At 43.4% G+C, this 922,746-nt stretch carries 855 protein-coding genes, 14 tRNA genes, 3 rRNA genes, 2 other RNA genes and 85 pseudogenes (1 of these 959 cut by a window edge); 496 read left to right on the top strand and 463 right to left on the bottom strand.

The genetic code is table 11. The features are described from left to right. Positions 1–44: the 5' end (the start) of a CNNM family magnesium/cobalt transport protein CorC gene (corC, locus tag AACL30_RS08805; protein WP_339056376.1), read on the bottom strand. It extends 865 nt beyond the left edge of the window; the window shows 44 of its 909 coding nt (coding positions 1–44); its start codon is at positions 42–44; the stop codon falls past the left edge of the window. Between the two features lie 85 nt (positions 45–129). Then, a complete protein-coding gene (ybeY, locus tag AACL30_RS08800) occupies positions 130–585 on the bottom strand; it encodes an rRNA maturation RNase YbeY (RefSeq protein WP_422389600.1) in 456 nt (151 codons plus the stop codon). Positions 586–698: 113 nt separating this feature from the next. Here ybeY and xseA point away from each other — a divergent pair, with 113 nt between their 5' ends. Then, positions 699–2,054 carry an exodeoxyribonuclease VII large subunit gene (xseA, locus tag AACL30_RS08795; protein ID WP_339056375.1) on the top strand — a complete coding sequence of 452 codons (1,356 nt, stop codon included), beginning with the start codon at positions 699–701 and terminating at the stop codon, positions 2,052–2,054. 83 nt (positions 2,055–2,137) lie between these two features. Here xseA and AACL30_RS08790 read toward each other — a convergent pair whose 3' ends face one another. Further along, positions 2,138–11,533, bottom strand: a complete 9,396-nt coding sequence (locus AACL30_RS08790) for a TcdA/TcdB catalytic glycosyltransferase domain-containing protein (protein ID WP_339056374.1) — start codon at positions 11,531–11,533, stop codon at positions 2,138–2,140. A gap of 437 nt (positions 11,534–11,970) precedes the next feature. Here AACL30_RS08790 and AACL30_RS08785 point away from each other — a divergent pair, with 437 nt between their 5' ends. After that, the gene (locus AACL30_RS08785; protein ID WP_339056373.1) at positions 11,971–25,533 is read left to right on the top strand and encodes a C80 family cysteine peptidase; all 13,563 of its coding nucleotides are present in this window, start codon (positions 11,971–11,973) and stop codon (positions 25,531–25,533) included. Between the two features lie 158 nt (positions 25,534–25,691). On the opposite strand, the gene trpS is transcribed toward AACL30_RS08785, so the two are convergent. From trpS to pilM, 14 genes are all read right to left on the bottom strand, one after another. Continuing rightward, positions 25,692–26,711 (bottom strand): tryptophan--tRNA ligase, encoded by a 1,020-nt coding sequence (gene trpS / locus AACL30_RS08780; RefSeq protein WP_339056372.1) that lies wholly within the window; start codon positions 26,709–26,711, stop codon positions 25,692–25,694. Positions 26,712–26,729: 18 nt separating this feature from the next. Next, complete coding sequence (rpe, locus tag AACL30_RS08775; RefSeq protein ID WP_339056371.1) at positions 26,730–27,410, bottom strand: ribulose-phosphate 3-epimerase; 681 nt, start codon at positions 27,408–27,410, stop codon at positions 26,730–26,732. A 192-nt stretch (positions 27,411–27,602) separates the two neighbouring features. Then, on the bottom strand, positions 27,603–28,415 hold the full coding sequence (gene dam, locus AACL30_RS08770; RefSeq protein ID WP_006704382.1) for an adenine-specific DNA-methyltransferase: 813 nt from the start codon (positions 28,413–28,415) through the stop codon (positions 27,603–27,605). Between the two features lie 176 nt (positions 28,416–28,591). Then, on the bottom strand, positions 28,592–29,422 hold the full coding sequence (locus tag AACL30_RS08765; protein ID WP_339056370.1) for an SPOR domain-containing protein: 831 nt from the start codon (positions 29,420–29,422) through the stop codon (positions 28,592–28,594). Between the two features lie 43 nt (positions 29,423–29,465). Then, the gene (gene aroB, locus AACL30_RS08760; RefSeq protein WP_339056369.1) at positions 29,466–30,557 is read right to left on the bottom strand and encodes a 3-dehydroquinate synthase; all 1,092 of its coding nucleotides are present in this window, start codon (positions 30,555–30,557) and stop codon (positions 29,466–29,468) included. Positions 30,558–31,159: 602 nt separating this feature from the next. Then, positions 31,160–31,684 carry a shikimate kinase AroK gene (gene aroK / locus AACL30_RS08755; RefSeq protein WP_039906978.1) on the bottom strand — a complete coding sequence of 175 codons (525 nt, stop codon included), beginning with the start codon at positions 31,682–31,684 and terminating at the stop codon, positions 31,160–31,162. A 223-nt stretch (positions 31,685–31,907) separates the two neighbouring features. Then, positions 31,908–32,072: a hypothetical protein gene (locus AACL30_RS08750; protein WP_339056368.1), complete on the bottom strand. Its 165-nt coding sequence runs from the start codon at positions 32,070–32,072 to the stop codon at positions 31,908–31,910. Positions 32,073–32,613: 541 nt separating this feature from the next. Continuing rightward, positions 32,614–32,802, bottom strand: a complete 189-nt coding sequence (locus AACL30_RS08745) for a hypothetical protein (protein WP_339056367.1) — start codon at positions 32,800–32,802, stop codon at positions 32,614–32,616. A 141-nt stretch (positions 32,803–32,943) separates the two neighbouring features. Continuing rightward, positions 32,944–34,353 (bottom strand): DNA uptake porin HofQ, encoded by a 1,410-nt coding sequence (hofQ, locus tag AACL30_RS08740; protein WP_339056366.1) that lies wholly within the window; start codon positions 34,351–34,353, stop codon positions 32,944–32,946. Between the two features lie 3 nt (positions 34,354–34,356). Beyond that, the gene (locus tag AACL30_RS08735; RefSeq protein ID WP_339056365.1) at positions 34,357–34,485 is read right to left on the bottom strand and encodes a hypothetical protein; all 129 of its coding nucleotides are present in this window, start codon (positions 34,483–34,485) and stop codon (positions 34,357–34,359) included. 18 nt (positions 34,486–34,503) lie between these two features. Then, positions 34,504–34,992: a hypothetical protein gene (locus AACL30_RS08730; protein ID WP_339056364.1), complete on the bottom strand. Its 489-nt coding sequence runs from the start codon at positions 34,990–34,992 to the stop codon at positions 34,504–34,506. After that, positions 34,985–35,539 carry a GspMb/PilO family protein gene (locus tag AACL30_RS08725; protein WP_339056363.1) on the bottom strand — a complete coding sequence of 185 codons (555 nt, stop codon included), beginning with the start codon at positions 35,537–35,539 and terminating at the stop codon, positions 34,985–34,987. The genes AACL30_RS08730 and AACL30_RS08725 overlap by 8 nt, the downstream gene beginning before the upstream one ends. Then, positions 35,532–35,990, bottom strand: a complete 459-nt coding sequence (locus tag AACL30_RS08720; RefSeq protein ID WP_339056362.1) for a PilN domain-containing protein — start codon at positions 35,988–35,990, stop codon at positions 35,532–35,534. The genes AACL30_RS08725 and AACL30_RS08720 overlap by 8 nt, the downstream gene beginning before the upstream one ends. Positions 35,991–36,097: 107 nt before the next feature. Then, positions 36,098–36,931 (bottom strand): type IV pilus biogenesis protein PilM, encoded by an 834-nt coding sequence (gene pilM, locus AACL30_RS08715; RefSeq protein ID WP_339056361.1) that lies wholly within the window; start codon positions 36,929–36,931, stop codon positions 36,098–36,100. A 55-nt stretch (positions 36,932–36,986) separates the two neighbouring features. On the opposite strand from pilM, the gene AACL30_RS08710 reads away from it, so the two are divergent. The 4 genes and pseudogenes from AACL30_RS08710 (at position 36,987) to pckA (ending at position 43,291) form a co-directional block, all read left to right on the top strand. After that, positions 36,987–37,136, top strand: a complete 150-nt coding sequence (locus AACL30_RS08710; RefSeq protein ID WP_339056360.1) for a hypothetical protein — start codon at positions 36,987–36,989, stop codon at positions 37,134–37,136. Positions 37,137–37,181: 45 nt separating this feature from the next. Continuing rightward, on the top strand, positions 37,182–39,752 hold the full coding sequence (gene mrcA, locus AACL30_RS08705; RefSeq protein WP_339056359.1) for a peptidoglycan glycosyltransferase/peptidoglycan DD-transpeptidase MrcA: 2,571 nt from the start codon (positions 37,182–37,184) through the stop codon (positions 39,750–39,752). A 28-nt stretch (positions 39,753–39,780) separates the two neighbouring features. Then, a pseudogene (locus AACL30_RS08700) lies at positions 39,781–41,475 on the top strand (IgaA/UmoB family intracellular growth attenuator); the annotation flags it as partial. Between the two features lie 205 nt (positions 41,476–41,680). After that, positions 41,681–43,291, top strand: a complete 1,611-nt coding sequence (pckA, locus tag AACL30_RS08695; RefSeq protein ID WP_339056358.1) for a phosphoenolpyruvate carboxykinase (ATP) — start codon at positions 41,681–41,683, stop codon at positions 43,289–43,291. Between the two features lie 34 nt (positions 43,292–43,325). Here pckA and AACL30_RS08690 read toward each other — a convergent pair whose 3' ends face one another. Further along, positions 43,326–44,084, bottom strand: coding sequence for a helix-turn-helix transcriptional regulator (locus tag AACL30_RS08690; RefSeq protein WP_339056357.1), 759 nt, complete (start codon positions 44,082–44,084; stop codon positions 43,326–43,328). Between the two features lie 482 nt (positions 44,085–44,566). Here AACL30_RS08690 and rdgC point away from each other — a divergent pair, with 482 nt between their 5' ends. The 5 genes from rdgC (at position 44,567) to AACL30_RS08665 (ending at position 51,889) form a co-directional block, all read left to right on the top strand. Beyond that, a complete protein-coding gene (gene rdgC, locus AACL30_RS08685) occupies positions 44,567–45,487 on the top strand; it encodes a recombination-associated protein RdgC (protein WP_339056356.1) in 921 nt (306 codons plus the stop codon). 16 nt (positions 45,488–45,503) lie between these two features. After that, the gene (mnmE, locus tag AACL30_RS08680; RefSeq protein WP_339056355.1) at positions 45,504–46,877 is read left to right on the top strand and encodes a tRNA uridine-5-carboxymethylaminomethyl(34) synthesis GTPase MnmE; all 1,374 of its coding nucleotides are present in this window, start codon (positions 45,504–45,506) and stop codon (positions 46,875–46,877) included. A 261-nt stretch (positions 46,878–47,138) separates the two neighbouring features. Next, positions 47,139–48,836, top strand: a complete 1,698-nt coding sequence (locus AACL30_RS08675; RefSeq protein WP_339056354.1) for an aspartate:alanine antiporter — start codon at positions 47,139–47,141, stop codon at positions 48,834–48,836. Positions 48,837–49,113: 277 nt separating this feature from the next. After that, on the top strand, positions 49,114–49,719 hold the full coding sequence (ybjG, locus tag AACL30_RS08670) for an undecaprenyl-diphosphate phosphatase (protein ID WP_339056353.1): 606 nt from the start codon (positions 49,114–49,116) through the stop codon (positions 49,717–49,719). A gap of 889 nt (positions 49,720–50,608) precedes the next feature. After that, positions 50,609–51,889 (top strand): HAAAP family serine/threonine permease, encoded by a 1,281-nt coding sequence (locus tag AACL30_RS08665; protein ID WP_339056352.1) that lies wholly within the window; start codon positions 50,609–50,611, stop codon positions 51,887–51,889. 203 nt (positions 51,890–52,092) lie between these two features. Here the strand turns inward: AACL30_RS08665 and glpQ are convergent, their stop codons facing one another. The 3 genes from glpQ to AACL30_RS08650 all read right to left on the bottom strand — a co-directional run bounded on the left by glpQ (position 52,093) and on the right by AACL30_RS08650 (position 55,539). Next, entirely contained in the window at positions 52,093–53,178 is a 1,086-nt protein-coding gene (gene glpQ, locus AACL30_RS08660; protein ID WP_339056351.1) for a glycerophosphodiester phosphodiesterase, read from the bottom strand. An 89-nt stretch (positions 53,179–53,267) separates the two neighbouring features. Next, positions 53,268–54,620: a glycerol-3-phosphate transporter gene (gene glpT / locus AACL30_RS08655; protein WP_339056350.1), complete on the bottom strand. Its 1,353-nt coding sequence runs from the start codon at positions 54,618–54,620 to the stop codon at positions 53,268–53,270. A 214-nt stretch (positions 54,621–54,834) separates the two neighbouring features. Then, positions 54,835–55,539, bottom strand: a complete 705-nt coding sequence (locus tag AACL30_RS08650) for a 7-cyano-7-deazaguanine/7-aminomethyl-7-deazaguanine transporter (protein ID WP_339056349.1) — start codon at positions 55,537–55,539, stop codon at positions 54,835–54,837. 31 nt (positions 55,540–55,570) lie between these two features. On the opposite strand from AACL30_RS08650, the gene tusA reads away from it, so the two are divergent. Then, complete coding sequence (gene tusA / locus AACL30_RS08645; protein ID WP_339056348.1) at positions 55,571–55,825, top strand: sulfurtransferase TusA; 255 nt, start codon at positions 55,571–55,573, stop codon at positions 55,823–55,825. Between the two features lie 157 nt (positions 55,826–55,982). Next, complete coding sequence (emrD, locus tag AACL30_RS08640) at positions 55,983–57,161, top strand: multidrug efflux MFS transporter EmrD (RefSeq protein WP_339056347.1); 1,179 nt, start codon at positions 55,983–55,985, stop codon at positions 57,159–57,161. A 70-nt stretch (positions 57,162–57,231) separates the two neighbouring features. Here the strand turns inward: emrD and glpK are convergent, their stop codons facing one another. The 4 genes and pseudogenes from glpK to istA (AACL30_RS08620) all read right to left on the bottom strand — a co-directional run bounded on the left by glpK (position 57,232) and on the right by istA (AACL30_RS08620) (position 61,920). Next, positions 57,232–58,770: a glycerol kinase GlpK gene (glpK, locus tag AACL30_RS08635; RefSeq protein WP_339056346.1), complete on the bottom strand. Its 1,539-nt coding sequence runs from the start codon at positions 58,768–58,770 to the stop codon at positions 57,232–57,234. Between the two features lie 53 nt (positions 58,771–58,823). After that, positions 58,824–59,636, bottom strand: a pseudogene (locus AACL30_RS08630) (MIP/aquaporin family protein); the annotation flags it as partial. 311 nt (positions 59,637–59,947) lie between these two features. Further along, positions 59,948–60,745, bottom strand: coding sequence for an IS21-like element helper ATPase IstB (gene istB / locus AACL30_RS08625; RefSeq protein ID WP_339058365.1), 798 nt, complete (start codon positions 60,743–60,745; stop codon positions 59,948–59,950). Then, positions 60,742–61,920, bottom strand: a complete 1,179-nt coding sequence (gene istA, locus AACL30_RS08620) for an IS21 family transposase (RefSeq protein WP_339056344.1) — start codon at positions 61,918–61,920, stop codon at positions 60,742–60,744. Before istA (AACL30_RS08620) ends, istB (AACL30_RS08625) begins: the two co-directional genes overlap by 4 nt. Here istA (AACL30_RS08620) and AACL30_RS08615 point away from each other — a divergent pair. Continuing rightward, complete coding sequence (locus AACL30_RS08615) at positions 61,919–62,167, top strand: hypothetical protein (protein ID WP_339056343.1); 249 nt, start codon at positions 61,919–61,921, stop codon at positions 62,165–62,167. The genes istA (AACL30_RS08620) and AACL30_RS08615 overlap by 2 nt on opposite strands. Here AACL30_RS08615 and sbcB read toward each other — a convergent pair. Then, positions 62,156–63,586: an exodeoxyribonuclease I gene (gene sbcB / locus AACL30_RS08610; protein WP_339056342.1), complete on the bottom strand. Its 1,431-nt coding sequence runs from the start codon at positions 63,584–63,586 to the stop codon at positions 62,156–62,158. The genes AACL30_RS08615 and sbcB overlap by 12 nt on opposite strands. Positions 63,587–63,844: 258 nt before the next feature. On the opposite strand from sbcB, the gene murI reads away from it, so the two are divergent. After that, positions 63,845–64,723: a glutamate racemase gene (murI, locus tag AACL30_RS08605; RefSeq protein WP_339056341.1), complete on the top strand. Its 879-nt coding sequence runs from the start codon at positions 63,845–63,847 to the stop codon at positions 64,721–64,723. Between the two features lie 219 nt (positions 64,724–64,942). Here murI and AACL30_RS08600 read toward each other — a convergent pair whose 3' ends face one another. Further along, positions 64,943–65,218, bottom strand: coding sequence for a transposase (locus AACL30_RS08600; RefSeq protein WP_422389599.1), 276 nt, complete (start codon positions 65,216–65,218; stop codon positions 64,943–64,945). Beyond that, positions 65,211–65,462, bottom strand: a pseudogene (locus AACL30_RS08595) (transposase); the annotation flags it as partial. The pseudogene AACL30_RS08595 and the gene AACL30_RS08600, both read right to left, overlap by 8 nt. Positions 65,463–65,691: 229 nt before the next feature. Between AACL30_RS08595 and AACL30_RS08590 the strand changes: the two are divergent. Then, a complete protein-coding gene (locus tag AACL30_RS08590) occupies positions 65,692–66,081 on the top strand; it encodes a transposase (protein WP_339056339.1) in 390 nt (129 codons plus the stop codon). Between the two features lie 89 nt (positions 66,082–66,170). On the opposite strand, the gene AACL30_RS08585 is transcribed toward AACL30_RS08590, so the two are convergent. From AACL30_RS08585 to AACL30_RS08570, 4 genes are read right to left on the bottom strand one after another with little or no spacing between them, the layout of a single operon-like run. Further along, positions 66,171–66,308 carry a hypothetical protein gene (locus tag AACL30_RS08585; RefSeq protein ID WP_339056338.1) on the bottom strand — a complete coding sequence of 46 codons (138 nt, stop codon included), beginning with the start codon at positions 66,306–66,308 and terminating at the stop codon, positions 66,171–66,173. 35 nt (positions 66,309–66,343) lie between these two features. Beyond that, positions 66,344–66,748, bottom strand: a complete 405-nt coding sequence (mutT, locus tag AACL30_RS08580) for an 8-oxo-dGTP diphosphatase MutT (protein ID WP_339056337.1) — start codon at positions 66,746–66,748, stop codon at positions 66,344–66,346. A gap of 31 nt (positions 66,749–66,779) precedes the next feature. Next, on the bottom strand, positions 66,780–69,521 hold the full coding sequence (secA, locus tag AACL30_RS08575) for a preprotein translocase subunit SecA (protein ID WP_339056336.1): 2,742 nt from the start codon (positions 69,519–69,521) through the stop codon (positions 66,780–66,782). A gap of 38 nt (positions 69,522–69,559) precedes the next feature. Further along, the gene (locus AACL30_RS08570) at positions 69,560–69,706 is read right to left on the bottom strand and encodes a hypothetical protein (protein WP_339056335.1); all 147 of its coding nucleotides are present in this window, start codon (positions 69,704–69,706) and stop codon (positions 69,560–69,562) included. Positions 69,707–70,106: 400 nt separating this feature from the next. Between AACL30_RS08570 and AACL30_RS08565 the strand changes: the two genes are divergently transcribed. Next, positions 70,107–70,649, top strand: a complete 543-nt coding sequence (locus AACL30_RS08565) for a DUF721 domain-containing protein (protein ID WP_339056334.1) — start codon at positions 70,107–70,109, stop codon at positions 70,647–70,649. A 335-nt stretch (positions 70,650–70,984) separates the two neighbouring features. On the opposite strand, the gene lpxC is transcribed toward AACL30_RS08565, so the two are convergent. The 3 genes from lpxC to AACL30_RS08550 all read right to left on the bottom strand — a co-directional run bounded on the left by lpxC (position 70,985) and on the right by AACL30_RS08550 (position 72,958). Further along, positions 70,985–71,905, bottom strand: coding sequence for a UDP-3-O-acyl-N-acetylglucosamine deacetylase (gene lpxC / locus AACL30_RS08560; RefSeq protein ID WP_339056333.1), 921 nt, complete (start codon positions 71,903–71,905; stop codon positions 70,985–70,987). Between the two features lie 235 nt (positions 71,906–72,140). Further along, complete coding sequence (locus tag AACL30_RS08555) at positions 72,141–72,410, bottom strand: hypothetical protein (RefSeq protein ID WP_339056332.1); 270 nt, start codon at positions 72,408–72,410, stop codon at positions 72,141–72,143. Positions 72,411–72,835: 425 nt separating this feature from the next. Continuing rightward, positions 72,836–72,958 (bottom strand): hypothetical protein, encoded by a 123-nt coding sequence (locus AACL30_RS08550; protein ID WP_339056331.1) that lies wholly within the window; start codon positions 72,956–72,958, stop codon positions 72,836–72,838. Positions 72,959–73,294: 336 nt separating this feature from the next. Here AACL30_RS08550 and AACL30_RS08545 point away from each other — a divergent pair, with 336 nt between their 5' ends. The 6 genes from AACL30_RS08545 (at position 73,295) to AACL30_RS08520 (ending at position 77,443) form a co-directional block, all read left to right on the top strand. Beyond that, on the top strand, positions 73,295–73,975 hold the full coding sequence (locus tag AACL30_RS08545; RefSeq protein ID WP_339056330.1) for a polymer-forming cytoskeletal protein: 681 nt from the start codon (positions 73,295–73,297) through the stop codon (positions 73,973–73,975). A 141-nt stretch (positions 73,976–74,116) separates the two neighbouring features. Further along, positions 74,117–74,959: an ABC transporter substrate-binding protein gene (locus AACL30_RS08540; RefSeq protein ID WP_339056329.1), complete on the top strand. Its 843-nt coding sequence runs from the start codon at positions 74,117–74,119 to the stop codon at positions 74,957–74,959. Further along, positions 74,952–75,158, top strand: coding sequence for a hypothetical protein (locus tag AACL30_RS08535; protein WP_339056328.1), 207 nt, complete (start codon positions 74,952–74,954; stop codon positions 75,156–75,158). Before AACL30_RS08540 ends, AACL30_RS08535 begins: the two co-directional genes overlap by 8 nt. A 113-nt stretch (positions 75,159–75,271) precedes the next feature. Beyond that, the gene (locus tag AACL30_RS08530; protein WP_339056327.1) at positions 75,272–76,009 is read left to right on the top strand and encodes an amino acid ABC transporter permease; all 738 of its coding nucleotides are present in this window, start codon (positions 75,272–75,274) and stop codon (positions 76,007–76,009) included. Between the two features lies 1 nt (position 76,010). Further along, entirely contained in the window at positions 76,011–76,727 is a 717-nt protein-coding gene (locus AACL30_RS08525) for an amino acid ABC transporter permease (protein WP_339056326.1), read from the top strand. Between the two features lie 134 nt (positions 76,728–76,861). Continuing rightward, the gene (locus tag AACL30_RS08520) at positions 76,862–77,443 is read left to right on the top strand and encodes a YajG family lipoprotein (protein ID WP_339056325.1); all 582 of its coding nucleotides are present in this window, start codon (positions 76,862–76,864) and stop codon (positions 77,441–77,443) included. 5 nt (positions 77,444–77,448) lie between these two features. Here the strand turns inward: AACL30_RS08520 and epmA are convergent, their stop codons facing one another. From epmA to metN, 6 genes are all read right to left on the bottom strand, one after another. Beyond that, a complete protein-coding gene (gene epmA / locus AACL30_RS08515; RefSeq protein ID WP_339056324.1) occupies positions 77,449–78,441 on the bottom strand; it encodes an elongation factor P--(R)-beta-lysine ligase in 993 nt (330 codons plus the stop codon). Positions 78,442–78,573: 132 nt separating this feature from the next. Continuing rightward, the gene (tal, locus tag AACL30_RS08510) at positions 78,574–79,545 is read right to left on the bottom strand and encodes a transaldolase (RefSeq protein ID WP_339056323.1); all 972 of its coding nucleotides are present in this window, start codon (positions 79,543–79,545) and stop codon (positions 78,574–78,576) included. Further along, on the bottom strand, positions 79,535–81,328 hold the full coding sequence (locus AACL30_RS08505; protein ID WP_339056322.1) for a proline--tRNA ligase: 1,794 nt from the start codon (positions 81,326–81,328) through the stop codon (positions 79,535–79,537). The genes tal and AACL30_RS08505 overlap by 11 nt, the downstream gene beginning before the upstream one ends. 201 nt (positions 81,329–81,529) lie before the next feature. Beyond that, positions 81,530–82,474 (bottom strand): MetQ/NlpA family lipoprotein, encoded by a 945-nt coding sequence (locus AACL30_RS08500; RefSeq protein ID WP_339056321.1) that lies wholly within the window; start codon positions 82,472–82,474, stop codon positions 81,530–81,532. 65 nt (positions 82,475–82,539) lie between these two features. After that, the gene (locus AACL30_RS08495) at positions 82,540–83,193 is read right to left on the bottom strand and encodes a methionine ABC transporter permease MetI (protein ID WP_006704186.1); all 654 of its coding nucleotides are present in this window, start codon (positions 83,191–83,193) and stop codon (positions 82,540–82,542) included. Beyond that, positions 83,186–84,217: a methionine ABC transporter ATP-binding protein MetN gene (gene metN, locus AACL30_RS08490; RefSeq protein WP_339058360.1), complete on the bottom strand. Its 1,032-nt coding sequence runs from the start codon at positions 84,215–84,217 to the stop codon at positions 83,186–83,188. Before metN ends, AACL30_RS08495 begins: the two co-directional genes overlap by 8 nt. 91 nt (positions 84,218–84,308) lie before the next feature. On the opposite strand from metN, the gene AACL30_RS08485 reads away from it, so the two are divergent. From AACL30_RS08485 to AACL30_RS08455, 7 genes are all read left to right on the top strand, one after another. Beyond that, a complete protein-coding gene (locus tag AACL30_RS08485; protein WP_339058359.1) occupies positions 84,309–84,470 on the top strand; it encodes a hypothetical protein in 162 nt (53 codons plus the stop codon). Between the two features lie 407 nt (positions 84,471–84,877). Then, positions 84,878–86,420, top strand: a 16S ribosomal RNA gene (locus AACL30_RS08480). 102 nt (positions 86,421–86,522) lie between these two features. Next, positions 86,523–86,599 (top strand) — tRNA-Ile (locus AACL30_RS08475). Positions 86,600–86,686: 87 nt separating this feature from the next. Beyond that, positions 86,687–86,762 (top strand) — tRNA-Ala (locus AACL30_RS08470). 112 nt (positions 86,763–86,874) lie between these two features. Next, positions 86,875–89,785, top strand: a 23S ribosomal RNA gene (locus AACL30_RS08465). Positions 89,786–89,855: 70 nt separating this feature from the next. Continuing rightward, positions 89,856–89,971, top strand: a 5S ribosomal RNA gene (rrf, locus tag AACL30_RS08460). Together the 16S, 23S and 5S rRNA genes with 3 tRNA genes alongside form the textbook arrangement of a ribosomal RNA operon. Positions 89,972–90,035: 64 nt before the next feature. Then, positions 90,036–90,112 (top strand) — tRNA-Asp (locus tag AACL30_RS08455). A 208-nt stretch (positions 90,113–90,320) separates the two neighbouring features. Here the strand turns inward: AACL30_RS08455 and pgi are convergent. Further along, entirely contained in the window at positions 90,321–91,982 is a 1,662-nt protein-coding gene (gene pgi, locus AACL30_RS08450; protein WP_339058358.1) for a glucose-6-phosphate isomerase, read from the bottom strand. A 274-nt stretch (positions 91,983–92,256) separates the two neighbouring features. On the opposite strand from pgi, the gene gmk reads away from it, so the two are divergent. The 6 genes from gmk to recG all read left to right on the top strand — a co-directional run bounded on the left by gmk (position 92,257) and on the right by recG (position 98,220). Next, positions 92,257–92,991 carry a guanylate kinase gene (gene gmk / locus AACL30_RS08445; protein WP_339058357.1) on the top strand — a complete coding sequence of 245 codons (735 nt, stop codon included), beginning with the start codon at positions 92,257–92,259 and terminating at the stop codon, positions 92,989–92,991. Between the two features lie 316 nt (positions 92,992–93,307). Then, entirely contained in the window at positions 93,308–93,457 is a 150-nt protein-coding gene (locus AACL30_RS08440; protein WP_339058356.1) for a hypothetical protein, read from the top strand. Then, positions 93,427–93,696, top strand: coding sequence for a DNA-directed RNA polymerase subunit omega (rpoZ, locus tag AACL30_RS08435; RefSeq protein WP_339058355.1), 270 nt, complete (start codon positions 93,427–93,429; stop codon positions 93,694–93,696). Before AACL30_RS08440 ends, rpoZ begins: the two co-directional genes overlap by 31 nt. A gap of 12 nt (positions 93,697–93,708) precedes the next feature. After that, entirely contained in the window at positions 93,709–95,817 is a 2,109-nt protein-coding gene (spoT, locus tag AACL30_RS08430) for a bifunctional GTP diphosphokinase/guanosine-3',5'-bis pyrophosphate 3'-pyrophosphohydrolase (protein WP_339058354.1), read from the top strand. Between the two features lie 48 nt (positions 95,818–95,865). Then, the gene (locus AACL30_RS08425) at positions 95,866–95,991 is read left to right on the top strand and encodes a hypothetical protein (RefSeq protein WP_339058353.1); all 126 of its coding nucleotides are present in this window, start codon (positions 95,866–95,868) and stop codon (positions 95,989–95,991) included. Between the two features lie 135 nt (positions 95,992–96,126). Beyond that, a complete protein-coding gene (recG, locus tag AACL30_RS08420; protein ID WP_339058352.1) occupies positions 96,127–98,220 on the top strand; it encodes an ATP-dependent DNA helicase RecG in 2,094 nt (697 codons plus the stop codon). Positions 98,221–98,349: 129 nt separating this feature from the next. On the opposite strand, the gene gltS is transcribed toward recG, so the two are convergent. The 3 genes from gltS to ompR form a co-directional block, all read right to left on the bottom strand. Beyond that, a complete protein-coding gene (gene gltS / locus AACL30_RS08415; RefSeq protein WP_339058351.1) occupies positions 98,350–99,561 on the bottom strand; it encodes a sodium/glutamate symporter in 1,212 nt (403 codons plus the stop codon). Positions 99,562–99,630: 69 nt separating this feature from the next. Beyond that, positions 99,631–100,965 (bottom strand): two-component system sensor histidine kinase EnvZ, encoded by a 1,335-nt coding sequence (gene envZ, locus AACL30_RS08410; protein ID WP_339058350.1) that lies wholly within the window; start codon positions 100,963–100,965, stop codon positions 99,631–99,633. Further along, positions 100,962–101,681 carry a two-component system response regulator OmpR gene (gene ompR / locus AACL30_RS08405; protein WP_339058349.1) on the bottom strand — a complete coding sequence of 240 codons (720 nt, stop codon included), beginning with the start codon at positions 101,679–101,681 and terminating at the stop codon, positions 100,962–100,964. The genes envZ and ompR overlap by 4 nt, the downstream gene beginning before the upstream one ends. Positions 101,682–102,087: 406 nt before the next feature. Between ompR and AACL30_RS08400 the strand changes: the two are divergent. Then, positions 102,088–104,268: pseudogene (locus AACL30_RS08400) on the top strand (Tex family protein); the annotation flags it as partial. A gap of 380 nt (positions 104,269–104,648) precedes the next feature. Here the strand turns inward: AACL30_RS08400 and AACL30_RS08395 are convergent. The 7 genes from AACL30_RS08395 to zapE all read right to left on the bottom strand — a co-directional run bounded on the left by AACL30_RS08395 (position 104,649) and on the right by zapE (position 109,414). Next, positions 104,649–105,158, bottom strand: a complete 510-nt coding sequence (locus tag AACL30_RS08395) for a ClpXP protease specificity-enhancing factor SspB (RefSeq protein ID WP_339058348.1) — start codon at positions 105,156–105,158, stop codon at positions 104,649–104,651. A 5-nt stretch (positions 105,159–105,163) separates the two neighbouring features. Next, positions 105,164–105,823, bottom strand: a complete 660-nt coding sequence (gene sspA / locus AACL30_RS08390) for a stringent starvation protein SspA (protein ID WP_339058347.1) — start codon at positions 105,821–105,823, stop codon at positions 105,164–105,166. Positions 105,824–106,338: 515 nt separating this feature from the next. Continuing rightward, positions 106,339–106,464, bottom strand: coding sequence for a hypothetical protein (locus AACL30_RS08385; protein ID WP_339058346.1), 126 nt, complete (start codon positions 106,462–106,464; stop codon positions 106,339–106,341). Positions 106,465–106,790: 326 nt separating this feature from the next. Next, the gene (rpsI, locus tag AACL30_RS08380; RefSeq protein ID WP_043914944.1) at positions 106,791–107,183 is read right to left on the bottom strand and encodes a 30S ribosomal protein S9; all 393 of its coding nucleotides are present in this window, start codon (positions 107,181–107,183) and stop codon (positions 106,791–106,793) included. A gap of 17 nt (positions 107,184–107,200) precedes the next feature. Beyond that, positions 107,201–107,629 carry a 50S ribosomal protein L13 gene (rplM, locus tag AACL30_RS08375; RefSeq protein ID WP_339058345.1) on the bottom strand — a complete coding sequence of 143 codons (429 nt, stop codon included), beginning with the start codon at positions 107,627–107,629 and terminating at the stop codon, positions 107,201–107,203. Positions 107,630–107,834: 205 nt separating this feature from the next. After that, positions 107,835–107,987, bottom strand: a complete 153-nt coding sequence (locus AACL30_RS08370) for a hypothetical protein (protein WP_339058344.1) — start codon at positions 107,985–107,987, stop codon at positions 107,835–107,837. Positions 107,988–108,271: 284 nt separating this feature from the next. Beyond that, entirely contained in the window at positions 108,272–109,414 is a 1,143-nt protein-coding gene (zapE, locus tag AACL30_RS08365; protein WP_339058428.1) for a cell division protein ZapE, read from the bottom strand. A gap of 240 nt (positions 109,415–109,654) precedes the next feature. Between zapE and zapG the strand changes: the two genes are divergently transcribed. Both zapG and slyD read left to right on the top strand, forming a co-directional pair. After that, positions 109,655–110,014 carry a Z-ring associated protein ZapG gene (zapG, locus tag AACL30_RS08360; RefSeq protein ID WP_339058343.1) on the top strand — a complete coding sequence of 120 codons (360 nt, stop codon included), beginning with the start codon at positions 109,655–109,657 and terminating at the stop codon, positions 110,012–110,014. 175 nt (positions 110,015–110,189) lie between these two features. Then, positions 110,190–110,708 (top strand): peptidylprolyl isomerase, encoded by a 519-nt coding sequence (gene slyD / locus AACL30_RS08355; protein ID WP_339058342.1) that lies wholly within the window; start codon positions 110,190–110,192, stop codon positions 110,706–110,708. A 167-nt stretch (positions 110,709–110,875) separates the two neighbouring features. Here the strand turns inward: slyD and gshA are convergent, their stop codons facing one another. Next, entirely contained in the window at positions 110,876–112,480 is a 1,605-nt protein-coding gene (gshA, locus tag AACL30_RS08350; protein ID WP_339058341.1) for a glutamate--cysteine ligase, read from the bottom strand. A 288-nt stretch (positions 112,481–112,768) separates the two neighbouring features. Between gshA and AACL30_RS08345 the strand changes: the two genes are divergently transcribed. Further along, on the top strand, positions 112,769–113,203 hold the full coding sequence (locus AACL30_RS08345; protein WP_339058340.1) for a hypothetical protein: 435 nt from the start codon (positions 112,769–112,771) through the stop codon (positions 113,201–113,203). A gap of 194 nt (positions 113,204–113,397) precedes the next feature. Then, positions 113,398–114,351 carry a type I pantothenate kinase gene (gene coaA, locus AACL30_RS08340; protein WP_339058339.1) on the top strand — a complete coding sequence of 318 codons (954 nt, stop codon included), beginning with the start codon at positions 113,398–113,400 and terminating at the stop codon, positions 114,349–114,351. Between the two features lie 29 nt (positions 114,352–114,380). Here coaA and birA read toward each other — a convergent pair whose 3' ends face one another. Together birA and murB are read right to left on the bottom strand one after the other, a co-directional pair. Continuing rightward, positions 114,381–115,472, bottom strand: coding sequence for a bifunctional biotin--[acetyl-CoA-carboxylase] ligase/biotin operon repressor BirA (birA, locus tag AACL30_RS08335; protein ID WP_339058338.1), 1,092 nt, complete (start codon positions 115,470–115,472; stop codon positions 114,381–114,383). Then, positions 115,469–116,506, bottom strand: a complete 1,038-nt coding sequence (gene murB, locus AACL30_RS08330) for a UDP-N-acetylmuramate dehydrogenase (protein ID WP_339058337.1) — start codon at positions 116,504–116,506, stop codon at positions 115,469–115,471. Before murB ends, birA begins: the two co-directional genes overlap by 4 nt. A 496-nt stretch (positions 116,507–117,002) precedes the next feature. Between murB and AACL30_RS08325 the strand changes: the two genes are divergently transcribed. The 5 genes from AACL30_RS08325 to AACL30_RS08305 all read left to right on the top strand — a co-directional run bounded on the left by AACL30_RS08325 (position 117,003) and on the right by AACL30_RS08305 (position 123,424). Next, on the top strand, positions 117,003–117,131 hold the full coding sequence (locus AACL30_RS08325; RefSeq protein ID WP_339058336.1) for a hypothetical protein: 129 nt from the start codon (positions 117,003–117,005) through the stop codon (positions 117,129–117,131). 119 nt (positions 117,132–117,250) lie between these two features. After that, positions 117,251–117,931: a DedA family protein gene (locus tag AACL30_RS08320; protein ID WP_006704211.1), complete on the top strand. Its 681-nt coding sequence runs from the start codon at positions 117,251–117,253 to the stop codon at positions 117,929–117,931. Next, entirely contained in the window at positions 117,928–118,293 is a 366-nt protein-coding gene (gene mzrA, locus AACL30_RS08315; RefSeq protein WP_339058335.1) for an EnvZ/OmpR regulon moderator MzrA, read from the top strand. Before AACL30_RS08320 ends, mzrA begins: the two co-directional genes overlap by 4 nt. Positions 118,294–119,122: 829 nt before the next feature. After that, the gene (locus AACL30_RS08310) at positions 119,123–119,857 is read left to right on the top strand and encodes a 1-acylglycerol-3-phosphate O-acyltransferase (protein ID WP_339058334.1); all 735 of its coding nucleotides are present in this window, start codon (positions 119,123–119,125) and stop codon (positions 119,855–119,857) included. A gap of 714 nt (positions 119,858–120,571) precedes the next feature. After that, on the top strand, positions 120,572–123,424 hold the full coding sequence (locus AACL30_RS08305) for a matrixin family metalloprotease (RefSeq protein WP_339058333.1): 2,853 nt from the start codon (positions 120,572–120,574) through the stop codon (positions 123,422–123,424). 98 nt (positions 123,425–123,522) lie between these two features. Here AACL30_RS08305 and AACL30_RS08300 read toward each other — a convergent pair. Next, a pseudogene (locus AACL30_RS08300) lies at positions 123,523–123,766 on the bottom strand (type I restriction-modification system subunit M N-terminal domain-containing protein); the annotation flags it as partial. A 213-nt stretch (positions 123,767–123,979) separates the two neighbouring features. On the opposite strand from AACL30_RS08300, the pseudogene AACL30_RS08295 reads away from it, so the two are divergent. After that, positions 123,980–124,207: pseudogene (locus AACL30_RS08295) on the top strand (hypothetical protein); the annotation flags it as partial. Here AACL30_RS08295 and AACL30_RS08290 read toward each other — a convergent pair. Beyond that, positions 124,207–124,362 carry a hypothetical protein gene (locus AACL30_RS08290; RefSeq protein ID WP_339058519.1) on the bottom strand — a complete coding sequence of 52 codons (156 nt, stop codon included), beginning with the start codon at positions 124,360–124,362 and terminating at the stop codon, positions 124,207–124,209. The pseudogene AACL30_RS08295 and the gene AACL30_RS08290 overlap by 1 nt on opposite strands. On the opposite strand from AACL30_RS08290, the gene istA (AACL30_RS08285) reads away from it, so the two are divergent. The 4 genes and pseudogenes from istA (AACL30_RS08285) to AACL30_RS08270 all read left to right on the top strand — a co-directional run bounded on the left by istA (AACL30_RS08285) (position 124,361) and on the right by AACL30_RS08270 (position 127,160). Next, positions 124,361–125,539, top strand: a complete 1,179-nt coding sequence (gene istA / locus AACL30_RS08285; RefSeq protein WP_339056344.1) for an IS21 family transposase — start codon at positions 124,361–124,363, stop codon at positions 125,537–125,539. The genes AACL30_RS08290 and istA (AACL30_RS08285) overlap by 2 nt on opposite strands. Next, a complete protein-coding gene (istB, locus tag AACL30_RS08280) occupies positions 125,536–126,333 on the top strand; it encodes an IS21-like element helper ATPase IstB (RefSeq protein WP_339058365.1) in 798 nt (265 codons plus the stop codon). The genes istA (AACL30_RS08285) and istB (AACL30_RS08280) overlap by 4 nt, the downstream gene beginning before the upstream one ends. 50 nt (positions 126,334–126,383) lie before the next feature. Beyond that, positions 126,384–126,797: a putative mucin/carbohydrate-binding domain-containing protein gene (locus AACL30_RS08275; RefSeq protein WP_339058332.1), complete on the top strand. Its 414-nt coding sequence runs from the start codon at positions 126,384–126,386 to the stop codon at positions 126,795–126,797. 83 nt (positions 126,798–126,880) lie between these two features. Next, positions 126,881–127,160, top strand: a pseudogene (locus tag AACL30_RS08270) (helix-turn-helix domain-containing protein). A 113-nt stretch (positions 127,161–127,273) separates the two neighbouring features. Here AACL30_RS08270 and AACL30_RS08265 read toward each other — a convergent pair. The 3 genes and pseudogenes from AACL30_RS08265 to AACL30_RS08255 all read right to left on the bottom strand — a co-directional run. Beyond that, positions 127,274–127,639, bottom strand: coding sequence for a hypothetical protein (locus AACL30_RS08265; protein ID WP_339058331.1), 366 nt, complete (start codon positions 127,637–127,639; stop codon positions 127,274–127,276). A 331-nt stretch (positions 127,640–127,970) separates the two neighbouring features. Further along, positions 127,971–128,069 (bottom strand): annotated as a pseudogene (locus AACL30_RS16480) (transposase); the annotation flags it as partial. A gap of 98 nt (positions 128,070–128,167) precedes the next feature. Next, positions 128,168–128,421, bottom strand: a pseudogene (locus AACL30_RS08255) (transposase); the annotation flags it as partial. A 270-nt stretch (positions 128,422–128,691) separates the two neighbouring features. On the opposite strand from AACL30_RS08255, the gene AACL30_RS08250 reads away from it, so the two are divergent. Beyond that, entirely contained in the window at positions 128,692–129,060 is a 369-nt protein-coding gene (locus tag AACL30_RS08250; RefSeq protein ID WP_339057934.1) for an IS630 transposase-related protein, read from the top strand. A gap of 71 nt (positions 129,061–129,131) precedes the next feature. Here AACL30_RS08250 and AACL30_RS08245 read toward each other — a convergent pair whose 3' ends face one another. Next, on the bottom strand, positions 129,132–129,869 hold the full coding sequence (locus AACL30_RS08245) for an IS3 family transposase (RefSeq protein ID WP_339058329.1): 738 nt from the start codon (positions 129,867–129,869) through the stop codon (positions 129,132–129,134). A gap of 255 nt (positions 129,870–130,124) precedes the next feature. Between AACL30_RS08245 and AACL30_RS08240 the strand changes: the two genes are divergently transcribed. The 8 genes from AACL30_RS08240 to arcB all read left to right on the top strand — a co-directional run bounded on the left by AACL30_RS08240 (position 130,125) and on the right by arcB (position 137,482). Continuing rightward, complete coding sequence (locus AACL30_RS08240) at positions 130,125–130,817, top strand: hypothetical protein (protein WP_339058328.1); 693 nt, start codon at positions 130,125–130,127, stop codon at positions 130,815–130,817. Between the two features lie 239 nt (positions 130,818–131,056). Continuing rightward, on the top strand, positions 131,057–131,902 hold the full coding sequence (locus tag AACL30_RS08235; protein WP_339058327.1) for a BRO-N domain-containing protein: 846 nt from the start codon (positions 131,057–131,059) through the stop codon (positions 131,900–131,902). 282 nt (positions 131,903–132,184) lie between these two features. Continuing rightward, the gene (locus AACL30_RS08230; protein ID WP_339058084.1) at positions 132,185–132,466 is read left to right on the top strand and encodes a transcriptional regulator; all 282 of its coding nucleotides are present in this window, start codon (positions 132,185–132,187) and stop codon (positions 132,464–132,466) included. 172 nt (positions 132,467–132,638) lie between these two features. Beyond that, positions 132,639–133,013 carry a PAS domain-containing protein gene (locus tag AACL30_RS08225; protein WP_339058326.1) on the top strand — a complete coding sequence of 125 codons (375 nt, stop codon included), beginning with the start codon at positions 132,639–132,641 and terminating at the stop codon, positions 133,011–133,013. Positions 133,014–133,226: 213 nt separating this feature from the next. Continuing rightward, on the top strand, positions 133,227–133,367 hold the full coding sequence (locus AACL30_RS08220; protein WP_339058325.1) for a hypothetical protein: 141 nt from the start codon (positions 133,227–133,229) through the stop codon (positions 133,365–133,367). Then, on the top strand, positions 133,354–133,542 hold the full coding sequence (locus AACL30_RS08215; RefSeq protein ID WP_339057645.1) for a hypothetical protein: 189 nt from the start codon (positions 133,354–133,356) through the stop codon (positions 133,540–133,542). The genes AACL30_RS08220 and AACL30_RS08215 overlap by 14 nt, the downstream gene beginning before the upstream one ends. A gap of 332 nt (positions 133,543–133,874) precedes the next feature. Then, a complete protein-coding gene (locus AACL30_RS08210; RefSeq protein WP_339058324.1) occupies positions 133,875–134,762 on the top strand; it encodes a tyrosine-type recombinase/integrase in 888 nt (295 codons plus the stop codon). Positions 134,763–135,088: 326 nt separating this feature from the next. Next, a complete protein-coding gene (gene arcB, locus AACL30_RS08205; RefSeq protein WP_339058323.1) occupies positions 135,089–137,482 on the top strand; it encodes an aerobic respiration two-component sensor histidine kinase ArcB in 2,394 nt (797 codons plus the stop codon). Between the two features lie 189 nt (positions 137,483–137,671). Here arcB and dolP read toward each other — a convergent pair whose 3' ends face one another. The 4 genes from dolP to AACL30_RS08185 form a co-directional block, all read right to left on the bottom strand. Continuing rightward, a complete protein-coding gene (gene dolP / locus AACL30_RS08200) occupies positions 137,672–138,256 on the bottom strand; it encodes a division/outer membrane stress-associated lipid-binding lipoprotein (protein ID WP_339058322.1) in 585 nt (194 codons plus the stop codon). A gap of 10 nt (positions 138,257–138,266) precedes the next feature. After that, the gene (locus AACL30_RS08195) at positions 138,267–138,857 is read right to left on the bottom strand and encodes an SIS domain-containing protein (RefSeq protein ID WP_339058321.1); all 591 of its coding nucleotides are present in this window, start codon (positions 138,855–138,857) and stop codon (positions 138,267–138,269) included. 298 nt (positions 138,858–139,155) lie between these two features. After that, the gene (locus AACL30_RS08190; RefSeq protein ID WP_339058320.1) at positions 139,156–139,560 is read right to left on the bottom strand and encodes a YraN family protein; all 405 of its coding nucleotides are present in this window, start codon (positions 139,558–139,560) and stop codon (positions 139,156–139,158) included. A gap of 336 nt (positions 139,561–139,896) precedes the next feature. Further along, a complete protein-coding gene (locus AACL30_RS08185) occupies positions 139,897–141,597 on the bottom strand; it encodes a penicillin-binding protein activator (protein WP_339058319.1) in 1,701 nt (566 codons plus the stop codon). 294 nt (positions 141,598–141,891) lie between these two features. On the opposite strand from AACL30_RS08185, the gene rsmI reads away from it, so the two are divergent. Beyond that, positions 141,892–142,773 carry a 16S rRNA (cytidine(1402)-2'-O)-methyltransferase gene (gene rsmI / locus AACL30_RS08180; protein ID WP_339058318.1) on the top strand — a complete coding sequence of 294 codons (882 nt, stop codon included), beginning with the start codon at positions 141,892–141,894 and terminating at the stop codon, positions 142,771–142,773. Positions 142,774–142,818: 45 nt separating this feature from the next. After that, an RNA gene (gene rnpB / locus AACL30_RS08175) (RNase P RNA component class A) lies at positions 142,819–143,258 on the top strand. A 199-nt stretch (positions 143,259–143,457) separates the two neighbouring features. On the opposite strand, the gene AACL30_RS08170 is transcribed toward rnpB, so the two are convergent. The 5 genes from AACL30_RS08170 to AACL30_RS08150 all read right to left on the bottom strand — a co-directional run bounded on the left by AACL30_RS08170 (position 143,458) and on the right by AACL30_RS08150 (position 149,072). Next, on the bottom strand, positions 143,458–143,652 hold the full coding sequence (locus AACL30_RS08170) for a DUF1090 family protein (RefSeq protein WP_339058317.1): 195 nt from the start codon (positions 143,650–143,652) through the stop codon (positions 143,458–143,460). 50 nt (positions 143,653–143,702) lie between these two features. Next, complete coding sequence (gene istB, locus AACL30_RS08165; RefSeq protein ID WP_339058365.1) at positions 143,703–144,500, bottom strand: IS21-like element helper ATPase IstB; 798 nt, start codon at positions 144,498–144,500, stop codon at positions 143,703–143,705. Then, on the bottom strand, positions 144,497–145,675 hold the full coding sequence (gene istA, locus AACL30_RS08160; RefSeq protein WP_339056344.1) for an IS21 family transposase: 1,179 nt from the start codon (positions 145,673–145,675) through the stop codon (positions 144,497–144,499). Before istA (AACL30_RS08160) ends, istB (AACL30_RS08165) begins: the two co-directional genes overlap by 4 nt. A 62-nt stretch (positions 145,676–145,737) precedes the next feature. After that, positions 145,738–147,105: a putative mucin/carbohydrate-binding domain-containing protein gene (locus AACL30_RS08155; protein WP_339058316.1), complete on the bottom strand. Its 1,368-nt coding sequence runs from the start codon at positions 147,103–147,105 to the stop codon at positions 145,738–145,740. A 101-nt stretch (positions 147,106–147,206) separates the two neighbouring features. Next, positions 147,207–149,072: a putative mucin/carbohydrate-binding domain-containing protein gene (locus AACL30_RS08150; RefSeq protein ID WP_339058315.1), complete on the bottom strand. Its 1,866-nt coding sequence runs from the start codon at positions 149,070–149,072 to the stop codon at positions 147,207–147,209. Between the two features lie 558 nt (positions 149,073–149,630). Here AACL30_RS08150 and AACL30_RS08145 point away from each other — a divergent pair. The 3 genes from AACL30_RS08145 to glpD all read left to right on the top strand — a co-directional run bounded on the left by AACL30_RS08145 (position 149,631) and on the right by glpD (position 152,462). Beyond that, the gene (locus tag AACL30_RS08145; RefSeq protein WP_339058314.1) at positions 149,631–150,353 is read left to right on the top strand and encodes an SDR family oxidoreductase; all 723 of its coding nucleotides are present in this window, start codon (positions 149,631–149,633) and stop codon (positions 150,351–150,353) included. Between the two features lie 128 nt (positions 150,354–150,481). After that, on the top strand, positions 150,482–150,811 hold the full coding sequence (glpE, locus tag AACL30_RS08140; protein WP_339058426.1) for a thiosulfate sulfurtransferase GlpE: 330 nt from the start codon (positions 150,482–150,484) through the stop codon (positions 150,809–150,811). A gap of 154 nt (positions 150,812–150,965) precedes the next feature. Beyond that, the gene (gene glpD, locus AACL30_RS08135; RefSeq protein ID WP_339058313.1) at positions 150,966–152,462 is read left to right on the top strand and encodes a glycerol-3-phosphate dehydrogenase; all 1,497 of its coding nucleotides are present in this window, start codon (positions 150,966–150,968) and stop codon (positions 152,460–152,462) included. Between the two features lie 18 nt (positions 152,463–152,480). Here glpD and AACL30_RS08130 read toward each other — a convergent pair whose 3' ends face one another. Next, positions 152,481–152,753 carry a DUF1145 family protein gene (locus AACL30_RS08130; RefSeq protein ID WP_339058312.1) on the bottom strand — a complete coding sequence of 91 codons (273 nt, stop codon included), beginning with the start codon at positions 152,751–152,753 and terminating at the stop codon, positions 152,481–152,483. Between the two features lie 16 nt (positions 152,754–152,769). Further along, on the bottom strand, positions 152,770–153,348 hold the full coding sequence (gene rsmD, locus AACL30_RS08125; protein WP_339058311.1) for a 16S rRNA (guanine(966)-N(2))-methyltransferase: 579 nt from the start codon (positions 153,346–153,348) through the stop codon (positions 152,770–152,772). 517 nt (positions 153,349–153,865) lie between these two features. Between rsmD and ftsY the strand changes: the two genes are divergently transcribed. The 22 genes from ftsY (at position 153,866) to AACL30_RS08020 (ending at position 182,861) form a co-directional block, all read left to right on the top strand. Next, positions 153,866–155,071, top strand: coding sequence for a signal recognition particle-docking protein FtsY (gene ftsY, locus AACL30_RS08120; protein WP_339058310.1), 1,206 nt, complete (start codon positions 153,866–153,868; stop codon positions 155,069–155,071). A gap of 5 nt (positions 155,072–155,076) precedes the next feature. Further along, positions 155,077–155,745, top strand: a complete 669-nt coding sequence (ftsE, locus tag AACL30_RS08115) for a cell division ATP-binding protein FtsE (protein ID WP_006705217.1) — start codon at positions 155,077–155,079, stop codon at positions 155,743–155,745. After that, a complete protein-coding gene (ftsX, locus tag AACL30_RS08110) occupies positions 155,735–156,682 on the top strand; it encodes a permease-like cell division protein FtsX (protein ID WP_339058309.1) in 948 nt (315 codons plus the stop codon). The genes ftsE and ftsX overlap by 11 nt, the downstream gene beginning before the upstream one ends. Before the next feature lie 344 nt (positions 156,683–157,026). After that, entirely contained in the window at positions 157,027–157,884 is an 858-nt protein-coding gene (gene rpoH, locus AACL30_RS08105) for an RNA polymerase sigma factor RpoH (protein WP_339058308.1), read from the top strand. A gap of 1,126 nt (positions 157,885–159,010) precedes the next feature. After that, positions 159,011–159,442 (top strand): helix-turn-helix domain-containing protein, encoded by a 432-nt coding sequence (locus tag AACL30_RS08100; RefSeq protein ID WP_339058307.1) that lies wholly within the window; start codon positions 159,011–159,013, stop codon positions 159,440–159,442. A 1,152-nt stretch (positions 159,443–160,594) separates the two neighbouring features. Next, positions 160,595–160,726, top strand: coding sequence for a prepilin-type N-terminal cleavage/methylation domain-containing protein (locus AACL30_RS16475; RefSeq protein ID WP_422389585.1), 132 nt, complete (start codon positions 160,595–160,597; stop codon positions 160,724–160,726). 303 nt (positions 160,727–161,029) lie between these two features. Then, a complete protein-coding gene (locus tag AACL30_RS08095; RefSeq protein ID WP_339058306.1) occupies positions 161,030–161,845 on the top strand; it encodes an A24 family peptidase in 816 nt (271 codons plus the stop codon). Positions 161,846–162,290: 445 nt separating this feature from the next. After that, positions 162,291–162,803 carry a winged helix-turn-helix domain-containing protein gene (locus tag AACL30_RS08090; RefSeq protein ID WP_339058305.1) on the top strand — a complete coding sequence of 171 codons (513 nt, stop codon included), beginning with the start codon at positions 162,291–162,293 and terminating at the stop codon, positions 162,801–162,803. Positions 162,804–162,927: 124 nt separating this feature from the next. Beyond that, positions 162,928–163,416, top strand: a complete 489-nt coding sequence (locus tag AACL30_RS08085) for a hypothetical protein (protein ID WP_339058304.1) — start codon at positions 162,928–162,930, stop codon at positions 163,414–163,416. Between the two features lie 168 nt (positions 163,417–163,584). Next, positions 163,585–163,660 (top strand) — tRNA-Thr (locus AACL30_RS08080). Positions 163,661–163,678: 18 nt separating this feature from the next. Then, a tRNA-Tyr gene (locus AACL30_RS08075) sits at positions 163,679–163,763 on the top strand. Between the two features lie 258 nt (positions 163,764–164,021). Continuing rightward, a tRNA-Gly gene (locus AACL30_RS08070) sits at positions 164,022–164,096 on the top strand. Positions 164,097–164,374: 278 nt separating this feature from the next. Then, a complete protein-coding gene (secE, locus tag AACL30_RS08065; protein WP_339058303.1) occupies positions 164,375–164,758 on the top strand; it encodes a preprotein translocase subunit SecE in 384 nt (127 codons plus the stop codon). A gap of 4 nt (positions 164,759–164,762) precedes the next feature. Beyond that, the gene (gene nusG, locus AACL30_RS08060) at positions 164,763–165,308 is read left to right on the top strand and encodes a transcription termination/antitermination protein NusG (RefSeq protein ID WP_339058302.1); all 546 of its coding nucleotides are present in this window, start codon (positions 164,763–164,765) and stop codon (positions 165,306–165,308) included. 432 nt (positions 165,309–165,740) lie between these two features. Further along, entirely contained in the window at positions 165,741–166,169 is a 429-nt protein-coding gene (gene rplK / locus AACL30_RS08055) for a 50S ribosomal protein L11 (RefSeq protein WP_339058301.1), read from the top strand. 3 nt (positions 166,170–166,172) lie between these two features. Continuing rightward, positions 166,173–166,868 carry a 50S ribosomal protein L1 gene (gene rplA, locus AACL30_RS08050; RefSeq protein WP_339058300.1) on the top strand — a complete coding sequence of 232 codons (696 nt, stop codon included), beginning with the start codon at positions 166,173–166,175 and terminating at the stop codon, positions 166,866–166,868. 432 nt (positions 166,869–167,300) lie between these two features. Next, on the top strand, positions 167,301–167,804 hold the full coding sequence (gene rplJ, locus AACL30_RS08045) for a 50S ribosomal protein L10 (RefSeq protein WP_339058299.1): 504 nt from the start codon (positions 167,301–167,303) through the stop codon (positions 167,802–167,804). Between the two features lie 187 nt (positions 167,805–167,991). After that, entirely contained in the window at positions 167,992–168,360 is a 369-nt protein-coding gene (gene rplL, locus AACL30_RS08040; RefSeq protein WP_339058298.1) for a 50S ribosomal protein L7/L12, read from the top strand. 610 nt (positions 168,361–168,970) lie between these two features. Continuing rightward, complete coding sequence (locus AACL30_RS08035; RefSeq protein WP_339058297.1) at positions 168,971–169,117, top strand: hypothetical protein; 147 nt, start codon at positions 168,971–168,973, stop codon at positions 169,115–169,117. Positions 169,118–169,351: 234 nt separating this feature from the next. Beyond that, positions 169,352–173,380 (top strand): DNA-directed RNA polymerase subunit beta, encoded by a 4,029-nt coding sequence (rpoB, locus tag AACL30_RS08030; protein ID WP_339058296.1) that lies wholly within the window; start codon positions 169,352–169,354, stop codon positions 173,378–173,380. Between the two features lie 165 nt (positions 173,381–173,545). Next, entirely contained in the window at positions 173,546–177,766 is a 4,221-nt protein-coding gene (gene rpoC, locus AACL30_RS08025) for a DNA-directed RNA polymerase subunit beta' (RefSeq protein WP_339058295.1), read from the top strand. Between the two features lie 751 nt (positions 177,767–178,517). Continuing rightward, positions 178,518–182,861, top strand: coding sequence for a YadA-like family protein (locus tag AACL30_RS08020; RefSeq protein ID WP_339058294.1), 4,344 nt, complete (start codon positions 178,518–178,520; stop codon positions 182,859–182,861). Between the two features lie 103 nt (positions 182,862–182,964). Here the strand turns inward: AACL30_RS08020 and AACL30_RS08015 are convergent, their stop codons facing one another. The 8 genes from AACL30_RS08015 to rsd all read right to left on the bottom strand — a co-directional run bounded on the left by AACL30_RS08015 (position 182,965) and on the right by rsd (position 190,145). Then, positions 182,965–183,645 carry a hypothetical protein gene (locus AACL30_RS08015; protein ID WP_339058293.1) on the bottom strand — a complete coding sequence of 227 codons (681 nt, stop codon included), beginning with the start codon at positions 183,643–183,645 and terminating at the stop codon, positions 182,965–182,967. A 120-nt stretch (positions 183,646–183,765) separates the two neighbouring features. Continuing rightward, positions 183,766–184,890, bottom strand: coding sequence for a 2-iminoacetate synthase ThiH (thiH, locus tag AACL30_RS08010; RefSeq protein ID WP_339058292.1), 1,125 nt, complete (start codon positions 184,888–184,890; stop codon positions 183,766–183,768). Further along, the gene (locus AACL30_RS08005; RefSeq protein ID WP_339058291.1) at positions 184,883–185,689 is read right to left on the bottom strand and encodes a thiazole synthase; all 807 of its coding nucleotides are present in this window, start codon (positions 185,687–185,689) and stop codon (positions 184,883–184,885) included. Before AACL30_RS08005 ends, thiH begins: the two co-directional genes overlap by 8 nt. Before the next feature lie 4 nt (positions 185,690–185,693). Beyond that, positions 185,694–185,894 (bottom strand): sulfur carrier protein ThiS, encoded by a 201-nt coding sequence (gene thiS, locus AACL30_RS08000; protein ID WP_339058290.1) that lies wholly within the window; start codon positions 185,892–185,894, stop codon positions 185,694–185,696. Between the two features lies 1 nt (position 185,895). Beyond that, positions 185,896–186,657, bottom strand: a complete 762-nt coding sequence (locus AACL30_RS07995; RefSeq protein WP_339058289.1) for a HesA/MoeB/ThiF family protein — start codon at positions 186,655–186,657, stop codon at positions 185,896–185,898. Then, entirely contained in the window at positions 186,650–187,303 is a 654-nt protein-coding gene (gene thiE / locus AACL30_RS07990; protein WP_339058288.1) for a thiamine phosphate synthase, read from the bottom strand. The genes AACL30_RS07995 and thiE overlap by 8 nt, the downstream gene beginning before the upstream one ends. Further along, entirely contained in the window at positions 187,290–189,260 is a 1,971-nt protein-coding gene (gene thiC / locus AACL30_RS07985) for a phosphomethylpyrimidine synthase ThiC (protein ID WP_339058287.1), read from the bottom strand. The genes thiE and thiC overlap by 14 nt, the downstream gene beginning before the upstream one ends. A 402-nt stretch (positions 189,261–189,662) precedes the next feature. After that, a complete protein-coding gene (gene rsd / locus AACL30_RS07980) occupies positions 189,663–190,145 on the bottom strand; it encodes a sigma D regulator (protein ID WP_339058286.1) in 483 nt (160 codons plus the stop codon). Between the two features lie 331 nt (positions 190,146–190,476). Between rsd and hemE the strand changes: the two genes are divergently transcribed. The 3 genes and pseudogenes from hemE to AACL30_RS07965 all read left to right on the top strand — a co-directional run. Further along, entirely contained in the window at positions 190,477–191,595 is a 1,119-nt protein-coding gene (gene hemE, locus AACL30_RS07975) for a uroporphyrinogen decarboxylase (RefSeq protein ID WP_339058285.1), read from the top strand. 127 nt (positions 191,596–191,722) lie between these two features. After that, complete coding sequence (locus AACL30_RS07970) at positions 191,723–192,331, top strand: YjaG family protein (protein WP_339058284.1); 609 nt, start codon at positions 191,723–191,725, stop codon at positions 192,329–192,331. Positions 192,332–192,623: 292 nt separating this feature from the next. Further along, positions 192,624–192,893, top strand: a pseudogene (locus AACL30_RS07965) (HU family DNA-binding protein); the annotation flags it as partial. Positions 192,894–193,168: 275 nt separating this feature from the next. On the opposite strand, the gene purD reads toward AACL30_RS07965, so the two are convergent. The 3 genes from purD to purH form a co-directional block, all read right to left on the bottom strand. Beyond that, entirely contained in the window at positions 193,169–194,470 is a 1,302-nt protein-coding gene (purD, locus tag AACL30_RS07960) for a phosphoribosylamine--glycine ligase (RefSeq protein ID WP_339058283.1), read from the bottom strand. Positions 194,471–194,475: 5 nt separating this feature from the next. Then, positions 194,476–194,601 (bottom strand): hypothetical protein, encoded by a 126-nt coding sequence (locus AACL30_RS07955; RefSeq protein ID WP_339058282.1) that lies wholly within the window; start codon positions 194,599–194,601, stop codon positions 194,476–194,478. Between the two features lie 82 nt (positions 194,602–194,683). Beyond that, positions 194,684–196,303 carry a bifunctional phosphoribosylaminoimidazolecarboxamide formyltransferase/IMP cyclohydrolase gene (gene purH, locus AACL30_RS07950; RefSeq protein ID WP_339058281.1) on the bottom strand — a complete coding sequence of 540 codons (1,620 nt, stop codon included), beginning with the start codon at positions 196,301–196,303 and terminating at the stop codon, positions 194,684–194,686. A 593-nt stretch (positions 196,304–196,896) separates the two neighbouring features. Between purH and hspQ the strand changes: the two genes are divergently transcribed. Beyond that, positions 196,897–197,214: a heat shock protein HspQ gene (gene hspQ / locus AACL30_RS07945; protein ID WP_006706070.1), complete on the top strand. Its 318-nt coding sequence runs from the start codon at positions 196,897–196,899 to the stop codon at positions 197,212–197,214. A gap of 23 nt (positions 197,215–197,237) precedes the next feature. On the opposite strand, the gene hemF is transcribed toward hspQ, so the two are convergent. After that, positions 197,238–198,167 carry an oxygen-dependent coproporphyrinogen oxidase gene (hemF, locus tag AACL30_RS07940; protein WP_339058280.1) on the bottom strand — a complete coding sequence of 310 codons (930 nt, stop codon included), beginning with the start codon at positions 198,165–198,167 and terminating at the stop codon, positions 197,238–197,240. 224 nt (positions 198,168–198,391) lie between these two features. Here hemF and metK point away from each other — a divergent pair, with 224 nt between their 5' ends. Both metK and AACL30_RS07930 read left to right on the top strand, forming a co-directional pair. Continuing rightward, positions 198,392–199,561 carry a methionine adenosyltransferase gene (metK, locus tag AACL30_RS07935; protein ID WP_339058279.1) on the top strand — a complete coding sequence of 390 codons (1,170 nt, stop codon included), beginning with the start codon at positions 198,392–198,394 and terminating at the stop codon, positions 199,559–199,561. A gap of 328 nt (positions 199,562–199,889) precedes the next feature. Further along, positions 199,890–201,086, top strand: coding sequence for a hypothetical protein (locus tag AACL30_RS07930; RefSeq protein ID WP_339058278.1), 1,197 nt, complete (start codon positions 199,890–199,892; stop codon positions 201,084–201,086). A gap of 185 nt (positions 201,087–201,271) precedes the next feature. Here the strand turns inward: AACL30_RS07930 and AACL30_RS07925 are convergent, their stop codons facing one another. Next, positions 201,272–201,706, bottom strand: coding sequence for a hypothetical protein (locus tag AACL30_RS07925; RefSeq protein WP_339058277.1), 435 nt, complete (start codon positions 201,704–201,706; stop codon positions 201,272–201,274). Between the two features lie 260 nt (positions 201,707–201,966). Between AACL30_RS07925 and endA the strand changes: the two genes are divergently transcribed. The 4 genes from endA to ruvX all read left to right on the top strand — a co-directional run bounded on the left by endA (position 201,967) and on the right by ruvX (position 205,006). Further along, positions 201,967–202,674 carry a deoxyribonuclease I gene (gene endA / locus AACL30_RS07920; protein ID WP_339058276.1) on the top strand — a complete coding sequence of 236 codons (708 nt, stop codon included), beginning with the start codon at positions 201,967–201,969 and terminating at the stop codon, positions 202,672–202,674. 213 nt (positions 202,675–202,887) lie between these two features. Then, entirely contained in the window at positions 202,888–203,631 is a 744-nt protein-coding gene (gene rsmE, locus AACL30_RS07915) for a 16S rRNA (uracil(1498)-N(3))-methyltransferase (protein WP_339058275.1), read from the top strand. Beyond that, positions 203,628–204,584, top strand: coding sequence for a glutathione synthase (gshB, locus tag AACL30_RS07910; protein ID WP_339058274.1), 957 nt, complete (start codon positions 203,628–203,630; stop codon positions 204,582–204,584). Before rsmE ends, gshB begins: the two co-directional genes overlap by 4 nt. Continuing rightward, positions 204,584–205,006, top strand: a complete 423-nt coding sequence (gene ruvX, locus AACL30_RS07905; protein WP_339058273.1) for a Holliday junction resolvase RuvX — start codon at positions 204,584–204,586, stop codon at positions 205,004–205,006. Before gshB ends, ruvX begins: the two co-directional genes overlap by 1 nt. A gap of 220 nt (positions 205,007–205,226) precedes the next feature. On the opposite strand, the gene AACL30_RS07900 is transcribed toward ruvX, so the two are convergent. Then, complete coding sequence (locus tag AACL30_RS07900) at positions 205,227–206,459, bottom strand: DNA (cytosine-5-)-methyltransferase (protein ID WP_339058272.1); 1,233 nt, start codon at positions 206,457–206,459, stop codon at positions 205,227–205,229. A gap of 125 nt (positions 206,460–206,584) precedes the next feature. Here AACL30_RS07900 and AACL30_RS07895 point away from each other — a divergent pair, with 125 nt between their 5' ends. Next, positions 206,585–207,298: an Eco47II family restriction endonuclease gene (locus AACL30_RS07895; protein ID WP_339058271.1), complete on the top strand. Its 714-nt coding sequence runs from the start codon at positions 206,585–206,587 to the stop codon at positions 207,296–207,298. Between the two features lie 15 nt (positions 207,299–207,313). On the opposite strand, the gene lptG is transcribed toward AACL30_RS07895, so the two are convergent. Both lptG and lptF read right to left on the bottom strand, forming a co-directional pair. Continuing rightward, a complete protein-coding gene (gene lptG, locus AACL30_RS07890) occupies positions 207,314–208,384 on the bottom strand; it encodes an LPS export ABC transporter permease LptG (protein ID WP_339058425.1) in 1,071 nt (356 codons plus the stop codon). 2 nt (positions 208,385–208,386) lie between these two features. Next, the gene (gene lptF / locus AACL30_RS07885; protein WP_339058270.1) at positions 208,387–209,490 is read right to left on the bottom strand and encodes an LPS export ABC transporter permease LptF; all 1,104 of its coding nucleotides are present in this window, start codon (positions 209,488–209,490) and stop codon (positions 208,387–208,389) included. Positions 209,491–209,767: 277 nt separating this feature from the next. Here lptF and AACL30_RS07880 point away from each other — a divergent pair, with 277 nt between their 5' ends. The 12 genes from AACL30_RS07880 to nqrM all read left to right on the top strand — a co-directional run bounded on the left by AACL30_RS07880 (position 209,768) and on the right by nqrM (position 222,766). Continuing rightward, positions 209,768–211,333: a leucyl aminopeptidase gene (locus AACL30_RS07880; protein WP_339058269.1), complete on the top strand. Its 1,566-nt coding sequence runs from the start codon at positions 209,768–209,770 to the stop codon at positions 211,331–211,333. 270 nt (positions 211,334–211,603) lie between these two features. Next, positions 211,604–211,999, top strand: coding sequence for a DNA polymerase III subunit chi (locus AACL30_RS07875; protein WP_339058424.1), 396 nt, complete (start codon positions 211,604–211,606; stop codon positions 211,997–211,999). 15 nt (positions 212,000–212,014) lie between these two features. Then, the gene (locus AACL30_RS07870; RefSeq protein ID WP_339058268.1) at positions 212,015–214,894 is read left to right on the top strand and encodes a valine--tRNA ligase; all 2,880 of its coding nucleotides are present in this window, start codon (positions 212,015–212,017) and stop codon (positions 214,892–214,894) included. A gap of 21 nt (positions 214,895–214,915) precedes the next feature. Next, the gene (gene lpcA, locus AACL30_RS07865; RefSeq protein ID WP_339058267.1) at positions 214,916–215,503 is read left to right on the top strand and encodes a D-sedoheptulose 7-phosphate isomerase; all 588 of its coding nucleotides are present in this window, start codon (positions 214,916–214,918) and stop codon (positions 215,501–215,503) included. Positions 215,504–215,644: 141 nt separating this feature from the next. Next, positions 215,645–216,988 (top strand): Na(+)-translocating NADH-quinone reductase subunit A, encoded by a 1,344-nt coding sequence (locus AACL30_RS07860; RefSeq protein WP_339058266.1) that lies wholly within the window; start codon positions 215,645–215,647, stop codon positions 216,986–216,988. A 3-nt stretch (positions 216,989–216,991) separates the two neighbouring features. After that, the gene (locus tag AACL30_RS07855) at positions 216,992–218,233 is read left to right on the top strand and encodes an NADH:ubiquinone reductase (Na(+)-transporting) subunit B (RefSeq protein WP_339058265.1); all 1,242 of its coding nucleotides are present in this window, start codon (positions 216,992–216,994) and stop codon (positions 218,231–218,233) included. After that, complete coding sequence (locus AACL30_RS07850) at positions 218,223–219,023, top strand: Na(+)-translocating NADH-quinone reductase subunit C (RefSeq protein WP_176487889.1); 801 nt, start codon at positions 218,223–218,225, stop codon at positions 219,021–219,023. Before AACL30_RS07855 ends, AACL30_RS07850 begins: the two co-directional genes overlap by 11 nt. After that, on the top strand, positions 219,016–219,645 hold the full coding sequence (locus AACL30_RS07845; RefSeq protein WP_176487888.1) for an NADH:ubiquinone reductase (Na(+)-transporting) subunit D: 630 nt from the start codon (positions 219,016–219,018) through the stop codon (positions 219,643–219,645). The genes AACL30_RS07850 and AACL30_RS07845 overlap by 8 nt, the downstream gene beginning before the upstream one ends. A gap of 6 nt (positions 219,646–219,651) precedes the next feature. After that, entirely contained in the window at positions 219,652–220,248 is a 597-nt protein-coding gene (gene nqrE, locus AACL30_RS07840) for an NADH:ubiquinone reductase (Na(+)-transporting) subunit E (protein WP_339058423.1), read from the top strand. 15 nt (positions 220,249–220,263) lie between these two features. Next, positions 220,264–221,487, top strand: a complete 1,224-nt coding sequence (nqrF, locus tag AACL30_RS07835) for an NADH:ubiquinone reductase (Na(+)-transporting) subunit F (protein ID WP_339058264.1) — start codon at positions 220,264–220,266, stop codon at positions 221,485–221,487. A gap of 9 nt (positions 221,488–221,496) precedes the next feature. Then, complete coding sequence (locus AACL30_RS07830; protein WP_339058263.1) at positions 221,497–222,525, top strand: FAD:protein FMN transferase; 1,029 nt, start codon at positions 221,497–221,499, stop codon at positions 222,523–222,525. Positions 222,526–222,538: 13 nt separating this feature from the next. Then, a complete protein-coding gene (gene nqrM / locus AACL30_RS07825) occupies positions 222,539–222,766 on the top strand; it encodes a (Na+)-NQR maturation NqrM (RefSeq protein WP_039907313.1) in 228 nt (75 codons plus the stop codon). 124 nt (positions 222,767–222,890) lie between these two features. On the opposite strand, the gene cysB is transcribed toward nqrM, so the two are convergent. The 7 genes from cysB to xthA all read right to left on the bottom strand — a co-directional run bounded on the left by cysB (position 222,891) and on the right by xthA (position 231,310). Then, complete coding sequence (cysB, locus tag AACL30_RS07820; RefSeq protein ID WP_339058262.1) at positions 222,891–223,865, bottom strand: HTH-type transcriptional regulator CysB; 975 nt, start codon at positions 223,863–223,865, stop codon at positions 222,891–222,893. A gap of 164 nt (positions 223,866–224,029) precedes the next feature. Next, positions 224,030–226,654, bottom strand: coding sequence for a type I DNA topoisomerase (gene topA, locus AACL30_RS07815; RefSeq protein ID WP_339058261.1), 2,625 nt, complete (start codon positions 226,652–226,654; stop codon positions 224,030–224,032). A 181-nt stretch (positions 226,655–226,835) separates the two neighbouring features. Continuing rightward, positions 226,836–227,882 carry a protease SohB gene (gene sohB / locus AACL30_RS07810; RefSeq protein WP_339058260.1) on the bottom strand — a complete coding sequence of 349 codons (1,047 nt, stop codon included), beginning with the start codon at positions 227,880–227,882 and terminating at the stop codon, positions 226,836–226,838. 143 nt (positions 227,883–228,025) lie between these two features. Beyond that, positions 228,026–228,901: a 23S rRNA pseudouridine(2605) synthase RluB gene (rluB, locus tag AACL30_RS07805; RefSeq protein ID WP_339058259.1), complete on the bottom strand. Its 876-nt coding sequence runs from the start codon at positions 228,899–228,901 to the stop codon at positions 228,026–228,028. Positions 228,902–228,946: 45 nt separating this feature from the next. After that, the gene (locus AACL30_RS07800; RefSeq protein WP_339058258.1) at positions 228,947–229,576 is read right to left on the bottom strand and encodes an L-threonylcarbamoyladenylate synthase; all 630 of its coding nucleotides are present in this window, start codon (positions 229,574–229,576) and stop codon (positions 228,947–228,949) included. A 34-nt stretch (positions 229,577–229,610) separates the two neighbouring features. Next, a complete protein-coding gene (gene rnm, locus AACL30_RS07795; protein ID WP_339058257.1) occupies positions 229,611–230,480 on the bottom strand; it encodes an RNase RNM in 870 nt (289 codons plus the stop codon). 14 nt (positions 230,481–230,494) lie between these two features. Continuing rightward, complete coding sequence (xthA, locus tag AACL30_RS07790) at positions 230,495–231,310, bottom strand: exodeoxyribonuclease III (RefSeq protein WP_339058256.1); 816 nt, start codon at positions 231,308–231,310, stop codon at positions 230,495–230,497. Positions 231,311–231,460: 150 nt separating this feature from the next. Here xthA and AACL30_RS07785 point away from each other — a divergent pair, with 150 nt between their 5' ends. Further along, entirely contained in the window at positions 231,461–232,105 is a 645-nt protein-coding gene (locus AACL30_RS07785) for a DsbA family protein (protein ID WP_339058255.1), read from the top strand. Positions 232,106–232,565: 460 nt separating this feature from the next. Next, a complete protein-coding gene (gene polA / locus AACL30_RS07780) occupies positions 232,566–235,379 on the top strand; it encodes a DNA polymerase I (protein ID WP_339058254.1) in 2,814 nt (937 codons plus the stop codon). On the opposite strand, the gene dapB is transcribed toward polA, so the two are convergent. The 7 genes from dapB to ribF all read right to left on the bottom strand — a co-directional run bounded on the left by dapB (position 235,315) and on the right by ribF (position 242,531). Then, positions 235,315–236,112, bottom strand: a complete 798-nt coding sequence (gene dapB, locus AACL30_RS07775; RefSeq protein ID WP_339058253.1) for a 4-hydroxy-tetrahydrodipicolinate reductase — start codon at positions 236,110–236,112, stop codon at positions 235,315–235,317. The genes polA and dapB overlap by 65 nt on opposite strands. Positions 236,113–236,190: 78 nt before the next feature. Further along, the gene (locus AACL30_RS07770) at positions 236,191–236,613 is read right to left on the bottom strand and encodes a hypothetical protein (protein WP_339058252.1); all 423 of its coding nucleotides are present in this window, start codon (positions 236,611–236,613) and stop codon (positions 236,191–236,193) included. A gap of 90 nt (positions 236,614–236,703) precedes the next feature. After that, the gene (ispH, locus tag AACL30_RS07765; protein ID WP_339058251.1) at positions 236,704–237,657 is read right to left on the bottom strand and encodes a 4-hydroxy-3-methylbut-2-enyl diphosphate reductase; all 954 of its coding nucleotides are present in this window, start codon (positions 237,655–237,657) and stop codon (positions 236,704–236,706) included. Then, complete coding sequence (gene fkpB / locus AACL30_RS07760; protein WP_006704653.1) at positions 237,638–238,108, bottom strand: FKBP-type peptidyl-prolyl cis-trans isomerase; 471 nt, start codon at positions 238,106–238,108, stop codon at positions 237,638–237,640. Before fkpB ends, ispH begins: the two co-directional genes overlap by 20 nt. Beyond that, positions 238,108–238,620, bottom strand: a complete 513-nt coding sequence (gene lspA, locus AACL30_RS07755) for a signal peptidase II (protein WP_339058250.1) — start codon at positions 238,618–238,620, stop codon at positions 238,108–238,110. Before lspA ends, fkpB begins: the two co-directional genes overlap by 1 nt. Then, a complete protein-coding gene (gene ileS, locus AACL30_RS07750) occupies positions 238,620–241,436 on the bottom strand; it encodes an isoleucine--tRNA ligase (protein ID WP_339058249.1) in 2,817 nt (938 codons plus the stop codon). The genes lspA and ileS overlap by 1 nt, the downstream gene beginning before the upstream one ends. A gap of 30 nt (positions 241,437–241,466) precedes the next feature. Next, complete coding sequence (gene ribF / locus AACL30_RS07745) at positions 241,467–242,531, bottom strand: bifunctional riboflavin kinase/FAD synthetase (protein ID WP_339058422.1); 1,065 nt, start codon at positions 242,529–242,531, stop codon at positions 241,467–241,469. A 313-nt stretch (positions 242,532–242,844) separates the two neighbouring features. Here ribF and rpsT point away from each other — a divergent pair, with 313 nt between their 5' ends. The 6 genes from rpsT to cysS all read left to right on the top strand — a co-directional run bounded on the left by rpsT (position 242,845) and on the right by cysS (position 246,668). Continuing rightward, positions 242,845–243,108: a 30S ribosomal protein S20 gene (rpsT, locus tag AACL30_RS07740; protein WP_006707104.1), complete on the top strand. Its 264-nt coding sequence runs from the start codon at positions 242,845–242,847 to the stop codon at positions 243,106–243,108. Between the two features lie 401 nt (positions 243,109–243,509). Continuing rightward, on the top strand, positions 243,510–243,896 hold the full coding sequence (rpsF, locus tag AACL30_RS07735) for a 30S ribosomal protein S6 (protein WP_039907305.1): 387 nt from the start codon (positions 243,510–243,512) through the stop codon (positions 243,894–243,896). Between the two features lie 8 nt (positions 243,897–243,904). Continuing rightward, a complete protein-coding gene (priB, locus tag AACL30_RS07730) occupies positions 243,905–244,222 on the top strand; it encodes a primosomal replication protein N (protein WP_039907303.1) in 318 nt (105 codons plus the stop codon). Between the two features lie 4 nt (positions 244,223–244,226). Continuing rightward, positions 244,227–244,454: a 30S ribosomal protein S18 gene (gene rpsR / locus AACL30_RS07725; RefSeq protein ID WP_006704646.1), complete on the top strand. Its 228-nt coding sequence runs from the start codon at positions 244,227–244,229 to the stop codon at positions 244,452–244,454. 39 nt (positions 244,455–244,493) lie between these two features. Then, positions 244,494–244,946: a 50S ribosomal protein L9 gene (gene rplI / locus AACL30_RS07720; protein WP_339058248.1), complete on the top strand. Its 453-nt coding sequence runs from the start codon at positions 244,494–244,496 to the stop codon at positions 244,944–244,946. Positions 244,947–245,270: 324 nt separating this feature from the next. Continuing rightward, the gene (cysS, locus tag AACL30_RS07715; protein WP_339058247.1) at positions 245,271–246,668 is read left to right on the top strand and encodes a cysteine--tRNA ligase; all 1,398 of its coding nucleotides are present in this window, start codon (positions 245,271–245,273) and stop codon (positions 246,666–246,668) included. A gap of 188 nt (positions 246,669–246,856) precedes the next feature. Here cysS and AACL30_RS07710 read toward each other — a convergent pair whose 3' ends face one another. The 3 genes from AACL30_RS07710 to trmB form a co-directional block, all read right to left on the bottom strand. Next, positions 246,857–247,465 (bottom strand): trimeric intracellular cation channel family protein, encoded by a 609-nt coding sequence (locus tag AACL30_RS07710; protein WP_339058246.1) that lies wholly within the window; start codon positions 247,463–247,465, stop codon positions 246,857–246,859. Positions 247,466–247,512: 47 nt separating this feature from the next. Next, positions 247,513–248,793: a glutamate-1-semialdehyde 2,1-aminomutase gene (hemL, locus tag AACL30_RS07705; RefSeq protein ID WP_339058245.1), complete on the bottom strand. Its 1,281-nt coding sequence runs from the start codon at positions 248,791–248,793 to the stop codon at positions 247,513–247,515. Between the two features lie 62 nt (positions 248,794–248,855). After that, positions 248,856–249,554 (bottom strand): tRNA (guanosine(46)-N7)-methyltransferase TrmB, encoded by a 699-nt coding sequence (gene trmB / locus AACL30_RS07700; protein ID WP_422389584.1) that lies wholly within the window; start codon positions 249,552–249,554, stop codon positions 248,856–248,858. Between the two features lie 439 nt (positions 249,555–249,993). Here trmB and mutY point away from each other — a divergent pair, with 439 nt between their 5' ends. From mutY to AACL30_RS07650, 10 genes are all read left to right on the top strand, one after another. Continuing rightward, positions 249,994–251,046, top strand: a complete 1,053-nt coding sequence (mutY, locus tag AACL30_RS07695) for an A/G-specific adenine glycosylase (protein ID WP_339058243.1) — start codon at positions 249,994–249,996, stop codon at positions 251,044–251,046. A gap of 12 nt (positions 251,047–251,058) precedes the next feature. Then, positions 251,059–251,334, top strand: a complete 276-nt coding sequence (locus tag AACL30_RS07690; RefSeq protein ID WP_339058242.1) for an oxidative damage protection protein — start codon at positions 251,059–251,061, stop codon at positions 251,332–251,334. A gap of 215 nt (positions 251,335–251,549) precedes the next feature. Then, positions 251,550–252,632 carry a membrane-bound lytic murein transglycosylase MltC gene (gene mltC, locus AACL30_RS07685; RefSeq protein WP_339058241.1) on the top strand — a complete coding sequence of 361 codons (1,083 nt, stop codon included), beginning with the start codon at positions 251,550–251,552 and terminating at the stop codon, positions 252,630–252,632. Between the two features lie 302 nt (positions 252,633–252,934). Then, positions 252,935–253,798, top strand: coding sequence for a winged helix-turn-helix domain-containing protein (locus AACL30_RS07680; RefSeq protein WP_339058240.1), 864 nt, complete (start codon positions 252,935–252,937; stop codon positions 253,796–253,798). Between the two features lie 17 nt (positions 253,799–253,815). Continuing rightward, entirely contained in the window at positions 253,816–254,247 is a 432-nt protein-coding gene (iagB, locus tag AACL30_RS07675; RefSeq protein ID WP_006707874.1) for a type III secretion system invasion protein IagB, read from the top strand. 202 nt (positions 254,248–254,449) lie between these two features. Next, on the top strand, positions 254,450–255,646 hold the full coding sequence (locus AACL30_RS07670) for a PrgH/EprH family type III secretion apparatus protein (RefSeq protein ID WP_339058239.1): 1,197 nt from the start codon (positions 254,450–254,452) through the stop codon (positions 255,644–255,646). A 20-nt stretch (positions 255,647–255,666) separates the two neighbouring features. Then, the gene (locus AACL30_RS07665) at positions 255,667–255,921 is read left to right on the top strand and encodes a hypothetical protein (protein WP_339058238.1); all 255 of its coding nucleotides are present in this window, start codon (positions 255,667–255,669) and stop codon (positions 255,919–255,921) included. Positions 255,922–255,981: 60 nt separating this feature from the next. After that, positions 255,982–256,251 (top strand): hypothetical protein, encoded by a 270-nt coding sequence (locus AACL30_RS07660; RefSeq protein WP_339058237.1) that lies wholly within the window; start codon positions 255,982–255,984, stop codon positions 256,249–256,251. A gap of 124 nt (positions 256,252–256,375) precedes the next feature. After that, the gene (locus AACL30_RS07655; protein ID WP_339058236.1) at positions 256,376–257,170 is read left to right on the top strand and encodes an EscJ/YscJ/HrcJ family type III secretion inner membrane ring protein; all 795 of its coding nucleotides are present in this window, start codon (positions 256,376–256,378) and stop codon (positions 257,168–257,170) included. Next, positions 257,163–257,741 carry a type III secretion apparatus protein OrgA/MxiK gene (locus AACL30_RS07650; RefSeq protein WP_339058235.1) on the top strand — a complete coding sequence of 193 codons (579 nt, stop codon included), beginning with the start codon at positions 257,163–257,165 and terminating at the stop codon, positions 257,739–257,741. The genes AACL30_RS07655 and AACL30_RS07650 overlap by 8 nt, the downstream gene beginning before the upstream one ends. On the opposite strand, the pseudogene AACL30_RS07645 reads toward AACL30_RS07650, so the two are convergent. Continuing rightward, a pseudogene (locus AACL30_RS07645) lies at positions 257,728–258,475 on the bottom strand (type 2 GTP cyclohydrolase I). The gene AACL30_RS07650 and the pseudogene AACL30_RS07645 sit on opposite strands and share 14 nt — an antisense overlap. A gap of 250 nt (positions 258,476–258,725) precedes the next feature. On the opposite strand from AACL30_RS07645, the gene AACL30_RS07640 reads away from it, so the two are divergent. The 3 genes from AACL30_RS07640 to fur all read left to right on the top strand — a co-directional run bounded on the left by AACL30_RS07640 (position 258,726) and on the right by fur (position 260,588). Continuing rightward, a complete protein-coding gene (locus AACL30_RS07640; RefSeq protein ID WP_339058234.1) occupies positions 258,726–259,484 on the top strand; it encodes an alpha/beta fold hydrolase in 759 nt (252 codons plus the stop codon). A gap of 43 nt (positions 259,485–259,527) precedes the next feature. Beyond that, positions 259,528–260,043, top strand: a complete 516-nt coding sequence (gene fldA, locus AACL30_RS07635; protein WP_339058233.1) for a flavodoxin FldA — start codon at positions 259,528–259,530, stop codon at positions 260,041–260,043. Between the two features lie 101 nt (positions 260,044–260,144). Then, positions 260,145–260,588 (top strand): ferric iron uptake transcriptional regulator, encoded by a 444-nt coding sequence (fur, locus tag AACL30_RS07630; protein WP_339058232.1) that lies wholly within the window; start codon positions 260,145–260,147, stop codon positions 260,586–260,588. Positions 260,589–260,741: 153 nt separating this feature from the next. On the opposite strand, the gene glnS is transcribed toward fur, so the two are convergent. From glnS to istA (AACL30_RS07605), 5 genes and pseudogenes are all read right to left on the bottom strand, one after another. Beyond that, positions 260,742–262,412 (bottom strand): glutamine--tRNA ligase, encoded by a 1,671-nt coding sequence (gene glnS, locus AACL30_RS07625; protein WP_339058231.1) that lies wholly within the window; start codon positions 262,410–262,412, stop codon positions 260,742–260,744. After that, a complete protein-coding gene (locus tag AACL30_RS07620; protein ID WP_339058230.1) occupies positions 262,405–262,539 on the bottom strand; it encodes a hypothetical protein in 135 nt (44 codons plus the stop codon). Before AACL30_RS07620 ends, glnS begins: the two co-directional genes overlap by 8 nt. A 72-nt stretch (positions 262,540–262,611) precedes the next feature. Next, positions 262,612–264,414 (bottom strand): annotated as a pseudogene (locus tag AACL30_RS07615) (glucose PTS transporter subunit IIA); the annotation flags it as partial. A gap of 58 nt (positions 264,415–264,472) precedes the next feature. Then, on the bottom strand, positions 264,473–265,270 hold the full coding sequence (gene istB / locus AACL30_RS07610) for an IS21-like element helper ATPase IstB (protein ID WP_339058365.1): 798 nt from the start codon (positions 265,268–265,270) through the stop codon (positions 264,473–264,475). Continuing rightward, positions 265,267–266,445: an IS21 family transposase gene (istA, locus tag AACL30_RS07605; RefSeq protein ID WP_339056344.1), complete on the bottom strand. Its 1,179-nt coding sequence runs from the start codon at positions 266,443–266,445 to the stop codon at positions 265,267–265,269. Before istA (AACL30_RS07605) ends, istB (AACL30_RS07610) begins: the two co-directional genes overlap by 4 nt. 100 nt (positions 266,446–266,545) lie before the next feature. Here istA (AACL30_RS07605) and AACL30_RS07600 point away from each other — a divergent pair. Next, a pseudogene (locus AACL30_RS07600) lies at positions 266,546–267,076 on the top strand (IS5 family transposase); the annotation flags it as partial. Positions 267,077–267,249: 173 nt separating this feature from the next. Here AACL30_RS07600 and AACL30_RS07595 read toward each other — a convergent pair. Next, a complete protein-coding gene (locus AACL30_RS07595) occupies positions 267,250–267,663 on the bottom strand; it encodes a transposase (protein ID WP_339058229.1) in 414 nt (137 codons plus the stop codon). Here AACL30_RS07595 and AACL30_RS07590 point away from each other — a divergent pair. The 5 genes and pseudogenes from AACL30_RS07590 to AACL30_RS07570 all read left to right on the top strand — a co-directional run bounded on the left by AACL30_RS07590 (position 267,662) and on the right by AACL30_RS07570 (position 270,275). Beyond that, positions 267,662–268,171, top strand: a complete 510-nt coding sequence (locus AACL30_RS07590; protein ID WP_339058080.1) for a helix-turn-helix domain-containing protein — start codon at positions 267,662–267,664, stop codon at positions 268,169–268,171. The genes AACL30_RS07595 and AACL30_RS07590 overlap by 2 nt on opposite strands. A 32-nt stretch (positions 268,172–268,203) precedes the next feature. Next, on the top strand, positions 268,204–269,088 hold the full coding sequence (locus tag AACL30_RS07585) for an IS3 family transposase (RefSeq protein ID WP_422389583.1): 885 nt from the start codon (positions 268,204–268,206) through the stop codon (positions 269,086–269,088). An 85-nt stretch (positions 269,089–269,173) separates the two neighbouring features. After that, a protein-coding gene (locus tag AACL30_RS07580) for an IS5 family transposase (RefSeq protein ID WP_422389587.1) occupies positions 269,174–269,937 on the top strand; the annotation gives its coding sequence in 2 pieces (ribosomal slippage) (positions 269,174–269,534 and positions 269,534–269,937; 765 coding nt in all). Between the two features lie 36 nt (positions 269,938–269,973). Next, a pseudogene (locus AACL30_RS07575) lies at positions 269,974–270,144 on the top strand (IS5/IS1182 family transposase); the annotation flags it as partial. Beyond that, positions 270,126–270,275, top strand: coding sequence for a hypothetical protein (locus tag AACL30_RS07570; RefSeq protein ID WP_339058228.1), 150 nt, complete (start codon positions 270,126–270,128; stop codon positions 270,273–270,275). The pseudogene AACL30_RS07575 and the gene AACL30_RS07570, both read left to right, overlap by 19 nt. An 18-nt stretch (positions 270,276–270,293) precedes the next feature. Here the strand turns inward: AACL30_RS07570 and AACL30_RS07565 are convergent, their stop codons facing one another. Then, positions 270,294–271,142: an IS5 family transposase gene (locus AACL30_RS07565; protein WP_339058227.1), complete on the bottom strand. Its 849-nt coding sequence runs from the start codon at positions 271,140–271,142 to the stop codon at positions 270,294–270,296. A 143-nt stretch (positions 271,143–271,285) separates the two neighbouring features. Between AACL30_RS07565 and AACL30_RS07560 the strand changes: the two genes are divergently transcribed. After that, positions 271,286–271,603: a hypothetical protein gene (locus tag AACL30_RS07560; RefSeq protein ID WP_339058226.1), complete on the top strand. Its 318-nt coding sequence runs from the start codon at positions 271,286–271,288 to the stop codon at positions 271,601–271,603. A gap of 264 nt (positions 271,604–271,867) precedes the next feature. Here the strand turns inward: AACL30_RS07560 and AACL30_RS07555 are convergent, their stop codons facing one another. Then, on the bottom strand, positions 271,868–273,256 hold the full coding sequence (locus tag AACL30_RS07555; RefSeq protein WP_339058225.1) for an MFS transporter: 1,389 nt from the start codon (positions 273,254–273,256) through the stop codon (positions 271,868–271,870). A gap of 1,805 nt (positions 273,257–275,061) precedes the next feature. After that, on the bottom strand, positions 275,062–275,259 hold the full coding sequence (locus tag AACL30_RS07550; RefSeq protein WP_339057091.1) for a TraY domain-containing protein: 198 nt from the start codon (positions 275,257–275,259) through the stop codon (positions 275,062–275,064). Between the two features lie 510 nt (positions 275,260–275,769). On the opposite strand from AACL30_RS07550, the pseudogene AACL30_RS07545 reads away from it, so the two are divergent. Next, a pseudogene (locus tag AACL30_RS07545) lies at positions 275,770–276,198 on the top strand (GNAT family N-acetyltransferase). Between the two features lie 65 nt (positions 276,199–276,263). Here AACL30_RS07545 and AACL30_RS07540 read toward each other — a convergent pair. Next, the gene (locus AACL30_RS07540) at positions 276,264–276,947 is read right to left on the bottom strand and encodes a helix-turn-helix transcriptional regulator (RefSeq protein ID WP_339058224.1); all 684 of its coding nucleotides are present in this window, start codon (positions 276,945–276,947) and stop codon (positions 276,264–276,266) included. Between the two features lie 186 nt (positions 276,948–277,133). On the opposite strand from AACL30_RS07540, the pseudogene AACL30_RS07535 reads away from it, so the two are divergent. Beyond that, a pseudogene (locus AACL30_RS07535) lies at positions 277,134–277,520 on the top strand (cytosine permease); the annotation flags it as partial. 576 nt (positions 277,521–278,096) lie between these two features. On the opposite strand, the gene AACL30_RS07530 reads toward AACL30_RS07535, so the two are convergent. Both AACL30_RS07530 and AACL30_RS07525 read right to left on the bottom strand, forming a co-directional pair. Beyond that, on the bottom strand, positions 278,097–279,194 hold the full coding sequence (locus AACL30_RS07530; RefSeq protein WP_339058223.1) for a hypothetical protein: 1,098 nt from the start codon (positions 279,192–279,194) through the stop codon (positions 278,097–278,099). Positions 279,195–279,291: 97 nt separating this feature from the next. Then, a pseudogene (locus tag AACL30_RS07525) lies at positions 279,292–279,441 on the bottom strand (ISKra4 family transposase); the annotation flags it as partial. Positions 279,442–279,800: 359 nt separating this feature from the next. On the opposite strand from AACL30_RS07525, the pseudogene ybaL (AACL30_RS07520) reads away from it, so the two are divergent. The 3 genes and pseudogenes from ybaL (AACL30_RS07520) to AACL30_RS07515 form a co-directional block, all read left to right on the top strand. Further along, a pseudogene (gene ybaL, locus AACL30_RS07520) lies at positions 279,801–281,076 on the top strand (YbaL family putative K(+) efflux transporter); the annotation flags it as partial. An 859-nt stretch (positions 281,077–281,935) separates the two neighbouring features. Further along, positions 281,936–282,097: pseudogene (locus AACL30_RS16470) on the top strand (hypothetical protein); the annotation flags it as partial. 27 nt (positions 282,098–282,124) lie between these two features. Further along, positions 282,125–282,586, top strand: coding sequence for an Ig-like domain-containing protein (locus AACL30_RS07515; protein ID WP_339058222.1), 462 nt, complete (start codon positions 282,125–282,127; stop codon positions 282,584–282,586). A gap of 516 nt (positions 282,587–283,102) precedes the next feature. Here AACL30_RS07515 and AACL30_RS07510 read toward each other — a convergent pair. Beyond that, positions 283,103–284,887, bottom strand: coding sequence for a hypothetical protein (locus AACL30_RS07510; protein WP_339058221.1), 1,785 nt, complete (start codon positions 284,885–284,887; stop codon positions 283,103–283,105). Positions 284,888–285,034: 147 nt separating this feature from the next. Here AACL30_RS07510 and AACL30_RS07505 point away from each other — a divergent pair, with 147 nt between their 5' ends. From AACL30_RS07505 to recC, 3 genes are all read left to right on the top strand, one after another. After that, positions 285,035–285,163 (top strand): hypothetical protein, encoded by a 129-nt coding sequence (locus AACL30_RS07505; protein ID WP_339058220.1) that lies wholly within the window; start codon positions 285,035–285,037, stop codon positions 285,161–285,163. Next, entirely contained in the window at positions 285,160–285,294 is a 135-nt protein-coding gene (locus tag AACL30_RS07500; protein WP_339058219.1) for a hypothetical protein, read from the top strand. Before AACL30_RS07505 ends, AACL30_RS07500 begins: the two co-directional genes overlap by 4 nt. Before the next feature lie 79 nt (positions 285,295–285,373). Next, entirely contained in the window at positions 285,374–288,760 is a 3,387-nt protein-coding gene (recC, locus tag AACL30_RS07495; protein WP_339058218.1) for an exodeoxyribonuclease V subunit gamma, read from the top strand. Positions 288,761–288,785: 25 nt separating this feature from the next. Here recC and gndA read toward each other — a convergent pair whose 3' ends face one another. Next, positions 288,786–290,201 (bottom strand): NADP-dependent phosphogluconate dehydrogenase, encoded by a 1,416-nt coding sequence (gene gndA, locus AACL30_RS07490; RefSeq protein ID WP_339058217.1) that lies wholly within the window; start codon positions 290,199–290,201, stop codon positions 288,786–288,788. Between the two features lie 18 nt (positions 290,202–290,219). Beyond that, positions 290,220–291,119 (bottom strand): UTP--glucose-1-phosphate uridylyltransferase GalU, encoded by a 900-nt coding sequence (gene galU, locus AACL30_RS07485; RefSeq protein WP_339058216.1) that lies wholly within the window; start codon positions 291,117–291,119, stop codon positions 290,220–290,222. A gap of 138 nt (positions 291,120–291,257) precedes the next feature. On the opposite strand from galU, the gene AACL30_RS07480 reads away from it, so the two are divergent. Genes AACL30_RS07480 through AACL30_RS07470 form a run of 3 tightly spaced genes read left to right on the top strand, consistent with a single transcriptional unit; the run spans position 291,258 to position 293,549 of the window. After that, positions 291,258–291,449, top strand: a complete 192-nt coding sequence (locus AACL30_RS07480) for a hypothetical protein (RefSeq protein ID WP_006704947.1) — start codon at positions 291,258–291,260, stop codon at positions 291,447–291,449. 17 nt (positions 291,450–291,466) lie between these two features. Further along, the gene (locus AACL30_RS07475) at positions 291,467–292,957 is read left to right on the top strand and encodes an amino acid permease (RefSeq protein WP_339058215.1); all 1,491 of its coding nucleotides are present in this window, start codon (positions 291,467–291,469) and stop codon (positions 292,955–292,957) included. Between the two features lie 19 nt (positions 292,958–292,976). Next, the gene (locus tag AACL30_RS07470; RefSeq protein WP_006704949.1) at positions 292,977–293,549 is read left to right on the top strand and encodes a hypothetical protein; all 573 of its coding nucleotides are present in this window, start codon (positions 292,977–292,979) and stop codon (positions 293,547–293,549) included. 68 nt (positions 293,550–293,617) lie between these two features. On the opposite strand, the gene AACL30_RS07465 is transcribed toward AACL30_RS07470, so the two are convergent. From AACL30_RS07465 to orn, 3 genes are read right to left on the bottom strand one after another with little or no spacing between them, the layout of a single operon-like run. After that, entirely contained in the window at positions 293,618–294,151 is a 534-nt protein-coding gene (locus tag AACL30_RS07465; protein ID WP_339058214.1) for a Slp family lipoprotein, read from the bottom strand. A gap of 39 nt (positions 294,152–294,190) precedes the next feature. After that, positions 294,191–294,892, bottom strand: a complete 702-nt coding sequence (tsaB, locus tag AACL30_RS07460; protein WP_006704951.1) for a tRNA (adenosine(37)-N6)-threonylcarbamoyltransferase complex dimerization subunit type 1 TsaB — start codon at positions 294,890–294,892, stop codon at positions 294,191–294,193. A 22-nt stretch (positions 294,893–294,914) separates the two neighbouring features. After that, positions 294,915–295,460, bottom strand: coding sequence for an oligoribonuclease (gene orn / locus AACL30_RS07455; RefSeq protein WP_339058213.1), 546 nt, complete (start codon positions 295,458–295,460; stop codon positions 294,915–294,917). A gap of 273 nt (positions 295,461–295,733) precedes the next feature. Here orn and rsgA point away from each other — a divergent pair, with 273 nt between their 5' ends. The 4 genes from rsgA to barA all read left to right on the top strand — a co-directional run bounded on the left by rsgA (position 295,734) and on the right by barA (position 304,242). Beyond that, entirely contained in the window at positions 295,734–296,834 is a 1,101-nt protein-coding gene (gene rsgA, locus AACL30_RS07450) for a small ribosomal subunit biogenesis GTPase RsgA (RefSeq protein WP_339058212.1), read from the top strand. A gap of 198 nt (positions 296,835–297,032) precedes the next feature. Beyond that, positions 297,033–297,908, top strand: a complete 876-nt coding sequence (asd, locus tag AACL30_RS07445; RefSeq protein ID WP_339058421.1) for an archaetidylserine decarboxylase — start codon at positions 297,033–297,035, stop codon at positions 297,906–297,908. Between the two features lie 18 nt (positions 297,909–297,926). Next, positions 297,927–301,277, top strand: a complete 3,351-nt coding sequence (mscM, locus tag AACL30_RS07440; protein ID WP_422389582.1) for a miniconductance mechanosensitive channel MscM — start codon at positions 297,927–297,929, stop codon at positions 301,275–301,277. Between the two features lie 118 nt (positions 301,278–301,395). Further along, positions 301,396–304,242 (top strand): two-component sensor histidine kinase BarA, encoded by a 2,847-nt coding sequence (barA, locus tag AACL30_RS07435; RefSeq protein ID WP_339058211.1) that lies wholly within the window; start codon positions 301,396–301,398, stop codon positions 304,240–304,242. A 161-nt stretch (positions 304,243–304,403) separates the two neighbouring features. On the opposite strand, the gene accA is transcribed toward barA, so the two are convergent. The 20 genes and pseudogenes from accA to AACL30_RS07335 form a co-directional block, all read right to left on the bottom strand. After that, complete coding sequence (gene accA / locus AACL30_RS07430) at positions 304,404–305,366, bottom strand: acetyl-CoA carboxylase carboxyl transferase subunit alpha (RefSeq protein ID WP_339058210.1); 963 nt, start codon at positions 305,364–305,366, stop codon at positions 304,404–304,406. 13 nt (positions 305,367–305,379) lie between these two features. Next, positions 305,380–308,862, bottom strand: a complete 3,483-nt coding sequence (dnaE, locus tag AACL30_RS07425; protein WP_339058209.1) for a DNA polymerase III subunit alpha — start codon at positions 308,860–308,862, stop codon at positions 305,380–305,382. A 130-nt stretch (positions 308,863–308,992) separates the two neighbouring features. Continuing rightward, a complete protein-coding gene (rnhB, locus tag AACL30_RS07420; RefSeq protein WP_339058208.1) occupies positions 308,993–309,616 on the bottom strand; it encodes a ribonuclease HII in 624 nt (207 codons plus the stop codon). Then, positions 309,613–310,761: a lipid-A-disaccharide synthase gene (gene lpxB, locus AACL30_RS07415; protein WP_339058419.1), complete on the bottom strand. Its 1,149-nt coding sequence runs from the start codon at positions 310,759–310,761 to the stop codon at positions 309,613–309,615. The genes rnhB and lpxB overlap by 4 nt, the downstream gene beginning before the upstream one ends. Positions 310,762–310,934: 173 nt before the next feature. Further along, positions 310,935–311,723: an acyl-ACP--UDP-N-acetylglucosamine O-acyltransferase gene (gene lpxA, locus AACL30_RS07410; protein ID WP_339058207.1), complete on the bottom strand. Its 789-nt coding sequence runs from the start codon at positions 311,721–311,723 to the stop codon at positions 310,935–310,937. Positions 311,724–311,820: 97 nt separating this feature from the next. Further along, a pseudogene (gene fabZ, locus AACL30_RS07405) lies at positions 311,821–312,273 on the bottom strand (3-hydroxyacyl-ACP dehydratase FabZ); the annotation flags it as partial. A gap of 52 nt (positions 312,274–312,325) precedes the next feature. Next, entirely contained in the window at positions 312,326–312,457 is a 132-nt protein-coding gene (locus AACL30_RS07400; protein ID WP_339058206.1) for a hypothetical protein, read from the bottom strand. Between the two features lie 96 nt (positions 312,458–312,553). Then, complete coding sequence (gene lpxD, locus AACL30_RS07395) at positions 312,554–313,615, bottom strand: UDP-3-O-(3-hydroxymyristoyl)glucosamine N-acyltransferase (RefSeq protein ID WP_339058205.1); 1,062 nt, start codon at positions 313,613–313,615, stop codon at positions 312,554–312,556. A gap of 3 nt (positions 313,616–313,618) precedes the next feature. After that, positions 313,619–314,116 (bottom strand): OmpH family outer membrane protein, encoded by a 498-nt coding sequence (locus AACL30_RS07390; protein ID WP_339058204.1) that lies wholly within the window; start codon positions 314,114–314,116, stop codon positions 313,619–313,621. Positions 314,117–314,437: 321 nt separating this feature from the next. Next, positions 314,438–316,852 carry an outer membrane protein assembly factor BamA gene (bamA, locus tag AACL30_RS07385; RefSeq protein WP_339058203.1) on the bottom strand — a complete coding sequence of 805 codons (2,415 nt, stop codon included), beginning with the start codon at positions 316,850–316,852 and terminating at the stop codon, positions 314,438–314,440. A 37-nt stretch (positions 316,853–316,889) separates the two neighbouring features. Next, a complete protein-coding gene (gene rseP / locus AACL30_RS07380) occupies positions 316,890–318,317 on the bottom strand; it encodes a sigma E protease regulator RseP (RefSeq protein ID WP_339058418.1) in 1,428 nt (475 codons plus the stop codon). 15 nt (positions 318,318–318,332) lie between these two features. Then, positions 318,333–319,181 (bottom strand): phosphatidate cytidylyltransferase, encoded by an 849-nt coding sequence (cdsA, locus tag AACL30_RS07375; RefSeq protein WP_339058202.1) that lies wholly within the window; start codon positions 319,179–319,181, stop codon positions 318,333–318,335. Positions 319,182–319,190: 9 nt separating this feature from the next. Continuing rightward, on the bottom strand, positions 319,191–319,961 hold the full coding sequence (gene ispU / locus AACL30_RS07370) for a (2E,6E)-farnesyl-diphosphate-specific ditrans,polycis-undecaprenyl-diphosphate synthase (RefSeq protein WP_339058201.1): 771 nt from the start codon (positions 319,959–319,961) through the stop codon (positions 319,191–319,193). A gap of 27 nt (positions 319,962–319,988) precedes the next feature. Then, entirely contained in the window at positions 319,989–321,191 is a 1,203-nt protein-coding gene (gene ispC, locus AACL30_RS07365; protein WP_339058200.1) for a 1-deoxy-D-xylulose-5-phosphate reductoisomerase, read from the bottom strand. A 30-nt stretch (positions 321,192–321,221) separates the two neighbouring features. After that, a complete protein-coding gene (gene frr, locus AACL30_RS07360) occupies positions 321,222–321,779 on the bottom strand; it encodes a ribosome recycling factor (protein WP_339058199.1) in 558 nt (185 codons plus the stop codon). 152 nt (positions 321,780–321,931) lie between these two features. Next, a complete protein-coding gene (gene pyrH / locus AACL30_RS07355; RefSeq protein ID WP_339058198.1) occupies positions 321,932–322,717 on the bottom strand; it encodes a UMP kinase in 786 nt (261 codons plus the stop codon). Positions 322,718–323,064: 347 nt separating this feature from the next. Then, positions 323,065–323,925, bottom strand: coding sequence for a translation elongation factor Ts (tsf, locus tag AACL30_RS07350; protein ID WP_339058197.1), 861 nt, complete (start codon positions 323,923–323,925; stop codon positions 323,065–323,067). Positions 323,926–324,296: 371 nt separating this feature from the next. Continuing rightward, entirely contained in the window at positions 324,297–325,025 is a 729-nt protein-coding gene (gene rpsB / locus AACL30_RS07345; RefSeq protein WP_339058196.1) for a 30S ribosomal protein S2, read from the bottom strand. Positions 325,026–325,465: 440 nt separating this feature from the next. After that, positions 325,466–325,690 (bottom strand): hypothetical protein, encoded by a 225-nt coding sequence (locus AACL30_RS07340; protein ID WP_339058195.1) that lies wholly within the window; start codon positions 325,688–325,690, stop codon positions 325,466–325,468. After that, complete coding sequence (locus AACL30_RS07335) at positions 325,687–326,064, bottom strand: hypothetical protein (protein ID WP_339058194.1); 378 nt, start codon at positions 326,062–326,064, stop codon at positions 325,687–325,689. The genes AACL30_RS07340 and AACL30_RS07335 overlap by 4 nt, the downstream gene beginning before the upstream one ends. A 98-nt stretch (positions 326,065–326,162) precedes the next feature. On the opposite strand from AACL30_RS07335, the gene AACL30_RS07330 reads away from it, so the two are divergent. From AACL30_RS07330 to rluA, 5 genes are all read left to right on the top strand, one after another. Further along, a complete protein-coding gene (locus AACL30_RS07330; RefSeq protein WP_339058193.1) occupies positions 326,163–326,456 on the top strand; it encodes a helix-turn-helix domain-containing protein in 294 nt (97 codons plus the stop codon). Positions 326,457–326,772: 316 nt separating this feature from the next. Further along, the gene (gene gpmA, locus AACL30_RS07325; RefSeq protein ID WP_339058192.1) at positions 326,773–327,525 is read left to right on the top strand and encodes a 2,3-diphosphoglycerate-dependent phosphoglycerate mutase; all 753 of its coding nucleotides are present in this window, start codon (positions 326,773–326,775) and stop codon (positions 327,523–327,525) included. Between the two features lie 153 nt (positions 327,526–327,678). Further along, on the top strand, positions 327,679–328,608 hold the full coding sequence (zitB, locus tag AACL30_RS07320; protein WP_339058191.1) for a CDF family zinc transporter ZitB: 930 nt from the start codon (positions 327,679–327,681) through the stop codon (positions 328,606–328,608). A 231-nt stretch (positions 328,609–328,839) separates the two neighbouring features. Further along, complete coding sequence (rapA, locus tag AACL30_RS07315; RefSeq protein WP_339058190.1) at positions 328,840–331,743, top strand: RNA polymerase-associated protein RapA; 2,904 nt, start codon at positions 328,840–328,842, stop codon at positions 331,741–331,743. 12 nt (positions 331,744–331,755) lie between these two features. Next, a complete protein-coding gene (rluA, locus tag AACL30_RS07310; protein ID WP_339058189.1) occupies positions 331,756–332,394 on the top strand; it encodes a bifunctional tRNA pseudouridine(32) synthase/23S rRNA pseudouridine(746) synthase RluA in 639 nt (212 codons plus the stop codon). Here rluA and AACL30_RS07305 read toward each other — a convergent pair. Next, the gene (locus AACL30_RS07305; protein ID WP_339058188.1) at positions 332,334–333,881 is read right to left on the bottom strand and encodes an anthrax toxin-like adenylyl cyclase domain-containing protein; all 1,548 of its coding nucleotides are present in this window, start codon (positions 333,879–333,881) and stop codon (positions 332,334–332,336) included. The two genes, rluA and AACL30_RS07305, sit on opposite strands and share 61 nt — an antisense overlap. Before the next feature lie 495 nt (positions 333,882–334,376). Here AACL30_RS07305 and dapA point away from each other — a divergent pair, with 495 nt between their 5' ends. From dapA to truB, 11 genes are all read left to right on the top strand, one after another. Continuing rightward, a complete protein-coding gene (gene dapA, locus AACL30_RS07300) occupies positions 334,377–335,258 on the top strand; it encodes a 4-hydroxy-tetrahydrodipicolinate synthase (protein ID WP_339058417.1) in 882 nt (293 codons plus the stop codon). A 16-nt stretch (positions 335,259–335,274) separates the two neighbouring features. Next, entirely contained in the window at positions 335,275–336,321 is a 1,047-nt protein-coding gene (gene bamC / locus AACL30_RS07295) for an outer membrane protein assembly factor BamC (RefSeq protein ID WP_339058187.1), read from the top strand. 180 nt (positions 336,322–336,501) lie between these two features. Then, complete coding sequence (purC, locus tag AACL30_RS07290) at positions 336,502–337,251, top strand: phosphoribosylaminoimidazolesuccinocarboxamide synthase (protein WP_339058186.1); 750 nt, start codon at positions 336,502–336,504, stop codon at positions 337,249–337,251. 286 nt (positions 337,252–337,537) lie between these two features. Next, positions 337,538–337,864: a preprotein translocase subunit SecG gene (gene secG, locus AACL30_RS07285; RefSeq protein WP_339058185.1), complete on the top strand. Its 327-nt coding sequence runs from the start codon at positions 337,538–337,540 to the stop codon at positions 337,862–337,864. An 82-nt stretch (positions 337,865–337,946) separates the two neighbouring features. Continuing rightward, positions 337,947–338,033, top strand: a tRNA-Leu gene (locus tag AACL30_RS07280). A 221-nt stretch (positions 338,034–338,254) separates the two neighbouring features. Then, positions 338,255–338,331, top strand: a tRNA-Met gene (locus AACL30_RS07275). Positions 338,332–338,542: 211 nt separating this feature from the next. Continuing rightward, complete coding sequence (gene rimP, locus AACL30_RS07270; protein WP_339058416.1) at positions 338,543–338,995, top strand: ribosome maturation factor RimP; 453 nt, start codon at positions 338,543–338,545, stop codon at positions 338,993–338,995. 23 nt (positions 338,996–339,018) lie between these two features. Further along, positions 339,019–340,539 carry a transcription termination factor NusA gene (gene nusA / locus AACL30_RS07265; protein WP_339058184.1) on the top strand — a complete coding sequence of 507 codons (1,521 nt, stop codon included), beginning with the start codon at positions 339,019–339,021 and terminating at the stop codon, positions 340,537–340,539. A gap of 23 nt (positions 340,540–340,562) precedes the next feature. After that, on the top strand, positions 340,563–343,238 hold the full coding sequence (infB, locus tag AACL30_RS07260) for a translation initiation factor IF-2 (protein WP_339058183.1): 2,676 nt from the start codon (positions 340,563–340,565) through the stop codon (positions 343,236–343,238). Positions 343,239–343,415: 177 nt separating this feature from the next. Further along, positions 343,416–343,832, top strand: coding sequence for a 30S ribosome-binding factor RbfA (gene rbfA / locus AACL30_RS07255; protein ID WP_339058182.1), 417 nt, complete (start codon positions 343,416–343,418; stop codon positions 343,830–343,832). Next, entirely contained in the window at positions 343,832–344,764 is a 933-nt protein-coding gene (gene truB / locus AACL30_RS07250; RefSeq protein WP_339058181.1) for a tRNA pseudouridine(55) synthase TruB, read from the top strand. The genes rbfA and truB overlap by 1 nt, the downstream gene beginning before the upstream one ends. 42 nt (positions 344,765–344,806) lie before the next feature. Here truB and mrcB read toward each other — a convergent pair whose 3' ends face one another. Together mrcB and can are read right to left on the bottom strand one after the other, a co-directional pair. Next, entirely contained in the window at positions 344,807–347,254 is a 2,448-nt protein-coding gene (mrcB, locus tag AACL30_RS07245; protein WP_339058180.1) for a bifunctional glycosyl transferase/transpeptidase, read from the bottom strand. A gap of 167 nt (positions 347,255–347,421) precedes the next feature. Further along, positions 347,422–348,078, bottom strand: a complete 657-nt coding sequence (gene can / locus AACL30_RS07240; protein WP_339058179.1) for a carbonate dehydratase — start codon at positions 348,076–348,078, stop codon at positions 347,422–347,424. Positions 348,079–348,324: 246 nt separating this feature from the next. Here can and AACL30_RS07235 point away from each other — a divergent pair, with 246 nt between their 5' ends. Together AACL30_RS07235 and AACL30_RS07230 are read left to right on the top strand one after the other, a co-directional pair. Continuing rightward, the gene (locus AACL30_RS07235) at positions 348,325–349,242 is read left to right on the top strand and encodes an ABC transporter ATP-binding protein (protein WP_339058178.1); all 918 of its coding nucleotides are present in this window, start codon (positions 348,325–348,327) and stop codon (positions 349,240–349,242) included. A gap of 10 nt (positions 349,243–349,252) precedes the next feature. Beyond that, the gene (locus AACL30_RS07230) at positions 349,253–350,023 is read left to right on the top strand and encodes an ABC transporter permease (RefSeq protein ID WP_339058177.1); all 771 of its coding nucleotides are present in this window, start codon (positions 349,253–349,255) and stop codon (positions 350,021–350,023) included. Between the two features lie 23 nt (positions 350,024–350,046). Here the strand turns inward: AACL30_RS07230 and AACL30_RS07225 are convergent, their stop codons facing one another. Beyond that, a complete protein-coding gene (locus AACL30_RS07225; protein ID WP_339058176.1) occupies positions 350,047–350,205 on the bottom strand; it encodes a hypothetical protein in 159 nt (52 codons plus the stop codon). Between the two features lie 28 nt (positions 350,206–350,233). On the opposite strand from AACL30_RS07225, the gene prmA reads away from it, so the two are divergent. From prmA to ldtD, 6 genes and pseudogenes are all read left to right on the top strand, one after another. Beyond that, positions 350,234–351,169: a 50S ribosomal protein L11 methyltransferase gene (gene prmA, locus AACL30_RS07220; protein ID WP_339058175.1), complete on the top strand. Its 936-nt coding sequence runs from the start codon at positions 350,234–350,236 to the stop codon at positions 351,167–351,169. A 240-nt stretch (positions 351,170–351,409) separates the two neighbouring features. After that, on the top strand, positions 351,410–352,375 hold the full coding sequence (gene dusB, locus AACL30_RS07215) for a tRNA dihydrouridine synthase DusB (protein WP_339058174.1): 966 nt from the start codon (positions 351,410–351,412) through the stop codon (positions 352,373–352,375). Between the two features lie 23 nt (positions 352,376–352,398). Then, the gene (gene fis, locus AACL30_RS07210) at positions 352,399–352,719 is read left to right on the top strand and encodes a DNA-binding transcriptional regulator Fis (RefSeq protein ID WP_339058173.1); all 321 of its coding nucleotides are present in this window, start codon (positions 352,399–352,401) and stop codon (positions 352,717–352,719) included. A 469-nt stretch (positions 352,720–353,188) separates the two neighbouring features. Next, positions 353,189–353,536: an iron-sulfur cluster insertion protein ErpA gene (gene erpA, locus AACL30_RS07205; protein WP_339058172.1), complete on the top strand. Its 348-nt coding sequence runs from the start codon at positions 353,189–353,191 to the stop codon at positions 353,534–353,536. A gap of 521 nt (positions 353,537–354,057) precedes the next feature. Next, positions 354,058–355,461 (top strand): glutamate--tRNA ligase, encoded by a 1,404-nt coding sequence (gene gltX / locus AACL30_RS07200; protein WP_339058171.1) that lies wholly within the window; start codon positions 354,058–354,060, stop codon positions 355,459–355,461. A 221-nt stretch (positions 355,462–355,682) separates the two neighbouring features. After that, a pseudogene (ldtD, locus tag AACL30_RS07195) lies at positions 355,683–357,158 on the top strand (L,D-transpeptidase); the annotation flags it as partial. Here ldtD and AACL30_RS07190 read toward each other — a convergent pair. Beyond that, a protein-coding gene (locus AACL30_RS07190; RefSeq protein WP_422389587.1) for an IS5 family transposase occupies positions 357,151–357,914 on the bottom strand; the annotation gives its coding sequence in 2 pieces (ribosomal slippage) (positions 357,151–357,554 and positions 357,554–357,914; 765 coding nt in all). The pseudogene ldtD and the gene AACL30_RS07190 overlap by 8 nt on opposite strands. Before the next feature lie 89 nt (positions 357,915–358,003). Between AACL30_RS07190 and AACL30_RS07185 the strand changes: the two are divergent. Both AACL30_RS07185 and AACL30_RS07180 read left to right on the top strand, forming a co-directional pair. Continuing rightward, a pseudogene (locus AACL30_RS07185) lies at positions 358,004–358,243 on the top strand (L,D-transpeptidase); the annotation flags it as partial. Positions 358,244–358,468: 225 nt separating this feature from the next. Beyond that, positions 358,469–359,020, top strand: a complete 552-nt coding sequence (locus tag AACL30_RS07180; RefSeq protein ID WP_339058169.1) for a YcbK family protein — start codon at positions 358,469–358,471, stop codon at positions 359,018–359,020. A gap of 660 nt (positions 359,021–359,680) precedes the next feature. Here AACL30_RS07180 and AACL30_RS07175 read toward each other — a convergent pair. The 3 genes and pseudogenes from AACL30_RS07175 to AACL30_RS07165 form a co-directional block, all read right to left on the bottom strand. Beyond that, entirely contained in the window at positions 359,681–360,166 is a 486-nt protein-coding gene (locus tag AACL30_RS07175; RefSeq protein ID WP_339058168.1) for a hypothetical protein, read from the bottom strand. 311 nt (positions 360,167–360,477) lie between these two features. Further along, positions 360,478–361,008 (bottom strand): NAD(P)-dependent oxidoreductase, encoded by a 531-nt coding sequence (locus tag AACL30_RS07170; protein WP_339058167.1) that lies wholly within the window; start codon positions 361,006–361,008, stop codon positions 360,478–360,480. After that, positions 361,005–361,656, bottom strand: a pseudogene (locus tag AACL30_RS07165) (3-oxoacyl-[acyl-carrier-protein] synthase III C-terminal domain-containing protein); the annotation flags it as partial. The pseudogene AACL30_RS07165 and the gene AACL30_RS07170, both read right to left, overlap by 4 nt. A 141-nt stretch (positions 361,657–361,797) precedes the next feature. Here AACL30_RS07165 and AACL30_RS07160 point away from each other — a divergent pair. The 8 genes and pseudogenes from AACL30_RS07160 to AACL30_RS16460 all read left to right on the top strand — a co-directional run. Continuing rightward, positions 361,798–362,109 carry a hypothetical protein gene (locus AACL30_RS07160; protein ID WP_339058166.1) on the top strand — a complete coding sequence of 104 codons (312 nt, stop codon included), beginning with the start codon at positions 361,798–361,800 and terminating at the stop codon, positions 362,107–362,109. A 216-nt stretch (positions 362,110–362,325) separates the two neighbouring features. Then, entirely contained in the window at positions 362,326–363,417 is a 1,092-nt protein-coding gene (gene potF / locus AACL30_RS07155) for a spermidine/putrescine ABC transporter substrate-binding protein PotF (RefSeq protein WP_339058415.1), read from the top strand. Positions 363,418–363,521: 104 nt separating this feature from the next. Beyond that, a complete protein-coding gene (potG, locus tag AACL30_RS07150; protein WP_339058165.1) occupies positions 363,522–364,655 on the top strand; it encodes a putrescine ABC transporter ATP-binding subunit PotG in 1,134 nt (377 codons plus the stop codon). Between the two features lie 4 nt (positions 364,656–364,659). Next, complete coding sequence (potH, locus tag AACL30_RS07145; RefSeq protein WP_339058164.1) at positions 364,660–365,619, top strand: putrescine ABC transporter permease PotH; 960 nt, start codon at positions 364,660–364,662, stop codon at positions 365,617–365,619. Next, a complete protein-coding gene (gene potI / locus AACL30_RS07140; RefSeq protein WP_339058163.1) occupies positions 365,616–366,455 on the top strand; it encodes a putrescine ABC transporter permease PotI in 840 nt (279 codons plus the stop codon). Before potH ends, potI begins: the two co-directional genes overlap by 4 nt. Before the next feature lie 187 nt (positions 366,456–366,642). Continuing rightward, positions 366,643–367,188 (top strand): hypothetical protein, encoded by a 546-nt coding sequence (locus AACL30_RS07135; RefSeq protein ID WP_339058162.1) that lies wholly within the window; start codon positions 366,643–366,645, stop codon positions 367,186–367,188. Further along, positions 367,185–367,346, top strand: coding sequence for a pentapeptide repeat-containing protein (locus tag AACL30_RS16465; RefSeq protein WP_422389581.1), 162 nt, complete (start codon positions 367,185–367,187; stop codon positions 367,344–367,346). Before AACL30_RS07135 ends, AACL30_RS16465 begins: the two co-directional genes overlap by 4 nt. Further along, positions 367,310–367,411, top strand: a pseudogene (locus AACL30_RS16460) (hypothetical protein); the annotation flags it as partial. The gene AACL30_RS16465 and the pseudogene AACL30_RS16460, both read left to right, overlap by 37 nt. 123 nt (positions 367,412–367,534) lie before the next feature. On the opposite strand, the pseudogene artM (AACL30_RS07130) reads toward AACL30_RS16460, so the two are convergent. The 4 genes and pseudogenes from artM (AACL30_RS07130) to artM (AACL30_RS07115) all read right to left on the bottom strand — a co-directional run. Beyond that, positions 367,535–367,627: pseudogene (gene artM / locus AACL30_RS07130) on the bottom strand (arginine ABC transporter permease ArtM); the annotation flags it as partial. 139 nt (positions 367,628–367,766) lie between these two features. Next, entirely contained in the window at positions 367,767–368,069 is a 303-nt protein-coding gene (locus AACL30_RS07125; protein ID WP_339058161.1) for a helix-turn-helix transcriptional regulator, read from the bottom strand. Further along, positions 368,062–368,154 (bottom strand): annotated as a pseudogene (locus AACL30_RS07120) (type II toxin-antitoxin system RelE/ParE family toxin); the annotation flags it as partial. The pseudogene AACL30_RS07120 and the gene AACL30_RS07125, both read right to left, overlap by 8 nt. A 17-nt stretch (positions 368,155–368,171) precedes the next feature. Continuing rightward, a pseudogene (artM, locus tag AACL30_RS07115) lies at positions 368,172–368,261 on the bottom strand (arginine ABC transporter permease ArtM); the annotation flags it as partial. Between the two features lie 141 nt (positions 368,262–368,402). Between artM (AACL30_RS07115) and AACL30_RS07110 the strand changes: the two are divergent. Further along, entirely contained in the window at positions 368,403–369,128 is a 726-nt protein-coding gene (locus AACL30_RS07110; RefSeq protein WP_339058160.1) for a hypothetical protein, read from the top strand. Here AACL30_RS07110 and AACL30_RS07105 read toward each other — a convergent pair. From AACL30_RS07105 to pepP, 7 genes and pseudogenes are all read right to left on the bottom strand, one after another. Further along, positions 369,115–369,878 (bottom strand): IS5 family transposase gene (locus tag AACL30_RS07105; RefSeq protein WP_422389587.1). Its coding sequence is split into 2 segments (ribosomal slippage): positions 369,115–369,518 and positions 369,518–369,878, totalling 765 coding nucleotides; the frame shifts between segments, so codons are not numbered across the junction. The genes AACL30_RS07110 and AACL30_RS07105 overlap by 14 nt on opposite strands. A gap of 264 nt (positions 369,879–370,142) precedes the next feature. Further along, positions 370,143–370,811, bottom strand: coding sequence for an arginine ABC transporter permease ArtM (artM, locus tag AACL30_RS07100; RefSeq protein ID WP_339058159.1), 669 nt, complete (start codon positions 370,809–370,811; stop codon positions 370,143–370,145). Next, complete coding sequence (gene artQ / locus AACL30_RS07095; RefSeq protein ID WP_339058414.1) at positions 370,811–371,527, bottom strand: arginine ABC transporter permease ArtQ; 717 nt, start codon at positions 371,525–371,527, stop codon at positions 370,811–370,813. The genes artM (AACL30_RS07100) and artQ overlap by 1 nt, the downstream gene beginning before the upstream one ends. Before the next feature lie 36 nt (positions 371,528–371,563). Then, positions 371,564–372,301: pseudogene (locus AACL30_RS07090) on the bottom strand (transporter substrate-binding domain-containing protein); the annotation flags it as partial. A 45-nt stretch (positions 372,302–372,346) separates the two neighbouring features. Then, on the bottom strand, positions 372,347–373,075 hold the full coding sequence (artP, locus tag AACL30_RS07085) for an arginine ABC transporter ATP-binding protein ArtP (RefSeq protein WP_339058158.1): 729 nt from the start codon (positions 373,073–373,075) through the stop codon (positions 372,347–372,349). Between the two features lie 243 nt (positions 373,076–373,318). Beyond that, entirely contained in the window at positions 373,319–374,497 is a 1,179-nt protein-coding gene (ubiH, locus tag AACL30_RS07080; RefSeq protein ID WP_339058157.1) for a 2-octaprenyl-6-methoxyphenyl hydroxylase, read from the bottom strand. After that, on the bottom strand, positions 374,494–375,831 hold the full coding sequence (gene pepP / locus AACL30_RS07075; RefSeq protein WP_339058156.1) for a Xaa-Pro aminopeptidase: 1,338 nt from the start codon (positions 375,829–375,831) through the stop codon (positions 374,494–374,496). Before pepP ends, ubiH begins: the two co-directional genes overlap by 4 nt. 246 nt (positions 375,832–376,077) lie before the next feature. On the opposite strand from pepP, the gene zapA reads away from it, so the two are divergent. The 3 genes from zapA (at position 376,078) to AACL30_RS07060 (ending at position 377,358) form a co-directional block, all read left to right on the top strand. After that, positions 376,078–376,425 (top strand): cell division protein ZapA, encoded by a 348-nt coding sequence (zapA, locus tag AACL30_RS07070; RefSeq protein WP_339058413.1) that lies wholly within the window; start codon positions 376,078–376,080, stop codon positions 376,423–376,425. A gap of 82 nt (positions 376,426–376,507) precedes the next feature. Then, positions 376,508–376,691, top strand: a non-coding RNA gene (gene ssrS / locus AACL30_RS07065) — 6S RNA. A gap of 31 nt (positions 376,692–376,722) precedes the next feature. Next, a complete protein-coding gene (locus AACL30_RS07060) occupies positions 376,723–377,358 on the top strand; it encodes a 5-formyltetrahydrofolate cyclo-ligase (RefSeq protein ID WP_339058155.1) in 636 nt (211 codons plus the stop codon). Between the two features lie 67 nt (positions 377,359–377,425). Here AACL30_RS07060 and AACL30_RS07055 read toward each other — a convergent pair whose 3' ends face one another. The 3 genes from AACL30_RS07055 to rluD all read right to left on the bottom strand — a co-directional run bounded on the left by AACL30_RS07055 (position 377,426) and on the right by rluD (position 380,780). After that, positions 377,426–378,676 (bottom strand): hypothetical protein, encoded by a 1,251-nt coding sequence (locus tag AACL30_RS07055; protein ID WP_339058154.1) that lies wholly within the window; start codon positions 378,674–378,676, stop codon positions 377,426–377,428. Between the two features lie 390 nt (positions 378,677–379,066). Further along, positions 379,067–379,810: a purine nucleoside phosphorylase YfiH gene (gene yfiH, locus AACL30_RS07050; protein WP_339058153.1), complete on the bottom strand. Its 744-nt coding sequence runs from the start codon at positions 379,808–379,810 to the stop codon at positions 379,067–379,069. Further along, entirely contained in the window at positions 379,803–380,780 is a 978-nt protein-coding gene (gene rluD, locus AACL30_RS07045) for a 23S rRNA pseudouridine(1911/1915/1917) synthase RluD (RefSeq protein WP_339058152.1), read from the bottom strand. Before rluD ends, yfiH begins: the two co-directional genes overlap by 8 nt. A gap of 61 nt (positions 380,781–380,841) precedes the next feature. On the opposite strand from rluD, the gene AACL30_RS07040 reads away from it, so the two are divergent. Next, complete coding sequence (locus tag AACL30_RS07040; RefSeq protein ID WP_339058151.1) at positions 380,842–381,027, top strand: hypothetical protein; 186 nt, start codon at positions 380,842–380,844, stop codon at positions 381,025–381,027. Positions 381,028–381,101: 74 nt separating this feature from the next. After that, entirely contained in the window at positions 381,102–381,842 is a 741-nt protein-coding gene (bamD, locus tag AACL30_RS07035) for an outer membrane protein assembly factor BamD (protein ID WP_339058150.1), read from the top strand. Positions 381,843–381,992: 150 nt separating this feature from the next. Here the strand turns inward: bamD and mutS are convergent, their stop codons facing one another. Beyond that, on the bottom strand, positions 381,993–384,719 hold the full coding sequence (gene mutS / locus AACL30_RS07030; protein ID WP_339058149.1) for a DNA mismatch repair protein MutS: 2,727 nt from the start codon (positions 384,717–384,719) through the stop codon (positions 381,993–381,995). A 323-nt stretch (positions 384,720–385,042) separates the two neighbouring features. Between mutS and prfB the strand changes: the two genes are divergently transcribed. From prfB to AACL30_RS06955, 15 genes and pseudogenes are all read left to right on the top strand, one after another. Beyond that, positions 385,043–386,141, top strand: a protein-coding gene (prfB, locus tag AACL30_RS07025) for a peptide chain release factor 2 (protein WP_339058148.1) whose coding sequence is annotated in 2 segments (ribosomal slippage) — positions 385,043–385,117 and positions 385,119–386,141 — 1,098 coding nt in all. Because the reading frame shifts where the segments join, the coding sequence is not laid out codon by codon here. 9 nt (positions 386,142–386,150) lie between these two features. Next, complete coding sequence (gene lysS, locus AACL30_RS07020) at positions 386,151–387,665, top strand: lysine--tRNA ligase (protein ID WP_339058147.1); 1,515 nt, start codon at positions 386,151–386,153, stop codon at positions 387,663–387,665. Between the two features lie 215 nt (positions 387,666–387,880). Continuing rightward, the gene (gene mtr, locus AACL30_RS07015) at positions 387,881–389,128 is read left to right on the top strand and encodes a tryptophan permease (RefSeq protein ID WP_339058146.1); all 1,248 of its coding nucleotides are present in this window, start codon (positions 387,881–387,883) and stop codon (positions 389,126–389,128) included. A gap of 194 nt (positions 389,129–389,322) precedes the next feature. Next, positions 389,323–390,142 (top strand): annotated as a pseudogene (locus AACL30_RS07010) (ISAs1 family transposase). Positions 390,143–390,222: 80 nt separating this feature from the next. Next, complete coding sequence (locus AACL30_RS07005) at positions 390,223–390,366, top strand: hypothetical protein (RefSeq protein WP_339058145.1); 144 nt, start codon at positions 390,223–390,225, stop codon at positions 390,364–390,366. A 33-nt stretch (positions 390,367–390,399) separates the two neighbouring features. Further along, entirely contained in the window at positions 390,400–391,212 is an 813-nt protein-coding gene (gene yidA, locus AACL30_RS07000) for a sugar-phosphatase (protein WP_339058144.1), read from the top strand. Positions 391,213–391,290: 78 nt separating this feature from the next. Further along, positions 391,291–391,785, top strand: coding sequence for a peptidylprolyl isomerase B (ppiB, locus tag AACL30_RS06995; protein WP_339058143.1), 495 nt, complete (start codon positions 391,291–391,293; stop codon positions 391,783–391,785). Between the two features lie 9 nt (positions 391,786–391,794). Then, entirely contained in the window at positions 391,795–392,532 is a 738-nt protein-coding gene (locus AACL30_RS06990) for a UDP-2,3-diacylglucosamine diphosphatase (protein ID WP_339058142.1), read from the top strand. A 156-nt stretch (positions 392,533–392,688) separates the two neighbouring features. Beyond that, the gene (locus tag AACL30_RS06985; protein WP_339058141.1) at positions 392,689–393,216 is read left to right on the top strand and encodes a prepilin peptidase-dependent protein; all 528 of its coding nucleotides are present in this window, start codon (positions 392,689–392,691) and stop codon (positions 393,214–393,216) included. A gap of 145 nt (positions 393,217–393,361) precedes the next feature. Then, positions 393,362–393,901 (top strand): prepilin peptidase-dependent protein, encoded by a 540-nt coding sequence (locus AACL30_RS06980; RefSeq protein ID WP_339058412.1) that lies wholly within the window; start codon positions 393,362–393,364, stop codon positions 393,899–393,901. Further along, positions 393,898–394,563 carry a YgdB family protein gene (locus tag AACL30_RS06975; RefSeq protein ID WP_339058140.1) on the top strand — a complete coding sequence of 222 codons (666 nt, stop codon included), beginning with the start codon at positions 393,898–393,900 and terminating at the stop codon, positions 394,561–394,563. Before AACL30_RS06980 ends, AACL30_RS06975 begins: the two co-directional genes overlap by 4 nt. A 224-nt stretch (positions 394,564–394,787) precedes the next feature. Next, positions 394,788–395,156, top strand: a complete 369-nt coding sequence (locus tag AACL30_RS06970) for a prepilin-type N-terminal cleavage/methylation domain-containing protein (RefSeq protein ID WP_422389598.1) — start codon at positions 394,788–394,790, stop codon at positions 395,154–395,156. Between the two features lie 293 nt (positions 395,157–395,449). Then, positions 395,450–395,765, top strand: a pseudogene (locus tag AACL30_RS06965) (helix-turn-helix domain-containing protein); the annotation flags it as partial. Between the two features lie 624 nt (positions 395,766–396,389). After that, on the top strand, positions 396,390–397,355 hold the full coding sequence (gene hemH / locus AACL30_RS06960; RefSeq protein WP_339058138.1) for a ferrochelatase: 966 nt from the start codon (positions 396,390–396,392) through the stop codon (positions 397,353–397,355). Positions 397,356–397,365: 10 nt separating this feature from the next. Continuing rightward, positions 397,366–397,683, top strand: coding sequence for a hypothetical protein (locus AACL30_RS06955; RefSeq protein WP_339058137.1), 318 nt, complete (start codon positions 397,366–397,368; stop codon positions 397,681–397,683). Here the strand turns inward: AACL30_RS06955 and glmM are convergent. The 8 genes and pseudogenes from glmM to rlmE form a co-directional block, all read right to left on the bottom strand. Next, positions 397,595–398,938, bottom strand: a complete 1,344-nt coding sequence (gene glmM, locus AACL30_RS06950) for a phosphoglucosamine mutase (protein ID WP_339058136.1) — start codon at positions 398,936–398,938, stop codon at positions 397,595–397,597. The genes AACL30_RS06955 and glmM overlap by 89 nt on opposite strands. Beyond that, positions 398,938–399,792, bottom strand: coding sequence for a dihydropteroate synthase (gene folP, locus AACL30_RS06945; RefSeq protein ID WP_339058135.1), 855 nt, complete (start codon positions 399,790–399,792; stop codon positions 398,938–398,940). The genes glmM and folP overlap by 1 nt, the downstream gene beginning before the upstream one ends. A 104-nt stretch (positions 399,793–399,896) precedes the next feature. After that, positions 399,897–400,188, bottom strand: a pseudogene (locus AACL30_RS06940) (zinc ribbon domain-containing protein); the annotation flags it as partial. A gap of 152 nt (positions 400,189–400,340) precedes the next feature. Further along, positions 400,341–400,514 (bottom strand): annotated as a pseudogene (locus AACL30_RS06935) (transposase); the annotation flags it as partial. Between the two features lie 103 nt (positions 400,515–400,617). Beyond that, positions 400,618–400,974 (bottom strand): annotated as a pseudogene (locus AACL30_RS06930) (transposase); the annotation flags it as partial. Between the two features lie 121 nt (positions 400,975–401,095). Next, a pseudogene (locus tag AACL30_RS16455) lies at positions 401,096–401,197 on the bottom strand (hypothetical protein); the annotation flags it as partial. 91 nt (positions 401,198–401,288) lie between these two features. Then, positions 401,289–403,217: an ATP-dependent zinc metalloprotease FtsH gene (gene ftsH / locus AACL30_RS06925; RefSeq protein ID WP_339058134.1), complete on the bottom strand. Its 1,929-nt coding sequence runs from the start codon at positions 403,215–403,217 to the stop codon at positions 401,289–401,291. 48 nt (positions 403,218–403,265) lie between these two features. Beyond that, positions 403,266–403,895: a 23S rRNA (uridine(2552)-2'-O)-methyltransferase RlmE gene (gene rlmE, locus AACL30_RS06920; RefSeq protein ID WP_339058133.1), complete on the bottom strand. Its 630-nt coding sequence runs from the start codon at positions 403,893–403,895 to the stop codon at positions 403,266–403,268. A gap of 214 nt (positions 403,896–404,109) precedes the next feature. Here rlmE and yhbY point away from each other — a divergent pair, with 214 nt between their 5' ends. Further along, entirely contained in the window at positions 404,110–404,403 is a 294-nt protein-coding gene (gene yhbY / locus AACL30_RS06915; RefSeq protein WP_339058132.1) for a ribosome assembly RNA-binding protein YhbY, read from the top strand. 163 nt (positions 404,404–404,566) lie between these two features. Here the strand turns inward: yhbY and greA are convergent, their stop codons facing one another. Further along, on the bottom strand, positions 404,567–405,055 hold the full coding sequence (gene greA, locus AACL30_RS06910; RefSeq protein ID WP_339058131.1) for a transcription elongation factor GreA: 489 nt from the start codon (positions 405,053–405,055) through the stop codon (positions 404,567–404,569). Between the two features lie 29 nt (positions 405,056–405,084). After that, positions 405,085–405,207 carry a hypothetical protein gene (locus AACL30_RS06905; protein ID WP_339058130.1) on the bottom strand — a complete coding sequence of 41 codons (123 nt, stop codon included), beginning with the start codon at positions 405,205–405,207 and terminating at the stop codon, positions 405,085–405,087. A 197-nt stretch (positions 405,208–405,404) separates the two neighbouring features. On the opposite strand from AACL30_RS06905, the gene dacB reads away from it, so the two are divergent. The 4 genes from dacB to recJ all read left to right on the top strand — a co-directional run bounded on the left by dacB (position 405,405) and on the right by recJ (position 411,364). Further along, entirely contained in the window at positions 405,405–406,889 is a 1,485-nt protein-coding gene (dacB, locus tag AACL30_RS06900) for a serine-type D-Ala-D-Ala carboxypeptidase (protein ID WP_422389580.1), read from the top strand. A gap of 214 nt (positions 406,890–407,103) precedes the next feature. Continuing rightward, the gene (nlpD, locus tag AACL30_RS06895; RefSeq protein WP_422389579.1) at positions 407,104–408,078 is read left to right on the top strand and encodes a murein hydrolase activator NlpD; all 975 of its coding nucleotides are present in this window, start codon (positions 407,104–407,106) and stop codon (positions 408,076–408,078) included. Positions 408,079–408,132: 54 nt separating this feature from the next. Continuing rightward, a complete protein-coding gene (gene rpoS, locus AACL30_RS06890) occupies positions 408,133–409,131 on the top strand; it encodes an RNA polymerase sigma factor RpoS (RefSeq protein WP_339058129.1) in 999 nt (332 codons plus the stop codon). 502 nt (positions 409,132–409,633) lie between these two features. Beyond that, complete coding sequence (gene recJ, locus AACL30_RS06885) at positions 409,634–411,364, top strand: single-stranded-DNA-specific exonuclease RecJ (RefSeq protein ID WP_339058128.1); 1,731 nt, start codon at positions 409,634–409,636, stop codon at positions 411,362–411,364. A gap of 119 nt (positions 411,365–411,483) precedes the next feature. Here the strand turns inward: recJ and AACL30_RS06880 are convergent, their stop codons facing one another. Genes AACL30_RS06880 through prmB form a run of 5 tightly spaced genes read right to left on the bottom strand, consistent with a single transcriptional unit; the run spans position 411,484 to position 414,434 of the window. Next, positions 411,484–411,768 carry a YfcL family protein gene (locus tag AACL30_RS06880; protein WP_339058127.1) on the bottom strand — a complete coding sequence of 95 codons (285 nt, stop codon included), beginning with the start codon at positions 411,766–411,768 and terminating at the stop codon, positions 411,484–411,486. Then, entirely contained in the window at positions 411,752–412,303 is a 552-nt protein-coding gene (locus AACL30_RS06875; RefSeq protein ID WP_339058126.1) for an elongation factor P hydroxylase, read from the bottom strand. Before AACL30_RS06875 ends, AACL30_RS06880 begins: the two co-directional genes overlap by 17 nt. After that, positions 412,297–413,364 (bottom strand): chorismate synthase, encoded by a 1,068-nt coding sequence (aroC, locus tag AACL30_RS06870; RefSeq protein ID WP_339058125.1) that lies wholly within the window; start codon positions 413,362–413,364, stop codon positions 412,297–412,299. Before aroC ends, AACL30_RS06875 begins: the two co-directional genes overlap by 7 nt. 9 nt (positions 413,365–413,373) lie before the next feature. Further along, entirely contained in the window at positions 413,374–413,505 is a 132-nt protein-coding gene (locus tag AACL30_RS06865; protein WP_339058124.1) for a hypothetical protein, read from the bottom strand. After that, complete coding sequence (gene prmB, locus AACL30_RS06860; protein WP_339058123.1) at positions 413,502–414,434, bottom strand: 50S ribosomal protein L3 N(5)-glutamine methyltransferase; 933 nt, start codon at positions 414,432–414,434, stop codon at positions 413,502–413,504. Before prmB ends, AACL30_RS06865 begins: the two co-directional genes overlap by 4 nt. Before the next feature lie 162 nt (positions 414,435–414,596). On the opposite strand from prmB, the gene gpmB reads away from it, so the two are divergent. Then, entirely contained in the window at positions 414,597–415,241 is a 645-nt protein-coding gene (gene gpmB / locus AACL30_RS06855; protein WP_339058409.1) for a 2,3-diphosphoglycerate-dependent phosphoglycerate mutase GpmB, read from the top strand. Positions 415,242–415,286: 45 nt separating this feature from the next. Here gpmB and arcA read toward each other — a convergent pair whose 3' ends face one another. Beyond that, the gene (gene arcA, locus AACL30_RS06850) at positions 415,287–416,003 is read right to left on the bottom strand and encodes a two-component system response regulator ArcA (RefSeq protein WP_339058122.1); all 717 of its coding nucleotides are present in this window, start codon (positions 416,001–416,003) and stop codon (positions 415,287–415,289) included. A 396-nt stretch (positions 416,004–416,399) separates the two neighbouring features. Between arcA and thrA the strand changes: the two genes are divergently transcribed. Genes thrA through thrC form a run of 3 tightly spaced genes read left to right on the top strand, consistent with a single transcriptional unit; the run spans position 416,400 to position 421,096 of the window. Continuing rightward, positions 416,400–418,868, top strand: coding sequence for a bifunctional aspartate kinase/homoserine dehydrogenase I (thrA, locus tag AACL30_RS06845; RefSeq protein WP_339058121.1), 2,469 nt, complete (start codon positions 416,400–416,402; stop codon positions 418,866–418,868). A gap of 2 nt (positions 418,869–418,870) precedes the next feature. Further along, positions 418,871–419,803 carry a homoserine kinase gene (thrB, locus tag AACL30_RS06840; RefSeq protein WP_339058120.1) on the top strand — a complete coding sequence of 311 codons (933 nt, stop codon included), beginning with the start codon at positions 418,871–418,873 and terminating at the stop codon, positions 419,801–419,803. 3 nt (positions 419,804–419,806) lie between these two features. Continuing rightward, positions 419,807–421,096 (top strand): threonine synthase, encoded by a 1,290-nt coding sequence (gene thrC, locus AACL30_RS06835; RefSeq protein ID WP_339058119.1) that lies wholly within the window; start codon positions 419,807–419,809, stop codon positions 421,094–421,096. Positions 421,097–421,175: 79 nt separating this feature from the next. Here the strand turns inward: thrC and yaaA are convergent, their stop codons facing one another. Beyond that, complete coding sequence (gene yaaA / locus AACL30_RS06830) at positions 421,176–421,952, bottom strand: peroxide stress protein YaaA (protein ID WP_339058118.1); 777 nt, start codon at positions 421,950–421,952, stop codon at positions 421,176–421,178. A 150-nt stretch (positions 421,953–422,102) separates the two neighbouring features. On the opposite strand from yaaA, the gene fabR reads away from it, so the two are divergent. Further along, complete coding sequence (fabR, locus tag AACL30_RS06825; protein WP_339058408.1) at positions 422,103–422,720, top strand: HTH-type transcriptional repressor FabR; 618 nt, start codon at positions 422,103–422,105, stop codon at positions 422,718–422,720. 157 nt (positions 422,721–422,877) lie between these two features. Here the strand turns inward: fabR and yigL are convergent, their stop codons facing one another. The 9 genes and pseudogenes from yigL to bioB all read right to left on the bottom strand — a co-directional run. Continuing rightward, complete coding sequence (yigL, locus tag AACL30_RS06820; RefSeq protein WP_339058117.1) at positions 422,878–423,678, bottom strand: sugar/pyridoxal phosphate phosphatase YigL; 801 nt, start codon at positions 423,676–423,678, stop codon at positions 422,878–422,880. 91 nt (positions 423,679–423,769) lie between these two features. Further along, a complete protein-coding gene (gene recQ / locus AACL30_RS06815) occupies positions 423,770–425,644 on the bottom strand; it encodes an ATP-dependent DNA helicase RecQ (RefSeq protein ID WP_339058116.1) in 1,875 nt (624 codons plus the stop codon). A 31-nt stretch (positions 425,645–425,675) separates the two neighbouring features. Further along, positions 425,676–425,978 (bottom strand): DUF1640 domain-containing protein, encoded by a 303-nt coding sequence (locus tag AACL30_RS06810; RefSeq protein WP_339058115.1) that lies wholly within the window; start codon positions 425,976–425,978, stop codon positions 425,676–425,678. Positions 425,979–426,031: 53 nt separating this feature from the next. After that, positions 426,032–426,301, bottom strand: a complete 270-nt coding sequence (locus AACL30_RS06805; RefSeq protein WP_006704862.1) for a hypothetical protein — start codon at positions 426,299–426,301, stop codon at positions 426,032–426,034. 61 nt (positions 426,302–426,362) lie between these two features. Then, positions 426,363–427,157 carry a dethiobiotin synthase gene (bioD, locus tag AACL30_RS06800; protein WP_339058114.1) on the bottom strand — a complete coding sequence of 265 codons (795 nt, stop codon included), beginning with the start codon at positions 427,155–427,157 and terminating at the stop codon, positions 426,363–426,365. Further along, positions 427,093–427,296 carry a hypothetical protein gene (locus AACL30_RS06795; RefSeq protein ID WP_339058113.1) on the bottom strand — a complete coding sequence of 68 codons (204 nt, stop codon included), beginning with the start codon at positions 427,294–427,296 and terminating at the stop codon, positions 427,093–427,095. Before AACL30_RS06795 ends, bioD begins: the two co-directional genes overlap by 65 nt. Further along, entirely contained in the window at positions 427,262–428,080 is an 819-nt protein-coding gene (bioC, locus tag AACL30_RS06790) for a malonyl-ACP O-methyltransferase BioC (RefSeq protein WP_339058112.1), read from the bottom strand. Before bioC ends, AACL30_RS06795 begins: the two co-directional genes overlap by 35 nt. Further along, on the bottom strand, positions 428,055–429,215 hold the full coding sequence (gene bioF, locus AACL30_RS06785) for an 8-amino-7-oxononanoate synthase (RefSeq protein ID WP_339058111.1): 1,161 nt from the start codon (positions 429,213–429,215) through the stop codon (positions 428,055–428,057). Before bioF ends, bioC begins: the two co-directional genes overlap by 26 nt. 24 nt (positions 429,216–429,239) lie before the next feature. Continuing rightward, positions 429,240–430,178, bottom strand: a pseudogene (gene bioB / locus AACL30_RS06780) (biotin synthase BioB); the annotation flags it as partial. An 89-nt stretch (positions 430,179–430,267) separates the two neighbouring features. Between bioB and bioA the strand changes: the two are divergent. The 3 genes and pseudogenes from bioA to zapB all read left to right on the top strand — a co-directional run bounded on the left by bioA (position 430,268) and on the right by zapB (position 432,831). Next, a pseudogene (gene bioA / locus AACL30_RS06775) lies at positions 430,268–431,573 on the top strand (adenosylmethionine--8-amino-7-oxononanoate transaminase). Between the two features lie 360 nt (positions 431,574–431,933). Next, positions 431,934–432,167 (top strand): hypothetical protein, encoded by a 234-nt coding sequence (locus AACL30_RS06770; RefSeq protein WP_039907094.1) that lies wholly within the window; start codon positions 431,934–431,936, stop codon positions 432,165–432,167. Between the two features lie 424 nt (positions 432,168–432,591). Continuing rightward, positions 432,592–432,831 carry a cell division protein ZapB gene (gene zapB / locus AACL30_RS06765; RefSeq protein WP_039906912.1) on the top strand — a complete coding sequence of 80 codons (240 nt, stop codon included), beginning with the start codon at positions 432,592–432,594 and terminating at the stop codon, positions 432,829–432,831. A gap of 203 nt (positions 432,832–433,034) precedes the next feature. On the opposite strand, the gene rlmM is transcribed toward zapB, so the two are convergent. After that, complete coding sequence (gene rlmM, locus AACL30_RS06760) at positions 433,035–434,138, bottom strand: 23S rRNA (cytidine(2498)-2'-O)-methyltransferase RlmM (RefSeq protein WP_339058110.1); 1,104 nt, start codon at positions 434,136–434,138, stop codon at positions 433,035–433,037. A 310-nt stretch (positions 434,139–434,448) separates the two neighbouring features. Further along, positions 434,449–435,576 (bottom strand): tRNA (uridine(54)-C5)-methyltransferase TrmA, encoded by a 1,128-nt coding sequence (gene trmA / locus AACL30_RS06755; RefSeq protein WP_339058109.1) that lies wholly within the window; start codon positions 435,574–435,576, stop codon positions 434,449–434,451. Between the two features lie 557 nt (positions 435,577–436,133). Between trmA and AACL30_RS06750 the strand changes: the two genes are divergently transcribed. Then, positions 436,134–436,841: a Bax inhibitor-1/YccA family protein gene (locus tag AACL30_RS06750; protein WP_339058108.1), complete on the top strand. Its 708-nt coding sequence runs from the start codon at positions 436,134–436,136 to the stop codon at positions 436,839–436,841. Between the two features lie 47 nt (positions 436,842–436,888). Here AACL30_RS06750 and lpxK read toward each other — a convergent pair whose 3' ends face one another. From lpxK to gapA, 19 genes are all read right to left on the bottom strand, one after another. Continuing rightward, entirely contained in the window at positions 436,889–437,902 is a 1,014-nt protein-coding gene (lpxK, locus tag AACL30_RS06745) for a tetraacyldisaccharide 4'-kinase (RefSeq protein WP_339058107.1), read from the bottom strand. Continuing rightward, entirely contained in the window at positions 437,899–439,647 is a 1,749-nt protein-coding gene (gene msbA / locus AACL30_RS06740) for a lipid A ABC transporter ATP-binding protein/permease MsbA (protein ID WP_339058106.1), read from the bottom strand. The genes lpxK and msbA overlap by 4 nt, the downstream gene beginning before the upstream one ends. Before the next feature lie 166 nt (positions 439,648–439,813). Further along, the gene (locus tag AACL30_RS06735) at positions 439,814–442,117 is read right to left on the bottom strand and encodes a ComEC family protein (protein WP_339058105.1); all 2,304 of its coding nucleotides are present in this window, start codon (positions 442,115–442,117) and stop codon (positions 439,814–439,816) included. Positions 442,118–442,493: 376 nt separating this feature from the next. Then, positions 442,494–442,802 (bottom strand): integration host factor subunit beta, encoded by a 309-nt coding sequence (locus tag AACL30_RS06730; RefSeq protein ID WP_339058104.1) that lies wholly within the window; start codon positions 442,800–442,802, stop codon positions 442,494–442,496. Positions 442,803–442,993: 191 nt separating this feature from the next. Then, positions 442,994–444,646, bottom strand: coding sequence for a 30S ribosomal protein S1 (gene rpsA / locus AACL30_RS06725; protein ID WP_339058103.1), 1,653 nt, complete (start codon positions 444,644–444,646; stop codon positions 442,994–442,996). A 328-nt stretch (positions 444,647–444,974) separates the two neighbouring features. After that, positions 444,975–445,700: a (d)CMP kinase gene (gene cmk, locus AACL30_RS06720; protein WP_339058102.1), complete on the bottom strand. Its 726-nt coding sequence runs from the start codon at positions 445,698–445,700 to the stop codon at positions 444,975–444,977. 234 nt (positions 445,701–445,934) lie between these two features. Further along, positions 445,935–447,224 carry a 3-phosphoshikimate 1-carboxyvinyltransferase gene (gene aroA / locus AACL30_RS06715; RefSeq protein WP_339058101.1) on the bottom strand — a complete coding sequence of 430 codons (1,290 nt, stop codon included), beginning with the start codon at positions 447,222–447,224 and terminating at the stop codon, positions 445,935–445,937. Continuing rightward, positions 447,217–448,308 carry a 3-phosphoserine/phosphohydroxythreonine transaminase gene (gene serC / locus AACL30_RS06710; protein WP_339058100.1) on the bottom strand — a complete coding sequence of 364 codons (1,092 nt, stop codon included), beginning with the start codon at positions 448,306–448,308 and terminating at the stop codon, positions 447,217–447,219. Before serC ends, aroA begins: the two co-directional genes overlap by 8 nt. A gap of 128 nt (positions 448,309–448,436) precedes the next feature. Beyond that, positions 448,437–449,240, bottom strand: a complete 804-nt coding sequence (gene aroE, locus AACL30_RS06705) for a shikimate dehydrogenase (RefSeq protein WP_339058099.1) — start codon at positions 449,238–449,240, stop codon at positions 448,437–448,439. 11 nt (positions 449,241–449,251) lie between these two features. Continuing rightward, the gene (gene tsaC, locus AACL30_RS06700) at positions 449,252–449,821 is read right to left on the bottom strand and encodes an L-threonylcarbamoyladenylate synthase type 1 TsaC (protein ID WP_339058098.1); all 570 of its coding nucleotides are present in this window, start codon (positions 449,819–449,821) and stop codon (positions 449,252–449,254) included. A gap of 37 nt (positions 449,822–449,858) precedes the next feature. Next, entirely contained in the window at positions 449,859–450,134 is a 276-nt protein-coding gene (locus AACL30_RS06695; protein ID WP_339058097.1) for a phosphopantetheine-binding protein, read from the bottom strand. After that, positions 450,115–450,546, bottom strand: coding sequence for a hypothetical protein (locus AACL30_RS06690; RefSeq protein ID WP_339058096.1), 432 nt, complete (start codon positions 450,544–450,546; stop codon positions 450,115–450,117). The genes AACL30_RS06695 and AACL30_RS06690 overlap by 20 nt, the downstream gene beginning before the upstream one ends. 37 nt (positions 450,547–450,583) lie before the next feature. Next, positions 450,584–451,255, bottom strand: a complete 672-nt coding sequence (locus AACL30_RS06685; protein ID WP_339058095.1) for an HrpE/YscL family type III secretion apparatus protein — start codon at positions 451,253–451,255, stop codon at positions 450,584–450,586. A gap of 149 nt (positions 451,256–451,404) precedes the next feature. Beyond that, positions 451,405–451,701, bottom strand: a complete 297-nt coding sequence (sctI, locus tag AACL30_RS06680; RefSeq protein ID WP_006705296.1) for a type III secretion system inner rod subunit SctI — start codon at positions 451,699–451,701, stop codon at positions 451,405–451,407. Between the two features lie 64 nt (positions 451,702–451,765). Beyond that, entirely contained in the window at positions 451,766–452,068 is a 303-nt protein-coding gene (locus tag AACL30_RS06675; protein WP_339058094.1) for a hypothetical protein, read from the bottom strand. Positions 452,069–452,299: 231 nt separating this feature from the next. Next, positions 452,300–453,136, bottom strand: a complete 837-nt coding sequence (locus tag AACL30_RS06670) for a winged helix-turn-helix domain-containing protein (RefSeq protein WP_339058093.1) — start codon at positions 453,134–453,136, stop codon at positions 452,300–452,302. A gap of 89 nt (positions 453,137–453,225) precedes the next feature. Continuing rightward, on the bottom strand, positions 453,226–454,320 hold the full coding sequence (locus AACL30_RS06665) for a divergent polysaccharide deacetylase family protein (protein ID WP_339058092.1): 1,095 nt from the start codon (positions 454,318–454,320) through the stop codon (positions 453,226–453,228). 54 nt (positions 454,321–454,374) lie between these two features. Beyond that, positions 454,375–455,757 (bottom strand): murein hydrolase activator EnvC, encoded by a 1,383-nt coding sequence (envC, locus tag AACL30_RS06660; protein WP_339058091.1) that lies wholly within the window; start codon positions 455,755–455,757, stop codon positions 454,375–454,377. A gap of 89 nt (positions 455,758–455,846) precedes the next feature. After that, complete coding sequence (gapA, locus tag AACL30_RS06655) at positions 455,847–456,842, bottom strand: glyceraldehyde-3-phosphate dehydrogenase (RefSeq protein WP_339058090.1); 996 nt, start codon at positions 456,840–456,842, stop codon at positions 455,847–455,849. Between the two features lie 243 nt (positions 456,843–457,085). On the opposite strand from gapA, the gene AACL30_RS06650 reads away from it, so the two are divergent. Beyond that, a complete protein-coding gene (locus AACL30_RS06650; RefSeq protein ID WP_339058089.1) occupies positions 457,086–457,343 on the top strand; it encodes a YeaC family protein in 258 nt (85 codons plus the stop codon). Positions 457,344–457,532: 189 nt separating this feature from the next. Here AACL30_RS06650 and sppA read toward each other — a convergent pair whose 3' ends face one another. Then, on the bottom strand, positions 457,533–459,356 hold the full coding sequence (sppA, locus tag AACL30_RS06645) for a signal peptide peptidase SppA (RefSeq protein ID WP_339058088.1): 1,824 nt from the start codon (positions 459,354–459,356) through the stop codon (positions 457,533–457,535). Between the two features lie 302 nt (positions 459,357–459,658). On the opposite strand from sppA, the gene AACL30_RS06640 reads away from it, so the two are divergent. Further along, positions 459,659–461,602 carry a DNA topoisomerase III gene (locus tag AACL30_RS06640; RefSeq protein ID WP_339058087.1) on the top strand — a complete coding sequence of 648 codons (1,944 nt, stop codon included), beginning with the start codon at positions 459,659–459,661 and terminating at the stop codon, positions 461,600–461,602. Between the two features lie 153 nt (positions 461,603–461,755). Here AACL30_RS06640 and AACL30_RS06635 read toward each other — a convergent pair. Then, positions 461,756–461,949, bottom strand: a pseudogene (locus tag AACL30_RS06635) (IS982 family transposase); the annotation flags it as partial. A 348-nt stretch (positions 461,950–462,297) separates the two neighbouring features. On the opposite strand from AACL30_RS06635, the gene AACL30_RS06630 reads away from it, so the two are divergent. Genes AACL30_RS06630 through AACL30_RS06620 form a run of 3 tightly spaced genes read left to right on the top strand, consistent with a single transcriptional unit; the run spans position 462,298 to position 463,305 of the window. Beyond that, positions 462,298–462,444 (top strand): hypothetical protein, encoded by a 147-nt coding sequence (locus tag AACL30_RS06630; RefSeq protein ID WP_339057299.1) that lies wholly within the window; start codon positions 462,298–462,300, stop codon positions 462,442–462,444. Beyond that, entirely contained in the window at positions 462,422–462,748 is a 327-nt protein-coding gene (locus tag AACL30_RS06625; protein ID WP_339057298.1) for an IS110 family transposase, read from the top strand. Before AACL30_RS06630 ends, AACL30_RS06625 begins: the two co-directional genes overlap by 23 nt. A 5-nt stretch (positions 462,749–462,753) precedes the next feature. After that, on the top strand, positions 462,754–463,305 hold the full coding sequence (locus AACL30_RS06620; protein WP_339058086.1) for a Rha family transcriptional regulator: 552 nt from the start codon (positions 462,754–462,756) through the stop codon (positions 463,303–463,305). Here the strand turns inward: AACL30_RS06620 and AACL30_RS06615 are convergent, their stop codons facing one another. After that, a complete protein-coding gene (locus AACL30_RS06615) occupies positions 463,306–463,737 on the bottom strand; it encodes a transposase (RefSeq protein ID WP_339058085.1) in 432 nt (143 codons plus the stop codon). It abuts the gene before it with no gap. Between AACL30_RS06615 and AACL30_RS06610 the strand changes: the two are divergent. The 7 genes and pseudogenes from AACL30_RS06610 to AACL30_RS06580 form a co-directional block, all read left to right on the top strand. Next, positions 463,732–464,029 (top strand): annotated as a pseudogene (locus AACL30_RS06610) (ISAs1 family transposase); the annotation flags it as partial. The gene AACL30_RS06615 and the pseudogene AACL30_RS06610 overlap by 6 nt on opposite strands. 157 nt (positions 464,030–464,186) lie before the next feature. Further along, on the top strand, positions 464,187–464,468 hold the full coding sequence (locus AACL30_RS06605; RefSeq protein ID WP_339058084.1) for a transcriptional regulator: 282 nt from the start codon (positions 464,187–464,189) through the stop codon (positions 464,466–464,468). Positions 464,469–464,666: 198 nt separating this feature from the next. Beyond that, on the top strand, positions 464,667–465,413 hold the full coding sequence (locus AACL30_RS06600) for a tyrosine-type recombinase/integrase (protein ID WP_422389597.1): 747 nt from the start codon (positions 464,667–464,669) through the stop codon (positions 465,411–465,413). Positions 465,414–465,786: 373 nt separating this feature from the next. Further along, positions 465,787–465,863: transfer RNA gene (locus AACL30_RS06595), tRNA-Arg, on the top strand. Positions 465,864–465,923: 60 nt separating this feature from the next. After that, a tRNA-His gene (locus AACL30_RS06590) sits at positions 465,924–465,999 on the top strand. A 120-nt stretch (positions 466,000–466,119) separates the two neighbouring features. Next, positions 466,120–466,206, top strand: a tRNA-Leu gene (locus tag AACL30_RS06585). Positions 466,207–466,217: 11 nt separating this feature from the next. Then, positions 466,218–466,294: transfer RNA gene (locus tag AACL30_RS06580), tRNA-Pro, on the top strand. A 208-nt stretch (positions 466,295–466,502) separates the two neighbouring features. On the opposite strand, the gene AACL30_RS06575 is transcribed toward AACL30_RS06580, so the two are convergent. The 6 genes from AACL30_RS06575 to AACL30_RS06550 form a co-directional block, all read right to left on the bottom strand. Beyond that, positions 466,503–466,688: an ATP-binding protein gene (locus tag AACL30_RS06575; protein ID WP_339058082.1), complete on the bottom strand. Its 186-nt coding sequence runs from the start codon at positions 466,686–466,688 to the stop codon at positions 466,503–466,505. A gap of 49 nt (positions 466,689–466,737) precedes the next feature. After that, on the bottom strand, positions 466,738–467,136 hold the full coding sequence (locus tag AACL30_RS06570; RefSeq protein WP_339058081.1) for a putative mucin/carbohydrate-binding domain-containing protein: 399 nt from the start codon (positions 467,134–467,136) through the stop codon (positions 466,738–466,740). Between the two features lie 64 nt (positions 467,137–467,200). After that, positions 467,201–467,998 (bottom strand): IS21-like element helper ATPase IstB, encoded by a 798-nt coding sequence (istB, locus tag AACL30_RS06565; protein ID WP_339058365.1) that lies wholly within the window; start codon positions 467,996–467,998, stop codon positions 467,201–467,203. Next, complete coding sequence (gene istA / locus AACL30_RS06560) at positions 467,995–469,173, bottom strand: IS21 family transposase (RefSeq protein WP_339056344.1); 1,179 nt, start codon at positions 469,171–469,173, stop codon at positions 467,995–467,997. The genes istB (AACL30_RS06565) and istA (AACL30_RS06560) overlap by 4 nt, the downstream gene beginning before the upstream one ends. A gap of 75 nt (positions 469,174–469,248) precedes the next feature. Then, positions 469,249–470,580 (bottom strand): putative mucin/carbohydrate-binding domain-containing protein, encoded by a 1,332-nt coding sequence (locus AACL30_RS06555; RefSeq protein WP_339057986.1) that lies wholly within the window; start codon positions 470,578–470,580, stop codon positions 469,249–469,251. A 560-nt stretch (positions 470,581–471,140) separates the two neighbouring features. Next, positions 471,141–471,602 (bottom strand): hypothetical protein, encoded by a 462-nt coding sequence (locus AACL30_RS06550; RefSeq protein WP_339057985.1) that lies wholly within the window; start codon positions 471,600–471,602, stop codon positions 471,141–471,143. A 685-nt stretch (positions 471,603–472,287) separates the two neighbouring features. Here AACL30_RS06550 and AACL30_RS06545 point away from each other — a divergent pair. Further along, a complete protein-coding gene (locus tag AACL30_RS06545; RefSeq protein ID WP_339057984.1) occupies positions 472,288–477,417 on the top strand; it encodes a C80 family cysteine peptidase in 5,130 nt (1,709 codons plus the stop codon). On the opposite strand, the gene AACL30_RS06540 is transcribed toward AACL30_RS06545, so the two are convergent. Next, a complete protein-coding gene (locus AACL30_RS06540) occupies positions 477,367–477,510 on the bottom strand; it encodes a hypothetical protein (RefSeq protein WP_339057983.1) in 144 nt (47 codons plus the stop codon). The two genes, AACL30_RS06545 and AACL30_RS06540, sit on opposite strands and share 51 nt — an antisense overlap. Between AACL30_RS06540 and istA (AACL30_RS06535) the strand changes: the two genes are divergently transcribed. The 5 genes from istA (AACL30_RS06535) to AACL30_RS06515 all read left to right on the top strand — a co-directional run bounded on the left by istA (AACL30_RS06535) (position 477,509) and on the right by AACL30_RS06515 (position 481,998). After that, complete coding sequence (istA, locus tag AACL30_RS06535) at positions 477,509–478,687, top strand: IS21 family transposase (protein ID WP_339056344.1); 1,179 nt, start codon at positions 477,509–477,511, stop codon at positions 478,685–478,687. The two genes, AACL30_RS06540 and istA (AACL30_RS06535), sit on opposite strands and share 2 nt — an antisense overlap. Continuing rightward, positions 478,684–479,481 carry an IS21-like element helper ATPase IstB gene (gene istB / locus AACL30_RS06530; protein ID WP_339058365.1) on the top strand — a complete coding sequence of 266 codons (798 nt, stop codon included), beginning with the start codon at positions 478,684–478,686 and terminating at the stop codon, positions 479,479–479,481. Before istA (AACL30_RS06535) ends, istB (AACL30_RS06530) begins: the two co-directional genes overlap by 4 nt. 55 nt (positions 479,482–479,536) lie before the next feature. Next, on the top strand, positions 479,537–480,748 hold the full coding sequence (locus AACL30_RS06525) for a tyrosine-type recombinase/integrase (protein WP_339057982.1): 1,212 nt from the start codon (positions 479,537–479,539) through the stop codon (positions 480,746–480,748). Between the two features lie 117 nt (positions 480,749–480,865). Continuing rightward, complete coding sequence (locus tag AACL30_RS06520; RefSeq protein WP_339057981.1) at positions 480,866–481,573, top strand: hypothetical protein; 708 nt, start codon at positions 480,866–480,868, stop codon at positions 481,571–481,573. 227 nt (positions 481,574–481,800) lie between these two features. Continuing rightward, entirely contained in the window at positions 481,801–481,998 is a 198-nt protein-coding gene (locus AACL30_RS06515) for an AlpA family transcriptional regulator (protein WP_339057980.1), read from the top strand. Between the two features lie 31 nt (positions 481,999–482,029). Here AACL30_RS06515 and AACL30_RS06510 read toward each other — a convergent pair whose 3' ends face one another. Together AACL30_RS06510 and AACL30_RS06505 are read right to left on the bottom strand one after the other, a co-directional pair. Next, positions 482,030–482,179 carry a hypothetical protein gene (locus AACL30_RS06510; RefSeq protein ID WP_339057979.1) on the bottom strand — a complete coding sequence of 50 codons (150 nt, stop codon included), beginning with the start codon at positions 482,177–482,179 and terminating at the stop codon, positions 482,030–482,032. A 6-nt stretch (positions 482,180–482,185) separates the two neighbouring features. Beyond that, a complete protein-coding gene (locus AACL30_RS06505) occupies positions 482,186–482,374 on the bottom strand; it encodes a YlcI/YnfO family protein (protein WP_339057978.1) in 189 nt (62 codons plus the stop codon). A gap of 192 nt (positions 482,375–482,566) precedes the next feature. Between AACL30_RS06505 and AACL30_RS06500 the strand changes: the two genes are divergently transcribed. Genes AACL30_RS06500 through AACL30_RS06490 form a run of 3 tightly spaced genes read left to right on the top strand, consistent with a single transcriptional unit; the run spans position 482,567 to position 485,284 of the window. After that, positions 482,567–482,755 carry a host cell division inhibitor Icd-like protein gene (locus AACL30_RS06500; RefSeq protein WP_339056459.1) on the top strand — a complete coding sequence of 63 codons (189 nt, stop codon included), beginning with the start codon at positions 482,567–482,569 and terminating at the stop codon, positions 482,753–482,755. Continuing rightward, positions 482,739–482,915 (top strand): hypothetical protein, encoded by a 177-nt coding sequence (locus AACL30_RS06495; RefSeq protein ID WP_339057977.1) that lies wholly within the window; start codon positions 482,739–482,741, stop codon positions 482,913–482,915. The genes AACL30_RS06500 and AACL30_RS06495 overlap by 17 nt, the downstream gene beginning before the upstream one ends. Continuing rightward, complete coding sequence (locus AACL30_RS06490) at positions 482,912–485,284, top strand: primase-helicase zinc-binding domain-containing protein (protein WP_339057976.1); 2,373 nt, start codon at positions 482,912–482,914, stop codon at positions 485,282–485,284. The genes AACL30_RS06495 and AACL30_RS06490 overlap by 4 nt, the downstream gene beginning before the upstream one ends. Positions 485,285–485,549: 265 nt before the next feature. On the opposite strand, the pseudogene AACL30_RS06485 reads toward AACL30_RS06490, so the two are convergent. After that, positions 485,550–486,101 (bottom strand): annotated as a pseudogene (locus tag AACL30_RS06485) (IS5 family transposase); the annotation flags it as partial. Between the two features lie 154 nt (positions 486,102–486,255). On the opposite strand from AACL30_RS06485, the gene istA (AACL30_RS06480) reads away from it, so the two are divergent. Both istA (AACL30_RS06480) and istB (AACL30_RS06475) read left to right on the top strand, forming a co-directional pair. Continuing rightward, positions 486,256–487,434 (top strand): IS21 family transposase, encoded by a 1,179-nt coding sequence (gene istA / locus AACL30_RS06480; protein WP_339056344.1) that lies wholly within the window; start codon positions 486,256–486,258, stop codon positions 487,432–487,434. Beyond that, entirely contained in the window at positions 487,431–488,228 is a 798-nt protein-coding gene (gene istB, locus AACL30_RS06475; protein WP_339058365.1) for an IS21-like element helper ATPase IstB, read from the top strand. The genes istA (AACL30_RS06480) and istB (AACL30_RS06475) overlap by 4 nt, the downstream gene beginning before the upstream one ends. A 34-nt stretch (positions 488,229–488,262) precedes the next feature. Here the strand turns inward: istB (AACL30_RS06475) and AACL30_RS06470 are convergent, their stop codons facing one another. Next, positions 488,263–488,616, bottom strand: coding sequence for a transposase (locus tag AACL30_RS06470; protein ID WP_339057975.1), 354 nt, complete (start codon positions 488,614–488,616; stop codon positions 488,263–488,265). 87 nt (positions 488,617–488,703) lie between these two features. On the opposite strand from AACL30_RS06470, the gene AACL30_RS06465 reads away from it, so the two are divergent. The 5 genes from AACL30_RS06465 to AACL30_RS06445 all read left to right on the top strand — a co-directional run bounded on the left by AACL30_RS06465 (position 488,704) and on the right by AACL30_RS06445 (position 495,167). Continuing rightward, a complete protein-coding gene (locus tag AACL30_RS06465; RefSeq protein WP_339057974.1) occupies positions 488,704–489,873 on the top strand; it encodes a hypothetical protein in 1,170 nt (389 codons plus the stop codon). Positions 489,874–490,192: 319 nt separating this feature from the next. After that, positions 490,193–490,771 carry a tail assembly protein gene (locus AACL30_RS06460; RefSeq protein WP_339057973.1) on the top strand — a complete coding sequence of 193 codons (579 nt, stop codon included), beginning with the start codon at positions 490,193–490,195 and terminating at the stop codon, positions 490,769–490,771. A gap of 60 nt (positions 490,772–490,831) precedes the next feature. Further along, complete coding sequence (locus tag AACL30_RS06455; protein ID WP_339057972.1) at positions 490,832–494,122, top strand: host specificity protein J; 3,291 nt, start codon at positions 490,832–490,834, stop codon at positions 494,120–494,122. Positions 494,123–494,169: 47 nt separating this feature from the next. Then, on the top strand, positions 494,170–494,460 hold the full coding sequence (locus AACL30_RS06450) for a hypothetical protein (RefSeq protein WP_339057375.1): 291 nt from the start codon (positions 494,170–494,172) through the stop codon (positions 494,458–494,460). Positions 494,461–494,462: 2 nt separating this feature from the next. After that, entirely contained in the window at positions 494,463–495,167 is a 705-nt protein-coding gene (locus tag AACL30_RS06445; protein WP_339057971.1) for a hypothetical protein, read from the top strand. A gap of 22 nt (positions 495,168–495,189) precedes the next feature. Here AACL30_RS06445 and AACL30_RS06440 read toward each other — a convergent pair whose 3' ends face one another. After that, complete coding sequence (locus AACL30_RS06440) at positions 495,190–496,239, bottom strand: hypothetical protein (RefSeq protein WP_339057970.1); 1,050 nt, start codon at positions 496,237–496,239, stop codon at positions 495,190–495,192. A 562-nt stretch (positions 496,240–496,801) separates the two neighbouring features. Between AACL30_RS06440 and AACL30_RS06435 the strand changes: the two are divergent. Continuing rightward, positions 496,802–497,743: pseudogene (locus tag AACL30_RS06435) on the top strand (endonuclease I family protein). A 280-nt stretch (positions 497,744–498,023) separates the two neighbouring features. On the opposite strand, the gene AACL30_RS06430 reads toward AACL30_RS06435, so the two are convergent. From AACL30_RS06430 to AACL30_RS06345, 18 genes and pseudogenes are all read right to left on the bottom strand, one after another. Beyond that, entirely contained in the window at positions 498,024–499,685 is a 1,662-nt protein-coding gene (locus tag AACL30_RS06430; RefSeq protein WP_339057969.1) for a hypothetical protein, read from the bottom strand. Positions 499,686–500,096: 411 nt separating this feature from the next. Further along, complete coding sequence (locus AACL30_RS06425; RefSeq protein WP_422389576.1) at positions 500,097–500,438, bottom strand: BrnA antitoxin family protein; 342 nt, start codon at positions 500,436–500,438, stop codon at positions 500,097–500,099. Beyond that, positions 500,353–500,634, bottom strand: a complete 282-nt coding sequence (locus AACL30_RS06420) for a BrnT family toxin (RefSeq protein ID WP_339057967.1) — start codon at positions 500,632–500,634, stop codon at positions 500,353–500,355. The genes AACL30_RS06425 and AACL30_RS06420 overlap by 86 nt, the downstream gene beginning before the upstream one ends. 810 nt (positions 500,635–501,444) lie before the next feature. Then, positions 501,445–501,675 (bottom strand): ogr/Delta-like zinc finger family protein, encoded by a 231-nt coding sequence (locus tag AACL30_RS06415; RefSeq protein ID WP_339057653.1) that lies wholly within the window; start codon positions 501,673–501,675, stop codon positions 501,445–501,447. 83 nt (positions 501,676–501,758) lie between these two features. After that, on the bottom strand, positions 501,759–502,835 hold the full coding sequence (locus tag AACL30_RS06410) for a phage late control D family protein (protein WP_339057652.1): 1,077 nt from the start codon (positions 502,833–502,835) through the stop codon (positions 501,759–501,761). Continuing rightward, positions 502,832–503,296, bottom strand: a complete 465-nt coding sequence (locus AACL30_RS06405) for a phage tail protein (RefSeq protein WP_339057651.1) — start codon at positions 503,294–503,296, stop codon at positions 502,832–502,834. The genes AACL30_RS06410 and AACL30_RS06405 overlap by 4 nt, the downstream gene beginning before the upstream one ends. A gap of 12 nt (positions 503,297–503,308) precedes the next feature. Then, positions 503,309–505,999, bottom strand: a complete 2,691-nt coding sequence (locus AACL30_RS06400; RefSeq protein WP_339057966.1) for a phage tail tape measure protein — start codon at positions 505,997–505,999, stop codon at positions 503,309–503,311. Then, complete coding sequence (locus AACL30_RS06395) at positions 505,992–506,111, bottom strand: GpE family phage tail protein (protein ID WP_339058396.1); 120 nt, start codon at positions 506,109–506,111, stop codon at positions 505,992–505,994. Before AACL30_RS06395 ends, AACL30_RS06400 begins: the two co-directional genes overlap by 8 nt. A 14-nt stretch (positions 506,112–506,125) precedes the next feature. Then, positions 506,126–506,476 carry a phage tail assembly protein gene (locus AACL30_RS06390; RefSeq protein WP_339057965.1) on the bottom strand — a complete coding sequence of 117 codons (351 nt, stop codon included), beginning with the start codon at positions 506,474–506,476 and terminating at the stop codon, positions 506,126–506,128. 103 nt (positions 506,477–506,579) lie between these two features. Continuing rightward, positions 506,580–507,095, bottom strand: coding sequence for a phage major tail tube protein (locus AACL30_RS06385; RefSeq protein WP_339057964.1), 516 nt, complete (start codon positions 507,093–507,095; stop codon positions 506,580–506,582). A 12-nt stretch (positions 507,096–507,107) separates the two neighbouring features. Further along, positions 507,108–508,277: a phage tail sheath protein gene (locus AACL30_RS06380; RefSeq protein WP_339057963.1), complete on the bottom strand. Its 1,170-nt coding sequence runs from the start codon at positions 508,275–508,277 to the stop codon at positions 507,108–507,110. A 90-nt stretch (positions 508,278–508,367) separates the two neighbouring features. Continuing rightward, positions 508,368–508,490, bottom strand: coding sequence for a hypothetical protein (locus AACL30_RS06375; protein ID WP_339057962.1), 123 nt, complete (start codon positions 508,488–508,490; stop codon positions 508,368–508,370). A 47-nt stretch (positions 508,491–508,537) separates the two neighbouring features. Next, entirely contained in the window at positions 508,538–509,164 is a 627-nt protein-coding gene (locus tag AACL30_RS06370; protein WP_339057961.1) for a phage tail protein, read from the bottom strand. After that, the gene (locus AACL30_RS06365; RefSeq protein WP_339057997.1) at positions 509,161–510,591 is read right to left on the bottom strand and encodes a phage tail protein; all 1,431 of its coding nucleotides are present in this window, start codon (positions 510,589–510,591) and stop codon (positions 509,161–509,163) included. Before AACL30_RS06365 ends, AACL30_RS06370 begins: the two co-directional genes overlap by 4 nt. After that, positions 510,588–511,192 (bottom strand): annotated as a pseudogene (locus AACL30_RS06360) (phage tail protein I). The gene AACL30_RS06365 and the pseudogene AACL30_RS06360 overlap by 4 nt, the downstream one beginning before the upstream one ends. After that, positions 511,185–512,093 carry a baseplate assembly protein gene (locus tag AACL30_RS06355; protein ID WP_339057998.1) on the bottom strand — a complete coding sequence of 303 codons (909 nt, stop codon included), beginning with the start codon at positions 512,091–512,093 and terminating at the stop codon, positions 511,185–511,187. The pseudogene AACL30_RS06360 and the gene AACL30_RS06355 overlap by 8 nt, the downstream one beginning before the upstream one ends. Further along, positions 512,093–512,440, bottom strand: coding sequence for a GPW/gp25 family protein (locus AACL30_RS06350; RefSeq protein ID WP_339057999.1), 348 nt, complete (start codon positions 512,438–512,440; stop codon positions 512,093–512,095). The genes AACL30_RS06355 and AACL30_RS06350 overlap by 1 nt, the downstream gene beginning before the upstream one ends. Next, the gene (locus AACL30_RS06345) at positions 512,437–513,030 is read right to left on the bottom strand and encodes a phage baseplate assembly protein V (RefSeq protein WP_339058398.1); all 594 of its coding nucleotides are present in this window, start codon (positions 513,028–513,030) and stop codon (positions 512,437–512,439) included. The genes AACL30_RS06350 and AACL30_RS06345 overlap by 4 nt, the downstream gene beginning before the upstream one ends. A gap of 175 nt (positions 513,031–513,205) precedes the next feature. Here AACL30_RS06345 and AACL30_RS06340 point away from each other — a divergent pair, with 175 nt between their 5' ends. Together AACL30_RS06340 and AACL30_RS06335 are read left to right on the top strand one after the other, a co-directional pair. After that, positions 513,206–513,493, top strand: coding sequence for a BrnT family toxin (locus AACL30_RS06340; RefSeq protein ID WP_176487125.1), 288 nt, complete (start codon positions 513,206–513,208; stop codon positions 513,491–513,493). Then, positions 513,459–513,749 (top strand): BrnA antitoxin family protein, encoded by a 291-nt coding sequence (locus tag AACL30_RS06335; protein ID WP_006707757.1) that lies wholly within the window; start codon positions 513,459–513,461, stop codon positions 513,747–513,749. Before AACL30_RS06340 ends, AACL30_RS06335 begins: the two co-directional genes overlap by 35 nt. A 19-nt stretch (positions 513,750–513,768) precedes the next feature. Here AACL30_RS06335 and AACL30_RS06330 read toward each other — a convergent pair whose 3' ends face one another. From AACL30_RS06330 to AACL30_RS06315, 4 genes are read right to left on the bottom strand one after another with little or no spacing between them, the layout of a single operon-like run. Then, complete coding sequence (locus AACL30_RS06330) at positions 513,769–514,212, bottom strand: phage virion morphogenesis protein (RefSeq protein ID WP_339058000.1); 444 nt, start codon at positions 514,210–514,212, stop codon at positions 513,769–513,771. Continuing rightward, a complete protein-coding gene (locus AACL30_RS06325; protein WP_339058001.1) occupies positions 514,209–514,667 on the bottom strand; it encodes a phage tail protein in 459 nt (152 codons plus the stop codon). The genes AACL30_RS06330 and AACL30_RS06325 overlap by 4 nt, the downstream gene beginning before the upstream one ends. Before the next feature lie 5 nt (positions 514,668–514,672). Further along, the gene (locus tag AACL30_RS06320) at positions 514,673–515,089 is read right to left on the bottom strand and encodes a lysis protein (protein WP_339057952.1); all 417 of its coding nucleotides are present in this window, start codon (positions 515,087–515,089) and stop codon (positions 514,673–514,675) included. A gap of 37 nt (positions 515,090–515,126) precedes the next feature. Continuing rightward, a complete protein-coding gene (locus AACL30_RS06315; protein WP_339057951.1) occupies positions 515,127–515,645 on the bottom strand; it encodes a lysozyme in 519 nt (172 codons plus the stop codon). Between AACL30_RS06315 and AACL30_RS06310 the strand changes: the two genes are divergently transcribed. After that, complete coding sequence (locus tag AACL30_RS06310) at positions 515,644–515,772, top strand: hypothetical protein (protein WP_339057950.1); 129 nt, start codon at positions 515,644–515,646, stop codon at positions 515,770–515,772. The two genes, AACL30_RS06315 and AACL30_RS06310, sit on opposite strands and share 2 nt — an antisense overlap. Positions 515,773–515,775: 3 nt before the next feature. Here the strand turns inward: AACL30_RS06310 and AACL30_RS16450 are convergent. The 6 genes and pseudogenes from AACL30_RS16450 to AACL30_RS06285 form a co-directional block, all read right to left on the bottom strand. Further along, positions 515,776–515,874, bottom strand: a pseudogene (locus AACL30_RS16450) (alpha/beta hydrolase); the annotation flags it as partial. A gap of 6 nt (positions 515,875–515,880) precedes the next feature. Next, a complete protein-coding gene (locus AACL30_RS06305) occupies positions 515,881–516,084 on the bottom strand; it encodes a tail protein X (protein ID WP_339057949.1) in 204 nt (67 codons plus the stop codon). A 36-nt stretch (positions 516,085–516,120) separates the two neighbouring features. Beyond that, positions 516,121–516,600, bottom strand: coding sequence for a head completion/stabilization protein (locus AACL30_RS06300; protein WP_339057948.1), 480 nt, complete (start codon positions 516,598–516,600; stop codon positions 516,121–516,123). Positions 516,601–516,785: 185 nt separating this feature from the next. Further along, a complete protein-coding gene (gene gpM, locus AACL30_RS06295) occupies positions 516,786–517,493 on the bottom strand; it encodes a phage terminase small subunit (protein WP_339057947.1) in 708 nt (235 codons plus the stop codon). 6 nt (positions 517,494–517,499) lie between these two features. Then, a complete protein-coding gene (locus AACL30_RS06290) occupies positions 517,500–518,555 on the bottom strand; it encodes a phage major capsid protein, P2 family (RefSeq protein ID WP_339058002.1) in 1,056 nt (351 codons plus the stop codon). A 1-nt stretch (position 518,556) separates the two neighbouring features. Beyond that, positions 518,557–519,372: a GPO family capsid scaffolding protein gene (locus AACL30_RS06285; RefSeq protein ID WP_339058003.1), complete on the bottom strand. Its 816-nt coding sequence runs from the start codon at positions 519,370–519,372 to the stop codon at positions 518,557–518,559. Positions 519,373–519,664: 292 nt separating this feature from the next. Between AACL30_RS06285 and AACL30_RS06280 the strand changes: the two genes are divergently transcribed. The 3 genes from AACL30_RS06280 (at position 519,665) to AACL30_RS06270 (ending at position 522,803) form a co-directional block, all read left to right on the top strand. Further along, entirely contained in the window at positions 519,665–521,431 is a 1,767-nt protein-coding gene (locus tag AACL30_RS06280) for a terminase large subunit domain-containing protein (protein WP_339058399.1), read from the top strand. Then, entirely contained in the window at positions 521,431–522,489 is a 1,059-nt protein-coding gene (locus AACL30_RS06275; RefSeq protein ID WP_339058004.1) for a phage portal protein, read from the top strand. The genes AACL30_RS06280 and AACL30_RS06275 overlap by 1 nt, the downstream gene beginning before the upstream one ends. Positions 522,490–522,596: 107 nt before the next feature. Next, positions 522,597–522,803, top strand: a complete 207-nt coding sequence (locus tag AACL30_RS06270; RefSeq protein ID WP_339058005.1) for a hypothetical protein — start codon at positions 522,597–522,599, stop codon at positions 522,801–522,803. Positions 522,804–522,881: 78 nt separating this feature from the next. On the opposite strand, the gene AACL30_RS06265 is transcribed toward AACL30_RS06270, so the two are convergent. From AACL30_RS06265 to AACL30_RS06235, 7 genes are all read right to left on the bottom strand, one after another. Then, positions 522,882–523,289, bottom strand: coding sequence for a hypothetical protein (locus AACL30_RS06265; protein ID WP_339058006.1), 408 nt, complete (start codon positions 523,287–523,289; stop codon positions 522,882–522,884). A gap of 635 nt (positions 523,290–523,924) precedes the next feature. Next, positions 523,925–524,302, bottom strand: a complete 378-nt coding sequence (locus AACL30_RS06260) for a MarR family transcriptional regulator (protein ID WP_339058007.1) — start codon at positions 524,300–524,302, stop codon at positions 523,925–523,927. Positions 524,303–524,304: 2 nt separating this feature from the next. Further along, complete coding sequence (locus tag AACL30_RS06255) at positions 524,305–524,670, bottom strand: DUF6516 family protein (RefSeq protein ID WP_339058008.1); 366 nt, start codon at positions 524,668–524,670, stop codon at positions 524,305–524,307. 176 nt (positions 524,671–524,846) lie between these two features. Then, the gene (locus AACL30_RS06250) at positions 524,847–527,018 is read right to left on the bottom strand and encodes a replication endonuclease (RefSeq protein WP_339057545.1); all 2,172 of its coding nucleotides are present in this window, start codon (positions 527,016–527,018) and stop codon (positions 524,847–524,849) included. Between the two features lie 136 nt (positions 527,019–527,154). Next, positions 527,155–527,529 (bottom strand): hypothetical protein, encoded by a 375-nt coding sequence (locus AACL30_RS06245; protein WP_339057544.1) that lies wholly within the window; start codon positions 527,527–527,529, stop codon positions 527,155–527,157. Positions 527,530–527,605: 76 nt separating this feature from the next. Beyond that, positions 527,606–527,953, bottom strand: a complete 348-nt coding sequence (locus AACL30_RS06240; RefSeq protein WP_339057543.1) for a DUF5347 family protein — start codon at positions 527,951–527,953, stop codon at positions 527,606–527,608. A gap of 14 nt (positions 527,954–527,967) precedes the next feature. Further along, positions 527,968–528,180, bottom strand: a complete 213-nt coding sequence (locus tag AACL30_RS06235; protein ID WP_339057542.1) for a phage filamentation protein Fil family protein — start codon at positions 528,178–528,180, stop codon at positions 527,968–527,970. Positions 528,181–528,349: 169 nt separating this feature from the next. On the opposite strand from AACL30_RS06235, the gene AACL30_RS06230 reads away from it, so the two are divergent. Continuing rightward, the gene (locus tag AACL30_RS06230) at positions 528,350–528,814 is read left to right on the top strand and encodes a hypothetical protein (RefSeq protein ID WP_339057541.1); all 465 of its coding nucleotides are present in this window, start codon (positions 528,350–528,352) and stop codon (positions 528,812–528,814) included. Between the two features lie 455 nt (positions 528,815–529,269). Here AACL30_RS06230 and AACL30_RS06225 read toward each other — a convergent pair whose 3' ends face one another. Next, positions 529,270–529,482 carry a hypothetical protein gene (locus AACL30_RS06225; RefSeq protein ID WP_339058009.1) on the bottom strand — a complete coding sequence of 71 codons (213 nt, stop codon included), beginning with the start codon at positions 529,480–529,482 and terminating at the stop codon, positions 529,270–529,272. On the opposite strand from AACL30_RS06225, the gene istA (AACL30_RS06220) reads away from it, so the two are divergent. The 5 genes from istA (AACL30_RS06220) to AACL30_RS06200 all read left to right on the top strand — a co-directional run bounded on the left by istA (AACL30_RS06220) (position 529,481) and on the right by AACL30_RS06200 (position 532,943). After that, a complete protein-coding gene (gene istA / locus AACL30_RS06220; RefSeq protein ID WP_339056344.1) occupies positions 529,481–530,659 on the top strand; it encodes an IS21 family transposase in 1,179 nt (392 codons plus the stop codon). The genes AACL30_RS06225 and istA (AACL30_RS06220) overlap by 2 nt on opposite strands. Then, a complete protein-coding gene (gene istB, locus AACL30_RS06215; protein ID WP_339058365.1) occupies positions 530,656–531,453 on the top strand; it encodes an IS21-like element helper ATPase IstB in 798 nt (265 codons plus the stop codon). The genes istA (AACL30_RS06220) and istB (AACL30_RS06215) overlap by 4 nt, the downstream gene beginning before the upstream one ends. A gap of 50 nt (positions 531,454–531,503) precedes the next feature. Further along, positions 531,504–532,007, top strand: a complete 504-nt coding sequence (locus tag AACL30_RS06210; RefSeq protein ID WP_339056697.1) for an IS3 family transposase — start codon at positions 531,504–531,506, stop codon at positions 532,005–532,007. A gap of 151 nt (positions 532,008–532,158) precedes the next feature. After that, complete coding sequence (locus AACL30_RS06205) at positions 532,159–532,668, top strand: helix-turn-helix domain-containing protein (RefSeq protein WP_339058080.1); 510 nt, start codon at positions 532,159–532,161, stop codon at positions 532,666–532,668. After that, a complete protein-coding gene (locus AACL30_RS06200) occupies positions 532,620–532,943 on the top strand; it encodes a helix-turn-helix domain-containing protein (RefSeq protein WP_339058407.1) in 324 nt (107 codons plus the stop codon). Before AACL30_RS06205 ends, AACL30_RS06200 begins: the two co-directional genes overlap by 49 nt. On the opposite strand, the gene istB (AACL30_RS06195) is transcribed toward AACL30_RS06200, so the two are convergent. Both istB (AACL30_RS06195) and istA (AACL30_RS06190) read right to left on the bottom strand, forming a co-directional pair. Continuing rightward, positions 532,940–533,737: an IS21-like element helper ATPase IstB gene (istB, locus tag AACL30_RS06195; protein WP_339058365.1), complete on the bottom strand. Its 798-nt coding sequence runs from the start codon at positions 533,735–533,737 to the stop codon at positions 532,940–532,942. The two genes, AACL30_RS06200 and istB (AACL30_RS06195), sit on opposite strands and share 4 nt — an antisense overlap. Continuing rightward, entirely contained in the window at positions 533,734–534,912 is a 1,179-nt protein-coding gene (gene istA, locus AACL30_RS06190; RefSeq protein ID WP_339056344.1) for an IS21 family transposase, read from the bottom strand. The genes istB (AACL30_RS06195) and istA (AACL30_RS06190) overlap by 4 nt, the downstream gene beginning before the upstream one ends. Before the next feature lie 108 nt (positions 534,913–535,020). On the opposite strand from istA (AACL30_RS06190), the pseudogene AACL30_RS06180 reads away from it, so the two are divergent. After that, positions 535,021–535,836 (top strand): annotated as a pseudogene (locus AACL30_RS06180) (IS3 family transposase); the annotation flags it as partial. Between the two features lie 63 nt (positions 535,837–535,899). Continuing rightward, positions 535,900–535,986, top strand: a complete 87-nt coding sequence (locus AACL30_RS16445) for a phage tail protein (RefSeq protein ID WP_422389596.1) — start codon at positions 535,900–535,902, stop codon at positions 535,984–535,986. A gap of 137 nt (positions 535,987–536,123) precedes the next feature. Here the strand turns inward: AACL30_RS16445 and AACL30_RS06175 are convergent, their stop codons facing one another. From AACL30_RS06175 to dsbB, 3 genes are all read right to left on the bottom strand, one after another. Continuing rightward, positions 536,124–537,092, bottom strand: coding sequence for an IS5 family transposase (locus tag AACL30_RS06175; RefSeq protein ID WP_422389595.1), 969 nt, complete (start codon positions 537,090–537,092; stop codon positions 536,124–536,126). Beyond that, positions 537,080–537,451, bottom strand: a complete 372-nt coding sequence (locus AACL30_RS06170) for a hypothetical protein (RefSeq protein ID WP_339058077.1) — start codon at positions 537,449–537,451, stop codon at positions 537,080–537,082. Before AACL30_RS06170 ends, AACL30_RS06175 begins: the two co-directional genes overlap by 13 nt. 466 nt (positions 537,452–537,917) lie before the next feature. After that, positions 537,918–538,442, bottom strand: coding sequence for a disulfide bond formation protein DsbB (gene dsbB / locus AACL30_RS06165; protein ID WP_339058076.1), 525 nt, complete (start codon positions 538,440–538,442; stop codon positions 537,918–537,920). A 916-nt stretch (positions 538,443–539,358) separates the two neighbouring features. Here dsbB and alr point away from each other — a divergent pair. The 3 genes from alr to AACL30_RS06150 are packed head-to-tail and all read left to right on the top strand — an operon-like array spanning position 539,359 to position 541,314. Next, entirely contained in the window at positions 539,359–540,495 is a 1,137-nt protein-coding gene (gene alr, locus AACL30_RS06160; protein ID WP_339058075.1) for an alanine racemase, read from the top strand. Between the two features lie 2 nt (positions 540,496–540,497). After that, positions 540,498–540,932 (top strand): SRPBCC family protein, encoded by a 435-nt coding sequence (locus tag AACL30_RS06155; RefSeq protein WP_006704402.1) that lies wholly within the window; start codon positions 540,498–540,500, stop codon positions 540,930–540,932. A 34-nt stretch (positions 540,933–540,966) separates the two neighbouring features. Continuing rightward, positions 540,967–541,314: an RnfH family protein gene (locus AACL30_RS06150; protein WP_339058405.1), complete on the top strand. Its 348-nt coding sequence runs from the start codon at positions 540,967–540,969 to the stop codon at positions 541,312–541,314. Between the two features lie 122 nt (positions 541,315–541,436). Here the strand turns inward: AACL30_RS06150 and AACL30_RS06145 are convergent, their stop codons facing one another. The 5 genes from AACL30_RS06145 to AACL30_RS06125 are packed head-to-tail and all read right to left on the bottom strand — an operon-like array spanning position 541,437 to position 545,855. Then, positions 541,437–542,303: a metal ABC transporter permease gene (locus AACL30_RS06145; RefSeq protein ID WP_339058074.1), complete on the bottom strand. Its 867-nt coding sequence runs from the start codon at positions 542,301–542,303 to the stop codon at positions 541,437–541,439. 4 nt (positions 542,304–542,307) lie between these two features. Next, positions 542,308–543,165, bottom strand: a complete 858-nt coding sequence (locus AACL30_RS06140) for a metal ABC transporter permease (protein ID WP_339058073.1) — start codon at positions 543,163–543,165, stop codon at positions 542,308–542,310. Next, on the bottom strand, positions 543,165–544,055 hold the full coding sequence (locus AACL30_RS06135; RefSeq protein ID WP_339058072.1) for a manganese/iron ABC transporter ATP-binding protein: 891 nt from the start codon (positions 544,053–544,055) through the stop codon (positions 543,165–543,167). The genes AACL30_RS06140 and AACL30_RS06135 overlap by 1 nt, the downstream gene beginning before the upstream one ends. Continuing rightward, complete coding sequence (locus AACL30_RS06130) at positions 544,052–544,978, bottom strand: metal ABC transporter substrate-binding protein (protein ID WP_422389578.1); 927 nt, start codon at positions 544,976–544,978, stop codon at positions 544,052–544,054. The genes AACL30_RS06135 and AACL30_RS06130 overlap by 4 nt, the downstream gene beginning before the upstream one ends. Positions 544,979–544,994: 16 nt before the next feature. Next, a complete protein-coding gene (locus tag AACL30_RS06125; protein WP_339058071.1) occupies positions 544,995–545,855 on the bottom strand; it encodes a glycosyltransferase family A protein in 861 nt (286 codons plus the stop codon). Positions 545,856–546,323: 468 nt separating this feature from the next. On the opposite strand from AACL30_RS06125, the gene arnB reads away from it, so the two are divergent. The 13 genes from arnB (at position 546,324) to AACL30_RS06060 (ending at position 562,971) form a co-directional block, all read left to right on the top strand. Further along, complete coding sequence (arnB, locus tag AACL30_RS06120; protein ID WP_339058070.1) at positions 546,324–547,490, top strand: UDP-4-amino-4-deoxy-L-arabinose aminotransferase; 1,167 nt, start codon at positions 546,324–546,326, stop codon at positions 547,488–547,490. Beyond that, positions 547,477–548,481, top strand: a complete 1,005-nt coding sequence (gene arnC / locus AACL30_RS06115) for an undecaprenyl-phosphate 4-deoxy-4-formamido-L-arabinose transferase (protein ID WP_339058069.1) — start codon at positions 547,477–547,479, stop codon at positions 548,479–548,481. Before arnB ends, arnC begins: the two co-directional genes overlap by 14 nt. Then, positions 548,481–550,529 (top strand): bifunctional UDP-4-amino-4-deoxy-L-arabinose formyltransferase/UDP-glucuronic acid oxidase ArnA, encoded by a 2,049-nt coding sequence (arnA, locus tag AACL30_RS06110; RefSeq protein ID WP_339058068.1) that lies wholly within the window; start codon positions 548,481–548,483, stop codon positions 550,527–550,529. Before arnC ends, arnA begins: the two co-directional genes overlap by 1 nt. A gap of 77 nt (positions 550,530–550,606) precedes the next feature. Further along, positions 550,607–551,503 carry a 4-deoxy-4-formamido-L-arabinose-phosphoundecaprenol deformylase gene (arnD, locus tag AACL30_RS06105; protein WP_339058403.1) on the top strand — a complete coding sequence of 299 codons (897 nt, stop codon included), beginning with the start codon at positions 550,607–550,609 and terminating at the stop codon, positions 551,501–551,503. A 6-nt stretch (positions 551,504–551,509) separates the two neighbouring features. Next, positions 551,510–553,237, top strand: coding sequence for a lipid IV(A) 4-amino-4-deoxy-L-arabinosyltransferase (gene arnT / locus AACL30_RS06100; protein WP_339058067.1), 1,728 nt, complete (start codon positions 551,510–551,512; stop codon positions 553,235–553,237). Beyond that, positions 553,234–553,572 carry a 4-amino-4-deoxy-L-arabinose-phosphoundecaprenol flippase subunit ArnE gene (gene arnE, locus AACL30_RS06095; RefSeq protein ID WP_339058066.1) on the top strand — a complete coding sequence of 113 codons (339 nt, stop codon included), beginning with the start codon at positions 553,234–553,236 and terminating at the stop codon, positions 553,570–553,572. Before arnT ends, arnE begins: the two co-directional genes overlap by 4 nt. After that, on the top strand, positions 553,562–553,960 hold the full coding sequence (arnF, locus tag AACL30_RS06090; protein WP_339058065.1) for a 4-amino-4-deoxy-L-arabinose-phosphoundecaprenol flippase subunit ArnF: 399 nt from the start codon (positions 553,562–553,564) through the stop codon (positions 553,958–553,960). Before arnE ends, arnF begins: the two co-directional genes overlap by 11 nt. Positions 553,961–553,988: 28 nt before the next feature. After that, positions 553,989–555,416 (top strand): mannose-1-phosphate guanylyltransferase/mannose-6-phosphate isomerase, encoded by a 1,428-nt coding sequence (locus tag AACL30_RS06085; RefSeq protein ID WP_339058064.1) that lies wholly within the window; start codon positions 553,989–553,991, stop codon positions 555,414–555,416. Next, positions 555,416–556,210, top strand: a complete 795-nt coding sequence (locus tag AACL30_RS06080) for an ABC transporter permease (protein ID WP_339058063.1) — start codon at positions 555,416–555,418, stop codon at positions 556,208–556,210. The genes AACL30_RS06085 and AACL30_RS06080 overlap by 1 nt, the downstream gene beginning before the upstream one ends. Beyond that, positions 556,207–557,457 (top strand): ABC transporter ATP-binding protein, encoded by a 1,251-nt coding sequence (locus AACL30_RS06075; protein ID WP_339058062.1) that lies wholly within the window; start codon positions 556,207–556,209, stop codon positions 557,455–557,457. Before AACL30_RS06080 ends, AACL30_RS06075 begins: the two co-directional genes overlap by 4 nt. Continuing rightward, positions 557,454–559,040: an FkbM family methyltransferase gene (locus AACL30_RS06070; RefSeq protein ID WP_339058061.1), complete on the top strand. Its 1,587-nt coding sequence runs from the start codon at positions 557,454–557,456 to the stop codon at positions 559,038–559,040. Before AACL30_RS06075 ends, AACL30_RS06070 begins: the two co-directional genes overlap by 4 nt. Then, entirely contained in the window at positions 559,040–562,765 is a 3,726-nt protein-coding gene (locus tag AACL30_RS06065; RefSeq protein ID WP_339058060.1) for a glycosyltransferase, read from the top strand. Before AACL30_RS06070 ends, AACL30_RS06065 begins: the two co-directional genes overlap by 1 nt. 83 nt (positions 562,766–562,848) lie before the next feature. Further along, positions 562,849–562,971 carry a hypothetical protein gene (locus AACL30_RS06060; protein WP_339058059.1) on the top strand — a complete coding sequence of 41 codons (123 nt, stop codon included), beginning with the start codon at positions 562,849–562,851 and terminating at the stop codon, positions 562,969–562,971. 25 nt (positions 562,972–562,996) lie between these two features. Here the strand turns inward: AACL30_RS06060 and AACL30_RS06055 are convergent, their stop codons facing one another. Then, positions 562,997–563,422, bottom strand: a complete 426-nt coding sequence (locus AACL30_RS06055; RefSeq protein WP_339058402.1) for a transposase — start codon at positions 563,420–563,422, stop codon at positions 562,997–562,999. Continuing rightward, positions 563,325–563,783 (bottom strand): transposase, encoded by a 459-nt coding sequence (locus AACL30_RS06050; protein ID WP_339058401.1) that lies wholly within the window; start codon positions 563,781–563,783, stop codon positions 563,325–563,327. The genes AACL30_RS06055 and AACL30_RS06050 overlap by 98 nt, the downstream gene beginning before the upstream one ends. A 155-nt stretch (positions 563,784–563,938) precedes the next feature. Between AACL30_RS06050 and AACL30_RS06045 the strand changes: the two genes are divergently transcribed. Genes AACL30_RS06045 through AACL30_RS06005 form a run of 9 tightly spaced genes read left to right on the top strand, consistent with a single transcriptional unit; the run spans position 563,939 to position 574,488 of the window. Beyond that, on the top strand, positions 563,939–564,184 hold the full coding sequence (locus AACL30_RS06045; RefSeq protein ID WP_339058058.1) for a hypothetical protein: 246 nt from the start codon (positions 563,939–563,941) through the stop codon (positions 564,182–564,184). Between the two features lie 12 nt (positions 564,185–564,196). Next, entirely contained in the window at positions 564,197–567,178 is a 2,982-nt protein-coding gene (locus AACL30_RS06040) for a PEP-utilizing enzyme (RefSeq protein WP_339058057.1), read from the top strand. Further along, positions 567,144–567,824: a gamma-glutamyl-gamma-aminobutyrate hydrolase family protein gene (locus tag AACL30_RS06035; protein ID WP_339058056.1), complete on the top strand. Its 681-nt coding sequence runs from the start codon at positions 567,144–567,146 to the stop codon at positions 567,822–567,824. Before AACL30_RS06040 ends, AACL30_RS06035 begins: the two co-directional genes overlap by 35 nt. Beyond that, positions 567,821–568,615: a phosphocholine cytidylyltransferase family protein gene (locus tag AACL30_RS06030; protein ID WP_339058055.1), complete on the top strand. Its 795-nt coding sequence runs from the start codon at positions 567,821–567,823 to the stop codon at positions 568,613–568,615. The genes AACL30_RS06035 and AACL30_RS06030 overlap by 4 nt, the downstream gene beginning before the upstream one ends. Further along, entirely contained in the window at positions 568,612–569,841 is a 1,230-nt protein-coding gene (locus AACL30_RS06025) for a CDP-glycerol glycerophosphotransferase family protein (protein ID WP_339058054.1), read from the top strand. Before AACL30_RS06030 ends, AACL30_RS06025 begins: the two co-directional genes overlap by 4 nt. Position 569,842: 1 nt before the next feature. Next, on the top strand, positions 569,843–571,984 hold the full coding sequence (locus tag AACL30_RS06020) for a hypothetical protein (RefSeq protein WP_339058053.1): 2,142 nt from the start codon (positions 569,843–569,845) through the stop codon (positions 571,982–571,984). Next, the gene (locus tag AACL30_RS06015) at positions 571,981–573,123 is read left to right on the top strand and encodes a YidC/Oxa1 family membrane protein insertase (RefSeq protein WP_339058052.1); all 1,143 of its coding nucleotides are present in this window, start codon (positions 571,981–571,983) and stop codon (positions 573,121–573,123) included. The genes AACL30_RS06020 and AACL30_RS06015 overlap by 4 nt, the downstream gene beginning before the upstream one ends. Then, positions 573,120–573,812, top strand: a complete 693-nt coding sequence (locus AACL30_RS06010) for a hypothetical protein (protein ID WP_339058051.1) — start codon at positions 573,120–573,122, stop codon at positions 573,810–573,812. Before AACL30_RS06015 ends, AACL30_RS06010 begins: the two co-directional genes overlap by 4 nt. Beyond that, positions 573,790–574,488 (top strand): hypothetical protein, encoded by a 699-nt coding sequence (locus AACL30_RS06005; RefSeq protein WP_339058050.1) that lies wholly within the window; start codon positions 573,790–573,792, stop codon positions 574,486–574,488. The genes AACL30_RS06010 and AACL30_RS06005 overlap by 23 nt, the downstream gene beginning before the upstream one ends. Positions 574,489–574,577: 89 nt before the next feature. On the opposite strand, the pseudogene AACL30_RS16440 reads toward AACL30_RS06005, so the two are convergent. Further along, positions 574,578–574,685, bottom strand: a pseudogene (locus AACL30_RS16440) (hypothetical protein); the annotation flags it as partial. Between the two features lie 88 nt (positions 574,686–574,773). On the opposite strand from AACL30_RS16440, the gene AACL30_RS06000 reads away from it, so the two are divergent. The 21 genes and pseudogenes from AACL30_RS06000 (at position 574,774) to AACL30_RS05910 (ending at position 596,440) form a co-directional block, all read left to right on the top strand. Continuing rightward, complete coding sequence (locus tag AACL30_RS06000; RefSeq protein WP_339058049.1) at positions 574,774–576,825, top strand: hypothetical protein; 2,052 nt, start codon at positions 574,774–574,776, stop codon at positions 576,823–576,825. Between the two features lie 193 nt (positions 576,826–577,018). After that, positions 577,019–578,635 carry a sugar phosphate nucleotidyltransferase gene (locus AACL30_RS05995; protein WP_339058048.1) on the top strand — a complete coding sequence of 539 codons (1,617 nt, stop codon included), beginning with the start codon at positions 577,019–577,021 and terminating at the stop codon, positions 578,633–578,635. 86 nt (positions 578,636–578,721) lie between these two features. After that, positions 578,722–579,195, top strand: coding sequence for a hypothetical protein (locus tag AACL30_RS05990; RefSeq protein WP_339058047.1), 474 nt, complete (start codon positions 578,722–578,724; stop codon positions 579,193–579,195). 72 nt (positions 579,196–579,267) lie between these two features. Then, a protein-coding gene (locus tag AACL30_RS05985) for an IS5 family transposase (protein WP_422389587.1) occupies positions 579,268–580,031 on the top strand; the annotation gives its coding sequence in 2 pieces (ribosomal slippage) (positions 579,268–579,628 and positions 579,628–580,031; 765 coding nt in all). Between the two features lie 9 nt (positions 580,032–580,040). Then, positions 580,041–580,301, top strand: coding sequence for a TylF/MycF/NovP-related O-methyltransferase (locus tag AACL30_RS16435; protein ID WP_422389594.1), 261 nt, complete (start codon positions 580,041–580,043; stop codon positions 580,299–580,301). Next, positions 580,301–581,005, top strand: a complete 705-nt coding sequence (locus tag AACL30_RS05980) for a glycosyltransferase family 2 protein (RefSeq protein ID WP_339058046.1) — start codon at positions 580,301–580,303, stop codon at positions 581,003–581,005. The genes AACL30_RS16435 and AACL30_RS05980 overlap by 1 nt, the downstream gene beginning before the upstream one ends. Continuing rightward, positions 581,002–581,607, top strand: coding sequence for a phosphatidylinositol-specific phospholipase C/glycerophosphodiester phosphodiesterase family protein (locus AACL30_RS05975; RefSeq protein ID WP_339058045.1), 606 nt, complete (start codon positions 581,002–581,004; stop codon positions 581,605–581,607). The genes AACL30_RS05980 and AACL30_RS05975 overlap by 4 nt, the downstream gene beginning before the upstream one ends. Beyond that, a complete protein-coding gene (locus tag AACL30_RS05970) occupies positions 581,604–583,658 on the top strand; it encodes a uridine kinase (protein ID WP_339058044.1) in 2,055 nt (684 codons plus the stop codon). Before AACL30_RS05975 ends, AACL30_RS05970 begins: the two co-directional genes overlap by 4 nt. After that, positions 583,655–584,404, top strand: a complete 750-nt coding sequence (locus tag AACL30_RS05965; RefSeq protein ID WP_339058043.1) for an HAD family hydrolase — start codon at positions 583,655–583,657, stop codon at positions 584,402–584,404. Before AACL30_RS05970 ends, AACL30_RS05965 begins: the two co-directional genes overlap by 4 nt. 5 nt (positions 584,405–584,409) lie before the next feature. Next, positions 584,410–585,426, top strand: coding sequence for a class II aldolase/adducin family protein (locus tag AACL30_RS05960; RefSeq protein ID WP_339058042.1), 1,017 nt, complete (start codon positions 584,410–584,412; stop codon positions 585,424–585,426). Between the two features lie 61 nt (positions 585,427–585,487). Further along, positions 585,488–585,646, top strand: coding sequence for a hypothetical protein (locus AACL30_RS05955; protein WP_339058041.1), 159 nt, complete (start codon positions 585,488–585,490; stop codon positions 585,644–585,646). Between the two features lie 109 nt (positions 585,647–585,755). Next, positions 585,756–586,529: a glucose-1-phosphate cytidylyltransferase gene (gene rfbF, locus AACL30_RS05950; protein WP_339058040.1), complete on the top strand. Its 774-nt coding sequence runs from the start codon at positions 585,756–585,758 to the stop codon at positions 586,527–586,529. 3 nt (positions 586,530–586,532) lie between these two features. Further along, positions 586,533–587,630: a CDP-glucose 4,6-dehydratase gene (gene rfbG, locus AACL30_RS05945; protein WP_339058400.1), complete on the top strand. Its 1,098-nt coding sequence runs from the start codon at positions 586,533–586,535 to the stop codon at positions 587,628–587,630. Next, a pseudogene (rfbH, locus tag AACL30_RS05940) lies at positions 587,627–588,931 on the top strand (lipopolysaccharide biosynthesis protein RfbH). Before rfbG ends, rfbH begins: the two are co-directional and overlap by 4 nt. 98 nt (positions 588,932–589,029) lie before the next feature. Next, a complete protein-coding gene (locus AACL30_RS05935; RefSeq protein WP_339058039.1) occupies positions 589,030–589,803 on the top strand; it encodes a TylF/MycF/NovP-related O-methyltransferase in 774 nt (257 codons plus the stop codon). 166 nt (positions 589,804–589,969) lie between these two features. Continuing rightward, on the top strand, positions 589,970–591,043 hold the full coding sequence (locus tag AACL30_RS05930) for an NAD(P)-dependent oxidoreductase (protein ID WP_339058038.1): 1,074 nt from the start codon (positions 589,970–589,972) through the stop codon (positions 591,041–591,043). After that, a complete protein-coding gene (locus AACL30_RS05925) occupies positions 591,040–591,852 on the top strand; it encodes a transketolase (protein ID WP_339058037.1) in 813 nt (270 codons plus the stop codon). The genes AACL30_RS05930 and AACL30_RS05925 overlap by 4 nt, the downstream gene beginning before the upstream one ends. Then, entirely contained in the window at positions 591,852–592,763 is a 912-nt protein-coding gene (locus AACL30_RS05920) for a transketolase family protein (RefSeq protein WP_339058036.1), read from the top strand. Before AACL30_RS05925 ends, AACL30_RS05920 begins: the two co-directional genes overlap by 1 nt. 5 nt (positions 592,764–592,768) lie before the next feature. After that, the gene (locus AACL30_RS16430; protein WP_422389577.1) at positions 592,769–593,176 is read left to right on the top strand and encodes a GtrA family protein; all 408 of its coding nucleotides are present in this window, start codon (positions 592,769–592,771) and stop codon (positions 593,174–593,176) included. After that, positions 593,169–594,098 (top strand): glycosyltransferase family 2 protein, encoded by a 930-nt coding sequence (locus AACL30_RS05915; RefSeq protein WP_339058035.1) that lies wholly within the window; start codon positions 593,169–593,171, stop codon positions 594,096–594,098. The genes AACL30_RS16430 and AACL30_RS05915 overlap by 8 nt, the downstream gene beginning before the upstream one ends. 47 nt (positions 594,099–594,145) lie before the next feature. After that, positions 594,146–596,440, top strand: coding sequence for a DUF7024 domain-containing protein (locus AACL30_RS05910; RefSeq protein ID WP_339058034.1), 2,295 nt, complete (start codon positions 594,146–594,148; stop codon positions 596,438–596,440). A gap of 40 nt (positions 596,441–596,480) precedes the next feature. On the opposite strand, the gene AACL30_RS05905 is transcribed toward AACL30_RS05910, so the two are convergent. Further along, complete coding sequence (locus AACL30_RS05905; protein WP_339058033.1) at positions 596,481–596,630, bottom strand: hypothetical protein; 150 nt, start codon at positions 596,628–596,630, stop codon at positions 596,481–596,483. Between the two features lie 107 nt (positions 596,631–596,737). Between AACL30_RS05905 and AACL30_RS05900 the strand changes: the two are divergent. The 17 genes and pseudogenes from AACL30_RS05900 (at position 596,738) to sucD (ending at position 614,869) form a co-directional block, all read left to right on the top strand. After that, positions 596,738–597,169 (top strand): annotated as a pseudogene (locus AACL30_RS05900) (DUF29 domain-containing protein). A gap of 43 nt (positions 597,170–597,212) precedes the next feature. Then, positions 597,213–597,648, top strand: a pseudogene (locus AACL30_RS05895) (DUF29 domain-containing protein). A gap of 62 nt (positions 597,649–597,710) precedes the next feature. Next, positions 597,711–598,772: a GDP-mannose 4,6-dehydratase gene (gene gmd / locus AACL30_RS05890; protein WP_339058032.1), complete on the top strand. Its 1,062-nt coding sequence runs from the start codon at positions 597,711–597,713 to the stop codon at positions 598,770–598,772. 1 nt (position 598,773) lies between these two features. Continuing rightward, a complete protein-coding gene (locus AACL30_RS05885) occupies positions 598,774–599,673 on the top strand; it encodes a GDP-mannose 4,6-dehydratase (RefSeq protein WP_339058031.1) in 900 nt (299 codons plus the stop codon). Next, a complete protein-coding gene (locus AACL30_RS05880; RefSeq protein WP_339058030.1) occupies positions 599,646–600,830 on the top strand; it encodes a glycosyltransferase family 1 protein in 1,185 nt (394 codons plus the stop codon). Before AACL30_RS05885 ends, AACL30_RS05880 begins: the two co-directional genes overlap by 28 nt. Beyond that, the gene (locus AACL30_RS05875; RefSeq protein ID WP_339058029.1) at positions 600,827–601,942 is read left to right on the top strand and encodes a glycosyltransferase family 4 protein; all 1,116 of its coding nucleotides are present in this window, start codon (positions 600,827–600,829) and stop codon (positions 601,940–601,942) included. The genes AACL30_RS05880 and AACL30_RS05875 overlap by 4 nt, the downstream gene beginning before the upstream one ends. An 84-nt stretch (positions 601,943–602,026) precedes the next feature. Then, the gene (locus AACL30_RS05870; RefSeq protein ID WP_339058028.1) at positions 602,027–602,563 is read left to right on the top strand and encodes an HAD family hydrolase; all 537 of its coding nucleotides are present in this window, start codon (positions 602,027–602,029) and stop codon (positions 602,561–602,563) included. A 101-nt stretch (positions 602,564–602,664) separates the two neighbouring features. Then, positions 602,665–603,588, top strand: a complete 924-nt coding sequence (locus AACL30_RS05865; RefSeq protein ID WP_339058027.1) for an Rpn family recombination-promoting nuclease/putative transposase — start codon at positions 602,665–602,667, stop codon at positions 603,586–603,588. A 16-nt stretch (positions 603,589–603,604) separates the two neighbouring features. Next, on the top strand, positions 603,605–604,975 hold the full coding sequence (gene cpsG / locus AACL30_RS05860; protein ID WP_339058026.1) for a phosphomannomutase CpsG: 1,371 nt from the start codon (positions 603,605–603,607) through the stop codon (positions 604,973–604,975). Positions 604,976–605,145: 170 nt separating this feature from the next. After that, on the top strand, positions 605,146–605,535 hold the full coding sequence (gene sdhC, locus AACL30_RS05855; RefSeq protein WP_006705295.1) for a succinate dehydrogenase cytochrome b556 subunit: 390 nt from the start codon (positions 605,146–605,148) through the stop codon (positions 605,533–605,535). Next, positions 605,529–605,876: a succinate dehydrogenase membrane anchor subunit gene (sdhD, locus tag AACL30_RS05850; RefSeq protein ID WP_339058025.1), complete on the top strand. Its 348-nt coding sequence runs from the start codon at positions 605,529–605,531 to the stop codon at positions 605,874–605,876. Before sdhC ends, sdhD begins: the two co-directional genes overlap by 7 nt. Continuing rightward, a complete protein-coding gene (gene sdhA, locus AACL30_RS05845; RefSeq protein ID WP_339058024.1) occupies positions 605,877–607,643 on the top strand; it encodes a succinate dehydrogenase flavoprotein subunit in 1,767 nt (588 codons plus the stop codon). It abuts the gene before it with no gap. A 26-nt stretch (positions 607,644–607,669) separates the two neighbouring features. Then, complete coding sequence (locus tag AACL30_RS05840; RefSeq protein WP_339058023.1) at positions 607,670–608,386, top strand: succinate dehydrogenase iron-sulfur subunit; 717 nt, start codon at positions 607,670–607,672, stop codon at positions 608,384–608,386. A 196-nt stretch (positions 608,387–608,582) separates the two neighbouring features. After that, complete coding sequence (gene sucA, locus AACL30_RS05835; protein ID WP_339058022.1) at positions 608,583–611,396, top strand: 2-oxoglutarate dehydrogenase E1 component; 2,814 nt, start codon at positions 608,583–608,585, stop codon at positions 611,394–611,396. A 26-nt stretch (positions 611,397–611,422) separates the two neighbouring features. Further along, entirely contained in the window at positions 611,423–612,646 is a 1,224-nt protein-coding gene (gene odhB / locus AACL30_RS05830; protein WP_339058021.1) for a 2-oxoglutarate dehydrogenase complex dihydrolipoyllysine-residue succinyltransferase, read from the top strand. A 178-nt stretch (positions 612,647–612,824) separates the two neighbouring features. Beyond that, complete coding sequence (gene sucC / locus AACL30_RS05825) at positions 612,825–613,991, top strand: ADP-forming succinate--CoA ligase subunit beta (protein ID WP_339058020.1); 1,167 nt, start codon at positions 612,825–612,827, stop codon at positions 613,989–613,991. Beyond that, entirely contained in the window at positions 613,991–614,869 is an 879-nt protein-coding gene (gene sucD / locus AACL30_RS05820; protein ID WP_339058019.1) for a succinate--CoA ligase subunit alpha, read from the top strand. The genes sucC and sucD overlap by 1 nt, the downstream gene beginning before the upstream one ends. Before the next feature lie 31 nt (positions 614,870–614,900). Here the strand turns inward: sucD and AACL30_RS05815 are convergent, their stop codons facing one another. The 3 genes from AACL30_RS05815 to map form a co-directional block, all read right to left on the bottom strand. Beyond that, entirely contained in the window at positions 614,901–615,053 is a 153-nt protein-coding gene (locus AACL30_RS05815) for a hypothetical protein (protein WP_339058018.1), read from the bottom strand. Positions 615,054–615,070: 17 nt separating this feature from the next. Next, on the bottom strand, positions 615,071–615,388 hold the full coding sequence (locus AACL30_RS05810; protein WP_339058017.1) for a TrbM/KikA/MpfK family conjugal transfer protein: 318 nt from the start codon (positions 615,386–615,388) through the stop codon (positions 615,071–615,073). A 202-nt stretch (positions 615,389–615,590) separates the two neighbouring features. Further along, positions 615,591–616,382 (bottom strand): type I methionyl aminopeptidase, encoded by a 792-nt coding sequence (map, locus tag AACL30_RS05805; protein ID WP_339058016.1) that lies wholly within the window; start codon positions 616,380–616,382, stop codon positions 615,591–615,593. Between the two features lie 515 nt (positions 616,383–616,897). Between map and trbB the strand changes: the two genes are divergently transcribed. The 6 genes from trbB to trbG are packed head-to-tail and all read left to right on the top strand — an operon-like array spanning position 616,898 to position 622,750. Beyond that, positions 616,898–617,854, top strand: coding sequence for a P-type conjugative transfer ATPase TrbB (gene trbB / locus AACL30_RS05800; protein WP_339058015.1), 957 nt, complete (start codon positions 616,898–616,900; stop codon positions 617,852–617,854). 11 nt (positions 617,855–617,865) lie between these two features. Continuing rightward, positions 617,866–618,273 (top strand): TrbC/VirB2 family protein, encoded by a 408-nt coding sequence (locus AACL30_RS05795; protein WP_339058014.1) that lies wholly within the window; start codon positions 617,866–617,868, stop codon positions 618,271–618,273. 2 nt (positions 618,274–618,275) lie between these two features. Further along, a complete protein-coding gene (locus AACL30_RS05790; RefSeq protein WP_339058013.1) occupies positions 618,276–618,587 on the top strand; it encodes a conjugal transfer protein TrbD in 312 nt (103 codons plus the stop codon). Further along, entirely contained in the window at positions 618,584–621,160 is a 2,577-nt protein-coding gene (locus AACL30_RS05785) for a conjugal transfer protein TrbE (RefSeq protein WP_339058012.1), read from the top strand. The genes AACL30_RS05790 and AACL30_RS05785 overlap by 4 nt, the downstream gene beginning before the upstream one ends. Beyond that, a complete protein-coding gene (locus AACL30_RS05780; protein ID WP_339058011.1) occupies positions 621,157–621,861 on the top strand; it encodes a VirB8/TrbF family protein in 705 nt (234 codons plus the stop codon). Before AACL30_RS05785 ends, AACL30_RS05780 begins: the two co-directional genes overlap by 4 nt. A 16-nt stretch (positions 621,862–621,877) precedes the next feature. Next, positions 621,878–622,750, top strand: coding sequence for a P-type conjugative transfer protein TrbG (gene trbG, locus AACL30_RS05775; protein WP_339058010.1), 873 nt, complete (start codon positions 621,878–621,880; stop codon positions 622,748–622,750). A gap of 34 nt (positions 622,751–622,784) precedes the next feature. On the opposite strand, the gene istB (AACL30_RS05770) is transcribed toward trbG, so the two are convergent. Next, positions 622,785–623,582 (bottom strand): IS21-like element helper ATPase IstB, encoded by a 798-nt coding sequence (gene istB, locus AACL30_RS05770; RefSeq protein WP_339058365.1) that lies wholly within the window; start codon positions 623,580–623,582, stop codon positions 622,785–622,787. Next, a complete protein-coding gene (gene istA, locus AACL30_RS05765) occupies positions 623,579–624,757 on the bottom strand; it encodes an IS21 family transposase (RefSeq protein ID WP_339056344.1) in 1,179 nt (392 codons plus the stop codon). Before istA (AACL30_RS05765) ends, istB (AACL30_RS05770) begins: the two co-directional genes overlap by 4 nt. On the opposite strand from istA (AACL30_RS05765), the gene AACL30_RS05760 reads away from it, so the two are divergent. Further along, a complete protein-coding gene (locus AACL30_RS05760) occupies positions 624,756–624,968 on the top strand; it encodes a hypothetical protein (protein WP_339058009.1) in 213 nt (70 codons plus the stop codon). The genes istA (AACL30_RS05765) and AACL30_RS05760 overlap by 2 nt on opposite strands. A 455-nt stretch (positions 624,969–625,423) precedes the next feature. Here AACL30_RS05760 and AACL30_RS05755 read toward each other — a convergent pair whose 3' ends face one another. Then, the gene (locus tag AACL30_RS05755; protein WP_339057541.1) at positions 625,424–625,888 is read right to left on the bottom strand and encodes a hypothetical protein; all 465 of its coding nucleotides are present in this window, start codon (positions 625,886–625,888) and stop codon (positions 625,424–625,426) included. Positions 625,889–626,057: 169 nt separating this feature from the next. Here AACL30_RS05755 and AACL30_RS05750 point away from each other — a divergent pair, with 169 nt between their 5' ends. The 7 genes from AACL30_RS05750 (at position 626,058) to AACL30_RS05720 (ending at position 631,356) form a co-directional block, all read left to right on the top strand. After that, entirely contained in the window at positions 626,058–626,270 is a 213-nt protein-coding gene (locus AACL30_RS05750; protein ID WP_339057542.1) for a phage filamentation protein Fil family protein, read from the top strand. Positions 626,271–626,284: 14 nt separating this feature from the next. Further along, the gene (locus AACL30_RS05745) at positions 626,285–626,632 is read left to right on the top strand and encodes a DUF5347 family protein (protein ID WP_339057543.1); all 348 of its coding nucleotides are present in this window, start codon (positions 626,285–626,287) and stop codon (positions 626,630–626,632) included. 76 nt (positions 626,633–626,708) lie between these two features. Then, a complete protein-coding gene (locus tag AACL30_RS05740) occupies positions 626,709–627,083 on the top strand; it encodes a hypothetical protein (RefSeq protein WP_339057544.1) in 375 nt (124 codons plus the stop codon). A gap of 136 nt (positions 627,084–627,219) precedes the next feature. After that, positions 627,220–629,391 (top strand): replication endonuclease, encoded by a 2,172-nt coding sequence (locus AACL30_RS05735; protein ID WP_339057545.1) that lies wholly within the window; start codon positions 627,220–627,222, stop codon positions 629,389–629,391. Between the two features lie 176 nt (positions 629,392–629,567). Further along, positions 629,568–629,933: a DUF6516 family protein gene (locus tag AACL30_RS05730; protein WP_339058008.1), complete on the top strand. Its 366-nt coding sequence runs from the start codon at positions 629,568–629,570 to the stop codon at positions 629,931–629,933. 2 nt (positions 629,934–629,935) lie between these two features. Continuing rightward, the gene (locus tag AACL30_RS05725) at positions 629,936–630,313 is read left to right on the top strand and encodes a MarR family transcriptional regulator (RefSeq protein ID WP_339058007.1); all 378 of its coding nucleotides are present in this window, start codon (positions 629,936–629,938) and stop codon (positions 630,311–630,313) included. 635 nt (positions 630,314–630,948) lie between these two features. Then, entirely contained in the window at positions 630,949–631,356 is a 408-nt protein-coding gene (locus AACL30_RS05720; protein ID WP_339058006.1) for a hypothetical protein, read from the top strand. 78 nt (positions 631,357–631,434) lie between these two features. On the opposite strand, the gene AACL30_RS05715 is transcribed toward AACL30_RS05720, so the two are convergent. The 3 genes from AACL30_RS05715 to AACL30_RS05705 all read right to left on the bottom strand — a co-directional run bounded on the left by AACL30_RS05715 (position 631,435) and on the right by AACL30_RS05705 (position 634,573). Beyond that, the gene (locus AACL30_RS05715) at positions 631,435–631,641 is read right to left on the bottom strand and encodes a hypothetical protein (protein WP_339058005.1); all 207 of its coding nucleotides are present in this window, start codon (positions 631,639–631,641) and stop codon (positions 631,435–631,437) included. 107 nt (positions 631,642–631,748) lie between these two features. Then, on the bottom strand, positions 631,749–632,807 hold the full coding sequence (locus AACL30_RS05710; protein WP_339058004.1) for a phage portal protein: 1,059 nt from the start codon (positions 632,805–632,807) through the stop codon (positions 631,749–631,751). Next, positions 632,807–634,573 carry a terminase large subunit domain-containing protein gene (locus AACL30_RS05705; protein ID WP_339058399.1) on the bottom strand — a complete coding sequence of 589 codons (1,767 nt, stop codon included), beginning with the start codon at positions 634,571–634,573 and terminating at the stop codon, positions 632,807–632,809. Before AACL30_RS05705 ends, AACL30_RS05710 begins: the two co-directional genes overlap by 1 nt. A gap of 292 nt (positions 634,574–634,865) precedes the next feature. Between AACL30_RS05705 and AACL30_RS05700 the strand changes: the two genes are divergently transcribed. The 6 genes and pseudogenes from AACL30_RS05700 to AACL30_RS16425 all read left to right on the top strand — a co-directional run. After that, positions 634,866–635,681: a GPO family capsid scaffolding protein gene (locus AACL30_RS05700; protein WP_339058003.1), complete on the top strand. Its 816-nt coding sequence runs from the start codon at positions 634,866–634,868 to the stop codon at positions 635,679–635,681. A gap of 1 nt (position 635,682) precedes the next feature. After that, positions 635,683–636,738, top strand: a complete 1,056-nt coding sequence (locus AACL30_RS05695; protein ID WP_339058002.1) for a phage major capsid protein, P2 family — start codon at positions 635,683–635,685, stop codon at positions 636,736–636,738. Positions 636,739–636,744: 6 nt separating this feature from the next. Continuing rightward, the gene (gene gpM / locus AACL30_RS05690; protein WP_339057947.1) at positions 636,745–637,452 is read left to right on the top strand and encodes a phage terminase small subunit; all 708 of its coding nucleotides are present in this window, start codon (positions 636,745–636,747) and stop codon (positions 637,450–637,452) included. A 185-nt stretch (positions 637,453–637,637) separates the two neighbouring features. After that, positions 637,638–638,117: a head completion/stabilization protein gene (locus tag AACL30_RS05685; protein WP_339057948.1), complete on the top strand. Its 480-nt coding sequence runs from the start codon at positions 637,638–637,640 to the stop codon at positions 638,115–638,117. A 36-nt stretch (positions 638,118–638,153) separates the two neighbouring features. Next, positions 638,154–638,357 carry a tail protein X gene (locus AACL30_RS05680; protein WP_339057949.1) on the top strand — a complete coding sequence of 68 codons (204 nt, stop codon included), beginning with the start codon at positions 638,154–638,156 and terminating at the stop codon, positions 638,355–638,357. Between the two features lie 6 nt (positions 638,358–638,363). Beyond that, positions 638,364–638,462, top strand: a pseudogene (locus AACL30_RS16425) (alpha/beta hydrolase); the annotation flags it as partial. A 3-nt stretch (positions 638,463–638,465) separates the two neighbouring features. Here the strand turns inward: AACL30_RS16425 and AACL30_RS05675 are convergent. Then, on the bottom strand, positions 638,466–638,594 hold the full coding sequence (locus AACL30_RS05675; RefSeq protein WP_339057950.1) for a hypothetical protein: 129 nt from the start codon (positions 638,592–638,594) through the stop codon (positions 638,466–638,468). On the opposite strand from AACL30_RS05675, the gene AACL30_RS05670 reads away from it, so the two are divergent. The 4 genes from AACL30_RS05670 to AACL30_RS05655 are packed head-to-tail and all read left to right on the top strand — an operon-like array spanning position 638,593 to position 640,469. Next, on the top strand, positions 638,593–639,111 hold the full coding sequence (locus tag AACL30_RS05670; RefSeq protein ID WP_339057951.1) for a lysozyme: 519 nt from the start codon (positions 638,593–638,595) through the stop codon (positions 639,109–639,111). The two genes, AACL30_RS05675 and AACL30_RS05670, sit on opposite strands and share 2 nt — an antisense overlap. Positions 639,112–639,148: 37 nt before the next feature. Beyond that, entirely contained in the window at positions 639,149–639,565 is a 417-nt protein-coding gene (locus AACL30_RS05665) for a lysis protein (protein WP_339057952.1), read from the top strand. Positions 639,566–639,570: 5 nt separating this feature from the next. Beyond that, positions 639,571–640,029 (top strand): phage tail protein, encoded by a 459-nt coding sequence (locus tag AACL30_RS05660; protein ID WP_339058001.1) that lies wholly within the window; start codon positions 639,571–639,573, stop codon positions 640,027–640,029. Continuing rightward, positions 640,026–640,469 (top strand): phage virion morphogenesis protein, encoded by a 444-nt coding sequence (locus tag AACL30_RS05655; RefSeq protein WP_339058000.1) that lies wholly within the window; start codon positions 640,026–640,028, stop codon positions 640,467–640,469. The genes AACL30_RS05660 and AACL30_RS05655 overlap by 4 nt, the downstream gene beginning before the upstream one ends. 19 nt (positions 640,470–640,488) lie before the next feature. Here the strand turns inward: AACL30_RS05655 and AACL30_RS05650 are convergent, their stop codons facing one another. After that, entirely contained in the window at positions 640,489–640,779 is a 291-nt protein-coding gene (locus AACL30_RS05650; protein WP_006707757.1) for a BrnA antitoxin family protein, read from the bottom strand. After that, complete coding sequence (locus AACL30_RS05645) at positions 640,745–641,032, bottom strand: BrnT family toxin (protein WP_176487125.1); 288 nt, start codon at positions 641,030–641,032, stop codon at positions 640,745–640,747. Before AACL30_RS05645 ends, AACL30_RS05650 begins: the two co-directional genes overlap by 35 nt. 175 nt (positions 641,033–641,207) lie before the next feature. Between AACL30_RS05645 and AACL30_RS05640 the strand changes: the two genes are divergently transcribed. The 12 genes and pseudogenes from AACL30_RS05640 to AACL30_RS05585 all read left to right on the top strand — a co-directional run bounded on the left by AACL30_RS05640 (position 641,208) and on the right by AACL30_RS05585 (position 648,664). Continuing rightward, complete coding sequence (locus tag AACL30_RS05640; RefSeq protein WP_339058398.1) at positions 641,208–641,801, top strand: phage baseplate assembly protein V; 594 nt, start codon at positions 641,208–641,210, stop codon at positions 641,799–641,801. After that, a complete protein-coding gene (locus AACL30_RS05635; protein WP_339057999.1) occupies positions 641,798–642,145 on the top strand; it encodes a GPW/gp25 family protein in 348 nt (115 codons plus the stop codon). The genes AACL30_RS05640 and AACL30_RS05635 overlap by 4 nt, the downstream gene beginning before the upstream one ends. After that, a complete protein-coding gene (locus tag AACL30_RS05630) occupies positions 642,145–643,053 on the top strand; it encodes a baseplate assembly protein (protein WP_339057998.1) in 909 nt (302 codons plus the stop codon). The genes AACL30_RS05635 and AACL30_RS05630 overlap by 1 nt, the downstream gene beginning before the upstream one ends. After that, positions 643,046–643,650, top strand: a pseudogene (locus AACL30_RS05625) (phage tail protein I). The gene AACL30_RS05630 and the pseudogene AACL30_RS05625 overlap by 8 nt, the downstream one beginning before the upstream one ends. Next, positions 643,647–645,077: a phage tail protein gene (locus tag AACL30_RS05620; RefSeq protein ID WP_339057997.1), complete on the top strand. Its 1,431-nt coding sequence runs from the start codon at positions 643,647–643,649 to the stop codon at positions 645,075–645,077. Before AACL30_RS05625 ends, AACL30_RS05620 begins: the two are co-directional and overlap by 4 nt. Further along, entirely contained in the window at positions 645,074–645,700 is a 627-nt protein-coding gene (locus tag AACL30_RS05615) for a phage tail protein (RefSeq protein WP_339057961.1), read from the top strand. The genes AACL30_RS05620 and AACL30_RS05615 overlap by 4 nt, the downstream gene beginning before the upstream one ends. 47 nt (positions 645,701–645,747) lie before the next feature. Next, positions 645,748–645,870, top strand: coding sequence for a hypothetical protein (locus AACL30_RS05610; protein WP_339057962.1), 123 nt, complete (start codon positions 645,748–645,750; stop codon positions 645,868–645,870). A 90-nt stretch (positions 645,871–645,960) separates the two neighbouring features. Beyond that, positions 645,961–647,130, top strand: a complete 1,170-nt coding sequence (locus AACL30_RS05605) for a phage tail sheath protein (RefSeq protein ID WP_339057963.1) — start codon at positions 645,961–645,963, stop codon at positions 647,128–647,130. Positions 647,131–647,142: 12 nt separating this feature from the next. Further along, positions 647,143–647,658, top strand: a complete 516-nt coding sequence (locus AACL30_RS05600; RefSeq protein WP_339057964.1) for a phage major tail tube protein — start codon at positions 647,143–647,145, stop codon at positions 647,656–647,658. 103 nt (positions 647,659–647,761) lie between these two features. Beyond that, on the top strand, positions 647,762–648,112 hold the full coding sequence (locus AACL30_RS05595) for a phage tail assembly protein (RefSeq protein WP_339057965.1): 351 nt from the start codon (positions 647,762–647,764) through the stop codon (positions 648,110–648,112). A 14-nt stretch (positions 648,113–648,126) separates the two neighbouring features. Then, a complete protein-coding gene (locus AACL30_RS05590; RefSeq protein ID WP_339058396.1) occupies positions 648,127–648,246 on the top strand; it encodes a GpE family phage tail protein in 120 nt (39 codons plus the stop codon). Beyond that, a complete protein-coding gene (locus AACL30_RS05585) occupies positions 648,239–648,664 on the top strand; it encodes a hypothetical protein (RefSeq protein ID WP_339057996.1) in 426 nt (141 codons plus the stop codon). Before AACL30_RS05590 ends, AACL30_RS05585 begins: the two co-directional genes overlap by 8 nt. Positions 648,665–648,703: 39 nt before the next feature. Here AACL30_RS05585 and istB (AACL30_RS05580) read toward each other — a convergent pair whose 3' ends face one another. From istB (AACL30_RS05580) to AACL30_RS05570, 3 genes are all read right to left on the bottom strand, one after another. Continuing rightward, positions 648,704–649,501 (bottom strand): IS21-like element helper ATPase IstB, encoded by a 798-nt coding sequence (istB, locus tag AACL30_RS05580; RefSeq protein WP_339058365.1) that lies wholly within the window; start codon positions 649,499–649,501, stop codon positions 648,704–648,706. Beyond that, the gene (gene istA / locus AACL30_RS05575) at positions 649,498–650,676 is read right to left on the bottom strand and encodes an IS21 family transposase (RefSeq protein ID WP_339056344.1); all 1,179 of its coding nucleotides are present in this window, start codon (positions 650,674–650,676) and stop codon (positions 649,498–649,500) included. The genes istB (AACL30_RS05580) and istA (AACL30_RS05575) overlap by 4 nt, the downstream gene beginning before the upstream one ends. A 62-nt stretch (positions 650,677–650,738) precedes the next feature. Then, positions 650,739–651,554 (bottom strand): hypothetical protein, encoded by an 816-nt coding sequence (locus AACL30_RS05570; protein WP_422389543.1) that lies wholly within the window; start codon positions 651,552–651,554, stop codon positions 650,739–650,741. On the opposite strand from AACL30_RS05570, the gene AACL30_RS05565 reads away from it, so the two are divergent. Together AACL30_RS05565 and AACL30_RS05560 are read left to right on the top strand one after the other, a co-directional pair. Next, on the top strand, positions 651,531–651,947 hold the full coding sequence (locus tag AACL30_RS05565; RefSeq protein WP_339056562.1) for a type II toxin-antitoxin system RelE/ParE family toxin: 417 nt from the start codon (positions 651,531–651,533) through the stop codon (positions 651,945–651,947). The genes AACL30_RS05570 and AACL30_RS05565 overlap by 24 nt on opposite strands. Next, positions 651,944–652,246, top strand: a complete 303-nt coding sequence (locus AACL30_RS05560) for an addiction module antidote protein (protein ID WP_339056563.1) — start codon at positions 651,944–651,946, stop codon at positions 652,244–652,246. The genes AACL30_RS05565 and AACL30_RS05560 overlap by 4 nt, the downstream gene beginning before the upstream one ends. Before the next feature lie 21 nt (positions 652,247–652,267). Here the strand turns inward: AACL30_RS05560 and AACL30_RS05555 are convergent, their stop codons facing one another. The 6 genes from AACL30_RS05555 to AACL30_RS05530 all read right to left on the bottom strand — a co-directional run bounded on the left by AACL30_RS05555 (position 652,268) and on the right by AACL30_RS05530 (position 656,724). Next, a complete protein-coding gene (locus AACL30_RS05555) occupies positions 652,268–653,758 on the bottom strand; it encodes a terminase (protein ID WP_339056564.1) in 1,491 nt (496 codons plus the stop codon). Continuing rightward, on the bottom strand, positions 653,703–654,269 hold the full coding sequence (locus AACL30_RS05550; RefSeq protein ID WP_339056565.1) for a hypothetical protein: 567 nt from the start codon (positions 654,267–654,269) through the stop codon (positions 653,703–653,705). The genes AACL30_RS05555 and AACL30_RS05550 overlap by 56 nt, the downstream gene beginning before the upstream one ends. Before the next feature lie 490 nt (positions 654,270–654,759). Continuing rightward, on the bottom strand, positions 654,760–655,290 hold the full coding sequence (locus AACL30_RS05545) for a KilA-N domain-containing protein (protein WP_339056566.1): 531 nt from the start codon (positions 655,288–655,290) through the stop codon (positions 654,760–654,762). Positions 655,291–655,560: 270 nt separating this feature from the next. Then, the gene (locus AACL30_RS05540) at positions 655,561–656,019 is read right to left on the bottom strand and encodes a lysis protein (protein ID WP_339056567.1); all 459 of its coding nucleotides are present in this window, start codon (positions 656,017–656,019) and stop codon (positions 655,561–655,563) included. Beyond that, the gene (locus AACL30_RS05535; RefSeq protein WP_339056568.1) at positions 656,012–656,530 is read right to left on the bottom strand and encodes a lysozyme; all 519 of its coding nucleotides are present in this window, start codon (positions 656,528–656,530) and stop codon (positions 656,012–656,014) included. Before AACL30_RS05535 ends, AACL30_RS05540 begins: the two co-directional genes overlap by 8 nt. Next, positions 656,527–656,724, bottom strand: coding sequence for a class II holin family protein (locus AACL30_RS05530; protein WP_339056569.1), 198 nt, complete (start codon positions 656,722–656,724; stop codon positions 656,527–656,529). Before AACL30_RS05530 ends, AACL30_RS05535 begins: the two co-directional genes overlap by 4 nt. A gap of 289 nt (positions 656,725–657,013) precedes the next feature. On the opposite strand from AACL30_RS05530, the gene AACL30_RS05525 reads away from it, so the two are divergent. Next, positions 657,014–657,268, top strand: coding sequence for a hypothetical protein (locus AACL30_RS05525; protein WP_339056570.1), 255 nt, complete (start codon positions 657,014–657,016; stop codon positions 657,266–657,268). Between the two features lie 65 nt (positions 657,269–657,333). Here the strand turns inward: AACL30_RS05525 and AACL30_RS05520 are convergent, their stop codons facing one another. Next, positions 657,334–657,669 carry a hypothetical protein gene (locus AACL30_RS05520; RefSeq protein WP_339056571.1) on the bottom strand — a complete coding sequence of 112 codons (336 nt, stop codon included), beginning with the start codon at positions 657,667–657,669 and terminating at the stop codon, positions 657,334–657,336. Between AACL30_RS05520 and istA (AACL30_RS05515) the strand changes: the two genes are divergently transcribed. The 6 genes from istA (AACL30_RS05515) to AACL30_RS05490 all read left to right on the top strand — a co-directional run bounded on the left by istA (AACL30_RS05515) (position 657,668) and on the right by AACL30_RS05490 (position 662,114). Continuing rightward, a complete protein-coding gene (istA, locus tag AACL30_RS05515) occupies positions 657,668–658,846 on the top strand; it encodes an IS21 family transposase (RefSeq protein WP_339056344.1) in 1,179 nt (392 codons plus the stop codon). The two genes, AACL30_RS05520 and istA (AACL30_RS05515), sit on opposite strands and share 2 nt — an antisense overlap. Beyond that, positions 658,843–659,640: an IS21-like element helper ATPase IstB gene (gene istB, locus AACL30_RS05510; protein WP_339058365.1), complete on the top strand. Its 798-nt coding sequence runs from the start codon at positions 658,843–658,845 to the stop codon at positions 659,638–659,640. Before istA (AACL30_RS05515) ends, istB (AACL30_RS05510) begins: the two co-directional genes overlap by 4 nt. A 75-nt stretch (positions 659,641–659,715) precedes the next feature. Further along, positions 659,716–660,327 (top strand): hypothetical protein, encoded by a 612-nt coding sequence (locus AACL30_RS05505; protein ID WP_339057995.1) that lies wholly within the window; start codon positions 659,716–659,718, stop codon positions 660,325–660,327. Positions 660,328–660,401: 74 nt separating this feature from the next. Next, positions 660,402–660,548, top strand: coding sequence for a hypothetical protein (locus tag AACL30_RS05500; RefSeq protein ID WP_339057994.1), 147 nt, complete (start codon positions 660,402–660,404; stop codon positions 660,546–660,548). 112 nt (positions 660,549–660,660) lie between these two features. Beyond that, entirely contained in the window at positions 660,661–661,422 is a 762-nt protein-coding gene (locus AACL30_RS05495; RefSeq protein WP_339057993.1) for a hypothetical protein, read from the top strand. 134 nt (positions 661,423–661,556) lie between these two features. Continuing rightward, positions 661,557–662,114, top strand: coding sequence for a hypothetical protein (locus AACL30_RS05490; protein WP_339057992.1), 558 nt, complete (start codon positions 661,557–661,559; stop codon positions 662,112–662,114). A 168-nt stretch (positions 662,115–662,282) separates the two neighbouring features. Here the strand turns inward: AACL30_RS05490 and trbL are convergent, their stop codons facing one another. Beyond that, positions 662,283–663,509, bottom strand: coding sequence for a P-type conjugative transfer protein TrbL (trbL, locus tag AACL30_RS05485; protein ID WP_339057991.1), 1,227 nt, complete (start codon positions 663,507–663,509; stop codon positions 662,283–662,285). A 10-nt stretch (positions 663,510–663,519) separates the two neighbouring features. After that, entirely contained in the window at positions 663,520–663,846 is a 327-nt protein-coding gene (locus AACL30_RS05480; protein ID WP_339057990.1) for a hypothetical protein, read from the bottom strand. Positions 663,847–664,100: 254 nt separating this feature from the next. Between AACL30_RS05480 and AACL30_RS05475 the strand changes: the two genes are divergently transcribed. Next, a protein-coding gene (locus AACL30_RS05475; RefSeq protein ID WP_422389587.1) for an IS5 family transposase occupies positions 664,101–664,864 on the top strand; the annotation gives its coding sequence in 2 pieces (ribosomal slippage) (positions 664,101–664,461 and positions 664,461–664,864; 765 coding nt in all). Here AACL30_RS05475 and AACL30_RS05470 read toward each other — a convergent pair. From AACL30_RS05470 to AACL30_RS05440, 7 genes are all read right to left on the bottom strand, one after another. Next, positions 664,851–665,195: a hypothetical protein gene (locus tag AACL30_RS05470; RefSeq protein ID WP_339057989.1), complete on the bottom strand. Its 345-nt coding sequence runs from the start codon at positions 665,193–665,195 to the stop codon at positions 664,851–664,853. The genes AACL30_RS05475 and AACL30_RS05470 overlap by 14 nt on opposite strands. An 18-nt stretch (positions 665,196–665,213) precedes the next feature. Next, positions 665,214–666,653 (bottom strand): TrbI/VirB10 family protein, encoded by a 1,440-nt coding sequence (locus AACL30_RS05465; protein ID WP_339057988.1) that lies wholly within the window; start codon positions 666,651–666,653, stop codon positions 665,214–665,216. Positions 666,654–666,658: 5 nt separating this feature from the next. Next, complete coding sequence (locus AACL30_RS05460) at positions 666,659–667,150, bottom strand: conjugal transfer protein TrbH (RefSeq protein ID WP_339057987.1); 492 nt, start codon at positions 667,148–667,150, stop codon at positions 666,659–666,661. Between the two features lie 103 nt (positions 667,151–667,253). After that, on the bottom strand, positions 667,254–668,051 hold the full coding sequence (istB, locus tag AACL30_RS05455) for an IS21-like element helper ATPase IstB (protein WP_339058365.1): 798 nt from the start codon (positions 668,049–668,051) through the stop codon (positions 667,254–667,256). Next, positions 668,048–669,226, bottom strand: coding sequence for an IS21 family transposase (istA, locus tag AACL30_RS05450; protein ID WP_339056344.1), 1,179 nt, complete (start codon positions 669,224–669,226; stop codon positions 668,048–668,050). The genes istB (AACL30_RS05455) and istA (AACL30_RS05450) overlap by 4 nt, the downstream gene beginning before the upstream one ends. A gap of 75 nt (positions 669,227–669,301) precedes the next feature. Beyond that, a complete protein-coding gene (locus AACL30_RS05445; protein WP_339057986.1) occupies positions 669,302–670,633 on the bottom strand; it encodes a putative mucin/carbohydrate-binding domain-containing protein in 1,332 nt (443 codons plus the stop codon). Between the two features lie 560 nt (positions 670,634–671,193). Continuing rightward, positions 671,194–671,655, bottom strand: coding sequence for a hypothetical protein (locus AACL30_RS05440; protein WP_339057985.1), 462 nt, complete (start codon positions 671,653–671,655; stop codon positions 671,194–671,196). Positions 671,656–672,340: 685 nt separating this feature from the next. Here AACL30_RS05440 and AACL30_RS05435 point away from each other — a divergent pair. Further along, complete coding sequence (locus AACL30_RS05435) at positions 672,341–677,470, top strand: C80 family cysteine peptidase (protein ID WP_339057984.1); 5,130 nt, start codon at positions 672,341–672,343, stop codon at positions 677,468–677,470. Here AACL30_RS05435 and AACL30_RS05430 read toward each other — a convergent pair. Then, the gene (locus AACL30_RS05430; RefSeq protein ID WP_339057983.1) at positions 677,420–677,563 is read right to left on the bottom strand and encodes a hypothetical protein; all 144 of its coding nucleotides are present in this window, start codon (positions 677,561–677,563) and stop codon (positions 677,420–677,422) included. The two genes, AACL30_RS05435 and AACL30_RS05430, sit on opposite strands and share 51 nt — an antisense overlap. On the opposite strand from AACL30_RS05430, the gene istA (AACL30_RS05425) reads away from it, so the two are divergent. The 5 genes from istA (AACL30_RS05425) to AACL30_RS05405 all read left to right on the top strand — a co-directional run bounded on the left by istA (AACL30_RS05425) (position 677,562) and on the right by AACL30_RS05405 (position 682,051). Beyond that, on the top strand, positions 677,562–678,740 hold the full coding sequence (istA, locus tag AACL30_RS05425) for an IS21 family transposase (RefSeq protein WP_339056344.1): 1,179 nt from the start codon (positions 677,562–677,564) through the stop codon (positions 678,738–678,740). The genes AACL30_RS05430 and istA (AACL30_RS05425) overlap by 2 nt on opposite strands. Beyond that, a complete protein-coding gene (gene istB, locus AACL30_RS05420; protein WP_339058365.1) occupies positions 678,737–679,534 on the top strand; it encodes an IS21-like element helper ATPase IstB in 798 nt (265 codons plus the stop codon). Before istA (AACL30_RS05425) ends, istB (AACL30_RS05420) begins: the two co-directional genes overlap by 4 nt. Positions 679,535–679,589: 55 nt before the next feature. Beyond that, positions 679,590–680,801, top strand: a complete 1,212-nt coding sequence (locus tag AACL30_RS05415; RefSeq protein WP_339057982.1) for a tyrosine-type recombinase/integrase — start codon at positions 679,590–679,592, stop codon at positions 680,799–680,801. A 117-nt stretch (positions 680,802–680,918) separates the two neighbouring features. Further along, complete coding sequence (locus tag AACL30_RS05410; protein WP_339057981.1) at positions 680,919–681,626, top strand: hypothetical protein; 708 nt, start codon at positions 680,919–680,921, stop codon at positions 681,624–681,626. A 227-nt stretch (positions 681,627–681,853) separates the two neighbouring features. Further along, complete coding sequence (locus tag AACL30_RS05405) at positions 681,854–682,051, top strand: AlpA family transcriptional regulator (protein WP_339057980.1); 198 nt, start codon at positions 681,854–681,856, stop codon at positions 682,049–682,051. 31 nt (positions 682,052–682,082) lie between these two features. Here the strand turns inward: AACL30_RS05405 and AACL30_RS05400 are convergent, their stop codons facing one another. Both AACL30_RS05400 and AACL30_RS05395 read right to left on the bottom strand, forming a co-directional pair. Beyond that, positions 682,083–682,232, bottom strand: a complete 150-nt coding sequence (locus AACL30_RS05400; protein WP_339057979.1) for a hypothetical protein — start codon at positions 682,230–682,232, stop codon at positions 682,083–682,085. 6 nt (positions 682,233–682,238) lie between these two features. Then, the gene (locus tag AACL30_RS05395) at positions 682,239–682,427 is read right to left on the bottom strand and encodes a YlcI/YnfO family protein (protein WP_339057978.1); all 189 of its coding nucleotides are present in this window, start codon (positions 682,425–682,427) and stop codon (positions 682,239–682,241) included. Positions 682,428–682,619: 192 nt separating this feature from the next. On the opposite strand from AACL30_RS05395, the gene AACL30_RS05390 reads away from it, so the two are divergent. The 3 genes from AACL30_RS05390 to AACL30_RS05380 are packed head-to-tail and all read left to right on the top strand — an operon-like array spanning position 682,620 to position 685,337. Then, positions 682,620–682,808: a host cell division inhibitor Icd-like protein gene (locus tag AACL30_RS05390; protein ID WP_339056459.1), complete on the top strand. Its 189-nt coding sequence runs from the start codon at positions 682,620–682,622 to the stop codon at positions 682,806–682,808. Further along, positions 682,792–682,968, top strand: coding sequence for a hypothetical protein (locus tag AACL30_RS05385; RefSeq protein ID WP_339057977.1), 177 nt, complete (start codon positions 682,792–682,794; stop codon positions 682,966–682,968). Before AACL30_RS05390 ends, AACL30_RS05385 begins: the two co-directional genes overlap by 17 nt. After that, complete coding sequence (locus AACL30_RS05380) at positions 682,965–685,337, top strand: primase-helicase zinc-binding domain-containing protein (RefSeq protein WP_339057976.1); 2,373 nt, start codon at positions 682,965–682,967, stop codon at positions 685,335–685,337. The genes AACL30_RS05385 and AACL30_RS05380 overlap by 4 nt, the downstream gene beginning before the upstream one ends. 265 nt (positions 685,338–685,602) lie before the next feature. Here AACL30_RS05380 and AACL30_RS05375 read toward each other — a convergent pair. Further along, a pseudogene (locus tag AACL30_RS05375) lies at positions 685,603–686,154 on the bottom strand (IS5 family transposase); the annotation flags it as partial. A gap of 154 nt (positions 686,155–686,308) precedes the next feature. Here AACL30_RS05375 and istA (AACL30_RS05370) point away from each other — a divergent pair. Next, positions 686,309–687,487: an IS21 family transposase gene (gene istA / locus AACL30_RS05370; RefSeq protein ID WP_339056344.1), complete on the top strand. Its 1,179-nt coding sequence runs from the start codon at positions 686,309–686,311 to the stop codon at positions 687,485–687,487. Further along, on the top strand, positions 687,484–688,281 hold the full coding sequence (istB, locus tag AACL30_RS05365; protein ID WP_339058365.1) for an IS21-like element helper ATPase IstB: 798 nt from the start codon (positions 687,484–687,486) through the stop codon (positions 688,279–688,281). The genes istA (AACL30_RS05370) and istB (AACL30_RS05365) overlap by 4 nt, the downstream gene beginning before the upstream one ends. Positions 688,282–688,315: 34 nt before the next feature. Here the strand turns inward: istB (AACL30_RS05365) and AACL30_RS05360 are convergent, their stop codons facing one another. Continuing rightward, positions 688,316–688,669 (bottom strand): transposase, encoded by a 354-nt coding sequence (locus AACL30_RS05360; protein ID WP_339057975.1) that lies wholly within the window; start codon positions 688,667–688,669, stop codon positions 688,316–688,318. Between the two features lie 87 nt (positions 688,670–688,756). On the opposite strand from AACL30_RS05360, the gene AACL30_RS05355 reads away from it, so the two are divergent. The 5 genes from AACL30_RS05355 to AACL30_RS05335 all read left to right on the top strand — a co-directional run bounded on the left by AACL30_RS05355 (position 688,757) and on the right by AACL30_RS05335 (position 695,220). Continuing rightward, entirely contained in the window at positions 688,757–689,926 is a 1,170-nt protein-coding gene (locus tag AACL30_RS05355; protein ID WP_339057974.1) for a hypothetical protein, read from the top strand. 319 nt (positions 689,927–690,245) lie between these two features. After that, positions 690,246–690,824 carry a tail assembly protein gene (locus AACL30_RS05350; protein ID WP_339057973.1) on the top strand — a complete coding sequence of 193 codons (579 nt, stop codon included), beginning with the start codon at positions 690,246–690,248 and terminating at the stop codon, positions 690,822–690,824. 60 nt (positions 690,825–690,884) lie between these two features. Continuing rightward, complete coding sequence (locus AACL30_RS05345; RefSeq protein WP_339057972.1) at positions 690,885–694,175, top strand: host specificity protein J; 3,291 nt, start codon at positions 690,885–690,887, stop codon at positions 694,173–694,175. Positions 694,176–694,222: 47 nt separating this feature from the next. Then, positions 694,223–694,513: a hypothetical protein gene (locus tag AACL30_RS05340; RefSeq protein WP_339057375.1), complete on the top strand. Its 291-nt coding sequence runs from the start codon at positions 694,223–694,225 to the stop codon at positions 694,511–694,513. Between the two features lie 2 nt (positions 694,514–694,515). Then, the gene (locus AACL30_RS05335) at positions 694,516–695,220 is read left to right on the top strand and encodes a hypothetical protein (RefSeq protein WP_339057971.1); all 705 of its coding nucleotides are present in this window, start codon (positions 694,516–694,518) and stop codon (positions 695,218–695,220) included. A gap of 22 nt (positions 695,221–695,242) precedes the next feature. Here AACL30_RS05335 and AACL30_RS05330 read toward each other — a convergent pair whose 3' ends face one another. Then, positions 695,243–696,292 (bottom strand): hypothetical protein, encoded by a 1,050-nt coding sequence (locus AACL30_RS05330; RefSeq protein WP_339057970.1) that lies wholly within the window; start codon positions 696,290–696,292, stop codon positions 695,243–695,245. A gap of 562 nt (positions 696,293–696,854) precedes the next feature. Here AACL30_RS05330 and AACL30_RS05325 point away from each other — a divergent pair. Beyond that, positions 696,855–697,796, top strand: a pseudogene (locus AACL30_RS05325) (endonuclease I family protein). A gap of 280 nt (positions 697,797–698,076) precedes the next feature. Here AACL30_RS05325 and AACL30_RS05320 read toward each other — a convergent pair. The 24 genes and pseudogenes from AACL30_RS05320 to AACL30_RS05205 all read right to left on the bottom strand — a co-directional run bounded on the left by AACL30_RS05320 (position 698,077) and on the right by AACL30_RS05205 (position 715,908). Further along, positions 698,077–699,738, bottom strand: a complete 1,662-nt coding sequence (locus tag AACL30_RS05320) for a hypothetical protein (protein ID WP_339057969.1) — start codon at positions 699,736–699,738, stop codon at positions 698,077–698,079. Between the two features lie 411 nt (positions 699,739–700,149). Then, positions 700,150–700,491 (bottom strand): BrnA antitoxin family protein, encoded by a 342-nt coding sequence (locus tag AACL30_RS05315; RefSeq protein WP_422389576.1) that lies wholly within the window; start codon positions 700,489–700,491, stop codon positions 700,150–700,152. Continuing rightward, on the bottom strand, positions 700,406–700,687 hold the full coding sequence (locus AACL30_RS05310) for a BrnT family toxin (protein WP_339057967.1): 282 nt from the start codon (positions 700,685–700,687) through the stop codon (positions 700,406–700,408). The genes AACL30_RS05315 and AACL30_RS05310 overlap by 86 nt, the downstream gene beginning before the upstream one ends. 810 nt (positions 700,688–701,497) lie before the next feature. After that, positions 701,498–701,728: an ogr/Delta-like zinc finger family protein gene (locus AACL30_RS05305; protein WP_339057653.1), complete on the bottom strand. Its 231-nt coding sequence runs from the start codon at positions 701,726–701,728 to the stop codon at positions 701,498–701,500. Between the two features lie 83 nt (positions 701,729–701,811). Next, the gene (locus AACL30_RS05300) at positions 701,812–702,888 is read right to left on the bottom strand and encodes a phage late control D family protein (RefSeq protein ID WP_339057652.1); all 1,077 of its coding nucleotides are present in this window, start codon (positions 702,886–702,888) and stop codon (positions 701,812–701,814) included. Next, positions 702,885–703,349: a phage tail protein gene (locus AACL30_RS05295; protein ID WP_339057651.1), complete on the bottom strand. Its 465-nt coding sequence runs from the start codon at positions 703,347–703,349 to the stop codon at positions 702,885–702,887. The genes AACL30_RS05300 and AACL30_RS05295 overlap by 4 nt, the downstream gene beginning before the upstream one ends. Positions 703,350–703,361: 12 nt before the next feature. After that, on the bottom strand, positions 703,362–706,052 hold the full coding sequence (locus AACL30_RS05290; RefSeq protein ID WP_339057966.1) for a phage tail tape measure protein: 2,691 nt from the start codon (positions 706,050–706,052) through the stop codon (positions 703,362–703,364). After that, on the bottom strand, positions 706,045–706,164 hold the full coding sequence (locus AACL30_RS05285) for a GpE family phage tail protein (RefSeq protein ID WP_339058396.1): 120 nt from the start codon (positions 706,162–706,164) through the stop codon (positions 706,045–706,047). The genes AACL30_RS05290 and AACL30_RS05285 overlap by 8 nt, the downstream gene beginning before the upstream one ends. Positions 706,165–706,178: 14 nt before the next feature. Then, on the bottom strand, positions 706,179–706,529 hold the full coding sequence (locus AACL30_RS05280; protein WP_339057965.1) for a phage tail assembly protein: 351 nt from the start codon (positions 706,527–706,529) through the stop codon (positions 706,179–706,181). 103 nt (positions 706,530–706,632) lie between these two features. Then, a complete protein-coding gene (locus AACL30_RS05275) occupies positions 706,633–707,148 on the bottom strand; it encodes a phage major tail tube protein (protein ID WP_339057964.1) in 516 nt (171 codons plus the stop codon). 12 nt (positions 707,149–707,160) lie between these two features. Beyond that, positions 707,161–708,330, bottom strand: coding sequence for a phage tail sheath protein (locus AACL30_RS05270; protein WP_339057963.1), 1,170 nt, complete (start codon positions 708,328–708,330; stop codon positions 707,161–707,163). A 90-nt stretch (positions 708,331–708,420) separates the two neighbouring features. Continuing rightward, entirely contained in the window at positions 708,421–708,543 is a 123-nt protein-coding gene (locus AACL30_RS05265; RefSeq protein ID WP_339057962.1) for a hypothetical protein, read from the bottom strand. A 47-nt stretch (positions 708,544–708,590) separates the two neighbouring features. After that, positions 708,591–709,217, bottom strand: coding sequence for a phage tail protein (locus tag AACL30_RS05260; RefSeq protein WP_339057961.1), 627 nt, complete (start codon positions 709,215–709,217; stop codon positions 708,591–708,593). Next, positions 709,214–710,842 (bottom strand): phage tail protein, encoded by a 1,629-nt coding sequence (locus AACL30_RS05255; RefSeq protein ID WP_339057960.1) that lies wholly within the window; start codon positions 710,840–710,842, stop codon positions 709,214–709,216. Before AACL30_RS05255 ends, AACL30_RS05260 begins: the two co-directional genes overlap by 4 nt. Continuing rightward, positions 710,839–711,447 carry a phage tail protein I gene (locus tag AACL30_RS05250; RefSeq protein WP_339057959.1) on the bottom strand — a complete coding sequence of 203 codons (609 nt, stop codon included), beginning with the start codon at positions 711,445–711,447 and terminating at the stop codon, positions 710,839–710,841. Before AACL30_RS05250 ends, AACL30_RS05255 begins: the two co-directional genes overlap by 4 nt. Then, positions 711,440–712,217, bottom strand: a pseudogene (locus tag AACL30_RS05245) (baseplate assembly protein). Before AACL30_RS05245 ends, AACL30_RS05250 begins: the two are co-directional and overlap by 8 nt. Continuing rightward, a complete protein-coding gene (locus AACL30_RS05240; protein ID WP_339057958.1) occupies positions 712,217–712,564 on the bottom strand; it encodes a GPW/gp25 family protein in 348 nt (115 codons plus the stop codon). Before AACL30_RS05240 ends, AACL30_RS05245 begins: the two are co-directional and overlap by 1 nt. After that, positions 712,561–713,154 carry a phage baseplate assembly protein V gene (locus AACL30_RS05235; RefSeq protein ID WP_339057957.1) on the bottom strand — a complete coding sequence of 198 codons (594 nt, stop codon included), beginning with the start codon at positions 713,152–713,154 and terminating at the stop codon, positions 712,561–712,563. The genes AACL30_RS05240 and AACL30_RS05235 overlap by 4 nt, the downstream gene beginning before the upstream one ends. A 167-nt stretch (positions 713,155–713,321) precedes the next feature. Further along, positions 713,322–713,606, bottom strand: a complete 285-nt coding sequence (locus AACL30_RS05230; RefSeq protein WP_339057956.1) for a helix-turn-helix transcriptional regulator — start codon at positions 713,604–713,606, stop codon at positions 713,322–713,324. Continuing rightward, positions 713,596–713,916: a type II toxin-antitoxin system RelE/ParE family toxin gene (locus tag AACL30_RS05225; protein WP_339057955.1), complete on the bottom strand. Its 321-nt coding sequence runs from the start codon at positions 713,914–713,916 to the stop codon at positions 713,596–713,598. Before AACL30_RS05225 ends, AACL30_RS05230 begins: the two co-directional genes overlap by 11 nt. A gap of 103 nt (positions 713,917–714,019) precedes the next feature. Then, positions 714,020–714,475, bottom strand: coding sequence for a phage virion morphogenesis protein (locus AACL30_RS05220; RefSeq protein ID WP_339057954.1), 456 nt, complete (start codon positions 714,473–714,475; stop codon positions 714,020–714,022). Then, positions 714,472–714,930, bottom strand: a complete 459-nt coding sequence (locus AACL30_RS05215) for a phage tail protein (protein WP_339057953.1) — start codon at positions 714,928–714,930, stop codon at positions 714,472–714,474. The genes AACL30_RS05220 and AACL30_RS05215 overlap by 4 nt, the downstream gene beginning before the upstream one ends. A 5-nt stretch (positions 714,931–714,935) precedes the next feature. Continuing rightward, positions 714,936–715,352 carry a lysis protein gene (locus AACL30_RS05210; RefSeq protein ID WP_339057952.1) on the bottom strand — a complete coding sequence of 139 codons (417 nt, stop codon included), beginning with the start codon at positions 715,350–715,352 and terminating at the stop codon, positions 714,936–714,938. A 37-nt stretch (positions 715,353–715,389) separates the two neighbouring features. Then, positions 715,390–715,908, bottom strand: coding sequence for a lysozyme (locus tag AACL30_RS05205; RefSeq protein ID WP_339057951.1), 519 nt, complete (start codon positions 715,906–715,908; stop codon positions 715,390–715,392). On the opposite strand from AACL30_RS05205, the gene AACL30_RS05200 reads away from it, so the two are divergent. Then, positions 715,907–716,035, top strand: a complete 129-nt coding sequence (locus AACL30_RS05200) for a hypothetical protein (RefSeq protein ID WP_339057950.1) — start codon at positions 715,907–715,909, stop codon at positions 716,033–716,035. The genes AACL30_RS05205 and AACL30_RS05200 overlap by 2 nt on opposite strands. A 3-nt stretch (positions 716,036–716,038) precedes the next feature. Here the strand turns inward: AACL30_RS05200 and AACL30_RS16420 are convergent. The 4 genes and pseudogenes from AACL30_RS16420 to gpM (AACL30_RS05185) all read right to left on the bottom strand — a co-directional run. Then, a pseudogene (locus AACL30_RS16420) lies at positions 716,039–716,137 on the bottom strand (alpha/beta hydrolase); the annotation flags it as partial. A 6-nt stretch (positions 716,138–716,143) separates the two neighbouring features. Then, a complete protein-coding gene (locus AACL30_RS05195) occupies positions 716,144–716,347 on the bottom strand; it encodes a tail protein X (RefSeq protein WP_339057949.1) in 204 nt (67 codons plus the stop codon). 36 nt (positions 716,348–716,383) lie between these two features. After that, positions 716,384–716,863 (bottom strand): head completion/stabilization protein, encoded by a 480-nt coding sequence (locus AACL30_RS05190; protein ID WP_339057948.1) that lies wholly within the window; start codon positions 716,861–716,863, stop codon positions 716,384–716,386. A 185-nt stretch (positions 716,864–717,048) separates the two neighbouring features. After that, entirely contained in the window at positions 717,049–717,756 is a 708-nt protein-coding gene (gpM, locus tag AACL30_RS05185) for a phage terminase small subunit (RefSeq protein ID WP_339057947.1), read from the bottom strand. 140 nt (positions 717,757–717,896) lie between these two features. Here gpM (AACL30_RS05185) and istA (AACL30_RS05180) point away from each other — a divergent pair, with 140 nt between their 5' ends. Both istA (AACL30_RS05180) and istB (AACL30_RS05175) read left to right on the top strand, forming a co-directional pair. Further along, on the top strand, positions 717,897–719,075 hold the full coding sequence (gene istA, locus AACL30_RS05180) for an IS21 family transposase (RefSeq protein ID WP_339056344.1): 1,179 nt from the start codon (positions 717,897–717,899) through the stop codon (positions 719,073–719,075). Beyond that, positions 719,072–719,869 carry an IS21-like element helper ATPase IstB gene (gene istB / locus AACL30_RS05175; protein ID WP_339058365.1) on the top strand — a complete coding sequence of 266 codons (798 nt, stop codon included), beginning with the start codon at positions 719,072–719,074 and terminating at the stop codon, positions 719,867–719,869. Before istA (AACL30_RS05180) ends, istB (AACL30_RS05175) begins: the two co-directional genes overlap by 4 nt. A gap of 124 nt (positions 719,870–719,993) precedes the next feature. On the opposite strand, the gene AACL30_RS05170 is transcribed toward istB (AACL30_RS05175), so the two are convergent. Further along, a complete protein-coding gene (locus AACL30_RS05170) occupies positions 719,994–720,323 on the bottom strand; it encodes a hypothetical protein (RefSeq protein WP_339057946.1) in 330 nt (109 codons plus the stop codon). An 8-nt stretch (positions 720,324–720,331) separates the two neighbouring features. Continuing rightward, complete coding sequence (locus AACL30_RS05165; RefSeq protein ID WP_339057945.1) at positions 720,332–720,688, bottom strand: hypothetical protein; 357 nt, start codon at positions 720,686–720,688, stop codon at positions 720,332–720,334. Positions 720,689–720,784: 96 nt separating this feature from the next. Between AACL30_RS05165 and AACL30_RS05160 the strand changes: the two genes are divergently transcribed. Beyond that, positions 720,785–721,084 (top strand): helix-turn-helix transcriptional regulator, encoded by a 300-nt coding sequence (locus AACL30_RS05160; RefSeq protein WP_339057944.1) that lies wholly within the window; start codon positions 720,785–720,787, stop codon positions 721,082–721,084. A 163-nt stretch (positions 721,085–721,247) separates the two neighbouring features. On the opposite strand, the gene AACL30_RS05155 is transcribed toward AACL30_RS05160, so the two are convergent. From AACL30_RS05155 to AACL30_RS05135, 5 genes and pseudogenes are all read right to left on the bottom strand, one after another. Beyond that, positions 721,248–721,463: a Derepression protein gene (locus AACL30_RS05155; protein WP_339057943.1), complete on the bottom strand. Its 216-nt coding sequence runs from the start codon at positions 721,461–721,463 to the stop codon at positions 721,248–721,250. Further along, complete coding sequence (locus AACL30_RS05150; RefSeq protein ID WP_339057942.1) at positions 721,460–721,675, bottom strand: helix-turn-helix transcriptional regulator; 216 nt, start codon at positions 721,673–721,675, stop codon at positions 721,460–721,462. Before AACL30_RS05150 ends, AACL30_RS05155 begins: the two co-directional genes overlap by 4 nt. Before the next feature lie 114 nt (positions 721,676–721,789). Continuing rightward, positions 721,790–722,137 carry a hypothetical protein gene (locus AACL30_RS05145; RefSeq protein WP_339057941.1) on the bottom strand — a complete coding sequence of 116 codons (348 nt, stop codon included), beginning with the start codon at positions 722,135–722,137 and terminating at the stop codon, positions 721,790–721,792. A gap of 429 nt (positions 722,138–722,566) precedes the next feature. Then, positions 722,567–723,840, bottom strand: a pseudogene (locus tag AACL30_RS05140) (integrase domain-containing protein). 197 nt (positions 723,841–724,037) lie between these two features. Next, positions 724,038–724,113: transfer RNA gene (locus AACL30_RS05135), tRNA-Phe, on the bottom strand. A 91-nt stretch (positions 724,114–724,204) separates the two neighbouring features. On the opposite strand from AACL30_RS05135, the gene AACL30_RS05130 reads away from it, so the two are divergent. The 5 genes and pseudogenes from AACL30_RS05130 to AACL30_RS05110 form a co-directional block, all read left to right on the top strand. Then, positions 724,205–724,366 carry a hypothetical protein gene (locus AACL30_RS05130; protein ID WP_339057940.1) on the top strand — a complete coding sequence of 54 codons (162 nt, stop codon included), beginning with the start codon at positions 724,205–724,207 and terminating at the stop codon, positions 724,364–724,366. A 48-nt stretch (positions 724,367–724,414) separates the two neighbouring features. Beyond that, complete coding sequence (gene parC / locus AACL30_RS05125) at positions 724,415–726,670, top strand: DNA topoisomerase IV subunit A (protein WP_339057939.1); 2,256 nt, start codon at positions 724,415–724,417, stop codon at positions 726,668–726,670. A 24-nt stretch (positions 726,671–726,694) separates the two neighbouring features. Next, the gene (locus AACL30_RS05120) at positions 726,695–728,749 is read left to right on the top strand and encodes a tRNA(Met) cytidine acetyltransferase TmcA (protein ID WP_339057938.1); all 2,055 of its coding nucleotides are present in this window, start codon (positions 726,695–726,697) and stop codon (positions 728,747–728,749) included. Positions 728,750–729,024: 275 nt separating this feature from the next. Further along, positions 729,025–729,905: pseudogene (locus AACL30_RS05115) on the top strand (IS3 family transposase). Between the two features lie 52 nt (positions 729,906–729,957). After that, positions 729,958–730,737: pseudogene (locus tag AACL30_RS05110) on the top strand (IS110 family transposase); the annotation flags it as partial. A 218-nt stretch (positions 730,738–730,955) separates the two neighbouring features. Here the strand turns inward: AACL30_RS05110 and AACL30_RS05105 are convergent. From AACL30_RS05105 to AACL30_RS05095, 3 genes and pseudogenes are all read right to left on the bottom strand, one after another. Next, positions 730,956–731,652, bottom strand: a pseudogene (locus AACL30_RS05105) (ISAs1 family transposase); the annotation flags it as partial. A gap of 271 nt (positions 731,653–731,923) precedes the next feature. Then, entirely contained in the window at positions 731,924–732,721 is a 798-nt protein-coding gene (istB, locus tag AACL30_RS05100) for an IS21-like element helper ATPase IstB (protein WP_339058365.1), read from the bottom strand. Further along, positions 732,718–733,308: pseudogene (locus AACL30_RS05095) on the bottom strand (Mu transposase domain-containing protein); the annotation flags it as partial. The pseudogene AACL30_RS05095 and the gene istB (AACL30_RS05100), both read right to left, overlap by 4 nt. Positions 733,309–733,410: 102 nt before the next feature. On the opposite strand from AACL30_RS05095, the gene istA (AACL30_RS05090) reads away from it, so the two are divergent. Both istA (AACL30_RS05090) and istB (AACL30_RS05085) read left to right on the top strand, forming a co-directional pair. Further along, positions 733,411–734,589 carry an IS21 family transposase gene (gene istA, locus AACL30_RS05090; RefSeq protein WP_339056344.1) on the top strand — a complete coding sequence of 393 codons (1,179 nt, stop codon included), beginning with the start codon at positions 733,411–733,413 and terminating at the stop codon, positions 734,587–734,589. After that, positions 734,586–735,383: an IS21-like element helper ATPase IstB gene (gene istB, locus AACL30_RS05085; protein WP_339058365.1), complete on the top strand. Its 798-nt coding sequence runs from the start codon at positions 734,586–734,588 to the stop codon at positions 735,381–735,383. The genes istA (AACL30_RS05090) and istB (AACL30_RS05085) overlap by 4 nt, the downstream gene beginning before the upstream one ends. Before the next feature lie 68 nt (positions 735,384–735,451). On the opposite strand, the pseudogene AACL30_RS05080 reads toward istB (AACL30_RS05085), so the two are convergent. Continuing rightward, positions 735,452–736,033: pseudogene (locus AACL30_RS05080) on the bottom strand (IS21 family transposase); the annotation flags it as partial. Between AACL30_RS05080 and AACL30_RS05075 the strand changes: the two are divergent. From AACL30_RS05075 to AACL30_RS16415, 3 genes and pseudogenes are all read left to right on the top strand, one after another. Continuing rightward, positions 736,032–736,163: a hypothetical protein gene (locus AACL30_RS05075; protein WP_339057936.1), complete on the top strand. Its 132-nt coding sequence runs from the start codon at positions 736,032–736,034 to the stop codon at positions 736,161–736,163. The pseudogene AACL30_RS05080 and the gene AACL30_RS05075 sit on opposite strands and share 2 nt — an antisense overlap. After that, positions 736,159–736,410, top strand: a pseudogene (locus tag AACL30_RS05070) (transposase); the annotation flags it as partial. The gene AACL30_RS05075 and the pseudogene AACL30_RS05070, both read left to right, overlap by 5 nt. Before the next feature lie 100 nt (positions 736,411–736,510). Continuing rightward, positions 736,511–736,609: pseudogene (locus AACL30_RS16415) on the top strand (transposase); the annotation flags it as partial. A gap of 26 nt (positions 736,610–736,635) precedes the next feature. On the opposite strand, the pseudogene AACL30_RS05060 reads toward AACL30_RS16415, so the two are convergent. The 3 genes and pseudogenes from AACL30_RS05060 to AACL30_RS05050 all read right to left on the bottom strand — a co-directional run. Then, positions 736,636–737,019 (bottom strand): annotated as a pseudogene (locus AACL30_RS05060) (phage baseplate assembly protein V); the annotation flags it as partial. Positions 737,020–737,172: 153 nt separating this feature from the next. Then, positions 737,173–737,574: a type II toxin-antitoxin system MqsA family antitoxin gene (locus AACL30_RS05055; RefSeq protein ID WP_218014697.1), complete on the bottom strand. Its 402-nt coding sequence runs from the start codon at positions 737,572–737,574 to the stop codon at positions 737,173–737,175. Further along, a pseudogene (locus AACL30_RS05050) lies at positions 737,574–737,807 on the bottom strand (type II toxin-antitoxin system MqsR family toxin); the annotation flags it as partial. The gene AACL30_RS05055 and the pseudogene AACL30_RS05050, both read right to left, overlap by 1 nt. A 35-nt stretch (positions 737,808–737,842) precedes the next feature. Between AACL30_RS05050 and AACL30_RS05045 the strand changes: the two are divergent. Together AACL30_RS05045 and AACL30_RS05040 are read left to right on the top strand one after the other, a co-directional pair. Continuing rightward, a complete protein-coding gene (locus tag AACL30_RS05045) occupies positions 737,843–738,211 on the top strand; it encodes an IS630 transposase-related protein (protein WP_339057934.1) in 369 nt (122 codons plus the stop codon). Then, on the top strand, positions 738,120–738,668 hold the full coding sequence (locus tag AACL30_RS05040; protein WP_339057933.1) for an IS630 family transposase: 549 nt from the start codon (positions 738,120–738,122) through the stop codon (positions 738,666–738,668). Before AACL30_RS05045 ends, AACL30_RS05040 begins: the two co-directional genes overlap by 92 nt. Positions 738,669–738,841: 173 nt before the next feature. On the opposite strand, the gene AACL30_RS05035 is transcribed toward AACL30_RS05040, so the two are convergent. Further along, a complete protein-coding gene (locus AACL30_RS05035) occupies positions 738,842–739,774 on the bottom strand; it encodes an IS5 family transposase (protein WP_339057292.1) in 933 nt (310 codons plus the stop codon). A 216-nt stretch (positions 739,775–739,990) separates the two neighbouring features. Here AACL30_RS05035 and AACL30_RS05030 point away from each other — a divergent pair, with 216 nt between their 5' ends. Beyond that, positions 739,991–740,446 carry a phage virion morphogenesis protein gene (locus AACL30_RS05030; protein WP_339057932.1) on the top strand — a complete coding sequence of 152 codons (456 nt, stop codon included), beginning with the start codon at positions 739,991–739,993 and terminating at the stop codon, positions 740,444–740,446. Positions 740,447–740,458: 12 nt separating this feature from the next. Here the strand turns inward: AACL30_RS05030 and AACL30_RS05025 are convergent, their stop codons facing one another. Both AACL30_RS05025 and AACL30_RS05020 read right to left on the bottom strand, forming a co-directional pair. Continuing rightward, positions 740,459–740,905, bottom strand: coding sequence for a TA system VapC family ribonuclease toxin (locus AACL30_RS05025; RefSeq protein WP_339057931.1), 447 nt, complete (start codon positions 740,903–740,905; stop codon positions 740,459–740,461). Next, positions 740,906–741,139 (bottom strand): CopG family transcriptional regulator, encoded by a 234-nt coding sequence (locus AACL30_RS05020; protein WP_339057930.1) that lies wholly within the window; start codon positions 741,137–741,139, stop codon positions 740,906–740,908. Between the two features lie 336 nt (positions 741,140–741,475). Here AACL30_RS05020 and AACL30_RS05015 point away from each other — a divergent pair, with 336 nt between their 5' ends. Next, positions 741,476–741,598, top strand: coding sequence for a hypothetical protein (locus AACL30_RS05015; protein WP_339057048.1), 123 nt, complete (start codon positions 741,476–741,478; stop codon positions 741,596–741,598). Between the two features lie 15 nt (positions 741,599–741,613). After that, positions 741,614–742,225, top strand: a complete 612-nt coding sequence (locus AACL30_RS05010; RefSeq protein ID WP_339057632.1) for an IS3 family transposase — start codon at positions 741,614–741,616, stop codon at positions 742,223–742,225. Positions 742,226–742,258: 33 nt separating this feature from the next. On the opposite strand, the pseudogene AACL30_RS05005 reads toward AACL30_RS05010, so the two are convergent. The 9 genes and pseudogenes from AACL30_RS05005 to AACL30_RS04965 all read right to left on the bottom strand — a co-directional run. Then, positions 742,259–742,552 (bottom strand): annotated as a pseudogene (locus tag AACL30_RS05005) (baseplate assembly protein); the annotation flags it as partial. Continuing rightward, positions 742,552–742,899 (bottom strand): GPW/gp25 family protein, encoded by a 348-nt coding sequence (locus AACL30_RS05000; RefSeq protein WP_339057929.1) that lies wholly within the window; start codon positions 742,897–742,899, stop codon positions 742,552–742,554. The pseudogene AACL30_RS05005 and the gene AACL30_RS05000, both read right to left, overlap by 1 nt. Then, positions 742,896–743,489 carry a phage baseplate assembly protein V gene (locus AACL30_RS04995; RefSeq protein ID WP_339057928.1) on the bottom strand — a complete coding sequence of 198 codons (594 nt, stop codon included), beginning with the start codon at positions 743,487–743,489 and terminating at the stop codon, positions 742,896–742,898. The genes AACL30_RS05000 and AACL30_RS04995 overlap by 4 nt, the downstream gene beginning before the upstream one ends. A 130-nt stretch (positions 743,490–743,619) precedes the next feature. Next, on the bottom strand, positions 743,620–743,913 hold the full coding sequence (locus tag AACL30_RS04990; RefSeq protein WP_422389593.1) for a type II toxin-antitoxin system YafQ family toxin: 294 nt from the start codon (positions 743,911–743,913) through the stop codon (positions 743,620–743,622). 10 nt (positions 743,914–743,923) lie between these two features. Then, on the bottom strand, positions 743,924–744,205 hold the full coding sequence (locus tag AACL30_RS04985; RefSeq protein ID WP_339057926.1) for a type II toxin-antitoxin system RelB/DinJ family antitoxin: 282 nt from the start codon (positions 744,203–744,205) through the stop codon (positions 743,924–743,926). A 78-nt stretch (positions 744,206–744,283) separates the two neighbouring features. Next, on the bottom strand, positions 744,284–744,739 hold the full coding sequence (locus tag AACL30_RS04980; protein ID WP_339057925.1) for a phage virion morphogenesis protein: 456 nt from the start codon (positions 744,737–744,739) through the stop codon (positions 744,284–744,286). After that, positions 744,736–745,194 carry a phage tail protein gene (locus AACL30_RS04975; protein ID WP_339057924.1) on the bottom strand — a complete coding sequence of 153 codons (459 nt, stop codon included), beginning with the start codon at positions 745,192–745,194 and terminating at the stop codon, positions 744,736–744,738. Before AACL30_RS04975 ends, AACL30_RS04980 begins: the two co-directional genes overlap by 4 nt. A gap of 5 nt (positions 745,195–745,199) precedes the next feature. Beyond that, entirely contained in the window at positions 745,200–745,634 is a 435-nt protein-coding gene (locus AACL30_RS04970; RefSeq protein ID WP_339057923.1) for a lysis protein, read from the bottom strand. A gap of 19 nt (positions 745,635–745,653) precedes the next feature. Beyond that, positions 745,654–745,875: pseudogene (locus AACL30_RS04965) on the bottom strand (lysozyme); the annotation flags it as partial. 214 nt (positions 745,876–746,089) lie between these two features. Between AACL30_RS04965 and AACL30_RS04960 the strand changes: the two are divergent. Both AACL30_RS04960 and AACL30_RS16410 read left to right on the top strand, forming a co-directional pair. Then, positions 746,090–746,343, top strand: a pseudogene (locus tag AACL30_RS04960) (transposase); the annotation flags it as partial. Between the two features lie 98 nt (positions 746,344–746,441). Continuing rightward, positions 746,442–746,540 (top strand): annotated as a pseudogene (locus tag AACL30_RS16410) (transposase); the annotation flags it as partial. Positions 746,541–746,908: 368 nt separating this feature from the next. Here the strand turns inward: AACL30_RS16410 and AACL30_RS04950 are convergent. Further along, complete coding sequence (locus AACL30_RS04950; RefSeq protein WP_339057921.1) at positions 746,909–747,379, bottom strand: hypothetical protein; 471 nt, start codon at positions 747,377–747,379, stop codon at positions 746,909–746,911. A gap of 602 nt (positions 747,380–747,981) precedes the next feature. Between AACL30_RS04950 and AACL30_RS04945 the strand changes: the two genes are divergently transcribed. Beyond that, positions 747,982–748,779 (top strand): antitermination protein, encoded by a 798-nt coding sequence (locus AACL30_RS04945; protein WP_006704601.1) that lies wholly within the window; start codon positions 747,982–747,984, stop codon positions 748,777–748,779. 322 nt (positions 748,780–749,101) lie between these two features. Here AACL30_RS04945 and uvrB read toward each other — a convergent pair whose 3' ends face one another. The 7 genes from uvrB to lptD form a co-directional block, all read right to left on the bottom strand. Further along, positions 749,102–751,117, bottom strand: coding sequence for an excinuclease ABC subunit UvrB (uvrB, locus tag AACL30_RS04940; RefSeq protein ID WP_339057920.1), 2,016 nt, complete (start codon positions 751,115–751,117; stop codon positions 749,102–749,104). Between the two features lie 149 nt (positions 751,118–751,266). Next, complete coding sequence (gene apaH, locus AACL30_RS04935; RefSeq protein WP_339057919.1) at positions 751,267–752,085, bottom strand: bis(5'-nucleosyl)-tetraphosphatase (symmetrical) ApaH; 819 nt, start codon at positions 752,083–752,085, stop codon at positions 751,267–751,269. A 148-nt stretch (positions 752,086–752,233) separates the two neighbouring features. After that, positions 752,234–753,061, bottom strand: coding sequence for a 16S rRNA (adenine(1518)-N(6)/adenine(1519)-N(6))-dimethyltransferase RsmA (gene rsmA / locus AACL30_RS04930; RefSeq protein WP_339057918.1), 828 nt, complete (start codon positions 753,059–753,061; stop codon positions 752,234–752,236). Between the two features lie 125 nt (positions 753,062–753,186). Beyond that, positions 753,187–754,209: a 4-hydroxythreonine-4-phosphate dehydrogenase PdxA gene (gene pdxA, locus AACL30_RS04925; protein WP_422389575.1), complete on the bottom strand. Its 1,023-nt coding sequence runs from the start codon at positions 754,207–754,209 to the stop codon at positions 753,187–753,189. Then, positions 754,196–755,500, bottom strand: coding sequence for a peptidylprolyl isomerase SurA (surA, locus tag AACL30_RS04920; RefSeq protein ID WP_339057917.1), 1,305 nt, complete (start codon positions 755,498–755,500; stop codon positions 754,196–754,198). The genes pdxA and surA overlap by 14 nt, the downstream gene beginning before the upstream one ends. Before the next feature lie 13 nt (positions 755,501–755,513). Beyond that, positions 755,514–755,657, bottom strand: a complete 144-nt coding sequence (locus AACL30_RS04915; protein ID WP_339057916.1) for a hypothetical protein — start codon at positions 755,655–755,657, stop codon at positions 755,514–755,516. Between the two features lie 29 nt (positions 755,658–755,686). Then, the gene (gene lptD, locus AACL30_RS04910; protein WP_339057915.1) at positions 755,687–758,008 is read right to left on the bottom strand and encodes an LPS assembly protein LptD; all 2,322 of its coding nucleotides are present in this window, start codon (positions 758,006–758,008) and stop codon (positions 755,687–755,689) included. 254 nt (positions 758,009–758,262) lie between these two features. Here lptD and djlA point away from each other — a divergent pair, with 254 nt between their 5' ends. From djlA to AACL30_RS04835, 15 genes are all read left to right on the top strand, one after another. After that, positions 758,263–759,105, top strand: coding sequence for a co-chaperone DjlA (djlA, locus tag AACL30_RS04905; RefSeq protein ID WP_339057914.1), 843 nt, complete (start codon positions 758,263–758,265; stop codon positions 759,103–759,105). A 172-nt stretch (positions 759,106–759,277) separates the two neighbouring features. Further along, entirely contained in the window at positions 759,278–760,672 is a 1,395-nt protein-coding gene (gene radA / locus AACL30_RS04900) for a DNA repair protein RadA (RefSeq protein WP_339057913.1), read from the top strand. Between the two features lie 159 nt (positions 760,673–760,831). Next, positions 760,832–762,895, top strand: a complete 2,064-nt coding sequence (gene ppk1, locus AACL30_RS04895) for a polyphosphate kinase 1 (RefSeq protein WP_339057912.1) — start codon at positions 760,832–760,834, stop codon at positions 762,893–762,895. 103 nt (positions 762,896–762,998) lie between these two features. Further along, entirely contained in the window at positions 762,999–764,573 is a 1,575-nt protein-coding gene (cydA, locus tag AACL30_RS04890) for a cytochrome ubiquinol oxidase subunit I (protein WP_339057911.1), read from the top strand. 34 nt (positions 764,574–764,607) lie between these two features. Next, a complete protein-coding gene (gene cydB, locus AACL30_RS04885) occupies positions 764,608–765,747 on the top strand; it encodes a cytochrome d ubiquinol oxidase subunit II (RefSeq protein ID WP_339058392.1) in 1,140 nt (379 codons plus the stop codon). Positions 765,748–765,773: 26 nt separating this feature from the next. Continuing rightward, complete coding sequence (gene cydX / locus AACL30_RS04880; protein ID WP_006707046.1) at positions 765,774–765,872, top strand: cytochrome bd-I oxidase subunit CydX; 99 nt, start codon at positions 765,774–765,776, stop codon at positions 765,870–765,872. Positions 765,873–765,992: 120 nt separating this feature from the next. Continuing rightward, positions 765,993–766,676, top strand: a complete 684-nt coding sequence (gene tolQ / locus AACL30_RS04875) for a Tol-Pal system protein TolQ (RefSeq protein WP_339057910.1) — start codon at positions 765,993–765,995, stop codon at positions 766,674–766,676. Between the two features lie 12 nt (positions 766,677–766,688). After that, the gene (gene tolR, locus AACL30_RS04870) at positions 766,689–767,117 is read left to right on the top strand and encodes a colicin uptake protein TolR (RefSeq protein WP_339057909.1); all 429 of its coding nucleotides are present in this window, start codon (positions 766,689–766,691) and stop codon (positions 767,115–767,117) included. A 64-nt stretch (positions 767,118–767,181) separates the two neighbouring features. Then, complete coding sequence (tolA, locus tag AACL30_RS04865) at positions 767,182–768,216, top strand: cell envelope integrity protein TolA (protein ID WP_339057908.1); 1,035 nt, start codon at positions 767,182–767,184, stop codon at positions 768,214–768,216. 122 nt (positions 768,217–768,338) lie between these two features. Beyond that, complete coding sequence (gene tolB / locus AACL30_RS04860; protein ID WP_339057907.1) at positions 768,339–769,640, top strand: Tol-Pal system beta propeller repeat protein TolB; 1,302 nt, start codon at positions 768,339–768,341, stop codon at positions 769,638–769,640. Between the two features lie 173 nt (positions 769,641–769,813). Further along, entirely contained in the window at positions 769,814–770,326 is a 513-nt protein-coding gene (gene pal / locus AACL30_RS04855; protein WP_339057906.1) for a peptidoglycan-associated lipoprotein Pal, read from the top strand. Between the two features lie 9 nt (positions 770,327–770,335). Then, on the top strand, positions 770,336–771,124 hold the full coding sequence (ybgF, locus tag AACL30_RS04850; RefSeq protein ID WP_339057905.1) for a tol-pal system protein YbgF: 789 nt from the start codon (positions 770,336–770,338) through the stop codon (positions 771,122–771,124). A 134-nt stretch (positions 771,125–771,258) separates the two neighbouring features. Next, the gene (locus AACL30_RS04845; RefSeq protein ID WP_339057904.1) at positions 771,259–771,807 is read left to right on the top strand and encodes a metal-dependent hydrolase; all 549 of its coding nucleotides are present in this window, start codon (positions 771,259–771,261) and stop codon (positions 771,805–771,807) included. Positions 771,808–772,332: 525 nt separating this feature from the next. Beyond that, on the top strand, positions 772,333–772,722 hold the full coding sequence (locus AACL30_RS04840; RefSeq protein ID WP_339057903.1) for a transposase: 390 nt from the start codon (positions 772,333–772,335) through the stop codon (positions 772,720–772,722). Between the two features lie 176 nt (positions 772,723–772,898). Then, positions 772,899–774,320, top strand: a complete 1,422-nt coding sequence (locus AACL30_RS04835) for an L-cystine transporter (protein WP_339057902.1) — start codon at positions 772,899–772,901, stop codon at positions 774,318–774,320. 340 nt (positions 774,321–774,660) lie between these two features. Here AACL30_RS04835 and AACL30_RS04830 read toward each other — a convergent pair whose 3' ends face one another. The 5 genes from AACL30_RS04830 to proQ all read right to left on the bottom strand — a co-directional run bounded on the left by AACL30_RS04830 (position 774,661) and on the right by proQ (position 779,688). Next, positions 774,661–775,488 carry an N-acetylmuramoyl-L-alanine amidase gene (locus AACL30_RS04830; protein ID WP_339057901.1) on the bottom strand — a complete coding sequence of 276 codons (828 nt, stop codon included), beginning with the start codon at positions 775,486–775,488 and terminating at the stop codon, positions 774,661–774,663. 36 nt (positions 775,489–775,524) lie between these two features. Continuing rightward, the gene (locus AACL30_RS04825) at positions 775,525–775,758 is read right to left on the bottom strand and encodes a hypothetical protein (protein ID WP_339057900.1); all 234 of its coding nucleotides are present in this window, start codon (positions 775,756–775,758) and stop codon (positions 775,525–775,527) included. A 61-nt stretch (positions 775,759–775,819) separates the two neighbouring features. Then, positions 775,820–776,707 carry a protease HtpX gene (gene htpX / locus AACL30_RS04820; RefSeq protein ID WP_339057899.1) on the bottom strand — a complete coding sequence of 296 codons (888 nt, stop codon included), beginning with the start codon at positions 776,705–776,707 and terminating at the stop codon, positions 775,820–775,822. A 275-nt stretch (positions 776,708–776,982) separates the two neighbouring features. Next, a complete protein-coding gene (prc, locus tag AACL30_RS04815) occupies positions 776,983–779,031 on the bottom strand; it encodes a carboxy terminal-processing peptidase (protein WP_339057898.1) in 2,049 nt (682 codons plus the stop codon). 18 nt (positions 779,032–779,049) lie between these two features. Next, positions 779,050–779,688 (bottom strand): RNA chaperone ProQ, encoded by a 639-nt coding sequence (proQ, locus tag AACL30_RS04810; protein WP_339057897.1) that lies wholly within the window; start codon positions 779,686–779,688, stop codon positions 779,050–779,052. Between the two features lie 362 nt (positions 779,689–780,050). Here proQ and yebS point away from each other — a divergent pair, with 362 nt between their 5' ends. Together yebS and AACL30_RS04800 are read left to right on the top strand one after the other, a co-directional pair. After that, positions 780,051–781,310 (top strand): membrane integrity lipid transport subunit YebS, encoded by a 1,260-nt coding sequence (yebS, locus tag AACL30_RS04805; protein ID WP_339057896.1) that lies wholly within the window; start codon positions 780,051–780,053, stop codon positions 781,308–781,310. Beyond that, positions 781,279–783,630 carry a PqiB family protein gene (locus tag AACL30_RS04800; protein WP_339057895.1) on the top strand — a complete coding sequence of 784 codons (2,352 nt, stop codon included), beginning with the start codon at positions 781,279–781,281 and terminating at the stop codon, positions 783,628–783,630. The genes yebS and AACL30_RS04800 overlap by 32 nt, the downstream gene beginning before the upstream one ends. A 131-nt stretch (positions 783,631–783,761) precedes the next feature. On the opposite strand, the gene AACL30_RS04795 is transcribed toward AACL30_RS04800, so the two are convergent. From AACL30_RS04795 to AACL30_RS04785, 3 genes are all read right to left on the bottom strand, one after another. Further along, on the bottom strand, positions 783,762–784,898 hold the full coding sequence (locus AACL30_RS04795; RefSeq protein WP_339057894.1) for a hypothetical protein: 1,137 nt from the start codon (positions 784,896–784,898) through the stop codon (positions 783,762–783,764). A 300-nt stretch (positions 784,899–785,198) separates the two neighbouring features. Then, entirely contained in the window at positions 785,199–786,038 is an 840-nt protein-coding gene (locus tag AACL30_RS04790; protein WP_339057893.1) for a hypothetical protein, read from the bottom strand. Positions 786,039–786,314: 276 nt separating this feature from the next. Beyond that, the gene (locus tag AACL30_RS04785) at positions 786,315–786,707 is read right to left on the bottom strand and encodes a hypothetical protein (protein ID WP_339057892.1); all 393 of its coding nucleotides are present in this window, start codon (positions 786,705–786,707) and stop codon (positions 786,315–786,317) included. A 235-nt stretch (positions 786,708–786,942) separates the two neighbouring features. On the opposite strand from AACL30_RS04785, the gene yefM reads away from it, so the two are divergent. From yefM to AACL30_RS04760, 5 genes are all read left to right on the top strand, one after another. Beyond that, the gene (gene yefM / locus AACL30_RS04780; protein ID WP_339058391.1) at positions 786,943–787,194 is read left to right on the top strand and encodes a YoeB-YefM toxin-antitoxin system antitoxin YefM; all 252 of its coding nucleotides are present in this window, start codon (positions 786,943–786,945) and stop codon (positions 787,192–787,194) included. Then, positions 787,191–787,448 carry a Txe/YoeB family addiction module toxin gene (locus tag AACL30_RS04775; RefSeq protein ID WP_339057891.1) on the top strand — a complete coding sequence of 86 codons (258 nt, stop codon included), beginning with the start codon at positions 787,191–787,193 and terminating at the stop codon, positions 787,446–787,448. Before yefM ends, AACL30_RS04775 begins: the two co-directional genes overlap by 4 nt. A gap of 20 nt (positions 787,449–787,468) precedes the next feature. Then, positions 787,469–788,473: a vitamin B12 ABC transporter permease BtuC gene (gene btuC, locus AACL30_RS04770; RefSeq protein WP_339057890.1), complete on the top strand. Its 1,005-nt coding sequence runs from the start codon at positions 787,469–787,471 to the stop codon at positions 788,471–788,473. Continuing rightward, positions 788,470–789,228, top strand: coding sequence for a vitamin B12 ABC transporter ATP-binding protein BtuD (btuD, locus tag AACL30_RS04765; RefSeq protein WP_339057889.1), 759 nt, complete (start codon positions 788,470–788,472; stop codon positions 789,226–789,228). Before btuC ends, btuD begins: the two co-directional genes overlap by 4 nt. A gap of 382 nt (positions 789,229–789,610) precedes the next feature. Continuing rightward, the gene (locus tag AACL30_RS04760) at positions 789,611–790,669 is read left to right on the top strand and encodes a hypothetical protein (protein WP_339057888.1); all 1,059 of its coding nucleotides are present in this window, start codon (positions 789,611–789,613) and stop codon (positions 790,667–790,669) included. Between the two features lie 34 nt (positions 790,670–790,703). On the opposite strand, the gene istB (AACL30_RS04755) is transcribed toward AACL30_RS04760, so the two are convergent. Both istB (AACL30_RS04755) and istA (AACL30_RS04750) read right to left on the bottom strand, forming a co-directional pair. Next, positions 790,704–791,501: an IS21-like element helper ATPase IstB gene (istB, locus tag AACL30_RS04755; RefSeq protein ID WP_339058365.1), complete on the bottom strand. Its 798-nt coding sequence runs from the start codon at positions 791,499–791,501 to the stop codon at positions 790,704–790,706. Beyond that, positions 791,498–792,676 carry an IS21 family transposase gene (istA, locus tag AACL30_RS04750; protein ID WP_339056344.1) on the bottom strand — a complete coding sequence of 393 codons (1,179 nt, stop codon included), beginning with the start codon at positions 792,674–792,676 and terminating at the stop codon, positions 791,498–791,500. Before istA (AACL30_RS04750) ends, istB (AACL30_RS04755) begins: the two co-directional genes overlap by 4 nt. Between istA (AACL30_RS04750) and AACL30_RS04745 the strand changes: the two genes are divergently transcribed. Further along, positions 792,675–793,460, top strand: coding sequence for a hypothetical protein (locus tag AACL30_RS04745; protein WP_339057887.1), 786 nt, complete (start codon positions 792,675–792,677; stop codon positions 793,458–793,460). The genes istA (AACL30_RS04750) and AACL30_RS04745 overlap by 2 nt on opposite strands. A gap of 77 nt (positions 793,461–793,537) precedes the next feature. Here AACL30_RS04745 and AACL30_RS04740 read toward each other — a convergent pair whose 3' ends face one another. The 3 genes and pseudogenes from AACL30_RS04740 to AACL30_RS04730 form a co-directional block, all read right to left on the bottom strand. Next, complete coding sequence (locus AACL30_RS04740; RefSeq protein ID WP_339057886.1) at positions 793,538–795,451, bottom strand: ABC transporter ATP-binding protein; 1,914 nt, start codon at positions 795,449–795,451, stop codon at positions 793,538–793,540. Further along, positions 795,442–797,148 (bottom strand): annotated as a pseudogene (gene rlmKL, locus AACL30_RS04735) (bifunctional 23S rRNA (guanine(2069)-N(7))-methyltransferase RlmK/23S rRNA (guanine(2445)-N(2))-methyltransferase RlmL); the annotation flags it as partial. The pseudogene rlmKL and the gene AACL30_RS04740, both read right to left, overlap by 10 nt. A 123-nt stretch (positions 797,149–797,271) precedes the next feature. Continuing rightward, positions 797,272–797,757, bottom strand: a pseudogene (locus tag AACL30_RS04730) (THUMP domain-containing protein); the annotation flags it as partial. Positions 797,758–798,692: 935 nt separating this feature from the next. Between AACL30_RS04730 and AACL30_RS04725 the strand changes: the two are divergent. Next, a complete protein-coding gene (locus AACL30_RS04725) occupies positions 798,693–804,764 on the top strand; it encodes a C80 family cysteine peptidase (RefSeq protein ID WP_339057885.1) in 6,072 nt (2,023 codons plus the stop codon). An 84-nt stretch (positions 804,765–804,848) separates the two neighbouring features. Here the strand turns inward: AACL30_RS04725 and tadA are convergent, their stop codons facing one another. The 13 genes from tadA to mrdA form a co-directional block, all read right to left on the bottom strand. Then, entirely contained in the window at positions 804,849–805,331 is a 483-nt protein-coding gene (gene tadA, locus AACL30_RS04720) for a tRNA adenosine(34) deaminase TadA (RefSeq protein WP_339058390.1), read from the bottom strand. A gap of 39 nt (positions 805,332–805,370) precedes the next feature. Then, positions 805,371–805,751, bottom strand: coding sequence for a holo-ACP synthase (gene acpS, locus AACL30_RS04715; RefSeq protein WP_339057884.1), 381 nt, complete (start codon positions 805,749–805,751; stop codon positions 805,371–805,373). Between the two features lie 32 nt (positions 805,752–805,783). Next, positions 805,784–806,536 (bottom strand): pyridoxine 5'-phosphate synthase, encoded by a 753-nt coding sequence (gene pdxJ, locus AACL30_RS04710; RefSeq protein WP_339057883.1) that lies wholly within the window; start codon positions 806,534–806,536, stop codon positions 805,784–805,786. Positions 806,537–806,837: 301 nt separating this feature from the next. Continuing rightward, the gene (gene era, locus AACL30_RS04705) at positions 806,838–807,893 is read right to left on the bottom strand and encodes a GTPase Era (protein ID WP_339057882.1); all 1,056 of its coding nucleotides are present in this window, start codon (positions 807,891–807,893) and stop codon (positions 806,838–806,840) included. Then, complete coding sequence (gene rnc, locus AACL30_RS04700) at positions 807,890–808,597, bottom strand: ribonuclease III (protein WP_339057881.1); 708 nt, start codon at positions 808,595–808,597, stop codon at positions 807,890–807,892. The genes era and rnc overlap by 4 nt, the downstream gene beginning before the upstream one ends. A gap of 147 nt (positions 808,598–808,744) precedes the next feature. Continuing rightward, positions 808,745–809,743: a signal peptidase I gene (gene lepB / locus AACL30_RS04695; RefSeq protein ID WP_339057880.1), complete on the bottom strand. Its 999-nt coding sequence runs from the start codon at positions 809,741–809,743 to the stop codon at positions 808,745–808,747. Between the two features lie 132 nt (positions 809,744–809,875). Beyond that, on the bottom strand, positions 809,876–811,675 hold the full coding sequence (lepA, locus tag AACL30_RS04690; protein ID WP_006704473.1) for a translation elongation factor 4: 1,800 nt from the start codon (positions 811,673–811,675) through the stop codon (positions 809,876–809,878). A gap of 389 nt (positions 811,676–812,064) precedes the next feature. Continuing rightward, entirely contained in the window at positions 812,065–813,030 is a 966-nt protein-coding gene (gene lipA, locus AACL30_RS04685; RefSeq protein WP_339057879.1) for a lipoyl synthase, read from the bottom strand. 12 nt (positions 813,031–813,042) lie between these two features. Beyond that, a complete protein-coding gene (gene lipB / locus AACL30_RS04680) occupies positions 813,043–813,696 on the bottom strand; it encodes a lipoyl(octanoyl) transferase LipB (protein ID WP_006704470.1) in 654 nt (217 codons plus the stop codon). 108 nt (positions 813,697–813,804) lie between these two features. Continuing rightward, positions 813,805–814,068, bottom strand: coding sequence for a DUF493 family protein YbeD (gene ybeD, locus AACL30_RS04675; protein WP_339057878.1), 264 nt, complete (start codon positions 814,066–814,068; stop codon positions 813,805–813,807). A 20-nt stretch (positions 814,069–814,088) separates the two neighbouring features. Further along, positions 814,089–815,309, bottom strand: a complete 1,221-nt coding sequence (dacA, locus tag AACL30_RS04670; protein ID WP_339057877.1) for a D-alanyl-D-alanine carboxypeptidase DacA — start codon at positions 815,307–815,309, stop codon at positions 814,089–814,091. Positions 815,310–815,378: 69 nt separating this feature from the next. Next, on the bottom strand, positions 815,379–816,491 hold the full coding sequence (gene mrdB / locus AACL30_RS04665) for a peptidoglycan glycosyltransferase MrdB (protein ID WP_339057876.1): 1,113 nt from the start codon (positions 816,489–816,491) through the stop codon (positions 815,379–815,381). Further along, a complete protein-coding gene (gene mrdA, locus AACL30_RS04660; RefSeq protein WP_339057875.1) occupies positions 816,481–818,391 on the bottom strand; it encodes a peptidoglycan DD-transpeptidase MrdA in 1,911 nt (636 codons plus the stop codon). The genes mrdB and mrdA overlap by 11 nt, the downstream gene beginning before the upstream one ends. Positions 818,392–818,733: 342 nt before the next feature. Between mrdA and AACL30_RS04655 the strand changes: the two genes are divergently transcribed. Further along, positions 818,734–819,081: a YegP family protein gene (locus AACL30_RS04655; protein ID WP_339057874.1), complete on the top strand. Its 348-nt coding sequence runs from the start codon at positions 818,734–818,736 to the stop codon at positions 819,079–819,081. Between the two features lie 232 nt (positions 819,082–819,313). On the opposite strand, the gene AACL30_RS04650 is transcribed toward AACL30_RS04655, so the two are convergent. Next, positions 819,314–819,763 (bottom strand): hypothetical protein, encoded by a 450-nt coding sequence (locus AACL30_RS04650; protein WP_339057873.1) that lies wholly within the window; start codon positions 819,761–819,763, stop codon positions 819,314–819,316. Continuing rightward, complete coding sequence (locus AACL30_RS04645) at positions 819,738–820,865, bottom strand: transcriptional regulator (protein WP_339057872.1); 1,128 nt, start codon at positions 820,863–820,865, stop codon at positions 819,738–819,740. Before AACL30_RS04645 ends, AACL30_RS04650 begins: the two co-directional genes overlap by 26 nt. A gap of 781 nt (positions 820,866–821,646) precedes the next feature. Here AACL30_RS04645 and AACL30_RS04640 point away from each other — a divergent pair. From AACL30_RS04640 to purL, 10 genes are all read left to right on the top strand, one after another. Continuing rightward, a complete protein-coding gene (locus AACL30_RS04640; protein ID WP_339057871.1) occupies positions 821,647–822,489 on the top strand; it encodes a hypothetical protein in 843 nt (280 codons plus the stop codon). A 214-nt stretch (positions 822,490–822,703) separates the two neighbouring features. Continuing rightward, on the top strand, positions 822,704–823,951 hold the full coding sequence (gene fliD / locus AACL30_RS04635) for a flagellar filament capping protein FliD (protein WP_339057870.1): 1,248 nt from the start codon (positions 822,704–822,706) through the stop codon (positions 823,949–823,951). 21 nt (positions 823,952–823,972) lie between these two features. Continuing rightward, positions 823,973–824,356, top strand: a complete 384-nt coding sequence (gene fliS / locus AACL30_RS04630; RefSeq protein WP_339057869.1) for a flagellar export chaperone FliS — start codon at positions 823,973–823,975, stop codon at positions 824,354–824,356. 51 nt (positions 824,357–824,407) lie between these two features. Further along, on the top strand, positions 824,408–825,448 hold the full coding sequence (locus tag AACL30_RS04625; protein WP_339057868.1) for a flagellar hook-length control protein FliK: 1,041 nt from the start codon (positions 824,408–824,410) through the stop codon (positions 825,446–825,448). Between the two features lie 23 nt (positions 825,449–825,471). Beyond that, the gene (locus AACL30_RS04620) at positions 825,472–825,942 is read left to right on the top strand and encodes a flagellar basal body-associated FliL family protein (RefSeq protein ID WP_339057867.1); all 471 of its coding nucleotides are present in this window, start codon (positions 825,472–825,474) and stop codon (positions 825,940–825,942) included. A 10-nt stretch (positions 825,943–825,952) separates the two neighbouring features. After that, on the top strand, positions 825,953–826,648 hold the full coding sequence (locus AACL30_RS04615) for a FliA/WhiG family RNA polymerase sigma factor (protein ID WP_422389592.1): 696 nt from the start codon (positions 825,953–825,955) through the stop codon (positions 826,646–826,648). 7 nt (positions 826,649–826,655) lie between these two features. Next, a complete protein-coding gene (gene motA / locus AACL30_RS04610) occupies positions 826,656–827,516 on the top strand; it encodes a flagellar motor stator protein MotA (RefSeq protein WP_339057866.1) in 861 nt (286 codons plus the stop codon). Then, positions 827,517–828,497, top strand: coding sequence for a putative lateral flagellar export/assembly protein LafU (gene lafU / locus AACL30_RS04605; RefSeq protein ID WP_339057865.1), 981 nt, complete (start codon positions 827,517–827,519; stop codon positions 828,495–828,497). It abuts the gene before it with no gap. A 181-nt stretch (positions 828,498–828,678) separates the two neighbouring features. Beyond that, complete coding sequence (locus tag AACL30_RS04600) at positions 828,679–828,846, top strand: hypothetical protein (protein ID WP_339057864.1); 168 nt, start codon at positions 828,679–828,681, stop codon at positions 828,844–828,846. 155 nt (positions 828,847–829,001) lie between these two features. Continuing rightward, positions 829,002–833,093 (top strand): phosphoribosylformylglycinamidine synthase, encoded by a 4,092-nt coding sequence (purL, locus tag AACL30_RS04595; RefSeq protein ID WP_339058389.1) that lies wholly within the window; start codon positions 829,002–829,004, stop codon positions 833,091–833,093. A gap of 182 nt (positions 833,094–833,275) precedes the next feature. On the opposite strand, the gene AACL30_RS04590 is transcribed toward purL, so the two are convergent. The 4 genes from AACL30_RS04590 to AACL30_RS04575 all read right to left on the bottom strand — a co-directional run bounded on the left by AACL30_RS04590 (position 833,276) and on the right by AACL30_RS04575 (position 838,759). Beyond that, a complete protein-coding gene (locus AACL30_RS04590; protein ID WP_339057863.1) occupies positions 833,276–834,697 on the bottom strand; it encodes a hypothetical protein in 1,422 nt (473 codons plus the stop codon). Between the two features lie 302 nt (positions 834,698–834,999). After that, the gene (locus AACL30_RS04585) at positions 835,000–835,491 is read right to left on the bottom strand and encodes a BON domain-containing protein (RefSeq protein ID WP_339057862.1); all 492 of its coding nucleotides are present in this window, start codon (positions 835,489–835,491) and stop codon (positions 835,000–835,002) included. A 172-nt stretch (positions 835,492–835,663) separates the two neighbouring features. Continuing rightward, positions 835,664–837,253 (bottom strand): peptide chain release factor 3, encoded by a 1,590-nt coding sequence (gene prfC, locus AACL30_RS04580; RefSeq protein WP_339057861.1) that lies wholly within the window; start codon positions 837,251–837,253, stop codon positions 835,664–835,666. A 387-nt stretch (positions 837,254–837,640) separates the two neighbouring features. Then, a complete protein-coding gene (locus tag AACL30_RS04575) occupies positions 837,641–838,759 on the bottom strand; it encodes an IS481 family transposase (protein WP_339057860.1) in 1,119 nt (372 codons plus the stop codon). A gap of 67 nt (positions 838,760–838,826) precedes the next feature. Between AACL30_RS04575 and AACL30_RS04570 the strand changes: the two genes are divergently transcribed. Continuing rightward, on the top strand, positions 838,827–839,456 hold the full coding sequence (locus AACL30_RS04570) for a 4'-phosphopantetheinyl transferase family protein (protein WP_339057859.1): 630 nt from the start codon (positions 838,827–838,829) through the stop codon (positions 839,454–839,456). Here AACL30_RS04570 and pgl read toward each other — a convergent pair. From pgl to folD, 4 genes are all read right to left on the bottom strand, one after another. Next, a complete protein-coding gene (gene pgl / locus AACL30_RS04565; RefSeq protein WP_339057858.1) occupies positions 839,453–840,448 on the bottom strand; it encodes a 6-phosphogluconolactonase in 996 nt (331 codons plus the stop codon). The two genes, AACL30_RS04570 and pgl, sit on opposite strands and share 4 nt — an antisense overlap. A gap of 64 nt (positions 840,449–840,512) precedes the next feature. Continuing rightward, entirely contained in the window at positions 840,513–841,292 is a 780-nt protein-coding gene (modA, locus tag AACL30_RS04560) for a molybdate ABC transporter substrate-binding protein (protein WP_339057857.1), read from the bottom strand. 418 nt (positions 841,293–841,710) lie between these two features. Next, positions 841,711–841,842 (bottom strand): hypothetical protein, encoded by a 132-nt coding sequence (locus AACL30_RS04555; protein WP_260200217.1) that lies wholly within the window; start codon positions 841,840–841,842, stop codon positions 841,711–841,713. Between the two features lie 48 nt (positions 841,843–841,890). Further along, positions 841,891–842,766 (bottom strand): bifunctional methylenetetrahydrofolate dehydrogenase/methenyltetrahydrofolate cyclohydrolase FolD, encoded by an 876-nt coding sequence (gene folD, locus AACL30_RS04550; RefSeq protein WP_339057856.1) that lies wholly within the window; start codon positions 842,764–842,766, stop codon positions 841,891–841,893. Positions 842,767–842,944: 178 nt separating this feature from the next. On the opposite strand from folD, the gene AACL30_RS04545 reads away from it, so the two are divergent. Continuing rightward, a tRNA-Arg gene (locus AACL30_RS04545) sits at positions 842,945–843,021 on the top strand. A gap of 14 nt (positions 843,022–843,035) precedes the next feature. Here AACL30_RS04545 and AACL30_RS04540 read toward each other — a convergent pair. The 3 genes from AACL30_RS04540 to istA (AACL30_RS04530) form a co-directional block, all read right to left on the bottom strand. Then, positions 843,036–844,199 carry a site-specific integrase gene (locus AACL30_RS04540; protein ID WP_339057855.1) on the bottom strand — a complete coding sequence of 388 codons (1,164 nt, stop codon included), beginning with the start codon at positions 844,197–844,199 and terminating at the stop codon, positions 843,036–843,038. 383 nt (positions 844,200–844,582) lie between these two features. Next, a complete protein-coding gene (gene istB, locus AACL30_RS04535; protein ID WP_339058365.1) occupies positions 844,583–845,380 on the bottom strand; it encodes an IS21-like element helper ATPase IstB in 798 nt (265 codons plus the stop codon). Next, on the bottom strand, positions 845,377–846,555 hold the full coding sequence (istA, locus tag AACL30_RS04530; protein ID WP_339056344.1) for an IS21 family transposase: 1,179 nt from the start codon (positions 846,553–846,555) through the stop codon (positions 845,377–845,379). Before istA (AACL30_RS04530) ends, istB (AACL30_RS04535) begins: the two co-directional genes overlap by 4 nt. Here istA (AACL30_RS04530) and AACL30_RS04525 point away from each other — a divergent pair. Then, positions 846,554–846,745, top strand: a complete 192-nt coding sequence (locus AACL30_RS04525; protein ID WP_339057854.1) for a hypothetical protein — start codon at positions 846,554–846,556, stop codon at positions 846,743–846,745. The genes istA (AACL30_RS04530) and AACL30_RS04525 overlap by 2 nt on opposite strands. A gap of 43 nt (positions 846,746–846,788) precedes the next feature. Here the strand turns inward: AACL30_RS04525 and AACL30_RS04520 are convergent, their stop codons facing one another. Then, complete coding sequence (locus tag AACL30_RS04520) at positions 846,789–846,920, bottom strand: hypothetical protein (protein WP_260200216.1); 132 nt, start codon at positions 846,918–846,920, stop codon at positions 846,789–846,791. 518 nt (positions 846,921–847,438) lie between these two features. Then, positions 847,439–847,633 carry a KilA-N domain-containing protein gene (locus AACL30_RS04515; RefSeq protein WP_050749342.1) on the bottom strand — a complete coding sequence of 65 codons (195 nt, stop codon included), beginning with the start codon at positions 847,631–847,633 and terminating at the stop codon, positions 847,439–847,441. 30 nt (positions 847,634–847,663) lie between these two features. Between AACL30_RS04515 and AACL30_RS04510 the strand changes: the two genes are divergently transcribed. Next, positions 847,664–847,789: a hypothetical protein gene (locus AACL30_RS04510; protein ID WP_339057853.1), complete on the top strand. Its 126-nt coding sequence runs from the start codon at positions 847,664–847,666 to the stop codon at positions 847,787–847,789. A 519-nt stretch (positions 847,790–848,308) separates the two neighbouring features. After that, positions 848,309–849,094 carry a hypothetical protein gene (locus AACL30_RS04505; RefSeq protein WP_339057852.1) on the top strand — a complete coding sequence of 262 codons (786 nt, stop codon included), beginning with the start codon at positions 848,309–848,311 and terminating at the stop codon, positions 849,092–849,094. A gap of 436 nt (positions 849,095–849,530) precedes the next feature. Here the strand turns inward: AACL30_RS04505 and ltrA (AACL30_RS04500) are convergent, their stop codons facing one another. The 3 genes and pseudogenes from ltrA (AACL30_RS04500) to AACL30_RS04495 all read right to left on the bottom strand — a co-directional run bounded on the left by ltrA (AACL30_RS04500) (position 849,531) and on the right by AACL30_RS04495 (position 853,347). Next, complete coding sequence (gene ltrA / locus AACL30_RS04500) at positions 849,531–850,835, bottom strand: group II intron reverse transcriptase/maturase (RefSeq protein WP_339057671.1); 1,305 nt, start codon at positions 850,833–850,835, stop codon at positions 849,531–849,533. Positions 850,836–852,085: 1,250 nt separating this feature from the next. After that, positions 852,086–852,391 (bottom strand): annotated as a pseudogene (locus AACL30_RS16405) (reverse transcriptase domain-containing protein); the annotation flags it as partial. A 701-nt stretch (positions 852,392–853,092) separates the two neighbouring features. Beyond that, positions 853,093–853,347 (bottom strand): transcriptional regulator, encoded by a 255-nt coding sequence (locus AACL30_RS04495; protein WP_339057851.1) that lies wholly within the window; start codon positions 853,345–853,347, stop codon positions 853,093–853,095. Between the two features lie 625 nt (positions 853,348–853,972). On the opposite strand from AACL30_RS04495, the gene AACL30_RS04490 reads away from it, so the two are divergent. Further along, a complete protein-coding gene (locus AACL30_RS04490) occupies positions 853,973–854,095 on the top strand; it encodes a hypothetical protein (protein ID WP_339057850.1) in 123 nt (40 codons plus the stop codon). Positions 854,096–854,217: 122 nt separating this feature from the next. On the opposite strand, the gene AACL30_RS04485 is transcribed toward AACL30_RS04490, so the two are convergent. The 4 genes from AACL30_RS04485 to AACL30_RS04470 all read right to left on the bottom strand — a co-directional run bounded on the left by AACL30_RS04485 (position 854,218) and on the right by AACL30_RS04470 (position 857,974). After that, complete coding sequence (locus tag AACL30_RS04485; RefSeq protein WP_339057849.1) at positions 854,218–854,940, bottom strand: helix-turn-helix transcriptional regulator; 723 nt, start codon at positions 854,938–854,940, stop codon at positions 854,218–854,220. Positions 854,941–855,237: 297 nt separating this feature from the next. Next, a complete protein-coding gene (locus tag AACL30_RS04480) occupies positions 855,238–855,534 on the bottom strand; it encodes a transcriptional regulator (RefSeq protein ID WP_339057848.1) in 297 nt (98 codons plus the stop codon). A 1,173-nt stretch (positions 855,535–856,707) separates the two neighbouring features. After that, a complete protein-coding gene (locus AACL30_RS04475; protein ID WP_339057847.1) occupies positions 856,708–857,151 on the bottom strand; it encodes an IS200/IS605 family accessory protein TnpB-related protein in 444 nt (147 codons plus the stop codon). A gap of 175 nt (positions 857,152–857,326) precedes the next feature. Then, complete coding sequence (locus tag AACL30_RS04470) at positions 857,327–857,974, bottom strand: LexA family protein (RefSeq protein WP_339057846.1); 648 nt, start codon at positions 857,972–857,974, stop codon at positions 857,327–857,329. A 125-nt stretch (positions 857,975–858,099) separates the two neighbouring features. On the opposite strand from AACL30_RS04470, the gene AACL30_RS04465 reads away from it, so the two are divergent. The 7 genes and pseudogenes from AACL30_RS04465 (at position 858,100) to AACL30_RS04435 (ending at position 863,266) form a co-directional block, all read left to right on the top strand. Then, positions 858,100–858,345: a helix-turn-helix domain-containing protein gene (locus tag AACL30_RS04465; RefSeq protein WP_006706107.1), complete on the top strand. Its 246-nt coding sequence runs from the start codon at positions 858,100–858,102 to the stop codon at positions 858,343–858,345. Positions 858,346–858,637: 292 nt separating this feature from the next. Further along, positions 858,638–859,015 carry a transposase gene (locus tag AACL30_RS04460; protein ID WP_339057845.1) on the top strand — a complete coding sequence of 126 codons (378 nt, stop codon included), beginning with the start codon at positions 858,638–858,640 and terminating at the stop codon, positions 859,013–859,015. A gap of 83 nt (positions 859,016–859,098) precedes the next feature. Beyond that, positions 859,099–859,425, top strand: coding sequence for a transposase (locus AACL30_RS04455; protein WP_339058388.1), 327 nt, complete (start codon positions 859,099–859,101; stop codon positions 859,423–859,425). A gap of 141 nt (positions 859,426–859,566) precedes the next feature. Next, entirely contained in the window at positions 859,567–860,361 is a 795-nt protein-coding gene (locus AACL30_RS04450; RefSeq protein ID WP_339057844.1) for a replication protein, read from the top strand. 5 nt (positions 860,362–860,366) lie between these two features. Further along, the gene (locus AACL30_RS04445) at positions 860,367–861,215 is read left to right on the top strand and encodes an ATP-binding protein (protein ID WP_339057843.1); all 849 of its coding nucleotides are present in this window, start codon (positions 860,367–860,369) and stop codon (positions 861,213–861,215) included. A 774-nt stretch (positions 861,216–861,989) separates the two neighbouring features. Then, entirely contained in the window at positions 861,990–862,241 is a 252-nt protein-coding gene (locus AACL30_RS04440; protein WP_339057842.1) for a hypothetical protein, read from the top strand. Positions 862,242–862,330: 89 nt separating this feature from the next. Then, positions 862,331–863,266 (top strand): annotated as a pseudogene (locus tag AACL30_RS04435) (IS5 family transposase). A gap of 397 nt (positions 863,267–863,663) precedes the next feature. Here AACL30_RS04435 and AACL30_RS16400 read toward each other — a convergent pair. Further along, complete coding sequence (locus tag AACL30_RS16400; protein ID WP_407078951.1) at positions 863,664–863,807, bottom strand: transposase; 144 nt, start codon at positions 863,805–863,807, stop codon at positions 863,664–863,666. Positions 863,808–863,940: 133 nt separating this feature from the next. Here AACL30_RS16400 and AACL30_RS04430 point away from each other — a divergent pair, with 133 nt between their 5' ends. Further along, positions 863,941–864,954, top strand: a complete 1,014-nt coding sequence (locus AACL30_RS04430; protein ID WP_339057841.1) for an IS701 family transposase — start codon at positions 863,941–863,943, stop codon at positions 864,952–864,954. A gap of 56 nt (positions 864,955–865,010) precedes the next feature. Here the strand turns inward: AACL30_RS04430 and AACL30_RS16395 are convergent, their stop codons facing one another. Beyond that, entirely contained in the window at positions 865,011–865,106 is a 96-nt protein-coding gene (locus AACL30_RS16395) for a transposase (RefSeq protein WP_218014757.1), read from the bottom strand. A gap of 197 nt (positions 865,107–865,303) precedes the next feature. Between AACL30_RS16395 and AACL30_RS04425 the strand changes: the two are divergent. The 3 genes and pseudogenes from AACL30_RS04425 to AACL30_RS04415 all read left to right on the top strand — a co-directional run bounded on the left by AACL30_RS04425 (position 865,304) and on the right by AACL30_RS04415 (position 866,938). After that, a pseudogene (locus AACL30_RS04425) lies at positions 865,304–866,269 on the top strand (IS110 family transposase). Between the two features lie 28 nt (positions 866,270–866,297). Continuing rightward, positions 866,298–866,762 carry an IS200/IS605 family accessory protein TnpB-related protein gene (locus AACL30_RS04420; RefSeq protein ID WP_339057840.1) on the top strand — a complete coding sequence of 155 codons (465 nt, stop codon included), beginning with the start codon at positions 866,298–866,300 and terminating at the stop codon, positions 866,760–866,762. After that, positions 866,759–866,938 carry a hypothetical protein gene (locus tag AACL30_RS04415; protein ID WP_176488864.1) on the top strand — a complete coding sequence of 60 codons (180 nt, stop codon included), beginning with the start codon at positions 866,759–866,761 and terminating at the stop codon, positions 866,936–866,938. Before AACL30_RS04420 ends, AACL30_RS04415 begins: the two co-directional genes overlap by 4 nt. 156 nt (positions 866,939–867,094) lie before the next feature. Here the strand turns inward: AACL30_RS04415 and lysC are convergent, their stop codons facing one another. Together lysC and AACL30_RS04405 are read right to left on the bottom strand one after the other, a co-directional pair. Beyond that, positions 867,095–867,277, bottom strand: a complete 183-nt coding sequence (gene lysC / locus AACL30_RS04410; RefSeq protein ID WP_043913686.1) for an Rz1-like lysis system protein LysC — start codon at positions 867,275–867,277, stop codon at positions 867,095–867,097. Further along, positions 867,249–867,647 (bottom strand): hypothetical protein, encoded by a 399-nt coding sequence (locus AACL30_RS04405; RefSeq protein ID WP_006704785.1) that lies wholly within the window; start codon positions 867,645–867,647, stop codon positions 867,249–867,251. Before AACL30_RS04405 ends, lysC begins: the two co-directional genes overlap by 29 nt. A 53-nt stretch (positions 867,648–867,700) precedes the next feature. On the opposite strand from AACL30_RS04405, the gene AACL30_RS04400 reads away from it, so the two are divergent. Beyond that, positions 867,701–867,841, top strand: a complete 141-nt coding sequence (locus tag AACL30_RS04400; RefSeq protein ID WP_339057839.1) for a hypothetical protein — start codon at positions 867,701–867,703, stop codon at positions 867,839–867,841. A 602-nt stretch (positions 867,842–868,443) separates the two neighbouring features. Here AACL30_RS04400 and AACL30_RS16390 read toward each other — a convergent pair. Then, positions 868,444–868,629 (bottom strand): annotated as a pseudogene (locus AACL30_RS16390) (IS3 family transposase); the annotation flags it as partial. An 89-nt stretch (positions 868,630–868,718) separates the two neighbouring features. Here AACL30_RS16390 and AACL30_RS04395 point away from each other — a divergent pair. Next, positions 868,719–870,259, top strand: a protein-coding gene (locus AACL30_RS04395) for an IS3 family transposase (RefSeq protein ID WP_339057458.1) whose coding sequence is annotated in 2 segments (ribosomal slippage) — positions 868,719–869,193 and positions 869,193–870,259 — 1,542 coding nt in all. Because the reading frame shifts where the segments join, the coding sequence is not laid out codon by codon here. Here AACL30_RS04395 and AACL30_RS04390 read toward each other — a convergent pair. Beyond that, positions 870,220–870,723: an IS110 family transposase gene (locus AACL30_RS04390; RefSeq protein WP_339057838.1), complete on the bottom strand. Its 504-nt coding sequence runs from the start codon at positions 870,721–870,723 to the stop codon at positions 870,220–870,222. The two genes, AACL30_RS04395 and AACL30_RS04390, sit on opposite strands and share 40 nt — an antisense overlap. Positions 870,724–871,033: 310 nt before the next feature. Here AACL30_RS04390 and ltrA (AACL30_RS04385) point away from each other — a divergent pair, with 310 nt between their 5' ends. Together ltrA (AACL30_RS04385) and AACL30_RS04380 are read left to right on the top strand one after the other, a co-directional pair. Beyond that, on the top strand, positions 871,034–872,221 hold the full coding sequence (ltrA, locus tag AACL30_RS04385; RefSeq protein WP_339057837.1) for a group II intron reverse transcriptase/maturase: 1,188 nt from the start codon (positions 871,034–871,036) through the stop codon (positions 872,219–872,221). 120 nt (positions 872,222–872,341) lie between these two features. Continuing rightward, positions 872,342–872,620: pseudogene (locus AACL30_RS04380) on the top strand (integrase core domain-containing protein); the annotation flags it as partial. Here the strand turns inward: AACL30_RS04380 and AACL30_RS04375 are convergent. After that, on the bottom strand, positions 872,613–872,768 hold the full coding sequence (locus AACL30_RS04375; RefSeq protein WP_339057836.1) for a hypothetical protein: 156 nt from the start codon (positions 872,766–872,768) through the stop codon (positions 872,613–872,615). The pseudogene AACL30_RS04380 and the gene AACL30_RS04375 overlap by 8 nt on opposite strands. Before the next feature lie 156 nt (positions 872,769–872,924). On the opposite strand from AACL30_RS04375, the gene AACL30_RS04370 reads away from it, so the two are divergent. After that, on the top strand, positions 872,925–873,101 hold the full coding sequence (locus AACL30_RS04370) for a hypothetical protein (RefSeq protein WP_339057835.1): 177 nt from the start codon (positions 872,925–872,927) through the stop codon (positions 873,099–873,101). Between the two features lie 39 nt (positions 873,102–873,140). On the opposite strand, the gene istB (AACL30_RS04365) is transcribed toward AACL30_RS04370, so the two are convergent. The 3 genes and pseudogenes from istB (AACL30_RS04365) to istA (AACL30_RS04355) all read right to left on the bottom strand — a co-directional run. After that, entirely contained in the window at positions 873,141–873,938 is a 798-nt protein-coding gene (gene istB, locus AACL30_RS04365; RefSeq protein ID WP_339058365.1) for an IS21-like element helper ATPase IstB, read from the bottom strand. Continuing rightward, positions 873,935–874,147, bottom strand: a complete 213-nt coding sequence (locus tag AACL30_RS04360) for a hypothetical protein (protein WP_339057834.1) — start codon at positions 874,145–874,147, stop codon at positions 873,935–873,937. The genes istB (AACL30_RS04365) and AACL30_RS04360 overlap by 4 nt, the downstream gene beginning before the upstream one ends. 250 nt (positions 874,148–874,397) lie before the next feature. Continuing rightward, a pseudogene (istA, locus tag AACL30_RS04355) lies at positions 874,398–875,360 on the bottom strand (IS21 family transposase); the annotation flags it as partial. Between istA (AACL30_RS04355) and AACL30_RS04350 the strand changes: the two are divergent. Next, a complete protein-coding gene (locus tag AACL30_RS04350; RefSeq protein ID WP_339057833.1) occupies positions 875,359–875,523 on the top strand; it encodes a hypothetical protein in 165 nt (54 codons plus the stop codon). The pseudogene istA (AACL30_RS04355) and the gene AACL30_RS04350 overlap by 2 nt on opposite strands. A gap of 525 nt (positions 875,524–876,048) precedes the next feature. On the opposite strand, the gene AACL30_RS04345 is transcribed toward AACL30_RS04350, so the two are convergent. Continuing rightward, positions 876,049–876,276 (bottom strand): hypothetical protein, encoded by a 228-nt coding sequence (locus AACL30_RS04345; protein ID WP_050749334.1) that lies wholly within the window; start codon positions 876,274–876,276, stop codon positions 876,049–876,051. A gap of 46 nt (positions 876,277–876,322) precedes the next feature. Here AACL30_RS04345 and AACL30_RS04340 point away from each other — a divergent pair. Continuing rightward, positions 876,323–876,643 (top strand): annotated as a pseudogene (locus AACL30_RS04340) (H-NS family nucleoid-associated regulatory protein); the annotation flags it as partial. 409 nt (positions 876,644–877,052) lie between these two features. Here the strand turns inward: AACL30_RS04340 and AACL30_RS04335 are convergent. Then, positions 877,053–878,072 (bottom strand): IS110 family transposase, encoded by a 1,020-nt coding sequence (locus AACL30_RS04335; protein WP_339057811.1) that lies wholly within the window; start codon positions 878,070–878,072, stop codon positions 877,053–877,055. Between the two features lie 153 nt (positions 878,073–878,225). On the opposite strand from AACL30_RS04335, the gene AACL30_RS04330 reads away from it, so the two are divergent. The 4 genes and pseudogenes from AACL30_RS04330 to AACL30_RS04315 form a co-directional block, all read left to right on the top strand. After that, the gene (locus AACL30_RS04330) at positions 878,226–879,179 is read left to right on the top strand and encodes an Rpn family recombination-promoting nuclease/putative transposase (RefSeq protein ID WP_339057832.1); all 954 of its coding nucleotides are present in this window, start codon (positions 878,226–878,228) and stop codon (positions 879,177–879,179) included. A gap of 234 nt (positions 879,180–879,413) precedes the next feature. Beyond that, a pseudogene (locus AACL30_RS04325) lies at positions 879,414–880,242 on the top strand (integrase core domain-containing protein). Positions 880,243–880,342: 100 nt separating this feature from the next. Further along, positions 880,343–881,678: pseudogene (gene ybaL, locus AACL30_RS04320) on the top strand (YbaL family putative K(+) efflux transporter); the annotation flags it as partial. Between the two features lie 149 nt (positions 881,679–881,827). Beyond that, a pseudogene (locus tag AACL30_RS04315) lies at positions 881,828–882,367 on the top strand (IS110 family transposase); the annotation flags it as partial. Positions 882,368–882,400: 33 nt separating this feature from the next. On the opposite strand, the gene AACL30_RS16385 reads toward AACL30_RS04315, so the two are convergent. Further along, on the bottom strand, positions 882,401–883,789 hold the full coding sequence (locus tag AACL30_RS16385) for an IS3 family transposase (RefSeq protein ID WP_422389574.1): 1,389 nt from the start codon (positions 883,787–883,789) through the stop codon (positions 882,401–882,403). A gap of 219 nt (positions 883,790–884,008) precedes the next feature. Between AACL30_RS16385 and AACL30_RS04300 the strand changes: the two genes are divergently transcribed. The 9 genes and pseudogenes from AACL30_RS04300 (at position 884,009) to AACL30_RS04265 (ending at position 890,270) form a co-directional block, all read left to right on the top strand. Further along, positions 884,009–884,428, top strand: a complete 420-nt coding sequence (locus AACL30_RS04300) for a glycoside hydrolase family protein (RefSeq protein ID WP_422389573.1) — start codon at positions 884,009–884,011, stop codon at positions 884,426–884,428. Between the two features lie 40 nt (positions 884,429–884,468). After that, positions 884,469–885,502, top strand: a pseudogene (locus AACL30_RS04295) (IS481 family transposase); the annotation flags it as partial. A gap of 48 nt (positions 885,503–885,550) precedes the next feature. Continuing rightward, positions 885,551–885,724 (top strand): annotated as a pseudogene (locus AACL30_RS04290) (enoyl-CoA hydratase-related protein); the annotation flags it as partial. A gap of 312 nt (positions 885,725–886,036) precedes the next feature. Next, positions 886,037–886,402, top strand: coding sequence for a hypothetical protein (locus AACL30_RS04285; protein WP_339057831.1), 366 nt, complete (start codon positions 886,037–886,039; stop codon positions 886,400–886,402). A 515-nt stretch (positions 886,403–886,917) separates the two neighbouring features. After that, positions 886,918–889,149 carry a 2OG-Fe(II) oxygenase gene (locus AACL30_RS04280; protein ID WP_339057830.1) on the top strand — a complete coding sequence of 744 codons (2,232 nt, stop codon included), beginning with the start codon at positions 886,918–886,920 and terminating at the stop codon, positions 889,147–889,149. A gap of 133 nt (positions 889,150–889,282) precedes the next feature. Then, a pseudogene (locus tag AACL30_RS04275) lies at positions 889,283–889,402 on the top strand (DUF4160 domain-containing protein); the annotation flags it as partial. 72 nt (positions 889,403–889,474) lie between these two features. Next, the gene (locus AACL30_RS04270) at positions 889,475–889,729 is read left to right on the top strand and encodes a hypothetical protein (protein ID WP_339057829.1); all 255 of its coding nucleotides are present in this window, start codon (positions 889,475–889,477) and stop codon (positions 889,727–889,729) included. Next, positions 889,633–889,839 carry a transposase gene (locus tag AACL30_RS16380; RefSeq protein WP_422389572.1) on the top strand — a complete coding sequence of 69 codons (207 nt, stop codon included), beginning with the start codon at positions 889,633–889,635 and terminating at the stop codon, positions 889,837–889,839. The genes AACL30_RS04270 and AACL30_RS16380 overlap by 97 nt, the downstream gene beginning before the upstream one ends. A gap of 32 nt (positions 889,840–889,871) precedes the next feature. Next, positions 889,872–890,270, top strand: coding sequence for a transposase (locus tag AACL30_RS04265; RefSeq protein ID WP_422389571.1), 399 nt, complete (start codon positions 889,872–889,874; stop codon positions 890,268–890,270). 469 nt (positions 890,271–890,739) lie between these two features. Here AACL30_RS04265 and AACL30_RS04260 read toward each other — a convergent pair whose 3' ends face one another. Continuing rightward, on the bottom strand, positions 890,740–891,321 hold the full coding sequence (locus AACL30_RS04260; RefSeq protein WP_339057828.1) for a conjugative transfer relaxase/helicase TraI domain-containing protein: 582 nt from the start codon (positions 891,319–891,321) through the stop codon (positions 890,740–890,742). Here AACL30_RS04260 and istA (AACL30_RS04255) point away from each other — a divergent pair. Both istA (AACL30_RS04255) and istB (AACL30_RS04250) read left to right on the top strand, forming a co-directional pair. Next, positions 891,320–892,498, top strand: coding sequence for an IS21 family transposase (gene istA / locus AACL30_RS04255; RefSeq protein ID WP_339056344.1), 1,179 nt, complete (start codon positions 891,320–891,322; stop codon positions 892,496–892,498). The genes AACL30_RS04260 and istA (AACL30_RS04255) overlap by 2 nt on opposite strands. Continuing rightward, positions 892,495–893,292: an IS21-like element helper ATPase IstB gene (gene istB, locus AACL30_RS04250; protein ID WP_339058365.1), complete on the top strand. Its 798-nt coding sequence runs from the start codon at positions 892,495–892,497 to the stop codon at positions 893,290–893,292. The genes istA (AACL30_RS04255) and istB (AACL30_RS04250) overlap by 4 nt, the downstream gene beginning before the upstream one ends. Positions 893,293–893,331: 39 nt before the next feature. On the opposite strand, the gene traI is transcribed toward istB (AACL30_RS04250), so the two are convergent. The 15 genes and pseudogenes from traI to istA (AACL30_RS04175) form a co-directional block, all read right to left on the bottom strand. After that, the gene (gene traI / locus AACL30_RS04245; RefSeq protein ID WP_339057827.1) at positions 893,332–897,957 is read right to left on the bottom strand and encodes a conjugative transfer relaxase/helicase TraI; all 4,626 of its coding nucleotides are present in this window, start codon (positions 897,955–897,957) and stop codon (positions 893,332–893,334) included. Beyond that, a complete protein-coding gene (gene traD, locus AACL30_RS04240; RefSeq protein ID WP_339057826.1) occupies positions 897,957–900,050 on the bottom strand; it encodes a type IV conjugative transfer system coupling protein TraD in 2,094 nt (697 codons plus the stop codon). The genes traI and traD overlap by 1 nt, the downstream gene beginning before the upstream one ends. A 75-nt stretch (positions 900,051–900,125) precedes the next feature. After that, positions 900,126–900,353: a hypothetical protein gene (locus AACL30_RS04235; protein WP_339057825.1), complete on the bottom strand. Its 228-nt coding sequence runs from the start codon at positions 900,351–900,353 to the stop codon at positions 900,126–900,128. Positions 900,354–900,660: 307 nt separating this feature from the next. Next, positions 900,661–900,786 (bottom strand): annotated as a pseudogene (locus AACL30_RS04230) (DUF4158 domain-containing protein); the annotation flags it as partial. A 34-nt stretch (positions 900,787–900,820) separates the two neighbouring features. After that, on the bottom strand, positions 900,821–901,108 hold the full coding sequence (locus AACL30_RS04225; protein ID WP_176487252.1) for a type II toxin-antitoxin system RelE/ParE family toxin: 288 nt from the start codon (positions 901,106–901,108) through the stop codon (positions 900,821–900,823). Next, positions 901,108–901,329 carry a TA system antitoxin ParD family protein gene (locus AACL30_RS04220; RefSeq protein WP_006707195.1) on the bottom strand — a complete coding sequence of 74 codons (222 nt, stop codon included), beginning with the start codon at positions 901,327–901,329 and terminating at the stop codon, positions 901,108–901,110. The genes AACL30_RS04225 and AACL30_RS04220 overlap by 1 nt, the downstream gene beginning before the upstream one ends. Before the next feature lie 708 nt (positions 901,330–902,037). Beyond that, positions 902,038–902,166, bottom strand: a complete 129-nt coding sequence (locus tag AACL30_RS04215) for a hypothetical protein (RefSeq protein ID WP_339057824.1) — start codon at positions 902,164–902,166, stop codon at positions 902,038–902,040. Between the two features lie 109 nt (positions 902,167–902,275). Beyond that, positions 902,276–903,049 carry an IS21-like element helper ATPase IstB gene (istB, locus tag AACL30_RS04210; protein ID WP_339057823.1) on the bottom strand — a complete coding sequence of 258 codons (774 nt, stop codon included), beginning with the start codon at positions 903,047–903,049 and terminating at the stop codon, positions 902,276–902,278. Continuing rightward, complete coding sequence (locus AACL30_RS04205; RefSeq protein ID WP_339057822.1) at positions 903,046–903,438, bottom strand: hypothetical protein; 393 nt, start codon at positions 903,436–903,438, stop codon at positions 903,046–903,048. Before AACL30_RS04205 ends, istB (AACL30_RS04210) begins: the two co-directional genes overlap by 4 nt. A gap of 90 nt (positions 903,439–903,528) precedes the next feature. Next, positions 903,529–904,326: an IS21-like element helper ATPase IstB gene (gene istB / locus AACL30_RS04200; RefSeq protein ID WP_339058365.1), complete on the bottom strand. Its 798-nt coding sequence runs from the start codon at positions 904,324–904,326 to the stop codon at positions 903,529–903,531. Beyond that, positions 904,323–905,501 (bottom strand): IS21 family transposase, encoded by a 1,179-nt coding sequence (gene istA, locus AACL30_RS04195; RefSeq protein WP_339056344.1) that lies wholly within the window; start codon positions 905,499–905,501, stop codon positions 904,323–904,325. Before istA (AACL30_RS04195) ends, istB (AACL30_RS04200) begins: the two co-directional genes overlap by 4 nt. Before the next feature lie 62 nt (positions 905,502–905,563). Further along, positions 905,564–906,217, bottom strand: a complete 654-nt coding sequence (istA, locus tag AACL30_RS04190; RefSeq protein ID WP_339057821.1) for an IS21 family transposase — start codon at positions 906,215–906,217, stop codon at positions 905,564–905,566. 62 nt (positions 906,218–906,279) lie between these two features. Next, entirely contained in the window at positions 906,280–907,104 is an 825-nt protein-coding gene (locus AACL30_RS04185; RefSeq protein WP_339057820.1) for a Fic family protein, read from the bottom strand. Positions 907,105–907,248: 144 nt separating this feature from the next. Beyond that, positions 907,249–908,046 carry an IS21-like element helper ATPase IstB gene (istB, locus tag AACL30_RS04180; RefSeq protein ID WP_339058365.1) on the bottom strand — a complete coding sequence of 266 codons (798 nt, stop codon included), beginning with the start codon at positions 908,044–908,046 and terminating at the stop codon, positions 907,249–907,251. Beyond that, complete coding sequence (istA, locus tag AACL30_RS04175) at positions 908,043–909,221, bottom strand: IS21 family transposase (RefSeq protein ID WP_339056344.1); 1,179 nt, start codon at positions 909,219–909,221, stop codon at positions 908,043–908,045. Before istA (AACL30_RS04175) ends, istB (AACL30_RS04180) begins: the two co-directional genes overlap by 4 nt. Here istA (AACL30_RS04175) and AACL30_RS04170 point away from each other — a divergent pair. Then, complete coding sequence (locus tag AACL30_RS04170; RefSeq protein WP_339057819.1) at positions 909,220–909,399, top strand: hypothetical protein; 180 nt, start codon at positions 909,220–909,222, stop codon at positions 909,397–909,399. The two genes, istA (AACL30_RS04175) and AACL30_RS04170, sit on opposite strands and share 2 nt — an antisense overlap. Here AACL30_RS04170 and AACL30_RS04165 read toward each other — a convergent pair. Then, positions 909,382–910,233 carry an IS3 family transposase gene (locus AACL30_RS04165; protein WP_339058385.1) on the bottom strand — a complete coding sequence of 284 codons (852 nt, stop codon included), beginning with the start codon at positions 910,231–910,233 and terminating at the stop codon, positions 909,382–909,384. The genes AACL30_RS04170 and AACL30_RS04165 overlap by 18 nt on opposite strands. Before the next feature lie 11 nt (positions 910,234–910,244). Continuing rightward, positions 910,245–910,550, bottom strand: coding sequence for a transposase (locus AACL30_RS04160; protein ID WP_339057793.1), 306 nt, complete (start codon positions 910,548–910,550; stop codon positions 910,245–910,247). A 66-nt stretch (positions 910,551–910,616) separates the two neighbouring features. On the opposite strand from AACL30_RS04160, the pseudogene AACL30_RS04155 reads away from it, so the two are divergent. After that, positions 910,617–911,363, top strand: a pseudogene (locus tag AACL30_RS04155) (IS256 family transposase); the annotation flags it as partial. A gap of 35 nt (positions 911,364–911,398) precedes the next feature. Next, positions 911,399–911,821: pseudogene (locus AACL30_RS04150) on the top strand (IS4 family transposase); the annotation flags it as partial. A gap of 22 nt (positions 911,822–911,843) precedes the next feature. On the opposite strand, the gene AACL30_RS04145 reads toward AACL30_RS04150, so the two are convergent. Continuing rightward, a protein-coding gene (locus AACL30_RS04145; protein WP_339057818.1) for an IS5 family transposase occupies positions 911,844–912,667 on the bottom strand; the annotation gives its coding sequence in 2 pieces (ribosomal slippage) (positions 911,844–912,280 and positions 912,280–912,667; 825 coding nt in all). Positions 912,668–912,775: 108 nt separating this feature from the next. Between AACL30_RS04145 and AACL30_RS04140 the strand changes: the two genes are divergently transcribed. Both AACL30_RS04140 and AACL30_RS04135 read left to right on the top strand, forming a co-directional pair. Next, complete coding sequence (locus AACL30_RS04140) at positions 912,776–913,528, top strand: thioesterase domain-containing protein (RefSeq protein WP_339057817.1); 753 nt, start codon at positions 912,776–912,778, stop codon at positions 913,526–913,528. A 13-nt stretch (positions 913,529–913,541) separates the two neighbouring features. Beyond that, positions 913,542–913,820 (top strand): helix-turn-helix transcriptional regulator, encoded by a 279-nt coding sequence (locus tag AACL30_RS04135; protein ID WP_339057816.1) that lies wholly within the window; start codon positions 913,542–913,544, stop codon positions 913,818–913,820. Between the two features lie 1,163 nt (positions 913,821–914,983). On the opposite strand, the gene AACL30_RS04130 is transcribed toward AACL30_RS04135, so the two are convergent. The 5 genes from AACL30_RS04130 to AACL30_RS04115 all read right to left on the bottom strand — a co-directional run bounded on the left by AACL30_RS04130 (position 914,984) and on the right by AACL30_RS04115 (position 917,114). Beyond that, on the bottom strand, positions 914,984–915,409 hold the full coding sequence (locus AACL30_RS04130; RefSeq protein WP_339057815.1) for a helix-turn-helix domain-containing protein: 426 nt from the start codon (positions 915,407–915,409) through the stop codon (positions 914,984–914,986). Then, the gene (locus tag AACL30_RS16375) at positions 915,406–915,708 is read right to left on the bottom strand and encodes a type II toxin-antitoxin system HigB family toxin (RefSeq protein ID WP_407078949.1); all 303 of its coding nucleotides are present in this window, start codon (positions 915,706–915,708) and stop codon (positions 915,406–915,408) included. The genes AACL30_RS04130 and AACL30_RS16375 overlap by 4 nt, the downstream gene beginning before the upstream one ends. Positions 915,709–915,943: 235 nt before the next feature. Beyond that, positions 915,944–916,795 (bottom strand): IS3 family transposase, encoded by an 852-nt coding sequence (locus AACL30_RS04125; protein WP_339058386.1) that lies wholly within the window; start codon positions 916,793–916,795, stop codon positions 915,944–915,946. A gap of 11 nt (positions 916,796–916,806) precedes the next feature. After that, complete coding sequence (locus AACL30_RS04120; protein WP_339057048.1) at positions 916,807–916,929, bottom strand: hypothetical protein; 123 nt, start codon at positions 916,927–916,929, stop codon at positions 916,807–916,809. A gap of 11 nt (positions 916,930–916,940) precedes the next feature. Beyond that, complete coding sequence (locus AACL30_RS04115; protein WP_339057814.1) at positions 916,941–917,114, bottom strand: transposase; 174 nt, start codon at positions 917,112–917,114, stop codon at positions 916,941–916,943. A gap of 752 nt (positions 917,115–917,866) precedes the next feature. Between AACL30_RS04115 and AACL30_RS04110 the strand changes: the two genes are divergently transcribed. The 4 genes from AACL30_RS04110 (at position 917,867) to ltrA (AACL30_RS04100) (ending at position 922,743) form a co-directional block, all read left to right on the top strand. Continuing rightward, on the top strand, positions 917,867–918,742 hold the full coding sequence (locus tag AACL30_RS04110; RefSeq protein ID WP_339057813.1) for an IS982 family transposase: 876 nt from the start codon (positions 917,867–917,869) through the stop codon (positions 918,740–918,742). Positions 918,743–918,754: 12 nt separating this feature from the next. Beyond that, positions 918,755–918,979 (top strand): group II intron maturase-specific domain-containing protein, encoded by a 225-nt coding sequence (locus AACL30_RS16370; RefSeq protein ID WP_422389591.1) that lies wholly within the window; start codon positions 918,755–918,757, stop codon positions 918,977–918,979. 577 nt (positions 918,980–919,556) lie between these two features. Next, on the top strand, positions 919,557–920,861 hold the full coding sequence (gene ltrA, locus AACL30_RS04105; RefSeq protein WP_339057671.1) for a group II intron reverse transcriptase/maturase: 1,305 nt from the start codon (positions 919,557–919,559) through the stop codon (positions 920,859–920,861). A gap of 577 nt (positions 920,862–921,438) precedes the next feature. Continuing rightward, complete coding sequence (ltrA, locus tag AACL30_RS04100) at positions 921,439–922,743, top strand: group II intron reverse transcriptase/maturase (protein ID WP_339057671.1); 1,305 nt, start codon at positions 921,439–921,441, stop codon at positions 922,741–922,743. Positions 922,744–922,746 lie beyond the last annotated feature (3 nt).

Raw genomic sequence — 922,746 nt, 5'->3', positions numbered from 1 at the left:
GCGGGAGGGGAATTATCATTGATAGATGGATGGTCGTCGCTCATGGCGTTTTAATTAAAATTACCTATGTTGGTTATGATTTCGAATAGGCTTTTAGATCAGCCCGCATTGTTGGAGGCTGAATAGTCTCTACAGAAAATAGGGATCAGGATAGCCTAAAGTTTGTAGAATGTCAGTTTCGAGCGATTCCATCTCTTGCGCCTCTTCATCAGTTATATGGTCATACCCTAGCAGATGCAAGGTGCCATGCACAACCATGTGTGCCCAGTGAGCCAATAGGGTTTTATTTTGCTCTACCGCTTCTCGTTCAACCACCTGTCGACAAATAACCAGATCGCCTAACCATGGCAAGTTAATTTCTTCAGGCAGGGTAGAGGGAAAAGATAGCACATTGGTTGGTTTATCTTTATCACGATAGATAAAATTTAGTTGACGACTTTCAGCCTCATCCACCAGCCGAATGGTCATTTCAGCTTCAGATAACGATTGAAATTTTACCTGTATCGCCTCCAACCAGCTGTGAAAATTGGCTTCGGTCGGTAGTTTTTTATTGTGAGTACATACAATTTGTAAATCTAGAATCACGGGGGCATCCACAAATAAATGAGTAATTAATAACAATATGACTTCTTTTAGCAAGATTACATTGCTGATAAAAATCACGCATTAAAAATAGACCTCTTTTTTTAGGAGCCTGCATGCCATCAATTTCTGTCCCCTCAATTTTTACTGTGAGTCTGCTTAATCAGCATGTGCGACAACTGCTAGAAATGGAAATGGGGCAAATCCGGCTCAGCGCTGAAATTTCCAATTTTTCACAGCCCTCTTCCGGCCATTGGTATTTCACGCTAAAAGATGAGCGCGCCCAGGTACGTTGTGTCATGTTCCGCAATAGTAATCGTTTTGTCACCTTTAAGCCTCGTAATGGTCAGCAGGTACTGATCCGCGCATCGATCACATTGTATGAAGCCAGAGGTGATTACCAGCTGATTGCTGAAAATATGCAACCCGCTGGTGATGGTTTATTACAGCAGCAATTTGAGCAGCTTAGACAGCAGCTAACAGCGGAGGGATTGTTTAAACAGGATCATAAAAAACCGCTGCCTCATTCGGCTAAACAGATTGGCGTTATCACCTCTATCCATGGCGCAGTTTTGCATGATGTTCTCCAGGTGCTACAACGCCGTGATCCGTCTTTGCCTGTGGTGATTTATCCTACTAGCGTGCAGGGGGTTGACGCGCCTTGGCAAATTATGAAGGCGATTGAAATAGCTAATCAGCGCGCTGAATGTGATGTTCTGATCGTCTGTCGAGGAGGCGGTGCACTAGAGGATTTATGGAGTTTTAACGACGAGCGGTTGGTACGCGCGATATTTAATAGTCGCCTTCCCATCGTCAGTGCCGTGGGTCATGAAACCGATGTCACGCTGGCTGATTTTGTTGCTGATTTACGAGCGCCCACCCCCTCGGCGGCGGCAGAGTTGCTCAGTCGTGATCAACTTGAATTGATGCGCCAAATTGCAGTACAGCAACAACGTATGGCGATGGCGTTGGATTATTATTTAGCGCAATGCCAACGCCAATTTAGTCAGTTTAAACATCGTTTACAACAACAGCATCCACAGTTACAGCTAGCAAATCAGCAAACTGAGTTAGTTAGGTTACAAAACAGATTGGAGCAGGCGATAAGCATGCAAATGGCCGAGCAGTTACAGCAACTCCACTTTCTGCAACAACGTTTGACCAAGCTAAGGTTACTTGAATACTTTTATGGTTATCATCAACGGATACAACAGCAAGCCTATGGTCTTAAACAGGCTTTAGAGCGTCAATGCAATCAGTATCGCCAGCGTTTTAGCGTTGTTTGTTCACGACTGGAAGCGGTGAGCCCATTAGCCATTTTGGCACGAGGTTATAATGTCACTCACACTTCAGCCGGAACGGTGTTAAACAGCATCAAGCAAGCGCACAGAGGAGAAAAAATCATCACTCGTTTGCAAGATGGCTCCATTGAAAGTGAAATCACGCAAATAAATGCGGTAAAAAACACGTAAAAATAATAGATCCCTTTCGAAACCGTATTGCGCGCACCGTGCAACGCAGGATTCACGTCACGCAATAGGTTTCGAAGGATCCACTACTGGCTTGGAACCAACAAGTGTTGACCTCCCTGCGGTATAAGGGATGCATGAGAGTTAAATGATTGCAGAGCTGCATCAGGGAAAGAAACCATTGCCTCTGCTAATAATTTGCCCTGGTTTGCATTATCAGGTTGTTTTGTTACTGAGCCGCCCGATAACGCAGGGATTAATTCCGTTAAGATTATCGCTGTTGAATCACCGATAAACGCCGGGCTATTTTTCAATAACCCAGAAATATCGTATTCATGTCCTGCTACCTGTATTTTTTCGAGGGAGGAATCGATGGAAGCAAAGTGATTTTTAACCTGGATTACACCAGCCCCTCTACCTTCTCGTTCAGCAATAATGAGGTAGAGATGGTTGCCTTGTCTTTGTAATTGCACATTGTCTTCAGTAATGTTGCCAAGCAAAGCCAAGGTGTCATTGCCACCGATTTCTTTGATCACATCATTGCCATCCCCCTGGAAGTACAGATAGGTATCATCCCCCTCCCCGCCTTCCAAACGGTCGTGGCCTTGGTTACCTCTCAGCATATCGTTGCCGACGCCGCCATCAAGGAAATCATCACCCGCGCCACTGGCAAGAAAATCATTGCCGGCTTCGCCATAGAAGATTTTGTTTCCTTTTTTCGTCCTATCCACAACCAGGCTATCATCACCTGCACCGCCGTAGACAGTGATAGCAAGGTCACTCCGATCAATGACCGTATCGTTACCGGCTAGTGCGCGGAAAGTATTTTCTGGCAATAACGCCGCATTGGATATTATTACTGTGTCATCGCCCGCGGTGGCTTGCTTTTGCAGGTTATCTTGTTGTGTGCCTCGTTTAAATCCACCGCTCTGCCTATCAAAATACGCAGGATAGATATGCGCCCTGTCGTCTTCTCCTTTTTCCACAAAATAGTAATCGCCGGCTTTATCGAGGATAAGCGCATGTTGATAACGCTGATGCTGCATAAAGTGACGCAGACGGAGTTCAAGGATACCCACTGCGATATCGGGGGTCGCCGCCCTTAACACCAAATCACCTCCCTCTTCTAGGGTAACGGTATTCAATTGATCCATCGAAACCGAGTGCAGGATAATCAGATCGGTATCGGGCTTGGTGCTGGTATCTTCATTATCAATGGTGATGGTTTTGCTGATGTTGGGCTGATGGTAGAGATGATACACATCGCTGCCGGCTTTTCCTTTCAAGCTGTCATTACCCTGAACGCTGGATAAGGTGTTGTTGCTGTCATCGCCCTCGATGGTATCGTTATAGCCGGTATCGCCCAATTGCAATCTCATCCATTTCGGCAGTACCGTTTTTTGACCACCGATCGTTATCTCACTTTGTCCCTGCGCATTTTTCTGTATCAGTTCAATGGTACTTTGCTCTGCTGCGGCGCTGGCCAAAAAGGCGCTTCTTTTACTGTCATAAATCGGTACATATTGCGCCGCTAGCACCGGCAGTGACCAGCTATGCAACCCGTTTTCATTGGTCGTTTTATCGGCGACCAGAAGAGTTTTTGGCCAACTGCTGGTATCGATTTGTAGGCCGTCACGGGTGGTTACGCTATAACGGTTGTGCAATTTCAGCTGTTTGCCATCTTCTGAGATCCTATAGGCATCTTCTAAATCAAGTTGAGTGGTGGTGCCGTTGTCATTGGTCAGCAAGATACGCAGTGTATAATTGTCTCTGTGTTTCCAGCTTTCATTTGCCTTATCTTTTATCATCAATGTGATGGATTGGATTTGCACTGCATCCTGTTTCAATACCAGGTGGTTGTTCTCCGCAAAGGTGCTGCCGGTGTCTATAATCGCTATTTTGGCGTTTTTTGCGCGGGTATTTTGCAAAATAATATAGCTGTCTTCTTCTGTCCCGCCGTCAGCAAAACCGTGTTCTAGGATGAGAATATCATTGCCTCCCATGCCATAGAGTCTACTGTGCCCGCTTTGACCATTGAGTTGGTTGTTATCGCCATCACCCCGGATACGGTCATCGCCGGTAGCGTCCCCAATAACCGTATTAATCTTAGCGATAGTGGCTTTTAATGCCGGCAAAGAATAGGAATTGATTTCCCCTGAAAGCTTAGCGAGTTTTCGATTATCCAAAAACGCCACATATTGCGCCGCCAGCACCGGCAATGACCAGCTTTTTATCCCTTTCGCTGTCTTTTTATCGGCGACTGTTAGCGTTTTTGGCCAGCTGCTGGTATCAATCTGCACACCGTCATGGGTGGTTAAGTTATAGCGATGATGTGACTGCAATTGTGTGCCATCCGCCGAGCGCTGATAAGCGTCTTCTAAATCAAGTTGCGTGGTGGTGCCATTGTCGTTAGTGAGCAAGATACGCAGCGTATAATTGTCTCTGTTTACCCACCGTCCATTTACCCACGCACGGTGTTTTTTGACCAAAGTGATCGATCGGATTTGCGACGCATCCTGTTTTAAGATGACATGGTTGTTTTCTGCAATAGTACTGCCGGTGTCTATAATCACTATTTCGGCGTTTTCTGCGCAGGCATTTTGCAAAATAACGTAGCTGTCTTCTTCTGTCCCGCCGTCAGCCCACCCCTGTTCCAGGGTGAGAACATCATTTCCCCCCATGCCATAGAGGGTACTCACCCCACCTTGACCATTGAGCTGGTTGTTGTTTTTATCACCGACGATGTGATCGTTCAGTGTCGCGTGTCCTATAACGTGCTCAATATCGGCAAGGGTTGCCACCTTATCACTTGACCAGGCTCCGTTTTTGCGGTAGTGAACATAGCCTTCTGTCAGATTAATCGAATAACCACTAATCCCTTCAGGGGTAGCGACAATAATCAGCGTATCTTCGCCATTTTCACCGTAGAAAGTACTGCCGAGGAAATCACCGGCGGCGGCAGTGCCTCGGCGACCTAAATAGAAGGTGTCATTTAACTGGTTTCCCTCGTAGTATTTTTTGCCCTTACCGCCGAGAAAAGTATTTCTTTTTCCTCGATATCCAAACGCCGTATCCTTGCCGTCACCGAGATTAAACAGAACGATGCCATCGGCTTTGCCATTCCCTCGATTGTCGAAACGCACCGCGTTTTCTATAAGACCAGAGGCACCGTCAACATAATCATCCACTTCCTTAAAAACCGGCGTGTAATAGTATTCGTCAGTTATTCTCGCCTCAAGGGGTCCGGTTGTTGATGCGCCAAAGCGGTCTATTAATGCTTGTCTTTCTCTGTCTAGGTCTTCTTCACGTATTTTACTGGCGTCTTCCTTTCTTATTCTACTGAAAAGCGGTAGCTTGAATTCCCAATAGCGACGCGCTTTCAAATCAAAATCTTTACGACTGTAAACATAGTGGTAAATCGGCGTGATACCGCGCTTACGCACCATTTGTTGGGCATTGTCTGTTAAGAGTTGATCACAGACTTCACGGTAGGTTGAGCGCTGTGTTTCCGCCATTTTATCTTGTATCGCCTTCGCGGGATGGTTCCCCCAAAATACCTGCCAGCCGGTATCCCATTTTTCTCCCACCGTTAAATAAATATGTTTCTCTATCTCTTCCACTTGACGTGCTGTCGCATAGCCTAGACCCACTAGCATCAATACGCCACCCACAACGAGACCAAGGGGCCCTGCTGCCGCCGCCGCTGCGCCTCCGACCATAAAAGCAGCGGTCACCGCCAAGCCAACGGCAGCCCCGACTACCGAGAGGCTGCCCGAGACGATCAGATCTTGTCGGATCTCAGGATCGGTCTCAGTGGTCAGTTGTGAGAATGATCGATAGGCACCGTAGATGTCCATCCCCACACCGACGAGACTCAATCCCGCGCCACCCACTTTGATAAAGCGCGCTTTGGTCACCATGCTGCCACCGAGTTTCGCCGCACTGCCGCTCATCGCGGAGGCCATTCTACTCAGCCCATATTGCCCGATATCAACGGCCAGATTGGTGTTAACAGAAAACAGAGCCAAATTGCGCTCAAATTCAAGCTGCTGCCTTTTTTCGGGCGTTAATCCTTGCTGCCTTAAAGCTTCTTCATAGCCGGCGACAGCCTTATATCCCAAATAATAACCCAGCACAGACATCCCCGACCCAGCGTAGCCGGTCACTTGGTTAACCCGATGCATCAGACCGACAGAGGACAATAGATTGCGTGTGGCCACTTGATTGTTAAGTAAGGTTTGTAATTCACCGAGGGGAGTGAGCGCTCTGGCTTGTTCAATATTCACCCGATAGGCATCAAAAGCGTATCCGGTGCTTGTCTTTTCAATGCCATACTGCTGAGCACGTGTTTGGCCGGCATTGTCTTTCCCTTGTAAATAGCTGTCCAGTAGACTGTGTAACGCGGGGCGATTTTCCCCCGTACTGAGCGCGGTTAAATCGAAACTCCCCACCTGAGGATCATACAATGAATAACGGTAACCGGCTGATTCATCCTGATGAATATGCAATGCCACCGAGTGGTATTTGCCTTTTAACAAATACGCCCCGGCAGCAGGTGTGGCACCGAATAAATCCTGCCCGTTATGACGGGTAAAAATCGTGGGATTGTCAACAGAGAGTGCGGCGCTATTTTTTAATTGCTTGAACTGGCTATGCAGGTGATAGCTGTCAGCCAGTTCAGCCCCCGAGGCACTCTCCTCGATAATGCGCACTCGCCGCACGGCATCGGCCGCTAACCCAGCAGAAAAAATATCATATTGTGTTTTACCGGCCTGTTTAGCGTCTAAAAAAGCCAACGACCAGGCATCGCTATCGCGCCGGGTGTCAATGCCCTCTCTGAGCGAATACCAGGGAGGTATCAAGTGCGCGTTAATCTCCACCGTGGGATGCGCTTTTTGCGTCTTTTCGCCCGCTTGAAAAAATTCACGGCTACGCTGTTGTTGCTGCTGGATTGAGTGCTGTTGTTGCGCTAAAGCGGCCTGTACGCTTAAATTTGCCTGCTCGTTATAAGTTGCCGGATCTTGTAACAATTGTCTGGTGGCCTTATCCCATGCCTGACGGTTTTCTGGGCTATGCGCACTGAGCAGTAACTTTTGGCGATCTAATTGACCATCAGATAAATGGAAAGCGTCCTGAAGCATAGTACGAGCGGCACAGCCTAGCGATTTTACTGTACTACCGCTGGCAAGTTGGTCTAATTGTTGTGCTACCCAGTGTAATTTAGTCGGCAGGTTCGCGCTGATTTCAGCACGAACATTTCCTTGCTGATCACGGTGATAAATGATTTTTCCTTGGCGAGCGCTCCTGGTATTGCCTTCACTATCAACGATCAGCCTATGACCATCATCCGCTACCACCAGATCTGCACTGTATGCAGTGACTGAAACGCCTTCTTGGTTTAATACCCGGATAAACCCTTCGGCAAAATTGTTTTGTTGGTTTAGATCAACTAACGAGCAACCGGCTAAAACAATACGAGCGGGTTTGATGTCAATGGCCGAATGCCGTTTGAAATCATCGAAAAAACTATTTAAATGATGTGCCAATTGTTGATTATTTTGCCCTCCCATCGTGATATGACTTGCCGTCACTCCACCATCTCGACCATGCCCCACCAGCTGTACACGCAGGTTAGTTTTACCACCAAGCTGTGCTGCATCACCGTGGAGTAAATGATAATTGCCTTCGAGATCTAGCTGCACTAACAGAGTATTAGGATGTTTACCGGCTAAATCTGCCGCTGCCTTGGCAGCAATGGGATCGTCTTCTATTTGAATAACGATCTGGCCATCATAAGCCGTGTCCCCGCCGTCATCCTTGATCGTCACGCCGGGTTTTTGCCAATGTTCGACATCGGTATTTTTTACGGTGGCTGGTGTATTTTCTCCTAATGCCGAGAGCTGCCCCGATGGGGCGTTAATGCTTAACTGATTAGGTGTTGCCTTACCTTCCCTAGACCCATGAGTGTCAAATATTGCTGGTAGCATTTTACGCTTTTGGCCTCTGCCTGGACTAAGTGGTAGGTCAAAAGAAGGGAATAGAGCATCAATCTGTCTTTTCAGGGTGATTAGCCGTGAGTTAAGTTCAGAATCGGGGTTCCGCTGAATATACTGCTGGATCTCTTGGTGTAATTGGCAAGCTGTATTAATTTTTCCACTATTTGAAACGCGGGCATGTAACTCATCAAGCGTAAACAGAATATTTTGATACCCAGGGTCGACGGTCACTGAGAAATGGGGAAAGGATGCACTCCGCTCAATCGAATTGAGTGACAAGGGTTGGTAAGCTTTACGCTGAGAAATATTGTCCGCTAACCATGTAAATCCGCTCTCATTGACGGTCAGAGCCGGTAATCCCAAGCGGTGGGTTATGCCTGATAACGGCCCCTCGATCCCCGGTTGTGACTGAAGAAATTCCGAGCTTAAAATAGCAACGAATTTTTCACCCGGTTGATTGAAGGCTTCTACCACCCCTTGATTGGTTTTATCTATACGATAAATATTTTCATAATCATCCTCTTCAATCCCTTTTCGTCTGCTATCGACGCCCAGAGCGACAATTTTCATCTTTTTCGCGAATGCACTTTCAAAAAGTTTACCCAGGCCATTTGTCTCAACCATCACCGCTAACTCGCCGGATAAGTTCCCGGTGCGCAGATAATCATCAATTAAAGGTTGGGCAAATTTGGCGTTCAGTACACCTAAACCAATGGTGGTGATCCCTTTACTTTTAAGATCGAGCAGATGCCGAGTGACAAAATCCAGCCCATAATTATTTTCACTAATCAATAGACCCTTACGGTTTTCAAGTAATACATCAAGCCAGCTATTAATATTCAAATCTTTATCAAGAAGCCGTTGTTGTAGCTGTTCTCCTGTTTGGCCAGAATAGTGTTTATCCCACTCGGCTATTTCTGTATTGGGATCACTTTTTCCAATTTTGTTAATATCTGCTAAACGCTCCTTACGAATATCTTGTAAATAGCGTCTATTCGAAAAATGTTTTAACATTAATAGATCGGTTTGCCCGATAAAGTTGCTGTCTTTTTTTTCCTGGATGGCTAATATTATCGTATAAAGAATGATGCCAACATGTTCATTTCTTTTTAATGCGGTTAATTCATTATAGCTATAGCCAATATGTGCAATTTTTGTTTTTTCGTCCAGATAAACGTTATTCAATACATTTTGCGCTTGGGCAGCCAATAAATTGGCTTTAAATACAGTAAATCTATTACCCAGTGGAATATGAAACTTGGCATTAAAAACCCCCTGTTTACCCTGTAAAATATCGTTTTCTTCACCGGTAAATCCTTTGAATGGTTGCAAGTAAGGGTCTGAAAAAATAAGCGCATTAATATTCGGTTCGGCTTTACCATGTTTATTGTGATCATGAATTGATATATAAATACGGGCAGCTTGTTCTAGGTCTATTGTTGAAATAAGTAGAATTGATCCTAGTTGATTACGTTTAAAATCAGTATCAGGGAAAAGGATATTATGAATTTTTCCTTTTAATTCTTTTAATACGGTCACAGAAGGAAATTTTGGATATTTATTAATATAAGATTGAATTTTTAATTGCAGAGAAAAAATATTTTTTAGCAGTTTCTTATCTGTATTTTCTAAAAAAAGTGTATCAAAATGATGACGAATGTCGTTGTAAAGTTTTTCTTGATTAGCATTTCCTTGATGAGGCTTATTTTCAATACCTAGCGCTGACCATTCTTTTAGTTGATCACTTCTCTTTATTAGCAATGTTTGGCTAGATTCTTCAGTCTGTTGTATCCAGCTACTGACCATGTCTTCTTCGGTAAAATTATTAAAATCTGAAGATACCCCATTAATAAAAAAGCTTGCTTCTGCGCTACTACTTAACGGATTACCCTGTTGCCCAAACATCTGCTCCGAATAGCTCCTTATCCTCCTTTCAAACATCCCCGGTCCAGAGAGAAATACCGTGGCTTGACTATCAGAGACAATGCCGTCCTTACGAAATGATATATTACCAATTTCACCACGCGCACGTGCAGTGGATTTCGGATCTTTCCACAACGCCTCGGGTAATTTATCCATATAATTTTTTATATGATCATTAATGACATCAGCACTATCAATGAAAACCAGATCATGGTCTCGTAAAAAACGATAATTATTGCCTATCTGTTGTTGCAATAATTTTATTGATCCGCTATTCGGATGAGAGAATATAGCGTTATTATTGATGCTGCCATCTCTATGTTTAGCGACCAGAATACCGTCCGGATGTAATTTTATCGGCCGTAAAGGCTGGAAAAAATTACTCAGCGTATTGCCCTTATTCCGAATGAAAATACGCATATTGTTGATCAGCTTTGCATAATCTGGGTCTTTTTCTGCAAAAGATTTGGCATAATCTTGATATTTATTGCTGTCAAACAACATTTTTCTATGCGGGAAAAATTCTGATAAATGCTCTAGTACCAATTGTGTCTTGGCTAAGTTAAAGTTTGTATTATTTAAATCAGATTTTGATAGTGCAGCGGGTATCTCAAGATTTTCCCATAGGTCTGCTTTAAAGGCCGGTAAAAGATCGGCATCAAAGTATCTCCCTCCTTGTTGTTCCAAAACCTTAAGCCGCAGCATATCTGACGCCGCCGCCATATTTTGGCGCAGTGCTAATTCTAATTGGTAGTTTTTTTGCTGTATTTGTATTTCTTTATCCTGTACAGGGTTTGGATTGCGCGGATCAGTATGAAACAGTTGTTCCACACTTTGAAGCCTATAATGACGCCCTGCTTCTTCTTCACTACGAATAAAATCATCAAAAGAGGCTTGATTTTGCTTTTTAATATTCCTTAACTCCTGCTCATCCCCCCTGAGATCATCCCGAATAAAATCAATGCAGGCTTGATCAAAAGTCAACCCTCGTTCTAACGCCTCGGTTATCTTTTGATAAGCTTGATTCTGTATTACTATCACTGCGTTAGCATAAGCATCAGGTGTGAAATTTAACTGATTAATTTTTTTAGCAAAAGTTTTTATACGTTTATTTAATTCATGTACCAATAACGCATTCTTATCATACCAAATGGTGGTGGTATAATTTTCTCCCTTATTTATTTCATTCCAGGTTCTTATATATTCTTGCTGAATAGTGCCTAATTTACCTAACCAAACAAAATGTATTTTTTTGGGTATCTCTTGTCGTAATTCTGGCATTAGCGCCAGTTCTCGGTTACGTTGTTGATTTTGATATAGTAATTGTTTTATCTCCTCACTGCGTAAGTGTTCTACCTCATCACTGCCTACTAGCGGGTATTTTTCAATATAACGATGTATTTTTTGGTTAATTTCTTTGAGTAATTCCCATTCTTCCAGGCTATTTTGAATACTGTTTAATTGTTCTTGATAGTGCGCCTGAGCTTTTTTGATTTCATTATAATCATGACGTTGATTATTACTTTCAATACCGCTGTTTTCGTGTAAATTTCTCTCTGTCATGATATATCCCTATTTAAATTAAGCCTATAAAATGAAATGATTATTTATTTTTATTTTACGTTTTTTATATAAATCACATTTATCTAGGATATTGTATTAATAAGATAAAAAAATAAAATTAAAAGTGATTTATTTCCTTATTTCTGTTATTTATTAAATGGATTTAATAATCGATGATGGAAAAAATAGATGTTCGTTGCCTGGCCTATAGGCACATATTTCAACTTGAAGCAATATTATTTGCGTTATAAAATTTTACACGCAAAGATGAATAGTTCATGGCTAGCATTATTTACGGCATCAGTGCTTGCTTAACGTCTTTCACCAGTAGGGTGAAAACTAAATAACGATTTTATACCCGCCGCCAACAACGCGGCGGCTTGAAAGACAAAGGGTATGACGAAGGGTATATAGACTCCAAATCAGGGATGATAAAAATGGCAAAAAATCCAGAAGGTATTACTTCAGAACAATGGGCACATTTGATTGAGCGGGTTCGACATATTGAGCCTCGCTATTCATTGGCTGAAGCAGAAGCTTTTCTCAATCAGTTTAATTATGCTAACGCCACCAAAGTGAGCGATTATCAATCGATGCTAGAGGGTATTGAAGAAACCCATGTTGAGCTTGCTTTGGTTGATCCGGGACCACTTAATCATGGTTATCATTCTCCTCTCAGTTGGACAATGATAGACAAATCAACCTCCGAGCAAGAAGTGCCTCCCCCCAAAAAAGTGAAAATGACCGTTGCCGGCTCATCTCAGCCTCTCCCTCCCGCCGATCTTCCAGAGAGCGACCCTACGCCAGTTTTAGCCGCTCATATTAACCGTGCGGGTATTCCACCTAAAAAATGGCAAACCTTGATCACCAAAGTAAAAGATATTCAGCCAAATTATTCCTACGCTGAAGCCGAAGCTTTTCTCGATCTGTTTACTTTTCCCGAAGATTCTCGTATCCAGGATTATGAGCAACTGTTGCGCGATATTCAGGACAATGGCATGAATCTTGTTCGCATGGCACAGCAGCAAAGAGAGAGAAATAGAGAAAAGAAACATGCCCCTGACGCTGCGGCGCCCGTTGAAGGCGCCGCCGCACAGGTAGCAGCTGATGATATTAATGTTGTCGATTCGGTTTATTATACCGGCGAAACGCCTGAGGCAGTGGCAAGCTTTAAAACGTCGGAAGATTATGCGCAGTTCATTGCCGAATATCATCAGGCTGTTGATAAAATTGTTGAGTTTTATACGGCCAATGTTGATGATCAAGAAAATACCACTTTAGTGAGCGAAAATTTTAAAGTATTCAAGAAAAAAATAGAGAACAGCGATGATCAGGATAGTCACCGTTACTACCAGGTGAAAAGTGTGCTGGAAGAAATCGCGCGTTTGTTAGTGCAACCTAATACGCCAAAAAATCCACTCAACAATAAATTAGCGCAAATTTATGAACTGGCTGACAGGATCATATATTGTGCCGATGGTGCCACTACCGATATTTTAAGAGCTAGCTCAAATTTGTTCGCTCCCTCGCCGGATTTATTGAGCAATATGCAGAAAATAAAGGAAAAAATAGCGGTCAATACCTTGCTCGAATTTATGGTTCAACACGCAATAAATAACAACATCCACACATTCAATGCGTTTTGGGATCACTTTCATCAAAAACTGGCTCTGCCAGGCAGTCAAGATCGTTTTAGAAATTTGGATTTAGTGACTCCCCGATTAGTTGCCCGCTATCGGAAAAAATTGACCGAAGCGCTGACACCCTATCGTATTACCTATCAGTTGGCTCAAGATCATCTGGATTTTTTTCGCCGCCAATTGACGGCGGATAGGGTTAATTATGACCAAATAGAAGCTAAAGCGGCTCGACTGAGCATGGATATAAAAGATCCAAAAGAGGGGTTTAAACCAGGCTATAAAAATCTCGATCTGAATGCGCTTTTTATTCAGGATGACGGTAAATATCAATTACGACAGGAGCCCATCTTACTGCAGATTGAAATGGCCAAAAAATTTTCCAAAGTCAGCGTACAGGCTGCTTGGCTCAACTGGTCAATCCAACACCTGAATAATGAACAAGGCAATACATTTCAACGGATAGGTGATCTCTTTTGGCAGGAAACCGACGGTGAAGTGATGTTGCCAACCATTAAAAATATCGGCAATTTTATCCATCAGATAAGTTTTGGTCAGCTGATGTTATTGATTGAACAAGCGAGGGATGAGGTGGATCAAGCATTGTTGCGAAAAATAGATCCGCAGCGTTTTCAAGGTGCCAATACGCAGCAAATCAATCTGTTTTTCTCTAAGTTGGGATTGAATGGGGTAGGTGCGATTAATTATGCAGTGGCTCACCGTCATTGGTTTCAAACTTTAGATAACAATCCATTAATATCGGCTATTTTTCAGCTCGATGGCACCTTATTAGCTAATCTTCCGGCGATGTTATTACATAAAATGACGGCTTCGGAACTGAGTCAATTTGTGGAAAAATTGGGTGATGAAGAAAGCATTCGTTATGCAATTAAAAATCTCGATTGGTTTCAACAATTAGACAGTAACCCGTTGATACCTGTTCTGTTAAGATTATCGGCTGATAAATTGCCACTGGTCTCGATAGATTTACTTCACCATATCACTGATCAACAAGCCAGCCTGTTTTTTAGCCAAATGGGGGTTAAAGAAGGTATTGCCTATGCTACGAGAAATTTCGAGTGGTTCCTAGGGTTTAAAAACAACCCTTTATTACCCTTGCTGCTCAGATTACCGCATGAGCAGCTGATGCAGGTTTCTGATATGTTATTTCATCAGATGAGCTCTCAACAGGCCAGCCAGGTTTTTTCTCATTGGGGGATTAATGATAGTCTTCATTATATTAGAAACAACTTCGAGTGGTTTCAGCGATTAGCGCCTAATCCATTCGTCCCTATTTTGACAAAACTGACTGATCATCAACTTGCCAGGCTCTCGCCGTCATTGTGGCATTTTATGACGGTGACAACGCTCTGTGATTTATTTGAAAAAAGAAATAACCCTAATGCAGCGGCTTATATTAATTATTATATTAATGGCTCATCTTTTCAGGATAATCAAATCCCGCAGAATAGATTAAATAATTTTCAAAATAGGGTATTAAAAGCGTTATTAATAAACATAGTCATTATTAAAATACATGGAATGAATAATGCTATCACTGGCCAGACGATTAATACGCCTAGCCGATTATTTTTATTAGCGATTAACGCTAAGGATCGGCAAACCATCGAATTATTATTAACCCAAGATGAACTTGATTTAAAACAACGTCAATATGGTTATATTGAAAATCCTTTATTTGCGGCAATAAGAACAGATCAAACTTGGTTAGTCTCTATTTTATTGGCAAAGCATCCGTTATCCGATTATCAAGATGCTGCTCGTTATAACGTATTATCCCAGGCGATTGAAAATAAAAATTTGCAAATGTTGACCCTATTACTGGAGGCAGGTGCTGATCCGAATGAAAAAAACTTGTTGACCAATACGTCTATTCTAGAAGCGGCAGTTTTATCAGGCGATCCTCTCTTGGTAAGCAAATTATTGGAATATCAGGCTAAAGATGATAGGGCTAACGCTTTGATGCTGGCTATCAAGCAAGTCAATGTTTCCATGGTGGAGGCATTAGTGGCGCCCAGCGTAGCGCATTACCATCATCACAGCGATACACCCATCAACATTTATGAAGAGGCTTTAGCACTCGCCGATAAACAACCGTGGTCATCAGAAATCATCCGGATCCTCGAGCAAAATAAAGCCCATTTAACCACCTTGCTCCCTGCTCAGACGATAGCCTATTTGTTTCGGCGAGATGTCATGTCGACAGTGAGGTTACACAGTCATATCTCAGTCGTTGGCATCGACACCCTTGGCTTGCCATTATATAAGCAGATCTATGCTGACCTGGATAAATTACATACAACAACAGGGGCTGAGCAGATCGAAACCGCGTTTATTTTATTAAAAAATATTGATTTTCATCTGAATTATCTCCGTGATGATATTGCTAGCAACGGTTTATCCGTGATATCGACGTTACAAAATCAAATTAATCAGGTTCTTTTTACTCATCTGCCATCCGATCCGCTGCGAAAAAATATCCTTGATATGATGAAACTTCAGCCCTTCCTCGCGGCTGATATTTATCAATCCGTATTAAAGCATCCACCGGCTACCCGACTGACTTTCATCAATTTTATCTTTGGCAGAATGATGGATGATATTTATTGTGATGTGCCGGCACCCTTTCGGCACAATAGATATCTCTTTCCTCACTCCGGCCGCAAAAATTTTTGGCACATTAAACTAGAAGGCTTCAACGGTTTGGTGCCCAATGCAGAGGCGCTGGGCTTTAAAGCGGTTTACCATTTCCCGTTTAGTGGTGAATTTCATGGCTTGGATACGATTTTAGCCAACGAACAAGAAATGGGGGCATTAAAAAAGATCAAGATCGATCACGTCAGTCAATTAATTCATGTGGGCTATAGTGAAGAAGAACTAAACGCATTATACATTGATAAAAAGGGGGCTCGTGTCAGGAAATTTCTTGATGCTTTCTTAGCAAAATTGCAACTGCGTCATGAAGGTGATCAACGTAATCCTAATAATCGTCGTCCTTTTAGCGTTGAAGAGCACCTGAATCATAAGCGCACCATGTTGGCGACCTATGGTAATAAAGATTACTTACGTCGACAGCAAAAAGTATGGTTAGCACGGATAGAAAGGGTATATAAGAATATTTATAGTACTAATATCGCCGCTTGGGATCGACAATATTCAGGGGAAGCGCTGAGTCAATTAAATCAGCAATTGGCAGTGGAGGATACCGGCGGGCAACTGGCATTATTACTCGCGGGGCGCCAGGGCTTGCTGATCAATGGCTATAACCAAAATTATGGTTATCAACCTATTGATAGCACCATGAATGCTTTTATTATTCAGCAAATAGATACCCTGAAAGCACTCGGTGTTTCTACGCTTGGCTTGCCTTTAGACAGCCTAACGCAATCCTATATTGATCGTTTTCAGCAATATCCCAATAAACCTCTCCCTGGTTATTTGCGCTCGGTATTAAACAGCACTAATTTTTATGATTTGTTTATGGCCGCCAGCCAGAAAGGGCTAAAGGTGGTTGCCCTGGGTCAAATTTATCAGCTTTATGTTGAAACCTTCCTGCAAGGTATGGTTAATGCCCACGCGGAGAAAATATTAACGTCTTTACCTGCCGGTGAAAAATTTGTGGCTATCGGCGATAGTTCTCTTTTGTTATCCAGTCAAGGCTATGATCGTTTCTTACCTGGTATAGCGCATCGCTTGGGGCTGCCCGTCCTACAAATAAGCGATAATCAACTGTCAATCCAAGCCGATGATGTTGCTAGACGGATTAGCAGAGGGGGGCTAAGCGCCCCTGTGTCAGCAAAACGTGGGAATGTAGAGCAATGGGCACAAAAGGCAGTCAATACCGATAAACCCAATAAAGAAGGAACCCGATTTGACGGCATTCTTATTCTGCAACTAGAGGATGATCCCGATAGTATGGAAGCCGCTGCCAAATTAGCGGCGAAACACCCTGAAAAATCTGTCTTGTTTCAGCGTGATCTGCAAAGCAATTTGCGATTAGTCCATGGCAATCCTGTGGTGTTGAACGGTAATGTACGCTGGCATGTAGTAGGGCATGGGCGAGGGGGGCGCGATGATCATAATCATACTTCGTTAGCGGAATACCTGCCATTTCATTTAAGTTTTGTGCTAGAAGGGGTTAGCCGCAAGTTAAATAATCTTTATGGTATTAATAGTGCTCCCAAAGAAATTGTTTTGATGGGCTGTGCGTTAGCCAGCAGTGATCCAGAATTTAACGATTACAGAACGCAACTTGAACAATTTCTGAATCGCAAGCAAGCAGGAAAATCAATAGAAGTCCCAATAAAAGTCATCGCCTATCGAACGACCGTTGATGTTGACTCACGAGGTCGTAGACTCACTCTAGGCAGTTATCATCAGCTACAGCGTAAACGAGCTGAAAATCGTTTCGTAGCCGGACAATGGGGGATGACTTCAGCACAATGGTCAAATTTAATCGGCTGGGTTCAACGTATCGAACCTACTTATTCGCATTCACAGGCGGAAGATTTTCTTAACCAATTTGATTATGCTAGCGACGTGCGTCTTAGTCAGTATCAGCTTATGCTACAAAGGATTGAGCAGGAAGGTATCAACCTCGCTTCCGTCAAGCCGAATGCAAAAGACAGTGACGCTTCCCCTACTCCCACAAGGTCTGAAAGGGTAATGGAGTCGCCGCCCGAAGAGCAAGAGCCCTTGGCAAAACGCGCTCGAATTGAGGCAGTGGCTCCTCCTGAGCCGCTTCATCAGCCTGCCCCCAGCACTTCTCAACCGCCGCCAGTCAATAGCCTCTATTTTCTTCACAATAGGGACTATTGGACAAAACGAGTCATAGAAAAATTTTCCTCTTTAGAACAAGGCAAACAACAGGCGCTACAAATATTGCAGACGTTGTATCCGGCAGAAAATGACACTGAAACAGTATGGCGAAGTTTTAATATGTCCGGTGAATTGCGTCAGCAATTTGTTTTCATCTTGACAGATAAAAAAGTGGTGCCTACCTGGGCGCAGCAGCATAAAGTGACCTCCATGGATCCTAATAACCCTAATCGATTCCAGCACCTTCATCGTGTTATCGATTCTATTTTGCTTAAGCTGCAGACACAGCAAACGGGAACAGTGATAAATGAAAAAGACCGGCAACCTGCGTTTGATTTTAGCGATGAATTTATCGCGGAATATAGCAGAGCGAGCGGCTATCAAACCAACTCAAACCAGGCGTTTTTTAGCACTGTTATCAGCGGGGCATTTCGTGGAACTCTTCGTACCCCCTATGCATTAGCCACGGATGGAAAAATGCTGGCATCTGCGGGCGGTCATACTGAACCCCAGGCTACGGATCTCACATTCTGTGCCAGTACGGCTTATCAAGACGTGAAAGAGTATGTTCATGACAATGCTGGTAGGGCGGGTCAATTCCACTCGCGCCAAGATGATCCTACTTACTCTGCGTTTAATTCAGATTCCGATTACGATTCCGGTATTGATCAATATGAGCCCATACACAGAAAACAAAAAAAAGGTTTTGTTTATCTGATTGATACCAGAGGTTTAGACGTTGTCCCTATCGCGGATAATGCGGTACTGAATCGAAAAAATTCTACCGTGGGCAATGGGACGCTATTAAGCGAGGTACATATTTCCGTTCCTGCCAATAGCGGGATAGCCTCGAATCGCTTATGGCTAGTCAGTTCGAATGGCGAATCTGCGGTTAACCTTGCCGACCTGCTACAGCATTTTGAACCCGAGCTTTACCATTTGGAAGAGAGAACGCTGGCCGGTGAAGATCCCAGCATCTACGATAGGTTGTTTTATAAAGCACAATGGCAGGGGTTAAGGGTATTAAATATTGGCGAAATCACCCGGCAAGGCTCCTCGCTCAATATTCGCGACTATCAACACCCCGACTACCCTCTTATTGATCACAGGCTCAGCAGTCTTCAGCCGGTACAACGTGATGATGTTGACCGTTGGGTGAAGCCGAAGGTGAATATAGAAAATGCTCAGCTAAGCGATGATAAAACCGCTAAAATACGGGTGATCATTCAGCTTGAAAACGAGGCAGTGATCTGCCAAGCGGCCAGTGATCTGGCAGATAAACATCCTAGTCAAACCGTCGTTTTTCAACGGGATGTACAAGGAAAATTGCGTTTGCTGTACGGCGATTTACCTCACCTGAGTGGCGCGCTGGAGCTGTTCTTTGTCGGCCATGGTCGTGGCGGCGAGAGTGATACTCACAACAACAACACCTTAGCGGGCTACGATGCGCAAGCGCTCGCGGCGGTGACCCGCCAAGTGCATCGTCAACTTGGCATACAGCACCATATCCACCAGCCGATCAGTAAACTGATCCTCGCCGGCTGTGCCTTGGTGAATGATGATCAAAAAAGCGGTTTTTTATTTGATTTTGCTCCTGAATTGCTTAAACAGAACAGCAAACCCATCACTTTGGTTGGTTATTCCAGCGCCATCAAAATTAGTGGCACAGAAAAGGGGAAAAACAGCGGGCATCGCCATCAACTCACTGCCCGAGAAGGTGAACAACCCGCCCGTTCGGCGCGGATCAGCCTGACACTGGATGCCAAACAAAATCGCTATCTTCCGACGCCAAACGAAAGAGCAGGTGATCTAAGTGGTCGTCTGCGCCAGGTGATGGCGTTAGTGGAGGATCTCAAGTTTAAGCGGAAATCGTTAGCAACACTGACAACACAGCAACAACATGAGCTAGCTGATTTTTTCCATGATGATAATGCGCAGTTCAGTCAAGAACGGTTACAACAGCTGCTCACTCATGAATCGCGTTATAGGTTATGGCATTACCAAGCGGCACAGCTATTGCAGCTGCGCGGCGTTCACCGCCAGCTAGCAGGGATGAGTGGGCAAAAAGCATTAGAGATAAGTCAAGCCTGGGATAGCCATCAGGTTAATCGGATCACCGACTGGCAGGCAGCGACCCTGGGTATGAAAGGCGTGAAGATCGATTTAGCGCCTCAGGCGCTGTTTATCGATGATGCTAGCGCATTTGCTTACCAATCGGCGACCGCTGCCGCCATCAGCTGGTTACATCATCGGGCTCAGGGTACAGAAATCGGTCAAAATTACCTCAATGGCCTCAATACCTACGCTGAAATAAACCAGCAGCACGCCGATGAGCCACTTTCTGATAATGATCGTTATCAGCTACAACAATTTCGTCAACGCTTTGATGCCCTGTTATCCACCCCTGAAGCGCATCCCGATATTTTTATTCGCCAGCCCTTACCGACCATTTACGCTGAAGTGCCGATCGGTGATTATCTGCTGACAATGAACCAGCAGGTGCTGACATTATCTGTCAGTCATGATCCCCAAGGGCAGCGTATTTTTCATTTGTATGATGCCAATACCGGTGTGATGCGCATCGAAAATAGCGATGCTAGCCAAAATGAACCGCCGTTAAATACTATCTTACAACGCTATATAGCGCATTTGCCGCGCCAGGCAGATAACCTTCCGGTGCCAGTATTGTATAAAGTGGCGATGAAAACGGCCAAAGCGCGTTTCACAAGCTTAGCCTCGCTGCAAAGTTTATGCGGTGATTTTAAAAGTGAATCACAGCGGTTGGCAGCGGCACAAAATATTATCCTCAGCGATGTGACTATCTCGCCCGTTATTTTGCAAAAAATGGGCGCACGCATTGCCGATAAAGTTTTTTGCCAAAACCATCTCGCCCAATTGACACCATTAGAAATCGCGCAGCAACTGCGTTTTGATGCCAAAAAATTAGCACGTTATCTGCATCAAGCCGATTACACGACAGTGCAAGATCAACAGGCGGTCTGTTTTCTAAAACAACAAATCATCTCCAAAGGCATAGAAAATATATTGGCCGCAGGCGGTAAAAGGCGCGACACAATCAGTGCACAACAGCAGCTAGAAATCATAAACCACTATGTCACGTTGCGTCCTGCCGATGGGGCTCCTCTTCCCTCGACACTCGATGATCTGAGCCAAAGCAAAATTCCTTTGCAGTTACACATTGACGCCGCCTTGGAGCCAGCAGTTAAAAATGTGTTGATAATGCCTGCTCGAACGCGGTTACAAAGTTTTACGCGCCGCGCGGGTAACACCATGCAAGGTTACGGTTATCTGCGCTCGCTCAGGGATATCGCCAAATATAATACGTTACTTAAAAACCAATATTTAAGCGCAGAACAGAGAAAAGAACTTATTTTTGAAAAAGAATTGGCGGTATTCTCCTTAGTGAGTAATGTCGCCATTGATTTAACCCAAGAGGGATTGGGGTTGTGGGGGCGTCGTCTAAGCCAATTGGGCATTCGCTCTGGTTTTAAGCTGCATTTAGCCCGTTTTGGTGCTCCATTGTTGGGTGTGCTTTCAAGCGGCTTTGATATTTATCAAGCTTATCGTGCTTTCAGTCAACTTGCGGTCATTACTGATGCTAAATTACGACAGGATTTGATCGTGAATGGCTCATTGTCCATTGCCGGCGCCTTGATCAGCATTGGCGTCCCCGCTGCTTTTGCCATTGGCGGCACGACGGCCAGTATCGCCGGACCGGTAGGGCTGGCTTTGGGGGCTGCTTTACTCCTCGCTGGGGGGATCTACTCTGCGGTGCGCGAAGTAGAAGAAATTGAAAAAGTGGTTCATTTAACCGGTTGGGAAAAATTCCACAGCGGTTTATTAGCTTTCACAGGGCAGTCACAGAAACCCTCGATAGCCAATCAGATGGCGTATCATAGCAGTGAAGTGGCTGCGAATAAGGCGCTGGCCGCACAGCGGGAACAGGAAGCGACAAGGCGTTTACAGGGGAATGGCCAGATTGGAGCCCTGTATCTCAGCCTGGGTGAGCCTCATCTGTTAGAGCATCATTATAAAAAAATCACCGGAACCCTCGGCGGAGTCCGTCGGCTCATCCAAGATGAAGTTCTGCCCGCTGAGGCAGATGGGGTGATCACAAGGTTTCAGACAGCATCTGTACCCGTGATGACGGGTTATCATTCGATGACCATGGAACGTTATCGTGATGTGCACGCTGAACCCAGTGAATACATTTATTACGAAGCGAAAAGAAAGTCGTCTAACGATAGTGTGCGATATGGTCATCTTTCATCCCAAGTGTTAAAAAAATCTTTTATCGGCGCATTACACCAAGTCGGTAGCTTTGTAGATCCGGCGGACAGCGAGGCGCTCACGGCAAAATTAAATCCGCGGCAAAATGATCACAAAGCGGTGATGGGCGATTTTAATGGCGATGGGCAACCGGATATTGGCTATTTTTCGGCACAGGGCTTTTATTTATTGCGCGCCGATGGTCAGGGGGGTTATGCGCCCCGACAGTGGGTTAGCAGTATCAAACCGATTATTTGGTCGACCAGGCGCACGCTAGTGGGTGATATCGACGGTGATGGCTTAGACGATATGGTGGTGATCGGCGATGATCATCATCGTATTCGCATCTTGTTGGCGCAAGCCGATGGTACTTTTATCGATAGCGAACAAACGGATTTGCCTCTGTCACGTTTAGATGATGCTGTCCCAGTGTTAGTAGACATCAATCGCGATGGCCGAGCAGATTTAGTTTCTTTTACCCGCAGTCAATCCGCGTCTGATTTTCAGGGGTTTAATGATCACCCCGGTGAAATTAATATCAGCTATGGTACAGCCGCTGGCCGTTTCGAAACCATTCCTGCGTTGTCCATTAGCGCGTTATATGCGCCGCAGGATATACCCTTCGTATTTGAAGTTGCCGCTAGGCGGCCAGAGGGTGAGACCGATGAGCGTAGACAACTACGTGATTCGGCGAACACTCGCAGCCAACAACGCGGCGGCTTCAAAGGCGAAGGGTATAGAAGCACACTCCCTGCTTTAGCCAAGTATAACCATCGGCTGGCTGGGGATATCAATGGCGATGGCTATGGCGATATTGTCTCGGTCACGGCTACTGGTGCGGTTTACACTTTGTTGGGGGGAGAGCAGATCCCTCTACGCGCGCTTAGTGCACAACAGCATGAGGGGATCAAAAATCTAGGGCAGAGCCTGAATACCGCTCAAATTCAGCTAACAGATATCAACGGAGATGGGCGTGCTGATTTGCTGGTCATCGGCGATCAAGGCGATTATACGATAGCCTATGGCCAAAGTGATGGCACCTTTGGTGCTGAAACCCGTGATAAGTGGCGCGAAGAAAACGGTGAAATTTTCCCTTATCGCCAAAATAAATTGGCGCATCGGCGCGACCATCAAATTTTAGGCATCGACCGAGATCCCGCCAGCACCCCGCGCTTACTGTCGCTCAATGCCCTGGGTACGGTCAATGCTCATCCCATTACTTCCTTCCCCATTACAGAAAGCATTGCCTGGTTTAGTTTAGGTGGCGGTAACGATAGCGCCGAGGGTGATCGTGATTGCCTCAATTTTTTTGAAGTGGGTGAAGATCGCAAGCTGTTTACTGGCGAACGCAAAGGCGATAGCTTTTTGCTGATGGGCAAAGCGGCACCTGCCATTCCGAGCCGGTTAACCGGTGGTCCCGCCTCGTCAGCGGCAAAGGATCGTGAGGATAGAGTGATAGCGGCGGTGGCCTTGCCGAATGAAGGCTACCGCCTTGATCTACTCAAAGGTGAAGCGCGTTACAAAAACAGTAAAGCGCTGATCGCCCACTTAAGCGGTATCGAGCACGCTTATGGCCACAGCGAAACCGATGATGAATTAATAGGTAACGAGGCGGACAATATTTTAAATGGTCAGGGAGGGCACGATATCCTAGAGGGTAACGGAGGTAACGATACCCTGATATTGTCGGCTGGCACGGCGAGCGGCGGTATCGGCATTGACACCTACCGCATTTTGCAACATCAACCGTGCTCAGGCGCTGTTGGCAACACTGAGGTGGTGATAACAGAAACAGAAGAAGGAGAGCATAGCAATGTATTGCTCGATTATGATGTCGCGAACCTAGCGCAGCTTTCCTTACAGGCTAATTCGGTTGAGATCAGCCTGTGTGATGATCAGCAAAAACACAGTGTGCTGTCTTTAGAGAACATGTATCGACTCAGCGCTGACGGCAAACAAAAAAATCTGCAACATCATTACCGGATCTACACCCGTGATGGCGTGCTGATCAGCGGTTGGCCAGAGACATTACATCAGGACGCGGCGGGGAACTGGCCGCCATTGCGCTTGCGAGCGCAATATGTCAGTGAAATGGATCAAACGCGGCGTAGCGCATTAAAGGGAGTGCCCTCTGCCGATATCGAGGTGCATTCATGCCGCGGCAACGGCCAAGGGCAGATTATCGTCAAAGCCAAAGGGCAAGTTATCGGCCAAACGACAACGTTACCCTCTTTTCTTTCATTGGCGCTCGTTGGAACAAAATGGAGCAACGAAATCATCGGTGATGAACAAGATAACCTGTTATCAACCTCATTATTGCCTGGCGATGAAGAGAATAATCGGTTATGGCACCGCACGGGACAGGATACACTGCGCGGTAATGGCGGCTCGGACAGCTACTACATCGGCCGGGGAGCGCGTAACATTTGCATTAATAATCAGGATGTGAGCAGCGTCAAGGGCGGTAAAATCGCGATCGATAATGTCATCGTGCCCTGGTTAATCAACCAGATCGCCCTGTCCGATGACGGTGACGATATCATCTTAACGCATCGCACCGCCCGCGACTCAAATCCGACGGTGCGTATCAGCAAATTTAAGCAATCTGAGCAATATCGCCACCTATGGATACAGGCCAACAATGGCGATATGGTGGAACTTTGTATCGACGCTAATAGAAACGTCTCTCTGGGACGACAAGTTGTTACCACTGAAGGGAACGATCACATTGTCGTGCGGCATGAAACCATGCTAATCGGCAATAAATTAGCGCTGGGGGCAGGCAGAGATGTGTTTCTCGATACCAGTGATGTCGGCTATCAGATCAGCGGCGGTAAAGATGACGACAACTTACAAGGGGGCAGGGGTGATGATCGGTATCAATATGCCTTAGGTGATGGCCATGACATCCTGTGTGATAGAGGGGGTCAAGACCGCTTGGAATTTAGCAGCATTAATAAGGAGCAATTATGGTTACAAAAAAGCGGTGAGGATTTAAAGGTGTTGATTCAGGGTACCCCTGAAGCAGGTAGCGTGATTATCAAAAATTATTACACCGATACGGCATCAAAAATAGAAACCTTGAGCGTCAGCGGTTATCAGCTGGTGGGGAGCAATATTGATGCCCTGGCGCAGGCAATGACAGGGTTTTCTTCCCCTGAAAGCAGCGGCGCATTGCCTGTAGCGCGTTTTAACTCGCAATTAAGTTCGCTATGGTTAGCGGTGCCGGCATAGCATATACCCAATGAATTTGGCGTTGTACGGTGCGCGCAATCCTCATGTACTTATGGAAATGAAGATTGCTGCGCGCCGGGCGTCTTGGTTTCGTATAACGAACTAGGGTTTCGAAAGAGATCTTTTGTCAAAAACGCGCTCAAAATGTCTCATATTGCTTAGGTTGGATTAACAAAACCAATCGCGCTGTACACTTTTTTGAGGGTTTCTTGTGCCCGAATTTGTGCTTTGGCAGCGCCTGTGCGCATTATTTTTTGCAGCTCAGCCTCATCACTACGGTAGCTTTTATAACGCTGTTGTAAATCGCCTAACTTGGAACAAAGCTCTTCTGCCAAGCTCTTTTTCAGCTCACCATAATTTTTTTTGGTAAATTCTGCGACCAATTGATCAATGGATTTATCGCTTATTGTCGATAAAATAGTCAGCAAGTTAGCAACGCCTGGTTTTTTTACTCTATCGTAGTGGATTTGGGCAGGATTATCGGAATCGGTTATTGCTCCCATAATTTTTTTTGTCACTGATTTTGCATCTTCTAATAGCCCAATCCTACTCTTAGGATCCTCGTCTGACTTAGACATTTTTTTGGCTGGATCCTGTAGTGACATGACACATGCTCCACCATCCTTAGGGAACCAGGGCTGCGGAACAGTAAAAATATTGCCATACAAAGTATTAAAGCGTTGAGCGATATCCCGGCTTAATTCTAGATGCTGCTTTTGATCTTTACCGACCGGAACCTGATCGGTTTGATAGAGTAAAATATCTGCTGCCATTAACGCCGGATAACTGAATAATCCGGCGTTAATGTTTTCATTATGACGGGCTGATTTGTCTTTAAATTGCGTCATTCGACTCAGTTCACCAAAATAGGTATAGCAGTTTAGTATCCAGTTTAATTGTGTATGCTCTGGGACATGTGATTGCACAAAAATCGTGCTTTTTTGCGGATCAATCCCACAAGCCAAATACAGCGCCAGGGTATCTAAGGTGTTTTCTCTCAACTTATTGGCATCTTGGCGCACCGTAATCGCATGCAAATCAACAATACAATAAAAACAATCATAATCATTTTGCATCGTTTTCCATTGACGCAAGGCGCCGATATAGTTGCCAATGGTCAGTGAGCCTGAGGGTTGAGCACCACTAAATACAATTTTTTTTTCTTTCATTTCACTCATTTTTGTTCCCTAAATTTTTTAATTATTAGCGACCTTGGCTAATTCACAGCGCATCGTTTGAATCACGGCTTTATAATCTGACTGAGCAAAAATAGCAGAGCCTGCAATAAACATATCTGCCCCTGCTGTTGCTACTGTATGGATGTTTTCTGTGTTAATACCGCCGTCTACGGCTAACCGAATTTCAGCATAACCCCTTTTATCTATTAGCTCGCGAGCCTGGCGCAATTTATTAAGCGTTGCCGGGATAAAAGACTGGCCACCAAACCCCGGATTAACTGACATCAGTAAGATCACATCCAGTTTATCCATCACATAATCTAGATAATGCAATGGCGTCGCGGGATTAAAGGCTAAGCCCGCTTTACAACCCCCGTCTTTAATCAGTTGCAGGGAGCGATCGATATGTTCGCTAGCTTCTGGATGAAAAGAAATAGAGCTCGCTCCTGCTTTAATAAAAGCGGCGATCAGATCATCAACCGGTTTAACCATTAAATGCACATCAATGGGTGCTGTAATGCCATAATTTCGCAGAGACTGACAAACCATTGAACCAAACGTTAAATTGGGAACGTAATGGTTGTCCATCACATCAAAATGAATAACATCGGCTCCGGCGGCCAGCACTGTGGCCGTCTCTTCACCTAAACGTGCAAAATTTGCGGCTAAAATGGAGGGGGCAATTAAAAATGGCGTCATTATGTTGCTCCAAAATTTTGCGGTGATCATATACCCTTCGCCTAGCGGCAACTTCAAAGACGAAGGGTATAGCCAAATCAGTTTAATTTGATTTAAGTGTTGTCGTCGCTTGCCGTACTATCTGTACTGTCTGCGTTCCTCCGCCTTGAATCAAATTAAACTGATTCGGCTATTATATAGAGGAAAAGCTATTTAACTGTAGAGTGCTAAAAGTTCATTGACTTTATGGCGCCCAAGAATATTGCTGCTAATAGTCCGGCTGGCTTTAACCTGGTGTAGTGTCGCTTGATAATACCAAGCGCGTGTGAGTTCGGTATCATGGTTAGAAATAAGCACTGGGATCTTGTTTTGGTTGAAAAGCTGGTAAGCAAGGTGTGCCAGATTTTTTTGATCTGCGGTAGTAAAACTCTTGCTGTGGTAAGAGGTGAAATTGGCTGTTACTGATAATGGAGCATAAGGGGGATCGCAATATATAACCGCACCACGCTGTGCTTTTAGCAGTGTTTGCTGATAGTGTTCACAAACAAAGGTGGCACATTGTGCTTTTTCTGCAAACCAGTACAACTCCGCTTCAGGAAAATAAGGTTTTTTGTAACGACCGAAGGGCACATTGAACTCACCTTTTAGGTTATAGCGACACAGACCATTGTAACCATGGCGATTCAGGTAAAGAAACAGAAGTGTTCGGCGATAAACATCTTTACTGGTATTAAATTCTTGACGAAGCGTATAAAACTGTTCAGCGCAATTATATTCATCATGAAAAAGTGCACGGGCATCACGCACAAAATCATTTGTACGTAATTTCACCGTATTGTAAAGATTAATCAGATCACTGTTGATATCGGCCAAAACGTAAGATTTGTACTCTGTATTTAAAAATACTGAGCCGGCACCGACAAAGGGTTCAATTAAACATTCTCCTGCCGGTAAATGTTGTCGTACATCATCAACTAGCTGATATTTTCCACCTGCCCATTTTAAAAAAGCACGCTTTTTTTTCATTTTACGAAGTTATCACCGATTTTTTTCTGAGTGATCATACCCTTCGCCTTTGAAGTTGCCTTCGGGTGCCAGGGTGTGAGACCGATTACGAGATTCGGCGAGCACCAGCCGCCAACAGCGCGGCGGCTTCAAAGGCGAAGGGTATAGCGGGCGTTGCCCGCGTTAGCAAACTCGCCTCAATTTTTTAAATCTTGCTGTAATTGATGTATAGGTTTGATCCAGGGATTTTTTATTTTAATAGCGTCAGGTAATTGAGCAAGCGCACTTTTAGCTTCAGTTAAGGTCGCATAGTTACCGCTGACTAAGATATACCAAGGCTGAGTATTACGTTTAGTTTCATATATTTGATAGTGAGTTAATTTTTGCTGTTTAGCATAAGTATTTAATGTTTCTGGCTGTGATGCGCTGCTTAATTGTAAGGTAAAGTGATGTCCTGGCGCTAGCCTTAAAGCGTCATTGGCTTGGATCGATTCAAGTTTAGTACTGCTAGCCTTTGTTGCTGTTTTAGTATTTTTATTGTTAATGATCACTTTAGCATCATTAGTATCGCTATTATTGCTTGATTTAGGCAGTGTTTGCGGTGTAACTGTGGTCGCTGGCGAGTGAGTGTCTTTAGGCGGTGAGGGGAGGGGCGTTTGCGGCAGCGCTTCATTAGATGCTGCAAACGTCTGCGGTATTTTTTCCTCTTGTAGCGGCCTGTTATTTTCACTTTCTTCAACATTTAGCAGCACAGGGGTGTGAGGTGTCACTGAAAGGTTGTCAGACAGATTAACCTCTTTTGTTACTATATCTTCATGTCTTTGTTTAATTTTATGCGGTGGGGGTGCTTCAAAAGCAGAAAGAATAGCGATGATAATCAGCAGCAATACTAAAATACCCATGCCAATCATAATACGCTGATGTGAAACAGCAAATCGTGATCCGTTTAAAGATTTAGTGCGCAAAGGTGTTGGGCGATGATCATTACTGTCTGGTTTTAGACCGTCTATCGGTTTCAAATCGTCCATTAAATTCCCTCCAATTTAAGATAAAGCTTTTTAAAACAGAAAATTAGCTGATTTGACTATGTTTAATTGCCTTGATCACGATATGGCTGGGTATTCCACTACGGATTTCTGATTGACCAATGCCAGTAGGTAGTATTAGCCGAAGCTCGCCTGCTAACACTTTTTTATCCCGTTGCATATAAGGCAAATAGCACTCCGCAGTCATTGTATCAGGGCCGTGGGTTGGAAGACCTGCACGCAGTAATAATACTTTAATACGTTCAATATCTGCGGTAGCAAATTGTCCAAGAAGTTTAGCTGTTTCTGCCGCCATTACCATCCCCGCTGCGACGGCTTGACCATGTAACCATGTGCCATACCCCATCGCAACTTCAATAGCATGGCCGTAAGTATGACCTAGATTGAGCAATGCACGCTGCCCATTTTCTTCACGTTCATCGATAGCAACAATACCTGCTTTTAGTTCACAGCAACGGCGGATGCAGTAGCGTAATGCTGTCGTGTCTCGTGCCAATAAATCCTCAATATTATTTTCTAGCCAAACAAAAAAATCAGAATCGAGCGCAATAGCGTATTTGATCACTTCTGCTAAGCCAGAGATAAACTCAGATTTTGGTAGGGTTTGCAAAAAATCAAGGTCAATGACAACAGAGATAGGTTGATGGAATGCCCCTATCATATTTTTACTCATAGCATGATTGATCGCTGTTTTGCCGCCGATAGCCGCATCGACCTGCGCCAACAGCGTGGTAGGCACTTGAATGAAGCGGACACCCCGCTGATAACAGGCTGCCGCAAAACCGGTTAAGTCGCCTATTACCCCCCCTCCTAGGGCAATAAGCGTGGTATCACGTCCATGAAATTTTTCTGACAGTGCGGCAAATATCTGTTCAAGTCCAGTTAGCGATTTATATTGTTCACCATCAGGTAAAACGACGTGATCAACTTTAATTCCGTTGCCTTCCAATGTTATTAGGAGTGATTTAAGGTAGAGAGGTGCTAGTGTTTGGTTTGTCACCAGCATGACTTGGTCATTGGCCTTTAATGGTAAAAAAGAAGCTAGATTATGAATCAATCCAGTATCTATGGTAATCGGATAGCTATATCTTTCCGTTTTAACAATAATTTTAGCCATATTTATTTTTATCCTATATGCCGTAAAACCTCGGTCTGTAGGGCGGGGTAAGCCTGTGGAGAGTAGGCACAGCTAGGCCACTCGATGAAACAGGAAAACACTGAAGCGAATCAGGTTTCGGTCTGAACGTGGTAGGAGGCGGGGAGGATGTCAAAATAACCTTGCTGCTAATTTAATCCAGGTACATTGATCATCTATGTTAAATCCTTTCGGGTATCGTTGATATGGCCAAATCAGTTTAATTTGATTTAAGTGTTGTCGTCGCTTGCCGTACTATACCCTTCGCTTTTGAAGCCGCCGCGTTGTTGGCTGCGGGTGCTCGCCGAATCACGTAGTATATCTACGCTCATCGGTCTCACCCCCTGGCAGCCGAAGGCAACTTAAAAGACGAAGGGTATATACTTTGCCAAAAATAGCTTGATTTTTATCCGCTTTGTATTCGCAAATTGCAGCGCTGGTTATTTTGGAGCGCAGTATTAGATGTTGTACGTTCCGTTCTTCGAGCCTGTTCTAAATCTTTTGGTTTGTCTGAGCGTCGCTCAAGAAGATTTGGAACAGGCTCGGAGAAAGCGGGGAATAGGGTGGTTGGATCAATGCTAAAATCAGATTTTTTCTAACAAATTAATGATCTGGCTGGCCACTAATTTTGCACTTTGATCGTCAGTACGAATGGTCACATCGGCAATTTTTTGGTACAGCGGTTCACGTTCTGCTGCTAGTGTTTCAAGTATATGGCGGGCAGACTCATCAGCTTGCTGTAATAGAGGACGTTTTTTGTCACGTTGTGTGCGAGCTAACTGTTTTTCGATAGTAGTTTCCAAATACACGACCACTCCCCGTGCGGACAAGCGGTTACAGGTTTCTCTCGATTTTACAGATCCACCACCGGTCGCTAAAACAATGCCTTGTTTTTCTGTCAGTTCATTAATGATTTTTTCCTCACGATCACGGAAGCCATCTTCGCCTTCTACGTCGAACACCCAGGCCACGTCAGCCCCAGTGCGTTGCTCAATTTGTTGGTCGGAGTCGAAAAATTCCATATTGAGTTGCTGGGCCAACTGACGACCGATAGTGCTTTTGCCAGCACCCATAGGTCCAACCAGAAAGATATTGCGTTTCTCTGCCATGTTTTTGGTATTATTAATATTGTTCGTTGATGACAACCCGCCCCGCCAATTGCATTAGCGGCGGGATCTAAGACTAGATCTGTTTCTAAATTGATTACGTTTTGTGAATTTTGTATACGCTATTTGTTGTCCTTATTTTTCATATCCTAATGTTGCTTACTGCCCTTAAGGTTAAGGATTTTTATTAAAAGTCAGTCTAGTGTCTTTGGTAAGGAAATCCTAGCTAAGTTTTCCATTCAGAGCCTATTGGAAATCTCTTGTACTCGCTGATATACCCTTCGCCTTTCAAGTTACGGCTTTGTTGTCTGCGGGTGCTCGCCGAATCACGTAGTATGTCTACGCTCATCGGTCGGTCGCCCTTGCCGCCTTGCCGTAACTCGAAATTCATTGGGTATACCCCTCGCTACGGCTTTGCAAGCAGTCTTTTGTCAAAACAAACTTAAAATGCTCATTTACACTCTTCATTCAAATATAAAAGGCAACTGCGCGTTCGCTTATCTTTTCTTCGTTAAAGAAGATTTCGAATAGGCTCTTAGAGTTTACCTCATTTTTTATCTTCAGCCTTTAAATTTGAAGATTGTCATATCAATTGTGATTTATATACCCTTTGCCTTTGAAGTGACGGCGGCGTTGTTGGCTGCGGGAGTTCGCCTTCATCAGGTAGTCTATCTACGCTCATCAGTCTCACGCTCTGGCTGCCTAGCGGCAGCTTCAAAGGAGACGGGTATATAGCCAAATCAGTTTAGTTTGATTTAAGTGTTGTCGTCGCTTGCCGTACTATTTGTACTGTCTGCGCTCCTCCGCCTTGAATCAAATTAAACTGATTCAGCTCTACATCTCAATTTGGTAACACTTGTAAGCTAAATCAGTGGCAGCGTCAAATTTAGCAGCCTTAAAACCGTAAAAAGTTGCAAATAGATGCCAAAACCCTATTTTTTAAGAATATCCCCTTCGCCTTTCAAGTGACGGTGGCGTTGGCTGCGGGTGCTCGCCTTCATGGTATACCCTTCGCCCTTGAAGCTGCCGTGTTGTTGGCTGCGAGTGTTCGCCGAATCACGTAGTATATCTACGCTCATCGGTCGGTCGCCCTGGCCACCTAGCCGTAACTCGAAATTCATTAGACTTCTTCGGAAACCTATTGCGTGACGCGAATCCTGCGTTGCCCGGTGCGCGCAATCCTCATGTACTTCATGTTAACGAAGGTTGCTGTGCGCCGGGCGCCTTGACTCCGCATAACGAACTACGGTTTCCAAAGAGATCTATTGGGTATAGATGAGTTTTGGTGTGATAAAAATAACGAGTTCTCGCCGATCTTTTTGGTTAGTATCTTGTTTAAAAAATCGCCCCAATAGAGGAATATTAGCTAATCCTGGTACTTTATAGGCTCTTTGATTATTTTTTTGTTGAAAGATACCACCAAGAATAATGGTTTCACCCTGTTTTACTGTAATTTGTGTTTTGATCTCTTGTTTATCGATAGCGAAGGTTTCTTCTTCACCCCGTTTCATTGCCATCCCAGGCATATTTTGACTGATTTTTAGTTTAAGCGTAATGAGGCCGTTACGTAATATTTTGGGCGTCACTTCCATCCCTAATACTGCTTCTTTAAATTCGACAGTAGTCGCCCCTTTTGTGCCGCTTGCTACAGGATAGGGGATATCAGTACCTTGTTTAATACTCGCTGTTTGTTGGTGAGAAGTGATTAAACGTGGGCTAGCGATGATATCTACTTGTTTTTCCTGTTCAAGCGCGCTGAGTTCAAGATCCAGTAAACGGCTATTAATCCGCGCAACTTGAAAACCGGCTACCAGTGCGGGATTTTGTAACGGTATATTAACGTTAAAATTATTTAATCGAAGAGGGCTCATTCCCTCTTCGTTTTTAAATCCCCAGCGTACGCCTAACTCATGTAAATCTTGGCTGCTTATCGTTACGATGTGAGCGGCCAGATGCACTTGCTGTAAGGGAAAATCCATTTCTTTTAACCAGGTTTTTAATGTTTTCAGCGACTCTGGGATATCACGAATTAACAAACTATTGGTTCGTTTATCGGCTATTATACTGCCTTTATCAGAAATTAACGAACCATGGCTGGTGCTTAGATTTTCTGCGAGTTCTTCTGCATTAGCATGCTGTAGTGTCAATATTAGATTTTCTAATTTTGGTTTTTGTTCATCGCGTATTTTTGCACTTTGTTGCTCTTTGTCTGTGATTTCTCGCTCAGAAAATACCATCATCACATTCCCTTCATGTTCAACCTTTAATTTAGCCATTCGTACAATAATGGTTAATGCCTGTGTCCAAGGAACCTCGATTAATCTAAGGTTTAGATTACCTTTGACTTCTGTGGTTGTGATCAGATTCAGTTGCTTATAATCCGCCAGAGCCTGTAGTACCACAGATACTGGGGTGTCTTGAAATTCCATATTAATGAGATTATTTTTTTGCTCCGCGAGGCAGATTACGTTATTGGTGACTAATAAAAGTAATCCGAAAAAAAAATAGATTAGATTTTTTGTACAATTTTCTTTCGGTAGAAAGGTAGCTATGAAATGTGGCTGATAGTTTTTATTTATTTTTTTATATTGAGTGATTTGTACTTTGCACGCCATGATATCAAGGCGTTGGTGACAGTATCGTAACATATTGATGTAGTCCCTTATCATCATCGATTAATTCCTTTTATACCCTTCGCCTTTCAAGTTACGGCGGCGTTGGCTGCGGGCGCTCGCCGAATCACGTAGTCTATCTACGCTCATCGGTCGGTCGCCCTGGCCGCCTTGCCGTAACTCGAAATTCATTGGGTATAGCAAGGGCTCTTAGCGTCGCTCAAGAAGATTTGGAACAAGCTCTAGCGTCATTAAGCATGTTGTTTTCGAGCGGTCATAATGTATATCTATCCCTCGCGTATCGATGTTGCTTACACGCCAATCCTTGAGTAGCTGTTTGCCAACCACTAATTTATACCACCGGCCTTCGGGGCTAAGTACCCAACCATGATGATTGCCTTGTTGGCCTACAATCCCATGTAATTGCCATTTTTTTAGATACTCAATATGTTGATTACAGGGGGTTAAAGGCTCGGGTTGAAAAGGATCCTTGATATAGATACCCTTCGCCTTTGAAGCCGCCGCGTTGTTGGCTGCAAGTGTTTGCCGAATCACGTAGTTGTCTACGCTCATCGGTCGGTTTCCCTGGCCGCCTAGCGGCAACTTCAAGGGCTGTGGGTAGAAAGTGTTATCTTGTGCTCCACTCGTTGATGAGATTAGAAAAATCAAAGGGAGGCATCGTATCGATCTTTTATTCATTAGCTTTTGTATCGGATAATAATTCAGTTAGCATTAATTTTATAATTAATTTATTTTTTTCACGGGTCATGTGAATGTTGTCCATCAAAATAGGGGGAGTGATTTTTAAAATATGATGGAAAAAATGGATTAATCCCTGAAAATTGATATCAAGAGTGACATCCCAACATTGATGGAGAAAATTATCTTCAGTTGTCGGTGATTGCCTTTGCCAACGTGTAATTTTTCCATCGAATGGTTCGATAAGTGCTTGAACATTTTCTATTAATGTTTTTTGTACGGTATGCTGCGTGTTTTCTTCTGATAACAGCTGATCAATTTGGCTTTGCATAAGAGAGAGGGCAGGCAATGATGCTAATGCGAGTTGAGTTTGTTCTATTTTATTTTTTTGTGTGAGCAATTCTTGTTGATCTACTATTTTTTGCTGCCATAGGGGTTGTAGTTCGAATAGATATACAGCACCGGCAAGCACCCCAAATAGGCTCCACTGCCAAAGCAATATTTGCCATGCTGGTTTTGATAGCCATTTTAGAAGTTTTTTATTCATTTATATTTCTCTTTTGCAAGCTGTATCCTTGGTACAACCCTTTCGCATGTATTACAAAATACAGTTTTCCTTCTTCGTTTTGATTAATATTATGTAATTGAATATTAAATAAACTATCTTCAGCGGCAAGTTTCTGTAAAAAGGTAATAATTGCAGTGTGATTATTACTTATGCCATCAAAAACAAATAGATTACCTTGTTGCTCTAATCGAAGCAGCCAACAATTTTCAGGAATTAGGCGTGATAGGCGCTGCAACAACATTAAGTAGTTTTTTGTCTGTTGTTGTATATGTTGATAATTTTTATTACGTGTTTTTATGTTTCGTAATAATTTTGCTTTTTTCTGTGTAGCCAGATAAATCGTTTGCAATACTTTTTGTTGTTGCAGCAGTTGTATTAGCGTTATTTGGTGTTGTAGATGTTCATTCTTCCATAATAAAAAAATTAACATTATTCCTACTATTATTATGACGGATTGTAAAAAAAAGAAGTTAAGCCAGAAGTGATAACGGCTTATTAATTGCCGAGTTCGCCAAGGTAAAAAATTAACCTGAAACATCAATAATCCGCTATTCGTATTGCTAGTCCGCCGGCTAAGGTAAAAGCCATAGGCGATGCGGGTAGCGGTGGTTGAAATTGTTTAAATGCAGAAAAAAGTGACCAGCTTATCGTGTTTGCAGGGGGTTGCTCGTCAATAATACTACTGTGATAAATTTTTAAGGGTTGATCTCGTTTTGCGGGATAAGCATGGCGTAATTGCTCAAATATATCCTGGGTTAGTGGAATTAATCCATAACGAAATGACGTGTTAAGTGGTGATGCCCATAACCATTCACTTTCCAAACGGTGCACTAAGATGTGCTCTGTTGATAACCCTGCGGCGGCGGCCATATATCGTAACGCACAAGGAGCAATATCTATGACATCTGGTGATAAACCGGCGTTTTGTAGACAGTGCTGCCAACATTGTATCTCTTGTTTACGAGCTGCAGTAACCAATAGTTCTGTGTTATTTTCAATCTCATCTCTATAGTCCAGTGCTAAGGTTTGACTCTGGAGTGGAAACTGTTTAGCTGCATTTAATTGGATAAATTCATTGCGTGTCGGCTCTCTTAATCGTTTATCGGGTGCTGGAATAGTTTGTTGTAATATGCGTTGCGCGGGTAGAGCGATACGTAAAGATATATTTTGAGGTAATTGCTTACGTAATAGGCAGAGTCTTTCGCTAAGAGCCTCTGGTTGCTGTAAGTTGCCGGCTTGTAAAATGCCGCTCGGTAAAGCTTGTTGCCACCAATAACGGAGTTGCCAGCCGTAACGGCGTCGTGTAACAGCTAATGCCCTTATAAAACTCATTTGAATATCTAGACCTACCTGCCATAGTTGTGAGTACATCCGTGTAGTAACCCCTGCTCCATTACTAAGAGCTAGCATGAAAAATGTATACCCAATGAATTTCGAGTTACGGCAAGGCGGCCAGGGCGACCGACCGATGAGCGTAGATAGACTACGTGATTCGGCGAGCACCCGCCGCCAACGCCGCCGTAACTTGAAAGGCGAAGGGTATATGATGGATAGGTTTGTATTTATACTACAGTAGATGTGTTTATAAACTGCCTGGATGACATTGAATGGGAAATCTTGGGTGAAGCTCGTAAAATATTTTTTGATTTTTGTGATTTGTTGCATTTTATTGGGAGCAGTTTCAATATTTTGCTTATACAAATATATTGATCAGCAGCTACCTGACGTTGCTGTGCTGAAAGATATTCGATTACAAACACCGATGCTGGTGTACAGTGCTGAGGGTGAATTGATTGCACAATACGGTGAAAAGCGACGTATTCCATTGTCTTTAGGTCAGATACCACCGCAGTTGATCCAAGCTGTTATTGCTACCGAAGATAGTCGTTTTTATAAACATCACGGTATTGATCCCATTGGTATTTTGCGTGCTATTTTCGTTGTATTATCTTCTGGGTATGCTTCTCAGGGCGCTAGTACTATTACTCAACAATTAGCCAGGAATTTTTTCTTAAATCGAGAGCGGAGTATCATTCGAAAAATTAAAGAAATATTTTTGGCGCTTCGTATTGAGCGATTTTTGACTAAAGATGAAATTCTCGAGTTGTATTTGAATAAAATTTATTTCGGTTATCGTGCTTATGGTGTTGGCGCCGCAGCAGAAGTTTATTTTGGTAAAAAAGTGAGTCAACTCACTTTGGCTGAAATGGCAATGATCGCCGGCTTACCTAAGGCACCTTCTATTTTTAATCCATTGTATTCCTATCATCGAGCGATGAGCCGTCGAAATGTAGTGCTAGCGAGAATGTTAGAGGTCAATTACATTACTCAAAAACAATATAAACAGGCAGGTGATGAGCCCATAGTCGCTAACTACCATGCCCCACAAGTTGAATTTTCAGCCCCTTATCTGAGTGAAATGGTACGTCAAGAAATGATAAAACGCTTTGGTGAGAATGCTTACACTGATGGTTATCAAGTCTACACGACCATTACTAAAAAATTACAATTGGCGGCAACTAAAGCACTAAGAGTCAATGTGCTAGCTTATGATATGAGACACGGTTATCGTGGCGCATCTGGTGTGCTATGGAAAGCAGGGGAAGTAGCGTGGGGTTATGAACAAATCATGGATTGGTTAGGCACCTTGCCTGTTTATGGCTCATTGTTACCGGCTGTAGTGACTCAAGTGAATGAAAAAAATGCTACCGTCTTACTCTCTGATGGTAACTATGTCATTTTATCAATAGAGGGGGTTCGTTGGGCTCGTCCTTTTAAATCTGACACTCTTCAAGGAAAAATACCTAAACAGGTGAATGATGTGGTTCATCTTGGGCAGCAGATTTGGGTAAGAAAAGTCAATAATAGTTGGTGGTTAGCACAGGTGCCCGCTGTCAATTCTGCGTTAGTTTCTATCAATCCTAATGACGGTGCGATTAGCGCATTAGTCGGTGGTTTTGATTTTAATCATAGCAAATTTAATCGTGTGACCCAGTCATTACGTCAGGTAGGATCGAATATTAAACCTTTTTTGTATGCGGCTATATTGGATAAAGGGTTTACATTATCCAGTATTTTTAATGATTTGCCGATTTCTCGTTGGGATGCTGGAGCGGGTGTTGAGTGGCGCCCTAAAAATTCTCCCCCGACTTATAGCGGTGCTATCCGTTTGCGTCAGGGCTTAGGGCAATCGAAAAACGTCGTTATGGTTAGAATAATACGTTCTATAGGGGTTGATTATGCAGCTGATTATTTGCAACGTTTTGGTTTTCCAGCCCAAAATATCGTTCGGACAGAGTCATTGGCTTTGGGATCGCCTTCATTCACGCCGTTACAGCTGGTGCGCGGTTACTCGGTCTTAGTTAATGGCGGTTATTTGGTTGATCCCTATTTTATCAGTAAAATCAGCGATAATACGGGTAATCTGTTGTTTGTAGCACAACCTAAAATAGCCGGTGAGCGTTTTAATCCGCCTGTTATTGAGGAAAAGATTAAATCCTCGGCAGTAATTTTTAACGAAAATAGAACGGTTTTAGAAATTAATCAGATCAGTCACCTACCTGCACGGGGAGCAGCACCGATAGAATTATTGGCCACTAAAGGAAATAAAAAAGAGAAGAAGCAAAAATATGCGCCTCAAGTGATCAGTGGGCAGTTATCTTTTTTGATGCGTGATGTGCTGAATAGCAATATTTTTGGAGAATCAGGCTGGATGGGAACAGGTTGGCGAGCGATAGGTGATCTAAAGCGTAATGATATTGGTGGAAAAACAGGGACGACGAATGATTCAAAGGATGCTTGGTTTTCTGGCTATGGGCCAGACATAGTGACCTCTGTGTGGATTGGCTTTGACGATCACAGCCGAAGTTTAGGCCGCAGTAGTGTTGCTGGTGTAATAGAAAATCAAATCTCTGGTGTTGAAGGAGGAGCCAAGAGCGCTCAGGGAGCTTGGAATGATTTTATGAAAGTGGCTTTAGCGGGTATACCGGAGAGAAAAACCATTCCTCCTGAAGGTATTGTTAGTGTGATGATTGATAAACAGACCGGTAAATTATCAAAAGGCGGTTCTGGGAGTCGTGTAGAGTATTTTATTGAAGGAACACAGCCTACGGTGTATCCGGCACGTGAGGTAGCAACTAAGGTGGAGACTAAATTAGCAGTGGATGATGATCAGGTTGAAGAGTTATTCTAAGAGCCTACTCAAAAAATTAGATAATATGTTAAAAAATCATCGGCCTAAAAGTGTAACTCATTCAATACAAGATGCATCTATCCACGAAAACGACGATAAATGCATGAAGTTGAAAAATATTCGGAAAGAGACTCCGGAGGAGCGTGCTTTACGTCATCCTGGTGGCGAAAAACAGGCTATCATGCTTTGTATCGCCTTATCACTTTCATTCTTTAGTCTAATTAGCCCTGCTTTAATATCATTTTGGTTGATGTTTATTGCTTTAATCATCATGGTGTGGTTATGTTGGCGATTATTTCGTCCGTTTTCCCCCACAGATTTACAGGAGATATATTGCTTAAATGGTACACCAAAACGTTGGGGGCTATTTGGCGAGTCACATCAAAATCAAATGGATAATATTTCTTTGGGTATTATTGATTTGATTTATCCACTCCATTGGAGACCTTATATCGTTAATGATTTAGATAAAAAAACAGATATAGATATCTATGCTAATCGGCGAGTTATACGTCAAGGGCGCTATTTGTCGCTTCATGTGGAAGCAAAATATTTTCCTTTACACGGTTGGAGAAAAAATCTCATTTTAGTAATGGGTTCATTACTGATTTTAATTATGTTGCTATTTTATGCTCCTTTGAGCTTACCACTGAAATTGAGTATCAATTGGATTCAAGGTGTTCAACGTCATAAAGTAACAGATATCGAGACCCTAGCAAAAATCCCACTGCGTGTCGGTGATATGTTGCAAATTCAAGGCCGGGGGATGTGCTATGTTCCTCCTAGCAGTAAACAGAGCCATAATTTTGTTTTTACGCCTTTTGATTGCTCGAGTATCTATTGGAATAAAGGGTTACCTTTACCACAACCTGAATCAGCAGTCATTGAAAAAGCTGCCGCGTTAATGAGTGCGGTTAAACAACAATTGCACCCACCCATGCCCTCTCTACAAACCAGGAGTGATACTAATACAACACTACCATCAGCGGTAACGGTTGAAAAACCGGAAATGGCACTGCTAAAAAATTTTGCGGATATCGTTTTAAAAACGGGAACATTATGTGAAAAAACATCAGATTGTATTCGATTGAAAAATGCGCTAGTTAACTTATGTAATACTAACGACTGGGCTTCGTTAGTCATCAGCGCACGTTCAGGTGCCCTGAGTGGCGTGAATGTGTTATTGCGCCCTGTCAGCGCAAATGCATTGAAAAAACTGATTAATATAGTAATTTCATCGTTTGTTTATCGTGAAACCCACAGAGCCACTGAGATTTTGAGTAACCTTGTCCCTGGCGGCTTTTTAATTATCAGCGATGAAGGAAAGCAATGGGTGGATCACCCTGCTCCTTCGGTGTCACTATTTGAATATAGTGCTTTGGAGCAATGGCGAGAGCTACAACGTCTTTCTAATCAGTTACTCAATACCTCGTTCAAAGCCGAAGGTATTGTCAGCCATATTTTCTTAGATACAAATGGCACTTGCCATATTACTCTACACAACGAGCCAGGAATGAGCACCTTAATCCGTTATCTAGGTACTAGCTTGTTATTGTTTGTGTTGATTATTTTTTTGCTGACAAATAGCTGGCTTTGTATCAGCCGTGCTCGAAAGAATCGTCATCGAATGAAGGATATTCAACATTATTACGCCGCTGTACAGAGTGAAAAGTTTGTGACATGTTCCCCTCCTACTAGCCACAACCCTTCAAGTTGCCGCTAGCGGCGGCCAAGGCGTGTAGACCTACTACGTGATTCGGGCGAACGCTTGCAGCTAACAGCAAAGGCGAAGGGTATATAGAGCCGAATCAGTCTAATTTGATTCAAGGCGGAGGAGCACAGGCAGTACAAAATAGAATCAAGTTAAAATGATTTGGCTATAGAAATTCATTGGGTATACATGAAAAATTGATGATCGAGGAGTTGGTATGAAGTTTGAACAGCAATTCGCCGTTTATGGTATCAAAAATGTCAGCGAGGTTATTTATAACCCAAGTTATGAGTGCTTATTTAAAGAAGAAACCAAGCCAGAGTTAGAGCGCTATGAGCGTGGTATCGTCACCGAGTTAGGCGCAATTGCTGTTGACACAGGTATTTTTACCGGGCGTTCACCTAAAGATAAATATATTGTACGTGATGAAACGACAAGTGATGTTTTATGGTGGTCTGATCAAAATAAAGGTAAAAATGATAATAAGCCGTTGACTCAGGAAACATGGAGCCAGTTAAAACAATTGGTCACTCGGCAACTTTCAAATAAACGTCTATTTGTCATTGATGCTTTTTGTGGCGCAAATAAAAATAGTCGTCTGAAAGTTCGTTTTATTACTGAGGTTGCTTGGCAGGCTCATTTCGTCAAAAACATGTTTATCCGTCCGTCTAATGAAGAATTGGAGCAGTTCGAGCCTGATTTTATTGTGATGAATGGTGCCAAATGTACCAATCCACAATGGCAACAACAGGGATTGAATTCAGAAAATTTTGTCGCCTTTAACCTGACCGAGCGTATGCAACTGATTGGCGGTACCTGGTATGGTGGTGAGATGAAAAAAGGGATGTTTTCAATCATGAATTACCTATTGCCATTGAAGGGCATCGCTTCGATGCATTGCTCTGCCAATGTGGGGGAACGAGGCGACGTTGCTATTTTCTTTGGTTTGTCTGGTACGGGGAAAACGACGTTGTCTACTGATCCTAAACGTCAACTTATCGGGGATGATGAACATGGTTGGGATGATGAGGGGGTATTTAATTTTGAAGGCGGTTGTTATGCCAAAACCATTAATTTATCCGCCGCGGCAGAGCCTGATATCTACCATGCTATTAAACCTAATGCACTACTGGAAAATGTCGTGGTGTTGGCGGATGGCACTGTTGATTTCAATGATAATTCGAAGACTGAAAATACGCGCGTTTCCTATCCTATTGATCATATAAAAAATATTGTTAAGCCTATCTCTAAAGCTGGGCATGCTAAAAAGGTAATTTTTTTAACCGCTGATGCTTTTGGTGTATTACCCCCAGTGTCTTGCTTGAATGCTGATCAAACGCAATATCATTTTCTGTCAGGTTTTACTGCCAAGCTAGCGGGTACTGAATGTGGTATAACCGAACCGACACCGACTTTTTCAGCCTGTTTTGGTGCTGCCTTTTTACTGCTACATCCGACAAAATACGCGGAGGTTTTGGTAAAGCGAATGCAAGCGGTAGGTGCTCAAGCGTATTTAGTGAATACCGGCTGGAATGGTACTGGTGAGCGTATTTCTATCAAAAACACCCGTGCTATTATTGATGCTGTTCTTAGTGGGGAAATCGATAAGGTGACTACTTTTACTACCTTGCCGGTATTTAATTTGAAGTTTCCAACCACATTACCTGGCGTGGATGCTAGCATTCTCGATCCTAGAAATGCTTATAGCAGTTTTAATCAATGGCAACAAAAAGCTGAAACCTTGGCACAGCGTTTTATCACTAATTTTGATCAATATACTGATACACCAGCAGGTAAAGCTTTGGTCAGCGCCGAGCCAAAAATTTAATGAGGTAAAAATTTTTGAGCAGTTGCACCCTTGTTTATTTCATTGGGTGCAGTAGCGTACTAGTAGTGATGTCATGCGGTAAAATCTTCGAAATGGGTTTGTTGTATTTATCAAAACCGTTCTTAATGCAAAATGCTTTAAAATCATCTAGACAACAGACATTGGCTTTTTTATACATACTCTGTAATTTATTTTCTATGGTTCTACAAGAAAGGCCTAATATTTCGGCGATTACTTTACATTTTATTGATTGCATTAGAAAAAATATTACCTCAAGCTCTTTATCAGTGAAGAAATTTTTTTTCTTCTGTATTTTGATATTTTGATCAACCCCTGCGTTAAGTGATGCTTCATTTAGGTATTGTATGGCTGAGAAAACTTGCAATTTTTTGGTATGTAAGATAATACCCATACAATTCCCTTTCTCATCATAGAAAGGGGCTTTTTTACAAATATAGGGTTGAATTATTTCTTTACTGCCAAAAGGATAAATATTAAGTGAAAAGACATTTTTTTCTGATGCTTGAACTTCACGGTCATATTTATGGAAATAAGAAGCAGATTTTGAGCTAGGGTGAGGAATGTCACTGTCTAATTGATTTGTAATATTAAACTCTGTCGGTAAGTTTAATAATTCTATATATTCAGCATTGGCATATAAATACCGTGATTCATAATTTTTAATTGCCCAAGGCTCACTGCTATTGTCACATAATGAGATGATCTGTCGTGAAAGCTGAGTAGAAATACATTGAGTGCCATGTACTGGAGAAGGTTGCTTTATTTCAGCCATTTCAGATCCCTATTAAATGTCAGGGTAAAAATTACTTTAGTCATATTAGAATTACAAACGCCAGTTCGCTTTAATCATTAATTTAAATGATGATTTTTTACTCTTTAATGACGCGATGGAAATATACCTCCTCATTCGAGATCTTTTTTAACCGTCCGAAAAGATTTCGAATAGGTTTCCCACGAGGAGGTATATATATTTAACAGATACGAAACGATAATAAAATCCCTGGTGTTAGCATTTTTTTATTATTTACACTGATAAACTCTTATCGCTTATTCAATTAGAATTATTATAATAGCGACTTATTTTTTTATTTTATCAGTTAAATTCTGTACCTGATGTACTGCATGATAACAATGATGACAGGTAATAAAAGAGTGCATAATACTCCTATTGAGTATTATTTTAGATTAAATAGTGTTCAGGATCTCTGCTGGCTGGGATTACGTAATAATTTGATTCAAATTTAGGATAATACTATGTTATGGTTTAAGAATTTAATGATTTATCGATTGAGTAAGAATACTTTACCCTCCGCAGAAAAAATAGAAGAAAAATTAAGTCAGTTCATTTTTTCTCCCTGTCCTCGTCAAAATATTTCGACAATGGGTTGGGTTTCACCTATGGGATCACAGAGTGATGCGTTAATACATAATATTAATAATCAAATTATTCTTTGTATTCGTAAAGAAGAGAAAATTTTACCGACAGCGGTAATTAAACAAGAGTTACAAACTCAAGTTGATCGTTTAGAAAGTGAGCAGCATCGTAAACTTAAAAACACCGATAAAAAAGCACTTAAAGACGACATTGTAGCTAGCTTAGCTGCGCGTGCTTTTAGTCGCTTTAGTCAAACGTTGTTATGGATTGATCATATTAATAATTTTATTATGATTGATGTTGCTAGCGCTAAACAGGCAGAGGATGCTTTGGCATTATTACGTAAAAGTTTAGGTTCTTTACCCGTTGTACCGCTAAGGCTAGCAACGCCGATTGAATTTACTTTGACACAGTGGATAAAATCTGGCGACTTACCCAATGATTTCACGCTCATGAATGAAGCAGAATTAAAAGCAGTTCAGGAAGACGAAGGGGTTATCCGCTGTAAGCAACAAGATTTAGTCAGTGATGAAATTGCTTCACATATCGAAGCGGGCAAACAAGTCACTAAATTGGCACTAGATTGGCGAGGGAGTCTACAGTTTGTTCTGAACAACGACGCTTCATTAAAACGTTTAAAATTTGCCGACACACTACGTAAACAAAATGATAATATCGACCGCGAAGATTTTGCCCAACGTTTTGACGCCGATTTTATTCTAATGACTGGCGAACTGAGCTGTTTGATTAGCAAAATTATTGACGATTTGGGCGGCGAAGCACATTCGATAAAAAGCTGATAGATAGCATAATCAAATGAAAAATAATAAAGAAAATGACACGATAGTTGCTCAAGCCACTCCGCCTGGGCGTGGAGGTGTCGGGATATTACGCATTTCTGGCGCGTTGGCGAGCGCCGTAGCACAAGCCATACTGAATAAATTACCCACCCCCCGTTACGCGCATTATCTGAAATTTTATGATGCAGATAGCAGTAGTATCTTGGATCAAGGTATTGCCCTTTACTTTAAGGGACCCCATTCCTTTACTGGCGAAGATATTCTTGAATTGCAAGGCCATGGTGGTCCCATTGTTTTAGATTTACTACTAAAGCGTATTTTGGCGCTGCCATTACCCGGATTACGTATCGCACGCCCCGGCGAATTTTTAGAACGTGCTTTTCTAAACAACAAAATCGATTTGACACAGGCCGAGGCGGTTGCTGATTTAATTAATGCCAATTCAGAGCAAGCCGCTCGCTCCGCAGTCAATTCACTCCAAGGCGTTTTTTCTGATCGTATTAAGGCATTCAGTCAAAGTTTAATTGATTTGCGCGCTTATGTTGAAGTGGCCATGGATTTTTCAGAAGAAGAAATCAATTTCTTGTCGGATGGTAAAATTGAAGACCAACTTAATAACATCATTAATGAATTGAAAAAAGTACAAGCCGCTGCCCATCAAGGTAGTTTATTACGTGAAGGGATGAAAGTGGTTATCGCTGGCCGCCCCAATGCAGGTAAATCGAGTTTACTTAATGCATTAGCGGGCAAAGAGAGTGCGATAGTGACCGCTGTTGCCGGTACTACTCGCGATGTATTACGAGAATATATTCATATTGATGGTATGCCGCTACATATTATCGATACTGCTGGGTTGCGTGAAACCAGCGAAATAATAGAAAAAATCGGCATCGAGCGAGCTTGGCATGAGATAGAAAACGCCGATAGCTTGCTGTTTATTGTTGATAGTAGCACCACAGAAGCAAGGTTACCGGATCCAGAATTGATTGCACGCCTGCCGACTACGCTGCCTATCATTGTAGTGCGCAATAAAATAGATATGACGGATGAACAATGTGGCTTAACTGAAGTTAAAGGGTATCCCGTTATTCGTTTATCCGCCAAGACAGGTCAAGGTATAGAAAATTTGCAGCAGTATCTTAAAAAAAGCATGGGGTTTACTCAGCATCCTGAAGGTCATTTTTTGGCGCGTCGCCGTCATTTGGATGCGTTAGAAAAGGCGCTTAAACATCTCAACAACGGCCACGAACAATTGGTGATTATGCAGGCGGGTGAATTATTAGCAGAAGAATTACGTTTAGCGCAATCTGCATTAGAAGAGATAACGGGGGAATTCAGCTCTGATGATTTACTCGGAGAAATTTTCTCCAATTTTTGTATTGGGAAGTAAGCTTTTTCGTGATAATCGCTCCATAGTGCGATGAATACTGGAAAAACAGAAAGGAGTAGATTTTAATATTCACGCGAAGCTTGGTAAAAATTTCTACTCAATTCGTAGATTAAAGTGACTAAGATTGGTGTAGACTAAGCACCAGTCTATTTGTCAGTATGCAGTAGGTGAAGATGGCTCGCCTCATTATAAGACCCTCTCTATACCCTATTTTACAGGAGGCTTAATGGAGCGAATGAATAATCAATTAAGTTATCTCCTGTGAACATAAACATCGTACATTTATTAAATGGCAATTATATTTTGTTGCTATTCGTTCTCCTAGCGCTCGGACTCTGCCTTGGTAAAGTCCGATTCGGCTCTATCCAGCTCGGTAGCTCGATCGGGGTTTTAGTGGTATCGCTGTTGCTTGGGCAGCAGCATTTCACCATGAACACTGAAGCGTTCAATCTTGGCTTTATGCTATTTATTTTTTGTGTTGGTGTTGAAGCCGGCCCCAATTTCTTTTCTATTTTTTTTCGTGATGGAAAAAATTATCTGATACTGGCTACAGTGATGGTCAGTAGCGCTATGATATTAGCCTTAGGTTTAGGTAAATTATTCGATTGGGATATCGGTTTGACTGCGGGTATCCTTGCCGGATCAATGACATCTACCCCCATTTTTGTTGGTGCCGGTGATGCATTACACCATAGTATTAGTAGTGTCTCATTGCTGCAGCATGCACAGGATAATTTGAGCCTCGGTTATGCTGTAACTTACTTAATAGGTTTAGTTAGCCTCATTTTCGGCGCGCGTTATCTTCCTAAATTACAGCATCAGGATCTCTCCACCAGCGCTCAGCAAATTGCTAGAGAGCGCGGGTTGGATACTGATAGTCAGCGTAAAGTGTATCTACCTGTTATCCGTGCTTACCGAGTGGGCTCTGAGCTCGTTGCTTGGGCTGATGGAAAAAATTTACGTGAATTAGGTATTTATCGCCAAACGGGCTGTTATATAGAACGTATTAGGCGCAATGGAATATTGGCTAATCCAGATGGTGACGCCATTTTACAATTGAGCGATGAAATATCCTTGGTGGGCTACCCTGATGCTCACTCCTGTTTGGATCCCAGTTTTCGCAATGGTAAAGAAGTTTTTGATCGCGATTTGCTGGATCTACGGATCGTTACCGAAGAGATAGTAGTAAAAAACAGTAATGCCGTTGGAAAACGACTGGGTCATTTGAAGCTGACTGACCACGGCTGTTTTCTTAATCGTGTTATTCGTAGTCAAATTGAAATGCCAATCGATGATAATATCGTATTGAATAAAGGGGATATTCTTCAGGTGAGTGGTGACGCTCGACGAGTAAAAAGCATTGCCGAAAAAATAGGTTTTATCGCTATTCATAGCCAAATTACTGATTTGCTCGCATTCTGTGTTTTCTTTATTCTGGGGTTAATGATTGGACTGATTACTTTCCAGTTTAGTAGCTTTAATTTTGGCATTGGTAATGCCGCTGGATTATTGTTATCAGGGATTATGTTAGGGTTCTTACGTGCTAATCATCCTACTTTTGGCTATATCCCTCAGGGTGCTTTAAACATGGTGAAAGAGTTTGGTTTGATGGTGTTTATGGCAGGTGTAGGGCTCAGTGCTGGAGGGGGGATAAGCAGTAATTTTGGTATTATCGGTATTCAGATATTGTTTTCTGCTTTGATAGTGAGTCTGGTGCCCGTCGTTATTTGTTTTTTGTTTGGGGCGTATATTTTACGTATGAATCGCGCCTTGTTGTTTGGTGCTATTATGGGAGCACGCACTTGTGCACCTGCTATGGATATTATTAGTGATACCGCCCGCAGTAATATTCCAGCGTTAGGTTATGCAGGTACTTACGCCATCGCTAATGTGTTACTTACACTAGCGGGTTCCATGATAGTGATCCTTTGGCCTTGCCTGGCAGGGATTATCGCTTAGCGCCTATCCCCTTCGCCTTTGAAGCCGCCGCGTTGTTGGCTGCGGGACATGCGCCCGAATCACGTAGTAGGTCTACGCTCATCGGGTCACATGCCCTGGCCGCCTAGCGGCAACTTCAAAGGCAAACGGTATACACTTCGGAGATTCGATTGATTGCCGCCTTGTCGTAACTCAAAATTCATTGGGGATATTCGAAATCTCTTGTGCTCGCTAATACTTCGTCAAAGAAGATTTGCACAGGCTCTTAAACTTTATAGATTTTATGAACAGTTTAACAATGGAACAACTGAATCATTTCTTTTTTACTATTATTAACGCCACTCCGAGCTCTTCTGTTGTCATGATTATGTTCGCTAGTATGGTTGCTAAGTATGTTATTTTTATTATCCCACTACTGCTAGTGGGTTTGTGGTTATGGGGGCCTTCTGATCGTATTGTATTATTGCGTCAATTGCTGGTTAAAACTGCTATTGCATTGATATTTGCGCTCTGTGTTGCTTATCTGATAGGACATCTATTCCCCTCCGATCGGCCTTTTGTTAAAAATTTTGGTTATACCTTTTTGTTTCACGCTCCTAATAATGCTTTTCCGAGTAATCACGGTAGCGCTATATTCACTTTTGCATTGGCTTTTTTATTCTGGCATAGGCTTTGGTCTGGTATCAGCTTAATGATAGTTGCCTTGGCGATTGCTTGGTCACGCATTTATTTAGGTCTCCATTGGCCATTGGATATGCTAGGTGCCTTTTTCGTTGGTTTGATCGGTTGTTTTCTATCACAACAGGGCTGGTGTCTGTGGGGGAATAGTATCATGAGAAGGTTATTGAGGTTTTACCGTTATTGCTTTGCGTCGCTAATTCGTAAAGGTTGGGTAAACAATTAATTTTACGGTCGTGGGATTTTATATATCAACAGAACCAATATATTATTATTTATATATAGATAAAATTAAAAAGTAAATCTGTAAAGTAAATAATACTTAAACAACCGTTGTAAAATTAATTTATTTTATATTTTATTCCCCCGCAAAATTAATCGAAATTTTCAGTGCAATTGGCATATTATAATCATTATTGATTAAAATTATTTAATAATTATTGTAAGAAAATAATTAAAATATTTAAATAATTTTTCATTGCGGCGTTTATTCTATATTTGCGAGCATGATCACGGTAGTATTTGGTAATGAGAGTTATCTTTTTATTATTAAGAGTGATTGTGAGCTCGTTTTATTTGCTCAAGGAGGTTTGTACCCACAGTCTTTCAAGTTGTCGCTAGGTGGCCAGGGGAGGGAGAGCGATGAGCGTAGACCTACCATGAGGGCGAGGGCTCGCAGCCAACAGCGCGGCGACTTCAAAGGCGAAGGGTATATAGCCAAGTCATTTTAACTTGATTCTATGTTGTCGCCGCTTGCCGTACTATTTGTACCGTCTGTGCTTCTCGGTTCTGAATCAAATTAGACTGATTCGGTTATATATAAAAATTAAAAATTTTAGAGTATTGAATACTTATTTTTTTAAGTAGGCAGTGTTGTCAAAAAAATAGGGAGCTATGACTTAGTGGACGATAGAAATAGGATTACCCATTCAGCTAATTTAAATTTAACATTTTGTCGTATAATACTGAAAAAAAACAATCGATAAAAAAATATAATCACATTATTTTTACTGAGTTTTTACTCAATTTGATTACAGGAACCAATAATCTGTTGACCAGATATCTAATTGTCAAATCTTAATTTTAATTTACGGTGTTTAAATCGGAGATATTTTATGGGCACGACTCAATCTGGCGTCATTGCTTCTGCAAAAGCAAATTCTGCTAGCAGATGGCAGACGAGTGACACCATGTGGGTGTTAAGTTTGTACGGTACGGCTATTGGCGCTGGTGTTCTTTTTTTACCAATTAGTGCGGGCGTGGGGGGGGTACTACCACTGATTATTATGGCAATCATTGCTTTCCCAATGACTTTTTTTGCCCATCGTGGTCTGTGTCGTTTCGTTCTATCTGGTAAAAATCCGGGTGAAGATATTACTGAAGTTGTTGAAGAACATTTTGGTATTGGGGTTGGTAAGCTGATTACCTTACTTTATTTTTTTGCTATCTATCCCATTTTGTTGGTTTATGGTGTGGCTATGACGAATACGGTCGATAGTTTTATCGTACATCAAATGGGGTTGCCATCGCCTCCACGTGCCCTTTTGTCACTACTTTTAATTATAGGGATGATGGGCATTGTTCGGTTTGGTGAGGGTTTTATTCTTAAAGCGATGAGTGCTTTAGTCTTTCCTTTCATTGCCATATTGATGTTACTTGCGCTCTATTTAATTCCAAATTGGTCAGGGGCGATTTTTCAACATACCTCGATGCCCGAAAGTGGTAGCGGTATATTAATGACTTTATGGTTGGCGCTTCCTGTCATGGTGTTTGCTTTTAACCATTCTCCTATTATTTCGGCTTTCGCTGTGGCAAAACGTACGGAATGTGGTCATGATGCGGAGAAAAAATGTTCACGTATTTTGGCCTATAGCCATGTCATGATGGTTTTGACGGTTATGTTTTTTGTTTTTAGCTGTGTGTTGAGTTTGTCTCCGGCTGAGCTCATGGAAGCGAAATTACAAAACATCACTATCCTTTCTTACTTGGCTAATCGTCTTAATACACCAATCATTGCTTACGTGGCTCCCATTATTGCTTTTGTAGCGATAAGCACGTCTTTTTTTGGTCACTATTTAGGCGCTCGTGAAAGTTTTAATGGTATTATCATCAAATCGTTGCGCAGTAAGGGGAAAAGGATTAATGCTGATAAATTGAATCGTATCACCGCATTGTTCATACTGCTTACCTGTTGGGCAGCAGCAACGCTCAATCCAAGTATTTTAGGGATGATTGGCAATTTGGGTGGGCCTATTATTGCGATGTTACTCTTTATTATGCCAATGTATGCTATCCATAAAGTGCCTGCCATGCGTAAATACAGCGGTCATATTAGTAACTGGTTTGTCGTTATTATCGGATTGACGGCTATTTCAGCGATCCTTTATAGTTTATAGACGGCTATTTCGAGTTTATTGGGGTAATCATTATTATTGGCTGACAATATTATGTCAGCCAATATACCCTTCGTCTTTGAAGCCCGCCGCGTTGTTGGCTGCGAGTCCTCATGGTATGTCTACACTCATCGGTCGGTTGCCCTGGCAGCCGAAGGCAACTTCAAAGAGAACGAAGGGTATATATCGTCGATTTCAGTAGGCGATCAATTACGTTGTCGTTGCTTTTGCAAAAAATGTACGCCTTTATCTGGAAAGTCAGTAAAGGCACCATCTGCATTCACTTTGTCATAAATAATTTCATATAATTTATCGACATCGGTGACATATTTAGGCAGAGCGTCAGCACGAATAGTATAAGGATGTATTAGCAAGTTATTATCATGCGCTTCTTTAGCCATGTCTGTTAATAAAATTTTTTCTGGGGTTGATTTATCATCGATTAGCATATGGTAACTCGAGCCGATACCATCAGCGTATTCTTTGATTTTTTTCATTGCGCCTGGTTGTAACATCCAGTCATAGTTGTAATTCGTCCATTGACCATTGGGCTGCTGCTCGAAAGTTTCTTTATCATTAGTGTAAGCTATCAATTGGAGCAATTTTAGATCCATTCCCATTTTGGGCTCCAATTCATATTTAATTCGCTTTAATTCATTAGCATCAAAGCATTGCAGATAAACTTTGTCTTTTTTACTGGTATAGCCGTATTGTTTAAGTATCGCTAATACTTTAGTCGAAATATCTTTTCCTTCCTGGCGATGGAACCAGGGTGCTTTAATTTCAGGATAGATACCGATATTTTTGCCCGTTGAATGGTTTAGCCCTTGAACAAACTCAATCTCTTCTTGGAAGGTATGTATCCGAAAATCAGATTTACCCATAGGAAAGCGTTTGGGATAGCGTTGTATTTTTTTACCGTTTTCAATATCGAAGACTTCGCTGGCTTTTAATGACTTAATTTCGGCTAGAGTAAAATCAATGACATAGTGGCGTCCATCTTTACGTACCCGATTGGGGAATTGTTCAGAGACATTGGTTACTTTATCTAGATAACGATCATGTAATACAATCAGGTGATCATCTTTAGTCATCACCAAATCTTGTTCTAAATAATCGGCTCCCTGCGCATAAGCCATCGCTTTAGCAGAGAATGTATGCTCTGGTAAATAACCACTGGCGCCACGGTGAGCGATAACGAGTTTTTCACTGGAGGGGATCAGGGCGTAAACATTATTTATTATTAATAACGCAAGCATCATACTTGCTAGAGCCTTAATGTAAATTGGCATATTTTATCTTTCCTTGTTTTGTATGTAAAAAAATCCGTGGCAGTAAAGATGACACTATGGCTTGAAATTGCTAAATATATAAAAAGTAACTAGATGTTTTTACTGATCAACGCTTCGTGATGTTTTTTCTCGCTTAACATAACCATGATTAACAACATAACCGCGATAATGCTACCTGCAATCATCACCATAAATCCGCCATCCCAACCAAAAAAATCAACGGTATACCCTACTAAGGCACTGGCCGCCACAGAGCCGCCCAAATAACCAAAGAGACCAGTAAAACCGGCTGCGGTTCCGGCAGCTTTCTTTGGTGCTAATTCTAATGCATGCAGACCAATCAACATGACCGGGCCATAGATCAAAAAGCCAATAGTGATCATACAGATCATATCAATAATGGGATAACCAACGGGATTGAGCCAGTAAACTAGGGTAGCAAGGGTGACGAGGAGCATAAAAAATACGCCGGTTGCGCCCCTATTGCCGTTAAAAACTTTATCTGACATCCAACCACACAATAATGTGCCGGGAATACCCGCATATTCATATAAAAAATAAGCCCATGATGATTTGTCCAAAGTAAAATGTTTTACTTCTTTCAAATAGGTGGGAGACCAGTCAAGAATGCCGTAGCGTAATAAATAAACAAAAACATTCGCAACGGCGATGTACCATAATAATTTGTTAGGCAAAACATATTGCATAAAAATTTGTTTTGCGGTTAATTCTTCTTCTGCTTTTTCATTGTAATCATCTGGGTAATCGTTTTTGTATTCTTCAATGGGGGGCAAACCACAGGATTGGGGAGTATCGCGCATCAGAGCAAAGGTAATGAGTGCTACCAACATGGCGCTAAGCGCTGGCATGTATAATGCCGCCTTCCAATCATTAAACCAAGCCATCCCCAACAGAAACAATAATGGCGGTAATCCCCCGCCAACGTTATGAGCACAATTCCAAATAGAAACAATAGTGCCGCGTTCTTTTTTTGACCACCAATGCACCATGGTGCGACCACAGGGTGGCCAGCCCATTCCTTGAAACCATCCGCAAAAAAATAATAGTACAAACATCACAGTGATGCTTGATGTTGCCCAGGGAACAAAGCCCATAAATAGCATCACGGCAGCAGAGAGAATCAGTCCAGCAGAGAGAAAGACACGTGGATTAGAGCGGTCAGAAATTGATCCCATAATAAATTTTGATAAGCCATAAGCGATAGAAATTCCAGACAGAGCAACCCCTAAATCACCGCGTGAGAAACCGAGTTCGATTAGATACGGCATTGCCAGCGTAAAATTTTTACGTACCAGATAGTAAGCCGCATAACCTAAAAATATCCCCATAAAAATTTGCCAACGTAAACGGCGATAGGTGGGATCGACCTGTTCTATGGGTAACTTACTTTTGTGGGATGCAGGCTTAAAAATACTCAACATAAGTGTCTCCGGTAGTGGGGTTTTGCAATATACCCTTCGCCTTTGAAGCCGCCGCGTTGTTGGCTGCGGGTGTTCGCCGAATCACGTAGTATGTCTACGCTCATCGGTCGGTCGCCCTGGCAGCCGAAGGCAACTTCAAAGGCGAGGGGTATACTCTCTTATTTGGCTCCTTCTTTAAACAATTAATGATGATTAATTTTATGGCTAATAAATATCATAGTTTTGTTATGCTAAAAATCGAGCGGTGAGCTCTGCTCGCCGCTAAAGATAACTGATGGTCAGTTTGACCGGAAAAATATTTCAGTAAAATAGTTAACATTGCGCCGTAAATCGGTAAGAAGAAAAATAAGCAGACGAATAATTTGAAACTATAATCCACAAGCGCTATTTCAATCCAATGCGTCGCCATGAAGAGATCGCTACTCTTATAAAAAGCAATAAAGAAAAAGGTAAAAGTATCACTAATATTGCCAAAGAACATTGCTGCTGTTGGTGCAATCCACCAGGTACGATACTGACGTAGACGGTTAAATACCTGAACATCGAGGAACTGTCCTAAAATATAGGCCATAAAACTGGCGATAGCGATACGAGCGGCGATAAGATTAAAGTTATTGAGTGCGAATAATCCTTGCCAGTTTCCTTGATAGAATAAAACCGCCAGCATATATGAAATCAACAGGGCGGGCAGCATGGCTAATAAAATGATCTTCCGCGCTAATCGAGCGCCAAAAATGCGTACGGTTAAATCAGTGGCTAAGAAAATAAACGGGAAAGTAAATGCGCCCCAAGTGGTGTGAAAACCGAAAATGGAAAGCGGCAATTGCACGAGATAATTACTGGAAGTAATGATGACAATATGGAATAGTACCAGCCACAGTAAAGCCGACATTTGTTGTTGGTAAGTTAATGAATACATATAATGCGCCTTTATAATACAGAGAACAAATATGAAAGCCCCTTCTGCTGATCCTGACATAACCATCAATGTTTCGGGTATGCGTTGTCCAGAACCCGTCATGATGGTACGTAAGGCGGTGCGTCATATGGATAAGGGACAAACGTTATTGGTTATTGCCGATGATCCTACCACGACCCGTGATATTCCTGCTTTTTGCCGTTTTATGGATCATCAATTATTAGCACAGAATATTAAACAGACACCATATCAGTATTTAATTCGCAAGGGGATGGATATCGATTAACGGGTTCTGTTAGAGCTTGTTCCAAATCTTCTTGAGCGACGCTCATTTTTGACGAAGTATCAGCGAGCACAAGAGATTTCGAATAGGCTCTTAGCAGATCATTTCATATTCAGTCATCTTATACACCCTCAATTTCATAAAAAATTAGTCAATATTAATGAGAAAAATAGAGAATTTTCACCTGTTAGTGATACTAATTATGCTCATTGCGGTAGGGCAGATGGCGCAGACTATTTATGTTCCGGTGATCGCAGAGATTGCTCATGACTTTGCTGTGCCTACGGGTAGTGTACAACGAGTCATGTCTGCCTATCTGCTCACTTATGGTGGTTCTCAATTGATTTATGGTCCTTTATCTGATCGGATTGGGCGTCGGCCGGTCATCTTGACCGGGTTGCTCATTTTTATTTTTGGCGCATTAGGTGCTCTGTTGGCCGATAGCCTGACCCTGTTGGTGTTAGCGAGTGCGTTACAAGGAACGGGAACCGGCGTGGTTGGGGTAATGGCGCGTACCATGCCACGTGATCTGTATTCTGGTACGGCATTGCGTTATGCAAATAGTTTACTGAATATGGGAATTTTGGTTAGCCCGCTACTCGCTCCATTGATAGGTGGTATGCTTGGCAGCTATTTTGGATGGCGTGCTTGCCATGCTTTTTTACTGCTGCTCTGTAGTCTCGTTACCTATTGTATATTTCGCTATTTACCAGAAACTCGCCCAGAGCAAACCGAATCACAACCTATGTTCGCGAGTTTTTATCACTTGTTATCCAATACGTTATTTAGCCGTTATCTCATTATGTTGATTGGTGCATTAGCAGGCATCGCCGTTTTTGAAGCCAGTGTCGGTGTATTAATGCGGGACGTATTAAAATTAAACAGTCTCACTGTAAGTATCCTATTTATTTTACCTATCCCTGCCGCGTTTTTAGGTGCATGGTATGCCGGACGTGATAATCAACCTTTTTATAACTTGATGTGGTATGCGGTGATGAGTTGTTTACTCGCTGGGTTGATGATGTGGATCCCGAGTTGGTTTGGTTTTATGAATGTTTGGACACTCTTACTGCCTGCTGCCTTGTTCTTTTTTGGTGCTGGCATGTTGTTTCCACTGGCGACGACTGGGGCGATGGAGCCTTTTCCATACTTGGCTGGTGCCAGCGGGGCTTTGGTTGGCGGATTACAAAATATGGGATCAGGGTTAGCCACTGGATTATCAGCAATATTGCCACAGACTGGGCAATTTAGTCTTGGATTATTAATGTTCACTATGGCAATACTGATCTTTTTGTGTTGGTGGTCTTTGTCTAAGAGCCTGTTTAAAATCTCTAATTGAAAGTCGCTCAAGAAGATTTGGAACAGGCTCTAAAGGCATTAAAGCGTAACATCATTCATGGAATTAAAAGCTAGTCGTGTTCCTCCCACGCCTGTGCGCGTGCAACTGCTTTTTTCCAGCCGTCGTAAAGACGATCACGTTCTGTTTGCTCCATACAGGGTATAAATGTTTTTGGCGGGGTAGCATTTTCAGTTGTTGTATCCTTTCCTTTTAAATCTTTTACATCCTTCCAGAATCCAGTCGCTAGGCCAGCTAGAAAAGCGGCACCCAAGGCGGAGCTTTCATTTATCGTTGGGCGTTGAACGTTAATATTTAAAATATTAGCCTGGAACTGCATTAAAAAATTATTGGTTACGGCGCCTCCATCCACCCGCAGTGATTCTAAGGGGATCCCAGAATCATTTTGCATAGCTTCTAAAATATCACGTGTTTGATAAGCAATCGCTTCCAACGATGCACGGGTGATATGATTTCTGTTAATTTCACGGGTAATACCGAAAATTGCGCCACGAGCATAGGGATCCCAATAAGGGGCTCCTAAGCCAGTGAACGCCGGAACCACATAAACTCCCTTGCTATCACTGATTTTACTGGTTAAGTATTCTGAGTCAGAGGAATCACTAAAAAATCTCAGTTCATCACGGAGCCATTGAATACATGCGCCACCAATAAATACTGAGCCTTCGAGCGCATAATTTACTTCTCCTTTAGGACTACAGGCGATGGTAGTGAGCAAATTGTGTTTGGATTCTATTGCTTTGTCACCGGTGTGCATGAGTAAAAAACAGCCTGTCCCGTAGGTATTTTTTGCCATTCCTGATTTTACACAGTGTTGCCCGAAGAGTGCTGCTTGCTGATCGCCAGCGATCCCGGCGATAGAAATGCGTATTTTGCCTTCGCCGCCGATATTGGTTTTACCATAGATTTGAGAAGAAGATTTTACTTCAGGTAGCATTGTTTCGGGGACATCAAATATTTTTAGTAATTCAGGATCCCATGCTTTTTTATGGATATCGAACAACATAGTACGTGAGGCATTGGTATAATCGGTGACGTGGACTTGGCGATTGGTCATTTTCCAAATCAGCCAAGTGTCAACGGTGCCAAATAATAATTCACCTTTTTTAGCGCGTTCGCGCGCCCCGTCCACATTATCAAGTATCCATTGTAGTTTAGTGCCAGAGAAATAGGGATCGACCATTAGCCCTGTTTTTTGACGGATAAATTCTTCTTTCCCGTCTTTTTTTATTTTTTCACAGCTGTCTGCTGTACGGCGACATTGCCACACAATTGCATTGTAAATGGGTCTTCCGGTGTTTTTATCCCAAACAATAGTGGTTTCCCGCTGATTGGTAATGCCAATGCCAGCGACGTCATTATAATTGATATCAGCTTTCGCCAACACTTCGATTAAGGTAGAACTTTGTGCTGCCCAAATATCCATTGGATCATGTTCGACCCAGCCTGGTTTTGGATAAATCTGCTTAATAGCATGTTGGGCAATGGCGATAATATTAGCGTGCTTATCTAGCACTATCGCTCTTGAACTGGTCGTGCCCTGATCCAGAGCGACAATGTATTTTTTTTCACTGGCTGTTGTTGTGGTCATAATCATCCCCTACCTATTGGTTATTACGTTTTTTTGATATGAAAAATATCAGCCATACGGCGACCAATTAACATACGATAGCCAAATGCGCCTAATAGAGCACCTAAGATAGGAGCAAAAATAGGAATAATGAAATAGGGGATATCATGTCCACCGGTAAAGGCGATAGTTCCCCATCCCGCCAGATAAGCAAAAACTTTAGCACCAAAATCTCGGGCAGGATTTAAAGCAAAACCGGTAAGCGGTCCAATAGATGCACCAATGACTGCAATCAAAATACCAATGAGTAATGGCGCGAGTGGCCCGCGAGGAATACCGTGACCATCATCGGTCAACGCTAAGATTAAACACATCAAAATAGCGGTAATCACGGTTTCTACGATAAAAGCTTGGTAAACAGAGATATGCTGATGAGGATAGGTAGAGAAGACACCCGCTAACTCGAGGCTGTTTGCAGCTCCTCGTGTCATATGATGGTTTTGTTCAAAATCGATAAATAAATTGTGATATAAGCCATAAATTAAAGCTGCCCCACAAAATGCGCCGAGTATTTGTGCCAAAATATAGGGAATGACTTTGCGGATATTAAAAGAAGAAAATAACCAAAATGTGATAGTCACTGCGGGATTGAGGTGTGCGCCAGAAATAGCTGCGGTTAAATAGACCGCCATAGCAACCCCCATGCCCCAGATAAGACTTATTTCCCACTGACCGAAGCCAGCTCCAGTTAATTTCAACGCCGCGACACAGCCAACGCCAAAAAACATGAGTAAACCGGTGCCAATAAATTCAGCAATACATTTATCTTTCAAAGTGTAATGATTTAGCGGTGGTTTTTTTTGGGGCGGGTGAGTGTTTTTTTCCATTGTAATATCCCAGCAATCCTAATGATAGAATGTAAATTATAGTGAATGAGTGTAACAATGAGACATTACTAAAATCAGCTAACTGTTCTTATCGTATTGTTGTCCTTTAAAGGTTAATGATTTTAATGTCGTATTTTTTCAGCGCGAATATACCCTAATCAGTTTAATTTGATTCAAGGCGGAGGAGCGCAGACAGTACAAATAGTACGGCAAGCGACGATAACACAGAATCAAATTAAACTGATTTGGCTATATTGTCAACGCTACTTTAGATTGACCACTTTTTGCTACTTTAAAATGTCCAGTTTTTGCTAATTTTCCTGTTGGGTTTCTATTCCAGGCGCCTGGATAATATCAGTCGTTTTTATAGGCAACATGCCTGCTTTGCGTTTATTTTTGAGTCGATAGCTTTCTCCTTTAATATTCAATGTGGTTGAATGATGTAAAAGCCTGTCTAAAATCGCAGTTGCTAAAATGTGATCACCGAATACGTCCCCCCAATCAGTAAAACTTTTATTTGATGTGAGAATGATGCTCGCCTTTTCATAACGACGGCTCAATAACCTGAAAAATAGGCTAGCTTCTTCGCGATTCATCGGTAAATACCCGATTTCATCCAGTATTAATACCCTGGCATAGCACAGTTGCTGAAGTTGGCGTTCCAGACGGTTTTCTTGCTTTGCCTTCATTAAGGTACAGCAGAGTCTATCCAGAGGCATAAACAATACCCGATGCCCAGCTGTAGCTGCCTTGACAGCCAGCGCTATCGCCAAATGCGTTTTCCCTACCCCAGGTGGGCCTAACAAAATGACGTTTTCATGATGTTCGACAAACCTCAGCCCCGCCAGCTCGCGGATAATTTTCCTGTCTATACTTGGTTGGAAAGTAAAGTCAAATTGCTCCAAGGTTTTTATCCACGGCAAACGTGCTTGTTTTAACCGCGATTCCAAGCCTTTTTGGTGACGCCCGTTCCATTCCTGGGCTAATGCCTGCTGGAGAAATTCACGGTAGTTCAGTGCTTTCTTGGTGGCTTCTTCACATAAACTCTCCAACGCATCGCCCAGGTAATCCATTTTTAACCGTATCAACAAGTTTTCCATTTCCATCAGAGTAGCTCCTCATACACACTGAGCGAACGAGACGCTACTCGATTGACCTGTTGCCAAAGGGCTTGATGATGTTCTGGCACCTTTTGCCAGCCCTGCGTTACCTCCTGCAAGAGATGCGTCGCGAGCAGTTGCTCATCGCCGTAAATACGTAGCGTATTATCTAAACCGATACGAATATTAACCGCACGACCACACCAGAATGAAGGCACGCTATAGCGATTACCTCTGACATCGATATAGCTGTCCCATGCCACTTGTCGTAGGTCGAAGTAGCTGGTATCGAAATCAGTCGCAGGGAGTGGCATCAAGGCTATTTTTTCCTCAGCAAAACGATTTTCCGGTGTCTGCTTGAATTGACGAAGATGACGCTGGTCTGCCACTTTCGCCAGCCACATCGCTAGCAGTTGATTAACATGAGCGAAACTCTCAAACTGACGGTAGCGAGTGAAAAAATTGTGTTTAACATAGCCCACCATCCGTTCGGTTTTGCCTTTCGTTTGCGGTCGATAAGGCTTACAGGCGCGAGGGCTAAACCCATAGTGATTAGCCAGTTGCAGGAAGCCCGCATTGAACTCGATGTGGCCATTTTGTCCATGTTTGATAACAGCGGCTTTTTGGTTATCTACCAAGACATTTTTTACGCTGCCACCGAAGTAATTGAAGCTGCGAACCAGCGATTCATACGTGTGCTCAGCATCTTGCTTAGGGGCAGCAAAGACATGAAAGCGACGCGAAAAACCGAGCGTATTAACGGCAAAATTAACCGTACAGGCAGAGCCTGCCACCTCAACGATGATTTCTCCCCAATCGTGTTGAAGTTGATAACCGGGGAGGGTTTCAAAGCGTACCGTGTTTTTCGAGGCCCTGAGCGGACGTTTGGGATGTATATAACGTCGGAGCATCGCACTCCCACCCCGGTAGCCTTTTTCACGGATTTCCTCAAAAATAACCGCCGCATTCCAAACCTGTTCACTCAACCTTGAATCGATGTAGTCTTTAAAGGGCTCGAGTTTAGCAACCTGTTTTTTACCGCGTTTTGCTGTTGGCGGCGCAGGATAGCTAATGTGCCGTCTCACCGTTTTTTCTGAACACCCTATCTGATGGGCAATATCAACAATAAATGCCCCCTGTTGATGGCGTTGTTTTATCATGTAGTGGTCCTCTCTTCTTAGCATGCTTATTTCCCTCATGGCTTTGTCACCACAAAGGAAACTGCATTCTGGCTTGAGTGGACAAATTAAATTAGCAATTTACGGTCTTTTATCATTAGCGCTGACAATATACCCTTCGCCCTTGAAGTTGCCGCTAGGCGCCCAGGGGATGAGACCGATGAGCGTAGAAATACTACGTGATTCGGCGAGCACCCGCAGACAACAAAGCCGTAACTTGAAAGGCGAAGGGTATAGGTGTTTACCCTGCTAATCGACATACGTAGTCCAGCAAGGATTTTAATAAGGATGATTTTTCTTTGTCGTCTTGATACTGATAGCAAAGTTGGTTTAATTGCAGAATGTACTCTTTGATCTTCTCAGGACTCAGTACCTCTTTCCGGTATTCCAACCAACGTCGTTGTTCAGTGTCATCTAAGGTATTGTGATAATTCCTAGCACGGAAACGAAAAAGTAAAGTTTCCAAGCGTGGATCCTGAAAGCAAAAATTCAGTGCGGGTAAATTTTGTGGAGATGTTTGCTGAATTTTTTTTATCGTGTTGCGATCAGTATCATTAAAAAATCCGCAATAAAGTTGCGCATCGACATTATTAACCTCTGGGCGAGGTGTCTTCTGCTTAAACAATGCGTTCACTTTTTCTTTTATTTGTGGATTTTGGCGGAGTGACTCTAGCTGATTCAAACAGTATTGGAGGTCTATCTTTAACCGCTTTGTTTCTTTTTCTCGCCAAGTATTTATAGGGGCTAATATCGGGCATTTATTAATATGTACTAATTTCAGCGGGATTGTTGTTTGTTGTGGATTTAATGAATCTTTAGGCGTGTAAAGGTGCTCACGCAATGCATTGACATTTAAACTTGATAAAGGTGATATATCCGCCGCTAAGTCACACATAATCACCGTGTTTTTGTTTTCTGGATGCCACGCCAGAGGGGCAACTAAGCTAATATTACTTCGACGAACACCAAACATACCAGAAACATGGACTAAGGGTGTCATGTTTTCAATATCAATCAATGCTTTGATTTTGTGTTTGCTACGATGGTGGTAAAAATACTTAAACAGACGTGGCTGTGCTTGTTTGACTAATTTCGCTAGCTCGATAGTGGCATAGACGTCAGACATCGCATCATGTGCTTTTAAATGCTGTAGGCCGTTAGCTTTAGCTAAGTGCTCTAACTTAAAACTCGGTAATTGATCGGCGTTTTTTGGCCAATTAATACCTTCGGGTCTTAATGCGTAGCAGGCGCGCACCACATCGAGCAAATCCCAGCGTGAATTACCATTTTGCCAATTATAGGCGTAGGGATCATAAAAGTTACGATAGAAAATATTGCGGCTGACTTCATCATCAAAACGAATATTGTTGTAACCGAGAGTACAGGTACCGGCAACACTGAACTGTTGATGAATTTTTTGGCAAAATTCTGCTTCATTCACCCCGTGCTTCAAAGCATATTGAGGGGTAATACCCGTTATCAACACCGCTTCTGGCTGAGGAAGATAGTCATTAGCTGGAGCGCAATAAATTACTAAAGGGTCGTCGATAATATTAAAATCGTCATCAGTACGTACTCCAGCAAATTGTACGGGTCTATCCAGCGCCGGATTTTGGCCAAAGGTTTCGTAATCATGGACGTAAAATGTCGATTTTTTGCATTGCTCTAACATAGTGTTTGCTGGCTCGTCTGGATCTTAATGTTATGATTATACCCTTTGCCTTTGAAGCCGCCGCGGCGTTGGCTGTGGGTGTTCGCCGAATCATGTAATATGTCTACGCTCATCGGTCGGTCGCCCTGTAACTTCAAGAGCTGTGGGTATATTACGTTAACTTTATACTTAAAAATTACTGAATTGAAGCACAGAATTTTAATTAAAAGCCAATGAAAAGGATGGTAACTCACTTGGCAAAAAAATATGAGACGGCTTATGTCAATCAGATTTGATGAGGTGAATACGATTTCATTGCAGGCTCGGAACGCTAAGGTTAATCAGTGCTATCGGCCTACAGTGCTGATTTTTGATTCCGGAGTGGGGGGGGTATCGATATATCAGGAGATCCGGCAATTACTGCCAAATATTCATTATATTTACGCTTTTGATAACCAGGCTTTTCCCTATGGTGAAAAAACAGAAGCTTTCATTGTGGAACGTGTGCTGAAAATTGTCACTAGAGTACAACAACAGCATCCTTTAACGCTGGTGGTTATCGCCTGTAATACGGCGAGTACCGTTTCTTTGCCGACCCTACGTAAACATTTTTTTTTTCCAATTGTCGGCGTCGTGCCTGCTATTAAACCCGCTGTTCAACTCACTCGTAACAAACGTATCGGTTTGCTTGCAACCCGTGCAACGATACATTGTACTTATATCCAAGATCTGATTGAATGCTTTGCCGCCGATTGCCAAATTGAAAGACTGTGGTCCTCTGAGCTAGTTAAATTAGCAGAGAAAAAACTGCACGGCGGATCCGTTTCTGTTGATGCATTAAGAAAAATTCTAACGCCATGGCTGAATATGGACTCTCCTCCCGATACGGTGGTATTGGGTTGTACACATTTTCCTCTGCTAGCAGAAGAGTTGGCAAAAATTTTACCTTATAACACGCAGATGGTGGATTCCGGCGCTGCAATAGCGCATCGGGTTGTTTGGTTGTTGTCACTGCAACAGAAAGCGGTATCTACAACGGCAAAAAATATTGCTTATTGCACGCAAAAAAATGCTAATACAGCTTTGCTGCTTCCTGTGCTACAACAATATGGTTTTTCAACCATGGAAGAGCTACCCTTGACATCCTCCACGCCATAAATGGCGAGGATCCATACCGCGTTCAGACCGAAGCCTGACTCACCTCAGTGGGTTCCTGCTTTATCGAGTGGCCTAACTGCGCCGACTCTCCACAGGCTTAAAATCCCGCATGCTCTGCGGTACTGATTGCCGTCATAGCTATATGGAACCCCTGAAGAACCGATAATGAATGCTATATTTTGAGCTAATAGCGTTACATTTTTCAGTATCAAGGGTCAATTAGGGGCGACAAAACAAAATTTTTCTAGCGAGAAAGAGATTGGTCAAAGCAAATAAGCTGAATAATTGCGCCGTATTTTTAGCTAAGCCTTTGTAACGCACTTTTCTAAAGTTGAACTGGCATTTTAATACACGGAAGGGGTGTTCTACTTTAGCCCGGATTTTCGCGTTGAGACTTTGCTGATGCCGATGTTTTTCCCATACCTGCTGCTCCTGCCCCGGCAAGGGCAATACCCTCCGTCGGGGGATGTGCCAGGTGACCACGCTAACCGGCATCACCATGAACAACCTCTTCTTGGCCGTGAAGAAGGTGATGAACTTGCGTCACATCGGCTACATTCGCCGAGGTTCCCACCAGGGAATGCACCAGCCCCGTCTGTGCATCCACGCCAATATGCGCTTTCATGCCAAAGTAGCACTGATTGCCTTTACGGGTGGCTTTCATGTCTGGCTCACGAGTATTTTGCCGGTTTTGAGTTGAACTGGGTGCATGAATAATCGTAGCATCGACAATGCTACCCCGTTTGATAAATAGCTGAAGCGAAGCTAAATGCGTATTAACTTCTTCAAACAGCGCTTCGCTTAACTGGCATTTGCTTTATCTATTGCAGAAAAAAAAGAAAATCAGCCTTGACTGCGTCTGGATAGACAGCACCACAGTGAGCCTACACCGCCCTGGCTCAGGGAGTTTAAAAAAAAAGGAGCTCAGTCGATAGGGCGCGGTCGCAAAGGAATGAGTACTAAAATTCATGTTGGCCTTTCAGGCGATTATCTCAGGAGTGTTTGTTTATTCTTACGGACAACGTACCGATATGAAAGTTTTTCCTATTTTGTGGGCAAAAGGAGACTGGAGACAGATAAACGATGTTATCGCGGATAAAGGCTACGATTTTTATGATGCCAAAAAGCTTATTCGTGATAGCAGAAAATATCCGGTTATCCCTCGCCGCCAAGGCGCGATTTATCCCGGTATCCCGCCAAAAGATAAAGAAAAATATAAAACACGTAATGCCATTGAACGTTTCTTCGGCAAAATAAAAGAACACAAAAGACTCGCTTTACGCTTTGATAAGCTAGATGTCACCTTCTTTTCTTTTTTCGCCATCGCTTGTCTTAAGGTTTTTAAATTACTTTGTTAACAGTGCCATAGCCAAAGCAGTTTAATTTGATTTAAGTGTTGTCGTCACTTGCCGTACTATTTGTACTGTCTGCGCTCCTCCGCCTTGAATCAAATTAAACTGATTCGGCTATACCCTTCGCCTTTCAAGTTACGGCTTTGTTGTCTGCGGGTGTTCGCCTCATCAGGTAGTCTATCTACGCTCATCGGTCGGTCGCCCTGGCCGCCTTGCCGTAACTCGAAATTCATTAACGGGTTTTCCAACTTTGATTAGTGGTATCCGCTTAACTTAAAAAGGGGACGGCATCGGTTAGCATATGAATGATCTCGAGATTCGCTAACGGAAATTCTGATGCTTGTAATTCATGCTGACACACCCAGCGCATCGGTTGTCCTTCACGACCAAATGGCTTCCCTTGCCATTGTTCTACTAAATAAAAATGTAAGGTTACAATGCGATCAGAAAAACGATGCTCCAACACTTTAAATAAGGACATTTGTTCAATAGTGATCCCTATTTCCTCTAATAATTCGCGTTTTAGCGCAGATTGAGGCGTTTCCCCAGGCTCTATTTTCCCTCCAGGAAACTCCCAAAAGCCTGCCATATGTGAATCAACCGCGCGTTGAGTAATCAGTATTTTGTGTTGTGCATTACGAATAATGCCGACGGAAACTTGTGAAGATTGCAATTTTTTTCTCCAGCAGACCTGTCAGCGCCCACTATAAGCGGCCGTGGCACTGTTTATATTTTTTATTGGAGCCACATGGGCATGGATCATTACGACTCACTTTATTTTCGGTATTAATTGAATTTGGTACTTCTGTGGTTTTTTGTAACAAACTCTTGTCATTTTGAAAATCATTTTTATAGCTGAATTTTTGCTGTATTTCAAAACGGGCTGCTTCTTCACGATGTTGCAATTCTAGCGCTTCAATTTCTTTTGGTTGCTGTACTTGTAATTTGCTTAGTATCGTCATTACTTCATATTTTAGCGATTCCAGCATAGAGGAAAACATCGCAAAAGATTCATGTTTGTATTCTTGTTTTGGATCTTTTTGCGCATAGCCTCGCAGATGAATACCTTGACGGAGATAATCCATCTCCGCTAAATGTTCTTTCCAGAGCGAGTCAAGTGTTTGTAACATGATGCTTTTTTCTATGTCTCGCATCATTTCTTTGCCAATAATGTCTTCTTTGCGCTGATAAGCTTTAATCGCTTGTTGCAGAATATTTTGACGTATTGTTTCTTCATCTAATGGTGCTGTTTTTGCTTGCTTTTCATTTGGTAACCACTGTGAAATCGAAATCTCTAAATCGAAATCATTTTTTAATCTTTGCTCTAACCCTTTAACATCCCACATTTCTTCTAGTGATTGAGGTGGAATAAAGTTATCAATGGTTCGTTTGAATACGTCTTCACGAATGCTGTTAATGGTTTCACTCACGTCTGGAACGTTTAATAATTCGTTACGTTGATTATAAATAGCCCGTCGCTGATCATTAGCAACGTCGTCGTATTCTAGTAATTGTTTACGCATATCAAAATTACGACTTTCTACTTTACGTTGCGCATTAGCGATTGCTTTTGTAACCCACGGATGTTCAATGGCTTCATCGGGTTTCATCCCCAATTTACGCATCATGCCAGATACACGATCAGAGGCAAAAATCCGCATCAAGGAATCTTCCATCGAGAGGTAAAAACGTGATGAGCCCGCATCTCCCTGACGTCCTGCCCGTCCACGCAACTGGTTATCAATGCGTCGCGATTCGTGGCGTTCAGTACCTATAATATGTAAACCACCGGATTTTAATACCGCATCATGACGGATCTGCCAGGCGGTTTTAATGGCGTCAATTTGATCTTGTGACGGATTGTCCAGCAGAGCAATTTCACTTTGCCAACTACCACCCAGTACAATATCCGTTCCTCGTCCGGCCATATTAGTGGCAATAGTGACCGCTCCCGGCCGCCCTGCGTGTGCGATGATTTCAGCTTCTTTGGCATGAAATTTGGCATTCAGTACTTTGTGGTCGATATTTTCTTTTTTTAAACGGTCAGAGATGATTTCAGATTTTTCAATGGAGATGGTGCCTACTAATATTGGTTGCTTATTAGCAGTACGTTCGCGAATATCTTCAATAATTGCGTTTATTTTCTCCTGTTCGGACATATAGATTAAATCAGGCAGATCTTTGCGTACCATGAGTCGGTTAGTCGGTACCACAATGGTATCTAATTTATAAATTGATTGAAATTCAAACGCTTCGGTATCGGCAGTACCTGTCATCCCCGCTAATTTTTCATAAAGCCGAAAATAATTTTGGAAGGTGATAGCCGCCAGTGTTTGATTTTCGTTTTGGATCTCAACCCCTTCTTTGGCCTCAATAGCTTGATGCAATCCATCCGACCAGCGCCGCCCTTGCATAGTACGGCCTGTATGTTCATCAACGATGATCACTTCGCTATTATTCTTAACTATATAATCAACATCACGAACAAATAATACATGAGCCCTTAATGCTGCAGTGACATGATGCATTAGCATGATATTGCTAGAAGAATAAAGAGATTCACCTTCTTGCATGATGTTATCGTCGATTAACATTTGTTCAATTAACATTAATCCCCGTTCCGTTAAATGGACTTGACGTGCTTTTTCATCAACGGAAAAATGTCCTTCGCCTTGGAAGGTTTCGGAATCCTCTTTTTCCTGACGGATAAGTTTTGGGATCAGGGTATTAATTTTAAGATACATATCCGAGCTATCTTCTGCCGGACCGGAGATGATGAGCGGAGTGCGTGCTTCATCAATTAAAATGGAGTCGACCTCATCGATAAGCGCATAATGTAATTCACGTTGTACACGTTCTTCTCGGCTGAAAGCCATATTGTCACGCAGATAGTCGAAACCGTATTCGTTGTTAGTACCATAGGTAATATCTGCCGCGTAGGCTGCGCGTTTAGAGGCCGCGTCCATGCCTGACATGTTAATGCCTACGCTCATTCCAAGAAATTCAAACAAAGGACGATTATTTTCAGCGTCACGTTGTGCCAGATAATCATTGACAGTAACAATATGAACACCCCGACCACTCAGCGCGTTAAGATAAGCGGGAAGAGTTGCGGTTAATGTTTTACCTTCACCTGTTCGCATCTCTGCAATGCAACGTTTGTTGAGTACCATGCCACCAATTAACTGGACATCAAAGTGGCGCATACCAAATACCCTTTTACTCGCTTCACGAACGACGGCAAAGGCTTCACATATTAGATTTTCTAATGTTTCATTTTGTGCTAACTGATCACGAAATTTATCGGTCTTAGCACGTAATTGACTGTCTGATAATTTTTCAATTTCTGACTCCATTTGATTGATCAAAAATACTTTTTTGCGCATATGGCTTAAAGTACGATCATTACGGCAGCCAAATATTTTAGTGAGTAATTTAGTGAGCATAATTATTCATGTCTCTTACAATGCCGCTAAATGGGCAATCAAAAGTTATATACCCTTAGCCTTTGAAGTTGCCGCGTTGTTGGCTTTGGGGGTTCGCCCGAATTATGTCTATACCCTTCGTCTTTGAAGCCGCCGCGTTGTTGGCTGCGGGTGCTCGCCGAATCACGTAGTATGCCTACGCTCATCGGTCGATCGCCCTGGTCGCCTAGCGGCAACTTGAAAGACGAAGGGTATATATCCTTTACCTTTCAAGTTACGGTGGTGTTGGCAGCGATCACTCATTTCAGTCATGTACCGATTTGATTGATTGCTGCCTGCCTTGCCGTAACTCGAAATTCATTGGGTATACGCTCATCGGTCTCACGCCCTGGCCGCTTAGCGGCAACTTGAAGGACAGTGGGTATATTTAATGTGGAAAAAATCTCCCAAGCATTTTTATGAAAGCTACTGTGTTGCTTGGCACTTGGCACTTGGCACTTGTGCTCGCTGATACGCTGCCAAAAAAGCGAAAAAAATAGCCTCTGTTAAATTGTTGCCAATAACTTAAAATATTCATCACATTTAAAAAACGCAGGAGTCTTATCAATGCGAAGAAGCTGTCCTCAATTATTAAATATTTTGCTCGATGATGCTATGACAGCAAGGAAAGAATTATCGTATAATTTTCAACATGAAAATTCAGGATCCTATTTTCTTCACATAGATAACGTGCAACAACATGCGATTGCATTGCTAAAACTCAACCAACAAGTGAAAGAATTACTTCCATCACAATTACAACCTTGGTGCCGTACTGCTAATTATCGACGAAATATTCTAGTGTTAGAAATAGCTAATGCTAACTGGATGATGGCATTACGCTATGAGCAATCTAATCTGCTTTCCGCACTTCGAAAGAAAATTCTACCATCATTGGCATCAATCGACATTAGAATTAATCCGGGGTTAATGGCTCGAGGTGATGAGATTGTGAGAGAGTCCGCAAAATTTGCAGCAAGTACGGAAAAATCGGTGTCATTACGTCGATTAAGTATTAAAAGCGCTGAAGAATTAAAAAGATTGGCAAAATGTTGCCCAAAAAAGCTACGAGTGGCTCTTGAGCGTTTGGCTGCACTGGCAAAAAATTGATATTTTACTTGATAGTGATCACGCATGATTTTTTACTACAATATAGCGTTCGCCTTTGAAGCCGCCGCGTTGTTGGCTGCGGGTGCTCGCCGAATCACGTAGTAGGTCTACGCTCATCGGTCTCACCCCCTGGCAGCCGAAGGCAACTTCAAAGGCGAACGGTATAAACTCTCTTTTGGGCGTTTATTTTAAATCTCTTTTCTGTTAGTGAAGATTTTGTCAAAAAAGCGCCAAAACACTCGATTGTGTTATGTGGAATACATTCTTTTATTTTTTATTATCGAGTTAATTTTGTTACTGAAGCTTTCGAAAGGCTCTCTGAATCAACGGCTATTTTAGCAAGCCAACAGTGTTGATGGCATTTCAAATGCTAACGGCAATTCAGCCTTATCTTGAAAGGTGACGTACTCGTAAGCTTGTTGTTTGGCTAATACAGCTTGTAATAGTTTATTGTTTAATGCGTGGCCAGATTTAAACGCGGTAAAAGCACCGATGATATTGTGACCACACATAAATAGGTCGCCAATAGCATCCAGCATTTTGTGTCTTACAAATTCATCCCCAAAGCGTAAACCGTCCTCATTGAGGACACGGTAATCATCTACCACGATGGCACAATCGAAGCTTCCGCCGAGGCATAAACCGCGGGACTGGAGATGCTCTATATTACGCATAAATCCAAAAGTACGGGCTCTGCTGATCTGTTGTACAAAAGAGTCTGCCGAAAAATCTAGCGTATAGCGTTGTGTGCTAGCGTCGATAGCCGGATGATTAAAATCAATGGTGAAATCTAGGTGGAAACCATTAAAGGGGGATAGTTCTGCCCATTTATCGCCTTCTTCAACACGCACGGTTTCTTTTAAACGCAAGAATTTTTTTGCTGTATTTAGTTCTTTGATACCTGAGTCTAATAGTAAAAACACAAAAGGACTGGCACTGCCATCCATGATAGGCACTTCGGGAGCATCAACTTCGATGATAATGTTATCAATTCCTAAACCTGCTAAGGCGGCGTTAAGATGTTCAACAGTAGAAATGCGTACGTTGTGTTCGTTAACTAAACAAGTACAGAGTAAAGTATCACGCACAGACCTTGCGTCTGCTTGAAAATCGACTGCTGGAGTTAAATCAGTACGACGATAAATAATACCAGTATTAGCCTCTGCGGGTCTCATCGTCAAAGTCACTTTCTTTCCCGTATGCAAACCAACACCGGTGGTCTGAACAATGCGTTTTAGTGTCCTTTGTTTTATCATCGTTTCATCCTACAGTATTATTTGCCTAATCGATTTAAGATACAGAAAAACCTACAACTAGAGTCTAACACAAATAATAGGGATGCCAAATTCGGTCATGATTGCAAAACGTTATTAATGATATTTGCGATAATAAGTAGTGTTGCTTTTTATTGCTAATATTAAAAAAGTAGCGCTCACTCATTATCATAGATAAGTATCTCAATTACTGTGGATATCTTAAACAGAGACAAGATTACTTCACAAGTTGGGGGGGTAATGGCCTCAATTTTCCCATTCTTCTCCCTTGTGGAGTGTATTCCGATGTTTGGTACTGCGGAGGAGAAGGAAGGATTTGTTGTTCATCGCTATTTTTTTTAGTGCATGTTTCTGTCAGAAACAACCTTCCCCACTGGAATTGACATATTTGTTCGTTTTTTTGATAAGCAAGTGTAGAACAGGAAAATAATAAAATGGGAAATAAATAAGAAGGATGATTCTTTAAAAAAATATTTATTTTTTTCATATTGCTCACCTTGATTTTCCTATCACCATTAAATAGGGTTACCATTAAAGCACGTTGGTTAGTAAATAACCACCATGGCACTGTTAATAAAGTTAAATTATTGAATAACAAAGAATTTATAAAAATATTTAGGACGCATAAAATAATGATGAGATAAAAATAATACTTTTTGTGATCGGCTTCATCATTGAGAGAATTCGCCGATCGCTGCCATAAAAAATCGATTCATCTGTTTTTTTAAAGAGGAACCGTTTACTTTGAATGTATTTAAATTATAATTATTTCAATAAGTTAAATGAATATACTTTGTTAACAGTGCCATAGCCAAATTAGTTTAATTTGATTTTGTGTTGTCGTCGCTTGCCGTACTATTTGTACTGTCTGTGCTCCTCCGCCTTGAATCAAATTAAACTGATTCAGCCATATTAACCTCTTAATATTGATAATGGAGATTTTAGGATTGTTTCATCTCTATACCCTTCGCCTTTGAAGTTACGGCGGCGTTGGCTGCGGGGGCTTGCTGAATCACTTAGTATGTCTACGCTCATCGATCTCACATCCAGCCGCTAAGAGCCTATTCGAAATCTCTTATGCTTGCTGATACTTCGTCAAAAACGCGCTCAAGAAGATTTCGAATAGTCTCTAAGACCTTAGCACCATTAGCCGTCTGGCTTTTTTGTGGTTTTCACCCTAGAGTGAGACTAAGACTAGCAAAGTTCCGCTGTGTGAACATTTTTTCTTTAAAAAAATATATAAGCCATGCAATAAATAACAAATAAAATAATATAAATTAATATGTTTATTTCTATCTCTAATCTGTATTATTATTAACAAGGTCTAATTTTCACATGTTGCCATTATGTTTTCGGGCGGGGCGAATAACCATGAATTGGTCTATACACAAGAATACTGTGTTATGTCTTTTGTGGGGCGGATGGGCTATTGGTCTGGTAGGTTATACATTCTATAATCGCCTCATTTATCTACTTTTCGTTCCTGCATTATTTTTCTTATTTTTATTTTTTATGTTGATAAAAACTATGTTTAAAAAGAGAGCCGATAGTAACAATAGTGTGTCATCGGTAGTTAACGTTGCTGTACAAACCGGTACTGTCTTGCCTGGTACACAGCAAGATTTAGCAAAAACAAATACAATTATCGCCTCAGGGACAGTATTGAAAGGAAATATTAATCTTGAAGGTGATATTCAAATCTATGGCGTAATAATTGGTGATATTAGCGTCACGGAAGGAACAATTAAGCTGATGCGTAGCGGTAATATTGAAGGGAATTTGACGGCACCTCACATTACTGTTGATGGTTGTATTAATGGCGTTTGTGTTTCTGAACATCTAGAAATATTAGAGCATGGCCGATTAAAGGGGATTGTCAAAGGTAGTAACTTCTCGATTAAGAAAGGGGGAGTATTTATTGGTCAATCTGAAATCAGTGAAGAAACAAATGATGCTAAAGATAAAGCCAAGCCCGCTGTCTCTAAATCATCAGCACATAAAGAAAAAATAATTGTAGATCAAGTGCCTACTGAGGTATTGGCGAAAGTGTGATAATTTATCAATCAAAAAGTTATAAACATAGCTTTTTATATTATTTCCTGATCTATCCGTTAATTGTTAGGCTGCGTCAGTACAATCAATCGCTCAGAGTTTGCTGATCATCTGCTCTACAATGCTAGTCAGGAGTTGTCCATGAAACATTTTGTTATAGCAATTACTCTATTTTTTACCAGTTTACTTATCGTGTCTTGCACACCTAATACGGATAAGCTGGATGCTATTAAAAAAGAAGGGGTTATTCGTATTGCGGTTTTTGATAGTAACCCGCCATTTGGTTACGTAGACTCACAGACGAATAAATTGGTGGGGTACGATGTTGATATTGCCAATGCACTCGCCAACGCGCTAGGAGTAAAATTGGAACTACGTGCTACTAACCCAGCTAACCGTATGCCATTATTGAAATCGAAAAAAGTCGATTTGATAGCCGCTAATTTTACTATTACCGACGAACGTGCAAAAGAAGTGGATTTTAGTGTGCCTTATTTTGCTACCGGTCAAAAATTTATTGCTCGCAAAGGCGTATTAAAAACGGCTGAAGACATTAATAATTTACGTATTGGCGCTGATAAAGGTACGGTACAAGAAATCACGTTGCGTGAACATTATCCGACCGCGAAGGTGATCTCCTACGATGATACCCCACTTGCATTTGTTGCTTTACGTAATGGCAATGTACAGGCAATCACTCAAGACGATGCGAAATTAATAGGTCTGCTGGGTAATATCTCGAATGAACAGAAAGCAGATTTTGAAATTTCTCCTTTTAGTATCACCAAGGAATACCAGGGTGTGGCGGTTGCTAAAGGAGAAAAACGTTTAATTGATGCCATCAACGTGGCTTTAATTAAATTAGAACAAGAGGGTGATGCGACTAAAATATACCATCGTTGGTTTGGGTCGGAAAGCACTGCGCCTTTACCGCGCGGAAATTTTAAATTTGCGCCACTTGATCAGCAATTAAAAAATGATTGAATCCCATTCAACGCTAGATTATATACCCAATGAATTTCGAGTTACGGCAAGGCGGCCAGGGCGACCGACCGATGAGCCTAGACATACCATGAAGGCGAGGGCTTGCAGCCAACGCCGCTGTAACTTGAAAGGCGGAGGGTATAGAGCCCTTGGCATTCTTGGCAAGAGATCTCTCCAACCCTACCCTTTTTTAGTGTAGGGTTGGTTTTTTTCTGATAGTTAGATAACAGCAAATTTTTATATGCAATTTTTATGAATATAATCAATTTAAAGTATCATATTTATGCATAGTAAGACGGATGGATATCATTTATGAAGTTGCATCACCTTACTGATTGGTTACTTGCACCACAATATCTTCTTTGGCTATGGGATGGCTTTCTACTCACATTGTGGCTTTCTTCTTGTACTTTGGTGATTGCAACCTTACTAGGATTTCTACTAGCGACAGCCAGAGACAGTCATTTAAGAGCGTTACAATGGCCAGTGATGATTTATAGTGCACTATTTCGTAACACTCCATTGCTTATTCAACTTTTTTTTTGGTATTTCGCCGTCAGCAAAATATTGCCTGTATCTTGGATGCAGTGGTTAAATATTTCTCACCAAGCCGTATTTTTGGGGATCACCCTCAGCTGGCCATCTTTTGAATTTTTAAGCGGTTTAACCGGCCTGATTCTATATTCAGCGGCGTTTATTGCTGAAGAGTTGCGCGCGGGTATCAATGGTGTTGCCAGTGGACAAAAATATGCCGCGCAGGCATTGGGATTAACGAATTGGCAATCTATGCGTTATGTCATTTTGCCCCAGGCGTTAAAAATCTCCATGCCGCCCTTGCTCGGTCAATACATGAATATTATTAAAAATTCATCACTTACTATGGCTATTGGTGTTGCAGAACTTTCTTATGCTTCTCGTCAGGTAGAAACTGAAACATTGCGTACTTTTCAGGCTTTTGGCGTTGCGACCCTACTGTATATCATGACTATTGCGTTAATTGAAGCTTGGGGTATGTGGCGCCAGCAACGCTTGAAAGCCAGAGGACATTAAGATGGATTTCACTATTATTACCGATAATTGGCGCTATCTGCTATGGGGAGGATTTCCCGAATTGCCTTTGGGGGGAGCAGCATTAACATTATTGATTAGCTTAATGGCGGGTTTGGCCTCTGCTATTTTAGGCACGCTGCTGGGGGTGTTGTTAGCCATGACAACCGGTTTTTGGGGACAAATCTTAGCGGCAGTGTTAGGGTTTTTCCGTGCGATCCCGGTAATTATGCTTATATTTTGGACTTATTTTTTATTACCTATCATTTTTGGTGTTGATATTCCTGAAATCACTACGGTAGTCTGTGCACTGACGCTGATTACTTCATCTTATCTAGCCCATGCGGTGAAAGCGGGAATACTGGCGGTCGGTGCGGGTCAATGGCAAGCGGGTTTGTCATTGGGATTCAATCGCTGGCAAGTTCTACTGTTCATTATATTACCGCAAGCTCTGCGTATGATGGTGCCATCATTTATTAATCAGTGGATTGCATTAATTAAAGACACATCGCTTGCTTATATCGTTGGTGTTAATGAACTTACATTTTTAGCAACACAGGTTAACAATCGTAGTATGGTCTATCCAATGGAAATATTTTTATTTGTGGGATGCATTTATTTTGTGCTTTGTCTTTTACTGGATTTTTTGGTTAATGCTATACCCAATGAATTTCGTTACGGCAAGGCGGCAATCAATCGAGCTCCAGAAGTGTACAGGTAATACATGACAGAGGATGAATGATCGCTGCCAACCCTGCCGTAATTTGAAAGGCGAACAGTATATTAATCAAGGGATTCGACCTAACCGAAACATATTGATAAAACTTCATCATTAGCACTAGCGAGAAGATGACTATGCTAAAAAAATTAGTTTCTATATTGTTGTTTATTTTTATTTTAGTGGCTTGTACTACCCCCGGTGACAATACTTTAAACCTTGCGCCCAACGTGGTACTACCTCCGCCTGATCCAGCAATGATGGCGATAACGATTAATATTAATAGTGCTGATCAGCGTAAGGATACTGCACTTGCAACAGTAAATCGTGGAGGAAAGCTGGTATCCTTGACCGCTTCGCGTGATCTGTCCTTTTTATTACAAGAAGTATTGACAAAACAAATGGTCTCACGTGGTTACATGGTTGGTGGTCATGGCCTGATGGATTTGCAAATTATTGTCAACCAATTGAACACTGATGTACAACAAGGTGATCTATTCCACAAGGTTACGGCCAAAGCCGATATCTCTATTGTTGCTCAGGCGAAAAATGGCCAGCAACGGGTCAAAAACTACCGGGCGACTTATCACATCAAAGGGTCTTTTAGTGCGACGAACGAAAAAATCAGCGATGCAATCAACTCAGTATTAAGTGATGTTATCGCTGATATGGCACAAGACGTGACCATTACCTATTTTATAAAACAAAACGCACGCTAAAATTTTTAGGCTCTTTCAACGGTAAAAGCCATCACCTCGCTTATTTTTTTTGCGTTGAGAGCCAACATTATTAAGCGATCAACACCAAGAGCAACGCCTGAGCACGCTGGCAGGCCATGTTGCAGGGCGGTGATCAAGTTTTCATCTATTGAGGCAGGTGCGAGCCCCAGGTTAACACGTTGGTTATTTTCGTTTTCAAAACGTTGCCGTTGTTCAGCACTATCCGTTAATTCATCAAAGCCATTCGCCAACTCGATACCTTTATAATAAACTTCAAAACGCTCTGCTACCCGCGGGTCATCAGGATTGATCCGCGCCAATGCGCTTTGTGATGCGGGGTAATGATAAACAAAAACCGGTTTATCATGTCCAATACGTGGCTCTATACCGCTAACAAATAATAATTGCAGCAAGGTATCCCGACTTTCTTCATTATCTGCAATATCCGCAATATGACTTAGCGCTGGCCTACACGCCACTGCGCGGAGTGCTTGGTTATTGGCAGTCAGTGGATCAATTTCTAAATAACGTATAAAAGCTTGTTGATAAGATAATTGTTCAGCAGGTTTGCAACACAATATTAGTTGCAGCAATTTATCGACTTCATCGATTAATTTTTGCATATCGTAGCCTGGCCGATACCATTCCAACATAGTAAATTCTGGATTATGATGGCGCCCCGCTTCCTCATTACGGAAACTACGCCCCAATTGGTAAATGGAACCACTGCCCGCCGCTAACAGGCGTTTCATGTGATATTCCGGGCTCGTCATCATATACAGTGTTAATCCGGCTGCGGCGCCTGGACCGATAAACTGAGTTTGAAAAGGAAACAGATGGATGTCTGTCACTGTTGCTTGACTCAGGGCGGGTGTTTCTACTTCCATTACGTTATTTTCGGCGAAAAATTGCCGTATTTTTGCTAATATCCGGGCGCGTTTTTTTAAATGATCAATAGACGCGCTTGGACGCCAGCGTAGGTCTTTATTGTTATTCATACAAATCTAAAAGTTATCAAGAAGTGGTTTATACCCTTCGCCTTTCAAGTTACAGCTGCGTTGGCTGCAAGCTCCTCGCCTTCATGGTATGTCTACGCTCATCGGTCGGTCGTCCTGGCAGCCGAAGGCAACTTAAAGGGATGTGGGTATAGAGAGTTGATCAGTGATTATTTGCTCTAATTTCTCTTGATCAATAGCAAAATTGCGTATCCCTTCCGCCAACTTATCGACCGCCATCGGATCTTGGTTATGCTGAAAATAAAATTCAGTTTCCGTTAATGGCGCGGGTCTTGTTTTTATTTCGCCCTGGTAAAACAGTTTACGTTCTAATGAACCTTCGCTCATCGCCAACTCTTGTAACAACGAGGAAGAAATAGTTAAGCGATCGCAACCTGCCAGCTCGATGATCTCACCAATATTACGAAAACTGGCGCCCATCACTACCGTTTTATAATTGTGTTGTTTGTAATATTGATAAATTTTTGTGACGGAGACGACGCCAGGATCGTTTTGCGGTGTAAATTCTTTCTTATCAGTATGAGATTTATACCAATCGAGAATACGACCAACAAAAGGAGAGATAAGGTATACGCCCGCTTCGGCACAAGCACGTGCTTGTGCGAATGAAAAGAGCAGCGTTAAATTACAGTTGATACCTTCTTTTTCTAATATTTCAGCAGCCCGAATGCCTTGCCAGGTCGCTGCTAATTTAATCAAAATACGATCATTACTAATACCGGCTTCGTTATAAAATGCTATTAATCGTTTTGCTTTTGTGACACAGGCTTGTGTGTCATAGGAAAGACGTGCATCCACTTCAGTAGAAATACGACCTGGAATCAACGATAAAATGGCTAAACCAATATTTACTACGAGTTTATCACTTGCATCAATCACTTGCTGACAAGGATCAAGGCTATTATCACGCGCCCAATGGAGGGTTTGTTCAATTAACTGGCGATATTCTGGGAGTTGAATGGCTTGCAAAATCAGCGAAGGATTAGTGGTGGCATCCTGTGGTTGATAGCGCCTTATCATGGCAATATCACCGGTATCAGCAACAACAGTCGTCAGTTGACGCAGAGAGGTTAATTTATCGATCATGTTGTGACTTCTCATCATGTATTGCCGAGCTAGGCTGACAGGGGACTCTATGCTTGGTGATCTGAGCGATCAAAAAATCGATAATTTTATCGCTTTTTATCATTTGTGTTTCACCGCTGCGGCGATTTTTATATTCCACTTCCTGGTTATCATGATTGCGTTCACTAATCACTATACTATGTGGTACACCAATCAATTCCATATCAGTGAACATCACGCCCGGACGCTCGCAACGATCATCTAAAATGACCTCTACTCCATGATCACTCAGCGCTTTATATAAAGCCTCAGCTTGTTCTTGCACCCGAAAAGATTTGTGCATATTCATTGGTAAAATCGCCACTTGAAACGGGGCAATCGCCTCTGGCCAGAGGATACCGTCTTCATCGTAGTTTTGTTCAATAGCGGCAGCCACTATGCGTGACACGCCAATACCATAACATCCCATGGTGATGGCCTGCTTTTTACCTTCTTTGTTTTCTATTGTAGCGTTCATTATTTTGGAGTATTGGGTGCCCAGTTGGAAGATATGACCCACTTCAATGCCTCGTTTAAGTAGCAAAGTACCTTGACCATCTGGACTGGCATCACCTACAACGACATTACGGATATCTGCCACCTGTGGCAATGGTAAATCACGCTCCCAGTTGATACCAAAATAATGTTTACCATCAATATTGGCACCGGCACTGAAATCATTCATTACGGCAACACTGTGATCGGCGATAATAGGTAAATTCAGATTCATCGGACCCAAAGAACCAGATCCGGCTCCTAGTGCCGCCCGAATTTCTTCTTTATCGGCAAAAGCAAGTGGAACGGCGACTTGAGATAATTTTTTTGCTGATAATTTTTCTATTTTTGTTTTATTAAGGTCATGATCACCACGCAGTAATAGCGCGATCAGTTTATGTCCACTTCCTTTAGCCGCACGTACCAATAGTGTTTTTACCGTTTTTTCGATCGGTATTTTGAACTGTGTTACTAGGTCAGCGATGCTTTTTACATGTGGCGTATCAATAATACGCAGTGCTTCAGTCGCCTCTGCTCGTGATTGTGTGGGGGCGACTGCTTTCGCCAACTCAATATTGGCCGCAAAATTTGATGTAGTTGAGAAAACAATATCGTCCTCACCACTGTCTGCCAATACTTGAAACTCGTGTGATCGGCTGCCGCCAATTGAGCCAGTATCTGCCTGTACCGCGCGGAAATTCAAACCGATACGGCTAAATATTTTACTGTAAGTGGCATGCATCGTATCGTAAGTTTCTTGCAAAGATTCCTGAGTAGTATGAAAGGAATAGGCATCTTTCATTAAAAATTCACGAGCGCGCATCACGCCAAAACGGGGTCGTACTTCGTCACGAAACTTGGTTTGGATCTGAAAAAGATTAAGAGGTAATTGTTTATAGGATTCAATTTGATTACGAACCAAGGCCGTGATCACTTCTTCATGAGTGGGTCCGAGAACAAAGTGACGTTTATGACGATCAACAAACCGTAATAGTTCAGAACCATATTTATCCCATCGTCCACTTTCTTGCCATAGATCCGCCGGTTGTACCATGGGCATAGACACTTCAATCGCTCCGGCATTATTCATCTCTTCACGTACGATATTTTCGACTTTTTTTAACACTCGGAGACCGGTTGGTAACCAAGTATAAAGTCCAGAAGTTACCTGCTGGATCATGCCTGCCCGTAGCATCAGTTTATGACTAATGCTTTCAGCATCGGCAGGTATTTCTTTTTGGGTGGCAAGCAGATATTGGCTAGTACGCATATGACATGTGATTCCATTAGGGCGGGTATATACCCTTTGCCTTTCAAGTTATAGGGGCGTTGGCTGCTCGTACTCCTGAGATTCGATTGATTGCCGACTAGCCGTAACTCGAAATTCATTGGGTATAGACTAAAAACATAAAAACGGAGGAGAAAGCCCATAAGACGGAGAAAAATTGTCTTATAAGCTTATGATTAGAAATTACCAGCCTTTTACGGCTCCGCCATTAAATATTTGGTTAGCGGCTTCGATTACTTCTTCGGACTGATATGCTTGGACGAATTTTTTAACATTATCCGCATCTTTATTATCTTCACGTGCAACGATTAAATTAACATAAGGTGAACTTGTGTCTTCAACAAACAAGCCATCTTTAGCAGGACTCAGTCCAATCTGGCTAGCGTAGGTATTGTTGATAATCGCTAAAGTGATTTGTTGATCATCGAGTGAATGAGGCAATTGAGGTGCATCCAATTCCACCAATTTTAGCTCTTTAGGATTTTCAACTATATCCAAAACAGTAGGTAATAAGCCAACGCCTTCCTTTAACTTAATTAAACCTTCTTTTTGCAGTAATAGCAGTGAACGGCCAAGATTAGTGGGATCGTTTGCGACCGCTATTTGTGAGCCGTGCTGCAGCAATTCGTCCAATGGTTTTTTATTAGTGGAATCGTTCGCTTCCGCTATTTGTGATTCTGACTGCGATTCGTCCGGTGATTCAACTGCATTAGTGGAATCGTTCGTTGCTCCTGCTATTTGTGACTCGTCCGGTGATTTAATTTTTTTTGAATAAGCCGCAATCGGGTAAATAAAAGTTTTCCCCACTGGAGCCAGTTTATAACCGCGATCTTTAATTTGTTGCTCTAGATAAGGTTTGTGTTGAAATGCATTAACATCAATCTCGCCTTTATTGAGTGCTTCATTGGGCAAAACATAATCATTAAAATCTACCAATGTTACGTCCAAGTTGTATTTTTCTTTAGCCACTTTTTTAGCAACTTCGGCCAATTGCTTTTCAGCGCCAACAACAATGCCGACTTTAATATCATTAGGCTCTTTAACATCACTAGGCTCTTTGGAATCACAACCTGCAATTATTAAAGAACCGAGTAGTGCACTTATAACTGCGATAGACTTGATAAACATAGATCTTGTTCCTCATAAATAACACTGATTGATAGGCGTTACTATATTGCTTTTGGTTAATGCTATTACTTATGGTTTAATCGTTTCACCATATGATTACCAACATATTGGATCAGGCATACTAATAAGACTAATAACACTAATACGCTATTCATCACTGTAGCATTATAACCGATGTATCCATATTGGTATCCAATTTGACCGAGCCCCCCAGCTCCAATAGCTCCTCCCATTGCGGAATAACCAACTAAAGTAATGAGGGTAATGGTTGCCGCATTGACCAAACTAGGTAGTGCTTCAGGCAATAGCACCTTGCTAATAATCTGTAATGGCGTAGCTCCCATTGCCCGTGCGGCTTCAATTAAACCCATAGGGATCTCCAACAAAGCATTTTCAACCATGCGCGCAATAAAGGGAGCCGCACTTACAGTCAATGGTACTATAGCGGCTTGTAAGCCAATAGAAGTGCCAACCATCAAACGAGTAAAGGGAATCATCCATACTAATAAAATAATAAAAGGTATTGAGCGAAAAACATTAACCAGTGTAGATAGCAACTTATGCAGCATATTATTGGCAATAATTTGTCCGGGTCGCGTGACATACAGCAATACGCCAATGGGTAATCCAATCACAAAACCGAAAAAACCGGAAACACTCGTCATAATAACGGTTTCCCAAATACTTCGACACATTAGCCAAATCATTGCTTCAGACATAACCTAAAACCTCTATCTTGACATGATGATGCTGTAAAAAGGCAACTGCCGCTGATCTATTTTGTTCTAAGCCATGTATTTCAGCCAGCATAACGCCAAATTTAACGCCGCCAGCATAGTCAATTTGTGAACTAAGAATGCTAATATCGATATCAAATTTACGCACTGCTTGGGAAATCAAGGGGGCATTAACCGATTGCCCCGTAAACGCTAATTTTAATAATAATACGTTGTCTGCCGTTGGCTGCATTTGTATACGTTGAGTGTAGTCATCAGGGATATCCAAATGTAGTGTTGATTGAATGAATTGTTGTGCCAAAAGGGTTTGTGGATGAGAAAATATTTCACTGACGCTATTCTGTTCAATTAATTTGCCTGCATCGATTATGGCAACCTGGTCACAGATACATTTCACAACATCCATTTCATGAGTGATTAACAAAATAGTTAATCCTAAACGGCGGTTAATATCTTTTAATAACTTTAGAATGGAGCGGGTGGTAGCAGGGTCTAATGCGCTAGTAGCTTCATCACATAATAAAATTTTAGGGTTATTCGCTAAAGCTCGGGCAATCGCCACTCGTTGTTTTTGCCCCCCAGAAAGATTAATAGGATAAGTATATTGTTTGTCTATTAATCCAACTAGCGCTAATAATTCACTGACTCTCTTTTTTATTTCAGCCTTCGGTAGGTTGTTCAATTCAAGAGGCAGAGCAATATTATCAAAAACATTACGAGAAGAGAGTAGATTAAAATGTTGAAAAATCATACCGATTTGGCGTCGGCTTTTCATCAACTGCCAATCTGATAATTTGGTAAGATCTTGCCCGTCGATCAATACCTGGCCGCTGGTAGGGCGTTCTAACATATTTGCACAGCGAATGAGGGTACTTTTTCCCGCTCCGGAACTGCCAATAACACCATAAATCTGCCCGGAGGGAACATGAAAATTTACGTCAGAGAGAGCATTAATAACACGTGAACCTTGCTGAAATACTTTACTGATGTGAAGGAATCTAATCATATTATTTTTACTGTTATACGCTTCTATGGTGCCATAAATGGTGCGATGAAAAATAAAATCAGCAGCTAACTGACAGATATACCCTTTGCCTTTGAAATTGCCGCTAGGCGGCCAGGGCGTGAGACCGATGAGCGTAGATAGACTACGTGATTCGGGCGAACCCCGCAGCCAACAACACGGCAGCTTCAAAGGCAAAGGGTATAAATTGGATGCTAAGGTGTCTAGATGGCCAAGTCAACTTTACTTGCAGTGATTTAGAATTTAAAAAAATATAAATTTTGTGTATAAATAATAAGCCCGAAAAAAATTTACGATAATTTCTTGTTATTCTAAAATCACCCCCTATAATGCACGTCTCATCGAGGCAGCTGTGAGTGATTATTTGTTAAGCGGCCTCGAGTTAAGAAAAAATTCAGAGCAAAGAAGGCCTTGACTCTGAGAGAAGAAAGGGTAGAATGCGCCCTCTCGTTGTAAGGCTAAACGAGAAGCTCTTTAACAATTTATCAGACAATCTGTGTGGGCACTGGCGAGTGCGCTGTTGTGCTGCGCTGTAATATTGGGGCAGTAGAAGCAGTATAAAAACAAACAGCGGATTGGATTTTGTTTTTTTTATGGAAACGTAATGGAAAGCAGGGTTTATGAAGTTGTTAAAAAAGTAATAAATTGAAGAGTTTGATCATGGCTCAGATTGAACGCTGGCGGCAGGCCTAACACATGCAAGTCGAGCGGCAGCGGGGAGTAGCTTGCTACTCTGCCGGCGAGCGGCGGACGGGTGAGTAAAGTCTGGGGATCTGGCTTATGGAGGGGGATAACCATTGGAAACGGTGGCTAATACCGCATGATGTCGCAAGACCAAAGTGGGGGACTTTAGGGCCTCACGCCATAAGATGAACCCAGATGAGATTAGCTAGTAGGTGCGGTAATGGCGTACCTAGGCGACGATCTCTAGCTGGTCTGAGAGGATGACCAGCCACACTGGAACTGAGAAACGGTCCAGACTCCTACGGGAGGCAGCAGTGGGGAATATTGCACAATGGGCGGAAGCCTGATGCAGCCATGCCGCGTGTGTGAAGAAGGCCTTAGGGTTGTAAAGCACTTTCAGCGGGGAGGAAGGAGGTAAGAGTAATATGCTTATCGATTGACGTTACCCGCAAAAGAAGCACCGGCTAACTCCGTGCCAGCAGCCGCGGTAATACGGAGGGTGCGAGCGTTAATCGGAATAACTGGGCGTAAAGGGCATGTAGGCGGTAAGTTAAGTCAGATGTGAAATCCCCGAGCTTAACTTGGGAACGGCATTTGAGACTGGCTGGCTAGAGTTTTGTAGAGGGGGGTAGAATTCCAGGTGTAGCGGTGAAATGCGTAGAGATCTGGAGGAATACCGGTGGCGAAGGCGGCTCCCTGGACAAGGACTGACGCTGAGGTGCGAAAGCGTGGGTAGCAAACAGGATTAGATACCCTGGTAGTCCACGCTGTAAACGATGTCGATTTGGAGGTTGTGACCTAGTGTTATGGCGTCCGAAGCTAACGCGATAAATCGACCGCCTGGGGAGTACGGCCGCAAGGTTAAAACTCAAATGAATTGACGGGGGCCCGCACAAGCGGTGGAGCATGTGGTTTAATTCGATGCAACGCGAAGAACCTTACCTACTCTTGACATCCACGGAATTTAGCAGAGATGCTTAAGTGCCTTCGGGAGCCGTGAGACAGGTGCTGCATGGCTGTCGTCAGCTCGTGTTGTGAAATGTTGGGTTAAGTCCCGCAACGAGCGCAACCCTTGTCCTTTGTTGCCAGCACGTGATGGTGGGAACTCAAAGGAGACTGCCGGTGATAAACCGGAGGAAGGTGGGGATGACGTCAAGTCATCATGGCCCTTACGAGTAGGGCTACACACGTGCTACAATGGCGCATACAAAGAGCGGCGAGCGTGCGAACGTAAGCGAACCTCATAAAGTGCGTCGTAGTCCGGATTGGAGTCTGCAACTCGACTCCATGAAGTCGGAATCGCTAGTAATCGTGGATCAGAATGCTACGGTGAATACGTTCCCGGGCCTTGTACACACCGCCCGTCACACCATGGGAGTGGGCGGCAAAAGAAGTAGGTAGCTTAACCTTCGGGAGGGCGCTTACCACTTTGTGGTTCATGACTGGGGTGAAGTCGTAACAAGGTAACCGTAGGGGAACCTGCGGTTGGATCACCTCCTTACCAAAGATGGCGGCTACGCTGAGTGCTCACACAGATTGTCTGATGAAAGTAGCGAGCAATTTTAATAAGAAAGCGGGTTAGGTTTAGCAATCGAACCTTGTTGGGTCTGTAGCTCAGGTGGTTAGAGCGCACCCCTGATAAGGGTGAGGTCGGTGGTTCAAGTCCACTCAGACCCACCAACGCGGCACGATAGGACGAAGAACTGCTTTGTGAGGTGATTCTACCAGGGCGTGCTGTGACGATGGGTCAAGTTAATTTTTGCCTATGGGGCTATAGCTCAGCTGGGAGAGCGCCTGCCTTGCACGCAGGAGGTCAGCGGTTCGATCCCGCTTAGCTCCACCATGTGAAGTGGTCAAAATTTATTCTAATGTATTAAAATGCTCTTTAACAATCTGGAACAAGCGAGTAATGAACAGCGAGAAGTGTTTATTAGTAAGACACTTTCGGGTTGTGAAGTTAAGTGATAGAAGCGTACAGGGCGGATGCCTAGGCAGTCAGAGGCGAAGAAGGGCGTGCAAATCTGCGAAAAGCGACGGTGAGCTGATAGGAAGCGTTATTAGCCGTTGATACCCGAATGGGGAAACCCAGTGCAAGCAGTTGCACTATCGTTAGATGAATAAACTAGTTTAACGAGGCGAACCGGGAGAAGTGAAACATCTAAGTACCCCGAGGAAAAGAAATCAACCGAGATTTCCTGAGTAGCGGCGAGCGAAAGGGAAGCAGCCCAGAGTGTGCATCATTGTTGTTATCAGAGGAAGGGTCTGGAAAGGCCTGCGAAAGAGGGTGATAGCCCCGTACTCGAAGGTAGCAATAGTGTGAGCTCGAAGAGTAGGACGGGACACGAGAAATCCTGTTTGAAGAAGGGGGGACCATCCTCCAAGGCTAAATACTCCTGACTGACCGATAGTGAACCAGTACCGTGAGGGAAAGGCGAAAAGAACCCCGGGAGGGGAGTGAAATAGACCCTGAAACCCTGTACGTACAAGCAGTGGGAGCCTGAATCATACGCGAGTGTGGTAAGGGTGACTGCGTACCTTTTGTATAATGGGTCAGCGACTTATATTCTGTAGCGAGGTTAACCGAATAGGGGAGCCGTAGGGAAACCGAGTCTTAACTGGGCGAATAGTTGCAGGGTATAGACCCGAAACCCGGTGATCTAGCCATGTGCAGGCTGAAGGTTGGGTAATACTAACTGGAGGGCCGAACCGACTCCTGTTGAAAAAGTAGCGGATGACGTGTGGCTGGGGGTGAAAGGCCAATCAAACCGGGAGATAGCTGGTTCTCCCCGAAAGCTATTTAGGTAGCGCCTCGTGGGTTAATCTTTGGGGGTAGAGCACTGTTTCGGCTAGGGGGCCATCCCGGCTTACCACCCCGATGCAAACTGCGAATACCGAAGAATGTGACCACGGGAGACACACGGCGGGTGCTAACGTCCGTCGTGGAAAGGGAAACAACCCAGACCGCCAGCTAAGGTCCCGAAGTGAGGGTTAAGTGGGAAACGAAGTGGGAAGGCGAAAACAGCCAGGATGTTGGCTTAGAAGCAGCCATCATTGAAAGAAAGCGTAATAGCTCACTGGTCGAGTCGGCCTGCGCGGAAGATGTAACGGGGCTAAACCCTCCACCGAAGCTGCGGCAGTAGCGTTGGAGACGACGTTATTGGGTAGGGGAGCGTTCTGTAAGCCGTAGAAGGTGAGCTGAGAGGCGAGCTGGAGGTATCAGAAGTGCGAATGCTGACATAAGTAACGATAAAGCGGGTGAAAGGCCCGCTCGCCGAAAGACCAAGGGTTCCTGTCCCACGTTAATCGAGGCAGGGTGAGTCGACCCCTAAGGCGAGGCTGAAAAGCGTAGTCGATGGGAAACGGGTTAATATTCCCGTACTGGTTGTGACTGCGAAGGGGGGACGGAGAAGGCTAGGCTATCCGGGTGACGGTAATCCCGGTTTAAGCGTGTAGGTGGAAAGAGTAGGCAAATCCGCTTTTTCATAGACACTGAGGCGTGATGACGAAGCACTTAGGTGCAGAAGTAGTTGATGCCCGGCTTCCAGGAAAAGCCTCTAAGCTTAGGTTACAGTCAATCGTACCCGAAACCGACACAGGTGGTCAGGTAGAGCATACTAAGGCGCTTGAGAGAACTCGGGTGAAGGAACTAGGCAAAATGGTGCCGTAACTTCGGGAGAAGGCACGCTGGCATTAGGTGAGGGGACTTGCTCCCTGTAGCTGAAGTCAGTCGCAGAGACCAGCTGGCTGCAACTGTTTATTAAAAACACAGCACTGTGCAAACACGTAAGTGGAGGTATACGGTGTGACGCCTGCCCGGTGCCGGAAGGTTAATTGATGGGGTTAGTAGAGATACGAAGCTCTTGATCGAAGCCCCGGTAAACGGCGGCCGTAACTATAACGGTCCTAAGGTAGCGAAATTCCTTGTCGGGTAAGTTCCGACCTGCACGAATGGCGTAATGATGGCCAGGCTGTCTCCACCCGAGACTCAGTGAAATTGAAATGGCTGTGAAGATGCAGTGTACCCGCGGCAAGACGGAAAGACCCCGTGAACCTTTACTATAGCTTGACACTGGGAGTTGAAACTGACTGTGTAGGATAGGTGGGAGACGTTGAAGCGATGACGCCAGTTGTTGTGGAGTCGCCGTTGAAATACCACCCTGTGAGTTTTGGTTTTCTAACTCAGCGCCGTAATCCGGTGCGAGGACAGTGTCTGGTGGGTAGTTTGACTGGGGCGGTCTCCTCCTAAAGCGTAACGGAGGAGCACGAAGGTTAGCTAATCACGGTCGGACATCGTGAGGTTAGTGCAAAGGCATAAGCTAGCTTGACTGCGAGAGTGACGGCTCGAGCAGGTACGAAAGTAGGTCTTAGTGATCCGGTGGTTCTGAATGGAAGGGCCATCGCTCAACGGATAAAAGGTACTCCGGGGATAACAGGCTGATACCGCCCAAGAGTTCATATCGACGGCGGTGTTTGGCACCTCGATGTCGGCTCATCACATCCTGGGGCTGAAGTAGGTCCCAAGGGTATGGCTGTTCGCCATTTAAAGTGGTACGCGAGCTGGGTTTAGAACGTCGTGAGACAGTTCGGTCCCTATCTGCCGTGGGCGTAGGAAGATTGAGGGGGGCTGCTCCTAGTACGAGAGGACCGGAGTGGACGCATCACTGGTGTTTGGGTTGTCATGCCAATGGCATTGCCCGGTAGCTACATGCGGAAGAGATAACCGCTGAAAGCATCTAAGCGGGAAACTTGCCCCGAGATGAGTCTTCCCTTGAGGGACGTTTAAGACTAAGACGTTGATAGGCTGGGTGTGTAAGTGTGGTGACACATTGAGCTGACCAGTACTAATGACCCGATAGGCTTAACTTCACAACACCGAAAGTGTTTTGGTTTACGCGCTTGTTAACAGATTAGCTGTGTACGCAGCATACAGAATTTGCCTGGCGGCTATAGCGCGGTGGCACCACCTGAGCCCATTCCGAACTCAGCAGTGAAACACCGTTGCGCCTATGGTAGTGTGGGGTCTCCCCATGTGAGAGTCGGTCACCGCCAGGCACCCAATACCACAAGCCTCTTGTTCAATGCCAGAGGCCTTTTTCTCGAAAATCAAAAAATCGGTGGTGCGGTAGTTCAGCTGGTTAGAATACCGGCCTGTCACGCCGGGGGTCGCGGGTTCGAACCCCGTCCGCACCGCCACCTAAATTTCTTCCTTCCTTATGCTCAATTATTCGTATATAGACTTTTCTTTTCGTTAACGATTTTTTTATTTTTGTTAGCGTGCACAAATGAAAATTTCAAATTTGTTTTTTTAAATGTAAGTGAGATCTTCGATGTTTCGGCTCTGTCAATTGAGAGCCGATCTGTGCATGATATTGAAGTGATTTATGTTTGAGATTGGTAGATATTAATTTTTGCGCCATTTTTTAAATTGGTTGATTAAAGCATTTGTTGAGCTGTCATGGGTGGATATTTCTTCAGTATTCCGCAATTCAGGTAAGATATTATTCGCAAGCTGTTTACCGAGTTCTACTCCCCATTGATCAAAACTAAAAATATTTAAAATTGCTCCCTGGGTAAAAATTTTATGCTCGTATAGTGCGATTAACATTCCTAGGTTAAAGGGGTTGATCTCACGTAGTAAGATTGAGTTAGTCGGCTTATTTCCTTCGAATTCCTTGCATGGTATGACCTCTGTAATTTGTTCTGGTTTTTTATCTGTAGAGGTCGTTTTTTTTTCTACTTCGATTTCTTCGGAGCGGGTTTTACCAAATGCGAGTGCTTCAGTTTGAGCAAAGAAATTTGATAATAATATATCATGATGATTATTTAATGGATTATGGCTGATAGCAGGGGCAATAAAATCACAAGGGATCATTTTAGTACCTTGATGAATCAGCTGGTAAAAGGCATGTTGACCATTAGTCCCCGGCTCTCCCCATATAATCGGGCCGGTCTGATAAGTTACCCTTTTACCGTCCCGATCAACACATTTGCCATTAGATTCCATATTTCCCTGCTGGCAATAGGCAGGAAAACGATGCATATATTGATCGTATGGCAAAATAGCTTCAGTTTCCGCGCCAAAAAAATTGTTGTACCAGATGCCGATTAATGCCAGTAGAACGGGTGCGTTTTTTTCTGCTGGAGCGTCTTTAAAATGCTTATCCATTGCATGGGCGCCTTCCAGTAAATTTTTGAAATTCTCAAAACCGATTGACAGTGCGATAGATAAACCAACAGCTGACCATAGGGAGTAGCGTCCGCCAACCCAATCCCAAAACTCGAACATATTTTTTGTATCAATACCAAATTTACTGACAGCTTCGCTATTAGTCGATAATGCGACGAAATGTTTGGCGATATCGCTTTTTTCTTTGGCAGTTTTTAGTAACCACTCGCGAGCACTATGAGCGTTGGTCATGGTTTCTTGCGTGGTGAATGTTTTCGATGCGATTAAAAATAAAGTGGTTTCAGGGTTAAGCTTTTTTAATGTCTCGATAATATGAGTGCCATCAATATTAGAAACAAAATGCATGTGTAGATGATTTTTATCGTGTGCTAATGCTTCGGTTACCATATAAGGACCCAGATCTGAGCCGCCGATGCCAATATTGACTACATCCGTAATCGCCTTGCCACTATAGCCTTTCCACTCTCCTTCGATAACACACTTACAGAACTCTTCCATTCTCTCCAGTACTTTATTCACTTCTGGCATTACATCTTTGCCATCCAGTAAAACAGGACGATTACCACGGTTGCGCAAAGCGATATGTAAGACCGCCCGATTTTCTGTACGATTGATTTTTTCGCCGCTAAACATTGAGTTGATTGCATCTTTCAGATGTATTTCTGTTGCTAATGCCTGTAATTTTTCCATGGTTTCAGCGTTAATGCGATTTTTCGAATAATCTACCAACATATTATCGTCTATGGTGATAGAAAATTGGGTAAACCGTTTCGGATTTTCTTTAAAGAGATCACGGATATGAATTTTTTTCATTTCTTCAAGATGTTGCTGTAATGCTTTCCAAGCTTTGGTTTTACTTGGGTTAATATTTTTCATAATGCGATTTTCCTAGGTAAAAAGATGAATGGAAATAATTTTTTGATTATATAATACCTTGTTAATTTTAGTGGTGGTAACTTGATGATGATCAATTTTGCAGATTAACAGGGATCCTTTGAGTAACTCAGCAACAAATTTTCATTATTGAACACAGTTCGCAAAATAGACTAATAAGGCGTTATAGTATTGATATCTTTTAGTGATAAGCAGTATTCTCTCTGCTTTATATAGATAAATTACTGTATTTTAATAAATTAATTGAAAAATCATCATGACTCAAGGTACGCTTTATATTGTTTCAGCGCCGAGTGGCGCGGGTAAATCAAGCCTGATTGAGGCGTTATTACAAACCCAATCTTTAGATACTGTTGCTAGAGATCTTGGGGTAGCGCAATCAGATGACGAACAACAAAGAGCACAAACTTCAGCTAAAATTGCTGTTGATGGCAGCCGTTCGTTATGTAATATGCAGGTTTCTATTTCGCACACGACACGTGCAAAACGTGCGGAGGAAAAGCATGGGGAGCATTATTTCTTCATTTCTGAAAAAGATTTTTCTCAGATGATCGATAACGATGCTTTTCTCGAATGGGCAAAGGTATTTGGAAATTATTATGGTACTGCAGCTGCTGTAGTCGAGCAAAATTTGTCAAATGGGATCGATGTTTTTTTAGATATTGATTGGCAAGGTGCTCGGAACGTTCGCTTGAAGAAGCCGGATGCGCGCAGTATTTTTATCTTGCCTCCTTCAGAAGAGGAATTGTATCGCCGATTACGTCAGCGTGCTCAGGATAGCGAAGAAATTATCGCTAAACGTATGGCACAAGCTGTCTCTGAGATGAGTCACTGTGTGGAATATGATTATTTAATTATAAATGATAAATTTGACGTAGCATTATCTGATTTACGGGCGATTATTTGTGCTGAGAGATTGCATTTAAATCGACAAAAAGAACATTATGCTACTTTGATAGAGAAATTAACGGGCAGAGAGCCAAGACAATAAAATCGGCTAGTTCAGGTTGAGCATAAGCGCCCGTAAAGTAGTAAATTCTTTAAAAATGAAATATTAACGAAATTGATTTAGTATTTTAGTGTAGCGTTGTGAAGATAAGCGGTACGTCGAAAAGCTTTAATGTGGTAAAAGACAAGGTATTTTTCAACACTAACGGTGTAATTTATTATCTCTAACGTGGGAATTGTATAATTTCATTACGAAAAAGTACCCGCTTTTAAAGCCGGCGCTTTCACTTTCTCGGACAGCAAGCAGTATATACCCAATGAATTTCGAGTTACGGCAAGGCGGCAAGGGCGACTGACCGATGAACGTAGATATGCTACCTGATGAGGCGAGCACCCGCAGACAACAAAGCCGTAACTTGAAAGGCGAAGGGTATATCATGTCCTGTTATCTAATTACTTTTATATGGAGCAACACATTATGGCACGAGTTACTGTTCAAGACGCTGTAGAAAAAATTGGTAATCGTTTTGATTTAGTATTAGTCGCTGCTCGCCGTGCGCGTCAACTTCAACAGGCTAGGGGAAGGGGATCACTGGTACCGGAAGAAAACGATAAAGTTACTGTGACGGCTTTGCGTGAAATTGAAGCGGGGCTGATTAATAATGCCATTCTTGATGGTTTAGAACGTCAGGAACGCGAAGGGAGTCAAATGATTTCTTTCAATGAAAATTATAATACTAGCCTTTAATGTGAGTTTGTTTTGGATTTGTTCGCAAGTTTGGATCCATTGATTCAACGTTATTTACCGGAAGAACAAATTAAACGTCTCAAACAGGCGTATTGTGTTGCGCGTGATGCTCATCAGGGTCAAGCTCGCTCTAGTGGAGAGCCTTATATTACTCATCCTGTTGCGGTGGCTTGTATTTTAGCGGAGATGCGTCTTGATTACGAAACGCTGATGGCGGCATTGTTACATGATGTCATTGAAGATACTTCAGTAACATATCATGATATGGAACAACTATTTGGTAAAAGCGTAGCTGAGTTAGTTGAAGGTGTTTCAAAACTGGATAAGCTGACTTTTCGTGATAGAAGAGAGGCTCAGGCAGAAAATTTTCGTAAAATGATTATGGCGATGGTGCAGGATATCCGTGTCATTTTAATTAAATTGGCTGATCGTACACACAATATGCGTACTTTACATTCTTTGCGCCCGGATAAACGGCGACGAATTGCCCGTGAAACGCTCGAAATTTATAGTCCGTTAGCGCATAGGTTGGGAATACATCATTTAAAAATAGAGTTGGAAGAATTAGGTTTTGAAGCGCTTTATCCGAATCGTTATCGCGTTATTAAAGAAGTCGTGAAAGCGGCTCGTGGTAATCGTAAAGAAATGATTCAGAAAATTCTTTCAGAAATTAAAGGGCGTTTGACCGAGGTCAATATTCCTTGCCGAGTCATAGGGCGTGAAAAACATCTCTATTCGATCTACTGTAAGATGAATCTAAAAGAGCAGCGCTTTCACTCTATCATGGATATTTATGCTTTTCGTATCACAGTAAAAGAGATTGATACTTGCTATCGGGTTTTGGGGCAGATGCATAGCTTGTATAAACCTCGGCCTGGCAGGATAAAAGATTATATTGCGATACCGAAAGCTAATGGTTATCAATCTTTGCATTCTTCTTTAATTGGTCCTCACGGTGTTCCTGTTGAAGTACAAATTCGCACTGAAGATATGGATCAAATGGCAGAAATGGGGGTTGCTGCCCATTGGGCATATAAGGCAAGAACCCAAAATGGATTAGGTACTACCGCTCAAATTCGTGCCCAACGTTGGATGCAAAGTCTGCTCGAATTACAGCAAAGTGCTGGTAGCTCATTTGAATTTATTGAAAGCGTTAAATCTGATTTGTTTCCTGATGAAATTTATGTCTTCACTCCTGAAGGTAAAATCGTAGAGTTACCTGCCAACGCTACTCCAGTAGATTTTGCCTACGCAGTGCATACGGATATTGGTAATGCTTGCGTAGGCTCAAGGGTTGATCGTCAACCTTATCCATTATCTCAATCGCTTAATAGTGGTCAAACAGTCGAAATTATTACTGCTCCTGGTGCGCGTCCTAATGCAGCTTGGCTCAATTTTGTCGTTAGTTCAAAAGCGCGAGCCAAAATTCGCCAATTACTAAAAAATCTTAAACGTGATGAATCTATTTGCCTTGGCCGTCGTTTACTCCATCATGCGTTAGGTTGTGGGCGTAAATTGGTTGATATTCCAGCTAAAAATATACAGAAAGAATTGGATAGGATGAAATTGGCATCGATAGATGATCTGCTGGCAGAAATTGGTTTGGGTAACGCCATGAGCGTGGTAATAGCTAAAAATTTGGAAGGTGACGCTGTTAATATTGGCGTGTCAGGTAACCGAAAATTGCCCATCAAAAATGCTAATGGTGTGCTTGTTACCTTTGCGAAATGTTGCCGCCCTATTCCAGGTGATCCCATTATTGCACATATTAGTCCTGGTAAAGGTTTAGTGATCCATCATGAATCATGTCGTAATATTCGTGGTTACCAGAAAGAACCCGAAAAGTTTATGGCGGTAGAATGGGATAAATACAGTGAGCAGGAATTTATTACTGAGATTAAGGTTGAAATGTTTAATCAACAAGGCGTGTGGGCTAATTTGACCAGTGTGATTAATGCTGCACAATCTAATATTCAGGGCTTGAATACTGAAGAAAAAGATGGACGAATTTACAGTGCATTTATTCGTTTGACCATTCGTAATCGTGTTCATTTGGCCAATATTATGCGTAAAATTCGTATTATGCCTGATGTCGTTAAAGTAAGTCGGAATCGTAATTAATTGTTATTGATTGATATTATTGACTTGGCGATGCTATGGCCTTTGTCTGTGAAGTTGCCGCTAGGAGGCCAGGGCGTGAGACCCGACGAGCGTGGACATACTATGAGGGCGAGGGCTCGCAGCCAACAACGCGGCGGCTTCAAAGGCGAAGGGTATATAGTCAAATCATTTTAATTTGATTCTGTGTTGTCGCCGCTTACCGTACTATTTGTACTATTTGTGCTCCTTCCCTTGAATCAAATTACACTGATTCGGCCATATGTTTAAATTTTCGTAAAATATTGCCCTGTCGGCCGCGGAGGCTCAACTATGAAAGGCCGTTTGCTCGATACCGTGCCACTGAGTTCACTTACCGGCGTTGGCGCAAGTCAGGCCGCCAAGCTAACCAAAATAGGGCTGGAAACCGTCCAAGATCTGCTACTGCATTTACCACTTCGCTATGAAGATCGCACCCATCTGTATCGCATTACTGACTTGCTTCCTGGTTTAACGGTAACCATTGCGGGTAAAATATTATCTTCTGAAATCAGTTCAGGACGGCGAGCCATGCTGACATCTCAACTTGATGATGGTAGTGGTGTCGTTATTCTACGCTTTTTCAACTTTAACACTCCGATGAAGAATAGTTTATCCGCTGGTAAGCATATCGTTGCTTATGGTGAAGTGAAGCAAGGCAGAAATGGATTAGAGATTATTCATCCAGAATATCGTACTTATGATGAAGACAAGGGGATCAGGTTACAATATTCGTTGACTCCGGTTTACACTAGCACTGAGGGTTTGCGCCAGAGCACGTTACGTAATCTTATTAATCAGGCGCTTAATTTGCTGGATACTTCTACTATCGCTGAATTGTTACCTGTTGAAGTGTGTGATTCTTTCGTCAGTTTGTCTACGGCGATACATACACTTCATCGACCTTCTGCTGATATTTCATTAATTGATTTAGAAAAGGGACAACATCCAGCACAGCGCCGTTTGATTTTAGAAGAATTATTAGCCCATAATCTCAGTATGTTAGCTGCTCGAGCAGGAGCGAAAAATTATCAGGCGCAACCTTTGCCTCCTTCCACAGTATCTCATGATACTTTAAAAGCCCGTTTTTTGGCGGCACTTCCTTTTCATCCTACCCATGCACAGCAACGAGTAGTTGATGAAATTGAGCAAGATTTGCTGCGTACTTTCCCTATGATGCGATTGATTCAAGGTGATGTTGGATCGGGAAAAACATTGGTCGCGGCGTTAGCTGCATTACGTGCTATTGCTCAGGGTAAACAAGTTGCTTTAATGGCGCCGACTGAATTGCTAGCAGAGCAACATTTAGAAACTTTTCGGCAATGGTTTGAGCCTCTTAGCATCTCTGTCGGTTGGTTAGCGGGTAAGCAGAAAGGCAAAATACGCTTAATTCAACAGGAAGCAGTAGCAAAAGGGCAGGTTTCAATGGTGGTGGGAACCCACGCTATTTTTCAGCAACAGGTACGATTTTCTAAATTGGCTCTGGTGATTATTGATGAACAACACCGATTTGGTGTCCATCAACGCTTGGCATTATGGGAAAAAGGTAAACAGCAAGGTTTTCATCCCCATCAACTCATTATGACGGCTACGCCTATTCCACGAACATTGGCCATGACTGCCTACGCTGATTTAGATATTTCAATCATTGATGAACTCCCCCCGGGGAGAACACCGATTAGCACAGTTGCTATTCCAGATACCCGCCGTGATGATGTTATGCAGCGCATCAAACATGCCTGTCTTGAAGAAGGTCGTCAGGTATATTGGGTATGTACTTTAATTGAAGAATCAGAACTACTAGAAGCTCAAGCTGCAGCAGTAACCTATGCAGAGTTACAGGTTACGCTGGTGGATGTGAAATTGGGTTTGATACATGGCCGAATGACAGCACAAGAAAAGCAGGCTGTTATGCAGGCGTTTAAACAAGGTGAATTGCAATTATTAATCGCAACTACGGTGATTGAAGTTGGGGTAGACGTTCCGAATGCGAGCTTGATGATTATTGATAATCCAGAGCGTCTCGGTTTGGCGCAATTGCATCAGTTACGGGGAAGGGTAGGGCGAGGAAGCACAGCATCACACTGTGTATTGTTGTATAAGACACCGTTAACTAAAACGGTACAGATGCGTTTACAAGTACTGCGTGAGAGTAATGATGGTTTTGTTATCGCTCAGCGAGATTTGGAAATACGGGGGCCTGGTGAATTACTGGGTACCCGGCAAACGGGTGGCACAGAATTTAAAGTTGCTGATTTACTAAGAGATCAAGATATCTTACCTGAAGTACAACGTATTGCTCGCCATTTGCATCAGAAATACCCTGAGCAAGCCGCCGCGTTAATTGAGCGTTGGTTGCCAGAGAAAAGGCGATACACTAACGCTTGAATAAATTGTTAACGGTGATCATATATACCCTTCGTCTTTGAAGTTGCCGCTAAGCGGCCAGGGCGACCGACCGATGAGCGTGGACATACCATGAGAGCGAGGGCTCGCAGCCAACATCAAAGGCAAAGGCTATACTGTCTGTGGAAACAGTAGTAACAATAAATAAAGCTTAATAACAAGTGCATTGGCGATATCAATAAAGAAAGCGCCAACCATGGGAACCACCAAGAAAGCAAGATGAGAAGGGCCGAAACGATCAGTAATGGCCTGCATGTTGGCAATAGCCGTCGGTGTGGCGCCTAAACCAAAGCCGCAGTGTCCAGCTGCTAATACTGCGGCATCATAATTTTTTCCCATTACCCGATAGGTGACAAAAATGGCATAAAGCGCCATGGCTAAAGTTTGTACTATCAAAATAGTTAACATGGGTAAAGCAAGTGAGACCAATTCCCATAATTTTAAGCTCATTAATGCCATTGCTAGAAACAACGATAAGCTAACATTTCCTAATACGGATACCGCGCGATCAAACACCTTATAAAATCCGAGCACCGCGAGGCTATTACTTAAAATAACACCGACAAATAATACACAAACAAAAGTTGGTAACTCAAACGCTGATTTTTTTAATAGGTCTGCAATAAAATTACCGGCTGTTAAGCAAATAGCGATCATGGCGATGGTTTCTAACATCACTAAGGGGGTAATGAGACGACCGGTGTAGGGTTTTTCAAATGCGGATGGTAATTGACTATCATCAGGGCTACCTTCAGGAGACGATGAATTTTTAACTAAATAACGAGCGACGGGACCTCCTACCAATCCACCTAATATGAGACCGAAAGTAGCACATGCCATAGCAACTTCGGTCGCATTTTCAAATCCATAACGTTCGATAAATAATTTACTCCATGCGGCTCCTGTTCCATGCCCTCCAGATAACGTGATGGATCCTGCTAATAATCCCATTAATGGATCTAATCCCATCATTTTAGCCAGTGCGATCCCAATAGCATTTTGCATGAACAATAGCCCAATAACGATAAAAATAAAGTAAATTAATGAGCTACCGCCATGACGTAAACTGGCAAGATTGGCATTTAAACCAATGGTGGCAAAAAACGTTAGCATGAGAGGATCTTTCAATGACATATCAAAACGGATTTCCCAACCCCAGACTTGCTGTATCAATAATAGTAATAATGCTATTAATAAGCCCCCGGCTACGGGTTCCGGGATAGTGTATCTTTGTAGTAAAGGAACCGATTTAACGAGCTTTCGCCCTAATAAGAGGACGAGTGTAGCGGAGACTAACGTCCCATAGATATCGAGATGAAACATCCTGGTACTCCATACAAAGCTATTTTATAAGAATCTAACCTTTAAAAAATAATGGGTCTGTGATCCTACTCATGACAATTTCGTAGTAGTTTTAGGGATATAGGCACGAATTTTTAAACCTCCCCGTTCACTCTTGTTGATAGCTAATGATCCATCATGAGAGTTAATAATTCGCTGTATAATAGACAATCCTAGTCCGCTACCGCTGTTAGTGCGGGCGCTATTTCCTCGAACGAAAGGTTGAAGTAAATTAGGTAAGTCATTCGCTTCAATACCAGGGCCATCATCTTCAACTTGAAACCAAACGTGCTGTGGTTCATCGCCACTGCTTACCTTTATCCAACCATTACCATAGTGTGCGGCGTTGGTGATCATATTTGCTAGAGCGCGCTTGATAGACAGCGGATCGACATTTACTCTCAATTTATCATTTGATAGCTTGGTTTCTATCACCTGTTCATAGCCACTTTCAGCTGCAATCACTTCAGCTAGAATAAAATTAAGATCAGTAGTTTCTGTTAATATTTCTTGTCCGGTGCGGAGGTAATCAATAAATTGTTCAATGATAGCGTTGCATTCTTCGATATCTTTATTGATCGAGTCAGCAAGAGAAGCATCTTGCTGACTCATCATTTCTGTGGCCAATCGGATACGTGTTAAAGGCGTACACAAATCATGGCTAACACCTGCTATCAGTAATGTTCTATCCCCTGATAACAGTTTAACGTTCGCTACCATTTGATTAAAAGCACGGGTAACAGAGCGCACCTCTGATGCACCATATTCGCGTAATGGGGGGGGGATGATTCCTTTTCCTACTTGAAACGCAGCATGCTCCAATTCTACCAGTGGGCGGTTTTGTAGATGGATAAATAACCAGGCTCCACCAACGGCCAGTAATATAATGACCAATGTATAGCGGAAAAGAGGTGAAAAATTACTCTGATGTATCTCAGTTAAGGGTACTCTTATCCAAATATCGGGCGCTAACCAGGTTTTAAGCCAAACCACAGGAGAATTTTTATCAAGTTCAATCCTTACTTCTGTGGAGCCTCTCAATTGTTGAGTCATTTGGTCGCTAAGAAATTGATAGTATTGCGCCCAGCGCAAGCCATTTTCCTCTGCAGCAATATTGGTATAAAGAGAGATGCCTAATTCACGATAAACTTCACGCCGAAAATCCGCTGGAACTTCAATGAGCGTACCATCTTCCAGTTGCAGCCGATCGGTCATGAGCATCCGAATTTCATAGGCTAATACTTTATTAAATTGTTGCAAGCTAGGTAAAATAGCAAAATTCAAGATTACCCAGTAGGTTGTAGCCATGCTAACAAGTAGCAGGATCACAATCAGTAATAAAGTACGTGCAAATGAACTGCGTGGAGAAAAGCACCATCGCTTCATACACTGTTGCCGTCCGGCACAAATACGTAGCCTAATCCCCAAACTGTTTGAAGATAACGTGGGCGTGCAGGCTCAACTTCTATCATACGGCGTAGACGTGAGATTTGTACATCGATCGAACGTTCCATTGCACTGTATTCACGCCCTCGTGCTAAGTTCATTAATTTATCACGAGACAGGGGATCTCGGGGATGACTAACAAGTGCTTTCAATACGGCAAACTCACCACTCGTTAGTGACATGAGATCGTCGTCACGAAACATCTCACGGGTTCCAAGATTAAGCTTGAACTGGCCAAAGCTGATAATGGCTTCTTCTTGTGATGGTGCGCCTGGTAGCTCATTCATTTGGCGGCGCAATACCGCTCGGATGCGAGCTAATAATTCACGAGGGTTAAAAGGTTTTGGCATATAGTCATCGGCACCAATCTCTAAGCCAACGACACGATCCACATCTTCTCCCTTAGCGGTAACCATAATAATGGGTATCGGATTATTTTGATTATGTAAACGCCTACAAATAGATAAACCATCTTCTCCTGGTAGCATTAAATCCAGTACCAGCAAATGAAATGATTCTCGAGCCAGCAAGCGATCCATTTGTTCAGCATTGGCGACACTGCGAACTTGGAAACCTTGCTCAGTCAGATAACGTTCCAAAAGCGCTCGTAGACGCATATCATCATCGATAACTAAGATTTTGTGATTCTCTTGCATTTTGTATGATTCCCAAAACTTATCACTGGTGTTGTATTGTTAGAAAAACCCATCTAACAGACAACTGTTTATACTATATCTCTCAAACTAAATTGTTACAAAAATTGTTTTAATACTGATTAAATCTGAGGATCGAAACATAATACCGACTTTTTAATGCAAAAACGTCAAGTGTTTTGAAAATTAGATTAAAGATTTTGAAAAAATAAATGATTCAGATAAAGTATTATTTGTTTATGGGAGTTTGAAAATCTAAGATCAGATAACTTGCCTAAATAATTAAAATTTACATCGCTTTTAATCGCCCTTAGCACTTATTCTAAATTTTCTTTAGCACGTACAAAAGATTTTGAATAGTTTTTTAGTCATTTTTTCTTATCACTGATAAAAACTAATAGTTGATCCTATGAATAACCCTTTTATCCCTATTATTGCAAACGAAATAAAGGCCAGATCAGAGCAAGTTATCTCCGCGATTCATTTGCTTGATGAAGGTAATACTGTGCCTTTTATTGCTCGATATCGTAAAGAAGTAACGGGTAGTTTGGATGATAGCCAATTACGTCAGTTAGAGCATCGTCTTGGTTATTTACGTGAATTAGAAGAGCGCCGTCAAATCATTTTAAAGTCGATTGAAGAACAAGGTAAGCTTAACACACAACTGGCCTCGAATATTAACCTGGCGATAAGTAAAACTGAATTAGAAGACTTGTATCTGCCCTATAAACCGAAACGTCATACTCGTGGGAAGCTTGCACTTGAAGCGGGTTTAGAACCCTTGGCTGACAGTTTGTGGAGCGATCCTCAACAGCATCCAGAGCAACTTGCTAGTGATTATGTGGATATTGACAAGGGTGTGCTCGATAGTAAAGCAGCGTTGGATGGTGCGCGTTATATTCTGATGGAGCGTTTTGCCCAAGATGCCGGCTTGCTGACAAAGGTACGTCAGTATTTGTGGAAAAACGCACATCTGGTGGCTAAAGTCATTGAGGGTAAAGAGCAAGAAGGCGCTAAATTTCGTGATTATTTCGATCACCATGAGCCGATTGCTAGCGTGCCATCCCATCGTGCTCTGGCAATGCTTAGGGGGCGTAATGAGGGGTGGTTACAATTGGGATTGAATGCTGATCTTCAATCTAGCAGCAAATTAGTTGGGCAAACGGTTAAAATGAGTCGGGGAGAACAAATTATTGTCGACCATCTGAATTTACGTTTGCATAACGCGCCTGCTGATAGTTGGCGTACAGCAGTCGTCAATTGGACTTGGCGGCTTAAAATATTTCCCCATCTAGAAACTGAGTTAATGAATACGGTACGAGAGCGGGCGGAAGAGGAAGCCATCCAGGTATTTGCTCGTAATCTGCAAGATTTATTGATGGCAGCGCCGGCTGGAATGCGCGTTACTATGGGGCTTGATCCTGGTTTACGTACTGGAGTTAAAGTGGCGGTGGTCGATGCTACCGGCAAATTGGTTGCGACTGATACTATCTATCCACACACAGGCCAAGCCGCTAAAGCGGCTGCCAGCGTAGCGGCTTTATGTATTAAATACCAAGTTGAATTGGTCACCATTGGCAACGGCACCGCTTCACGCGAGACAGCACGGTTTTATGACCAATTGCAAAAAGATTACCCAGAGGTCACTGCGCCAAAAGTGATTGTCAGTGAAGCGGGTGCTTCGGTGTATTCGGCGTCAGAGCTAGCGAGCCTTGAATTTCCACATCTTGATGTTGCTATCCGTGGTGCCGTATCTATTGCTCGTCGTTTGCAAGATCCCCTGGCCGAATTAGTCAAAATTGACCCAAAATCTATTGGTGTTGGCCAATATCAGCATGATGTTAGCCAAAGTCAACTTGCTAAAAAACTTGATACTGTGGTAGAGGACTGCGTAAATGCTGTTGGAGTTGATTTAAATACTGCCTCAGTTCCATTGCTGACTCGTGTAGCCGGTCTGACGAAAATGATGGCACAGAATATTGTCAATTGGCGTGATGAGCATGGTCGTTTCCAGAATCGGCAGCAGTTACTGACGGTTAATCGCCTAGGAGCAAAATCCTTTGAGCAGTGTGCTGGTTTTCTTCGTATTAATCATGGCGATAATCCTCTAGACGCTTCAACCGTGCATCCAGAAACCTATCCAGTCGTGCAACATATTTTGGCAGTGACCGAAAAATCGCTACAAGACATTATGGGGAATACCTGTGCTCTGCGTAATTTACATGCTGAAAACTTTATCACTGCCCGATTCGGGGTTCCCACTATCACCGATATTTTGAAAGAGTTAGAAAAACCAGGCCGTGATCCGCGACCTGAATTCAAAACGGTGACTTTTATTGAAGGTGTTGAAACGATTAACGACTTGCTAGTGGGTATGACATTAGAAGGTACTGTGACCAATGTCACTAATTTTGGTGCCTTTGTTGATGTTGGTGTACATCAGGATGGTTTAGTGCACATTTCGTCACTGGCAGATAAATTTGTTGATGATCCCCATAAAATAGTTAAAACCGGTGATGTGGTTAGGGTTAAGGTTGTCACTATCGATTTACAACGCAAGCGTATTGCTTTGACTATGCGGTTAAGTGATTAGCTACTAGAGCCTGTTCGAAATCTTTTGTGTTCGCTGATACTTTAGGACTGTTTGCATAACTTACGGTGTGGTGTGGTGTGAGTTTCTGCGTTGCGCGGTTGCTTGCAATCCTCATATACTCATATGTACAGTATACAGCGGTTGCTGTGCGCCGTGCGCCTTGACTTCACACCCCTCGCGACGGCTCTGCAAACAAGTTTTTCATCAAAAACGAGCTCGAAATGCTCGTTTATGCTATGTAAACTGCGATCTTTCGCCCACTTTTTTCATCAATTGAGCATAGTGCAAAGAAGATTTCGAATAGGCTCTAAGCAGTTCAGCCCGCTAATTTAGTAAGTCAGTAGTCAAGCTTGTGGTGAAAAGAATCTTTCTGGCGGTCATTTTACTATTCGTAAGGTAGGGCGACTGCCCCGTGGTGGTGGTTGCTGGTTATTATTATCTGATAGGCTTTTATCATCCTGCTGCTTCCCATCTTTATTAACGACCAGTGTCAAATTGCTAGATGTTGCTACTGGATTTTCATTATGAGTGCCAGAAATCGTTTTGTGTTCTATATCATAGGCGGCTTCTTTCTCAAAGACTATGCCTTCTCCATCTTCTTTGGCATAGATAGCAAGTACAGCCTTCATCGGCACGATGACATGGTATGGAATATAGTTAAAGCTGGCATTAAAACTTACCTCGTGATTGCCGAGTTGCAAATTTTCCACTGCGTAGGGACCCAAATTCAAAACAATACGTCCATCACAACCTTGTCCTGGAGGAAGCTTTACATTGGGCTCTGTGCTATCAACCAGCAGATAAGGTGTTAATTTACGAACAATCAACTCATCATAAAATGCCCGCAATAAATAAGGCCGACGTGGAGAATTATCTGGTGTTTCCATAGTATTTAACCTGTGACAGTATGAATTTTATGTTCTTCAGGACGCATTTCACGTTCCGCTTCACTCAATGAAGCTAGAAAGCTGGAGCGCTGGAAAACACGGCTCATATAGCCATTTATTTGTTTAGAATCTTCACCGCTTAGTACAATCCCCAGTTTAGGTAAACGCCATAACAAAGGGGCTAATTGACAATCAATTAGGCTAAATTCCTCACTCATAAAATATCTCTTTGGCGTAATTAAAGCGGCACTTGCTAATAATTGTGTATGTAAATCTTTGCGTGCAGAGTCGGCGTCTTGCTCATTTCCTTTTTCAATCTTTTTTAATAAAGAATACCAGTTCTTTTCTATGTGATCCATCATCGAGCGACTGTGAGCACGAGCTACTGGATAAACAGGCATTAACGGTGGATGAGGAAAACGTTCATCTAAATACTCAATAATGATACGTGCTGAATCGAGTGATAGATCTCGATCAAGCAAGGTTGGTACTGAGCAAGAGGTATTGAGTTCCTTCAGTTCTTGTGGCGGATTTGCTGGATCAATAGACTCGATTTCGACACCAACACCTTTCTCTGCCAGTACGATACGTACTTGGTGGCTAAGCATGTCGGTAGAACAGGAAAATAACGTCATCACCGAACGTTTGCTGGCAGCGATAGCCATGAAAACCTCCAAATTAATTTAAAAAAGATAAAAATATTTAATTACTTAAGCCGCAATCTTAAAAATTTCTTACCGTTACACAGTATTGCGAAAAGATTGTTGATTATCATTTTGTAATCACCATGCTGTTATATAAAATTTAACAGAAAAAAATCAATTGATTAAATAATTTAATAAACCTTTTGCGGAAGGTGCAACGAATAGACAGAAACGAGAAGGCAGTTTATCAGATTTTACTAGCCTTGTCGGGCTGTAAGAGTAGTCACATAGTGCGTTTTGTAAGAGCCTGTTCGAAATTTCTTATGTTCGCTGATGCTTCATCAATTGAGCGTTGTTCAAGAAAATTTGGAACAGGCTCTAAGAAATCGATTAAAAACAAGAAAAAACCTGGTATATATCCTTCGTCTTTGAAGCCGCCGTGCTGTTGGCTGCGGGTGTTCGCCGAATCACGCAGTATGTCTATACCTTTTGCCTTTCAAGTTACGGCGGCGTTGGCAGCGATCACTCATCCTCTGTCATGTACTACCTGTATAGCCTTCGCCTTTGAAGCCGCCGCGTTGTTGGCTGCGGGTGCTCGCCGAATCACGTAGTATGTCTACGTTCATCGGTCGCCCGCCCTGGCCGCCTAGCGGCAACTTCAAAGAGGAAGGCTATACACTCCTGGGATTCGATTGATTGCCGCCTTGCCGTAACTTGAAATTCATTGGGTATATGCTCATCGGCCTCACACTCTGGCCGCCAGCGGCAACTTCAAAGACGAAGGGTATACAACCAGGTTTTGCCATTTATCTAAGAGCCTATTCGGGATCTTTTGTGTTCACTAAGAGCCTGTTCGAAATCTCTTGTGCTCGCTAAGACTTTGTCATAAACAGTTAAGAAGTATTTAATGATGTCGTTTAGACTATGTTTTCTTGTCTCATTTTTTATCGCTAAAAAAGATTTCGAATAGGCTCTTATACGGTAAAAATTAACGCTTGGAAAATTGTGGTCGACGACGTGCTTTACGTAAACCTACTTTTTTGCGTTCAACTTTGCGTGAATCACGTGTTACGAAGCCTGCTTTACGTAAGTTAGGGCGTAGTGACTCGTCATATTGCATAAGCGCACGGGTCATACCGTGACGGATAGCACCGGCCTGACCCGAGATACCGCCCCCTTTGACTGTAATGTATAGGTCAAATCTCTCCATCATGTCTAGTAGTTTTAACGGTTGCAGTACGACCATACGAGCCGTTTCGCGCCCGAAGTATTCTTCTAGACTGCGTTGATTAATTAATATTTTACCGCAGCCAGGCTTGATAAAGACGCGCGCGGCAGAACTTTTGCGGCGCCCGGTGCCGTAGTATTGATTTTCAGCCATTGCCATAATAATCCCGATTAAATGTCAAGAACTTGCGGTTGTTGTGCCACATGGTTGTGCTTATCGCCGGCGTAAACTTTAAGTTTACGGTACATTGCGCGCCCCAAGGAACCCTTCGGCAGCATACCTTTAACCGCGTTTTCAATTACACGCTCAGGGTGGCGCGCAATCATTTCTTCAAAGGTGGTTTGTTTTAGTCCACCGATGTAGCCAGTGTAACGGTAATAAATTTTGTCTGTCCGCTTCTTACCTGTTACGGCAATTTTTTCGGCATTCAATACGATAATATAATCACCGGTATCAATATGCGGAGTATACTCCGCCTTATGCTTGCCGCGGAGGCGGTGAGCCAGTTCAGTTGCGAGACGCCCTAACGTTTTACCGCTTGCATCAACAACGTACCAGTCACGTTTTATAGATTCTGGTGTGGCTGTAAAAGTTTTCATTAAGTGCTTACCCAATTCAAAAGTTACATGTTAGTGAAGGCTCAAATTTACAAAAAATTTAAGATTCACAGGATCACTCAATCTAGCAAATCTATCCCTTCGAATAGCCTTGCCAGCGTTTAATATACCCTCCGCCTTTGAAGCTGCCGCGTTTTTGGCTGCGGGCGTTCGCCCGAATCACGTAGTATGTCTACGCTCATCGGTCTCACCCATGGCCGCCTAGCGGCAACTTGAAGGACTGTGGGCTATACCCTTCGCCTTTGAAGCCGCCGCGTTGTTGGCTGCGGGTGTTCGCCGAATCACGTAGTATGTCTACGCTCATCGGTCTCACCCCCTGGCCGCCTAGCGGCAACTTCAAGGGCTGTGGGTATATATTATTTTTGGGAAAAATTTGCTGTAACCTGGGATGCTGTGATTATAGAGAAGTCTACCTTAAAGATCGAACTGTTTTTTAATATGCCCTTCGCCTTTGAAGCCGCCGTGTTGTTGGCTGCGGGTGTTCGCCGAATCACGTAGTCTATCTACGCTCATCGGTCTCACGCCCTGGACGCCTAGCTGCAACTTCAAAGGCGAAGGGTATATTGAGAACATAAATTAAACAGAGGCAAAAAATGGATAAATTTTTGCTGGCATAGCGATTATTTAAGGTAAATGAAGTAATTGTAAATAGGTTTTACTTTGCATTTCTTGCAAACGTGATAAACAGCGTTGATATTCAAATTTAAGTTGTTCTCCTTGGTAAAGCTCGGCCATGGGTACTTGCGCGCTGATAATTAATTTGACTTTACGTTCATAAAATTCATCAATCAGTGCTAAAAAACGCCGCGCGGTGCTTTCATCGGCACCGGATGGATAATCGATGCCCATGGAGCGAACATTGTGTAGTAGTACGGTATTATATTGTTTAGCAAGTACAATGTAATCTAAATGACTGCGGGCTTGTTCACATAAAACGTGAAAATCAACGGCCAGTATTTCTTTGGTTACTCGAATCGTGACTAGAGCTCGGCAATTAATTTGTAACACCGGTGCGATTTCCCCTTCTGTGCCTGCTAAGTTGACAAACATCTGGGTTATGGTTTTTTCTGTTTGCTGATTGAGCGGTGTCAGATATAAGCCCGTTTGCGTTAGTGTACTCAGTCGATAATCAATACCTGCATCGATTTTTATTACATCACAATACTGTTTTATTAAGGTAATCGCAGGGAGAAAACGTGCTCTTTGCAAGCCATTATGATAGAGGTTATCGGGGGGGATGTTGGATGTGGCAACCAAGGTAATTCCTCGTGTAAAGAGCGCTTCCAATGTGGTTGCGAGCAGCATAGCGTCAGTAATATCTGAAACAAAGAATTCATCAAAGCAAAGCACATCAGTTTGTATTTTAAATCTATCGGCGACGATCTCTAATGGATTTTCATTTCCTTGAAGTTCGGCAAGATCTTGATGCACTCTTAACATAAAATGGTGAAAATGGAGCCGTAGCTTACGTTCACTCGGTAAGGCCTGAAAAAACAAGTCCAGCAACCAGGTTTTTCCGCGCCCGACACCGCCCCACATATATAGTCCTTTGACCGGGTTGGTTGGTAGCATCGGTTTTTGTTTACCCAAAAATTGGCGCCAATACCGGCATAGAGTAATACTCTCTTGTGGTAAACTTCGGGGTTGGCTCATCTCTTGATAAACCTCCTCCAGACGAGAGACAGCAGTGCATTGTGCATCATCCGCTTGAAAGCCGTTTTCGTTCAAAGCACGTTGATAAAGTGATGTGAAGGTGTTCGGTTGTATTTTTCTCAAAGATCAGGATTCCTCTTAAGTAAGATTAGGAGTTATAGTAGTCGTTATTTAATTAGACTCCTTGCAAAACCGTCGGGAGTGGGAGGCAGTCAAGGTGCCCGGCGCACAGCAACCGCAGTTACATATAAGTACATGAGGATTGCGAGCACCGTGTAACGCCGAATGCACACCACGCAGTAGCTTATGCAAGAAGTCTATTGATGTTATACCGTTTTAACATAAGGAGTCACTATGACTTGGGAATATGGGTTGATTGGATTAATTGTTGGTATGTTAATTGGTGCACTAGCCATGCGTTTTGGTAACCGTGACTTACGTCAGCAACAAAAATTAAAAAATGAATTGGATAGAAGAAGCATAGATTTTGAAGAATATCGTCAAGAATTGGTTGGCCATTTTGCGCGTAATGCTGAATTGCTTGATAACATGGCGCGTGATTATCGTCAGCTGTATCAGCATATTGCGAAAAATTCGAATAATTTGCTACCAGATTTACCCTTGCAAGACAATTCATTGCATTCTCATAATCGTAATAATGAATCTGATGGCGATAAGCCTCAGGTAAAAGTGCCTCCCCTCGACTATTTCTAACAACATTTATTTATAAACACACGTATTTATAAACCCCCGACTTTCTATTGCAAACGCCTGTTCTAAATCTTCTTGAGCTGCGCTTAATTGATGAAAAAACGGGCGAAAAAGCGCAGTTGCTTTTTTATAGAAACGAGCACAAGAGATGTCGAACAGGCTCTAAGGAAAAGTATTGATGAAAATAGCAAAGCATAGGGTAGTTAGCTTGGTTTACCAAGTTCGTACAGAAGAAAATCGCTTGTTGGAGGAATACGATCTGGACTCGCCATTGCAGTATTTACATGGACAGGATACATTTATTCCCGCACTGGAAAAGGCATTAGAGGGTCGTGAGGTAGAGGAGCGTTTTGAGCTGCATCTTGACGCCGATGACGCTTATGGTTGTCGTGATGAAAATCTGGTTCAACGTGTCGAAAAGGCGCTCTTTGTCGATGATGATGATCCGACATTAGAAGTGGGGATGTGTTTTTTAGTGGACACCGATCAAGGCCAGATGCCAGTAACAATAACAGCAGTAGAAGATCAACATGTGGTGGTCGATGGCAATCACCTATTATCGGGGCAAAATTTACACTTTAACATTGAGGTTGTCGCCATTCGCCAAGCAACCGAGCAGGAGTTACAGCACGGTCATGTTCATTGTGAGCATCACCATCACCACCATCGACAGACTGACAATTGCTGCGCGCGCTGATTTAACATGAAACAAAAGAAAATTAACCACAAAATGTGTCTATTTTTTTCAATCTAGGGAACTTCTTGCCCGCCGGCATATCTTAATATATGCAAGACGCGCATTTGTTATCATCCTTAGGTTATACAGATGTTTTTTTGGCCACATAATAGTGGCCTTTTTTTATTTTAACGGCCTCCTCCATGCAGAGAAAGATACTGAGCAAATGAAAGTGTATCAGTACGCTCTAGTTCATATTGTCTTTGCCATGAGGCTTCCCTTTCATCAGATAGCTGTTTTTCACTCATCACTCGAAAAGATTCATTTTTTAATGTATGCCGATGACGCTCTGCTAACGATAAAGCGAATTCATTCATTCCTTTTTGTTGTATTTCTTGCAGCACACGAGCAGAAAAAGTCAATTTTGGATCATCGAAATAGCTGACCAATTCATCACAAACTTGTTGGTATTCTTGTTGTTGCTTGTGATCGAATAGGCTTGCTATTCGGCGCAGATCATTAAATAGCGCTTTACCGATTTCACTCAGTGGTGCTTCTTTAGTATCACTGTCCCATCCGACAAAAAGGGTTTGTCCTGGTTTACGTCCTGCTAGGATCACGCGCTGCCAATTTTTACCTGTATACACCAACTGATTATTGTTCATTGTCGGGGCATCGGCTAATGCGCACCAAATTAAAAATAAATCTAGAAAACGAACCTGTGTTGCGTCAATTCCTATGGGCGAAAAAGGATTAATATCTAGCGAACGTACTTCAATGTATTCAACCCCGCCACGCAATAAAGCATCAGAGGGGGCTTCACCGGCTTTGCTCACCCTTTTAGGTCGGATGGGCGCATATAACTCATTTTCTGTTTGCAATAGATTAGTATTGAGCTGTAAATAATCCTCTCCTTTTTTTAAACCGAGGGCGGAAAATTCTTTTGAAGGCAGGCAGACAGCCCGTTTTATACTGTCAACATAGCTGGTTAGATCGTTAAAAGAAATGGCTAAATTATGTTGTGATTTATTGCTATAGCCTAAATCGCTTAAACGTAAAGAGGTGGCATAGGGTAAATAACAGCTGCCATTTTTACGTTCAAAAACCAATGAAGTTTTTTTATCGTTGAGGAATGAAGAGCAGATTGCTGGAGATGCGCCAAATAAATAGGGGATCAGCCAACCAAAACGATGGTAATTACGGATCAAACGAAAATATCCGGCGGAAATCTCTGCATTGCTGTTTTTTTCATCGATATAATCGGTTCGGTGTTGCCAAAATGCGGTGGGTAACGAAAAGTTATAGTGAACGCCAGAAATGATTTGCATTAATGCGCCGTAACGGTTTTTTAATCCTGCACGGTATACGTTTTTAAAGCGCCCAAGATTGGAAGCGCCATATTTAGCCGGTTCAATGTTGTGTTGTGTTTGAAGATCACTGGGCATGCTAAGGGGCCAGAATGTTTCCTCTCCCAATTGTCGCGCGCTGTAATGGTGAAGATCGCGTAAAAAATCGAGAAGATGATCGATATTCGTATTCACCGGAGTGATAAACTCCAACATCGCTTCGGCAAAGTCGGTGGTGATCCATTGATGTGTCAGTGCCGCCCCAAGCGATTTGGGATGCTCGGTCATGGCTAAACTGCCATCGGCAGTGATCCTTAATGTTTCCCGCTCAATACCGCGGCGGATCCCTTGTAATACGTTTGGATTGGCTTCCAACCAGGAAAGCATTTGTGATACATCCGGGATCAAATTGACCTCCCGCTCTGAAAAACAATAATGCGCCAGCATACCGAAACTGCGCGACTGTGACTACTAAACTAGCAGTGGGGGAACTTATGTTGATATCGATTGCATGTGCTTTATGGAAACTAGGGTAAAATTACATAAATTATGATTATTTTCTGAAATAGCTTAACGTAATTTTAGTATTTAATACTCAACGACGTTATTAAATGATTGATCTATGCTTTTGATTTGTAGAAATGCTTTAAATTAGAGTTGATTAATGCCACAGCTGAATTTCATAGTAAGAATTAATCGATGATCGATAATGTATTAAAAATTTATAAGGAATAGATGAATATGATTGATCCGTTGAGTCTTGTACCAAATCCACATGTTAGTTCTCAGGCTGGGCATCAGTCAAAAGATCCTTTTTCTTTGGAGTCTCAGGTTACTGGGGTTTCAAATCTACCAGATGGTTCATTACCTGTTATTTCGCCTAAAAAAGATAAAGTGTCGGAAACTTCATGGTGTGATCAACTAATTCAACATATACCAGACAGAATCATGAAGGAAGGCAAGTTCATTAGTGATCATAATATCGGTTTTTTTTCTTTTCTCTTGATTGCAGGACGGTTTAATCCAGGTGCTAATGTTAACATATCCTTTATGATTAGCCTTCTTTTGGCATTTATAGGCCGTGATCTTATTAACACAGAGAATATATTGACGCTTCTTTGTGGATCAGGAAGTGCTTCCACAGATACGCCTTCAAAAGAAGAATTATAAACCTACCCCACCCTGCATCATTTCCGAAAACGAAATGATGCATGTCTCCATCAAGTACCGGTTATTCTCCCTCGCTTTCAATTCATCAAAAAATCTACAACAAAAACCCGGCATCCTGTAATATGCCGCCTAGTTTTTATTTGGCGTTGGCGATAGGCTAAGTTTTAGCCTGACTCAACAAGCAAATCGGGTTTATGAAAAAAAAACATCGGCCATTGTCAACACCCTACTTAGCCTTTAATCGTCTGCAATGGGCTGCGCTGCGCGATTGTGTGCCAATGACGCTAACAGAAGAGGAAATTGTTAAGCTAAAAGGGATTAATGAAAGCTTATCAGTAGAAGAAGTGGCGCAGATTTATCTGCCCTTATCACGTTTGCTGAATTTCTATATTAGCTCTGATTTGCGTCGTCAAATGATACTTAAGCAATTTTTAGGTAATAACAATAGACAAAACATTCCTTATGTTATTGGTATAGCGGGAAGTGTGGCGGTGGGTAAAAGCACTACCGCACGGTTGTTACAAGCGTTATTGAGTCGTTGGCCAGAGCATCGGCAGGTTGAGCTCATAACTACCGACAGTTTTCTTTATCCTAATAGGGTACTTGAAGAACGAGGTTTGATGAAAAAAAAAGGATTCCCGGAATCCTACGATATGCGCAGTTTAGTGAATTTTATTGCGGAAATAAAATCAGGCGCTAGCCAAGTTTGTGCTCCGGTTTATTCACACCTGAAATACGATATTGTACCTAATGAAAAAAAAATCATAGAACAGCCGGATATTCTTATCTTAGAAGGATTAAATGTATTACAAAGCAGCATGGATTATTTGCATGATCCACGTCATGTATTTGTTTCTGATTTTGTTGATTTTTCAATCTATGTTGATGCTCCTGAGAATTTATTGCAAGAATGGTACATCGATCGATTCCTTAAATTTAGAGCGGGGGCGTTTTCTCATCTTAATTCTTACTTTCACCATTATGCCCAACTGTCAGAAACAGAATCACGTTGCATCGCTAGCCAATTATGGAATGAGATAAATGGTTTGAATTTGAAGCAAAATATCTTGCCAACACGTGAACGTGCTAGCCTCATTATGACCAAAAGTGTTAATCATGAGGTGGAGCTTGTTCGGCTGAGAAAGTAGCTAATGATTGAATTAGGTGTGTCAGATCCTTACACACCCCGTAGTGATATTTCACCACCGTTGTAAGCTTTGACAGTCCCGTTTTGCTCTAATAATAATGCTCCTTGCGAATCAATCCCGCGGGCGATACCCCTGATTTCTTTTTTCCCGACAATCAATTTTACCGGACAATCACAATAATTATCTAACTGACGCCAGCGATCAATAAAAGCGGTTAATCCTTCTTTTTCAAATTGCATCATGTCACGCTTTAATGTAGCAAATAATTCTGCCGTTAATTCATTACGATCAATAGTAATCCCTGCTTCTTGTAACGTCGTCCAATCCTGGTTGATTGATTCTTTTTGTGCGGTTATTGGCATCAAAATATTAATACCTACCCCCATCACTAATTGCACTGCATCACCCATCTTTCCGGTTAATTCCACTAGGATCCCAGCCAATTTTTTACCATGTAGATAAAGATCATTCGGCCATTTTACTCGGATATCTTCCACACCCATTTGTTTGAGTACTTCCGCAATAGCGGTACCTATGACCAAGCTGAGTCCCATAACAGATTCAGGTCCTTGCTCCAATCGCCAAAACATAGAGAAATAAATATTGCTACCAAAGGGGGATACCCATTGGCGACCACGTCTGCCACGGCCAGAGTATTGATATTCAGCAACACAAGCATCACCCGATTGGAGCTCGTTCATACGCTCTAATAAATATTGATTCGTTGAGTCTATTATGGACAGAACCTCTATGTTCCCTGAGGCCGATGGCATATACCCTTCGCCTTTGAAGCCGCCGCGTTGTTGGCTGCAAGTGTTCGCCGAATCACGTAGTTGTCTACGCTCATCGGTCTCACACCCTGGTCGCCTAGCGGCAACTTCAAGGGCTGTGGGTATATAACTGCGTATTTTTTTCTCATCGAGCAGCTGGAGAGGGCAAGTTAAACAATAACCTCTGCCAGATAGACTAAATACATCCAGCCCCCAACTTTTTATTGTGCGAATGTGCTTATTAATTGCAGTACGGCTGATCCCCATGATTTCGCCTAATTTCTCACCAGAATGAAACATACCGTCAGCTAATATATTAATTAACCGTAGAGGGACTTTACTCTTTTTCACGAAAAATACTCCTTGGGATTAATTTCTCCATTCGCAGCAATGTAACGCACTTCCGGCTCCAACCAAACGGCAAATTTTGATGCTACTTGTCTACGCACATAATTAGCTAAATCAAGTATATCCTGAGGCACGGCTCGATCAATATTCACCAATACTAAAGCTTGTTGTTGATGGACGGCTGCTCCGCCTATACGGTAGCCTTTTAAAGAACATTGCTCGATCAACCAACCTGCTGCCAATTTCACACTATTATCTGATTGTTGGTAATAAGGCATATTGGGATATTGTTTTAGGAGCTGTATTGCCCTTTTTTTACTTACTAGCGGGTTTTTAAAAAAGCTTCCGGCATTACCATTCACTATCGGATCAGGCAATTTATTACGACGCAAAGTACAAACTAGATTAAAAATTTCTTTGGCAGTGACGGTGAGGGGATCCAAACGATTTAATTCACCATAGTTTAGTGTTGGGCGCCATACTTTAGCCAATTTAATCCCCACGGCAACAATAGCAAAACCTTCTCTGTAACGATGTTTAAAAATGCTATCACGATAACCAAATTGACAATCTTTTGCCGTAATACGTTGGTTAATACCGGTATTGAGATCCAAAACATCGACATATTCACATAGGTTTTCTAACTCAACTCCGTAAGCACCGATATTTTGAATAGGAGCTGCGCCAACACAGCCAGGGATCAGTGCTAAATTTTCTAATCCGGCCATATTGTTCTGTAATGAATAACACACTAATTGATGCCAATTTTCACCGGCGCCAACATGTAAATACCAAGTCGTACTGTCATCGGTATAACTGATCCCTTTAATCCGATTCAACAACACAGTCCCAGAAAAATCTTCGACAAATAATACATTACTGCCTGCGCCAAGTAGCAAAACAGGTTGATGTGCCTTTTTAGCTTCGTGCCACGTATTGGTGAGTGTTGAAATTGAATCAGCGTAGGCGACTTTAGTGGCATACATAGATAAAGCAAACGTATTGAGATTTTTTAGAGATGTCCCTTGATTTAACATAGCTTAAATGCCTATTTTAGAGTTTGCAGCTTCCTAATCGACAGCATTAGACTCTTTTTTGTTCGGAATGAGTAAAGACGTATTTTTTAGCGCTGATTTGAAACCATTTTTTCGTTTCTATTCGTATTGAGCAAGAGTCTACGGCGGTTCTTGTTAAGAGATCAATAAAGATTGTGTAGAAATTTATCCAGTGTGTCGTAAAATCTCGGCCTTTAGGCTGTGGGGATATAAGGAATGGTTTTCCAACTAACCTGTGTTAAAATGCCATGGCTAACAGCGAAAGCTTTGGCATAGCTATGACGGCAATCAGTACCGCAGGGCTTGCGGGATTTTCTCCTGTGGAGAGTCGGTGCAGTTAGGCCGTTCGATGAAGCAGGAATCCACTGAGGCGAGTCAGGCTTCAGTCTGAACGCGGTAGGAATCCTCGCCATTTAGGGCGTGGAGGATGCCAAATTTCCCTGTTTCATATCCCATGATTTTGTTAAAATGAGCCGCCTTGCAGTTCTACACCTTAAAAAATACCGAGGCACATATACCCTTCGCCTTTGAAGTTGCCTTCGGCTGCCAGGGCGACCGACCGATGAGCGTAGTCATACTACGTGATTCGGCGAACACCCGCAGCTAACAACGCGGCGGATTCAAAGGCGAAGGGTATAACAATGTGCAAGTGCTAGCCTGCTATCCAGCAGCTAAATTGCAAATAGTGGCAACGGAAGTCTAATTACATTTTGGGAACAGCGCCAGATGGATATTATGTTAAAAATTATTGACGCTCTATGGCAGCAAGATTATGAAACGCTGGCCAATCCATCTTTAGTTTGGGCGATATATATTTTATTATTTGTAATAATTTTTTTGGAAAATGGTTTACTTCCCGCCGCATTTTTACCCGGTGATAGCCTGCTGCTGCTTGTTGGCGTGTTGATCTCAAAAGAAGCAATGAATTTTTCCATCACACTCATTGTATTAACAACGGCAGCTAGCCTAGGCTGTTGGTTAAGTTATCTTCAGGGACGATGGTTAGGCAATACTAAAATTGTGCAAAAATGGCTGGCTTATCTTCCGGCGCATTATCATCAACGTTCTCATCAACTATTTCACCGTCATGGCTTGTCTGCGCTGCTAGTCGGTCGATTTTTAGCTTTTATTCGCACCCTATTACCTACTATTGCTGGAATTACTGGCCTGAATAACGCCCGCTTTCAATTTTTTAACTGGATGAGCGGCTTGCTTTGGGTACTGATTCTCACTTCCCTAGGATTTTTTCTAGGCAGAACGCCTGTTTTTATCCGATACGAAGATGAACTCATGTTTGTCTTAATATTGCTACCATTAGCACTATTGGTCATTGGGCTATTTGGCTCCATATATTTTTTGTGGCGAAAAAAATATGTTAATCCGGTCAAAGAAGATAACCAATCGTGATCCATCGTAAAGCGGGTTTTCGTCTGGCTACTAGGCAGTATTGGTGGTTAACGGCATTTGCTTTAGCCGCTCTTGTGGTATTTTTTATCTTTATCATGTTACCAACAAAAAATACGTTACAAATTATCGCTAATAAACCAGGATTCAAACTACCTGATGGTTTTGCAGTGTACCAATATCTCGATGAGCAAAAAATCCGTATTAAAAGCATTACATACGAAAATGACGCTCTAGTGATAAGCTTTGGATCCACAGAATATCAGCAACAAGCAATGGAAGTCATGCAGAGTATTCTACCTATAGGCTATGATATTGTACCAAGCCAATCTAAGGGTTTGTTCGAAATTTCCTGTGCTCGCTAATACTTTAGACTGTTTGCATAATCTACTGCTTGGTATGAATTCTGCGTTACCCGCTACTCGCAATTCTCATGTATCTGTACGTTAAGGTTGTTGTGCACCGTGACTTCATCCCCTTCGCTACGATCTTGCAATCAGTCTTTTGTTAAAACCGCACTCAAAATTCTCATTTATGCTATGTATACCCAATGAATTTCGAGTTACGACAAGGCGGCAATCAAGCGAATCTCAGGAGTGTACAGGTAGTACATGACTGTGATGAGTGCGAGCTGCCAACGCCGCCGTAACTTGAAAGGCGAAGGGGGTATAAACTGTGCTTTTATGGGCTCAAGCTAAAGCACGTCGTAGGAAATACAGATGTGATGTCGATACTTTGTTTTCCACCTCCTTATTTTAACATTGTTATTACGACGTCGTGTTCTAAGGCCTATGGCATGATTGAAACTTACCACACAATTTGCGGAAGACCCAAAATTCGATGGCTGTTGACACTTGTACAAAACAAGGCAGTAAATGAGCATTTTGAGCCCGTTTTTGACGAAGTATCAGCGAGCACAAGAGATTTCGAATAGGCTCTAAGACTTGTCATGCACAAGCGGCGACCTGTGAAGTGGGAAGCCTCGTCCAATAGGGCGGTGAGCAGTCACGCAAATGAAGGATAATATTGATGTACAATGACACAAATAACAGGTAACAGGTCGAAATGAAGAGGTAATGTATTGATAAGTAGTGATTTAAAAGTTGTGTGTAGTTGTGTTTTGTCGCCTATTATATAAGCAAAAAATTTTATTCATTTGTTTTTAATATATTATTTTATCATGGTGTGACTGTTATGTTACTAGTGCTACGTGTGATCTTAGCTGTTTTATATTGTCTCTTGGTGTGTATTTTCGGCGGAATGTATTGTTTATTTAACCCGCGTGATCCGCAACATGTTGCTCGTTTTGGCCGTTTATTTGGACGTCTATCAACGTTATTTGGTCTGAAGGTTGAACAACGGATGCCAACGGGATATCAACACTATGGCAATTGTATTTATATTGCCAATCATCAAAATAATTACGATATGGTCACCACGGCAAAAATAACGCCCCTGGGGGCGGTGACCGTGGGCAAAAAAAGTTTATTGTGGATCCCGTTATTTGGTTCTCTCTATTGGTTAACCGGTAATTTATTAATTGATCGTGACAATAAAACCAAAGCCCATAGCACGATCACACAGCTAGTTGAGCAAATTAAAAAAAGAAAACTTTCTGTTTTAATGTTTCCTGAAGGCACTCGCAGTCGTGGCCGGGGTTTACTGCCTTTTAAAAGCGGTGCTTTTCGTGCCGCTATGGCAGCAGGTGTCCCTATTGTGCCGATCTGTGTTTCTACCACTCATGGCAAGATTAATTTAAATCGTTTTTCGAACGGTTGGGTGATTATTGAAATGTTGCCGCCTATTGATACCCGCGCTTATAACAAAGAGCAGCTTCATCAATTAACGCAACATTGTCATCATTTAATGTTAGAAAAAGTAAAACAATTGGATCAAGAGGTAGCAGAACGAGTATCACTCGAAAAATAAGGCTCTTATTAAGAGGTTACATTCGATGGAGCCGATAATAATTTTTTAAACAAAAGTGGTAAAGAATTATATATACCTAATGAATTTCGAGTTACAGCAAGGCGGCAATCAATCAAATCCCAGGAGTGTACAGGTAGTACATGACTGAGATGAGTGATCGCTGTCAACGCCGCCTATAACCACGCCATATTGTATCCCTTCAATGACACTAATCGGTCACGGGGGAATTGACTTCTACGGTTTTGAAAGAGGTCTACTATTTCCAATAAATTTATCGTAGGAAGCGCCCTGAAAAATTAAAATTGATCTAATTTTATTTTTATAAAAATCTTTAATTAAATATAAAATATCATAATTTATATTATTTTATTTTTGGCTAGACATCTTCTTAAACTAATCTATAGCCGAATCAGTTTAATTTTATTCTGTGCTCCTCCTTAAATCAAATTAAACTGATTCGCTATCTCTATTCAGTAAAATTTCTGACTGTGTTTATGTAAAAATTATTAGGTCAGAATACTTAATGTTTTTACATTGCTTTTTTAAATAGCGTTGACATTTAATAAATTTATAAAAATATTTATTTTATTAAATCATGTTTGTGTTTTAAATGTATTTAATTAATGAATTATACGATTGAATACTTTTATTTTTAGGATTTCTCGCATCATAAATAAACGATGAATTAAAGATAAAATAAAAAACGAGGTCATTATGAATCATGTCGATTCCTTAGCAAAAGAGCTACTAAAAGAGAGCGTTCAATGGAAGAAATCTTTTGGTCAAGAACGTGAACTCACATTTAAATACCTGACACCGGATTATCATGACAGTGCATATTATGATAATGGTCAATACTATACTAATTTAAGCCCATTTACCGTTCAACAACGAGAGATCACTCAATCTATTCTCGATGAAATTGCAGATCTAACGGGTTTAAAATTCCGCATGGTTGGCAGCGATGAAGCAAGTAATTTAACCTTTGGTAATTACAATTCTACAACCAGTACTATTGCTGGCTATGCTTATTATCCTAATTCTTCTGAATCTAGTGCCATATGGATAAATACGCATTTTTTACCTAATTTCAAAAAAATAGTTACTCATGAAATCGGGCATGCTCTTGGATTGAGACACACCGAGGATTTGGCAAATCCTAACAGTGTTATGTCGTATGACGATAATATAGATGAGTTACAAGCTGCTGATATTTTAGCTTTACGCCAGTTGTACGAGCGTGATAGCGATCCGATAGCAGAGGAACGGATACAAAGACGTTTGCAGGAAAAGGAACAAATAAGAATACGAGAGCAGCAAGCACAAGAATTGCGACAGGCAAAAGAAATAGAACAGCGGCAGCAAACGATAGAGCGGAGCAGACAAGAATTTATGCGGGAGTCGCAGGCTCGAGAACAGGCATGGAAGCAGCAACAAGAACGAGAAGTGCAACAAATACAGCAAATAGAACGGAAGCAAAAAGAAGAATTACAGAAAAGAGAAGAACTCGCCCAGAAACAAGAGCAGGAACGAATACACAGACGCAGACAAGAAGAAGAAAGGATCCGGGCACTCGACAAGGCACGAGAAGAAGAAGATGCACAAATGGAACGAGAGCATCATGAAGAATCGGTAAGGAGACAAAAACAACAACAACAGATAGAACAAGAATATGCAGAAGAATTGGCAAGGAGACAAAAACAGGATGAACAGAGCAGGCTACAAGAGGTGGAGCAAGTTGAGAAAGAACAATTCAGTGAAACAGATCAAATTCAACGTCGGAATGAATCTGTTTTGGCGGTAAAAATCACCAATGATCATGCTTTTTATAAATTGATTTGTGAGAAGGCGTCTCATTATGACTATTCAGTCAAACAATTTAATTTACTCTATTTTAATATTTCTGAAGTTATGATCAAAAAACCGTTTACCATAAAAGAAATTAATGATTTTTGTCAGCAAAATGATATTTCGCTTTTTTCTAGCGATGAGCTATTAAGTTTAGTGCCTAAAAAAGAACGCCCTGTTTATGTAGAATATGCTGCTAACAGGGGAGGGGCTCCACAGCATGATTATTTATCCGCTAGCGTCGATATTAACGCCTCCTATATAGAAAAAAATGCAATGCCGCAAGAGAGCCAGCAAGATTATATTATCGACGCTGATGTGTTTTATAAATTTATTTATAAAAAATTGTGTAATAGTGAATATACCTATAGCCAATACAATATTTTATATGAGCGCATTTCTGAAGAATTGATCCATACCCGCCTTAGTATTGATGAAATTATGGAAAAATATGCTGAATGTGGTATCTCCCCCCCCATGCAAGAAGAAATTGAAGAGTTAATCACTAAACAAAAACAAACGCGCTCCACGGATAATTTTTATGAAAACACGGGGTTGAATTTTCAAGGTCGCATCAAGATTAACATGCAGGATAAACAACCGGCGCCTTCGGCAGAGGGGGATGGTTTTGAGTTAAATGTTGATTTATTTCAAGCGCGCTCTTTTGAAGATGCGCAAGACAAAAATAACGACGGCATTGCCAATAAGCAAAATATTCTGCGTTCGTTAGAAAGCACCTTAGCCACCTTTAACCACGTGTTTGGTATCAAAAAAGACAATAATCCACTAAAAGCTAATGGCAATACAGCGAGCTTCCGTCTCTTTCTTTTTGACGATGTTGCCAGTTACCAAAAATATTTATCGCAGAGCCGCGGTAAAAATATACCAGGTGGCAGGGCAGCAGAAAATTCAGATAACAATTATATTAGCAATATGTATTCGTATTATGACAATACGCAGTCTGATGCGCCCAGTCACTTAAACCATAAAAGTTACAACTATGTTATCCGCCATGAATTTGTCCAGGCGTTAACCTTTTATCTCACCTCAAAATTGGATCTTGGCAAAGTACTCATGGAAGGCTTAGCCGAATACGTAGTGCACTTAACCGATGGTGACAGCGTGACTGATTTTGCCAAGCGGGTGGGTGATGAGTATAAAGACTATTCTTTAGAACAAATCATTAAAGGAAAGATCGACCCTTACCGAACTGGGGCGGCGGCGGTGGCTTATCTTGAAGAAAGCTATCCTAATTTTATGGATAATTTGCTGTATGCGGCGACAGAAGATAGAAAAACAGACCAAGGCCGCGTTTATTTTAAACAGATGATGGAAGATATCTACGCCAGTGAAGCGAATAAAATACAGCAGGGCGATGGTTTTTCGCAGTGGGTGCAGCGCAATGCGGCTGAAGGGATGCCTGATCGCCTGGCCGATATTCACCAGATGCCGGCCGATGGCGGATCCTTGATAAATGCGGCGTCAGCCGAGGCGGCGGAGAGTGAGGGAGCAAGTGATCACGCGCCACAGCGCGATCAATCATCGTTATCGCCTCAAGCGTATCGCTCACAGTCAGGGCAGGGGATGGCGAACTTAATCGGCTCGATGCACAATTTTGTTGATAACCACCCTCAGGTGTCATCAAGCGGTTCAGCGCCGTTTCGTCCGGCATTACAACCCGATGGATTGGTGCCTTCAGGATTTGTTCGGCATCAATAACTGCCGGCACGCTAATACTATTTTTCATACCTACTCAAAGCTACCTGTAAGTAGCTTTGATGCTTCAAGAGACGAGTTTTCACTTGGCTCTTACTGGCAGCGGTTTGCCGAAGGATTGTATCAAGCTCAATACCTGAGTTTTTAAAAGTGCGGTAGGTTTCTCTGACTGCATCCTGTGTTGGCTCCAAAGCACATTCCAATCGACGCTGCAAAGTGAATGGCAAGATGATCTTGCCAAAATCTGTGTGTTTAAAGTCGCCCCAAAAATCTTTAGCATTCTTTCAAATTAAAATCGGCTTGCGATGCAGTCGAACCTGCGAAATTTGCCGTTTTGGGCTCCAACCACTTTTTGCACAAAACGGGCTGGATTGTGATCTACACTGATTTCAACAATCCAACCTCAGAATACAAATAGCCAAGATTTTTAACAGGTTTTAAAATGAAACTCATTGGCGGATGTTACAATCTTCCCTTTAATTTTTGCATAAAAATACGCCAAGTTAATTTGGGGTATTGCTGTATTTAACGCTACGCTTAGGTTTGAACGATTGTTGAATGTGCTCCTTTGCTTTGATAGATAATCTAGATTGTCTAGATAATAGTATAGAGCTCTATTCGTCGCATCAGGATAAAACCATTATGTTAATACGTCCTTCTTTGCTGCTGATATGGCCTGTGTTTTTTATTTTTATGTTTACACATGTCGCAATGGCGGATAGCTGTGAAAGCAAAATAAATAATATACAGAAGCAGATAGACTATGCCAAAAAACACAACAATACTCACCGTGTCACTGGGTTGATAACTGCCCAAAAAGAAATAACAGCGCACTGTGTCAGCGCTAATGATAAAAGACCGTAAATTGCTAATTTAATTTGTCCACTCAAGCCAGAATGCAGTTTCCTTTGTGGTGACAAAGCCATGAGGGAAATAAGCATGCTAAGAAGAGAGGACCACTACATGATAAAACAACGCCATCAACAGGGGGCATTTATTGTTGATATTGCCCATCAGATAGGGTGTTCAGAAAAAACGGTGAGACGGCACATTAGCTATCCTGCGCCGCCAACAGCAAAACGCGGTAAAAAACAGGTTGCTAAACTCGAGCCCTTTAAAGACTACATCGATTCAAGGTTGAGTGAACAGGTTTGGAATGCGGCGGTTATTTTTGAGGAAATCCGTGAAAAAGGCTACCGGGGTGGGAGTGCGATGCTCCGACGTTATATACATCCCAAACGTCCGCTCAGGGCCTCGAAAAACACGGTACGCTTTGAAACCCTCCCCGGTTATCAACTTCAACACGATTGGGGAGAAATCATCGTTGAGGTGGCAGGCTCTGCCTGTACGGTTAATTTTGCCGTTAATACGCTCGGTTTTTCGCGTCGCTTTCATGTCTTTGCTGCCCCTAAGCAAGATGCTGAGCACACGTATGAATCGCTGGTTCGCAGCTTCAATTACTTCGGTGGCAGCGTAAAAAATGTCTTGGTAGATAACCAAAAAGCCGCTGTTATCAAACATGGACAAAATGGCCACATCGAGTTCAATGCGGGCTTCCTGCAACTGGCTAATCACTATGGGTTTAGCCCTCGCGCCTGTAAGCCTTATCGACCGCAAACGAAAGGCAAAACCGAACGGATGGTGGGCTATGTTAAACACAATTTTTTCACTCGCTACCGTCAGTTTGAGAGTTTCGCTCATGTTAATCAACTGCTAGCGATGTGGCTGGCGAAAGTGGCAGACCAGCGTCATCTTCGTCAATTCAAGCAGACACCGGAAAATCGTTTTGCTGAGGAAAAAATAGCCTTGATGCCACTCCCTGCGACTGATTTCGATACCAGCTACTTCGACCTACGACAAGTGGCATGGGACAGCTATATCGATGTCAGAGGTAATCGCTATAGCGTGCCTTCATTCTGGTGTGGTCGTGCGGTTAATATTCGTATCGGTTTAGATAATACGCTACGTATTTACGGCGATGAGCAACTGCTCGCGACGCATCTCTTGCAGGAGGTAACGCAGGGCTGGCAAAAGGTGCCAGAACATCATCAAGCCCTTTGGCAACAGGTCAATCGAGTAGCGTCTCGTTCGCTCAGTGTGTATGAGGAGCTACTCTGATGGAAATGGAAAACTTGTTGATACGGTTAAAAATGGATTACCTGGGCGATGCGTTGGAGAGTTTATGTGAAGAAGCCACCAAGAAAGCACTGAACTACCGTGAATTTCTCCAGCAGGCATTAGCCCAGGAATGGAACGGGCGTCACCAAAAAGGCTTGGAATCGCGGTTAAAACAAGCACGTTTGCCGTGGATAAAAACCTTGGAGCAATTTGACTTTACTTTCCAACCAAGTATAGACAGGAAAATTATCCGCGAGCTGGCGGGGCTGAGGTTTGTCGAACATCATGAAAACGTCATTTTGTTAGGCCCACCTGGGGTAGGGAAAACGCATTTGGCGATAGCGCTGGCTGTCAAGGCAGCTACAGCTGGGCATCGGGTATTGTTTATGCCTCTGGATAGACTCTGCTGTACCTTAATGAAGGCAAAGCAAGAAAACCGTCTGGAACGCCAACTTCAGCAACTGTGCTATGCCAGGGTATTAATACTGGATGAAATCGGGTATTTACCGATGAATCGCGAAGAAGCTAGCCTATTTTTCAGGTTATTGAGCCGTCGTTATGAAAAGGCGAGCATCATTCTCACATCAAATAAAAGTTTTACTGATTGGGGGGACGTATTCGGTGATCACATTTTAGCAACTGCGATTTTAGACAGGCTTTTACATCATTCAACCACATTGAATATTAAAGGAGAAAGCTATCGACTCAAAAATAAACGCAAAGCAGGCATGTTGCCTATAAAAACGACTGATATTATCCAGGCGCCTGGAATAGAAACCCAACAGGAAAATTAGCAAAAACTGGACATTTTAAAGTAGCAAAAAGTGGTCAATCTAAAGTAGCGTTGACAAGCATTAAAGTGATCAATAAAAAAGGCCGGGGGTTTTTTAAAAAAGAGATCAAAGGCAGTGATACCGGCATGTTACGTACCCGGGTTTTGTTTTCTGAGGGCGATAAACTGGAGATATATCATGCACAGGCAGAAGAACGTTTAAAAATGCTGTCTTCTGGTGTCAAGGCTGATTTTACCGTGGATGCAAAAACCACGACCTTTATCATGACACCGAGAGGTCTGGAAAAAATTCTGTTTTCACCTCGGCCAACACAGGGCGATACAGCAGACAAGATGGCTCAGGCCATGTCTGGTTTTACCCTTTTCCCTTTAGGCGCCGTTTCCTGTCAGCAAGATAACAGGCTAACACCATCCGAATTCTTCAGTGCTTTGGTCAGTGCAGGGTCATACAGCGGCTTTTGGTAGCATGGTAATACGCCGGATAAATCATTTTCCCTGGCATAACTACTTATCGTAACTAGCAAAAATGCGATTGCAAGAGGTTTTAGATGAAATTAATCAACCATAAAGAACTGCATAAAGAATGGATGCAAGACACAGAATATGAGGCTGCCTACGCAGAAGAAGAACGCAAAGAAAGACTGAAAAGTACTCTTGCCGAATGGCGGAAACTTGACAATTTGACGAAAGCGGAGGTTGCAAAAAGAATGGGGGGTTAAGCCACCTGTTGTTTCTCGTCTGGAAAATAATATCACGAAGGCCAGCATTGAGACGTTGACACGCTATGCTCGTGCCTGCCGCGTCAAGAATCCATCTATTCTCCTGTAGAGGGTAACTTCTATACAGTTCTTTTACATACGCTTTCAGCGTATATTTTGAACGATTTAACAAATGTACAGAGTAAACCAACATTGATAAATCTATTTTTTACGGAATACAAGTTAACAATCGGTCAATACCTTCCCTTCCTGTGCCGAAAAACAATTAACACCCGCACAGGCATAACAAGGCTTGCCGGTATTTTTGATTACCCGAATGGCTTTATCATCCCAGAGCGCTGTCATTTGGCTGTCTTTAACATTAGTGACGGCCAGTTTGGGCAGCCCATGGGCTAACAGCCAATGCTGTACTGCACTCACCCCGCTGGGGGTTTCGGCACGAGCGGTAAAAATACGTACCTCTTTTCCTGCACTCAACCACGTTTTTATCTGCTGCACCATCGGAGCCAAGGGGCGCCCCAATTGATTGCCTTGACTCGGTAAGTAATCGGCTAAGGTGCCATCAAAATCTACCCCTATCCATCCCATACACTGTCCTTTTTTTTCCTGTGATTAAAATCAATATTTATGCAGTTTATTGGCATAATCTGCAATTAACACCCGCTACCTACTCCTCGTTAGGTTCTCTCTGCGCTATTCTCTGCTATGCGAATTTCATTGAATCCCCGGATCGTTTTTCAACATATCGTCACAACCGTAGCGCTTATGGCTGCCAGGAGCGGATCAAAAAACGCCCTTCAGTACCTCAAGCGTGCGCTCCCCGCCACGCCCCCGCGCTTTGGCTAATGTATGCATATTTATGCACCCTTTTATCGGGGTGAAAACCGTTGATATGGAAGCCCTGAAAAACCGAAATGAATGCTATATTTTGAGCTAAGCCTTTGTAACGCACTTTTCTAAAGTTGAACTGGCATTTTAATACACGGAAGGGGTGTTCTACTTTAGCCCGGATTTTCGCGTTGAGACTTTGCTGATGCCGATGTTTTTCCCATACCTGCTGCTCCTGCCCGGGCAAGGCCAATACCCTCCGTCGGAGGATGTGCCAGGTGACCACGCTAACCGGCATCACCATGAACAACCTCTTCTTGGCCGTGAAGAAGGTGATGAACTTGCGTCACATCGGCTACATTCGCCGAGGTTCCCACCAGGGAATGCACCAGCCCCGTCTGTGCATTCACGCCAATATGCGCTTTCATGCCAAAGTAGCACTGATTGCCTTTACGGGTGGCTTTCATGTCTGGCTCACGAGTATTTTGCCGGTTTTGAGTTGAACTGGGTGCATGAATAATCGTAGCATCGACAATGCTACCCCGTTTGATAAATAGCTGAAGCGAAGCTAAATGCGTATTAACTTCTTCAAACAGCGCTTCACTTGGGGTAATGACGACTGAATTTGGCCAGAATCTTTTCCCGGGGAACTATCCTATTCATTTGCGCTTAAAAGTCGGCTCGTCTCGTCGATTTCGTTTTCATTTCACTATTAACCTAAAAAAATTATTGCTAACAGAATAGACTACTTTTAGCGGTTTTTCAGGGCTTCCATATGGCATAGGTGGTATAAATTGATGTATAATACTGAGATGACCTATCCATTAAAATTTCGCCAACATGTCTTGGCTATTAAAACGCAAGAAAAGCTCACTTATGCCCAAACAGCGACACGTTTTTGTGTGGGGACAGCGAGCCTGATGCGCTGGGCTAAACGCATAGAACCTTGCCTGACTCGAGATAAACCCGCTACCAAAATAAACCAAGCGGCGTTAATCCTTGACGTAGAAACCTATCCTGACGCGTCTCAATACGAACGCGCTCAACGTATGGGGGTTAGTGCTCGAGGTATCTGCGATGCGTTAAAACGTGCCGGGTTTAGCTATAAAAAAAACATTTTATCATCCCAAAATCGACGTCCAAGCGCGAAAAGATTTCCAAAACAAGCTCCAGGCCTATGAAGCCTGTGATACCCCGATAGTTTACGTGGATGAAAGCGGTTTGTAGTGGTCAAGTAAACCCAGACACATTTTTAAGACAAATTGATTACAGGTATAAGCTCAAATTCGATGGGTGAAAAATAAGCGAGTAGACTATGTGGTCTTCTACTATTGTAATAGGCTAAATAATCCAGCCCCCCTAACTTGGCATCATTACGGGTTTTAAGTATTTCATAATTCAAGTATTCATATTTCAAGCTCCGAAAAAAACGTTCTGTTGGTGCGTTATCCCAACCTTGCCCTTTACCACTCATACTGGCTTGCACACCCATCACTTGCAAATGGGCACGATACTGATGGCGGGTATATTGGCTGCCTCTATCTGAGTGATGGAGCAACCCTTTTGGAGGTTTTCTGCGCCAGTAAGCCATCTGGAGAGCTTGTACACACAGTGCTGTCTTCATGTGGGCTGCCATTGCCCAACCGATTATTTGGCGCGAGTATAAGTCCATCACCACCGCTAAATACATCCAGCCTTCATAAGTCCAAACATAGGTGATATCCGTTGTCCATACCTCCTCTCTCTGAGTAACAGTAAATTCCCGCGCCAACAGGTTGGGTACGATAGAATGATTATGAGCGCTGTCCGTTGTTATCTTATGGCGTTTTGGATAACGGGCAAATAACGCTAATTTTTTCATGAGGCTTCGTACTTTGTAGCGACCCACTGAAAATCCTAATTCATTAATTTTTACCTTTAACCTTCTAGAACCCAGCGTCTTTTTATGGTCTATAAATAGTCTAACCGCCTCTTGCTCCAGCGCCGTCAAGGCAGAAGCGATTACCTGATGTGATTTTCATGCCCTCTCATAAAACTCACTTTGCTGCGTCTTGTTTAAACTCCAGCGTAAATGTCAATGGCTTCTTTTTACTTTTCATTTTATACACCTCTGATTTGCAGTTTATTACAGCTCTTCAAAAGTGGCCGGAAACATTAGACCATTACACTGCTGCGTCATACCTATGCGACAAAAACCAATGCAGAGCGGGCGGCACAGGCAAAATGGCAACAACTGCAACGGGGCGTGGCGAAATTCTCTCTTCAGCTTGCCCAAGGCTGGGCTGACCTCATCCCCGAAACCCCGATCAACGTCAGCGGATTTAAAGCGGAAATCGATCAGGCCAACTGGATACTCACGACTGCCACTCACACCTTAAATGACCAGGGTTTTACCACCGCGCTCGCAGTCGAATATGCCGGCTGGATTCGACCTGATTTCCGTATTAGGGTTAATCAGACGTTTATTGATTACCGCCGTGGAAAAATCACGAAAGAGACGCCAAAAAGACAGCCACACCGTGATGAGGGCAGCGGATTACCGGAATTTCGGAAGGCCAAAGCGATGCAGATAGTGATGGAAGTAGCAGAAAAAACCTTTGCCTGGGCAACCTTACTTTCTCCGCTATCCCGACAAGGGGTTATTGCTGGACTGATCAACCCATTAGCCGGGTGTGAGGTCGTTCCCCTGCCGCTACTTGTTGAAAAACTGTATCGCGCAAGTGAAATTGGCAAATTGTTTGATGTCTCAGCGAATAAAATTGGGCGGATCGCAAATGATAATGACATGAAAACCGAGCAATATGGCGAGTATCATCTGGATAAATCTCGGCACAGCGATAAACAAGTGCAAGCCTTTCGCTATAACAACCATGCCCTCAACACATTCAGACACATTCTTATTGCTGAGCAAGAGGCGAAAGAACATGCCTTGGTTTAAGCGGTTGACGATAGGAGTATCCTTGGGCTATATTTTACTTGCACCTGCAAAATCGGGTGTCGGGATTAGCCTCCTGCCAAATACCGCGACAATAGACACGCCGCGAGCGTGTTTTTTATTGTCATAGCATCCGAACATCTAATGGTGGACTGGATGGGGCAACCGAAAGGTTGGCCGGTACACGGTTCCGGTAAGGCTAACCCTGTTCAGTTCATCACCCAAGATTAGCCTCAAAGGTGATGATTTTAGAAACTAACCGTGAGTATGATGCTATGAACAATACATCTGTTATCCCTTTTACATTTGAATCCCATGTTATTCGCATAGTCGTTGTTAACGGTGATCCTTGGTTTATCGTAGTAGATGTTTGTAGTGCGCTAGGATTATCCAATCCTACTAAAGCAATCTTAAATTTAGATTGTGACGAAAAAGCCCTAACTTCAATTCAGGGCTTAAGTCGTGGCAATGAAAAAGCTAACATTATCTCTGAATCCGGTATGTACATTTTAGTCCTGCGTAGCCGCGATGCAGTAAAGCAAGGCACAGTTCCTCACCGTTTTCGTAAATGGGTCACTAACGAGCTGTTGCCACAGATCCGTAAAACAGGCAGTTATCAGGCTCCTCAACAACCAAAATACCACCCGCAGTCTCCCGAACTGCTCAGCCATGACGATTTAAGCCATCTCACCCGCTTAGTGTGGTGTATGAGCAACGGCTTTCATTTTAATCAGTCTTGGAGTAACGCCATTTGGTATGCACTGCGTCAGGTCACGGGCATTCCCTCACCACAGCGGTTCGAGGTGCAAAAAATCCCGCTGCTAGCAGAAGAATGCCGCCGGATTTATACGATCACCAATCAATTTAAAGCAGTTATATTTGAAGCGGAAAAACAAGTTATCCGGCGTTGCCTCCGCAAGCGTGAGAATGCAGAAAGGGTCATCAGCGAAATGCAGCAATCACTCGAGGGGGCAGCACAATCGAACGTTTCTACGCTCAACTCAACACTGGCACAGTGGGAAGAACGTGAAATTAACTTATTCGCTCAACGTAGCCACTATCGTGTAGCGCATCATTCTAGTTATTAATTGATCTCTCCCCAGATAACTATTTTAGGGATTTATTAATCACAATATATTTGTGGAGAATTTCTGCATGCAAAATTTACCCTTGGGACGAGCATTTCACTCACGGCAACGAATTTAATATCGCATCATCAACCCACGGAGTTCTAGACCATGAAAACATAAACATACACAAACAATAACGGCGACACCATCACCGTTGATATCAATTAACCTTAGCGCTAACAGCGGTGGTTCACAGCCACCCCTGTCAGCTCACCATCACAACCTGAACAAGAGGTCATCATGGCTAACATCGATATTACCCAATTTTCTGAATTACGCAACGTCTTTCCTGAGTTAACGGCGGTGCAATTTGAAACGGCGATGCTGTTTTCCTTGGGCGTGCCACAAAAAGAAATTGCTTTATTACCTGCCGTCTCTTATCCCGCGGTGAAACAAGCGTTAACCAGTGCCAAACTTAAATTTGAACCCCGTTCACTGCACGGTTTGTTCACGATATTTCATATCCGCCTAACACTGTTTGCCTTGCAGGGATGCCGCAAACGCCTGCCCCGAGAGCGATGAGCGCAAAAAAGACAGTCTCCACTGAGGAGACTAGCCATTTTTATTTTTCTGCCTAAACTGGGCACGGGCTAAGTAACTGACCCTCTTCTATTGAGGAGAGGGCGTGAAGAGGTGAAGAACCGCCGATGAGACAATAGCACTGGAATTAAACACCTTCCCCCTAACCGCGCTGATGGACAAGAGTCTAGATAGCTGGGGAATCAAAGACAGGCACTCGCGTTTTATTTATACCAACCGTGCTTTTCTGGATTGTTTTAATTTACCACCGGGAGTCGATATTGTCGGCAAACGGCATGATGAACTGCCCTCCTGCGTGGCAGAATTTTTGGCTAATTTACGACAGGAAGAAAAAAACGTCATTAAAAGAGGACAAAGAACGACGCTGATAAAAGCGCATTTATTGAGGCATAAGCAAAAACGCCACCCTTATTTATACGAAATCTTCCCGCTGTATAATCAAGAAGGCCGCTGTGTGGGCACGGTTTTTTATGGCAAAAAGCCCGATACTTTTTCATTACCTCCCATCAGATATTTTTACGCTATCTGAATGGCAGATTATCTTTTATTTATTACACACTTTGATCACCAGGGAAATCACGATAAATAAAAAATAGAATACGTATTATCGACCCAAAGGCAAAAGTAAATTCATTGCGGGAATTTAAAATATTTTACCATCAAACCGGTTTTGATCGTTATTTTTTCCAAGAATGCCTCTTACTTGGCATCCAATTTTTTGAAAAAAAAGGAGCGGATCATTATGAGTAACAAACAAAGCAGAATCAGAAAACGCGCATTAAGGAATAAGCTATTAGCTGCCAAACGGAGAGAAAAAAATAAAACCTGGTTTACTCGATTAATGTGTTTATTTAAGCAGGAGAAAACGCATGTTATCTACTGAGACTGAAAAGAAAATAACTATTTCCACCCCACTCTACCAAACACTGGAAAAATACGCCGCTTCGGTGAGCGTTCATTGTGAATGTACGGTCACACCAGATAATTTTATTCATTACCTGATCCAGCATTATGCTGAAAGCGCTAGCGATAATATTATTGCTGCGCTGGAAAATTAAAAAAATATCATGAAAGAATAAAAGAAAAATAATCGCTCTTTTGATTTCGGTTATTTTTATCGGATAGATATTTAACGCCATTTTTTTGCTAAAAATAAGGAGGAGGATGAAGGGTAATAATACCTGAAAATTGTCAATACTATTATTTTTGTTGATTGATCGTCATTCACCCTCTTATTTTTTCATCACTGACGGACTTCTTTTTATTAAAGAGGAGCCGTCATTATTTTTTATTGTTGAAATAAATTTATTCAAATTACCTTCTGTAACTTTTCCGTTTAAAACACGGACGACGTGATGACATTTTTAACCTTAACAAAGAGAAAACGACAATGGAAGTCAGCCTTAAGCAATGGAATGGAAACCAACCCCGCCCGCGTTGCATGGAACAAGTACGCCGATGGGTACGCTCTGGTGTCATATACCACCTATGCTATAAGACACTCGCAGACTACCAATCAAGATTAGCAGCCATTACCCATGCTTTTGCTGATAAAACGCTGAATACCCTTACCACCAAAGAGATTGCTGAATTTATAAACAGTTACAGCAATCAAGGTAAAACCACCACCGCCAAATTAATCCGCAGTTTGTTGATCGATATGTTTAACGAAGCCATTGCAGAAGGGCATTTGGCGACCAATCCGGCTACAGCGACAAAAAGCCCTCGTGTACAGGTACAGCGTGAACGCTTATCACTGGAAGATTTTCTGGTAATTAGAGGGGTGGCAAACAAACGGCAGCCATGGGTAGCGCTGAGTATGGATTTAGCCTTGCTCACAGGTCAAAGAGTGGGAGATATCCAACGGATGCGGTGGCACGATATTTATGATGGTAAATGGTGGGTAAAGCAACAGAAAACAGGAATGAAATTGGCGATACCCTTAACCTTGAGTCTGGAAGTGATTGATAAGAACCTTGAAGGTATTCTCAATGATTGTCGGCAACAAATAAGGGATGAAGAGTACGTATTTATAGGGAAGAAAAAAACTCACTTCAATCCTAGAAGCTTGTCTCAAGGTTTTACAGGATCAAGAGAAAAATCTGGTTTGCAATGGCAGGGTACACCGCCCTCATTTCACGAAATCAGAAGTTTATCCGCGAGGCTACACAGTGAAGCCAGAGGTAAGGATTTTGCACAAAAATTGCTGGGGCATAAATCCTCTGCCATGACAGATAAATATCGTGATAGCAGAGGGAGTGAGTGGGACGAAATCTGATATCAATTCATGATTTTTAGCTTATCAAGTAAGATATACGAAATACTTTGCTCGGCATTTTGACCTGATTTCGATTGATTGTGATTTATGTATTTTAATTTATTGATTTTTATAATAAATAAATTTTGCTCTCTTGATAGAGTAAAGTACAGGTTAAGACATACACCTTGAAAAGGGTAAAATGCAATGCAGAAATATGCAATAAAGCATTCCAGACACTCCCGCTTTATATCGGCGGAATTCCCTTTCGGAGCAATGATGGTAATAATAAAAACATTTTTTCATTAACCAAATGATTTACCATAGCAATACTAACAGGAGTTGTTATGAATAAAATCAGAGTATTAGCGCAATGCTATGTTGATTTAATGGTTAAATTAGGATTAGTGCGCTTTTCGTTGTTGCTGGCATCGATATTGGTAATTTTAGCGATATTAGTTCAAACGGCAGTCACATTATTATTGCGTGGTTCAGTCGAAAGTGTTGATATTATCCGTTCTGTTTTTTTTGGTCTGTTGATTACGCCTTGGGCCGTTTATTTTCTGTCTGTGGTGGTTGAACAATTGGAAGAATCAAGACAACAGCTGGCTCGTTTAGTGGATATATTAGCAATTATGCGTTTTCGAGATTTAGAACTTAATCAACAACTCACACAAAATATTACTCAGCTTAACCAAGAAATTGTCGAACGTGAGAAAGCCGAAAAAGCACGTCAGAAAATAGTCGCTAAGCTGAAAAAAGAAATGCAGCAACGTGAGCAAGCCCAGATTGAACTTGCGCAACAATCTTCTTTATTGCGTTCGTTTCTTAATGCCTCACCCGATTTAGTCTATTACCGTAATGAAAATAATGAATTCTCCGGCTGCAATCGGGCGATAGAACTGTTGCTGGGAAAAAGTGAAAAACAATTGGTTGGTTTAACACCAAATGATGTCTACCCATCTGATATTGCAAAAAAAGTATTAGCAACCGATGAAGAAGTATTACGACATAATGTTTCTCTAACCTATGAACTTTGGCTGGTTTATCCTGATGGTCGCAAAGCCTGTTTTGAATTGCGAAAAGTACCATTTTATGATCGGGTAGGAAAACAGCATGGATTGATGGGTTTTGGCCGTGATATCACTGAACGTAAACGCTACCAAGAAGCGCTTGAAAATGCCAGTAGAGAGAAAACCACTTTTATTTCAACTATCAGTCATGAATTACGCACACCGCTTAATGGTATTGTCGGGTTAAGCCACATTTTGCTTGATACTCAATTAAATGCTGAGCAACTAAAATATCTTAAAACGATTCATATAAGTGCTATTACATTAGGCAATATATTTAATGATATTATTGAGTTGGATAAACTCGAACAGCGCAAAATGTGCTTAAACAATCAATCTATTGATTTAACTAGTTTTATTTTAGATTTAGAGTATTTGTCTGGTTTATTGGTGCAGCCTAAAAATTTGCAATTCATAATGGAGCCCCAAGGCGATTTACCCAAACAAGTGATCACCGATGGTACCCGCTTGCGCCAAATATTGTGGAATCTGATTGGCAATGCTGTCAAATTTACTCAGCAGGGAAAGATCAGGTTGCAAGTACGCTATGAAACTGATGGCCGCTTGATTTTTGTAGTAGAAGATTCTGGTATGGGGATTGCTGAAGAAGAACAGGACAAAATTTTTGCGATGTATTATCAAGTGAAAGACGGTAATGGGCGGCGCCCGGCAACAGGTACAGGAATTGGACTGGCAGTATCTAAGCGTTTAGCCGAAAGTATGGGCGGAGCGATTAAAGTAAAAAGCATACTGGGAGTAGGCTCATGTTTCACCCTATCAATTAGAGTTGAAGCAGTGAAAACCATCACACAGAGTAACGATAATGTGCTTTTGCCTTCCCTACGTGTTTTGTTGGTTGAGGATATTGAACTCAATGTCATCGTTGCCCGTTCGGCGTTAGAAAAGTTGGGTAGCAGTGTTGAAGTGGCAATGAATGGACATGATGCCTTGCTGGTGTTTAGTCCAGATGATTTCGATTTAGTATTATTGGATATTCAACTTCCTGATATGAGCGGCTTGGATATTGCTCGCCGGATCAGAGAGAAGTATGTGCAACACAAGTTGCCTTCATTAGTGGCATTAACAGCTAATGTCTTAAAAGACAGAAAAGAATATTTGGATGCAGGAATGGATGATGTGCTGAGTAAACCGCTATCTATTGTCGCTCTTACGGTAATGATTAGACGATTTTGGCTCCACTCCGCCGCTATTCCTGCGATACAACAGGAAGATAAATCAATGCAGAATAATGGATCCTTACTTGATATTGAAATATTAGAACAATATATGCAATTAATTGGACCGGAGTTAATCAAGCAGAGCCTGAAACTCTTTGAGCAGATGATGCCAGGATATTTGGAAGTATTAGATTCGAATATGATTGCACGAGATCAAAATGGTATCGCACAAGAAGCACACAAAATTAAAGGGGCTGCTGGATCAGTCGGTTTACGCCATCTATATCAACTAGCACAACAGATACAGACACCCTCATTGCCCGCATGGTCAGATAATGTGCAGGATTGGATTGATGAACTAAAACTGGAATGGCACAACGATGTTCAGGCTTTACGTGAATGGCTTGTCAATGCTGAAAAAATAACCCCGACCGGAGCCGGGGTGCGCGAAGATTGCGCTAATCACCAGGGAAATTCTGATAGGCCTTGAAGGCTATTCGAAATCTTTTGTACTTGCTAGAAATAATTTTGAATAGACCATTAAATCCATCGTCATAAACAAGATAGCAAATCATCAGTCTGATTGTTATAAAAATGATTCAAATATGTGATGGAGATTGCTATTTTTTAGTTATACAGGCTAAATGAATAAGAAGATAAAAAACCAACGACGGAGAAACTATTTTACACGAGTAAAAACGGTAATTACACGCTTCACTCCATTAACTTTACTGGCTATATCTGCTGCGGCCTGTTCTTCTTGTTGAGTTACTAAGCCTAATAGAAACACCTCACTGTTCTCGGTAATAACCTTAACGTTAGAGAATTTAACTGAATCACTGGCTAAGAGCAAGGAACGTATTTGGGTGGTGATCCAAGTATCATTTGTAATTGTTGCCAGATCTATTATGTTTCCCTGCCGAATTTCATTATATATTTCATTAGTCCCTTCTACACTCATCGCAATTTCTTTAGCACGATCAGATGACGTACGGTCAGGTACTTGACCGGTGAGTAGAACTTTTTTTTGATAAACGGTGGCAATCACACGCGCCTTTTTTTTCAACTTTTTTAACTTTGGATCTTTATTTAATGCTTTAGTGATAAAAATTTCTAACTTGCCGTCATCAATTTGAGTACCAAGAGTGCGTGGATCTTTAGCCGATTTTGTGGCCACTGCCACCCCCCCCACAAAGACGGCGCTAACACAACCTTGTAACAGTAGTGCACCGCATAATGCACCCAAAAAGACCGCAATTTTCATTGTTACTCCTTCAAGTATCTTGAGAGGGAAATTGAGGGGAAAATAAAGCGTGATCAATTAAATCAGACAAACAATTTATCACCAACGTATGTATTTCATGTATATGAGCACTGTGTGAGGAAGGCACACGAATTTCTACACTTTGTTGTGAAATGAGTAGACCACATAATTTACCACCATCACAACCGGTAAGCGCAACAATTTTCATACTCCGCGTGACTGCCTCTGCCATTGCTTTCACTATATCATTGCTGTTGCATCGCGTAGAAATAACTAACAAAACATCATCTTCCCGTCCAATAGCCTTTATTTGTTTGGCGTAAACTTCTTCCGTGAGCATGCCCATGTTTCCATTTAAGGCTATTACAGGTAAGCTTGGTCGTTCTGCTTCGAAACGATTTATCATATTGCTGGCAAAGTATTGAGCATGTGTTGCCGATGCACTATCACCGCAACAGAGAATTTTATTATCATTCAGCAGTGCATTAACTAATATATTGGCTGCAATGGATATATTAGCAGGTAGCGTTTCTGCTGCTTGAATTTTAGTTTGAATACTTTCAGTAAAGGCAATTTTAATTCTCTCGTCCCACACAGTCATTCATTTCATCCATTTAGTAAATTAATTATGGGCTCGTGCTACGAGCACCCACCCGAAATACCTTAGAGCCTGTTCGAAATTTCCTATGCTCACTGATGTTTTAGACTTCTTGCTGTGAATTTCTACGTTACCGGTGCTCGCAGTCTTCATTTACTCGTATACACAGCGATTGCTGTGAGCCAGATGCCTTGACTTCACACCACGCGCGACGGTTTTGCAAGAAGTCTTTTATCAAAAAAGATTTTGAATAGTCCCTTAGTGCTCACTAATATTTGATCAAAAAGTTAGCTCAAAATGCTCATTGATTAGGTTTTTTGTAAAACCTACTGCCTGGTGTGAATTCTGTATTAAACGCATTAGGGAACCATTCTATTTGATGGCCGGTAATAGCAATAACATCAAAACGGCAAAGTGAGGTATCAAAACTAGCTCCATGCCTTGCTAGCCAAACTGCAGCAGCATGACATAACCGCCGTCGTTTAGTGTAAATGATGCTAGCAGCGGCACCACCAAAAGCGGCATCATTCCGAAAACGTACTTCAACAAACACCCAAATTCCTCCATCACGCATCACAATGTCTATTTCACCACCGCGCAAAACAACGTTGGAAGAATGAAATAGTAATCCCGCTTGTTCAAGATATCGACGCGCTAATATTTCATAACCACTGCCCTTGTTTCTTTGATTAGAATGTTTATCCATGATTTTTTGTCCCACCCAAACTCATAGACTTACTGAAAATCAACTAAGAGCCTATACCCTTCGCCTTTCAAGTTACGGCTGCGGAGGCAGCGTCACTCATCCCGGTCATTTACTATCTGTACACTCCTGGGATTCGATTGATTGCCGCCTTGTCGTAAACTCGAAATTCATTGGGTATACGCTCATCGGTCGCCCGCCCTGGCAGCCGAAGGCAACTTCAAGGGCTGTGGGTATAAATTCCACATTACACGGAGCCCACTATCTTCATGGCTCTCACCTCTTGTACGCTGCACACTCTGTTTTGGGCTTCTAGGCGGATTCACACCCCAAAATTTTTTAAAGTCCCTCTCCATTTTTTACAGGGATAAACTTGCCCTGACAGTACTGTAGCCATGGCAACTTACGGTTAATCACACAGTCACTTGTAATACTTAAATGGCCAGTCGTTCCTGGCAGTTGAAAGCTAGGAATTTGGCGTATTTCATCAAAATACTGGGCTAATACCCAAGCATCCATTCCCATAGCGTACAAACGTATCAAAGAATAATCATGGTCATATTTAGCCGCTACTTGCTTCATTAATGAAGGATTTGACCCCGCTATCAATGGAATTTCACTAAATTGCACGCCTTCCATTTCTAAACGATTATCGTAATTAATATTAGCCTGATTGCTACGTGAGCTAGCGAACAACGCAGGTTTAGCAGATGATTCATTCATAATATCAATTATAGATTTAATTAATATTATTTCTTCTGGTTTTGCCACAATATAAACGGCATCGACATAATTATTGGCGATAGTAGCAGGGATCCCTCGCTGAGCACCCTTGGATTCAGTAGTGCGAGATGATTGCAACTCTGTTGAGAGCGGCATAGCATTATTAAAAGGTTTAGTTTGGCCACGGTTTATCGCTTTTTTCAGCTCATCAACCGACCCAAATCGCTGTTGCAAAACAGATCCACCGCCTATTTTTTGCCATTCTTGGATAAAAGCTTTAGCAATACGATCACCAAAGTTTCCCCGTGGAATAATCAGTAATGGCTTTCTCATTTTTCGCTGCCACAGATGGTGTGCCGCATCACTTGCCTCATCTGTTGGTGATAAAGAAAAATAACAAATATTGGGATGACTTTCATTTTTTTCAGTTTGATTTAACGCCAATATATTCAATGTTGTCGGAATTTTTGATAATTGTGCTACCTCTGGTTTAAGTAATGGCCCGACCACTAATGTAGCCCCGTCTTGCTGCGCTTGAATCAGTAATGATGAAATAGATTGTTTTTTAGTATCATACACTTTTATAGGCGAGGAGAGCGGTGGTGTAACGCTTAATTCAGAGGCGATTATTGGTTTCTCTTCTTTGTCTAAATTGTCTAGATTCGCATGATCACTGTCTGGAATCGGTATTGACAATGATTCACTCTGGGCGGCGAAAAAACCTTGTTTAATAGCCTCACCAAAGATTTTGGTTGAACCACTCAATGGTAGTAATAGCGCAATTTTAGTTGTTGAAGCCTGAACAGAACCAACCTTCCTTTTTAATGAGGTTGGAAGCTTTTTCGCCGCTGGATGATGCGGATGAAGGGTTTGCCAGTTTTCGACCTCTATTTTTAGTCGATTTTCATATTGTTGTCTATCGTGATAGAGGCGAGTTAAATCAAGCCAGCCCTGTAACACTACCTCATCAGGATTGATTATTAAATCGTTGAGTGATTGGGGAGTAAATTTCGTCAGAGCCAACCAGGTACTATCGATATTATCTTGATGATCTGTTCTATCTTTAAGTAGCGGTTCTTGAGAAATGTAACCACGAATGAGGCGTAATTGTCTGTCTGATTTGTTATTATCTTGGTTGTTTTTCTTTTGTTGTCCGGTATCAGTAATTATTTTGTTCTGTAGCGTTGATGGGGGCGGCATTTGTGGGGCATAGCCAGTACAACCTACCAAGATAAAAACCATCCCGATAACGGTAACAAAAATTTTAGACTGACTATCAATATAAACGAAAGTGCGAACAAATTTTGAGGAAAGCATAACTGTATCCAGTAATGTTTTTTCAAGACGGCTAATATTAAAGCGATAATACGAATGAAACAATAGCGCCTTTTATAATGGCCATGCAGGATAAAATTTCTGAGAGCCCGCTCTAATTTTTTTGTGTTAAAAAATGCAAAGATGAAAAAAAATGGGAAAAAAAGCGCAGTTTACATAAGGTAAATGAGCATTTTTCACCTTTTAATCCCTAATGTACTTCTTTGTAAACTCTATGTGCGGCGCTTCGCGAGCGCACTTTAACTACAGACCCATCCCTATGCTTTCAGAGGTCCAATGAATGAGCCCGACACAGTGGTTACTGCATCAACCTTGTATGTAGTACCCACCCCTATTGGTAATCTTGATGATATAACCTATCGGGCGTTAGAAGTATTGAAAAACGTTGATGTGATTGCAGCAGAAGATACGCGCAATACAAGGCAACTTTTGAAACATTTCGCTATTAATACCCAGCGATTATCGGCGTTCCATGATCATAATGAAAAACAAAAAACGGATTATTTACTAAAAAAATTACAAGATGGTCAAAGTATAGCCTTGGTTTCTGATGCTGGTACTCCCTTAATTAATGATCCTGGTTATTATTTAGTGCGGCGTTGTCGTGAAAGCGCTATTAGAGTGATACCGCTGCCAGGAGCCTGTGCTGCTATTACCGCGCTGTCAGCGGCAGGGGTTGCATCTAATCGCTTTTGTTACGAAGGTTTTTTACCCGCCAAAAAAAAAGGACGTCAGGATACACTGCAGTCGCTGCTTGAAGAGCCTCGCACTCTAATCTTTTTCGAGGCTCCCCATCGGCTGATAGAAAGCCTACAAGATATGATCAGTGTATTTGGTGCACAACGTTATGTCGTGCTGGCGCGAGAGTTAACTAAAAAGTGGGAATCTATTTATGGTGCCCCAGTGGGCGAATTGTTAGATTGGGTGCAGCAAAATGAATATCGTCAGCGAGGTGAAATGGTCTTAATTGTTGAGGGATATCAAGCGTTGTTTGACGATGCTCTTCCTAAGGTAGCGTTGCATACTTTAGCATTATTGCGGCAAACATTGCCGTTAAAAACCGCCGCCAAGTTAACTGCTGAAATTCATAATGTGAACAAAAACAGTCTTTATCGTCATGCCCTCAATTCCAAGCAAGATCAAATAAACGGCTCCTGATAAGAGAATCATAGCATTTTACTTTGATGTGGCTATAATTGGGCTAGAGTTGACTAGACAACCGCCGCTTTTCTGCTATCCCCTCTGGGGAAGACAGTCAAAGGGGAGGAAAGTCCGGGCTCCACAGGGCAGGGTGCCAGGTAATTCCTGGGAGGCGCGAGCCTACGACAAGTGCAGCAGAGAGCAAACCGCCGATGGCTCGTGTATACCCACAGTCCTTTAAGTTGCCGCGCCAACGCCGCCGTAACTTGAAAGACGAAGGGTGTAATCGAGATCAGGTAAGGGTGAAAGGGTGCGGTAAGAGCGCACCGCGCAGCTGGTAACAGTTTGTGGCAAGGTAAACTCCACCTGGAGCAAGGCCAAATAGAGGTTCACAAAGTGCGGCTCGTACTGAACCCGGGTAGGCTGCTTGAGCCAGTGAGCGATTGCTGGCCTAGATGAATGGTTGTCCACGACAGAACCCGGCTTATCGGTCAACTCCTTAATCATTAAACCCTGTATCGCTCTGCGATACAGGGTTTTTATTAACCTATTTTTTAGATAATTTTCTTTATATACCCTTCGCCTTTGAAGTTGCCTTCGGCTGCCAAGGTGTGAGGCCGATGAGCGTGGACATACCATGAGGGCGAACACCCGCAGTCAACAACGCGGCGGCTTCAAAGGCGAAGGGTAATATTAGCTTCGCTAAGGCGCTTTTGAATGAGCGCTTAGCTCTTCTTCTGCCTTACTTAATTTTTTCCGTTTTTTGAGTATATTATCAGTATCATCCGTTTGTTCAGCAACAGCTAATTGATGTTGCCGTTCTATTACCTTTTGCTTTTTTTGAGTAATTTTCTGCTGTTGCTTGGCTACCAAGCTTGATTTATTACAGTGTGTCAACGCTACTTTAGATTGACCACTTTTTGCTACTTTAAAATGTCCAGTTTTTGCTAATTTTCCTGTTGGGTTTCTATTCCAGGCGCCTGGATAATATCAGTCGTTTTTATAGGCAACATGCCTGCTTTGCGTTTATTTTTGAGTCGATAGCTTTCTCCTTTAATATTCAATGTGGTTGAATGATGTAAAAGCCTGTCTAAAATCGCAGTTGCTAAAATGTGATCACCGAATACGTCCCCCCAATCAGTAAAACTTTTATTTGATGTGAGAATGATGCTCGCCTTTTCATAACGACGGCTCAATAACCTGAAAAATAGGCTAGCTTCTTCGCGATTCATCGGTAAATACCCGATTTCATCCAGTATTAATACCCTGGCATAGCACAGTTGCTGAAGTTGGCGTTCCAGACGGTTTTCTTGCTTTGCCTTCATTAAGGTACAGCAGAGTCTATCCAGAGGCATAAACAATACCCGATGCCCAGCTGTAGCTGCCTTGACAGCCAGCGCTATCGCCAAATGCGTTTTCCCTACCCCAGGTGGGCCTAACAAAATGACGTTTTCATGATGTTCGACAAACCTCAGCCCCGCCAGCTCGCGGATAATTTTCCTGTCTATACTTGGTTGGAAAGTAAAGTCAAATTGCTCCAAGGTTTTTATCCACGGCAAACGTGCTTGTTTTAACCGCGATTCCAAGCCTTTTTGGTGACGCCCGTTCCATTCCTGGGCTAATGCCTGCTGGAGAAATTCACGGTAGTTCAGTGCTTTCTTGGTGGCTTCTTCACATAAACTCTCCAACGCATCGCCCAGGTAATCCATTTTTAACCGTATCAACAAGTTTTCCATTTCCATCAGAGTAGCTCCTCATACACACTGAGCGAACGAGACGCTACTCGATTGACCTGTTGCCAAAGGGCTTGATGATGTTCTGGCACCTTTTGCCAGCCCTGCGTTACCTCCTGCAAGAGATGCGTCGCGAGCAGTTGCTCATCGCCGTAAATACGTAGCGTATTATCTAAACCGATACGAATATTAACCGCACGACCACACCAGAATGAAGGCACGCTATAGCGATTACCTCTGACATCGATATAGCTGTCCCATGCCACTTGTCGTAGGTCGAAGTAGCTGGTATCGAAATCAGTCGCAGGGAGTGGCATCAAGGCTATTTTTTCCTCAGCAAAACGATTTTCCGGTGTCTGCTTGAATTGACGAAGATGACGCTGGTCTGCCACTTTCGCCAGCCACATCGCTAGCAGTTGATTAACATGAGCGAAACTCTCAAACTGACGGTAGCGAGTGAAAAAATTGTGTTTAACATAGCCCACCATCCGTTCGGTTTTGCCTTTCGTTTGCGGTCGATAAGGCTTACAGGCGCGAGGGCTAAACCCATAGTGATTAGCCAGTTGCAGGAAGCCCGCATTGAACTCGATGTGGCCATTTTGTCCATGTTTGATAACAGCGGCTTTTTGGTTATCTACCAAGACATTTTTTACGCTGCCACCGAAGTAATTGAAGCTGCGAACCAGCGATTCATACGTGTGCTCAGCATCTTGCTTAGGGGCAGCAAAGACATGAAAGCGACGCGAAAAACCGAGCGTATTAACGGCAAAATTAACCGTACAGGCAGAGCCTGCCACCTCAACGATGATTTCTCCCCAATCGTGTTGAAGTTGATAACCGGGGAGGGTTTCAAAGCGTACCGTGTTTTTCGAGGCCCTGAGCGGACGTTTGGGATGTATATAACGTCGGAGCATCGCACTCCCACCCCGGTAGCCTTTTTCACGGATTTCCTCAAAAATAACCGCCGCATTCCAAACCTGTTCACTCAACCTTGAATCGATGTAGTCTTTAAAGGGCTCGAGTTTAGCAACCTGTTTTTTACCGCGTTTTGCTGTTGGCGGCGCAGGATAGCTAATGTGCCGTCTCACCGTTTTTTCTGAACACCCTATCTGATGGGCAATATCAACAATAAATGCCCCCTGTTGATGGCGTTGTTTTATCATGTAGTGGTCCTCTCTTCTTAGCATGCTTATTTCCCTCATGGCTTTGTCACCACAAAGGAAACTGCATTCTGGCTTGAGTGGACAAATTAAATTAGCAATTTACGGTCTTTTATCATTAGCGCTGACATGCTTGCATAAACGGAGTCCTGAGCATGCTCATCCACCAGGGGTTTACTGATATCAATCTCCAGCTGCCTGGCAACGGCATCCACAGAAAGAGAAGCAAATGCATAATTATTTCTGTCCAGCAGGGTCATTTGATGAGCCGGTATTAGCCTTTTCAGCCCGGTTTTTGTCATGACAAAACGGTTTGTTTTGGCATTGGGCACCGATGCACCCTGGATATCTGAGGCGAACAGTAAACTGGTTTCTGCCTCAGCATGATAAATTTCCAGTTGATAGCCCTCAGTAAATGGGATCTCTTCACGTGGAGACACCCTACCTGTGCTTTTTATTTTTTTTTCAAAAATAATCTTGCCTGCATGATTTTTGATTCTAATCTCAGCATAGGTTTTATCTCTGAAATAATCATCTGCCTCTGTTGCTTCATCGAACACATCAACACATAGCATGCTGTGTACTTTATCAATAGAAACGAGAGCAATATCGGTATCCCCCGCACGTAAAAGTGACTTTTTCCAATAGCTTCCTGGCGTTATCCCTTCCTTTATCCTTGCCCACATCTTTGCCCTGGCTTGTTCCCCAGCCCTTATTCGTTCCTCTGACTGCGGATTGCTGTCACGACCATGCAGACTCCATAAAGCCAAAAAATCAGCAATCTGTAATCCCGTCGAACCCGGGTTATACGACATTATCGTGCGAGGATCCTTCAGGTCATCGCTGTGATCCAGTCTAAGCGCATGCCCGATTTCATGAACAAGAAAAAATTTAAAATACTCTGGAGCTAGGCGAGCCTTCCGCCTGGTATTCATCCAGATTTCGTTGCTTTTAGAAGGGACAGTAGTGGAATCAACAAAACCGAGAAGGCTACTCGTTGCAGCATCGAAATTAACAAAACCGAGAAGGGTACCCGTTGAAAGATGGAAATTACCAAAGACCAGATCAGCGAGTTCATCATCCTCAACCTGGCGGAACTCCAGACCGGTTTTCTCTGCAATTTCATTAAGAACAGACTGGGTTATCTCTCGTTGTAGTGCGGTAAAGGTGGTCAAACCCGATACCGACGGCTTTTTGTTTTGCCGTATGACAACATCATGATAACGGGGGGTAAGATAGTGAAAGGTCAGTTCCTTTTCTTTATCCGCCAGTTTATCTGGCTGTAATCCAGGGATGACTTGTGCTTCTATCAGGTACTGTATGAGTTGTGTTGCTAGCTCTTCATCAACAACAGACTGCGGTATCACCTGTTTTTGCTCTGTGGACGTTGTTAAATCTACATCGGATATCCTGTTATCCGGTTCTTCCACGGTATTGATTAAATTGGTTCTATCCATGATGATGACACTCCTTTTATGACACAGCTCCCGCTATGTAACCTATTTATTATACAAAAAATGTTCACTCTCTCGTCCTGGGGTTTGGGTTAGTTTCCATGCTACCAAAAGCCGTTGTATGACCCTGCGCTGACCAAAGCACTGAAGAATTCGGATGGCGTTAGCCTGTTATCTTGCTGACAGGAAACGGCGCCTAAAGGGGGAGGAGTAAAACCAGACATGGCCTGAGCCATCTTATCTGTTGTGTCACCCTGTGTTGGCTGAGGTGAAAACAGACATTTTTCCAGACCTCTCGGTGTCATGATAAAGGTCGTGGTTTTTGCAGCTACGGCAACATCAACCTTGACACCAGAAGAGAAAATTTTTAAGCATTCTTCTGCCTGCGCATGATATATCTCCAGTTTATCGCCCTCAGAAAACAAAACCCGGGTACGTAACATGCCGGTATCACTGCCTTTGATCTCTTTTTTAAAAAACACCCGGCCTTTTTTATTGATCACTTTAATGCTTGCGTAAACGGAGTCCTGAGCATGCTCATCCACCAGGGGTTTACTGATATCAATCTCCAGCTGCCTGGCAACGGCATCCACAGAAAGGGAAGCAAATGCATAATTATTCCTGTCCAGCAGGGTCACCTGATGAGCCGGTATTAGCCTTTTCAGCCCGGTTTTTGTCATGACGAAACGGTTTGTTTTGGCATTGGGCACTGATCCATCCAGGACACCTGAGGTTGGCATTAAACCGGTTTCTGCCTCAGCATGATAAATTTCCAGTTGATAGCCTTCAGTAAATGGGATATCTTCACGTGAAGACACCATCTCTGTGCCTTTTATTTCTTTTTCAAAAATAACCTTGCCTTCATTATTCCTGATCCTGATCTCCGCATAGGTTTTATCCTTGAAATAATCATGGATCCCTGTTGCTCCACCGTATACATCAACGTATAGCATGCTGTGTATTTCATCAATAGCAACGTAAGCAATATCGGTAAACCTCGCACTCAAAAATAACTTTGCCCAATAGTTGTCCCAATAGCCTCCTGGCATTATTTCTTCCCTTATCCTTACCCACATCTTTGCCCTGGCCTGTTCCCCTGCCCTTATTCGTTCCTCTGATTGCGGATTGCTGTCGCGACCATGCAGACTCCATAAAGCCAAAAAATCAGCAACCTGTAACCCTCTCGGGCTCCGGTTATACGACATTACCGTGCCAGGATTCAGGCTAAGGCTGTGATTCAACCCAAGCGCATGCCCCATTTCATGAACAAGAATATATTTAAACATCTCTGGAGCTCGGAGGGACTCCGGCCTGGCATTCACCCAGATTTCGCTGCTTTCATAAGGGACAGTGGTTAAATTAACAAAACCGCCAAGGCTATTCGTTGGAGCATGGAAATTACCAAAGACCAGATCAGCGGGTTCATCACCTTCAACTTGGCGGAACTCCAGACCGGTTTTCTCTGCAATTTCATCAAGAACAGACTGGGTTATCTCGCGTTGTAGCACGTTAAAGGTGGTCAATCCCGTATGGAATATCGGTTTTTTGATTTGCTGTACGACATCATGATAACGAGGTGCGAGATAGCGAAAGGTCAGTTCCTCTTCTTTATCCGCCAGTTTATCCGGCTGTAATCCAGCGATGACTTGTGCTGCTATCATTTTATGTATGAGTTGTGTTGCCAGTTCTTCATCAAGCACAGACTGCGGTATCGCCTGTTTTTGCTCTGTGGACGTTGTTAAACCTACATCGGATATCCTGTTACCCGGTTCTTCCATAGTATTCATTGAATTAGTTCTATTCATGATTAATTCCATTTCTATCATGTACTGTATGAGTTGTATTGCTAGCTCTTCATCAGCAACAGACTGCCGTATCGCCAGCTTTTGCTCTGTAGATGTTGTTAAACCTACATCGGATATCGTGTTATCCGGCTCTTCCATAGTATTCATTACATTAGTTCTATCCACGATGATGACACTCCTTTTATGACACAGCTCCCGCTATATCTGCTTGATCACTTTCTACATCGACGATCACCGCCGCTCCAACTACGACAGTAAGCAAACTCATCAAAACTGGTTTTTGTACTGAGATGAGTCTAGTTCTTATTTGGCATCAAATAAAAAGACTAGCAGAAGGAGAGCCAGCTGCATTCACTATGCGTAAAATCAGCGATCACTGTTGGGTGGAAATGAAAACACAGGATAATATTGACGTACAATGGCACAAATAACAGGTCGAAATGAATGGGTAACTTATTGATAAATAATGACTGAAAAGTTGTGTTTTGTCGTGCTTTGTTGCCTATTATATAAGCAAGAATATTTTATTTATTTGTTTTTAATGGATTATTTTTCCTTACTGTAACTATACTCTATATAGTGAAGAAGCAATTAGATGGGAATCTAAAATAAAGTGTTGGTATGGTGGAGAGCGTCATCAAAGGTAGTTGAAACGATATGTTATAGAGAATCTTTAATCCGGTTATTCTCTACCAGATTTTATAGCGAGTAATGAGGTTTTTAATGGAAAAGAAATTAGTGGTTATTACTGGTGCAAGCTCTGGATTCGGTGCTGAAATTGCTAAACAATTAAGCGAATTAGAATACCCTCTTTTACTTCTCGCTCGTCGCATTGAACGTCTTAAGGCGCTGGAGTTGCCACAAACGCTTTGTCGCCAAGTAGACATAACGGATCCTGGTAGTTTTGAACAAGCTATTAAAGACGCAGAGTCTCAATTTGGTGATGTGGATTGTTTGGTTAACAACGCAGGTGTCATGTTGCTTGGAAATATAGAGCAACAAAACCCGGAAGAATGGAAAAATATGTTTTCAACCAATGTATTGGGATTATTACATGGGATGCAACTCGTTCTGAAAAAAATGAAAAAGAATCAATCAGGGACAATAATCAACATCAGCTCTCTTGCGGGGAGGAAAACATTTGAACATCATGCTGCTTATTCTGGTACTAAATTTGCGGTACATGGTATCAGTGAAACCGTACGCTGGGAGGTGGCACCTTACAATGTAAGGGTGATAACTGTTTCACCAGGTGCGGCGGAAACAGAGTTGCTAGAGCATACATCTCAACAGGATATTAAACAGGGTTATGCTGAGTGGAAATCGAGCATTGGCGGTGTAATTTCAGCCCAGGATGTAGCAAAAGCTGTCGTTTTTTGTTACCAATTGCCCCAAGGTGTCTGTATTCGTGAAATTGCTATTGCTCCTACTAAGCAACAAAATTAAGAACCCACGATGAAAAAATTTATTTTACTGTAGGATACAAGGTAAAAAAGATGATTCTGTTACTCAGGTGAATTTCAGTGGAGAAGAATGTCAAGCAAGCCAATTCATTCATAAAAAACAGTCAAAATATAAAAAAGTTTAAAATAATCAGTGTTGAACAGGCCTATTCGTATTGGATAAAAAATGATGGATTACTCGTTGATATCCGTGATTCACGAAGTTATATCTCAAACCACATACCTAGGGCAATCCATCTAACGAATGACAATTTGTCAAGTTTTCTCCAACAGACAGACTTTACCGAGCTGTTGATGGTGATGTGCTACCATGGCAATAGCAGTAAGAAAGTAGCTCAATATTTATTGGAGCAAGGTTTTACTGAAACCTATAGCATTGAAGGTGGTTTTGATGCTTGGAGTAAAAGGTATTTAAAGAATATTACTATCGATAACGGCTAGCGCCTTATCTTCTGAAGTCAAACACAAAGAACATTAATATCGTGTATAACCACTTATCTGGGTGATTTTTTGGTTTGTCTGTTGATTTTTGTTTACACTAAATGAAAGTGAGCTGACATTAACGAACTGTTTTGAACATCTGGAGGAAGATAACGTGGAAAGCAAAGACTTGATCGTGATAGGTGGGGGCATCAACGGAGCAGGTATCGCTGCTGACGCTGCTGGGCGGGGTCTGTCAGTACTGTTACTTGAAGCGCAAGACTTAGCTTGTGCTACCTCTTCTGCTAGTTCTAAACTTATTCATGGTGGTTTACGTTATTTAGAACATTATGAATTTCGTCTAGTCAGTGAAGCACTAGCGGAACGTGAAATATTATTGAAATTAGCACCTCATATCGTTTCTCCAATGCGTTTTCGTTTACCACATCAAGCCCATCTACGTCCAGCCTGGATGATACGTGCTGGTCTATTCCTCTATGATCATTTAGGTAAACGTTCTAGCTTACCGGCCAGTAAGAGTCTGCGGTTTGGCTCAGAATCAGTACTGAAACCAGAACTGGTACGCGGATTCGAATATTCCGACTGTTGGGTTGATGATGCGCGCTTAGTGGTACTTAATGCTCAAACAGTAGTAAAACATCATGGAGAAGTCCGTACTCAGACGAGAGTCACCTGTGCACGGCGTGAACAAGGTCTGTGGAAAGTCGAAGCCATGGACGAAAAAAGTGGTAAAAGTCGTACCTGGTATGCTAAAGGCCTTGTTAATGCGACCGGTCCTTGGATAAAACAATTTTTTGATGATGCTCTAGCGTTAAAATCGCCTTATGGTATTCGACTGATTAAAGGTAGTCACATTGTGCTGCCACGTGTTCATGAGCAATCCGAAGCTTATATTCTGCAAAACGAAGACAATAGAATAGTCTTTGTTATTCCGTGGTTGGATAAATACTCAATCATCGGTACTACGGATGTGGAGTATCATGGAGATGCTAAAGAAGTCGCGATTGATGATCATGAAATCGACTATTTATTAAATGTCTATAACCATCATTTTATCAAACAATTGGGACGTGCTGATATCGTCTGGACTTATTCTGGTGTTCGTCCCTTATGTGACGATGAATCTGATTCACCTCAAGCTATTACACGTGATTATACTCTGGATATTGCTGATGAAGGAGGATGTCTCCCACTGCTATCAGTATTTGGTGGTAAGCTGACGACTTATCGTAAATTGGCAGAACATTCATTGGAAAAACTGCGCCGCTATTACCCTAAAATGGGTTCAGCCTGGACTAAGTATGCTGAATTACCAGGGGGTAATATTGAAGGCGATCGAAAGAGTTATGCTATGAAATTACATTCTCGTTTCAATTGGTTACCAGAAACATTAGCATATCGTTATACCAGTACCTATGGTAGTCATAGTGAATTGATCTTAAACAATGCGTATAGCCTTGCTGATTTAGGCGAACATTTTGGTCATGATCTGTATGAAGCTGAGCTATGTTATTTAATAGAAAAAGAATGGGTGGTTAAACTTGACGATGTGATTTGGCGCCGTACTAAATTGGGTATGTATCTTGATGATATGCAAAAACAACGGATTAGTACGTGGTTAAGCAATAAAGCACAAGAGACTTCCGAATAACTCTAATGGAAAAAGTCGTTATTTTTGCTCTGGTGAGGGTTGTTTTTTTTGCCATATTAAAAATTCAAAAATGCCAAATATAAAAATTTTAGCCTGTTGCCATTTGCTAATGGGCTGATCTTTTGGCTGTGTTGATTTAAGCAGTGCCAATTGTAATCCATGCACTAAGACCATCAATATCATAGCTACATTGATAAAATACTGTAAAGGTTTAGGAAGTGGGTGAAAAAGGTTAAGCAGTAAGAAACTCCATATGCCTAGCATGCATAATCGACCAAGATTAAGCCACATTTTATTTACTCCTGTTTTAAGTGCGACGAATATACAATCTGTAAACAATCTGCCCAGCGGTTTTTTCCCGATGTAGCTGCCAGTGGCTAGGGAAAGCTACCCTTGTGTCTTTTACTGCAGTTTCAACATAAATCCATGCTTCATCGGCTAACCAGTTTCTTTTTTCAAGTAAATGAATTGTTTTTGTTAGCAATTCCTGCTGAAAGGGCGGATCTAAAAATATCACATCGTAAGGTTGGCCTGTTTGCGCTAACCAGTTCAAAGTGTTGGTATTGATCACACATCCATCTTCTGCTTTTAATAGAGCCAAATTATTTATTAATTGTTGTGCAACATTATTTTCTAATTCTAACAAAGTAGCTGACTTTGCATAACGCGACAAAGCTTCTAACCCTAAGGCTCCACTGCCGGCAAAACAGTCTAGACAGCGGGCATTTTGGATCATCGGATCCAACCAATTAAAGAGTGTTTCTCGCACTCGATCAGGTGTGGGGCGTAAACCGGGGCTAGTGAGCACGGGAAGTTTACGACCCCGCCATTGACCACCAATAATACGAACTTGCCCGAGCGTATGATGTTGAGATTTTTTTATCATTCTAGCGTTAATATTACAAAGTAGATTTTGTAAAGAATCCATTTTAGCTATGGATGAGGTGTGGAGAGAAGATTTAAATTAAGCCAATTTATAATTTATCCGATGTGCCGTAAAACTTCAGTCTTCAATCCGGGTAATAGGGCAGGATATGTTAAAATGCGGCTCAGTTGAGCCGCTTTTATGAAGCAGGAACGCATTGAAGGCGCGTTAGATCTTGATCTGAGTTTCGTTAAAGAAGACTTCGAATAGGCTCCTAGAAATTCTCGTCATTTATACCCTTCGCCTTTGAAGTTGCCTTCGGCTGCCAGGGCGGGCGAGCGATGAGCGTGGACATACCATGAGGGCGAACACCCGCAGCCAACACGGCTTCAAAGACGAAGGGTATATGACCGAAGGAATGTTAACAATGAAAACAGTCATCAGGCTCTAGTTGCTTTAACACGGAAAATGTTAGACTGCCAGGCTATAACCTTAATTTAGCTAAATTATCATTTGATCGCTGGGAGTGTAGTTGTAAATGGCAAAAGAAAAAAAACGGGGGCTTCTTTCTTGGTTCAGCTTTGGAAATCAGCATCAGAGCAAAGAGCAAACAACCGAACCATCTCAAAAGATTGGCGCCGGTGATAAAAAATCGACCATATCTACTCAAGATGATGAAAAAACTAACAGCCCCATTGTAGCCGATCATGAAAAATTAGCTGAATCTCATACTGAATCCGCTGTAGTAACAAGGTTAAACGAAACCCTTGAACAAAAAGCTAAACCAATAGTTGAAAATAGCAACGTACAAAAACAGCCAAATAAAGAGAATTTTTTTACCCGTCTAAAAAAAAGTTTATTGAAAACAAAACAAAACATTGGTTTCGGTCTGCTGAACTTGTTCCGTGGTAAGAAAATTGATGATGATTTTTTTGAGCAATTGGAAGAAAAGCTGCTCATTGCTGATATTGGCGTAGAAACAACCCATAAAATTATCAAGTCTTTGACTGAGCATGCTAATCGTAAACAACTCAAAGATGCTGAAGTGTTATACGAAAAATTAAAAGAAACCATGGCTGAAATTTTAGCTAAAGTTGATAAACCGCTAGAGACTAATGGCAAAAATCCATGTGTTATCTTAATGGTTGGTGTTAACGGGGTGGGTAAAACGACCACGATCGGTAAATTGGCCTATCAGTTTCAAGCACAAGGTAAATCCGTCATGCTAGCTGCGGGTGACACTTTTCGTGCCGCTGCCGTTGAACAATTACAAGTATGGGGCGAACGTAACAATATTCCGGTCATTGCTCAACACACTGGCGCCGATTCTGCTTCGGTCATTTTCGATGCATTTCAAGCGGCTAAAGCACGTAACATTGATGTGCTGCTGGCTGATACGGCGGGACGTTTACAAAATAAAACTGATCTGATGATTGAGCTACAAAAGATAGTCCGGGTAATGAAAAAAATAGATGAGAAAGCGCCCCATGAAATTATGCTAACACTGGATGCAAGCACCGGACAAAATGCGGTTAATCAAGCAAAATTATTTCATGAAGCGGTTGGGCTGACTGGGATTAACTTGACTAAACTTGATGGGAGCGCTAAAGGTGGAGTGATTTTTGCCATCGCCGATCAGTTCGGTATACCCATTCGTTACATTGGTGTGGGGGAAGCTATTGAAGATCTACGGCTATTCAAGGCTGATGATTTTATTGAGGCTCTTTTTGCCCGAGAGGATTAATAGCCATGATTCGTTTTGAACAAGTTAGTAAAGCTTACCTTGGCGGAAAACAGGCACTGCAAGGAATCGATTTTCATCTACCCCGAGCACAAATGGCATTTTTGACCGGCCATTCTGGTGCAGGTAAAAGCACTTTACTGAAACTCATTTGCGGGATAGAAAGACCCAGTGCTGGTCATATTTGGTTTGATGGTCATGATATTAGCCGCCTGGAAAACCGCGAAATCCCTTTTCTTCGTCGTCAGATTGGCATGATTTTTCAGGATCACCATTTATTGCTAGATCGAACAGTATATGACAATGTAGCCATGCCTCTCATTATCGTTGGTGCCAGCACTGAGGACATCCGGCGCCGGGTGTCAGCAGCTTTAGATAAAGTAGGTTTGCTAGATAAAGCCAAAAATTTTCCTCTCCAGATTTCTGGTGGTGAACAACAGCGAGTGGGTATTGCGCGTGCTGTAGTTAATAAACCAGCGGTATTATTGGCTGATGAGCCGACAGGTAATTTAGATGAAACTTTGTCGCAAGAGATTTTGCGACTATTCGAAGAATTTAACCGTGTAGGAGTCACTGTATTAGTAGCTACTCATGATACTTCACTGATCATCAAACAACGATATCAGGTTCTGACATTAAGCCAAGGCAGAATGTCGGGAGTACATCATGGCAAGTAAATCGAAAAAAACTAAAATCCTACAAGGCGGTTGGTCTGTACAGTGGCGATATGCTTGGAAAAATGTATTAACGGATATGTTGCGCCAACCACTAGCAACCCTGTTAACAGTGACGGTGATCACTATTTCACTTACGTTACCGAGTGTGTGTTATATCGTCTGGAAAAATATCAATCAAGCCGCTACTCAGTGGTATCCGATACCGCAACTTACTCTCTATTTAGATCAAACGCTAGATGATAATGCGACTGAAAAAGTAGTTAGGTTATTAAAATCCATCCCTGAAATTGAAAAAGTTAATTATTTATCACGAGAAGAGGCGGTAAATGAGTTTCGCCATTGGTCTGGTTTTGGCGGCGCACTAGACATGTTGGAAGAAAATCCATTACCTGCTGTGGCGATAATTACACCAAAATCTAATTTTCAACATTTAGAAATGTTGAATACCCTAGGTGAAAAAATCAATAAAATAGCAGGAGTGGCGGAAGTTCGTATGGATGACAGTTGGTTCGCTCGTCTCAGTGCGCTAACTAAACTCATAGGCCAAATAGTCACGATAATTGGTTTATTGATGGTGGTAGCTGTATTTTTAGTGATTGGTAACAATGTTCGCTTAAGTATTTTTAGCCGTCGAGACACAATTAATGTCATGAAATTAATGGGGGCTACTGATGGATTTATCCTGCGCCCTTTTCTCAATGAGGGAGTTGTACTAGGATCCGCTGGCGCCTTATTATCATTGATTCTGTCTGAAACTCTCGTTTTTCAGTTAGGCGGGGTAGTTATGCAGGCCGCGAGTGTCTTTGGAACAAACTTTAATTTACAAGGCCTGAGTTGGGATGAAAATCTTTTATTTCTGCTTGTTGCTAGTATGATTGGTTGGTTGGCAGCATGGTTGGCTACGATTGAGCATTTACGCAAATTTACACCACAATGAATCATGGAATACGCTATTTACAGTAGCTTCTCTTACTTCTAGTATTCGATGATGAAAAAATATATCGGCAAAAATAGAAAATAGAGTTAGTTATCCCTTCTAGTCAGGCTTATACCGATAAAATAAATAGAAAACATTTTTTAAAGCCCTCTGCGAAATTTTCTTTAGTGAATTTTGGCGATCTCTAATAGGTAGCTAAGCTACATCGATTTCCTTAATTTTCGATATTTGGGTTAATATTGTTCAACGCTTGAATTTGATTTTAAGCATGCTAATATGACCGACAGTGTAAAAGCTTAATATACACGTGAAATGTGCACATGTTATTGCTATGAGGGGTTCAAATGAGCAAAGAAATACGAACTTTAGCCTTAATACCACAAGGTGGTCTGGACGCTTATATTAGGACAAGTAATACTTATCCGATGCTGACGGCAGAAGAGGAACAGGAATTAGCAGAACGGTTGCATTATCACGGTGATCTAAGTGCTGCTAAGAAATTGATATTATCTCATTTGCGCTTTGTTACGCACGTTGCTCGTAATTATTCTGGCTATGGTTTACCGCAAGCTGATTTAATTCAAGAAGGTAATATTGGTTTAATGAAAGCGGTGCGCCGTTTTAACCCCGCCATTGGCGTACGTCTTGTGTCTTTTGCAGTGCATTGGATCAAAGCGGAAATTCATGAATATGTTCTACGCAATTGGCGAATCGTAAAGGTCGCGACGACTAAAGCTCAACGAAAATTATTTTTCAATTTACGTAAATCTAAGCAACGCTTAGGCTGGTTTAATCAGGATGAAGTAGAAATGGTTGCCAAAGAGTTAGGCGTGTCGAAAAAAGACGTTCATGAAATGGAATCACGTATGTCCGCACAGGATATGACGTTTGATCTTTCACCGGATGATGATACGCGTGATGGTCAATTAGTGGCTCCTGTTCTATATTTACAAGATAGAAACTCTGATTTTGCTGGTGATATTGAAGAGGCTAATTGGGATAATCATGCCGTTGACAAATTGTCATACGCGTTAGAAAAGTTAGATGAACGTAGTCAGCACATCATCCGGGCGCGTTGGCTAAATGATGATAACAAAGCGACTTTGCAAGAGCTTGCTAGTAAGTATGGTGTATCTGCTGAACGTGTCAGGCAGTTAGAAAAAAATGCCATGAAAAAATTGCGGTTAGCAATAGAAGCTTGAACGAATAATAAAACGAAAATTTAAATCAAGGAAGGGGCGGATCTATATTAACTACCCCATCATGCTTTTAAAGCATCATGATATTTTTAGATGTCAATATCGATCATTTTTTATAGATATCGAAATAAAAAAATTAGTTATTTAAAATCCCAGACGCTCCGTGCGTATGCTTAAATTTCAATGAGTCACTCAATTTATTAAAAAAATTTTATCGTTGGAATATTGGTTAGGATCCACTTCTGATTAATAATTTTCCGATCACACTGCTGTGTCGAAGATTTTATCGACAATTCTCCCCGAACTAATAGAGTAACGATAAGCTTTTTAAGAGTCTGTTCGAAGTCTCTTATGCTCGTTAATGCTTTGTCAAGAAAGGGCTCAAAATGCCCATTTACTTACTTGTTTTTTTATAAAAAGACAACTGTACCTCTTCGCCTATTTTCTCCTCATCTTATCTTCACTAAAAAGATATCGAATAGTCTTAAGACGGCTGACTAAAATTTTTTACAATGATATCGATGAAAAATTACTTGAAACTTTCATCGAGAGTGAATCGATTCCATCCATGAAAAATTATAACAAGCGACTTTTATTATAAATTTAATATATAAAATTCTAACATTAGATTGACCTATATTATAAATTAAATATGTAAAATATACATGGTTGAGATTTTATGATTGACAAATCAGAGTATTTATTAATAATAGAAAATATTATTTTTACTTATTTTAATGTCTTAGAGTCTATTCAAATTCTTCTTTAGCGAGATTGGATATAAGAGATGAGAAGTAGTAAAGCCATTTTTTAAAGACGAGTTAAATATATTTATATTTTATGATTTTTTATTTTTGTATGTTTTACAGTAATTAATAATTAATTTTAATAAATAAGCTTAATTATATATTCATTTATTTTATATATTAAGCTAAATATAATAATATATTTTTATGTTTATAATTATATTAGATATTATTTTTTAGAATTAAATATTATTTAACTATGTGATTTTATTTGATTTTTATTATAAATATGAATAATAATTATTGTTAAATTTATTATATATCGATAATTATACTATTTTAAAATGTAATTTATTGATTTTTTTAATATTAGGGAGTGAATTATGTATATCGATACTGTATCTGTAGTCACCGAGAGCAAGCTCATTGATATCAATGGTAAAGATATCATAGATTATGGCTCCGATATTTCTGTGGATTGCTGCATGAATAAAATCCATTTTCACGGTAAAAAATTAACCATCAATATAAATGAAAAACAAAAAAGACTGGTGATGTGTCTTTTTAATGATGTTAACAGAAAGCAAGACATTATTAAGGTAGTATGGTACGAAAATCATAAAGGTATATCAGATAACAATTATCATCAATTAATCCATAAGTTCAGAATATTATTAAATGAATTCGGCATCCCTAGTGGTATTATAAAAACTATCAATAGATATGGGTTACGGTTAGATACTAGCTTATTACGCTCTTCTATGAATAATAAATGTGATGGCCGTTTTAATGGATATCATCAATCAAATAATTAATATACAACCGAGTATTTTCATTATCTCGAACGTATATTAATTTATTAATAATTAAGAGGGGCAATGCTTTTTTAACTACGCATTGCTTCCTTTCCCTAGAGTAATTATAAAAAGTGATTCTAGGTATTTTTATATTGCACTTTATTAACGAGTTAACATATATTTATTCTAATAAGCTATTATGTGAAGAGTTTTCAAGAAAATTTAAAAATACGAATATAAAAGAGTATTATAAATACAGAAAGTAAAAATTTAGATAAAAATAAATACTATCAATTTTTTTAAACGTACTTGGTATACATAGTTATATCGTATTAAAGTTACCAAATAACGTATTAAAGGTAATACCGACTAAAAATAGAAGTTTCGACTACTATTGTTTTAGATGAATAAGAAAGTCTAAGTGGTGATAAATAAAATTTTTCCACTGGAATATAATTTGACTAAATAAATTGTGCTGCGATTATGTCAGTTAAATGGTAATGCAGGCTCAGGAGCAGATCGATGTTTTAGTTATTACTTCTCCTACTGATATTATGTGTGATTTATAACACATTATCGAAGAATTCGATATAAGACGCGCATAAGTTTTAGTAGAAGCTATAATCGTTGAAGTTTATGATAGTGAGAGTCTTAATTTAGGTATCAGGTGGTTAAATTCATTAAATGGATGGACAAGTTTTATAGCGACAGCAGTCCAAAAATAATAATATCATATCTAATAGCACTACATATTTTTAACGGATTAGCTACAGTATTTTATTGTGGTAATTAGCATGGCTTATTTATGGTTCTTGCAATTAATGCCAAGTAACATCATAGCAACTCCAAGCGTTGTCACGCTGGATAAGAATTTAATGAAAGTAGTCTGTGTTAACATCAACTCAAATAGCATCTACTGATAAAGCATACGATGCTATCTCTCGTAATCTGTTGGTGTCATGCTAAAAATCAAACCTGAAATAAATATAGCTCGTTATACTAAAACTTTTTTTATATTGCATGTTAATGGAGGCGATCATATGGTGAGTCAGTACTGGTACTGGCGTGGAGAAAATTTTAATCATGAAGATCTCTCTTTACTTAGAGTGAAAATGTCTAAAAAATAGACAATTTTGAGCTAGGTTTTGCTTTAAAAGATTATGTTAAAAAATGATGAGATATGCTCGTTCATATAGTTTTACTCTATTGGAGATGTTACTAGTAATAGCTATTTTTTCAATGATAAATATAGCGACTTATCAAATATTGCGAACTATATTCAAAAATAAAAAAGTATTTTAACAAAAATATAAAAAATTAGTTATTATCTAGCATGTCATCAATTTTTTAGAACAGGATATTAGTTATGCAACAATGATACCTTACAGTTCAGATAATTTATTGTAACAGACTCATTTTTTGGTAGGAAAGATAAACTTATTAAGTTGCTAAACTATCCTGGTAATTAAAAGCCGATTTCATGAAACAGTTAGGTATTGTTTTATTGATAGTTTTATTAATTTTCACTTATTATTTCTATTTTGTTAGTCATCTTCTATGGAATATATAATATAGTATGATAACTGTAATTTAAAAGGAAAAATTATGATTGAATGGAATTCTTATCTGTGTTTTATTTTTTTATCTATTTTTGGATTATGTATTGGTAACTTTTTAAATGTTATAATACACCGAGTTCCTATTATTTTAGGTGATCAATGGAATGAAAAAAACGATGATGTAAAAAAAGAAAAATATAACCTATTTATTCCCGGATCATCATGTCCTCACTGCCATGAAAAAATATTACTCATATATAATATACCTATTTTAGGATGGTTATATTTAAAGGGAAAGAGTCGATGCTGTAATAATAATATTAATTTACGTTATCCTACAGTAGAGACGCTGACAGCCATAATTACAGTTTTTATTATGATTGAACATGGCAGTATATGGCTAAACATCGCCGCATTAATTTTAGCTTGGTCATTAATTGTACTGGCATTTATTGATTTAGATAAAAAAATTTTACCTGATTGCATCACATTACCTCTGCTTTGGTGTGGTCTGTTAATAAATGTAAAGAGTATGTTTACACCTTTGCCTTCAGCTGTAATAGGAGCAGTCGTTGGATATCTATTTTTTTGGTTAGCTTATTGGTTAATAAAAGCACTAACAGGAAAAAAAGGTATGGGATATGGTGATTTTAAATTAATGGCTGCGCTTGGAGCATGGTTTGGTTGGGAGATTATTCCATTTTTAACATTTATCTCTTCTTTTTTAGGTATCATTGGATATATTTCATTAAGGTTTTTTAGAAAAAAAACAAGTAAATCAATTGCATTTGGTCCCTGTTTGGCTATGTCTGGAATAATATCTATATTTTTTCATAAAAATTTCAATTATTTTTTATACTGATTTATGTTTTATATAGAATAGTTTACCTGATTTCAAGAAATAATTTAAGAAATAAGCCACTTTTCCATTGTTAAATTTTTATAAAAAATAAACTTATTATTTAAGTTTGTTTTTTATTTTTATTAAACGTTTTTTTATTTATTTTATTTTTTAATTTTATAAATTTTAGTTATATTTTTACTGATTATTCCTTTAGTTTTTAAGTAAATTATTGTATTTTCTTATTGATTAAATAAGTTACTGTTATTGTGTTTTTATTTCCCAATTGTAAACGCATATTAAACAATGTTGTATAAAAATAATACAGGATGGTTCATATGATTGATTTTATTGATATTAATTTTCATAATAATCAGTTGGCCGTTTCTATTTTTAGAAAAAAAATGAGCTCAATTAGTATAGAAAGATACATGTATTCTATGCTGTCATTTATGGACAAAAACTAATGGATAAAATATTTATTGGAGAAGTTTCTTTTTGTCAGAAAATTCGTACGATTGAACAAGATGGCAGAGAAATAAAACTGAGAAATAAAGAATCAGAAATGCTTAAGCTGCTTTGTGAAAACTATCCAGAACCCGTTTCGCGCAGAAAAATAGAACAATCTATCTGGGCTGGAAGTTACGTTACTGAAAATACATTAACACAAACAATTAGTAATTTACGTAATGCTATCGATGATAAAAAACACGAGCTTATTCTTACTATTCCGAAAAAAGGTTACTGTCTAGCAGTAGAGCCAAAAATGATCAATTTTGATTCGATAAAAATATCAGAAAAGCCTACAAGTATAGTTAAAAAATCAACAGAAAAATTAAATGCTAAAGGGTTCTCTTTTTTTACATGGCTGATCGGTATTGGAATTTTTTTGTTTGTATTTTATTTTACATACCTATTTTTTTTAATAGAAATCAGATTAATATTTTTTCTCTGCAATCGCAAAATCTACCTATTTTGATTAATTTAGATCAGCATAGAGATGCTGATTTTTTACGCATTTATAGAAAGCCACCTTATCTATTATTAAAAAAAAATAGTGATAATAGTTATTTAGTTTGTGAACCTTACAAAGGTGGATTGACATGTCTAAAAAAATGATTGTTTTTTATTTGACAGCTATCGGTTCAGGATACTTATTAGGTGCATTTTTAGGCATTATTTATGCGTACTACAATCCAATGCATCAATTGAATGGTTACTGGAAAAATAATTATTTTTTTTCGACAAAAAATGACCAATATCATATTAATTCTCGTGTTAGTATCATTGGGCGCGTCATTAAGTTTTCGTCTGAAGTGTACGATCAAGCAGCAGTGTTGAAATTTAATAGAGATTCAACATTGAGTCTTGTTGATACTAAAAACAATATATTTAAAGAGGAAGTGACCTCTAGTACAACCGCCAATATGGAAGATGAAGCACTTAACTTATTATTTAATAATACATTATTTGTTAGTCGTCCTACCTTCTATTTATTGGATAATAAAACAATATTATTTGAGCAATCTCAAGGGAATATCTATTCCAGTGCAAGGTTGTTGAAACGGAGTGATAGAAATTATAATAATTGATACTTTCATATATTGCCTTAGATCAAAATTTCGGATTGGCTAAAGATGGATTATGTTTGTTAATTAATCGATAAATCATTATTTGTTTGCTTTATGAGCAAAAGAACAAGTAAGATCATTTTTTTGTTGCATAGCTCGCTCGTACTGCTAGAATGCCGTTCAATTGAAGCCGGCATAGCTCAGTTGGTAGAGCAACTGACTTGTAATCAGTAGGTCCCGAGTTCGACTCTTGGTGCCGGCACCATAAAAAATTATAAGTTTAGGTGGGGTTCCCGAGCGGCCAAAGGGAGCAGACTGTAAATCTGCCGTCATCGACTTCGAAGGTTCGAATCCTTCCCCCACCACCACGTTCAGTTTTGAAGGTCTACCTAACCTGGCAGCGTATTTTTTGTTGAATCCCAGAGCGGGTAGTTTTGAATTGAACGGTGTGAGGAAACAACGTTGCTTGCAACGAATCAAAAGGGTATATCTTGACGAACACTATAAGCGTCAGTTTATGTTGTTAAAATCGGCTAAAAACCTTGTATAGTCATGCTAAGTTGATGTGGGAAACAGCAAAAATTTCGACAAATAAATATAGTACTAAATAGCAGGGATTAAGTAGTGCGGGCATCGTATAATGGCTATTACCTCAGCCTTCCAAGCTGATGATGTGGGTTCGATTCCCACTGCCCGCTCCAGAATTATCGAGTATTATTTGACTCGGCATGTTATAAAAGGGCATCATTTGATGCCCTTTTATAACATTGTGAAATCACAACTTGTCCATTTGTATATTGTTTTTTCAATGTGGAGCGTATTTAAGAGTCTATTCAAAATCTTCTAAAGAAATACTGTAGTCGGGTCTGTAAAACAAAGAAAAAACCCGATTGTGAAAGCAGTTATTGATAGCTTTTTTACCCTTAATTTTAAAAAGCGCTTGGTTTATTACCTTACTCATAGTTGACAGGTTGATTTAATGAGTGTGAACACAGAAGCTCAATGTAGCCGTAGTGGGATGGAAACTATTAAATGGCTATCCGTTGCTATATTACTGGTTGCTGCTATTGTTGGTAATTATTATTATCGTGACGTTTCTCTTCCGTTGCGTGCCTTGGCTGTAGTAATTATCATTGCTCTTGCTGGCGCGTTAGCTTTAATTACAGTGAAAGGTAGAGCGAGTGTTGCATTTGCTCGTGAAGCACGTACTGAAATGCGTAAGGTAATTTGGCCAACGCGTCAGGAAGCACTGCAAACTACGTTAATCGTTGCAGTGGTCACTGCCGTGATGTCACTTATCCTTTGGGGGCTTGATGGTATTCTTATCCGCTTAGTCTCATTTATTACTGGCTTGAGGTTTTAATAAGATGTCTGAAGCACCCAAAAAACGTTGGTACGTCGTTCAGGCGTTTTCCGGTTTTGAAGGTCGTGTAGCTCGATCGTTACGTGATTATATCAAGTTGAATAAAATTGAAGATCAATTTGGCGAAATCATGGTTCCGACGGAAGAAGTGCACGAAATGCGCGCTGGTCAACGTCGTAAAAGCGAACGAAAATTCTTTCCAGGTTATGTGTTAGTGCAGATGTTAATGAATGATACGACTTGGCATTTAGTGCGGAGCGTGCCCAGAGTAATGGGATTTATCGGTGGTACATCTGATCGTCCGGCACCAATTACTGATAAAGATGTGAATGCTATCATGGCTCGTCTGCAACAGGTAGGTGATAAGCCACGTCCGAAAACATTGTTCGAGCCCGGTGAATTGGTGCGTGTTAATGATGGCCCTTTTGCTGATTTTAATGGTACCGTTGAAAAAGTTGATTATGAAAAGAATCGCCTGACGGTCTCTGTTTCCATTTTTGGTCGTGCTACGCCAGTAGAGCTTGATTTTAGTCAGATTGGCAAAGGCTAGTTGCTTTAAGGATCTGTCTCTGAATCTTTTTGAACGATACTCAGATGAGTGAAAAATGGGCGAAAAATCGCAGTTTACATAGTGTAAATGAGCATCTTGATCTCGTTTTTGACGAAATATCAGTGAGCCAAAGAGACTTCGAGAAGGATAATAAGAACAGTAAGTATGCGATATAGGGTCGTATTCTCTGTCTTTCATTGGATGCGTCTATTTTTAGTAGAGCACGACAAGTATAAAATCAGGGGAGCCCAAAAATAGGAGCCTAATTGAAGTCTTCATTTAACGAAGCTCAGACGAGGAAAAAATGGGTGAAAAAGTGCAGTTTACATAGCGTAAATGAGTATTTTGAGCCATTTTTTGACAAAGTATAAGTGAGTGCAAGAGATTTCGAATAGGCTCTAAGGCGATACTACCCGAATTGAGGAATAATAAATGGCTAAAAAAGTACAAGCTTACGTCAAACTGCAGGTTGCTGCAGGCATGGCTAATCCAAGCCCCCCGGTTGGTCCCGCTTTGGGTCAACAAGGTGTTAACATTATGGAGTTTTGCAAAGCATTTAACGCTAGGACTGATAATATTGAAAAGGGGTTACCTATCCCGGTTGTTATCACTGTTTATGCTGATCGCTCTTTCACATTTGTTACTAAAACACCTCCCGCCTCAGTGTTGCTAAAAAAAGCCGCCGGTATTAAATCTGGCTCCGGTAAACCGAATTTAGAAAAAGTAGGAACAATAACTAAGGCTCAGATCCGTGAAATCGCAGAAACTAAAGAACCAGATATGACAGGGAATGATATCGACGCCATGATGCGTTCCATTGAAGGTACTGCCCGTTCTATGGGCTTGGTAGTGGAGGAATAACCAATGACTAAGCTAACCAAACGCATGCGACTGATCCATAGTAGTGTTGTTAAAGAAAAACAGTATGACATCAATGAAGCGCTTGTTCTTTTAAAAGAACTGGCTACCGCCAAATTTGTAGAAAGCGTGGATATTTCGGTTAATCTCGGTATTGATGCACGTAAATCTGATCAAAACGTTCGTGGCGCTACTGTTCTGCCTCATGGTACGGGGCGTTCGGTGCGTGTTGCCGTTTTTGCCCAGGGTGGCAATGCGGAAGCAGCAAAAGCAGCGGGTGCTGAACTGGTAGGGATGGAAGATTTAGCTGATCAGATTAAAAAAGGCGAAATGAATTTTGATGTGGTTATCGCTTCTCCTGATGCTATGCGTGTTGTGGGTCAATTAGGACAAATTTTAGGCCCGCGTGGTTTGATGCCTAACCCAAAAGTAGGTACAGTAACTGTTAATGTTGTAGAAGCCGTGAAAAATGCTAAAGCTGGTCAAGTGCGTTATCGTAACGATAAAGGTGGGATTATCCACAGCACTATTGGTAAAGTTAACTTTGAAGCGAATGCACTGAAGGAAAACTTGGAATCTTTGGTTGTAGCGCTGAAAAAAGCTAAACCTGCCTCATCGAAGGGTATTTATATCAAAAAAATCAGCCTATCCACTACTATGGGTGCCGGCGTTACTATTGACCAAAGTAGTTTGTTTAGTTAAAAGTGGTTTTAAGTATTTAAAAATGGCAGTTTCTAAGAGCCTATTTGATGTCTTTTGTGCTCACTGATACTTTGTTAAAAAGAGCTCAAAAAAGATATCGGGTGGGTTTTTAGAGATGAATAAGTTAAGGCAACCAATTTTTCGGTTGGGTTTGGATATATTCAAACCTCCGTCGAAGACCGCAGGTGTACTGATAAAAGTATTTGCAGTACTTAATTTTCCTGCGTAGACGGTGACAGATTCTGAATACTTTTTGCTAGATTCTGCTCACCGTATTTAAACGCCCGTCTATTAATTTGTATTTAGGTGTGAATTAATAGTCTACGAGCCATTTGAAAATTGAGCACGCAATGCAAAATATTTTGACGGTGGCTTTCGGGTGATGTGAGTTCCGGGGAATATTCCTTGGCTAATCCTAGGAGCAAAAAGCTAATGGCATTAAATCTTGAAGACAAAAAAGCGATTGTTGCTGAGATCAATGAAGTAGCTAAGAATGCACTTTCTGCTGTTGTTGCCGATTCGCGTGGTGTTACTGTAGATAAAATGACTGAACTGCGTAAATCAGCTCGTGAAGCGGGCGTGTATATGCGTGTTGTCCGTAACACTTTGATGCGTCGTGTTGTTGAAGATACTGAGTTTGAATGTCTCAAAGACAGCTTTGTTGGTCCAACCTTAATTGCATTTTCTTCTGAACATCCAGGCGCAGCAGCACGTTTGTTTAAAGAATTCGCGCAAGCGAATGCAAAATTTGAGGTTAAAGTTGCTGCTTTTGAAGGTGAATTGATTCCAGGGGTACAAATTGATCGCCTGGCAACTTTACCAACCTACAGCGAGGCGATTGCACGCCTGATGGCAACCATGAAAGAAGCCTCTGCTGGCAAATTGGTGCGTACTCTCGCTGCGCTGCGTGATCAGAGAGAAGAGAAAGCGGCTTAATCGTTTTTTCTTTAACGGCTTATTTAACGTATATACCCACAACCCTTGAAGTTGCCTTCGGCTGCCAGGGTGTGAGACCCGATGAGCGTAGACAACTACGTGATGCGGGCGAGGGCTCGCAGCTAACAACGCGGCAGCTTCAAAGGCGAAGGGTATAAACTATTTTTGGATTTTAGGAACACTTGTTATGTCTATTACTAAAGAACAAATTTTGGAAGGCGTTGCAGCTCTGACTGTAATGGAAGTCGTCGAGTTGATTGCGGATATGGAAGAAAAATTTGGCGTTTCTGCTGCGGCCGCTGTTGCAGCGGGTCCTGCAACGACGGCGGCAGTTGTGGAAGAGAAAACTGAATTTGATGTTATTTTGATAACTGTTGGCGTCAATAAAATCCAAGTTATTAAAGCGGTACGTGGAGTGACTGGTTTAGGCTTAAAAGAAGCGAAAGATTTAGTAGAAGCTGCTCCAAAAGCGGTGAAAGAAAGCATTAGTAAAGACGAGGCTGACGCGCTGAAGAAAACTCTTGAAGAGGCAGGTGCTACTTGTGAGCTTAAATAAGTCAGGTTTTCGACTTGCAGTTTGATTTTATAGGCTGATGGCTGGTGACTCGTGGGTCATCGGCTTTTTTGCGCTATTAAGACGTTAGTAACATGCCACACTGTTTATAGCCGAATCAGTTTAATTTGATTCAAGGCGGAGGAGCACAGACAGTACAAATAGTACGGCAAGCGACAACAACGCAGAATCAAATTAAACTGGTTTGGCTATGTTCTACATTTTATCCCTATTTTTTATCGACGACTTAATATACTGGGTTCTCAGCTACGACCCACTCGGGTAGCTCGGTGTAGAGAACGCAATGAAATGATTTAAGAGTGGTAGAAAAAATAAAATGAGCGGTGTTTAGAGCCTATTCGGAATCTTTTGTGCTCGCTGGTTATTTCATCAAAAATGCGTCAAACTGCCGATTCTACTTTATATGATATGTATAATCGCGCCATTTAACTTATTTTTTCATCGATTGAGAGTGGCTAAAGAAGATTTCGAATAGGCTCTTAGCAAAATTCGCCGTAAACTCTAGCTCAATACGGGCAAGGATATATACCGACCACAGTCCTTCAAGTTGCTACTAGGCGGCCAGGGCATGAGACCGATGAGTGTATACTCAATGAATTTCGAGTTACGGCAAGGCGGCAGTCAATCGAATAGGTACATGACTGAGATGAGTGATCGCTGCCAACGCCGCCGTAACTTGAAAGGCGAAGGGTATAAGGCGAAAAGCCCGAAGGGCTTTCAAGTAGCAAGGCCTATTTGAATTACAGGCGGCGGGTCTCGTCGTTTTTGCCCATGGAGGCTAGCATAAGACTTGTTATGCACAAGCGGCGGCCTGTGAAATGGGAAGCCTCACCCAATAGGGTGGGGAGTAGTCACATACTACAAGTCGTAATAGTGGATAGAAAAAAAGATTGGAAAACCAATCGAAATAAATGGCGTTACATGTACTCTTTAGTACAGTGTGGGTCACTACGACAGCTAGCTGAGGAACCCTATGGTTTATTCCTATACCGAGAAAAAACGTATTCGTAAAGACTTTGGTAAACGTCCACAAGTACTGGACATACCTTATCTTCTTTCCATCCAACTGGATTCATTTCAAAAATTTATCGAGCAAGATCTAGAAGGGCAGCAAGGTCTGGAAGCGGCTTTCCGTTCTGTTTTTCCGATCCAAAGCTACAATGGCAATTCAGAATTACAATATGTTAGTTACCGCCTTGGTGAACCGGTTTTTGACGTTAAAGAATGTCAGATTCGTGGTGTGACTTATTCTGCACCACTACGCGTTAAATTGCGTTTGGTCATTTATGAACGGGAAGCACCTGAAGGTACGGTTAAAGATATTAAAGAACAAGAAGTCTATATGGGTGAAATCCCATTGATGACTGAAAATGGTACTTTTGTTATTAATGGTACTGAGAGGGTTATCGTTTCTCAGCTGCACCGCAGTCCCGGTGTATTTTTTGATAGTGATAAGGGTAAAACGCATTCATCAGGCAAAGTGTTGTATAACGCACGCATTATCCCTTACCGCGGCTCATGGTTAGATTTCGAATTTGATCCGAAAGATAATTTGTTTGTTCGTATTGATCGTCGGCGTAAATTGCCTGCGACTATTATGCTGCGAGCGTTAAGTTATACGCCTGAACAGATTTTGGATCTGTTTTTTGAAAAAGTCGTGTTTGAAATTTGTGATAGTAAGCTACAAATGGCGTTGATACCGGAGCGTTTACGTGGTGAAACCGCTTCTTTTGATATTAAAGCCAATGATAAGATTTATGTTGAGAAAGGACGGCGTATTACCGCGCGTCATATTCATCAGCTAGAAAAAGATAACGTTAATAGTATAGAAGTCCCGGTCGAATATATTGTCGGTAAGGTAGTGGCAAAGGATTATATTGATACCAGTACAGGTGAAGTGATTTGTGCTGTCAATACCGAATTGTCACTGGATTTACTGGCAAAATTAAGTAAGTCTGGCTATAAATGCGTCGAAACGCTATTTACCAATGGTCTGGATCACGGGGCTTACATTTCTGAAACCCTGCGTGTTGACCCAACCAATGATCGCCTGGGTGCTTTGGTTGAAATTTATCGAATGATGCGCCCTGGTGAACCACCTACTCGTGATGCGGCAGAAAATTTATTTGAGAATTTGTTTTTTTCTGAAGATCGTTATGATTTGTCGACTGTGGGTAGAATGAAATTCAATCGTTCATTGTCACGTGTTGAGATCGAAGGATCGGGTATCTTGAGCAAAGAAGACATCATTGATGTGATGAAAAAGCTGATTGATATTCGTAACGGTAAAGGTGAGGTGGATGATATCGATCACTTGGGTAACCGCCGTATTCGCTCCGTAGGTGAAATGGCTGAAAACCAATTCCGTGTCGGTTTGGTGCGCGTTGAGCGGGCAGTTAAAGAACGTCTTTCACTGGGCGATCTTGAAACACTGATGCCACAGGATATGATCAACGCTAAGCCGATTTCAGCCGCGGTAAAGGAGTTTTTCGGCTCCAGCCAGCTTTCCCAATTTATGGATCAAAACAACCCACTTTCTGAGATTACACATAAGCGCCGCATTTCGGCATTAGGTTCCGGTGGTTTGACACGTGAACGTGCTGGTTTTGAAGTGCGAGATGTACACCCCACGCATTATGGTCGTGTCTGCCCTGTTGAAACACCGGAAGGCCCAAACATTGGTCTGATTAACTCCTTATCGGTGTATGCACGGACGAACGAATATGGTTTTTTGGAAACGCCTTATCGTTGTGTACAAGGTGGTGTGGTAACCAATGAAATTCGTTATCTGTCTGCCATCGAAGAAGGCAACTACGTTATCGCTCAGGCGAATTCTAATTTAGATGAAAAAAATTGTTTTATAGATGATTTGATCACCTGTCGTAATAAAGATGAATCCAGCTTGTTTAGCAGCGAACAGATTGATTATATGGATGTTTCTACTCAACAGGTGGTTTCTGTTGGTGCTTCATTGATTCCCTTCCTGGAACATGATGATGCTAACCGCGCCTTAATGGGTGCTAACATGCAACGCCAAGCGGTGCCTACTCTTCGGGCTGAGAAACCATTGGTCGGTACCGGGATGGAGCGTGCGGTGGCAGTAGATTCAGGGGTTACTTCTGTCGCTAGACGTGGTGGTACGATTCAGTATGTTGATGCCTCACGTATCGTGATTAAAGTGAACGAAAAAGAAATGAAGTCGGACGAAGCGGGTATTGATATTTATAACCTGACTAAATATACCCGTTCTAACCAAAATACTTGCATTAATCAAATGCCTTGTGTGAATTTAAACGATTCCATTGAACGCGGTGATGTGTTGGCAGATGGTCCTTCTACTGATCTGGGTGAATTGGCATTAGGGCAGAATATGCGTGTTGCTTTCATGCCTTGGAATGGTTACAACTTCGAAGACTCTATTTTGGTCTCTGAACGCGTAGTGCAAGAAGATCGCTTTACTACTATTCATATTCAAGAATTAGCCTGTGTATCGCGTGATACTAAGTTAGGATCTGAAGAAATCACTGCTGATATACCCAATGTGGGGGAAGCTGCTCTTTCGAAATTAGACGAATCCGGTATTGTCTACATTGGTGCAGAAGTGACTAGTGGTGACATTTTGGTGGGTAAAGTAACACCAAAAGGTGAAACCCAACTGACACCGGAAGAAAAATTGTTGCGTGCAATTTTCGGTGAGAAAGCTTCTGATGTGAAAGATTCTTCTCTGCGAGTACCGAACGGTGTTTCTGGTACGGTTATTGACGTGCAAGTTTTTACTCGTGATGGTGTAGAGAAAGATAAACGTGCACTAGATATTGAAAGAATGCAACTCCAGCAAGCGAAACAAGATTTAAAAGAAGAATTGAAAATTTTGGAAGCAGGGTTGCTCGCTCGTATCCGCGCGGTATTGGTTGCTGGTGGTATAGATTCTGAAAAATTGGATAAATTGCCTTCTGAGCGCTGGTTAGGGCTTTATTTGTCTGATGAAGAAAAACAATATCAATTGGAGCAGTTAGCTGAACAGTGCGAGGAACTGAAATCAGAATTCGAAAAGAAATTGGAAGGTAAGCGGCGTAAAATAATCCAAGGTGATGATCTTGCACCTGGTGTGCTCAAAATCGTTAAAGTTTATCTGGCGGTTAAACGTCAGATCCAACCTGGCGATAAAATGGCCGGTCGTCATGGTAATAAAGGGGTAATTTCGAAAATTAATCCAATCGAGGATATGCCTTATGATGAATATGGCACGCCAGTAGATATTGTGCTTAATCCTTTGGGTGTTCCATCGCGTATGAACATCGGTCAAATTTTGGAAACCCATTTAGGGATGGCGGCGAAGGGCATTGGTGAAAAGATCAATGCCATGCTGAGAAAACACGAAAAAGTGACTAAATTACGCGAGTTTATACAGAAGGCTTATGATCTCGGAGATAATGTTTGTCAGAAGGTAGATTTGAGTACTTTCTCTGATGACGAAGTGTTAAATTTAGCCGAAAATTTGAAAAAAGGAATGCCCATCGCTTCACCGGTCTTTGACGGTGCAAAAGAGATAGAAATAAAAGAACTATTAAAACTAGCAGGCTTACCAGCTTCAGGTCAAATCACTTTATTTGATGGCCGAACCGGTGAGCAATTTGAGCGTCCGGTAACGGTTGGTTATATGTATATGCTTAAATTGAATCATTTGGTCGATGATAAAATGCACGCCCGTTCTACTGGTTCTTACAGTCTAGTTACTCAACAACCTCTGGGGGGTAAGGCTCAGTTCGGTGGGCAGCGTTTCGGTGAAATGGAAGTGTGGGCATTGGAAGCCTACGGTGCCGGCTATACGTTGCAGGAAATGTTGACTGTCAAATCTGATGATGTCAACGGCCGTACCAAAATGTATAAAAACATTGTGGATGGTGATCACCGTATGGAGCCAGGCATGCCAGAATCTTTCAACGTACTATTGAAAGAAATTCGCTCGCTGGGTATCAATATTGAGCTGGAAGAAGAATAAGTTTTTTCCAGATGACAGTTTTTTGGAATCTTGCTCCTCTACTATAAAATGAGGAGTTGTATACCCGGTATAAAACCAAAAATCTGTCATGTTCGCACTGCTCACCGGTGTATTTAAACTTAGGTTTAGGTACTCAATAGCTCTAACTCCGACAGGAGCCAATCCGTGAAAGATTTATTAAAATTTCTAAAAGCACAAACAAAGAACAACGATGAGTTTAATGCAATAAAAATTGCTCTGGCTTCGCCAGATATGATCCGCTCATGGTCGTTCGGTGAAGTAAAAAAACCAGAAACCATCAATTATCGTACCTTTAAACCAGAGCGCGACGGTCTCTTTTGTGCCCGTATCTTTGGTCCAGTAAAGGATTACGAGTGCCTGTGTGGCAAATATAAGCGTTTAAAACATCGTGGTGTTATCTGTGAGAAATGCGGCGTTGAAGTGACTCAAACCAAAGTACGACGTGATCGTATGGGGCATATTGAGCTGGCTTCGCCTACCGCACATATTTGGTTCTTAAAATCGCTTCCCTCGCGTATCGGTTTATTACTCGATATGCCATTACGTGATATCGAACGTGTGCTTTACTTCGAATCTTACGTCGTGGTTGAAGGTGGAATGACTAACTTAGAACGTCGTCAAATCCTGACCGAGGAACAGTATCTTGATGCGTTAGAAGAATTTGGTGATGAGTTCGATGCGAAAATGGGCGCGGAAGCCATTCAAGCGCTATTAAAAAATATGGATCTCAACGTTGAATGTGAATTGCAACGTGAAGAATTAAATGAAACTAATTCTGAAACCAAGCGTAAAAAATTAACCAAGCGTATCAAACTATTAGAAGCGTTTATTCAATCTGGCAACAAACCAGAGTGGATGATTTTAACTGTATTACCGGTATTACCCCCTGATTTACGGCCATTAGTTCCGTTAGATGGTGGGCGTTTTGCCACTTCTGATTTGAACGATTTATATCGCCGTGTTATTAACCGTAATAATCGACTAAAGCGTCTGTTGGATCTGGCTGCCCCTGATATTATCGTACGTAATGAAAAACGCATGCTGCAAGAAGCGGTGGATGCTTTGCTGGATAATGGGCGTCGTGGCCGTGCGATTACCGGCTCTAATAAGCGTCCGTTGAAGTCTTTAGCGGATATGATCAAAGGAAAACAAGGTCGTTTTCGGCAAAACTTACTGGGTAAACGTGTCGATTATTCAGGACGTTCGGTTATCACTGTCGGTCCCGGTTTGCGTCTGCATCAATGTGGTTTACCTAAAAAAATGGCACTGGAGCTGTTCAAACCCTTTATTTATGGCAAGTTAGAATTGAAAGGGCTGGCGACAACCATCAAAGCGGCTAAAAAGATGGTTGAACGTGAAGAGGCTGTGGTATGGGATATTTTGGATGAGGTTATCCGTGAACATCCGGTGCTATTGAACCGTGCGCCCACTTTGCACCGTTTAGGTATTCAAGCGTTTGAACCGGTGTTGATTGAAGGTAAAGCGATTCAACTACATCCATTGGTTTGTGCTGCCTATAATGCTGACTTCGATGGTGATCAGATGGCAGTGCACGTACCTTTAACACTGGAAGCTCAGTTAGAAGCGCGTGCGTTGATGATGTCGACTAATAACATCCTCTCCCCGGCGAACGGCGAGCCTATTATCGTACCTTCCCAGGATGTGGTGTTGGGACTTTATTACATGACGCGTGACTGTGTTAACGCCAAAGGCGAAGGCATGGTGTTGACGGGACCGAAAGAAGCAGAACGGGTTTACCGCATGGGTTTAGCTTCACTGCATGCGCGGGTGAAAGTCCGTATCTCTGAAGAGATATGTAATATTGAAGGCGAAAAAATTAGTCAAACCAGTATCGTCGATACTACCATTGGTCGTGCCATTTTATGGATGATTGTGCCGAAAGGACTGCCTTACTCTGTCGTTAATCAAACCCTGGGTAAAAAAGCCATTTCTAAGATGCTGAATACCTGTTACCGCATATTAGGACTCAAACCGACGGTGATTTTTGCTGACCAAATTATGTATACCGGTTTTACTTATGCTGCTCGTTCGGGCATGTCAGTCGGCATTGATGATATGGTGATCCCTAAGGAAAAAATAGAGATTATTACAGAGGCAGAAACTGAAGTTGCTGAGATCCAGGAACAATTCAAATCTGGCCTGGTTACCGCTGGAGAACGTTACAACAAAGTGATCGATATCTGGGCAGCGGCTAACGAACGGGTTGCTAAAGCGATGATGAAGAATCTGTCTGTTGAAAATGCTATTGACTGTAATGGAAAAGAGGAACAGCAAGTTTCTTTCAATAGTATCTTTATGATGGCGGACTCTGGTGCTCGTGGATCCCCTGCGCAAATTCGTCAATTGGCGGGTATGCGTGGCTTGATGGCGAAACCTGATGGTTCGATCATTGAAACACCCATTACCGCTAACTTCCGCGAAGGATTGAATGTTCTTCAGTATTTCATCTCGACCCATGGTGCACGTAAAGGTTTAGCTGATACCGCATTGAAAACGGCTAACTCCGGTTATTTAACACGTCGGTTAGTTGATGTGGCACAGGATTTAGTTGTTACTGAAGATGATTGTGGTACCAATGATGGTCTCGTGATGACGCCCGTTATTGAGGGAGGAAATGTAAAAGAAGCATTGCGTGAACGTGTCTTGGGTCGCGTAACAGCGGAAGATATTGTTAGGCCAGGTAGCGCTGACATTTTGGTGCCCCGTAATTCGTTACTGAGTGAAAAATGTTGTGATCTGTTAGAAGAGAATTCGGTTGACACGGTAAAAGTACGTTCAGTAGTGAATTGTGAAACCGATTTTGGGATCTGTGCGAATTGTTATGGTCGTGACTTGGCACGAGGTCATATCATCAACAAAGGTGAAGCTGTCGGCGTTATTGCAGCACAATCTATTGGTGAGCCTGGTACACAGCTCACGATGAGAACTTTCCACATTGGTGGTGCGGCATCCAGAGCCGCGGCAGAGTCCAGTATTACAGTAAATAGCAAAGGCAAGTTGAGACTGAGCAACGCTAAATTTGTTATCAACAGTGCGGGTAAATGTGTTATCACTTCACGTAATACTGAATTGAAATTGATTGATGAATTTGGTCGTACTAAGGAAAGCTATAAAATTCCGTATGGTGCGATAATGGCGAAAGGAGACGGAGCAGAAGTTAATACCGGTGAGACGGTAGCTAACTGGGATCCACATATTATGCCCGTTATCACTGAAGTGGCCGGTTTTATTCGCTTCTCTGACATGATTGATAGCCAGACGATTACCCGTCAAACTGATGATTTAACCGGTTTATCTTCTTTAGTCGTCCTCGACAGTGCAGAACGTACCGGTAGCGGTAAAGACTTGCGCCCAGCATTAAAAATTGTGGATGCTAAAGGTAATGAGGTATTGATACCAGGTACCGATATGCCTGCTCAATACTTCTTGCCAGGTAAGGCTATTGTGCAATTGAAGGATGAAGTTGAAATTGGTGTCGGTGATACCTTGGCGCGTATTCCTCAAGAATCTAGTGGTACCAAAGATATCACCGGTGGGTTACCCCGCGTGGCTGATCTGTTTGAAGCCCGTCGTCCCAAAGAGCCGGCAATTTTGGCTGAACACAGTGGAATTATCTCATTTGGTAAAGAAACTAAAGGCAAGCGTCGTTTGGTCATTTCACCGTTAGATGGTAGTGATGCTTATGAAGAGATGATTCCAAAATGGCGTCAGCTCAACGTATTCGAAGGTGAAATGGTAGAACGTGGTGATGTGCTTTCTGATGGCCCAGAATCTCCACACGATATCTTACGCCTACGGGGTGTTCATGCGGTGACACGTTATATTACTAACGAAGTGCAAGAAGTGTACCGCCTGCAGGGAGTAAAGATTAACGATAAACATATTGAAGTTATCGTTCGTCAGATGTTGCGTAAAGGCACGATTGTTAACGCGGGAGGAGCTGACTTCTTAGCCGGTGAGCAAGCAGAAATATCACGGGTGAAAATCGCCAATCGTAAATTAGTAGCGGAAGATAAAACTGAAGCAACCTTTACACGCGATTTACTGGGGATCACGAAAGCCTCTTTGGCGACTGAGTCCTTTATTTCTGCGGCTTCGTTCCAAGAAACGACGAGAGTACTTACTGAGGCTGCGGTGGCGGGTAAACGCGATGAACTCCGTGGTTTGAAAGAAAATGTTATTGTCGGTCGTTTGATTCCAGCCGGTACTGGTTATGCGCATCATCAAAAGCGTATGCGTAGTCGTTTGGTAGAAGAATCGGTTACGCTGAAAATGAGCCCTGATGAAGCGTCAGCAAATATGGCTGAGTTACTTAATGCTGGTTTTGATAACAAAAACGAGTAACAGGTTTATCAAGGTAATATACTGATCGTTTAGTGTTATTGAAAAAATATTATAGATATATGAGAATCAGGTTCAAAATTTTTTGAACCTGATTTTTTTGTATTTAATAATAAATTTTCTCCTCAATAGAATAAAAATATTTCTATTAAATTTGCCTTTTACATATTACTAGCTAAGCTTTTAATTAATGTAATTTAATCATAATACAGTGAAAATTGTATTAGATTATCTTATTAATATGACATTGCTATATTTACTATAAAATAAAATTATCCTCTTATTTTCATGATATAAAATTTAGTAATTGTATTTTTTATATAAAAACGCGAGGTATTTTAAATTAAATATATTTATGATTTTGATGAGGTGGCGTAGCTATCTTTAAGCTTCGTTTATACCTTTCGCCTTTCAAGTTACGCTGGCGTTGGCAGCGATCGCTCATCCCTGGGATTTGATTGATTGTAGCATTGCCGTAATTCGAAATTCATTGGGTATATTGATTTCATCTTATTTATAAATCGAGAGAATAATTATTTAGTAAGTATAATTATTTGTTATGTCTCGTTTCAATCTATTTATATTACATCAATACGGATGTGAACCTTACATATTATTTTGTTGTTATGAATATGGAAGATTAATTGTTATCTCAACCAAAAATAATGTTTATAGAGTGAAATAACGTTCAATGAATAGAATATATAAGATAATTTTGAATGGCTTTTTAAGCCATTGGAGCCTTGTATCAGGAATGACAAAAGGGGCTCGAAAAACAAGCCAAAAAAAATTCTTCATTTATACATTGATTATAGGTATTGCGCTTTTTAGTCCATCATTTGATATTTGTGCAGCTAATAGTGGGCAGCGGATCGAGGGTGCAAATGGAGCATTGGTAATAGAGGGGGGGATTAAAGAAACTACAGAGACACAAACCGACGCAACGGGTCATCTGGGGCCTTATCAACAACAGTGGGATGGGGCTGCTATTTCTGGGCTTGCGGTTGGTTCAAGAGCCAAGGCTTATTTTGGTAGTGTTGCCATTGGTGATAACCCGAGTGTTAATTCTAGATATGGTATCGGAATAGGTTCGGATGCGTTTATTGATCGTAGATCCGATACTGACCTTGATAGTGATATTGGTAAGACATTTGGCAATAGACAACAAGCGGGGGCATCGGTACGCTCTATTGCAATAGGAACCTCATCATTAGTGAAAGGATCGTTCGCAGGTCTTAGTCTTGGTAATGAGACTAAGGTGAATAAGGCGGATCGTGGTGTTGCCATTGGTGATAATGCGGCAGTGGATAATGCACTCAGGGGGATTGCCATTGGGCATGGGTCGAAGGTAAATGAATCTCCTTTAGGTGTCAGTATTGGTAGTACGGCCAGAGCAGAAAATGCGAGGGCGAGCATTGCCATGGGGTCTTCAAGCTCAACAAAAAATTCCGTTTCAAGTGTGGTTATTGGTGATACAGCGGCACTAGAGGATGCGGCTGCGAGCATCGCTATTGGCTATGCAAGTTCAGTAAGAAACTCCGCTTCAGGTATTGGTATTGGTAATACAGCCAGTGTAAATAATGCAGAGAACAGTGTTGCTATTGGTCTTAATGCAAAAGTTGACGGCTTCAAAGATTCTGTCGCCCTTGGAAGTGGTTCAATAGTGACGCAGAGCAATACGGTGTCGATAGGTACCCCGACGACGCCACGTAAACTTGTCAATGTTGCGAAGGGAGAAATCAAAAATGGCGGTACGGATGCTGTCAACGCCGCCCAAATTTTTACTTTGCAGGCAGAAGTCAATAAGAATGCAAATAATATTAGAACCCATCGTTCTGAAATTACTGATGGGCGGATTGGCCTGGTACAACAGGATACGGGCACTAAGGCGATTACGGTTGCTGCGGAGAGCGTAGGGAATCAAGTTTCCCTGGTTGGTAGAGCTGGCGAACGTACCTTGACCGGCATCCAAGCAGGGGCAGTCAATATCGGCAGTACCGATGCTATCAATGGTAGTCAGCTTTTTTCTGCTAATACCGCTATTAATGCTGCTATTGATAGCAATCTTAAAAAAATTGAGGCGAATAGTGTCGAGATCACTAAAAATATGGCTAGAAGTAAGATCAATAGTGAAACGATGCTGGAAAATGCTAAACAGATTCGACTCGCTGTTACTGATATTGAAAAAAATGCAGAGGCCGTTGAGGGGTTGACGACAGATATTAAGAAGGGCGCTATTGGCTTGATGCAGAGAGATCAGGCTAACGGCGCCATCACCGTCGCTGCTGCTGATGCGGGTGAGCAGATTTCTTTTACCGGTACTACTGGTAATCGAAAGTTAACGGGGGTAAGAGAAGGTGATTTAACCGCTGCTAGCACTGATGCAGTCAATGGTCAGCAGCTTTTTACCACTAATGAAAAGGTAACGGCGAATAGCAAAGGTATCGCAGGAAATGCTAATAAAGTTAAATCAAACACGGGCAGTATTAGCATATTGAAAACACAAATCCATAATGGCGGAATTGGTCTAATGCAGCGTGACATGGCTAGTCAAGAAATTTCTGTTGCTGCTCGTCATGCCGGCGATCAAGTTTCTTTTGCCGGCACCGCCGGTGCGCGTACCTTAACGGGGGTTAAAGCAGGTGAGTTAAGCGCGACGAGTAGTGATGCTGTTAACGGTAGCCAGCTTTTTGTGACCAATGAAAATGTGGCGAAAAATAGTACGGCCATTACACAAAACGCCGGTAAGATCAGTCAAAATAGCGGGGATATTCAGTTGAACGCCGGCAATATTGCGCAGCATGAAAGCAGAATGACGCAAAGCGAAAGCCAAATCAGCCAAGCGATGAGCGACATTAAGGCGAATACCGAGGGCGTTGCGCAAAACCTCGGTAAAATCAACCAAAATAGCGCGGGTATTCAGTCGAACACCGGCAACATTGCGCAGCATGAAAGCAGAATGACGCAAAGCGAAGGCCAAATCAGTAAAGCGATGAACGACATTAAGGCGAATACCGATGGCCTTGCGCAACAGGTTGGTAAAATCAACCAAAATAGCGCGGATATTCAGTCGAACGCCGGCAATATTGCGCAGCAGGGCAGCAGGCTCACGCAAAACGAAGGCCAGATCAGCCAAGCGATGAGTAAGATCCAAGTGAATACCGAGGGCATTGCGCAACAGGTTGGTAAAATCAGTCAAAATAGCACGGATATTCAGTCGAACGCCGGCAATATTGTGCAGCAGGGCAGCAGGCTCACGCAAAGCGAAGGCCAGATCAGCCAAGCGATGAGCGACATTAAGGCGAATACCGAGGGCGTTGCGCAAAACCTCGGTAAAATCAACCAAAATAGCGCGGGTATTCAGTCGAACGCCGGCAATATTGCGCAACATGAAAGCAGAATGACGCAAAGCGAAGGCCAGATCAGTAAAGCCATGGGCGACATTAAAGCGAATACCGAGGGCGTTGCGCAAAACCTCGGTAAAATCAACCAAAATAGCGCGGGTATTCAGTCGAACACCGGCAATATTGCGCAGCATGAAAGCAGAATGACGCAAAGCGAAAGCCAAATCAGCCAAGCGGTGAGCGACATTAAGGCGAATACCGAGGGCGTTGCGCAAAACCTCGGTAAAATCAACCAAAATAGCGCGGGTATTCAGTCGAACACCGGCAATATTGCGCAACATGAAAGCAGAATGACGCAAAGCGAAGGCCAGATCAGTAAAGCCATGGGCGACATTAAGGCGAATACCGAGGGCGTTGCGCAAAACCTCGGTAAAATCAACCAAAATAGCGCGGGTATTCAGTCGAACACCGGCAATATTGCGCAGCATGAAAGCAGAATGACACAAAGCGAAGATAAAATCACCGCTAATAGCAGTGGTATTGCAAGAAATGCGGATGATATTAGTCGATTGAGCCGCGGCCTGATCCCAAATTTCATGGGTTTAGTACAACAACAATCATCGACAGATACCATTACGGTAGCGGCTGAAAGTGAAGGAGAGTTGGTGTCTCTAGCCGGTAAAGCAGGATCGCGAAGATTAAGTCATCTAAAAGAGGGTGTGTTAAGTGCAGATAGCACGGATGCTATCAATGGCCGCCAATTGCTGACGACGAATAAAGAAGTAGAAAAAAATTCAGGTGATATCAATACATTGAGGGAAGATATTATTAGAGGCTCTATCGGGTTACTACTGGATAACTCGGATCATGCTATATCAACAAGAACTCAGTCAAATAAAAGGAAAACGAGAAGTATTACCTTAGCACCCGATCATTTAGCGGAAGAAGTTTCCATTAATGGTAAAAATGGAGAGCGTTTGTTAAATGGAGTCGCCTTGGGTGAATTAAGCGAAACGAGTGCTGACGCGGTTAACGGTAGTCAACTTTTTGCCACTAATAATCGCGTTTCACAAAACAGCAATAATGTAGAGGCTGTTGCTAACAGTTTCGGCGCTGGCGCGAAAATAGATACTGCGTCGAGTAAATTTATCTCTCCAAACTATAACGTTCAAAATAAGCAATTCAATAATGTGGGTGATGCCCTGACAATGCTAAATAAGGTGGTCACTAAAAATAGTACGGATATTACTGAGTTAAAAAAAGTTATCTCTGATGATGGTATGTTATTACCGCCGGTATCTGGCGCAAATATACTGATAACGCAGGATATAGAGGGAAAAAAAATCAGAATCGGAGAAAATAAAAAAGGAAAATCCATTGATATTAGCGGTGTTGAGGGTAATCGCAGAATGACGGGTGTCAAGGATGGCATTGCTGATAATGACGCGGTTAACCTTAAACAACTAAAGGCTCACCATCGAGCCATTAAAAAATTAGATAATCGTATTGATCAGGTAAAAAATAAGCTGACCGCGGGTATTGCTTCATCTATAGCGATGGCAGGGATCCCACAGGCTTATGCCCCTGATTCCAGTTTATTCGGTGCGGCGGTTGCGAGCTACCGTGATGGATCGGCAATTGCTATCGGCGTCTCTAAAATTTCTGAAAGCGGGAAGTGGATAACCAAACTACAGAGTAGTAATAATAGCCAAAATGATTTTGCCATCTCAGTAGGTGTGGGTTACCAGTGGTAAATATTTACCAAGAGTTGCTTTGAAGGTTTTGCAAAAAATCTATTGATACAGGCTACCGCTAACATCCCTCGTTAGGAGTGATATTAGCGGTAGTGTAATTTACTCAGATAAAAGAAAAGTAGTTCGCAACCAGCGTGACGAAACTAGGTTGAGTGCTTGGACTTGTTTTTGTATTTGCAGGGAGTGGTTCATTAAAAACCTCGAAGGAGTGCGTTGCTGCGACTAATGCTTCGTGAGAGGAGCCTGTGATGTCAAGCTGGTTTTGTCTTCTCTGCTGAAACTGTTTACTGTGTAATAATTGACCGTTAGCATCGTATTGGCGCTTAGTGGTGTGGCGTGTCAGTAACTTATGATTGCTATCGTACTCGTTTGCAACGATATGTTGAGCGACTAAACGGCCGTTGGTATCGTACTCTGAATTGGTTATTTTGCTTGGCAAGTCGTCGAAAGCCCCGATCCCGTAGTCGATATCACTGGATATGAGCAAGTTACCCTGCGCATCATACACATATCTCTTTTTCTTATTTTGGTGTAGTCGACTGTTTTTATCGTACCAACGCTCGGTATTGTTTATTAAACGACCATGAGTATCATATTGATTAACCGTTTCATGAACAAATTTTAATTGTTTTTCATCATCGTAGGAAAATATAAAGGAATGAAGTAATTTTCCTTCTGTATTGTACTTAGTGTGTTTTTCGACATTTTCAGAGGGTGTGGAACTGTGAATTGTGGGTCGATCGTTTCCATTTTTTTGCAGTAAAGACACATCCGTTTGATCCATATAATACCTCGTAGTTTAATAAAATTTATCAATCACTCTAATTCTATCCAAGTATAGGAAAAAAATGGACTTTTGTGCCATAGCCTATTCGAAATCTTTTATGCTCGCTAAAGAAGATTGCTAAATTCGCCCTAAATAATGTTCCCAATCTTTCCAAACAGGCTGAAGCCCATTTTTAATTAACATCTGAGCGACCTGTTGGGCTGAACGGTTATCATGAGGCGAAAATTGCTCGAGTTCAGGATCACGGCTTGCATAGCCGCCTGGTTGCGTTTTGGAGCCGGCACTAATGTTATTGATGGCCAGTGGGATCACGTGGTCGCGAAAAAAGGGAGATTCTCTGGTCGAGAGAGAAAGTTCGACATCGGGGGAAAATAAACGAAAAGCACAAATTAATTGTACTAGTTGTCGTTCACTCATCACAGAAGCCGGTTCAACACCACCAAGACAAGGGCGTAAACGTGGAAATGAGATCGAATAGCGGCTTTGCCAGTAATTTTTTTGCAGATAAAATAAATGCTCTGCCAGCATGTAACTATCGACACGCCAACTGGGTGATAAGCCGAATAATACCCCTAAGCCGATTTTATCGATTTTGGCGCGCCCCAATCTATCCGGTGTTGCTAATCGCCAATGAAAATCTTGTTTTTTCCCGCGTAAGTGGTGCTGGTGGTAGCTGGCAGCGTGATAAGTTTCTTGGTACACCATAACCGCATCTAGCCCCAGTTTTTTTAATTCAGCATATTCTTGTTCTGTTAGGGGCTGGACTTCCATCATTAACGCACTAAAATTTTTGCGGATCGCCGGTAAATGACGGCGAAAATACTCCATACCTACCTTTGTTTGATGCTCTCCGGTAACCAGCAATAGATGTTCGAAGCCTTGGGCTTTGATAGCCGAGCATTCACGGATAATTTCGTCTTCATTGAGCGTTTTACGTTTGATTTTGTTGCTCATGGAAAATCCGCAATAGCTGCATTCATTGGCACAGAGATTGGATAGATAGAGTGGTACAAAAAAATTAACGGTATTACCAAAGCGTTGTCTGGTTAATTGTTGTGCTTTTTGCGCTAGTGGTTCGAGATAGGATTGTGCTATCGGTGAGAGCAGAGCCATCATATCTTCTCGGCTTGGTTTGTTGGCATTGAGGGCACGTTCAACATCAAATGCCGTTTTGCTGTTGATCCGCAACGCGATATCATCCCAATTTAGCCTTTGCCAATGATGACTAAAATCATTAAACATGTTGTTGATCTTTTATTTGATTGAGAAAAGCAGTTAATGGGCTGCTGGCGACCGCCTGTTGTTGACGCTGAGCCAATCCGGCTTGATAAGCTAATCTCCCCGCTTCCACTGCCAGTTTGAAGGCTTGTGCCATTTGCACGGGATGACAGGAAACGGCGATGGCGGTGTTGATCAACACCGCATCTGCCCCGAGCTCCATGGCTTCCAGCGCGTGGCTAGGTGCGCCAAGACCCGCATCCACCACCACCGGTACTTTGCTTTGTTCGATAATCCATTGTAAAAAATCGCGGGTGCGTAGCCCCAAATTAGTACCAATGGGGGCGCCGAGTGGCATCACAGCAGCGCAGCCGACCTCTTCTAAGCGTTTGCATAGCACGGGATCAGCACTGCAATAGGGCAACACGACGAATCCTTCTTTTACCAATGCTTCCGCGGCGTTTAAGGTTTCTATCGGATCGGGTAACAAATGTCTGCTATTGGGATGAATTTCTAGCTTTATCCAGTCAGTTTTTAGCGCTTCCCGCGCCAATTTGGCCGCAAAAATAGCTTCTTTTGCTGTTTTGGCGCCGGAGGTATTCGGCAGTAGTTGGACACTAACGGATCGTAGCGGTGTTAAAATCGTATCCTGATTTGCAGCGAGATCAACCCGTTTCATCGCGAGCGTCACTAATTGTGAGCCTGACGCCTGTAGTGCCTCCGTCATCAATTTTGCATTAGCAAATTTTCCTGTGCCCATAAACAGGCGTGAGCTAAAGGAGGTATCGGCAATGGTTAACTGATTTTTATGATCGATGGTCAAAATATTAGCCTCCGGCGATTACCTGAAAAAGTAAAATATCATCCCCTTCTTTCACCCTATGCGTGGCCCAATCGCTTTGAGGAATAATAGTTTGATTTATGGCTAAGGCATTCCCCTGCTGAGTTTGTTGTAATTGCTGAAGCAGGTTGTCAATGGTCATGGCGCTTTCAAGCTCTATCGGCTGATCATTAAGCATAATTTTCATATTATTTTTCACCTGGTTGTTTTATTACGCCACAAACTGCACAGTGGCTTGAACGACTTAATTGCAAGTGACGCCAACTGTTTTTTTTGCCATTAAATAAACCGAGTTTTCCACTGAGGGCGGAAGGGAGCCCCGCTAGAATTTTGATCGCTTCCAATGCTTGTAATGTGCCGATAACGCCAACCACAGGACCTAATACCCCTGCTGTACGGCAGTTGTTTGGCGCGATTTTTTGATTGGGATACAGGCATGCGTAGCAACCATAGCGATAGGGGGGCTCGATAACCAATAGTTGTCCGTTAAAACCGATGGCGCTGCCGCTGATTAGCGTTTTTTGCGCGCTAATACAGGCGGAATTGATGTGATAACGTGTTGGCAAGTTATCACTGCAATCGAGTACTAAATCAACGTCTTTGATCCCCTTCGCTAAATTTTCTTCCGTCAGTCTATTGTTGATAACGCGGATAGTGATCTGCGGATTGAGTTGATGCAAATGGGCGCTGGCGCGTTTGGCTTTACTCTGACCAATATCGGCAGTGCGATACAGGATCTGGCGTGATAAATTAGTCAAATCCAGCCGATCATCATCTGCGAGTGATAATGTGCCCACCCCTGCGGCGGCTAAATAAAGCGCCGCAGGGGATCCTAGCCCGCCAAGACCCACGATAAGTACGTGAGCACGCTGTAATTGATGCTGTCCTTGATAATTTATCTCTTCTAACATCAGTTGGCGGCTGTAACGTAAAAAATCACTATCATCCATAAGCGATATCCTGATTTTCGATCAGGCGCAATAACGCCGCTGTTGCCTGACGCCAATCGGCGGCTTTGGTGATGGCACTCACGACGGCTACCCCCCCCACTCCGCATGCCAATACCGGTAGCACACGCTCAATACTGATCCCCCCAATAGCGACAGTTGGGTAATCAGGCGTATTTTTCACTTGACGTTTTAATGCTGCTAGCCCCTGCGGTGAAGACGGCATTTGCTTCGTTTGCGTAGGAAAAATATGACCGAGGGCGATATAAGAGGGTCGTATTTGGCGCGCTTGTGCTAATTCTTGCTCGTCATGGGTTGAAATACCGAGCCGCAAGCCAGCAGCTTGCATAGCACTGAGATCGGCAGTGCTGAGATCCTCTTGCCCTAAATGCACGCCATAGGCTTGGTGTTTGATAGCCAGTTGCCAATAGTCATTAATAAAAAGTTTCGCGTCTGGATACTGTTGACTCAGTGAAATGGCGCTAACGATGGTTTTTTCTAGCTGTATCGCTGCTAAATGCTTAATACGCAATTGTAAGCTAGTTACCCCACTATCCAACATGCGGTTGATCCAGGTTAGTGAATCCACCACGGGGTACAGACCCAATCGGCATGAGGTATTGGCAAAAGGGGCGTCAGGAAGATTCATTGGTTGCCCCTGTCGGTAAATTGACTGCTGCCTGATACAGTTCACCGCCGTTAGAACGGAATGCTGCTGCCATTTTTGCCATGCCGTCTTGTTGTATCTGTATTGGTTGTGCGGCTATTTCTTGTACGGCAGCATAGTCACGTATTTCTTGTGAAATTTTCATCGAGCAAAATTTTGGCCCGCACATAGAACAAAAGTGAGCGACTTTGCCAGATTCTTGTGGCAGGGTCTCATCGTGATAGGCGCGGGCGGTAGCAGGGTCGAGGGATAAATTAAACTGATCTTCCCAACGAAATTCAAAACGTGCTTTTGACAGGGCGTTATCACGGATCTGCGCCCCGGGGTGTCCTTTTGCTAAATCAGCAGCATGGGCGGCAATTTTGTAGGTAATCAGCCCTTGTTTGACATCTTCTTTATTTGGCAGACCCAAATGCTCTTTGGGCGTGACATAACACAACATAGCGCAACCAAACCATCCGATTATCGCGGCGCCAATCCCCGAAGTAAAATGATCATAGCCAGGGGCGATATCGGTGGTCAGTGGCCCTAATGTGTAGAAAGGTGCTTCATGGCAGTGCGCTAATTCTTCTGCCATATTACGGCGGATCATCTGCATGGGCACGTGCCCAGGTCCTTCGATCATCACTTGTACATCATATTGCCAGGCAATTTTTGTTAGTTCGCCCAAGGTATACAGCTCTGCAAATTGCGCCTCATCATTGGCATCTTGAATAGAGCCTGGGCGCAATCCATCACCGAGTGAAAGTGAAACATCATAGGCGGCACAAATTTGGCAAATTTCTTTGAAATGCTCATACAAAAAATTTTCTTGATGATGAGACAAACACCACTTTGCCATGATAGAGCCGCCACGGGAGACAATACCGGTCAAACGCTTGGCGGTCATAGGCACATAACGCAGCAATACCCCTGCATGGATGGTGAAATAATCAACGCCTTGTTCTGCTTGCTCTAATAATGTGTCACGAAATATTTCCCAATTTAGATCCTCAGCAACGCCGTTGACTTTTTCTAATGCTTGATAAATTGGCACCGTCCCTATCGGCACTGGGCTGTTGCGCAAGATCCATTCACGTGTTTCGTGAATATAACGCCCGGTTGATAAATCCATCACGGTATCCGCCCCCCAACGGGTTGCCCACACCAATTTTTCTACTTCTTCTTCGATAGAAGAGCTGACGGCAGAATTGCCGATATTGGCATTCACTTTGACTAAAAAGTTACGACCAATGATCATGGGCTCTGATTCAGGGTGATTAATATTTGCAGGGATAATCGCGCGTCCAGCAGCAACTTCTTGCCGGACAAATTCTGCAGTAATGTTTTTTGGCAGATTGGCACCGAAGGCTTGCCCAGTATGTTGTTGGAGTAATAGTTCACTGGTGATTTTTTCGCGGTTCATATTTTCACGAATGGCGATAAATTCCATTTCAGGAGTGATGATACCGGCACGGGCATAATGTAACTGGGTAACACATCGATTCGTCATGGCTTTTATCGGCCGTGGGAGTTGTTCGAAACGTAGATGATCAAGCCCTTCATCAGCCAAACGTTGTTGAGTAAAACCAGAGCTAACTGTTAGTAATGCTTCGGTATCTTGTCGTTCTTTGATCCAATTAGCACGTAGTTTAGGCAAGCCAATATGCACATCTAATTTAGATTGAGGATCACCATAGGGGCCGGAGGTATCGTAAACCGGGATCGCGGGATTATTTTGGTAAGAGGGGGGGTGATTTTTGCCTGAAATCAATGTAGCACTTTGTTGAATTTCACGCATAGGGACTCGAATATCTGGCCGTGAGCCGGATTGATAAATACGTTTAGAATTGGGAAAAGTAATCCCTTTTAGCGTAGTAATAAACTGCTCAGCAGCATCACGTTGCTGTTTACGTGGGCGTGTAATAGCTTGATGGGGCGGTATTATAGTTTTAGACACAGCAAATTCCTGTTGATTATCGAGAAAATTTATCTACGGAGAAAATTGCTTGTCTGGAGTATGGCGGGAGGGAGTAATGGTACTAGTTAAGATAGCTGTTCTTGTGCTCGCTGATTAACGATAAATTACTCTTGTTCCCTTCGCGGGTATTAACCCGATCAGGTTCCGCGGATCCCGAATTAACGGTCTCAGCCTGTGAGTACCCTTCGCCTTTGAAGTTGCCTTTGGCTGCCAGTGCGATCGACCGATGAGCGTAGACATACTACGTGATTCGGTGAACACCCGCAGCAAACAACGCGGCGGCTTCAAAGGCGAAGGGTATAATAGTCACACTAGGCACTCCGACAAGAACGCCTAGTATAGGAGAAGGAATAAAAACCACAAGTCTTGTTGGTTATATCCTTACTTTTTACTTTCTGGTGCTACAGCTTGCCATGCCCAATGAATCAATTGATCTTCGAGCTTAAAACGTGTGTCAAGTGCTTCACCAATATCGGACAATGCCAGGTTAAGTTTTGAGTAACTTTCATCATCGATGGTCACGTTGAGGTAATTATCGTGCCATTTCATGATATGTTCGGTATTATTTTTTAACTTGGGATAAATTTCAGTAGTGAGCGCCATTTTAGGACTAGATTGTCCCTCTGCTTGTTTGATAATGGTATCGTAGATCTGAAAATGACCCGCCAAAAGATAATCGATCAAATTCTGACTAAAATTCTCCAGCGCTTTTTCATTGAATGGAGTATGCTTCGTTTTTTGCGGTTTTACACCGATAACGGTGCAATAGGTGACGAGTAGTTCTTTACGTGCATGAAGCCATTGATCAATGCATTTATTACTGCCACCAACACGTTGAGTTAGGTTTTTCAGTCGGTTGAGCATAGTCGATTCCGTGAGTTATTAATATGACGGTAAGTGAAACAGCCTTTTGTTAGCATTGGCTACGATTTTGATAGCGGGCTGCTATACCTTTCGCCTTTGAAGCCACCGCGTTGTTGGCTGCGGACATTCGCCCGAATCACACATTCGCTCGAATCACATAGTAGGTCTACGCTCATCGGGTTGCACGCCCTGGCCGCTTAGCGGCAACTTCAAAGACTGTGGTATATATGTAACATTCTAAAATGTAACAATTCAAATGTAATAATCCAGGTGCTAGAGTGCCAGTGAAGCTAATGTTGTGCAACAAGGATATAATTTGGGAAGCCATTTTATGAATAAATTAAAAAATGATCGCTATCTGCGCGCTTTGCTGCGCCAACCTGTTGATATTACCCCGGTATGGATGATGCGCCAAGCCGGTCGCTATTTACCGGAATATCAAGATATCCGCAAGAAGGCGGGTGATTTTATGTCATTGTGTAAAAATCCAGAATTAGCTTGTGAAGTTACGATGCAACCTTTGCGACGTTATCCCTTATTAGATGCCGCCATTGTATTTTCTGATATTTTAACAATTCCTGATGCTATGGGGCTTGAACTCTATTTTGTTGAGGGTGAAGGCCCGCGTTTTGGCAAACCGATAACGTGCCGAGCGGATGTGGAGAAGCTTCCTAATCCTGATCCAGAACAAGAATTAGGTTATGTGATGGATGCGGTACGAAGGGTTCGACATGAATTGGCCGGTAGTCTGCCCTTGATTGGTTTTTCCGGCAGCCCATGGACACTGGCAACTTATATGGTCGAAGGAGGTAGCTGCAAAAATAAAAATTTTACTAAAATAAAAAAAATGATGTGGGATGACCCAGAGAGTCTAAAGTTATTATTGGAAAAACTGACCAAAACCGTCACTCAATATTTAAATGCACAAATCAAGGCTGGGGCGCAATCTGTGATGATTTTTGATACCTGGGGAGGCTTATTAACCACCAAAGGTTATCAAACATTTTCTTCGCACTATATGAAAAAAATTTTGTTGGAATTGCTTCGTGAACATGAAGGGCACCCTGTGCCTGTCACCCTATTTACTAAAGGTGGTGGGCACTGGTTGGAAGAAATAGTATCAACAGGCTGTGATGCTATAGGGTTAGATTGGACAACTGATATTGCTAGTGCCCGCCGTCAGGTAGGCGATAAAGTGGCGTTACAAGGTAATATGGATCCTCATATTTTATGTGCTCAGCCAGAACGTATTCGGCAAGAAGTGAGTAGTATTTTGGCGGGTTATGGTGAAGGAAGTGGCCACGTATTTAATTTAGGCCACGGGATCCTTCAGGATACATTGCCAGAAAATGTTGACGTATTCGTTAACGCGGTCCATAGTTTTTCTCGTCAATATCATCAATCGGTTACTGATACATTAGCACTGAGTGGGGCACCCTTGCTGTCATAGGTTATACTCTTTGTCTTTGAAGCTGATGCGTTTTTGGCTGCAACGAAAAGGAGCCTGGGTATATGTTCTGTCATTTTAGCTATCTTATTGCCGATGATAGAAAAGGATAAATGTTAGAGAAGATATGATGTTACGTAATCCGATTCATGCTCGTTTCGAAAAGTTGAAAAATTGGCAAAGTCTGACGTTTATGGTTTGTCTATGTGAGCGGATGTATCCCAATTATTATAAATTTTGTTTAGAAACGGGCTTTGGTGATGCTAGGGTTTATCGCTGCATTCTGGATTTACTGTGGGAAACTTTACTGGTAAAGAATGTTAAGGTAAATTTTGATCATCAACTTGAAAAATTAGAAGGCCTTATTCCTTTGGCGGAAAGTGATTCGATTTACGGAGTTTATCCTGCGATTGATGCTTGTATTGCGTTGAGTGAAGTTGTTCATGCTCATTTGAGTGGTGAAACTTTGTATCACACTGTCACTATTAGCGAAGTTTCTGTACGTACAGTGGCGATGTTGGCGATGACGCTGGTGGGTAAAGAAATGACGGAGGATGAATTGAAGATGTTGCCGGCTGTGATGGAGGAATGGGATATTCAATGGGAGATTTTTCGTCGACTAGTTGATTGTAAAAAACCTGATCTCGATCTTATCAAAGGGTTGCGATCTAAAATAAAAGAAGCGGCAGTGAGTAATATTGGTATAAATTTAATGCAATTAAAGAAAAAACGTGATTAAACCCTCAATTTGAGGTGTCTGAAGACTTCACAGCAGAGCCTGTCTGTTCTACATTGGGAGGCTGAAGAACGAGTACCTAGTGCCTGTATGCCTAAGAGCCTATTCAAAATCTTTTTTAGTGATGCTCAATTGATGAAAAAATGAGTGAAACCGCAGTTTACACAAAGTAAATGGGTATTTTGAGCTTTCTTTTTGACGAAGTATTAGCGAGCACAAAAGATTTCGAATAGGCTCTAAGCGTGTTCTTAGTGCTAGATAGTGACATACGATAAATTTATTTTAAGGATAGTTTATGAATAAGACGCAATTGATTGATAAAGTTGCAGAGAAAATAGGTAGTAGCAAGACTGATGCTAGAGCTGCTGTAGAAGCTGTTCTGGATAGCATTAGTGACTCTTTGAAAGAGGGTGATGCAGTGCAGATAGTTGGTTTTGGCACGTTTAAAACCAATAAACGCCAAGCACGTACTGGCCGTAATCCACAAACCGGTGCGCCATTAAAAATTCCAGAGAAGATTGTTCCTGCTTTTATTGCAGGTAAGGGTTTAAAAGATAAAGTGGAACCACCTTCTGAAGCTAAAGGGAGAAAAACTACAGGGAAATCATCTTCTGCAGGTAAAGGGTCAAAATCTTCAGATAAAAAAGATAATACGGGTAAGAAATAAACTTGATTCAATAAAAGTAATGATAAATAAAGAGAGGGATTAACCATCCCTCTCTTTATTTATAAAATTTATTGATCGCGCGCCATATAACTGAATCAGTCTAATTTGATTCAAGGCGGAGGAGCACAAACAGTACAAATAGTACGGCAAGCGACGACAACATTTAAATCAAGTTAGAATGATTTGGCTATAGCGCGATAGCCAATATCGGTACGGCAAAAACTCCCTGGCCAGCGAATATTTTTAGTCAATCGATACGCCTTTTCTTGCGCCTCTGCGACAGTAGTGCCGAGAGCTGTTACACAAAGAACCCGTCCCCCGTTAGTCACTAGCTGTTTACTGTCATTGAAACAGGTTCCTGCGTGAAATACTTTTTCATTATTATCTACTTGTTGTTGTGGTAAGGGCAGCGGTAAACCTTCAATAATATCTCCCTTACGGTAAGTACTCGGATAACCTTCGGCGGCCATGACGACACCTAATGCACAGTATTGATGCCACTCAGATTTTTTTTCATCCAATTTTCCTTGTGCACCGGCTAAACAAAGTTCGACTAAATCAGATTGCAGACGTAACATAATGGGCTGAGTTTCTGGATCGCCCAAGCGGCAATTAAATTCAATCACTTTCGGTTTTCCGTCAGCCGAAATCATTAAACCGGCGTATAAAAAACCAGTATAAATGTGTCCTTCGGCTGCCATGCCACGTACTGTTGGCCAGATAATTTGCTCCATGATCCGTTGATGGATCTCATCTGTGACCACTGGTGCCGGTGAATAAGCCCCCATGCCACCGGTATTGAGTCCGTTATCGCCATCTGCAACACGCTTATGATCTTGGCTGGTGGCCATAGGTAAGATATGTTCACCATCGACCATAACGATAAAGCTCGCTTCTTCACCTTGGAGAAATTCTTCGATAACGATACGATGGCCAGCATGACCAAAAACATTACCCGCCAGCATATCATTCACCGCGGCTTCAGCTTCTGCCAGTGTCATGGCGACCACAACCCCTTTTCCAGCCGCCAATCCATCGGCTTTAATCACTATGGGAGCCCCTTTTTGACGAACGTAAGCTAAGGCTGCTTCAACATCAGTAAAGTTTTGGTATTCAGCGGTTGGGATTTGATGACGCGCTAGAAAATCTTTGGTGAAAGCTTTAGAGCCTTCTAATTGCGCCGCGGCTTGGGTCGGGCCAAATATCGTTAGATTGGCGGCGCGAAAAGTATCAACAATTCCCATGACTAACGGTGCTTCTGGGCCAACAATCGTCAAATCAATAGCATGACTTTGGGCAAATGCCAATAACCCTTTGATATCTGTGGCTGCAATATCAATATTTTCTAATTTAGGCTCTAACGCAGTGCCTGCGTTGCCTGGGGCGATATAAATTTTTTTCGCTAAAGGTGATTGGGCTGCCTTCCAGCCGAGCGCATGTTCGCGTCCACCATTACCAATAATTAAAATATTCATCTGGATTATCCCGTAAAATTATGCGGTTTAGAAAAATAAGGGGATGTTAACTTAATATACCCTTCGCCTTTGAAGCTGCCGCGTTGTTGGCTGCGGGTGTTCGCCGAATCACGTAGTTTATCTACGCTCATCGGTCTCACGCCCTGGCAGCCGAAGGCAGCTTCAAAGACGAAGGGTATAGACCTGTTTCCAAACTACGGTTTGGATACAGGTCTAATGGCGGAAATGGCGCATACCGGTAAAAATCATGGCGATATTATGCTCATTGGCGGCGGCAATGACCTCTTGATCACGCAGTGAGCCGCCAGGTTGGATAATACAACTGATGCCGACAGCGGCTGCCTCATCAATCGCATCGCGAAATGGAAAGAACGCATCGGATGCCATCACTGCACCCTTTACTGCCAATTTTTCATCTGTTGCTTTAATGCTGGCAATTTTGGCCGAATAAACTCGGCTCATTTGGCCTGCGCCTATACCAATGGTCATATTATCGCGGGCGTAGACAATGGCATTGGATTTTACAAACTTTGCCACTTTCCAGCTAAATAAAGCATCACGTAATTCTTTTGGGTTAGGTTGACGTTGAGAAACCACTTGTAAATCGGTTTCTGTCACCATGCCAAGATCACGCTCTTGCACCAATAGCCCGCCGTTAACCCGTTTAAAGTCTAAAGCCTTTGTTTGTGTTTGATCATGCCACTGGCCACACACTAGCACCCGCACATTCTTTTTCGTAGCCAGTAATGCTTTGGCACTTTCGCTGACACTGGGGGCGATGATCACTTCGACAAATTGCTTTGCGATAATCGTTGTTGCTGTATCGGCATCTAATTCGCGATTAAAAGCAATAATGCCGCCAAAAGCGGAAGTGGGATCGGTTTTGTAAGCCTTTTCATAGGCACTGAGAATAGCATCGCTGATAGCGACACCACAGGGATTAGCATGTTTTACGATCACACAGGCAGGTTCACTGAACGCTTTAATACATTCTAGCGCCGCGTCGCTATCCGCAATATTGTTATAAGAAAGCGGTTTGCCTTGTAATTGTTGTGAGCTGGCAACCGACGCTTCTTGCCATTGGTCTTCTACGTAAAAGGCCGCTTGCTGGTGGCTGTTTTCACCGTAACGCATATTTTGTTTTTTAATATAGTTAAGGTTGATGGTTCGGGGGAAAAAACCACAAGGCTGCTCGGTATCATCATGATAAGGAGAAACCAGTGTACCCAAATAATTGGCGATCATACTGTCATAAACCGCGGTATGCTCAAACGCTTTCACTGCCAGATTGAAACGGGTTGTATCAGTCAGGGCCCCATTATTTGTTTTCAGCTCATTAATAATTGACAGATAGTCGCTGTTTTTAACGACGATAGCCACATCTTTATGATTTTTGGCGGCTGAACGCACCATCGTGGGCCCACCGATATCGATGTTCTCAATGGCCTCTTCCAGTGAGCAATCTGCTTTGGCAACGGTTTGCGCGAAGGGATACAAATTCACCACTACCATATCAATAGCTTGAATATTGTGTTCTGCCATAATGGCTTCATCTTGATTTCGTCGTGCTAAAATACCGCCATGTATTTTAGGATGCAGCGTTTTAACGCGTCCCGCCATCATTTCAGGAAAACCAGTATAATCAGCAATGTCGACAACGGTTAGCCCGGCTTCTCGTAATAAACTGGCAGTACCACCGGTGGAAATGAGTTCTACATTATTTTCATAAAGCGCTTGAGCAAATTCAACGATATCGGTTTTGTCAGAGACACTAATGAGAGCACGGCGGATAGGGATAAAAGAAGACGTAGAAGGCGGGGTAGTTTGCTGCATGATTTTTAATTCCTTGGCTTTTTATTGCAAATAATATACCCATAGCCCTTGAAGTTGCCTTCGGCTGCCAGGGCGTGAGACCCGATGAGCCTGGATATATAGCCGAATCAGTTTAATTTGATTCAAGGCGGAGGAGCGCAGACAGTACAAATAGTACGGCAAGCGACGACAACACAGAATCAAATTATATAGCCAACAACACGGCAGCTTCAAAGGCGAAGGGTATAGAGTGAAAAATAAGTGATGCGAATTGTAGCGAAAACGATTAAGTGATGCTCGTCAAATTTAATCACTGTGTCTGAGGCAGCAAATAGAATCGCTTTGCTGTGATGCGCCAGAGGCGAAATTTGCTAGAAATAGGGAGAGTAGTTCACTACTATACCCACAGTCCTTCAAGTTGCCGCTAGGCGAGAGTGTGAGACCGATGAGCGTGGACATACCATGAGGCGAGCACCCGCAGCCAACAACACGGCGGCTTCAAAGGCGAAGGGTATACAGGCTTGAAATATCTTATATTACCCTCACATAGGGATAATATGAAATATACTGTATTAGCCTTGTGAAAGTTATTTAACATTATTCCAGAGGTTCTGATGATCGTGAGCAAATTTGGTATCGGCCAACAAGTTCGTCATAAGCTGCTTGATTACCTGGGGGTAGTCATTGACATAGATCCTGAATATTCGCTCCAACAACCACAACCAGACGATTTGGCCAATAATGACGATTTGCGCTTTTCTCCTTGGTATCATGTGGTGATGGAAGATGATGACGGGCAACCCATCCATACTTATTTAGCTGAGATACAGCTGGCTTATGAAGCGTCAGAAATTCATCCAGAACAGCCTTCACTAGATGAATTGGCCGCTTCCATTCGTAATCAGTTACAAGCGCCGCGTCTGCGTAACTGAATTTTTTATTGATATTAAAAAAATTATACGCTTTGTTGGGCTAGCCAGTCTTTTGGCTTTAGAAAATTATTATACAGCTCCGCTTCCGGGCTCCCTGCTTCTGGTTGATAGTTGCATTCCCATCGTACTCGCGGGGGAAGTGACATTAAAATTGATTCACTACGCCCTCCTGTTTGGAGCCCAAAAAGTGTACCGCGATCCCAAACTAAATTGAATTCCACATAACGACCCCGACGATACAGTTGGAACTCTCGTTCTTTTTTTCCCCAAGTCATATTCCGGCGTTTCTCAACGATCGGCAGATAAGCGGTGAGAAATCCTTCGCCGACCGCTTTTATGAAATTGAAACAAGTATTGAAGTCAGGAGTATTGAGATCATCAAAAAACAACCCCCCGATCCCGCGCGCTTCATTACGGTGTTTGATATAAAAATAGTCATCACACCATTTTTTGTATTGGCTGTATTTTTCTTCACCAAAAGGTTTACAGAGTGCCTGAGCGGTTTTATGCCAGTGAATAGCATCTTCTTTAAAACCATAAAAGGGTGTCAGATCAAAGCCGCCTCCAAACCACCAGACGGGCTCTTCACCTGGTTTTTCAGCAACAAAAAAACGAACATTAGCATGACTGGTTGGCAGATAAGGATTTAACGGATGGATAACCACCGAAATGCCCATGGCTTGAAAAGCCCGACCCGCTAGCTCGGGACGGCGTGAGCTAGCAGAGTGCGGTAGTGCGTTTCCACACACATCAGAAAAATTCACACCGGCTTGTTCGAATAATCTACCCTTGGTCATGAGCCTGCTGCGGCAGTCACTTTTGCCTTCCATCGTCCAGCATTGTTCTGTAAATTTCTCTTTCTCATCCAGTTGTGTCAGTGCGTTACAGATTTTATCTTGTAGATGGGTAAGGAAAATTTTGACTTGTTTTTTTTCTTGATCAGATAGGTTCATAAACTTTAATTGATTGGATTGAGAATTCTTTTGGCTTCTGAGTATACCGCCATTTCTTATTTTTAGTCGCTCTAAAGAAGATTTTGAACAATTTTTTAGCGCGTTATTATGAATACTCCAAAGGTTAAAAAATATTTTGATTAAAAAAAAGTGGCCATTTAGAAGTGAGTTCATTTAACATTGGTTGCAAATATTTCTTTAATCCTCTCTTTTAAGGTAAAAAAATGGCTGGACACCTCTTTACATCAGAATCCGTTTCAGAAGGGCATCCCGATAAAATTGCTGACCAGATTTCCGATGCGGTACTGGATGCAATTTTAAAGCAAGATCGCACTGCGCGTGTTGCGTGCGAGACTTATGTTAAAACCGGTATGGTGATAGTAGGCGGTGAAATTACTACCAGTGCTTGGGTAGATGTTGAAGATATAACACGTAATACCGTGCGTGAAATTGGTTATATCAATTCTGATATGGGTTTTGATGCTAACTCTTGTGCGGTATTAAGTGCGATTGGCAAACAGTCGCCGGATATTAATCAAGGCGTTGATCGTGAAAAGCCTGAAGATCAGGGCGCGGGTGATCAGGGATTAATGTTCGGTTATGCCACTAATGAAACCGATCAATTGATGCCGGCTCCCATTGTTTACGCACATAGTTTAATGCAACGTCAGGCTGCAATGCGTAAAAATGGCACGTTACCCTGGTTGCGCCCCGATGCTAAAAGTCAGGTTACCTTTCAATATAAAGATAACGCTATCGTTGGCATTGATACGGTAGTGCTATCAACGCAGCACAGTGAAGATATCAGCTTAGATGCGTTAAAAGATGCGGTAATGGATGAAATCATCAAACCTACTTTACCTGCCAAATGGCTCAATAAAGACACGAAATATTTTATTAATCCGACAGGGCGTTTTATCATCGGTGGCCCGATGGGCGATTGTGGGTTAACCGGCCGTAAAATTATCGTCGATACCTATGGTGGGATGGCGCGTCATGGCGGTGGGGCTTTTTCGGGTAAAGATCCGTCTAAAGTCGATCGTTCTGCTGCTTATGCTGCGCGCTATGTAGCAAAAAACATTGTCGCGGCGCAGTTGGCTGATCGCTGTGAAATTCAAATTTCCTACGCTATTGGTGTCGCTGAACCGACCTCCATTATGGTGGAGACTTTCGGTACAGGAAAAATTAGCGACGATAAATTGATCAAGTTAGTACGTGAATTTTTTGATTTACGCCCGCATGGTTTAATTCAGATGCTAGATTTGTTACAACCGATTTATCGTCAGACAGCAGCCTACGGTCATTTTGGTCGTGATTCTTTTCCTTGGGAAAAAACCGATAAAGCGGCACTCCTCAGAGCAGAAGCAGGGCTTGTCGACGTCAGTCACCAATAAAAGAAAAAATCACTTATTTTTTAATGATGCCGACCTACTGTATGGTCGGTTTTTTATAGCTTTTTAAGCTGTTGACTGCCAGCCACCTTAATCATTCTGTGCTTTGTATAGCCAAATCAGTTTAATTTGATTTAAGTGTTGTCGTCGCTTGCCGTACTACTTGTACTGTCTGCGCTCCTTCGCCTTGAATCAAATTAAGCTGATTCGGCTATATTCACAAAGATAATTATCAAAAAAAAACAATTACTATCAGATGCTGAACTAAGCATATTTATTTTTCAAAAGCAATGGTATTAAATACTCTGTAATTTCTAATGGAGAATACACAATGAATTTTATAGCGTCTGACTACCATGATACAGCTCCCGAGCGTTTAAAGCATAGCCGTAATATTACATTTGATACTGAGCTGAATCAGATTTTAGTGGCGGTAGCGAGTATGGATGAGCAATCTGCTGATGACTGTGATGGTATTCTTTCTGTGTTTAATGAGCAAGAGCAAAAACTCATCGAAAATACACGGAATAATATCGGTATTGCATCAATCAAAAAAATGATTATTGATATTATGTTTGCTAACCCAAAATACTCTGAATTTTATCTTAAGCAAGCACAAGAAAACGGGGTGATTAGTTCGTTATTTTGTGAAAGAGCCTGGTACGATATACATAAATCTTCTCCCAATTTTAGTAATGTTAGCAGGGAGCATCTCTGTGTTTTTGCTGCCGGCTTCATGTTAGAGCAAGCTCGGGCTCAAATTAAAAAGAAATATTTTCGGTTACAAAATAAGGCATTGCCTCTTGAGCATTATCATGAGCAATGTGAGCGCTTATTATCTGATACCCTACGCTTGTTAGGTATGGTTAGTAGCCGATCTGTTGAAATGCAGAGTACCAAGAAAATTATAGCTATGCGAGAGGTTTTATCTCAGGTTTTAAGCGATAATTTTATGGTACATAATCAATCTAATACTAATAAAGAAAAAATAATTAATAATATTCTTTCGCTATATTACAAAAAATATGCGCTTCAGTATAACCTACCAACGGTATCTTTACTGCAATCCATTTCCACTGCGGTAGCGGAGTCAGTCTTTAGCGTAAAAAAATGTAATGTAAACTACATTATCGCTAAAGGTATTATAGAGCCTTATTATAAAAGTCATTTTGATCAAAAAACAATTACAGAATATTTAATAGAATACATGTTTACTTACACAAAAAAGCAAATTAAGAAAAATAAAGGGGAGCAATGTATTACGCTTTATGAAGCGCCGTTGGTTAATTTTCTATGTTCAAATAGTATCTCTGAAAACATGAAAAATATAACGCGATTGGTGAGTAAGCTAGTTTACGAAACCTTGAAAATTTTGAAAAAAAATCAAATATTAGGATCTTACGAAGAAAATATGGCTATTTGTGATACATTCTATGATATAGCCAGAAAAAGTTATGGATTAGCATTGCCTTCACTTGATGATTTGAAAAATAAAGCTAAAAAAATCATCAATAGCGTTAATCATTAATAATGATAATAACTACTAATAATTTTTTTAATTTAATAAAATAATTTCATCATGATGCTTAATCGTTTTTTATATTTAACTGAAAATAATTTACTATTCTATTTTTTAAATTTAAAAACATCACTGTCAGGTTTTAAACTCATGATGAAAATAATAGAATAAAATGTGTAACTAAAAAATTTTATTTAAGAGAATAATTTATCAAGTTTCTTCTCAAGAGAATTCCATTGCTTCTCTAACCAATCACATAATGTTCTCCATTGTATTCTAAGCCATGGTAATGTTTTTTCTGTGAAAGGCTTATTACTATCATTTATAATAAGTACATCGTTTATCGGGTCAAGAATATTTTTTATATCTTCTATTATAGGAACAGCTTTCTTCACTGTAGATTCAACAACTCCATTTAAAAATTTATTTGCAGCCTGTCTCATTTGTGTATGTGTATGTGTATGTGTATGTGTATGTGTATGTTTATTTTTGTTATGGAAAGATACTTGTTCAGTAGAACCTGTTGCTCTATAAAAAGTTTTACAAAAAGCTTTATTACAAACAGAGGCTATTCCATGTAAAAAATTAAATACTGAGTTTGGGCTTGATGACGCTGTAATATGTGGCATCGTGGGTTTCCTTTTTTAAATAACAATTCAATTTAATACAATAATCATGTTTAGATAACTTTTGCTAGAGAGATAAATGTTGTTTTGTTGACTTCGATTGACATTAAATAACAAAACTCCACGCGATGCTTACAAAAACCGCTTATGGTGGAAAATAGAGACAGCCGTTTGAAATAGTGAATAGTCACATTTATTACGTTGCTTAGCGGTATGATTTTCTATAGTCTGCGGGCTTTTCTTTTCCTGGATTATTTTGAGAGATGCTTCGCAAAACCTTGTTATTTTTTATTTTCTCATCATCTTTTTTTTCAGTAGTCAGTCACAGTCAAAAGATCAATAATTTTTCTCAAGCTAAAATTGTTGCAGCTAAAATCCACCGCGATGTGCCTGGCAGTTTTTATTGTGGCTGCCCTATTCGTTGGCAGGGAAAAAAAGGGGTGCCTGATCTCGCTGCTTGTGGTTATCAGGTGCGTAAAAATAGCCAGCGTGCCGAACGAATTGAGTGGGAACATGTAGTGCCTGCCTGGCAGTTTGGGCATCAACATCAATGTTGGCAACAAGGGGGGCGTAAAAACTGTACCACTGATCCGGTATATCGTCAGATGGAAAACGATTTGCATAATCTGCAACCGGCGATTGGCGAAGTGAATGGTGATCGAAGTAATTTTATGTTTAGTCAATGGAATGGAGGGGAGAATCAATATGGTCGTTGTGCAATGAAAATCGATTTTAAAAATAAAAAGGCAGATCCCCCGCCACGTGCTCGGGGTGCCATTGCACGCACTTATTTTTATATGCGTGATCACTATCATTTGCAGTTGTCGAGTCAGCAAAGTAAGATATTTGCCGCTTGGGATAAACAGTATCCGGTTGATGCATGGGAATGCCTGCGAGAAGCGAGGATTGCTCAGATCCAAGGTAATCACAACCCCTACGTGCAACAGGCTTGTCAGCGCCGAAAAAATTAATCTATACCCTTCGTCTTTAAAGCTGCCGCGTTGTTGGCTGCGGGTGTTCGCCCGAATCACGTAGTCTATCTACGCTCATCGGTCGGTCGCCTTGGCCGCCTAGCGGCAACTTGAAGGACTGTGGGTATACTATCATTGGTAGAGGTGTAGCCTGGATGTATTTATCCTCTATTCCTATTCTCTCTTACTTATCCGTCATTACTTAGGTGACATGTGCGTATACCTCGTATCTATCATTCAACCCTTTTATCTGATCACAGTGAAATCGTGCTTAACGACGATGCGGTGAAACATGTCAGTCTTGTGCTACGTATGAAAAAAGGACAATTGCTGCACTTATTTGACGGTAGCAATCGACTTTTTACTGCTGAAATTATCCGGCTGGATAAAAAAAAGGTATTTGTTCGAGTGGATGCAGGCTGTGTGGAAGATCGTGAATCGCCTTTACATTTACATCTAGGGCAGGTTATTTCGCGGGGCGAAAGAATGGAATTGACTATCCAAAAATCTATTGAATTAGGTGTCAATGTGCTGACCCCCTTGTTTTCAGAACGTTGCAGTATCAAGCTATCAGAGGAACGTTTGGAGAAAAAAAATCAGCAATGGCGAAAAATAGCTATCGCGGCCTGTGAGCAATGTGGTCGCAATGTTATTCCTGAAATTCGTGCGGCTATGTCTCTGTCCGATTGGTGTCAACAACAGGATGACAGCTTGAAATTAACGCTGGATCCGCAGGCGAAAAAACAGATAAATACTTTACCGCTATCCGTAGATAAGATTCGTTTACTGATAGGCTCAGAAGGCGGTTTATCTGCTGATGAAATTGACATGACATTCAATAATGGCTTTGAGGGTATCCGCATGGGACCACGTATTTTTCGCACAGAAACGGCCGCCATTGCTGCGATTACCGTGTTACAGTTGCAGTTTGGTGATCTGGGGAGGGGAAAAAAATGATCAAGCTTGGTATCGTGATGGATCCTATTTCATCGATAAATATAAAAAAAGATAGCAGTTTTGCGATGCTGCTAGAAGCGCAACGTCGTGGCTGGGAACTGTATTACATGGAAGTCGGTGATCTTTATCTAAAAAATGGTAAAGGCAAGGCATGTATGCATCCAGTGGAAGTCACTGACGATCAGGAAAATTGGTATCAGTTTGGTAATGAGCAGGAGCTGCCATTAGATGAGCTTGACGTTATTCTGATGCGTAAAGATCCCCCCTTTGATACTGAATTTATTTATGCCACTTATATTTTAGAGCGAGCGGAAGCTGAAGGCTCTTTAGTGGTTAATAAACCGCAAAGTCTGCGCGACTGTAATGAAAAATTATTTACCGCTTGGTTTCCTGAATTAACGCCAGACACGCTGGTAACGCGCCAAAAAGAAAAAATCCGTGCATTTCATAAAGATCATGGAGATATTATTCTGAAACCGTTAGACGGTATGGGAGGAGCATCAATTTTTAGGATAAAAAAAGATGACCCGAATCTATCGGTTATTATTGAAACCTTGACGCATCACGGTCAACATTTTTGTATGGCGCAAAATTTTTTGCCGGCTATTGCAGAAGGCGATAAGCGTATATTGGTTGTGGATGGTGAACCGGTGCCTTATTGTTTAGCACGTATCCCGGCTCAGGGAGAAACCAGAGGTAATTTAGCCGCTGGTGGGCGTGCTGAAGCAAAGCCTTTGAGTGAAAGTGATTGGCAAATTGCGCGTACCGTTGCTCCGCGGTTAAAAGAAAAAGGATTGATTTTTGTTGGATTAGATATTATTGGCGATCGTCTGACTGAAATTAATGTCACCAGTCCGACCTGTATTCGCGAAATTGAGGCGGCGTTTTCGATTTCTATTACTGGTATGCTGATGAACGCCATTGAAAATATCATAGCTAAGAAACAACGCTAATGGTTAATAGCACTATTATGGCTTTTGATTTTGGTACTAAAAGTATTGGTGTCGCTATCGGTCAAACTATTACGGGTACAGCAACGGCTTTATCGGCATTGAAAGCACGGGATGGCATTCCTGATTGGTTGCAGGTAGAAAAATTACTGCGGGAATGGCAACCGGAATTAGTGGTGGTTGGATTGCCCCTGAATATGGACGGCACTGAGCAACCTTTAACAAGCAGAGCCCGTAAATTCGCCAATCGTTTGCACAGTCGTTTTAACGTAAAAATTGCACTGCATGATGAACGTCTTAGTACAGTGGCTGCGCGATCTCATTTGTTTGACCATGGGGGGTATCGGGCGCTGGATAAAGGCAGTGTTGATGCTGCTTCGGCTGCTGTTATTTTATGCAGTTGGTTTGAACAACATGCACAATAATTTAGCGCTATCGCTTGTGCTTGCTAATATTTTATCCTTACTATAGCCAAATCAGTTTAATTTGATTTAAGTGCTGTCGTCGCTTGCCGTACTATTTGTACTGTCTGCGCTCCTCCGCCTTGGATCAAATTAAACTGATTCGGCCATATCTTCGCAATAGCACAAATAAAAAAATTAAACTCCGCTACAGGTGCTCTACGCTGTGATTGACAATAGAGCGCTAAGGGAGCTGATTTAGTAATCTTATAAGTGAACGCCCTAATGCAGCAGCCATATTAACGGGAACAGCATTACCTATTTGTCTATAAATCTCTGTTGTTGTACCTATAAACTCCCAATTATCAGGAAACGTTTGTATACGAGCATATTCACGTGTTTGAAGAGGTCTAGTTTTTAATGGGTGGCATCGTTCAGTTTGTTTTTGTGCCGGTGATGTTGTTAATGTTAAACTTGGTTCGTCCATTGAGAGTCTCCTTGCCATTCCAGTTTTTCCGCCGCCTAAAAAATAGCTTCTCTGCATGTATTTTCGCTGCAGACTGTCAGGAAGATCCTTCCAATATCCACCTTGTGGAACATATTCCATAATTTCTCTTTTGCATTTAGGGTATGTTTGCCCCGGTGACTCTTGAACATCTGTGTCAAACAATTCACCTTTGCAGAAAGCGTCTTTAAGAGTCATTACTCTTTTGTACGGAGATGGCCATTGGAACGTAGTTTTATGAGTTAAATCTTTTCTAACGCCAACAAGAATTAAACGTTCACGTTTTTGGGGAGTCTTATAAAAAATGGCTTTAAGAACCTTTGGTTCTATTAATTTATATCCAAGCTCATTGATCACTTCCATAATAACTTTAAGCGTTTTTCCATTATCATGAGTGAGTAATGCCCTCACATTTTCAGCCATAAACACTCTTGGTTGAAGTTCTTTTATTGCTCTAGCCATCTCAAAAAACAATGTACCGCGAAGATCCTCAAACCCTAAACTTTTTCCTGCATATGAGAATGCTTGACAAGGAAAACCTCCCGTTAATAAATCAATTTCCTCACTAATGCTCGAAAAATTAATTTTAGCTATATCACCTTTAACAACATTCCAATTTGGACGATTATGACGCAGTGTATTACATGCATGTGTATTTATTTCATTTAAAAAAATACTCCTAAAACCAGCTTGTTCCATCCCTAATGCTAAACCTCCTGCTCCTGCAAATAGTTCGACTAAACTATATGATCTATTTGGTTTTATAGTTAACTCTTCATCCCAAGAAGAATTTATAAGGCTTTGTATTTCCGCATAATGTTGTACTTCTCGTCTATGAATAAGTCCTGTTGTCGGATGTAAGTGAATTTCTCCTTTGCTTACGCGCAATTTCAAGGTTGCTTTTGAAAGAGACAAAATATCAGCTAAGGTAGTAAGACTAAAATAATCTTGGTGTTGATTAGCATCAAACATGTTACGCCATTTCCAATATATCATTAAAAAATATTGTTATAATATACAGTTACTTTATATGTTGGTCCAGTAGATATTTTAGTTTTTTTTGCTTTGAAAAAATATTTTTAAATCATATGGATATTATGAAAATTTTTGATAGAAGTGCTGTTAAAGCAGCGATAAAAAATAGTGTAATTCGTATTTATGAAACACAAAATGACAAGCTTAATTTATATCGCAACACACTTGATTGCTTTTCTGCGTCAATAGATGCCTTAGTACAAGGTATCAGCATGGATGCATGGATGTTACAAGAACAAGTAAGACAAATTCAAAAAACTAAGCAAAATGCAATAGGTAGCATACATGAACAAATTATGGGATCTATTGAAGGAGTAGAAAACCTACCGGTAGGTCACGTAATCGATATAGTAAGCCATCGCCTTCGTCTAATTGCTGAAATCAAAAATAAACACAACACTACCAAGGGTAATCATAAAGTACAAATTTACCGCGATTTAGAAAAAAAGTTAAAGCAATTACCACAAGGTTACATTGGTTATTACGTAGAAGTTTTACCAAAAGGTAAAAAAACGTATAACGAGCCATTTACTCCTTCAGATAACCAAAATGGTACTCGCTTGCCAGTAAGAAATGATATCAGAATAATTGATGGTAAATCTTTTTATAGTCTACTAACTGGTAACGATGGAGCAATTGAAGAGTTATATATGGAATTACCCCATATAGTGGTTGAAATAATTTCTGAAGTCTTTGGCATTATTTTAAATGCCGATTTAGTCACCAATTCATCTATTTTCTGGGACAATTTTGATATTGTCTATGGAAAATATTGATTTATTATTAGTGACTTATCGACGCTTTAACAACAGATACCAACTCACCAATAAAAAAAGTAAACTCGGCAACAATGCACCTATCACGGGAGGCATTTTGTATACCAGACTAAGCGGTCCAAATATTTGATTGAGGACATAAAATAAAAAGCCAACAGAGATCCCAACAATGACACGTACTCCCATCGTTACTGTGCGTAACGGGCCGAAGATAAATGATAGTGCCACCAGCATCATCACTGCTACTGAAAGCGGTGAAAATATTTTATTCCACATAATCAGTTGGTAACGGAGCGATTCCTGCTTATTTTGTTTTAGATATTGAATGTAATCACGTAATCCACTTATTGGTAGTGAATCTGGATCCACTGACACAATACCCAGTTTGTCGGGTGTAAGGTTACTTTTCCATTCGCCGGTTAACGTTTTTGAGCCGTTAATTTTTTTGGCATCACTGAGATCGGATTCATCTACCTGAGAGAGTTGCCAAACATTATCTTTAAAGGTGGCGGTAGCAGCATAACGTACAGACAATAAGCGATTTTCCTGATCAATATGGTAGATATTCACGCCACTTAGCGTGTTGTCATTCAGTATGTGATTGATATAAACAAAATTTTCGCCATCTCTTGCCCATAAACCTGATTGGGTCGTCAGTATGGAGCCTCCGAATATCATCTTAGTACGGTAATCGGAGGCGATCCGCTCGCTGAGTGGAGCAACCCACTCGCCTATAACCATGGTCAATAATACTAATGGGATAGCGGTCTTCATCACTGCACTGGCGATTTGTGTACGGGTGAAACCTGAAGCTTGCATAACGATTAATTCACTGCGTGACGCTAGTGTGCCTAAGCCAAATAAGACACCAAGCAACGCTGCCATCGGAAAAAATATTTCAATATCTTTCGGTACACTCAGTAAAGTGTAGATGCCAGCGCCTAGAACCGAGTAACTACCTTGCCCGATTTTGCGTAGTTGCTCGATAAATTTGATAATACCGGAGAGAGAAACCAACATAAATAATGCCATCAGAATGGTATGTAGAATGTTGCGTCCGATATAACGGTCTAAGACACCAAACATCATCAATTAGCTCCCCTTAAAAAACGGCTAAAAACAACGCGCATGTTACTCATTAGGCTATCCCATTTATTGAGTACTATTGCTAAAGCGAAATAAGCGCCATTAACCATCCATAACCAAAGCAGCGGATCTAACTTACCTTGAGCGGTACTAGAACGCAGAGAGCTTTGCAGTAAAAAGAAAATGAGATATAGCAATATCGCTGGCAACATGTTTAAGGTACGACTTTGACGTGGATTCACTACGCTAAGCGGTACCGCGAGTAATGCCATAATGATCACGCTGGTAATCAGTGTTAAGCGCCAATGAAACTCCGATCGTGCGTCAGGATGGCTGGAATGCCACAAACTGCGGATAGACATCTGTTCAGAGGTATTAGTGTTTTGTGTTATCGATTGGGGATTAATGGTCACTTGATAGTTTTTAAAATCGGTGATGCGAAAATCACGTAAAAGCGCCGTCCCCTCGTAACGTGTGCCTCTATCGAGAGTAACTATTTGAGAGCCGTCGGGACGTTCGGCAATATAGCCATTTTCTGCGATCACAATAGAAGGGCGCCGAGAGCCATCTGGCCGTAACTGCGCTAAAAAGATGTGATCAAATTTTTTACCATCGACAGCGCCAACAAAAAGTACCGTCTTTCCATCCATCGAGGACTGAAATTGTCCTTCGATTAATGCAGCGAGCGTTGGATTAGCGCGGAAGTCATTCAGTATTTTTCCCTGGTATGTTACAGACCATGGCATAAACCAAAGTGTATTGATTGCGGCTAATGCCGCTGTCCCCATCGCTAAGATTAACGCCACTAGGATCAAGGAGTTTTGACTAAAACCACAGGCATGCATAACGGTGATTTCCCTTTCCGTATACATTTTTCCGTAGGTGATGAGTAGACCAAGAAATAAACTTAAAGGTAGCACCAGTTGCGCCATTTCCGGTAAACCTAACCCTAAAAAAGATAAAATTAAATGGGTTGGAATTTCACCGTTAAGGGTCTCGCTGAGTATGACAATCAGTTTTTGACTAATAAAGATCAACAGTAGAATAAATAGGATAGCCATTTGGCTTTTAAATGTTTTTTTTATTATATATTTAATTATTATCACGCTAATTATACCTGTGAAAACTTGTCTTTTGGCAGAAAAGTCGATAACTTCTTCGTTAGTCTGCCATTTGTCTTCATAATATGGCAATCTTAACGGCCAAGATAGTATTAAAGTATTTATACCCTTTGCCTTTGAAGCCGCCGTGTTGTTGGCTGCGAGCCATCGCCCTCATGGTATGTCTAAGCTCATTGGTTTTACGACCCTGGCGGCCTAGCGAAAACTTGAAGGACTGTGAGTATAGTGGTGCTATTGAAAATATAATTAAGGGGGATAATAGATGGAATTCAATGTAATAGACTCTAGCTTAGAAAAACAAAACAGCGGTTGTATTGTGGTCGGTTTTTTTGAATCTAATGGCTTATCTTCGGTCGCAAAAAAGCTTGATTCAGTGAGTATTGATTATATCGATACTTTACTAAAACACAGAGAGTTTGAAGGAAAAATAGGGCAGACGCTATTATTACATCCAGTACCCAATCTACTCCCTAGATGTATTTTATTAATTGGTTGTGGCAACGCTTCTGAGTTTGATGAACACCGTTATAAGCAAGTGATGAAAAAAGCCATTACTACACTTAAAGATAACGGTTTGAAAGAAGCGATTTGTTTACTCACTCAATTGGATATTAAAAGTCTTTCTTCTTGCCAGGAAGCAACCCATCAGAAAACACATCACTTGAATGATATCGACTGGAAAATACGTCAGGCAGTCATCTCAATCCAAGAAATGCTTTATCTCTTCGAACCGTTAAAAACGAAAAAAACTCCTCCCTGTAAACTAGATAAAATACTGTTTCAAGTAGAAAAAAACAGTGAATTAGCTAATGCTGAAGCGGCGCTCCAGCAAGGTCTAGCGATAACGGCAGGGATTAAAGCGACAAAAGATATTGCCAATCAGCCGCCCAATATCTGTAATGCGGAATATCTGCGTACACAGGCGTGCGAACTGGCTAAAAAGCACAGTGCTAACATGACCGTCAAGGTCATTGACGAAAAAGAGATGACAAAGCTCGGCATGAATGCTTATTTAGCCGTCGGGCAGGGCTCACAAAACGAATCTTTGATGTCGATCATTGAATATAAAGGCAATCATTCAGACCAAAATGCAAAACCCATTGTGCTGGTGGGTAAAGGGGTCACTTTTGATTCAGGGGGCATTTCTCTTAAACCAGGCGCAAGCATGGATGAGATGAAATATGATATGTGTGGTGCTGCGACCGTGTACGGTGTTATGTGCGCGCTAGCACAATTGGAATTACCACTTAATGTCATCGGTGTGTTGGCGGGCTGTGAGAATATGCCAAGTAGCAAAGCCTATCGCCCAGGCGACATAATAACCACCATGTCGGGTCAAACGGTAGAAGTACTCAATACGGATGCCGAAGGTCGCATGGTACTCTGTGATGCGTTAACTTATGTGGAACGTTTTGATCCAGAATTAGTGATCGATATTGCTACCTTGACCGGGGCTTGTGTTATTGCTTTAGGTAATCATATCTCGGGACTGATGGCTAACCATGATGCATTGGCTGAGGAGTTAATGACAGCCTCTGAGCAAGCCGGTGATCGCGCGTGGCGTTTACCACTGACGGATGAATACACTAAACAGCTTGATTCTAATTTTGCTGATATGGCAAATATTGGCGGGCGTACTGCTGGGGCTATCACCGCAGGCTGTTTCTTATCTCGTTTTACTACTAAATATCACTGGGCTCATTTGGATATCGCCGGTACTGCTTGGCGTTCAGGCAAAGAAAAAGGCGCCACTGGCCGCCCCGTTGCACTGTTGACACAGTTTTTACTCAATCGTATTGCTAAGCAACAAAATAGTACTAAACATTAATGGTTTGCATTGTTAGCGCCTATTCGTTAAAGCCTACTCACCGTAGATATTATGAAAAACGTGACTTTCTACCTATTCGAACAGATCGAACAAAAAAAGTTAATTGGGCGAGATCAACTGACGAAAGCCAATATACCCACAGTCCTTGAAGTTGCCGCTAGGCGGCCAGAGGGTGGGACCGATGAGCGTAGACAACTACCTGATGAGGCAAACACTCGCAGCCAACAACGCGGTGGCTTCAAAGGCGAAGGGTATAACGCTAATAATGAGTTGAACAGATATGAAGCCTTGGCTTGTGAGTTAGCGGCAAAATATTGGCGACTAGGTAAGCGGGTTTTGATTGCGTGCGAGACTCTGCAACAAGCTGAGCGGCTAGATGAAGCGTTATGGCAACGCTCCCCCGAACAATTTGTGCCGCATAATTTGGCCGGTGAAGGGCCTAAACAAGGTGCGCCCATTGAATTAGCCTGGCCAGAGCGGCGAGGCAGTTCACCGCGCCATCTGCTGATTAATTTGCTGCCCCAGATTGCCGATTTTGTCACCGTTTTTCAAGAAGTGATAGACTTTGTACCCTACGAAGAGCATTTAAAACAGTTGGCACGTGAGCGATACAAGTCTTATCGCCGTGTCGGCTTCCACTTGAGTACAGCAACGCTGCCAACCTAACTGAATAAAAAAAACATGGAAAAAAGCGATCACTCCCTCGATACGATTTATAACCCGCAAAAAATTGAGCAACCGCTCTATCAACACTGGGAGAAACAAGGTTATTTCAAAGCTAGTGATGATAAGAGCCAAGAAAGCTTCTGTATTATGATCCCGCCGCCGAATGTCACCGGCAGTTTGCATATGGGGCACGCTTTCCAGCAAACCATTATGGATATTCTTATCCGCTACCAACGTATGCAAGGTAAAAATACGTTATGGCAGGTGGGCACTGATCATGCGGGGATCGCTACACAAATGGTGGTAGAGCGTAAAATCACGGCGGAAGAAGGTAAAACCCGCCATGATTATGGTCGTGAGGCTTTCATTGATAAAATTTGGCAATGGAAAGCGGCATCCGGTGGCACCATTACTCACCAAATGCGGCGTCTGGGCAATTCGGTTGATTGGCAGCGTGAACGTTTCACGCTAGATGAGGGATTGTCAAATGCAGTGACAGAAGTGTTTATCCGTCTTTATAAAGAGGATCTTATTTACCGTGGTAAACGCTTGGTGAATTGGGATCCAAAACTGCGTACTGCAATTTCTGATCTGGAAGTCGAAAACCGTGCATGCAAGGGCGCTTTGTGGCATTTGCGTTATCCGTTAGCTGATGGTGTGCACACCATTGAGGGCAAGGATCACCTGGTGGTTGCAACCACCCGGCCTGAAACGCTATTGGGCGATACCGCGGTGGCGGTGAATCCTCAAGATCCCCGTTACTACGATCTCATCGGTAAAATGATTATTTTGCCGCTGACAGGTCGTCGCATCCCGATTATCGCGGATGAACATGCTGACATGGAAAAAGGCACCGGCTGTGTAAAAATCACGCCTGCCCATGATTTTAACGATTATGCCGTCGGTAAACGGCATCAGCTGCCGATGATTAATGTGCTGACGTTGGATGCCACTATCCGCGATCAGGCAGAAGTTTTTGATACGCATGGCGAAAGGAGTCAGCAGTATAGCGACGCGATCCCGGTGCAATTTCAAGGGCTGGAACGTTTTAGCGCCCGTAAAGCGGTGGTCGCTGAATTGCAAGAATTGGGTTTATTGGCCGAAATTAAAGCGCATGATCTCACCGTGCCTTATGGCGACCGCGGCGGAGTGGTCATTGAACCCCTGCTGACCGATCAATGGTATGTTCGTACTGCTCCGCTGGCAAAAGCGGCGATTGCCGCGGTAGAAAACGGCGAGATCCAGTTCGTTCCGAAACAATATGAAAATATGTATTATTCTTGGATGCACGATATTCAGGATTGGTGCATCTCACGTCAATTGTGGTGGGGTCATAGGATCCCAGTTTGGTATGATCCGCATGGCAAGGTTTATGTGGGGCGCGATGAAACAGCAGTACGATTGGAGTATCAACTGACGGATGATGTGCCATTACGTCAAGATGATGATGTTCTTGACACCTGGTTTTCTTCTGGATTATGGACTTTTTCTACCCTTGGCTGGCCAGAGCAAACGGCTGATCTAAAAATGTTTCACCCCACGACTGTAATGGTCAGCGGCTTTGATATTATTTTTTTCTGGATCGCCCGGATGATCATGCTAACGCTGCATTTCATTAAAGATGACAGCGGTAAAGCACAGGTGCCGTTTAAAACAGTCTATATGACCGGGTTGATCCGTGATGATGAAGGACAGAAAATGTCCAAATCTAAAGGAAATGTGCTGGATCCTTTAGATATGATTGATGGTATTTCGCTAGCCGATTTGCTGGCAAAGCGCACTGATAACATGATGCAGCCACAATTAGCGGAAAAAATACGCAAACGTACTGAAAAACAGTTTCCTCAGGGTATCGAGCCTCATGGCACCGATGCCCTCCGTTTCACGCTCGCCGCGCTGGCCTCTACTGGGCGTGATATTAATTGGGATATGAAACGCCTGGCTGGATATCGTAACTTCTGTAATAAATTATGGAACGCCAGTCGCTTTGTCTTGATGAATACCGAGGGAAAAGATTGCGGTCAACAGAGTGATCAGCTTATGCCGCTATCGCTTGCCGATCGCTGGATCCTGGCTGAATTCAATCAAACGGTGAAAAGCTACCGTAACGCAATAGATACCTATCGTTTCGATTTAGCGGCGACGATTTTATACGAATTTACCTGGGATCAATTTTGTGATTGGTATCTCGAGTTAACTAAACCGGTTATCAATAGCGGCTCAGAGAGTGAAAAACGCAGCACCCGTCATACGTTAATTAGCGTATTAGAAGCGTTATTACGCTTAGCTCACCCGATTATTCCTTATATTACCGAAACACTTTGGCAACGGGTAAAAACGTTAAAGGGTCTCGGTGGTGACAGTATTATGTTACAGCCTTTTCCCCACTTTAATGCCGATCAGGTCGATCAAACCGCGTTAAAGGATATGGCGTGGATCAAACAATTGGTCACTGCAGTGCGTAATGTTCGTGCTGAAATGAATATCGCTCCAGGAAAACCCTTATTGCTGTTATTACGCGGCGCCAGCCCCGATGTCCACCGTCGAGTGACGGAAAACCAGCCTGTTATCCAGTCACTCGGTCGTTTGAATGCGATTACTTTTTTGATAGATGAAGATAACTCACCGATTTCGGTAATAAAATTGGTAGAAGGAGCCGAAATTTTGATCCCGATGAGTGGATTTCTCGATAAAACCAGTGAGCTGGATCGCCTGGCGAAAGACATGATCAAACTTGATCTTGAGATTGAACGCATTGAAGTAAAGTTGGCTAACGAAGATTTTATCGCGCGTGCCCCCCAAGCGGTGGTGAGCAAAGAGCGTGAAAGACTCGCCGCCTGTATACAAGATAAAGAAAAATTGCTAGCACAACAGGCGATGATTGCGAGGTTGTAGTTAATAGATAAAGGGGTTGTGATGTTTCAGGATCTAATTCGGAGTGAATTAAACGAGGCGGCTAAAACCTTGGTCAATTTTTTAGCGGATGACACTACGATTGATAACATTGAAAAAGCCGCTATATTACTCGCCAATTCATTTAAAGCTGGAGGCAAAGTGTTATCTTGTGGCAACGGTGGGTCACATTGTGATGCCATGCATTTTGCCGAGGAGTTAACTGGCCGTTATCGTGAAAATCGCCCTGGTTATCCGGCGATGGCTATTGCCGATATTAGCCATTTTTCCTGTGTGAGTAACGATTTTGGTTATGAGCATGTTTTTTCGCGCTACGTTGAGGCAGTGGGGAAGGCAGGGGATGTATTATTAGCGATTTCAACCTCAGGCAATTCTAAAAATATCATTCAGGCTATTAAAGCTGCTCATGAAAAAAAGATGAAGGTGATCACCTTAACGGGTAAGGATGGTGGTCAGATGGCGAATAAGAAGCAACTCGAAGATATTGAAATTCGAGTACCTCACTCAGGCTATGCTGATCGTATTCAAGAAATTCATATCAAGATCATTCATATTTTGATCCTGCTAATTGAAAAAGAAATGGCTAGATAAAACAAATAGCGGTTAACTGAGTTAAAATATTATTTAATCATCGTTTAAATCAGACTGCTTGCAAAACTGTAGTTAGTGCCACGCATAAGCAGTCTATTTATGTGTACATCTCAATGGAACTGATAACATCGAACAAACCTTATGATTAAAATAAAAAAAGGGCTTGATTTACCCATCGCCGGAAAACCCGCTCAGATCATACAGGATGGGTCGGTTATTCATCATGTGGCGCTGCTGGCTGAAGACTATGTCGGTATGCGTCCTTCTCTACTTGTGCAACAAGGTGACTGGGTTAAAAAAGGCCAAGCATTATTCGAAGACAAGAAAAATCCGGGGGTGTTGTTTACCGCCCCTGCCAGTGGGCAAATCAGCGCGATCAATCGTGGTGAGCGTCGGGTATTACAATCGGTGGTGATCAAAATAGTGGGTGATGAACAAATTCACTTCGATCATTACGATGCTAATGATTTACAGCAACTCAGTTATCAACAAGTACAGACTCAGCTGCTTGCCTCAGGATTGTGGACGGCATTACGTACCCGGCCTTTTAGTCGCTCGCCTAAACCCAACACTCAGCCTCGTGCCATTTTTGTTACGGCAATGGATACCCAGCCGTTAGCAGCAGATCCGCAGATCATTGTGAAGCATGAAATAGAGGCTTTTCACCATGGATTAACTGTGTTAACCCGCTTAACTGAAAGCAAAGTTCATGTCTGTCATGCCGCTGGTTTCACACCGGCTCCTTGCGACAATACTGCGATCACCTACAACAGGTTTTCAGGTCCTCATCCGGCAGGCTTAGTGGGGACGCATATTCATTTTCTTGAAGCGGTTAGTTTAAATAAATCGGTGTGGCATATTGGTTATCAGGATGTGATTGCTATCGGCAAGCTTTTCACACTGGGTGAATTATATACAGATCGTATTATTGCGCTTGCTGGCCCACAGGTGAGTGATCCCATGTTGCTACGAACCCGTTTAGGCGCGAGTTTAACCGAATTCACTGCGGGTAAATTAAAGCTGGGCGACAATCGCGTGATCTCAGGCTCGGTATTGAGTGGTCGCACATCATCTGCCCCTTGTGATTATCTTGGCCGTTTTCATCAACAAGTCTCGGTATTACTTGAAGGAAGGGATAAAGAGCTTTTTGGTTGGATCATGCCTGGTCGTGACAAATTTTCGTTAACTCGCACTACCCTCGGCCATTTTTGTAAAAATAAATTATTTTCTTTTTCAACCAATATGAATGGAGGTAAGCGCGCCATGGTGCCGATTGGCAACTATGAACGGATCATGCCGCTAGATATTTTAGCCACCCATTTATTGCGTGATCTCCTCGCAGGTGATACCGATAGCGCTCAAGCTTTGGGGTGTTTGGAATTGGATGAAGAAGATTTGGCATTATGCACCTTTGTCTGTCCTGGGAAATATGAATACGCGCCATTATTACGTGCCATATTGACCCAAATTGAGTTGGAAGGATAACTGATGGGTCTGAAAAATTTTTTTGAAAAAATAGAGCCTCACTTTGAAGCGGGTGGCAAGTTAGAAAAGTATTACCCGTTGTATGAAGCGGTGGCGACTATTTTTTATACGCAAGGAAAGGTGACATCAGGTGCTTCTCATGTCCGTGATGCGATTGATCTTAAACGGATGATGATTTTGGTCTGGCTGTCGGTTTTTCCTGCAATGTTTTGGGGTATGTATAACATTGGTCAGCAGGCCATCCCCGCTTTGCATCATCTTTACACTGGGGCAGAGCTGCAACAGGTTCTCGCTGGGGATTGGCATTACCGTTTAGCACAATGGTTAGGCGCATCATTGGCGGCAGATGCTGACTGGATCAGCAAAATGATCTTGGGTGCGGCTTATTTTGTGCCAATTTATGCTGTGGTGTTTATCGTCGGTGGATGTTGGGAAGTGCTTTTTTCGGTGATCCGTAAGCATGAAATCAACGAAGGTTTCTTTGTCACCTCGGTGCTTTTTGCGCTGATCCTGCCGCCCAATTTACCGCTGTGGCAAGCGGCGCTCGGTATTTCGTTTGGCGTGGTGATCGGCAAAGAAATTTTTGGTGGCACCGGGCGTAATTTTGTTAACCCGGCATTAGCCGGCCGCGCTTTCTTATTTTTTGCTTATCCTGCGCAAATCTCAGGTGATTTGGTGTGGAATGCCGCTGATGGTTTTTCCGGTGCGACGCCGCTTTCGCAATGGAGTATGAATGGAGGTCAAAATTTAATCAATACAGTGAGCGGACAACCCATTAGTTGGCTGGATGCTTTTTTAGGCAATATTCCAGGCTCTGTTGGTGAAGTCTCGACGCTAATGATCTTAATCGGCGGTGCGATCATTATTTTTGCGCGGATAGCCTCTTGGCGGATTGTTGCCGGGGTGATGCTGGGAATGATGGCGACCGCTTATCTGTTTAACGTCATAGGCTCGAATACCAATCCGCTGTTTGCTATGTCTTGGTATTGGCATTTAGTGCTCGGTGGTTTTGCTTTCGGCATGATTTTTATGGCCACTGATCCGGTATCCGCTGCCTTTACTAACAAAGGAAAATGGTGGTATGGCGGTTTGATTGGTGTCATGTGTGTGCTCATTAGGGTTATTAATCCCGCTTATCCTGAGGGAATGATGTTGGCGATCTTATTTGCCAATCTGTTTGCACCTCTGTTCGACTATGTGGTCGTCCAGGCTAACATCAAACGGAGATCCGCCCGTGGCAAATGATAAAGCAAAAAATAATAACAGTATGGGTAAAACCTTAACCGTCGTGGTTTTGCTGTGTTTGATCTGTTCAGTGGTGGTGGCGGGTGCTGCCGTGGGTCTCAAGGCGAGACAACAGGAACAACGCTTACTGGACAAACAACGCAATATTTTGGATGTGGTGGGTTTATTAACGCCGAAAATGGAAGCCACGGCAGTGAAAAACGCCTTTACTGCCCGTATCATTCCCCGCTTATTAGATTTAGCCAGTGGGGATTTCGTTAACGGTGATCCGACAAAATTTGATCGCGCCAGCGCCTTACGCGATGATCAAAAAAGTATCGCGCTAACTCCAGAGCAAGATATTGTCGGCATTAAGCGTCGAGCCAATGTTGTCGAGATCTATTTAGTCCGTAATGAACAAGGCCAAATCAGCAATATCGTCTTGCCAGTATACGGCTCTGGTTTATGGTCGATGATGTATGCTTTTGTTGCGCTCGATGCTGAAGGGCAAACTGTCAAGGGCATTAGCTATTATGAGCAAGGAGAAACACCTGGGCTCGGTGGTGAAGTAGAAAATCCAGCCTGGCGTCGTTTATGGGTGGGTAAAAAATTATTTGATGCACAAGGGCAACCGGCGATCCGTGTTGTCAAGGGCAATGCCAGTGCGGACGATCCCTCGGCGATTGACGGTTTATCCGGTGCGACCATCACTTCAAAAGGCGTGCAAAACACCTTTGTATTTTGGTTAGGTGAAAATGGCTTTGGCCCATTCTTAAAAAAAGTGCGTGCAGGAGTGTTAGAAAATGGCTGATAACAAAGAGATCAAACGTGTTCTGTTAGGCCCATTATTAGATAACAACCCTATTGCGTTGCAAATTTTGGGCGTCTGCTCGGCGTTAGCGGTGACGACAAAATTAGAAACCGCGCTAGTGATGACGCTGGCGGTAACCTTGGTGACCGCATTTTCTAGCTTTTTTATCTCCTTAATTCGTCACCACATTCCTAACAGTGTTCGGATCATTGTGCAAATGGTGATTATTGCCTCGCTGGTGATTGTTGTCGATCAGATCCTGCGTGCTTATGCCTATGAAATCTCAAAACAACTGTCGGTTTTTGTTGGTTTGATCATCACTAACTGCATCGTGATGGGGCGTGCGGAAGCTTATGCAATGAAATCGCCGCCGATTGAAAGCTTTATGGACGGCATCGGCAATGGGTTAGGTTATGGGCTGGTATTAGTGGCGGTGGGTTTTGTCCGTGAATTGATAGGCTCAGGTAAACTTTTTGGCATCACCTTATTGGAGAGCATTCAAAATGGTGGTTGGTACCAGCCCAATGGACTGTTCTTACTAGCGCCCAGCGCATTTTTTATCATTGGTTTGCTTATTTGGGGTTTGCGAAGCTTAAAACCTGAACAAGTTGAAAAGGAGTAATGGATGATGGAACATTACATTAGCTTGTTTGTGCGCGCGGTGTTTGTTGAAAATATGGCGCTGGCTTTTTTTCTCGGTATGTGTACTTTTTTAGCGGTATCAAAAAAAGTCTCAACCGCCTTTGGTTTAGGCATTGCGGTAACCTTCGTGCTGGGGATTTCTGTACCGGCTAACAATCTTGTTTATAACTTAGTACTGCGCGATGGCGCCTTAATGGAAGGTATTGATTTAAGTTTTCTCAATTTCATCACCTTTATTGGCGTGATAGCAGCGTTAGTGCAGATCCTTGAGATGATCTTAGATCGCTATTTCCCCTCGCTTTACAACGCATTGGGTATTTTTTTACCGCTGATCACCGTAAATTGCGCTATTTTTGGCGGCGTTTCCTTTATGGCACAACGTGATTATAACTTCCCTGAATCCGTGGTTTATGGTTTTGGCTCAGGTATCGGTTGGATGTTGGCTATTGTTGCTTTGGCTGGGATCCGCGAAAAAATGAAATATGCTGATGTGCCTGCGGGTTTACAAGGTTTAGGTATCACTTTTATCACTACTGGATTGATGGCGTTAGGTTTTATGTCTTTTTCTGGTGTGAATCTGTAAGGAAAGGAAAAATTAATGGAAATCATCCTTGGCGTCCTGATGTTCACCCTGATCGTATTGGCACTAACCGCTATGATTTTATTTGCTAAATCGAAATTGGTGAATACCGGTGAGATCCGTGTAGAAATAAACGGCGATGTCGATAAAAGTTTCACTGCTCCTGCCGGTGATAAATTGCTCAATATCCTGGCCGGTAGTGGCATTTTTGTTTCCTCTGCTTGCGGTGGCGGCGGATCATGTGGCCAGTGTCGTGTGACGATCAAAGAAGGTGGCGGTGATATTCTTGCCACTGAACTTTCTCATATTTCAAAACGCGAAGCGAAACAAGGTTGTCGTTTGGCCTGTCAAGTCAGTGTGAAACGAGATTTGAAGATCGACCTGCCAGAAGAGGTTTTTGGCATTAAAAAGTGGGATTGCGACGTGATCTCCAATGATAATAAAGCCACTTTTATTAAAGAGCTGAAACTCAAAATACCTGATGGTGAAGTGGTACCATTTCGAGCCGGAGGGTTTATTCAAATTGAAGCGCCGCCCCACCAGGTTAACTATGCTGATTTCTCTGTACCCGAAGAATACCGTAATGACTGGGATAAATTTAACTTATTCCGTTTTCAATCGACAGTGACGGAGCCCACCGTGCGTGCCTATTCGATGGCGAATTATCCCGAAGAGCATGGCATCATTATGTTGAATGTACGTATTGCCACGCCGCCGCCGAATAAATCGGAGGCGCCACCGGGTATCATGTCTTCTTATATCTGGTCTTTGCAACCGGGTGATAAAGTGACTATCTCTGGCCCATTTGGTGAATTTTTTGCTAAAGATACGCAGGCTGAAATGGTATTTATTGGTGGCGGCGCTGGCATGGCACCCATGCGTTCGCATATTTTTGATCAACTTAATCGCATCCATTCAAAGCGAAAAATAAGCTTTTGGTATGGTGCCCGCTCGCGGCGGGAAATGTTTTATGAACAAGATTTTGATCAACTGCAAGCAGGAAACGATAATTTTACTTGGCATGTTGCCTTATCCGATCCCTTGCCGGAAGACAATTGGAGCGGATACACAGGATTTATCCATAATGTGTTATTAGAAAATTATTTGAAAGATCACCCCGCGCCTGAAGACTGTGAATTCTATATGTGTGGTCCTCCGATGATGAATGCCGCGGTGATCAGCATGCTGAAAAATTTGGGTGTTGAGGATGAGAATATTATGCTGGATGATTTTGGTGGCTAATAAAAAATCATGTATAAAAAGATAATTTATTGGCTAATAATATTAACAAATTTACTATTATTGACCGGTTGTGGTTCTGAACAAATTAATTTTTCAGGAAAAACCATGGGCACTTCGTACTCCATTAAATATGTGAGTGCACCCACCACTCCGCCGCTTGAATCGCTTCAACGAGACATTGAGCAAAAATTGCAGCTCATCAATGATCAAATGTCAACCTATCGCGAAGACTCTGAATTAAGTCGTTTTAATCAAAGTAGGCAGATCAACACCGCTTTCCCCGTTTCTGCCGCCACGGCAAAAGTGGTGCGGGAGGCAATTAGGATCAATGGTATTACTGAAGGTGCGTTAGATGTGACTGTTGGTTCGGTAGTGAACCTCTGGGGTTTTGGCCCTGAAGGTCGCCCCGATAAAGTTCCTACTGAGGCTGAATTGGAAAAGCGTCGGGCTTGGATTGGCATCGATAAATTGGCAGTAGAGCAGAAGCAAGACGCCTTGATCAAAACTATTCCTGAACTGTATGTCGATCTTTCTGGCATCGCGAAGGGCTATGGTGTTGATGTGATTGCTGACTATTTAGAAGCCAATAACATCCACCATTACATGGTAGATATTGGTGGTGAGATCCGCACTCGCGGCAATAATGGCAAAGATCAGCCTTGGCGTATTGCTATTGAAAAACCGAATGCGGGCGGGGGATCCAGCGCGCAGGAGATCATCGAACCCGGTATCATGTCGGTTGCAACCTCGGGTGACTATCGTAACTATTTTGAAGAAAAAGGCGTGCGTTATTCTCACACCATCGATCCTAGCACCGGTCGGCCAATAAACCATCGACTGGTCTCGGTAACCGTTTTGGATCCAAGCTGCATGACGGCGGATGGATTATCTACTGGTTTAGATGTGCTGGGGTCACAACGTGGTATGGAATTGGCGAATTTATTGAATATTCCCGTGTTTATGATCATTAAAACCGATAATGGTTTTGAAGCACGTTATTCAACGGCGTTTGAACCTTATCTGCGCAAAAAACATTGAGGAGGAAGGAGCGATGCTAACCCTGTTTATTATCTCTTTTATTTTTTTTCTGCTCATCACAATCGGTATGTCATTGGGATATTTGGTCAAACGCAAAAGCTTACAAGGCAGTTGTGGTGGGATCACGAGCTTAGGCATGGAAAAAATTTGTGATTGTCCTGAGCCTTGTGATAGTCGCAAAAAGCGATTGGCTCAAGCTGCGGCACGTGAAAAAAAATGGGCGCAATACCGTATTTTGTAATATACCTTTCGTCTTTGAAGTTTCCGCTAGGGCGACCGACCGATGAGCGTAGACATACCATGGCGAGAGCTGGCAGCCAACAACACGGCGGCTTCAAAGGCGAAGGGTATAAAAAACCGTTGATTCATCGCACCGGCAGTTTAATATTCTTAAACATCGCTTTAATATCTTCATTAGAGCGTAATTTTAGCGCCCGATCGACCCGATCACGTGTTAAATGCGGCGCGAAACGTTGAATAAAATCATACATGTAACTGCGTAAAAATGTACTGCGGCGAAAGCCAATTTTAGTAGTACTGCAAGTGAATATTTCTTTAGCTTCCACTGTTACCAGATCAGGATCTTGCTGTGGATTAACCGCCATATTGGCGATAATACCCACCCCAAGACCGAGACGCACATAAGTTTTGATGACATCCGCATCGGTGGCAGTGAAGACAATGCGCGGCGTCAAACCTGCGCGTTTAAATGCGCTATCAAGCGTGGCGCGTCCGGTGAAACCCAACGTATAAGTGACTATCGGGTATGCGGCCAATTCGGTAATAGTAAGATTTTTTTTACCTGCGAGAGGATGATCTTGCCTGACGACAACCCCCCTATTCCAGTGATAGCAGGGCAGCATAATTAAATCATCATATAAATGTAATGCTTCAGTAGTGATAGCAAAATCGGCATCGCCCTTAACAACGGCTTGCGCGATCTGAACAGGTGAGCCCTGATGCATATGCAAAGAAACACAGGGGTAATGTTTAATAAAACTTTTAATTATTTTGGGCAAGACATATCGCGCTTGGGTATAAGTTGTTGCGATACAGAGTGATCCTTTATTTGGACAGGTATACTCCCCCGCGACGGCTTTAATTGCATCGATTTTTGACAGTATTTCACTGGCAATAGCAATAATTTCCTTACCCGCAGGGGTAACTTGGGTTAAATGCTTACCACTGCGCGCAAAAATCAAAATCCCGAGTTCATCTTCCAGCATTTTTATCTGCTTACTAATACCGGGCTGAGAGGTAAACAAACCCTGCGCAGTGGAAGACACATTAAGATTATGGTGAACCACCTCGACAATATAACGCAGTTGCTGCAATTTCATCTTTGGATCACCTTTAATACCTTTTCACTGTATTTCTCCATTAGACCCTTTGTCTTTGAAGTTGCCTTCGGCTGCCAGGGAGACCGACCTATGAGCGCGGACATACCATGAGGCGAACACCCGCAGCTAAAAACGCGGCGGCTTCAAAGGTGAAGGGTATAAACCTATTTTTTATTTTCGATCCATCGACCGTCGATATAAAAAGCCGACCAAGACGTTGCTTTACCTGATTTTTCGGAGGAAATATATTGTTGTTTAGTTTTACGACTAAAACGTACTACGGTTTTATTGCCTTCACTGTCCTTTACCGGTGCATCAGCCAGATAGCGCAATTTTTCGGGTAAAAGAGGTTTAAATCTCACCAATTCTTCCACTAATGGAGCCCGTGTCTCTCTTGATTTTGGGAAAGTATTGGCCGCTAAGAAGACGCCTGCAGCGCCGTCGCGCAGAACAAAATAAGCATTGGATTGTGTACAGTGTAACTCGGGTAAAGGAATGGGATCTTCTTTTGGCGGTGCCACGGCACCATTGCGTAAAATTTTACGTGTATTCTTACATTGATCGTTAGTACAACCCATGTACTTGCCAAAACGCCCCATTTTTAAATGCATTTCAGCACTACACTTATCGCACTCAACAATCGGGCCTTCGTAGCCTTTAATACGAAACTCTCCTTCTTCAATCTCATAACCGTTACACACTGGATTATTACCACATATATGTAGTTTGCGGTGTGTATCGATCAGATAACTGTCCATTGCGGTAGCACATTGCGGGCAACGACGACGCGATCGTAATGCATTGGTTTCTGCATCGTCACCTTCTAAAATGTTAAGGATTTCTGTTTCAGGAATTAAATTAATGGTCGTTTTACAACGCTCTTTCGGCGATAAAGCATAACCTGAGCAACCAAGAAATACGCCGGTACTGGCGGTACGGATGCCCATCTGGCGGCTACATGTTGGACAGGTGATTTGGATCATGACTATGGCGTTGGGACGCATACCGCCTTCTTCTGGATCCTTTTCTGCCACAGCTAATTGGGCGCTAAATTCGCTAAAAAATGCATCAAGCACGGTTTTCCATTCTGCCTGATTATTGGCTACTTGATCCAAGCTGGTTTCCATGCGCGCAGTGAAATCATAATTCATCAATTCGTGAAAATTGGCTTCCAGCCGATCGGTAACAATTTCGCCCATTTTTTCAGCGTAAAAACGACGGCTATGAAGACGTACGTACCCACGATCTTGAATGGTAGAAATAATTGAAGCGTAAGTAGAAGGGCGGCCAATGCCTCTTTTTTCTAGCTCTTTGACTAAAGAGGCTTCGTTATAGCGAGAGGGCGGTTTAGTAAAATGTTGACTAGGAAGCAATTTTTTTAAATCCAGGGGCGTGCCGACGGCAATCATAGGTAAAGCACGATCTTCATCGCCTTTACGCAATACCGATACAACTTTGCTCCATCCGTCAAAACGCAAAGTGCGCCCTTTAGCGCGCAAGCGATAATCCCCGGCCTGAACGGTTAGTGTAGTGGAATCATACTGAGCCGGTGGCATTTGACAAGCAACGAATTGACACCAGATCAATTGATAGAGTTTTTGCGCATCCGGCTCCATATCTTTTAATTGTTCAGCCAACACATTGACATTCGAAGGGCGGATGGCTTCGTGTGCTTCTTGCGAATTATCTTTATTGCTGTATTGATTGGCAGAAGTCGGCAGATAACGAGCACCAAAATTGTCGTTAATATAACCTCGTACCATCGTTAAGGCATCTTGACTCAAATTAGTAGAGTCAGTACGCATGTAGGTGATATGACCCGCCTCATATAAACGTTGCGCCATCATCATGGTTTTTTTTACGCCAAAATTGAGTCGCGTGCTAGCCGATTGTTGCAGGGTAGAGGTAATAAAAGGGGGAGGGGGCTTACTGCTGGTGGGTTTGTCTTCTCGAGCCACCACCTTATAATCGGCATCTTTTAGTAATGTTAACGCAACCTGTGTTTGCTCCGCGTTAACCGGTTTGAATGGTTTATCACCGACATGGGTAACGGCCATTTGGATATTGAGATCGCCTTTTGCTAAAAGATCGGCATGTAGCTCCCAAAATTCTTGTGGTACGAATGCTTTGATCTCACTTTCGCGTTCAACGACTAGCCGAACGGCGACAGATTGTACTCGCCCGGCAGACAAACCGCGCGCAATTTTTTTCCATAATAGAGGGGAGACCATATATCCGACGACGCGATCCATAAAGCGACGCGCTTGCTGAGCATTAACACGATTAATATTTAATTGTCCCGGCTGCTGAAAAGCTTGCCCAATCGCGTTTTGGGTAATTTCGTTAAAAACCACACGGCTAAAACGTGTATCATCTCCGCCAATAATCTCCCGTAAGTGCCAAGCAATCGCTTCACCTTCACGATCAAGATCGGTAGCGAGATAGATGTGATCAGCTGTTTTCGCCAATGTGGTTAATTCAGCCACCACTTTTTCTTTACCCGGTAGAATTTCATATTGGGCTTGCCAACCATGATAAGGATCGATCCCCATTCGATTGACCAAAGCGGTTTTGACATCTTTTTTAACTTTTTTCTTAGACGGGGTTTCTTGTTTTTCTTTCGCTAAATTTTCAGTGAGATCTGTCTTTTTTCTACCCGAAATATTTTTACTGGTGGGTAAATCACGGATATGACCGACACTCGATTTGACAACATAATTACTGCCTAGATATTTATTAATCGTTTTGGCTTTTGCCGGAGATTCAACTATTACAAGCGCCTTGCCCATAATGACCTTACCTAAATTGTTGACTGATGTTGGAGTCTACGAAATCTTCTTTGAGCTGCGCTGATACTTCTTTACGCTATGTAAACTGCGCTTTTTCGCTCGTTTTTTCTTCAATTGAGCGTCGGTCAAGAAAATTTCGAACAGGCTCTAAGAAATTTTATGCTACCAATAATATTGCAATTTAGATTAGTGGTTTTTCGCTACGTTGCCACCAGCGCAATAATAAACGATCCGCATTTTTTGCTACACTGCCGGTAAATCGATCAATTAATCGTTTACGGCGACTGTATTTCACGCTAATCACTTCATGCTGTGCCATTTTAGCGATCAATAACTCATCGCTGCTCTCAATCGCGTCAACTAATCCTTTTTCTTTTGCTGTAATACCAAACCAATGTTCGCCTGTTGCCACGGTATCAATATCAAGCTGTGGACGCCGTTGCTTAATAAATTGCTTAAACAATAAATGGGTTTCATTTAATTCTTCCCGGAATTTTTCACGCCCTTGTTCGGTATTTTCACCGAATAAAGTGAGAGTGCGTTTGAATTCTCCAGCAGTGTGTAATTCAATATCAATATTATTTTTGCGCAACCATCGATTAAAATTAGGAATTTGCGCCACTACACCAATAGAGCCAATAATAGCAAAGGGGGAAGATACGACGCGATCGGCAACACAAGCCATCATATAGCCTCCACTCGCGGCGACTTTATCCACAGCCACGGTTAAATGGATACCCGCCTGTTGTAAACGTACCAATTGTGATGCTGCTAGACCATAACCATGAACCACTCCGCCAGGGCTTTCCAAACGTAGCAGTACTTCATCTTGTTTTGTTGCTACCGCCAATATTGCGGAGATTTCTTCTCTTAATGATGACACTTCATGCGCGTCAATGCTGCCTTTAAAATCGAGTACATATAGGCAGGGTTTTGCTGCCGCAGTAGTGTTCAATTTAGCTTGTTGTTTTTTTAACTGTTGATCTATTTTTTCCTGTTTTTTAATTTCTTTTTGCCAACGCTTTTGTTCGGTCTCAGACAGGCGTGCTAACTGCATCTTTTGCTGAATTTCTTTATATTGTTTACCTAAATTAACGAGTTTAAGTTTACCGCTGTGGTCTGATTGATGTTGCCCGATATAAAAAACGATAAATACCAGTGCTCCTATCGCGGTAACAATAGTCACCATTTTGGCTAAAAACAGCATGTACAAAGAAATTAATTCCACAAGTTCCGCCTTTCTTCATGTTTATTATTGAACATAATAGGTGTATCCCCTTCGCTTTTGAAGCCGCCATGTTGTTGGCTGTCGGCTCTCGCTCTGGCCGCTTAGCGGCAACTTGAAGGGTATATTAGATTCTGAATAGGCTGTTACAAACGCCGCTTCTTTATCTGCCTGGTGTCAGCCCTCGTTTTCTCAGAATGGCGCTTAACCGCACGGCGAATTTGATTGGCTTTCATGCGGCGGCGTTCTTGTTCAACAGGTAATTTACTGACGGTCTCCGCAGGCAGGGATACTAACTCACGTAAATAGTTTATCGCTTTCAAGTCAAGTTCTGTCCAGCCGCCACGCGGTAAACCTTTGGGTAAAGTGATATCACCGTAACGTATACGAATCAAGCGGTTTACTTTAACGTCGACCGCTTCCCAAAGACGGCGGACTTCTCGATTACGGCCTTCGGTCAAAGTGACGTTATACCATTGATTAATCCCTTCCCCACCTTGAAAACTGATCTTATGAAAAGAAGCAGACCCATCTTCTAACTGTATCCCTTTACTAAGCTGTTTGATTTTATCCTCGTCGATTTGACCGAAAACACGTACCGCGTATTCCCGTTCAACCTCATGACGAGGATGCATGAGACGGTTAGCCAATTCTCCGTCAGTAGTAAATAGTAATAAGCCTGAAGTATTGACATCTAAACGCCCTACCGCCACCCAACGAGAAGTCCGTAGTTTAGGCAAACGATCAAACACCGTTGGTCGCCCTTGGGGATCATGAAGGGTACATAATTCACCTTCTGGCTTGTAGTAGGCTAGCACACGACAGATGGCCGCATTCGATTCAGTAATCGCCAGTACACGACCATCCAAACGAATTTTGGTCGATTGGCGGACATCAACACGGTCACCCAAGGTTGCTATTTTACCATCAAGACTGATACGCCTTTGCATAATCATAGTTTCGATTGCACGGCGAGAGCCATGGCCAGCACGTGCTAGCACTTTTTGTAATTTTTCACTCATTGAAAACCTCTAATGTCGCCTTCACAGGCGTCGGGAGAATAATATTTAGGTGTCTGTTCGAAAAGGCGTCACATCGCCTGCTCCTTCACGGATGATGATAGGGGCAGAGGTGGTCATATCGATCACGGTGCTCGGTTGTGGATCTAAAACCCCTCCGTGAATAATTAAATCTACCTGCTTGCTAAGATTTTTTTTAATGGCTTCTGGATCGGATTCAGCACAATCATTGCCTGGTAGTATCAGTGTGCTGGACATCAACGGCTCTTTCAATAGCGCTATCAATGCTAGCGCTATTGGGTTAGTCAACACCCGTAATCCAATAGTTTTACGTTTATCATTCATCAAACGCCGTGGTACTTCTTTCTTCGCTCTTAAAATAAAGGTATAGCTCCCTGGTATATTATTTTTTATTAATTTGAAGGCATAATTATCAATATGAGCATAGGTAGAGAGCTCTGATAAATCGCGGCAAACCAATGTGAAATGATGGGTTGTATTGTGTTGCCGAATGCGATAGATACGATCCATCGCGATTTTTTCTTCTAGACGACAACCTAAGGCATAGCCAGAATCGGTTGGGTAGATGATGACGCCGCCTTTGCTTAAAACATCAACACTGAGTTTGATCAATCGTAATTGAGGGTCTTGCGGATGAATGTGAAGAAATTGACTCATGGTTGCACCTTATTTCATCCATTTAGATGTCTTTTTATCTCACTGGCCAATCATGCCATATCGGCTTCACCTTAGCAGGTAACCACAATTTGCGTCCTAGTTCAATCCAAGAGCAGGGATAGTGAAAATCCGATCCTTGAGAGGCTAATAGATTATATTGCTCCGCATATTGCCCCAATAAAACACGTTCGTCGAGTGTCTGTTGACAGGTAGCCACTTCCATACCATCCCCACCTTGCTCTGCAAAATGAGACAGTAATCGCTTTAACCATTTAGTTGTAAGCCGATAACGTCCGGGATGTGCTAATACCGCTTGCCCTCCAGATTGAGCAATAGCATTAATGGCTTGCTCTATAGTACACCAATGGGGCGGAACGTAACCGATTTTATCTTTTGCCAAATATTTTTTAAACACTTGGCTAATGTTGCTGGCCATTCCCAGTTCTACTAAATAACGTGCAAAATGACTGCGTGTAATTTGTGCCTCTTTGGCCAAACGGGTCACATTTGGCCAGACATCAGGGATCTGTGCTTTTTCTAAGGCCTGGCTGATTTCTTTCGCCCGCTGATGGCGTTTTGTCGCTTGTTCAGCCAATAATTGACAAATCCGTGGATGCGTAATATCGATATTTAAAGCAACCACATGTATTTCATGCTGTTGCCATACAGTAGAAATTTCTACCCCATGAATTAATTTTAATGCCAAGCTTTGTTGCTGGATGGCGGCATCAGCTTCTGCTAACCCGTCGGTGGTATCATGATCGGTAATCGCTAATACCCCCACCCGCATTAAGGCTGCTCGCGTGACTAATTCTGTGGGGGTTAATAAACCATCCGACGCGACCGTATGACTATGCAAATCATAAAGTATAAAATCGGCAGGTGCGATTATGTTATGGTTCAACGTGAATGTCCGTATTATGTACCTGATAGCATAAATTCAGACCACACCGGGGCATGATCAGAAGGTTTTTCCATGCCTCGAATTTGATAATCAATCCCTGTTGCTATACAACGTGATGCCAACGGAGCACTTGCCAACAGTAAATCAATCCGTAATCCACGATTTTCATCGAAGCCGCGTGATCGATAATCAAACCATGAAAACTGGTCATTACATTCAGGATTTTTGCTGCGAAAGGTGTCAATCAAGCCCCAATTTTGCAACCGCGCGAGCCAATCACGTTCTTCAGGCAAAAAAGCACATTTTCCACTGCGTAACCAGCGTTTTTGATTATCGGAGCCAATACCAATATCAAGCTCCGTTGGGCAAATATTCAGGTCGCCCATAATCAAAAGCTGATCGTCGGCAGTAAAATGTTGTTCGAGATAATGTTGTAAATCAGAATAAAATTTCGCTTTCGCGGGGAACTTTGTAGGGTGGTTGCGATTTTCTCCTTGTGGAAAATAACCATTTATCACCGTTAAGTTTCCCTGTGGTGTCGCTACATCTACCATAATAATACGGCGTTGCGCATCGGCATCGTCAGTAGGAAATCCTCGTCGTACCGCCAAGGGTTGCTGTTTGATTAACAATGCTACGCCATAATGGCCTTTTTGCCCATGGTAATATACGTGGTATCCATATTGACTTATTTCAGCTAAAGGAAACATATCATCATGCACTTTAGTTTCTTGTAATCCGATGATATCCGGTTGATGTTGTGTAATAATCGCAGCGAGTTGATGGAAGCGGGCACGTAACCCATTTATATTAAAAGAAACAAACTTCATATTTCGTGCCGTTTTTAGTACAAAAGTACGTGAATGCTAACAGATATCTAATAAAATGTAATCTATAGCCTTTGAAGCTACGTTAGCCAGTAGACAGATCAATGAAAAATATCTAACGGTATTAATAAAAATTAATGGAGATTTTATTGCATGAAAAAAATGGGATTATTTCTGATGGGGCTCAGCATGGCATTCATGGTTTCAGCCACTTCATTTAAAGAGGGAAAGCAATATGAATCCTTAAAGGAGCCTGTGTTTGGAGATCAACAACAAGAAGTGGTAGAGTTTTTTTCTTTTTACTGCGGGCACTGTTATGTATTTGATAAAGAATTCCAGGTGTCTCAGAAAATAAAAGAAGTGGTGCCGAAAGGAGCTAAAATAGAACAATATCATGTTGAATTTCTGGGCAGATGGGGTAAAGCGCTCAGTGAAGCTTGGGTGATTGCTAAGGAGCTAGAGGTAGCAGATAAAATCAAACCTCTGCTATTTGAAGCTGTGCAAACAGAAAAAAAATTAGAAACCAAAGACGCGAAAGCAGTTGAGGCAATTATTGGTGAGATTTTTGCCAAAGTAGGTGTGGAAAAAGAAAAATACGAGACTGTAAAAAAAGGCATTCAGGTCGAACTTTCGCTTTTAAAACAAAAAGAAATGGCTGAAAAGCTAAAGGTAAATGGTGTTCCCGCCGTCTATGTTGATGGAAAATATAGGATCAAAAGCGAAGGCATCGATACCACTTCAAAAGCGGCTTATGCTAAAGAATATGCCGAAGTGGTTGGATTTTTATTAGATAATTAAGCTAATTATTTTTAAGTCTAGTTTCTTGAGAGAGCCGATAACACTACAGTGGAATCATACGAGGGCATGCCTTTAGGGGCTATAACAGCCATAGTAGCAGCTGGGGGATTGTACTTAGTGGGTTGTTGTATCGCTGTTGTAAAATAATTCATAAAAAAGACTAAAAATACGGCAGTAAGCACCCTGCCTGCATAGAGATTATTTATCCATGCAGGTAGGGTATTTTTCATCACAGGTATAAATTTACCATTCGGTAACCTCTTTGCTATGATTGTGGCCAGTAGACCTCTTTCGAAACCTACTGAGTGATGCGAATCCTGCGTTGCCCGGTACGCGCAATCCTCATGTACTTATATGTACATTCCGGTTGCTGTGTGCCGGGCGCCTTGACTTCTCATCACTCACTACGGTTTGGAAAGAGGTCAAATGCCTTATCGCTAGCTAAAGACAAACAAACCTTATGACTCAAATTACAGCAAATCCGCTTATCTTGGTTGATGCCTCTTCATACCTTTATCGGGCTTATCATGCTCTTCCTCCACTGACGAATAGCCACAAAGAGCACACTGGGGCGATGTATGGCGTGCTAAACATGTTGCGTAGCTTATTATCGCAATATCATCCGAGCCATATTGCCGTGGTATTTGATGCCAAAGGTAAAACCTTTCGTGATGAACTTTATGTTCAGTATAAATCTCATCGTCCTCCTATGCCTGATGACTTAGCTTCACAAATCGAGCCGTTATATCGCATGGTACGTGCGATGGGGCTACCGCTGCTTGTCGTGGCTGGGTTTGAGGCCGATGATGTTATAGGGACGTTAGCGCAACAGGCAGAAAAAGCAGGCCGATCAGTTGTCATCAGTACCGGTGATAAAGATATGGCACAGCTGGTCACCACTAATATCACCCTGATTAACACCATGAATAACACCGTGCTTGGGCCACAGGAAGTACGCGATAAATATGGCGTTCCGCCAGAGTTAATGATCGACTTTCTCGCATTGATGGGCGACTCATCCGATAATATCCCTGGCGTACCGGGTGTCGGTGAAAAAACCGCGCAAGCCCTTATACAGGGGCTGGGGGGATTAGATTGCCTATTTTCTAATTTGGAAAAAATCGCGACCTTAACTTTTCGCGGCGCCAAAACTTTTGCCGCCAAGTTACAACAACATAAAGAACTGGCTTATTTATCTTATCAATTGGCGACGATTAAAACGGATGTTAAGTTAGATATCGCCCATGATAAATTAAACATCACCCCCCCCGATATCGATCAACTACATCAGTTGTTTAGTCGTTATGAATTTAAACGTTGGCTGGCTGAGTTAAATTCGCCTGATTGGCCGATGGGTAAAAAACGTCCTGCGACATCCATTGATGAGCCGACCGCGCCAAGCGCGCGATTTTCACAAGATAACTACCAGATAATTTTTGATGAAGACAGCTTATCCCATTGGATTGAGCAACTGAATCAAGCCGATCTTTTTGCTTTTGATACCGAAACCGATGGGCTGGATATTATCAATGCTAATCTCATTGGTCTGTCTTTTGCGATTACTCCCGGTGAGGCGGCTTATTTACCCTTAGCGCATGATTATTCAGATGCGCCAATTCAGTTAGATCGCACTCTCGTTTTAGATAAATTAAAACCGCTATTAGAAAATCCGCAAAAGCGAAAAGTCGGGCAAAATCTTAAATTCGATAAAAGCATTTTGGCGCGTTGCGGTATTGTTTTGCAAGGCATTGCTTTTGACACCATGCTGGAATCTTATATTTTGAATACGGTGGCGGGGCGTCATGATATGGATAGTTTATCTCAACGTTATTTACAGCATAAAACCATCACCTTTGAAGAAATTGCCGGTAAAGGCAAGTCTCAACTCACCTTCAATCAGATTGCTTTGGAACAAGCGGCACCTTATGCTGCTGAAGACGCTGATATCACACTGCGACTTCATCATTGCCTATGGCCTCAACTACAACAAAGTAAAGCATTGAGCTGGATTTTTACCCACATTGAAATGCCGCTATTGTCGGTATTGTCGCGTATTGAAAGTACTGGCGTGTTGATCGACCGAGCTGTTTTGGCACAGCATTCTGAAGAATTAACCACAAGGTTAACTGAGTTAGAAGAGCAAGCACATCTATTAGCAGAAGAGCCTTTCAATTTAGCCTCACCTAAACAATTACAAACTATTTTGTATGAAAAAAAGAAGTTACCCGTACTGAAAAAAACCCCTAAAGGGGCTCCTTCAACCGATGAAGAAGTCCTTGCAGAGCTGGCGTTAGATTATCCTTTGGCTAAAGTTCTGCTTGAGTATCGTGGATTGGCAAAATTAAAAACGACTTATACTGATAAATTACCCTCGATGATTAATCCTACTTCAGGTCGAGTGCATACCTCCTATCATCAAGCGGTTACTGTTACCGGTCGTTTGTCTTCTCGTGAGCCTAATTTACAAAATATTCCTATTCGTAGTGAAGAGGGGCGGCGGATCCGTCAAGCCTTCATTGCGCCACCTGGCTACCAGATTATTGCCGCCGATTACTCTCAAATTGAGCTGCGTATTATGGCGCATCTTTCACAAGATGAGGGGTTGATAAAAGCCTTTACTGCCGATAAAGATATTCACCGCGCCACTGCCGCTGAGGTTTTTAATGTGTCTTTAGAGACAGCGACGGATGAACAGCGCCGTAGTGCCAAAGCGATTAATTTTGGTTTAATTTATGGCATGAGTGCGTTTGGTTTAGCGCGTCAATTAGGGATTGCACGGGTTGAAGCGCAACACTATATTGATCGGTATTTTGAGCGTTATCCAGGCGTGGCCAATTATATGGAGGCTATTCGCAAACAGGCGGCAACACAAGGCTATGTGACAACCCTTGCGGGGCGACGGCTGTATTTACCCGATATTAATGCATCGAGTGCCATGCGGCGTAAAGCCGCCGAACGAGAAGCAATCAATGCCCCGATGCAAGGCACTGCCGCCGATATTATTAAAAGCGCGATGATTGAAATCGATGCTTGGTTACAGCATCAACCCTTAGTACGGATGATTATGCAAGTACATGATGAATTGGTTTTTGAAGTGCATGAGAGTGTTTTGCAGGGGGCGGTAGAAAAAATTCGTCATTTGATGGAACAAACCACGAAAAAAAGTATGCCGTTGACGGTGCCATTGTGTGTCAACATCGGTGTTGGTGCTAATTGGGATCAAGCACATTGCTCATATCAAATAAACCCTTCTGTTTCTGTGTTAACCAAATAGCGGCTCTAATGGCGCCATTGGCAAATGTCAGGCGACTATTTGCTTTATGAGTGATAGTAAGTTGTTCGTCATCATTGGCAAAGAGTACCTGGTGTTCGCCAATAATATTGCCGGCGCGGAGAGTAGAAAAACCAATGGTACCGGGTTTACGGGGCTCTTTATTACGGCAATACAGCGCCGCCTGTTTTAGATCGAGCCCCAATGTGTCCGCCAGGGTTTCTCCCATCGCTAATGCGGTGCCTGAAGGGGCATCGACTTTATGCCGATGATGCGCTTCAATAATTTCAATGTCGGTGTCTTTACCGATTATTTTTGCTGTTTTTTTCAGTAGATCCAGCATCAAATTGACGCCAACACTGAAATTAGCCGCGCGAATGATGGCTATTTCTTCAGCGGCTTGATTAATTCGTATTTTGTCTTGATCAGTAAAACCGGTGGTACCAATCACCATCGCTTTTTTCTGTTGTCGGCAATATTCCAGATGCTGCAATGTCGCTGTAGGCGTCGTAAAATCAATCAATACATCAAAATTATCCTCAATAGTGGCTAAATTATCACTGAGGGTAATATTGAGTGGATTGATGCCAACCAGCACGCCAGCATCGATTCCCACCGCAGCATCGTTTTGACGCACGATAGCCGCGACCAGGGTCACCTGATTGTGTTGAGCGGCGGCCTGAATCAGTTGTTTGCCCATGCGCCCTGCCGCGCCGGCAATAGCAATACGTATCATTGAATTATTTGGATCCTAAGTGAAGGGAAGAGGTGTTTGTTGATTGTAGCCTATCCTGTTGTTTGCACTATTGATGCATTATGTCTTTACATTTTTATCATTTTTTGTTTGTAAATCAGGGAGTAACTTTTTTAACTCGCTGATTTTTGCTTCAGTATTTTTTTGCTCTTCCTTTAACTTTCTGATTGCTGCTTCAATATTTTTTTGCTCTTCCTTTAACTTGCTGATTGCTGCTTCAGTATTTTTTTGCTTTGCTTCAGCCATTGAAAGTATTACAGCACACTGTTCATGTTTTAATTCTTGCTGATCTAGTTTTTCTTTAATTATTTGAATATGTTCTTCTAGAGGTAGAGAGGAACGATTCACAAAAGCCTGATTTCCTACTCCAGTGACATATTGCCCTACTCTGGTGCCAACTCCGGCGACATCTTGCTCTACTTCGGTGACATATTGCTGAGAGTTTCCTGTTACTGTTGGACTACAAATGAACGGGATTGCCATAATGATTGTCTTATTAATAATATTAAAAAATAAAATTATACATCACAATTAATTTTTAATAAAAATTAATATGCTTAACTTTAATAATCTTTAGTCAACTTCCTTAACGCTGAGCCTTAACGCCTTAGGGATCTCAAAAACAATATTTTCTTCTCGGCCAATCAATTCGATTGCTTCTTGAGCGCCTAATGATTGCAGGCGTTTGATTACCTGCTGCACCAAAATGTCAGGCGCCGAAGCCCCGGCGGTGACGCCGATAGTGTGAGCATTAACGAGCCACTTCGGCTGAATATCGGTCGCTGAATCGATCAGATAGGCTTGTTTGCCCATTCTTTGTGCTAGCTCAGACAATCGATTGGAATTGGATGAATTTTTTGAGCCTACCACCAAGATGCAATCGGCACGCTGGGCGAGATCTCTGACTGCCTCCTGGCGGTTAGTGGTGGCATAACAAATATCATCTTTACGTGGCCCGGTGATCTGCGGAAACCGCTGCCGTAATGCGTCTATGATCACTGAGGTATCATCTATCGATAAGGTGGTCTGTGTCATAAAACACAAATTATTGGCATCTTTCACCACCAGCTGCTCAACGTCCTCTGGTGATCCCACCAAATAAATGCCACCTTGCGGATTATTATATTGTCCCATCGTGCCTTCCACTTCAGGATGACCGGCATGGCCGATCAGAACGGCTTCTATACCTCTGTGGCTGGCGCGTGCGACTTCCATATGCACTTTGGTCACCAGTGGACAGGTTGCATCAAGTAACAGGGTCAATTGACGGCTCTTTGCTTCTTGTCGTACTGCTTGAGACACCCCATGGGCAGAAAAAATCAGGATAGATCCTTCTGGCACCTCTGAAATGTCTTCAATAAAAATCGCCCCGCGTTGAGATAAATCATTAACGACATAACGGTTGTGAACCACTTCATGCCGCACATAGATCGGGGCGCTATACATGGCTAAGGCACGTTCGACAATATTAATCGCGCGGTCAACCCCGGCACAAAAGCCACGCGGATTAGCCAGCAATATCTGCATGGCATTTCTCCTCTGTTGCCTTAATTTCTAATACTTCAATGGTAAAATGAATCGATTGTTCTGCCAGTGGATGATTAAAATCTACCTTGATCGACTCTGCCGTTACTTCACGTACGATACCGGGCATTTCACTGCCATTGATCGCGCTAAACAGCATAATCGTCCCGACATTGGGGATCCCCGTTTGGCTAAAATCGCGTGGGGAAAAATGCTGGATCAAAGCGGGATCAGTGTGACCAAAGGCAGATTCTGCTGGTAAAGTAAAAGTCCGTTTATCACCTACTTGTAAGCCGAGCAAATGTTGTTCTAACGCCTCAGACAAACTGCGATCACCTAAACGAAATAAAGCAGGCTTGCCCTGGGCATAGGTCGAATCTGCCGTTGATCCATCAGCCAGCTTCAAGATGAAATGTACCAATACCGAGCTATTTTTTTGTACTCGATCTAACATTACTTTTTACCTTTTTTTAACACCGCTTTCTCCGGTGGGCTAAAGGCGCCTTCGCAAACCACTAACATCGCGCCAATACAAATTGCGGTATCGGCCAGGTTAAACGTCGGCCAATGCCAATGATTGACATGAAAATCGATGAAATCAATGACGACACCCTGCACCATACGATCAAATAAGTTGCCTAATGCGCCGCCGATAATCAGCGCATAAGCACAGTTAATCAATTTTTTCTGACGAGGAGTGCGAGACATGAATACCAATAACGTCAAGACAATGGCCAGCGCGATCAAGGCAAAAAACCATCGCTGCCAACCCCCTTTATCTGCGAGAAAACTAAATGCTGCACCGGAATTTTGTACATAGGTTAAATTTAACCAGGGTAACAATGGCAAACTTTCATACAACGTAAAATGAGCTATAACCCATTGTTTACTTGCCAGATCGAAAATCAACACCACTACACCTAGCCATAACCAACGTAATCCGCTCGAACACATTTTTTTATTCATCAGGCAAATCTACGCTCTTCACCGTTATCTGCAACGTTAGTGACACAACGGCCACACAATTTTGCGTGCTCCGCTACCAAGCCAATATCTTGAGTATAATGCCAACAACGTGAACATTTTTCCCCTTCGGCTTTATAAAAGGCAATTTTTAAGCCATTGATCAATTCACTTTGTTGTGCCTGATCGTCCGCCTCAGCGTAATCTTTTACCTGTGCCGCAGAAGTAATTAAAACAAACCGTAATTCATTCTGTAAATGCCTCAAGCGCGCGGCGAGTGAAGGTTCAGCATACAAGATAACCGCGGCTTCCAATGATCCCCCTATTTTTTTATCGTTTCGTGCTTGTTCCAACACCTTATTGACTTCAGCGCGAACCTTAAGCAATTCAGCCCAGAAATTATCATTCATAGGGTCATCATCCGCTAGGGCGAATAAATCCGCATACCATTCTTCGGTAAACACATATTTTTGACATTGGCCTGGGAGATATTGCCAGATTTCATCTGCAGTAAAAGAGAGAATAGGTGCCATCCAGCGTACTAAAGCTTGCGCGATATGAAACAGCGCGGTTTGACAACTACGACGCGCGATACTATCGCTCTTGGCGGTATATTGACGGTCTTTAATAATATCGAGATAGAAGGAGCCCATTTCGATAGAGCAAAAATGCATCAGGCGTTGTACCACTCGATGAAAATCATAGTTTTCATAAGCCGTGATAATTTCTACTTGCGCCTCCTGAGCGCGGCCTACCGCCCAGCGATCCAACACTATCATCTCTTGTGCTGCAAGTTGATGCTGCGTGGGATCAAAACCCTTTAGATTAGCCAATAAAAAACGGGCAGTATTGCGGATCCGCCGGTACGCATCGGCTGAACGGCGTAGAATTTCATCTGATACCGCGATTTCGCGACTATAATCCGTTGATGCCACCCATAAACGGAGAATATCTCCTCCCAACTTATTGGTAACGTCTTGCGGGCTGATGGTATTACCGATAGATTTGGACATTTTTCTGCCTTGGCCGTCCACGGTAAAACCATGTGTTAACACCTGGCGATAGGGGGCTTTGCCCTTCATCGCGGTAGAAATCATAAGGGATGACATAAACCAGCCTCGGTGTTGATCAGATCCTTCCAGATAGATATCTGGCGAGTGGCCTGCCAACTCAGGGTGGGAATCAATCACTGAAGAATGGGTGGATCCTGAATCAAACCAAACATCGAGTGTATCGGTGACCTTAACGTAATCTGCCGCCTCCTCTGCCAAAATTTCCGCTGGATCCAAATCCCACCATGCTTGAATGCCTTGTTGCTCGACCCGTATCGCCACTTGTTCCATCAATTCAATGCTACGCGGGTGCAGCGCTTGGGTTTCTTTATGTACAAATAAGGACATCGGCGTACCCCAAGTACGCTGACGTGAAATACACCAGTCTGGACGATGAGTGACCATGGTTTCAATACGTGCTTTTCCCCAAGCAGGGATCCATTGGACGGTGTTAATGGCTTGCAATGATTGCTGCCGCAACCCTTGTTGCTCCATACTAATAAACCATTGTGGTGTAGCCCGGAAAATAATTGGTGTTTTATGACGCCAGCAGCAGGGATAACTGTGCGTTAATTCTTCAACATGCAGCAATGTGCCATTATCACGCAGAATATTAACGACAAGATCATTGGCTTTTAATACAAATAAGCCGTCCAATACCGGGTAAGTACCCTTTAAATAACAACCATTAGTATCAACAGGATTAGCGATTTCTAACCCGTATTTTTGCGCGACAACAAAATCTTCGGGGCCGTGGCCTGGGGCTGTATGCACTGCGCCTGTCCCTGCATCCAGCGTCACATGATCACCCAAAATGATAGGCACATCAAAAGCCATAAAAGGATGCTGACAGCGTAAGAGTTCTAAATCAGCGCCACTACAGCTGCCTAAAATCTGCCATTCTGTGATAGCAGCGCGTTTCATGACTGTTTCCACCAAATCAGCCGCCAGGATGAGACATTTTCCCTCAATCTGTACTAACTGATAAATAAATTCGCTACATAATGTGATGGCGCGATTCGCGGGTAAGGTCCAGGGGGTGGTGGTCCAAATGACAACAGAAATAGGATCATGCACGGTAGCAACAGAAAATTTGGCGCAAACCGCCGCGACATCCAGCACGTTAAAACAGAGATCGATAGAGGTAGAGGTTTTATCGTAATACTCAACTTCTGCCTCTGCGAGCGAAGAGCCGCAATCAGTACACCAATGCACTGGCCTCGCACCTTTATATAAATGACCGTTAGCAATCACTTTAGCCAATGCACGAATAATGTTGGCTTCGGTTTTAAAATCCATCGTCAAATAGGGATGATCCCAGTCACCGAGCACACCAAGGCGAATAAAATCTTTTTTCTGCCCTTCAATTTGCTCAGTCGCGTAGGTACGGCATGCTGTACGAAACTCGGCGGCACTGATTTTTTTGCCCGGTTTACCAACAAATTGCTCAACTTTGTGTTCTATGGGTAAACCGTGACAATCCCATCCCGGGACATAAGGGGCGTCATAGCCTGATAGTCCTTTAGCTTTAATGATAATGTCTTTAAGAATTTTGTTGACGGCATGACCGATGTGAATATTGCCGTTTGCATACGGCGGGCCATCATGCAAGTTAAATATTTTTTTACCTTTTTTCGTCGCACGAATTTTGCCGTACAAATTATCTTCATACCAACGTTGTAATCTGTCAGGCTCACGTTTGGCCAAATCACCGCGCATCGGGAAGCCTGTCTCTGGCAAGTTAAGGGTATTTTTATAATCATTCATTGGATGTTGATTCCGTTTTTTATTTTCGTCTTACAGCCTGAAGAATTTTTTAGCCATCAGTACATCACTTGCGATTTGCTGCTGCAAAGTGTCTAGCGAAACAAAACAGCGTTCATTACGTAGTTTTGCCCGCAGCACTATTTCAATATGGCAACCATAAAGATCCTTCGTTATAGCAAATATATGTACTTCAAGTTGTTGACGACTCCCTGCAACTGTCGGCCTAGTACCAATATTTGCCACTCCCCGCAAAGGCTTGTCATCTGAACCTGTATACCCTTCGCCTTCGAAGCTGCCGCGTTGTTGGCTGCGGGCGTTCGCCGAATCACGTAGTTGTCTACGCTCATCGGTCTCACGTCCTGGCCGCGACGCTGCAACTTGAAGGACTGTGGGTATAGAACTTAAGCCATAAACATCAACCGCATATACTCCTTTAACCGGTGCCGCTAATCGTTTCAACGATATATTTGCTGTTGGAAAACCTAGTGTGCGACCCAATTCATCACCGTGAATAACGCGTCCGCTAATACTGTAAGGGCGACCGAGTAAATCTTCTGCTAAAACCAGATCATCGTTTTGTAATGCTTGACGGATAGCGGTACTGCTGATGCGTGAACCACTATTGCAAAAACTGCCGGTATTGACAACATCAAAACCAAATTCAGTACCTGCTTGCTGCAATAATTTTATATCGCCTAGACGATCAGAGCCAAAATGAAAATCATCACCAACAGTTAAGAATTTTATTTTTAATTTTTTTACCAATAATTGAGTAATAAATGCATGGGCAGTTAGGGCCGCAAAAGAAAGCGTAAATCTAACACACAATAGATAATCGACCCCGATTTGCGCTAAATATTTGACTTTATCGCGTAAACGTGTAAGACGTGTTGGCGCTTTTTCGGGCGCGAATAATTCTAATGGTTGCGGTTCAAATATCATGACCATGACGGGCGCTTTTAAACGCTGGCCTTCATGTTTTAATTGTCTAAGTAATGCTTTATGCCCAAGATGAACACCATCAAAGTTACCAATAGTGAGTACACAACCATAGTGATGGGCTCGGATATTGTGTATACCGCGAATTAGCTCCATGATAGCTAGCTCAAAACATCCATATACCCTTTGCCTTTGATGTTGGTTACGGGTATAGAGGAGAAAAATAAAGTGAATCTGCGCATTATACCTTGCTAGCTCCGCCTCTGTAGAATTTTCTTGTGGAAGACTGTATTCCATTAGATGAAACTGATAGAATCGCGCTCCAATACTGTAAAGCAGCAAGTGCTGCCATTACTGGCCTGTTTGTTTGCATGTTGGTTTGCATAAATTCACTGATAAATGAAGGCTAAAAAAATATTTTTTCTGCCTTTAAATTATCCTCAACAGAATATAATTTGGGAGTTGAACCTTGGCTAATATTAAATCAGCTAAGAAGCGCGCTAAGCAGTCTGAAAAACGCCGTCAGCATAACGCTAGTTGCCGCTCTATGGTGCGTACCTTTATTAAAAAAGTGTATCAGGCTATCAGTACTGGTGATAAAGATAAAGCACAAAAAGCATTTAATGAAATGCAGCCAATCATTGATCGTAAATCCTGCAAAGGTTTGATTCATAAAAATAAAGCGGCACGTCATAAATCTAATTTAGCGAAACAAATCAATCTGATGCAATAGTTAAATTAACGATGAATCGTGGATACTGTGTTTTATCCCCTTCCCCTTTGAAGTTGCCTTCGGCTGCCATGAGCGTGAGACCGATGAGCGTAGACAACTACGTGATTCGGCGAACATCCGCGCCAACAACACGGCGGCTTCAAAGGCGAAGGGGATAGAGCCTATTCGAAATCTTCTCTGAGCTACGCTCAATGGATGGAAAATGGGTGAAAAAGCGCAGGTGCTTTTATTTACACGATATAAGGCATGAGACAACACTAAACCAAAGGCCAATATTTACTGGTTTAGCCAAGTACCTAGCCGTCTGTTATTTTTCAGCCGTACAAAAACAAGTTCCTTGCCTCCATGGGCTGCGGTTGGCTCTGTATCAGGAGGCTGAATAATCCGTGAGGAGCAATGCAATGCGTCATTACGAAATCGTTTTTATGGTTCATCCTGATCAAAGTGAACAGGTTCCTGACATGATAGAACGTTACAGTCAGATTATCACAAATGCGAATGGGCAGATTCATCGACTAGAAGACTGGGGGCGCCGTCAACTCGCTTATCCCATTAACAAACTACACAAAGCACACTATGTTTTGTTTAATGTGGAAGCAGCTCAAGAAGCGATAGATGAACTGGAAAAATCGTTCCGCTTCAGTGAAGCTGTTCTCCGTAGCCTGGTTATGCGTTCCAAGGGTGCGGTAACTGAAGCATCACCCATGGTGAAAGCAAAAGATGAACGTCGGGATCGGGTTGAGTTTGTTCCAGAGAATAGTAGTGATACTGGAGATACTGAAGAATAATCGCTGTGATGACAATGAATCAGATGACACTTTCTGGCAGTGTACGCAAAACACCTATATGCAAGGTCAGCCCTTCTGGTATTCCACACTGTCAATTTGTACTCGAGCACCGTTCGTCGCAACAAGAAGCCGGATTGGCTCGAACAACCTGGTGTCATATGCCCGTTGTTGTCAGCGGACATCAGTTACAAACATTAACTCACAGTATAACAGTCGGCAGTCTGTTGACCGTACAAGGCTTTATTAGTTGCCACCAAGGGCGTAATGGGCTAAATAAGTTGGTTCTACATGCCGAGAAAATTGAATTAATAGATTCTGGAGATTAGCCAAATGGCACCTTATTTTCGTCGTCGCAAATTTTGCCGCTTCACCGCGGAAGGCACACTAGAAATTGATTATAAAGATATTGTTACATTAAAAAATTACATCACTGAAAGTGGTAAAATTGTGCCGAGCCGCATCACTGGTACTTGTGCTAAATACCAACGTCAGCTTGCTCGTGCTATCAAGCGTGCGCGCTACTTGTCTTTGTTGCCATACACTGATGCTAATCAGTAATCGGCTACTGTTCATTAATGACATTGAGAGGATAAAGTCATGCGCGTTATTTTGCTTGAAAAAGTAGAAAAATTAGGAAAGCTGGGTGATATCGTCGATGTAGCGGCGGGTTATGCACGTAATTTTTTATTTCCGCAAAACAAAGCTGAGCCAGCAAATAAGAAGAACATCGAGTTACTTAAAGAAAATCTGAGTGCACGTCAAAAACAAGCGGATGAGATCTTGAAAGCCTCTGAAGTTCGTGCAATCAAAATTAACGAATTACAAACGGTTACTCTGTTTGCGAAAGCAGGCAATGAAGGTAAATTGTTTGGCTCTATCAGTAGTAGCGACATCATTGCCGCAGTAAAAGAAGCAGGGATTGATCTGGACAAGAAAGAAATTAATTTACCTAAAGGGGGTTTACGTACCTTAGGTGAACATGAAATTCACTGCAATATACACCGAGAAGTCACTGCTAAATTAAGTGTCGTTGTGGTGGAAGGCGCTTAACACTTTTTCTACATTAATGTGTTGATCAAATAAAATGCCAGCCTTATGCTGGCTTTTTACTTTTTTATCGTAGTGCTTATGTGATCTTCCTGAATCGGGTAATACCCCTTGCCTTTCAAGTTACGACGGCGTTGGCAGCGATCTCTCATCCTCTGTCATGTACTGCCTGTACACTCCTGGGATTCGATTGATTGCCGCCTTGCCGTAACTCGAAATTCATTGGGTATAATACCCTTCGCCTTTGAAGCCGCCGCGTTGTTAGCTGTGGGTATACAGGCCACTGTGCAGCCATCAAGTGGGATAGAAAAACCACGGAATATTATCATGCTAAAAATTTTTAATACTCTGAGCCGCCAAAAAGAAATATTTCGGCCTATTGATGCAGGAAAAATAGGCATGTATGTGTGCGGTATTACTGTCTATGACTTGTGTCATATTGGCCATGGACGTACTTTCGTCGCTTTCGATGTTATTGTGCGTTATCTGCGTTATTTGGATTACGATTTAACCTATGTTCGCAATATCACTGATATTGATGACAAAATAATCAAAAGGGCAGCAGAAAATAATGAAACCTGTCAACAGTTGACCGAACGCATGATGATAGAAATGTATCGTGATTTTGATGCGTTGAACATATTACGCCCGAATGAGGAGCCTCAAGCCACTGCTCACATTACAGAAATTATTGCGCTGATTAAAAAATTGATTGAAGGAAAACATGCCTACATTGCCGCAGATGGTGATGTGGTTTTTGCGGTGAAAAGTGCGCCGAATTATGGATTGCTTTCTCGGCAAAATCTAGAGCATTTACAAGCAGGCGCACGAGTCGCGATCGCTGATGGTAAAGAAGATCCAATGGATTTTGTGTTGTGGAAACGCGCTTTGCCAGGCGATCCGAGCTGGGATTCGCCTTGGGGAGCGGGGCGGCCAGGGTGGCATATAGAATGTTCAGCGATGAATGCTAAACAATTAGGCCGACATTTTGATATCCATGGCGGTGGCTCCGATTTATTGTTTCCCCATCATGAAAATGAAATCGCTCAATCAACTTGTGCCCACGGTGATCCTTATGTCAATTATTGGATGCACACCGGAATGGTGATGGTTGAAAAGAATAAAATGTCGAAATCGCTAAATAATTTTTTTACTATCCGCGATCTCCTCGATCACTATGATGCGGAAACGGTGCGCTACTTCCTTATGTCTGCTCATTATCGCAGCCAACTTGATTACAGTGAAGAAAATCTACGGCAATCACGTATTGCTCTTGAACGTTTGTATATTGCTTTACGAGGCACCGATGAGACGGCTAGCGCTGCTGCGGCGGGAGAAAATTTTGAAAAACGTTTCCGTGATGCAATGGATGATGATTTTAATACACCAGAGGCTTGTGCTGTGTTGTTTGATATCGCACGTGAAGTTAATCGACTGAAAACAGAAGATAACGCTGCTGCAAGTGGTTTAGCGGCAACCTTGCGATCAATGGCGCAAGTTCTTGGCTTATTGACGCAAAATCCTGAGCATTTTCTGCAAGCTGTCAATCATAGCGAAATCGCTAAAGATACTGAAATCGCTAAAATTGAAGCCTTGATTGAACAGCGTAATACTGCCCGCCAGCAAAAAAATTGGGTGCTAGCAGATGAAGCAAGGCATCAGCTGAATGAAATGAAAATTACATTAGAAGATGGGCCACAAGGTACCACGTGGAGACGTAAGTAAAAAATAGAATTCCTGCAAAACCTACTGCGTGGTGTGAATTCTGCGTTGCGCGGTGCTCGCAATCCTCATGTACTTGTGTCAACGAAGGTTGCTGTGCGCCGTGCGCCTTGACTTCATATAACGAACTACGGTTTTGCAAGAAGTCTAAATTATCAGCGAGCACAAGAGATTTCTAACAGGCTAATGCGTTATTGTTCATATTTAAAAACAGGCAACCCTAAACGAAAACGTAACGCGAGTAATCGAGCACTTAGCCCTACCAGTAAAGTAATAATGACTACCCAGTTATGTGATAAAGGGGTTTGTTGTAATGCAATGTAAATCCAAGCGGCCGCAAAAGAAATGCCGGCATAAATTTCCTTTTGAAATACTAAAGGGATGCAATTACAAAACATATCACGTAATACGCCACCAAAAACGCCCGTTATCACCGCGGAGATAGCCGCAATAATCGCGCTGTGCTGCATATCCAGCGCGATCTGTGCACCAATGATCGAAAATACAATCAGTCCGACGGCATCCAGTACCAAAAATACGGGGCGTAAATGTTTCATGAATGGTGCCACCCAGGTGGTGACTATGGCTGCGATGGCGACAATAACAATATATTTAGGATGCTGAACCCAGGTTAATGGATAATGCCCCAACAATATATCTCTCACCGATCCCCCTCCTATCGCGGTCACCGAAGCAATAATAATGACGCCAAAAGTATCCATCTGGCGTCGACCGGCAGCCAGTGCTCCGGTCATGGCTTCTGCAGTGATGCCGATAATATAAAGGATGCTAAGTAGCATAATCACTCACATTCATTGGGTATAGGCGCTAAGCTCAAGGGGCATCTTTAGAGTTTGGCAAAACAGCGCTCCGCTGCTGCTAGCGTTTTTGTTAGGTCTTCATTACTGTGGGCGAGCGACATAAAACCGCTTTCAAAGGCTGAAGGGGCGAGATAAATCCCTTCAGCCAACATGAAACGAAAGAAACGTTTAAAACATTCAGTATCGCAGGAGATGACATCGGCATAACAGGTGATTTTTTCACGTTTGGTAAAAAACAAACCAAACATACCACCAATGTGGTTGACAACCAGTGGAATATTTTTTCTTTTAGCCACAGCGCAAAGATCTTGAGCCAATTTATCCGTTAGTTCTGTTAACCTGTGATAAACGCCATCCTTAGATAACTCCTGCAAGCAGGCAACACCCGCCGCCATGGCGATAGGATTACCAGACAGGGTGCCAGCTTGGTAAACGGAACCACTAGGGGCGAGTTTCCTCATTATTTCAGCTTTTCCACCGAATGCCCCTACCGGTAAACCTCCCCCGATAATTTTCCCCAAACAGGTGAGATCCGGATCTACATTATAATAGGCTTGTGCTCCCCCTAATGCGACCCGAAATCCGGTCATCACTTCATCGATAATTAACAAGGCACCAAATTGATCACATAAAACACGTAAACCAGACAAAAAACCCTCGACAGGTAACACACAGTTCATATTCCCTGCAACCGGCTCAACGATAATGCAAGCTACCTGATCAGGATATCGCTCAAATACTTCTTGTACCGACATCAAATCATTATAGGTACAATTAAGCGTATGTTTAGCAAAATCAGCCGGGACACCCAAGGTACTGGGTTGCCCAAGGGTTAACGCGCCAGAGCCTGCTTTGACCAGTAAAGAATCGACATGGCCGTGATAACAGCCCTCAAATTTGATGACTTTATCACGCTGAGTATAACCACGTGCCAATCGAATAGCGCTCATAGTGGCTTCAGTACCTGAATTAACCATCCGCACCATCTGCATACTGGGTACCTTTTTCGTGATCAACTCTGCCATTTTGACTTCAATTTCAGTCGGTGCGCCGAAGCTTAAGCCTTGCTGAGCCGCTTTAATCACAGCGTCACGAATAACAGGATGATTGTGCCCCAGCACCATGGAACCCCATGAGCCAACGTAATCAATGTATTCTTTATCATCGACATCGTATAAATAAGCCCCTTCAGCGCGTTTAATAAATAATGGTTTTCCTCCCACCGCACTAAACGCGCGCACCGGTGAGTTGACCCCACCAGGAATGAACTGTTGTGCCTGTTGATAAAGACTTTCAGATTTATTCATTCTGAGTTCCCGAAGAGAAAAATGAGTAGACTGCACATAACGAACGACGGTTTTATAAGAGTCTATTCTTGGCGCACAAACATAAGATCCCAAACACCATGCCCTAGACGTTGGCCACGTGATTCAAATTTGGTTATTGGGCGAGAATCAGGGCGTGGAACGTAATCATTATGGCTTGAAAGATTATGATACCCCTTAGCTGCTGACATGACGGCCAGCATGTGTTTGGCGTAAGGTTGCCAATCCGTTGCCATATGAAATATTCCCTCTATTTTTAACTTTTTCTTGACTAATTCAACAAAAGGCGGCTGCACGATACGTCGTTTGTTATGGCGTAATTTATGCCAAGGATCGGGAAAAAATAACTGCAGCTTATCAAGAGAATCATCTGGCAGCATATTGGTCAACACTTCAAGTGCATCATGGCAAATGAGGCGTAAATTAGTTAACTTGCTTGCCGTTGCTGTTGCTAGACAAGCCCCTACACCCGGTAAATGGACTTCAATACCCAGAAAATTTTGCTGTGGCGCGTTGGCGGCCATTGCCACCAATGATGCTCCCATGCCGAAGCCAATTTCTAAGGTTAATGGCGCTGCTTGCGCAAACAGGGTTTCAAGGTTAATGGGGGTCGATTGGTAATCCAATCCCATCGATGGCCAATAGTTATCCAGTGCTAACTGTTGCCCTTTGGTTAATCTTCCCTGACGGCGAACAAAACTACGAATTGGTCGCAAAGTGCGACTATTTTCATTAGCCTGCATGGCTATTAGACCTCTTTCCAAACTGTAGCGAGTTATGCGGAGTTAAGGCGCCCGGAGCACAGCAACCGGAATGTACATAAAGTACATGAGGATTGCACGCACCGGGAAACGCAGAATTCGCGTCACGTAGTAGGTTTGGAAAGAAGTCTATTATATTATTCATCATAAAAGGTTCTAGCTATTAACGAATGTTTCAGTTTACCGTTTTACTACGCTATGCTGCAATCTTCAGCCAATTTATTTATACCCTTCGTCTTTCAAGTTACGGCGGCGTTGGCAGCGATCACTCATCCTCTGTCATGTACTATCTGTACACTCCTGGGATTCGATTGATTGCCGCCTTGCCGTAACTCGAAATTCATTGGGTATATACCCTTCACCTTTGAAGCCGCCACTAGGCGATTTGAAGGGCGTACAGTTCAATATTAAATGAAGACTTATGATACAAACGCAACAATTTCGGCAACAGGTGCTTGAATGGTATCAACACCATGGGCGCAAAACATTACCTTGGCAACAGTATCAAACGGCCTATCCAGTATGGCTATCGGAAATAATGTTGCAACAAACACAGGTGACAACCGTCATTCCTTACTTCCAACGTTTTATTACTCGTTTCCCTAATATTGCTTCGCTGGCCGCCGCACCATTAGATGAAGTGCTGCATTTATGGACCGGCCTTGGCTATTATGCCCGTGCCCGAAATTTACACAAATCGGCACAAATTATCGTCAACCAACACCATGGAATATTCCCCACCACTTTTGAGCAGATTGTGGCATTGCCCGGTATTGGCCGCTCTACCGCTGGTGCGATTTTATCGCTAGCACTAGGGCAATGTTTCCCCATCCTCGATGGTAATGTTAAACGTGTATTAGCGCGTTATTATGCAGTAGCCGGCTGGCCGGGTAAAAAAGAGGTCGAACAACGCTTATGGCAGCTGAGTGAGGAGGTGACGCCTACCCGTTACGTCGGACAGTTCAATCAAGCGATGATGGATTTAGGCGCGACAATCTGTCTTCGATCACAACCAAAATGTACCTTATGTCCTCTCAATGCTGATTGTTTGGCTTACGTTAACCACAGTTGGCATCAATATCCCGGTAAAAAAACGGGGCAGCAGTTACCCCAAAAAACCGCGTATTTTTTATTAATGCAGCGGGATACACAAGTGTGGTTGGAGCAGCGCCCTCCGGTAGGTTTATGGGGCGGATTATTTTCTTTCCCTCAATTTAGTCATTATGAAGAGCTGCTGTTATGGTTAGAGCAACGTGGTATTAAAGACAGTGATTTATGTCAGCTAAATACTTTTCGTCACACTTTTAGCCATTTTCACTTAGATATCATTCCTTATTGGTTGTATAACATGCCGGTTAGCGGCTGCATGGATGAGGGAGCCGGTCTCTGGTATAACTTAGTACAGCCGCCGTTAATCGGTCTTGCGGCGCCGGTCGAACGTCTCTTACAGCAGTTAACTGATAATTCAACTTAAAGAAGATTTAACATGAAGAAATCCCTTATTTTTTGCCAATTTTTAAAAAAAGAAGCCGAACAACAAGATTTCCAACTTTATCCGGGAGAACTGGGTAAACGTATCTATAATGAAATTTCTAAAGAAGCCTGGTCACAATGGATGACAAAACAAACTATGCTAATTAATGAAAATAAACTTAGCACGATGAACGCTGAACATCGTCAATTTCTCGAACAAAAAATGATAAATTTTTTATTTGAAGGTAAGAATATAGATATCGCAGGATATAAACCATCGGGTCAGTAATAGATTAGACCTCTTTCGAAACCTACTGCGTGATGCGAATCCTGCGTTGCCCGGTGCGCGCAATCCTCATGTACTTCAGTACACTCCGGTTGCTGTGCGCCGGGCGCCTTGACTTCGTATCACTCGCTACGGTTTCTAAAGAGGTCTATTGCTTGCAAAACCGTAGCTATAAGGGGAGAAATGCATGTTCAAAATGATAAAATGGCTAATATAAAATGAATAAAACGTTAGTTTTGCTTGTGATGGCTCCACTGCTTGTTTCCTGTTCTAGTGATAGTGAAAAAAAACAGGTTAATAATGAAATTTTAATTAAAGACACCAAGAGCTTTGATATTTTAATGGGACAATTTGCGCATAATATCGAACAGCTTTGGGGATTAAATGAAATATTAATCGCCGGCCCAAAAGACTATGTGAAATACACCGAGCAATATCGAACTCGCAGTCATATTAATTTTGATGCGGGAACCATCACTTTTGAAACTATCGCGACCAATAATCCTGCTGCACATTTGCGTCAAACTATTATCGCGACCCTGTTAATGGGGGACGATGCCAACTCGGTTGATCTCTATTCAGACGTTAATGATATTCAAATCAGCCAAGAGCCTTTTTTGTATGGACAGGTATTAGATAACAGCGGCCAGCCTATTCGCTGGGAATGGCGTGCCAGTCATTTTGCTGATTATTTACTGCAGAATAAAATACAAAAACGTGTCTCTGGCTCACAGGTTATTTGGTTTATTAGCTTACGCTTTGTACCTAACCATCTCGATAAACGATCACATCTCTATTTACCGTTAATACGCCAAGCCGCCGCAAAATATAGTATCGAAGAATCCTTGATATTAGCGATCATGCAGATTGAATCAAGTTTTAATCCTTACGCTATTAGTAATTCTAACGCGATAGGTTTAATGCAAATCCTGCCCCATTCGGCAGGAAAAGATGTATTTAAAATGAAAGGAAAAGGGGGTAAGCCAAGTCAGCGTTATCTCTTTGATCCAGAAAATAACATTGATACAGGTGCTGCCTATTTATCTCTTTTAAAAAACAGTTATCTTGCCGGAATTCAGAATAGTGCCTCTCGACGTTATGCGATGATAAGCGCTTATAATGGTGGAGCCGGCAGTGTATTACGTTTATTTTCTAATGATAGAAACCGAGCGGTTAGCATTATTAATAGCATGGAGCCTAATGCTGTATTCCAAAAATTAATTAGTCAACACCCCGCCAAAGAAGCACGTCGCTATTTAATAAAAGTCAATGATGCTCAAAAAAATTACCGGCGACCTTAATATCTATACATTTTTTTTGCAGACAAGTAATAACTACTTATATTTCATAAATAAATAGCTTTCATATTTCGCCATTTTTACAACGGCTATACATTATTTTACTAATAAGTGATTAAGATAGCACCTGTTGTTTAGAGGGGCGTTATTTAAAATAAAATAATAATTTTATATTTCTTTCTAGACTAAGCCGTTATTAATTTAACAAACTTGTTATTGAATATACTTATCGGTTCCGCTCAAAATTTCTATTAGTGGATATCACTTAATAAATTTAAACTAATTAAATAAAGAGTTAATATTGCATGAATAAATTATTATCTGATGTTGAACAGTATGTTTTTGGTGAGTTTATTTTAAGAAAAGACGGTGCACTTTATTATAAAGATAAAAGAACTAACTTACCGCCTAAAGAATTAGCGGTGTTAATGTTATTATTAAACTCCAAAGGCGAATTAATTTCTAAAGACGAAATTCTAGAAAAAGTATGGCATGGTAGCTTCGTTGCTGAAGAATCTTTAACACGCTGTATTTATATATTACGTCGTAGGCTGCATGAAAATAAAGAAAACCGTTATATCGATACAGTATATGGTAAGGGTTATCGTTTTATTTGTCCTGTGAAAAAAGTATCTCCAGAAACAAACAATAAATCCAAAACCCTACTCGCCATTTTACCTTTTAAAATGGATAATCCGGTTGATTCATCAATCATGCACGATTTTTTAATGCAAGAATTATCGAAATATACGCTTTCAGGTCTTAATATTTTGCCGTCAATACTGACTAATAACTGTAAAGATTATGATGATATCGTGACTTTATTAGATAAAACAAAGCCGGATTATTATTTGGCGGGTACGATGATAACGCATAGTGCTAAACCATTTTTACGCCTTGAGTTGGTGCAGACCCATGATCATGCGATTGTATACAGAGAAAGTGTTGATCTTGAAGATAACATTAATTTTAGCTGTTTAAATTTACAATATGTGCTTGATACTTTTTTACCGCATTATATTCCTTGCTTAAAACAAAAACAGCGAGATCCTAAAAAAAGGATCCCCGTACCCCTGCAATATCAAACATCATCCAAGGTTAAAACAACGTCATTTTATTCCCCTGTAGTTAACAACACATCAATGACTACATTAAATATCGCTAGCTAAATAAGAGGTTAAAATACATGAGATTATCTGTTTATTTAACGACATTCATTTTATTAGTAATAAGCCCTTTCGCTCAGGCCAGTTGTTGGAAAAAAGCAGAAAAAAGTTTTGGCATTGAAGCAAAATTACTTAAAGCCATTGCACAAGTTGAATCAGGCATGAAGCCTAATGCCGTCGGACGTAATAATAATGGCACCCATGATGTTGGTTTAATGCAAATTAATAGTAGTCATTTTCCGCGTTTAAAAAAATTAGGCATCGATGCTAAAAAAATGAAAGAAGATCCCTGTATATCGATCATGGTGGGTGCTTCTATTCTCTCTGACATGATGAAAGTGTATGGTTATTCTTGGGAAGCGGTTGGTGCTTATAATGCTGGATTACATAAATCACGTCGCGATTTAAGAATGCGTTACGCACGTAAAGTCTGGAAGACTTATAACAAATAAATCAACGCTCTATTTCTAAATTTAAATCATTCAAAGTATTATTTTAATAATAAATCCCCGAATCAATATCATCAAATATGATGAAAAAAGGATAATTGATGAGATTATCATCAGGATGTGACAATTTATCTTTGTTAATCTCTCTTTCTACTGTTTACCTAATTATATTTTACAGCCAATTTAAATAAAGTAATAAACAATTATGCACAGAGAAATAAAAACAAAATCCGTTGCACCACAGATTATTATTCGCCTGCTTAATGGAATATTAAAAGGTTGTGAATTCGAATTGGGTAACGGTAAAACATTATTTATTGTTGGGAAAGAATCGGATGTTTTAAACCAAACCCATTTGCCCACTTTTCCTGAAAATACTATTTTTATTCCTGTCACTTCAGAGGGAACTAATTTTGAAATTCAGGTAAATGAAGAAAATAACGTCTTTTTACAGCCACTGCATAGTGAAAGTGAAACGGAAAAAAATAATCCAACCGCGGTGGTATTTAATAAAATAGTGAAAGTAGGCCAATTAGCTTTCTCGATTAAAGCCATCAATACCCCGTGGGTATCAGAGATCCTAGCCTATCCGGTACAAAAAAAGGTTGCGCCAAAGCCGCGGCGGTTAGCGAAAAAAGCACGGTTGCTGCTGTGGGGTGCTGTCGGTGTCTTCACTTTAATGACCGCATTGAGTATCGCCCAAATAAAAAAGGCAGATGATCAGCAGCAAACGAAAGAACTGTCATCATTGCTCGGTGATAGCGAAGGAAAATATCAAATTTTACCCGGTCATGATGGTTGGATTTATATTCTCGCCAACAATGACAAAGAGATGGCTTGGGCACGGCAAGCGTTAATCCGCTTTAATTCAACACAACAAGTCCGTGTACTCAGCGTGCAACAAGAAGAAAAGCGTATAGGATTATGGCTTTCGGAAAATTGGTCAAAGGTTAAATACCACCGTATCAGAATAGAAACGCCGCGGTCACCCAAAGTATTAATCAGCAAAGAGCGCACTGAGCTCAATGATGATCAGCGCACACAACTAATTAAAGCATTAAATCAACAGATCCCTTATGCACAGCAAAGCCAATTATTGTCGATTAGCGATAAAGAGGTAGTGTATCAAGCGGAATCAGGCATTAAAAAAATGGCGGTGCCTTATACACGTCATGATAACGGCAGTAGTGTCACCTTTGTTATTCAAGGGGCGTTGGATGATAGCCAATTACAACAATTGCGCAGTTTTGTCACCCATTACACCCAAGCCTGGGGCGAACACTATGTGAAATTTTCAGTTGAATTAAAAGATGATTGGCTCAAAGGCAAATCATTTAAATACGGTGATCAGGGGTATATAAAGGTTTCCCCCGGTTATTGGTACTTTCCTAAACCTTTGTAAATACATTTGAGGAAAATAAAATGGCAGACAGAATATATATGCCGATCGTAGAGTCTCTGGATTTTAGTAAGACAGATAACATGAAAAAGCCTTTGGAAGACGCGGACAAAGCTGCAAAAAAAGCTCTGACAGAATTGGAGAAAGACGCTAGTCCAGGGGCTGTCGCTGCTTATACCCAGGCTCATAATCATCTACAAGCGATGATAAATGTTATAACGAATCACGCTTCTGCCAGCAGAAAGGTGGTTGAAAGTTCAATGGGTACATTGAGATAAATAAAGTACAAATTCTATTTATATTTATTACATCAATTTTTTAACCTAAGAAGAAATAATATGAATGAAAAAATAGCCTCTATTAATTCAACGGAATTTAATGGTATTAATTCAGATGATATTGTGGCCGCATTAGCGCCTTCAATCACAACGTTAAGCGATAGCGTGGCAGCAGCGAGGGCAAAATTTGATGAAAATGGTAGCCCCGGTTCCGCTGTGGCGTTAAGTGAACAAATGAATCGTTTTCAAGCACTGGCAACGGCTTTATCAACAGCATTAAAGACCAATAATACCATCAATATGACACCCATTAACCATATCGGTAGATAGCCCTACAATAAAAATAAAAAAACCAGGGCGTTTCGCCCTACTCTATTTATTTTTTAGCAATATCTATTGATTAGATGGATTTAATAATGAATTTACTTAATAACAGTCAAGGTCGATTACATTTATGATAAAGCTACCGCGATGTATTTTTATTCCTGCGCTTATTTTGCTATTAGTGGCATGTAAGCAGCAGGATTTATTAAAAGATTTAGATCAACAACAAGCGAATGAAGTTTCGGCGTTATTACAGCGTAATAATATCGAAGCGAAAAAAATCGATAATGCGAAAAGTGGTTACAGTATTACCGTCGCGCCCATTGATTTTGTCGCCGCGGTGGATTTAATTAAAATGTATAACCTTCCATCGAAACCCCGTATGGAAATAGCGCAAATGTTTCCCAGTGATTCATTAATTTCATCGCCTCGAGAAGAAAAAGCGCGCTTATATTCAGGGATAGAACAACGGCTGGAACAGTCGTTACAAACCATGAATGGCGTTGTGACCGCCCGTGTTCATGTCAGCTATGATTTAGATTCAGGCGAAGGGGGGCGCAAAGTGGTGCCGATACACATGACCACTGTTGTTACCTATGATCAAGAGATTGACCCGAATTTATTAATAGGGGATGTCAAACGGTTTTTGAAAAACAGTTTTCATGACGTCGACTATGACAATATTTCGGTGGTGTTATCGAAACGCTCGATGATCCAACATCAAGCACCGATGAATGGCAAAAAAGAACAAAGTAGTTACAGCGGTGTTTATTATCTTTTGATGGTGCTAATGATACTTTTTGTTGGGCTGATGGCTATCATGGTGGCGCGGAAGAAAAAATTATTACCAACAAAAACAACAGCTGGAAAAAAAGTCATGCCGCAGAAATTGGTGAATGGTAACCAGGAGCAGCATCATGCTTAAGGTAACACCACTTGATCGAATACTATTCGACCCTGTGTCTTATATCCACCCGGCGCGATTTAAATTACCGTCATTATTGCGTGGGGAGAAATCTCGCTCCCTGCTCAATGATATGCTAATCAATCAATATCACTTGAGCACTGAGCAGCCACTTATCGTAGGGTTTACTCAGCAGTTGATCGCACGATGGCATTATTTGCCGCAAATCAGTTTTCTTATTGCCTGTCAGCGACATCGCGCTATTTTATCCCGTCAAGGGGTATTGCAACGTTTTCCGGCTTGGATACAACAATTTGCCAAACTTAACTTGGTGGCCGCGTTACCTTGCCAGATCAATCAGCACGTTAATTTTATCCAACTGCTGGCAGATGGTGCCCGTGAAATGGGGCTTTGGCATGATCAGCTCCCTCGATCACTAAGGCAACGCATTCTGTTGTTATTTCCACCTGACATCGACAGCATGGTGCAGAAGGGTAAAAGCATTGACTCAAATGCGCTGCTGATTACCCTGGCAATGCAGCATGTTAAAAAATATCCGCATGCGCTTGAAGATCCTTTTATGCTGGATTAGGCAAATCAATAAAAGTAACATCACATTGATGATGCTTGGCAAGCCATTCTCCTAACGCTTTAATACCATAACGTTCGGTTGCATGGTGCCCTGCTGCATAGAAATTCAGCCCCATTTCCCTGGCAATATGGGTGGGTGGTCTGTTCAGAAATTTCGCCGCTAATAAAAGCATCGACACCAAATTCAGCGGCCTGTTGAATATAGCCTTGTCCTCCGCCGGTACACCAAGCGAGTTTTTTTACCTTAACAACGCTAGGATCACCACAATGTATCACCTCTCGCCCGAGCAATTTTTCTAGACGTTTGCGAAAAACAACCGCATCAACTGATTTTTCAAATTCGCCATAGGGTAATAACGGTTCAATGTTTCCCAATACCTTAATCCCAATCAGTTTAGCCAGTTGTGCGTTATTGCCGAGGTCTGGATGAGCATCAAGCGGTAAATGGTAAGCATAAAGATTAATATTGTGCGTTAGTAATGTGTTTAAACGCTTACGTTTCATACCCCGTATCACCACTGGCTCATTTTTCCAAAAATAACCATGATGAACTAAGATGGTATCAGCCCCCTTTTCTATGGCCTGATCAAGTAATGCTTGACTTGCAGTAACACCGGTAACAATACGTTCAACTTTTGACTGGCCTTCCACTTGTAAACCATTAGGAGCATAATCTTGAAAATTTTGGATATTGAGCAGATTGTTAATAATTTTTTCCAGTTCAGTGTTCTTCATCGAGATAACCCTTTTTTGACAAAAGACTTCAATAGACCTCTTTCCAAACCGTAGTTCGTTATGCGAAGTCAAGGCGCCCGGCGCACAGCAACCTTCGTTGCTATAAATACATGAGGATTGCGAGCACCGGGCAACGCAGGATTCGCGTCACGTAGTAGGTTTGGAAAGAGGTCTAATAAGCTGCTGACAGCACAATTTGCTTACTCATGATATCCTATTATCCTACTCTTGGTTATTAATGAACTTTGCAATGAAATTAAATTTTCGTTTAAATAACAGCCTGACGACTGAAGCTAAAACCCCGATTGTGTTAATACACGGTCTGTTTGGTAATCTCGATAATCTTGGGATGTTAGCGCGAGATCTACAAAAAAATCACAGTGTGATACTGCTGGACTTACGCAACCATGGGCTTTCACCCCGTTCACAACAAATGAATTATTCAGTGATGGCGCAAGATGTATTAGCGCTACTCGCCAGATTACAAATAGAAAAAGCGATCATTATTGGCCATTCTATGGGGGGAAAAGTCGCGATGGCGATGACGGCTCTTGCCCCACAACAGATTGAAAAAGTGATCGTGATTGATATTGCGCCAGTGGCCTACGAGATCCACCGTCATGACGCGATATTTGCCGCTCTGAAAGCGGTCACTCAGCAAGGTATTGTGCATCGCCCTGCCGCAGCGGGGTTGATGCGTCAATTTATATCAGAAGAAGCAATCATCTATTTTTTACTAAAATCATTCAAAGAGGGAAAATGGTGTTTTGATGTCGATATTCTCTGTGATCAATACGAGAATATTGCAGCTTGGCAAGCTATCCCTTTGTGGCCAGATCCTGTTTTGTTTATTCGCGGTGAACTGTCGTGCTATATTCAGGATAGCCATCGCGCCAGTATAACCGCACAGTTTCCACAAGCGTATATCGAGACTATTTCGCAGGCCGGTCATGCGGTTCATGCAGAAAAAACGGCGATGGTGTTAGCCGCTATTCGGCGATTTATCTGAAATCAAAATAAGTGGTAAAAATTAATAGGGTATACAAACAGTTATGGCAATCGTGGGTATCTTTTTTGGCAGTGACACTGGCAATACAGAAAATATTGCTAATATGATTCAAGCCCAATTGGGAAAAGACTGTGCTGAGGTGTATGACATTGCCAAAAGTAGCAGAGAAGATTTAGAAAAATTTGATATTCTGCTGCTTGGCATTCCTACCTGGTATTACGGCGAAGCCCAGTGTGATTGGGATGATTTTTTTCCAACATTAGCAGAAATCGATTTTGCAGGAAAATTAGTGGCACTGTTCGGCTGTGGTGATCAAGAAGATTACGCCGAATATTTTTGTGATGCCATGGGTACAGTACGTGATATCGTCGAAGCTCGTGGCGCCACTATTATTGGGCACTGGCCAACAGAGGGCTATCATTTTGAAGCGTCTAAAGCGTTGACAGATGACAAGCACTGTTTTGTTGGTCTGGCTATTGATGAAGATCGCCAACCAGAGCTCACTGAAATACGTGTAGATAAGTGGGTAAAACAAATTAGTGAAGAACTCTCTTTATAAAAAACTTTCCCTTTAGCGCCTTAGGATGTATACCCAATGAATTTCGAGTTACGGCAAGGCGGCGGCTTCAAAGGCGAAGGGTATAATAGGATTAAATCTGCATGATCGACAATAATACCGCACTAAAAAAGATGGGTCTCAAGGTGACGCATCCAAGGTTGAAGATCTTAGAAGTTTTACAGGATCCCACTTGCCATCACATTAGCGCAGAAGACATTTATAAAAAACTGATCGATATGAATCAAGAAATCGGTTTAGCTACCGTCTACCGTGTTCTCAATCAATTTGAAGATGTTCGAATTGTTATTCGCCACAATTTTGAAGGCAATAAATCGGTTTTTGAACTGACACAGCCGCATCATCACGATCATTTAATCTGCCTAAATTGTGGCAAGGTAATCGAATTTCGAGACGAATTTATTGAAAAACGGCAACAGGATATTGCCAATCAGCATGGTATAAAATTGACTAATCGCAGTCTGCATCTATATGGAAATTGCACCACAAAAAACTGCCCAAAAAGTAAATCTGTGCAGGATACGTAATTCATTAGACTGCTTGCAAAACCGTCGCTCGTTATGTGAAGTCATAGGCGCACAGTGCGCATGAGGGTAACACCGAATTCACACCACGCAGTAGGTTATGCAAGAAGTCTAAATATCAACGAGAGTACAAGAGATTTCTAGGCGTTAAGAAGCCTATTGCTTCCCAGCTTTATCCTGCCAGGTATCACGCAGCCCAACCGTTCGATTAAACACCGGTTGTCCCGCCTGAAAATGTTGATTATCGATACAAAAATAGCCCTCGCGTTCAAATTGATAACATTGCTCAGGCTGTGCGGTAGCTAAACTGGGCTCAACAAAACCCTGATGGATGATCAGTGATTGTGGATTTACTGTGGCGATAAAATCATCCACTGCGCTAGGGTTAGGCACGTTAAAAAGACGATCATATAAACGGATCTGTGCCGGCACCGCATAGGCGGCGGCAACCCAGTGGATCACGCCTTTCACTTTACGCCCATCGGCTGGATCTTTATTCAGCGTCTTTGAGTCATAACTACAATAAACAGCGATAATATTGCCGTTCAGATCTTTTTCAACACGTTCTGCTTTAATGATATAGGCATGACGCAAGCGTACTTCTTTACCGAGAACCAACCGTTTGTATTGTCTATTGGCTTCTTCACGAAAATCAGCTCGATCGATATAAATCACACTATCAAAAGGAACCTGACGACTGCCCATCTGTGGGTTATTCGGATGATTAGGTAGCGTAAGCTGTTCTAAGCAGGCTTCTCTATTTTCAATAATCAGCTTGAGCGGATCCAATACCGCCATTGCTCTTGGCGCATTTTCATTCAGTTCGTCACGGATACAAGATTCTAATGACATCATTTCGACCTGGTTGTCTTGCTTGGTGACACCGATACGGCGACAGAATTCACGAATGGAAGCCGCAGTATAGCCACGACGACGCAAACCTGAAATCGTTGGCATGCGTGGATCATCCCAACCTTCTACGATGTTCTCCGTCACTAATACATTAAGTTTGCGTTTTGACATAATGGCAAATTCAAGATTTAAGCGAGAAAATTCGTACTGACGTGGGTGGCAATTAATATCAATATGTTCTAATACCCAATCGTACAAACGCCGATTATCTTGAAATTCAAGTGTACAAAGCGAATGGGTAATGCCTTCTAGCGCATCAGAAATACAATGCGTAAAATCATACATAGGATAAATACACCATTGGTTACCCGTTTGATGGTGTTCAGCAAATTTGACGCGATACAGAACAGGATCACGCATTACCATAAAAGGAGAAGCCATGTTGATTTTTGCCCGCAGGCAGGCACTGCCTTCGCTAAATTCCCCCTCCCGCATTTTTGCAAACAACACCAAGTTTTCTTCGATACTACGCTCACGAAATGGACTATTTTTACCTGCTGTGGTCAAAGTTCCACGATATTCACGTATTTCTTCAGCGTTAAGCTCATCGACATACGCCAAATTCTTTTTTATCAACTCAACCGCATAACGGTACAATTGATCAAAATAATCAGATGAATAACGTACTTCTCCACTCCATGAAAAACCGAGCCACTGTAAATCACGTTTGATGGATTCTATATATTCAAGCTCTTCTTTCTCCGGATTGGTATCATCAAAGCGGAGATTACATTTTCCTTGATAATCTTGCGCGATACCAAAATTTAAGCAAATAGATTTGGCATGACCGATATGTAAATAGCCATTTGGCTCGGGAGGGAAACGGGTATGTATTTCACTATGCTTACCACTGGCTAAATCTTCATCAATAATTTGACGAATAAAATTATTCGGGCGGGCTTCAGCCTCATTCATTGTATGTTTCCTCACTTTTTGTCCAATAGATTTCCAATAGGATCTTACAAGCAGGCTTTGGAGGCAACTGTTTATACCCTTCGCCTTTGAAGCTGCCGCATTGTTGGCTGCGAGCCCTCGCCTTCATGGTATATCTACGCTCATCGGTCGGTCGCCCTTGCCGCCTTGCCGTAACTCGAAATTCATTGGGTATATCTCATTAGACTTCTTGCAAAACCGTGCCCGCGGGGCTAATAGCAAATAAATCGGTTTGCCCCGCCACCACCTCACCATTTGCTAGCACAGAGAGCTCGCCAAAGTGGGAGAGGTTTTGTACCAACACGGGGCTGAGCAAAGAAACACCATTGGCATTAAGATATTCAAGATCTAACAGTAGAATAGGCTGACCAGCGACCACCATACTTTCTTCTTCAACCAAACGTTTAAAGCCATGACTATATTGTTTATCAAGCTGGATACCGATATGGATCAAAATTTCAACACCTGTGCTGCTGGTCAGATAAAAAGCGTGGCTAGTATGAACAATCCGTGTAATTTTGCCATCAATCGGTGCCACTACGGTTTTAGCAGTCGGATAAATGGCGACACCCTCCCCGAGAATTTTACTGGCATAGGCTTCGTCGGCAATAGTTTCTAATGGATGGACGGTGCCAGTAATAGGTGAAAGTAATATCAGTGGTGTTGCCTGTATTTTTTTAATATCGGCTTGAATTCGATGAGGTGGCGGTAAAGCTGTCATCACCGCTGAAGGAACTCGGCTATCGGCAAACACCCTTTGCATCGCCTGTGCGATGAATTCTGCTCGAGCCCCAACAATAACCTGCACACTGTATTTATTGAGACAAATAATAGCGGATGCGCCTAAATTTTTTGCTAACGCCTCGTTTACCCGTGCGGCATCTTTGACATTCAGGCGCAGACGAGTAATGCAAGCATCGATAGCTATCAAATTGTCAGAGCCCCCCATTGCACTAATATAACGACGAGCAAGTAGTTTGATAGCAGTATCATTATTAATATTTTTTATATTATTTTTATTAATATTATAATCATCTTCTTCATCACCAAAAATATCCTCTTCCCGACCGGGTGTTAACAATTTAAATTTATTGATAAGAGAACGAAACATCAAATAATAAACCGCAAAAAAAAGCACACCTTGTGGCAACAACATATACCAATCTGTCGCTAATGGGTTACGTGAAGAAAGTATCATATCTATCAGACCGGCACTAAAACCAAAGCCGGCTATCCAATGCATCTGTGCGGCGATAAATACCGAAATACCAGTCAAGACGGCATGAATAAAATAAAGAGGGGGAGCAACGAACATAAAAGAAAATTCTAAGGGTTCACTAATTCCGGTTAAAAAAGAAGCAAATGCACCTGCTAGCATAATATCGTAGATTTTATTTTTCTTTTCAGGACGAGCGCAGTGATACATCGCTAAGGCGGCGCCTGGTAAGCCAAACATCATAATGGGGAAAAATCCGGCTTGATAACGGCCGGTAACACCGACTTCCGCTGTCCCTGAGTCGATAGATTGTTGTCCTGCTAAAAAATTAGGAATGTCGTTGATACCCGCGACATCAAACCAAAATACTGAGTTTAAAGCGTGGTGCAAACCAATGGGAACCAATAGCCGATTGAAAAAAGCATAGATCCCTGCCCCCAGGGAGCCCATATCTTGAATATTTTCACCGAAATTAACCAAAGCATCGTAAATGACTGGCCAAACAAACATGAGGGCACAAGCGACGAAAATCATCACAAAAGACGTTAAAATGGGGACTAGGAGGCGGCCATTAAAAAAGGATAATGCGTTCGGTAGCTCAATATGACTAAAGCGATTATATAACTCAGCGGAGATAATACCGACCAAAATACCAATAAATTGATTGTTAATGTTATCAAAAGCGGCAGGAACCTGATCAATAGGAAGTTGCTCAATGATGGAGACTCCCTTAGGGGAACACAATGTGGTCAATACTAAATAGCCAACAATGTCAACGCTACTTTAGATTGACCACTTTTTGCTACTTTAAAATGTCCAGTTTTTGCTAATTTTCCTGTTGGGTTTCTATTCCAGGCGCCTGGATAATATCAGTCGTTTTTATAGGCAACATGCCTGCTTTGCGTTTATTTTTGAGTCGATAGCTTTCTCCTTTAATATTCAATGTGGTTGAATGATGTAAAAGCCTGTCTAAAATCGCAGTTGCTAAAATGTGATCACCGAATACGTCCCCCCAATCAGTAAAACTTTTATTTGATGTGAGAATGATGCTCGCCTTTTCATAACGACGGCTCAATAACCTGAAAAATAGGCTAGCTTCTTCGCGATTCATCGGTAAATACCCGATTTCATCCAGTATTAATACCCTGGCATAGCACAGTTGCTGAAGTTGGCGTTCCAGACGGTTTTCTTGCTTTGCCTTCATTAAGGTACAGCAGAGTCTATCCAGAGGCATAAACAATACCCGATGCCCAGCTGTAGCTGCCTTGACAGCCAGCGCTATCGCCAAATGCGTTTTCCCTACCCCAGGTGGGCCTAACAAAATGACGTTTTCATGATGTTCGACAAACCTCAGCCCCGCCAGCTCGCGGATAATTTTCCTGTCTATACTTGGTTGGAAAGTAAAGTCAAATTGCTCCAAGGTTTTTATCCACGGCAAACGTGCTTGTTTTAACCGCGATTCCAAGCCTTTTTGGTGACGCCCGTTCCATTCCTGGGCTAATGCCTGCTGGAGAAATTCACGGTAGTTCAGTGCTTTCTTGGTGGCTTCTTCACATAAACTCTCCAACGCATCGCCCAGGTAATCCATTTTTAACCGTATCAACAAGTTTTCCATTTCCATCAGAGTAGCTCCTCATACACACTGAGCGAACGAGACGCTACTCGATTGACCTGTTGCCAAAGGGCTTGATGATGTTCTGGCACCTTTTGCCAGCCCTGCGTTACCTCCTGCAAGAGATGCGTCGCGAGCAGTTGCTCATCGCCGTAAATACGTAGCGTATTATCTAAACCGATACGAATATTAACCGCACGACCACACCAGAATGAAGGCACGCTATAGCGATTACCTCTGACATCGATATAGCTGTCCCATGCCACTTGTCGTAGGTCGAAGTAGCTGGTATCGAAATCAGTCGCAGGGAGTGGCATCAAGGCTATTTTTTCCTCAGCAAAACGATTTTCCGGTGTCTGCTTGAATTGACGAAGATGACGCTGGTCTGCCACTTTCGCCAGCCACATCGCTAGCAGTTGATTAACATGAGCGAAACTCTCAAACTGACGGTAGCGAGTGAAAAAATTGTGTTTAACATAGCCCACCATCCGTTCGGTTTTGCCTTTCGTTTGCGGTCGATAAGGCTTACAGGCGCGAGGGCTAAACCCATAGTGATTAGCCAGTTGCAGGAAGCCCGCATTGAACTCGATGTGGCCATTTTGTCCATGTTTGATAACAGCGGCTTTTTGGTTATCTACCAAGACATTTTTTACGCTGCCACCGAAGTAATTGAAGCTGCGAACCAGCGATTCATACGTGTGCTCAGCATCTTGCTTAGGGGCAGCAAAGACATGAAAGCGACGCGAAAAACCGAGCGTATTAACGGCAAAATTAACCGTACAGGCAGAGCCTGCCACCTCAACGATGATTTCTCCCCAATCGTGTTGAAGTTGATAACCGGGGAGGGTTTCAAAGCGTACCGTGTTTTTCGAGGCCCTGAGCGGACGTTTGGGATGTATATAACGTCGGAGCATCGCACTCCCACCCCGGTAGCCTTTTTCACGGATTTCCTCAAAAATAACCGCCGCATTCCAAACCTGTTCACTCAACCTTGAATCGATGTAGTCTTTAAAGGGCTCGAGTTTAGCAACCTGTTTTTTACCGCGTTTTGCTGTTGGCGGCGCAGGATAGCTAATGTGCCGTCTCACCGTTTTTTCTGAACACCCTATCTGATGGGCAATATCAACAATAAATGCCCCCTGTTGATGGCGTTGTTTTATCATGTAGTGGTCCTCTCTTCTTAGCATGCTTATTTCCCTCATGGCTTTGTCACCACAAAGGAAACTGCATTCTGGCTTGAGTGGACAAATTAAATTAGCAATTTACGGTCTTTTATCATTAGCGCTGACACATGCACCCAGTTCAACTAAAAACCGGCAAAATGGCCGCGATCCTGAAATGAAAGCCACCCGTAAAGGCAATCAGTGTTACTTTGGTATGAAAGCGCATATTGGTGTGGATGCACAGACGGGTCTGGTGCATTCCCTGGTAGGAACCTCGGCGAATGTAGCCGAGGTAACGCAAGTTCATCACCTTCTTCATGGCCAAGAAGAGGTTGTCCATGGTGATGCCGGTTATAAAGGCGTGATGCGACGCAGTGAACATCAACATCGTGCGGTCATCTGGCACATCCCCCGACGGAGGGTATTGGCCTTGCCCGGGCAGGAGCAGCAGGTATGGGAGAAACATCGGCATCGGCAAAGTCTTATTGCGAAAATCCGGGCTAAGGTTGAACATCCCTTTCGGGTGTTAAAATGTCAGTTCAACTTTAGAAAAGTGCGCTACAAGGGCTTGGCAAAAAATACCGCGCAGTTATTCAGCTTATTTGCTTTGACCAATCTCTTTCTCGCTAGAAAAATCCTGCTCTGTAACCCCTGATTTTCCATTGATACTGAAAAAAAGTGTATCCGCCGTCTCTTATACCGTAAAAAAAGAGTGCATTGATTTTCTTTTTTATTACATGACTTTAAGAATTAACGCTATTAGCTCAAAATATAGCATTCATTTCGGTTTTTCAGGGCTTCCCTATGGCATAAGCGGTATAAATTGATTTAAAATAAAGGTGCAGAAAACAAGGTATGGATATCACATTGGCGCTTTCTGCGAAGGGCTTTCGCTTGAGCCCATTTATGCTCAATGGTGTTCATATCAGGAGAATAAGTAAGAAGATATTCGAGAATAAAGCCGGCTTTCTGTATAGCAGACTGGATGTCTTGGCGCTTATGGAAACTAACATTATCCATGACAAGAACCGCGCCTGTAGGGGATTTTGGCAATAAATCTTGGGTAATCCAGGCGTAAAAAATATCGCTGTTGATATGGCAATCGAAGGTACAAACGGTGGTTAATTTTCCATTAAGCTGGGCACCAATAACGTTAGTACTGCATATTATCATCAAGAAGATCACTGAATAACCCCCTGTGTCAGCATAGTTGTCGCCTGTTAATATTAAGGAGAACACCATGCCGGCAAACCCCGTGCCTATCAATATCAAGCAACAAGGGTTGCTCTGGCTTCAACCTCCGTATAATTGGTCTCACCGGCAAATAGCGAAGAAGCTAGACGTGAGCCCTTCGGTTGTTTCAAGATGGAGAAACGAGTTAATGAGTGATGGCCTGTTATGTGAAGATGAGCAGTTTTTAAAGAATAACGAAGGTTGGTCGCCCGAACAGCGTTTTGCGGTGGTCATTGAAAGCGCAGTGATGTCTGAAATTGAGCTGGCCGAATACTGTCGGCACAAAGGATTGTTTGTTGAACAGGTAAAGGAATGGCGAACGGCTTCGCTCCGGGCTCATGAGCCGAAAGCCTTGAATAATCATAAAGTTGATAAAGTCGTCAAAGAATACAGACAAAAGATCCGTGAACTTGAAAAAGAACTCACCAGAAAAGAAAAGGCGCTGGCGGAAACCGCAGCGCTACTGGTATTAAGGGAAAAGTTCAATGCCCTCTGGGACAACAGCGAGGACGTCTAATACCTCTCCCGGAGCGGCTTAATATAGTTGATATGCTTAGGAATGCGATGAAACAGGGGGCTCGTAAGGCGCAAGCCTGCCAGGTCATTGGGATTTCAGTCAGAACACTGCAACGCTGGCGCAACAATTGTCACAACGCTCCCCTGGCCGACAAACGGTCAACGGCCGTTCGCAATGCCCCCAGCAACAAATTGTCTGATGCTGAACGACAGCGGATCATGGAAATCTGTAACTCACCAGAGTTTTCAAGTTTCCCTCCGAATGTCATCGTTCCGACGCTGGCTGATAGGGGAATTTATATCGCCTCTGAGTCTACGTTTTATCGCGTGCTCAAAGCGAACAAACTGTTAACACCTAGACGTCGAGAGAGAAGTTATAAACGTCCAGGCGCACAAAAAACGACAGCACCGAATCAGGTATGGTCCTGGGATAGTAGTTATTTGCCAACACCTATAAAAGGTCGGCATCTTTACCTCTACATGATGATGGACATTTTCAGTCGGAAAATTGTGGGGGCAGACGTTTTTGAACAAGAATCCGGCGAACAGGCTGCAGAGCTACTGCAACGATGCATCTGGAAAGAAAAATGCGCGGGCAAAAAAATCATTCTTCATTCAGATAATGGTGGCCCCATGCGTAGTTATACCCTGTTGGCGAAAATGTACGATCTGGGGGGAATCAGTTCATATTCTCGCCCACGAGTCAGCAATGATAACCCTTATTCCGAATCCTTGTTTCGAACGGTGAAATATTGTCCCCAGTGGCCAGCCGAGGGGTTTACTTTACTCAATGATGCCAGAGCCTGGGTAGCTCAGTTTGTGAACGGGTACAACCTTGAACATAAACACAGTGGTATCAAGTACGTTACTCCAGATGAACGTCATAGGGAGGCAGATAAAGAAATATTAGCTAAGTAGTGTCGTCACGTAATAAAAAATATATTATCATGTAACAAATAACGACAACTGTTGAGATGATTCAATAATGAAAGATGATTCGGGAATGAATTTAGCCCATCGCCGCCACGATATATCCGATCATGTTTGGAGCCTATTGGAAGCTCATCTCCCGGGGAGAAAAGGCACTTGGGGTGGCATAGCCAGAGATAACAGGCAGTTTATTAATGCTGTTTTCTGGATATTGAGAACCGGCGCTCCCTGGCGTGATTTACCGCCTGATTATGGCGGTTGGAAAAATACTCATCGCCGGTTTTGCCGCTGGCGTGACAAGGGGCTATGGGAGTCTCTGCTCGAAGCGCTGATTGTGGAGCCAGATTTTGAATGGCTGATGATTGATGCCACTCATAGCAAAGTTCACCCTCATGCAGCAGGCGCAAAAGGCGGTAATCAGGATATGGAGCGCACAAAAGGGGGCTCAACAGTAAGATACATCTGGCCGTGGATGCGCATGGTATGCCGGTCAGAATTTTTATTACATCAGGTACCACAGCAGATTGTCAGCAAGCAACGAATTTAACCAAAGGTATTGCAGCAGAATATCTGTTGGCTGACAAGGGCTATGACAGTGATAACATCATTAAAAAAGCAGAAGAAGCCGGCATGCAAATCGTAATACCACCTAAAAAGAATCGTAAAATTCAACGTGAGTACGATAAAGCGCTCTACAAGCATCGACATCTCGTGGAAAATGCTTTTCTGCACCTAAAGCGCTGGCGAGGTATTGCTACTCGTTATGCAAAAAATACCTCCTCTTTTCTCGCTGCTGTACAAATACGATGCCTTGCTCTATGGCTCAAGATCTCATGACGACACTATATAATACCACCTAAAAAGAATCGTAAAATTCAACGTGAGTACGATAAAGCGCTCTACAAGCATCGACATCTCGTGGAAAATGCTTTTCTGCACCTAAAGCGCTGGCGAGGTATTGCTACTCGTTATGCAAAAAATACCTCCTCTTTTCTCGCTGCTGTACAAATACGATGCCTTGCTCTATGGCTCAAGATCTCATGACGACACTATATAAACGGAAAGCCATCTATGAATTAGCTCGAGCTAAAAAACCCGAACGTTGGAGCAAAGGCTGTCGTAACTGGAATTTTATTCATGAAGTGATGCTGAATCCGGAAGTAAGTGCTGCATAAAACAGTTTCAAGCGACAACTACATTGACAAACACCGGTTATTGAGTGATCTTCTTGATGATAATATGCAGTAACGCACTTTTCTAAAGTTGAACTGGCATTTTAATACACGGAAGGGGTGTTCTACTTTAGCCCGGATTTTCGCGTTGAGACTTTGCTGATGCCGATGTTTTTCCCATACCTGCTGCTCCTGCCCGGGCAAGGCCAATACCCTCCGTCGGGGGATGTGCCAGGTGACCACGCGATGTTGATGTTCGCGGCGTCGCATCACGCCTTTATAACCGGCATCACCATGAACAACCTCTTCTTGGCCGTGAAGAAGGTGATGAACTTGCGTCACATCGACTACATTCGCCGAGGTTCCCACCAGGGAATGCACCAGCCCCGTCTGTGCATCCACGCCAATATGCGCTTTCATGCCAAAGTAGCACTGATTACCTTTACGGGTGGCTTTCATGTCTGGCTCACGAGTATTTTGCCGGTTTTGAGTTGAACTGGGCGCATGAATAATCGTAGCATCGACAATGCTACCCCGTTTGATAAATAGCTGAAGCGAAGCTAAATGCGTATTAACTTCTTCAAACAGCGCTTCGCTTAAATGATGTTTTTCCAACCAATGACGAAAATGCAGGATAGTGGGATCGGAGGGAATGGCATCGACACATACCCCCGCAAATTGACGTAATAAGGGGATGTCGTATAACGCTTCTTCCATCGATAAATCAGCATAATTAAACCCATTCTGTAAAAAATAAATCCGCAGCATCACTTCTAACGGTTTCGCCGGTCTGCCGCCTTTAGAGCTTGCCTTCGGATAATGACGACTGAGTTTGGCCAGAATCTTTTCCCAGGGAACTATCCTATTCATTTGCGTTTAAAAGTCGCCTCGTCTCGTCGATTTCGTTTTCATTTCACTATTAACCTAAAAAAATTATTGCTAACAGAATAGGCTACTTTTAGCGGTTTTTCAGGGTTTCCATAGAAGAGAACCCGAAACTGGCGGCCACCTTGATGAAAGTGGCGGTGGGACTGACGGTGATTACAGCAGGTGTAGCGGCGCTCGCCTTATCGCTGGCGGCGGTGTTAGCCCCGCTGGCGGTATTAAAACTCACTTTTTCCCTGCTGGGAATCAGTCTGTTACCGGCGTTATCTCAGGGTTTTAGCAAAATCGGTCAACTGATTGCGGGGTTAGCACGTTATTTTTCCCAGCTGGGAGTAAGGCTGTTACCGGTGTTATCTCAAGGTTTAAGCAAAACCGGCCAATTGATTGCGGGGTTAGCGCGCGCCTCGCTCCCCTTACTGACAACCGGTCTACGTGTGATGGGATGACGCCGATAGGACTGGCCATAGCCCAGAAAGTACCGGTAAAACAAGAAAAACCCGCACTCCAATTAGGTTTGCGGGTTTTTTGTTGCCTGTTTCTTTCGGTGTGGCATGGTTATACTCTGTTTTTTAGGGGTTAGTACATTTTCGGGCTTTTCGCCTGATATTCCCGCCCGTATTGGAGCGAGGGTTTACGGCGAATTTTGCTAAAAAAATTCATAACCAGTTGATTGAATACGCGCCCCAAAATTAGTGTCGTGCTCTGAAATTTCATATATCTTCAAGCTGGATATTACGAGTTTCACGAGCAAATAGATAAACGATAGAACCGATAAAAAAAATAAACGCGAATATCAGGAAGGGGACTAACACTACATCTTCAGACAGCTTTTCGCTACCGATGATAGCACCTAAAAAAATCGGGCCAATAATTTTAGCGGTGGCTCCTACTCCATAACCCAGCCCAAGACAGGTTGAGCGGATATGATTAGGGAACATTTCTCCACCAAATACATTGATAATACTAAATGCGCCATCGCCAAACATCATAGCTATAAAGATCCCAACAAAGAAAATCCAGCCCGAAGAGGCAATATTCAGACTGAAAAAATGCATGATTGTCGTGATCTGCATAGAGAGCGCGGCAATCGTACATCCTAGAGCACCAATCAAACCGCAGACAAAGAGTGTCCAACGTCTCCCAAGATAATCGGAGACCCATGCCGACAGTAATCGACCGACTAAGTCTCCTAAAGAAAGTATCATGAATAAATTCGCAACCATATGAATACTAAAGTGGAAGGATTTATTTAGTAATACCTGTCCCCATGATTGAATAACGAAACTTCCGAAGATAAAACAAAATGAACCAATAGCAACAATAGTAAGTTGTTTTGGATAGTCCTTGATAATCTTTAGATAAGACGGTTTGGGAGTGGATACATATTCAGGTAAATGCCCCACTTTAGTTACCGGAATATTCATCGCCCAAGCATAGGCTTCGCGGGCATTCTGAAAACGTCCTTTTGATACTAAATATCGCGGTGATTCTGGGATAAATTTTGTCCAAGCCAGCAAGACAACTGGAATACAACCAATCATCAAAAGGCCGCGCCAGCCAAGCGGTTCAGCGAGATAAAGTGTTGTGAGGGATCCAAGAAATAGCCCTAATGGTATGAACGCTGAAGTAAGACCAGCAAATAGACCTCGCTTTTTGGATGGCACAAATTCTTGCACATAAGGCACAGAAGTAACATTAAGCCCGCCAACCGCGATGCCAACGCAAATGCGCATGATCGACAAAAAGACCCAGCCATTTGCAGGCGTTAAGGCAGACAGTCCAGTAAATATAACAAGCATCAAAATACATGAGATAAATGACTTTTTTCGACCATATTTATCAGCGAGCCAACCCCAAGCAATTGCGCCAATGACGGTTCCAAGTCCCGCTCCTGCGAGGATAAAACCAGACTGTATTGCGTTCAATGACCACTGTTGGTCTTGCATCAGCAAGGTAATGACAAAACCGACCAAAAACAAATCAAAGAATTCGAGAATATTTCCCATAATGACCATGCATATCAAGGATTTTTGATTTTTTGTTAGAGGGGCTAAATCGAGTTGTTGTATAGATGTGATATCTACTTTTACTGATTGCATATAGTTGATTCCATATAAATGGATGTTATGTCCCGATGACATACAACTGGTTACGGGTTTTTTTAAGGCGGTCGAATTTGTCTTTAAGCCAATGTCAGCAATGGTTTGCACAAAAATAAGAGAGTATAAAAAAGTGCGAGGCAATTCTATCCCGCTAATCCAGTGCTTTCATCTGTCTTTTCTCCCATATGCCCATCGATTTTCAGATCTGAATACTCGCTCTCTTAGCTCACCATGAAATTGTGTTTGGAGTAGATCATGAGCATCTTGAGATGCATTAAAATAGTGTCAATTATTCTATCGTCAATTGAGAATGATTTGGATGATTACCCCGCACTTTTTATGCTCTCCTACTTCAAATCACCCGATTTTCAAATCGAGAAATAAAGATGGGCAGAGATGAAATGAACGGTGATGATATCGCTCGATTAGTGCAGATGATCCCTTCATGCCCTTCGTCTGAGCGGGAAACTACGCTATCTGTGAATCTGAGTTTATTCACCCGTGACCAAAATTTAGGGGAAAATCTGTTGTCATCACACTAATGGATCATAGTCTGATCCCTCTTATGGCCAAACCAGTTTAATTTGATTTTGTGTTGTCGTCGCTTGCTGTACTATTTGTACTGTCTGCGCTCCTCTGCCTTGAATCAAATTAAACTGATTCGGCCATGGCACTGTTAACAAAGTGTATTCATTTAACTTATTGAAATAATTATAATTTAAATACATTCAAAATAAACGGTTCCTCTTTAAAAAAACAGATGAATCGATTTTTTATGGCAGCGATCGGCGAATTCTCTCAATGATGAAGCCGATCACAAAAAGTATTATTTTTATCTCATCATTATTTTATGTGTCCTAAATATTTTTATAAATTCTTTGTTATTCAATAATTTAACTTTGTTAACAGTGCCATATCAGGGATTTGGGTTAATTGATTTAACCCAAACTCCAAGAGAATGTTGAATTATGATCGATACTCGAAAAATAAGTTACCAGCCGAAAGGTCTTCCGCAATCCGAGCTGTTGTCATCACACCCTTTGTCTCGAATACGCTCCATACGTCTATCTCTTCTTGAATTACCTTTATCATCAACAGAATATATTGGGTAAGAGCCAACCATTACTGGTTTTTTATCCTGATGTGCATCGTAATCATATGGAGCGCAAGATATAAGGCTGACTGGCAGTAGTAGCAGGAGTAGCAAGCGCAAAACATCACCTTATTAGCTCTTAATTTAATAGAGCTTAGACACTAACACATTCATAGAGAAAGCTAAATGGAGAGCATAAAAAGTGTGGGGTAATCATCCAAATCATTCTCAATTGACGATAGAATAATTGACACACACTGAACATTGCTAACGAGGAAACGGAAGATGGTCTGGTTTTGCATGGGCGTTGCTATTTTATTATTTCGTTGATGATTTATGTCACAAAATAAAAATCAACTCTCTCTGTCGCCGCTAATACCATCTAGGTTTTCGCTCCATGGCTTTTCAAACCCAACTATGATTTGTAATAATTTTCCGTATGAATAATGGGCTAGAATCATGTTAGTTAGTAAAATAGACAGTAAAATTAATTTTCTATTCATAATATTCAATATATCCTAATCTAGGAAAGGCGTTTTATTTTATACTGAGCAAATAGCGGTTTTCTGGCTTTCTTTATTTTCTTTTCATTTCGCGTGGCCGCTACTATTTTATCTTTTAACGCGCATTTTCTCGCTCTATTTTGTCGGTTACTCATCACGACGCCCTCCTTTAATATCGGTCATAGCCAGTCAACCCCACTCAATCACTACTCTCTTTTTTCTGTGACACCGATTTCAGATATAGATGAAAATTTTCGTAAGTGATCTTCTAGCCTCAATTCAGATTCACATTTTTTGCTTCTTTTAGATTTAAGTGCGCTGATAGTTAATAAACTATTTGCGGTGGCTGATATTTTAACAGTGACCATTGTCCCTGTCTCGGTTGCCTCAATATTTACTTTCACTCTCCCATCCTTAAAGTTCACTCATGTATTTTTAGTTTATATTTATACATGCCGATTCCATTATTAACAGATATAAAATTTCATAAAAATTATTTTTTAGTATTTCATCTCTGGCCTTCATTATTTACACACAATTAATAGTGTTTAATTAAGTAAGCCATAATTATGATTTACTCATACCCTGCTGTGATACAACAGTACTACTTACATACATTATTATTAGAGTGAATTTTACTCTTGCTAAAATATAAAATAAATAATGTTCCTATTCTCAATATTTCATCATTCATAATGAAAAACATTTAACTATCTGTGTATTAACAAGCTTCTTTTGGCAAAAAATACTATTATCGTATAGTGTAAAAATTTTATACTTATATTAATAATTTTTTATATGATCGAGCAAAAAGACCTGAATAGTTCTGATCAAAATTTCGATGATTGCCAGTTAGGATTATTCCGAATACCGGTTATTGACGAAAATAGTCTCATTACAATTAAGAGGTAAATATGTGTTTTAGTGACAAACCTAATGAACAGGAAGAAAAATTTATCATAGATCAACTCTGGGAGCATAACGCGCAGTATAATGCCGTAGACATTCGGTCTTTAGTTGTCACGAGGAAAAGCGATAAAGGTAAAATTATCGCCGGATTAATAGCTAGAACGTGGTAGGGAGGTCTTGAAATCCAGTATCTATGGGTAGATAAACACCACCGTAAGAAGGGTTTTGGTAAGCAATTAATGGAGAAAGCAGAGAAAGAAGCCGCCAATCGTGGTTGTCATTTTGCTTATGTCGACACTTTTAGCTTCCAAGCGCAGGGGTTTTATCACAAACGGGGATACCGTGAGTACGGGGAACTATCAGGTTTTGTGCACAAATATACCCGCTATTTTTTATCCAAAAAACTACCACCTCAGCTAACACCCACAGCATAATACAATATATTTAGTCAAATTAATGGTGATGAACTACCTCATGGTCTCGCCGTTTTTTGAACGCTTCATGAAATGAAGAGAACACCTTTAGAAATAAGTTCAGCAGGAATGTATTTATCAAAACCGGTATGTTTGCAATATGCTATAAATTGATGTAATGAATTAACTCCTACTTTTTGATATATGATGAGCAGTCGATTTTCTACTGTCCGATGAGATAGTTCAAGTTTTTTGGCTATTTCCTTGCAGCATAATCTATTTACTGCAAAAAAAATTAACCTCAATTCTGATTTTGTAAATAGATCATTAGGAGGTTCTAGTATTAATACAGATGGAGAACGTTTATCAATAAATTCCAATGGAGATAAAAAGTTAAATTTCCTGGCATGCCAAACCGTCGCTACGCACTGTTTATCTTTATTGTAGACTGGAAATTTTTCACAAAAATAAGGCTGAATGGATTCTCCATTATTCCAAAAATGGGTTTCAATAATACTGACACTTCTTCCAGTCTTTTCAGCACGTCTATCGTGGTCTTGTAATTCTGGCGCTAATTCCGCCCAGGGGACAGGACATTCATGATCCAATTTCCCTTCAATATTAAAGTTAGAGGGTATACCTGTGAAATTTAAGGCAGCCTGATTCATGTGCAGATGCTGTGATTGTAAATTTTTTATTCCCCAAGCTTCATTAAAACTATCTATAGAAAAAATAAGAGAATTGAGCTGTTCTGTGGAAATTTCTGGCATTTTTTTTCAAAATTGCATCCATATTTAATTTTAGTAATAAGTAAAATTATTATTTCTATACTAACACTGACTTATTATTTTTTAATATAATAGAACACAATTACCTTGTATTTTATTATCATATAAAATACTATAAAATTAATTTATATTAATAATAATTATTTTTTTAAAAGAGATTAAGAAAAAATGAATAAAAATATTATTAATGACAATAATTATACTGTTAGCCGTGTACCTACAACGATGAGATTTCCTTTTATCAGCGTAACGTTAGTTTACATGGGTATGCTGACCGCATTAGATCAATTTATGCTAGGCGCGATATTAGGACATTCCATGACACTAAGCCATGCCTTTTTATCTATTTTTCTTGGCAGTCTCATTTTCGGATTTGTTACTATCGGGCTTGGATTTGCGGGGATGCGTGAAGGATTATCAAGCAGCTTATTAGCACGTTGGTGTGGTTTTGGCCGCTTGGGCTCAGTATTTGTAGGCATGGTGATTGCAGTGAGTTTGTTAGGCTGGTTCGGTGTGCAAAATGCTGTTTTCGCACAGGGTCTCAAATACCCTCTCTACGCCTCTGATCGGGTGGCCTGCGATTGTCTCTTCGATTTTAGGGAGTGCGGTCGGACTGGCTCTCGATTGGGGTGTTCCATCACTTAACTCCTTGCTTGTTGCCAGCATTCTTTATTGGATTATAAATATCGTTAGCTGCAAAATTTGTCGTATCCGGCCTTAAACAAATAATATATTCAAAGTTTGGCAAAAAAGGTTAAAAGATAGTTCTTGGTCTTCATTTCAATATTTTTTCTGTATTAAACAGCCTGCTCTCACCCTATTTTCAGTTCTGTAGACTTTTCGTGATAAGAACTCATGTTAGTAATATCACCTATCCATTGAATACCAGCGAATTTTTAATAAAAATAGGCGGATCATAATCACAGAACGTAACGTATTAAGGCGCTGTTTTTCAAGCTAGTTGTCTCCAGGGTATAATGAAAGATGATTTTTTTGAGTGGTTTTTTACGACTATGATCTTTTCTTTTACAAATTGACACTGGCTAATGCTATCGTATTGGCAGCACTTTTACCGATGCTGATCTCTGGCGCACCGTGGCGACGCAGAGTAAGTTTTGAAAATTTATCCAGCTATATACCCTTTCCTAATCTAATATATTCATAAGCTGCTGGAAATTCTTTAGGGTTCTTAATTATATGATCTTTAATGCTTTTTAATAATTCTGATTCTTCGCTATTTTTCTTGTTCACTGTTGCGTAGATGTCGCCATTTACGGATCCTGCATAGTATTTTATAACCGAAAGTTTTGAAGCGTCTGATTGTGATGTCATTGCACGGAGGGGCTTATCAGTTCGTTCAGAATGATCTACTTTTAAATCAGTAATTTCTGCATATATGGGTTCATCATACAGCCTGTTAGTTTTGTTATTAAATTTTTCAGCTAGCGGTTTTTGTATGTTTCTTTTAATACTGCTCATTGATCTAGCAAAGTCATAGATCCATTCATTTTCCGTTCCTATTGTCTTTGTTAGATCCATACCCTCAATGGAGTCCAGAGAGGAACGTTGCAGGGCATAATAATCAAAACATTTCATTTGCAACGTAATCCACTCCTGAGCTAGACGTTGATCAAGCTCCATTTTTTGTTTTGTTCGTTTACTGAGTAAATGTAGATATAACCTGTCCTGATTTGGCGAAGAAATCCCTTCCAGTTTATCTAGAGCAATATTGTAAGCCACCTTAGCTAAGGCGGCATCAACGCCCTCACGAGAAACGTTACTGGTGTCTAAAAACTCACTGTTATTGGTTAATTTTCTTGCAGAAAAAGCATGAACATCCTTTTCAAAATTCCCATACACCAACTTGCGTTCATCCATTGCATCTTTTATAGAAAAGGTAAAGGTGTAAGTATCATCTTCGTTTTCTGTGACAGACGCTTGAAATCTATCCTGAAAACCAGGATAGATCATTTCTTTAAGTTGGTAAAAAGAAGTTATTGTTTTCAATGCTGATTCAGTATTCGGTTCATGATCATTATGCGTCAAATCATAAATCTTCTTCAGTGCTTTACTTTTTTTATTCCTACAAACCCAGTCCTTAATTTTGCCCCAGACCCCCATTTTTATAGCATCTTCTTTCGAAGAACCATAAATAGCACGTTTGAGTCTTTTTTCACTAATAACGATGTTAAATGGCAGGTAAGTTGCGCCTTGAATAATCAGTGACATAATATTTACCCTCTACAATGCTAGATAATTGTAAATATAATGTTAAAAAATAATTAATGCAATAATTAATTGAATCCATTAATGCCTTAGCGCCTATATCATTTTTGTTGCGAACATAGCCCCCGCCAATACCCACAATTATGGATTTACCTGGTTTGGGGAACGCTGCCCAATCTTGAGGGCAACCTGAAAGATAATCAGGCTTTTCAGCCAACTCTGCTTCTCGCCGTTTTGCCACATGACATAACTAAATACCAGAAAGACTGAATTATTGGTACAGGGTGAATGTTGAATAACATGTTGATAGTGACCATGTCTATGCTGGGAACGGTAGCCATAATTAGGAGAACTTGCTGTTCTACGGTAATCTGTCATTAAGATTTCAATACGTGTGAAGAAATCTTATTAACCACAGCATTCCATCCAACGGGTAACACCATTAACTTTGATAATGAAGCCATTTTTTTATAACTGAGCAGAACTCGCACCACACAATTTGCGGAAGACCCAAAATTCGATTGCTGTTGACAGACCAACTGGCGTTATTACTTACCGATCATAAGCGGCGGGTTATATTCATACTCATGGCAAGGCAGAGGAATCTGGATGCACAACTCAACCCCATTAATCACCACGATAGTTGGCGGCCTGGTAGTCGCCTTTTTCTTAGGAACACTGGCTCATCGCCTACGCATTTCACCTCTGGTAGGGTACCTTACCGCAGGGGTTTTGGTTGGACCTTTCACGCCAGGTTTCATTGCTGATCTCTCGTTAGCGCCAGAACTGGCAGATATTGGTGTGATTTTGTTAATGTTTGGCGTTGGGCTCCATTTTTCTCTTAACGATCTCCTGGCAGTAAAATCTATCGCCATTCCCGGAGCCATCGCTCAAATTATTGTCGCTACCCTGTTGGGGATTGGTCTATCGCATTTATTAGGTTGGGATCATGTGACGGGGCTGGTATTCGGCTTATGTTTATCGACAGCCAGCACAGTAGTCTTACTACGCGCTTTGGAAGAACGGCAACTGATTGATAGCCAACGTGGGCAAATAGCTATTGGTTGGTTAATCGTAGAAGATTTGGTTATGGTGCTAACGTTAGTACTACTGCCCGCTTTTTCCGGTGTCTTAGGGAACGAAAATAGCAGTACTCAGCAATTGTTTACCGAATTGGCTATTACTATCGGTAAGGTCATCGCTTTCATCACATTAATGATTGTTGTTGGCCGCCGCCTGGTTCCTTGGATCTTGGCTAAAACTGCGTGCACTGGCTCACGTGAACTGTTCACACTGGCTGTGTTGGTGCTTGCGCTAGGAATTGCCTATGGTGCAGTAGGCCTGTTTGATGTCTCCTTCGCGTTGGGTGCCTTCTTTGCTGGTATGGTATTGAATGAATCTGAACTTAGCCACCGAGCCGCTCAGGATACCTTACCGCTACGTGATGCCTTCGCAGTATTATTTTTTGTCTCCGTTGGCATGCTACTTGACCCGGTAATCTTAGTGCGTGAACCCTTAGCGATTATTGCTGCGTTGAGTATTATCATATTTGGAAAATCAATTGTAGCATTTATACTTGTTCGTTTATTTGGTCACTCAAAACGCACAGCTCTAACGATTTCGGCGAGTTTAGCGCAAATTGGTGAGTTCGCATTTATTTTAGCGGGATTAGGGGTCTCTCTCGGTTTATTGTCTGAATATGGTCGAAATCTGGTACTGGCCAGTTCGATCCTTTCCATTATGCTCAATCCACTACTCTTTAGTCTATTTGAGCGTTATTTGCGTAATATGGAAACAGCGAAAGACCAAACTTTAGAGGAGACCGTTGAAGAAAAAAAAACAGATTTCCCTTAACTTATGCAACCATTCTGTATTAGTGGGTTATGCTCTCCTATTTTCACCAATAACCCCTATTCGGAACCATTCTAACTGGCAATCATCGAAATTTTGATCAGAACTATTCAGCTCTTTTTGAACGCTCATATAAAAAATTATTAATACAAGTATAAAATTTTTACATTATACGATAATAGTATTTTTTGCCGAAATTTAAAGCTTATTAATACACAGATAATTAAATGTTTTTCATTAATGCTATGTGAGGATGAAATATTGAGAATAGGAAAATCATTTATTTTCTATTTGTGAAAGAGTAAAATTCACTCTAATAATAATGAATGTAGATAGTATTGTGTATCACAACAAGGCATGAGTAAATCATAATTATGGCTTTTAATTAAGCACTATTAATTGTGTGTAAATAATGAAGGCCAGAGATGCAATCCTAAAAAATAATTTTTATGAAATTTTATATCTGTTAATAATGGAATCGGCATGTATAAATATAAACTAAAAATACAGAAGTGAACTTTAAGGAATGGAAGAGTGAAAATGGAAGAGTGAAAGTAGATGCAACTGAGACGGGGACAATGATCATTGTTAAAATATCAGCCACCGCAAATAGTTTATTAACTATCAGCGCACTTAAATCTAAAAGAAGCAAAAAATATAAATTGAGGCTAGAAGATTATTTACGAAAATTTTCATCTAAAGAGAGTAGTGATGAAATAGTTATTATTTCTATTCTATATCTCATGAAACGATAATATTTTCATCAGGAAAAACCATTCTTTTTTATTGAGAGATGAGAGAGTTGATTTTTATTTTATGACACAAATCATCAACGAAATAATAAAATTGTTAATATTGCAGAGTCATTTTTGTTTAAAAACACGCATTTCTGAATAAAGGATGCCAGCAACCAGCCTATTCGCAATTTAAACGTCAGTTTTAAACGTGACGATGAAGCGGGCACCAGGCTAAGTGCCGTCACGGAGAATAAGGGGGTTTACAGCGCCACCCTAACAGGTAACGATACCAAAGCGGTGACGATTACCCCGCACGTCGGAGGTCAGGCCGTTATGGGGAAGAATATGAAGAAAGTCGTAACATTGTTGAAAGCGAAACGCTTTGCGCCGGTTGTTCCCAACCACTATGACTTTACTGTTTCAACAAATGAAATTATTGCCGACGGTCAGGATGAGGCGGCCTTAACCTTTACCGCCAGGGATGCCAGCAATCAGCCTCTGCGCAATTTAAAGGTCAGCTTTAACCGTGACGATGAAGCCGGCATCACGTTGAGTGACATCACGGAAGAAAAGGGCGTCTACCGCGCCAAGTTGAAAGCGGTGAAAGGTACCCTTGCCAAAGCGGTGACGATCACCCCATATATCGATGGTCAGGCCGTTGTGGGGAACAACATGGAGAAGGTCGTGACGATCACTGTTACCGCGAGAACCATCACACCTGATCTTCACTTTGCAAATGCGCAGCAGAGTATCATCTATACCAAAAACTTTACTCGTTCACAGGAGGTAATAATAAAAAACTCATAACGCAATTGTTCATTTCTCACAAAATCATCAATCCTACTGAAGACAGCAGAAGAGTTGATTATAATGATCGTGATTATTGGCTCACTTCTAGTGGTGTAGTAGGTTATGAAGGTACATTAGCCCGGTATGCTGTAAAAGAAGAATGTATGTATACTCATAAAGGAAGTTTCACGTTGCAAACGACGCTACAATTTGGCGAAAAAGAATATAATATGTTTTATCCATTTACATGGAATGGAGAAATATCGGAGTTGTTCCTTGACGGTAATGATTGAACGCGATGACATAACAAAAACAAATGCTACCTAAACTCCCATAATGAAAGACATCTGAAATGCTTCAAAGATATATTGAAAAAAGAAGAAATTAAAAAATATGCAGTGATTGAATTAGAAAATAAAACAAATAAGATTACCTAAAGGAAGGTGGTTTAGGTATAAAGACAATAACCGCTGAGCCACCAAAATCACCAATACATGAATTAACTACGACTGTAGTATTAGACAAGTTATGTTTTCAAACCGGACTTATGAAAATACGCTTTTCGTCGAAATTTAAATCGCTTGTCAGCCAGAATCTAAACGCAGTAGACCAAGGGACGGCTTGGCTTTCAAACTTAGCATCCGTTTTTTTGTTTGAAAGCTTTTTAACGCTTGCAGACAATACTTTGTTAATGTCGCTTTCCACCGTCATTGGCTTATATTCAGTCATCAGGTAAATCAAGCCGAAAACGATGCTAGTAATTAATAAAGGAATGGTAAGATACGGCGCTAAAATCACTGATGGAAGCGTTACTACGCCAATACCGATAAGTACCGATTTAATTTTTTTAGTAAATTTATGTAAACTTATGGATATCAGTTCACGGTCGAGCTGCTTGATATCTTCTGCTATTGCATCCCGCAGCCTGTTATCTATATTTTGCACCGTATTGTTACTGGCGATGTTGCATTTTAACGTCTCCCAGTTATTAGCTATAGCTCTAATATTTTCTAATCTTGCTTTTACTTTACTGTGCTTTTCTTTCTTAAAAGAAAACTTTGATTTCGATGCTTGTTCTATATCTTTTAAAGCATTATCAATAATCTGACGTGTATCAATTGTATTTTGTATAGTATTGTCTTTATTACCTAAACCACCTTCCTTTAGGTAGTCTTTAGTGTCTTCATCAGAAAAAATTTGGGTCATTCTATAATAAGCCCGTTGCGCATTTTGCAACTCATTAGGATCATCATTGGGATTAGGTTTGTTAAGGTTAGCAAGCGCGTTCTTAATATGAGGTATCTTATTACCGATAAATTGTGTCAATAGAGTTAATTGCTTTATATTTTCATTAACTGATGTCAAATTATCCTCTAAAAATACTAGCTGCAGTTGCGCGTTATTTTCTAACGGCTCTATTTTCATAAAAGCAGCTAATTCAGACTTTTCAAGAAATTTCGCCAAATCCTTAGCCCATGTTCCATCTGCCCTGTGATTTTTCGATAATATAGTAAGTAATTCAGCTATTTCTCTATTATTTTTAGGGAAAACTCTAAAAACAACATTTGTTTTATTTTCTAATTCAATCACTGCATATTTTTTAATTGCTTCTTTTTTCAATATATCTTTGAAGCATTTCAGATGTCTTTCATTATTATTGATATAGTCCTTTAAAAAATCGGCTAATAATCGCTGATTTTCATTTATTTGTTTTACTTCTTCCGTCTGTTCCGTTTTTTCCTGCAAGTACAGGTGATCCGGAAAATCAGACATTCTGCTTAAATAATTAACGGAGCTATCATCGGGGGTTTTACCCTCAATTTTCTTGGTAAATGCTTTAAATAATGGTAAAAAATTACTCTTATTTCTATCGTTTACCTTGTTAACTTGATCATTGAGTTCCGTACATAATTCATTGATAGATGAAATATCTTTTTTAAGTTTAACATTTTTATTCCCTCTATATTTTCCGACCACATCTTCAGTATACATCCTAACTATATCATTAATCAGTTGTTGTTCAGCTGTCATAGAGCCTATCTCTATTGAACTTTCTTTCACTGATTGAAGATCACAAAAGATGTCGATACTATCAGAACAAAAGGTACAAGAATCCATTTTTTTATCTTTAGTTCTAATCTTAACAACCGCTTTTTTAACAGCGCCAGAAAAACTCTTTTTAATACCCTTCCAGGGGGAGGGTTTTTTGATAGGAAGTTCAGAAGCATTTCCAGTTCCTACAAAAAACATCTTTCTTGAATTCCCGCTGGCAGGCACGAACTCACCATTTTTTAATGCCAAAATGCCCATGCTTTTCATGTTAGCTCCTTGGATCACTTATTTAATTTTTGAATAAAAAATTAAATAATAAAATTGTGCTTTAGTTAGGATGGTATAAGAAAAAAAGAAGATAGATATCAATTAATGACGTAATATATTAAAAATATGTTAATAAGAAGTAAATTAATGTTTATGATTGCTCCCCGCTCTATTGGGCGAGGCTTCCCACTTCAGGCGCTGGTACGTCAAGCTTACAACGAAAGCAGAGGCTCAGCAGGCGCAAGCACGATTGCTGCCATGGTATATACCCAATGAATTTCGAGTTACGGCAAGGCGGCAAGGGCGACCGACCGATGAGCGTAGACATACTACGTGATTCGGCGAGCACCCGCAGACAACAAAGCCGTAACTTGAAAGGCGAAGGGTATATCGGCTATATCATGTAAACTGGTTGGAGCAAGTCGGAGTACGTGCTATAAAATTTCGCCTAATCTCTCCGTTTCATTATCAGAGAACAAAACGACAATGTTCACCGTTTACTACTCCAATCAATTAGATATATTAAAAGAACTGATGACGGCACTGATAAAACGTGAGCCGTTAGCGGATCCATTTCAACAAGAAATAATATTAGTACAGAGCCCAGGGATGGCACAGTGGCTACAAATTCAATTAGCACAACAATTCAATATTGCGGCCAATATTCAATTTCCTCTTCCTGCCACATTTATTTGGGATATGTTTATCAAAGTATTACCTGGCATACCGAAAGAAAGTGCTTTTTGCAAAGAGGCAATGAACTGGAAATTGATGTGGTTGTTGCCATATTTACTTAATCGCCCTATTTTTGCCCCGATAAAACAGTATCTAAATGACGATAACAACAAACAAAAAATTCACCAATTATCAAAACGGGTGGCCGATCTGTTCGATCAATATCTGGTTTATCGTCCTCAGTGGTTAAAACAGTGGGAAAACGGACGGCTCATTGATGGATTGACCGATATACAACAATGGCAGGCGCCTTTATGGCAGGAATTGGTAAAATATACCCGTGAGCTTAAACAACCTGAGTGGCATCGCGCTAACCTCTATCAAAATTTTATTCAAAGACTGTATGAAAGTGAAACTTGCCCAGCCGATTTACCGAAACGGGTATTTATCTGCGGTATTTCTGCTTTACCCCCTATTTATTTGCAAGCCTTACAAGCGTTAAGTAAACATATTGATATTCATTTGATGTTTACCAATCCGTGCCGCTATTTTTGGGGTGATATACAAAATTATGCCTTTCTGGCTAAATTACAAAGCCGTCGGCACCGCTCTGCTCACAGATCGCGTCCATCCCCTTCGTTACCGCAGACACCGTCAGACGCCACATTATTTAATGCAGAAGCTGAAAAAAATCTCAGTAATCCGTTACTCGCCTCCTGGGGGCGTTTAGGTCGAGATCACCTCTATTTATTATCACAATTTGACGATATCCAAGAAATACATGCATTTGCTGATGTTGAGCCAGATAACCTACTCCATGCGGTACAACATGATATGTTGGAGCTAGAAGATCATGCTGTTATCGGTACCACAGTGGAAACCCTCAGCCACAGTGATCAAAAACGGTTACTTGATCCACAAGATCGCTCTATTAATATCCATGTTTGTCATAGCCCGCAACGAGAAGTCGAAGTTTTACAGGATCAATTATTGGCATTATTGGCGACAGACCCCAAGCTAACAGTGCGCGATATCATTGTGATGGTAGCAGATATCGACAATTATACGCCTTATATTCAGGCGGTATTTGGCAACGCAACCCATGAGCGTTATTTGCCCTTTGCGATTTCAGATCGTAAATCCAGTCAAGTTCATCCCGTATTACAAGCCTTTATTACCTTACTTGATTTGCCGCAAAGTCGCTTTACTTCAGAGCAAGTATTAATGTTTTTGGAAGTGCAAGCATTAGCTAAAAAATTTGATATCAATGAAGAAGGCTTATGCCGTCTACGTCAATGGGTGAAAGAATCGGGAATACGTTGGGGATTAGATGACGATAACGTGCGGCAACTTTCTTTACCTCCAACCGGTCAGCACACCTGGCGATTTGGATTAACGCGTATGCTACTCGGCTATGCGATGGACAGCAGCGCGGGAGACTGGCAAGGCATACTCCCTTATGACGACTCCAGTGGTTTGGCGGCAGAATTAGTAGGAAAACTCGCAGAAATGCTAATGCAACTCAGCGTATGGCGTGAGCAACTCAGTCATCCTCGTACCCTGGTTGAATGGTCTTGCCTGTGCCGAAAATTACTCGATACGTTCTTCGAATCCAACGATGATAATGAAGAAATTTTGGCTTCGATCGAACAACAGTGGCAAAAAATTATCAGTTATGGCGTTGCTGCAAAATACCCTGACAGTGTCCCTATTACGCTACTAAGAGATGATCTGGTAGCACACTTTGAAAACGAAAGAATAAGCCAACGTTTTTTGGCCGGATCAATTAATTTTTGTACTTTGATGCCTATGCGTTCGATTCCTTTTAACATTGTCTGCTTATTAGGGATGAATGATGGTATTTATCCAAGAACAGTAAAACCATTGGGTTTTGATTTAATGGCCAAGCAAATACAAAAAGGCGATCGTAGCCGTCGAGATGATGATCGTTATTTGTTTCTTGAAGCCTTACTTTCTGCAGGGCAGCAGCTCTATATTAGCTACATTGGTCATTCTATTCAAAACAACAATACCCGTTATCCTTCGGTATTAGTGAGTGAATTACTGGAATATATTGCGCAAAGTTATCGGCTCCCAGGAGACGAAAAAAAATGCGCCGATGAAAGTGCTCAACGTGTCACCGAACATATACTACAAAGGCATACGCGAGAGCCATTTGCCGCCAGCAATTTTTTCATTGGCAGTGAACAACAAAGTTATGCCGCTGAATGGTTGCCAGCGGCACAAGGGCTAGGAAAAGCTTATCCTGATTTCAATCAACCTTTAGCGATAGGCGCCTTAACCGAGTTCACATTGGATGATCTCATCTCTTTTTACCGCCATCCCATCAGAGCTTTTTTTCAATTACGCCTGGGGGTGAATTTTATTATCGAAGAAAGCGAATTATCTGACGAAGAGCCTTTCACCTTAGATAATTTAGCGCGCTATCAATTTAATACGCTGCTTTTGAATGCCTTGATAGAACAAAAAGAGATGGATCAATTTTTTGCGCGATCTAAAGCGGCAGGTATTTTACCTTATGGATCTTTCGGCGAAATATATTGGCAAAATCAGCGAGATGCCCTGATGCCACTGGCACAACAAATTCGCCAAGAAAAAGAACAAGGTTACGATTTTGAATTAGATATTGATGTGGGCAAAGCCAAGCTGGGCGGCCGGATAAATCAAGTTCAAACGGATGGATTACTGCGCTGGCGACCCAGTACATTAACCGCGGTAGATGGGTTATTACTGTGGCTAGAGCATCTTGCCTACTGCTTGGCGGGGGGGCAGGGTGAAAGTCGGATCTATGGTTGTAAAGGAACAAGGTGGCGCTTTGGCGCATTATCTCAGTCTGACGCCCAACAATATTTAAAAGTACTGTGTTCGGGATATCAACAGGGTATGAGCCAACCACTCTTACTATTACACAAAAGTGGTTGGGCATGGTTGCAGCATTGTTTTAACTCAAAAACTGGCGAAATTTGTTGGGATGAGAAAATACAAAATCAAGCCAAAGCCAAGTTATTACAAATGTGGCAGGGTAATATCAACAAAGGAATTTCAGGAGAAGGTGAAAATCCTTATATCCAACGTGTTTTTCGTGCTATGGATGAACAGTATTTGCAAACTATTTTGCAAGAAACAGAACGTTATTTATTACCCTTAGCGCTTCATAATATAGCCGAATCAGTTTAATTTGATTCGAGGCGAAGGGGATATATCACCATTTGCTATGAAATATCCCTTCCTTATCTATACGTTGATAAGTATGAGCGCCAAAATAATCCCGCTGTGCTTGAATGAGATTGGCTGGCAATACTTCCGCACGATAGCTATCGTAGTAGGCTATTGCGGCACAGAGAGTAGGGGTTGGAATACCATTTTGTACTGCGTAGGCCACTACATCTCGTAACGCGGACTGATATTTATCAGTGATATCTTTAAAATAAGGCGCCAGTAGCAGATTCGCGATATCGTTGTTTTCAGCATAAGCCTCAGTGATTTTTTGTAAAAACTGAGCGCGGATAATACAGCCAGCGCGAAAAATACTGGCGATTTCACCGTAGTTTAGCTTCCATTTATGCTCTTCTGCCGCCGCGTTCAGTTGCTGAAATCCCTGTGCATAAGATACGATTTTACCCAGATACAATGCGCGCCGGACTTTTTCAATGAATTCCTCTTTATTGCCATCAACGCGTTTTATTTTTGGACCTGTTAGCACTTTAGCAGCAGCGATTCGCTGCGATTTTAGCGAGGAAAGATAACGGGCAAACACTGATTCCGTGATCAAAGTCAACGGAATACCTAAATCTAAGGCGCTTTGGCTGGTCCATTTGCCGGTACCTTTATTGGCCGCTGCATCAAGTATTTTATCAATCAGATCACTGCCGTCTTCATCTTTTTTAGCAAAGATATGAGCGGTAATTTCGATAAGATAACTTTTTAGCTCTCCTTTGTTCCACTCGCTAAAGGTCTCTGCCAGTTCTGCATTCTTCATGCCTAATGCGTTTTTCAGCAATGAATAGGCTTCCGCAATCAGTTGCATATCGCCATATTCGATACCATTGTGTACCATTTTTACATAATGTCCGGCACCGTCAGCACCGATATAGGTAACACAGGGTTTGTCATCCACTGTAGCGGCAATTTTTTCTAGCAGAGGCGCTACCAATTGATAAGCCTCTTTTTGTCCGCCAGGCATAATCGATGGCCCTTTCAATGCCCCCTCTTCACCACCAGAGACACCAGTGCCAATAAAATGAACACCGAGGCTAGAGAGCTCACTATTACGGCGCATGGTGTCCCGATAATAGGTGTTGCCGCCATCGATCAAAATATCCCCCTTATCTAAATAAGGAACCAATGAGGCAATAGTGTCATCGGTGGGTTTACCCGCTTTTACCATCAGTAAGATGCATCTTGGGGTTGCCAGTGAAGCCACAAATTCTTTGATAGTGTAATGTGGGATCAGATTCTTGCCTGGATTTTCTTCAATGACTTCCTGTGTTGTTTCTCCTGTACGGTTAAAAATGGCGACGGAATAGCCCCGGCTTTCAATATTAAGCGCCAAGTTGCGACCCATTACCGCCATCCCGACGACCCCTACGCCTCCCAATGTTTTCTCTTGTTTCGACATATTTGAAAAATATCCTCTTTAAAACTGCTTTAACCAGGCCAAGAAAGCCTTACCTTCGGTTGGATGATGAATACCATAGCTAACAAACGCCTTCATATAACCGAGCTTATCACCACAATCATGTGATTTACCGCTTATATGAAACGCTTCGACTAATTTTGGATTTTCCTTATCTTTAATCAAGTTAGCGATTGCATCCGTTAATTGTATTTCTCCACCGACCCCATAGGTGATCTTTTTTAATTGCGGCCAAATATCTGCTGAAAAAACATAGCGTCCTACTATCGCTAGATTAGAAGGGGCTTCACCCACGATAGGTTTTTCTACTACATCGAGCATCAGCGCGCTATCGCAGGGTGATAACGTCACCTGATTACAATCGACGATACCGTATTTGGTTACTTCGAGTGCCGGCACAGGCTCCACCATAATTTGGCTACGTCCATTTTCTCTAAATCGTTTCATCATCAATGCTAAATTTTGTAATTTAACCTCTGTGGTAGAGGTATCCAATAACACATCTGGCAGTAAAACGACAAAGGGAGCATCGCCGACTACAGGTTCAGCACATAGTATGGCATGTCCCAAACCTTTCGCTTGTCCTTGGCGTATTTGTATAATAGTGACATCCGACGGGCAAATCTCTTTAATTTCTTTTAATAATTGGCGTTTTACACGTTGCTCTAAAACCGATTCTAATTCAAAAGAAGTATCAAAATGGTTTTCGATAGCATTTTTTGATGAATGACTCACCAGCACGATTTCTTTTATACCGGCGGCGACACATTCATTGACAATATACTGAATTAAGGGTTTATCAACGACTGGCAACATTTCTTTCGGTATTGCCTTAGTTGCAGGCAGCATTCTGGTACCAAGCCCCGCAACCGGGATAACCGCCTTCAATTCTTTGCTCATTTTTTTACCTTGTTTATCACACAATAGCCGGCTTTTTCATCAGAGCAATCTTAATCCGCTGTTAAGATTGAAACAAGCCGTTTGTCTACGCAAGCCGAAATAGCATTTTCGTCATAAAATGTTAACTTACTATACCCAATGAATTTCGAGTTACGGCAAGGCGGCAAGGGCGACCGACCGATGAGCGTAGACATACTACGTGATTCGGCGAGCACCCGCAGACAACAAAGCCGTAACTTGAAAGGCGAAGGGTATATATTTACATGCCAACAAATTGACGGTATTAGCGCACTTCAGATTTGTTACAATGCCGTTTTATTCTTTAATTAATAGATAGGACGCCAAGAATGGCTCAAAGAGAAATTAACATGCAGGAGAAAAAAAAACAGGGAGAGCCAGGTTTGCGTCGTCAGCTTAAATCACGACATTTAGCCATGATTGCTATCGGTGGATCTATCGGTACCGGTTTATTTGTTGCCTCTGGTGCTACCGTGGCGCAAGCAGGTCCAGGCGGGGCATTGCTTTCCTATGCATTAATTGGATTGATGGTTTATTTTCTAATGACCAGTCTCGGTGAACTCGCTGCATTTATGCCAGTTTCGGGTTCATTTTCTACCTATGGTGCAAAATATGTTGAAGAAGGGTTTGGTTTCGCATTAGGTTGGAATTATTGGTATAACTGGGCAGTTACCATCGCGGTTGACTTGGTTGCTGCTCAATTGGTTATGCATTATTGGTTTCCAGACGTCCCCGGTTGGACATGGAGCGCTTTATTTCTTGGCCTAATATTTTTGCTAAATTACATTTCAGTGAAAGGATTTGGTGAGTCTGAGTATTGGTTTTCTTTGATAAAAGTCGCCACGGTCATTGTCTTCATCATTGTCGGCGTGATGATGATAACCGGGATCATGAAAGGGGGCGAAAGCGCGGGGTGGCATAACTGGGGGATTGGAGATGCGCCCTTTGTCGGCGGATTTTCTGCCATGATAGGGGTGGCGATGATCGTCGGGTTCTCCTTTCAAGGAACCGAGTTAATTGGTATTGCAGCGGGGGAGTCGAAAGATCCCGGCAAAAATATTCCGCAAGCGGTACGGAAAGTTTTTTGGCGTATTTTATTATTTTATATTTTTGCAATTTTAATTATCAGCCTAATCATTCCGTATAATGATCCAAACCTACTGCGTAATGATGTGACTGATATTAGCCTCAGCCCTTTCACCTTAGTATTTCAAAATGCAGGATTATTATCTGCCGCCGCGGTAATGAATGCGGTGATCTTAACCGCAGTACTCTCAGCAGGTAATTCGGGTATGTATGCTTCTACCCGCATGTTATTCACCCTAGCGAAGGAAGGTAAAGCCCCACAAATTTTTGCACGGTTATCTAAAAATGGCGTGCCGCGTAATGCGTTATATGTGACGACAGCAGTAGCAGGTTTATGTTTTCTTAGTTCGATGTTTGGCAATAAAAGCGTATATTTATGGTTGCTTAACACTTCGGGGATGACCGGTTTCATCGCCTGGTTGGGCATTGCCGTCAGTCACTATCGCTTCCGCAAGGGATATATAGCGCAAGGACGTGATATCAACGCATTACCTTATCGCTCGGCGTTATTCCCGATAGGCCCAATTTTTGCGTTTGTGTTGTGTCTTATTATTACACTAGGCCAAAATTATCAGGCATTTTTAGCCGATCAGATCGATTGGTATGCTGTAATAGCCACTTACATCGGCATTCCATTATTTTTAACAATTTGGTTCGGTTATAAGCTAACCAAGCGAACACGCATGGTTAAATACCATGAAATGGAATTTCCACAGTGGAAAAATGAACCTTAATTCATAGCATGATGGAGAAATGATGAAAGCAAAATATTTATTTGTCTTTATGGTTATCGCTGCCTTGAGTGGATGTAATAACGCTCTATTTAAAAACATGGACATTTTAAAGAAGGATAGCTCACAAATACTGACACTAAAAGGATGTGGAGATGACATCAAAGTCAGTAACAAATCGACTCCGCCCGATTTGTATCAAGGGATGGTTAAGTGTATTAACAATCGTCACTATAATAACGGCGTCATTTTATTTTCACTGGCAGGAACTTACTCTTATTTCGATGTTACTAGGATGGCTGATGCGACTAAAAAGAATATCCACACTCATTTACTCGCCAAGGCAATGAACTCTGTAGACGATGAAGATAAGAGTAAACGCGAAGCGTTCAGAGAAAAACTCCAACAAACGCTGAGCGATAAAGTCCGTCTTGTCGAAGTATGTGCACAAGTTCGCAATATCGGCATGCCTCATTATTCTCCGGATTATATTAATACCAGCGGGACTTTTGTTAATTATGATCCCAATAACGATATAGATCAGTCTACGCATTGGCAAAATGCTTTACAGGGGTATTTACATTGCCCGCCTTAATACAGTGAAGCTGATAGATAGAAAGAAAAAACGGGTAAAAATACAATTTTTACCCGTTTTATTGTTTATTAATGATTAAAGATACCTTGTATCTCAGCTCGCTGACGCTTATTCAATGGTTCCATCAATACTGACGCCATCATCCTCTGTTCTGTTGAATACCAACGCTTATAACCGCTGGTGTTGATCACAATAAAATCATAAGGCACCGTGCCAATTTTACCGGTTTCAACACCGCTAATTGTCCCAATAACGGTAACCAAACGGTATTGAAAATCAGCAGGCGTGAGAAACGCATTAACATAAGCAATGATCCTCCCTTGAGAAGGTTCAGTCAGCATGGGTTTAGCGTTACGATCTAAAGGAATGCTGGTGATTTCCAAACGTGTCCGTTGGCGCTCATTCGTCACATTGACAACGGTACCACCGAAACGCCCTTCTTGTCCGATGAACGCCCGAGGCGTATTTTTTATTAAATTTAGATTTTGTTGTGGTGTCTCTGTCTTCCCTTGAATTTCTTTAGGTATATTCACACAGCCAGTCAGCAGCAGGGTAGCGAGCACGGCAAAAAAAAATTTGGCGCTAAATATCTCAATTTTCATTGTGGGTTATCTCTTAATCGTGGTCTTTAATTCAACCCTTCATGAACGGTTCGGTAATTTTTTCCATGTAACTTCATTACGCAGATAGATGGGTTCAGCCTGTTCAACAGGAACTGCTTTGCCGCTATGCCATAACGCTAATGCTAGCGGCAACATATCTTCCGCCTGTGGTAACGCTAATTGGCCATCGGATAAATCAACCCCACTACCAGCAATCAAATCAGGATAGGTTTGCCAACCTGTCCCTACAGATACCCAGGATCCTTGTAACGATTCTGCGAGCATTAAAGCTTGCTGGGGCGTCATAACCGCTTCACTGTGCGTACTTGACCATTGACCCGCCGCTTTGTGTTCAAATTGCCCCCAATAGACTTCCCCCATACGTGCATCTAACACCGCCAATACCTGGCACGCCCCTGTCTTACGCCACGCGCCTTGCGCTAAGGTCTGTAAAGTTGATACACCAATCATGGGTAAATCAGCGCCTAATGCTAACCCTTGCCCAATGCCGATGCCAATACGTACCCCGGTAAAACTGCCGGGTCCTCGACCAAAAGCCAACGCATCTAATTGATGCAAAGATAATCCTGATTCGGCTAATACCTGTTGCACCATCGGCAAAATACGCTGAGTATGGGTGCGAGGACAAATCTCAAACAGTGCGATAACTTCACCGTCATTCCAAATAGCAACAGAACAAGCTTCTGTCGCGGTATCAATCGCTAAAATTCGTGTGGACACCTCCCCTCCTTTTTTAACCCTTTTACGGCTGAATAAAATGTTGGCGGTAATAAATTAATTCCGCTACCGATTCACGGATATCATCCATCGCCTTATGGGTATTGTTTTTAGTAAATCCCTTGAGTATTTCAGGTTTCCAACGGCGCGCTAATTCTTTCAATGTGCTGACGTCCAGATAGCGATAATGAAAATATTTTTCCAATTCTGGCATATAACGAAATAAAAAACGGCGATCTTGTCCCACACTATTACCACAAATAGGCGAAACACCCGGCGAGACCCATTCTTTTAAAAATTCAATGGTTTGTTGTGCGGCAGCAGCTTCATCTGTTGTACTATTTTTGACGCGATCAACCAGGCCACTGCGATTATGCGTTCGTGTATTCCATTCATCCATCAAATGGAGCGTCTCATCAGATTGATGGATCGCAATGACAGGACCTTCCTCCAAAAGATTAAGATTGGCATCAGTTACTAGCGTCGCGATCTCAATAATACGATCATGTTCGGGATAGAGACCTGTCATTTCTAAATCGATCCAGATCAAATTATTTTTAATTTCTGTCATAATACTTCCTGCCTATCTTTTAAATACTAGACTTCAAGAGGGTTTATATCCTTCGCCTTTCAAATTACGGAAGCGTTGGCAGCGATCACTTATCTTCTGTCATGTACTACTTTGTACACTCCTGAGATTCGATTGATTGCCGCCTTGCCGTAACGCGAAATTCATTGGGTATAAAACGATAAAACAAAATTAAAACAGTGATATTATAGCTTTTTTTAGTTATTAGAAGCGATAAGTACTGAGCCTAACTAGGTGCTAAGTGAATGAGGTATCGTGAGCAAAAATAAGCTATCCAGAAACCAACAGCGCCGAGTGCAAGCAAATCATCAACGCCGACTACGTACGGCAGATAAAGAATCGACGCTCGATGACGCATTGTTCGGCGCGCCACAACCGGGCATTGTCGTCAGTCGATTCGGCCAGCATGCTGATGTGGAAGACAACGATGGCATACAATACCGCTGTAATATTCGCCGCACACTTTCTTCTCTGGTAACCGGTGATCATGTTGTATGGCGCCCGGCGATTACATCAAAAACAGCGATTGAAAAATCCTCAAATGAAAAATCCTCAGAGCTTGAACAAACTACTATAGAAAAAGTAACAGGTATTGTCGAAGCAGTTCATCAACGTACTTCTATTGTGACGCGCCCTGATCTCTATGATGGAATAAAACCCATTGCAGCTAATGTTGATCAAATTATTATCGTCTCTGCTATTTTGCCTGAATTATCATTGAATGTTATCGATCGTTATCTCGTCGCCTGCGAAAATTTGACAATACAACCGTTAATTCTACTCAATAAAATTGATTTATTAGATCAAGCCGATCGTAAAAAGATAGAAAGTATGATGGCTATCTATAGAAAAATTAATTACCCGGTATTCATGGTTTCCAGCCAAACGGGCGAAGGCATAGAATCGTTTAAACAATTACTGGTCGGGAAGGTCAGTATTTTTACGGGTCAATCTGGTGTAGGGAAATCGAGTCTATTAAATACCCTATTACCTCCCACCGAAAAACAAATTTTGATTAATACTGTTTCAAATCATTCAGGTTTAGGCCAACATACCACTACCGCTTCTCGTTTGTATCATTTGCTACAGGGGGGGGATGTTATTGATTCACCTGGTGTACGTGAATTTGGGCTTTGGCATTTAACAGCCAAGCAAGTCACTGAAGGTTTCGTTGAATTCCATCATTATTTAGCGCGCTGTAAATTTCGTGATTGTCGCCATTTAGACGATCCTGGCTGTGCATTGCGTGATGCGGTTGAACGTGGCGAGATTGCTGCAGGACGCTTTGATAACTACCATCGTATTTTAGACAGTATGGAACAGGTAAGATCCAGAAAATTGTTTTCCAGCGACTGATTTCAAGCAATATACCCAATGAATTTCGAGTTACGGCAAGGCGGCAAGGGCGACCGACCGATGAGCGTAGACCTACTACGTGATTCGGCGAGCACCCGCAGACAAAAAAGCCGTAACTTGAAAGGCGAAGGGTATAGAGAGTCGATTTTTACCAATACACCCTTTTTATGTCATGGCCTACATATTCATGAGGTTTTTATGCTAGAACGTCTTAAAATAAAATTACAATATTTACTCCCGCGGCAAGGTTTAACACTTTTGGCGGGCTGGGGTGCAAACAAACAAGCGGGGTGGTTAAGTCAATTGGCGATTAAAAGCTTTGTTTGGTATTACAAAGTGGATATGAAAGAAGCCCAGCATTCTGAGCTCGCAACCTATCGTTCTTTCAATGAATTTTTTGTCCGTCGATTAGCCGATAACGCCCGTCCGATCACCGCAGGAGATCATCTGTTGGTACAACCGGCGGATGGCACGATCAGCCAGTTAGGCACTATCTGTGATGGAAAAATTTTGCAAGCCAAAGAACATCATTACAGTTTGGAAGCCCTATTAGCAGGGAATTATTTATTAGCCGAAGAGTTTAAAAATGGTCAATTTGTCACAACGTATCTCGCTCCCCGTGATTACCATCGGGTACATATGCCCTGTGATGGCACCTTGCGTGAAATGATTTACGTCCCCGGTGATCTCTTTTCAGTGAATCAGTTGACATCAGAAAATATTACTAATTTGTTCGCCCGCAATGAACGAGTCATCTGTATTTTTGATACCGCCTTCGGCTCAGTAGCGCAAATTTTAGTGGGTGCTACCATCGTCGGCAGTATAGAAACTGTTTGGGAAAGCAATATTAACTCAGCAAGAGAAGGCATAATACAACGCTGGACGTATCCATCTACCGATGATGAGGGAGCGATCAAGCTGGAAAAAGGGCAAGAAATGGGACATTTTAAATTAGGCTCCACCGTCATCAACTTATTTGCATCAAATAAAATTCATTTAGCTCCTCATTTAAGTAGTGAGTCTGTTGCCCGTATGGGAGAGCCGTTAGCTGAAGCTGTTATGTTGGAAAATTGACAAAAAAGGAAGCATAACGTGCGCCTGATAACAATATGCTGGTTTGCTTTACTCTTTGCTTTATCGTTTGTTCAATCTCATGCAGCCATTCAGATCGACGAAGGGCAATTGCAGCAAGATCTACAACAAGCGACGGCGAATACTAAAGCACCTAATCACGCAGAAATTGTGCGGGCGTTACAAGGCGCGTTAAACCGGCTAAAAGACGCTAAAGAATCGGAGGAAAAAGCCAATAAATATCAGATTATTATCAATGATTTTACTAAATTAATTGATGATTTAAATAAAAAAATAGCCGAAGAAAACAGTAAATTACCCCTCATTCCTAGCCAGCTGACAACAAATGAGCTTGAACAAAAAATCTCTCAAACCAGTGGGGTACTATCAGATTTAGAACACCAGATGCAGCAAGAACTCGAACTTTCACGAGAAATCAGCGATTCTATTGTACAAATTCCACTACAACAATCGGAAGCGCGACAGCTGCTGACTGAAACGATGCAGCGGCTTCAGTCATTCCAGAATCCAACCTCTCCCTTAGCAGAAGCAAAATTTTCTTTACTGAAAGCAGAAGCGATAGCACGTAAAGCAAAAATCAATGAATTAGAACTCGCTCAACTTTCTGCTAACAATCGGCAAGAACTCTCTCGTATGCGCATAGAATTATGCAAAAAACGTCATGAACGTTTGGATCAATTATTGCAGTCTTTGCGTAACCATAGTAATGATGAGCGGCAGCGAGAAGCAGAAAAAGTATTAGAGCGCACTGAGTCACTGGCCGAAAAAGACCGAAATTTACCCGATTCTGTTAGCACATTGCTACAAACCAACCGAACACTGTCTTATTCACTCAAACAGCAAACGCAGCGGATGAATACCATCTCTTTTGCCCAACGTAAAGTGGCTGCCCAAACACTACAGGTACGGCAAGCACTGGCTACCATTCGTGAGCAAGCCCAGTGGGTGGGCGTTTCGGCGGTTTTAGGTGAGACATTAAGAATGCAGGTCGCCCGATTACCAGACATGCCAAAATCGCAAAAATTAGATCGGGATATGGTTCAGTTACGTGTTGATCGACTTAATTTTGAAGATATGTTGGAAAAACAACAGAGAATAACATTGACTCAAAATGATGGCAGTCTGCTCAATGTTGAGCAACAAAATATTGTTGATATGCAATTGAAAACGCAACGCAAGCTGCTGAATGTATTGCTTTCTGGTTACGATACTGAAATTCTGGAATTGACTAAACTCAAAGTCGCTGACAGCCAGTTGGTGGATGCACTTAAAGAAGTACATGAAGTCGCACACCGTCATCTGTTTTGGGTTGCCGATATCAGTCCACTTTCATTTTCTTACCCGGTTGAAGTGACACATGATCTGAGTCGCTTACTCTCACTTGATACATTATCGCAGCTCAGTGGTGCTTTAATGAAAATGCTCACCGACAAACAAACATTGATCCCGATTCTCGGCGCGTTACTTGTTGTTGGATTTAGTATCAGCTCCCGCCGCCATTATCATGCGTTCCTTGAACGCACGAATAGTTACATCGGTAAAGTGAATCAAGATCAATTTTCTTTAACATTACGTACTGTTTTTTGGTCAATTTTAATCGCTTTACCCCTGCCAATATTATGGTCTGCGTTAGGATACAGTCTACAAAACGCTTGGTCTTATCCGATTGCAGTGGATATTGGTATTGCCGTAACGGAAACGGTACCGGTACTCTGGATTTTTATGATCGGAGCGGCTTTTACCCATCCTCACGGCTTATTTATTGCTCATTTTCGTTGGCATCCAGCACAGGTTGCCAGAGCGATGCGTTTCTACCGACTGTCAGTCTGGCTGATCATTCCGTTAATGATTGCTTTGATTTTTTTTGAAAATTACAGTGATCGTGAATTTGCTCCCACTTTGGGGCGGTTATGCTTTATTTTGTTATGTATCGCACTCAGTTTAGTCACTAGTAGTTTCAAACGGGCGGGGATCCCGCTGTATCTGGATGAATCAGGTCATGGTGATAATAAAGTTAATCGGGCGTTATGGGCAGTATTGCTGTCAGCACCTCTGCTCGCTGCTTTGGCTTCGGCGCTGGGTTACTTCACTACCGCCCAAGATTTGTTAACCCGTCTAGAAGTTTCTGTCGCTATTTGGTTTTTTCTGCTGATCATTTATCACATTGTTCGTCGTTGGATGCTTATCCAGCGGCGGCGTATCGCTTTTGAGCGAGCCAAACAACGGCGGGCGGATATTTTGGCACAACGGGCGCGTGAAGATGATGCCGCCATCAGTTTAAATCCAGAGGGCAGCAGCGAGACAGAAGAGCCGATGATCAATCTTGATGTGATTAGCGCCCAGTCACTACGATTGATCCGATCCATCCTTACTATGCTGGCGTTAGTCGCTGTTATCGCCCTATGGTCAGAAATCCATTCTGCTTTTGGTTTTTTAGAAAATATTCATCTATGGGATGTCACAACCACCTTTAATGGCGTGGATACCATACAACCCATCAGCATGGGTTCGATATTAATTGTCATTTTAGTGATAATCGTCACCACCCAGCTAGTACGTAATTTACCTTCACTGCTAGAGTTAGCTTTATTGCAACATTTAGATCTTGCGCCTGGTACCGGTTATGCTATTTCCACTATCACTAAATATTTATTGATGTTGCTCGGTGGCATGGTGGGATTCTCGCTTTTGGGGATTGAGTGGGCAAAATTTCAATGGTTAGTCGCCGCGTTAAGCGTAGGTTTGGGCTTTGGTTTGCAGGATATTGTTAACAACTTTATCTCCGGCCTTATCATCTTATTTGAAAAACCTATCCGTATCGGCGATACCGTCACTGTTCGTGATCTTACCGGCAGCGTCACCAAAATTAATACTCGTGCGACAACGATTTCTGATTGGGATCGTAAAGAAGTTATTGTACCGAATAAAGCATTTATAACTGAACAATTTATCAACTGGTCGTTGTCAGATCCGATTACCAGGGTGGTATTGACCGTACCGGCTCCGATTGAAGCCAATAGTGAAGAAGTCACTGAAATATTGTTGATTGCCTCCCGCTGCTGTTCACTGGTATTAGATACCCCAGCGCCAGAAGTGTATTTGATCGATATCCAGCAAGGCATTCAGATTTTTGAATTACGTATCTACGCGGCTGAAATGAGTCATAGGATGCCGCTACGTCATGAGATCCATCAACTGATACTGGCAGGTTATCGTGAACACGGCATCGAGCTACCTTTTCCCCCTTTCCAAATACGCACTGATCGACTTAATAGGATCACTGATACGCTGAATCAAAAGAATAAAACTAGCTCAGGCAGTACTTCTTCTAGCTCAGGCAGTGCTTCTTAGCGCCTATACCTTTCGCCTTTGAAGCCGCCGTGTTGTTGACTGCCAGCCCTCGCCCAAATTGCGTAGTTTGTCTACGCTCATACGAGGAAAAAATACAGGGTTTTGCAAGAGGTCTATGATGATCAAATACAGTCTTCGTACACGCATGATGATTTTGATCTTAGCGCCCACCCTTATATTAGGAATATTACTCAGTACCTTTTTTATGATAAGTCGTTATCATGAATTTGAAAAACAAGTTATCAATGCCGGAAGCAGTATTATCGAGCCTTTGGCTATTGCCAGCGAACATGGAATGATTGCCCGCAATCGTGACAATATTAGACAGCTAATTAATTTACTGCATCACCGAAATAACCCTATTATTCGAGCGATAACGGTGTTTGACAAAGATAATAAATTTTTCGCCACTTCTAATTATAATTACAACTCTACTCAGCTCAGACTCGCCAAAAACCATCCTATACCTCACTCGCTGATGCTCACTCATCGAGGAGATTCACTGGTATTACAAATGCCAATTATTTCTGAATTTCATTTATCGCGTGATTACTTGCAGCCCAACGATGTCATCGCGCCTCAAACTCAAACCTTGGGATATATTGCTATCGATTTAGATCTGAAAACGGTTCATTTAAAACGGCTAAAAGAATTATTAATATCAATATTGTTACTTTTATTTTGTCTCTGTATCGCGGTGTTATTGACTTATCGTCTCATACAAGATGTGACTGTGCCGATCCACAATATGGTTAATGCTGTCGATCGCATTCGTCGTGGGCGGTTAAATAGCCGAGTAGAGGGCAATACATTCGGGGAGCTGGATACGCTAAAAAATGGTATTAACGCCATGGCGATGTCCCTGGCGGCATATCGCAAAAAAATGCAACACAGTATCGATCAAGCGACTTTTGATTTACGTAACACCCTTGAACAAATAGAAAAACAGAATGTGGAATTAGAATTGGCTAAAAAACGGGCGCAAGAAGCAGCGCGTATTAAATCTGATTTTCTAGCGAATATCTCTCATGAATTACGTACGCCGCTGAATGCGGTAATCGGTTTCACTCGGCAAACACTAAAAACCGCATTAACCCCAACGCAAGTCGATTATATGCAAACGATTGAGCGATCGGGCAATCACCTATTATCTATCATCAATGACGTATTGGATTTCTCGAAATTAGAAGTAGGAAAGTTAGCGCTAGAGCAGCTCCCTTTTTTATTACGCGCCACGCTGGATGAAGTGATCATTTTACTGGCTCATACGGCGCATGAAAAAGGGCTCGAGCTGATTTTACATGTCAATCAAGATGTACCCGAACAAGTGGTAGGCGATGCGATGCGTTTGCAACAAATTATCACTAATCTGCTGGGAAACGCGATTAAATTTACCGAAAAGGGCAGTATAGATATCAATATCAATCTATTATGCGAAACATGCCAAACAAAAGATGAAATTAAGTTAGCGGTAGAAATTCGCGATACCGGTATTGGCATTTCGGAAACACAATACCCGCAATTATTCCAGGCTTTTGGTCAAGCCGATGCGAGCACCTCACGTCGCCACGGGGGTACCGGTCTTGGGCTGGCAATTACTGAGCGCCTGGTAAAAAAGATGAAAGGCACTATTGGTTTCTCCAGCCAGCTCAACCATGGCTCCACATTTGTATTCAACATTGCTTTAACTTTAAATGAAAATACCCTTGATCAAGCGGCTTCAATGGAACCACTGGCCAATAAACATCTGGCTTATATCGAAAGTAACGCCACAGCGGCACAGGCGACGCTGCACTTTTTAAAGGGTACGCCACTACAGATCACTCACCGCTCAACGTTAAAGCAGTTGCCTCAGCAACATTACGATTTTCTACTGATTGGGATAGCGGTTCCTTCAGCTTTGAATCAAGCCGATCACCGGGAGCAATTAATCACCGCCCTTGAAATGGCTGATCAGGTTATTTTAGTATTACCCAGTCAATTACAGGTCGAGGCAGAACAGCTTAAACAAGCGGGCGCCAAAGCCTGTCTCCTTAGGCCAATATCCAGCAACCGATTATTCCCTCTATTATTAGCAAAAAATGGATTGGATCCGTTGATACCGCAGAAAAAACCGGATCCTGTCGCTCGCTTTCCTTTACGGGTGATGGCGGTTGACGACAATCCTGCCAATTTAAAACTCATCGGCACGCTTTTGGCCGAACAAGTGGAAGAGACGATTGTGTGTGAAAGCGGTGCAAAAGCATTATTGATGGCGCGTCGAAAAAGGTTAGATATTATTTTAATGGATATTCAGATGCCTCAGATGGATGGTATCCAGACCAGTCAATTAATTCATCAAATACCGCATCATCAGAATACCCCCATCATTGCGGTTACCGCGCATGCAGTGAATGGCCAACGAGATTATTTTCTTAGCATGGGTATGGCGGATTATCTCGCCAAACCGATTGATGAGGCACTGCTAAGATGCACCCTTTCTCGCTACTCTCGATTAAAAAATCATCTGCCCAATCCGCTGGTTGCTGATCATCCTGTTTTCTCTCCTCCTTCCCGCTCCTGCGATACAACATTAGGTGTTACAACATGGGCAGCAAAATCACTGGATTGGCCGTTAGCGATACAACAAGCCGCGAATAAGGAGGATTTGGCTTATGAATTATTATCTATGCTGCTGGGATCACTGCCTTTGATCACAAAACAGATACAAGACATGATGAATAAAGAACAGAATGATGAGAATACCCACGCCGCTATTTTGTCGTTAATCCATAAGTTGCACGGTAGTTGTGGATACACGGGGACTCCTCGTTTACAACAGATTTGTTTGACGATTGAAAGCCAATTACGGCAGAAAATAGCATTACAACAGTTACAACCGGAATGGTTAGAATTATTAGATGAAATTGAGAATGTCACTCAAGCCGCACAACAGCAAATAGACGGCTTGCAACATCGTTGTTAACAATGGGGGATGGTGAGCATCGCGTAACCTAGCATTGACGTCACGCTTATGTGTATAGCCGAATCAGTCTCCCCCCTGGTCGCCTAGCGGCAACTTCAAAAGCGAAGGGTATATGAACACACATTTAAGCGACAAAATTTCCGGCGTACAACCCCAAGCTATTATTTACAACAACCATAATGCATCAAACGTTCGTAACGCCGCTCTAACAACGTTTCTTCATCCAGTTTATCCAATTCCTCTAAATCAGCGAGTAGATGTGCTTTCAACGAAGCAGAAATCGCTAACATATCACAATGAGCCCCTCCTAACGGTTCGGCAATCACCGTATCGATCATCTTTAATTTTTTTAGCCGTTGAGCAGTAATCCCCATGACTTCGGCGGCTAATGGCGCTTTCTCGGCGCTTTTCCACAGAATAGAAGCACAGCCTTCAGGAGAAATCACTGAATAGGTACTGTATTGCAACATATTGATTTTATCACCTACACCAATTGCTAATGCTCCTCCTGAACCACCTTCACCAATAACGGTGCAAATAACGGGCACTTTGAGACGTGCAATAGTACGTAAATTACGTGCAATAGCTTCCGATTGTCCACGCTCTTCTGCACCCACACCAGGATATGCCCCCGGGGTATCAACAAAGGTGATGATGGGTAATTTGAAGCGTTGCGCCATTTCCATCAGCCGTAGCGCTTTACGATACCCTTCTGGAGAGGGCATGCCAAAATTTCGGCGGAGGTTTTCCTTTGTATCTCTGCCTTTTTGATGACCTATAATCATCACGGCACGATCATCTAAACGTGCAATCCCCCCTACGATAGCTTTATCATCCCCGTAAACGCGATCCCCGGCTAACTCTTCAAAATCAGTAAATATCTGTTTAACGTAATCCAAGGTATACGGCCGACAAGGGTGGCGAGCTAATTTAACGATCTGAAAAGGAGTCAACTTTGAAAAAATTTCTTGAGTAAGTTTCTCCTTTTCTTCACATAGACACTTTACTGCTGCGTCCAAATTAATATCTAATTTTTCATCTTGAGGGTTAATTTTGTTCAACGCGTCGATTTTTGCTTCGAGCTCCGCAATCGGTGCTTCGAAATCGAGAAAGTTTAGACTCATAACATTCCTATTTTTAGTCAAATTCCAATTCTACCTGTGTATCACCGATCAACGTTCGTAAATCAATTAATAAACGTTCAGTCGGTGTTATACGCCATGTTGCCCCCAAACGCAGCTTGGCACGTGCATCTGAGCATTGATAATAGATATGGACTGGAATAGTTCCCGAACAATGCGGTTGCAATAACTGACGGAGACGATTTAAAAATTGATCGTTAATTTTATTATGCATTAACGAGATGGCCAATCCACAGGCATGTTTTTCACGTGCTTGATTGATGTCTATCACTTCACGTACATTCATTTTCAACCCGCCATTAAAATCATCAACGCTGACTTGGCCAGTGGCGATAAGAATACGGTCTTTTTCCAATAAGTGCTGGTATTTTTCTAGTGTCTCGGTAAATAACATTACTTCTAAGCGCCCTGAGCGATCATCGAGCGTACAGATCCCAATGCGGTTACCCCGTTTAGTGACGATAACCCGAGCTGCTATCACCAAGCCTGCTACGGTGGTTGTTTTTCCCCGTTCGGTCACATGCAGATCTTTTAAACGTATCCCCCCCGAGTAGCGTTCTAATTCTTTTAAATATTGTGTGATCGGATGTCCGGTTAGGTAAAGTCCCAATGTTTCCCGCTCTCCCTCTAACACGATTTGTTGTTGCCAGGGGGCGATATTGGCATAGGAATGTTCAACTTGTTCCGGTGTCCCTGTTAGTACACCGAACATATCTTTTTGTCCAATCGCCTCTGCTTTTGCATGTTGATCGGCCGCTTTGAGCGCAGCTTCTAAGGAATGCATCAGGGAGGCTCGATGGGGTCCTAAGCGATCAAAAGCACCAGACAGGATCAACTTTTCTAATATTCGTCGATTTAATTTTTTAGTTTCTGTCCGAGCACACAAATCAAATAAATCTTTGAAATACCCATCCAAATTACGCGCATTGAGTATTGCGGTAATAGGCCCTTCGCCAACACCTTTAATCGCGCCGAGACCATAAACAATTTCGCCATCGTCATTGACATTAAAATGATAGGATCCACTGTTGATATCAGGAAGTAAAACTTTCAATCCCATACGGATGCATTCATCCACCATCCCTACTAACTTGTCGGTGTTATCCATATCCGCCGTCATCACCCCCGCCATAAATTCAGCAGGATAATGTGCTTTTAACCACAGAGTTTGATAGGAAACTAATGCATAGGCGGCAGAATGTGATTTGTTAAAGCCATAACCGGCAAATTTTTCTACTAGATCAAAAATTTTTATCGCGAGTTCACCATCAATACCTTGCTGCTTTGCCCCATTTTCAAAAATAGAGCGCTGTTTCGCCATTTCTACTGGATCTTTTTTGCCCATAGCACGACGTAACATATCAGCGCCGCCCAATGAGTAACCAGAGAGAACCTGAGCGATTTGCATCACCTGCTCTTGATATAAAATAATGCCGTAGGTGGGTTCCAATACTGGTTTGAGCAATTCATGTTGCCACTGAATATCGGGATACGATAAAGCTTCACGTCCATGCTTGCGATCAATAAAGTTGTCTACCATGCCTGATTGCAACGGGCCAGGCCGAAAAAGTGCCACCAACGCGATAATATCTTCAAAGCAGTCTGGTTTTAAGCGTTTAATCAGATCTTTCATTCCTTTGGATTCCAGCTGAAACACTGCTGTCGTCTCAGCCCGTTGTAACAAGGCAAAACTTTTTTTATCGTCCAAAGGAATAGTGGTGATATCTATCGAGGGCAATCCTTTGCTAGCCCGTTGTGCATTGATCATGACCAATGTCCAATTAATAATGGTCAATGTACGTAAGCCGAGGAAGTCAAATTTTACCAGGCCGGCATATTCCACATCATTTTTATCAAATTGAGTGACGGGATTTTTGCCTTCGGCATCACAATATAACGGTGAAAAATCAGTGATTTTAGTGGGTGCGATAACCACCCCACCGGCATGTTTACCGGCATTACGTGTTACGCCTTCTAGTTTGCGAGCCATATCAATCAGTGCTTTAACTTCTTCATCTGCCTGATAAAGTTCGGCTAATTGAGGCTCTGCGGCGAAGGCTTTTTCTAACGTCATGCCGACGTCAAGTGGAATTAATTTCGCGATGCGATCGACAAAACCATAAGGATGGCCGAGTACGCGCCCTACATCACGGATCACCGCTTTTGCTGCCATAGTACCAAAAGTAATAATTTGGGAAACCGCATCGCGCCCATAGATATTCGCCACATGTTCAATAACTTGGTCACGTTTTTCCATACAAAAATCAATATCGAAATCAGGCATGGAAATGCGTTCGGGATTCAAAAAGCGTTCAAATAGCAAATCAAAAGCCAGTGGATCAATATCGGTGATTTTTAGCGCATAAGCGACCAAAGAGCCGGCACCCGAGCCTCGTCCGGGACCAACGGGGATGCCGTTATCTTTTGACCATTGAATGAATTCCATGACGATTAAAAAATAACCTGCAAATCCCATCTGGTTAATCACTTTAATTTCAACATTCAGACGTTCATCGTAGGCGGCTCGCCTTTGTTTTTTGGTATTAACATCAGGAAAAAGAAAAGCTAACCGCTCTTCTAATCCGAGCTGAGCTTTTTCTGCAAAAAAATCTTCGGTACTCATCGCCCCAGTCGGAAATTGGGGTAAAAAATATTCGCCTAAGCGAATGCTGAGGTTACAACGTTTAGCAATTTCAATACTGTTGGTGAGTGCCTCAGGAATATCACTAAACAGTTCACACATTTCCTGTTCACTACGCATAAATTGCTGAGGGCTATAATTTTTTGGGCGCTTAGTATCGGCTAAGGTAGCACCGTCATGGATGGCCACACGGATTTCATGCGCATCAAAGTCAGATGCATCAATGAAACGAACATCATTGGTTGCTACCACAGGGATATCATGTTGACTCGCTAATGCTATTGCGTCCCGCAAATAATTTTCTTCATCAGGCCGGCCTGTGCGAATTAATTCTAAATAATAATTATCGGCAAAGTACTGTTGGTAAAATGCGAGACACTCCAGCATTTGTGCTTGATTGCCCCGCAGCATAAATTTACCGACATCTCCGCTGCGCCCTCCAGAGAGCAAAATCAAACCCTCACTGTGAGTGATTAACCAATCTCGATCAATGAATGGCCCACTGGCACCATAACCACGCTGATACGCTTTAGAGATTAATAAGGTAAGATTTTGATAACCTTGCTGGTTACGTGCCAGTATCGTAAGTTGAGCCAGATCATCGCCCAAAAGCTTACTTTGTAGATAAAAATCGGCACCGATGATCGGCTTAATACCCGCCGCTTGTGCGCTGCTATAAAATTTAATGAGACCACAAAGATTAGTAAAATCAGTGATAGCTAATGCCGGCATCCCTAAGCTCGCTGCTTTTTTTACCAGGGCGCTGGTTTTAGCTAATCCATCGATCATGGAATAATCACTGTGTACACGTAGATGGATAAAACGTGGATCGGTCATAGGACACCAAAATTTAGAGGGTTTTACCCTTCGCCCTTGAAGCTGCCGCGTTGTTGGCTGCGGGCGTTAGCCCGAATCACGTAGTAGTCTACGCTCATCGGGTCTCACGCCCTGTCAGCCGAAGGCAACTTCAAGGGCTGTGGGTATAAACTATCGGTAAAGGAGATTTCAAACAGGCTCTTACTGGAGCGAAACTGCGCCGGTGATCTGGGATGACACCAAGAGCCGCTAATTTTTTTAAATGCAAGGCAGTGGGATAGCCTTTATGTTGTGCAAAACCGTAACCGGGAAAGCGCTGATCTAAAGCGACCATTTCTCGATCACGAGTCACTTTTGCCAAAATAGACGCAGCACTGATTTCAGCCACCAGGCTATCGCCTTTCACCACCGCCATCGTCGGCATCGATAAATGGGGGCAGCGATTACCGTCGATCAATACATAATCAGGCGTAAGATCTAGCCCGGCAACCGCACGCTGCATAGCGAGTAGCGTGGCGTTTAAAATATTTAAACGGTCGATTTCTTCTGGTTCGGCACGACCAATGCTCCAAGATCGCGCTTTTTGTGTGATCGCTTGATATAACGCTAGGCGTTTTTTTTCACTGAGTTTTTTTGAATCCGCTAACCCCTCTATCGGTTGAGAGGGATCGAGGATCACCGCGGCGGTCACTACTGCACCAACCAATGGCCCGCGTCCAACCTCATCGACCCCTGCGATTACTTTTGCTTGAGGATAAATAAACAGTTTGTTCATGATCGCGCTAACTCCAATACTGCTTGGGCGGCCTGCTGATCCGCGCCACAACGGATACTTTGATGCAAAGTCAAAAAGCGTTCTTTTATCGTTACGACAGCTTTTCCTCCGATTAATAATGGCAACAACGCGTCAGCAAGTTTTTGTGGTTGACACTCTTGTTGTAATAATTCAGTGACCAGCGCTTCTCCAGCGAGTAAATTGGGCAATGAAACATAAGGCGTTTTTATTAATCGTTTTGCCAGCCAGAAGGTGAAAGGCCGCAGACGATAAGCGACGACCATTGGACATTTGGCTAACATACATTCTAATGCTGCTGTGCCTGATGCCAATAATGTGGCATCACTGGCAATCATGGCGGTACTCGCCTGTCCATCCAAGAGATGTAGCGGTAAATCAGGCGCTATTTTAGCTTTAATCGCAGCAAATTGTTGTCGTCGTTGTGGATTAACCAGCGGAACCAGCACTTCGAGATCGGGAAACTGTTGGCGTAGTAGCAGGGTGGTGAGAAGAAAATCAGCACTGAGCATAGCGACTTCGGCTTGGCGGCTGCCAGGCAAGAGCGCTAAACAGCGACAATTTTCAGCAATCCCCAGCGCTTTTCTAGCAGCTTGCTGATCAGGGATTAGCGGCATGGTATCCGCCATCGTGTGACCGATAAAACGGCAAGGAACGTTAAATCGATCGTAAAAGGCTTTTTCGAAAGGAAGAAACGCTAAGACCATATCAGTGGCTTTAGCGATTTTGAAGATGCGTTTTTGGCGCCAAGCCCAAACGGAGGGGCTGACATAATGGAGCGTACGGATGCCTCGCTGTTTCAAATCTCCTTCAAGCTTGATATTAAAGTCCGGCGCGTCAATGCCAATAAAAACATCGGGCTTGAGTTTGCTAAAACGTTGACTCAGATCACGGCGTATTTTTAATAAGCGCGGTAAGCGCCCCAATACTTCGACAATCCCCATCACCGCCAATTCTTCCATTTGATACCATGCTTCACACCCCTCGGCTTGCATTAAAGGACCAGCAACACCGATAAACTGTATATCAGGAGCCTGTGCTTTTAACGCCCGCATTAATCCCGCCGCTAAAATATCACCCGATGTTTCTCCGGCAATTAATCCAATAGTCAGTGGACGCTGTTGCATATCCCCTTCACCTTTCAAGTTACGGTGGCGTTGGCTGCTCGTACTCATCCTCTATCATGTACCATACCCCTCGCGGGGGTTCGCCTAGCGGCAACTTCAAAGGTGAAGGGGATACACTCCTGGGATTCAATTGATTGCCGCCTTGCCGTAACTCGAAATTAATTGGGTATAAGTTAGCGGATGATGCCACGAGTCGAGCGGACAAAAAAATCATTGAATAATTTGAGCACGGGTTTTTTTTCTGCCACGATAGCGATTTCATTTTTTGCTTCTTCAAAGGTTTTTTTGCTGCGGTAAAGCAATTTGTACGCTTCACTGATAGCGCTACGCAACTCCTTATCAAACCCGTGGCGCTTTAATCCTTCGATATTAATTCCGAAAGCGGTGGCATGATTACCCTGTGCAATCATACAAGGGGGGATATCTTGAGCAACGCCAGAACAGCCACCGACCATCACATACGCACCAACCACACAAAATTGATGTACCGCCGTCATACCGCCGATAATGACATAATCATCGATAATGACGTGGCCGCCTAAGGTTGCATTATTAGCTAGAACACAGTGGTTACCAATCAGGCAATCATGAGCAACATGTGTATTAACCATCAACAGGTTATCATTGCCAATTTTCGTCAGCTCGCCCCCTTGCGTTGTACCTCGATGGATAGAAACACTTTCGCGGATACGATTGCGGTCACCGATTTCAACGCGGGTAGGCTCTCCGGCGTATTTTAAATCCTGATTGATTTCACCAATGGAAGCAAATTGATAAATTTGATTATGGCAACCTATTTTTGTGCGGCCATTGATAACAACATGCGATTTTAGCTGCGTGCCTTCGCCGATTTCTACCTTAGAGCCAATAAAACAAAAAGGGCCAACAGTAACATTGGCAGCAATAATAGCGCCTTCTTCGATGATAGCTGTTGGGTGGATAACAGCGGTTTGATTAATCACTGACCGATTCTCTAGGTGTTTTTTGCTGTTCAGGTATATAGGTTGCTGCCTCACCGCTGATATCAACACTGAGATCTTCCTCTCCTGGCGTTTTGTGCTGGTTACGAGCACAGGTCATAGTTGCTTCACAAACAATTTTGTTATCCACTGTTGCTACGCCTTGAAAACGGGTGATACCACAGCGTGTCTTGCAAAATGTCACTTCTAAAATCATCTGATCACCAGGCGTAACTGGAAGCCTAAAGCGCGCTTCGTCAATACCGGTAAAATAAAAAATTTCACCTGATTTCAGTCCCCCTAGCCCGCTTTTAAAAGCCAGGATCCCAGTCGCTTGCGCCATTGCTTCTAAAATCAATACACCAGGAAATATAGGTTTACCGGGAAAGTGTCCCTGAAAAAAAGGCTCGTTAAAAGAAACACTTTTTAATGCTTTGAGAGATTTACCTTTTTCAAATTCCAACACACGATCCACCAATAAAAAGGGGTAACGATGTGGCAGCAGGGTCAAAATCTCTTCAATATTTAGAGGATCTTGTTTTGTTGTAGTCAAAATACTTTTCCTGTCTAAAAAACATATGGCATTAATAGCATGGCTGTGTTGATCATGATTTTTTATTAGACTTCTTGCATAACCTACTGTGTGGTGCGAATGCTAGGTTATACCCTTCGCCTTTGAAGCCGCCGCGTTGTTGGCTGCGGATGTTCGCCGAATCACGTAGTCTATCTACGCTCATCGGTCGCCCGCCCTGGCAGCCGAAGGCAACTTCAAAGACAAAGGGTATATATGGTGTCCTTGATTGCGCAACACGAAATACGTTTATGCAAGAAGTCTATTTATTCACAGCCTCAGGCAATGGGGTGGCATCGATTTTACGCTCTATTTTCTTTAAACGTTGGCTAAGATTAGCAATGTTCATTACTAACGCTGCCGTTTTACGCCATATTTTATTAGGTTGCAAAGGAATGCCTGAAGAATACACTCCAGGCTTTTTGATAGGACGCATCACCATGCCCATCCCTGTTATCACCACCTTATCTGCAATTTCCATGTGGCCATTGATGACACTCGCTCCACCAATCTGGCAATCACGGCCAATGGTTAAACTTCCCGCCATAATCACTCCTCCAGCGATAGCGGTATTTTCTCCGATCACCACGTTATGGGCAATTTGGCATTGATTATCAATGATGACGCCATTACCAATAATCGTATTGTCCAATGCACCGCGATCAACAGTGGTACTAGCACCAATTTCAACATGGTCGCCAATTTTTACCGTACCCAACTGTGGAATTTTAATCCATTTTCCACGATTATTCGCATAGCCAAAACCATCGGCGCCGATCACAGCACCGGAATGTATTAAACAACATTTCCCTATGCTAACTTCATGATAAATAGAAACATTAGCCCATAAACGGCTACCGGTGCCGATACGTGTATTTTTGCCAATAAAACACCCCGCACCAATGATGACGTTATCCTCTATTATTACCCCGGATTCGATCACGCTATTCGCGCCAATAAAAACCTGCTTTCCTATTGTCGCCTGCTTAGAAACGATGGCACTGGGTTCAATACCTTGAGCAGGTTGCGGCGTGGTATCCATTATTTGCGCTATGTATGCATAGGCAAGATAAGGATTGTTAACAATGAGGGCTGCCATTTGGCAAAATGGCACATCTGCCGCAGTGAGCACTACGGCGCTCGCTTGACAATTAACCAATTGTTCACGGTTGCTGCTGTTTGACAAAAACGTAATTTGCCCTGCTCGGGCAGACTGTATTGAAGCCAGGCCAGTAACGATGAGATTGCCATCACCCTGCACCTGGGCAATTAAATCTTTTTCTGCTAATTGCTGTGCAAGATCAGCCAATCGAATGGAAAACATAGACTATTGAACCTTTTTCAACACAGCAGCAGTGATGTCAGTACCGGAAGCAGAATAAGCAACCGTGTTAGCATCAACCACCATATCGTAACCTTCTTGAGCTGCGACAGTTTTTACCGCTTCTTGAATACGCTTTAAAATTTTATCGCGTTCTTCTGCTTGACGTTGACGATTGTCTTGCTCAAATTTTTGTGCTTTAGTAGAAAACGCCTGCTGTTGAGCCTCGATGTCTTTTTCCGATTGACTACGCACACTCTCTTTCATGACTGACCTGTCACGTTGAAAATTTTCTATTTTAGCGTGCAGATCTTTTTCCATTCTTTGTAATTCTGTTGCACGGCCGGCAAATTCTTTTTCCAATTTTTTAGCTGCGACTTCACGGGCGGGTAATTTTTGAAAAATTTCAGCAACGTTAACGATAGCAATTTTGCTAGCGGCTTGAACACCCGCGGAATTGAATAATGCTATACACAAGCTAACGGAATATAACCATTTTTTCACTATCATCTCTTTAACCTTGAACTGTTTTGACACGCTGAAAATACAGGGGGGTAAATAAGTTAGCCCCCCCAGTCACCTTAAAGCCTATTCGAAATCTCTTGTGTTCGCTGATACTTTAGACTGCTTACATAATCTACTAGCCGTGGTGTCAATTTCTGCGTTGCGCGGTTCATGTACTCGCATGGTAACGAAAGGTTGCTGTGCGCCGCGCGCGCCTTGATTTCACCCCCTTCGCTACGGTTTTGCAAGCAGTCTTTTGTCAAAAACGAGCTCAAAGAAAATTTCGAATAGGCTATTACACCTAATTCGTTGTGGATCTCACTACCAGGTTTTACCAATCTGAAATTGAAATTCCTCTGATTTGTCACCAGGATAATCTTTAATCGGCCTGGCATAAGAGAAGACTAAAGGACCCAGTGGTGACATCCATTGTAGCGCTACCCCCGCGGAAACGCGGACATTATTCTTATTGCTATAATCTGGAATACCCACCGCCTGAGTTTGCACTGTGTTTTGCCAATTTCTGTCCCACACTGTCCCCGAATCGATAAACATGGAAGTGCGCACTGAGTTAACGTATTTTTCGCTGATAAAAGGAGTCGGCGTGATGAGTTCCAGGCTAGCCACAGCCATTACGTCACCACCGACCGCCTCTGCTGATTTTTGATCATCGATTTTTTCCGGCTCTGGCTTTACGTTTTTTCCCCCGTCAACATAATAGACAGCCTTCGGGCCAATGGTATTTAAGCGGAAACCACGCACGGTACTGGAACCACCCGCATAGAAGTTTTCATAGAACGGCATTTCTTTTGAACCAAAACCGCCACCGTAGCCCAAGCGTCCTCGACCTAATGCCACCCAAGAATGATTATCATTTAAAGGTAAATAGGCAACTGTATCAAAGCTAACTTTATAAAACGCATTATTTGATCCTGGTAAAGTAATTTTACCGCTTAACGACGATTTCACCCCCGAGGTTGGGAAAAAACCACGGTCAAGACTATTATAAAACCAGCCTGTACTTAAGTTGAAATCATTAGATGTAAAACTAGCTTTATCAGTATAATTTGGATTATGCCCTATCGATTTAAGATATCGCCACATCGCAACCTGCGGTCGCATATCAGACAAGCTGTTGTGGACATATCCCAAACCTATTCGCAGCGAGCTGTTTTCGTTGATGGGAAAGCCAAGCGTACCATCTAAACCATAACTATTTTTGTTGTAGTCAGATAAATCAGCCTTACCTGCTTTAAAAGCATCGTAAAAAACACGGCCACCAAGACTAACACCATCTATCGTGAAATAAGGATCGGTTAAAGAAAATTCAGCGGAAGTTTGGTAATCATTTTTGCTCCCACTAAGATTCACACTATTACCAGTGCCTAACCAGTTATCTTGTGAAACACCAACCTGGTAGCTGATGCCATTTTCACTACCGTAGCCCAAGCCAAAATTCATGGTGCCGGTATTGCGTTCACTCACTTTATAAATGACATCAACCTTATCTGTCGTTCCCGGCACACGTTGTATTTCTACATCAACAGTTTCGAAATAACCTAATCGGTTCAGACGTTCTTTACCCAGTTCGACCTCAACACTTCCTAGCCAAGCGCCCTCCATTTGACGCATTTCACGACGCAAAACAGAGTCTTTACTGGTATTGTTACCTTCAAAACGTACATGACGGACATAGAAACGATTACCTGCATCTAAATTGATACGTAAATTTACCGTCTTATCAGCATCGTTAATTTCAGGTTGAGTCATTATCGTCGGGTAAGCATAACCATAACGGGCGAGCAGTTTTTTAATATCGTTTTCTATTTTGTTAATTTTACTGCCGTTATACAATTCACCCGGTTGAATCTGCAATAATTTTTCCGCTTCAGCTTGATGACCCGCTAAATTACCCTGTAAGGCTACGCTGTTTAGCGTGTATTTGCTGCCTTCATTAATATTTATAGTGACATAAATGCCTTTTTTATTCGGCGTTAAACTCACCTGAGTCGAATCGATATTAAAACGAACATAACCTCGATCTAAATAAAAGCTCTGTAACGTTTCCAGATCGCCTGCCAATTTTTGTTTTTGATACTTACGATTGCCGATTAAATTCCACCAAGGAACATGATCACGTAGCTGAAAGTGAGATACCAGCTGATCAGTAGTGAAACTATGATTACCGACAATATTAATTTGCTGGATTTTTGCTGAGACACCTTCGACAAATACTAATTTCAGATCAATACGATTACGCGGCAACGGAGTAACAATAGCCTTAACTGAGGCATTATATTTACCTGTACTGTAATAAAAGTCCGCTAATCCTTTTTCGATATTGGATAACGTACTGCGATCCAATGCTTCACCAACCCGGACACCGGAAGCGTCCAGATTTTGTTTAATCATATCGGTTTTTACCGATTTATTACCGGAAAAAGTGATATTGGCGATGGTTGGACGTTCTTTAACTTGAACAAGTAGCGAATCACCGTCACGTGCAACTTGAATATTTTCAAAATTACCCGTAGCAAATAATGTGCGAATAATTTTACCTATATCTTCATCATTGACAGTATCGCCTATTCGAACAGGCATATTAAGTAATGCTGCACCAACAGTCACTCGCTGCAAACCTTCGAAATGGATATCTTTCACTACAAATTGATCCGCACCGTATAAGGTGGCACTGCTAAGAAACAGTGACGCTATAAGCAATTTTTTTATCAGCATTGTTGTTATACGTTTTTCCTAATTTATCTCTGGCTGTTTAAAGGCGAGAGAAATCATTAAAAAGTGCAAGCCCCATCAATAACATCAGTAAAATTGAACCAATGCGAAAACTGGCGTCTTGTACTCGCTCAGAAAGCGGTTTACCCTTTAGCTTTTCTATTGCTAATAAAAGCAAATGGCCACCGTCTAGTGCCGGTAATGGGAATAAATTAATAATCCCTAAATTGATACTAATAAGTGCTAAAAACATTAGATAATAGACTAACCCATACTCAGCCGAAGCGCCTGCACCTTGTGCAATAGAGATAGGACCGCTTAAGTTATTCAGCTTAACATCACCAACAATTAATTTTCCTAACATCTTTACCGTCAACCGCATCAATTGCCACGTTTTACACCCTGCTTGATACAATGCAACAAACGGAGCATATTGACGAATTGTTTTATATTCTTCTGCCAACGGCATCACTTTAGGCGCCACCCCAGCAAATCCTTGTCCGGTTAAATTTTTATCGGTAGTCGTTTTATCTAAATAATGATAATTGGATATTACTCCATCAACGATGATATCAGGTACCAGGGTTAAAAATAAGGAAGCGTCTTTTCTTTTCACTTCTAATGCTAATGGTTTACCTGGATTATCATGCACTAAAGCGACAAATAATGACCATTTATCCACTATTTTATCGTCTACTTTAACGATCTTATCACCCACTTGTAAACCGGCTTTTTCTGCTGCTGACCCAGATTGAACTTCAGCCAATACCGTCTGAATTTGTGACCCTACAGGGATAAGACCCAATGTTACCAATGGATCTTGCTTGTCTGGTTCAAATCTCCAATGCCGTAAATCTAACGTTTTTTGCATTATATTATCTGTATGATCTTCGACGTAATTTGACGCTGATAGAAAGGGTCTAACCTCCATTTCAATTTGATCGTCCCCCATTTTACTTATCAGTTGCAAACGCACAGCATCCCAATCAGATGTTGCTACACCATCAATAGCTTTTATTTCCATCCCCGCAGAAATACCGGCCTGTGCCGCGATCGACTGCTCAGGGACACCACCTACGACAGGACGGATACTAGGTACACCAAGGATGAATACTAGCCAATAAGCAAAAATAGCAAAGATAAAATTGGCAATCGGACCAGCACTAATAATAGCCATACGTTGCAGTACTGTCTTATTACTAAAGGTTTGAGAACGCAACGCGGGAGCCACAGCTTCAACACGCTCATCGAGCATTTTAACATAGCCTCCTAGCGGGATAAGTGCCAGGACATATTCAGTACCGAAGCGATCAGTATAGCACCACAATGCTTTACCAAAACCAATAGAAAAACGCTCTACTTTAACGCCACAGCGACGCGCGACCCAGAAATGACCAAACTCATGCACGGTAATTAGAATACCCAATGCAACGATAAACGCAGCCAAATTCCAAAGTATATGCATGATAAGCCTTAAAATAGATTAAAATACTAGCAACATCAAACCCGCAAACACCGGTACGGCGGCGGTTAAACTATCGATACGATCTAATACCCCTCCATGTCCTGGAATTAAATAGCCACTGTCTTTAATACCCGCTTCCCGTTTAAGCATACTTTCGGTTAGATCACCCAGTATCGATGCCAATGCAGCTACAATAGAGCAAATTACCAGTTTTTCAGTGACGATATTTAACGGCGCATAATAGCTGAATAAAAATGAAATTAAAGCAGCACTTAATAATCCCCCTAACAACCCTTCCCAGGTTTTCGAGGGTGAAATTTTAGCGGCCAATTTATGTTTACCAAATGCTTTACCAAAAAAGTAAGCTCCAGAATCGCTTCCCCACACTAATAGCATAATGTAGAGCAGCCACCAAGCCCCCGTTTCCTGATTCTGCTCGTAACCATATTGTCGCAATGCAAAAATGCCCCAAAAGAACGGCACAATAGTTAATACGCCAAAAATGATAGTCAGAGTGCGTGAATTACGCCAGAGTGCTGCTGAACGGGGATAAGTGAGTATCAATAGTAACGCCGTTGCCCACCAGCCCATAGAGAACCAAAGCGGGATACGTATCTGTCTAAGATCTAATGGATTTTTATAGGCTGGCATACTCAGTAACATTACAACTAGAAGAAAGCCGCAGAATATCGCTAACCAAAGCCGCTGTTCTTGGGTAACAAACCCGGCGAATTGCCCCCACTCCCAAGCTGCCAACATACACACCCCTAAAGTCATGACGGCAAAAACCATCGGTGGTAGTAAAAATAATCCGCATATAACAATAGGAATCAAAATCAAAGCAGTAATCAAACGATACTTTAGCAAAAGTTTCTCCTAAGATGCTGTTACATCGATATCGACAGGTGAAAGCCCCCCAAAACGACGCTCACGTCGAGCAAATTCTTTCAATGCCATTTCAAAAGCAGGTTCATCAAAATCAGGCCAGAGTATATCTGTGAAGTAGAGTTCAGCATAGGCGGTTTGCCATAATAGAAAATTACTGATGCGATGATTACCTCCTGTTCTGATCACTAGATCAACCGGCGATTGAGTATTCAAACAAATACAAGAATTAAGTAATTCTTCATTTAGCTCCTCGGGTTGTAATAACCCCTCCTGCACTTGGTGAGCTAGCTGGCGTACACTTTGAATAATATCCCAACGACCGCCATAATTAGCCGCTATATTGAGTTTTAAGCCATCATTTTTCGCCGTTAGTGCTTCAGCACGGGTAATATGATCTTGTAACGATGTAGAAAATTGACTAGTATCACCAATAATATGCAAGCAAATATTATTTTTATGTAAATTTTTGACTTCGTGGCTCAACGCCCAGACAAAAAGTTCTAGCAGCGCAGTAACCTCCGTGGCGGGACGTCTCCAATTTTCACTACTAAATGCATATAACGTAAGCGCATCCAAACCATGTTTTGCAGCAAAACTCACCGCTCTTCGTACTGATTTTACGCCAGCTTTATGGCCGTATACCCTCATTTTGCACTTATTTTTTGCCCAACGACCATTGCCATCCATAATGATAGCAACATGACGCGGACGAGGCGCTGGAAGATAGCAAGCAGTTTTATATGCATTCTGGAACAACATAATTCGAACTTATTTTCCTTATCAAGATTAATTTTTCCGCAAATTGCAGATGACTTCATTAGCTTCCTTTCTAGCTAGTTGGTCAATTTCCAAAACCTCTTCTACGCTGTTTGGCTCTTTTGATGTCTGCTTTTCAACTACTTTTTCATTCACTTTTACAATATCAGTAAATCTAATAGTGCCGTCGAGAAATTTCTGCACTGCAACCTCATTGGCTGCGTTAAGTGCAGTAGTTGCTGTCTGGCCGCTGTGACAAGCATCAATCGCTAATGGCAAGCAAGGATAACGCTGCTTATCAGGCTGTGTGAATGTTAACGCTCCCATCTGGCAGAAATTGAGAGCGTCAACACCCGACTTAATCCGATCAGGATACGCCATCGCATAAGCAATAGGTATCCGCATATCAGGAGAACCTAATTGTGCTAATACACTACCGTCGTTATAACATACCATGGAATGAATAACAGACTGGGGATGTAACACCACTTCGATCTGCTCGGCAGAAGCGTTAAATAACCAATGTGCTTCAATATATTCTAGCCCTTTATTCATCATGGTCGCGGAGTCAACTGAAATTTTACGCCCCATAGACCAATTAGGATGAGCACAAGCTTGCTTCGGTGTTACATCGCCAAATTCCGCTACGGGAATGTCGCGGAGCGGGCCACCAGAGCCTGTCAAAATAATAGATGACACACCCTGTTCCACTAGCGAAGCATCACCTAAACGTTGCTGCATTTGTTGGGGCAAACATTGAAAAATGGCATTGTGTTCACTGTCGATCGGTAATAGCTGTGCACCATTTTTTTTCACTGCATCCATGAAAATATGGCCGCAGGTGATGAGTGATTCTTTATTTGCCAACAATACTCGCTTACCTGCCTCAATGGCGGCCAAGGTAGGTAATAATCCAGCAATACCGACAATAGCCGCTATAACTTGATCTACTTCAGGTAATTTTGCTAATTCACAAGCAGCGTGCTGACTAGAAATAACCTCTGTTGTTTCTATTTTTTTTTCTTTTAACCGCTCTCGTAGCGTGCATGCTGCAATTTCATCTGCCATCGCCGCATATTTTGGCATAAACTCCTGACATTGCGCGGCCATTTTATTCACATTATATCCGCCAACCAAAGCCGTCACGCTAAATAAATCAGGATGCGCCTTTACCACCTCCAAAGCCTGACAGCCGATGGAACCGGTAGAGCCAAGTATAGTCAGACGTTTCATAGAGATCTTCTAACGTAAAAATAATAGCAATTAAAATTCTTTTAATTCTTCTTCTTTCTTTTTTAATAATTCATCAATTTTCTTGATAGCACCGTCGGTCAACTTTTGTATTTTGTCTTGAGCCTGCCGTTCTTCGTCTTCACTTATCGCTTTGTCTTTCAGTAAAGCTTTAATTTTTTCGTTAGCATCTCGGCGAACATTACGTATAGCAACACGGCTATTTTCAGCGTCCTGCCCGACGATTTTTATTAATTCTTTACGGCGTTCTTCCGTTAATGGAGGCAGGGGGATACGAATCCTACTGCCCGCAGAAGACGGATTAAGACCCAAATCAGAGGCTATAATGGCTTTTTCTACTGCAGAGATTAGGTTACGATCAAATAAATCAATCGCTAAAGTTCTAGCATCTTCTGCTACTACACTAGCCAATTGACGCAAAGGGGTGGCACTACCGTAATATTCCACTTTAATGCCATCAAGAATAGAAGGAGAAGCACGACCAGTACGAATTCTGCTACTTTGTGTTTGGAATGTCGCTATGCATTTTTCCATGCGCTCTGTAGCGTTTATTCTAATGTCATTAATCACGTTATGAACCCTAAAATGATAATTAAATTGGCTTATACCCTTCGCCTTTCAAGTTACGGCGGCGTTGGCAGCGATCGCTCACCTCCGTCATTCATGTACTATGTGTACACTTCGGCGATTCAATTGATTGCCACCTTGCCGTAACTCGAAATTTATTGGGTATATATAGTCTTCTCAGGAGCAACTAAAGGCTTAGAAATTAATGTCCCTTCTTCTTCACCCATGACAACGCGTAGTAACGCTCCTTTTTTATTCATATTAAACACGCGAATCGGTAGATTGTGATCCCGTGCTAAAGTAAAAGCGGCAAGATCCATTACTTTAAGCTCTTCATCCAACACCTTCTTATAAGTTAAGTGTTGATATAATTTTGCCTTTGGATCTTTTGCAGGATCTGCTGTGTAAACACCGTCGACTTTAGTGGCTTTTAACACAATGTCCGCTTTAATTTCAATCCCACGTAAACAAGCAGCGGAATCTGTAGTAAAAAATGGATTACCGGTGCCGGCAGAAAAAATGACGACACGGTTATGACGTAACAAACTGATGGCCTCAGCCCAGCTATAATTGTCGCATACTCCACTTAGTGAAATAGCCGACATCAAACGGGCACTCACACAAGCTCGATGAAGTGCATCTCGCATTGCCAAACCATTCATGACGGTCGCTAACATCCCCATATGGTCGCCTACCACACGGTTCATGCCCGCTTTTGCCAAACCAGCACCACGGAATAAATTCCCCCCACCAATGACCATACCAACCTCAATTTCCAGTTCGGTCAGTTTTTTTATTTCATTCGCCATACGATCTAAAGTTTTAGGATCAATACCAAAACCTTCTTCACCTTGTAATGCTTCGCCGCTTAATTTTAGCAGAATACGTTTATATTTAGGTTTGGGTTTAGGTTCCAGTTTTGGTTTTGTGTCTTTTGTCATGGTGTTATGTCCTAGAGCAGCAGTATTGGGGGAGGATGGTTTCGGGGAACTAGTGACATATTAGAGCCTGTTAGAAATCTCTTGTGCTCGCACGTTAACGAAGGTTGCTGTGCGTCGGGCGCCTTAACTTCACCTCCCTCGCTACGGTTTTGCAAGCAGTTTTTTGTCAAAAACGTGCTCAAAATGCTCATTTACTCTCTTGTTTTGTACAAAAAAGGCAACCGCGTTTTTTCGCCTATTTTTTTTTCAATTGAGCGTAGTTCAAAGAAGACTTCGAATAGGCTCTAAGAAGTCTATTGTCAAAATTTAAAAAATAAAACCGCCCATCGGCGGTTTTATACGGATGTTTAAGAAGATGCACTCATGGCTGCCACTTCTGCAGCAAAATCATGTTGGATTTTTTCAATCCCTTCTCCCACTTCATAACGAACGAAAGCGGTTACATCAGCGTTATGTTCCTTTAATAACTGTGCGACAGTTTTATTCGTATCCATCACGAAATTCTGGCCAGTCAGGGAAATTTCACCGGTAAATTTACGCATCCGACCTTCGACCATTTTTTCAGCAATTTCACGTGGCTTGCCAGACTGCATAGCAATATCCAATTGAATCTGGTGCTCACGAGTGACAACCTGCTCTGGAACATCTTCCGCTTTGAGGTATTCCGGCTTGCTTGCTGCGATATGCATTCCAATGTGCTTTAATAATTCTGTATTTGCATTTTTTCCGGCCACTATCACTCCGATTTTTGCACCACCATGCAAATACAAACCCACCACATCACCTTCAACTAGGGTAACACGGCGAATAACGATGTTTTCACCCAATTTAGCAACTAAAGCGGTACGTTGTTCTTCGAATGTGGATTGCAAGCAGGTAATATCAGTTGCTTTATCAGTGAGCGCTTGGCTTATCACTTTTTCACCAAATGCATAGAAATCAGGATTTTTCGCTACAAAATCTGTTTCACAATTTAATTCAATCATTACAGCAATTTTTTTGTCTGAGCTGAGTTGAGTCAGAATAATACCTTCAGCGGCAACACGCCCTGTTTTCTTCGCTGCTTTTGCTTGACCTGATTTACGCATATTATCGATAGAGAGCTCAATATCACCGTTAGCTTCAACTAAGGCTTTTTTACAATCCATCATGCCGACACCGGTACGTTCACGGAGTTCTTTTACCATGGCAGCAGTAATATCAACCATTTTATTTTCCTCATTTATCTCTTAGGGGAGAATAGTGTCTCTAAGCGCCTGTCTAAGTCTCTTGTGCTCGCTGATACTTTAGACTTCTTGCATAACCTAGTGCGTGGTGTGAATTCGGTGTTGCGTGGTGCTCACAATCCTCCTGTACTTATATGTCAACGAAGGTTGCTGTGCGCGCCTTGCGCTTTGACCTCACAACCCTCGCTACGGTTTTGCAAGCAGTCTTTTGTCAAAAACGAGCTCAAAATGCGCATTTATTCTCTTCATTAAGTATAAAAAGAAACTGCGCTTTTTCGCTCATTTTTTTCTCAATTGCGCGTCGCTCAAGAAGATTTGGAACAGGCTCTAACAGAATGTGCTGGATTAAGAGATTATTCAGCTTGTTCGCTAAATATTTGTTCCGTTTGCACAGCTAAATCCTGTGAATTACCTTCACGAATCGCGGCAGCAACCGCGTCCAGGTACAAATTAATCGCCCGGATGGCGTCATCATTACCTGGAATAATAAAATCGATACCCTTTGGATTAGAATTAGTATCAACAATTGAGAATATGGGGATGCCTAAATTATTGGCTTCTTTGATAGCGATATGCTCATGATTAGCATCAACAACAAAAAGCGCATCGGGTAGTCCCCCCATGTCTTTTATCCCACCCAAACTTTTTTCTAGCTTGGATAATTCACGCGTACGCATTAACGCTTCTTTTTTAGTTAGCTTCTCAAAAGTGCCATCCTGAGACTGGCTTTCTAACTCTTTTAAACGCTTGATAGATTGACGAACGGTTTTCCAGTTAGTCAACATTCCGCCTAACCAACGATGGTTAACAAAATACTGCTTGCAATCTTCAGCAGTCTTCTTGATCGCTTCACTTGCTGCACGTTTAGTTCCAACGAGCAGAATTTTACCTTTACGAGTAGAAATTTTGCTCAATTCAGCCAAGGCTTCATTGAACATAGGGACTGTTTTTTCTAGATTAATGATGTGAACCTTGTTACGCGATCCGAAAATGTAAGGTTTCATTTCCGGATTCCAGTAACGAGTTTGATGACCAAAGTGGACACCCGCTTGGAGCATATTGCGCATGGAAACAGTTGCCATGATTAAAGCCTCTTTTTTTGGTTGGGGTTATGCCTCCACAAATCCCATAACACCGACCCAGTAAACACCTTCCACCTATTTTTATTAGACCTCTTTCCAAACCTACTACGTGACGCGAATCCTGCGTTGCCCGGTGCTCGCAATCCTCATGTACTGTTGTACACTCCGGTTGCTGTGCGCCGGGGCGCCTTGACTTAGCATCACTCGCTACGGTTTGGAAAGAGATCCATTAAATCTAAGTGATAAATTTCTGAGCACCCCGGTGTACGTGACGATTTGTGTGTGTTCTTGACACATTAGGCGCGCTTTATACCACAAACCGCCACCGTACACCAATTTTTGTTACTTTTTTGGTCTTTTAGATCGCTTTCTTCTTAGTTTATTTTTTAGGTGGATTAATGATCATTATAATGAGAATAATTGTGATTAAAATGAGGAGCTCATTGGTGTAGATCATGTGATGAACACTCCCCCTCTTTCATTTTATGAAGCCAATCTATGTAGCTTGTTGCCTGTTCTAATGTGTCTACTTTTCCAAACGAATTATTATCTAGCCATAAATGATAATGAACGATAGGATTCACTGCTGTTTTTGGATGACGAATAATAATAAATTCACGATATTGATGTGAATGGCGGCTGAGTGTGATGAGGGTATGAGTCATTTTTTTCCCCAAGCCCCCATTGCTATTTTGCCAAAACATTCGATAAGAGCAGCAAAGTAATGAAGATCAACTATTTTAACACTCTTCAATCCGTGTTGGTGGTTGATGATTTGCATTAATAGTAAAAAGGGATGATGCTCGAGATCATTTTGTACTGGGTGTAACGGCATAGCGAAAAATGTTGCATCGCTGTCGTTATTAAGAAGATTTCGCTTGATATTGTTAGCGGGTAAATAAAAGAGAAATAATCCCCTATCTTTACATATGAAAAGTAATGAATTCATATCTTTTTTCAATGGGATCATTTTCCTTTTTGATTTTTCCACTGAAATTACATTGCTTTCTCTTAGTTTATTTTGCGGCATTTCTTTCATGAGTTATCCTTACTCAGTGGATTGTGAATCCTTCATCATTGCTCCTGCGGGCACGGGAGTATTGGCCGAAGATTAACTCCTATATAGGATTACTGTCAATGACGCTAAGTGAAAAAATAAAAGCAATAAGAAAATCTGAAGGGTTGAGTAAGGCTAAATTTTGTGAATTTACGAATATCCCATTGAGTACATTAGATAAATATGAAATGGGTAAATTTGAACCGAGTGGTGCTACACTCATGAAAATTACTCAGCACCCCCTCTTCATAAAATATACTTTATGGTTGATGACAGGTAATGCAGCCCCAGAAGCCGGACAAATATCGCCGGCGCTCTCCCCTGGTGGGCACGAAAATATATTCAACTACCTAAAAGACCAAAAGGCTGGTTAACTGCGGACAAGATTAAAAAAACATGGGGAAAAGGCGGTATTTGCTACGAAAGAAATTATTTTGATAAATATTAATTTATGATTTGAAACCCTTTTTGCTACATTTTGATATGCAAGGTATATACCCACAATCCTTCAAGTTGCCGCTAGGCGGCCAGGATGTGAGACCGATGAGCGTGGACATACCATGAGGCGAACACCCGCAGCCAACAGCGCGGCGGCTTCAAAGGTGAAGGGTATAGCAGCAGGGTTACGCCGTTTATGGCAAGAAAGATGTCAAGCACGAAGTCTAATATAATATTTAAGGATGTTAATTAATGACAGTCACTAAGTTAGTTTTGGTAAGGCATGGTGAGAGTGAGTGGAATAAAGAAAATCGTTTTACCGGTTGGGCTGATGTCGATTTGTCTGATAAAGGTTGCCTCGAAGCCAAACAGGCCGGTGATTTACTAAAGAAAGAAGGTTTTATATTCGATCTTGCCTATACCTCAGTATTAAAACGCGCTGCCAATACTTTATCATCTGTGCTAGTGCGTTTAGATCAATCTGAGTTGCCCGTTGAAGCATCTTGGAAACTTAACGAACGTCATTATGGAGCGCTACAGGGTTTGGATAAAGCTGAAACGGCTAAAAAGTATGGCGAGGAGCAAGTGAAACAATGGCGTCGTGGTTTCGCCATCAGCCCACCTGAATTGACAAAAGAGGACGAACGCTACCCTGGCCATGATCCGCGTTACGCAACGCTACTTCCCCATGAATTACCTTTCACTGAAAGTCTAGCCTCAACCATCGAGCGAGTTATTCCATACTGGCAGCAAGTCATCAAACCACGTGTCATGGAAGGTAAACGTGTCATTATTGTCGCTCATGGTAATTCGCTCCGAGCACTGGTGAAATATCTTGATAATATGAGCGAAGAAGCGATTATGGAACTTAATATCCCCACCGCTGTGCCCTTGGTCTATGAACTTGACAAAGATCTAAAACCTATCAAACATTATTATTTGGGAGACAGCGAAGAAATTGCGAAAAAAGCAGCAGCTGTTGCGCATCAAGGTAGAGCTCAATAGCCTGTATACCCTTCGCCTTTTAAGTTACGGCAAGGCGGCCAGGGCGACCGACCGATGAGCGTAGATAGACTACCTGATGAGGCGAACACCCGCAGCCAACGCCGCCGTAACTTGAAAGGCGAAGGGTATAGATAAAATTTAGGAATAAACCCTATGGCTAATTCTTCATCATTTTTGCAAGATAGTAATAGTAAACGCTTATTCATCGCTTTTGTCGTCACTGTGCTATTTATGCTGGCAGAAGTGATTGGCGGTTTGATCTCTAGTTCACTCGCATTGTTAGCTGACGCCGGTCATATGGTAACCGATGCGATGGCGTTATTCATCGCGCTGGTTGCCGTGCACTTTTCTCGGCGTAAACCCAATACTCGCCATACTTTTGGTTATCTGCGATTAACCACGATAGCCGCCTTTGTTAATGCTACGGCATTGCTGCTGATTGTCTTATTAATCATTTGGGAAGCTGTTCACCGTTTTATCGAACCCCATCATGTGCTGGGTCTCCCAATGCTGGTTATTGCCGTCGCCGGATTTTGCGCTAATCTATTTTGTTTTTGGATATTGCACCGCGGCACTGAAGAAAAAAATATTAATGTGCGGGCTGCCACTTTACATGTACTGGGTGACTTACTGGGTTCAGTAGGTGCCATCATTGCAGCAGTGGTTATTTTGACAACTGGCTGGAGTCCAATAGATCCTATCTTATCCATACTCGTTTCAGTATTGGTACTGCGCAGTGCCTGGCGTTTATTAAAAGAAAGCTTTCACGAATTACTTGAAGGAGCGCCGAAAGATGTGGATATCGACCAATTACGTAAAGAATTATGTCTTAATATTGATGAAATAGATGACGTTCATCATGTTCATTTATGGCAAGCAGGTGAGCAACGCTTGATGACATTGCATGTCCGTGTCACCCCACCGCAGGATCACGATAATCTATTACAACGTATCCAACAGTATTTATTAAAGCATCATAATATTGGCCATGCGACTATTCAGACAGAATACCAGTCTTGTAAAGGAGAAAATTGTGATATTGGTCAATTAGCCCATATTAGCGGCACTCAACACCGGCATTAACAAAAACTTTTCATTTCACTCTTTTTTAGTCCTATTTTTATCTGGTATGCCTTATATCCTTCGCCTTTGAATCGGCAAGGCAGGGTTTTCCAACTAACCTGTGTTAAAATACTGCGGCTAACAGCGAAAGCTTCGGCATAGCTATGACAGCAATCAATACCGCAAGGCATAAGGCATGCGGTATTTTAATTTTGTAATTAAGTCTATTGAAAAAATCGAGCAAATAATTTTATGCCTTTTACTCTTGGCCAACGCTGGATAAGCGATACAGAAAGTAAACTTGGACTGGGTACCGTCGTTGCGGTCGACGTACGTATGATCACTTTACAGTTTCCCGCAACAGGTGAAAATCGCCTTTATGCAAAGCATCATTCACCGATAACCCGCGTTATTTTTAACCCCGGCGATACTATCAATCATTACGAGGGATGGCAGCTAAAAGTAACGGAAATAAAACAGGAAGAAGGGATCATCAGTTATATCGGTACTCGTTTGGATACCGGTGAAACTAATGTGGTAATGCCTGAAGTTTTCCTTGATAGTAAACTGACATTCACTCAACCAAAAGACCGCTTGTTTGCTGGCCAAATTGATCGCATGGAGCATTTTGCGCTACGGTTCCGTGCTCATAAATATCAAAGCGAACAGTTTTATCTTCCTTGGAGTGGATTGCGTGGGGTACGTGCCAATTTGATCCCACATCAATTACACATTGCCTATGAAGTGGGACAACGTCATGCCCCCCGTGTTTTACTCGCCGATGAAGTAGGTTTAGGAAAAACCATTGAAGCCGGAATGATCATTCACCAACAATTGCTGACTGGACGAGCTGAACGGGTATTATTGGTGGTACCAGAAAACCTGCAACATCAATGGTTAGTAGAGATGCTACGACGCTTTAATCTACGCTTTTCGCTTTTCGACGATCAGCGCTATACCGAAGCGTTACAAGACAGCACTAATCCATTTGAAACCGAACAATGGGTAATTTGTTCGTTGGATTTTGTTCAAAAAAATAAACAACGCTTAGAACAGCTCGCCAGCGCTGATTGGCATCTATTGGTCGTGGATGAAGCCCATCATCTCAGCTGGGACGAAAAGACCCCAAGCCCTGAATATCAAGCGATTGAACAACTTGCTAACAACATTGCCGGTGTACTGCTGTTAACCGCAACTCCTGAACAATTGGGTCAGCAAAGTCATTTTGCGCGTTTACGGCTATTGGATCCCGATCGTTTTCATCATTACCCAACATTCATTGAAGAACAACAGAGCTATCGCGCTATTGCTGATGCTGTCATGGCGCTACTTAACGATGAATCTTTAGCGGAAGACACACTGAATTTAGTAAGGCAGTTGATTAATGAACAAAATATCGAGCCATTGCTCGAAGAAGCGAACAGTAATGATACAAATAATAAAGTTGCTCGCCGTAAATTGATAACCTTGTTAATGGATCGGCACGGTACCAGTCGAGTTTTATTCCGTAATACCCGGAATGCCATTCAGGGATTTCCGCGCAGAGTGTTACAACCCGTAAAATTACCGTTACCCAGCCAATATCAAACAGCGATTAAAGTCTCCGGCATTATAGGTGCTAATAAAAAATTAGAAGATCGCGTTAGAGATGTACTGTATCCAGAACAAATTTATCAAGAATTAGAAGGAAAAAATGCCACCTGGTGGAGTTTTGATCCACGGGTTGAATGGCTATTAAATTATTTGATTGCCCATCGTGATAAAAAAGTGCTGATTATTTGCGCTCACACCACTACCGTATTACAACTAGAGCAAGTACTACGTGAACGCGGTGCCATCCGAGCGGCCTTATTTCATCAAGATCAATCACTGATTGATCGAGATCGAGCTGCCGCTTATTTTGCGGCAGAAGAAGAAGGCGCTCAAGTTTTAATCTGTTCTGAAATCGGCTCTGAAGGGCGTAATTTCCAATTTTCCTGTCGCCTAGTCATGTTTGATTTGCCGTTTAACCCTGATTTACTAGAACAAAGAATAGGACGTTTAGATCGTATCGGCCAAAATCATGACATTCAAATTATGGTGCCTTACCTGGAAAAAACGCCGCAAGCTATTTTACTGCGCTGGTATCATGAAGGACTAGACGCATTTGAACATACCTGCCCAACCGGACGTACCCTTTATGATCATTGCCATCAAGAGCTGATGGAGTATCTGATTACCTCTGCCGAAGGACAAAAATTAGATGAATTTATTGATCGCTGTCACCAGCAGCATCATCATCTAAGATCAAAGTTAGAAGAAGGTCGTGATCGACTATTAGAAATGCATTCAAACGGAGGAGAGCAAAGCCAGCAGCTCGCAGCAACCATTGCTAAGCAAGATAACGACGTTAATTTAATTAATTTTACGATTAATCTGCTCGATATTATCGGAATCAATCAAGAAGATCACAGTGATAATATGATGATTCTTACCCCATCTGACCATATGCTAGTGCCAGATTTTCCTGATATACCACAAGATGGCTGCACTGTTACCTTTGATCGTCACCGGGCATTATCGAGAGAAGATGTTCAATTTATTAGTTGGGAACATCCGATTATACGTAACGGCTTAGATATGATCCTATCTGGTGATACAGGTAGTTGCGCTGTTTCTTTACTCAAAAACAAAACACTACCCGTTGGTACTTTACTGACTGAATTGGTGTATGTGGTTGAAGCACAAGCCCCTAAATATTTACAATTGACTCGGTTTTTGCCGCCAACACCGATACGTGTATTAATGGATGCTCAAGGAAAAGATTTAGCCGATCAAGTAGAGTTCGAGCAGTTGAATCGACAGTTAAAAGCCCTTAATCGCCATACGGCACGTAAATTGATCAATTCGGTTCAAAAAGAGGTTCACCACATGCTACAACAAGCAGAGACATGGGCGGCACAATATGCGCAAGGCGTAATCACGACAGCGAAAGATGAAGCGGATGATAAGCTTAGTAATGAATTAGCACGCCTCATTGCGTTAAAAAAAGTTAATCCCAGTATCCGTGATGAGGAAATAATCACATTACAAAATAATCGTGAGCAAGTGTTGGCTCATTTAAATCAAGCGAGCTACCGACTTGATGCCATTCGTTTGATTGTGGTAACACACTAGAGTGATCCTCCATTGAATGTTCTATATCAAGATCAACATATTATGGTAATCAATAAACCCAGTGGATTGCTTTCCGTCCCTGGGCGTGCACCTGAAAATAAAGACAGTGTGATGATGCGTATCCAGGCTGAATTCCCGCAAGCAGAATCGGTTCATCGTTTAGATATGGCGACCAGCGGGGTGATGGTGATCGCGTTAACTAAAGCAGCGGAACGTGAACTAAAACGCCAATTTCGTGAACGTGAGCCGAAAAAAGTTTATGTTGCTCGTGTCTATGGACATGTGAAAAAAGATCAGGGATTGATTGATTTACCGTTAATTTGCGATTGGCCAAATCGCCCTAAGCAAAAAGTGTGTTATGAAACGGGTAAATCCGCGCAAACTGAATACCAGGTATTATCTCGTCATGATGAAGCTCCAGGACATAGCAACAGCAGCACCCGAGTAAAATTATCGCCTATTACTGGTCGCTCTCATCAGTTAAGAGTTCATATGTTAGCACTGGGCCATCCGATTTTGGGGGATGGCTTCTATGCGCCTCCGGGAGCTAAATCGATGGCAGCGCGTTTACAGTTGCATGCACAAGAGCTTTATATTAGGCATCCCATGTTCTCCACACCAATGTATTTTCGTTGTGATGCCGATTTTTGACTTGAATCGTTTAGCATTCTATTTACATAAATAATTATACGCTGATACAACCCCTCCAAAGCGAAGGCTAAATTAGTGTATTGCTCACGGTAATCTAGCAGCATCTTTTCCAGCTGTTCGATAATGCTATATATTATTTTTTTCTTAATCTGTTTGTTAACTATTTTTTTATTATGGTAATCCTCTAATTTTTTTCTAATCATCTTTAAGTCATTTGATATAATTTCACTTCCTTTTATTTTCTTAATACTCTCCGTATAATTATCGAATTCTTTTAATAAAGGTAAACTATCCCCCCAGGGAATAATGCTGACTTTTTGATTACCATTAATATCCTCGGTAATGAAAAGTGAATTGTAATTTCTATTGCTATAAACCACATAATTATCTTTTTTAATATAGTCGATGACATCTTGTGTTTCTTGCCAATTTTGAGTCAGAAGGATCTTTCCCTTTGGGGTAATAAAAAATAAACTTTGATTAAATTCCGGCATCGGATTATCCATCTCAGAACTATGATTAACCACATTTCCACCACTATATCCACGTTCCTTTGCTTTCTCATTTAATTTATCAATGTAATATGGCATCCAGGTCGGAGCACGGCCAATTTCTGGATCTACCTTACGTCTATTTTCCTGGCTTAATGCTTCTCTGCATAACAAGACGGCGAGATTTTCGAATTTTCCTGTATCAGTATCCAACACTTGAGACACTTTATCAGGATGTATGACATTTGTTATATTTGGAGCCACCATAAATAAATCATAATCAGCCGTCAGGGGTTTAATTTCATTATTTACTTTTTTTCCCATTAATTCTAATTTAAGCCATGTAATAGTATTAAATTTTCTATATTCGACTAGATAACCATTCTGATGTGGTCTTAAGCGAAATTGGTAGCTGTCAGCACCTTCATGATGTAATGGTGTAATTTCTAATGTTTCTACATCCCATTCTAATATTTTTTCTCTTTGTAATGCATCGAGTCTTTCAGAGGTAATATAAAGCTGTTTTTTAGCAAAACGATCACTTTTCTCTTCAAGAGCCCGTCTATTTTCTTCATTTCCTTTATTTACTGCATACTGATTGCCAAACATCTTACTTAAATTTTGATCGAATGGAATATAGCCAGCCATGGGTCCCCAATCCGAACTTTTACCATGTACATCCAATCCCTTAGTTGCCATACCATTATAAATTAAAGAGGTCGACAGGGAATTAACCGGACGGAAAATAAAATAAACATTTTCTTTTTTTGCTAATTCCGCAAAACCATAAACATGTTGGTCAACGATGCCCGCAGCTTTTATTGCTTCTTTCCCTTCGGGCTCTGTAATACTAAAAAAATAAGGAGTAAAGATTTTTTTAGTATATGAATTTTGTTGTTCTTCTAAGTGAGCCACATTGTTCATTGAATCCATCGTTACACTATCAACAGCATAATAGTTAGGCATTGGGTTACATCCAAAATGAATAATACTCATTGTCTTTTTCCTGGTTTTAAATTAAAAATTTTTATAATAATGGTTATGTAGTTCGTTAAAATTGTAATTTTTAGTTAATTTATTTTTTAATATATGATGCTACCCATAGACAAGGTATAAGTGTAAACACTTAATTATTTATTAGTGATAATGAAAAATATTAAAGAATATTTTTAAAAAATTAAAATAATCAATCATGATTAAATAACTCAGTTTAATTACGACAAAATAGAATGGATATACCCAATGAATTTCGAGTTACGGCAAGGCGGCAATCAGTCGAATCCCAGGAGTGTACAGTTAGTACATGACTGGGATGAGAATGAGCAGCCAACGCCGCCGTAACTTGAAAAGCGAAGGGTATAAGGCACGATTCGTGACTTGCTTTTTGATAGGGGTCAAAAGTACCATGAGTATCCATAGCCCTTGAAGTTGCCGCCTAGCGGCAGCTTCAAGGGCGAAGGGTATATCTTGCTTGTGGGAGGGAATAGCCTAATGTTTAGCGGAAGTATAGTAGCTTTGATCACACCGATGGACGACAAGGAAGCTGTCGATGAAAAGAGTTTGCAAACACTGATCGATTATCACGTCAAAAATAAAACTTCAGCGATAGTAGTGGCAGGGACGACTGGAGAGGCCGCGACACTGGAGCGTGAAGAGCATGTTTCTCTCGTATTAAAAGCAGTAGAATTGGCGGCCGGACGTATCCCGATCATAGCAGGTACCGGATCTAACGCGACGCGAGATGCAATATCACTCACCCAGCGTTTTGAAGGCAGCAAAGTAGCCGCTTGTTTAACCATTACCCCCTACTATAATTGTCCAACACAGGAAGGGTTATATCGCCATTTTGAAGCCATTGCTAAAAGTTCCGATCTACCTCAAATTCTTTATAATGTACCATCACGCACCGGTTGTGATTTATTGCCCGAAACGGTGGTGAGATTAGCTCAAATCCCCAATATCATCGGTTTAAAAGAAGCCACTGGAAATTTAGAGCGGCTTAGCATGATAAAACCCAGAGTTAATGATGACTTTATTCTGCTGAGCGGTGATGATGCGACAGGTTTTGATTTTATACAAGAAGGAGGGCAAGGGATTATTTCAGTAACGGCCAATGTGGCAGCAGGTGGAATGGCAAAACTTTGTCAACAGGTAGCCAAAGGTGAGTTAACCGAAGCAGGCCGTTTAAATGAGCGTTTAATGCCACTACATAAAGAATTATTTATCGAAGCCAATCCAATTGCCGTTAAATGGGCTTGTAAACGACTGGGATTAATAACAGCAGAAACCTTACGCTTACCGATGACATCGCTAACCCTTGTTAATCAGAAGCGCGTCGAGGATGCCTTGAAAAGTGCGGGTCTACTATCTTGATTGCTAGGAAAATATAATGGCTATATTACAAAAATCAGTAATGATAAAGATAATAAGCGTTTTGTGGCTAATGTTGTTAGCCGCTTGTTCGACAGAACAACGTTATAAGCGCCAAGTGAGCGGTGATGAAGCCTATCTTGATACACCAGCGCTAAAAAGGCTCAATACACCGCAGGGGATAATCCTGCCATTGCAGCATGGAACTTACGATATTGCGCAGGTATCACAGCAAGGTGCCGTTGGCAAACAGTTAGACATTCGGCCACCAATTCAACCCTTGGTACTATTAAAGGGTTCCCGGATCGAGTCCACTGCTGATATCAGTAAATTATTGTTAGACAATAATCGTCAAAACGATACATTATGGTCACAAATTACCACAGTGATGCAAAACGAGAGCCTCCCCATCACCGATCGTCAGGATGCAAATCAAACACTTACTACCGATTGGATAAAATGGAACCGAGCCGATGAAGATATACCCTTTGAAGGCCGTTATCAGATTAGTGTGCAACAGCAAGGAAATCAGCTTGCTTTAGTGGTGAAATCACTTGGTTTACAACAACAAGAAAAAATGGTTACTTCGAATATTGAGATACAACATTACAATCGTGCTATGTTGAATAAATTGATTGAAGGCTTAGATAAAATCCACAGTAATACCAATAATGATCAAACCACAGACAAAATCGGGCGCCTAGAGGTACAAGCGGCACGTGATGATAGCGCTTTACCCAGACTTATTGTACGAGCACCCTACACCATCGTTTGGCAACGTCTGCCGCCTGCGTTAGCAAAAATAGGGATGACCGTGACTAAACGTGACCGACAACAAGGTAACATTGCTGTAACTTATAACCCTATCAACAGCCGTGATTGGGATGCATTAGGTGCGCAAGATCCTAAATTAAAATCCGGTAGCTATCAGTTGCAAGTGGGTGATTTTGGCAACCGTAGTAGCGTGCAATTCACCGATTCTAAAGGGCATACATTAAATCAACAACAAAATGATGCGCTGGTTGCGGTGCTACGCGCTGCATTGAATCAAACTGATGCAAAATAAACAAAAAAGCGGCGGGCGATATACCCTTTGCCTTTGAAGTTGCCTTCGGCGGCCAGGGGGTGAGACCGATGAGCGTAGACAACTACGTGATTCAGCGAACACCCGCAGCCAACAACGCGGGGGCTTCAAAGGCGAAGGGTATAGAATCAAAAATAATCACACTATTGGAGCCATATTGAGATGCAAAAATTAGCCGAGTTGTATCGCGGAAAGGCTAAAACTGTCTACACTACTGAAGATCCTAATTATTTGGTGCTGGAGTTCCGCAATGATACATCAGCAATGGATGGTCAACGTATTCAAGCCTTCGATCGGAAAGGAATGATCAATAATAAGTTTAATCATTTCATTATGAACCGACTTGAAGCAGCGGGTATCCCCACACAAATGGAACGACTGCTTTCAGACAACGAAGCATTGGTAAAAAAATTAGCGATGATCCCTATCGAATGTGTCATCCGTAACCGTACCGCGGGTTCACTGGTGAAGCGGTTAGGGATTACAGAAAACCAAGTGCTAAATCACCCATTATTTGAGCTGTTTTTGAAAAATGATCAGCTGCATGATCCCATTGTCAGTGAGGCTCACTGTAAAGCCTTTGGCTGGGTTAGTGAAGCGCATTTGGCGCAAATGAAAAAGCTGAGTTATCAAGTTAATGATGTACTCAGTAAATTGTTTGACGATGCTGGTTTGATTCTAGTGGATTTCAAACTGGAATTTGGCTTGTTTGAAAATAAAATCATCTTGGGTGATGAGTTTTCCCCCGATGGCTGTCGCTTGTGGGATAAAAAGACGTTAGAAAAGATGGATAAAGATCGCTTCCGTGGCAATTTAGGCGGTGTGATAGAAGCCTATGAGCAGGTTGCTAAACGTATCGGTGTTCCGTTAGCGCCCTTTTCTGACAACGTATCAGCGAATAAAAAGATTTAAGGTGAAATTGCGCTTGCACAGATTGCAGGCTTTCGTTAGTATCCACTCCGTTTTAAATAGCATTGAGGTTGTTTGCAATCTTCTTTAGCGATGCTAGAAATAGAGGCACATATATACCCAATGAATTTCGAGTTACGGCAAGGCGGCAATCAATCGAATTCCAGGAGTGTACAGGTAGTAAATGACTGGGATGAGAGTGAGAGGCCAACGCCGCCGTAACTTGAAAGGCGAAAGGTATAAAGACCATTTTTTATGTGGTGAACCCATAGGGAGAATAGGTACAGCTATGTACGTAACGCTGCTAGTATTTTTTTTACTAATTTCGATTGGACTTATTGCGCTTATCGTGTTGCAACAAGGTAAAGGTGCAGATATGGGCGCTTCATTTGGAGCGGGTGCCTCCTCGACTCTGTTTGGATCTAGTGGTTCAGGCAACTTTATGACCCGTATGACCGCTATATTGGCGACATTGTTTTTTATTGTTAGTCTGGTCTTAGGTAATATGAGTAGCAAGCAACACCGTCAAAGCAGTGAGTGGGAAAATCTGAGTCAACCAGCTAAAGATGAGAAAATAAGCGCGCCTCCAAAACCGAGCAACGATATTCCTCAGTGATAGAACTAGTACTTATCTTCGTATCGGAACACAAAGAAATTTTAAATTGGCTCTAATGATCTAAAAAAATGTTATCTTCAATACCGAGGTGGTGAAATTGGTAGACACGCTACCTTGAGGTGGTAGTGCTCGATTGGGCTTACGGGTTCAAATCCCGTCCTCGGTACCAATTCTTAAAGCCTATTCGAAATCTTCTTTGAGCTACGCTCAATTGAGAAAAAAATAGGCGAAAAGGCGCAGTTCCTTTTATATTTAACGCAAAAATTCACACCATGCAGTAGGTTATGCAAGAAGTCTAAAGTATTAGCGAGCACAAAAGATTTCGAATAGGCTCTTAGAGATAGCTTGCTTTTGGATGATTATCAACGTACTATTTGCTACGTTTTCGGACGCGGGGTGGAGCAGTTTGGTAGCTCGTCGGGCTCATAACCCGAAGGTCGCTGGTTCAAATCCGGCTCCCGCAACCACTTCTCGAAAAATTTTTTTCAAATACGATATTTAAAGAGATTAATTAACCTCGATTTTGATTTGAAAAAATATTTATCAGAAGTCATGCCGAGGGATTCTTTCAGCGGCTAATAGGGTCCAGTTGTATCAAACCCCGAATTTCGGGGTTTTTTGTTATTTGAAAAAAATGACTGGGCTATAAAGCCCTTTTTTTATGTCTTGGGGGTGAGTTTGTCCACGTTAGAACAAAAATTAACAGAGATAATTTCAGCACCGGTAAAAGCCTTGGGACACAAATTAGTGGGGGTCGAATTTATTCCAGGGCGCCAATCCACACTGCGTATTTATATCGATAACTGCGATGGCGTCACCGTTGATATGTGTGCAGATGTTAGCTACCAGGTGAGTGCCGTGCTAGATGTTGAAGAGCCGATTACCTGTCCCTACAACTTAGAGGTCTCATCCCCAGGTCTTGAGCGCCCGTTGTTTACCGCTGAAGATTATACTGACTATTTGGGGGAAAGGATCAGTTTAACATTACGTATGGCAATGCAAAACCGTCGTAAGTGGCAAGGTATCATCAAGGCTGTCGATGGAGAAATGATCATCGTTACTGTGGATGGAAAAGATGAAGTGTTTGCACTAAGCAATATCCGCAAAGCGAACCTGGTACCCCACTTTTAAAAGTTTAGATGAGGCAACTTAGGATGAACAAAGAGATTCTGGCTGTTGTAGAAGCCGTTTCTAATGAGAAATCCCTTCCACGTGAGAAGATTTTTGAAGCATTAGAAATTGCATTAGCGACAGCGACCAAGAAAAAACATGAACAAGAAATTGAAGTCCGGGTTAATATCGATCGAAAAACAGGAGATTTCGAGACCTTCCGTCGTTGGAAAGTGGTCAGTGAAGTGGTTATGCCAACACGTGAAATTACGCTAGAAGCGGCGCAGGAAATTAGTAAAGAAGAGGCTCAGCAAAACACGCCTATTTCCACCGAATCTGAAATCCCTACTTATATTGAAGACCAAATTAAATCGGTAGTTTTTGACCGCATAACTACCCAAACAGCGAAACAAGTTATTGTACAAAAAGTACGCGAAGCTGAGCGAGCGGTAGTGATTGAGCAATTTCGTGAACAAGAAGGGAAAATTGTTACAGCTACCGTTAAAAAAGTCAGTCGAGATAGCATTATATTAGACCTAGGTAATAACGCCGAAGGAGTGATTGGACGGGAGGATATGCTGCCTCGTGAAAACATACGCCCTGGTGACCGCATTAAAGGTATTTTGTATGAGATACGTCCTGAAGCACGAGGTCCCCAGTTACTTATTAGCCGTTCACGTCCTGAAATGCTGATTGAACTTTTCCGCATTGAAGTACCAGAAATTGACGAAGAGTTGATCGAAATTAAGGCGGCAATTCGTGACCCAGCGTCACGTGCTAAAATCGCAGTTAAAACTAACGACAAACGTATCGATCCTATAGGGGCATGTGTTGGGATGCGGGGAGCACGTGTTCAAGCTGTGTCTAACGAGCTGGGGGGAGAACGTATTGATATCGTTTTGTGGGATGATAATCCTGCTCAGTTCGTTCTTAACGCTATGGCGCCAGCTGAGGTAGCTTCTATCGTTGTTGACGAAGACGCAAAAACGATGAACATAGCAGTTGAAGAAGGTAATTCTGCACAAGCGATTGGGCGCAATGGTCAAAATGTACGCTTAGTTTCTCAGCTGAGTGGCTGGGAACTTAATGTGATGACGATCAACGAGCTTAAGGAAAAATGCCAAGCTGAAACCCGTACAGCGATTGACATGTTTACCGAACATCTTGAAATTGATGAAGAGTGCGCCACAGTTTTGGTCGAAGCAGAATTTTCTTCTTTAGAAGAATTAGCCTATGTACCAGAAAACGAATTACCAGAAATTGATAATTTTGACAAAAAGAGGCTTCAAGAGCTGCGTGATCGTGCCCAGAATGTACTAACCACATTGGCTCTAAAACAAGAAGAAAGTTTTGGTGATAACAAACCCGCTGACGACTTGTTAAATTTAGCAGGTTTAAATCGTGATATGGCATTCAAATTAGCGGCAGGCGGGGTCTGTACGCTGGAAGATCTTGCCGAACAGGGTGTTAGCGATTTAGCCGATATTGAAGGGCTAGATGATAAAAAAGCCGGTGAATTAATTATGGCAGCCCGCAATATCTGCTGGTTTGGCGATAATGCGTAATAACTGTAGCAGGAAGGAACAGCATGACAGATGTAACCATAAAGTTGCTGGCAGCAGAGATCTCAACTTCAGTTGATCGCCTCATACAGCAGTTTGCTGATGCAGGTTTAAAAAAATCTGAAACAAGCTCTGTGACTCAGCAAGAAAAAGAAATATTACTAGCACATTTAAAACATGAACCAGGTCAGGTGCCAAATAAACTTACGTTGCAACGGAAAATACGGAGCACTTTAAATGTTCCGAGCTCCGGTGGAAAAAGTAAATCGGTACAAATTGAAATTCGTAGAAAACGAACTTACATCAATACGCCTAATGCCGAGCTAGCGAACACAGAAAAAGCTAAAACAGAGCAGGCAAAGCAGGTTGAACAGGTAAAGCAGGTTGAGCAGGTTGAGCAGGTTGAGAAAAAGCCAGCTAAAGCAGAAGAGCAGGCAAAAAGTGAAAGTGCAAAGGAAGCTAACGCGAAAAAAATCGCTGACACAAAAAGTAAGCCGATTGTAGAAAAGAAAAAATTGACGACTCAACAACAAAGTGACAAGACCCGCCGTGAGGCAGAAGCGGCTGAGCTGAAACGTTCTGTAGAACGAGAAGTGCGCCGTAAGATAGAAGAAGACGCGAAACGGGTTGCTGAAGAAGCGCGTAAAATGGCAGCAGAAAATGAAGGTAAATGGCCTGAATCCATAGCTGAACAAATCGAATTGACCGATTACCATGTCACTACCTCGCAACACGCTCGGGCTGCAGAAGATGAAAATGATGCCAAAGTTGAAGGAGATCGCCGTAGTCGCAGCCGGGGAAGTAAAACTACCAAACAGAAAAAAGGCAATAAACTCTCCGAGTCGAAAGCAGATCGTGAAGAAGCGCGGGCTGTTGGCCGTAAAAATAAAAGAAAACCAAGCACTCTACAACAGAGTTTCAATAAGCCAGTTGCTGCAGTTAACCGCGACGTTATCATTGGTGAAACGGTCACCGTTGCTGAACTAGCGAATAAAATGGCAGTTAAAGGCTCTCAAGTCATTAAAGCAATGATGAAACTAGGTGGTATGGCAACAATCAACCAGGTTATTGATCAGGAAACAGCTCAACTGGTTGCTGAGGAAATGGGTCATAAAGTTATCTTGCGTCGCGAAAATGAGCTCGAAGAAGCACTGATGAGTGATCGCGATATGGGAGTGGCGGGTGAATCTGATTTACGCGCCCCCGTCGTCACCATCATGGGTCATGTTGATCATGGTAAGACTTCATTGCTTGATTACATTCGTTCGACCAAAGTTGCTGCAGGGGAAGCAGGAGGGATCACACAGCATATCGGGGCTTATCACGTTGAAACCGAAAACGGAATGGTGACCTTCTTAGATACACCAGGGCATGCTGCGTTTACATCAATGCGTGCACGAGGCGCTCAGGCAACAGATATCGTGGTTTTGGTTGTTGCGGCCGATGATGGGGTCATGCCACAGACGATCGAGGCCATCCAACATGCTAAAGCAGCGAAAGTCCCCGTTGTCGTTGCTATCAACAAAATAGATAAACCAAACGCTGATCCAGAGCGTCTTAGAACAGAATTATCTCAGCACGGTATCCTGCCAGAAGAGTGGGGAGGAGATTCCCCATTTGTTCACGTATCAGCTAAAAAGGGAACAGGGATTGATGATCTACTCAATGCAATCTTGCTACAAGCTGAAGTTCTGGAACTAAAAGCAGTTCATAACGGCATGGCCAGTGGTGTAGTGATTGAATCTTTCCTAGATAAAGGCCGTGGGCCTGTTGCGACCGTGTTAGTTCAAAGCGGCACGTTAAACAAAGGTGATATCGTGCTCTGTGGTTTTGAATATGGTCGTATTCGTGCTATGCGTGATGAAATGCGGCGTGATATCGAGTCTGCCGGACCTTCTATCCCAGTAGAAATCTTGGGGTTATCAAGAGTGCCTGTAGCAGGGGACAGTGTCACCGTGGTGCGTGATGAAAAGAAAGCCCGTGAAGTTGCATTATATCGCCAAGGTAAATTCCGCGAAGTTAAACTAGCAAGTCAACAGAAGCTAAAACTAGAGAACATGTTTGCTAACATGGCTGAAGGTGAGGTTTCAGAACTCAATATTGTATTGAAATCTGATGTACAGGGTTCCTGTGAAGCTATTTGTTATTCTTTGACACAGCTCTCTACTCATGAAGTGAAAGTGAAGATTGTCGGTTCTGGTGTCGGCGGTATTACAGAAACTGATGCGACCTTAGCAACAGCTTCTAAAGCCATTATCATTGGCTTTAATGTTCGTGCCGATGCCTCAGCGCGGCGGGTAATAGAAACAGAGAATTTAGATTTACGGTACTATTCTGTTATTTATAGTTTGATCGATGAAGTCAAACATGCGATGAGCGGGATGTTGGCGCCTGAATATAAACAGCAAATTATTGGTCTAGCGGAAGTACGTGACCTGTTTAAATCGCCTAAGTTCGGTGCTATTGCTGGTTGTATGGTAACTGAAGGTACTATCAAGCGTAGTAGCCCCATTCGTGTTTTACGTGACAACGTGGTTATCTATGAAGGTGAGTTGGAATCGCTACGCCGCTTCAAAGATGATGTTAATGAAGTTCGTAACGGGATGGAATGCGGCATCGGTGTTAAAAATTACAACGATGTGCGGGCAGGCGATATGATCGAAGTCTTTGAAACGATACAAATTAAACGCACCATTGATTAACTTATGCCCTTTGTCTTTGAAGTTGCCCGCTAGGCGGCCAGAGGGCGTGAGACCCAATGAGCATGGACATGCCATGAGGGCTCGCAGCCAACAATGCGGCAGGGCTTCAAAGGCGACGGGTATATTACAGATGAGGGAGCCTTTTGGCTCCCTTGTTTTCTGATCTGGAGAATCTAAATGGCACAAGAATTCAGCCGTGCTCAACGTGTTTCACAAGAACTACAAAAAGAGATCGCCATTATTTTGCAGCGTGAAATTAAAGATCCGCGGGTGGGTATGGCGACGGTTTCTGGCGTGAAGCTTTCTCGTGATTTAGTTTACGCCAAAGTGTTTGTTACTTTTTTAAATACATTAACTCAGGATGACGATCAAAAAAAAATCAAAGACGGCATTAAAGCTTTGCAAGATGCTTCTGGTTATATCCGTACCTTATTGGGTAAAGCGATGCGATTACGTGTCGTACCCACACTGACCTTTGATTACGACAAATCACAAATTGAAGGCGTTCGTATAGCAAATTTAGTGACGAATGTAATTAAAAACGATGTTAAACGTCGTAACATCACAGATAAAAATAATGAGGAGACATCATAATGGGGCGCCCTCGTCGGCGTGGCCGCGACATCAATGGCATCTTACTTTTAGATAAACCCCCTGGTTTTTCTTCAAATGATGTTTTACAAAAAATTAAGCGCCTTTTTGGTGCTAACCGGGCTGGTCATACCGGTGCATTAGATCCACTCGCAACAGGTATGTTGCCCATTTGTCTGGGTGAGGCGACTAAATTTTCTCAATTTTTACTCAACGCAGATAAACACTATCATGTAATAGCGCGTTTAGGTCAACGAACGGACACATCTGACGCGGCAGGTAAACTGCTTGATGAAAAAGAAATAAAATTTACGCAGGCTCAATTGGATAACGCATTAGAAAGTTTACGAGGCGAAAGCCTGCAAATCCCGTCAATGTATTCAGCATTGAAATACCAGGGTCGACCATTATACGATTATGCCCGGCAGGGGATTGAAGTAGAACGCGAAAAGCGGGCAATTAGCATCTTTGATTTGCAATTTATTCGCTGGCAAGGCCATGACTTAGAATTACAAATTCATTGCTCAAAAGGGACTTATATTCGTACTTTGATTGATGATTTAGGCGAATTATTAGGATGTGGTGCCCATGTTAGTCAACTACGTCGCTTACAAGTAGCAACTTATCCACCCGAACGTATGCTGACCTTAACACAACTGAATACGATAGTTGAATCGACTCCCTCTTCACCTTATCCGATGTTAGATCCATTACTGTTACCGATGGACAGTGCTGTAGTTAATTTTCCTGAAGTAAACTTATTACCAGTGGTTGCCGCTTATTTAAAACAAGGCCAACCCGTTCAAGTTTCATCCGCACCTGTTGAAGGTATGGTACGTATTACTGAAGGTGAAGGGCGTCACTTCATTGGTATTGGCATCATTGATGATGATGGACGTGTCGCGCCAAAACGTTTAGTTAACGTTCTTACATAACCGTAGCGAGTGAAACGGAGCAACGTGAGCCTATTGTCGATCTCATGACTCAAACATATCTTTAATCCAACTGGCAACATCATCATCAGCTGGATCATCATTAGCTGGCCGGGATTCTGGCAAAGAGGCTTGACAAAGTTTGTTTGGATCTTCTGTCCAAACAGGAATAGTGCGCCAACCATTGTCAACACTACACATAAAGTTGCCTGTAGAATCAATATTCATCAGGCTAATTCCTTCAGGTACTTGTAACGTTAAAGGTAAGGGGGTTTGATTTTCTAGATAACGGCGATACAGTGTTAGTGCTCCATTAGCCCCTGTTAATTGAGCCGGGCCATTGTCATCACGTCCAATCCAAACAATAACCACTTCTTTACCATCGATCCCAGCAAACCAACTATCACGAAGATCATTGGTCGTTCCTGTTTTTCCTGCCAGATGATAGTTTAAAAATTTTACGGCCAGCGAACGTGAAGTACCTCGTGCGACAACCTGTTGCATCCCATACAATGTGAGATAAGCGGCCTGAGCTGAAACCCTTGCTTCCGCTTGTGGAAAAGTACGATACAGCACGGTTCCATCTTCAGCAATCACAGAACGCACCGCAGACAATAGTGCTCGATTACCGCCACTGGCAATAGTCTGATACTCTTGTGCCACCTCCATCGGTGTCAAGCTGATTGCGCCTAACAATATTGCTGGCACTGGATTGATCACCGATTGAGAGATCCCCAGCAATTGCAAAGTTGCACTAATTTGATCTAATCCCAATGCGAGACCTAAATTAACCGTTGGCACATTTATAGAATTAACCAATGCGTCCAGTAACATCACTCTTCCCCGAAACTGACGGCTGTAATTTTTCGGTTGCCAAACAGAGCCATTAGGTTGTGTAAGAGATAAAGGTTTATCGTCTAGCCAGGTATTTAAGCGATATTTATCGGGTTGACTCAGTGCGGTTAAATAAGTTGAGGGTTTGGCTAAAGAGCCTATTGGCCGTCGCGCCTGCATGGCACGGTTAAATCCAGCGAACTGTGGCTGAGCACCTCCCACCATTGCACGGATTTCACCACTAAAGCGGTCAACGATGACTATCGCGGCTTCCAAATCATCAACCTGCCGCGCTTTTATTAATGCTGGGATCCCTTTTTCAACGGATTTTTCTGCTGCTTCCTGTGAGACAGGATCTAATGTGGTGAAAATTTTCACGCCAGATAAATCGTTAATTTTATCAGCCAATTTTTCTTGTAACTCTTGACGCACCATTTGCATAAATGCCGGCTGAGGAGAAATGACACCCCCTTTAGGTTGTACTCCGAGCGGTCTAACACTCAGCATATCGTATAATTTGTCGTCAATGACACCTTGATTTTGCAATAATTTTAATACCAAATTACGCCGTTCTAAGGCCAGTTTAGGATTACGCCACGGATTATATAATGATGCACCTTTCACCATTCCAACCAGCATCGCTTGCTGATCTAGACTCAATTCATCAACTGGGCGACCAAAATAATACAAGCTTGCTAAGGGAAAACCACGGATCTCATCGCTGCCATTTTGACCAAGATAAACTTCGTTAAGGTATAACTCTAAAATACGATCTTTGCTGTAACGATAATCCATCAACAATGCCATATAGGCTTCATTCGCTTTACGCCACAAAGAACGCTCATTCGTCAAAAACATATTTTTAACTAATTGCTGGGTTAAAGTACTGCCCCCTTGCACTGTTTTTCCGGCGATTAGGTTAGCTAATGCGGCACGGCCAATCGAATATAATTTAATACCATCATGTTGATAAAAAGAGCGATCTTCTGTTGCCAGTAATGTGTCGACTAACAGATCGGGAAAAGTAGAACGGGGAACAAGCAAACGTTGTTCACCATTAGGTGATTGCAACAGGGTGATCAGCTTAGGATCGAGCCGAAAAAAACCAAAGTGACGCTGATTTTCTAAATTTTCGATTTGTATCAATTTATCGTCACTAAAGACCAAACGGGCATGTATTTCCCCTTCTTTACCGTCTGAAAAATCAAAAGCACGGCGGAGCATTTCAATACTGTTACTTTTAACAGCAAATTCACCAGGACGGATTATCTTGCTAACCTGACGGTACTGCATAGCCTCTAATAAATTAACCATTTCCTCTTTGCTGTAAGCCATATCCGGCTCAAGATTCAACTCTCGGCCATACACGGCGGCAGGTAAATCCCAAACCTGGCCCTCGATGCGTTGACGGATTTTTTCATTGAGATAAAAACCATAAATGACCAACAACAATGCAATCATTAAAAATAATTTAACAAATAATCCAAACCAGTAACGTTTTTTGCGCATTAATCGTGACTTTTCTTTTTTTCGCATTGATTTATTATCTTCGGTGTTATTTTCATCATCATCACGTCGATGCAATGGTTTTTTCGGCTCAGTATTCGTGACTGATTTACGTTTTTTCCGGCCAGTAGGGTTACGATGATCCTCAGACATATTTTTTCTCCAAATATACCCTTCGCCTTTGAAGCCCTGCCGCGTTGTTGGCTGCGGGTGTTCGCCTCATCAGGTAGCATGTCTACGCTCATCGGTCGGGCGCCCTGGCAGCCGAAGGCAACTTCAAGAGCTGTGAGTATAATCATCGTTTAATAGATATAAGACTCTTACAGTAAGGGAGATGCATTGTAAAGCGCCGCTATCGCTGCGCGATAATTCGTTTCTAACGTTTCTCGACTCGTGATAAGAAGTTTTAAATCATTCAGGCGACCATTAATATCGTAAACCCAACCATGTAGTGTCACTTTTTTATCACTTTTCCATGCTGATTTAATAATAGTGGAGTGCCCCAGGTTGTAAACTTGCTCAATAACGTTAATTTTACACAGCATATCAGCAGGCTTTTCTACCCGCGGTGGATCCAATAAATTTTTGTGTTTATACACAAGATCACGAATATGTAGCAACCAGTTATCAATCAACCCTATTTCTTTATCTTCCAGCGCGGCTTGAACACCACCACAATCGTAATGGCCACAAATAATAATATCTTTTATCTTTAAGACATCAACGGCGTACTGCACTACAGACATACAGTTTAAATCAGTGTGAATAACCAAGTTGGCAACATTACGATGGACAAATAATTCGCCGGGTTTTAGGCCAGTCAAAAGTTCCGCCGGTACCCGGCTGTCAGAACAGCCAATCCAGAGAAAACGAGGTTTTTGTACTTGTGATAAACGTTCAAAAAAGCCAGGATCTTCTTTATGAATAGCTGAAGACCAGGCTTCATTATTGAGGATAAGATCTTCTATTTTCTTCATAAATGTTAATAATCTGTAATAAATATATTGCAATAGGATAATATAAAGAGGTATTTAAATCAGCAATTAGATTGCTGATGGTTTGTTGTGAATGGTAGGTAATCAAATCGTCTGAGAGACAACAAAAGGCTGATAAAAGATCCATTTGATATATCCTTCGCCTTTGAAGCCGCCTAGCGGCAACTTCAGAGGCGAAGGATATATACTGTTAATTAAATAATATTAGACTTCTAATAGGGTTTTATTATGGCTTACGCGCTAGAGTTATCGCAACTGACCAAAACGTATAAGGGGGGAGTACGCGCCCTACGCAACATTGATTTACATGTCGAAGCAGGTGATTTTTATGCGTTGCTTGGCCCGAACGGAGCGGGAAAATCAACTATCATCGGTATTATTAGTTCTCTAGTCAATAAAACCGCCGGCAAGGTTAAAGTGTTTGGTTATGATACGGATAAAGATATTGTGAATGCTAAACGCCAGCTGGGTTTGGTTCCACAGGAATTCAATTTCAATCCATTTGAAACTGTATTGCAAATTGTCACTACTCAAGCCGGTTATTACGGAGTGAATCGGCGTCAGGCGAACATTAGAGCGGAAAAATATCTCAGTCATCTCGAGCTATGGAACAAACGCAATCAAAGCGCAAGACATTTATCCGGAGGAATGAAACGCCGACTAATGATTGCAAGGGCTTTGATGCATAAACCGAAGCTACTTATTCTCGATGAACCCACCGCCGGAGTCGATATCGAATTACGGCGCTCTATGTGGTGCTTTTTAAAAGAGCTGAACGCGGAAGGAACAACCATTATTTTGACCACACATTATTTGGAAGAAGCCGAAATGCTGTGCCGCAATATTGGTATTATCCAAGGTGGCAAATTGGTAGAAAATACGTCAATGAAGCAGCTACTGAACAAATTGGAATCAGAAACATTTATTCTTGATCTCGCTGCAAAAAGTCCGCTACCGAGATTGGAAGGCTATCGCTCTCGTCTGATCGACACTTCTACACTCGAAGTCGATGTCAAGCGCGAGCAAGGATTGAATGCGCTGTTTAGTCAACTCAATGCGCAGAGAGTTAACATACAAAGTATGCGCAATAAAACCAACCGTTTAGAAGAACTATTTATTACTTTGGTGAATAATCACAGTGAATAGAGGAAAAAACATGATCCGCTTGTATTGGATTGCCTTACAGAGTATTTGGATTAAAGAAATCATACGTTTTAGTCGTATTTGGGTGCAAACACTGTTACCACCGGTTATCACTATGTCACTTTATTTTGTTATTTTCGGCAGCTTAATGGGTTCGCGGATCGGAAATATGGCTGGTGTGGATTATATGCAATTTATTGTCCCTGGCTTGATTATGATGGCGGTGATCACTAACGCTTATGCAAATGTGGCTTCCTCTTTTTTCAATGCTAAATATCAACGCAATATTGAAGAACTGCTAGTGGCTCCTGTGCCTACTTATATTGTGATCATCGGTTATATCGGCGGTGGAGTGGCTCGAGGCGTGATCACCGGTGTATTGGTGACAGGGGTCTCGTCATTTTTTGTACCATTACAAATTTATTCTCGGTCGATACTTGTTTTGGTATTACTGCTTACCGCCATTTTATTTTCACTCGGCGGCTTGTTAAATGCCGTATTCGCTAAAACCTTCGATGATATTAGCTTAGTGCCCACTTTTGTCTTAACACCATTGACATACTTGGGTGGGGTTTTTTATTCATTGTCATTACTGCCTCCACTTTGGCAAGATTTATCCAAACTCAATCCCATCGTCTATATGGTTAGCGGTTTTCGTTATGGTTTTCTTGGTATGACTGAATTATCATTGCCGCTCACTCTAACTGTATTAATAACGTTTATTAGTGTCTTTTATACCTTAGCTTGGTATTTAATTAACCGTGGCCAAGGTTTACGTAGCTAATAAATTAGACCTCTTTCGAAACCCTAGTTCGTTATGCGAAGCTCAGTAGGTTTCGAAAGAGGTCTATACCCTTCGCCTTTCAAGTTACGCTGGCGTTGGCTACGGGTGCTCGCCGAATCACGTAGTATGTCTACGCTCATCGGCCTCACACCCTGGCCGCCTTGCCGTAACTCGAAATTCATTGGGTCTATTATAATAATGAGATTTATCATGTCCTGGATCCAAATCAAAATAAACACCTCGGGTGACCGTGCCGAATCCCTTGGAGAGGTATTAATTGAAAGCGGGGCGCTTTCTATCACTTTTCAAGATGCTCACAACCATCCCATCTTCGAACCATTGCCAGGCGAAACCCGTTTGTGGGGGGATACTGATGTTATTGGTCTATACAGTGCAGAGATCGACATCGCTAAAGTTATTATGATATTGGAGCAATCGCCTCAATTAGATAAAAATTTTATTCATAAAATTGAACAAGTTGAAGATAAAGATTGGCAGCGAGAATGGATGGAGCATTTCCATCCCGTTTGTTTTGGGCAACGGTTATGGATTTGTCCCAGTTGGAGAGAGGTTCCCGATCCGACGGCGGTCAATGTTATGTTAGATCCAGGATTGGCGTTTGGTACCGGTACCCATCCGACTACAGCACTTTGTTTGCAATGGCTTGATAGCCTCGATCTCGTTGGTAAAACCATTATCGATTTTGGTTGTGGTTCAGGAATTTTAGCTATTGCCGCTTTAAAACTAGGCGCAGCACATGCTATTGGCATTGACATCGATGCTCAGGCAATTCAAGCCAGCAGAGATAATGCGCAACGTAATGGTGTTTCAGAAAATCTTGATCTGTATCGACCAGAAGATCTGCCGACAGATATTGCTGCCGATGTCGTGGTTGCTAACATTTTAGCCGGCTCTTTACGTGAATTGGCTCTCCCCATTAGTAAACTAGTAAAAAACAATGGTTCTCTAGCGCTTTCCGGCATACTGACAACCCAAGCTTCTACTGTTATTCAAGCATATCAACAAAATTTTATATTTGATCCTGTGGTTAGCAAGGAAGATTGGTGCCGAATCACCGGTACTAAGGAGTCTTATATCTTGATCACTGATACAAAATCAAAAGATCATGAGCACAAGAAGATTTAGAACAGGCTCTCGAGAAACCTTCTGTGATTTCTACTCACTAAAACAAAAAATATCAAAACATATAAGTTTTATTAAGTGCATTTAACTCAGTGTTATATAAGAAAAAATTAAAATCGATTAATAATAGTTCATCATTTATTGATTTTTTTACATCCATTGCTTAAAGTTTGTCCTTTCATCTTAGAGTAAAAATGCGTAACATACGCGCCCTTACGGATCGAGTACGGTTATCTTTTATCTATGTATATTGGACACTTACAGCTTAACAATTGTTTGATCGCTGCTCCAATGGCCGGTATTACAGACCGACCCTTCAGGGCATTGTGTTTGGCAATGGGGGCTGGAATGACAGTATCTGAAATGCTTTCTTCCAACCTGGAAGTATGGCAAACCGATAAGTCGCGTCTACGCAGAATACACAAAGATGAAGCTGGAATTCGTACCGTACAAATTGCCGGTAGTGATCCCGATGAGATGGCGGCGGCTGCCAGAATCAATGTGGCAAACGGTGCTCAAATCATTGATATCAACATGGGATGTCCCGCTAAAAAGGTTAACCGCAAACTAGCAGGATCTGCGTTGCTACAGTATCCCGATTTGGTTAAACAAATTATTACTGCGGTAGTCGATGCGGTGGATGTGCCTGTAACACTGAAAATACGTACTGGTTGGGTTCCTGAAAACCGTAATTGCGTAGAAATTGCTCAATTGGCCGAACGCTGTGGTATACAAGCTCTGACTATTCATGGCCGAACCCGTTCTTGCCTATTTAATGGTGAGGCGGAATACGATAGCATTCGTGCTGTTAAGCAAAATGTCACTATTCCTGTAATAGCCAATGGTGACATTACTAACCCGCATAAAGCCAAAGCGGTACTTGACTATACTGGGGCAGATGCCTTGATGATAGGTCGTGCTGCTCAGGGGAGACCTTGGATCTTCCGGGAAATCCAGCATTATCTGGACACTGGGGAGTTGCTGCCACCAATGCCATTAGAAACAGTGCAGCACTTGTTAAACAATCACATACGAGAATTGCATGACTTTTATGGTCCAGCTAAAGGATTTCGTATTGCTCGTAAGCACGTGTCTTGGTATCTCAAAGAACACGCCCCAAACGACCAGTTCCGGCGCACATTCAATGCCATTGAAGAGGCTAGCGAACAGCTAGAGGCGTTGAAGGCATATTTCGAAAATCTTGCATAAACAAAAAAAGAGCTGACAGAACTATGTTTGAACAACAAAGAAATGCTGAATTAGAACAACAAGTAGATATTGAGATCCCGACTATCGTGCCTGGAATTTTATCAGATAAGGCCACGCAAAAACCCTTGCGTGATTCAGTTAAACAGGCTTTAAAAAATTATTTTGCGCAGCTTAATGGTCAAGATGTTAACGACCTGTATGAATTAGTCTTGGCTGAAGTTGAACAGCCTCTGTTAGATCAGATAATGCAACACACTCGTGGTAATCAAACACGTGCCGCTACAATGATGGGCATTAACCGTGGTACATTACGTAAAAAATTAAAGAAATACAACCTGAACTGATGTCAGTGAGTTGATGCAGGTACAGTGAATAAATAGACTTCTTGCAAGATCATAGTTCGTGGCGCAAAGGCGAAGGGTATGTATGAGGATGGTGAGCACCACGTAACCTAGAATTCACGCCACGCAGTAGGTTATGCAAGAAGTCTAAGAGACTATTCGAAATCTTTTTGAGCTGCGCTTAATTGATGAAAAAATAGGCGAAAAGCGCCATTGCTTTTTTTACAAAAACAAGAATGTAAATGAGCATTTTGAACTCGCTTTTGACAAAAGACTGCTTGCAAAACCGTAGCGAGGGAGCTGAAATCAAGGCATCCGGCCACGCGGTAGGTTATGCAAGCAGTTTAAAGTGTCAGCAAGCACAAGAGATTCCGAACAGGCTCTAATAAAAAACAAAAGGTATTATCCTCACCAGGCTAACACTTTTTAATGCCAGCAATCTGCAACTTGAACAGGGTGGAGAATATAAAAGATGAGTGAAAACCCCGCGCCAATGCCTGTGCAGTTTACCGAAGCAGCGGCTAACAAGGTTAAACGACTGATAGAAGGTGAAAATAATCCGCATCTAAAGCTACGTGTTTACATTACCGGTGGGGGATGTAGTGGGTTTCAGTATGGTTTTACTTTTGATGAAAAAATAAACGACGGAGATATGACTGTTGAAAAACAAGGGGTTGTATTAGTAGTCGATCCCATGAGTCTCCAATATTTGGTGGGAGGGGCTGTTGACTACACCGAAGGATTGGAAGGATCACGCTTTATTGTAAGCAATCCCAATGCAAAAACGACCTGTGGCTGCGGTTCCTCATTTAGCATCTAAATTCAATGATAAGCAGATATTTGTATTAATTTGCTTCCATTTTTTCACAAAAATTTCGTCATTCTTTTAGCCAACATCCGCGCTGATGAACAGAAGATGGAGGGAGATTAAATACCTATTATGCTAAGAATTTATTCGAAATTTTTTTAGCGCCGCTAGAATGAGGAAAGACCGGCAGAAAATACAGCTTTATATAGAATGTACGAGTATTTTTAATTCATTCTTGGCTAAATATTAGCAGGAAAAAGAAATTTCGAACACTTTTTTAACACAGGTGGTTGGATCCACAGCTATTCTCTCCATTTTTGAACTTTCGCTAAGAGCGCATTCGAAATCCTCCTTGAGCTGCACTCAATTGATGAAAAAATGGGCGAGAAGGCATAGTTGGTTTTTTTTACAAAAACCAAGGTAGTAAATGCGTATTTTAAGCTTGTTTTTGACCAAGTATCAGCAAGTACAAGAGATTTCGAACAGGCTCTAACATTGTTAGACAGAAATATACAAGTAAGGCATTTATCAGCATGAAGATCAAAACGCGTTTTGCCCCTAGTCCTACGGGTTACTTACACGTAGGGGGCGCCCGCACGGCGCTTTACTCTTGGCTATTTACTCGTCACTCAGGTGGTGAATTCGTATTACGGATCGAAGATACTGATCTTGAGCGCTCTACTCAGGAAGCCATTGATGCCATTATGGAAGGCTTAAACTGGCTGAATTTAGATTGGGATGAAGGCCCACATTTTCAGACCAAGCGTTTTGATCGTTATAACTCTGTCATTGATCACATGTTAGAAAATGGCACTGCATATCGATGTTATTGCTCCAAACAACGTCTAGAGAAGTTACGTGAAACACAAATCGCTAACGGTGAAAAACCCCGTTATGACGGCCATTGCCGAGATCAGGTTGATAAACATGATATCAATAAACCTTCAGTAGTGCGTTTTCGTAATCCACAACAAGGCTCCGTTATTTTTGATGACATGATCCGTGGGCCTATTGAATTTAGCAACATGGAATTAGATGATCTAATCATTCGTCGAACAGAGGGTTCACCCACCTATAATTTTTGTGTGGTGATTGACGATTGGGATATGGAAATTACCCATGTGATCCGTGGTGAAGATCATATTAATAATACTCCGCGCCAAATCAACATCTTACAAGCCTTAGGCGCACCCATACCGCAATATGCTCATGTTTCTATGATATTGGGGGAGGATAATAAAAAATTATCAAAGCGCCATGGGGCTGTGAGTGTGATGCAATATCGTGACAAAGGTTATCTGCCTGAAGCATTGTTAAACTATTTAGTACGCCTGGGATGGTCTCACGGTGATCAAGAGATTTTTTCTCTAGCTCAGATGAAAACACATTTCAGCCTGGGTGCTGTTAGCAAATCTGCCAGCGCGTTTAACACTGAAAAATTACTCTGGTTAAACCATCATTACATTAACCATCTTTCCCCTGAAAAAGTGGCAACTTATCTCTCTTGGCATGTTGAAAAACAAGGTATTGATACCCAAGGTGGCCCGCCATTGGTTGAAATAGTGAAACTACTGGGCGAACGCTGTAAAACGTTAAAAGAAATGGCAGAATCTTGCCGTTATTTTTACCAAGAATTGACTGAATTTGATGTGGATGCGGCAAAAAAACATTTGAAGCAAGCCGCCCACCAGCCGTTAACCATGGTCGCTACTAAATTAGCCGAAATAGCTGAATGGAAAGTGGAAAATATCCACAATGCATTACAAAGCACGGCAACGGAGTTACAAATAAATATGGGAAAAGTAGGAATGCCACTACGTGTCGCGGTCACAGGCGTTAATCAATCTCCAGGAATGGATATTACAGTTTATCTTCTTGGGAAGAAACGAACTCTTGATCGTATAGATAAAGCGCTAAAATTTATTGCAGCGCATTGAAAATGCTGAAAATGCCGAGAGAAAAATCAAAAACTGCCGTCATAAATCATCATTACAAACTATAATATGCTCGTGTATACCCTTCGCCTTTGAAGTTGCCGCTAGGCGGCAGGGTGTGAGACCGATGAGCGTAGATAGACTACGTGATTAGGTGAAATACCCGCAGCCAACAACGCGGCGGCTTCAAAGGCGAAGGGTATAAACATATTCGGGAGCATCGGATGGTGACTGAAATGCAGTATTCACTGCGAACCTGGGTACTGGGTAGCGCCTTGATCTGGAGTTGGATATCAATTTCATCCGTATCAGCAACTACACCGCTTTTCTCTGCTGATTCCGCTTCTCAACCGGTAGAAACAGATGAAGTCTTGGTTGCACAGGCACATACAAAGCTGTTAAAAGCACTATCCGAAAATGTGACGCCTTATTATGTATCAGAATTGGCTCCACTTTACGCAAAAAATGATCTGCAGCCTATGTGGCGTGATCCGCTAGCAATCCAGCACTTTCAACAGCAATTAGCTGAATTAGCATTATCGGGCATCCATCCGAGATTTATACAGTGGATCAAGTGGTTAACTGACCAATCAATTAGTGGAATGGCGCGTGATATTGTATTATCTGACGCTATGTTCGGTTATCTGCATTTTGTTGCGAACGTTGCCGCACAGGGAGAAACTTGGCTATACGATGATAGCCCTTATAAAATGGGGATACCACCAACAGTTTTTTTAAATCGATGGCAGCAGACGTTACAGCAAGGTAATATTGCGGAGTATATGGCTTCATTAGCTCCACAGCATCCACAATACAAAAACATGCGTCAGGTTTTAAAAAAGCTGTTGTCTGAACAACATCAGCCATGGCCACAATTGCCTAACGGCTCGAATCTGATCCCGGGTAAACGCGATGTTAATCTACCCATACTGCATAAAATCCTCTCACATGCTAACACCTGGCTAACAGCCACTACACCCGTCACTGATTTGCCTCCTCCTAGCGTCGACACGCTTTATAACCCTGCTTTAGTGGCGGCAGTAAAACGTTTTCAACAAGCACAAGGATTAACGCCCGACGGCATCATAGGTACAGGTACCCGTAAATGGTTGAACCTTTCTCCCCAAAAGCGAGCCACTTTATTAGCACTCAACATGCAACGTCTGCGTATTCTTCCTGCTGATATGAAAACAGGTATTATGGTCAATATTGCGGATTATTCTCTGCATTATTATCAAGAGGGGAATGAAATACTTTCGTCAGCGGTCATTGTCGGACGACCCAGTCGTAAAACACCCTTCATGAGCAGTGCACTGAGCAATGTTGTCATTAATCCACCGTGGAACGTTCCTACGTCAATGGTGAAAAATGATATCTTGCCGAAGGTAAAATATGATGCTACTTATTTAAAACAGCACGGTTATACCATTCTCACCAATTGGAATAATAATGCTAAAATTATCGATCCATCGACAATAAATTGGCATCTAATCTCCGCTAATAATTTTCCTTATCGTTTGCGACAAGCTCCCGGTATAAATAATTCCTTGGGCAGATATAAATTTAATATGCCGAGTTCAGATTCTATTTACCTGCATGATACACCTAATCATCGCTTATTTCAGAAAGAAACATTAGCCTTAAGTTCAGGTTGTGTACGTGTTCATAAAGCAGCTATTTTATATAGTGTCGTCATGAGATCTTGAGCCATAGAGCAAGGCATCGTATTTGTACAGCAGCGAGAAAAGAGGAGGTATTTTTTGCATAACGAGTAGCAATACCTCGCCAGCGCTTTAGGTGCAGAAAAGCATTTTCCACGAGATGTCGATGCTTGTAGAGCGCTTTATCGTACTCACGTTGAATTTTACGATTCTTTTTAGGTGGTATTACGATTTGCATGCCGGCTTCTTCTGCTTTTTTAATGATGTTATCACTGTCATAGCCCTTGTCAGCCAACAGATATTCTGCTGCAATACCTTTGGTTAAATTCGTTGCTTGCTGACAATCTGCTGTGGTACCTGATGTAATAAAAATTCTGACCGGCATACCATGCGCATCCACGGCCAGATGTATCTTACTGTTGAGCCCCCTTTTGTGCGCTCCATATCCTGATTACCGCCTTTTGCGCCTGCTGCATGAGGGTGAACTTTGCTATGAGTGGCATCAATCATCAGCCATTCAAAATCTGGCTCCACAATCAGCGCTTCGAGCAGAGACTCCCATAGCCCCTTGTCACGCCAGCGGCAAAACCGGCGATGAGTATTTTTCCAACCGCCATAATCAGGCGGTAAATCACGCCAGGGAGCGCCGGTTCTCAATATCCAGAAAACAGCATTAATAAACTGCCTGTTATCTCTGGCTATGCCACCCCAAGTGCCTTTTCTCCCCGGGAGATGAGCTTCCAATAGGCTCCAAACATGATCGGATATATCGTGGCGGCGATGGGCTAAATTCATTCCCGAATCATCTTTCATTATTGAATCATCTCAACAGTTGTCGTTATTTGTTACATGATAATATATTTTTTATTACGTGACGACACTACTTAGCGAAGATGTTATTAAAAGATGCCGGTTGGGATGAAACACGCCTATCCAACACACTAAAACAAGGAAATACCACCTACGTTAATATTCGCCAGCATCTCCCTGTATTACTCTACTATTTAACATCATGGGTCGACAAAGAAGGAAAAGTACAATTCCGCACAGACATTTACAATTACGATACAGCAGCACAATCTGGTACACAAATCGTCACGCAAGCAACATCGTTAATACAATAAAAATATTAAAAATCAGTAGATAACAACTTTCATATTGAATGCATTATTGTGTTATCTATTGTAAATATCACAATTTATTATAAATCCTGTGGGTTGACTCGCTTTTCATGAGCGGTTATTGTGCGAGGCGTTCATTTATTAAACATTAATAACAGATAGAGTCATTTTTAAATAAATAATTAAATATGTCCTGTCGTTTTGATATTATTAGGTACAATCGAACATATGGAAAAAATAGATAATCATCGTCGTAAATGGCTAACATTAGGTGGAGTTGCTTTAGGTTTTTCTCTGTTATCGAGTAATAAAGCACTAGCTACTCTTTCAACACCCACCCCTCGTACTTTAAAACTAAATAATATTCATACCGGTGAATCAATTAAAGCCGAGTTTTCCAACGGAATCGGATACAATAAAGAAGAGCTCGTTCGTTTAAATTATTTTTTTCGTGATTTTCGCCGGAATGAAGTTAAATCAATTGATCCTCAATTATATGATCAGCTTTATCGTTTACAGCATTTGCTTAATACAGAGAAACCAATACAACTAATATCAGGTTACCGTTCTCCTAAAACCAATGAAAGCTTACGCAGCCAAAGTTCCGGGGTTGCTAAAAATAGTTTTCATAAAGTAGGCCGCGCTGTAGATTTTCGTATTGAAGGTGTTCCACTGGCTCGTGTTCGTCAAGCAGCATTAACAATGCGGGCGGGGGGCGTAGGTTATTATCCCAAAAGTAATTTTTTACATATTGATACTGGACTAGTCAGGACTTGGTAATCGATATAATAAATAAACTTTATTTATCTTAAAAATCAATAAATTAAAATACAGAAGTCACAATTGATCGAAGGTAGAGTATCTCGTCTCTTAATGTTTTATTTGATAACCTAAAAACCATGAATTGATATCAAATTTCGTTCCATTTACTCCCTCTGCTATCACGGTATTTATCCGTCATGGCGGAGGATTTATGTACTAGCAATTTTTGTGCAAAGTCCTTACCCTCTGACTTCACTATGTAGCCTCGCGGATAAACTTCTAAATTAATCGCATCAGTGCCAGACAAGCATAACGCGCTATTGCCAATTCAACCTTAGGTAGCCCAAACCACAGTATCATTCTGTTGATAATGGGTATAATTTGTCTGTAAATTACGAATTATTCCAGGTGGTTGGAGCAGCTCAAACCGTTGTCAATGCCAATGATCAGCGTCTTTTAGATTTGTCTCCATCAATTCCCATCCCATTTAATATCAAAAGTACTGCCAGCGGTAAAGGAGCGTCGATCACGCACATTGCTGTAGTTTAAAGAGTAATGCTTGATCGGGTATTAACCAACTTACTGGACGATGAATCTTTTCACGTAGTTGAGATAAGTAAAAAATTTCTTCGCACGTTGAGATTAACATATCGATATTATATTTTTTGAGATAGTGCTCTAGAATTTGCCGATAACCGGGTAGATTATCATTGGACAAGCAAAATGGATTGCTAGCATTTTTTTGTCTGAGGGGGTTAACACCTCAGCACTGGATATCACCCGTTGGGGCCGTAAAAATAGGCGTTGATGAACACATAATTGCAAGGCTTGAGCACTTCCAACCAGCAAGGTAGGGCGAAAACTTTCCAGGCTTGATAACCATTGAGAGACCGTTTGTGTCACGTCAACATAGTAAAATTGCACCGATCCTTGATTTATGGTTTGGTACAGCGGGCTATTTGCTCTCAGTAGTAACGCAATACGATGCTTTCCGCGCAGTTGAGGGAGCATTCGTCCTAGCATCCGTCCGGCCCATTCCAGTGATTCTGCTTTGGAGACCAAAAACAACCCACGCTGACCAGAAGTTCCCGAAGACAGACCAACGGTGATCCCATTAATCTGTGATTGACTAAAATTACGCGTCTGCTCTGCTTGACAAGCCACAGCAAAAAGCTTTTCACGATCAAGACCGCACGTATTGAGTTGATTAAAAGGTAGGAAATGGATCGGATCTGAAAATGTATCCCCATTTGTTGGCTGAATAATTGCTGCAATATGTCGGCAAGATAAAGCGGCGGGTGATTGGTGATGTTGAATGCCACTCCAGAAATGAGCTGTTTATTTTGGCTGGCAATATCCATGGCATGAACCACATTCAATACAAAAGTAAGATCAACATAAACATGACCTGCCCGTGGCAAATACAATATGCCATTATTATTTTTTAGCTGTGAAAGGATGCGAGGTAACAGTACTCAGTCATGCGCCCCAAATATTCCACGTGGTCGCAAGATAATATAGGTAGTTCCTGGATAATCTGGCAGTATTTGTCCAATCCGTTGCTCGGCAATAAATTTACTTTCCGCGTAGTGGTTAACAAATTTTTTTGGGCGATAACTTTCTTCTATGTTGTGATGGCTCTGAAAATCAAAATAAATCGAGGGGGTTGATATATGTATGAATCGTTTTACTCGTTCTTTACCGGCGGTTTTCGCCAGTTTTTCTGTTGCCACCACATTTGCCTGATAAAATGAGGCGCGACTTCCCCAAGGTGAAGACTTCGCAGCACAATGCCAGACTATATCGCATCCTTTAACTAAAGAATGAAATTGTTCAGCTGTTGCTCTAGCCAAATCCAATGGGGTAAATTGAGCACCTAGCTTATTGAGCTGTTTTCTAACCAAGGTGTCTCGCCCACAGGCATGAACCTGATATCCTTGCAGTAGCAGCCATTCCACTGCGCTTCTTCCCAATCCACTGGTAGCGCCCATAACCAGTATTTTCATGGTAGTAACACCATCCCCCCAGAGAAAGACCTGCCGCAGTACCAAATAGCACTACCGGTTTGCCAGGGAGTAACCGACCTGTGATTGACGCTTCATGCAACACAGAGGGAATTGATGCGGCAACCTGATTTCCTCTGTGACGATAAATATCAATAACTTTCTCTTGAGCAATATTCATTTCCCTCTGCATCAGCGTTAGCCCGACCCGACTAGTCTGATGGAGGATTACGGCAGTGATATCCTCATGCGTGAAACCACTGGTAGATAATAAACGAATGTAAAATTCTTTAATCAGAGGGGAAACTTGTCGAATAAGCTGCTTACCCTGCATCTGGAAAAAAAATCACTATCGTCCAGCCCCACGCGCGGGTTACGACGGTAACCACCAATACGTACCTCGCAAAATTCATTACCTGCTGGATAAGTTTCCAGTAAAAAAGAGCAGATGCCACTGTTGCCATCACCTCGTTCCACGATGGCACAGGCTGCACCATCACCAAGTATCAGTGATGACTCTTCATCCGACCAGTCAATCCCCCGCGAGGGCATTTCGGTAGAAACAATGGCAATGCGCTTATAGGTAGCGGTATTAAGCAAGCTTGCCGCAACTTGTAGAGCGGTGATAAAGCTTAAACAGCTCAGTGATAAAAAAATGGCTTCATTATCAAAATTGATGGCGTTACCCGTTGGATGGAATGCTGCGGTTAATAAGATTTCTTCACCCCGTATGTCTGTGAATCAGTGCCGGAACTCTGTACAGCTATAGCCCTGGCTAGAGAGTTCTATATCATGATGAAAGACAAAAATCATACAGCATTCTCGTTATGGCTTAACAAAGTAGCAATGAGTATACCGTTTGCTTTTGAAGTTGCCTTCGGCTGCCAGGGCGACCGACCGATGAGCGTAGATAGACTACGTGATTCGGCGAGCACCCGCAGCCAACAACGCGGCGGCTTCAAAGGCGAACGGTATAGAGCGGGTGTACTGGGAGGAACGCAAGATACTGGCCAATTTTACTTGACCACCACAAACTTGAAAGGCGAAGGGTGTAATACAATTAAGATAAAGTTGATCATAGCGCTTATAGCCGAATCATTTTAATTTGATTCAAGGTGGAGGAGCACAGACAGTACAAAGAGTACGGCAAGCGCCGACAACGCAGAATCAAATTAAAATGATTTGGCTATAGCAGAAATATTTCGTAAGCTATGCCGTTTTGTCGGTGATTAGCGAACATCAGAAATTTTGCATCAGCTCAGAGGGCATGTCATGACGGAAAGTTATCGATATTCATCTAATAAATACAAAAAGGGTTGGATGGGGCTATGGCGTATTATCGCTGGGTTATTAATGGTGGTATCGATCTCCGCTTTAGCTGAGAAAAAAACGTTACATATTTATAATTGGTCTAATTACATTGCACCCAACACCCTTGCTAATTTCGAACAAGAAACCGGCATTAAGATAATTTATGACTTGTTTGATTCTAATGAAGTGTTGGATGGCAAGTTGATGGCCGGTAGTACGGGTTTTGATTTAGTGGTTCCTTCCGCCAGTTTTTTCGAGCGCCAGCTGGAAGCTAAAGTGTTTCAACCTTTGGATAAAAAGGCGCTGCCCAACTATAAAAATCTTGATCCAGAACTGCTAAAACTGGTCGCTAATTACGATGCCAATAATCAGTTTGCCATTCCCTATCTATGGAATACTACCGGTATCGGTTACAACGTTGAAAAAGTCAAACAAGCATTAGGTGATGATGCACCTACTAACAGCTGGGATTTAGTGCTTAAAGCTGAAAATTTAGCCAAATTAAAAAATTGTGGGGTTTCTTTTCTCGATGCGCCGAGTGAAATTTTTGCTACCGTATTGCATTATTTAGGCAAAGATGCAAACAGTCAGCTGGCTTCAGACTACACAGGCTCTGCCACCAAGCTATTATTAACATTGCGCCCCAGTATTCGTTATTTTCATTCTTCTCAATATATTAATGACCTAGCAAATGGAGATATTTGTGTCGCCGTGGGGTGGAATGGCGATATTGTACAAGCGGCGAGCCGAGCAAAAGAAGCTAATAATGGGGTCAATATCGCCTACAGCCTTCCAAAAGAAGGCGCTTTAGTGACTTTTGATGTATTTGCCATGCCAGCAGATGCCAAGCATCCGCAAGAGGCTTATCAATTCCTAAATTATTTGATGAGACCCGATGTCATTGCCAATATCAGTGATCATGTTTACTACGCTAATGCGAATCAACAAGCAACGCAACTGATAAAGGCTGAAGTGCGAGATCATCCGGGGATCTACCCGCCGGCAGATATCCGCGCCAACATGTTCACATTAAAACTACATCCAGCAAAATTAGATCGGATCATTACACGCGCTTGGACTAAGGTTAAAAGCGGTAAATAATAATAGATTTCTTGTATAACCGTAGCGAACTGCGTTAGCTCAAGGCACCCAAAGCGCAGAAACCGCAATGTACACTAAACATACTGATAGGGAGCATTCACTGAGTGAACGATGTTATTGTCCGCCTGCCACCGAAGTCGCAAAAAATTTTTACGCCTTTGCTGGAAATCCGTAACTTGATTAAATTCTTCGATGGCCAAGCCGCTGTCGATGATGTCAATTTAACCATTTATAAAGGCGAAATTTTTGCCCTGTTAGGCGCATCGGGTTGCGGTAAATCCACATTATTACGTATGCTCGCGGGCTTTGAACAACCCTCGCAAGGACAGATCGTGCTTGATGGACAAGATTTATCACATGTGCCTCCCTATCAGCGACCGATTAACATGATGTTTCAGTCCTATGCGTTATTCCCGCATATGACGGTGGAGCAAAATATTGCTTTTGGTTTGAAGCAAGACAAGCTACCGACATCAGAAATTAAAGCGCGGGTCGCCGAAATGCTGACGTTAGTCCATATGGAAGAATTTGCCAAACGTAAACCACATCAACTCTCTGGGGGTCAACGACAACGTGTCGCTCTGGCGCGTAGTTTAGCCAAACGGCCTAAATTATTGTTGCTGGATGAGCCGATGGGGGCGTTGGATAAAAAATTACGCGACCGGATGCAATTAGAAGTGGTCGATATTTTAGAGCGCGTTGGCGCCACCTGCGTCATGGTGACGCATGATCAGGAAGAAGCGATGACCATGGCCGGACGGATCGCTATTATGAATCGGGGTAAATTTGTACAAATTGGTGAACCAGAAGAAATTTATGAACATCCCAATAGCCGATTTAGTGCTGAATTTATTGGCTCGATAAATGTTTTTGAAGGTTTATTGATCGATAAACAAGAAGATGGCTTACTGATTCAAAGCCCTGGATTGCTCCATGCGCTCAAAGTCCCTGCTGATGCTTCTGTCATTGACGGCGTGCCAGTATTGGTCGCACTGCGTCCAGAGAAAATTATGTTATGTACCACTGTAAAAGAAGATGACTGTAATTCTGCTATCGGAGAAGTGGTAGACATCGCTTATCTCGGCGATCTCTCCATCTATCATGTCAAACTGCACAGCGGTCAGATAATCAGCGCTCAATTACAAAATGGTCATCGTTACCGCAAAGGCATGCCAACCTGGGGCGATGAGATTCATCTATGTTGGGAAGTGGGTAGCTGTGTCGTTCTGGGGAGCTAATATCATGACATCAGATCCTGCGAACAAATCGGCACTATTATTGATGCTTACCTCAGCGAAAGCACTGTGGCAGCGTTGGCAAATAGCACATGGCCGTAAGCTAGTGATAGCATTGCCCTATCTCTGGCTATTTTTCTTATTTATGCTGCCTTTTCTGATCGTATTTAAAATCAGTCTGGCAGAAATGGTCAGAGCCATTCCCCCTTACTCTGATTTAGTGAGCTGGCTAGATGGAAAACTGACTTTTGCCCTGAATTTGGGTAATTATCTGCAACTGCTCGATGATCGCTTATACCTCGATGCTTATTTACAATCCTTGCAAATAGCCACTATTTCAACGCTATGTTGTTTATTGATCGGTTATCCGTTGGCTTGGGCGATTGTTCGTTGCGAGCCTTCCAACCGTAATATTCTTTTATTATTGATTATCTTACCCTCTTGGACTTCATTTTTGATCCGCGTTTATGCCTGGATGGGTCTTCTAAAGAGCAATGGTATTGTTAATAATTTTTTACTATGGTTAGGCGTTATCGACCAGCCCTTGGTGATATTACATACTAATTTGGCGGTCTATATTGGCATTGTTTATTGCTATCTGCCTTTTATGGTATTACCTATTTATACCGCATTAATTCGATTAGATTATTCATTGGTAGAAGCAGCATTAGATCTCGGCGCTAAGCCATTAAAAACCTTTTTTCATGTGATGATGCCACTCACCAAAGGCGGAATTATTGCCGGCTCAATGCTAGTTTTTATTCCTGCCGTCGGTGAATTTGTTATTCCTGAATTATTGGGCGGCCCCGACAGTATTATGATCGGGCGTATTCTATGGCAAGAATTTTTCAATAATCGTGACTGGCCAGTAGCTTCCGCAGTGGCGATAGTGATGTTGATTCTGCTGATCATGCCGATACTGTGGTTTCATAAATATCAAAATAAGGAAATAGGAGCGAGACGATGAACAATTCAGTGTCTTTAACATGGCGTTATATGATCTTACTGCTCAGTTATACCTTTCTGTATGCGCCTATGTTAATGCTGGTGATTTATTCATTTAACAGCTCGCAATTAGTGACCGTATGGGCGGGTTGGTCAACGCGCTGGTACACAGAACTTTTTCATGATTCGGCGATGATTTCCGCAGTGAGTCTTAGCCTGACGATAGCAGCGGCATCTGCCACCATGGCTGTCGCCCTTGGCACCATAGCGGCAGTGGTGATGGTGCGATTTGGCGCCTTTCGTGGTTCGACCGGTTTTGCTTTTATGTTAACCGCGCCTTTGGTGATGCCAGATGTAATAACAGGTCTAGCATTATTGCTGTTATTCGTTGCCATGGGATACGCCATTGGTTGGCCGGCGGAGCGCGGGATGTTTACCATTTGGTTAGCGCACGTCACTTTTTGCACCGCTTATGTTACGGTCGTCGTCAGCTCACGCCTACGTGAATTAGATCGCTCTATTGAAGAAGCGGCTATGGATCTTGGCGCCCCCCCGCTAAAAGTATTTTTTGTCATCACGGTTCCGATGATCACCCCGGCACTGATCTCCGGTTGGTTACTGGCTTTTACGCTCTCATTGGATGATTTGGTGATCGCCAGTTTTGTCGCCGGACCCGGGGCGACCACCTTGCCGATGTTAGTATTTTCCAGCGTGCGAATGGGCGTTAATCCGGAAATCAACGCATTAGCGACATTAATTTTGTTAGTGGTCGGTATTATTGGTTTAATAAGTTGGTGGTTTATGTCGCGCGTCGAAAAACAACGTTTACGTGAAATACGTAGAGCTGCGCGTCAATAATAAAAAGCGCTATTATTATGGCGTCAATAAAAAATAATAATCTCTATTTTTTTCAATATTATTAAATTATTGTATGGGTGTTTTTTTATATTTTTTAACTCTATTAGCCTTTAATATTCTTTGAAATTTCAATCAATAATGGTATTTAAAATTATTGATCATATTAAAGAATAAAAAAGAGGTTATTATGTGTGGTTTAAATTTTTTGATATCACATAATTCAAGTCAATATATTAAGAGTAAGCTTTCCTATCTTGTAAATCCAAAAAATAAAGGCGAGTTATCAACCGTCAAAGGGATACAGAAGGTGAGCAATCTTAAAGAAATAATTGATAATAAAGTGAAAAGAAAAAAGGAAAGATTGAAGATAAATTCGAATGCAAGAGATGTAGCAAAATTACTCGAAACCCTTGAATTTCAAAAAGAACTTGAAAAATTGACAACCAATACGCAAGCAAACCATCCCTCTTCTAGAAGGCCTAGCAGCACAGATTCAGAGCTACGTAGAACAGACTCAATATCTTCTTTGCCTTCTTTACAGAGCAAAGAATTAGAATTTCGTAGAACGGCATCAGTGGCTTCTCAAGACTCAGGGCTGCGTAGAGCAGATTCAGCGTCTGCTCTGTTTGTTACTCACCGCGATAATCCCATTGCACCACTTTCTTTCAATGATTTCTACCTTGGTATTGATAAAGGGATCCGCTCGTGCACAGATGAAAAAAAAGATACTTGAATAATCTTAACTGGAGTGGGGCTAACCTGAATGGGCTTAACCTGAGAAAGACTGATTTTAGTGGGGCTGACCTGAGTAGGGCTTACATGGTAGAGACTGACCTGAGGGGGGCTCAGATGCAGCTTATGCCTGTACTAAGACCTTATCCGAACGTATGATCAAGAAAGCCAAACGTGATTTTCCTAGCATCATCGATAAAATACTACCTGTCGCCTGGAGGTAAGATGGTTTTGCATGTTTTGGTCAAGAGCCATCAATTTGTAAAAGAAAACAGGGTTTAAGCCCCACTCATAACGATTTTAAACCCGTTATCAAAACACTTCCCCCCACCTAAACCTGGGGGGCTTTACACCGCCTGTTCAAAAACCAAAGCGCGGCGTTCTCGCCAGCGCATTAACAGTGTTAATAAGGTGTTAATCGATAAATAAACTATTCCTGCCAGGGAAATAAAAAACCACCATCGTTAAGATAATCAGGTGATGTATGGGCACAAAGAACATCGGTGCTGATAGCGAGGACGCGGCCTCACGGAGGATTAGCACACCGGATAGACACTGAATTTTAACGCAGGAAGCACTCTATTGTTGAAATGGCATTTGAAATACGAATCTCCCCCCGAGTGCGGCAGCATAACGACTTAGTGTAACCAAATTAGGCACAGTGCCGCCGTTTTCCATCCTGCTTATATTTTGCTTCTGAGTACCAATTTTTTGCGCGATATATTTCTGTGTTAAACGGAGTGTTTTACGTGCATCTTTAAGCTGTTTCATCAAAACTTTACGAATTTGGATCTCATTATAGGCTTCAAATACAGCTGGATTTTTCAAAATGTTAGCCTTAGCTTCAGCAAAAGGGATAATATCAAAATCGTTGTTAGACATTTTTAAGCCTCCGTTTAATTTCTTTCATTCGTTGATTGGCCAGCTCAAGCGCCTGTTTTGGCGTTTTCTGCGTTTTCTTTTGTAAATAGCTATAACATTTTAGCTTTGCCCCATGATATCCATCAAAGTAATGGTATAAACAAGCAAAATACTTTTAAACACCAGTATCACTTCATTAAAAATCGAGCTTAATTTTAGACAGCGCCATCATTATTTTATAAATAACAAATCATAATCTCTATTTTCTTCAATATTATTAAATTATTGTATGGGCGTTTTTTTATATTTTTTAAACCTTGTTACATTTAGTATTATCTGGAATTTAAAACAATAATGATATTTAAAAATAGTGATTATATAAAAAATAAAAAAGAAGTTATTATGAAAATATCTTGCCTAGGATTTCGTCCATTCACATGGGTAATGACGACTATTAAAAAGATTAAAGGTAGCACACTATTAATCAACGCAAAGCTGGAGAAGACTGGAAACACTCCCAAGCAACCTTACGCAAAAGTATTTGAGATTGAAAATCCTCCCCGTGTAAAAGAAAGAACCATATTTCTTAGTTTAGAGCATTCAACGGAGGAAAGAATGGCCTTTCGTAGCAACAGAGCTCATCCGACACTCGACGAAAGTAAATTAAAATATTTTAATAGTGAAAAATGCACACATAAAAAATTTGAAGATGACAAATATACAATTTCATCAGAGACTGAACCATCCTTATTTATAAATGAATATAAACCAGGAAAATGGTCATTTAACTATAATTCAAGAGAAAGTTCTGAGCCATTTCATGCAAGTGATATTGCGGTATTTCAAGAAACAAAGATAGCAAAAGAAAATAAATTTATCGGAATAGTCCCTTCTTTAATAATAAGAAAAGAGGTTACGAACCCTATCACGCTAAAGAAAACAGAAGGTAAATCAGGAGAGGAACTCCTACGTGTTTTCTTGGAAGAAACGCCCAATGGAAAATCAACACAACGAATATTAAATGAATTTGGTTTAAAAGCTATAAAAGTTGAACTATATAGTGTCGTCATGAGATCTTGAGCCATAGAGCAAGGCATCGTATTTGTACAGCAGCGAGAAAAGAGGAGGTATTTTTTGCATAACGAGTAGCAATACCTCGCCAGCGCTTTAGGTGCAGAAAAGCATTTTCCACGAGATGTCGATGCTTGTAGAGCGCTTTATCGTACTCACGTTGAATTTTACGATTCTTTTTAGGTGGTATTACGATTTGCATGCCGGCTTCTTCTGCTTTTTTAATGATGTTATCACTGTCATAGCCCTTGTCAGCCAACAGATATTCTGCTGCAATACCTTTGGTTAAATTCGTTGCTTGCTGACAATCTGCTGTGGTACCTGATGTAATAAAAATTCTGACCGGCATACCATGCGCATCCACGGCCAGATGTATCTTACTGTTGAGCCCCCTTTTGTGCGCTCCATATCCTGATTACCGCCTTTTGCGCCTGCTGCATGAGGGTGAACTTTGCTATGAGTGGCATCAATCATCAGCCATTCAAAATCTGGCTCCACAATCAGCGCTTCGAGCAGAGACTCCCATAGCCCCTTGTCACGCCAGCGGCAAAACCGGCGATGAGTATTTTTCCAACCGCCATAATCAGGCGGTAAATCACGCCAGGGAGCGCCGGTTCTCAATATCCAGAAAACAGCATTAATAAACTGCCTGTTATCTCTGGCTATGCCACCCCAAGTGCCTTTTCTCCCCGGGAGATGAGCTTCCAATAGGCTCCAAACATGATCGGATATATCGTGGCGGCGATGGGCTAAATTCATTCCCGAATCATCTTTCATTATTGAATCATCTCAACAGTTGTCGTTATTTGTTACATGATAATATATTTTTTATTACGTGACGACACTACTTAGTTCCTACTGGCTCATATGATTTTATCGATTTTTACATTTATGTGAGGCCAACACCCAGAGTGGTGCCAATACCCGAAGCAGGCTAAGTGTAGCGTGATCTGAATAGCACAAGCATTTATAACGATTTTGGATCCGTTATCAAAAAGCTTCCCCCCACCTCACCCGGGGGCTTTAAACCACCTGTTCAAAAACCAAAGCGCGGTGTTCTAGCCAGCGCATTAACAGCGTTAATAAGGTGTTAATCGATAAATAAACTATCCCTGCTGCGACAAAGACCATCACATCATAGGTGCGGCCATATAACATTTGGCTCTGCCCCATGATATCCATCAAAGTAATGGTATAAACCAGCGACGTGCTTTTAAACACCAAGATCACTTCATTCGAATAGGAAGAAAGCGATCGTTTAATCGCGAAAGGAAATAAAATTCTCATCGATTGCGCCGATGACATCCCTAATGCAGCGCAAGATTGCCATTGACCTGCCGGAATGGCCTGTATTGCGCCATAAAACAATAGGGTGGTATAAGCGGCACTGTTTAACGCTAATGCAATCATCGCACACAGCCAGGGTTGTGACAGCGTATGCCAAAGCCAGGGATACTGTTGGATTGAGGGAAATTGCCCGGGGCCGTAATAAATAAGAAAAATTTGCACTAATAAGGGCGTGCCAGTAAACAACGTAATATAAATTTTAACGAAAGACGTTAATCCGGGCGTTTTCAGAGCCAATATCAACGTAAACAATAATGCGAACACTAACGCTAGCGAGAGTGACACTATGGTTAACGTTAAACTGGTAGATAACCCCGTCATTATTTGCCATAAATAATCAATCATCAGCCAGCACTCCGCTCAAAGGCCGTGGTACGCATCACAATCAACTTAATCAGATATTGACTCAATAAGGTGATGGCCAAATAAACTAGCGCGACAATACAATACCAAGTGAAGGGCTCTTGCGTACGAGTGGCAATATTTTTAGTTTGTAGCATCAAATCGTTGACGCTAATAAGCGACACTAACGCGGTATCTTTCAACAATACCAGCCATTGATTGCCTAATCCAGGCAAGGCGTGACGCCACATTTGCGGCATAATCAGCCGAAAAAAAATCCGACTTTGACTCAACCCCAGCGCTTGCGCTGATTCCCATTGCCCGATTGGCACCGCTTTCAGCGCGCCGCGTAATGTCTGCGAAGCATAAGCCGCGTAGAGTAAAGCCAAGGCAATAACACCGCATAAAAAAGGGCTGACATCAACGGTACCAAGATCAAATTTAACCGGTAATATAAACAGATAAAAATTTAGGCTAAATCCATCGGCGAGTAGCATTAATAAATGAGACGAGCCGAAATAAATACAGAGCAGCACTAAAATTTCAGGCAAGCCACGCAATAGGGTCACTATACTGCTCGTAAGATAGCCGCAGAGCTTCCCGCCGGAAGACTCCAAAACAGCAAACAATACCGCCAGCACTAAACCGAAAATTAAGGCACATAATGCAAGGCTAATGGTAACCAGGCTCGCTTGGGCTAAAGAAGGCAATTCATTGATTAATACGCTCCCTTTGGCCTGATTATTGTCTGCGCTAAACCATTTGTTATAAAGCGCTTGATAGGCTCCCTCTTTTTTCACTTTTACCAAAGCTGCATTTAATGCATTCAGTAATGCGGTATTTTCTTGACGCACGGCGATCCCTAATCCTTGGTTAAAATAATCGGCATCGGTTATTTTTTCTCCAATTTGAGTTAGGTTATCGTTGTTTTTCAGCCATTCATTGATAACAGCGGTATCACCGAATACGGCATCTAGGCGACCACTTTTTAGATCTGAAACCGCATCTTGATAACTGCTGTAAGGAAGTGCCATGATTTCTGGATGCTTTTTCTGTAAAAATCGCTGATGTGTCGAGCCGTTTTGCAGACCAACACGTTTACCTTTGAGTGCAGCGAGATCGGTTAATTTTTCTTTTTCAGCCCTGCTTTTTTCGGCAATCAATAATGCCGAATTTTCATAATAAGGCTCGGTAAAGGCGACTTGTTTTAAACGTTCTGCGGTAATATCCATCCCCGAAATAACGGCATCAACCTGCTTAAATATTAAGCTTGGGATCAAGCTATCAAACGCTTGGTTGGTGAAAGTACATTTTACTTGCATTTCTTTGCACAAGGCGGTAGCCAAATCAACATCAAAACCCTGTATTTCATTATTTTTGCCGACAAATTCAAAAGGGGGGTACGAGGCTTCCATAGCAAAACGCACTGTATCGAGCGCATAAATAGAAAAACTGATACTGATTAAAAATACTGTAATGATTAATTTTTTCATCACTCATCTCTAAAGATAAATTTAGTGTGAAAGATAATGTGGAAATTAGTGTGAAAGATAATGTGCAAAGGCTTCAGTCTGCGGCCGCGTAAAACAGCTCGCATCACCTTGCTCGATCACACGGCCTTTTTCCATATAAACGACGCGGCTGGCCGTTTTGCGCGCCACCTCGACTTCATGAGTGACAATAAACTGCGTGATCCCGGTGGCAGACAGCTCATGAATAATGCTGACGATTTGTGCTGTTATTTCAGGATCTAATGCCGCCGTCGGCTCATCAAATAACAGCACCTGTGGCTCCATCATCAATGCGCGCGCAATCGCTACCCGTTGCTGCTGTCCGCCTGAAAGATGCGCTGGGAAGCGGGTAGCAAAATCAGTCAAATGTAAACGTGTCAGCAATTTTTCTGCCCGATCCTCGGCTTGCGTTTTTGCTAGCCCCAATACGCGGCGCGGGGCTTCAATCAAATTCTGCATGACGGTGAGATGAGGCCAAAGGTGATATTGTTGAAAAATGATACCAACCTGGCGACGTAATTGACGGATCGCATTAACCGGTGGCAGTTGATTAAAATCAAACTGCTGACCGACGATCTGAAGTGATCCTGAGCGAGGGATTTCTAGCAGATTAAGCACACGCAATAATGAGCTTTTGCCCGCCCCGCTTGGCCCCAGCAAAACCACGGTCTCTCCCGCTGAGCAGCTTAACCTGATGTCAAACAAGGCTTGCTGTGAGCCGTAGTAGCAATTAATCGCTTCAAGTTGAATATTCATGCTAAAAATTTAAATAATTAATCATGTCAAAATCATAACGATCATAAAATGATTATGCAACCTGAAAGCCAATTATAAATTGAGCGCCACTAAATTGGGCAAAGGATAAACATCACACGGAAATAATAAAGATACTTATTGGGGAAACAGATGAGGATTACACGAAAATAATAAGCGCTAGACAGAGAAGCTCTTAAGAGCCTGTATTTATAATCAATCTACAGGCTACGACGCATAGATACACTAACGCCTTATCGCATTTTTAAACGCATACCGAATAAAGGCATGCCGCATGCAGGGTATCTGTGCCATGGCAAGTAAACCCAGATTACGCCCGATAACCAAAGGGAAGTCATTATTAGCAAATAAACGAATTAAACCATCCGTCGCCTTGATGGTTGCCTGCTGATCGTGATGCCGCCCTGATTCATATTCACTCAAAACCCGATATGCTCCCGGATCGACACCCGCCTGCACGGCTTGCACAATGCTGTTAGATAAAGCGATCACATCCCGCAAGGCGAGATTAAATCCTTGAGCAGCAATCGGATGTAATGTTTGCGCCGCATTCCCCACTAATGCGACGCGATGGCTAATATGACGCGATGCAGTCAATAAATGCAGAGGATGGCTATACCGCTTGCCCACTTGTAATATTTTTCCTAAGCGCCAGCCGAAAGCTTGTTGTAATTCCGATAAAAAACGAGAATCAGACCAATTACCCACCTGTTCACGATCCCGTTCATCATGACACCAAACCAGTGAACAGCGCTGTTGTGACATCGGTAATAACGCCAAGGAGCCAGAACAAGTAAAGCGTTCAAAAGCCCATCCTGCCGGTTTTTTTTCCGTCATAATATTGGCGACAACGGCTATCTGTTGATAGTCCTGCTGTTGCCACTGAATGTGACATGCACGACCCAATAATGAACCAGAGCCATCGGCAGCAACCAGTAATTTACCCACTAATTGCTGCCCATTATCTAAAGTGACCGTAGCTGTTTTCTCTGTTCTTGTCACTTCGACCACTTTGGCCGGGCAAAATAAGCTAACGCCGGGCGCTTGCGCCAATAGCGAAAATAACCGTTTACCCATTTCAGGCAATTCAACAACCTGCCCCAGTGCCGCTATACCATAATCTTCAGCCGACAAATTAACCAAACCAGCGTGACCCCGATCACTCACCTGAATGTGCGTTATCGCGGTCGCACAATCCACCAGCGTCGGCCAAATGCCTAGATCGGTTAATTGTTGACAGGCTCCTTGTGTCAAAGCAATCGTCCGAGCGTCAAAGCCAGGATGACTTGTGTTATCGGGCGAAAGCGTTTCCACTAAAGCAATCGGAATTTTGCCATGACTTAAAGATGAAATGGCTAATGCTAAGGTGACGCCTGCCATCCCCGCCCCAACAATAATAATCATCGTAACTCGAAATTCATTGGGTATAGGTCAACTGCGGATGCCATTAACCTTTCAATATCATCCACCTCTTTTACAACGCCTGCCGTTAAATTTTCATTGCCAGCTTCAGTGATCAAAATATTGTCTTCAATACGAATACCGATGCCTCTATACTCTGCTGGAACATCAGACGCATCGGCGGCGATATACAGACCGGGCTCGACGGTTAACACCATGCCGCTTTCCAATTTTCGATTCTTATTTTCGCCGTAATCGCCAACATCATGAACATCCATTCCTAACCAATGACTTAAGCCATGCATAAAGAAAGGGCGATGCGCTTTATTTTCTAACAATGATTCAATTTCACCCTGTAAGATCCCCAATTCAACGAGACCTGTGATCATGATCCTGGTTACCTGTTCATTGACCTCACCAATACTGATACCGGGTTTATACCACGCCAATGCCGTATTCATTGATGCCAACACAATATTATAAAGTGCCCGTTGTTCCGGGCTAAATTTACCATTAATCGGAAAGGTACGAGTGATATCAGCAGCATAGCCTTGATATTCACATCCCGCATCAATTAGCACTAAATCGCCGTCACGTAGATTAGATTCATTTTCAGTGTAATGTAAAATGCAACCATTATCGCCACCACCAACAATCGTATTATAAGCAGGAAAGCGGGCGCCATTTTGGATAAATTCGTGCTGTATTTCACCTTCGAGTTGATATTCAAACATCCCTGGACGACATTTTTTCATTGCACGTAGATGCGCTTTTGCACTGATTTCTCCAGCACGACGTATGAGAACAATTTCTTCTGGTGATTTAAATAAACGTATTTCATGCAGTAGCGGACGCCAGTCAATTAATGTTGATGGTGCATGTGAACCACGGCGTAAGCGTTCTAATGTCGTCAATAGGATTTGATCAGCATACACATATTGTCCCAATGCATGATAAAGGATCGCATGCTGACTCAGCAGCAAATGTAATTGTTGATCAAATTCATCGAAACGGTAAACTTTCTCAATGCCTAATTCATCACGGGCGCGATCTTGCCCTAAACGGCGCCCAGACCAAATTTCAGTGGCAGGATCACGCGCTCTATTAAACAGCATGCATTCGCATTGATTGTTAATTGCGCTATTTTTGACTAATATTAATACAGCTTCTGGCTCATAAAAACCGGTTAGATAACTAAAATCACTGTTCTGACGGTAAGGGTATTCACAGTCATTGTTGCGGAATAGGATCGGGGCGGAAAAAATAATGGCGATACTGCCGTCTGCCATTTTAGCCAACAGTTTTTTGCGACGTTCTTGGTATTCTTGTTGCGTCATTACGTTGCCTTGAAATTTTTTAATTAATGAGATTGTGTTGAATAAAGCGATACATGATGTTGTGATATACTTTTGTTTCTAGTGTTGGAAATTTGGCACAAAGATATACCCTTCGTCTTTGAAGTTGCCTTCGGCTGCCAGGGCGACCGACCGATGAGCGTAGATAGACTACGTGATTCGGCGAGCACCCGCAGCCAACAACGCGGCGGCTTCAAGGGTGAAGGGTATATTAGGCAGGAAGGTGACATGTCTGCACAACCAGTAGATATTCAAATTTTTGGACGTTCACTTAGAGTTAATTGTCCTCCAGAACAACAAGATGCGTTAAATACAGCGGCGGCAGATCTTGAACAACGATTGCATGATCTCAGAAATCGTACTAAGGTCAATAAAACGGAATGTTTAGCGCTGACCGCGGCTTTGAATCTCTGTCATGAACTTGCTCAGCAAACAAAGAAAATGCGTGAAGAAAACATAAAAAAGGCTGAGTTTTTAAATAAAATGGAACAACGTATCAGATTGCTCCAACAGGTTATTGAACAAGCTTTACCGAATCAAAATTGTATCGCTGAATCGCTGGAACACGCAACTTGAATAAAATACTAGACCCTTTGTCACGCAGTAAGTTTCGAAAGAGGTCTACTGTCGAGTGATAGATTTCGGTGGTACATAAAAAAATTCTCTGAGATGTTTGCCAGTGGGCCAATCCCCTGAGCCGATATTTATGCTAATAAGAATGTGATGACTCGTTACCTGTGCGCATGCTCGGTACTAATGAGAAGCCTGAAGGTTATGGCGTTACGTTCGCCTTGAACCCTTGGTTCAAGGGTTACCGCCTACAGCGGCATCTCGGAGACCCCTTCATTTCATCTATTTGTAAACAATTCGTTTATGACGCTAAACGCGCAGCAGATTTTATTACGCCAGCAGATCAGGTCTGAGATGCGCCAGCGGCGCGCTTCGCTTTTGCCAGAACAGCAAGAATTTGCAGCAAAAATGGTCACTCGACGAGTGATTAATCATGAAAAAATCCAGCACGCCAAGAATATTGCTGTTTTTCTTTCTTGTGATGGCGAGATAGAGACTCAACCTCTGATTAAACAACTTTGGTTTCTACAAAAACAGGTTTATCTCCCTGTTTTACATCCTTTCAGAAAGGGTCATCTCTTATTTTTGCATTACCATGCCAACACACCACTGATTGTTAATCGTTTCAAGATCCCTGAGCCTCAATTAGATGTACGCACTGTGCTCCCATTAGCAGAATTAGATATTATTCTCACCCCTTTGGTGGCATTTGATCGTCAAGGGAGGCGTTTGGGACGAGGCGGCGGTTTTTATGATCGCACCTTGCAATATTGGCAACAAAGCGGTTTTTATCCTATTGGCTTGGCGCATGACTGTCAGTTAGTCGATGAGCTGGTGGCTGAAGATTGGGATATTCCACTGCCTGAAGTCATCACCCCTGCCCAAGTTTGGCAATTTAAAAACCCATTTATTAGACCTCTTGCGAAACCTACTGAGTGACGCGGATCCTGATTCGGCTATATCATTCGGTATTTGATGCAGGCCATTGACCATTCTTGAGATCCCATCATTTATCCCAAAGTGGCCAAGTCAAATAATCTATTTTTTGCTGTAACTGTCCCTCGGTTGCTTTATCTACCGCGTTAAATATTGAAAATAAAAAAGTCAAAGAGCATCCTTTATACCCAGCAGTAGTAGCAGAAAAAGCAATGGGTAATACATCATATGCTGAATATATTATTTCATTTATGAATTTTTTTTCGAATGGGGAGAGGGGGTTGTTTTCAAAATAAAGGGCTATTTTTTTAAAAAATGCCGGAAGGAATTCCGAATTTATTGTTTTATTGATAGCTGATTCGGCCAGTTCTTTGAAATAGTTGGACCATTCTGTGTGGTAATGTCTTAGCAGAAATATGGCGACGGTGGCAGCGGCGGCAACAGAGCGTGAACCTGAAGATAACACCATAATACAATACACCACTAGACGGGTGTGTTCGCCTCGAATAGCACCTTCTGCTGCTGCTTTACTAATCTCACCACTCGCTCCAGGTTTGGCCAGTAGTGTTCCAACAACCGAACCGATTATGGTCGCTGCTAGCCTAATCCACGAACTGGGATCAAGTTTTAGTGTATTTATTTTAAAGTGACCAGTCAGACCAAAGGGTTTTAATGTGGAATAACTTGTTATAAGACCAAGAGCAATACTAACAGAAGTAATGATTTCCATATATTTTGCCTGATCCCCTGTTATTGCTCCTAAACTACCGTATAGGCTGCCTAAAACCGATGCAATCTCAATACTGTGCTTTTTAGCGCCACTTAGAGCAGAAACGAGGTTACCGACTGCCATTCCTGATATTGATGCCAAAAAAAGCTGTAATGATGGGTCATGTAAATGTTGTTGATTCAAACTACAGGCTGTTTTTTCTATTTGCTTTATTATCTCCGGTATGTAGTCGAGGCTGAACCATCCTGCAACAAATCCCATAGCTGCTGGGCCTAGAGTGGATATCTCACCCCCTAGATCTGTAGCAACAAGCGTAGCTATTTTCACTCCTGCCATACTCTTTTCAATTCTTTTATGTATTTTATTCTCAGCAATGAATTCAAATGCTTTTCGACATAGCTCAAGTATTTCTGAAATTAGTGATTGTTCCAATCGGGTCAGTGGTTTTTCTAGTGGGGTTGGTACTTGTTTTAATTGAATGGGTGATGCTCTTACAGAATCAAGTCGTTTTATCAGCTCTGATAGTTGTATTGAGTTTCGCTCTAGCGGCGTTACCCCAATGGGGAGACAATTTGTAATATTCGAGAGCATCTGGTTATATCTATTAATTGTAATAAATTAAGTTTCTTTCAGATTAATATGTTTCATAGAAATATCCGCAGTAAGAAATACGTTAAAGACGAGGACTACCACGCATTCGCAGAGGAGATAAATACCTCTCAATCAAGCTAAACTTTTACGCCGATAAAAGCGATAACATAATGCTAAAAGTGCACTTTTTTGGAAAACTTGCCAAACAGTAAAAACCGCGACTAAAGTTGGGGCTATACTCAATGAATTTCGAGTTACGGCAAGGCGGCAATCAAGCGAATCTCAGGAGTGTACAGGTAGTACATGACTGTGATGAGTGCGAGCTGCCAACGCCGCCGTAACTTGAAAGGCGAAGGGTATATAAACCAACAGAATAGGCTATTAGCCAAATCAACAGATATAAATTAAGCTCGCCATCCGCCCGGTGATACCTTCACGCCGATAAGAAAAAAATTGGCGGGATTCCGTCACAGTACAACGCCCTCCTCCGTAAATCGCTTCAATACCTGCTTTTTGTAACCGTAATTTTGCCAATAAATAGATATTTGCTGAATACTGAGGGTCGTTGTCATGAGGGGTAAAGGCGAGGCTAGATTGCGCATCGATACGGGTAAATGCTTGCTTGACTTCAGCCCCGACAATAAATTGTTGTGACCCGATAGCGGGTTCTAACCACGCAAGAATAGTAGAAGGTTTAGCACGAAATTGCCTCAACGTGCTCTCAAGCACCCCTGCGCACAGCCCCCGCCATCCAGCATGCGCTGCTGCAACTTCGCTGCCATCGAATGAACAAAAAAGTACCGGTAAGCAGTCAGCGGTCATCACCGCACAAACCTGTTCAGGGATCTGGCTGTAAGCGGCGTCTGCTCGCCGATCTAAGCCACATTCTTTACCCACATTAAGTACTTTGATGCCATGCACCTGATCTAGCCAAATTGGCATGTTAGGTAACTTGATTTGCTCCATTAAGCGCTGGCGGTTAGCAATGACGTTAGCAGCAACATCACCCACGTGAAGACCAAGATTAAGCGAATCATAGGGAGATAAGCTTATCCCGCCATGGCGGGTAGTGCTAAAAGCCTTGACGTTGGCAGGGGCAGGCCAATCAGGAATAATTAAGCCATTTTCATCCATATTTTTGCTCGTCGACTATTTTTTTATCTGCTTGTAATGCCGAGATCAAATCAACGATATCTTGTGGTAAAGCAGCTCGCCACTCCATTTCAATACCACTGATAGGATGTTTTAAACGGAGCATACTGGCATGCAGTGCTTGACGATCAAAACCGCGCAGTATTTTGATAAAAGAATCAGATGCCCCTTTAGGATGACATGCGCGGCTACCATAGAGTGGATCCCCCACCAGCGGATGTCTAATAAAAGACATATGAACGCGGATTTGATGAGTACGGCCTGTTTCCAAACGTAAACGAAGATGGGTATGCGCTCTGAAATGTTCCATAATGCGGTAATGAGTGACTGCGGGTTTGCCCATAGGATGTACCGCCATATGTGTTCGTTTGCTGGCATGGCGAGCGATTGGTTCTTCAACTGCTCCGCCGGCTATCATGTTACCGATAGCAATCGCCTCATATTCGCGCGTGATTTTACGTGCTTGTAACGCCTCCACCAAATGGGTTTGTGCGGGGACGGTTTTAGCGACCACCATTAAGCCAGTCGTATCTTTATCCAAACGATGAATGATACCTGCCCGTGGAACATTGCTGATGGCAGGATAATAGTGCAGTAGTGCGTTCAATATTGTACCATCAGCGTTGCCCGCACCGGGATGAACCACCAAACCACGGGGTTTATTAATGACTAAAATATCGTTGTCTTCGTAAACAATATTTAAAGGGATCTGTTGAGGTATCGAACGAACATTTTCTTTGATTTCAGCGTTAATGGTGACCGATTCGCTACCAAGTACTCTTTCTTTGGGTGTGTTAATTTTTTTACCATTGACGAGGACGCAATCTGCCAAGATCCATTCTTTGATACGAGAGCGTGAATAATCAGGAAACAATTCAGCCAAAGCTTGATCTAAACGTTGCCCAAGTTGTGATTCAGCGACTGTTGCGCTGAGTTGTAATTTTTGTAGCATAATATGCGACTTCTTTTGTTAACGTTGGGTTTTGACGGCAAAGCCGTTTAATATATACCCAATGAATTTCGAGTTACGGCAAGGCGGCAAGGGTGTGAGACCGATGAGCGTAGACATACTACGTGATTCGGCGAGCACCCGCAGCCAACGCCGCCGTAACTTGAAAGGCGAAGGGTATAATAAGTTATTGCAGAGACTGCTCCCTGCCCTATTGGGCGCGGCTTCCCACTTCAAAGGCGAAGGGTAGAGCGTAGCTCAAGAAGATTTGGAACAGGTTCTAAAAAGTTTAATAAAATAACACTCCGAGGATAATAAAACGTCATGAAACGTATGAAATATCTGGCCGCGACCGCCATTTTGAGCTTATTGTTAACGGGCTGCTCCAACAGTAACGACACCGTTCCCGACAGTCCACCTACTGAACTTTACGCTGATGCTCAGCAAAAATTACAGAATGGCAACTTTCAGGGCGCCATTACGCAGCTGGAAGCCTTAGATAGCCGTTATCCTTTCAGTGCGTATTCATCACAAGTTCAGTTTGATTTGATTTACTCTTATTACAAATCGGCAAATTTGTCGATGGCTCTGGTATCGATCGACCGCTTTATGCGTCTCAACCCCACACATCCTAATATTGACTATATGCTATACCTGCGTGGTTTGACCGATATGGCATTAGATGACAGTACACTACAAGGCCTTTTTGGTATTGACCGTTCAGATCGTGATCCAATATATGCACTTGCTGCTTTCCGTGATTTCACTCAGCTGATTGAAAATTATCCAAATAGCCAATACGCTACGGACAGCCAAAAACGGCTGTTATATTTAAAGAATCGACTCGCTAAACATGAACTGGATATCGCGCGATACTACACTAAACGGGGTGCTCATGTCGCCGTTGTTAACCGTATAGAACAGATGATGCAGAACTACCCTGATACCCAAGCAACCCGCGATGCTTTACCCTTGATGAAAAATGCCTATGAACGGTTGCAATTAAACGAACAAGCAGATCAAGTCGCCAAATTGATCGCGGCGAATCCAGTCGGCGGAGAGTGAAAGTATCGCTAATTAGTTCGTTTTATACCCACAGTTCTTAAAGTTGCCTTCGGCTGCCAGGGCGACCGACCGATGAGTGTAGATAACTACGTGATTCGGCGAACACCCCAGCCAATAACGCAGTGGCCTGAAAGGCGAAGGATATATTGATCAAATCATATTCTTCAGCTGATATATCCATTCCAAAGCCTGTCGAGGTGTGAGTGCATTGGCATCTAGACCGGCTAATGCCTCTATTGCCGGGGCTACTTTTACTAGTGGGATCTCTGCTGGTAACGCCTTATTTTGATATTTTTTAAATGGCGCATGATTATATTGTGGATCACCATCGTTGCTTGCGGGAGTATGGTGCGTAACAGATTCCAATTCTTTTAATTTTTGCTGCGCCCGCTGTATCAGATGGCGTGGGACACCCGCTAATGTCGCCACTGCCAGACCATAACTTTTACTCGCTGCCCCTTCTTGTATGCTGTACATAAAAGCAATGGTGTCATCATGCTCCATTGCGTCAAGATGGACATTCACCACCCCGCATAGATTGTCTGCTAACTTTGTTAGCTCAAAATAATGTGTAGCAAATAACGTCATTGCTTTAATGCGCTGGGCGAGATCTTCGGCACAAGCCCAGGCGAGGGAAAGGCCATCGTAAGTAGAGGTTCCACGGCCAATTTCATCCATCAAAACCAGGCTATTTTCTGTAGCATTATGTAAAATATTTGCCGTTTCAGTCATCTCTACCATAAAAGTTGATCGGCCAGAGGCAAGATCATCTGCTGCGCCAATCCGAGTAAAAATACGATCAATTGGCCCAATCTCTGCCTGTTCTGCAGGAACAAAACTGCCTATGTAAGCCAGTAACACAATCAGTGCTGTTTGACGCATATAAGTACTTTTACCGCCCATATTAGGCCCAGTTAGCAGTAGCATTCGACGTTGTGAAGAAAGCAATAATGAGTTGCTAATAAACGGCTGTTTTGACACGGTTTCAATAACGGGATGACGTCCCTTGGTAATAGTAATTTCAGATTTGTCATGTAAACGCGGGCAAACATAATTTAGTACGTTTGCCCTTTCAGCCAGATTGGTCAACACATCGAGTTCAGCTAAAGCACTAGCGCTAGATTGTAAAGCCGGAAGGTGGGGCAGTAACAAATCAAAAATTTCTTCATACAATATTTTTTCAATGGCGAGTGCTCTTCCTTTGGAAGTGAGTACTTTATCTTCATACTCTTTCAGTTCCGGAATGATATAACGTTCCGCATTTTTGAGCGTTTGTCTGCGTACATAATGTATCGGAACAAGATGGCTCTGTGTCCGATTCACTTGAAGGTAGTAACCGTGCACGCCGTTAAAACCGACTTTCAAGCTATCTATCTTTAATTTTTCCCGTTCACGGATCTCCAGTTGATCCAAATAGTCAGTAGCGCCATTCGCCAATGCACGCCATTCATCCAATTCAGCGTTATAACCTGGCGCGATAACACCGCCATCACGTACTAATACCGGAGGAGAATCAACAATCGCTCGCGTTAACAGATCCAGCAATTCATCAAATTGCCCTATGTGTGATAGCAAATTTTGTATGTGAATCGTTTTATACCCTTCGTCTTTGAAGCCGCCGCGTTGTTGGCTGCGAGTGTTCGCCGAATCACGTAGTTGTCTACGCTCATCGGTCTCACCCCCTGGCCGCCTAGCGGCAACTTCAAGGACTGTGGGTATATTTGATTTGAGTAAAGCATGAATTTCAGGCAATTGTTGAAAAGCATGACGTATTCTTGCTAAGTCCCGCGGCCTGGCTGTACGCAATGCTAATCGCGCCAATATACGTTCTAAATCACCCACCTGACGCAGAGGCGGTTGTAAATTAGTCGCTATTGGCTGTAATTCCTGAATCGCTTGCTGCCGATGAAGGAGCACGCTGTTGTCTCGCGTTGGCATATGTAACCAACGTTTCAGCATCCGGCTGCCCATTGGCGTCACGCTGTGATCTAAGATCGCGGCCAGGGTATTTTCACTGCCTCCTGATAAATTTTGTGTCAGTTCTAAATTGCGACGAGTAGCGGCATCCATCATAATGCTGTCTTGTTGACGCGCCATAATCAATTCTCGAATATGCGGTAGCGCAGTACGTTGAGTATCTTTAACATATTGCAACAAGCAGCCGGCAGCCCGGAGTGCCAAATGAGCTTGTTCGACGCCAAATCCGCTTAAATCTTGTGTGCCAAACTGCCGATTGAGTTGTTGTCGTGCGGTTTCAAGTGAAAATTCCCACACAGGACGGCGTCGCAGTCCATGGCGATGTTCGATCAGCACCATGTCTTCAAATGTTTCTGAATATAATAATTCGACAGGATTAGTACGCTCTAATTCTGCCATCATGGCTTCCCTATCGGCGGGTTCAGTGATTAAAAAACGACCCGAACTAATATCTAATGTTGCATAACCAAAACCCTGCGTGCCCTGACGCCAAATTGCGGCCAATAAATTATCTTGTCGTTCTCGTAATAGAGCTTCATCACTGACCGTACCAGGGGTCACAATGCGGACGACTTTTCTTTCTACCGGACCTTTGCAGCTGCTGGGATCGCCGATTTGTTCACAAATCGCCACCGACTCACCCAATTGAACCAGTTTAGCCAAATAATTTTCGATAGCATGATAGGGGATCCCTGCCATAGGAATCGCTTTTCCAGCAGATTGGCCGCGTTTAGTTAAAGAAATATCCAATAACTTTGCGGCTCGCTTAGCATCTTCATAAAAAAGCTCATAAAAATCACCCATGCGGTAAAATAATAATATTTCAGGATGTTCATCCTTTAAACGAAGATACTGCTGCATCATCGGGGTGTGTGCGTCTAATTTTTCATTTTTATGCATGCTATTATTCCATTAAAATTTATTAGACTTCTTAGGGTCTGTTGGAAATCTCTTATGCTCATTCAAGAAGATAAAGCGAAGGGTAATAGCCGAATCAGTTTAATTTGATTCAAGGCTGAGGAGCGCAGACAGTACAAATAGTACGGCAAGCGACAACAACACTTAAATCAAATTAAAATGATTTGGCTATAAAAGAAAGCCTAAAGGGATTTCAGCTCATAGGTCAACGATAATTTTTTCTACTAACCCTTTCGTAGATCCGTTAAAATCGAGCCTTTCCATGATTTTTACCCATCCACGATCCAACGTAAGATATGACTATTATGTTTGAAATCAGTCCGATAAAAAAAAGTATTCAAGATTTTACTGAACGAACAAAGATCCTTCGGGGGTATCTTTGACTATGATGTCAAACAAGAAAGACTAGAAGAAGTTAGTGCTGAGCTGGAACAACCTGATGTTTGGAATAAACCAGAGTATGCGCAGCAATTAGGTAAAGAGCGCTCAACGCTTGAAGCAATAGTGTTAACCATTCAGCAACTTGAGCGACAATTGGCTGATGTAAATGGCTTGCTGGATTTAGCCGTTGAAGAAAATGATGAAGCAACTTTTAACGAAGTTCTCGCTGAATTAAAAGCAGTTGAAAATAACCTCACTCAATTAGAATTTCGGCGTATGTTTTCAGGGGAATACGATAGCGCCAACTGTTATTTAGATTTGCAAGCCGGCTCGGGAGGAACCGAAGCACAAGACTGGGCCAATATGTTGCTACGCATGTATTTGCGTTGGGCTGACGCGAAAGGCTTTCAAACAGAAATTATTGATTCCTCTGACGGCGACGTGGCGGGGCTAAAATCGGCAACGATTAAAATTATCGGCGATTATGCTTTTGGCTGGTTACGGACAGAAACCGGGGTTCATCGTTTAGTGCGAAAAAGCCCGTTTGACTCTGGCGGTCGTCGTCACACATCTTTCAGTTCAGCTTTTGTTTATCCTGAAATAGATGATAAGGTTAATATTGAAATTAACCCAGCAGATTTACGTATTGACGTTTATCGTGCATCCGGTGCTGGTGGGCAACATGTCAATAAAACTGAATCCGCCGTCCGTATTACTCATATTCCTACCAATATCGTCACTCAATGCCAAAATGATCGCTCACAGCATAAAAATAAAGATCAGGCAATGCAGCAACTGAAAGCAAAGCTATACGAATTTGAAATGCAGAAAAAAAATGCGGACAAGCAGCTGCAAGAGGACAATAAATCAGACATCGGCTGGGGCAGTCAAATTCGCTCTTATGTGTTAGATGATGCACGGATTAAAGATTTACGCACCAATGTGGAAACACGTAATACACAGGCTGTCCTCGATGGCGATCTAGATAAATTTATCGAAGCAAGTTTAAAAGCCGGGTTATAAGGAACATCAATGTCAGAGCAAAAACCATCAATCATTGAGCAAGCAGAAACAGAGCTTAACGAACAACAAGTGCGCAAAACAAAATTGGCGGCAGTGCGTGAAAACGGCATCGCTTTCCCCAATGATTTCCGGCGTGATGCTTTATCTCATGAGTTGCATGAACAATATGATAATAAAGATAATGATGATCTTAGCAAGCTTGATATCAAAGTTAAGGTTGCGGGTCGTATGATGACCCGCCGTATTATGGGCAAAGCCTCATTTGTTACGCTGCAAGATGCCGGTGGGTGTATTCAGTTATATGTAGAGCGTGATCATTTGCCAAAAGAATTTTATAACGAAAAATTTAAAAAATGGGATTTAGGCGATATCTTAGGCGCGCAGGGTACCTTGTTCAAAACCAAAACCGGCGAACTTTCCATTCGTTGCACAGAACTACGCCTGTTAACAAAAGCATTGCGTCCACTGCCGGATAAATTTCACGGTCTTGCGGATAAAGAAATGTGTTATCGTCAGCGTTATCTTGATTTAATCGTTAATGAAGAAGCCCGCCGTACATTTAAAATACGATCACAGCTGATTGCCGGTATGCGCCAATTTATGGTGGATAAAGGCTTTATGGAAGTGGAAACCCCCATGATGCAGGTGATCCCCGGTGGCGCGGTGGCGCGGCCTTTTATCACTCATCATAATGCGCTCGATATCGATATGTACCTGCGTATTGCCCCTGAACTGTATTTGAAACGCTTAGTGGTTGGCGGTTTTGAACGTGTATTCGAAATTAACCGTAATTTCCGTAATGAAGGCCTTTCATCCCGCCACAATCCAGAGTTCACCATGATGGAACTCTACATGGCCTATGCCGATTACCGTGATTTGATGAAACTAACCGAAGAACTTTTTCGTACACTGGCAGCAGCTGTATTGGGTACCACAGAGGTCTCTTATGATGATCAAAAATTTGATTTCGCTAAGCCCTTTGCCAGATTGACAATGAAAGAGGCGATTTGCCAATATTGTTCGCAAATTGATGCACCCGATCTTGATAAAATGGATAAAGCGGTAAAGATTGCCCAATCTCTCGGCATTAAAATAGATAAAAATTGGGGATTAGGTCGCATTCAGTGTGAAATTTTTGAAGCAACAGCTGAAGAGCATCTAATACAGCCCACCTTTATTACTGAGTATCCGGCAGAAGTCTCACCATTAGCTCGTCGTAACGACGATAATACCTTTATCACTGATCGTTTTGAATTTTTTATCGGCGGGCGTGAAATAGGTAATGGCTTCTCTGAATTGAACGATGCGGAAGATCAAGCCGAACGTTTCAAGGCACAAGTGGAGGCGCGGACAGAAGGAGACAACGAAGCGATGTTCTATGATAAAGATTACGTGACAGCATTAGAACATGGCATGCCACCCACCGCGGGTCTCGGTATTGGTATTGATCGTATGGTGATGCTGTTTACCAATAGCCATAGCATTCGTGATGTCATACTGTTCCCAGCCATGCGTCCCCATTAGACTTCTTGCATAACCTACTGCGTGGTGTGAATTCGGCGTTACGCGGTGCTCGCAATCCTCATGTACTCGCGTGGTAACGAAGGTTGCTCCGCTCCGGGCGCCTTGACTTCACACCCCTCGCTACGGTTTTGCAAGAAGTCTATTAAATTACCTTTAAATTGGAAAGCCTCGTTCGATCAGCAAGAAATGTTGTTTAAATATTCTAGGAACCCTCTATGTCGATAATGTCATCTCAACGAGCCGGGTGCAGACCGTCCATCTTTGGGGGAACCATGATTGTTGCCGGTACTGCTGTGGGTGCTGGTATGTTTTCAATTCCCATTGTAACAGCGGGCGTATGGTTTAGTGGCGCTGTGCTGCTACTGACCTATACCTGGGTTTGCATGTTTATTTCTGGCTTAATGATCTTAGAAGTCAATCTTAACTATCCAACCGGTGCCAGTTTTCACACCATGGTCGGTGATCTGTTGGGCAAGGTATGGAGTGCTATCAACGGCCTGTCGATTATCTTTGTATTATATATTTTAACTTATGCCTATATTTCCGCTGGGGGGTCGATAACCTCTCACACGTTGGAAAAAATAGTGGATGTGAATCAAACCGAAGCGACTTTGATTTTTGCCTTGATCGTCACCTTTATCGTTTGGTTATCTACTCGTGCGGTTGACCGTTTAAGCACGATTTTAATTATTGGCATGATAGTCAGTTTTGTTTTTTCAGTCAGCGACATGTTTACACATGTCCAAATCAAAGTGTTATTTGATCAAGATGATAATAATGCTCGTTATTTACCCTATGCATTAGCAGCATTACCTTATCTCTTAACGTCCTTTGGTTATCACGGTAACGTCCCTGGATTAGTGAAATATTATCAAAAAAATAGTCGCGCCGTAGTAAGTTGCCTATTGTATGGCACCTTAATTGCGTTAATCATTTATCTTCTGTGGCAATTTGTTATTCAAGGGAATATAACCCGTGATGTTTTTAAACAAATTATTGCCGAGGGAGGTAACATTGGCAGTCTACTCAAAAACATGGATACCATCTGCGATAGTCGTCTCACCAATCAGTTGCTTAATGCCTTCTCTTATATGGCACTAACCAGTTCATTTTTAGGCGTATCACTTGGCCTATTTGATTATATAGCCGATTTTTTTAAATTTTCCGATGAAAAAAGTGGCCGTGCTAAAACCGCGCTTTTGACTTTTTTGCCTCCCACGTTAGGCGCACTGTGTTTTCCTAATGGTTTCTTGTATGCCATCGGTTTTGCGGGTTTAGCCGCGACCATCTGGGCGGTTATTGTTCCGGCGCTAATGGCACGTGCTAGTCGCTGTCGTTTTCCACAGGCGAGTTATCAAGTCCCAGGAGGCCAGGCGATGATCATTTTTATTGTGATTTTTGGCCTGCTTAATGCGTGCATACCTATTGCTACGTTGTTAAATTTATTACCGGTCTATCAATAAACTTCTTTGGAAACCTACCGAGTGATACGAATCCTGCGTTGCCCGGTGCGCGCAATCCTCATGTACTCGCATGGCAACGAAGGTTGCTGTGCGCCGGGCGCCTTGGCTTCGCATCAGGGCGGGATCCCACTTTAATTTGAACTCTATGTAGGCAGAATGATCATAAGAGTATTTGTCCTAATGAATATCTAACCATGAGCATTTTAAAGCAATTAGCCCTGATTCCTGACCCGCGTAAAGATATCAATATTAAGCACCAATTGATCGATGTGATTTTCTTAGTTTTTGCCGCGGTGTTAAGTGGAGCCTGGGGATGGAAATCTATCCAGGATTTTGGCGAAGCTCAGCTCGATTGGCTAAAAAAGTATGGCACTTATCAAAGCGGCCTCCCACGCCGCCATTGCATTGCTAACATTATCAATGCATTAGATACAGATTTACTGGTTCAAACCTTGCTTTCATGGATTAATGAACGACGTGAGCGAACGGGTAGGACGCTGATAGCACTCGACGGTAAAACCTTACGCAGAAGCTGGTCTGAAGAGATTTGTACCGCCTTACATACCGTCAGTGCCTATGAGGTTGACGCCGGTATTACGCTCTATCAAAAAGCAGCAAACAGTAAGGGCAAAGAAGGCGAACTCGCTCGTCAAATCATCGATGCATTAGCGTTGGATAATGCGATTGTGACGCTCGATTCATTGCATTGCCAAACCTCAACGTTATCACTTATCACGCAACGCAACGGTGATTTTGTCGTGCAGCTTAAAGCCAACCAAAAGACACTGTTTGAACAGGTAAAACAGCAATTTGCTACCCTGGGTTCTGGATGTGGTGTTTAGAGAAGATGAACTCTCGATAAAGGCGCCGGAGGGCGCCGCACATATGGCTCTTTTCAATCGTGTTGCCTTGAGCCTGATTAAACAACATAAAGGCAAACAAGACAGCATTGCCAGTAAACGTAGAAAAGCCGCCTGGTCAGCCGATTTTCGCAGTCAACTTATTTTTGGATAAAATATCAGCAAAGTGGAATCCCGCCCTGGCTTCGCATAACGAACTACCGTTTCGAAAGAGGTCTAATATACCCACAGCCCTTGAAGTTGCCGCTAGGCTGCCAGGGGGTGAGACCGATGAGCGTAGATAAACTACCTAATGAGGCGAACACCCGCAGCCAACAACGCGGCGGCTTCAAAGGCGAAGGGTATACAAGTAGATTTCACTCATACCCTATTTTGTAGTATGGTGACAGTAGCTGAATCAAGGAGAGCATTATGGCTATTAAATTAATTGCAATTGATATGGATGGAACCCTACTCGATCCAAATCATACTATTACTCCAGCGGTAAAACAGGCTATACATGACGCTAAACAAAAAGGAGTGTATGTCGTACTGACGACAGGGCGATCTTATATCGGAGTACAAAAACATCTACATGAATTGAATTTACATAATGAGCATAATTTTTGTATCACCAGTAATGGCGCACTGGTACAAAAAGCCATGACTGGGGAATGTATATCACAGGAGACGCTGAGTTTTGCCGATTATCTCGAATTAGAAGCATTGGCACGAAACTTAGGGGTGCATTTCCATGCTATTGATTTTGATTGTTTATACACCGCCAATCAAAATGTTAGCAAATATACGTTGCATGAGGTTGCACTGACCGGTATTCCGATGAAACGTCGTGCTGTCAGTGAAATGAATACCACATCACGTTTTCCTAAACTCATGATGGTTGATGAACCTGAAATATTAGATAACGCCATTGCCCGCATTCCGGAAGATGTACATAAACGCTTTACTTTTGTAAAAAGCGCAGCGCATTTTCTAGAAATTTTGAATAAACAAGCCAATAAAGGCGCTGGGGTGAAAATACTGGCAGAGCACCTTGGCATTGCTCAAGAAAATGTTATGGCATTGGGCGACCAAGCTAATGATAGCGAAATGATCCATTATGCAGGTATCGGTGTCGCCATGGGAAACGCCATTCCCGAACTGAAAAAAATAGCCCAATATACCACCCACAGCAATGCAGAGGACGGTGTTGCGCACGCAATTAAAAAATATGTTTTGAATTAAATCCTAACTGATTCAGTCATATCGATATGCTATAAGAGCTGCTTAAATGGCACTTTAATTATATTTAATAGGGATAATATGGTTACTCTTCATACCAATCACGGTGATATTGTTATTAATACTTTTAATAATAAGGCTCCCATTACCGTGGAGAATTTTTTACAACATTGCCGCCAAGGATTTTACAACGATACTATTTTTCATCGTGTTATCAATGGATTTATGATCCAAGGTGGTGGCTTCAAGCCAAAGATGCAAGAAAAAAAAACACAGCCTTCAATCAAAAATGAAGCGAATAACGGCCTAAAAAATACTCGGGGCACGCTGGCAATGGCGCGAACCAATGATCCACATTCAGCCAGCACTCAATTTTTTATTAATGTTGTTGATAATGATTTCCTAAATTTTCGGTCAGAAAAAACTAATGAGTGGGGCTACTGTGTTTTTGCAGAAGTGACCGCAGGTTTGGATGTGGTTGATAAAATAAAAGAAATGGTAACCGGCTCTCACGGTATCCATCAAGATGTGCCGAAAGAAGATGTCATCATTACACATGTCACTTGCAGTGAATAACTTTACAGCATGAGCACGATTTTTATTGCAGATTTACATCTTAGCGTTCAGCGCCCTGAGATTACCGCTAATTTTATGCGTTTTTTACAACGTGAAGTGCTTCATGCTGATAGTTTATATATTTTGGGTGATCTTTTTGATACCTGGATTGGTGATGATGACCCCGAGCCACTACACAGACAAGTGGCCGGGGCATTAAAATCGCTACAACAACAAGGTGTTCCTTGCTATTTTATTCACGGTAATCGGGATTTTTTGATCGGCAAAAATTTTGCTGCCGAAAGTAAAATGACGTTGCTCGCGCAAGAAAAAATCGTGACCTTGTATGGTCGTAAAATCTTACTATTGCATGGTGACACTTTATGTATTGACGATATTGCCTACCAACGTTTTCGCCGTGTAGTACATAATCCAGTAATTCAGCGTTTTTTTTTGTGGTTACCTTTTCATCTCCGTTACCATATTGCAATGCAGTTACGTCATCGTAGCCAACAAAGTAATAGCGATAAATCGGAAACCATTATGGACGTGAATCAACAAGCCGTTATTGATGCATTACAACGTTACCATGTTGATTGGATGATTCACGGACATACCCACCGTCCTGCTATCCATTCTATTGAATTGTCAATAACAACATCACCGATAAAAACCGTTCATCGAGCCGTATTAGGGGCATGGCATAATGAAGGCTCGATGATTAAAGTCTCTCCAGAAACCATTGAGTTGATCCGCTTTCCTCTATAATCCTCTTTATCATGTCTCACAGCCAATAAACTGAAACTGTGAACTTATTCACAACATATAATGTATTGTTGAAAGTTTGGCTAATATTTTGCGAACCGTTTTCACGTTTTTATCTTCCACTCTGAATTTATCATTTACCTGATCTACAATGGCCACATGAAAACCCATGTTGCAATAAAACCAATCAAAATCAACCACCTTATCGTAAAACAAAAAGGTATTAGCCTAATCGAATTAATGCTTGTTATTTTTTTGGCTAGCCTAATGGCGATTTGGGGTGGAAAAAATTGGTATCGCTATCAACAACGGGAACGTTTGGTGATGAGTGCACAACAGCTGCTATCTTTTCTCACTCAGATTAAAGCTGATGCTGACTGGAGTAACCGTACTATTTCGCTGTGGATACACCAGGCTAATGGATCCTGTGTTGGCAGTGGCGGCATAGGGAAAAGATCCTGTGAGGAAAAAAATAATAAGGTATATGCCCCAGCTTATAACGATATTTTATTAAATACCTTTGCACAAAATGAAATGGGATTTTATGGACGGCGCAATACAGCCCAGCCCGGACACTTTGTTCTCTCTAATTCAGCAGGACGTATTCGGCTAGTTATATCAAATCGGGGCAGAATGAGACTATGTAGTGAAAATAAATCGATAGCAGGCATTACCGCCTGTCGTTAACCAAAACCAGAAGAGCATACGACGGGTCACAATTAGAGAAAATAAAATTGTGTATAAATTTAATCTATACCAGCAGCTAATAACGCAACGGCTTCAAAGGCAAAAAATATATCAACGTAATACAGGATTCACATTACCAGAGATAATGATAGCGTTGAGTTTTGGTAGTTTGATTTTATTGAGCGCGGTAAAAATTTATCCACAATTTCGCCAGCAAGTTTCAATCCTGTATCAGCATTACCGACTTGAACAGATAATGAGACAAGGCATCTTTACTATTGAAAAAGATTTACGGCGGGCAGGATTTTGTAAAAAAAAATGTTACGGATCGGCAATAACCCTTAGTCAATATCGAGGTGAAATTGAAAATTCCTGCATAATCATTGCTTATGATCTTAATCGTAATGGCTACTGGGAAGAAGAAGGGCATGAAAATTCTGAATATTTTGGTTATCGGCTACACAATGGATCCTTAGAGGCGCAGCGAGGCGGCAAAACTTGTTTTGGTAATGGTTGGGAAAAACTATTTGATCCACAAGAAATCCAAATAACCCATTTTACAATCACAGATTTAAACGATTTAACACCAGGGAATTTATTCAAATTGCAACTTTCCGGTCATTCAGTACGCAATCCCAGGATTCAGTTGCAGATAAACAGTGTAATTAATGGTAAAAATTTATGAAATCACTGTACATACCCAATGAATTTCGCGTTACGGCAAGGTGGCAATCAATCGAATCCCCGAAGTATATAGCCTTCGTCTTTGAAGTTGCCGCTAAGCGGCCAGGGCGACCGACCGATGAGCGTAGACAACTAGGTAATTCGGGCGAACACCCGCAACCAACAATACGGCGGCTTCAAAGGCAAAGGGTATATCAGCAAGGTAGCTGCATTCTAATAACTGTAATGATATTTTTTACGTTGAGCCTACTGCTATTAACGGGGCTACACCGTCAATTAGAATATGCTATTCGCATTACTCATCACGAACAATCTTACCTACAAGCTTACAACCAAGCAGCTTCGTCACTGAGCTGGGGGATAACTCGCCGTTGGCCACTTAAATCCTTGCAATATAACAAGTCGCGATATTACGGAAAATGGACGTGTGAAACACAAGCATTCCATGGCCTCAAAGCCTGCATTAAAGCAGCGGCAGCCTCTAACCTACTATGGTTAAAAGGAGAAGGCACGGTGCCCAACCAAACTCAAAAGATTGTTTTATACCAACAGGTTGCTCCGGTAATAGATCCTTCTGCTATAGAACTGCAAAAAGTAGTGGGTATTGCACAACGGTGGCTTGATTTTTGTCCAGAGAGAGATGAAAAATTTTGTGCCGACTAATTAAAATATTTTATATACCCAATGAATTTCGCGTTACGGCAAAGCGGCAATCAATCGAATCCCAGGAGTGTATCCCCTTCGTTTTTGAAGTTGCCTTCGGCTGCCAGGGCGACCGACCGATGAGCGTAAATAGACTACGTGATTCGACGAGCACCTGCAGCCAACAACGCGGCGGCTTCAAAGACGAAGGGGATAGTCAGGATTTTTATAATCAAAAACGGGTAATACCGAAAAAAAATAGGCGATTGACATACCAGCAAGGTTTCAGTCTACCAGAAGTCGTTATTGCAGCTTTATTACTCTCAGTATCTTTACTTGGACTACTGCAATACCAACAAACATTACTACAACGTTTTCAGCAGCAATGGCAACTAAGACAAGCGTGGTCACTCGCCCAACAAAACATTGAAATTTTAACCAATAAAGATACATTTCTGTCTGGAGCTCAGCTACCAGAGCCTGCCAAAAATTGGCAATACACTCAGAGTAGAGAGCCGCTCGCTGAAGATTGTATAAAACTAAATGTTAGGGTTACCACGCCACAAAAGCAAAATGTCAATTTGAGTCGCTGGTTTTGTGGTTCAGAAAAATAAGTTGAGTATCTTAAAGACGGTTAACTAGGCTGGATGTAGCCAGCTTGGGTGGGTAGTTGATCCGTGATCCCGTTCACTATCCATATCAACCAGTTCAACATTAAAATCAGTGCATATACCCTTCGCCTTTCAAGTTACGGCTTTGTTGTCTGCAGGTGCTCGCCGAATCACGTAGTATGTCTACGCTCATCGGTCTCACACCCTTGCCGTAACTCGAAATTCATTGGGTATACATGGGTTTACTAAGGCTAATATCAGTTTCATTTTTCATAGACCAAAGTATAATCACCGGAATGCAACGACTACAAGCCTTCAAATTCCAGTTAAGGCTGAATAGTCATCAGGAGAGTGATATGCCACGCTTTGCAGAGGGGGCTTATCGTTTTGTTTTCAACCACGCTCAAAACCATGAGGAAGGAAACAAGTACATCCACACCAAAATGGCCTCATGGCGTATAGAGTGGAAAGCCTCACTGACAAGTGGTTGAAAGAAGCACCGTCTTAACCTTTGCAGCAAGCGTTAAAAGACCTTGAACACGCCTATAAAAACTAACGTGCTTTCATGTCCCACGGTTTAAAAAACACAGGCAAAATGATGCATTCCGCTATCAAAGGGCGAAGGGTATATAGCCGAATCAGTCTAATTTGATTCTGTGTCGTCGTCGCTTGCCGTACTATTTGTATTGTCTGCGCTCCTCCGCCTTGAATCAAATTAGACTGATTCGGCAATATTATATTTCGTGGCGAGGTATGTCGCGTTGGCTTGTGGGAGAGATGGCATCTTTAGGCCGCTCGATGAAGCAGGAGTCCGCCGAAGTGAGTCAGATTTCGGTCTGAACGCTGTGGGAATCATCACCCTTTAGGGCGAGGAGGATATCAATGATTCTGGTTCATTTATCATATTTGACGCAGCTTTAATGCCAGCCATATTGTCATCACCGAAAGTCCAGTATCTTTAGTGGCATTGAGGAGAATAATTGAAAGACTACATCCAAAATCAAGATAAACTTAAGTGATTAGTCGGTGTTGCCCCACTTTCTACCAAAATAACTCGCTATGGGCGGAGGATTTTGCGCAAACATTTTAAATGTTATCCGTACGTTAAATATTTAAATAAAAGGTTGCCGTAATTAAAAATGATAGTTAACATTTCTGCTTTGTTTAGCTTTTCGTCTGATAAGATGGGGTTGATAAGCCATGCTTTATATAATGAATAGCAGGAGGATTGGGTAAATGCACAATAAGGTTGGTGTGCTCATGGTTAATCTGGGTACGCCTGATATGCCCACAGTGCCTGCTATCAAGCGTTATTTGGCACAATTTCTCAGTGATCACAGAGTTATAGACAGATCTCCTTGGCTATGGTGGCCATTGTTACATGCGGTGATTTTACCGTTTCGTGCGCCCCGCCTGGCTAAACTTTATCAATCCATCTGGATGGAAGAGGGTTCGCCATTGCTCGTCTACAGCCAACGGCAACAGAAAGCCTTGGCAGCGCGATTGCCTGATATTCCTGTTGAGTTAGGCATGAGCTACGGTTCACCCTGTTTAGCCAAGGCGATCAAAACGTTACTGTCACACGACCTGACTAAACTCATTATCTTGCCACTTTATCCACAATACTCCGCGACAACCAGTGCTGCCGCTTGGGACGCGGTTGCCAATATTTTAAAAAGCTACCGCCGTCTACCCTCGATTCAATTTATCCGTGATTATGCCGAGCATCCAACCTATATTCATGCGTTAAAACAAAGTGTTGAACGTTCATTTAACCAACACGGTCAACCAGATAAATTAATGCTTTCGTTTCATGGTATTCCTAAGCGTTATGCAAAACTGGGTGATGATTATCCACATTGTTGTGAACATACCTTCCGTGCGCTGAGCGCTGCTTTAACACCTTGGTCAGAAGATAAAATGATTATGGCCTATCAATCACGCTTTGGTCGTGAGCCTTGGTTAATGCCCTATACTGATAAAACGTTAAAAAAATTACCGGCTCAAGGGGTGAAACATATTCAAGTTATTTGCCCAGGATTTGCCGCCGACTGTTTAGAAACCTTAGAAGAAATCAAACAACAGAACCGTGGGATATTTCTAAAAGCGGGTGGAGAAAAGTTCGAATATATCCCGGCATTAAATGACCAATCAGCGCATATTGATTTGTTACAGCAGTTGGTAGCTGAAAATATATTATAAAAAATAATAGATGTGTGTTATCTCACCGAGCCAAATTGTCTTCGGTTTGGCGGATAATGGCTTTATTCAGCCTCTTAATAATCCAGCTTCTATGTGTATACCCAATGAATTTCGAGTTACGGCAGGCGGCAAGGGCGACCGACCGATGAGCGTAGACATACTACGTGATTCGGCGAGCACCCGCAGCCAACGCCGCCGTAACTTGAAAGGCGAAGGGTATAAACTTGCCCCTCTAGTCGTTAACCGACTGTCTTTATTACCTCTGCGATGCGATTTGCTAACAATCTCACTTGCTTTTCATCTTTATCAGCTTCAACCATCACTCTAATTAATGGCTCAGTACCTGATTTACGTAACAACACACGTCCTTGGGCTGCTAAATCAGCTTCAATTTGTTTGGTTACCTCGGTCACTGCCGCTGATTCCAATGGGTTATGATGCCCTGAAAAATGCACGTTGACCAAAATTTGGGGCAATAGTTTTATATCACGACAGAGATCATGCAAACTCATCTTGTTACGCACCATGGCAGTCAGCACTTGCAAACCGGCTACAATGCCGTCCCCTGTGGTGGTGTGATCTAACAAAATGACATGACCCGAGTTCTCTGCTCCCATTCGCCAGCCGTTTTCATTCATTTTCTCTAGTACATGGCGGTCACCCACTTGCGAGCGTATAAAAGGGATACCCAATTTTTTTAGCCCTCGCTCTAACCCCATATTACTCATCAATGTCCCTACTACCCCTCCTTCTAATTGCCTTTGACGTAATTTCTCGCGAGCGATAATGAAAAGAATTTGGTCACCATCTATTCTATTCCCCTTATTATCGACCATTATTAGTCGATCACCATCACCATCAAACGCCAATCCTAAATCGGCTTCTTCTTTAATAACATGTTGTTGCAATAAGAGGGTATTAGTTGCACCGCATTCTTCATTAATATTCACGCCATCGGGTTCAGCATTGATGGTAATGACGGTCGCGCCCAATTCTTCTAATACAATAGGGGCAATATGATAGGTTGCTCCATGGGCACAATCGACGACAATTTTTAAATTATTCAGGTTAAGTGCATTCGGAAATGTTACTTTACAAAATTCGATATAACGCCCTGCCGCATCGACAATTCTACTGGCTTTACCTAATTCAGCTGATTTAACGCAAGTCAGAGGTTTTTGCATTTCTACTTCAATAGCCTCTTCTATTTCATCAGGCAATTTCGTTCCATCAATCGAAAAAAATTTAATGCCATTGTCATCGAAAGGATTATGAGAGGCTGAAATAACGATACCGGCTTCAGCCCGAAAGGTTCGGGTCAAATAAGCGATGGCAGGTGTTGGCATCGGGCCAGTCAGTAATGTCGATAACCCCGCTGCCGCCAAACCGGCTTCCAGCGCAGATTCCAACATATAACCGGAAATACGGGTATCTTTGCCGACAATTATTTTACGAGAGCCATGGCACGCAAGTACTTGACCAGCCGCCCATCCGAGCTTTAATACAAATTCAGGGGTAATCGGCGCCTCGCCAACTTTGCCACGAATGCCATCGGTACCAAAGTATTTACGGTGATTTGTCATTAATTTTGTTCCTTCGATATCAGTGTTGCTTTGACGATATGCATTGCCTCAACGGTTTCCTTAACGTCATGCACTCTAATAATTTTTGCTCCTTGCATCGCTGCGATCACCGCACAAGCGATACTGCCTGTAACCCGCTGTGCGGGGGGAGCCTTGACTAATTGTCCTACCATCGATTTTCTTGATATCCCGACTAATAACGGCAAATTAAAATGATGAAATTTTTCTAGCTGTGCTAATAGTTGGTAGTTATGTTCTAAACTTTTCCCAAAACCAAAACCGGGATCCAGTATTAATTTCTCTTGTGCGATACCCGCCGTTGTACAGCTTTTGATACGTTGCTGGAAAAATTGATTTATTTGATCAAATAAATTTTCATAATTGGGCGCTACTTGCATATTATCCGGTGTACCCTGCATGTGCATGAGACAAACCGGTAGACCGGTTGCTGCCGCTGCCTCCAATGCCCCTGGTTCTTGTAGTGCCCGTACATCGTTGATTAAGTGAGCGCCATTCTTAGCGGCTTCAGTGATAACCGCTGCCTTAGAAGTATCAACAGACAGCCAAATTTTACGCTTTATTACTAGCTCCTCTGTTGCTAAACACTTAATCACGGGGATCACGCGATCAAGCTCTTCTTTTACACTCACAGGTGTTGCCCCTGGTCGAGTCGATTCACCACCAATATCAATCAAGGTTGCGCCTTCTGTGATCATCATTTTGGCATGTTGTAATGCATTATCGAGGCTACTGTATTGTCCTCCATCGGAAAATGAATCAGGAGTGACATTCAATATACCCATGATTTGCGGTTGGCTGAGATCTAAGACCTGATTTTTAGCAGTTAACTTCATAAAGTTTCACTCTATTTAAGATTTGTCAGTTAAGTATTTTCTTATTTAATTGACATCCTCTCCGCCCTAAATGGCGAGGATCCCTACCGCGTTCAGACGAAAGCCTAACACACCTCGGTGGGTTCCTGCTTCCTCGAGCGGCAAAACTGCCATCTATCCACAGGTTAATACGGCATGCCCTGACGCTAAAATATTACGTGCACCGTTGATATCGGCGTTCTCTGTATATCCGCACTCCAGACACTTAAACTTACTTTGGGACTGCCGATTTTCTTTCGCTGTATATCCGCAGTAAGCACATTTCTGGCTGGTGTAGGCCGGATTAATGGCAAGCACCTGACCTCCTCACCAAAGCTGCTTGTACTTAAGTTGCCGGAGGAGTTCATACCAACCCTAGGCCTGTTGCCTAATAATGGATCATGTGCTTATTAAGCAACATAGAGGCTCTAAAACGGCCTCTAAGCGACTTTCTCACACTAGATAATACAAAAACGACCTCAAAAAATGCCCAAAAAACGTTCTTTTTTTATTAAGCAACAGGTCTCCTATTCTAATATCGAACGGTTCAAGCCTGATTTAGCGCGGATGTTGCACCCGGGTTGGCTAACCGTACCCGCCGCTGATTTTGACATGTTGGCCACCTTCAAGTCTTCAATGACGATCATCGCGTGGTTTTTGCTGATTGTCGTGCTGACTTTATGAAGGTAGTCGCGGCGGATGTTATAGTCGAATCAGTTTAATGTGATTCTGTGTTGTCGTCGCTTGCCGTACTATTGTACTGTCTGCGCTCCTCCGTCTTGAATCAAATTAAACTGATTCGGCTATACTGATATGCGAATGCAGGTTTTGTACTTGCCATTTGGCCTTTTTCCAGTTGTTGCTGAATTTTACCTTTCGGCTCATTTCACGCTGGCGCTTGGCGAGTTTTTTCTGGTTAGATTTAAAACTGTTCACCGGTTCAAAAATAGTGCCATCTGACAATGTCACTAACTTTGCTATGCCTGCATCCAGCCCAATCATCGACATTGAGGTATGAGCCGGTTCGAAAACCTCATATTCTGTCTGAATACTGACGTACTATTTGCCGCAGGACTGGCTGACCGTGACGTTTTTAACAACACCTACAACCTGGCAGCTGTTGCGATAGCCTATCCAACCTAACTTTGGCAAAAACAGACGGCTATACCCTTCACCTTTGAAGCCGCCGTGTTGTTGGCTGCGGGTGCTCGCCTTCATGGTATGTCTACGCTCATCGGTCGGTCGCCCTGGCTTGCCTAGCGGCGACTTCAGAGGCGAAGGGTATATTTGTTTGATCGAGTTTCATCCCCTGCGGATAGCGAAAGGCGTCACCTTGTCCGCGTTTTTTGAATCGCGGAAATGCAGCGCGTTGCTGGAAAAAGTTTTTTGAGCACGGCAATAAAATAACAGCCTTGGGAATTTTTCGCCCAAAGCCATTATTTAACTCAACAATATTTATTAAAATGATCTCATCAGTATTACGATAGAGGATTGCTGGTATCCGGTGTAGGTGAGTCATCTACGGACATCGGTTTTTTAGGGAGATCATCGTTATCAGACGGTTTATCCTTTGTTACCTCATCCCAACCGGCCGGTACACGAATTACTGGTTCACGGTTCATCAGGTCGTCAATCTGGGGCGCATCGATGGTTTCATATTTCATCAAGGCCGCTTTCATCGTATGTAAAACATCCATATTTTTCATTAATAAGCTACGAGCACGTTGATAATTACGCTCGATAATCAGTTTGACTTCTTGATCGATAATTCGCGCGGTTTCATCAGACATATGCTTTGCTTTTGCTACCGAACGGCCTAAGAATATTTCGCCTTCTTCTTCTGCATACAATAAAGGCCCCAATTTTTCGGAAAAACCCCATTGGGTTACCATATTACGTGCGATAGAAGTGGCAACTTTAATATCATTTGAGGCACCTGTAGAAACCTTCTCCGTACCATAGATGAGCTCTTCAGCGAGGCGTCCGCCGTATAAAGTAGATATTTGGCTTTCCAACTTCTGACGGCTAGCACTGATAGCATCTCCTTCCGGCAAGAAGAAAGTTACGCCAAGTGCACGCCCGCGCGGAATAATGGTGACCTTATGTACCGGGTCATGTTCTGGTACCAAACGACCGATTATCGCGTGTCCCGCTTCATGATAGGCGGTAGCTTCCTTTTGTTCTTCAGTCATCACCATTGAGCGCCGCTCTGCACCCATCATAATTTTATCTTTGGCTTTTTCAAACTCAACCATAGAAACCGCATTTTTATTGCTACGAGCGGCAAAGAGGGCGGCTTCATTCACTAAATTAGCTAAATCAGCACCAGAAAAACCAGGAGTACCACGGGCAATAACTGATGCATCCATATCAATTTCAAGTGGTACACGGCGCATATGTACTTTTAAAATTTGTTCACGACCCCGCACATCAGGTAGCCCCACCACCACTTGGCGATCAAAACGGCCAGGGCGCAGCAATGCTGGATCAAGCACATCAGGGCGATTGGTTGCGGCGATCACGATAATACCTTCATTACCTTCAAAGCCATCCATCTCGACCAACATTTGATTTAGCGTTTGTTCACGTTCATCGTGCCCTCCGCCTAATCCTGCCCCTCGCTGCCGACCCACCGCATCGATTTCATCGATAAAGATAATACAGGGCGCGGTTTTTTTTGCTTGCTCAAACATATCACGGACACGTGACGCGCCGACCCCGACAAACATTTCAACGAAATCAGAGCCGGAAATAGTAAAGAAGGGGACTTTGGCTTCTCCAGCAATAGCTTTTGCCAGCAAAGTTTTACCGGTTCCTGGCGGTCCCACCATCAAGACGCCTTTCGGAATTTTACCGCCTAGCTTTTGAAAACGCCCAGGATCACGTAAGTATTCAACCAGTTCACTGACTTCTTCTTTTGCTTCATCACAACCTGCAACATCTGAAAAAGACGTTTTTATCTGATCTTCAGTCAACATGCGTGCTTTGCTTTTGCCAAAGGACATGGCACCTCTGCCCCCTCCGCCTTGCATTTGACGCATGAAGAAAATCCAGACTCCAATTAACAACAGCATCGGGAACCAGGAAATAAAAATAGAGGCCAATAAACTTTGTTCTTCTGGTGGTTCTCCAGCAACTTTTACATTTTTTGCCAATAAAGTGTCTAATAGCTTAGGATCATTGACAGGTATAAAGGTCGTATATCTGCTGTTATCTTTCTTTTTAACGTTAATTTCACGCCCATTTATCCGTGTTTCACGAACCTGATCTTGGATTACATCAGACATGAAAGTAGAGTAATCTACTCTACGCCCATTTGATTCGTTGGGACCAAAACTCTGGAATAAAGTCATCAATACAACTGCGATAACTAACCAGAGTATTAGGTTTTTCGCCATGTCATTCAAGGGATTAACCTCATATTACAACTGTGTTAACAAACAGCGGTTAGGGTACTATAGTTTTCGTCCCGTCGCTACAATGTACACTTCACGTGATCGTGCACGTGAAGCATCTGGCTTACGAACTTTAACCTTCATAAATAGGGAACGAATTTCCCGTAGGTATTCATCAAAGCCACTTCCCTGCAACACTTTCACCAAAAAACCACCGCCCGGTGCAAGTATAAAACGACACATATCTAATGCTAATTCAACTAGATACATCGCTCTCGGTATGTCAATTTCTGGAGTGCCGCTCATGTTTGGCGCCATATCAGACATCAATACTTGAACTTTTTTATCGCCTACTCGCTCAAGCAAAGCATTTAATATAGACTCATCACAAAAGTTACCTTGAAGAAAATCTACTCCGACGATGGGATCCATGGGCAATATATCACAGGCAACAACACGCCCCTTTTCTCCGACCTGGCTGACAGCGTATTGTGACCAGCCTCCAGGGGCGGCACCTAAATCAACGACAGTCATTCCCAGTCTAAAAAGTTTATCACTTCGTTGTATTTCATCAAGTTTAAACCAGGCACGTGAGCGCAGCCCTTTTTTCTGTGCCTGCAATACATATTTATCGCTAAAATGTTCTTGTAACCAGCGGCTAGAGCTAGCAGAACGCTTTTTATTAGCCATGCTATTTTCCAACTATCATTATTCACAAAACATTTTATTAATATCTTCCTCAGCCTAACGGTTAGAGAAGTAAAACCCATTTAGGATAAATTTCCGACAACAAGATAGGACATTAATCTCACATATACGCTAGATTGGAGTAAAGCGCTTTGGCATCTGCTTAAGATGGCGTTAGAATACGCCGTTTTCAATCCTAATTTAAGTAAAAAAGACAATGAATTTAAATAATAAACAAAAACAACACTTGAAAAGCCTCGCTCATCCACTAAAACCGGTGGTGATGATTGGCAATAATGGACTAACCAAAGCGGTGTTAGCAGAAATTGAACAAACACTAGAACATCATGAAATTATCAAGATAAAAATTACTACTGAAAAACGTGAAACTAAATCCAACATCGCTGATACCATTGTTGATAAAACCAACGCAACTATCGTGCAAATTATTGGTAATATTCTTGTCCTTTATCGCCCGGCTAAAGTTCGTAAGATAGTGTTACCACGTTAATGATTACCATTTTATATCTTTGTTTATACCGTTTGCTTTTGAAGTTGCCGCCTTGCCGTAACTCGAAATTCATTGGGTATATTTAGGGGCTATCGCAAAATGGATACGTTTGTAGAGTCAATTCTGTTTTCCTGTATTGCGGCAGCCTCTGAAAGGTCGGGCTTTACGGCGCGTCGGATAAATATTCTACTGCAATAATGTCATATTCGATGTCACCACCTGGTGTTGTAATCACCGTCGTATCATCGATCTGTTTACCGATCAAACCACGCGCCATGGGTGAGTTGACCGAAATTAAATTTTGTTTAGCATTAGCTTCGTCATCGCCAACAATACGATAAATATACTCTTCATCTGTAGCAATATTAAGGACAGTCACTGTTGATCCAAAAATTATTCTGCCATTATTGACTATTTCAGTGACATCTATTACTTGAGCATTAGACAGTTTAGTCTCAATTTCTTGAATGCGGCCTTCGCAAAATCCTTGTTGCTCGCGAGCAGCATGGTACTCTGCATTTTCTTTTAAATCACCGTGTGCGCGTGCCTCAGCAATAGCAGTAATGATCTCCTGACGCCGCTTATTTTTTAAATATTCCAACTCTTTACGCAATTTTTCCTCGCCACAAACCGTCATCGGAATCTGTGCCATAGCTTATTACCTCTAACATCGATTTTATTTTATACCCTTCGCCTTTGATGTTGGCTTCGAGTGTTCGCCGAATCACGTAGTATGTCTACGCTCATCGGCCTCATCCCCTGGCCGCTAGCGGCAACTTCAAAGGCAAGGGGTATAACAGTCATTACAAAAAAACAGTCAGAGCCAATTACTTTGGAGTAAAATACACCTGATTTTTTTGGAATTCATTTTAACGTAGAGTTCTTTTGTAATCACCGTTTAATTTCAAATAGACTTTTAGTTTTCACTCTTATCCTGTTGTAGCATGCTATTATTTATTACACTTTTAAATATTTGTGCTGCCACCCTTAACCTAGCGTTTATGAAAATTACCTACCTGTCACAAATTGTGAATAGATTGGCTTATACCGTTACGATAGTGATGCTGTGTTGTAATATGCGTGTTCATGCGGAGCCCATTGAAAGCTATATACCCTCTCTTCCTGATGGTGCCAATCTTGCGCTGATAGTACAGAAAATAGGTTCCAAAACCCCGCTTATAAATTACCATGCTGATCGTATGGCATTACCCGCCAGTACGCAGAAAGTATTAACAGCACTTGCGGCTTTATTACAACTGGGAGCTGATTTCCGTTTTACAACGACATTAGAAAGTCCTGCCATTGTCACCAATGGTGCGCTGTCGGGCGATTTGATTATCCGTTTTAGTGGTGATCCGACGTTAACTCGTCAGCAATTACGCGATATGATCACCACACTTAAAAAGACAGGTATCCGGCGGATCACCGGCAATTTTATAGTCGATACCTCTGTTTTTTCTAGTCATGACATGGCGCCAGGTTGGTCTTGGAACGACACGGTTCAATGTTTTAGCACCCCACCTGCTGCTGCTATTGTTGATCGTAACTGTTTTTCTGTTTCTCTCCAGAGTGCACAAGATCCCGGTAATACAGCATTTGTTGAGCCTTATTCTTATCCTGTACAAGTGTCTAGTGAAGTTCGCACTTTGGCTAAAGGATCAGTGGAGGCACAATATTGTGAACTAGACATCGTTCCGGGTGAATTAAACCAGTTTACCCTCCGAGGCTGTTTGACACGGCGAGAGGATCCCATACGTCTTGCTATAGCCATACAAAATGGCGCCAGTTATGCCGGTGCAATTATCAAAAATGAATTAAAAAAAGCCGGTATTCAACTTGATGGTCATTTACGGCAGCAAACTATCGCTGCAACAACTTTTTTAAATAAGAGTAAGCCAACAAATAACATATTGGCACAAGTTCAGTCAGCGCATTTGCCCCAATTGCTAAAAGCCATGTTGAAGAAATCAGATAATTTAATCGCCGACAGTATTTTTCGCACTATAGGTCATCAACGTTTTGGTGTACCTGGAACCTGGAGAGCGGGTGCCAATGCAGTTCGGCAGGTATTAAGAGAAAAAGCGCGTATTGATTTGGGTAATAGTATTGTGGTGGATGGATCAGGCTTATCGCGTCACAATTTGCTTTCCCCTACCACTATGATGCAAGTATTACAATATATTGCTCAGAATGATAAGAAACTGAACATTATTTCAATGTTACCTTTATCAGGTCATGATGGGACTTTGCTCTATCGAGGCAGCCTGCACGAAGCAGGGGTTACTGGCAAAGTTTCAGCTAAAACAGGCGCGTTACAAGGTGTTTATAATTTAGCGGGTTTTATCACCACCGCCAGTGGACAACGTATGGCCTTTGTACAGTTTTTGTCGGGGTATGCTGTACCTCCTGAAGCACAACGTAATCGGCGGGTACCCTTGCTTCGCTTTGAAAGTCGTCTTTATAAAGATATTTATAAAAATAATTGAGTCTTAGAGCCTATTCGAAATTGAGCATTTTGGGCACCGCGTAACGTAGAACTCGTGTCACACAGTAGATTATGCCGGAAGTCTAAAATATCAGCGAGCACAAGAGATTGCGAACAGGCTCTTAGCGCTTATTTTAAATCTTGTTTAACAAGGCTAAAAAAGATGACATGATCGCTCTATTACAAGCACTCTGCCGTGATAATGAGGAGAAAATATGAGCACGGAAAGCCCTATGATTATTTTATGCCGAGTTGTGGCATGTACAGTGGTGGCTTTATGGTTGGTTGGTTGCAGTAATAACGTCACCACCCCTGCTCCGATTAGGGCGGCCAGTAATAAAAATGTGATACAAAAATCAGCTGAGAGAAAAAAAACACCCCAGGGTGTCATTAATAAATCCGTCATTGATAAGACTCCAGTTAAGAGCCCTATCATCTATAATCGTAGTTACGATACTATCCCTAAAGGAAGCTACAACGGTGATACTTATACCGTGAATCATGGTGATACTTTGTTTTATGTTGCCTGGATAACGGGAAATGATTACCGTGATTTAGCCAGTAAGAATAATATTGCTGAACCTTATCACCTCAACGTTGGGCAATCCATTAAATTAGGCAATGGATCCGAGCCAAAAACCTCATCTCCTCTCTCGAATAAAATACCAGCCACAACAATTGATTTTGAATCAACTAACAGGTACTCTGCAAATCCAAGTAAACAAAATGTTGGTACAATGTTACCAAAAAGTTCCGTTTTTGTTGCTAAATCAGCTATTAGCACACCAAACTCTCCTAAAGAAGAGGCTAGTAATCACAAAGCTATGGTCGAATGGAAATGGCCAGCCGACGGAAAAATCATCGGCAACTACGATCCAAACGGTAATAAAGGAATAGAAATCGCAGGTAAGCGCAACCAGTCTATATTTGCGGCGGCTAAGGGCAGGGTCGTCTATTCTGGCAACGCGCTACGTGGTTACGGTAATTTGATCATCATTAAACACAGTGATGATTATCTCAGTGCTTATGCTCACAACGATGCAATATTGGTCAAAGAAAAACAAGAAGTCGTAGCAGGGCAAGAAATAGCAACCATGGGTAATACGGGAACCCATTCAGTTAGATTGCATTTTGAAATTCGTTATCAAGGGAAATCCGTCAACCCGCTGCGTTATCTCCCGCAGCGATAAATTGGACAGAATGTGTTGAAATTCTGTTCTCGGTGTCACTGCTAGGAGCAGCATATGAGTAAAAATACGCTGAAAGTTAACGAGTTACATGAGGAGCCTGATTTTGATGAAGAAAATTCGGCTCTCGGAATGTTTGATGAAAAATCATCAATGGAAGATGAAATTCTTGAAGATGAATTGGAAGAAGATGATCTGCTGCTACAAAATGTTACTCAACGTGTGTTGGATGCAACCCAACTCTATCTTGGTGAAATTGGCTATTCGCCGTTGTTGACTGCGGAAGAAGAAGTTTATTTTGCAAGGCGTGCATTGTGTGGTGATCAACAATCACGGCGACGAATGATAGAAAGTAATTTACGGCTGGTAGTCAAAATTGCGCGACGTTACGGTAATCGTGGTTTAGCGTTGCTTGATTTAATTGAAGAAGGGAATCTTGGTCTGATTCGTGCAGTAGAAAAATTTGATCCTGAACGTGGCTTTCGTTTTTCGACCTACGCCACCTGGTGGATACGTCAAACGATTGAGCGGGCAATTATGAACCAAACCCGAACGATTCGCTTACCCATCCATATTGTAAAAGAATTAAATGTTTATTTGCGTACTGCTCGTGAACTTGCTCATAAATTGGATCATGAACCGAGTGCTGAAGAAATTGCTGAGCAACTCGATAGACCGGTGGATGATGTGAGCCGTATGCTACGTCTTAATGAACGTATCACTTCAGTTGACTCTCCATTAGGGGGAGATTCAGAAAAGGCGTTATTAGATATCCTTTCCGACGATAGTGAAAATGGACCAGAAGATACGACGCAAAATGATGACATGAAGCACAGTATCGTTAAATGGTTATTTGAACTTAATGCAAAACAACGAGAAGTATTGGCTCGTCGTTTTGGTTTGTTGGGATATGAAGCGGCAACGCTTGAAAATGTTGGCAAAGAAATCGGATTAACCCGTGAACGTGTTCGCCAAATACAAGTTGAAGGGCTACGCCGTCTACGTGAAATTCTACAAACCCAGGGTTTATGCATTGAAGCATTATTTAGGCAATAATTTTACTGTCCTGTGATCACCGCTCGCGGATGAATAAATTAAAATCGTGTAGTAACATCATTTTAATTCGCTTCGTCGAGCGTGGCCATTTGATGGATGTTATTTTCTGATCTTCTGTTAGTCGTATTTATTTGAGCCTGTTCGAAATTTTTTTTAGCTAAAGAAATCGAGCCTCATGTCCTGCGTGATTTTGACACCCTCCCCATGATAAATAACAGGGATGCCTACAACACTCAGATTGAGATCTGACTTGCCTCAGTGGCTTCCTGTTTCATAGAGCGATCTAGTCTCTCCACAGGCTTAAAACCCTGCATTTCCTGTGGTATTCATTGCTGTCGTAGCTATGTCGAAGAGCTTTCGCTGTTAGTCGCTGCATTTTAACACAGTGTAGGCCGACTCAATTGAAAATACCTTTTAGCATGTTAATATGATGAGACTGTTTCAATGAATACTGAACATGTTCAGGATAATACAAGTTCGCAAAAAATGACGGTGAAAACTAATGATAATGAAAACTCAACTACGCCGTCGTGATGTGCAACTTGAAGCGCATCTTCCTCGACTTCATTCATTATTGCGTCGTTTATATGTCTCGCGTGGTGTCAAAGAAACACAAGAGTTAGAACGGGGAGTCAAAGGTTTGCTGTTATGGCAGCAATTGGCGGGAATTGATACCGCGGTCGATCTATTACAACAGACGATGGAGACAGGTCAGTGTATCGTTATCGTTGGAGATTTTGATGCTGATGGTGCAACCAGTACTGCGTTGGCGGTGTTGGCACTGCGCAGTATGGGGGCAAAGGATGTGAAATACTTGGTGCCTAACCGTTTTGAAGAAGGTTACGGACTGAGCCCCATGATAGTCGAGCGCGTAGCCCGCCAAAATGCAGCATTGATTGTTACGGTAGATAATGGCATTTCTTCTCATGCCGGTGTCGAATTAGCGCATCAAAAGGGAATACGCGTTCTAGTGACGGATCACCATCTGCCAGGAGAAACTTTACCCAACGCCGACGCTATCATCAATCCCAATTTAAAACATTGTTGCTTTCCTTCTAAGTCTCTTGCTGGGGTAGGGGTGACATTTTATTTGATGTTGGCATTACGTGCTCGACTCAAAAATGAAGGGTGGTTTGCAGTAAAAACACTACCGATACCTAATTTAGCTGAATTACTCGATTTAGTGGCTTTAGGCACGGTGGCGGATGTGGTTCCATTGGACAGTAATAATCGTATTTTAGTACATCAAGGTTTGAGCCGTATCCGCGCCAAAAGATGTCGGCCTGGCATCCAAGCTTTATTGGATGTTGCTAAGCGAGATGCCAAAAATTTAGTCGCTAGTGATTTAGGTTTTTTTCTTGGTCCACGACTCAATGCGGCAGGGCGCTTAGATGATATGTCGATTGGCGTTGAGTTGTTATTGAGCGACGATCCCCTCGCAGCTCGGATATTAGCGGAAGAGCTAAATACTCTCAATCAGGAAAGGCGTGAAATCGAACAAGGGATGCAACTAGAAGCATTAGCATTGTGTAATGCCTTAGAAGACCCAAATCACATACTGCCTTATGGTATTGCTATGTATCATAAAAAATGGCATCAAGGTGTCGTTGGCATTTTAGCATCCCGTATTAAAGAACGCTTTCATCGCCCCGTTATCGCTTTCGCGCCTGCCGGCGATGGGATGTTAAAAGGCTCTGGCCGATCGATCATGGGTTTACATTTGCGTGATGTATTAGAGCAGCTGAATACACAAAACCCTGGGTTGATATCAAAATTTGGCGGCCATGCGATGGCGGCAGGATTAATGCTGGCAGAAAATAAATTTGAAGAATTCCGTCAGCGCTTTGCAGATTTGGTTGCCGGATGCTTGGATGCATCCCAGCTTGAAGGGGTCATTTGGTCTGATGGTGAACTTTCTATCGACGAATTGTCACAAGAAACCGCGGAGTTATTGCGTGAAGCCGGCCCTTGGGGTCAAGCTTTTCCTGAGCCGATTTTTGATGGTCAATTTCGTATTTTGCAACAACGATTGGTCGGTGAACAGCATCTAAAATTAATATTGCAATCGGTGTTAGGGGGGCCTCTACTCGATGGCATTGCGTTCAATATTGATACTAAATTATGGCCGAATAGCGCCACTGTAGCAGCAAATCTGGCTTATAAATTAGATATTAATGAATTTAAGGGCAGAAGAAAATTGCAGCTGTTAGTACAACAACTTTGGCCTGTTTGACCACACAAAAATAGTACGGTTAAAAAGGGAGTGAATAGCGCCCCTTCGTAACAGATTTAAGCACCTATTCGAAATCTTCTTGAGCGACGCTCAATTGATGAAAAAATTTCGAACAGGCTCTAACGCTCTTCATGTTGAGCTTGGTGTAACAAGTAATGCCACATATTAAATACCAATCTTTGATCCGGAGGCGATAACTCACCGGCCTTCACTGCTTTTTCTAAACTACGTTTTACCCGAATATGCAGCTGTTCAACAGAATGTTCACCATGCTCTTTTGCTTGCGCAACCGCAAGCGTAACATGGCCACATAAGTAACCACTGGCAAATAAATTATCAGTGTCAGCATATTCCACCATATCATCGATTTGAGCTAAAATTCGCGTTTCAAATTTTTCGAGCATATCTCTCTTCCTTAAAATGTATTGCGGCCAGCGGCGGTGTTTGATAAAACAGTTGCAACGCGCGGATAAAGTACTGAGCACGAGGAGCAATCCCATATTGTAAATATGACAATACCTGTTGACGAACACGATGTTGGAAAGCGAGCCGATCCGGCTCACAGTCTCCTTGCAGATTGTCACAACTCACGTTAAAAGGAAAATCCGACGCCACACAAAATAACCATTCTAGCGCTTGAGGTTTTATCTCCACATTTTCAAATTGATGTTGGGTTTGAAGATCACGTCCATCTGGACAATACCAATAACCATAATCAACTAATTGTCGACGTTTTTCTCCAGCAATACACCAATGAGCCACTTCATGCAGAGCACTCGCATAAAAACCATGCGCAAAAATCACCCGATGATAGGGTGTTGTTTCATCGGCCGGTAGATATATCGGTTCGTCATCTCCCTTTAATAATCTGGTATTGTCACTATTGGCAAAGCATTGATTAAAAATAGTGATTAATTGTTGATAATGATGGATCACCATGGCTCTCCACATTGTGCTCTTTGACGTAATACATGATCCATTAACACAGTGGCTACCATCGCCTCAGCGATAGGAACGGCGCGAATGCCAACACAGGGGTCGTGGCGCCCACCGGTAATAATAGTGGCTGCCTCACCCTGATGATTAATTGTGCGCCCAGGGATCCTAATACTTGAAGTCGGTTTTAACGCGATGTGGCTCACCAGTGCTTGCCCAGTACTAATACCGCCTAAGATCCCCCCGGCATGATTACTGGTGAAACCTTGGGGCATTATTTCATCACGATTTTCACTGCCTTTTTTGCTAACCACCGCAAAACCGGCTCCTATCTCAACACCCTTTACTGCATTAATACTCATCAATGCATGCGCTAAATCCGCATCGAGGCGATCAAAAACAGGTTCACCTAAACCAACAGGCACATTGTCAGCAATGATGGTCACTTTAGCGCCAATAGAATCCCCCTCTTTTTTCAGGGTTCGTATCAACGTATCGAGTTCAGCTATTTTGCTTTCGTCTGGACAAAAAAAGGGATTTTGTTCGACAAAATCCCAATCTTTTAATTCACAGTAAAGGGTGCCCATTTGCGCTAAGTAGCCTCGTACTTTTACCCCAAATTTTTGAGATAAATAATGTTTAGCAATGGCACCGGCGGCAACACGCATGGCGGTTTCACGAGCAGAGGAGCGGCCTCCCCCTCGATAATCACGAGTGCCGTATTTTTTCTGATAGGTAAAATCAGCATGCCCAGGGCGAAAAATATTTTTAATAGAGTTGTAATCCTGTGGACGTTGATCGGTATTTTCAATCATTAATCCAATACTGGTTCCCGTTGTTTTCCCTTCAAACACCCCAGACAAAATACGAATTTGATCCAACTCACGTCGGGGAGAAGTGTAACAAGAGCCGCCAGGCCGACGACGGTCAAGTTCCCGTTGTAAAATCTCTTCGGTTAGGGTAAGACCCGGGGGAACACCGTCAACAATCCCTCCTAAGGCGGTGCCATGAGACTCGCCAAAGGTCGTAACACGAAAGAGTTGCCCAATGCTGTTGCCTGCCATCAGAGTGCCTTATTTATCACGATATACCCTTCGCCTTTCAAGCCACGGCGGCGTTGGCTGCGGGTGTTCACCCGAATTACGTAGTATATCTACGCTCATCGGTCTCACCCCCTGGTCGCCTTGCCGTAACTCGAAATTCATTGAGTATAGCAACTGAAATAATGATGATATTGCTGCAATTGTTGTTTAGTGAGCATGAAGACACCGTCACCGCCATGTTCAAAAGTTAACCAGGTGAACGCTACATCCGGATATTGTCTGATTAAATGCATCATACTATTACCCACTTCACAAATTAACACCCCATCATCTTGTAAAAAATCGGGAGCCCAAGCCAAGATCCGAAGCACTAATTCCAGACCATCCTCCCCTGCCGCTAAGCCCAATTTAGGTTCAAAACAAAATTCTGGCGGCAAATTTGCCATATCTTCAGTATCGACATAAGGCGGATTGGTGACAATAAGATCATATTGAATCGGCGGCAAGGCGTGAAATAAATCAGAAAGGATCGGAGTCACTTGCTGCTCGACAGCGTGCTGCTGAATATTGTATTCGGTTACTGCTAAAACCTCCTCTGAAATATCGACCGCATCGATGTCTGCTTGTGCAAAGGCATGGGCACAAGCAATAGCGATACAGCCACTGCCAGTACAGAGATCCAAAATATGTTTAGGTGTGCGCGGTAATAAAGTAGCAAACTTTTTGTTGATTAATTCACCAATGGGTGAACGTGGTACTAAAACCCGTTCATCAACATAATACTCCCTCTCGCAAAACCACGCTTGATGAGTCAAATAGGCCACAGGGATACGTTCATCGACCCGCCGGTTTATCCGCTCGATAATTAGCCGTCGTTCACTTAATGTTAAACGGGAAGAGCGGATCTCTGTCGGCATTTCTATTGGTAAATATAAAGTAGCCAAAATCAGTTGTAGTGCTTCATCCCAGGGATTATCAGCGCCGTGGCCATAATAAAGATCGGCGCTATTAAATCGGCTCACTGCCCAACGCAACATATCTCCAATGCTGTGCAGTTCTCTTACCGTGTCATCGATCGCCATTTTATTCAATTTTTCAGCTCTCCTCGTTCCATTAGCCGCTATTTTGAAACAGTCACCAACGAAGTCAAGGGCTATGAGCATGGCATACAAGTTTCTACCTGGTTGAAGCCGAAAAAATGATACATAATAAATTGAACATGCTGGAGCTAACTTAACGCAATGGGAAAAAACATGTTACAGGTCTATCTTGTTCGCCACGGTGAAACACAATGGAACGTTGCACAGCGCATTCAGGGGCAATCTGATAGCCCCCTGACGCTTGAAGGGGAAAGACAAGCAAAGTTAGTCGCTAACCGCGTTAAAATCGAAAAAATTACTCATATTATTAGCAGCGATTTGAACCGTGCGAAGCAAACCGCAGAAATTATTGCGGCGGCCTGCGGTGGTCTCCAGATAACCACAGATTCGCGTTTGCAAGAACTGGATATGGGCGTATTAGAAGGGCGAGAAATTAAAAGCTTGACCGAAGAAGAAGAGAGATGGCGTAGAAGCATAGTGGAGGGGAGCGTAGATGCTAGCATCCCCGAAGGAGAATCCATGGCAGCACTGGCGACCCGTATGCACGCTGCTCTGGAAAGTTGCCTTGCTCTACCGGATGACAGCAAACCATTACTAGTAAGTCATGGTATTGCACTAAGCTGCTTAATCAGTACTCTTCTTGGTTTACCTGCATACTCTCGCCGACGTCTGCGACTACGTAATGGTTCATTATCCCGTATTGATTATCAAAAGAGTTCCTGGCTTGCTGAGGGTTGGATTATTGAAAGTACGGGTGATACTTCGTATCTTACTGATTATCGCACTTCCACAAAGTAGGAACCATCATCGCCATTAGAGTCTATTCATCGATAGATGATAATTTTATTGAGTAAAATCACCACAAAAGCGATAGCCTTCACCGTGAACGGTCACGATAATTTTCGGCGTGTCTGATATCGACTCGAAGTATTTACGGATGCGTCGGATGGTGACATCTACTGTGCGATCATGCGGTTTGAGCTCACGCCCCGTCATTTTTTGCAATAATTCATCTCGAGATTGAATTTTGCCAGGATTTTCACAAAAGTGCAGTAAGGCACGGAATTCACTACGTGGCAATTTATAATGTTTCTCTGTCGGGCTAATTAGTGAACGGCTATTAATATCCAGTTTCCAACCATTGAATGTGTAGCCTTCAATTATTTTACTTTCTTCATTTACGGTTCCCAATCTCATGGTTCGCGAAAGCAGATTACGCGTCCGGATAGTCAATTCACGTAGATTGCAAGGTTTTGTGATGTAGTGATCCGCTCCAATTTCTAAACCGAGCATCTTATCTATTTCATTATCACTGCCCGTTAAGAAAATTAAAGCAACGTCAGCTTGTTCACGTAGTTCTCGAGCAAGTAGCAAGCCGTTTTTACCGGGCAGATTGATGTCCATTATCACTAAATTAATCTGATTGCCAGATAGGATATGGTGCATTTGTTCTCCATCAATGGCTTCATGAACAATATAGCCTTCCGCCTCGAAAATGCGCTTTAATGTCTTACGAGTGACTAACTCGTCTTCTACGATTAGAATATGCGGGGTTTGCATGTTTACTACCTAAGAGCAAGATTGCCAACAAAACTATATTTCAAAAGCATATTTTAAAACTACCTTGTAAAACAGTATGTTGTTGATAGATACCAGGCTTGATTGTAGCACGTTAACACTTTTGTGAAAAACCCTTAGAAAAGTTTTAAGAAAATAAATGGATACATAATATTAATAATTAATGAATTATGTTTAAGTGTTTATACAAAAACAAAGAAAAAATAGGCTCGAAGAATATACCCACAGTCCTTCAAGTTGCCGCTAGGCGGGATCAGGGTGTGAAACCGATAGCGTAGACATACTACGTGATTCGGTGAGTACCCGCAGCCAACATGAAAGGCGAAGGGTATAATCTGTGCAGATCATTACTCAAGTAAACATCGGAGAAAATAAAAAATGCGAGTACTGAAATTTGGGGGCACCTCAGTAGCCAATGCACCACAATTTATGTCTGTTGCCAATATTGTTGAAAACAATGCAAATAAAGAAAAACAAGTGGCAATTGTGTTATCTGCGCCAGCCAAAATTACTAATTATTTAGTCACTATGATCGACACGGTCATAGCAAAACAAGATGTGTTACCGATCATTAATAACGCTAAACAAATTTTTTCTGATTTAATCTTAGGACTTGCTCAAGCGCATCCCAACATAGCTGAACAATCGTTAAACAATTTGCTAGCACAAGAATTTACACAATTGACACAATCGCTGCATGAGATCTCTTTGTTAGGGCATTGTCCCGCTGCTATTAATGCCACTATTATTAGTCGTGGTGAAAAACTTTCTATTGCAATAATGGCCGCATTGTTACAAGCAAAAAAATTTGAGGTCACGGTGATTGATCCAGTTGAAAATTTGCTGGCTCAAGGAGATTATCTTGAATCCACCGTAGATGTGGCTGCCTCTACTTTACGTATTGGTGCTAAAAATATCCCGACCACTCACATTATACTTATGGCGGGTTTTATTGCGGGTAACGATAAAAATGAATTGGTACTCTTGGGGCGCAATGGCTCCGACTATTCCGCGGCAGTATTGGCGGCATGTTTACAAGCGGATTGTTGTGAAATTTGGACTGATGTTGACGGTGTTTACACCTGTGATCCACAAGTGGTACCCGATGCAAAATTGCTGAAATCACTCTCCTATCAAGAAGCGATGGAGCTTTCTTATTTCGGTGCTAAAGTACTTCATCCACGTACCATTAGCCCTATTTCTCAATTTAAGATACCTTGTTTGATTAAAAACACCTCTAATCTACAAGCGCCAGGAACGTTAATTAGCGATCAAAAGAATGATGACGACAATTATTTAGTGAAAGGGATTACTAATCTGAATCATGTCGCCATGATTAGCGTCTCAGGGCCAGGAATGAAAGGCATGGTCGGGATGGCCGCACGGGTGTTTTCTACTATGTCGCGTAGCGGCATTTCTGTGGTGTTGATCACTCAGTCTTCCTCCGAATACAGCATCAGTTTTTGTGTGCCGCAGCAGCAATTATCACTGGTTTTAGCCGCGTTAGAGCAAGAATTTGTTCCCGAGCAAAAAGAAGGATTGTTAGATGTATTAAATGTCATCAAAGATCTGGCTATTATCTCGGTCATTGGAGATGGAATGCGTGCACAATGTGGTATCTCCGCTCGTTTTTTTTCCGCTTTAGCACATGCTAATATCAATATTATTGCGATCGCACAAGGCTCTTCTGAACGTTCTATTTCTGCGGTAATAGATAATCGTATGGCGACAACCGGGGTTCGTGTTTGTCACCAAATTTTATTCAATACGAATCAAATCATTGAGGTTTTCATCATCGGTATTGGTGGCGTAGGTAGCGCATTAATCGAACAAATTCATCGACAAAAAAATTGGCTGAAACAAAAGCATATCGACTTACGGGTGTGCGGGATTGCCAATTCTAAAACTATGTTGACGCACGCTGATGGTATCCCCCTCACCCATTGGCGGGAGGCACTCAAATTGTCGACAGAAAAATACCACCTGCATCATTTTCGCGATCTGGCGAAAAAAAATCATTTACTTAATCCGATTATTGTTGATTGTACTTCCAGTCAAGAAATCGCCGAACAATATGTCGACTTACTCCAAGAAGGCTTTCATGTGGTGACGCCGAATAAAAAAGCCAATACGGCGTCAATGGATTATTACAATCAATTACGGATCACCGCAACGCAATCACGCCGTAAATTTCTCTATGATACTAATGTCGGCGCGGGTTTACCTGTGATAGAAAATTTGCAAAATTTGCTTAATGCCGGCGATAAGTTAGTCAGATTTTCGGGGATTTTATCCGGTTCACTTTCTTTTATCTTCGGTAAATTAGATGAAGGCATGACGTTATCAGACGCCACTGCTGAAGCGAAAAAATTAGGCTATACCGAGCCGGATCCGCGTGATGATTTGTCAGGAATGGATGTAGCACGTAAGTTGTTGATTATAGCTCGAGAAGTCGGTTTTAAATTGGAATTGAATGATATTAAGGTGACATCTGTATTATCAGCAGAGTTTGATACTTCAGGTGACATTGCTACTTTTATGCGCCGTTTACCGTCGGTAGATGAAAATTTTAGTAAAAAGATAAAAAAAGCCGGTGAAGAAAATAAAGTATTGCGTTACGTTGGCAAAATTGAAGAAAACGGCGATTGTACAGTGGGTATAGAAGAGATTGATAGTCATGATCCACTCAACAAAATCAAGAATGGTGAAAATGCATTGACCTTCTATAGCCGTTATTATCAGCCATTACCTTTAGTACTACGCGGCTATGGTGCTGGTAATGACGTCACTGCAGCGGGTATATTTGCTGACATTTTACGCACATTATCTTGGAAGCAGGGAAATTAAAGATGATTAAAATTTTTGCGCCCGCATCAATAGGTAATGTCAGTGTCGGTTTTGATGTGTTAGGGGCGGCGGTATCTCCTATTGATGGCTTCCTTCTGGGTGATTGTATCAGCATTGAAGCAGCTAATTGCTTTAGTTTATGCAATGAGGGGCGCTTTAAAGGCAAATTGCCACAAAATGAGAAAAAAAATATTGTTTATCAATGCTGGGAACGTTTTTGTAAAGAAATAGGCAAAGAGATAGCGGTAACGATGCGGCTAGAAAAAAATATGCCGATCGGCTCAGGTTTGGGCTCTAGTGCCTGTTCAATCGTCGCGGCTCTCGTTGCGTTAAATCAATTTTGTGGCCATCCTTTAAAAGAAGCCGCGTTATTATCGATGATGGGTGAGATGGAAGGAAATATCTCTGGGGGAGTTCACTATGATAATGTCGCACCTTGTTATCTGGGTGGTATGCAATTAATTCTAGAGGCAGATCAGTGTATCAATCAATTCATTCCTGGTTTTGATGATTGGTTATGGGTCATGGCTTATCCCGGGATTAAAGTTTCTACCCTCGAGGCGAGACGCATTTTACCTGATCAATACCGCAAACAAGATTGCATCGACTATGGACGTCGTTTAGCGGGATTTATCCATGCTTGTCATACTAAACAACCCGAGTTAGCGACGAAATTGATGAAAGACGTGATCGCCGAACCCTATCGCACTCAGCTGTTACCTGGTTTTGATACCGCTCGCCAAGAAGTAATGAAAAAAGGGGCTTCGGCTTGTGGCATTTCAGGCTCGGGTCCTACTTTATTTGCGATCTGTAATAAGAAAGAGGTAGCAGAAGAGATAGCTAATTATTTGAATGATAATTATCTGCAAAATGACCAAGGTTTTGTTCATATCTGCCGTCTTGCTCGCACTGGCGCTCGTCAATTATCGGAATAATATATGAAATTTTACAACTTAAAAGATAACCACCAGCAAGTCAGTTTTATCCAGGCGTTAACACAGGGCTTGGGAAAGCAACAAGGCTTATTTTTTCCACTTGAATTGCCGGTATTGGAATCAACAGAGATAGATCACCTGTTAAAGCAAGATTTTGTCACCCGCAGTAGCCGTATTCTCTCTACTTTTATTGGTGATGAAATTACGCCGGAGATCATGCAGAAAAAAGTGAAAGCGGCCTTTACCTTTCCAGCTCCGCTAACAACCATCAGCGAAAAAATAGCGGTACTGGAGCTATTTCATGGCCCGACATTAGCATTTAAAGATTTTGGCGCGCGTTTTATGGCGCAAATGTTAGCGACAGTGGCTACCGATAAACCGGTTACTATCTTAACCGCCACCTCTGGGGATACGGGCGCGGCAGTGGCGCATGCTTTTTATGGTTTGCAAAACGTCCGTGTTGTCATCCTCTATCCGCGTGGAAAAATTAGTTCATTGCAAGAAAAGCTATTTTGCACCCTAGGCGGCAATATTGACACTGTCGCTATCGACGGTGATTTTGATGCTTGCCAAACCTTAGTCAAACAGTCTTTCGACGATACAGAAATACGGCAGAAAGTGAATCTAAATTCCGCCAACTCGATCAATATCAGCCGATTACTGGCGCAAATCTGTTATTACTTTGAAGCCGTCGCGCAATGTCCTCAAGAAGCGAGAGATCAATTGGTGATCGCCGTACCCAGCGGCAACTTTGGTAATTTAACCGCCGGTTTATTGGCTAAATCACTTGGGCTACCGATCAAACGTTTTATCGCCGCTACCAATGCTAACGATACCGTGCCACGTTTTTTAAGCAGCGGAAAATGGCAGATTAATCCAACGGTAGCGACTTTATCGAATGCCATGGATGTTAGTGCGCCAAACAACTGGCCACGGGTTGAAGAATTATTTCGCCGTAAGAAATGGTCGTTACAGGATTTAGCTTATGGCGCAGTCAGCGACAAAACAACGCAAGATGCCATGCGTGAACTCGCAACACTGGGATATATCTCAGAGCCTCATGCTGCCATTGCTTACCAGGTATTGCGTGAAAAATTACACCAGGATGAGTTCGGTTTATTTTTAGCAACGGCACACCCGGCGAAATTCAAAGAAAGTGTCGAATCTATTTTGCAACAGCAACTGCCGTTACCCGAAGCCTTAGCAACCAGAATAAATTTACCCTTGCTTTCACATTATTTACCGGTGGATTACGCTCAATTACGCGCTTTTTTACTTCAGCAGTCTCAATAACGCCCCAAACTACCTCCATAGCGGCGCGTATACCCTTCGTCTTGTTAACCGCGCGGGTATAGCCGTTTGGGGAAGTCATTCATCGCGGCTCTGATCGTTTAAATACCAGCTCATTTTTTACTGATAGCCCAGGATCAAATGCATACCCTTGGCAATTAAAATCACGTAATTGTTCTATTTTTTTTAATCGATTTTTAATAATAAAACGGCTCATCAATCCCCGCGCTTTTTTAGCATAAAAACTGATTACTTTATATTTACCGTTTTTTTCATCGAGAAAAACGGGTTTGACCAAGGTGCCTGCCAATTTTTCAGGTGTTAATGCGTTGATATATTCATCAGAAGCCAGATTAATCAGCACCGCATCTCCCTGTTTTTCTAACGCCTGATTTAATTGTTTGGTTAAACTATCTTGCCAAAAAGCATAAAGATCTTTGCCGACGGGATTAATTAATTTCGTCCCCATTTCTAGACGATAAGGCTGTATTAGATCAAGCGGGCGTAATAAACCGTATAAACCAGACAATATGCATAAATGGTGTTGCGCAAAATCAAAATCAGCCTCGGTGAAATGCTGTGGCTGCATACTAATATAGGCATCCCCTTTAAAAGCTAAAATAGCCTGACGGGCGTTCTGTAACGTCAATTTAGTTTGCCATTCATTAAAACGTTTTACATTTAGCGTGGCCAGCTTATTGCTGATTTTCATCAGACCGGCGAGCTTTATTGGCGTAAGCGTACGACAAATATCAACTAACCTTTGTGATTGGTCGAGCAATTTAGGCTGAGTGAATTTGTCGGTTGCCAATGGACTTTGATAATCAAGCGTTTTAGCAGGAGAAAGGACAATAAGCATAATGATATCCATTTTGGTATAAGCAGATCAGGATGTTAAATTAGCAAAAAAATAATGTGCAAGGCGAAGGGTATATACGAGTACCATAAAGGTTGATATCAATAGTAATATAGTCTGCATGAAAAAATTGGATCTATTTTGAATACAGTGATAGGTATTAGGGCGCAACAAAAAGAACGCACGCGACGCTCTCTTATTGCAGCCGCTTTTAGTCAATTGAGAGCAGAACGGAGTTTTGCTAGCCTGAGTTTACGAGAAGTATCTCGTCAAGCCGGGATTGCACCAACTTCATTTTATCGGCATTTCCGTGATGTGGATGAGCTGGGACTAACCATGGTTGATGAAAGCGGCCTGATGCTGCGACAACTTATGCGCCAGGCGCGTCAGCGTATTGCTACAGGCGGCAGTGTGATTCGTACCTCTGTAGCGACATTTATGGAATTTATTGATAATAATCCCAATGCTTTCCGTTTATTATTGCGTGAACGATCTGGCACATCGGCGGCGTTTCGGGCAGCAGTTGCGCGTGAAATTCAACATTTTATTGCTGAATTGGCAGATTATTTGGGACAAAAAAGTAACATGCCAAGTCATTTCACTAAAGCGCAAGCAGAAGCCATGGTTACCATAGTGTTTAGTGCAGGTGCGGAAGCACTTGATGTTGATATTGAACAGCGGCGGGGGTTAGAAAAACGCTTAATATTACAGCTCCGTATGATTGCTAAAGGGGTCTATTATTGGTATCACCGTGAACAAAAAAATCGATAACACAGAAATCTTTTATGCTCGCTGATACTTTAGACTGCTTGCCTAACCTACTGCGTGTTGTAAATTTTGCGTTGCGCAGTAGGCTTCGAAAGGGGTCAAATGAAACGATGCTAGCCGATTGGTTATATTAGCGCCGACACTTGAGCTGGATGCTCACTTAAATTGAAAATATTTTACGTAAATAATTAGGAACAGCATCATTGGTATTAGATCCGATCATTTTAAGCGCCGGTAACGACTCTTTCAGGCGGCCGTGAGCATTTTCCATAATGCAACCTTTGCCTACCATGGAAAGCATCTCCAGATCATTCATACCATCGCCAAAAGCGATGCAATTTTCAAGTGAATGCCCAAGCTTTTCTGCTACCCGTGCTAATGCATTCCCTTTTGACACCCCAGCGCCCATCACTTCCAAACAATTCGGTAATGAGAAGCAAACATTAACACGATCCCCCCAGCGAGCCTTAATCTCTTTTTCTAACGGCAATAATTTTTCATGATCATGAGAAAGAAAGTAAATTTTACAGACCCCATCAGTAGGCAACAGTTCGAGTGTCGCAATCTGATAATTAAAAATGGATTCGTGGAAGAAGGCAGCTTGTTCTGGACTTTCACGATTAATATACCAGTCGTCATTACGATAAATATTTGTCAGGATTTCCGGATTATTCGCTTCTATCGAGTAGAGAGCAGTAACAATATCATGGTCAATGTTGTCACTGAATAATAATTCTCCGGCAGTATTATGTACGCGGGCGCCGTTAGAGGTGATCATAAAAGCGTCGATGGCTACGTTGGCGCGGATTTGTGTAACATCAATATGATGGCGCCCAGTGGCAAAAACAAAGTGTATTCCTCGTTGAGTCAATAATTTAAGTGTTTCTTTAGCATAAGGAGACAATTTATGATCAGCCGATAATAAGGTGCCATCTAAATCTGAAGCGACAATATGATACATAATGATATATTAGACCTCTGTTGAAACCGTAGTGAATGATGCGAAGCCAACAACGCGGCAGCTTTAAAGGCGAAGGGTATAAAAGTTATCTTCACAATCCATCGACATGCTCTCGTATCACCTTAAGAAATGAAGTGCCAAAACGCTCCAATTTTATTTTTCCTACTCCGTTGATATTAAATAATTCATCAACTGTAATCGGAATTTGCTCTGACATTGCCAATAAAGTGGCATCGTTAAACACGACATAGGGAGGAACATTGGCTTCATCTGCCATCGATTTACGCAGTTTACGCAATTTAGTGAATAATTCGTGATCACTTTTTTTATGAGCATATTTTTTATGCGTCGCATTTTTGTGGCCTTGAGCACCGCTGGAATAGGGCTGATCTTTGCTATTTTTTCTCGTTTTAAAATCAAAGATCCGTGGCACCGCCAACGATAAAGAGACTTCAGCGCGTAATATTGGCCGTGCTGCTTCTGTCAACTGTAGTGCAGAAAACATTTCAATATTTTGGCGGAGCTTACCCAAATGAATGAGTTGACGTAAGATACTCGTCCAATGCTCGGCCGTTTTTTCCCGGCCAATACCGTAAACTGAGAGTTTATCGTGACCCAGGGCATGAATACGTTGATGACTTGAGCCCCGTAGCATTGCAACAATATAGCCCACGCCGAACCTTTGACCGACTCTATATACACAAGACAACACCTTTTGTGCGTCGATCAATCCATCATACCGTTCAGGCGGATCAAGGCAGATATCACAGTTGCCACAAGATTGGGATCGATATTCACCGAAATAATTGAGTAATATTAACCGACGGCAAGTTTGTGCTTCTGCAAATGCGCCCATCGCATTTAATTTATGACGTTCAATATTTTGTTGTTCGCTAACCGGTTTTTCTTCTAGGCAATGCCGCAACCATACCATGTCTGACGGATCATACAATAACATGGCTTTAGCTGGCAGCCCATCACGCCCTGCTCGGCCAGTTTCTTGATAATAAGATTCGATGGTTCGCGGAATGTCAAAATGGATCACGAAACGGATGTTCGGTTTGTTGATCCCCATTCCAAAGGCAACTGTCGCGACCACAATTTGTAAATCATCACGTTGAAATGCTTCTTGCACCTGTGCACGTACCAGGCTATCCAGGCCAGCATGATAAGCGGCGACACTTAATCCTCGATTCTGTAAGCGAGCGACTGTGCTTTCTACTTTCGCCCTGCTATTACAATAAATAATGCCGCTTTTTGCTCCTTGTTTCCCCACTAAACGACACAACTGCTCTAAAGGCTTAAATTTTTCGATTAACGTATAACGGATGTTGGGACGGTCAAAACTATTGATTTGAATCAAAGGGTGGTGCAAATTCAGCAAACGGATAATATCAGCGCGTGTTACTTCATCAGCAGTGGCGGTTAACGCAATCACCGGTAAATGAGGAAAACGCAGTTTTAATTGGTTTAATGCGCGGTATTCTGGCCGAAAGTCATGACCCCATTGTGAAATACAGTGGGCTTCATCTACGGCTAACAATGCGGGAGAAAAAAAAGACAATTGCTGAAGAAAATTTTCAGCTACTAGACGCTCAGGAGCAATGTATAGCAATTTAATTTTGCCACTACGGCATTTTGCTATCACTTCTGATTGTTGTTGCCAAGTTTGAGACGAGTTTAAACAAGCCGCCGTGACACCATAGGCCAGTAATTGATCAACCTGGTCTTTCATCAATGAAATCAGTGGAGAAACCACTAGCGTCAATCCTTTCATCACTAACGCGGGGATCTGATAACACAAAGATTTACCGCCACCGGTTGGCATGATCACTAAACAATCTTGCCCTGATAAAATGGCAGCAATAATTTCTTTTTGTCCAGGTCTAAATTGCTGATATCCGAAGACATCGCGCAATATCTCTGTGGTGAATTGTTCTTGATTTATCGATACTTCGGTAGGCACTGTCTCTCCCAACAATGAAATGATGACAAGCTCAAGTTCCAGCGAATAATTTAAGCAAGGCTGCTACCAGCGCCGCTTGCGCAATCAATAACCCAGCTACCCATTTGATTAAATCTGATTTAGCACTTTCTATTTTCATGTCTATCTTCATTTCTATATTTTTTTCTAGCGAGGCAATATCTTGTTTTAGCAAGGCGATATCTTGTTTTGTCGCCAGCCGATTCTCTATCAAATTAGCCTGTTCTGATGCCAGTACCTCTGCTTGCGCTTCTGGCATCCCTGCCTTGGTCAGTTTTTTAACAAAATTGTGCGTGTCAAACACCAAACTGGACATAGTAGATTCTCTTTTATTTAACCAAGGCGCTTCAATCATCAGCGATGACAGACTTAAACTCCAGCGAATAATTTAAGCAAGGCTGCTACCAGCGCCGCTTGCGCAATCAATAACCCAGCTACCCATTTGACTAAGTCTGACTTCACACTTTCTATTTTTATTTCCATATTTTTCTCTAGCAAAGCGATATCTTGTTTTGTCGCCAGCCGATTCTCTATCAAATTAGCCTGTTCTGACGCCAGGATCTCTGCTTGTGCTTCTGGCATCCCTGCCTTGGTCAGTTTTTTAACAAAATTGTGTGTATCAAACACCAAACTGGACATATTTGGATCTCCATTATTTTTTTCGAGTATAAGTAACCTCTTTTATTTAACCAAGGTATTTTTAGAGAAGCGCAATATTCATATAACTGCCTAATTCCTGCTGCTCAACCTGTTCAAGATAAGGAATGCTGCCAAGTAAGGGTGAAGGTAACAGCAGGCGCTGCAAAGTTGCCATATATTCTTTGTGCCATTGGCTTTCAACCGGCAGTATATTATTCGCTACCCACCCTGCTAAAGGTAGCCTCGCATGCTTAATGGCCATGGCCGTGAGTAACGCATGATTAATGCAACCCAGTTTAATACCTACCACTAATATTACTGGCAATTTTTCTTGCTCCACCCAATCAGCAAAAGTGGTATTGTCCGATAAAGGGGTAAACCACCCTCCCGCGCCTTCGATCACCAACCAATTTGCTTTTTTTTCTAATTGCTGTAATCCCTGTGATAATGCGGATAATGTGATCTTTTGGTTCGTGGCGGCGCTAGCAATATGAGGTGATGTGGCTTCGATAAAGGCAAATGGATTGATTTGTTGATAATCTAACGCCTTATTACAGCTATTAGCTTGCAACGCAAGTCCGTCAGGGTTACGTATACCGACAGAGGTCATCAGGCTACCCGATGCTACTGGCTTATACCCAACGCTTTGATATCCCGCTAACTTAGCCGCCTGTAATAACGCACAACTGACGATTGTTTTACCGACATTGGTATCTGTGCCGGTGATAAACCAACGCTTATACCCTTCGCCTTTCAAGTTACGGCGGCGTTGGCTGCGGGCGCTCGCCGAATCACGTAGTATGTCTACGCTCATCGGTCTCACCTCCTTGCCACCTTGCCGTAACTCGAAATTCATTGGGTATATACCCTTCGCCTTTGAAGCCGCCGCGTTGTTGGCTACGGGTGTTCGCCCGAATCACGTAGTTATGTCTACGCTCATCGGTCGGTCGCCCTGGCCGCCTAGCGGCAACTTGAAGGACTGTGGGTATAGTCACGATAAATCACTCCGTAAACAAGTTGATAACTGAGTGGATAACCTCGCCTGTTGACAGGGTAAGCCGCCTGTAGGGTGTTCAGTTTTTGACGACCGGTCAGCCCTTTTTTTCGTCCATGATGCAAATGTGTGGCACCAATGCCTTGCAAGGAACGCATGAGCATAAACACATCAGAGAAAAAAAATTGATGTAAACGGCAGCTTAAATGATGATGGTAATTTGCACAGACCGCTTGGATTTGTGCCACAGAAGGGAAATCATTAATATGCCGATGGCCATCGACATGTTTCCAAGCGCGTCCGAGTTCATCCAAAGATCCTTCAGCCAGCGTGGAAAAAATAATGATACCGCCAGGCTGTGTCACCCGATATAACTCTGCTAGTGCCGTCGCTAAACTATGGCACCATTGCATCACCAAATTACTAAAACAAATATCTATTTTTTTGTTGAATAACGGAATATGCTCAATGTCTCCAAGCAGATAAGTGTCAGCTGACTGCTGTTTTTTTGCTTGATGTAACATAGCTTCAGATAGATCCAAGGCGATCACCTCTTTACCTAAATTACGCCAATAGCGACTAAAATAGCCGGTACCGCAACCGGCATCTAGTACTGATCGACCATAATCATTATTTGTATCGTTATTCATCAAGCGACCTGCAATATCCAATAAATCTTCACCACTTTTCCGTTGTAATTGTGCGGCTGCATCATAGCGCGTCGCCGCGCGGCTGAATGCTGCAGCGATCGCGCTTTTATCAACATTTTGCGTGATTAATGGCATCTAAAACCTCCAACAACCGATCAATATCTGTAGCACGATGCGCGGCTGTCAGTGTAATGCGTAGCCGCGCGGTTCCAGGAGGCACCGTCGGTGGACGGATCGCCGTGATCCATAGACCCTGAGAACGTAATTGATTAGCCAATAATAATGTTTGCTTATTATCTCCAACCAACAGTGGCTGAATAGCACTATCAGATGGCAGTAACGGTAGATGTAAATTAGCCGCCCCAGAGCGAAATTGCTTAATGCGTTGCTGTAGTTGATCACGTAAATCATCACCTTGTTGGATACGTATCAATGCAGCCTGCAGCGCACAAGCCTGAGCGGGAGGCATGGCAGTGCTGTAAATGAGGTGACCTGAAAATTGCAGCAAATATTCGGCAACCTCTTTTTGGCATAATACCGCGGCTCCACTCAAACCAAAGGCTTTGCCAAAGGTAATCACTAGTAGCTCAGGTTGGATCCCTTGCTGCCAACAACTGCCCCGCCCCTGCTCTCCACGGACACCGATACCGTGCGCATCATCGACTAATAACCATCCGGCGGCCGCGGTGACTTTTTGTTGTAGCTGACTGAGCGGCGCACTATCTCCTTCCATGCTAAACAGCCCTTCTGTGATCACCAATGTTTGACCGCTACAAGGTTTGTCCAATAATTTTTGTAAAGAATCGGGTTGATTATGATGAAAGCGGCGTAACTGTGCCGGTGAATGCATCGCCGCTTCTAGTAACGAAGCATGGCTGAAACGATCAGCTAATATTCGATCTTTAGCCATAATGAGAGTCGTTAATAACGTTTGATTAGCAACATAGCCAGAGATAAAAAGTAAAGCCCGTGGATAACCTAACCAATCCGCTAATTGTTCTTCGAGTTGTTGATGAGGCAGCGTATAACCAGTCACATGGCCGGAAGCGCCACTGCCAACCCCATAGCGTTCAGCGCCCTGCTGCCAGGCGGCTATTATCGATTTATTTTGACTTAGCCCCAAGTAATCATTACTAGAAAAATTAATATACTTTTTATTATTAATCAGCAATCGACAACAGCCAACAGCTTGATTTGGCTGACGAGTACGATAAATATTAGCGCTCTGTCGTTGTTGTAAGCGTTGTTTTATTCTCTGTTGCCAATTCATGCAAAGGATCCTTGGTTAAATCTACTGCGTGTTAAGACCTAATTTGGCGAATAGCTGAAGATCTTTATCTTCATTAGGGTTGGCGGTTGTTAAGAGTTTTTGGCCATAAAAAATTGAATTAGCGCCGGCCATAAAACACAACGCTTGACTCTGCTCATTCATTTTTTCTCGCCCGGCAGAAAGACGAACAAATGAAGTGGGCATCATGATGCGCGTTACTGCGATGGTGCGAATAAATTCGAAAATATCTATATCCGGATTATTTTCCAGCGGTGTGCCTTTCACTTTTACTAACAAGTTGATAGGCACACTGGTCGGTGGGTGGGGTAAATTAGCGAGTTGTACCAATAAAGCGGCTCTATCACGGACGGTTTCACCTAAACCAATAATACCGCCCGAGCATATTTTTATTCCCGCTCGACCCACTTTATTTAAGGTATCTAACCGTTGTTGATAATGACGAGTGGTAATAATGCTGCGGTAAAATTCCGGAGAAGTGTCCAAATTATGATTGTAATAATCCAGCCCCGCTTTGGCTAAACACTCAGCCTGATCATGCTCCAAGGTGCCCAATGTCATACAGGTTTCCATGCCAATTGCTTTGACGCCTTCAACCATTTGTATCAAAGACGACATATCACGTTGCTGTGGGTTTTTCCATGCAGCTCCCATACAAAAACGGCTAGCGCCCGCCGCTTTTGCCTTGCGTGCTGCCATCAACACCTGTTCCACTTGCATTAACGGTTCATTTTTTAGCGCCGTTTTGTAACGCGCACTTTGCGGGCAATATTTGCAATCTTCTGGGCAAGCACCGGTTTTTATTGATAATAAAGTACTTATTTGTATTTGTAGTGGATCGAAATGTTGGCGATGGATCTTTTGAGCAGTAAACAACAATTCCAGCAAGGGTTGATCAAATAAATCCTGAGCTTGTTTGACTGTCCATTGACTGCATTCTGACATTGTTACGTCTCCTAAAGATAAAAGGCTGCGTCAGTTTAAAGTGACAAGCTATACTGTCAACTATTTTTTAAAAAAAAAGTTGACAATAGATGATTATAATAGCTCAAGATCTCGATTTTGATCGTGACCATATCTGGCACCCTTACACCTCCATGACCCAGCCCTTACCCTGTTATCCTGTGATAGCCGCGCGAGGCGTTGAACTGGAGTTAAATAATGGAAACAAGCTAATTGATGGCATGTCTTCATGGTGGGCGGCTATCCATGGTTATAATCACCCCGATCTTAACAACGCAATGAGTCAGCAACTGCAAAAAATGTCACATGTTATGTTTGGTGGCATTACTCACCAACCTGCCATAACCCTGTGCCGAAAATTAGTCGCCATAACAGCTCAACCACTCGAATGCGTGTTTCTTGCTGATTCAGGATCGATAGCGGTAGAAGTGGCCTTGAAAATGGCGCTGCAATACTGGCAAGCGAAAGGGAAAAAACGTCAGCGAATGTTGGCATTACGCCACAGTTATCATGGGGATACTTTGGCTACCATCTCGGTCTGTGATCCACAAAATGCTATGCATAGCCTTTATCAGGGATATATGACCGAAAATTTGTTTGCGTCGGTACCCCAATGTCAGGTTAATAGCGGCCAAAATGATAAAAAATTATTCGATCATTGGCGCGAAGATGGTATCAATGAATTTCGCACTTTAATTGAACAGCATGCGAGTGAGATCGCTGCTGTGATCCTCGAGCCTATTGTGCAAGGGGCAGGTGGCATGCGTTTCTATCACCCTAATTATTTAAAACAGGTTAGAGCGCTTTGCGATAAGTACAATATTTTATTAATTGCTGATGAAATCGCCACCGGTTTTGGCCGTACGGGTCAACTTTTTGCTTGTGATCACGCTCAGATCACTCCCGATATTCTTTGTTTAGGTAAAGCCTTAACCGGAGGATATATGACATTGGCGGCTACACTAACCACGCGTCATGTTGCTGAAACAATAAGCAAAGGTGATGCTGGATGTTTTATGCATGGTCCTACCTTTATGGCTAACCCGCTCGCCTGTGCAGTAGCGAACGCGAGTCTTGCATTATTGGAGAAAAATGGCTGGCAAAATCAAGTTAAAGCCATCGAAAAACAATTATGGCAAGCGTTATCGCAGTTAAAAGAGAGCCCACAGGTAGCGGATGTTCGGGTATATAGGTGCCATCGGTGTTGTCGAAATGAAACAACAAATCAATGTTGCTCAATTACAACGCCAATTTGTTGAAAAAGGGGTGTGGATCCGCCCCTTTGGAAAACTCATTTATCTCATGCCACCCTATATTATCCAACCCAAGCAGCTTACACAGTTGACTGATGCTGTCACGGCGATTGTAAATTCATGAGATATCCCCCTCGCCTTTGAAGCCGCCGCGTTGTTTGCTGCGAGCCTTCGCCCTCATGGTATGTCTACGCTCATCGGTCGGTCGCCCTGGCAGCCGAAGGCAGCTTCAAAGGCGAAGGGGATTAAGACGCTGTTCGCAATCTAATAAAAAAGCGCGGCAGCATATCAGCAAATGTACATTAATTGTGCTAAGATACGCCACGGGTATACAAAGATATACCCTTCGCCTTTCCAGTTACTGCGGCGTTGGCTGCTGGCATTCATCCTCTGTCATGTACCGATTCGATTGATTGCCGCCTTGCCGTAACTCGAAATTCATTGGGTATAAAATATGAAAAAAACGGTTATGAAAAAAATTGCCATAAAAAAAGTTTCAATTATCGCACGCTGTTTAGTCAATACTAAAATTTTTACGGATATGTCTGAAGCCGAGTCATCGATAGAAAAAATTTTTAATGATAGTTATTCTGAACATTCATTTGATGAATGGAATACTGAAGTATCAGAATTAAGTGCTAATCGTGTTATCGCGCGTGTCGCCATGGCATCGAAAGTCAGAGTGCGCAGTTTAATTCAAGAGTTGTGGAATCATTAACCATCATGATTTTCAATTTCAATATATTAAAACACCAAATTAACGTTTTCAGTGTAGTGATTTCCTCGGTTACGCATTAATATGTGACCGGGGAGCATAGCGGAATATTGTAACAGTGACTACGTTAAATGCTCTGTTAGCAAAATTCGCCGTAAACCCGCAGCAAACAACGCGGCGGCTTCAAAGGCGAAGGGGATATAAGGTGAAAAGCCTGAGGGCTTTAAGGACGGCTACATTAACGCCGCGCTGAATATCAAGCAGCAAAGCATATTTGAATTATAGGCGACGGGTCTCGTCGTTTCTGCCCATGGAGGCTTGCGTAAGACTTGCCATGCACAAGTGGCGGCCTTTGAAGTGGGAAGCCTCGCCCAATAGAGCGGGGAGCAGTCACCGTAATTAATTGGTTATCATAAGGGGACGAACAATGTCATTTGAAGTATTTGAAAAATTGGAAGCAAAAGTTCAACAAGCTATTGATACCATCACCTTATTACAAATGGAAATTGACGAGTTAAAAGAAAAAAATCAGGGACTATTTCAAAAAGGGCAAGAAGATACCAATACTATTGAAATATTGCAGCGTGAAAATGAGCAATTAAAACAAGAACAAAGTGTCTGGAAAGAACATTTAGAAAAAATATTAGGTAAAATGGACGAGGTCTAAGAGATTATTCAAAATCTTTTTAAGCATGAAAAAAGGATCAAAACAACGGCGTTGTTTTTTTACAAAAACAAGGACGTGAGTAAGCATTCTAGCTTTATTTGACCCAGTATTAACGAGCAACAAAAAATTTTCTAACAGATTAAAAGAACCAGAGCTACTGAAACTACAGCGCCCCGGAATAGTGCGGCGCGTTCTTCCCCGCATTAGTCTCTTTCGTTACGACGCCCCGGTATTTCAGGCCAAATACGACGAACGTGGATCGTAACCTCCTCACGATCATGATAAAGTTGCTTCGCTCGAATCGTAGCATTAGTTCCCTGTATGCCGAGCTGCCCTTCTAACCGCGCTAAATTTTTGCACACTTCTTCGTAACGTTTTTTCATTGGTAATTTAAGATTGAAAATCGCTTCACGGCACCACCCTTTGATTAGCCATTTGCTAATCAATTGCGTCACTTTCGCCGGTTTTTCCACCATATCACAGACCAACCAATAAATTTTGTTACTGGTCGGTTCATATTTAAAACCATCAGCACGAACATGAGCCACCTGGCCTCCATCGATTAACCGCTGATCTATCATGCCATTGTCAATAGCTTGTACCCTCATACTCCGCTGTACTAACTGATAAGTCCAGCCGCCAGGACAAGCGCCGAGATCAACCGCATGCATACCGCTAGCCAGGCGGTCTTCCCACTCATCAATGGGGATAAAAACATGAAAAGCCTCTTCCAATTTTAATGTTGAGCGGCTAGGAGCATCAGCAGGCAATTTGAGGCGAGGGATCCCCATATAAAAAGGTGAATTATTATTGCTGTAAGAGTAACCGACATAACAACAACCTGGAGCAATAAAAAACACATGGATGACTGGTTGAGAAGGCGCATAGTTCGTCAACAATATTTTGTGTTCACGCAAACATTTACGCAATGGTACGGTCAGTTTACGACAAAATTTCAGCAACTCTTTGCTCTTATTCGTATCAGCGACCTCTACCCTTAATTCGCCGCCATTTTCGATGACACCGATTAGCATACCAACAATCGATGATATTCGATCATGTGACGGTAAATGACGTAGTAATTCTCCAACAACCATCATCTGGCGAGCAAAAATAAGCTCGCAAAAAGGTAACTCCCTAATCAAGCGATCTGCATCATCAGGCTGGTAACATTCAAATAATACATAACCACTTTTTTCTTTTACTCGCGCAAAACCAAATACATCGTACTCAGCCGCTTTAGCGCTTATTTCTGCCGCACATTCTTTTTCAAAACCTGCGCGGCAATATAGAGCAATTTTATTCATCGTGTTTAACTGTTTAGTCCCAGCATTGGGTAGATTGGATGCAGGGTAAATTGTTCTGGTTCTTTTGTCTATATTTTGCAGATGAACGCATAAGGTGTGAGACTTTTCAGGGTTGTGCTGAAAAGCGTCATTGGCAGGGAAAATATCATGTTCAAGTGATCGTCATTCTTTTTTTTACTCACTGGGTGATAGTAGCGAAAACGTCATGTTTTAACACTTGGTACTTTAACAAATAACAATCAGCCGTCATCATCATGCAGAGATAAATCCTTGCCGATTGCTTTTTCTGTTTTTTCTTTGAACTATGGGTTTAATTAAGGGGCTCTAGCTTTTCCAGTAATACACCACATTCTATATGTTGGGTATAAGGAAACTGATCAAATAAGGCGAGACGACTGATTTTATGAGTATGTTGTAATTGCTCAAGGTTGCTACATAAACTAATAGGATTACAAGAAATATAAATGATACGCGAATAAGTACTCGCCATTTTGACCGTAGTATCATCTAATCCGCAGCGAGGGGGATCGACAAGAATAGTTTCACAATGATAACTTCTTAGCTCAATATCTCGTAAACGATTGAATTGACGCTGCCCTGCCAACGCTTGAACAAGTTCTTCTGCCGACATCCTGATAATAGTGACATTATCAATACCGTTAACAGCAATATTAAATTGAGCAGCGGCAACTGAGGGCTTTGCAATTTCAGTGGCTAATACCCGTCGAAAATTCCTCGCGAGTGCTAATGAAAAATTACCATTACCACAATAGAGCTCGAGTAAATCCCCTTGAAAATTTTTGCTGACGTCAATCGCCCATTCCAACATATGAATATTTACTGCAGCATTCGGTTGAGTAAAGCTATTTTCTATTTGTCGATAAATGATGTCACGACCTGCAATAGATAGCACTTCATCCACATGATCCTGATCAAGAATAACTTTAGTTTTAGCAGCACGCCCAATCAGCTGCAGATCAAAACCTTGCAACCGTAACTGATCTCGTAACCTGATGGCCTGTTGCTGCCATTCTTCATCCAGCTTGCGGTGATATAGCAGAGAAGCAATAATTTTATTGCTATACGTTGATAAGTAATCAATCTGGAACAATTTATGTCGTAAAATAGGTTGATTTTTAATGATGCTAATCAATATTTTCATCAAACGGTTGATCAATTGACTGGCGATTGGAAAATATTCTACCCGAATGCGTTGCTTCGTTTCAGGAACAAACATAATGTGATAGAGATCATCCCCATCATGCCAAACACGAAATTCAGCTCTCATACGGTAATGTTCTATCGGAGAAGAAAATGTCTCTACTTCGGGCACCTCGAATTGAGACAGGATATCTTTCAAGCAATCGACTTTTTTTGCCAATTGCTGATGGTAGTCGTGAGTGGAACATTTTTTAAAGGTAAAATAGTCGGGGATCATGCAAATTCTCGGCTAACTTAGTGATGAAAAAAGACGGCGATGGGTGCGATTGTAGAGAAAGTGATGTTGAAGTCTAGCTTGAGAGTAATTTATCGCTATTATACCCTTCGCCTTTCCAGTTACTGCGGCGTTGACTGCTGGCATTCATCCTCTGTCATGTACCGATTCGATTGATTACCGCCTTGCCGTAACTCGAAATTCATTGGATATACCTATACCCTTCGTCTTTGAAGCCGCCACGTTGTTGGTTGCGAGCCTTCGCCCTCATGATATGTCTACGCTCATCGATCGGTCGCCCTGGCAGCCGAAGGCAACTTCAAAGGCGAAGGGTATATATAGAATTATTTGAAAATAATATCAAAATCTTAATTTTTTTCTCTCGATAGAAGCACATTATTGTAGTATTATCGAACAAAAAATGAACGAGTGATTAACCGTTTGTTCAACTTTAACGTCTATATACTCACAGTCCTTCAAGTTTGCCGCTAGGCGAACACCCGTAGCCAACAATGCGGCAGCTTCAAAGGCGAAGGGTATATATTAAAAGGGTAATTTATATGGATCGATATACTCGCTCTAATGGTTCCATTGTCGAACGTGCTATGGGTATACAGACGTACATGGCACAGGTTTATGGTTGGATGACTTGTGGTCTATTATTAACCGCTTTCGTCTCCTGGTATGCTGCTAACACCCCGGCGCTCATGAATTTTATTTTTTCTAGCCAGATCACTTTTTTTGGACTAGTTATTGCCCAATTAGGATTAGTGTTTGTTATTTCGAGTATGATTAATCGTCTGAGTGGCGCTTTGGCAACCAGTTTATTTATGTTTTATTCTGTGTTGACCGGTTTAACTATGTCCAGTATTTTTATCACTTATACCGGTTCATCGATTGCCAGTACTTTTGTCATTGCTGGTGGCATGTTTGGTGCCATGAGCCTTTATGGGTACAGTACTCAGCGTGATCTGAGTGGCTTTGGCAATATGCTATTTATGGGTCTGATTGGTATTCTGTTGGCTTCAGTGGTTAATATTTGGTTGAAAAGCAATGCGTTAATGTGGGCAGTTACCTATCTTGGTGTCGTGCTGTTTGTTGGTCTAACCGCCTACGATACGCAAAAATTGAAAAATATGGGGAATCAATTAGATGCTAATGATACCGAGGGATTACGCAAATACGCTATCGTTGGTGCCTTAACGCTATACCTTGATTTTATCAATCTATTCTTAATGTTATTGCGTATCTCCGGCAGTCGACGTTAATCGATTGAAATATAATCAAGTCAGGGCATTTTTTAGCCGCGCATGAACTACTGATGCTTGCAACGGATTTTACCGCGAGGCGAGGCATTGGATAACGATTCGATTGTTGATAACAATTTTTCGGCTTGATGTGCTGCTAGTTGTGCATCAACAGGTAAATACCACCAATGGGATTGAGCAAATGCGCGGCATTTTACGGCATCCTTTTCAGTCATAATCAAAGGTTGTTCCGGATCGGCTAAGGCCAGTAATTGCTCTAATGAATAATTTTGATGATCGTCAAAGCTATATTCTTTTTTAGCCGTAATACCTAATTGCTTTAATGTTAAAAAAAAGCGGGCAGGATGACCAATGCCCGCCATAGCTACCACCTGTGGTAGTGCTTGAACAGGCTGTCGTTTTCCCGTAACCAGATTGACAGCTTCATTGGCTTGCAACCGCATCGAAATTTCACCCGAGGCGGCATGCCCACCATTAGTGATAATTGCATCTACCGAGTTAAGCCTAGCTGCTCGTTCACGCATCGGGCCTGCAGGCAACCACCAGCCATTACCAAAACGGCGCATACCGTCAATAACAACCAGTTCAAAATCTCGGTGTAACCCATAATGCTGCAAACCATCATCAGCTATCACCAGATCCAATGGATGCAACATTAACAACGCTTTTATAGCTTCAGAACGTTTAGGTGATACAGCAATTGGCACACCGGTACGTTGAAAAATGAGCACGGGCTCATCACCAGCCTGTTCTGTGGTTGTATACTGTGTTAACACTAACGGATAAGCTATTGCTTTGCCACCATAACCACGAGACACCACCCCTACTCTTAATCCTCGCTGCCGAAGTTGTTCCACTAACCAGATAACTAAGGGAGTTTTGCCGTTTCCTCCAACAGTGAGGTTTCCAACTACTACCACAGTAACAGGTGGCCGCCAGACGGTCTGTAAGCCAATACGGTAACTAAAGCGAATCAGCCAAGTCACCAGTCCATATAGCCAAGATAATGGCAATAATAAAAAATAAAGCCGTGATCGGCCAAACCAAAGATATTCAATCATGGATTAAATTGTATACGATGAAGCTGAGCATAAACCCCTTTTTTCGCTAATAGCTCTCGATGTTGGCCTCGCTCGACAATCTGGCCATCCTCTATGACTAAAATTTCATCTGCCTTTTCGATAGTGGATAAGCGATGGGCAATAATTAATGAGGTACGGTTTTTTTGTAATTCATCCAATGCAGCTTGAATGGCATATTCAGATTCAACATCTAATGCCGAGGTCGCCTCATCAAGAATCAATATCGGACAATCACGCAGCAGAGCACGTGCAATGGCAATACGCTGACGTTGACCACCTGATAGCATGACACCATTCTCGCCAATCACAGTATCAAGCCCATTTTCCATTTTTTCAATAAAATCGCTGGCATGCGCCATCTTTGCCGCGTTTTCTATTTTTTCACGGCTATATTGTTTGTCTCTAGCATAAGCAATATTATTCGCTATCGTATCATTAAATAAATATACGTTCTGTGATACTAATGCGATCTGATTACGTAAAGAATCTAATTTATAATCACGCAAATCTCTCTTATCGATTAGGATATTGCCCTTATTAATATCATAAAAACGAGTGAGTAAATGGGCTATCGTCGATTTTCCGGCGCCAGAACGTCCAACCAGTGCCACTGTTTTGCCTGCCTGAATATCTATATTAATGTTAGTGAGTACAGGGATTTTTTTGTTTGGATAACAAAAAGTGACATTATGAAATTCAATATTTCCTTTTACCCGCTTTACTTTTAATTTACCTTCGTCTTTTTCTTGTTCTGTATCTAGAATGGCAAATAGCGTCTGGCAAGCAGCCATACCTCGTTGAAATTGAGCGTTAATATTTGTTAGCGATTTTAATGGGCGCATCAATGCCATCATGGCCGAAAAAACCACAGTAATAGTCCCCGCTGTCAAGGTTTCCATCACACTAGGAAAGCTCGCTGCATACAATACGAAAGCGAGTGCAAAGGAAGCAATTAATTGAATAATAGGATCAGAAATTGATGAGGCAGAAACTATTCTCATTCCTTGCTGCCGCATTCGGTTACTTACCGCATTAAAACGCTCTGATTCAATTTTTTGGCCGCCGAAAATCAAGACTTCTTTGTGTCCTTTCAGCATTTGTTCTGCGCTCGTGGTCACTTGCCCCATCATATTTTGCATATTTTTACTGATATTGCGAAAACGTTTGGATACCACACGAATTACCAATGAAACAATAGGCGCGATAACGATCAGAATTAATGATAATTGCCAACTGTAATAAAACATCATGATGAACAGGCCGATAATAGAGGCTCCTTCCCGCACCACTGTAATTAATCCGTTAGAAGAAGAAGCGGCAACCTGCTCAGAGTCATAAGTAATACGTGAAAGCAGTGTCCCAGTAGACTGCTGATCAAAAAATGCTACCGGCATACCCATCATGTGGCTAAATAATCGACGGCGCATATACATGACAACTTTGCCAGAAACCCATGAAATACAGTAGGTTGAAATGAAACTTGTTATACCTCGTACTAGCATCAGACCAATTACGGCCAGAGGCATCCAGGTCAAAATTGAGCTATTTGCTTTACCAAAGCCCTCATCCAATAATGGTTTTAGCAACGACAACATAAAAATATCACTGGCTGCATTAAAAATTAGCGCTATTGCAGCTACAATTAAGCCTGTTTTAAAAGGAGCTATCATCGGCCAAAAACGGCGGAAAGTTTTCCAAGTGGAGAGATCGTGATCATTTATCATTAAAAAACAGGTCCCTGAAGAATTAACAGATCATGAGATTTATTACAAAATTTATGCGCCCGGTGCTATGTTAGGCCGCAAACTATTCGGCATGCCCTGTGGGATGTACCCCCTGTTAGCGAAATTGCGTGCCGCTGACACACACCAGTTTTATCAGTAGTTTCTTTTATTCATCATGTTCTCTGGCACCAAACCATTGATGATACCAACGAGGCATGTACTGCTCTCGATAGCCACTCACTTGCCAATTATTATCAAAAAAAAACAGGCTAATTTGTCCAGAAACTGAAGTATCACGCCAAGTTATATTATTTTTTTTGTAGCGGTGGCGTACCTTTTTTGACGGCAATCGCCATGAGTTATAACGTGCGACAGATGCCAATGCCAATGCAGGTTTCACTGCGCGTAGGAAAGGTGGAGTAGATGAAGTTTTACTGCCGTGATGAGGAACTTGTAAAATGGTTGAATCAAGTTTACCACCATGCTCACGTATCACTTGATACTCTCCCTTATTTTCTAAGTCACCGGTTAATAATACGCTATGTTTACCATCATCAATACGAATAACACAAGAATCGTCATTTTTACTATTTTGTGTCAAATTTCCTGGCCAGAGCACTTCAAAATTTAAGCCCTGCCATTGCCAACTATCTCCGCGTCTACAAAGCATAAATTGCTCCCGCTGAAAGTTGCTGACGGGATAAAAAGGTGCTCTTATATTCGCCTGTGGGAATGCCGCTATAAGTTCGGTCAATCCGCCAGTATGATCTTTGTGATCGTGGCTGAGAATAATTTGTTCAACATGAAGACCCCGCCAACTAAGATAAGGTAATATGACTTTCGATGCCATGCTACCTGCACTCCATTGCATTCCTGTATCAAAGATTAACGCTTTACCGGCGCGCTCAATGACAACAGCCAGACCGTGTCCAACATCCAGCATATCAACCCGCCAACGATACTCTTGTTTCCCGTAAGAAAATCCCCACAAAACGAAACATAATACTAATACCGCAATCGAATGACTTCGCCACCATTGAAAACGCCAAATGATTACTGCTAACCATCCACTGTAACTGGCTAATATTGAATTTTTTCCAACAGTTAACCAGCCTTTTTGTAGCGTATTTAAAGGAAAAAATATCATATTAATCGATAAATCAGCGGCGTACCATAACCATGAGGCAACTGCGGGCATTAGACTGGTGAGCACTGCCATTAGTACCGCCGGTACGGTAATAATGGATACGATCGGCACCGCCCACATATTCGCAACCAGAGCAGACAAGCTAACACCATGAAATAACCCGACTTGTAACGGCATCAGTAATAACAGCATACCTAATTGCAAATGTAGCCAGCGGAGCGGTAAATTGCGCCAATTTTTTCGGTTAGCGGGGTTAGTTTGTGATCTAACCGAAGTTAGGGGTACCCAATTCCACCAAAAAATAAGAGCGGCTACTGCCAAACATGATAACCAAAAACTATCTGATAATATTGCTAGTGGATCAGTCACTAGAATTAGCGCAAGTGTCCATATCCAAACCTGCCATGCACTGCATAAGACACCAAAACCACGTAATGCTAGCCATAGCGTTAACGCCAATGCTGCTCTTACTGTAGGGGGGCTAGCTCCAGCTAGCCATACATAAGATATTGCCATTAGCCATGAAAAAAATAATGGAAAACCTACGCCTACCCAATGGGCAGGAAAAGAAAATTGTATCGCTCTAGCCAGTAATGCGCCAAACGATGCAGCGATAGCAATATGTAATCCTGAAATAGCCATCAAATGAGCAGTACCTGTTTGCCGTAATAGCTGCCAATTTTTTTGATCAAGCAAATGCCGTTCACCAAAGGCTAATGCGAGCAAAATAGGATGATAGTTATAGATGCTGATTTGACGTTCAATACTGCTAATGATTCTTTGGCGAAAATTGCAATTGTTATTAATTATATTTGCGATAATTATTTTTCCTGATAAAGGCTGACGGTTAGCGATTGCCCAACGTTGGCTATCAAATCCCCCTTGGTTAAGTAAGCTGTGTATGGGTCTCATTCGTAATTTTAGTTTCCACTGTTGCCCAGCACAAAATGGTTTTAGCTCATCAGGCCAAATGACAGAGACCCTGACTGGTGGAAACAAACGTCGACCATCAATCTGATTAATCGCCAATACGACTTTTTGCTTGTCATGCTGTTTATTATCATCCGAAAGATTAATACTTTTAACCGTAGCAATAATATTGCTATCTCCTTGGGATAGGATATTAATCTGTGTTAGCAATGTGGTTCCATGCCAGCATCCCCAAAGAAAGCTAATAATGGCTAATGAAAAATATCGGCATATAACGTTATTGCTGACCCAAAGGGCTATTGTCAATACCATCAGGCTCACGAATAATTTATGCCCTGGTAATTGTGATAAAATAGCCAGTGGCAATATTCCTGAAAAAATGACCATTGCCATTTTGGTGAATGATAGGACGATAGGCCATGCCCCCTCTTAGAGCTAGTTCGAAATCTCTTAGACTTCACTCCCCTCGCTACGGTTTTGTAAAAAGTCTATTTTCAATTACGGTTTTTTTGTAATAAACAAAGTTTCTGATCATTGCCGTTTTTTTTCCATCGATTAAATTATATAGCGAGAGGCGGATCGAAATTTATTTGAAGGAAATGACAAAAATTAAAGGAATATTGTGATATTGCTCGAATAATAGGAGGGGAATATAAGGTGAAAGTGTATTAATAGACTTCTTGCAAAACATAAGTTTATTTTACAAGAAGCTAATAAAAAAAACGGCACTATATAAGTAGTACCGTTTAATTTCTGATCATATTGAAAGTTAAGACGTTACAGAGGGTTTAGCAGCACAGTCCACACAATCACGTAACTTTTTACCTGGTTTAAAATGGGCAACATATTTACTAGGTAAGTGAACTGAATCTCCGGTTTTTGGATTACGACCAATACGCGCAGGTCGATAATGGAGGCAAAAACTACCAAATCCTCGGATCTCGATGCGATTACCTTTACCTTTCGCCAATGTATCACCCATGCATTCAAATATCTCTCTCACTCCTTTATCTACGTCTTGAAGGGATATGTGAGAGAGGCGCTTATGAAGTCTTTTAATCAATTCAGACTTGGTCATATCACCTCCAAGTTTCTTAAATAAAACCAGCTATCCCCTTCGCTTTTGAAGCCGCCGCGTTGTTGGCTGCGAGCCCTCGCCCGAATCACGTAGTTTGTCTACGCTCATCGGGTCTCACGCCCTGGCCGCCTAGCGGCAACTTCAAAGACAAAGGGTATATTCAGAGACAAAAAATCGATCTCGCTGCTACCTTATTCTCCCTTGGCTGCTTTGAATGCTTCAACCATAGCGTTAGAGAAACCAGTTTCTTCCTGCTTATTGTTGGCAGTAGGCTTAGTCGCATCCTTTTCATTGCTTTCATCCTTAGTACAAGCCGATAAAACAATTTTGCGAGTCTTACGATCAACACTTATATATTGTGCCTCAATCTCATCGCCAACTTTCAGCTTCGACATGGCATCGGAAACACGCATGCTGCCTGTTACACTAGGTGCCAGCTCAATTGTAGCACTTTTAGCATCAAGCGCTAAAATTTTACCCTTAACAACGGTGCCTTTTGTTTTGTCTGACAGGAAATCGTTAAGGGGATCCTCTACTAATTGTTTAATGCCTAGGGAGATACGTTCACGTTCTGCGTCGACTTGTAAAACAACGGCTTCGATTTCATCGCTTTTTTTGTATTTGCGAACCGCATCTTCTCCTGATTTATGCCAGCAAATATCACTCAGATGAACTAAGCCATCGATGGAGCCCTCTAAACCGATAAAAATACCAAAATCAGTAATAGATTTGATTTTTCCTTTAACACAATCGCCTTTATTGTGAGCCTCGTCAAATTCCTGCCAAGGATTACATTTACACTGTTTCAAGCCAAGCGATATACGGCGCCGATCACCATCAATATCGAGCACCATAACTTCGACTTCGTCACCAAGGCTGACAACTTTAGCGGGATGGATATTTTTATTGGTCCAATCCATTTCAGAAACATGCACTAGACCTTCAACTCCTTCTTCAATTTCTACAAAGCAACCGTAATCAGTTAGATTTGTGACTCGCCCTTTTAACTTGCTGTTTTCTGGATAGCGTTTAGCAATAGAAACCCATGGGTCTTCAGCTAACTGCTTTAAGCCAAGCGATACGCGTGTACGTTCAGCATCATATTTTAGTACTCTAACGTTTATCTCGTCACCTACACAGACGCATTCATTAGGATGTTTGATCCGTTTCCAGGCCATGTCAGTAATGTGCAATAGACCATCAACACCTCCCAAGTCAACGAAAGCACCATAATCGGTTAGATTTTTAACCACCCCTTTAATGATTGCACCTTCTTGTAAGTTCTTTAATAATTGATCACGTTCAGCACTGTTTTCATTTTCGAGCACTGCACGACGAGAAACGACAACATTATTACGCTTTTGATCTAATTTAATGACTTTGAACTCAAGCTCTTTGTTTTCCAAATTCTGGGTGTCTCGAACAGGGCGTATATCGACCAGTGAACCAGGTAGGAAAGCACGGATTTCGTTCAGTGCGACGGTAAAGCCTCCCTTTACTTTTCCGTCGATGATACCTGTAACGGTTTCCGCTTTTTCATAGGCTTTTTCTAACATCACCCATGCTTCGTGGCGTTTAGCTTTCTCACGAGATAAGCGTGTTTCACCAAAACCGTCTTCTATGTCATCTAGCGCAACGTCAACTTCATCACCAACCTGAATTTCTAGTTCACCTTGTGCGTTTTTAAATTGTTCTACTGGAATTGCTGATTCTGATTTTAAACCGGCATCCACCAGGACGGTATCTTTATTGATAGAAACAACAACGCCACGGACAATAGAGCCTGGACGTGTTTCAATTGTTTTTAGGAATTCTTCAAAGAGCTGAGCGAAAGATTCTGTCATGTTAATAATCTTCAAGAGTTGTGAAATTTAACGTCTACCTTAGCATCCCGCCAAATAGGGTTGTTTATCTGCCTCACTACACATCCTTTGCAGTAAGGATAAAATGTTCTTTAACAATAAGTGCTGACTAAGTCTATACCCTTCGCCTTTCAAGTTACGGCGGCGTTAGCTGCGGGTGCTCGCCGAATCACGTAGTATGTCTACGCTCATCGGTCGGTCGCCCTTGCCGCCTTGCCGTAACTCGAAATTCATTGGGTCTATAGTGTCATCGATATACCCTTAGCCTTGAATCAAATTAGACTGATTCGGCTATAACACCACGCTATTGCTAAAATTTTGTATGGCTGTACTTTGTGGCATCTTGCACTGTCTGCCCCATCGGCAGTTTTCTTTCAATATACGCCAATGATGCATTAATCACCTGTTCAATGGACATATTAGTTGAATCTAGTATTAATGCATCAGCTGCAGGGATTAAGGGGGCAATTAGCCTACTACGATCACGATTATCACGTTCCTGTATATCAACCAAAAGACGCTCGAAGCTAACATTAAACCCTTCTGCCTGCAACTGTAGCATACGCCGATGCGCGCGTGCTTGCACGCTAGCGTCAAGGAATATTTTAACGGGAGCATCAGGAAATACCACTGTCCCCATATCGCGCCCATCGGCAATTAGGCCAGGCTCTTTACGAAACGCCCGTTGGCGAAGCAAAAGTGCTGCCCGCACTCGTGGGAAGGTTGCCACTTGCGATGCACTTTTACCTATAGCTTCAGTGCGAATTTCATTAGTGATATCCTCACCTTCTAAAATGACTTGTAACTGCCTGTCATTTGAAACAAAGCGAACATCGAGATGTTCTGCAATGGGAATTAACGCCTCTTCAGTTTTGATATCCAGCTGATGGTGTGACGCTGCCACGGCGAGTACACGGTAGATAGCTCCTGAATCCAGTAAATTCCATTTTTGCAATTCTGCTAATGCTTTACATAACGTACCTTTACCTACACCACTTGGCCCATCAACGGTTATCACTGGGAGTATTACCGTCATTTTTTTCTCCTTTTCGCTGAACCTCGTGTTCACCCTAGAGGGCAATCACTGGCGCAGTATTATACGCTGTATCTTAACTAAGTGTTACCCTAGAATTACCGAAGAGCCTGTTCGAACGCTTTTGTGCTCGCTGATACTTCGTCAAAAACGAGATGCTAAAGTTTAAAATATTTTAGATATCAAACATATTTACCCGATATGGGGTAAAACGACTGTCCTACAGGGGGGAAGATGTCAAATGAATGCGCTTAACGCTGTTAAATTATGAAAATAATCAGGGAACGTTTTAGTAACGCAATTAGGATTTAAGAGGGTGATTGGGTTATCTGATAATGCGAGTAGTGAGAAACACATCGCCATACGATGGTCGTTATAAGTGTTTATTTTAGTAGTAAAAATTAATTTTTTTGGCGGCACAATGCAAATGTGCTCTTCGCCGGCCATAACTTTTGCACCCACTTTTTCTAGCTCTGTCGTCATGGCATAAATACGATCAGTTTCTTTTATCCGCCAGTTATAAATATTACGAATAGTGGTTGATCCTGTGGCAAATAGTGCCGTAATCGCAAGGGTCATAGCAACATCAGGGATGTGATTCATATCTATGTCGATACCCTGCAATTGGCCACGACAGCATTCAATGTAATCATCATGCCAGTGGATTGCTGCCCCCATCCGCTGCAACACATTAGCAAATTCGATATCACCCTGTATGCTTTTTTTTCCGATACCCTTCACGCGAACTTTACCCCCTTTAATTGCCGCCGCGGCCAAAAAATAGGAAGCTGACGAAGCATCACCTTCAATCCAATATTTCTTCGGTGATCGATAAGTTTGTCTCCCTTTAATGTAAAAGTGTTGGTCATTTTGCCTGTGAACCTCAACACCGAATATTTTCATTAAATGCAAGGTGATATCAATATAGGGTTTGGACACCAGATTGCCTTGAATCTGAATATGAGTATCCTGAATAGCCAAAGGGGCGGCCAGTAATAGGGCAGTTAAAAATTGGCTAGACAGACTGCCATCAAGCGTTAATGTGCCACCTGAAAAACCACCTTTTAAACGAAGGGGGGGATAATTGTGCTGTCCAAGATAATCTATTTGTGCGCCTCCTTGACGTAAAGCATCTACTAAATGGCCAATAGGCCGTTCTTTCATACGAGGTTCACCGGTCAAAATAACATCACTGTTTCCTAGACACAGCACCGCCGTCAAGGGTCGCAGTACAGTGCCAGCATTACCTAAAAATAATTTTTGCCCTTTATCAGTATGCATTAGCCCATTAAGGCCATCGATTTCACATTGAGTGGCATCAGCGGAAAGTCGGTATTTTACGCCCAGTGTTGTTAACGCTTTGAGCATATGGCGTGTATCATCACTGTCTAGCAAATTGTCGATTTGGGTCGTGCCGCTTGCCAATGCTGCTAAAAGCAATACACGATTGGAGATGCTTTTCGAGCCAGGTAATTTGACGGTACCATTGATTAACGGTATCGGTTGTAGCCTAAGCGATTCAACCATGACGGCGCTCAAAATCACACATAAAAGCGGTCAAAGCTTTCACACCTTCAATTGGCATCGCATTATAAATGGACGCTCGCACCCCTCCTGCTACTGAATGGCCTTTTAGTGCTTTTAATCCTTTGCTTTCAGCCTCTGCAAAAAAGAGCGCTTCCAAGGCAGGATCAAGCAGTCGAAAAGGCACATTCATCCATGAGCGGTAATTTTCTTCTACATTATTGCGATATAACTTGCTGTCATCGATGACAGAATATAACAATTTGGCTTTAACTCGATTGCGTTTTTCCATTTCCTCAAGCCCCCCCTGTTTTAGCAACCACTTAAAGACCAGGCCTGCCAGATACCAGGCAAAGGTGGGAGGAGTATTAAACATAGAATCCTTTTCAGCTAAGGTTTTATAATTGAAAATAGAGGGCGTTAGCGGATGTGCATGTCCTAACAAATCTTCCCGTATAATGACCAATGTCAACCCCGCTGGCCCAATATTTTTTTGTGCACCGGCATAAATGACACCATAACGTTCAACATCAATAGGGCAGGAAAGCAGACAGGAAGAGCAATCCGCAACCACCACTTTTTTATTGTCAAAACAGGGTTGCTCATGGATAGCGATGCCCTCGATGGTTTCATTCGGGCAGTAATGCAAATAGGCGGCGTTGTCATCTAATGACCAGTCCTTCATCGGCTTAATACCCACCTTGCCAGCCGTATCAGTAATGACGACATCAATGACATTGGGAGTGCAATATTTTTTTGCTTCGTCGATCGCGCTACGTGCCCAGTAACCGCTATCAATGTAATCCGCTGTTTTTTTTTCAGCCAAAATATTGAGCGGAACCGCCGCAAATTGGCCTCTAGCCCCTCCATGGCAAAACAGTACCTTATAATTGTCAGGAATTTTTAACAATTCACGCAGATCTTTCTCTGATTCCTGAACCACTTGCATAAATTCTTTACTACGATGGCTAATTTCCATGACGGAAACGCCAAGTTCTTGCCAATGACATAACTCTTGCTGAGCCTTAAGAAGCACTTCTGCAGGTAACATGGCTGGTCCAGCGCTAAAATTATAAACAGAGGGCATTTGATCACCTATTCGTTAATTACCGATTATAGCCAAATCATTTTAATTTGATTCAAGGCGGAGGAGCACAGACAGTACAAATAGCACGGCAAGCGACGACAACGCAGAATCAAATTAAAATGATTTGGCTATATATTACGCAACAGCTTTAATACCGGTGTACTCTCAGGCATCAGGCCATGCCAAAGTTTGAAGGCATGAGCGGCTTGACTCACTAACATACCTAAACCATCAGCGTAGTTCTGTACACCTTGTTGCGCTACCCAAGCGAGAAAAGGGGTTAAATCTGATTGATAAAAAATATCATAACAGCGTGGATTGTTGGAGAGGATAGAAGCGGGCAACGCGGGAATTTTATTATGAATTCCTGCTCCTGTCGCATGAATAATTAAATTAAATTTTTCAGTCTGTAATTCCGCCATCTCCAACGCCATAATATTTTTCTTAAAGAGTTCACTCAACTGTTGCGCACGACTAAAGGTTCGATTGCTAATAACTATGTTACAACCGTAGGAGATAAGTGGCGAAATGACGCCTCGCGCAGCTCCCCCCGCCCCGATTAATAAAACACGATCCTGCGGGTGGATAAAATTGAGCCGATTAAGATCGTCTAGTAAGCCGATACCGTCCGTATTATCGCCTAATAATTTTCCATCATCTACCGCGAGTAAAGTATTAACCGCCCCCGCCAATGCTGCTCTTTCTGTCAGTTGGCTGCATATTGCATAGGCTCGCTCTTTAAAGGGTGTCGTAACATTAGCCCCTTTTGCACCAGCTGAAAAAAATGTGGTTAATTCTTTTTCGAAATGATCAGGGGAGGCAAGTATTGATCGGTATAGATGTGCAATACCCGTTTGAGCGGCAAAAAGCGCGTGAATTTTAGGCGATAGACTGTGTTTGATGGGGTTACCGAAAACAGCAAAGTGTGACATATCTTTCTCTGCTAGCCTTGACGAAGTTGTTTACCCGTTAGCGCATCTCTGATTTCTGATGGATTTTTACAACCGCCCACCTGCCCTGTTAGCACGGGTAATAAAATACCAAATTGCATTTTGACATCTGCTTCTGTACGACAAGGCGGATGACCACTTAAATTGGCACTGGTCGAAACTAAAGGCTTACCATAGCATGTACACAGCTGCCGTACTAATGGATGAGCACTCACCCTAACAGCCAGTGAATTAAAACGCCCCGTTAACCAATCAGGAGTATCTCTTTTGGCGGGGATCACCCAAGTTATCGCCCCTGGCCAACTGCTAAAAACAGAGGCACGCTGAGCCATACTGAGCGGTGAATCATCGAGATAAGGCTGTAACTGATCATAGTTAGCCGCAACGAGTATTAGCCCTTTTTGCCGAGAACGCTGCTTCAAGGTCAATAACGCATTCACCGCTTTTTCGCTGTTTGGATCACACCCCAAGCCAAATACCGATTCTGTTGGATAGGCAATCACTTCTTCATGTCGTAACGCTAATAATACTTTTTCCAATTGAGCAGGCTCATTTTGACTCATGCCCTTTATCCTACTGATATCTGATTTTTCTGAGAGCCTATGCGAAATCGCTTGAAACCGCCAATATTTTATTTTCTACCCAGCGATAAAGATCATCAACCGTATTAATGTTAATAATATCTTTTTCATTCATATCAATTTTTAATTGTTCACTAATCATGATAACGATGTCTATCAGCGTGAGGGAATCTGCATATAAGTCATTAATAAGATGCTTTTCGCCGCTAAGATCTTGTTCACTACAGCCAAAACAAGTAGCCAAGATTTGCTGGGTGATCTTCTTATGATCAGTTTTACCATTTTTCTTCATCATCAATGCCCCAGTTGTCATCTTGCAAATTAGGTGGTTTCATTGACGCTATTTGTTTATTAAACCAATCGTTAAAAGGCATATTATTAAATTCGACTATAAGCTTATCATTTTCGATAGCCTGCTTTGCTACATCTGCTCTTTGTTCAAGCTGATCAACATTGATAACCTTCTCCTCAAAATACTTTCTAAGCTGGTTTACTCTAAACGATTCCGGTTTTAAATATTCACCATGTTGATTGAAAGTCTTTTTTAATGCTTCATGTCTGGCTTCTTGAGTTTCAGCAGGAATGACTTTGCCAGCTAAGTCAAAGAATAATGATTTTATTCTTTCATTAAGCGTCATTGGTGTATTCTGTGCATTGGATGAAAGATTTTTTGTTTGGTAAAATGCGGTGTTAATAATTTCAGTCATAGCATGTCCTTAGTGAATGTTTAAATTTTTTATTATTTTATTCGGTAGCAGAAAATGATTTTTGAAAGAGATCACTGAGTTGCTGCAAAGCATTTTGTGAAAGCGTTCTGCATTCTTTAATGACATCGTTGGTTAATGATAAACGTGTTAAACCCTGTTCAATAAATTCATCTGGAACAAATTCAGCAATTTGATCAACATATTTAATAATTAATCTAGATTCTGCATGATATTCTATTTTTATCGGTTTATTCCAATTTTCATTAAGAAATTCTAGTAATTGCACATGCCTTTTTTTTGCGCTTAACGGAAGAATTAAATGTAATAAATTATCATTTATAACAGATTCTTTATCTAATTTATGCAGCCATTCATCAACTAAAATAATCAGTATATCAGGATGATCAAGGGCGGTAGATAATATTTCCTTGGCACGTTTCACTAATACCGTATTTAATTTTTCACTTAACTCATGACTCGCATTAATATATTTCTTTATCTGTTTGGCAGCGGTAATAACACCTTGTTGATAACCCTCGGCATAAGCCTGTTTTTTTATTTTTTCCGCATCAGATCCTGCTTGCTTAATCATTTTTTTTGCGTGTAAGCAAGCTTCAGACAATATATTTTTTGCTTGTCTTTGTCCGGTGACTTGTGCACGTGTCAATAACACACCTTCATGTGCAGTTAAAGGCGTTAATTTAAGCATTATACAGAGCCTCGTTTTGATATATTAATCGAATTGTTTTTTATTATAACCAAATCATTTTAATTTTATTTTTGTTGTCGTCGCTTGCCGTACTATTTGTACTGTCTGCGCTCCTCTGCCTTGAATAAAATTAGACTGATTCGGCTATATTATGCGCGTAATAGTGTTTCAGCAGCACCAACGACTTTACGTACAGTGGCACTAATCAGTGACACCTCCATATTATAATCACCCATGCGTTTTTGTAATCGATAAGTATCATCGAAGCTCATAGGTTTGTTACTGTTTATTTGTTCTAAAATTTTATTTTTTCTGTCAGAAAATTCAGCAATATTATTAGAATATGCACTCAGCATACGATCTTCAAGTGATACGTTTCCATCATCAATTGGTTTAATATCATCGACAATGGTTTTTATGCCTTGAATGTTTTTAATTGAATCCATTATAGCCTCTATGTAAGATAAATATATTAAATAAATTTGAAAATATTTAATTGACTAACATTAATTAACGGAAGGTACTGATAATACTCATGGTAACGTCTTTCAGTGCTTTACTTGTATTAGAAGCCGCTGTTTTTGCTAACATATTATCCTGTGATATTCGCTGATAATTAAGTGCTGCCACTTCATTTAAAGGATTTTTACTTAGCTGTTTAAGTGCCGCCATAACATCTTCTGGTAACTCTGGTTGTCTCTGTTCACTACGCTTTGTAGATAAATCCACTACCGATGTTATACCTGCATTTTTATTAAAACTGCTAATATCAGTAATTGTATTTTTTCCATGCTCAATTTCATTTATCGCCATTTTATTTTCCTTTAAATTTTCAAATAGAGGAATAAATTAGCAAAAATAGATAATGAAATCCTGATGTAAACATCATCAATTATCCGTAATTTCATCATATTTTGTATCTTATAGTCGAATCAGTTTAACTTGATTCAACTATATCCACGCAGACAACATATTAAAAATATTAATATAGACATAGCAGTATGTTATTAAAAAATGCTTATTTTAATTTTTTAATGGCTAGATTTAATGTGCTAACAAGGGATTTTTTATCCCAGGAGTATAATAATAAAATTTTCCTTCCAAAGAGGCCGACTTTTTATATTGTATTTTTGATGATTTATTTTTTTTATTTTGTAAACAGGGAATATGATTTGGTAAAAATTCATCGAGAATATGTTGTAAAATGAAGCAGCTAAAATTAATATCTTTTTCAAGTATTATGCTTTCTCTGTGAACAATACTATGCTCTCTAGCGTAAACTAATTCAATCCGTAAACAAGGCTGTGAGTTACAGATTATCATTGTTCCTGCCAAATAATAATCTGGCTGTGTTTTATCTAGTAAGGTAACGATATCATCATAGTTTTTACAATTATTGGTAAGAATAGAGGGCAAAATACTAAGACCTAAGGGTGTATATTTTGATAACGCCTGTAGTAAAAAATCGTGGATAATTAACGAATCAACCTGATTTTCCATTTTAAATGGTAAGATAGCGAGCATACTCTTTGATTTTTTCTTATTCTCTGGTAACAGATGTGTCACCGGACGAATAAAACGATAGCCCTTACCATAAACAACATCAATATAACGATTGTCTTTATTTTCTTGCAGTATTTTACGCAATACATAAATACAGCGAGCCAGTGATTTTTCAGCACCTAAATCACCACGCCAAATTTTTTTTATTATTTCATTAGCAGATAGTAAAAGGCCAGCAGAATTGAGCAGTAATATTAATACAGACAGTTCCTTACCGGGTAGCTTGTTTTTTTTATCATTATAAAAAATAATTCCGTCTTTTTTTAAGATAAAGTCACCAAAGACATATTGCTCAACGTCAGATAGTAGCTCATTCATTCGATATTAACTCTTAATTTAATCAGATGAAGCCCATAAATATTCGGACTAAAGTATGTCAATAAATAAGATATACCTAGACAATGTGGCTATATTAATCTTTTTTTGGTAAAAAAATGTATGGTGCTGGTAAAAGTGCTGAAATTTGCAATTATTGAATAAGGTATTAACACCTTGACCATAGGAGGTTGCATTAATTCTGTAACCAAGGCGATAAGCAAATAATCCGTATCAATCTTTTCACTTCTTTGGTGTTGGATTTTATCCTGATCTAGGCTTTTGACTTTATTTTGTGTTTGAACTGCCATTTTGACTTTATGGGGACTAGTGATCAAGTTTTCATTTAATAACGCACTGGGTGGTACCAAAGTGATGTCAGCGGGGAGCTCAGGCAACATTTTCTGTAGTACCAGGATAGTGGCGGGATGAGGATGGCCAATGGCAATGACGGCACCATGACGGCGCGCCAATGCGATTGCTTGATTAAATTGTTGGCGAATAGCCGTTTCAGTCAGCGATTGATCAAGAAATATTTGCCGTTTTATAACTTTGACCCCGGTACCTTGAGCCGCCCGGCTAACTTGGCTGTTATTGATAGTGAGACTATCGAGAAAATAGAGTTGGTATTGATCCAACACTTGCATTACTTTTTGCATCGCAGGCAAATTACTGGTCATCGCGCTGCCCATATGATTATTCATCCCCACAGCGTGAGGTACATTTATGATCGCTTGGCGAATAATCCGCTGAATTTCTTCAACACTCATTTGTGGGTGTAATGTATCAAGCTCTAATGGTTGTTTGCTTAACGGCGCCATAGGCAGATGAATGAGAATTTCACGTCCCTGATTATGGGCTTTCATTGCCATTGCTCTGGCATAAGGAGCATGAGGCAAGATCGCTATCGAAATCGGTAGTGGGAGTTGCAATATTTTATTTTCGTTAACGGGACGGTAGCCAAAATCATCAATGACGATAGCCAATTTATACCCTTTGTCTTTGAAGTTGCCGCTAGGCGGCCAGGGAGTGAGATCTGATGAGCGTAGACAGGCTACGTGATTCGGGCGAGGGCTCGCAGCCAACAACGCGGCGGCTTCAAAGACAAAGGGTATACTGGCTTCAGTGCCGCTGACTATCCACAACATACTGGATAACAGTAATAAAGGTATTTTGAAATGATGCAATATTTTTTCCTAATTCGATTAGCATTCGTAATCGGGTAATCAAAAACCCTTCTATCAAGGTGTATCGAGCCAGGGTTGTGGATTCATTGCTTGGCCTTGTCTGCGTATTTCAAAATAAAGTGAAGGCTGACCCTGTCCACCACTGGTTCCAACTAAGGCGATAGCTTGACCTGCTTTTACCTCATCCCCCACGTTGACAAGTATACTTTGATTATAGCCGTACAGACTCATGTCCCCTCTACCATGCTCCACCACCACCATCAATCCATAGCCTTGCAGCCAATCGGCCAATAAAACACGACCATAAGCAATTGCCCTGACTTCCCGACCTTCAGTGGAGGCAATAACCATTCCTTTCCAACGTAATTCTCCTTGTAATGCTTCGCCAAATCGGTGGCGTACCTCACCACGTACTGGCCAAATAGTTTGCCCCTTCGGTGGCCCAAGCCCCCCCGTGCGCGCCATGAGTGAGCGTTCATTTTCACTGAGAGTATATTGACTGCCGGTTTTTTCTGCTTGTTGCTTTTTCGCTTTTATTTGCTCACGCATACGAGCAGCTTCTTGCGCCTCTTTTTTCGCTCTCGCCTTAGCCCTACGTTCAGCGTTAGCAATTTTATTACGTAAGCGACGCTCGTTTGATTTTAATTCCGTTAAACTTTGTTGATCTTTTTGCAGCGATTTTTCAAGTGATGTGAGGGTTTGTTTACGAGCTGTACGTGCGGTTTCCCATTTTTGCTGTTGCTCTTTTTTTTCATTAAGTAAGGTCGTTTGCCGATGCTTTTTTTGTACTAATATTTTTTTTTGTCCCGCTAAATCGGTGCGAATTTTTTTCAATGTGTTAATCGATCGGGTACGTGCATGATTAAGATAATTAAAATAGGCAAGAATACGTTCATCACGCCGCCCTGCTTCTCCATTCAATATCAATCGTAAAGCACTATGTTTTCCTTGTTTAAAAGCAGCATTAAGTTGTTTGGCCAGTAAAGTCTGTTGTATTGATTGTTGCTTTTCTAACTGGCTAATAGAGGTGCTGACATCAGCCATATCTTTATTTAATTGCGTTAATGTAGATTGGATTTCACGTAAAGTGCGACTCACCTGGGCGATATTATTTTCTTGTTGTCGCAGACGCTCTAACAGTACATGGTGTTGCTGTTTTTGTTTTTTGACACTTTTTTCTTTTTCTTCAATCCCTTGTTGTAGATTTTTCAACTGGACTTTATTATCGACCTGATTTTTATTATTAGTCTTTTTTTCAGACGACAGTGTATCCGCCGCATGGCTAGAGAATGGCAATAGGTAAGAATAAAAAAGACTAGAATAAAGAATAACACAGAGCATAAAGCAGATAGACTGTTGTCTAATCAGCAATATATTACGCCTTCCGATGATATGGCCTACAATCATTGTTATTAAAAATAATGTCTTTTTAATCATAAAATTAGATTATTCCACTATTATGAAAAAACCACCCTTGGGTGGTTTAATTCTAGAATTCGCATCACGCAGTAGGCTATGCAAGAAATCTATTTACTGATGTGGGCAATCAAATCTAACACTTTATTCGAATAACCGGTTTCATTATCGTACCAGGCAATTAATTTTACAAAATTATCATTAAGTGCAATACCGGCTTTAGCATCAAATATTGAAGTCAGTTTTTCCCCGTTAAAATCGTTAGAGACCACTTCATCTTCAGTGTAACCTAGGATCCCTGTTAACTCCCCTTCCGATGCTGTTTTGATCGCCTGACAAATTTCCAGGTAAGTCGCCGGTTTGGCCAAACGAGCCGTCAGATCAACCACAGAAACATTCGGCGTTGGCACGCGGAAAGCCATACCAGTCAATTTACCATTCAGTTCAGGGATCACTTTACCCACCGCTTTAGCAGCGCCAGTAGAGGAAGGGATGATATTTTGTGATGCACCACGTCCTCCACGCCAATCTTTTTGTGATGGGCCATCGACTGTTTTTTGTGTCGCTGTCGTGGCATGTACGGTGGTCATTAACGCTTCAACGATACCAAATTTATCGTTTATGACTTTAGCCAATGGCGCCAAGCAGTTAGTGGTGCAAGAGGCGTTGGAAACAATTTTTTGCCCCGCGTAAGTTTCATGGTTGACGCCCATAACAAACATTGGGGTGTCGTCTTTTGACGGGCCGGTTAAAACCACTTTTTTTGCCCCGGCATCAAGGTGTTTACCTGCCGTTTCTTTGGTAAGAAACAGGCCGGTGGCTTCCGCCACAACATCGACGTTGACTTCGTTCCATTTCAGATTCGCGGGATCTTTTTCAGCCGTGATACGAACCTTTTTACCATTGACCACCAAATGGCCATCTTTAACCTCGACCGTCCCATTGAAGCGACCATGGGTAGAATCATATTTCAGCATATAAGCCATATATTCAGCATTCAATAAGTCGTTGATCGCCACGACTTCGATGTCAGTACGTTCTTGCGCCGCCCGAAAAACAATGCGACCGATACGGCCAAAACCGTTGATCCCTATTTTGATAGTCATATAATTCCATCCGCTATTTTGTGGATAATAAAAGTAGCGGGTAAAATTACAAAAACCTTACCGAGCGTCAAGCGGAATCGTGTCAATGACGACGATAAAGTACAATTTATAGACGAATCAGTTTAATTTGATTCAAGGCGGAGGAGCGCAGACAGTACAAATAGTACGGCAAGCGACGACAACACAGAATCAAATTAAAATGATTTGGCTATAGCAGCGAAAATAAGCTAACAAGGAGCTTTAATGGAGCTTTATGATTTAATCGCCAAGATCACCCCAGAAATCTGTCAACGTTTATTAAACGCAGTGGAATTAGGTAAGTGGCCAGACGGCATTGCATTAACCCCAGCCCAAAAAGAAAATAGCCTACAAATCGTCATGCTATGGCAAGCGCGTCATAACACCGAAGCGCCTCACATGAGTATTGGTACTGATGGTCAGATAATGATGAAAAGTAAACAAGAATTAATACAACAATTTGTTATAGCCGAATCAAATTAAAATGATTTGGCTATGCCAACCTTCTGTGAGTCAACCATTGATTAAATCGACAACCCCATAATTTTTACATTAGACCTCTTTCGAAACTGTAGCGCGTGATGCAAAGTCAAAGCGCCCGGCGAGTACGTGAAGATTGTGAGCCACCGGTAACACAGAAATTCACAGCACGCAGTAGGTTATGTAAAAAGTCTACTGAACATCACTACAAACCAAACATAATGCATAAAGATTTTGTGGATCTTTGAGTTGATTGAGAAAATGAGGTTGTTCCTTTACCGCCGTGAGCATGGCCGAGAAAGGCGGTGGCAGCATTGCCTGCATCGAAGTGTTAATCTGATCCAAGATAACTTCTTTCAAATTGGGCGGTTCGGCAAACCACTGTAGTGTATATTGCTTGAGCTTTGCCAATTCGGCCACTTTTTTCACTGCATCGTCAAAATCACCTAATTGATCGACCAAACCCCGTTGTTGCGCATCTGACCCAGTCCATACTCGCCCCTGAGCAACTTCATCCATTTGGGCAATGGTTTTTTTACGCGCAGTGGCAACAAGCTCAATAAAAGTTTGGTAACCATGCTCAATAGTCATTTTCATCATTTGACTAAATTCTGGCGGTAAAGCTTTAGTGATAGCCACATCTGCCAGCGGTGAAGTGGCTACACCATCACTATGAACGCCTACGTTGTCTAATGAATTTTCAAAAGTATTGATCACACCAAAAATACCGATGGAGCCGGTAAGGGTGCTGGGACTGGCGATAATATAATTAGCGGGCGTAGAAACCCAATATCCTCCTGATGCCGCCATCCCCCCCATAGAAACCACCAGGGGCTTATTGGCACGGCGAAGAGCGACGAGCTCAGCGCGTATTACTTCAGATGCACTAGCACTGCCACCCGGACTATTGACACGTAAAATAACCGCTTTAATTTTAGGATCCAGCCGTGCTTGACGAATTTGCGCCGCAGCAGCATCACCACCAATATTACCTGGCGTTTTCGCACCATCAACAATGGCACCATTAATTAAAATAACGGCAATTTCGTTATCTTGTTGTGGTTGTTCTTGGCTTTGATAGTCATAGATGCTAATAAAATTAAAATTATTGCTTTCTTCATCCCAGCCAAAAGTTTTGCTCAATTCAGTTTCCACTTCTGGGTTAGAGGCTATCTGATCAACTAATTTGTTATCCAGCGCATATTTAGCCAGATTACCCTCCTTAGTTTGTAAAGCGGTAATCATCTCTGGAGCGCTTGGAAATAATTGTTGTGGGCTAAGATACCGGTTAGCCGCCACCGTTGTTAAATAATTTTGCCACAAACTTTCTACCCACCGGCTACTGGCTTCCCGCGCAGCGTCAGACATATTATCGCGGAGCATGGGTTCAACCGCCGATTTATAAGTACCCACACGGAAAATATGTGTACTCACTTTTAGCTTATCTAGCAATGATTTGTAGTAGAGAGTATTGGTGGAGAAGCCATGAAGTTGAACGGAGCCTTGAGGTGCTAAGTAAATTTTATTAGCGAAACTGGCCAAGTAGTACTGAGCTTGACTATAACTTTCACCAATAGCATAAATTGGCTTGCCACTGTTACGAAACTCACTGAGCGCTTTACCTATATATTGCAACGATGGCTGATCAGCGCCCGCGAGATTGTTTAATGACAATACTATACCGGTAATATTATTATCAGATCTAGCTTGGCGGAGCGTTTCCACTATCTCAAACAGTGAATTTTCCTGTAAGCGCGTGCTGGAAGAACCAAGCAGTTCACGTCCCCAGACTCGTAATTTATTATTTACCACCGGTTTATCAACGATAATGCCATTTAAATCAACTAATAAAGCCCCTTTTACCGGTTCTGATTTGTTTTGAAATTGAAAGTAAAGACTAATAGCAATGAAAATTAATAGGATAAAAAATAAATTGCATACGAATTCTCTGACAAAATTCAGTAAACGCCATGTTTGTCGGAAAAAACCAGTAATAAACCGCAAAAAAATGCGCATGTAGTCTCCAAAACAATTTAACCGGTTTGTGTATACCCTTCGCCTTGAATCAAATGAAACTGATTCGGCTATATCTTAATAATCTATTAAATAAACGTCAGTCTAAGAACTTGTTCGAAATTTCTTTTCTTTCTCTTAAGCGCCGCTCAAAAAAGATTTCGAATAGGCTCTAAATAGATTAATCGACAACAATTGACCCAAAATTGAATCCATGTCCTAATTTTTCGATGACGCAACGTTGATGACAGCGTAGGTGAGTGCAGATATTATAGATTATCTTATGTGATTAGTAACGGTGAGTAATGCAACTTTTTATTGCTGAGAAGCCTAGTTTGGCGCGCGCCATTGCCGACATACTGCCTAAACCCCATCGGCGTAATGATGGTTTTATTGCCTGTGGTAACGAGCATATTGTGACCTGGTGTATTGGGCATTTATTAGAGCAGGCACCACCTGATGTTTACGATAGTCGTTATAATCGCTGGTCATTGACCGATTTACCTATTATCCCCAAAAAATGGCAATTACAGCCACGTAGTTCGGTCATCAAGCAGCTCAATACCATTAAAAAATTATTACAGCAGGCTGATGAAGTCATCCATGCAGGTGATCCTGATCGCGAAGGACAACTATTGGTCGATGAGGTACTGGATTATTTGGCTTTGACACCGTCAATACGACAAAATGTACGTCGTTGTCTTATTAACGATTTAAATCCGCAAGCCGTTGAACGAGCAGTAAAACGATTACGTGATAACCGTGACTTCATCCCTCTCTGTGTCTCAGCATTAGCGCGGGCACGAGCAGATTGGTTATATGGTATCAATATGACACGTGCCTATACCCTTCTCGGGCGTAATGCGGGATATAATGGTGTACTTTCAGTCGGACGAGTGCAAACACCGGTGCTGGGATTAGTCGTCCGTCGTGATGAGGAAATTGAAAATTTCATACCCAAAGATTTTTTTGAAGTAAAAGCACACATTATTACGCCCAAAGGAGAACGTTTCGTTGCTCTTTGGCAACCCAGTGATGCCTGTGAAAATCATCAAGATGAAGAGGGACGTATATTACATAAGCCACTGGCAGAACATGTGATTAATCGTATTACTGGGCAGCAAGCAAAGGTTACTGCATACCATGATAAAAAAGAATCAGAAACCGCACCATTGCCGTTCTCTTTATCCACATTACAGATAGAGGCAGCGAAGCGTTTCGCGTTAAGTGCTCAAAAAGTGTTAGATATCTGCCAGTGTTTGTATGAAAACTATAAATTGATTACCTATCCTCGCTCCGATTGCCGCTACTTACCCACCGAACATTTTCTGGATCGTCATTCGGTATTCAAGGCTATCAGCTGTCACCAACCTGAGTTGCTGCCATTGTCCGTTATGAATGATGACCACCGTAATCGCTGTTGGGACGATAAAAAAGTGGATGCGCATCATGCCATTATCCCCACTCCACGCAGTAGCAGTGTCAAGATGACAGCAGACGAAAATAAAGTTTATGGTTTGATTGCAAAGCAATATCTAATGCAATTTTGCCCCAATGCCCAGTTTCGCAAATGCTCTATTGAATTAGAAATTATGGGGGGTAAGTTTATCGCTAAAGCCCGTTTTCTTGTCTCTGCAGGTTGGCGAATTTTACTCGGCACTAAAGAACGAAACGAAGAAGACGAGGGAATGCCGTTGCCGGTTGTGGCACCAGGGGCTGAATTGTTGTGTGAAAAAGCAGAGCTGCTTGAAAGGCAAACACAACCGCCACGACCATTTACTGATGCGAGTTTGTTATCGGCGATGACAGGCATCTCACGATTTGTACAGGATAAAGAGTTAAAAAAAGTACTGCGGGCTACGGACGGTTTGGGGACTGAAGCGACACGGGCAGGCATTATTGAACTTCTTTTTAAACGTAATTTTTTATGCAAAAAAGGGCGTTATATTTCTGCTAGTGCAGCGGGCAGAGCCTTAATCCACGCATTACCTGCTATTGCGACTCACCCCGACATGACCGCGCACTGGGAGGCAACCTTAACACGTATCAGTGAAAAAAAATTTTGTTATCAAGATTTTATGCAACCTTTGGTGGCTACGCTAAAGCATTTAATTTATCAGGTAAAGCAGAGCCATTCATCTTCGACCTTTAATATACCCACAGCCCTTGAAGTTGCCGCTAGGCGGCCAGGGCGGTATTCTGACCTAATAAATTTGGACACTAAAGAAGGGAAAAATTTTAGTGAATAGAGAGTGAATAGATTAAGGTATAAAGAAGATGTCTACCCAGAAATGTACGCCAGAATTTAAACATGAAGTGGCTAACTTAACCTGAGCATCTGTATTCGGGATAAGCCGACTATTTTATAATGTAACGATATTTGAACAATACAGAGCTAATTGAAGATAGAATGATTTGAACTGGCGATAACGAATTTGATGGAACAATACCACTAGCGTCATCAGCTCTGCCAAAGAAAGAGAACTGGCACGGATACGCTGCTTGGCTCCCTCCGTTAAGAGCTTTGCTTTAATATTGGCTCAAATTTTTTGCAAAAATCATCCATTAAGCAATAAAGTTCGGTAATATCGGTCATGAGTGTCTCGCTATTTCGTGATTAATAATGTTCGCAAACACCATTATCTTGAAGTACGAGGCACTTATCTATTCTTAATCAAAAAGTTAGAGAAAATAAACGTCAATTCCTTATCCCGAACTTGTATATTGAAATTGCCTGTTAATTCTGATCACCTTAATAGGTGGATAGAGGGGTCGTTCTTCCGAATAAGGTGATGAAGCACCGTACCTGAGTCATGACCCTCTATCCTATTTTGATATAGGCCGGTTCCGAACAGATGTCATGAGGGTTTAAGACGCCTCGAATTACAAGTAGGGAAAAAGTCTATTATTTTTTCAATTCGATTATACAAAAGGAAAGGCCAACATGGGAGAGTATATTGGTATTGATGTTGGAAAAGCCACGCTTGATGTGTGTTTTTCAGATAAAGTCACTACCAAAGGTGAATCTACTCACCTCAATCCCCGCTATTGGACAGCAAACCGCCCTGATGATATTAACTTTATTACCTGAAATTGGCTCAATCGAAAACAAGTCATTAGCCGCTTTAGTGGGTGTTGCCCCGTTTAATCGAGACAGCGGAAAATTTAGGGGCAAACGGTTTATTCAGGGGGGGCGCAAAACCTTAAGGAAAGCACTGTACATGGCAGCCGTTGCCGCTGTCCGCTGGAATAAACCCCTGGCTGATTTTTACCATCGGCTTCGCGCCAAGGGAAAATGCGGTAAAGTGGCTATTGTTGCCGTTATGCATAAATTGCTCTCTATGGTGAGTAGCGTCTATAAACGAAAATCACCTTGGGTTGAAAATTTTGCCTAATTCACTTGATTTCTAATACAGATGCTCAGGTTAAACTACATAAAGACATAATCAGAAAAATAGAATCCCTAGATTGCTCAATTGAATTCACGTCGGCGCACTTTTGCGCTCACGTAGAAAATATCAGAGCTGGGGCAGTAAATCGTGATTCGAAGTATTACCAAATGACCAAAGACGGTTTCATGTTTCTGGTTATGGGATTTACTGGCAAGAAAGCCGCAGCATTTAAAGAAGCCTACATTACTGAATTTAATCGTATGGAGGCTGAACTAAGTAGCGTACCAAAATACCACCCGCAGTCCCCCGAACTGCTCAGCCACGACGATTTAAGTAACCTCACACGGTTAGTATGGTGTATGAGTAATGGGTTTCATTTTAATCAATCGTGGAGTAATGCCATTTGGTATGCGCTGCGTCAGGTGACAGGTATTCCTTCTCCTCAGCGGTTCGAGGTGCAAACAATCCCGCTGCTAGCAGAAGAATGTCGCCGTATTTATACGATCACGAATCAATTTAAAGCAGTTATATTTGAAGCGGAAAAACAGATACCGTCTTGATCACGTCTTGGCAAGCGCTATTTTTTCATCAAAAGGGACGCCTGATTTCAGCACGCCATATGCTAGTTGGAGTAATTTTCGCATTGCCGCACAGACACCGATTTTTCCCCCTTTATTCCGCTTTAGCAATCGTTCCCATTGAGATTTTATTATTGGGTTGTGAGTGATTGAGGTAAGAGCTGGCATGTATAGAGATTTTCTAAGTTCTGTACACCCGACTTTGGAAAGTCGGCTTCGCCCTTTAAAGAGGCCAGATTCGCAAAGTTTCGGATTGAGTCCCGCGTAGGCGACGACTTGCTTGCTGCTACTGAATTTTGATATGTCACCGACAAACGCCAGTAAAGTGGCACTTAATATTTCACCAATCCCTGGAATACTTTCCAATAACTGTTTGTTCTTTTTTAGCTCAGTAGTCTCAATGAGGTAACCCACTGTCGTTCGCGTTGGTATGTCAGTTCACTCCCTTTAAATGCAGAACAAGCGGCATTGGCGATTCGGCAACATTGGGGGATAGAAAATCAATTTCACTGGGTTCTGGATGTGGTGTTTAGAGAAGATGAACTCTCGATAAAGGCGCCGGAGGGCGCCGCCCATATGGCTCTTTTCAATCGTGTTGCCTTGAGCCTGATTAAACAACATAAAGGCAAACAAGACAGCATTGCCAGTAAACCGTAGAAAAGCCGCCTGGTCAGCCGATTTTCGCAGTCAACTTATTTTTGGATAAAATATCAGCAAAGTGGAATCCCGCCCTGTGAAAACATAAACATACACAAACAATAACGGCGACACCATCACCGTTGATATCAATTCACCCTAGCGCTAACAGAGGTGGTTCGAGCCACCCCTGTCAGCTAACCATCACAACCTGAGAAGAGGTCATTATGGCTAACATCGATATTACCCAATTTTCTGAATTACGCAACGTCTTTCCTGAGTTAACGGCGGTGCAATTTGAAACGGCGATGCTGTTTTCCTTGGGCGTGCCACAAAAAGAAATTGCTTTATTACCTGCCGTCTCTTATCCCGCGGTGAAACAAGCGTTAACCAGTGCCAAACTTAAATTTGAACCCCGTTCACTGCACGGTTTGTTCACGATATTTCATATCCGCCTAACACTGTTTGCCTTGCAGGGATGCCGCAAACGCCTGCCCCGAGAGCGATGAGCGCAAAAAAGACAGTCTCCACTGAGGAGACTAGCCATTTTTATTTTTCTGCCTAAACTGGGCACGGGCTAAGTAACTGACCCTCTTCTATTGAGGAGAGGGCGTGAAGAGGTGAAGAACCGCCGATGAAGACGATAGCACTGGAATTAAACACTTTCCCCCTAACCGCGCTGATGGACAATAGCCTAATTAGCAGCCATTACCCATGCTTTTGCTGATAAAACGCTGAATACCCTTACCACCAAAGAGATTGCTGAATTTATAAACAGTTACAGCAATCAAGGTAAAACCACCACCGCCAAATTAATCCGCAGTTTGTTGATCGATATGTTTAACGAAGCCATTGCAGAAGGGCATTTGGCGACCAATCCGGCTACAGCGACAAAAAGCCCTCGTGTACAGGTACAGCGTGAACGCTTATCACTGGAAGATTTTCTGGTAATTAGAGGGGTGGCAAACAAACAGCAGCCATGGGTAGCGCTGAGTATGGATTTAGCCTTGCTCACAGGTCAAAGAGTGGGAGATATCCAACAGATGCGGTGGCACGATATTTATGATGGTAAATGGTGGGTAAAGCAACAGAAAACAGGGATGAAATTGGCGATACCCTTAACCTTGAATCTGGAAGCGATTGGTAAGAGCCTTGAAGGTGTTTTCAATGATTGTCGGCAACAAATAAAGAGTGAAAATTATGTCTTTGCGGGAAGGCATAAAACCTGCTTCAGTCAGCGCTCTCTCTCGATAGATTTTACAAATTCAAGAAAAAAATCAGGCTTGACATGGCAAGGTACAGCGCCCTCATTTCACGAAATCAGAAGTTTATCCGCAAGGCTACATAGTGAAGCTAGAGGTAAGGATTTTGCACAAAAATTGCTGGGACATAAATCTTCTGCCATGACAGATAAATACCGTGATAGCAGAGGGAGTGAGTGGGACGAAATCTGATATCAATTCATGATTTTTAGCTTATCAAGTAAGATGTTAGGATACGAAATACTTTGCTCGGCATTTTGACCTAATTTCGATTGATTATGATTTTTTTATTTTAATTTATTGATTTTTATTGTAAATAAAATACAGTAGCTATCACGGCAGCAGTTTCTAAAAATATACCGATGTAAGCACTTATTCACATTTTGTGCACATCAGAGATTTCAAATGGCGATTAGGTTTTTTGTAAAAAATCCACTGATAACTACATGGTGTGGCTCAACAAAGGCAAAATGAATAAAGCATAAACAAACGAATCATTTTTACTTAAAAATCACTAGACAGACTAACATTAAAACCGTAGTATTCTCCCCCGCAACGGCGCTAGGCGCCCGTAGCTCAGCTGGATAGAGCGCTGCCCTCCGAAGGCAGAGGTCTCAGGTTCAAATCCTGTCGGGCGCACCACTGGTTTCTGAGCGTGAGAAGCGGCGGGGATAAAATTGTAGAAAATAGAAAACCGTTATGGTGGCTATAGCTCAGTTGGTAGAGCCCTGGATTGTGATTCCAGTTGTCGTGGGTTCGAGCCCCATTAGCCACCCCAAATTTTAAGAGTCTTTTCAAAATTTTATTAAATAGTGTTAGATTGGTGCAAAAACAAGCCAAAATAGCAAATTGCAAGAGTAAATGGTTACATAAAAAATTTTGAATAGACTTTAAGTAAGCGATGGTGGCGGAATTGGTAGACGCGCTAGCTTCAGGTGTTAGTGTCTTTACAGACGTGAGGGTTCGATTCCCTCCCTTCGCACCAAAAATAATTATCGGCGAGTAGCGCAGCTTGGTAGCGCAACTGGTTTGGGACCAGTGGGTCGGAGGTTCGAATCCTCTCTCGCCGACCAATCATCATATCGGCCATTATTAGGAACCGGCTGTAATGCCACAAAAATCCGCATTCTAACTAAGTTTGTGGGTTTTTTGTTGCCTGTTATATTCTAGTGTGGCAGGGTTATACTCTGTTTTTTAGGGACTAAATTTGGGACTCTATTTTTTAGTGCCCAAAATAAGTAGTCCCATAGTGTACTGACCCCATAGTCCTATTAATGGTGATTATATGGCGATACAAGTAAAGTCCCTACCCAATACTGGCTGACGACCCCAGCTCACCACATTCTCCTGGCGCTCAATAAATGACAACGACGCTGACTCAATGAGCTGTTTTTTTGGCACACCCGCGGCGAAGGTAAAATCAAACTCCTCCAGCGTCTCAGGCCGAGAAATCTGGCCATTCCTCATGGTATGTCTAGGCGCATCGAGTCTCCCACCCTGGCCGCCAGCGGCAACTTCAAAGACGAAGGGGATATGACCCTGCGCTGACCAAAGCACTGAAAAATTTGGATGGCGTTAGCCTGTTATCTTGCTGAGATGAAACGGCGTCTAAAAGGGGAGGGGTAAAACCAGACATTGCCTGAGCTATCTTATCTGTTGTATCACCCTGTGTTGGCTGAGGTGAAAACAGACATTTTTCCAGACCTCTCGATGTCATGATCAAGGTCGTGGTTTTTGCATCCACGGTAAAATCAGCCTTGACGCCAGAAGACAGTATTTTTAAACGTTCTTCTGCCTGTGCATGATATATCTCCAGTTTATCGCCCTCAGAAAACAAAATCCGGGTACGTAACATGCCGGTATCACTGCCTTTGATCTCTTTTTTAAAAACCACCCGGCCTTTTTTATTGATCACTTTAATGCTGTCAACGCTACTTTAGATTGACCACTTTTTGCTACTTTAAAATGTCCAGTTTTTGCTAATTTTCCTGTTGGGTTTCTATTCCAGGCGCCTGGATAATATCAGTCGTTTTTATAGGCAACATGCCTGCTTTGCGTTTATTTTTGAGTCGGTAGCTTTCTCCTTTAATATTCAATGTGGTTGAATGATGTAAAAGCCTGTCTAAAATCGCAGTTGCTAAAATGTGATCACCGAATACGTCCCCCCAATCAGTAAAACTTTTATTTGATGTGAGAATGATGCTCGCCTTTTCATAACGACGGCTCAATAACCTGAAAAATAGGCTAGCTTCTTCGCGATTCATCGGTAAATACCCGATTTCATCCAGTATTAATACCCTGGCATAGCACAGTTGCTGAAGTTGGCGTTCCAGACGGTTTTCTTGCTTTGCCTTCATTAAGGTACAGCAGAGTCTATCCAGAGGCATAAACAATACCCGATGCCCAGCTGTAGCTGCCTTGACAGCCAGCGCTATCGCCAAATGCGTTTTCCCTACCCCAGGTGGGCCTAACAAAATGACGTTTTCATGATGTTCGACAAACCTCAGCCCCGCCAGCTCGCGGATAATTTTCCTGTCTATACTTGGTTGGAAAGTAAAGTCAAATTGCTCCAAGGTTTTTATCCACGGCAAACGTGCTTGTTTTAACCGCGATTCCAAGCCTTTTTGGTGACGCCCGTTCCATTCCTGGGCTAATGCCTGCTGGAGAAATTCACGGTAGTTCAGTGCTTTCTTGGTGGCTTCTTCACATAAACTCTCCAACGCATCGCCCAGGTAATCCATTTTTAACCGTATCAACAAGTTTTCCATTTCCATCAGAGTAGCTCCTCATACACACTGAGCGAACGAGACGCTACTCGATTGACCTGTTGCCAAAGGGCTTGATGATGTTCTGGCACCTTTTGCCAGCCCTGCGTTACCTCCTGCAAGAGATGCGTCGCGAGCAGTTGCTCATCGCCGTAAATACGTAGCGTATTATCTAAACCGATACGAATATTAACCGCACGACCACACCAGAATGAAGGCACGCTATAGCGATTACCTCTGACATCGATATAGCTGTCCCATGCCACTTGTCGTAGGTCGAAGTAGCTGGTATCGAAATCAGTCGCAGGGAGTGGCATCAAGGCTATTTTTTCCTCAGCAAAACGATTTTCCGGTGTCTGCTTGAATTGACGAAGATGACGCTGGTCTGCCACTTTCGCCAGCCACATCGCTAGCAGTTGATTAACATGAGCGAAACTCTCAAACTGACGGTAGCGAGTGAAAAAATTGTGTTTAACATAGCCCACCATCCGTTCGGTTTTGCCTTTCGTTTGCGGTCGATAAGGCTTACAGGCGCGAGGGCTAAACCCATAGTGATTAGCCAGTTGCAGGAAGCCCGCATTGAACTCGATGTGGCCATTTTGTCCATGTTTGATAACAGCGGCTTTTTGGTTATCTACCAAGACATTTTTTACGCTGCCACCGAAGTAATTGAAGCTGCGAACCAGCGATTCATACGTGTGCTCAGCATCTTGCTTAGGGGCAGCAAAGACATGAAAGCGACGCGAAAAACCGAGCGTATTAACGGCAAAATTAACCGTACAGGCAGAGCCTGCCACCTCAACGATGATTTCTCCCCAATCGTGTTGAAGTTGATAACCGGGGAGGGTTTCAAAGCGTACCGTGTTTTTCGAGGCCCTGAGCGGACGTTTGGGATGTATATAACGTCGGAGCATCGCACTCCCACCCCGGTAGCCTTTTTCACGGATTTCCTCAAAAATAACCGCCGCATTCCAAACCTGTTCACTCAACCTTGAATCGATGTAGTCTTTAAAGGGCTCGAGTTTAGCAACCTGTTTTTTACCGCGTTTTGCTGTTGGCGGCGCAGGATAGCTAATGTGCCGTCTCACCGTTTTTTCTGAACACCCTATCTGATGGGCAATATCAACAATAAATGCCCCCTGTTGATGGCGTTGTTTTATCATGTAGTGGTCCTCTCTTCTTAGCATGCTTATTTCCCTCATGGCTTTGTCACCACAAAGGAAACTGCATTCTGGCTTGAGTGGACAAATTAAATTAGCAATTTACGGTCTTTTATCATTAGCGCTGACAATGCTTGCGTAAACGGAGTCCTGAGCATCCTCATCAGCCGGGGGTCTACTGATATCAATCTCCAGCTGTCCGGCGACGCTATCCACAGAAAGAGAAGCAAATGCATAATTATTTCTGTCCAGCAGGGTCATCTGATGAGCCGGTATTAGCCTTTTCAGCCCGGTTTTTGTCATGATGAAACGGTTTGTTTTGGCATCGGGCACTGGCTCACCCTGAATGTTCGGGTTTGAAAATAGACTAGTTTCTGCCTCAGCATGATAAATTTCCAGTTGATAGCCCTCAGTAAATGGGATTTCTTCACGTGAAGACGGCATACCTGTGCCTTTTATTTCTTTTTCAAAAATAACCTTGCCTGTATGATTTCTGATCCTGATCTCCGCATAGGTTTTATCCCTGAAATAACCATCTGCCTGTGCTCCTTTTTTGAATACGTCAACACGTAGCATACTGTGTGTTTTATCAACAGAAACGAAAGCACACCAGCGATCACCCGCACGCAGGAGGAATTTTTTCCAGTAGTTTTTTGGCTGCATGTCTTTTTTTATCCTTAGCCACATCTGCGCTCTGGCCTGTTCCCCTGCTTTTATTCGTTCCTCTGATTGCGGATGACTGTCACGCCCATGCAGGGTCCATAAAGCAAAAAAATCAGCAACCTGTAATCCCGTCGAACGCCAGCTATACGACATTATCGTGCCAGGCTCTTCCAAGTTAAAGCTGTGATCCAGCCCAAGCGCATGCCCGATTTCATGAACAAGAGTAGCTTTAAAACGCTCTGGATTTCGGCGTGCCTTCAGCTTGGTATTCACCCAGATTTCGTCGCGTTTAGAAGGGACAGTGGTGGTGGAATCAACAAGGCTACTCGTTGGAGCATTGAAATTAACAAAACCGACAAGGCTATCTTTTGGAGAATGAAAATTACCAAAGACCAGATCAGTGGTTTCATCACCCTCAGCCAGGCGGAACTCCAGACCGGTTTTCTCTGCAATTTCATCAAGAACAGACTGGGTTATCTCTCGTTGTAGTGCGGTAAAGGTGGTCAAACCCGATACCGACGGCTTTTTGTTTTGCCGTATGACAACATCATGATAACGGGGTGTGAGATAGCGAAAGGTCAGTTCTTTTTCTTTATCCACTGGTTTATCTGGCTGTAATCCAGAGATGATTTGTGCTTCTATCAGGTAATGTATGAGTTGTGTTGCTAGCTCTTCATCAACAACAGACTGCGGTATTGCCTGTTTTTGCTCTGTAGACGTTGTTAAACCTACATCGTATATCCTGTTATTCATTGAATGAATTCTATCCATGATGATGACACTCCTTTTATGACACAGCTCCTGCTATGTGACCTATTTTTATTACGTGACGGCACATATTTCACAGACCTTGCCAAATTTACAGAAGATTTACCTATAGCAGGTACCATATAATTTAAATAATATTTATTAATAAATATTATTTTATATCAATATATTATTGTGGGTTTTTATAATCAATTTAGCCTCTCTCCAAAAAAAATTTAATTCAGTTTTTAATTTGTATGTTACGAAGAGAGTGATGATTTTAATGTAGCTAATTTAAGCCTGGTTGATTAGTGGTAATGATTTAGAGAATAAACCTTATATACTCTTCGCCTTTGAAGCCGCCGCGTTGTTGGCTGCGAGTCCTTGCCCTCATGGTATGTCTACGCTCATCGGTCTCACACTCTGGCAGCCGAAGGCAACTTCAAAGGCGAAGGGTATATTTGTGTTGCCTAATAAAAAAGAATTTTATTAGGCAAACAACGGCAATATTAACGTACAATGGCTCGAATAACAGTCAGAATAAACATATCAATATTAAAAATTTTATAAGGACTACCTTTTTATCATTTGAGCTGATTATCTGTTTTAAGATTTTCAAACATATAAACTGCTAATAATTTATCCGAATTTTTCTCAAATACAAATTCATCCATATAGTCACCTTCATGTTTTTTACCATCACCGTCTTTCAAGGTAAGGGCTAAATAAAATCTGGCGGCAACACGATCAGGATCCTCTGTGTTAATGAAATATTGCTTAAGTTCAGTACTAGCAGAACGAACCTTTGGTAAAAAACCCTCAAAGAATTCTTGAGCGTTGAACTTACCTTTACTTGTTGAGAAGACGACAGACTCTTTAGTAAAAAGACTATTGATTTCCTGATACTTTGCTGCTCCCAAATCATTAACGTATTTTTTAACGACTTGTTGACGTTGTTGAGCAAGTTCCTCAGACGTCGTTGCAAATGCAGTATTGGTGAGAGCGAAAAGTACGATGGCAAGGTAAGACATTTTTTTTAATTTCATAATGGGTTCCATATGAGTAATTGGTTCTTAATTTGTATAATAATTTACCACTGGATTAACATAGCCACGAAGTATAATAATGATTACATCTGTTCTGTAAATAAAGTATTGATGTCACAACTGTTTTTTTTCTTTTAGCTGAGTTCCATTTATGTTCAACGGAATTTAAGACCAGCCAACAATCGCTTCTTTCAGTAGATACTCATTTCTCGGCTTATCCTATAAATATAAACGAGGGGATTATAAATTTAGAAAACGCAGGTAAAGATGGGGTTGCTAAGGGAATCGGTATCCAATTGATCGTTAACGATAAGCCTGCATCCTTAAAGCAACCGATATCACTGGGTGAATTTAATAAGAACATTGAAACAATAGAGATGGTTGCTCAGTATATCAAGCTAGGCAATGGTGTCGTTAGCTCAAGCATCGCTAACGCAATGGCTACCCTCCAGTAAAAATATCAATAGGCTCTTAGTCTTACGACTCAAGCCAGCGCTCATCTCTCCACAGGCTGATACGGTGGAATTCACCGCCTAAATCTTCGGTAAAAACTGAAAAGTTATTTAAAAACTGATTAAAAGCTGATTAAAAACTGATTAGAAACTGAATATTATTTACAATGGTTCAAAATAAAACGCCAGTTTTTAAATATATTTTTATTATCTACAGGGAAGTAAATATAATGATGAGTGATGAAATACAATCTTGGCAACAACCCGATTCAAATAAAATAAGAGAATTAATTCAGGATAATAGAGAATATCGACAACACCATGACCATCATCATGATCAAAATTATGTCTTCCAACTTGAAGACGATATGGTAATAAGAAAGTCGGCAGAAAGAAAATTTGCCCGGCATCCTCATAACAGCATCCTGATTCAAACAACAGGGGATGGCAGTATTAATAATGCACGATTTTGGCAATGGAAGAATAATAATCCCCCGGGGGAACTTGAAGAAATAACGGACTTATCAGAAAAAGAAATTTTATTATCTAAAATGGGCAAGAAAAAACGAATTCTTTTACATGGGCATGGTGGTCAAGTACAAAAAAAAGACGGAACAGGTTATAAAAAGGTAATAGCAAATTTGGGTGCAGAAGAGGTGGAGCGGCGGCTACAACCCTTTATCCAGAAAATCAGTGAAACGGGCAATTTGCAGCAAGTCAGGCTGGTATTATTAGGATGCGAACTGGTTTGGCCAGGGGAACGCCCAACGGATGATAATAGTTTTTTAGCGAACCTGATGCGACCTTTACAAGATCTGGCAAAAAGAGGGATTCAGGTTGAAGGAAAAGCAAGTTTACATATACAGGCCAGTAGTCACTTAAATCTTAAAACTTTGATCCTAATAGAGGGCTTTTTTTATGGTCATGTAATCACTAGCGCACTGAATAAAGAAGAAGCTCTGGCTGATGGATTTACCTCAAAGGTCAACTTTAAATATGAAAGAAATACAGAGGGCGTGGTAACGCTAAAAAATGTAACAGAATATAATGATAAATTCTCTACAGATGAAATAAAATGGTTGCAATTAAGGAATCAATTAGAGCAACCGGAAGGTATATCCTTTACGACATTGTTTGAAAATATTTTGCAACCAGATAAGAGAGAAAAACGATTTAACAAAAAAATGAAAAATATCTTTTTTCAATTGATTGAAAATACAGATTTAGACAACTTACCTTTAGAAATTAGCGGATTAAAACTTCAATTACAAGAATTAAAAGCAGAGATTAAGTCGACTGGTAGCAAAAAATCTGTATTTGAATTTATAGGCGATGGAGAAATTCTGTTAGGTTTAAAAAAATACCAATTAAGGGATTATATAACTTATCTTGTTCAGGTTGCGATAAGAACAGAAAGAAAAATATTTATACAAGATAGTTCTTTTCAAGCAGTAACGCCGAATGAAATTCGTCATTTTCAAGAAAAAATATTGATGATAAACATTTTAAAAGATGAAGAGGAGTTTATCGCTTTTCAAAAAGAATTTAATCGATTAGATGCTGAAAGATTTGGATCATTAGAATCACTCATAAATGGAATAGAAGAAATAAAAGAGAAAGGTATCAAAGAAGTCAAATTAAACATTAATTCCGCAAAACAGATTTCTATTTTATACCAACTTGAAGGTGAAGATACTCGACACGAGATGATATTAACGGAGGAGGAAGAAATTAAAGTTATTAAGGAATTTAAACAAAAATTTAATAATAACAGTGAATTTAGAAAAGAATTCCTGCGTGCCATCAAACCGGGTAGCCGGCAAGATAAACCACAGCTGTTAATCATGTTTTATAAAAAACATGATATCAGGTTGTCATTATCTACTTATATTAATTTACTTTATGAGCAAAAGCGCAGGCATGTTGAGCTTGATCCTAATAAAAAAATGATTTTACCCGAGCTATCAGAAAGCGTGTTTCATTTTAATCAGGTTGGAGAAAGGATTAATGTTTATTTCAAGATTATTATCGAAAATAGTGATGGTACGCGAAAAGAAGAATATGTCTCTCTCTCACCAGAAGAAAAGGAAAGATTTTTTTCCAGGTTAAATGATAAATATAGTGAGTTTGTAGGACAGCTTTCTACTGAAAAAAGTAGAAAAATAATCAACAGACTATATTTGGCAGCAGAAATAAAAAACAACATAAGCAATGTGTTCTATGAAGCATTATTTTATGATGATCGTATTGATGACAGTGAGAAATTGGCTATTAAAAAATGGCAAGAAAAAAAACCACATCAACGGGTTATAATCTCACGTACAGAAAAAGAGGGTAGTACCGTATTTATTGTCGACGATTATTTTAGTTCCCCTGATGAATGTGTCTCTATTGCTGAGCTAAAAGAGGTATTGGAGGGAAGTATAGGGGAAGAAGAAATAAGGTTAAATTTTTTAAGGATAGAAGAGGCAAAAATACAAGAGCTGGTTAAAAATGGACTACCAGAAGATAAATTAAGTCGTGTTACTGTGAATACGATTGAAATAAATGCTGATAGTGAATGTGTTATTCAAGCGCAAATGAAGCCTCGTTTAGATCAGCATGTTGTACTGCACCTGGATCCACTCGAAGTACCACCGGAAGTAAGAAAACGCTCTCGTATCGATATTCAATCGGACGAAAGATTAGCCAAAAAAACAAAACCAACATTGGAGACATCCGCTACGCCGAGTGAACAATCGTCAGCATCTTCAAGCGATCCCATTCGTCTGAATAGATTAGGTGATAATGCTCCGCCTATCCCGCCAAAACCCCTTCTGTCCCCCCCGATACCGGGAATGCAAGCCTTACATTCCCACCGGGAATTGGAACAACAACCTGCTCCATTAAAACAGGTTTTTAAACTGATGATGCCAATTGATAATGGCTACCTTATCGTGAATATCACGGCTAATGGTGAATCCATTTCTGGCAGCGAACAAATACCCAATGGCAAATATTTTTTCGTTAATCGTATTGATGAGCCAGAAGTCATTCGGGTGGCTAAAATAGGGGAAAGCGTTGCAGGTCATACCTCATTGACGCAACTTGAAGGAGAGACTGAATACAATCCTTTGGCTGTTTATTATGCAGGAGAGTTAATTTTTGAGCACGGCAAGTTAAAAAAATGGACAAATGGTAGTGGACACTATAAGCCCCCGGCAGATCTTCACGCAACGAACATGCTGAGATCGGTACAAAATATGCTCCCTACACATAAATTTGAAGTAGGATTTGCAAGATATCTACCAATGGATGGTGGTACTCATCAACAAGCTGATGCTCTTCAGGAGAGTGATTTAGCGCCGGCAAAAAATGGTCAGCTGAATACCTGGCAGCCACCGCCAAAAATGGTTCCTCGTACAGACGGGGGTGCGAGTCAGTATGATGTACAAATCATTATCCAACTGGAAGACAATCCTATTGTGGCCAAAGCCGCAGTAGATTTAGCGGCCAAGCATCCTCATTCTTTGTTGTTTCAGCTAGATTCGGAGGGTAACAATCGTTTGATTTACGGCAATCTGGAACAATTAAGGAATAAAAAAAACGTACGGATGCAAATGGTAGGGCACGGACGAGGTGGTAGAACATCTTCCAATAATATGACCCTGGCGGGTCAAAATCCGGCTCTGTTAGCCAATAATATAAACCACTTTTTGACTCAACAGGATATTAGACCTACCCGTATTGTTCTGGCAGCTTGTTCATTAGTTGATCGAAATAAACAAGATAATTTTGCAGAACGATTCATTCAGTTACTGGAACGTTCTAATATTTCGGTAACAGCATACAGTGAAGATCTTGGCGTCGCTGAGACCGGTCACAAGTTTCTTCTTGATGATGAAGGCTATATTGTCGATAGGGCACAGAGAGGAAAAATCCTGTACCAGCGTGATCAACATGGCAACGTAACCGCAGAGATCAGGGCTGATCTTCCCGTCAGGCTCCGCTGGATTGCACAGCAGCTGGATCGACTCAGTACAAGTCAACCTGTGACATCCCTGGATAGTGCCACTGCTGTGGTGCTCAAAGACGCCTTCCAGAGACCAGATAAGCAACTGGATGTTGAAAAATTGGTGCTAACGCTGCGTGATGAAGCGCGTTTGCAGGAATGGCATAAGAATAATGAGCAGTTGTTACACCACCTTGAACGGCATGACGCCCCGACAGCATTACAAAGAGAGGATGTTTTAGCACAGCATCAACATTGGCATCGTCGCCAGCAACAGAACGCTTACGACTTTTATCAGCTAGGTGCAGAGGAAAATGAGGCACGAATAAAGGTTAAAACACGTTTAGTGTTACCAGGGTGCTGTGCCAGAGGACAGGGAGTCAATACACAGCGGGATGCCACGGTATTGGGTCTGGCTTGGCTTAATGCCAAAAATTCATCGCTAGTCGGTGATGCTGACCCCTTTATTGATGGGTTGAATGCGTATACGGAAAGTCGTGAAAAAAAAGTCAGTCGCCTGGTGCCAGGCAGTGAAGCGGAGGCAGCCGACGGGCTACACCGCCAGTTTGAGCAGTTAAAAGCCGATCCCGCCATCAGGGTCAACAATAAAGCTATCTTTACGCTGCTCAACCTCAAACAAACACAGCATTTTTTTAATACGGCGTCAGTGTCAGGCAATTACCTGTTAAAGGGTCAGTATCATTCCGTGATGTTGACTATTCGACAACAGGGATCGCGCTACCGCTGTTCGCTTTATGATCCCTATGTCGGCGTTGTCGATTTCAGCACGAAAACGCCTGCCACCCGTTGTACCACGTTACAAACTTTGCTGAATAACTATTTACAATCAAAGCAAAGTTCCGGCCAGACCCGCGCCCAAGAGTACGGTATCAGGCAAGACGCCGGGGGCTATCGGTTTGACATCTATCGGGTGGATCCTCATCAAGCCAGTACCCTTCTCCCCTCACTGACGCTGTGGCAAAAATCACTGGGTGATTTTGCTACCAAGCAGCAGCACTCACTGCCTGTTACACTTGCCGGCGTCACCCTGAACCTGAAAACGCTGCTTGATATGGGCGCGACCGTTAATGATATCAGCCTGTTACCTAAGCACCTTCAGGAAAATAATCTGCTGGCAAAACTCCGTTTTCAGCCTGAACACTTACATCATTTTCTATCGAACCTGGATGCCAGCCAGCCGTTTGCGCAGCAGGCTGTCTTCTTGTTAAGAAAAAGAATCGAACTCACCGAAAACCGCTTATTGACCTTTGAGCCATTACGCGATCAAAAAGAGTATAGGTCTTCACAAAACGCCTTGAAGTTACTCAAAATCGTACGGAAGCATGTCAGGCTTAAGGGGTGTCAGCGCTAATGATAAAAGACCGTAAATTGCTAATTTAATTTGTCCACTCAAGCCAGAATGCAGTTTCCTTTGTGGTGACAAAGCCATGAGGGAAATAAGCATGCTAAGAAGAGAGGACCACTACATGATAAAACAACGCCATCAACAGGGGGCATTTATTGTTGATATTGCCCATCAGATAGGGTGTTCAGAAAAAACGGTGAGACGGCACATTAGCTATCCTGCGCCGCCAACAGCAAAACGCGGTAAAAAACAGGTTGCTAAACTCGAGCCCTTTAAAGACTACATCGATTCAAGGTTGAGTGAACAGGTTTGGAATGCGGCGGTTATTTTTGAGGAAATCCGTGAAAAAGGCTACCGGGGTGGGAGTGCGATGCTCCGACGTTATATACATCCCAAACGTCCGCTCAGGGCCTCGAAAAACACGGTACGCTTTGAAACCCTCCCCGGTTATCAACTTCAACACGATTGGGGAGAAATCATCGTTGAGGTGGCAGGCTCTGCCTGTACGGTTAATTTTGCCGTTAATACGCTCGGTTTTTCGCGTCGCTTTCATGTCTTTGCTGCCCCTAAGCAAGATGCTGAGCACACGTATGAATCGCTGGTTCGCAGCTTCAATTACTTCGGTGGCAGCGTAAAAAATGTCTTGGTAGATAACCAAAAAGCCGCTGTTATCAAACATGGACAAAATGGCCACATCGAGTTCAATGCGGGCTTCCTGCAACTGGCTAATCACTATGGGTTTAGCCCTCGCGCCTGTAAGCCTTATCGACCGCAAACGAAAGGCAAAACCGAACGGATGGTGGGCTATGTTAAACACAATTTTTTCACTCGCTACCGTCAGTTTGAGAGTTTCGCTCATGTTAATCAACTGCTAGCGATGTGGCTGGCGAAAGTGGCAGACCAGCGTCATCTTCGTCAATTCAAGCAGACACCGGAAAATCGTTTTGCTGAGGAAAAAATAGCCTTGATGCCACTCCCTGCGACTGATTTCGATACCAGCTACTTCGACCTACGACAAGTGGCATGGGACAGCTATATCGATGTCAGAGGTAATCGCTATAGCGTGCCTTCATTCTGGTGTGGTCGTGCGGTTAATATTCGTATCGGTTTAGATAATACGCTACGTATTTACGGCGATGAGCAACTGCTCGCGACGCATCTCTTGCAGGAGGTAACGCAGGGCTGGCAAAAGGTGCCAGAACATCATCAAGCCCTTTGGCAACAGGTCAATCGAGTAGCGTCTCGTTCGCTCAGTGTGTATGAGGAGCTACTCTGATGGAAATGGAAAACTTGTTGATACGGTTAAAAATGGATTACCTGGGCGATGCGTTGGAGAGTTTATGTGAAGAAGCCACCAAGAAAGCACTGAACTACCGTGAATTTCTCCAGCAGGCATTAGCCCAGGAATGGAACGGGCGTCACCAAAAAGGCTTGGAATCGCGGTTAAAACAAGCACGTTTGCCGTGGATAAAAACCTTGGAGCAATTTGACTTTACTTTCCAACCAAGTATAGACAGGAAAATTATCCGCGAGCTGGCGGGGCTGAGGTTTGTCGAACATCATGAAAACGTCATTTTGTTAGGCCCACCTGGGGTAGGGAAAACGCATTTGGCGATAGCGCTGGCTGTCAAGGCAGCTACAGCTGGGCATCGGGTATTGTTTATGCCTCTGGATAGACTCTGCTGTACCTTAATGAAGGCAAAGCAAGAAAACCGTCTGGAACGCCAACTTCAGCAACTGTGCTATGCCAGGGTATTAATACTGGATGAAATCGGGTATTTACCGATGAATCGCGAAGAAGCTAGCCTATTTTTCAGGTTATTGAGCCGTCGTTATGAAAAGGCGAGCATCATTCTCACATCAAATAAAAGTTTTACTGATTGGGGGGACGTATTCGGTGATCACATTTTAGCAACTGCGATTTTAGACAGGCTTTTACATCATTCAACCACATTGAATATTAAAGGAGAAAGCTATCGACTCAAAAATAAACGCAAAGCAGGCATGTTGCCTATAAAAACGACTGATATTATCCAGGCGCCTGGAATAGAAACCCAACAGGAAAATTAGCAAAAACTGGACATTTTAAAGTAGCAAAAAGTGGTCAATCTAAAGTAGCGTTGACATGTTTCTTTTGATTCATCCTAATGGCTCAAAATATTGGCGCTTACGTTATCGTTTTGGCGGTAAAGAGAAGATGCTGGCTTTGGGCGTTTACCCTGAAATCACACTTTCTGATGCCAGACATAAACGCGAGCAGGCCAGAAAGTTGGTCGCGGCAGGCATAGATCCCAGTGAACACAAAAAGGCAGTCAAAGTCGAGCAACAAAGTGCAGCGAATAGTTTTGAAACCGTAGCCAGAGCCTGGCATGAAAGTAACAAAAAATGGTCGGCTTCTCATAGCGCCAGAGTCTTAAAAACCTTGGTAGATCATTTATTCCCTTCACTAGGCCATCGTAATATTGCTGATCTCAAAACACGCGATTTATTAACACCGATAAAAGTAGTCGAACATTCAGGCCGATTAGAGGTTGCGGCACGCCTGCAACAACGCACTACCGCCATCATGCGTTACGCTGTTCAGAGTGGCATGATTGATTACAATCCGGCTCAGGATATGGCCGGTGCCATTGCTACCGGTAAATGTGTCCATCGCCCCGCGTTAGATTTTGCACGTATTCCTGAATTATTCGAACGAATAGAAAACTATAAAGGGCGTTTACTTACCCAGTTAGCGGTAAAATTGACATTACTGATTTTTATTCGTTCCAGCGAACTTAGGTTTGCTCGGTACAACGAAGTGGATTTCGAACGTGCACTGTGGACAATACCGGCAGAGAGGGAAGCACTTAAAGGCGTCAAATATTCATCTCGTGGTGCGAAAATGCGCACCCCTCACCTCGTCCCATTAAGTCGACAAGCCATTGCGGTTTTAGAGCAAATAAAAGCGATCAGTGGTGAACATGAACTCATCTTTATTGGTGATCATTATGTACATAAACCTATGAGTGAAAATACGGTCAATAAAGCCCTTAGGATAATGGGTTATGACACAAAAACAGAAGTCTGTGGCCACGGTTTTCGCGCGATGGCGTGCGGGGCGCTCATTGAATCGGCACTGTGGTCAAGGGATGCGGTCGAACGCCAGATGAGCCATCAAGAAAGAAATAATGTCAGAGCTGCCTATATTCATAAAGCGGAGCACCTAGAAGAAAGACGTTTAATGGTGCAATGGTGGGCAGATTATTTGGATGCGAATAGAGACTGCGCCATTACCCCCTATGAATTTGCACGGACTAAAAATGTGATGCAAAGTCGATTTAGCCAATCAGCTTAGGGCTGGGTCAGTAGACGGTGCTAGATAAAATAGGCATTAAAAACAGGTTATGTTTAGGCTTCCCCCCGAAAAACAAACATAATTTTCAAGGACGACACAAGGATGTGGAGGCAAGGTATGCCTACTTTAGATGATATTCCCGATTTGACACACTGGAAAACGGTACAGGAGTTTTCGATAGAGCAAGCCGCTTTATTATTAGCCGGGATCGATCCGCTCGATTTTTTGGGCGGCATTGAGGAAGCACGGAAATTACCTCATCCCCGCTGGAAAGATGCCTGGGGGTTCGCATCCGGTATGGTGAGCGCGATAAGGCGAGGGGTTTTATCTGTCGTTAAATGTGTCAGCGAAGAAACGATTTGGGAAAACGGAGTATGGGGAGGCGAGTGTGTTGTGGTATACGAAGAAATGAAGCCGACGGACAGAAGCAAAGAAGTCAGTAAAATAAAAACCATTATTACAAGGGATTCTCTCTTCTGTTGGACAGCGCAGGAAAAGGTACATTTTGTTAGCAAACCGAAGCCCATCATTCCTTATCAATCTGTAAAAACAAAGACTATCAACCCTAATCATTTTAGTGCTCCTCCCTCACGTGCTTTGCTTGAAACCACACACCGGTCAGAAGGTTTGGAGTTTGTCGACGATGCTATCAACCAATTTTGGTTAACCTATGATGAAAATGATCCCAATACTGCGCCATCAAAATCAGAAATAGTAACGTATCTGGAAAGAAAGGGAGCATCTAATAACATTGCTCAAGCCGTTGATTTAATACTGAGACCCTTTACGCTGAGAAATAAAGGGCGGCCTAAAAAAAGGCAGTAACTGAATATAACTCCATGTATTAGATATAAATTAAGAGTTCCTGCCTTTTTTGGCAAGCTTTGCAAAAATGATGATAATCTACGCATCAATACGTTATTACAACCCGGAAAACCTAGCCACCTTTTAAGGGAAAACGGTTATCCCCCATAGCAACCCTTTCCATCTATTTTCCTTTTCTTCGATCATTAACTATGTCTCCTGTGATCTCAACATAAACAGGAGGCTACATGCCGCAATTATTTATCCGTTTACCCGAAGTCCAGCGCCGTACTGGTTACAGTAAGGCATGGATTTACCGTCTTATCAGTCAACATCGTTTTCCTGTGCCGGTAAAGATTGGCACGCGCGCTATCGTTTTTATCGAAAGTGAAGTGGATGAATGGATTAATCAACGCATTATAGAATCACGTGGGGAGGTGGCGTGATGAGGAGATATGCTGTTGAAAGCAAGATGAGCTACACAAAATTGATTTTCAGCGGTGCTTGCATCAATTCCACGTTATGCCGAGCAGCAAGGAGCTCGTGTTTTGCACAGACTGCCGGATCAGTGAGCATTTTTGCAATTAATTCATCATGTGTCATTTTGGCTGGAGAGCGTTTAGCCATCGGGCATCAACCTTTTGATTCATCTGGTTTACTTTTCTCTTTCTGGCGGCGTTTGATCTCGCCTTGTAGCGCAGTTACTACAAATTGTGAGGTGCTTTCTCCTTCATTTTTAGCTAATTCAACATTAGCGATAATTTCATGTGAAACTCTTGCATGTATCTTTTGTGACTTAGCATTAACGCTACCTGTTGCCATTACTGAATTCTCCATTGAGCAGTGGGACACAGAATACACAAAAAATAATTTAATAAAAAGGTTGAAGTGGAACACATATGATGGTTATAGTGTGTTCCACCTTGAAGCATTTGATGCTCAAGAAACAACGAAGCCTCGGAGTGGTGGAACACATCCGAGGCTTCTAACCACCTCGTTAGAAGGACTAACGCTATGGCTACGTCAAAGTGTACCTATATCTTTGCGGCGATCAACCGCAGTCAGAAAAAAATTAAGCCTATCATGCTGTACGCTACGGCAATTGATGAAAAATCAGCCCGTCAGCGCTACGTTGCCGATTATATTCTTTTGTTTGCCGGTCGCCTTCCTGTTACAGGAGGATGCCATGTCCAAACGCATTGATAAAACCTCGATCACAGCTGAAGATTTAGCCTTTCAGTGCTTAGCGCTGACTCATGCCGCTGTTTCTGTCATGGAAGCGGATGCCAGGGAAACACTGCTGTTTATTCTGCTGGAAAAAACTGAGGCACTTTATAGCATGCTGACAGAGGGGGCATTATGACAGCGAAGCCTGCCGACAGGCTAAACGATAATTTTATTGATGAGGTACGAACACAGGCTAATGGTCATTGGGAGGCAATTTTGCAACAACTGGCGATCCCAACCCATCGGCAGGAAGGTCAGTGCCCAAACTGTGGAGGAAAAACCCGTTATCGTTTTGACGACAAGGAAGGCAGAGGCACCTATTTCTGCTCTCATTGTGGTGCTGGTAGCGGGTTGGATTTGGTGATGAAAGTTAACCAATGTAACGCCCGTCAAGCGGCCAAGCTGGTAGCTGATGTGCTGGCGATGCCCTTGCCAGAAAAAAGGGTGAAACCCGCCCCCGCCAAAGAGGCGCCTTCAACGGACAACCCCATTGCTGCGCAGGTAGCGGCATTGATGGCAAAAACGGTATTGGGTGAATCTCATTATCTGATGAATAAGGGGCTTCACTGCCCCAATCTGCCTATCCTGCCGAACGGTGTCTTACTGCTTGCGCTGCAAACAATAGACGGCAAGATCACGGGTGCACAGCGTATTTACCCGAATGGCGATAAACCTTATCTGACGGGCACCCGCAAGAAAGGGGCATTTATTCCCGTAGGCGAACTGCCGGAACAGGCTGAAACAGTGCTGATCACCGAAGGTTATGCGACTGCGGTTACGGTGTCATTATTGGCTTCAGACATCGCCATTGCGGCATTGGATGCGGGAAATTTAATCGAAGTAGCAAAAATATGCCGTGAACGCTGGTCAGAAGCAAAAATTATCATTGCCGCTGATAACGACTGTCATCAAGCCAACAAATGCGATGAAAAAGGCCAACTTAAGCAGAATATTGGTACTATCGCCGCCGAAAAAGCCGCTATTGCGGTTTCTGGGTGGGTGGCTTTACCGCCTACCCAGCATAAAGCCGACTGGGACGATTACCGGCAGCAATACGGCATAGAAGCCGCTATACAGGCTTTCAACGGAGCACTGTATCAACCTGCTGATGCGATAAATCACGATAAACCTACCCGTCCGACCCTGAGCCAGATGGGTGCCAGTCAACGCGGCGAGGTCTTGTTAGCACGCTATAACAGTGATTTGGCGTTGGAGCCTTTGTCTGATTCTGTACACCACTACGACGGTATCGCCTGGCGTGCCATCAGTGATCGCGATTTAATGCGGGAAATGGTGGCTATCTTTATCGGATCAGATGTGCCTTATACGTCAATCGGCATCCGTTCTGCCGTTGATGCACTAAAACTTCAACTGCCGTTAATGAAAAGCCCGGCTCGTCACTTAATCGGCTTCTGTAATGGCGTCTTTGATCTGCAAAAAAAGCAGTTCAGACCACATAATAAGGAAGATGGGTTATTGATCGTCAATGAAATCGACTTCACTTCGCCGGAACCGGGTGAAACACTGGTCGATAACACGCCTCATTTTTGGCAGTGGATACGCAGAGCAACAGCAAACCATGATCGCAAAACAGACAGAGTACTCGCAGCGCTGTTTATGGTGCTGGCTAACCGCTATGACTGGCAATTATTTCTTGAGGTCACAGGCGCAGGCGGCAGCGGTAAAAGCCTTCTGGCGGAAATTTGTACCCTGCTGGCAGGAAAAAATAACAGGGTATCAGCCAGTATGACAGCACTGGAGAACCCACGCGAACGTGCGTTAATCATCGGCTACTCACTGATCATCATGCCCGACCAGATCCGCTATGTAGGAGAAGGCTCAGGGATCAAGGCGATTACCGGTGGCGATGAAGTTTCTGTCGATCCCAAAAATAAACAGCCTTATTCGACACGTATCCCTGCGGTGATAGTGGCGGTGAATAACAACGCCATGAGTTTCAGTGATCGGAGTGGCGGTGTGTCTCGTCGGCGCGTCATTTTTAACTTCTCAGAAATCATCCCTGAAAATGAACGTGATACCTTATTGCGCGATAAAATCGCCCGAGAATTACCGGTGATTATTCGCCACCTGCTGACCCGTTTTGTTGAGTCTGCCGAAGCCAAATGCTTATTGCTGGAGCAGCAAAAATCAGCCGAAGCGCTTAATGTCAAACGGAGTACTGATTCGCTGGTAGATTTTTGCGGCTATCTGTTAGCCTCGGCTGAGGCGGATGGGATGTTGGTAGGCAATGCGGAGATTATCCCGTTTAACCCGCGTAAATATCTGTATCACGCTTATCTTGCGTACATGAGAGGTAACAATCTGGCTAAACCGGTATCAGTAACACGTTTTGGCAGTGATATGCCGGGCTCCTTAGCGGAATTTGGCTTACAGTATCTACGTAAGAAAAGTAGACAGGGGATCCGTAGCAACCTGAATTTGAATGTAAACAGTGCGGATGAATGGCTACCACGAGCGACAGGCACCGCTGATTTAAACCACTAATCCGGTGGTGATATAGCCAAATCATTTTAATTTGATTCTGTGTTGTAGTCACTTGCCGTACTATTTGTACTGTCTGCGCTCCTTCGCCTTGAATCAAATTAAACTGCTTCGGCTATAGGGAAGCCCTGAAAAACCGAAATGAATGCTATATTTTGAGCTAATAGCGTTAATTCTTAAAGTCATGTAATAAAAAAGAAAATCAATGCACTCTTTTTTTACGGTATAAGAGACGGCGGATACACTTTTTTTCAGTATCAATGGAAAATCAGGGGTTACAGAGCAGGATTTTTCTAGCGAGAAAGAGATTGGTCAAAGCAAATAAGCTGAATAACTGCGCGGTATTTTTTGCCAAGCCCTTGTAGCGCACTTTTCTAAAGTTGAACTGACATTTTAACACCCGAAAGGGATGTTCAACCTTAGCCCGGATTTTCGCAATAAGACTTTGCCGATGCCGATGTTTCTCCCATACCTGCTGCTCCTGCCCGGGCAAGGCCAATACCCTCCGTCGGGGGATGTGCCAGATGACCGCACGATGTTGATGTTCACTGCGTCGCATCACGCCTTTATAACCGGCATCACCATGGACAACCTCTTCTTGGCCGTGAAGAAGGTGATGAACTTGCGTTACCTCGGCTACATTCGCCGAGGTTCCTACCAGGGAATGCACCAGACCCGTCTGTGCATCCACACCAATATGCGCTTTCATACCAAAACACTGATTGCCTTTACGGGTGGCTTTCATTTCAGGATCGCGGCCATTTTGCCGGTTTTTAGTTGAACTGGGTGCATGAATGATCGTAGCATCAACAATACTACCCCGTTTGATAAACAGCCCACACGAAGCTAAATGCGCATTGACCTCTTCAAATGTCAGCGCTAATGATAAAAGACCGTAAATTGCTAATTTAATTTGTCCACTCAAGCCAGAATGCAGTTTCCTTTGTGGTGACAAAGCCATGAGGGAAATAAGCATGCTAAGAAGAGAGGACCACTACATGATAAAACAACGCCATCAACAGGGGGCATTTATTGTTGATATTGCCCATCAGATAGGGTGTTCAGAAAAAACGGTGAGACGGCACATTAGCTATCCTGCGCCGCCAACAGCAAAACGCGGTAAAAAACAGGTTGCTAAACTCGAGCCCTTTAAAGACTACATCGATTCAAGGTTGAGTGAACAGGTTTGGAATGCGGCGGTTATTTTTGAGGAAATCCGTGAAAAAGGCTACCGGGGTGGGAGTGCGATGCTCCGACGTTATATACATCCCAAACGTCCGCTCAGGGCCTCGAAAAACACGGTACGCTTTGAAACCCTCCCCGGTTATCAACTTCAACACGATTGGGGAGAAATCATCGTTGAGGTGGCAGGCTCTGCCTGTACGGTTAATTTTGCCGTTAATACGCTCGGTTTTTCGCGTCGCTTTCATGTCTTTGCTGCCCCTAAGCAAGATGCTGAGCACACGTATGAATCGCTGGTTCGCAGCTTCAATTACTTCGGTGGCAGCGTAAAAAATGTCTTGGTAGATAACCAAAAAGCCGCTGTTATCAAACATGGACAAAATGGCCACATCGAGTTCAATGCGGGCTTCCTGCAACTGGCTAATCACTATGGGTTTAGCCCTCGCGCCTGTAAGCCTTATCGACCGCAAACGAAAGGCAAAACCGAACGGATGGTGGGCTATGTTAAACACAATTTTTTCACTCGCTACCGTCAGTTTGAGAGTTTCGCTCATGTTAATCAACTGCTAGCGATGTGGCTGGCGAAAGTGGCAGACCAGCGTCATCTTCGTCAATTCAAGCAGACACCGGAAAATCGTTTTGCTGAGGAAAAAATAGCCTTGATGCCACTCCCTGCGACTGATTTCGATACCAGCTACTTCGACCTACGACAAGTGGCATGGGACAGCTATATCGATGTCAGAGGTAATCGCTATAGCGTGCCTTCATTCTGGTGTGGTCGTGCGGTTAATATTCGTATCGGTTTAGATAATACGCTACGTATTTACGGCGATGAGCAACTGCTCGCGACGCATCTCTTGCAGGAGGTAACGCAGGGCTGGCAAAAGGTGCCAGAACATCATCAAGCCCTTTGGCAACAGGTCAATCGAGTAGCGTCTCGTTCGCTCAGTGTGTATGAGGAGCTACTCTGATGGAAATGGAAAACTTGTTGATACGGTTAAAAATGGATTACCTGGGCGATGCGTTGGAGAGTTTATGTGAAGAAGCCACCAAGAAAGCACTGAACTACCGTGAATTTCTCCAGCAGGCATTAGCCCAGGAATGGAACGGGCGTCACCAAAAAGGCTTGGAATCGCGGTTAAAACAAGCACGTTTGCCGTGGATAAAAACCTTGGAGCAATTTGACTTTACTTTCCAACCAAGTATAGACAGGAAAATTATCCGCGAGCTGGCGGGGCTGAGGTTTGTCGAACATCATGAAAACGTCATTTTGTTAGGCCCACCTGGGGTAGGGAAAACGCATTTGGCGATAGCGCTGGCTGTCAAGGCAGCTACAGCTGGGCATCGGGTATTGTTTATGCCTCTGGATAGACTCTGCTGTACCTTAATGAAGGCAAAGCAAGAAAACCGTCTGGAACGCCAACTTCAGCAACTGTGCTATGCCAGGGTATTAATACTGGATGAAATCGGGTATTTACCGATGAATCGCGAAGAAGCTAGCCTATTTTTCAGGTTATTGAGCCGTCGTTATGAAAAGGCGAGCATCATTCTCACATCAAATAAAAGTTTTACTGATTGGGGGGACGTATTCGGTGATCACATTTTAGCAACTGCGATTTTAGACAGGCTTTTACATCATTCAACCACATTGAATATTAAAGGAGAAAGCTATCGACTCAAAAATAAACGCAAAGCAGGCATGTTGCCTATAAAAACGACTGATATTATCCAGGCGCCTGGAATAGAAACCCAACAGGAAAATTAGCAAAAACTGGACATTTTAAAGTAGCAAAAAGTGGTCAATCTAAAGTAGCGTTGACATCAAACAATGATTCGCTTAAATGATGTTTTTCCAGCCAGTGTCGAAAATGCAGAATGGTGGGATCGGAGGGAATCGCATCGACGGAGACACCGGTAAATTGACGTAGTAAGGGGATGTCATATAACGCTTCTTCCATCGATAAATCAGCGTAATTAAACCCATTTTGTAAAAAATAAATCCGCAGCATCACCTCTAAAGGTTTTGCCGGTCTTCCCCCTTTGGCTGTTGGCTTAGGATAATTGATACTGAGTTTAGACAGAATTTTTTCCCAGGGAACTATCCTATTCATCTGCGCTAAAAAGTCGCCTCGTCTCGTCGATTTCGTTTTCATTTCACTATTAACCTAAAAAAATTATTAATGACAGAATAGACTACTTTTAGCGGTTTTTCAGGGCTTCCATAGTGATAGGAATGTATAATGATTACACCAAACTCTTCTTCTAAACATCGATTCATCGATTCATCGATTCACCAAATTGTGCGTCTTGAGCCTTGCCCGGCATTTCTAAACTTTGCTCAAAATATTTCACGTATCCAGAATATTTCAGTTAATTTTTTAACACTGATTGAAAATCTCAACGAATTGGAAAACAGTCTTGTACCAACCTCTAATTCAACACCGACTACTTCGTCAATGTTTTCTAAAGCGGCGACAGCTAACATACCAGACGTGTCTTACTTGAATGAAAAGCTTGGTAGGGATATGGTTGCAGAAATAAGAACTGGTAGTTCAAGTAATGGGTTATTTACTATAATTGCATGTGATGAAGTAAAAGGTAGTGACTTGCTTGCTGCATTATTACAAAAAACTGATTTAGCATCAAAATTCACTTTGGATGAAGCTTATGAGTCAATTTCTATACCAGATAGAATTGATGTACATGAGAAAAAAGAAAGTAATACACAAACAGAGAATGAATCCGCAAAAACTTTCACATCATTAATAAAACAACCCATTTTACAGCCTTCTATGCTGATTTCTACTTCTAGAAAAATAGAAGAACAAATTCAATTAGATGAGTCCACTCAATCCCACTCCTTACTGAAGACGGTTAATCAATTACCTGTTCAAAATTTACCAAAAATCAACAAATTTCGAATACTTGATAAAAAGACAGAAGAATACATTAGGGAAAATTTTACCCATGAGATAGAAGGCAATCGAGTAGAATCTTATTCTAAGCACGAGGACAGCTCGCATTTTATAGCTATCTTTTCACCAGGAAAATGGATATTTGCTGAGGCCTTTAAAAAGGACTATTCTCCCGCTTATCATTCAAATGACATTAAGCTATTCCAGATAAAATTATTAGCAGAAAGCAAGGGGGTTCCTTACCAGGATTTTCCAATGCCACATACGATAAGAATGGAACATATTATAAACGAGACTACGTTGGAAGAAACAAAAGATAAAACAGGAAAGGCACTCGAAAATGCTTTATTTACAAAAACCCCTAATGGAAAATCAGTATGGCGAACATTGAAGGATCTTGATTTAGAAGTTACAAAAGTTGAAAAGATTAGAGATTGGAGAACAGGTATCATACATTTTGACATTGAGGTAAAACCAGTCAAAAAGTACAGCTGAGCGATATAATAATTACATCATATGCTCTGAAAATAAGGTATCCATACAGCAATTGACGTCTTTTAGACGCTGATGGGTCGCCGTAAAAAACGATAAAACATTAGATATTTAAAGCTGACGTTACATAAAATATTAGTATTCCTGTAATGTTACCTTAATTAGTTCATTATGTTCATTAATGGTTACACATTGTGCTTTTTAAATACTATTTTATGTTGAGTAGGAAAATAATGCGATAAACTCCTATCTCCTTTTTAGTACCGAACCACGCACTCTTCCGGCTGCCTCCGCAGCCTTTTTTATTATCAGGAATCACACCATGGCCGCATTCAACCACTCCCTGCGCACCGTGCGCCTGTATGGCAAACTCGGGCAGCTGTTTGGCCGTGTACATCAACTCGCGGTAGAGACGCCAAAAGAAGCGATCAAAGCGCTGTCGGTTATTCTTCCTGGATTTGAGCAATTTATGTTGCAAAGCCAATCAAAAGGCCTGACCTTTGCGGTATTTAACGGCGCGAATAACATTGGCAAAGATGAACTTGCCAGCGCCTACGGCACTCAAGACATTCGCATTGCTCCGGTGATTATTGGCAGTAAATGGGGAGGGGTGTTTCAAACCATTATCGGTGCGGTGTTAGTGGCAGCGTCCTTTATCCCTGGTGCACAGTTCTTAGCGCCTGTCGGGATATCGATGATGGTCGGTGGCGTGGTGCAGATGCTCTCCCCCCAACCCAGCGGGTTATCACGCCGCGAAGACCCGGATAACAAGCCCAGCTATGCCTTCGGCAGCCCGGTGAATTCTACCGCACAAGGCAATCCGGTGCCTATTGGCTACGGCCAACGACGCATCGGCGGTGCGGTGATTTCGGCAGGGATTTATGCGGAAGACCAACTGTAAAAATAATCGAACAGAATCATTATTCAGATCGCCAAGGCGATCTTTTTTTATGGGTAAATTATGGCCATCACAGGAAACAAAGGCGGCAGCCATCGACCGCCTACGCCGACAGAATCGCCGGATAGCCTGCACTCTACCGCCAAAGCTAAAATCTTATTGGCACTGGGGGAAGGCGAATTTGCTGGCGAATTAGACGGTACACGGATTTATTTGGATGGCACGCCGCTTAACAATGCCGACGGCACGGCTAATTTTACCGGCGTCAGCTGGGATTATCGCCCCGGTACCCCATCGCAAGACTATATTCAAGGCATGCCGAACGTTGAAAATGAAATCACCGTTAACCGTGAGTTGAAATCGAACACCCCTTGGGTGCAGGCGATTAACAATACGCAATTATCCGCGGTTCGCCTTCGCTTCAACTGGCCAGCGCTGCAACGTCAGAAGGATAACGGTGATGTGAACGGCACTCGCATTGACTATGCGATAGACATTGCCACCGATGGCGGCGCCTACCACAGGGTACTCAACACAGCCGTCGAGGGTAAAACCACGACGCGCTATCAGCGCTCACACCGTATTAACTTACCTGAAGCCAAAACTGGCTGGCAACTCCGTGTTTGTCGCTTGACACCGAACAGTACCCATCAACGACTCGCCGATAGGATGCACATTGACGCCTTGGCTGAAATTATCGATGCCAAATTGCGTTATCCCAACACCGCCTTGCTGTATGTTGAATTCGATGCCAGCCAGTTCCAGCAGATCCCCGTGATTGCCTGTGAACCCAAGATGCGCATCATACGGGTGCCGACAACCTACGATCCCGTTATACGAACTTACAGTGGCACCTGGAACGGTACCTTTAAATGGGCATACAGCAATAATCCGGCTTGGGTGTTTTACGATATTTTGCTCGCTGATCGCTTTGGTCTCGGTCATCGCTTAACCGCGGCGCAGGTGGATAAGTGGGAGCTGTATCGCATTGCGCAATACTGCGATCAATTAGTCCCTGATGGCAAAGGCGGAAACGGCACAGAGCCGCGCTTTTTGTGTGATGTATATATCCAATCACAGGCTGAAGCCTTTACTGTCCTGCGGGATTTGGCGGCGATATTTCGTGGCATGACCTACTGGGCAAACAATCAACTCTGTGCGCTGGCCGATATGCCGCGTGACCGTGATTATTTGTACACCCGGGCTAATGTGATCGACGGGCGTTTCACCTACGCCAGCACCTCGGCTAAAAGCCGCTACAGCAACGCGCTGGTCAGCTGGAGCGATCCGACTAACGGCTATCAGGATACCCTCGAGGCTATCTCCGATGACACCTTGGTGCGGCGCTATGGCATTCATCCCCTGAGCACCACGGCGATAGGCTGTATTCGGCAAACCGAAGCCCACCGGCGGGGGCGTTGGGCATTACTGACCAATGCGAAAGACCGCTTAATTAGCTTTGCTGTCGGGCTAGAAGGGGCGATCCCGTTACCGGGGCATATTATTGCGGTGGCGGATGAGATGTTATCGGGCAAAAAAAGTGGCGGGCGAATTTGTCATGCCGCGGGGGCAAAAATCACGTTAGATCGCCTGGCTGACGTCAAATTCGGTGATCGACTGATAATCAATTTACCCAGTGGTATCGCCCAAGCCCGCACCGTACAGGCGATTAACGGTCAAATCATTACCGTTACCGTACCCTACACGGAAACGCCGCAACGGGAGGCGATTTGGTCGGTGGAGGCCGATGATTTAGCGCTGCAGCACTACCGGGTGACCCGTATCGAAGACAATAACGACAACACCTATCGTATTAACGCTGTCCAACATGATCCGGATAAATATGAACGTATCGACAGTGGCACCCGCCTTGACGAGAGGCCGATTAGCGTTATTCCATTGACCCTTCAGCCCCCTCCGACCCACCTCACGCTTACCAGTCAAACGGTGATTGCGCAAGGTTTAGCCGTCACCACAGTGCAAGTGAGCTGGCAAGCGGCCACCGGTGCCACCGCTTACGATGCTCAATGGCGGCGCGATAACGGCAACTGGACGCCGCTACTGCGGGTATTAACCTGCGGATTTGACGTACCAAACAGTTATGCAGGACGTTATCAGGCAAGAGTGCGTGCGATTAACGCCGCGGGGAGCGCCAGCCTGTGGGTGACCACGCCAGCGACCCCGCTTCAAGGGAAAGCACACCCCCCGCCTCAGCCCATGGGCTTGATGACAACGCCAATGGTGTCTGGCATCACACTCAATTGGTCATTTCCTGCCGGGGTGGAAGATACCTTCACTACGGAGCTCGAATACCAAACAGAGCGAGAATACAGCCAGAAGATTACCTCGCCTCGTTCAGAGGGAAAACCGTTAACCGAGGTACCCTATCCGCAGCGTTATTACGCGATGCAAGGCTTGGCGGCAGGGAAAGCCTTTTACTTTCGCGCCAGACTGGTTGATCGCACTGGAAATCTTGGCGCCTGGACAGCCTGGGTCAGAGGAGAGTCGAGTAAGGATACCCGATTGCTGCTCGATCAACTGCGTGATGACATCATGACGACAAAAGCCGGTAAAGAATTGATCGAGAGAATAGACCGTACCGAATTGTCCATGAATAGCCGGTTTAACGGGATCGGTAACGCACTCAATAACTATTCAAAAAAGATAGTGTTGACAAAACAAATCAGCGGTTATCAGACGAGAGATGTGCAGCAAGGGGTCGCCAGGATGGACAAGGCGTTAAACAGTTATAAGACGCTCATGGCGACCCAGTTTGACCAGGCCAAGGCCGAGACACTGGAGATTAAAAAGACCCAATCCAAGGCGAAGCAAGCCTTGAGTCTACATCAAACGGCGGTTACCGCCCGATTAAGCAAAAATGAAGCGGCGCTGGAAACCAAAGCCACCACTCACTTTAACGCTACCGGCGGCAATGCCCTGTACAGCATTAAGGCGGGGATCACGTACCAGGGTAAGTATTATGATGCCGGCATGGTGGTCGGTGTGGAAACCCAGGGTGGCCGTGTGAAATCGCAAATCGGGTTTAATGCCGATCATTTTGTGCTGTTAAGCGGTCAGCAGGGCAAAAAATTCTCGCCCTTTGCGGTCAAAAATAATCAAGTCTTTATCCGTGAAGGCTTTATTCAAGACGGCAGTATCACCAATGCCAAAATTGGCAACACCCTCCAATCGACCAATTATGTCGCCAACACCTCAGGCTGGCGATGGAGTAAAAACGGCGGCATTGAAATGAACGGCACCGGCAAAGGAAAAGCCAGAATGACCATTAAAAATAACCGCATTGATGTGTACGATGAAAGAGGCGTGTTACGGGTGCGCTTTGGTGAATTGTAATAATAAAATCATTCAAACCCATTAAATAAAAATAACGGTGAAACACGATGAAGTACGGGATACAAATAAAACTGGATGATGGAACAGATTTAGTCACAGCCATCACGCCAATGTTTATTTTAGATTGTATCAATTATGAACACAGTGGCACGAAAACCTATAGGGTACCTAACGGATTAACATTAAAAGTGATGGTCAATGCTTGCCAAAAAAACAAATTTGGGCAGCATTATAATGTCACCGTTTCAGGTAATACCGTCACCTGGCGTGAAGATGCCAATGATACTTTCTTCGATTCTCACGTTTGTGGCGCTTTTATTATTGTCTACATGGAGTAAACATGTCATTTGGATTTGCGATAAGAAATCCCTCAGGTAGATTGTGGATGTCGCCTGAAGTGTCGCCGATGAACCTGATTGAACGATTAACGATCACCGCCGCTCACGGCGCCACGTTTACGACGTCGATACCCAAAGACATTCCTATCATGATTTTTGTCAGTTATGCAAAAAAAGTGAACACCTATATGTTCGAACAAACAGAGGTGTCCGGTTTTCATGCCTATAAAATCAGTGGCGGTGTTTTTATTTTTTACCCTGCAACCAGCGGAATACCTGAAGAGTATAAAATGGGAAATCATCAAACCTCTCTGATGACGGTGTATGTTTTTGCTGCAATGGCGAAAAAAACTACTCGCTACGGATTAGCGATTTACAATGCGTCAGGCAGATTGGTCTATTCGGCACAAATGAGACCGCTACAACTGTGTCATTATCAGACAAATCACACAAAAACGATTGATATTGATATGAAAGAATCTATCGCCGTGGCACCTATGCATTATTCTATGACCGGTGAAGAAAATAATGAGGGCGATCTTTTTGATTGGTATACCACCTATAACTATTGGGTTGGCGCGTATAAAAATAGCGTTTATAACGCATTAACCATAAAATATGAATTTGCTGGCATCATCAATGATTTCAATAAATCTAATGCCTTATCAGGTTTTTTTTATATCAAAACCGCTATATACGATAAGTAATCATATCAATTGACGGCAAGGGTCATATCACCTTGAAGGAGGTGATATGGTCTATGTTTAGCTGCCAAGATAAGACAGATTTTTTCATGTGTGCAAGATCACAAAATGAAAATTCGCCATAATTGGCGTCAAAAAGTTTAAAGGTGTCAGTTTTTTGATCAATAAATATACCTATAGAATGTGAATTTCTATTTTTTATAAGACATGTAACATGGTATCTACCATCACTGATTGGTAATACATCATCACTGGTTGATAATGTATTTATTTTGTCTTCCCGTTGATGTACTTTACCTGTTATATCATTTATATAGTCCGTATCTGTGTAAGTATACTTTTTTTTATCTTCACTATGATTTTTTTTATCTCTCTGCCTACTGTAGTAATAATTATTTACTCCAAAGTCGCTTTTTTTTATTTTTGTTATAAAAATAGGTACCTCTTTATATTTAATAAATATTCGGGAAGAAGTGTCATATTTATATGGCTGCCACATCTGTCTTAATACGACTTCTTTATACCCTGCTTCTGTTTTAATGTAATCAAAAAAATCGGCGCTGTCAGGGCTCCCTTGTCTGGCCAACCATGCCAATGTTAATCCATAACATAATCCCGCTTGTCCTAAAAAAAGAATACTCTTATCTGTAATGATTTTTCCGTTTTCTTCGACTTTTTTTCTTCCCGTTATAATAACTCCGCTTGCTATAATATCTTTTTGTTTTTTTTCTCTTATATCATTTACATAATCAATCTGATCAAAAAGCATGCAGTATGAACTACTACCTTTTTCTTCTGAACGTTGAATAATCGGAATTCGTGTTTTCTTTATTACGTCATCTTCATAATTAGTTGTAATTTTTGTTTTTTCAAAGGTGGCGGGTGTATTGTGGATTTGACAACATTTTTCTAGATTGCCTCGACGTTCCTCACGGGCATCATTACCTAACATATTCTGTTCTGTGTTATTATTCTCAATAAAACTGTTTAATTTTTTCTTTAAATATTCTCTATCAAATAAGCCAGCACTTCTTGAAAAAAATTCATTTAATTTACCAGGTTGAGAAAGTTTCATCATTACATCCTAATTTTTATTCTGTATTTTTTCATTGTAATAAAATTTGTTGTGTTTGTTTTTCTTGTTAACCATATTTACTAAGACTATAATTATTTGGTAATGATTTATAATTGTTCATTTTCATGGTATTTTATTTTCACCGTGATGATTAATTTATGGTAAAAATTGTAAATATAATGCCATGATAATACTATTAAAAAACGCTTATTTTATTGGTATTTCGAATCTTCAATTCAGCTTTTACTCACCTCTATTTGATGATATCTGTAAAAATACAGGCAAGGTGTTGAAAATACGGATGCCCTGATCGCGCATTATTTTTTGTCAAGAAGACTCTCTCCTCACAGTGCCATAATATTATTTATTCCAATGGTAAATACACGGCAATATAATTGCTTAATGTATTTCATTGCATCAATAAGATAATTTAGCATAATCGAATAATTAAAAATTGACTGAAATTAATATAAAATTTATTTAATTGATTTTTATTTATCTAAATAAATTATTAGATGCTTATTAGCCTAAGCAGGGATTTTTTATAAGAAGGAGTGTTCCCATGAAATGGTTCTATCAATTATTATTCCTATTCGTACTGTCGATATCGATAGGAATTCAAGCTGAGCAAGTACGAACCTATTGTATAACAGATTCTGGCATCCTCAGCGCTCAAAATAAAGATAATCTCTGTCCCGTTAATACCTATCCTGTCACATTCGTGCTAGGGAATGTAGTCACCGAACCCGTCATTGAAAAAGATATCAACAGCGTACTGCCCGAGGTCAGTAATTATTATTGCAGTGCAGGTGGTAAGAGCGGTGCGATGTTAAAAAGCACCCTGAACAGTATTATCAAACGGCATAAACATTTCAATTATCAAAGCGTATGGGAGCAACTGGAGTACACCGACGAAGACCCAAATAATACTGATAATATCATATTACTTTATACTGGTCGCTCGGTGCCCAAAAATTTCAGGTCAGGACAGACGAACGATCAAAATGCTTGGAGTCGGGAGCACGTTTGGGCGAAAAGTCACGGTTTTCCTAAACCCAGTCAGTTTGCTTATACAGATATTCATCATTTACGGCCAGCTGATATTAGCGTGAATAATACACGCCGGAACAAGGATTTTGACTGAGGCGGCACGCCTTTGACAGAGTCACCGGGGAATAAAACTGATCGCGATAGTTTTGAACCTGCCGATAATGTCAAAGGGGATGTCAGTCGGATGCTTTTTTATATGGATGTACGTTACGAAGGCAACGATGATTCTAAAGTGGGTGATTTAAGCTTGGTCGATAAAACAGGTACTAGTGGTAATGAACTGGGAAAACTCTGCACATTGCTAGAATGGCATGCACAAGACCCGGTCTCCAATTGGGAACGCCGTCGTAATGAACGTATCTACGAGCGTCAGGGAAATCGCAATCCTTTTATTGATCACCCTGAATGGGCAAGCAGTATTTACGGAGATAGTTGTAGAAAAGACACGAAATAATACGGCTGGCTTTTAAAGAATAAACTTTATATCTGTTGCCTAATAAAAAAGAATTTTATTAGACGAACAACGACAACACTTAACGTGCAATGGCACAAATAACAGGTCGAAATGAATAAGTAACTTATTGATAAATAATGACTGAAAAGTTGTGTTTTGTCGTGCTTTGTTGCCTATTATATAAGCAAAAATATTTTATTTATTTGTTTTTAATGAATTATTTTTCTTTAGTGTAACTATTAGTAAAACCGCCTGCTTATCCCGAATTCAGATATTAAGGTTAAGTATGAATATTGGCATCAAATACAATAGTGACATTGCCTTTATAGGTATCGGGCTGATTAGTTAATAAGGTGTCAATGTGTTTTTTGCCACTGACTTCAAAATCAATATGGCCGGGATAATTTTGCGCTGGGCTATTGGTGTGAAAGATATTATGGTTGAGATCTTTTTTAGTACGAAGGGGTTGCCTGGTGACGGACTTTTGGCTGCCGCCTTTAATCACAATATTGCTAGCCAGGGTGAGGAAAGCACGCACCGGAACCTCATTGCTGGGATCTTTTTCGCTGATTAAAGCGTATTCACCATCCTGTTGAGAAAAATCTTTGTCACATTTCACATAAACGGTAAATTCACCCGAAGAAGACAGCCTGAACTGACTGCGGCCGGTAAGCTTAGTCGGTTTGCTACAGCCACTAAGATAGCGATCCCAGCCGCGCTGACTGCCGTCTTGTGGCACTAAAATGACCTTTTCAGCACCAAATTCCGGCGTGACTTTGAGATCATGAGCCACCTCAAGCTTGAACTTTAAGGTGACGTTCTGATCACCAAACCATTTAAAATTATCGCCAAAATCAATATCGTCAGTTGAACTATTGCCGACAGTGAAGGCCAAGGTATCAACATTTGTATAGATGCCGCTGGCCATGGATAAGGGATCTGGCAGCTTTAACACATAGGCAAAACTGATATTTTGCATCGTAGCAGAACAATTATCATCTAGGCAATGGATACCACTCCCCGTCCCTTTTGTTGCCTCTAGCCGGATTGCTCCTTTCTCCGTACGACTCGACGAAGGGGTTTCTCTATTTAAAGGGCGACGATATTCCGATTGTTTGTAGCAGATGCCATCTTCCTTAATCTTCCATAAAAAATGGTCAGCACCATATGAGCCTACCTCGAAAAGTCCGATACTACCATCAGCTGGACAGGGCGATTTGGAAACAGCGAGGTTAGTACGTCCCTGCCAAGTAGAAAACCACTTACGATCCAGAGCACCCGGAACATGGCCGAAAAAACGCTCTCGATAGCTAGCACCGACTTTGGTTATGGTAAATTCTCCGGGTTTCTTTGCTTCTATCATAGTTTTACTATCTTCTCTTAACCGGATCTTCAAAGGTTGACCCGGTGAAGCAGGGAATTTAATATAAATACCGTCTCTCTCCGAGCCCATTGCCGGGATATCCTCCTCTTGTATGGCATAACCTGCTAACTTAATACTAAATACCTTTTCATTTTGACATCTCGCTTTAACTTTAGGCTCATCGGCGCATATCCCCGTACTCTCCGTTGTATTCTGAAAACCATCCTTGCCTTTGTTTAGCAATGATGGCCGGAATTCCGCTGTAATTACGATCTCTTGCGCCCTGCTCTCACTCACCGACCCCCATAACAACAGCATTACCGCCAAATAGGCGGTGAGCATTGTTCTTGCGGGAGGGCTTAATACATCGACAAAGCGCACTTCATCGCGCTCACCCTCTGGGCTTGGCGGCAGTGAATAAACTAAACGCGATTTGCCATCGTTGCCGGTAACGGGGATCTGCGGTTTGGCGGCACTGACCTCGAGTGTAAACACCCCTTCGCTATTAATGCGCGCTTTACCGATATCACTGGCCACTTCTTGATTACACAACAGATTACCTTGTTCATCTTTAAGCATATCGACCATCGTTTTTTGCCAATCTGTAAACGGGGAGCACTGCCCTCTCCGCTTGAAACTTCTAGTTCTATATCGGCTTGATAACTTTCTACATCGACGATCACCGCCGCTTCAACTGCAACAGCAAGCAAACTCATGAAAACTGGTTTTTGTACTGAGATGAGTCTAGTCCTTATTTGGCATTAGATAAAAGACTAGCAGAAGGAGAGCCAGCTGCATTCACTATGCGTAAAATCAGCGATCACTGTTGGGTGGAAATGAAAACAAAGGATAATATTGACGTGCAATGGCATAAATAGCAGGTCGAAATGAATAGGTAACTTATTGATAAATAATGACTGAAAAGTTGTGTTTTGTCGTGCTTTGTTGCCTATTTTTATAGTGTAAAAGTTTGAATCTAGGTGAGGACAATTACTCGCCCTGAATTTTCGATAACATAGCTCCCCGTAGAATACAGTTCATACGCGACTGATAGCCGTCCCCTTGTGATTTGAGCCATTCTACGACGTCTGCATCTATACGCACGGTAAGTTGTTTTTTCAGTGGGCGGTAGAATTTCCCCCTTACAGCACCTTGCCATTCTTCCTTGCTCGTTGCCGGAATATCTGAAAAATCTATTTTGTTTTCTGGCTTCGCCGCCAAAAGGGCGAGTTCTTTTCGAATAAATTCAGGAATTTTGTTCATACACCCTCCTCTCAGTTTTACTTGCTCGTCGTGCTGAAATAATACGGATATGTTCTTCTCCGTCATCATTCCAGGTATGTGCGACTAATAAAAGTGCAATATTGTCGATCATGCCGATAGTTTGCCATCTTAATTCGCCCCCTTCAGTGCGATCTTGACGTGTTATGTGCCACGGATCGTCGAATACTAACTTGGCGGCTGTGAAGCTAATACCATGTTTGCACTGATTATTTTTGTCCTTTGTTGTATCCCATGAAAATTTCAATTTGTCGCACCTAAACTGTAATTACATAATTGTAATTTAAACAACTTAAAGATAAAAGTGAATTCTGAGTGAACAAGGGGACTAAACGAGAAAAATGTGAGGATTTTAGATGTTAACCAAGTAATACTGGAAATTAGTATGGATGGTGATGTGGCATGTTCGAGGGGAATAACATTACGTGCCATACCTTTTTGAGGGAGACTGATAGTTGTTGATATTTTTTGATGTTTCGTTACGTAATAAATACGATCATTTTATTATAAATCAATATGTTAAAATTTATTCTGCTATCTTCTAAGTCGTAGGTCGCAGGTTTAAATCCTGCATTTATAGCTAATAAAATCAATAAATTAGATAATTTCCACACACTAAATAATATCCTCTTGTGTTGTAATTGTCCTTAGGAAGAAAAAGTGAACCCAACCGCTTAGCATGTTCAGTTAAATGACTGGGTGCCAGATGGGCGTATCTACGTACCACTGGATTAAAATAGCATCAACACTAGTAAGAAGAGTGTGAAAATAAAAAAAGAGGGAAGCGTTTCTGTTGAGTTTTTTCTGCGTACCCTTTGCGTATCCTTTTGGGTCGCTATGAGGTCAGTGGTGTGTCCGGACAATCTTCATAAGTTACTGGTTTTTATGCGATTGTCCGGTCACTGTGCTGGGGGGATTTGATTTCATGATTTAACTACAGGTAATTAAAGGTAAATATTTTAATTACCTTGTATTTTAGTCCTATCTATAGTCCCATGGAACCGAGTCACTTTACTTTGGCTCATGAATCAATTCCATCTGTATTCATCACCATTAATCACCCCCCTCCCTCAAAACAAAACCCCACCTGCGCGTTTTTTGCCGGGTGGGGCGGCGCTGATTGCACATTCTGTGGTTTTACAATGGAGCGCACAAAAGTTTCCATGGTGATAAAGGTATGACCGCAATTGATGTTGGTGCATTGCTGATAGCGTTCTTTGGTGGTGCTGGAGACGTAGAAGCTGGTGCGGGTGTGGGCGGCTTGTTGGCAAAGAGGACAATTCATCATGATCGGGGTCTTCGGTCACTCATCCTGACTCGGGTCAGTGTTACCCTAATACTATGTTATTGTTGATAAAAAGTCATCCGCTGTCAGGCGCTATCGAGGGCATCTATTTTGACTTCCAGGGTGAGCGCGGTGGTAAAACCCTGGTCATTTAAGGTGTGCGTGGCAGTCGTGAGTATCCAGTTGGCCTGATCGATTTCCGCTTTAAATCCGCTGACGTTGATCGGGGTTTCGGGGATGAGGTCAGCCCGACCTTGGGCAAGCTGAAGAGAGAATTTCGCCACGCCCCGTTGCAGTTGTTGCCATTTTGCCTGTGCCGCCCGCTCTGCATTGGTTTTTGTCGCATAGGTATGACGCAGCAGGTAAACATTGTCATCGGTGCCGATCAGCGTGCGGCCTTTTTTTTCTCTCTGGTTATCTTTTTTCCGTCTGACGTTCACGCTTTCTTTTTTTGTGCCGCGAGTGTTGAGCCAATGCGCCACCACCCCACTGTACGCCTCGCGGTCAGCGACACTGAAGTGATGGCTGTCCCCCTGATTGCGCGTGAGGGTGATGGCAGGGATCGGTTTGCCACGCGCTGTTTTTCCTTGGCCTGGCCGCATAAAGAGCAATTTACCGTTTTTTATCGCCGCTATCACGCCCTGCTGCTCAGCTAAGCGGGTGATAAAATGGCCATCGGATTCATTCGTTTGGTCGATGTGTTCAATCGTTATCGCGGCCAACGTGCTATTTAGCGCTGTGGTGAGTTTATTACGCTGGGCAATCAGGGTGAGGATGTCGCCGAGGGTGACTTGATGGTAGGACTGTTCACGACGAAGGGTTAAGCTGTCCCTAAAATCGGCACTGCGCCCCCGCAGGGTTAATTTATCCGGGGCGCCGCTGTGTTCAATGTCATCGACGGTAAAGCTGCCTTTGTGGATCAGAGCTTCGCCTTGCCAACCTAATGACACCGAGAGTCTCACCCCTCTGCGGGGTAAGGTGAGTTGGCCATCACTGTCATCGAGTTCCAGATCGAGTTGATCGGCTTCAAAGCCGCGGTTATCCGTCAGGGTGAGTGACATGAGACGGGGTTGCAGGGTCGAGGTGATATCCTTTCCCTCCACATCAATGCGATAAGCGGGGTGTAGGCGACCTGAGCACGGTAGAGTGTCGAAAGGGATCATGATAATAACGACCTGGCGCTGCTGGCTATCTTCTCAGGCAACGCCTCAATCTGCTCTGCCAGATCGCCCAATAAGTCTTGCCGCGTTTCATCGGACCGTTTTAATGTCAGGGTAAACTCTATTTTTCGCGCGCTGCCATCACTGAAAAAAATACTTTTGTTGCAACTGAGGCTTTCAATAACAAACAGGCCATAAAGGGTGCCATTGCCTTCGACAAGCGACCAGGCTTTGCCGGTGTTGGCCATCTGTTGCAGTCCCAGCAAGGAAAGGCGTCCCCCGGTCAGTTCAGGGTAGAGCACCCCACTTAAGGTGATAATTTCATCGTCAGCCCCTAGAAATTGGCTTTGTGGCCGTTGGCCTACGCGACTGTTGCTCGGGTGTCGCCAGGCCATCTGATGTTTAAATTCTTGATAGGGGAGCGTGGTTAACATAAAAACAAATAATCCTAGTGCCATCATCATGTGCGGGCTCCTTTAATCACTGTCTTGATAACGGCTGTTTATTTTGGCGAGCGCCTGCCGTTCTCGTTGGTCTAACTGGCGTGCCACTTCCCGCGCGATATCCTGAGGGCGGTGGTGGGCGTGCGCAATAATCTGTATCGGCGCATGAATCGACACCGGAGTGACGTGACGGTAAGGTGACGGTGTGACTGCACGAGGGCGATACGCTGCTGCCGGTAAGCTCTGGGGGTGTAAGGGTGCCGCGCTGGCCTGATAGCCGGTTAACATCATGCCTGCGGTGGCTGCCAGTGCCGCGGTTTTTTTGCGGCTGAGGATATGCGCCGAGCCGGTGACGATTTCGGGACCCTTTTCCCCAACGACCCCCCATTTTCCCCGCGGGATCGCCCCGCCCTGATCGTATTGCCCGAAGTAAGTTTGTTTATAAGCATGATAGAGGGGATCGGTGTAATGCTTTGGGCGGGAGAGCGCGGGTTGTGCTGCGCTAACCGCGGGCAATCGCGCCGATTTGGCTTCAAGCACGCCTAATTTTGCTAATAACCACGATACCCCGTCCATTAACCGTTTAAGTGGCGTCAGTGCCGAGGTGATCCCGGCGGATAACCCCTCCCCAAGCTGCTTTCCCTTTTCGGCTAGCCAGCCTGAGAGGGAGGATAACGCTGCCTTGATCGACGCGGCGGCTTGCTTACATTCTTCGACCCCGCGCCGCAAAAATGCGGTTATCGGCTGCCAGTAAAGCGTTAAGGCGATTGCGGTACCCGCCAGTGCTGCTATGGCCAGTCCTATCGGCGTCAGTAACCCCATCAGCGCTGCTCCCATCACGCGCAGACCGGTTGTCAGTAAGGGGAGCGAGGCACGTGCTAACCCCGCAATCACTTGACCGATTTTGCTAACACCCTGAGATAACGCCGGTAACAGACTGATTCCCAGCAGGGAAAAAGTGAATTTTAATACCGCCAGCGGGGCTAACACCGCCGCCAGCGATAAGGCGAGCGCCGCTACACCTGCGGTGACAACCGTCAGCCCCACCGCCACTTTCATCAAGGTGGCCGCCAGTTTGGGGTTTTCTTCTACCCAATGGCGTATTTTGTCAGTGACGGCTTTCATTTTTTCAATACTATCCAGCAGCGGCCTGCGCAAGGTTTCACCGAGACTGGATAAGGTGTTGTTGACCCCGGCTTTGAATAATAACCATTGGGCAGAAAGGGAGTCTTTGTCGATATCGGATTCGCGTTGCATGGAGCCGGTGGCTTTTTGACTGCGTGTCAAGGCGAGTTGGCGGCTCAATTCTTCACTATTGAGTCCCAATTTGGTGGCATCATCGCCAAACTGTTTGCCAAAAATCAGTGTCATGTTAACCAGTTGCTGGTCTTTGGGCAGTTTTTTGATTTTAGCCAGGACGGTTTGCAGGGTACCGATGGCGTCATGCGCAATGCCCCGTTGCAGGGCTTTTGCATTGAGACCCAGACGCTGTATCGCCGCTTGAAAGTCCTTGGTTTTTAGGGTGGCGATCCCCAGTTCCCGCACCATCGCTTTGCTGGCACTGGCGGCAATTTCGGGCGCAGCCCCCAGCGACAGGAAGGCGGAGCCCAAGGCCGCGGCTTGCCTGAAGTCCATTTTATCGGCCACATCACCCATGCGTTTGAGCACCTCAATGATATCAGCGCCTTTGGATTGGGTGTTATCATCCAAAAAATTGAGGGTATCGCCCAAAGCTTCGATATTTTTAATCGGGATTTTATACAAGCCGGCGATGGTGCCTAAGTCTTCTGCCAGTTCCCCCGCCGGTAATTCAAACGCTTTAGCCGCTTTGGCCGCGGTGTGAGCAAAATTAAGCAGGTTCTCTTTTTGTTCTTGCCAGGTGCTGCTGCCTTGGGTAACGCCCATGCGGGCACCCCCTTCCACTAAGGCAGCAAAATCCACCGCCCCGTTTTCGAGCGGTTGCTGCTCGGCGGCGTCTTTGATGGCTTTTTGCAGTTCATAAAATGGCGCGGTACGCTGGCCGTTGTCGTCACGTAAGCCACTCACCTGTTTGGCCACCCCTTTCATGGCCTCTTCAATATCACTATAGCGTTTTACTGCGGTGAGCACCGGCAGCCCCATCGCCATGCTTGCCCCCGTGGCCGAAACCCCCGTCCCCGCCACGCGATGGCGGGTCTCTTTGATGTGCTGGTAACGGGTTTTCGCCGCCGTCAGCCGCTGTTGCTGGTCTGTGGCGTGTTTTAAGCGACGGGTTTGTTGCGCTAAGCGCTGCGTGTAACGATCCGTTTCTCGGCGCAGGCGCGCAGTGGCGCCCGCACTGTCTTTGGCCGATATCCCCATCCGGTACAGCTGGGCGCGGTAGTGTTGTAATTGGGCGGTTTCACGGCGTTGTTGTTGTTCTAGCTGACTGACCGCTTTCCATTGAGCTGCTAGCGCGTTGGTTTGTTTTTTCGTCGGTGCGGTGACCCCTGACATCGCTTGTGCCATCCGCTGGGCTTGTAGATGCGCACTGCCTAATTCAGTGGACACTTTTTTCAGCGTGCCTTGCAGTGATTGAAAGGCGGTGAGCTTGCCCCCGGCCGCATTCAGCCGTTTTAAGGCATCACGGGACGTTTTTACCGCCGTTGCCAGGTGATGATGGCTCGCCTGCATCCGTTTGAGCGGGCGGGTGACTTTGTCTACCGCACTCATCACCACCTGAAGTCGGAGCTGTTTATCACTCATCCCGTCTCTCCCGGCGCCGCAGCGCTTTTTCACGCCAATCCAGTAATTCCGTTAAAGTCATGTCGAGCATCACGGAGGGCGGCCAGTGAAACAACATCGCAATGTCGGCCATCAAGGATCCTACCGTTAATCCGGTTGGAAACTGGACAGCACCGACTTCGGTAACAAAAAATAAATCAGCTCGACACTGAGGCGATACAAATCGCCCGGATCCAAGGCCATGATGTCACTTTGAGTCAACGACGGCGTGGTCACCCGCGGAAGCACGATCATCAGGGCATCCACATCGGTTTCTAATAACGCTTGCAATTTTACCCCGCGTAAGGCACCGGCCAGCGGTTTGCGTACGCTGATGTCAGTAATTCGGGTATCCCCGTGAACGAGCGGGCTATCCAAGGTGACGCTGCGCGCGGTTTTGTTTTTTTCTTCACCGTCGATAATAACCGCGTTCGGTGATTTCGCTATCGATTTGCTCATGTTTTATTCCATTAATAGATAAGAATGCGATCAGGCTCGCAAATGACACTGTCATGCTATTGTAAGAAGGCATTGGCCTGGGAAGATCCGATAAAATAAGCGATCATAATCCAATGGCACGTCGATGTTCTTTGAGCACGTCGACGCCCTCCACGATTTCAATCATATTGAGGGTGTCAATTTCGATGATCACCTTGTGATTAAGGGTTAATTTGTAATAGGTATTTTTGGATGCAATTTTGGTTTGGGAGTTGTCGCCCTGTTTGTAATCGCCACTGTCAATTTCCTGATGACGCCCGCGTGTCACCACTTCAATCTGAGTGATGTCCCCGGTATCATCGCGTTGCAGAGAGCCGGCGAAGCGCAGTTGCACGCCGTCAATTTTGGCACAGCCCCATTGTCGATACACTTGGGCTTCGACGCCGCCCAGCGTCCATTCCATGTCTATCGCGCCTTCTTCCAGACCGAGATCAATTTTGGCGCTGCCGTTCATGCCGCCCCCGCGATAGGCTTCCAGTTGGCGTACCAGTTTGGGTAAGGTAATGGATTCGACGACACCTTGGTAATTATCGCCGTCGTTAAACAGGTTAAAATATTTAAGTTTGCGTGGTAATGCCATGCTCTTTTCTCCTTACGCGCCCTGTTGTGCCAAGTTGATAAGATAACGATCAGTAATACGTTGCCGCAATGTTAGATTTTCTAACGGCGGCACCGGCGTGTAATCGTAATCAATCACCAATCTGCCGGCTTTGAGGGCATCTTTGTCATTGACGCTGTCATCAAACCAGCAGTGGCCGTCGATAAGATACCCCGCCGATTTTAGCGCCCGAAAGGTGGCGCTGATGCCTTCGACCACATCCTTGATTAAGGAGGGGTGGATCGGTTTGCCCATCGCCCACAGATGAGCGTTCGCTAAGGTATCGGCCAGCACGTGCGCGGTGCGGGTGTAGTTTTCAAACTGAAACAGCGGATCATCGGAGCAGGTACGCGAGCCCCAAAAGCGGTAGCCGTCTTGGCGGATCAGCGTGGTAACGGCATGTTGATTCAATATATTGGCCTCGGTGGCGGGGTTTTGCAGATCCCAATAGACATCGGCTGAAATGCCGGTCACCCCGTTAACACCGACGTTGGAGAGGGTTTTATGCCAGCCGGTGTGTTGGTCAATTTTCGCGCGCAGACCGAGCGCCCGTGCGGTTGCCCAGGCGGTGTTTTCTGTCTTGGTCACCGTATCCCAGCTGAGAAAATCCGGCCAAATCAACATGGCTTCACGTTGATTAAAATTTTTGCGGTAGTTCAGTGCCTCATCGCTCGTTTTGCAGCCATAGGCACTGAGGTAAGCGAATGCGCGCAGGCTCTGCGCAATGGACAACAATTTCGTTGCTACGGCGGGGGTATCATGCCCCGGCACACCGAGAATACGCGGTTTGACGCCACATTGACCTTGGGCAGCGAGCAGGGCGGGCAGGCCGGTTTTGCGCCCCTCAGGGGTGGTGCCGCCAATGATATTGGTGGTGGTTTCGGCCTCACTTTCCCCTTGTGCCACCCGGACGACCACGGTAACCGGCTGAATTTGATCGCCAATGGCCTCGAGCGCACGGGCTAAGGTGCCGGTTTCACCCGCTTTGCCACTGGCCGTGAGCACATCGGTGAGCAGAACCGGGGTATTGAGTGGAAAGGCAGTGACATCGGCATCGTCAGCGGTGCAGACCATGCCTACAATGGCGGTGCTAACAGGGGTAATGGGGCGGGTGCCTTCGTTGATTTCTTGTACACTGACACCATGGTGATAAAGTGGCGGCATTGAGCGGATCTCCAGTTACGATTTCCGCTAGTGTGCCGGGTTTTGTCGCTGAGCGCAGGGGGTTCCGGGTGTGTGGAGCGTGGGACACTGTCATCTATACCCTTCGCCTTTCAAGTTACGGCTTTGTTGTCTGCGGGTGCTCACCGAATCACGTAGTATGTCTACGCTCATCGGTCTCACCCCCTGGCTGCCTTGCCGTAACTCGAAATTCATTGGGTATATCCGGCTTTTACTGACTTTGCTGCATCAGAAAAAAGTGATCACGCTACCGTAGCGTGAACAGGCGGCCAGGTCGGCACCACATAGCCGTTATTGACGGCTTCAATCAATAGCCAGTGCGGCAGGTCTGGAAGCGCAATCAACGGCCAGTTTGCTTGCGTTGGCCAGGCTTTATAGGCCGCGCGTACTGCCATTAACTCGCCCCGTTGTTCAGGCGTGAGGGGGCGATCTTCAATAGAGTAGTCAATCAGCGTCAGTCCATCAGTGGCGATGATAAAGGCATTGCGATAACGGCGCGCGGCGGCGGCCAGTTTATCCTTATCAAGAACCCAGCCGGTGCCGTTCCAGTGGTCAAAGGGGCTCGAGGGCTTTTGCAAGGTGATTTCTGCGTCTAATGCCCCTATCGCTGTCATCAAAAAGGCGTGGCCGGTTTTGATGTGATAAACCCTTTTCCCGCGATGATCGTCCACTTTTTTCCATTGCTCACCGTCAAATACCGCAACAACCCCCTCCATCAAAGGCGGTGGGGCATTTTCGGTGCAGTACTGGGGTAATCCGGTATGCGCCGGGATAAAAACTTCTTTTTGGCCGCAATATTCTCCGGTTTCTGCCGCGTAATGATACAGGCTAAGGAGGCGATCATGCTCTGAAAAAGAAAAGGGATTCATGCTAACCTCAGAATGTAGTTAAAGGCGATATTTTTTACGGTGGTTTCCGCGTTACCGTCACCCTTAATGTGAATGACATGGGAATGAGCACCGAGAGCAACCCTGTGGTTATGCGCGCCAATGCCGACAGTATGGTGATGTGCGCCAATACCCACCGTATGATGGTGTGCGCCAATGCCAACGGTATGACTGTGCGCCCCGGCTGAAGCCGATTGAGGCCAAGAAAACACCTCACTGGTATAGTCATCCCCTGAGGCATAGATATAGTTTCCCCTGTCCATATTGTGTCCCTGCGGAACACCGTGGGTATGGGCACCGGCGATGTTGGTTCCTTTGGTGCCATAATCAAAGTGGCTGGTTGTTTTTGTTCCGTAATCAAATGATGCGCTGGTTTTCGTGCCGTAATCGAACTGACTGACTGTTTTTGTCCCCAGATCAGTGCTAGCAACGCTAGCGTGGTGGCTATGGTGTTTATTGCCATCTTGTTCTTGCGACAAACTCTTACGACTGGCCGGTTTGCCTTTTATCGTCCAGCCACGCATATCCGGGATAACCCCGTTAGGATAGGCTTTCGCTAACAACGGGTAGTGCGCGGTATTGAAAGTTTGCCCGACCATCAAGGCGTAGCCGGGCGGTATCCACTCGAGTGGCCAAGGCATCGGCATCCCCACGGGAACCAGATTATTGCTGATCCCCAAATGGGTGAGAAAGTGGAGTTTATTAGGAATGTCTGCGCCATTGAGCGCTTTGGTCAGTTTAGTATTGGCGTTGTTATTGGCATCACGGGCTAATTGATAAGCGGTCTTGACTGCTTTGGGGGTCGCAGCGTGCGTTTCACTGTCGCTGTCGGTAGCACTGCTGAGAATAACAAACCCTTTTTCTTTTTTACTGGCATCGGGATGGTTGCGTGATTTTTCATGTACTGACAGTAAATTATCCACATAGGCTTTGACTTCAATCAGCTTATCATCCACATGGCGACGGGTCGCCACCACCACTGAAGGATCGATTTTGAGTGTGATGGCCGCCGTGCTACTGACAATCAGTACCATACGCAAGGTTTGTGTACGACCACTGCCTTGCTGAATTTGCGGTTTGTAGGTTTCGGGGCAATTGGCCAAGGCAATAAGCGTCCCGTCGTGGTCAAATAAGCCGATTTCTCGGATCCACCATCCCCCGTCGGCGGCGGGGATCACTTGTTCGGCAATCAGTTGATGGGGGTTAATGGGGTCGATGCTCAGCGAATTGAGCGCCGCGCGGCGGTGCTCATTGATAAGTTGGGTTTGACGCGGATCGGGTGTGGGTAAGCTCCCCCCACCGTCGCCGACCGCCATGTGTGTTATTTTTAACGGTATCCCCAATGCCGTCGCATTGGCCAGTTTGGCGGCGCCCTGATGGGTGATGACAGCATAAAATTTTTCGTTCATGAAGTGATACTCAGATAGTCAATTAAATGGACAGCGCCGCCGCGGTACGTGGTACCGGTCACGGTAAGGCGGGGAGGTAGGGATACACCGTGAGTTCATCCCCCTCATAGCAGGCGGCACCCACATAGGCGGAGCCCGAGGTAGCCAGCTGGATGGAGAGGCCAATCACGTGACGACTACACGGTTTGGCCTGATCAATCAGGCGTTCCAGTTCGATATACATGGCTTCGGTGATGCCGGTGTCAAGTACGCCGATATCCAGCCGAAATGTCCCAGGCGGGTCATTATTTTGCCACCACTCGATAACACGGATCAGGTAACCCAGCGGCTCCACCACGCGACGCAGCGCCGCAATGGTGCCTTTGTGTTTATGCACATAAAAGGCTGCCTTGACCACCGTCCGTTTGGTCTCCTCTGACCAGCTTTCATCCCAGCGATCCACTGACCACGCCCAGGCCAAGTAAGGCAGTAAGGCGACAGGGCAGCGGTCGGCATCCCACAAGGAGCGCAGGGGAACCGCCATATCACTCAAGCCCGCACAAGCTTGCGCCGCCGCGATTTCTACTGCCGAGGAGCCCGGCGGCAGTAAGCTGTTATTCATCACAACCGCCTAGGGTTAAGCGATAACTGCGGCAATAGGCGGCTTGCGTTTTATCCAAGATCACATCACGCAAGGGTGCCGCCAGAACTACCCGCTGTACCCCCTCAACATGCAGCGCCCCATAAATCGCCGACAAGCGGATATCACGCCCTAAACGCCGTTGGGCGTTGACGTAAGCCTTGAGTCGATTTTCAGCCGCCGCGCGGATCGGTTCAGCTTCGGGGGTAGGGTAGAGGGTCAATGTGGCGTCAATGCGGTAATCGATAATGGTGGCCGATTGGACGGTCAGGCGATCGGCCACCGGGCGGATATTTTCATCATTGAGTGCGGCGTTAACCCGGGCTAACAGGTCTGCGGACGCCGCACCGTTATTTTCTCGCGATAAGACCGTGAGGGTGACGCAAGCGGGTGAGGGGCTGATTGCTGAGGCATCGGCTACCCGACCATCCGCACTGCGGGCATGAAATTCGTAAGCACCGCGGGGGCCGGCTACGCTGAAGCCTTCAAAAGCTTGTTGAATACGGAGGCGAAAATCGCTATCACTTTCGGTGAGTGCGGCACGCGGCGGGATCGCGTCAGGTTTCGCCGCGTGCAGCGTCAAGCGTTTCACCTGGTAATTGGCACCCAGCTGATCCAAATCGGCGCCTTTGGCATAGGCTAACATTGTCGCCTGCGCGGCATCGTTAATCCGTTGACGTAACACTAATTCACGGTACGTGCTTTCTTGCAGCAGTTTGGTGATAGGCTCGGATTCATAGTTGAGCGTTCGGCTGAGCGCCGCCTGCTGCGGCGGGGGCGATAGGGCAATAAACGTTGCTTTACGCTGCTTGAAGAGCGTTTCAAAATCGAGTGGCTCCACGACCTGCGGTGCCGGCAGTAAGCTTAAATCCAGGCTGGGCATTATTGTCCTCCTATCGGCAATGAGAGCGTAAAAGGCACGCCGCTATCGCGTTGATGACCGCTGAGGTCGATTTGCATGTTGCCGTTGATAGCCGAGGTAAGGGTAATGGCGTTTAATGTGATGCGGTTTTCCCAGCGTAATAGGGCACTGTAAATCGCCGCCTTCATTTTAAGCTGGAGTGTGGGACTTTGCGGGTTGTCGATCAGGCGAGAGAGCAGCGATCCGTAATCCCGGCGCATCACACGGGAGCCGAGCGGGGTGATTAAAATGTCGTTGATCGATTGACGAAGATGTGCCCTGTCGCTGATCGCGTTGCCACTGTGGCGGTGCATGCCAAGATAAGTCATGTCGGTGCTCCCGTCTGATCCTTGCCCCCTTGCACCCCAGGGTGCTGATGGCGGTGCAAAGTGATACCGTTAGAGATCAAATTGCCGCCCCCGTGGGTGAGGTCGCCGCGGAGGGTGCCACCCCGGTTAACCTGCAGGGAATCGGTGATAAGCTGTTGGGTGCAGGTGACTACCGGGCTGTCCAGCGTGATCGAGGTGGCGGCGGTTATCGTTGCCGTTTTGATGCCAGTGACCGCTAAGTGACCCGTTTTAGGCTCATAATGACATTGCGCCCCGTCGGAGAAGCAGAGCAGGATCGCTGCTTCTGAGGCCGACGGTGCCGGATTGGCATCGGAAAAAATCGCCGGTAATACAAACGCTGTGGTCAATTCACCGCTGATACTGAGGATCAGCACTTGCTCGCCAATTGAGGGCGCTGACCACATTTTGATGTGACCCGCACGTGAGGTCAGCCAGTGTAGCCAATCGGTTTCTAACTCGCCTGTTTTTACCCGGCACCGGCCTTGTGTCGTATCGACTGCCGATACCGTGCCAATGCGGATCAAATTTGCCAGGCGGCGTTGATAGTCTGCGTGATTGAAGGTTTTCATGCCCTCAGTGTGCCGCCTATCGGGCGCGGGAGCATGTGAACAGCGTTGTGTGGGGAGTGGGACAGGAGGAGATATTTTTAGACTGAGATGTAAAGTCAAATACCCATAAATTTTATGCAAGATATCCGCAAATATTACTTGCTTTATGCTATTTATTGGGGGTACATTTAATTATATGGATATCTCTTACAGCCTGAGCAAAAATGAAAAAAATATTATTGAACGAGATTTATCGTTTGATATGGCACGTGACTTCGAAATTTCAAATGCATTGATAGTTGAGGATAAACGGAAAGAATATCCTGAACGTCGATTTCAAGCTCTGGGTTTCATTGGTGATCGGCTGTATATGTTAGTATTTACACCCCGTAACAGTAAGGTACACGTGATCAGCTTACGTAAAGCAAACTCACGGGAGATAAAAAGATATGAACAAAAGAATCAGCGAAGACATAATGAATGATAATCCTGAATGGAGTGATAAAGATTTCGCCCGCGCTCGCCCTGCTGCTGATGTTTTGACCGAACTTTTTGGCAAAGAAGGTGCGGCAAAAGTTATGCGGGCACGTGGCAGACCAAAATTACTGAATCCAAAAGAGCCGATCAAATTGCGGATTGATTCTGATATAATCAGTGCATATCGTGCTCAAGGTGACGGATGGCAAACACGAATGAATGAAGCACTACGTGATTATGCTAAGTCACACGGTATGATTTGATATCTGTTAGTGAAAAAGTCTACCCCACCAAATGCACCAACGCCATATCAGTGATCCTTTCAATATCCTTATCAGTCAACCCCAGTAGCGGACGGCGTTCATAACGTACGGTGACGCCGTTGCGCGCGACTTTATCTCGCAGGCCATAATGATGCACCCGTGCTACGGGTGTGACAGGGCGCGCAAAACGCACTGTGGCTTCATCGACGCTATTGTTATGCTTTAAAAAGCGGGCGGTGTGTAATTGGGTAAACATCTTGCGTTTAATGCGTCCGTGTTTATCACGGCGTTTTTGCTTGCGCGGTGCAAACGGGGTGCCATCGGGCGCCTGTTGTGCTTGGATACGCTGCTTTTGCCGCTGCCGTAATTGTTTGGCTATCTGGCGAGTGAAGGCTTTTCGGCGTGCCGGCGATAATTGTTTCAGCAGGTGAGCGAGCGCTTGGCTCAGTGGATCAGCGGTCATGGTGCCACTTTTTCTTTTTTGATAAAAAGTTCATAGTGAAGGTCAGTGGTATCCGGATCCGGCGGTTCATCCTTGTGGGTGACCTGTAACATCCCCTGTTGTTCTTTGACGATCACCCGTTCGGTCAGTTTGAGATTGATGCTGATATCACGCAGGCTGTGATTGATATGATCGGCTTCAAAGGTGAAGCCCTCAGCCCGTTTATCATGATGGGCCATACTGTCCGGCTGATGGCGGCGTAACCAGTGTAAAATCGGCACAAAGAGGGTATCGGCGTCGCCACTGTAATCGGTGATGATCAGATTGAGTGTGTATTGATATTCAAAGGACAAAGAGGCGGCCAGCGTGGAGACGATAGTCCCCCGGTCAATAAAAATATGCAGGCTATCGGGATTTTGTTTGAGATAAGGGACGGCGTCGGTGAGGGCTTGGCGCAGTGAATCGGGTTTTAACATGCGGGTTATCCTTCTGCCTTAAGACAGACTTGGCGGATATAGTCTTGTAATCCGGCTATTTGCTGCGTCGCGGTGTCGATACGCTCTCGGAGATGGAAATAATGTTTGATAGCGGTGTCGTTAAGTCGGGCGCGGGTGCCATCATCCAGGCCGGTGGGGGCAGTGGCCGGGGACAGGGGACAGGTGGCATTGAGCTGCACCCTACGCTGCTTATCATTAACATCACGTTCAAGCGCTGCCAGCTGCGTTTTGGCATGGGTTAATTCCTGGGTGTGTTGGTTATCAAGTGCGGTGAGCTGTTGGTGCTGCTTTTTTATTCCTTCCATGATGATCAGTGCGTTGTTACGCTCATCCGTTATTCTTTTGATGATATTTTCTTTTTTTGCTAACTCAAAGTGATAATACCCCGCAGCCAGACTCATCAGCAGAATGAGGCTCATCAGAATAAAACAACCTCGGTTAAACATCGCTCCCCCAACAGGTCAGCTCACTTTCCTGCGCACGTCTTATCACTTGACCGGCGCAGTTATGGGCACGGAGGCGACAATCTTTGCCGCCATCAAAAATCCAGCGTTTAATTTCTGCACAGGCGCCTTGATAGTCACCGGCATTGAGTTTGCGATAGAAAGTGGACGCCGTGCATTTACTCGCGCCGAGGTTATAGGGGCAAAACGAAGCAATCCCGGCTTTCTGCACGTCGGTTAAGGGCACCTTGATATGCTGTTCGACCCAGGCAATCGCTTTGTCCACTTCAAATTGGTTAATTTGCTCGCATTTTTCGCGACTGAGTTGCATCCCCGGCGTGACCGGCTGACCCTCCACCCGTGTCGCCCCGCGGCAGATTGTCCAAATATTTGCACTGTCTTGATAGGCTTGCAGCCGGTTGCCTTCTTTTTCTTGCAAGAATTGTGCGAGCAGGATCGCAGTACTGGCACCGGCAGCGATCAACGCATAGACTTTTTTACTGAGGTGGCGCATGCTGATCCCCGTGAGCTTGATGGGCATGTTCGGTCAGGTGTTGGCGCTGGAGGTCGTGCATTTCCTGTTGGCGTTGATCTTCGCGCCTTTTGTAGTAGCGGTTATTGAGGTAGGTGCCGATGCCTAACGCCAGACCAATCAGGGTCGCCCAGTCCTGTAACGTCCAGGCACCCAAACAGGTGAGTAGCCAGGCGGATAAATACGAAAGCCAGGCGGTGTGTCTGTCCATTGTGTGTTAATCCCACAGTTGTAGTCCTTGTTTGAGCGGAGCAGGGGGCGCCGAAGGCATCTCTACTGCGGTGCCGTGCGGTAAGATCACGCCGATGTCCGCAAGGCCCGGGTTGAGGGCGAAGACCTGTTCGGTGATGCCGTCGGTACGCCGGGTATAACGCCAGCACAGGGCGTCTACGGTGTCGTTTTGTTGGGCAAAAATTTTCATTCACGGTGAGCCCTTCTCGTGCTGTTGTTTACAAAGTTAAATCAATGCAATGGTGGCGCGGGGAAGCCCTTGCAGATCACGTATTGCCCAGGCGGCATCGCGGCGAAGGTGTTCAATGCGGGTTTCGAGCGCATCGGCGCGTTTATCGCCTGTTGCGGTGGCGTCAAAACTGCGAAATCGTTCTGTTACCGTGGCCTGTATCAGGCAATAGACGGCGCGGCGGTAAAGGTGAAGGCGGGCGTTTTCATCGTCCACCTGCTCGCCGGGAACCTCAACCAGGGCGGTATAGCCCGCCTGTTGTTGTTTTTTTTGCCATTGGGCGAGCCGATGATGCGTTTCATTGAGAGCAAATTGGGCGGCTTCCCGCAAACGTGCGGGGGTCAGCGTGCCGTCTTGGCGCATGGTATCCCGGTAATGCTGTAGATCGAGATCCGGCCAGAAGCCGTTATTTTTGATGTGCTGCGGTTTGTTGCGCGCCGCTTCATCCGTGATGGGATTGATTGCAATGCTAACCATCGTCCGTTCTCTCAATATATATGCCCAATGCGTTTCGAGTTACGGCAAGGCGGCAATCAATCGAATCCCAGGAGTGTACAGATAGTACATGACTGGGATAAGAGTGAGCTGCCAACGCCGCCGTAGCTTGAAAGGCGAAGGGGATAAGGGGCGGTGGACAGGCTCATTGATAGAAAAATAGCCTATCACTGGCCTGTGCCGCCCTCGCCGTGGGCGTTCGGGGGTACCGTCTGCGGTAATTTTTCTGTCTGAAGACACTTTTCTAGCTGTTTGATATCGGTTTTCACCCCACTGCGGGGATCTAGGGTGAGAGCCTGTTTTAAATGAAGACAGGCCTGTTGATAGTCCCCGTCTTGACGCAAGGCATAACCGAGCATTTTATGCAGTCGGGCGTTAACCTGATCGGGCATGTCTTGCCCACGTAAAAGGTGTTGCGCCCGTAACAAGGAGGCCGTATCCAGCGGGCGTTTTTCGAGCAGGGTTCGGCCTGCCACCGCCGCCACTTCTTCGGCGATTAAGCAGGCGGTGGAACGTTGGAAGCTGTCCGGAGGCACTAAATCATAGTGGATGGCGTAGTCAGCAATATCGAGAGCGCTGGCCAGATCGCCGATATCCAGTTGCCAAATCAGCATCCGCATCAGGATCGCATCTTGGGTGCCGCTGCCGCCGGCCAGTACCCCGGCGACCCACGGTAAATAGGTCGGCAGCAAGGTGCGTTTGACTTCCGCTTTGCGGCTGAGCGATTCAATGCTTTTTAACTGCAGTAAATCTTGCTGCAACTGAAATAATAATAAGTCGTAGGGGCTGGCAGGGTGCCCTGCCGCGATCTCACGCAATGGTATCGCTTGCTGGGCAGCCACAAACTGTTTATGACGACGTGCCGGGTTGCTCATGGCCTGTTACCCCTCGGCAGGCGGCGTAATATCACCTATCACGATATTTTCAATCAGTGCCGTGCAGCCGTAGTCTTCCACCACATAGGCTTCATTCACTGATTCAAAATTTTCCACCCGATCCCGTTTCGGGTTGTCAATCAGGGCGCGGCGGCGGGTGCCTTCTTGCCAGTAAATCGACAGGTTATCGAGACGGGTTATCAGCATGGCGTTAGCCGGGAAGAAAGGCGCCCGGACAGCGGGTAAACCCCCAAGGCGTTTTTGACTGATAATCATATCGGCCGCGAGGCTTTCGCTGTTGGCTTGGATCTGGTTGACAATCGTAAAATATTTATCGGCCAGCAAGGCGCGACCGCAGATCACCACCAGTTCGGTGTCATCCTGAAACCCGATTTCGATCAGTTCATCAACAGCATTCATCACCAGCGCATCCAGATTGGCAAAATCACCGCCTTGACCGATGCGGATGTGATTTGAGATCACGTGCCCGTCCGCATTGATGATTTTACTCATCACCTGGGTGGCGGCCTGTTCGCGGATATGTTGTAGCCAGCCGATATTGACATCCTGTAACAACGGATGTTGCGTTGGATTGGAGGTGGTTTCCCGTTTGATGCCGTTAAAGCCAATCATGATGCGATCCAGCGCTTGGCGTTTCACCAGGGCATCGCGGATTAACCGTTGAAAGTCAGGAAATTTTGCCCACATGTCCAGCTTTTGGTAGCTGAGCGCGGTATCAAAGTTGGTTTGTGTGCAGCGGTAAGGGTGATTGTCCAGGGTAGTGGGATCGGCGGGCGTGCGTTCTTTTTCGCCGGTATGGGTGGTACTGGCGATGGGACGTTCAATGCCTAAGCCTATTTTTTCGCCGGTTTGTTCATCGACCGGAAACAGGTTGATTTTTGACAGGAAAGCACTGCTTTCTTGTTGTTTGGCCTCTAAGCGTTGGGCAATCGACGGTTCTACAGTGAATTTTGTCGCGATATCCGCGGTGTTTTCCAGCGTATTGAGCGTCGCGACCTGCTGAAGATACTGGTTATAGTGGTAGCGGGTGTTTTTTTTCATGTTAGCAATCCGTCAAGTGAGGGGTATCGGCACCGGTGGTGAGGGGGCGAAGGGGGGCACTGCGATCCGCGTTAAGTAATTGCTGGTTGAGTGCCGTTAAGCTTTGCTGAGTTGTCCCCTGCTGCGTTTGTAATGCCGTGATTGTGCTTTTTAGCGCGGTCACGTCAGCCCATTTTTCAGTGAGCTGTTGCTGCTGCTCTGCTATCAGGGTAATGGTCTGATGGATATCGGTGAAACGGGCGTCATCGCTGCGGTTTTTTTTGCCAAACAGCGCCTTGACGGTGTTAAACAGCGCCGGTTTGGCGGCGTCTTCAAAGGTTAAGCTGATTTCTTCCGCAGCAGTAAAAACGGCCTCGGGTTGGCTTTTGCGGGAGGCTAACGGGTGGGAGGGACTGTTAGCACAAAAGGTGAGCATTTCTGCGCCCAAGGAGGCCGGGTTATCGGTAAAAGCGATACCGGTGAGGTAGGCTTTACCGGTGTCAGCAAACTCGGGTACGTATTCAATGCTGGCGTACACCTTTTGCCGGGTTTCCCGCAGCTTAACCAGTTCCTCGGTAGCGTCGATCTGCACCAATAGCGCCATTTTTCCTTTCAGCCGCCCCTCACTAATTTCTTCATATTTTGTTGCTACGATGTCGCCATAGGCGCGAAAAGGACTATCCGGTAACAAGCTGTTAATGTGTTCCAGATTGGCGCGGGCGCCGCGGTAAGACGGGTTGTAGCTTTCGGCCATGTCGATAATGTGTTGCCGTAAAATGCGGCGACCGTCACTGGTAGCGCCCTCGACGGCGGCGCGGAAAAAGCGGGATGTGGCCATTTTTGTTGGCTCCGGTTAACAATAATGCGATCTAGCATGGCAACCCGGCCGCTGGCAAACAATCGGTAGCGGTTGTCTTAGTGCTCACACAGGGTGTGGCGAGAGAGGGCGGGGCGTTTGCACGGTAGCCTTAGCGGATTAACACTCTCTTAATACCCACAGTCTTTGAAGTTGCCGCTAGGCGGCCAGGGCGTGAGACTCGATGAGCGTAGACTACTACGTGATTCGGGCGAACGCTCGCAGCCAACAACGCGGCGGCTTCAAGGGCGAAGGGTATACAGGCTATTTTTGCATGGACAATCTTACCCTCCTCCCCGATCCGCTCGATCCGCGCAGGCAAGCGATGTATTGGTATTGGCAGGGACACAGCGTGGCGGGGATCGCCCAACGGTTGGGGATCAAGTCTGCCACATTACACAGTTGGAAGCGTCGTGATAAGTGGGATCAGTATGGTGCGTTGGAGAAAATGCAGCTGACCACCGCGGCGCGCTATTGTCAATTGGTGGCGCTTGAAGCCAAGAGTGGCCGTGATTTTAAAGAGTTGGATGCCTTGGGGCGACAGGCCGAACGGCAGGCGCGGATCGGCAAATACCATCAGAGCGGTAATGAAGCGGATCTTAATCCCAACCGTTCTCATCTCAACCGAAGAAAGCGCCCACCGCCGGTAAAAAACGGGTTTTCAGACGAGCAGATCAGCCAGCTAGAAAGCGTATTTCAGGCCTCACTGTTTGCCTATCAGCGCCGTTGGTATCAGGCCGGGTTAGATGATCGCTTTCGCATTCGTAATCTGCTGAAATCACGGCAAATCGGTGCCACCTTTTATTTTGCCCGCGAAGCCCTGCTCGATGCGCTGCGCACCGGGCGTAATCAGATGTTTATTTCTGCCTCGAAGGCGCAAGCACATCAATTTAAACATTATATTGTTGATTTTGCCGCCACCGTGGGTGTCGAGCTGCGCGGGGATCCGATCAGCTTGCCCAATGGGGCTGAACTGCATTTTTTAGGCACCAATACCAATACCGCGCAGGGGCGTTCCGGTAATCTGTATGTGGATGAATATTTTTGGATCCCCGGCTTTCAAAAGCTCCGCCGCGCCGCCTCGGGCATGGCGTCACAAAAACAGTACCGGCAAACCTATTTTTCTACCCCGTCCAGCGTCAATCATGAAGCCTACCCATTTTGGCGGGGCACGCTGTTTCATCACGGCCGCGCGAAACAGCAACGCCTTGAAGTGGATGTCAGTTATCCGCATTTGGCCGCGGGAGCACTCTGTGCTGACGGGCAGTACAAGCAGATTGTCACGCTGGAGGATGCGCTGGCCGGCGGGTGTGATCGCTTTGATATCACTCAGTTGCGGCGTGAGAACAGTGAGGACGATTTTGCCAATCTGTTTCTCTGTCAGTTTATTGATGATGCGCAATCGGTGTTTCCGATGAAAGAAATGCAGCGTTGTATGGTCGACAGTGGGGAGCAGTGGCCGGATGTGAAATTACTGGCCAGGCGGCCTTATGGGCATCAATCGGTGTGGATCGGTTACGATCCGGCCAGTACCGGCGATGCCTCGGGCTGTGCGGTGATCGCCCCGCCAACGGTGGCCGGCGGTAAATTTCGTGTATTAGAGCGCTTTCAATGGCACGGTATGGATTTTGCTCAGCAGGCGCGGCAGATCCAAACGCTGACGGAGCGCTATCAGGTCAGCTATATCGGCATTGATGATACTGGCCTGGGGCGATCCGTGACCCAGCTGGTAAGGCAATTTTTTCCCGCGGTGCAAGCGATCCATTATACCGTCGAGATGAAAACCGATCTGATTTATAAGGCCAAGGATGTGATTACCTCAGGTCGGTTGGAATTTGATGCGAGCCAAATTGCTATCGCTAAAGCCTTTATGTCGATCCGCAAAACGCTGACGCCCCGCAGTCAACGTGCCACCTATGTGACTAACCGTGCTGAGGGCACCAGTCATGGCGATGTCGCCTGGGCGATTATGCACGCGCTGTTTAATGAGCCACTGGCGGGGATCACCGCCAATAACCGCAGTTTTATGGAGATATTTTAATGCGTCCTGTTTCATGTCACCCCTTCAATAGAAAAAAGAGACACCCTATCGCCACCCAGCCCATGAAGCAAACGACGCCGCCGCGGGTAGAAGCCTTTACCTTTGGCGATCCGATCCCGATGCTCGATCAACGCGATATGTTGGATTATCTGGAATGTGCCGTAGTTGAACAGTGGTATGAGCCGCCGGTGTCATTTCAGGGGCTGGCGAAATCTTTTCGCGCCGCGGTGCATCACAGCTCACCGATTTACATGAAACGCAATCTGTTAGTCAGCCTGTTTCAACCGCATCGCTATTTATCCAAACAGGATTTTAGCCGCTATGCGCTGGATTTTCTGGTGTTTGCTAATGCCTTTTTAGAGGTGCGTACCAACCGCTTGGGTGGGGTGCTCAAACTGGCGCCCAGTCCCGCCAAATATACCCGTTGTGGCGTGGAGCCCGGTACCCATTGGTATGTGCAATCCTGGGCAGATCCGCATCGCTTTACCGCACATAGCGTGTTTCATCTGCTCGACCCTGATATTAATCAGGAAATCTACGGCGTGCCCGATTATTTGGCGGCACTCAATTCCAGCTGGCTGAATGAGGCGGCGACGCTGTTTCGGCGCAAATATTATCTTAATGGCAGTCATGCCGGCTTTATTTTGTACATGAACGATGCGGCGCATCAACAAGAAGACATTGATCGCTTGCGGCAAGCGATGAAAGACGCCAAAGGACCCGGGAATTTTCGTAATTTGTTTATGTATGCGCCGGGTGGGAAAAAAGACGGGTTACAGTTGATTCCCTTGGCAGAAGTGGCGGCCAAAGATGAATTTATTAACATTAAAAATGTGACGCGCGATGATCAACTCGCGGCACAGCGGGTACCGCCTCAACTGATGGGCATTTTACCGCACAATACCGGCGGCTTTGGTGATATCGAAAAAGCAGCACGGGTGTTTGCCATCAATGAATTAGCACCCCTGCAAGAGCGGCTGAGTGAAATCAATGCCTGGCTGGGTGAAGAGGTGATCCGCTTTAAGCCGTATGAATTAGTGGAAAATGCCTCAATGTAAAGGGTGCATGACTAGACTGCATCAATCTGCAAGCATTTTTGCGGCAACCATTGCCGTTAAAACCGCGGCTATCAACGATTTTAACCCCGATAAAAGGGTGCAACAATATGCATACATTAGCCAAAGCGCGGGGGCGTGGCGGGGAGCGCACGCTTGAGGTTCTGAATGAGGTTTTTTATCCGCTCCTGGCAGCCTCTCCACAAAAATACATCAGTTACCCTCTGAATCATCTTCCGGAGAGTCGTTACAACGTTGAATTTATTAATTCCCGCGCCGTCGATCTTGCTATTGACTCGTTAAAAAACGTCACTTAATTACTCTTCAATTAAAGTGACAATATAAAAACCTAAAAATTAATTAACTGATTGAGCAAAAATAATTTCATAACGAGATTAGCCAAAAATCAGATAATTACAAGCTCTCCTAACAACGGGAGTAACCTTGTCTCGCAATGGACCCAATGTTACAAAATCTGCAACAACTGATGCTGCTTGAAACCCTACTACAACAGCACAGGGAACCACTAAAAAATCAACAGATCTATGACGATCATTGTCTAAATTAAGATATGTAACAGCTCCCACCAAAGTAAACGGGACTGTAGGTAAGCCAAGTGCTAATGTAATTCCTCCCTTCACCAATTTCACTGCTACAAGAGTAGCCTCAAATGTAAGACTTAATCCAAGCCCTAATCCACATTTACCCACGCTAACCACTGCTTTAGTTAAAGCGCAGCATACATTCCCTACGCTTTTGATATGTTTTACAAATCCTGTAGGCTTTTCGCATACAGGATTCATACCAATGTCATAACCCTTTAGCGATATTACTTCTGCGGCTACCATATTACACCATATAATTCATTATTTAATTTGTAATATATTATATGTTAATAAATATTAACTAAGCATAAACAATACCTTTAATGTATATAAAATAAGAGTTATACAAACAAAAGTTAATAGATAAAGGGTAGAATTTAATATACTGATAACACAGTAGATTTGATCAAGGAATTTATTGATTATTTTAAGATTATCAGCGGAAGGCAAAAAACATTATGTTTGGCGAAACTCCCTCCCCACAAAAATGCATCAGATAAATCAGAATAATTATACGTTGACGAATTTTGTTGATCATATACAAGACATGAGTCACGATGTGATTAACGCTATTTGTGAAAAGACCAGGTAACGGGAAGCGCTGTGTGGGCGCAAGTAAGGGGTGATATGGTGCCATCTCCAGACGGCTATATTGTGTTCGATGACACGGTATTGGACAAAAATTTTTCGCAGCAGATTAAGTGGGTGCGACGTCAATACAGTGCTAACATTTATTTGAACCATCGGACAGTCGGACTGCTCGACAAATTCGATGATTTAACTGGTGTCTGTCAGGTTAAATTTGAGCTACTACAGTTTTTTAGAGTTTCCATTTACGCAGCAAAAAAACGAGCATTCATTTGCTGATCAACAATGATTTCAAAATCAGTAAACAATGCTTTAGGCTTTACTGAGCGCCCTGTTTTCTCAAAGTCAACAAAACCATGGCTATTTAGTGTTTTTAAGGTAGTTGATAAATTACTAATGTGGCGTCCTGACAGTGCGGCGAGTTCGCTGATCGTTTCTGGTTTTTGTTTATCCATGAGTCTGAGCAATGCAATATTTTCGTTACTCAAAACCTGAGCCAACGCGATCATAGAAGTAAACCATACTTTAGGCTCACATTCTTGTGGTTGGTATTCGCCTTTTGCAATTGATAATACCCGCTTACGGATGATTTCTTCTGGCATAACACCAATCAATGCTTTCATGTTTAACCTCGAGTTTCTCTTGTGTTTATTATTTCGTCAATTTTGGTGAAAAAATCTTCAATCAATTGAAATTCAGAACAAAATGTATAGGGGTATCCTTTATCCGAAGGAGTTCTATGTTGATGGTCATAAACAACACGCCCCACATATTTTCCTTTTTTCGGTAATTTAATCGCATGGGCGTTATCTATACCGAAGACACGTGTGTTGTATTTATCGTGTAGTGTCAAGCTATAACGGATCCCGTGTGGAATAAATGGTGTTTTCTTAACCATCCACGCTTCAATTTTCCACCAATAGCCATCATCACGATTAACCCTTGTACCATGAAGGCTTAAGAGATAATCCAATCCGTTATCGATATCCATCCTGAGCCACCTTTATTAAGTTATGACCTAATCATAACTATTAAATAGCTTATAGGCAACTGCTTTAAAATTGTTTTCACATCTCTTACTCAGTAGCCAGCTATCATCTATCTTGTCAATATACTTATCAGATAGCGTGATTTTTTTGTTGAGGGACGTCACCTACTCAATCCCCCTCAAACCCGCATCGGCACCGCTACTTTTTTCACCTTCTGCCGTATGATCACTTTTCGTTCAAGGGGACAGTTATTGCCACGAGTCCGAGTCCAAGGGACGGAAAATCCGTCCGGCAGGTCAACAGCAACGACCACCTCATTAGGCTGCTTATCATTTTTCACCTTACGTACCCGTTGCCAGCGCTCGTCATGGGTACCAATCCGCGACTCAATGCCCAGCCGGGGCGACCACACACCGTAAATCTTCATGCCCTTCTCCCCGTAAGCATTCAGGGTATCCGACGCCACATAAGCAGTGCGCACAGTATGGTCTTTACGCGGCACCAACACCCCGCCTTGCTTGAGTATATAGGTGGCCATACACCCGGCATCGGCGGCAGCCAGCACCTCATCCATCGCCTTATCTGCCAGCTGTTGCCCCCTTTTCTTCGTTTTTGATTTGCGCTGCAACTGCCCGGCCAGTAAACGTAATTCACGGTAAGTTTGGCGTGACGGAATACCAAAAAACTGAAATTGCCGTACCCGGTGCAAACTCGCCCACGCCACGACATGTTCAACCGCTTCATGAAGCGGCTTACCGGTCTCATGACTCAATAAGGGTTCCCCCGTAGCCGGATCGGCGGCGCTTTTCAGCACACTGCCATCCAGATTCTTACTCACATATTTGGTCAAATAACCGGTCGGCGTGCCCTTGCTTTTCAGTACCGGCTTGACATCAAAACGCGGTTTGATATTTTTGCCGAGCTCCTCGCGATCACGTCGGATAGCAAATTCACGTAACACCGCGGTAATAGCAACCCGATCTTTTCTCGCCATAAAACACAGCAAATGCCAATGCACGGTGCCATCATGATGCGGTTCAGCAACCCGCACGCCATACCAACGCAGCCCCAGCTTGTTCATTTTTTTACGCACGCCCGCAAACAGATCGACCAAATAATCACTGCTCTCACGCACCGTCTGGAGCGCCCATTTAGGATTGGGTTTGCCGCAAGACAAGGTGGCGTGATAACGCGACGGACAGGTAACGGTATAAAACATCGCATAATCCCCGCGCTGTTCGGCCAAATTTTCCAGCCCTTTGGCGGTCGTCATCATTTCCAGTCGACGCAAGTGGGGATTGCTGGTACTGCGCTTTACCACCTGCTCCATGTCCAGTGTCACCCCGGCTTCATTCACCAATTCATGCGAGCGGATAAAGTCCAAGGCACAGCGATCTTGCTCACGCTTACGGGTCAACGCATCCTGGCTGACATAAGCCGACGCCTGTTTATGCACCAAACAACTCGCCCGGTGTTGCTCCTCACGCCATTCACAACGCAAACGCCACAATTGGCGCGTCCACCACTCAGCACAACAGAGCCGGGCTAAGGCGCCGGGGATCAAATGATAAGGCACCTTGCCCCGATGCTGTATCGTCTGATTTAAACTGTGCCAATAGGGCGGGGTAATCGCAAAGCATTTGGCTTTATTGGCCACCTGCTGATAAATCCGCAATATCTCATTCGGATCAGTATTATCTGCTGGTAACCTGTCAGCAAAAGAACAAAAAACAGTCTCGATATGCCCAGCGACCAAGGTGGCGAGCCGTTTCACCTCCTTGCGCGACAACGCTGGCAGCCATAACAACCCCTCCAGTCGCGCCCAACCGGCGACCTGCTGATAATCTGGCGTCTGCTGCTTATCACGCAGCGCTGCCAGTCGCTGCAAAGCGGGTTTGACCCCCTTTAATAAAAAAGCCTCGGCACGCTTATCGCCCGCTTCCCGGCGCAGATAATCAAGACGCTTTTGTAACGGCTGGCGAATAAATTTTGGCTGTTGTTTTAAAACTTCTTCCACCGCCCACGCCGGCTCGCTGACCCGCCTGCGCTGGTTCTGTCTCGCTTGCCACCGCGCCTTTTCTTGAACCAAATGCCGCTCTTCGGCCTTTTCTATCACGTCTTGCAGCGTCTGTTGTCTGATCTGTTGCTCTTCGGTTAACGCCGGCTTCTGCCGCCGTCGCCGCTGTGCGTCCTCAGCTATCAGCCGCTGTAACGGCGTGAGAGGCTCTGGCGGGAGTTCCTCCATCCGATAGTGATTGACACTTTTTCTCGGCGCGTTCCATCGCCAACAAAAAGGCGCATGACCGAGATAAGCGGTGGGCTGCAAAAGTTCGACTGCCGGGGGGGTCATTATTTTCTTTTTTCCTTGCCGATAATAAAAAGTGAGGGGCAGTCAATAGCGTGTCATCCGTCATCGCCTTATTTTTAGCGAAAACGGATCCCACACCCTAAAAGCGTTTATTTATTTCAGTGATAAATTAATCCTGTTAATTAAGCAGTTGGCAACACTCGATATAGATCAAACGATCAGGCCGTAATAAAGAATATTTTATTCCTTGTTTTATTTCGTCTGTATCGGCATCGGATAGCAGAGAAGTTTTAAAAGCCTCATGGCATAATCGACCCATGCGTTGTATTTCATGTCGCCGGTGTTTAATAAGGTTATTTTTTAATGTCGATAAATGGTGAAATAATAAGCCTTCAATTAAAGTGGCGAATGACGAATAATACGCTAAGAGTTTAAGATAATGGTTGCCGGCTTTTTTTGAGGTATCAGAGAAACGCTTATTTTCATATAAAATAAACCGGGCGTGATACTGACTAATCACATAACGCTGGTCGATCTCAATATAAAGAGGCATGGTAATTTCCGTATTGGAGTGTTAATAACACCGACACAATAATCAGTTTATTTATTTTAAAAATGAATTAATGTTATTATTCCGTTTTATTTGGCACCGGGTCACAATCAATATAAGTCATCCTATTAGGAAATAAACTCACCGCGGCGCGTAATCGGTTCATGGCGTCAATTAAATTAATTTGTTCTTCGGGATAGAGTTGTTTAAATGCCAGCGCATGCTTTTTTCTTTCAATCCCGGCCAAATAATACAGCGCCCCTTTCATTTGTGGATCGGTCTCCTCCATCTCCTTAATCAGTGCTGGGATCTGCCCTTGATATTTTTTATCCGGTAACACTTGCCATAATAAAGTGGTATTTCTCAGACCACATTGCCGCTGGGCTAAATTTAGCGGCACAACACGAGCGGGTTCAGTATTCGCCATCAACGCCACCTTATTTAAGCAAAAATGCCCATCACCCTTGAAAACCACCGGCGGCGCGGGTGACGTATGACGGGAGCGCTTATCCCGTGAATAAATTGCACTGCCTGCGGATTAGGTTGCACGCGACGCCCCTCCGGCGTCTCCAACCAGCCACGGCGGTGACGGTGATGGGTGATTTCAGGAAGGGCGGGTAAGGGGGTCACGGTAGTACAGGATTTAGTTAACATCGGGTATTCTCCATTTAAGTGAAAAGAAGTGCCGGACTATTTCACCCCGTCCGGCGCGGGGTTATGTGGTAATATCGTTATACCTGCTTCTCCACTCAAAGATGACGCAGGCATAACCTCCCACCACCACAAGGATCCACAAAAAACAGAACAGGAAACCGAATAAACAATGAACACACAGCCCCCTCGCGATCTACTTTTTGAACTGTATTACAGTTATTATCTCGAAAAAATGACCGAAACACTGAACAGGAGGATCGACAAACTGGGGTGTTTCTTTCAAATGTTTCTGGGTTTGGTTGTTGTTGTTAACAGTGCTTACGGGTGGCTGTGCGGTATCCTTATCGCTAGCATGTCCGGTTTTCAATTCTCTTTTAAACCAGGTGAGGTAGCGGGTCATGCAAAAAATCAGGCGCTCAAATACCGACAACTGATTGATGAAATAGAAAAAATAAGCCCTGATATTATTGCAAAGAAGCGATTGGAAATTGAAAAGGAAGACAGCCCTACTCTCAGTTCGCTTTTCAATCCAGCAAGGAAGAGAGCAGCGATTACACTCAACTACCCGCAAGAAAAGCCATTGACGCTGAATGAAAAATGCTTTGCTTGGATGGCAGGGGGTATTCCCTCCTGATACCTTCATTAGTCTGTTCATCGCTTTAATTGCCTCAATAACCGCATGGAAACCCTTTCCCGTTCGCAAAAAATAATCGCCTGACTGGCGGGTGATCTGTCGACAAAACCGCCTCACTTTTTCACGCAATAACCTTCAATTCTATAAAGCCCTTTCGCCAATTTAATTGCTCTTCGCTTTCTCTATGAAGAGCCTAAATTCTCTGAGTTGAAATTGAAAAGCAACCAGTCTGATCTTGAAAAAGAAATTGCCGCATTTTCTAAAAAACAGGTAAATAGAGAAAAATATGAATTTAAGGATATTATTCCTGGTTCTGTCGTGATGATACTGAAGCCACTTCATTGCGATGAAGCACTTCCCAAACATATATGCCCCCATTGCACCACAGACTTTGTAATATCTCCGTTGCAGCTTAGAAGACAGGGAAGCGGAGAATGGCTTAATTGTCATAAATATCATCTCGAAATAGTGTAAAAAGCCCAGGGTATAACAGTGTCTATTTTTTGAATTTTAAAATGCATCGGTTGTTCCTGTAATAAATAAAGCCCTTTCGCCAATTTCATTGTCAGCGCTAATGATAAAAGACCGTAAATTGCTAATTTAATTTGTCCACTCAAGCCAGAATGCAGTTTCCTTTGTGGTGACAAAGCCATGAGGGAAATAAGCATGCTAAGAAGAGAGGACCACTACATGATAAAACAACGCCATCAACAGGGGGCATTTATTGTTGATATTGCCCATCAGATAGGGTGTTCAGAAAAAACGGTGAGACGGCACATTAGCTATCCTGCGCCGCCAACAGCAAAACGCGGTAAAAAACAGGTTGCTAAACTCGAGCCCTTTAAAGACTACATCGATTCAAGGTTGAGTGAACAGGTTTGGAATGCGGCGGTTATTTTTGAGGAAATCCGTGAAAAAGGCTACCGGGGTGGGAGTGCGATGCTCCGACGTTATATACATCCCAAACGTCCGCTCAGGGCCTCGAAAAACACGGTACGCTTTGAAACCCTCCCCGGTTATCAACTTCAACACGATTGGGGAGAAATCATCGTTGAGGTGGCAGGCTCTGCCTGTACGGTTAATTTTGCCGTTAATACGCTCGGTTTTTCGCGTCGCTTTCATGTCTTTGCTGCCCCTAAGCAAGATGCTGAGCACACGTATGAATCGCTGGTTCGCAGCTTCAATTACTTCGGTGGCAGCGTAAAAAATGTCTTGGTAGATAACCAAAAAGCCGCTGTTATCAAACATGGACAAAATGGCCACATCGAGTTCAATGCGGGCTTCCTGCAACTGGCTAATCACTATGGGTTTAGCCCTCGCGCCTGTAAGCCTTATCGACCGCAAACGAAAGGCAAAACCGAACGGATGGTGGGCTATGTTAAACACAATTTTTTCACTCGCTACCGTCAGTTTGAGAGTTTCGCTCATGTTAATCAACTGCTAGCGATGTGGCTGGCGAAAGTGGCAGACCAGCGTCATCTTCGTCAATTCAAGCAGACACCGGAAAATCGTTTTGCTGAGGAAAAAATAGCCTTGATGCCACTCCCTGCGACTGATTTCGATACCAGCTACTTCGACCTACGACAAGTGGCATGGGACAGCTATATCGATGTCAGAGGTAATCGCTATAGCGTGCCTTCATTCTGGTGTGGTCGTGCGGTTAATATTCGTATCGGTTTAGATAATACGCTACGTATTTACGGCGATGAGCAACTGCTCGCGACGCATCTCTTGCAGGAGGTAACGCAGGGCTGGCAAAAGGTGCCAGAACATCATCAAGCCCTTTGGCAACAGGTCAATCGAGTAGCGTCTCGTTCGCTCAGTGTGTATGAGGAGCTACTCTGATGGAAATGGAAAACTTGTTGATACGGTTAAAAATGGATTACCTGGGCGATGCGTTGGAGAGTTTATGTGAAGAAGCCACCAAGAAAGCACTGAACTACCGTGAATTTCTCCAGCAGGCATTAGCCCAGGAATGGAACGGGCGTCACCAAAAAGGCTTGGAATCGCGGTTAAAACAAGCACGTTTGCCGTGGATAAAAACCTTGGAGCAATTTGACTTTACTTTCCAACCAAGTATAGACAGGAAAATTATCCGCGAGCTGGCGGGGCTGAGGTTTGTCGAACATCATGAAAACGTCATTTTGTTAGGCCCACCTGGGGTAGGGAAAACGCATTTGGCGATAGCGCTGGCTGTCAAGGCAGCTACAGCTGGGCATCGGGTATTGTTTATGCCTCTGGATAGACTCTGCTGTACCTTAATGAAGGCAAAGCAAGAAAACCGTCTGGAACGCCAACTTCAGCAACTGTGCTATGCCAGGGTATTAATACTGGATGAAATCGGGTATTTACCGATGAATCGCGAAGAAGCTAGCCTATTTTTCAGGTTATTGAGCCGTCGTTATGAAAAGGCGAGCATCATTCTCACATCAAATAAAAGTTTTACTGATTGGGGGGACGTATTCGGTGATCACATTTTAGCAACTGCGATTTTAGACAGGCTTTTACATCATTCAACCACATTGAATATTAAAGGAGAAAGCTATCGACTCAAAAATAAACGCAAAGCAGGCATGTTGCCTATAAAAACGACTGATATTATCCAGGCGCCTGGAATAGAAACCCAACAGGAAAATTAGCAAAAACTGGACATTTTAAAGTAGCAAAAAGTGGTCAATCTAAAGTAGCGTTGACAACTCAGAGAGAGGAGGTATGGACAACGGATATCACCTATGTTTGGACTTATGAAGGCTGGATGTATTTAGCGGTGGTGATGGACTTATACTCGCGCCAAATAATCGGTTGGGCAATGGCAGCCCACATGAAGACAGCACTGTGTGTACAAGCTCTCCAGATGGCTTACTGGCGCAGAAAACCTCCAAAAGGGTTGCTCCATCACTCAGATAGAGGCAGCCAATATACCCGCCATCAGTATCGTGCCCATTTGCAAGTGATGGGTGTGCAAGCCAGTATGAGTGGTAAAGGGCAATGTTGGGATAACGCACCAACAGAACGTTTTTTTCGGAGCTTGAAATATGAATACTTGAATTATGAAATACTTAAAACCCGTAATGATGCCAAGTTAGGGGGGCTGGATTATTTAGCCTATTACAATAGTAGAAGACCACATAGTCTACTCGCTTATTTTTCACCCATCGAATTTGAGCTTATACCTGTAATCAATTTGTCTTAAAAATGTGTCTGGGTTTACTTGACCACTACATCGCCCACACCCGCACCAGCTTCTACGTCTCCAGCACCACCTGCATATTATCATCAAGAAGATCACCGAATAACCCCCTGTGTCAGCATAGTTGTCGCCTGTTAATATTAAGGAGAACACCATGCCGGCAAACCCCGTGCCTATCAATATCAAGCAACAAGGGTTGCTCTGGCTTCAACCTCCGTATAATTGGTCTCACCGGCAAATAGCGAAGAAGCTAGACGTGAGCCCTTCGGTTGTTTCAAGATGGAGAAACGAGTTAATGAGTGATGGCCTGTTATGTGAAGATGAGCAGTTTTTAAAGAATAACGAAGGTTGGTCGCCCGAACAGCGTTTTGCGGTGGTCATTGAAAGCGCAGTGATGTCTGAAATTGAGCTGGCCGAATACTGTCGGCACAAAGGATTGTTTGTTGAACAGGTAAAGGAATGGCGAACGGCTTCGCTCCGGGCTCATGAGCCGAAAGCCTTGAATAATCATAAAGTTGATAAAGTCGTCAAAGAATACAGACAAAAGATCCGTGAACTTGAAAAAGAACTCACCAGAAAAGAAAAGGCGCTGGCGGAAACCGCAGCGCTACTGGTATTAAGGGAAAAGTTCAATGCCCTCTGGGACAACAGCGAGGACGTCTAATACCTCTCCCGGAGCGGCTTAATATAGTTGATATGCTTAGGAATGCGATGAAACAGGGGGCTCGTAAGGCGCAAGCCTGCCAGGTCATTGGGATTTCAGTCAGAACACTGCAACGCTGGCGCAACAATTGTCACAACGCTCCCCTGGCCGACAAACGGTCAACGGCCGTTCGCAATGCCCCCAGCAACAAATTGTCTGATGCTGAACGACAGCGGTGTCAACGCTACTTTAGATTGACCACTTTTTGCTACTTTAAAATGTCCAGTTTTTGCTAATTTTCCTGTTGGGTTTCTATTCCAGGCGCCTGGATAATATCAGTCGTTTTTATAGGCAACATGCCTGCTTTGCGTTTATTTTTGAGTCGATAGCTTTCTCCTTTAATATTCAATGTGGTTGAATGATGTAAAAGCCTGTCTAAAATCGCAGTTGCTAAAATGTGATCACCGAATACGTCCCCCCAATCAGTAAAACTTTTATTTGATGTGAGAATGATGCTCGCCTTTTCATAACGACGGCTCAGTAACCTGAAAAATAGGCTAGCTTCTTCGCGATTCATCGGTAAATACCCGATTTCATCCAGTATTAATACCCTGGCATAGCACAGTTGCTGAAGTTGGCGTTCCAGACGGTTTTCTTGCTTTGCCTTCATTAAGGTACAGCAGAGTCTATCCAGAGGCATAAACAATACCCGATGCCCAGCTGTAGCTGCCTTGACAGCCAGCGCTATCGCCAAATGCGTTTTCCCTACCCCAGGTGGGCCTAACAAAATGACGTTTTCATGATGTTCGACAAACCTCAGCCCCGCCAGCTCGCGGATAATTTTCCTGTCTATACTTGGTTGGAAAGTAAAGTCAAATTGCTCCAAGGTTTTTATCCACGGCAAACGTGCTTGTTTTAACCGCGATTCCAAGCCTTTTTGGTGACGCCCGTTCCATTCCTGGGCTAATGCCTGCTGGAGAAATTCACGGTAGTTCAGTGCTTTCTTGGTGGCTTCTTCACATAAACTCTCCAACGCATCGCCCAGGTAATCCATTTTTAACCGTATCAACAAGTTTTCCATTTCCATCAGAGTAGCTCCTCATACACACTGAGCGAACGAGACGCTACTCGATTGACCTGTTGCCAAAGGGCTTGATGATGTTCTGGCACCTTTTGCCAGCCCTGCGTTACCTCCTGCAAGAGATGCGTCGCGAGCAGTTGCTCATCGCCGTAAATACGTAGCGTATTATCTAAACCGATACGAATATTAACCGCACGACCACACCAGAATGAAGGCACGCTATAGCGATTACCTCTGACATCGATATAGCTGTCCCATGCCACTTGTCGTAGGTCGAAGTAGCTGGTATCGAAATCAGTCGCAGGGAGTGGCATCAAGGCTATTTTTTCCTCAGCAAAACGATTTTCCGGTGTCTGCTTGAATTGACGAAGATGACGCTGGTCTGCCACTTTCGCCAGCCACATCGCTAGCAGTTGATTAACATGAGCGAAACTCTCAAACTGACGGTAGCGAGTGAAAAAATTGTGTTTAACATAGCCCACCATCCGTTCGGTTTTGCCTTTCGTTTGCGGTCGATAAGGCTTACAGGCGCGAGGGCTAAACCCATAGTGATTAGCCAGTTGCAGGAAGCCCGCATTGAACTCGATGTGGCCATTTTGTCCATGTTTGATAACAGCGGCTTTTTGGTTATCTACCAAGACATTTTTTACGCTGCCACCGAAGTAATTGAAGCTGCGAACCAGCGATTCATACGTGTGCTCAGCATCTTGCTTAGGGGCAGCAAAGACATGAAAGCGACGCGAAAAACCGAGCGTATTAACGGCAAAATTAACCGTACAGGCAGAGCCTGCCACCTCAACGATGATTTCTCCCCAATCGTGTTGAAGTTGATAACCGGGGAGGGTTTCAAAGCGTACCGTGTTTTTCGAGGCCCTGAGCGGACGTTTGGGATGTATATAACGTCGGAGCATCGCACTCCCACCCCGGTAGCCTTTTTCACGGATTTCCTCAAAAATAACCGCCGCATTCCAAACCTGTTCACTCAACCTTGAATCGATGTAGTCTTTAAAGGGCTCGAGTTTAGCAACCTGTTTTTTACCGCGTTTTGCTGTTGGCGGCGCAGGATAGCTAATGTGCCGTCTCACCGTTTTTTCTGAACACCCTATCTGATGGGCAATATCAACAATAAATGCCCCCTGTTGATGGCGTTGTTTTATCATGTAGTGGTCCTCTCTTCTTAGCATGCTTATTTCCCTCATGGCTTTGTCACCACAAAGGAAACTGCATTCTGGCTTGAGTGGACAAATTAAATTAGCAATTTACGGTCTTTTATCATTAGCGCTGACAAGCGGATCATGGAAATCTGTAACTCACCAGAGTTTTCAAGTTTCCCTCCGAATGTCATCGTTCCGACGCTGGCTGATAGGGGAATTTATATCGCCTCTGAGTCTACGTTTTATCGCGTGCTCAAAGCGAACAAACTGTTAACACCTAGACGTCGAGAGAGAAGTTATAAACGTCCAGGCGCACAAAAAACGACAGCACCGAATCAGGTATGGTCCTGGGATAGTAGTTATTTGCCAACACCTATAAAAGGTCGGCATCTTTACCTCTACATGATGATGGACATTTTCAGTCGGAAAATTGTGGGGGCAGACGTTTTTGAACAAGAATCCGGCGAACAGGCTGCAGAGCTACTGCAACGATGCATCTGGAAAGAAAAATGCGCGGGCAAAAAAATCATTCTTCATTCAGATAATGGTGGCCCCATGCGTAGTTATACCCTGTTGGCGAAAATGTACGATCTGGGGGTAATCAGTTCATATTCTCGCCCACGAGTCAGCAATGATAACCCTTATTCCGAATCCTTGTTTCGAACGGTGAAATATTGTCCCCAGTGGCCAGCCGAGGGGTTTACTTTACTCAATGATGCCAGAGCCTGGGTAGCTCAGTTTGTGAACGGGTACAACCTTGAACATAAACACAGTGGTATCAAGTACGTTACTCCAGATGAACGTCATAGGGAGGCAGATAAAGAAATATTAGCTAAACGGAAAGCCATCTATGAATTAGCTCGAGCTAAAAAACCCGAACGTTGGAGCAAAGGCTGTCGTAACTGGAATTTTATTCATGAAGTGATGCTGAATCCGGAAGTAAGTGCTGCATAAAACAGTTTCAAGCGACAACTACATTGACAAACACCGTTTAATTGACCATCTGAGTATCACTTCATGAACGAAAAATTTTATGCTGTCATCACCCATCAGGGCGCCGCTAAACTGGCCAATGCGACGGCATTGGGGATATGGAAACCCTGAAGAACCGATAATGAATGCTATATTTTGAGCTAGTAGCGTTAATTCTTAAAGTCATGTAATAAAAAAGGAAATTAATGCACTCTTTTTTTACGGTATAAGAGACGGCGGATACACTTTTTTTCAGTATCAATGGAAAATCAGGGGTTACAAAGCAGGATTTTTCTAGCGAGAAAGAGATTGGTCAAAGCAAATAAGCTGAATAACTGCGCGGTATTTTTTGCCAAGCCCTTGTAGCGCACTTTTCTAAAGTTGAACTGACATTTTAACACTCGAAAGGGGTGTTCAACCTTAGCCCGGATTTTCGCGATAAGACTTTGCCGATGCCGATGTTTCTCCCATACCTGCTGCTCCTGCCCGGGCAAGGCCAATACCCTCCGTCGGGGGATGTGCCAGGTGACCACGCGATGTTGATGTTCGCGGCGTCGCATCACGCCTTTATAACCGGCATCACCATGAACAACCCCTTCTTGGCCGTGAAGAAGGTGATGAACTTGCGTCACATCGGCTACATTCGCCGAGGTTCCCACCAGGGAATGCACCAGCCCCGTCTGTGCATCCACGCCAATATGCGCTTTCATGCCAAAGTAGCACTGATTGCCTTTACGGGTGGCTTTCATGTCTGGCTCACGAGTATTTTGCCGGTTTTGAGTTGAACTGGGTGCATCAATAATCGTAGCATCGACAATGCTACCCCGTTTGATAAATAGCTGAAGCGAAGCTAAATGCGTATTAATTTCTTCAAACAGCGCTTCGCTTAAATGATGTTTTTCCAACCAATGACGAAAATGCAGGATCGTGGGATCGGAGGGAATGACATCGACACATACCCCCGCAAATTGACGTAATAAGGGGATGTCGTATAACGCTTCTTCCATCGATAAATCAGCATAATTAAACCCATTCTGTAAAAAATAAATCCGCAGCATCACTTCTAACGGTTTCGCCGGTCTGCCGCCTTTAGGACTTGCCTTGGGGTAATGACGACTGAGTTTGGCCAGGATAATTGTTCCCCGAATTATTGGAGCGAAAGATATTATGGTTGAGATCTTTTGTAGTACGAAGGGGTTGCCTGGTGACGGATTTTTGGCTGTCTTTAACCACAGTATTGCTGGCAAGGGTGAGGAAAGCGCGCACCGGAACCGTACGGCGCGCATTCACCATCCTGTTGAGAAAAATCTTTGTCACATTTCAAATAAACGGTAAATTCACCCGAAGAAGACAACCTAAATTTACTGCGGCCAGTAAGCTTAGTTGGTTTACTAGCGCCACTAAGATAGCGATCCCAGCCGCGCTGACTGCCGTCTTGTGGCACTAAAATGACCTTTTCAGCACCGAATTCCGGCGTAACTTTGAGATCGTGAACCACCTCGAGGTTGAATTTTAAGCTGATGTACTGATCACCATCCCATTTAAAATTATCGCCAAAATCAATATCAGTGCTACCGTTGCCAATACTGAATTTCACAGGATTTTCATTTGTATAGATGCCACTGGCCATGGATAAAGGGGATGGCAGCTTTAATGCATAAGCAAAACTAATAGCTTGCAGTGTTGCCACACAATAATGAATAAGTAACTTATTGATAAATAATGACTGAAAAGTTGTGTTTTGTCGTGCTTTGTTGCCTATTATATAAGTAAAAATATTTTATTTGTTTTTAATGGGTTATTTTATCTTATTGTAACTATGAATGTGTTAGTTATTTTTAATTGTATAACCGACTATGGGACTGATTTATCCGCATTTTTAGATAGAAAAAAACACGAACTCATCCTATATAACGATATTTATCAATTCATAAAGATAAAAAAGAAAATAATGATAAAGTGCTATTATTTAAAAATATAAAAAATGAAAAACAGATATTAAATTATCATTATGAAATCTCTCATAAGATTAAATGAGTTCAAATACATGTAATGTATTGCAATTAAATCACTCTTCTTATAAAGCGGTCGCTACCTTGACTCAACAATACTAATACGCTAATTAGAAAATAGATAGAAAAAATACCCAACAACCATTGTGGCATCCCCAAAGACATTAATTTCCACTGTTGTAGTGAACAATCAGCACTAGCAGAAAACACGCTTGGTAACCACTTATCCAGTGGTAAAAATGTAGGAAAATCAACGAAAAAATCGCAAGTGTTAAATGGTGATGGATACAAATATTGCATAGTATGTTGCCAAGTTAATTGAATACCTTTACTCGCACTGTATATCCACAAGAAAATGGCGATATAACGTAATGATGAGTTAGGCGCAATGGCGCCAATGAATGACGCCGCAATGATACCAAATAATGCACAACGCTCATAAATACAAAGCACACAAGGTTGCAGTAGCATAATATATTGAAAATAAAGCGCTATGAGCTCAAAAATCAATCCAGAAAATCCGATGAGAAGCCAAGCTTGGCGTTGTTTAGAACAACGATTTAAAAAATGTAACATATTCTTTATTCCACGGGATAAATTATGTTGCTAACAATACCAATGAACAGATTCCTGCCACCGGTTACCAACAGATGAAAATAGATTTAAATGGGCGAGCTAAACTATTAGCTTCTACTAAATTCTTCCTAAGAGTTTGTTAAAAATCTCTTGTGCTCGCATGCCAACGAAGGTTGCTGTGCGCCTTGACTTCATACCCCCGCGCGACGGTTTTGCAAACAGTATTTTGTCCAAAAAAGGGCTCAAAATGCTCATTGATATCCTTAGTTTTTGTACAGAAAAAGGCAACTGCACTTTTTCGCCTATTTTTCATCAATTGAGCGTCGCTTAAGAAGGTCTCGAATGAACGCTAAGAGCCTGTTAAAAATTTTTTATTATACTGTTATTAATAACGGTTATATTCTGTTTAAAATTAAATAATTAATAACATTAAAAATCATCTATAAACTTTCTTAAACACAAATTTTACTTAGCATTCTGTGTTTTTTCGCTATCTGTCCTAATTGGGTGACTATATCATAAATTTTTCATCTGGTATGATGAGCATAATTACTTTCTGATAAATTTCTCTACGAAAATGATGCATTAATACTCAAATGCCCATAAAAAAGCACCTGGCTTGTTATGTAAAAACCTATTGATATCAGGAATAAGTTACCTATACTCACAGTCTTTCAAGTTGCCGCTAAGCGGCCAGGGCGTGAGACCGATAAGCGTATACCCATATGAATTTCGAGTTACGGCAAGGCGGCAATCAATCGAATCCCAGGAGTGTATCCCCTTCGTCTTTGAAGTTGCCTTCGGCTGCCAGGGTGACCGACCGCGATGAGATTCGGCGAGCACCCGCAACCAACACCGCCGTAACTTAAAAGGCAAAGGATATAGTGGCTATCAATACATTATTTAAGGAACTGTCATGCCTCGCCCAATATCGGCCACTGTGCATTTATCTGCTCTACATCACAATTTGAAGAGAGTTCGAGACCGGGTAAGTTGCACCAATAGCAAAATATGGTCGGTAGTAAAAGCGAATGCGTATGGACATGGTTTAGCGCGTGTTTGGCGGTACTTAAAAGAAACGGATGGTTTCGCATTATTGGATTTGAACGACGCGGTTTTATTGCGGGAGCAGGGCTGGCAAAAACCCATTTTATTACTAGAAGGATTCTTTAAAACAGAAGATTTAGCATTAATAGATCACTATAACCTGACAACAGTGGTGCATAGTGATTGGCAACTTGCGGCATTGGAAAACACCAAACTCAAAAAGCCAGTGGAGATTTATTTAAAGTTCAATAGCGGGATGAATCGTTTAGGATTCCCTTGTGAAGAGGCACATGAAATCTGGCAACGAGCGAAGAAAATCGCCAATATTAAACATCTCACTTTGATGAGCCATTTTGCTAACGCCGCTCATAATGGCAATATCGACAATGAATACAGGTTCATTCAACAAAATTGCCAGTCTATTCCAGCTGACTGTAGTAGTTTGGCAAATTCTGCCGTCATCCTATGGCACCCTTCGGTTTATACCTCACCGATTAATAATTTATCAAATAATAACTTATCGCATTTTTGTCACTGGGTACGCCCTGGCATTATGCTCTACGGGGCTTCACCTAATGGTCAAGTGCAAGCTATCAAAGATCTAGGATTACGCCCGGCGATGAGTTTGCATTCTGAATTACTGGCGGTGCAAACATTAAAAGCGGGTGACACTGTGGGCTACGGTAGCCATTATCGCGCTAACGAAGCGCAACGGATTGGTATAGTCGCTTGTGGGTATGCCGATGGTTATCCTCGGAATGCGCCCACCGGAACACCCATCCTCGTCGAGGGGGTGTTAACAAAAACCCTCGGCGCGGTTTCCATGGATATGCTGGCGGTAGATCTAAAGCCTTGCCCTCACGCACAGGTGGGTAGCATCGTCGAATTATGGGGAAACCATTTACCTATTGATAATGTTGCCATGGCCGCCGGCACCATTAGTTATGAATTAATGTGTGCATTATCGGCAAGAGTGCCTGTTTCCTTTATCACGGATGGAGAATAATTATGCCACAAATCCATCGCACTAAATCCGTACGGTTTAATGTGGAGCAAATGTATAAACTGGTTAACGATATTTCCTCTTATCCAGAATTTTTGCCTGGTTGTATTGGTGGTCGGGTGATCAGTGCTAATGAAAGCGTAATAATTGCCGCTGTTGACATTGCTAAAGTGGGCATCAGTAAAACCTTTACTACCCGCAATACGCTTATCAATAACAAAAGTATCAATATGGAATTGGTAGATGGCCCGTTCCGTAAACTGCTGGGCGATTGGCAATTTACACCTTTAGACGATAATACCTGTAAAGTTGAACTCTATCTTGATTTTGAATTCACTAATAAGTTAGTTGAAATCATGTTCGGTAACTTGTTTAAAGCGTTAGCAGAAAATATGGTGCAAGCCTTTAGCCAACGAGCAGAAACGGTTTACCATGCCTGATATACCTAATGAATTTCGAGCGATGAGTGTAGACATGCTACCTGATGAGGTGAGCACCGACAGCCAACACCACCGTAACTTGAAAGGCGAAGGGTATATCCATGTTGAAGTGGTTTATGCTCTGCCTGAACGTCAATATATCCGCGCCTTGTTACTTCCTAACAACAGTACCGTTTTACAAGCCATTGTGGCTTCGGAACTACCTCAATTGCGAACGGATATTGATTTACAACATAACAAAGTGGGGATCTACGGTCGGCTGGTGAAACTTAGCGATCAGGTTAACGAAGGTGATCGTATTGAAATATACCGCCCATTAATCGCCGATCCTAAAGAGCTCCGCCGCCGCCGAGCGGATAAAAGTAAAAAAGATACCCAATGAATTTCGAGTTACGGCAAGGCGGCAATCATTCAAATCCCAGGAGTGTACAAATAGTACATGACAGGGATGAGAGATCGCTGCCAACGCCGCCGTAACTTGAAAGGCGAAGGGTATAATCGCTCTTATTCGGCAGACTGTATGCGAGGCACATTTATTCGCTTAGCGCCCTTTTTATTCTTAGGACTAATGATCAACACGATAAAAAAGAACAGTGCCTGCACAATAACGATACAAGGACCCGTGGCACCATCAATATGGAAACTAATCAAGGTGCCCAAAACGCAGGAGACCACCGACACCAGCGTAGCAATCATTAACATGATGTCGAAACGGCGACAAACCAGAGATGCAATAATACCCGGTGCAATTAACATGGCTATTACTAATATGACACCAACTGCCTGCAATGAAGTAACAATCGTCAATGCAAGTAAACAAAGTAAACCATAGTGAAGCCATTTAATCGGTAAACCGATCACCTGAGCATGATTAGCATCAAAACAAAAAAGCATTAAATCCTTACGCTTTAACAACACCACCAATAAAGTGAATGTAGTGATCCATAAGGTTTGTTTAAATTCAGTCAGCGTAACACCCAGTATATTCCCAAATAAAATATGACTAAGATGTTGATCAGTATCGACTTGTGAAAAAAGCACAATACCCAAAGCAAACATACCTGAAAAAACAATCCCCATCACTGTATCTTCCTTGATGCGACTGTTTTCTTTTAAGTAACCGGTAGACAACGCACAGAAAATGCCAGAAAAAAAAGCGCCTATTACCAAAGGGAGGCCTAATACGAAAGCGAGCACAATACCCGGTAAAACGGCATGAGAAATGGCATCCCCCATGAGTGACCACCCCTTCAACACCAAATAGCAAGACAGTATCGCGCATACCACACCCGTAGCTATAGCGGTAAAAATCGCGCGCTGCATAAAAGGATAATAAAACGGCTCGCTAATTAAACTCAGCAAACTAGACATACAGTTATCTCCTAGTCACTTGTTGGCGAGTACGATAACGCATTGACAGCAGACCGTGTTTAGGCGCAAAGAAAAAAGCCAATAAAAATACCGTAGTCTGTAGTGTTACAATAATACTTCCAGTAGCACCATTAAAATAAAAACTAAGATAAGCCCCAAATGCACTCGTCAATGCGCCGATAATAATGGCAATAATCAATAAACGACCAAAACGATCCGTCAGCAAATAAGCCGTGGCGCCAGGCGTTATCACCATAGCAATCACCAAGATAGCACCTACCGTTTGTAATGCTGCCACGGTACAGGCACTCAGCAGAGTGAAAAATAATAATTTTAAATATAAGGGTGATAAGCCAATTGAAAGCGCGTGACTTTCATCAAAGAAAACCGCTAATAGATCTTTCCATACTAAACAGAGGATAAGGAAAGAAAAGAAAATAATAATTTCAACTTGCATGACATCTTCATCAGCAATACCCAAAACATTACCAAAAATAATAGATTGTACATTGATCGAGGTTGGATTAAGCGAGACGATCAACAAACCAACAGCAAAAAAGGTAGAAAAAATAAAGCCAATGATCGCATCTTCACGCAGGCGAGTGATATGGCGTACCAACGCCATTGCCAAGGCAGCTAACATGCCGGTAAAAAAAGCGCCGGCGGCATAAGGCAAACCTAGGGCATAAGCCCCGGCGACGCCAGGCACGACGGAGTGAGACAGCGCATCGCCCATCAACGACCATCCCTTCAACATCAAATAAGCAGAAAGAAAAGCGCAAACAGCACCCACTATCATGCTTACCCACATCGCTTTAAGCATGTAATTATAATTAAAAGGCTGCAATAAAAACTCCAGCATCAGGGAGGCGTCTCCTTTTTTTGCATCTGGGTGGGGGGATCATTTTTGCTATGGCCATAAAATACCGCGGGGCGTTCATCATCAGTAATGACCGTGACGGAGCGAGCATCATTATCATCATGCAGAGCAGCGCCAGAAAGATTGATATAACGCAATACTCCGCCAAATGTCATTTCCAAATTCTTTTGGGTGAAAGTGGTGTCTATCGGCCCTGCCGCGAGCACGGTTTGATTAATTAAAATCACCTGATCACAAAATTCAGGCACACTGCCCAAATTATGCGTAGAAACTAAAACCAAATGCCCTTCATCGCGCAATACACGCAGTAAATCAATAATCGCATTCTCTGTTTTTACATCCACCCCGGTAAAAGGCTCGTCCAATAACAGCACTGAACCCTGTTGTGCCAACGCACGCGCAAGAAATACCCTTTTTTTCTGCCCACCAGACAACTCACCGATTTGGCGTGAACATAATGCAGATAAACCTACCCGCTCAATGGCTTGATTAACAATAGCATGATCACTGGCACGCGGAATTCGCAAAAAATTCATTTTACCGTAACGACCCATCATCACGACATCTTTTACCAATACCGGAAAATTCCAATCGACTTCTTCTGTTTGTGGCACATAGGCAATACTATTTTTTTTAAGGGCATCACTGACCGGGTTATTGTTCAGTCGTACCCGCCCCACCGTGGGTTTAATCAATCCCATGATACTTTTAAATAATGTTGATTTACCGCTACCGTTGATACCAACCAGGGCACAAATCGTGCCACCAGCTAAAGAAAAATTAGCATTATGGATAGCGGTATGTCCGTTGTTATAAGTAACAGAAACATCCTTTACCAGTAATTCTGGCCGGATAAACGGTGCCTGATTCATTGATTAAATCCTTTTGCGATGGTATCAACGGTAACATTCAGTAAATCGATATACGTCGGGACGGGACCTTGTGCATCCGACAGCGAGTCAACATATAACACGCCGCCATATCGGGCACCGGTTTCTTTACTGATTTGTTTTGCTGATTTATCGGAAATAGTACTTTCACTGAACACCACCGGAATTTTATGCTGACGAACCTGATCAATAACGGCTTGCATCTGTCGAGCAGAACCCTGTTCCTCTGCATTAATTGGCCATAAATACAGCTCTTTCAAATCATAATCTTTTGCCAGATAGCTGAACGCGCCTTCACTGGTCACCAGATAACGTTGATCAGCAGGAATACGTGCTAAACGCTCCCGCAGTGAGCCATCTAACGCCGTGATCTTAGCCGCATAAATTTTGGCATTGTGCTGATATATTTTGGCATGAATCGGATCATGTTCTACCAATGCTCGCAGAATATTATCAATATAAATTAACGCATTAGAAGGCGACATCCAAGCATGCGGGTTCGCGGCGCCCTTGTACAGAGCCTCACGGATTGGCAATGGGGTAATGCCTTCGGTCACCACCGCCTTCGGCACCTTCTTTTTTATGTTATCAAAAAAGCGTTCAAACCAGCTTTCTAAATGCAAGCCATTCCATAAAATCAAATCGGCCGATTGGGCTTTAACGATATCACCCGGGGTCGGTTGATAACCATGAATCTCAGCGCCCGGCTTAGTAATGGATTCAACGATCGCCGCCTCACCGGCGATATTTTTTGCCATATCTTGAATAATAGTAAAGGTGGTGATCACTTTGAATTTTTTTTCAGCATGGGCTAGGTTGCCGACGAGTAAGCAAAGTACCATTGAAATCAATACACAATTTGCTATCAAAAAATAGGGATAGATCACAAATTTTTTATATTTCATGCTACGAAATTCATCCTTATACTGAAAGTGACCTGAACAGATAACGGAACCACCATAATGGCCGCCACCACGGCTTCCGCTCAGGAATGGTCGCTGGACGTGAATGCACCTTTTTAAGATCCCATTTAAAGTTAAGGAATATTCTGCTGTGACTATACTCTGAACCAAACAGCGCAATTTCACTTTTCTTCCTATCATTAATGGGCGTATTGTGTGTCAAATTACGATCCAGAGAATGATAGCTTTTCTTCCGATCCACATTCCGTTCAATACATCTGAATTTTTTAGGCAAATAACGCGGTGTGGTACCGTGATCTTTATGCATCTTCACAAAACGATAATCTTCCCAGCCATAATGACCCGCAAATTCTTCATCATAACCAAACAGCCGGAAAAACCGAGCCCGTGACATGAAGAATAGATTTGGGTGACCTCGGTATGCTTTCCCCGTTTTTTCATCCGTCCGGTAGATACGATACAGAGAGCGCCCAGGATTACGAGCATTGACCAGACAACGAAGGGTATCTTCAGGAAGCAAGCAATCTAAATCGGTGATAATAATTTTGTCAGACTTAGCGTAAGTGACCCCCAAATTACGGGCACCAGCCTGATTCCACTGAATATCAGTGGTTATTCTTAACCAAGTAAAATTCAAATCATAATCTTTTACGTCATACTCTAAAGGTGAGCAATCATCAACGATGACAAATTCGACAGCATCCTTAATATCATTAGGATAAGATTCATATTCCGCCAACAAAGACTCAACGGAGTCCATCTCTCCCTGATTGCAGTAAAAATGTGTTACATAAGTTAACTTGATGTGCTGCTTATCTAGCGGATGTCGTGCCTTAACGATTCCTACATCCTTTATCACAATATAATCCTCTGTTTGAATAGAAAAAATAAAAATGAAATTTTTATAATGTCTTGAACACTTATGAATAGATAGCAGATATGTATCGAATAACCTACGGTAAAGGATAAAGAATTACCATAATCAGTCAAATAACTTTATTGTCGTCATCGCAGCCTGATATATACCCTTCGCCTTTGAAGTTGCCACTAAGCGGCCAGGCCGTGCAACCCGATGAGCGTAGACATACCATGAGTGCGAGAGCTTGCAGCCAACAACGCGGCGGCTTCAAAGGCGAAGGGTATATTGAATGTTACTGAATGTTTGGTTAAGCTCTAGCGCTTAAAACAATTAACCACCATGAACCTGAGCACACTCTTGAGTGTCCTTAGAGCTATTTGAAATCTCTTGTTTTCCTCGTCTAAGCCGCAGCTCAAAGAAGATTTCGAATAGGCTCTTAAAGCTTCTCTATCCGTATGGAATATTTCTATGGCTAATTTTTTACCTTTCTCACGGCCGGCCATCGGCGAAGAAGAAATTGCTGCCGTTGTTGATGTACTCAATTCAGGCTGGATCACGACTGGAACAAAAAATCAGCAACTGGAAGAGAAATTTTGTCAGCGTATCGGTTGTCAACACGCCATCAGCGTCTGTTCAGCAACCGCGGGCATGCATATTACCTTAATGGCATTGGGTATCGGCCCAGGGGATGAAGTGATCACCCCTTCTCAAACCTGGGTGTCAACCCTAAACATAATCTCATTACTAGGCGCTAAACCGGTCATGATTGATGTTGACCGTGAAACCTTAATGATCAACGCCGCAGCCATTGAAGAGGCTATTACGCCTCAAACCAAAGCCATTATCCCTGTGCATTATGCCGGCGCACCCTGCGATATCGATGCCATCCGAAAAATAGCAATTGATAAAGGCATTGCGCTGATTGAAGATGCCGCCCATGCCGCAGGAACCTGTTACAAAGGGCAGGCCATTGGTGCTCAAGGCACCGCGATTTTTTCCTTTCATGCGATTAAAAATATCACTTGTGCTGAAGGCGGAATGATCGCAACAGACGATGCTAAATTAGCAGAACGTGTGAGACGCTTAAAATTTCATGGCTTGGGCGCCGATGCCTTTGATCGCCAAATACAAGGGCGATGCCCACAGGCAGAAGTGATTGAACCAGGCTACAAATATAACTTATCAGACATTCATGCGGCTATCGCCTTGGTTCAGCTAAAGCGCCTAGATGAAATTAATGCGCGCCGTCAAGCGTTAGCAGAACAATATAAAAAAGCTTTTGAACTCCCCGCACTCCGTTTACTGCAACCACTTGGCATCCCTGACTATAAACATGTACATGCCTGGCACCTTTTTATCGTACGTGTCGATAAAGAGCGTTGCGGGGTTGATCGTGATACGTTAATGAAAGCGTTAAAGGATAAGCATCAGATCGGCAGTGGATTGCATTTTCGAGCAGTACATACACAAAAATATTATAAAAAGTATTACCCAGAGTTGAGACTTCCTCATACGGAATGGAATTCCGATAAATTATGTTCATTACCTCTTTTTCCTGATATGCAGGACGGTGACATCGCTCGGGTTGTCAATGCTCTACAACAGATTATAGGATCAGCCAGTGTCACAAATTGAATCTATTCAAAAAGTCTCGATTGTTATCCCGGTTTATAACGAGCAGGAAAGTTTGCCGATATTGATCGCCAGGACATCAGCGGCCTGTCAATTATTGACTCAACCCTACGAAATCATTTTAGTCGATGATGGCAGCACCGATGATTCAGCAGCCATATTGACACGAGCAGCGGACGCTGCTGATAGCGCCATTATTGCCGTGATACTGAACCGTAATTATGGCCAACATGCGGCGATTATGGCCGGTTTTAATCAAGTGAGCGGTGATTTGGTGATTACCTTGGACGCGGATCTACAAAATCCCCCAGAAGAAATCCCCCGCTTGGTTAAAGTGGCAGAAGAAGGTTACGACGTAGTGGGTACCATCCGCGAAAATCGGCAAGATTCTTGGTTTCGTAAAACCGGCTCTCGCTTAGTGAATATGATGATCCAACATGCTACAGGAAAATCGATGGGCGATTATGGCTGCATGCTACGAGCGTATCGGCGGCATATTGTCGAGGCGATGTTAAGCTGTCACGAACGCAGTACTTTCATTCCAATCCTGGCAAATACCTTTGCTCGGCGTACTAAAGAAATTACCGTACGTCATGCCGAACGCAGCTTTGGCGATTCAAAATACAGCCTGATGAAACTGATCAACTTAATGTATGATTTAGTAACCTGTTTGACCACTACGCCGCTGCGTTTACTGAGTGCCCTCGGTAGCATGATAGCTGTTTCAGGTTTTATGTTAGCTTTCTTATTGGTTATCTTGCGCTTAATTTTTGGATCCGTCTGGGCGGGGGGCGGGGTCTTCACGTTATTTGCCATACTCTTTATGTTTATTGGCGCGCAATTTATCGGCATGGGATTGCTGGGGGAATATATTGGGCGTATTTACCACGATGTACGCGCGCGCCCGCGTTACTTTATAGAAAAAATCGTCCGCGCAAAGTCCGCAGAGACTATTCATAAAAAAGAACAACCATGTCAGGAAAAAGAACAATAATGAAAACCATTGTATTTGCTTATCATAATATTGGTCATGCCGCTTTAACCGAATTAGCTACCGCCGGTTATGATATCCAAGCGGTATTTACCCACCTTGATGATCCACAAGAAAATAATTTTTTCAATTCTGTTGCTGCTAAGGCAACGGAAATGGGGCTGCCGGTCTATGCGCCAGAAAATGTCAATCATCCATTGTGGGTTGATCGCATCAAACAATTACAACCGGATATTATTTTTTCTTTTTACTACCGTAAATTATTAAGCCCTGAAATTTTATCCTTAGCACCACAAGGGGGATTTAATCTACATGGTTCATTGTTGCCACGTTATCGTGGTTGCGCTCCCGTTAATTGGGCATTGGTTAACGGAGAAAGTGAAACCGGTGTGACATTACATCAAATGCTTAAAAAAGTGGATCAGGGCGCTATTGCGGGTCAGCGCAAAGTGATGATTGATCCAGAAGATACCGCTTTTACCCTGCACGAAAAAATAACGCAGGCGGCTCAATTGCTATTACGCGATCTGTTACCTCAAATTAAACAAGGATCGATAATGCTGGTGCCGCAAAATGAAGCAGAGGCCAGTTATTTTGGCCGACGCTCCGCGGCAGACGGAAAAATTGATTGGCAACAATCGGCGGTAACAGTTAATAATTTAGTACGCGCCGTAACTAAACCCTACCCTGGTGCTTTTAGTTATCTGGGTGAGCAAAAACTCATTATTTGGCAATCGCGCCCATTAGACATTAAACATGATGAACAACCGGGTACCCTGTTAAAAACCGACCCGCTGATCATTGCTTGTGGTGAAGGTGCGTTAGAAGTGATAGCCGCGCAAAGTGATCCGGGATTATATTTGTCGGGTAAACAGTTGGCGCAAGAAATGGGGATGATGGAAAAAGGGTGTTTAGGCATCAGACCAAATAGTCAGTCAACAAAACCGACCCGAGTGCTGATCCTCGGCGTGAATGGTTTTATCGGTAATCACTTAACCAAGCGTTTATTGTCTGAAGATAACTATGAGATCTACGGTCTGGATATTGGTTCCGACGCCATCAGTTGTTTTATGAGTCATCCTCGTTTTCATTTTGTTGAAGGCGATATCAGCATTCACTCCGAGTGGATCGAATATCACATTAAAAAATGTGATGTGGTATTGCCTTTGGTGGCGATTGCAACGCCGATTGAATATACACGTAATCCTCTACGTGTCTTCGAATTAGATTTTGAAGAGAATCTAAAGATTGTACGCGATTGTGTTAAATACAAAAAACGCATTGTTTTTCCCTCGACCTCAGAAGTCTACGGGATGTGTGACGATAAAGAGTTCAATGAAGATAGTTCGCGTTTGATTGTTGGGCCGATTAATAAACAACGTTGGATCTACTCCGTTTCCAAGCAATTATTGGATCGTGTTATTTGGGCATACGGGGCGAAAGAAGGACTGAAATTCACGCTATTCCGTCCCTTTAACTGGATGGGCCCAAGGTTAGATAGTCTTGACGCGGCGCGCATTGGTAGCTCACGCGCTATCACGCAGTTGATCCTCAATTTAGTGGAGGGTACGCCGATAAAACTCATCGATGGCGGTGAACAAAAACGGTGTTTTACTGACATTAAAGACGGTATCGAAGCGTTATTCCGCATTATTGAAAATCGTAACAGCTGCTGTGATGGTCAGATTATCAACATTGGCAATCCCGCGGATGAAGCCAGTATTCGTGAATTGGCAGAAATGCTAGTGAAACATTTTGAACAACATGAGTTATACAACCGTTTCCCTCCTTTTGCCGGATATAAAAAAATAGAAAGCAGCAGTCATTATGGCAAAGGCTATCAAGATGTCGTACATCGCACACCCTGCATCAAAAATGCACGCCGCTTGCTCAATTGGCAGCCAAAAATTTCCATGGAAGAAACCATAAAAGAAACCTTAGATTTTTTCTTACGCAGCACATTATCGCACGGTGACATCGCTAAGAGCGGTGAGGCTATACCCACAGCCCTTGAAGTTGCCGCTAGGCGGCCAGGGCGTGAGACCCGATGAGCGTAGACAAACTACGTGATTCGGGCGAGGGCTCGCAGCCAACAACGCGGCAGCTTCAAAGGCGAAGGGTATATACGGTGAAAAAAATTGGCCTAAGAATTGACGTCGATACCTATCAGGGTACCCAGCAAGGCGTGCCGACACTACTTCATTTACTGCAAAAATATGATCTTCAGGCCAGTTTTTTCTTCAGCGTCGGGCCCGATAATATGGGGCGTCATTTATGGCGTCTGCTGCGCCCCCGTTTTTTATGGAAAATGTTGCGCTCAAATGCGGTCTCACTGTATGGCTGGGATATTCTTCTGGCGGGAACCGCTTGGCCAGGAAAACTAATTGCCAAAGATCTGGGCGCACTGATGAAACAAACGCTAGCGCAAGGACAAGAAGTGGGGCTTCATGCTTGGGATCACCAAGGCTGGCAAGCCAAGGTTGATCGGTGGTCGGATCAACAATTGACTGAACAAATAAAACGTGGGGTTGACACACTACAGCACAGTCTTGGACAACAGGTGAGTTGCTCAGCCGTTCCGGGGTGGCGAGCAGACGAACGGGTGTTAGCAACTAAACAATCCTTCGCTTTTAACTATAATAGTGATTGCCGCGGTACCCATCCTTTTCGTCCACAGTTGGCCGATGGCCGTATTGGCACGGTGCAGATCCCTGTAACCTTGCCGACTTACGATGAAGTGGTGGGGAGTGAAGTGCAACAGCAAGACTTTAATGATTATATTTTGGCCGCGATGCTGCGTGATAGTGGTGTCCCTGTTTATACCATTCATGCTGAAGTTGAGGGAATGTCGCAATCGGCGATGTTTGAACAATTGTTACAGCGAGCGCAACAACAAGGTCTGTGCTTTTGTCCACTCAGTACCCTGTTACCCACGGATCAGCAACAGTTACCACTGGGCAAAATTGTGCGCTCTCCTTTTCCGGGGCGAGAAGGCTGGTTGGGTTGCCAAGCTGAGGTCGAATGATCCATTATGATAAAATTATTTAAAAACCGTAAATTTTTTAAAAACTGTCAATTTTTTAAAAACAAGGCACTGGCCTTATTAAGCATTTTTTTTATTATTTTGTATCTGCTTCCGCTCAACCAGCGCCTACTGTGGCAGCCTGATGAAACCCGTTATGCCGAAATCAGCCGTGAGATGCTACAACGGGGTGATTGGATAGTGCCACGTCTGTTAGATGTGCGTTATTTTGAAAAACCGGTAGCAGGGTATTGGATCAACAACCTCAGTCAATGGCTATGGGGTGACAATAACTTCGCAGTACGCTTTGGATCCGCATTCAGTATCGCCTTAACTGCATTATTGGTTTTTTGGTTAGCCACGCGATTATGGCATAACCGTTCCACAGCAATATTAGCGACTCTCATTTATCTCACCTTTTTCCTGGTGTTTGGTGTCGGCTCTTATGCGGTGCTCGATCCGATGATTTCGCTCTGGCTGATGGCCGCCATGGTGAGTTTTCACCTCACCTCATCGGCAAAAACACTCTGGCAAAAAATTGGCACCTACACTTTGCTCGGTATCACCTGTGCCATGGGCGTCATGACGAAAGGATTTTTGGCTTTAGTGGTACCTGTCATCGCGATCGTGCCCATTATTTTGTTACAAAAACGGGTAAAAGAACTGCTCTTTTTTGGCCCGATAGCGGTGTTAGCCGCGCTTTTATCTTGTCTGCCCTGGGCATTGACCATAGCGCAGCGGGAGCCAGACTTTTGGCATTATTTTTTTTGGATTGAACATATTCAACGCTTCGCGACTGAAGACGCACAACATAAAGAGCCCTTTTGGTATTATTTGCCGCTTTTATGTTTAGGTGTTTTACCCTGGCTAGGATTATTACCGGGCGCATTACTAAAAGGGTGGCGCGAGCGTGTGAACCGTCCCGAATTATTTTTTCTGTTAAGTTGGGTATTGATGCCGCTGATTTTTTTCAGCATCGCTCAAGGTAAATTATTGACCTACATTTTGCCTTGCATGGCACCACTGGCGTTATTAATGGCTGCCTATGCTACCGATTGTGTTAATAGCCAGCAGATGAATGCCTTTAAAATGAACGGCATCATTAATCTGATCTTGGGGATCCTTTGCACCCTGACGGTATTGATACTGGGAATGGATTACTTTCCGCAGTGGATACTATTAAATCAAGATGAAAACAACAAAATCCTGCTCGGCATGCTGGCCTTTGCCACCTGGGCAGTGCTGGGGTGGTGGAGTATGCGCGCCAACCATCGCCACTGGAAAGTGGCGGCCGCCTGCCCCTTATTGTTGGCGACGCTGGTCGGTTATATCATCCCTCAGCACATCATTGATGTAAAACAGCCGCAACATTTTATCCGTCAGAACAGCGAGCTATTACAGGAAAGCCGTTATCTACTCACCAATGAGGTCGGTATTGCCACCGGCTTAGCCTGGGAGCTCAAACGTAGTGATGTGATGATGTTCAATGCTAAAGGTGAGCTGTCTTATGGCCTGAACTACCCAGATAGCCGCGATCACTATGTTAATAAAGTGGATTTTCCAACATGGCTGACCCAAGCACGCCAACAGGGGAATGTAGTATTGGTATTATTAGATAATCAAAAAGCCATCGATGATTTACCCCATGCCGATAAAATCGAACAATTCAATCGGTTACTGTTATTGTCTTGGTCGGCAAAAACGGACACCCCCACCATGAACACAACAAGCCCATGATCGACTATTTATTAGTGCTGGTGGTCAGTTTACTCACCTGTGCGGGGCAATTGTGTCAAAAAAAAGCCACAGAGGGGTGGCAATCCTCCGCTAAGCGCACGGCGGCGAGCTGGTTATCTCTCGCAGTATTACTGCTAGGATTAGCGATGCTATTGTGGCTCAGATTATTACAATCGATGCCACTCAGCCAAGCGTATCCATTATTGAGCGTTAATTTTATTTTCATCACCTTGGCAGGCCAATATTTTTTTCATGAGCCCGTCACTTCACGACATTGGTGCGGTATTGCCACTATTATCTTGGGCATTTTTTTGTTGAACTGGCATGGAAAATAAGCATAATACCCGAGGCTATGGCTGGGTCATCGGCAGCATCGTATTAATTACTCTAGCCCAACTACTATTGAAATGGGGAATGGTAAGTATCCCATTAATGTCGCTCAGTGATATCAATTTTGTCTTTTTAACGCATCACTATACTCAACTGTGCACTGTTATTTTTGGTTTATTAGGCTACGCTTTGTCGATGCTATGTTGGCTTTGCGCGCTACGTTATTTACCACTCAATCAGGCTTATCCACTAATTAGTATCAGCTACGTGCTGGTCTACTTATTGGCGGTAGCGTGGTTTAATGAAACTGCCACCATCACCAAAACACTAGGCGCGCTGTTCATCCTGCTAGGTGTTTGGATTATTTATACGAAACCGAAAAAACCAGGTTGAGATCATTCTTTACTAACAGGAAAAATCAGTGAAACTAATTGCAACCATTTTGTGTGGTGGAGTGGGTTCCAGGTTATGGCCTATTTCACGGGCATTACACCCAAAACCTTTTATTCGCCTAAAAGATGGGCAGAGCCTATTACAAAAAGCTTTTTTACGTGCTGCTCAGCTTTCTGGGCTTACCGAAATCCTGACAGTGACCAACCGAGATTTGTTTTTCAAAACTGAAGATGAATTTCGCGAAGTCAACCTCTCGAAGATCCCCACTTCCTTTATCCTAGAGCCCTTCGGGCGTAATACAGCTGCCGCGATTGCGGCTGCCTCCCACTACGTAGCGACAAAACACGGTCATGATGCCATCATGCTCATACTCACCGCTGATCATTTAATTGACGATCAAGGCGCCTTTCAAAACACCGTAAGCAAGGCGATTGAGCTGGCAACAACAGGTAAATTAGTGACCTTAGGCATCAAGCCAAAATCTCCTGAAACGGGTTATGGCTACATCGAAGCAGATGGCAATAACGTGTTACGTTTTGTGGAAAAGCCTCCACTTAAAGAAGCACAAGAATATTTTACTTCAGACCACTTTTTATGGAATTCAGGTATGTTTTGCTTCATGGCCGATACCATGCAGCAACAGTTGGAGCAGCATTGCCCAGACATTCTTGCGGCCACAAAAAATTGCATTGAACAGGCGCTCACTACAGAAGGTCTAGGTATTACACAGATAATACTCGATGCTAATGAATTCAAAAACGTTAGAGATAATTCTATCGATTATGCGGTTATGGAAAAATCCAATCGAATGGCAGTGGTGCCATGTGACATAGGTTGGAGTGATATTGGCTCCTGGAGTGGCTTCGGCAAGCTGTCTGAGCCTGATGCAGAGGGTAACCACGTGCAGGGGGAGGCGCTATTACATACCACCCGTAATTGCACCATCTATAGTAATGACGGTCTAATCAGTACTGTCGGGGTCGATAATCTGATCATTATTAAGACACCCGATGCAGTTCTCGTTGTTGATAAATCGCGAGAACAAGATGTAAAACATATTTACGCTGAATTGGCAGCCAGGGATCATACTGCTCACAAACTCCATTGCACAGTACACTGCCCATGGGGTACCTACACAGTGTTGGAAGAAGGCAAGAGCTTTAAGATAAAACGTATTGAGGTCAAACCGGGTGCCAGCCTGAGCTTACAAAAGCATCATCACCGCAGCGAGCATTGGATAGTGGTCAGTGGTATGGCCGAAGTGACTAATGGTGAGCAGGTATTTTTAGTCAATACCAACGAATCTACTTACATCCCCGCCGGGCACAAACATCGTTTGACAAATCCTGGATTGCTCAAATTGGTGATGATTGAAGTACAAAGTGGCGATTATTTAGGCGAAGATGATATCGTGCGTTTCGAAGATAATTATGGCCGCTGTAAGCAGGAAGATTGATGTTTAATATGCTATCGAGTGCGTGGCGTTACCGCTTCTTCATTTTTTCTTCTATCAAAACGGAGCTCCGTACTAAATTTATTCGCAGCCGTTTAGGTGGACTATGGATGATATTAAACCCATTGGCTCAGGTGATCATTTTTGCTTTTGTCCTGTCAACCGTCCTTTCCGCCCGACTACCGGGCATCAACAATCAATACGCTTACGCTATTTATTTGATGGCAGGCACCTTAGGTTGGACGTTATTTGCAGAAATTGTCAACCGCTGCCTGACATTATTCATCGATAACGGTAATATCCTTAAAAAATTAGCCTTCCCTAAAATTGCCTTACCTCTTATCGTGATGGGCAGTGCATTGGTTAATAATCTATTGCTGTTTATCGCTATTTTGGCCATTTTTGGTTTGCTCGGTCACACTCCTGGCATGGCCTTACTCTGGCTTCCCATACTCATGGCAATAATGGTCGCATTAGCATTAGGGATAGGTTTGACGTTAGGAATACTCAATGTTTTTATTCGGGATATTGGGCAGGTGGTACCTGTGGTGATGCAATTTGTTTTTTGGTTAACCCCCATCGTCTATATGGCCAACATTATCCCAGCACAATACCACTCTTGGTTAGTATGCAATCCACTGATCCCTATCGTTACCGCTTATCAAGACATCTTATTGTATAATCGTGCACCACAGTGGTTAGATCTAACAAACACATTGATAATAGCCTTAGTGCTACTGCTGGGTAGCTTAGTCCTGTTCCGTAAGGCCAGCCCGGAAATGGTAGATCAATTATGAACGGCCAACTACAGGTACAAAATTTAGGCAAAGCCTACCGCCAATATGGCAGCGAATTACGGCGCATCGCCTCTTGGTTTGCGCCTACTGTTTTGCCGCGCGAGGAACAATGGGTACTCAAAGATATCAATTTTTCTATCGCACCGGGTGAAGCCGTAGGCATCGTCGGCCAAAATGGGGCGGGTAAAAGCACCCTGCTCAAACTGATCACCGGCACAGTGCAACCCACGCAAGGAAAAGTGCAATTACAAGGCCGTGTAGCGGCTATTTTAGAATTAGGAATGGGATTTAACCCCGAGCTAACGGGTAGACAAAATGCTTATCACAGTGCCTGTTTAATGGGTTATAGCCATGAGATCGCACGTGTCATGCCCGAGATTGAAGCCTTTGCTGAAGTAGGCGAGTACTTTGATCAGCCGGTGCGCACCTATTCCAGCGGCATGCAAATGCGTGTCGCTTTTAGCGTTGCCACGGCATTCCAACCCGATCTGCTAATTGTGGATGAGGCATTGTCAGTGGGGGATAGCTATTTTCAGCATAAAAGTTTTGATCGGATCCGCCAATTTAGAGCCAAAGGCGTTTCCATTATGTTAGTGACCCACAATATGGGCGATGTACGTACGCTATGTGACCGCGTCATCTTATTGGATCAAGGGCGAGTGCTAAAAGATGGTTTACCTGATGAAGTGGTGGATCACTATAACGCGCTGATTGCTGCCAAAGAAAATGCCAAGCTTACCGTTGAGCAACGGCGCGAAAAAAATGGCTGGTTACTGACCAAAAGCGGTACCGGTGAGGCACGCATCAGAACCCTGAAATTATTAGATGCGGCTTCCGGTGACGAATTAGCCGTAGCAAAAATCGGCCAAGCGGTAGAACTGCGGCTTGAAGCTGACATTCATGCCGATCTACCTCGCCTGGTGCTGGGCTATATGATCCGTGATAAACAAGGGCATGTGGTATGGGGCACGAATACCTGGCACACTCGCCAGATCCAAGAAAACGTTAAAACCGGCGACACCCTGACTTTTAGCATGACCTTTACCTGTACTTTAGGACCAAGGTCTTACTCGGTATCCCCGGCTTTAGTCAGCTCCGATACACATCTTACTGATAACTATGAATGGCAGGATAATCTACTGGTTTTTGATGTGTTAAACGCAGACCAGGATACCTTTATCGGAAGCAATTGGCTTGATGCTCAATTTTTCATTTCTCGCAATAGTAACGGATATATAGCCCAATGAGTTTTATTTCCTATGCCCAAAATTTTGAAGATGTCATGCTGTGGCGCGCACTTAAACATGTGCAAAATGGGTTTTATATCGATGTCGGCGCCGAACATCCGGTAAATGATTCTGTTAGCCAAGCTTTTTATGAGCGGGGGTGGAGAGGGATACATATTGAGCCAGTATTTGAATATGCCGCGCTTTTGCGCAAAGAAAGACCGGATGAAACGGTGCTACAAATCGCTCTCACCGATACCGATGCAGGCACATTGACGCTCAATGTCATTTCAGACTCTGGCCTGAGTACGGCGGTATATGCTTATGCACAACAGCATAAGCTGGAGCTAGGTTATACATCGGAGCAAGTACAGGTACCTGCTATGACATTAAAAACCGCTTTACAATCCCTTGAATTTAAAGATGTTCACTGGCTTAAAATTGATGTTGAAGGATTTGAGGAAAAGGTTATTAAAGGATGGGACAGTCAAATTTTGCGTCCTTGGATAATGGTTATTGAAGCCACCACTCCGAATAAACCAGAATTAGATTATGCCAAATGGGATCCTGTCCTTATCGCTGCAGACTATCTGTTTGTCTACTTTGATGGGCTAAATCGTTTCTATGTAGCGAAAGAACATGCCGAGCTTATTGACGCTTTTTCTGCTCCGCCCAATGTATTCGATGAGATTCAGCGGGCCGGATTTGTGGGGCTGGAGTCCCAATATGAGGCTACAAAGCATAAGCTAGATAAACTTGATCACTCTTTTCAACAGGAACGCCAAGCATTGCTATTATCAACTAAACAATTGCTGACATTAGAAGAAAAATACGCATCGCTGCAAACCGACTACGCGGCGGAAAAAACAAAAATAGATGAGCTTAATCACCTCTCCCTGGAACAACAGCAGAAACTACTAACCTCAACTCGACAGTTGCTGACATTAGAAGAAAAATACGCATCGCTGCAAACCGACTACGCGGCGGAAAAAACAAAAATAGATGAGCTTAATCACCTCTCCCTGGAACAACAGCAGAAACTACTAACCTCAACTCGACAGTTGCTGACATTAGAAGAAAAATACACATCGCTACAAACCGACTATACGGCAGCAAAAACAAAAATAGATGAGCTGAATCATTCTTCACATCATTGGTGGACGGTGGCTGATGGGCTGAATCGAGAGCTGCAAAGCGTTTACGCCAGTAAATCTTGGAAAATCACCAGACCGTTACGTCAAGCAAGGTTAGTCAGTCAGTGGGTAGCATCGCTACCACGACGTGGAGCGCACTGCTCAATTCGTCGGATAAAAAGTCTTGCTAAACCGATGGTGATTTGGGCAATGAAACGGGCTCTTGCCAATGCTGGTTTGAAAAGACGAGCACTCGTCATTTTGACTAAATATCCTCAGATTAAGCGACGGCTGCACCAACTCGCACTACGATCATCTCTTCTTATTAACAGAGAAGTCACATCACCCATAGCGTCTTTACCACCAACATCAGAAGCACTGGATATGCCAGAATTAATAAAAAACTTTTCACCCCGTGTTGTCGGGATTTATGCGAGTCTGCAAAAAACTATTAATGCAAGGAAATGTTGATGCGTATCGTCATTGACCTTCAAGGCGCACAGGGCGTTAATCAGCACCGGGGTATCGGACGTTCTGCTTTATATCTGGCTCAAGCCATCGTGCGAAATCGAGGAAAACACCAGATCTTCCTTGCCATTAATGGACTATTTCCAGACACCATTGAACCGATACGTGCCGCCTTTGATAGCCTATTATCGCAAGAAAATATCTGTGTTTGGCAATCACCAGAGCCAGTCCATCAGCTGGATGAAGCTAATACTTGGCGCCGTCACTCCGCTGAATTGGTTCGTGAAGCCTTTCTCGCCAGTTTGAAGCCAGATATCGTGCTTGTTTGTAGCCTATTCGAGGGGTTAGATGATAATTCTGTCACCAGTATTGGTGCGCTAAATTGCACTGTACCCACTGCGGTAATTCTGCATGACTTAATTCCACTGATTTATCCTCGACATTATCTGATAAATCCTCAGCATGAAGCCTGCTATCAAAGGAAACTCGACCATTTACGCCGAGCAGATTTGCTACTTGCTGTTTCAGAAGCCTCTCAGCAAGACGCGATCAACCGTCTTGGTTTTCCAGCTGAAGCATGTATCAATATTTCATCCGCCTCCGTACCATATTTTCAACTGCAGAATACCGATAGTCAGTTAGAAAAAAACGTTCGCCAACGTTATGGCTTGTATCAGCAATTTGTGATGTACACGGGCGGTATTGACTATCGTAAAAATATTGAAGGTCTTATCCGCGCTTATGCCAAATTACCGAGACTGCTGAGAAGTAGTCACCAACTGGCGATAGTCTGTTCTATTCAGCCGTCTAATCGGTCTATCCTGGAGGAATTAGCCAAGGAGCAGGGACTTGATGCTAAAGAATTGGTGCTAACTGGTTTTGTGCCGGAAGAGGATCTTCTGACGCTTTACAATTTATGCAAAACATTCGTATTTCCTTCATGGTACGAGGGTTTCGGTCTACCGGTGTTGGAAGCCATGGCTTGTGGGCGAGCAGTAATAGGTGCCAATACCTCCAGTTTGCCGGAAGTGATTGGCAAAGAAGAGGCGTTATTTGATCCCTTCAATGATAATGCGATTGCTGAAAAACTGACACAGGTACTGACTGATGATAGTTTTCGATTAGAGCTGGAACAGCATGGATTGGCGCAGGCAAAACGGTTTTCATGGGATAGCACCGCACAACGGGCAATCACGGCAATGGAAACATTACATATCAAGCAAGCCAGTCAATCATTGACCTATATCGCACCTATTTCTCGGCCTAAATTAGCCTATGTTTCTCCTTTACCGCCCGAACGGAGCGGTATCAGCGATTACAGCGCTGAACTGCTGCCAGAGCTAGCGCGTCATTACGTGATCGACGTGATTGTGGCACAGCATTCCGTATCGGATCCATGGATCCAGGCTAACTGTCAAATACGTAGTCTGGAGTGGTTTAGGACTTATGCCAATCATTACGATCGAGTGCTCTACCACTTTGGTAATTCCCCTTTTCATCAACATATGTTTCCCTTAATAGAGGAAATTCCTGGGATTGTCGTGTTACATGATTTTTTTCTAGGGAATTTATTAGCACATATGGAAGGAGTTAGCTATCAGCCAAACGCCTGGACGCAAGCACTGTACCAGAGTCATGGTTATACCGCCGTGCAACAACGTTTTTATCAATTCGATACTACAGTTTTGCGCTATCCATGTAACCTTACTGTGCTGGATAATGCTCGTGGTGTTATCGTGCATGCTGAACACACCCAGCTATTAGCGAACAAATGGTATGGCAGAAAAGGGACGGCAGATGATTGGACGGTTATTCCACTATTACGTGTTCCCGCCCTAAATGTTGATCGAGTTACAGCACGTCGTCAGCTGGAATTGACGGCTGATGATTTTGTTGTATGTAGTTTTGGTATTCTTGGACCAAGCAAACTGAATCATCGTTTACTGACAGCCTGGCTGGCCTCAGATTTGGCAAAAAGCAATAATTGCGTGCTGGTATTTGTCGGTGAAAATCCTGGTGGAGACTATGGCACCGACCTTATCACAATAATACGCAATAGCGGCTTAAAAAAGCGTATTCATATCACTGGCTGGGTAAGTAGAAAAACTTTCTGTCACTACCTTGCGGCAGCTGACATAACAGTGCAGCTGCGTGCCTACTCGCGTGGTGAAACATCAGCAACTGTGCTGGATGCCATGAATTACGCTTTACCCACCATCGTAAACGCAAATGGCAGCATGGCCGAACTGCCGGATGATAGCGTGTGGAAATTACCGGATGAATTTAGCGATGCACAGCTAATTGAAGCACTAGAAACTTTGTGGCATGACCCTTTCTGCCGTCAAAGGCTGGGTAAGCAAGCACAAAAAATTATTCATACTCAACACGTTCCACGTCATTGTGCGGATAAATATGCACAATCAATTGAAAACATGTATCGAACAATGCATGCTGGAGTACCTGCTTTAACTAACGCACTGGCTGAAATTCAACCTGCGACCGTTGATCCTAATGCTTGGTTGCTTCTGGCCAATGCTATTGGACAATCTATCCCACCCAAGCTAAGAGTCTGCCAGCTATTTGTCGATATATCCGAATTAATTCAGCGGGATGCTAGGAGCGGTGTACAACGAGTCACACGTAGCATTCTGCATGAATTGTTAAGTAATCCGCCTGCTGGATATCGGATTGAACCAGTCTATGCTGAATCTGACGGAAAAGGTTATCGCTATGCTCGCAACTACACTCTAAATATGTTGAATTGCTTTGATGCTTATTTAGGCAACGATGATATTATCGATTTTTATAATGGCGATCTATTTCTAGGGCTGGATTTACAACACAATGTAGTGTTGGCTCATCAATGGTTTTACCAGCAAATGCGTAATTATGGTGTTCTACTTTATTTCGTTGCATATGATTTGCTGCCGATATACTTTCCTTATTTTTGGCCGCGTCAAACCAACATCGATAAAATGCATGACCAATGGCTTGAGATCATAACAACAATTGCTGATGGAACAGTTTGCATTTCACAGGCAGTGGCTAGTGAATTAACTGAATGGCTTAAGACCTCTTCGACTAGGAGATTACGCCCGTTAAAAATTGATTGGTTCCATTTAGGGGCTGATATCGATGCTTCCCTCCCCTCAAAAGGGATGGCTAGCGATGCAAAAGAAACATTACACCTCCTAACTACGGATAAAAATTTTTTGATGGTCGGCACTTTAGAACCACGCAAAGGTCATACACAAGCCCTCGAAGCTTTTGAGCAATTATGGACACAAGGTATTGCAGTCAACTTAGTGATAGTGGGAAAGCAAGGGTGGATAGTTGAAACTCTAGTTGAAAAATTACGTCATCATCCTCAGCTGGGTAAACAACTATTTTGGCTTGAAGGCATCAGTGATGAATATCTAGAAAAAATCTATGATGTGAGTAGCTGCTTAATTGCTGCGAGTGAAGGAGAAGGTTTCGGTCTACCATTGATCGAAGCAGCTCAACACAAACTACCGATCATTGCCCGGAACATTCCTGTTTTCCGCGAAGTGGCCGGTGATCATGCCTATTATTTTAATGGCCTCGAACCCAGTGATTTGGCTCAAGCCATTCAACAATGGCTAAAACTTGACTTAGAGCATCGCGCACCTTCTTCAGAACATATGCCGTGGCTAACTTGGGCAGAAAGTACGCAGCAGTTGTTGGCGAAGATTTTGCCATCTACTTGAATACATTACTACTATATACCCAATGAATTTCGAGTTACGGCAAGGCAGCAAACAATCGAATCCCAGGAGTGTACAAGTAGTACATGACTGGGATGAAAGCGAGCAGCCAACGCCGCAGTAACTTGAAAGGCGAAGGGTATAAATGCTTGTGGACTTTGCAAGATGGCGAGCAAATCTGGTTTAACCAGGCGTTATTGCCAGCATAAACACAGCAAGTCTTGTATGGCACTGTTAACAAAGTAATTTAAAGACCTTAAGACAAGCGATGGCGAAAAAAGAAAAGAAGGTGATATCAAGCTTATCAAAGCGTAAAGCGAGTCTTTTGTGTTCTTTTATTTTGCCGAAGAAACGTTCAATGGCATTACGTGTTTTATATTTTTCTTTATCTTTTGGCTGGATACCGGGATAAAGAGCCCCCTTGCAGCGAGGGATAATCGGATATTTTCCGCTATCACGGATAAGCTTTTTGACATCATAAAAATCATAGCCTTTATCCGCGATGACATCGTTTATCTGTCTCCAATCTCCTTTTGCCCACAAAGTAGAAAAAACTTTCATATCAGTACGTTGTCCTTCGGATAAACAGACACCCCTGAGATAATTGCCTGCAAGACCGACATGAATTTTGGTGCTCATCCCTTTGCGACCACGCCCTATCGACTGAGGTCCTTTTTTTTAAGCTCCCTGAGCCGTGGCGGTGTATGATCACTGTAGTGCTGTCTATCCAGACGCAGTTAAGGCTGATTTTCTTTCTTTTCTGCAAGAGGTAAAGCAAATGCCAGAATAGCCCATTCTCACTCCAGCGTTTAAAACGCGTGTAAATCGTATGCCAGTGGCCATAAAAAGCAGGCACGTCACGCCAAGGGATGCCGGTTCTCAATACGTATAACACCGCCGAAAAAAATTGATAATGGCTGATACTCGCGGGTCTGCCTGGCCGCTTATAATAATTAAGAATATGAGGCTCGATTTCTTTTATAAAATCAGAGGCTTTTATCGGATAATGTCTGTTTTTCATCATTAACAATCCCAATCCCACAAAAAGCGGAGCTTATCCCGATACTCACTTTGTTAACAGTGCCATACCTGTAAGGTTGGTTCAAATTGGCACGTTTCTAAGACAAAAATCCAAAACTGGATTAAGGTCCAATATTATGAAAAAAGAGGTGAAATATGAAAAAATCGATATTTTTTGCCATTATGCTATTCGCAATTGGGGTAGCGCCAGCATTTGCTTATATTGACCCAGGCTCTGGCAGTGCCATTATGAGTGTGATCATTGGTTTTTTTGTGGCCATAGGCGTTCTGGTGAAAACTTTCTGGTATAGAATAAAGGGGTTTTTGGGGCTATCGAAAAATAAAAAAACTGACTCTATCAACAATAGTGACCTTCAAGATAAAGGTGAGGACAGCAAATAGAGAATATTTTGAATGTATAAGCCGAAAATATTTCTTCTGGCTGCCGGTTATAATAAGCATGCCGAAAGACCCTGTAGTTTATGGTCATTCAGTAATGGCAAAAGTATTCTTGACTGGCAAACTCATGCTTTTGAAAAGGCGCTTCCTGGCAATGAGGTCAACATTATCGTTGGCTATGATTATCAAAGAATCATCGCTAATCATCCGCATCTTAATTTTTCTCACGTATTAGATTGGGAAAAAAGTAGTGCATTGCAATCTTTCCTCAGTGTAATACAGGATTTTTCAAGTCCCGCTTTGGTCATGTACGGGGATACTGTTTTTCATCCTGAAACCCTAACGCAACTTATCGGCATGGAGGGGGATGTCGTAGTCGCAATAGACAGTGTTTGGAAGCAGCGTTTTTCGGGGCGTTCTCAGGAAGATATCGCAATTGCTGAAACGCTGAATACTCCCCCTTATGGAGAGGTAGAATATACCGGTCTTGTCAAATTCTCTCCCAAGGTGATGGATTGGATAGCATGTCATCGAGATAATTACCATTCCACCAGCAATTTTATTGATTTGATCAATGATATCCAGGATGCCGGTTTTAATGTTGCTACCTATGATGTAACCGGCTCTTGGGCCGAGATGAATGAAGCCAACGATTTGGTTCACTTTATACTCGGCAACAAAGCAGAAACGTTACGCCGAATGCGTCCGCAACTTGAAAAAAGTGAAATATGCGACCAGATAACCTGCACATGGCAAGACTGGAAAAATAATCCTTCGCGTATAATCAAAGGGACGCAAGCCCAATTCAAAGGTCAGCGTTTAATTGTGCGCTCCAGCTCTTTTGAAGAAGATAGTTGGGAAACAGCAAATGCAGGTGTTTTTGAAAGTGTATTGGATATCGATTGCGATGATACTCATGCCGTGCGTAAAGCTATTGAAGGGGTATTTTCGTCTTATGGGAGCCCCTCCGCACAAGCTCAGGTTCTGATTCAACCCTTTATAAGCAATGTTGCCATGTCGGGTGTGATATTCACATGCGATCTGGTGACTGGATCATCTTACTACATCGTAAACTATGATGATGTTTCAGGGCGAACCGATTCCATCACATCTGGTCAGAAGAGCGAGCTTAGAACCGCAATTGTTTTTCGTCAAAACATAGACGCCGTACATAAAATGGATCCGCGCTTGGAAGGGGTAATTGAAGCGGCTAAAGAACTTGAACAAATATTAGGCTATAACAAGCTTGATATTGAATTCGCCATTGATAAAAAAGATCAAATTTACACCTTTCAGGTTCGCCCGATTGCCGTAAAACATGACACCCATCAGATTGATGAAAAGCAACTTGGGTTATTTTTACAATCTGCTCAGCAGCACTTTAAAAAATGGCAAAAAAAGCCACCTCATATTTTAGGAGATTATACGATTTTTTCTGGGATGACCGATTGGAACCCAGCGGAAATTATTGGCAATCGGCCTAATCCCCTGGCAATCAATTTGTATAACCACCTCATTACCGAGGATGTATGGGCCAGGCAGCGGGCAGAATATGGTTATCGGGATGTACGACCTGCGCCATTAGTGCATAATTTTTGCTCTCAGCCTTATGTGGATTGCCGCGCATCCATAAATTCATTCATTCCAGCGTCGTTACCAGAAGAGGTAGCCTTGCGTTTGGCCAATGTGTATCTGGATCTACTGCGGGACAATCCTCACCTCCATGATAAGATGGAACTGGATATTGTATTTACCATTTGGGTGCCGACATTTCGGCAAGACGCTGAAATACGCTTCAAAAACCGGAATATATCATCACAATACATTGATATCCTTGAGCAAGCGCTGAAAAAGTTGACGGCTCGCGCACTTATGCGCCTGAACGAAGATACCTCGTCTATTGAATGCCTTTCAGAACGGTTTGTGCAGGTGGTTGGTTCTGACCTTGATCCTGTTGATAAAGCCTATCAACTTATTGAAGACTGTCGAAGATTCGGTACCTTGGCATTTTCTCATGCAGCGCGCGCCGGATTTGTTGCGGTGGCACTGTTAAAAAGTTTCATTAAACAAGGGATATTGAGTCAAGACCGTATGCTTGAATTTCAGGCAACGGTTCCAACGGTGGCAGGAGATTTTCAAGACGCTCTTGCTGAGCATAGTTTGAGTGTCGACGTCCTTATAAAACAATTTGGTCACCTGCGACCCGGAACCTATGATGTAAACCAAACCGCCTATTGGGAAAAACCGGATTTTTATTTCAACCGTCAACTATCTCATCTTACTAAGCAAACAAATAGTGATGGGTTTGCCTTCACAAAACACGAAATGGAAGGGTTTCAAGCTTTCCTAGATGCCTTGCCTACTGAAATTGAAGTAGATGAACTCACTCGATATCTCAGTCAGGCTATTCAGGCACGAGAAAAAACTAAATTTGAATTTTCCCGAAATTTGAGCGCTGCCCTCGATCTTTTAATTCAATATGGCACAGCAGTGTTGGGATTGACTCGCGAAGAGGTTGGGTATTTAACATTTGATGACATCAGAGCCCTTCGAACGGGTCAATTAGATGAAAAGCTAATGCCAAAATTCGTTAAATTAAGAAAAACAGCATCCGTCGAAAAGCATCTCGCCAAACTGCCTGGTCTTATTTGTTGTGAGGATGACTTCTTTGCATATGAGCAGGAAAAATCACAGGCTAATTTCATAACCCGGTTAAGTGTTGTTGCAGAGTTGGTCTTCATTAAAGCAAATCAAAATGAACCGATTGATGGCAAAATTGTTGCCATTCCTAACGCAGACCCCGGTTTTGATTGGTTGTTTTCTCATAATATTGCGGGTTTGATTACACAGTATGGAGGAGCTAACTCACATATGGCCATCCGGTGTGCGGAACTGGGTATTCCGGCAGCTATTGGTATTGGAGATAAAATATATGACAGTCTCCAAGAGGGTCGCGTGATACTTGACTGCCATAAAGGGCGGTTTGAGTATGTTTAAAAAGCGTATTGGCATAACTCAAAGAGTAATGAAGCATCCGCGCTATAACGAGGTGATGGATTGCCTTGATAATAACTGGGCAAAGCTTTTGACTTCTATGGACATTCTACCCATACCTCTCCCTTTGATGTCCCCTGATTTTACACTCGAGATATGGAAAGAACTTAAACTTGACGGCCTGATCTTAAGTGGTGGTAACACTCTCGCTGATTTTGCAGATGAAACCAACACGCCAGCGAATCTTAGTCCAGAACGAGATGCCTATGAAAAGGCCTTATTGAATGCGGCGATATCAACTCAAATCCCTGTATTAGGCGTATGCCGTGGATTACAGTTGATCAATGTTTATTTTGGTGGACAACTTGTTAAAATCAAAGGTCATGCAGGAACGAGGCATCGTTTGATTGCTGAAGATAATAACGCGTCTTTTCTATTTCCTTCTGAGGTGAACAGCTTTCACGATTACGCTGTACCTGCTGAGGGCTTGGGAAAAGATCTTATCGCTCTTGCTTATGACGCTGAAGGTAACCTTGAGGCTTTTTGTCATACTCATCACAAAATACTGGCTATCATGTGGCATCCTGAGCGTGAAATCCCACCCCTTCAACGTGATTGCCAACTTATCAAAGGACATTTTGGAATATGACATGTTGCCTAATTCTAGCGGCTGGGGAGGGATCACGCTTACGACCTTTAACAAACGATCGTCCAAAGGGGCTGGTTTCTTTATTGGGTAAACCTCTCGTCTCTCGCCAGATTGATATTTTGAGAGCGTCAGGCGTTGAAGATATCGCCATTGCGACTGGCTATAAAGCTGAAAAATTCGATGCCTTTGGCTGTCCTACTTATCATAATGCGTTTTTCAATAGCACCAATATGGTAGAAAGCCTGTTTGCCGCACGCCCATTTCTTGAACAAGCTCAAGACGATTTACTCATCTCTTATGGAGATATCCTGTATGAGAGAAATAATTTGGAAACCGTATTGCAAACTCATGGAGACATCGTTGTCATGGTGGATGATGGCTGGCTTGATCTATGGTCAGCACGCAATGAAGACCCGCTAAAAGATGCTGAAACACTTAAATACGATGCGAATGGTCACATTCTGGAATTGGGTAAAAAGGCACAATCTCTTAACCATATTGAAGGACAATATACTGGCCTGATTAAGATCGCTCATAATAAAATTGATGATTTTATTTCTTTTTATGATCAGCTCGATCAAGCGGCTCAGTATGATGGGCGTTCATTTAAACAAATGTATATGACAAGCTTGTTGCAGCTTTTGATTGATGCTGGCTGGAAGGTAAAGCCAGCCCGCGTTAATCATGGGTGGCTAGAAGTTGATACCGTTGAAGATTTGCAGCTTTATGAGTCATTGTCAACAGAAGGAAAGCTTGATGCCTTATGGAGACCTCATGAATATACTCAATGAATTTCGAGTTACGGCAGAGACCGATGAACGTAGATAGACTACGTGATTCGGCAAGCACCCGCAGCCAACGCCGCCTTAACTTTAAAGGCGAAGGGTATAATATCATACAGGGTCTAAAGGCAATCTCAGGTGCTATTGGCTTTAATAACTTACCCAAAGATCAACGCCAAATCACTTTTTACAGTGAAGGTAAAAGCTATTGGCTCCATCTCGAAAACCTACTGGTTGCAACTCTGGAGCGAACAGATAAATCAGTTTGTTATCTCAGCTCCTCTCTTGATGACCCGGGTCTGATGATAAAGCATCCACAATTAAAAACCTTTTTTATCGGTATGGGTTTTGTTCGTGATTATGTATTCCAAACCATTGAAACCCCTATTATGGTCATGACAATGCCAGACCTGAACAATTTTCAGGTTAAACGTTCACGGCATAATGTGCATTATGTCTATGTTCCACATTCACTGGTCAGCCTTCATATGATTTACCGTCATGGTGCTTTTGACCATTACGATACAATCTGTTGCGCTGGCCCTCATCATATACAAGAAATTCGAGCCATTGAAAAAAAGTATAATTTGCCCGAAAAAAACCTAGTAGCGCTCGGTTATTCGCGGTTAGACAGCTTAATCGAACAGGCAAAAAAATATCCACAATCTGAGAGTGAAAACCAATGCCAACATAAAAAGATTTTAATTGCCCCTTCATGGGGGTCTAAGGGATTAATTGAGTCTGGCCTAGGTCATCGCTTAGTGAATGAGCTTATAGCGCTTGGCCACGAGGTGATTTTGCGTCCGCACCCGCAAACCATTAAATTTGCGTCAAATCAGGTGAAAAAGATTGTTAACCTACACGAAAAAAATCCGCATTTTACTTTTGAAAGCTGCGTTGCAGGACAAGAGAGTTTACATCAATCGGATATTATGGTGAGTGACTGGTCTGGTGCAGCACTGGAGTTTGCTTTTGCACTAAATAGACCAGTGATTTTTTGCGATATTCCCCAAAAGGTTAATAACCCCCAGTATCAAGACATAAACCTTGAGCCACTTGAGTTCTCAATTCGAAAAACAATTGGAATGATATGGGATGGGCAATCTCCGGTCGCCGAAATCATTGAGCTTTGCGAACAAAAAAACAAAAATGTTCTGCATGAACTAAGCAATCAGTATGTTTTTAATCAGGGGCACGCTGATGAAGTTTTTACCCAATTTTTAGGGACGGTATAAAATGTTAAAAGAAAAATATTTAAAGTTCAAAGAACAAGGAATTGCCCAAGAATGTCTTTTGGTTGCACTCTGTTTTACTCTTCTTGTCTGGGTTCTATTTGTTGCGACGCCATTCGACATTGTCGCTGCAAATTCTGAAGAATTTACATTCGTTCCCGGGATTTCAATATTATGGAATGGACTATTTTATGCCCTATCCGCACTAATCAGTTTAGTTGTTTTATATATTTTAGCCTCTTTTACTTTTAAAAAATATATACGGAAATTTTTGTTTCTTACTCTTATTATAGCTTTTTCTTTATCTGTTTGGCTTAACTCAACATTTCTTACCGGTATCTACGGCGAATTTAATGGTCGTGATAATTTGCAGATTGCTCCTTTTGCGCTTTTAAACTGGATACAACTAAGCGCTTTTTTGATTATTTTTGCCCTTGCCATTTATTTTAGAAACAGGCCAAAGATTTTTATTTATATTATTGCATCCATTTTTCTTATTTCTTTCTCTGTCGCCACGATCAATATTGCCTCAAAACTATCCGAAAAAAAGATAACGCAAAGTTCAGAAGAGAAATTTTTCACCTATTCCAAAAACAATCCAAACCTATTGTTTATTCTTTTAGATGAGTATCAATCAGACTATTTTGCAGAAATTTTAGATGATAAACTCAAAGACAACTTAAATGGTTTTATTTGGTTCAAAGACGCAAGCTCCAACTTTCCAACAACCATAGTCTCAATTCCGGCAATGTTTACTGGAGCTATCTATGATAATAATGTAGACCGCTTAGACTTTTATAAAGCAATCTCTGACCATAGCATTGCTAAGAAATTTCAAGGCCAAGTTAATTACACATTCGTACCTATGAGTAATGATTTCTTTCCCGATGGATCCTTTACGAAGTTTTCCGAGTTAGACACTCAACACTTAACTACATACAGTGGTTTGATCAATTATTCACTATTCCGCGCTGCGCCGGATATATTTAAACACCATATATATAATAACGGGAATTGGTCGATTCATTTAAGTAATACTAGTCCGTATGATACATTGGGTGACATGGGTACCTCATTCAAAAACCTAAACTATATTGCCAATAAAAAATTAATTGCTGCTGAGGGCTCCTCTACTTTCAAATTTTACTACTCGGGGATCACTCACTCGCCAACAGTTCTAGGATCCAAGTGTGAAGTTCTTGGAAAAGTTTCTTCTACCTTGCAAAACAAAAGTGCAGAAGGAGCATGTGCAATGAGTAAAATGATTAATGTTATCAAAAACCTTAAACAAAAAAATATTTTTGATAATACCATGATTATCATTTCTGCTGATCATGGTTCGGTTTATAAACCCGCCTCATTTAATAGAAACATACCATATAGAGATATACCATATGGTGGAGCCTCCCCGACACTTTTGATTAAGCCCCTTTATGGTAATGATCTGTTTCAGATCTCCGACTATCCTGCACAGCTATCTGACATACCAAAAACAATTGCAACAGCTTTTAATATCCCTCACGAATATTCTGGTGTTGATTTGCTGAGTAAGAGCAAGCAAAAAAACAGATCTCGTGAATTTAATAAATATATCTGGACTCATGAGCATTGGACAAAATCCAAACTACCTCCAATAACAAAATACACGATTGAGGGTCCTTTACGCGATCCTCAAAGTTGGACTATAAAAAAAAATATTTCTCCAATTGAATGTGAGGCAAACCTCGATTTTTCTAAAGAGACTCAATCACAATACTACCTTGAGACTGGCATAGGCCAACAAGAAGATTGGGGGCGAGCGTCTGATGGTCCGCAAGCCAAGTTTCAGTTCAAGACTAAACCGGATTGCAAAACGTCTGCTGTTTCTTTCAACCTAAGAGCCTTTGTTACACCTAAAAACCCTGAACAAACTGCACAGGTTCTCATTAATGATAAACCCGTTGGCAACATTGCTATCTCTACAGGGGAAGCACAGCCAAAAAAGTTCACTTTTCCACTTCCCACATCCCCCGATAATACCTATTCGGTTCGTTTCAAAATCGACAAACCTACAACCCCTAAATCAGTTGGAGCAGGTGAAGACCTGCGAGAATTGGGTTTTGGTTTTGTCAACATGGAATTGCTATCGAATGAAGCAGTGCAATGATAAAAAAGCAGGCTTGTTTGTTCTTGTTTCTGTTATCGATGATACTATTTCCACAGTTAGCCGCCGCGAAAGTGCAGGAATATAGTTTAGAACCGAACGATATTAATCCCTTCATTGAAAACAATGTCAGGGATCGCTTTTCTTATTCAGGATTGGCTGCTTTTTATAACGATGTTAGTGCCTATATCGTTGATACAAAAGGTATTAAAAAAATTAATACCGAAGCCTACACTGTAAAGCCAGATCAGGTTTTGGCGCTTGTTGGACACTACAAAATGCTAATCCTTCAAGATGTTGTTGGCGTTGTATCTTTTGAAGAAAATAGATTACTTTGGCATAAAAATGATACAGAAAATCCAGTATCCCGCATGGGTAAAACCCGTGCGCAGCTGTTATTAAAATCGGATCTTGATCAACTACCTCAATATTTTCAAAAAATTAAATATGCGCATTTATGGGCTCCATTTAGATTGCTTTGCCTGGGTATAGAAGCCATTTTATTGTGGCTCAATACAATCCATAGCTTTGGCTGGGGCATTACAATCATTTTATTGTCTTTATTATTTAAGCTTTTCATTTTACCAGCCAATATATTACTAACACGCGCTCAAAGAAAAGTATCACATGTTCAGGCACGCCTTGCTCCTGAATTAGAATATATCAAGGCAAATTTTACCGGGGAAGAAGCACATCAAAAATTTATGGTTGTACATAAACAGCAGTGTGTCACGCCATTTTACAATCTGAAACCTTTACTGCTCACTTTAGTACCTATTCCATTTTGGATTGCTATATTCAACGTATTGAGTGAAATGGATCTTATTGCTGGTCATCCATTTTTATGGATTGAAGATTTAGCCTATCCAGGTGCCATTTATCATCTCGGCTTTCATATTCCATTGTTAGGAACCAGTATCAACTTACTGCCGATTTTGATGACGTTTCTGACCATTTTGGCAGCCCTTATCCATCAAAATAAAATTATTAGCACAAAGGAGCTTCACAAACAGAAGCGAAATTTGTATTTTATGGCCGCGGGCTTTTTCTTGTTATTTTATCCATTTCCATCAGCGATGGTTTTATATTGGACCTTTGCCAATATATGGCAACTTATTCAGCAAAGGTTTGTTCACATATGACATCTCTTCAAACTTTAAAAAACCAACTCAGCTATTTTTTGCAATCCTTTACACATGCTACCGGGGTGCCGAGCTTGCAACAGTCGACGCTTTCACGCTTGTGCTCTCTTGCTGCTGAAGAGGGTTTTAGCTCGCATAGCAACAAAGAAATCGATTTTTTCAGCAAGAAATATGACATCGCGCTAAGGCTATTTTCTTTCTATGATAATAAGGGTCGCAAATTGGGTGTTGAAACACTTAACCACGCTGGGTTACAGCTTTTTGCTGGTTTGCTTTACCTGCGTATCCTTCTCGCAATTGATCAGAACGCCTCAGATATTGACCAAGCAAAATATATTAATGTTTGTTGGAAAGCATTTGATAATATTAATCTCCCCGATTTTTTGCAAACAGAACCCGAACGCTTAAAGTATTTGCAAGATAAACTTTTTGAACGATTACCTGCTAAGAATCTACAGGATAAAGCACTTTCACCTTACACAGTAACAAATATCAAACCCGTTAATTGGGATGGGTTCAAAACGTTACCCATTGATGTTTTATTTTATGAAGGCCCCATCGCACGAGCTTATCTTGAGACATTTTATTCCCTTAAGTGCAAATCGAGGCGGATCCATCTCATTGCAGAACGCGATCTTGTGTCTAAAAAAAAGGGTAGGACGATTTATGCCCTCATTTTTCAGACATAAATACGCTGCTGCTGTACTATCCCGAAAAATTCACTACTGGCCACAATATCTGTTTCTCACCCAAAAAAAATTATGCCTTGAAATTTTTGAGCACCTTCAGAAAATTTTAAGAATTGAACAAAGCACCCTTTGGGGGCTTGTCGATTTAAAAGCACTGTACTACTATTCGGACAGTGTTATTCCTTTGCCATTTACTTCTTTGAAGGATCAAAAAATTTTAGACTTTATCAATACACAAAATTTTTCAATGTATCTGTTCACTGGAGGCGGGATTGTACCTGGCAGTTTTTTTAACCTGAAAAACACGCGTTTTCTTCATATTCATCCAGGCTATTTGCCTAACATACGCGGTGCAGATTGTTTGTTATGGTCAACGATGTTAGCAGGGTATGCTTCGGCTACCTGTTTTTACCTGGATCCAGGTATTGATACTGGTGATGTTATTAACGCAGCGTTTTTACCAAAGATTAGGTTACCTGATGCAGCATCTCATTTAGACGAAAAAATGATTTATCGCTTGCTTTACAGCTTTATCGATCCATGGGTTCGCTCCGTTGTTTTGAGAGATACGCTCTGCTCCACAAATTATTTGGAAAATATAACTGCATCACCTCAGCCGATAAAGGCAAGGACGAATTTTCACTTTATGCACCAGAAATTAGAAACGCAGTTATAAGAAATGTTTTCATGAAAAATAATTAAGTGGATTTTCAGTAGCAACAGGGAAACATTGAAAAACCTCCGAAATTACTTGACTAGAATAAATCAAACTGATCTTAAATTTTCAAACAGGTTCAGTTGCGTTAGCGTACATAACAACACCCGTTTTCTTTTGGTATCAAATGAATACCACAGCCAATGGGCTTGCTTTTTACTTCCAACAAAGAACTACTGCTCATCGGCTTCACAGACAAGTAATATACTCACTTTAATAAGTGTATAATTATTATATAGAGATAACATGGATAAAAGTAATATAAGATATTTTCTTTCTTTTCTAGCTTTGTTTTTTGCAACATCACTTCTATGGTTCCGTATTCAATTGCATAGTGATATCCTTCACTGGGAAGCTTTGGCAAGGGATTTATTCGATCTCGGTGGAAAATGGAGTGATTGGCGTTTCCCGCCAGCACCGGCTTATTTTCCTGAAACGTTGTTGTATTTTTTAACATACAAAATATTACCAAATAGTTACTATCGGGTATTTTTTATTTCGGTAGCACAAGTCTTTATGCTATTAACGGCGGTAATATGGACATCGAAGCAAATTTATCCACAAATTAGCATCCGAGCTCGGGAAGTTCTTATTTTACTGCTTACTTTTGTTACACTTACTGCTGCCAACTCTGGTATGTGGCTTTATTTTTATAGCAACAGTACTCATTTTTCCTCTATCCTTTTTTCACTGATTTGTTTAGGTCTTATTATCCGTTTTTACGAAAAACCCTCTCTTTTATGTGCAATTTATTTGACTCTGATTAATACTATTGCCCCTGCTTCTACTGCAATATATTTAATCAATTTTTTAATACCGGCAATCGTCACTGCACTCTTTTTATTAATTATGGGTAAATTTACTAATTATTCATGGATTAATCGTAATAAAATATTGAGTATATTAGGTATTCTTTCTATATCTTTTTTACTGTTTTTTTTCATAAATCCACTAATAACGCTTAATAAGCCATTAGAGGGAAAAATGCCGTTAACATTTAAGGGTGCCAGAGATTCGTTCAACCTATTTTTAAACAATACTGCTAATGCTTTTTCATTTGATAATAGATTCACGTTTACTTTATCTACATTAATTTTATTGTCCTTGTGTTTTCTTATTTATATTCTATTCATAAATAAAAAACAAAACGTTGCTAACCTGTTACAAATTAATTCCGAAAATACTGTTAATGATAATTGGAAATTTTTATTTTCATGCTTATTTCTTTTTATTGTTATGCCAATTAATGTTTTTGGTGCACTATTATCCGGAGGTTTTAGAGATTTATATGCTTACCGTTATTTTACTTTTTTTCTTTCACTTATACTCATTATGATGGTTATCGTCGCTGATAAAATTCATTATTTTTCGTCTAAAAAATATAAATTAGTATTTTATTTTATTTGTTTTGCAATCATTTTTTTTAGTATTCTAAAGATTAAAGAAAAGAAGTTTGTTGATATCATCAATATGCCATCTTTGATGGCTAAAAATCCTGTCAGTTGTTTATTAAATATAGAGAAAGAAGGATTTATTTTGCAGTCAGGTATCGCTAACTATTGGCATGCAAGAGGAGTAAGTGAATTTCTTACTAAGAAAAATTGGATCCTGGCAACCCTTAATAATATAACACCATTTTATTGGATATCATCTATGGGTCCTATTCGTCGACCTGATCATTACCAATACAAATATAATTTTGTAATATCATCGATGAATGATTATCCATTTTATTTTACTCCCGATAAAATTGAAAAATATCTACCTCTTCCAAGTAAAAAACATAAATGCGCGGATGGTAATACAGAAATTTGGCTATATACCGATAATACATTAGATATCGCTGTAAGAAATATGTTTAATCGTTTTCTTTTTCCCAAAAAATTAAGTGACACCTATCAATCAGAAGGCCGATTACTTCCTGGAGAAATTGGAAGAACTATTGGGTTAGCACGTTCCGCAGATTCATTAAGAGACAAACCAGGGTTTCTTTCATACGGACCTTACATTTTTCTTAACGAAGGCAAGTATAAAATTTCGGTTATCTATTCAACAGCGGGATCTGAAGGATCTACTGTTGGTTATATTGATATGGGGCGATTCAATATTGCGCAACCTAATGTTCTTTATAAGCAGTTTCTGCAAAGTAATACTGAAGGACAGTTATCTACTGTCATTGATATTCCGCCCAATGGAATATCAGATTTTGAAATAAGATCATGGTTCTCAGGAAAAGGGGAGATGACTATTAATTCTATAGAGATAAAAAGAATAACGGAATTAGCTGAAGTGTATTGATGTTAATATTTTGTTGTCGCTATCAGAAATTAACATCTGCTATTTTTGTAATTTTATGCAGAGACGTTTATATTGAGCACTTAATGAATTGACAAGCGGAGAAGAAGCAGCACAGACCAACAGTTTCTCGCAGTTACATCTTCTGTTTGTTGAACAAGTTTAATTTATTAGATAATTAAAGGTACAAAACTCAGTGCAAATAGTCATCCCGATGTCAGGTTTTGGGGAGCGTTTCCGCAGAGCGGGGTACGAAGTTCCCAAACCCTTGATCGAAATCGAAGACAAACCGATCATTGCTCATGTTATTGATATGTTTCCAGGTGAACAGAATTTTATTTTTATCTGTAATCAAGCGCATCTTGATGAAGCCGGTTACCGTATGGAGACGATCCTTAAAGCATATTGTCCCACAGGTCGGATAGTGGGCATCGCTCCTCATAAACTAGGCCCGGTACATGCGGTGCGCCAAGTGGAACATTTGCTTGATCCCACTCAACCGGTGGTGGTTAATTACTGTGATTTCACTTGTTATTGGGATTGGCAGCATTTTAAACAATTTGTCAAGGATACGGCTTGCTCTGGTGCGATCCCTGCCTATAAAGGATTTCATCCGCACACTCTGGGCACAACGAACTACGCCTATCTGCGTGAAATAAACGGCTGGGTGCAAGACATTCAAGAGAAAAAACCCTACACCGATAATCGCATGGAGGAATTTGCTTCCAGCGGCACCTATTATTTTGCTTCTGCGAAAATCATGAGTGAGGCCTTCCGTATAACGATGGCGCAAAACCTTCAGGTTAACGGAGAATATTACGTTAGCCTGGCTTATAAGCCTTTGCTGGCAGCTGACAACCCGATTACCGTTTACCCTCTGCAGCATTTTATGCAATGGGGAACACCGGAGGATGTCGCGGAATATAATAACTGGTCTTCCGTCTTTAAGCGTTTAATCGTTTCGGAAAATGTGCCAACCCCAAAAGGATCACTGGTTATTCCGATGGCGGGACTGGGGCAACGTTTTATCAACGAAGGTTATAGCGTCACCAAACCATTAATACCCGTTTCCGGTCAGCCAATGGTCGTGCAAGCAACGCACGATTTGCCAGCGGCGTGCCATCATGTTTTTGTGCTGAGAAGCGATATGTCAGGCTATCGTGACATCGCTGGCCAACTTAAACAAGATTATCCACAGGCGATCATTGAGACTATTACTGATGTTACAGAGGGTCAGGCCTGTACAGCACTTATCGGATTGAAAGCCCTTGAAGGTACTGTTAGTAGTAAGCTAGAACCAATCACCTTTGGCGCTTGTGACAATGGTGCTTTGTATGACGCTAACGCCTTTCAAAAACTGGCAGACAACCCTGATGTGGATGTGATTGTCTGGGGAGCTCGTGGTTATGCCAATGCGATTCGCCATCCCAATATGTTCGGTTGGATCGATGTTGAAAATGGCCGAATACGAAAAATATCGGTGAAAAAAGCGTTACGTTCTCCGGAAACTGACCCTATTGTCATTGGTACTTTTACATTTCGCCGAGCCGAGGATTTCCGTCGAGTAGTCGAGCATTTAATCGCCCGAGATGGTCGTATTAATAATGAGTTTTATATCGATTCATGTATTAACGATGCGATTGAACTGGGTCTGAGCTGCTACCTATTTGAAGTTGACCATTATTTATGTTGGGGAACCCCGAATGATCTGCACACCTTTGAATATTGGCAATCTTGTTTTCATAAATGGTCTAGCCATCCTTATCGTTTGGAGTCGGATAAACGTGTTACTTTAAAAATACCGTCTCTTTAACAAAACTTGTGACGTTGGTCGTGCTATTCAATCAATGACATGTTACGTGGCAAATCTACTGAAGAAAAAAATGAGGAGAGCCGACAATGAGTAGTAAATTTGGTTTGCTAGAAAAACTAGAGTTTTTACAAAGTTGGGCATCAGTATTAATCGCAAACATTAATCCAGCAATAATTCATAATTTGGAGAAATATTATGCTTTAAAAAAGGTTCACTACCTCTCTACTATTGAAGAAATTGATGGTGACTATCTTGAGTTTGGTGTATTTACGGGAAGTTCTTTTTGCCACTCGATTAGATGTTGCAAGAAATTGGCAAAATTAAATTCGAAAATACTCAATACTACGTTCTATGGATTTGATTCTTTTGCAGGATTTGGTGATTTGAAAGAAGATGATAAGCACCCTTTTTACACCGATAAAAATTTCGCGACTAAATTGCCAACTGTCACACGGAGAGTACAACGTGTTGCATCAAATATTCAATTTAAATTAGTCCCTGGATTTTTCAGTGATTCTCTGAAAAATGGTGCTAATCAACTAAGTAGTGTCGTCACGTAATAAAAAATATATTATCATGTAACAAATAACGACAACTGTTGAGATGATTCAATAATGAAAGATGATTCGGGAATGAATTTAGCCCATCGCCGCCACGATATATCCGATCATGTTTGGAGCCTATTGGAAGCTCATCTCCCGGGGAGAAAAGGCACTTGGGGTGGCATAGCCAGAGATAACAGGCAGTTTATTAATGCTGTTTTCTGGATATTGAGAACCGGCGCTCCCTGGCGTGATTTACCGCCTGATTATGGCGGTTGGAAAAATACTCATCGCCGGTTTTGCCGCTGGCGTGACAAGGGGCTATGGGAGTCTCTGCTCGAAGCGCTGATTGTGGAGCCAGATTTTGAATGGCTGATGATTGATGCCACTCATAGCAAAGTTCACCCTCATGCAGCAGGCGCAAAAGGCGGTAATCAGGATATGGAGCGCACAAAAGGGGGCTCAACAGTAAGATACATCTGGCCGTGGATGCGCATGGTATGCCGGTCAGAATTTTTATTACATCAGGTACCACAGCAGATTGTCAGCAAGCAACGAATTTAACCAAAGGTATTGCAGCAGAATATCTGTTGGCTGACAAGGGCTATGACAGTGATAACATCATTAAAAAAGCAGAAGAAGCCGGCATGCAAATCGTAATACCACCTAAAAAGAATCGTAAAATTCAACGTGAGTACGATAAAGCGCTCTACAAGCATCGACATCTCGTGGAAAATGCTTTTCTGCACCTAAAGCGCTGGCGAGGTATTGCTACTCGTTATGCAAAAAATACCTCCTCTTTTCTCGCTGCTGTACAAATACGATGCCTTGCTCTATGGCTCAAGATCTCATGACGACACTATATAGGCATTGATAAATCAAAAATTATTTTTATTGATAGTGATACCTATTCTAGTGCGAGTGAAGCGCTTACATTTTGTATCCCCACGCTTCAGGAAGGCACTTTCATTATTCTTGATGATTACTATTCATATAGAGGTAGTGAGCGGCGAGGTGTTGCACGGGCATTTAGTGAATTTGTTGATCAAAGTAGAATAAAAATAAGGCAAGTTTTTACTTATGGTATGGGTGGGGTGGTTTACATAGTTTCTGAGATATTTTGATGAAATTTTCTTTAATTATCCCCTGCTACAACGAAGGAAGAAACCTTCCTTTATTAGTAGAAAGTTGCAAAGTATTGGCAACTAGGCCAGGTATAGAAGTGATATTTGTAGATAATGGATCAACAGATGGCACCCCAGAAATCTTTTTACAACTGCTTCCGAAATACCCTAGTTGCCGGACGGTGCATGTCGAAAAGAACCAAGGTTATGGCCACGGCATACTGACAGGTCTCAGAGCAGCGCAAGGGGAAATTTTAGGTTGGACACATGCGGATATGCAAACTGATCCTTTGGATTTATTACAGGGCTTGGCACTGTTTGAGCAGTACGGTGACAATATTTTTGTAAAAGGTAAACGCTATGGTCGTCCATTTATCGATGCGGTGTTTACCGTTGGCATGAGTCTCTTTGAAACAGTACTGCTTGCTAAACCAATGTGGGATATCAATGCACAGCCTACGATGTTCAGCCGTAAATTTTTCGAAACATGGGACTCGCCGCCGAACGATTTTTCCCTTGATCTCTATGCTTACTACCAGGCTCATCATCAAAAATTGAAGGTACAGCGCTTTCCAGTAAAATTTAGTAAACGAGCCTATGGTGTATCTCATTGGAATATTAACTGGAAGGCTAAGTGGAAATTTATTCGTCGGACGGTAGATTTTAGTCTGCAATTGCGTAGCCGTACCAGGAAAAAACAATGAACATCATTTTACATCGCCGCAATACATTATCCGATCTAAAGGCCACACAACCTAAATATGGTATTGAAGTTGATATTCGAAGTTACGGCAACCAACTGATCATTCATCATGACCCTTTTATTGTCGGTGAATCTTTTGAAGATTGGATCAATGCCTATCAACACGGAACTTTGATTCTGAATGTCAAAGAGGAAGGACTCGAAGCACGATTGATTGCTCTGATGAAAGCCAAAGGCATCGATGATTATTTTTTCCTCGATCAATCGTTTCCCTTTCTAGTGAAATGGGCGGCGGCAGGTGAACGCCGCTGTGCAGTGCGTGTCTCTGAATTTGAATCTATTGAAACGGCTTTGACGTTAGCGGGAAAAGTTGACTGGGTATGGGTGGACTGTTTTACTTATTTTCCCCTAAGCCAAATCGACGCCCAACGGCTCAAACAAGCCGGTTTTAAACTTTGCCTCGTTTCTCCTGAATTGCAAGGCAGGAACGCTGAAAACGAAGTTCCCACTTTGATTCAATTACTCCATAAACGTCATATCCAAGCCGATGCCGTATGTACCAAATGCCCAAAATTGTGGGAACAATTGGCAGAGTTAGTATGAAAAAACTGTGTTTTAATCCCTTCTTTATATTGGGTCTGTTAATCCGGCTAGCACTGATCGTCACCATGGCTCCCCATCCGGCTATTGATTGGTATGTGCCGTTTCTGGATATTACCACTACTCATCTGAGCTTTGACCCCTGGGCTGTCTGGCTTAAAGCGGGAGGAACCGCCGCCGCTTTTCCCTATGGCTATGTGATGTGGATAGTTTTTCTGCCGCTGGTACTTATTGCTAAATTGGCGGGTTTTCCGCTGCAATATGGCTATCAATTAACATTATTAGCAGCCGACTTTGTTTTGTTGTTTATTCTTCATCGATTACTGCCAAGGCGACAAAAATTACTTTTAGTCGCCTATTGGCTATCTCCTATTATTATAGTTGCCAGCTATGGATTAGGCTTAAATGATCTGATCCCGGTTTTATTATTAATTCTGTCAATATATGGTCTTCGCCAGCGAAAATTTAAATTGGCGGGAGCAGTTTGCGTGGCGGCTATTTCGGCTAAGCTCAGCATGCTTGTCGCTTTGCCATTCTTTTTAATCTATCTGTATAACAATAAAGCACTCAGGCAACGCCTGGCAGCGTTCTTGATCGGTCTTTCCGTCAGCACCCTTTTTTTCGCTACGCCCTTTATTTTTTCCAGTAGCGGCATGCAAATGTTGTTTAGCAACCCTGAAATGAAAAGCATTTACCGCTTAATGCTAAATTTAGGCGGCAACATATCTATCTACATTGTGCCACTGATTTATATGATGATGCTTTACCTAACATGGCGCTTTAAACGTTTTAACTTCGATCTGTTTCAAGCGGCCACTGGCCTGGCTTTTTTATTGATTGTTTTGATGATACCAGGATCGCCTGGTTGGTTTGTATGGAGCATGCCTTTTCTTGCTTTCTATCAGGCAATGAGCGGCCGCATCGCGATGATATTGGTCGGCATATTTTCAGGGTTGTATGTACTGAGTACCCTACTTATTACCCCTGTATCATTAGCCAATGGACTTGTATTTGATTTAGGGGCTATCTTCCTGCTTGGAGGACGGTTTGGTAGCCATGCCATTTCGCTTCTACATACCGTTATGGTTGCCATTGGTGTAGTGGTAGCAATTCGCATCTGGCGTGAGGCGATAAGCCGGAATGATTTTTTTCGATTGAGCAGAAAACCCTTTATTATCGGTATCGCAGGTGATTCAGGAGCGGGTAAAGACAGTTTTACCGATGCTATCATCGGACTTTTTGGCCAGCATTCTGTAGTCAAACTTTCTGGTGACGATTATCACCTGTGGGATAGGCAGAAGCCTATGTGGCAAGTGATGACGCATCTCAACCCGACGGCTAACGATCTAGAGGGATTCTGCCATGACCTCGTTTCTTTGGCTGACGGAAAAGCGATTCAATCAAGGCACTACGATCATCAAACAGGAAAAATGAGTAAACCATTACGTATCAAGAGTAATGACTTCATCATTGCTAGCGGATTGCATGTACTTTATCTACCGATGCTAAGAGAATGCTACAACCTTAAGATTTATTTAGATATTAATGAAGGATTAAGGCGACATTTTAAGCTCAAGCGAGATGTCTACCAGCGAGGTCATACTATTGAACAAGTGCTCGCCTCATTTGAAAGAAGAGAAGCCGATTCTGCTCGTTTTATTCGTCCTCAATCTAGTTACGCCGATTTGATCTTGTCATTACAGCCGATCCATCCCTGGATGTTGGAAAAATTAGATGATCAGCATCCTCTTCGCCTGCAATTAGTAGTAAAAACTCGACGGGGGTTGAATGAATTCTCACTGAATCGAGTGTTAATCGGGGTGTGTGGCTTACATATCGATATGGTCAAAGGTGAGAATAGCGAGGAAATACAAATGACAATAGAGGGTGAAACCTCAGCGGCTGATGTAGCCATGGCAGCAGAAATACTATGCCCACAAATTTTGGAGTTCTTAGATATTCAACCCAAATGGCAGGATGGCATGGCAGGTTTAATGCAATTGGTCACCCTATCTCATATTAACCAAGCACTGATCAAGCGATTTATACAGTGAAAATCTATAATTCTGAACCATTTACTCGTCTGCCTAATGCTTTTTTATTTGATACAGACAATACCCTGTATCCCTATAATCCAGCTCATGCGAGCGCCCAAAAGGCGGTGCGTGATAAAGTCGTCAAAACGTTTTCTATTTTACCTGCAGATTTTGATAAAGCGTTTTGTGAGGCGAGAAATCAAATAAAAAATCGTCTGCAACATACGGCATCCTCTCATAGCCGATTGCTTTATCTCCAGCGAATGCTTGAGATCCTGGGGCTAGGCTCACAAGTGTTGCTGGCACTGGATTTTGAGCAAACTTATTGGCGAACCTTTCTGAGTAACGCCATCTTGTTTGAGGGGGTAAAAGAGTTGTTGGACGACATCCGGTTACTGGGTATCCCGACCGCAATAGTGACCGACTTAACTGCCCAGATCCAATTTAGAAAAGTCGTTTATTTTGGTTTAGATCGCTATTTTGATTACATTGTGACCAGTGAAGAAGCGGGTTTTGATAAACCTCATACAGCACCATTCCAAATTGCATTGGAGAAAATGAGACCAAAAGGGGATTGTGTTTGGATGATTGGTGACAATGCCGTCAATGATATTCGTGGCGGACGCGAACAGATCAAGGCTGTGACACTGCAAAAAATACATGCAGGAGTTGAATTAGGCACTGGCCAAAATGCGCCCGATGCTTCATTCAATCATTTTGATTCATTAAGAAAACTGATAGCCAAGTTAGGAAATCAAGAGTGATTACTATGCCAAACAACGGTATTGTGGAACAGATAAGCGATTTTTGTGCCCGAATCGGAGCCGATCCTCTGCTCGTCCAAGCCGCCGGGGGAAATGTTTCGTGGAAGGACGGCGAGACACTCTGGGTCAAAGCTTCTGGCGCTTGGCTTGCCGATGCATCTGAAAAAGAAATTTTTATACCGGCGGATTTACCCTACCTTCGTGAAGCCATAAAAAATGGCGACTTTGATGTGGCACCAACATTACAAAATAATTCGCCTCTTAAGCCTTCTATCGAAACCTTGCTGCATGCCTTAATGCCACAAAAAATTGTTGTGCATTTGCACGCTATTGAAATATTAGCTTATTTGATTCGCCATGACTGTGAGACTGAATTGTGCCGATTACTCACTAATTGTCCTCCGTGGGTGTTGATTGACTACTATAAGCCAGGAAAAGAACTCGCTCAGGCGGTTTTTCAGGCTACCTCAGCGGATCCACAGCTAAAGCTCATATTCTTACGCAATCATGGTGTAGTCGTAGGTGGAGAGCATATAGATGAAGTAAACGATATGCTGACGATAATCATTCAAAAGTTAACCACAATACCGAGGAATACTTTCAGTAACGTACAGAATGAAGCCCCCGAAGCATTAGATCACTATATTCCTATTCAAGACATTGAGGTCCACGAGCTGGTACGTGATCCCGAACTATTTAACCGTCTTGATAAGTATTGGGCTTTATATCCAGACCATGTTGTTTTTTTAGGGCCCCAGGCTTATACCTATAAAACCTTGGACGATTTTCTGTTTAAAAATCGGCAAGAGCAACATTCCCCTGAGCTTGTTTTTATTCAAAACAGGGGGGTTTATGTCAAACCCACGTTCAATCGCGCCAAACAAGCACAGCTACGGTGCTACTATGATGTGATAAAAAGGCAAGAGATTGACTCATACCTTTATATTTTATCAAGTTTACAAATTGCTGAACTGCTAAATTGGGACGCTGAACAGTACCGTAAGCAGGTTAATATTCAATAAACTTCCTGTTATCATTACGCTATCTACATATATTACACCTGTGGCAAAACGGTCTCTTTTTATGTTAACTCTGTCGGTACCGAAAGAATGTAGCAAACGCCAATGTTTTGCTGTACTAAAATTTGCCGTTTACGATGCCAATCCACAGCGAGTGATGACGGTTAATTTTTTAGTAGCCAAAGTGAAAGTCAAGATATTGCCATCTCCATTCCTAATGTGATACATCCAAAAGCAACAATAGCATTGATAATTTCTTCTAATTCGCTGGGATTTTGGTAGTTTAAATTGCGCTGATATATAACAACGGCGAAAAAATAATGGAGGGTAACATGAAAGCAGTCATTCTTGCAGGTGGCTTGGGAACACGGTTGAGTGAAGAAACCGTGATAAGACCCAAACCGATGGTAGAAATTGGTAGTAAACCTATTTTATGGCATATCATGAAGCTCTACTCTTTTTACGGCATTAATGACTTCATTATCTGTTGTGGATATAAGGGTTACTTAATAAAGGAATATTTTGCTAATTATTTCATGCACATGTCAGATATTACCTTCTGTATGCGTGACAATAAAATGGAAGTACATCAAAAACGGGTAGATCCGTGGAAGGTAACTCTAGTTGATACCGGCGAGAATTCTATGACGGGGGGGCGACTGAAACGTGTACAGGATTATATTAAAGATGATGAAGCATTTTGTTTTACCTACGGTGATGGTGTCAGCGACATTAATATCACTGAATTAATTAATTTTCATCAAAAAAACGGTAAACAAGCCACATTAACTGCTGCGTTCCCACCGGCGCGTTTTGGAGCCTTGAATATTAAGGACGGGCAAGTCCACAGTTTTGAAGAGAAACCAAGAGGTGACGGCAGCATGATTAATGGCGGGTATTTTGTCCTTTCACCAAAGGTTATCGATTTAATCGATAATGACCAAACCATCTGGGAGCAGCAACCCTTGATAACGTTGGCCTCAAAAGGAGAATTGATGGCTTATAAACATACCGGTTTCTGGCAGCCAATGGATACCTTGCGCGATAAAAACTATCTGCACCAGCTGTGGGAAGAAAATCAGGCACCTTGGAAAGTATGGAAGTAGCAAATAATGGATAAAATTTTTTGGCAAAATAAACGTGTTTTTGTTACCGGACATACTGGATTTAAAGGGAGTTGGTTAAGTCTTTGGCTACAGCATATGGGTGCAAAGGTGAAAGGGTATTCACTCACTCCACCCACTGAACCGAACTTATTTCAGGTGGCCAATGTTGCTGAAGGTATGGCTTCCGAAATAGGCGATATTCGCGATGATCAACAGCTGTTAAAATCCATAAGCACATTTAAACCAGAAATTGTTTTTCATCTGGCGGCTCAACCTCTGGTGCGTTTATCTTATAGTGAACCTGTTGAAACCTATTCAACCAATGTGATGGGTACCGTTTATATACTGGAAGCTGTGCGCCAAGTAGGTGGCGTAAAAGCGCTAATCAATATCACCAGTGACAAATGTTACGATAACAAAGAATGGGTTTGGGGCTATCGTGAACATGAGGCAATGGGCGGGTATGATCCCTATTCCAATAGTAAAGGCTGTGCGGAATTAGTCACGGCGTCTTACCGTAACTCTTTTTTCAATCCAGCAAAATATGCACAGCATGGCACAGCGGTCGCAACAGTCCGTGCCGGCAATGTGATTGGAGGGGGAGATTGGGCGTTAGATCGTATTGTTCCTGATATTTTGCGGGCTTTTACAGCATCTAAACTGCTTGTTATCCGCAACCCCACTGCCATTCGCCCTTGGCAGCATGTATTAGAGCCTCTATCTGGTTATTTATTATTAGCCGAAAAATTATATGATGCAGAGGGAAAATATGCAGAAAGTTGGAATTTTGGCCCAAATGAATCTGATGCCACTTCGGTACAAAATATTGTGGAGAAAATCAAGCTGCTTTGGGGGGAAAGATCAGGCGGGCAATTATTAGATGAAACCAAGCATCCCCATGAAGCACACTATCTTAAATTAGACTGCTCAAAAGCAAAAATGCAACTGGGATGGTGGCCACGTTGGAGTCTTGATACAACGTTAGACTATATTGTGAAATGGCATCAAGCCTGGTTATCAGGTGAAAAGATGCGCCATTACACAATCAATGAAATTAATGATTACATGAACACCAAAAATTTGGATAACGGGATATTATGAAGCAAGAAACCCTCCGGCAACAGATTAGCGAATTGGTTGCCCAGTACGCCGACATCACACTAGCCCCTCCTCCCTTTAAAACGGGCGAGAGTGTGGTTCCGCCTTCCGGTAAAGTGATAGGTGCTAAAGAGTTGCAATTGATGGTAGAGGCTTCGTTAGACGGTTGGTTAACCACGGGGCGTTTTAATGCGGCTTTTGAAAAAAAATAGGGTGATTACTTGGGTGTGCGTCATGTGTTAACCACCACCTCGGGTTCCTCCGCTAATTTGTTGGCATTGACAGCATTAACATCACCCAAATTAGGCGAACGGGCGCTGAAACCGGGGGATGAGGTGATAACGGTAGCAGCTGGCTTCCCGACAACGGTGAACCCTACTATTCAAAATGGCTTAATTCCTGTTTTTGTTGATGTCGACATCCCCACCTATAACATTAATGCTAGCCTAATTGAGGCCGCTGTCAGCGATAAAACCAAAGCCATTATGATTGCGCACACGTTAGGCAATCTATTTAATTTAGATGAAGTACGCCGCCTAGCGGATAAATATCATTTATGGCTAATTGAAGATTGCTGTGATGCGTTAGGCTCAACATACAATGGCAAAATGGCGGGCACCTTCGGTGACATTGGCACAGTAAGCTTCTATCCGGCTCACCACATCACCATGGGAGAAGGAGGTGCCGTTTTCACTAAATCGGCGAAATTAAAAACTATTATCGAATCATTTCGTGATTGGGGGCGTGATTGCTACTGTGAACCAGGTTGCGATAACACCTGCAAAAAACGTTTTGGCTGGCAATTAGGCTCGTTACCCTTCGGCTATGATCATAAATATACTTATTTCCACCTGGGCTATAACCTAAAAATTACCGATATGCAGGCTGCCTGTGGGTTAGCGCAGTTGGAACGTCTAGATGAATTTGTGACAAAGCGTAAAGCGAACTTTGCTTATTTAAAACAGGCGCTGCAACCATTAGCAGATTTTATTGAGTTACCGGAAGCAACTGAAAAATCCGATCCCTCATGGTTTGGTTTCCCCATTACCTTAAAAGAAAGCAGTGGCGTGACGCGCATTGAGCTCATTAAATTTCTCGATGCCGCTAAAATAGGCACTCGTTTACTTTTCGCTGGTAATTTAACCAGACAGCCTTATTTCCATAATGTTAAATATCGTGTTGTTGGTAAATTGACCAATACAGACAGAATTATGAATCAAACTTTCTGGATCGGTATTTATCCCGGATTGACTCAGGAGCATCTGGATTATGTAGTAAGTAAACTTGAAGAGTTTTTTGGATAATTAATTAAGGATAGATTCTATAAATTTTTACCCAGAAGAAACGCATAGGGTTTATTTTTTGTAAATCCTAAAGTTAGAAAAATTAAAATGGAGTGACCATGAAAAAAGACATTTATTATAGAACTGCAAACTATGAAACTATAGGACGAACAGAAGATGAGCGCCAAATTATGGCTAATCTACTAAAACACCATTTAAATATCCTTCCAAATTTTGGAGAAAACTGGAATCAACATACACCTGTGACTACTACTCGTCAAACATTGAGTCGTTCTTTATATCTAGATAATTTATATAAAAAAATAATAGGGGTACCTGGTGTTATATGTGAATTTGGTGTTCGTTATGGAGCCACATTATCACAACTGATTGCGCTCCGTGGCATCTATGAACCTTATAATCATTGCCGGACAATCGTGGGGTTTGATACCTTCGAGGGGTTTGTGAATGTCGACAGTGGTAAAGATGGAACGACGCATCTAGACGGTGATTTCAGAGTAGAAGCTGACTATGAAAAAATTTTAGAGGACATACTCTCATTGCATGAGAAAAATTGCCCCCTCTCTCATATGAAAAAATTTGAACTAGTAAAAGGTGATGCATCTTTAACAACTTCGAAGTGGCTTTCTGAAAATACACACGCCGTGATCGCGATGGCCATTCTGGATATGGATATTTACAAGCCTACAAAAGATGTACTTGAAGCAATCATACCCCGTTTAACAAAAGGTTCTTTGCTGGTATTTGATGAATTAAACTATAAGTTATTTCCTGGAGAGACGCAGGCTGTTATAGAAGTTTTAGGATTAAACAATCTACGTTTACACCACTTCCCCCATCAACCAACCTGTGCTTGGGCTGTGTTTGAATAATTAATAATTATCTTGTTTTCGGTATTCCCACAACCCTGATCTTTTTATGCATCAAACGCTTTAGATTGTATTTTCTCGCCTCCGGATTATCTGACTGGTAACCAAAAAAGAGAATAACTGTTCTTTTTTAGTTTAGGAATAAAAAATTACCGGAGGCAATTACATTATGGAAATGATAGGTCTTCCTGAGATGCTTACAATATTTACTGATACTGATTTGAAGCATATTGTTAATCACTGTAAACCAGATCTGCTCGCATTAAAATCGGCTCGTCTATTTATAACAGGAGGCACTGGCTATATTGGACGATGGCTACTGGAGTCGATTTGTTACGCCAATCAGCTTTTGGATTTAAATATCACTATTACCCTATTAAGTCGTGATCCAGATAAATTTTTATCAAAAAATCCTCATTTAAGTACTGATTCCGCAATAACATTTATTGCAGGGGACGTACGTGATTTTCAATTTCCAGAGGGTGAATTTACACACGCCATTCACGCAGCGACTGATGTTATTGTTGTTAATACACCACTTGATACATTCGATGTGACCGTATGTGGTACGAAGCGTGTATTGGATTTCTGCAAACAAAGAGGTGTAGCTAACGTCTTGTTGCTTAGTTCTGGTGCAGTTTATGGCTCCATACCTCATCATTTAAATTTAATCTCCGAAGAATACCTTGGAAGGCCAAATTTAGATTCACTAAACTCGGCTTATGGGATAGGGAAGATAGTGACTGAATGGCTCGGTAGTGCCTATTCCACAGAAGGCATGGCGTGTAAATCTGCCCGTGTTTTTGCACAAATAGGTCCTTACCTTGCGTTGGATAAGCAATTTGCGGCAGGTAATTTTATTCTTAACGCCATAAATAACGAGCCTTTTATAATAAAAGGAAATGGCACCCCTCTGCGCTCTTATATGTATGCCACTGACCTCGTCATATGGTTATTGGGTATCCTAATCCGTGGTCAAGCCTGCCGGGCTTATAATGTTGGTTCTGACCATGCAATTTCAATTAAAGAACTTGCGTTGATGATTGCAAGAATTAGCGGGGTGAGTGATCCAAACATCAAAATATTAGGAAAAATTTGCCAAGAAACGCCTCCTGAGCGCTATGTTCCAGATATCAGTCGAGCGAAAAATGAGCTCAACTTGAAAATTAGCATTCCACTGGATGAAGCATTACGTCGAACGCTCGAATGGTATCGCCCCCATTTATCTAGGGAAAATGAATGATGGATATTGCAACCTATGCACAGCAAATACGATTACTGGTATTGAAGCTGTGCTTTCTTAAACGTGCCTCACATATCAGCGGAGCCTTTTCGGTAGCAGATATTCTCGCGGTTTTATATGGCGGAGTACTGAATGTCAGCCCTGAAAATTCACGGCATCCGCAGCGTGATCGGCTTTTTTATAGTAAAGGCCATGCTTGCACTGCTTTGTATGCAGCTTTAGCTATTCGCAAATTTTTCTCCGAGTCTTCTCTAGTTGAAGATTTTACAGCAGATGGCAGTTACTTTACCTCTCATGTTAATCACAAATTGCCCGGGGTTGAGCTATCCACTGGCAGCCTTGGCCACGCTCTTGGTGTGGCCTGTGGCTCTGCGCTAGCGGGAAAACGCAAACAGAATAACTATTCTGTATTTGCTATCCTAAGCGATGGAGAACTTGATGAGGGCTCTAACTGGGAAGCCATCCTCTTTGCCGCCCATAATAAGTTAGATAATTTAGTGGTAGTGGTCGATTATAATAAGCTGCAAAGCTTTGGCTCTGTAGCGGAAGTGATGAATCTCGAGCCACTGGCGGAAAAATTTAGCGCATTTAATTGGCATGTTTGCGAAGTGGATGGCCATTCGCTTGATGATTTGCAGACAGTATTACACAAAATGAAAGCAAACCAGGAGAGTAAGCCTAAATGTGTGATAGCACATACTATCAAAGGAAAAGGGGTGAGTTTTATGGAAAATTGTCTTGCCTGGCATTATCAATCTCCAACTGATGCCGACTACCAAAGGGCTCTCATTGAATTAGGGGCAATATAGTGCGCAACACTTTCATTAACCATCTATGCAAACTCGCCGCCTTGCATGAAGATATTTTTCTACTCTGTGGTGATCTCGGTTATGCAGTGCTCGAGCCTTTTGCCGACAATTTTCCTGATCGCTATCTCAATGTTGGTATCGCAGAACAAAATATGACGCAAGTGGCCGTGGGTCTAGCGCGTGAGGGTTATAATGTATTCACTTACTCCATCGGCAATTTTCCTACTTTGCGATGCATGGAGCAAATCCGTTATGACGTCTGTTATCACCAAGCGAATGTGAAAATTGTTGCTGTCGGAGCAGGTTATGCCTACGGTGCTCTGGGTGTCTCTCATCACGCCACTGAAGATGTAGCCATGTTACGCGCTATTCCCAATATGACTCTTTGTGCTCCCGCTGATCCGCTAGAAGCCATAGCGGCTGCCGATTTTATGGTTACTCACCAAGGTCCAGGGTATGTGCGTCTCAATAAAACGGGTGAAGCCTGTATCCATGATGCTACACAACCGCTAACGATAGCACCAGGCATGTTTATTACCGTGCGTTCCGGAGAAGGTACTGCCGTACTGACAACTGGGGCAATCCTCGGATCTATTATGGCTGAACTGAAACAGTTTGATACTGATTGGGCAGTCTTTAGTGTTCCTTTTGTCGGTGGCTACTTACCTGAAAAACTTGTCGAACTTGCTGGATGTTTTGATACTTTCGTTACTGTTGAAGAACATCAATTGAATGGGGGCTTTGGTAGCTCTATTATAGAAGCCTTTAGCGATCTTTATGCCAAGGGTGAGCTTGATCACATGCCCCCTGTTCAACGTATCGGCATTCCTAACCAATTTATATGGACTTCCGGTAGTCAAGATCACCTGCGGCGCACTGCAAACCTCACTCTTGCCGGATTAATGCGTTAATTTTAATGATGTTTGCTCGCCTCTTAATAACCATTAAGGCCGCCTTAAAAGGTAAAATACGTCTGCTTAATTTTTTGGCAGTAGGTGGCTTAAACACAATTGTTGGCTATGCTATTTTCGCGTTTATGCTGTGGTTGGGATGGCATTACAGCTTAGCGCTTGCTGGAGCAACCGTATTCGGGACGCTATTTAATTTTTACACTACGAGCAGACTGGTTTTTTATTCTAATGATAACGCCAGGATTATTTCTTTTATCTTGGTGTATTTGTTTGTTTATTGCATCAATATCATGAGTATGGCCATACTTAAGCATATAGGCATTCATCCTTATCAAAGCTTTCTATTAATGGTTTTCCCCATTTCATTATTAACATACAGGTTAAATTGCCGATATGTCTTCAAACATGACTAAACGCATCAGTATTATCACTCCTTGCTACAATGAAGAAGAAAATGTTACAGAACTCTATAGTCGGGTGAAAGAGGTGATGGCGTCATTACCTTATGATTATGAACACATATGTATTGACAATCATTCCACTGATCGCACAGTGGCAATACTCAAAGAACTCGCGGCCAGCGATTCACATTTAAAGATTATTGTTAACGCCCGTAATTTTGGCTCTATTCGTTCGCCTTTTTACGGGTTGTTACAGTCTTCTGGAGATGCATCGATCCTTATTACAGCGGATTTACAAGATCCCCCCGAAATGATCAGGGAATTTGTAAAAAAATGGGAAGAAGGATATAAAACCGTGATGGCAGTGAAGCCAGAAAGTGAAGAATCTCGCTGGATGTTTTTTGTACGCCGCATGTATTACAAAATGATCACTCATATTGCGGAAGTGACACTAGTACCCAATGCCACGGGTGCAGGCTTATTTGATCGGGAATTGATTGATATCATGCGCAATATCAAGGATCCCTACCCTTATTTTCGTGGTTTGGTTTGTGAGATTGGTTTCCCTATCGCTACAATTCCCTTTAAACAGCCTCGGCGGACTCGTGGCGTAACCAGCACTAATTTTTATTCACTTTATGATCTTGCCATGCTGGGGATCACGAAACATTCCAAAGTGCCACTGCGCATGATGGTTTTCGGCGGATTTGGCATAGCTACCGTTAGTTTTGTTATTTCATTAATCTATTTAATACAAAAATTGTTGTTTTGGGATGCCTTTTCCATGGGTACAGCGCCACTTCTTGTCGGAATGTTCTTTTTGGGTGGTTTACAAATGCTTTTTTTGGGTTTACTCGGAGAGTATATCGGCTCCATTCAAACGCAAGTGCGTAATGTGCCTCTAGTTATTGAACTAGAAAGGATAAATTTTTGATATTTATCATCAATATCAAACGGTAATCAAGAAAATGGATAAACATAATGACAATTGAGATAACAGAAAAAAAAACAGATTCTACCCCACTTCAGCCATTAATGAAGACTTTTCTGACCGAATGGCGATGGTGGATTCTGGGAGCAATATTCTCCTGGTTATTCGCTAGCATTTTACTTTCAGGTTGGCCTATGGGCTTGCTACCAAACTTGAGTGCTCCCTTGGGTTACACTGGGGATAACTTGTTTCTTGCCTGGCAAGCACAAAGGGTTATTGAGGGATGGATTTTTGATAATCCGCGCAGTGGTTACCCCTTTGGTTCAAATTTTCTGGATTATCCCGGTTCGGACTCTGGTAGTTATATCATTATAAAATTGTTTGGTTTGCTGAGTGGTAATTACTATTCTGCCTTGACTCTCTGTTTTTTATTGAGTTTTCCGGTCACCTTTATTTCATCGTTCTGTGTGTTACGAACTTTTAGTCTATCAAAAATGTATGCTGCGAGTGCTGCACTGCTTTTTGTATTCCTTCCTTTTCATTTTCTGAGAATTGGCCATTTATTTTATACCTGGTATTTCGCTATCCCGATTTTCTTCTACGCGGGGTACCACATTTTTATCAACCAAGCTAATCAGTTTTTGTCATGGCGTTCACCTATTTTATTTTCGGGAATATTTCTTGGCTTCATCATCCTTGCTTCGTTTGGTGTCTACTATGCATTTTTCGGTGTGATCGTTCTTGTCGTATCAGCTATGGCCGCTTGGGCAAAAAATAGAAATGCTTATACTATGCTGCCAGCATTATCCCTCATTTCTATTATTATTTTCGGGGTATTGTTAAATATTGGATCCAATTTGATTCATAAAAAGCTCAATGGCGCAAACTTAGAGGTGGCTATCAGGTCACCTATGGAGTCTGAAGTTTATGGTTTTAAGCTAATGCAGTTAATATTGCCAAGACCTGATCATAGAAATGAAACGTTGCGGCATATAACAGATAAATATAATACCCATTTCCCCCTAATCAATGAAAATAGTTTCTCTTCACTCGGTGTAGTAGGTAGTGCTGGTTTCTTTCTATTAGGTTTACTCATTCTTGTCAGACTAGCAGGGATGAAAATCGACGAGCGGCTTGCATTTCTAGCATTGGTGGTCTTGGTTCTCTTTTTATTTGGTACCATAGGTGGATTGGGATCCTTATTTGCTGTAACCGTATCACCCATGATTCGTGGATGGAATCGAATAAGTGTATTTATTGCATTCGGAGCAATTTCGGCATTCTTTCTCGGTATGCAATTGGTTATTCATCGCTATTTTTCGCCTAAAAATCCTACTATTATCCTTGCTATTCCATCTATTCTTATTGTTTGCTTAGGTTTATATGACCAGACCAAACCAAATGGAGTGAGCAACGAACACGTTAAGCACCTATTTAAACTCGACAGAGATTTTATCAATCAAATTGAAAGTAGTGTTCCTGTAAATAGTGCAATCTATCAGCTCCCTTATATGCGTTTTCCTGAAACAGCGCCACAACATCGATTGCATACCTATGATTTAATGTCTGGTTTTGTTCATTCACGCTCATTGCGTTGGAATTATGCAGGTATGAAGGGGCGTGAAGGTGATCTGTTCTATCGCGCGCTGGCGCAGGAACCGATTGAAAAGCAACTTGATGTGATTAAACGTCTAGGGTTCGCTGGGATCTACATCGATAAACGTGGTTTTGAAGATAACGCAAAAGTTTTAATCGAAAGACTCTCAGTGCTATTAGGTAAACCTCCTCAATTAAAACGGGCGGATGATAAGGTTGTTTTTTTTCGCATTGATTCTCCATCCCAGCTCGATTTTAGTACTTTGACTAGCACCCAAATTATGCAGAAAGCAGGCTATGTGGCCGATAAACTTGGGCCACGTTACCCTGCTAACCTTATTGACGGTATAGATTTCACTCGTTCTAGCTGGCCGGAGTTTATTCGTGATGTAAAGGGATTATCTGGATATGAGCCTTGGGGTCGCTGGTCAGACGCAAAAGTGGCTTCAAAAGTCAGGCTAGATTTTTTTTCCCCCTTACCACAAAAATTCACATTGGTTTTGACGGCTCGCCCCTTTGGCCCAAATGTAGATCATGATCTTGTTATAAAAATTGGAGAGCAAGAACAGAAGATTAAAATGTTGAATGACGTTAACCAATTACGCATCCCCTTCGACTTGTTACAAAAATCAGTAGATTTTATCGAATTTGTGCCCCCTAATCCTACTTCACCTCAGCAACTAGGGATTAACTCGGATGCCCGATTATTAGGTATCGGCTTTATAAATTTGCGTATTGAAGCAGTGTAATCGGTGGAGAGCATGTGGATAATATTGCAGTGTTCTAATATTAGGGTGCTGCTGGGCAGTACTGAAAACGGATGACACTATACCCCTCGCCTTTGAAGCCACTGCGTTGTTGGCTGCGGGGGTTCGCCGAATCACGTAGTCTATCTACGCTCATCGGTCTCATACCCTTGCCGCCTAGCGGCAACTTCAAAGGAGAAGGGTATATGGTTTTCTTATGGATGCAATTAGCAACGCATTAAAAACAACAGTAAGTTGATGCTCTCGCCGTCTTACAGTAAATAAAATAATGGAGAAAATATGACTGCCCATTACCACAATAATTTTTACGGTTGGACACAAGAACAAGCTGATTTGCTCCGTTCTGGTCACCTAAACTAGTTAGATACGCAAAACCTCTTGCAGGAGATAGAGGGCATGGGCAATAGCCAGAGGAATGAATTGGAATCACGACTCGAAGTGTTGTTTATCCATTTGCTAAAATGGCTATTTCAACCCTCACACCACGGGAGAAGCTGTCGACTCACTATTGTAGAACAGCGCCGAAAAATGGTACGCCGGCTGGCAAAAAGCCCCAGCTTACAAAACGAACTCAATACATTAATGACAGATGCTTATGGAGACGCCATTCTATCCGCTGCTAGGGAAACCGGTCTGAACGAAGAGATTTTTCCCAAACACTGTCCCTGGAGCTTTGATCAAACGATAAATAACGAATTTTTTCCAGAATAGTTAGTCACTACAGGTATGCACCCAACAAAAAACGGAGGAAGTTATGACCACGCTTTATGACGATGATTTTTACCGCTGGAGTCAAGAACAGGCAAATTTACTCCGTAGCCGACGTTTCAATGAGTTAGATGCAGAAAATTTGCTGGAGGAAGATAGAAGCAATGGGTCGAAGTGAACGCAGAGAGCTTGAATCTAGACTTGAAAAGCTACTTGCTCATCTCCTGAAATGGAAATATCAGGACAGCCGAAGAGGCAAAAGCTGGCTGCTTATTACGATTAAAGAACAACGTAAAAAATTTGTCGACTGCTTGAATGAAAATCCAAGTCTGAAAAACAAAAAAGAAGAGCGCCTAGCCACAGTATACGAGTATGCAAGACTTTCTGCCGCAAAAGAAACAGGAATCACCGAAAGTATTTTTCCTGATAAATGCCCTTGGACATTCGAACAGATAATGGATAATACATTTTTTCCGGAATGATGGTGCTACGAACGCCAGCTGCCTGGCTTTTTTCTTTAATTTAACGGGTCTATTTTATTACCATGAAAACTGCAATTATCACCGGGATCACTGGCCAGGATGGGGCTTATCTGGCTGAACTACTCCTCAGTAAAGGTTATCGGGTATACGGTACCTATCGTCGTACCAGTTCGGTCAATTTTTGGCGAATTGAGGAGCTGGGCATTCAGAATAATGAAAACCTGCATTTGGTCGAATATGATTTGACTGACTTGGGCTGCACTATCGCCTTACTGCAGAAGGCAAAACCCGATGAAATCTACAATTTAGCGGCGCAAAGTTTTGTCGGCGTGAGCTTTGAGCAACCCAGTACGACGGCACAGATCACGGGAGTTGGCGCACTACACTTGTTAGAGGCTATCCGCCTTGTCAACCCCAAAATTCGTTTCTACCAGGCCTCTACTTCAGAAATGTTTGGCAAAGTACAGGCTATTCCACAGGTAGAAGAGACCCCATTTTATCCGCGCAGCCCTTACGGCGTAGCAAAATTATATGCGCATTGGATGACGGTAAATTACCGTGAGAGTTATGGTATTTTTGGCGCTAGTGGCATTTTATTTAATCATGAAAGTCCGCTGCGTGGACGCGAGTTTGTGACCCGTAAAATCACCGATTCGGTAGCCAAGATCGCCTTGGGGCAACTCGATTGCCTGTCACTGGGAAACATCGATGCAAAACGTGATTGGGGTTATGCCAAAGAATATGTAGAAGGCATGTGGTGTATGCTGCAAGTGGATAAGCCAGACACCTTCGTATTAGCGACACATCGTAGTGAAAGCGTCCGTGATTTTGTACGTATGGCTTTTCAAGCAGCAGGCATTACTATTGAATTTACCGGCACAGCAGAAAATGAAACCGCCGTAGTAACGTCTTCGAATTGCGATAAGACCAAGCTACAGGTTGGCCAAACCGTTATGCGCATCGACCCCGCTTTTTATCGACCGGCAGAAGTGGATCTGCTGATAGGCGATGCCACTAAAGCCAAAAGCAACCTCGGATGGGAAGCTAAAACTACGCTGGAGCAATTATGTAAAATGATGGTGGAAGCCGATTTACGCCGTCATCATAACGGAGTGTCTTTCTGATATGGCAACGAATAAACGTGCTTTAGTGACCGGGTTAACGGGATTTACTGGGCGTTATGTTGAAGCGGAATTGGTAGCTGCAGGATTTGAGGTTTATGGCATTGGTGAGCGATCATCCTGTTTGCCGCGCTATACTCAGGTAAATTTAACTGACCGTAGTGCGTTACATAGGGTGGTGGCGGCATGTCAACCTGATGTTGTATTGCATCTCGCAGGGGTAGCCTTTGTCGGAAAGGCTGATGTGGATGCATTTTATCAAGTGAATACATTAGGTACACACAATTTACTCGATGCTATCGCAACCGAAGCGCCAAAAGTGGGCTGTGTATTACTGGCCAGTAGCGCCAATATTTACGGTAATACTAAACAGGGTGTGCTAGATGAATCTACTCTGCCCAATCCTGCCAACGATTATGCGGTCAGCAAATTGGCTATGGAAAATATGGCGCGTTTGTGGTTTGACCGATTACCCATCATCATTACACGCCCTTTTAATTATACCGGTGTGGGTCAATCGGAAGCTTTTTTGTTGCCCAAAATCATCGGTCATTTTCAACGGAAAGCATCAACCATTGAATTAGGTAACTGTGATGTTTTTCGTGATTTCAGTGATGTTAGGGCGGTAGCGAATGCCTATCGGCGACTGGTAGAAGTACGTCCAATCGGAAAAGTGATTAATATTTGTTCTGGCAAAAGTCACTCGTTACAAGAGGTAGTGGAAAGGGTAGGTAAGATGGCGGGTTATGCTATACAGGTGAAAGTCAATCCCACTTTTGTGCGAAAAAATGAAGTGCGCTCATTACTGGGCTCTGCCGAATTACTACGTAGTATTATTGGTTCATGGAATATGCCTCCTCTTCATGACACACTGGAATGGATGTATCATTCCCCGTTGCCGTGAAAATATTATTTGGTACCGATGCTATTCGCTATCCATTAACCGGGATCGGGCGCTACGCTTACGAATTAGCACGTCGCTTATCCACAGCGTCTGATGTCGAGAGCCTGTTTTATTTTAGCGTCACCGGCGGAGTCAATAGCGCATTACCTTCTCGCCCAAAAACCGGACAGAGAGAACGTACCGCTGTCGGTTTAAGGCGCCTGGCAAGTAACATCCGCCTATTAACCAAGTCATATCACCATGTCACGACCATCTTACAAGCGCGTTCATTACGTCGTTTTAATGATTATCTGTTTCACGGCCCGAATTATTATCTACCCGTTCACCGAGGTCCTTGTGTGACGACTTTCCACGATTTGTCTGTCTTTTCGTGGCCGCAATGTCATCCTGCAGCCCGGGTACGGCACATGCAAAAAGAGATACAGGTAGCATTAAAACGTGCGCAACTGATATTGACCGATTCTGAGTTTACCCGGCGTGAAATTGCCGCCTATTTCAGTTGGCCATTAGATCGCATTCTGGTGACACCACTGGCGGTGTCAGCTGATTATTACCCTAGGCCGGTCACGACAATAGCACCGGTTTTATTGCGCTTTGGATTGAATTTTGCCTCCTATTCACTGTTCGTCGGCACCCTAGACCCACGTAAAAATATAGACCTATTACTTGATGTATATGAAAAGATCCCTAATGCGTTAAGGCAACGTATTCCTTTAATTGTCGTTGGCTTTGAAGGATGGAATAGTGAAAAAACACGTGCTCGTTTAAGCGCCGGTGAGCGAGCTGGCTGGGCGCGCTATCTTAACTTTGTTGACGAGGCTTTACTGCCGTCACTTTATGCCGGAGCACGGGTATTTCTCTATCCGTCACGCTACGAGGGGTTCGGTTTACCAGTATTAGAGGCGATGGCTTCGGGGATCCCGGTTATTTGTTCAAATGCGGCTTCTTTACCTGAAGTAGCGGGCAGTGCGGGGGCGCTGGTTCCTCCCGACGATGTCGATACGCTATATAATGTGCTTATCCAGGCTTTAGAAGATGATAGCTGGTGTGCAAAGGCGAAAACGCGTGGTTTGGAGCAAGCCAGTCATTTCTCCTGGGATAAAACAGCAGCGGCAACGCTTAATGCGTATAAACTCGCTTATTCAATAATTTTATGAAAGTTCTCCATTTTTATCAGGCCTCTTTTCCCAATGATATGGGAGGCATTGAACAATGTATCCATCAGATTGCCAAAGGAAGTAGTCAGCTGGGCATAAAAACCAATGTACTTTCTTTAAGCTCCGATCCTGCAACAACAGCAATAGAGATAGACGGTTATTTAGTACACCAAGCCAAGCTGAATTTTCAACTGGCTTCAACCCGTTTTTCTACCTCGGTCTTTTCGCTTTTTTCACAGTTGGTTAAACAGGCCGATATCGTTCATTATCACTTCCCATGGCCATTGATGGATGTCGTTCACTTTGTCACTCAAGTGAAAAAACCAACGGTAGTGACCTATCATTCGGACATCATCCGACAACAGTATCTGCTTAAACTTTATCGCCCCCTGCAGAGACGATTTTTAGCCAGTGTCGATCACATTGTCGCCACGTCACCGAATTACCTCACTACCAGTGAAGTGTTGCAGCCATTATCAAACAAGGTTAGCGTCATTCCCATTGGTTTGGACAAGGCCACCTATCCGCCGCCAATGGCGCATAAACTACAATACTGGCGCGAAAAAATCGGGGCAAAATTTTTCTTGTTTGTCGGAGTACTGCGTTATTACAAAGGATTACATATTCTTTTGGAGGCCGCACAGGGGCTCAATTATCCGATCGTGATTGTCGGCTCCGGCTCCATTGAGCAGGCGCTGAAAAAACAGGCTACAAGGTTTGGCTTAAACCATGTTTACTTTCAAGGCAATTTGCCTGATGAAGATAAAATCGCACTGCTTAGCCTATGTTACGGCGTACTTTTCCCTTCACATCTACGTTCCGAAGCTTTTGGCATTTCTCTACTGGAAGGCGCTATGTACGGTAAACCGATGATTTCTTGCGAAATTGGCACCGGTACCAGCTTCATTAATATTGCTAATGTTACCGGATTAGTGATCCCTCCCAGCAATCCCATAGCACTCAAGCAAGCGATCTGTTACTTGTGGGAGAACCCTGAAATCGCGGCAAAAATGGGGCAGCAGGCTGAAGCGCGCTATCGGCAAAATTTTACCGCTGATAAGATGGTTCGGTCATATGTAGATTTATATGATAATTTGGCGAATAAACCTTAATACATTCATAAAATGAATTAAAACACAATCTACTCTACCCTCTATTTTTTCCAATAAACCCTCAATTTTCGGAAAGTTAAATTTATGCACAAACCGGCTTTATTTCTTGATCGTGATGGGGTGATTAATGTGGACTATGGTTATGTCTGGCAGCAGGAGAATTTTCATTTTGTTGAGGGTATTTTTACGCTGGTCGCGGCAGCAAAACAAGCGGGTTATTTAGTGATTGTGGTGACTAATCAAGCGGGGATTGGGCGGGGTTATTACACTGAAGCCGATTTTCATCGCTTGATGAAGTGGGTGGGTGAGCAGTTTGTGATACAGGGGGGATCGGTTGATGCGGTTTATTTTTGCCCTTATCATGCCGAACAAGGCATTGGGCAGTATAAACAACAGAGCCCTTTCAGAAAGCCCGCTCCAGGCATGATACTGGAGGCGGCTAAGAAATTTTCTATTGATCTAGCCAACTCGATGTTAATCGGTGACAACATTTCTGATATTCAAGCAGGAAGCGCAGCCGGAGTGGGCAAGCTGTTTTTATTGGGTTCTGATCATGAAGAAGCCACTTCTTACGGCGCGATCAAGATAAAAAATCTCGCAGCGGCAATGGCTCAGCTGTAGCTATTTCGCTAGTTGCTAAAGAAGGGCATCCATCACATGATTACACTTTTCTCAGCAATTTTGATAGAATGAAATCCATTTTTTTAAGAAAGGATTCCACTATGTTTAGCAAATTTCTTGACCCCAAAAATGATGTTGCTTTTAAGAAGATCTTTGGTACGGAGAAAAACCAAGACATTCTTATCCATTTTTTAAATGATATTCTCGAGTTTAGCGGTAGCAAACAGATACAATCTGTGCGTTTTTTGAGTCCGATACAGGATCCGGAGATTGCTTATAAAAAGCAAAGCATCGTGGATGTGTTGTGCCAAGACAGTGAAGGTACAAAGTATATTATCGAAATGCAGGTCGCACAAAGCAAAGGGTTTGAGAAACGGGCGCAATATTATGCCGCCAAAGCCTATTCTCAGCAGGCCAATCAAGGAGATGATTACAGAGACCTGAAAGAAATTATTTTTATTGCCATCGCCAATTGTGTGCTGTTCCCTGATAAAACACATTATAAATCAGATCATGTGATTCTCGACCGCGATAACGGAGCACATGATTTAAAAGATTTTTCTTTTACCTTTATTGAACTACCTAAGTTTACTAAAGATAGTCCAGATCAGCTTGAGTCCATTATCGAAAAATGGTGTTACTTTTTTAAGCATGCGGCAGAGACAGGCCCAGAAGCGCTGGAGAAGTTGATCGGTCAAGATACCGTCATAAAAAAAGCTTATGATGCGTTAGATCAGTTTTATTGGACAGAAGAAGAGTTGATGCGTTATGAACGAGAGCTAAAACGCGTACGTGATAACGCCGCGGTACTTAGCTATGCAACAGAAACAGGTATAGAAAAGGGAATGCAACAAGGCTTACAACAAGGCTTACAACAAGGCTTACAACAAGGCTTACAACAGGGAAAAAAACAAGCCACATTGAAAATTGCCCAGCAGCTTTTTGCCAACGGAATAGAGCGGAAAATGGTTAAAGCGTCGACAGGACTTTCTGACGAAGAACTCGATATGTTGCCCCCTTTGTAATTACAAAAGTGAAACTATGACTCAATTATCTTGTTTTAAAGCCTATGATATTCGTGGGCGATTAGGTGATGAATTAAATGAAGATATCGCCTACCGCATTGGCCGTGCTTATGCGGAATCGGTTAAACCCAAAAAAGTGGTGGTGGGGGGTGATGTTCGCCTGACCAGTGAAAGTCTTAAATTAGCTTTGAGTCGGGGTTTACAGGACGCGGGCACTGATGTGTTGGATATTGGCCTGGCCGGTACCGAAGAAGTGTATTTTGCTACCTTTCATCTTGCTCTTGACGGTGGCATTGAAGTGACAGCTAGCCATAATCCAATCGATTATAATGGCATGAAATTGGTAGGCGCAGGCGCTCGCCCTATTAGTAGCGATACCGGCTTGTTAGCCATTCAACGCTTGGCAGAATTAAATCAATTTTCAGCCGTCGATCCCGCAGCAAGAGGCAGCTATCAGCAAATTTCTGTTCTTGATGCTTATATCGATCATTTGATGGGCTATATCACCCCGACTCACTTTAAACCGTTAAAACTGGTGATTAACAGTGGTAATGGCGCTGCGGGGCATGTTATCGATGCGTTGGAAAAGCGCTTTCAGCAACTAAAAATGCCGATTAGCCTGATTAAAGTGCATCATCAGGCTGATGGCACCTTTCCTAATGGGATCCCCAATCCATTATTACCCGAATGTCGACAAGCAACCCGTGATGCCGTATTAGCTTATGGCGCGGATATGGGGATCGCGTTTGATGGCGATTTCGATCGCTGCTTTTTGTTTGATCATAAAGGTCAGTTTATCGAAGGGTACTATATTGTTGGTTTATTAGCAGAGGCTTTTTTACAGAAAAAACCAGGGGCGAAAATTATTCATGATCCTCGTCTTAGTTGGAATACCATCGATGTCGTTCAAGCCGCCGGAGGGCAAGCGGTGATATGTAAAACCGGTCATGCCTTTATTAAGCAGCGAATGCGTGAAGAGGATGCCATCTATGGCGGTGAGATGAGTGCACATCACTATTTTCGTGATTTTGCTTATTGTGATTCAGGGATGATCCCTTGGTTATTAGTAGCAGAGTTGTTGTGTGTAAAAAATAAAACCCTCGAACAAATGGTGCAGGATCGTATGGCGGCTTATCCAGCCTCCGGCGAAATTAATTCTAAATTAGATAATCCCACTGAAGCCATCGAGCGGGTGCGCGCAACTTATCAACCTGAGGCGATTTGCGTTGATGAAACCGATGGCATCAGTTTGGCCTTTGCCGATTGGCGTTTTAATTTACGCAGTTCGAATACCGAGCCAGTGGTACGGCTTAATGTAGAATCTCGAGCCAATAAGATACTTTTAGATAAAAAAACCAATGAAATATTAAACTTGCTGAGGCGATAATAGATTTCTTCGTACCCACCTAGATAATATAAACGATGATGAAATTAAGCGCCTTGGGCGCTATTTTTTTAGAAAAAATAGGTGAAAAAACGCGGTTATCCTCTACAATGTTCAGGGGGTATTTGAGTCTATTTCTTTAAAATTAGAATCAATGAAATAACTACGGCAGTATGGGTGCAATCTTGAAAAAACAAAGACCTATCAATTTAGACTTACAAACAATCCAACTTCCTGTCAGCGCATTAGCATCCATTTTACACCGCGTCTCAGGCGTGATCACTTTCGTGGCCGTCGGTATTCTTCTCTGGTTGCTGGGGCTCTCTCTCTCTTCTCCTGAAGGATTTATGCAAGCGGCAACGATACTAAGCAGTATTGTTGCCAAATTTATTTTTTGGGGGATATTGACTGCACTTGCCTACCATATTTGCGGTGGGATCCGTCATTTGCTCATGGATTTCGGCTATATTCCAGAGAGTTTAACCGCCGGTACGCGTTCTGCTCAAGTGGTTATCGGGCTAACCTTAGTGCTATCAATTTTGGCTGGAGTATTTTTATGGTAAGCAACGCTTCTGCACTGGGGCGCAATGGGGTGCATGACTGGCTATTGCTGAGAGCTTCCGCAATAGTTATTTTTTTATATGTCCTTTATATAGTCGGTTTTATCGCTATAGCCCCTGATATCAACTATGAAATTTGGCATAATTTTTTTGCTTTAATTTTTACTAAGGTTTTTACCTTGCTGACATTGTTATCGATTTTAGTGCATGCTTGGATAGGATTGTGGCAAGTATTGACTGATTATGTAAAACCACTTGCCTTGCGCCTGGTATTACAGTTAATGGTGGTTATCACACTGTTAGTCTATTTATTATACGGAACTATTGTGATGTGGAGTGTTTAAATGAAGCTGCCCGTCAGAGAATTTGACGCTGTTGTGATCGGTGCGGGCGGTGCAGGCATGCGTGCCGCGTTACAGATCTCGCAAATGGGATTATCTTGTGCATTAATCTCTAAAGTTTTTCCTACCCGTTCTCATACGGTATCCGCGCAAGGGGGGATTACCGTAGCACTGGGCAATAATCATGCAGATAATTGGCAATGGCACATGTATGACACGATCAAAGGCTCCGATTACATTGGTGACTATGAAGCGATCAAACATATGTGCGAAACCGGCTCAGAGGCGGTTTTAGAAGTTGAAAATATGGGTTTGCCTTTTTCTCGTTTAGACGATGGGCGTATTTATCAACGTCCCTTTGGTGGGCAATCGCTTAATTTTGGTGGTGAGCAAGCGGCGCGCACTGCCGCGGCGGCCGACCGGACTGGCCATGCTTTGCTACACACGCTGTATCAGCAAAACCTAAAAAATAAAACGACTATTTTTTCTGAATGGTATGCTTTGGATTTGGTTAAAAATCAAGACAAGGCGATTGTGGGTTGCACCGCTATGGCTATGGAAACCGGTGAAATCGTTTACTTCAAAGCACGTGCCACCATTTTAGCGACCGGCGGCGCCGGGCGTATTTATCAATCCACCACCAATGCACACATTAATACCGGCGATGGTGTCGGCATGGCGCTGCGTGCCGGCGTTCCAGTGCAGGATATGGAAATGTGGCAATTTCATCCAACCGGTATTGCCGGCGCCGGTGTGTTAGTGACTGAAGGTTGCCGTGGCGAAGGCGGTTATCTGCTGAATAAAAACGGGGAGCGTTTTATGGAACGCTACGCCCCCAATGCTAAAGATTTGGCCGGGCGTGATGTGGTCGCACGTTCCATTATGATCGAAATCCGCGAGGGTCGTGGCTGTGATGGCCCTTGGGGGGCGCATGCCAAATTAAAATTGGATCACTTGGGTAAAGAAGTGTTGGAATCACGCTTGCCCGGTATTCTCGAATTGTCACGTACCTTTGCCCATGTTGACCCGGTAAAAGAGCCTATCCCTGTTATACCCACTTGCCATTACATGATGGGCGGCATTCCCACTAAAATAAGTGGTCAAGCGATAACAGTGAATGAAAAAGGGGAAGATGTGGTGATCCCAGGTTTATTCGCCGTCGGTGAAATTGCTTGTGTTTCGGTACATGGTGCCAATCGTCTCGGGGGTAATTCCCTACTGGATCTCATTGTATTTGGTCGTGCCGCCGGTAAGCATTTAGCAGCATCACTGGAAGAACAAGGCTCGCTCTGTGATGCCACTGAGTCGGATATTGAAATGTCCTTGCAGCGCATGAACCGGTGGCAAAATACCCGTACTGGTGAAGATCCCGTTACCATTCGCAAAGATCTCCAAGCTTGCATGCAAAATAATTTTTCGGTATTCCGAGAAGGGGATGCCATGGCCAAGGGGTTAGCCGAGCTGAAAATGATCCGCGAGCGCTTAAAAGGAGCACGTTTGGATGACACTTCCAGTGAGTTTAATACGCAGCGTATCGAATGCCTTGAACTGGATAATTTGATGGAAACCGCCTATGCTACAGCCGTTTCCGCTAATTTCCGTACCGAAAGTCGCGGCGCGCACAGCCGCTTTGACTTTCCAGAGCGTGATGATGCGAATTGGTTATGTCACTCACTCTATTTGCCACAAACTGAAAGCATGACACGTCGCAAAGTCAATCTGGCACCGAAACACCTGAAGGAATTTCAACCCAAGGTGCGTTCTTATTGAATTAACGGATTGTAGAGGAAAAAATAATGAAGCTTGAATTTTCAATTTATCGTTACAATCCGGATGTTGATAATGCCCCCCATATGCAGGACGCAACCCTAGAGGCTCCTGAGGGGCGCGATATGATGTTGCTAGATGCTCTCATCCAGTTAAAAGAAAAGGATCCAACCTTGGCTTTTCGTCGTTCATGCCGTGAAGGGGTTTGTGGCTCTGATGGCTTGAATATGAATGGTAAAAATGGCCTCGCTTGCATTACCCCCTTATCAACCTTGATAAGAAAAGGCAAAAAAATTGTCATCCGACCTCTTCCCGGCTTGCCTGTGGTGCGTGATCTGGTGGTTGATATGGCTCAATTTTATACACAATATGAAAAAATTAAGCCTTATCTGCTCAACGATGGCAAAAATCCACCCGCCCGTGAGTATTTACAATCTCCAGAACAGCGAGCAAAGTTAGATGGATTATATGAATGTATACTCTGCGCTTGTTGCTCTACCTCTTGCCCTTCATTTTGGTGGAATCCTGATAAATTTATTGGCCCTGCCGGCTTACTGGCAGCCTATCGTTTCTTAATAGACAGTAGAGATACTGAAACCGAATCGCGTTTAGACGATCTCGACGATGCTTTCAGTGTTTTTCGTTGCCACAGTATCATGAATTGTGTCAGCGTTTGCCCCAAAGGACTCAACCCTACGCGGGCAATTGGCCATATTAAATCTATGTTATTACAGCGTAGTGCATAATTTAGTTTATACCCTTCGCCTTTGAAGCCGCCGCGTTGTTGGCTGCGGGTGTCCGCCCGAATCACGTAGTATGTCTACGCTCATCGGTCGGTTGCCCTGGCAACCGAAGGGTATAAATATTAACCACAATGAAAATTAAAGCCTTATACCCACAGTCCTTCAAAAGGCTAAGGGTATGACACCTTAAGGGATCATAATGCAAAACAGCACCATGGGAGCTTGGCTGGATTCCTCCTATTTGGCTGGTGCAAACCAGTCTTATATAGAACAGCTCTATGAAGATTATTTAACCGACGCCGCTTCTGTTGACCAGCATTGGCGTTCCATTTTCCAACAACTCCCCGCGACGATAGAAAACCAACCAGAACAATTCCATTCCAAAATACGTGATGAGCTTCGCCGATTAGCGAAAATGGCTAAGACTTCTTGTTCTTCACATGATCCACAAGCAGATGCAAAACAAGTTAAAGTACTGCAATTGATCAATGCATTCCGTTTTCGTGGTCATCAACACGCCAATCTTGATCCTCTTGGTTTGTGGCAGCAGAAGCCTGTTCCTGAGCTTGACCCCGGCTTTCATCATTTGACTAAAAGTGATTTGCAGGAAACCTTTAATGTCGGTTCTTTTGTCGTTGGCAAAGACACCATGAAATTGGCTGATCTCTGTCAAGCGCTTGAACAAACTTATTGTGGATCGATCGGCATTGAATATATGCACATTACCAATACGGAAGAAAAGCGCTGGATCCAACAGCACATTGAATCAGTAGTGGGTAAACCGTTGTTTAATGACGATGAAAAACGCCGCTTTCTTGACGAACTCACTGCCGCTGAAGGGTTGGAGCGTTATTTAGGTACCAAGTTCCCTGGCGCTAAACGCTTTTCATTGGAAGGCGGCGATTCTCTGATCGTTTTACTAAAAGAAATGATCCGCCATGCCGGTAAAAGTAAAACCAGCGAAGTGGTGTTGGGGATGGCGCATCGCGGACGTCTTAATGTATTAGTGAATATACTCGGAAAACTGCCTCAAGATTTGTTTGACGAATTTGCCGGCAAACATAAAAAAAATTTAGGCACCGGTGACGTCAAATATCACCAAGGATTTTCATCTGATCTAGCAATAGAAAAAAATCTGATACACCTGGCGTTAGCGTTCAATCCTTCTCATTTAGAAATTGTTAGCCCGGTAGTCATAGGCTCAGTACGTGCCCGCCGTGATCGTTTAACTGAAATGCAAAGTGATAAGGTATTACCTATTACTATTCACGGTGATGCCGCCATTACCGGTCAAGGGGTGGTGCAAGAAACGCTAAATATGTCACAAGCACGCGGTTATGAAGTGGGTGGTACCATACGTATTGTGATTAACAACCAGATTGGTTTTACTACTTCTAATCCGCAAGATGCGCGTTCTACAGAATACTGCACTGACATTGCTAAAATGGTGCAAGCACCGATTTTTCACGTTAATGCCGATGATCCGGAAGCAGTGGCCTTTGTCACCCGCGTAGCCTTAGATTTTCGGAACAAATTTAAACGCGATGTGATGATTGATTTAGTCTGTTATCGGCGCCACGGCCATAACGAAGCGGACGAGCCCAATGCAACACAACCTCTTATGTATCAGAAAATCACCCAACATCCTACGCCGCGTAAAATCTATGCTGATAAGCTCATTGAACAAAAAATAATTAATCCGGGAGAGGATACGGAAAAAGCCAATTTGTATCGTGATGCTTTAGAGCACGGCGATTGCGTGGTTAAAGAATGGCGTCCGATGACAATGAATTCTGATACCTGGTCTCCTTATCTTAAGCATGAATGGGACGCCGAGTATCACAGCCAAGTGGATAAGCAACATTTACAAAACTTAGCCCAATCTATTAGCACTGTACCAGACACGATAACAATGCAACCGCGCGTGGATAAAATTTACTCTGATCGGCGCAAAATGATAGAAGAAAATAAGCCATTTGACTGGGGTGCCGCTGAAAATTTGGCTTACGCCACTCTGATTGATGAAGGCATTTCTGTGCGTTTATCGGGTGAAGATGCCGCCCGTGGGACTTTCTTTCATCGTCATGCCGTAATTCATAATCAGGAAGACGGCTCTGTTTACCTGCCATTAGCCAATATCAAAGATACCCAGAAGCCAGCAGGCAAATTTCAAGTTTGGGATTCAGTGCTATCAGAAGAAGCGGTACTGGCATTTGAATACGGCTATGCGACCGCTGAACCGCGCACCTTAACCATCTGGGAGGCGCAATTTGGCGACTTTGCCAATGGCGCGCAAGTGGTTATCGATCAGTTTATCAGCTCGGGTGAACAAAAATGGGGCAGAATGTGTGGTTTAGTCATGTTATTACCACATGGTTACGAAGGCCAGGGCCCTGAACATTCTTCTGCCCGTTTGGAACGTTATCTGCAACTTTGTGCTGAGCAAAATATGCAAGTCTGCGTTCCATCAACACCGGCACAGGTTTACCACATGTTACGTCGTCAAGCGTTACGCGGTATGCGTCGGCCATTGATTGTTATGTCACCCAAATCGTTGCTCCGTCATCCCTTGGCGACCTCTTCTCTTGACGAATTGGCCAATGGCACTTTTCAACCCGCCATTGGTGAGATTGATCCACTGAATGCGAAAAAAATTGACCGCGTCCTGATCTGTTCAGGCAAAGTCTATTATGACTTACTAAAACAGCGTCGTGAAAATAAGCAAACCAATATCGCCATTATACGTATCGAGCAACTCTATCCGTTTCCACATGTTGTCATCAAACAGCTGCTGGAAGATTACGCCCATGTACGTGATTTTGTTTGGTGTCAGGAAGAGCCGCTTAATCAAGGCGCTTGGTATTGTAGCCAACATAATTTTTATGAAGTGATACCACAGGGAGCGTCGTTACGTTATGCCGGTCGCCCTTCTTCAGCATCACCGGCGGTGGGGTATATGTCAGTACATCAAAAACAGCAACAAGATTTGGTGAATGACGCGTTAAATAGCTGATTATTTAATTATAAGGTATAAAAATAATGACGAGCGTAGATATTTTGGTTCCTGATCTACCTGAATCGGTGACTGATGCGACAGTGGCCACCTGGCATAAAAAACCAGGTGATACCATCCAGCGTGATGAAATTCTATTAGAAATTGAAACTGATAAAGTGATTTTAGAAGTACCGGCCAGCCAATCAGGTACTCTGGAAAAGATTTATGAAGACGAAGGGGCTACTGTGCTAGCAAAACAGCGGGTTGGCTCTATTAATCCCAACGATAGTGCGAATAAAACCATAGAAGCAAAACCACCAGAGAAGAAAACGGCAAACACCAATCAGGATAGATCCCCTAAGTCAGCAGAAGTGACTAACGATGCGCTGAGCCCTGCCATTCGTCGTTTGATAGCAGAGCATAATATCAATGCCAGTATGATCAAAGGCAGTGGCGTCGGCGGTCGTATCACACGTGAAGATATCGATCAGTATTTAGTCCAGCAAAAAAATTTAACCGGCTCGAATACGAAAAAAGAAGCGCCAACGGCTATCCCTGTGTTAAATCAGCTGCGTGAAAAACGTGTCCCCATGACGCGCCTACGTAAACGGATTGCTGAACGTTTATTGGAAGCAAAAAACAACACCGCCATGTTGACTACTTTTAATGAAATCAACATGAAACCGGTTATGGATCTACGAAAACAATACAGTGAAGCCTTTGAAAAACGCCACGGCATCCGTTTAGGTTTCATGTCTTTTTACATCAAAGCGGTACTTGAAGCGCTAAAACGCTATCCAGAAGTGAATGCAGCCATAGATGGTACTGATGTGGTGTATCACAACTATTTTGATATCAGTATTGCGATTTCTACACCCCGTGGTTTGGTGACACCGGTGCTACGTGATGTAGATACGCTATCCATGCCAGAAATTGAAAAACAGATCAAAGCACTGGCGATAAAAGGGCGTGATGGAAAATTGACAATAGAAGAACTCACCGGCGGTAATTTTACTATTACCAATGGCGGTGTCTTCGGCTCCTTAATGTCAACCCCTATCATCAACCCACCACAAAGTGCCATCCTCGGCATGCATACGATTAAAGATCGGCCAATGGCAGTTGATGGTCAAGTGGTGATCTTGCCGATGATGTATTTGGCGCTTTCTTATGATCACCGTTTAATCGATGGGCGGGAATCGGTAGGATTTTTAGTGACAATAAAGGAAATGCTGGAAGATCCAGCCCGTTTGCTGCTCGACGTATAAAAAAATCAACCCAGGCAAAAAAACACAGAGGTTATACCCTTCGCCTTTGAAGTTTCCGCTAGGCGGCCAGGGTGTGAGACCGATGAGCGTAGACAGACTACGTGATTCGGCGAGCACCCGCAGCCAACAACGCGGCGGCTTCAAAGGCGAAGGGTAGGCCTTTATAGGGATAAACAACATGAACTTACACGAATACCAGGCAAAAAAATTATTTTCTGAAAATGGCTTGCCAGTTCCAATAGGTTACGCTTGCAGCACAGCACAAGAAGCCTCTGCCGCCGCCGCAAAAATTCCGGGGGATAAATGGGTAGTAAAATGCCAAGTCCACGCGGGTGGGCGGGGTAAAGCCGGGGGCGTAAAATTGGTGGACAGCAAAGAAGCTGTCGAGGCTTTTGCAACCCAGTGGTTAGGTAAAAATTTAGTCACTTACCAAACAGACGCCAAAGGGCAACCCGTTAAACAAGTTTTAGTTGAAGCCGTGACTGAGATCGATAAAGAGTTGTATCTTGGGGTGGTAGTCGATCGCTCTTCACGCCGTGTGATGTTTATGGCGTCAACCGAAGGCGGCGTTGAAATTGAAAAGGTAGCAGAAGAAACGCCCGAATTGATCCATAAACTCGCCTTAGATCCATTAACAGGGCCACAACCCTATCAAGGACGTGAATTGGCGTTCAAATTGGGGTTAAATGCTAAGCAAGTCAAGCAATTTAGCCAAATTTTCATGGGTCTCGCCAAATTATTCTTAGAAAGCGATCTGTCGTTAGTGGAAATCAATCCACTGGTCATCACCAAACAAGGCGATTTAATTTGTCTCGACGGCAAATTATCAGTCGATGGCAATGCGTCGTTTCGTCAAAAAAAATTATTTGAAATGCGTGATCCAAGCCAAGAAGATGAACGTGAAAACCATGCTACTAAATGGGAGCTCAACTATGTCGCGCTCGATGGCCATATCGGTTGTATGGTGAACGGGGCAGGTTTAGCCATGGCAACCATGGATATCGTAAAACTGCACGGTGCTGAGCCCGCCAACTTTTTAGATGTCGGCGGGGGGGCGACCAAAGAGCGTGTTACCGAAGCCTTTAAAATCATTTTATCGGATGACAATGTAAAAGCCGTTTTGGTGAATATTTTTGGTGGGATCGTGCGCTGTGATCTGATCGCCGACGGCATTATTGGTGCGGTAAATGAAGTCGGTGTTAAAGTGCCGGTGGTGGTTCGTCTTGAAGGAAATAACGCGCCATTGGGTGTACAAAAATTAGCCGACAGCGGTTTAAATATTATCGCTGCCACCAGCCTGAACGATGCTGCTACAAAAGTCGTAGCTGCCGCGCGGAGTCAATAATGTCTATTTTAATTAATAAAAACACTAAAGTAATTTGCCAAGGTTTTACTGGTAGCCAAGGGACTTTCCATTCTGAACAAGCTATCGCTTACGGTACACAAATGGTCGGCGGGGTGACTCCCGGTAAAGGCGGTACAACGCATTTGGGTTTACCGGTGTTTAATACCGTTCGTGACGCCGTCAAAGAAACAGGCGCGACAGCATCGGTTATTTACGTACCGGCACCCTTCTGTAAAGATTCTATTCTGGAAGCGATTGATGCCGGTATCGAGCTCATCATCTGCATTACCGAAGGCATACCGACATTAGATATGTTAGTGATAAAAGCCAAACTGGATCAAAGTGGTGTCAGGATGATCGGCCCTAACTGCCCAGGGGTGATCACCCCGGGTGAATGTAAAATTGGCATTATGCCTGGCCATATCCATGCCCCCGGCAAAGTCGGTGTTGTTTCGCGCTCAGGGACGCTCACTTATGAGGCGGTAAAACAAATAACGGATATTGGCCTGGGTCAATCAAGTTGTGTGGGCATTGGCGGTGATCCCATTGCCGGCGCTAATTTTGTTGATATCTTAAAATTATTTCAAGCAGATCCCCAAACAGAAATCATTGTCATGATTGGTGAAATCGGCGGTAATGCAGAAGAAGAAGCGGCGGAATACATTAAAAAACACGTCACTAAACCCGTTATCGCCTATATCGCAGGCGTGACAGCCCCAGCAGGCAAACGAATGGGTCATGCGGGGGCTATTATTGCCGGCGGTAAAGGAACCGCGGAGGAAAAATTTGCCGCGTTGGAGGCAGCAGGGGTAACAACAGTCCGTAGTTTGGCTGAGATTGGTGAAGCTGTAAAAACCGAAAAATCCGTTTCGTCTTAAGATGAAATAAGCTAAAAATGATCTTATATGACTAAAAATGGAATGTTTGATGACATTCCATTTTTTTGCCAATATACCCTTCGCTTTTGAAGCCGCCGCGTTGTTGGCTGCGAGTGCTCGCCGAATCACGTAGTCTGTCTACGCTCATCGGTCTCACACTCTGGCCGCCTAGCGGCAACTTCAAAGACAAAGAGTATATACCTACTCTTTACTTCCCTGCTTACGTCCAAAATTGTCTAAAATCTTAGAAATAGTGTCTTTATCGGCGTCTTTGCACTGCTGCAAAAATTCTTGGCGTTTCTCAAGGGTTTTTTCAGCATCAAATTTTTCATCATCATCATCTTCAAATACATTGATACTGAAAAATTCCTTTTCGGCCGATGCACATTCAGAGACAGCGCTCTTTTCCATTTTACCAAACATACAGAGTACGGCTTCACAAGCATCATCGGCTTGAACAGAAAGTGAAAAACTCGATAAACTGCTCAGGAAAAACGCTAATAATAAAGATCTTTTCATTTTTAATGGTTCCCAAATAAAGATTAAAAGAAGAGCAAAAAAAATTAGCAACCGTTGTTTGCTAAAAGCCTATTCGAAATCTTCTTGAGCGATGCTCATTTTTAACAAAAGACGGCTTGCACAAGAGATTTCAAATAGCTCTAACAATACACTGTGCGACAAAAACCTTTCCTATACACCCGCTCACATTTTCTCTTATTCATTATTCGTGTGTAATGACTTTCGGAATAGTATCATCCGCGCGCCAAGTCATCACTTCACAACCATTATCTGTCACCACCAGCGTATGTTCATATTGTGCCGACCAGCTGCGATCTTTAGTTTTCACTGTCCAACCATCTTTCATCATACGGATGTGGCACTTGCCTGCATTGACCATGGGTTCAATGGTGAAAGCCATGCCACTTTTCAGCACCACACCATGATCATCCGCCTCGTAATGTAGTACTTGGGGAGCTTCGTGAAAACCTCTGCCAATGCCGTGTCCACAGTATTCACGTACCACCGAAAAATTTTCTGCCTCAACAAATTTCTGGATGGCGGTTCCTAGGCTACCAAGACGGATACCTGGCCTGACCATATTGATGGCTAAGTAAAGACTTTGTTGTGTAATTCGGCACAGACGTTGTCCTAGCGCTGTTGGATCACCGACAATAAACATTTTTGAGGTGTCGCCATGAAAACCGTCTTTAATCACAGTAACATCGATGTTCACAATATCGCCATTTTTCAATATGGCGTTATCATTCGGGATCCCATGACAGATAACATCATTAATCGAAATACAAACAGATTTAGGGAACTCTCGATAACCCAAACAAGCCGACAACGCTTTCTGCTTATGGGTAATATGGTGATGGCATAGGCGATCCAATTCACCACTACTGATACCAGGCTTAACATAAGGCTCGATGATCTCGAGTACTTCTGCAGCTAAACGGCCAGCAATGCGCATTTTTTGAATATCTTCGGGGGTTTTAATTGAAATTGCCATTTAAGTAAGTCCGTAAGCTAATGAAATTAGGCAGCATTAGATTCTTGCAAACCGTAATTCGGGGCGCAACGCCAAGGCACCCGGAGCCAGCAACCTTCGTTAACACAAAGTACATGAGGATGATGAACACCACGTAACGCAGAACTCGTGCTATGCAGTAAGTTATGCAAGAAGTCTATTATTGAAAGCTGTCAATAATTGAAAAAAGATCATGCTTCAACCTAACCTTGATGACAACCCCTATTCAGACACGAGTTTCACACCGTAATAAATATTTCAGACGGCACCTCCCGCTACCTTTCTCCTTTTAGTCCCCTGCCCATCAGTGCTCTACTCTTTTATCCTCCTCTTTTTTCCCGTTTTAGCGCAGCTCAAAGAAGATTTCGAATAGGCTCTCAGAAGAAGTTCTTCTCTTTCCCCATTTCTTCCTATTTATAAATAACCATTTCGTTGACTAATTATTGTTTTTTATCATTTATTATGTAGATTCTTTGTGAACATCATGGATGTAGACAATGACAACAGCAGAACAGTCATCCATCAACCTACGCGCTATTGAAAAGTTGAGCCGTGATCTTGGGTCAACCATAGTGTCGGCATTAGAAGATCCCAAAACAATAGAAGTACTGCTCAATGCAGATGGGGGCATTTGGCAAGAGAAACTGGGCGAAAAGATGAAGTGCATTGGCTCTATGTTGCCACAACGCGCGGCGGCAGTGATTCAAGTCGTCGCGGGTTATCATGGCAAAACCGTTACCCGATTAACGCCTTTGATTGAAGGAGAATTACCGCTTGATGGCTCGCGTTTTGCTGGACAGCTCCCCCCGGTTGTTCAAGCGCCTACCTTTGCTATCCGTAAAAAAGCGATTGCTATCTTTACGCTCGATCAATATCTCACCGCTGGCATCATGACAGCGGAACAATGTAGCGCGATAAAACAAGCGGTGTGTGATCACCGTAATATCTTAGTGATCGGGGGAACCGGATCAGGAAAAACCACCCTGGTTAATGCCGTTATTCATCAAATGGTGTTGAATGATCCGACGGAACGGATTTGTATTATCGAAGATACCGGTGAAATTCAATGTGCGGCACAGAATTGTGTTCAATATCACACCACATTGGAAGTCACCATGACGATGTTGCTTAAAACCATTCTACGTATGCGCCCCGATCGTATTTTGGTCGGTGAAGTGAGGGGGGCTGAAGCATTAGATTTGTTAGATGCCTGGAATACCGGGCACGAAGGCGGTGCCGCGACCTTGCATGCCAATAACGCCCTGTCAGCGCTAACGCGTTTAAAGTCACTGATTACACGTAATCCAACCGCGCCTTCTGATATTGAACCGCTGATTGGCGATGCGGTGCATGTGATTGTTCATATCGCTAAAACCCCCGAAGGCCGTCGTGTGCAGGGGATCATCGAGATTTCCGGTTACCAAAATGGCCATTATCAAACCCGTCATCTTTAAGGAAAACTAACATGCAACTTAATCTGCCTCGTTTTACTTTTAGTTATCAAATGATCATCGCGCTTATTAGTCTCACGGTTTTGTTATTAATTATCACTCAACCTGCTTTGGCATCAAGCACAGGTTCTGGTACTGCTGGGGGTGGCCTGCCGTTTGATGGTTGGCTCGATAAGATCCGTAATTCAGTCAAAGGACCCTTCGCCTTCACTGCGTCCATTATCGGCTTAATTGGTGCTGGGGCAGCGCTTATTTTTGGCGGGGATATGAACGGTTTTTTACGTACTTTGATCTTTATTGTCTTAGTACTCTGTTTCATTGTTGCAGCAGAAGGCACTCTGTCAGCTATTACCGCGGGTGGAACTGAAATCGCATTGTGGCCAAATGGATTAATTAATAGCTTACCAACCGGTCGCGTATAACCATGGCATTGCGCACTATCGCTATTCACCGAGCAGGCAATCGAGATAGCCTTTTTATGGGCGGAGATCGTGAAATGGTGATGTTCTCCGGATTACTTGCCGCCATCTTGATATTAGCCGCTCAAGACTGGAATGCCGCCATCATCGGCACCTTTTTGTGGTTTGCTGCTATCTGGGTGTTGCGAAAAATGGCGAAGGCGGATCCCAAAATGCGTTTTGTTTATCTGCGCAACAGACAATACAAACCTTACTATCCTGCACGATCAACGCCTTATCGTATTAATACTGTTAGTCAGGAGAAGCAATATAAATGACGGTCACTGTTATCACCATCACCATTGCTGTCTTGGGGATACTGCTGCTTTGTATTTTGTTTACCCGTGTCTGTATGGTGAATGCCAGTCTTAGATTAAAAAAACATCAGTCCAGTGATTGTGGACTGGCCGATTTACTTAATTATGCGGCAGTGGTTGATGAGGGTGTCATTGTTGGCAAAAACGGCTCTTTTATGGCCGCCTGGTTTTACAGTGGCGCTGACAATGCCAGTGCTACCGATGCGGAGAGAGAGATAATCTCTTTTCGCATCAACCAAGCGTTTGCCAATATGGGCAGTGGTTGGTTAATGCATATTGATGCGGTACGTAGACCAGCGCCAAATTACAGTGAAAGAAGGCTTTCACATTTTACCGATCCGGTTTCCGCGGCGATTGATGAGGAGCGCCGCAATTTATTCGAAAATTTGGGCATGCTGTATGAAGGTTTTTTTATCCTTACTGTCACCTGGTTTCCGCCCATGTTGGCGGAACGTAAATTTGTTGAGCTGATGTTTGATGACGATTCGTACAAACCAGATAAAAAACTCGGCACCACCCAATTGATAGAACAATTCAAACGGGAGATGATTAATTTTGAATCACGTCTTTCAGCTGCGATCAATCTAGAACGACTGGGTAGTAAAAAGATAAGTAACGAAGATGGATCCACCGTCACACAGGATCAGTTTTTACAATGGTTACAATTTTGCGTCACCGGTTTAAACCATCCCATTCAACTGCCCAATAATCCGATGTATATCGACGGGCTTATCGGCGGTCAAGAGTTATGGACAGGGGTGGTACCAAAGATTGGTCGGCATTTTATTCAAGCCGTCGCCATTGAAGGATTTCCGCTCGAATCGCATCCAGGCATTTTGTCGAGTTTGGCTGAATTGCCGATTGAATACCGTTGGTCATCCCGATTCATTTTTATGGATCAGCATGAAGCGATTTCACATTTAGAAAAATTTCGCAAAAAGTGGAAGCAAAAAGTGCGTGGTTTTTTTGATCAAGTTTTTAACACCAACAGTGGTCATATAGACGAAGATGCCATGATGATGGTGGCGGATGCCTCATCCGCTATTGCTGAAACCAACAGTAATATGGTCGCACAAGGGTATTACACCAGTGTCGTTATTTTGATGAACGAAAATCGCGAACAGATAGAAGCCGCGGCATGCCAAATTGAAAAATCGATTGCAAGATTGGGATTTTCAGCGCGGGTTGAAACCATCAACACCATGGATGCTTTTTTGGGATCTTTACCCGGTCACGGCGTGGAAAATATCAGGCGTCCAATAATCAATACCATGAATCTCGCTGATTTACTGCCAACCAGTACCATTTGGACCGGTGAGAATCGGGCGCCGTCTCCGCTATTTCCACCGAATGCGCCTGCACTACTCCACGCGATAACCAGCGGTAATTCTCCCTTTCGTATGAATTTGCACGTGCGTGATCTCGGACACGGCATTATCTTCGGGCCAACCCGTACCGGTAAATCAACCAAACTCGGTTTGATTGCCTTTCAATGGCGCCGTTATCTTGGCGCACGCATCTACGCCTTTGATAAAGGACTGTCAATGTACCCGACATGCAAAGCGGCGGGCGGATTGCATTTCACTATCGCAGCTAATCACGACACCCTGGCTTTTGCGCCCTTAGCGAAAATCGATACGCGCGCTCGCCGCGCTTGGGCAGCGGAATGGATAAACACCATTCTGGCATTAAATGGAGTGATTACCACGCCGGCACAGCGCAACGAAATTGCCACCGCCATTATGAGCATGAATGATAGCGATTCAAAAACCTTATCCGAATTCAGTGTGACGGTGCAAGATGCTGAAATTCGTGAGGCACTCAAACCTTATACGGTAGATGGCAATATGGGACATCTGCTTGATGCAAGTGAAGACGGCTTACATCTCTCCAATTTTATGACTTTCGAGATTGAGCAGCTTCTTGGTTTGGGTGAAAAATTTGCACTGCCAGTACTGCTGTATTTGTTTATGCGGATTGAAGAAGCCTTAGACGAAGCTGAAGGCTGGCCCACTTTACTCATTCTCGACGAAGCCTGGTTGATGCTCGCCCACCCTGCTTTTCGCGATAAAATCGAAGAATGGTTGCGCTCGATGGCGAAGAAAAATTGCGCTGTGTTAATGGCCACACAGAGTATTTCGGAAGCGCTCAAATCAGGGATCCTAAACATTATTACTGAATCAACGGCTTGCCGAATTTATTTAGCTAATCCAAACGCACGCGAGGAAAAAACCGCGGCAATTTATAGCGGCATGGGTTTAAATCCGCGCCAAATTGAAATTATTGCCTCTGCTGTCCCCAAGCGTGATTACTATTACGTCTCTGAAAGTGGACGGCGTTTATATCAGCTGGCACTGGGTCCCTTGGCGCTGGCTTTTGTTGGCTCTACGGATAAAGAATCCATTGCTACGATTAGAAAACTTGAAATGACGCAGGGTGAAGCCTGGATTTATGAATGGGCGCAGCTGAATGGGATAGATCTTAATGATTATCTTAAAGCCTATTCGAAATGGAGAAATAGGGGAATAGCATGAACATTTTGGGTAAAAAAAAATCATCTCCCACTCAGGACACCACTAATCCTTATACCAATGCACGTCGTTCCTGGAATAGCCATGTTGGCAGCGTGATGGAATATAGCACGCTGGCTATTTTTTTCAGCCTGATTTGCCTTTTGATAACGCTCGCGGCAGTGGGGGGGCTGATTTATATCAGTAGCCAATCTAAATTTATTCCTTTGGTGTACCGACAAGATTGTAATGGCAATACCATTTCCATGACCCGAGCCGATCATATCCCTGACGTTAAAGTGGACAATTATCGTACAGCGGTTGCCGATTGGATCAACAACATCCGGCTGGTCACACCCGATGCGGAAGTACAACGCAAATCCATATTACGCACCTACAGCTATCTTGCACCTAACGATCCAGCGACGGTGAAAGCGAACGAATATTTAAATGCCAGCCAAGAAGTCAATCCATTTAACAGAGCCACCAATGAAACCGTAAGCGTAGACATTAAATCGGTTATCCAGCAATCAAAAGATTCTTGGCAAGTCGATTGGATTGAAACGGTACGAGCACGTGATGGTTCACCTAAAGAGGAGCCTTTTAGAATGCGTGCATTGGTTACTATTTATCAAAATAAAGATGCTGATATGCCATCCGGCGAAATATTTATGAATCCTCATTACATTTTTATCAAAGACTTTAATTGGTCTAAGCAACTTTAAGCCCAGGGCTACGATTATGAAAAAAACATCTCTCTCTATTTTGATTTTTAGCGTGATACCCATGATGCTCATTGCGGCGCCTGGCGATAATTCGTTGGGCGAGCACTATTTTTCTGATAATGAACCTTTATTAACAGCGCAAGAAAAAGCCGCGCTCTCTATTGGACAGCAGTGGCAAACCGGCAGCGACACCAGCAAGCCTTTTGCAGGCCCCAATGGCGCGATTAATTATGTTTATACCACTGGTCAAACCCAAATTCTCTGTGCGGTGCTCCAGGTGTGCGATATCGCTTTGCAAGCGGGTGAACAGGTCAATAATTTAAATGTCGGTGATCCCCGTTTTAACGTCGAGCCGGCGATTACCGGGGCGGGTGAAAATCAAACGATGCATTTGCTGATCAAACCCCTTGATGTCGGGCTCGATACTTCATTGGTGGTGACCACTAACCGTCGAACCTATCATTTTCGTCTACGTTCGAGCCGCAATCGATTTATGCCATTTGTTTCCTTTACTTACCCGGAGGACGCACAAGCGAAGTGGAATGCGATTCGCAATAGTAAAGTGCAAGAGCGCCAAGAAAAAACCATCCCACAGACAGGAGAATATTTAGGCGATTTAGATTTCAATTATCAATTAACAGGCTCTGCCCGTTGGAAACCCACTCGGGTATATAACGATGGCCGTAAGACCATTATTGAGATGCCAACCACCATGAAACAAAGCGAAGCGCCAGTACTTTTAGTGATACGTAAAAATGCGGGCTCTATCTCTAATGCGGAAACACAAATGGTGAACTACCGTGTTCAGGGAAATCGCTATCTCGTGGATACCGTTTTCGATAAAGCGATGCTGATTTCCGGCGTAGGTGTCAACGCTACTTTAGATTGACCACTTTTTGCTACTTTAAAATGTCCAGTTTTTGCTAATTTTCCTGTTGGGTTTCTATTCCAGGCGCCTGGATAATATCAGTCGTTTTTATAGGCAACATGCCTGCTTTGCGTTTATTTTTGAGTCGATAGCTTTCTCCTTTAATATTCAATGTGGTTGAATGATGTAAAAGCCTGTCTAAAATCGCAGTTGCTAAAATGTGATCACCGAATACGTCCCCCCAATCAGTAAAACTTTTATTTGATGTGAGAATGATGCTCGCCTTTTCATAACGACGGCTCAATAACCTGAAAAATAGGCTAGCTTCTTCGCGATTCATCGGTAAATACCCGATTTCATCCAGTATTAATACCCTGGCATAGCACAGTTGCTGAAGTTGGCGTTCCAGACGGTTTTCTTGCTTTGCCTTCATTAAGGTACAGCAGAGTCTATCCAGAGGCATAAACAATACCCGATGCCCAGCTGTAGCTGCCTTGACAGCCAGCGCTATCGCCAAATGCGTTTTCCCTACCCCAGGTGGGCCTAACAAAATGACGTTTTCATGATGTTCGACAAACCTCAGCCCCGCCAGCTCGCGGATAATTTTCCTGTCTATACTTGGTTGGAAAGTAAAGTCAAATTGCTCCAAGGTTTTTATCCACGGCAAACGTGCTTGTTTTAACCGCGATTCCAAGCCTTTTTGGTGACGCCCGTTCCATTCCTGGGCTAATGCCTGCTGGAGAAATTCACGGTAGTTCAGTGCTTTCTTGGTGGCTTCTTCACATAAACTCTCCAACGCATCGCCCAGGTAATCCATTTTTAACCGTATCAACAAGTTTTCCATTTCCATCAGAGTAGCTCCTCATACACACTGAGCGAACGAGACGCTACTCGATTGACCTGTTGCCAAAGGGCTTGATGATGTTCTGGCACCTTTTGCCAGCCCTGCGTTACCTCCTGCAAGAGATGCGTCGCGAGCAGTTGCTCATCGCCGTAAATACGTAGCGTATTATCTAAACCGATACGAATATTAACCGCACGACCACACCAGAATGAAGGCACGCTATAGCGATTACCTCTGACATCGATATAGCTGTCCCATGCCACTTGTCGTAGGTCGAAGTAGCTGGTATCGAAATCAGTCGCAGGGAGTGGCATCAAGGCTATTTTTTCCTCAGCAAAACGATTTTCCGGTGTCTGCTTGAATTGACGAAGATGACGCTGGTCTGCCACTTTCGCCAGCCACATCGCTAGCAGTTGATTAACATGAGCGAAACTCTCAAACTGACGGTAGCGAGTGAAAAAATTGTGTTTAACATAGCCCACCATCCGTTCGGTTTTGCCTTTCGTTTGCGGTCGATAAGGCTTACAGGCGCGAGGGCTAAACCCATAGTGATTAGCCAGTTGCAGGAAGCCCGCATTGAACTCGATGTGGCCATTTTGTCCATGTTTGATAACAGCGGCTTTTTGGTTATCTACCAAGACATTTTTTACGCTGCCACCGAAGTAATTGAAGCTGCGAACCAGCGATTCATACGTGTGCTCAGCATCTTGCTTAGGGGCAGCAAAGACATGAAAGCGACGCGAAAAACCGAGCGTATTAACGGCAAAATTAACCGTACAGGCAGAGCCTGCCACCTCAACGATGATTTCTCCCCAATCGTGTTGAAGTTGATAACCGGGGAGGGTTTCAAAGCGTACCGTGTTTTTCGAGGCCCTGAGCGGACGTTTGGGATGTATATAACGTCGGAGCATCGCACTCCCACCCCGGTAGCCTTTTTCACGGATTTCCTCAAAAATAACCGCCGCATTCCAAACCTGTTCACTCAACCTTGAATCGATGTAGTCTTTAAAGGGCTCGAGTTTAGCAACCTGTTTTTTACCGCGTTTTGCTGTTGGCGGCGCAGGATAGCTAATGTGCCGTCTCACCGTTTTTTCTGAACACCCTATCTGATGGGCAATATCAACAATAAATGCCCCCTGTTGATGGCGTTGTTTTATCATGTAGTGGTCCTCTCTTCTTAGCATGCTTATTTCCCTCATGGCTTTGTCACCACAAAGGAAACTGCATTCTGGCTTGAGTGGACAAATTAAATTAGCAATTTACGGTCTTTTATCATTAGCGCTGACAATGAAATTGGCGAAAGGGCTTTATTTATTACAGGAACAACCGATGCATTTTAAAATTCAAAAAATAGACACTGTTATACCCTGGGCTTTTTACACTATTTCGAGATGATATTTATGACAATTAAGCCATTCTCCGCTTCCCTGTCTTCTAAGCTGCAACGGAGATATTACAAAGTCTGTGGTGCAATGGGGGCATATATGTTTGGGAAGTGCTTCATCGCAATGAAGTGGCTTCAGTATCATCACGACAGAACCAGGAATAATATCCTTAAATTCATATTTTTCTCTATTTACCTGTTTTTTAGAAAATGCGGCAATTTCTTTTTCAAGATCAGACTGGTTGCTTTTCAATTTCAACTCAGAGAATTTAGGCTCTTCATAGAGAAAGCGAAGAGCAATTAAATTGGCGAAAGGGCTTTATAGAATTGAAGGTTATTGCGTGAAAAAGTGAGGCGGTTTTGTCGACAGATCACCCGCCAGTCAGGCGATTATTTTTTGCGAACGGGAAAGGGTTTCCATGCGGTTATTGAGGCAATTAAAGCGATGAACAGACTAATGAAGGTATCAGGAGGGAATACCCCCTGCCATCCAAGCAAAGCATTTTTCATTCAGCGTCAATGGCTTTTCTTGCGGGTAGTTGAGTGTAATCGCTGCTCTCTTCCTTGCTGGATTGAAAAGCGAACTGAGAGTAGGGCTGTCTTCCTTTTCAATTTCCAATCGCTTCTTTGCAATAATATCAGGGCTTATTTTTTCTATTTCATCAATCAGTTGTCGGTATTTGAGCGCCTGATTTTTTGCATGACCCGCTACCTCACCTGGTTTAAAAGAGAATTGAAAACCGGACATGCTAGCGATAAGGATACCGCACAGCCACCCGTAAGCACTGTTAACAACAACAACCAAACCCAGAAACATTTGAAAGAAACACCCCAGTTTGTCGATCCTCCTGTTCAGTGTTTCGGTCATTTTTTCGAGATAATAACTGTAATACAGTTCAAAAAGTAGATCGCGAGGGGGCTGTGTGTTCATTGTTTATTCGGTTTCCTGTTCTGTTTTTTGTGGATCCTTGTGGTGGTGGGAGGTTATGCCTGCGTCATCTTTGAGTGGAGAAGCAGGTATAACGATATTACCACATAACCCCGCGCCGGACGGGGTGAAATAGTCCGGCACTTCTTTTCACTTAAATGGAGAATACCCGATGTTAACTAAATCCTGTACTACCGTGACCCCCTTACCCGCCCTTCCTGAAATCACCCATCACCGTCACCGCCGTGGCTGGTTGGAGACGCCGGAGGGGCGTCGCGTGCAACCTAATCCGCAGGCAGTGCAATTTATTCACGGGATAAGCGCTCCCGTCATACGTCACCCGCGCCGCCGGTGGTTTTCAAGGGTGATGGGCATTTTTGCTTAAATAAGGTGGCGTTGATGGCGAATACTGAACCCGCTCGTGTTGTGCCGCTAAATTTAGCCCAGCGGCAATGTGGTCTGAGAAATACCACTTTATTATGGCAAGTGTTACCGGATAAAAAATATCAAGGGCAGATCCCAGCACTGATTAAGGAGATGGAGGAGACCGATCCACAAATGAAAGGGGCGCTGTATTATTTGGCCGGGATTGAAAGAAAAAAGCATGCGCTGGCATTTAAACAACTCTATCCCGAAGAACAAATTAATTTAATTGACGCCATGAACCGATTACGCGCCGCGGTGAGTTTATTTCCTAATAGGATGACTTATATTGATTGTGACCCGGTGCCAAATAAAACGGAATAATAACATTAATTCATTTTTAAAATAAATAAACTGATTATTGTGTCGGTGTTATTAACACTCCAATACGGAAATTACCATGCCTCTTTATATTGAGATCGACCAGCGTTATGTGATTAGTCAGTATCACGCCCGGTTTATTTTATATGAAAATAAGCGTTTCTCTGATACCTCAAAAAAAGCCGGCAACCATTATCTTAAACTCTTAGCGTATTATTCGTCATTCGCCACTTTAATTGAAGGCTTATTATTTCACCATTTATCGACATTAAAAAATAACCTTATTAAACACCGGCGACATGAAATACAACGCATGGGTCGATTATGCCATGAGGCTTTTAAAACTTCTCTGCTATCCGATGCCGATACAGACGAAATAAAACAAGGAATAAAATATTCTTTATTACGGCCTGATCGTTTGATCTATATCGAGTGTTGCCAACTGCTTAATTAACAGGATTAATTTATCACTGAAATAAATAAACGCTTTTAGGGTGTGGGATCCGTTTTCGCTAAAAATAAGGCGATGACGGATGACACGCTATTGACTGCCCCTCACTTTTTATTATCGGCAAGGAAAAAAGAAAATAATGACCCCCCCGGCAGTCGAACTTTTGCAGCCCACCGCTTATCTCGGTCATGCGCCTTTTTGTTGGCGATGGAACGCGCCGAGAAAAAGTGTCAATCACTATCGGATGGAGGAACTCCCGCCAGAGCCTCTCACGCCGTTACAGCGGCTGATAGCTGAGGACGCACAGCGGCGACGGCGGCAGAAGCCGGCGTTAACCGAAGAGCAACAGATCAGACAACAGACGCTGCAAGACGTGATAGAAAAGGCCGAAGAGCGGCATTTGGTTCAAGAAAAGGCGCGGTGGCAAGCGAGACAGAACCAGCGCAGGCGGGTCAGCGAGCCGGCGTGGGCGGTGGAAGAAGTTTTAAAACAACAGCCAAAATTTATTCGCCAGCCGTTACAAAAGCGTCTTGATTATCTGCGCCGGGAAGCGGGCGATAAGCGTGCCGAGGCTTTTTTATTAAAGGGGGTCAAACCCGCTTTGCAGCGACTGGCAGCGCTGCGTGATAAGCAGCAGACGCCAGATTATCAGCAGGTCGCCGGTTGGGCGCGACTGGAGGGGTTGTTATGGCTGCCAGCGTTGTCGCGCAAGGAGGTGAAACGGCTCGCCACCTTGGTCGCTGGGCATATCGAGACTGTTTTTTGTTCTTTTGCTGACAGGTTACCAGCAGATAATACTGATCCGAATGAGATATTGCGGATTTATCAGCAGGTGGCCAATAAAGCCAAATGCTTTGCGATTACCCCGCCCTATTGGCACAGTTTAAATCAGACGATACAGCATCGGGGCAAGGTGCCTTATCATTTGATCCCCGGCGCCTTAGCCCGGCTCTGTTGTGCTGAGTGGTGGACGCGCCAATTGTGGCGTTTGCGTTGTGAATGGCGTGAGGAGCAACACCGGGCGAGTTGTTTGGTGCATAAACAGGCGTCGGCTTATGTCAGCCAGGATGCGTTGACCCGTAAGCGTGAGCAAGATCGCTGTGCCTTGGACTTTATCCGCTCGCATGAATTGGTGAATGAAGCCGGGGTGACACTGGACATGGAGCAGGTGGTAAAGCGCAGTACCAGCAATCCCCACTTGCGTCGACTGGAAATGATGACGACCGCCAAAGGGCTGGAAAATTTGGCCGAACAGCGCGGGGATTATGCGATGTTTTATACCGTTACCTGTCCGTCGCGTTATCACGCCACCTTGTCTTGCGGCAAACCCAATCCTAAATGGGCGCTCCAGACGGTGCGTGAGAGCAGTGATTATTTGGTCGATCTGTTTGCGGGCGTGCGTAAAAAAATGAACAAGCTGGGGCTGCGTTGGTATGGCGTGCGGGTTGCTGAACCGCATCATGATGGCACCGTGCATTGGCATTTGCTGTGTTTTATGGCGAGAAAAGATCGGGTTGCTATTACCGCGGTGTTACGTGAATTTGCTATCCGACGTGATCGCGAGGAGCTCGGCAAAAATATCAAACCGCGTTTTGATGTCAAGCCGGTACTGAAAAGCAAGGGCACGCCGACCGGTTATTTGACCAAATATGTGAGTAAGAATCTGGATGGCAGTGTGCTGAAAAGCGCCGCCGATCCGGCTACGGGGGAACCCTTATTGAGTCATGAGACCGGTAAGCCGCTTCATGAAGCGGTTGAACATGTCGTGGCGTGGGCGAGTTTGCACCGGGTACGGCAATTTCAGTTTTTTGGTATTCCGTCACGCCAAACTTACCGTGAATTACGTTTACTGGCCGGGCAGTTGCAGCGCAAATCAAAAACGAAGAAAAGGGGGCAACAGCTGGCAGATAAGGCGATGGATGAGGTGCTGGCTGCCGCCGATGCCGGGTGTATGGCCACCTATATACTCAAGCAAGGCGGGGTGTTGGTGCCGCGTAAAGACCATACTGTGCGCACTGCTTATGTGGCGTCGGATACCCTGAATGCTTACGGGGAGAAGGGCATGAAGATTTACGGTGTGTGGTCGCCCCGGCTGGGCATTGAGTCGCGGATTGGTACCCATGACGAGCGCTGGCAACGGGTACGTAAGGTGAAAAATGATAAGCAGCCTAATGAGGTGGTCGTTGCTGTTGACCTGCCGGACGGATTTTCCGTCCCTTGGACTCGGACTCGTGGCAATAACTGTCCCCTTGAACGAAAAGTGATCATACGGCAGAAGGTGAAAAAAGTAGCGGTGCCGATGCGGGTTTGAGGGGGATTGAGTAGGTGACGTCCCTCAACAAAAAAATCACGCTATCTGATAAGTATATTGACAAGATAGATGATAGCTGGCTACTGAGTAAGAGATGTGAAAACAATTTTAAAGCAGTTGCCTATAAGCTATTTAATAGTTATGATTAGGTCATAACTTAATAAAGGTGGCTCAGGATGGATATCGATAACGGATTGGATTATCTCTTAAGCCTTCATGGTACAAGGGTTAATCGTGATGATGGCTATTGGTGGAAAATTGAAGCGTGGATGGTTAAGAAAACACCATTTATTCCACACGGGATCCGTTATAGCTTGACACTACACGATAAATACAACACACGTGTCTTCGGTATAGATAACGCCCATGCGATTAAATTACCGAAAAAAGGAAAATATGTGGGGCGTGTTGTTTATGACCATCAACATAGAACTCCTTCGGATAAAGGATACCCCTATACATTTTGTTCTGAATTTCAATTGATTGAAGATTTTTTCACCAAAATTGACGAAATAATAAACACAAGAGAAACTCGAGGTTAAACATGAAAGCATTGATTGGTGTTATGCCAGAAGAAATCATCCGTAAGCGGGTATTATCAATTGCAAAAGGCGAATACCAACCACAAGAATGTGAGCCTAAAGTATGGTTTACTTCTATGATCGCGTTGGCTCAGGTTTTGAGTAACGAAAATATTGCATTGCTCAGACTCATGGATAAACAAAAACCAGAAACGATCAGCGAACTCGCCGCACTGTCAGGACGCCACATTAGTAATTTATCAACTACCTTAAAAACACTAAATAGCCATGGTTTTGTTGACTTTGAGAAAACAGGGCGCTCAGTAAAGCCTAAAGCATTGTTTACTGATTTTGAAATCATTGTTGATCAGCAAATGAATGCTCGTTTTTTTGCTGCGTAAATGGAAACTCTAAAAAACTGTAGTAGCTCAAATTTAACCTGACAGACACCAGTTAAATCATCGAATTTGTCGAGCAGTCCGACTGTCCGATGGTTCAAATAAATGTTAGCACTGTATTGACGTCGCACCCACTTAATCTGCTGCGAAAAATTTTTGTCCAATACCGTGTCATCGAACACAATATAGCCGTCTGGAGATGGCACCATATCACCCCTTACTTGCGCCCACACAGCGCTTCCCGTTACCTGGTCTTTTCACAAATAGCGTTAATCACATCGTGACTCATGTCTTGTATATGATCAACAAAATTCGTCAACGTATAATTATTCTGATTTATCTGATGCATTTTTGTGGGGAGGGAGTTTCGCCAAACATAATGTTTTTTGCCTTCCGCTGATAATCTTAAAATAATCAATAAATTCCTTGATCAAATCTACTGTGTTATCAGTATATTAAATTCTACCCTTTATCTATTAACTTTTGTTTGTATAACTCTTATTTTATATACATTAAAGGTATTGTTTATGCTTAGTTAATATTTATTAACATATAATATATTACAAATTAAATAATGAATTATATGGTGTAATATGGTAGCCGCAGAAGTAATATCGCTAAAGGGTTATGACATTGGTATGAATCCTGTATGCGAAAAGCCTACAGGATTTGTAAAACATATCAAAAGCGTAGGGAATGTATGCTGCGCTTTAACTAAAGCAGTGGTTAGCGTGGGTAAATGTGGATTAGGGCTTGGATTAAGTCTTACATTTGAGGCTACTCTTGTAGCAGTGAAATTGGTGAAGGGAGGAATTACATTAGCACTTGGCTTACCTACAGTCCCGTTTACTTTGGTGGGAGCTGTTACATATCTTAATTTAGACAATGATCGTCATAGATCTGTTGATTTTTTAGTGGTTCCCTGTGCTGTTGTAGTAGGGTTTCAAGCAGCATCAGTTGTTGCAGATTTTGTAACATTGGGTCCATTGCGAGACAAGGTTACTCCCGTTGTTAGGAGAGCTTGTAATTATCTGATTTTTGGCTAATCTCGTTATGAAATTATTTTTGCTCAATCAGTTAATTAATTTTTAGGTTTTTATATTGTCACTTTAATTGAAGAGTAATTAAGTGACGTTTTTTAACGAGTCAATAGCAAGATCGACGGCGCGGGAATTAATAAATTCAACGTTGTAACGACTCTCCGGAAGATGATTCAGAGGGTAACTGATGTATTTTTGTGGAGAGGCTGCCAGGAGCGGATAAAAAACCTCATTCAGAACCTCAAGCGTGCGCTCCCCGCCACGCCCCCGCGCTTTGGCTAATGTATGCATATTGTTGCACCCTTTTATCGGGGTTAAAATCGTTGATAGCCGCGGTTTTAACGGCAATGGTTGCCGCAAAAATGCTTGCAGATTGATGCAGTCTAGTCATGCACCCTTTACATTGAGGCATTTTCCACTAATTCATACGGCTTAAAGCGGATCACCTCTTCACCCAGCCAGGCATTGATTTCACTCAGCCGCTCTTGCAGGGGTGCTAATTCATTGATGGCAAACACCCGTGCTGCTTTTTCGATATCACCAAAGCCGCCGGTATTGTGCGGTAAAATGCCCATCAGTTGAGGCGGTACCCGCTGTGCCGCGAGTTGATCATCGCGCGTCACATTTTTAATGTTAATAAATTCATCTTTGGCCGCCACTTCTGCCAAGGGAATCAACTGTAACCCGTCTTTTTTCCCACCCGGCGCATACATAAACAAATTACGAAAATTCCCGGGTCCTTTGGCGTCTTTCATCGCTTGCCGCAAGCGATCAATGTCTTCTTGTTGATGCGCCGCATCGTTCATGTACAAAATAAAGCCGGCATGACTGCCATTAAGATAATATTTGCGCCGAAACAGCGTCGCCGCCTCATTCAGCCAGCTGGAATTGAGTGCCGCCAAATAATCGGGCACGCCGTAGATTTCCTGATTAATATCAGGGTCGAGCAGATGAAACACGCTATGTGCGGTAAAGCGATGCGGATCTGCCCAGGATTGCACATACCAATGGGTACCGGGCTCCACGCCACAACGGGTATATTTGGCGGGACTGGGCGCCAGTTTGAGCACCCCACCCAAGCGGTTGGTACGCACCTCTAAAAAGGCATTAGCAAACACCAGAAAATCCAGCGCATAGCGGCTAAAATCCTGTTTGGATAAATAGCGATGCGGTTGAAACAGGCTGACTAACAGATTGCGTTTCATGTAAATCGGTGAGCTGTGATGCACCGCGGCGCGAAAAGATTTCGCCAGCCCCTGAAATGACACCGGCGGCTCATACCACTGTTCAACTACGGCACATTCCAGATAATCCAACATATCGCGTTGATCGAGCATCGGGATCGGATCGCCAAAGGTAAAGGCTTCTACCCGCGGCGGCGTCGTTTGCTTCATGGGCTGGGTGGCGATAGGGTGTCTCTTTTTTCTATTGAAGGGGTGACATGAAACAGGACGCATTAAAATATCTCCATAAAACTGCGGTTATTGGCGGTGATCCCCGCCAGTGGCTCATTAAACAGCGCGTGCATAATCGCCCAGGCGACATCGCCATGACTGGTGCCCTCAGCACGGTTAGTCACATAGGTGGCACGTTGACTGCGGGGCGTCAGCGTTTTGCGGATCGACATAAAGGCTTTAGCGATAGCAATTTGGCTCGCATCAAATTCCAACCGACCTGAGGTAATCACATCCTTGGCCTTATAAATCAGATCGGTTTTCATCTCGACGGTATAATGGATCGCTTGCACCGCGGGAAAAAATTGCCTTACCAGCTGGGTCACGGATCGCCCCAGGCCAGTATCATCAATGCCGATATAGCTGACCTGATAGCGCTCCGTCAGCGTTTGGATCTGCCGCGCCTGCTGAGCAAAATCCATACCGTGCCATTGAAAGCGCTCTAATACACGAAATTTACCGCCGGCCACCGTTGGCGGGGCGATCACCGCACAGCCCGAGGCATCGCCGGTACTGGCCGGATCGTAACCGATCCACACCGATTGATGCCCATAAGGCCGCCTGGCCAGTAATTTCACATCCGGCCACTGCTCCCCACTGTCGACCATACAACGCTGCATTTCTTTCATCGGAAACACCGATTGCGCATCATCAATAAACTGACAGAGAAACAGATTGGCAAAATCGTCCTCACTGTTCTCACGCCGCAACTGAGTGATATCAAAGCGATCACACCCGCCGGCCAGCGCATCCTCCAGCGTGACAATCTGCTTGTACTGCCCGTCAGCACAGAGTGCTCCCGCGGCCAAATGCGGATAACTGACATCCACTTCAAGGCGTTGCTGTTTCGCGCGGCCGTGATGAAACAGCGTGCCCCGCCAAAATGGGTAGGCTTCATGATTGACGCTGGACGGGGTAGAAAAATAGGTTTGCCGGTACTGTTTTTGTGACGCCATGCCCGAGGCGGCGCGGCGGAGCTTTTGAAAGCCGGGGATCCAAAAATATTCATCCACATACAGATTACCGGAACGCCCCTGCGCGGTATTGGTATTGGTGCCTAAAAAATGCAGTTCAGCCCCATTGGGCAAGCTGATCGGATCCCCGCGCAGCTCGACACCCACGGTGGCGGCAAAATCAACAATATAATGTTTAAATTGATGTGCTTGCGCCTTCGAGGCAGAAATAAACATCTGATTACGCCCGGTGCGCAGCGCATCGAGCAGGGCTTCGCGGGCAAAATAAAAGGTGGCACCGATTTGCCGTGATTTCAGCAGATTACGAATGCGAAAGCGATCATCTAACCCGGCCTGATACCAACGGCGCTGATAGGCAAACAGTGAGGCCTGAAATACGCTTTCTAGCTGGCTGATCTGCTCGTCTGAAAACCCGTTTTTTACCGGCGGTGGGCGCTTTCTTCGGTTGAGATGAGAACGGTTGGGATTAAGATCCGCTTCATTACCGCTCTGATGGTATTTGCCGATCCGCGCCTGCCGTTCGGCCTGTCGCCCCAAGGCATCCAACTCTTTAAAATCACGGCCACTCTTGGCTTCAAGCGCCACCAATTGACAATAGCGCGCCGCGGTGGTCAGCTGCATTTTCTCCAACGCACCATACTGATCCCACTTATCACGACGCTTCCAACTGTGTAATGTGGCAGACTTGATCCCCAACCGTTGGGCGATCCCCGCCACGCTGTGTCCCTGCCAATACCAATACATCGCTTGCCTGCGCGGATCGAGCGGATCGGGGAGGAGGGTAAGATTGTCCATGCAAAAATAGCCTGTATACCCTTCGCCCTTGAAGCCGCCGCGTTGTTGGCTGCGAGCGTTCGCCCGAATCACGTAGTAGTCTACGCTCATCGAGTCTCACGCCCTGGCCGCCTAGCGGCAACTTCAAAGACTGTGGGTATTAAGAGAGTGTTAATCCGCTAAGGCTACCGTGCAAACGCCCCGCCCTCTCTCGCCACACCCTGTGTGAGCACTAAGACAACCGCTACCGATTGTTTGCCAGCGGCCGGGTTGCCATGCTAGATCGCATTATTGTTAACCGGAGCCAACAAAAATGGCCACATCCCGCTTTTTCCGCGCCGCCGTCGAGGGCGCTACCAGTGACGGTCGCCGCATTTTACGGCAACACATTATCGACATGGCCGAAAGCTACAACCCGTCTTACCGCGGCGCCCGCGCCAATCTGGAACACATTAACAGCTTGTTACCGGATAGTCCTTTTCGCGCCTATGGCGACATCGTAGCAACAAAATATGAAGAAATTAGTGAGGGGCGGCTGAAAGGAAAAATGGCGCTATTGGTGCAGATCGACGCTACCGAGGAACTGGTTAAGCTGCGGGAAACCCGGCAAAAGGTGTACGCCAGCATTGAATACGTACCCGAGTTTGCTGACACCGGTAAAGCCTACCTCACCGGTATCGCTTTTACCGATAACCCGGCCTCCTTGGGCGCAGAAATGCTCACCTTTTGTGCTAACAGTCCCTCCCACCCGTTAGCCTCCCGCAAAAGCCAACCCGAGGCCGTTTTTACTGCTGCGGAAGAAATCAGCTTAACCTTTGAAGACGCCGCCAAACCGGCGCTGTTTAACACCGTCAAGGCGCTGTTTGGCAAAAAAAACCGCAGCGATGACGCCCGTTTCACCGATATCCATCAGACCATTACCCTGATAGCAGAGCAGCAGCAACAGCTCACTGAAAAATGGGCTGACGTGACCGCGCTAAAAAGCACAATCACGGCATTACAAACGCAGCAGGGGACAACTCAGCAAAGCTTAACGGCACTCAACCAGCAATTACTTAACGCGGATCGCAGTGCCCCCCTTCGCCCCCTCACCACCGGTGCCGATACCCCTCACTTGACGGATTGCTAACATGAAAAAAAACACCCGCTACCACTATAACCAGTATCTTCAGCAGGTCGCGACGCTCAATACGCTGGAAAACACCGCGGATATCGCGACAAAATTCACTGTAGAACCGTCGATTGCCCAACGCTTAGAGGCCAAACAACAAGAAAGCAGTGCTTTCCTGTCAAAAATCAACCTGTTTCCGGTCGATGAACAAACCGGCGAAAAAATAGGCTTAGGCATTGAACGTCCCATCGCCAGTACCACCCATACCGGCGAAAAAGAACGCACGCCCGCCGATCCCACTACCCTGGACAATCACCCTTACCGCTGCACACAAACCAACTTTGATACCGCGCTCAGCTACCAAAAGCTGGACATGTGGGCAAAATTTCCTGACTTTCAACGGTTAATCCGCGATGCCCTGGTGAAACGCCAAGCGCTGGATCGCATCATGATTGGCTTTAACGGCATCAAACGGGAAACCACCTCCAATCCAACGCAACATCCGTTGTTACAGGATGTCAATATCGGCTGGCTACAACATATCCGCGAACAGGCCGCCACCCAGGTGATGAGTAAAATCATCAATGCGGACGGGCACGTGATCTCAAATCACATCCGCATCGGTCAAGGCGGTGATTTTGCCAATCTGGATGCGCTGGTGATGAATGCTGTTGATGAACTGATCGAAATCGGGTTTCAGGATGACACCGAACTGGTGGTGATCTGCGGTCGCGCCTTGCTGGCCGATAAATATTTTACGATTGTCAACCAGATCCAAGCCAACAGCGAAAGCCTCGCGGCCGATATGATTATCAGTCAAAAACGCCTTGGGGGTTTACCCGCTGTCCGGGCGCCTTTCTTCCCGGCTAACGCCATGCTGATAACCCGTCTCGATAACCTGTCGATTTACTGGCAAGAAGGCACCCGCCGCCGCGCCCTGATTGACAACCCGAAACGGGATCGGGTGGAAAATTTTGAATCAGTGAATGAAGCCTATGTGGTGGAAGACTACGGCTGCACGGCACTGATTGAAAATATCGTGATAGGTGATATTACGCCGCCTGCCGAGGGGTAACAGGCCATGAGCAACCCGGCACGTCGTCATAAACAGTTTGTGGCTGCCCAGCAAGCGATACCATTGCGTGAGATCGCGGCAGGGCACCCTGCCAGCCCCTACGACTTATTATTATTTCAGTTGCAGCAAGATTTACTGCAGTTAAAAAGCATTGAATCGCTCAGCCGCAAAGCGGAAGTCAAACGCACCTTGCTGCCGACCTATTTACCGTGGGTCGCCGGGGTACTGGCCGGCGGCAGCGGCACCCAAGATGCGATCCTGATGCGGATGCTGATTTGGCAACTGGATATCGGCGATCTGGCCAGCGCTCTCGATATTGCTGACTACGCCATCCACTATGATTTAGTGCCTCCGGACAGCTTCCAACGTTCCACCGCCTGCTTAATCGCCGAAGAAGTGGCGGCGGTGGCAGGCCGAACCCTGCTCGAAAAACGCCCGCTGGATACGGCCTCCTTGTTACGGGCGCAACACCTTTTACGTGGGCAAGACATGCCCGATCAGGTTAACGCCCGACTGCATAAAATGCTCGGTTATGCCTTGCGTCAAGACGGGGACTATCAACAGGCCTGTCTTCATTTAAAACAGGCTCTCACCCTAGATCCCCGCAGTGGGGTGAAAACCGATATCAAACAGCTAGAAAAGTGTCTTCAGACAGAAAAATTACCGCAGACGGTACCCCCGAACGCCCACGGCGAGGGCGGCACAGGCCAGTGATAGGCTATTTTTCTATCAATGAGCCTGTCCACCGCCCCTTATCCCCTTCGCCTTTCAAGCTACGGCGGCGTTGGCAGCTCACTCTTATCCCAGTCATGTACTATCTGTACACTCCTGGGATTCGATTGATTGCCGCCTTGCCGTAACTCGAAACGCATTGGGCATATATATTGAGAGAACGGACGATGGTTAGCATTGCAATCAATCCCATCACGGATGAAGCGGCGCGCAACAAACCGCAGCACATCAAAAATAACGGCTTCTGGCCGGATCTCGATCTACAGCATTACCGGGATACCATGCGCCAAGACGGCACGCTGACCCCCGCACGTTTGCGGGAAGCCGCCCAATTTGCTCTCAATGAAACGCATCATCGGCTCGCCCAATGGCAAAAAAAACAACAACAGGCGGGCTATACCGCCCTGGTTGAGGTTCCCGGCGAGCAGGTGGACGATGAAAACGCCCGCCTTCACCTTTACCGCCGCGCCGTCTATTGCCTGATACAGGCCACGGTAACAGAACGATTTCGCAGTTTTGACGCCACCGCAACAGGCGATAAACGCGCCGATGCGCTCGAAACCCGCATTGAACACCTTCGCCGCGATGCCGCCTGGGCAATACGTGATCTGCAAGGGCTTCCCCGCGCCACCATTGCATTGATTTAACTTTGTAAACAACAGCACGAGAAGGGCTCACCGTGAATGAAAATTTTTGCCCAACAAAACGACACCGTAGACGCCCTGTGCTGGCGTTATACCCGGCGTACCGACGGCATCACCGAACAGGTCTTCGCCCTCAACCCGGGCCTTGCGGACATCGGCGTGATCTTACCGCACGGCACCGCAGTAGAGATGCCTTCGGCGCCCCCTGCTCCGCTCAAACAAGGACTACAACTGTGGGATTAACACACAATGGACAGACACACCGCCTGGCTTTCGTATTTATCCGCCTGGCTACTCACCTGTTTGGGTGCCTGGACGTTACAGGACTGGGCGACCCTGATTGGTCTGGCGTTAGGCATCGGCACCTACCTCAATAACCGCTACTACAAAAGGCGCGAAGATCAACGCCAACAGGAAATGCACGACCTCCAGCGCCAACACCTGACCGAACATGCCCATCAAGCTCACGGGGATCAGCATGCGCCACCTCAGTAAAAAAGTCTATGCGTTGATCGCTGCCGGTGCCAGTACTGCGATCCTGCTCGCACAATTCTTGCAAGAAAAAGAAGGCAACCGGCTGCAAGCCTATCAAGACAGTGCAAATATTTGGACAATCTGCCGCGGGGCGACACGGGTGGAGGGTCAGCCGGTCACGCCGGGGATGCAACTCAGTCGCGAAAAATGCGAGCAAATTAACCAATTTGAAGTGGACAAAGCGATTGCCTGGGTCGAACAGCATATCAAGGTGCCCTTAACCGACGTGCAGAAAGCCGGGATTGCTTCGTTTTGCCCCTATAACCTCGGCGCGAGTAAATGCACGGCGTCCACTTTCTATCGCAAACTCAATGCCGGTGACTATCAAGGCGCCTGTGCAGAAATTAAACGCTGGATTTTTGATGGCGGCAAAGATTGTCGCCTCCGTGCCCATAACTGCGCCGGTCAAGTGATAAGACGTGCGCAGGAAAGTGAGCTGACCTGTTGGGGGAGCGATGTTTAACCGAGGTTGTTTTATTCTGATGAGCCTCATTCTGCTGATGAGTCTGGCTGCGGGGTATTATCACTTTGAGTTAGCAAAAAAAGAAAATATCATCAAAAGAATAACGGATGAGCGTAACAACGCACTGATCATCATGGAAGGAATAAAAAAGCAGCACCAACAGCTCACCGCACTTGATAACCAACACACCCAGGAATTAACCCATGCCAAAACGCAGCTGGCAGCGCTTGAACGTGATGTTAATGATAAGCAGCGTAGGGTGCAGCTCAATGCCACCTGTCCCCTGTCCCCGGCCACTGCCCCCACCGGCCTGGATGATGGCACCCGCGCCCGACTTAACGACACCGCTATCAAACATTATTTCCATCTCCGAGAGCGTATCGACACCGCGACGCAGCAAATAGCCGGATTACAAGACTATATCCGCCAAGTCTGTCTTAAGGCAGAAGGATAACCCGCATGTTAAAACCCGATTCACTGCGCCAAGCCCTCACCGACGCCGTCCCTTATCTCAAACAAAATCCCGATAGCCTGCATATTTTTATTGACCGGGGGACTATCGTCTCCACGCTGGCCGCCTCTTTGTCCTTTGAATATCAATACACACTCAATCTGATCATCACCGATTACAGTGGCGACGCCGATACCCTCTTTGTGCCGATTTTACACTGGTTACGCCGCCATCAGCCGGACAGTATGGCCCATCATGATAAACGGGCTGAGGGCTTCACCTTTGAAGCCGATCATATCAATCACAGCCTGCGTGATATCAGCATCAATCTCAAACTGACCGAACGGGTGATCGTCAAAGAACAACAGGGGATGTTACAGGTCACCCACAAGGATGAACCGCCGGATCCGGATACCACTGACCTTCACTATGAACTTTTTATCAAAAAAGAAAAAGTGGCACCATGACCGCTGATCCACTGAGCCAAGCGCTCGCTCACCTGCTGAAACAATTATCGCCGGCACGCCGAAAAGCCTTCACTCGCCAGATAGCCAAACAATTACGGCAGCGGCAAAAGCAGCGTATCCAAGCACAACAGGCGCCCGATGGCACCCCGTTTGCACCGCGCAAGCAAAAACGCCGTGATAAACACGGACGCATTAAACGCAAGATGTTTACCCAATTACACACCGCCCGCTTTTTAAAGCATAACAATAGCGTCGATGAAGCCACAGTGCGTTTTGCGCGCCCTGTCACACCCGTAGCACGGGTGCATCATTATGGCCTGCGAGATAAAGTCGCGCGCAACGGCGTCACCGTACGTTATGAACGCCGTCCGCTACTGGGGTTGACTGATAAGGATATTGAAAGGATCACTGATATGGCGTTGGTGCATTTGGTGGGGTAGACTTTTTCACTAACAGATATCAAATCATACCGTGTGACTTAGCATAATCACGTAGTGCTTCATTCATTCGTGTTTGCCATCCGTCACCTTGAGCACGATATGCACTGATTATATCAGAATCAATCCGCAATTTGATCGGCTCTTTTGGATTCAGTAATTTTGGTCTGCCACGTGCCCGCATAACTTTTGCCGCACCTTCTTTGCCAAAAAGTTCGGTCAAAACATCAGCAGCAGGGCGAGCGCGGGCGAAATCTTTATCACTCCATTCAGGATTATCATTCATTATGTCTTCGCTGATTCTTTTGTTCATATCTTTTTATCTCCCGTGAGTTTGCTTTACGTAAGCTGATCACGTGTACCTTACTGTTACGGGGTGTAAATACTAACATATACAGCCGATCACCAATGAAACCCAGAGCTTGAAATCGACGTTCAGGATATTCTTTCCGTTTATCCTCAACTATCAATGCATTTGAAATTTCGAAGTCACGTGCCATATCAAACGATAAATCTCGTTCAATAATATTTTTTTCATTTTTGCTCAGGCTGTAAGAGATATCCATATAATTAAATGTACCCCCAATAAATAGCATAAAGCAAGTAATATTTGCGGATATCTTGCATAAAATTTATGGGTATTTGACTTTACATCTCAGTCTAAAAATATCTCCTCCTGTCCCACTCCCCACACAACGCTGTTCACATGCTCCCGCGCCCGATAGGCGGCACACTGAGGGCATGAAAACCTTCAATCACGCAGACTATCAACGCCGCCTGGCAAATTTGATCCGCATTGGCACGGTATCGGCAGTCGATACGACACAAGGCCGGTGCCGGGTAAAAACAGGCGAGTTAGAAACCGATTGGCTACACTGGCTGACCTCACGTGCGGGTCACATCAAAATGTGGTCAGCGCCCTCAATTGGCGAGCAAGTGCTGATCCTCAGTATCAGCGGTGAATTGACCACAGCGTTTGTATTACCGGCGATTTTTTCCGATGCCAATCCGGCACCGTCGGCCTCAGAAGCAGCGATCCTGCTCTGCTTCTCCGACGGGGCGCAATGTCATTATGAGCCTAAAACGGGTCACTTAGCGGTCACTGGCATCAAAACGGCAACGATAACCGCCGCCACCTCGATCACGCTGGACAGCCCGGTAGTCACCTGCACCCAACAGCTTATCACCGATTCCCTGCAGGTTAACCGGGGTGGCACCCTCCGCGGCGACCTCACCCACGGGGGCGGCAATTTGATCTCTAACGGTATCACTTTGCACCGCCATCAGCACCCTGGGGTGCAAGGGGGCAAGGATCAGACGGGAGCACCGACATGACTTATCTTGGCATGCACCGCCACAGTGGCAACGCGATCAGCGACAGGGCACATCTTCGTCAATCGATCAACGACATTTTAATCACCCCGCTCGGCTCCCGTGTGATGCGCCGGGATTACGGATCGCTGCTCTCTCGCCTGATCGACAACCCGCAAAGTCCCACACTCCAGCTTAAAATGAAGGCGGCGATTTACAGTGCCCTATTACGCTGGGAAAACCGCATCACATTAAACGCCATTACCCTTACCTCGGCTATCAACGGCAACATGCAAATCGACCTCAGCGGTCATCAACGCGATAGCGGCGTGCCTTTTACGCTCTCATTGCCGATAGGAGGACAATAATGCCCAGCCTGGATTTAAGCTTACTGCCGGCACCGCAGGTCGTGGAGCCACTCGATTTTGAAACGCTCTTCAAGCAGCGTAAAGCAACGTTTATTGCCCTATCGCCCCCGCCGCAGCAGGCGGCGCTCAGCCGAACGCTCAACTATGAATCCGAGCCTATCACCAAACTGCTGCAAGAAAGCACGTACCGTGAATTAGTGTTACGTCAACGGATTAACGATGCCGCGCAGGCGACAATGTTAGCCTATGCCAAAGGCGCCGATTTGGATCAGCTGGGTGCCAATTACCAGGTGAAACGCTTGACGCTGCACGCGGCGAAACCTGACGCGATCCCGCCGCGTGCCGCACTCACCGAAAGTGATAGCGATTTTCGCCTCCGTATTCAACAAGCTTTTGAAGGCTTCAGCGTAGCCGGCCCCCGCGGTGCTTACGAATTTCATGCCCGCAGTGCGGATGGTCGGGTAGCCGATGCCTCAGCAATCAGCCCCTCACCCGCTTGCGTCACCCTCACGGTCTTATCGCGAGAAAATAACGGTGCGGCGTCCGCAGACCTGTTAGCCCGGGTTAACGCCGCACTCAATGATGAAAATATCCGCCCGGTGGCCGATCGCCTGACCGTCCAATCGGCCACCATTATCGATTACCGCATTGACGCCACATTGACCCTCTACCCTACCCCCGAAGCTGAACCGATCCGCGCGGCGGCTGAAAATCGACTCAAGGCTTACGTCAACGCCCAACGGCGTTTAGGGCGTGATATCCGCTTGTCGGCGATTTATGGGGCGCTGCATGTTGAGGGGGTACAGCGGGTAGTTCTGGCGGCACCCTTGCGTGATGTGATCTTGGATAAAACGCAAGCCGCCTATTGCCGCAGTTATCGCTTAACCCTAGGCGGTTGTGATGAATAACAGCTTACTGCCGCCGGGCTCCTCGGCAGTAGAAATCGCGGCGGCGCAAGCTTGTGCGGGCTTGAGTGATATGGCGGTTCCCCTGCGCTCCTTGTGGGATGCCGACCGCTGCCCTGTCGCCTTACTGCCTTACTTGGCCTGGGCGTGGTCAGTGGATCGCTGGGATGAAAGCTGGTCAGAGGAGACCAAACGGACGGTGGTCAAGGCAGCCTTTTATGTGCATAAACACAAAGGCACCATTGCGGCGCTGCGTCGCGTGGTGGAGCCGCTGGGTTACCTGATCCGTGTTATCGAGTGGTGGCAAAATAATGACCCGCCTGGGACATTTCGGCTGGATATCGGCGTACTTGACACCGGCATCACCGAAGCCATGTATATCGAACTGGAACGCCTGATTGATCAGGCCAAACCGTGTAGTCGTCACGTGATTGGCCTCTCCATCCAGCTGGCTACCTCGGGCTCCGCCTATGTGGGTGCCGCCTGCTATGAGGGGGATGAACTCACGGTGTATCCCTACCTCCCCGCCTTACCGTGACCGGTACCACGTACCGCGGCGGCGCTGTCCATTTAATTGACTATCTGAGTATCACTTCATGAACGAAAAATTTTATGCTGTCATCACCCATCAGGGCGCCGCCAAACTGGCCAATGCGACGGCATTGGGGATACCGTTAAAAATAACACACATGGCGGTCGGCGACGGTGGGGGGAGCTTACCCACACCCGATCCGCGTCAAACCCAACTTATCAATGAGCACCGCCGCGCGGCGCTCAATTCGCTGAGCATCGACCCCATTAACCCCCATCAACTGATTGCCGAACAAGTGATCCCCGCCGCCGACGGGGGATGGTGGATCCGAGAAATCGGCTTATTTGACCACGACGGGACGCTTATTGCCTTGGCCAATTGCCCCGAAACCTACAAACCGCAAATTCAGCAAGGCAGTGGTCGTACACAAACCTTGCGTATGGTACTGATTGTCAGTAGCACGGCGGCCATCACACTCAAAATCGATCCTTCAGTGGTGGTGGCGACCCGTCGCCATGTGGATGATAAGCTGATTGAAGTCAAAGCCTATGTGGATAATTTACTGTCAGTACATGAAAAATCACGCAACCATCCCGATGCCAGTAAAAAAGAAAAAGGGTTTGTTATTCTCAGCAGTGCTACCGACAGCGACAGTGAAACGCACGCTGCGACCCCCAAAGCAGTCAAGACCGCTTATCAATTAGCCCGTGATGCCAATAACAACGCCAATACTAAACTGACCAAAGCGCTCAATGGCGCAGACATTCCTAATAAACTCCACTTTCTCACCCATTTGGGGATCAGCAATAATCTGGTTCCCGTGGGGATGCCGATGCCTTGGCCACTCGAGTGGATACCGCCCGGCTACGCCTTGATGGTCGGGCAAACTTTCAATACCGCGCACTACCCGTTGTTAGCGAAAGCCTATCCTAACGGGGTTATCCCGGATATGCGTGGCTGGACGATAAAAGGCAAACCGGCCAGTCGTAAGAGTTTGTCGCAAGAACAAGATGGCAATAAACACCATAGCCACCACGCTAGCGTTGCTAGCACTGATCTGGGGACAAAAACAGTCAGTCAGTTCGATTACGGCACGAAAACCAGCGCATCATTTGATTACGGAACAAAAACAACCAGCCACTTTGATTATGGCACCAAAGGAACCAACATCGCCGGTGCCCATACCCACGGTGTTCCGCAGGGACACAATATGGACAGGGGAAACTATATCTATGCCTCAGGGGATGACTATACCAGTGAGGTGTTTTCTTGGCCTCAATCGGCTTCAGCCGGGGCGCACAGTCATACCGTTGGCATTGGCGCACACCATCATACGGTGGGTATTGGCGCACATCACCATACTGTCGGCATTGGCGCGCATAACCACAGGGTTGCTCTCGGTGCTCATTCCCATGTCATTCACATTAAGGGTGACGGTAACGCGGAAACCACCGTAAAAAATATCGCCTTTAACTACATTCTGAGGTTAGCATGAATCCCTTTTCTTTTTCAGAGCATGATCGCCTCCTTAGCCTGTATCATTACGCGGCAGAAACCGGAGAATATTGCGGCCAAAAAGAAGTTTTTATCCCGGCGCATACCGGATTACCCCAGTACTGCACCGAAAATGCCCCACCGCCTTTGATGGAGGGGGTTGTTGCGGTATTTGACGGTGAGCAATGGAAAAAAGTGGACGATCATCGCGGGAAAAGGGTTTATCACATCAAAACCGGCCACGCCTTTTTGATGACAGCGATAGGGGCATTAGACGCAGAAATCACCTTGCAAAAGCCCTCGAGCCCCTTTGACCACTGGAACGGCACCGGCTGGGTTCTTGATAAGGATAAACTGGCCGCCGCCGCGCGCCGTTATCGCAATGCCTTTATCATCGCCACTGATGGACTGACGCTGATTGACTACTCTATTGAAGATCGCCCCCTCACGCCTGAACAACGGGGCGAGTTAATGGCAGTACGCGCGGCCTATAAAGCCTGGCCAACGCAAGCAAACTGGCCGTTGATTGCGCTTCCAGACCTGCCGCACTGGCTATTGATTGAAGCCGTCAATAACGGCTATGTGGTGCCGACCTGGCCGCCTGTTCACGCTACGGTAGCGTGATCACTTTTTTCTGATGCAGCAAAGTCAGTAAAAGCCGGATATACCCAATGAATTTCGAGTTACGGCAAGGCAGCCAGGGGGTGAGACCGATGAGCGTAGACATACTACGTGATTCGGTGAGCACCCGCAGACAACAAAGCCGTAACTTGAAAGGCGAAGGGTATAGATGACAGTGTCCCACGCTCCACACACCCGGAACCCCCTGCGCTCAGCGACAAAACCCGGCACACTAGCGGAAATCGTAACTGGAGATCCGCTCAATGCCGCCACTTTATCACCATGGTGTCAGTGTACAAGAAATCAACGAAGGCACCCGCCCCATTACCCCTGTTAGCACCGCCATTGTAGGCATGGTCTGCACCGCTGACGATGCCGATGTCACTGCCTTTCCACTCAATACCCCGGTTCTGCTCACCGATGTGCTCACGGCCAGTGGCAAAGCGGGTGAAACCGGCACCTTAGCCCGTGCGCTCGAGGCCATTGGCGATCAAATTCAGCCGGTTACCGTGGTCGTCCGGGTGGCACAAGGGGAAAGTGAGGCCGAAACCACCACCAATATCATTGGCGGCACCACCCCTGAGGGGCGCAAAACCGGCCTGCCCGCCCTGCTCGCTGCCCAAGGTCAATGTGGCGTCAAACCGCGTATTCTCGGTGTGCCGGGGCATGATACCCCCGCCGTAGCAACGAAATTGTTGTCCATTGCGCAGAGCCTGCGCGCATTCGCTTACCTCAGTGCCTATGGCTGCAAAACGAGCGATGAGGCACTGAACTACCGCAAAAATTTTAATCAACGTGAAGCCATGTTGATTTGGCCGGATTTTCTCAGCTGGGATACGGTGACCAAGACAGAAAACACCGCCTGGGCAACCGCACGGGCGCTCGGTCTGCGCGCGAAAATTGACCAACACACCGGCTGGCATAAAACCCTCTCCAACGTCGGTGTTAACGGGGTGACCGGCATTTCAGCCGATGTCTATTGGGATCTGCAAAACCCCGCCACCGAGGCCAATATATTGAATCAACATGCCGTTACCACGCTGATCCGCCAAGACGGCTACCGCTTTTGGGGCTCGCGTACCTGCTCCGATGATCCGCTGTTTCAGTTTGAAAACTACACCCGCACCGCGCACGTGCTGGCCGATACCTTAGCGAACGCTCATCTGTGGGCGATGGGCAAACCGATCCACCCCTCCTTAATCAAGGATGTGGTCGAAGGCATCAGCGCCACCTTTCGGGCGCTAAAATCGGCGGGGTATCTTATCGACGGCCACTGCTGGTTTGATGACAGCGTCAATGACAAAGATGCCCTCAAAGCCGGCAGATTGGTGATTGATTACGATTACACGCCGGTGCCGCCGTTAGAAAATCTAACATTGCGGCAACGTATTACTGATCGTTATCTTATCAACTTGGCACAACAGGGCGCGTAAGGAGAAAAGAGCATGGCATTACCACGCAAACTTAAATATTTTAACCTGTTTAACGACGGCGATAATTACCAAGGTGTCGTCGAATCCATTACCTTACCCAAACTGGTACGCCAACTGGAAGCCTATCGCGGGGGCGGCATGAACGGCAGCGCCAAAATTGATCTCGGTCTGGAAGAAGGCGCGATAGACATGGAATGGACGCTGGGCGGCGTCGAAGCCCAAGTGTATCGACAATGGGGCTGTGCCAAAATTGACGGCGTGCAACTGCGCTTCGCCGGCTCTCTGCAACGCGATGATACCGGGGACATCACTCAGATTGAAGTGGTGACACGCGGGCGTCATCAGGAAATTGACAGTGGCGATTACAAACAGGGCGACAACTCCCAAACCAAAATTGCATCCAAAAATACCTATTACAAATTAACCCTTAATCACAAGGTGATCATCGAAATTGACACCCTCAATATGATTGAAATCGTGGAGGGCGTCGACGTGCTCAAAGAACATCGACGTGCCATTGGATTATGATCGCTTATTTTATCGGATCTTCCCAGGCCAATGCCTTCTTACAATAGCATGACAGTGTCATTTGCGAGCCTGATCGCATTCTTATCTATTAATGGAATAAAACATGAGCAAATCGATAGCGAAATCACCGAACGCGGTTATTATCGACGGTGAAGAAAAAAACAAAACCGCGCGCAGCGTCACCTTGGATAGCCCGCTCGTTCACGGGGATACCCGAATTACTGACATCAGCGTACGCAAACCGCTGGCCGGTGCCTTACGCGGGGTAAAATTGCAAGCGTTATTAGAAACCGATGTGGATGCCCTGATGATCGTGCTTCCGCGGGTGACCACGCCGTCGTTGACTCAAAGTGACATCATGGCCTTGGATCCGGGCGATTTGTATCGCCTCAGTGTCGAGCTGATTTATTTTTTGTTACCGAAGTCGGTGCTGTCCAGTTTCCAACCGGATTAACGGTAGGATCCTTGATGGCCGACATTGCGATGTTGTTTCACTGGCCGCCCTCCGTGATGCTCGACATGACTTTAACGGAATTACTGGATTGGCGTGAAAAAGCGCTGCGGCGCCGGGAGAGACGGGATGAGTGATAAACAGCTCCGACTTCAGGTGGTGATGAGTGCGGTAGACAAAGTCACCCGCCCGCTCAAACGGATGCAGGCGAGCCATCATCACCTGGCAACGGCGGTAAAAACGTCCCGTGATGCCTTAAAACGGCTGAATGCGGCCGGGGGCAAGCTCACCGCCTTTCAATCACTGCAAGGCACGCTGAAAAAAGTGTCCACTGAATTAGGCAGTGCGCATCTACAAGCCCAGCGGATGGCACAAGCGATGTCAGGGGTCACCGCACCGACGAAAAAACAAACCAACGCGCTAGCAGCTCAATGGAAAGCGGTCAGTCAGCTAGAACAACAACAACGCCGTGAAACCGCCCAATTACAACACTACCGCGCCCAGCTGTACCGGATGGGGATATCGGCCAAAGACAGTGTGTCAACGCTACTTTAGATTGACCACTTTTTGCTACTTTAAAATGTCCAGTTTTTGCTAATTTTCCTGTTGGGTTTCTATTCCAGGCGCCTGGATAATATCAGTCGTTTTTATAGGCAACATGCCTGCTTTGCGTTTATTTTTGAGTCGATAGCTTTCTCCTTTAATATTCAATGTGGTTGAATGATGTAAAAGCCTGTCTAAAATCGCAGTTGCTAAAATGTGATCACCGAATACGTCCCCCCAATCAGTAAAACTTTTATTTGATGTGAGAATGATGCTCGCCTTTTCATAACGACGGCTCAATAACCTGAAAAATAGGCTAGCTTCTTCGCGATTCATCGGTAAATACCCGATTTCATCCAGTATTAATACCCTGGCATAGCACAGTTGCTGAAGTTGGCGTTCCAGACGGTTTTCTTGCTTTGCCTTCATTAAGGTACAGCAGAGTCTATCCAGAGGCATAAACAATACCCGATGCCCAGCTGTAGCTGCCTTGACAGCCAGCGCTATCGCCAAATGCGTTTTCCCTACCCCAGGTGGGCCTAACAAAATGACGTTTTCATGATGTTCGACAAACCTCAGCCCCGCCAGCTCGCGGATAATTTTCCTGTCTATACTTGGTTGGAAAGTAAAGTCAAATTGCTCCAAGGTTTTTATCCACGGCAAACGTGCTTGTTTTAACCGCGATTCCAAGCCTTTTTGGTGACGCCCGTTCCATTCCTGGGCTAATGCCTGCTGGAGAAATTCACGGTAGTTCAGTGCTTTCTTGGTGGCTTCTTCACATAAACTCTCCAACGCATCGCCCAGGTAATCCATTTTTAACCGTATCAACAAGTTTTCCATTTCCATCAGAGTAGCTCCTCATACACACTGAGCGAACGAGACGCTACTCGATTGACCTGTTGCCAAAGGGCTTGATGATGTTCTGGCACCTTTTGCCAGCCCTGCGTTACCTCCTGCAAGAGATGCGTCGCGAGCAGTTGCTCATCGCCGTAAATACGTAGCGTATTATCTAAACCGATACGAATATTAACCGCACGACCACACCAGAATGAAGGCACGCTATAGCGATTACCTCTGACATCGATATAGCTGTCCCATGCCACTTGTCGTAGGTCGAAGTAGCTGGTATCGAAATCAGTCGCAGGGAGTGGCATCAAGGCTATTTTTTCCTCAGCAAAACGATTTTCCGGTGTCTGCTTGAATTGACGAAGATGACGCTGGTCTGCCACTTTCGCCAGCCACATCGCTAGCAGTTGATTAACATGAGCGAAACTCTCAAACTGACGGTAGCGAGTGAAAAAATTGTGTTTAACATAGCCCACCATCCGTTCGGTTTTGCCTTTCGTTTGCGGTCGATAAGGCTTACAGGCGCGAGGGCTAAACCCATAGTGATTAGCCAGTTGCAGGAAGCCCGCATTGAACTCGATGTGGCCATTTTGTCCATGTTTGATAACAGCGGCTTTTTGGTTATCTACCAAGACATTTTTTACGCTGCCACCGAAGTAATTGAAGCTGCGAACCAGCGATTCATACGTGTGCTCAGCATCTTGCTTAGGGGCAGCAAAGACATGAAAGCGACGCGAAAAACCGAGCGTATTAACGGCAAAATTAACCGTACAGGCAGAGCCTGCCACCTCAACGATGATTTCTCCCCAATCGTGTTGAAGTTGATAACCGGGGAGGGTTTCAAAGCGTACCGTGTTTTTCGAGGCCCTGAGCGGACGTTTGGGATGTATATAACGTCGGAGCATCGCACTCCCACCCCGGTAGCCTTTTTCACGGATTTCCTCAAAAATAACCGCCGCATTCCAAACCTGTTCACTCAACCTTGAATCGATGTAGTCTTTAAAGGGCTCGAGTTTAGCAACCTGTTTTTTACCGCGTTTTGCTGTTGGCGGCGCAGGATAGCTAATGTGCCGTCTCACCGTTTTTTCTGAACACCCTATCTGATGGGCAATATCAACAATAAATGCCCCCTGTTGATGGCGTTGTTTTATCATGTAGTGGTCCTCTCTTCTTAGCATGCTTATTTCCCTCATGGCTTTGTCACCACAAAGGAAACTGCATTCTGGCTTGAGTGGACAAATTAAATTAGCAATTTACGGTCTTTTATCATTAGCGCTGACAAATGTTTGATATTGAGTAACGCCAGATTGAGTAGCGGCGGGGCACCGCACATAAACCCGGTGCGTTTGCTGTACAACGTGACCAGCGGGATAACCGGGCAGGAGGTAACCCAGCTATCATGCAGCCTCCAGCGTTCCACGCCGTCGGCCTGTGTCATTTTACGGTAGAGTTCAACCCGCCCGGGGGTCAATTTGCGAATTTGTTCGATTTTCTGCGGGTGATAGGGGGCAGTCTCGACCACAATCTGTTCTTTGATGCGCAGTTCCGTCAATTGACACTGACCCTCGGAATGGCGCGATTGCCAGCCAATCACCTGACGCGGATTAATCAACACCGCATAGGGGCGAGCCCCGCGGGCTTTCTCCTCAGCACGGGTTTTCAGCGCCCCCACGCGGGGATAATCAACCAACGCATGCGCCACGCCGTATTGCAGCGCCAGGCTAAAATACGCCTGTGCCCACACATCCAGCCGGTTGCCCTGCAAATCCATATTGTGGCAGTAATCGACTATCACCGCGGGCGTGGCCTCACTTAATTGCGTCGGCTCAGAAAATACCCGCCCCAGGTTATTTTTCAGCGTTTCCTCGTAAGCCGGCAGGAGTGTGGCTACCGCGAGACGTTGTTGGTAGCGCTGTTTATCTTCATGAGGCCAACGCGGTAAATAGCGCTCGCCCTGCTGCCGCAGAAATAAGGTGCCACCCATCAAGGCATCGTTAATGTCCCAGGCGGCCAGCAAGCTGTTGTAATCGAGATGGGGTCTAGCAATATCTGGCATGATGGTGTTCCACATGTTCACGATAACCCTTTATTCGTTCATCGTACTCTTGATAAAATGTCTCTTTTGAAAGACAATCACCCGATGATCCGATTAAAAAGAACCGATAAATTTATTACTTGGTACAAAGGTCTAAAAGACAGCCAAGGTAAGGCACACATCGTTACTCGCTTAAAACGTGTTACGCAGGGCAATATTGGCGACGTACGCCCGGTAGGAGAAGGTGTCAGCGAAATGAGAATTCATTTTGGTCCTGGATATCGGATCTACTTTGCACGTGAAGATGACATCGTCCACGTATTGTTATTGGGGGGCGATAAAAAAAATCAGCAACGCGACATTACCCAGGCTAAAGCCCTGTGGGCAGCGCTTAAACGGAGTACGCTAAAATGAATAAAACGCCCCGTATTGAATTAAATGATTTCGATCCCGCTGAACTGCTCGATGATGATGAGACCATCGCTCACTATTTAGCTTTGTCTGCCGAAGACGCCGATCCAGACGTTTTTCTGAGTGCGCTGGCTGACGTGGCTCGGGCACGCGGAATGGGTCACATTGCCAAGAAAACCGGCTTAAGTCGTCAAAATTTGTACAAAGCATTTAAACCTGGCGCCAATCCACATTTTCTGACAGTGCGTAAAGTCATGGATGCATTAGGTGTCCCCTTCACTGCCCAGGCAAAAAATCATTGAGGTTAAACCTGCATCCCTGATTTACAGTCTTAAGGGTGTCACCTGCCCGCGGCGTAGACGGCAATTCTGTTTGGCGACAGCAAAATAGCGAAAGGCATCGGCGGCATGGGAGCTGGCATCGTGCAAGGGCTTGTCTTTCCAGCAGCCATGCTGGTTATCCCAGGCCTTGCGGTAACGCTCCAGGTGACTCAGCCCCTGTTCACAAGTCACGCTATCAAAGGCACAGCGCGGCAGGATTTCCCGTACCGATTCAATGCCTTCATCGATACTCAGTCGCGGCACCACTTTAAAATTGAGGCGGTAAATGTCACCGTCGAGCACATAGCCTTCATAAGCCCGTTGCCGACGGGTTTTGCCGTCTCCGGAAAATTCGCGGTGCTCAATATCGTGCGGTGCCCAGTGTTCGCCATACGGATACGCCCGTGCTTTCAGCACCTGCAGGTAATGCCGCAAGCCTTCACCGCTGTTTTGGTAATAGTCGATCAGGTGAAATTCACTGCCGACCTCCCGCACAAACCAAATCACCGTGGCATCACCCACGCCTAAATCCCAAAAGGTGTGCACCGGCAGGTGCGGGTTAGCCGGTAAGGTACCAATGCGCTGATGTTCATAGAGATAACGAAACTGATGAGTATAATAGGCGCCTTCAATCGATTGCTGAAAAGCTTCCGCGGGGATTGACGGGTATTCGCGCATCATGTCCTCACCCAGGGTCGATGCTTTGGCGTGATACCAGGCTTGTTGTTCCTCTGTCAGGGTAATCCTGTTCTTGGCCTGAAAATCGCTAAAATAAGCCTGTAAACGCCGCGGCAGCGGACGACGCAACGGCAAGGCATACTGCGGGTTTTTCCACCAAGGGAAAAAGAAGAATTTCCAATCCAACTGCCCTAAGGGGCGGTTGCTAAGTAAGGTTTTTTCTGCCGTTTGACAGTAATCGAAAAAATACCCTGTCCGCCCCTCGGCAGTCGATTCAATGGTGACAACCCCTTTGGTCGCCACCGCTTCAAAGGCGCCGGTGACAATTTCACGGGCTTTTTCGGGAAACGCGGCGCAAATCTTACCGAATTCAGAAATATGCAAATAACGCAAGGTGCCGCCGCGAAAAGAGGTGCTGATGTACAGTGAGCCGCCGTTGCTAAACACCAATTCCCCTGCCGAATCATTGCGCGCTGGATTGGCCTGCTTTAACAGTGTCGGCAGATTATCGTAGGCGTATTTTACCTTCTCGCGAAACAACCGTTTAGCATCGTTTAAGGTATGCGCAATTAAGGCACATTTGGCTGATTCAAACAGCGCGGCATCCAGCTGAATCAAACAGACCAAGGTGGTAAAGCCCAGCTGGCGGGCTTTCAAAATGATATTGCGGGTATGCATGCCAGTGAAATAGTCACGCTGCGGGGCGGTCATGGTAAAGCGGATTTTGCCGCCTTGTTTATCGGTAATGGAGTACAGGTGGTTAAGACGCCACAGCCGATCCGCTAATTTTGTTTTCAGACCGGGGTCGATTGCCATGTGCATCCCCTTCCGCAAGCTCTTTCATCCATTGCGCCAGCGCGTTATCCGTGCCAGGGGTGGCCTCGTGGTTTAAATTATATGCCTCGCGCTCGCCCTTAATCAGTTTCAGCTGCGCCTCCACCCCGGCGCTAAAGGTGCGAGCCAGCGCGGTATGATTGTCTTCGGTGATAACCGTGTCCATAAGGAAGCCTTTGAGGTTAGCCGCAATTTGCCGCCAGCCGGCTAAATCAATCCGATGAGACAAAACGACAGAAGCCGCTTCATCCGCCGCGGCGTGGATAATGTCGGTCTCCGTTCGCACGGTGGGAGCGTGCAAACCCCCTTTGCGAACCAGCTGAATGTGGGTGGCTGTCTTCACTTTATCCGTCAGGTCACGCAACCAATGGCGTTGGATCGCTTTTTTGCGGATAGCGGTGTCACTGACGTGATAGCGTTTGCCGATAGCGCGAATGGACAACGACCCCGCGCGATACGCCGCTTCGATGGCCTCCCAGTCCGGTGTTGCCATGGTGGCTCCTGTGTTGATGTGATCGACATGTTCTGTCGTTATGTCGATAAAAGTGAAAAAAATGAACATGAAGAAAGGGAGTGACACAGTGCTAACGGGGGGATTTTGCCTTCTGAAAATGACCAATAAAATCATAAGGGTAAATAGTGTAAAAATTCCCCCTTTTATTCATTGGTAAAATAGCACCATTTTTATCAATAAAATCAGTGAGTACAAAATTGTGCCCCTTAAATGCTAATGCGCAGGTTTAAAAGAGGCGCTAGAAACCATTTAACATAACCCACTGATTTTATTTCAAAGTGTATTTTCGCACTTTGGTAGCAGCTCAATCTATTATCAATGCAATCCGTCTCTTCAACATAAAAGCGAGCAGTTGTCTTCATAATGAAGATGACTTATCTCCATCTAAGCTATGGATTTCACCTCCGAAAATGACGAAGGCTCCCAAGGGTCGGATTTGAAATCCGCTATTTTTCTGCTGATTTGCATTTCATGATGCTAAACCAGGTATCAATAACTGCGCTTCTTCTATCATTCTTTGTCTCGTCGTCTGCAACACGGCCTTTCTCCCACCGATCCCCCACTGACGCATTTTTCGTGCACAATCACTGATAGTTTTCTCCTCACCATGAATCACATGATCAAGACGGTTAATGCGATTCATCACATTCATGCCGCGCATGACGACCTCACGGAAAGTTTGATAAACCTTGAACTCAAAAGCCGGTGATAACCATGCTGCATAGCGAAGAGTAATCAGCTCATGTGCCCATATTCCACTGTTTTTACCGCCATTTTTAATGATAAGTATATGATTTTTATCCAGAGTGCAATTTAGCATTCTCACGGCTTCATCAATATATTTTTCAATTCCGTCGCTTTTTCTAAACTGACTCGGAACTTGCCATTTTTTAGCAAGCCCAGCCTGAAGTGCCGCTCGATGTAGGTCATTGAGATTGTACATTCCATTTTCATTACTGCGAACATAAGCATTTTCAATGACAACGGTTGGATATTTCATTACGTTGTTCCTGTTCAGCAATGAACCCTTATCACACAGAAATACCAGCCCAAGAGGATACGCCTACCACTACTGGCTTCCTCAAGGATTCATTCCTGAAAAGGTTCTTGGTATTAATGCGCGTGTGAAGCACAAGCATAAAAAAACCCACCGAAGTGAGTAATTGATTACGTATTAATTAATAGAGGTGATGCCATTTTGTTGCATCGTTCTAAAGGGTCGCATTTCAAATGCGCATGCTGTATCTACTTATCTTATCTTTTCGAGGGTTTATTGCGCCAAACAGACTTGGGTAATGTAGTCCTGTAATCCCTTGATTTGCTGGGTGACTATTTCAATTCCGTTTCGGAGACGGAAATAAGCGTGGACAGCGGTATCGTCAAGTCGGGCACCGGCAACATCATCCAGGCGGGCGGAGGCGGCGGTGTGGGGCAATTTTTCACATCGGGCAGCGAACTGCAACCGACGCTGGCCAGTATGAACAGCACGTTCAAGCGCCGCAATTTGTCTGTTGGCATCATTGAGTTCCTGCATGTGTTGGCTATCGAGTACAGCGAGCTGCTGATGCTGCTTTTTCATGCTTTCCATCGTCATCCACGCATTATCGCGTTCATGGAGTAGTGCTTTAATGGCATTGTCTTTTTTTGCTGATTCAGCGTGATAATAAATAGCCGTGAGACTCACGAGCAGAATGAGACTCAACAGGATAAAAAATAATCGATTAAACATCCCTCCCCCAACAGGTCAGCTCACTTTCCTGCGCGCGTCTTATCACTTGACCCGCACAATTATTGGCACGAAGGCGACAATCTTTACCGCCATCGAAAATCCAGCGCTTGATTTCTGCACAGGCGCCTTGATAGTCACCGGCATTGAGTTTGCGATAGAAAGTGGACGCCGTGCATTTACTCGCGCCAAGGTTATAAGGACAAAACGAAGCAATACCGGCTTTCTGCGCCTCGGTTAACGGCAGCTTGATATGACGCTCTACCCAAGCAATCGCCTTATCCACTTCAAATTGGTTAACTTGCTCACACTGCTCGCGACTGAGTATCATGCCGGGCTTCACCGGCTGGCCATCGACCCGTGTCGCCCCGCGGCAAATCGTCCAAACATGTGCGCCATCGCGATACGCCGTTAGCCGATTGCCTTCTTTTTCCTGCAAAAATTGCGTCAGGATGGCGGTTGTTGTTGCTCCTGCCAAAATCAGTCCCAGCAGGGGTTTGCTTAGCGTGCTCATTTTCCTGCCCTGCTCTTACGTCGGTCTTCTTTAATCTTGAAATACAAATTCGTCAGATAGGTGAGTACCGCCAACGAGACGCCCGCCAGCACACCAATGGCATTCCATTGTTCTGAGCTATCGCTGCTCAGCAAACCATTAAAAATACTCCCGGCGCACGCCGCATAGGTCGCGCCTGTGGTCAGTTTGTCCATGGTTAGTCTCGTCTCTTAAGTGGGAAAGGGAAGATGAAAAATAGCGCCGTCCCCCGTTTACCCTCTCGTGGATAAAAGAATTGAACACTGATGGGCAGGGGGAGGCGCTAAAAGGTGAAAAGGCCGCGCGATGCGTAGCCATTAAAATAAAAGGCTGTCAATAACGTTAAACAATAAACAGGTAATAAAAATTGAAAGGGAAAATTGCTTTTCTGGTGACTATGCTAAATAAGAGATCAAAAACCAGTACCGATTAAATGAGGCTAACCGGAAAACAGGAGGTGGGCAGATGAAAAAAATAAGAACCTGCTTGAATAGTTTATTCGTTATATTATTAGCATTACTCACACCGGCTTGGGCTTCTTCTATTTGTAACGCCACTACGTGGGAGATGACTTTTGTGGGTCTCATCCCCGTGTGTAAGCAACAAAAAATTATTGAACAGCAAGCAACCTCCTTCCATGGAGAAAACCCATCTTCTTCTATGCAAAAACACGAAGAGGAATTCAAAGCAAAAATGCGGAAGGTGTGGCCATGGTGGTAATCACTATTCAGACAATAAAAATTTTCTTCAGAATATTACCGGTTATATTATTACCGGTGCCTGTTTTAGCCTCTCCTGATTGGGGGCTTTCTTCTGATTGGCTCCCTAATGGTTGTACAGCTCGTATGGTACCTCAACCCAGGATATCCCAAATACTCGTAGTCAGATGCCCTGAAAAAGAGACAACAGCACAGAAAACAACAATTCTTACAGAAAATCAAAATGGGTCTCCTACTTCTTCTGCCCGAAGGAAAGAGGAATTGCAGCGATTGAGGAAGATGACGCTTTTTCTGTAGTGTCAGCGCTAATGATAAAAGACCGTAAATTGCTAATTTAATTTGTCCACTCAAGCCAGAATGCAGTTTCCTTTGTGGTGACAAAGCCATGAGGGAAATAAGCATGCTAAGAAGAGAGGACCACTACATGATAAAACAACGCCATCAACAGGGGGCATTTATTGTTGATATTGCCCATCAGATAGGGTGTTCAGAAAAAACGGTGAGACGGCACATTAGCTATCCTGCGCCGCCAACAGCAAAACGCGGTAAAAAACAGGTTGCTAAACTCGAGCCCTTTAAAGACTACATCGATTCAAGGTTGAGTGAACAGGTTTGGAATGCGGCGGTTATTTTTGAGGAAATCCGTGAAAAAGGCTACCGGGGTGGGAGTGCGATGCTCCGACGTTATATACATCCCAAACGTCCGCTCAGGGCCTCGAAAAACACGGTACGCTTTGAAACCCTCCCCGGTTATCAACTTCAACACGATTGGGGAGAAATCATCGTTGAGGTGGCAGGCTCTGCCTGTACGGTTAATTTTGCCGTTAATACGCTCGGTTTTTCGCGTCGCTTTCATGTCTTTGCTGCCCCTAAGCAAGATGCTGAGCACACGTATGAATCGCTGGTTCGCAGCTTCAATTACTTCGGTGGCAGCGTAAAAAATGTCTTGGTAGATAACCAAAAAGCCGCTGTTATCAAACATGGACAAAATGGCCACATCGAGTTCAATGCGGGCTTCCTGCAACTGGCTAATCACTATGGGTTTAGCCCTCGCGCCTGTAAGCCTTATCGACCGCAAACGAAAGGCAAAACCGAACGGATGGTGGGCTATGTTAAACACAATTTTTTCACTCGCTACCGTCAGTTTGAGAGTTTCGCTCATGTTAATCAACTGCTAGCGATGTGGCTGGCGAAAGTGGCAGACCAGCGTCATCTTCGTCAATTCAAGCAGACACCGGAAAATCGTTTTGCTGAGGAAAAAATAGCCTTGATGCCACTCCCTGCGACTGATTTCGATACCAGCTACTTCGACCTACGACAAGTGGCATGGGACAGCTATATCGATGTCAGAGGTAATCGCTATAGCGTGCCTTCATTCTGGTGTGGTCGTGCGGTTAATATTCGTATCGGTTTAGATAATACGCTACGTATTTACGGCGATGAGCAACTGCTCGCGACGCATCTCTTGCAGGAGGTAACGCAGGGCTGGCAAAAGGTGCCAGAACATCATCAAGCCCTTTGGCAACAGGTCAATCGAGTAGCGTCTCGTTCGCTCAGTGTGTATGAGGAGCTACTCTGATGGAAATGGAAAACTTGTTGATACGGTTAAAAATGGATTACCTGGGCGATGCGTTGGAGAGTTTATGTGAAGAAGCCACCAAGAAAGCACTGAACTACCGTGAATTTCTCCAGCAGGCATTAGCCCAGGAATGGAACGGGCGTCACCAAAAAGGCTTGGAATCGCGGTTAAAACAAGCACGTTTGCCGTGGATAAAAACCTTGGAGCAATTTGACTTTACTTTCCAACCAAGTATAGACAGGAAAATTATCCGCGAGCTGGCGGGGCTGAGGTTTGTCGAACATCATGAAAACGTCATTTTGTTAGGCCCACCTGGGGTAGGGAAAACGCATTTGGCGATAGCGCTGGCTGTCAAGGCAGCTACAGCTGGGCATCGGGTATTGTTTATGCCTCTGGATAGACTCTGCTGTACCTTAATGAAGGCAAAGCAAGAAAACCGTCTGGAACGCCAACTTCAGCAACTGTGCTATGCCAGGGTATTAATACTGGATGAAATCGGGTATTTACCGATGAATCGCGAAGAAGCTAGCCTATTTTTCAGGTTATTGAGCCGTCGTTATGAAAAGGCGAGCATCATTCTCACATCAAATAAAAGTTTTACTGATTGGGGGGACGTATTCGGTGATCACATTTTAGCAACTGCGATTTTAGACAGGCTTTTACATCATTCAACCACATTGAATATTAAAGGAGAAAGCTATCGACTCAAAAATAAACGCAAAGCAGGCATGTTGCCTATAAAAACGACTGATATTATCCAGGCGCCTGGAATAGAAACCCAACAGGAAAATTAGCAAAAACTGGACATTTTAAAGTAGCAAAAAGTGGTCAATCTAAAGTAGCGTTGACACAAGGCGGGTAATCCGTCATTGGGGCAAGTAAAGGTCACATCCGATGATGACATTATTACGCTGTATCACGAAAGTATGCTAAGCAACGAACTAATAGATAATCAGTTAAATTTATTGCAAGGCGATGACATTTTTATCGATCTGACTCGCAACACCGGGGGTTATGCCTTGAGCGGCGGTAAGGGAAACGATACGCTGGTGGGCAGCATTGGAGATGATACCTATCTGTATGCGAGAGGCGATGGCCATGACAGCATTAGCGAGAGAGGGGGGTGTGATAGCCTCAAATTCACTTTTTCTGATATCAGCAAAGAAACATTATGGTTGGAAAAGCAAGAAGATGATCTGATAGTACTGATCAATGGGGCAAATTCAGGGGATACGGTAACGATAAAGCACTATTACTCTGAGCCTGAATCAAAGATCGAAACGATAGTCGCCTCAGGATTTCAATTAGCAGGCAATAACATTGAGACAATGGTTGAAGCCATGTCTACTTTTTCTGCGGCAAATAACTATTATCCCGAGGTGGCTTTCTCATTATTATTGAGCCATGTCAATCTGCAAACACAAATCGATACGCTGTGGGTAGCTGTGCCAAGTTATGCAACAGTTGTTCATCATGACTAGCAAATACCTTTCGCCTTTCAAATTACGGCGGCGTTGGCAGCGATCACTCATCCCAGGGCGTTCATATATACCCAATGAATTTCGCGTTACGGCAAGGCGGCAAGGGTGTGAGACCGATGAGCGTAAACATACTACGTGATTCGGCGAACACCCGCAGCCAACGCCGCCGTAACTTGAAAGGCGAAAGGTATATTTGTACTGTCTGCGCTCCTCCGCCTTGAATCAAATTAAACTGATTCGGCCATAGTTATGTCGATTAGCTGAGAAAAAATTATGTCCTATACTTAAGTCAAGGGTTGTACTTTGTTGGTGCAATTAATGGAGGCTAATACCATGTTTCCTACTCCTGTAAAGAGCCATATTTTTCATCAGTCTACTTATCTTCCACTCAATCTGAGTCTAAAAAATACCCTATTCCAATTAGAACTCGACAAGTATAACGGAGAAAAAATTAACATCGAAGGTGCTTCGAACAAAGGATGTATTAATGATACCCAGCAACACTACATCAAAAAATTTATCCAGCAGGTTATCTGTGCCGATGATATCAAGGGTCGTGATGCCGTAGATCTTGAGCCCTATTTTTTGGCTCAATCTCGTTTATCTTCGTTCGGTATTCCTGATGCGGTGATAAAAAGACTTCATGATTATTTGAATAAAAGGCTAAGAGAAAAAGGTTTCATAGGAGAATTTAACACAGGCTCCAAAACGTCAAAATTCAGTTATAACGCCATTGAAGCGCTGCTAAAATACCATCATGAACCCCAACATGAATCTTTTACCTCCTATCTCTTGCGCACCACAGGATGCTCGATCAACCTTCATCAAGCAGCTTTGCCAGAAATCGACTATTTTCGACGCGAAGGGGAGTGTTCAAAGGATCTACTTAAATGGAGGAAAGCGACTTTAAGTGGAGCCCGTGTAGGATATACCCACGGCCTGAAACCACGATATATTCGTTTTATAAATAATCATAGCCCTTTTCTCAAGAGTGCAACAATTAGAGCATGTTTAGACGAATACTGCTCACTCCCCAAAAGTAGTACTAAAAGGTGGGTACCCTATCCCCCCACCTTGCTGATCCAGCTTGAATAGCGTCTGTTACGGCGGCGTTGGCAGCGATCACTCATTCTTTGTCATGTGCCGATTCGATTGATTGCCGCCTTGTCGTAACTCGAAATTCATTGGGTATATCCGGCTAGTACAATCAATAATTAGGAGAAATAATTATGTTGACCACTCCGCGATCAGAACAATGTATTATTAACATGTATCCCCTCACCACTGAAAACAAACCCCCTTGGGTCTATGTTACACGTATAGCAAATGTTTTTCGGCTTCATCGTCCTACATCTTGTGCCGTTAACATAGGCTCTCCTCGCATGGCTGAAATTTTTCAGCCTCATGTTGTTGAAACCCTTGCCGCTGGGCTAAACCTACGCGACTATAATACCTTCAATCTTACCCATAGCAGAATAAGGTCAATACTACGTTCAGAGAGAGAGATGATAGAAGGTTTAGAAGCTAATAACTATGCCAAAAAAAGCCTGAAACGGCATGAAAAACATCTCTACATGGCATTACTAAAAAAATGTAATCCAGCGCTTTACGCAAAATTGAATCCAAAACCTGACCAGTGTTCGCCAATCTGTAAAGAGGTATGTGTCAGTATTGGCAGTGTGGCTTGTGGATTGATGCCTTTTGCGCTAATCGGAGTACTGACTTATTTAAGATTCTATAGTAATCATCATTCTCACAATACTGACCTAACTTTATATACCGAATGAATTTCGCGTTACGACAAGGCGGTAATCAATCGAATCGGTACATGACAGAGGATGAGTACGAGTAGCCAATGCCGCCGTAATTTGAAAGGCGAAGGGTATATGCCAAATACATACAGTACATGAGGATTGCGAGCACCGCGTAACGCAGAATTCGCGCCACGCAGTAAGCTATGCCTGTTGGGTTGTCTCTTTTGGTTTGGCTGTGACAGGCTTGTTTTCTACTACCGCATGATTCATCACCGATGAAAAACTATTGCTACCTCCCGATCCGCTATTAACATTCGAGGGGGCATTGTTCTCACTTGTGGCCATGCTCCCGCTTGGGGTCATTTGTTGTTGTGCTGAGTGAAACGCCGCTTGTAATGAAGAAGCCCCACCACTAAGCATATTGGAGGCGCCCGCCAAGGCCATGGAGCCACCCGTTGTTGCTGTCGCGGCGGCCATACTGGCAGCGCCCATGGCAAAACCCGCCCCTGAACCGATTGCAGCGCCACCACTAAAACCGCCGCCGCTGGTATTAAAATTTCCGCCGTCAATAATACTACCAATGAGCGGAGGGATTTTATTAGTGAGATAAAATAGCATGATAGAGGCCACTAACATGATCCCGAGCTCTTTTAGATTAGCGCCACCACTCATGTTGTCATAATAATCGCTCACGAAGGTTTTGCCGATGCCGATCAATAAAAGCATCGCCATCAGTTGAGCGGCGACACTTAACACCGTTTTATAAAAGTTAAGCGCAATATCACTGGTCCAGCGCGAGCCGCCAAATCCAAGAAAAAACACCCCACCGTAGACCAAAATCCAAGCCGATACGAACAGCAGCAGCAGGTTAACACCAATGAGGGTTAAAATAGTCAGGATCACCACAGAAATCAGGATCCCGACTGCACTATCTATCGGTGACCATATCGAAGATTGATCTAACACCTTAAAAAAAATGTCAAAACCAATTTTAACCACTCCCCCCGGGGTAAAATCTTTATTCACGCCTATTGCGTCCACGCCTATTTGCCAAATCGATTTGATGATGGCATCACCGATGGCCGGACCGTTAGTCAAAATCCACCAAAAAAAGCCGGTCATACAAAAAAAACGGATAGTTTCAGCAAAAAATTCCTGAATATCCGCTTTTTTTAAGATCATCATGCCATAGGTCCACACCATGCTGATCAAGGCCAATCCCCAAAATAGATTAGTTGCATAACCGATCATGGTTTTTTCCCATTTTTTGGCGGCGGTTTCATATTTTGTCAATATGCCATCGAAAACATTGGTATCCATAGATGGAGCATTGGTATCCATAGGTAAAGCGTAAGCGGATACCGAATAAAAAAACATTAGGCTGAGAATAACAATCAATGGCAGCAACAGCAGTGGCTTTTTAATCATGATGATGGCTCTACCAAGATAATGTTTTAGCGGGTTTATTATCAACCTTAATATTAGCGCTATTACGTAACTGCTGTGATGCGGCCATTGCCTGTGCTTCGCGATCGGCAATCACTTGGTTGCGAGTTGCTTCAGCGGTCTGTTGTGCCATCAGTAAAGCACGAATTTGCTGCATTTGATTTACCTGGGCACTGGCAAGTTGGTTAGTGGCTTGAATGGCTTGCATTTGGCCTTTAGCACCTTGTGCTTGGGTTTGCAATTCTGTTAATCGCGTCGCCTCTGTTGATAGAGATTTTTGTTGCTGATCGATGCCTTTTAACACATCATCGTTGACCAATTTTTGCGCTTGTGACGCTTCAGCTTGTGCATCAAGTATTTTTTGACGTTCCGATGCACTGCATCCTGCGCTCGTAAAGCAGGGTGATTTGAGATAACTCGCCAGATTTTGATAACGCGCTAAGTATTTTTCAAGACTGCCGAGTTGAGTTTTATATTGTGCTAAGTAGTGTCGTCACGTAATAAAAAATATATTATCATGTAACAAATAACGACAACTGTTGAGATGATTCAATAATGAAAGATGATTCGGGAATGAATTTAGCCCATCGCCGCCACGATATATCCGATCATGTTTGGAGCCTATTGGAAGCTCATCTCCCGGGGAGAAAAGGCACTTGGGGTGGCATAGCCAGAGATAACAGGCAGTTTATTAATGCTGTTTTCTGGATATTGAGAACCGGCGCTCCCTGGCGTGATTTACCGCCTGATTATGGCGGTTGGAAAAATACTCATCGCCGGTTTTGCCGCTGGCGTGACAAGGGGCTATGGGAGTCTCTGCTCGAAGCGCTGATTGTGGAGCCAGATTTTGAATGGCTGATGATTGATGCCACTCATAGCAAAGTTCACCCTCATGCAGCAGGCGCAAAAGGCGGTAATCAGGATATGGAGCGCACAAAAGGGGGCTCAACAGTAAGATACATCTGGCCGTGGATGCGCATGGTATGCCGGTCAGAATTTTTATTACATCAGGTACCACAGCAGATTGTCAGCAAGCAACGAATTTAACCAAAGGTATTGCAGCAGAATATCTGTTGGCTGACAAGGGCTATGACAGTGATAACATCATTAAAAAAGCAGAAGAAGCCGGCATGCAAATCGTAATACCACCTAAAAAGAATCGTAAAATTCAACGTGAGTACGATAAAGCGCTCTACAAGCATCGACATCTCGTGGAAAATGCTTTTCTGCACCTAAAGCGCTGGCGAGGTATTGCTACTCGTTATGCAAAAAATACCTCCTCTTTTCTCGCTGCTGTACAAATACGATGCCTTGCTCTATGGCTCAAGATCTCATGACGACACTATATAAAGTATTTTGCGCTTGCATTAATGACTGCATAGTGCTCTGTGCTTTATCCCAAGTGAAATTATCTAATTTTAATGCATTGTCATACATGATTTTGTATTGTTCTACCTGTGTTGTGTATTGCTCTACCTGTTTTTTGTATTGTTCAACTTGTTTTTTTACCGCCAGAACTTGTTGCGTAGCACTGATGGTTGTTTGACCAATAGTCCCAATATCTACTGTTGGTATCCCTGAAAGTGCTTGCTGCGACATGACGCCACTCAACATTATCGCCAACACCGTGGCTTTAACCACTGAAATTTTCTTTATCTTTTTTTTCATCTTAATTTCTCTTTGACGTTAGTAATCGAACGACTGATAGGCTTTAGTGAAATTAATATCTTTTATGATCATGATGTTAAAACGATAGCCGGGGCGAATTTCTAATGTCGGCGCAATATCAAGGTTTTTTTCAATCATTTTGGTGATCACTTGACCAAACTGTTGACCGAGCGCCTGACTCATTTGGCTATTCATACTGCGATTATTGCCATCATTCCCCTTCTCATTTTTATCCTGGCTATAGGATATACCGGCGGTCACTACCGACATTAACAACGCTGAGGAAAAAATACGAAAATAATGATTATTCACCTGATCACGAAATCCTGAATAGCCCGCGTTGTCGGCACCCGGCATCGCATCAATGTCCAATGCTTTACCGTCAGGAAAAATTAAACGCTGCCAGGCAATCATCACCGCCGATTGTCCATAAGCGACATCATTGGTATAGGCACCAATCAGCCGGGTACCCTGTGGAATAAGCAAATATTTGCCGGTGGCGGTGTCATAAACATCCTGTGATACCTGCCCCATAATTTGTCCCGGCAAATCGGAATTGATTCCACTGATCATCACGCCAGGGATCACACCGCCGGCACGGATTTCAAATGAGGAACGCGGTGCCTGCACCTGCTCTTTAAGCTGCCAACGATCACCTTCACCCTGTTGACCGAATTGTTTGATGTTATTGCGATCATTTGAAGCGGAAGCAGCAGATGAACGTAGACTATTCTGTGAATTTTTTAGGTTTGCTTGGATTGCCTCCATCTGCTTTTGATAATCCAAATCCTGGGGACGGGTGCTTTGACTATCATTTGTCGGTGCTGAACTCAGCTGATTTGAAAAGGATATCGCCGTTTTTGCCCGCACGGCTTCTTGAAAGCGTTGAATTTTTGCTGTGCGTATTTCTTGTACAGCGGGATCAACCACTTCAGGGGCAGAAGGCGGTGGTTGAGACACTGAAGGATCAGGAAGCGTAGCCGGCGGAGCTGGCATACTATTCATCAAGGCTGTTAATTCATTGAGATCAGGCAATTCGGGCAAGGGCTCGGCAGGCGCCGCGGGCACTGCTTCCGGGATCAACCCCGTGCAACGACCGGCGACGATATTCATCGCCATGCTGGTGGTGTCGGTATTTGTATTGGACGTCTCTGATACGTCTTGTTCTACCTGACTATTATTAGCACGTTTAGCCGCCACCATGGCGATCAACAATATAAAAATGCCGACGATAATGCTGGCAATGATCAGCGGCAGATTATTTACACGCCGGATACCACTTTTAGGCTTATACCCTTCGTCTTTGAAGCCGCCGCGTTGTTGGCTGCGCGTGTTCGCGGAATCACGTAGTTGTCTACGCTCATCGGTCTCACCCCCTGGCCGCCTAGCGGCAACTTCAAGGGCTGTGGGTATATCTTTAGCTTCATTATCAAGAGAGGGTGGATTGTCATCTGCCATTGTGGTTATTCCCTGCGGATCCAAGCGCTTGCTGGATAGAGCTTACCTTCAGGCGCTAAGGTAAAAACACGACTAATGGATCCTGTCCCCACTTGAACCGTGACCCGATAAAAATTTGTCGATTTGGGCGCATCAACAATGTAGCGCAGATCAATCGTTGGCACCGGCGCTTTAATCGCGGAGGGTTGGAAGCGCGTAGATTGGGAGCGCGTAGCGCGTTTTTGCGGAGTATATTCCAGTACCGAATAACCATTGGCGCGCAAGGCTTCAACCAATGCGGTGCCGTAAGTATCCCTCGGCGGTATGCGTTGTTTCAGGCTCAAATGTGTTTTCGCCGGCAAATATAAAGTGACCAGCTGAGCTGCCGTGTCTTGCGCCATTTTTTGATTAAAATGAAGAGGGGCTGTGGCGTAATTACCATAGCCTCCGGTTGATGTGCAACCGGTGAGGCCCTGTAAACTCAGCGCGAGTAGCGCCCCGATCACCTTTTTTTTCATTATTATTTTCCTCTGGTGATAGTAATACGATGCTGGCTCGAACCTACTGTCAACGCTACTTTAGATTGACCACTTTTTGCTACTTTAAAATGTCCAGTTTTTGCTAATTTTCCTGTTGGGTTTCTATTCCAGGCGCCTGGATAATATCAGTCGTTTTTATAGGCAACATGCCTGCTTTGCGTTTATTTTTGAGTCGGTAGCTTTCTCCTTTAATATTCAATGTGGTTGAATGATGTAAAAGCCTGTCTAAAATCGCAGTTGCTAAAATGTGATCACCGAATACGTCCCCCCAATCAGTAAAACTTTTATTTGATGTGAGAATGATGCTCGCCTTTTCATAACGACGGCTCAATAACCTGAAAAATAGGCTAGCTTCTTCGCGATTCATCGGTAAATACCCGATTTCATCCAGTATTAATACCCTGGCATAGCACAGTTGCTGAAGTTGGCGTTCCAGACGGTTTTCTTGCTTTGCCTTCATTAAGGTACAGCAGAGTCTATCCAGAGGCATAAACAATACCCGATGCCCAGCTGTAGCTGCCTTGACAGCCAGCGCTATCGCCAAATGCGTTTTCCCTACCCCAGGTGGGCCTAACAAAATGACGTTTTCATGATGTTCGACAAACCTCAGCCCCGCCAGCTCGCGGATAATTTTCCTGTCTATACTTGGTTGGAAAGTAAAGTCAAATTGCTCCAAGGTTTTTATCCACGGCAAACGTGCTTGTTTTAACCGCGATTCCAAGCCTTTTTGGTGACGCCCGTTCCATTCCTGGGCTAATGCCTGCTGGAGAAATTCACGGTAGTTCAGTGCTTTCTTGGTGGCTTCTTCACATAAACTCTCCAACGCATCGCCCAGGTAATCCATTTTTAACCGTATCAACAAGTTTTCCATTTCCATCAGAGTAGCTCCTCATACACACTGAGCGAACGAGACGCTACTCGATTGACCTGTTGCCAAAGGGCTTGATGATGTTCTGGCACCTTTTGCCAGCCCTGCGTTACCTCCTGCAAGAGATGCGTCGCGAGCAGTTGCTCATCGCCGTAAATACGTAGCGTATTATCTAAACCGATACGAATATTAACCGCACGACCACACCAGAATGAAGGCACGCTATAGCGATTACCTCTGACATCGATATAGCTGTCCCATGCCACTTGTCGTAGGTCGAAGTAGCTGGTATCGAAATCAGTCGCAGGGAGTGGCATCAAGGCTATTTTTTCCTCAGCAAAACGATTTTCCGGTGTCTGCTTGAATTGACGAAGATGACGCTGGTCTGCCACTTTCGCCAGCCACATCGCTAGCAGTTGATTAACATGAGCGAAACTCTCAAACTGACGGTAGCGAGTGAAAAAATTGTGTTTAACATAGCCCACCATCCGTTCGGTTTTGCCTTTCGTTTGCGGTCGATAAGGCTTACAGGCGCGAGGGCTAAACCCATAGTGATTAGCCAGTTGCAGGAAGCCCGCATTGAACTCGATGTGGCCATTTTGTCCATGTTTGATAACAGCGGCTTTTTGGTTATCTACCAAGACATTTTTTACGCTGCCACCGAAGTAATTGAAGCTGCGAACCAGCGATTCATACGTGTGCTCAGCATCTTGCTTAGGGGCAGCAAAGACATGAAAGCGACGCGAAAAACCGAGCGTATTAACGGCAAAATTAACCGTACAGGCAGAGCCTGCCACCTCAACGATGATTTCTCCCCAATCGTGTTGAAGTTGATAACCGGGGAGGGTTTCAAAGCGTACCGTGTTTTTCGAGGCCCTGAGCGGACGTTTGGGATGTATATAACGTCGGAGCATCGCACTCCCACCCCGGTAGCCTTTTTCACGGATTTCCTCAAAAATAACCGCCGCATTCCAAACCTGTTCACTCAACCTTGAATCGATGTAGTCTTTAAAGGGCTCGAGTTTAGCAACCTGTTTTTTACCGCGTTTTGCTGTTGGCGGCGCAGGATAGCTAATGTGCCGTCTCACCGTTTTTTCTGAACACCCTATCTGATGGGCAATATCAACAATAAATGCCCCCTGTTGATGGCGTTGTTTTATCATGTAGTGGTCCTCTCTTCTTAGCATGCTTATTTCCCTCATGGCTTTGTCACCACAAAGGAAACTGCATTCTGGCTTGAGTGGACAAATTAAATTAGCAATTTACGGTCTTTTATCATTAGCGCTGACAATGCTTGCGTAAACGGAGTCCTGAGCATCCTCATCAGCCGGGGGTCTACTGATATCAATCTCCAGCTGTCCGGCGACGCTATCCACAGAAAGAGAAGCAAATGCATAATTATTTCTGTCCAGCAGGGTCATCTGATGAGCCGGTATTAGCCTTTTCAGCCCGGTTTTTGTCATGATGAAACGGTTTGTTTTGGCATCGGGCACTGGCTCACCCTGAATGTTCGGGTTTGAAAATAGACTAGTTTCTGCCTCAGCATGATAAATTTCCAGTTGATAGCCCTCAGTAAATGGGATTTCTTCACGTGAAGACGGCATACCTGTGCCTTTTATTTCTTTTTCAAAAATAACCTTGCCTGTATGATTTCTGATCCTGATCTCCGCATAGGTTTTATCCCTGAAATAACCATCTGCCTGTGCTCCTTTTTTGAATACGTCAACACGTAGCATACTGTGTGTTTTATCAACAGAAACGAAAGCACACCAGCGATCACCCGCACGCAGGAGGAATTTTTTCCAGTAGTTTTTTGGCTGCATGTCTTTTTTTATCCTTAGCCACATCTGCGCTCTGGCCTGTTCCCCTGCTTTTATTCGTTCCTCTGATTGCGGATGACTGTCACGCCCATGCAGGGTCCATAAAGCAAAAAAATCAGCAACCTGTAATCCCGTCGAACGCCAGCTATACGACATTATCGTGCCAGGCTCTTCCAAGTTAAAGCTGTGATCCAGCCCAAGCGCATGCCCGATTTCATGAACAAGAGTAGCTTTAAAACGCTCTGGATTTCGGCGTGCCTTCAGCTTGGTATTCACCCAGATTTCGTCGCGTTTAGAAGGGACAGTGGTGGTGGAATCAACAAGGCTACTCGTTGGAGCATTGAAATTAACAAAACCGACAAGGCTATCTTTTGGAGAATGAAAATTACCAAAGACCAGATCAGTGGTTTCATCACCCTCAGCCAGGCGGAACTCCAGACCGGTTTTCTCTGCAATTTCATCAAGAACAGACTGGGTTATCTCTCGTTGTAGTGCGGTAAAGGTGGTCAAACCCGATACCGACGGCTTTTTGTTTTGCCGTATGACAACATCATGATAACGGGGTGTGAGATAGCGAAAGGTCAGTTCTTTTTCTTTATCCACTGGTTTATCTGGCTGTAATCCAGAGATGATTTGTGCTTCTATCAGGTAATGTATGAGTTGTGTTGCTAGCTCTTCATCAACAACAGACTGCGGTATTGCCTGTTTTTGCTCTGTAGACGTTGTTAAACCTACATCGTATATCCTGTTATTCATTGAATGAATTCTATCCATGATGATGACACTCCTTTTATGACACAGCTCCTGCTATGTGACCTATTTTTATTACGTGACGGCACATATTTCACAGACCTTGCCAAATTTACAGAAGATTTACCTATAGCAGGTACCATATAATTTAAATAATATTTATTAATAAATATTATTTTATATCAATATATTATTGTGGGTTTTTATAATCAATTTAGCCTCTCTCCAAAAAAAATTTAATTCAGTTTTTAATTTGTATGTTACGAAGAGAGTGATGATTTTAATGTAGCTAATTTAAGCCTGGTTGATTAGTGGTAATGATTTAGAGAATAAACCTTATATACTCTTCGCCTTTGAAGCCGCCGCGTTGTTGGCTGCGAGTCCTTGCCCTCATGGTATGTCTACGCTCATCGGTCTCACACTCTGGCAGCCGAAGGCAACTTCAAAGGCGAAGGGTATATTTGTGTTGCCTAATAAAAAAGAATTTTATTAGGCAAACAACGGCAATATTAACGTACAATGGCTCGAATAACAGTCAGAATAAACATATCAATATTAAAAATTTTATAAGGACTACCTTTTTATCATTTGAGCTGATTATCTGTTTTAAGATTTTCAAACATATAAACTGCTAATAATTTATCCGAATTTTTCTCAAATACAAATTCATCCATATAGTCACCTTCATGTTTTTTACCATCACCGTCTTTCAAGGTAAGGGCTAAATAAAATCTGGCGGCAACACGATCAGGATCCTCTGTGTTAATGAAATATTGCTTAAGTTCAGTACTAGCAGAACGAACCTTTGGTAAAAAACCCTCAAAGAATTCTTGAGCGTTGAACTTACCTTTACTTGTTGAGAAGACGACAGACTCTTTAGTAAAAAGACTATTGATTTCCTGATACTTTGCTGCTCCCAAATCATTAACGTATTTTTTAACGACTTGTTGACGTTGTTGAGCAAGTTCCTCAGACGTCGTTGCAAATGCAGTATTGGTGAGAGCGAAAAGTACGATGGCAAGGTAAGACATTTTTTTTAATTTCATAATGGGTTCCATATGAGTAATTGGTTCTTAATTTGTATAATAATTTACCACTGGATTAACATAGCCACGAAGTATAATAATGATTACATCTGTTCTGTAAATAAAGTATTGATGTCACAACTGTTTTTTTTCTTTTAGCTGAGTTCCATTTATGTTCAACGGAATTTAAGACCAGCCAACAATCGCTTCTTTCAGTAGATACTCATTTCTCGGCTTATCCTATAAATATAAACGAGGGGATTATAAATTTAGAAAACGCAGGTAAAGATGGGGTTGCTAAGGGAATCGGTATCCAATTGATCGTTAACGATAAGCCTGCATCCTTAAAGCAACCGATATCACTGGGTGAATTTAATAAGAACATTGAAACAATAGAGATGGTTGCTCAGTATATCAAGCTAGGCAATGGTGTCGTTAGCTCAAGCATCGCTAACGCAATGGCTACCCTCCAGTAAAAATATCAATAGGCTCTTAGTCTTACGACTCAAGCCAGCGCTCATCTCTCCACAGGCTGATACGGTGGAATTCACCGCCTAAATCTTCGGTAAAAACTGAAAAGTTATTTAAAAACTGATTAAAAGCTGATTAAAAACTGATTAGAAACTGAATATTATTTACAATGGTTCAAAATAAAACGCCAGTTTTTAAATATATTTTTATTATCTACAGGGAAGTAAATATAATGATGAGTGATGAAATACAATCTTGGCAACAACCCGATTCAAATAAAATAAGAGAATTAATTCAGGATAATAGAGAATATCGACAACACCATGACCATCATCATGATCAAAATTATGTCTTCCAACTTGAAGACGATATGGTAATAAGAAAGTCGGCAGAAAGAAAATTTGCCCGGCATCCTCATAACAGCATCCTGATTCAAACAACAGGGGATGGCAGTATTAATAATGCACGATTTTGGCAATGGAAGAATAATAATCCCCCGGGGGAACTTGAAGAAATAACGGACTTATCAGAAAAAGAAATTTTATTATCTAAAATGGGCAAGAAAAAACGAATTCTTTTACATGGGCATGGTGGTCAAGTACAAAAAAAAGACGGAACAGGTTATAAAAAGGTAATAGCAAATTTGGGTGCAGAAGAGGTGGAGCGGCGGCTACAACCCTTTATCCAGAAAATCAGTGAAACGGGCAATTTGCAGCAAGTCAGGCTGGTATTATTAGGATGCGAACTGGTTTGGCCAGGGGAACGCCCAACGGATGATAATAGTTTTTTAGCGAACCTGATGCGACCTTTACAAGATCTGGCAAAAAGAGGGATTCAGGTTGAAGGAAAAGCAAGTTTACATATACAGGCCAGTAGTCACTTAAATCTTAAAACTTTGATCCTAATAGAGGGCTTTTTTTATGGTCATGTAATCACTAGCGCACTGAATAAAGAAGAAGCTCTGGCTGATGGATTTACCTCAAAGGTCAACTTTAAATATGAAAGAAATACAGAGGGCGTGGTAACGCTAAAAAATGTAACAGAATATAATGATAAATTCTCTACAGATGAAATAAAATGGTTGCAATTAAGGAATCAATTAGAGCAACCGGAAGGTATATCCTTTACGACATTGTTTGAAAATATTTTGCAACCAGATAAGAGAGAAAAACGATTTAACAAAAAAATGAAAAATATCTTTTTTCAATTGATTGAAAATACAGATTTAGACAACTTACCTTTAGAAATTAGCGGATTAAAACTTCAATTACAAGAATTAAAAGCAGAGATTAAGTCGACTGGTAGCAAAAAATCTGTATTTGAATTTATAGGCGATGGAGAAATTCTGTTAGGTTTAAAAAAATACCAATTAAGGGATTATATAACTTATCTTGTTCAGGTTGCGATAAGAACAGAAAGAAAAATATTTATACAAGATAGTTCTTTTCAAGCAGTAACGCCGAATGAAATTCGTCATTTTCAAGAAAAAATATTGATGATAAACATTTTAAAAGATGAAGAGGAGTTTATCGCTTTTCAAAAAGAATTTAATCGATTAGATGCTGAAAGATTTGGATCATTAGAATCACTCATAAATGGAATAGAAGAAATAAAAGAGAAAGGTATCAAAGAAGTCAAATTAAACATTAATTCCGCAAAACAGATTTCTATTTTATACCAACTTGAAGGTGAAGATACTCGACACGAGATGATATTAACGGAGGAGGAAGAAATTAAAGTTATTAAGGAATTTAAACAAAAATTTAATAATAACAGTGAATTTAGAAAAGAATTCCTGCGTGCCATCAAACCGGGTAGCCGGCAAGATAAACCACAGCTGTTAATCATGTTTTATAAAAAACATGATATCAGGTTGTCATTATCTACTTATATTAATTTACTTTATGAGCAAAAGCGCAGGCATGTTGAGCTTGATCCTAATAAAAAAATGATTTTACCCGAGCTATCAGAAAGCGTGTTTCATTTTAATCAGGTTGGAGAAAGGATTAATGTTTATTTCAAGATTATTATCGAAAATAGTGATGGTACGCGAAAAGAAGAATATGTCTCTCTCTCACCAGAAGAAAAGGAAAGATTTTTTTCCAGGTTAAATGATAAATATAGTGAGTTTGTAGGACAGCTTTCTACTGAAAAAAGTAGAAAAATAATCAACAGACTATATTTGGCAGCAGAAATAAAAAACAACATAAGCAATGTGTTCTATGAAGCATTATTTTATGATGATCGTATTGATGACAGTGAGAAATTGGCTATTAAAAAATGGCAAGAAAAAAAACCACATCAACGGGTTATAATCTCACGTACAGAAAAAGAGGGTAGTACCGTATTTATTGTCGACGATTATTTTAGTTCCCCTGATGAATGTGTCTCTATTGCTGAGCTAAAAGAGGTATTGGAGGGAAGTATAGGGGAAGAAGAAATAAGGTTAAATTTTTTAAGGATAGAAGAGGCAAAAATACAAGAGCTGGTTAAAAATGGACTACCAGAAGATAAATTAAGTCGTGTTACTGTGAATACGATTGAAATAAATGCTGATAGTGAATGTGTTATTCAAGCGCAAATGAAGCCTCGTTTAGATCAGCATGTTGTACTGCACCTGGATCCACTCGAAGTACCACCGGAAGTAAGAAAACGCTCTCGTATCGATATTCAATCGGACGAAAGATTAGCCAAAAAAACAAAACCAACATTGGAGACATCCGCTACGCCGAGTGAACAATCGTCAGCATCTTCAAGCGATCCCATTCGTCTGAATAGATTAGGTGATAATGCTCCGCCTATCCCGCCAAAACCCCTTCTGTCCCCCCCGATACCGGGAATGCAAGCCTTACATTCCCACCGGGAATTGGAACAACAACCTGCTCCATTAAAACAGGTTTTTAAACTGATGATGCCAATTGATAATGGCTACCTTATCGTGAATATCACGGCTAATGGTGAATCCATTTCTGGCAGCGAACAAATACCCAATGGCAAATATTTTTTCGTTAATCGTATTGATGAGCCAGAAGTCATTCGGGTGGCTAAAATAGGGGAAAGCGTTGCAGGTCATACCTCATTGACGCAACTTGAAGGAGAGACTGAATACAATCCTTTGGCTGTTTATTATGCAGGAGAGTTAATTTTTGAGCACGGCAAGTTAAAAAAATGGACAAATGGTAGTGGACACTATAAGCCCCCGGCAGATCTTCACGCAACGAACATGCTGAGATCGGTACAAAATATGCTCCCTACACATAAATTTGAAGTAGGATTTGCAAGATATCTACCAATGGATGGTGGTACTCATCAACAAGCTGATGCTCTTCAGGAGAGTGATTTAGCGCCGGCAAAAAATGGTCAGCTGAATACCTGGCAGCCACCGCCAAAAATGGTTCCTCGTACAGACGGGGGTGCGAGTCAGTATGATGTACAAATCATTATCCAACTGGAAGACAATCCTATTGTGGCCAAAGCCGCAGTAGATTTAGCGGCCAAGCATCCTCATTCTTTGTTGTTTCAGCTAGATTCGGAGGGTAACAATCGTTTGATTTACGGCAATCTGGAACAATTAAGGAATAAAAAAAACGTACGGATGCAAATGGTAGGGCACGGACGAGGTGGTAGAACATCTTCCAATAATATGACCCTGGCGGGTCAAAATCCGGCTCTGTTAGCCAATAATATAAACCACTTTTTGACTCAACAGGATATTAGACCTACCCGTATTGTTCTGGCAGCTTGTTCATTAGTTGATCGAAATAAACAAGATAATTTTGCAGAACGATTCATTCAGTTACTGGAACGTTCTAATATTTCGGTAACAGCATACAGTGAAGATCTTGGCGTCGCTGAGACCGGTCACAAGTTTCTTCTTGATGATGAAGGCTATATTGTCGATAGGGCACAGAGAGGAAAAATCCTGTACCAGCGTGATCAACATGGCAACGTAACCGCAGAGATCAGGGCTGATCTTCCCGTCAGGCTCCGCTGGATTGCACAGCAGCTGGATCGACTCAGTACAAGTCAACCTGTGACATCCCTGGATAGTGCCACTGCTGTGGTGCTCAAAGACGCCTTCCAGAGACCAGATAAGCAACTGGATGTTGAAAAATTGGTGCTAACGCTGCGTGATGAAGCGCGTTTGCAGGAATGGCATAAGAATAATGAGCAGTTGTTACACCACCTTGAACGGCATGACGCCCCGACAGCATTACAAAGAGAGGATGTTTTAGCACAGCATCAACATTGGCATCGTCGCCAGCAACAGAACGCTTACGACTTTTATCAGCTAGGTGCAGAGGAAAATGAGGCACGAATAAAGGTTAAAACACGTTTAGTGTTACCAGGGTGCTGTGCCAGAGGACAGGGAGTCAATACACAGCGGGATGCCACGGTATTGGGTCTGGCTTGGCTTAATGCCAAAAATTCATCGCTAGTCGGTGATGCTGACCCCTTTATTGATGGGTTGAATGCGTATACGGAAAGTCGTGAAAAAAAAGTCAGTCGCCTGGTGCCAGGCAGTGAAGCGGAGGCAGCCGACGGGCTACACCGCCAGTTTGAGCAGTTAAAAGCCGATCCCGCCATCAGGGTCAACAATAAAGCTATCTTTACGCTGCTCAACCTCAAACAAACACAGCATTTTTTTAATACGGCGTCAGTGTCAGGCAATTACCTGTTAAAGGGTCAGTATCATTCCGTGATGTTGACTATTCGACAACAGGGATCGCGCTACCGCTGTTCGCTTTATGATCCCTATGTCGGCGTTGTCGATTTCAGCACGAAAACGCCTGCCACCCGTTGTACCACGTTACAAACTTTGCTGAATAACTATTTACAATCAAAGCAAAGTTCCGGCCAGACCCGCGCCCAAGAGTACGGTATCAGGCAAGACGCCGGGGGCTATCGGTTTGACATCTATCGGGTGGATCCTCATCAAGCCAGTACCCTTCTCCCCTCACTGACGCTGTGGCAAAAATCACTGGGTGATTTTGCTACCAAGCAGCAGCACTCACTGCCTGTTACACTTGCCGGCGTCACCCTGAACCTGAAAACGCTGCTTGATATGGGCGCGACCGTTAATGATATCAGCCTGTTACCTAAGCACCTTCAGGAAAATAATCTGCTGGCAAAACTCCGTTTTCAGCCTGAACACTTACATCATTTTCTATCGAACCTGGATGCCAGCCAGCCGTTTGCGCAGCAGGCTGTCTTCTTGTTAAGAAAAAGAATCGAACTCACCGAAAACCGCTTATTGACCTTTGAGCCATTACGCGATCAAAAAGAGTATAGGTCTTCACAAAACGCCTTGAAGTTACTCAAAATCGTACGGAAGCATGTCAGGCTTAAGGGGTGTCAGCGCTAATGATAAAAGACCGTAAATTGCTAATTTAATTTGTCCACTCAAGCCAGAATGCAGTTTCCTTTGTGGTGACAAAGCCATGAGGGAAATAAGCATGCTAAGAAGAGAGGACCACTACATGATAAAACAACGCCATCAACAGGGGGCATTTATTGTTGATATTGCCCATCAGATAGGGTGTTCAGAAAAAACGGTGAGACGGCACATTAGCTATCCTGCGCCGCCAACAGCAAAACGCGGTAAAAAACAGGTTGCTAAACTCGAGCCCTTTAAAGACTACATCGATTCAAGGTTGAGTGAACAGGTTTGGAATGCGGCGGTTATTTTTGAGGAAATCCGTGAAAAAGGCTACCGGGGTGGGAGTGCGATGCTCCGACGTTATATACATCCCAAACGTCCGCTCAGGGCCTCGAAAAACACGGTACGCTTTGAAACCCTCCCCGGTTATCAACTTCAACACGATTGGGGAGAAATCATCGTTGAGGTGGCAGGCTCTGCCTGTACGGTTAATTTTGCCGTTAATACGCTCGGTTTTTCGCGTCGCTTTCATGTCTTTGCTGCCCCTAAGCAAGATGCTGAGCACACGTATGAATCGCTGGTTCGCAGCTTCAATTACTTCGGTGGCAGCGTAAAAAATGTCTTGGTAGATAACCAAAAAGCCGCTGTTATCAAACATGGACAAAATGGCCACATCGAGTTCAATGCGGGCTTCCTGCAACTGGCTAATCACTATGGGTTTAGCCCTCGCGCCTGTAAGCCTTATCGACCGCAAACGAAAGGCAAAACCGAACGGATGGTGGGCTATGTTAAACACAATTTTTTCACTCGCTACCGTCAGTTTGAGAGTTTCGCTCATGTTAATCAACTGCTAGCGATGTGGCTGGCGAAAGTGGCAGACCAGCGTCATCTTCGTCAATTCAAGCAGACACCGGAAAATCGTTTTGCTGAGGAAAAAATAGCCTTGATGCCACTCCCTGCGACTGATTTCGATACCAGCTACTTCGACCTACGACAAGTGGCATGGGACAGCTATATCGATGTCAGAGGTAATCGCTATAGCGTGCCTTCATTCTGGTGTGGTCGTGCGGTTAATATTCGTATCGGTTTAGATAATACGCTACGTATTTACGGCGATGAGCAACTGCTCGCGACGCATCTCTTGCAGGAGGTAACGCAGGGCTGGCAAAAGGTGCCAGAACATCATCAAGCCCTTTGGCAACAGGTCAATCGAGTAGCGTCTCGTTCGCTCAGTGTGTATGAGGAGCTACTCTGATGGAAATGGAAAACTTGTTGATACGGTTAAAAATGGATTACCTGGGCGATGCGTTGGAGAGTTTATGTGAAGAAGCCACCAAGAAAGCACTGAACTACCGTGAATTTCTCCAGCAGGCATTAGCCCAGGAATGGAACGGGCGTCACCAAAAAGGCTTGGAATCGCGGTTAAAACAAGCACGTTTGCCGTGGATAAAAACCTTGGAGCAATTTGACTTTACTTTCCAACCAAGTATAGACAGGAAAATTATCCGCGAGCTGGCGGGGCTGAGGTTTGTCGAACATCATGAAAACGTCATTTTGTTAGGCCCACCTGGGGTAGGGAAAACGCATTTGGCGATAGCGCTGGCTGTCAAGGCAGCTACAGCTGGGCATCGGGTATTGTTTATGCCTCTGGATAGACTCTGCTGTACCTTAATGAAGGCAAAGCAAGAAAACCGTCTGGAACGCCAACTTCAGCAACTGTGCTATGCCAGGGTATTAATACTGGATGAAATCGGGTATTTACCGATGAATCGCGAAGAAGCTAGCCTATTTTTCAGGTTATTGAGCCGTCGTTATGAAAAGGCGAGCATCATTCTCACATCAAATAAAAGTTTTACTGATTGGGGGGACGTATTCGGTGATCACATTTTAGCAACTGCGATTTTAGACAGGCTTTTACATCATTCAACCACATTGAATATTAAAGGAGAAAGCTATCGACTCAAAAATAAACGCAAAGCAGGCATGTTGCCTATAAAAACGACTGATATTATCCAGGCGCCTGGAATAGAAACCCAACAGGAAAATTAGCAAAAACTGGACATTTTAAAGTAGCAAAAAGTGGTCAATCTAAAGTAGCGTTGACATGTTTCTTTTGATTCATCCTAATGGCTCAAAATATTGGCGCTTACGTTATCGTTTTGGCGGTAAAGAGAAGATGCTGGCTTTGGGCGTTTACCCTGAAATCACACTTTCTGATGCCAGACATAAACGCGAGCAGGCCAGAAAGTTGGTCGCGGCAGGCATAGATCCCAGTGAACACAAAAAGGCAGTCAAAGTCGAGCAACAAAGTGCAGCGAATAGTTTTGAAACCGTAGCCAGAGCCTGGCATGAAAGTAACAAAAAATGGTCGGCTTCTCATAGCGCCAGAGTCTTAAAAACCTTGGTAGATCATTTATTCCCTTCACTAGGCCATCGTAATATTGCTGATCTCAAAACACGCGATTTATTAACACCGATAAAAGTAGTCGAACATTCAGGCCGATTAGAGGTTGCGGCACGCCTGCAACAACGCACTACCGCCATCATGCGTTACGCTGTTCAGAGTGGCATGATTGATTACAATCCGGCTCAGGATATGGCCGGTGCCATTGCTACCGGTAAATGTGTCCATCGCCCCGCGTTAGATTTTGCACGTATTCCTGAATTATTCGAACGAATAGAAAACTATAAAGGGCGTTTACTTACCCAGTTAGCGGTAAAATTGACATTACTGATTTTTATTCGTTCCAGCGAACTTAGGTTTGCTCGGTACAACGAAGTGGATTTCGAACGTGCACTGTGGACAATACCGGCAGAGAGGGAAGCACTTAAAGGCGTCAAATATTCATCTCGTGGTGCGAAAATGCGCACCCCTCACCTCGTCCCATTAAGTCGACAAGCCATTGCGGTTTTAGAGCAAATAAAAGCGATCAGTGGTGAACATGAACTCATCTTTATTGGTGATCATTATGTACATAAACCTATGAGTGAAAATACGGTCAATAAAGCCCTTAGGATAATGGGTTATGACACAAAAACAGAAGTCTGTGGCCACGGTTTTCGCGCGATGGCGTGCGGGGCGCTCATTGAATCGGCACTGTGGTCAAGGGATGCGGTCGAACGCCAGATGAGCCATCAAGAAAGAAATAATGTCAGAGCTGCCTATATTCATAAAGCGGAGCACCTAGAAGAAAGACGTTTAATGGTGCAATGGTGGGCAGATTATTTGGATGCGAATAGAGACTGCGCCATTACCCCCTATGAATTTGCACGGACTAAAAATGTGATGCAAAGTCGATTTAGCCAATCAGCTTAGGGCTGGGTCAGTAGACGGTGCTAGATAAAATAGGCATTAAAAACAGGTTATGTTTAGGCTTCCCCCCGAAAAACAAACATAATTTTCAAGGACGACACAAGGATGTGGAGGCAAGGTATGCCTACTTTAGATGATATTCCCGATTTGACACACTGGAAAACGGTACAGGAGTTTTCGATAGAGCAAGCCGCTTTATTATTAGCCGGGATCGATCCGCTCGATTTTTTGGGCGGCATTGAGGAAGCACGGAAATTACCTCATCCCCGCTGGAAAGATGCCTGGGGGTTCGCATCCGGTATGGTGAGCGCGATAAGGCGAGGGGTTTTATCTGTCGTTAAATGTGTCAGCGAAGAAACGATTTGGGAAAACGGAGTATGGGGAGGCGAGTGTGTTGTGGTATACGAAGAAATGAAGCCGACGGACAGAAGCAAAGAAGTCAGTAAAATAAAAACCATTATTACAAGGGATTCTCTCTTCTGTTGGACAGCGCAGGAAAAGGTACATTTTGTTAGCAAACCGAAGCCCATCATTCCTTATCAATCTGTAAAAACAAAGACTATCAACCCTAATCATTTTAGTGCTCCTCCCTCACGTGCTTTGCTTGAAACCACACACCGGTCAGAAGGTTTGGAGTTTGTCGACGATGCTATCAACCAATTTTGGTTAACCTATGATGAAAATGATCCCAATACTGCGCCATCAAAATCAGAAATAGTAACGTATCTGGAAAGAAAGGGAGCATCTAATAACATTGCTCAAGCCGTTGATTTAATACTGAGACCCTTTACGCTGAGAAATAAAGGGCGGCCTAAAAAAAGGCAGTAACTGAATATAACTCCATGTATTAGATATAAATTAAGAGTTCCTGCCTTTTTTGGCAAGCTTTGCAAAAATGATGATAATCTACGCATCAATACGTTATTACAACCCGGAAAACCTAGCCACCTTTTAAGGGAAAACGGTTATCCCCCATAGCAACCCTTTCCATCTATTTTCCTTTTCTTCGATCATTAACTATGTCTCCTGTGATCTCAACATAAACAGGAGGCTACATGCCGCAATTATTTATCCGTTTACCCGAAGTCCAGCGCCGTACTGGTTACAGTAAGGCATGGATTTACCGTCTTATCAGTCAACATCGTTTTCCTGTGCCGGTAAAGATTGGCACGCGCGCTATCGTTTTTATCGAAAGTGAAGTGGATGAATGGATTAATCAACGCATTATAGAATCACGTGGGGAGGTGGCGTGATGAGGAGATATGCTGTTGAAAGCAAGATGAGCTACACAAAATTGATTTTCAGCGGTGCTTGCATCAATTCCACGTTATGCCGAGCAGCAAGGAGCTCGTGTTTTGCACAGACTGCCGGATCAGTGAGCATTTTTGCAATTAATTCATCATGTGTCATTTTGGCTGGAGAGCGTTTAGCCATCGGGCATCAACCTTTTGATTCATCTGGTTTACTTTTCTCTTTCTGGCGGCGTTTGATCTCGCCTTGTAGCGCAGTTACTACAAATTGTGAGGTGCTTTCTCCTTCATTTTTAGCTAATTCAACATTAGCGATAATTTCATGTGAAACTCTTGCATGTATCTTTTGTGACTTAGCATTAACGCTACCTGTTGCCATTACTGAATTCTCCATTGAGCAGTGGGACACAGAATACACAAAAAATAATTTAATAAAAAGGTTGAAGTGGAACACATATGATGGTTATAGTGTGTTCCACCTTGAAGCATTTGATGCTCAAGAAACAACGAAGCCTCGGAGTGGTGGAACACATCCGAGGCTTCTAACCACCTCGTTAGAAGGACTAACGCTATGGCTACGTCAAAGTGTACCTATATCTTTGCGGCGATCAACCGCAGTCAGAAAAAAATTAAGCCTATCATGCTGTACGCTACGGCAATTGATGAAAAATCAGCCCGTCAGCGCTACGTTGCCGATTATATTCTTTTGTTTGCCGGTCGCCTTCCTGTTACAGGAGGATGCCATGTCCAAACGCATTGATAAAACCTCGATCACAGCTGAAGATTTAGCCTTTCAGTGCTTAGCGCTGACTCATGCCGCTGTTTCTGTCATGGAAGCGGATGCCAGGGAAACACTGCTGTTTATTCTGCTGGAAAAAACTGAGGCACTTTATAGCATGCTGACAGAGGGGGCATTATGACAGCGAAGCCTGCCGACAGGCTAAACGATAATTTTATTGATGAGGTACGAACACAGGCTAATGGTCATTGGGAGGCAATTTTGCAACAACTGGCGATCCCAACCCATCGGCAGGAAGGTCAGTGCCCAAACTGTGGAGGAAAAACCCGTTATCGTTTTGACGACAAGGAAGGCAGAGGCACCTATTTCTGCTCTCATTGTGGTGCTGGTAGCGGGTTGGATTTGGTGATGAAAGTTAACCAATGTAACGCCCGTCAAGCGGCCAAGCTGGTAGCTGATGTGCTGGCGATGCCCTTGCCAGAAAAAAGGGTGAAACCCGCCCCCGCCAAAGAGGCGCCTTCAACGGACAACCCCATTGCTGCGCAGGTAGCGGCATTGATGGCAAAAACGGTATTGGGTGAATCTCATTATCTGATGAATAAGGGGCTTCACTGCCCCAATCTGCCTATCCTGCCGAACGGTGTCTTACTGCTTGCGCTGCAAACAATAGACGGCAAGATCACGGGTGCACAGCGTATTTACCCGAATGGCGATAAACCTTATCTGACGGGCACCCGCAAGAAAGGGGCATTTATTCCCGTAGGCGAACTGCCGGAACAGGCTGAAACAGTGCTGATCACCGAAGGTTATGCGACTGCGGTTACGGTGTCATTATTGGCTTCAGACATCGCCATTGCGGCATTGGATGCGGGAAATTTAATCGAAGTAGCAAAAATATGCCGTGAACGCTGGTCAGAAGCAAAAATTATCATTGCCGCTGATAACGACTGTCATCAAGCCAACAAATGCGATGAAAAAGGCCAACTTAAGCAGAATATTGGTACTATCGCCGCCGAAAAAGCCGCTATTGCGGTTTCTGGGTGGGTGGCTTTACCGCCTACCCAGCATAAAGCCGACTGGGACGATTACCGGCAGCAATACGGCATAGAAGCCGCTATACAGGCTTTCAACGGAGCACTGTATCAACCTGCTGATGCGATAAATCACGATAAACCTACCCGTCCGACCCTGAGCCAGATGGGTGCCAGTCAACGCGGCGAGGTCTTGTTAGCACGCTATAACAGTGATTTGGCGTTGGAGCCTTTGTCTGATTCTGTACACCACTACGACGGTATCGCCTGGCGTGCCATCAGTGATCGCGATTTAATGCGGGAAATGGTGGCTATCTTTATCGGATCAGATGTGCCTTATACGTCAATCGGCATCCGTTCTGCCGTTGATGCACTAAAACTTCAACTGCCGTTAATGAAAAGCCCGGCTCGTCACTTAATCGGCTTCTGTAATGGCGTCTTTGATCTGCAAAAAAAGCAGTTCAGACCACATAATAAGGAAGATGGGTTATTGATCGTCAATGAAATCGACTTCACTTCGCCGGAACCGGGTGAAACACTGGTCGATAACACGCCTCATTTTTGGCAGTGGATACGCAGAGCAACAGCAAACCATGATCGCAAAACAGACAGAGTACTCGCAGCGCTGTTTATGGTGCTGGCTAACCGCTATGACTGGCAATTATTTCTTGAGGTCACAGGCGCAGGCGGCAGCGGTAAAAGCCTTCTGGCGGAAATTTGTACCCTGCTGGCAGGAAAAAATAACAGGGTATCAGCCAGTATGACAGCACTGGAGAACCCACGCGAACGTGCGTTAATCATCGGCTACTCACTGATCATCATGCCCGACCAGATCCGCTATGTAGGAGAAGGCTCAGGGATCAAGGCGATTACCGGTGGCGATGAAGTTTCTGTCGATCCCAAAAATAAACAGCCTTATTCGACACGTATCCCTGCGGTGATAGTGGCGGTGAATAACAACGCCATGAGTTTCAGTGATCGGAGTGGCGGTGTGTCTCGTCGGCGCGTCATTTTTAACTTCTCAGAAATCATCCCTGAAAATGAACGTGATACCTTATTGCGCGATAAAATCGCCCGAGAATTACCGGTGATTATTCGCCACCTGCTGACCCGTTTTGTTGAGTCTGCCGAAGCCAAATGCTTATTGCTGGAGCAGCAAAAATCAGCCGAAGCGCTTAATGTCAAACGGAGTACTGATTCGCTGGTAGATTTTTGCGGCTATCTGTTAGCCTCGGCTGAGGCGGATGGGATGTTGGTAGGCAATGCGGAGATTATCCCGTTTAACCCGCGTAAATATCTGTATCACGCTTATCTTGCGTACATGAGAGGTAACAATCTGGCTAAACCGGTATCAGTAACACGTTTTGGCAGTGATATGCCGGGCTCCTTAGCGGAATTTGGCTTACAGTATCTACGTAAGAAAAGTAGACAGGGGATCCGTAGCAACCTGAATTTGAATGTAAACAGTGCGGATGAATGGCTACCACGAGCGACAGGCACCGCTGATTTAAACCACTAATCCGGTGGTGATATAGCCAAATCATTTTAATTTGATTCTGTGTTGTAGTCACTTGCCGTACTATTTGTACTGTCTGCGCTCCTTCGCCTTGAATCAAATTAAACTGCTTCGGCTATAGGGAAGCCCTGAAAAACCGAAATGAATGCTATATTTTGAGCTAATAGCGTTAATTCTTAAAGTCATGTAATAAAAAAGAAAATCAATGCACTCTTTTTTTACGGTATAAGAGACGGCGGATACACTTTTTTTCAGTATCAATGGAAAATCAGGGGTTACAGAGCAGGATTTTTCTAGCGAGAAAGAGATTGGTCAAAGCAAATAAGCTGAATAACTGCGCGGTATTTTTTGCCAAGCCCTTGTAGCGCACTTTTCTAAAGTTGAACTGACATTTTAACACCCGAAAGGGATGTTCAACCTTAGCCCGGATTTTCGCAATAAGACTTTGCCGATGCCGATGTTTCTCCCATACCTGCTGCTCCTGCCCGGGCAAGGCCAATACCCTCCGTCGGGGGATGTGCCAGATGACCGCACGATGTTGATGTTCACTGCGTCGCATCACGCCTTTATAACCGGCATCACCATGGACAACCTCTTCTTGGCCGTGAAGAAGGTGATGAACTTGCGTTACCTCGGCTACATTCGCCGAGGTTCCTACCAGGGAATGCACCAGACCCGTCTGTGCATCCACACCAATATGCGCTTTCATACCAAAACACTGATTGCCTTTACGGGTGGCTTTCATTTCAGGATCGCGGCCATTTTGCCGGTTTTTAGTTGAACTGGGTGCATGAATGATCGTAGCATCAACAATACTACCCCGTTTGATAAACAGCCCACACGAAGCTAAATGCGCATTGACCTCTTCAAATGTCAGCGCTAATGATAAAAGACCGTAAATTGCTAATTTAATTTGTCCACTCAAGCCAGAATGCAGTTTCCTTTGTGGTGACAAAGCCATGAGGGAAATAAGCATGCTAAGAAGAGAGGACCACTACATGATAAAACAACGCCATCAACAGGGGGCATTTATTGTTGATATTGCCCATCAGATAGGGTGTTCAGAAAAAACGGTGAGACGGCACATTAGCTATCCTGCGCCGCCAACAGCAAAACGCGGTAAAAAACAGGTTGCTAAACTCGAGCCCTTTAAAGACTACATCGATTCAAGGTTGAGTGAACAGGTTTGGAATGCGGCGGTTATTTTTGAGGAAATCCGTGAAAAAGGCTACCGGGGTGGGAGTGCGATGCTCCGACGTTATATACATCCCAAACGTCCGCTCAGGGCCTCGAAAAACACGGTACGCTTTGAAACCCTCCCCGGTTATCAACTTCAACACGATTGGGGAGAAATCATCGTTGAGGTGGCAGGCTCTGCCTGTACGGTTAATTTTGCCGTTAATACGCTCGGTTTTTCGCGTCGCTTTCATGTCTTTGCTGCCCCTAAGCAAGATGCTGAGCACACGTATGAATCGCTGGTTCGCAGCTTCAATTACTTCGGTGGCAGCGTAAAAAATGTCTTGGTAGATAACCAAAAAGCCGCTGTTATCAAACATGGACAAAATGGCCACATCGAGTTCAATGCGGGCTTCCTGCAACTGGCTAATCACTATGGGTTTAGCCCTCGCGCCTGTAAGCCTTATCGACCGCAAACGAAAGGCAAAACCGAACGGATGGTGGGCTATGTTAAACACAATTTTTTCACTCGCTACCGTCAGTTTGAGAGTTTCGCTCATGTTAATCAACTGCTAGCGATGTGGCTGGCGAAAGTGGCAGACCAGCGTCATCTTCGTCAATTCAAGCAGACACCGGAAAATCGTTTTGCTGAGGAAAAAATAGCCTTGATGCCACTCCCTGCGACTGATTTCGATACCAGCTACTTCGACCTACGACAAGTGGCATGGGACAGCTATATCGATGTCAGAGGTAATCGCTATAGCGTGCCTTCATTCTGGTGTGGTCGTGCGGTTAATATTCGTATCGGTTTAGATAATACGCTACGTATTTACGGCGATGAGCAACTGCTCGCGACGCATCTCTTGCAGGAGGTAACGCAGGGCTGGCAAAAGGTGCCAGAACATCATCAAGCCCTTTGGCAACAGGTCAATCGAGTAGCGTCTCGTTCGCTCAGTGTGTATGAGGAGCTACTCTGATGGAAATGGAAAACTTGTTGATACGGTTAAAAATGGATTACCTGGGCGATGCGTTGGAGAGTTTATGTGAAGAAGCCACCAAGAAAGCACTGAACTACCGTGAATTTCTCCAGCAGGCATTAGCCCAGGAATGGAACGGGCGTCACCAAAAAGGCTTGGAATCGCGGTTAAAACAAGCACGTTTGCCGTGGATAAAAACCTTGGAGCAATTTGACTTTACTTTCCAACCAAGTATAGACAGGAAAATTATCCGCGAGCTGGCGGGGCTGAGGTTTGTCGAACATCATGAAAACGTCATTTTGTTAGGCCCACCTGGGGTAGGGAAAACGCATTTGGCGATAGCGCTGGCTGTCAAGGCAGCTACAGCTGGGCATCGGGTATTGTTTATGCCTCTGGATAGACTCTGCTGTACCTTAATGAAGGCAAAGCAAGAAAACCGTCTGGAACGCCAACTTCAGCAACTGTGCTATGCCAGGGTATTAATACTGGATGAAATCGGGTATTTACCGATGAATCGCGAAGAAGCTAGCCTATTTTTCAGGTTATTGAGCCGTCGTTATGAAAAGGCGAGCATCATTCTCACATCAAATAAAAGTTTTACTGATTGGGGGGACGTATTCGGTGATCACATTTTAGCAACTGCGATTTTAGACAGGCTTTTACATCATTCAACCACATTGAATATTAAAGGAGAAAGCTATCGACTCAAAAATAAACGCAAAGCAGGCATGTTGCCTATAAAAACGACTGATATTATCCAGGCGCCTGGAATAGAAACCCAACAGGAAAATTAGCAAAAACTGGACATTTTAAAGTAGCAAAAAGTGGTCAATCTAAAGTAGCGTTGACATCAAACAATGATTCGCTTAAATGATGTTTTTCCAGCCAGTGTCGAAAATGCAGAATGGTGGGATCGGAGGGAATCGCATCGACGGAGACACCGGTAAATTGACGTAGTAAGGGGATGTCATATAACGCTTCTTCCATCGATAAATCAGCGTAATTAAACCCATTTTGTAAAAAATAAATCCGCAGCATCACCTCTAAAGGTTTTGCCGGTCTTCCCCCTTTGGCTGTTGGCTTAGGATAATTGATACTGAGTTTAGACAGAATTTTTTCCCAGGGAACTATCCTATTCATCTGCGCTAAAAAGTCGCCTCGTCTCGTCGATTTCGTTTTCATTTCACTATTAACCTAAAAAAATTATTAATGACAGAATAGACTACTTTTAGCGGTTTTTCAGGGCTTCCATAGTGATAGGAATGTATAATGATTACACCAAACTCTTCTTCTAAACATCGATTCATCGATTCATCGATTCACCAAATTGTGCGTCTTGAGCCTTGCCCGGCATTTCTAAACTTTGCTCAAAATATTTCACGTATCCAGAATATTTCAGTTAATTTTTTAACACTGATTGAAAATCTCAACGAATTGGAAAACAGTCTTGTACCAACCTCTAATTCAACACCGACTACTTCGTCAATGTTTTCTAAAGCGGCGACAGCTAACATACCAGACGTGTCTTACTTGAATGAAAAGCTTGGTAGGGATATGGTTGCAGAAATAAGAACTGGTAGTTCAAGTAATGGGTTATTTACTATAATTGCATGTGATGAAGTAAAAGGTAGTGACTTGCTTGCTGCATTATTACAAAAAACTGATTTAGCATCAAAATTCACTTTGGATGAAGCTTATGAGTCAATTTCTATACCAGATAGAATTGATGTACATGAGAAAAAAGAAAGTAATACACAAACAGAGAATGAATCCGCAAAAACTTTCACATCATTAATAAAACAACCCATTTTACAGCCTTCTATGCTGATTTCTACTTCTAGAAAAATAGAAGAACAAATTCAATTAGATGAGTCCACTCAATCCCACTCCTTACTGAAGACGGTTAATCAATTACCTGTTCAAAATTTACCAAAAATCAACAAATTTCGAATACTTGATAAAAAGACAGAAGAATACATTAGGGAAAATTTTACCCATGAGATAGAAGGCAATCGAGTAGAATCTTATTCTAAGCACGAGGACAGCTCGCATTTTATAGCTATCTTTTCACCAGGAAAATGGATATTTGCTGAGGCCTTTAAAAAGGACTATTCTCCCGCTTATCATTCAAATGACATTAAGCTATTCCAGATAAAATTATTAGCAGAAAGCAAGGGGGTTCCTTACCAGGATTTTCCAATGCCACATACGATAAGAATGGAACATATTATAAACGAGACTACGTTGGAAGAAACAAAAGATAAAACAGGAAAGGCACTCGAAAATGCTTTATTTACAAAAACCCCTAATGGAAAATCAGTATGGCGAACATTGAAGGATCTTGATTTAGAAGTTACAAAAGTTGAAAAGATTAGAGATTGGAGAACAGGTATCATACATTTTGACATTGAGGTAAAACCAGTCAAAAAGTACAGCTGAGCGATATAATAATTACATCATATGCTCTGAAAATAAGGTATCCATACAGCAATTGACGTCTTTTAGACGCTGATGGGTCGCCGTAAAAAACGATAAAACATTAGATATTTAAAGCTGACGTTACATAAAATATTAGTATTCCTGTAATGTTACCTTAATTAGTTCATTATGTTCATTAATGGTTACACATTGTGCTTTTTAAATACTATTTTATGTTGAGTAGGAAAATAATGCGATAAACTCCTATCTCCTTTTTAGTACCGAACCACGCACTCTTCCGGCTGCCTCCGCAGCCTTTTTTATTATCAGGAATCACACCATGGCCGCATTCAACCACTCCCTGCGCACCGTGCGCCTGTATGGCAAACTCGGGCAGCTGTTTGGCCGTGTACATCAACTCGCGGTAGAGACGCCAAAAGAAGCGATCAAAGCGCTGTCGGTTATTCTTCCTGGATTTGAGCAATTTATGTTGCAAAGCCAATCAAAAGGCCTGACCTTTGCGGTATTTAACGGCGCGAATAACATTGGCAAAGATGAACTTGCCAGCGCCTACGGCACTCAAGACATTCGCATTGCTCCGGTGATTATTGGCAGTAAATGGGGAGGGGTGTTTCAAACCATTATCGGTGCGGTGTTAGTGGCAGCGTCCTTTATCCCTGGTGCACAGTTCTTAGCGCCTGTCGGGATATCGATGATGGTCGGTGGCGTGGTGCAGATGCTCTCCCCCCAACCCAGCGGGTTATCACGCCGCGAAGACCCGGATAACAAGCCCAGCTATGCCTTCGGCAGCCCGGTGAATTCTACCGCACAAGGCAATCCGGTGCCTATTGGCTACGGCCAACGACGCATCGGCGGTGCGGTGATTTCGGCAGGGATTTATGCGGAAGACCAACTGTAAAAATAATCGAACAGAATCATTATTCAGATCGCCAAGGCGATCTTTTTTTATGGGTAAATTATGGCCATCACAGGAAACAAAGGCGGCAGCCATCGACCGCCTACGCCGACAGAATCGCCGGATAGCCTGCACTCTACCGCCAAAGCTAAAATCTTATTGGCACTGGGGGAAGGCGAATTTGCTGGCGAATTAGACGGTACACGGATTTATTTGGATGGCACGCCGCTTAACAATGCCGACGGCACGGCTAATTTTACCGGCGTCAGCTGGGATTATCGCCCCGGTACCCCATCGCAAGACTATATTCAAGGCATGCCGAACGTTGAAAATGAAATCACCGTTAACCGTGAGTTGAAATCGAACACCCCTTGGGTGCAGGCGATTAACAATACGCAATTATCCGCGGTTCGCCTTCGCTTCAACTGGCCAGCGCTGCAACGTCAGAAGGATAACGGTGATGTGAACGGCACTCGCATTGACTATGCGATAGACATTGCCACCGATGGCGGCGCCTACCACAGGGTACTCAACACAGCCGTCGAGGGTAAAACCACGACGCGCTATCAGCGCTCACACCGTATTAACTTACCTGAAGCCAAAACTGGCTGGCAACTCCGTGTTTGTCGCTTGACACCGAACAGTACCCATCAACGACTCGCCGATAGGATGCACATTGACGCCTTGGCTGAAATTATCGATGCCAAATTGCGTTATCCCAACACCGCCTTGCTGTATGTTGAATTCGATGCCAGCCAGTTCCAGCAGATCCCCGTGATTGCCTGTGAACCCAAGATGCGCATCATACGGGTGCCGACAACCTACGATCCCGTTATACGAACTTACAGTGGCACCTGGAACGGTACCTTTAAATGGGCATACAGCAATAATCCGGCTTGGGTGTTTTACGATATTTTGCTCGCTGATCGCTTTGGTCTCGGTCATCGCTTAACCGCGGCGCAGGTGGATAAGTGGGAGCTGTATCGCATTGCGCAATACTGCGATCAATTAGTCCCTGATGGCAAAGGCGGAAACGGCACAGAGCCGCGCTTTTTGTGTGATGTATATATCCAATCACAGGCTGAAGCCTTTACTGTCCTGCGGGATTTGGCGGCGATATTTCGTGGCATGACCTACTGGGCAAACAATCAACTCTGTGCGCTGGCCGATATGCCGCGTGACCGTGATTATTTGTACACCCGGGCTAATGTGATCGACGGGCGTTTCACCTACGCCAGCACCTCGGCTAAAAGCCGCTACAGCAACGCGCTGGTCAGCTGGAGCGATCCGACTAACGGCTATCAGGATACCCTCGAGGCTATCTCCGATGACACCTTGGTGCGGCGCTATGGCATTCATCCCCTGAGCACCACGGCGATAGGCTGTATTCGGCAAACCGAAGCCCACCGGCGGGGGCGTTGGGCATTACTGACCAATGCGAAAGACCGCTTAATTAGCTTTGCTGTCGGGCTAGAAGGGGCGATCCCGTTACCGGGGCATATTATTGCGGTGGCGGATGAGATGTTATCGGGCAAAAAAAGTGGCGGGCGAATTTGTCATGCCGCGGGGGCAAAAATCACGTTAGATCGCCTGGCTGACGTCAAATTCGGTGATCGACTGATAATCAATTTACCCAGTGGTATCGCCCAAGCCCGCACCGTACAGGCGATTAACGGTCAAATCATTACCGTTACCGTACCCTACACGGAAACGCCGCAACGGGAGGCGATTTGGTCGGTGGAGGCCGATGATTTAGCGCTGCAGCACTACCGGGTGACCCGTATCGAAGACAATAACGACAACACCTATCGTATTAACGCTGTCCAACATGATCCGGATAAATATGAACGTATCGACAGTGGCACCCGCCTTGACGAGAGGCCGATTAGCGTTATTCCATTGACCCTTCAGCCCCCTCCGACCCACCTCACGCTTACCAGTCAAACGGTGATTGCGCAAGGTTTAGCCGTCACCACAGTGCAAGTGAGCTGGCAAGCGGCCACCGGTGCCACCGCTTACGATGCTCAATGGCGGCGCGATAACGGCAACTGGACGCCGCTACTGCGGGTATTAACCTGCGGATTTGACGTACCAAACAGTTATGCAGGACGTTATCAGGCAAGAGTGCGTGCGATTAACGCCGCGGGGAGCGCCAGCCTGTGGGTGACCACGCCAGCGACCCCGCTTCAAGGGAAAGCACACCCCCCGCCTCAGCCCATGGGCTTGATGACAACGCCAATGGTGTCTGGCATCACACTCAATTGGTCATTTCCTGCCGGGGTGGAAGATACCTTCACTACGGAGCTCGAATACCAAACAGAGCGAGAATACAGCCAGAAGATTACCTCGCCTCGTTCAGAGGGAAAACCGTTAACCGAGGTACCCTATCCGCAGCGTTATTACGCGATGCAAGGCTTGGCGGCAGGGAAAGCCTTTTACTTTCGCGCCAGACTGGTTGATCGCACTGGAAATCTTGGCGCCTGGACAGCCTGGGTCAGAGGAGAGTCGAGTAAGGATACCCGATTGCTGCTCGATCAACTGCGTGATGACATCATGACGACAAAAGCCGGTAAAGAATTGATCGAGAGAATAGACCGTACCGAATTGTCCATGAATAGCCGGTTTAACGGGATCGGTAACGCACTCAATAACTATTCAAAAAAGATAGTGTTGACAAAACAAATCAGCGGTTATCAGACGAGAGATGTGCAGCAAGGGGTCGCCAGGATGGACAAGGCGTTAAACAGTTATAAGACGCTCATGGCGACCCAGTTTGACCAGGCCAAGGCCGAGACACTGGAGATTAAAAAGACCCAATCCAAGGCGAAGCAAGCCTTGAGTCTACATCAAACGGCGGTTACCGCCCGATTAAGCAAAAATGAAGCGGCGCTGGAAACCAAAGCCACCACTCACTTTAACGCTACCGGCGGCAATGCCCTGTACAGCATTAAGGCGGGGATCACGTACCAGGGTAAGTATTATGATGCCGGCATGGTGGTCGGTGTGGAAACCCAGGGTGGCCGTGTGAAATCGCAAATCGGGTTTAATGCCGATCATTTTGTGCTGTTAAGCGGTCAGCAGGGCAAAAAATTCTCGCCCTTTGCGGTCAAAAATAATCAAGTCTTTATCCGTGAAGGCTTTATTCAAGACGGCAGTATCACCAATGCCAAAATTGGCAACACCCTCCAATCGACCAATTATGTCGCCAACACCTCAGGCTGGCGATGGAGTAAAAACGGCGGCATTGAAATGAACGGCACCGGCAAAGGAAAAGCCAGAATGACCATTAAAAATAACCGCATTGATGTGTACGATGAAAGAGGCGTGTTACGGGTGCGCTTTGGTGAATTGTAATAATAAAATCATTCAAACCCATTAAATAAAAATAACGGTGAAACACGATGAAGTACGGGATACAAATAAAACTGGATGATGGAACAGATTTAGTCACAGCCATCACGCCAATGTTTATTTTAGATTGTATCAATTATGAACACAGTGGCACGAAAACCTATAGGGTACCTAACGGATTAACATTAAAAGTGATGGTCAATGCTTGCCAAAAAAACAAATTTGGGCAGCATTATAATGTCACCGTTTCAGGTAATACCGTCACCTGGCGTGAAGATGCCAATGATACTTTCTTCGATTCTCACGTTTGTGGCGCTTTTATTATTGTCTACATGGAGTAAACATGTCATTTGGATTTGCGATAAGAAATCCCTCAGGTAGATTGTGGATGTCGCCTGAAGTGTCGCCGATGAACCTGATTGAACGATTAACGATCACCGCCGCTCACGGCGCCACGTTTACGACGTCGATACCCAAAGACATTCCTATCATGATTTTTGTCAGTTATGCAAAAAAAGTGAACACCTATATGTTCGAACAAACAGAGGTGTCCGGTTTTCATGCCTATAAAATCAGTGGCGGTGTTTTTATTTTTTACCCTGCAACCAGCGGAATACCTGAAGAGTATAAAATGGGAAATCATCAAACCTCTCTGATGACGGTGTATGTTTTTGCTGCAATGGCGAAAAAAACTACTCGCTACGGATTAGCGATTTACAATGCGTCAGGCAGATTGGTCTATTCGGCACAAATGAGACCGCTACAACTGTGTCATTATCAGACAAATCACACAAAAACGATTGATATTGATATGAAAGAATCTATCGCCGTGGCACCTATGCATTATTCTATGACCGGTGAAGAAAATAATGAGGGCGATCTTTTTGATTGGTATACCACCTATAACTATTGGGTTGGCGCGTATAAAAATAGCGTTTATAACGCATTAACCATAAAATATGAATTTGCTGGCATCATCAATGATTTCAATAAATCTAATGCCTTATCAGGTTTTTTTTATATCAAAACCGCTATATACGATAAGTAATCATATCAATTGACGGCAAGGGTCATATCACCTTGAAGGAGGTGATATGGTCTATGTTTAGCTGCCAAGATAAGACAGATTTTTTCATGTGTGCAAGATCACAAAATGAAAATTCGCCATAATTGGCGTCAAAAAGTTTAAAGGTGTCAGTTTTTTGATCAATAAATATACCTATAGAATGTGAATTTCTATTTTTTATAAGACATGTAACATGGTATCTACCATCACTGATTGGTAATACATCATCACTGGTTGATAATGTATTTATTTTGTCTTCCCGTTGATGTACTTTACCTGTTATATCATTTATATAGTCCGTATCTGTGTAAGTATACTTTTTTTTATCTTCACTATGATTTTTTTTATCTCTCTGCCTACTGTAGTAATAATTATTTACTCCAAAGTCGCTTTTTTTTATTTTTGTTATAAAAATAGGTACCTCTTTATATTTAATAAATATTCGGGAAGAAGTGTCATATTTATATGGCTGCCACATCTGTCTTAATACGACTTCTTTATACCCTGCTTCTGTTTTAATGTAATCAAAAAAATCGGCGCTGTCAGGGCTCCCTTGTCTGGCCAACCATGCCAATGTTAATCCATAACATAATCCCGCTTGTCCTAAAAAAAGAATACTCTTATCTGTAATGATTTTTCCGTTTTCTTCGACTTTTTTTCTTCCCGTTATAATAACTCCGCTTGCTATAATATCTTTTTGTTTTTTTTCTCTTATATCATTTACATAATCAATCTGATCAAAAAGCATGCAGTATGAACTACTACCTTTTTCTTCTGAACGTTGAATAATCGGAATTCGTGTTTTCTTTATTACGTCATCTTCATAATTAGTTGTAATTTTTGTTTTTTCAAAGGTGGCGGGTGTATTGTGGATTTGACAACATTTTTCTAGATTGCCTCGACGTTCCTCACGGGCATCATTACCTAACATATTCTGTTCTGTGTTATTATTCTCAATAAAACTGTTTAATTTTTTCTTTAAATATTCTCTATCAAATAAGCCAGCACTTCTTGAAAAAAATTCATTTAATTTACCAGGTTGAGAAAGTTTCATCATTACATCCTAATTTTTATTCTGTATTTTTTCATTGTAATAAAATTTGTTGTGTTTGTTTTTCTTGTTAACCATATTTACTAAGACTATAATTATTTGGTAATGATTTATAATTGTTCATTTTCATGGTATTTTATTTTCACCGTGATGATTAATTTATGGTAAAAATTGTAAATATAATGCCATGATAATACTATTAAAAAACGCTTATTTTATTGGTATTTCGAATCTTCAATTCAGCTTTTACTCACCTCTATTTGATGATATCTGTAAAAATACAGGCAAGGTGTTGAAAATACGGATGCCCTGATCGCGCATTATTTTTTGTCAAGAAGACTCTCTCCTCACAGTGCCATAATATTATTTATTCCAATGGTAAATACACGGCAATATAATTGCTTAATGTATTTCATTGCATCAATAAGATAATTTAGCATAATCGAATAATTAAAAATTGACTGAAATTAATATAAAATTTATTTAATTGATTTTTATTTATCTAAATAAATTATTAGATGCTTATTAGCCTAAGCAGGGATTTTTTATAAGAAGGAGTGTTCCCATGAAATGGTTCTATCAATTATTATTCCTATTCGTACTGTCGATATCGATAGGAATTCAAGCTGAGCAAGTACGAACCTATTGTATAACAGATTCTGGCATCCTCAGCGCTCAAAATAAAGATAATCTCTGTCCCGTTAATACCTATCCTGTCACATTCGTGCTAGGGAATGTAGTCACCGAACCCGTCATTGAAAAAGATATCAACAGCGTACTGCCCGAGGTCAGTAATTATTATTGCAGTGCAGGTGGTAAGAGCGGTGCGATGTTAAAAAGCACCCTGAACAGTATTATCAAACGGCATAAACATTTCAATTATCAAAGCGTATGGGAGCAACTGGAGTACACCGACGAAGACCCAAATAATACTGATAATATCATATTACTTTATACTGGTCGCTCGGTGCCCAAAAATTTCAGGTCAGGACAGACGAACGATCAAAATGCTTGGAGTCGGGAGCACGTTTGGGCGAAAAGTCACGGTTTTCCTAAACCCAGTCAGTTTGCTTATACAGATATTCATCATTTACGGCCAGCTGATATTAGCGTGAATAATACACGCCGGAACAAGGATTTTGACTGAGGCGGCACGCCTTTGACAGAGTCACCGGGGAATAAAACTGATCGCGATAGTTTTGAACCTGCCGATAATGTCAAAGGGGATGTCAGTCGGATGCTTTTTTATATGGATGTACGTTACGAAGGCAACGATGATTCTAAAGTGGGTGATTTAAGCTTGGTCGATAAAACAGGTACTAGTGGTAATGAACTGGGAAAACTCTGCACATTGCTAGAATGGCATGCACAAGACCCGGTCTCCAATTGGGAACGCCGTCGTAATGAACGTATCTACGAGCGTCAGGGAAATCGCAATCCTTTTATTGATCACCCTGAATGGGCAAGCAGTATTTACGGAGATAGTTGTAGAAAAGACACGAAATAATACGGCTGGCTTTTAAAGAATAAACTTTATATCTGTTGCCTAATAAAAAAGAATTTTATTAGACGAACAACGACAACACTTAACGTGCAATGGCACAAATAACAGGTCGAAATGAATAAGTAACTTATTGATAAATAATGACTGAAAAGTTGTGTTTTGTCGTGCTTTGTTGCCTATTATATAAGCAAAAATATTTTATTTATTTGTTTTTAATGAATTATTTTTCTTTAGTGTAACTATTAGTAAAACCGCCTGCTTATCCCGAATTCAGATATTAAGGTTAAGTATGAATATTGGCATCAAATACAATAGTGACATTGCCTTTATAGGTATCGGGCTGATTAGTTAATAAGGTGTCAATGTGTTTTTTGCCACTGACTTCAAAATCAATATGGCCGGGATAATTTTGCGCTGGGCTATTGGTGTGAAAGATATTATGGTTGAGATCTTTTTTAGTACGAAGGGGTTGCCTGGTGACGGACTTTTGGCTGCCGCCTTTAATCACAATATTGCTAGCCAGGGTGAGGAAAGCACGCACCGGAACCTCATTGCTGGGATCTTTTTCGCTGATTAAAGCGTATTCACCATCCTGTTGAGAAAAATCTTTGTCACATTTCACATAAACGGTAAATTCACCCGAAGAAGACAGCCTGAACTGACTGCGGCCGGTAAGCTTAGTCGGTTTGCTACAGCCACTAAGATAGCGATCCCAGCCGCGCTGACTGCCGTCTTGTGGCACTAAAATGACCTTTTCAGCACCAAATTCCGGCGTGACTTTGAGATCATGAGCCACCTCAAGCTTGAACTTTAAGGTGACGTTCTGATCACCAAACCATTTAAAATTATCGCCAAAATCAATATCGTCAGTTGAACTATTGCCGACAGTGAAGGCCAAGGTATCAACATTTGTATAGATGCCGCTGGCCATGGATAAGGGATCTGGCAGCTTTAACACATAGGCAAAACTGATATTTTGCATCGTAGCAGAACAATTATCATCTAGGCAATGGATACCACTCCCCGTCCCTTTTGTTGCCTCTAGCCGGATTGCTCCTTTCTCCGTACGACTCGACGAAGGGGTTTCTCTATTTAAAGGGCGACGATATTCCGATTGTTTGTAGCAGATGCCATCTTCCTTAATCTTCCATAAAAAATGGTCAGCACCATATGAGCCTACCTCGAAAAGTCCGATACTACCATCAGCTGGACAGGGCGATTTGGAAACAGCGAGGTTAGTACGTCCCTGCCAAGTAGAAAACCACTTACGATCCAGAGCACCCGGAACATGGCCGAAAAAACGCTCTCGATAGCTAGCACCGACTTTGGTTATGGTAAATTCTCCGGGTTTCTTTGCTTCTATCATAGTTTTACTATCTTCTCTTAACCGGATCTTCAAAGGTTGACCCGGTGAAGCAGGGAATTTAATATAAATACCGTCTCTCTCCGAGCCCATTGCCGGGATATCCTCCTCTTGTATGGCATAACCTGCTAACTTAATACTAAATACCTTTTCATTTTGACATCTCGCTTTAACTTTAGGCTCATCGGCGCATATCCCCGTACTCTCCGTTGTATTCTGAAAACCATCCTTGCCTTTGTTTAGCAATGATGGCCGGAATTCCGCTGTAATTACGATCTCTTGCGCCCTGCTCTCACTCACCGACCCCCATAACAACAGCATTACCGCCAAATAGGCGGTGAGCATTGTTCTTGCGGGAGGGCTTAATACATCGACAAAGCGCACTTCATCGCGCTCACCCTCTGGGCTTGGCGGCAGTGAATAAACTAAACGCGATTTGCCATCGTTGCCGGTAACGGGGATCTGCGGTTTGGCGGCACTGACCTCGAGTGTAAACACCCCTTCGCTATTAATGCGCGCTTTACCGATATCACTGGCCACTTCTTGATTACACAACAGATTACCTTGTTCATCTTTAAGCATATCGACCATCGTTTTTTGCCAATCTGTAAACGGGGAGCACTGCCCTCTCCGCTTGAAACTTCTAGTTCTATATCGGCTTGATAACTTTCTACATCGACGATCACCGCCGCTTCAACTGCAACAGCAAGCAAACTCATGAAAACTGGTTTTTGTACTGAGATGAGTCTAGTCCTTATTTGGCATTAGATAAAAGACTAGCAGAAGGAGAGCCAGCTGCATTCACTATGCGTAAAATCAGCGATCACTGTTGGGTGGAAATGAAAACAAAGGATAATATTGACGTGCAATGGCATAAATAGCAGGTCGAAATGAATAGGTAACTTATTGATAAATAATGACTGAAAAGTTGTGTTTTGTCGTGCTTTGTTGCCTATTTTTATAGTGTAAAAGTTTGAATCTAGGTGAGGACAATTACTCGCCCTGAATTTTCGATAACATAGCTCCCCGTAGAATACAGTTCATACGCGACTGATAGCCGTCCCCTTGTGATTTGAGCCATTCTACGACGTCTGCATCTATACGCACGGTAAGTTGTTTTTTCAGTGGGCGGTAGAATTTCCCCCTTACAGCACCTTGCCATTCTTCCTTGCTCGTTGCCGGAATATCTGAAAAATCTATTTTGTTTTCTGGCTTCGCCGCCAAAAGGGCGAGTTCTTTTCGAATAAATTCAGGAATTTTGTTCATACACCCTCCTCTCAGTTTTACTTGCTCGTCGTGCTGAAATAATACGGATATGTTCTTCTCCGTCATCATTCCAGGTATGTGCGACTAATAAAAGTGCAATATTGTCGATCATGCCGATAGTTTGCCATCTTAATTCGCCCCCTTCAGTGCGATCTTGACGTGTTATGTGCCACGGATCGTCGAATACTAACTTGGCGGCTGTGAAGCTAATACCATGTTTGCACTGATTATTTTTGTCCTTTGTTGTATCCCATGAAAATTTCAATTTGTCGCACCTAAACTGTAATTACATAATTGTAATTTAAACAACTTAAAGATAAAAGTGAATTCTGAGTGAACAAGGGGACTAAACGAGAAAAATGTGAGGATTTTAGATGTTAACCAAGTAATACTGGAAATTAGTATGGATGGTGATGTGGCATGTTCGAGGGGAATAACATTACGTGCCATACCTTTTTGAGGGAGACTGATAGTTGTTGATATTTTTTGATGTTTCGTTACGTAATAAATACGATCATTTTATTATAAATCAATATGTTAAAATTTATTCTGCTATCTTCTAAGTCGTAGGTCGCAGGTTTAAATCCTGCATTTATAGCTAATAAAATCAATAAATTAGATAATTTCCACACACTAAATAATATCCTCTTGTGTTGTAATTGTCCTTAGGAAGAAAAAGTGAACCCAACCGCTTAGCATGTTCAGTTAAATGACTGGGTGCCAGATGGGCGTATCTACGTACCACTGGATTAAAATAGCATCAACACTAGTAAGAAGAGTGTGAAAATAAAAAAAGAGGGAAGCGTTTCTGTTGAGTTTTTTCTGCGTACCCTTTGCGTATCCTTTTGGGTCGCTATGAGGTCAGTGGTGTGTCCGGACAATCTTCATAAGTTACTGGTTTTTATGCGATTGTCCGGTCACTGTGCTGGGGGGATTTGATTTCATGATTTAACTACAGGTAATTAAAGGTAAATATTTTAATTACCTTGTATTTTAGTCCTATCTATAGTCCCATGGAACCGAGTCACTTTACTTTGGCTCATGAATCAATTCCATCTGTATTCATCACCATTAATCACCCCCCTCCCTCAAAACAAAACCCCACCTGCGCGTTTTTTGCCGGGTGGGGCGGCGCTGATTGCACATTCTGTGGTTTTACAATGGAGCGCACAAAAGTTTCCATGGTGATAAAGGTATGACCGCAATTGATGTTGGTGCATTGCTGATAGCGTTCTTTGGTGGTGCTGGAGACGTAGAAGCTGGTGCGGGTGTGGGCGGCTTGTTGGCAAAGAGGACAATTCATCATGATCGGGGTCTTCGGTCACTCATCCTGACTCGGGTCAGTGTTACCCTAATACTATGTTATTGTTGATAAAAAGTCATCCGCTGTCAGGCGCTATCGAGGGCATCTATTTTGACTTCCAGGGTGAGCGCGGTGGTAAAACCCTGGTCATTTAAGGTGTGCGTGGCAGTCGTGAGTATCCAGTTGGCCTGATCGATTTCCGCTTTAAATCCGCTGACGTTGATCGGGGTTTCGGGGATGAGGTCAGCCCGACCTTGGGCAAGCTGAAGAGAGAATTTCGCCACGCCCCGTTGCAGTTGTTGCCATTTTGCCTGTGCCGCCCGCTCTGCATTGGTTTTTGTCGCATAGGTATGACGCAGCAGGTAAACATTGTCATCGGTGCCGATCAGCGTGCGGCCTTTTTTTTCTCTCTGGTTATCTTTTTTCCGTCTGACGTTCACGCTTTCTTTTTTTGTGCCGCGAGTGTTGAGCCAATGCGCCACCACCCCACTGTACGCCTCGCGGTCAGCGACACTGAAGTGATGGCTGTCCCCCTGATTGCGCGTGAGGGTGATGGCAGGGATCGGTTTGCCACGCGCTGTTTTTCCTTGGCCTGGCCGCATAAAGAGCAATTTACCGTTTTTTATCGCCGCTATCACGCCCTGCTGCTCAGCTAAGCGGGTGATAAAATGGCCATCGGATTCATTCGTTTGGTCGATGTGTTCAATCGTTATCGCGGCCAACGTGCTATTTAGCGCTGTGGTGAGTTTATTACGCTGGGCAATCAGGGTGAGGATGTCGCCGAGGGTGACTTGATGGTAGGACTGTTCACGACGAAGGGTTAAGCTGTCCCTAAAATCGGCACTGCGCCCCCGCAGGGTTAATTTATCCGGGGCGCCGCTGTGTTCAATGTCATCGACGGTAAAGCTGCCTTTGTGGATCAGAGCTTCGCCTTGCCAACCTAATGACACCGAGAGTCTCACCCCTCTGCGGGGTAAGGTGAGTTGGCCATCACTGTCATCGAGTTCCAGATCGAGTTGATCGGCTTCAAAGCCGCGGTTATCCGTCAGGGTGAGTGACATGAGACGGGGTTGCAGGGTCGAGGTGATATCCTTTCCCTCCACATCAATGCGATAAGCGGGGTGTAGGCGACCTGAGCACGGTAGAGTGTCGAAAGGGATCATGATAATAACGACCTGGCGCTGCTGGCTATCTTCTCAGGCAACGCCTCAATCTGCTCTGCCAGATCGCCCAATAAGTCTTGCCGCGTTTCATCGGACCGTTTTAATGTCAGGGTAAACTCTATTTTTCGCGCGCTGCCATCACTGAAAAAAATACTTTTGTTGCAACTGAGGCTTTCAATAACAAACAGGCCATAAAGGGTGCCATTGCCTTCGACAAGCGACCAGGCTTTGCCGGTGTTGGCCATCTGTTGCAGTCCCAGCAAGGAAAGGCGTCCCCCGGTCAGTTCAGGGTAGAGCACCCCACTTAAGGTGATAATTTCATCGTCAGCCCCTAGAAATTGGCTTTGTGGCCGTTGGCCTACGCGACTGTTGCTCGGGTGTCGCCAGGCCATCTGATGTTTAAATTCTTGATAGGGGAGCGTGGTTAACATAAAAACAAATAATCCTAGTGCCATCATCATGTGCGGGCTCCTTTAATCACTGTCTTGATAACGGCTGTTTATTTTGGCGAGCGCCTGCCGTTCTCGTTGGTCTAACTGGCGTGCCACTTCCCGCGCGATATCCTGAGGGCGGTGGTGGGCGTGCGCAATAATCTGTATCGGCGCATGAATCGACACCGGAGTGACGTGACGGTAAGGTGACGGTGTGACTGCACGAGGGCGATACGCTGCTGCCGGTAAGCTCTGGGGGTGTAAGGGTGCCGCGCTGGCCTGATAGCCGGTTAACATCATGCCTGCGGTGGCTGCCAGTGCCGCGGTTTTTTTGCGGCTGAGGATATGCGCCGAGCCGGTGACGATTTCGGGACCCTTTTCCCCAACGACCCCCCATTTTCCCCGCGGGATCGCCCCGCCCTGATCGTATTGCCCGAAGTAAGTTTGTTTATAAGCATGATAGAGGGGATCGGTGTAATGCTTTGGGCGGGAGAGCGCGGGTTGTGCTGCGCTAACCGCGGGCAATCGCGCCGATTTGGCTTCAAGCACGCCTAATTTTGCTAATAACCACGATACCCCGTCCATTAACCGTTTAAGTGGCGTCAGTGCCGAGGTGATCCCGGCGGATAACCCCTCCCCAAGCTGCTTTCCCTTTTCGGCTAGCCAGCCTGAGAGGGAGGATAACGCTGCCTTGATCGACGCGGCGGCTTGCTTACATTCTTCGACCCCGCGCCGCAAAAATGCGGTTATCGGCTGCCAGTAAAGCGTTAAGGCGATTGCGGTACCCGCCAGTGCTGCTATGGCCAGTCCTATCGGCGTCAGTAACCCCATCAGCGCTGCTCCCATCACGCGCAGACCGGTTGTCAGTAAGGGGAGCGAGGCACGTGCTAACCCCGCAATCACTTGACCGATTTTGCTAACACCCTGAGATAACGCCGGTAACAGACTGATTCCCAGCAGGGAAAAAGTGAATTTTAATACCGCCAGCGGGGCTAACACCGCCGCCAGCGATAAGGCGAGCGCCGCTACACCTGCGGTGACAACCGTCAGCCCCACCGCCACTTTCATCAAGGTGGCCGCCAGTTTGGGGTTTTCTTCTACCCAATGGCGTATTTTGTCAGTGACGGCTTTCATTTTTTCAATACTATCCAGCAGCGGCCTGCGCAAGGTTTCACCGAGACTGGATAAGGTGTTGTTGACCCCGGCTTTGAATAATAACCATTGGGCAGAAAGGGAGTCTTTGTCGATATCGGATTCGCGTTGCATGGAGCCGGTGGCTTTTTGACTGCGTGTCAAGGCGAGTTGGCGGCTCAATTCTTCACTATTGAGTCCCAATTTGGTGGCATCATCGCCAAACTGTTTGCCAAAAATCAGTGTCATGTTAACCAGTTGCTGGTCTTTGGGCAGTTTTTTGATTTTAGCCAGGACGGTTTGCAGGGTACCGATGGCGTCATGCGCAATGCCCCGTTGCAGGGCTTTTGCATTGAGACCCAGACGCTGTATCGCCGCTTGAAAGTCCTTGGTTTTTAGGGTGGCGATCCCCAGTTCCCGCACCATCGCTTTGCTGGCACTGGCGGCAATTTCGGGCGCAGCCCCCAGCGACAGGAAGGCGGAGCCCAAGGCCGCGGCTTGCCTGAAGTCCATTTTATCGGCCACATCACCCATGCGTTTGAGCACCTCAATGATATCAGCGCCTTTGGATTGGGTGTTATCATCCAAAAAATTGAGGGTATCGCCCAAAGCTTCGATATTTTTAATCGGGATTTTATACAAGCCGGCGATGGTGCCTAAGTCTTCTGCCAGTTCCCCCGCCGGTAATTCAAACGCTTTAGCCGCTTTGGCCGCGGTGTGAGCAAAATTAAGCAGGTTCTCTTTTTGTTCTTGCCAGGTGCTGCTGCCTTGGGTAACGCCCATGCGGGCACCCCCTTCCACTAAGGCAGCAAAATCCACCGCCCCGTTTTCGAGCGGTTGCTGCTCGGCGGCGTCTTTGATGGCTTTTTGCAGTTCATAAAATGGCGCGGTACGCTGGCCGTTGTCGTCACGTAAGCCACTCACCTGTTTGGCCACCCCTTTCATGGCCTCTTCAATATCACTATAGCGTTTTACTGCGGTGAGCACCGGCAGCCCCATCGCCATGCTTGCCCCCGTGGCCGAAACCCCCGTCCCCGCCACGCGATGGCGGGTCTCTTTGATGTGCTGGTAACGGGTTTTCGCCGCCGTCAGCCGCTGTTGCTGGTCTGTGGCGTGTTTTAAGCGACGGGTTTGTTGCGCTAAGCGCTGCGTGTAACGATCCGTTTCTCGGCGCAGGCGCGCAGTGGCGCCCGCACTGTCTTTGGCCGATATCCCCATCCGGTACAGCTGGGCGCGGTAGTGTTGTAATTGGGCGGTTTCACGGCGTTGTTGTTGTTCTAGCTGACTGACCGCTTTCCATTGAGCTGCTAGCGCGTTGGTTTGTTTTTTCGTCGGTGCGGTGACCCCTGACATCGCTTGTGCCATCCGCTGGGCTTGTAGATGCGCACTGCCTAATTCAGTGGACACTTTTTTCAGCGTGCCTTGCAGTGATTGAAAGGCGGTGAGCTTGCCCCCGGCCGCATTCAGCCGTTTTAAGGCATCACGGGACGTTTTTACCGCCGTTGCCAGGTGATGATGGCTCGCCTGCATCCGTTTGAGCGGGCGGGTGACTTTGTCTACCGCACTCATCACCACCTGAAGTCGGAGCTGTTTATCACTCATCCCGTCTCTCCCGGCGCCGCAGCGCTTTTTCACGCCAATCCAGTAATTCCGTTAAAGTCATGTCGAGCATCACGGAGGGCGGCCAGTGAAACAACATCGCAATGTCGGCCATCAAGGATCCTACCGTTAATCCGGTTGGAAACTGGACAGCACCGACTTCGGTAACAAAAAATAAATCAGCTCGACACTGAGGCGATACAAATCGCCCGGATCCAAGGCCATGATGTCACTTTGAGTCAACGACGGCGTGGTCACCCGCGGAAGCACGATCATCAGGGCATCCACATCGGTTTCTAATAACGCTTGCAATTTTACCCCGCGTAAGGCACCGGCCAGCGGTTTGCGTACGCTGATGTCAGTAATTCGGGTATCCCCGTGAACGAGCGGGCTATCCAAGGTGACGCTGCGCGCGGTTTTGTTTTTTTCTTCACCGTCGATAATAACCGCGTTCGGTGATTTCGCTATCGATTTGCTCATGTTTTATTCCATTAATAGATAAGAATGCGATCAGGCTCGCAAATGACACTGTCATGCTATTGTAAGAAGGCATTGGCCTGGGAAGATCCGATAAAATAAGCGATCATAATCCAATGGCACGTCGATGTTCTTTGAGCACGTCGACGCCCTCCACGATTTCAATCATATTGAGGGTGTCAATTTCGATGATCACCTTGTGATTAAGGGTTAATTTGTAATAGGTATTTTTGGATGCAATTTTGGTTTGGGAGTTGTCGCCCTGTTTGTAATCGCCACTGTCAATTTCCTGATGACGCCCGCGTGTCACCACTTCAATCTGAGTGATGTCCCCGGTATCATCGCGTTGCAGAGAGCCGGCGAAGCGCAGTTGCACGCCGTCAATTTTGGCACAGCCCCATTGTCGATACACTTGGGCTTCGACGCCGCCCAGCGTCCATTCCATGTCTATCGCGCCTTCTTCCAGACCGAGATCAATTTTGGCGCTGCCGTTCATGCCGCCCCCGCGATAGGCTTCCAGTTGGCGTACCAGTTTGGGTAAGGTAATGGATTCGACGACACCTTGGTAATTATCGCCGTCGTTAAACAGGTTAAAATATTTAAGTTTGCGTGGTAATGCCATGCTCTTTTCTCCTTACGCGCCCTGTTGTGCCAAGTTGATAAGATAACGATCAGTAATACGTTGCCGCAATGTTAGATTTTCTAACGGCGGCACCGGCGTGTAATCGTAATCAATCACCAATCTGCCGGCTTTGAGGGCATCTTTGTCATTGACGCTGTCATCAAACCAGCAGTGGCCGTCGATAAGATACCCCGCCGATTTTAGCGCCCGAAAGGTGGCGCTGATGCCTTCGACCACATCCTTGATTAAGGAGGGGTGGATCGGTTTGCCCATCGCCCACAGATGAGCGTTCGCTAAGGTATCGGCCAGCACGTGCGCGGTGCGGGTGTAGTTTTCAAACTGAAACAGCGGATCATCGGAGCAGGTACGCGAGCCCCAAAAGCGGTAGCCGTCTTGGCGGATCAGCGTGGTAACGGCATGTTGATTCAATATATTGGCCTCGGTGGCGGGGTTTTGCAGATCCCAATAGACATCGGCTGAAATGCCGGTCACCCCGTTAACACCGACGTTGGAGAGGGTTTTATGCCAGCCGGTGTGTTGGTCAATTTTCGCGCGCAGACCGAGCGCCCGTGCGGTTGCCCAGGCGGTGTTTTCTGTCTTGGTCACCGTATCCCAGCTGAGAAAATCCGGCCAAATCAACATGGCTTCACGTTGATTAAAATTTTTGCGGTAGTTCAGTGCCTCATCGCTCGTTTTGCAGCCATAGGCACTGAGGTAAGCGAATGCGCGCAGGCTCTGCGCAATGGACAACAATTTCGTTGCTACGGCGGGGGTATCATGCCCCGGCACACCGAGAATACGCGGTTTGACGCCACATTGACCTTGGGCAGCGAGCAGGGCGGGCAGGCCGGTTTTGCGCCCCTCAGGGGTGGTGCCGCCAATGATATTGGTGGTGGTTTCGGCCTCACTTTCCCCTTGTGCCACCCGGACGACCACGGTAACCGGCTGAATTTGATCGCCAATGGCCTCGAGCGCACGGGCTAAGGTGCCGGTTTCACCCGCTTTGCCACTGGCCGTGAGCACATCGGTGAGCAGAACCGGGGTATTGAGTGGAAAGGCAGTGACATCGGCATCGTCAGCGGTGCAGACCATGCCTACAATGGCGGTGCTAACAGGGGTAATGGGGCGGGTGCCTTCGTTGATTTCTTGTACACTGACACCATGGTGATAAAGTGGCGGCATTGAGCGGATCTCCAGTTACGATTTCCGCTAGTGTGCCGGGTTTTGTCGCTGAGCGCAGGGGGTTCCGGGTGTGTGGAGCGTGGGACACTGTCATCTATACCCTTCGCCTTTCAAGTTACGGCTTTGTTGTCTGCGGGTGCTCACCGAATCACGTAGTATGTCTACGCTCATCGGTCTCACCCCCTGGCTGCCTTGCCGTAACTCGAAATTCATTGGGTATATCCGGCTTTTACTGACTTTGCTGCATCAGAAAAAAGTGATCACGCTACCGTAGCGTGAACAGGCGGCCAGGTCGGCACCACATAGCCGTTATTGACGGCTTCAATCAATAGCCAGTGCGGCAGGTCTGGAAGCGCAATCAACGGCCAGTTTGCTTGCGTTGGCCAGGCTTTATAGGCCGCGCGTACTGCCATTAACTCGCCCCGTTGTTCAGGCGTGAGGGGGCGATCTTCAATAGAGTAGTCAATCAGCGTCAGTCCATCAGTGGCGATGATAAAGGCATTGCGATAACGGCGCGCGGCGGCGGCCAGTTTATCCTTATCAAGAACCCAGCCGGTGCCGTTCCAGTGGTCAAAGGGGCTCGAGGGCTTTTGCAAGGTGATTTCTGCGTCTAATGCCCCTATCGCTGTCATCAAAAAGGCGTGGCCGGTTTTGATGTGATAAACCCTTTTCCCGCGATGATCGTCCACTTTTTTCCATTGCTCACCGTCAAATACCGCAACAACCCCCTCCATCAAAGGCGGTGGGGCATTTTCGGTGCAGTACTGGGGTAATCCGGTATGCGCCGGGATAAAAACTTCTTTTTGGCCGCAATATTCTCCGGTTTCTGCCGCGTAATGATACAGGCTAAGGAGGCGATCATGCTCTGAAAAAGAAAAGGGATTCATGCTAACCTCAGAATGTAGTTAAAGGCGATATTTTTTACGGTGGTTTCCGCGTTACCGTCACCCTTAATGTGAATGACATGGGAATGAGCACCGAGAGCAACCCTGTGGTTATGCGCGCCAATGCCGACAGTATGGTGATGTGCGCCAATACCCACCGTATGATGGTGTGCGCCAATGCCAACGGTATGACTGTGCGCCCCGGCTGAAGCCGATTGAGGCCAAGAAAACACCTCACTGGTATAGTCATCCCCTGAGGCATAGATATAGTTTCCCCTGTCCATATTGTGTCCCTGCGGAACACCGTGGGTATGGGCACCGGCGATGTTGGTTCCTTTGGTGCCATAATCAAAGTGGCTGGTTGTTTTTGTTCCGTAATCAAATGATGCGCTGGTTTTCGTGCCGTAATCGAACTGACTGACTGTTTTTGTCCCCAGATCAGTGCTAGCAACGCTAGCGTGGTGGCTATGGTGTTTATTGCCATCTTGTTCTTGCGACAAACTCTTACGACTGGCCGGTTTGCCTTTTATCGTCCAGCCACGCATATCCGGGATAACCCCGTTAGGATAGGCTTTCGCTAACAACGGGTAGTGCGCGGTATTGAAAGTTTGCCCGACCATCAAGGCGTAGCCGGGCGGTATCCACTCGAGTGGCCAAGGCATCGGCATCCCCACGGGAACCAGATTATTGCTGATCCCCAAATGGGTGAGAAAGTGGAGTTTATTAGGAATGTCTGCGCCATTGAGCGCTTTGGTCAGTTTAGTATTGGCGTTGTTATTGGCATCACGGGCTAATTGATAAGCGGTCTTGACTGCTTTGGGGGTCGCGGCCTGTGTTTCACTGTTGCTGTCGGTAGCACTGCTGAGAATGACAAACCCTTTTTCGGTTTGACTGGCATCGGGATGGTTGCGCGATTTTTCGTGTGCTGAATGTCGCTTGTCGATATCCATCACTTTACCATCAAGGTATTTTTTGCTGGCAGTAGTGGCTAATTGATAGGCGGTCTTGACTGCTTTGGGGGTGGCGGCCTGCGTTTCACTGTCGCTGTCGGTGGCGCTGCTGAGAATAACAAACCCTTTTTCGGTTTGACTGGCATCGGGATGGTTGCGTGATTTTTCATGTACTGACAGTAAATTATCCACATAGGCTTTGACTTCAATCAGCTTATCATCCACATGGCGGCGGGTCGCCACCACCACTGAGGGATCGATTTTGAGTGTGATGGCCGCCGTGTTACTGACAATCAGTACCATACACAAGGTTTGTGTGCGACCACTGCCTTGCTGAATTTGCGGTTTGTAGGTTTCGGGGCAATTGGCCAAGGCAATAAGCGTCCCGTCGTGGTCAAATAAGCCGATTTCTCGGATCCACCATCCCCCGTCGGCGGCGGGGATCACTTGTTCGGCAATCAGTTGATGGGGGTTAATGGGGTCGATGCTCAGCGAATTGAGCGCCGCGCGGCGGTGCTCATTGATAAGTTGGGTTTGACGCGGATCGGGTGTGGGTAAGCTCCCCCCACCGTCACCGACCGCCATGTGTGTTATTTTTAACGGTATCCCCAATGCCGTCGCATTGGCCAGTTTAGCGGCGCCCTGATGGGTGAGGACAGCATAAAATTTTTCGTTCATGAAGTGATACTCAGATGGTCAATTAAATGGACAGCGCCGCCGCGATACGTGGTACCGGTCACGGTAAGGCGGTCGGGGAGGTAGGGATACACCGTGAGTTCATCCCCCTCATAGCAGGCGGCACCCACATAGGCGGCGCCCTGTGTAGCCAGCTGGATGGAGAGGCCAATCAGGTGGCGGCTACGCGGTTTGGCCTGATCAATCAGGCGTTCCAGCTCAACATACATGGCTTCGGTGATGCCGGTGTCAAGTACACCGATATCCAGCCGAAATGTCCCAGGCGGGTCATTATTTTGCCACCACTCGATAACACGGATCAGGTAACCCAGCGGCTCCACCACGCGACGCAGCGCCGCAATCGTGCCTTTGTGTTTATGCACATAAAAGGCCGCCTTAACCACCGCCCGTTTGGTCGCCTCTGACCAGCTTTCATCCCAGCGATCCACTGACCACGCCCAGGCCAAGTAAGGCAGTAAGGCGACAGGGCAGCGGTCTGCATCCCACAAGGGGCGCAGGGGAACCGTCATATCACTCAAGCCCGCACAGGCTTGCGCCGCCGCGATTTCTACTGCCGAGGAGCCCGGCGGCAGTAAGCTGTTATTCATCACAACCGCCTAGGGTTAAGCGATAACTGCGGCAATAGGCGGCTTGTGTTTTATCCAAGATCACATCATGCAAGGGTGCCGCCAGAACTACCCGCTGTACCCCCTCAACATGCAGCGCCCCATAAATCGCCGACAAGCGGATATCACGCCCTAAACGCCGTTGGGCGTTGACGTAAGCCTTGAGTCGATTTTCAGCCGCCGCGCGGATCGGTTCGGCTTCGGGGGTAGGGTAAAGGGTCAATGTGGCGTTAATGCGGTAATCGATAATGGTGGCCGATTGGACGGTCAGGCGATCTGCCACCGGGCGGATATTTTCATCATTGAGTGCGGCGTTAACCCGGGCTAACAGGTCTGCGGACGCCGCACCGTTATTTTCTCGCGATAAGACCGTGAGGGTGACGCAAGCGGGTGAGGGGCTGATTGCTGAGGCATCGGCTACTCGACCATCCGCACTGCGGGCATGAAATTCGTAAGCACCGCTGCAACCGGCTACGCTGAAGCCTTCAAAAGCCTGTTGAATACGGAGGCGAAAATCGCTATTGCGCCGCGTCGTTAATCCGTTGACGTAACACTAATTCACGGTACGTGCTTTCTTGCAGCAGTTTGGTGATAGGCTCGGATTCATAGTTGAGCGTTTGGCTGAGCGCTGCCTGCTGCTGCAGGGGAGATAGAGCAATAAACTTTTCTTTACGCTGCTTGAACAGCGTTTCAAAATCGAGTGGCTCCACGACCTGCGGTGCCGGCAGTAAGCTTAAATCCAGGCTGGGCATTATTGTCCTCCTATCGGCAATGAGAGCGTAAAAGGCACGCCGCTATCGCGTTGATGACCGCTGAGGTCGATTTGCATGTTGCCGTTGATAGCCGAGGTAAGGGTAATGGCGTTTAACGTGATGCGGTTTTCCCAGCGTAATAGGGCACTGTAAATCGCCGCCTTCATTTTAAGCTGTAGTGTGGGACTTTGCGGGCTGTCGATCAGGCGAGAGAGCAGCGATCCGTAATCCCGGCGCATCACACGGGAGCCTAGCGGGGTGATTAAAATGTCGTTGATCGATTGACGAAGATGTGCCCTGTCGCTGATCGTGTTGCCACTGTGGCGGTGCATGCCGAGATAAGTCATGTGGGGGCTCCCGTCTGATCGCCGCCCCCTTTCACCCCAGGGTGCTGATGGCGGTGCAAAGTGATACCGTTAGAGATCAAATTGCCGCCCCCGTGGGTGAGGTCGCCGCGGAGGGTGCCACCCCGGTTAACCTGCAGGGAATCGGTGATAAGCTGTTGGGTGCAGGTGACTACCGGGCTGTCCAGCGTGATCGCCGTGGTGGCGGTTATCGTTGCCGTTTTGATGCCAGTGACCGCTAAGTGACCCGTTTTAGGCTCATAATGACATTGCGCCCCGTCGGAGAAGCAGAGCAGGATCGCTGCTTCTGAGGCCGACGGTGCCGGATTGGCATCGGAAAAAATCGCCGGTAATACAAACGCTGTGGTCAATTCACCACTGATACTGAGGATCAGCACTTGCTCACCAATTGAGGGCGCTGACCACATTTTGATGTGACCCGCACGTGAGGTCAGCCAGTGTAGCCAATCGGTTTCTAACTCGCCTGTTTTTACCCGGCACCGGCCTTGCGTCGTATCGACTGCCGATACCGTGCCAATGCGGATCACATTTGCCAGGCGGCGTTGATAGTCTGCATTATCGAAAGTTTTCATGCCCTCAGTGTGCCGCCTATCGGGCGCGGGAGCATGTGAACAGCGTTGTGTGGGGAGTGGGACAATCAAGATCAGAATGGGAAAAAATCCAGAGAAAAATACTGCCTCTGGATTCTTCTTATACAAATTTTTTAAAAACTTCTACCGTTAATGTAGGGGTAATATCATCAGACCAGGCTAATCTTCAGACTCATACCACATGCAATAGCGTAACGTTCTAAAGTGAAAATACTGGCTTTAGCTGCATTTTTCTCAAGTTTACTTACTGCCGGTTGAGTGATCCCCATCCGTTCAGCAACTTGGGTGCTGTTTAAACCAGCCAGCTTACGCATATTAAGAAGTAGCTCTTGTAATTCTTCTTGCTTTTTTTCTGCCAAATACGCGGCTTGTACCGCTGAATTTTGCAGGGCTTTTGCCTTGATTTTTGAATACGGAACACCTTTAATTGTCATTGATTAACTCCTCAAGTCTCTTTAAAGCCAATTTAATTTCCGCTGTTGGTGTCTTTTGGGTTTTCTTAATAAAGGTTCGCAAAATATAGATTTTTCTATCTTTAGTGAATGCAAAAAAAGTTCTGGTAATATGTTTTTTTCCCGCACGTAGTTCAAAAAGCCCATCTTGGATAATATCAGTGTGTGGATAACGTAATTTATTACCTTTAGCTTCTAACTTATCCAGCGCTGAAAGTACTTTGGCCTGCATAGTGTCTTCCAGTGTGTAGAGTTCATTTTCAGCTTCAGGATGAAAGATTAGCTCAAACATTCATTGCTCCCTTAATGATAGCCAATGATAACTCATAAGTTATAATAACTCAAAGGTTATTTGTAAAATTTGGTTTTTTGTGCTGTAACTGTAATAACACCCCCTACCCCGCCAAATACACCAACGCCAGATCAGTAATTCTTTCAATATCCTTATCAGTCAACCCCAGTAGCGGACGGCGTTCATAACGTACGGTGACGCCGTTACGCGCGACTTTATCCCGCAGGCCATAATGATGCACCCGTGCTACGGGTGTGACAGGACGCGCAAAACTTAACGTGGTTTCACCGAAGCTATTGTTATGCTTTAAAAAGCGAGCGGTGCGTAATTGGGTAAACATCTTGCGTTTAATGCGTCCGTGTTTATCACGGCGTTTTTGCTTGCGCGGCGCAAACGGGGTGCCATCGGGCGCCTGTTGTGCTTGGATACGCTGCTTTTGCCGCTGCCGTAATTGTTTGGCTATCTGGCGGGTGAAGGCTTTTCGGCGTGCCGGAGATAATTGTTTCAGCAGGTGGGCGAGCGCGTGGCTCAGTGGATCACTGGGCTTTAGCGTTGTCATGGCATCACTTTTTCTTTTTTGATAAAGAGTTCATAGTGAAGATCAGTGGTATCCGGATCCGGCGGTTCATCCCTGTGGGTGACCTGTAACATCCCCTGTTGTTCTTTGACGATCACCCGTTCGGTCAGTTTGAGATTGATACTGATATCACGCAGGCTGTGATTGATATGATCGGCTTCAAAAGTGAAGCCCTCAGCCCGTTTATCATGATGGGCCATACTGTCCGGCTGATGGCGACGTAACCAGTGTAAAATCGGCACAAAGAGGGTATCGGCGTCGCCACTGTAATCGGTGATGATCAGATTGAGTGTGTATTGATATTCAAAGGACAAAGAGGCGGCCAGCGTGGAGACGATAGCCCCCCGGTCAATAAAAATATGCAGGCTATCGGGATTTTGTTTGAGATAAGGGACGGCGTCTGTGAGGGCTTGGCGCAGTGAATCGGGTTTTAACATGCAGGTTATCCTTCTGCCTTAAGACAGACTTGGCGGATATAGTCTTGTAATCCGGCTATTTGCTGCGTCGCGGTGTCGATACGCTCTCGGAGATGGAAATAATGTTTGATAGCGGTGTCGTTAAGTCGGGCGCGGGTGCCATCATCCAGGCCGGTGGGGGCAGTGGCCGGGGACAGGGGACAGGTGGCATTGAGCTGCACCCTACGCTGCTTATCATTAACATCACGTTCAAGCGCTGCCAGCTGCGTTTTGGCATGGGTTAATTCCTGGGTGTGTTGGTTATCAAGTGCGGTGAGCTGTTGGTGCTGCTTTTTTATTCCTTCCATGATGATCAGTGCGTTGTTACGCTCATCCGTTATTCTTTTGATGATATTTTCTTTTTTTGCTAACTCAAAGTGATAATACCCCGCAGCCAGACTCATCAGCAGAATGAGGCTCATCAGAATAAAACAACCTCGGTTAAACATCGCTCCCCCAACAGGTCAGCTCACTTTCCTGCGCACGTCTTATCACTTGACCGGCGCAGTTATGGGCACGGAGGCGACAATCTTTGCCGCCATCAAAAATCCAGCGTTTAATTTCTGCACAGGCGCCTTGATAGTCACCGGCATTGAGTTTGCGATAGAAAGTGGACGCCGTGCATTTACTCGCGCCGAGGTTATAGGGGCAAAACGAAGCAATCCCGGCTTTCTGCACGTCGGTTAAGGGCACCTTGATATGCTGTTCGACCCAGGCAATCGCTTTGTCCACTTCAAATTGGTTAATTTGCTCGCATTTTTCGCGACTGAGTTGCATCCCCGGCGTGACCGGCTGACCCTCCACCCGTGTCGCCCCGCGGCAGATTGTCCAAATATTTGCACTGTCTTGATAGGCTTGCAGCCGGTTGCCTTCTTTTTCTTGCAAGAATTGTGCGAGCAGGATCGCAGTACTGGCACCGGCAGCGATCAACGCATAGACTTTTTTACTGAGGTGGCGCATGCTGATCCCCGTGAGCTTGATGGGCATGTTCGGTCAGGTGTTGGCGCTGGAGGTCGTGCATTTCCTGTTGGCGTTGATCTTCGCGCCTTTTGTAGTAGCGGTTATTGAGGTAGGTGCCGATGCCTAACGCCAGACCAATCAGGGTCGCCCAGTCCTGTAACGTCCAGGCACCCAAACAGGTGAGTAGCCAGGCGGATAAATACGAAAGCCAGGCGGTGTGTCTGTCCATTGTGTGTTAATCCCACAGTTGTAGTCCTTGTTTGAGCGGAGCAGGGGGCGCCGAAGGCATCTCTACTGCGGTGCCGTGCGGTAAGATCACGCCGATGTCCGCAAGACCCGGGTTGAGGGCGAAGACCTGTTCGGTGATGCCGTCGGTACGCCGGGTATAACGCCAGCACAGGGCGTCTACGGTGTCGTTTTGTTGGGCAAAAATTTTCATTCACGGTGAGCCCTTCTCGTGCTGTTGTTTACAAAGTTAAATCAATGCAATGGTGGCGCGGGGAAGCCCTTGCAGATCACGTATTGCCCAGGCGGCATCGCGGCGAAGGTGTTCAATGCGGGTTTCGAGCGCATCGGCGCGTTTATCGCCTGTTGCGGTGGCGTCAAAACTGCGAAATCGTTCTGTTACCGTGGCCTGTATCAGGCAATAGACGGCGCGGCGGTAAAGGTGAAGGCGGGCGTTTTCATCGTCCACCTGCTCGCCGGGAACCTCAACCAGGGCGGTATAGCCCGCCTGTTGTTGTTTTTTTTGCCATTGGGCGAGCCGATGATGCGTTTCATTGAGAGCAAATTGGGCGGCTTCCCGCAAACGTGCGGGGGTCAGCGTGCCGTCTTGGCGCATGGTATCCCGGTAATGCTGTAGATCGAGATCCGGCCAGAAGCCGTTATTTTTGATGTGCTGCGGTTTGTTGCGCGCCGCTTCATCCGTGATGGGATTGATTGCAATGCTAACCATCGTCCGTTCTCTCAATATATATGCCCAATGCGTTTCGAGTTACGGCAAGGCGGCAATCAATCGAATCCCAGGAGTGTACAGATAGTACATGACTGGGATAAGAGTGAGCTGCCAACGCCGCCGTAGCTTGAAAGGCGAAGGGGATAAGGGGCGGTGGACAGGCTCATTGATAGAAAAATAGCCTATCACTGGCCTGTGCCGCCCTCGCCGTGGGCGTTCGGGGGTACCGTCTGCGGTAATTTTTCTGTCTGAAGACACTTTTCTAGCTGTTTGATATCGGTTTTCACCCCACTGCGGGGATCTAGGGTGAGAGCCTGTTTTAAATGAAGACAGGCCTGTTGATAGTCCCCGTCTTGACGCAAGGCATAACCGAGCATTTTATGCAGTCGGGCGTTAACCTGATCGGGCATGTCTTGCCCACGTAAAAGGTGTTGCGCCCGTAACAAGGAGGCCGTATCCAGCGGGCGTTTTTCGAGCAGGGTTCGGCCTGCCACCGCCGCCACTTCTTCGGCGATTAAGCAGGCGGTGGAACGTTGGAAGCTGTCCGGAGGCACTAAATCATAGTGGATGGCGTAGTCAGCAATATCGAGAGCGCTGGCCAGATCGCCGATATCCAGTTGCCAAATCAGCATCCGCATCAGGATCGCATCTTGGGTGCCGCTGCCGCCGGCCAGTACCCCGGCGACCCACGGTAAATAGGTCGGCAGCAAGGTGCGTTTGACTTCCGCTTTGCGGCTGAGCGATTCAATGCTTTTTAACTGCAGTAAATCTTGCTGCAACTGAAATAATAATAAGTCGTAGGGGCTGGCAGGGTGCCCTGCCGCGATCTCACGCAATGGTATCGCTTGCTGGGCAGCCACAAACTGTTTATGACGACGTGCCGGGTTGCTCATGGCCTGTTACCCCTCGGCAGGCGGCGTAATATCACCTTGTCAGCGCTAATGATAAAAGACCGTAAATTGCTAATTTAATTTGTCCACTCAAGCCAGAATGCAGTTTCCTTTGTGGTGACAAAGCCATGAGGGAAATAAGCATGCTAAGAAGAGAGGACCACTACATGATAAAACAACGCCATCAACAGGGGGCATTTATTGTTGATATTGCCCATCAGATAGGGTGTTCAGAAAAAACGGTGAGACGGCACATTAGCTATCCTGCGCCGCCAACAGCAAAACGCGGTAAAAAACAGGTTGCTAAACTCGAGCCCTTTAAAGACTACATCGATTCAAGGTTGAGTGAACAGGTTTGGAATGCGGCGGTTATTTTTGAGGAAATCCGTGAAAAAGGCTACCGGGGTGGGAGTGCGATGCTCCGACGTTATATACATCCCAAACGTCCGCTCAGGGCCTCGAAAAACACGGTACGCTTTGAAACCCTCCCCGGTTATCAACTTCAACACGATTGGGGAGAAATCATCGTTGAGGTGGCAGGCTCTGCCTGTACGGTTAATTTTGCCGTTAATACGCTCGGTTTTTCGCGTCGCTTTCATGTCTTTGCTGCCCCTAAGCAAGATGCTGAGCACACGTATGAATCGCTGGTTCGCAGCTTCAATTACTTCGGTGGCAGCGTAAAAAATGTCTTGGTAGATAACCAAAAAGCCGCTGTTATCAAACATGGACAAAATGGCCACATCGAGTTCAATGCGGGCTTCCTGCAACTGGCTAATCACTATGGGTTTAGCCCTCGCGCCTGTAAGCCTTATCGACCGCAAACGAAAGGCAAAACCGAACGGATGGTGGGCTATGTTAAACACAATTTTTTCACTCGCTACCGTCAGTTTGAGAGTTTCGCTCATGTTAATCAACTGCTAGCGATGTGGCTGGCGAAAGTGGCAGACCAGCGTCATCTTCGTCAATTCAAGCAGACACCGGAAAATCGTTTTGCTGAGGAAAAAATAGCCTTGATGCCACTCCCTGCGACTGATTTCGATACCAGCTACTTCGACCTACGACAAGTGGCATGGGACAGCTATATCGATGTCAGAGGTAATCGCTATAGCGTGCCTTCATTCTGGTGTGGTCGTGCGGTTAATATTCGTATCGGTTTAGATAATACGCTACGTATTTACGGCGATGAGCAACTGCTCGCGACGCATCTCTTGCAGGAGGTAACGCAGGGCTGGCAAAAGGTGCCAGAACATCATCAAGCCCTTTGGCAACAGGTCAATCGAGTAGCGTCTCGTTCGCTCAGTGTGTATGAGGAGCTACTCTGATGGAAATGGAAAACTTGTTGATACGGTTAAAAATGGATTACCTGGGCGATGCGTTGGAGAGTTTATGTGAAGAAGCCACCAAGAAAGCACTGAACTACCGTGAATTTCTCCAGCAGGCATTAGCCCAGGAATGGAACGGGCGTCACCAAAAAGGCTTGGAATCGCGGTTAAAACAAGCACGTTTGCCGTGGATAAAAACCTTGGAGCAATTTGACTTTACTTTCCAACCAAGTATAGACAGGAAAATTATCCGCGAGCTGGCGGGGCTGAGGTTTGTCGAACATCATGAAAACGTCATTTTGTTAGGCCCACCTGGGGTAGGGAAAACGCATTTGGCGATAGCGCTGGCTGTCAAGGCAGCTACAGCTGGGCATCGGGTATTGTTTATGCCTCTGGATAGACTCTGCTGTACCTTAATGAAGGCAAAGCAAGAAAACCGTCTGGAACGCCAACTTCAGCAACTGTGCTATGCCAGGGTATTAATACTGGATGAAATCGGGTATTTACCGATGAATCGCGAAGAAGCTAGCCTATTTTTCAGGTTATTGAGCCGTCGTTATGAAAAGGCGAGCATCATTCTCACATCAAATAAAAGTTTTACTGATTGGGGGGACGTATTCGGTGATCACATTTTAGCAACTGCGATTTTAGACAGGCTTTTACATCATTCAACCACATTGAATATTAAAGGAGAAAGCTATCGACTCAAAAATAAACGCAAAGCAGGCATGTTGCCTATAAAAACGACTGATATTATCCAGGCGCCTGGAATAGAAACCCAACAGGAAAATTAGCAAAAACTGGACATTTTAAAGTAGCAAAAAGTGGTCAATCTAAAGTAGCGTTGACATTCATTTAGAAGACGGCTTTTATGCGACGTTTTAAAGCGCCTGACGCTTTTTACGTTTTATTTCTTCTTCATGCAGGAGCAATTGTTGCCAACCGGTTAATTTGGTGTGTTTCTTTCGGTACGCCTGGATGGCGATAATCACCGTGAAAAACATCGTGATGGATATCAAGAGTGCTATGAAATAACTCATCTTCTCTCCTTGCTATTTTTTTCATCTGATGTAACTGATCGATGTAATCGGTAGCTTGTGCTAACGCATCCACCTTGCCAAACGACTGATTATCTAACCACAGGTGATAACGGCTCATCGGCTGCGTCGCCGTTTTCGGCAAGTAGGTAATGGTAAACCCACGGTATGCTTTGGAATGACGATTTATGGAGGTTGTGGGGTGTGTCATATATTCCCTCAAACGCGCTTTTCGATGGTATCAAAACACTCGATAACAGGGATTGCATAAAGAGCTACCATATTGATACGTTTTAATTCTCTTCGATTGTTTATCGTGCGTTTCAATAATGGGAGGTAGTTACGCTCAGCATCACTTTGAACTTGTCTTAATTCCATGCCAGTAAACTTTGCATACTCACTAAGTGTCATGCTTGGTCTGATATTATTCGCTGTTAAATAAGAAAGAGATAACTCCATAGCACTAGCTATGGAAGGATGCGGATTCCTTTGCGTCAATGAAACAATACCTTCTTTTGATTTTGGAGCGCGGATCAATTCACTTTCCAATGGTTTATTTTGTTGCACTGCTTCCATGAGTTATCCTTACTGGATTGGTTTAAAATTATTTAGATTACTTCTAAAAATCCTCTTTTGAGGATGTTTGTAGATAATAATCCTCAGGAGAAGATCATGTCAAGCCATTATGGGGAAAAATTAAAAAAAATTCGTACTGTTGAAGGTTTAACCCAGCCACAATTTGCAAGTGAAACTGGTGTGAGCCTTGGAGCAATAAGAAACTACGAAACTGGCCAAAGAGATGTTGGAATTAGTGTTATTGACAAAATAGTTAATCATGTCCGCTTTAAAAAATATGCGTTATGGTTGATAACTAATTCTATCGCTCCAGAATCAGGGCAAATAGCCCCAATTCCTACACACTATAGGAAAGAAGAAGAAACATTTAGCCGTCCAGACAGAAAAATAGATTAATTTTGCACCTGCTGGGTTTGGATATCATGACATGAGTCAAAAAATGAATAGCGATAAAGTTTGTGTTTCAACAGCGACCTACTCAGCTTGACCTCAATAAACGGTATCAATAACCCGCTGCCATTAGGCTCAGTCTGAGCAGGTAAAAAAACCTCAATAATTTTTATTTTTTGAGAACGTGATCACAAAAACCTTGCTGTTTTAATTCACTCAATACCCAACGGAGATCATCGGCGATATAACTTACGATATGGGGAAGAACATGTTGCTGCATTCCATTGATGTCTTTTTGTATCAGATCCAAATACAAAAAGTGCAATAGATTTTTAGCTCGATTTAATTTGTGATAACTTTCAATGCTGATTTGTGACTGTTTCATGACGCGATCTCCCTGGATAAACGCTCTGCATCACGCCCCCTTAGCCAGCCTTCCATCTCATCGGCATACCACCCTATACGACGAATGCCAATGCGGATCGGATTAGGGAAATCATGTTTTTTCCACATTTCATCTAAAGCGCTGTCGGAGGCAATGCGCAGAATGGACTTCACTTCCTTTTTCAGTAAGATTTTACGATTTAACATTGACATTGCTCTTTTTTCCTTGAGTAAACGGGATAGCCCGCGGAGGAAAAGATGATTGATCTTCTTTCGCTGTAAATAAAGAAGAAGGGGGCTTATTAAGCCCTCTCGTCTCTTAATGCGCTATTTTGTTCTTTTTTTCATCATTTTTATCTCTTCACACCATCGCTTCAGGATATCTTTATTGAATTTATGGTGATAACCCGCTTCAGTGGCATAAGCCGATAATATGTTGGCCGCTTGAGTATAATTGGCTGAAATATCGCCCTGTATTTTTTTATACAGACTGATAATGGCGACTTTGCAGGCGATTGAGGTTCGCCCGCTGTGATTCGTTTTGGTTTGATGATGAGATAGGATAGCGTTAGGAATCGGCTTGCCAGTGGTGTTAAGTCGATGGATTAACGCCTGTCGCTGTAAATAGAAGAGAGTAAAGTTGTATTCGGTATTACAAACAGCAGCCTTTCGCAATGCTTGTATAACCGAGGCGGTCTCGAGGGGGGGCAGTGCTTGATAGTCATCAAAAGGTAGGGGATTGAGAGGCTTACGATAGATTTTTATCGTGGAGAGAGACCCGTGCTGCCGTTAAGGAGGCGGCACAGGTAGGAATGCGCTTCACAATGGTTTAAATAATCCTCAGTGATAAAAGTGTTTAACACGGCATGCAAATCCATATAAGCAAACTCGGCGTATTCGTCAAGAAATGAATCGTTCATTAATTAATGCCTCTCATGATTGACTGATATTCCCCATTTTTTGACACTTTAATGCCCCAAAAAAAAGTATATCAGTCCGTATTGATGAATATTTAACAGGAGTATTATGTACTCAAGATAATAATTACCCTATCAATAAAAGAAGTAGAATATTAATAATAAATTATTTTTACTGATGCAGATCTTATTTAAACTCAATAGTGCTTAATTTGTCAGACTCCCCTTTAATTCTTCTAACACTCTCGGCAGCCGTAAATTTCCCAGTGGCAGCCCGCTCGACAAATTCGCCCCACCAATCCATCAAGACTTTGCGTTGTTCCAAATAAGTGCTGCGGTTATAGGCACTACGTACTTTGTTTGTATCAACATGTGCCAATGCTGCTTCAATTACATCTGGAGCAAACCCTTTCTCATTGAGAGTTGTACTGGCAATAGATCTAAATCCATGTGCCACTAATATGTTCTTGTACCCCATACGGCGTAGAGCCATGTTCGCTGTTGCACTATTCATTGGTTTTAATGGATTTTTGAATGAGGGGAACACGTAAGGCCGGTGTAAGCTGATCGGTTTCATCGCTTCTAATACCGCCAGTGATTGGGGAGAGAGCGGCACAACATGTTCCCGGCGCATTTTCATCCGACCGGCTGGAATTGTCCATATTTTATCAATCAGATTGATTTCATCCCAACGAGCGGTAGCGGCTTCTGATGGTCTGGTGATTGTCAGTAATTGAAATTCTATCACCAGTCTGGTTTGTAACTCTATATTGGCAATAGACAGTGTACGCATGAGTTCTGGCAGTTTTTCCGGCCTAATTGTAGGCATGTGCGTTACTACTGGATTTTCAAAGACCTGGCTGATCTTCGTAGCAGGGTTTGCCTGTATCAACCCTGCATTAACGGCATAGTTCATTACTTCTTAATACGCATCGTAACCCGTCGTACTGTTTCTAATCGACCACTGGCACAAATAGGTTGCATGGCTTGTATAAATGTTTGTGCGGTTAGATTATTGATAGAAATCCCTTCCACGTAAGGGAAGATGCTCTTTTCCAGTGATCTCCATATATTATTAAGTGTATCTTTGGTTAACCCTTTTGATTTTTTTACTGCAAACCAATCGGCAGTGATTTTAGCAAAAGTATTGTTATTAGATGCCTTTTCTTTCTCTTGCTGCTGTCTTTGTTGCTCCTGCGGGTCGATCCCTTGTGCCAAGAGTGCTCTTATCTCCTCTCGTACACGTCTGGCTTCTGCCAGAGATAAAGCGGGGTAATGTCCTAGCGTTAAGGTTGTTCACTTTTTCGTTGAGGGATGATAGTAGCGTAGACGCCACGTTTTAACGCCTGATAATTTAACAAACAGCAGCAATCCACCGCCATCATACAAAGATAAATCTTTGTTGACTGCCTTTGCTTCTTTCACTTCGGTATTGGTTAGAGGCTTTACTTGTATCGCCATATTAATCACCATTAATAGGACTATGGGACTACTTATTTTGGGCACTAAAAGATAGAGTCCCAAATCTAGTCCCTAAAAAACAGAGTATAACCATGCCACACTAGAGTATAAGAGGCAACAAAAAACCCGCAAACTTAGTTAGAATGCGGGTTTCTTTAAAACTACAGTCAGTAAAAGATACTGGCCGATATAATATTTGGTGCCCGGACTCGGAATCGAACCAAGGACACGAGGATTTTCAATCCTCTGCTCTACCGACTGAGCTATCCGGGCAACGGGGCGAATTAAACCCTATTGCAGTTGTGCCGTCAACGAATTTTTCTGCTTAAGACGCTTGGTTGTTCTCTTTTTAGGCAAATATAAAATGAAGTTGTGTTCTGTATACCCTTCGCCTTTGAAGTTGCCGCTAGGCGGCCAGGGTATGAGACCGATGAGCGTAGACATACTACGTGATTCGGCGAACACCCGCAGCCAACAACGCGGCGGCTTCAAAGGCGAAGGGTATATTGTGACAGCCATCGAGTAGATAAGTTATGATCCCTGATATGAGTCAGAAAATAAGGATAATAAAGTAATGACTGCATTAACTCATGATGTTGTAGAAAGCCAAGCGCTACACACTTTTACCGAAAACGCTTATCTGAATTATTCCATGTACGTCATTATGGATAGGGCCTTACCTTTTATCGGCGATGGATTAAAACCAGTACAGCGCCGGATTGTCTATGCCATGTCTGAACTGGGTCTGAATAATAGTGCAAAATTTAAAAAATCGGCGCGCACCGTGGGGGATGTGTTGGGCAAATATCATCCTCATGGTGATAGCGCTTGTTATGAAGCGATGGTTTTGATGGCACAATCTTTTTCTTATCGCTATCCGTTAATCGACGGTCAGGGAAACTGGGGTGCGCCAGATGATCCTAAATCCTTTGCCGCGATGCGTTATACCGAATCTCGTTTATCTAAGTATGCGCAAATATTATTGGCTGAATTAAGTCAAGGCACCGTGGATTGGATTGCTAATTTTGATGGCACCTTGCAAGAGCCAAAAATGTTACCCGCTCGATTACCTAATATTTTGCTTAATGGCACTACTGGCATCGCCGTTGGCATGGCCACCGATATTCCCCCCCATAATGTAGAGGAAATTGCTCAAGCGCTTATTCAATTGATCGATAAACCTAGCGCCTCTTTAGACGAGCTACTTGAATATGTGCAAGGGCCTGACTTTCCTACTGATGCTGAAATCATCACGCCCCGCCATGAAATAAAAAAAATTTATCAAACAGGGCGAGGCTCTATACGCATGCGTGCGATATGGAACAAAGAAGAGGCTAATGTAGTTATCACGGCATTACCTCATCAAGTATCAGGCGCCAAAGTGTTAGAGCAGATTGCAGGTCAAATGCGTAGCAAAAAATTACCGATGATTGAAGATTTACGTGATGAATCTAATCATGAGAATCCGACTCGTTTGGTGATCATTCCACGCTCCAATAGAATCGATTTAGATCAGGTAATGAGTCATTTGTTTGCTACCACTGATCTGGAAAAAAGTTATCGCATCAATATGAACATGATAGGGTTGGATAATCGCCCATCGGTCAAAGGATTACTAACTATTCTGAGCGAATGGTTGGTTTACCGCTGTGATACGGTTCGGCGGCGTTTAAATTATCGGTTAGACAATGTGCAGAGGCGTTTGCATATTTTGGAGGGGTTACTGACAGCTTTTTTAAACATCGATAAAGTGATTGATATTATTCGTACAGAAGATGATGCTAAATCAGTGTTGATAACCTGTTTTTCTCTTTCAGAAAGCCAAACAGAAGCGATCCTTGAGCTTAAACTGCGTCAGTTAGCCAAATTAGAAGAGAAAAAGCTGCGCAGTGAGGAAGCGGAATTTCAGCAAGAGCTCGCCCAACTACAAATGCTATTGGAATCAAAAGCAGCATTTAACCAGTTACTTAAAAAAGAGATCCAAGCGGATACGGCTGTTTGTCATCATCAACAAAACCATTGTCGTCGTTCACCCCTGATCCAGCGAGATGATGCGAAAGCCATGAATGAACACGATATCCAGCCTTCTGAGCCGGTTACGGTGGTGTTATCTAAAATGGGATGGGTGCGTAGCGCTAAAGGGCATGATGTTGACCCCAGTGGTTTCAACTATAAAGCGGGAGATTGCTTTCGTACCGCCGCGCAAGGTAAAAGTAATCAACCAGCGGTGTTTATTGATTCGACTGGTCGTAGTTATTCTCTTGATCCACTGACTTTACCTTCTGCTCGAGGGCAGGGTGAGCCGCTGACTGGGCGATTTATCTCGTCAACAGAAGCGGTTATCGAATATGTATTGATGGCAGATAACGATCAACAGCTACTCTTATCCTCTGATGCTGGTTATGGTTTTATTTGTCACTTCAGTGATCTGATTACTAAAAATCGGGCAGGTAAAGCATTAATGGCTTTACCCAGTAATGCCAAAATATTACCGCCATTAAAACTGCACGGAGCCGATGATATGTTGTTGTCAATCACGGCAGGAAGAATATTGATGTTCCCCGCCGCTGATTTGCCCAGATTAACGAAAGGAAAAGGGAATAAAATTATATCGATTTCAAAACAGGAGCGAATGGCAGGTAGCGATAATTTAAGGTGGCTACTCAGATTATCCGTTCAGGCATCGGTTACATTCTATTCAGGTAAACGAAAATTAACCCTAAAGCCAGAAGAATTAAAAAAATTTAGCGCCAAACGAGGGAGTAAAGGTTCATTATTGCCAAGGGGATTAACACGTATTGATCGAATAGAAGTGTTAGAGCCTGTTTGAAATTTTTTTGAATCAGACTAAAACATGGAAAAAATAGGCGAAAAATCACCGCTTTCAGCGTCGCTTTGCCTCCATCAACGACAAATGATACGGCAAGGTATTCGCCGTATACTCGTTATCAGCGGTGATAGCCGCTGGTGTCAGCAACAAGCATTGATTTTGGCTCAATTACTGCCTGGCGATTGGCCATGGATAGGTGAAGCGGGATCAGCTCAAACTAAGATTATTCCTACTTACGCCGCTAAAACTTTGCTCGGACAAGAAAAAATGCACGCAATATTTGATGCCACTACCGCATTTGATATAGAGGCGTTAGCTGTGTTAGCAGGGACGTTGCGGGCGGGTAGCTGGTTGTTATTGTTAGTGCCGAAGTGGAGCCATTGGCCGATGCTTATCGATCAAGACAGTCGACGGTGGTGTGGGCAGGAGCAGGCGATTGCTACACCCCATTTCATTTATCATTTTCAACGTCAGCTGCTGGCCGATAACGAGGTGGCGTTTTGGCATCAGGGGCATTGTCCGATCCTTCCGCTAACAGAGTCTCGGCCGCCTCGCCGCGGCATTGATGGAATGCCGACTTCAAAGCAACAGGCTATTTTAGATCGATTAATGCGAGCCGAAAGCGGAGTCTGGGTGCTAATGGCGGCGCGAGGGCGTGGCAAATCGACGTTGGCAGGCATGTTGGTGACACAATGGCCAGGCACCTGTTGGGTCACCGCCCGTAGTAAATCGGCAACGCAGATACTGTATCAACAGGTCACTAAAAAAGCGGTGTTTTGGGCACCAGATGCGCTGCTGATTTTTTGTCGTCAGCATGAGGTTAGCCAGGTTGATTGGCTGATAATCGATGAAGCTGCTGCGCTCCCTGGGTCATTATTATCTGCTTTGCTGGCGTATTTTCCGCGCATTCTATTAATTACTACGGTTCAAGGCTATGAAGGTACCGGGCAGGGTTTTTTGCTTAAATTTTGCGCTACATTGACTCACTGCCAGTATTTAACACTCACTGATCCTATTCGTTGGGCAGCGCATGATCCGCTTGAGCGCGTATTGGATCACGCATTACTATTGAATAATCCTTCTAAATCCAAAACAGGGGATGAAAAGCGTGAGCAGGGCTCACTGAAAATTATCAGGATCGCGCAAAATGAAGCCTGGCAGAAGTCGCATTTATTACGCGATTTTTATGGTTTATTGTCCAACGCGCATTATCGGACGACTCCGCTTGATTTACGTCGTTTGATGGATGCCCCAGGAATGCATTTTGCTGCGACGCTGGCCGATGAAACGCTGGTAGCGGCCATATGGCTGGTGGATGAAGGGGGGTTAGAGGAGACATTGGCACGAGACGTTTGGGCTGGCCGCCGAAGGCCTCGAGGCAATTTGGTCGCTCAATCATTGTCGGCGCATAGTGGGCAATGGTTAGCACCGATTTTACGTTCTCGCCGTATTAGTCGAATAGCGGTAATGGATAAATGGCGGCGACGGGGGATTGCATTGCGCATGGTCTTGGCTGAAAAACAGACTGCTCAGCAGCTAGATTTTTTGTCTGTTAGTTTTGGTTATACCGATGAGTTGAGTGCTTTTTGGCACGCTTGTGGTTTTAAATTGGTTCGTATAGGGAGTCATAAAGAAGCCAGTAGTGGATGTTATACGGCGATGGCGATATTGCCGTTGAGTACCGCGGCAAAAACATTATGTCAATCGTTACAACAACAATGGGTCAGGGATCGGATCTGGTTGCCGCAGTGGCAATGCTATCCTTTCCCCATAAATAAAATAGAAGATAGATCACTTAATGATGAAGATTGGCGTGAGTTAACCGGTTTTGCTTATGCTTTTCGTCCTCTAGAAGCCAGTCGAGCCGCTTTGCAGCGGCTACTTATAAATAGTTTGTTGCCACTACCTGCTTTACGTCAATATTTACAACAGCAATTACCAATAGCAGAAATTATAATCCATTGTCATTTGAATGGCCGTAAAGCCTTGACCTCTTGCTGGCGGCAGGAAGTGCAGCAAGCGTTGCTGAATTTGGATAAAAGCCGTCATGATGTTTGGCGAAAATGGGTGATGGAGTGAAAAGGGATATCCTTTCCCTCCACATCAATGCGATAGGCGGGTTGTAGGCTACCTGAGCGCGGTGGATAGTCGAAAGGGATCATGATAATAACGACCTGGCGCTGCTGGCTATCTTCTCAGGCAACGCTTCAATCTGCTCAGCCAGATCGCCCAATAAGTCTTGCCGCGTTTCATCGGTACGTTTTAATGTCAGTATTCTGGCCTAATAAATTTGGACACTAAAGAAGGGAAAAATTTTAGTGAATAGAGAGTGAATAGATTAAGGTATAAAGAAGATGTCTACCCAGAAATGTACGCCAGAATTTAAACATGAAGTGGCTAACTTAGTGATTGAGCAAAATTACACAATTTCCCAAGCGAGTACGGCCATGGTTGTTAGCAAAAGTGTGTTACGACAGTGGGTGAAACAATTACTCAGTGAAAAGAAAGGAAATACCCGTTTGACAAGCAAAGCGATAACAGCAGAGCAGCGACGTATTCAATAACTTGAAGCCAGATTGCGCCAGGTTGAACGAGAAAAAGAAATACTAAAAAAGGCTTCTGCTCTCTTAATGTTGGACTCCTACAATCGGTTAGTCTGATTGATAAATTAAGTGAGCATTATACCCGAATGGAGTTGTGTCATGTCTTCGGCGTCAACCGAAGCAGCTACTACTATCAACGTAAACGTCAGCGAGAAGGTGATGCCGAACGCGAACGCCTGAAAATACGATTAACTGAACTTCATCAGGCTAGCCGAGAGTCTGCAGGAGCCCGTATGTTATCAGTAGTGGGGTGGTCTTTTTCGACATCACCCGACAGTGAACTCACCCGACGGGCTCTCATGTTAGCTTATCAATCAAGAGGAAGACCTAAAGATGTCCTGTTTCACTCAGACCAAGGCTGTCATTACAGTAGCCTATCGTATAGACAACAGCTCTGGAAATATCAGATAAAACAGAGTATGAGCCGCCGGGGTAATTGTTGGGATAATGCCCCAATGGAGCGCTTCTTTGGCAGTTTAAAGTCAGAATGGATACCAAAACAGGGCTATAGTACCGTTCAACAAGCACAAGCTGATGTACTTCCCTACCTCACTCATTATTACAATCAAGTCAGGCTACATAGTGTTAATGATTACCAAACGCCAATGATTAAAGAATACCAGGCGGCATAAAACACCTGAATTTGTGTCCAAAATTATTTGACCAGAATAAACCAGTAATTACAGTGTGCCGTTAGCCACTTTTTTGGTTGATAATCGTATTGACGTCAGTGTGGAAAATCCGGCTCGTATTCATGCGTTTTCTCAGAGCGAGCTGAACCGTAACAAGACGGATAAAGGCGATGCAAAGATGATTGCACGTTATTGTGCGCTTCATACGCCAAAACTCTGGTTCTCTGCTCCGTTGAGTGAACGCCAGCTTATGGCTTTGATGCGTCGTCTTAATCATTTAGAAGAAATGAAACGGATGGAATCTAACCGAAAAATGGTGGCTGATGAAATAGTTCACCCTTCTCTGACAGACAGTATTAGCGCATTAGAAAAACAAATAATCGAGATAAAACAGAAGATTAAAAAGCATATCGATGAGACTCCTGAGCTAAAAAAGAACAAGCAGTTATTGGAAAGTATTCCCGGTATAGGCGAAATATTGAGTGCCACTTTATTGGCGTTTGTCGGTGATGTATCACAATTCACGAGCAGCAAGCAAATCGTCGCCTACGCAGGGCTTAATCCGAAACTGTGCGAATCTGGCCTCTTTAAAGGGCGAAGCCGCCTTTCAAAAGTCGGGTGTACAGAACTCAGAAAAGCGCTGTACATGCCAGCCCTTACCTCAATCACGCACAATCCAATAATAAAATCTCAATGGGAACGATTGGTAAAACGGAATAAAGGGGGCAAAGTCGGTGTCTGTGCAGCAATGCGTAAATTACTCCAACTAGCGTATGGCGTGCTGAAATCAGGTATTCCTTTTGATGCAAAAATAGCCCTTGCCAAGACATAAGCAAGACGGTATCTGACGCGTCTCAATACGAACGCGCTCAACGTATGGGGGTTAGTGCTCGAGGTATCTGCGATGCGTTAAAACATGCCGGGTTTAGCTATAAAAAAAACATTTTATCATCCCAAAATCGACGTCCAAGCGCGAAAAGATTTCCAAAACAAGCTCCAGGCCTATGAAGCCTGTGATACCCCAGGGCGGGATTCCACTTTGCTGATATTTTATCCAAAAATAAGTTGACTGCGAAAATCGGCTGACCAGGCGGTTTTTCTACGTTTACTGGCAATGCTGTCTTGTTTGCCTTTATGTTGTTTAATCAGGCTCAAGGCAACACGATTGAAAAGAGCCATATGTGCGGCGCCCTCAGGCGCCTTTATCGAGAGTTCATCTTCTCTAAACACCACATCCAGAACCCAGTGAAGTTGATTTTCTATCCCCCAATGTTGCCGAATCGCCAATGCCGCTTGTTCTGCATTTAAAGGGAGTGAGCTGACATACCAACGCGAACGACAGTGGGTTACCTCATTCTTTGTTCGCTCACTGGCTACCTCAATGAAGGTGCGAATGGAAGGCCATTTGGCTTTTAATTCCTCCGGTAATTCCGCATTGATTTGCATGACGGTGCGTTTCTCTACTCGCCCATGTCCCTGATTAGTCTGCGTGTATTCATGCACTTTATCCGTATAATAGGGGGTAGCAAATTGCTGTTTTACCTGTTCAAACAGTGTCTTTTGGTTGGCTTTAAGCTGCACGACAAAATCACCGTTGCGTTGCGTTGCGTTGCGTGATAAGTGATAACGTTGAGGTTTGGCAATGCAATGAATCGAGCGTCACAATCGCATTATCCAACGCTAATGCATCGATGATTTGACGAGCGAGTTCGCCTTCTTTGCCCTTACTGTTTGCCGCTTTTTGATATGGAAGCCCTGAAAAACCGCTAAAAGTAGTCTATTCTGTTAGCAATAATTTTTTTAGGTTAATAGTGAAATGAAAACGAAATCGACGAGACGAGCCGACTTTTAAGCGCAAATGAATAGGATAGTTCCCCGGGAAAAGATTCTGGCCAAATTCAGTCGTCATTACCCCAAGTGAAGCGCTGTTTGAAGAAGTTAATACGCATTTAGCTTCGCTTCTGTCAACGCTACTTTAGATTGACCACTTTTTGCTACTTTAAAATGTCCAGTTTTTGCTAATTTTCCTGTTGGGTTTCTATTCCAGGCGCCTGGATAATATCAGTCGTTTTTATAGGCAACATGCCTGCTTTGCGTTTATTTTTGAGTCGGTAGCTTTCTCCTTTAATATTCAATGTGGTTGAATGATGTAAAAGCCTGTCTAAAATCGCAGTTGCTAAAATGTGATCACCGAATACGTCCCCCCAATCAGTAAAACTTTTATTTGATGTGAGAATGATGCTCGCCTTTTCATAACGACGGCTCAATAACCTGAAAAATAGGCTAGCTTCTTCGCGATTCATCGGTAAATACCCGATTTCATCCAGTATTAATACCCTGGCATAGCACAGTTGCTGAAGTTGGCGTTCCAGACGGTTTTCTTGCTTTGCCTTCATTAAGGTACAGCAGAGTCTATCCAGAGGCATAAACAATACCCGATGCCCAGCTGTAGCTGCCTTGACAGCCAGCGCTATCGCCAAATGCGTTTTCCCTACCCCAGGTGGGCCTAACAAAATGACGTTTTCATGATGTTCGACAAACCTCAGCCCCGCCAGCTCGCGGATAATTTTCCTGTCTATACTTGGTTGGAAAGTAAAGTCAAATTGCTCCAAGGTTTTTATCCACGGCAAACGTGCTTGTTTTAACCGCGATTCCAAGCCTTTTTGGTGACGCCCGTTCCATTCCTGGGCTAATGCCTGCTGGAGAAATTCACGGTAGTTCAGTGCTTTCTTGGTGGCTTCTTCACATAAACTCTCCAACGCATCGCCCAGGTAATCCATTTTTAACCGTATCAACAAGTTTTCCATTTCCATCAGAGTAGCTCCTCATACACACTGAGCGAACGAGACGCTACTCGATTGACCTGTTGCCAAAGGGCTTGATGATGTTCTGGCACCTTTTGCCAGCCCTGCGTTACCTCCTGCAAGAGATGCGTCGCGAGCAGTTGCTCATCGCCGTAAATACGTAGCGTATTATCTAAACCGATACGAATATTAACCGCACGACCACACCAGAATGAAGGCACGCTATAGCGATTACCTCTGACATCGATATAGCTGTCCCATGCCACTTGTCGTAGGTCGAAGTAGCTGGTATCGAAATCAGTCGCAGGGAGTGGCATCAAAGCTATTTTTTCCTCAGCAAAACGATTTTCCGGTGTCTGCTTGAATTGACGAAGATGACGCTGGTCTGCCACTTTCGCCAGCCACATCGCTAGCAGTTGATTAACATGAGCGAAACTCTCAAACTGACGGTAGCGAGTGAAAAAATTGTGTTTAACATAGCCCACCATCCGTTCGGTTTTGCCTTTCGTTTGCGGTCGATAGGGCTTACAGGCGCGAGGACTAAACCCATAGTGATTAGCCAGTTGCAGGAAGCCTGCATTGAACTCGATGTGGCCATTGTCAGCGCTAATGATAAAAGACCGTAAATTGCTAATTTAATTTGTCCACTCAAGCCAGAATGCAGTTTCCTTTGTGGTGACAAAGCCATGAGGGAAATAAGCATGCTAAGAAGAGAGGACCACTACATGATAAAACAACGCCATCAACAGGGGGCATTTATTGTTGATATTGCCCATCAGATAGGGTGTTCAGAAAAAACGGTGAGACGGCACATTAGCTATCCTGCGCCGCCAACAGCAAAACGCGGTAAAAAACAGGTTGCTAAACTCGAGCCCTTTAAAGACTACATCGATTCAAGGTTGAGTGAACAGGTTTGGAATGCGGCGGTTATTTTTGAGGAAATCCGTGAAAAAGGCTACCGGGGTGGGAGTGCGATGCTCCGACGTTATATACATCCCAAACGTCCGCTCAGGGCCTCGAAAAACACGGTACGCTTTGAAACCCTCCCCGGTTATCAACTTCAACACGATTGGGGAGAAATCATCGTTGAGGTGGCAGGCTCTGCCTGTACGGTTAATTTTGCCGTTAATACGCTCGGTTTTTCGCGTCGCTTTCATGTCTTTGCTGCCCCTAAGCAAGATGCTGAGCACACGTATGAATCGCTGGTTCGCAGCTTCAATTACTTCGGTGGCAGCGTAAAAAATGTCTTGGTAGATAACCAAAAAGCCGCTGTTATCAAACATGGACAAAATGGCCACATCGAGTTCAATGCGGGCTTCCTGCAACTGGCTAATCACTATGGGTTTAGCCCTCGCGCCTGTAAGCCTTATCGACCGCAAACGAAAGGCAAAACCGAACGGATGGTGGGCTATGTTAAACACAATTTTTTCACTCGCTACCGTCAGTTTGAGAGTTTCGCTCATGTTAATCAACTGCTAGCGATGTGGCTGGCGAAAGTGGCAGACCAGCGTCATCTTCGTCAATTCAAGCAGACACCGGAAAATCGTTTTGCTGAGGAAAAAATAGCCTTGATGCCACTCCCTGCGACTGATTTCGATACCAGCTACTTCGACCTACGACAAGTGGCATGGGACAGCTATATCGATGTCAGAGGTAATCGCTATAGCGTGCCTTCATTCTGGTGTGGTCGTGCGGTTAATATTCGTATCGGTTTAGATAATACGCTACGTATTTACGGCGATGAGCAACTGCTCGCGACGCATCTCTTGCAGGAGGTAACGCAGGGCTGGCAAAAGGTGCCAGAACATCATCAAGCCCTTTGGCAACAGGTCAATCGAGTAGCGTCTCGTTCGCTCAGTGTGTATGAGGAGCTACTCTGATGGAAATGGAAAACTTGTTGATACGGTTAAAAATGGATTACCTGGGCGATGCGTTGGAGAGTTTATGTGAAGAAGCCACCAAGAAAGCACTGAACTACCGTGAATTTCTCCAGCAGGCATTAGCCCAGGAATGGAACGGGCGTCACCAAAAAGGCTTGGAATCGCGGTTAAAACAAGCACGTTTGCCGTGGATAAAAACCTTGGAGCAATTTGACTTTACTTTCCAACCAAGTATAGACAGGAAAATTATCCGCGAGCTGGCGGGGCTGAGGTTTGTCGAACATCATGAAAACGTCATTTTGTTAGGCCCACCTGGGGTAGGGAAAACGCATTTGGCGATAGCGCTGGCTGTCAAGGCAGCTACAGCTGGGCATCGGGTATTGTTTATGCCTCTGGATAGACTCTGCTGTACCTTAATGAAGGCAAAGCAAGAAAACCGTCTGGAACGCCAACTTCAGCAACTGTGCTATGCCAGGGTATTAATACTGGATGAAATCGGGTATTTACCGATGAATCGCGAAGAAGCTAGCCTATTTTTCAGGTTATTGAGCCGTCGTTATGAAAAGGCGAGCATCATTCTCACATCAAATAAAAGTTTTACTGATTGGGGGGACGTATTCGGTGATCACATTTTAGCAACTGCGATTTTAGACAGGCTTTTACATCATTCAACCACATTGAATATTAAAGGAGAAAGCTATCGACTCAAAAATAAACGCAAAGCAGGCATGTTGCCTATAAAAACGACTGATATTATCCAGGCGCCTGGAATAGAAACCCAACAGGAAAATTAGCAAAAACTGGACATTTTAAAGTAGCAAAAAGTGGTCAATCTAAAGTAGCGTTGACAGCCATTTTGTCCATGTTTGATAACAGCGGCTTTTTGGTTATCTACCAAGACATTTTTTACGCTGCCACCGAAGTAATTGAAGCTGCGAACCAGCGATTCATACGTGTGCTCAGCATCTTGCTTAGGGGCAGCAAAGACATGAAAGCGACGCGAAAAACCGAGCGTATTAACGGCAAAATTAACCGTACAGGCAGAGCCTGCCACCTCAACGATGATTTCTCCCCAATCGTGTTGAAGTTGATAACCGGGGAGGGTTTCAAAGCGTACCGTGTTTTTCGAGGCCCTGAGTGGACGCTTCGGATGAATATAACGTCGGAGCATCGCACTCCCGCCGCGGTAGCCTTTTTCACGGATTTCCTCAAAAATAACCGCCGCATTCCAAACCTGTTCACTCAACCTTGAATCGATGTAGTCTTTAAAGGGCTCGAGTTTAGCAACCTGTTTTTTACCGCATTTTGCTGTTGGCGGCGCAGGATAGCTAATGTGCCGTCTCACCGTCTTTTCTGAACACCCTATCTGATGGGCAATATCAACAATAAATGCCCCCTGTTGATGGCGTTGTTTTATCATGTAGTGGTCCTCTCTTCTTAGCATGCTTATTTCCCTCATGGCTTTGTCACCACAAAGGAAACTGCATTCTGGCTTGAGTGGACAAATTAAATTAGCAATTTACGGTCTTTTATCATTAGCGCTGACAGCTTCAGCTATTTATCAAACGGGGTAGCATTGTCGATGCTACGATTATTGATGCACCCAGTTCAACTCAAAACCGGCAAAATACTCGTGAGCCAGACATGAAAGCCACCCGTAAAGGCAATCAGTGCTACTTTGGCATGAAAGCGCATATTGGCGTGGATGCACAGACGGGGCTGGTGCATTCCCTGGTGGGAACCTCGGCGAATGTAGCCGATGTGACGCAAGTTCATCACCTTCTTCACGGCCAAGAAGAGGTTGTTCATGGTGATGCCGGTTAGCGTGGTCACCTGGCACATCCTCCGACGGAGGGTATTGGCCTTGCCCGGGCAGGAGCAGCAGGTATGGGAAAAACATCGGCATCAGCAAAGTCTCAACGCGAAAATCCGGGCTAAAGTAGAACACCCCTTCCGTGTATTAAAATGCCAGTTCAACTTTAGAAAAGTGCGTTACAAAGGCTTAGCTCAAAATATTGCATTCATTTCGGTTTTTCAGGGTTTCCATATCGTTGCCGTTTTGATGCCAGTGACCGCTAAGTGACCCGTTTTAGGCTCATAATGACATTGCGCCCCGTCGGGGAAGTGGAGCAGGATCGCTGCTTCTGAGGCTGACGGTGCCGGATTGGCATCGGAAAAAATCGCCGGTAATACAAACGCTGTGGTCAATTCACCACTGATACTGAGGATCAGCACTTGCTCGCCAATTGAGGGCGCTGACCACATTTTGATGTGACCCGCACGTGAGGTCAGCCAGTGTAGCCAATCGGTTTCTAACTCGCCTGTTTTTACCCGGCACCGGCCTTGCGTCGTATCGACTGCCGATACCGTGCCAATACGGATCAAATTTGCCAGGCGGCGTTGATAGTCTGCATTATCGAAAGTTTTCATGCCCTCAGTGTGCCGCCTATCGGGCGCGGGAGCATGTGAACAGCGTTGTGTGGGGAGTGGGACAGGAGGAGAGTGAAAATGATAAGGTATGTAAATTATAAAATAACACTCACCTAAAAACTTTTTGTGTGAGAAACAAGGGATAAAAAAATATTAGGCACGAACTTCTTGCAATAAATCAGGATGTTTTTCCAATATACGCAATAGTTTAACTGTAGATAAAGGGGGTTTTGCTTTACCGGTTTCATACCGTGAAAATGCATTAACGCCACCACCAAAAATTTCACCCGCTTCACGCTGTGATAATGCTAATTTACTTCTAATTTCCGCAATAAATGCAGGAGAAATAATGCTTGCATTGACTTGTTTATTAAAGGATAGCATGGCAGTACTAACACGTGATGCATGGTGCGCACAGATGACAACGTCGTTGCACGCAGGGCAATAGTCACCTTCAACCATAGGGATAACGGTAGTCTCTCCTTTATAGGTATGTGGTAAATCACGAACATCACGAATCAGGTCTGCCGCACCGCATAGAGGGCATTTCATAATCACAGCTCCTTGAATGAAACGATTAGAACGTCATCATAGACAGTCAGTTTTAAATAAATATCAATACAATCAAATTTCGGGCGGTATACATCTTGCCATACGGTATGATCAGAATAGGTAGTCATACTCTTGAAGAAATCTTTACTGGAAAGTGTGCTTATTACTGTGCACATATCCTCAAAACTGAGTCCCAGATCAGCCGCTCCACGCAAAGCAACGTTTGTTGGTGATATGGCATAGGTGGTATAAATTGATGTATAATACTGAGATGACCTATCCATTAAAATTTCGCCAACATGTCTTGGCTATTAAAACGCAAGAAAAGCTCACTTATGCCCAAACAGCGACACGTTTTTGTGTGGGGACAGCGAGCCTGATGCGCTGGGCTAAACGCATAGAACCTTGCCTGACTCGAGATAAACCCGCTACCAAAATAAACCAAGCGGCGTTAATCCTTGACGTAGAAACCTATCCTGACGCGTCTCAATACGAACGCGCTCAACGTATGGGGGTTAGTGCTCGAGGTATCTGCGATGCGTTAAAACGTGCCGGGTTTAGCTATAAAAAAAACATTTTATCATCCCAAAATCGACGTCCAAGCGCGAAAAGATTTCCAAAACAAGCTCCAGGCCTATGAAGCCTGTGATACCCCGATAATTTACGTGGATGAAAGCGGTTTTGCCCATGATATGCCACGTCTTTATGGTGATTCAATGAAAGGTAAGCGCTGTTACGGCCAACACGATTGGCATGCCAAAGCACGTACTAACGTTATTGGTGCCCAGCTTAACGGAAAATTAACCCCCGTTTGTACCTTCGATTGCCATATCAACAGCGATATTTTTTACGCCTGGATTACCCAAGATTTATTGCCAAAATCCCCTACAGGCGCGGTTCTTGTCATGGATAATGTTAGTTTCCATAAGCGCCAAGACATCCAGTCTGCTATACAGAAAGCCGGCTTTATTCTCGAATATCTTCCTACTTATTCTCCTGATATGAACACCATTGAGCATAAATGGGCTCAAGCAAAAGCCCTTCGCAGAAAGCGCCAATGTGATATCCATACCTTGTTTTCTGCACCTTTATTTTAAATCAATTTATACCGCTTATGCCATAGGGAAGCCCTGAAAAACCGAAATGAATGCTATATTTTGAGCTAATAGCGTTAATTCTTAAAGTCATGTAATAAAAAAGAAAATCAATGCACTCTTTTTTTACGGTATAAGAGACGGCGGATACACTTTTTTTCAGTATCAATGGAAAATCAGGGGTTACAGAGCAGGATTTTTCTAGCGAGAAAGAGATTGGTCAAAGCAAATAAGCTGAATAACTGCGCGGTATTTTTTGCCAAGCCCTTGTAGCGCACTTTTCTAAAGTTGAACTGACATTTTAACACCCGAAAGGGATGTTCAACCTTAGCCCGGATTTTCGCAATAAGACTTTGCCGATGCCGATGTTTCTCCCATACCTGCTGCTCCTGCCCGGGCAAGGCCAATACCCTCCGTCGGGGGATGTGCCAGATGACCGCACGATGTTGATGTTCACTGCGTCGCATCACGCCTTTATAACCGGCATCACCATGGACAACCTCTTCTTGGCCGTGAAGAAGGTGATGAACTTGCGTTACCTCGGCTACATTCGCCGAGGTTCCTACCAGGGAATGCACCAGACCCGTCTGTGCATCCACACCAATATGCGCTTTCATACCAAAGTAACACTGATTGCCTTTACGGGTGGCTTTCATTTCAGGATCGCGGCCATTTTGCCGGTTTTTAGTTGAACTGGGTGCATGAATGATCGTAGCATCAACAATACTACCCCGTTTGATAAACAGCCCACACGAAGCTAAATGCGCATTGACCTCTTCAAACAATGATTCGCTTAAATGATGTTTTTCCAGCCAGTGTCGAAAATGCAGAATGGTGGGATCGGAGGGAATCGCATCGACGGAGACACCGGTAAATTGACGTAGTAAGGGGATGTCATATAACGCTTCTTCCATCGATAAATCAGCGTAATTAAACCCATTTTGTAAAAAATAAATCCGCAGCATCACCTCTAAAGGTTTTGCCGGTCTTCCCCCTTTGGCTGTTGGCTTAGGATAATTGATACTGAGTTTAGACAGAATTTTTTCCCAGGGAACTATCCTATTCATCTGCGCTAAAAAGTCGCCTCGTCTCGTCGATTTCGTTTTCATTTCACTATTAACCTAAAAAAATTATTAATGACAGAATAGACTACTTTTAGCGGTTTTTCAGGGCTTCCATATCAGCATCAATCTCAAACTGACCGAACGGGTGATCGTCAAAGAACAACAGGGGATGTTACAGGTCACCCACAAGGATGAACCGCCGGATCCGGATAACACTGACGTCCACTATGAATTTTTTATCAAAAAAGAAAAAGTGGCACCATGACAACGCTAACGCCCGCTGATCCACTGAGCCAAGCGCTCGCCCACCTGCTGAAACAATTATCTCCGGCACGCCGAAAAGCCTTCACCCGCCAGATAGCCAAACAATTACGGCAGCGGCAAAAGCAGCGTATCCAAGCACAACAGGCGCCCGATGGCACCCCGTTTGCGCCGCGCAAGCAAAAACGCCGTGATAAACACGGACGCATTAAACGCAAGATGTTTACCCAATTACGCACCGCTCGCTTTTTAAAGCATAACAATAGCTTCGATGAAGCCACGTTAAGTTTTGCGCGCCCTGTCACACCCGTAGCACGGGTGCATCATTATGGCCTGCGGGATAAAGTCGCGCGCAACGGCGTCACCGTACGTTATGAACGCCGTCCGCTACTGGGGTTGACTGATAAGGATATTGAAAGGATCACTGATATGGCGTTGGTGTATTTGGTGAATTAGGAATGTTGTATCTCAATAGCAGGTAGTTGCTGGAATGAGATGCAAACTCCGTGCACCATTATGTACGGCATCTGTCTCCAAACGTCGATCAAAAGTAGCAAGTTGTCCGTTGTGAGCACAAGCTAGTGCTAAAAGATAACTATCAGTCAGTTGAGCCGAAGTGAGTAAGCGTGTTGCATCCAGTTTTTCAGTATCCAATAAACTAATGTCGTCTGGCCAAAAACAATGACCGGGCAATGAGCACAACGTTGTCATCAATTCTGCCACCGCAGCAGGTGTGCCGGGTGAATTTGGATACCGTCCATGCCCCACAATACGTAGCACACCATTTTGGGTTAATGGGCAGGTAGCCCAAGCTTCTTGTCCTTGTTTTTCAAACCAAGTATGTGCAGCATCATGTTGAATATGGGCGGGATCAACCAGTGCTATTAACACATTAACATCGAGTAAAAATATCATTTATGGCAACTCATCACGTAATTGGTTTACTAACTCTGGTGTCACTAACATTCCATCACTACGTACTAACAACAGCGGAATACCATTACGTTTAGGATGACTCGGTACATGGGTAGGTCGTAATGCTTGTCTAGCCAGTGATGAAATCACTGCCCCCAAACTCTTATTTTGTCTAGCTGCTAGCCCCTTAGCTGCCGCAAGGATATCATCATCAATAGCAAGTGTAGTTCGCATATTTCCTCCCGTAGATAGCATCAATCATCAGACATCTTACATCAAATGATCTTTTTTGTCATCGATGTTCACAGTTCAACATGTAGTTCCTTTCTCTGTCCCACTCCCCACACCAGGGCGGGATCCCACTTTAATTTGAACTCTATGTAGGCAGAATGCTCATAAGAGTATTTGTCCTAATGAATATCTAAACATGAGCATTTTAAAGTAATTAGCCCTGATTCCTGACCCACGTAAAGATATCAATATTAAGAGAGTTTAGGGGTTTCATTAAGAGCGATAAAAAGCTGGGTCAAGGCTGAAAGGGGGGGAGTTTCCCCGGTAGGCTCTGAACAGGTGAGTCTTAGTTTGGCCGAGCGTGAAGAATTACTTCGTCTGCGCAAAGAGCGCAATAACTTGTTAATGGAGCGTGAAATATTAAAAAAAGCGGCGGTCTTCTTTGCGAAAGAAAACGGATAAGATTTCAGTTTATTCGTGAGCAAAAGAAGACCTACCTTTGCCCGTTATCCAAAACGCCATAAGATAACAACGGACAGCGCTCATAATCATTCTATCGTACCCAACCTGTTGGCGCGGGAATTTACCGTTACTCAGAGAGAGGAGGTATGGACAACGGATATCACCTATGTTTGGACTTATGAAGGCTGGATGTATTTAGCGGTGGTGATGGACTTATACTCGCGCCAAATAATCGGTTGGGCAATGGCAGCCCACATGAAGACAGCACTGTGTGTACAAGCTCTCCAGATGGCTTACTGGCGCAGAAAACCTCCAAAAGGGTTGCTCCATCACTCAGATAGAGGCAGCCAATATACCCGCCATCAGTATCGTGCCCATTTGCAAGTGATGGGTGTGCAAGCCAGTATGAGTGGTAAAGGGCAAGGTTGGCATAACGCACCAACAGAACGTTTTTTTCGGAGCTTGAAATATGAATACTTGAATTATGAAATACTTAAAACCCGTAATGATGCCAAGTTAGGGGGGCTGGATTATTTAGCCTATTACAATAGTAGAAGACCACATAGTCTACTCGCTTATTTTTCACCCATCGAATTTGAGCTTATACCTGTAATCAATTTGTCTTAAAAATGTGTCTGGGTTTACTTGACCACTACATTTCACCTGGTAATTGGCACCCAGCTGATCCAAATCTGCGCCTTTGGCATAGGCTAACATCGTCGCCTGCGCGGCATCGTTAATCCGTTGACGTAACACTAATTCACGGTACGTGCTTTCTTGCAGCAGTTTGGTGATAGGCTCGGATTCATAGTTGAGCGTTTGGCTGAGCGCTGCCTGCTGCTGCGGGGGAGATAGGGCAATAAACGTTGCTTTACGCTGCTTGAAGAGCGTTTCAAAATCGAGTGGCTCCACGACCTGCGGTGCCGGCAGTAAGCTTAAATCCAGGCTGGGCATTATTGTCTTCCTATCGGCAATGAGAGCGTAAAAGGCACGCCGCTATCGCGTTGATGACCGCTGAGGTCGATTTGCATGTTGCCGTTGATAGCCGAGGTAAGGGTAATGGCGTTTAACGTGATGCGGTTTTCCCAGCGTAATAGGGCACTGTAAATCGCCGCCTTCATTTTAAGCTGTAGTGTGGGACTTTGCGGGCTGTCGATCAGGCGAGAGAGCAGCGATCCGTAATCCCGGCGCATCACACGGGAGCCTAGCGGGGTGATTAAAATGTCGTTGATCGATTGACGAAGATGTGCCCTGTCGCTGATCGCGTTGCCACTGTGGCGGTGCATGCCGAGATAAGTCATGTGGGGGCTCCCGTCTGATCGCCGCCCCCTTGCACCCCAGGGTGTTGATGGCGATGCAAGGTGATACCGTTAGAGATCAAATTGCCGCCCCCGTGGGTGAGGTCGCCACGGAGGGTGCCACCCCGGTTAACCTGTAAAGAATCGGTGATAAGCTGTTGGGTACAGGTGACTACCGGGCTGTCCAGCGTGATCGAGGTGGCGGCGGTTATCGTTGCTGTTTTGATGCCAGTGACCGCTAAGTGACCCGTTTTAGGCTCATAATGACATTGCGCCCCGTCGGGGAAGTGGAGCAGGATCGCTGCTTCTGAGGCCGACGGTGCCGGATTGGCATCGGAAAAAATCGCCGGTAATACAAACGCTGTGGTCAATTCACCACTGATACTGAGGATCAGCACTTGCTCACCAATTGAGGGCGCTGACCACATTTTGATGTGACCCGCACGTGAGGTCAGCCAGTATAGCCAATCGGTTTCTAACTCGCCTGTTTTTACCCGGCACCGGCCTTGCGTCGTATCGACTGCCGATACCGTGCCAATGCGGATCAAATTTGCCAGGCGGCGTTGATAGTCTGCATTATCGAAAGTTTTCATGCCCTCAGTGTGCCGCCTATCGGGCGCGGGAGCATGTGAGCGGCGTTGTGTGGGGAGTGGGACAGGAGGAGAGTAATCAGTGAAGATAAAAACAGGTTAAGTTGATAGTTTAATCAGACAGGTTTAATCTTTATCCATTAAATAGTTCTGCATGTGTACCGGCACGAACAAAAATAATAAGGCCTGTTTTATTCGTATTATCAATTTTATATGTCAATAGAAAATCACCACCGATATGACATTCACGATGTCCTTCCCATTCCCCTTTTAATGGGTGATCGAGCCATTCTTTGCCCAAGGGTTTATCATTGGCGATCAAAAAAAGCATGGCTTGCTTGAGCCGGTTCATATCATATCGCCCAGAACGTGACAGCCTTTCCCAATCTTTGAAGAACGTTTTGGTATAATCTGCTGCCTGCGGCATTGTCGCTCGTTTACTTGCTGTTATTTTTTTCAAGGTTAGTAAATAACTCATCAGAAGTGGCAAAACGTGCATTATGGTTATGGGCGATATTTTCCGCTTCGGCCATTGCTGCCCGTGTTTTTTTGTTCGGTACTTTCAGATCAAATGGGAATGTTTCGTCTGCAATAATACGACACAAGAATAAACGTACCGCTTCCGAGACAGAGAGCCCCATAGCATTTAGTGTTACAGTCGCTTTTGCCTTGATTTCATTGTCAATACGGACATGCATCATGGATGTGTGTGTTGTCATTTTTAGGCCTCTTTAGTAGAAGCTTATTATGTATCTCAAATGAGATACGGTCAAGTCATATTCAGCAATGGATATTGATCACCCCACCAAATGCATCAACGCCATATCAGTGATCCTTTCAATATCCTTATCAGTCAACCCCAGTAGCGGACGGCGTTCATAACGTACGGTGACGCCGTTACGCGCGACTTTATCCCGCAGGCCATAATGATGCACCCGTGCTACGGGTGTGACAGGGCGCGCAAAACGCACTGTGGCTTCATCGAAGCTATTGTTATGCTTTAAAAAGCGGGCGGTGTGTAATTGGGTAAACATCTTGCGTTTAATGCGTCCGTGTTTATCACGGCGTTTTTGCTTGCGCGGTGCAAACGGGGTGCCATCGGGCGCCTGTTGTGCTTGGATACGCTGCTTTTGCCGCTGCCGTAATTGTTTGGCTATCTGGCGAGTGAAGGCTTTTCGGCGTGCTGGAGATAATTGTTTCAGCAGGCAGGCGAGCGCGTGGCTCAGTGGATCACTGGGCTTTAGCGTTGTCATGGTGCCACTTTTTCTTTTTTGATAAAGAGTTCATAGTGAAGGTCAGTGGTATCCGGATCCGGCGGTTCATCCTTGTGGGTGACCTGTAACATCCCCTGTTGTTCTTTGACGATCACCCGTTCGGTCAGTTTGAGATTGATACTGATATCACGCAGGCTGTGATTGATATGATCGGCTTCAAAAGTGAAGCCCTCAGCCCGTTTATCATGATGGGCCATACTGTCCGGCTGATGGCGACGTAACCAGTGTAAAATCGGCACAAAGAGGGTACCGGCGTCGCCACTGTAATCGGTGATGATCAGATTGAGTGTGTATTGATATTCAAAGGACAAAGAGGCGGCCAGCGTGGAGACGATAGCCCCCCGGTCAATAAAAATATGCAGGCTATCGGGATTTTGTTTGAGATAAGGGACGGCGTCTGTGAGGGCTTGGCGCAGTGAATCGGGTTTTAACATGCGGGTTATCCTTCTGCCTTAAGACAGACTTGGCGGATATAGTCTTGTAATCCGGCTATTTGCTGCGTCGCGGTGTCGATACGCTCTCGGAGATGGAAATAATGTTTGATAGCGGTGTCGTTAAGTCGGGCGCGGGTGCCATCATCCAGGCCGGTGGAGGCAGTGGCCTGGGACAGGGAGCAGGTGGCGTTGAGCTGCACCCTACGCTGCTTATCATTAACATCACGTTCAAGCGCTGCCAGCTGCGTTTTGGCATGGGTTAATTCCTGGGTGTGTTGGTTATCAAGTGCGGCGAGCTGTTGGTGCTGCTTTTTTATTCCTTCCATGATGATCAGTGCGTTGTTACGCTCATCCGTTATTCTTTTGATGATATTTTCTTTTTTTGCTAACTCAAAGTGATAATACCCCGCGGCCAGACTCATCAGCAGAATGAGGCTCATCAGAATCAAACGACCTCGGTTAAACATCGCTCCCCCAACAGGTCAGCTCACTTTCCTGCGCACGTCTTATCACTTGACCGGCGCAGTTATTGGCACGGAGGCGACAATCTTTGCCGCCATCAAAAATCCAGCGTTTAATTTCTGCACAGGCGCCTTGATAGTCACCGGCATTGAGTTTGCGATAGAAAGTGGAAGAAATGCATTTTGTGGCGCCGAGGTTATAGGGAAACCCTGAAAAACCGCTAAAAGTAGTCTATTCTGTTAGCAATAATTTTTTTAGGTTAATAGTGAAATGAAAACGAAATCGACGAGACGAGCCGACTTTTAAGCGCAAATGAATAGGATAGTTCCCCGGGAAAAGATTCTGGCCAAATTCAGTCGTCATTACTCCAAGTGAAGCGCTGTTTGAAGAAATTAATACGCATTTAGCTTCGCTTCAGCTATTTATCAAACGGGGTAGCATTGTCGATGCTACGATTATTGATGCACCCAGTTCAACTCAAAACCGGCAAAATACTCGTGAGCCAGACATGAAAGCCACCCGTAAAGGCAATCAGTGCTACTTTGGCATGAAAGCGCATATTGGCGTGGATGCACAGACGGGGCTGGTGCATTCCCTGGTGGGAACCTCGGCGAATGTAGCCGAGGTAACGCAAGTTCATCACCTTCTTCACGGCCAAGAAGAGGTTGTTCATGGTGATGCCGGTTAGCGTGGTCACCTGGCACATCCTCCGACGGAGGGTATTGGCCTTGCCCGGGCAGGAGCAGCAGGTATGGGAAAAACATCGGCATCAGCAAAGTCTCAACGCGAAAATCCGGGCTAAAGTAGAACACCCCTTCCGTGTATTAAAATGCCAGTTCAACTTTAGAAAAGTGCGTTACAAAGGCTTAGCTCAAAATATTGCATTCATTTCGGTTTTTCAGGGTTTCCATATCTTGTTTGGGCTTGATTTGCCCACATTGCTCGAGAGACAGACAAAGCACTTTATCGCGGATTGAAAATGATTGATATTTGATGGCGACAGATCCTACTGATAAGCAAATATACTGGCCTATTCTTAAAACTAACTATTTTATATTAATTAAGTATTTGTTTTTATTATGCGCGTTTTATTTTTCAAAATCCCTTGTGCTCGCTGATACTTCGTCAAAAACGAGCTCAAAATGCTCATTTACGCTCTTCATTAAGTACAAAAAGAACTGTGCCTTTTCGCTCGTTTTTTCCTCGTTTGAGCGTTGCTCAAGAAGATTTCGAATAGTCTCCAAAGATGTAATCAATTAGATGATAGCGTTACCGGAAAAATATCTATTTTCTCTTTATGTTGAGTATCTAAAACTCTAATCACTAATTTATAATCACCAGGTGAAACTTCTTCAACAGGTAAGTTGATGCTGGTATTGCGCAAGATCCTTGCGTTATGACTGCCCTTAATCCATGATAAATTGAAATTAGTGGTGAGAGCCCTTGCCAATGCTTGATCATTACTATCACATAGATAGGTACCAATCAGCAAAAATGGACGAGGTCGCGTTTTTTTTACTTCGACGGAATATTGAATCTGGGTTTTATTATCTTCAATATGATAATTATTATTACTTTCATTAATGCCGATTAAACTATATAGAGGCGCCTCCGTTGTCGGTGTAGGAAAACGACAAGGATTAACGAACTGTGTTTCTTCAGTCGCCATAGCAGCAGTACTGACTAACATGATACATGAGATTATTTTATGGAATAGTTTCATTTTTTTATCCTTAAATATTTAAATAATAAATATACCCAATGAATTTCGAGTTACGGCAAGGCGGCAATCAATCGAATCCTAGGAGTGTACAAGTAGTACATGACTAGGATGAGTGCGGGCAGCCAATGCCGCCGTAACTTGAAAGGTGAAGGGTATATGGCCATTTTGCCTTCTCACTGAGACTGATTGATTTAGCCTTCGAAAACCGGCCTGTTATGATGTCTCTTATCTGGCATTGCTGAAACCTCATTATTTGCAATATGAATTTCAATGATTGATACATTTATATTTAAAATAAAATTAATTTTATTACCGCTGAATAATAGAAAAGAAAAAATAGCAATTAAAACAAAATGCGCAGGATTAAATTAAGGCGCCTCAGGTAACATATACCCTTCACCTTTGAAGTTGCCTCTAGGCGGCCAGGGCGACCACTACGTGATTCGGCGAGCACCGCAGTCAACAACTCGGTGGTTGCAAAGGCGAAGGGGATAGAATCAAGTTAGAATGATTCAGCTATAGCTAGTCGATTTTGCAAGAAGTCTGGTGTTATGATAGCTAAACGGTAGAAAAACCGGTTATGAAATCAAGGAGACGATGGTATGAAACTGGAAGCAGCCATCAGATATTTTAACCCCACAAGCCAAGTCATTAACGATTCACCCCGCGATACTTCACCTAATACTTTTACCCGCGCCGATATTGCAACCGCACTAGGGATGGCCGAAGCTAAAGCTAGCTTTGGAATATCGGCATATTTAGGTAAACATGATGTGAGTCATCAAGATAGGATCCGCGCGATAAAACAATTAGCACAGTATGCAAAGCAACAAGCGCCTAAACATGTTGGTAAGGCGGCAGGTAAACGTATGGCTCAATGTATGGCTATTTTGGCAAAATTCGCTTATGCCGAATACGGCGGCTCAGCAGCAAGTACTTACCTCTGTTCCTGCTGTGCTGGTAGTGGATTTATCGACGATCAAACTGATAATAAAAATCGCGCAAAAACATCCCTCAATTCACCGTGCAATAACCCGCCACGCAATCCGCTCGCCTGTTACATTGATAATAGGGAAAAAGAAAAACGGCTGTGTAAATCATGTGATGGCAAAGGTACGGTTTCTAATCGCTGTCGTTGTAATGGAACAGGCAAGGTATTGGATCGAAAAGAAACAAAAATTCATGGCTATTTGGTTATTAAAATTTGTAAACGCTGTGCGGGTCGAGGGTATAAACGTGTTCCCGCATCGATGGCCTATGCGGCTATTTCGATATTATTGCCTAAACTGACTCAATCAACATGGTCGCGGAACTGGAAACCATTTTATGAATCTTTAATTCTGCAATGCAAAATAGAAGAAAATAAAGCAAAGGCCGTATTTAAGCAGATTACCGGTTAATAAATTTAGCAATATTCGCTGTATATACCCAATGAATTTCGAGTTACGGCAAGGCAGCAAGGGCGACCGACCGATGAGCGTAGACATACTACGTGATTCGGCGAGCACCGCAGCCAACGCCGCCGTAACTTGAAAGGCGAAGGGTATATACCCTTGCTCAATTTGGGCGAGGGTTCTATCAGACCTCTTTCGAAACCGTAGTTCGTTATGTGAAGTCAAGGCGCCCGGCGCACAGCAACCTTCGTTGCCATAAGTACATGAGGATTGCGCGCACCGGGCAACGCAGGATCCGCGTCACGCAGTAGGTTTCGAAAGAGGTCTATCATGACATGGCAATAAATTGCTCCCTCATACGATGCACTTGATCTCGGAGCGATGCCGCCTGTTCGAATTCAAGATTTTGCGCACAAATATACATTTTTGCTTCTAATTCATGGATTTTCTGCTCGAGTGCTTGGGGTGTTAGCGCCTGATAATGGTTTGCCGCTTCCATTGCTTTCAATCCGGATTTTTTTTCTTTGCCGCTTGAATAGGGCTGGCCTAATTGTAATATGTCTTCTATTTTTTTATTTAGCCCTTGAGGAATAATCCCTTTCTCTTGGTTATAAGCTTTTTGCTTGGTACGTCGGCGTTCTGTTTCCTGAATCGCTTTTTCCATTGATGAGGTTATTTTATCGCCATATAAGATAGCTTTGCCATTCAGATTACGTGCCGCTCGCCCCATGGTTTGAATTAAAGAGCGTTCGGAGCGTAAAAATCCTTCTTTATCCGCGTCTAAAATGGCGACCAATGAAACTTCAGGAATATCTAATCCTTCACGCAGTAAATTGATGCCGACCAGTATGTCAAAATGACCCAGGCGTAAATCGCGAATGATTTCGATTCTCTCGACAGTATCAATATCTGAGTGTAAATAACGAACCCGTTCACCCTGTTCTTGCAGGTATTGCGTCAAATCCTCTGCCATACGTTTAGTGAGTGTGGTGACTAATATTCGCTCGTTAATTAACACCCGTTGACGAATTTCCGATAATAAGTCATCAACTTGTGTTGTCGCTGGTCGCACTTCAATAATGGGATCAAGTAACCCCGTCGGGCGTACCAGCTGCTCAATAACTTTACCGGCAGATTTATCCAACTCGTATTGATTCGGGGTGGCAGATACATAGATAGTTTGCGGTGCGAGTGCTTCAAATTCTTCAAAACGGAGAGGGCGGTTGTCTAGCGCTGACGGCAACCTGAAACCGTATTCCACCAAATTTTCTTTACGAGAGCGATCACCTTTATACATGGCGCCAATTTGTGGAATAGTGACATGAGATTCATCAACAATTAATAGGCCGTTCGCAGGCAAGTAGTCGAATAGTGTTGGTGGGGGATCACCGGCAGCACGGCCTGAAAGATAACGGGAGTAGTTTTCAATCCCAGAGCAGTAACCCAGCTCGTTGATCATTTCAATATCAAACTGTGTTCGCTGTGTGAGGCGTTGCTCTTCTAGCAGTTTATTATTCGCTAATAGCAAGGTACACCTTTGCTGCAATTCCACTTTTATTTCTTCTATCATTTGCAAAATACATTCACGCGGCGTGGCGTAATGTGTTTTCGGGTAGATGGTGCAGCGGGTAATCTGTTGTAAAAATTGACCAGTCAGTGGATCGAATAATGATAAACGCTCAACTTCGTTATCAAATAGTTCCACTCGTACGGCTTGTTTACTCGATTCGGCAGGAAAGATATCGATCACCTCACCACGCACTCGAAAAGTACCACGCTGGAATACTTGATCGTTGCGTTTATATTGTAATTCTGCCAGACAGCGCAAAATCTCACGTTGATCAATAATCATACCGTTGGTTAAATGCAATATCATTTTTAGATAACGATCAGGATCACCCAAGCCATAAATTGCCGATACGGATGCCACTACGATGACATCTTGACGCTCAAGTAATGCCTTGGTGGCAGATAAACGCATTTGTTCAATATGTTCATTGATGGCGGAATCTTTTTCAATAAAGGTATCAGAGCTCGGGACGTAAGCTTCAGGCTGATAATAATCATAATAGGAAACAAAATATTCCACGGCATTGTTAGGAAAAAAGACTTTCATTTCACCGTAGAGTTGTGCCGCCAATGTTTTGTTGGGCGCTAAAATTAGCGTGGGTTTTTGCATATCAGCGATGACATTCGCCACGGTAAAGGTTTTACCGGAGCCGGTCACGCCGAGCAATGTTTGATGTGCCAGGCCATTTTCTAATCCTTCTTTCAGCTGGGAAATGGCGCTGGGTTGATCCCCCGATGGCTCAAAACTAGCATGTAATTTAAATAATTTTTTCATGAACAATGACTCATATACCCAATGAATTTCGAGTTACGGCAAGGAAGCAATCAATCGAATCCCAGGAGTGTACAAGTAGTACATGACAGAGGATGAGTGATCGTTGCCAACGCCGCCGTAACTTGAAAGGCGAAGGGTATAAATCAATTTTATTTGGCTGCATTACTTGGCTGAGTAAAATAGCGTTTATCTTCCCAACGGAGTAGGGTTAAGTCCCCCCCCCAACAGCACCCGGTATCCATAGCGTAAATCCCAGCAGGTGTTCCTTTGCCGCGTAATGCAGCCCAGTGACCAAAAGCGATAGCGTAGTCTTCATCGATTGAACCTGGGAGATCAAACCAAGGTTTGAGAGGAGCAGGGGCATGTTCAGGTTTACTTTTACAGTTCATGTCGAGCTGCCCGTGCGGAAAACAGTAACGCATACGTGTCAGTACATTAGTGCTAAATCGCAGACGCGCTAACCCTTTTAGTTCAGGATCCCAACTGTTAGGCATATCACCATACATGGCATCGAGAAACAGAGGGTAACTGTCACTACTGAGGACGGCTTCAACTTCCCGGGCGCAATTTTGTGCCGTTGCGAGATCCCATTGTGGACTGATACCGGCATGCGCCATGACCAGTTTCAAGTGAGTATCAATCTGTAACACCGGTTGACGCCGCAACCAATTGATCAGTTGATCAACATCTGGCGCTTCAAGCAATTCATTGAGCCGGTCTTTGGGTTTGTTACGAGTGATCCCTGCATATACCGCCAGTAAATGCATATCATGATTACCCAACACGATACGTACAGCTTCTCCGAGGGATCGAACGTACCGCAACACGGCTAATGAAGAGGTTCCACGGGCGACTAAATCCCCCGTCAGCCATAATTTATCCTGTTGTGGATTAAAATTAACTTGGGTTAATAAAGCACGCAATTCAGCAAAACAACCGTGAATATCACCGATAATATAGGTAGACATAGTTAATCAGTTATAGTGGGTATACCTTTTGCGTTTCAAGTTACGGCGACGTTAGCAGCGATCACTCATCCTAGTCATGTACCGATTCGATTGATTGCCGTCTTGCCGTAACTCGAAATTCATTGGGTATAGGTTTTTATAATGTTAGTCACTTCGGTTGATCTGAAAGCCAATTAGCCAGTCGACAATATTGCGCAACGGAAAGATTTTCAGCCCTAACGTTTGGATCGATATTAAGCTCAGTCAATTGTTCGGCAGTGAATAATTTACCTAGACTATTACGAATAATTTTTCGGCGTTGGTTAAATGCTTGAGTCGTAATCTGTCTAAGAATAAGGGTATCGCTAACTGGATTTGGCAGCTGTTGGTGTGGAACCAAACGTACCACGGCAGAATCTACCTTAGGAGCCGGTGTAAATGCCCCAGGGGGGACTTCTACTATGGGAATGATTTGACAATAATACTGAGCCATTACCGTTAAACGCCCATACGCCTTATTATGAGGACCCGCCACCAACCGATTCACCACTTCTTTTTGCAACATAAAATGCATATCACGTATTATTTTAGTGTAGTTGAAAAGATGGAACATTAACGGTGTAGAAATATTGTACGGTAGATTACCGAAAACACGTAGTGATTGCCCCGCCCCTTCTGCCAGTAGCGAAAAGTCGAAATTCATTGCATCTTGTTGGTATATCGTCAATTTTTCTTTGAGTGTAGGGTGTTCTGCAAGGCGAGCGGCGAGATCGCGATCTAATTCAATGACTGTCATATGATCTATGCGATCAGCAACAGGTTTTGTTAGTGCGCCTAAACCAGGGCCGATTTCAACCATGGCTTCCCCAGGTATTGGGTGAATAGCCGAGACGATGCTATCAATAATATGGGGATCTTTTAAAAAATTTTGCCCAAAACGTTGGCGAGCAATATGCCCTTGGTGTGATTTATGTGATTTATGTGATTTATTTTTCATCTTTTTTATTAGACCTCTTTCCAAACCGTAGTTCGTTATGCTAAGTCAAGGCGCCCGGCGCACAGCAACCTTCGTTGCCATGCAGTACATGAGGATTGCGAGCGCCGGGCAACGCAGGATTCGCGTCACGTAGTAGGTTTGGAAAGAGGTTTATGCTTAGTGTTGCAATTATTTATCATTTTAATAGCCAAATTTAATGCTGCCTCGAGACTACCTGTTTCCGCACGACCCGTCGCCGCAAGTTCTAAAGCGGTGCCATGGTCAACGGAGGTGCGAATAAAGGGAAGACCCAGCGTGATATTAACCGCTTGGCCAAACCCGTGATATTTAAGCACCGGTAAACCTTGATCATGGTACATAGCAAGCACTACGTCAGCCTGCTCAAGATATTTTGGCTGAAATAAGGTATCTGCTGGTAGAGGGCCTATCAGATCGATATCTTCTTTACGCAAGGATTGTAATGTGGGAGCAATGATATCCAGCTCTTCTCTCCCGAGATGACCCCCTTCACCTGCATGTGGGTTCAACCCACAGACATAAATCCGAGGCTTAAGAATACCCCATTTCTGTTTTAATTCGTCATTAAGGATTTTGATCACCCGAGATAAGTTAGCTTTAGTAATCGCTTTTGGCACCTGTGATAATGGCAAATGCGTTGTCACTAGCGCCACACGCAGCGAAGGTGTTGCTAACATCATCACCACCTGTTTTACGTTGCTACGTTCGGCAAGAAATTCAGTATGCCCAATAAAAGGAATGCCTGCATCATTGATAATACTTTTTTGCACTGGAGCGGTGACAAGCGCAGAAAATTCACCCCGTAGACAACCTTCACAGGCGCGTGTGAGGGTCTCTAGCACATAGCGGCTATTTTTTCTTTCAAGCTGGCCGGCAACCACGGGTGCGCCGGTTTTTATTGGCAGAATGGTTAATGTGCCTTTTGACGGTAATGCGTTAGTTTTGTTGCATTGATACTGTCGCAGGAGCAAAGGTAATTTGAGCTGTTCAGCTCGCTCATTCAATAGCTGCTCATCGGCGCAAACCACCAATTCGACCGGCCAATCCTGCTGTGCCAGTGCTATGACCAAATCCGACCCCACCCCGGCAGGCTCTCCTGGGGTGATAACGATAGGTTTATTGTTTTTCATCAGTATTATCAAGTATTTTTACATAGGCTGCTGCGCGCATTTCTTGCATCCAAGGTTGCAGTTCTTCTGAAAACTTGCGTTTAATCAGCATGCGGTAAGCTTGTTCTTTCAGCATTTCATCGGTTCGGTCTACGGTACGGCTATCGATTAATTGAATTAAATGCCAACCCAATGAAGAGCGTACAGGTGGGCTAATGGCGCCTTTTTTTAAGCTTGCTAGTTCATTAAGGAAGGTAGGATCATATCTATCATCAGGTGAAATCCAACCGAGATCACCCCCTTGTTGTGCAGAGCCTGGATCTTCAGAAATTTCTCGTGCGACAGCCGCAAAATCGGTTTTTCCGCTTTTGATTTCTTGTCTGACGGATTGTAATTTCGCCTGAGCTTGCTCATCGGTCATCATCACCGAGGGTTTCAATAAGATGTGACGTACGCGCATTTCAGTAATTGATATTTTTTTATCCGCCTTCCGGATGTCGTTGACTTTTAAAATATGAAAACCGACGCCTGAACGGATGGAGCCAATAATATCGCCTTTATTAGCCGTCTTGAGTTGTTCAGCAAATAGCCTCGGCAATTCTGCCAGTTTACTCCACCCCATTTGACCGCCTTTTAGTGCTTGGGAATCGGATGAATGGGCAATCGCCAATTTGGCGAAACTCTTATCTGATTTAATTTCAGCGACAATTTTTTCGGCTTTTTTTTCTGCTTGATCTTTTTGTTGCACTGAGGCGTTTTCAGGCAATGAGATCAGGATATGGCTGATATTAAGCTCTGTGTCTTCACCGGTTTGCGCCGCGAGTTGTTGGGCTAATGATTCAACTTCTTGCGGTAAAATTTTGATACGGCGTCGAACTTCGTTATTACGTACTTCTGATATCTGCATTTCGTTGCGGATCTGTGTGCGGTAAGTCTGATAATTGATGCCTTCCGCAGCCAAGCGGCTACGCAGTTGATCAATGGTCATATGATTTTGAGCGGCAATATTCGCAATGGCGTTATCCAGATGGCTTTCAGAGATAGTCATACCCATTTTCTGCGCCATCTGTAATTGAATATCATTCATAATTAAACTTTCAATGATCTGATGACGTAACTGCTTTTCGTCAGGTATCGGTTGATTAGCATGCTTTGCACTAAGCTTAACTGATTGCAAAAGCGTATCTATATCACTTTGTAGTATTACACTACCATTGACGGTAGCAGCAGTGTTATCGATTTTTTGTGACGCTGCAAACCCGGCATGGGTAAAAATCACCATACTGAGGATCAGCATTCCCCAATTTTTCATATTATGAGTTCCATCATGATGTCATCTGAAAATTTCGAATATACCCTTCGCCTTTCAAGTTACGGCTTTGTTGTCTGCGGGTGCTCGCCGAATCACGTAGTATGTCTACGCTCATCGGTCGGTCGCCCTTGCCGCCTTGCCGTAACTCGAAATTCATTGGGTATAGGCTCTGAGAAGTCTACTGTATTAAAAAGCATGTTGATACGGTAAAATCCCGGCGCTCAACATATTATGAGTGCCTAGGCTATAGTCATTATTGAAGCCACGTAAGCTAATATTAAAAGAGATACGCTCGTCATACTTACTATTATTATTTTGTCCATTCCAACCCATAATTTTTCGCTCATATCCTATGTTAGCCGCCCAACAACAGGTAGTGTATTGCAAACCTACTAACTCGCTGGCCGATTGCTTGGCTTTGGTATCATAGTAATAGGCGCCGACGATAGCCCAACGATCAGCTAACGGCCAGCCGGCGACAATCCCCGCTTGTGAAATACCTTGCTGATACCCCGGATTTTTCACATTGGGTACAGAGGCTTGAATATATTCAGGGCTAGCATAGCGATAATTGAACTGCAGTACTCGCTCAGCGTCAGGGCGATATTCCATGATTCCATTGCTTTGCGTTAAATTTCCCAAGCGGGTGTCATACTGTGTTCCTCCTCTTAAACCCCAGTTATCAGTTATACGCCAATAACTCTCGCCTACCCATACTGAACTCCCGGTATCACTATCTTTGTTGATCGGAGTGGCACCCTCTATACGAGAGGGGCTTAAATGATAAATTTGACCAATGGAAACGTTGAAACGTTCCACTAAATTATCGTCAAAAATGCGGGAAGTTAAACCACTGGTAATTTTATTGGCTGAAGCGATGCGATCTAAGCCGCTATAGCCTCGATTATGGAACAGTCCCGCATAATCATTTTGCAATAAAGTGGTGTCATAAAAGTAAATATTGTCCTGATTATGATAGGGAACATAGAGGTATTGTACGTGTGGTTCTAACGTCTGTGTAAAACGACTTTTCCAGTCCATAGGTCGATCAAAAACCAGTTTTCCGTCGACCTGAAATTGGGGCATAACCCGGCTAACAGACTGTTCTAGTTTTGGTTTATTTGCCGGGATATCCTGTTGGTAATGGGTCAGCATCAGTTTGGTTTCAGTGCTGACACTGCCCCAGCTATTGGCCAGTGGCAGATGGAGGGTCGGTTCAATATGGAAGCGTTTGGTTTTAGGATTTTTAGCATTAACACTGGTAAATTTTGCTATTTGACCATAGGTATGAAAATCGAAAGACCCTAGATTATTCTTATAATAGTTTATGTCTATTTGAGGCTGAGCACGATAAGCGTTTTGATTGCCTCCGGTAGTGAATATTTGGAATTGTTTAGAAGACAGTGTTACATTCCAGTTTTTCTGCATATAGCCGGCGCTGAATATTTGCGTTGCATAACCATCAGTGCTAGAGCCGTAGGGCGAGCTAAGATCGCTAAAATATTTTGTATCACTGGTCTTGGTATAATTGACATTAAAACGCCATACTTTATCCATAACGCCTGAGTGCTTCCAATTGTATAACCAGCGCGTGTTGTTATCGTTAACATTAGTAGCAAGATAAGCTTTATCATTTGGCAACCACTCCAGCGCCATAATCCCGCTTCCTGGAGCTAATAAGTAACGGAATTCATTTTGCCATTGCACCCCGCGTTTATGCAGATAGCGAGTGGTGATGGTGGCATCAAAATTAGGCGCAATATTCCAATAATAAGGCTGTGTGAATTCAAAATAATTATTGCTAGTATAAGCGGCATTAGGGATCAAAAAACCAGAACGTCGCTTATCTCCTGTCGGTAATTGTAAATAGGGGCTATAAAATACAGGTACTGAGCCAATTTTAAAACGAGCATGCCATATTTTAGCAAGCTGTTCTTTTTTATCATGAATGATATGAGCGCCTTGAATGCTCCAACTGTTATCGGTAGGAAGACAGGAAGTGAAGGTGCCATTTTCTAAAATGGTATAGCGTTTTTCACCGCGTAATTTCATCAGATCTGCGTCACCACGGCCTTGTTTGTTCATCATTTGATACTGGCCTTTAGTGATATTGGTATCTTTGGTATTTAAGTTAGACCAACCTTTTGGTCCTTTTAATGTGATCGCAGGATCTTCATAGTTGACATTACCTGTGGCTGTTACTGTACGTTCGGGAATACTGTGCTGGTTTTCTTGTGTCTGATAGAGATCAACGTGATTAGCCGTCAGCCTACTGTTACCTTGCTCAACAGTCACATTGCCGATAAATTGAGCGTTATTAGGATGGTGAGCCACCGTTTTGTCCGCTTGAACATTCACAGGGAGCTGATTGATATCGCCGCTCACCAACGGTTTATTATATCTAGGGACGCCGAGCATACATTGTTCAGCAAGGTCGGCCAATGCGTGCCTGCTAGAGAATGCTGACCAGATCAAAGTAGCGAGCAGTATTGAAGATTTTTTTTTCATATTTTACTCATCATCCTTGCACTAGGGTTAAATTTGGCCATTTTTTGTCGCTTTTGTCGTTATACCCTTCGCCTTTGAAGCTGCGGCTGGCGGCCAGGACGACCGACCGATGAGCGTAGATAGACTACGTGATTCGGCGAACATTCGCAGCCAACAACGCGGCGGCTTCAAAGGCGAAGGGTATAGGTTATCAACGAGATGCCGAGTATCATAATAGAAATTTTGGCTTAGAGCATAATGAATATGAGGAGCCTATGCCGTATTGGGGAAAACTGCTCGGTCTGATATTAGGATTAATGTCTGGTATTGGTTTCTGGGGGATATTATTGGGATTACTTGTTGGCCATACGGTGGATAAAGCCAGAAATGTTGGGCGTAGTGGCTTTTTCACCAGCCAACAAGTACGACAATCACTCTTTTTTCGTTGCACTTTTCAAGTGATGGGGCATGTAAGTAAAGCTAAAGGGCGGGTGACTGAGCTTGATATTCAGCTAGCCAATCAGTTGATGGAACGGATGCAACTGCACGGTGAAGCACGTATAGCCGCACAGCGTGCTTTCCGTGAAGGTAAAGAAAAGCAATTTCCGTTAAAAAACAAGTTGCAAGAATTACGTCGTATTTGTTTTGGGCGTTTTGATTTAATCAGAATATTTTTAGAAATTCAGTTTCAGGCTGCTTTTTCAGATGGTTTTCTTCATCCTAGTGAACGGGAGGTACTAAAGATTATTGCTGAAGAGCTGGGAATTTCTTCTGCTGATTTTGATCAATTGATTAATACAATGGAAGGAGGCCGCCAATTTTATCATGAAGGGGGATGGCAATATCAAGGAGAAGGTAATCAAGAAAATCGACAAGGCAATTTCAGGCAAACAGCTCGAGGGCCTACATTAGCCGATGCTTGTAAAGTGCTAGGGGTAAAAAATAGCGATAACTATGTTGTTGTTAAACGGGCTTATAGAAAATTGATGAGCGAACATCATCCTGACAAACTCATTGCAAAAGGTTTACCTCCTGAAATGATGAAAATGGCAAAAGAAAAAACACAAGAAATTCAAGCTGCTTATAATTTAATCAAACGTGAAAAGGGATTTAAATAGGTGCTAAGAGTCTATACCCAATGAATTTCGAGTTACGGCAAGGCGGCAATCAAGCGAATCCCAAGAGTGTACAGATAGTACATGACAGAGGATGCTGCTAATGCCGCCGTAACTTGAAAGGCGAAGGGTATATTCGAAATCTTTTTTAGCGAAGCTCAATTGAGGTAGCACTGTGGCTAAAGTCGCAAAACGGGTATTTGTCTGCAATGGATGTGGTACCGATTATCCACGTTGGCAAGGGCAGTGTAGCGCTTGTCATGCTTGGAATAATATCAGTGAAGTGCGGTTGGCAGAGGTTTCCTCTCCGGGTCGTCAACGTTTTGTCGGTTACGCTGGAAAATCAGGGATAAACCATAATCAGGTACAAAAACTATCAGACATCGATCTTGCCGAACTTCCTCGTTTTTCTACTGGATTTCAAGAATTTGATCGCGTATTGGGCGGCGGAGTAGTACCAGGCAGTACTATTCTGATTGGAGGAAATCCTGGGGCGGGGAAAAGCACTCTGTTGTTACAAACACTGTGCCAGCTTGCCATCAATATGAAAACCCTTTATGTCACCGGCGAAGAATCGTTACAACAAATAGCCATGCGCGCTCACCGTCTTAATTTGCCGACGGCAAATCTGAATTTGCTATCTGAAACCAGCATTGAACAAATTTGCTTAATTGCCGAGCACGAACAGCCAAAACTCATTGTTATCGATTCGATTCAAGTCATGCACATTTCAGATATTCAGTCTTCACCGGGCAGTGTGGCACAAGTGCGTGAGACAGCGGCTTATCTGACCCGTTTTGCCAAGACACAGGGTATCGCTATTGTAATGGTCGGGCACGTTACTAAAGACGGCGCACTGGCTGGACCTAAAGTATTAGAACATTGTATTGATTGTTCAGTGATGCTCGATGGTGATAGTGATGCTCGCTTTCGTACGCTTCGCAGTCATAAAAATCGCTTTGGCGCGGTTAATGAATTAGGCGTTTTTGCCATGACAGAGCAGGGATTGCGTGAGGTGAATAATCCTTCTGCGATTTTCCTCAGTCGAGGGGATGAAATTACCGCCGGCAGCTCAATCATGGTCGTTTGGGAAGGTACCCGGCCATTATTAGTTGAGATCCAGGCACTGGTCGATCAGTCCATGCTGGCTAATCCCCGCCGTGTCGCCGTAGGGTTAGAGCAAAATCGTCTAGCGATATTATTGGCAGTGTTGCATCGCCATGGTGGTTTACAAATGTCGAATCAAGATGTATTCGTCAATGTTGTCGGTGGGGTAAAAGTCACGGAAACCAGTGCCGATCTGGCTCTCTTGCTGGCCTTAGTTTCTAGTTTAAAAGATCGCCCATTGCCAAAAGATTTGGTGGTATTTGGTGAGGTAGGTTTGGCAGGAGAAATTCGCCCAGTACCCAATGGACAAGAACGGATCTCGGAAGCAGCCAAACACGGTTTTAAGCGCGCCATCGTGCCTTACGCTAATATTCCCAAAAAAGAAGTAGCCAATATGGAGGTATTTGGCATGAAAAAATTGGCAGATACACTGTCCTTATTAGAGGATTTATATACTCAATGAATTTCGAGTTACGGCAAGGCGGCAATCAATCGAATCGGTATATGACGGAGGATGAGTGATCGCTGCCAACGCAGCCGTAACTTGAAAGGCACCGATCATTAGACCTCTTTCGAAACCCTAGTTCGTATACGCAGTAGGTTTCTATTATATGGAGTCGCTATGAGTCAGGAAAAGCTCTACACCGAGAAAGAACTGAGCTGGTTATCTTTTAATGAACGAGTGCTTCAGGAAGCGGCTGATCACAGCAACCCTTTGATTGAACGAATGCGTTATCTTGGCATTTATTCCAACAATCTGGACGAGTTTTATAAAGTGCGTTTTGCTGAGTTAAAAAAGCGCATTTTAATCAGCAAAGAACAGGGTTCGCGTATAGCCTCTCGCCATTTATTGAAAAAAATTCAGGCCAAAGTCGTTCAAGCTGAGCAGGCATTTGATAATTTGTATAACGAGCTATTGTTAGAAATGGCGCGTAAGCACATATTTTTGGTTAATGAACGACAAATTTCAGAAAATCAACAAACCTGGTTGCGGCAATATTTTAAGCACGCTTTACGTCAACATGTCACGCCGATTCTGATTAATCAAGACACCAAATTAGTCCGATTTTTAAAGGATGACTCTACTTATTTGGCGATTGAAATAATTAAAGGGCAACAGACGGAATACGCACTGCTAGAAATCCCAGCAGACAAAGTGCCCCGTTTTGTGAAGCTACCACCAGAGGCCCCGCGGCGACGCAAGCCGATTATTTTACTCGATAACATCTTGCGTTATTGTCTTGACGAAATTTTTAAAGGATTTTTCGATTACGATAAATTAAACGCCTATTCGATGAAAATGACGCGCGATGCGGAATATGATTTGGTTACTGAAATGGAATCCAGCCTATTAGAACTGATGTCATCGAGTCTAAAAAAGCGCCTAACGGCAGAGCCGGTACGTTTTGTTTATCAAAAAGATATGCCGAATGAGATGATGAAATCACTGTGTGAAAATTTAGCGATTTCCAATTATGACTCGGTGATTGCGGGGGGACGTTACCACAACTTGAAAGATTTTATGTGTTTTCCCAATATCGGCAAAAGTAACCTGCTTTATCCCCCGATGCCTTGTTTACGGCATAATCGATTTAATCAATTTCGCAATACTTTTGATGCTATTCGTGAAAAAGACGTGTTGTTGTATTACCCCTATCATACTTTTGAACATGTATTAGAACTACTGCATGAAGCTTCATTTGACCCTAATGTCATTGCGATTAAAATCAATATTTATCGCGTGGCTAAAGATTCACGCATTATTGACTCGATGATCTATGCTGCCCATAACGGTAAAAAAGTGACGGTTGTGGTTGAATTACAAGCGCGTTTTGATGAAGAAGCCAATATCTATTGGGCGAAAAGCCTAACGGCAGCGGGGGTACACGTTATATTCTCTGCTCCTGGCTTAAAAATTCATGCCAAACTATTTTTGATATCCCGCCGTGAAGATAAAAAAATTATCAGATATGCCCATATTGGTACCGGTAACTTCAACGAAAAAACCGCCCGGCTTTATACCGATTATTCTTTACTAACGGCGGATGCGCGTATTACTAATGAAGTGCGTCGTGTCTTTAGTTTTATAGAAAATCCTTATCGGCCGGTGATATTTGATCATTTAATTGTTTCACCACAAAATTCGCGGTCAAAATTATATCAATTGATCGATCAAGAAATTTCTCATGCTAAAAAGGGTGAAAATGCTGCCATTAAATTAAAAATCAATAATTTAGTTGATAATGGCCTGATCGATAAATTATACGAGGCATCGCAGGCGGGTGTGAAAGTTTGCTTACTGATACGTGGAATATGTTCATTGGTACCTAATGTACCGGGTGTCAGTGAAAATATTCAAGCGATCAGTATTGTGGATCGTTTTTTAGAACATGACCGTGTCTACGTATTTGAAAATAAAGGTAACATCTTGGTTTATTTATCATCAGCGGACTGGATGACCCGAAATATTGATTATCGTATTGAGGTGGCGGTGCCTTTGTTCGATTTATGGCTAAAGCAAAGAGTATTGGCTATTTTAGACCTACTTTTTAGCGACACCGTGAGAGCACGTTATCTTGATAAAGAAATGAGCAATCGTTATGTACCTCGTGGCAATAAACGAAAAATACGTGCCCAAATGGCGATTTATGATTATTTAAAAGCGTTGGAGCAAAGAGAGTTGTAAGAGTCTGTTCGAAATTATATTTAAACTAATACATATTATTATAATACTGAATTGATGCTTTACCGGTTTATGATGAAGCCTTCACCAGGAGAGAGGAGTAAAAATGTTAGATATTGTGGAGCTTTCACGATTACAGTTTGCCTTAACCGCCATGTACCATTTCCTTTTTATTCCTTTAACGCTGGGGTTGGCGTTTTTACTGGCCATCATGGAAACCGTTTATGTGTTATCCGGCAAGCAAATCTATAAGGATATGACGAAATTTTGGGGTAAATTATTCGCGATTAATTTTGCTTTAGGCGTCGCGACAGGGTTAACCATGGAGTTCCAATTTGGCACCAATTGGTCTTATTTCTCACATTACGTCGGCGATATTTTTGGTGTGCCTTTAGCGATTGAAGGCTTAATGGCGTTTTTTCTTGAATCGACTTTTGTGGGACTATTTTTGTTTGGTTGGGATCGTTTAAACAAATATCAGCATTTGGCGGCGACCTGGCTGGTCGCTTTAGGCTCTAACTTTTCGGCATTATGGATCCTCATTGCCAATGGTTGGATGCAAAATCCAATCGCCTCTGATTTCAACTTTGAAACCATGCGGATGGAAATGCTCAGTTTTTCTGAACTGGTGTTTAATCCGGTTGCTCAAGTGAAATTTGTCCACACCGTTGCGGCAGGTTATGTGACTGGTGCCATGTTTGTATTGGCGATCAGTTCTTATTATTTATTAAAAGGCCGTGATATCCCCTTTGCCAAACGTTCCTTTGCCATCGCTGCTAGCTTTGGTATAGCGGCTACGCTATCGGTTATTGTTTTAGGCGATGAATCGGGTTATGAGATGGGGGATGTACAAAAAACAAAACTAGCCGCCATTGAAGCCGAATGGGAAACCCAGCCCCCACCAGCCGCCTTCACGCTATTTGCCATCCCAAATCAAGAAAAAATGGAAAATGCTTTTAGCCTGCAAATTCCTTATCTCCTTGGTTTAATTGCGACCCGCTCAGTGGATAAGCCGGTGCTGGGTTTGCGTGAATTGATGTTGCAACATGAAAAACGTATTCGTAACGGTATGCAAGCTTATCATTTGCTTGAGACATTACGCGCCGGAGAGACTGATCCGGCAATACGTCAAGCATTTAATGAAACGAAAAAAGATTTGGGGTACGGTCTATTGTTGAAACAATATGCGCCAAATGTCATCGATGCCAGTGAAGAACAGATTCAACTGGCCACTAAAAATTCGATTCCACCTGTTTTGCCACTCTATTTTGGTTTTCGCATTATGGTCGCTTGTGGGTTACTCATTTTATTGGTTATGGGTGCTTCTTTTTATTGTGTGGTGCGAGACAAAATTGGAGAGAAAAAATGGGTGCATTGGGCGGCACTGTACGCGCTGCCGCTACCTTGGATTGCCGTGGAAGCCGGTTGGTTTGTTTCTGAATATGGTCGTCAACCTTGGGCGATTGGTGAGGTTTTGCCGACAGCAATGGCGCATTCTTCGTTGAATGCCAGCGATATTTGGTTTTCTATGGCGCTCATTTGCGGTCTATATACTTTGTTTTTAATAGTGGAAATGTATCTGATGTTTAAATTTGCTCGCTTAGGGCCGAGTAGCTTGAAAACGGGGCGTTATCATTTTGAATACCCGCCTGAAAAAAGCAGTTCGGTTTCGGTAATATAAAGCACAGTAAGAGCCGCTAGGAGTCTATTTTATGTTGTTTGATTATGAAGTATTGCGTTTTGCTTGGTGGCTGCTGATTGGGGTGCTACTCATCGGTTTTGCTGTTACCGATGGATTCGATATCGGCGTGGGAATTTTACTGCGCATTATCGGTAAAACTGATGTTGAGCGCCGTATTATGATCAATTCGATTGCTCCTCACTGGGAAGGCAATCAAGTTTGGTTGGTTACTGCCGGTGGTGCTTTATTTGCTGCTTGGCCGATGGTCTATGCGGCGGCGTTTTCGGGTTTTTACATTACAATGATGTTGGTATTAGCTGCGCTGTTCTTTCGTCCCGTGGGTTTTGATTACCGCGCAAAACTTGATCATCCTAGATGGCGTAATCTATGGGATTGGGGGATTGTCGTGGGTAGCTTAGTTCCAGCGGTGGTGTTTGGCGTGATTTTTGGCAACTTATTGCAAGGGGTTCCCTTTTATATCGATAGTTATCTTCGTTTATTTTATACCGGTGATTTTTTTCAATTGCTCAATCCTTTTGGTTTATTAGCTGGCGTGGTGAGTTTAGCTATGTTAGTGACTCAAGGGGCGACTTACTTGCAGATGCGGACTCGAGGTGAATTGTATTTGCGTTCCTGTCAGGCGGCGCAGATTTCGGCTTTAATAATGTCTATCGCCTTTTTATTGGCCGGGATATGGCTGATAGTGGGCATTGATGGTTTTGTTATTACTTCGGTAGTGAATACCAGCGCTGCCTCTAATCCATTGAATAAAGAAGTGGTTCATCAAGCGGGAGCCTGGTTGCTTAACTTTAATAAATATCCAAGTTTGTGGCTATTGCCGGCATTAGGTGTCATTCTGCCACTATTTACCTTATTATTGTCACGTTTTTCGCAAAATGCTTGGGCTTTTGTACTATCCTCTCTCACTATCGTTTGTGTTATTTTGACCGCCGGGGTTGCCATGTTTCCCTTTATTATGCCGTCAAGTACTGAGCCGAATGCCAGTTTGACCTTGTGGGATGCCACCTCAAGTTTATTAACTTTACGGCTGATGACCTTGGTTGCGTTAATTTTTGTCCCGATTATTTTGATTTATACCAGCTGGTGCTACTACAAAATGTTTGGCCGTATTGATAAAGATTTTATCGATAATCATTCGTCTTCTCTGTATTAGCCATCATTGCATAGGGAGTATAAAAAATGTGGTACTTTGCTTGGATTTTGGGAACCTTATTGGCCTGTTGTTTTGGCATTATTGCTGCTTTGGCGTTGGAACAGAATGAAACCAATACTAAATAAATGCCGTCTAAGAGACTGTTCGAAATCTTCTTCGAAATTTTCAAAGCGGTAGCTTAAAAGGCGAAGGGGATATAAGAGATTTCGAATAGCCTCTAAATTTATTGTTGTGGAGTCTATGCTGTGGCTGATATGAACGTCCTAGATTTATTTTTGAAATCGAGCCTGTTAGTGCAGTTGATCATACTGCTGTTAATCCTGTTTTCTATCGTTTCATGGGCGATAATTATTCACAAGACACGTCTTCTTAATGTGGCGCATCGTGATGCAGACGTTTTCGAAGATAAATTTTGGTCAGGTAAAGAATTGGCGCAGCTCTATCAGGAGAGCGATGCTCGTTATGACCGTATCGCCGGTTCAGAACAAATTTTTCATTCCGGTTTTAAAGCCTTTTCTCGTTTACATCGTGCCAATAGCCGACCGGAAGCGATTATTGATGGAGCATGCCGTGCGATGCGTATTGCGATGAATCGTGAATTAGAAATGTTGGAAACACATATCCCGTTTCTTGGTACGGTAGGCTCTATCAGTCCTTATATTGGTTTATTTGGTACTGTATGGGGAATTATGAATGCTTTTATTGCGTTAGGAGCAGCAAAACAAGCAACCTTACAGATGGTTGCTCCGGGCATTGCTGAGGCCTTGATCGCCACTGCTATTGGTTTATTCGCCGCCATTCCCGCGGTGATGGCGTATAATCGACTTAACCTGCGCGTGAATAAACTCGAGCAAAATTATGATAATTTTATGGAAGAGTTTACCGCTATTTTGCATCGTCAGGTTTTTGCCCGCGTTGACAACCAATAGGTAGGGTATGTTATGGCACGAGCGCGAATGAGGAGAAGACGAGAGCTTAAATCTGAAATTAACATTGTTCCTTTGCTTGACGTATTATTGGTATTGTTACTCATTTTTATGGCCACAGCGCCTGTTATCACGCAAAGTGTTGAGGTTGATTTACCTGATGCTGTAGATTCAAAAAATGTGTCCAGTGAAGGTGACGCACCGGTGATTGTTGAAGTCTCTGGTGTTGCGCAATACGCTTTAGTTGTTGATCGTCAACGCATGGAACAATTGGTAGAACAACAAGTTATTGCAGAAATAAAAAGGCATTTGCAGACTAATCCCAAAACGGTGTTTTTAATCGGTGGGGCAAAAGACGTCCCTTATGACGAAATCATCAAAACATTAAATATGCTTCATCAAGCGGGCGTTAAGTCGGTGGGGTTGATGACACAACCGATATAGTTGCTGTTGAAAGTCCAGACAGCAGATATTTTTTATTGGACTTCTTGCTTTTTGGAAATAAAACATGGCGAAGACAACCCAACAAAGTGATAAGTTGAATTTGGCGGTTATTATTTCGGTTATTCTACATATCATTTTAATCGCTTGCTTTATTTGGGGCTATCGTCTGCAACATGCTGATATGGCAGGAACCAATGCAAGTGCTGGGGTTATGGACGCGGTGATGGTTGATACTAGCGCGACAGCACCGCCTGATCGTCGTCAAAATACGCCATCCACTGATGCCAAGAATAAGAAAAAAACTGAATTACAGGCAGAAGAACTTCAGCAAAAAAAAATTGCGGAGCGTCAACGCCAGCAAGATTTGGAAGACGAGCGCCGACGGACACAGCAAAATGCTGCCAAAATGGCAGAGGAACAACAAAAAAAATTGGCTGAGCAACAAAAACAATTAGCTATACAGCAGAAACTCGCGACGGAGGCGATAGAAAAAGCCAAAATAGAACAAAAAAAAGCTGAAGCCACAGCGGCTCAAGCAAAAGCCGAAGCTGACAAAGTGCTAAAGGCGGCCGCTGCGAGAGAAAAGGCCGCTGAGGCAAAGAAAGAAGCCGATAGCGCCGCGAAAAAACAGGCCGCTGCTAAAAAAATGGAAAATGACACTAAACAAAAAGCGGTCGCTGAGGCGGCTAAAAGAAAATTGGAGACTGATAGCGCTAAGGCAGTAGAAGTGGATAACCTGTTGGACGATTTGGCATCGAGCAAAAATACGCCCAATCAAGGGGAAAAAGTGGCAACAAATGAAAGTGGAGTGAAAAAAAGTGGCGCTTCTGGGGCGGATATTAACGGCTATTTAGGACAGATCACTGCCGCTATTCAAAGCCGATTTTATGATGCTGATCTTTATAAAGGGCGCACCTGTGATCTGCGCATCAAACTGGCTCCTGAAGGAGGATTAATCAGTGTTGTGGCAGAAGGAGGCGATTCTGCATTGTGTCAAGCGGCGATAGCCGCTGCAAAACAAGCTAAAATACCTAAACCACCCAGTGATGATGTTTATCAAGTATTTAAAAATGCCTCGTTAGTCTTTAAGCCACAGTAAATAATTGAAGTCTTTTTATCTTTTAAAACCTGTTTGAAAACGTAGTTTTGACGAAAGATAAATGAACACAAGAGATTTGGGGCAGATTCTAATAAGTTTGTCGAATATTCAAGGAAACTAATATGAAGTTGGCAAGTCGAGTGATGCTAGGATTTTTAATGTTATGGGCTAATGCATTGTATGCAGGGGTTCGTATTGAAATCACGCAAGGGGTCGACTCGGCTCGCCCTATCGCGGTGGTGCCATTTACATGGCAAGGATCAGGTGTTGCGTCTGAAGATAAAGATATTGCTGCCATAGTGGCAGCGGATTTACGCAACAGCGGAAAATTTAATCCGATTGATAAGACACGTATGCCTGAGCACCCTTCGAGCGCGGAAGAAGTTACCCCTAGCGCCTGGAGTGCATTAGGGATTAATGCAGTGGTGATAGGGCAGATCCAACCGAGTGTCGAGGGTCATTATCTCATCTCTTATCAGCTAGTGGATACCTCTGGTACGGTGAAAACCGTACTAGCACAAAACCAGTATAAAATTACACAACAATGGTTACGTCACGCGGCTCACACCGCCAGTGATGAAATATTCGAAAAATTGACAGGGATCAAAGGTGCTTTTCGTACCCGTATTGCCTATATTGTACAAATCCACGATAAACAACGTCCCTATGAACTACGTGTAGCTGATTATGATGGCTACAATCAATTTGTTGTTCATCGTTCTGCTGAACCACTGATGTCCCCGGCCTGGTCTCCAGATGGTAGTAAAATCGCTTATGTTACCTTTGAAAGTGGGCAATCTGCCCTAGTGGTACAAACATTAGCGAACAGCGGAATTAGAAAAATCGCTTCATTTCCACGTCACAATGGCGCGCCAGCATTTTCTCCTGATGGTTCTAAATTGGCTTTTGCTTTATCTAAAAGTGGCAGTTTAAATATCTATCTGATGGAGCTGGCCTCTGGCCATATCACGCAGATAACCGATAGTCGGAGTAATAATACTGAACCTAGTTGGTTCCCTGATAGTCAGAATTTGGCCTACACTTCAGATCAAGGTGGACGCCCCCAAGTGTATAAAATTAACATTAACCAGCGTGCGCCAGAACGTATTACCTGGCAAGGCGCTCAAAATCAGGATGTAGAGGTAAGCTATGATGGTAAATTTATAGCGCTAGTGGCGAGTAATAGTGGAAATCAGCATATTGTTAAACAAGATCTCTCAACCGGCGCTGTTCAAGTACTCACCGATAGTTTTCTTGATGAAACACCCAGTATTTCTCCTAATGGCCTCATGATAATTTATAGTTCGACTAAAAGAGGAGTAGGCTCGGTATTACAACTTGTTTCGACGGACGGACGTTTTAAAGCGCATCTTCCGGCAAACGATGGGAAATTTTCATTTCCAGCGTGGTCACCGTATCTATGAGGTATATACCCTTCGCCTTTGAAGCCACCTGTTGGCTGCGGGTGTTTGACAGAATCACGTAGTAGTCTACGCTCATCGGGTCTCACGCCCTTGCCGTTTGGTGGCAACTTGAAAGGCTGTGGGTATAGATAATAAGTATTTAATGACAAATTAATAATCTAAGGGTGAAAGAGATGCAACTGAATAAAGCACTAAAAGGGTTAATGTTAGTTTTACCTATTCTTGTTGTAACCGCTTGTAGTTCTAATAAACGCGGTACCACCGACCAATCAGCTATTGATCCCAATGCCGCCACACTGGGTATGGATCGTGAAAATCTCAGCGGCGGATCTTCTAGAGAAGATCAAATGCAAAGGTTACAACAACAAAATATAATCTATTTTGGTTATGATAAATACGATATTAGCACTGAATTTACGTCAATATTGAACGAACATGCGGCGTTTTTGCGTGCGGATCCCGCTATCAAAATTGTGATTGAAGGCCATGCTGATGAGCGTGGAACACCAGAATATAACATCGCTTTAGGCGAGCGTCGTGCCAATGCCGTTAGCATGTATTTGCAGGGAAAAGGGGTTTCAAACCAGCAAATTTCTATCGTTTCCTATGGAAAAGTAAAACCTGCGGAAATGGGTCATGACGCGAATGCTTATGCAAAAAATCGCCGTGCGGTTTTGGTTTATTAAGAGTGTGGTATGAATCTTGACTTCAAATGTTATTTGCTAAGTTTGTTGTTGTGTACTGTAGCGGCTCCTTGGGTCGCTAGGGCTCAAGCGCCAATCAACAATGCTAGTACTGTAGAAGAGCGACTCGCTCAATTGGAGCGTATTTCTGATGTCCACAGTCAATTATTAACCCAACTCCAACAACAGTTATCTGAATCGTTGCTTGATATTGATAATTTACGTGGGCAAATACAAAAAAACCAGTATCAACTTAACCAACTCAATGGGTCGCCAAAACAGCCTGAGCAGCCTCATCAACAACACGAACCGGCAAGGCTCAGCGTTGAGGCAGCGCCCGCTACACAAAATACGGAAATCATTAACACCCCAGATGCTAGTGTTATTGAACCCATGGTGAATACCGCCGACGACACTATTGGTAACAACAGTGAAAAAGGTGACTATGATGCGGCTCTCGCTTTAACGCTAAAAAAGCAAGATGATCAAGCTATTATTGCTCTTCAAGCGTTTTTAACCGCCTATCCAAAATCAAGTTATCAAGCCAACGCTAATTATTGGTTAGGACAGCTTTATTACAATAAAGGTAAAAAAGATGAGGCGATGCGTCATTATGCGCGGGTGGTTAAAAGTGATGCAAAATCTGAAAAAAGCCCTGAGGCACTATTTAAAGTTGGAAAAATTCTAGAAGAAAAAAAGGATATTGGTAAAGCAAAGGGGGTTTATCGAAAAATCATCGCAGAATATGCTAATAGTACTGTTGCAGAGCAGGCAGGTGAACGGCTTCGCGTTTTAAAATAAGAATATTGCTGATGTGGGTATGTACTCGACAAGTTAGTATCGTAGCCAATTAGCTTTCTATCAACGGCTATTATCGCAATCAAAAATTTCATATACTGTTAGGCTTAACTGCTATTAACTAAGGAAATTTTTGTATGACCGGGGAAGGGCATCTCACTTTTTCTGTTGCCTGTGTTATTTTTGCTCAAAAAGCCGGTTTGACACCTGAGCTTGCACAGGGCGATTGGTGGCATATGATCCCGGCTGCGTTGCTAGCGTCTTTATTACCTGATATTGACCACCCGAAATCAATTATTGGACGGCGATTGAAATGGATTTCGTTACCCATGGCGAAAACGTTTGGCCATCGCGGATTTACTCATAGTTTGCTGGCTGTTATTGGCGGCGTGTTTTTGTTTAACTCGACGCTCTTTTCGCATTGTTTTTTCCCCCCAGACGTCTTACATGCCTTGCTGATTGGTTATTCCAGCCACTTATTGGCAGATATGTTAACCCCTGCCGGTATCCCTTTATTGTGGCCCTGTCGTTGGCGATTTAAGCTACCATTTCTTAACACTAAAAAAAATAATCAATCTGAACGGGTTTTTTGTATGCTATTTTTCGGTTGCGCACTTTGTTGGCAATCCGATTTTTCTATTTCATTACTGGTTTACTTCGAGCAACTTACGAATTTTAAGTTATAGTTTAAGCTCGGAGTCTCGGTGATTATTTTGTTCGCCAATTGACTCCCATTTTTTAAATTTCAGTGATATGGCACTGTTAACAAAGTGAGTATTGAGATAAGCTCCGCTTTTTGTGGGGTTGTTAAGGATGAAAAACAGACATTATCCGATCAAAGCGTCCGATTTTATAAAAGAAATCGAGCCTCATATTCTTAAATATTACAAGCGTCCAGGCAGACCCACGGGTATCAGTCATTATCACTTTTTCTCGGCAGTGTTATACGTATTGAGAACCGGTATCCCTTGCGTGACGTGCCTACTTTTTATGGCCACTGGCATACGATTTACACACGTTTTAAACGCTGGAGTGAGAATGGGTTATTCTGGCATTTGCTTTATCTATTGCAGAAAAAAAAGAAAATCAGCCTTGACTGCGTCTGGATAGACAGCACCACAGTGAGCCTACACCGCCCTGGCTCAGGGAGTTTAAAAAAAAAGGAGTTCAGTCGATAGGGCGCGGTCGCAAAGGAATGAGTACTAAAATTCATGTTGGCCTTTCAGGCGATTATCTCAGGAGTGTTTGTTTATTCTTACGGACAACGTACCGATATGAAAGTTTTTCCTATTTTGTGGGCAAAAGGAGACTGGAGACAGATAAACGATGTTATCGCGGATAAAGGCTACGATTTTTATGATGTCAAAAAGCTTATTCGTGATAGCAGAAAATATCCGGTTATCCCTCGCCGCCAAGGCGCGATTTATCCCGGTATCCCGCCAAAAGATAAAGAAAAATATAAAACACGTAATGCCATTGAACGTTTCTTCGGCAAAATAAAAGAACACAAAAGACTCGCTTTACGCTTTGATAAGCTAGATGTCACCTTCTTTTCTTTTTTCGCCATCGCTTGTCTTAAGGTTTTTAAATTACTTTGTTAACAGTGCCATAGCCAAAGCAGTTTAATTTGATTTAAGTGTTGTCGTCACTTGCCGTACTATTTGTACTGTCTGCGCTCCTCCGCCTTGAATCAAATTAAACTGATTCGGCTATACGGAACGACCCATCTTATCGGCGAGAATAAGTGAGTTTGCTGTAAATTCTTGAGGATTAGTTGATGGAGTCACTATTGGTAGTCAATGTGCTGGTGTTTATGGCGCTGTTATTACTGTTGTCACAGTTACCGCGTCGGCTCTTCCATGATAAACCGGCGGCTCATCAAAAATGGAGTTTAGCAAAAAAAGTATTAGCCGGTCTTGTGATCGGTGTGTTGTTTGGTTTGGGGCTACAGCTTGTTTATGGTAATGATCATCCGATACTAAAAGAGTCAATGAATTGGTTTAATATTGTCGGTAATGGTTACGTTCAATTATTACAAATGATCGTAATGCCACTTATTTTTATCTCTATTTTAAGCGCGATTGCCAAATTATATGATGCTGCTTCTCTCGGCAAAATCAGTGTATTAATTATCACTACGTTACTATTTACTACCTTAATAGCCGCTCTGGTCGGTGTTTTGGTAACGCATTTATTTGCGCTGACGGCCGAAGGCTTGACAGCAGGAACACAGGAAATCGCAGGATTTAGTGTTATTGAAAGCAAGTATAGGGATAAAGTAGCTGACTGGACGGTTCCTCAATTAATTCTTTCGTTTATTCCTAAAAATCCCTTTGCTGATCTGACAGGTACCAGGCCAACTTCTATTATTAGTATTGTTATTTTTGCTGCATTTTTGGGTGTTGCCTCTCTTGAACTCTTGCGCAGTAATGCGGAAAAGGGTCAACGTATCTTAGTGGCGATTGATGCACTGCAATCCTGGGTGATGCACTTAGTGAAGTTGGTTATGAAATTGACGCCTTATGGTGTTTTGGCATTGATGACCAACATGGTTGCGAGTTCAGATATTGAAGATATTACTAAATTAGGCGGTTTTGTTGTGGCTTCTTATTTAGGGATAAGCATCATGTTTATTGTTCATGCTTTATTATTGTTTATTAGTGGTGTCAACCCATTAAGATTTTTCAAGAAAGTGTGGCCGGTATTAACTTTTGCTTTTACCAGTCGTTCTAGTGCAGCTAGCATCCCACTGAGTGTAGAGGTGCAGACTCGCCGTTTGGGTATTTCTCAATCCATTGCCAGTTTTTCGGCTTCTTTTGGAGCCAGTATTGGCCAAAATGGCTGTGCTGGTCTTTATCCGGCAATGTTAGCGGTGATGGTGGCGCCGACGGTGGGGATTAATCCGTTAGAGCTAAAATGGATCGCCAGCTTGGTTGTCGTTGTTACCATTAGTTCGATTGGTGTTGCTGGAGTGGGAGGCGGCGCAATTTTTGCTGCGTTGATTGTATTACCTGCGCTTGGTTTGCCTGTGACACTGGTAGCATTGTTGATTACGGTAGAGCCATTAATTGATATGGGTCGCACTGCTCTTAACGTTAATGGCGCCATCACCGCCGGGGTGATCACCAGTCAATTAATGAAACAAACTGACAAGGGTATTATGAATGCTGAAGATGATATTGCATTATCTCAGCAATAAAAGTGGTTAGAGGCAGCACAAAAAAATTTTGTACTGGCTAGATATCGTCATTATCACCTCATCATATTTTCATCATGATCATAGATGTCATTTCTTATATAATGATTATATTATTAAAATATAAGAATCTTAATGGAGAAGCTTCATTTGCTGATATTAACGATATGAAAAAGTTTTTCTTAACATATACAGATGATTACGACGTTAATAATTTTACTGTAGACACTTATAAACCATGGTGGGTTGTTTGATTAAAATTGAATGGCGGAAAATATCATTATATCCCTTGCTTTATCCTACATTTTATCCTCACACTGAAAAGTATGAGGATAAAAGCATATTATTTAGAGCGGTACTTCTCTACCAGTGCCAGGGCAATGGCTTCCGTCTCTACATCAGGTGTGCCACTAAAATCGGCGGGTCTGAAATGCATCTGAAAGGCGCTGATAACTCGCTTGGTTTCTTTATCTAATTCGCCAGTTTGTGGGATAGTATAACCATATTTGGCCAATGCTTTTTGGATCTCACTGACTGAGGCTATCGCATATTTATTTCTCTGCGCGATGTATTTTTTGACCACATTTTCATCTGGCCATGCTCCCACCCCTATGCTAGCTAGGCCTTTCCATGGAAAAAGAGGGCCAGGATCGGATTTTCTGAGTGGCGCAATATCACTGTGAGCAATGACATTGGTTGGATCAAGCTTATAACGCTTCACAATATCTTTGGTTAAATGGGTAATCAGTTCTATCTGCTGCTGATTAAACGGATACCATTTTTTACCGAAAAACGTTTTGGTATAACCTAAATTAACAATTTCAATTCCGATAGAAGAGTCATTTAAATTACTACGGCCTCGCCAATTACTTACGCCTGCGTGCCAAGCTCTGTCCTCTTCACCAACTAATTGTAAAACGACAGGTTTACCTCGCTCTTTTTCAGGATGCTCAAGAACAAGATAGTGGGCACTGACTTGTCCTTGGGTGAGGACTTTTATTGATTTTTCGTCATCGAGCGCCGTGTAGTGTAGAACTAAAGAACTTACCCGATCGTTTTGACCAACAGCAGGGAAACTTGTATCCGCTTTATAGTCACCTCTATCAACAAATCGATCAGAGCTACATCCAGCCATTAACAGTATGAGAAACAGAATTGACAATTTATTCATTGTGTTATTTTCCCAGTGATATTCGTGATGTTTTATTTAAGCATACAATAGATTTCTTGCAGAACCGTCGCAGTGGTGTGAAGGCAACATGGCACACCGGCGCAGAGCAACCGTAGTGCTCATGCGAATATACCCTCCGCCTTTGAAGTCGCAGCGTTGTTGGCTGCGGGTGTTCGCCGAATCACGTAGTCTATCTACGCTCATCGGTCTCGCGCCCTGGCCGCCGAAGGCAACTTCAAAGGCGAAGGGTATAATGAGGATTGCGAGCACCGCGTAACGCAGAAATTTACATCACGCAGTAGCTTATAGTAGGTTATGAAAGAAGTCTTGACTAGTTTAGATATTGACCTGAACGCAGTGCCTCTATACGTTTATCCAGTGGTGGATGCGACATGAAAAATTCGCTGAAAGATTGCGATTTACCATTGATGCAAAATGCCATCATACTACTGGCTTCTTCCGGTTCATGGCTGGTTTTTAATCGTTGTAGAGCGGCAATCATTTTTTCACGCCCGACCAATTTGGCTGAACCGGCATCCGCATGAAACTCACGATGACGTGAAAACCACATCGTAATCATACTAGCAAGAATACCGAAGACTAACTCTAATACCATAGAGATGACAAAATAGACGATGGGATTACCTGAATTATTTTCCTCGCTTCCTTCTTCTCTATCACCAGAAAGAAAACTACTAGCAGCTTGAGCAATGATGCGTGAGATAAAAATCACGAAGGTGTTTACAATGCCCTGGATCAGCGTCATGGTTACCATATCACCATTAGCAATGTGGCTGATTTCATGAGCAATAACCGCTTCTGCTTCATCACGACTCATGTTTTCTAATAACCCACTACTGACCGCCACTAAGGAAGCATTTCGGCGTGCTCCGGTAGCAAAAGCATTGATATCCGGGGCGGGGTAAACAGCGACTTGAGGCATCGCAATGCCCGCTTGCTTTGATTGTTGCTGAACGATATCGAGTAACCAGCGTTCAGTTTCGTTACGCGGTTGTTCTATGACTTCGCCTCCGACTGAACGTAATGCCATCCACTTAGAGAGTAGCAAAGAGACAATGGAACCACCAAAACCAAATAGCGCCGCCATAATCATCAGACCTGACATACTACTTGATTTGATTCCTGTTAAGCTGAGTACTAATCCGAAAACAAGCATTACCGCTAGGTTGGTAAGCAGAAAAAGCGCTATACGCATCATAAAAATTTATTCCCTGTTTTTTGGCTACTGTTGTTTGAAAATATTAAGTTTGCAAGTATTAACTTAGCCAGTGTACCCTTCGCCTTTGAAGTTGCCTTCGGCTGCCAGGGCGATCGATGAGCGTAGACATACTACGTGATTCGGCGAACACCCGCAGCCAACAACGCGGCGGCTTCAAAGGCGAAGGGTACATATTTAATCATTGCACTTATCCTATGGCCATTTGGAAAATTTTCAAGTGTTATTGCGGCTTAATGATATCTAATGCTGTGTTTTTAATTTTTAATCTCGTTATTGTTAACTTTCGTGTTGCTGAAATAAGCCAAATCAAGCGCAATACGAACACTTTCATCCAAATAAGGATCCGGTGCTTGATAGTCTTTGGGTAAATCGGTCAATGATTTTAATGGTTTCTTACCTTGCCGTTTAAAACGTTCATTGAGGCGCGTTAAACTAATTGCATCATCATTGTTATTTTCTTTGACACGTTGAGCATAGTTAAGTGAAACGATGTTCTTTTTATCTTTTAATGCATTATAGCGAACAATGTCTTGTTTAATATTTTGGAATTCAGCATCAACCGCTATCCGTGCTACATGTTCCCTGTTTAGATCCACGATTAAGGGGTGTAAATTATCCATTTTGGCATAAGTTGCTGCTTGAATACTGTCCCAGGGTAGCGCATTATCTTCAAGATTCTCACCCGTTTCTTCCGAATCGCTGACCGTTGGCATAACAATATCCGGTCTGACGCCTTTACGCTGGGTGCTGCCCCCATTCACTCGATAAAATTTTTGGATGGTATATTGCACTGACCCCAGTATCGGCCATTCTGGCCGCAATAGTGGGTCATACATACGATTGAGTGAACGATATTGTTGCACTGTTCCCTTGCCAAAGGTAGGTTCACCTACGATCACCGCCCGCTGATAATCTTGCAACGCGGCAGCAAAAATCTCTGAAGCAGAAGCGCTGTAACGGTCTATCAAGACCACCAATGGGCCTGTATAGTCAATACGGTCATTGGTATCACTGTCTTCACGTATTTTGCCGTTATTATCACGTATCTGAACAACAGGGCCACTGGGGATAAACAATCCGGAAAGCGACACCGCTTCATTCAGAGCACCACCGCCATTACCGCGTAGATCAATAACAATACTCTGGATATTTTTTGTGGCTAATTTTTGTAAATGGGTTTTTACATCTTCAGTTAATCCAACATAAAAACCAGGAATATCAAATACTGCGACCTGCTTTTTATCGACCGTTTTTATTGACATTTTTACTGCGCGATCTTCTAAGCGAATGCGTTCTCTAATCAAGGTGACGGTTTTATGTTTGCTGCCTTTAGCTGCGGGTAAAATATCTAAACGCACTTTAGTGCCCTTGGGGCCTTTTATCAACGCCACCACATCGTCCAAACGCCAGCCAACCACATCAACCATGGGGTTATTTTCCTGAGCAATACCCACGATACGATCTCCAACGATAATCGATTTGCTTTTTGCCGCCGGCCCTCCTGGAACGATGGAATGGATTAAGGTGTAATCATCCTCATTCACTTGTAGTACTGCTCCAATACCTTCCAAAGACAGGCTCATCTCGGTATTAAATTGCTCAGTATTTCGCGGCGAGAGGTAACTGGTATGCGGATCAATCTCGCGGGCGAATGCATTGGCAATGAGCTGGAAAACATCTTCACTATTACTTTGTGCAATGCGTTTTAATACTGAACGATAACGTTTGGTCAGTGTGTCTTTAATTTCTTGGTCTGTTTTACCACTCAGTTTAAGATTGAGCTGTTCAAATTTAACTTTAGTATCCCAAAGTTTATTTAATTCAGCTTCGCTATTTGGCCAGGGAGCTTTAGCACGATCAAGATTAATGCTATCGTCAGTGGTAAAAACCATCGGTTTGTTGAGTAGAGAGAGCGCATATTGGTAGCGTTCAAAACGTCGTTTTTGGGCGAGATTAAATAATGCGTAGGGAGTGTCTAATTGACCCGATTTTAATTCGTTTCCTATCTGTGATTTTTTAGCGGCGAAATGCGCTATATCAGATGCTAGTAAGATATTGTGACTGTAATCGAGCATATTGAGATAGCGATCAAAAATTTGATTAGAGAATGCATCGTCTAGATCAAATTGACGATAATGGGAGTGAAGGAAGCGTGAAGTAATACGTTTACTGACGGTTTCGTGCTGAGGCTCCTGATTCAACTGTGGTAATTGATCAATACGGTCGATTTTATCCTGCGTACCCCAGCTGCCCGTCGTTAAAAACAAGCAAGCAACGACGGTGAGCTTGACTAATTTATTCATGCTTAAATTCGCCTTGTATCAGAACTGCAAATGCTCAGCGCGTACAATCATCGCCAGACCAGAAGATAGTTGTACTCGTATGCCATTCTTAACAAATTCTAATATCGTTCCATTCATTGCTTTTCCCCCCGCTTTGACTTTAATTGTTTGACCAATTTTTAGTTCAGGCATCGTTATTGAAGGTGTAGAAGATACAGGGATCGGCTTTACTATTTGATGCGCTGAATCTGGCGGTGGTGAATGCTTGGGTTGTTGCTGCGTGGGAATTTTAGCATTCGGTGCTGTTGGTTTAGGTTTTTTTATTTGTTGTTCTGCTTTTTTTAGCTGTAGATGCGCTTTGGCTTCTTCTAGTTGTTTTTTGGCATATTCAACGTGTTGTTGTTCTAATTTTCCACAGGGATTACCGTTTAGATCAACACGTTCAATGCCTATTTTTATTTCGTAAAGGTAGCGCCAACTTGAAGTATAACGTCGTAACGCGGCGCGTAATTTTGTTTTACTTACGTCATTGAGCTCTTCAATTCGTGCGACTAAGTCTTGAAAAATACCGATTTTTAATGGGAACGCTTTACCTTTTGTGGTGAAACATTGCGGAAAGCGTTCGGCTAAAAAAGCTATAATTTCTTTGTTGTTGTTCAACTTAGGTTGATTTTCCATGAAATTTCCTGATTACAACGAGTTTGCCAATCAGTATACCCAAAGAATTTCGAGTTACGGCAAGGCGGTCAGGGCAACCGACCGATGAGCGTAGACATACTACGTGATTCGGCGAGCACCCGCAGACAACAAAGCCGTAACTTGAAAGGCGAAGGGTATATCGGCGTCACAGTCGTCATTATAATGGCATGATTAACAATTACCACCTGATGTTACACTACTTCGCAAAAACACGCTCAAAATGCTCATTTATATCCTGCGCTTTTTCGCTTATTTTTTTCAATTGAGCATCGCTAAAAAAGATTTCGATTAAGCTTAAATAAGATAAATTATGAAACCTACCCGCTCAAAGGTGTATGAAAATGTCGCCCCTTCATCATGATCATGTTTTATCGAATGGATGTATTCAGCGCTGTATCCAGTGTGATCTGCTGTTTAATTTGCCTATTCTACATAAAAAACAACGTGCTTATTGCCCTCGCTGCCGAGCAAAAATAGCCATGGGGCAGGATTGGTCACTGAATCGCCTGATGGTGATCGTGATCGCTATGCTGGTGTTAATGCCCTTTGCTTTTTGCTCGCCATTAATCAGTATTCGCTTGCTCGGTACTTGGATTGATGCCAGTTTGTTTAGCGGTATTTGGCAGATATCTCGTCAGGGTGATCCCTTCACCGCAAGTATGGTTGCTTTTTGTACGGTAGGTGCGCCTTTGATCCTCAGTTTTTCTCTGCTTTATTTAACCCTCGGTAGCCGCATGGGGTTAAATTTACGTCCAGTCTTATTAATGCTGGAGCAGTTAAAAGAATGGGTCATGCTGGATATTTATCTTATCGGTATCATCGTCACCTGTATAAAAGTAAACGAATATGCCGAGATTAGCGCGGGAGTGGGTCTGATAGCCTATTTATTTTTAACATTATTGACGTTATTAATTTTAATACATTTGAATGTTGAGCAATTATGGCAACGATTTTATCCTCAGCCATCATTTTCACTCGGATGCTACGAAATGATGCAGAAGCTATTGGTGTGTCATCATTGCCATTACAGTGGCTATCCTGATCAGCGCCAGTGTTGCACACGCTGCCATCTGCATTTGCAGCGCCGTTGTCACCACTGCTTACAAAAAACCTGGGCGGCGTTGATCGCCGCGATGCTATTGTTATTACCTGCTAATCTATTGCCTATGTCAGTTGTTTATGCCAACGGGATGCGGATAGAAGATACCCTTTTTTCTGGCGTGGTTTCATTGGCCTCGGCAGGCCATTTTTCGATTGCGGCGATTGTTTTTATCGCCAGCGTGCTGGTTCCCTTAAGTAAGATTATTATCTTGCTGACGTTATTGCTTAGCATTCATCTAAAGACACAGCACAGCTTGAAAACCAGGATACGTTTGTTACGCATCATCACCTGGATTGGTCGTTGGTCAATGTTAGATTTATTTGTTATTGCATTAATGATGTCACTGATTAATCGAGATCAGATTATTGTGTTTACCATGGGTCCTGCCGCTTTTTATTTTGGAGCAGCAGTCATTTTGACTATTCTTGCTGTTGAATGGTTAGACAGCCGATTGATTTGGGATGAACATGCCACAGGAAACACCGACTACACCGATTGAAGCGCAAATTAAGCATAAATACCGAATTTCTCCTTTTTGGTTGCTGCCTTTTATTGCTTTGTTGATTGCTGGCAGTTTGGTTTATAACAATTGGCAACAGCGTGGGGTAGAAATTACTATTGATTTTCAATCTGCCGCTGGGATTGTCGCCGGTCGTACGCCTATTCGTTACCAAGGGGTAGATGTGGGAGGGGTGCAGTCGGTCAATTTAACGGACAACCTCAGCAAGATTGAAGTTAAAGCGAATATCAAAAATGAGTTGAAAGACCAGCTACTGAGCGGCACGCAATTCTGGCTGGTGACACCGAAAGCGTCTTTGGCCGGTGTCTCTGGGCTAGATGCGTTGGTAGGCGGGAATTATATTGGCATGATGCCGGGTAACGGTAAACCGCAAACGCATTTTATCGCCCTCGATACGCAACCCAAATTTCATCAAAACACCGGTGAATTGATGATCCATCTGCAAGCCAATGATCTCGGTTCGCTCAATATCGGCTCACTGGTTTATTATCGTAAAATTCCGGTAGGCAAGGTTTATGATTATCGTCTTGCGGCGGAAAGTGGTTTGCAAAAAAACAGCGGTCAAGCCCATCGAGGGGTGATTATTGATGTCCTGATCGACCGTCGTTTTATTACCCTGGTTAAAGATGACAGCCGTTTCTGGAATGTATCTGGCTTTAAAGGCGCGTTCAGTCTTAATGGTGTTTCGATACAAATGGAAAACATCAGTGCGTTAGTGAATGGCGCGATTGCTTTTGATTCTCCTGCCGATAGCCCTCATGCCACCATGGATCAAACCTTCCCATTGTATGCGGATTTGGCTCATAGCCAACGCGGGGTTTCTATTACCTTAGATTTGCCTAATGGTAATAATTTGCAAGAAGGGCGCACGCCCTTAATCTACCAAGGATTACAAGTAGGAATACTGACGAAATTAATACTGCAAGCTGACAAAAAAGTGCGTGGTGAATTGGCTATCGATCCTTCGGTGATTGATTTAATGCGTACCGGCAGTCGTATTGAAATGAAAAGCCCGCGCGTGAGTCTGAATGACGTGAAATTAAGCGAACTGCTGACCGGCAATACCTTAGAGCTGTTTCCGGGCGAGGGGGCGCCAAAAAAACATTTTACCGTGCTTGATAGCAGCAGTAGTTTGTTACAACAGCCCAATGTCTTGTCATTACAATTGAGCGCGCCGCAAAGTTACGGTATTGATGTCGGCCAGCCTATTATGCTCAATGGCATTAAAATTGGCCAAATACTGAGTCGTACGCTGGGTCATGAGCGAGATAGTCCAGTGGTGATATTTACCGCCGCCATTGAAGCGAAATACCGTCATTTTGTGCACCGAGACAGCAAGTTTGCTGTCAATAGTCGTATTAATGTCAAATTGGGTTTTAGTGGAATTGATATTGAGGGCGCGAGTGCACAAGAGTGGATCGATGGCGGGATAGTATTATTGCCCGGCGGCAGCGGCAAGCCGCTGAATCGTTATCCCCTCTACAGCAATCAGTCGAAAGCCCAAGAAGGTGTTCTGGGGGATACTGTAACCACCTTAAGTTTAATTGCCACGCGCTTGCCAGACGTGCAAACCGGCTCGGTGGTGCTGTATCGTCAATTCCAGGTGGGCGAGATTGTCAATATCAGACCCAAAATCGATCAATTCGCGGTAGATCTGTATATCAAGCCGCAATATCGCCACTTATTGACCGACAACAGCATTTTTTGGGCGGAAAGCAGTAGCAAAGTGCAATTAGACATGAGTGGCGTCAGTATTCAAGCCTCGCCCCTCAATCGAGTATTAAAGGGTGCGATCAGCTTTGACAATCTGGCGAAGATAAAAAAAGACCGCAACCTGAAGCGCCGGCTTTATGTTTCGGAATCCAGCGCCCGTGCAGCGGTGGGGGATCCTGAGTTGGCGGGTTTACCCATCGTGCTTATCACAGCAGAAGCGGGGGCATTACAAGTGGGTACGCCGTTGTTATTTCGTGGATTAGAAGTGGGTAGAGTCAGTGAGCTTAAATTAGGTGTGCGGGCGGATAAGGTGGAAGTGCACTTGCATGTCGACAGGCCGTATCAACAGTTAATAAGGCAAAATAGCGTTTTTTGGTTAGCTTCGGGTTATAACTTAGAAGTAGGGCTGTTTAGTGGTGTGGTGAAAAGCGGTACCCTGGGGCAATTTATCCGCGGCGGTATCGCTTTTGCCACCCCGCCCCCAGGTAATTTAGCGCCGGCGGCAAAATCTTATCAACAGTTTTTGCTCAGTAATGAGGCGCCAAAAGAGTGGAAAAAGTGGATCACCCCGATCTCGCTTTTTTGAGCGGGGCTTTGACTGATGGGCAAAAAAAAGACCATGCCGATTCATTATAGAATGCGGTATGGTCGCTTTTTGTCGGGGCTACTTATTTTTTCTTTACGTTCATTAATAAATTACTTAGGCGTTTAAAACCTTTAATCCATTGCCATATATGTTCTAAATTTTTCTGAAGAGGCATCCATTTTAGCGAAATATTGTTGGACTTGTTTAGTATCTCCTGCACGTAAAGATTGGCCAGCAGCGATTAGATCATGAAGCATGGAATCATAAGCCTGAGATGCTTGAATTACATCCTCATTAATAGCGTTTCTTTCTACCTCAGTTAACTTTTGAGATAAAAGATATGTTGAAAAATCACTTATTTCTTTTTTGTATGTCTTAATCAGTTCATCATACCCATAAATCTTATTATATGTTTCTTTTTCCTCTAAAAGATTTAATAAATTTTTAAAATAGGTTCTAAGTTTTACTTTAGGAGCATTCATATTAGAGACATTCATAGTCGCTAAATGTTGTTGAGCTTTTTCAAGATTTCCTGAATCTAAATATTGGCTGGTATGTTGTAGATCATTATTCAATGCATTAATACAATTTCTTGCTTGCTGTAAATTATAGTCAACTAGTTTTCTTTCTGTCTCAGTTAACGTTTGAGATAAAAGAAATTCTGAAAAATTATTTAGCTGTTGGTTGCGTTTCTCAATAAACTGTTCATTCTTAACAATCTCACTACGTATTTCTTGTTCAATTTTATTTTTGTTCTCAAAAATGGTTAATGTTTTGTCAGCACATTTTCCATATCTTTCTTTATATGCATTAGCATTAACTAAATACTTTTGAGCTTGTTTAATATCTCCTGAATCTAAGCAATATTTAGCCTTTTTTAGGGAGTCAATCATAGAATCAACAGCCTGATATGCTTGAGTTACATTGTCATTAATAACGTTTCTCTCTACATTAGTTAATTTTTGAGATGAAAAATATGTTAAAAAATCACCTAGTTGTTCTTTGTATTTCTCAATAAGCTGTTTATTATTAACAATCTCACTACGTATTTCTTGTTTAATCTTAAATCTTGCTTGTGCCTGTGCTCTTATTGTAAATACATTATCAGATATCGGTTTCTCATTAGATATCAGTTTCCTATCAAATAATTTTGGCAATGGAGAGTTACGAACCTGTACTTTTGTAAAAGGTTTATTATTTTTTCTATCGGAGAATGGTATGAAACCAATTTTTAGCGCTGCTAACCTGTTATCTAGAGGAGTTGGCATAATTATATACTCTTTTGTATTTTTAATAAAAAATTAGAATATAGTGATGGCAATATTACTGAGCTTTTATTATTTGAGTGATATTGTATTACTATTCTTTAATTACTTTTAATTTATGGGATAAAATCTTACATGGTCTTTGCCATTAGAAATATCAAAAAACGCTCATTTATCTTTTAAGCGGGTGTTTTGATTAATGAGCAAAAAAAGACCATACCGATTGATGATTGAATGCGGTATGGTTTTTTTTATTGTCACGCTTTGATGGTCTCATTTATATTCAAGACACCCAATTATCCGTTAAATCAGGTTTTTTAACAAGACGAATTCTTCTTGCTCCAATTTTAATTTCAATTCTTCTATCTTTTTTTCAATGATGACTATAAATGTGGGTATATCATTCCTATCTTTATTAGAGCCATCCAATACTTTATGTATAGCTAATAATTTGTCGATTCCTTCCCCAAATCCCTCTATCATTTCTTTAGTGCTACAGTCTGGCGGTAGCCCCAGAAAGGCTGCAATAACATTTATGGTTATACTTTGAGTTGCTTCTTTATCTGCTGCTTGGGATTGCAAGTGTTGTTTTTTTCTTTCAATGCTTTCCCTCCATATTGTTAAATGTAGCCGCATTCCTGTATTTCCCAGTGGTGCATACAAATACTTGTTTAATAATGCGTTGTCCATTTCATCAAGTTTTTCTATTTCCTGACATTCCGCTATCCTTTTTTCAATTTCAGAGATTGGTGCTGGTATTGAATTCAGAAGGGTTTTAAAATCACGCTCATCTGGATTAGATTTTTCTACAATGACGGATTCTTTGTTATTCACATGGGCTGTAATATTACTTGTGATTGTATCTTTAGTCTCTGTTTTACCTGTTACTTGGAATGGCTCGTCGACTGACACTGACTTCAGAGAGTTTGTAATCTCACTCGTTTTATCTTGAGTTCTTTTTTGGTCTGGTGCGGATACGTTTTGGTGCGCAATTTCTAGCTCCGATGAGCTAACCCGCATGAGACAAGTTATCAATTCATATGCTGCACTGTATGCTGTACTACATGCTCCTTTAATCGTATCTACGCCATAAAAAAATATTTTTGCAGCTAGCGTTATAGGTGATGCTTGTACATTTGTCATAATAATTACCTCTTTATTTTTTTACGTTATGTGTAAATTACAGCGAATAAGATTATAAAAATATAAAAAAACGCTCTTTCATTGAAGGAAAAATACATTAATTTAAAAAAATGACTTTACTTTACCTATTTCGTAGAGGCGATTGAAATTCAGCATAGGGTTTAATGACCGAACCAAAAAATTGGCAGAGTGGGATTGTCTTTATTCTGATTTTTTGAAGGAGTGATTGAGTGGCAATAAAAAAATAGCAGTATGGTATTTTACTTATGTCGCTATTTATGCCGCTTTAGAATTTCTAACAAGAGCTTGCGAAATTCTTATCTGATTTTGCAAGGTTTCTATGCGTTTTGTTTTTATTTTTATATTCCTGTCGCATCTCATTAATTCTTTTGACTTAGTTTCTTTAAATGAATTTTTAAGAGGAATCTCTATTTTTTTTGTTTCAGATTCTTTTATACTACGTCTGCATGCTTCTATATTCGCTTCTAATCTTCTTATCATCTCAAAACTAGCTGGTTTTGGATTGTGATGTATCACTGCCATACTTGATTGGCGCACCCCAATTAAATGTTGAAATACACTTACTATTTTTCCTTTTGCTGTACTTGCGAAAACTTTCAAAGCTGTTGTAAATTGTTTTAGCCGCGATGTTTGTTCTATTGTTGTCATGATTATTACCCCTTTATTATTTAACGCCGCAGACAATACCTGTTAGCGCATATTAACAATATAAAAAACGCTCATTTAACCGAGGTGGCATGATTTAATTTAACAAAATGGCGTTATTTTACCGATCATGGCCTTATTAGCCGCTCGAGAAAAATGAGCATCTATGCTGTTAATGTTTAGGATCCCACGTTAAATTATTGTACAATTATTTGTACTATTTGATGAGGAATTGATGATGAGAACAATAAGCTATAGCGAAGCAAGACAGAATCTTTCTGCCACCATGGTTAAAGTTGTTGAAGATCAAGTGCCCATTCTGATTACTCGTCAGAAAGGTAAATCCTGTGTTTTGATGTCGTTGGAAGAATACGAATCTTTAGAAGAAACGGCCTATTTATTGCGCTCTCCGGCAAACGCTAAGCGTCTTATGCACTCAATAGAAGAGCTTCGCTCCGGAAAAGGCATTATCCGGGATCTTGATGTATGAAGATCACTTTTTCCAGCCACTCATGGGAAGACTATCTCTACTGGCAACAGACCGACAAGAAAATACTCAAACGGATAAACGAATTAATTAAAGAAATACAAAGAACACCGTTTAAAGGAAAAGGGAAGCCAGAGCCATTGAAACATAATCTATCGGGATGTTGGTCACGGAGAATGACAGAGGAGCATCGTCTCGTTTATGAGATGAACGATGATAATATTTTGATTGTGTCTTGTCGTTATCACTATGATTAACCTGAATTCTGGATAATAAAATGCAGACGGGTGAGCGTTTTTTTTTATTACAGCAACGCCAACGACGCCATGATCAACATTATCTGGCTGGATTATTTTTTGCCGGCTTGTTGGTTTTTTTACTCAGTCTATGTGCCGGCGAAGCATGGATTTGGCCACACCAATGGCTGAGTGAAGCAGGGCGTTTATTTGTCTGGCAGCTTAGATTGCCTCGCGCGTTAGCGGTGATCATGGTGGGAGCCAGTCTGGCGGTGTCAGGGGCGGTGATGCAGGCGTTATTTAATAATCCATTAGCAGAGCCAGGGCTATTAGGGGTGGCGAATGGCGCGGCTGTCGCTTCGATGTTAACCCTGTTGCTCAGTGAGGGATTATTGCCGCAGGGAGTACTCGGCCTTAGCGCGATTGGCGGCGCGGGGGGCATGACCTTGTTATTACTGATTTTTGCGCAACGTGAATTGCTCAGCAATGCGCATTTATTGCTGGTGGGATTGGCGTTGGGCATTATTTGTAGCGCCATCATGACTTGGGCGGTGTATTGCAGCAGCAGTCTGGATTTACGTCAGCTGATGTATTGGATGATGGGCGGATTTGGCGGTATCGACTGGCGGCAACAAGGGTGGGTATTGGCATTGTTGCCGATCATCGGATGGTTGTGTTGCCAAGGGGAGCGGGTTAATTTTATTGCGCTTGGCGAGCAGCAGGCACGGCAATTAGGTCTCGCTTACCGGTTGTGGCGCAATTTATTGATATTGGCTATCGGTTGGTTAGTGGGGATCAGTGTTGCCTTGGCAGGGGTGATCGGTTTTATTGGTTTTGTTATCCCGCATCTTTTACGTTTGAGTGGATTAACCGATCAACGTCGCTTATTACTGGGTTGCGCGCTGGCGGGCAGCACGGTGTTATTGCTGGCCGATGTGGTGGCGCGTATGGTTTTGTCTTCGGCGGAGATCCCTATTGGTGTGGTGACGGCGACGTTGGGGGCGCCAGTGTTTATTGGGTTGTTGATGCGTAGGCAAACAACATGAAATTACTGATGCAATTGCATGAAGTTAGTGTGCTTCCTCGTCTGCTGCCTTTTTCAGCGGATATTGAATCAGGGCAGCAAATTCATCTGATCGGGGCGAATGGGGCAGGAAAAAGTACGCTATTGGCGCGCGTTGCTGGCCTGTTGCCCGGTGAAGGGCAGGTGTTACTGGCAGGTCGATCTTTAGCTGCTTACCAACCCCATCAATTAGCGCGCTATCGCGCTTATCTTCCTCAGCAGCAATCGGTGATCAGTCTGATGCCGGTGTTTCAATATCTTGCTTTGCATCAGCCAAGAGAGGCTGATGCAACTGTTGTGGCAAACGCAGTAGATTATTTGTGTCAACAATTGAGTCTAGTGGACAAACTTTCACATCCGTTAACTCAGTTGTCAGGCGGCGAGTGGCAACGGGTTCGGCTGGCGGCGATTTTTTTGCAGCTGTGGCCGACGGTGAATGAGGATAGCAAACTGTTGCTGCTCGACGAGCCGACGAATAGTTTAGATGTGGCGCAAAAGGTTGCGCTTGATCGCTTAATACAGGAATTTTGTCAGGCAGGACGCAGCCTGATCATCAGTAGTCATGATTTAAATCATAGCTTACAGCAGGCCAATCAGGTTTGGTTATTGGCGCAAGGAAAGCTCATCGCTCAGGGGGCTGCCCGGGAAGTGATGCAAGCTGAAATACTGGCTAAGGTATTTAACATCGATTTTCAACTGCAATCTGTTAATCAGCGTGATTGGCTCATTATAAAATAATGTCGAAATCTTTTGTGCTCGCTGATACTTCGCCAAAAACGCGCTCAAAATGCTCATTTACTTCCTTTTGTATAAAAAAACAACCGCTCCTTTCGCTCGTTTTTTTCATCAATTGAGCGTCGCTAAAGAAGATTTCGAATAGTCTCTTAGACGGCTTGTCGTCTATTTTCTCTTTTTTTTATTTTTTCCGCTGTGTGAATGCTTATTTAATAATCAGCGTTTTCTGAAAGTGATTGAGTAGAGTTTTGTTGTTTAATGTCAATAGATGTCAACCAGACGTAAGTAAAAAAATTATCATCACATTTAAATAAGCAGCCTTTTCGAAGCGGTTTTCAAATAATCAAATAAAGATGATGAGATAAAATGAATTAAGGAGTACGCCATGTGTAAGCCAACAGCAGAACTGACAACATTTGTAGGAACAGTAACACCTTATTTACCTGCCAAAACAACAGGATCTTCAAGCACTGGTGAATTAATCACGGTGCAAAACAGTCCATCAGGAATCACGATGAGCTTCGATCAGTCAACAACCCCGGTGGGAGAAGATCAGTCGACTTCGCAAGGATCTGATGCAAAGGAGCGGTCCTCAACCAGTGCTGCATTAATCGCGGTGAGCGGGCAACCGTTAACTTTACAAAAAACCGACTCAAGAGAGCATGATTTATCGTTATCCCCATCTCCTGTGTCTCAGGGTAATACTTTTCCTGTCGTTGCTGATAAAAATAGGTGCATTTCTGTTGCTGGTGGAAATCCGCTCATCCCTGAAGATGCTGAAACCGTACCAGAGGCTCCTGCGCCAACAACAACATTTTTTTCCACCATTAAATCATGGTTTACTTTTCCTGAAATAGACTTTAAACAATTAATTAAAGATGCACGTCAATATAACCTTCTTGAAACCACAGCTAAAGCGGCTTGGAAAGTTGGCTTACTCACCGCGAGTTTGATTACCACCGCATTTGTCTTCTTCCCGCCCGTCACCGCGGCTTTAGTCGGAGTGGGGTTAGTCGTGGCAGCGTTAGGATTGATCGGGGGCTATGCATACACTCTTTATCGTGCTCCTGAAGTATCTGAACAAGCGGCAGCAACAACAGTATCATTAGTCAAAAACCGATCTGAGTTATGTCAGGCCAGGGCGGGTGCAGCAGTAGCTGCAGAGATAACATTCATCAATGGTGGTGGTGAAGAAGCGATCAAAACAGCGACCAAAATAGGATACACGGTGGCCAATATAGGTGCCAAAATGAATGACACCGAACGGGCGATGGCAGTAATTGCTGCATTATCAATGGCCATCGGTCAAAGTGAGCTGATTGGTTATCTATGTCTTAACCCTCAACTGGTAAAAGGCAGTGCTGGAGTCGGTGCTGGATTCGGAGCCTTCATATTGGGAGAAACTAAAGGCACAGCTCGTGTTGTCAACGCTACTTTAGATTGACCACTTTTTGCTACTTTAAAATGTCCAGTTTTTGCTAATTTTCCTGTTGGGTTTCTATTCCAGGCGCCTGGATAATATCAGTCGTTTTTATAGGCAACATGCCTGCTTTGCGTTTATTTTTGAGTCGATAGCTTTCTCCTTTAATATTCAATGTGGTTGAATGATGTAAAAGCCTGTCTAAAATCGCAGTTGCTAAAATGTGATCACCGAATACGTCCCCCCAATCAGTAAAACTTTTATTTGATGTGAGAATGATGCTCGCCTTTTCATAACGACGGCTCAATAACCTGAAAAATAGGCTAGCTTCTTCGCGATTCATCGGTAAATACCCGATTTCATCCAGTATTAATACCCTGGCATAGCACAGTTGCTGAAGTTGGCGTTCCAGACGGTTTTCTTGCTTTGCCTTCATTAAGGTACAGCAGAGTCTATCCAGAGGCATAAACAATACCCGATGCCCAGCTGTAGCTGCCTTGACAGCCAGCGCTATCGCCAAATGCGTTTTCCCTACCCCAGGTGGGCCTAACAAAATGACGTTTTCATGATGTTCGACAAACCTCAGCCCCGCCAGCTCGCGGATAATTTTCCTGTCTATACTTGGTTGGAAAGTAAAGTCAAATTGCTCCAAGGTTTTTATCCACGGCAAACGTGCTTGTTTTAACCGCGATTCCAAGCCTTTTTGGTGACGCCCGTTCCATTCCTGGGCTAATGCCTGCTGGAGAAATTCACGGTAGTTCAGTGCTTTCTTGGTGGCTTCTTCACATAAACTCTCCAACGCATCGCCCAGGTAATCCATTTTTAACCGTATCAACAAGTTTTCCATTTCCATCAGAGTAGCTCCTCATACACACTGAGCGAACGAGACGCTACTCGATTGACCTGTTGCCAAAGGGCTTGATGATGTTCTGGCACCTTTTGCCAGCCCTGCGTTACCTCCTGCAAGAGATGCGTCGCGAGCAGTTGCTCATCGCCGTAAATACGTAGCGTATTATCTAAACCGATACGAATATTAACCGCACGACCACACCAGAATGAAGGCACGCTATAGCGATTACCTCTGACATCGATATAGCTGTCCCATGCCACTTGTCGTAGGTCGAAGTAGCTGGTATCGAAATCAGTCGCAGGGAGTGGCATCAAGGCTATTTTTTCCTCAGCAAAACGATTTTCCGGTGTCTGCTTGAATTGACGAAGATGACGCTGGTCTGCCACTTTCGCCAGCCACATCGCTAGCAGTTGATTAACATGAGCGAAACTCTCAAACTGACGGTAGCGAGTGAAAAAATTGTGTTTAACATAGCCCACCATCCGTTCGGTTTTGCCTTTCGTTTGCGGTCGATAAGGCTTACAGGCGCGAGGGCTAAACCCATAGTGATTAGCCAGTTGCAGGAAGCCCGCATTGAACTCGATGTGGCCATTTTGTCCATGTTTGATAACAGCGGCTTTTTGGTTATCTACCAAGACATTTTTTACGCTGCCACCGAAGTAATTGAAGCTGCGAACCAGCGATTCATACGTGTGCTCAGCATCTTGCTTAGGGGCAGCAAAGACATGAAAGCGACGCGAAAAACCGAGCGTATTAACGGCAAAATTAACCGTACAGGCAGAGCCTGCCACCTCAACGATGATTTCTCCCCAATCGTGTTGAAGTTGATAACCGGGGAGGGTTTCAAAGCGTACCGTGTTTTTCGAGGCCCTGAGCGGACGTTTGGGATGTATATAACGTCGGAGCATCGCACTCCCACCCCGGTAGCCTTTTTCACGGATTTCCTCAAAAATAACCGCCGCATTCCAAACCTGTTCACTCAACCTTGAATCGATGTAGTCTTTAAAGGGCTCGAGTTTAGCAACCTGTTTTTTACCGCGTTTTGCTGTTGGCGGCGCAGGATAGCTAATGTGCCGTCTCACCGTTTTTTCTGAACACCCTATCTGATGGGCAATATCAACAATAAATGCCCCCTGTTGATGGCGTTGTTTTATCATGTAGTGGTCCTCTCTTCTTAGCATGCTTATTTCCCTCATGGCTTTGTCACCACAAAGGAAACTGCATTCTGGCTTGAGTGGACAAATTAAATTAGCAATTTACGGTCTTTTATCATTAGCGCTGACACGTGTAGCCACCGCTGCCGTAAAAAGCGCTGTGGTGGCAAATAACCTGGTTGTTCCAGCCGCCCTGTGTGTGATTTCTGGTAATCCTCTAGGGGTAGTAACAATGCTTGCTAGCCGTGCGGCAATAGCACATGGGTTGGAGTGGTTTCTCCCCGAGGGTATGGAAAAATCTATAATAGCAGAAGCTGTTTCACTGCTTTTGAATGGCATGATGACTGAACGTATCTTAGGATCCGCCGCGGATGAATTCACAGCCTTAGCCATTCCACCGATCATAAGCGCACTTGCGGCCGCATATACTGCCCTTGATATAAAATACGATGGATGGTTGACAACACAAAGCAATCAATTTCTGACTGCTAGTCGTGAGAATGTGACAAAGGCAGTAGAATCTATGAATTTAGTGGCGGTACATGCCCCCGAAAATACGCTAAAAGTGATGAAGTTAGCGATGAATGCCTTTCGAGAGCTATTTTGGCCGGCCGAAGAGGCGAGTGATAGAGAAGTTTTGGCAGCTACTACGGTTTCAGTAGTGAGCTCAGAGACAGAAGAAACAAACTCTGGCTCTACTTCGTACTTTGGTCGAGCATCTCAGCTATTCAGTAACTTGGCAGATAAGATTTCAAGCGGATTTTTTGACCCAGCTGAGATGGAGCCAGTTCAGATAGAGGAAATTGATTGATAAGTTTGTCATCTAAACTCTCGAATAAAAACATGGCAGTAGCCCATAAAGTCTCCTCGGTCTTTATGGGCTTTTTTTTATTGTTGCGCCTCCAAATATTCCCAGCGGTTAAAGGCTTCGGCTAATGCTTGCTCTGTCTCGGCTAACATTTTAAGCAGCGGCTGCGTTTCTTCGTAGGCTTTAGTGAAAAAAGATGGATCACTGATTTGCGCTTGCAATTGGCTTATTTTGGTTTCTAATTGCTCTACTTTTTCAGGTAGTTGATCCAATTCTTTTTGTAAATGATAACTGAGTTTGTTTGCCTGCTGTTTGGTCTCTTTTTTTACCGTGTCATTTTTGGCAGCAGGCATGGTTTTTACCGTTTGCGCTTTTGTTGTTTGCCCCAGCGGCCTGCTCGCCGCGCGCTGTTGATGCGCTTCAGAGTAGCCGCCGACAAATTTAGCGATTTGGCCGCCGCCTTCAAAAATCCAGCATTCAGTGACTGAATTATCAACAAATTGACGATCATGGCTGACCAATAATACCGTGCCTTGATAGCTGTCTACTCTCTCCTCTAATAATTCCAGTGTTTCGACATCCAGATCGTTCGTCGGCTCATCCAAAATTAATAGGTTGCTCGGTTTTAAAAATAATTTGGCGAGCAATAATCGGTTACGTTCCCCTCCGGATAAGGCTTTAACCGGGCTCAGCGCGCGTTTAGGGTGAAATAAAAAATCTTGCAGATAGCCTAAGACATGACGTGAACGCCCATTGATGATCACTTCTTGTTTTCCTTCGGCAAGATTGTCCATCACCGTGCGCTCTGGATCTAACTTGGCACGATGCTGATCAAAGTAAGCGATTTCCAACTTGGTGCCACAATGTATCTTACCGCTATCGGCTTTAAGTTGACCCAGCATTAATTTTAATAAGGTGGTTTTACCGCAGCCGTTGGCGCCGACTAAGGCGATTTTATCTCCACGTTGTACCTGTGCGGTGAAATTTTTTACTAACGGGCTATCGCCAATTTGATAATTGACCTTTTCTAACTCGAAAACAATTTTGCCTGAGCGCAGGGTTTCTTCCACTTGCATTTTAGCGGTGCCCATCATTTCACGGCGTTGTGAGCGCGTCTCTCTCAAGGCTTTTAGCGCGCGGACACGGCCTTCATTACGGGTACGTCGCGCTTTAATGCCCTGGCGGATCCAGACTTCTTCTTGCGCCAATTTACGGTCAAATTCTGCATTTTGCAGTTCTTCAACCCTTAAGGCTTCTTCTTTACTGGCAAGATACTGTTGATAATTGCCTGGCCATGACACGAGTTTTCCTCGATCCAAATCGACAATGCGGGTTGCCATTGCCTTAATAAAAGCCCGATCATGAGAAATAAACACCATGCTGCCCTGAAATTCTTTTAAAAAGCCTTCCAGCCAATCAATGGTTTTAATATCAAGATGATTGGTCGGTTCATCAAGCAATAGTACCTGTGGTGCACTGACCAAAGCGCGGCCAAGCGCCGCTTTACGTAACCAGCCTCCGGAGAGTGACGACAGTAGTGCCTCGGCGGATAAACCAAGCTGTTCTAGTACCTCATGAATACGATTATCTAATTGCCATAAATCTTGATGATCCAAAATGTCCTGCAATGCCGATAACTGCTGTAAATTTTTTTCGCTGGGATCGCGTTCAATCAGCCTTAAAGTGGCGTGATACGCTTGTAAATGCTTAGATTGTTGTGCTACCCCTTCAGCGACAAAGTCAAATACGGTGCCTTCTACATTGCGCGGGGGATCTTGTTGCAGACGTGACACCACTAAATCTTGTGCATAAATAATCTGTCCACTGTCTAATTCCATTTCTTTATTGAGAATTTTCAGTAGGGTTGATTTCCCCGCGCCATTGCGTCCCACTAAACACAGGCGCTCATTCGCTTCAATGTGTAGCTCGGTATTATCTAATAAAGGTGCATCACTGAAAGACAGGTAAGCACCAGACAGGCTGATTAATGACATAATTTTTCCTCACCGGTGTGGGTTATCAACCAACAGTGATGTATTTGACGATGGCGAGCAAAGTCGGGTGATTGTGTTTTTGCCGTGATTTCTTTGATGGTTAGCCCCAGGGCGGTTATGCCGTCGACATCGATTTTAAAGCCGTGCCTATTATTAGAAAAGATCATCGTGCCGTTAGGGCGCAATAAGGGTTTAATGGCTTTCATTAATGGTAAGTGATCACGCTGTACATCAAAGGTATTGGCCATACGTTTGGAATTAGAAAAAGTCGGCGGATCAATAAAAATGACATCAAATTGCGCTGTAGGGTGATCCAGACGCTGATCTAACCACGCGAAGCAATCGGCTTGAATTAAACGGTGCTGGCGGCCGGTTAATCCATTTGTGCGCAAATTTTTCTCAGCCCAGGCCAAATAAGTGTGGGACATATCTACCGTGGTGGTACTCTTCGCCCCACCGAGCCCTGCATGAACACTCGCTGCCCCGGTATAGGCAAACAAATTGAGGAAATCTTTTCCCTGACTCATTTTCCCCAGCATTTGGCGGGTAATACGATGATCAAGAAACAATCCAGTGTCGAGATAATCGGTCAGATTAACCCATAATTTAGCGTTATATTCTTGCACCAAAAAAAATTCGTCCCGTTGGGCCAATTTCTGGTATTGATTTTTTCCTTTTTGCCGTTCACGGGTTTTGATCACCAGTTGATTGGCAGGGATCGCCAATACTTGCAGCGTCGCATGAATGGCGTCAAACAAGCGTTGACGGGCTTTCTTGGCATCAATGGTTTTTGGCGCAGCATATTCTTGTAGCACAATTTTACTGCCATAACGATCAATGGCGACATTGTATTCAGGTAAATCGGCATCGTATAAACGATAGCATTCAATTCCTTGCTGCTGTGCCCATTTATCCAATTTATGTTTATTTTTACCTAAGCGGTTGGCAAAATCTTTGGCCAGGTGAAGGGTTTCTTTCTGTCCTGCCTGTTCTGAATAAGCGGATAATTGATAATTTTTTTGTATGCAATCCAGCGCGCCATTTTTGGCTTTAAATTCTCGTTCGGCACGCAGTTGCACGCAATTGATTAATGTTGGCGACGCACTAAATAAAGAGAGACGCCAACCGGCAAAGGCGGTTTTCATGATCCGTCCCAATAAATTGTACAGGGCAATCAATACTGGCTCGCTCTCCAGGCGTTCCCCATAGGGAGGGTTGCTGATAACGCCGCCGGCAGGGGCGGTTGGCCAAGGATTCGCCAATTGACTGAGATCCTGTGGCTGAAAGCGGATCAAGCTAGCTACTCCGGCTCTTTCCGCATTGGCGCGCGCGATTTTGATCGTCTGGGGATCGGCATCCGCTCCAAAAAAATAAGCCGGGGTAGTTTTCAATCCTTTGCTTGCCCGCGCTTGCGCCTCACTCATCAGTTCGCTCCACAAGCTGTGATTAAAATCACGCCAGGCGCTAAATCCCCACTGTTGACGATGTAAACCCGGTGCGTGATCTGTCGCCATCATTGCGGCTTCAATCAACAGTGTGCCTGAGCCACACATAGGATCAATCAGCGGTGTGCCTTTTTGCCAACCGGCGCGAAGAATAATTGCTGCGGCCAAATTTTCTTTGAGTGGTGCCTGTCCTCCCGAACTGTCCCGGTACCCTCGTTGATGCAGGCTGTTACCGCTCAGATCAAGCGATATGACAACTTTATACCCTTCGCCTTTGAAGCCGCTGCGTTGTTGGCTGCGAGTGTTCGCCGAATCACGTAGTTGTCTACGCTCATCGGTCTCACACTCTGGCCGCCTAGCGGCAACTTCAAGGGCTGTGGGTATATCACGCCGTAGAAAAACATGAATACTAATGTCTGGCTGTTGTTTCGTTACCGATGGACGTTGTTTTACTTTGCTGATAAAACGATCAACGATAGCGTCTTTGACCTTTAATGCGCCATATTGACTGTTCTGAATGGCATGATTAACCCCGGTGAAGTGGACAACAAAGGTTTTATCGACAGTAAAAATAGCCGGCCAATCGATAGCCTGCGCGCCAAGATAAAGATCCTGATCATCATTAACCTGAAATTCATTAAGGGGTAAAAAAATGCGTGATGCCAAGCGACTCCACAGTAAAGTTCGATACAACAGGCGATCATCAGCCTGAAAATAGACGCCGCCCTGAACGACCTTACTGTTGTCAGCCCCTAAGCTTTGTAGTTCATTTTTTAATAGTTCTTCTAACCCTTGCGCAGTACTGGCAAATAATTTATTGAGGCTCTTTTTATTATAAAGAGTGGGCAATAATGGATGCATACAAGCTCTCGTTTAACCGTTGCGCGAAATTTTCCGTTCATAGCTAGCGAGCGTTAGCGAGTTAGCTGGGTGGAAATTGAATCGCTCATTTTATCCTGTCTAAGCAAAATTAGACAGAGAAGGGTTCTTTTTATCGGCTCCCCCTTAAATGGGTTAATGACACCGTTATCCGGATTTGTCCCATATATAATAGACCTCTTCGGAAACCTACTGCGTGATACGGATCCTGCGTTGTCCGGTGCGCGCAATCCTCATGTACTTTATGTTAACGAAGGTTGCTGTGCGCCGGGGCGCCTTGACTCTGCATAACGAACTACGGTTTCCAAAGAGGTCTAATGAGAAATAATCTTAAATGAGGTTATTTACGTGTTTATGATATTAGAAATATGAGATCCTATTTATATTGAGAGTGATTTATTTTAAATAAAATAATTTATTTAAAATATAGGCAACGGCATCATTAAAAATTTATCTGACGCTTAATAAGAGTTAATTTGATAAATTATTTATTTTTTTGAAAGAGGATAAATAACAGTAATGATAAAGTAATGTTCCGATATTGTTGTTATATATCCTTCGTCTTCGATATGGATGAAAAAATTTAATCAAAAATATTCCTTATTATATATAAGGAATGATTATACCCATCGTTTTTCAAGTTACGGCGGCGTTGGCAGCGATCACTCCCCCCTGTCATGTACTACTTGTACACTTCGGGGATTCGATTGATTGCCGCCTTGCCGTAACTCGAAATTCATTGGGTATAAGTATTGAAATATTTACTTCATAAAATAAACCAAAATATAGCCGAATCAGTTTGATTTTATTCAAAGCGGAGGAGCACAGACAGTACAAATAGTACGGCAAGCGAAGACAACACAGAATCAAATCAAACTGATTTGGCTATATTCATTATATTATTAAGGATAGTTATTATGCCCGGCTACGGTATAGCATCTCTTTCTGTAACAGAACAAAACACATTAATCCAGAGGGTTAAAAATATTGACCCTTATTATTCTTCTGAGGTGGCTAGAGCCTTTCTCGATCAATTTCATTATCCGCTAGAAAATAGATTCAGTGATTATCAATTTATGTTACAGGCTGTTGAACAATCGGGTGCGGGTATGAGTTTATCTTTAATTGAGCCTGGTAAAAAAGATGCGGCTGGCTACCATTCTATTGCCGGTTGGCGCGTTATGGACGTATTACCCTCGGCGCCAATAATAATACCCAGGGTTCAGTCTCTACCTAGGGTTCAGCCTCTGAATGAGCACAGTCAAGAACGTTATCATCAGCATGGATATCGGGGGCTTGAAGAAGAAGAAAAATCCGCGCTAGCAATACTGAAGGCATTACATCCCGATCAGGACGCGATGACATTGTGGCGCAGCTTTAATATGGGGGGGGAATTACGACAGAGGTTCAGGATTGAGTTGATGAATACTGGACGCATCCCAGCCTGGGCGGAAGAGCATCGACGGACGTCGATAGATCCTAACAATCTCCATAGATTCGAGCATATCAGACAGCTTTCTAATGCTATGCTGACTGAGTTGATAAAGTGTCCGGGTCTTTATATTACTAGTTTTTCTAGTAGTGACACGCTGATTGATTCTTTTGACCGTGCATTCTTGCGGTTTTTTACCCAAAGTCGGGGTTATCAACGCAATGCTATGGGCGCGCTTTTTAGAACCGATATCCGTGGCGTATTTCGTGGTGATCACCGCACCCCCTATGAACTGAGCCAAGATAAATACATGCTTGGATTTGGCGACAATCTTAATACCCAGCATACCAGCGGTAATACGTTATACACCAGTAGCGTCTATCAAGATGCGTTTAAGTATGGCCGCATAAACTCAGGCGGTGCAAGCCAATTTCACTATGGTTACCAGGATGATGAAGAATATTATTCATTTGTTGATTCAGATGATTCGGATGATGAGAGAAGTGAACCTTTGCGTCAACGACAAAAAGATGGTTTCGTTTACTTAATCGATACACGCGGTCTCGAAGCCATACCGGTAGCAGATAATCGGCTACTCAATCCAAATAATACTGTTACAAACGACCGAGTCGTTGCAGGGGAAATACATGTTTCTGTTCCTCTGGAGGGTATTTCATCTGATCGTATTTGGTTAGTGAGCAGTGATGGGCGACGTGCTGTCAGGGTGAGTGACATCGCGCAACATGACGATCTTCACAATGAGCTGCGTGATCTGGGTGACCGCACTTTTGCAGGCGCAAACTCAGATATATACGATGGAATATTTTACAGAGCTCAGAGGAAAGGGTTAACTGTGCTGGATATTAGTGAAACAACTATGCCAGGAGCGCCGCGTAATATCCGTAACTACCGCTATTCTCACGACCGTCGTTTTAGTGGCGCCAACTTTGCTCATCAAATAGCGGTAGTTAATCCGAATAATCATGAAGAAATGACTATGGCCTGCCGATGGTTAAGCGAAGACAGTACATACAGAACCCTGGTTGATATTAATGGCAATCTTTATTCAACTAATGGGAATCAGCTTGAGGGAGAGAATGCAACACTGGCACAGAAAATAGCTAACAGCGCTATGCTGATGTCTCCGGGTCAGGCGAAAGTCCGTCTACTTTTTGTAGGAAAAAAACAAATTTCGACTCAAGAAACACATTTTCAAGAGACACAATGGAATAGCCAGTCATGGCCTGAAACCAAGAGCATGATCAGTCACTTTATTAATGCTCACCCGGTGTTAATACATAGTTATATATCCGAAGTTGAACTCAGTCAGATTATTTATCGAGAGCATCAGACTTCCTCACAAATTATCATTGATTATGCGGTACCTATAGTCATGAATCGTACGGGAAATACGGTGAAGGTGTACGATTTTATTGAGTTATCGCTTTCTCTTACCCCCTCAGATCTGATTAGTGAAAATCTCGGAAATCATCATCAGCAAGCAGGCGCGCATTATCCTGTGCCCGCGTCTTCTGTTGTAGTGAGTGGCTTGCTGAGTGCTCCCGGACAGGTTGAGCGCGATAATGTGGCTGACTGGGCAAAGCCGACTGTCAATCGGCAGCAGGTGGCGGTAGGCGGTGAGAGAAAGAGTCGGGTTATTATTCAGCTGGAAAATGATGATATCAGCTTGCGTGCAGCGTCGGATCTAGCGGGTAAACACCCCAACGAGGCGGTGATTTATCAGCGCGATAAGCAAGGCAATTTGCGTTTAGTGTATGGGGAGCCGGCGGCATTAGCAGGCGCGTTGAGCCTGTTTTTTGTCGGTCACGGACGGGGAGGTGAGCATGATGCGCATGATAATACCACGCTGGCGGGTTACAGTGCTCCGGAATTAGCGGCGGTGACCCAGCAGATTCATCAGGAATTGAGAACGCAATTTCCCCATGCTTTCCTTGAAAATATTGATAAATTAGTATTAATTGGCTGTGCCTTGGTTAATGATGAAAAAACCGATGGCTTTTTATTTAAGATGGCTCCCGAGCTGCTTAAGAGAGGCATGCACCCAGGCGAAATCGTCGGCTATGCCACTGAAATCGGCATCAGTAGGGCAGTCAGCGAACAGGGCAGAGGTCGTCGCCGTTATCCCTCGATGACGCCGGAGAGGGGAGATGTCTCTGCCCGTAACGTGCGCGTCAGTTTACGGCGGGATGAAACAGGTACGCGCTATTTACCACAGAATCGGCAACAGCGGCCGGCCTCAAAAAACTCTCCATTAGCGTCACAAGAATCGACGTTGCATCAAGTTGTTGAAACCGTACAAGACCGTCAGGATATCAGCTCATCGGATAAAAGCTTGATTAAAGGCGTGGACAGAGCGAAGGAAAGACTAGAGTTATCCCGCCTCAAGAGCGAGGTGCAAGCGGAAATCCTACGGCTAGGGGGAACCGAGTTTCGCTTTAAAAGATTTGGATCCACCGTCGACGGTAAAACCGAGCTTATTTTTGTTGCTAAAGTTAACGCTGAGCAGAGAGGAAAACTTGGCCAGGAAGGGGGGGGCGTCGAAAAACGCCTGACCAGCGATAGCGACGTTTTCGTTAGCATGCAAAATAAAATGCGGCAACTCGAGCCAGAAATTGCTCATGTGGATGGGGTCAGTACCATGAATGCGGCCTTTCTGGCGATGAACCTTTTGTCTCACCGGGGAGAGCAAGATGAATCACCGTGGAAAAAATTTGTCGGCGGCGCCAATTTAGCACAAATCATGCACGGAATAGGGCAGGATATGGGGCATCTTGTTAGCACCGTCAACATTTTGAGCGGGGCAGGCGCTAAAGCTGAAAGCATGTTAGGCAGGCTACTCGGTGGTGTGCGTTTCACTCATGCTGGGAGTGTTGTCAATGTAGCGGTTGATATCATCAATCTTGTGGATGCGGTTAAGGATTTGCAACAGATGCCAGAGGGGCCGCAAAAAGATTTTGCCATCACTCGGGTGGCATTGGCCGGTACGCAATTAACGGTTGATGGCACGCTGGCGGTATTAGGTGTGGTAGCCGGTTTTTCTCCCACTATTGCCAGTGGAATGGCGATAGCCGGGCCACTCAGTGTTCCTTTTGCCGGTGTGATGATAGGTGCTAATGCTTTGGTACAAGCAATGGCCTTTAATAATGCGCATTATCAGGTTGAAGTCAGTGAAATTATCGCGCCTTTTTGCCATGCTGGATCTCAAACTCCCCTCGCACCCACGGCAATCGCGCGACATGACAGTCGTCATCAAGGGGTGGTTTATCTTGAGCCTTATGTGCCGATACAAAAAATGCGGATTAACGGAAACCGCCTTTCGATTCAGCTGGCCGATATCAGGGTTCCCGAATTTAAAAATGATGGCTCGCGTAAACGGACGGGACGAAAGCTAAGTGCCTATCCTGCCTTTGGTATTAATCCAGCAACAGATTATCAACAATCTATTGCTTTGCAGGATAACACGGTATTGGTACTGCCTGCCGCTTTAGCAGGGGATTATGACTTTATGTATGATACCGGTGCCTGGGGGCGTTTTCAGGGAGAAGAGATATTTAACCGATTGCATCAACATTATGGCACCGCGTTTCCTCTCACTACAGACTGGTTGTCTGCGCCTAATGATGCTAATTTTATCCCCCGCGCCACAACCTACATCATAGAATTAGACAGCGGTACACGTTCTTTCACTTTTCAGCAGGGACAAGAGGTTAAAAGAATACCAGGCGATGATCATTTGGGTCTGAGAGCCGGTCATTTGCCCACCCCGGTGGTGGATGCGGAACATGCTGATCTGTTAACTTATGAATTTCAAGGCGCGGGAGGAACCACCTTTATCGACCTCGCCGATGATGCACGACACATTACCATTAAAGCGAGCAGTGACGAGCAAAAACGACACAGCGAACGTTGGGTATTGGATATCACACCCGATACATCCACCACGACATCTGAAGCGGGTCTCGCTCTGGTGCAATCACAAATAAGTCAATTACGGGTTAGAAAAACGGCGCAAGGGGCGATACTGACCTTAAAAGGGCATCCGGTCAATATTGTTGGCCCAATACCTAGAGAAATAACGCTTCAGTTGCGCTCAATAGCACTACCGGGTGTGACATTTAAACTCAGCTTATTAGCGGCCGCCGCGCAAGACAGCCCGAAATTTCAGATTACCCTAGCAGCAGACTCTATCGAGGCGTTATCGGGCAATAATCTTAAAAATATTCAACAGATTATGCAGAGTTATTTCAGTGATGACGTACGGTTTAGGCTTAACCCACAGGTGCGGGTGACTGTCCCGTTGGCAGAGAAGAATATCGCCAGCGGACTGCTTGATTTAACCACAGGGTGCTGGCAAGTGATAGATAATAATGGCGGTAAAGCTACGCATCCACATCTTTATCGCAGTGATGGAAAAGCTTTTGTGTTACTCGGGCGACCTGATGCACATATTACCAGTGTGGCACATATCGAATATGATCCCGAACAACAACAGCTTTATGCGGCGGGTATCACGCATCCCAGAGATAACCCTAAAACTAGCGTATCCTACCGCTATTATCCCCATTTGCCAGAAAATCAGCGCTATCAACGGATAGAAGCAACCTATATCGATGAAAAAAATGGCAAGGAAAAACAACCATTGATACAGCTAATCGAAGAAATCCACTCGGAATCCTCGCAAGCGGTTATCCGTGTCAATTCTCCCTTAGAAGGTTTAAGCGCAGAGTATGCTTGGGATGGAGCGGTTACCCCTGTCAATTCTCCCTTAGAAGGTTTAATCAATGGCACGCAACAATTTTTCAAAAAAATAGAATGGGAGCAGAATAATTGTCACTTTATTGTTGAACGCAACGATAGTGTCAGCAAATCGACATTGACGGTTATTGCGCTCCCTTCGACATCCTTGGCGGAATTTTCTATCAGTCGCCTTGGCGCTGATTTTTCAAAAAAATACGGGAATGCGTTATCTTCTATTACGCTGTCACTGCAAGATGATACACGTAAAATTGATTTGTTGGGTTTGCCCAGGATACCGCTGAATGTATTTGCTCATGTAGATACAAAAATAGTGGGTGCACAGCCCGATACCACATTTTTTTTACACAGTGAAACGTTGCCCCATATCACCTTTAAATTGACGGCTTCGCCGTCAGTCGCCGATGGAGAAAATCTTAAATGGAAGCTGTCGTTATATGCTGAAAATCGGGAAGCGTTACAGGGTGAGAGCAGGGAAAAAATAGTACGTCTATTACAGCACAAAAAAAATGACTCTTGGTTATTGCAGGATCTGGGCACATCGGTTCCATACTCGATAGGCAATAACCCTGACGGCGAGGCTGAAGGTGTATTTGAGTTAATTCCGTTGTTAAGCTCAGAGAGTCCTGCTGCAATAGTCAGTAAAGTGCCGGCTGATAGCGCGGGCATGCGGGATGCGATAAATGCTTTCGATGGAGAAAAGGAGAACCTAGGGGTAAGAGATGAGGTTCTTCTGCCTTCGCAGCGACCGGATTGGCTGATCACCGCAAGGGCGAGTTAATCTTTACGATCCGCTGTATTTGGTGGCTTTTGGTACAGCGGTCGCAAATTATTAAAAAATTTTGCTTTAGGTTGAAAACGTTTTTTAACCTGTTTTTTGCGCTTTTTGTTGTTGGCGCCGTTGGCTGAAAAAAGTACTGAGCATCTGTGAGCATGCATCAACCAATACCCCAGCAGTGATCTCAACCTGATGGTTCATCGCAGGATGGTTTAACAGGGTTAACGCGCCCACCGCGCCGATTTTATTATCATTGGCACCATAGACTAAACGGCTAATGCGGCTATGTATCATGGCACCGGCACACATCACACAGGGCTCTAAAGTGACATACAAAGTAGCGTCGGGTAAGCGGTAATTTTTTTGCTGCTGCCCTGCTTGACGCAATGCCATAATTTCTGCATGTGCGCTAGGATCGTGATGAATAATAGGTTGATTCCAGCCTTCACCAATTATTTTATTCTGTAGAACTAACACTGCGCCTACAGGCACTTCGCCTGCCGCTTGCGCCCGCGCTGCTAATTTCAGCGCCGCCGCCATCCAATGTTCATCATTATGTTCAGTAAGCATCATTATTTTTATATTTTTATATTTTTGCTCTGGCCAGGGCTAGCCTTCGATAATAACGGTAGCACAAGCATAAAGCCTTTCATCGGTGATCGATACATGCAGAAATTTCATGCCTCGCTGGTTGGCGAGTGTTAAGGCACGACGATGTAAGTACAGTATCGGTTTGCCTAGGCTGTCATTAATCAGCTCAAATTGGTTAAACGCGACACCATCGCGCATTCCCGTTCCCAGCGCTTTTGCCGCAGCTTCTTTGACGGCAAAACGTTTTGCGAGAAAACGCACTGCTTGTGAATGTTGTAAATAGCATTGAAGTTCAGAAGGGTGAAGGATCCGCCGTGCCAATTTTTCTCCATTGCGCTCTACAATGGATGCGATACGCTGGATTTCGACAATGTCTGTACCTAATCCCAAAATAGCCATTTATACTCTTCGCCTTTCAAGTCGCGGCTTTGTTAGCTACGGCTGTTCGCCGTGCTGCAATGACGCGCTTCTCTCATTAATTGTTTCATGTCTCTGATCGCAGCATCTAACCCGGTTATCACTGCGCGGCTAATAATAGCATGGCCAATATTGAGCTCATGAATTTCTGGCAGTGCCGCTATCGGTTTTACATTATGATAATGTAAACCATGGCCGGCATTAACTTTTAAGCCCTGTGCTGTGGCATAGCGTGCTGCTTTAGTAATACGCTCTAATTCGTTATCTCTATCCAGCTCAGTAGCATCCGCATAGGCGCCGGTGTGAATTTCAATATAAGGGGCACCTGTCTTAACTGCCGCCTCAATTTGATCATTATCCGCATCGATAAATAATGAGACCTGAATGCCGACCGCTGACAATCTTTTTACCGCTGCTGTGATGGTTTCCAATTGATCCACGACATTCAGCCCGCCCTCAGTGGTGATTTCCTGCCGATTTTCAGGCACTAGGCAACAAAAATGCGGTTTTAATTGACAGGCGTTGTCGATCATCTCTTTGGTCACTGCCATTTCCAGATTCATACGGGTGCCGATGGTTTTGCGTAAAAGTTCGACATCAGGATCCGTAATATGGCGTCGATCTTCACGTAAATGGACGGTAATGCCATCTGCTCCTGCCTGCTCGGCGATACCAGCTGCGAAAATGGGATCAGGATAATTCGTTCCACGGGCATTACGTAATGTCGCAATGTGATCAATATTAACGCCTAGCCGTAGATCAGTCATAACCACTCCTTACGCTTAAAAATTGCTTTACTTTAATATACCCAATGAATTTCGCGTTACGGCAAGGCGGCAATCAAGCGAATCCCAGGAGTGTACAAGTAGTACATGACTGGGATGAGAGTGTGCAGCCAACGCCGCCGTAACTTGAAAGGCGAAGGGTATAGACCTTTTTCGAAACCGTAGCGAGTGATACGGAGTCAAGGCGCCCGGCGCACAGCAACCTTCGTTGCCATAAGTACATGAGGATTGCGCGCACCGGGCAACGCAGGATCTGTATCACGCAGTAGGTTTCGGAGGAGGTCTAATCGTCGCCATAGCCCAGGCTACGCAACGCCCGTTCATCATCCGCCCAGCCTGATTTGACTTTTACCCATAATTCTAAATGTATTTTACAGGCAAACATCTTTTCCATCTCTTCACGGGCTTCAGTGCCGATCTTTTTAATTTTTTCGCCTTTATCGCCGATAACTATTTTTTTTTGGCCGTCACGCTCTACTAAAATGAGGCCGTTGATATTGTATCCCTTTCTTTTATTGGTCATATACCCTCCGCCTTTGAAGCCGCCGCGTTGTTGGCTGCGGGTGCTCGCCGAATCACGTAGTTGTCTACGCTCATCGGTCGATCGCCCTGGCCGCCTAGCGGCAACTTCAAAAGCGAACGGTACAAAGCGCTCAATTTCAACGGTGACGGAGTAAGGCAGCTCATCGCCGAGAAAACGCATGAGTTTTTCACGGATCATTTCTGATGCCATAAAACGTTGAGAACGATCAGTGATGTAGTCTTCAGGGAAATGATGTTCAGCTTCTGGCATGTGTTTGCGTACAATATCGGCGATGGTATCAAGATTCTTCCCCTCTTGTGTCCGCTGTTTTTTTTCCGACGCTTCAGCGATAACAGGTAAAATGCCAATAAAATTAATTTTTTTACGCAGAAAATCGATATGCGGTAAGAGTTTCGCTTTATCGGTGACATTATCCATTTTATTGATGACCAGTAATACTGGACAGTTCACATGGCTCAGCTTGTTCATTACCATTTCATCATCGGCGATCCAATGCGTTCCTTCAACGACAAAAATAATCAGCTCCACATCTCCGATAGCGCTGCTTGCCGCTCGATTCATTAAGCGGTTAATGGCACGCTTTTCTTCAATATGTAATCCTGGGGTATCGATATAAATGGTTTGATAAGCCCCTTCGGTATGGATCCCCATAATACGGTGCCGCGTGGTTTGAGGTTTACGTGAGGTAATGGAAACTTTTTGTCCCAATAATGCGTTGAGCAACGTGGATTTGCCCACATTCGGTCGTCCAACAATGGCAACAAAGCCGCAGTGCTGTTTTTCTTTCTCGCTCATACGAGCTCCAGTTTTATCAATGCTTTTTCCGCTGCTGCTTGCTCAGCCTTGCGACGACTTAATCCGCAGCCTCTCACTGTTATTTCCTGCTTAGTCAAATTATTCTCTCGACAAGGAATAATAAATTTACAGTGAATAATAAATTTTTGTTCGTGTGCTTCGCCATGAACTTGTGTGACTAAATAAGAAGGCAGCGGAAGATGGTGACTTTGTAAATATTCTTGTAAACGTGTTTTCGGATCTTTTTGTTTTTCACCCGGACTGATTTCCGCTAATCGTTTTTCATACCACGTTAACAGCAGTCGTTCGGTTGTTTGTATGTCGCTGTCTAAAAATATTCCACCGATAAGCGCTTCTACCGTATCAGCCAAAATCGATTCGCGCGGGCTTTTTCCATTTTTTAATTCGCCTTTTCCTAAGTACAAACATTTTCCTAGATCGAATTCATGTGCTATCTCAGCCAGGGTTTTTCCTCTGACTAAGGTTGCGCGCATTCGACTCATATCCCCTTCATTGATGTCAGAAAAGCGTTGATATAGCGCTTTAGCAATAAAAAAATTTAAAATAGCATCACCTAAAAATTCAAAACGTTCATTATGTTTGCTGCTGGCGCTACGATGTGTCAGCGCTTGCACTAAAAGCGCGCGCTGTTTAAAAGCATAGCCCAGCCTTGTTTCTAATTTTTTTATGATGATAGGATCCATGGCTTACCATATATTAAATATACCCTTTGCCTTTCAAGCCGCCGCGTTGTTGGCTGCGGGTGTTCGCCCGAATCACGTAGTATGTCTACGCTCATCTTCCTTACGCTCTGGCCGCGACGCTGCAACTTGAAATTCATTGGGTATAGACTAATTAATACTCCCAATACGATTGAAGCGTACTCCCGTTGGCCATTCACCTTCTTGCTTCTCAAAGCTCATCCAGATAGCTGTCGCTTTACCCACCAAATTACGCTCTGGTACAAAGCCCCAATAACGACTGTCTGCACTATTGTCTCGGTTATCACCCATCATAAAATAATGACCTTCAGGCACGACCCATTGGCCAAGTGGATAATTTCCTTGTTGATAATAGGAACCCAGCTGATCGTGAGCGCCAGGGACAGCTAAAATGGAGTAAGCCGTTGATCCCATATGTTCATTATTGGTATACAAACGGATCTCTTCATCAGATATCTCTTTATTGAGCGGGATTTGGAAAAAGCCCGAGCTGGGATCACCGTCACCCTGAAAGCGGAAACGCTGTACCTGATCGCTAGGCTGCCATCCACTGTAACTGATACTTAAGCTTTCATCACAGGCTTTACCCGTGGGACAGGACGGTTGCACGGTTATCTGTTTTGTTATTGGATCATAACTGATTCGATCACCCGGTAAGCCAATAACCCGTTTAATATAGTCTAAGCGGGGATTTAACGGATATTTAAACACAGCAACATCACCACGCTTAGGATGACCGGTTGGGATCAGTGTTGTTTGAGTGATGGGATCTTTAATGCCATAAGCGTATTTTTTTACCAAAATAAAATCACCGATTAATAAATTTGGCATCATTGAGCCTGAAGGGATCTGAAAAGGCTCATAGATAAATGAACGCATAACAAAGACGAGTGCTAATACCGGAAAGATAGAAACCGCATGCTCTATCCAACTGGGTTGTTTGGCCATTTTTGTCAGTGTATCGCTCTCTACTGTATTGCTCATGTTGTTAGGCAGTGTACTGGCCGTCGCATTCATTGCCGCCACTTTTCGCAGGCGAGCCGGACCCCATTTAAAACGTTCAAAACACCAAATAGTCCCTGTCACCAGCGTTGCTATAGCTAGAATCAAGGCGAATATATTAGCCATGCAATCTATCTCCTATTGATTAGACCTCTTTCGAAACCTGTTGCGTGACGCGAATCCTGCGTTGCCCGGTGCGCGCAATCTTCATGTACTTATGGCAACGAAAGTTGCTGTTGCGGTTTTGAAAGAGAGCTATTACTTACTATTTTTACCAACGTGTAAAATAGCCAGAAAGGCTTCTTGTGGGAGTTCGACATTGCCAACTTGTTTCATCCTCTTTTTGCCTTCTTTTTGTTTTTGTAATAATTTTTTCTTACGACTGACATCACCGCCGTAACATTTTGCCAATACATTTTTACGCAATTGTTTTACCGTAGAGCGGGCAATAATGTGATTACCGATAGCGGCCTGAATGGCGATATCAAATTGCTGACGTGGGATAAATTCTTTCATTTTTTCTACTAAATCACGACCCCGATATTGGGCGTTGTCACGATGGGTGATCAACGCCAACGCATCGACACGCTCGCTATTAATCAGCACATCAACCCGCACCATATCCGCCACTTGAAATCTAATAAAATTATAATCTAACGAAGCATAACCCCTGGAGGTTGATTTCAGACGATCAAAAAAATCAAGCACCACTTCAGCCATGGGAATATCATAAGTCAAGGCAACTTGGTTGCCGTGATAAACCATGTTTTTTTGCACCCCACGTTTTTCGATACAGAGTTTGATGACGTTACCTAAATACTCCTGTGGTAATAACATATGGCATTCGGCAATGGGCTCCAGTAACGCTTGAATATTATTTAATGGGGGCAGTTTTGATGGGCTATCAACGTATAGGATCTCGTTGCTGGTGGTTTGTATTTCATATACTACGGTGGGGGCTGTAGTAATCAATTCAAGATTGTATTCACGTTCCAGACGTTCTTGAATGATTTCCATATGTAGTAATCCAAGGAAACCACATCGAAAACCAAACCCTAGCGCAGTAGAACTTTCAGGCTCATAAAATAACGAAGCATCATTCAGGCTGAGTTTGCCAAGTGCATCACGGAAAACTTCATAATCTTCAGAGCTGATGGGAAATAAACCTGCATAAACCTGTGGTTTCACTTTTTTAAAGCCAGGTAAAGGGGTTTCAGCCGGTTTATGGCTTAACGTCAGGGTATCACCTACCGGCGCGCCCAAAATGTCTTTGATGGCACAGACTACCCAGCCGACTTCGCCGCAATTTAATTGATCGCGATCAAGCCGTTTTGGTGTAAAGATCCCTAAACGATCAGCATGATAACTCTGCCCTGTGCTCATGACTTGAATTTTATCGCCTTTATGCAGGGTGCCATTTTTAATGCGAATTAAAGCAACTACGCCTAAATAATTATCAAACCACGAATCTATAATCAGAGCTTGTAATGACCCTTCAATATTTCCTGTTGGTGGGGGAATATCACGTACCAAACGTTCCAGTACATCGGCTACACCAACCCCTGTTTTGGCTGAACAACGAACCGCATCAATAGCACTAATACCCACGATATCTTCAATCTCTTGCGCGACACGATCAGCATCAGCCGCCGGCAGATCAATTTTATTCAGCACCGGCACCACTTCCAGATCCATTTCCATCGCGGTGTAACAATTAGCTAATGTTTGCGCTTCCACCCCTTGACCTGCGTCAACGACCAATAATGCGCCTTCGCAAGCGGCCAATGAGCGGGAGACTTCATAAGAGAAATCAACATGCCCTGGGGTATCAATAAAATTAAGCTGATAGGTCTGACCATCCTGAGCTTGGTAATTTAGCGTAACACTTTGTGCTTTAATCGTGATGCCACGCTCGCGTTCTAATTCCATAGAATCGAGCACTTGTGCCGCCATTTCACGTTCGGTTAACCCGCCGCAGATCTGAATAAGACGATCAGATAGCGTTGACTTACCGTGATCAATATGGGCAATAATGGAGAAATTTCGTATTAACTTCATTGATAAATTCTTGCTCTTAGGAGAGGGGATTGCTGTTTTTTATACACTATAGCCAAACCAGTTTAATTTAATTCTGTGTTGTCGTCGCTTGCCGTACTATTTGTACTGTCTGTACTCCTCCGCCTTGAATCAAATTAAACTGATTCGGCTATATGCCCTTCGCCTTTGAAGCTGCCGCTAGGCGGCCAGAGCGTGAGACCCGATGAGTGTAGACATACTACGTGATTCGGGCGAGGGCTCGCAGCCAATAACGTGGTGGCTTCAAAGGCGAGGGGTATATCAATTCAAATTCGTTTGCATATTACACTAGACTGCTTGCATAACCTACTGTGTGTTTGAAATCTTCTTTAGCAGGGGCTGAAAATAGTAGACTTCTTTCGAGAGTGACGTTATTTCACATCTATCCCTTTAGCCTGCAAATCGGCATGATAAGAAGAACGAACAAGAGGACCACAAGCCGCATGAGTAAATCCCATCGCCGTAGCTTGTTCTTTCATTTCATCAAATTCACTTGGACTCACATAACGCTGCACGGGCAAATGGTGCCTACTTGGTTGTAAATATTGTCCTAAGGTTAACATAGTGACATCATGGCGACGTAAATCTTGCATAACCTCAATAATCTCTGCTTTAGTTTCACCTAACCCCACCATGAGGCCTGATTTGGTTGGGATACTGGGGTGTGCCGCTTTAAAAGCTTTCAATAGTTTTAGAGACTTTTCATAGGTTGCGCCTGGACGTACTTGCCGGTAAATTCGGGGCACATTTTCCAGATTGTGGTTAAATACATCAGGGGGGGTTTTAACTAAAATATCCAACGCCCGATCCATACGTCCACGAAAATCGGGTACTAATGTTTCAATTTTAATGTCTGGATTTTCTGCGCGGATCGCTGAAATACAATCAGCAAAATGTTGCGCGCCGCCATCACGTAAATCATCACGATCTACCGAGGTGATCACCACATAACGTAATCCCATATCTTTAATGGTTTGCGCCAATTTTTTGGGTTCATTGCTATCGGGTGGCAGGGGACGCCCATGCGCAACATCACAAAAGGGGCAACGGCGAGTGCAGATGGCGCCCAATATCATAAAAGTCGCGGTACCATGATTAAAACATTCAGAGAGATTAGGACAAGATGCCTCTTCACATACCGAATGCAGACCATTTTTACGCATGGCGGCTTTGATGGCTTGAATACGATGGGAATCAACCGGCAGTTTTATTTTCAGCCAGTCAGGCTTAGCTAATAATGGCTCAGGCTCGCTCATCACCGTTTTAACCGGAATTAATGCTGTTTTATCGGCATCACGGTATTTTATTCCTGGCTCGATGTGGATCGGTTTGTTCATATTATAAAATTTCTATTGGAGTTGGAGGAGGTTGCGGTAACCAAGCTGTTGGATAAATTTTTTGACCAAAATCGGTTGTATCTCTTCAAGCGTAATAGGGCTACTCACCAATGCACTGACTTGCGTCATTTTCATATTCGCATAACCGCAAGGATTGATAGACGAAAAAGGGGTGAGATCCATGGCGACATTCAGTGCTAATCCATGTAGCGAGCAACCTTTATGTATTCGTAAGCCTAAAGAGCAAATTTTTTGTTGCTGAACATAAATACCAGGCGCTTTAGCATCAGCGTAAGAAAGAATACCGAAACAAGCTAATGTTTGTATTACTGTTTTTTCCATTGCTGTGATTAATTGACGTGGGCTGATCTTTAACCGGTTGAGATCTATCATCAAATACATCACCTGCTGACCAGGGCCATGATACGTAATTTGTCCTCCCCTATCACTTTGAAAAACCGGAATGTCACCCGGTGCCAGGAGATGTTCAGCTTTACCCGCTTTCCCTTGGGTAAAAATAGCGTGATGTTGTACCAGCCAGATTTCGTCTAGCGTTGTTGGCTTGCGCTGTTCTGTCAGATCGTGCATCGCCTGCCATACCAGATGGTAGGGTTTTAACTCGAGTTGTCGCAAAATAATGTGCTCTGGAGGCGAACATGTTGACATAGCATTTCATTTATATTTGTATAGCCGAATCATTTTAATTTTATTCAAGGCGAAGAGTTATAGTACGGTAAGCGCCGACAACACTTAAATCAAGTTAAAATGATTTGGCTACAAGACCACACGAACCAACGGCAGATCTGCCAATTCTCTATATAAGGTTTCTATTTGTTTAATATTCACCGCTTTAATGGTAATAGAGATCGAATGATAGCGGTTTTTGCTACTGGTTGTCACTTTCGGTGCGTAATCTCCTGGCGCGTAGCGTTGCACTACTTCAACCACCTGATCAGGTAATTTTGGATCAGCGATCCCCATTACTTTGTAGGTAAAAAAACAAGGAAATTTAAGCAGTTCATTTAATTTTGTTTTCATTATTTATTTTTATTCCTTTTTTAACCGAACCAGCGATGAAATAGCAGAATGATATGGTCGAGAGCACGGCTGAAGATACCACCTTCTTTTACTTCACTCATGACGACTAAAGGACGCTGATCGATGGTTTTACCATCAAGTTGAAAATTAATGGTACCTACCACTTGATTTTTTACCAGAGGGGCGTGGAGCTCCGTGCTATTGAGAACATAACTGGCTTTCAAATCAGCGATTCTACCGCGTGGAATAGTTAAGTAGACATCTCTTTCTGCACTTAATTGAACGCGATCACTGTCGCCGAACCAAGCAGGCTCTGAGGCAAATTCTTTACTGGCTTTCAAAGGCTCCACGGTTTCAAAAAAACGAAAACCCCATGTCAGCAATTTTTTGCTTTCGATTTCACGTTTTTTACTTGAACTAGCACCCAATACTACCGAGATCAAACGCATGGATCCTTGGGTTGCCGAGGTAACGAGATTATAACCTGCTGATTTAGTATGGCCGGTCTTGATCCCATCAACCTGCAAATCTTTATCCCAAAGTAAACCGTTACGGTTTCGTTGCCGAATTTTATCGAAGGTAAATTCTTTTTCTTTATAGATAGCGTATTCTTCAGGTACATCGCGAATCAATGCTTGGCTAATCAATGCCATATCACGCGCTGAACTGTACTGCCCTTGTGCATCTAATCCATGTACGGTTTTAAAATGTGTATTTTGTAGTCCGAGGGTCGCTGCATAATTATTCATTAGGCTAACAAAGTGATCTTGATCACCTGCAACATAATTGGCCATAGCAACACAGGCGTCATTACCGGATTGTAGATTAATGCCTCGACTCAGATCAGCAACAGAAACGCTATCACCTGGTTTGAGGAACATCAAGGAAGAGCCTTTGAATTGAGGATTACCGGTTGCCCATGCATCGGTACCGATGGTAACCCGATCACTATGACTGATTTTTCCTGATTTAACAGCTTGCCCAATAATATAACTTGTCATTATTTTAGTGAGACTGGCGGGGTCACGTCGGGCATCTGCATTGTCTTCTGCTAAAACTTGGCCTGAATGATAATCCATCAGAATATAAGCTTCAGCGTTTATTTTAGGTACGTTAGGGAGAGGATTATTTAAACTGGTATTTTTTGTAAAAGAGGTGTCCGCGAAAGAAGTGGTACCTATCACCATCGCACTGAAAAACACGATGCTATTGATTAAAAATGAATTAAAAATATGTTTCATCAGCTGTCCCGCTATCAGTAAAAACAAGTCAATAGTGCCGCCACTATAACAAAAGTGGATGTCTCGATTTTATAAATTTTTGGATAACATTTTTCGATGGGAATGTATTGACATAATAATGCCAAATCCGGCCATTAAGACAATGAGGGCTGAGCCTCCGTAACTAATTAACGGCAAAGGTACGCCCACAACGGGCAAGATCCCACTTACCATACCAATATTAACAAAAACATAAACAAACAAAATCAGCATCAAGGCTCCGATCATCACACGGCCAAAAGTGGTTTGTGCACGAGCGGCGATGATCAAGCCTCGCATAATGATAGATAAATAAAGTACTAATAAAACTAATACGCCGAATAATCCTAATTCTTCCGCCAAGACAGCAAAAATAAAGTCAGTATGGCGTTCAGGTAAAAATTCTAACTGTGACTGAGTACCATGTAACCAACCTTTACCGAATAATCCCCCGGAGCCAATGGCAATTTTTGATTGGATAATGTGATACCCTGCCCCCAAAGGATCTTTTTCCGGATCAAGCAGCATCATGACGCGATCATGTTGATAATCATGCATCAAAAAAAACCAAAGAATAGGAATAAAGGCAGCGACCAATAAAACAGCAACGCTAATTAAACGCCAACTCATTCCTGCGAGGAACAGCACAAATAAGCCAGAGAGTGCAATAAGGATCGCGGTGCCCAAATCGGGTTGTGTTGCTACCAGTAAAGTGGGGGTAAAAATAAGAATGAGGGCGATCAGGGTATTTTTAAACGATGGCGGGCAAAGATCACGATTCATAAAACGTGCCACCATCAAAGGTACTGCAATTTTAGCAATTTCGGAGGGTTGAAAACGGATAAAACCGAGATCAAGCCAGCGCCTTGCTCCTTTGCTGATTTGGCCAAATACACCAACCAGCACCAGTAAAACAATACAAATAAGGTAAAGATAAGGAGCCCAGCTCTCGTAGGTTCGTGGCGGGATTTGCGCCATCAGCAACAGCGTAAACAAACCGAACACTATCTGTGTGATCTTACGCTCCATCATGCCGACATCCTGCCCACTGGCACTCCACATAATAAAGGCGCTATAAGCTAATAAAAGCAAAATACAGATAAGTAACGGCATATCGATATGAATTTTAGACAATAGCGCCTGTTTTTGGTGATTATCCGTCATCGCGTAATGGCCTTTCTGTGTTCGAGAGCTGAAGCTCTGCATTCGGTAATGTTTTTTCGTTGTCATTGCGCAGCGCATAGTCGAGGATCTGGCGTGTAATACTCCCTATACTGGCACCCGAGCCCCCGTTTTCTAACACAATAGTAACGGCTGCCCTTGGATTATTAAAAGGGGCAAAGGCCGTCATTAATTTATGATCGCGCAAACGTTCGGCAATTTTACTTGCATTGTAGGTTTCATAACTATAAACCTGTGCAGTACCTGATTTAACCGCCGCTTTATAAGGGGCGTCAGCAAAACTTTTGTGAACGGTACCATTAGGACGATTAGCAACACCATACATCCCTTCTTTTGCTATTTCCCAATACTGAGAATCAATATCGCTCATCTGAACCAGTTCTTTCTGTTGGTAAGGTATCAATACGCCCTCTATTTTTGTGTTTGCTAATAGATGAGGGCTTTTGACAACCCCGTTGTTGACTAGTGTCATTAATACCTTTGCCATTTGAATGGGGGTTGCGCTCCAATAACCTTGACCTATGCCGACGGGGATAGTATCTCCTAGATACCAAGGTTTTTTATGACGTTTTTGCTTCCATTCACGGGTTGGCATTACACCGGAAGCTTCTTCGGATAAATCGATGCCAGTGTACTCACCATAACCAAATTTTGTCATCCATTCCGATAATCGATTAATACCCATGTCGTACGCTATCTGATAAAAAAAAGTATCGGATGACTCTTCTATGGCTTTCACAATATTGACACGACCATGACCCCATTTTTTCCAGTCACGAAAGCGTTTTTCTGAGCCAGGCAATTGCCACCAGCCAGGATCAAACAGGCTGGTATTTTTGTTGATCACTCCGGCACTCAGTGCTGAAACTGCGATATAAGGTTTGACCGTTGAGGCGGGCGGATAAACGCCTTGAGTAGCACGGTTGATGAGAGGGCGGTTAGGATCATTGAGTAATGTTTGATAATTTTTCGTCGAAATGCCATTGACAAATAAATTTGCGTCATAGCTTGGATTAGACACCAAAGCTAATATACCGCCGGATCGTGGATCAGTCACCACCACGGCAGCACGGCTGCCACTAATTAATTTTTCGATGTGGATTTGTAATTTTAGATCCAATGTTAAGTAAATATCTTTTCCCGCTTGCGGAGGCTGCTCCTTTAATTGCCTTATCACTCGGCCTCTATTATTAACCTCCACTTCTTCATAACCTGTTTTGCCGTGTAAAATGGATTCATAATAACGTTCTATTCCCAATTTACCTATATCATGCGTTGCGGCGTAATTCGCTAGTACGCCTTCTTTATTGAGGCGTTCCACTTCTTTATCGTTGATTTTGGCAACGTAGCCGATGACATGAGTCAAGCTAGCCCCATAGGGATAATAACGCCGTTGATAACCGTTGACTTCTATACCGGGGAAATTAAATTGATTGATGGCAAAACGCGCAACCTGTACTTCGGTAAGAGGGGTTTTTAGTACAATTGAAGTAAAACGGCGTGAACGTTTGCGTTCTTTTTCAAAGTTAGCGATATCTTCGTCGGTCAATTCAACGATTGGCCGTAATGCTTCCAGTGTTGCGGGCAAATTTTCTACTTTTTCTGGCATCAATTCCAGCTGATAAATAGTACGATTTAACGCTAATGGCTCGCCATTACGGGCATAAATAATGCCACGACTTGGCGCAATGGGAACCAGTTTGATGCGATTTTCATTAGAACGTGTTTGATAAATTTCAAAACGAGTAATTTGCAGATGGTATAAATTCGCGATTAAAACCGCGCTTAACACTAGAACACCAAAAACGGCAATTAAAGCACGGCGAACGAAAAGGTCAGACTCTGCTGAGTAGTCACGAAAAGGGGTACATTTTTTTTTCATTCGGCTAATGCTATTTCATTTTATTCAGGTTGATCTTCCAATTATCCCCGATGGGTAAGGGTGGCTGCTCTTATTGATGTTGATGGCTCTTGATACTGATTGTGCGTTGACAGGTTCTCCGACTGAAATTGTTGAGGGGAGCCTGCCTTGAAAGGTTGGGTTTTACAGCACATTGGATAAAATATATCGCAAAAAAAGAGGGATCACCACGTTACCCCAAAAAATAACAGGTTAAGGTAAAATTTCCTTTCAGAAGAACAAATATTGCTCTAAATAACAGCAAAATTGTTAACCTAGACTAAACTGGTTAGAGATTTCCAGCCAACAAAAAAGGAAAATATCATGGTTAACGGTTACTATGAAATTAAAAAAGCGAAAAACGGGCAATATTATTTTAATTTAAAAGCAGGCAACCACGAGATTATCTTGACGAGTGAGATGTATGTTAGTAAAGCCTCGGCAGAAAATGGTATCGCTTCGGTACAAACGAATTCCCCCGATGAAAAGCAATATGAAGTGAAGCTTAATGTTAGAAATGAACCTTATTTCTTATTGAAAGCTAAAAATCATCAAGTCATTGGTAAGAGCGAATTTTACAGTTCTGATGCAGCAGCCCAAAAGGGGATTGCTTCTGTTAGCCGTAATGGCAAGACAACGGATGTGCGCGATCTTAGCGATAAGGAACTGTAATTTTTAGTAGACTTCTGGCAAAACCTACTGCGTGGTACGAAGTTAAATCTTCAGTAGGTTTTGCCAGGAGTCTACTTTTTTGAATAGACCTCTTTCCAAACCGTAGTTCGTTATGCTAAGTCAAGGTGCCCGGCGGGGGCGCTTCGTTGCCATGCAGTACATGAGGATTACGAGCACCGAGCAATGCAGAATTAGCGTCACGCAGTAGGTTTGAAAAGAGGTCTAATAAAAATCATCCGTTCTCATCAACAAATATCCCCCCTTGTCCAAACATTAATAATTGTCCGTTTAGCCATATTGGGGTAACAAGGGGCGTATTATGCTGTGTAAAATCATCTATTAATCCATCGACCATGAGACCGGAAGTGGGATTATGGTAAAAAATAGGCGTGTAATGGTATTGAAGTTGTTGTCCTGGTAAGGATTTTTGCACGAACTTCCCTCTAAAAATAAAGCGATTATCATTTGGATCAATAATAGTACTGATCAGTGTATTTTGGCTGATAACTATTTTGGCATCATAAATTTCTTTTTTTTTCGACAGTAAATCGTAAAAACCAATTTGTAGGTGATTTATTTTTTTATTTGTCGTTAACTCGCTAGCACTAAAAACGGAAGACGGGGCTAGCCATTGGATTATCATTAACAGGATAAAATTAGTTATCACAGGGAAGCATTTCATTCATTTTTCTCTCTGTTTCACGGTAAATGAGATGATTTAGATTTTTATTGTCAAGACGCCAATGATAGATGCTCATATTGAGCTGTTGTTTTTTACAATCATTCTCAATGACGAAGGTGTAATCGAGTTTACGTAGTGATAGATGATAATAAATACTCAAGCGCATTTTTTTTGCTTTACTGTTTTTATTAAGTAAAAACAGCGTATCTTTTAATCTATCATGAAGATCGTCTTCATTTTTTATGCGCTGCGTCATATCCTTTATTTGAAATAAACGGATATGGCTATAAAGATTCTGTTTTTGTTCTTCGGCAAAGAAATGGGGTGATGAATGGCTATGAGGATTGATAACAAACAGAATGCAGCCACTGACCGCAATCGTTAATAAAAGAGTGAAAATTATTTTGACTCTCGCTAATAAAAATATTTTTTTTGCCAACAACCACCAAGAAACCAGAATCGATTTTTTCGTGTTAAAGTTTGGGCTATGGGTTACTGTCAGCTGAAAGCGATCTTTTTCAGCTGGCTGAAAAGCGCTGTTATTATCTTGATATTGTTTATTTTGATCTTTATCTGCATCATGATTATTGTCATCAGTGAGGTTATACCCTTCGCCTTTGAAGCCGCCACGTTGTTGGCTGCGGGTGCTCGCCGAATCACGTAGTTGTCTACGCTCATCGGTCGGTCGCCCTGGCCGCCTAGCGGCAACTTCAAAGGCGAAGGGTATATTTTTCGGATGAATGTTTTCATTTGCCGATGAGGGATCCTCTTGTTCGATAGCGATACAATAAGAAGCATCGAATAAATAACCTTTTTTAGGGATGGTTTGAATAATACGCTGTTGTTTTTTATTATCATTCAGTGCGCTCCTCAAGGTATGAATTGCATTGGGCAGGCTATTGTTACCAATCACACGTTTTTCCCACACTAAATGGGTCAGTTGATCACGAGAAAGGATCTCGCCTGCATGCTGTAACAAGATATCGAGCAATTTTAGTTGATACTCACCAAGGCGTCTTGTCTCACCAGAATATTGATGAGTCATGCAACCGGAATAAAGATCAATCCGCCAATTATTAACAGAATATAAACGTTTTTTCATGGCAATGATTCAACATATACCCAATGAATTTCGAGTGACGGCAAGGCGGTAATCAATTGAATCCCCGAAGTGTATAAGTAGTACATGATAGGGTGAGAGATCGTTGCCAACGCCGCCGTAACTTGAAAGGCGAAGGCTATATAAGCAAAAAGTGTCATGTCAATCCTTATATTTACCTAAATAGCGAAAAATATTCCACTTGGTATCCGATTTACCTTCAGATAATAGTTTTAATATAAGACAATGAATATTTTTGATTGTCTTTTTTTTAATTTTGTGTTTTTCAACATTGTTGAAACAAGAGATAGACATTTTAAATAAAATTTAAGTTATTTAATCAATTTAATATTTTTACTCTACAAAGAAAAAATAATCAATAGTTTGATGATTAATAGACTAATTTCTTTTGATTTTGCGTCAGGACAAAATTGAATTGTTTTTATATATTCTTGAATTTAATTGATAAATATTTAATTTTCACACTGCTATGATAAAGATTTCAATTAAATTTAAGAATTGTTAATAAATATAATTAATTATGTAAAAAATATGTTTTTTCTGGTTCGATATTAATAATTTTACAACAAGCTTAAATAAGTCGGTTTTTTATTTAAAATTAGCCAAAAAATGTCGATTCTTCATTCCTTTTATCCCTGATTTTATTATTTTAATCGCCGATTATCTTAATTAAATTGATTTAATTTCTCCGATGCAAATGTCGCTTATATCAGGTACCAACAAGGAGCTAATAGGTAGCCCCTTCATTAAGGAGATATTAATCATGCCAGTAAGCTCAGTAACTTCGACTAATGCCCATGCAGCGATTAGAGACAGTAACAAAGAAATGGATATGGCTTCGGATAGAATTGCCCGTAATTCACGTAATTTAAGTCCATCTGAAGAACAAATTCTTAACGGTATGAAAGCGGCTGCTAGTGGGACACGTGTTGCTTTGCGTAACCTTTCTGACGCAACCTCTATGTTGCAAACAATGAAGGGTGAGTTAGAAGAAGTAGGCGCGATCATTGTGAAAATGGATGATCTGGCTTTGCAGGCGGCTAATGATACCTTTTCCGCTGAAGAGAAAGCGGCACAAACCAAAGAATTTAACAAATTGGCTGAGCAATTGGAGTCTATATTTGAAAAGAGTAACTACAGAAACGAAAAAATCCTGAGTGAAGACGGCCTGTTGAGCCGTGAGGCAGGGCTGAAATTCCAAACGGGTACCGGCAAAGACGATCAGTTAAAACTGAACTTAAAAGAAGCCGTAAAGGCATTACGTGACCTTATTAAGGCGGGGGATTCTGATGCTCTTAAAAGCTTAGATCTAGCTGCTGCTGATGTTCCCGCCAAAGCCATTGATATATTAAGTAAAGCACGGCAACAGTTAGGTAATATACGTGCAGAGTTATCTGTCAATATTAATCTTTTGGGGCACATAACCAATAGTGTAAACAATACATTAAAAAGCAACACTGATTCCCAAGGTAACCTAACGGCTATCAATCTAGCTGAAGATATGGAAAATTTTCATAATGCGATGCGAAACAACAATTTGTCTTTGAAGATGTTGAATAAAAAGCAAGAAGCACGGGAATCATTGATACGTAGCGTATTGAATTAAAGCCCTCAAACTTTAGTTTAGATTTTCGATAATTAAAAACACCGCTTTAGGGCGGTGTTTTTATACTCAATTTACTGCCGCTTTCCGCTAGAAACAAAAAAGAGAAAAAATGCTTCCGCAATGATATTTATCTGATTTGAAATCAATGACTTATTTTTGGCATATTTATTGCTTTTAATAAGATATGGATCATTTCAACATAGTGAGAGGAATAATGGATAATAACATTAGTGGATTTAACATCAATGATCCTAAGTTTAAAAACCAAGCTAAAGAAATGGCTGCCAAGCAGTTTCACTTTCAATCCGCTAGGTTGGAAAAAGAGCGAAAAAATTTTCAGGTTGAAGAAAAGAGATGGCAGGGATTAAAAGAAAAATTAGAAACTTTTCGTGATGATCTTAACGCATTGAATGATGCTGCCATGGTACAAAATTCTCTCAGCAGCAGTGATCCTCAAGATGAATATGTCAGGATCAGCCACGATAGTAAAGCGATCAGAAGTTCGCATACAGTGGAGGTGATCGCGTTAGCCAGTGAGCATAAAATTATTTATAAATCCCTTGATGATGATCAGATTGCTAAGGCGAGTGGTTTATTAACATTGGCCATCAACAGTAAGTCATTTGAAATCGATTTATCTGCACTACAGAACAAGACGTTAGAAGGTTTGCAACAAGCTATCAATACGCATCCCGATAATAAAGGAATTGTTGCTTTAATTTATCGCCTCGATGGCAAAAAAACATTTAGCTTAGCAAGCAGTGAAAGCGGTATCGCCAACACAATGAGCGTTAGTTCTAGCCTATTGACTGGCGGAGAGGAGCGCCAAGCGCGAGATGCGCGGGTTAGCATTGATGGCCAAGAAACGAGCAATCCAAGCAATCAATTTGATGATATTGTGTCCGGCTTTTCCATTGAGCTGAAAAAACTTACTGGCTCTAGTCCCGTCTCTTTCTCTCTCTCTCTCGATACATCAGCAACGACACAACAAGTAGAAAAATTTGTTCAGGCATACAACGCCCTCGATGCTGTCGGTGATGAACATATTATGAAGTTAAAGCGTTCGTGTTTAGATGAAATAAGAGAACTGAAGACGCGAGTAGTACAAATAGAAAGAAGTGGAAAGCTGACAGTTGACAAAAATTTAGTCACTTTATTAAAACAAAATCCTAACGCTTTGACGACAATATTTAACGGCGAAAACGGACTGGTTAACCGTATGATAAATAAGTTATCGGTTTATTTTGATCCTCCCAAAAACATTAAAGGTGGTGAGGGTCTTCTTCAATCGAATTTTAGGCGCTTAGCAAATAAAGATAAGGCTCTTACCGCTAAGGAAGAAGAACACAAAAAAGCGTTGGAGCAATTTGAAGCAAAGTCAGAGGCAAGATTAAAGAAAATTGAGATCAATACGCGAAATAGCGAAAACCTAATCAAAGCTTATTTCCCATCAAGGCACTAATAGAAAAACGGAACCCGGTGTATGTATCAGAACCAAGATTATCGTTTGTATCAGCAGGATGATATCGCTGCTCAAGCTTGTGTTGCGACCTCGCATCAACTGGTGTTGATGTTGTTTTCAGCGCTGATGGATGAACTGATACGAACCAAAAGCCATATCAAAGCTAAGCGTTATGAACACAAGGCGACAAGCGTCAATAAATGCATTGATATTATCAATGTGTTGACGGCGGTGCTCGATTTTGACAACGGTGGCTCCGTTGCGGCGAATTTAGCACGTTTGTATGACTATTGCGTGTATCGGCTGTATGACGCCAGTAATCAGTTATCCATCGAGTTAATTATAGAGGTCGAAGGCATCATCACTAATCTTTATAACGGTTGGCAAACATTAGGAAAAAAATAAGGAATAAGGAATGAATGGAAATTTATGCAACGCTGATAAGAGGACAGTAAAGTGAGTACGCCGTCGATCAATTCTGCTCTACCAAGCGGGCAAAAAAGCGCAAACACAACACCTATTTCAATCGCTGAAGCATATGGGGCAGGAGCGGCAGAGTCGAAGGAAACATTTAACGATGTGTTCACGCAGATGGGAGCCGATCTATCAACCCCCTTAACCCCGGCTAGCCTGGTGAGTGAAGAAATCGACAGTCTGGCTGCTGTTGTTGATCCTTTGGATTTTGTGTTAGCGGCGCAAGGGCAGGAAAAAATGCCTCACAATGAGGCAATAGAAGCGCAAAATCAGCCGTTATTAGAGACGCTATTAGCCTCTTTGCCACCTTATTTAGCGCCGATGGGGATGCAGCAATCTGTATCCTCATCTGATGCTGAGCATGATAATGCATCCGCTCTCAGCCAAAACCGCTCTTTAACATCAGTAGAAACATCGGGGCGATGGTCAACGGCTGAAACTAAAGTCAATTTGGTCACGGCAAATGCAAAGGAGACATCTGAGGGCCTCATTGTACGCTCAAATCCGACGCCTGCTAATCCAACCAATGTGCCGACAACCTTAATAGCGCAATCTAATTTAAATCATGCTCCAGCGGGGGAGGGGGTTAGCGCTTTAGAGAAGCCGTTCACTCTAACAAACGATAAAGATCAATGGCCACAGCAATTACGTACGCTGCTGGGGGAAAGATTAAAGCTGCAAATAGAAAAGGGAACGCAGCACGCCAGTATTCGTCTTGATCCCCCTGAGATGGGGAAAATAGATATTTCTGTCAGTGTCAACGCGGGAAAGTTACAGATTCAGATTAATGCCAGTCAAGGGGATATTTATCATATGTTGCAACAAAGCAGTGACGAACTGCGGCAAAATCTAACGTCAGTGACGACCCATCAGGTGGAAGTGCAAATTTCTTCTGGTGACAAACAACAACAACAGAAACAACGGACACTTGAATCAGGATCACACATCAGTGCTGCTGGAAATATGACTATTGAAGAAGAGCAGAGTGCAGGTGGTGATGGCACTCTTTTAGCAACCGTTTAATGGATTAGTTTAGTGGGTTATTTATGATTATGTTTAAGAGGTCAAAAATACTGATATTTTTAGTTATTGTTGCCACTGTTGCTGCTGGATGGATGGCATTTAATTATCAGCGGAATATAAAAAAGGAGCGAATCAATCCACCCATATGGTGCCCAAAACATTTTGTGCGGGGAAGTAAACCGGTACAGTTTGTTGAAATTAAAAATATGGTTATCACGCTTAAGAATATCGATGATGAAGAGCGTTATATGCTATTAGAATTGGGCATTGCCACCGGTGATGACACGGATGTTAAAAAAGTAACAGCGCTAACACCTGCCATTCGTGGTGCCACTGTGAATTTACTTTCTGGTATGAATTATCAAGAAATCCGTAGTTTTACTATTGCTGATTTACGCCAAAGTTTAATGAGTGAATATCAAAGAAACTTTAATGAATTAAAAGTTCCTATGCCATTCGATGATGTTGTTATTAGTAAAATGGTTTTTCAATAATTCTATGACAATGATATGTATTGATGAAAATATAGCATTGACGTCTCTGGATGAAGGGAAATATCTTGATGCTTATTTACCCCTAGTAAAACGTGTCGTTCGGCAGCTATCGTTTCAAGCCGACAGCGTTTTAGAAAGAGAAGATATGCAGCAAATTGCATTAATGGGATTGCTTGAGGCTCTGCGCCGCTATGGGCATCCCGATCAACAATTTGCCGCTTATGCGGTGCATCGTATTCGCGGTGCAATACTGGATCAATTGCGTGAGCATGATTGGCGTCCCCGAAGATTAAGGCAAAAAACACACAAAACAAACGAAGCGATAAGAGAATTGGGAAAAAGGTTAGGGCATGAACCTAATTACGATGAGATTGCCGCAGAGTTATCCATTACCCCGCAAGAATATCAAGAGTATCTGTTATTAGAAAATGCCAAGGCTATGGAAAGTTTAGATGATCTTCTCTCGTTAGAAACGCATAACGATGCGCTGCAAAGCCGAGAGTTAGAGGAGCAAATGATTATCCAAGACAGTCTCAGGCAAGCCATTGGTACATTGGATGACAGAGAAAAGCTTATTTTAAGTCTTTATTATCAGCAAGAACTGAGTTTGAAGGAAATTGCATTGGTATTAGAGCTGACTGAAGCGAGAGTTTGTCAACTAAATAAAAAAATAGCAGAAAAAATTAAAAAATTTTGTAGCCATTGAGGAAGTTATGCAGAAGTTATTGGGTTTGATTATTATTATGTTCTGCGTTATTGGCGGTTATTTAATGTCGGGAGGCATTATGTCCTCTTTTTGGCAGCCAGGCGAAATTATTATTATTTTAGGGGCGGGGATGGGTGCCATGATTTTGGCTAATCCTAAATATGTATTAGTAGAAATGTGGCAACAAATAAAAAGTGTCGTCAGTAAAAATCAATATACTTTAGAATTTCAACAACAGTTGTTGTTGTTATTGTATGAATTATTAGAAATGGTTGATGAAGGAGGATTAAAGAAATTAGATGAACATATCGAAATTCCGGAAAATAGTACGCTATTTCAAAAATACCCGCTTATTTTGAAACATAAAGGTTTAGTCACCTTTATCTCAGATAATTTTCGTTTAATGGCGATGGGCAAGATAAATGAACATGAACTAGAAGGTATTCTAGAGCAAGAATTAGGCGCTGTTGAGGAACAACTGCTGGTGCCGTCGCGTTCTATGCAACGGACAGCAGAAGCCATGCCTGGTTTTGGTATTTGTGCTGCGGTGCTAGGTATTATTATTACCATGCAATCGATAGATGGCTCCATTGCTTTAATTGGTATTAAAGTTGCCGCGGCATTGATCGGCACCTTCCTCGGGGTATTTATTTGTTATTGCTTTATGGATCCTTTAGCCAATGCCATGGAGCAAGAAATGAAAAAGAGACTTTCTTTTTTCGAATGTGTCCGTATCGTTTTGGTCAATCATGTCGCCGGTAAACCTTCTTTATTGGCGGTGGATTCAGGGCGTAAAATGTTACCGCTTGATAATAAACCCACCTTCGCCACCCTTGATTCCTGGATTAACAAGATGGAAGGCGCCTAAATGAGAGGGCAAGCTCGAAGTACACATACCACCATCATCAAACGTTCCGCCAAGAAACATCATTCTGGTGTTCATACTGGAGCTTGGAAAGTCGCCTTTGCTGATTTTACTTTGGCAATGATGGCGTTGTTTATGGTGTTATGGATAGTCGGAGCCGTTTCGGAAGAAGAAAGACATGAAATTATGTCCCATATCCATGGCAATACCATATTCTCTAATCAGTCATTTCTTTCTATTCCGTTGAAGAATAAAAATGGCGCAGACAAAAATTTTGAGATGCTTCACACCAATAAGACACGTGACAGCATGAAAGAAAGGGCGCGCGAAAATCGTTTGAAGGAGCCTTTCAAGGAGCCCGATCAAATACGCAAAGAGGTTGTCGATAAATCGGCGACAGAAATGCAAGATCTATCGCGGATGGTGCTGGAAATCAGCAAAGCACATAATGCGCAATCCAATTTAAACATAGAAATGGTTCCACAAGGGTTGCGCATTTTGATACAGGACGATAAAAAGCGAGAAATGTTCCCGCGGAGTAGTGCATTGCTCACGCCTTTTTTCACACGCTTATTAGCTGAATTAGCCCCTGTTTTAAATGATCTCAACAATAAAGTTATTATTACGGGTCATACCGATGGTGCGCGTTATCGTGATCAGGAACTTTATAATAACTGGAATCTATCAGGAGAAAGGGCGATGGCGGCGCGACGGGCGTTAGAAAGAGGAGGATTAGATGATGCTCATATTTTACAAATCAACGCGATGGCTGATCAGATGTTGCTTGATGAAAAGGATCCTTTAGGCGCCGCAAATCGTCGTATTGAAATTATGGTGTTGACGAAAGCCGCCACCGAGATGTTGTATCAATTTTTTGGTGATCATAACCCAAAGGTGATCCAAACCGATTTGAGTGATCAGCATACAAAGGTGATCCAAACTGATTTAAGTGATCACCTTACAAAAGAGCTCAAACTGAGATAGAAAAATGATAGATGACGAAGTGTATACCCAATGAATTTCGAGTTACGGCAAGGCGGTAAGGGCGACCGACCGATGAGCGTAGACTACTACGTGATTCGGCGAGCACCCGCAGCCAACGCCGCCGTAACTTGAAAGGCGAAGGGTATATGTCACGCGAGACGATACGACCGGCGATGTAGTGTTGTCGAATCGACTAGATGCCAAAACATGGAATGAATTTTTTGAATTATTACATGAGATCGAGGTACCAACTGATTTTATGGTTGATCGGCCATTGAATGTACTGTCGAAAGCGGGGGGTATTTTTGATGACGAGATGGTTTTGCATGGCAAGGAAGAAAACAGGTGATAGCGACAGAGCAGTTTCGTCATCGCTAAGCATTGACTATAATGGCACCGCGTTTTTTTAGCGTCTGTTCGAAATCTCTTGTGTGGGGTTAAGAGATTTTGAACAGACGCTTAATGCTGTCCCCCAATGCTTTGCAAACAAGAGAAACTTTGCTTATGGAAATACTGCGCGGCTCTGCCGCTTTGTCGGCTTTTAAAATCACTAAACTGCTGTCTCGTTGTAAGGATTTGTGTTTACCGGTAGATGATATCTACGCTGAATATATTCATTTTGCTGATCTCAGTGCTCCATTAAATGCAGAGGAAAACACTAAGCTGGCACGTTTGCTTGAGTATGATTCTTCTGTTTCTCCTCGGCAAGCTACCTCAGAGCGCGTTGTGCCAGGGCGTTTACTGCTGGTAACACCGCGATTAGGTACTATTTCTCCCTGGTCTTCTAAAGCCAGTGATATTGCGCATAATTGTGGTTTATCTAAGGTATTACGTCTAGAAAGAGGCGTGGCTTTTTATATTCAAAGTGTCGAGTTGACATCGACGCAATGGCAGCAGTTGGCAGCAATGCTGCATGATCGTATGGTTGAAGCGGTATTTACCGATTTTCCCTCCGCGAAAGAGATTTTTCCTCAAAGTGCTTCTCATATACCCACAGCCCTTGAAGTTGCCGCTAGGCGGCCAGGGGGTGAGACCGATGAGCGTAGACAACTACGTGATTCGGCGAACACTCGCAGCCAACAACGCGGCGGCTTCAAAGGCGAAGGGTATATACCCACAGCTTTAAAACAGGTCAATATCCTGAGCCAAGGGCGCACCGCATTAGAGCACGCTAATAACCAGCTCGGTCTTGCCTTAGCCAAGGATGAAATTGATTATTTATTCGACTCTTTTACTCGTTTGGAGCGTAATCCAACCGATGTTGAGCTGTATATGTTTGCGCAGGCCAATTCAGAACATTGTCGTCATAAAATTTTTAATGCCGATTGGGTTATTGATGGTATTAAGCAATCTCGTTCGTTATTTAACATGATTAAAAATACTTTCGAGCAAACGCCAGACTATGTGTTATCAGCCTATAAAGACAATGCGGCAGTCATGGAGGGATCACGAGTCGGACGTTTTTTCCCCGATGCTGAGACTGGGATCTATGATTATCATCAAGAAGAAACGCCTATTTTGATGAAAGTGGAAACGCATAATCATCCGACGGCGATATCTCCTTGGCCGGGAGCGGCTACTGGCTCAGGCGGTGAAATTCGTGACGAAGGTGCCACCGGGCGGGGTGCTAAGCCGAAAGCCGGTTTAGTCGGTTTTTCCGTTTCTAATTTACGTATTCCTAAGTTTGAACAACCTTGGGAAGAAGACTTCGGTAAACCGGATCGTATTGCCACTGCATTGGATATTATCACCGAGGGGCCTCTTGGCGGGGCAGCATTTAATAATGAATTTGGCCGCCCGGCATTATTGGGCTATTTCCGCACTTATGAAGAACGGGTGAAGGCTCGGTTGAAGAGCGATAATAGCGATGAAAATCGCTATGAATTACGGGGTTATCATAAACCGATTATGTTGGCGGGGGGGATAGGCAATATTCGCGCTGATCATGTACAAAAAGGTGAAATTCCTGTCGGCGCAAAGCTGATCGTCCTCGGTGGTGCAGCGATGAATATCGGTTTAGGGGGAGGCGCTGCCTCTTCGGTCACCTCTGGCCAGTTAGGGGCAGAGTTAGATTTTGCTTCGGTACAACGGGATAATCCAGAAATGGAACGCCGTTGCCAAGAAGTGATCGATCGCTGCTGGCAGCGGGGCGATAAGAATCCAATCTTATTTATTCATGATGTCGGCGCAGGGGGTCTGTCAAATGCGATGCCGGAATTAGTCAATGATGCGGGGCGGGGCGGAGATTTTGAATTACGCGCCATCCCGAGCGATGATCCCAGCATGAGCCCATTGGAAATATGGTGTAATGAATCACAAGAACGTTATGTGTTGGCAGTCAATCCCGATCAAATGAAAGAATTTGATGAAATCTGTCAGCGTGAACGTACGCCTTATGCGGTAATTGGTACAGCCACCGCAAAACAAGATCTGACAGTGAAGGATAGTGAATTTAATAATCATCCTATTAATATTTCATTGGATATATTATTAGGAAAACCGCCAAAAATGGTACGAGAGGTGACTCGTTTACCCGTCTGCGCTGAAGTGCTGAATCGTGAAAAGATCGCCATTGCTGACGCCGTAGAGCGTATTCTGCATCTCCCGACGGTAGCTGAAAAAACCTTCCTGATCACCATAGGCGATCGCAGTGTAACCGGGATGGTAACACGTGATCAGATGGTGGGGCCTTGGCAAGTTCCGGTAGCCGATTGTGCCGTCACCAGTGCCAGTTTAGACAGTTATCATGGCGAAGCGATGTCTATTGGTGAACGTGCGCCAGTGGCGCTGTTGGATTTTGCCGCCTCTGCGCGTTTAGCGGTCGGTGAAGCATTGACCAATATCGCCGCGACTCAGATTGGCGAATTAAAACGGGTTAAGCTTTCGGCTAACTGGATGTCTGCCGCGGATCATCCAGGTGAAGATGCTGGGTTGTTTGATGCTGTGCGTGCGGTAGGTGAAGAACTTTGCCCTGCGCTCGGTTTAACTATCCCGGTAGGAAAAGATTCGCTGTCGATGAAAACCTGTTGGCAGCAAGGCGATAAACAACGGGAGATGATTTCGCCATTGTCATTGGTGATCACGGCCTTTGCGCGGGTTGAAGATGTTCGTAGTACCGTCACGCCACAGCTACAGCTTGCTCCGGAAGACCGTGATGATAAAAAAGATAATAATGATAAAAATGCGCTTTTATTGATCGATTTAGGGGCGGGTCACAATGGATTGGGGGCAACCGCCTTGGCGCAAGTTTACCGACAATTAGGGGATAAAGCGGCTGATATTCGTAATGTGTCCCAATTAGCCGGTTTCTTTAATGCGATGCAATCTTTGATTGCCGATCGCGCACTGCTGGCTTATCACGATCGATCTGACGGCGGTTTGTTGGTGACATTAGCCGAAATGGCCTTTGCAGGGCACTGTGGTATTGATGTGAACATTGCGTCCTTGGGGGAAGATACCTTAGCGGCGCTATTTAATGAAGAATTGGGCGCGGTGATCCAAGTTTCTTCTCAGCAGCGTAGCAAAGTGGAACAATGTTTAGCCGACCATGGTTTAGCAGATTGCGTGCACTATTTAGGCCGTGCGACTGCCGGGGATGATTTTATTATCCGCCACGGCAATGAAGAGCTATACCAGGAGAGTCGTACCACTTTACGTTGCTGGTGGGCTGAAACCACCTGGCAAATGCAGCGGTTACGTGATAATCCGGATTGTGCTGATCAAGAGCATCAGGCGAAAAAAGACAATACTGATCCCGGTTTAAACGTGAAATTAACTTTTGATCTCAACGAAAAGATTGCAGCGCCTTATATTGCCCAAGAAATACGGCCAAAAGTGGCGGTATTGCGTGAGCAAGGGGTGAATTCTCAGGTTGAGATGGCGGCGGCATTTCATCGTGCGGGGTTTGATGCTGTCGATGTGCATATGAGTGATCTACTCACGGGAAGAATAAATTTAACCGATTTTCAAACCTTGGTTGCCTGTGGGGGATTCTCTTACGGCGATGTGTTAGGCGCCGGTGAGGGATGGGCGAAATCTATTCTGTTTAATAACCGCTTACGAGATGAATTTACCGCTTTTTTTCATCGCTCAAACACGTTGGCATTAGGTGTTTGTAATGGCTGTCAAATGATGTCTAATTTACGGGAATTAATTCCTGGCGCAGAGCATTGGCCTCATTTTAAGCGTAATTTATCGACACGTTTTGAGGCGCGTTTCAGCTTAGTGGAAGTGGTTGCCAGCCCTTGTTTATTTACACAGGATATGGCCGGTTCACGTTTACCTATTGTTGTTTCACATGGTGAAGGGCGAGTTGCAGTAGCAGATAAAGATTTAACGCTATTGGAAGAAAAAAATCAGGTGGTACTCCGTTTTGTCGATAATAAAGGGATATGCACTGAGCAATACCCCGCTAATCCAAATGGCTCTGTCAAGGGGATCACAGCGCTAACCAGTACCAGTGGCAGGGCGACCATCATGATGCCGCATCCAGAACGTGTTTTCCGTACGGTTAGCCATTCTTGGCATCCCGCGGACTGGGGTGAAGACAGCCCTTGGATGCGTATGTTTCGTAATGCAGGTAAGCGATTTAAATAGCATAATTGATTATATAGCCGAATCAGTTTGAAGGAGAGACTGTGGGTATAAAAAAACGGCTCTCTGAGCCGTTTTTTAATTTCCTACCATCACTAAAAATATTATTTTAAGTCTATTTTTTAATCGTTAACATTAGCCACTGAGAGCCTAAAGATTTGGAACAGGCTCTGAGAAGCTAAAAGCTAATTAAATCTATTCACCAGAAGTGTGGGTAATGTCGGTAAAAATGCATTGGGCACGTTGGACATAACATTGAAAAGATTTATTTTTTCAGGGTTTGCCCAGCCATGAATTTCTGCGATTAATGTGTCCATTAAGTTAACTTCTTTGTTTTTGCTATCGGCATTGGTCAATAGGTCACTTTGATTAACCTCAGATTCAGTTGCATTAGTGGTAAGCGGGGCTTCAGTATTTTCTTTTGTTAAAAAGCTATTGATTAATTTTTGATTAGCATCGTAATGTTCAGTGCACTTCTTAAATAATTTACCCTCACTATCATAGAAATAATCGACTTCACTACGACCTATAAACTGATTATCATCATCGTATTTTGATTCGATTAGATGAATTAATTTATCTTTTTGATCGGTAAATTCATGCTGGATAGTTAATAAGTTACCTTCAGCATCATAATTAAATGTCATGCTATTTGTGCCAACGATTTTTTTATCGGCGTCATATTCCGCTTCTTGCTGGGAAACCAATTGGCCATTAGCATCATATTGATACTTAACCTCAGCAGTGCCGATCAATACACCTTTTGGATCATATCTTGACGTGCTTTTTTTCAGTAAACGTCCTTCGGTGCCATAATCTTGGAAATTTTTTACATATTCAGTGGGTTGATTATCTGCATCATAATGTATTTGATTTTCCGTTAACAAACGACCCTTTGGATCGTAATCAAATTCGCTATTTATTTGCTTAACCATTTTTTTATTGGCGTTATATTCTGACTGAGTATGATAAGTTAACAGACCCTGAGCATCATAGACGGCTTCACTACTGTCAGTCATTAAACCGCTGGTATCGTAGTTAAATTCTCTTTTTCTGATACTCACGCCCCTCTCAGTGGTATCATATTTCGTTTTTACTTTCTGAATTAATTGATTATTGGCATCGTACTTTAATTCAAGACTGCCTGTCATCACATCACTTGAATCGTATTCAAATAGGGTTTTAACGGTATTTACCAACTCACCTCTAGTGTTATAGTGAGACACTACCCGGTAAGTAAAATGATTATTGATATCGTAGGTAGAACGCGAGCAGCTGACGAGTTGATTATTTTTATCATACTTATTGATGACTTCTTCATAGCCGATGAAATTATCATCGATATAGTTAAGTATAAAAACATTGATTAATTTATTATCTTTAAATTCTTGTATATGTATGTGCGCATTATCGTCAACGATTTTATATTTTTTTTCTGCACCAATAGCGGATGAAGTATCATTATTGTATCGATGGAGCTGAGCGGTTTTATCTACGATCATTTTATTGATGGCGTTTAATAAATGATAGTCTTGCATGCTTATAGTAGGAAAGGGGCCACCCGCAATTAACGCAAGGGTATTAGTGTGAGATAAATATTGATTCATATATGAGGCTCCATTATTTGATTTTTTATATAAATAAACTTGTATATTTATTAATTTAATATGCAAGGTAATATTATGCATTAATAATTTACAACGGATAAATCTTCTATCTTACTTCCTAGTTCATAACATGAATTAATATTTAAATGATCGAATATAAATAACATTTATAATGCAAATACCAATATAGCATAACAGAATTATTATTTATTGGATCAGCTTAGATAATTTTTTATTTAAATGAGATAACGTGTTTTTTATTGTTTGAAGCTGGTCGATATAACGACCAGCAGGTCGAAATATTAATGTTTAACCTTCAGATCATTTTTAATACTTTTCACACCGTCAATTTTTTTATCTTCGATCGCTTTTTGTGCTTTTTCTATTTGTTCTTTATTTTCTACATCACCGCTAAGATGCACCACACCGCTATTAGTCTCTACCTTTACATCATGTGATGCCACACCACTGGTCGCGAGTAATAGGGCTGTTATTTTGGTGGTAATGGCGGCATCCTTGGCATATTCACCAATGGATTGACCCTCGCCCGGTTTTGCACCGCCAGCTTTAGCGGCTTCCGCGGCGGTTTTTTCAGCCTGAGCAGGGTCTTTCGACGCCACTTCACCGACTTTTTTATCGACTTCTTTTATCGCCTCATCGATTTTGTTTCCTGTTTGTTCAATCGACTTTTCTGTTTTATTCGATACGGGCTCTTTAGCGAAGATGCTACCGCTCATACTGGCCATACCTAAGGTGGCGGCTATAAGTGAATAAGTAAATTTTTTATTTTTCATCCATCTATTCCTGTGTTAGTTATGAAACCAGTAGTTTAGTGAAAAGTATTAACCGGCTACTTCAGTAAACAATATAGACTATTATCAAGATAATGCTGTCAAATTAGATTGGAAAAAATAAATGTTGTTTTCAGTTGAAAAAATAGCTCGGTTATCGCCGAGCTATCATGGGTTAATGTTCTCTGGTTTTATGAAATAATACTTCAGGGTAGCGTTCCTGTGTAATATTAAGATTGACCATGGTAGGAGCGATATAACTGAGATTTTTGCCACCGTCATGTGCCAAATTCAATTCGTTTTTACGTTTAAATTCTTCCAGTTTTTTTATATCTTGACATTCGATCCAACGCGCAGTAGCAACGTTGACTGATTCATACACTGCTTCAACGTGGTATTCATTTTTTAAACGGGCAGCGACCACATCAAATTGCAGGATCCCTATTGCCCCTACGATTAAATCGTTATTGGCAATGGGGCGGAATACCTGTATCGCCCCTTCTTCTGAAAGTTGAACCAGCCCCTTCAATAACTGTTTTTGTTTTAGTGGATCACGCAGGCGAACACGACGAAACAGCTCAGGAGCAAAATGGGGGATCCCGGTAAATTTTAGTGCTTCACCCTGCGTGAAAGTATCGCCAATCTGAATAGTGCCGTGATTATGTAATCCAATGATATCCCCAGCAAACGCTTTTTCAATTTGCGTACGATCCCCGGCCATAAATGTTAGCGCATCGGAAATAGTCACTTCTTTTTGCGTTCTGACTTGATGCAGTTTCATGCCTTTTTCATAACAGCCAGAAACAATACGCATAAACGCTATCCGATCGCGATGTTTTGGATCCATATTGGCTTGAATTTTAAATATAAAACCAGAGAATTTTTCTTCCTCTGCGCTGACTTGCCGTAAATGGGTTTGACGTGACAGAGGCGCAGGCGCCCAAGCGGTTAGTCCATCTAACATATGATCGATACCAAAATTACCTAACGCGGTGCCAAAGAATACGGGTGTTAGATCACCTGATAAAAAAGAATCATGCTCAAAGGGATGAGAAGCGCCTTGTACCAGTTCAATCTCTTCACGTAGCTGCGTTGCTAGATCGTCCCCGACGAGGGTATCGAGCTCTGGATTATTGAGCCCTTTAAGGATACGTACTTCTTGAATGGTATGGCCTTTACCCTTTTGATACAGATAGGTTTCATCTTTATAAAGGTGATAAACGCCTTTAAATAATTTACCGCAGCCGATTGGCCAGGTAATAGGGGAGCAAGGCATTTTTAGCTTTTGTTCCACTTCATCTAGTATTTCCATTGGACAACGGATCTCACGATCCAACTTATTCATAAAGGTTAAAATTGGCGTATTACGTAAGCGCGTCACTTCCATCAGCTTACGTGTACGATCTTCAACCCCCTTGGCGGCGTCTATTACCATCAGGCAACAATCGACGGCGGTTAAGGTACGATAAGTATCTTCAGAGAAATCTTCATGACCGGGGGTATCAAGTAAATTGACTAAATATTGACCATAGGGAAATTGCATTACCGAGGTGGTAATTGATATCCCGCGTTGTTTTTCCATTTCCATCCAATCAGATTTTGCATGCTGATTCGATCCTCGGCCTTTTACCGTCCCCGCAGTTTGTATCGCCTTGCCAAAAAGTAATATTTTTTCAGTGACAGTAGTTTTTCCTGCATCAGGGTGGGAGATGATAGCAAAGGTTCTTCGCTTGTTTATTTCATTGAGAAAATTCTGATCGGCCATTAATAAAATCTTTTAGTTTGTACACGGATTTGTACCTATTTTTGGAAGTACCTTCTTTCGGCTCTTCGCTGGCCAAATCCGTCATATTAATTTTAATTGGCCGCTATTTTCGCTGATCCTGATTTTATAAACAATCAATGTAAAAAATTGATAGTTTTTTTCATTCTAGTCTATCTTTTTTAGAGTGTGTGCATAGGAGCATTACGGTCTTTAGTAGTGAGAGCATTCAAAGGAAGATATGGAAATTGGGATCATAAGACGCTGGGAAAGGTTTGTTAATTTTGCTCATGGTAATTCGCTGATTGTACCTCTGGATCATGGTTTTAGTATGGGGTCAATAGCAGGGCGGGATCCCACTTTAATTTGAACTCTATGTAGGCAGAATGCTCATAAGAGTATTTGTCCTAATGAATATCTAAACATGAGCATTTTAAAGCAATTAGCCCTGATTCCTGACCCACGTAAAGATATCAATATTAACACCAATTGATCGATGATTAACTCTGTTGATGCAATCCAAGTTTCCCAGGGGGTTTTGCCATAACAATACCTGCCTGAATGAGGTCGCTCTGTGTTGTAGAATGTGAGCCATTTATCGATGTCTTGCTGAATGTCTTCCAATGATGAATAAATTTTACGCGGAAACATGACGTCATAACATTCATTTTTCATCGTTTTATGAAACCGCTCACAGAACCCATTGGTCTGCGGGCTGTACGCTTTTGTCCGCGTATGTTCGATATCTTCTCGCTCCAAGTAAAGCTGATAGGCATGGTTTTCCTTTTTACCCGAGTATTCTGAGCCTCTGTCAGTCAGGATACGCAATAAGGGAACCGCTTGCTCATCATAGAATGGCAGCACCTGGTCGTTTAACACATCTGCTGCAACCAAGGCATTTTTCTCTGTATAGACCTTAGCAAAGGCGACTCTGGAATAGGTATCAATAAAGGTCTGCTGATAAATTTTACCGACGCCTTTAATGTGCCCCACGTAGTAAGTATCCTGAGAGCCGAGATAGCCCGGGTGTTGCGTTTCAATTTCACCCTGTGCTTCCCGTTTATCTTGCACTTTTTCCAGTGCTTGCAGCTGGGCTTCGGTGAGTAAATATCCCTCCTGCGCTACCTTAGCTTCCAAGGCAGAAAGGCGTTTCTTGATATTTTCTAGGTCATGGCGCAACCAAACCGAGCGAACACCACTGCCCGAAATCATTATCCCCTGTCGGTTGAGTTCATTCGCTACGCGGTGTTGTCCATAAGCAGGATAGTCGTAAGCCATATTCACCACCGCTTGTTCTATATGCGGTTCTACCCGGTTTTTTTCGATAGGTTTTTTACGACTTATCTCTACTAGCGCTGGTTCACCTCCCTGCTCATACAGCTTTTTAAACCGGTAATAGCTGTCCCTACTGTAGCCCATGACTTTACACGCTGACTGAACATTACCCAATTGTTTCGCCAGTTCCAGTAAGCCTAATTTCGGTTTGATTATTTTTGCTGTTTGATTCATCTCTAACACTCCTTTATCTCATACTAAACATATTAGAATGTCAGATTAAATTCAAACTTTTACACATATGTGCCGTTTTTCGCCGGAGCAATATGAAGATGATCTGTTTCATCGATTCGGCATCCACTGTCCCGATCAGATATCCAGATCGGTACCCAAGCGCCGAATGGAATATCTTGCAGGCCGATATTCAGCAAAGGCCACGCTCCAAGCGTTCCCGGTGGAAACATCCCAAGTGATCATCGGGGCGAACAGGTGTCCCGTCTTTCCGTCACCGTTGATGGGGTCTATCTCCCACAGCAGGAATGTTGCCTGCTGTTCGGTCAGTCTGTCTGACGGCATTACCGCTCTGGGTGTTGATATCGAGCATTTTATCGCCGGGGAGCAGGTGATCGACATCGGTGACAGCGTCATCAACGATGATGAATCTCGTCTTCTTAGCTCCTTCGCATGCCCCTATAATCAGCTTTTTACCGCGGTATTTTCTGCCAAGGAAAGCCTTTTCAAGGCGCTCTATCTCCAGGCGGGTTTCTATTTTGGCTTCGATTATGCGGCATTGAGACATCTGGAGCCGGATAACCATATTATGGTTTTCGAGCTGACCAAGCCGATCTCAAAAGCGTTCCCGCAAGGAAAAGTGATTTTTACCAAATACTATTTTATGGAAGATAAGGTTTTCACTTTGGTAGCAGTCTAAATCGCTACTATGCTTACCCACATGGCACCTTTACCTGCTGCATAACGCGCCAATTGGATTAATTTTCCACAGCTTTTATCAATACGATAAACGACAATGTGATCGGACTGTTGCCCTGCGGCAATCAAAAAATCACCATTAGAATCAATATTGAATCCACGCGGCTGATCTTCTGTTCGTTGATGCCCGATTAATGTAATAACAGTTCCATCGTTGGAAACAGTAAAAATCGCCAGCAAGCTGGTGGTGCGATCACTAATATAGAGATAACGTCCATCCGGTGTGATATGAATATCCGCTGCCCAACAGGTATCAGAGAAGTTAGCAGGCAAGGCATTAATTGTTTGGAGCAAAGTATATTGTTTAGCATCATCGCTGTATTGATATACATCCACCGTACTATTAAGTTCATTCACACAATAACTCACAGGATGTTTAGGATGGAATGCCATATGACGCGGCCCGGCTCCTTTTGCCGTAATGAGTTCTTTCTGCAAATGCGGTGTTAATTCGCCATCAGGCGTTAAATTAAACAGTTTTATCTTATCTTCTGTTAAACAAGGCACTAATAGTAGTTGGTTAGTGGGAACTTGATTCACTGAATGAGGTGTCTTTAAGTTACTCAGTTGTTGAGTCCAGTCTTTGACCATCCCGTTTTTATCTATTGGGCTAACGCTGACGCAATTGCCGCTGTAAGAGGCAGAAAACAAAAAATTCCCCGCTAGATCAGTTGAAATATGTGTCGGACTAGCAGGCAGTGCAGCTCTAGCCAACGGTTGTAACCTACCATCGGCAGCAATACGATAAGTGATTATGGCAAAATCGGGTCGTACACCAATATACAGGCGAGTTTTATTCGGATTGATAACCATCGGTTGTACTTGACCGTCTACTTCTTCAGTTTGTAGCGGAGTTAATTTTCCACTGCTATCTAATTGCCATACATCAATCTGTTTGCTATTTGGGCTTGCCACGTATACGATTTGTTTCATCAATCACTCCTTGGGGTCTATTCGAAACCTGTTATGCTCCTGATACATTTGTCAAAATATTGACTTATTTTTTGACGACAGAAAATCCATTATTTTTGAAAATCGTACTGGCTGTTGGGCTTTTCAGATAAGCGTAGAAAGCATTGACGTTAGGATTATCATGACCATTGACAATGGCCATTGGGTATTCAATTGGCTTATGGCTTTGATCGGGAAAGACGCCAACCACTCTGACTCTATCGGTGGTGATGGCATCGGAACCGTAAACAATACCCAATGGTACTTTTGCTAATTCTACTAACGCCAATGTGGCGCGTACGTTATTGGTGCGCACTATTTTTTGCTCAAGCATTGGCCAGGCTCCCCAGTATTCCAATGCTTGTTTTGCATAAATTCCAGCAGGAACATGATCAAAATCACCTAACGCCAATAACCCTCCATCCAATAAATTTTTCCAATTGGTCTGTTTATCAATAGCTACGTTATAAATATTACTGTCTATTGGTGCTACCAATACTAATTCATTACTTAATAATGTATAACGGCTAGTAGCGATAATTGATTCTTTTTCAGCAAGATAATCCATAGAGTGTTGATCAGCCGAAATAAATAAATCTGCTAAGGTTTCCTTCTCTGCTATTTTTTTAGCCAGTGTGAAAGAGGAATCATACAATACGACAACCTCTATCTGTGTTTCCATTTGGTATTGTTTGCTAATATCCTTTAATGCGTTAGTCAATGAAACAGCAGCAAACACTGTAATTTTTCCCTCTGCTATAGCAGGAACGCCCCATGCGTAGGCAAGAGCAATGCCTAGGATCCATTTAGCCCACGGATATTTCATCCCTTTCCCCTTCATAGAAAACATCGTTATTTCAACAAAAGACTTCCCGCATAACTCACCTTGTGGTGCGAATGTTAGCTTACGCGGTGCTCACATTGTTGTGTATACCCTTCACCTTTGAAGCCCCCGCCGCGTTGTTCTGCGTCATCGGCTCACGCCCCCTTTAACTTGAAAGACGGTGGATATACACCGCGGTTGCTGTGCTTCGGGTGTTTTGACTTCGCACCTCTCGCTCTGGTTTTGCAAGAAGTCTTTTGTCAAAAACGAGCTCAAAATGCTCATTTACTGTAATGTAAACTGCGCTTTTTCGCTCGTTTTTTCCTCGTCTAAGCACCGCTTAAAGAAGATTTCGAATAGGCTCTAAAGATATAAGGTACCTCGAAATGAATGATTTGCTGCTCAATATAGACGATTCCGCCTAGCTTAAAAGCTTATACCCTTCGCCTTTCAAGTTACGGCGGCGTTGACTGCGGGCGCTCGCCGAATCACGTAGTATGTCTACGCTCATCGGTCTCACCCCCTTGCCGCCTTGCCGTAACTCGAAATTCATTGGGTATATAGCCAAGTCAGTTTAATTTGATTCGGCTATGTGGCCACGTTATCTAATTAATGCTTGATTATTGATATCGTAGTATTGCTCACAGGCTTGTAAAGTATTTTGCATCAGTGTGGCAACTGTCATTGGCCCAACTCCCCCCGGCACTGGGGTGATCCAACCTGCTCGCTGCTGTGCGGTCGCAAATTCAACATCACCGACGATTTTATCATTAACACGATTGATCCCAACGTCAATCACGATGGCGCCTGGCTTGATCCATTCACTTAAGATAATGCCAGGATTACCCACAGCGACAATTAACAAATCAGCAGTTTCAACATGTTGTCTAAGATTAGTCGTGTGTCTATGCGTGACGGTAGTGGTACAACCGGCAAGCAAAAGTTCTAAACTCATAGGGCGACCGACGATATTCGATGCACCAACCACTACGGCATGCATGCCTTTTATATCAATTTTATTTTTTTCTAATAACGTCATGATGCCACGAGGTGTGCAGGGGCGTAGTTTAGGCTTTCTTTGACATAAACTACCAATATTATAAGGATGAAAACCATCAACGTCTTTAGCGGGGTGAATACGTTCTAAGATGGTAGCATTATCAATGTGGGCAGGGAGGGGCAACTGAATCAAGATACCATCAATTTTATCATCTTGATTCAGTTCATCAATCTTCGCTAATAGTTCAGCCTCAGTGGTACTTTCAGGTAAATCGTACAGAGAAGAAAAAAAATCGACTTCCTCACAGGCTTTTACTTTACTACCGACATAAATTTGTGACGCTGGATTTGCGCCAACCAATACCACTGCCAAGCCTGGACGGCGTTTAGCTTCAGCTACGCGCTGTTTTACCGATTTGGCGATATTATTTTTTATTTCTTGAGAAATCATTTTACCGTCAATAATTTTTGCTGACATCGACTGAGGGATCCATTAATTAAAAAAGCGAGAATAAATCTATTTTGTCAGAAGCAAGCTGTGCTGTCAGGTTTAGAATAGTAATTAATTTAAGAAAAAATAGACAGAGGCTAAATTGTAAGATGAAAAACATTGACTCAAGAAGCGCTGCCCGTATAATCCTGCCCCAAGGTCACACGCGCCCTTAGCTCAGCTGGATAGAGCAACGGCCTTCTAAGCCGTAGGCCGCAGGTTCGAATCCTGCAGGGCGCACCAATAATATCAAGGGGTTAGGTGTTCTTCCTCCCCGCTTCTTTACAGGTATGGGACAGATTTGGGACATCATTATCAAAAATCGCGTCAATGTGCTTGGCGTGTTCAGTCAAATGACGAGGGGAAAGGTGGGCATACCTCCGTACCATGTCGATTGACTCCCATCCCCCCATTTCTTGTAAAACAGACAGGGGAACACCCGCCTGTATCAGCCAGCTTGCCCAAGTGTGTCTCAAATCATGAAAACGGAATGCTTCTATCCCTGCTCGCTTCAATGCCTGCTTCCACGCCGAGTTAGCATCGACACGCATCTTCCGCACGGAGGGCGTTAGTGTGCCATCCGTGCGGGTTTTCGCTTCCGTATACACAAATACCCATGTGTGGTGTTTTCCTATTTGATCGCGGAGAATTTTGCAGGACGTCTCATTGAGGGCTACCCCAATAGCCTGACCAGATTTGCTGTCTTCAGGATTAATCCATGCCACGCGGCGTGGCATGTCAATTTGCTTCCATTCCAGGTTAATGATATTGGAACGGCGAAGACCGGTAGCCAGTGCAAATTTGACCACCGACTTTAACGGCTCTGGGCATTCATCAATCAGTCGTTGCGCTTCTGCGGGTTTAAGCCATCGAATACGTTTATTTTTCACTTGTGGCACTTTGATAACGGGCGCTTTTTCAAGCCACTTCCAGTCTCGTTCGGCAGTACGCAGCAGTGACTTCATTAATGCAAGATGTTTAGCTTTAGTCGAGAGGGTGACTGCTTTTTCCTGATATTCCGGTGCCTTCTGACCTTTTCTTACCATTGCCTCAGATTGTAGTCGCCAGTTTTCAGCATAGCGACGGTTCGTCATTTTGCTTATTGCCGCGTAGATCCTGGCTTCAGTCAACTCCTTAAGCTTTACACCTTCAAAATGCAACAGCCAAAATCCCATCCGGCTTTTGTCATCATCAAGCGATTTTTTGTCGGCCTTTTCCTCTAACCAGCGTAAGCAAGCTTCTTCAAGAGTCACCTCAGGGAGATTATCCAGCTTGTCTATTCTCCACAATTCAGCTTTTCGTTTATCGTGCAATTCCTGAGCTTGCCGCTTGTCCTCTGTGCCAAGAGATTCTTTAATTCGCTTGCCTTCCGGTAACGAGTAGCTCGCGTACCATATTTTTCCTCTGCGGAAGATTGACATAATTTCTCCTCGTGCAACCTGCCGTCGCTCACGGCGACAGTGTGGATCGGATTGTTCAATGCAGCAAGACAGGTTTGCAGGGTGAACAGGTAGGGAGACTTCTTTTTGGTTGGATCTTTACGTGTTGCTTGAATTCTTCCCGATTTAACCCACTGCGATAACGTGGGGCGGGATACGCCGACAATTAAAGCGGCTTCATGCCGTGTGAGTGATTGTTTTTTCACTGGATTACCTCTGCTTATTGTGAGCCGATCAAATATGGCAAAGCCTCAGTCTCGCCGTGTGCATGTGCAGGACGAATTGCCGTGAGGTAGCCTGTTTGCTTGGTGTCAACGCTACTTTAGATTGACCACTTTTTGCTACTTTAAAATGTCCAGTTTTTGCTAATTTTCCTGTTGGGTTTCTATTCCAGGCGCCTGGATAATATCAGTCGTTTTTATAGGCAACATGCCTGCTTTGCGTTTATTTTTGAGTCGATAGCTTTCTCCTTTAATATTCAATGTGGTTGAATGATGTAAAAGCCTGTCTAAAATCGCAGTTGCTAAAATGTGATCACCGAATACGTCCCCCCAATCAGTAAAACTTTTATTTGATGTGAGAATGATGCTCGCCTTTTCATAACGACGGCTCAATAACCTGAAAAATAGGCTAGCTTCTTCGCGATTCATCGGTAAATACCCGATTTCATCCAGTATTAATACCCTGGCATAGCACAGTTGCTGAAGTTGGCGTTCCAGACGGTTTTCTTGCTTTGCCTTCATTAAGGTACAGCAGAGTCTATCCAGAGGCATAAACAATACCCGATGCCCAGCTGTAGCTGCCTTGACAGCCAGCGCTATCGCCAAATGCGTTTTCCCTACCCCAGGTGGGCCTAACAAAATGACGTTTTCATGATGTTCGACAAACCTCAGCCCCGCCAGCTCGCGGATAATTTTCCTGTCTATACTTGGTTGGAAAGTAAAGTCAAATTGCTCCAAGGTTTTTATCCACGGCAAACGTGCTTGTTTTAACCGCGATTCCAAGCCTTTTTGGTGACGCCCGTTCCATTCCTGGGCTAATGCCTGCTGGAGAAATTCACGGTAGTTCAGTGCTTTCTTGGTGGCTTCTTCACATAAACTCTCCAACGCATCGCCCAGGTAATCCATTTTTAACCGTATCAACAAGTTTTCCATTTCCATCAGAGTAGCTCCTCATACACACTGAGCGAACGAGACGCTACTCGATTGACCTGTTGCCAAAGGGCTTGATGATGTTCTGGCACCTTTTGCCAGCCCTGCGTTACCTCCTGCAAGAGATGCGTCGCGAGCAGTTGCTCATCGCCGTAAATACGTAGCGTATTATCTAAACCGATACGAATATTAACCGCACGACCACACCAGAATGAAGGCACGCTATAGCGATTACCTCTGACATCGATATAGCTGTCCCATGCCACTTGTCGTAGGTCGAAGTAGCTGGTATCGAAATCAGTCGCAGGGAGTGGCATCAAGGCTATTTTTTCCTCAGCAAAACGATTTTCCGGTGTCTGCTTGAATTGACGAAGATGACGCTGGTCTGCCACTTTCGCCAGCCACATCGCTAGCAGTTGATTAACATGAGCGAAACTCTCAAACTGACGGTAGCGAGTGAAAAAATTGTGTTTAACATAGCCCACCATCCGTTCGGTTTTGCCTTTCGTTTGCGGTCGATAAGGCTTACAGGCGCGAGGGCTAAACCCATAGTGATTAGCCAGTTGCAGGAAGCCCGCATTGAACTCGATGTGGCCATTTTGTCCATGTTTGATAACAGCGGCTTTTTGGTTATCTACCAAGACATTTTTTACGCTGCCACCGAAGTAATTGAAGCTGCGAACCAGCGATTCATACGTGTGCTCAGCATCTTGCTTAGGGGCAGCAAAGACATGAAAGCGACGCGAAAAACCGAGCGTATTAACGGCAAAATTAACCGTACAGGCAGAGCCTGCCACCTCAACGATGATTTCTCCCCAATCGTGTTGAAGTTGATAACCGGGGAGGGTTTCAAAGCGTACCGTGTTTTTCGAGGCCCTGAGCGGACGTTTGGGATGTATATAACGTCGGAGCATCGCACTCCCACCCCGGTAGCCTTTTTCACGGATTTCCTCAAAAATAACCGCCGCATTCCAAACCTGTTCACTCAACCTTGAATCGATGTAGTCTTTAAAGGGCTCGAGTTTAGCAACCTGTTTTTTACCGCGTTTTGCTGTTGGCGGCGCAGGATAGCTAATGTGCCGTCTCACCGTTTTTTCTGAACACCCTATCTGATGGGCAATATCAACAATAAATGCCCCCTGTTGATGGCGTTGTTTTATCATGTAGTGGTCCTCTCTTCTTAGCATGCTTATTTCCCTCATGGCTTTGTCACCACAAAGGAAACTGCATTCTGGCTTGAGTGGACAAATTAAATTAGCAATTTACGGTCTTTTATCATTAGCGCTGACACTTGGAGATGGGATCTTATTAAGGCATGCAGTTAACGTTGATTACACCGTCTCTGTTATGCTCTGCAGTTCCGCCTTTCTGTCATAGAAAACGTGAATGATCTTTCTTGCTTCACGGATATTCTGGTCTATCATGTTGATACAGCTTTACTTTGATAAAATACTTGAATCATCTGGCGATAACCTTCATCGGTGTTGGTAAAGCGCAGGGTCTTGCCTTGAATACGGATGAGTAGGACGTTGCTCTCGATGTGATAACGCATGTTGGATCACCTTTCTGACGTAATGTATTGATAAAATTATGCTAACGGGTGCGAAGGCCGGAGACGATGTTGTCTAACAGTACGTCTTTCACGTGAGCAACCGCCATGACGATTCCGCCCGTAATGAAAGAGTTATCATGGATGTATTCCTTGGGTTAATCAGAATGGTTTGCTGAAGGTTGACCGGATCGTTCAGATTCTTGCCAAATCGCAAACCCCTTTCCGTCATCGACCAATAGCATTTCTCCTTGTCTGAGGTTTTGGTACTGGGGCGTGACGCTCTTTCAACGATGTCAAGGAGCTGCAGACGCTTGTAACCGGACTCTGGTGGTTCAGCGCCAGCATTTCAATAAGCCAGTATCTTCGCTGGAGTTTTTGCCATCTGGTGCATCAATCGCATACGCAGGAAGCCTATTAGGTAAACCACATGCCGTTTGAAGCTGCTTGAGTGACCCCAGTACAGCAGATGGTGTCAGACGGAATGCTTGTTTAGCAAAATTGATGAAATCCAGTCCGACCTAAACCTGATCGATGAGAGGCTGAACGTTCCCGATGACTGCCTTATCAAACGTGCGGATAACCTTGAGGTTGAAAGCAGCACTGATCCACATCGCATAGGCGTAAATCAGTTCTTTATAGGCAAAAGTTTCCTGTTCAGAGCCACCACGGATAACATCGGTGAGTTCAATTCTGGTCGAGTTGTATTTTTGCAAATCGCTTATTAATTAAACGGTTTGCTCATTGTGGAGTTAGAAAGCAGGTTGGTGTCTGTCTTGCTTATCCGCGGCTTTGTGCAAATCACTCAGGCAATAACGCTCGAAAACATCCTGGCGAACAATGATATTATCGATAATGACTACATTATTTAGCATGAGAAAACCTTCTCAAATGATAGCGATAAATGGAGTCCCAGCACATTGAGAATAGGGGGCTTGACCTAGGATTGGGTGATCGTCAATCTTTGCACTAAATCAGCACGTTTTCCTTGGCTTCCTGTTAGTGCCAGAGGGTTGATGTCTTCTCTGAACCTCTATTTTAAATCAATTTATAACACTTAAGCTATAATTTCGGGCTTTGATGATTTTTCAATAAGTTAATCTCTAAATTCTGCCATCAATAATTATTGAGTTTGTGTTGTCACAAGCTTTTATTAAAGGACGTTTATAGTTTCCTTCACCATTCTCTTTATGAATGGTATTCAAATATAAGGTTAAATTCGTCAGTGGTGACTTCAACGCCAGCAACAACGGGCAGGTTTACTTTAACTCTCCGTAGTGAAATGATGTTTTGTTGTGAATAATGATGCAGGCCTGGTTAATCATTGAACCTTTGCAGGTTAACGGACTTATCGGTTAAACTAAGCCAAACGCATTGAGGAGAACGTCGTAATGGCTCAGGTCGCATTTGATACACAAGAATTTGTCGAAACGCTTGAAAATGCTGGTTTTCGTACAGAGCAGGCGAAAGCGCTTTCTTTAGCCGTGCGTAAATCTCACGAAGTTGCTGATGTGGCCACTAAACGCGACCTTGAAGACCTTCGTAAGGACTTGACTATCCATATAACCGATAGCCACAGAAACCTATCGGCTGAAATTGTTGGTATCCGTAAAGACATGGAAGCCCGTTTCGAGAAGACCGATGCTCAGATAGCCTGTGTTCGCAAAGACATGGAAGCCCGTTTCGAGAAGACCGATGCTCAGATAGCCTGTGTTCGCAAAGACATGGAAGCCCGTTTCGAGAAGACCGATGCTCAGATAGCCTGTGTTCGCAAAGACATGGAAGCCCGTTTCGAGAAGACCGATGCTCAGATAGCCTGTGTTCACAAAGACATGGAAACTCGATTCGAAAAAGTTGATGATAACTTTGAAAAAACTGACGCTAAAATAGTCTCAGTCCATAAAGAGTTGTCTGCTGAGATAGCCGATGTTCGTAAAGATATGACGGCACGTTTCGAGAAGACCGATGCCCAAATAGCCGATGTCCGTAAAGATATGGCGGCACGTTTCGAGAAGACCGATGCTCAGATAGCCGATGTACGCAAAGATTTCATGACTGAAATGTCCCTAATGCGTAAGGATATCGAAAAGAGCGGCATGCAAACAACCATCAAGCTCGGTGGTATGTTAGTGGTTGCTGTTGGTGTGATTCTTGCCGTCCTTAAAATCCCCTTTTAATCTTGTGTGGGTTGTTAGCTCAGTTGGCAGAGGCAGTTGTGTTATAAACCTTTGGTTGTGGGCTCGAGTCCCGTATGACTCACCTCCTTTCAATTTTATGGTGTTCTTTTGTGTAATCTCATAGCGTAAACTGATATTTCTCTTTCATACCGAATAGATACCCTAGCAGCTGTTGTCAGTCGAGTAGCGAACCCACATTACTGTATGTTCGCCCTCTAAGGTAGGGTCGAACAATGGCGCGGTGATCAAATCACGACTTATCTTGATTGCTCCCGTTTCCATCGCCCGCCTCGTCAGTAGGGTCGAACAATGGCGCGGTGATCAAATCACGACTTATCTTGATTGCTCCCGTTTCCATCGCCCGCCTCGTCAAACGCAGCATGCGGTTTTCCCGCACTACGCTTACCTGACAACTTCATACCAAAGCTTATGTGACCTATCTGGCTGGCGACACTTTCGGTACTGGGTAATATCTAATCTTATAGTCTGAATATAAACCTAATTTTTGATAAAACCCTTCCCTACTCCATCTCCCCCAGCCGAAGCCTTGCCGTCGACGTGCCTTCATTAAATGACGTCTCGCTTTCTTTTCTACCCAATCTTTAACGTAGGTAAAACATCGACTTGAATTACCGATCCTATAATAATTCACCCAGCCTCTGAGTATCGGATTGATGAGATAAATGACCCGATCAATCGGTTGAGACTGATGGCCTCTGAACACCGCTTTTAATTTCTGTAAAAGCCGTGTTCTCGCGTCCATCTTCGGTGTTTTCATGATTCCCCATTTCCCTTGCTTTGTTTTCGTTCTTCTAAAAACAAACCCTAGAAAACTGAAGGATTCATCTTGCTTCAGATCAACTTGTCGTGTCTTTTCTAAATTAAGTGTTACTCCCAACTTCATGAGTTCTTCTTTCAGTCGTTTGTAGACACCCGCTGCCAGCCAATCCCATTTTCTATAGCTGTCGATCATTATGATAAGATCATCAGCCCATCTCGCGTATGCAATATGCTGATATCCATCCGTACCCGTTACCCCCTTTGCTCGTTCAAGCATCTTATCTACCTCATTGAGATAGATATTGCTCAGTAATGGCGACAACGGACCGCCTTGAGGTACCCCACATTTCCCACCTGCTTTCAGTATCAGCTTGAGTAGCCGCATGACTTCTTTGTCATTCACGCGCGTTGCTATTTTGCTTAACAAAATATCGTGGCGCACGGTGTCAAAATACGATTTGAGATCGACATCGATGACTCGCGTCATATTCTTGATAGCTGCTACTGTTACCTGTTCTACTGCTTCAGCAGCCGTTCGCTTGGGGCGATAACCAAAAGAGCCCGGCTGGAAATCTGCCTCGAATATCGCTTCTAGAATGAGTTTGACTGCACCTTGCACTACGCGGTCTCGAATAGTGGGAATACTTAACATCCTGGATTGCCCTCCAGCTTTCGGTATCGCCCGTTTCCGATTCCTCAGTGGGTAGTAGGTCTTGGAGAGTAAATCCTTCCTGATGGATTCAAGAAAGTTGTCTACCCCTGCGGACTCAATTTCTTCAAAGGTCACCCCATCTACTCCTGGTGCCCCCTTGTTTTGTTTCGCCAGCTTATAGGAGGTACGCAACGTTTCCATCTTACCAACATGAACATAGATACCCCAAAATCGCCAAGATTTATCAGCCTTCGCTTTGATGTATATCTTCCTTCTCAGGTCTTGCAAATTAATGGTTGTTTTTATCATGACAACCCTTGCCTCCCTTGTTGTTAGAAGCATTATTGTCAGTAGGGTGCCTTTGCTCCACAAGCGTTACCTTGCTTCATCACTACTACACACCCCTCCGCCACCCTCTCGTCTTCGATTCACTTCCCGGTTCACCGGTTATAGAATCTACCTTGCTCCAGTGGCTTTCTCACTGGGACGAGGAGGGCTTCTCCAGTTGCTTCGTACATCCTTGATATCATGCCGTCACTACCACCCCGCCGAAGTTGCTCAGTGTTTCAGTCGATTTCGCTCAGCAATGCTGCTTTCGCCCCCTACGTTGCGGGCTCAGCCTTCGAGGTTACGCACTTTCGGGGCCACCTCTGTGTTCATTTGTATTACGGCCTGATATCTCGCACTTACCCTAACGGTAAGGTTGTCGGTAGGCTTCAACATCTTGGTTTCCCGCCATGCTGCTACCCAAGCTACAGGGCGCCGACTTTTACCCTGGCAGGTCTATCTCCTGCTGAATGTACCAGCCTTTGCTGGACGCACAACGCAGCATGCGGTTTTCCCGCACTACGCTGTTCGAGATTTGATTCACAGCGTAACTAACTTCTGCATTTCTGCAAAGGATAGCCTTAGCTTTGGCAACTGTAGAGGAGTATATTTCGTGATGAGTAAACGGAACTTTTCCCACGTTATATACCCTTTCCAACTTCAGCTACAAAGCATTTTATGCCAGTACCTTGTAGTATATCGATAGACTTTCCATAAGGATCTATGATTCCCCCCAAGGCCATAATAGGCATTGCTTTGGCTTGTTCTTGGATTTTATAGTGCCGTATGCGACGCATTAGTTCACGTAACTTACTTAAGCTACGTTTTAGTCTACTCTTCTCCTTCGGCTACAGTAGTGCGTGAAACCTAGAAAATAGATCGTTTTTATTTTCTTATTCCGCTCCTTTGCGTGCTTCTGCGCAAATCGTCCAAACTCTACTAATCGCGTTTTACTTGGCTCTAGTAACAACCCAAACTTACCAAGTCGTTTGGCCAGTACTGCTTGAAATTGCAATGCATCTGCACGATATTGAAAACATACTACAAAGCCATCAATTATAGCGTATTAGATAACACTCGCCTTTTAATCTAGGTTTAACAACTTTCTCAAACCAGAGGTCAAGGACATAGTGTAGGTATATATTGCTTAGTAATACGCTGATTGATCCACCCTGGGGTGTGCCCAACTTCGTTGTTTACAATTCTTCATCTTCTAGGACACCTGCTTTGAGTCATCTCTGGATAAGGTTTATTATCCTCGGATCCCCTATTCGGTGTTTCACAAATCTTAGTATCCATCCGTGGTCTAAACTACAAAAGAAGCTGTTCAGATCGGCTTCTAAAACCCATCTTACTTTCTTCCCTGCTATGACTTCATTAAGTTTTGATAGGGCATGATGCGCGCTTAGTCTTGCTCTACCACCGTATGAACAAGGTAAGAAATCTTGCTCATACGGTGGTAGAACTTCAACAACACTCCTTTGCAAGGCGCGATCAGCAATACAGGGAACCCCTATCGGACGCTTTTCAGGTTTTCCCGGTTTAGGGACTCAAACTCGCCTGACAGGCGGAGCCTTGTAGCCTTTACGATGTACTGCTTGAAGCATGCACCCTATCCAGTCTTGAAAAGTCTCCCCCTCGCTTCTTTTACATTTACACCATCTATACTCCCGCCGTGCTATTCTTAGCGGTGTGTTTTAGACTTCCCCACACCCTTTCACGTGTTATGTGGTGACAGAGCGATGTAAATCTAAGTTCTGTGTTACACCTAGCTTTTGCTGCTATTTCTATAGTTTCGTTTCCATGGTTGGGATGTTGTCAGTGCTAATGATTAAAAGGGCTCTTCCGTAAATAATGTTGGATTAAAGAAACAGTTCAACTCGCCGGTCACTGAAAAATAATGGGCGATCTTCGCTCTTCGAGGTAGAGCAAGTAATTTTTGAGAATGATCATTTTCAATAGATAAAAAGTCAGAAAATGATTTATATCTCAGTTAGCTACAGTGTTCAGTAACAACATTAGCGCTGATACAGAAACTGACTCTGTTGAACGTCCCTTTGACTTGGGTGCTTCAGGGGCGATTCTCGTGGATAACCCATATCACCATAACTAAATAAAACAATAAGTCAACTACCCATAATATTATATCAACAACAATGGATTCATTCATCACAATGTCTCCCAAAGTGAGTGATGTGTATTTCGTGATAAAGGTGCTGTCGTTCCTATTGGCGCGGTCTTACCCCTGTAATACGAAAAGTACAAAACGTACATGGAACACAGTAGAAAGACGATAGAGCGAATGCGGCTCAAATTTATTCTTTGTCTGAAAAAGCGTCTTTTTTACTGCCGAGTATGACACTGACCGCAACGCTGCAATGTCTTTCTGGGATATTCCCAAAGCAAAAAGCATCGCGGTTTCAAACTGGACGGGGGTGAGTTCAGGAAAGATTTCCCGAAATTCAGAAAATTGAGTCATATCGAAAGCAGCCATGGCAGCCTCCCGTGAAGGTTATGGTGGTTAGCTGATAGGGGTGGTTTGTAGTGCTAATTAACATTTATTGATATCCACACAGGCTGAGGTTGTGTCACCACTGCTCATTGAGCTATTCTCAGCTCATTTCTCCATTGAGTTATGATGTGATACAGCGGTTTTTTTTGATTGGCCGCTTTGGTAGTTGACTTATTGTTTTATTTAGTTATTGGTGATACGGGTTATCCACGAGAATCGCCCCTGAAGCACCCAAGTCAAAGGGACGTTCAACAGAGTCAGTTTCTGTATCAGCGCTAATGTTGTTACTGAACACTGTAGCTAACTGAGATATAAATCATTTTCTGACTTTTTATCTATTGAAAATGATCATTCTCAAAAATTACTTGCTCTACCTCGAAGAGCGAAGATCGCCCATTATTTTTCAGTGACCGGCGAGTTGAACTGTTTCTTTAATCCAACATTATTTACGGAAGAGCCCAATATAAAGTAGCGTTGACAACACCTGCTAGGGTATCTATTACGGTATGACAGAGAAATATCAGTTTACGCTATGAGATAACACAAAAGAACGCCATAAAATTGAAAGGTCTTGGTCGGTAAAATCAAATGTGTATACCCTCCGTCTTTGAAGTTGCCGCTAGGCGGCCAGGGTGTGAGACCGATGAGCGTAGACATACTACGTGATTCGGCGAACACCCGCAGCCAACAACGCGGCGGCTTCAAAGGCGAAGGGTATATAGGCGATTAAGGTATTTTTGAAGCTGTTACTCATCCTCGAGAGATTGCTCACACCGTTGTTGCCGAGTAGTTCGGCTTTAGGTTGAATTGGGGGTTACCCACTTCTTTATCGAGAATATCCAGTACCCACCTTTAGAATAGAAATTTAACACCCACGTCAATCAGTTGACTGCCTATAGGGAGACGTTGAGGTGGGATGTAGTTATCTAATCCTTTTATTTTGCAAAATGTTATTAATTGATTTAGACAATTTATTCCTGCTTTTCGATATATTTTTTGTAATGTGTTTTCTATGGTTCGGTGAGAAAGATGTAGTTTTTTGGCTATCTCTTTAGCACTCAGAGAATATAAAGCAAAAAATATCACCTCAAGTTCTTTTTTAGAAAACAATTTCTTTGTTGAATGAAAAACCGGTAAATTAGGTAGTTCTCCATTAATACATTGCAGCGCAGAAAAGAAGGCGCATTTTCTGCTGTGAAAAATAATTCCTATACATTTCCCCTTTTCATTATAAAGCGGGAATTTTTCACAAATATAAGGTTGAACTATTTGCTTACGCCCATAGGGATAAATATTCAGTGAAGAGAGACTTTGTTGCGTTTCACGGACTTGGCGGTCATGCTCCTGAAAATAACAGGCAAACTTTGCGCTAGCATGCGGAATATCGCTGTCCAATCGACCCTTGAGCCTAAAATTAGCGGGAAGATTCAACAGTTCAAACCAGGCTTTATTCGCATACAAGTAGCGTGATTCATTATCCTTAATGCCCCAGGGGTTCGTGCTACTTTCGCACAGCAATATCAGCTGTTTTGATATCTCATCCGCCGTATATTGTACGTTATTATCCGTTTTCATTTTTTAGGAACGACTTTTGTGGATAATCAACGCTATCAAGAATTAGATAAAGTTCGGTTGCCCATAACATTATATCAACAACAATGGATTTATTTATCACAATGATTTCCTCAAATAAAGAGGGTGAATTACTTAGTGAACGTGAATTATTAATCAAAAAAAAGAAGGGCGTTACCTGAAATATACAGGGTATCTTATTTTTTATTTTTGTGATAAGGCGCGGAGTGTGTTTTGAGAAGACCCAAAGCTTGAAGGGTGACCTTGGGTCTTCTGGTATACCATTTTGTGTTATCTATTTTAACGGCCGGTTATCTTCCTCTCATTCTTTCTTTGTAGAACACATCCCCGTAACGCAAAAAACACAAGACGCACTTGAAATACCGCCAACAAGCTGTTGAGTGAATAGAAATTAAGTTTGATTTTTATCTCTTCCAACGTCGCGTTTACCACGGGATATGACACTGACCGCAACGCTGCGATGTCTTTTTGCGATATGCCTAACGCAAAAAGCATCGCGGTTTCAAATTGGACAGGGGTTAATTCAGGAAAGACTTCCCGAAATTCAGAAAATTGAGTAATATCGACTATAGCCATAGCAGCCTCCAGTCAGGTTGTGGTGGTTAGCTGACAGGGGTGGCTCGCGACCATCTCTGTTAGCGCTATCTAAAATTAATTAATATTGGATTGTTAGGCCATATTTTTTCTCCGTTATTTATAGTGCGAAACTCGTGTCAGAATGGCTTGAAATTCAATTTATTACTATAACAGGCCGCTTATTTTACTATTAGGCAATAACTCTATATATTTAATGAAAAAATTAAGGGGAGAACATTTTCCATTGCCAATCACTTATCCCTGTCCGAGGCGACTTGCCTTGACAGAAGCGATGCAAGACTGGATACATGTCGCCGCATACGGCATTTGATAGTCATCTCCTAACATACTTGTAATATCTAGAGCAGTCGCACTGGCTCTGTTTTAACCCGATGCCAGAATACTCTTTTTTTCGACTCTATTTTTCTGTTCTACTTGCATTTCACTTTTTCCTCAAATTATTTAATTTTCTCAATTACTTTCATGGTCGCCAGGCTTCGGGCTGGTTTGAATGGGTATCCCGGTGATTTTTGCATGGACATTAACAAACATTGTTAAAGTCGTTGCTAATGCAACGACGATAAAGTAAAAGATGACTTCCTTCCTAAAGAACTCTTTGCCAGTCGGTCTCTCATCGAGGCTGGGGGTGATTACATCGCTCACCCAATGCGTGCTGCTTAGTGGCTCCTGCCTAAATCTAATTCACGACTTGTCCCCGTTTTCACAGGGGCGCCGGGTCAGGCTGCTACTTCTTGGGCTGTCTTGCCTGGTGGCGTTAGTTGTAATCTTAAATGAGTCGCAGAAATAATATACAAACAATATTGTACATTAGTAAACAATTAATTTTGTTTAAAGTGAAATTAAAAACTTATTTTTTGTATTTGAAAGAAAATTCAATTGAAAAAAATTTTGTGGGAAGGTGAACTCAGTGGAAATCTTCAGACACAAAAAACTGATATAAGCTGAAGGAGGATATTAAAACAGATTATTTGCTCTATTGAAAAATTAGGGCTAGATCCTAGATTGAAGCAGGAAATAGCAAACTCTCTAACATGTCAGAAAAGTCTGATGCAATGCCTAAATCGGTTAGGCTATGACATTGAAATTTTAATTAAACCAAGCCAGAAGTTTATTGACCATAGAATTTTTTCTTTAGCGTGACGGGCTCATAACCTAATCTGAGCTGTGGCTATCTTTGCTGATGTAACTTTCCTCTTTTACAATCACAGTGAGCCCGGTTTCATCGGCTTTATAGTGAATCATCTCGATAAGCCTGGCATGAGGAATGCTGACAAATTTTTGGTTATTCAGCTTGCCGATGTTAATGGATTTTTTCCATTCGAAGTTGTGACCAATAACAAGGGTTCCTGCGTCGGCCATCAAAGCGTAATTGATAATGAAACGACTCACCTTGTGGAGATAATCATTTATCCAGCATAATCGTTTAACTGATTTAATCATCTTCCCGTTAACCAGAACAGGTTGAACAGCTGGCTGGTTTGAAATAAGGGTGGCAAGATTATTGATGCCTAAAGCATTGCTCTTATTCAGCAAGACTTTAGGCATTGACTTGAACTTATAAACCAACTCAACGAAGAATGCATTGCCTGTTGGCACGAATCTAACATCCTGAACAATTGTGTCGTCACCCGCTTTACTGTTTACAATTTGATTGCCACAACAGGTAACAATTATAGGTTTCATTCCTAACAATGAGGCGGATAGCCGTAGAGAGACTGCATTGGCTATTAGGTAATCAGCTAGCTATGGACGGAGAATTTCGCGCAAACTGTTAAATAAGTCGCATTTTTGCCTCGATTACTACGCCGATGATCTGACAATTACCATTGATGGGGATGAGTGGATAGCTTGGGTTTAATGGTTTTAGGTAATTTTTTCCTGCGTCAATGATGTATTTCTTGAACGTTGCTTCATTGGCATCAGTTAACTTTGCAATAACTAAATTTCCATCTTTAACCTCACGGCCTGTATCGACAAGAATAAGTGTATTTTCTGACACACTCACACCGATAAGTGATGTCATAGAATCCCCTTTGACACGTAGCCAAAAAGCTTCTCCCATGACATGAGCCGCTGATTCTGGCCATTCTTCAATTTCAGAAACATTATAATAAGGTTCAATAGATTCACTCCAATTACGAGCTTGTGCCCATCTGATCAATGGATAAACTTTTGTTCGCTTATGAGGAGTGATATAGGCAACGTTGTTAGGTTCGTCTTTATGCTCGCCCCCGTTTAATAACCAATAAAGTTGACAATTCAGAGCGTTAGCAAGCTCAGGAAGATAGCGTGGTCTTTTTGTTTTACCATTTTCCAATTGTTCAATAGCTTGTTGAGAAGTATCGACTCGTTTGGCTAAATCTTTTTGAGTAAGGCCCAATTCTGTTCGTCTGCTTCGAACTCTATCCGCAATACTCATGAAGTCATCCCTAAAAAATAACTCTCCTTAATATATTCACATATTCACATATTCACAAGAAAAACTGTATTTGACAAACAAATTAAATTGTTATTAAATGCAAATAAATTTGTTTTGGAGAGACTATGAAAAACCTATCTGAACGGATTAGACAACGACGTTCAGCACTGAAAATAACTCAGGTCGAACTTGCCAAAAAAACGGGTGTTAAACAGCAATCCATTCAGCAAATTGAGGCTGGAATCACCAAACGGCCGCGTTATCTATTGGAACTTGCCAAAGCACTCCAGTGCAACCCTCATTGGTTGATGTATGGGGAAGAAAAGTCAAGTCGTCTAAGCTCACGGAACCCACCTTCACTTACATTTTAACAACCTAGATCGCTTTTTTCTCTGAATAGTAAAGTTTAATGAATTTAATCTACAAAGGAAAGACTGTTTAATGGATACCATCATTACCTATCATCCACGACTACGATGAAGCATTTTATAACCCGTATGTTATATTATTATTGTATAAAATACTGATTATAAATAAAAAATTTAATTGATCATAGGCAGGTCTATTGAAAGCGGTCATAGTGTTGTTTTGATGTGCTTGGATATAGCACTGTTAACAAAGTGAGTGTTGAGATAATATCCGCTTTTTGTGGGGTTATTAAGGATGAAAAACAGACATTATCCGATCAAAGCGTCCGATTTTATAAAAGAAATCGAGCCTCATATTTTTAAATATTACAAGCGTCCAGGCAGACCCACGGGTATCAGCCATTATCACTTTTTCTCGGCAGTGTTATACGTATTGAAAACCGGTATCCCTTGGCGTGACGTGCCTACTTTTTATGGCCACTGGCATACGATTTACACACGTTTTAAACGCTGGAGTGAGAATGGGCTATTCTGGCATTTGCTTTATCTATTGCAGAAAAAAAAGAAAATCAGCCTTGACTGCGTCTGGATAGACAGCACCACAGTGAGCCTACACCGCCCTGGCTCAGGGAGTTTAAAAAAAAGGAGTTCAGTCGATAGGGCGCGGTCGTAAAGGAATGAGCACTAAAATTTATGTTGGCCTTTCAGGCGATTGTCTCAGGAGTGTCTGTTTATTCTTAGAGACAACGTACTGATATAAAAGTCTTTTCTACCTTGTGGGCAAAAGGAGACTGGAGACAGATAAGCGATGTCATCGTGGATAAAGGTTACGATTTTTATGATGTCAAAAAGTTTATTCGTGATAGCGGAAAATACCCGCTGATCCCCCGCCGCCAAGGCGCGATTTATTCCGGTATCCCGCCAAAAGATAAAGAAAAATATAAAACACGTAATGCCATTGAACGTTTCTTCGGCAAAATAAAAGAACATAAAAGACTCGCTTTGCGCTTTGATAAGCTTGATATCACCTTCTTTTCTTTTTTCGCCATCGCTTGTCTTAAGGTCTTTAAATTACTTTGTTAACAGTGCCATGTCAAAAAGTAAATTTCATAGCTGTCTGTATAATCATGAAGGCAATTGTGAATTTTAATGGTTCTCTACCAATAACACAGACTGGCTTTACGCAAGCATTACACACATTCCAGAAACTTTATGGAGATCACTATGAGTAATATCGCTTATGTAAATTTTTGTCCGCATACAAAGGGTGAAGAACGTCATGTGGTTGATACCGATAACGGTTATACCCGTTTGGCTAATGAATTGCTTGAGGCAATTTTACGGGCGGGATTAACACAGAATCAGCTATTGATCGCGCTGGCGGTGATACGTAAAACATACGGGTTCAATAAAAAACGGGATTGGGTTAGTAATGCTCAACTTTCAGCCCTGACGGGACTGCCAGAAACTCGATGCAGCACCGTTAAAAACGAGCTGATTAAATTAGGCATATTGATTTCAGCAGGCAGATCGGTAGGCATAAACAAGGCGATTTTAAGCTGGAAAACCAAGGTTAACACAATCAGTAAAACATTGACGGTATCTGTAAAGAAAACCTTTAAGGAAACGGTAAATCGTCCTTTACAGAATCTGTTAACCACAAAAGACACTATTACAAAAGACAAAAAAGACAATATAAAGATAGTGCCTATAATACCAAAAAGCGTTGCCCAAAAAATTAACAAAGCCACGCAACAACCCTCAGGATTTACCCCTTCTGAAAAACACACCTCATTGGCCAATGAACTGGGCGTCAACCTGCTCAGTGAATTTGCTGTGTTTGTGGATTATCACGCTTCTAAAGGGTCAAAGTTCAAAAATTGGGATGCCGCCTTAAATACCTGGCTCAGAAATGCGGTGAAGTTTGGTATTAAACCACAGTCTGCCTCCCACCGGATGACTGAAAATTTTAATGAAAAACACTATGGCGTTTCGGATATACCGGTCTGGATGGAGTGATAACCATGCTTGATTATCAGGAAGAAATCACGTGTCTGGAAAAGCATCTCCTCGCCCTTGCGCAGCCACCGATGGCTATTCCCAACACCGCCGTGTTTACCCAAAATGCCTACTGTAAAAAACATGGATCTTATGAACAGCGTATTCGAGAATTCAATGTGATTAGCTGTGTCGCCAGCCATTCAACCTGCCCAGACTGTATCCGAGATAAAATTGCGGCGCTTCGGCAAGCTCAACAGGAAAACGATAAACGTCTCTCTGAGCAACAGATTATCCGCTTGATGCAGGGTTTGAATTTGCCCCCACGTTTTCAATCAGCGACGTTGAATAATTTTGAGCCCATCAATAAAGAGGCTGCGCACTGCCTGAAAGTGTGTCAAGCCTACGCCAATCAGTGGCCTGAACGACTCAAACAAGGCGGGGGGATAGTGATGTGTGGCAAACCCGGCACAGGCAAAAACCACTTAGCGCTGGCCATTGCTCAGCATGTTATCACTGCCTACCAGGCATCGGCACTGTTCACCTCAGCCCTGCACTTGGTGCGATTATATAAATCAACCTGGACTAAGCCGACGCAGATGACAGAGGCCGAGGTGCTGCGGATGCACATCTCACCAGAGTTGTTAATCATTGATGAAATAGGCGTTCAATTTGGCTCTGACACAGAGAAAATTATCTTGTTTGACATCATCAACAATCGGTACGAAGGGATGAAACCGACCATTTTGCTCAGTAATCTGCCAAAAGAAGCCTTAGCGCAGTTTATGGGTGAACGTGTGATGGATCGGATGAACGAGGGCGGGGGCTGCACACTGGCGTTTACCTGGGACAGTTATCGATCGAGGGTGACTTAGTGACGGCCATTAAACACGGATGCAGAGCGTATCGGCAGAGAGTGAATACAACCCATGTCAACAACAACCGTTAACTAATGGCCAATTGCATCAAGAAACCTAACAGATAATGCACTGTTAACAAAGTAATATTAATCAATTTATTGAAATTAATATAATTTTAAAAGATTATGAGTAAAAGGAGCTTATTTAAAAAACAGGGTAACCATTTTTTGCTAGCGAAACAATTTGCGCTTTATCAGTGATTCTGGCGATAACAGACAACACTATTTTTTTCTCATAACCGTTTTAAAGCACCGTGACATTTTCATTAAAAGCATTATAATTCAATAAATAAACTTTATTAACAGAGCCATATAAATCATTTTCTGACTTTTTATCTGTGAAAATGATCATGCTAAAAAATTACTCGTTCTACCCCAATGATAGGGGATCGCCTGTTATTTCTTCAGTGACCGGCGTGTTGAACTGTCTTTAGCACCAACATTATTTGCGAAAGAGCCTCACACTGGGTATACGTGGGATAACAAATCGTGAGAAGCGTGTCCTCCTGATAACGACAAATTGGGTAAGGCTACGTCTCTGAAAAAGTAAAGAGGAGCTAGCGCTAGCTGTAGCTCATCCGCCGCCGAACTGGCGTCTGCGTTAGGGGTTGAGCGAGGGCTTTTTTATGGGCAATCAGTGCTAAATAATATTGGCAAGCAATTCTATTGTAACTATGATTAATAAACCGCTGGGGTATGGTCACATCAAAATGGATTGTGGGGGTATTACATGAACAAAATAAAGACTTATTTAAAGATATTGCCTATTCTACTATCATCTATACCTGTCTTAGCTGCTCAAAAAGAAACGCCAGTTTGTAAAGTATGGCCGGGTAGACTTTTTCCCATCAAAGCTTGCACACCACAAAAGCTTACTGTACAGAAAGCTAAACCATCCAGACCAGAAAACAGTGTGCCTTACGAATCGATGCCAACTCCTCCTTTCCTTGCAGCTTCCATGCAATTAAACCGCGAAATGTAACTTTGAATACTAAGGTCTTAGGGAAACCCTGAAGAACCGATAAAAGTAGTCTATTCTGTTACCAATAATTTTTTTAGGTTAATAGTGAAATGAAAACGAAATCGACGAGACGAGCCGACTTTTTAGCGCAAATGAATACGATAGTTCCCTGGGAAAAAATTCTGGCCAAACTCAGTCGTCATTATCCCAAGGCAAGCCCTAAAGGCGGTAGACCAGCGAAACCTTTAGAGATGATGTTGCGGATTTATTTTTTACAAAATGGGTTTAATTATGCTGATTTATCGATGGAAGAAGCGTTATACGACATCCCCTTATTACGTCAATTTGCGGGGATATGTCTCGATGCCATTCCCTCCGATCCCACGATCCTGCATTTTCGTCATTGGCTGGAAAAACATCATTTAAGTGAAGCGCTGTTTGAAGAAGTTAAAACGCATTTAGCGTCGCTTCAGCTATTTATCAAACGGGGTAGCATTGTCGATGCTACGATCATTCATGCACCCAGCTCAACTAAAAACCGACAAAATAGCCGTGATCCTGACATGAAAGCCACCCGTAAAGGTAATCAGTGCTACTTTGGCATGAAAGCGCATATTGGCGTGGATGCACAGACGGGGCTGGTGCATTCTCCCTGGTGGGAACCTCGGCGAATGTAGCCGATGTGACGCAAGTTCATCACCTTCTTCACGGCCAAGAAGAGGTTGTTCATGGTAATGTCGGTTGTAAAGGCGTGATGCGACGCAGCGAACATCAACATCGCGTGGTCACCTGGCACATCCCCCGACGGGAGGGTATTGGCCTTGCCGGGGCAGGAGCAGCAGGTATGGAAAAAACATCGGCATCAGCAAAGTCTCAACGCGAAAATCCGGGCTAAAGTAGAACACCCCTTCCGTGTATTAAAATGCCAGTTCAACTTTAGAAAAGTGCGTTACAAAGGTTTAGCTAAAAATACTGCGCAATTATTTAGCTTATTTGCTTTGACCCATCTCTTTCTCGCTAGAAAAATTTTGTTTTGTCGCCCCTAATTGACCCTTGATACTGAAAAAAGTGTAGCTAGTATCTGTATACCGTAAAAAAGAGCGCATTGACCTCCTTTTCTATCCAATGACTTTAAAAATTAGTGCTACTAGCGCCAAATATAAACTTTTATGGGAGGTTCTTCAGGGTTTCCCTATTGCCAGTGAATCCCATAACCAGAAAGGTGAAGTCATTTTAGTACATGTGTAATCCGAGACTACCATAATCACTGAGCGTAAAATTGCTCCCAATCAAATTGGTTGAGTAATCCAGTGATTCAATTTTTCTAAGAATGCACTGACCCGAAAAAGTTGGACAAAATAAAAACTTATTTAACAGTTTGCGCGAAATTCTCCGTCCATAGCTAGCGAGTTAGTTTAGTGTGAGATGGATAGCGCCCTCTAATCACTTTGGTTTATCTTGATTCTGTATGTAGTCTTTCAGAATGCTAAGTGGAGCACCCCCTGCGGTTATCAAGCAGTGAGTCCTCGCCCATAAAACAGGTTTCCAGTAGTACACTGCAAGGTGCTTTGAAAACTCCTTACGAATAAAGTCGGCTGCTCACCGTCTTCAGGCTATTAATGAGCTTTGCTGGTTCGATATTTGGGTGCATCTCCAACATAAGCAGGACTTACGCAATTTTCACCTAAAATTAGGATAGGAATTCTGTAGAGTGTCACAAATGAAACCAAGCCGCTTAAACTACTGCCAGTATCTGATGGTAAGCCAGATAAATTACACCTTGACGAATTTTGCTGATCACACGCAAGACATGAGTCACGATGCGATTAATCGCTATTTGCGAAAAGGTCACGTAACGGGAAGCGCTGTGTGGGCACAAGTAAGGGGTGATATGGTGCCATCTCCAGACGGCTATATTGTGTTCGACGACACGGTATTGGACAAAAATTTTTCGCAGCAGATTGAGTTGGTGCAACGTCAATACAGTGGTAACGCCCACCGCGTCATCAAAGGCATTGGCGTCGTGAATTGTCTGTACGTCAATCCTAGCACGGAACAATTTTGGGTCATTGATTTTCGTATTTACCATCCTGAGGGTGACGGCAAATCTAAACTCGATCATGTGCAGGATATGCTGAACAACGTAGTACGACATAAGTGCCTGCCCTTTGCTGCCGTGTTGATGGATACCTGGTATGCGACTAAGAAGATGATGCTATTTATCGAATCGTTGCACCGATGTTACTACTGCCCACTGAAAGACAATCGTTTGGTGGATGATTCATGCGGGGTAAATCCTTATCGTCACGTGGATTCTCTCATCTGGGACGAATATGAACTCGCTCATGGAAAGACGATCAAAATCAAAAATTTTCCAAAAATGCATAAGGTGCAAGTGTTCCGGGTTGTGGTGTCTACACACCGCACGGATTTTGTCGTGACTAACGACCTTTCTCAAGACTCTACCTCGGGCACACACCAAGTGTGTGGCTGGCGCTGGAAGATTGAGCAGTTTCACCGTGAAGCAAAACAACTCACTGGACTCGAAAAATGCCAATGTCGCCGTGCTCGGATCCAACGTAATCATATTGCTTGCGCTTTTCTAGTTTGGATCCGATTGGCTCAAATTGCTCGAAGCACAAGCAAAACGCTTTATCGTATTAAGCAAGGCTTGCTCGATGATTATCTTTGTCAACAGCTCAAAAAACCTTCTATTATTATGCGATTTGCGTAAGTCCTGATAAGGTGAACGTGGTCAGCTTTGCCACCAAACTCTAAAACACTGACATATCACTTTTTGCACTGTTCCCTGAATATTTCCTCCAGTAACTCACCCGTGAAGCACTTATTTCGGTATTTTGTAACTAACACTAAGTGGTAGTTCATCTTATAGACATAGTAATAATGAGATCTAATAACCACGTTGATTCTCAACACTAAAATGAGTAAATGTAATGAACGCATCCCAACCACTTAATCAAGGGCTCGAGACTGAAAAGTAAGGTGTGGATCCTCACAGATTTTCGGCATCATTGTGCCCATACGGGATGCCTAGTGCTTCCAAAAACTGGAGGACCCACAAAATGAAATATACACCGGTTGGCGTAGATATCGCAAAACATGTGATTCAGATCCACTTTATCGACGAGCACAGTGGTGAGGTAGTTGACAAGCAGCTCCGTCGTCATGCCTTTTTAGCGTTTTTCAGTAACCGGGCGCACTGCCTGATAGGGATGGAAGCGTGTGGTGGTTCTCAGCACTGGGCTCGTGAACTGGAAAAACAGGGGCATAAAGTTCGCCTGCTTCAGCCTCGTTTTGTAAAAGCCTTTCTGATGGGTAATAAGAATGATGTGATGGATACCCGTGCTATATGGATGGCAGTGCAACAACCCGGCAAGGCCATTGCAGTAAAAACCGAAGAACAGCAGTCAGTACTGGTGCTGCACAGAATACGCCGCCAATGAGTAAAATTTAGAACTGCACAGATTAATGCCTTGCATGGCATGTTGCTGGAGTTCAGCGAAACAATAAGTAAAGGCCGGGCTTCACTGGATAAATCTCTGCCATGGGCGCTGGAGCGCTTGAAGGCACGACTGCCGCCCTTCCTTATCGCTATGCTGGAAGAACAACACCAGCGACTGGGTGATCTGGATGCTCAAATCGAGGGTATTGAAAAGCAACTGGTTGCTTTGGCAAAACAGAATGAAAGCTGTAAAAGGTTGCTAGAAATCCCTGGTGTGGGGTCTATTATTGCTACCGCAGCCATGGCCACGATGGGCGAGGCTTCTGCCTTTAAATCAGGACGTGAGTTCGCAGCCTATGTAGGCCTGGTACCGAAACAGACCGGAACGGGTGGAAAAATCCGGTTACTGGGGATAAGCAAACGAGGGGATACCTATCTGCGAACGCTATTTATCCATGGTGCCCGCGCAGCGGCGTTACTGGCAAAAGAACCGGGGCAGTGGATAACGGAGTTAAAAAAACGCCGGCCAACCAGCGTGGCAATCGTAGCAATGGCTAACAAACTGGCAAGGACGGTATCTGAATAAGGTCCTGAGCTTAAAGCTCGTTGAGGAAATGAGGTGTGAGTCAGCGGATTTCATCGGAACCCGCAGCAGTGCTATTTGCTGCAATAAGGCCGAATATAAAGCTGCAACCGAACCTTTTGTTCTGGTTAACGGGAAGATGATTAAATCAGTTAAACGATTATGCTGGATAAATGATTATCTCCACAAGGTGAGTCGTTTCATTATCAATTACGCTTTGATGGCCGACGCAGGAACCCTTGTTATTGGTCACAACTTCGAATGGAAAAAATCCATTAACATCGGCAAGCTGAATAACCAAAAATTTGTCAGCATTCCTCATGCCAGGCTTATCGAGATGATTCAATATAAAGCCGATGAAACCGGGCTCACTGTGATTGTAAGAGAGGAAAGTTACACCAGCAAAGCGAGCGCTTTGGATTGTGACGCTATACCAAATTACGGCGATATTGGGGAAAAGGTATTTTCAGGTAAACGTAACGCGGATTATACGTGACATCAAACGGACGCTTGCTAAACGCGGATGTGAATGGGGCAATCAATATCCTGCGGAAAGAAATCGGTGATGACTTTGTAAAAGGTTTAGCTGATAAGGGCTGCGTGTACCTGCCCAAGCGAGTCAATGTACTTGTTTTAGAATGCGCCCACGGGTTGCAGAAGCTCAATCCATAGCGGCGTAGCCGTTTGTTGGGTCGAGTCGTTCACGTTGGAATACTTAATACTGGTAATATCCGGCGGAAGAATCACGGGTTTTTAAATAAACTCGCTTTAAGCATTAGCCATCGGTGCACGGTATATCTCTATTCCATCAATCGCCCTGTTTTTACCTCATTTAGCAGTGTGTCGGGGATTGTTCATTGTCTCAATCTGCCTTAACGCCGCCTTATCTTGATTGCACTGCTCCAGAGCCAGCAGCAGTTGCTCATTCAGTAGCACACTATCGCCCCACGTCATGTGCTCAGGGATGACCGGCACCTGACAGTCACCCAGCAACGTGGCGGGGATGAGCACGCGCGGGGCGGGCAGGTATTTGGTCTGCGTGGGCACGCAACCGGTTAACAGCGGCAGCAGGCACAGGCAAATGTGCACAATGCGCCGACGTAATAATCTTCCGTATCGTGATAATGCGAGGGGAAGAATCCCGAACGGCCTTTTGGTGTGCATCCTGTGTCGCTCCGACTATTTTATTAAAAACCTCAACAATCTTTTCATAGTGAGTCACCTGCGCCCACGCGGCGTCCCTTTCAATGCGCAGTGCTTGATTAGATCGTTTCAGTTGCCGGTTTTCCTGGTACTGAGATTGGATCGTCATCGCGAGGGTGATCAGGGTAATAAGTAACAGCGTTCCCACCAGGGTTCGCCAACTAAAGGTCAGGTTCATCGATCCCCCTTTGGCATTTAAAAACGCTTATTTTTAGCGGATAAGGTGCCATCATGATTACATTTCCTCTCTATCGGTATCCCTCGCTGAAGGCGGAGCGCGGTGCCATAATACGTTGGATGGATATGACGAGAACCGCCCGCGGGCGTGCGGCGGGGCACCTCAAGCGATTTTTTGAGCGTCGACCGGTATGACGCGTTTTTTCTGTGACGAAGGGAATTTCAGTACAGGTCATACGCTGCGGGGGGAGATGATCGCGGGGGTGCCCGGGATCATCCACCTACGCAATCGCGTTTATTTATCACATTAACAAACTTTTTGCGGATCGCATCAGTATTTTTTACTTTTTTTCGCGGCCAGCATTTCTGACTTCCGGATCGGTGTTTGTCAATGTAGTTGTCGCCTGAAACTGTTTTTGTCAACGCTACTTTAGATTGGGCTCTTCCGCAAATAATGTTGGTGCTGAACGCCGTAGCTAACTGAGATATAAATCATTTTCTGACTTTTTATCTATTGAAAATGATCATGCTCAAAAAATTACTCGCTCTCCCTCGAAAGTGGGGGATCGCCGATTATTCTTTCAGTGCTCGGCGAGTTGAACTGTTGCTTCAACATCGCAAACATTCTGCGTATTGTCCCCCAATGCAATATGAAAAGCCGCTGTCGTTAGGGCTTTACTCACCGACGACTTCAGCATTTACCCTGTGGAGGAAAGACCCTGATACTATGCTTTCGTCTTCAGCGATTTTGTTGCACCAACAGCAGATGTAGTGGTCAAGTAAAATCGGACACTTTTTTAAGACACCTTGATTAATGGTATTCGCTCAAACTCCATGGGAGAAAGATATCCCAGTACACTGTGGGGACGTTTACTATTGTAATAAGCCAAATAGTCCAACACACTTAGCTTGGCATCATGGTGACCCTTCAGCACTTCGTAGTGCAAATATTCATATTTCAGACTGCGGAAAAAGCGCTCTGTGGGGGCATTTGCATATTATCATCAAGAAGATCACCGAATAACCCCCTGTGTCAGCATAGTTGTCGCCTGTTAATATTAAGGAGAACACCATGCCGGCAAACCCCGTGCCTATCAATATCAAGCAACAAGGGTTGCTCTGGCTTCAACCTCCGTATAATTGGTCTCACCGGCAAATAGCGAAGAAGCTAGACGTGAGCCCTTCGGTTGTTTCAAGATGGAGAAACGAGTTAATGAGTGATGGCCTGTTATGTGAAGATGAGCAGTTTTTAAAGAATAACGAAGGTTGGTCGCCCGAACAGCGTTTTGCGGTGGTCATTGAAAGCGCAGTGATGTCTGAAATTGAGCTGGCCGAATACTGTCGGCACAAAGGATTGTTTGTTGAACAGGTAAAGGAATGGCGAACGGCTTCGCTCCGGGCTCATGAGCCGAAAGCCTTGAATAATCATAAAGTTGATAAAGTCGTCAAAGAATACAGACAAAAGATCCGTGAACTTGAAAAAGAACTCACCAGAAAAGAAAAGGCGCTGGCGGAAACCGCAGCGCTACTGGTATTAAGGGAAAAGTTCAATGCCCTCTGGGACAACAGCGAGGACGTCTAATACCTCTCCCGGAGCGGCTTAATATAGTTGATATGCTTAGGAATGCGATGAAACAGGGGGCTCGTAAGGCGCAAGCCTGCCAGGTCATTGGGATTTCAGTCAGAACACTGCAACGCTGGCGCAACAATTGTCACAACGCTCCCCTGGCCGACAAACGGTCAACGGCCGTTCGCAATGCCCCCAGCAACAAATTGTCTGATGCTGAACGACAGCGGATCATGGAAATCTGTAACTCACCAGAGTTTTCAAGTTTCCCTCCGAATGTCATCGTTCCGACGCTGGCTGATAGGGGAATTTATATCGCCTCTGAGTCTACGTTTTATCGCGTGCTCAAAGCGAACAAACTGTTAACACCTAGACGTCGAGAGAGAAGTTATAAACGTCCAGGCGCACAAAAAACGACAGCACCGAATCAGGTATGGTCCTGGGATAGTAGTTATTTGCCAACACCTATAAAAGGTCGGCATCTTTACCTCTACATGATGATGGACATTTTCAGTCGGAAAATTGTGGGGGCAGACGTTTTTGAACAAGAATCCGGCGAACAGGCTGCAGAGCTACTGCAACGATGCATCTGGAAAGAAAAATGCGCGGGCAAAAAAATCATTCTTCATTCAGATAATGGTGGCCCCATGCGTAGTTATACCCTGTTGGCGAAAATGTACGATCTGGGGGGAATCAGTTCATATTCTCGCCCACGAGTCAGCAATGATAACCCTTATTCCGAATCCTTGTTTCGAACGGTGAAATATTGTCCCCAGTGGCCAGCCGAGGGGTTTACTTTACTCAATGATGCCAGAGCCTGGGTAGCTCAGTTTGTGAACGGGTACAACCTTGAACATAAACACAGTGGTATCAAGTACGTTACTCCAGATGAACGTCATAGGGAGGCAGATAAAGAAATATTAGCTAAACGGAAAGCCATCTATGAATTAGCTCGAGCTAAAAAACCCGAACGTTGGAGCAAAGGCTGTCGTAACTGGAATTTTATTCATGAAGTGATGCTGAATCCGGAAGTAAGTGCTGCATAAAACAGTTTCAAGCGACAACTACATTGACAAACACCGCGAGAGGTTTCACGCATTTTGTCATCCAGTAATTGATGACGTCGTTTCAGTAAATCGCTTACTTTTTCAGCAATTTCAGATAATTGATTCTGTTTAGGATGTGGTTTCATTGTGCTGGCATAATCTTTAATAAGCTGAGCATCGATTCTATCCGTTTTAGCCAGCAGGCCCTTACTTTTAGCAAAAGCGCGAATTTTATTGGCATGCTCAACAAATACGGGTACCTGTTGGGCGCGCAGTGCTTTGACAAGGGTTCTTTCATACCCCCCGGTGGCTTCACAGAGAACCCGTTCAACGTTCCTATTTTTTTTGATTTCTTGCACCCATTTTTTTATTAATGAAGCCGAGTTTGAAAGGGGAGTGACTTTATCTGAAAAACACACATCAAGCGTGGCTTTTCCAACATCAATACCAATATACTCTCCCATGTTGCCCTTTCCTTTTGTATAATCGAATTGAAAAAATAATAGACTTTTTCCCTACTTGTAATTCGAGGCGTCTTAAACCCTCATGACATCTGTTCGGAACCGGCCTATATCAAAATAGGATAGAGGGTCATGACTCAGGTACGGTGCTTCATCACCTTATTCGGAAGAACGACCCCTCTATCCACCTATTAAGGTGATCAGAATTAACAGGCAATTTCAATATACAAGAAGGAAGATATACATCAAAGCGAAGGCTGATAAGTCTTGGCGATTTTGGGGTATTTATGTTCATGTTGGTAAGATGGAAACGTTGCGCACATCCTATAAGCTGGCGAAAGAAAACAAGGGGGCACCAGGAGTAGATGGTGTGACCTTTGAAGAAATTGAGTCCACAGGGGTAGACAACTTTCTTGAATCCATCAGGAAGGATTTACTCTCCAAGACCTACTACCCATTGAGGAATCGGAAACGGGCGATACCGAAAGCTGGAGGGCAATCCAGGATGTTAAGTATTCCCACTATTCGAGACCGCGTAGTGCAAGGTGCAGTCAAACTCATTCTAGAAGCGATATTCGAGGCAGATTTCCAGCCGGGCTCTTTTGGTTATCGCCCCAAGCGAACGGCTGCTGAAGCAGTAGAACAGGTAACAGTAGCAACTATCAAGAATATGACGCGAGTCATCGATGTCGATCTCAAATCGTATTTTGACACCGTGCGCCACGATATTTTGTTAAGCAAAATAGCAACGCGCGTGAATGACAAAGAAGTCATGCGGCTACTCAAGCTGATACTGAAAGCAGGTGGGAAATGTGGGGTACCTCAAGGCGGTCCGTTGTCGCCACTACTGAGCAATATCTATCTCAATGAGGTAGACAAGATGCTTGAACGAGCAAAGGCGGTAACAGGTACGGATGGATATCAGCATATTGAATACGCGAGATGGGCGGATGATCTTATCATAATGATCGACAGCCATAGAAAATGGGATTGGCTGGCAGTGGGTGTCTACAAACGACTGAAAGAAGAACTCATGAAGTTGGGAGTAACACTTAATTTAGAAAAGACACGACAAGTTGAGCTGAAGCAAGATGACTCCTTCAGTTTTCTAGGTTTTGTTTTTAGAAGAACGAAAACAAAGCAAGGGAAATGGGGCGTCATGAAAACACCGAAGATGGACGCGAGAACACGGCTTTTACAGAAATTAAAAGCGGTGTTCAGACGCCATCAGTCTCAACCGATTGATCGGGTCATTTATCTCATCAATCCGATACTCAGAGGCTGGGTGAATTATTATAGGATCGGTAATTCAAGTCGATGTTTTACCTACGTTAAAGATTGGGTAGAAAAGAAAGCGAGGCGTCATTTAATGAAGGCGCGTCGACGGCAAGGCTTCGGCTGGGGGAGATGGAGTAAGGAAGGGTTTTATCAAAAATTAGGTTTATATTCAGACTATAAGATTAGATATTACCCAGTACTGAAAGTGTCGCCAGCTAGATAGGTCACATAAGCTTTGGTATGAAATTGTCAGGTAAGCGTAGTGCGGGAAAACCGCATGCTGCGTTTGACGAGGCGGGCGATGGAAACGGGAGCAATCAAGATAATATCGTGATTTGATCACCGCGCCATTGTTCGACCCTACCGTATGACCCAAAGTCTAAGCCGCAAAGGGAATTGTTGGGACAACGCTCCTATGGAGCGCCTATTCAGAAGCCTCAAAACCGAATGGGTACCCAAAGCAGGCTATCCAACTGGGCAAGAAGCAAAACGAGATCTTATTGATTATCTCATCGGCTACTACAGTCAAACTCGCCCTCATCAATACAACGGCGGATTAACACCAAATGAATCCGAGCGGCTGTACTGGGAGAAACACAAGATACTGGCCAATTTTACTTGACCACTACACCCTGTGCAATGCCTGATAATATCGGTAATGTCAGTGCTAAGATAAAAAAAAGTAGCGTTGACAGTAATGTTTTACGCAACAACGGAGATTCATTTCGATTGCCTGCGGCATGCATATTACCATCAAGAAGCTCACCCAATACCCTTATTATCTGATGTTATGCAGCCCACATCTGATAGGTTTGTCAGATGAAAAAATCTAATCTTTATTTATACACTGACTTTATTTTAATTTATTTTCTTGCGGAGGTCTAAGATGGCTTATAATTGTAATTCAATTCCTGTTGTTTTCGTACATGGGGTGGTGCAGACCCTGGTGTCTGGAGCTCTATCAAGCTGGGTACCAAAATTCTCATTTATTTGCCTGGGATTATCGTAATGATACTCATAAATCTATCAATGAACAGCTTAGCCCGCTTTTCGATAATTATATCAATAGTGTGTTGAACGAAACGGTGTCAACGCTACTTTAGATTGACCACTTTTTGCTACTTTAAAATGTCCAGTTTTTGCTAATTTTCCTGTTGGGTTTCTATTCCAGGCGCCTGGATAATATCAGTCGTTTTTATAGGCAACATGCCTGCTTTGCGTTTATTTTTGAGTCGGTAGCTTTCTCCTTTAATATTCAATGTGGTTGAATGATGTAAAAGCCTGTCTAAAATCGCAGTTGCTAAAATGTGATCACCGAATACGTCCCCCCAATCAGTAAAACTTTTATTTGATGTGAGAATGATGCTCGCCTTTTCATAACGACGGCTCAATAACCTGAAAAATAGGCTAGCTTCTTCGCGATTCATCGGTAAATACCCGATTTCATCCAGTATTAATACCCTGGCATAGCACAGTTGCTGAAGTTGGCGTTCCAGACGGTTTTCTTGCTTTGCCTTCATTAAGGTACAGCAGAGTCTATCCAGAGGCATAAACAATACCCGATGCCCAGCTGTAGCTGCCTTGACAGCCAGCGCTATCGCCAAATGCGTTTTCCCTACCCCAGGTGGGCCTAACAAAATGACGTTTTCATGATGTTCGACAAACCTCAGCCCCGCCAGCTCGCGGATAATTTTCCTGTCTATACTTGGTTGGAAAGTAAAGTCAAATTGCTCCAAGGTTTTTATCCACGGCAAACGTGCTTGTTTTAACCGCGATTCCAAGCCTTTTTGGTGACGCCCGTTCCATTCCTGGGCTAATGCCTGCTGGAGAAATTCACGGTAGTTCAGTGCTTTCTTGGTGGCTTCTTCACATAAACTCTCCAACGCATCGCCCAGGTAATCCATTTTTAACCGTATCAACAAGTTTTCCATTTCCATCAGAGTAGCTCCTCATACACACTGAGCGAACGAGACGCTACTCGATTGACCTGTTGCCAAAGGGCTTGATGATGTTCTGGCACCTTTTGCCAGCCCTGCGTTACCTCCTGCAAGAGATGCGTCGCGAGCAGTTGCTCATCGCCGTAAATACGTAGCGTATTATCTAAACCGATACGAATATTAACCGCACGACCACACCAGAATGAAGGCACGCTATGGCACTGTTAACAAAGTTAAATTATTGAATAAAAAAGAATTTATAAAAATATTTAGGACGCATAAAATAATGATGAGATAAAAATAATACTTTTTGTGATCGGCTTCATCATTGAGAGAATTCGCCGATCGCTGCCATAAAAAATCGATTCATCTGTTTTTTTTAAAGAGGAACCGTTTACTTTGAATGCATTTAAATTATAATAATTTCAATAAGTTAAATGAATACACTTTGTTAACAGTGCCATAGCGATTACCTCTGACATCGATATAGCTGTCCCATGCCACTTGTCGTAGGTCGAAGTAGCTGGTATCGAAATCAGTCGCAGGGAGTGGCATCAAAGCTATTTTTTCCTCAGCAAAACGATTTTCCGGTGTCTGCTTGAATTGACGAAGATGACGCTGGTCTGCCACTTTCGCCAGCCACATCGCTAGCAGTTGATTAACATGAGCGAAACTCTCAAACTGACGGTAGCGAGTGAAAAAATTGTGTTTAACATAGCCCACCATCCGTTCGGTTTTGCCTTTCGTTTGCGGTCGATAGGGCTTACAGGCGCGAGGACTAAACCCATAGTGATTAGCCAGTTGCAGGAAGCCTGCATTGAACTCGATGTGGCCATTTTGTCCATGTTTGATAACAGCGGCTTTTTGGTTATCTACCAAGACATTTTTTACGCTGCCACCGAAGTAATTGAAGCTGCGAACCAGCGATTCATACGTGTGCTCAGCATCTTGCTTAGGGGCAGCAAAGACATGAAAGCGACGCGAAAAACCGAGCGTATTAACGGCAAAATTAACCGTACAGGCAGAGCCTGCCACCTCAACGATGATTTCTCCCCAATCGTGTTGAAGTTGATAACCGGGGAGGGTTTCAAAGCGTACCGTGTTTTTCGAGGCCCTGAGTGGACGCTTCGGATGAATATAACGTCGGAGCATCGCACTCCCGCCGCGGTAGCCTTTTTCACGGATTTCCTCAAAAATAACCGCCGCATTCCAAACCTGTTCACTCAACCTTGAATCGATGTAGTCTTTAAAGGGCTCGAGTTTAGCAACCTGTTTTTTACCGCATTTTGCTGTTGGCGGCGCAGGATAGCTAATGTGCCGTCTCACCGTCTTTTCTGAACACCCTATCTGATGGGCAATATCAACAATAAATGCCCCCTGTTGATGGCGTTGTTTTATCATGTAGTGGTCCTCTCTTCTTAGCATGCTTATTTCCCTCATGGCTTTGTCACCACAAAGGAAACTGCATTCTGGCTTGAGTGGACAAATTAAATTAGCAATTTACGGTCTTTTATCATTAGCGCTGACAACGGGAGCGAGCAAAGTTGATATTGTAGCTCATTCGTTTGGTAGCTTGCCAACAAGGTAGTTTATCAAATTTGGGGGAGGTTCAACAAAGGTACGTAATTGGATATCTATAGCTGGCTCCAACCACGGTTTAGATAGCATAAGAGGGATCGGTTTAACGATTAATAACTTATTCACTTCCGACCAAGGAGGCGCCGATATGCAATCGAGTTCCTATGTAATAAGAAAGCTCAACGAAGGAACAGAAACCCCCGAGCCAACAAAATACACAACAATTAGCTCAACCGGAGATGATCCATCATTTTTTGATATGTTAGGGAGTAGTTCTAGTAATTCTTCAGACAAAGTTGTTTCAATATCTAGTACCATCTAGTACCAAGTTGACTGGAGCAAACAACATCGTCATTCATGATGAAAATTTGGGGCATAACGCTTTGATCCGTGATGAGCAAGTCTTTTCCCATGTGCTTAACGTTCTTGGCTGTGATGCCTAAAACTGATAGAAAATGTAGGTCGTGACTCGAATTTGTTGATAAAGGGGGCGTTGGTGCATAGAGGTGTGAAGGTTGTTACTTCCCCCAAGGGGTTATGACTCTGTCACTTCCTTACAGGCGGAATGAGTGCTTGCTGCGGCCAAAAGCCGATTAAGAACGGCAACACCTATCGATGCTTCCGTCTTCTGTGCAGCCAATCCGCGAGCCCGAAGACGAGGTTCAATCAGTGTTTTGTAACACCCCATCATGGTCTCAACCAAGACTCGTTGACCGTAGTTTAGGGCTGTTTGCCAGGCGAGTCGCCCCTTGTTCTGGATCATTTCCAGGTGCTGATCGCGTTGGGTCGGTGGCTCTATCGTGCTACTAAAGCTGGGCGCAGTGATTGAAGAGAGCCGCGCCGATGCAGAAAAAGAAGCGGCAGAACGTGCGGCGCGAGAGGAAAAACGCCAGAAGCTTTTGCAGCTTATCGAAAAAGAAGGTTTCACCGCTGAAGATCTGTTAGGCTCAGCGGTAACAATCAACAAGAAGCGCAGAAAAAAACTAGCAGCTCCCGCCAAATACGAATTTGTCGAGAATGGTGAAACAAAAACATAGACAGGGCAAGGGCGCCAGCCAAAGCTTATTGAAGAAGCCCTGAAAGCCGGACGCAGCCTTGATGCGTTTTTGATTTCCGCAAGAATTGATTGAACAAAAAAGAGAAGGATCCGGCATAGACTGGTATTCGATGGCTAAAAAAGCAAGAATAAGAAAATTTTCTGAATACTCTGCCCTCAGAGCAAGTAAAGAGAAGGCAAAGCAGGGATTCACTGTCCAATGGAACGAAAACGTACTATAAGGGCTTCCCCGATTAGTCAACACCGGTTTTTTATTCTGTCTGGCTATCTATCACTGAAGTTAAAGGGATAAGACTGCGGTACTATAAACGGCCATGATGAATCATTATCGATTCGGACCCTGATGAAAGACGCTCGTGAGATTCTCGTTCGCTAAACGGATAATAATATCCAGTACTTTTACAGAAATGCCTCACGGGGGTCTAACCCTTTTACATCAACGCTGACAGTTCAGATAAGATATTTTTACTGCGTCAATTAAATTACTTATTGTAGAACCTGAAGTCATCACCATAAAACAGGGACGCCCAACATAAACGGGCATTTTTGGCTGCGATTGCCACAGCAGTACGCCAGTAACCTCGGCGGTTGATCAGCGAACTCACCCACTGACTGAAAGGATCTTGTTTCTTCTCCACACCAATCATGACAGAACGTGCTCCTTGGACAAGCAAGGTGCGTAAGTAGGCATCACCCGCTTTGGTGATTTTTCCCAGTCTGGATTTTCCCCCACTACTGTACTGTGACGGTGTTAAACCGAGCCAAGCTGCCAACTGACGCCCATTTTTAAAATCATGAGCAGTGCCAATACTAGCAACCAGCGCACTCGCCGTTGTTGGACCCACCCCTTTGAGTTTCATCAGATTTTGGCTGCGGCTATCCTGCTTAGCGATTGTTGCCAGGATGCGATCATACTCAGCAATTTTCAACTCGATGGCATCAATATGTTCTAGCAGAGTATCGATGCACTGCCGGACCCATCCTGGTAGGTTTTCCCTGTGCTCTGCAACCAGGCGGCGTAACGATTCCGTACGTTGTGGTGCAATGAAACCAAATTCAGAGACTAATCCACGAAGACGGTTATAAGATGCAGTCCGCTCTTCAATAAATCCCTGTCGGGTACGGTGCAAGCATTGCATTGACTGTTGTTCTTCATCTTTAACAGGAACAAAACGCATATGTGGCCGACGAACCGCTTCACAAATCGCCAGCGCATCCGCCGCATCATTCTTCCCGGCTTTACCTGCTAAGCGATAAGGAGAAACAAATTTAGGCGCCATGAGTCGGACGTTATGACCATACCGCGTGAATAATCTTGCCCAGTAATGTGCGCCGGAACAGGCCTCCATGCCGATCGTGCAAGGAGGTAAATTAGCAATTAGCTCTGGCAATGCGGTTCGAGGCACTTTAGGCTTAACGAGAACAGGAATACCATTTTTATCAACACCATGAACAGCAAAGACATTTTTAGCAAGGTCTATCCCAACGGTTGTAATAATCATAGTCTTCCCCTATATTCGAATTTTGGTTATCTTCCCCATAATGGCACAAAAGTGCGGACAGTAACCTTAATTTAGGGGAAGTCCCTTTCATTCGCTAAGCCCAATCATCTTCAATATGATAGAACGCGGGTGCACTTTAGGAGAAATTTAACTATGTTATCCAAATACCTTGACCCCAAGAATGATGTAGCCTTCCGAAAAATTTTCGGCACCGAAAAGAACAAAGATATTCTTATGCATTTCTTAAATGATATTTTAGGGTTTTCCGGTAGCAAACAGATAACCTCTGTTACTTTTTTAAGTACGATACAAGACCCCGATATCGCCGCTAAAAAGCAAAGCATCGTTGATGTACTCTGCCAAGATGATGAGGGGGTACGCTACATTATCGAAATGCAGGTTGCCAAGACGAAAGGATTTGAAAAACGGGCGCAATATTATGCGGCGAAAGCCTACTCTCAACAGGCAAACAGGGGTGACGAATATCAGAACCTGAAAGAGATTATCTTTATTGCTATTGCAGATTGTACCTTGTTTCCGGAGAAGACTCAGTATAAATCCGATCACATTATTCTTGATCGTGACAGTGGTGAGCATGATTTAAAAGATTTTTCCTTCACGTTTATAGAATTACCTAAGTTTAAGAAGAGCAACCCGAAAGATCTTGAATCAATAACAGAAAAGTGGTGTTACTTTTTCAAATATGCGGCGGAGACAGGACCTGAATGCCTTAAACACGTGATCGGCAAAGACACTATCATAGAAGATGCCTATGAGCAATTAGACCGTTTTTATTGGACAGAATCTGAGCTGATGAATTACGAACGAGAGCTTAAGCGAGTTCGTGATGAAGCAGCCATACTTGCACAAAAAATAGACGACGCAACTGAAAAAGGTATACAACAGGGCATACAACAAGGTATGCAACAGGGCATACAACAAGGTATGCAACAGGGCATACAACAAGGTATGCAACAGGGCATACAACAGGGAAGCAAGGAAACTAAATTTGAAATTGCCAGACAGCTTCTCGGTGACGGACTAGATCGGGCTGTCATTAAAAGATGCACTGGACTGTCTGACGAAGAACTTGACAGCTTGGCCTAGGCAGGGAGCTGAGACGGCATGACCCATTGACATGGGCAAGCCAATAAAAGTCGCTTATTAGCGGAAGCTGGGTTAACTTTTTTACAAGTACAGACAATGTAATATTCACATATCGAGTAGGGTGAGGCGTTAACGCCTCATCCCTCTCACAGGTAGGGTCGAACAATGGCGCGGTGATCAAATCACGACATTATCTGTGTGATTCATGGACATCGTTTCACTATAATAATCGTTATGAACAGAGAAATTCCGCAACGACTGCAGTGGATAGAACACTATGAGACATTAGGTGATGCGGGGGTAGACAAGTATAAATGCTACTATGCCGTCGTTGCGGAATTTCGCGCCCCACCACATTACGCAAATGGTGGCGTAGATACCAGGAGCGGGGGAGGGTGGGTTAAGTTTGAGCTACTACAAATCAAGTTAAACCTGTCGTGAAATTTCGACGTAAAGCGGACTTCATTCGCGATGAACGTCCTGTTCCAGGTGATGGGGTTCCAGGTGGGTACCTGCGAAATCGGTTCTGGTTTATACTAGTACACGGCCATTGATGACTGTACTCGTTACAGAGTTTTAAGGCTTTATCACCGTCGTACTGCGGCAAACACGCTGGATTTTATAGATTGCGTTGTAGAGGAAATGCCTTTCCCAATACAACGTATTCAAACTGATAGGGGAAGAGAATTTTTTGCCATTAAAGCACAGGAAAAACTAAAAGAATATGGGATTAAATTCCGTCCGAACAAACCGGCATCCCCGCACCTTTAATGGCAAAGTTGAGCGTTCCCAAAAAACAGACAAAGCAGAGTTCTACGCCACGGTGGATCTTACAGCCAGCAACTTGGATGACCTGTTAGCAGAATGGCAGCATTATTATAACTGACAACGTTCTCATAGCGCCCATAACGGAAAAACGCCGATGGAGCGCTATTTTGAACTCTCTGATCAGACTCCGTTCTCAGACGAGGTTATTGCTAATTACTGTCCAGAACAGGAACGCATTCAGGAGCAAAATTACAAGCTCGATCTTGCTCTTCAAAAAGTGAAACGATGTCTATGAATCATACAACCTGACAACTTCACTTCATATCAAAGCTTATGTGACCTATCTAGCTGGAGACACTTTCGGTACCTGGTCATGACAAGTCAGAGGAATCTGGATGCACAACTCAACCCCATTAATCACCACGATAGTTGGCGGCCTGGTGGTCGCCTTTTTCTTAGGAACACTGGCTCATCGCCTGCGCATTTCACCCCTGGTAGGGTACCTTACCGCAGGGGTCTTGGTTGGACCTTTCACGCCAGGTTTCATTGCTGATCTCTCGTTAGCGCCAGAACTGGCAGATATTGGTGTGATTTTGTTAATGTTTGGCGTTGGGCTCCATTTTTCTCTTAACGATCTCCTGGTAGTAAAATCTATCGCCATTCCCGGCGCCATCGCTCAAATTATTGTCGCTACCCTGTTGGGGATCGGTCTGTCGCATTTATTAGGTTGGGATCATGTGACCGGGCTGGTATTCGGCTTATGTTTATCGACGGCCAGCACAGTAGTCTTATTACGCGCTTTGGAAGAACGGCAACTGATTGATAGCCAACGTGGGCAAATAGCTATTGGTTGGTTAATCGTAGAAGATTTGGTTATGGTGCTAACGTTAGTACTACTGCCTGCTTTTTCAGGTGTCTTAGGGAACGAAAATAGCAGTACCCAGCAATTACTTACCGAATTGGCTATTACCATCGGTAAGGTCATCGCTTTTATCACATTAATGATAGTTGTTGGCCGCCGCCTGGTTCCTTGGATCTTGGCTAAAATTGCGTGCACCGGCTCACGTGAACTGTTCACACTGGCTGTGTTGGTGCTTGCGCTAGGCATTGCCTATGGCGCAGTAGGCCTGTTTGATGTCTCCTTCGCGTTGGGTGCCTTCTTTGCTGGTATGGTATTGAATGAATCTGAACTTAGCCACCGAGCCGCTCAGGATACCTTACCGCTACGTGATGCCTTCGCCGTATTATTTTTTGTCTCGGTTGGCATGCTACTTGACCCGGTAATCTTAGTGCGTGAACCCTTAGCGATTATTGCTGCGTTGAGTATTATCGTATTTGGAAAATCAATTGTAGCATTTATACTTGTTCGTTTATTTGGTCACTCAAAACGCACAGCCCTAACGATTTCGGCGAGTTTAGCGCAAATTGGTGAGTTCGCATTTATTTTAGCAGGATTAGGGGGCTCTCTCGGTTTATTGTCTGAATATGGTCGAAATCTGGTACTGGCCAGTTCGATCCTTTCCATTATGCTCAATCCACTACTCTTTAGTCTATTTGAGCGCTATTTGCGTAATACGGAAACAACGAAAGACCAAATTTTAGAAGAGACCGTTGAAGAAAAAAAAACAGATTTCCCTTAACTTATGCAACCAGGCTGTATTAGTGGGTTATGGCCGCGTGGGCAGTTTGCTGGGGACAAGGCTCAATGCTGAAGGGATATCGCTAATAGTGACTGTTCCCAGGGCGTTTATATGAACGCATCCCAACCACTTAACCAAGGGCTCGAGACTGAAAAGTGAGGTGTGGCTCCTCACAGATTTTCGGCATCATTGTGCCCATACGGGATGCACAGTGCTCTCAGAAACTGGAGGATCCACAAAATGAAATATACACCGGTTGGCGTAGATATCGCAAAACATGTGATTCAGCTCCACTTTATCGACGAGCACAATGGTGAGGTAGTTGACAAGCCGCTCCGTCGCCAGGCCTTTTTAGCGTTTTTCAGTAACCGGGCGCCCTGCCTGATAGGGATGGAAGCGTGTGGTGGTTCTCAGCACTGAGCCCATGAACTGGAAAAGCAGGGGCATAAAGTTCGCCTGCTTCAGGCTCGTTTTGTAAAAGTCTTTCTGATAGGTAACAAGAATGATGTGATGGATGCCCGTGCTATATGGCTCGCAGTGCAACAACCCGGCGAGGCAATTGCAGTAAAAACCGAAGAACAGCAGGCAGTACTGGCACTGCACAGAATACGCCGCCAATTAGTAAAATTTAGAACCGCCCAGATTAATGCTCTGCATGGCATGTTGCTGGAATTCGGCGAAACAATAAGTAAGGGTCGGGCTTCACTGGATAAATCTCTGCCATGGGCGCTGGAGCACCTGAAGGCACGACTGACTCCATACCTTATCACTATGCTGGAAGAATGTAATGGTCAAGTAAAACCGGACACTTTTTTAAGACACCTTGATTAATGGTATTCGCTCAAACTCCATGGGAGAAAGATATCCCAGTACACTGTGGGGACGTTTACTATTGTAATAAGCCAAATAGTCCAACACACTGAGCTTGGCATCATGGTGACCCTTCAGCACTTCGTAGTGCAAATATTCATATTTCAGACTGCGGAAAAAGCGCTCTGTGGGGGCATTATCCCAGCACTGGCCTTTTCTACTGTGGCTTGCCTGCATGCCCCTAACCGACAGATGCTGCCCGTATTCACGACTGGTGTACTGACTGCCTCTATCTGAGTGGTGAATTAGCCCCTTATTAGGTTTTCTACGCCAATACGCCATTTGTAGCGCCGCTAAACAGAGCTCAGTCCGCATATGCGCTGCCAGGGCCCAACCTACTATCTGGCGTGAGTATAAATCCATTACGATAGCGAGATACTGCCAACCCTGATAGGTACGGATGTAGGTGATATCGGTTGTCCACACCTTATTGGGTGTGTTCACGGTAAATTGCCGGTCCAGCAGATTGGGGGCAATCGTGTGGTTATGCTGACTGTCTGTTGTCACCCGGTAACGCTTCGGATAACGGGCGATTGAGGAGAGCATGGTTTTACCACCAGAACTGTTTTGTCGTGGGATCAAACCACACCAGGCAGAAAGTTGTCTACCATTGTTAAACTGGCCAGCATTCACTTCACTTAAAAAGGCAGCAGCAATAAGCGGCTCCACTCCCGGGATAGCGAGAAGGGCTTTATACCGGGGCTGCTGCTGACAGAGCGCCGCTATTTCCTGAGTTAGCGTGCTGATATGCTCATTCAGTGAATGCATGTTCTCCAACAGGGAAGACAATAAACGACGTAACACGAAGGATAAGCGGTTTTCCACATCTTCTAGGAGCTCAGGCAATTGTTGTTGCAAAATGTTGATACCAACAGGAATTGAAATGCCCTGTTCTGCAGCTAATGCCCGAATTTGATTTGAAAGGGCTGTGCGCTGTTCAACCATTAATTGACGCGCACTGCGGAGAGCTTTGATATCCAGCTGCTCAATCGTTTTAACCGTGACAAAATGGATGCCTGGTCGAAATGCTGTCTCACATATTGCTAACGCATCATTGGCATCGTTTTTTTGATGGCGTGCTAAGGCTTTCACGTGTTGCGTGGGGATCAGCCTAACGTTATAGCCCATCTCATTAAAAGTTCGCCCCCAATAATGGGACGTTCCACAGGCTTCCATCGCAATGAGTGTCCCTTCAGGAAACTGGCGCACAGTATCCAGCAGCTTACTGCGTGAGAGTTTACGATTCCAGGCAACAGAACCATTCTCTAGCCAGACACAGACTTGAAAAACAGATTTTGCTAAATCTATACCAACCACTTTAATATTATCCATGATGGATGCCCCTATTTGAATTAATTGGAAATAACTCAAGTCTGGCACTTTCTCTGCTAAGTGCTAGAGAGGGGTGTCCATCACATCATTACATATCCATCCAACGTATTATGGCACCGCGCCCCGCCTTCAGCGGGGGATACCGATAGAGAGGAAATATAATCATGATGGCACCTTATCCGCTAAAAATAAGCGTTTTTAAATGCCAAAGGGGGATCGATGAACCTGACCTTTAGTTGGCGAACCCTGGTGGGAACGCTGTTACTTATTACCCTGATCACCCTCGCGATGACGATCCAATCTCAGTACCAGGAAAACCGGCAACTGAAACGATCTAATCAAGCACTGCGCATTGAAAGGGACGCCGCGTGGGCGCAGCTAACCCACCATGAAAAGACAGGTGGCGCCGTGACCCTGGCCGCTAGAATGATAAATCACTTTGAAGGAGTGAGATATAAGCCCTATTTTGACGGTGGTGGCGTACTTTCTGTCTGTTATGGGCACACGGGAAACGATATTGCACTCAATAAAACTTACACCCAAGCAGAATGCAACAAATGGCTTAACGATGCATTTGGAAAGAAAAATGCGCGGGCAAAAAAATCATTCTTCATTTGTAAAAGTTTGAATTTAATCTGACATTTCGCTATGTTTATCCTAACGTGAAGGAGTGTTAGAAATGAATCAAACAGCAAAAATAATCAAACCGAAATTAGGCTTATTGGAACTGGCGAAACTATTGGGTAATGTTCAGTCAGCGTGTAAAGTCATGGGCTACAGTAGGGACAGCTATTACCGGTTTAAAAAGCTGTTGAGCAGGGAGGTGAACCAGCGCTGGTAGAGATAAGTCGTAAAAAACCACTCGAAAAAAACCGGGTAGAACCGCATATAGAACAAGCGGTGGTGAATATGGCTTACGACTATCCTGCTTATGGACAACACCGCGTAGCGAATGAACTCAACCGACAGGGGATAATGATTTCGGGCAGTGGTGTTCGCTCGGTTTGGTTGCGCCATGACCTAGAAAATATCAAGAAACGCCTTTCTGCCTTGGAAGCTAAGGTAGCGCAGGAGGGATATTTACTCACCGAAGCCCAGCTGCAAGCACTGGAAAAAGTGCAAGATAAACGGGAAGCACAGGGTGAAATTGAAACGCAACACCCGGGCTATCTCGGCTCTCAGGATACTTACTACGTGGGGCACATTAAAGGCGTCGGTAAAATTTATCAGCAGACCTTTATTGATACCTATTCCAGAGTCGCCTTTGCTAAGGTCTATACAGAGAAAAATGCCTTGGTTGCAGCAGATGTGTTAAACGACCAGGTGCTGCCATTCTATGATGAGCAAGCGGTTCCCTTATTGCGTATCCTGACTGACAGAGGCTCAGAATACTCGGGTAAAAAGGAAAACCATGCCTATCAGCTTTACTTGGAGCGAGAAGATATCGAACATACGCGGACAAAAGCGTACAGCCCGCAGACCAATGGGTTCTGTGAGCGGTTTCATAAAACGATGAAAAATGAATGTTATGACGTCATGTTTCCGCGTAAAATTTATTCATCATTGGAAGACATTCAGCAAGACATCGATAAATGGCTCACATTCTACAACACAGAGCGACCTCATTCAGGCAGGTATTGTTATGGCAAAACCCCCTGGGAAACTTGGATTGCATCAACAGAGTTAGTAAAAGAAAAACAACTCGATAATTTATTTAAACCATCGGACAGTCAGATTCATCTGACAAATTCCATGGCTTATATCGCCAAAATCACGATTAACCGGCCGCAAGTGCGTAATGCGTTCCGGCCACTGACGGTGAAAGAGATGATCTTGGCGTTAAGCTATGCCCGCTATGATGCGAACATTGGCGTGATTATTCTGACTGGCGCGGGGGATAAAGCCTTTTGCTCCGGTGGTGATCAGACAGTGCGTGCTGTTCTATATGACCAAAGAGGGGCAGGAGGGACGCAATGCCTTTATAGAGAAGCGTCGACCGGATTTTATCAAATTTAAACGTAATCCTTGATGCCCCACGCTTTTTTATGCTATTCTCCCATACAGATGCATATTATCATCAAGAAGATCACTCAGTAACCCCCTGTGTCAGCATAGTTGTCGCCTGTTAGTATTAAGGAGAACAACATGCCAGCAAACCCCGTGCCTATCAATATCAAGCAACAAGGGTTGCTCTAGCTTCAACCTCCGTATAATTGGTCTCACCGGCAAATAGCGAAGAAGCTAGACGTGAGCCCTTCGGTTGTTTCAAGATGGAGAAACGAGTTAATGAGTGATGGCCTATTATGTGAAGATGAGCGGTTTTTAAAGAATAACGAAGGTTGGTCCCCCGAGCAGCGCTTTGCTGTGGTTATCGAAAGCGCAGTGATGTCTGAAATTGAGCTGGCCGAATACTGTCGATATAAAGGATTGTTTGTTGAACAGGTTAAGGAACGGCGAACGGTTTCGATCCAGGCGCATGAGCTGAAAGCCCTAAATAATCATAAAGTTGATAAAGTCGTCAAAGAATACAGACAAAAGATCCGTGAACTTGAAAAAGAACTCGCCAGAAAAGAAAAGGCGCTTGCGGAAACGGCAGCCTTACTGGTGTGTTAAGGGAAAAGTTCAATGCCCTCTGGGACAACAGCGAGGACGCCTGATACCTCTCCCAGAGCGGCATAAAATAATTGATATGCTCAGAGATGCGATGAAACAGGGGGCTCGTAAGGCACCGGCATGCCAGGCCATTGGAATTTCAGTCAGAACAGTACAACGCTGGAGTAACAACCGTCACAACACCTTCCACATTGACAAACACCGTTACTCGGTGATCTTCTTGATGATAATATGCAGCAGAAAAACAGCGGTCATACTCTTAGTAATACCTTTTGAACCCTAACCCTCCTTTGGGTAAGACACACAGCGTGCGCACTACACTGCCCGTTGTTATCAAAACCAGTGGTAGCAGCCTAGCAGCAACAGAACCCAGAAAATAACTACCGACAACATTATGGAATAGACTACGAACACATTGAGCTATCTCAGTCTCCTTTATGCCGTCCGGAAGACAGTTCTCCGACACTCGCTTTGCTATTATGTTGCTCTATAAAAATGGGGGAGATGAAAGCATCATGATTTCGAAGATCATACAAGCGCTTGAAAAAGAGACGTACCACACCAAGGATTACCCAGAATTTTATGCCGAGCATACTCTTGATCCACAAGTATTTTCAATAGAAGTCCAAGGGCTAGGCCATATTTCCATGCCGCTTGATGTGCATGTTGTCGAATGTTTATTAAAGATTTCATCGCCCGCAAAATTTGGCTTGCGTGAGAAAACCTTGCTGGATAAAAAAGTACGTGATACGCATGAAATTCCTGCTGATCAATTGCGCATCACGTATGACAGGGAAATAATGCACAACATGTTGGAGGGTATGCGAAGTACTTTAGGCTTGCCAGAAAATGCGGTGCTTACGCCCCATTTGCATAATATGCTGATTTACACTCCGGGACAGTTTTTCAAAGCACATCAGGATTCAGAAAAAATCGATGGCATGATCGCGACTCTGATCGTGGTGCTCCCGTCAGCACATATTGGGGGAGATCTGATCATCACTCATGCAGGCCAACAGTATCGATTCACATCAGAAAATCTGGCTGATCAGACATTGAAGTGCATTGTATTTTATGCGGATTGCCAGCATGAAATCGAAAAAATAAAGCAAGGCTATCGGCTTGCTTTGACCTACAACGTTGTTCTTGAACCCGCTCAACTTCTTCCTTTTCAGGAGGAAAAATATGTTAACAAAAATCTTGAACAAGCGCTTGGGGATTATTTTAGTTCGCGAATAAATCAGGGAAATACGCCAATCAAACTGGGGTATTTTCTTGACCACAGTTATACCGAGCATAGTTTGAGATGGGATCTACTCAAAGGCGCTGATTATCAGAATGCACAGGCTTTTAGGCATGCAGCGAGGAAGCTTGGCCTGATACCTCATCTCGCGCTAGCGGATATCCACGAATCCTGGGCAGCCTATGGAGATGAAAATGATCCAGAGCCGGAGGAACTGGTTGACGGTGATACCACGCTTGTCTACTGGCTTGATACGGAAAACAGGCCAATGTCATATGGGGATAACTATTTTTCTGATGATGAAATTTGTTGGACAAAAGAATCGCAAAAAGAAGATTTGAGTGACTCTCAATACGAGGGTTGGATGGGTAATTACGGTAATACGATAGATTACTGGTACCGGCGTGCAGCAATAGTTCTGTGGCGTGAAGCGGATAATATATCGATGTGTTTCATTCTCGATTACGATCAAGCACTTGCCGATATCGTGAGCCTGACGCAAAAGCCAGGTTGCGCGGAGCCTATCATTGATATGATCAATCAAGCCGGTCGTTTTTTGTACCACAGACGCCAACAGGAAGCTCAAGAAAAGTACTTCATATCATTCACTCAGATCGCCGTCTATCTTCAAAGTGAAGAACTAGCCTGCACCTTGCTGAAGGAATTTTCCATTTCAGTCAGCGGGAAAGAAAGCGGTCTTGAAGCATTGATTAAACTACAAAATGTTTATGGCATTGCTTGGTGCCTGAGATTACTCGAGACCTGGCAAGCGCGTGATCAAGAGGATTACCATCGACGTGCTACAACACAAATTCAGTTAGATATAGATAAGTTGATACACAATTTTATAACTCAGGGCGGGGACATGCAGCTAGCGGTTTTTCTGGTACGTTATCATGTTGAAGCCATAATCAGGATGGACAAGCGACCGCTCACACCTGTTGAGTGCATGAAATCGCTAAACAGACGAATAACAGCACTCACAAAAATAATGTATGCCTGTGATGTGGTTGTCGATCATGTAGCAACTGAAAAAATCGTCAGGCACGTTATCTCACATGTGCAGTTATATCCAGAGCTAGAGTTAGCAGATCTCGTGCTGAATTTGCAAAAGAAAAGGACTAACAACCTGTCATCTGCATACAGTTTATTGCAAATGCATGTAGAAAAAGGTATCCATGAAGAATTAAATAAAGGATTGCGCAGCAAAGACGATTGGTCACTCGACGCCAAATTAGCCTGCACTTGTGATTATTGCAAAGTAGTCATGGAATTTGTGAAATCGAAAACCGAATCCACCAAGATATGGCCACTTGCCGCCCCGCATCGCGAACATATTATACGCAATATCAAGGAGACCACACTACCCATCAGTTTTGAGGTAAAAAAACAGGGCTCTCCCCACAAGTTGATCATAACGAAAAGTGATCTAATCTATAAACAAGCACAAGAAAGGTTCGAAAGAATAAAGATTGCTTCAGGGATGGAAAGCAGTCGTACATAGCTTTTCGGATAACGAAGATAGTGGATGTTCACCCTCACTCCTGAACACAACATGTAACCAATACGGCGTACAAGAAAAATGCGGTATAGTCATACCCCATGTTCGAATGAAACTGATAAAGGTAAGTCAGGGTATGCCAGTCATATTGAGATTTAAAGGCCATATGTTTTTTTCTATTCGAATGAGGGCGACCCACAGGAACCCCTCCATATTCATGTTAGAAATGCTGAACAATGAAGCCAAATTCTGGTTGATAGGCCTAGTACTACAGTCGTAGTTAATGCATATATAATGAAGAACCTCGAGATTGTTGGTATTTTACCCTATGCTATTAGATGATTTTGGTGGATTAGCGATTTTTGACAAATTAACGACCAGGCTGGGGAATTTATTTCATCGTTGTGAAACCCGTGAACGAGCAGCAGGCTATGTAAAGGCATTACTGAGCGAGTGTCAGCGAAAAACCAGCTGGCAACTGGCGGAATGGCTGGGTGGGTGCTCGCCTCATGGTATCAATATTTACTTGAACGTGCTGAGTGGGATGCGAATGCAGCGCGTGATGTGCTACGTGATTGGGTAGTAGAGCATCTGAGTTCTCCAGATGGCGTGCTTGTTGTGGATGAAACCGGGTTCATCAAAAAAGGCCGACACTCAGCAGGGGGTACAACGTCAGTACAACGGGGCGGGTAGAAAATTGCCAGACTGGTGTATTCCTGTGTTATGTGGGAAAGGGAAGCAGTGCTTTTATTGATCGAGAGTTATACTTGCCAAAAACGTGGATAGCAGACACAGCACGTTGCCGACAGGCAGGTATCCCTGATGAAGCCGACTTTAGCAGTAAGCCAGAATTAGCCCGCCAAATGTTAGCGCGGGCGTTTGATGCAGGTATACCGGCAAGTTGGGTCACGGCAGACTGTGTTTATGGAGGAGATCGCCATCTGCGTCGTTGGCGGGAAGAGAACCAGCAGCCCTTTGTGTTGGCAGTGCCTTGTAATGAACCACTGTGGTGTCAGCCATTTGTTTGCACGCAAGCCCAGGAAATGGCTAACGCATTACCGAATAAAGCCTGGCGTTCGGTTTCAGCGGGCGCAGGAAGTAAGGGAGAGCGTTGGTACGACTGAGCGCTGACTCCTCTATTTCGTTTGCAGCCAACATTTGCTGATAAGACGGCACAGGAAAAAACCGGATGAACGAGCCTATTATGTGGTCTTTGCCCCAAGGGAGAAGGCCTCGCTGGAAACGCTGGTTCAAGTGGCCGGTCAGTGTTGGCAGATTGAGCAGGGGTTCCAGATGACAAAAGGAGAATGTGGACTGGCTCATAATGATAACATCCTGGAAGACTTATATCCGATTTGTATTTACAATGCAAGTGAGAAAAATATCAGACTTTTTCATGGCGGCCACTTAAGCAGCTTAATAACCATTGATGGGCTATATCGATATAATATTTGAATTGCGTGTGAGCAATCGCCAATTTTTTGGTCTTGTAACTGGTGTTCAATCTGCCTCTTTAGATATGGCACTGTTAACAAATTACGATATAAAAGATAGAAATAGAGTATGAAACTTTTCCCGTAGTGTGAAAAATATTCATTCCCCAAAAAGCTTCTCCTTCACACTGTCTCGTTCCAGCTTATGCAAGCGTTCAAAAGACAATGTTGTCTGGGTAACACCTTGTACAACCTTATTGAGTGCACCATTATCTTGATTTGATGGATCCGATTTCATTGATTTCAATGTATTCTGTGCCGTTTCTTCTTGGATGATCTTCGCTGCTTTTTCGATAGCTATCGCCTGATTTTTTCGTTCAGGTTGCGTTTGTGCCTGACTCAGGGTTTTATCGTCAGGAACCAGAATATTACCGGTAATACGGTTAACGTTACTGGGTATCCCAACACCTGATAAACGGATTATCACCCCGCTTTCTGGGTAAACATGCGCGAGTCGTATAGCTTGCTGGATATCCGCTGCGAGTCGCGTTTCGCCATTACGACTGATCTGTAAGCCCGCAAATCTGGCATCCTGACTGCCCAGCACCCGTGGTTGGTGGTTTAGTTCTATTTTACTTGTCAGCGCTAATGATAAAAGACCGTAAATTGCTAATTTAATTTGTCCACTCAAGCCAGAATGCAGTTTCCTTTGTGGTGACAAAGCCATGAGGGAAATAAGCATGCTAAGAAGAGAGGACCACTACATGATAAAACAACGCCATCAACAGGGGGCATTTATTGTTGATATTGCCCATCAGATAGGGTGTTCAGAAAAAACGGTGAGACGGCACATTAGCTATCCTGCGCCGCCAACAGCAAAACGCGGTAAAAAACAGGTTGCTAAACTCGAGCCCTTTAAAGACTACATCGATTCAAGGTTGAGTGAACAGGTTTGGAATGCGGCGGTTATTTTTGAGGAAATCCGTGAAAAAGGCTACCGGGGTGGGAGTGCGATGCTCCGACGTTATATACATCCCAAACGTCCGCTCAGGGCCTCGAAAAACACGGTACGCTTTGAAACCCTCCCCGGTTATCAACTTCAACACGATTGGGGAGAAATCATCGTTGAGGTGGCAGGCTCTGCCTGTACGGTTAATTTTGCCGTTAATACGCTCGGTTTTTCGCGTCGCTTTCATGTCTTTGCTGCCCCTAAGCAAGATGCTGAGCACACGTATGAATCGCTGGTTCGCAGCTTCAATTACTTCGGTGGCAGCGTAAAAAATGTCTTGGTAGATAACCAAAAAGCCGCTGTTATCAAACATGGACAAAATGGCCACATCGAGTTCAATGCGGGCTTCCTGCAACTGGCTAATCACTATGGGTTTAGCCCTCGCGCCTGTAAGCCTTATCGACCGCAAACGAAAGGCAAAACCGAACGGATGGTGGGCTATGTTAAACACAATTTTTTCACTCGCTACCGTCAGTTTGAGAGTTTCGCTCATGTTAATCAACTGCTAGCGATGTGGCTGGCGAAAGTGGCAGACCAGCGTCATCTTCGTCAATTCAAGCAGACACCGGAAAATCGTTTTGCTGAGGAAAAAATAGCCTTGATGCCACTCCCTGCGACTGATTTCGATACCAGCTACTTCGACCTACGACAAGTGGCATGGGACAGCTATATCGATGTCAGAGGTAATCGCTATAGCGTGCCTTCATTCTGGTGTGGTCGTGCGGTTAATATTCGTATCGGTTTAGATAATACGCTACGTATTTACGGCGATGAGCAACTGCTCGCGACGCATCTCTTGCAGGAGGTAACGCAGGGCTGGCAAAAGGTGCCAGAACATCATCAAGCCCTTTGGCAACAGGTCAATCGAGTAGCGTCTCGTTCGCTCAGTGTGTATGAGGAGCTACTCTGATGGAAATGGAAAACTTGTTGATACGGTTAAAAATGGATTACCTGGGCGATGCGTTGGAGAGTTTATGTGAAGAAGCCACCAAGAAAGCACTGAACTACCGTGAATTTCTCCAGCAGGCATTAGCCCAGGAATGGAACGGGCGTCACCAAAAAGGCTTGGAATCGCGGTTAAAACAAGCACGTTTGCCGTGGATAAAAACCTTGGAGCAATTTGACTTTACTTTCCAACCAAGTATAGACAGGAAAATTATCCGCGAGCTGGCGGGGCTGAGGTTTGTCGAACATCATGAAAACGTCATTTTGTTAGGCCCACCTGGGGTAGGGAAAACGCATTTGGCGATAGCGCTGGCTGTCAAGGCAGCTACAGCTGGGCATCGGGTATTGTTTATGCCTCTGGATAGACTCTGCTGTACCTTAATGAAGGCAAAGCAAGAAAACCGTCTGGAACGCCAACTTCAGCAACTGTGCTATGCCAGGGTATTAATACTGGATGAAATCGGGTATTTACCGATGAATCGCGAAGAAGCTAGCCTATTTTTCAGGTTATTGAGCCGTCGTTATGAAAAGGCGAGCATCATTCTCACATCAAATAAAAGTTTTACTGATTGGGGGGACGTATTCGGTGATCACATTTTAGCAACTGCGATTTTAGACAGGCTTTTACATCATTCAACCACATTGAATATTAAAGGAGAAAGCTATCGACTCAAAAATAAACGCAAAGCAGGCATGTTGCCTATAAAAACGACTGATATTATCCAGGCGCCTGGAATAGAAACCCAACAGGAAAATTAGCAAAAACTGGACATTTTAAAGTAGCAAAAAGTGGTCAATCTAAAGTAGCGTTGACATACTTCCTTCTTGTTGCAGTCGGATTTCATCCAGGTAAACACCGGCGCGTTTACCGTTACTGTCCCATACCGGCAATGCTATATGGGGGGTGGGATATTTACGCCCTGGCGCAATAAATTTTGCCATTGATTCTCCCGATCCCAGGCCACGTGTTTGTAATAATTTACGTCCCAGCGCGGTATTTTGCATGGGTGTAGCGCTGGCTATCAATTGCTCTGCAATCTGAGCGGCTTTATCATTAGCACCGTGCAGTAAATCATGGGCTGTAGGGTACTTTTTTTGATGTTCTAGTGCCCTCAACCATTTCTCTCGGTCGTCGGTATACACCTGTACATGTTCTTTTGCGCGAGAGAGTGTCACATAACCTCCCTCCCGGGTCGCCCTATTTTTCCTGCTCCCTTCTGTTCCTTCCAGCGTAATAACATAGCGGGAACTGGCACCCTGTGCACCGTAAGAGGTGACGGCATAGGCAAGATCAATATGGCGATCTTCAATAGCTTGCTTTGGATCCAGGCGCTTGTTGTGTTCGCCGTGAGTGAGCGTGATGCTGCCGTTACTGTCTATTTTGCTCACTTGCCAGAGACTATTAGCCACATAGCCTCTATCATTATCACTGCGGGTAAAACGTAACTTGTCGCCAGTACTGACAAGAATTTCTCGCGGTTTATACAGCGCAATAGCCTGCGTGCTGTTCTCAAAATTTGATATCAGCTGCGCTTTTCCTTCGCTATCACGCAGTGTCACGATACCGGCTTTATCATCTATCCTGGCCACCGTGTAATACTGGCTGTTTATCAGTGCGATCTTGTCGATATGGGGAGAAAAGCTCGCAGCACGGCGTAATTCATTATGCAATGTGCGCACCGGCTCCAGAATAGATAATACAGATTCTGTATTGCCAAGCTCTCCCGCCGCCTGGAGTTGATGGTGAATTTGCGCGTTAATGGCGCAGCGATCTTCGTTTAGATGCGCCACGATGAGTGTATTGTTTCTGGCATCAACAGTACGTCCGCTATAATCCTGACTGATAGCGCTAATTATGTCAGTTGGCGCATCGCGGTTTTTCTGCTGTGATACTGTGTTTGTCTGTTTTACCTGCTCTTTTTTAAATTCCATCACCGATGCAGTGGGTGTCCATGCCTGTGGCTGGCGGGGAATGCGGTCAGGTGTCACTGTTTCTATTCGGTTTAAAGCGTCACGGGTATTTCCCTCAATCATGCTGTAAATAGCGGGTTTTAATGCCGGTGTCTGGCGTACGATGTCTTTCATTATTGCGATGTCACTGGCGCTGCGTTGTTGCATCAACTTAAAGGGCTGGCCGGGCTCAATCGCCTGTAGTTGGGCGCTATCTCCGCTGCTAATCGCCCGTCCGTGACCACGGCTGATCTGCTGATACAACTCGGCCATATCCCGGTTCCCCATCATCGAAGACTCATCAATGATAAATACCGTATTGTGATAATCTGGCGTTTCACCGGCTAATGCTTGTTGACGTGCTTCACTGAGAAAGGAAGCCAGTGTTTGTGACAGAATACCGGCTCCTTGCATTTCATGAACGGCACGGTGTGTCGGGGCGAGACCCATCACTTGTGGGCGCTGGTTTTCCGGTAAGCTCCCCATAGCGGCCATCACCGCTTTAAACTGAGTGGTTTTCCCTGTACCCGCAAACCCCTGGATAGCCAGAAACTGATCGGAACTTTTCAAGATCATGCAGGTTGCTGCTTTCTGGCCGTCAGTCAACCCCTCCAGGTATTGCGGTGGAATAGACGCCATGAGCGGTGTAACGGCATTCTTTCCCTGAGCGATGGTGCGAATGATGGATTTCTCCCTCTCATAAGTCACACGCGGCACCAGCCGCTCGGTATCAGAAATTGAGTTTATATTGATCAGATCGCCTTGCTTTTTTTGCTGCTCGATTTCAGCTTTAATCTGGTTAACCGTCACGTTAGGCGACCATCCCAGGGACGCTGAAATGAGCGTTAGGGCTGAGAAATCGATCCCCTGCGTTTGAGCACGACTCAATCCTAATGCCACCGATTGCTGTACCGGCGATAATAAATTTTCCCTGTTCTGGCTGATAGCTTTATCCAGATTATCCGTACCCGCTTGTGTTTTTACCTGTTCGCTGGCTAAACGATAATGAGGATGACTGATCAAGCGTTTTTCTGCACGATCTAACGGCATTGCGGTGTACAGCGTTGCTTTATCACCACTTCTCGCCAGTTGATTCAGTGTCGCGGCATTTAAATCACGCGCGCTGATGGCAGCCAATATCTGATTTTTGTCACTGACGCTGGCGCCCAGGCTTTCAACATAATCGGTTGAAAGTTTGAGGGCGCGTGATCTGTCCAATGTGAAGTTTTTGCCCTGGCTTTCTACCGTCACACCCGTTTTGCTGATGGCGGTGACTTTCAGTGCTTCATGGGCTTTTATTTTCCCTTTCATTTCTCGCCCAACCGCTTTGAGCTGTTCTCCGACCGCAACTGCTATTTGTTTTTGTGCAAACAGGCTCCAACTGCTGTCCAGCTTGTTAATTTTTTCGGCACGCACCTGGCCGGTTTCACTGATTAACCGCAGGGTATTGCTGTTGTCTATCACCTTGTCTATCTGATAGCGGTGCATCGCTTTCTTTTCATTATCCCACTGCTCCATCATCATCCCGGCGCGATAATTTTCACGCTGATGGCGGCTTTTGCTGTCCAACCAAACCGGTTGTAGTACTGATATTGTGGTATCGACTTTATCCAGTTGACCGGATGCCTTCAATTGGGTGCGTATCGCTGCGGTAAGCGCTGCCTGCTCCCGTTGCCCGTTAACCTGAGTAACCACCGCTGTTTTTGCCCATTTCATTTCTGCATAGGCTGAAGCCAGGGCTTCATAACGGATACGCTTATCGCTTTCACTGACAACAACAGTGGCTAATGGCTGGCTGCCGTAAAGCTGATAGTGGGGGACACCCGCTTCTTTCAGTACCGATAGCGCATTGCCTGTTCCAGGACGTTTCTCACTGTTCATAAACAGCAGCTGGACGCGCTGTTCTTGCCCCTTTTCCAGTAACAACAGTGTTTCTTTCAGTGTCAATTTTTCGGCTTGGTCGATGACCAGGGTACTTTGTGGTAGTAAGGTGAGTTCACCTGTAAGCTGGCTACGTGCTATCACTTGTCCGGCAAGGTGTTTTTCCTGCGCTAACCAAGCACCACTGCCTCGGTCTGCCGCCAAGATCTTCACCTCTCTTCCTTGAGAGAGGGTCATCATCACTGCATCCTTGATACGCTCGCGCTGAACGGCAGCTCCCCCTTGTCCAGACAAGATCGCCACTGGAGGTTTGTCCTGTGCCAGTACTGAATAAGCATCGACATAGGGGCGTTCTCGCACTTGTGCCCGTTCAGGAAATGACAGTACCCGATTTTCCCGCAGAGTCGTTTTAGCCAGCTGATGTAGACTTAGTTCATTAAGCAAGTGAATATCTGAGGTAAAAATGCCTTTTTCTTTATCCAGTGGGATCACCCGCTGTTGTTCAATCGCTGCTTCAATACCTTGACGCACCCGCTCGAATACACCTGGCTCTGCCGGTAGCTGCCCTACGGTCTTAGCCAGCAAATCGGAATAAGTGAATTGCACTTTGCTGTCACTCAATAGGGAAATCGAGTGGTTAACTGCCTGAGAGATATCGTTGGTTATGGTTTTGTTTTCCTGCATACTGGCCGTTTGTTTCTCTTGTTGATAGGCTTTGGTTCGGTTTATAAAATCAGCGAGATGAAAGCCGGTTTCTTGCAGACGTGCTTTCCATTCCGCCACCAGGATCAGGGGATCGGAGGCAACTTTAGCTTTGCGGGTATTGAGTACTGCAATATCACGGGTACGCAGCGAGGCGTCATTCTCTACTGTCTCACGGAGGGTTTGGCTACGTTGCGAAAAAGGCGTTACAGGGACACCTTCCATTTCCCATAGACCATTTTTGCCCGTTTCATGCGTTTTATAGCCCATTTTTTCGACAGCGTGACGCAATGAATGGCGATAAATCTTTCCCAACGCCACTTGATTGACCATCACGGTTTCTGAAAAACCGGTTTTCATTTTAGTGTCACTGGCTAGCGCACGCCATTTGCCTTCAGCATGAGTCGCATTCAATACCAACGCATGGGTATGTAACTGGGGATCAAGATCACGAGACGTATCATGATGGTAGAGAGCGGCGACAATATTGCCGGTCAGTACAGTAGCTGTTTTTTTATCTTTAGTGATGCGAGCACTGGACAGTGCCTCAACTTCCTGCATGGCAACAGAGACAGCGGCATTGTGTGCCTCAATAAAACGCTGATCACCGCCGATTAATGCCAATACAGAGACACTTTTGGGGGCGGAAAAGGTGAGATCATAACCGGTTCGGTGGGTTTCTTTACCCTTTACCTTACGAGAAATCTGGATACCATTGGGTAATATCCCCTGTTTAATCTGATCAAGCACCGTATCTTTTATCTGCCCAGACAAGCCGAGCATCTTGGCTCCTTCTCCCATCCAGCGAGAGCCTAAACTACCTAATACGTAATAATTATCCTGACTAGCATAATAACTCGCGTTACCCGCTATCGGGCTAATACTCATCATCAAAAGTATTCCCCGGGCTCATCTATTGCGTGATCGGCGCGGCGTGGGTTGATATTGACTTCCTCCTTGCGTGTCGATTTTCTGGTTTGCAATGGTTGGGTATATTGCCCATCTCTTGCATCATCCCTGATATCACCACATTCACCGACGTTGGGTATGGGTTTCATCGCTAGCGGATCTTCTCGACCGCCTCCAGCAGTGGTGCTGTCTGTCGCTGTTGGTTTAGCGGTAGATTTAGCCTTGGCTGTGTATTTCTGTGGGGCTGAGTTCTCATGAGAAAAAAGTAAATCCAACGCCTGACTGGCTTCCTCACTACGTTGCTCCAGTTCACTTTCAACGTGCGGATCAAGACTAGATTCAACATTGCGTAGTACCCATGGCTCGGCCACGTTAGCTAATTTTTGGTACTTGAGTGACATTCTGACCACAGGATAATGGCCTGGTAGGGTGACAAAACATGTTAAATCTTCCAGCATCTGCACATCGGTATAGCTGACAATATTCACGCGCTGTTCATCTTTGCCAAACGAGATCCCGTCCCGCACTTGTTCGGCACCAAAACTGGTCTGCTCGGAGAATTTTTTCTTTACCGTTTCGCCAATATCTTCCTCAACAAACTTTGCCACTTGTGCGCTGGGTGAGCGGAAAAAATATTTGGTGTTCAGCAGATCAAACATCGCTTCGGCAAATTTGCTGCCATAAATTTCTTCCAGTTGCGGGTAAGACTGGAATCCCAAGGCAAAGCATCCACCAAATTTACGTGCTTCTGCGATGATATAAGGCAGGCTGGGGAGTTTATGCAAAGAGGGTAATTCATCGATAAAAAACCAAACACGGCGCTGGCGGTTTTCTCCCATCGAAAGCAAGCTGTTGGCGGCTATGCCAAGCCACATCGAAATGACGGGTTTTAACGATTCATAATGATTCTGATGGGAGGTTACGAATAACCAGCCATTCTTGCCGCCATCTTTAACACCTTGCATCCACTGGCGGATAGTAAACTTTGGCTGGCCACTACGTTCGATACCCTGCAAATAACGCATCGCCTTAACATAATTGGTCAGTACACTACGGATAGAGATGGCGGTTTTTTCAATCTTACTGTCAATCAGCGCTGATGCCGGTGTACCGGCTAAAAATTCGCGCAATTTATCGAGTTTAATCGCAAGCAACGTGCGGAGAAATTTATTATAGCTACGGCCTTTATCTTGGCGCATACGCTGTGCCGCCTCAGCGAAAATGGTTCTGGCAGAGCCTTGCCAGAAAGGATCTTCAGATGAACCCATTGGGATCAGTGTGTTAGAGACGGTTTCCAAATCGGGCAGGGTTTGACATTCTTCCCACATGTCCCAGTTGGCACAGCGTTTATCCAGCGGATTTAACAGGATATCTTTCGATTCATCGTAATATTTATCAATAAAAGTGCAGCCCTTATCATAAATAATAACCAAATCACCCCGTTCACGTAGCAACGATAAAAACTTCCTGATCAGGGTAGATTTACCGGAGCCAACGGTGCCATGCAGACCAAAATTTTGCGTTTCACTGTCTTTTTTGATCGGCAGAGAGCCAATCTTGATATCCGACGCCTGCCCGCGTTTTCTCATCAAACGGGCAACCGCTTTAGGATCATTATTTAATACCCGTCCTCCGGTAATTTCATCCTCACTTTGCTTGCGACCTGTGCGCCCTAAATAGCAATAGAAAAATAACGCCACAAGAAAAACCACTATCATGGAAATTAATGCAGAAATGATTAATTCCTGTTTTAACAATTGACCACAATAAGCGGTGTAGGCGTCATTAATTATCTGATCCGTCGTATAGCTCAGCTTCTTGCCATAATAATTCAACGTATAACGAGTCGGGTTGACGCTATTTTTTAGTAGAGGATGGATACTCCATGCATACCAATACATCAAACCATTTATACTATTTTGCGTACTCACTCGAATAAATAGTGTCACTAGGGTTATGACCATAAATGACATGATCATATAATAAGAAATGAGGTTATTTATTTGCAGGAACATGCGCAGACGCATAAAAGCGACCTGCCCGCCCTGCGTTAAATGACGAAGATTCAGGCGCATTATTTTCTCAATGTAAAGCAGAATTGGACGCAGAAATAAATTAAAAAAATGATACCTCGCCTACGGAGAGTTAATTTACACTAACTTAATAATAATGGCTGTGATAGCAGCAATCGCACCAACAAAACCCGATGCAATGGCTACGAGATACCAAAATAATTTAGTGGTTTCTGCCTCTGTTTTCTTGCTGTCCAAATCTAGTTTAGAAAGTTCAGCATTTATCCTTGATGTTTCAGCCATAAGCTTTGCTATTTCTGCATATATTTTTTCTGATTCGTGATGATCCCCTGTCTTACTGGGCATTGAATTTCTTTCAAAGAGCTTTGTGTTAATTCATTTCCATTTAAAAATAAATAAATCGATCATATTAATTTTATTTGTCGATGTATCTCAATCATAATGATGATAAAAATAACACCCGCATGACTTTCTATTAAACGTTCTTTTTTATTAGGCAACAAGTCTATAGATACCCGTTCATCATAGATGTGCTCAGCGTGTTTTTTTCGTTCGGCGCACTATAAACCAACACATTGCGTTGATGTGCAATTATCGCCCGATCCATTACAATAGAAATGTAGGCACCATAGTATCAGGCAGTTACCTCTTGACCTGAAAAACATAACAAACACAACTGCATCGCGACATTAAGACAGTTTACATCGCCGCGTTGTTGGATCAACGACAGATCAGATTCATTGAAAGTGTAGTGCTGAATAAGTTCATCTTGGACTTCAAAATCCTAGGTCTAATAGATCTTTCAGAGGGTTTTACCGTTTCATGATGGTGTAAAAGTTCTCATGAGAACCAATGTTAAGCAAGACAACCTCTTGCGGTTTCTTTTTATCTGGCAAAAGTCGATATGCCAGTAAAGTTTCCTGTTTGTTGATTTTGAACTTGAAAACAAACACGCCTGCTAAATCGCCTTTTTTTTCTTTACCGATGGTAGGAGCAGCAGTAATCTCCATGACAACCTGATCGACCACTTTTTTATCGCGTGCATGCATTTTTTTAACAACGCGATTAAACGTTGGTGTGCTAAGAATCTTCAACGCCATCACACACCAATGTGGTATTCAGACAGTTGACCCGCATCTGCCTCAGCAGTAGCGAGCAGCGTGCTCTTGATAAATTGAACGGGTAGTTCTGGATTATCCTCAACCACCTTCCCGAGACGCGCCCAATATTCGATCTGTTTTGGAATGGATCGATGTTCAGCAACGGCGCGCGGCCTGGCCATATCTACTAGTTCATTGGATAATTTCAATGGGATTGCCATAGCGCCTCCTTGATGTTAATTGCATCAATATACAACAATATACTACCTTTTGTAACCCGTGAATAAAAATAGGTCATTTTTTCGCAACCCATTATCTGTTACTACTGGTCTTGTTCTGCATTTAAAGGCCAGGGTGGGATTTAGCTTATTAATTAACCTAATTTAGGTTGTAAAATGCTCAATTTTTGTATGTTAATTAAACTTTTGAGAAGACTTAGCTTATAAAATGCTTAAATACCAACCTTGTTGGTTATAAATAATACAAAGTGAAATCCCGCCCTGTTTAAAGACAATGAGCTAACATACCAACGCAAACGATAGTGGGTTGCACTCTTCTCTGTTTGTTCACTCGCTACCTCAATGAAGATACTTGTGCCTAATAGTAAAGCTTGTCAACTACCTCACCACGGTGCTCGTCGATAAAGTGAATCTGAATCACAGGGTTTGCGATATCTACGCCAACCGGTGTATATTTCATCTTGTGGGTTCTCCAGTTTCTGGGAGCACTGTGCATCCCGTGTGGGCACAATGATGCCGAAAATCTGTGAGGATCCACACCTTAACTCTTCAATCTCCTGCCCTTGGTTAAAGGGTTGGGATACGTTCATTACATTTCTCTAACCCGATCGAAAATGCGATAGGCTTATGCAATTCGTTTATTGCCAGTTTGAGCTGAATAGGCGGGTGCGACTCATGTCCAATAACGAATTAAAACTCATACTGTTGCGCTTGCCACAATGAAAATTCAGAGCGACTTAAACCGTAACGCACCAATACACCTTCGTGTAATCTGCGCAGCTCGGCTATCACCAGATATTCAACATTTTCACGATCCATTTCAGGCACCTGTTTTTCCAATGCACGACGAATAACCTTAAGAGGCTCTTGTCCTCGCTGTCAACAACAGCCTAAAACTGATCCACAGCAACAATCTAAAAGTGATCCACTACTGTTTGGGTTTATCCATTAGTCCGGCTTGTTTCTTTTCTTTAATACGATAGCTTTCTCCTTTGATTTGCAAGATATGTGAGTGGTGTAGTACCCGGTCTAACATGGCCGAGGTGAGTGCTGTATCGTTTGCAAAGACTTGTCCCCACTGACCAAAAGGCAAGTTGCTCGTTAATATCACTGAAGCTTTTTCATAGCGTTTGGCAATAACATCAAACAGCAATTTGGCTTCATGTACGGTAAAAGGCAGATAGCCGATTTCATCGATAATTAGCAACCTGGGTGCCTGTACAGCGCGCTGCATGACCTGTTTATAGTTGTCTTGTCGCTGCGCTGTGGCCAGTTGCAGAATTAAGTCAGATGCACTGATAAAACGGGTTTTGATTCCTGCCTGTACCGCTTTGTAACCCAGTGCTATTGCGATATGGGTCTTGCCCACTCCTGATGGCCCCAACATCACCACATTCTCCTGACGTTCAATAAATGACAACGATGCTAACTCAATGACCTGTTTTTTTGGCACTCCAGTGGCGAAGGTAAAATCAAAGTCCTCCAGCGTTTTCAGGCTGGGGAATCCAGCCATTCGGGTGAACATATGCTGTTTACGTTGATGGCGTGAACGCTTCTCACACTGCAGAGCCTGCTCCAGGAAAGTCAGGTAATCCCACTCTTGTTGCGCCGCTTGCTGGGCTAAATCGCAGGCATTTGCATCAATCCCCGGCAGTTGCAGCGCTGAGGTAAGTTCTCCAATACGGGATAATTGCAGGTTCATATCGTCTCCATCAGTTGGTCATACACGCTCAGAGCATGATGCAGTGGTTGCTGACTCAACCCATTGAGAGAAGCTAATGCGCTCTTGTTGGTCAGCGAAGGCGTTATCGGTACTATTTTCGGAGGTAATACCTGTAGTGCTTTACGTTCATCGATAAGCCGCAGTGCCGGTTTTTCTCTGGTGGTGTCATGGATCCGCTGGTGTGCCACCGTTTCCAGCCATAGCGTGACGTGCTCATTGGCAGTGTCAGTATCGAGTGTCAGGCCCAACGCCAATAACTTGGTATTGAGTGGACGAAAGAAATTATCCCGGACATAGCGTACCATTCGTTCAACCTTGCCTTTGGTTTGTGGCCGATAGGTATGGCAAAGCTTCGGGATAAACCCCATACTTTTTGCAAACTGGTAAAACGCCTGATTAAGCTGTCAACGCTACTTTAGATTGACCACTTTTTGCTACTTTAAAATGTCCAGTTTTTGCTAATTTTCCTGTTGGGTTTCTATTCCAGGCGCCTGGATAATATCAGTCGTTTTTATAGGCAACATGCCTGCTTTGCGTTTATTTTTGAGTCGATAGCTTTCTCCTTTAATATTCAATGTGGTTGAATGATGTAAAAGCCTGTCTAAAATCGCAGTTGCTAAAATGTGATCACCGAATACGTCCCCCCAATCAGTAAAACTTTTATTTGATGTGAGAATGATGCTCGCCTTTTCATAACGACGGCTCAATAACCTGAAAAATAGGCTAGCTTCTTCGCGATTCATCGGTAAATACCCGATTTCATCCAGTATTAATACCCTGGCATAGCACAGTTGCTGAAGTTGGCGTTCCAGACGGTTTTCTTGCTTTGCCTTCATTAAGGTACAGCAGAGTCTATCCAGAGGCATAAACAATACCCGATGCCCAGCTGTAGCTGCCTTGACAGCCAGCGCTATCGCCAAATGCGTTTTCCCTACCCCAGGTGGGCCTAACAAAATGACGTTTTCATGATGTTCGACAAACCTCAGCCCCGCCAGCTCGCGGATAATTTTCCTGTCTATACTTGGTTGGAAAGTAAAGTCAAATTGCTCCAAGGTTTTTATCCACGGCAAACGTGCTTGTTTTAACCGCGATTCCAAGCCTTTTTGGTGACGCCCGTTCCATTCCTGGGCTAATGCCTGCTGGAGAAATTCACGGTAGTTCAGTGCTTTCTTGGTGGCTTCTTCACATAAACTCTCCAACGCATCGCCCAGGTAATCCATTTTTAACCGTATCAACAAGTTTTCCATTTCCATCAGAGTAGCTCCTCATACACACTGAGCGAACGAGACGCTACTCGATTGACCTGTTGCCAAAGGGCTTGATGATGTTCTGGCACCTTTTGCCAGCCCTGCGTTACCTCCTGCAAGAGATGCGTCGCGAGCAGTTGCTCATCGCCGTAAATACGTAGCGTATTATCTAAACCGATACGAATATTAACCGCACGACCACACCAGAATGAAGGCACGCTATAGCGATTACCTCTGACATCGATATAGCTGTCCCATGCCACTTGTCGTAGGTCGAAGTAGCTGGTATCGAAATCAGTCGCAGGGAGTGGCATCAAGGCTATTTTTTCCTCAGCAAAACGATTTTCCGGTGTCTGCTTGAATTGACGAAGATGACGCTGGTCTGCCACTTTCGCCAGCCACATCGCTAGCAGTTGATTAACATGAGCGAAACTCTCAAACTGACGGTAGCGAGTGAAAAAATTGTGTTTAACATAGCCCACCATCCGTTCGGTTTTGCCTTTCGTTTGCGGTCGATAAGGCTTACAGGCGCGAGGGCTAAACCCATAGTGATTAGCCAGTTGCAGGAAGCCCGCATTGAACTCGATGTGGCCATTTTGTCCATGTTTGATAACAGCGGCTTTTTGGTTATCTACCAAGACATTTTTTACGCTGCCACCGAAGTAATTGAAGCTGCGAACCAGCGATTCATACGTGTGCTCAGCATCTTGCTTAGGGGCAGCAAAGACATGAAAGCGACGCGAAAAACCGAGCGTATTAACGGCAAAATTAACCGTACAGGCAGAGCCTGCCACCTCAACGATGATTTCTCCCCAATCGTGTTGAAGTTGATAACCGGGGAGGGTTTCAAAGCGTACCGTGTTTTTCGAGGCCCTGAGCGGACGTTTGGGATGTATATAACGTCGGAGCATCGCACTCCCACCCCGGTAGCCTTTTTCACGGATTTCCTCAAAAATAACCGCCGCATTCCAAACCTGTTCACTCAACCTTGAATCGATGTAGTCTTTAAAGGGCTCGAGTTTAGCAACCTGTTTTTTACCGCGTTTTGCTGTTGGCGGCGCAGGATAGCTAATGTGCCGTCTCACCGTTTTTTCTGAACACCCTATCTGATGGGCAATATCAACAATAAATGCCCCCTGTTGATGGCGTTGTTTTATCATGTAGTGGTCCTCTCTTCTTAGCATGCTTATTTCCCTCATGGCTTTGTCACCACAAAGGAAACTGCATTCTGGCTTGAGTGGACAAATTAAATTAGCAATTTACGGTCTTTTATCATTAGCGCTGACATAAGCTTATGCTTGCCTTCACCATAAGCATCACGCTCCACCACCACCGTTTTCATATTGTCGTACCAGACTTCACGGGGCACGCCCTGGAAGTAATCAAAGGTGAGTCGATGACAGTGCTCAAGTGTGTCGTATCGCATGTTATCAGTGAATATCACCATCATCGCTCGGCTATAGCCCAAGACAGCGATAAAGGCATGAAGGGGAGATTTACCTCCCCGCATTTGACCCCAGTCGACTTGCATTTGCTTGCCGGCTTCGGTTTCAAAACGCACGATGGGCTCTGGTGTAGGTTTGCCACGATACAGATACAAATACTGACGTAATAACGACAAGCTACCGGTATAGCCTAATTCTTTAAGTTCCCTAAATAACACGACACCGGAGAGATACACCGGTTTCGCTTGTGCAATACGGGAGTGCAGAAACGACTTAAATGGAGCAAGCAATGAAGACGACTTATCACGTGATTTATAAACTGGCTCATTCATCTTGCTGTGCAAATACCGCTTGACGGTATTACGCGAGATGCCCAGTTGTCTGGCGATAGCTCTTTGTGACAGCCCCTGTTTATACAAAATCTGAATTTTCATGAGTTCTTCTTTTGAAATCAAAGTACCTCCGAAAAGGCACCATGGTGAAAACAAGTGGCTCAGATTTCAATTGTTGGCTTGGCTCAGTTTTGCATTGTTGGTAACACTCGCTGGATAACAGCTTCTCTCACCGTTTGATTAATAATATTTCTATACATCAACCGTAAGGGCTCGGGTTCGGACAGATTCTGTTTGATGGCTAAATACTCCTGTGTGGAGCGTTCATAGACCCAGATATACAGATCACGTAACAACTCGATGCGAGTCATCTCATAGACACCAATAACCGCACGACTGTACGCCTGTTCAGGTACATCAATGAAGGTCAGAGGGCATAAATTAGCGCGGATCATTGGTAGGTTGCCCAACAGACGTGAGGTGTGTTTATTCACATCTGCAAAAGGTTGGAGATAAGGCAGATGAACCATAACAAAGAATGATTGTTCAAACGGATCGCTGATCTGATTTGCCTTATTCAGCACTTTGTCAAGTATCTCGCTGATTTTTGCGGGTACAGAAAGGGGGCGGTAAACACTCTTGCCAATATCAACAGCATGTTGACGTAACCGGCCTTCGTCAGCAGGGTTTGGCAGCAAATTTTCCGACAACGTACTGTGTAAATTGAGCAAGGTATAACGGTTAAAGCGGATAGTCGCTGCATTATCGACTAACAACTCTATAGCTGCTTTGTGATTCAGGATCATCTGCGTTTCAATGGCCGCTTTACCTTGAGAAACCATGCCCTGTTCGATCAATTGTCGGGTATCCAAACGGGAATAGGTATTTCCTTCCAGATGACTCGATGCCCACGACAAATCGATCAATAAGCGGTTCAGGATCTCACGACCATAAGTTCCAGCAGGGAGTTGAGCTTGTCCGGTATCCCCCATTTTTTTAATTGGCGACACAATGGCTCAGACAGATAGCGTGTTTTATTGGGTTGGTAGCTTTCTAGAAAATCGCGCTGATAGCCTACTGGTGTGCGTATGGTGATGGTGTCAACGCTACTTTAGATTGACCACTTTTTGCTACTTTAAAATGTCCAGTTTTTGCTAATTTTCCTGTTGGGTTTCTATTCCAGGCGCCTGGATAATATCAGTCGTTTTTATAGGCAACATGCCTGCTTTGCGTTTATTTTTGAGTCGGTAGCTTTCTCCTTTAATATTCAATGTGGTTGAATGATGTAAAAGCCTGTCTAAAATCGCAGTTGCTAAAATGTGATCACCGAATACGTCCCCCCAATCAGTAAAACTTTTATTTGATGTGAGAATGATGCTCGCCTTTTCATAACGACGGCTCAATAACCTGAAAAATAGGCTAGCTTCTTCGCGATTCATCGGTAAATACCCGATTTCATCCAGTATTAATACCCTGGCATAGCACAGTTGCTGAAGTTGGCGTTCCAGACGGTTTTCTTGCTTTGCCTTCATTAAGGTACAGCAGAGTCTATCCAGAGGCATAAACAATACCCGATGCCCAGCTGTAGCTGCCTTGACAGCCAGCGCTATCGCCAAATGCGTTTTCCCTACCCCAGGTGGGCCTAACAAAATGACGTTTTCATGATGTTCGACAAACCTCAGCCCCGCCAGCTCGCGGATAATTTTCCTGTCTATACTTGGTTGGAAAGTAAAGTCAAATTGCTCCAAGGTTTTTATCCACGGCAAACGTGCTTGTTTTAACCGCGATTCCAAGCCTTTTTGGTGACGCCCGTTCCATTCCTGGGCTAATGCCTGCTGGAGAAATTCACGGTAGTTCAGTGCTTTCTTGGTGGCTTCTTCACATAAACTCTCCAACGCATCGCCCAGGTAATCCATTTTTAACCGTATCAACAAGTTTTCCATTTCCATCAGAGTAGCTCCTCATACACACTGAGCGAACGAGACGCTACTCGATTGACCTGTTGCCAAAGGGCTTGATGATGTTCTGGCACCTTTTGCCAGCCCTGCGTTACCTCCTGCAAGAGATGCGTCGCGAGCAGTTGCTCATCGCCGTAAATACGTAGCGTATTATCTAAACCGATACGAATATTAACCGCACGACCACACCAGAATGAAGGCACGCTATAGCGATTACCTCTGACATCGATATAGCTGTCCCATGCCACTTGTCGTAGGTCGAAGTAGCTGGTATCGAAATCAGTCGCAGGGAGTGGCATCAAGGCTATTTTTTCCTCAGCAAAACGATTTTCCGGTGTCTGCTTGAATTGACGAAGATGACGCTGGTCTGCCACTTTCGCCAGCCACATCGCTAGCAGTTGATTAACATGAGCGAAACTCTCAAACTGACGGTAGCGAGTGAAAAAATTGTGTTTAACATAGCCCACCATCCGTTCGGTTTTGCCTTTCGTTTGCGGTCGATAAGGCTTACAGGCGCGAGGGCTAAACCCATAGTGATTAGCCAGTTGCAGGAAGCCCGCATTGAACTCGATGTGGCCATTTTGTCCATGTTTGATAACAGCGGCTTTTTGGTTATCTACCAAGACATTTTTTACGCTGCCACCGAAGTAATTGAAGCTGCGAACCAGCGATTCATACGTGTGCTCAGCATCTTGCTTAGGGGCAGCAAAGACATGAAAGCGACGCGAAAAACCGAGCGTATTAACGGCAAAATTAACCGTACAGGCAGAGCCTGCCACCTCAACGATGATTTCTCCCCAATCGTGTTGAAGTTGATAACCGGGGAGGGTTTCAAAGCGTACCGTGTTTTTCGAGGCCCTGAGCGGACGTTTGGGATGTATATAACGTCGGAGCATCGCACTCCCACCCCGGTAGCCTTTTTCACGGATTTCCTCAAAAATAACCGCCGCATTCCAAACCTGTTCACTCAACCTTGAATCGATGTAGTCTTTAAAGGGCTCGAGTTTAGCAACCTGTTTTTTACCGCGTTTTGCTGTTGGCGGCGCAGGATAGCTAATGTGCCGTCTCACCGTTTTTTCTGAACACCCTATCTGATGGGCAATATCAACAATAAATGCCCCCTGTTGATGGCGTTGTTTTATCATGTAGTGGTCCTCTCTTCTTAGCATGCTTATTTCCCTCATGGCTTTGTCACCACAAAGGAAACTGCATTCTGGCTTGAGTGGACAAATTAAATTAGCAATTTACGGTCTTTTATCATTAGCGCTGACACGAGTAACCACCTGGCGTAGTCGCCCATGTAGTGGTCAAGTAAAATCGGACACTTTTTTAAGACACCTTGATTAATGGTATTCGCTCAAACTCCATGGGAGAAAGATATCCCAGTACACTGTGGGGACGTTTACTATTGTAATAAGCCAAATAGTCCAACACACTTAGGTTGGCATCATGGTGCCCCTTCAGCACTTCGTAGTGCAAATATTCATATTTCAGACTGCGGAAGAAGCGCTCTGTGGGGGCATTATCCCAGCACTGGCCTTTTCTACTGTGGCTTGCCTGCATGCCCCTAACCGACAGATGCTGCCCGTATTCACGACAGGTGTACTGACTGCCTCTATCTGAGTGGTGAATTAGCCCCTTATTGGGTTTTCTACGCCAATACGCCATTTGTAGAGCCGCTAAACAGAGCTCAGTCCGCATATGCGCTGCCAGGGTCCAGCCAACTATTTGGCGTGAGTATAAATCCATTACGATAGCGAGATACTGCCAACCCTGATAGGTACGGATGTAGGTGATATCAGTTGTCCACACCTTATTGGGTGTGTTCACGGTAAATTGCCGATCCAGCAGATTGGGGGCAATCGTGTGGTTATGCTGACTGTCTGTTGTCACCCGGTAACGCTTCGGATAACGGGCGATTAATGATAGCGAAGCCATTAAACGACGTGTTTTAAAGCGACCGACCTGAAAGCCTGCCAGATTTAATTTCAGTTTCAACCTGCGTGAACCCAGTGTTTGTTTATGCTCATTAAATATTCTAACCGTCGTCCGCTCCAATGCCATCATGGCTGGAGAGGTTACCTGAGGGGACTTTCTTTTCCATTCATAAAAAGCACTGCGACTGACCTTCATCACACGACATAACAAGCGCACTGGATAGGTCTTCTTTTGCTCACGAATAAACTGAAATCTTATCCGTTTTCTTTCGCAAAGAAGACCGCCGCTTTTTTTAAAATTTCACGCTCCATCAATAAGTTATTGCGCTCTTTGCGCAGGCGAATTAATTCTTCACGCTCGGCCAGACTCAGACTCGCTTGCTCAGAGCCTGCGCGGGATAGGGTTCCCTTTTCAGCTTTGACCCAGCGTCTTATCGCACTTAACGAAACACCCAAACTGGCTGCCGCCTGTTGGCAGGTATATTCTTTTTCCATGACTAAATTTGCGGCGTCTTGTTTAAAATCCAGACTGTATTTCGCTTGCTTAATTTTATTGTTCATTTTTTTCTCCTAGAGACATTTTACTCGCGGTCTTTAGAAGTGTCCGGAAACAGTAGACCATTACACCCACTGGATAATCTGTATCCGATTGTTTATCTGGATTGTATTGTCGTTAAAGTTCACCAGGATAAGCGGGTTGTCAATAAATCTGTCTATATCGCGCTAGGCATCAATATGGAAGGACATAAGGAATGCCTTGGCTTGTGGATAGCGGAGACGGAAGGAGCAAAGACCTGGTTATCGATTCTGACCGAGTTAAAGAATCGGGGCTTAAATGATATATTAATTGCTTGTATGGATGGTTTAACCGGGTTTCCTGAGGCTGTCAACACGGTCTATCCTGAGACAAAAATCCAGCTTTGCATTGTCCATTTAGTCCGTAATTCGGTCAAATACGTCAGTTGGAAAGATCGAAAAGCACTCTGTGCCGACCTAAAACTCATTTACCGTTCCGCTACAGAAGAAAATGCTTTGCAAGAGCTTGATAGTTTTGAAGGACGCTGGGGTGAAAAATACCCAACAGTGGTACAAATTTGGCGCAGAAATTGGGATAACCTATCCACATTTTTTACTTATCCCGATGAAATTCGCAAGGTGATTTATACAACAAATGCGATAGAATCACTCAATAGTGTGATACGTAAAGCCATAAAAAAACGCAAAATATTTGCACATGATAGGTCTGCATTAAAAGTGATTTATCTGGCAATAGAATCTGCATCAGAAAAGTGGACAATGCCGATACCAAACTGGCGTCAGGCTCTCAATCACTTTATGATCGAATACCCTGAACGGTTATCAGTGTATTTATGAGGCGTGGGCAGTTACACAGAATCTTGTACAGGCTCAACCATTATCCTGAGTTAGAGAAAAATAAGGTTGTTACTGTTTGTGATAGAGAAGCAGATATTTATGATTTGTTTGAAGTGGCTTCAACTCACTCCTTTCCCTTTGTAGTAAGAGCACGTCAAGATAGAACAGTAAATAAGAAATCGCAGTATTCTAAAAAGAGCGGCGAAAAATTGTTGGCGTTGATGAGTCGTTCACCTTGCCAGGGAGAAATCAAAATTAACTTCCCTGCTCGTAACAATAAGGCCAAAAGGACAGCGATTTTAGAAGTCCGGTTTAATCATTTTACAATGAATCCGCCACGAAATAATGTTAAACATAAAACGAGAAAGCTTCCTGATTTAAAATTACATGCTGTGTCTGTGATAGAAAAATCGACTCCCCTCGGAGAAGAGCCGATGAACTGGATGTTGTTAACCAATAGACCTCTTCGGAAACTATCATTTATCTAATTTCCATATTATAAATTGCAGCAATCAGATTAAATCTTAATCCAAAACGTTTTCGCCTGTTTCGATAACGGTCTGATACAATTTTAAATCTTTTAATCATACCAATGACATGTTCGTTTAATACACGCTGGCTTGATAACGCACGATTGTTGCGTTTATCTTCTTTTGTTAAGGGATTTTTCTTTGTCTTTTTCTTAGGCAACGCCGAGTTTGAATGAATCTTGCCAAGCCCTTGGTAACCTGTATCGGTAACTGTTTTGATGTCAGGATGTATTCGCACACCAGACTCCTTGAACAACCTAAAATCATGGCGCCTCCCATTCGTAAAGCTTGTACAGATGACTGCTTTACTTTTTTTATCAACGAGCACTTGTGTTTTTAAGGTGTGTCGTTTCTTTTTTCCTGAGTAAAACTGCTTTTGTTTTTTTGGGGACGTTCAATCGGCGTTTCTGTGGCATCAATAAGAACCAGCTCATACTCCCTATCACTTTTTAATAAAGCTTTGCGTCCAGGTAGGGCAAAATCAGGATGCTTTATTAACGTATTCTCTATCCATTTAATCGTTTCATAGCATGTGTTCTCACTCACGCCATAGCTTTGGCTGACATGAAAGTAAGTGCGATATTCTCGTATATACTCCAGTGCCATTAATAAGCGATCTTCTAAACTCAGCTTGGGTTTCCGACCTCCCTTCCCTTGCTTACTCTTATCTGCTTCATTCAATATCTTTATCATCTTTTCAAATGTACTGCGTTTAACACCCGTTAAGCGACGAAATTTTTCCTCTTCCAGTACTTTTATTACTTCATATTTCATGGCGGCTCCTTGTTCAGGAGTGTTTTACCAAAATTCTTATATGAATGCTAGTTTCCGAAGAGGTCTAATGTATTAAAGTCAATACTTTACAATGGACAACGAAGTCTATTGCTCCCATTCGCTGTTCAGTCTGAAGGGTCTTATCGGCTCGTCGGTTGGTCTTTGGGTGGTGTTGTGGCTTATGAAATTGCCATGCAACTTATTGGCGAAAACCAGTATGTTGAGTTTCTTGGCTTACTTGATACCTTTTGTCCTAATCATAATACGCTTAGAAAACATCAATGGCGCTCAAAGCATACATTACTAAACGATTGTCTACTTGCGTCATGCGAAGAGTTTTATGAAAGACGACAAAACACAAACAGTAAGCAGGCTGGCTTGTCAGATGGAGCACCTTCCAAACAAAAATATGAAAGCCTTAACGAATTGAAAGAAAAGATTGACCAGCTCAATTTCGATGCACTGCTTAAAAAGTGTCGCGAATTAAGCTTATTGCCCTGGTATTTTGTTGATCGTTCTGATACAGAAATTCAGCAATATATTGCGCGTTTGTTAGCACATGAAGAAGCACTGACACATTATTCAGTTTTTCCACTACCCATCCCGATCCATCTTTTTATCGCACAAGATAAACCGATAAATAAGGAAGGTGATATAGAGTCCAGTAGTCCTTTACTAAATTGGGATAAGGTTTTACCGATTGAAAAAATACATGTTATTCCTGTCCCTGGCGACCATCTGTCTATGATGGATGTGCATGTGTCATCCCTTGGTCAAGCTGTCACTCAGGCAATTAACCAGCCCCCTCCGTCACCTTTAGTAAGGACAAACGCCTTGTTTGGGCAGGACGTAAGCCTGTAATGGAGGGCGCAATATGAGAATTTTTGACTTAACTAACGTCTCTGAATTTCATCAGGTGTTCCCTGAATTAACACAAGCACAATTTGAAACAGCAATGTTGTTTTGTCTTGGTTTATCTCAAGGTGAAATTGCTCATTTACGTTCTGTTAGCTATTCAACGATAAAACAAACACTAGAAGACATCAAAGTTAAGTTAGATTTTTATTCAATCAATAACTTACTGGCAGTATTTCAAATTCGTTTGTTTATTTTCGTTCTCACAAGATGCACTATCGAACACAGAACAAAGTAAGCAATCAAATAATGGGCTCAATATCATTTGAGCCCTAACACATTTCAACAACAATATCTATCTCCATAATGGAGAGTGTAAAAATAACATCAATCCTTAATATTCATTATTCAAGAAATCATATTGCAGATTTAACATTTCTGAAATGGGAGGTCATTGTGATGAATGAATCCATTGTTGTTGACGTACTGCTATGGGCTGCCGGCTTACTCTTTTATTTAATGTTGATGGCATGGGTTATCCACGATAGTCGTTCTTGAATCACCAACGTCAAGTGCAAAGATATCTCCAACACAGTCAATTTGGGGGATGGGGTGATGTGCTATCAACAATAAAGCAACACCAGGGAAGCGATGCGCTCACTCCATCCCCCAAATTGACTAACCGGAGAAACCCATTAACCCCTTTATTCGGCAACAATTAATTTGCTGAAACGGTTTACACAAAAGAAAATGGTATCTAAAACTGAAAAGTGGTAGGGCAAACCCACAATAGAAAGTGCAGGGTGAGATAGAAACTCACCATCCCGGTTATCTGCGTGCCCAAGATAATAATTATCTTGGGTCTATATTGACTGCTGGCTGCATTTTTATAACCATAAAAATAGCCGATGTATGCAAAATACTCTTTTAATCCCTATCGTTACAATCAATCTTGGGTGATAACCCAAGCAGATTTGAAAGACCGAGTTGATCAACCGGTGAGCCTTACGGCTATCCTACCTGAGCCATCATATTAATATACGACTAATTTTCTAGCACGATGAATATAGTCCACAATGATTTCTTTCGTCAATAAGACAAGTACATTAGCTCCGGTAGGAAACGTCATTCACATTACCCGAGTCGCTATATTCAATACTTGCTGTCTGCCTAAGACATACTTAAGTGTCAAGTGGTCTTCTTTGCAGCCCTGCGATAACTTTAAGCAGAAAAAGAAGATGTACTGTACATGAATAAAGAGTAAATTTCACTCTATTTTCGTTTAGATTAACAATTTTTGTTAAATTGCTATTGAAACCAAATGCTATTTGGATAACACCCATTATCAACGCTAACGAATGAAAAACGTTATATCAAATGGTTGAATTTTATTCTGAATTCAATGTTGATTGGGTACGCAATAACGGAGAAATAGAAATCGCTAGTGATTAGCTCACCAAATTACAGAAAAGCGGCAGGCGATACACCGAACCGAACCGCAAGCAATTTAGCCTGCCGCACATTGATACGCCTCTTCTCGTTAAGGATGTCGCTAACCACAGACTGCCCCCCTATTTCTTCCGCTAAATCAGTCTGATTCAGACCATTTTGTTCCATAACAAAACGTAGCACTTCATGTGAGGATGCATCAGGGATCAAATGCAAAGTACTCTCATAGTCCTCCACAAGCTGACTGACAAGATCGAGAAAATCTGCCAGTGCATGGTTTTCATTGTCGCCAACAACATCAAGCAGACTGTTCATTAAGCTGATAACCTGTTTATATTGTGTATTACTCTGGATCGTACCTAGTTTCACAGGTAACAAATCTTGAAAAGCTTTCCAAGCAGACCCAATAACAGTGGGATTAATCGTGGCTGCGCTCATAATTTATTCCTCCTGTGTGTCTTATTCCAACGGTTATATTCAGCATGAGTAAAGACTTCACGAATATAAAGTTTTTGCCGATTGTAATGAATAATAGTAATGACCCGAAAATTATTTCCACCTACATCAAATATTGTATAGGGACAAAAGTAATCAGCTGAATTAAAAGTTTTTTTTACATCAGTAAACGTATCAAATCTGGACGTACTAACCAGCCGGTACCAAACTTCTAAAGGCGATTTAGCGACAGAATGCTTTAACCAGAAGGTTTCAAGCGCTTTCTTAGAAAGAATATGCATAGGAAGATAATATAGCATATTGCTATATTGCGCAATAACAACACCACCCTAAAAAACGCGGGAACACAAGAAAGCCAGTAGGGGTCGTTTGACGAAAGGGGTAGAGTCGAGGTGTGGCTAGTCGTGGGTACTGCTTTGTGGCCTTTGCCAACGGTCTTGATACCTGAGCAGTGCCGTTTTCTCCTGAGTCCCTGCCAATGAAATGTGTAGTGGTCAAGTAAAACCGGACACATTTTTAAGACAAATTGATTACAGGTATACGCTCAAATTCCATGGGTGAAAAATAAGCGAGTAGACTATGTGGTCTTCTACTATTGTAATAGGCTAAATAATCCAGCCCCCCTAACTTGGCATCATTACGGGTTTTAAGTATTTCATAATTCAAGTATTCATATTTCAAGCTCCGAAAAAAACGTTCTGTTGGTGCGTTATCCCAACATTGCCCTTTACCACTCATACTGGCTTGCACACCCATCACTTGCAAATGGGCACGATACTGATGGCGGGTATATTGGCTGCCTCTATCTGAGTGATGGAGCAACCCTTTTGGAGGTTTTCTGCGCCAGTAAGCCATCTGGAGAGCTTGTACACACAGTGCTGTCTTCATGTGGGCTGCCATTGCCCAACCGATTATTTGGCGCGAGTATAAGTCCATCACCACCGCTAAATACATCCAGCCTTCATAAGTCCAAACATAGGTGATATCCGTTGTCCATACCTCCTCTCTCTGAGTAACGGTAAATTCCCGCGCCAACAGGTTGGGTACGATAGAATGATTATGAGCGCTGTCCGTTGTTATCTTATGGCGTTTTGGATAACGGGCAAATAACGCTAATTTTTTCATGAGGCTTCGTACTTTGTAGCGACCCACTGAAAATCCTAATTCATTAATTTTTACCTTTAACCTTCTAGAACCCAGCGTCTTTTTATGGTCTATAAATAGTCTAACCGCCTCTTGCTCCAGCGCCGTCAAGGCAGAAGCGATTACCTGATGTGATTTTCCTGCCCACTCATAAAACGCACTACGACTGACTTTCATCACATAACAGAGCAAGCGCACGGGGTAGGTCTTCTTTTGCTCACGAATAAACTGAAATCTTATCCGTTTTCTTTCGCAAAGAAGACCGCCGCTTTTTTTAATATTTCACGCTCCATTAACAAGTTATTGCGCTCTTTGCGCAGACGAAGTAATTCTTCACGCTCGGCCAAACTAAGACTCACCTGTTCAGAGCCTACCGGGGAAACTCCCCCCCCCTTTCAGCCTTGACCCAGCTTTTTATCGCACTTAATGAAACCCCTAAACTCTCTGACGCTTGTTTGCACGTATACGCTTTTTCCAGGACTAACTTTGCTGCGTCTTGTTTAAACTCCAGCGTAAATGTCGATGGCTTCTTTTTACTTTTCATTTTATACACCTCTGATTTGCAGTTTATTACAGCTCTTCAAAAGTGTCCGGAAACATTAGACCATTACACATGTTTCTCTAGTAGAATCCAAATCCCGCCGGTCGCTTCCCCACGTAATAGGCTCTCCCTATCTCCAAGTACTATCAACCGGTCCGACTTCCGGTAAACCATCGAGCCATTCTTGCTTTTCAGGCTTGTTTGGCTCTACAGGCTCCCACCTGAGCTTACCGGATCTCCCTTGTTCACATAGAGTCCTTCGATAACATGCCGTAGGTACGAACCCCGGAAGCAATCCCACACTCTCACCAATACGATTGTAGGATTTCTGCCTTCCCCTTCGAGGCATAGGGTCGGCTACTTCACAGCACGTTCGATATCGGGGCTATTTATCCTCTTCACTTTCGGTTCCGGCCTGTTATCTCCCTGTCTACGCTTCGCAGTAAGCGTTACCACTTACCACGCAAGACTCGGTTCCTGGCTGCTGGCTAGACTTTACCAAGGTAGTCATTTCAGACTACTGTCCTCTATGCGCTTGCAAGGCGCAAGCCTCGTCAAACGCAGCAGGCGGTTTTCCCGCACTACGCTTACCTGACAACTTCATACCAAAGCTTATGTGACCTATCTAACCTGAATTCGGGATAAGGAATTGACGTTTATTTTCTCTAACTTTTTGAACAAGAATAGATAAGTGCCTCGTATTTCAAGATAATCATGTTTGCGGACATTATTAATCACGAAATAGCGAGACACTCATGAACGATATTACCGAACTTTATTGCTTAATGGACGATTTTTGTAAAAAATTTGAGCCCATATTGAATGCCCAGCTTTTAACAGATGGCGCCAAGCAGCGTATCCGTGCCACCTCTCTTTCTTTGGCGGAGCTGATGACGCTAGTGGTATTATTTCATCAGATTCGTTATCGCCAGTTCAAATCATTTTATTTACATCATGTATGTCAGCATCTTAGGGGTGAGTTTCCGACGCTTCCCTCTTATTCACGCTGTATTGAGCTCCTTTCCCGCTGTGCAATGGCGCTTTATGCCTTCTTTGAAACGGTTAAGGGTGACTGCTCAGGGCTCTCTATTGTCGACTCCACACCGCTTGCCGTTTGCGATAACCTACGTATCAAGCGTCATCGCGTTTTTCAAGACTTGGCAGAACGGGGGAAAAGCTCGACTGGCTGGTTTTTTGGTTTTAAATTACATGCCGTTATCAATCATCGGGGTGAACTACTCAGTATTCGTCTAACCCGTGGTAATGGTGACGATAGAAAACCCGTTCCTGACTTGGTCACAGGGCTTTTTGGCCCGCTTTACGCAGACAAAGGATATATTTCTAAAACGTTGTTACAGCAGCTGAAAGAAAAAGGGGTTACCTTGATCACTCGAGTTCGTCGCAACATGAAGCCCGTCGAGCACTCTGAGTTTGATAATGCCATTTTGCGTAAACGTTCATTGATTGAAACTGTTTTTGATCAACTCAAGAATATGTGCCAAATAGAGCATACTCGTCACCGCTCACCACAGAATTTTATCGTCAATTTACTCGGCGGCATCGTCGCTTACTGCCTCACTCCATCCAAACCAAAATTAGCTCTGCATTCTTCAAATATCGTCACATTATAAAATAGTCGGCTTATCCCGAACTCAGGTTATTATAGGATCGGTAACTCAAGTCGATGTTTTACCTACGTTAAAGATTGGGTAGAAAAGAAAGCGAGACGTCATTTAATGAAGGCGCGTCGACGGCAAGGCTTCGGCTGGGGGAGATGGAGTAGGGAAGGGTTTTATCAAAAATTAGGTTTATATTCAGACTATAAGATTAGATATTACCCGGTACAGAAAGTGTCGCCAGCTAGATAGGTCACATAAGCTTTGGTATGAAGTTGTCAGGTAAGCGTAGTGCGGGAAAACCGCATGCTGCGTTGTGCGTCCAGCAAAGGCTGGTACATTCAGCAGGAGATAGACCTGCCAGGGTAAAAGTCGGCGCCCTGTAGCTTGGGTAGCAGCATGGCGGGAAACCAAGATGTTGAAGCCTACCGACAACCTTACCGTTAGGGTAAGTGCGAGATATCAGGCCGTAATACAAATGAACACAGAGGTGGCCCCGAAAGTGCGTAACCTCGAAGGCTGAGCCCGCAACGTAGGGGGCGAAAGCAGCATTGCTGAGCGAAATCGACTGAAACACTGAGCAACTTCGGCGGGGTGGTAGTGACGGCATGATATCAAGGATGTACGAAGCAACTGGAGAAGCCCTCCTCGTCCCAGTGAGAAAGCCACTGGAGCAAGGTAGATTCTATAACCGGTGAACCGGGAAGTGAATCGAAGACGAGAGGGTGGCGGAGGGGTGTGTAGTAGTGATGAAGCAAGGTAACGCTTGTGGAGCAAAGGCACCCTACTGACAATAATGCTTCTAACAACAAGGGAGGCAAGGGTTGTCATGATAAAAACAACCATTAATTTGCAAGACCTGAGAAGGAAGATATACATCAAAGCGAAGGCTGATAAATCTTGGCGATTTTGGGGTATCTATGTTCATGTTGGTAAGATGGAAACGTTGCGTACCTCCTATAAGCTGGCGAAACAAAACAAGGGGGCACCAGGAGTAGATGGGGTGACCTTTGAAGAAATTGAGTCCGCAGGGGTAGACAACTTTCTTGAATCCATCAGGAAGGATTTACTCTCCAAGACCTACTACCCACTGAGGAATCGGAAACGGGCGATACCGAAAGCTGGAGGGCAATCCAGGATGTTAAGTATTCCCACTATTCGAGACCGCGTAGTGCAAGGTGCAGTCAAACTCATTCTAGAAGCGATATTCGAGGCAGATTTCCAGCCGGGCTCTTTTGGTTATCGCCCCAAGCGAACGGCTGCTGAAGCAGTAGAACAGGTAACAGTAGCAGCTATCAAGAATATGACGCGAGTCATCGATGTCGATCTCAAATCGTATTTTGACACCGTGCGCCACGATATTTTGTTAAGCAAAATAGCAACGCGCGTGAATGACAAAGAAGTCATGCGGCTACTCAAGCTGATACTGAAAGCAGGTGGGAAATGTGGGGTACCTCAAGGCGGTCCGTTGTCGCCATTACTGAGCAATATCTATCTCAATGAGGTAGATAAGATGCTTGAACGAGCAAAGGGGGTAACGGGTACGGATGGATATCAGCATATTGCATACGCGAGATGGGCTGATGATCTTATCATAATGATCGACAGCTATAGAAAATGGGATTGGCTGGCAGCGGGTGTCTACAAACGACTGAAAGAAGAACTCATGAAGTTGGGAGTAACACTTAATTTAGAAAAGACACGACAAGTTGATCTGAAGCAAGATGAATCCTTCAGTTTTCTAGGGTTTGTTTTTAGAAGAACGAAAACAAAGCAAGGGAAATGGGGAATCATGAAAACACCGAAGATGGACGCGAGAACACGGCTTTTACAGAAATTAAAAGCGGTGTTCAGAGGCCATCAGTCTCAACCGATTGATCGGGTCATTTATCTCATCAATCCGATACTCAGAGGCTGGGTGAATTATTATAGGATCGGTAATTCAAGTCGATGTTTTACCTACGTTAAAGATTGGGTAGAAAAGAAAGCGAGACGTCATTTAATGAAGGCACGTCGACGGCAAGGCTTCGGCTGGGGGAGATGGAGTAGGGAAGGGTTTTATCAAAAATTAGGTTTATATTCAGACTATAAGATTAGATATTACCCAGTACCGAAAGTGTCGCCAGCCAGATAGGTCACATAAGCTTTGGTATGAAGTTGTCAGGTAAGCGTAGTGCGGGAAAACCGCATGCTGCGTTGTGCGTCCAGCAAAGGCTGGTACATTCAGCAGGAGATAGACCTGCCAGGGTAAAAGTCGGCGCCCTGTAGCTTGGGTAGCAGCATGGCGGGAAACCAAGATGTTGAAGCCTACCGACAACCTTACCGTTAGGGTAAGTGCGAGATATCAGGCCGTAATACAAATGAACACAGAGGTGGCCCCGAAAGTGCGTAACCTCGAAGGCTGAGCCCGCAACGTAGGGGGCGAAAGCAGCATTGCTGAGCGAAATCGACTGAAACACTGAGCAACTTCGGCGGGGTGGTAGTGACGGCATGATATCAAGGATGTACGAAGCAACTGGAGAAGCCCTCCTCGTCCCAGTGAGAAAGCCACTGGAGCAAGGTAGATTCTATAACCGGTGAACCGGGAAGTGAATCGAAGACGAGAGGGTGGCGGAGGGGTGTGTAGTAGTGATGAAGCAAGGTAACGCTTGTGGAGCAAAGGCACCCTACTGACAATAATGCTTCTAACAACAAGGGAGGCAAGGGTTGTCATGATAAAAACAACCATTAATTTGCAAGACCTGAGAAGGAAGATATACATCAAAGCGAAGGCTGATAAATCTTGGCGATTTTGGGGTATCTATGTTCATGTTGGTAAGATGGAAACGTTGCGTACCTCCTATAAGCTGGCGAAACAAAACAAGGGGGCACCAGGAGTAGATGGGGTGACCTTTGAAGAAATTGAGTCCGCAGGGGTAGACAACTTTCTTGAATCCATCAGGAAGGATTTACTCTCCAAGACCTACTACCCACTGAGGAATCGGAAACGGGCGATACCGAAAGCTGGAGGGCAATCCAGGATGTTAAGTATTCCCACTATTCGAGACCGCGTAGTGCAAGGTGCAGTCAAACTCATTCTAGAAGCGATATTCGAGGCAGATTTCCAGCCGGGCTCTTTTGGTTATCGCCCCAAGCGAACGGCTGCTGAAGCAGTAGAACAGGTAACAGTAGCAGCTATCAAGAATATGACGCGAGTCATCGATGTCGATCTCAAATCGTATTTTGACACCGTGCGCCACGATATTTTGTTAAGCAAAATAGCAACGCGCGTGAATGACAAAGAAGTCATGCGGCTACTCAAGCTGATACTGAAAGCAGGTGGGAAATGTGGGGTACCTCAAGGCGGTCCGTTGTCGCCATTACTGAGCAATATCTATCTCAATGAGGTAGATAAGATGCTTGAACGAGCAAAGGGGGTAACGGGTACGGATGGATATCAGCATATTGCATACGCGAGATGGGCTGATGATCTTATCATAATGATCGACAGCTATAGAAAATGGGATTGGCTGGCAGCGGGTGTCTACAAACGACTGAAAGAAGAACTCATGAAGTTGGGAGTAACACTTAATTTAGAAAAGACACGACAAGTTGATCTGAAGCAAGATGAATCCTTCAGTTTTCTAGGGTTTGTTTTTAGAAGAACGAAAACAAAGCAAGGGAAATGGGGAATCATGAAAACACCGAAGATGGACGCGAGAACACGGCTTTTACAGAAATTAAAAGCGGTGTTCAGAGGCCATCAGTCTCAACCGATTGATCGGGTCATTTATCTCATCAATCCGATACTCAGAGGCTGGGTGAATTATTATAGGATCGGTAATTCAAGTCGATGTTTTACCTACGTTAAAGATTGGGTAGAAAAGAAAGCGAGACGTCATTTAATGAAGGCACGTCGACGGCAAGGCTTCGGCTGGGGGAGATGGAGTAGGGAAGGGTTTTATCAAAAATTAGGTTTATATTCAGACTATAAGATTAGATATTACCCAGTACCGAAAGTGTCGCCAGCCAGATAGGTC

Source organism: Candidatus Regiella endosymbiont of Tuberolachnus salignus, assembly GCF_964020115.1.
GTDB lineage: Bacteria > Pseudomonadota > Gammaproteobacteria > Enterobacterales > Enterobacteriaceae > Regiella > Regiella insecticola.
The sequence above is the reverse complement of the archived record's forward strand: the minus strand, read 5'-3'. Positions and strand labels throughout refer to the sequence as shown.

What these genes read in the sequence shown, in the direction of transcription:
- xseA (WP_339056375.1), top strand. Translation starts at nt 699, where the DNA reads ATGCCATCAATTTCTGTCCCCTCAATTTTTACTGTGAGTCTGCTTAAT.
- AACL30_RS08790 (WP_339056374.1), bottom strand. Translation starts at nt 11,533, where the DNA reads ATGACAGAGAGAAATTTACACGAAAACAGCGGTATTGAAAGTAATAAT.
- AACL30_RS08785 (WP_339056373.1), top strand. Translation starts at nt 11,971, where the DNA reads ATGGCAAAAAATCCAGAAGGTATTACTTCAGAACAATGGGCACATTTG.
- trpS (WP_339056372.1), bottom strand. Translation starts at nt 26,711, where the DNA reads ATGAGTGAAATGAAAGAAAAAAAAATTGTATTTAGTGGTGCTCAACCC.
- rpe (WP_339056371.1), bottom strand. Translation starts at nt 27,410, where the DNA reads ATGACGCCATTTTTAATTGCCCCCTCCATTTTAGCCGCAAATTTTGCA.
- dam (WP_006704382.1), bottom strand. Translation starts at nt 28,415, where the DNA reads ATGAAAAAAAAGCGTGCTTTTTTAAAATGGGCAGGTGGAAAATATCAG.
- AACL30_RS08765 (WP_339056370.1), bottom strand. Translation starts at nt 29,422, where the DNA reads ATGGACGATTTGAAACCGATAGACGGTCTAAAACCAGACAGTAATGAT.
- aroB (WP_339056369.1), bottom strand. Translation starts at nt 30,557, where the DNA reads ATGGCTAAAATTATTGTTAAAACGGAAAGATATAGCTATCCGATTACC.
- aroK (WP_039906978.1), bottom strand. Translation starts at nt 31,684, where the DNA reads ATGGCAGAGAAACGCAATATCTTTCTGGTTGGACCTATGGGTGCTGGC.
- AACL30_RS08750 (WP_339056368.1), bottom strand. Translation starts at nt 32,072, where the DNA reads ATGAATTTCGAGTTACGGCAAGGCGGCAAGGGCGACCGACCGATGAGC.
- AACL30_RS08745 (WP_339056367.1), bottom strand. Translation starts at nt 32,802, where the DNA reads ATGAATTTCGAGTTACGGCTAGGTGGCCAGGGCGACCGACCGATGAGC.
- hofQ (WP_339056366.1), bottom strand. Translation starts at nt 34,353, where the DNA reads ATGATGATAAGGGACTACATCAATATGTTACGATACTGTCACCAACGC.
- AACL30_RS08735 (WP_339056365.1), bottom strand. Translation starts at nt 34,485, where the DNA reads ATGAATTTCGAGTTACGGCAAGGCGGCCAGGGCGACCGACCGATGAGC.
- AACL30_RS08730 (WP_339056364.1), bottom strand. Translation starts at nt 34,992, where the DNA reads ATGAATAAAAGATCGATACGATGCCTCCCTTTGATTTTTCTAATCTCA.
- AACL30_RS08725 (WP_339056363.1), bottom strand. Translation starts at nt 35,539, where the DNA reads ATGAATAAAAAACTTCTAAAATGGCTATCAAAACCAGCATGGCAAATA.
- AACL30_RS08720 (WP_339056362.1), bottom strand. Translation starts at nt 35,990, where the DNA reads ATGTTAATTTTTTTATTATGGAAGAATGAACATCTACAACACCAAATA.
- pilM (WP_339056361.1), bottom strand. Translation starts at nt 36,931, where the DNA reads ATGTACTCACAACTATGGCAGGTAGGTCTAGATATTCAAATGAGTTTT.
- AACL30_RS08710 (WP_339056360.1), top strand. Translation starts at nt 36,987, where the DNA reads ATGAATTTCGAGTTACGGCAAGGCGGCCAGGGCGACCGACCGATGAGC.
- pckA (WP_339056358.1), top strand. Translation starts at nt 41,681, where the DNA reads ATGAAGTTTGAACAGCAATTCGCCGTTTATGGTATCAAAAATGTCAGC.
- AACL30_RS08690 (WP_339056357.1), bottom strand. Translation starts at nt 44,084, where the DNA reads ATGGCTGAAATAAAGCAACCTTCTCCAGTACATGGCACTCAATGTATT.
- rdgC (WP_339056356.1), top strand. Translation starts at nt 44,567, where the DNA reads ATGTTATGGTTTAAGAATTTAATGATTTATCGATTGAGTAAGAATACT.
- mnmE (WP_339056355.1), top strand. Translation starts at nt 45,504, where the DNA reads ATGAAAAATAATAAAGAAAATGACACGATAGTTGCTCAAGCCACTCCG.
- ybjG (WP_339056353.1), top strand. Translation starts at nt 49,114, where the DNA reads ATGGAACAACTGAATCATTTCTTTTTTACTATTATTAACGCCACTCCG.
- AACL30_RS08665 (WP_339056352.1), top strand. Translation starts at nt 50,609, where the DNA reads ATGGGCACGACTCAATCTGGCGTCATTGCTTCTGCAAAAGCAAATTCT.
- glpQ (WP_339056351.1), bottom strand. Translation starts at nt 53,178, where the DNA reads ATGCCAATTTACATTAAGGCTCTAGCAAGTATGATGCTTGCGTTATTA.
- glpT (WP_339056350.1), bottom strand. Translation starts at nt 54,620, where the DNA reads ATGTTGAGTATTTTTAAGCCTGCATCCCACAAAAGTAAGTTACCCATA.
- AACL30_RS08650 (WP_339056349.1), bottom strand. Translation starts at nt 55,539, where the DNA reads ATGTATTCATTAACTTACCAACAACAAATGTCGGCTTTACTGTGGCTG.
- tusA (WP_339056348.1), top strand. Translation starts at nt 55,571, where the DNA reads ATGAAAGCCCCTTCTGCTGATCCTGACATAACCATCAATGTTTCGGGT.
- emrD (WP_339056347.1), top strand. Translation starts at nt 55,983, where the DNA reads ATGAGAAAAATAGAGAATTTTCACCTGTTAGTGATACTAATTATGCTC.
- glpK (WP_339056346.1), bottom strand. Translation starts at nt 58,770, where the DNA reads ATGACCACAACAACAGCCAGTGAAAAAAAATACATTGTCGCTCTGGAT.
- AACL30_RS08615 (WP_339056343.1), top strand. Translation starts at nt 61,919, where the DNA reads ATGCTTATTTCCCTCATGGCTTTGTCACCACAAAGGAAACTGCATTCT.
- istA (WP_339056344.1), bottom strand. Translation starts at nt 61,920, where the DNA reads ATGCTAAGAAGAGAGGACCACTACATGATAAAACAACGCCATCAACAG.
- sbcB (WP_339056342.1), bottom strand. Translation starts at nt 63,586, where the DNA reads ATGTTAGAGCAATGCAAAAAATCGACATTTTACGTCCATGATTACGAA.
- murI (WP_339056341.1), top strand. Translation starts at nt 63,845, where the DNA reads ATGTCAATCAGATTTGATGAGGTGAATACGATTTCATTGCAGGCTCGG.
- AACL30_RS08600 (WP_422389599.1), bottom strand. Translation starts at nt 65,218, where the DNA reads ATGCCGGTTAGCGTGGTCACCTGGCACATCCCCCGACGGAGGGTATTG.
- AACL30_RS08590 (WP_339056339.1), top strand. Translation starts at nt 65,692, where the DNA reads ATGTTGGCCTTTCAGGCGATTATCTCAGGAGTGTTTGTTTATTCTTAC.
- AACL30_RS08585 (WP_339056338.1), bottom strand. Translation starts at nt 66,308, where the DNA reads ATGAATTTCGAGTTACGGCAAGGCGGCCAGGGCGACCGACCGATGAGC.
- secA (WP_339056336.1), bottom strand. Translation starts at nt 69,521, where the DNA reads ATGCTCACTAAATTACTCACTAAAATATTTGGCTGCCGTAATGATCGT.
- AACL30_RS08570 (WP_339056335.1), bottom strand. Translation starts at nt 69,706, where the DNA reads ATGAGCGTAGGCATACTACGTGATTCGGCGAGCACCCGCAGCCAACAA.
- AACL30_RS08565 (WP_339056334.1), top strand. Translation starts at nt 70,107, where the DNA reads ATGCGAAGAAGCTGTCCTCAATTATTAAATATTTTGCTCGATGATGCT.
- lpxC (WP_339056333.1), bottom strand. Translation starts at nt 71,905, where the DNA reads ATGATAAAACAAAGGACACTAAAACGCATTGTTCAGACCACCGGTGTT.
- AACL30_RS08555 (WP_339056332.1), bottom strand. Translation starts at nt 72,410, where the DNA reads ATGAAAAAAATAAATATTTTTTTAAAGAATCATCCTTCTTATTTATTT.
- AACL30_RS08550 (WP_339056331.1), bottom strand. Translation starts at nt 72,958, where the DNA reads ATGAGCGTAGACATACTAAGTGATTCAGCAAGCCCCCGCAGCCAACGC.
- AACL30_RS08545 (WP_339056330.1), top strand. Translation starts at nt 73,295, where the DNA reads ATGAATTGGTCTATACACAAGAATACTGTGTTATGTCTTTTGTGGGGC.
- AACL30_RS08540 (WP_339056329.1), top strand. Translation starts at nt 74,117, where the DNA reads ATGAAACATTTTGTTATAGCAATTACTCTATTTTTTACCAGTTTACTT.
- AACL30_RS08535 (WP_339056328.1), top strand. Translation starts at nt 74,952, where the DNA reads ATGATTGAATCCCATTCAACGCTAGATTATATACCCAATGAATTTCGA.
- AACL30_RS08530 (WP_339056327.1), top strand. Translation starts at nt 75,272, where the DNA reads ATGAAGTTGCATCACCTTACTGATTGGTTACTTGCACCACAATATCTT.
- AACL30_RS08525 (WP_339056326.1), top strand. Translation starts at nt 76,011, where the DNA reads ATGGATTTCACTATTATTACCGATAATTGGCGCTATCTGCTATGGGGA.
- AACL30_RS08520 (WP_339056325.1), top strand. Translation starts at nt 76,862, where the DNA reads ATGCTAAAAAAATTAGTTTCTATATTGTTGTTTATTTTTATTTTAGTG.
- epmA (WP_339056324.1), bottom strand. Translation starts at nt 78,441, where the DNA reads ATGAATAACAATAAAGACCTACGCTGGCGTCCAAGCGCGTCTATTGAT.
- tal (WP_339056323.1), bottom strand. Translation starts at nt 79,545, where the DNA reads ATGATCGATAAATTAACCTCTCTGCGTCAACTGACGACTGTTGTTGCT.
- AACL30_RS08505 (WP_339056322.1), bottom strand. Translation starts at nt 81,328, where the DNA reads ATGCGTACTAGCCAATATCTGCTTGCCACCCAAAAAGAAATACCTGCC.
- AACL30_RS08500 (WP_339056321.1), bottom strand. Translation starts at nt 82,474, where the DNA reads ATGTTTATCAAGTCTATCGCAGTTATAAGTGCACTACTCGGTTCTTTA.
- AACL30_RS08495 (WP_006704186.1), bottom strand. Translation starts at nt 83,193, where the DNA reads ATGTCTGAAGCAATGATTTGGCTAATGTGTCGAAGTATTTGGGAAACC.
- metN (WP_339058360.1), bottom strand. Translation starts at nt 84,217, where the DNA reads ATGATTAGATTCCTTCACATCAGTAAAGTATTTCAGCAAGGTTCACGT.
- pgi (WP_339058358.1), bottom strand. Translation starts at nt 91,982, where the DNA reads ATGAAAAATATTAACCCAAGTAAAACCAAAGCTTGGAAAGCATTACAG.
- gmk (WP_339058357.1), top strand. Translation starts at nt 92,257, where the DNA reads ATGACTCAAGGTACGCTTTATATTGTTTCAGCGCCGAGTGGCGCGGGT.
- AACL30_RS08440 (WP_339058356.1), top strand. Translation starts at nt 93,308, where the DNA reads ATGAACGTAGATATGCTACCTGATGAGGCGAGCACCCGCAGACAACAA.
- rpoZ (WP_339058355.1), top strand. Translation starts at nt 93,427, where the DNA reads ATGGCACGAGTTACTGTTCAAGACGCTGTAGAAAAAATTGGTAATCGT.
- recG (WP_339058352.1), top strand. Translation starts at nt 96,127, where the DNA reads ATGAAAGGCCGTTTGCTCGATACCGTGCCACTGAGTTCACTTACCGGC.
- gltS (WP_339058351.1), bottom strand. Translation starts at nt 99,561, where the DNA reads ATGTTTCATCTCGATATCTATGGGACGTTAGTCTCCGCTACACTCGTC.
- envZ (WP_339058350.1), bottom strand. Translation starts at nt 100,965, where the DNA reads ATGAAGCGATGGTGCTTTTCTCCACGCAGTTCATTTGCACGTACTTTA.
- ompR (WP_339058349.1), bottom strand. Translation starts at nt 101,681, where the DNA reads ATGCAAGAGAATCACAAAATCTTAGTTATCGATGATGATATGCGTCTA.
- AACL30_RS08395 (WP_339058348.1), bottom strand. Translation starts at nt 105,158, where the DNA reads ATGGAAACACCAGATAATTCTCCACGTCGGCCTTATTTATTGCGGGCA.
- sspA (WP_339058347.1), bottom strand. Translation starts at nt 105,823, where the DNA reads ATGGCTATCGCTGCCAGCAAACGTTCGGTGATGACGTTATTTTCCTGT.
- rpsI (WP_043914944.1), bottom strand. Translation starts at nt 107,183, where the DNA reads ATGGCTGAAAATCAATACTACGGCACCGGGCGCCGCAAAAGTTCTGCC.
- rplM (WP_339058345.1), bottom strand. Translation starts at nt 107,629, where the DNA reads ATGAAAACTTTTACAGCCACACCAGAATCTATAAAACGTGACTGGTAC.
- zapG (WP_339058343.1), top strand. Translation starts at nt 109,655, where the DNA reads ATGACTTGGGAATATGGGTTGATTGGATTAATTGTTGGTATGTTAATT.
- slyD (WP_339058342.1), top strand. Translation starts at nt 110,190, where the DNA reads ATGAAAATAGCAAAGCATAGGGTAGTTAGCTTGGTTTACCAAGTTCGT.
- gshA (WP_339058341.1), bottom strand. Translation starts at nt 112,480, where the DNA reads ATGCTGGCGCATTATTGTTTTTCAGAGCGGGAGGTCAATTTGATCCCG.
- AACL30_RS08345 (WP_339058340.1), top strand. Translation starts at nt 112,769, where the DNA reads ATGAATATGATTGATCCGTTGAGTCTTGTACCAAATCCACATGTTAGT.
- coaA (WP_339058339.1), top strand. Translation starts at nt 113,398, where the DNA reads ATGAAAAAAAAACATCGGCCATTGTCAACACCCTACTTAGCCTTTAAT.
- murB (WP_339058337.1), bottom strand. Translation starts at nt 116,506, where the DNA reads ATGTTAAATCAAGGGACATCTCTAAAAAATCTCAATACGTTTGCTTTA.
- AACL30_RS08320 (WP_006704211.1), top strand. Translation starts at nt 117,251, where the DNA reads ATGGATATTATGTTAAAAATTATTGACGCTCTATGGCAGCAAGATTAT.
- AACL30_RS08310 (WP_339058334.1), top strand. Translation starts at nt 119,123, where the DNA reads ATGTTACTAGTGCTACGTGTGATCTTAGCTGTTTTATATTGTCTCTTG.
- AACL30_RS08305 (WP_339058333.1), top strand. Translation starts at nt 120,572, where the DNA reads ATGAATCATGTCGATTCCTTAGCAAAAGAGCTACTAAAAGAGAGCGTT.
- istA (WP_339056344.1), top strand. Translation starts at nt 124,361, where the DNA reads ATGCTAAGAAGAGAGGACCACTACATGATAAAACAACGCCATCAACAG.
- AACL30_RS08290 (WP_339058519.1), bottom strand. Translation starts at nt 124,362, where the DNA reads ATGCTTATTTCCCTCATGGCTTTGTCACCACAAAGGAAACTGCATTCT.
- AACL30_RS08265 (WP_339058331.1), bottom strand. Translation starts at nt 127,639, where the DNA reads ATGGGATGGATAGGGGTAGATTTTGATGGCACCTTAGCCGATTACTTA.
- AACL30_RS08250 (WP_339057934.1), top strand. Translation starts at nt 128,692, where the DNA reads ATGACCTATCCATTAAAATTTCGCCAACATGTCTTGGCTATTAAAACG.
- AACL30_RS08235 (WP_339058327.1), top strand. Translation starts at nt 131,057, where the DNA reads ATGATTTTAGAAACTAACCGTGAGTATGATGCTATGAACAATACATCT.
- AACL30_RS08230 (WP_339058084.1), top strand. Translation starts at nt 132,185, where the DNA reads ATGGCTAACATCGATATTACCCAATTTTCTGAATTACGCAACGTCTTT.
- AACL30_RS08225 (WP_339058326.1), top strand. Translation starts at nt 132,639, where the DNA reads ATGGACAAGAGTCTAGATAGCTGGGGAATCAAAGACAGGCACTCGCGT.
- AACL30_RS08220 (WP_339058325.1), top strand. Translation starts at nt 133,227, where the DNA reads ATGAGTAACAAACAAAGCAGAATCAGAAAACGCGCATTAAGGAATAAG.
- AACL30_RS08215 (WP_339057645.1), top strand. Translation starts at nt 133,354, where the DNA reads ATGTTATCTACTGAGACTGAAAAGAAAATAACTATTTCCACCCCACTC.
- AACL30_RS08210 (WP_339058324.1), top strand. Translation starts at nt 133,875, where the DNA reads ATGGAAGTCAGCCTTAAGCAATGGAATGGAAACCAACCCCGCCCGCGT.
- arcB (WP_339058323.1), top strand. Translation starts at nt 135,089, where the DNA reads ATGAATAAAATCAGAGTATTAGCGCAATGCTATGTTGATTTAATGGTT.
- dolP (WP_339058322.1), bottom strand. Translation starts at nt 138,256, where the DNA reads ATGAAAATTGCGGTCTTTTTGGGTGCATTATGCGGTGCACTACTGTTA.
- AACL30_RS08195 (WP_339058321.1), bottom strand. Translation starts at nt 138,857, where the DNA reads ATGACTGTGTGGGACGAGAGAATTAAAATTGCCTTTACTGAAAGTATT.
- AACL30_RS08190 (WP_339058320.1), bottom strand. Translation starts at nt 139,560, where the DNA reads ATGGATAAACATTCTAATCAAAGAAACAAGGGCAGTGGTTATGAAATA.
- AACL30_RS08185 (WP_339058319.1), bottom strand. Translation starts at nt 141,597, where the DNA reads ATGCTTTCCTCAAAATTTGTTCGCACTTTCGTTTATATTGATAGTCAG.
- rsmI (WP_339058318.1), top strand. Translation starts at nt 141,892, where the DNA reads ATGAATGAGCCCGACACAGTGGTTACTGCATCAACCTTGTATGTAGTA.
- istA (WP_339056344.1), bottom strand. Translation starts at nt 145,675, where the DNA reads ATGCTAAGAAGAGAGGACCACTACATGATAAAACAACGCCATCAACAG.
- AACL30_RS08155 (WP_339058316.1), bottom strand. Translation starts at nt 147,105, where the DNA reads ATGGATAGAACCAATTTAATCAATACCGTGGAAGAACCGGATAACAGG.
- AACL30_RS08145 (WP_339058314.1), top strand. Translation starts at nt 149,631, where the DNA reads ATGGAAAAGAAATTAGTGGTTATTACTGGTGCAAGCTCTGGATTCGGT.
- AACL30_RS08130 (WP_339058312.1), bottom strand. Translation starts at nt 152,753, where the DNA reads ATGTGGCTTAATCTTGGTCGATTATGCATGCTAGGCATATGGAGTTTC.
- rsmD (WP_339058311.1), bottom strand. Translation starts at nt 153,348, where the DNA reads ATGATAAAAAAATCTCAACATCATACGCTCGGGCAAGTTCGTATTATT.
- ftsY (WP_339058310.1), top strand. Translation starts at nt 153,866, where the DNA reads ATGGCAAAAGAAAAAAAACGGGGGCTTCTTTCTTGGTTCAGCTTTGGA.
- ftsE (WP_006705217.1), top strand. Translation starts at nt 155,077, where the DNA reads ATGATTCGTTTTGAACAAGTTAGTAAAGCTTACCTTGGCGGAAAACAG.
- ftsX (WP_339058309.1), top strand. Translation starts at nt 155,735, where the DNA reads ATGGCAAGTAAATCGAAAAAAACTAAAATCCTACAAGGCGGTTGGTCT.
- rpoH (WP_339058308.1), top strand. Translation starts at nt 157,027, where the DNA reads ATGAGCAAAGAAATACGAACTTTAGCCTTAATACCACAAGGTGGTCTG.
- AACL30_RS08100 (WP_339058307.1), top strand. Translation starts at nt 159,011, where the DNA reads ATGTATATCGATACTGTATCTGTAGTCACCGAGAGCAAGCTCATTGAT.
- AACL30_RS16475 (WP_422389585.1), top strand. Translation starts at nt 160,595, where the DNA reads ATGATGAGATATGCTCGTTCATATAGTTTTACTCTATTGGAGATGTTA.
- AACL30_RS08095 (WP_339058306.1), top strand. Translation starts at nt 161,030, where the DNA reads ATGATTGAATGGAATTCTTATCTGTGTTTTATTTTTTTATCTATTTTT.
- AACL30_RS08090 (WP_339058305.1), top strand. Translation starts at nt 162,291, where the DNA reads ATGGATAAAATATTTATTGGAGAAGTTTCTTTTTGTCAGAAAATTCGT.
- AACL30_RS08085 (WP_339058304.1), top strand. Translation starts at nt 162,928, where the DNA reads ATGTCTAAAAAAATGATTGTTTTTTATTTGACAGCTATCGGTTCAGGA.
- secE (WP_339058303.1), top strand. Translation starts at nt 164,375, where the DNA reads ATGAGTGTGAACACAGAAGCTCAATGTAGCCGTAGTGGGATGGAAACT.
- nusG (WP_339058302.1), top strand. Translation starts at nt 164,763, where the DNA reads ATGTCTGAAGCACCCAAAAAACGTTGGTACGTCGTTCAGGCGTTTTCC.
- rplK (WP_339058301.1), top strand. Translation starts at nt 165,741, where the DNA reads ATGGCTAAAAAAGTACAAGCTTACGTCAAACTGCAGGTTGCTGCAGGC.
- rplA (WP_339058300.1), top strand. Translation starts at nt 166,173, where the DNA reads ATGACTAAGCTAACCAAACGCATGCGACTGATCCATAGTAGTGTTGTT.
- rplJ (WP_339058299.1), top strand. Translation starts at nt 167,301, where the DNA reads ATGGCATTAAATCTTGAAGACAAAAAAGCGATTGTTGCTGAGATCAAT.
- rplL (WP_339058298.1), top strand. Translation starts at nt 167,992, where the DNA reads ATGTCTATTACTAAAGAACAAATTTTGGAAGGCGTTGCAGCTCTGACT.
- AACL30_RS08035 (WP_339058297.1), top strand. Translation starts at nt 168,971, where the DNA reads ATGAATTTCGAGTTACGGCAAGGCGGCAGTCAATCGAATAGGTACATG.
- rpoB (WP_339058296.1), top strand. Translation starts at nt 169,352, where the DNA reads ATGGTTTATTCCTATACCGAGAAAAAACGTATTCGTAAAGACTTTGGT.
- AACL30_RS08020 (WP_339058294.1), top strand. Translation starts at nt 178,518, where the DNA reads ATGACAAAAGGGGCTCGAAAAACAAGCCAAAAAAAATTCTTCATTTAT.
- AACL30_RS08015 (WP_339058293.1), bottom strand. Translation starts at nt 183,645, where the DNA reads ATGGATCAAACGGATGTGTCTTTACTGCAAAAAAATGGAAACGATCGA.
- thiH (WP_339058292.1), bottom strand. Translation starts at nt 184,890, where the DNA reads ATGTTTAATGATTTTAGTCATCATTGGCAAAGGCTAAATTGGGATGAT.
- thiS (WP_339058290.1), bottom strand. Translation starts at nt 185,894, where the DNA reads ATGAAAATTATGCTTAATGATCAGCCGATAGAGCTTGAAAGCGCCATG.
- AACL30_RS07995 (WP_339058289.1), bottom strand. Translation starts at nt 186,657, where the DNA reads ATGGATGATAGTGATTTTTTACGTTACAGCCGCCAACTGATGTTAGAA.
- thiE (WP_339058288.1), bottom strand. Translation starts at nt 187,303, where the DNA reads ATGAATCTTCCTGACGCCCCTTTTGCCAATACCTCATGCCGATTGGGT.
- rsd (WP_339058286.1), bottom strand. Translation starts at nt 190,145, where the DNA reads ATGCTCAACCGACTGAAAAACCTAACTCAACGTGTTGGTGGCAGTAAT.
- hemE (WP_339058285.1), top strand. Translation starts at nt 190,477, where the DNA reads ATGAATAAATTAAAAAATGATCGCTATCTGCGCGCTTTGCTGCGCCAA.
- AACL30_RS07970 (WP_339058284.1), top strand. Translation starts at nt 191,723, where the DNA reads ATGTTACGTAATCCGATTCATGCTCGTTTCGAAAAGTTGAAAAATTGG.
- purD (WP_339058283.1), bottom strand. Translation starts at nt 194,470, where the DNA reads ATGAATATTTTAATTATTGGTAATGGTGGACGCGAACATGCGCTCGGC.
- AACL30_RS07955 (WP_339058282.1), bottom strand. Translation starts at nt 194,601, where the DNA reads ATGAGCGTAGATAAACTACGTGATTCGGCGAACACCCGCAGCCAACAA.
- purH (WP_339058281.1), bottom strand. Translation starts at nt 196,303, where the DNA reads ATGCAGCAAACTACCCCGCCTTCTACGTCTTCTTTTATCCCTATCCGC.
- hspQ (WP_006706070.1), top strand. Translation starts at nt 196,897, where the DNA reads ATGATCGTGAGCAAATTTGGTATCGGCCAACAAGTTCGTCATAAGCTG.
- hemF (WP_339058280.1), bottom strand. Translation starts at nt 198,167, where the DNA reads ATGAACCTATCTGATCAAGAAAAAAAACAAGTCAAAATTTTCCTTACC.
- metK (WP_339058279.1), top strand. Translation starts at nt 198,392, where the DNA reads ATGGCTGGACACCTCTTTACATCAGAATCCGTTTCAGAAGGGCATCCC.
- AACL30_RS07930 (WP_339058278.1), top strand. Translation starts at nt 199,890, where the DNA reads ATGAATTTTATAGCGTCTGACTACCATGATACAGCTCCCGAGCGTTTA.
- AACL30_RS07925 (WP_339058277.1), bottom strand. Translation starts at nt 201,706, where the DNA reads ATGCCACATATTACAGCGTCATCAAGCCCAAACTCAGTATTTAATTTT.
- endA (WP_339058276.1), top strand. Translation starts at nt 201,967, where the DNA reads ATGCTTCGCAAAACCTTGTTATTTTTTATTTTCTCATCATCTTTTTTT.
- gshB (WP_339058274.1), top strand. Translation starts at nt 203,628, where the DNA reads ATGATCAAGCTTGGTATCGTGATGGATCCTATTTCATCGATAAATATA.
- ruvX (WP_339058273.1), top strand. Translation starts at nt 204,584, where the DNA reads ATGGTTAATAGCACTATTATGGCTTTTGATTTTGGTACTAAAAGTATT.
- AACL30_RS07900 (WP_339058272.1), bottom strand. Translation starts at nt 206,459, where the DNA reads ATGTTTGATGCTAATCAACACCAAGATTATTTTAGTCTTACTACCTTA.
- AACL30_RS07895 (WP_339058271.1), top strand. Translation starts at nt 206,585, where the DNA reads ATGAAAATTTTTGATAGAAGTGCTGTTAAAGCAGCGATAAAAAATAGT.
- lptG (WP_339058425.1), bottom strand. Translation starts at nt 208,384, where the DNA reads ATGTTTGGTGTCTTAGACCGTTATATCGGACGCAACATTCTACATACC.
- AACL30_RS07880 (WP_339058269.1), top strand. Translation starts at nt 209,768, where the DNA reads ATGGAATTCAATGTAATAGACTCTAGCTTAGAAAAACAAAACAGCGGT.
- AACL30_RS07870 (WP_339058268.1), top strand. Translation starts at nt 212,015, where the DNA reads ATGGAAAAAAGCGATCACTCCCTCGATACGATTTATAACCCGCAAAAA.
- lpcA (WP_339058267.1), top strand. Translation starts at nt 214,916, where the DNA reads ATGTTTCAGGATCTAATTCGGAGTGAATTAAACGAGGCGGCTAAAACC.
- AACL30_RS07860 (WP_339058266.1), top strand. Translation starts at nt 215,645, where the DNA reads ATGATTAAAATAAAAAAAGGGCTTGATTTACCCATCGCCGGAAAACCC.
- AACL30_RS07855 (WP_339058265.1), top strand. Translation starts at nt 216,992, where the DNA reads ATGGGTCTGAAAAATTTTTTTGAAAAAATAGAGCCTCACTTTGAAGCG.
- AACL30_RS07845 (WP_176487888.1), top strand. Translation starts at nt 219,016, where the DNA reads ATGGCTGATAACAAAGAGATCAAACGTGTTCTGTTAGGCCCATTATTA.
- nqrE (WP_339058423.1), top strand. Translation starts at nt 219,652, where the DNA reads ATGGAACATTACATTAGCTTGTTTGTGCGCGCGGTGTTTGTTGAAAAT.
- nqrF (WP_339058264.1), top strand. Translation starts at nt 220,264, where the DNA reads ATGGAAATCATCCTTGGCGTCCTGATGTTCACCCTGATCGTATTGGCA.
- AACL30_RS07830 (WP_339058263.1), top strand. Translation starts at nt 221,497, where the DNA reads ATGTATAAAAAGATAATTTATTGGCTAATAATATTAACAAATTTACTA.
- nqrM (WP_039907313.1), top strand. Translation starts at nt 222,539, where the DNA reads ATGCTAACCCTGTTTATTATCTCTTTTATTTTTTTTCTGCTCATCACA.
- cysB (WP_339058262.1), bottom strand. Translation starts at nt 223,865, where the DNA reads ATGAAATTGCAGCAACTGCGTTATATTGTCGAGGTGGTTCACCATAAT.
- topA (WP_339058261.1), bottom strand. Translation starts at nt 226,654, where the DNA reads ATGGGCAAGGCGCTTGTAATAGTTGAATCTCCGGCAAAAGCCAAAACG.
- rluB (WP_339058259.1), bottom strand. Translation starts at nt 228,901, where the DNA reads ATGAGTGAAAAATTACAAAAAGTGCTAGCACGTGCTGGCCATGGCTCT.
- AACL30_RS07800 (WP_339058258.1), bottom strand. Translation starts at nt 229,576, where the DNA reads ATGAGTCAATTTCTTCACATTCATCCGCAAGACCCTCAATTACGATTG.
- xthA (WP_339058256.1), bottom strand. Translation starts at nt 231,310, where the DNA reads ATGAAGTTTGTTTCTTTTAATATAAATGGGTTACGTGCCCGCTTCCAT.
- AACL30_RS07785 (WP_339058255.1), top strand. Translation starts at nt 231,461, where the DNA reads ATGAAAAAAATGGGATTATTTCTGATGGGGCTCAGCATGGCATTCATG.
- polA (WP_339058254.1), top strand. Translation starts at nt 232,566, where the DNA reads ATGACTCAAATTACAGCAAATCCGCTTATCTTGGTTGATGCCTCTTCA.
- dapB (WP_339058253.1), bottom strand. Translation starts at nt 236,112, where the DNA reads ATGATACGTATTGCTATTGCCGGCGCGGCAGGGCGCATGGGCAAACAA.
- AACL30_RS07770 (WP_339058252.1), bottom strand. Translation starts at nt 236,613, where the DNA reads ATGGCAATCCCGTTCATTTGTAGTCCAACAGTAACAGGAAACTCTCAG.
- ispH (WP_339058251.1), bottom strand. Translation starts at nt 237,657, where the DNA reads ATGCAGATATTGCTGGCTAATCCGCGTGGCTTTTGTGCCGGGGTTGAC.
- fkpB (WP_006704653.1), bottom strand. Translation starts at nt 238,108, where the DNA reads ATGTTAGATCGAGTACAAAAAAATAGCTCGGTATTGGTACATTTCATC.
- lspA (WP_339058250.1), bottom strand. Translation starts at nt 238,620, where the DNA reads ATGAATAAAAAAATGTGTTCGAGCGGATTACGTTGGTTATGGCTAGGT.
- ileS (WP_339058249.1), bottom strand. Translation starts at nt 241,436, where the DNA reads ATGAATGATTATAAAAATACCCTTAACTTGCCAGAGACAGGCTTCCCG.
- ribF (WP_339058422.1), bottom strand. Translation starts at nt 242,531, where the DNA reads ATGGAGCTAATTCGCGGTATACACAATATCCGAGCCCATCACTATGGT.
- rpsF (WP_039907305.1), top strand. Translation starts at nt 243,510, where the DNA reads ATGCGTCATTACGAAATCGTTTTTATGGTTCATCCTGATCAAAGTGAA.
- priB (WP_039907303.1), top strand. Translation starts at nt 243,905, where the DNA reads ATGACAATGAATCAGATGACACTTTCTGGCAGTGTACGCAAAACACCT.
- rpsR (WP_006704646.1), top strand. Translation starts at nt 244,227, where the DNA reads ATGGCACCTTATTTTCGTCGTCGCAAATTTTGCCGCTTCACCGCGGAA.
- rplI (WP_339058248.1), top strand. Translation starts at nt 244,494, where the DNA reads ATGCGCGTTATTTTGCTTGAAAAAGTAGAAAAATTAGGAAAGCTGGGT.
- cysS (WP_339058247.1), top strand. Translation starts at nt 245,271, where the DNA reads ATGCTAAAAATTTTTAATACTCTGAGCCGCCAAAAAGAAATATTTCGG.
- AACL30_RS07710 (WP_339058246.1), bottom strand. Translation starts at nt 247,465, where the DNA reads ATGCTACTTAGCATCCTTTATATTATCGGCATCACTGCAGAAGCCATG.
- hemL (WP_339058245.1), bottom strand. Translation starts at nt 248,793, where the DNA reads ATGAATAAATCTGAAAGTCTTTATCAACAGGCACAACAGTTCATTCCT.
- trmB (WP_422389584.1), bottom strand. Translation starts at nt 249,554, where the DNA reads ATGCAGGCTAATGAAAATAGTCGCACTTTGCGACCAATTCGTAGTTTT.
- mutY (WP_339058243.1), top strand. Translation starts at nt 249,994, where the DNA reads ATGATACAAACGCAACAATTTCGGCAACAGGTGCTTGAATGGTATCAA.
- AACL30_RS07690 (WP_339058242.1), top strand. Translation starts at nt 251,059, where the DNA reads ATGAAGAAATCCCTTATTTTTTGCCAATTTTTAAAAAAAGAAGCCGAA.
- mltC (WP_339058241.1), top strand. Translation starts at nt 251,550, where the DNA reads ATGAATAAAACGTTAGTTTTGCTTGTGATGGCTCCACTGCTTGTTTCC.
- AACL30_RS07680 (WP_339058240.1), top strand. Translation starts at nt 252,935, where the DNA reads ATGAATAAATTATTATCTGATGTTGAACAGTATGTTTTTGGTGAGTTT.
- iagB (WP_006707874.1), top strand. Translation starts at nt 253,816, where the DNA reads ATGAGATTATCTGTTTATTTAACGACATTCATTTTATTAGTAATAAGC.
- AACL30_RS07670 (WP_339058239.1), top strand. Translation starts at nt 254,450, where the DNA reads ATGCACAGAGAAATAAAAACAAAATCCGTTGCACCACAGATTATTATT.
- AACL30_RS07665 (WP_339058238.1), top strand. Translation starts at nt 255,667, where the DNA reads ATGGCAGACAGAATATATATGCCGATCGTAGAGTCTCTGGATTTTAGT.
- AACL30_RS07660 (WP_339058237.1), top strand. Translation starts at nt 255,982, where the DNA reads ATGAATGAAAAAATAGCCTCTATTAATTCAACGGAATTTAATGGTATT.
- AACL30_RS07655 (WP_339058236.1), top strand. Translation starts at nt 256,376, where the DNA reads ATGATAAAGCTACCGCGATGTATTTTTATTCCTGCGCTTATTTTGCTA.
- AACL30_RS07650 (WP_339058235.1), top strand. Translation starts at nt 257,163, where the DNA reads ATGCTTAAGGTAACACCACTTGATCGAATACTATTCGACCCTGTGTCT.
- AACL30_RS07640 (WP_339058234.1), top strand. Translation starts at nt 258,726, where the DNA reads ATGAAATTAAATTTTCGTTTAAATAACAGCCTGACGACTGAAGCTAAA.
- fldA (WP_339058233.1), top strand. Translation starts at nt 259,528, where the DNA reads ATGGCAATCGTGGGTATCTTTTTTGGCAGTGACACTGGCAATACAGAA.
- fur (WP_339058232.1), top strand. Translation starts at nt 260,145, where the DNA reads ATGATCGACAATAATACCGCACTAAAAAAGATGGGTCTCAAGGTGACG.
- glnS (WP_339058231.1), bottom strand. Translation starts at nt 262,412, where the DNA reads ATGAATGAGGCTGAAGCCCGCCCGAATAATTTTATTCGTCAAATTATT.
- AACL30_RS07620 (WP_339058230.1), bottom strand. Translation starts at nt 262,539, where the DNA reads ATGAAGGCGAGGGCTCGCAGCCAACAATGCGGCAGCTTCAAAGGCGAA.
- istA (WP_339056344.1), bottom strand. Translation starts at nt 266,445, where the DNA reads ATGCTAAGAAGAGAGGACCACTACATGATAAAACAACGCCATCAACAG.
- AACL30_RS07590 (WP_339058080.1), top strand. Translation starts at nt 267,662, where the DNA reads ATGCCGGCAAACCCCGTGCCTATCAATATCAAGCAACAAGGGTTGCTC.
- AACL30_RS07595 (WP_339058229.1), bottom strand. Translation starts at nt 267,663, where the DNA reads ATGGTGTTCTCCTTAATATTAACAGGCGACAACTATGCTGACACAGGG.
- AACL30_RS07585 (WP_422389583.1), top strand. Translation starts at nt 268,204, where the DNA reads ATGCTTAGGAATGCGATGAAACAGGGGGCTCGTAAGGCGCAAGCCTGC.
- AACL30_RS07570 (WP_339058228.1), top strand. Translation starts at nt 270,126, where the DNA reads ATGGCTCAAGATCTCATGACGACACTATATAAACGGAAAGCCATCTAT.
- AACL30_RS07565 (WP_339058227.1), bottom strand. Translation starts at nt 271,142, where the DNA reads ATGAATAGGATAGTTCCCTGGGAAAAGATTCTGGCCAAACTCAGTCGT.
- AACL30_RS07560 (WP_339058226.1), top strand. Translation starts at nt 271,286, where the DNA reads ATGAAAGTGGCGGTGGGACTGACGGTGATTACAGCAGGTGTAGCGGCG.
- AACL30_RS07555 (WP_339058225.1), bottom strand. Translation starts at nt 273,256, where the DNA reads ATGCAATCAGTAAAAGTAGATATCACATCTATACAACAACTCGATTTA.
- AACL30_RS07540 (WP_339058224.1), bottom strand. Translation starts at nt 276,947, where the DNA reads ATGCCAGAAATTTCCACAGAACAGCTCAATTCTCTTATTTTTTCTATA.
- AACL30_RS07530 (WP_339058223.1), bottom strand. Translation starts at nt 279,194, where the DNA reads ATGTCACTGATTATTCAAGGCGCAACTTACCTGCCATTTAACATCGTT.
- AACL30_RS07515 (WP_339058222.1), top strand. Translation starts at nt 282,125, where the DNA reads ATGAAGAAAGTCGTAACATTGTTGAAAGCGAAACGCTTTGCGCCGGTT.
- AACL30_RS07510 (WP_339058221.1), bottom strand. Translation starts at nt 284,887, where the DNA reads ATGAAAAGCATGGGCATTTTGGCATTAAAAAATGGTGAGTTCGTGCCT.
- AACL30_RS07505 (WP_339058220.1), top strand. Translation starts at nt 285,035, where the DNA reads ATGTTTATGATTGCTCCCCGCTCTATTGGGCGAGGCTTCCCACTTCAG.
- AACL30_RS07500 (WP_339058219.1), top strand. Translation starts at nt 285,160, where the DNA reads ATGAATTTCGAGTTACGGCAAGGCGGCAAGGGCGACCGACCGATGAGC.
- recC (WP_339058218.1), top strand. Translation starts at nt 285,374, where the DNA reads ATGTTCACCGTTTACTACTCCAATCAATTAGATATATTAAAAGAACTG.
- gndA (WP_339058217.1), bottom strand. Translation starts at nt 290,201, where the DNA reads ATGTCGAAACAAGAGAAAACATTGGGAGGCGTAGGGGTCGTCGGGATG.
- galU (WP_339058216.1), bottom strand. Translation starts at nt 291,119, where the DNA reads ATGAGCAAAGAATTGAAGGCGGTTATCCCGGTTGCGGGGCTTGGTACC.
- AACL30_RS07480 (WP_006704947.1), top strand. Translation starts at nt 291,258, where the DNA reads ATGAATTTCGAGTTACGGCAAGGCGGCAAGGGCGACCGACCGATGAGC.
- AACL30_RS07475 (WP_339058215.1), top strand. Translation starts at nt 291,467, where the DNA reads ATGGCTCAAAGAGAAATTAACATGCAGGAGAAAAAAAAACAGGGAGAG.
- AACL30_RS07470 (WP_006704949.1), top strand. Translation starts at nt 292,977, where the DNA reads ATGATGAAAGCAAAATATTTATTTGTCTTTATGGTTATCGCTGCCTTG.
- AACL30_RS07465 (WP_339058214.1), bottom strand. Translation starts at nt 294,151, where the DNA reads ATGAAAATTGAGATATTTAGCGCCAAATTTTTTTTTGCCGTGCTCGCT.
- orn (WP_339058213.1), bottom strand. Translation starts at nt 295,460, where the DNA reads ATGACAGAAATTAAAAATAATTTGATCTGGATCGATTTAGAAATGACA.
- asd (WP_339058421.1), top strand. Translation starts at nt 297,033, where the DNA reads ATGCTAGAACGTCTTAAAATAAAATTACAATATTTACTCCCGCGGCAA.
- barA (WP_339058211.1), top strand. Translation starts at nt 301,396, where the DNA reads ATGATCAAATACAGTCTTCGTACACGCATGATGATTTTGATCTTAGCG.
- accA (WP_339058210.1), bottom strand. Translation starts at nt 305,366, where the DNA reads ATGAGTCTAAACTTTCTCGATTTCGAAGCACCGATTGCGGAGCTCGAA.
- dnaE (WP_339058209.1), bottom strand. Translation starts at nt 308,862, where the DNA reads ATGACCGATCCACGTTTTATCCATCTACGTGTACACAGTGATTATTCC.
- rnhB (WP_339058208.1), bottom strand. Translation starts at nt 309,616, where the DNA reads ATGAACAAACTGTTTATTTATCCTCAAGCAAAAGTAATCGCAGGGGTC.
- lpxB (WP_339058419.1), bottom strand. Translation starts at nt 310,761, where the DNA reads ATGCAACAGCGTCCACTGACTATTGGATTAATTGCCGGAGAAACATCG.
- AACL30_RS07400 (WP_339058206.1), bottom strand. Translation starts at nt 312,457, where the DNA reads ATGAGCGTAGATAGACTACGTGATTCGGCGAACATCCGCAGCCAACAA.
- lpxD (WP_339058205.1), bottom strand. Translation starts at nt 313,615, where the DNA reads ATGTTTTCCATTCGATTGGCTGATCTTGCACAGCAATTAGCAGAAAAA.
- bamA (WP_339058203.1), bottom strand. Translation starts at nt 316,852, where the DNA reads ATGCTGATAAAAAAATTGCTTATAGCGTCACTGTTTCTTAGCAGTGCC.
- ispU (WP_339058201.1), bottom strand. Translation starts at nt 319,961, where the DNA reads ATGTTGTTCCAGAATGCATATAAAACTGCTTGCTATCTTCCAGCGCCT.
- ispC (WP_339058200.1), bottom strand. Translation starts at nt 321,191, where the DNA reads ATGAAACGTCTGACTATACTTGGCTCTACCGGTTCCATCGGCTGTCAG.
- pyrH (WP_339058198.1), bottom strand. Translation starts at nt 322,717, where the DNA reads ATGACAAAAGACACAAAACCAAAACTGGAACCTAAACCCAAACCTAAA.
- tsf (WP_339058197.1), bottom strand. Translation starts at nt 323,925, where the DNA reads ATGGTTGATATTACTGCTGCCATGGTAAAAGAACTCCGTGAACGTACC.
- rpsB (WP_339058196.1), bottom strand. Translation starts at nt 325,025, where the DNA reads ATGGCAACTGTTTCCATGCGCAATATGCTCCAAGCGGGTGTCCACTTT.
- AACL30_RS07340 (WP_339058195.1), bottom strand. Translation starts at nt 325,690, where the DNA reads ATGACTCATACCCTCATCACACTCAGCCGCCATTCACATCAATATCGT.
- AACL30_RS07335 (WP_339058194.1), bottom strand. Translation starts at nt 326,064, where the DNA reads ATGAAAGAAATGCCGCAAAATAAACTAAGAGAAAGCAATGTAATTTCA.
- AACL30_RS07330 (WP_339058193.1), top strand. Translation starts at nt 326,163, where the DNA reads ATGACGCTAAGTGAAAAAATAAAAGCAATAAGAAAATCTGAAGGGTTG.
- gpmA (WP_339058192.1), top strand. Translation starts at nt 326,773, where the DNA reads ATGACAGTCACTAAGTTAGTTTTGGTAAGGCATGGTGAGAGTGAGTGG.
- zitB (WP_339058191.1), top strand. Translation starts at nt 327,679, where the DNA reads ATGGCTAATTCTTCATCATTTTTGCAAGATAGTAATAGTAAACGCTTA.
- rapA (WP_339058190.1), top strand. Translation starts at nt 328,840, where the DNA reads ATGCCTTTTACTCTTGGCCAACGCTGGATAAGCGATACAGAAAGTAAA.
- AACL30_RS07305 (WP_339058188.1), bottom strand. Translation starts at nt 333,881, where the DNA reads ATGAGTATTATTCATTTTGGATGTAACCCAATGCCTAACTATTATGCT.
- dapA (WP_339058417.1), top strand. Translation starts at nt 334,377, where the DNA reads ATGTTTAGCGGAAGTATAGTAGCTTTGATCACACCGATGGACGACAAG.
- bamC (WP_339058187.1), top strand. Translation starts at nt 335,275, where the DNA reads ATGGCTATATTACAAAAATCAGTAATGATAAAGATAATAAGCGTTTTG.
- purC (WP_339058186.1), top strand. Translation starts at nt 336,502, where the DNA reads ATGCAAAAATTAGCCGAGTTGTATCGCGGAAAGGCTAAAACTGTCTAC.
- secG (WP_339058185.1), top strand. Translation starts at nt 337,538, where the DNA reads ATGTACGTAACGCTGCTAGTATTTTTTTTACTAATTTCGATTGGACTT.
- nusA (WP_339058184.1), top strand. Translation starts at nt 339,019, where the DNA reads ATGAACAAAGAGATTCTGGCTGTTGTAGAAGCCGTTTCTAATGAGAAA.
- infB (WP_339058183.1), top strand. Translation starts at nt 340,563, where the DNA reads ATGACAGATGTAACCATAAAGTTGCTGGCAGCAGAGATCTCAACTTCA.
- rbfA (WP_339058182.1), top strand. Translation starts at nt 343,416, where the DNA reads ATGGCACAAGAATTCAGCCGTGCTCAACGTGTTTCACAAGAACTACAA.
- truB (WP_339058181.1), top strand. Translation starts at nt 343,832, where the DNA reads ATGGGGCGCCCTCGTCGGCGTGGCCGCGACATCAATGGCATCTTACTT.
- mrcB (WP_339058180.1), bottom strand. Translation starts at nt 347,254, where the DNA reads ATGTCTGAGGATCATCGTAACCCTACTGGCCGGAAAAAACGTAAATCA.
- can (WP_339058179.1), bottom strand. Translation starts at nt 348,078, where the DNA reads ATGAAGAAAATAGAAGATCTTATCCTCAATAATGAAGCCTGGTCTTCA.
- AACL30_RS07235 (WP_339058178.1), top strand. Translation starts at nt 348,325, where the DNA reads ATGGCTTACGCGCTAGAGTTATCGCAACTGACCAAAACGTATAAGGGG.
- AACL30_RS07230 (WP_339058177.1), top strand. Translation starts at nt 349,253, where the DNA reads ATGATCCGCTTGTATTGGATTGCCTTACAGAGTATTTGGATTAAAGAA.
- AACL30_RS07225 (WP_339058176.1), bottom strand. Translation starts at nt 350,205, where the DNA reads ATGAATTTCGAGTTACGGCAAGGCGGCCAGGGTGTGAGGCCGATGAGC.
- prmA (WP_339058175.1), top strand. Translation starts at nt 350,234, where the DNA reads ATGTCCTGGATCCAAATCAAAATAAACACCTCGGGTGACCGTGCCGAA.
- dusB (WP_339058174.1), top strand. Translation starts at nt 351,410, where the DNA reads ATGTATATTGGACACTTACAGCTTAACAATTGTTTGATCGCTGCTCCA.
- fis (WP_339058173.1), top strand. Translation starts at nt 352,399, where the DNA reads ATGTTTGAACAACAAAGAAATGCTGAATTAGAACAACAAGTAGATATT.
- erpA (WP_339058172.1), top strand. Translation starts at nt 353,189, where the DNA reads ATGAGTGAAAACCCCGCGCCAATGCCTGTGCAGTTTACCGAAGCAGCG.
- gltX (WP_339058171.1), top strand. Translation starts at nt 354,058, where the DNA reads ATGAAGATCAAAACGCGTTTTGCCCCTAGTCCTACGGGTTACTTACAC.
- AACL30_RS07180 (WP_339058169.1), top strand. Translation starts at nt 358,469, where the DNA reads ATGGAAAAAATAGATAATCATCGTCGTAAATGGCTAACATTAGGTGGA.
- AACL30_RS07170 (WP_339058167.1), bottom strand. Translation starts at nt 361,008, where the DNA reads ATGAAAATACTGGTTATGGGCGCTACCAGTGGATTGGGAAGAAGCGCA.
- AACL30_RS07160 (WP_339058166.1), top strand. Translation starts at nt 361,798, where the DNA reads ATGATGAAAGACAAAAATCATACAGCATTCTCGTTATGGCTTAACAAA.
- potF (WP_339058415.1), top strand. Translation starts at nt 362,326, where the DNA reads ATGGGGCTATGGCGTATTATCGCTGGGTTATTAATGGTGGTATCGATC.
- potH (WP_339058164.1), top strand. Translation starts at nt 364,660, where the DNA reads ATGACATCAGATCCTGCGAACAAATCGGCACTATTATTGATGCTTACC.
- potI (WP_339058163.1), top strand. Translation starts at nt 365,616, where the DNA reads ATGAACAATTCAGTGTCTTTAACATGGCGTTATATGATCTTACTGCTC.
- AACL30_RS07135 (WP_339058162.1), top strand. Translation starts at nt 366,643, where the DNA reads ATGTGTGGTTTAAATTTTTTGATATCACATAATTCAAGTCAATATATT.
- AACL30_RS07125 (WP_339058161.1), bottom strand. Translation starts at nt 368,069, where the DNA reads ATGTCTAACAACGATTTTGATATTATCCCTTTTGCTGAAGCTAAGGCT.
- AACL30_RS07110 (WP_339058160.1), top strand. Translation starts at nt 368,403, where the DNA reads ATGATATTTAAAAATAGTGATTATATAAAAAATAAAAAAGAAGTTATT.
- artM (WP_339058159.1), bottom strand. Translation starts at nt 370,811, where the DNA reads ATGATTGATTATTTATGGCAAATAATGACGGGGTTATCTACCAGTTTA.
- artP (WP_339058158.1), bottom strand. Translation starts at nt 373,075, where the DNA reads ATGAATATTCAACTTGAAGCGATTAATTGCTACTACGGCTCACAGCAA.
- ubiH (WP_339058157.1), bottom strand. Translation starts at nt 374,497, where the DNA reads ATGATTATTATTGTTGGGGCGGGGATGGCAGGCGTCACCTTAGCATTA.
- pepP (WP_339058156.1), bottom strand. Translation starts at nt 375,831, where the DNA reads ATGACGCAACAAGAATACCAAGAACGTCGCAAAAAACTGTTGGCTAAA.
- zapA (WP_339058413.1), top strand. Translation starts at nt 376,078, where the DNA reads ATGTCTGCACAACCAGTAGATATTCAAATTTTTGGACGTTCACTTAGA.
- AACL30_RS07060 (WP_339058155.1), top strand. Translation starts at nt 376,723, where the DNA reads ATGACGCTAAACGCGCAGCAGATTTTATTACGCCAGCAGATCAGGTCT.
- AACL30_RS07055 (WP_339058154.1), bottom strand. Translation starts at nt 378,676, where the DNA reads ATGCTCTCGAATATTACAAATTGTCTCCCCATTGGGGTAACGCCGCTA.
- yfiH (WP_339058153.1), bottom strand. Translation starts at nt 379,810, where the DNA reads ATGGATGAAAATGGCTTAATTATTCCTGATTGGCCTGCCCCTGCCAAC.
- rluD (WP_339058152.1), bottom strand. Translation starts at nt 380,780, where the DNA reads ATGCTACAAAAATTACAACTCAGCGCAACAGTCGCTGAATCACAACTT.
- AACL30_RS07040 (WP_339058151.1), top strand. Translation starts at nt 380,842, where the DNA reads ATGAATTTCGAGTTACGGCAAGGCGGCAAGGGTGTGAGACCGATGAGC.
- bamD (WP_339058150.1), top strand. Translation starts at nt 381,102, where the DNA reads ATGAAACGTATGAAATATCTGGCCGCGACCGCCATTTTGAGCTTATTG.
- mutS (WP_339058149.1), bottom strand. Translation starts at nt 384,719, where the DNA reads ATGCATAAAAATGAAAAATTAGACGCACACACCCCGATGATGCAGCAG.
- lysS (WP_339058147.1), top strand. Translation starts at nt 386,151, where the DNA reads ATGTCAGAGCAAAAACCATCAATCATTGAGCAAGCAGAAACAGAGCTT.
- mtr (WP_339058146.1), top strand. Translation starts at nt 387,881, where the DNA reads ATGTCGATAATGTCATCTCAACGAGCCGGGTGCAGACCGTCCATCTTT.
- yidA (WP_339058144.1), top strand. Translation starts at nt 390,400, where the DNA reads ATGGCTATTAAATTAATTGCAATTGATATGGATGGAACCCTACTCGAT.
- ppiB (WP_339058143.1), top strand. Translation starts at nt 391,291, where the DNA reads ATGGTTACTCTTCATACCAATCACGGTGATATTGTTATTAATACTTTT.
- AACL30_RS06990 (WP_339058142.1), top strand. Translation starts at nt 391,795, where the DNA reads ATGAGCACGATTTTTATTGCAGATTTACATCTTAGCGTTCAGCGCCCT.
- AACL30_RS06985 (WP_339058141.1), top strand. Translation starts at nt 392,689, where the DNA reads ATGAAAACCCATGTTGCAATAAAACCAATCAAAATCAACCACCTTATC.
- AACL30_RS06980 (WP_339058412.1), top strand. Translation starts at nt 393,362, where the DNA reads ATGATAGCGTTGAGTTTTGGTAGTTTGATTTTATTGAGCGCGGTAAAA.
- AACL30_RS06975 (WP_339058140.1), top strand. Translation starts at nt 393,898, where the DNA reads ATGAAATCACTGTACATACCCAATGAATTTCGCGTTACGGCAAGGTGG.
- hemH (WP_339058138.1), top strand. Translation starts at nt 396,390, where the DNA reads ATGCACAATAAGGTTGGTGTGCTCATGGTTAATCTGGGTACGCCTGAT.
- AACL30_RS06955 (WP_339058137.1), top strand. Translation starts at nt 397,366, where the DNA reads ATGTGTGTTATCTCACCGAGCCAAATTGTCTTCGGTTTGGCGGATAAT.
- glmM (WP_339058136.1), bottom strand. Translation starts at nt 398,938, where the DNA reads ATGACAAATCACCGTAAATACTTTGGTACCGATGGCATTCGTGGCAAA.
- folP (WP_339058135.1), bottom strand. Translation starts at nt 399,792, where the DNA reads ATGAAGTTAACTGCTAAAAATCAGGTCTTAGATCTCAGCCAACCGCAA.
- rlmE (WP_339058133.1), bottom strand. Translation starts at nt 403,895, where the DNA reads ATGGCTAATAAAAAGCGTTCTGCTAGCTCTAGCCGCTGGTTACAAGAA.
- yhbY (WP_339058132.1), top strand. Translation starts at nt 404,110, where the DNA reads ATGAATTTAAATAATAAACAAAAACAACACTTGAAAAGCCTCGCTCAT.
- greA (WP_339058131.1), bottom strand. Translation starts at nt 405,055, where the DNA reads ATGGCACAGATTCCGATGACGGTTTGTGGCGAGGAAAAATTGCGTAAA.
- AACL30_RS06905 (WP_339058130.1), bottom strand. Translation starts at nt 405,207, where the DNA reads ATGACTGTTATACCCCTTGCCTTTGAAGTTGCCGCTAGCGGCCAGGGG.
- dacB (WP_422389580.1), top strand. Translation starts at nt 405,405, where the DNA reads ATGAAAATTACCTACCTGTCACAAATTGTGAATAGATTGGCTTATACC.
- nlpD (WP_422389579.1), top strand. Translation starts at nt 407,104, where the DNA reads ATGAGCACGGAAAGCCCTATGATTATTTTATGCCGAGTTGTGGCATGT.
- rpoS (WP_339058129.1), top strand. Translation starts at nt 408,133, where the DNA reads ATGAGTAAAAATACGCTGAAAGTTAACGAGTTACATGAGGAGCCTGAT.
- recJ (WP_339058128.1), top strand. Translation starts at nt 409,634, where the DNA reads ATGATAATGAAAACTCAACTACGCCGTCGTGATGTGCAACTTGAAGCG.
- AACL30_RS06880 (WP_339058127.1), bottom strand. Translation starts at nt 411,768, where the DNA reads ATGCTCGAAAAATTTGAAACGCGAATTTTAGCTCAAATCGATGATATG.
- AACL30_RS06875 (WP_339058126.1), bottom strand. Translation starts at nt 412,303, where the DNA reads ATGGTGATCCATCATTATCAACAATTAATCACTATTTTTAATCAATGC.
- aroC (WP_339058125.1), bottom strand. Translation starts at nt 413,364, where the DNA reads ATGGCAGGCAACAGCATTGGGCAACTCTTTCGTGTTACGACCTTTGGC.
- AACL30_RS06865 (WP_339058124.1), bottom strand. Translation starts at nt 413,505, where the DNA reads ATGAATTTCGAGTTACGGCAAGGCGACCAGGGGGTGAGACCGATGAGC.
- gpmB (WP_339058409.1), top strand. Translation starts at nt 414,597, where the DNA reads ATGTTACAGGTCTATCTTGTTCGCCACGGTGAAACACAATGGAACGTT.
- arcA (WP_339058122.1), bottom strand. Translation starts at nt 416,003, where the DNA reads ATGCAAACCCCGCATATTCTAATCGTAGAAGACGAGTTAGTCACTCGT.
- thrA (WP_339058121.1), top strand. Translation starts at nt 416,400, where the DNA reads ATGCGAGTACTGAAATTTGGGGGCACCTCAGTAGCCAATGCACCACAA.
- thrB (WP_339058120.1), top strand. Translation starts at nt 418,871, where the DNA reads ATGATTAAAATTTTTGCGCCCGCATCAATAGGTAATGTCAGTGTCGGT.
- thrC (WP_339058119.1), top strand. Translation starts at nt 419,807, where the DNA reads ATGAAATTTTACAACTTAAAAGATAACCACCAGCAAGTCAGTTTTATC.
- yaaA (WP_339058118.1), bottom strand. Translation starts at nt 421,952, where the DNA reads ATGCTTATTGTCCTTTCTCCTGCTAAAACGCTTGATTATCAAAGTCCA.
- yigL (WP_339058117.1), bottom strand. Translation starts at nt 423,678, where the DNA reads ATGTATCATATTGTCGCTTCAGATTTAGATGGCACCTTATTATCGGCT.
- AACL30_RS06810 (WP_339058115.1), bottom strand. Translation starts at nt 425,978, where the DNA reads ATGTCCAGTTTGGTGTTTGACACGCACAATTTTGTTAAAAAACTGACC.
- AACL30_RS06805 (WP_006704862.1), bottom strand. Translation starts at nt 426,301, where the DNA reads ATGTCCAGTTTGGTGTTTGATACACACAATTTTGTTAAAAAACTGACC.
- bioD (WP_339058114.1), bottom strand. Translation starts at nt 427,157, where the DNA reads ATGAATTTCGAGTTACGGCAAGGTGGCAAGGAGGTGAGACCGATGAGC.
- bioC (WP_339058112.1), bottom strand. Translation starts at nt 428,080, where the DNA reads ATGCCATTAATCACGCAAAATGTTGATAAAAGCGCGATCGCTGCAGCA.
- bioF (WP_339058111.1), bottom strand. Translation starts at nt 429,215, where the DNA reads ATGAATTGGCAACAGAGAATAAAACAACGCTTACAACAACGACAGAGC.
- zapB (WP_039906912.1), top strand. Translation starts at nt 432,592, where the DNA reads ATGTCATTTGAAGTATTTGAAAAATTGGAAGCAAAAGTTCAACAAGCT.
- rlmM (WP_339058110.1), bottom strand. Translation starts at nt 434,138, where the DNA reads ATGAATAAAATTGCTCTATATTGCCGCGCAGGTTTTGAAAAAGAATGT.
- trmA (WP_339058109.1), bottom strand. Translation starts at nt 435,576, where the DNA reads ATGATCCCCGACTATTTTACCTTTAAAAAATGTTCCACTCACGACTAC.
- AACL30_RS06750 (WP_339058108.1), top strand. Translation starts at nt 436,134, where the DNA reads ATGGATCGATATACTCGCTCTAATGGTTCCATTGTCGAACGTGCTATG.
- lpxK (WP_339058107.1), bottom strand. Translation starts at nt 437,902, where the DNA reads ATGATTGAATATCTTTGGTTTGGCCGATCACGGCTTTATTTTTTATTA.
- msbA (WP_339058106.1), bottom strand. Translation starts at nt 439,647, where the DNA reads ATGATAAATGATCACGATCTCTCCACTTGGAAAACTTTCCGCCGTTTT.
- AACL30_RS06735 (WP_339058105.1), bottom strand. Translation starts at nt 442,117, where the DNA reads ATGGCAATGGTCATTTTTTCAGGAATATTGCCACTGGCTATTTTATCA.
- AACL30_RS06730 (WP_339058104.1), bottom strand. Translation starts at nt 442,802, where the DNA reads ATGACCAAGTCTGAATTGATTAAAAGACTTCATAAGCGCCTCTCTCAC.
- rpsA (WP_339058103.1), bottom strand. Translation starts at nt 444,646, where the DNA reads ATGACAGAATCTTTCGCTCAGCTCTTTGAAGAATTCCTAAAAACAATT.
- cmk (WP_339058102.1), bottom strand. Translation starts at nt 445,700, where the DNA reads ATGACGGTAATACTCCCAGTGATAACCGTTGATGGGCCAAGTGGTGTA.
- aroA (WP_339058101.1), bottom strand. Translation starts at nt 447,224, where the DNA reads ATGGTTGAATCGCTTAGGCTACAACCGATACCGTTAATCAATGGTACC.
- serC (WP_339058100.1), bottom strand. Translation starts at nt 448,308, where the DNA reads ATGCCCTCTGTTTATAATTTTAGCGCTGGACCAGCCATGTTACCTGCA.
- aroE (WP_339058099.1), bottom strand. Translation starts at nt 449,240, where the DNA reads ATGTCACACTTTGCTGTTTTCGGTAACCCCATCAAACACAGTCTATCG.
- tsaC (WP_339058098.1), bottom strand. Translation starts at nt 449,821, where the DNA reads ATGAGTCAAAATGAGCCTGCTCAATTGGAAAAAGTATTATTAGCGTTA.
- AACL30_RS06695 (WP_339058097.1), bottom strand. Translation starts at nt 450,134, where the DNA reads ATGATGAAGAAAAATGGTAAAACTGATCATAAGAAGATCACCCAGCAA.
- AACL30_RS06690 (WP_339058096.1), bottom strand. Translation starts at nt 450,546, where the DNA reads ATGACTGAAATTATTAACACCGCATTTTACCAAACAAAAAATCTTTCA.
- AACL30_RS06685 (WP_339058095.1), bottom strand. Translation starts at nt 451,255, where the DNA reads ATGCTTAAATTAACGCCTTTAACTGCACATGAAGGTGTGTTATTGACA.
- sctI (WP_006705296.1), bottom strand. Translation starts at nt 451,701, where the DNA reads ATGGATTCAATTAAAAACATTCAAGGCATAAAAACCATTGTCGATGAT.
- AACL30_RS06675 (WP_339058094.1), bottom strand. Translation starts at nt 452,068, where the DNA reads ATGGCGATAAATGAAATTGAGCATGGAAAAAATACAATTACTGATATT.
- AACL30_RS06670 (WP_339058093.1), bottom strand. Translation starts at nt 453,136, where the DNA reads ATGAATGAGCTACTATCTGACGTTGAGCAATATGTCTTTGGTGACTTT.
- envC (WP_339058091.1), bottom strand. Translation starts at nt 455,757, where the DNA reads ATGATTAAAAAGACATTATTTTTAATAACAATGATTGTAGGCCATATC.
- gapA (WP_339058090.1), bottom strand. Translation starts at nt 456,842, where the DNA reads ATGACTATCAAAATAGGGATCAACGGTTTTGGCCGTATCGGTCGCATT.
- AACL30_RS06650 (WP_339058089.1), top strand. Translation starts at nt 457,086, where the DNA reads ATGGAGCTTTATGATTTAATCGCCAAGATCACCCCAGAAATCTGTCAA.
- sppA (WP_339058088.1), bottom strand. Translation starts at nt 459,356, where the DNA reads ATGCGCATTTTTTTGCGGTTTATTACTGGTTTTTTCCGACAAACATGG.
- AACL30_RS06640 (WP_339058087.1), top strand. Translation starts at nt 459,659, where the DNA reads ATGCAACTTTTTATTGCTGAGAAGCCTAGTTTGGCGCGCGCCATTGCC.
- AACL30_RS06630 (WP_339057299.1), top strand. Translation starts at nt 462,298, where the DNA reads ATGGGAGAGTATATTGGTATTGATGTTGGAAAAGCCACGCTTGATGTG.
- AACL30_RS06625 (WP_339057298.1), top strand. Translation starts at nt 462,422, where the DNA reads ATGATATTAACTTTATTACCTGAAATTGGCTCAATCGAAAACAAGTCA.
- AACL30_RS06605 (WP_339058084.1), top strand. Translation starts at nt 464,187, where the DNA reads ATGGCTAACATCGATATTACCCAATTTTCTGAATTACGCAACGTCTTT.
- AACL30_RS06575 (WP_339058082.1), bottom strand. Translation starts at nt 466,688, where the DNA reads ATGAGGAATGGCCAGATTTCTCGGCCTGAGACGCTGGAGGAGTTTGAT.
- istA (WP_339056344.1), bottom strand. Translation starts at nt 469,173, where the DNA reads ATGCTAAGAAGAGAGGACCACTACATGATAAAACAACGCCATCAACAG.
- AACL30_RS06555 (WP_339057986.1), bottom strand. Translation starts at nt 470,580, where the DNA reads ATGGATAGAATTCATTCAATGAATAACAGGATATACGATGTAGGTTTA.
- AACL30_RS06550 (WP_339057985.1), bottom strand. Translation starts at nt 471,602, where the DNA reads ATGAAATTAAAAAAAATGTCTTACCTTGCCATCGTACTTTTCGCTCTC.
- AACL30_RS06545 (WP_339057984.1), top strand. Translation starts at nt 472,288, where the DNA reads ATGAGTGATGAAATACAATCTTGGCAACAACCCGATTCAAATAAAATA.
- istA (WP_339056344.1), top strand. Translation starts at nt 477,509, where the DNA reads ATGCTAAGAAGAGAGGACCACTACATGATAAAACAACGCCATCAACAG.
- AACL30_RS06540 (WP_339057983.1), bottom strand. Translation starts at nt 477,510, where the DNA reads ATGCTTATTTCCCTCATGGCTTTGTCACCACAAAGGAAACTGCATTCT.
- AACL30_RS06525 (WP_339057982.1), top strand. Translation starts at nt 479,537, where the DNA reads ATGTTTCTTTTGATTCATCCTAATGGCTCAAAATATTGGCGCTTACGT.
- AACL30_RS06520 (WP_339057981.1), top strand. Translation starts at nt 480,866, where the DNA reads ATGCCTACTTTAGATGATATTCCCGATTTGACACACTGGAAAACGGTA.
- AACL30_RS06515 (WP_339057980.1), top strand. Translation starts at nt 481,801, where the DNA reads ATGCCGCAATTATTTATCCGTTTACCCGAAGTCCAGCGCCGTACTGGT.
- AACL30_RS06510 (WP_339057979.1), bottom strand. Translation starts at nt 482,179, where the DNA reads ATGGCTAAACGCTCTCCAGCCAAAATGACACATGATGAATTAATTGCA.
- AACL30_RS06505 (WP_339057978.1), bottom strand. Translation starts at nt 482,374, where the DNA reads ATGGCAACAGGTAGCGTTAATGCTAAGTCACAAAAGATACATGCAAGA.
- AACL30_RS06500 (WP_339056459.1), top strand. Translation starts at nt 482,567, where the DNA reads ATGGCTACGTCAAAGTGTACCTATATCTTTGCGGCGATCAACCGCAGT.
- AACL30_RS06495 (WP_339057977.1), top strand. Translation starts at nt 482,739, where the DNA reads ATGTCCAAACGCATTGATAAAACCTCGATCACAGCTGAAGATTTAGCC.
- AACL30_RS06490 (WP_339057976.1), top strand. Translation starts at nt 482,912, where the DNA reads ATGACAGCGAAGCCTGCCGACAGGCTAAACGATAATTTTATTGATGAG.
- istA (WP_339056344.1), top strand. Translation starts at nt 486,256, where the DNA reads ATGCTAAGAAGAGAGGACCACTACATGATAAAACAACGCCATCAACAG.
- AACL30_RS06470 (WP_339057975.1), bottom strand. Translation starts at nt 488,616, where the DNA reads ATGAAAACGAAATCGACGAGACGAGGCGACTTTTTAGCGCAGATGAAT.
- AACL30_RS06465 (WP_339057974.1), top strand. Translation starts at nt 488,704, where the DNA reads ATGATTACACCAAACTCTTCTTCTAAACATCGATTCATCGATTCATCG.
- AACL30_RS06460 (WP_339057973.1), top strand. Translation starts at nt 490,193, where the DNA reads ATGGCCGCATTCAACCACTCCCTGCGCACCGTGCGCCTGTATGGCAAA.
- AACL30_RS06455 (WP_339057972.1), top strand. Translation starts at nt 490,832, where the DNA reads ATGGCCATCACAGGAAACAAAGGCGGCAGCCATCGACCGCCTACGCCG.
- AACL30_RS06450 (WP_339057375.1), top strand. Translation starts at nt 494,170, where the DNA reads ATGAAGTACGGGATACAAATAAAACTGGATGATGGAACAGATTTAGTC.
- AACL30_RS06445 (WP_339057971.1), top strand. Translation starts at nt 494,463, where the DNA reads ATGTCATTTGGATTTGCGATAAGAAATCCCTCAGGTAGATTGTGGATG.
- AACL30_RS06440 (WP_339057970.1), bottom strand. Translation starts at nt 496,239, where the DNA reads ATGAAACTTTCTCAACCTGGTAAATTAAATGAATTTTTTTCAAGAAGT.
- AACL30_RS06430 (WP_339057969.1), bottom strand. Translation starts at nt 499,685, where the DNA reads ATGCTTAAAGATGAACAAGGTAATCTGTTGTGTAATCAAGAAGTGGCC.
- AACL30_RS06425 (WP_422389576.1), bottom strand. Translation starts at nt 500,438, where the DNA reads ATGATGACGGAGAAGAACATATCCGTATTATTTCAGCACGACGAGCAA.
- AACL30_RS06415 (WP_339057653.1), bottom strand. Translation starts at nt 501,675, where the DNA reads ATGATGAATTGTCCTCTTTGCCAACAAGCCGCCCACACCCGCACCAGC.
- AACL30_RS06410 (WP_339057652.1), bottom strand. Translation starts at nt 502,835, where the DNA reads ATGATCCCTTTCGACACTCTACCGTGCTCAGGTCGCCTACACCCCGCT.
- AACL30_RS06405 (WP_339057651.1), bottom strand. Translation starts at nt 503,296, where the DNA reads ATGATGATGGCACTAGGATTATTTGTTTTTATGTTAACCACGCTCCCC.
- AACL30_RS06400 (WP_339057966.1), bottom strand. Translation starts at nt 505,999, where the DNA reads ATGAGTGATAAACAGCTCCGACTTCAGGTGGTGATGAGTGCGGTAGAC.
- AACL30_RS06395 (WP_339058396.1), bottom strand. Translation starts at nt 506,111, where the DNA reads ATGGCCGACATTGCGATGTTGTTTCACTGGCCGCCCTCCGTGATGCTC.
- AACL30_RS06390 (WP_339057965.1), bottom strand. Translation starts at nt 506,476, where the DNA reads ATGAGCAAATCGATAGCGAAATCACCGAACGCGGTTATTATCGACGGT.
- AACL30_RS06385 (WP_339057964.1), bottom strand. Translation starts at nt 507,095, where the DNA reads ATGGCATTACCACGCAAACTTAAATATTTTAACCTGTTTAACGACGGC.
- AACL30_RS06380 (WP_339057963.1), bottom strand. Translation starts at nt 508,277, where the DNA reads ATGCCGCCACTTTATCACCATGGTGTCAGTGTACAAGAAATCAACGAA.
- AACL30_RS06375 (WP_339057962.1), bottom strand. Translation starts at nt 508,490, where the DNA reads ATGAATTTCGAGTTACGGCAAGGCAGCCAGGGGGTGAGACCGATGAGC.
- AACL30_RS06370 (WP_339057961.1), bottom strand. Translation starts at nt 509,164, where the DNA reads ATGAATCCCTTTTCTTTTTCAGAGCATGATCGCCTCCTTAGCCTGTAT.
- AACL30_RS06365 (WP_339057997.1), bottom strand. Translation starts at nt 510,591, where the DNA reads ATGAACGAAAAATTTTATGCTGTCATCACCCATCAGGGCGCCGCCAAA.
- AACL30_RS06355 (WP_339057998.1), bottom strand. Translation starts at nt 512,093, where the DNA reads ATGCCCAGCCTGGATTTAAGCTTACTGCCGGCACCGCAGGTCGTGGAG.
- AACL30_RS06350 (WP_339057999.1), bottom strand. Translation starts at nt 512,440, where the DNA reads ATGACTTATCTTGGCATGCACCGCCACAGTGGCAACGCGATCAGCGAC.
- AACL30_RS06345 (WP_339058398.1), bottom strand. Translation starts at nt 513,030, where the DNA reads ATGAAAACCTTCAATCACGCAGACTATCAACGCCGCCTGGCAAATTTG.
- AACL30_RS06340 (WP_176487125.1), top strand. Translation starts at nt 513,206, where the DNA reads ATGGATATCTCTTACAGCCTGAGCAAAAATGAAAAAAATATTATTGAA.
- AACL30_RS06335 (WP_006707757.1), top strand. Translation starts at nt 513,459, where the DNA reads ATGAACAAAAGAATCAGCGAAGACATAATGAATGATAATCCTGAATGG.
- AACL30_RS06330 (WP_339058000.1), bottom strand. Translation starts at nt 514,212, where the DNA reads ATGACCGCTGATCCACTGAGCCAAGCGCTCGCTCACCTGCTGAAACAA.
- AACL30_RS06325 (WP_339058001.1), bottom strand. Translation starts at nt 514,667, where the DNA reads ATGTTAAAACCCGATTCACTGCGCCAAGCCCTCACCGACGCCGTCCCT.
- AACL30_RS06320 (WP_339057952.1), bottom strand. Translation starts at nt 515,089, where the DNA reads ATGAGTCTGGCTGCGGGGTATTATCACTTTGAGTTAGCAAAAAAAGAA.
- AACL30_RS06310 (WP_339057950.1), top strand. Translation starts at nt 515,644, where the DNA reads ATGCTGATCCCCGTGAGCTTGATGGGCATGTTCGGTCAGGTGTTGGCG.
- AACL30_RS06315 (WP_339057951.1), bottom strand. Translation starts at nt 515,645, where the DNA reads ATGCGCCACCTCAGTAAAAAAGTCTATGCGTTGATCGCTGCCGGTGCC.
- AACL30_RS06305 (WP_339057949.1), bottom strand. Translation starts at nt 516,084, where the DNA reads ATGAAAATTTTTGCCCAACAAAACGACACCGTAGACGCCCTGTGCTGG.
- AACL30_RS06300 (WP_339057948.1), bottom strand. Translation starts at nt 516,600, where the DNA reads ATGGTTAGCATTGCAATCAATCCCATCACGGATGAAGCGGCGCGCAAC.
- gpM (WP_339057947.1), bottom strand. Translation starts at nt 517,493, where the DNA reads ATGAGCAACCCGGCACGTCGTCATAAACAGTTTGTGGCTGCCCAGCAA.
- AACL30_RS06290 (WP_339058002.1), bottom strand. Translation starts at nt 518,555, where the DNA reads ATGAAAAAAAACACCCGCTACCACTATAACCAGTATCTTCAGCAGGTC.
- AACL30_RS06285 (WP_339058003.1), bottom strand. Translation starts at nt 519,372, where the DNA reads ATGGCCACATCCCGCTTTTTCCGCGCCGCCGTCGAGGGCGCTACCAGT.
- AACL30_RS06280 (WP_339058399.1), top strand. Translation starts at nt 519,665, where the DNA reads ATGGACAATCTTACCCTCCTCCCCGATCCGCTCGATCCGCGCAGGCAA.
- AACL30_RS06275 (WP_339058004.1), top strand. Translation starts at nt 521,431, where the DNA reads ATGCGTCCTGTTTCATGTCACCCCTTCAATAGAAAAAAGAGACACCCT.
- AACL30_RS06270 (WP_339058005.1), top strand. Translation starts at nt 522,597, where the DNA reads ATGCATACATTAGCCAAAGCGCGGGGGCGTGGCGGGGAGCGCACGCTT.
- AACL30_RS06265 (WP_339058006.1), bottom strand. Translation starts at nt 523,289, where the DNA reads ATGAATCCTGTATGCGAAAAGCCTACAGGATTTGTAAAACATATCAAA.
- AACL30_RS06260 (WP_339058007.1), bottom strand. Translation starts at nt 524,302, where the DNA reads ATGAAAGCATTGATTGGTGTTATGCCAGAAGAAATCATCCGTAAGCGG.
- AACL30_RS06255 (WP_339058008.1), bottom strand. Translation starts at nt 524,670, where the DNA reads ATGGATATCGATAACGGATTGGATTATCTCTTAAGCCTTCATGGTACA.
- AACL30_RS06250 (WP_339057545.1), bottom strand. Translation starts at nt 527,018, where the DNA reads ATGACCCCCCCGGCAGTCGAACTTTTGCAGCCCACCGCTTATCTCGGT.
- AACL30_RS06245 (WP_339057544.1), bottom strand. Translation starts at nt 527,529, where the DNA reads ATGCCTCTTTATATTGAGATCGACCAGCGTTATGTGATTAGTCAGTAT.
- AACL30_RS06240 (WP_339057543.1), bottom strand. Translation starts at nt 527,953, where the DNA reads ATGGCGAATACTGAACCCGCTCGTGTTGTGCCGCTAAATTTAGCCCAG.
- AACL30_RS06235 (WP_339057542.1), bottom strand. Translation starts at nt 528,180, where the DNA reads ATGTTAACTAAATCCTGTACTACCGTGACCCCCTTACCCGCCCTTCCT.
- AACL30_RS06230 (WP_339057541.1), top strand. Translation starts at nt 528,350, where the DNA reads ATGAACACACAGCCCCCTCGCGATCTACTTTTTGAACTGTATTACAGT.
- istA (WP_339056344.1), top strand. Translation starts at nt 529,481, where the DNA reads ATGCTAAGAAGAGAGGACCACTACATGATAAAACAACGCCATCAACAG.
- AACL30_RS06225 (WP_339058009.1), bottom strand. Translation starts at nt 529,482, where the DNA reads ATGCTTATTTCCCTCATGGCTTTGTCACCACAAAGGAAACTGCATTCT.
- AACL30_RS06205 (WP_339058080.1), top strand. Translation starts at nt 532,159, where the DNA reads ATGCCGGCAAACCCCGTGCCTATCAATATCAAGCAACAAGGGTTGCTC.
- istA (WP_339056344.1), bottom strand. Translation starts at nt 534,912, where the DNA reads ATGCTAAGAAGAGAGGACCACTACATGATAAAACAACGCCATCAACAG.
- AACL30_RS16445 (WP_422389596.1), top strand. Translation starts at nt 535,900, where the DNA reads ATGAACGAAAAATTTTATGCTGTCATCACCCATCAGGGCGCCGCTAAA.
- dsbB (WP_339058076.1), bottom strand. Translation starts at nt 538,442, where the DNA reads ATGTTACATTTTTTAAATCGTTGTTCTAAACAACGCCAAGCTTGGCTT.
- alr (WP_339058075.1), top strand. Translation starts at nt 539,359, where the DNA reads ATGCCTCGCCCAATATCGGCCACTGTGCATTTATCTGCTCTACATCAC.
- AACL30_RS06155 (WP_006704402.1), top strand. Translation starts at nt 540,498, where the DNA reads ATGCCACAAATCCATCGCACTAAATCCGTACGGTTTAATGTGGAGCAA.
- AACL30_RS06150 (WP_339058405.1), top strand. Translation starts at nt 540,967, where the DNA reads ATGCTACCTGATGAGGTGAGCACCGACAGCCAACACCACCGTAACTTG.
- AACL30_RS06145 (WP_339058074.1), bottom strand. Translation starts at nt 542,303, where the DNA reads ATGTCTAGTTTGCTGAGTTTAATTAGCGAGCCGTTTTATTATCCTTTT.
- AACL30_RS06140 (WP_339058073.1), bottom strand. Translation starts at nt 543,165, where the DNA reads ATGCTGGAGTTTTTATTGCAGCCTTTTAATTATAATTACATGCTTAAA.
- AACL30_RS06135 (WP_339058072.1), bottom strand. Translation starts at nt 544,055, where the DNA reads ATGAATCAGGCACCGTTTATCCGGCCAGAATTACTGGTAAAGGATGTT.
- AACL30_RS06130 (WP_422389578.1), bottom strand. Translation starts at nt 544,978, where the DNA reads ATGAAATATAAAAAATTTGTGATCTATCCCTATTTTTTGATAGCAAAT.
- arnB (WP_339058070.1), top strand. Translation starts at nt 546,324, where the DNA reads ATGGCTAATTTTTTACCTTTCTCACGGCCGGCCATCGGCGAAGAAGAA.
- arnA (WP_339058068.1), top strand. Translation starts at nt 548,481, where the DNA reads ATGAAAACCATTGTATTTGCTTATCATAATATTGGTCATGCCGCTTTA.
- arnT (WP_339058067.1), top strand. Translation starts at nt 551,510, where the DNA reads ATGATAAAATTATTTAAAAACCGTAAATTTTTTAAAAACTGTCAATTT.
- arnE (WP_339058066.1), top strand. Translation starts at nt 553,234, where the DNA reads ATGATCGACTATTTATTAGTGCTGGTGGTCAGTTTACTCACCTGTGCG.
- arnF (WP_339058065.1), top strand. Translation starts at nt 553,562, where the DNA reads ATGGAAAATAAGCATAATACCCGAGGCTATGGCTGGGTCATCGGCAGC.
- AACL30_RS06080 (WP_339058063.1), top strand. Translation starts at nt 555,416, where the DNA reads ATGTTTAATATGCTATCGAGTGCGTGGCGTTACCGCTTCTTCATTTTT.
- AACL30_RS06075 (WP_339058062.1), top strand. Translation starts at nt 556,207, where the DNA reads ATGAACGGCCAACTACAGGTACAAAATTTAGGCAAAGCCTACCGCCAA.
- AACL30_RS06070 (WP_339058061.1), top strand. Translation starts at nt 557,454, where the DNA reads ATGAGTTTTATTTCCTATGCCCAAAATTTTGAAGATGTCATGCTGTGG.
- AACL30_RS06065 (WP_339058060.1), top strand. Translation starts at nt 559,040, where the DNA reads ATGCGTATCGTCATTGACCTTCAAGGCGCACAGGGCGTTAATCAGCAC.
- AACL30_RS06060 (WP_339058059.1), top strand. Translation starts at nt 562,849, where the DNA reads ATGACTGGGATGAAAGCGAGCAGCCAACGCCGCAGTAACTTGAAAGGC.
- AACL30_RS06050 (WP_339058401.1), bottom strand. Translation starts at nt 563,783, where the DNA reads ATGAAAAACAGACATTATCCGATAAAAGCCTCTGATTTTATAAAAGAA.
- AACL30_RS06045 (WP_339058058.1), top strand. Translation starts at nt 563,939, where the DNA reads ATGAAAAAATCGATATTTTTTGCCATTATGCTATTCGCAATTGGGGTA.
- AACL30_RS06040 (WP_339058057.1), top strand. Translation starts at nt 564,197, where the DNA reads ATGTATAAGCCGAAAATATTTCTTCTGGCTGCCGGTTATAATAAGCAT.
- AACL30_RS06030 (WP_339058055.1), top strand. Translation starts at nt 567,821, where the DNA reads ATGACATGTTGCCTAATTCTAGCGGCTGGGGAGGGATCACGCTTACGA.
- AACL30_RS06025 (WP_339058054.1), top strand. Translation starts at nt 568,612, where the DNA reads ATGAATTTCGAGTTACGGCAGAGACCGATGAACGTAGATAGACTACGT.
- AACL30_RS06020 (WP_339058053.1), top strand. Translation starts at nt 569,843, where the DNA reads ATGTTAAAAGAAAAATATTTAAAGTTCAAAGAACAAGGAATTGCCCAA.
- AACL30_RS06015 (WP_339058052.1), top strand. Translation starts at nt 571,981, where the DNA reads ATGATAAAAAAGCAGGCTTGTTTGTTCTTGTTTCTGTTATCGATGATA.
- AACL30_RS06010 (WP_339058051.1), top strand. Translation starts at nt 573,120, where the DNA reads ATGACATCTCTTCAAACTTTAAAAAACCAACTCAGCTATTTTTTGCAA.
- AACL30_RS06005 (WP_339058050.1), top strand. Translation starts at nt 573,790, where the DNA reads ATGCCCTCATTTTTCAGACATAAATACGCTGCTGCTGTACTATCCCGA.
- AACL30_RS06000 (WP_339058049.1), top strand. Translation starts at nt 574,774, where the DNA reads ATGGATAAAAGTAATATAAGATATTTTCTTTCTTTTCTAGCTTTGTTT.
- AACL30_RS05990 (WP_339058047.1), top strand. Translation starts at nt 578,722, where the DNA reads ATGAGTAGTAAATTTGGTTTGCTAGAAAAACTAGAGTTTTTACAAAGT.
- AACL30_RS05980 (WP_339058046.1), top strand. Translation starts at nt 580,301, where the DNA reads ATGAAATTTTCTTTAATTATCCCCTGCTACAACGAAGGAAGAAACCTT.
- AACL30_RS05975 (WP_339058045.1), top strand. Translation starts at nt 581,002, where the DNA reads ATGAACATCATTTTACATCGCCGCAATACATTATCCGATCTAAAGGCC.
- AACL30_RS05970 (WP_339058044.1), top strand. Translation starts at nt 581,604, where the DNA reads ATGAAAAAACTGTGTTTTAATCCCTTCTTTATATTGGGTCTGTTAATC.
- AACL30_RS05960 (WP_339058042.1), top strand. Translation starts at nt 584,410, where the DNA reads ATGCCAAACAACGGTATTGTGGAACAGATAAGCGATTTTTGTGCCCGA.
- AACL30_RS05955 (WP_339058041.1), top strand. Translation starts at nt 585,488, where the DNA reads ATGTTAACTCTGTCGGTACCGAAAGAATGTAGCAAACGCCAATGTTTT.
- rfbF (WP_339058040.1), top strand. Translation starts at nt 585,756, where the DNA reads ATGAAAGCAGTCATTCTTGCAGGTGGCTTGGGAACACGGTTGAGTGAA.
- AACL30_RS05935 (WP_339058039.1), top strand. Translation starts at nt 589,030, where the DNA reads ATGAAAAAAGACATTTATTATAGAACTGCAAACTATGAAACTATAGGA.
- AACL30_RS05930 (WP_339058038.1), top strand. Translation starts at nt 589,970, where the DNA reads ATGGAAATGATAGGTCTTCCTGAGATGCTTACAATATTTACTGATACT.
- AACL30_RS05925 (WP_339058037.1), top strand. Translation starts at nt 591,040, where the DNA reads ATGATGGATATTGCAACCTATGCACAGCAAATACGATTACTGGTATTG.
- AACL30_RS16430 (WP_422389577.1), top strand. Translation starts at nt 592,769, where the DNA reads ATGATGTTTGCTCGCCTCTTAATAACCATTAAGGCCGCCTTAAAAGGT.
- AACL30_RS05915 (WP_339058035.1), top strand. Translation starts at nt 593,169, where the DNA reads ATGACTAAACGCATCAGTATTATCACTCCTTGCTACAATGAAGAAGAA.
- AACL30_RS05910 (WP_339058034.1), top strand. Translation starts at nt 594,146, where the DNA reads ATGACAATTGAGATAACAGAAAAAAAAACAGATTCTACCCCACTTCAG.
- gmd (WP_339058032.1), top strand. Translation starts at nt 597,711, where the DNA reads ATGAAAACTGCAATTATCACCGGGATCACTGGCCAGGATGGGGCTTAT.
- AACL30_RS05885 (WP_339058031.1), top strand. Translation starts at nt 598,774, where the DNA reads ATGGCAACGAATAAACGTGCTTTAGTGACCGGGTTAACGGGATTTACT.
- AACL30_RS05880 (WP_339058030.1), top strand. Translation starts at nt 599,646, where the DNA reads ATGGATGTATCATTCCCCGTTGCCGTGAAAATATTATTTGGTACCGAT.
- AACL30_RS05875 (WP_339058029.1), top strand. Translation starts at nt 600,827, where the DNA reads ATGAAAGTTCTCCATTTTTATCAGGCCTCTTTTCCCAATGATATGGGA.
- AACL30_RS05870 (WP_339058028.1), top strand. Translation starts at nt 602,027, where the DNA reads ATGCACAAACCGGCTTTATTTCTTGATCGTGATGGGGTGATTAATGTG.
- AACL30_RS05865 (WP_339058027.1), top strand. Translation starts at nt 602,665, where the DNA reads ATGTTTAGCAAATTTCTTGACCCCAAAAATGATGTTGCTTTTAAGAAG.
- cpsG (WP_339058026.1), top strand. Translation starts at nt 603,605, where the DNA reads ATGACTCAATTATCTTGTTTTAAAGCCTATGATATTCGTGGGCGATTA.
- sdhC (WP_006705295.1), top strand. Translation starts at nt 605,146, where the DNA reads ATGGGTGCAATCTTGAAAAAACAAAGACCTATCAATTTAGACTTACAA.
- sdhD (WP_339058025.1), top strand. Translation starts at nt 605,529, where the DNA reads ATGGTAAGCAACGCTTCTGCACTGGGGCGCAATGGGGTGCATGACTGG.
- sdhA (WP_339058024.1), top strand. Translation starts at nt 605,877, where the DNA reads ATGAAGCTGCCCGTCAGAGAATTTGACGCTGTTGTGATCGGTGCGGGC.
- AACL30_RS05840 (WP_339058023.1), top strand. Translation starts at nt 607,670, where the DNA reads ATGAAGCTTGAATTTTCAATTTATCGTTACAATCCGGATGTTGATAAT.
- sucA (WP_339058022.1), top strand. Translation starts at nt 608,583, where the DNA reads ATGCAAAACAGCACCATGGGAGCTTGGCTGGATTCCTCCTATTTGGCT.
- odhB (WP_339058021.1), top strand. Translation starts at nt 611,423, where the DNA reads ATGACGAGCGTAGATATTTTGGTTCCTGATCTACCTGAATCGGTGACT.
- sucC (WP_339058020.1), top strand. Translation starts at nt 612,825, where the DNA reads ATGAACTTACACGAATACCAGGCAAAAAAATTATTTTCTGAAAATGGC.
- sucD (WP_339058019.1), top strand. Translation starts at nt 613,991, where the DNA reads ATGTCTATTTTAATTAATAAAAACACTAAAGTAATTTGCCAAGGTTTT.
- AACL30_RS05810 (WP_339058017.1), bottom strand. Translation starts at nt 615,388, where the DNA reads ATGAAAAGATCTTTATTATTAGCGTTTTTCCTGAGCAGTTTATCGAGT.
- map (WP_339058016.1), bottom strand. Translation starts at nt 616,382, where the DNA reads ATGGCAATTTCAATTAAAACCCCCGAAGATATTCAAAAAATGCGCATT.
- trbB (WP_339058015.1), top strand. Translation starts at nt 616,898, where the DNA reads ATGACAACAGCAGAACAGTCATCCATCAACCTACGCGCTATTGAAAAG.
- AACL30_RS05795 (WP_339058014.1), top strand. Translation starts at nt 617,866, where the DNA reads ATGCAACTTAATCTGCCTCGTTTTACTTTTAGTTATCAAATGATCATC.
- AACL30_RS05790 (WP_339058013.1), top strand. Translation starts at nt 618,276, where the DNA reads ATGGCATTGCGCACTATCGCTATTCACCGAGCAGGCAATCGAGATAGC.
- AACL30_RS05785 (WP_339058012.1), top strand. Translation starts at nt 618,584, where the DNA reads ATGACGGTCACTGTTATCACCATCACCATTGCTGTCTTGGGGATACTG.
- AACL30_RS05780 (WP_339058011.1), top strand. Translation starts at nt 621,157, where the DNA reads ATGAACATTTTGGGTAAAAAAAAATCATCTCCCACTCAGGACACCACT.
- trbG (WP_339058010.1), top strand. Translation starts at nt 621,878, where the DNA reads ATGAAAAAAACATCTCTCTCTATTTTGATTTTTAGCGTGATACCCATG.
- AACL30_RS05760 (WP_339058009.1), top strand. Translation starts at nt 624,756, where the DNA reads ATGCTTATTTCCCTCATGGCTTTGTCACCACAAAGGAAACTGCATTCT.
- istA (WP_339056344.1), bottom strand. Translation starts at nt 624,757, where the DNA reads ATGCTAAGAAGAGAGGACCACTACATGATAAAACAACGCCATCAACAG.
- AACL30_RS05755 (WP_339057541.1), bottom strand. Translation starts at nt 625,888, where the DNA reads ATGAACACACAGCCCCCTCGCGATCTACTTTTTGAACTGTATTACAGT.
- AACL30_RS05750 (WP_339057542.1), top strand. Translation starts at nt 626,058, where the DNA reads ATGTTAACTAAATCCTGTACTACCGTGACCCCCTTACCCGCCCTTCCT.
- AACL30_RS05745 (WP_339057543.1), top strand. Translation starts at nt 626,285, where the DNA reads ATGGCGAATACTGAACCCGCTCGTGTTGTGCCGCTAAATTTAGCCCAG.
- AACL30_RS05740 (WP_339057544.1), top strand. Translation starts at nt 626,709, where the DNA reads ATGCCTCTTTATATTGAGATCGACCAGCGTTATGTGATTAGTCAGTAT.
- AACL30_RS05735 (WP_339057545.1), top strand. Translation starts at nt 627,220, where the DNA reads ATGACCCCCCCGGCAGTCGAACTTTTGCAGCCCACCGCTTATCTCGGT.
- AACL30_RS05730 (WP_339058008.1), top strand. Translation starts at nt 629,568, where the DNA reads ATGGATATCGATAACGGATTGGATTATCTCTTAAGCCTTCATGGTACA.
- AACL30_RS05725 (WP_339058007.1), top strand. Translation starts at nt 629,936, where the DNA reads ATGAAAGCATTGATTGGTGTTATGCCAGAAGAAATCATCCGTAAGCGG.
- AACL30_RS05720 (WP_339058006.1), top strand. Translation starts at nt 630,949, where the DNA reads ATGAATCCTGTATGCGAAAAGCCTACAGGATTTGTAAAACATATCAAA.
- AACL30_RS05715 (WP_339058005.1), bottom strand. Translation starts at nt 631,641, where the DNA reads ATGCATACATTAGCCAAAGCGCGGGGGCGTGGCGGGGAGCGCACGCTT.
- AACL30_RS05710 (WP_339058004.1), bottom strand. Translation starts at nt 632,807, where the DNA reads ATGCGTCCTGTTTCATGTCACCCCTTCAATAGAAAAAAGAGACACCCT.
- AACL30_RS05705 (WP_339058399.1), bottom strand. Translation starts at nt 634,573, where the DNA reads ATGGACAATCTTACCCTCCTCCCCGATCCGCTCGATCCGCGCAGGCAA.
- AACL30_RS05700 (WP_339058003.1), top strand. Translation starts at nt 634,866, where the DNA reads ATGGCCACATCCCGCTTTTTCCGCGCCGCCGTCGAGGGCGCTACCAGT.
- AACL30_RS05695 (WP_339058002.1), top strand. Translation starts at nt 635,683, where the DNA reads ATGAAAAAAAACACCCGCTACCACTATAACCAGTATCTTCAGCAGGTC.
- gpM (WP_339057947.1), top strand. Translation starts at nt 636,745, where the DNA reads ATGAGCAACCCGGCACGTCGTCATAAACAGTTTGTGGCTGCCCAGCAA.
- AACL30_RS05685 (WP_339057948.1), top strand. Translation starts at nt 637,638, where the DNA reads ATGGTTAGCATTGCAATCAATCCCATCACGGATGAAGCGGCGCGCAAC.
- AACL30_RS05680 (WP_339057949.1), top strand. Translation starts at nt 638,154, where the DNA reads ATGAAAATTTTTGCCCAACAAAACGACACCGTAGACGCCCTGTGCTGG.
- AACL30_RS05670 (WP_339057951.1), top strand. Translation starts at nt 638,593, where the DNA reads ATGCGCCACCTCAGTAAAAAAGTCTATGCGTTGATCGCTGCCGGTGCC.
- AACL30_RS05675 (WP_339057950.1), bottom strand. Translation starts at nt 638,594, where the DNA reads ATGCTGATCCCCGTGAGCTTGATGGGCATGTTCGGTCAGGTGTTGGCG.
- AACL30_RS05665 (WP_339057952.1), top strand. Translation starts at nt 639,149, where the DNA reads ATGAGTCTGGCTGCGGGGTATTATCACTTTGAGTTAGCAAAAAAAGAA.
- AACL30_RS05660 (WP_339058001.1), top strand. Translation starts at nt 639,571, where the DNA reads ATGTTAAAACCCGATTCACTGCGCCAAGCCCTCACCGACGCCGTCCCT.
- AACL30_RS05655 (WP_339058000.1), top strand. Translation starts at nt 640,026, where the DNA reads ATGACCGCTGATCCACTGAGCCAAGCGCTCGCTCACCTGCTGAAACAA.
- AACL30_RS05650 (WP_006707757.1), bottom strand. Translation starts at nt 640,779, where the DNA reads ATGAACAAAAGAATCAGCGAAGACATAATGAATGATAATCCTGAATGG.
- AACL30_RS05645 (WP_176487125.1), bottom strand. Translation starts at nt 641,032, where the DNA reads ATGGATATCTCTTACAGCCTGAGCAAAAATGAAAAAAATATTATTGAA.
- AACL30_RS05640 (WP_339058398.1), top strand. Translation starts at nt 641,208, where the DNA reads ATGAAAACCTTCAATCACGCAGACTATCAACGCCGCCTGGCAAATTTG.
- AACL30_RS05635 (WP_339057999.1), top strand. Translation starts at nt 641,798, where the DNA reads ATGACTTATCTTGGCATGCACCGCCACAGTGGCAACGCGATCAGCGAC.
- AACL30_RS05630 (WP_339057998.1), top strand. Translation starts at nt 642,145, where the DNA reads ATGCCCAGCCTGGATTTAAGCTTACTGCCGGCACCGCAGGTCGTGGAG.
- AACL30_RS05620 (WP_339057997.1), top strand. Translation starts at nt 643,647, where the DNA reads ATGAACGAAAAATTTTATGCTGTCATCACCCATCAGGGCGCCGCCAAA.
- AACL30_RS05615 (WP_339057961.1), top strand. Translation starts at nt 645,074, where the DNA reads ATGAATCCCTTTTCTTTTTCAGAGCATGATCGCCTCCTTAGCCTGTAT.
- AACL30_RS05610 (WP_339057962.1), top strand. Translation starts at nt 645,748, where the DNA reads ATGAATTTCGAGTTACGGCAAGGCAGCCAGGGGGTGAGACCGATGAGC.
- AACL30_RS05605 (WP_339057963.1), top strand. Translation starts at nt 645,961, where the DNA reads ATGCCGCCACTTTATCACCATGGTGTCAGTGTACAAGAAATCAACGAA.
- AACL30_RS05600 (WP_339057964.1), top strand. Translation starts at nt 647,143, where the DNA reads ATGGCATTACCACGCAAACTTAAATATTTTAACCTGTTTAACGACGGC.
- AACL30_RS05595 (WP_339057965.1), top strand. Translation starts at nt 647,762, where the DNA reads ATGAGCAAATCGATAGCGAAATCACCGAACGCGGTTATTATCGACGGT.
- AACL30_RS05590 (WP_339058396.1), top strand. Translation starts at nt 648,127, where the DNA reads ATGGCCGACATTGCGATGTTGTTTCACTGGCCGCCCTCCGTGATGCTC.
- AACL30_RS05585 (WP_339057996.1), top strand. Translation starts at nt 648,239, where the DNA reads ATGAGTGATAAACAGCTCCGACTTCAGGTGGTGATGAGTGCGGTAGAC.
- istA (WP_339056344.1), bottom strand. Translation starts at nt 650,676, where the DNA reads ATGCTAAGAAGAGAGGACCACTACATGATAAAACAACGCCATCAACAG.
- AACL30_RS05565 (WP_339056562.1), top strand. Translation starts at nt 651,531, where the DNA reads ATGGGGTCTAGCAATATCTGGCATGATGGTGTTCCACATGTTCACGAT.
- AACL30_RS05570 (WP_422389543.1), bottom strand. Translation starts at nt 651,554, where the DNA reads ATGCCAGATATTGCTAGACCCCATCTCGATTACAACAGCTTGCTGGCC.
- AACL30_RS05560 (WP_339056563.1), top strand. Translation starts at nt 651,944, where the DNA reads ATGAATAAAACGCCCCGTATTGAATTAAATGATTTCGATCCCGCTGAA.
- AACL30_RS05555 (WP_339056564.1), bottom strand. Translation starts at nt 653,758, where the DNA reads ATGGCAATCGACCCCGGTCTGAAAACAAAATTAGCGGATCGGCTGTGG.
- AACL30_RS05550 (WP_339056565.1), bottom strand. Translation starts at nt 654,269, where the DNA reads ATGGCAACACCGGACTGGGAGGCCATCGAAGCGGCGTATCGCGCGGGG.
- AACL30_RS05545 (WP_339056566.1), bottom strand. Translation starts at nt 655,290, where the DNA reads ATGAAATATCCAACCGTTGTCATTGAAAATGCTTATGTTCGCAGTAAT.
- AACL30_RS05540 (WP_339056567.1), bottom strand. Translation starts at nt 656,019, where the DNA reads ATGTTTAATCGATTATTTTTTATCCTGTTGAGTCTCATTCTGCTCGTG.
- AACL30_RS05535 (WP_339056568.1), bottom strand. Translation starts at nt 656,530, where the DNA reads ATGAGCACGCTAAGCAAACCCCTGCTGGGACTGATTTTGGCAGGAGCA.
- AACL30_RS05530 (WP_339056569.1), bottom strand. Translation starts at nt 656,724, where the DNA reads ATGGACAAACTGACCACAGGCGCGACCTATGCGGCGTGCGCCGGGAGT.
- AACL30_RS05525 (WP_339056570.1), top strand. Translation starts at nt 657,014, where the DNA reads ATGAAAAAAATAAGAACCTGCTTGAATAGTTTATTCGTTATATTATTA.
- istA (WP_339056344.1), top strand. Translation starts at nt 657,668, where the DNA reads ATGCTAAGAAGAGAGGACCACTACATGATAAAACAACGCCATCAACAG.
- AACL30_RS05520 (WP_339056571.1), bottom strand. Translation starts at nt 657,669, where the DNA reads ATGCTTATTTCCCTCATGGCTTTGTCACCACAAAGGAAACTGCATTCT.
- AACL30_RS05500 (WP_339057994.1), top strand. Translation starts at nt 660,402, where the DNA reads ATGAATTTCGCGTTACGGCAAGGCGGCAAGGGTGTGAGACCGATGAGC.
- AACL30_RS05495 (WP_339057993.1), top strand. Translation starts at nt 660,661, where the DNA reads ATGTTTCCTACTCCTGTAAAGAGCCATATTTTTCATCAGTCTACTTAT.
- AACL30_RS05490 (WP_339057992.1), top strand. Translation starts at nt 661,557, where the DNA reads ATGTTGACCACTCCGCGATCAGAACAATGTATTATTAACATGTATCCC.
- trbL (WP_339057991.1), bottom strand. Translation starts at nt 663,509, where the DNA reads ATGATTAAAAAGCCACTGCTGTTGCTGCCATTGATTGTTATTCTCAGC.
- AACL30_RS05470 (WP_339057989.1), bottom strand. Translation starts at nt 665,195, where the DNA reads ATGAAAAAAAAGATAAAGAAAATTTCAGTGGTTAAAGCCACGGTGTTG.
- AACL30_RS05465 (WP_339057988.1), bottom strand. Translation starts at nt 666,653, where the DNA reads ATGGCAGATGACAATCCACCCTCTCTTGATAATGAAGCTAAAGATATA.
- AACL30_RS05460 (WP_339057987.1), bottom strand. Translation starts at nt 667,150, where the DNA reads ATGAAAAAAAAGGTGATCGGGGCGCTACTCGCGCTGAGTTTACAGGGC.
- istA (WP_339056344.1), bottom strand. Translation starts at nt 669,226, where the DNA reads ATGCTAAGAAGAGAGGACCACTACATGATAAAACAACGCCATCAACAG.
- AACL30_RS05445 (WP_339057986.1), bottom strand. Translation starts at nt 670,633, where the DNA reads ATGGATAGAATTCATTCAATGAATAACAGGATATACGATGTAGGTTTA.
- AACL30_RS05440 (WP_339057985.1), bottom strand. Translation starts at nt 671,655, where the DNA reads ATGAAATTAAAAAAAATGTCTTACCTTGCCATCGTACTTTTCGCTCTC.
- AACL30_RS05435 (WP_339057984.1), top strand. Translation starts at nt 672,341, where the DNA reads ATGAGTGATGAAATACAATCTTGGCAACAACCCGATTCAAATAAAATA.
- istA (WP_339056344.1), top strand. Translation starts at nt 677,562, where the DNA reads ATGCTAAGAAGAGAGGACCACTACATGATAAAACAACGCCATCAACAG.
- AACL30_RS05430 (WP_339057983.1), bottom strand. Translation starts at nt 677,563, where the DNA reads ATGCTTATTTCCCTCATGGCTTTGTCACCACAAAGGAAACTGCATTCT.
- AACL30_RS05415 (WP_339057982.1), top strand. Translation starts at nt 679,590, where the DNA reads ATGTTTCTTTTGATTCATCCTAATGGCTCAAAATATTGGCGCTTACGT.
- AACL30_RS05410 (WP_339057981.1), top strand. Translation starts at nt 680,919, where the DNA reads ATGCCTACTTTAGATGATATTCCCGATTTGACACACTGGAAAACGGTA.
- AACL30_RS05405 (WP_339057980.1), top strand. Translation starts at nt 681,854, where the DNA reads ATGCCGCAATTATTTATCCGTTTACCCGAAGTCCAGCGCCGTACTGGT.
- AACL30_RS05400 (WP_339057979.1), bottom strand. Translation starts at nt 682,232, where the DNA reads ATGGCTAAACGCTCTCCAGCCAAAATGACACATGATGAATTAATTGCA.
- AACL30_RS05395 (WP_339057978.1), bottom strand. Translation starts at nt 682,427, where the DNA reads ATGGCAACAGGTAGCGTTAATGCTAAGTCACAAAAGATACATGCAAGA.
- AACL30_RS05390 (WP_339056459.1), top strand. Translation starts at nt 682,620, where the DNA reads ATGGCTACGTCAAAGTGTACCTATATCTTTGCGGCGATCAACCGCAGT.
- AACL30_RS05385 (WP_339057977.1), top strand. Translation starts at nt 682,792, where the DNA reads ATGTCCAAACGCATTGATAAAACCTCGATCACAGCTGAAGATTTAGCC.
- AACL30_RS05380 (WP_339057976.1), top strand. Translation starts at nt 682,965, where the DNA reads ATGACAGCGAAGCCTGCCGACAGGCTAAACGATAATTTTATTGATGAG.
- istA (WP_339056344.1), top strand. Translation starts at nt 686,309, where the DNA reads ATGCTAAGAAGAGAGGACCACTACATGATAAAACAACGCCATCAACAG.
- AACL30_RS05360 (WP_339057975.1), bottom strand. Translation starts at nt 688,669, where the DNA reads ATGAAAACGAAATCGACGAGACGAGGCGACTTTTTAGCGCAGATGAAT.
- AACL30_RS05355 (WP_339057974.1), top strand. Translation starts at nt 688,757, where the DNA reads ATGATTACACCAAACTCTTCTTCTAAACATCGATTCATCGATTCATCG.
- AACL30_RS05350 (WP_339057973.1), top strand. Translation starts at nt 690,246, where the DNA reads ATGGCCGCATTCAACCACTCCCTGCGCACCGTGCGCCTGTATGGCAAA.
- AACL30_RS05345 (WP_339057972.1), top strand. Translation starts at nt 690,885, where the DNA reads ATGGCCATCACAGGAAACAAAGGCGGCAGCCATCGACCGCCTACGCCG.
- AACL30_RS05340 (WP_339057375.1), top strand. Translation starts at nt 694,223, where the DNA reads ATGAAGTACGGGATACAAATAAAACTGGATGATGGAACAGATTTAGTC.
- AACL30_RS05335 (WP_339057971.1), top strand. Translation starts at nt 694,516, where the DNA reads ATGTCATTTGGATTTGCGATAAGAAATCCCTCAGGTAGATTGTGGATG.
- AACL30_RS05330 (WP_339057970.1), bottom strand. Translation starts at nt 696,292, where the DNA reads ATGAAACTTTCTCAACCTGGTAAATTAAATGAATTTTTTTCAAGAAGT.
- AACL30_RS05320 (WP_339057969.1), bottom strand. Translation starts at nt 699,738, where the DNA reads ATGCTTAAAGATGAACAAGGTAATCTGTTGTGTAATCAAGAAGTGGCC.
- AACL30_RS05315 (WP_422389576.1), bottom strand. Translation starts at nt 700,491, where the DNA reads ATGATGACGGAGAAGAACATATCCGTATTATTTCAGCACGACGAGCAA.
- AACL30_RS05305 (WP_339057653.1), bottom strand. Translation starts at nt 701,728, where the DNA reads ATGATGAATTGTCCTCTTTGCCAACAAGCCGCCCACACCCGCACCAGC.
- AACL30_RS05300 (WP_339057652.1), bottom strand. Translation starts at nt 702,888, where the DNA reads ATGATCCCTTTCGACACTCTACCGTGCTCAGGTCGCCTACACCCCGCT.
- AACL30_RS05295 (WP_339057651.1), bottom strand. Translation starts at nt 703,349, where the DNA reads ATGATGATGGCACTAGGATTATTTGTTTTTATGTTAACCACGCTCCCC.
- AACL30_RS05290 (WP_339057966.1), bottom strand. Translation starts at nt 706,052, where the DNA reads ATGAGTGATAAACAGCTCCGACTTCAGGTGGTGATGAGTGCGGTAGAC.
- AACL30_RS05285 (WP_339058396.1), bottom strand. Translation starts at nt 706,164, where the DNA reads ATGGCCGACATTGCGATGTTGTTTCACTGGCCGCCCTCCGTGATGCTC.
- AACL30_RS05280 (WP_339057965.1), bottom strand. Translation starts at nt 706,529, where the DNA reads ATGAGCAAATCGATAGCGAAATCACCGAACGCGGTTATTATCGACGGT.
- AACL30_RS05275 (WP_339057964.1), bottom strand. Translation starts at nt 707,148, where the DNA reads ATGGCATTACCACGCAAACTTAAATATTTTAACCTGTTTAACGACGGC.
- AACL30_RS05270 (WP_339057963.1), bottom strand. Translation starts at nt 708,330, where the DNA reads ATGCCGCCACTTTATCACCATGGTGTCAGTGTACAAGAAATCAACGAA.
- AACL30_RS05265 (WP_339057962.1), bottom strand. Translation starts at nt 708,543, where the DNA reads ATGAATTTCGAGTTACGGCAAGGCAGCCAGGGGGTGAGACCGATGAGC.
- AACL30_RS05260 (WP_339057961.1), bottom strand. Translation starts at nt 709,217, where the DNA reads ATGAATCCCTTTTCTTTTTCAGAGCATGATCGCCTCCTTAGCCTGTAT.
- AACL30_RS05255 (WP_339057960.1), bottom strand. Translation starts at nt 710,842, where the DNA reads ATGAACGAAAAATTTTATGCTGTCCTCACCCATCAGGGCGCCGCTAAA.
- AACL30_RS05250 (WP_339057959.1), bottom strand. Translation starts at nt 711,447, where the DNA reads ATGAATAACAGCTTACTGCCGCCGGGCTCCTCGGCAGTAGAAATCGCG.
- AACL30_RS05240 (WP_339057958.1), bottom strand. Translation starts at nt 712,564, where the DNA reads ATGACTTATCTCGGCATGCACCGCCACAGTGGCAACACGATCAGCGAC.
- AACL30_RS05235 (WP_339057957.1), bottom strand. Translation starts at nt 713,154, where the DNA reads ATGAAAACTTTCGATAATGCAGACTATCAACGCCGCCTGGCAAATGTG.
- AACL30_RS05230 (WP_339057956.1), bottom strand. Translation starts at nt 713,606, where the DNA reads ATGACAATTAAAGGTGTTCCGTATTCAAAAATCAAGGCAAAAGCCCTG.
- AACL30_RS05225 (WP_339057955.1), bottom strand. Translation starts at nt 713,916, where the DNA reads ATGTTTGAGCTAATCTTTCATCCTGAAGCTGAAAATGAACTCTACACA.
- AACL30_RS05220 (WP_339057954.1), bottom strand. Translation starts at nt 714,475, where the DNA reads ATGACAACGCTAAAGCCCAGTGATCCACTGAGCCACGCGCTCGCCCAC.
- AACL30_RS05215 (WP_339057953.1), bottom strand. Translation starts at nt 714,930, where the DNA reads ATGTTAAAACCCGATTCACTGCGCCAAGCCCTCACAGACGCCGTCCCT.
- AACL30_RS05210 (WP_339057952.1), bottom strand. Translation starts at nt 715,352, where the DNA reads ATGAGTCTGGCTGCGGGGTATTATCACTTTGAGTTAGCAAAAAAAGAA.
- AACL30_RS05200 (WP_339057950.1), top strand. Translation starts at nt 715,907, where the DNA reads ATGCTGATCCCCGTGAGCTTGATGGGCATGTTCGGTCAGGTGTTGGCG.
- AACL30_RS05205 (WP_339057951.1), bottom strand. Translation starts at nt 715,908, where the DNA reads ATGCGCCACCTCAGTAAAAAAGTCTATGCGTTGATCGCTGCCGGTGCC.
- AACL30_RS05195 (WP_339057949.1), bottom strand. Translation starts at nt 716,347, where the DNA reads ATGAAAATTTTTGCCCAACAAAACGACACCGTAGACGCCCTGTGCTGG.
- AACL30_RS05190 (WP_339057948.1), bottom strand. Translation starts at nt 716,863, where the DNA reads ATGGTTAGCATTGCAATCAATCCCATCACGGATGAAGCGGCGCGCAAC.
- gpM (WP_339057947.1), bottom strand. Translation starts at nt 717,756, where the DNA reads ATGAGCAACCCGGCACGTCGTCATAAACAGTTTGTGGCTGCCCAGCAA.
- istA (WP_339056344.1), top strand. Translation starts at nt 717,897, where the DNA reads ATGCTAAGAAGAGAGGACCACTACATGATAAAACAACGCCATCAACAG.
- AACL30_RS05170 (WP_339057946.1), bottom strand. Translation starts at nt 720,323, where the DNA reads ATGACACACCCCACAACCTCCATAAATCGTCATTCCAAAGCATACCGT.
- AACL30_RS05165 (WP_339057945.1), bottom strand. Translation starts at nt 720,688, where the DNA reads ATGGAAGCAGTGCAACAAAATAAACCATTGGAAAGTGAATTGATCCGC.
- AACL30_RS05160 (WP_339057944.1), top strand. Translation starts at nt 720,785, where the DNA reads ATGTCAAGCCATTATGGGGAAAAATTAAAAAAAATTCGTACTGTTGAA.
- AACL30_RS05155 (WP_339057943.1), bottom strand. Translation starts at nt 721,463, where the DNA reads ATGAAACAGTCACAAATCAGCATTGAAAGTTATCACAAATTAAATCGA.
- AACL30_RS05150 (WP_339057942.1), bottom strand. Translation starts at nt 721,675, where the DNA reads ATGTCAATGTTAAATCGTAAAATCTTACTGAAAAAGGAAGTGAAGTCC.
- AACL30_RS05130 (WP_339057940.1), top strand. Translation starts at nt 724,205, where the DNA reads ATGAAGTTGTGTTCTGTATACCCTTCGCCTTTGAAGTTGCCGCTAGGC.
- parC (WP_339057939.1), top strand. Translation starts at nt 724,415, where the DNA reads ATGACTGCATTAACTCATGATGTTGTAGAAAGCCAAGCGCTACACACT.
- AACL30_RS05120 (WP_339057938.1), top strand. Translation starts at nt 726,695, where the DNA reads ATGGAAAAAATAGGCGAAAAATCACCGCTTTCAGCGTCGCTTTGCCTC.
- istA (WP_339056344.1), top strand. Translation starts at nt 733,411, where the DNA reads ATGCTAAGAAGAGAGGACCACTACATGATAAAACAACGCCATCAACAG.
- AACL30_RS05075 (WP_339057936.1), top strand. Translation starts at nt 736,032, where the DNA reads ATGCTTATTTCCCTCATGGCTTTGTCACCACAAAGGAAACTGCATTCT.
- AACL30_RS05045 (WP_339057934.1), top strand. Translation starts at nt 737,843, where the DNA reads ATGACCTATCCATTAAAATTTCGCCAACATGTCTTGGCTATTAAAACG.
- AACL30_RS05035 (WP_339057292.1), bottom strand. Translation starts at nt 739,774, where the DNA reads ATGAAAACGAAATCGACGAGACGAGGCGACTTTTTAGCGCAGATGAAT.
- AACL30_RS05030 (WP_339057932.1), top strand. Translation starts at nt 739,991, where the DNA reads ATGACAACGCTAACGCCCGCTGATCCACTGAGCCAAGCGCTCGCCCAC.
- AACL30_RS05025 (WP_339057931.1), bottom strand. Translation starts at nt 740,905, where the DNA reads ATGATATTTTTACTCGATGTTAATGTGTTAATAGCACTGGTTGATCCC.
- AACL30_RS05020 (WP_339057930.1), bottom strand. Translation starts at nt 741,139, where the DNA reads ATGCGAACTACACTTGCTATTGATGATGATATCCTTGCGGCAGCTAAG.
- AACL30_RS05000 (WP_339057929.1), bottom strand. Translation starts at nt 742,899, where the DNA reads ATGACTTATCTCGGCATGCACCGCCACAGTGGCAACGCGATCAGCGAC.
- AACL30_RS04995 (WP_339057928.1), bottom strand. Translation starts at nt 743,489, where the DNA reads ATGAAAACTTTCGATAATGCAGACTATCAACGCCGCCTGGCAAATTTG.
- AACL30_RS04990 (WP_422389593.1), bottom strand. Translation starts at nt 743,913, where the DNA reads ATGCCGCAGGCAGCAGATTATACCAAAACGTTCTTCAAAGATTGGGAA.
- AACL30_RS04985 (WP_339057926.1), bottom strand. Translation starts at nt 744,205, where the DNA reads ATGACAACACACACATCCATGATGCATGTCCGTATTGACAATGAAATC.
- AACL30_RS04980 (WP_339057925.1), bottom strand. Translation starts at nt 744,739, where the DNA reads ATGACAACGCTAAAGCCCAGTGATCCACTGAGCCACGCGCTCGCCTGC.
- AACL30_RS04975 (WP_339057924.1), bottom strand. Translation starts at nt 745,194, where the DNA reads ATGTTAAAACCCGATTCACTGCGCCAAGCCCTCACAGACGCCGTCCCT.
- AACL30_RS04970 (WP_339057923.1), bottom strand. Translation starts at nt 745,634, where the DNA reads ATGAGCCTCATTCTGCTGATGAGTCTGGCCGCGGGGTATTATCACTTT.
- AACL30_RS04950 (WP_339057921.1), bottom strand. Translation starts at nt 747,379, where the DNA reads ATGAAACTATTCCATAAAATAATCTCATGTATCATGTTAGTCAGTACT.
- AACL30_RS04945 (WP_006704601.1), top strand. Translation starts at nt 747,982, where the DNA reads ATGAAACTGGAAGCAGCCATCAGATATTTTAACCCCACAAGCCAAGTC.
- uvrB (WP_339057920.1), bottom strand. Translation starts at nt 751,117, where the DNA reads ATGAAAAAATTATTTAAATTACATGCTAGTTTTGAGCCATCGGGGGAT.
- apaH (WP_339057919.1), bottom strand. Translation starts at nt 752,085, where the DNA reads ATGTCTACCTATATTATCGGTGATATTCACGGTTGTTTTGCTGAATTG.
- rsmA (WP_339057918.1), bottom strand. Translation starts at nt 753,061, where the DNA reads ATGAAAAATAAATCACATAAATCACATAAATCACACCAAGGGCATATT.
- pdxA (WP_422389575.1), bottom strand. Translation starts at nt 754,209, where the DNA reads ATGAAAAACAATAAACCTATCGTTATCACCCCAGGAGAGCCTGCCGGG.
- surA (WP_339057917.1), bottom strand. Translation starts at nt 755,500, where the DNA reads ATGAAAAATTGGGGAATGCTGATCCTCAGTATGGTGATTTTTACCCAT.
- AACL30_RS04915 (WP_339057916.1), bottom strand. Translation starts at nt 755,657, where the DNA reads ATGAATTTCGAGTTACGGCAAGGCGGCAAGGGCGACCGACCGATGAGC.
- lptD (WP_339057915.1), bottom strand. Translation starts at nt 758,008, where the DNA reads ATGAAAAAAAAATCTTCAATACTGCTCGCTACTTTGATCTGGTCAGCA.
- djlA (WP_339057914.1), top strand. Translation starts at nt 758,263, where the DNA reads ATGCCGTATTGGGGAAAACTGCTCGGTCTGATATTAGGATTAATGTCT.
- ppk1 (WP_339057912.1), top strand. Translation starts at nt 760,832, where the DNA reads ATGAGTCAGGAAAAGCTCTACACCGAGAAAGAACTGAGCTGGTTATCT.
- cydA (WP_339057911.1), top strand. Translation starts at nt 762,999, where the DNA reads ATGTTAGATATTGTGGAGCTTTCACGATTACAGTTTGCCTTAACCGCC.
- cydX (WP_006707046.1), top strand. Translation starts at nt 765,774, where the DNA reads ATGTGGTACTTTGCTTGGATTTTGGGAACCTTATTGGCCTGTTGTTTT.
- tolR (WP_339057909.1), top strand. Translation starts at nt 766,689, where the DNA reads ATGGCACGAGCGCGAATGAGGAGAAGACGAGAGCTTAAATCTGAAATT.
- tolA (WP_339057908.1), top strand. Translation starts at nt 767,182, where the DNA reads ATGGCGAAGACAACCCAACAAAGTGATAAGTTGAATTTGGCGGTTATT.
- tolB (WP_339057907.1), top strand. Translation starts at nt 768,339, where the DNA reads ATGAAGTTGGCAAGTCGAGTGATGCTAGGATTTTTAATGTTATGGGCT.
- pal (WP_339057906.1), top strand. Translation starts at nt 769,814, where the DNA reads ATGCAACTGAATAAAGCACTAAAAGGGTTAATGTTAGTTTTACCTATT.
- ybgF (WP_339057905.1), top strand. Translation starts at nt 770,336, where the DNA reads ATGAATCTTGACTTCAAATGTTATTTGCTAAGTTTGTTGTTGTGTACT.
- AACL30_RS04845 (WP_339057904.1), top strand. Translation starts at nt 771,259, where the DNA reads ATGACCGGGGAAGGGCATCTCACTTTTTCTGTTGCCTGTGTTATTTTT.
- AACL30_RS04840 (WP_339057903.1), top strand. Translation starts at nt 772,333, where the DNA reads ATGTTGGCCTTTCAGGCGATTATCTCAGGAGTGTTTGTTTATTCTTAC.
- AACL30_RS04835 (WP_339057902.1), top strand. Translation starts at nt 772,899, where the DNA reads ATGGAGTCACTATTGGTAGTCAATGTGCTGGTGTTTATGGCGCTGTTA.
- AACL30_RS04830 (WP_339057901.1), bottom strand. Translation starts at nt 775,488, where the DNA reads ATGAATAAATTGTCAATTCTGTTTCTCATACTGTTAATGGCTGGATGT.
- htpX (WP_339057899.1), bottom strand. Translation starts at nt 776,707, where the DNA reads ATGATGCGTATAGCGCTTTTTCTGCTTACCAACCTAGCGGTAATGCTT.
- prc (WP_339057898.1), bottom strand. Translation starts at nt 779,031, where the DNA reads ATGAATAAATTAGTCAAGCTCACCGTCGTTGCTTGCTTGTTTTTAACG.
- proQ (WP_339057897.1), bottom strand. Translation starts at nt 779,688, where the DNA reads ATGGAAAATCAACCTAAGTTGAACAACAACAAAGAAATTATAGCTTTT.
- yebS (WP_339057896.1), top strand. Translation starts at nt 780,051, where the DNA reads ATGTCGCCCCTTCATCATGATCATGTTTTATCGAATGGATGTATTCAG.
- AACL30_RS04800 (WP_339057895.1), top strand. Translation starts at nt 781,279, where the DNA reads ATGCCACAGGAAACACCGACTACACCGATTGAAGCGCAAATTAAGCAT.
- AACL30_RS04795 (WP_339057894.1), bottom strand. Translation starts at nt 784,898, where the DNA reads ATGCCAACTCCTCTAGATAACAGGTTAGCAGCGCTAAAAATTGGTTTC.
- AACL30_RS04790 (WP_339057893.1), bottom strand. Translation starts at nt 786,038, where the DNA reads ATGACAAATGTACAAGCATCACCTATAACGCTAGCTGCAAAAATATTT.
- AACL30_RS04785 (WP_339057892.1), bottom strand. Translation starts at nt 786,707, where the DNA reads ATGACAACAATAGAACAAACATCGCGGCTAAAACAATTTACAACAGCT.
- yefM (WP_339058391.1), top strand. Translation starts at nt 786,943, where the DNA reads ATGAGAACAATAAGCTATAGCGAAGCAAGACAGAATCTTTCTGCCACC.
- AACL30_RS04775 (WP_339057891.1), top strand. Translation starts at nt 787,191, where the DNA reads ATGAAGATCACTTTTTCCAGCCACTCATGGGAAGACTATCTCTACTGG.
- btuC (WP_339057890.1), top strand. Translation starts at nt 787,469, where the DNA reads ATGCAGACGGGTGAGCGTTTTTTTTTATTACAGCAACGCCAACGACGC.
- btuD (WP_339057889.1), top strand. Translation starts at nt 788,470, where the DNA reads ATGAAATTACTGATGCAATTGCATGAAGTTAGTGTGCTTCCTCGTCTG.
- AACL30_RS04760 (WP_339057888.1), top strand. Translation starts at nt 789,611, where the DNA reads ATGTGTAAGCCAACAGCAGAACTGACAACATTTGTAGGAACAGTAACA.
- AACL30_RS04745 (WP_339057887.1), top strand. Translation starts at nt 792,675, where the DNA reads ATGCTTATTTCCCTCATGGCTTTGTCACCACAAAGGAAACTGCATTCT.
- istA (WP_339056344.1), bottom strand. Translation starts at nt 792,676, where the DNA reads ATGCTAAGAAGAGAGGACCACTACATGATAAAACAACGCCATCAACAG.
- AACL30_RS04740 (WP_339057886.1), bottom strand. Translation starts at nt 795,451, where the DNA reads ATGTCATTAATCAGCCTGTCTGGTGCTTACCTGTCTTTCAGTGATGCA.
- AACL30_RS04725 (WP_339057885.1), top strand. Translation starts at nt 798,693, where the DNA reads ATGCCCGGCTACGGTATAGCATCTCTTTCTGTAACAGAACAAAACACA.
- tadA (WP_339058390.1), bottom strand. Translation starts at nt 805,331, where the DNA reads ATGCTTACTGAACATAATGATGAACATTGGATGGCGGCGGCGCTGAAA.
- acpS (WP_339057884.1), bottom strand. Translation starts at nt 805,751, where the DNA reads ATGGCTATTTTGGGATTAGGTACAGACATTGTCGAAATCCAGCGTATC.
- pdxJ (WP_339057883.1), bottom strand. Translation starts at nt 806,536, where the DNA reads ATGACTGATCTACGGCTAGGCGTTAATATTGATCACATTGCGACATTA.
- era (WP_339057882.1), bottom strand. Translation starts at nt 807,893, where the DNA reads ATGAGCGAGAAAGAAAAACAGCACTGCGGCTTTGTTGCCATTGTTGGA.
- rnc (WP_339057881.1), bottom strand. Translation starts at nt 808,597, where the DNA reads ATGGATCCTATCATCATAAAAAAATTAGAAACAAGGCTGGGCTATGCT.
- lepB (WP_339057880.1), bottom strand. Translation starts at nt 809,743, where the DNA reads ATGGCTAATATATTCGCCTTGATTCTAGCTATAGCAACGCTGGTGACA.
- lepA (WP_006704473.1), bottom strand. Translation starts at nt 811,675, where the DNA reads ATGAAGTTAATACGAAATTTCTCCATTATTGCCCATATTGATCACGGT.
- lipA (WP_339057879.1), bottom strand. Translation starts at nt 813,030, where the DNA reads ATGAACAAACCGATCCACATCGAGCCAGGAATAAAATACCGTGATGCC.
- lipB (WP_006704470.1), bottom strand. Translation starts at nt 813,696, where the DNA reads ATGTCAACATGTTCGCCTCCAGAGCACATTATTTTGCGACAACTCGAG.
- ybeD (WP_339057878.1), bottom strand. Translation starts at nt 814,068, where the DNA reads ATGAAAACAAAATTAAATGAACTGCTTAAATTTCCTTGTTTTTTTACC.
- dacA (WP_339057877.1), bottom strand. Translation starts at nt 815,309, where the DNA reads ATGAAACATATTTTTAATTCATTTTTAATCAATAGCATCGTGTTTTTC.
- mrdB (WP_339057876.1), bottom strand. Translation starts at nt 816,491, where the DNA reads ATGACGGATAATCACCAAAAACAGGCGCTATTGTCTAAAATTCATATC.
- mrdA (WP_339057875.1), bottom strand. Translation starts at nt 818,391, where the DNA reads ATGAAAAAAAAATGTACCCCTTTTCGTGACTACTCAGCAGAGTCTGAC.
- AACL30_RS04655 (WP_339057874.1), top strand. Translation starts at nt 818,734, where the DNA reads ATGGTTAACGGTTACTATGAAATTAAAAAAGCGAAAAACGGGCAATAT.
- AACL30_RS04650 (WP_339057873.1), bottom strand. Translation starts at nt 819,763, where the DNA reads ATGAAATGCTTCCCTGTGATAACTAATTTTATCCTGTTAATGATAATC.
- AACL30_RS04645 (WP_339057872.1), bottom strand. Translation starts at nt 820,865, where the DNA reads ATGAAAAAACGTTTATATTCTGTTAATAATTGGCGGATTGATCTTTAT.
- AACL30_RS04640 (WP_339057871.1), top strand. Translation starts at nt 821,647, where the DNA reads ATGCCAGTAAGCTCAGTAACTTCGACTAATGCCCATGCAGCGATTAGA.
- fliD (WP_339057870.1), top strand. Translation starts at nt 822,704, where the DNA reads ATGGATAATAACATTAGTGGATTTAACATCAATGATCCTAAGTTTAAA.
- fliS (WP_339057869.1), top strand. Translation starts at nt 823,973, where the DNA reads ATGTATCAGAACCAAGATTATCGTTTGTATCAGCAGGATGATATCGCT.
- AACL30_RS04620 (WP_339057867.1), top strand. Translation starts at nt 825,472, where the DNA reads ATGATTATGTTTAAGAGGTCAAAAATACTGATATTTTTAGTTATTGTT.
- AACL30_RS04615 (WP_422389592.1), top strand. Translation starts at nt 825,953, where the DNA reads ATGATATGTATTGATGAAAATATAGCATTGACGTCTCTGGATGAAGGG.
- motA (WP_339057866.1), top strand. Translation starts at nt 826,656, where the DNA reads ATGCAGAAGTTATTGGGTTTGATTATTATTATGTTCTGCGTTATTGGC.
- lafU (WP_339057865.1), top strand. Translation starts at nt 827,517, where the DNA reads ATGAGAGGGCAAGCTCGAAGTACACATACCACCATCATCAAACGTTCC.
- purL (WP_339058389.1), top strand. Translation starts at nt 829,002, where the DNA reads ATGGAAATACTGCGCGGCTCTGCCGCTTTGTCGGCTTTTAAAATCACT.
- AACL30_RS04590 (WP_339057863.1), bottom strand. Translation starts at nt 834,697, where the DNA reads ATGAATCAATATTTATCTCACACTAATACCCTTGCGTTAATTGCGGGT.
- AACL30_RS04585 (WP_339057862.1), bottom strand. Translation starts at nt 835,491, where the DNA reads ATGAAAAATAAAAAATTTACTTATTCACTTATAGCCGCCACCTTAGGT.
- prfC (WP_339057861.1), bottom strand. Translation starts at nt 837,253, where the DNA reads ATGGCCGATCAGAATTTTCTCAATGAAATAAACAAGCGAAGAACCTTT.
- AACL30_RS04575 (WP_339057860.1), bottom strand. Translation starts at nt 838,759, where the DNA reads ATGAATCAAACAGCAAAAATAATCAAACCGAAATTAGGCTTACTGGAA.
- AACL30_RS04570 (WP_339057859.1), top strand. Translation starts at nt 838,827, where the DNA reads ATGTGCCGTTTTTCGCCGGAGCAATATGAAGATGATCTGTTTCATCGA.
- pgl (WP_339057858.1), bottom strand. Translation starts at nt 840,448, where the DNA reads ATGAAACAAATCGTATACGTGGCAAGCCCAAATAGCAAACAGATTGAT.
- modA (WP_339057857.1), bottom strand. Translation starts at nt 841,292, where the DNA reads ATGAAATATCCGTGGGCTAAATGGATCCTAGGCATTGCTCTTGCCTAC.
- AACL30_RS04555 (WP_260200217.1), bottom strand. Translation starts at nt 841,842, where the DNA reads ATGAATTTCGAGTTACGGCAAGGCGGCAAGGGGGTGAGACCGATGAGC.
- folD (WP_339057856.1), bottom strand. Translation starts at nt 842,766, where the DNA reads ATGTCAGCAAAAATTATTGACGGTAAAATGATTTCTCAAGAAATAAAA.
- AACL30_RS04540 (WP_339057855.1), bottom strand. Translation starts at nt 844,199, where the DNA reads ATGTCAATCTTCCGCAGAGGAAAAATATGGTACGCGAGCTACTCGTTA.
- AACL30_RS04525 (WP_339057854.1), top strand. Translation starts at nt 846,554, where the DNA reads ATGCTTATTTCCCTCATGGCTTTGTCACCACAAAGGAAACTGCATTCT.
- istA (WP_339056344.1), bottom strand. Translation starts at nt 846,555, where the DNA reads ATGCTAAGAAGAGAGGACCACTACATGATAAAACAACGCCATCAACAG.
- AACL30_RS04520 (WP_260200216.1), bottom strand. Translation starts at nt 846,920, where the DNA reads ATGCGTTATCACATCGAGAGCAACGTCCTACTCATCCGTATTCAAGGC.
- AACL30_RS04505 (WP_339057852.1), top strand. Translation starts at nt 848,309, where the DNA reads ATGGCTCAGGTCGCATTTGATACACAAGAATTTGTCGAAACGCTTGAA.
- ltrA (WP_339057671.1), bottom strand. Translation starts at nt 850,835, where the DNA reads ATGATAAAAACAACCATTAATTTGCAAGACCTGAGAAGGAAGATATAC.
- AACL30_RS04495 (WP_339057851.1), bottom strand. Translation starts at nt 853,347, where the DNA reads ATGGCTGCTTTCGATATGACTCAATTTTCTGAATTTCGGGAAATCTTT.
- AACL30_RS04485 (WP_339057849.1), bottom strand. Translation starts at nt 854,940, where the DNA reads ATGAAAACGGATAATAACGTACAATATACGGCGGATGAGATATCAAAA.
- AACL30_RS04480 (WP_339057848.1), bottom strand. Translation starts at nt 855,534, where the DNA reads ATGGCTATAGTCGATATTACTCAATTTTCTGAATTTCGGGAAGTCTTT.
- AACL30_RS04470 (WP_339057846.1), bottom strand. Translation starts at nt 857,974, where the DNA reads ATGAGTATTGCGGATAGAGTTCGAAGCAGACGAACAGAATTGGGCCTT.
- AACL30_RS04465 (WP_006706107.1), top strand. Translation starts at nt 858,100, where the DNA reads ATGAAAAACCTATCTGAACGGATTAGACAACGACGTTCAGCACTGAAA.
- AACL30_RS04460 (WP_339057845.1), top strand. Translation starts at nt 858,638, where the DNA reads ATGAAAAACAGACATTATCCGATCAAAGCGTCCGATTTTATAAAAGAA.
- AACL30_RS04450 (WP_339057844.1), top strand. Translation starts at nt 859,567, where the DNA reads ATGAGTAATATCGCTTATGTAAATTTTTGTCCGCATACAAAGGGTGAA.
- AACL30_RS04445 (WP_339057843.1), top strand. Translation starts at nt 860,367, where the DNA reads ATGCTTGATTATCAGGAAGAAATCACGTGTCTGGAAAAGCATCTCCTC.
- AACL30_RS04440 (WP_339057842.1), top strand. Translation starts at nt 861,990, where the DNA reads ATGAACAAAATAAAGACTTATTTAAAGATATTGCCTATTCTACTATCA.
- AACL30_RS04430 (WP_339057841.1), top strand. Translation starts at nt 863,941, where the DNA reads ATGAAACCAAGCCGCTTAAACTACTGCCAGTATCTGATGGTAAGCCAG.
- AACL30_RS16395 (WP_218014757.1), bottom strand. Translation starts at nt 865,106, where the DNA reads ATGAACTACCACTTAGTGTTAGTTACAAAATACCGAAATAAGTGCTTC.
- AACL30_RS04420 (WP_339057840.1), top strand. Translation starts at nt 866,298, where the DNA reads ATGAGGTGTGAGTCAGCGGATTTCATCGGAACCCGCAGCAGTGCTATT.
- AACL30_RS04405 (WP_006704785.1), bottom strand. Translation starts at nt 867,647, where the DNA reads ATGAACCTGACCTTTAGTTGGCGAACCCTGGTGGGAACGCTGTTACTT.
- AACL30_RS04400 (WP_339057839.1), top strand. Translation starts at nt 867,701, where the DNA reads ATGATTACATTTCCTCTCTATCGGTATCCCTCGCTGAAGGCGGAGCGC.
- AACL30_RS04390 (WP_339057838.1), bottom strand. Translation starts at nt 870,723, where the DNA reads ATGGGAGAGTATATTGGTATTGATGTTGGAAAAGCCACGCTTGATGTG.
- AACL30_RS04370 (WP_339057835.1), top strand. Translation starts at nt 872,925, where the DNA reads ATGGGGTGGTGCAGACCCTGGTGTCTGGAGCTCTATCAAGCTGGGTAC.
- AACL30_RS04350 (WP_339057833.1), top strand. Translation starts at nt 875,359, where the DNA reads ATGCTTATTTCCCTCATGGCTTTGTCACCACAAAGGAAACTGCATTCT.
- AACL30_RS04345 (WP_050749334.1), bottom strand. Translation starts at nt 876,276, where the DNA reads ATGATCCAGAACAAGGGGCGACTCGCCTGGCAAACAGCCCTAAACTAC.
- AACL30_RS04335 (WP_339057811.1), bottom strand. Translation starts at nt 878,072, where the DNA reads ATGATTATTACAACCGTTGGGATAGACCTTGCTAAAAATGTCTTTGCT.
- AACL30_RS04330 (WP_339057832.1), top strand. Translation starts at nt 878,226, where the DNA reads ATGTTATCCAAATACCTTGACCCCAAGAATGATGTAGCCTTCCGAAAA.
- AACL30_RS16385 (WP_422389574.1), bottom strand. Translation starts at nt 883,789, where the DNA reads ATGGATAATATTAAAGTGGTTGGTATAGATTTAGCAAAATCTGTTTTT.
- AACL30_RS04300 (WP_422389573.1), top strand. Translation starts at nt 884,009, where the DNA reads ATGAACCTGACCTTTAGTTGGCGAACCCTGGTGGGAACGCTGTTACTT.
- AACL30_RS04280 (WP_339057830.1), top strand. Translation starts at nt 886,918, where the DNA reads ATGATTTCGAAGATCATACAAGCGCTTGAAAAAGAGACGTACCACACC.
- AACL30_RS04270 (WP_339057829.1), top strand. Translation starts at nt 889,475, where the DNA reads ATGCTATTAGATGATTTTGGTGGATTAGCGATTTTTGACAAATTAACG.
- AACL30_RS16380 (WP_422389572.1), top strand. Translation starts at nt 889,633, where the DNA reads ATGGCTGGGTGGGTGCTCGCCTCATGGTATCAATATTTACTTGAACGT.
- istA (WP_339056344.1), top strand. Translation starts at nt 891,320, where the DNA reads ATGCTAAGAAGAGAGGACCACTACATGATAAAACAACGCCATCAACAG.
- AACL30_RS04260 (WP_339057828.1), bottom strand. Translation starts at nt 891,321, where the DNA reads ATGCTTATTTCCCTCATGGCTTTGTCACCACAAAGGAAACTGCATTCT.
- traI (WP_339057827.1), bottom strand. Translation starts at nt 897,957, where the DNA reads ATGATGAGTATTAGCCCGATAGCGGGTAACGCGAGTTATTATGCTAGT.
- traD (WP_339057826.1), bottom strand. Translation starts at nt 900,050, where the DNA reads ATGCGCCTGAATCTTCGTCATTTAACGCAGGGCGGGCAGGTCGCTTTT.
- AACL30_RS04235 (WP_339057825.1), bottom strand. Translation starts at nt 900,353, where the DNA reads ATGCCCAGTAAGACAGGGGATCATCACGAATCAGAAAAAATATATGCA.
- AACL30_RS04225 (WP_176487252.1), bottom strand. Translation starts at nt 901,108, where the DNA reads ATGGCGTTGAAGATTCTTAGCACACCAACGTTTAATCGCGTTGTTAAA.
- AACL30_RS04220 (WP_006707195.1), bottom strand. Translation starts at nt 901,329, where the DNA reads ATGGCAATCCCATTGAAATTATCCAATGAACTAGTAGATATGGCCAGG.
- AACL30_RS04215 (WP_339057824.1), bottom strand. Translation starts at nt 902,166, where the DNA reads ATGGATCGTGAAAATGTTGAATATCTGGTGATAGCCGAGCTGCGCAGA.
- istB (WP_339057823.1), bottom strand. Translation starts at nt 903,049, where the DNA reads ATGAACCTGCAATTATCCCGTATTGGAGAACTTACCTCAGCGCTGCAA.
- AACL30_RS04205 (WP_339057822.1), bottom strand. Translation starts at nt 903,438, where the DNA reads ATGGGGTTTATCCCGAAGCTTTGCCATACCTATCGGCCACAAACCAAA.
- istA (WP_339056344.1), bottom strand. Translation starts at nt 905,501, where the DNA reads ATGCTAAGAAGAGAGGACCACTACATGATAAAACAACGCCATCAACAG.
- AACL30_RS04170 (WP_339057819.1), top strand. Translation starts at nt 909,220, where the DNA reads ATGCTTATTTCCCTCATGGCTTTGTCACCACAAAGGAAACTGCATTCT.
- istA (WP_339056344.1), bottom strand. Translation starts at nt 909,221, where the DNA reads ATGCTAAGAAGAGAGGACCACTACATGATAAAACAACGCCATCAACAG.
- AACL30_RS04160 (WP_339057793.1), bottom strand. Translation starts at nt 910,550, where the DNA reads ATGAACAATAAAATTAAGCAAGCGAAATACAGTCTGGATTTTAAACAA.
- AACL30_RS04135 (WP_339057816.1), top strand. Translation starts at nt 913,542, where the DNA reads ATGAGAATTTTTGACTTAACTAACGTCTCTGAATTTCATCAGGTGTTC.
- AACL30_RS04130 (WP_339057815.1), bottom strand. Translation starts at nt 915,409, where the DNA reads ATGAGCGCAGCCACGATTAATCCCACTGTTATTGGGTCTGCTTGGAAA.
- AACL30_RS16375 (WP_407078949.1), bottom strand. Translation starts at nt 915,708, where the DNA reads ATGCATATTCTTTCTAAGAAAGCGCTTGAAACCTTCTGGTTAAAGCAT.
- AACL30_RS04115 (WP_339057814.1), bottom strand. Translation starts at nt 917,114, where the DNA reads ATGAAAAGTAAAAAGAAGCCATCGACATTTACGCTGGAGTTTAAACAA.
- AACL30_RS04110 (WP_339057813.1), top strand. Translation starts at nt 917,867, where the DNA reads ATGAACGATATTACCGAACTTTATTGCTTAATGGACGATTTTTGTAAA.
- ltrA (WP_339057671.1), top strand. Translation starts at nt 919,557, where the DNA reads ATGATAAAAACAACCATTAATTTGCAAGACCTGAGAAGGAAGATATAC.
- ltrA (WP_339057671.1), top strand. Translation starts at nt 921,439, where the DNA reads ATGATAAAAACAACCATTAATTTGCAAGACCTGAGAAGGAAGATATAC.